We start from the raw sequence: 648,453 nt of genomic DNA, 5'->3' as shown, positions 1-648,453 counted from the left end.
TATTAGATAATCTTTTTTTGGTTAGTATTGTGTTCTCTCTGAAAGAAAATACGGGGATGTTAACTTCCTTATCAGGGGTGGCAAATATGTGAACAAAATTTCTAAAAAAAAAATCAATTACTATTGAATTTGAAGTTTTTTTTTTGCATGTTGTAAGCATAGAATTTCCCATCCTTTAAATATATAATTTTTGTTGATATAATTATGCGAAAAAATAAAATTTCTTTTACTGTAAGATATGGAGAAACAGATCAAATGGGAGTGGTGTATCACGGTAACTACGCGCAATACCTAGAGTTGGGGAGGTTAAGTTGGTTAAAGGATTTAGATGTTTCCTACAAAAAAATGGAAGAAACCGGAGTTGTATTGCCAGTAATTTCCTTACAGATTAATTTTAAGAAATCTGCGCTTTATGATGACACTTTGACGGTGGTAACTAAGCTCAAAAAAAAGCCTTCTGTTAAGATAGAATTTGACTATGAAATTTACAATGAAAATGATGAATTGTTAGTAACAGCAAATACTGTTTTGGCATTCTTAAATAAAGAAACTAAAAAGCCTATAAAATGTCCAGAATATGTGTTAAAAAAGATTGATGAATTTTATGATTTTTAATCTTTAATTACAACATACTGCATGGTATTAAAAATTTCAAAAATTTCGTTAGCTTTTGTTTTTCTTACTGAAATTATGTAAACACAATTAGATTCTAACTTTTGACTTATAATGTCTAGTTTTTTTTGCTTAATAACTCTCATTACACTATTCATATCCTTATACGCAAAGGTAATTGTGTATAGTTTAGTTATTATTTTCTTTTTAATGTCTGCACTCTCAATTGCAAGTTGTGCGGCTGTTTTATATGCGCTAATTAAGCCACCAACACCTAATTTTGTCCCTCCAAAAATACGTACTACAACAACAAGTACATTTGTAAGGTTGTATGCTTGTATTTGTCCGTATATAGGTTGTCCGGCAGAGTTATTTGGTTCGCCATCATCATTTGCTCTATACCTAATGGTATCTGTTCCTAGTTGCCAGGCATAAGATGCGTGGTTTGCTGTGTGATGTTGCTTTTTTAAATCTTCGATAATAGGTTTAACATCATCCTCAGATGTTATAGGAAATACATAGCCAATAAATTTGCTTTTCTTTTCTTTAAAGAGAATTTCGGGACTTGGTTTATCTATGGTTAAATAAGTGTCTTTTTCTGTACTCATATTATATTGCCATTAAAATTATACTGCAAACTGCAAGTCCTATTCCTAGCCAGTTTTTAATGCTTAATTTTTCATTAAAAAAAACAATACCAATTAGTGTAGTAAATAAAACTATAGCAACATTATTAATTGTAAAAACTGTTGCGTTTGTAAAGTTGGAGCCTCTTAGCGCTTTAATTAGGTAATAAATAGAGAAAAAATTAGGTATGCCAAGACATATACCAGCTAATATATTTTTAAAATTTATTTTTAAAGGGTGTTTTTTGGTTCTAACTAATATAAAAAGCACACCAAATACACCTGCAGCTAAAAATATAAAGGAAGAAAATAAAGGGATTTTTGCATCGTTAACGTAAGCTTCTTCTAAATACTTAATGCTAATATCTATAGTGCCAGAACCTAAAAAAACTAAAAAAGGTAACAATAGTGTATTTTTTTTTATAGTGCTCTTATTTGTTTTGGTGGAGGCAAGGTAAACTGCGGCTAACGCTAATAGTATGCCTATTGTTTTTATATTGGTAAGTGTTTCATTATACAAAAAAACACCACCAATTACAGGCACTACCAAAGACATTTTAGTGGCCACAGATGTAACGGATACGCCTAAATTTTGAGATGTTTTTGCCATAATGTAAAATACAAGTATAAACAAAACACCTAAAAATAAAGCTCCTAAAAACCAAGGTTCATGTGTTAAATTTGTTGGGTTAATTGGTGCTTCGTAAAATAATAATCCTACCAAACAAGCAATAAAGTAGTTTGTTATTATGGCGTATAATGTTTGTATTTTAAAAATTTGAAAAAGCTTGAATATTACAAAAATTAAACTAGAGAATAAAATGCTAAGTATTAAGCTAATCATATTTATAACTTACTTTTTAGGTTAATGATATCTTCTTTGCCTACCTGTAAATTCCAGCTTTTAATGCCTAGTTTTTCTGCCGCAACTGTATTTTCTTTGGTATCATCAATAAAAAAAGTTTCTTCTGGCTTTAAGTTATTTTCTTTAAGTACAAATTCGTAAATAGCAGCGTTAGGTTTTCTAAAATTTATTAAATGCGACAAATAAAATTGTTCAAAACAGTTTTTAAATCTATTATATCTATCAATGCTCATATTTTCAATTACTTGTTTTATGTGTAACTCGTTGGTGTTACTAAGTAAAAACAGACGATAATTATTTTCATTGGCAAGTGTTTCAATAAATAATAAGCGCTCTTCAGGAAAATCTAAAATAATTTTGTTCCATGCATGTTTTAATTCTTGTGGTGTGGCAGCAGGAAAAATTTTGTTTGTTTTATTTATAAAATCATCAGAAGAAATTAACCCCTTTTCATAATTCTTCATTAATAAATCTAGCTCAGGGGTAATTTTGGTAAAACCAAATTTACTTAATTCTAATGCGGTAGCTGTTTTGTTCAGGTTTATAAAAATATCGCCAAAATCAAAAATTATATTCTTAATCATTATAGTAGGTCTTTAATGTATCGGTTTTAATAGTGTCTGTGCTTTTTAGCTTTCCTGTAAATTTTGGAGCTGCAATACCTTTATTAAAGTTTGTAATGCCAGTAAAAACACGTGCTTCATCCCAAAGGTTTTCGTTAATAAAGGTTTGTAGTGTTTTGGAGCCACCTTCAATAATTACGCTAAGTATATTGTGCTTATGTAGAATATTGCAAATTTGCATAGCTAAAGGTTTTTTAAAATTTACACTTTCGTAAATAATACCTTGTAGTTGTTTGTTTTTGCTAGACTCTTTTGTTATTACAATAGTTTTTACAGTCGTATTTAATATGTTTTTGCTTGCATCAACCTTTAAATTTTGATCTATAATAATTCTAGTAGGAGACTTTCCGTGCCAGTTTCTAACATCTAGTTTGGGATTGTCCTCTATAACTGTATTTGTGCCAACTAAAATACCTTGTTCTTCACTTCTCCATTGGTGTACAAGTTGTCTGGCTGCTTTTGTAGTTATCCAAAAAGGTTCTGGCGTGGCACTTCTTTTTTCTTGCAGTGGCGCAATAAAACCATCATTTGTTTCTGCCCACTTTAGTATAATATACGGCCTCTTTTTTTCATAAAAACATAAAAAACGCTTATGATGTTCTCTGCATTTTTTCTCTAAAACACCGGTTATTACATTGCACCCTGCGTTTTTAAGTTTTTTAATTCCGTTGCCAGACACTTTTTCATGCGGATCTTTTAACCCTATAATAATATTTGGTATTTTATGCTTAATAATTAAATCTGCACATGGCGGGGTTTTACCGTAATGAGAGCAAGGCTCTAAAGTAACATAAATGGTAGCCTCTTTTAAAACAGATTTATCTTTAACGTTATTTATGGCATTAACTTCTGCATGTGGACCCCCATAAGGAGAGGTAAAACCTTCTGCAATTATTCTATTATTATGTACAATTAATGCGCCAACCATAGGATTAGGAAAAGTAGAACCTAAACCGTTTTTGGCAATTTGTATGCAGCGTAAAATGTATTTTTCATGTATCTTCACTTCGCAAAAATAGAATAATATTAAGATATAGTTTTTGTTTTATGGATAATGTAGTTATTAGGCCAATTTTACAGAAAGATAATGCAGCTGTTGCAGAGGTAATTAGGCAAGTATTGGTAGATTTAGGAGTGCCAAAAGTTGGCACTGCCTATGCAGATAAATCCTTAGATTGTATGTATGAAAACTACAATGTACCTAAAGCAACATATTTTGTGGCGGAGCTAAACGGTAAAATTTTAGGATGTGCAGGAGTTGCACAATTAGAAAATTATGATAGTGATACCTGCGAATTGCAAAAAATGTACTTTTTAGAAGAAGCAAGAGGTAAAGGTTTAGGAAGTAAAATGATGGATGCTTGTATTTCTAAGGCGCGAGAATATCGTTTTAAAAAATGCTATTTAGAAACAATGCCATACATGAAAGATGCACAAAAACTATATAAAAAAACAGGTTTTAAATATATAGATTGCCGTATGGGGGATACAGGGCATTATTCATGTCCTGTTTTTATGTTATTAAATTTATAAGGGTAAGTCTGTAAAAAAATAATTAAGCCGCGGGTTTTAAGTATGTTATTAAAAGAAATTAAGAAAATTTACCATATAGAATTAGCAGCTATTTACCCGACACAAGAGGTAGATAGTTTTTTTTATATGACAATAGAGCATTATTTAAAACTAGATCGTTTTATACTAGCTTTACAACCTAATTATGTAATTAATAAAGAAGAAGAGGATGTTTTGTTTTTGGTAATTAATCAACTTAAAGAGCAAATTCCAATACAGTATATTTTAGGTGCCGCACATTTTATGGGTTTAAATTTTAATGTAAACTCTAATGTGTTAATACCCAGACCAGAAACAGAAGAGTTAGTAAGTTGGGTTTTAGATGAAGTAAATGTTGATGAGGAAATTACAATATTAGATATAGGTACTGGTAGTGGTTGTATAGCAATAACACTAGCTAAAAATTTGCCAAAAGCTAAGGTGTTTGCTTTAGATGTTTCTAAAGAGGCAATAAAGGTTGCGAAAAGTAATGCAGAAGTTAATTATGTAGATGTAACCTTTATAGAGAAGAATATTTTAGAAGAAATTAATTTAGCAGAAAAGTTTGATGTTGTTGTTTCAAATCCTCCATATGTTAGAGATTTAGAGAAAAGCGAGATGAGTGTAAATGTTTTAGAGCATGAGCCTAATTTAGCTCTTTTTGTTTCAGATACTAATCCATTAGTCTTTTACAAGGCTATCTCAAGTTTCTCTTTGAAGCATTTACGTAAAGATGGGAAATTATTTTTTGAGATTAATCAATATCTAGGTGAAAAAACAAAGCAACTTTTAGTAAATCATAACTATAAAAATATCTATTTAAAAAAAGATATTTTTGGTAATGATAGGATGTTAAAAGGACAGATAAATAGCTAAACTAAATACAATAAAAATATCAATTCAGTTTATCAGATAATGAATAAAGCTGAATTTAAAAAATAAACAAAATGTCTGTAAAAGAGCAAATTGAAGCATTACGTGACGAGCTGCGTAAACACAACCATAATTATTATGTTTTAGATACTCCAACCATATCAGATTATGATTTTGATTTAAAATTAAAGGAATTACAAGCATTAGAAGCTAAGCATCCAGAATTTTATGATGCTAATTCGCCTACACTACGTGTTGGAGGAGAAATTACTAAGAATTTTAATACAGTTGTGCATGAGCACAGAATGTATTCTTTAGATAACTCTTACTCTAAAGAAGATTTGTTAGATTGGGAAAAAAGGGTTGAAAAAATAATAGGAGATTCTAATATAGAATTTACGTGTGAGCTAAAGTATGATGGGGCTTCAATAAGTTTAACTTATGAAGATGGAAAATTAGTAAGAGCAGTTACTAGAGGAGATGGTTTTCAGGGTGATGAAGTAACTACGAATATTAAAACCATTAAATCAGTTCCATTACAATTAAAGGGAGACTACCCTGCTAAGTTTGATATAAGAGGGGAAATTGTATTGCCTTTTGAGGGGTTTAATAAAATGAATGAAGAGCGAATAGCAAACGGAGAAGATCCTTATATGAATCCTAGGAATACAGCGTCTGGTAGTTTAAAATTGCAAGATAGTTCTTTGGTTGCACAGCGCCCATTAGAGTGCTTATTATATAGTGTTGTTGGTGCAAATTTAAATATAGAAACACAGTTTGAAGCCTTAGAAAAAACACGCTCTTGGGGTTTTAAGGTGCCAACAGTTGCCAAGTTGTGTAAAAGTGTAGACGAGGTTATGGCATTTGTAGAATATTGGGATGTACATAGGCATGAGTTGCCTTATGAAACAGATGGTGTTGTTGTAAAAGTAAATACATTACGTTACCAAGAAGAGTTAGGGTATACTTCTAAATCTCCACGTTGGGCAATGGCTTATAAATTTAAAGCAGAGCAGGTTTCTACGGTTTTAAATGAAATAAGTTACCAAGTTGGTCGTACGGGAGCAATTACTCCTGTTGCTAATTTAGAGCCTGTTTTGTTGGCTGGCACTACGGTTAAAAGGGCTTCTTTGCACAATGCAGATCAAATAGAAAAATTAGATGTTAGAGTAGGAGATACTGTTTTTGTAGAAAAAGGAGGAGAGATAATCCCTAAAATTGTGGGTGTTAATTTAGAGGTAAGACCACAAGATTCTTTACCTACGCATTACATAGAACATTGTCCAGAGTGTAATACAGAATTAATTAGAACAGAGGGCGATGCAAAGCATTATTGCCCTAATGAATATGGTTGTCCGCCACAAATAACAGGTAAAATTCAGCATTTTATATCCAGAAAAGCAATGGATATAGATGGTTTAGGTAGTGAAACGGTAGAGTTATTGTTTAAAGAAGGATTAATAAAAAATTACGCAGATTTGTACACTCTAACAGTAGAGCAGTTGTTGCCTTTGGAGCGTATGGCAAAAAAATCTGCAGAAAATCTTGTAAAAGGTGTTGCTGCATCTGTAGAGATACCTTTTGAGCGTGTTTTGTTTGCGTTAGGTATACGTTTTGTTGGTGAAACTGTAGCTAAAAAATTAGCTAAAGCTTATAAAAACATAGATGCCTTAATGTATGCTTCTGCATTAGAGCTTGCTACCGTAGATGAAATTGGTGAGCGTATAGCTTCTAGTGTTGTTGAGTTTTTTCAGAATGAAATTAATTTAGATATCATAAATAGGTTAAAAAGTTACGGACTCCAGTTTCAGGTATCAGCAGAAAAACTTTTAAATCAAACTGAAAAATTAAAGGGTCAAACGTACGTTGTTTCTGGTGTTTTTGAAATGAGTAGAAATGACCTTAAAAAATTAATTGAGGATAACGGAGGTAAAGTAGGATCTTCCATTTCATCTAAAACAACCTTTTTAATTGCAGGAGATAAAATGGGTCCTAGTAAACGTACAAAGGCAGAGAGTTTAAATGTGCCAATTATTACAGAACAAGAATTTTTAGAAAAATTGACTTAATTTTTAACATTTGTAAGTGTTTTTATTTGAGGTGTTTATCTTTCTGTTTTTTATTTATATTTCGTTTTGTTATATTTACAACAAAATGTTTTATTTAAAAAACAAAGTAGCTTTGTATCTTTGTATTAAATTGTGCTAGATAATAATTACATTTGTGTAAATGTAAATTGCATGTTAAAAGGCATAAAAAATAAATTTAAGCGCAAGGCTGCTGTTAAATTTTTAAACGACAACAAAAACAAGCGTATAGCCTGTTCTAGGGTTGAAAAAGGAATTGCTAAAGTTGGTTGTATAGTAGATTTAGATAATGTGCCAGATGGTACAATATTTAATGAGTTTATAAAGGAATTTTCATTACAGCCAAACGCATTAAAAATAATAGGGTATAAGGCAGAGCATGATAAAAACTCGCCTTACTCAACACCTGTTTTTTCTGAAGAAGATTTAGGTTGGGGAGCAAAAATAGAAAATAGTTACGCATTAGAATTTTTAGATAATGAGTATGATATGCTAATAAGCTATTATACAGAAGAAAATTTACTATTGCAATTAATGACTATGCAATCCAAAGCCAGATTAAAAGTTGGTTTTGGTGAAATTGATGAGAATTTAAATGATTTAATCTTAAATATACCAAATAAAGATTTTAGCATTTTTAAAAATGAATTGAGAAAGTATCTCTCGGTTTTAAATGAAATATAATAAGAACGTACTACTTATGGCGCGTTCTTAAATTTTGATTACTAAATTTATACGTGTGAAAGAATTAGTTGGTACTGGTGTTGCACTAGTTACACCTTTTAAGGAAGATTTGTCTGTAGACGTTACAGCATTAAAAAATATTGTTGAATACAATATAGCTAATGGTATTAATTACTTAGTGGTTTTAGGTACCACAGGAGAACCGGCAACGCTAACGGAAGAAGAAAAACAGTTGGTTATAGATACTGTTGTTAAGGTTAATGCAGGTAGGTTACCTTTAGTTTTAGGGGTTGGCGGAAATAATACAATGGCAGTAGTTGCAGAGTTAAAAAGTAGAGATTTAAGCAATTTTGTGGCTGTATTATCTGTTTCTCCTTATTATAATAAACCAACTCAAGAAGGGATTTATCAACATTTTAAAGCCATTTCCCTAGCATCCCCAAAGCCAGTAATCTTATATAATGTACCGGGTAGAACAGGTAGTAATATGTTGCCATCTACTACGGTTAGGTTAGCAAAAGACTTTAGTAACATAGTTGCTATAAAAGAAGCATGCGGAGATATGGTTCAAATACTGTCTATTGTAAAAGATAAACCAAAAGATTTTATGGTAATTTCTGGAGACGATTTTACGGCCTTGTCTACTGTCTTAGCAGGAGGGTCTGGAGTAATTTCTGTTATAGGACAAGGTATTCCGGCAGAGTTTTCTAAAGTTATTTCTCTTGGTTTAGAAAACAATGCAGCAGAAGCTCATCTGTTATACAACACTTTGCATGACGTTATAGATTATATATTTAAAGAAGGAAACCCTGCAGGTATTAAAGCTATTTACCAAAACCTAGGCTTGGCTACAGCAAAAGTTAGACTTCCTTTACTTGAGGCAACACCAGAACTAAAGTCAACAATAAATACATTTATGAATAGCTTTAATAAGCAATTAGCTTAGATATTCGCAATTTTAATGAAATTTTAAGTTAAAACTTAGCCAAAAACTACGGTTAACAATATTCACATTCCTATTTTAGCGGTATAAAAAATGTTTTTTATATCCGTATATAATGACTAATTTTGCAAAATGTTTTTAAGAATGAAGAAATTATTACCACTTTTATTGTTGGTGTTAGTCTTAGGCTCTTGTAGTGAATACCAAAAGGTATTAAAAAACCAAGACGTTAAGGCTAAGTATGAAATGGCCGAAGAGTTTTATGATAAGGGCGATTTTAAAAGAGCAAACCGTTTATTAGAACAAATAGTTTCTAATTACATAGGTAAGCCACAAGGAGAGCGTGTAATGTTTTTTCATGCAAATAGTTATTATCAAATTAAAGATTATAATAACGCAGGATATCAGTTTGAGCGTTTTGTAAAAGCATATCCTAGAAGTGAAAAAGTTCAGGAAGCTTCTTTTTTAGGAGCAAAGAGTTATTCTTTTTTATCGCGTAAATATTCTTTAGATCAGACAGATACTGATAAGGCTTTGTTAAAGATACAAAACTTTATAAACACGTACCCAGATTCTGAATATTTACCTGAAGCAAACGAAATTGCAGCTGCTTTAACTAGAAAAAAAGAGAAGAAAGCATTAGAAATAGCTAAACAATTTACTAAATTAGGTGAGTTTTATGATTTAGAATACTCTATTTCTGCAATAAAAGCATTAGAAAACTTTATGTTAGATAATCCTGGATCTATATATAAAGAAGAAGCATTGTATTACAAGGCGCTTGCAGCTTATAATTTAGCAATAAATAGTCATCCTAGTAAAAAGGAAGAGCGTTTAAAGGCTGCTAATGAAGCTAATGGTAAGTTAATGAAAACTTTTCCAGAAACAGAGTTTGCTAAAAAAGCAAATAATATGAAGGAAAGATTAGATAAAGAATTACAAAATTATTCAAAATAAATATTAGGCTATGAATATGAACGACTTGAAAAATTCAAAAGCAGCTGTATCTACAACTACAATTAATAAAAATGAGTTTGATGCTGGTACAGGAAATATATATGAAGCAATTTCTATAGTTTCTAAAAGAGCAATACAGATTAACTCTGATATTAAAAAAGAACTTTTAGAGAAGTTAGAAGAATTTGCTACGTACAATGATAGTTTAGATGAAATTTTTGAAAACAAGGAGCAAATTGAGGTTTCTAAGTTTTATGAAAAATTACCAAAACCACACGCTTTAGCAGTAACAGAGTGGTTAGAGGATAGAATATACCACAGAAACACAGCGAAAGACTCATAAAAATGTTAGGTGGTAAAAATATCCTTTTAGGAATAACCGGAGGTATTGCCGCATATAAAACAACATTTCTTGTTCGCTTATTAATAAAAGCTGGCGCTAACGTTAAAATTATTTTAACGGATAGCGCCAGCTCTTTTGTTTCTCCTCTTACCTTAGCTACGCTATCAAAAAATCCTGTATTAACATCTTTTGTTAGTGAGGATAAAGAAGAAGGAACATCTTGGAACAATCACGTTGAAATGGGGTTATGGGCAGATATTATGGTTATTGCTCCGGCAACAGCAAATACTTTGTCTAAAATGGCAAATGGTGTTTGTGATAACTTATTGCTTGCAACATATTTGTCTGCTAAATGTCCCGTTTTTTTTGCTCCTGCAATGGATTTGGATATGTACAAGCATCCGTCTACTTTAGGTTCGTTTAACAAATTAAATTCATTTGGTAATATTATTATTCCTGCTGGAAGTGGTGAGTTGGCTAGTGGTTTACATGGAGAAGGAAGAATGGCAGAACCTGAAGAAATTGTTAAGCATTTAAAACAATTTTTAAATTCTGGTTTGCCTCTAAGTGGTAAAAAAGTGGTTATAACAGCAGGCCCTACATATGAGGCTATAGACCCTGTGCGTTTTATTGGTAATCATTCCTCTGGTAAAATGGGGTATGAGCTTGCTTTGGCGGCTGCAAATAAAGGAGCTAAAGTAGTTTTAGTTTCTGGCCCATCACACCTAACTATTTCGCATGATAATGTTACACTTGTACGTGTAAAATCTGCAGATGAAATGTATACAGAGGTGCATAAGCATTATGCAAAAGTAAATATAGCTATTTGCGCAGCTGCAGTAGCAGATTATAAACCTAAAACTATAGCAGATCAAAAAATAAAAAAGAATGATGCTGAAATGCAGATAACTCTTGTAAAAAACAAGGATATCTTATTTTCTTTAGGAGAGCAAAAAGAGCATCAATTTTTGGTTGGCTTTGCATTAGAGACACAAAATGAGATAGAAAATGCCACTAAAAAGCTAAAAAAGAAGAATTTAGATATTATAGTGCTTAATTCTTTAAATGACAAAGGTGCTGGTTTTGGCAAATCAACCAATAAAATAGCTATTATAGATAAGAAATTAAATATAAAAACGTTTGAACTTAAGAGTAAGGCAGATGTTGCCTTAGATATTGTAAATGAAATTATTATAAAGACTAATGTATAAACTTGTAATTGCTTTTTTTTGTTTTGCTATTTTTTCTTCTGCTACAGCACAAGAATTAAATTGTACAGTTACGGTAAACTCAGAGCAAGTAGGGCAAACCAACCAGCAGGTATTTAAAACATTAGAACGTGCACTTAATGATTTTATGAATAAAACTAAATGGACAAACCGTGTTTTTAAAGAGCAAGAGCGCATAAATTCCAGAATGTTCATTACAATTACAGAATACTCATCAAGTAGTTTTAAAGCCAATATACAAATACAGTCTTCTAGGCCAGTTTTTAATACTTCTTATGAAACTCCTATATTTAATTATAAAGACAATCAGTTTAATTTTAACTATATAGAGTTTCAGCCTTTAGTTTATAATCAAAATACATTTGATTCTAACCTTGTAGGAGTCATGTCTTATTACGCATATATTATTCTTGGTTTAGATGCAGATAGTTTTGCGTTAGAAGGAGGTACAGAATATTTTAAAAAAGCACAAGGTATTGTTACACAGGCACAAGGTAGTAGTGCTGCAGGTTGGAGCCAGTCTTCTAGTGAAAGAACTCGTTTTGAATTGGTAGATAATATTTTATCTAATGCTTACAGGGAGTATAGAGTTGCAATGTATAATTACCATAGGAAAGGTATGGATGTACTTGCAGATAATAATAGTACAGGTAAACAAGTAATTTCGGGTACATTACGTCTGCTATCTACTATAGCAAAACGTAGAACAAATGCTTTTGTATTGCAAACTTTTTTTGATGCAAAATCTGATGAAATTGTAAGTATATTTTCTGATGGACCTAAAATGGATGTTGTAAAACTAAAAGAAGTTTTAAATACAGCAGCACCTTTTTATTCTAGTACGTGGAATAAAATAAAATATTAACCTTCGCTTTTTATATTATAATTATATTTGGTGTAATTTTTAATTACACAAATTGTTAGTATCACTTTCTATAAAAAATTACGCCTTAATAGACCATTTAAATGTGTCTTTTACAAACGGTTTTACCGTAATAACTGGTGAAACTGGAGCAGGAAAATCTATATTGTTAGGTGGCTTAGCTTTGGTATTGGGTAAACGTGCAGATTTATCATCATTAAGAGATAAGGAAAAAAAATGTGTTATAGAGGCAGAGTTTTCTATAGGCAAATATAATCTTGAGCCTTTTTTTAAGGAGAATGATGTAGATTATGAGGAGCGTACCATTATTAGAAGAGAAATATTGCCTAGCGGTAAGTCTAGAGCTTTTATTAATGATTCACCTGTAAAATTAACTATACTCTCTACATTAGGAGATAGTTTAATAGATGTGCACTCACAAAATCAAACACTGCAACTAGGAGATAATGCCTATCAATTTAAAGTTATAGATGGTTTAGCTTCTAACGTCCCATTATTAAAAAAATATGAGGAAAGTTTGCGTCAGTTTAAAAAGGAAACTAAAGTTTTAGAACAATTGCAGCTTGCTAAACAAGAAGGGATAAAAGAACATGATTACAACACTTTTTTACTAAGTGAATTACAAGCCGCTCCTTTAAAAGAAGGAATTTTAGAAGATTTAGAAGAGCAGTATGAGCAGCTAAATAATGTAGAAAACATTATGGAGCACTTGTCTAAAGGTCATCAGTTAATAGCAGATGAACAAGTTGGTATTTTAACTTTGTTAGCAGAGTTAAAGCAAGCTTCAAATAAGTTAGCAAGCTTTGGTTCTCAGTTTACTAATTTAAATGAGCGTGTACAATCTATTTTTATAGAGGTTAATGACATTTTTGAAGAGTTTGAAAGTTTAGAGAATACTGTAGAAGCTAATCCAAACTTGTTAGAAGAAGTAAATGCAAAACTCCAATTATTGTATGATTTGCAAAAAAAACATGGTGTATTAGAGGTTAGTGAGCTTTTAAAAATAAAAGAAGAATTAGCATTAAAAGTTGATGCAACAGAAAATATAGATGCTACAATAAAAGAAAAAGAGGAAGAGATTGCTGCACAAGAAAAAGCACTAAATACAATATGTGCTAAAATTACAAAGCAACGTAAAGCAATAATTCCAGAGCTTAAGCAACAATTAGAGTCTATTTTGGCGTCATTAGGTATGCCAAGTGCCGAGTTTAAAATTGAAATAAATAAAACAGAAAGTTTTACATATAATGGTAAAGATGAGTTGGTTTTTCAATTCTCTGCTAATAAAGGATCTGGTTTTGGAGAGCTAAAAAAGGTAGCGTCTGGTGGGGAGCTTTCTCGTATAATGTTAGCCATTAAAGCAGTGTTAGCTAAATATGAAGATTTGCCAACATTAATGTTTGATGAAATTGACACAGGTGTATCTGGTGAAATATCTAACAGAATGGGAGTTATTATGCAGGAAATGAGTAGTAGTATGCAAATATTTTCTATTACACATTTACCACAAGTAGCATCTAAGGGTAACCATCATTATAAAGTTTACAAAGAAGATAAAAATAACGTAACGCACACGCAAATGAAGCAACTAACTACAGAAGAAAGAGTAGTAGAGTTGGCTGAAATGTTGGGAGGAAAAGATTTGTCGGATTCTGCTATTGCACACGCAAGGCAGTTATTAAATTAGAAGCATTGCATTCTACTTTTTTTGAATATCTTTACGCGCACATAAATTACCAAAATAAATAGCAAATGGCATACAATTTATTAAAAGGAAAAAGAGGTATTATATTTGGAGCATTAGATGAAAACTCTATAGCTTGGAAAACTGCAGAAAGAGTACACGAAGAAGGTGGTACTTTTGTGTTAACTAACGCACCAATAGCAATGCGTATGGGGCAAATTAAAGAGTTAGCAGAAAAAACAGGATCAGAAATTATACCTGCAGATGCAACTAGCGAAGAAGACTTAAATAATTTGGTGGCTAAGGCTACAGAAATTTTAGGTGGTAAGTTAGACTTTGTTTTACATTCTATTGGGATGTCTGTAAACGTAAGAAAAGGGCGTGCTTATACAGATGAGAAGTATGATTTTACAGCCAAAGGATGGGATGTTTCTGCATTGTCTTTTCATAAAGTAATGCAAAGTTTGTATAAAGCAGATGCAATGAACCAGTGGGGAAGTATTGTAGCTTTAACTTATATGGCAGCACAACGTACTTTTCCAGATTATAATGATATGGCAGATAATAAAGCCTATTTAGAGTCTGTTGCACGTAGTTTTGGTTATTTCTTTGGTAAAGAAAAACAGGTGCGTGTTAATACAATTTCGCAGTCGCCAACTCCAACAACAGCTGGTCAAGGTGTTAAAGGTTTTGGTGGTTTTATTGCTTACGCAGACAAAATGTCTCCGTTAGGTAATGCAACTGCTCAAGATTGTGCAGATTATACAGTTTCGTTATTCTCAGATTTAACAAAGAAAGTAACTATGCAAAACTTGTTTCATGATGGAGGTTTCTCTAATACAGGAGTTAGCCAAGAGGTAATAGAGCACTTTACAGAAGAATAAATATAATATAATATAGTAAAAGCCATCCTTTTTTTGGGGTGGCTTTTATGTTTACAGTGGTACTACATGAATTTTTTGTTTTCTTTTATAGTTCCGGTTTATAACAGACCAAATGAAATTAGAGAGTTGTTGCAAAGTTTAGAGCAACAAACCTATACTAAACCGTATGAGATAGTTATTGTAGAAGATGGTTCTACTATAAGCTCAGAAGAAGAAGTATCTCACTTTTCTAGTTTACCAATATCTTACTATAAAAAAGAAAATTCAGGGCCTGGAGATTCTAGAAATTACGGAATGCGCAAAGCAAAAGGTAATTACTTTATTGTATTAGATTCAGATTGTATTTTACCACCACATTATTTAGAAACTGCCGAAGCATCATTACAAAAAAACTATGTAGACTGTTATGGTGGTCCAGATGCTGCTCATGAGTCTTTTTCTACGGTTCAAAAAGCTATTAATTACGCTATGACATCTTTTTTTACAACAGGTGGTATTCGTGGAGGTAAAAAGGCGGTAGATAAGTTTCAGCCACGTAGTTTTAATATGGGAATTTCTAAGGTAGCTTTTGAAAAAACTGGCGGTTATGGCAATATTCACCCGGGTGAAGATCCAGATTTAACCATTAGAATTTGGAACAACGGTTTTGCTACTAAATTAATTCCAGAAGCTTATGTGTATCATAAACGTAGAATAGATTGGAATAAGTTTTACATTCAGGTAAATAAGTTTGGTATGGTTCGTCCTATCTTAAACAAATGGCATCCACAAACAGCAAAAATTACCTATTGGTTTCCAGCTTTATTTTGTTTTGGATTTATAGTGTCATTATTAGCCTCATTTTTTGGTTTACCTTGGTTTTTATATGGTTATGGTTTATACTTTAGCTTGTTGTTTGTAGATTCGTTATTAAAAAATAAAAGTATAGCAATAGCATTACTATCTTTGGTTGCTGTTGTAATACAATTTGTTGGGTATGGTTACGGCTTTTTAAAGTCTACTTTAACTTTAAACTCAAGTAAAAAAAGTGCGCAAGAGTTATTTCCAAAATTATTTTTTAAATTATAAAGGTGTTAAGTAAAATAAAAAGCGGTTTAAATAAACGAAAAGTGAAAATATTTTCACTCTTTTTGCTATGTGCCACAATGGCTTGGTTTATTAGTAATTTATCCGATTCTTACACAGCAAATACATACTTCAATTTAGAATATGTAAACGTACCCGATAGCTTATTTTTTGCTCAAAAACATCAAACCCAAGTGCAAGTTAAAGTGCATGCTGGTGGTTTTCAGTTGTTGCGTTTAAATATTTTTAGAAAAAATATAAAAATAGACTTATCTAATGTAGAAGAAAAAGAAGACAAGTATTTTTTAAGGCAATCTGTTTTTAGAAAACAAATAGAGCAGCAATTGTCAAACTCATTGTCTTTAACAGAAGTTGGTTTTAGTGATACCTTATATATTGACCTCTATAAATTACATACAAAGAAAGTGCCTGTTTTAGCAAATATTAAAGTAGATATGGCACAGAATTATGTGTTAGAAAAAGGTATAAAAATAACTCCAGACTCTATAAAGGTATCTGGACCTAAATCTGAGATAGACACTATTGTAAACGTAACAGCAGAGGATTATAATTTTAGAGATGTGTCATCAAATATTAGTAAAACATTACCGTTAATACTGCCTCAGAATTTAGCTAATTCTAAGTTTTCGGATAATGAAGTTGTTGTTTCTGGAGAGGTATTTCGTTTTTCAGAAAAGTTAATTACGGTGCCCGTTACAGTATTAAATTTACCAAATGATATAAGTATCAGAACTTTTCCTAGCGAGGTATCTATCTTATGTAAAGCAAATGTAGAAGTATTAAAAAAAATTACGGCAACGGATTTTAGTTTAACGGCAGATTTTAATGAGTATGTAGATGAAAATTCGCCAATATTAAAATTAAGTCTTACTAAAAAACCGGAAGGTGTTTATAGCGCAAAGTTAAAAGAAGAATCTGTAGAATTTATTTTAAACAGAAAATGAAAATAGTAGGTTTAACAGGTGGTATAGGTAGTGGAAAAAGCACTGCGGCTAAAATGTTTGCAAACTTAGGTGTGCCTGTATATAATTCCGATACAGAGGCAAAAAAAATAATGCATACCTCTGCTAATGTAAAAGAACAAATTATAAAGTTACTTGGTGAAGAAGCTTATCAAAATGGTGTTTTAAATAGAGAGTATATAGCTCAAGAAGTTTTTTCTAATGCTAATTTATTAGAGCAATTAAATGCTATTGTACACCCAGCTGTAAGAGCACATTTTTTAGAATGGGCTAAAAAACAAAACGCACCTTATGTTATACAAGAAAGTGCAATTATATTTGAGAATAACAACCAAAATTTTTATGACTACATAATTTTGGTAACAGCACCCTTAGAAGTCAGAATAGACAGAATAATAAAAAGGGATAATACTACACGAGAAAAGATTCTTTCTAGAATGGACAATCAATGGACAGATGAAAAGAAAGAAAAAATGTCTGATTTTAAGTTAATAAATGAAGATATTGTAAAGTTAAAGTTAAAAATTAAAGAAATTCATTGTATATTAAGGGAGTTGTCTTAATAATCGTTAAAGTTTAACTATTAGTGTTAAGGTTAGGTTAAACCGGACAGACTATATATGTTAAAATCTTAATTTTGCCCAAATGAACAAGAAGTTATTGGTTATACTTATTGTATTGATGACCTTGTCTTTGCTAGGAATTATTTTTGTTCAAGCATATTGGATTAAAAAATCTATAGAAGACAAAGAGGAGCAATTTTATCAGACCGTTTCACAGGTTTTAGATAATGTAGCAAGTAAGATAGAGACTAGAGAGGTTAATGAATACGGAAATAAGTTAATAGCACTAAAAGATAGTGTTGGTAAACCATCTGAGTTTCAAATTAGAGACATCTTTTTTAAAGAAGTGGATGAAGACTCTAGAGAAGTAACCATTTACAATCATGGAATATTAAAAGAGAATTACAATATTCCACCTTCGTTCTTTGACAATGATCTTTTTAATGATAGTACAACAACTATTACCAGTTATACTAGTAAAACTGTAGAAACCGTTTTTAAGGAAAATTTTGGTATGGATGGTAAAGGATACAGTTTTACTCCAATTAAAACCATAACAAAATTTGGAGATATATCTAGGTTTGAGCGACTGCAATTTGAAGAAATGTTTAGAGATGCAGCCAATAAAAAACCTATGTATAAAAGAGTTTCTAAAGAAGAAATTAGGTATTCTTTGGAAGAAGAATTTAAAAACAGAAAAATAGATATAGATTTTGAATTTGGTATTTATAGTAAAGGATTGCCAACCTCTGTAAAATCTAGAAAGTTTAAGTTTGATCCTGAAACTGTTAATAGAACACCAATTTTTAGGGATAGCGAAGGAAAAACAGATTTTTCTTTATTGGTATCGTTTCCAGAGAAAAAAGAATATTTAATTGGTTCTATTTTAGGAATGGCAGTAATAACATTCTTATTTACAACTATTATATTAATTACTTATGTTGGTGCTATTTACCAGTTAATTAGACAGAAAAAAATATCTGAAATTAAAACTGATTTTATTAACAATATGACGCATGAGTTTAAAACTCCTATTGCAACTATAAACTTAGCAGTAGAGGCTATTAAAAACCCGGGCACTATTGGAGATAAAGAAAAAGTTGGGAGGTACCTGCAAATGATTAGGGATGAAAATAAACGAATGCATGCACAGGTTGAAAACGTTTTACGTATATCTAAATTAGAAAAAAACCAATTAGATATAAGTAAGGAAAGGGTAGATGTACACGACATAATTGAAGACGCTATTACACATGTAGAATTAATTGTAGATGATAGAGGTGGTTATATTAATACACACCTAAATGCAAAACGTACAGATGTTTTAGCTAATGAAATGCATTTTACTAATGTACTAGTAAATGTTATGGACAATGCTATTAAATATTCTCCAGAGGCACCAAAAATAGATGTGTATACAGAGAGTACAAAAAATAGTATTTTAATAAAAATAAAAGATCAAGGTTCAGGAATGAGCAAAGCTGTTCTTAAAAAAGTTTTTGAAAAATTTTATAGAGAACATACAGGAGATATACATAATGTAAAAGGGCACGGCTTAGGGCTTGCCTATGTAAAAAAAATAATAGATGATCACCAAGGTGAAGTATATGCAGAAAGCGAAAAAGGAAAAGGAAGCACTTTCTACATTAAATTACCTATAATTTAATAGATATGGAAACAGTAAACAAGAAAATACTTTTGGTAGAGGACGATCCAAATTTTGGAATTGTACTTAAAGATTATTTAGGAATGAATAATTTTGACGTTGTTTTAGCTAAAAACGGAATGGAAGGTTTTGAAAAATTCAAAAAAGACATTTATGATGTTTGTATTTTGGATGTGATGATGCCTTACAAGGACGGGTACACGCTAGCAAGGGAAATTAGAGAAAAAAATGAAAACGTACCAATTGTTTTTCTTACTGCAAAAACAATGAAAGAAGATGTGTTAAAAGGCTATAAAGCTGGAGCAGATGATTATTTAAATAAGCCTTTTGACTCTGAAGTTCTTTTAATGAAGCTTAAAGCTATTTTACAAAGAAAGTCTTCTAATACAATGGCAGACAGTAAAAAGTTTGAGTTTACTATTGGTGATTTTAAATTAAACTCTAAACTTAGATTTTTAAAGTATAAAGAAGAAGAAGCTGTTAAATTATCTCCTAAAGAAAACGACCTTTTACGTTTATTGGCTTTGCATGAAAATGATTTAATGCCAAGAGAATTGGCGTTAACTAAAATTTGGAGAGATGATAACTATTTTACATCTAGAAGTATGGATGTTTATATAGCTAAACTTAGAAAGTATTTAAAGAAAGATGAGAATGTTGAAATACTTAACATTCACGGTGAAGGTTTCCGTTTGGTAATTAAAACTGAGGAAGAGTCTTAATATTTAATTCTTTTTACAATATACTAAAAACCACCCTTTAAGAGGGTGGTTTTTTTATGCTTGTAGTTTATCTTCAATTATTGTAATAATGTCTTTTGGATCATCATTAAAATTTATCCAAAGTGTTTCTTTATTTTTTTTAAACCAAGTAAGTTGTCTTTTGGCAAATCTTCTGGTATTCTTTTTAATTTCAGATAGTGCAAACTCCAAAGTCCAATTTTCATTAAAAAACATAAATAACTCTCTGTAGCCAACAGTTTGTAGCGCATTTAGGTTTTGGTGTTTAGTTAATGCCTTAGCTTCATCTACTAAGCCGTTTTGCACCATGATATCTACCCTTTTGTTAATTCTTTCATATATAATTTCTCTATCAGCCTTAATGCCAACGGTAATTGTGTTAAACGGTCTTTTCGGTTTTTTTTGATTTAAAAAAGTAGAGTAGGGCTTGCCAGAACCAATGCATACCTCTAAAGCTCTAATTAACCTATGTGGGTTATCTTGGTCTACTTTGGTATAATATTCTGGGTCTAAAGCTTGTAGTTTGGTTTGTAAAGCAGTAACACCTTTTTCTTCAAATAGCGAGTTTAAATCTGCCCTAACACTAGCATCTATTTTAGGAAAACTATCTAAGCCTTTGGTTACAGCATCTACATACAAACCACTACCACCAACCAATATTACAATATCATTTTCTTTAAAAAGTTGATCTAATTTGATAAGAGCCTCTTTTTCATAGTCGCCAACGGAATATGGTTCTAAAATGCTTTTATGTTGAATAAAGTGATGTTGTGCAGCGGCAAGTTCATCAGTATCTGGTACAGCAGTGCCAATAGCCATCTCTTTAAAAAACTGACGAGAGTCTGCAGAAATTATGTGTGTTTTAAAATGTTGTGCAAGCGTAATTGCCAATTTTGTTTTACCAATTGCGGTAGGGCCTACCACAGCTATTAAAGTTTTAGTAATCACTATGCTATTTTTTCTATTTTAATCATTCTCTTCTTGGCTTAACTTGTAGCCACATTTTCTGCAATAGTCAGCATCAGATCTCTTAATTTCACAGCTGCAATTTGGACAAGATCTTCCTTCGTCCATTGTTTTGTTTGGGTTTATGTTAGATGCGTACTCGGCAGATACAATACCTGTAGGTACAGCAATAACTCCGTAACCAATAATCATTATTAAAGTGGCTAAAAATTGTCCCATTGGTGTTTCAGGAGAAATATCTCCATAGCCAACGGTAGTTAGCGTTACAATGGTCCAGTATACACTGTGTGGTATACTATTAAAACCGTGTTCTGGTCCTTCAATTAAGTACATTAAAGTACCAAGTAGTACAGATATTATTAATACAAAAAATACAAACACAGATATTTTTGTTCTACTAGCTCTTAAGGCGTTAATTAGCTTATTAGACTCACCCACAAAACGCACTAGTTTTAATATTCTAAATACACGTAGTAAACGTAAAGCTCTAAAAGCTGTTAAGTATTGTGAGCCAACAAAAAAGAAAGCTAAGTATTTAGGAATAGTCGATAAAAAATCTATGATACCAAAAAAACTAAAAATATATTTTTTAGGTTTGTTAATACAAATTACTCGTAATGCATATTCTATAGAAAATAAAATAGTTACTACCCATTCAGATATATTTAAAAACTCATGGTACTTAGTATCAAAACGAGGTACACTCTCTAGCATTACTATTATAACGCTATAGACAATTAATACAAGCAATAAAATATCAAACAACTTACCTGCAGGTGTATGCGTGCCGTAAATTATTTCATGAATTTTAGCTTTCCAATTTTTAGATGGTCTTTCGTTTTTCAATGGTTAGTTTAATTGTATTTGTTGTACTCTTTTATTTTTTCTTAGATAAGCTAATATTAGGTGAATGGTATTTGGGGTACTCGTCATATTAGTAATAATAGATTCTAATATATGAATATTATTTATTTGATGGTTTAAATTGTAATAGCCGTAACCTTTAAATTTTCCGTCTTTAATTAAAATAGCAGAATACTCGCCTATTTCTCTGCCTTTATCTTTTATTAATACGTTTTTACCAATTAAGCTATATGTTTTAATTACTTCTTGTGCTCTTGCGTTATACGTTTCTGTAGCCTCTTTTTTTATACAAGCTCCATTACATTTTCCGTCTTCATAATTACCACAGTTGGTTTTTGCTTCAGAAATAAGGTTTACTTTTTTACATAAGGTAAACTCCTTTGTTATTTTATGAACAAAATTTTTAGCAGCAATGTAGCTACTAAAAGTACCAATTGTATGGTCTGTTGTAGTAGTTTTTTCAATAAAAAAATAAAGGTATCCATCTTTATTTTCTTTTACAAAAATACCATAGTTAAAAAGTTTTTTACGTAAACTACTATTGTATTTAGGCTTAACTTTACGCAATTCTTCGTTTTCTTTTAGTGTAGCAATTAGGTCGTTTCCTGTTTTTTCAAAAGTAACTTTACGTGTTTGTTTTTGTAGTTTTTTTGCAACGTTAGAAACACCTGTAAAGTGTTTATTTACTTTTTTCTTGATATCTGTAGATCTACCTAAAAAAATTAAATCACCATCTTTGTCATACATATAATAAACACCTGTATCATTAGGTAATTGTTCTACAAGGTTTATTTGTCTGTCTGATAGCTCTCCCATAGAGCCCTCTTTAATAACAGTTTTAATAATACTTTTATTAGTGTCTTTTGCAAGCAGTAACTTAAATAATTGGAGCGTTGCTAATGCGTCTCCGTTTGCTCTATGCCTATCACTAACAGGTATGCCTAAAGAGCGTACAAGTTTTCCTAAGCTGTATGATTCTTTGTCTGGTATAAGTTCTTTAGATAAGTTAACAGTACATAATGTTTTACGTTCAAAATTATAGCCTAAACGTCTAAATTCTGTTCTTAGAATTCTGTAGTCAAACTGTGCATTATGTGCTACAAGAACTGCGTCTTCAGTTATTTCCACAATACGTTTGGCAATTTCATAAAACTTAGGAGCGGTACGTAGCATTTTGTCATTAATGCCAGTAAGTTTTACTACAAAAGGCTGTATTTCTTTTTCTGGATTAACTAAACTAATAAATTTATCTACAACCTTATGGCCATCAAACCTATGAATAGCAATCTCTGTTATTCCTTCTTCATTAAATTTACCACCTGTGGTTTCAATATCTAAGATTACGTACATTAAATTTGTTTAGCCTGTTGTTATATATAATTTCTGCTACCAAAAATACTACTTCCTATACGTACCATTGTACTTCCTTGGTCTATAGCAATTTTATAATCGCCACTCATACCCATAGATAGTATTTTTACATCTAAGTTAGTAGATTTTGTGCTTTGTAAGGAAGAGAAAACCTCTTTTAACGTACCAAACTCTTTTTTTACTTGGTTTTGGTTGTCTGTAAAAGTAGCCATACCCATTAAACCAACCACTTTAATGTTTTCTAATGTTTTAAAAACATCAGAAGATACAAGGCTATTTAGTTCTTCTAAATCTAGACCAAACTTTGTGCTTTCTTCTGCAATATGCATTTGTAATAAGCAATTAATTACTCTGTTATGTTTTTTTGCTTGCTTATTAATTTCTTTTAATAGTTTTAAACTGTCTACACCGTGTATTAAAGACACATATTCAGCCATATATTTTACCTTATTGGTTTGTACGTGACCAATCATATGCCATTGTATGTCTTTTGGCATCACTTCCCATTTCTGGGTCATTTCCTGAATTTTATTTTCGCCAAATATACGCTGTCCAGCAGCATAGGCTTCTTCTAAATCTGAAACAGGTTTTGTTTTAGATACAGCTACAAGTGTAACCGTTTCTGGTAAGCTATTTTTAATTTCTAGTAAAGACTGTTTAATTGACATAATTTTAATTAAAACTAAAATTCATAAATGGTAACACCGCTTCTTAATTTTGGTTCTATAAAAGTGCTTTTTGGAGGCATTTTTAAACCGTCATCTGCAATGCTTTTTAATTCTTCAATATTGGCAGGTATCATACCAAAACCAACTCTAAATTTACCACTATCTATTTTATTAACTAAACTTACAATTTCTTTTTTACCACTTAAGTAGTCTATTCTATTATTTTTACGAACATCTGTAATGCCAAGAATAGGTTTTAAAATGGTATTGTATAGTAATTGCGCATCTAATTTATCTAAAGAATTTTTAAACGTATAAATAGATTTACGTAGGTGTAATGAATAAAATTCACCATCTAAATACATGCTAAAATGATGTTTTTTATTTGGTTTATATGGTATAGCACCTCTGTTTTCTATACGGTAAATAGCATCTAATTGTATTAAAAACTCTTCTTTAGTTAAACCATTAAGATCTTTAACCAACCTATTAAATTCGTGTATTTTAAGCTCGGACTCAGGAATAAAATAACTCATAAAATAGTTATAATTCTCTGTGCCATTATGTGTTTTGTTTTGTTCTTTACAGTCTAAACATAGTAATTCTGATGACGAAGATCTGTGGTGACCATCTGCAATATATAATGTTGGTATATTATTAAAAGCATTAATAATGGCACTTATAGCTTCTTTTTCTGTAATAAGCCAAAGGTAATGCGTGTCTCTGTACGTTGTTGTAAACTCATATTCTGCACGCTCTTCTTGTTTCTTTTTTATGATAGAAGAAACCTCTGTATTGTCTGGATAAGTAATAAGTACTGGCTCTGCATTAAAACCAACAGTTTTTAAATAGTCTTTAAAAACAACCTCTTTGCTAGCAATAGTATCTTCATGCTTTTTAATGATGTTATTTTTATAATCTTCTACGCTTGCGGCACCAACAATGCCATTAAAAACTTGATTATCTCTGTCTACAACTTTATAAATGTAAAAATAAGGAGAAGCATCTTGTGTAAAAACACCATCTTCTTTAAATTCTGAATACCTATTTTTTACCAATTGGTAACGCGCTACACCAGATATTTCTTTATCATACTTATAACCAGGGTTAACAATATGTAAAAAAGAGTAAGGGTTGTGGTCTAGTCTGGCTTCACGTTCTGCCTGAGTATAACTTTGGTAAGAACGTGAAGCTACTAAACTAACTTTATCTCTTGTTGGGCGTACTGCTTTAAAAGGTTTAATATTTGCCAATGCTAATTATTTTGCAAATTGAGAAGCTACTTTTTCTGCTTTTCTAGATTCTGAATAATCGTAAAAACCTTCTCCAGATTTTACACCTAATTTTTTAGCCATTACCATATTTACTAAAAGTGGACAAGGTGCGTATTTTGGATTTTTAAAACCATCATACATTACGTTTAAAATACTTAAACAAACATCTAAACCAATAAAATCTGCCAATTGTAATGGTCCCATTGGGTGCGCCATACCTAATTTCATAACGGTATCAATTTCTTCTACACCGGCAACGCCATTGTATAGAGTTTCAATGGCCTCGTTAATCATTGGCATTAAAATTCTGTTTGCTACAAAACCAGGATAATCATTAACCTCTGTAGGTGTTTTGCCTAGTTTGGTAGACAATTCCATAATAGTGGTAGTAACCTCGTTAGACGTGTTGTAACCTCTAATAATCTCTACCAATTTCATAATAGGTACAGGGTTCATAAAGTGCATACCAATTACTTGTTTTGGCCTATTAGTTACCGCAGCAATTTGTGTAATAGAGATAGATGATGTATTTGTAGCTAAAATTGTTTTAGCATCACAAATAGCGTCTAAATCTTTAAAAATTTTAAGCTTTAAGTCTACATTTTCTGTAGCAGCTTCTACTACTAAATCTACACCATTAACACCATCTGCAAGTACAGTGTGTAGTGTAATGTTAGCTAGAGTATTGTTTTTATCTGCTTCAGATATTTTTTCTTTAGCAACCATTCTATCTAAATTTTTAGTAATGGTAGCTAAACCTTTATCTAAAGATGCTTGTGCAATATCTATTAAATTAACCTTATAATTATTTTGTGCAAAAACGTGGGCAATACCGTTACCCATTGTACCTGCTCCTATAACTGCTATATTTTTCATTTTATGTATATTAAAAAGATTCTATAATTTGTAAAGCTACTCGTAATGCATTTGTTCCTTGTTCTAAAGTTACAATAGGAGTAGTGTTATTGTTTATGGCATTGGCAAAAGTTTCAAGCTCATCTAAAATAGCGTTGTTGCCTGCAACTTCTGGATTTTCAAAATAAATTTGCTTTTTCTCTCCTTCAGCATTTTGTAAAATCATATCAAAATCACCAGCTTGTTCTGGCGCATCTTTCATTTTTACAACTTCAACTTTTTTCTCTAAAAAGTCTACAGAAATATAGGCATCTTGCTGAAAAAACCTTGATTTACGCATATTTTTTAAAGAAATTCTGCTAGCGGTTAGGTTCGCCACACAACCATTTTCAAACTCTATACGTGCATTGGCAATATCTGGAGATTTACTAATTACAGATACGCCACTTGCGTTAATACTTTTAACCTTAGAATTAACCACACTTAAAATGGCATCTATATCATGTATCATTAAATCTAAAACAACAGGAACATCTGTACCACGAGGGTTAAATTCTGCCAACCTGTGTGTTTCTATAAACATTGGATTTACAATGCTATTTTTTACCGCAGAAAAAGCAGGGTTAAAACGCTCTACATGGCCTACTTGCCCCTTAACATTGTATTTGTTTTTAAGTGCTATAAGCTCTTCGGCTTCTGCCAAAGTATTGGTAATTGGTTTTTCAATAAAAACGTGTTTTCCTTTTTCAATTGCTTTTTTAGCACAATCAAAATGAGAAAGCGTAGGTGTAACAATATCTAGTACATCTACAGCATCCATTAGTTTGTTTATATTATCAAAATACGTGTAACCAAATTCTGCTTCAACTTTTTTACCGTTAATAACATCTGGGTCATAAAACCCTACTAAAGAATATTTTTCTGATTCGTTAAGCAAACGCAAATGGATTTTTCCCAAATGACCTGCTCCCAAAACTCCAACTTTAAGCATAAAAATCAATTTTCAACAAAAATAGGGATAATGTTTGTTCTATGGTTTATGTGTTTAAAAGTTTATACAACTAGAATTATAAAAATGGTAGAAAAGCCCTTTAAATATGTAACTAATTTTTAGTAATAGTTAGAAATTAGTTTAATAATTGTAAATTTAGCAACCAAATTAAATACTCAAAAGAATGAAATTGAACACTTTTAAAGCTGCATTTTGTGCAGTACTATCTTTAGGTACAATAACCGCTGTGTCTGCGCAAGATAAGCTAAAGAAAATGCCGGGCTACGAGCAGTATATGAAAATAGCTCCGCAAATTAGAGGATCTGTAGTTACTTCACCAAATTACGTAAAATGGAATGATGCCGGAACCGCTTTTCAATTCAGAAAAGATGGAGAAATAAAAGAGTTTACTATTGGTAAAGGAGAAGCTACTGCTACATCTGCATTTAAGGATGATAGGTATGCAAATTGGGCTAATAGACCTGCTCGTGGTAGGCAATATGCATCTGCAGAATCTCCAAACGGAAAATACAAAGCATTTACTAAAGACAGAAATATGTTTTTTAGTAATATAGATGGGTCTAATGTTGTTGCAATAACTACAGAAGGTAATGATGAAAACCAATTAAAATTTGGTATTGCTACTTGGGTTTATGGTGAAGAATTGAGCCAAAACACAGCAATGTGGTGGTCTCCAGATAGTAAAAAAGTGGCTTTTTATAAGTTTGATGAAAAGGAGTCTAAAAAATACTATGTTTTGTACAACCAAACGCAAATACAAGATTCTGTAGAAATTGAAGCATACCCTAAAGTAGGTGCTAAAAATTTACCGGTAGATTTATTGGTGTATGACTTAGAAACTAAAAAAATTACTGAGCTAGACCTTAGAGACGGTAAACCATATAATGATGGTGATTTAGGAACTTATATTTATGATATTAGTTGGACACCAGATGGTAAAGAGTTGCTATACCACAGTACCAACCGTAAGCAAAATATTATGGAACTTAGAGCTGCAAACCCAAATACGGGTGCATCTAGAACCGTAATAAGAGAAGAATGGTTGCCAAGCTATACTGAAAACAGTCCAGAGATGCACGTTTTAGAAAATGGAAAGCAGTTTATTTGGGCATCAGAACGTTCTGGTTTTAACAACTATTATTTATATGATTTTAGTGGTAAATTAGTTAAGCAATTAACAAAACATAATTTTGAAGTTGATGGTATTGTTAGTGTAGATGAAGCTAAAAAAATATTGTATTACACAGCTCGTAGTGGAGAAAACCATATGAAAATACAGTTGCACAGTGTAAAATTAAATGGTTCTGGAGATAAAAGGTTAACAGATCCTGCTTTTCATCATACAGTTTATGTATCTCCAAACCATAAGTATTTTGTAGATGTGGCAGAAACACATAACATTGCTCCTGTTACTAATTTAAGAACTATAAAAGGGAACAAAATAGCGGAGATAGGAAAGTCAGATTTAACAGAGTTTAATAAATTAGGATTAAAAACTGTTGAAGCATTTACTTTTACTTCTGCAGATGGTAAAACAGAATTTCACGGATTTTTACATTTTCCTTCTAATTTTGATCCAAACAAAAAATATCCTCTTCTTTTAAGTAATTACGGAGGCCCTGCAACTAATGAGTTTACAGAACGTTTTACAACGCCTAATGCCTTAACAGAATATGGCTTTTTGGTAGCAGAAGTAGACGGTAGAAACGTAAAAGGCAGAGGAAAAAGATTGTTAGACAATTTATACCAAAAGTTAGGTTTTACAGAGATGGATGATTTTGCTGCAGGCATAAAATCTTTATATAATAGGCCTTATTTTAATAAAAATAAAGTTGGTGTATATGGTACATCATACGGTGGTACTACATCTGCAACCTTATTGTTACGTTACCCAGAGGTTTTTCACGCAGCTGTAGCAAATTCTGCTGTAACAGATTGGCGTAATTATGATAATGTGTACACAGAGCGTTATATGGGCTTGTTAGATGAAAACAAAAAAGGATATGAATCTAGTAGCCTAATAACTATGGCTAAAGATTTAAAAGGCGAATTAATGATTTTCTTTGGTACTAGTGATAATAATGTACACCCAGCAAACTCTTTACAATTTATAAAAGCATTACAAGATGCTGGTAAAAGTTTTGAGGTGCAAATTGGTCCAGATAAAGGACATACTGCTATGGATAGTAGAAGAATGATGGAATTTTTTATAGAGCATTTAGTTTTAGATAAAGAGTAGTTGCACTATCTTTATTTTAAAATTTAAAAGGCTTCATTGTAAAATGAAGCCTTTTTTTATTTTTTGAAGTTAACAGAGCTTTTAATGCGGTAATTTATCTCTAATTATACCATAAATAAATGTTCCAATAATAGAAAAAACTATAACAATTAAAATAGGAGTAAAGCCTGCGCCAACCAATGTAAACATTGGTCCAGGACAAGCACCAGCTAACGCCCAACCTAGCCCAAAAATAATTCCACCAAATAGATACCTACTAATGCTTTTATTTTTTGGTATAAATTTTATTTCTTCTCCGTAAATAGACTTTATTTTAAATCGTTTAATTAGGTAGGTAATTACAACACCCAAACCAACAGCAGAGCCTATAATGCCATACATATGAAAAGATTGCATTTGAAACATTTCATAAATACGAAACCAAGAAGCGGCTTCTGACTTAAACATTGTTATACCAAACAATATTCCAATAAATAAATATATAAGGGTTCTCATAATCTTAAAATATTAAAGGATATAAAACGTGAATCATAAATAAACCACCAATAAAAAAACCCATAACAGCAATTAATGATGGTAGCTGTAAGTTACTTAAACCAGATATTGCGTGCCCAGATGTGCAACCACCAGCATACCTTGTTCCAAACCCAACTAGGAGTCCGCCTACAGCTAATATTACAATACTTTTTATATCTGTTAAGGCATCTAAACTATATAGCTCTGTTGGTAAATACGCATTACCAGCACTAGAAAAACCAAGTTGCTGTAAATGTTCTACGGTATCAGGATTAATGGTAACCGCAGTAGTGTCTGTTAAAAAGTTAGCGCCTATAAACCCACCTATTATAGCACCTATCATTACAACTAAGTTCCATCTTTGACTTTTCCAGTTAAACTTAAAAAAGTCCGATTTTTTATCTGCGCCGCAAATAGTACAGAGGGTTCTTAAATTGCTAGACATACCAAAGTTTTTACCCACAAAAAGAAGTAAAAAAAGCACTAAGGCTATTAACGGGCCAGATACATACCAAGGCCAAGGTTGTAAAATAAATTTCATTTTAAATTTTAATAATTATTTGATGCTATGCAAAGAAACCTTATTTCAGAAAAATAGAAAGTAACTTAGGTTACAAGAGTATATTATTTTTTATAAGAAAGTTATAGGGCAACTGTAAACGTAATATTTGCTTATAAATATACTTTATAATTTTAAAGACGTAGCTTTGTGTAACTACAATTTTAAGATGGACTCATTAACGCAAATAGTATTAGGAGCAGCTGTAGGTGAAGCTGTTTTAGGAAAAAAAATAGGTAATAAAGCTATGCTTTATGGCGCAATAGCAGGCACAATACCAGATTTAGACACTTTTGCATCTTTCTATACGGATACTGTTACGGGCTTAGAACTGCACCGTGGTTTTACACACTCTGTATTATTTTCTGTAGTATTTGCTCCAATTTTTGCGTGGTTAGTTACAAGGTATGAGAAGTATAAAGATTTTAGAGGTTGGTGTTGGCTTTTCTTTTTAGCTTTTGTAACGCATCCAATTTTAGATGCACATACAACTTGGGGAACGCAATTGTTTTGGCCGTTGGAAAACCGACTAGCATTTAAAACTATTTTTGTTATAGACCCATTGTATACAGTTCCTTTTTTGGTGTTTGTAATTCTAACAATGTTTCAGAAAAAAGAAAGCTTAAAGCGTAAAAAATATAATAGATTAGGTTTAATAATAAGTAGCAGTTATTTGGTATTAACCTTTGCTTTAAAAGGTGCAGCGTATTATCAATTTAAAAAACAATTGAAGGAACAAAATATAGCGTACACACAAATTGAAACAAAACCCTCTCCTTTAAATACCATTTTATGGACCGCAAATGTAGAGACTGAAGATGCTTTTTACATAGGTAATTATTCTTTTTTTGATACCAAATCTATTGTGTTTTCTAGGTATAATAAAAATCATTTTTTAATAAACGATTTAAAAGATAATCCAAAAATGCAACGGATGATTGCCATAAGTAAAGGATGGTACACTATTAGTAGCAATAAGGATTTTTTATTTTATAACGATTTGCGTTTTGGTACGCTTGGTTTAGATTATAATAATCAGGACTTTGTGTTTAGCTATCAAATACATAAATATGGAGATGGTAGTATTTCTTTTGATGAAATTCCAAAAAATAGGAGTCAGGCTAAACAGCTACTTGCAAATTTGTGGGAACGTATTAAAGGCAATTAAATAAGTAAAATGCTAAAGCAATATAAAAATAAAGCTTTAGCATTTTTTGTTTTATAAAGTAGATGGACAAACGTAATTACTTACAGGTATTTTAGTTTCTTTTAATGCTACAAAACCACCATTTATATTAATTAAATTATGTATTCCTCTACTTTTTAGTATAGATGCAGCAATCATACTTCTATAGCCACTAGCACAGTGTATGTAAAAGTTAGTATTACTTGGGTACTTTTTTAAGTACTTATTAATAAAATCTAAAGGAGTATTTACTGCATTAATTACGTGCTCAGACAAAAATTCGCTTTCTTTTCTAACATCGTAAATTTTTGTAGAATCATTTACCTCGTTACTTAGCTTTTCTGCTGTTGTGCAGCTAACAGTATCATACTCTTTAGCAGCCTTTTTCCACGTGTTAAATCCGCCTTTTAAGTATCCAAGCGTATTATCAAAACCAACTCTAGATAATCTTATCACTGTTTCTTCCTCTTTACCTTTAGGAGTAACTAAAATTATAGGTTGTTTAACATCTGCAATAAGAGCACCTACCCAAGGAGCAAAACTACCATCTAAGCCAATAAAAATAGACCTAGGAATATGTCCCTTTGCAAACTCATCTTGGTGTCTTACATCTAAAATTATAGCTCCAGTTTTGTTTGCTAAAGCTTCAACCATATCTGGGTCTAATTCTATAGTGCCTCGTTGTATAATATCAGAAATATCGTCATACCCTTCTTTATTCATTTTTACGTTTAACGGAAAATATTCAGGAGGTGGTAATAAGCCGTTAGTAACCTCTTTAATAAATTCTTCTTTAGTCATATTTTCACGTAAGGCATAATTTGTCTTTTTTTGGTTACCCAAAGTGTCTACCGTATCTTTACTTAAATTTTTTCCGCAAGCAGAGCCGGCTCCGTGTGCAGGATATACTAAAATAGAATCTGCTAAAGGCATAATTTTGTTTCGTAAACTGTCGTATAAAAAGCCTGCTAAGTCTTCTTCTGTAATTTCACCGGCTTTTTGTGCTAAATCTGGCCTACCAACGTCACCTAAAAATAGGGTGTCACCACTAAAAATAGCGTGGTCTTTACCATTTTCATCTTTTAAAAGGTATGTTGTACTTTCCATTGTATGTCCTGGTGTGTGCAAAGCTGTAATGGTAACATTACCAATTTTAAAAACTTCATTATCCTTTGCAATAATAGCATCAAAAGTGGGATCTGCTTTAGGTCCGTACACAATAGGAGCTCCAGTTTTTTGAGCTAATGTAACGTGTCCGCTAACAAAATCTGCGTGAAAATGAGTTTCAAAAATATATTTAATAGTAACGTTATTTTCTTCTGCTCTTGTAGTGTAAGGAGAGGTTTCTCTTAACGGATCTATAATAGCAGCTTCTCCGTTGCTTTCTATGTAATAAGCACCTTGAGATAGGCAACCTGTGTATATTTGTTCTATAACCATAACATTGTAGTATTTAATTTGGACTACAAATTTATAAGTTATTGATTTGTACAACAGTAACTTAAGTTACATTTAACTTATGTTTATAATTTTTATGTAATTTCTGTGTAATTCTATTTTTTCTAACTTTTCTAACTTCTTTAGTAATCTAGAAATCACCACTCTAGAACTATGTAGATCATACGCAATTTCCTGATGCGTATTTTTAATAATAGAGCTATTAGTTACCCTTACCTTTTCTTTTAAGTAATTTAGCAATCGTTCATCCATTTTTAAAAAAGCAACACTATCTACAGTAAGTAGCAACTCATTAATACGGTTATGATAACTTTCAAAAACAAAGTCTCTCCAAGATTTGTATTTAGATGTCCAAATTTCCATTTTTTCTATAGGAACCATAATTAACTTAGCATCTGTTTCTGCAATAGCTCTAATTTCACTCTTTTTTTGGCCCATACAGCAAGCCATTGTCATAGTACAAGTTTCTCCTTTTTCTAGGTAGTAGAGTAGTAGCTCATCTCCTTCAGTATCTTCTCTAAGTATTTTTATGGCACCAGATACAAGTAAGGGCATAGACTTTACGTAGTCGCCAATTTCTATAAGTTTAAAACCCTCTGGAACTTCTTTATAAGTAGCCACTTCAAGAATTTCTTGTAGTAATTGGTCTTCAAATAAAGTGCCGTAGCTATTTTTTAATTCTTCAATCATAGTAACATCAAAATTAAATAATAGTTTAAAATATTGATGTTAAAACTGTTAAAGTTTATCCATTTTTAATTTATGGTTGATGTTAATTTTCTCTTATTAAGTTTATTTAGAATTAATAAAAATAAATCTTGTTTTGTAACTATTCCTGTTTTAAGTTTGCATCAATAAATTATTTTAAATCAATCTAAATAAGAATAATGAAAAATTTAATGACCTTAGTAATGTTATTAGCAATAGTGGTTACAGCTACAGCCCAAAACACTACGTTAAAAGGTAAAGTAACAGATGTGAATAATACACCATTAATGGGTGTAAATGTAGCCTTGCAAGGAACAAATTTAGGGGCGCAAACTAATTTTGATGGAGCCTTTAGTATAGCTAATTTAGAAACCGGAACTTACAAGGTTCTTGTGTCTTATTTAGGATATAAAACAAAAGAGCTAGAGGTAACAATAGATATAAATGAAGAAAATACATTAGGAACTATACAGCTTTATGAAGGAAATGAAATTTTAAAAGAAGTAGTTGTTAGTGGTGAACGAAGAAATAAATTCTCTAGAAAAGAAACTGCCTACGTTGCTAAATTACCTTTAAAAGATTTAGAAAATACTCAGGTTTACAGCACAATAACATCAGACTTATTAGTGTCTCAAATAACTACAAAATTTGATGATGCTTTAAAAAATGCCGTAGGTGTAGACAAGTTATGGAGTTCTACTGGTCGTGGTGGTGATGGATCTGGATATTACAGTATTAGAGGCTTTAGCGTGCAACCACAATTGGTAAACGGTATGCCTGGTTTAACCAATGGTACCATAAATGCAGCAAACATAGAGCGTATAGAGGTCATAAAAGGACCATCTGCTACTTTATTTGGTAGTTCTGTAACATCTTACGGAGGTTTAATAAATACAGTTACTAAAAAGCCATACAAAGGTTATGGAGGAGAAGTGTCTGTAACAGCGGGTTCTTACGGTTTATCTGTACTTTCGGCAGACTACAATACAGCTTTAGATAAAAATAATGACATCTATTTTAGGTTAAATACGGCTTACCACACAGAAGATAGTTTTCAGGATGCAGGTTTTAAAAAGTCGTTTTTTGTAGCACCATCTTTATCATATCGTGTAAATAATAAATTATCATTTTCATTGTATGCAGAAATTACAGAAGCAGAGCAAACAAATGCCACTTCGTTATTTTTAAACAGAGCAGCACCATCTGCATCTGCAAGTGTAGAAGAAATGGGGTACAATTCTAAATTGTCATACACTTCTAACGATTTGTCTATAGAAAATCCAACATCTAACTACCGTGTAGAAATGGATTATAAATTGTCTGACACTTGGCAGTCACAAACTATTTTGTCTAAAAGTAATACCTCATCAAACGGATATTACTCTTATTTATACGAGTACGGAACTTTAGAACCTAATACATTTTCTAGAATGATAAATAAAGAAAATGGAAAAACAAATACTACAGACATACAACAAAACTTTATAGGAGACTTTAAACTAGGAACATTACGTAACAGAGTTGTTGCAGGTTTAGATTATTACCAAGCAACAAACATAGACCAAAGTTCTGGTTTTGCTTTTTACGGTAACGTATTACCAAACGGAGATACAAACGGTGATAACCCTTTTACACCAGAAGTAGAAACGGATGCTTACCCATTAACAGAAGCAGGAGTATTGTCTGTTTTGGCATCACAAACAGCAAACAATATAAAATCTAAAACAAGTACTTACAGTGCTTATGTGTCTGATGTATTAAATATTACACCAGCATTATCTGCAATGGCAAGTTTACGTGTAGATAGGTTTGATAATGAAGGTGATGTAACTACAGATGCAGATGATTACGAACAAACAGCTTTTTCTCCTAAGTTTGGTGTGTTGTACCAACCAATATTAGATAAATTATCGGTTTTTGCCAATTACCAAAACGGATTTACAAATATAGCACCTAGCTTAGTGGGTGATCCTGCAGATGGCCCACAAACGCTAAAATCTTTTGATCCAGAACAAGCAAACCAAGTAGAGTTTGGTATTAAGACAAACTTATTTAATGGTAAATTAAATGCAACAGTAAGTTATTATGATATTACAGTATCTAATAAACTAATGACAGATCCAACATCTGCTTTTAATAAAATTCAAGACGGAGAAGTAGAAAGTAAGGGTATAGAGATAGAAATTAATGCAAACCCAATTAATGGTTTAAATATAAAGGCTGGTTTTAGTAATAATGATAGTGAAATTACAAAAACAGATAATGCAATATTAGCAGGTACAAGACCTTTAGAGTCAGGAGCAGAAACTTTATATAACCTTTGGGCTAACTATGAGTTTCAGGTGGGAAGTTTAGAAGGTTTTGGACTAGGTTTTGGTTTAAATGGAGCTAGTGAAAGTTCTATAATTAACTATGGCCCAGGAGGTACTTTTGATTTGCCTAGCTATACAATTTATAACTCTTCTGTTTTTTACCAAGCAAATAAGTATAGAATAGGACTAAAACTTAATAATATGTTTAATGAAACATATTACAAAGGATGGACAACCATTACACCACAACAACCAAGAGCATTATTAGCAAACTTTACATATAAGTTTTAAAAATAGTTTAAGTTGGATTTTTGCAGTAACATCTTAGTCTGGCATTGTACCAGGCTAGGATGTTTACATTAAAAAGAAATAAAAAATGAGCGTATTAATTTTAGTTACCACCATTGCTTGTTTGTTGCATTATAGCACTTCTAAACGTGCTGTAATTACTAACGACACCAAACTTTTATATTGGCTACATAAAAGAAATATACTTGCTAAAATAAGCGCTTTGGTAGTTTTTGTTATAAGTTTTATACTCGCAATTTATACCTTGGGTTTTGGGGCAGGAATACTAACTTTTTTGCTTTTAGTTATGTTATTATGGAGTTTAATAGTATTGCTAACTCCCTTAAAAATTATAGATTATAAACTAGTGCTAGTAATATTTGTACTGGCTATTTTTTTAGAACAAACATTATAAATTATGCCAGCAAATTCTAAATATTTAACTACTAGTTCTTGGCAGCAATTTGCAAAAATATCTGCAGGTATTGTTGGTGGTTATATTGTAACATCATTAGTACATATAGCATTAGCATTATGGTTACCAAACCCTAAAATAGTATTGGCAACATCTATATATACCATATTTATAGTTTGGGGAGCATTAATGGTTGTTCCTTTTTTATTTAAAAACGGATGGTTGGTTTGGTTACTGTATTTAGGGCTAAGTCTACTGTTAGCTATTGCAATTTATTTTGGAAAACTTAATTCACCTTTAGTATAATGAGCAAACGTAATTACAATGTTTTTTTTCATACACATACCGTTAGTGGTATTGTAATTAGTGTAGCTTTATACATTATATTTTTTGCAGGAGCCTTTGCGCTTATTAAGGATGAAATTACTGCTTGGGAAAAAGGAAATACAGCAGAAATTTTAACTCCGGAAGACATAGATTTTAATAGGCTTATTAAAAGCATAGAAGCAGAAGGCCATACACTTTATGGTAGAGACATACGTATAATACCACCAGATGCAAAAAAGGATATTTATGTACAATTAACAGACTCCAAAGATACTACAGTAGTAAATATACCAGAAAAACCAACTTACTTTTATGCAGATCAAGAAACGTATAAAATAAGTGAGTATTATGCATTTTATAGTTTGGGAGAGCTATTGTACAGGTTACATTTTTTTCATCAACTACCAACTATAGGTATTTACATAGCAGGTTTTGTAGCATTCTTTTTCTTGTTTGCAATTGTAACAGGTGTAATTGTTCATTGGAAAAAAATGGTGTCTAATTTTTATGTATTTAGACCTAAAGCTAAGCTAAAAACTGTTTGGACAGATGCGCACACAGCATTGGGTGTAATAGGTTTGCCTTTTCAGTTTGTATACGCAGTTACAAGTTGCTTTTTATGTATGTCTGTTTTTGTGTTGTTACCAGCTAATTATGTGTATAACAATAACCAAGATAAGCTTTTAGAGGACATACGTCCAATGATGAAAACTTATCCTTTAGAAGAAAAGTTAGATACTATTTTAGACGTAAACTCTTTTATGGCTAAGGCCGATAAAAAATGGGAAAATTTTGCAGCACAGCAAATATATATTAAGAACTACGGAGCAACTAATATGATGTTTCAGGTTGATGGTTTATTAGGCTCTAAAGAAAAGTTTTTAGGCAACGGAAGAGTTGTTTATAAAATGGCTACTAATACTATTGAATCTGAGAAAAACCCATATAAAAATAGCTATGTAGAAGATGTAGAGCTTACCATACGTAAATTACACTTTGGAGATTTTGGAGGTATGTACTTAAAGGTAATATACTTTATACTAGCCTTAATAACCTGTTTTGTAATTATATCTGGAGTACTTATTTGGTTAGAGGCACGTAACAAAAAAAATATATCTGCAGCAAGGCAATTGTACAATAGGCGAGTAGGGCACGTGTATTTGGCCATATGTTTAAGTATGTTTCCTATAACAGCGTTATCTTTTATAGCATCTAAACTACTACCAAGAGATTTAGATGCAAGTAGGCAAACCATTTTGTATCTCATATTTTTTGTAGGCTGGTTGCTATTAACCATTTACTTTAAAAGTAAAAGAGACAATTACATTACCAACAAATACAGCTTGTTATGGGGCAGTATTTTAGGGTTTTTAATACCAATAGTTAATGGTTTGGTATCTGGTAACTGGTTTTGGAAAACATTTGCAAATAACCAATTAGATGTTTTTACAATAGATGCCTTTTGGTTGGTATTAGCATCAGTTGCGTTGGCTATATATTTTAAAATAGAACGCAAAGTACCAAAGGTTAGTCACGCTAAACTAGTAGCAGAATACCAGAAAACAGTTTTAGACCAAAGAAAAGAACAAGAAAACCAACAAGAAGTAGAAAAAGATCAATCTAAGAAAATAAAATTTATGAGAACAAAAATTTCAATATACTGGTTACTAATTGTAGTAGGCTTTATACTGCACCACGTTTACGGTTTATTTGGTGTGTATTATAATGAGAGTTTAATGATAGAAGGTGCAACAGGAGATGTACCCGTAGAACACCATTTGTACCGTATATTTTTTGAAGGTATAGCAATGCTTTTTTGTATAGCAACTTTAGAAATATCTAAACAGTGGTTTAGACTATCCTCTATAATTTGGGCAATTTTATTAGGTATTTTTAATATATACCACTTTATAACAGCTATAGCTTATGAGGCTTCTAACATATCAGAAATACTAATACTAGCATTAATGGGCGTTGTAAGTGTATTATTAGTAAAGACACTTTTACAATGGCGAAAAGAAATAGCCTAAAAAGCGTATAGTGAAACTAGAAAAGCATTTAGGTTATTCTAAATGCTTTTCTAGTTCTTTAAACTTTCTGTGAATAAACATAATTTCTTTTAAAGAAAACTCTTTTTCTTGAAACCAGTCGTAAGCTTCAATTTTGGCATTTTCTACCTGAGCATCTCTTATAGCTTCTAATGTAACAATATGCCAATGTGCTCCTTTGTTTTTAGAAACAGGATAACCAACATCACTAATAATGTAAGATTTACGAGGCTGATTTACCAATCTTACTCCGTTTTTTAAAACAGCTAAGGTTTTGGTAAGTGAAACAACCTCGGAGAAAGAGTAACGTGCAAAGTCGTTAAAACCGTCTCGTTTTACATTAAAAAGCTTATCGCCAACTTCTAAATATCGCATAATTTATTTTACAAAGAGTTAGCAAAAATAGAACGATTATCCCTTTTTTACTTTACTACCAAGCACTACTTATTAACAATGGTAAGGGTTTTGTAGCTATTAAGCTGATACTGATAATTTTTAAGAGTTATTTTTTTGTAGAATTATAGTAAATTAGTTTCTCTGTTAGTGCACACATTTTACTTGTTTGCTTACTCTTTACGGCACGAGCGTGACGCTCGCGTTAGCAGAGGAGAAAATGGTTTGATATTGAGAAGAATAAAATTCCAAAAAAAAATGAAGATAAAGATATTATTAATACTAGTTTTTTTTACCGCTTGCAAAAAAAATATAAAATATTTGGATTTAGAGCAAGTTAACTATGAATATATATCAAATGTATCGACTTGCGCAAAAGCATTTGAACAAACAAGATTATTAGATGAAACAATTTCTGATTTTTTAACTAGCAAAGAAGTAAAGGCAAGTAAAAATTTACGTCGTTTACGTTTAATGTTTCTGTTGAAATCAGGACAAATTGAACATTTAACTAAGATGGTAGCAATATATTCTGATAATGATAAATTAATTACAAAGGTTAATAGAAGGGAAGTTGAAATAAAAGAACTAAATTATCATATCATCAACAATTTATTTGACCCTTCAAATAGTATTTTTGAAGAGGAGGAAATAAATGAAACTCAACTACTTTTAATTGATATTCTCCCAAATGAAGTTAATTGCTATTTTAAATCTAATGTAAATCCACAAATAGTAGAAGAAATAAATTCTATATGTTACTAGGGCTAATAATACAGATTAGTTGATAACCCCGCTAGCGCAAGCATCTTGCTTGTGCCGTTGAATGCATCTAACTAAATTAAATCAGTTTCTTCTTTTTCAAAAATGTGCAACGTATAATCGTAATCATGAATAAAAAGCTTGTCTTTATAAAACTGAAAAGAAAATATACCAGTTTTAATACCTAAACTTTCTAAAGGAATTACTTTATTAAAGTAAGCGGTTTCTTTATCAATGCAAACTAAAGATAAGGTGCCAAATTTAGTATAAGCCCATAACTCATTTTTAAATAAGGTTAATTCTTCTATGCCATAAAGAGTTATTAATTTTTCTAGCTGATATTCTTCTTGAAATCTTATGGTATACTCAATTTCACCAGATGCAATAGCTATTTTAGTAAGACTTGTGTTAGATGCTGTGTATAAATATTCGCCAGAAATAACTCCCATTTGCTTAGCTATATCACTATTAAGTGACCAAACGACTGTACCCGTTTCAATATTTAAGCATATAACAGATGTGCCTTTTAAAATTAGTAAAAGTTGATTTTTAATAATAGTTTTTATTACAGTGGTACTTAAGTCCCCAATCTTAGTAATATCTATAGACCATAAAATTTTATCATCAAGGTAATTATATAAACATATTTCTTTTTCATAAAGTATAAAAAAATCTTTATAAGGATGAATAGGATACCCTATTAAATCTATCTCTTTTTGATTATTATATTTTGGTAAATCTGAAATGTAATAAGTTACTTGAAAATTAGAGTTCACTTTTTTTGTAATTACTACTTTATCATTATGAATTACATAATTTGGATTATTTAAAAATGAAATAGACTCAAACGAGTTTTTATCAAAACCTTTTAAATTTAAATCTAAAATGTTACTACCTATTTCAACCATAATTTCCTCAGAAGAGTCATTAATGGTTGTTATCTCCGATATTTTTGGCAGATCGTAAATTACTTTCTCTTTATTAACTTTATTAAAAACTTGTAGTTTATGGTTTAATATCTGATAATTTTTACTGTTTTTGATTATTTTAATTTTTTTAAGCATAAAGTCTAATTTGAAATATCTATTAATTCAAAAATATTATTGAATATATTCCCTGCTAGCGCAAGCATTTTTCTTGTTTGCTTACTCTTTACGGCACGAGCGTGACGCTCGCGCTAGCGGGGCATCTAACTAAATTAAATCAGTTTCTTCTTTCTCAAAAATATGAAGAGTTCCACCTGCTGTTAACACAGCAATCATACTATCATTTACCTTAATTTTATCTATATGATACCAGTTATCTTCATTAGAAATTTTTTTGTAATATTTTTAGTCATCAATAAAAATTTTTTAAAAATTATTATTTGTAAATTCTATCACAGCATTTATCATTTTATTTTTTTGAAAGTTTGTGATATCATTCAAATCTGTACGGTTTAAGAGAGAGAGTTTACTTTATCTGCACCTAATTCTTCTATTGCTTTTCTTGTAGACAGTATATTTTTTAATTCCCAACGTTAGCGCAAGCATCTTGCTTGTGCTGTTAAACGCATCTAACTAAATTAAATTACTTTCTCTTTTTCAAAAATGTGCAACGTATAATCATAATCGTGAATAAAAAGCTTGTCTTTATAAAACTGAAAAGAAAATATACCAGTTTTAATACCTAAACTTTCTAAAGGAATAACTTTTTTAAAGTAAGCAGTTTCTTTATCAATACAAACTAAAGATAAGGTGCCAAATTTAGTATAAGCCCATAGCTCATTTTTAAATACGGTCAATTCTTCTATGCCATAAAGAGTTATTAATTTTTTTAGCTGATATTCTTCTTGAAATCTTATGGCATACTCAACTTTACCAGATGCAATAGCTATTTTAGTAAGACTTGTGTTAGATGCTGTGTATAAATATTCGCCAGAAATAACTCCCATTCTTTTAGCTATCTCACTATTAAGAGACCAAACTACTTTACCTGTTTCAATATTTAAGCATATAACAGATGTGCCTTTTAAAATTAGTAAAAGTTGATCTTTAATAATTATTTCATATAGTGTTGTATTCTCAATAGTATCACTCCAAGTAATAAAAGGGATATTTTCATATGATTTTTGCTTGTGATTTATAATTAAATCGATATCAAAAATGAATATTTTGTTGCCTTCATTGCCGTAAAATATTAGCTTTGAATCTGTAATCGCTTTAAAAATTAGCTCTTTGTAAAATGTAAACTCTTTTATAGTGCTTTCAATTTTGTCATATATAAGTAAATTATTTATTGAATTTATAATTATATATCCTTGATTTTCATATGTTAATGCGAATGAGAGTTTTTCCTCAATTTTTACTTTATTATTAGTTTTCAAATTTATTATTTCCGTATATCCATTTTTAAATGATATCAATAAATAATTTCCAGTAAATTTATACCTATGAATTTCGTTAAAATTTAAAATAGTTGAATCTCTTAAGTCTTTGCTTAAAGAAATAATTTTAGATTCTCCATTTACTTTACTATGGTAATAACATTTACTTTCTTCGGAAATTGAAATTTTTCCGGTTTTTTTTATTTTATTTATAAGCTTATATCCTAAATTTCTATCAAACATAAAGCCTATCTCTAATACTTAGCAGCTTTACCATTAGCAGCACTTTTTTTAATAAATGCTCTTATGTCTTGGTTAGCAGATTGTAAATCTTCTTTACGCAAGTACATCATATGTCCGCTTCTGTAGCCTTTAAAAGTAAACCTGTCTTTTAGTTTTCCGCTTGGGTCTGTTTGCCACATACTATATTTAGAGGTAAAGTAGGTTGTAGCACCATCATAATACCCTGTTTGGTACAATACTTTTAGGTATGGGTTTTCTGCCATTGCTTTGCGTAAACCTTCTCTAACATTATTGTTGCTATTATCCCAAGGGTGTACACTACCAAACATATTGTATTTAAGGTCTGTTTTAAAGTTTAAGTGTTCTCTAAGGTAAAAGTTAATTGCAGGTGTAAAAGAGTGTAACCAAGAGGTTAGCTCTGCATTATAGTCGGGCTTTGTACCAGCAGCCATCTTGTCTATACCTAAATATCTAGAGTCTAAACGGCCAATAGTATGTCCGCTTTTATTGCGTAGTAAATCTTTCCAGAAAAAAGAAGTAGGCACCATTAAATTATGGTCTAAAATTGCTTTTTTAGACATACCAGAGTAGTACGCCATTTTTTCTGCAACTTCTTGCTTCTCGGCATCTGTTATAAATCCGCCTCTAGCAATGGCAGGCATAAGCTTGTCTATGGTGTATTGTTCTACTTCTGGTAATACCTCTAACAAGTCTTTTTGTTGTAAAGCAGCAGGTAACATTTTATGGTGCCAAGCAGCAGCAGCATAATAAGGTAAGTTTATACCAGAAGATAAAGGTCCGTCTGCGTTGTATATTTTATAATCTGCTGGTGATACCATAATAACACCATTTAAATACATCCATTGTGACTCTTGCAGTTCTAATGCTAAACCAGATACGCGCGTACCACCATAACTTTCACCAATAATATATTTAGGAGATTGCCACCTGTTGTTACGTGTAACAAAAGTATTTACCCAAGCTGCCAAGTATTTAATATCTGCATTAATACCAAAAAACTGTTTGCGGTCTGGCATTTTTCCGTCTTTTTGTGCTACCATTCTAGAGTAACCTGTATTAACAGGGTTTACGTAAACAATATCTGCTACGTCTAAAATAGAATACGGATTGTCTTTAATACCATAAGGTTGCACAGGGTAACCCTCGTCATCAATATTTAAAATTTTAGGTCCAGTATAAGCAATGTGCATCCAAACCGATGCCGAGCCAGGACCACCATTAAAAGAGATTACCAATGGGCGTTCTTCTCCTTTACTAACATTTGTTCTTTTATAATAGGTATAAAACAAAGTTGCAACTATATTATCTTGTTTATCCCAAACAGGTTGTGTACCAGTAGTGGCAGAATAGGTAAGCTTAGTGTTGTTAATTGTAGCAGTGTGGTTTGTTACTACCGTAGTATCTACAGCAATTTTTAAATCTTGAGCTTTTGTTTGTGTAGTAAAACTAAATACCGCTATAACGGTAACGACTTTTAGGTAAGCTAATTTTTTCATTTTTAAGTTGTAGTTGAGTTCAGATCTAAAAGTATAGAATTACAATAAAGTATAAAAATGTATTCTCTTTTTAACTTTTTTTAAAGGGGTAAAAATGCTGTTAACCCTAGATAATCTGCACGTTTTTGGGATGAAATTTTTTGACTACTTTTTTTTAAAATGATTTAAAGGCACTTTTCTGCAGTTCACCGTTTAAAATAGTGCGTTCATTTGATAATTTTAAAAAAGGGTTTTAAGGCGTGGTAACTTTGTCTCAGATTTAACCTACAAATGTTTATTACTATGTCAAAATTTAAATTTTTACCATTAGGACTTTTAGCTTTATTTATTACTATGACATCTTGTACTGCAGAGAGCATTGAGCAAGAAGATGCTATTTATGCACAGGTAGATACGTCTAGTGAATTAGAGAAAGAAGTAATAGAATTGGTAAATGAGTACAGAGCTTCTCAGGGCTTAAATACTTTAGAATATGGTAAAGTAGCATATGGTTATGCTGCACAGCATAATGATTATATGATTGAGGCTGGAAAAATTAGCCACGATAATTTTGATTTACGTGCATCTAATTTAGCAGTAGAGGCAAAAGCAGATTTTGTTTCAGAAAACTTAGCTAAAGATTTTAAAACAGCAAACGGTGTAGTTAAAGCTTGGATTAATAGTCCAACTCACAAAAAAGTAATGGAAGGAGATTTTACATACACAGCTATAAATATTAAAGCTGATGAAAATGGAAAATTATACTTTACACAGTTATATTATAAGTAAGATATTTTTAGGTTAAAATTATCTTTTTTAATAACACTTTTAAGACAATTTAGATTGTTTTAAAAGTGTTTTTTTTGTTACAGTATTTTACAAATAGTTAATTTTTAGTAAATTGAGTTATTTTTAAAAATTACTGCAAACGTTTGCGTAATCTTCAATTTCTTAAAATTTTATGTATTTCATCGAAATGGGGTGTATTTCATCGAGTAAATACAATAAGTGGAGAATACATATACGCAAGGTTACGTTATGATTGTACCAAATTGAAACTTAACCAAAAACTTACTAAATGAAATTAATTTTACCCCAAAAAATTAGACTCATTTTTGTAACACTATTACTCACTAGTATTACAAATCTTAAATCACAAACAAAAAATTACGCTACAACAATTCCTATACAAGATAGGGTAGATAATGCCAATAACGCTGTGGATGGCAATTTGTTAACCAGAGCAGACATTAATGCCGGTTCTGGTGTATTAGTTGGTATTGGCGCTTACTCTGGTTATTTAGAACTTCAGTACCCAAGTAACTTACCAGCAAATACTACAAGTTTCACCAAAATAGAAACTCAAGACGATTTATTGCCTAGTTTGTTAGGAGGTAGCTTAGGAGGCTTATTATCAGATATTACAGGTGTTTTACTTATTGGTAATCAAGAGTTTACTGTAAAAGCGCAAAACAATGCTGTTACAGTATTAGAAAAACAATCTACAGAAGCAAACGGATTCTCTACAGAAGATTTACGTGTTGTAGTAGATAAAGATAACGACTACTTTTTGGCTGTTACACCAGACCAAGAGTACAATAGAATACGTATTGAAAATAGTATAGGATCTCTAATAGGGCTAAACAATACCAGACAGTTAGGTGTGTATGAATCTTATTACACAACAGGAACAGGAGATTGCGGATTACCAAGTTACACTTCTTTTAGCGGTAATGGTATTTCTTTAGACTTACTAAATTTAGGAGGCGCAGGAGTAACAAATCCAAATTTTGCTATAGACGGTGATACATCTACCTACGCAGAGTTAGGCTTAGGAGTTTTAGATGTTGCTGCAAGTATAGAGCAAACCATTTATTTTGACACAGATTCTGGTACAGATGATGTAATATATGTGCGTTTGGCAGTAGATCCTTCTCTAGTTAGCTTAGGGTTACTAAATAATATTAATATTACAGCAAACAATGGTGTACAAGAAGTGTACTCATCTAACATATCTAGTTTATTATCTTTAGATTTATTAGGACTCTTGCAAAATGGTAATAGTACAGTAGTAGCGTTTAAGCCTAGTGCTTCTGTTAATAGAGTTACTCTTAGTTTAGCTTCTTTGTTAAACGTTGCAGTTAGTCAGCAAATTAGACTTTATGACATTTACAGAGCACCAGAACAACCAGTATTTACAGACTCATCTACAAATATTAGTATATGTAGTGGTTCTACAGCAGAAATAACTGCAACCGCAAGTGGCACAGCTGTAGAATTACGTTGGTATGATGCAGAAACTGGTGGTAATTTGTTAGCAACAACCAATTCTGGAGATACATTTACTACACCAGTTTTAAATACAAGTACCACTTATTATGTAGCTTCTGCATATGTAGGTTGTACAGAAGAGTCTCCAAGAGTAGAGGTTCCGGTAACTGTAATGGAAATACCTACTGCAGCAGATATTACTGTAATTGGTAATGAAAACCCTATTTGCTCACAAAGTAGTGTGGTATTAGTACCTTCTAGTGCTATAGATGCAACATACAATTGGTTTTTAGACAGTGCAGAAACAATGCCAATTACTAACGGTATGGTTGTAAACGGAGCAACATACAATATAGATGAAAACGGAGTTTTAACCATTACAGGCTTAACAGATGTTAATAGTCCGTATACCTACTTTGTAGGTAGTACAGATAATATTGCAGGTTGTAAAAATCTAGATGGCGATTTAAAACCTGTAGAAGTAACTATTGTAGATTCTGCAAGTACAGCAGTAGATGTAACTTTAGATACAGATATTAGCTTAGCTAACTTAATTACTATTTTTCAGGTAAACCCAACCACAGACATTACAGGTTCTGTAACAGGAGACGTTAATGTAGGAGATGAAGTTACTGTAGCTATAAATGGTACAACTTATACAGGTATATTAGACGCTAACTTAGATTTTAGTATTACAGTAGACGGTACAGATCTTTTATCAGATATAGATAATTTATTAGAGATTTTTATATCTGGCGGTTTGTGTAGCATTACAGATGATGTTACCGTAACTATACCAGAGTTTATACTAGATAATTTAAATCAGGTTTTTTGTGCATCAGATAATGCAACTTTATTAGATTTAGATGTAAACGGCAACAATGTTGTATTTTTTGATAGTCTTTTAGGTAGTGCTACAGTAGATGCTAATGCAGCTCTAACAGATGGTGGCACATACTATGTAGGACTTTTAGATGTTCCTTTATCTGTATTACCACGTGTACAAATAACGGTTTCAATTTTAGATACTCCTGCACCAACCACAACAAGCACTACACAAGTTTTTTGTGAGGCAAATAATCCGGTAGTTGGAGATATTCAGGTAAATGAAACCGCTGTTGTTTTTTATGATGCGGAAACCGGAGGCACAATGTTAGACCCTTCTACAGCTTTAGTTGATGGTGCAACATACTATGTTGCTAATACAGAAAACGGTTGTGAAAGTAGCACAAGATTAGCAATAACAACTAATATTGAAGAAGCAGAGCAAGCTACGCTTACAGGTATTTTTGAAGATGCTTGTTTAGAAGATAGTTATATGTATACTACAGAAACAGATAAGCAAAATTATGTGTGGACAGTTACAGGAGGTACAATTACAGATGGCGGTACAAGTACAGATAGTTTTGTTACTGTTACTTGGGACGATTTAGATAACACAGAAATTACAGTTACTTATGATAGCGCAAGTGGTTGCACCTCAGAAGAAGCTATATTAAGCGTAGGTGTTATTAGTTGTGGTGAGGTTTTAGGTGAAGAGTTTTGCTTGTTTGTTTATAACGAGTTTTCACCAAACAACGATGGTTATAACGATTTCTTTAAAGTACAGTGTTTAGAAGATTATAGTTCTAATACATTACAAGTATTTAACAGAAACGGAAACCAAGTTTTTGAAGCAGTTAATTATAGTAATAACTGGGATGGTGTAGCAAATGTTAATGGTGTTTTACGTAAAGGAGAACATTTACCGTCTGGTACATACTACTATATTCTTTCTATTCCAGAATTAAACAGAACATTAAAAGGCTGGCTACAATTAGCAAGATAAAACCAAACCTACACAACAACCCCAAAAGAATACCAAAATGATATTAACCAAAAATATAAAATATACATTACTGCTAGCGTTTAGCTTTTTAGGAATATATATTTCTAGTGCACAACAGGCACCGCAGTATACACAATATATGCATAATACAATGGCACTTAACTCTGGTTACACTGGTACAAGTGGCAAGCTAGAGGCTACCTTTTTACATCGTTCCCAATGGGTAGGTTTAGAAGGCGCACCAAGTAACCAGTCTTTTTCCATACAAGGTAAGTTTGGAGAAAAAGTTGGTTTAGGACTAAGTGCAATTAATGATAAACTAGGAGCATCTAACAACATTACTGTAAATGGTAACTTTGCTTATGAACTGCCTTTAGGTTACGTAACTAAATTATCATTAGGTATAAACGCTGGTGTAGACATTTTAAACATAGATTGGTCTAAAGGATCTTATGAAGATAATTTGGATCCTGTTTTTAATGAAAATAATAAAGATGTACGTCCTGTTCTTGGAGTAGGAGCATTTATATACGGTACAAAATGGTACGCAGGTGTATCTACCCAAAACCTTTTTAATTCATCTGTTTTAAAAGATAATGATGAGGTTGTTACAGACCGTAAAAGTCAGTACTACGTAATGGGTGGTTATGTGTTTGATTTGTCTGGTAACTTAAAATTTAAACCAACAGTTTTAACAAAACACGTATCTGGAGCACCAATAACTGTAGATGTATCTGGTAACTTTTTAATAAATGAAAAATTTAGCATAGGAGCAGCATACCGTTATGATGATGCCGTTAGTGCATTAGCAGGCTTTAACGTAACAAAAGAGTTATTTGTTGGTTATGCGTATGATTATACGTTAACAGATTTAGGTGATTATAATAATGGTTCTCATGAAGTTATTTTAAAGTACAGTGTTTTTAATTCTAAAAAGAGAGCATTATCACCAAGATTCTTTTAAAAATATAGATATGAAAAAAAGTTTATTCATTTTAAGTATACTTTTTGCTTCATTATCTGTAGCACAAAGTAAAGAAGATAGAGCAGATGTATATTTTGAAGATTTTAAGTTTAGTGAAGCTATAAAATTATATTCAAGTGTAGCATCAGAAAAAAGAAAACCATCGTTACACGTTATACAACGTTTGGCAGATAGTTATTTTAATATAAACGATTACCAAAATGCAAAAAATTGGTATAGTAAGTTATATAGTATAAAAGGGAAAGAAGTAGGAGAGAGTAACTTGATAAAATTGGTACAAAGTTTAAAAGCTAGTATGCATATAGATAGGGCAGATGAACTTTTAAAAGAGTATTACACCAATCCTACCAAATTAAAAATGATTTTATTACAAAAGGCGTATTTAGATAGCATTTCTAAGACAAAACCAAAATACACTATTAAAAATATGCCTTTTAATAGCTCAAAGTCAGATTTTGCACCTGCTATGTACTCAAGAGGATTGGTATTTGCATCTGCCAGAGACACTGCTAAGTCTAATAAACTTTATCCTTGGAACAAACAACCGTATTTAGATTTGTATTTTACAAACCCTAAACAAGAAGATTTTGTGCCAGAAAAGTTTTTAGAAAATATGGAGTCTAGTTTTCATGACGCAACCATAGCAATTTCTAATAATGGAAGAACAGTATATTTTACGCGTAATTTTATTAAAAAAAATAAACTTAATGCCAATGCAGATGGGTTGTCTAATATGCAAATATTAAAGGGTACAATTGCAGATAATAAGTTGGTAAACGTCATGTCTTTAAGTTTTAATAGTAAAAACTATTCTTGTGGCCACCCAGCATTAAGTGCAGATGGGCAGCACTTGTATTTTACATCTAATATGGAAGGCGGTTATGGTTCTAGTGATATTTATGTTGTAGAGCTATCTGCATCTGGAGACGTAGTTGGTAAACCTGTTAATTTAGGGCCAACTATAAATACAAGGGGTAGAGAAATGTTTCCTTTTGTAGATAAGGATGAGTTGTATTTTTCATCAGACGGGCATTATGGTTTAGGCGGCTTAGATATTTTTGCGTCTAAAATACTACCAAATAGTGAGTACTCACTACCTTTAAATATGGGGAAACCTATAAACAGTAATATGGACGATTTTTCTTTTATTAGAGAAATGGCTTCAAACAGCGGCTACATAGCATCTAACCGGTATGGAGGTATGGGAGACGATGATGTTTATCATTTTGAAGGTGCAAAACCTATAAACTGTTTAGAGTATTCTGGCAATGTATATAATAAGCTAACCAAACAACCATTAGAGCGGGTATCAGTTGCTATTTATGATGAAGATGACAGGCTACTACAAAATAGTAAAACAGATGTTAATGGGTATTATAATTTTATTTTACCTTGCAACCAAACAAGTAAAATTGTATTTGCAAAGGATAAGTATTCTAAAAAAACAATAACAATAGAAACTCAAGAAAACCCAGAAGAACCATCATTAAATAATAAAGTATATTTAACACCTTTTGAGAGCTTAGTAGTTAAAGAAGATAATGTAGAAAAAATAAAAGTTGATCCTATTTATTTTGATTACGATAAGTATGATATTACCCCAAGAGCGGAAATAGAATTACAAAAAGTACTTTTTGTATTAAATGAATTTCCAAAAACTAAAATAAAAATAGAATCGCATACAGACTCTAGAGGTAAGGATGCTTATAACTTAGAGTTGTCGGACAACAGAGCAAAATCTACCCGAAGATATTTAGTATCTAAAGGAATAGATATAGACCGAATAGAAAGTGCCAATGGTTTTGGCGAATTAAAACTTAAAAATAAATGTAGCAACGGTGTAAAATGTTCAGAGCAAGAGCATTTAACAAACAGAAGGTCTGACTTTATAATTGTAGCTAAATAACAATACGACTAGTTTTCCCCAAATCTTGAACAAAAGCACCGTTTTTACGGTGCTTTTGTTTTTTTGTTAAAGTATATTTAAAATACTGGCTTAATATTGCGTCATTAATTATTTTTAGGGTTAAAAATTAAGAAATATGAAAAAAGTTATAACATTAGTAATGAGTTTGTGTTTGGTTGTAGCGTTACACGCAAACACAACACCTTTAAATTCAGAGATTAAAGTAGGAACAGAACTTAAAATAGGAGCGGCATCATCTGGCACCTATCAGCATTTAGTTTTACCAAGAAAAAACTTTATTATTAAACGTGGTGGACTTGCAAATTACAAAAGCCTAAAAAACCTTAATGTTGTGGTTACTGCTGTAACTACCAACAAAAATGGTGATGTTGAGGTTACATTAAAACGTAAAAACAGTAAAAAGTTTTTTAATAGTCACCCAACAATAAAAGCAAATTATACTAAAGCAATAGCAGAAGAAGAGCTAATAAAGTAGTATAATATATAGTACACTGCCTAAATTATTGGTAAATTTGTATTGTTTTTTAATATTTATTAATAATTTAATTACACTTAATGAGGTTTAAGAGTCTGTTGTTTGTTTTTTATTTGTGTTTTGTAACCGCAACCGGACAAATATCAGATTTTGCTAGATTAGAATATAAGGTTTTACCAAGAGGAAACTCTAATTTTGGGTATAGCAGATCGCGTGCAGCTGTTAATTATCCAATAGAACTTAAAAATAGCAATTACCTTTTATTGGGGTTAGATTATAGCAATATAGAAATGTCTTTTGACCCTGAAATTGCCAAGTTTAATAGAGATATTATTCAGGATTTTCAGATGTTAGAGTTTAACCTAGCTTATATTAAAAAACTAAAGAATGATTGGCGTTTGGGTGTGCGTTTTACACCCGGATTTAGCTCTAATTTAGGCAGTAAAATAACTTTTGAAGACGCTGTTTTTGCTGGTGACGTTGTTTTTATTAATGACAAAAGAGACGACACAACAATTGATAAGCCTTACCGATTAATAGTAGGAGTATCTTATTCTCAAAACAGAGGTATTTCTTTTCCTTTACCATTTATTAGCTATTACCGTAAATTTCACCCAAAATGGTCTTATAATTTAGGTGTGCCTAAGTCTAATATACAATACCATATCTCTAAAAAATCTAGGCTTAAGTTAGTAACAGAATTAGACGGTTTTACAGCCAACATACAAGAAGGCTTACCTGTTAATAACGAAGAAGATTTGGCAAAAAAAATAAACGTATCTCTTATTTTAGGTGGTTTACGCTACGAGTTTAAAATAAAAGAACACCTAGAACTTTTTTGTAATTTTTCTGGCGTTCTTATGGAAACAGCTGAGTTAAGAAATAAAGACAACGATAAGGTTTCTACTGTAGATAAAAAAAACACCATCTATTTTGGTACGGGAATACGCATTAAAAAATAGCTTAAGATATATCTTTAATTTATCCCTATAAACCGTGACAATTTTATTGTAATGGTTTACTACTTTTACTTTTATGATTAAAGAAATTGCATCTGTAATTATTGTTCTATTAGTGGTTATATTTTTTATAACAAAATCTAAATATATGCTGTCTAAGAAAATGGCAGCCAAAAATTTAAATGCTTTTTTAAAGGCAAATTATGGTACTACTTTAAAACACACAAATTTATACAGGTTTTTTAATACGGCAACAATGAATCCTAATTGTTTTAAAGCTGTAATTTATGAAGTTGAAAATCCAAAAATAGAAATGTATTTAACTTTTGATGCAAGTAAAATTGCAGATCAAAAAGATGTTAAATCTATGTATCCAGACGGGTTATCTTTTCATCAATCTTATATACAAAAACAAGAAGTAGTAGCATCACAAGCTATAATAGATGATAAAATGATAGCTCTAGGAGTAAGTTTAGAGTGGGGTTATGATGTTATTACACTTACTTTTATTAAAGAATATACAGAAACAGAGATAGCACAAAAAGAGCAGTTTTTTTTGAACTTGTTTCGTAAAGAAGACACCGATAAATTTGGTTATTACCACAGTTTTAAATTAGAACTAATTTTTTGTGATACCCAATATCCAAGCCTATTACATTTTGTAGAAAAAGAGAATGGTGTTTGGTTTTTAAAAGACATTAGTTTAAATGAAAATGATGCAACTTTTAAAGAAACTAGAGATGCTATTATTCTTAAAACTCAACATTATTTAAAAACATTAAATCCTAAATTAAAATTACACAACTACTATGGTACATATGTAAATAAAACAGATTTTAACAGGGTTATTTATGTAGAATATACAGAGAATATTAGAACCGAAAAAGAACTTAAAGAAGCAGAAAAAGGAGTCTACGTATCACCAGTAAATGGCTATGTTGTTGTGTATTGGAACTTATTTAAAAAGCAAGCACAGCATATTGCTTTTGTTGCATTAAAAGAACATTTATCTTTGAAAGAAATTTTAGTGTACCAAAAAGAAAATTTACTATCAAAATAGTCTAATTTGGTTGCTTTTTAGCGCAATAAGTATATAAAATTGTATATTGTAGCTTACAATTTTTATAATACTTTCCAAACCATATATGTTGTTAAAAAAAATAGCAGCCTTTTCATTTTTTTTATTGTGTTTTGTTTTAAAAGCACAGGAGTTTCCTCCAATAAGCATTATAACACCACAAGAATACGCCGCAGAGAATCAAAACTGGGACATTTCTCAAAATCAAGATAATTTAATTTATTTAGCCAATAATGGCGGTTTGCTAGAATATAATGGCGCAGATTGGAAACTTTATGCCGTGCCTAACAACTCCATTGTACGCTCTGTAAAAGCTATTGGAAGTAAGATTTTTACTGGTAGTTTTATGGATTTTGGATATTGGCAGAAAAATGCTTTAGGAGTTTTAGAATATTATTCATTAAAGGAAAGTTTAAATCTTCAGTTATTAGACGGTGAACAGTTTTGGAACATAGAAAAAGTAGATGGTTGGATGATTTTTCAATCGCTCTCAAGAATATATTTAATCAACTTAGAAAAAAAAGAAGTAAAATGTATAAATGCCAAAGGTACTATTGGCAAAATGATATATGTAAACAATACATTATATTATCAAGAATTGGGTGTTGGTTTGTTTAAAATAGAAAATGAAAAAAGGAAACTAGTTAACAACAGTAATTTTTTTAAAGAGAATAAAATAATTACCATTTTTAAACAAAATAACCAATTACTTTATCTTACTGAAAACAATGGTTTTTTTACTATTACCAATAATTTACCTGTAAAATGGCAATCTATATTAGATACAGAGAAATTAAGTATTTACAATGCTATAAAACTACAAGATAATAGTATTGTGTTGGGAACAATATCTAATGGAGTATATTTTTTAAATAAAGATGGTTCATTTAATTACAAGTTAACAAGACAAAAGGGTATTAGTAATAACACAGTACTTTCTTTATTTCAGGATAGTTATAAAAATATATGGTTGGGTTTAGATAATGGTATAAATTTTATAAATAACTCGTCCAGGTTTAACGTATTTACGGATAATGATGGTCAGTTAGGAACGGTGTATACATCTATTGTACATAATGGATATATGTATTTAGGAACAAATCAGGGTTTATTTTATAAAGATGTAACCAAACAGACTAATTTTAGTTTCATACAAGGTACAAAAGGGCAAGTTTGGATGTTAAAAACTATAGATAACACCCTTTTTTGTGGGCACGATAAGGGAACATTAATTATAGATAATAATACGGTTATAAAACAGATAAGTAATTCTCCGGGTACTTGGGATTTTAAACCCATTAATAAAGATAAAAGCCTTGTTTTACAAGGTAATTATAATGGCCTGCACGTACTAAAGAAACAAAACGGAAGTTGGGAGTATAAAAACCGGTTAGAAGGTTTAAATATGTCTAGCCGTTTTTTTGAAAACATAGGGAATACCATATACGTAAATCACGAGTTAAAGGGACTTTATAAATTAAAGGTAGATGCAGATTATAAAAAAGTGCTTTATAAAGAATATTTATCTGTTTCTAAAGAGGGTAGTGGTTCTAATATTATAAAGTTTAACGGCAATTTACTTTACTCATCTTCTCAGGGTATATTTACATTAAAAAATAATGAGTTTGTTAAAGACTCTATTTACACTAATCTTTTTAAGGATTATAGTAGTTTAACTACATTAATGAAAATAAAGGAAGATAGTACCAAATTATGGCGCTTTGCAGATGATAATATTTCTATTTTAAACTTTGGAAGCATAAGCAATGAACCTAAACTTACAAACATACCTGTAGCTCGTAATTTAGTGAATAGCGTAGCTGGTTTTGAAAATATGACTCAGGTAGGAGGTATTGGTTATTTAGTGGGTACATCTAACGGTTACTTACTTTTAAATAATTTAAATACAGCAAATACAGAAAACCTAAATATAAATATAAATGCAGTAGAGGTTTATAAAAGAGATGAACCTAAAATTAGGATAAACTTACAAAAGAATAGTGCACTTAAAAACAAGCAAAACAATATCGTTTTTTATTATAGTTTTCCTTTTTTTAATACAATTGTAAAAAATGAGTATCAATATCAATTAAAAGGCTTGTCTAACAAATGGTCTAATTGGTCACAAAATACGTCTCAACTTTTTGAAAACTTACCGTACGGAGAATATACATTTAACGTTAGGGGAAAATCTGGTAACAACATAACAAACACGGTCAGTTACACTTTTACTATAGATCGTCCTTTTTACCTTTCTAATTTAGCAATTGCAATATACATTTTTGCTTGTGTTTTACTTTTTAAGCTAATAGATGTGTATTATAAAAACAAACAAAAAAGAGCATTGTTAAAAACGCAACAAAAACTCTCCAGAAAAGAGTTAGAAAACAAGCAGCAACTCACCCAGCTAAATAACGAAAAGTTAAAGCTAGATATTGAGAATAAAAATAGAGAATTGGCTATCTCTACAATGAGTATTATTAGAAAGAATGAATTTTTAAATACGATAAAAAAAGAACTTATAAAAGCTAATTTAGGTAACAAAGTATCTTCTGTAATTAAAATAATTGATAAAAATATTAACAATACAGATGATTGGAAACTATTTCAAGAAGCATTTAATAACGCAGACAAGGATTTTTTAAATAAAATAAAAGCAAAGCACAGTGCACTTACTCCTAACGATTTAAAACTATGCGCGTATTTACGTTTAAATTTGTCATCTAAAGAAATTGCCCCTTTATTAAATATATCTCCTAGAAGTGTAGAGGTTAAACGATATCGTTTGCGTAAAAAAATGAATTTACCCCATGAAACTAGTTTAACTAGTTATATTTTGGAATTATAATACTACTACATTTTTAAATTTCACCAATACATTACCACAACATTAACAATTTTAGCTAATATCTAGTTTTAATTTTGTGTTATTTTCTTACAAGCCAAAACACCAGTAAAATCAAGGTGTATATTATGATATCAACATTTTTTACTGTGTTTTTTTGCGGTGTATGTTTTTTGTAGTGTCTCAAATTAAGAATTTCTTAGCATTACTTTTTAAATTTGAGAGTACAACAAAAACTATTTTATGAAAACAAAACTTAGCTTATTATTTACCTTTTGTTTTTGTCTCGTATCCTTTGCACAACAAAACAATGTTTCGGGTACAATTACAGAACAAGGAACAGGTTTCCCCATTCCTGGAGTAAGTATAATTATTAAAAATACTATTAAGGGAGTGGTATCAGATTTTGATGGAAATTACACCATTACTAATGTGCCAGAAAATGCAATTCTTCAGTTTAGTTATTTGGGGTATGTTACCCAAGAAATTAAAATAACTAACCAACAAACGTTAAATGTTGTTTTAACAGAAGACGTTTCTAAGTTAGATGAAGTTGTTGTTATTGGTTATGGAGGCCAAAAAAAGAAAGACATTACAGGAGCCGTTTCTATTGTAAGTTCAGAAACAATAGAAGAACTTAGACCTGTAGATGCAGCACAAGCATTACAAGGTACATCTGCTGGTGTATCTGTAACGGCACCATCTGGTTCTCCTGGTGGGCAATTTAATATTACTATTAGAGGTGTAAACTCTAACGGAGACAATGGTCCTTTGGTAATTATAGATGGTTATAAAGGAGATTTAAACAGTATTAATCCAAGTGATATTGAGTCTTTTTCAATATTAAAAGATGCACAAGCTGCCATTTATGGTATAGAAGGTGCAAACGGAGTTGTACTTGTTACTACTAAAAGTGGTAGAAAAAACTCTGCGCTTAAAATTAGTTACAACGGTTATACTGGTATACAACAAACTACCAGACAATTACCGTATTTAAATGCAACAGAATACGCATTGTTATTAAATGAGAGCTATGCTGCAAATGGTCAAGATTTGCCGTATGCAGATGTAAGTAATTTAGGCACTGGTACAGATTGGCAAGATGAGTTGTTTGAGTCTGCACCAATTACCAACCATAACATATCACTTACAGGTGGTGGCGAAAAAAACACCTATTATTTTGGTGGTTCTATTTTAGAGCAAGATGGTATTATTGCTAGTGATAAATCTAATTTTACTAGAGCAAACGTTAAAGTTAAATTGGGTTTTGATGTTACAGATAAATTAAAATTTACCACATCTGCTAACTATTTTAATAATGTTAGAAAAACAATAGGAGAAAATGCATTAGGGTCTCCTTTATTTAACGCGCTTAACTATGCACCAACGTACACTTTAGATCAAGAAGATGCATCAGGCTTTTTAGGTAATGAGGTTATAAACCCTTTATCACAAATAGCAAATACCTACAACAAGTATAACGGTAATTCTATAGAAGGTACTTTTCAGTTAGATTATGAACCTTTAGACGGATTAAAAATTACTTCTCGTATAGGTTTAAAATCATATAATGATACGCAAAAATCATTTGCACCAATTGTAAACTATGGTTCTGGTAAAGTTTTTAATACAGACCGTAGTAGTGTTACACAAACAAAAAACACCAACAACTCATACACTTGGGACACTTTTATTACTTACAACAGGACTTTTGCAGAAAATCATAACGCTACAGTTACTTTGGGTACAAGTGCACAAAGAGCTTGGGGAGATAATTTACAAGGTACCGGTTTTGATGTGCCTAACAACTCTTGGGAGTTTGCAGACATATCATTAGCAAATGGTTTAAGCGAAGCAAAATCTACAAGTTCTTATATTTATGATTCTAGATTATCATCATTCTTTACAAGGTTACAGTATGATTATAAAGGAAAATATTTACTTTCTGCAATGGTGCGTAGAGATGGTACATCAGACTTTTCACCAAGTAACAGAATAGATTATTTTTCTTCTGCTACAGCAGGTTGGATAGTTTCAGATGAAGCTTTCTTAGAAGATTCAGACGTTATAAACTTTTTAAAGCTTAGAGCTAGTTATGGCTCTTTGGGTAACAATGTGGGAGTAGATCTTTATAGAGCATTACTTAGTGGTGAGGCTACTTATGTTTTAAATAATGGTTTAGTAACTGGTACAGCAAACGGAAGAATTCCTAACCCTGAAGCTACTTGGGAAACTGCAGATAAATTAGATATTGGTTTAGATTTAAACTTGTTTAACAATAAATTACAGTTTACTGCAGATTATTTTGTAGAAGACCGTAATGATTTATTAATAGCAAACTTTCCTGTGTCTGGTATATTGGGAGCTTCTGCTCCTGGTGCAGGTTTACCAACGGTTAATGCTGGTACTACACGTACAAAAGGTGTTGAGTTTTTTGTAAACTACAAAGAGAGTTTTTCAGATAACCTATCTGTAGACCTTAGTTATAATGTTACTAAAGTAAATGGCGAGGTAACATCTGTAAACAATGATATTGTATCAGAAGGTGGTTCTTTTAGTGTTGGCCAGCCTGCAATTACACGTATGGAAGTTGGCCAGCCTATTGGTTATTTTTATGGACTTAAAACAGATGGTGTTTTTCAAAACCAGGCAGAGGTAAATGCAGCACCATCACAAGAAGGTTTAGGTTCTGCTGCTGCTCCTGGAGATTTAAAATATGTAGATACCAATAATGATGGTGAAATTACCATTGCAGACAGAACATATTTAGGAAAAGCACAGGCAGATTACATAATGGGACTAAATTTAAGAGTTAAGTACAAAAATTTAGATTTTGGAACCTATATGTATGCAGAGTTAGGTAAAGAAATGGTTCGTAATTATGAAAGAGATCAACCTAACATAAACAGATCTAGTCTTTATTTAAATAGATGGACAGGAGAAGGCACTAGTAATACAGTACCAAGAGCAACCATAGGAGCAACTACTAACAGGTTATTCTCAGACTTTTTTGTTGAAGATGCATCTTTTTTAAGAATACAAAATATACAATTAGGCTACACATTACCAGATGAGTTTTTACAAAAAATAGGTGTTAGCAAATTACGTATATATGGTTCTGTTAACAATGCATTTACGTTTACAAAGTACAATGGTTATGACCCTGCTGCGCAAGGCGTTAATCAAAACGGAAATTTAGATGTATTCTCTAGCGGAATTGATTACGGATTTTACCCAGTTTCAAGACAGTTTATTTTAGGTTTAAATCTTTCTATATAAAACAAAAAATATGAAAACATATATAAATAAAACCATCACTAGTTTGTTTGTAATACTATGTGTAATTACAAACAATGCTTGTAGCGATTCTTATTTAGAAGAAGTAGATAGGTATAGTATAGATTCGGAAAATTATTTTAATTCTGAAGAAGATTATTACAATGCTTTAATTGGTGCGTATGACTTATTACAGTCTACGTATGTAAATGTAATTTTAGGCGAAATTGCATCAGACAATACATTAGCAGGAGGAGAAAGCGCTACAGATGTAGTTGGTTTTCAGCAAATAGATGATATGATACATACGCCAGTAAATAGTAATTTAAGAGACATTTGGAACTGGATGTTTGCAGGCGTTAGTAGAGCAAACTTTATACTAGAATTTCAAGATAAAACCGAGTTTGAAGGTAAAAATGTAATAATTGCAGAGGCTAGTTTCTTAAGGGCATATTACTATTTTGAGCTGGTAAAATGGTTTGGTCCTGTGCCTGTTAAAGAAACTCGTTTTGAGTTAGGTGAAGAAACAACGTTACCAAGATCTTCTGTTACAGAGGTATATGCTTTAATAGAAAAAGACCTAAAATTTGCAATAGATAATTTAGAGTATACAGCGCCAGAAGTTGGTAGGGTCACCAAAGGTGCAGCACAAGCGTTGTTAGGCAAAGCTTTTTTGTATCAAGAAAAATTTTCTGAAGCAGCTATTATTCTAGATAATTTAATACAAAACGGGCCATATGACCTAGTAACAGATTACAATACTATTTTTGAAAACAATGGAGAAAACGGAGTAGAATCAGTTTTTGAAGTCCAGTACTCAGATGCAGAAGGTGCAGGTTTTGGTTGTTTACAATGTAGTGAAGGTAATGTAGCTGTAGGTTTTAACGGTATTAGAAATTACTCTGGACCAGAGTTTGACTCTGGGTTTAGCTTTAATGTTCCAACGCAAGAAGTAGTAGATGCTTTTGAAGACGGAGATTTACGTAAAGAAGTTGCTATTTTAGATATAAACGCTTGGGCTGCACAAACAGGTGCTACTTTTAGTACTGGTAATGAACATACAGGGTATTACAACCGAAAATATATTGCTAGAAAAGGAGATTTAAATACCGGAGACCAAAATCTTACAAATCCTAATAATTACAGAGCAATACGTTTTGCAGATGTTTTATTAATGGCAGCAGAGGCCTACAATAGAGGCGGAATTAGTGATACTAAAGCACAGACTTATTTAAATAGAGTTAGGGAAAGAGCCTTTGGAGCACCAAATGATGTTACAGCAACTGGTGTAGCGCTAACAGATGCTATTGCACACGAAAGAAGAGTAGAACTGGTAGGAGAAGGCCACCGCTTTTTTGATTTAGTTAGAACCGGTAAGGCTGCGCAAGAAATTGATGGTTTTACTGAAGGAAAAAATGAAATCTTTCCAATTCCTATTGAAGAAATACAGTTTTCTAATGGTAATTGGCAACAAAATCCTAATTATTAAAAACCATAACTATGAAAATATTTAAATATACATTGCTTCTTTTCAGCTTATTTTTTATAAGCTGTTCAGAAGATGATAATACAGATTACGTAAACAGTATTGCAGCACCAACAAATGTGTCTGCAAAAGTGAGCGTAACACAAGATAATACAGGTGTTGTAAACATTACACCTATAGCAGAAGGCGCTACTACTTATACGGTAGATTTTGGAGATGGCTCAGAAATTATAGAAGCCGTTAAACCAGGTAATACTATAGCGCATACGTATGCAGAAGGTAGTTATGATGTTGTTATTACAGCTATTGGTTTAAATGGTAAAAAAACTACAGTTACACAAACTATAGAAGTTTCTTTTAAATCACCAGAAAATTTAGTGGTAACTATAGAAAATGATGAGGCAGTATCTAAACAAGTAAATGTAACTGCTAATGCAGATTTTGCATTGTCATATAAAGTATTTTTTGGTGAAACAGAAGCAGAAGAACCTGTAGAAGCCGCTATAGGAGAATCAATTTCTTATACCTATCAAGAAGCAGGCACGTATACCATTAAAGTTGTTGCAATGAGTGCTGCAATTGCTACTACAGATTATGAAGAAGAGTTTGTAGTTACAGCAATTGTACAACCACTTAGTTCTGCAGTTACACCACCAAGCAGAAACCCAGAAGATGTTATATCTATCTATAGTGCTGCTTATGAAGATGTTGCAGGTACAAATTACTTTCCAGATTGGGGACAAGGTGGCCAAGGTAGCGGATGGACAGAGTTTAGCCTTAATGGTGATACAATGTTACAGTACATTAATTTAAGTTACCAAGGTATTGCTTTGGCAGATGGCACTACAATAGATGTGTCACAAATGGAATATTTACATTTAGATGTTTGGACATCTGGTGATGCTACAGATTTAGAAACATCATTAATTAACAATGCGTCTGGTGTAGTTACAGAAGCTCCAGTAACATCTAGTTTATCTGCAGGCGAGTGGACAACTATAGATATTGCTTTGTCAGATTATACAGATCAGGGTTTAACAGTCTCAGAAATTTTTCAGTTAAAATTTGTAGGTACACCGTGGGCAGAAGGTACAGTGTTTATAGATAACATATACTTCTACAAAGCACCATCTAACATACCAACAGGTTTAGTAGGTACTTGGAGACTTGCAGAAGAGGCTGGTTCTTTAGGAGTTGGACCATCTCAAGGAGATATTAGTTGGTTTAATTGTGATGCAGAATGTGTAGCTCTTAGAGCTTGTTATTATGATGATACTTATGTTTTTGGAGCAGATGGTTCTTTTACAAATAATTTAGGGTCTGAGTCTTGGATTGAAGGCTGGCAAGGCGGTTCTGATGCTTGTGGCGCTCCAGTAGCTCCGCATGATGGTTCGTCTGCAGCTACATACACGTATAATGAGGCAGCAGGTACAGTTACTGTAAATGGTACAGGCGCTTACATTGGTTTAGCAAAGGCTAATAACCAAGGAGAATTGCCAAACGTTGCGGTACCAAGTGCTATAACCTATAATGTTTCATTTTTAGATGCTAACACTATTTCTGTATACGTAGAGGCTGGTTCTGGTGTTTTTTGGCAGTATAAATTAGTAAGAGACGGTGCTGTTGTTTCACCAATTGCAGGTACCTGGAAATTAGCAGAAGAGGCAGGTTCTTTAGGTGTTGGTCCTGCTCCAGGTGACATTAGCTGGTTTAATTGTGATGCTGACTGTGTAGGTTTAAGAGCTTGTTATTATGATGATACATATGTATTTGGTACAGATGGTTCTTTTGTAAACAACTTAGGAGCTCAGACTTGGGTAGAAGGATGGCAAGGTGGTTCTGATGCTTGTGGTACTCCAGTAGCTCCGCATGATGGTTCTGCAACAGCAACATACAATTATGATGCAGTATTGGGCACTGTAACAATAAGTGGTACAGGTGCTTATATTGGTTTAGCAAAGGCTAATAACCAAGGAGAATTACCTAATGTAGCTGTGCCTAGCGAAATTATTTATACAGTTTCCTTTATAGATGCAAATACAATGTCTGTTTACGTAGAAGCTGGTTCTGGTGTTTTTTGGCAATATAAATTAGTAAGAATATAAAAAGATAAAAAAATGAAAACAATAAAATATAATATGATTTTCTTTCTGTCGGTATTGCTACTATTTTCTTGTCAGGAAGATGATGCAACTATAGGAGGCATAATTGCTCCGTCTAACGTAACACTAGAGGCGGTTGTTGTTGGTGCAGATGACGCTAATCCTAATGGAGATGGTAGCGGATTTGTAACACTTAAAGCAAATGCAGTTAATGCAATTAGTTATAAGTTTGATTTTGGAGACGGCATAAGTGAAGTGTCTCCTTCTGGAGAAATTACACACAGGTTTAGCGTTGTAGGTGTAAATACATTTACAGTGGTTGTAAATGCTATTGGTACAGGAGGTTTGTCTTCTAGCACATCTGTAGATGTAGAGGTTTTTAGTTCTTTTGATGACCCAGAAGTAAAACAGTTTTTAACAGGAGGTTCTACCAGAACTTGGTATTTAGCAGCATCAGAAGTTGCACATTTAGGCGTTGGTGGTAATGCAGATATAGCTCCAGATGCTTTTTGGTTTCCTTCTTTTTTTGCTGCACAACCGTTTGAAAAATGTGGCATTGAAATTAGCAATTGTTTGTGTGATGATGAGCTAATATTTTCACTAACTGCAGACGGACAATTAACCTATCAATTAAACAATAATAGTGGTACTTTTTTTAATGCTAGTCACCAAGATATAGTAGGGCAAAATGCAGGTGAAGATGCTTGTTTTGAGTTTGATACTTCTGGTACAAGTATAGTTTCTTTAGCACCAACTAGTATAGACTGGGAAACTGTTCCAGATCCGGATTTTAGACCAAGAGGTACGGTGATGAACTTTTCTAATAATGCTTTTATGGGATATTATGTTAGCTCTTCTTCTTATGAAATTTTAGAGATATCTGATACAGAAATGTATGTAAGAACACAAGATGGTTTAAGCCCAGAATTGTATTGGTATCATAAATTTCAAACTAGTCCAGCAGAAGACTCTTTTCAGTCGGTTTTTACAAACTTAGTTTGGTCTGATGAGTTTAATGATGATGGTGCACCAGATGCAACTAAGTGGGGTTATGACTTAGGTGCTGGTGGTTGGGGAAACCAAGAACTGCAAACATATACTAACGACCCTAAAAATGTTATTGTAGAAGACGGGTTATTAAAAATTACTGCAATTGCAGAAAATGGTGGCTATACTTCTGCTAGATTAAAGTCTGAAAACCTAAGTGAGTTTACATATGGTAGAGTAGAGGTAAGAGCTAAATTGCCTGCTGCGCAGGGTACTTGGCCAGCAATATGGATGCTAGGAGCTAATTTTGATGAAGTAGGATGGCCAAATTGCGGAGAAATTGATATTATGGAGCAAACCGGCCAGGATAAATCTAAAACTTCTGGAGCGCTGCACCAACCTGATGCTTTTGCTGGTAATGCGTTTACAAATGAAATAGCCAATGAAACATCTACAACAGAATTTCATAATTATAGTGTAGAGTGGACAACAGCCGAAATAAAAATATTAGTAGATGACACTGTATTTTTAACGTATGCAAACACAAATAGTACACCATTTAATCTAGACTTTTTTATGATTTTAAATGTAGCAATGGGCGGTACATTAGGTGGTACAGTAGATCCTGGTTTTGTTCAGGACTCTATGGAAATAGATTATGTTAGAGTTTATCAATAAAAAATAATATGAAAAAAGTATAGTATACCAATTGTTATGGCAATTGGTATACTATCTTGTAAAAACTCAACGCCAAATAATTTTTCTAATAGTTTAAATATAGATCAAAAAGTAGATTCTTTACTTTCTATAATGACTTTAGAAGAAAAAATTGGACAAATGAACCAATACAATGGCTTTTGGGATGTAACTGGTCCTACTCCAAAGGATGGCGATGCAGCTAAAAAATATGAACATTTACGTAAAGGTTATGTAGGTTCTATGCTAAATGTAACAGGTGTTAAAGATGTTAGAGCAGTACAAAAAATAGCAGTAGAGGAAACTAGACTAGGTATTCCTTTAATTATTGGTTTTGATGTTATACACGGATACAAAACAATAAGTCCAATACCGTTAGCTGAAGCAGCAAGCTGGGATTTAGATGCAATTAAAAAATCGTCAGAAATAGCAGCATTAGAATCTTCTGCAGCAGGTATAAATTGGACATTTGCGCCAATGGTAGATATCTCTAGAGATGCTCGTTGGGGACGTGTTATGGAAGGTGCAGGTGAAGATACATACCTAGGATCTAAAATTGCTGTGGCTCGGGTGCAGGGTTTTCAAGGTAGTAATTTAGCAGATAAGGCTACAATTGTGGCTTGTGCTAAGCATTTTGCTGGTTACGGTTTTTCAGAGTCTGGTAGAGATTACAATACGGTTGATGTAGGTACATCTACCTTAAATAATATAATTTTTCCTCCCTTTAAGGCAACTGTAGATGCTGGTGTAAAAACATTTATGAATTCTTTTAATGAGTTAAATGGAGTACCTGCAACAGGAAATGCATTTTTACAAAGAGAGGTTTTAAAAGATAAATGGAATTTTGATGGTTTTGTGGTTTCAGACTGGGGATCTATTAAAGAAATGATTGCTCACGGATATGCAAAAGACTTAAATGCAGCAGCAGAGTTAGCAGCAAATGCTGGTTCTGATATGGATATGGAATCTTATGCCTACGTAGAAGAATTGAGTAAGTTAGTAAAGGAAAACAAAGTTTCTGCAAATTTTATTGATGATGCTGTAAAGCGAATTTTAAAAGTAAAGTACGAACTAGGACTTTTTGATGATCCTTACAAGTATTGTAATGAAGAAAGGGAAAAAGAAGTAACCGGAAGCAAAGCAATTAACGATGCTGTTTTAGATGTAGCAAAAAAATCTATTGTGCTGCTTAAAAACGAAAACAATTTATTGCCTTTAAAGAAAAACGGACAAAAAATTGCTTTAATTGGTGCCTTAGCAGCAGATAAAACTAGTCCGTTAGGTAGTTGGAGAATTGCTGCCGAAGATAGTACTGCAGTATCTGTTTTGGAAGGGATGAAAAACTATACAAACAATACACTTACCTATGCAAAGGGAGCAGATGTTGCTGTAGGTAAAACAGAGTTTGCTTTTGAATTAAAAATAAATACAACAGATAAAAGTGAATTTTCTAAAGCTATAAATACAGCTAAAAATGCAGACGTAGTGGTTATGGTATTGGGAGAGCACGGTTACCAAAGTGGTGAAGCTCGTAGCAGAACAAGTTTAGATTTGCCTGGGGTACAACAAGAACTTTTAGAAGCTGTTTACGCAGTTAATAAAAATATAGTTTTGGTTTTAAATAACGGAAGACCTTTAGCTATTACATGGGCAGATGAGCATATACCTGCAATAGTAGAAGCTTGGCACTTAGGTACACAAACTGGTAATGCTGTAGCACAAGTTTTGTATGGAGATTATAACCCCAGCGGTAAATTGCCAATGACTTTTCCTAGAAATGTAGGACAAGTACCAATTTATTACAACTATAAAAATACAGGTAGGCCATCTACAGACAATCCTGATATTGTTTTTTGGTCTCACTATATAGATGAAAGTAACAAGCCATTATACCCCTTTGGTCACGGCTTAAGTTATACCAAATTTAAATATCGTAATTTAAAGGTAGTTAAGTTGCCTAATAACGAAGTAGAGGTTTCTGTAGAGGTAACTAATATAGGTAGTGTAACGGGAAAAGAAGTTGTGCAATTGTATATTAGAGATTTATTTGCCAGCGTAACAAGACCAGTTAAAGAATTAAAAGGGTTTAAAATGGTAGAATTAGAGCCAAATACAACCAAAAATATTACATTAAAACTAACAAGTAAGGAACTAGGCTTTTTTAACAATAAAGGAGAATTTGTAATAGAGCCGGGTGATTTTAAAGTTTTTGTGGGCGGAAGCTCTTATACCAGTTTAGAAGCAGATTTTACATTGTAAAGTTATAGTTTATAATTATTTTTTAATACCTAAAAAAGCCTCAGTTTATAATAATTGAGGCTTTTTGCTTAAGTAATTAGTAGTGTCTTAGTTAAAAACTATAGCTGTTTTATTTTTTATACTGTAGTTGGCAGCTTCAAATAGTGTTAACCAAACTATTTTCTCTATCCAAAAATCTCCTTGGTTGTCAATGGTACTGTATAGGGTATTTGCATTTAACACCTCTAAATTTTCATTTAGTTCTACACCTAACTTTTTTGCAACGTTTTTTAAATCTGTTAGTAAGCCATAAGTAGAACCAACCATAGCTCCTTGTACAGGATACTCTTCTGTATCAAAAATAACGTCTTCAAAATCTATAGGAATATAATAACCAGCACAATCTGAGTGTACTAAAAGGTGACTATAAAACATAGATGATTCTTCTTCTACAATAGCATCTGTTGCAGGATCTAAATTTTCATCAAAAGGAATAGGAGTCCAATTTTCATCATTCATATGATATGCAAAAAATCGTCTTAAATAATGTAGAAAAGAATACGGAAATCCACCAACCTGTAACGGATCTACATCTAATTTATTAGGTTCTAAATGTGGTTTGTAGCCATTTAATTCTAGTAACTTATTTACTTGGTCAAATTCAGCTTTGTAAGCTTCATAGCCCTCAGGCTCATTATTTATAAAGTCGGCTAAAATACCGCTGGTAATACTTAATCCCATTTTCTATTTTTTATAACTTATTTTAATCACAAACCGTGTAAATAATAGATTTTTCTTCTATTTTAAATTGCTTGTGCTCTTGTGTTACATTCTGTAACATTTCATATTTATTTACTTGTAAAAAGTTGTGATAATCGCTTGTTTCTTCTTCGTAAGTAGCCGCAACTTTTCTTTTGTATTTATAATTATTTAATTTTTTATTGTATTTATAGTTTTTAGAATTTATTTCATCACTCTTAAATTCTTTATAACCAAAGTTGTAATAAACAGTTTTGGGAGTAAAATTAATGGCATACATTTCTTTTATAAATGTGTCATTTTCTGAGCCTGGTTTTGGCAAAGGAGATTTTTCTGTTATTTGATGCTCACTAAAAACTAATTGGTTACCATCTATTAAAACTCTAATAGGCATTTTATTTTCTTCTCTTGTATACTCAAAAATAATAAAGTCATTAAAATTAGTAGTGTTTTTAAAATTGTATAGTGTTATTTTTTGATCTTCAGATTCCTCATAAGACTGGTTAAATGCTAAGGATATTTGTTGGGGCACACTAGCTGTTTTATGCACGTAGGGAAAATCAAAACAATTGGCATCTTTATTAAAAATAGGAGTTAGGTTTACAGGGCTTTTAGTAGTCTTATTGTATGTAATTAATGTTCTATAACTAAACCTATCCCCTAAAAATGAGGTTTTACTAGAGTCTCCAATACTAGGGTTGTAACGACCGTATACGCTAAAAGGATATTTAGTTTTATTAGGGTTTAGATGTAAATATTTTTCTTTTACAACACGCCAAGTACCTACTTGTACTTCTCCAAAAGAAGCTATTACATATTTGTTATTATGGTAAAGAAATAGGGTTGGACTACCCTCTGGAGACCTATTACCAAAAGATAAACCATAACTACCAAGTAAACCTTCTTCTATGTTTTTATATTGTTTTTCTGTGCTGTATAAAGAGTCCATATTAGTAATTAAGTAACTTTCTCTAAGCTTTGTTAATTTAGTTTCTATAGCAGTGCAATTTTCAAATAATTTAGATTGTAAAAGTTTATTATACTCATTAAAAGTAGTTTGTTTAAGTACTTTAGTAGAGTCTTTTGCATTAAGCGCTGTACAAGATTTTAGTTTTATTTCAAAATCTGCTTGGCTGTCTATATAATCTATATTATCTATACAATTACAACTTGCAGAAGCTTTATTAGTTACAATTTCTTCAATACTTTGTGCACTACTCGTAAATATGGTTGTAAAAAAAAGGAGAATAAATAGTTTTATGTTTTTCATAGAAATTTGGTTAGTGAAGTTATTAGTTGTTATAATTGGTATTGTTTGCTAATTTTTTGTTCTGGATTAACACAGAATAAGTATAAGGTTACTAAAAAAATCCACTCTAAAGGTTTCATTAAAATATAGGTGATATTAGAGCCTATTTTGGAGTTAATTTTTAATGATAAATTATAGCCATACTTATCATAATTTCGTCTAATAAATGAGTGTAAACCAGGAGACATATCTGTAATCATTTCTTCAAAAGCATTTGCAACTTGTAATTGTCTATTTACAATTATTATCCTATTATGTCTTTTTCCTAAACAAATAGGTTTTACAATTTTAGGATTTCCTTTAGCGGCTACAGTGCATAAATAATGACCTTTGTGGTCTAGAATAGGAGGGTGCATTTTTTGTGAAAAAGCCCAAGTTGTAGTTTCTGTAAACACCTTGGTAATAGAGTTCACGTCTTGTCCAAATAGCATTAAAATAATTGTAATTAAGGTAAAAACAGGAATAAACAATAGTAATGCCCAAACGGACTCGTTAAACCTACTAGCTAAAAAGGTATTACAACTATTAAGAAATTTATTTTTATAAGCTTTGTCTTTTGCTTGAATTTTTTCTTCTTTAATTATTTTAAAAAGAAGTCCTACAGCAATAATTAAACTTATAGCAGGTGTAAATACAAATAAGAATGTACCAGAGTTTTCTTTGTAAATTCCTAAACTATCTATATTGTGTTGTGTTATTTGTACAAGTATAGCAGTATTAATAAATAATCCTATTACTAAAAAAACTAAGAAAAAAACAAGGGATAAAGGAGGCAGTTTACGGCCTTTAATCCATATAAAACCAGCAGAGATGTTAAAGAAAATAAAATAAACAATAAGTGTTAATATGTGTTTGCCGCCAAACGGTATGTAACATTCAGAATCTACTGGGTCTATGGCTTCTGTATGCTGGTGTATGTGTGTAAGTAAACCAAGTCCAAAAAGAAGAAAAGAAAGTATGTAGAAAACAAATACAGTAACCTCTAAATTACTTATGCCTTTTTTGTTTTTCTTTATTGCTTTAACAGTAAAAAATATTAGTACAAAAAATAAAACGAGTAATAAAGGGATAATCATTGACATTAGCTTTTCTTTTTAATTAAACACAATACTTGTTTCTTAGTTCTTTTGCTTCTTTATCTGTTTTATAACCGTGTAATAGTAGTCCTTCTGTACAATTAATTTTTTTAGAGGTTATTTGCTTAATAACAAATGCTTTATAATCTTCGGTTTTGTTAAAATCTGAAGGTATTAGCTTAATCAATTTTTTAACATTTTTAATACCTAATTTTTCACTTAAGACTAAATTAAAAATTGTTTTTTTTAGTTCTATTGTATGTATAGAGTGTTCTAATTTAAAGTTATATGTAAAAGATTTATCCCAGGTAGTTATAACTATTGTGTTTTTAATGCCTAAGCTTTTCTTATGTATAGGGTTTCTGTAATACTGGTCTATAGTTTGTCCGTAATAGGCATCTATATTAATTTTTAAGTCAGTAACATCTTCATAGTTAATTTTGTTATTGTAATCAATAATAAATTCATTAGTACTAAACTCTATATGTCCTTCCTTTACACAGTTAATTAATTCATAATCATAAAATTGATATATATGTGCCACACCAAAAAATAGCATAGAAATTATAAATATGGGAACAATTATTGGCAGAATATTATCGGTTAATGGAAATTTAGTATTTAAAAAAAGTATTATAAATCCAAAAACAAAAAGAGCAAAACTAGAATAAACTATTTGTTTTGTTATAGAAAGTTTTTCTTTAATAATTCTGTATTTATAAGCAGTAAATTTCAAATTACATTAGGTATTTATTTAAATTCTATCTTTGTTCTTTAATAATATCTGCTACAGCTTGTTTGTACTTAAATTGGTTACCAGCCTTTTTTATTGCTTTGTATGTTTTTTTTGGGTTGTTAGTTGCTAATGAAAAGAACTCCCAAAATCCTAACATTTTCATTTTTATTGGTGTTGGCCCAGACAATAATTCATCATACTGATGGTAAATAGTATCGTGAAATTCTTTAAAAATCTGCCATCTACCTTTAGGATATTCTGTTGTGTTGTTTTTTATCATATTTGGTAAAAACGGATCTGAAATTAATCCACGTCCAATCATAAAATGTTGTATGCTAGGAAACTGCTCTTTCATTTTTTTAAATTGAGCAACAGTTGTTATATCGCCATTATAATACAATGTATGTTTGGCAACATCCACACATTTTTGAAAACCTTCTAAATCTACACCGCCTTTATACAATTGTTTGCCTAGTCTGGCGTGTATAGCAATACTTTTTAAAGGATATTTATCTAATACAGAAAAGGATTCTAGTATTTCATTACTATTCTCGTATCCTAATCTCATTTTCATAGACACGGTAACATCTGTTTCGCTATGTGCACGGTCTAAAATATGGTCTATTTTCTCTGGGTTACAAATAAGTCCAGATCCCATACCACTATTTGTAACCATAGGATAGGGGCAACCTAAATTCCAATTAAGTTCTTTATACCCCAAAGACTGTATGTATTTTATTGCAAATATAAATTGGTCTGCATCTGCCGTCATTACCTGAGGTATAAGGTTTAAAGATGTATTTACCTCTGGGTTTAAATCTCTTTGGTAAGAGCCCTTTATAATCATTTTTTTATTAAACCTAATATAAGGCGCATAATAGGTATCTATACCACCAAAAAACTTTTGATGCGCATTTCTAAAGTTATAATCTGTAAAGCCTTGTAAAGGGGATGATAATAGTTGGTATGACATTAATTATTTTTAAGCAGCAAATATAAACTTTTGCATTCCTGTTTTATTGGTTATAGGTTTATTTAGAAATTACTTTATTATTTTAATATTCAACTTCATTAGAAATTGTACCATCTAGTTTATAATATTTCCAAGTACCAGTTTTTTTGTCATTACTGTAGTAGCCTTCGGATTTTAGTTTTCCTGAAATGGAGTATTGTTGGTACAAGCCATCTAACACGCTGTAGGAGTTATAATTATTTTTCTTTTTTGATATAACCTCACTTAAGTTTCCATTTTCAGAATACTTCTTTTGAACTAATCTACCAAAGTAGCTTTCATTTTCATTAGAAGGATTCTTTTTATGATCAAATTGTTTAATTATTGATGATAAATTACCATCGTTATGATAGTAATAATCTATCATTTCACTAGGAGCACAACAATGATCTGTTTCGTATTTATGGTTATGCATTATTTTGCCATCTTCTTTATACTCTTTCCAATATCCAATTTTTTTTCCTTCTTTTCTTTGTCCTTCCTCTTTTAATTGTCCGTTATTAAAATACTCTTTATACGCACCGTTTAAAGCTTGGTTTTTATAAGTAGCTAATAATCTTAACTGTCCATTTTCATAATAAACCTTTCTTGTACCTTCTTCTTTTTCATTATCGTATTCTACTATAGACTTCAAAGTTTTGTTGTCATTAAAATACTCTTTCTTCACATAATTGTCTTTTGCCTTTGCAGAAAAATTAATTTCTTTTGTGAGGTTACCTGTTTCATCATACGTTTTCCAAACACCTATTTTATTATGGTTTTTATAAGCACCAGATTCAATAACAATTTTAGCATCACTCATTTTACCTAAACGTATTACATCTTGTTTGTTTTGTAAATAACGAGTAAAATTTCCTGTAAATTTTTCATTTTCATCATAATAACCTTCATCTAATACATAAAAATTATCTTTAAAACCTTCTGGAGTATATTTGTATGCGCCTAATTTTTTATTATTAACATAGTTGTACTCAAAAAATAAAGTGCCATCATCATTAAACTTTGTATGCTTGCCATTTTTTACTCCGTTGGTGTAATTTATGGTTTCTTTTAATTTTCCGTTATAATTATAATACTCTTGTGTGCCTTCTAAAATACCATTAATTGCTCTGGTAATTTTATCTGTACTACCATCTCTGTTTTTATATTTTTTTTCTATGATATTACCGTTAGGTGTTTTTACAACCTTAGTGTCTATTATGTTTAAAAGTCCATCTTCTAAAGTGTAAGTGTTTTTTAGTTTACCCGTTTCTAAATCATAATCATTCATTGTTCCGTTACCATCTTTTAAAGTGCCGTACTCAATGTTATTACCTTGCTTATTTTTAAGTGAAATTATGTTATGTATTAAGCCATTTTTATACTCAGTAGACTTATGCAATTTTCCATTATCAAAAAATATGTTTTGTATACCCACATTTTTACCATTAGAAAAAGTTCCAGTTTGACCAATTTTTCCGTTTTTATGATAATAAATATATGGACCATTTTCTCTATCATCTAGGTAGTTAATTTCGGCTATCAAATTTTCTGTTTCATTATATAATAACCATTTACCATTTTTTTTTCTGTATGCTCCAAATAAACTAGCAACAGCATCTTTTTTAACAATAAAATTACCTTTAGCTTTTAATTTTTTGTTTTCATAGAAGTAACTTATTTCACCTATTTCTTTATGGTTCTTAGTTACCGCAGTATCTCTAGTATATGTAATTTGTTCTACTAAAATATTATCTTTATTATATTTACTTTCTACTATGGCATTGCCGTACACTTTATGTTTTATATTATTTGTGGTAGTACGTTGTGCTGTTATGCATAAAACACTTAATAATGTACATATTAGAACTATACTTTTTTTCATTTGTAGTTATATTAGCGACTTTTTTTACTATAATATTTTATAAATTACTAGTTGTAGGTTTTTTCAGAAATTACTTTACCATTTTTGTATTCTACCTCTTTAGAAATTTTACCATTTAGTTTAAAAAATTTCCAAACACCAGTTTTTTCATCATTCTTATACTGTCCTTCGCTTTCTATTTTAGCAGCTTCATTATACGTTTTAGATATTCCGTTTTTTCTTCCATCTGCATATATATAGGTAGTTTCTAGCATATCATCACTGTTGTAGTGTTTCCACTCGCCAGATTTATAACCTATTTTAAAATGACCTTCTGTAACGAGGTTCCCGGTTTTAGAATATTTTTGGTATAAACCATCTTTATAACCGTCTTTGGAGTTTACTACTTCTTTTTTATTTCCGTTATCATAAAAACTGGTTTCTGTTATTGGGTAACTATCAGCATATGTTCTTTCACTTAGTAAAAGTCCGGCAGAGTTATAATATTTACTACTACCATCTTTTTTATTGTTTACATACGTTTCTACAGAAGTTAGTTTACCATTTGGGTAATATTCTTTTTTAATATAATTTTTTGGTGCACTATACTCTTTTTCCCAAATTAAACGGTTGTCTTCTGTTTTTTGTGACCATTTACCTGTTGGTTTATTTTCGCTATAAAATGATGTTTCTACCAAGTTAGTGCCCGTACGAGCATCTTTTAAATTAGAAACCCATTGACCTTCTTTTAAATCGTTTTTATAGTTTTCTAAACGTTGTATTTTTCCTTTTTTGTCAAAGGTTTTCCACTCACCATCTTTAAGACCATTTTTATAGTTAAATTCCTCAAAAATATCACCATTACTGTAGTATGATGTACTTTCGCCATTGGCTTTTCCGTTTTTATCAAAAACCATTTCTTGCTCTAAATTACCAGAAAAATCATAGTTTTTTTTAGTGCCAACCATTTTACCGTTTGCAAAAGTTACCTCTGTATAAGCACCACTGTTTTCTGCAATTTTGTAACTTCCGTTTAAAAGCTTATTGTCAGTCTTAAATAGTGTTTCTTTACCAAAACGTTGTGTATCTACGTTTTCCCACATTAAGTAGTTTACTTGTGCGTTTGCATTAGTAACAAGTAAAATGGTTAGTATTAGTATAATTTTTTTCATAATAAATATAGATTTTATGCTAAATGTTATTGTGTTTTTTTGTCAAAGTTTTTATTTAATTAGCTAAATTTTCTAGGTTTAGTTCATCTACATCTAATTCTTCTGGTCCTGGTTGTTCTGTAGTTACATTATTATGAAACTCTTTTAATAGCTCATAAACATACGCTGCATTTCCTTCATTATATCTTCTAGCCCAAAATGTGTATAAATAAGTTAATCTGTCTTCTGTTGTTAACTCAGTTACTTTTTCATAATTAGAGTAGTTTTCATACTTTAAAATAGTTTTCAATTCTTTTAAAATACTATCATCAATAGTACTGGAAATATAATCTTCAACTTCATTATAATTATCTTGGCTAGCCAAAGAATATATTTCTCTTGATATATATGCATCTTGGCCTGTATCATTATAAATTATTAGTGAAGCTTTTAACAAAGCCTCTGCACCAGAATTTTTATAAATTTTATTATTTTTAAAAAGCTTGTATATATTCTTTTTAACTTGTGGAGTAAATATTTTTTTTAAATTTTCAGGACTTCTGTCAATTTTAGAAGTTATATAAGAGTAATACTCATTTTTTGTGTCAAAATCAGAAAATCCATCATAAGATTGTAAAAAATAACTAGTTGCAATACCTCTACTGGCATCACTATTATCAAGATCAAAACTATTAAATAGGTTCTGAATCATTATTTTTTTATCAGTTAAAATGTCAATTGATTCTGCTATTATAGAATTTCTATTCTCTTTAGTTTCTTTATTTTCAGTTATTTTATCTCTTAGATTTTCAATAGTATTTTTTAATCGTTCATTTTGTCTTTCTTTGGTACTACTTCTTATTTTTTCTTTTTCAATTATTTTTTCTAATTCAGCTATTTTAGTATTCGTGTTAGTTTTTTTACAAGAAATAACCAGAGTAATACTAATAGCAAGTATAATTTTTTTTATCATTGGGTTTAATTTTGATAGTTATTTTAGTTCTAAGGTTTTTTTCTAATGGAAGAACTGTTACAACTATCAATATTAAGTATAATACCCAGAGCAGTAATTAGTCAATTAATATTCGTAAGGTATTATTGTATTTTTGGATGATTTTTATGCTTTGAATTATAAAATTCTATTATTGTTAGTTATTGCTTCTTTATAAATTTTAGACTCTCTTACCTGTAAATCTGTTGCTAATGCTTTTATGTAGGTAATGCCTAATTCTTCATACTCACTAATTTGTTTAGCATTCAACTTTATTTCTCTAACCTGGTTTGTAATACCACCAAGAAAAACCCATAAATGATAATTGTTAGTACTTGTTTTGCTAAATATGTAAAACCAATCTTCTCAATGTATAAGCGTATTTTTAGATTTTAATAATTGTAAGTGTATTTGTTTAATACTTATACTGTTGTTAAGCACAGATAACTCAAAAAAATCTTGATCACTATTATTTACATAGTTATATATTTCTGATTTGTTTTTATCCGATATTTTAAAATCATCTTTTAAAAAACAAACAAAATCTTTAGTGTTTATAAAGTTTAAATGTGCAGTGTAGTAAAACAGTTTGCTTTGCCAAACTTTATAACTAGCAGTAATTTTAGATAAAATAAACTTGTCGGTTTTTGTATAAATTAAATCTAATGGCATTTGTAAGTATTGTCCTTTTTTAACTAATGTATGTTTAATTTGGTATAAACACACCCATTTTCTCTCTTTTTTGTGTAGCTAAACATCCTGCAAAACTTTTTTTTAGTGATTTATATATAAATATAAAATAAACGCAACTATGTTGCATTAATAATTCGTTTGTATATATTTGCGCTTCAATAATTAAAAACACACAAATGAAAAAGACTTATTTATTACCACTTTTAGCTGTATCTACTTTATTTATGGCCTGTTCTAAGGATGATGATGCACCTGTAAATGATGATCATCACGAAGATCATGAAAATGTTTCATTATTAGTTTCTGATGCAAATTCTGCTTCATTAAATTTTATTAATGTAGATAATGAAGAGGTTACAGCTTACCAAGCATCATATGCAAAAGGAAGTATATATGCTACAGAATCTGGTAGATACGCTGTTATAACACACAGAGACAATAATTTTACAGAAACGTTTAATATAGGTGGAGAAATAGATCACGGAGACCATAGTCATGATTTAGGTGAAACAGGTTTTGGTGCTATAAAATTTGAAAGTTTAAAGCCAACACACTTTAAATCAGAACAAGATTATGTGGCTGTTTATAACGATGGCGATGCAACTCTTACTATTTTTGATGAAAAAACTATAGCCAATAATACAACTGCTAAAAATATAACAACTGGGACAACTGCACACCACGGTGCAATGGTAATTTTTAAAAACGGAAATATTGCAGTTACTAAATTAGGAAATGGTGCTGTATTACCAGAAAAAGTACATATTATAAACCAAGACGGTGAAGTTGTATCTGAAGAAGAGCAAAGTTTAAGTACATCTGGTATACACGGTAGTGCCGGTAACAACACAACGGCGCTTTTTGGATCTAATACTGGTGTATTGGTTGTTAAAGATAATGGAGAACAAAAAATTATAAATTACCCAACAAGTTTTGAAGAAAACGTGTGGTTTGGAAGTATACTTGCTACAACTTCTGACGTTATTTTTGTTGGATATACCTCTAGTAAAGGAGCTTACTTTATTAATATAAATAGTGAAGAAATTACACCAATACATGAAACAGCAGAATTATTTAAATGTATGGTTTCTAGAGATAAAAAAGAAATTTTAAGTATAACCAAGAGTGGAGATATTAAAGTTACCAATGTAATATCTAATTCTGTTGTATATGAAGGTAAATTATCTATTACAATGGATACAGAATCTGATGGCCACGGATCTGTTACTACTAATATAGATTATTTTGATGATTTTTTATACCTATCTATTCCGTCAGAAGAAAAAATTATACAGTATAACTTAGAAAAAATGGAAGTTGTTAAAGAATTTAATTTAGGTATTACACCATATCAATTTAAAATATTGGCATACGATATAGAACACTAGAAATAACTTACTTTATAAAAGAAAACCGAGTCTTTGGCTCGGTTTTTTTATTGTTTTTGTAAAAACAATCTAATTTCTTTACGTAAAGATATTTCTGGCTTTGGTAAAGGTATGGTCTGCCCAAACCTTTTACTTTTATTAAATTTAGAATAAGCTATTTTGTGATTTTTCCAAGCGTCTGGATACAACTCTATAAATGTATTAAAAAAACTCTGTTCGTTAATTTTACCTTCTATTTTAGAAAGTACTACTTTAAATTTTTCTTCTTGTTTTATAATCATTGTATTTTTAAGTTAAAGTACCAATTAAAGCAATATTTTACCCCACATTTTTGCCTAATCTCATCGCCTACAGGTATAGGAGTTAATGTGTAAAAATATATAGGACTTGGTTTAACATATTTTACTTTAGCTAAAGTAATATAAGGTACAATTTAGGTACAAAAAATTGTAAAAATTACTAAGTCTATGCTTTTTTATTAGAATTTAGAACACTAGTATGTAATGTTTTAACAGATTACTTTCCAATACAGAAATTAGCAAAAATATTACCAAGTAGTTCATCATTAGATACTTGCCCTGTAATTTCACCCAAATGGTATAGCGCTTCTTTAAGGTCTATAGCTAGTAAGTCTCCAGATATGCCACCGTCCATGCCAAGTTGTACTTTTTCTATACCTTCTAAAGATTTTAATAAAGCATCATAATGTCTGGTATTGGTAACAATAGTTTCATTATTGCGTAAAGCTCCTGTGTTTACAAAACCAAGTAATTTATCTTTTAAAGTTTCTAAACCATCACCTTTTTTAGCGGATAAAAATAAAATAGACGGAATTTTCTCTTCAATACTTGCTATTTGTTCTGGTGCATATAAGTCTTTTTTATTAGCAATAGTAACTAAAGTTTTTAACGGAAACTGATTTTTTATTTTTTCAATTTCTATTTTAACAGCGTCTAAATTTTCTACAGCAGGTGTAAGCGGACTTAAATATAAAACAACCTGTGCTTGTTCAATTTTTTCAAACGTTTTTTTAATACCTATACTTTCTACAACATCTAAAGTTTCTCGTATTCCAGCAGTATCAATAAATCTAAAACCTATGCCACCAATAGATATTTCGTCTTCTATAGTGTCTCTAGTGGTACCAGCAATATCACTCACAATAGCGCGGTCTTCATTTAACAGCGCATTTAACAGCGTAGATTTACCAACATTTGGTTCGCCAACAATAGCTACAGGAATTCCGTTTTTTAGCACGTTACCAACAGCAAAAGAATCTATTAATCGTTTTAATACTTCTTGTATTCTTGCAAGTAAGGTTTTAAACTGCGTACGATCTGCAAACTCCACATCTTCTTCAGCAAAATCTAACTCTAGCTCTATTAATGATGCAAAATTTAAAAGTTCTTCACGTAGCTTCTTTATTTCTGATGAAAAACCGCCACGCATTTGTTGCATCGCTATTTGATGACTAGCCTCATTATCAGACGCAATTAAATCTGCAACTGCTTCAGCCTGACTCAAGTCTAACTTGCCATTTAAAAATGCACGTAATGTAAATTCACCAGCATCTGCCATACGGCAACCATTACGTAAAAATAATTGTATAATCTGTTGCTGTATATATTGTGATCCGTGACAAGATATTTCTATAACATTTTCACCAGTATAGGAGTTTGGCCCTTTAAAAAGCGATACCAAAACTTCATCATAAACCTTAGCGCCATCTACTATATGACCCAAATGTATGGTATGTGTTTTTTGTTTTGTTAAATCTTTATTACGAACAGATTTAAATTTAGCATTTGCCAACGTAATTGCGTTTGGCCCAGAAAGCCTTATAACTGCTATGGCACCAGCGCCAGATGGTGTTGCTAATGCAACTATAGTATCTTGTGAAAACATAAATGCAAAAATACAAATTATTAAAGTTGCTGTGTATTCATTTTACATTAAATAAATACTGTAGCTAACAGGGAAGCGTAAGGTGTAACGTGTTAAAAAGGTAAGAGATGCTTAAAAATACAACTATGCATCTTAACAAAACGTTAAATGTAAGTATGTTATACTGGGTAATGATATTTTTGTTAGCAACGAAAAGAAACCTAACTAACTCAAAAATCTAAAAATGATTAAAAAAATTGCCTTGTTGCTATTGTTTGTTGTATCTAGTACAATAACTTTTGCCCAAGAAGAAACCAGTAATGTACCAACGCCAAATTATAGGCAAGCTGCAAAATTTTCTCCAGATAATTTAAAAAAAATTGTACATTCTACTACTGTACGTCCTAATTGGTTAAAAAATGGAAACCGCTTTTGGTACCAATACAAAACAACAGAAGGTGCAAACTTTTATTTGGTAGATGCAGACCGTGGCACAAAAACAAAATTGTTTGACAATGCAAAAATGGCTCAATGGTTAACTTTAATAACTAAAGATCCTTACGATGCAAAACATTTACCACGCTTTAATTTTAAGTTTGTAAAAAATGAAACAGCAATACGTTTTAGAGTAACATCTAAAGAAAAAGTAGATGTTGTTGATGATAAAAAAGACGATAAAAAAAATGATACCATTTCTAAAGACTCTACTAAAGCCAAGGGAGCTAAAAAAGCACCTAAAAAAGAGAACAAAGTATATTATTTAGAATACAAATTAGGAGGTAATGGTTTAACTGTTATTAACAATAAAAAAGAAGACGAAAATAAAAAACGATGGGCTAATATAGCTCCAGATAGCAGTATTGTATTGTTTTCTAAACAGCACAATTTATATTGGATGGATAAAGCCAACTATTTAAAAGCTGTAAAAGATGAAAAAGATTCTACCATTGTAGAACACCAATGGACTAAAGATGGTGTAGAAAACTACAGTTACGGTGGTGGATCTTGGGGAGAGAATAACGAGACTAAAGAAGAGAATAAAGACAAACGTAAGGGAATAAGAGGTTATTGGTCTCACGACTCTAAAAAGTTTGTGTACCAACGATCTGATTCTAGAGATTTAAAAGATTTATGGGTTATAAATTCTGTGGCTAAAAAAAGACCAACTTTAGAAACATATAAATACCATATGCCAGGAGAAAAAGAGTTTTCTAAACCAGAAATTTTGGTTTTCGATATTCCTTCTAAAGAAATGCTTGCTGTAAAGTTAGACACTACAATACAGCAAAGTATTGATATTTATAGCGCACCTACTAAAAAAATGAATTTTAGTGATGATTTTAGACCAACGTTATTGCTTTCTAAAAAAGGTAAAATATATTTTAGTAGCACAAGCAGAGACCGAAAAAAAGTACATGTTAATGTTGCTGATATTATTACAGGAGAAGTAAAAACGCTAATTAAAGAGGAACTTAATACCTATGTAGAGGCCAAGGACATTGTGTTATTTAATAATGAGCAAGAAATTATTCAATGGTCAGAGAGAGACGGTTGGGCACATTTTTATTTGTATGATGCAAACGGTAATTTAAAAAACCAGATTACAAAAGGTAGTTACCACTCTAATAGTTTTGTGGGTGTTAACGAAAAAGAGCGCACATTATTTTTTACAGCTAATGGTGTTACTAAAGAGCAAGATCCGTATTACGAGCATCTTTTTAAAATTAACCTAAATGGTACAGGATTAAAAAACTTAAATAAAGGAGACTATAATACTAGTACTAGTATGGCAGACTCTAATAGATTTTTTGTAAACAACTACTCTAGGGTAAATACGGTTCCTAAATCAGAGCTTAGATCTAGTAACGGTAATGTAATTTTAAAGTTAGAGGAGGCAGATTTATCTGCGCTTATGGCAACAGGTTACAAATTTCCAGAACCGTTTAAAGTAAAGGCAGACGATGGTATTACAGACCTTTACGGCGTAATGTATAAGCCTTTTAATTTTGATGAAACTAAGAGTTACCCATTAATAGAGTATGTGTATCCTGGTCCACAAACAGAGGCTGTAAACAAGTCTTTTTCTGTTTCTATGAATAGATTAGATAGGCTTGCACAAGTTGGTTTTGTAGTAGTTAGTTTAGGGAACAGAGGTGGCCACCCAAACAGGTCTAAATGGTACCACAATTACGGTTATGGTAACTTAAGAGATTATGGTTTAGCAGATAAAAAGTATGTTGCAGAACAATTAGCAGATAAACATAGTTTTATAGATATAAACAAAGTGGGAATTTTTGGTCACTCTGGAGGCGGATTTATGTCTACGGCGGCAATGCTAGTATACCCAGACTTTTTTAAGGTAGCGGTTTCTTCTGCAGGTAATCATGATAACTCTATGTACAATAGTTGGTGGAGTGAAACGCACCACGGAGTAGAAGAGGTAAAAGATGCTAATGGCGTTATTACATATAAATACGATATTGATAAAAACCAGACTTTAGCAGCTAACTTAAAAGGAAAATTAATGTTGGTAACGGGTGATGTAGATAACAATGTGCACCCAGGAGCTACAATTAGAATGGCAAATGCATTAATTAAAGCAAACAAGAGATTCGATTTTATGATGATGCCTGGTCAAAGACACGGTTTTGGTAGTATGACAGAGTATTTCTTTTGGTTAAAAGCAGATTATTTTAGCAAACACTTTTTAGGTGTAGAAGCTACCAATGTAGATATGTTAGAAATGAATAGAGCTAAACCAAAGCACTAATTATATAAAAGCACAATAGCTTATTTAAGCGCCTGTATTGTAACAAATACAGGCGTTTTTTTAGTTTTTATGTTGATGATTTTTTAGATTTAAAATAAAATTTTGAGTTTTTAATGTAACATTATAAACAATTGTGCTACTGATAAAGTAATAACATCAAAATCAATCAAAAAATGGAAATTATTAATCAACAACAAGCAACAACAAGGTCTGATAACGGATTGTTAGCAGTTACACATTTAACACAATTATTACATTATTGTACAGGAGTAGGAGGTTTTATAGTGCCTTTGGTATTATGGTTAACTACAAAGGATAGTGTAGAGGGGATGAACGAGCACGGAAAGTCTATAGTAAACTTTCAGCTAAGCTTACTTTTATATATTATAATTAGCGTACCAGGAATTTTATTGTTTGGTTTAGGGCTTTTAGGATTTTTATTTGTAGGTATTATAGGCTTTGTTATGCCAATAGTAAATGCTGTGAGAGCTGCAAACGGAGAGTCGCCTAGTAAATTTATGACAATATCTTTTATATCATAACATATTAATACTAAATAGTTTAAACAATCTGTCTCTTATATTTAATTAGAGACAGATTTTTTTTTGATTTTATATCAAAATTATAGTCTAATTTTGCAGTACACACATTAACTATAATTTAAATTATGAAGAAGATTGTATTAGCAGGAATGCTATTAGCGTTTAGCGCAACAAGTTTATTTGCACAAGAGCAAGAAACAGAGAAAGTAGAAAATGCAAAAACTACAGAAGAGGTATTAAAAGTAGAAGAGAACGCTAAATTAGAAGCAGCAGCCAAAGCAGAGGAAGCAGCTAAATTAGCAGAAAAAGAAGCTAAAAAATTAGAAAAAGAGCAAAAAGCAGCAGAGAAAAAAGCTAAAAAAGAAGCCAAAGAAATTAAAAAGAAAGAAAAAGAGGCTAAAAAAGCAGCAAAACTTAAAAGCGCTATTGCAAAGCAAGAAAGAAACATTTCTAAAGTAGAGAGAAAAATTACGAAGCTAGAAAATAAATTGTCATTAGACACAGCAGCTGGTAAATTATCTCCTGTAGCAACAGAAAAGCTTAAATCTTCTATTGCAAAGCAAAAGCTTAAGTTGGTAAAAGAAAATGTAAAACTTAATAAATTAGAGCGTAAGCAATAGTTAAGTTTTAATTTTAAGAATAAAAAAAGAGGACATTACGTCCTCTTTTTTGGTTTTTTGTGTTGGGTATTTTAAATTATGCGTTATTAAGCATAACAGGCATTACTAACATTGTTACGTGTTCACCTTCATCTACACCATCAATAGGAGTTAAAATACCAGCTCTATTTGGTAAACTCATTTCTAAAGAAACATCATCAGAACTTAAGTTACCTAGCATTTCTACTAAAAATCTAGAGTTAAATCCTATTTGCATATCATCTCCTTGGTAAGAACATGTTAAGCGTTCTTCTGCTTTGTTACTGTAATCTATATCTTCTGCAGATATATTTAACTCTGCACCAGCTACTTTTAAACGTATTTGGTGCGTAGTTTTGTTAGAGAAAATAGATACACGCCTTACAGAACTTAAAAGCTGAGTTCTAGAAATACTTAATACATTTGGATTCTCTTTTGGTATTACCGCTTCATAGTTAGGGTATTTACCATCTATTAGTCTACATATTAGTTCTGTATTGTCAAAAGTAAATTTAGCATTACTCTCGTTGTATTCTATAGTAACATCATTTTCACTACCACCAAGTATACCTTTTAATAAAGTTAAAGGTTTTTTAGGCATTATAAATTCTGCTACCTGAGATGCAGTAACATCTGTACGTTGGTATTTTACAAGTTTGTGAGCATCTGTAGCTACAAACGTTAAATTTTCTGGAGAAAACTGAAAAAATACACCACTCATAACTGGTCTTAGGTCGTCATTACCAGCAGCAAAAATTGTTTTGTTAATTGCAGTAGCTAAAATATCACCTAAAATAGTTGTAGTACTTGGGTTAGATAATTCTACAGCGTTAGGAAATTCTGCGCCATCTACGTATGCTAATGCATATTTACCGTGGTTACTACTAATTTCTACTGTATTATTTTCCTCAACAACAAAAGTTAATGGTTGTTCAGGAAAGGTTTTAAGCGTTTCTAATAATAATTTTGCTGGCAAAGCAATTGTACCTTCATTATCAGAATCTACCTCTAATACAGAACTCATTGTGGTTTCTAAATCTGAGGCAGAAACAGTAAGACTGTTTTGCTTTAATTCAAACAAAAAATTATCTAAAATTGGCAATGTGTTACTGTTATTAATAACACCGCCTAAAACTTGTAATTGCTTTAGCAAATAAGTACTAGATACTATAAATTTCATCAGCTATATAATTTTCTTCATTTATGGTTAGGCTCTCAAATGCCTTTAAGTATTTTTCAATAAAATTTAAAAAATCCTTGAAACAAAGATATTTTAATTGTGCTTTTAACGAAAACAAACTTATTAACACTTATTTACCGTATTTATGTTTTCTGTAATAATTAAAAAGCAAACCAAATAGTAGTGTTAAAACCACTGGTAATGCTATGTTTATAAGTTGCCACTTGGTTTTTTGAGCTACAATTTTTTCTTTATCTAAGAAAGGAATTGCAACTTTTTTTGTTCGGATGTTTATAAGTCCACTATCATCTAACAAGTAATTTATGCTGTTTACCATAAAATCTTTGTTCCCGTAAGCATTATTTGTCCACTTATCATAACCAAGTTGTAAAGGCTTTCCTTTGCTTATTTGGTTTTTTACTACATCACCATCTGCAATAACCAACATTTTATTGTTTGTACCAACTTCTTTGTTGTTTTTTAGCGCAAATGGTTTTACGCGGTTGTTATAAACAGATTTAAATTTGCCTTCTACCAGCACAGCTAAAGGCTTGTTACCATTGTTATATTCTTCCTTGTTTGGAGCTTTGTTAACCAAATCTAAGCTAATAATATTTGGAGCGCCAACAACTGTAGATAAGGGAGAACTATAGTATAAAATATGTTTTTTATAATTGTTATTATTCAAAACATCTATACTGTTTGCAAACTGAAAACGTAAAGCTTCTAAATTGTTGTTAATTGGGTGGTCGTTTCTAGAAAATACCATAGGATTAAATGGCCACGGCACTGGGTTGTATTGGGAGTTATTGCCATCTCCTTGGGCTAAAACAATTTGTGTAGCATATATATCTTTTATTAAAACAGGATTTACACGTAAACCATATTTAAAAAAGAAATCTTTTAAGTTTAAATCTCTAGGAAAAGCTAAAGATTTACCTTCATTATTAAACAAACTATCTAGCTCCATACTAACATTATCTATAAGCCACATAGATTTTCCGCCATTTACAATATATTGGTCTAACACATATTTTTCTTTATCTGTAAATGGTTCTGTTGGTTTAGCAATTAAAGCAAGGTCATATTCCTGTAATTGGGCTAATGTTTTCTCTGGATTGGTAGCAACAGAATCTAAGGTAAAAGCTCCAATGTTATAATATTCTTTAATGGTAGACAGGTAGTCTGCAAGGTAAATATCTTGCAACTCACCATTACCTTTTAATACTGCTATTCTCTTTTTTTGCTTGATACTTAACTTACTAAAAGCATCTGCAAAAGAATACTCTAAATGTTGTATAGAGTTGGTTACTCGTTCTTCTGTTGTAGCACCTAGCTTATTTTTAAGCAGGGCAACCTTTACGGTTTTATTGTTGTAGTTAACCATAGCCCAAGGAAAAACAAATTCCTGAGACACTTTACCGTTTTCCTCTACAGTAACATTGGCAGGTGTTAAGCCCAGTTTTTGCATTTCTGCAATAGCATTTTCAGAAGTGCCTGTAGTTTCTAAAGGATTAATAAAGTTAAATTTAATATTGCTATTTTCAGCTTTAAATTCTTCTAAAATTTGTTTTGTTTCAGACTGTAGTTTTACAAATTCACCTGGCAATTGTCCTTCTAAAAGAACATCAATAATAACAGGGTTGGTAAAATCTTGTACAGTTTGTAGTGCTGCATTAGATAAGGTGTATCTGCTATCTTCAGTAACATCTATTCTTGTGTAAACATAGTTAGATATTGTATTAAGTATTATTAGGGCAATAAAACCAATAGCTACGGAGGTAAGTATCTTTTTCATTATTGGTTTAAATTTTTAAGTTGAACAACAGTTAAAAACAAAAAAAACACGGTTACACTAATAAAATATACCAAATCTCTTGTGTCTATAACACCGCGTGCTATACTTTCAAAATGTGCTTTCATTCCTAAAGACGCTATTGTAACAGCTGTGCTACCGTCTGTAAACAATGTACTAATACCTTGAAAACCGTAAAAGCAGGCAAAACAAAGAATTAAAGCCAGTAAAAATGCAACAATTTGGTTTTGTGATAAGGTAGATGCAAAAATACCAATAGCAGTGTAGCTTGCCATTAAAAATAAGAGTCCAAAATAAGAGCCAAAAACTACGCCCATATCTATATTTCCTATAGTTTGCCCAAGCTGAGACAAGGAGTAAACATATAAAAAGGTAGGTATAATAGCTATAATTACAAGGGTAAGTGTACCTAAAAACTTACCAATAACGGTTTGCCATAAAGATATTGGTTTAATAAATAGTAGTTCTAAGGTTCCTGTTTTACGTTCCTCAGAAAAACTTTTCATAGTTATAGCTGGTATTAAAAATAAAAATATCCAAGGAACAAGAAAAAAGAAGTTACTTAGGTCTGCAAAACCATAATCAAAAATATTGTATTCTCCTTTAAAAACCCATAAAAATAGGCCGCAAAATATTAAAAATAAGCCAATGACCATATAGCCAATTGGCGACGTAAAAAACGATTGAATTTCTCGTTTGTAAATGGCGTACATCTAATTAATTTAAAGTTTCGTTTTTATTTACAGTCCAAGCTTCTGGTTTAGCTGCAAATAGTATTTTAGTTTTTGCCCAAACACCTGTAAATAAATCTGAGTGTCTGTAAGCTTCTAAAGCATCTTCATTATCCCAATAACTATAGGTAAAAAATATAGCAGGATTATTTTTGTCTTGGTATAGCTCTAAAAAGTTACAACCATCAAAATTTCTAATTAAATGTTTAGACTGGTTAAATATATCTTCAAAGCTAACAATATTTTCAGTTTTAAACGTCAATTTTACAATGCGTACTATCATTTATAAAAAATTAATGGTTATGGTATCTCTATAATCTAGTCCTAATAAGGTAGATGCACCACCAACAGTTGTTAAATTACTTTTGTAAATAGCTAATTCTAAAAACTGAGATGAGTTAAATAACGCCAATAAATCTCCAGGCCCATTTCGTTTATTTTTTTCTGCATCAAAATTAATAATATCACTATACTTGTTATGTATGGTTTTTAGTATTTTACCACGTACCCTAACTTCATAATCTCTTCCATTTTTATAAGCTTCAAACAAGTTTTTTTGAATATTACTAACAACATTACCGTAATTATCTATATAAACAATGTTGCCAATTATTGTTTTACCACCATCTATAAGTTGCGGCACAAAATCTTTAAAAGTTTTTAAATTGTTAAAGGGTCTGCCAACAACTTCCATTTTACCGCCACGAACCAAATGGCAAGCAGCTTTTATAAAAACATCATAAGTAGGGAAAGACCCATCTTTGGTATCTGGTATATTAATAGAAACTATTTTTTCTGGTTTAACTTCAGAAGTTATTAAACAAACAACGCCGTTGTTAGCACTTATAAAATAATGCCCATCAACATAAGTAATAATATGTTCATTTTCTTTGGTAAGCTCGGCATCTACACCTACAATATGCACTGTACCCTTAGGAAACGTTTTGTATGAGTTTTTAAGAATATAGGCACATTCCTGTATGTTAAACGGATTTATGCTGTGTGATATATCAACAATAGTTGCATTTTCAATTTCGCTGAAGATTGCTCCTTTTAGTGCGCCAACAAAATGGTCTTTGTATCCAAAATCAGTAGTTAGTGTTAGTATTGTCATTTATGACTGTTGATATGTTTTTTGCCGTGGTGAAGTGATTTTGATTAAATTTGTTATACAAAATTACATAAAAAAATAGCCAACTAAAATTTATATTTACGTCCTAACCTTTTAATACATTTTTTCATTTGAACGAAATCATAATTGAACTCACAGAAATAAGTCCTAGAGAATTTTTTGGGCATCAAAATGCGCATATAGATTTATTGAAAAAATACTTTCCAAAACTAAAAATTGTTGCTCGTGGCAGCAAAATTAAAGCTTACGGAGATGATGAGCATTTAGAAGAATTTGATAAGCGTTTAGATATGCTTATGACCCATTTTGCTAAGTACAATAAAATAGACGAAAATGTAATTGAAAGGGTTTTTACTAGTAATAGCCAAGAAGATTACGCTACAAAACAGAGTAGTGGAGACGTTTTAGTACACGGTGTTAGTGGTAGGCTTATTAAAGCACAAACAGCTAACCAACGTAAATTGGTAGAGGCGGCAACCAATAATGATATGGTTTTTGCTATTGGCCCTGCAGGTACAGGTAAAACATATACTGGTGTTGCTTTGGCTGTAAAAGCTTTAAAAGAAAAGCAGGTAAGACGTATTATTTTAACTAGACCAGCGGTAGAAGCAGGAGAAAATTTAGGTTTTTTACCAGGAGATTTAAAAGAAAAACTAGATCCTTATATGCAACCCTTATATGATGCTTTGCGTGATATGATTCCCGCTGAAAAATTAGCACATTACATAGAAAACGGAACCATACAAATTGCACCAATGGCATTTATGCGTGGTAGAACGTTAGATAATGCTTTTGTTATTTTAGATGAAGCACAAAATACAACACATGCCCAAATGAAAATGTTTTTAACACGTATGGGTAAAAACGCAAAATTTTTATTAACAGGAGATCCAGGACAAATAGATTTACCACGAAGGGTAATTTCTGGTTTAAAAGAAGCTCTTTTAGTGCTTGCTAATGTAGATGGTATAAAAATTATTTATCTAGATGATAAAGATGTTGTAAGACACAAATTAGTTAAAAAGGTAATAGAAGCATATAAAAATATAGAGCATCAAAATTAAAATGTACTAATGAATACAATTACAGATACCAATTTTAAATTTCCTAAACAAGTAGACGTTTACAAAGGTAAGGTTAGAGAAGTATATCGTTTAGAGGATGATATTATGGTAATGGTAGCAACAGACAGACTTTCTGCTTTTGACGTAGTTATGCCTAAAGGAATACCATACAAAGGGCAAATACTAAACCAGATAGCTACAAAAATGATGAATGATACTGCGGATATTGTTCCTAATTGGTTATTAAAAACACCAGATGCAAACGTAGCTATTGGTCACGCTTGTGAGCCTTTTAAGGTAGAAATGGTGATACGTGGGTATATGTCTGGACACGCAGCTAGAGAATACAAAGCAGGAAAAAGAATGCTTTGTGGTGTGCCTATGCCAGAAGGTTTAAAGGAGAATGATAAGTTTCCTACGCCTATTATAACACCAGCTACTAAAGCTGAAATGGGAGACCACGACGAGGATATTTCTAGAGAAGATATTATAAAACGAGGTATAGTTTCTGAAACCGATTATAAGCAGTTAGAAGATTACACTTTTGCTTTATTTAAAAGAGGAACAGAAATTGCAGCTAAACGTGGTTTAATTTTAGTAGATACTAAGTATGAATTTGGTAAAACTAAAGACGGTAAAATTGTATTAATTGATGAAATACACACACCAGATTCTTCACGTTACTTTTATGCAGATGGTTATGAAGAACGACAAGAAAAAGGAGAGCCACAAAAACAATTATCTAAAGAGTTTGTGCGCCAATGGCTAATAAGCAACAATTTTCAGGGGTTAGAAGGGCAAACACTACCAGAAATGACAGATGAGTATATTGCATCTGTATCTGAAAGATATATAGAGTTGTATGAAAATATTACAGGAGAAACTTTTGTAAAAGCAGATATAACCAATATACAAGCAAGAATAGAAAACAATGTTTTACATTGTTTACAAACACTTTAATTTAAGTAACAAGTTTAAAAAGACCGCTATTTTGCGGTCTTTTTTCTTTTTAAGCATTTAAATTTTCTATAATAGACTTTAATTGTCCGGGTTTTATTGGTTTAATTATATAACCATTAATTTCTGATACATTATTAGCACGCTCTATATCTACAGGGTCTACAGATGAAGATACCATATAAACCGTTATTTTTTTATCTAACTGAGGTTTAAACTTTGTATATTCTTCCATAAATTGAAAACCATCCATAATAGGCATATTGTTATCTAAGAAAATAACATCGGGTAGTTCATAATTATTTTTAATATTATCTAACATAAAATCCTTTGCTTCTTCACCATCAGAAAAAACCATAATTTTTTTTGCTAAGCCTAGGGCTTTTATTGTTTTTACTATTGTAAACTGATAGATATCATCATCATCAATAATACATACGTTAAAATGGTTTTTCATAATTTTTAGTTTAGGGTTACTATAAAGGTCGTTCCTTCATTTACTTGGCTTTTGGCACTAATTGTGCCTCCAAGAGATTCTATTTGTACTTTGGTCATAAATAAACCTATACCTTTTGCTTGTGGGTGTCTATGAAAAACTTTGTTTAAACCAAAAAGCTTATGTCCGTGTTTTTCCAAGTCTATCCCTAAGCCATTATCCTTTACGGTTAAGGTTATTCTGTTTTTTATTAATGTTGTTTTTAGCTCTATAACAGGGTCTCTGTCTGGAGATTTGTATTTAAGAGCATTACTCATTAAATTTAAAAAAATACTCTCTAAATATAATTTACTGTACAATACACTATCTACCAATGAAAAATCGCTAATTATTGTTGCATTTGTCGCTTCTATTTCACCAGTTAAAATTTCTTTAGTTTTATTTAAAATATCTTCAAAATTTAATTTTTTTAATTCTGTAGGAGCTCCATTAGAGGTTTTTAATGCCTCTACAAGTGTGTCTAAAGTTTCAGTTAAATGACCAATAACAATTTCAAACTTGCCAAATATTTCAGCTTTATCCTCCTCATCAGTAGCACTATTATAAAAACCTAAAAGTGAATTTAAATTGCTAACAGGAGCTCTTAAATTATGAGATGTAATATGTGCAAAATCTGCTAATTGTCTGTTTTTATTAAGTAAGTTATCTGTTAGGACTTCTAATCTCTCTTTTGCTTTTAATATTTTATATTCGGAGTGTTTTTGTTCTGTAATATCTCTTATAGCAACAGAAATAAGTAATCCTTCTTCTGTTTCTAGCGGAGACAAGCTTATTTGTATAGGTATTTTTTCGCCATTTTTGTGTAACGCATACAATTCTTTACTTTTTTCAGTTTCACTCGTTTTAATATTAGTAAAAAAATTATTGTTGTTACTTTTGTATGTATGCATAAACTTCTCTGGTATAAGAAGTTCTACAGGTTTATTTTTTAGATCTATAGAAGGATAACCAAATAACTTTTCTGCTTGTTTATTGCTAATTTGTATAGTACCTTCTTCATCTACAATTAACATTGCGTCTGGAGCAGACTCTAGTAAGCCTCTAAATTTTATTTCGGCCATACGTAACTGCGTTACATCTTGGCAGGTACCAATCATTTCTATAGGTTCTCCCAGCTCATTGGTAATAAGTTCTCCTAATAAGTGTACTGTTTTAGTGGTGCCATCTTCTAATACAATACGGTGTAAAACATCTGTAAACTTATCTTCTTTTACTGTTATCTCAATAAAATTAGATACTTCTTTACGGTCTTCAGGATGTATATGATTAAAATAAGTGTCAAAAGTTACCTTTTTTAATATTTTAGGGTCTCTACCAAAAATATTATACATATTTGCAGACCAAATAATTTCATTACTAATCATATTCCAGCTCCAATTACCCATCATAGTAATTTGTTCTGCGTAATTTAAAAGCTGATTTTTTTTAAGTAGTTCTGCTTCTGCTTTTTTGCGGTCTGTTATATCATAAAAAATGCCTAAAATGCCTAAGTATTCATCTAAATCATTTTTTAATGGGGTTAATGATAGTTCTACAGGAAAAAGAGTTCCATTTTTTTTCCGAAATGTCCACTCTCTAGTATCTTTAATATCTTGTAAACCCAATTCATAAAAAGGGTTAAAATTTTGTATATGTTCTTTGTTAAATTTAGATGCAAATTCTTTACTGAAACTTGCTAATTCATCTTTCAATAAAATAGATGTTGGGGGTAAATTACCAATAACTTCTTCTGCTGAGAACCCTAAAAGTTTTTCTGCTCCAGAATTAAACTGCATCACATCTCCTTGTTTATCTATAGAAACAATAGAAACTGCACTGGAGTTTATTATAGACTTTAACTCACTATTTACGGAGTGTAGTTGGGTTTCTGTTTTTTTTATTTCGGTAATTTCCTGAAAAATTCCGTAGACACGGGTAATAATTCCATTTTCTTTATCTGCAAGTCCAATTTTACGTGCCCATATTTTTTTTCCTGTTATGGTTTCTAAAGCAACTTCTTCATCAAAACTATCACCATTATTAATAAGGTTAGTCATACACTCTTTTATATTTTTTCTATGAACTTTGTCTTTAAAAAGAGTAATGGTTTCCTTTAAGTTTATTTTATTTCTATTTTTTAAATCTAAAATATCACTAGTAATTTTATCTAAAGTATAATCTTTTGTGGTTAAGTTTAGTTCCCAAATACCAATACGCGCCACATTATTAATACGTTCTAGCGTATTTTTAATTTTAGGGTTTTCTTCAATTGCCTTATGCATTTTAAATTAATTTATAAACTTTTTAAGCGTTATTGCTATTCCTTTGGGGAGATTCAATATTCTAAAAATAGCTATTTTAATGAAATTAACACTTATTGTATCTAATAAATGTTTTTCTTTTTATGTTTTTTCGATAAAACACATTGTAATTTATTAGTTTATTTTACATATTATACATCTATTTTTATGTTCCATTAAAACTATAATTGCACTATTTTCTATTATCATATTAATAAAAAAAGTATAATGATAATTAAAAATATAAAAACTATTTGTTATTTTAGGGCTTAATTATCAGCTATTTACTTTTAATACTCCAAAAATTATGCAATGCCCTTGTTCTCCTACGCAACTTTATGAGAATTGTTGTAAAAAAGCCCATTTAGATATAACAAAAGTAGAAACCGCAGAACAGTTAATGCGTTCTAGATATAGTGCATTTGTGTTAGCTAATATTGATTATTTAAATAGGAGTCATTACAGTAAAACAAGGCCTAAAAAAAGAGAACAAAATGAAATTAAAGAGTGGGCAAACTCTGTGCATTGGATAAAATTGTCTGTGTTAGATTTAGAGAAAGGTACTAAAACAGATGCTACAGGAATAGTAGAGTTTAAAGCATATTATATGGAGGATTCTAGCATTATTATTTTACACGAAAAGTCTAATTTTTGTAAAGAAAATGGGCATTGGGTGTACGTAGATGGTAGGTAGATTTATGCTATTTTTTTGTGTTTTACACTACGTAATATTTTCTGAATATCTAAATTATCTTTTTGAGGAATTAAGTAGTTTTCTAGTTGTTCATTACTTGTTATAATTTCAGTATTATTTATAAATCCATAGCCCATATAAGTGCCGTTTTTTAATAACACAAAAGCTTCTTCATCTTCTGTTCTTCCTTTTTCTTTATAGACTTCTATTTTTGCTATTTTATGTATATGTTGTATTGCATTATTAACTCTTATATTATATTCTTCAGGAGTTTCATTTTCTCTGCAAATACCGTTGCAAGCACTAATTTTATGGTGGTTACAGGCTTGTACGCCTTCTTGTAAATGGCAATATTTAGGACATAAATTGAATAAAAAACATAGTTCTTCTACATAAGCTCTGCATTGCCTTACGTTAGAAAAAACTTTTAAAGGGTTAGGGCTATTTTTTAGTGTATTATAAGCTAAATGTATTATACCTTTACGATCTGTATAGCAAAAAATAGCATAGTTTTTTAAATTTCTTTTGGCTAATTGGTTATACTCGGGATAATGTTGTTTTATAGCGGCATCCTCCATAAGTAATGCAATAAGTTCACTGCCAGATAGCTCAAAGTCTATATCTGCTGTTTCTCTACACATATCTAAAGCCTTTTGTGTTTTACTGTAAAAATGAGATAGGACCCTTTTTTTTAAATCAACAGCTTTACCTATGTATATAATTTTCCCTTTTTTATTTTTAAAATAGTAAATACCAGGAGTATTAGGTAACTTATTAAAAACCTCTGTTGGAAGGTGAGATGGAAGTGTCCCTTCTTTAGATGTCTTTTTTAAAAAACTATTAAAAACGGTTGTAGCATTTTCTTGTTGCAATAAAATTTTAAATAAAGTTACAGTAGCTTCAGCATCACCTCTAGCTCTGTGTCTGCCTTCTATGGTTATGTTTAAGTCTTTACATAATTTACCTAGGCTGTAGGATTTGTGACCGGCTAATAATTTCCTGGATAGCCTAACAGTACATAACTTCTTTCTTCTAAAATCCTTGTCTACAGCTTTAAACTCGTTACGAATAACATTATAATCAAAATTAACATTATGAGCCACAAATATGGTGTCTTCTGTAATATCTAATACTTGTTGGGCAATTTCTGCAAAGGTAGGAGCATTTGCAACCATTGCGTTGTCTATACCTGTTAGTGTAGTTATGTAATAAGGAATTACATCTTCTGGATTTACTAAAGACGTAAACTCATCTACAACCTTATCTCCATTAAACTTAAATATAGAAATTTCGGTAATTTTATTAGTTTGGCCGGTAGTTTCTACATCAATAATTGTGTACATCATTTTAAAGATTTTTCTAATGCTTTTAACTCTACACCAAGTGTATTAAACATTGTAATTATGCTACTTATTTTAAGCTCTTCTTCTGTATATTCTTGAGTGTTAATACTACAGGTAAATTCCCAAATCTCTAACACTTCATCAATAGCTACTTCATAAGGCTCATATGCGTTGTTGTCTGATACTAATTTTAGAGTATTGTTTTTTTCAATTTGATTATAGACTCTTTTGTAAACCATACCATCATTAAGTGTAACTAAAACATATGTTTTGCCACTGGTAATATCTCTTCTGTCTTCTATAAATTTGCCAATTACAAATGCGCCATTTTTCATAGGCAGCATAGAGTCGCCCTTAATAGGAAAAGCTCTGTGTTTACCTGTGGGTAAAAAAGGAAGCTTAATTTTAGATAATTGCTCTATATACTCGGGATCATCATAGCCAGCTAAATAACCAGCAGAAGCGGCAACAGGTACAATTTCTATTAAATTTTCATTGCTATCATCTACTTGTATAGGAAAAAGTACACGTTGGTTGCCAATTTCTATAAAAGATGCGTCTGTAGCTTTGCTTAGATCATTACGTACCAAGACATCTATAGGTAACTTAAAATAGTCAGACAATTGTATAAGAGTTTCAATAGTAGGAGCAGAACGACCTTCTTCATAAGAACTTACACGGGCCCTTGTTATACCTAAATCTTTAGCTAAACCCTCTTGTGTAGCACCTTTTAAGCTTCTTAAATGGCGAATATTTGTAGCAATAAAAATCATAATGCTACAAATGTAAACAATAAATGCAATTAATTGTAGCTAAATTATAAGTTAAAAAAGTTTATTTATAGTTAAATTATTTTAGTTGTTTGATTTTTAATGGCTTATATAATTTTGTTTTTTAATGTTCTCCGTAGCCAACATCATCCATTTTACCGTTAAAAACTTTGTATTGTATAACCATATAAATTGCAACTAGTACGGCAGCAATTGCAAACCAGTGAACACCTACAGAAAGTCCGTATTCATCTGCAGCAACATTATATAAAGTTAAATCTGGATTTATATTATTTGTAGATGGCAAAACCTTGGGAAATATTGAAGCTACAGTAGATGTTAATCCTCCAAATAAAAACAACGTAGAAAATACAAATCCCATTCCATGCTTTTTAAAATGTTTTACCTTAAATAAACCAAATAGGCCAATAAAAGCTATTAAAGGAAATATGCATAACAAAGGTTTGTCTATAAAATTATGAAAAGGATCTGGCTCTATAATGTGCCATATAGATATGGATATAATTACTAATGCAAGTAAAACTATATTTAAATTAAAAACTACTTTTTTTAGTTTTTCATTGATATCAGAATTAGTTTTAAATATAATCCAGTTTGCACCGTGTATTGTAAGCGCAACTACACCAATAATACCTAAAAGCAGGGTGAACCAATCTATAATACCTAGTTGTTCTGCGTGCGGACTAAAACTAGGGTTCCATAATGGTAAAAAGAAATAGTGTGCTTCATGTGTAGAAACACCATCTACAACATTGCCTAAATTTACGCCTCTAACAACATTACCCAATGCTACACCAAAAAAAAGTGCTAATAGTAAACTTGCAATTCCAAAAGCCTTATCCCATATAGTTTCCCATATTTTATTGTGTATTTGTCCCCGAAGTTCTAGTCCTATGGCTCTAAAAATAAGCAACCATAAAATTATAATTAATGGCAAATAAAACCCACTAAATGACGACGCATACAAAGTAGGGAAAGCAAAAAATAAAACACCACCAGAGGCAATTAGCCATACCTCATTAGCATCCCAAAAAGGACCTATTGCATTAGTTATTGCTTTTTTATCCTTTTCTTTTTTTGCAAAAAATAAATGTATAATTCCTGCCCCAAAATCATAACCATCTAAAATTACATAAATGGCAAGCATTGTCATTAGTATTATATACCAAAATAGTTCCATAATTAGTGGTTGTTTAGTTTTGGACCTTTATTTATAATTTTTCCTGCAAGCATTAAAAATAGCAAGCCAAGTAGTAAGTATAGGCCAATAAAGCCTAATAATGTAAAAAGTGTATTACCAGATGAAACTGTTGGCGAAGCCCCATCTGCGGTACGTAATAAATTGTATACAAGCCAAGGTTGCCTACCTAATTCAGCAGTGTACCAGCCTGTTGTATTGGCAATGTAAGGAAACGGCAACATAAACATTATAGACCATAATACCCATTTAGTTTTGTAAAGTTTTTTACGAAATAATTGTACAACAGCAACTAACATTAAACCAATAAAAATTGTGCCTAACCCTACCATAATATGGTAAGCATAATATAAGCTAGGTATGTTTGTAGGGTGCAAGTCTTTACTAAACTCATTTAATCCCTTAATTTCTGCATTCCAGTCTTGGTATGTTAAAAAGCTTAATATGTTGGGTACCGCAATTTTATTGTCTAATTTTTTTTCAAGCATATTGGGTTGTCCAATAAGAACAATTTCGGAGCCACCTTTTTCGGTTTCAAAAATACCTTCCATAGCGGCAAAAGTAACAGGCTGGTGTTTAGCCACATTTTTTGCAACTAAATCTCCTGTTGGGAAAGCTACCAATAGGCTAGATATTAAGCCAAAAATAACACCAGTTTTTAAAAATAACTTACCAAATTCATTGTGTTTATTATTTAATAGATAGAAAGCACCTATAACAGCAACTACAAAAGAAGATGTTACTAATGATGCCGCTTGGTTATGTAGGTATGAAGGTAACAACCACGGGTTAGAAAAAAGCGCGCCAAAATTATTTAAAACAAACTTACCATTTTCTAAAATTTCATACCCAACAGGATATTGCATCCAGGAGTGCGTTGCAATTATTAAATAACCACTTGCCCAAGAGCCTAAAAACACAAGAAAACCAGTAACAAAATGCAGTTTATGACCTAAAAGTTTTTCACCAAAAATAAATAGGCCTAAAAAAGAAGATTCTAAAAAAAATGAAAACATACCTTCCATAGCTAAGGTTTGCCCAATAATACCACCTGTAAGCTCAGAAAACTTAGCCCAATTGGTGCCAAACTGAAATTCCATAGGAATACCAGTTACAACACCCATAGCAAAGTTAAGTGCAAAAATTTTCATCCAAAATTTAGCAGCTTCATTATATTTTAAAGTATTTGTTCTAAGAAATTTCCATTTAAAATAGACAATTATTAAGGATAAGCCCATTGTTAATTGCGGAAATAAATAATGAAATGTGATAGTAAACGCAAATTGCATTCTATCATAAAATAGCATGTCCTCCATATGCTTGTAAGTTTATGCTATAAAAATACAACACAGATGCTAAAAACTATGTAACATTTATTACAAATAAGTGTAAGAATTAAAAGTATTTATTTTTCTTTTTTTGTAATGATAAAAAACAATTCTTTCCCTGCTCTAGGTTTTATAGAATTGTAGGCTTCTTCCATAGTTTTAATCTTAAAATATGGAGTAAAATAAGTAAGATACTCTTCTTTAGAGCCACCAAAAGGAGGTTCGTTATCATTTAAAGGTAGGTTAAAGAGTAACCCCGCAACTTTGCCATTTGTATTTAGTAAATTATAGGCTTTTAAAACGTATTTAGATCTTAAATTAGGGTTTATGGCGCAAAAAAAAGTTTGTTCAATAATTAAATCAAACTTTATGTCTAAATCAAAAAAATTAGAGTGGAGTAGGTGTTCTTTAGGAAAACTTGGTACTCTAGTGCTAAAATTATTTAATGCTGTTTTAGAAACATCTACAACATAAATATTTTTAAAATTGTTGTTATGTAAGTATTCTGCCTCATAACTATTTCCGCCACCAGGTATTAAAATACGTGTTTCTTTATTTTTTAATTGGTCAAAATAATTTTTTAAAGGTGTAGAAATTTCACCAATATCCCAACCAATATCGCTTTTTTTATACCTGTTGTCCCAATAATCTTCAGTAAGGTTCATTAGCTAGCTTGTGTAATAATAGATAGTAATTCGTTTTTTTGTAACACTCCAGACTGTCTCCAAACTTGCTTTCCGTTTTTAAAAAGCACTAAAGTAGGCACGCCCTTTACTTGATATTTAGAGGCTAATGTTTGGTTTTTGTCAACATCAATTTTAATAATTGAAACCTGATCCTTTAAACTTTCTTTTACATCCTTTAAAATTGGGCTCATTGCTTTACAAGGGCCACACCATTCTGCATAAAAGTCTACTAAAACAGGGATGTCTTTATTTATGATTTCAGAAAATTTCCTCATACACAAAAGTTATAATGTTATGTAAGAGATAAAGTTACAATATGTCTAAAAATTACGTTAGTAATGAAGCTTAAAATTTTTATAAAAAAAAAGCGATTTAGTGAAAACTAAATCGCTTTTTAGAGTTGTAGCGAGAACGAGAGTTGAACTCGTGACCTCCGGGTTATGAATTTTACCCTTTATTTTTGTTACTCTGTATTTCATTGATAGTTAGTGTGTTGTAATAATGTAAATTTGTTAAAAATTATAGTTTTGGGTGCTGTTTTGGGTGCTGATATTTATAAGTTATTTTTTTATTACATACTTATTTCCAGCATCAATTAATCTTTGGTTAAGTGAGAACACATCTATGTTTTGAACGCAAAAATCTTCATCATCAGTTATAAATTTAATGCTAGTATTATTAAAAATATTTTGATAATAAAAGTCATTGAAATCTAATTTTTCAGGAAAAGCTAAGAGATTGGATAAATTTACCTTATTAAAGGAATCTTCAGCTGAGTGTAATTTGTGTTCAAATGCACTAATATCATCAAGTAAATTTAAATAGGAATCTCTATATTCTTGGCTAGGACGATAGTTAAATTTCATATAATGTTTTTCTTCTTTTTTATTGCTGAACGATTTTTTTATGTCAGTTAAAAAATTCTGAAAATCAATATGTAAACATACGTTTAGTATTTCTGAAATTAACAGAGGAGTAATAAATATTTTTGAATTATGACATTCAACTATTTTATCAAATAAGTCAGAGTATGTTTTATCTTTTTTGTTAATATGACCTAACTTTGGTTTTAATTTTTTAATCCAAATATTAGCATCTAAAAAATAGTTATAATCACCAACATTGTGGTTTCTGAGGTTTCTTATGTTATAGGCCATTAATTTAAATTGCTAATAGAGCGTTCTCAATATTTTCATCATGAGAATGGTAGTTTTTAGCATTTCTTAAAACACTATTTATTTTAGATTCAATTCTAGGATTATTAGATTCAAAAATAAAAGAATTTATCATAGAAGGATTAAGAACAGCAAGTTTGCCTATAGAGGCATTCAAGAAACTAGTTGTAGTTCTTGTTATGTTGATAAATGATAATTTATAAGTACCAATAGGAAGGTCTTTTATTTCTTCGTAAAGAGTAGTTCCTTGAGAATGACTTATTGCATTATTATTATTTAAAAATAAAGAAATATCAATATTTTTCATATGAGGTATATGTAGGTAGTTGTGTGTTTTAGTTTAAATATAGTGCAAAATTATTTTAATAACAATTAAAAACCAAATTTATTGTAGTTCCTAATAAATTATTATTTAATGTTTTATATGTATTAAAATTCATTTCTTGATGTTTTGAAGTCCAATATACGTTACCTGTTACTATTTCTAGTTTTCCTTTGTTCTTTATCATAAATTGATGTAAGTCAAAAAGGCCTAGACCACCGGGAGTGTTTTTGTGAATTAAATCCTTAGTAGAATTTCCATTCATTATAGCCCAACGTATAGCTTCAATACTGGTCTTTATTTCCTTTTTTTTAATACTTATCGGTTCTAAAAAGCCAACACCAATATCGGCTAATGTAAATTTTAAAATTTTCTTTGTTGGGTAATATTGTCCGCAGACAAAAACTGGATACTCAGTTTTTGAATGTATTTCATAGTTTTCAAAAACTTCTAATAAATTGCCAAGTATATTTTCCTTTAAATCTTCATTTTCCTTTAAACTTCTATGGCTTAAAAGGTCATTATCTAAATAATCTAAAAAATTATGAGATTCATTTTTATAAAATTTTCTTAAAGTTACTGTTGAGCTTCTAGCATCACTTGCATTTTCATCAAATAAATAAAAACCATTTCTAATTAAAATATCAAATTTTTGTTTTAAGAAAATTTCATCAGTAGAGAAGTTTAGTCCCCTTTCCTTATTGAGCTTAAATATTATACCTTGAAAAACGGCGCATAAATTAGCGTCAATCCATTTTAAATCATAAAAATCTATAGATATATGGGTATAACTGTATTTTTTTGCAGTATTGTAGAAATTAAGTAATTTATTTATTCCGTAGTTATTTGTGTTTATAGAGCCTGAAAGCTTAATTACGTACATTATCTAAATTAAGTTGTGAATTTAAAATCGATTTGTAAAGTTAATTACATTTTATTTTAAAAATTAAATCAAATATGTAATAAAATTATTTAAGTTCATTACTGGATTCCGTAAGTTTTTCTAATTATTGTAAAATTAATTCAGTTGTAGTTTTTATAGTATGTAATATTTGCAACTGTATATAGTTTAACAATATAAATTTGGGTACTCTTTTGGGTGCTGTTTTCCTTTTTTGATAGTTTATCCCGAAAGGTCATATAAAGCAAAACCCCCTGTATTTAGGGGGTTTTGTTTAGTAGCGAGAACGAGAGTTGAACTCGTGACCTCCGGGTTATGAATCCGACGCTCTAACCAACTGAGCTACCTCGCCAGGTGTTTTTTTTAACGGGTGCAAATATATGTATCTTTTTTCTGTTTATCAAAATAAATTTTGATAAAAATATTATAGCTGTTTTAGTTTTATTATCATAAAGAAATATATATATTGCCTTTTCTAAACATTACGAGAATGAGCGATAAAATTAACTATGAACTAGAGTTTGTGATACAGTCCTCACCACAAATGCTTTACCAATATATATCTACACCATCAGGCTTATCTGAATGGTTTGCAGACAACGTTAACTCAAGAGGAGAAAAATTTACATTTATTTGGGACGGATCTGAAGAAGTTGCTAATTTGTTAAAGAAAAAAAGCGACGAATTTATTCGTTTTGCTTGGGAGGATGATGATGACGATTGTTATTTTGAACTTCGTATTAAGGTAGATGATATTACATCAGACGTATCTTTATTTATTTCTGACTTTGCAGACGAAGATGAAGTAGAGGAAGGTAAATTATTATGGACAAATCAAATTTCTAGTTTAAAACAAGTCTTAGGATCTGCCTAGAAATTATGAAATAAACAATATCTTTGGCCTTGAATTTTTTTCAAGGCTTTTTTTTATGATAAATTTTAATGGAGAACTAGTAGAAAATAACACTTTATTTTTAAATGAAGAAAACAGAGGATTGCGTTATGGCGACTCATTGTTTGAAAGTATGCGTGTTGTAAATGGAAAAATTTATTTTTGGGAAGATCATTATTTACGCCTTATGGCTTCTATGCGTATTTTGCGTATGGAAATACCAATGAACTTTACAATGGAGTATTTAGAAGAGCAAATTTTAAATACTATTGAAGCTGGTAATTTGTTAAATGAAGCATTAAGAATAAGACTTACGGTTTTTAGAAACAATGGAGGTTTGTATTTGCCACAAACCAATAATGTTAGTTTTATTATAGAGACAAAAGTGTTAGAGAATGCATTTTATGTGCACTCTAATGAGCATTATGAGGTAGAACTTTTTAAAGATCATTATGTAAATACAGGTTTATTGTCTACATTAAAGTCTAACAACAAACTTATAAACGTTTTAGGAAGTATTTACGCTAAGGAAAATGGCTATAGCAACTGTTTGCTTTTAAATAACCAAAAACAAGTTGTAGAGGCTTTAAATGGTAATTTGTTTTTAGTTAAAGGAAATACAATAAAAACACCACCACTAAAGGATGGTTGTTTAAATGGTATTACACGTAAAAAATTAATTGCTAGTTTAGAGAAATTAGATAATTACACATTTAAAGAAGACTCTATTTCTCCTTTTGAATTGCAAAAGGCAGATGAGCTTTTTATAACTAATGCCATTACGGGTATACAGTCTATTACAAAATATAGAAAAAAGGAGTATTCTAATACAGTTGCAAAAGATTTACTAGGAAAGTTAAATGCAATAGCTAGATTATCTTAATTTAAGGCAGGGTTTTCTGGAGCATTAGACCATAAAAGATAATCACCACCTAATTGGTCCATTTTTTCTTTCCAAAGATTATTGGTGCATTTTTCTAAAATTTCGCTTTTTAATTCGTTTGTGGCTATAATCCAAGATTTAGAAGTTAGTTCATAATCTAATTGCATAGAATCCCAACCAGAATATCCTAAGAAAAAGCGAATGTCCTTTTGGGTTATGATATTATTGTTTATTAGCCCAATTATTTTTTGAAAATCGCCACCCCAAAAAATACCATTAGATATTTCTATACTACCTTCTATAAGTTCTGGTACTTTGTGTATAAAGTATAAATTGTCTTGTTCTACGGGACCTCCGTTGTATACTTTAAAAGAAGGTTTAATGTCATCTACAAGGTCGTTAATGGTGTATTCTAGTGGTTTGTTTAAAATAAAACCTACAGAGCCATCATTATTATGTTCTGCTAATAATACTATAGACCTATTAAAAGACACATCACCTGTTAGTGAAGGTTCTGCTATAAGGAGGTTTCCTTTTTGGGGTTGGTTAATTGGCATATAATGGTGTTTATTCAATTAAATTAAATAAATTTTATGAGATATAAAAGATTACCACAAAAAAAAGCGCTTCTAACAAGTAGAAGCGCTTTTATATTTTACTAAAGTAAAGCTTAGTTTACAGAGTTGCTTAACTCAGTACCTGCTTTAAATTTAACAACGTTTTTAGCTGCAATTTTAATAGTTTTTCCAGTCTGTGGATTTCTACCATCTCTTGCCTCTCTTCTAGTTACAGACCAAGATCCAAAACCTACTAAAGAAACTCTACCACCTTTTTTAAGTGATCCTTCTACGTTTCCTAAAAAAGACTCTAATGCTTTTTTTGCTGCTGCTTTAGTGATGCCAGCGTCAGCTGCCATAGCATCGATTAATTCTGTTTTGTTCATAATTAAATTAAATTAATTGTTGTTTTTAATAACTTATATTCTTCTAACAAATTTATATGGATTTAACGTTAACGCAAGTAAATTGCAGGGAAATACATCATTTTGTTAATAACTAAGACTGTTTGTTAATAAAGTAGGGCTTTTTCTACGTGTTTTTATGCTCAAAATTGGCTTAGCTAGTCTAAATATGCGGTTTCTTTTAATTGTAAACCGTTTAAAACATCGCTTGTTTTCATTCTTTTCTTGCCAGAAAGTTGTATTTCTAACAGTTTTATGTAGCCATTAGGCACAGCAACTTTAATTGTTTTTTTATCAAAAACTAGTTTTCCCGGTTGTAAACTGTGTGTTTCTTCTATTAATTCTGTAGCGTAAATTTTTAAAACTGTTTTGCTGTTATCGTTATATAAGGTTGTCCAAGCTGCCGGATATGGGCTTAGACCTCTTATTAGGTTATAGGTTTTGGTAGCGTTTGCTGTCCAATCTATTTTACAAGTGTCTTTATGTATTTTGTAAGCCAGTTTTAAGTTGCTACTATCTTCTTGTTTTTTTGTAGTTACATTTTCATTTTCAATTAAGGCAACTGTTTCTATAACTAAATCCGCACCCAAATGCATTAACCTGTCATGTAATACGCCGGCGTTTTCTGTGGTAGAGATGTTTGTTTTTTTGTAAAGAATAGTTTCTCCTGTGTCTATTTTATCATCAATAAAGAAAGTGGTAACGCCTGTTTCTGTTTCTCCGTTTATAATTGCCCAGTTAATTGGAGCAGCACCACGGTATTGTGGTAATAAAGATGCGTGTAAGTTAAAGGTGCCATATTTTGGCATTTGCCATACAACTTTAGGGAGCATCCTAAATGCTACTACAATTTGTAGGTTAGCTTCAAGAGCTTTTAACTGTTCTACAAATGCAGGATTTTTTAAGTTAGTAGGCTGTAATATGTTAAGGTTATTTTTTTCTGCATATTGTTTTACCGCAGATGTATGTATTTTTCTACCACGTCCAGCTGGTTTGTCTGGAGCAGTAATTACACCAACCACATTGTATTTGTGTTGTATTAAACTATCTAATATGGTAACGGCAAAATCTGGCGTGCCCATAAAAACAATACGTAAATTGCTCATATTATTGTAATGTATATTTATTTTCTGTGTTTATATCTATTTTATCATCCTCTAATAAAAGTTGTAACGCTTCTATAATGGTCTCCTGTTTGTAAGGTAATAACTGTATTAATTCTCGTGAACTTAAAGTGGAGCTCTGTAATTTTTTAACTATATCTGTAGCTATAAGTTCTAAAACAGAACTGCTAGTACTAGGACCTTTGCTTAGGCATACATCACACTTACCACATTTTTTCTTTTTTTCACCAAAATAGGCTAGTAGTTGTAAATTTCTACAGATTCTATCATTATTAATATAATGTAGTATTGCTTCTATATTATTTATTTTAACCTGCTGTAATTCTTTTACTTTTTTAGAGAATGAATTTATGGTTTGGTCATCCTCTCTTGGTACTAAAAATGTAAGTTCCAAATCGCTATTTTGAGCGGTGTAATTAATAATTTCATCTTTTTTAAGCTTATCTAATGTATCAAGAATTGTAGATTCATTAATACTAGTTTTTTTTGCTAATAAAGATGTGTTTATTTTTATTGGGTACTCAAAAATACCACCATAGGTTCTTAAAAGTACTTGTATAATAGGAACAAGTTTATGGTGTGTGCTTAAGTATTGGTTAAGTGTTGGTTTAGTGGCTATAAACTGTACTGTGGCTTGCTTATTATAGTTTTCTACTAAAGAAATTACAGAGTGCTGATCTAATATTTTTAGTGCGTTATAAGTTAGCATTCCTTTTAGCTGATATGTATTGCAAAAATTATTAAAGTTTAATTGAAAAGTTTCTTGCGTATCCTCACCATATGATATTTGAAAATAGTTGTTTAATTTATTATAAAGTAGTTTTAAAAAGGCTATACTAGGTAAAACACTTAAAAACTGTTGTTTTACTTGGTTTTGGTCTTCTTTATTTAATAATAAAATAGCGTTAGCTTCTTGTTGGTCTCTGCCAGCTCTACCAGCTTCTTGGTAGTAATTTTCTATACTATCTGGTATTTGATAGTGTACAACCAATCGTACATCTGGTTTATCTATACCCATACCAAAGGCATTTGTTGCAACAATAATTTTAGTTTTATTGCTAAGCCAGTTGTTTAAAACTGTTTTTTTATCCTTTTTAGGTACTCCTCCGTGAAAAAAAGTAGTAGTAAAACCGTTTGTGTTTAAGTAGTTAGATATTTGTTCTGCTAAACGTCTTGTTCCAACATAAACAATAGCACTATTGTTAATTTGTGTGCAAAGTTGTTTTAATTGGTATAACTTATCTTCTGTCCATATAACTTTATAGGTAATATTGTCTCTAGAAAAAGAGTCTTTTATAGTTAATGAGTTCCTAAACTGAAGACTTTCTGTAATATCTAAAGCAACTTTTTTAGTAGCGGTAGCGGTTAAAGCAATAACAGGTACAATAGGAAAAATGTCTCTTAATACACTACAATTTTGGTATGCAGGTCTAAAGTCGTTTCCCCATTGAGATATACAATGTGCTTCATCAATAGCAATTAGGTTAACGTTCATTTGCTGTAACCGTTCCTTAACCAAATCTTGCTGTAAGCGTTCTGGAGACAAATACAAAAATTTGTAATTGCCAAATACACAATTGTCTAACAGGTTGTTTACTTCTTCAAAAGAAATACCTCCGGTAAGTGCTAGTGCTTTTATGCCTTTTTCTTTAAGGCTATTTACTTGGTCTTCAATTAAAGCAATTAAAGGAGAAACTACAATGCAAATACCATCTTGTAAAAGAGCAGGTATTTGGTAGCAAACAGATTTTCCTCCGCCGGTAGGTAAAAGTGCTAAAACATCTTTTTGTTCTAGAACTGCTTTAATAATTTTTTCTTGCGAGCCCCTAAAGCTGGTATAACCCCAGTATTGTTGTAAAATATCTTGCGGACTCTTCTGCACTAGCTAATATTTAGAGTTTTTAATATAAAATTAGTTCGTTCTTCCACAGTACCAGTAGGTACAATAATAGGGGAATAACCAAAATCTCTGTATGTTTTGTCTAACAAATTATGCAATCTTTTTGCCTCTTCAAAATCTTCATACCTTTCATTGTCGTTAGAGTGAATTTCTTCCCAAGGCGGAAAAATAAATACTACATCGTACTTGGTGTTTGTACAAGCTTGGTTGTAATTATCACCGTAAACAATATCAGTTCCGTTTAGGTATGCAACAACGTCTGGCACGCCTCTATCTAAAAAAACAATATCCTTGTCTAGTGCACTGGCACTATGGTATTGTTTTATACGTCCTTCTAATAACTTATCACTAAATAATAACGGATTTGTTAAAAAAAGTTGTGTAATACCTTCTTCTCTGGCAGCCAGGGTTACATCTCTAGATATTTCGTGTAAACAAGTATACCCAAGAGCATCTATTTTATTAATAACTGTTGTTTTTCCCGTACTAGGACCGCCTGTAATAACTATTTTTTTTGGTTTCAATATGCTAAATTAATGTTACAAAGATAACTAAAATACGAACGACACAAAAAGTAGTATAAAATACAGTATTACATTATATTTGTAAAAAATAAAGTATGAACAAGGATAATCCAGAAGAATTTTATGCAAGGTTAAAAGAGCAGCTAGAGTTAAACAACAGTTGGCCATCTAATTACCTGTATAAATTTATTATTCCTACAGATGTAGAAAAGTTTAAACAAATAGAAGAAGTTTTTAATAATACAGGAGCAGTTATAGAGTCTAAAAAGTCTAAAAACGGCAAATATACTAGTGTTTCAATTACTGTTAATTTAAAAAATCCTGATGCTATAATAGCCAAATACAAAGAAGTTGGTAAAATAAAAGGGGTAATATCTTTATAAAACCACCTATAAATGGTGTTTGTTTTATTTATTTTAGTACTTTGCAGAACCTAAGCGTATAACTTCACGTTTAGAATATAAATTAGCATAAATCTTTTTTAGTTTGAATTTAGTAGAAAACTTACAGTATAATACTGAGCGAGACCAGCTCATTATTCCAGAATATGGTCGTCATTTTCAAAAAATGGTAGACTACGCAGTATCTATAGAAGATGCCGAAGAACGTAACAAAGTGGCTAAAGCTATAATTAGCGTTATGGGTAATTTGCAGCCTCACCTTAGGGATGTGCCAGATTTTCAGCACAAGCTTTGGGATCAGTTGTTTATAATGTCAGATTTTAAACTAGATGTAGAATCTCCTTTTCCTATTACAACTAAGGAAATGTTGCAAGAGCGTCCGGAGCCATTAGAGTATCCACAAAATTTTCCGAAGTACAGATTTTATGGTAACAATATTAAACGTATGATAGATGTTGCTGTAGAATGGGAGAAAGGTGATATGAGAGACGGATTGGAGTATGCTATTGCTAACCATATGAAAAAATGTTACCTTAATTGGAACAAAGACGTAGTGGATGATAGCGCTATTTTTAATCATTTATATGAGTTAAGTGATGGTAGAATTGATTTAGCAGCAAAAAATGAAACACTAACTGATAGTGGACAGTTTTTAAAGAATAAAGTTGCAAAGTCTAATACAAGGTACACAAACGGAAAAAATAATCAGAGAAATAACAACAACCGAGGTAAAAAACGGTACTAAATAATATAGTCTTTAATGGGGACATTTAAAATTGAAGGCGGACAACGTCTACAAGGAGATATTACTCCGCAAGGAGCAAAAAATGAAGCTTTACAAATATTATGTGCGGTTTTATTAACACCAGAAGAGGTGCAAATTAATAATATACCAGATATAGTTGATGTAAATAAACTTATAGCTTTATTGGAAGATTTGGGTGTAAAAATCCAAAAAAGAGGAAAAGGTTCTTATACATTTAAGGCTGATGATGTAAACTTAGATTACCTCCAATCTGACCAATTTAAAGAAGATGGACGTGGTTTACGTGGATCTATAATGCTTGTTGGCCCTTTATTAGCTCGTTTTGGTAAGGGATATATTCCTAAGCCAGGAGGTGATAAAATTGGCCGTCGTAGATTAGATACTCACTTTGAAGGGTTTATTAACCTAGGGGCAAAATTTAGGTATAATAAAGAAGAATATTTTTACGGTGTAGAAGCAGAGAAATTAAAGGGCACATATATGCTTTTAGATGAAGCTTCTGTAACCGGTACAGCTAATATTGTAATGGCAGCTGTTTTAGCAGAAGGTACTACAACAATATATAATGCAGCTTGTGAACCATATTTACAACAGTTGTGTAAAATGCTTAACCGCATGGGAGCAAAAATTACAGGTGTTGGTTCTAATCTTTTAGTTATTGAAGGTGTAGATGCATTAGGAGGTACAGAACACAGAATGTTACCAGATATGATTGAAATTGGTAGCTGGATTGGACTTGCTGCAATGACCAAAAGTGAGCTTACAATTAAAAATGTAAGTTGGGACGATTTAGGGCAAATACCTACTGTTTTTAGAAAATTAGGAATTACTTTAGAGCGCAGAGGTGATGATATTTTTATACCAGAACATAAAGATGGTTATGAGATACAAAATTACATAGATGGTTCTATTTTAACTATTGCAGATGCGCCTTGGCCTGGTTTAACTCCAGATTTGTTAAGTATAATACTAGTTGTAGCTACGCAAGCAAGAGGTGAGGTGTTAATACACCAGAAGATGTTTGAGAGCCGTTTGTTTTTTGTAGATAAATTATTAGATATGGGAGCCAAAGTTATTTTGTGTGATCCGCACAGAGCAACAGTTATTGGTCACGATTTTAAATCAACCTTAAAGGCAACTACAATGGTGTCTCCAGATATTAGAGCAGGTGTATCTTTATTAATTGCGGCATTATCAGCCAAAGGAACGTCTACAATACACAATATAGAGCAAATAGATAGAGGTTACGAAAATATAGATGAACGTTTAAGAGCTATTGGAGCAAAAATTACAAGGGTTTAATTAGTTGTTAACCAAAACCCTGTGCGCTGCACGGTTCTAAAAATTGTCCAACCTAATAAGAGTGTTAAAATAATTACTCTTATTAGGTTGTTGTTTTTTATAGCTTGTTTGGCTTTTTCTAAAGATCCAACACCTTTTATTATGGTTGCGTGTTTAGTCTCTATAATTACGTAATGTTGTACCCATAATGCGCAAATAACAATAGAACTTGTAATAGTGTAAAGGTCTTGTTTATGCACCAACTGTATAATTACCGAAGTAAGGTGTACTGGGCCTAAAAGTAAGGCAAATAAGTATATCTGATCTCTTTTATCTCTGTACCACTTTATGAGCTCTGCTTTAGAGTAATAATTAAAAGATGGGTAAATAATAACTTGGAGCAAGCTAAAAACAATTAGGGAGCCAAACTCAAACATAAGTCTTACAATATCAATCATTTGGTGTAATTTAGGTTTGTAATTAGCTTATGCTTAAAATACTAAAAAAAAAGTAAAATACCCTGTGTTTTTTTAAAGGTTTACTATTTTTTTACTGTAAAGTACCAAATAAAGACTCTAATTTATCTTTTCGGTACTTAAATATTTCTTCTAATTTAGGTTTTACTAAAAAAGGATGAACCATTTGGCCTAAAATTCCAAAAGGAACTTTGTAGTCTATAATATCTTCCATTTCTACACCACCTTCTATTTCTTTAATAAAATGCTTATGGTGCCATAAAGCATACGGGCCAAAACGTTGCTCATCTACAAAATACTTATTTTTTACCATATGCGTAATTTCTGTAACCCATTTGGTTTTTATACCTAAAACTGGAGTAACAATATATTGTATTATTTGTCCTTGATACATTGGCCTATCTGCACCAGATAAAATAATAAACCCCATATAGTCTGGCGTTATCGTTTTTAAGTTTTCTGGTTTTGATAAAAACTCCCAGGCTTGGTCTATGGTAATAGGTAGTTTTTGTTTTTTATGTAAAGTATATATTTTCATATTTAGTTATAAATTAAAATATATGCATTTAATGATGTAGCTATACACAACCAAATAATATATGGTAAAATTAATATTGATATATTTTTAACAATAGACTTGTACTTGTAAAACATATAAATTACTAGTAAAGTTAATGCTGTAATTAGTACTAAACCTATACTTATGTAATGTTGATTAAAAAATGCAAAATTCCATCCAACGTTTAAAAACCATTGTATGGCGAATAGTAAAATAAACTTAAAGTTTTTGCTGTGTTTGGCTAAAAAACCTAAGTAAACTGCAAAACAAAGCATAATAATGGTCCAAGCAGTACCAAAAACCCAACCTGGAGGTGTCCAAGGAGCTTTATTTAGTTGTACGTACCAATTAGATTGTGCTCCGTTATCCATTAATAATACACCTAATGCTAAAGCACTAAAATTTAGTATTAAAAATAAAACAATATGTTTAATTAGTTTCATGTTTATCTTTTAATAACAGTGCTATTTTATCTTGTATAGCTTCGGCTTCTGCAAATTTAGCATCACTAGCACTACGGTTACTTGCAGAAAGTACATGACATTCTTTCATAAGTTTTTTGTATTGCTCTTGTAATTTCTCTAATTGAGATTTCTTTTTAAATAGTCCAAACATAATTATTTAGTTAAATGTTTAGTTATTTTTTTACTCAAAGGATTTGTGGTAGAGTAGTAGTAGTCTACAAACATACCTTCTTCATCAATCAAATATTTTTGAAAATTCCATTTTACGGTGGTGCTGGTATTCCCGTTTATGTCTTTATTTGTAAGCCAAGCATAAAGTGGGTGTTGGTTAGCACCTTTTACATCTAATTTTTCTGTCATTACAAATGATACGCCATAATTTCTCTGGCAAAAAGTTTTAATTTCTTCCTCTGTACCAGATTCTTGGCTACCAAATTGATTGCAGGGCGCACCTATAATCATAAGGTTTTCTTTATAAGTGTCATAAAGCTCTTGTAATTCTTTATACTGACCGGTAAAACCGCATTTAGATGCTACATTTACAAATAGTATTTTTTTACCCTTATAGTCTCCTAAATTAATTGGTTTACCTTCTAGGCCAGTAACTTTAATGTCATAAATGCTGGAACTTGGCTTAACTTTTTGTTTAGATGAGCAAGAAGAAAATATAGTAAGTAATGTAATCATAACTAATAGTTTCATTTAAAGTTTAAAATTTACAATTCCACAGTCAACCTCCATAATTTGGCCTGAAATGCTCTGTGTTTTTTCACTAATTAAAAAACTGGCCATATGTGCAACGTCAGTTGGGTCTAAAAAACGTTTTAAAGGATGCCTTTCTTTAATATTTTCAATCATTTTTTCATTACGTAATAATTTTGCAGCTAAATCTGTGTCTGTTACAGTTGGCGCAATAGCATTGACACGTATTGTGGGTGCAAGTTCTGCTCCCAGAGATTTAACCAAGCCCTCTACACCGGCTTTAGCGGTAGCAATACTTGCATGATATGGCATACCTAACTTTGTAGCTACAGTACTAAAAAGTAATATGGTGGGTTGCTGCCCTTTTTTTAAAGCTGTTAAATAATGTTTAATAGTTTTTACTGCACCTATAACATTAATTTCAAAATCTTCTTTAAAATCTTCAATACTTAAACGTCCTATGGGCTTAAGATTAATACTTCCAGGGCAATATATTAGGTTGTCTATAGCCTCCAAATTAGGTAAATTATCTGTGAGAATATCACAGCTAAAATGTGTTAGGTTTTGATGCTCTAGCTCTGGTGCAGTTCTGCTAATAACAATAACTTTTTGTGTGTTAATAAGCTCTTTAGTAATGGCAAATCCTATTCCTTTGCTACCACCAACAATAACAGTAGTTTTCATTAATATTATTTTAAATTAGAGCAAAGGAATACCTGTTGGACAAGTATAATTTGCCAATTATTTTTAGATATTTTAAGGTGTTTTATGGTAGCAACACTATGGTAGAGGCTGCATATTTAGCCTTTTCTCTACTTTACGTTTTATTGCAGTAAGACGCTTCATTAAATCCATAATTTCTTCGTCCTTATTTTCTTTATAAATAGTATTTAGTTCAAGAATAAGGGATTTAGCTTCACGAGAAATTTCAACTCTTTCGCTGTTAGATAATGACTTCATCTTTCTCTTCTCAAACTCTAATGCTTTATCTATAATCTCCATATTGTTAATGTTTTAAATAGTTTTGTATTTCTGTTATTTTTGTGGCGCTGTTAAACTCACCACCGTAAAAAGCAGTTACTGTTGTAGATGTATCATCTTTTACACCTCTAGATGCTACGCACAAATGTTTTGCATCTATAATTACAGCAACGTCTTCTGTTTTTAATATTTTTTGGAGCTCCACGCCAATTTGGTTGGTTAAGCGCTCTTGTACTTGTGGTCTTTTAGCGTAGTATTGTACAATTCTGTTTAGTTTAGATAAACCTATTACTTTACCAGAAGATTTGTACGCTACGTGTGCTTTACCTATAATAGGAACAAAATGATGCTCGCAATTAGAGTAAAATGTAATGTTTTTTTCAACAAGTATTTGGTTATATTGGTATTTATTTTCAAATAAAGCAATTTTTGGCTTATTTTTTGGGTTTAAACCACAAAAAATTTCATCTATATACATTTTTGCAACACGTTTTGGTGTTCCTTGCAAAGAGTCATCTGTTAAATCTAACCCTATTACATCCATAATTTGTCCAAATAGTTTTTCTATTTTCTCTTTTTTCTCTTCATCAGAAAGGACAAAGGCGTCTGGTTTTAGAGGTGTTTCTAAACCTGTAAATAAATGATCATCTCCTATATCTTCTACAGATATGTTGTTGGCTATGTTTGCTAAATTTATGGTATTTATACTCATTATATTTTATAATAATTATGGCAATAAACTACTTATTATTTATATAAAACAGTTTATTCAATATCTTTTACTTATAGTGTTATTTGTAATTTGTTTTTGTCTACTACATTTAAAACGTCCGCTAACAAATGTTCTCAGTTTTGCGTGTTTTGTTTTACGTCCCTGCACCCTTTTTCGCCACATTTTAAAACTGCTTGGTTTCATTTCTGTCCGCATTAGAGTAATAACTTCTTTTTCAGTTAATCCAAATTGAAATTTAATTGCATCAAAAGTAGTTCTGTCTTCCCAAGCCATTTCAATTATTCGGTCTATTTGTTGTATGGTTAAACTCATTTTTATGCAACTAATTTGTTAATCATTCCATTAAAAATAAACATATGAAAAGGAAGTACACTATACCAATACAGCCTACCTGCCAAACCTCGTGGTCTAAAAGTAGCAGTTTGTTTTAATATGTTTTCTTCAATTTTAAACTCAAGCCAAGCTTCGCCGGGTAACTTCATTTCTGCATAAAGGAGTAATTTTTGTTGTTCTTTGTCTGCAAATATTACCCTCCAAAAGTCTAATGCATCGCCAGCGCTTAAATCTGTAGAGCTTGTTCTTCCTCTTCGTAAGCCTATGCCTCCAAAAAGTTTGTCTAAATACCCTCTAAATTTCCATAATATTGTACCGTAATACCAGCCCGTAGGACCGCCTATAGCCCAAATTTTATTAATAGTCTTAATTTTGTTTGTAACCTTACGCTCTTTATAATCGGTAAAGCAACCATATTTTGGTACGTTTACGTATTTATGTAAATTGGCTTTTAATCTACCACTGCTAACAATAGAATCTTTCCAGCTAGATACAATGCTATTTTGTTCTATCTTCTCAAAAGCTAATTCTACGGCCTCCTTATAACTAATAGGCTCTATGTTTAAAATAGAATTAATATTGCTTGGTTTACCTATAATTTCTACCCCCATACTTTTAACAAGTGTAGATGCTAGTTTATATGATGTAGATGTTACAAAGTACAACCAGTATGATGATAATTTGGGAGTCATTACAGGTACTGTAACTATTGTTCTTTTAAGGCCTCTAACCTTTGCAAACTGTAATAGCATTTGCTTGTAGGTAAGTACATTATGTCCAAAAATATCTATCCCTTTATTATAAACTTCCTTTTTTAATAGAGCTTTGGATAAAAATAAAAGAACATCCCTAACAGCTAAAGGTTGTGTTTTGGTATTTAGCCATTTAGGAGCAACCATTACCGGTAATTTTTCTACCAAATCTCTTATAATTTCAAAAGAAGAACTACCAGATCCCACAATAATACCAGCTCTAAATGTAGTAAGAGCATATTTGTTAGATGCAAGTGTTTCTTCTACTAACTTTCTAGAAGATAAATGCATAGATAGTTTAGGGTCATTAGTAATTCCGCTTAAATAAATTACTTGCTCTGTGTTGGTTTGTTCAATGTAATTTTTAAAATTAATGGCGCACTGTTCTTCTAACGATTTAAAATTGGTAGCTGAGTTAGACATAGAATGTATTAGGTAGTAAGCTACATCAATATCTTTAGGAATGGCTTGTAATGAACTCTTTTTTAAAAAATCTGCCTCTACAACAGTAATTAAAGGTTCGTTTTTATACCATTCTTCAGCTCTTAATTTGTCTCTAACAACACATACAACATTGTGGCCCTCTTCAATTAAAAGGGGCACTAGTCTTTTGCCTATGTAGCCTGTTGTACCTGTTACTAGTATTTTCATTTATTTTGGTCTTTGGTATTCAAATCTTATGTTTGTTTCTGGCACTGCATAAGCATCTAAACCATTAATGGCTGCCACTTTACCTTTAGATAAATCTATTAATCCATCTTGTTGTAAAAGATCTTCCTTTACATATAAATTGATAATTTCCCCTATAACCAAAATTGTATCGTTAGCAACAATATTCATTTCTTCTATAAATTTTAACTCTAATTGTACAGGAGCATTTTTTACAAAAGGAGCAGTGCAGTTACCTATATATTCTGGCTGTAAATTGGTTTTGTTAAATTCAGATATGTTCTCTGGGTATTTAGCAGATGTATGGTGTGCATCTTCTAAAATATCTTGGTGTATGTGGTTAATTGTATATGTTTTGGTTTCTATTATATTTTTGTAAGTATGCCTAGGTACTGTTGTTGGCCTACAAATAAAACCTAACAATGCGGGGTTAGAACCCAAATGTACAACAGAACTAAAAACAGCAACATTCTCTTGTCCGTTTACAGATTTAGTGCCAATTAAGTTGGCAGATTTGTAACCAGTTGCACTGTTTATTAAGTTAATTTTAAACAAATGTTCTAGTTCTTTTATGTTATTGGTGTTGTATTTTATCATTGTTTTAGAGCAATAAATAGTTGTTTATTTTAATGTCTTTAGATTTTAAATCAAACATTAAATTATAAAGTCCAAAAAATGTTCTGTTTATATAAATAAAGTGTTTAGAGCCTCTATTTCCGTTCATTTTACGCAGTTCTGTACTTTTGCTATACTTTTCTCCTAATTCTGCAATTTGATTAAAGAAAACAGGGTCCGAAAAATCAAACGTTTCATTATGGAATGGTTTTGTAAATAAACTTAACATTTCATAAAAAAGATCAGAGAAAAAAGCTATTTCTTCTTTAGTATCCTCTTCTTTTAATATTTCTAATTGATGCATTCTTTGTGAAAACAAAACAGGATTATTAATAATTTCTGGTTTTGCCAATTCAAAATAGGGTATGTAAAAGTCTGTTGGCACTTCTTTTATACATCCAAAATCTAAAGCAATTAATTCTCCTTTGTTAGATATTAAAAAATTGCCAGGATGTGGGTCTGCGTGTACTTTACGTAGAGCGTGCATTTGATACATATAAAAATCCCAAAGGGCTTGTCCAATTACATTGGCTTTCTTTTGATCGCTATTATGGGCAGTAAATTCACTTAGGTGTTCTCCTTTCATCCAGTCCATTGTAATTATGCGCTCCGATGAAAATTGCTCATAATACTCTGGGAATTTTAAATTTGGTATATGCTTACAGGCTTTGGCCATTTCTTTACTTTGCTTAATTTCTAGCAAGTAATTTGTTTCTTCTATAAGCTTATTTTCTACTTCCGAAAAATATTTATCGGAGTCCTTTCCTTTAATATTAAACATTTTTATGGCTATAGGCTTTACCATAGCTAAATCTGTAGATATACTATCTGCAACACCTGGATACTGAATTTTAACTGCTAGTTTTTTGCCATTGGCCTCTGCGTAATGCACCTGTCCAATACTAGCTGCGTTTACAGAGTTTACATTAAACGTATCAAAAATTTCGTTTGGAGTTTTTCCAAAATATTTTTTAAATGTTTTTTGCACCAGAGGAGCAGATAACGGAGGAACGGAAAATTGAGCAAGAGAAAATTTTTCTACATACGCCTGTGGCAGTATGCTTTTCTCCATACTTAACATTTGTGCCACTTTTAAAGCGCTGCCTTTAAGCTGCTTTAAACTGTCATAAATATCTTCTGCGTTATTTTTGTTCAATCGCTCCTTAGCTTCAGTTTCAGTCTTGGTTAATTTATCTCCATAATATTTTAAATAATTAACACCAACTTTAGCTCCTGTTGTAACTAGTTTACTAGCACGTTGTATTTTAGATGTAGGTATTGTATCTATAGTTTTCATAGGCTTACAAGTTCATATTAACTTTTTCTTTATAAATAAACTTTCCTAAGTCTATAATGCTTTGCAAAGGTTTAGTGTCTAGCAAATCAAACGTAGTATTAACGCTTTTTTCAATAAAAATATCGGTTTTTTCAAAAGATGAAGAAGTATCATCTAACCAAAATTTAATAGTAATTAATAACTGCAACCAAGCAGATTCAATAATTGTTTTTTGCTGAATTTTTTCTAACTTTTCTTGTTTAAGGTCAATAGTCTCAATTTCTAAGGATGTAATGTATGTAGCAAAACTCTTTTTAAGTGAAGATAACATACTTACATTTTTTAGTTTGTTTTTATGTTTACTAAGTGCATAAACAACATAACTTCTATTAGCTGTAAGCATCTCAAAAAAAGTATAGTAAAAGCTTAGTAACTTAGTACGGCTATTAAAATCTTCATAAGCTTTGTCTGCCTTTAAAGCTCTTATTGTGTGGTTGTAAAACGCATTAAATACTTCTTTTTCTAATGTCTCAAAAGAATTGAAGAAATTATAAAAAATAGCTTCATCAAAATTATTGGACTTAGAGAACTTGTATACAGAAGACGGTTGCTTTTCGTTTTCTAATACATAATCCATATAAAAACTGATAATATCCTCTGCTGTTATGTTCTTTTTTTTTGCCATAATTTTTGTATTTCTTAAACAAAGATACAAAAATGTCTAACTAATTATTAAAAAGATTAGACAAAAATTTACTTATCCTGGTTTTACTGACGTTTTGAGCATTAAAATGTTATGTTTTACTTAAAAGTATTTATGGTTTTATAACTTACACTTAGTTTTGTAGCTAATTGTAAACTAAGTATTTATTGATGAAGATTAAAATAGTATTCTTATATATTTCTGCTCTGTCCTTGGGTGTGCTTTTTGGACAATTAAGTAGCACTTTGGTAGGCGTTTTGCCCGATGCTGTTTCCGAGTCTTCAGGTTTACTTTATTATGATGATACGTTAATTACTCATAATGATTCTGGTAATGCACCAATTTTATATCAATTAAATAATAAAACACTTAAGATAGAAAAAGAAATAGAGGTTGTAAATGCTAAAAATATAGACTGGGAAGATTTAGCGCAGGACCTAAATTATATTTATGTAGGTGACTTTGGTAATTATTGGGGAGATAGAGAAGACTTAGTTGTTTATAAAATTTCTAAAGAGGCTATAAAAACATCTAAAAAAGTTTCTGCTGAAAAAATTTTCTATAGTTATCCAGATAAAAAAGACAATAAGCGTAAGGGTAGTAATGACTTTGATGCAGAAGCTATGTTTTATAAAAATAATGAACTTTATATTTTAACAAAGCAGTGGAGAGGTAAAAAAACAGCCGCTTATAAAATACCTGTAAAACCAGGAAAATATATAGCAACAAAAGTAGGGGAATACAATACTAAAGGCTTGGTAACAGGGGCAACATATAATACCAAAAGTAATAAAGTAGTTTTGGTTGGCTACAATATGTTTATGATGCCATTTGTGGTAGAAGTAAACAATAGCACAAATACTAATTTGTTTGCCGGAGTTACAAAAAGAACACAATTAGATATTGGTTTTGTACAAATGGAAGGGATTGCTACCTTACCTAATGGTGGCTACTATATGTCTTCTGAGTCCTTTACAAAATTGGGAGCTAGTGCCAGTATTTACAAGTTAGATGGCAAATAGTTGTTATTTTAATAGCAGTTTTTACTTTATAAAATTTAAGGTTTTGTTAACATTTAAAGGCTTGGGTGTGCCTTAATTTTGAAGAAACTTAAAAAACTATAAATCAAATGAAAAAAATTGCATTACTATTGGTAGCTGTATTTGCCTTAACAGGAGTACAAGCACAAATTGAAACACCACAACCTAGTCCGTTTACTAAAATAGAACAAAAAGTAGGTTTAACAGATGTTACTTTAGAGTACTCTAGACCATCTATGAGAGGAAGAGAAGTTTTTGGTAACCTAGTACCTTATTCTAAATTATGGAGAACAGGAGCAAATAAAAATACAATAATTACATTTAGTAACAATGTAACTATTGGCGGTAAAGAAGTAAAGGCTGGTTCTTATGCAGTATTTACTAAACCAGGAGAAAATACTTGGGAAGTTATTTTTTATGCAGATACAAATAATTGGGGTACACCAAGAGCTTGGGATGAGTCTAAGGTTGCTGCAACAATAAACGCAGAAGTTGTAAAAATGCCTATGAAAATTGAAACATTTACTATGACTTTTGATGACTTAACATCTAACTCTGCTGTTTTAGGTATTTTATGGGAAGATGTTTATGTAGGAGCTAAGTTTGAAGTACCAACAGATAAAACAGTTACTGATGCAATTGCAAAAACAATGAATGGCCCAAGTGCACAAGACTACTATGCTGCTGCGGTTTATTATAAAGAAGCTGGTAAAGATATTAACCAAGCAAAAACTTGGATGGAAAAAGCTATAGGTATGATGGAGAAACCTGCTTTTTACCAGTTAAGACAGCTGTCTTTAATTTATGCTAAAGCTGGAGACAAGAAAAAAGCTATAGAAACTGCTAAAAAGTCTTTAGCTGGTTCTAAAGAAGCAGGTAATGCAGATTATATTAAAATGAATGAAGACTCTTTAAAAGAGTGGGGAGTTAAATAATTTTGATCCTTAGAATATATAACCCGTAAAGCTAAATGTTTTACGGGTTTTTTTAAATTAGAAACCTAAATAAGTATATTTTCTAAATATCTAAATCAGCATTAGTTTTCATCATTCTATCAAAACCTTCTAGCATTGTAGCAATAGAAATTACTAAAGCACAACCAAAAGCATTTAGCCATAAATAAGACATCCAGTCAAAAGCCCAGCCAAATATTACAATAACTTGTGTAATAATTGCAGCTACAAATACCGCATTTCCTTTAACATATTTAAAAAAGAATGCTAGTAAAAATATGCCTAATACGTTGCCGTAAAAAATAGAACCTATAATGTTTACCAATTGTATTAAATTATCAAACAAGCTAGCTACACAGGCAATTAATATGGCTAAAATACCCCAAATTAGTGTTAGTACTTTAGATGCTTTAACGTAGTGTTCTTCTGTCTCTCCTTGTTTAATGCTCCTTTTGTAGATATCTAAAGCGCTAATAGTACCCAAAGCATTAAGTTCTGATGCTGTAGAAGACATAGCGGCAGATAATATTACAGCCAGTAAAAGACCTATAATTCCTTGTGGTAAATAATTTAGTATAAAGTGAATAAATACATAATCTGTATCATTTGTTTCTACAGAATCATCTGCTTGTTTAATTAAATTTTTACCAGCGTCTCTCCCTAATTTTTCTTGTGCATTTAAAGCTATTATTTCTTGCTTAGCTTTTTTTTGAGCGCTACTGTTATTTTGGTCTATTGCTACAGATAATTTATTTTGGGCAACTATTTTTTGCTCTGTTATGTACTTGTGTTCTTCCTGTAAAAGTTTGTAGTCTTCAGCGTGAATAGAGTTTTCTACTTTAGCAGTAGCAGCAGGATTAAAGTTTAAGGGAGATACGTTGTATTGATAAAATACGAATACCATTACACCAACCAATAAAATAAAAAATTGCATTGGAATTTTTAAAATACCATTAAATATTAAGCCAAGCTGACTCTCTCTTACAGATTTACCAGATAAATACCTTTGTACTTGACTTTGATCTGTACCAAAATAAGACATAAACAGGAAAAATCCACCAGTTAATCCGCTCCAAACAGTGTACCTACTTTGTGTGTCTAAACTAAAGTCTAAAATATTTAATTTATCACTTGCACTTGCAACCTTTAAGGCTTTGCTAAATGTTATATCGTCTGGTAAATAATCTAAAATAAAATAAAAAGCTACAAACATACCCAGCATAATAATAAACATTTGCTGTTTTTGGGTAACGCTTACTGCCTTTGTGCCGCCAGATACGGTGTAAATTATAACCAGAATGCCAATTAAAATATTCAAAATTCTTAAATCCCAACCAAGTACTGCAGATAAAATAATAGAAGGAGCGTAAATGGTTATACCAGCAGCTAAGCCACGCTGAATTAGAAATAAAAACGCAGCAAGTGTTCTGGTTTTAACGTCAAACCTGTTTTCTAAAAACTCATAAGCGGTGTATACCTTTAGTTTGTGATATAATGGTACAAAAACCATACATATTACTACCATAGCTAATGGTAAACCAAAGTAAAATTGCACAAAGCCCATTCCTGAGTTATAGGCTTGTCCTGGTGTAGATAAAAATGTTATTGCACTAGCTTGTGTAGCCATTACAGACAACCCAATTGTCCACCATTTAGACTGGTTGCCGCCTAAAACATAATCGTTTACATTTTTACTTCCTTTTGTTTTGTATACGCCAAAACCTACAATAAATAACAGTGTTCCTATAAGTAAATACCAATCTATTTCTGCCATACTAATTGTAAATTTTCATTATTATAAAAAAAACAATGGCATACATTAAGTTTAAAAGTAACACCCAAGAATATTCTTTTTTCCAAATAAATTTATCTTTCATAGTGTTTTATTCTTTTTTAGGAAGTGATAATAAATTGGCAAATAATTTATATGCCCCTGGTACACCGGCAGGTAATTCTCTAAAAAAACTAATTCCCGTATATACGTAATTTCCTTTTCCATAAGCAGCAATTAAAATACTACCTTTTTTTGCCTCTTCTCCTTTATCTGCCATTGCTAAAATAGGAGTAAATTCTTTACCCCATTTGTTAGGAAAGTATAAACCACGTTCTTGTACCCAATTGTTAAAATCGTTTGCAGTAATTTTATTTGGAGTGTTTACCACAGGATGATCTTTTGCTAAAATGGTAACTTCTGCAAACTCATTAGTAACTCTGTCTCTAGATAGCTCTAATGGGTAAGGAGCAAGGTTATCTACTCCTAATTTGCTGCGGCCGGCTGTATTGTATTGAATAACTAAATTACCGCCGTTTTTAACATAGTCTAATAAAAAGTGTTGTTTAAATTTTAATTCATCTACCACGTTGTATGCTCTAATACCAACTACAATGGCATCAAAACCTTTTAATGAAGCAGTGTTGATGCTGTTAGGATCTATGGTAGAAACATTGTAGCCAATTTGCTCTAAACTCTCAGGAATTTTATCTCCTGCACCAGTAATGTATCCAATGTTTTTTCCTGTTTTTTTAATGTCTAAACGTACTACTTTGGCTTCAGACGGTAATAAAACAGATTGTGTAGGTATGTGATCATAAGATATCACTACAAGCTCTTTATTAAGTTCTTTACCATTAATTTTTACAACCGGTAAAATAGAACCTTCAGATTCGCTATTTGGAGGCGTAACAGTAAATGTAATTGTTTTTGAGTCTCCGCGTTTTTTAATATTAAAATTTTGCTTTGCATTAGCTACTTTCCATCCTTTAGAAAAAGTTAATTCTATTTCGCCAGAAATATCATTTGCTAAAGCCTTAACTGTTACTGGTATTTGTTTTGAAGATTCATCAGAAAAAATAATAACTCTATCTTTTATACCAACACTAGCTTCCGGTAAAACTTCAAAAGGTCTGTACAATTCTCCTTTGTCTGGTTTAGAGTAGTGATAAACAACAGGTTTAGTAATAGTTAAAGTGTAATTGTTAATACTAAGTTCAAAATCTGCATTAAAAGCTCTTGGTGTCTCTGGTTTGCCTATTAGTTTTTTATCTTTTACAGTGTACATACCTAGTGTACCTTTTTCCATTAACCAATAAGGGCTAGTGTATTTTGTATCTGCTGGTACAGCAACATCTAAAGTTAGGTTTTGCTTTGTGTTGTTTTCTAACAAAATATTAGGTGTTAGGGTAGTATCACCAACGTTTACAGATTTTAAAACAATGTTTGCAGTGCTTCTATTTAATGCTTCTATAGATACCTTAAAGTTGCCACCAGGTGTGCTATTAGTATTATTTGCATTAGCTTCTAAATACAAACCAGCTACGGCTGTAATTATATCTTCTAGCTCTTTTGTTTTAATATTTTTCCAATGTGTATCTTTAGATTTTTGTAAAAGGTTATAGGCTTCTATAAGTTGTGGTAAATGTGCAGAGGGATTTTTAAAGTTAAAGTTTTCTTCAACCTTTTTTAGTATTTTTCCAATAGCAACGCCGCCATCTATTCTAGACCAAGTTGTATTAACACCTTCAAAAATATCATCGCTTTTAGGCATATCGCCTTTTAAAAGTTCTATATACTCATCTTGGCTTCCTCTGGTAGACACTCTACCAAAACCTTGGCATAAATGTTGACTGCTAGCAAGTGCAGCAATTTCATTATTAGATACGCCCAGTATTGGGTAAAAGACACCAACATCTAATTTCATTAGTTTGCTTTTGTCAGCTTTGTTAAAAGCTTCTTCACTACCATAAAACCACCAAGATGTATTAAAAAACATACGTTTTGGTTGCCAAGTTTCTGTTAGTTTTAATTGTTCTGGGTAGGCTTTAGGGTCATTAACCAAATCAAAAGCTTCTACACTTAACATTGCAGATGTAGTGTGGTGACCGTGTGTGGTACCAGGAGTTCTGTGGTTAAATCTATTAATAATTACATCTGGTTTATATTGCCTAATAATTTGTACAACATCTCCTAAAACTTCTTCTTTATTCCAAATAGCTAATGTTTCTTCTGGGTGTTTAGAGTAACCAAAATCATTTGCTCTAGAGAAAAATTGTTCTCCGCCATCTTTACTACGTGCACCAAGTAATTCTTGCGTGCGTAATACACCTAATTGTTCTCTAATTTCTGGTCCAATTAGGTTTTGTCCGCCATCTCCGCGAGTTAAAGATAAATATGCTGTTTTGGCTTTTACGTTGTTAGATAGGTAAGATATTAACCTGGTATTTTCATCATCTGGATGAGCAGCAATGTACAACGCAGAACCTAAAAAGTTTAGCTTTTGTAAAGAGTGATAAATTTCTGTAGACGATTTTTTTTTAGGAGCTTGAGAAAATCCTAAGTTAATGCATAATGTAAAAATTACGCAAGATACCAGTATTTGGCGCATAAATGTTAATTTTGGTTGATGCTCAAATATAACAAGTTCTACGCTTAAGAAAGTTAATTTTAAAGGTTCTTTAACACCATATTTTAACTATTTTTTGTTAATTCTAGTGTCTGTTAATGATTTAAGAAAACCATTTTTTTCTTTTAATAAAAAAAATAGACACCAAAGACACCAAAACCATTACACCCAATAGAATAAAATAACCGTATTCTGTTTGTAATTCTGGCATATTTTTAAAGTTCATACCATAAATACCAGCTAAAAAGGTAAGCGGAATAAAAATTACAGAAAATATAGTTAAGGTTTTCATTACCTCATTAAGTCTATGGTTTTGTATGCTAAACATAAGGTTTAAAGAACTGTCTAATTGGTTTAAGTTAAAGTCAATTTCATCACTCATTAATCCAATTTGCTCTTTAATTTCAATAAAATATTTAATATCAAACTCAAAACAATCAATATTTTCTAGTTGATTTATAGCATCTTTAATACTAATAGTCATCCTTTTAATTTGGTTTAATTGTCTTTTGTTATTTTCAACTTTTAGTGCAAATTCTGGTGTAGGTTTGGTTTCATTTAAATTATCTAAACCAATATTAGCTTCGGTAAGTTTATCATAAGCAATATAATAATTATCTATTATAGCTTCCATTAATAGGTAAAAAAGGTAATCTGCACCTTTTTTTCTAATAATTCCTAAATTTTTTTCAATACGCTCTCTTAAATGCTGAAAATGATCTCCTTCTACCTCTTGTATGCTCCAAACGTAGGTTTCACCAACAACAAAAACCATTTGCTCAAACATTGTTTCATTACTTTCTACAGAATAATAAGGAGATTTTAATGTTAAAAAAAAGCAATCGTCTAATTCTATAACCTTATTCCTGTGGTTGTTATCTATGACAAGGTTTATTAAAAACTCGTCCATATTATTATCTGCAATTATTTTGCGTACAGCTTGTGAATGCTGAAAACCATAAATATTTAACCAAGAAATAACTGATGTATCTTTTGTGATAGATATTTCTTTTAAATCTTCTCCTTTTAATAAACTGTAGCTTTCTTTAGAATAATTAATTAAAGATGAGTTTGCTAAAAACGCTTCAATATTAAACGTTTTTTTATCAGAATAAGGATTTACTTTACGTCTGTTTTTTCTTTTCATACAGTTGCTTATTTAAATATAATCACCCTCTGTGGTATCATCATTATTATCATCTTTATTAATAATTACAACACCTTTTTGTAAAAGTAAATTATTAGGATAGGTAAGAAGTTCACCATTATCTTTTTTTAAATAAATATGATAAGCTTTAATATCTAAAATATCTACTTCCTCTGCAAAATCTCCATCTAGTATTTTTATACGGTCTCCTATTTTAAAAGGAAAAGAGAAAAACAATATTACACCAGCTGTAATATTGCTAAGTATAGACCAAGATGCAAATAATGCTACCCCTAAAACAGCAAATACAGAAGAAAATATTATACCAAGATCTTCAAAATTTACTTGCCAGATATACACAAGTGCTATAAAGCTTATGGCCATATAAAGTATGGTGATATACCTAATAATTAACTTTGTGCGTACTTTATTTATATCGCTTATTCTTCCTATTTTACGAATTGCTTTTGCTGTAACAAACCGTAAAAACAAAAAAGCTAAAACACAAATTAAGCTGTTTATTAATTGATTTTGATGTGCATCTATAAATTCATTCATAATCCTAAACTATCTCTAAAATGTAAGTCTTTATTTCTGTTTTGTTGCCAATAGGCCGTTTGTATTCTTTTGTTTAATGTTGCTTTTGTGGTTAGCATTTTTTTATTGGCACCAAAACCACTAGCGTGTGTTTCTGTAAAGCTTTCTATAGTATGCGGAAAAGCGGTGGTAAATGTAATGCTTAAATTGCGTTGTAACTCTGGATAATTTATACTGTACACTGTTAAATTATCATTATTAGTTACCTTGGCAGTAGCATTATAGGCTTTTAGTTGCTTGTGAGAAAACCTAATGTACTGAAAAGAAGGAATAATAGTTAGTTTGCCCTTTGGTAAGGCATTTGGGTTTATTCTAATTTTTGCCCAAAGATCGTTTTCTAATATATCTTTTTTTAGAGTCAATTTTTCATCTCCTTCACTTTCAAAATAAGAATAAGAAGAAACCTCAAAATTTTCTTTATTGTTTAACTGAGAAAATACTTGTCCGCACCATTCTTGTACAGTATTTGTAATTTTTAATGAAGCAGAATTATCACCAACCGGATAAAAAGTGCTAGACATTACAGAGTACGGGTAAATACCTGTATTAAATTTTTTAGTGCTGTTTAACTTTAAAACAGGAACGCTTGTTTTGTCCGGTTTATCTGCTTTTACTTGTTTTGTAGTATTAAAAGGTTCTGTAACAAAAACCATAACAGCAGAACCTTGTCTTAATTCGCCATATCTAGCTTGTTGTAAATTATATGATGTTATTTCTGCAGTACCATTGTACCAATACTTTTTAAATTGATCAGATAATGGTTTAGGCTCTTCTTTTTCAATAACCTTTTCAGGAGTAACAGCAGCAACATCTTGAGTTTGTATTTTTTCTTTACACGCATTAGATACTAATAGTGTAGCGACTATTATACCTAGTTCAACTAATTTTTTCATAACAAATACATTTTAAGTAAAATTACTTAAAATGTTATGCATTTGCTATAGTTAACAAAGTTTTATACACTAAATGCGTAGGTAAGCCAACAACGTTAGGGTAGGAGCCAATAATTTCTTCAATAGCAATTAAGCCAATCCACTCTTGTATACCGTAAGCACCAGCTTTATCTAATGGCTTGTAGTTTTCTACGTAATATGTAATTTCTTCTAAGCTAAGAGCTTTAAATTTTACTTTAGTAATATGACTTTCTGTAATTTGTTTGTTTTTAGATGTAAAACATACAGATGTTGCTACTTGGTGCCAAGAGTTAGATAGTTTTGTAAGCATTTTAATAGCATCTGCAGCATCTTTTGGTTTTCCTAATTGCTCATTATTATGCCAAACAATGGTGTCTGATGTTATTAAAATATCTTTTTCTTGCAGAGATGCCTTAAAAGGCTCAGCTTTTAGTGCAGCTAAATAATTTGTAATTTCTTCGGCTTTTAAATGATTAGGAAAAACCTCTTCAATAGGTCTAACATCAACCTTAAAGTTAATATCTAATTCTTTAAAAAACTGATGCCTTCTAGGAGAGCCAGAAGCCAATATAATGTTGTAATCTTTTAGTTTTTCAGAAAGCATTTAGTCGTTTTTAGCGCTATAATTATCATTCCACTTGCCTTGTACTTTTAAAACCTGCTCAATAACATCTCTGGCACAACCATTACCTCCGTTTTTTTGAGATATATACTTACTAACGACTTTAATTTCAGGTATAGCATCTTGCGGGCAAGTAGGCATACCAACAAGTTTCATAGGAGGAACATCTGGCATATCATCACCCATATACAAAACATTTGTAGGATCTATGTTATTAGTAGATAAGTACTCTTTTATAGGTTCTATTTTTAGGTGAGCGCCTAAGTAAATATCTTTAACGCCTAAACCTTTAAATCTAGTACGTACACCCTCGCTTGTTCCGCCAGAAATGATACAAACATTAAAGCCTTTTTGTATTGCAGTTTTAAGTGCGTAACCATCTTTAACATTCATTTTACGTAGTAATTCTCCGTTTTCTGTAATAAGTACAGATCCGTCTGTAAAAACGCCATCTACATCAAAAACAAAAGTGGTAATATTATGTAGGTATTCTTTATAACTTTTTTCCATAAGTATTGGTAATAGATTTGCTTATAACGCTGTATATTTCTTTATGCGTATTATTTGTTAGTTCAGTTATATGACGTTGCATAGTACCAATATCATTACGTTTTGCAGGTCCAGTTTGTGCATTGTAAGGAGATAAGGTATTTAGTTTTGCAACGGTTTCTTGTATTAAAGGTGATAAAATTGAGAAAGGTACCTTGTTTGCTTCACAAATTTCTTGCCCAATTTGATACATATGATTGCTAAAATTATTTACAAAAACTGCAGCCAAATGTATGGATTTTCGTTGTTCCGATGATATTTTATGTACACTGTTAGAAACACTTTCTGCCAGTTGAAGAAGTAAAGCTTCATCAGTCTTGTTTTCTGCTTCTATACAAATAGGTATACGCGCAAAATCTACTACTGCTTCTTTACTAAACGTTTGTAATGGGTAAAAAGATCCTTTTCTATTTTTATCATCTAAAACAGATATAGGTACGCTACCAGAAGTATGTACAACTAGTTTGTTTTGTAGTTTTAGCGCAGTAGATAGAGAAATAATATTATCATCAGAAATTGCAATTATGTACACATCTGCATCTGGTAAGTTATTTATGTTAGTAGTTGTATTTACACTATTTTTAAAAGGCAGTAATGCAGTTTCTGTACGGTTGTATAGCATTGCAATAGATACATTGTTTAACGCACTAAATGCATTGTATAAGTGTGTGCCAATATTTCCTAACCCTATAATAACTACCCTAATCATACTACAAAAGTACAGCTAATCTACTTAAAACTATTATTCTTTACAACCAATTGTTACTGCGTGTGTGTGCCCTGCATTGGTACTTGCAGCTATAGTAATTGCATTATTGGTTTTTAAAGTTGCAAAATCTTCTGCTGTTATAGTAAGCATATGTTCATGACCGGTTGCGCCAATTAATGTGTATACTTTTGTGGCACCGCTAATTATATCTGCCGTAGCAATTTCTAAAGTATGATTGTGATTACCTACGATGGTAATTTTAGTACCATTTTCTATGCAATTTCCTTTTGGTCCATCTTCCACATTATTGGTAGAATCATCATCACTAGAACAACTAATATTACAAGTTAATAACACCAAAAAAAGGGTGTGATAAATATACTTTTTAAGAGGTGTACTATTAAACATAATTCTACTTTTTTAACTGTTATTAAGGCTTTGTTGTTTAGTTTTGTAACTAATACAGGCTTAATTATTTGCTAATGTATTAAATAGTATTTGTAATATGAAAAAACTTGAGCTCACAACCAAAGAGAATGTATTTTTATTAGTTTCATCTTTTTATGATAAAATACGCAAAGATGAAACTTTAGGTCCTATTTTTAATGGTATAATTAAAGATTGGGACCACCATTTACTACACCTTACCAATTTTTGGAGTAATCAGTTATTTATAGAGCGTGGCACTTATAAAGGTAACCCTATAGCGGTACACAATAAAGTGGATAATTACACTAATAATAGTATTAATGAGATGCATTTTGGTATTTGGTTAAATTATTGGTTAGAAACGTTAGATGAACTTTTTGAAGGAGACAATCTTACTATAGCCAAAAATAGAGCTCGTAATATGGGGTCTAATATTCACATTCATATTTTTAACGCTAGACAAAACACTAGTTCATAAACAGATTAAACATTAGGTTTTCATTAACACATTTATTGTTGTTTTAGGTATAAAAAAACACAAAAAGGGCGTATTTTTGCAAACCAATTCATTTACTATTATCCAAGATGATAAATTTAATTAAGAAGTTCTTTTTTTCTACACGTTTAATGTCATTTTTATTCATAGCATTTGCAACCGCAATGGCTTTTGGGACATTTATTGAAAGCTGGTACAGCACTGATACAGCAAGAATATGGATTTACAACACTGTTTGGTTTGAGGCTATTATGGTCTTTTTTGTAATTAATTTTATAGGAAACATAGCTAGATACAATTTGTTGCGTAAAGAAAAATGGGCGGTTTTATTACTACACCTTTCTTGGATTTTTATTATTATAGGTGCTTTTGTAACTAGGTATATTAGTTATGAAGGAATGATGCCAATACGTGAAGGAGAAACAGCAAACGTATTCTTTTCAGATAAAACATATATCTCTACAATTGTATATGGTAAAAAAGATGGTGTAAAAATGCAGAAAAAGCAAGAGTATCCTATTCTAGTTACTGCAGAAGCATTAAAATCTAATTTGCCTATACATACAAATTTTGATAAGACTGAATACACTATAGCATATGCTGGTTTTATAGATGGTGCTAAAGAAGGTTTAATAATTGGAGATGAAGGAAAAAACTTTTTAAAAATAGTAGAATCTAGTAGTGGTGGTCGTCATGATCATTATTTAGAAGAAGGTGTAGTGCAAAGTATACACAATGTATTGTTTGCTTTAAATAAACCTACAGAAGGAGCTATAAATATCACCGCAACAGACTCTAGCTATACCATACAATCACCTTTTGAAGGAACATTTATGCGTATGGCAGATAGGTTACAAGGTGGTGTTAAAAAAGATACCGTACAAAAACTACAATTGCGTTCTTTATACCAAATGGCAAATATGCAGTTTGTTATGCCAGATTCTTTGGTAAAGGGTAAAAACGGAATTATACGTATTCCAGATGAGGAACGTACAGAAAATATGCCAGATGCCTTAATTTTAGATATTACAGTAAACGGCAAAACGGTACGTAAAAAACTTTTAGGTTCTAAAGGAATGATGCAGTATTCTGATCCGTTTAAAATTGGCGATTTAGAATTTAGAATGGCTTACGGATCTAAAATTCATGAGTTGCCTTTTGCTATTAAATTAAATGACTTTATAGCAGAAAAGTATCCTGGTACAGAAAAAGGTTATGCGTCTTTTATGAGTAAAGTTACTATTGAAGATGAAAAACCTTTTGATTATGATATTTTTATGAATCATATATTAGATCACAGAGGCTACCGTTTTTTTCAAGCCAGTTTTGATCCAGATGAGCTAGGTACAAGATTATCTGTTAATCACGATTTTTGGGGTACTTGGATTACCTATATTGGTTATTTTATGTTATATGCTGGTTTAATGGGGATTATGTTTTTTGGTAAAACTAGGTTTAAAGACTTGGCTGTTTCATTGGATAAAATAAAAGCGAAAAAGGCAAAGCTTACCACAATCATTCTTTTAGGGTGTTTATTAAATGTTACGGCACAGACAAAAACTACAGATAGTCATAATCACGCTCAAGAGCACAGTTCAGGAGATGGGCATAACCACGCAGAACTACCTAGTCAAGAGGTTATAGACTCTATTATTTTAGCTACAGCAGTATCTAAAGAGCACGCAGAGGAGTTTGGTAAATTAGTTATACAGGATGAAGGAGGACGTATGAAACCCATAAACACCTTTACATCTGAATTGCTGCGTAAATTAAGTTTAAAGGATAAATATTTAGGTTTAACATCGGACCAAGTGTTTATATCTATGATGTCTAACCAACAATTATGGGCTAATGCACACATTATTGCCATAGATAAAAAAGGATACAATGATAGTATACGTAAAGTTATAGGAGTACCATCTGGACAGCGTTATGCAACGTTAATGGACTTTTTTGATGAAAAACAAAGCTACAAGTTAGATCCGTTTTTGGTTGAAGCTACAGCCACTAACAATCCAAACAAATTTCAGCAAGATTATAAAGATGTTAACATTAGATTAGGGCTTTTAAATAGAGCATTGAGTGGAGAAATTTTAAAGATTTTTCCTTTACTAAATGTAGATAATAATAAGTGGATATCTGCTTTAGAATACAGAAGTAATAGCGGAGAGTTTCCACCGCAAGAAGAATTGTATGATAATTTTATAAAAAACTCTATACCTTATTATTTAATAGCACTACAAAAAGCAAGAGAATCTGGAGACTATACAGAAGCTAATAAAATGTTAACTGGTTTAAAAAAGAACCAGTTAAACCATGGAGAAGAAATTTTACCCTCAGAAACTAAAATAAATACAGAGGTTATATACAATAAGCTAAACATTTTTAATGTGCTGTATAAAGCTTATGCGGTTGTGGGCTTGTTTTTGTTCTTAATTCTTATTTTTCAAATATTTAAAGACCATAGTATTTGGCGCGTTGCAGTTTACTTTTTTAAAGGCACAATATATTTATTATTCTTATGGCATACAGCAGGTTTAATATTACGCTGGTACATATCTGGGCACGCACCTTGGAGTGATGCTTACGAGAGTATTATATATGTAGCTTGGGCTACTTTGGGTATGGGCTTACTGTTTGCTCGTAAAAGTAATTTAACCATAGCAGCAGCTACGTTTGTTACAGCTATGTTATTGTGGATAGCTCACCAGAATTGGGTAGACCCATCTATATCTAACCTGGTACCTGTTTTAGATAGTTATTGGTTAATGATACACGTTGCGGTAATTGTTGGTAGTTACGGACCTTTAACTGTGGGGATGATTCTTGGTGTTACATCATTAATTTTAATAATGCTAACAAATAAAAAGAACAAAGCTCGCATGGATCTTAACTTAAAAGAGTTAACTATAATTAACGAGCTTGTTTTAACAACTGGACTTGTAATGCTTACTATTGGAAACTTTTTAGGAGGTATGTGGGCTAATGAAAGTTGGGGTCGTTATTGGGGTTGGGACCCTAAGGAAACGTGGGCATTAATATCTATTATGATTTACGCTTTTGTTGTGCATATGAGAATTGTACCTGGTTTGCGTAGTAAGTGGTTATTTAATTTTGCAAGTATAGTAGCTTTTGCTAGTATAATGATGACATATTTTGGAGTAAACTTCTATTTAGCTGGTTTACATAGTTATGCAAGTGGTGCGCAAGTAATTACACCTATGTTTATATGGTATACAGCTGCAGGTGTAGTAATACTTGGAGCTATTAGCTATTGGAGGTTTAAAGTAAACTATTCTAAATAGTTTACTTTCCGCCATTAGCTTGTAAATCTGCAATACATTGCGCATCCAAAGTGGGTATTTTACCTCCGGTAATGGAGTTTAAAAGTCCTTCGCCAGTTTCTGCAGTCCAATACATTAAGCAGTTTTCTACGTTACAATGTTTACCGTGTGCAGTATCTTGGTGACTGGTTTGCATTGTAGATCCATTATTTACCAAACCAAGTAAATGTCCAAATTCATGATTTAGCACAGTAGAAGATAGTACTGTTCTGCTTGGTGCTAATGGTTTATTGCTAAATTCTTTTACAGTATTCTCAAAAATAGCAAAAGATGTGTTTTGGTAAGCAATACCTAAAACAGATCCTTCTTCTTTGTTATTAGCATATTCTGCATCTAAATAAATACCAAAAACTGCTATTTTATCATCTGTATTGTATTGGGTGCGCAGGTTGTTTTCCATTGCAATAATATCATCTACAGTGTAGGATGTTTTTGCAGGAACCGTTATTTCTTCTAACCTTAATTCCCAACCTTTAGACTTGTTTAGCCTTTCAGTAATAAAATTTTTAAAATTTTCTATAGTTTCATCAGTTGGCTTAAAATCTTTTACATAAAATATTTCAATAACTGTAGATTTATAAGTTGTATTAGATAATAGGTCATTAGCAGAAGAACCAACGTTTTTTCTGTTTCTTTCTTTAATTTCGTCTGTTATAATTTCATTATTATCATTTGTAAAAGAAGGAGTAGATTCGCTATCTGTAGAGCAGGTAATAAAAGAACTACATATTAAAATGCTGTATACTATAGTTTTAAATGTCATTTGTTGGTATTTATTCAATTTTTTATACTGTTGTTATATTTATATACGGTGTGTAATGGAAAATAGATTTGTTAGGTTGTTTAGGTTCTAAATTTGTAACTTTGATAGACCAACTAAAAAAGAACTAAAACAACTAAAATGAAGCAATCTAAGGCAGGTTTAAATACAATTTGTACTCACACAGGAGAAGTAGAAGATAAACAATTTAAAGGGGCTGTGTCTCCATTATATATGAGTTCTTCTTACGCTTTTGAAGGTGTAGATGTAAAAAGGTATCCAAGATATTTTAATACGCCAAACCAAGAGGCCTTGTGTAAAAAAGTTGCTGCATTAGAGCATACAGAGGCTGGCTTAATTTTTGGTAGTGGTATGGCGGCAGTAAGCACTGCCTTAATGGCGTTTTTACACGCGGGAGACCATGTTGTTTTACAAAAAACATTATACGGTGGCACTTATAATTTAATACAAGAAGAGTTTTCTAAATTTGGAATAGAATACTCTTTAACAGATGGATTAAAAGCAGAAGATTTTGAAGCCAAAATAAAAGAAAATACTAAGGTTATTTATATAGAAACACCATCTAACCCTTTACTAACCATAACCGATTTAAAAGCGGTTGCTACTTTGGCTAAAAAGCACAATTTGGTTTCTATGATAGATAATACTTTTGCTAGTCCTGTAAACCAGAATCCAATAGATTTTGGAATTGATATTGTAATACATAGTGCAACTAAATATATGGGTGGACATTCCGATATTTGTGCAGGTGCTGTAGCATCATCAGCTAAAAATATAGATAAGATTTTTCAGCTAGCTAAAAATTTTGGAGGTAGTTTAAGTGATTACACCGTTTGGTTGTTAGAGCGTAGTATGAAAACTATGGGTATAAGAGTAAAGGCTCAGAATGAAAATGCCCAAAAAATGGCAGAGTATTTACATCAAAATAAAGATGTAGAAGTTGTGTATTATCCTGGTTTAGAGTCGCATCCAGACCACGAACTAGCAAAGTCACAAATGAAAGGTTTTGGAGGTATGTTATCTTTTGAGCTTAAGGACGACATAAATGCTATGAACTTTCAAAATGCATTAGAACTTATAAAACCATCTATGAGTTTGGCAGGGGTAGAAAGTACTGTTTTGTCGCCAACGCAAACATCTCATTCTCTATTAAGTGCAGAAGAAAGAGAAAAACAAGGTATTAAGGATGGTTTAATTCGTTTTTCTGTTGGTATAGAAGAAGTAGAAGATTTAATAGCTGATATAGAACAAGCATTAGCTAAGGTAAAATAGATTAGAATAAAATGAAGTTAGATATATTAGTTTTTGGGGCGCACCCAGATGATGCAGAGCTGGGAGCAGGAGCTACAATAGCAAAAGAAATTGCAAATGGTAAAAAAGTTGGTATTGTAGATTTAACTAGAGGTGAATTGGGTACTAGAGGTACGGCCAAAACTAGAGATGCAGAGGCAACAGCTGCCGCTAAAATTTTAGGTGTTAGCATACGAGAAAATTTAGCTTTTGAAGATGGTTTTTTTGTTAATGATAAAGCGCATCAATTGCAAATAATTAAAATGATACGTAAATACCAACCAGAGATTGTGTTGTGTAATGCTATTGATGATAGGCATATAGACCACGGTAAAGGAAGTAAATTAGTTAGTGATGCTTGTTTTTTAAGTGGTTTGTTAAAAATAGAAACAGATTTTGAAGGTAAGCCGCAGGAAAAATGGAGGCCAAAACACGTTTATCATTACATACAATGGAAAAATATTAAACCAGATTTTGTTGTAGATGTTACTGGTTTTATACAAACCAAAGTAAAATCTGTTTTGGCATACAAAACACAATTTTATGATACAAATAGCACAGCTCCGCAAACACCAATTACAAGTCAGAATTTTTTAGAAAGTGTTACATATAGAGCGCAAGACTTAGGGCGTTTAATAGGAGTAGACCACGCAGAAGGTTTTACAGTAGAGCGTTATGTAGCAGTGAGTAGTCTAGATAAGTTAATTTAGTTAGCTACCAGTTTTAGGAAGTTCAAAATAAAATATACTACCTTCACCCAAGGTGCTTTCTACCCAAATAGTACCTTGGTTGTTTGTTATCATCTCTTTACACAATGGTAGGCCTAAACCGGTTCCTTTTTCGTTATTTGTACCATATGATACTGCAATTGCATTATCACTAGAAAATAACTCATCTATTAACTCTGGCTTTATACCTATACCAGAATCTTGTACACTAGTTATCCAGCTGTTTTCTGTTTCTGTAGCTGTAATTGTTATGTTTCCACCGGTTTTGGTAAATTTTATAGCATTGCTTAATAAATTACGCACAACTACACTCATTTGGTTTTTATCTGCCCAAACAATAGTGTTACTTGGTATAGAATTGGTAATTTTAATGTTTTTATTTTCTGCTAATTCAGATAGTAAATTAATGTTATTATGTGCTAAATTGTACATTTTAGCATTACTAGGAGTGGTAGAACCACCATTCATTTGTGTTCTACTCCAAGAAAGTAAGTTTGTTAAAGTAAAAAATAACGCATCTACATCACTTTTTAATTTAGGTATAAAACTTAAAAAATCTTCAGTTTCAACATCTTTTGAAACAAACATATCTAGTAAACTTTGTAGTGCGGCAATTGGGTTTCTTAAATCGTGACCAATTATAGAAAATAGCTTGTCTTTAGTCTTGTTAATATTTTCAAGCTCATTTTCTCTCTTTTTTAAAACTTCTGTTTGCTCTATAAGCTGGTTGTAAAGTTTCTTTCTTGTGTTGGCTTGTATTTTTATAAGTAGTAAAATAAAGCTAAGTACAATTAATGCGGCAATTGCAAGAAAAAGATAATTCTGGTGCTTATCTATTTCTTTTTTAGCTTCGGCTTCGGTATCTCTTTTTTGTCTTTCGTATTCTGTTCTAGTTTTAAAAGCACCTAAGCTGTTGCTATTTTCTCTTCTTAAGATTGAATCTGATGTTTTTTTAAATAACTCTAAACTTTTAAGAGCTAAATCTGAATCATTATTTTTTTTATGTATTAAATATAAAGTTTCATAAGCTTCTTCTAGCTCTTCTAATAAATTAAACCTAGAGCCAATTTCTATAGCTTTGTTTACAGAAGTTTCTGCTTTTTCGGTATTGTTTAAACCTAAATAGGCTTTAGCCTTTGCATTTTCTAATGATATTATAGTTCTATCATCTGTTAAATCTTTTAAAATATTTTCACTAATATCTAACCATTTAAGTGCAAATTCTGGTTGGTTTTGCTTTATTAAAATTCTGGCTTTGTTAATGTAGCAATAAGATAGCCACTCTTTATCATTTTCTTTCTCAAAAGTAGCAATGCTATTGTCAATATATTCGGTTGCTAAGTCCAATTGATTTGTTTTAATATATATGTCAGACATATTAGAGTATGTTTCTGCAATATATATAGGGTTGCCAATTTCTTTGTTAAGTTTATTAACCTCTTCGTAAAGAGCAATACTTTGTGCATAGTCTTTTTGAGTGGCGTATAAACTTGCCGTATTGTCTTTTATAAAGGAAAGTAGTACCTTATTGTTGTTGGCTTCAGCAATATCTGCACCTTCTAAGTAAGCTTTTAATGCCTCACTATTTTTACCAACATACGCATTTTCAGAACCTATTTGGTTTAAAATATTTATTTGGCCTCTAACGTAATTAGCTTCTTTGGCTAATTTTAAAGCTTCATTTAACTGTTCTATTGCTAAGTCTGAGTTTCCTTGGTAAGAGTTGTAATAAGCTAAATGAGCTATAGCATCTGCTTTACCTTTCTTGTAATTTAAATTATTACTTAATTTATAGACTTTATCTGATATTGATTTTAAACTGTCTATATTGTCGTAGGTATAGTGACTTGCTAAAGAAGTGAGCAAATCTATATACTGTTTTTTGTCTTCTTTAGTTTTTAAATTTTTGGATGCATTTTCAACTAAGGCGGTAATACTATCTATTTTTGTCTGAGAATTTACTGTAAAAGCTAAAATAAATACAATAGTAAACAGGAAGATATTTTTATGTAAATATTTATGTAAACCTATGTTCATGCTCTAGTAAAAAATGGGTAAAAATGACTAGCAATATATTGATTACTAATGAGTTTAGCAAGTGTTTTAATCTAAAAATATAATTAACATATTAATTGTTAGTGTACATTATGAATTTAAAAAAATAGAACAGTTTTATAATGTATATTGATAATTGTCTTCTCCTTTTGGAACAGTAAAATAAAATATGGTTCCTTTTCCTAACTTACTTTTTGCCCATAAATTTCCTCCATTGTTTTCTACCATTTCTTTACTTAATGATATGCCCAAACCGGTACCTTTTTCATTGTCTGTTCCAAATGTGGTATGGCTCTGGTTAGGTGCAAAAACTTTGCTTAAATCTTCTTCACTCATACCAATACCTGTATCTTTTATAGTTACTTCTATAAATTGATACTTTTCTTGAGCATCTATAGTTATTTTACCACCTTTTGGTGTAAATTTTAGAGCATTGCTAATAATATTTCTAATAACAATGTCTATTTGGTTAGGATCAGAAAAAATTATAGTATTATCTGGAATCTCGTTAATTAAGGTAATATTTTTCTTTTTTGCTGTTTCTGCCAGTAAATTAATGTTGTTTTCTGCTAACGTATTTAATTCTGCTAATGTGGTATTTGTTGTTGCACCGTTCATTTGTGTTTGTCCCCATGACAATAAGTTGTTTAGGGTAAATGAAATATGGTCTACATCTTTAATTAATTTAGGTACAAAATCTCTAAACTCTGTTATAGCTAAGTCTCCAGATTTCATCATTTTTAGTACATCTAATAAAGCACCAATTGGTCCTCTTAAATCGTGTGCAATTATAGAAAATAGTTTGTCTTTGGTTTCATTTATTTCTTGCAGTTCTTCTTCTCTGTTTTCTAAAACTACTTGTTTTAACTGCAGTTCTGTATTTAATTTTTTGTGTGCTTTTCTACTTCTAGACATCATAAAAGTAATAATAGCCCAAATTACTAATATAGATGTACCTATATAAATAGCACTCCTAAGTTTGGCGTTTTCTAGCTTGTCTTTAACCTCTTTAGTTTCCTTTTGCTTATCTCTTTCTATTTTAGTTTGTAACATTAATAAGCTACGCTTATTTTCATTTCTAGATAGCGAGTCTGTTACCTTCTCGTACAGCTCATGAAAGTAAAGTGATTTTTCAAAATCTTTTTTATGTTTATTTATTTTGTACAGTATATCTGCTGCACTTTCTATATTTTTAATAGAGTTAAGTTCTTTAGCATTTTCGTAGGCTGTTAATGCATAAAGTTCTGCGGTATCTGTATTTTTATTGCCAAAATGGGCATAAGCTAGACCGCTTAGCAGGTTTAACTTGTCTCTATTGTTTTTAATTTGGTCGTATAAGTGAAAACTTTGGTCATACCAGCGTATAGCCCACTCATATTTCTTTTGCTTTAAGTATATATCGCCTTTAACTCTATAAGATTTAGCAATCCACCTAATATTATTGTATTCCTCAAAAATGCTTATACTTTTATTAATGTTAAACATTGCATTATTAATGTTGCCTATTTCACTTTGTAAATAAGCGTAGTTACACAATGTTTTTGCAGAATTAAAATCGTTTTTAAGTGTTAAATTAAGTTTTAAAGATTTTTTTAAAAATAATAAAGCTTGGTCATAATCTTTTTGAGCAGAGTAGAGGTTAGCAATATTTTCATTCATAACAGAAAGCATTCTGTTATTGTTGTTTTTTTCTGCTAATTCTACACCTTCTAAGTAAATAGCCAACGAGCTAGCATAGTCCCCAAAGTAATAATGAGACTGTGCAAAGTTGTTCATTATAGAAAGTTGTAAATGGCTATCATTTATTTTTTTGCTCTCTAGCAGCGCTTTGTTGTATAATATATTTGCTTTTTTGCTATTACCGGCATCAGAATAATAATTAGCAGTATGTAATAAGGCATTGCTTATACCGTAAGTGTACTCTAGCTCTTCACTTAATTTTAATGCTTTATTTGCTAAAATTAATAGGCTATCAGAATTGTAAAAGCGTAACCTTTTGGCTTTACTATTTAATGTATTTATGTATATAGTATCCTTAGGTACTATATCATTACTAACTGTAAGAATCTTACTTTTACTGGCAATTATTGTATTGCTAAAAAATAGAATACAACTAAAAACTAGCGTAAAGTATAGCTTTTTGTTAATTAAAAAATACACTTTGTTTTTAAATTCTGAAGGCATTAATTTTTTAAATAATCTTAGTGTTATAACTTAAACGTGAATTTATATGTAAGCATATGCTTTGACTAATTTATGTTGTGAAATGTCATTTTTTGTGTGTTTGAACCGTTTTTTTTAACCTATTGTCGACTTGGTAAAAATAAAGAACAGGGGTAAAATTACGATAAATATTGATAATTAGCACGTTACAATCTAATTTTTAAAATAGTGAAAATATGATGCAAAATTGTTTGATAGATAAAATAAAAAAAATTATCTTTGCATCCGCTTACAAATGGTGGATGTAGCTCAGCTGGTTAGAGTATCGGTTTGTGGTACCGAGGGTCGCCGGTTCGAACCCGGTCTTCCACCCAAAAGCAAAGCCTTGTTAATACTAACAAGGCTTTTTTGTTTTTAATTGTTACAATAAATGATACAAAAAAACCTCTACTTAATTTAGTAGAGGTTTTTTTAATTTATTTTTTATTACTTATTCAGTAGCTTTGTCTACAACTAATTTATTTGCTCTGTTAGCAATTTCCCATGCTGTATAAAAAACTAATCTGGTTCTGTTTTCTAGCAAATCGTAATTAATTTTATCTGGTGTGTCTGATGGTTGGTGATAATCATCATGAGTACCATTAAAATAAAAGATGATTGGAATGTTATTTTTAGCAAAGTTGTAATGATCACTTCTATAGTAAAAACGGTTAGGGTCGTTTTCGTCATTATAAGTGTAATCTAAAACAACATTTGTATACTTTTTGTTTACTTCTTCAGATAAGTTATGTAATTCTGAGCTTAATTTATCAGAACCAATTAGGTAAATGTAGTTTCTATCTCCTTCACGTTTAGGGTCAATTCTACCTACCATATCAATGTTAAGATTGGCAACTGTATTTTCTAAAGGAAAAATTGGGTCTACATCTGTGTAGTGTTGTGATCCTAATAAGCCTTTTTCTTCACCGGTAACGTGTAAAAATACAACAGAACGTTTTGGTCCATTACCATCTAATTCTGCTTTTCTAAATGCTTCAGCAATTTCTAATAAAGCAACAGTACCAGAACCATCATCATCTGCACCATTATTTATTTGTCCGTCTGCAGATACACCAATATGGTCTAAGTGAGAAGATATTACAAGGTATTCATTTGGTTTTTCAGAACCTTTAATATAAGCTACAACATTTTCAGATTTTACATCTTTGTTTCCGCTTTTTAAATCTATGTTTAAAGCAGTGCTAACAACCTTTGGAGCGTTATCTGTAGCAATATCTTTCACAATTGCATTGGCCAATGTAGTATTTACTAATATAGTAGCAAATTTGTTTGGTGTAGCTGGTTTTGGAGAAATTCTTTCTCTACCACTTTTTAACATTTGTGCAAAATACTGTTGGTATCTTGGGTAATTATTTTCATCATAAAAAATAATACCTTTAGCTCCTTTTTTCTGAGCAGCTTCAACTCTTTTAGCTAAAGCTTCAGATGGGTTACCCCATGAAGATTTTTCAGTTGATCCAGACACAACATAAGTACCGTCTTCATTTTTTGGTTCGCCAACTTTGGCTACAACAATTTTATTAGTAACATCTAAGTTTTTGTAATCAGAGTAGTTTTCTTCATCAATACCAAAACCTATATAAACTACATCTGTAAAATCACCAGTTGCAGCAGTAGTGGCAACGTAATCCTCTCCAAGCTTATACTCCTTGCCATTTACACTAAGTGAACCTGTAGGAAGTTTAGAAATCTCTAAAGGAACATCCTGAAAATAGTTTCCGTCTGCTTTTGCTGGCTTAATACCTAAACCAACATATTCTTTTTTTATGTATTCAATAGCTTTTTTTTGTCCTGGCTTACCTGTTTCACGGCCTTCAAATTCGTCTGATGCGTAAGTGTATAAATGAGCTTTTAGCTCGGCTTCTGTAATGGTTTTACCGTAAGTTTCCGGATTTACTTCTGTTGCTTTTTCAGACTTTTTTTCTCCTGTAGTTTTCTGAGTAGAATTACAGCTTATAGCCAAAGCTAGGGCTATAAATGCTAGTTTTTTCATATTTGGATTTTTAATTGTTCTTGTAATCTGAAAAGTACTAAAAAAAGGGGATATAGCTATACTTGTTATGTTGTTTGTTAAAAAAGTAATTTTATTGGGTTTTAATTGTGTTTTAAATTTAATTTTTATCCTTTTATAAACGTATTTTTATTTTTATTATTAAAGTTATGTGAATTAAATAATGTATGTATGTTTGCGTAAACTGCTTTTTTTAATAGATTTTGGCATTAAATTTCCTTTTCACCTAAAAGCGAAACAATTTGTTAATCATTAGTGTTCCTTTTTAACTTTTACATTAACATTTAGTTAAGAAATTTACCTTTAGTGCAATAACTTTCTAATAAAACTGTTATTTTAACTTAAATAGTTATTTGATTTACAAATGCTTATAAAACTGTATTATAACTGGTAAGAACTGAAAAATACTTTTAAAAATAGTGTAAAATATTGTTTTTTAGAGTTTTATGTATTTTTAATTATAAAGGTAAACTTTAGGTTCTAAATAGGTATAGTAGAGGTTTTTTTGATGAGGAAGATTATGCGGTTTTTGCAGTAAAATGAATTAAAATTAATAGCTGAAACAAAAGTTAACCAAATTTTTAAAACGTATAACCAACCTTTATTTATGAAAAACTCTTTTTCTGAACGTTTAAATTACAAAGCAGAACGTTTTTTAAGCAAAGGAGGCTCATCAATCTTTAAGAGCCTTTTAATTATATTTATTATTGTATTTGTATTTCTTGTAGGTTTACGCTTATTACTAATAAATCTTTTTCCTAGTTTAGACTATACTGGTAATATTTTTAGAGATATTTGGGTTACTTTTTTAGAAATGACCGATCCTGGTAATATGAACCAAGATAATGATGCGCCTACTTTTTTAAAGGTCTTAACTGTATTATCTGGTTTAACTGGTGTTATATTGTTATCTATGCTAATTGGTTTTATTACAACAGCTTTAGATACTATGTTGTATGATTTTAGAAAGGGTAGAGGTAAAGTTATAGAAAATAACCATACCATTATTTTGGGTTGGAATGAGCGTGTTGTGGACGTAATTAGAGAATTAATTTTAGCAAATGAAAGCGAGTCTAAAGCGTCTGTAGTTATTTTATCTAATACAGATAAAGAAGAAATGGATAACTTAATTACAAAGCGTTTGCCAGATATGATGACAACGGAAGTAATTACTACGCAAGGAGATTATGCTAATATTAACGAACTTAAACGTATAAACTTAGAGTCTGCAAGATCTATTATTATACTTGCTAGTTGTTCAGAGAGTGCCACGTTAAGCAAAAAGAAAGCTAGTGATGTACAATCTGTTAAATCTATATTAGCTATAACGGCTTGCCAAAACGGAAAAAATGAACTGCCAATAATTGCCGAGATTTTTACAAAAGAAAAAAGAGATATTATAAGCTTTTTTGAAGACGATAATATTATTGCTATTGATAGCTGGAATATTATGGGGAAATTATTAATACAAACATCTTTAACAAGTGGTTTAGACTCTGTGTATAAAGAGATTTTATCTTTTGATGGTTGTGAAATTTATTTTTATGAAGATAATTGGAACAAAGTACCTTTTGGGGAGTTAAGTTACTATTTAAAAGATGGTATTCCGCTAGGAATTTACACTAAAGAACAAGGTTTGGTGTTAAGACCTCCGGTAGATACAGTGCTTAATAATGGAGATTCTGTAGTAATTTTAGCAGAAGATGACTCTACAATATCTTTTGAAGGTAAACAGCATTTTTTTCCTAAAAAAGATAAAAAAATAATAAATGTACGTTTAGAGCAAAAGAAAAAACGAATTTTAATATTAGGTTGGCATAAAGTAGCCGAGGTATTTATAGAAGAAGCTACAGATTATTTATTAGAAGGCTCTGATTTTGATATTTTATTTGATGAACCTACAGATGAATTAACGGCAGTAGTCACAGAAATTAGAGATTTATATCCAGACTTTAATATTAATTTACACAACTCTAATCCTTTAGATCTGCACAAGCTAGAGGAAATTAATCCTGCAAGTTATGATACCGTTGTAATTTTGTCTCAGAGTATGGAAGAGCAATCTGCAGATAAAATAGATTCTGATACTTTAATTATTTTGTTACTATTACGAAAACTTGTAGAAAGTGCAGATGGTTTACATATTATAACTCAAGTTTTAAACTCAGAAAATCAAGAAATTATTACACAAACTAATGTAGACGATTTTATAATTAGTAATAAGCTAATTACAATGATTTTAGCGCAGTTAAGCGAAGAGGCTTTAATGAAAACTTTTTATGATGATATTTTCTCTGAAGATGGTAGTGAGATTTATGTAAAACCTGCAACGCTTTATTTTGATACCTTTCCTCAAAAATTAAGTTTTGCAGATGCTATATTTTGCGCGCAGCAGAGAGATGAAATTTGTTTAGGTGTTAGAAAAGGTGATTTAAGCAAGCGTTTAAGTGATAATTTTGGTATTACACTAAACTTATCAAAAGACACAGAAATAGAACTGCAAGAAAACGACTTCTTAATTGTTTTGTCTGAAGACGAATTGTAAAAGAAGTAGTTTTAATATACAAAAGAGGAGTTTATTCTATAAAATAAACTCCTCTTTTTTGTTGTGCTTAGTCTTAAATAATACTTGTAAACCAGTGTGATATGTGAGACAAACCATTAGAAACTTCATTAATTAAAGGTATGTCATAACTCAAGCCTTTGCCTACAGAATATATTACAAATAACATATACAGTAGTAATAGTAACTTTGCGTGTATACCTTTTATCCCTTTTTTAGATAAAATGAAGATAAAAAACACAATAACTGTTAAAATAAGGAGTAAAACGCGTAGCTGACCAATATTTTCTATGGTTTCTGCACTCATTTCTATTGGTCCGTATATTAAGGTAAATAAGAATAGCGGAAATCCTAAAGCAAAGCAAACATCAAATATATTGCTACCCAAAGCGTTTGCAACAGCATCATCATAATTACCTTTCATAGCATCTTTGTATGAAATTATTGTATCAGGTACACTTGTAGCTGCAGATGCTAAAACAACAGAAACAAAGTAAATAGGCATACCTGTTGCTGCGCCAAACTCTTGGCAAGCTTCTACCAACCAAAAACAAGCTAAACCAATAAATAAAACAGATATTAATAATAATAAAATAGCTTTAAGTTGGTTAATTTTAGAATCTCCTAAAACTACAGTTGCTAAATCTCCTTTAAATAAAGCAACCGCTCTGTTACCGCCATCGGCTTCTTCTTCGTAATCGTTTTCTACTTCTCCAGGTCCTTGACTAAGTAGCATATAACCAACGTAAACAAAATAAAGTGCCATTAAAATTAAGCCGTGTATCCAATTTAAAGAGGTTCCGCTTATTACAAAAATTAAGGCAAGTTCTGCTAAAATTAAAGAAATACCATCTCTGTATATCACTTTTTTAGAAACCTCAATTTTAGAGGTTATTTTTTTGCCAATAACAACTAAAATTACAACTGCAGGTATAATCATAGCGTTAAACACTGCACTTCCAGCGGTTGTTCCTATTCCTCCAGAAAAACCGTCTTTATCTTTTAAAACAAATAAAAAAAATAGTGTGGTAAAAAGTTCTGGCAAACTACTTCCTATTGCGTTTATAGTAGCACCTTTAATGCCTTCTTTCATATTTCGTCCAAGGTAATTAGAAGCCATTTCAAAACCATCACAGGCTCTCCAAATTATAATACACGTAATTAAAATGAGTCCTAGTGAAGTTAAAATTGCCATAAATAGTTTGTTGGTTTTGGGTAAATTTAAATAAATTAAATAGAAAATGTTAAAAAATATTTTGGGTAACCGTTAACAGCCGGTTAATATGTAACTAATGTTGCAGAGTGTTTGTTAGAAAATATAGATATTTACGACTCTTATTTTTGTTATGAATAATTATTTAGAAGCTTTTACAAATGCATTTTCAGGATCATTAAGTTGGACTTGGAAGTCTATAATTTTTGATGTGCCTTGGTATACCAATTATTTTTGGGGCTTATTGTTAATTTCGTTGCTTGTTTGGAGCTTAGAAATTTTGTTTCCTTGGCGTAAAAACCAATCAATTTTTAGAAAAGATTTTTGGTTAGATTTTTTCTATATGTTTTTTAACTTCTTTGTTTTTTCAATTGTTATTAGCGGGTTTTATAAGGTTTTAGAGTTATTTTTTGATTCTTTTGGTGTTACAGTAAAAAGCTTGGCTCTTGTAGATATTTCTAAATGGAGTATGGGATTACAGTTGTTGGTGTTTTTTATTGTTTTGGATTTTGTGCAATGGTTTACACACCTTTTACTACATAAGTTTCCTGTATTTTGGAATTTTCATAAAGTACACCATAGTGTTAAAGAAATGGGTTTTGCTGCTCATTTGCGTTACCATTGGATGGAAAACGTATTATATAAACCATTAAAGACCTTTGGTGTTTTAATTTTAGGCGGTTTTGAACCGGAGCAGGCTTTTATAGTCCATTTTTTTGCTATAACAATTGGTCATTTTAACCATTCTAACATAAAAATCACGTGGGGACCATTAAAATATATATTTAATAATCCTGTAATGCACTTATACCACCACGCCTATACAATACCAGAAGGCTCTTATGGTGTTAATTTTGGAATTAGTTTAAGCCTATGGGATTATATTTTTAAAACAAACTACATACCAGAAGATAGTGGTACTATACGTTTGGGTTTTGAGGGTGATGAGCATTTTCCTAAAGGATTTGTAAAGCAAAATTTATACGGTTTTACAAAAGATAAAAATGTAGAGTAGTGTTTATTGATTTTTATAGTTTAATTAAATTGTAATTGTCTATAAAAAAACCTTTTTTACATAAATACTAATACGTAAAAAAGGTTTGCTTGTGATTTTTAAAATCTTACTTTACCCAAAGGCTGTCTGTAAAATAGTGTTTGCAATCTAAAAAGTTGGTTGCAACAGTGTAGTTTGTTTTTAGTGCTAACTCTTCAATCTCAGTAAGATCATATTTTTTAGATAACTCTGTCCAAATAAGTTCATTTTGGTTAAAGTCTATTACTTTATTAAGTTTTTTTAAGTAAACTTGCTGTTTTTTAAGGCTTACAATATAACTCTTAACCTCTCCGTTAGTTGGGTTGTAGTGACAATAAAAATCAAAATCATCAATTTTAAAATCGGCCTCTAGTTCTCTGTTAATTCGCAATAAAAGGTTAAGGTTAAACCGTTTGGTAATTCCGTCTTTATCAAAATACGCATTGTGTATGGTAATAGGGTTCTTTTTTAGATCTATACCAATTAATAACTTATCATTAGGCTTCATATTCTTATTAAAAAGCTGTAGTAGTTCTGTAGCTTCATCATAAGCATAGTTCCCTATATTACTTCCTAAAAATAGTAGTAAGCTAGGTGTGGTATCTTGTTTAAGCTCTTTAAGCATTTTAAAATAGTCGCCAATTTTTGGCTTAATAGATACATTTGGCAAACGCTCTTTTAGCTTTTTTGTAAGCATATCTATAGCTTCTTTGCTAATATCTATTGGTATGTAATGAAAAGCTATATTATTTTGCTCCAAGTACTCTAAGAGTTTAAATGTTTTAAAACCGTCACCAGCACCAAATTCTATAATGTTAAACGGTACATTAAACTCTAATGCATCTACAATTTGTTTTGCTTGAAGCGATAAGATTTCAAATTCACTATCTGTTAAGTAGTATGATTGCATGTGCATAATTTCCTGAAAAATTCTGCTTCCAGCATCATCATAAAAGTATTTAGAAGATAGGTGTTTCTTGGGCGCAGTTAGGCCATCTAGTATATCTTTATCAAAAGTATAGTCCATATTATTGTGCAAGTCTTATTCCAGAAAATAACCAGCGCATATCTGCCTGAAAAAAGTTTCTGTATGTTTTTCTACTGTGGTTTTCTGGTGTTGCTATAGAGGCTCCTCTAAGCACGTGTTGATTAATCATAAACTTACCATTGTATTCACCTAAAGCACCAGGGGCTTTAGAAAAATTTGGGTAAGGCAAGTAAGCACTATTGGTCCATTCCCAAAGTTCACCGTAATTTAGGTGTTCCGCGGCAACTTCCCACTCAAACTCTGTAGGTAAGCGCATTTGTTTCCATTCCGCATAGGCATAGGCTTCATACATACTAATGTGGGTAACCGGCTTGTTTGGTTCTACAGGCTTAAAACCATTTAATGTATAGTAGTGCCAAACGCCTTTAACTTTGTGCCAGTATAAAGGAGCAATAATGTTGTTTTTGGTAATAAAATCCCAGCCTTCTGCGTGCCAAAGGTTAAAATTGGTGTAGCCACCGGCTTCTATAAATGCAATATACTCTGCATTAGTAGTTAAATTGTTGCTAATTTTAAATTGATGAAGATATGTTTTGTGTACGCCCAATTCATTGTCAAAACTAAAACCAGAAGTGCTATGTCCAATTTGGTATACGCCCTCTTTAATAGTAGTAAACTCTTGCTTTTGTGTTATGTCGTTTAATGCTATACTATTTTTAAGGGTAGGGAAGGTAGGCTGATTACCAAAAATGTATTTAATGTCATAATAAAATAACTCTTGGTGTTGCTGCTCATGGTTTATGCCTAGTTCTATAATTTCTATGGCTTTTTTAGATGGGTTAGTATCTAAAAAGTCTATCATTTTACTGTCTACATAATTTCTATAAGCGTAAACTTCATCCACAGTTGGGCGTGTCATTAGGCCTCTGTTTGGGCGTAAAACGCGTTCGCCAGCATTGTTATAGTAGCTATTAAAAAGATAAGCAAAATCGTCATTATAAACGGTATATTCTGCACTAAACTCTTTTAAAATAAACTGCTCAAAAAACCAAGTGGTATGTGCCAAATGCCATTTAGGAGGCGACACAAACTCTGCCGGTTGAACAGAATAATCTTCGGTTTTAAGGTCTTTACAAATTTTAATAAAACGGTTACGGGTATTTAAATATGCGTCTTTTATATTAGTCATTTACTATTGTTGTATCTATAATAATATCACTTTGTAATGTTCTGTGAACAGGGCATTTAGATGCTATCTCTTTAAGTCTTAGTTTTTGTTTGTCATCTAGATTGCCCACAAACTTTAATTTCTTAGAAAGATGGTCGTATTTAGTTGGTTTGTCTACATCCAACATTAAATCTGCGCTGTGTTTTTTAGCATACGTAATATAAACAAAAACTTCTTGTAAATCCCATTTTTTGCGTTGCGCATACATTTTTAATGTCATTACAGTGCAAGCAGCTAAACCAGCACTTAAAAAATCGTAAGGAGACGGACCAAAATCATCTCCAATACCTTCTGGCTCATCTGCAATTAAGGTGTGATTTTTAGTCTGTATGGTTGTTGTAAAATTATCATCCAATAAGTTAAGGTGTCCAACCAATTGTTCGCCTTCTGTAGAGAGCATTTCATTTTCTTTTGGCTCAAAATAACGTTGTACCCAAGTACCAATAACATTACCAGCATAAATACTGTCGGTTGAGTTTGTTAGTAGGTGATCTGCTTGATCCAAACTAACAAAGCTTTTAGGGTGGTGTGCGTTTAAATAAAGCTCCTGAGCGTTATCTACACCAACAATGGTGTCTATAGGTGAATGTAGAATTAAAATGGGCTTACGGAGCTCTTTTGTTATTTTTGGTAAGTCTGTTTTGCTAAAGTCCTCTGCAAACTCCTTGTTTATTTTAAAAGGTCTGCCACCAATGTTAACTTCTACGTTTCCTTTTTCTGGAATACTGCTAATATCGTGGGTAAATAAATGTGTTACGTGACTAGCAGTAGAAGGTGCGCCAATAGTAGCAACAGCTTTAATATTTGCTAGTTTAGACGCTGCAACAATAACTGCTGCACCACCTAGAGAATGCCCTACTAATAGGGAGGGAGCACTATAGTTTTTAGTTAAGTAATTGTTTACCGCAATTAAGTCATCTACATTTGCTGAAAAATGACTGTCTGCAAACTCACCTTCACTGCGTCCAAGTCCTGTAAAATCGAACCTAAGAACCCCAAAACCGTGCGTTGTAAGAGACCTGCTAATGTTTTTTACAGCTGTTAATGTGCTGCTACAAGTAAAACAATGTGCAAAAATGGCAAAGTAGTTTGGTTTTTGGTTGGCAGGTAGCTCTAAGTAGGCTTGTAGCTGTAAACCATTTTTATTCTTTATATGTAATCTAGTGCTCTTCATTCATTAATTTTTTAGTGTTTATGTGCTTAGAAAAATTGTAATAAAAGCAATTGTAATTTTGATAGAATTTAGGTTTTGTAAAAAGGTTTTTCAATATTTAAGTTAAGGTAATTTTTATACTCTTTTTGTAATGGTATAAGTGCTAAAAACTGATAAGTAAGTATGAATTGTAATTTTTTATAATTTAAACTTGTATAGCTTTTTTAATGCTATCTACATTTTGTACTTTTATTCTGTTTAAAAACACGCTATATACTTATTGGTATTTTTTTTTAAAACGCATTATTTTGATAGTTTAAATATAAATTAAGTTCTTGTTATCCAGTTTTTTATTATTTTTTAATTAAACTTATAATTTAATTATTAAAATGTGAGTTTAATTTTCGAAATATTTGAATATAAAAACAAAACCTCTCGTTATATTTTGGATCTTAAATAACAATTTTAAAACAGCATTTGCATATTTATGGTAACCTGTGCTTGGGGTTATCTTATAAAATTAATCTTCTGCTATTTTTAGAGTAAAAATACTATTCTACTACTTCTACACCTTTCCAAAAAGCAACATAACCTTCTATTGGTTTTGCCATTTTAGAAACTTCTGGATAATGCCAAGCAGCATCTTTATTTTCTTTACCATCTACAGTAACGCTGTAGTAGTGGGCTTTGCCTTTCCAAGGGCAAGTTGTATGTGTAGTTGATGCCGCAAAAAACTCTTGTTTAATGCTCTCTTTTGGGAAATAATGATTGTTTTCTATGACTATAGTATCATTACTCTCTGCTATAACTGTGTTATTCCAAATTGCTTTCATAAATGTGGTTTTTAGTTAATTTGTTATTGATTATTTTGTCGGAAAAAGGTGCTTAAAATTACAGTGCAACCATAGTGCTGTTTTGCAGTTCGTTAGCTAGTTTTTTAACGATATTCAGGATTCTGAAAGTTCCATTTTTTACCATTGTCCCAACCATCTCTAGAGTTTCCGTAACTAGGATAGCCTCCTTGTTCTTTTAGCATTTTAGCTAAGTGCATAAGGTTGTAGGTCATAAAGGTCGTGTTTCTGTTTGTAAAGTCGGACTCTAAGCCAACAGGAGTGTCTAATTTTTCTCCTTTCCACTCGGTGTCACCATAGCTAGGGCCTGGACCAACTTCGCCAATCCAACCAGCATCAGCCTGTGGTGGTATAGAATAACCAATATGTTGCATAGCATATAAAATACCCATAGCACAGTGTTTTACACCGTCTTCATTGCCTGTAATAATAGTGCCACCTACTTTTCCGTAAAACAAATACTGTCCCTTTTCATTTGTCATACCACTCATAGCATATAGTCGTTCTATAAGCTTTTGTGCTTCAGAAGACTTTTCTCCTAACCAAATAGGCGTGCCAATAATAAGTATATCAGCATCTATAATTTTTTTAAACAGCTCTGGCCATTCATCTTTATCCCAGCCGTGCTCTGTCATATCTGGATAAACACCACTAGCAACATCGTGATCTACAAGTCGTAATTGTTCTACAGTAACATTCTCTTTACGCATTATTTGTTTAGAAACCTCCATAAGTTTAGAAGTATGACTTTCTGATGGTGATTTTTTAAGTGTACAGTTAATGTACATTGCTTTTAAATTACTAAAATCTGTTTTTTGCATAGTGTCTGTTTTATTAGTTATGACCAGATATTATGAGCTACAGGATAACATAGAACAACCAACCTTATGTTTTGCCCAATCTGGTCTTTTGGTAAACCATTTTTGATGTTCTGGTTGATCTTCATATGGATTTTTTAAAAGCTGATATAGTTCCTCTAGTACGCTGTAATTACCATTGTCTGCAGCATCAATTGCTAATTGCGCCATATAGTTGCGTAATACGTACTTAGGGTTAGTTAGGTTCATCTTTACTTTACGTTCATCATCTGTTGTTTTTTCTAACTTTAACCTGCTAGCATATGCAGTAAACCAATTGTTCCAATGTGTTTTTATATTATCTGTTAATGTGTTTGTATCATAAAAAGCCTCTTTAATGCTGTTTAGAGCTTCTTTAGGAGCGTTTTTATTAAAAGTGGATAAGTTCCTGTAAAAGATAGTCATATCGGTTTCTACGCGCTGTAAATTTTCTTCAAGCTGTTCTATAAGTTTATAATCTGTGTCAAATTCTGTAAACAAACCAATTTTAGAACGCATCATTTTTAAAGAAGCCTTATCATAACCAAGTTTGTAATTGTCTAAAATAGCTTCTAGGGGAGCGGCTTCATTTATCAAAGGAAACAAAGCATTTGCCAGTTGAAAAAGATTCCACAAACCAACATTAGGTTGGTTGTTGTAGCGGTAACGTCTGTTTTCTGCATCTGTAGTATTAGGTGTCCAGTCCGGATTATAATCGTCTAACCAGCCATAAGGACCATAGTCTATAGTTAAACCTAGAATAGACATATTATCGGTATTCATAACACCGTGCACAAAACCTACACGTTGCCAATGTACAATCATTTCTAGTGTACGTTCTGCAACTTCTTTAAAAAATGCAATGTATGTTTCTTTAGATGGATTGCCTAAATGAGAAAAATGATTTTTTATAGTGTAATTTACTAGCGTAGTTAAGGTAGTGGTATCTTCTCTTGCTGCCAACAATTGAATATTTCCAAAGCGTAAAAAACTTGGCGCAACTCTGGTAACAATAGCTCCTTTTTCATAAGCAGCATTACCATTGTACAACATATCTCTTAGTACATTATCTCCTGTAAGTGCTAAAGACAAGGCTCTTGTTGTGGGTACACCTAAGTGGTACATAGCTTCGCTACATAAATACTCTCTTACAGATGATCGCAATACTGCTAGACCATCTGCTGATCTAGAATACGGAGTTTCTCCTGCACCTTTAAGTTGTAGAGCCCATATTTTATTGTTGTGTTCTACCTCAGCTAAATTTATAGCTCTACCATCGCCTAATTGTCCGGCCCAATTACCAAATTGATGTCCGCCATAACACATAGCATACGGTTTGGTATCTGCCATAACGCTATTACCTGTAAATACGTTTAAAAACTCTTTAGTAGCACTATCTTTTTTAGTTAGTCCAAGTGTACGTAGCATTTCATCAGAAACGTGAATTATTTCTGGGTTTGCAGTTTTTTTAGGGGTAACATAAGAAAAACAAGCATTAGAAACCTGCCTTCTATAATTTTTTAAAATAGGATCTGCAGGTAATTGCGATATAAATCTATTTTTTAAGTTAAATTTCATTCGTTAGGCTTGTTCAATTATAGTACTCCACTTATCACTTCTTTTAGCAATAGCCTTAACGTATCCGCAAACAGCTACAGCTTTGTACCCTTGTGTGGTAAGCAGCTCAAAAGTTTGTTCCACTAAAACTTTGCCTATGCCTTTACCTCTTAAGCTGGTAGGTACTTCAGAATATACTAAGTACATTTTACCATCTTTAAGCTTGTAATCTACAAATGCAGTGGCACCTTCTACATCCATAGTAAATTTTTGATTTTCTTTATCGTGTATAACTTTCATTATTTCTAAAATTTAAAATACCTGTAAATCATTAAGAATTACAGGTATTATATGTTGTGTTAAGCTGTTATGCTTTTTAATTTATCTGCGTGCATTTGTCGTAGTTTAGCTAGTTTAGGGTCTATAACTACGGTACAATACCCCATTGTTTTATTATTTTTATAAAAACTTTGGTGTTCTTCTTCTGCGTCATAAAAAACACCAATGGGGCTAAGTTCTGTAACAATAGCATCTGCGTAATACGGAGCCATTTCTGCTAAAACAACCTCAGCAACCTCTTTTTGCATTTGATTATGGTAATAAATTACAGATCTGTACTGTGTACCAGCGTCTGCACCTTGTCTGTTTAGCGTAGTAGGGTTGTGGGTAGTCATAAATATAACCAGTAAATCTTGGTACGTTATTTCTGCGGCATTGTAAGTAACCTGCACCACCTCTGCATGACCCGTTAAACCCGAGCATATTTCTCTGTACGTTGGTCTACCAGGAGCAATACCACCTGTATAGCCAGAAACTACCTTTTCTACACCTTTAACCTCATTAAAAACTGCTTCTGTACACCAAAAGCATCCTCCACCAACAGTTAATGTTTCTAATTGTCTATTCTTCATTCTTGTATTTCCTTTCTATTTTGTAATTGTAAAGCCTCTGAGTTTATGCAGTAGCGTAAACCACTAGGTTCTGGTCCGTCTGGAAAAATATGACCTAAGTGAGCATTACATGTATTACACAAAACCTCTACTCGTATCATTCCAAAACTATTATCTTTTACATATTTAATAGCATTTTCTTTAATAGGCTGTGTAAAACTAGGCCAACCAGAGTTAGACTTAAACTTAATGTCTGAGTTAAACAATGGCGTGTTGCAGCAAACACAATTATACTCACCATCTGTAAAAGAACTACAAAAGGAACCACTATTAGCTGGCTCTGTACCTTTTCTACGTGTAATTCTGTATTGTTCTGGCGTTAGTATTTGTTTCCACTCTGCATCCGACTTTTCAACTTTAAAATCTGGCTTTAAATTACCTTTTACAGTAAAATGAATTATATTTTTCCAAGTTAGCATAAAATCAATTTATTTTCTGTATTGTAATTGTTATACTACTGTTATTTTATTTTTGATTTTAGTCGTTTTAAAATTGCTATCCTATCATTTTTATAGGGTAGTACTAATTACTACAATATTTATCTAAACACTGTTTTTTTAAAGATAAAAAGAACGCTTTAAAATTAGGGTGTTTTTAAGCTATCTTTAAGAGTTTTGTATTGTATATTAATTTTTTTAACACCATATTCAATAGCTTTTTTTACATCTGTGCCCATATAAATATCTATACGGTTATGCCATTTAGAGTGCATTTTGTCTTTTACTAAATATGTACCACTAAAGCCTTCTAGTTTTACTTCTGTATTTCTTACCAAACCTAGTTTTAAAAGATCTTTAGAAACAGCTATATACTTATCTCCAGGTTTTAGACTATCTCCCCAAGCAGCAATTGTTGGGGTAGAAGAGGTTTGGTATGCCAAAGAGTTGTATGCTGTGGCTTTAACACTTAAGGTTTTCCATACATACGGATCCTCTTTCTTTTCTATACTTTTGTTAGCACAAGAAAAGAGTGTTATACAGCATAAAATGAAGGCAAGGTTCTTAATCATTAAACTAAATATACTATAATTTTATAAAAGTTGAGTTTGTGTTTAGGGTTGATAAAAAATAAACCCACAACAAAAGCTGTGGGTTTACTAGGTGCAATAAAAATACCGTTTTTAAAAAGTTACGGAAACTTTAGCTTTTAAAAAGAACGGAGTACCTGGTGTAAAATGAATTTCATCTACAGGGTTATCTTCATTAAATAACCTTGTTTCTGTAGCAAACTGACTCTCGTTCCACTCTGTGTCAAACAAATTCTCTATAATAACTCCGTATGTCCAGTTTTTAGTATTGTAACTAAGATTAAAGTCAGATATCAAATATCCATCTGCAACAATAGAGTTATCTTCATTAGCAGGTCTGTCTTTTACGTATCTGTAATTTAATCCGCCAGAAAACTTACCAAGGTTGTTAAAAGTTAAACCACCTGCAGCAGTTAAAGAAGGAGCCAATGGAATGTAGTCTTCACCATCAGCTTCTTCTGTGCTTCTTGCGTAAGCATAGTTAGCATCACTATATAAATATAAGTTAGGTGTTATATTGTATCTAAAACCTAAGTCTACACCATAACGTTGTGTTTTTCCGCTAGGTTCTACCACACCAGCATCTCCAACATATACAAATTCTTGTTCTAAAAATAAGCTCCATAAAGCGGCGTTTATAACTAGTTTAGATGATGGTTTTAGAATAACACCCAAATCATTACCATAAGCAGCAGGTAATATTTCTTTACCATTGTTAGCAGTAACTACACGTGTGTCGTTAGAATGAAAACCAATACCAGATTTTAAAAATAACTGTATGCTAGGAGAAGCGGCATAAATAAAGTTTAACTTAGGGCTAACAAAAACTTTGTCTTCACTTAAGCTAGTATAAACAGTTTGTAGTTTGTCTATATAGTCGTTTTTAAAATAGTCTAAACGTAAACCAGGATTAATTGTCCATTTATTTTTCTTGTATGTAGCGTTTAAAAAGCTATACATATTTACTTCATCAATATCACCTAAAGCGTACGTTTCTAAAGTAGTTTGCCTGTTAGCTGTGTGAGATAACTCTACGTCATTTACATCATCATACCTAAAACCAACACCAGCTTCTAATTTTAATTGTGAGTTGTCTTTTTCAAAATGAAAATTATGCGCGTAAACAGATTCTGCTCCAAAAATACTACGAGACTCTTTTTGTTTTATTTGATCTCCATTTACAGGGTCTTCTAGAAAGAAGGTAAAGTTAGAGAACAACTCAAAGTCGTACTTAGATACAAATGCCTTAGAGGTAAGAGACTCGTGCTCGTTAAATTGTTTGGTATGATTAAACCATAGGTTAGATCTGCTAGTTTTACCACCTTCTGTATCGTCTATTGCGCCAAACCTACCAATTAATCCTTGGTCTACAGCACGCTGAGGTATTTGACCAGAAGCATCCCATTTACTTTGAAAATGACTAGCTGTAATAGTAAACTCTTGGTCGTTATAATTATTAAAGTTATAACGCCCCATTAAGTTAATTCTATTAAAATTCTGAGGAGAATCAAAAACACCATCTGTAAGTACAAGCTCAGATGCTAAGTACATATTATTTTGTTCTTCATCTAATAACTTAAGCATACTTACAGCACGCAAGCTGTTAAATTGTCCGGCTTCTACAGAAAGTAAGTTTTTGTCTAACTTCTTTTTGGTTTTTAGGTTTACATATCCAGCTGTGTTAAAATTACCTACGTTGGCATAATAAGGACCTTTGCCAAAGTCTATATTATCTACCGTTTCTGGTATAATAAAGTGCATATCTGCATAACCTTGTCCGTGTGCATGAGATACCATATTTACAGGTAAGCCATCTACGCTTATGGCAACGTCTGTACCGTGGTCAATATCAAAACCACGTAAAAATATTTGTTCTGCCTTACCGCCACCAGCATGCTGACCAATAATTAGTCCGGGAACCTTACGTAAAATCTCTTGTGAAGATTTTACCGGAGAGGTTTTAACATCTACGTTTAAAAAAGTACTAAGTGTGTTTACGTTAGAAACCAAAACTACTTGATCTAAAGACACTACACTTTCTGTTAAACTAACTTTAATGGTAGTATTAAGATGCTCTTCTGTAATTGTAATTTGTTTTGTAGCGTATCCTAGATTGTAAAAGTAAATAACATCGTTTAAAGAGACATTATTTAACTTAAAAAAGCCGGAAGTGTTAGAGTAGGTGTAGTCGCCATTTGTTTGGTTATATACACTAACACCTTCTATAGGTGTATTATTACTGTTTGATATAATAGTACCTTTTAGCTCGTGCGCTTGTATGTTACTAAAACCAATTAGTAACAGTATAATAGTTATTATATTTTTCATTTGTTGTTGTTTGTTGTAAATAGTATCCTTGTCAGGTTTAAAAACATTGCTTTAAATCTGAGATACAAATAGTATGTACGTAGCTAACCTATGGGCATAAAACAGCCTGTAGTAGCTAGTACTTTTATAAATTAATTTTTAATTTTTCTGCTAATTATAAGCAGTATTAAGCATGTGTGCTTTTGGGAGGTTTTTCTACAGCCGCTAAATAACCTTTTGTAGTTTTATTTGTGCTTGTATATATATAGTTAATGGTTAGTGTAGTGTTATTACTTATATTATAGGTAATTGGCTCTATAATGTGTTTGTCTATTTTAATTTCTTGTAAAATACCATCATTAGAGTCGTTCTCGTTCTCTGGAGCTCCAAATAAGTCGTTTATAAATGTAATTATTTGGTGGTCGTGGTTTTGTACATGTGTATGGCTGTGACTGTGTTTAGCTATGGAAGAATGGCTATGAGAATGTGCTGTAATACTATTTTGTGCTTCTATTGCGTGAGAAATAGCATGTAATCCATCTTTAATTTGGTTTTGCAACGGATGCAGCACGTACAGTAAGCTTATGCTTATTGCTATAATTTGTACTAGAAGTTGCTTAATGTTTGCCATCTTATGCTTTAAAAACACTATGTTATTATTGTATATTTAAGTGTTATTTTTGCAGCTACCAAAGCTATAAAAACTTATACACTCTTGCCATACTAACGAGATAATTTGAAGTAGGGTTTTAAAAAAAGTAAAAAAAAGATAAGTTTTTGTTTTAGGTTGATATAAAAGTGTTTAAAAAAGAGCTAGTTATGGGTAAAACAGGAAAAGAAAAAAATACATTAAATAAGGCTAAACACTCTAAGTTAATGGCCCGAAAAATTAATAAAAAGAAAAAAGAAGAAGCTTTACGTAAAGAACGCCTTAAAGCTATTGTAAAAAAAGCACAAGAGGTGCAAAAAACTAGTAACGAAAAAGCAGATAGCAACTAGTGTTGCTTTAGCTTAATACTAATTTTGCACCAACAAGCTTATAATTTATATACCTGCTACAGCAGCTTCGGCACATCTTTCGCCATCCATAGCTGCAGAAATTATACCTCCTGCGTAGCCACCGCCTTCTCCACAAGGAAATAAGCCTTTAATTTCTGGGTGTTCTAACTTTTCTGTTCTGGGGATATTTACAGGAGATGAGGTTCTAGATTCTACACCAATTATATTAGCTTCAGAGGTGTAGTACCCATTCATTTTATCTCCAAATGCTTTAAAACCGCCTCTTAAACGACTTCCAATTAGTTTTGGAAACAGAGAGTGCATAGGAGCAGATTTTAATCCTGGTTGGTAAGAGGTTTCATTTAGTGTTGTAGATAATTTTCCTTCTACAAAATCTGTTAGTCTTTGTGCAGGTGCAACTTGACTTCTTCCGCCTGCCGTAAAAGCTAGTTTCTCTAAATCCTTTTGATATTCTAATCCTTTTAAAACCCCAAACTTATTGTATTTAGGAATATCTTCATCAACATTAATTTCTACAACAATACCAGAGTTTGCATATAAATTATTACGTTTAGATGGCGACATACCATTTACCACAACCTCTCCTGGAGCTGTTGCCGCAGGTACTATAAATCCTCCTGGGCACATACAAAATGAGTATACACCTCTGCCTTTTACTTGTTCTACAAGGCTATATGCAGCAGCTGGTAATAACTCATCTCTTTGTCCGCTACAATGGTATTGTATACTGTCTATTATATGTTGTGGGTGCTCTACACGTACACCCATTGCAAAAGATTTTGCTTGTAATGCAATTTCTTTTTTATGCAGTAAATAATAAATGTCTCTGGCCGAGTGTCCTGTTGCTAGAATTACACTATTTACGGCCATTTCATTACCATTTTCTAAAATAATGGCTTTTAAGGTGTTGTTTTGTATTTCAAAATCTACCACTTTAGTATTAAAATGAACTTCACCACCGTACTTTATAATATTTTCTCTAATATTTTGTACAAGCTTAGGTAGTTTATTGGTGCCAATATGTGGGTGTGCATCTACTAAAATTTGGTCTGTTGCACCGTGGTATACTAGGTTTTCAAAAATTCTACGTACATCTCCACGTTTTAAACTGCGTGTATATAATTTACCGTCAGAATATGTGCCTGCACCACCTTCGCCAAAACAATAGTTAGAGTCTTGGTTTACAATATGTTCTTGGTTTATTGCTTTTAAATCTCTACGTCTGTTTTGTACATTTTTACCGCGTTCTAACACAACAGGTTTATAGCCAAGCTCTATACAACGTAGTGCGGCATACATACCGGCAGGGCCAAAACCAATAATATGAACTTCTTTGGCGTTAGAAACATCTTTATAATTAAACGTATAATTACTGCTTTCTGGTGCAGGTTCTTGTATGTATACGGTTACTTTGTAATTAAAATAAATGGTAGGCTTACGTGCATCTATAGACTTACGATCTACTTTTACAGCAGTAATTTCTTTTTCGGGAACACCTAAATATTTTGCAGCTTTTTTGGTTAGAATACCTTGTATTGGTTCTTCTATTAATGTAGTTCTAAGCTGAATGTTTCTTACCATACCGCAAAAGTACTATTTTAAAAGAATTTCTCTTTTTTGTTAGTTAATTATTTTAGGTTGATGCTTTAATTGTGTTTTGAATGTATAATAATTACTAGTTTTGTAAATATAATATTGTTAAAAAAACCTATTTTTAAATTGATACACTCTTTTATATGTTTAAATACATATATTTTAAATTATATGTTATATGGCATATAATTGTGATTATATGTTAAATAGCATATATTTGATGAAAAATTAAAAAATGATAGCAGTTATAACAGGAGACATTATTAATTCTAGAGCAGAAGATGTAGGTGTTTGGTTACCAGAGCTTAAGGCTGAGTTGAAAAATATAGGCTCAGATCCAAAAGATTGGGAAATATATAGAGGAGATAGTTTTCAATTAAAAACTACACCAGAGTTGGCGTTAAAAGTTGCTTTTAAGTTAAAAACAGTACTAAAACAATTTAAAACGTTAGATGTTAGAATGGCAATAGGAATAGGAGAGCAAAGTTACATTGCAGAGAAGGTTACAGAGGCAAATGGTAGCGCTTATATAAATTCTGGCGAGTGTTTTGAAGAGTTAAAAAAGCAAACTTTAGCAATTAAAACACCTTGGCAAGAGTTTAATACGGTTTTAAATTTACTGCTAGACGTGTTAGAGCTAACCATAAATAATTGGACACCTAATTATGCACTTTTAATAAAAGAAAGCTTAAAAGATACCAGTGTAACGCAAAAAGAGTTGGCAGATAGGTTAGACAAAAAGCAAAGCAATATTAGTACTAGTTTAAAAAAAGCTGGTTTTGATGAAATTTTAAAAATATTAGATTACTATAACACACAAATAAAAAAACTATGTTAGTACTTACATTAAAGTTGCTTTTAGCTCATATTTTGGGTGATTTTGTGTTGCAACCAAATAAATGGGTAAAAGACAAGCTAGAGAAAAAACAAAAGTCGGCTTACTTGTACTGGCATATAGTTATACACTTACTAGCCTTAATGGTAGTTTTAGAATTTAATACAAATTACTTTATTGGTATTGCTACTATTGTAATTACACATTATTTAATAGACTTAGCAAAGTTAATATTGCAAAATGATGACAATGCTAGAGTCTTATTTTTTCTAGATCAATTGCTACATTTATTAGTGTTAGTACTTGTGGCTGCTACTTATACAGACTATAGTTTAGACCTATCTTATTTTACCACGCCCAATATAATACTGTTTTTTATAGCTATTTTTTTGCTTACAAACGTGTCTGCCATATTAATGAAGGTTATAATATCTAAATGGAAATTAGAAGATGAGTCTAAAAAATCGCTTAAAAATGCAGGTGCATACATAGGGGTGTTAGAGCGCTTGTTTATTTTTATGTTTATTGTTTTAGGCCAATGGAGTGGAATTGGCTTTTTACTAACAGCTAAATCTGTTTTTAGATTTGGAGATTTATCTAAAGCAAACGATCGCAAATTAACAGAATATATTTTAATAGGAACATTAATAAGTTTTGGTTTAGCCATTTTAATAGCTTTAGGCTATAAATTTATGCTACAACAATTACCATAATAGCATTAGTTATGAATAAAGAAAAAAAGCAAAACTCTACTTCTAAAATGCAAAAAATGCTACATTTAGATTATAGAAGAGATGATGATATTTGGTTAACAAACACACAAACTTTACGAAGATTAATTGGAGTTTTAGGTATAGCCTTACCTATTTTATTATTTGCTTTTTTATGGATTACAGCAGAGCACGCAAGTGCATTAGAGTCTATTAGTCATTATTACTTTACGCGGGCAAACCCAATATTTATTATTGTTGTAAGTATTATGGCTATATTTTTAATGGTATACAAAGGTAGAGAACCTATAGATTTTTATATGTCTTTTATAGCGGGTGTTTTTGCAATTTTACTATTACTATTCCCTACAGATAATATAGCCATTACCTGTTGTGATGCAGACGCTGCGTATAGTGTAACTTATATACAAGATAATGTTTGGCGTGTACGTTTTCATTACATAGCAGCTGCAATATTTTTGTTAAGCTTAAATTATATGTCTCTTTTTGTATTTACCAAATCTAACAAACCTAAAACAGAGCTTACAAAGGAAAAAAAACAACGAAATGCAATTTATAAAATAACTGGCACTATTATGTTTTGTGCTTTGCTTGTAATAATGCTTGGTTTGTTAAAAGTAATACCAGAGGACTTTTATTATCAAAACCATATTACCTTTTGGATGGAGACGGTTGCTATAGAATGTTTTGGAATTGCTTGGCTGGTAAAAGGAGAAACAATTTTTACCGATTAAAAGTATAAAACCCCTGAAAAAATCAACAATTTCAAGGGTCTTATGGTAAAATATGGACAATCTACATAAATAGTATTCACTATTTAAATTTTAGTATAAGCAAAAGCATAAGTAGGTTTTGTTTGTTTTTGCTATACTGTTTTGCTTTAAGCACAATCTAACTGTCTAAGCTTGTCCAATGCTTCAGACTTAGAGTTTACATTAAGTTTTAAGTATATATTTTGGATATGAAAATTAACAGCACTTGCAGTAACAAATAGTTTTTCTGCAATTGTTTTGTAAGTTTCACCTTCAAATAAAAGATCTATAATTTCATTTTCTCTTTTAGAAAATTCATTAAAAGATTTACGCTGAAACATAGATATAACCTGCTTTGCAATGTCATTACTAATTGCAGCTCCATCAATCTTAATAGAATTTAATGCGTCATACAATCTCATTTCTGTGAGTGGTTTAGTTAAGTAACCATTTGCACCGTTTTTAAAAGCTTTTTTTATTAATGAAAAATCGTTTTGCTCACTAACAATAATAATTTTTGCGTTTACTGCTTTCTTTTTAAATTTAATTAATACATCTATACCACCAAATTCTTCTTCTGGAATATCTGTGATAATAATATCTGGAGCAACTGTGGTGGAAGATCTTAATGCTTCTTTGGCAGAGCTATAAATACCAATTAAATTGTAGTCTGAGTACAGATTAAAATAATGTTTGTACGTTTTTTTAAACAATGGATCGTTATCTATTACAATAACATTTAAATTTCTTGTTTGCATAAGTTGGGGGTTTTTGTATGCCATTATAGCATACAGGTTAAGTTTATAAATGAAATTTGGGGTTGTATTTAATTTTAAAATAGAAAATAGAAAACCTAGCCTTAATTATTTATTACAATAATTAAGTGTATTTATTAGATAGAAATTATAATTAAAATTAAAAGGGTAGGGGTACTCTTTTGTTTTAATTTTAGTTATAATACCTATTGTAAACAGTAAATTTCTAAGGCTACTATAAAATTAAATACAGAGATTATTATACCGTTTACAGCGTAGATTATCATTTTTGTGTAGGGGTAAAAATGATTGCTGATTGCAGTTTTTGTAGGTTTGTTTTTGGTTACTTTTTGTAATGTAAAAAAGTGTCATATAATTTGGGTTTTTGGGGGTGAAAGAAACTCTTTTACAAGTTTCTAAATCTATTTTTTAGAGTAAATAAATAGTATATTTTAAAGGTGTAAACCCTTTTCTTAACGTTCATTTTAATAGAAAAGCATTACTTATTTAAATAGGTTCTACACTACTTATTTTGTTTCTCTATACTAAAGATATGACTTTTGCGTTACTTGGCAAAATTTAAAAAGTAAGTAAAATCTCATTTAATATATGTTAATGTGCACTTCATCGTTACTTTAATGCTTTTAAGCGTATATTTTAAAAGGGCTAATCGATAAAGTGTTAAAATTTTAACTTATTATTTAGAATCATTCTAAAGTAATTTTTTAGATGAACTGCACTTTTTTGTAAAAAAAAATAGTCCAAAAGACAAGTATAAGAACGTTATATACTTTGTCTTTTAGGACTACCCGCAACCCCCGATGCGTAATTTTCACTTATAAAATAACCCAATTTATACTCTAGGGAGAGTCAACTTATATTGTATTAATCTTCATATATATTTGCAGCTGTTGCTGTAGATGCAGAGTAAGCAGGTTTGTCTACTTTTAAAATCCATTTTTCATCTTGGTATTTACCATTAAGGTTAGATGCGTAAGCGTCTTCCGCTTCTTCCATATAGTTGTAATCTGCTATGTATACATAGTAAAGATCATTTTCTTTATTGTAAAATTGTTTTGCATCAATGTTTTGCTTTTTAAGTTTTGTCATAAAAGCATCTAAGTACTTTTTTGTTTTGTAAACATTTGCAATTACGTAGTATCCAGACTTAACACCATCCATATCTGACTGGTTTACTACTTTTAAAGGAATTTCTTTAAATTTTTTGTTATCAGTTTTAGCAGCAACTGTTTTAGTTGTTTTATCTGCGTCTAACTTATAAGTAACCTTTTTAGTTGTTTTAGTAGCTACAGCATTGTTTGGTACAGTATTAACCTGTTGTGCTGTAGTTTGTATGTTTTGCTTAATATCGTTTCTTAAAATACGTACAATAGTTTCAAACTTTTTTTCTAATTCTGCGCTACGTGCGTTTTCAATAGAATCTTGTCTTAAAATTAGTTCATCTAATATTAATCTGTTTTGGTAAGCTAATGAGTTTTCATCTTCTTGTACTGTTGTTTCTGTAACAGCTTTAGATTTAGTAGCTTTTTTGTTTTTACGGTTGTTTTTTCTTTTTTTACTATTTAACGTAACGCTTTGTGACTCAAAGTTTCTAACTATTGTATTAAACTTATCTTGTACGGCATTTTTAGGACCAACTGTTTTTACAGCTCCTACGTATGTTTTTGGTGTGCTTTGTGTATTTGTTGTACTGTTAGCTGCTATTGTAGTTGTGTTTTTAGCTTCTGTTGTATTGTTTTGAGTTCTTTTTAAACTATTTTGTTTGGTAATTAGTGCTAAAATTTCATTTTCTCTTTTTTTGCTAGAGATTGCCATTTTGGTAGCGTCTTTACCACTTTCTAAAGCAACAATTCTTTCTTTATCTCTTTTTTGATCTTCCATAAGGGCTAATATTTGCTCCTCATAGTTTCTAATAATTTTATCTACTTTGCTGTCATGAGACTCTTGTGTGTCATTAGTTGCAAAAGCCGGACCATTGTTTTTAAAAGTATAAGCCAAAGATAACTCGTGGTTCCACCCTAAGTCTGTTTCATTATTCATTACATCTTTTTCTAATAAATAACCTAAAGACATTTTGTTGTTTAAGTTAAAACCTAATCCCATAGATATACCGTGTTCGTTATCTATTGTAGATTGTAACCAACCGTACTTTGGTAAATCTAATAACATAGAACCTACGTAAGATATACCACCATTTTCGTTTTTACCAACTTGTACAAGTGGCATAAATCTACCTTCTGCAAATAAACCTCTAGTTGCGCTAAATGGTTGTGTGTATTGTAAAGATGCTTTAACGCTTCTGTCATTAAAATTAGTAGAGAATGCATTGGTTGTTTGGTTGTACTTAACTAAATCTTTAGCGTAGATACCAACATCAAACCTACCCACAGATAGTGTAATTGCTGGTTGTATAGCTAATTTACTTTCTTTTTTAGCGTCTATTAACTGTAAGTCGTTATCATCTGCTATTACTCTGTTTTTATCTAAACCCTCGTTAAAATAAGTAACGTTAGCACCAAAAGTAAGCTTACTTTTTTCACTTAATTGTACTGCTGTTGCATAGTTTGCATTAAAACCAAACTCTTGTACAACACCCGCCCATTGGCTGTAAATACCAATTCCAAATGCAGCGTTATCGTTAATTTTACTACTAAAACCTACAAAATAGTTTTGCACATTATCATCAAAAGTAGCATACTGGTTTCTGTGTAAAATGTTTAAATAAGATTTGTTTTCTCTTACTAATGAAAAAGTAGGATTTATTAAAAATCTATTAAAAAACAATTGATTGTGGTATGAATTGTTTGAACTATTTTCTGAAACTGTAGCCTCTTGTGCTGTTACTGTTTGTAAGCTTAGTAAAATAGATACTAATACTAGTAAACATATTTTGTGAGTAAATGAAACTTGACTTTTCATAGTAGTAAAAATTACGGTTATTTTGTGGTGAAAAATGTAAGTACTTTTTTGCCAAAGTACAGTAAAGAAATATAAACTAAGGGGGTAGGTTGTTTATATAACTTGGGTCTTAATCTTCAAAAACAGATGTTGAATAGTTTATTGATGATTCATCATTAACAGCCTCTAGAGAGTTAAAATCTCTGTTTTTGTTAGTGTATGTAAAAGCAACTCTTTCTACATTTCCTTGTCCGCGGTTAGACATTACGTAGCCCATTCCGTTTTTAGATTGTAAATCCAAAGAAAAATCGTCTTTATCACTATTAATTCTGCTACCTAAATTTGCAGCAATACCAACTTTACGCTGACCAACTTCTACCATATAAATATCTAATCCTCCGTAGCCTTTATGACCGTTTGAAGCAAAAAATAATGAGTTTCCGTTTACAATTTTAGGATATAAATCGTTTTTTTCTGTGTTTACTTTTTGTCCTAAGTTTTTTGCAACTCCAAAGTCACCATTTGCTTTAATTGAAGCAACATAAATATCAAACTTACCAAAAGTACCAGGCATATTAGATGCAAAAAACAAACGTTTGCCATCTGCAGAAACAGTAGGGTGCATTGCAGAATAATTTTTAGGAGCTAATGCAACTTCTTTAACATTTTTCCATTCGCCGTTAACTTTTTGTGCTCTGTAAATTTTATGAACCAGTTCTTTTTTAGAAAAAATTCCAGTTGCTGGCTTTACATAAACACCTTTGCTAAAGTAAGCTGTTTTGCCATCTGCAGTAACTGCTACAGGTGTTTTATAAGCGTTGTGCTTGTCTGTAATTTCTTCTAAATAGTTGTTTTGTTGTGTAACTGTTTCTAAAGAAGAGTTTCCTCTTGGGTTAAAACTATACTCACCATACTTACCCGTATACGTAGTATTGTTTTTTTGCTTGGTAGTTTTGTAATCATTAGCTACAGCAGCCATCCAATCTTTATTAGAGTTGTGAGTATCTTTAGTTGTACTAACACCAACTTTTTTAAGTGCAAATTGGTAACGCTCTTGGTAACTTTTGTTTAGCATTTTGTCTTTACTAACATCTTTTAGTTTTTTGTACCAAAAAGCAGCAGTTTCATAATTTTTTACTAAAAAGTTTGCGTTACCTAGATCTTCGTAAATTTCTTTGTCTGTGTAACCTAAACTTTTAAGTTTTTTGTAGTTGTCTACTCTCTTTTTTACTTCAACAGTAGTTGTTTTAGAAGCGTTACTTGCAACTGTATTTTGTGCAGATAACGAATAGCAGAAGAATGTAGAAATACATACTATAGCTGCTTTGTGGGTTATAAAATTTTTCATAAGATAGGGGTTAAATTATCACTACATCAAAGATCTAGTTTTTACCCGTTACCTGTACTAGTAAATATTCATAGGTTTTTGCTAAAAAAGGTTATTTCATCGATTAAATAACTCTTTTTTGAGTTGAAATGCACTTTTCTATCGTTTTTCGGTCAATTTGCTGCATATTATTTCAAACTCAGCTTTTAACTGATTTTCATCAATTGGTTTACGAATAATGTGCATTGGATTGGTTTTCTCTGCTCGTTCTATAGTAGAGGTATCAGAATTACCTGTTATAAATACAAATGGTATTTGGTAGTCTTTATTTATAATTTCTGCAACCTCCACACCATCTTTATCTCCACTTAAGCCAATATCTAATAATATAATGTCCGGAGAAAAAAATCGTAAGGCAGAAATAGCCTCATTGCTATTACTAGCGGTTCTAACAATATTCTCGTCCATAGATTCAATTATGCTTTCTATAAACATTTGGATAATCATATTATCCTCTACTATGAGTACTTTTAATGCCATAATTTATGATGTTTGTTCTATTTCTTGAAATGTGATGATGTAATTTGTTCCTTTTTTAGAGTTATCTTTTTCAATATTACCTCTAAGTTGTAGGGCTAGTTTGTGTATTAATTTAAGTCCTAAAGATTTTGTATTTCTAAAATTGATACTTTTTGGAAATCCTTTTCCGTTATCTCCTATTAATAATAAAAAGTTAGGGTATACTAATTTTTTTACTTCAATGCTTAGTACTCCTTCTTGCATATCTTTAAAACCGTATTTTAAAGAGTTAGTAATTATTTCGTTAATCATTAATCCTAATGGCACAGATGTATCTAAATTTAAATACAAGTCTGTTGCTTTAATATCTAGTTTAATATTAGTTGCATTACCTTTCATAGAAATTAGCATAGTGTTTGCTAATTGTTCCATATAGCTTCCGTAATTAATTCTGCTTAAATCATTAGATCTGTAAAGCATTTCATGAATAATGGCCATAGAGTTAATTCTGTATTGGCTATATCTAAAAAGAGCTCTTGTTTCTTCATCCTTAATAAAGCTAGACTGTAAACTAAGTAAACTGGTAATTACTTGTAAATTGTTTTTTACTCTGTGATGAATTTCTTTTAATAATGTATCTCTTTCAGATAATCTGTTCTCTACAGTTTGGTTTAGGTTAGATATGTTTTCATTTTTAATATATAAAGAGTACACTATAATTAAAAATATAAGTAACCCTAGGTTAAGCAAACCTGCATTTTTATAAGTTTCAAATTTAAAAGTAGCAAGTCTATTTTCTGTATCTTCAATTTTTGTGCTCGTATATATTGTCCAAGGATGGTTGCCTTCTAAACTTATTGTTTTAGAAACATATAAGTTATTACCATTTTCATCCTTTTTGTTTAAATCTATCTTAGATAATTTGTAAAGTTCATCATCATTACCATAAAAAATTTCTCCTCTAGAGTTTAGTAATGTTAGGTTATAATTATCTAAATTTTTAAACCAATTTTTTGCGTTTAAATTTAGTCCAACTATTCCTTGCAATTCATTATTTACATATACAGGTGTAAAAAAACGAATTGTAGGTCTGTAGGGTATTTCTATTTTTTGTTTTTCTATATTAAGATCTAAATGAGAGATATATACTTCATTCTTTTTAGCTTTTATAGATTCTTTAAAGTAATACCTGCTAGATTTGTCTTGGTATTTTATTGATGAAGCCAAGGAGTCTATATCAACACGTATAACTTCTATGCCACTAGTATTAATTAATCTAGCTTGGAAGTAGTTAGGGTCTATATCTATAAAAGTTTTTAATTTCTTTTCAATTTCTAGAATAGATGTATTGTTCTCTAAATCTAACTCTATTAGTTTACTAATGTATAATACATTTTTTTTACTAATGTTATATAACTCGTTTAGCTTTGACTCTGTTTCTACAAGCTTATTGTTAGATTTTATGTTTTCTACTAATATTATGTTTTTTGTGAACGTTTGTACTTGATTTAATGAAACGTTCCAGATTACAATTGTTATTAGTAGGAATAATATTACGGAAACTATAATTAGTTTTTTTCCCATAAAGTAAGGTTAAAAAGGGGTTAGTATGTAACTAAGGTAAATGGTATTCATAAATTTACAAAAATACTTCTAATTATAACACTGTTTTTTTGGTATGTATTGGCTGTAGTTTTGCTATAATAGTATAGATAGCAGTATATTAATTGTAGATTGTAGTATTTACTGTATAGTTAGCACAAATATATTATTAAAAAAAATTGAAGTAAAAGTGTTAAAAATATGTGAATTAACAAATTAGATAACAGTTGTTAGTATAAAATATAATTTTTAAGCAATATTTTGGCTTTGCTTTTATTTAAGTTTATTCTTGTTAAATTATTAATATTTATTCCAAAATACCTTTTATATTGTCAGTATTTCTAAGTGATTATGCATAATTGTAAAAAAAAATTATTTATATGAATTTTTTTTAATTTTAAAGTAAGAAATTACTTACCTTTGATGTATCCCCAAAGAATTTTTTTATCAACTTAATTATTTACAAAATGAAAACAATTGTACTTAAGTTCTACTACATTGCTAAAAACGAGTTTTGGGCTTGTTATTCACTCCTTATTTATCATATAAAATCATCTCAACTTTTATTTAAAAGTACAAGTTAAAAAGTACTGTTTGCTAAAATGTGCTACTTGGTTCTAAAACAAAGCCAAGTACTATAATTGGACTAATTTATTTAGTTGCATATAGGCATACTTATGTTTTTACTCAACATTTTTTAATGATATAGAAAAACTAAATCTTGTGATTTTTTCCAATCCGTTATTTTATAAAAAATTGTGTTTTTTAGGTAATTCCTTATGCTAAGTTATAAGCTATATTTAGGATATAAGTACATTATTTTTAAACAATACAATATATAGATAACAAAGTCTTAAACTTTTTTTAAGGTCACAAGGTGTTTATTACTAATTGATTAACCCTTAATTTAAATTTTACTACTATGAAATTTTTTAAACCTCAATTACTTATGGCATTCATACTCTTTAGTATGTTTTTAAATGCTCAAACTCCAGACGGAGAATTAAAACGGTGGCATAAGCTTACTTTAACTTTTAATGGACCAAATACTTCAGAAACTGCTAATCCTAATCCCTTTTCAGATTACAGATTAGATGTAACTTTTACACACAAAAATAGCAACAGAAGTTTTACTGTACCTGGCTATTATGCAGCGTGTGGTAACGCAGAAAATACGGGTTGTACTTCTGGTAATAAATGGAGAGTACATTTTACACCAGATGATATAGGACTTTGGAACTGGGCAGTGGTTTTTAAAACGGGGACTAACGTTGCAATAAACAATGGCGGTACTAACGGAGGATTTATGAATGGTACTACTGGTAGTTTTACAATTAACGAATCTAACAAAACAGGAAGAGATTTAAGAAATAAGGATTTAGGAAGATTACAGTATGTAGGAGAGCACTATTTAAAGCATACTGGTACAAACCCTAATAATCCTAACGGACCTTGGTTTTTAAAAGTAGGTGCAGACTCTCCAGAAAACCGCTTTCATTATGTAGATTTTGATGGTACACCAGGAAATACAGCTGGAGGTAATAAAAGTAAAACTTGGCAAGCACATGTTACAGACTATAATGCTACAGATGCAAGTGCTTATACTTGGAACAGTGGTAAAGGTAAAGGCATATTGGGCTCTATAAACTATTTATACGGACAAGGTGCTAATGTTATCTCTTTTTTAACATGGGCAGCAGGTGGTGATGATGGTGCTGTTTTTCCGCACATATTAAAAGGGGCATCATCAGATTACTCTAGCGCAAGCAAATCTGAACAGTGGAATAAGTTACATAAAGATAGGTTTGATGTATCTAAACTTGCACAATGGGAGAAAGTAATGGAGTACGCAGATAAAAAGGGAATGTACTTGCATTTTAAAACAATGGAAACTGAAAATTGTGAAAAAATGGATGGTCATACTTTTGGTAGGGAACGAAAATTATACTACCGCGAGTTAATTGCCAGGTTTGCACACCATTTAGCATTAAACTGGAACTTGTCTGAAGAATCTACCATTAAGGACGAAGTGGTAAAAGCTACTATAAATTATATTAAAAATTTAGACCCGTATAATCATCATATCGTTTTGCATACTTATCCAGGGCAACAAGACCAAAGGTATAATCCGTTAATAGGTAACAAGTCTAACTTAACAGGCTTATCTGTACAAACAAGTCAAAACAACGTACATAAAGATATACGTAGATGGGTAATAAATTCAAGAAATACTGGTAAAAAATGGGTGGTAGCAAATGATGAGCAAGGTAGTGCATCACAAGGTATAATGGTATCTGACAAGCAGGTTAGAGAAAAAGTACTTTGGGCTACATTTTTAGCTGGTGGCGCTGGTGTAGAGTATTACAGTGGTTATACAAGTAATGATGGTGACCTTAACGGACAAGATCATAGAAAAAGAGGAGCTAAGTATAAGCAGGGTAGTTATGCACTTAAATTTTTTAACGAAAACTTGTTACCTAACTTAACAAAAATGGTTTCTGATGACGGTGTTACTGCAGATAGTAAAGATTATGTTTTTGCAGAAGAAGGAAAAACATACGCTATATACAGACCAAACGGAGGCAGTACATCTTTAAGCTTGCCAAGTGGTAATAATAAGTATAATGTACAATGGTTTAACCCAAGAGAAGGTGGCAATTTATCAGCAAAAACAACATTAGGTAATAATTTGGTAGCACCAGATACTAACGATTGGGTTGCGTTAGTTACAAGTAAAAATGAAGATGGTAATGCTGGTGGTTGTAATAGCAATATAACTGCTACCTTAACAAACGATGCCTATTTACAAGGAACAACTAGGTTTAACAACGCAGAATTAAGAGTAGAAAGTGGTAGAAGACTAGCTTACCTACAGTTTACAGTACCTACAACCTCTAAAACAGTTACAGGTGTAAAGTTACAACTTACAGTTTCTAGTGATTCTGGCAATGGTTTAATAGAGGTTTTTAAAGGAAGCTCTACTAACTGGACAGAGGCTAATTTGTCTAACACAAACAAACCTGCAGAAGGCACAAAATTAGGGCAATTAAACACTACTTATAGTGTAGGTAGTAATTATACTTGGAACTTAACTAATGTAACACCTGGCGAAACCATTACTTTAATACTAAAGCAAACTGCGGGTAATGATGTGTCTTTTTCTTCTAAAGAGGGTTCTTCTGCTCCTAAATTAATTTTAGAGGTTGAATGTGATGAAGCTAACGGAGTAGTAAATAACAATATTTCATTACCAGGAACATTAGAAGCTGAAAACTTTACAGATCAGTTGGGTATAGAAGTAGAAAACACATCTGATGTTGGTGGAGGAAAAAATATAGGTTATGTAGAAAATGGTGATTTTACCAAGTACAAAGTAAGTGTAGTAGAAGCAGGTGCTTACAAAGTACAAGCAAAAGTAGCTACTAATACTGTTGGTGGTACAATTAAGATTGATGCAAATGGAACCAATGTTGGAGAACTTACAGTTGCAAACACAGGAGGTTGGCAAACCTGGAAAACGGTAAGTACAACTGTTAATTTAGAAGTAGGTGAGCAAACACTTCAATTAAACTTTACAGGTGGTTCTGGTTATTTATTTAATGTAAATAAGCTAATTTTTGAAGAAGATGTTATTACTGAAGAACCTGGTAATGATTGTATTGCTGTAGAAAAAAATGGAGTAGTAGCTGTAGAAGCAGAACATTTTTTTAGTCAATCTAAAGATGGCGATAGAAAATGGTATTCTTTTAATGGAACCACAACAGGTACTCCAACTCCAGATCCAGATACAAACCACTATAACCAAGCTAGTGGCAACGGGTATTTAGAAATTTTACCAGATACAAGAGTAACTCATAGTGATCCTCTTAATGCTCAAAATTTTTCTAATCAGCCAGGAAAAATAGCTATTGTAGACTATAAAGTTAAGTTTTCTAGTCCGGGTAAATATTTTGTTTGGGTAAGAGCATATTCTACCGGATCAGAAGATAACGGTGTACACGTTGGTATTAATGGTACTTGGCCAGCTTCTGGACAAAAAATGCAATGGTGTACTGGTAAACAACAATGGACATGGGAGAGCAAACAACGCACAAATGCAAACCATTGTGGCGAACCACAAAAAATATTTATAAATGTACCAAGTGCAGGAGTGCATACAATTTCTTTTTCAATGAGAGAGGACGGATTTGAGATGGATAAGTTTGTACTTTCTAAGACTTATACTAAACCTGTTGGAGCTGGACCAGAAGAAGTATTGGAGGGCTGCTCTAGTTCTAAAACCGCTAATGTTGCTTTAAAGGTTATGGCTAGCGATGTTAAAGTTTTTCCTAATCCGGCACAAGATTATATAACCATTACTGGAGTAACCAATGGAGAACAACTTATTATATATGATTTTACGGGAAATGTAGCACTTAAAAAAGTAGCTAGTACTACTGCAGAAACCATTGATGTTTCAGCCTTAAAATCGGGTAAATATATCATTTCTATTAAAGGAAAAGACGGAATTCATTTTATAAAAAAATAATAACCATAAGGCTACTTAGAGATTAATTTTCTAAGTAGCTTTTTTAGTTAAATGATATGAAACTTTATCTATATAAACAAAAAAAAGCATTTGTTTACTGTTTAGTCTGCCTATTATGTTTTGGGTTTAAGGTAACAGCACAATTAAAAGTAGGTGATCCAGGTGTACGTTTTAATAATAGTAAGTATGACAGTAGATATCCGCAAATGAAAGAATGGCAAAAAGCCGGTGTTAGAGGTGGTATTCCGTTTTTAAAAGATGTAAAAGTTGTAAAAACACTTACAAATGGTGCAAATAGTGACGCTATTAATAGTACTATAAATGATGCATCTAAACAAAGTGGGTTAGTAGCAGTGTTACTAAAAAATGGCACTTATACTATTAATAAGCGTATTGTAATGAAATCTAATGTCTCTTTAATAGGAGAAAGCAGAGGTAATGTAAAGTGTATTATAAAAATGAATAATGGTGATGCATTTAGTTTTTACAAAGTACGTAAAAGTGGTATTTACACTTTAACTATAGAAGGTAGTTGGGGAAAACCTAAGTACAACTGGAATTATAGTTTAGATGCTAATGATGAGCTAAAAAATAATGATAATATTTCTGTAAAGTTTAACAGATCTGAAGATTGTTGGTTAGATAAAGTAACCATACTAAACTCGGCTAGAGATCCTGTAAGAGTACCATCTAACCATATTACTTTAAGAGATTTAAAGGTAGATGGAGCACATAAGAAAGCTGGTGGTGCACAAGGTTATTTTTTTATACAAGGAGCGTATAATTTAATAACAGGTTGTGAGGTTACACATTTAAGGCATATTTCTTTACAAGGCGGTAATGTAGAGTACAATGTGGTTTATGATAATGATTTTAGACAAGAGGTGAGTTTCCATAGTGGAGATAAAGGGAATAATTTAATAGAAAACAACAGAATTACATTGCCTTTTGATATGCCTAACTCAAAGGCAGATACTCCTAATGCAGCTTATAATAACAGCAAAGAGCCTAATTATTATGCAATTATGGGACCTTGGTCTAGTCAGCATACAAACTCAGAAAAACCAAATTTTATTTTTAAGAACAATTGTTTAGAACAAAACCACAATAATGCTAGGCCTTGGTCTAATCCTAATTTACTTTATAAAGGGCCTAAGGAAGTAAAACCAGCAAACCCTGCTACTAATTTCCCTGCATTATCTGCGAGTTTAACACCTAAAGGAGGCACATTGTATCCTATAATTTTGAGTGAAAATTCAGGAGGTTCTAATGCTTGCAATAGAGAGGTAACAGTTTCTGTTTTAGAAGATGCATATTTACAACAAGCATCTAAATATAATACAAGTGAGCTAAGAGTAGAGGGCACTAAGCGGGTTAGTTACTTGCAGTTTAAAATACCTGCTAATGCGGCGGCTATTACTAGTGCAAAGTTACAACTAACGGTATCTACTGATAATGGTAACGGACGTATAGATGTTTTAAAAGGGAAATCTAATAGTTGGACAGAAGATAATTTATCTGCTACAAACAAACCTTTACCAGGTTCTACATTAGGTACATTAACAACTACTTATAAAAAAGGAGAAACTTACAATTGGGACTTAACAGGTGTACAACCAGGAGAAACAATTACACTGGTAGTAAAACAAGCAAGTGGTAACGATGTATCATTTTGGTCTAAAGAAGGAATAAAACCACCAAAATTAGAGTTAAAAATTAATTGTAACAATGCAGCAACTAACAGTATTTTAAGTTCAAAAACAGTAGAAGCCACAACTACAGTAATAGTATATCCTAATCCTGCACAAGAGTATATTACAGTATCTGGACTTACCGTTGGTAAGCATATTGTTTTATATGATTTTTTAGGAAATGTGTTGCTTAAAAAAGTAGCCAAATATACTTCAGAAACCTTAATTACTTCGGGCTTAAAAGCCGGTAAATATATTATTGGTATAGAAGGAGAAAAAGGTGTTCAGTTTATAAAAAAATAATAACTAAAAGCCGCTTAGCTATTAGAGTTAAGCTGCTTTATAAATACAATTACTATGATAATAAATAAACATAAAATAAAAGCATATTTGTTCTGTGCTTTTCTATTCTTAAGTGCAGTATCTGTAGTTGCACAAAAAAACTATTACGTTAGCACCTCTGGTAACGATGCTAACAACGGAACATCTGCGGCTACTCCGTGGAAAACAATAAATAAGGTTAATAGCCAAAAAAACAACATTAAAGCAGGTGATGTTATTAACTTTAATAGAGGAGACGTCTTTTATGGCTCATTAGATTTAAAAGGCAAAAAAGGGTCATCTAGTAAAGCTATTGTCTTACAAGCGTATGGTTCTGGGAACAAGCCAGTACTTAGAGCGGCTAAAAAAATGAATAACTGGACACGCCATAGTGGTAATATTTGGAAAACAAACTTGGGTAAGGTAAATAACGGTAGAATTCCGTCTTTGTTTTTAAACAATCAAGCACAGCAAATAGGTAGGGAGCCAAATGTTAGTGCTGCAAATGGCGGTTACAGAACAATAAAATCTCACGCAGGAAATAATAAATCTATTTCAGAAGAGTCTAGTTTACCATATGCATCAAACAGGTTTAAGGGTGGTGAAATTGCTATTAGAACTACAGATGATAATGTAAAGGTAGAAACAGTTACATCTCACGGAGGTACAACGGTAAATTTTAGTTTAGCTGACCCTAGTGCAGGTTTTGAAAACAATTTGGAAAACAATTTTGGATATTTTTTTCAGAATCACGTTAACACATTAGACAAAAACGGAGAATGGGCACACGATACCAATGCAGGTGTATTGTATTTGTATAGCAATACTAATCCAAATAATATAAATGTAGAAATACCATCAGGAGAAGAGGCTCTGGCTTTAAATAATACCAATTATATTAAAATTCAGAATTTAAGAGTAGAAGGAGGTTTAAGTCAGACTTTGTCTATTAGCGGTGCATCTAACTTAACTATTGCAAACTGTAATTTTTACAATGGTAATAACTACTTGTCTTTAGGTTTTACCTTAAGCAATATTAAAGTAACAAATACTGTTTTTGAAGAAAGTAATAACGTAGCAATACGTTGGGAGGGTATAAATGGATTAACCTTTAGCAATAATACAGTTAAAAATATTGGTATGCGTACTGGTATGGGTGCACCAGGTTTTATTGGTTATACAGGAGTAAGGTTTATTAGTAAGTCTGGATCATCTACTAACATTATAGAAAAAAACACAATTAAAGACATAGGATATCATGCATTAAATTTTGGTGGTGGTAATTTAAAAATTAGGTATAACAACATTAGTAATTATTGTTATACTAAAGATGATGGTGGTGGTATATATTCTGTTGGTAATAAAAACGGAAATAACAGCATTTATAACAATATTGTACACGATTCTCCTGGCGCAATTAGAGGTGTGCCAAGTGGTAGAGGCTTTAAAACAGCTGGTATTTATATAGATAACGACTCCCAAAACCAATTAATTTATGAGAATACCGTATACAATATAGTAGGTTGGGGTTTAATGGCAAACTTGTCTAGTAAAAATAAAATTAAAGATAATACGGTTTATAATTGTGACAATGGGTTAGTACTATCTACTTATAGCAATAGTTTTGGCGCTGGTGGTAGTGTAGCAAAATCCACCAATAACACTATAACTAATAATATTTTGTTTTGTAAAAAACCAAACCAGTTTTCTGCAAGGTATACCAACCAAATTACAGATGCTGGTTTTAATACCTTTTTAGGAGATGTAAATAGTAATTATTACTGTATGCCATACAAGGGACAAGAAGAACTGAGCATTACGCTAGCTAGGCAGACAAATGAGTATACGTTAAATGAGTTTAAAACAAAATATCCTAATTACGAGAAAAAAGGAAAGAGTGCTCCTGTACAATTTGCAACAACAGTAAATCCAGGTACATTTATAAAATTTGTAGTAAATACAACAGGTGTAGCAAAATCTGTAAGTTTAGGATCTACAGATTATGTAGATGCTAAGCATAAAAATTACACAGGAAATGTAACAGTAGCGCCTTATTCTGCAATTGTATTGCTTAAAGGAAAAGCAGATGCAGGTTCGCCAGTAACCTCTCAGTTAATAGATAATGGAATGTATACTATAGAGTCTGTAACTTCTAACCAAAGATTATTGTCTAGAGCCTTAGAGACATTTAATGCAAAAATGGTAAATCCTGGTAATTTTGATGATCAAAAATGGATTTTTACGCATTTAGGTGATAACGTATACACTATAAAAAATAAAGCAAACAATAGATTTTTAGAAGTACCATACGCCAAATGTGAGAATAAAGTACAAGTAGCAACATATACTAGTGCAGCTGGAAAACACCAACAATGGAAAGTTGTAGAAAACGGTGCAAATGTATACGGCTTATTACCTAACCATTGCCAAACACAAGGTTTAGACCGTAACAATGGGACATTAAATACAAATGCTATAACTTATTTTTATGGTAAGGACAATGGCAACCAAAAATGGAAAATAGTACCAACAACAGCTAGTTTAAGAAGCAGTGAAGCTGTTTTAACAGTATATCCTAACCCAGCAAGTGAATTAATAAAGGTAGCAGGAGTAAAAGTAGGAGATAAGCTAGTTGTTAGAAATATGAGTGGTGTTGTTGTTAAAGAAATGAATGCAACAGCAGCAGAAGCAGTTATTTCTTTAGACAATTTAAAATCTGGAATGTATATTATTTCTATACCAGGAACAGAAAGCAAACAATTTTATAAACAGTAATACTTAAAAATTAGTAAAAAGCCACCTAAATGTACCGTTTGGGTGGTTTTTTAATTTTTTGTTACTCTGATTACTCTTTACGGCAGGAGCAGGATGATTTCGCTAGCGGGGGAGGACTCGAAAGCGAGACAGGTTTATTCTCAAGATAAAGAAATAACTCTTGCATCTACCAAATTAAATTCTTTTAAAAACAAAAGAGCATTATCTGATATTATCAATTTATTTGGAGTTTCTATTCCAAAATCATCTTTTTTCGCCTCTCCAGTTATTCTAATTAAGTAATAATCAGGTGTTTTTTTTCAGAGTATAAATTTTTAAAAGTCTCAGAAACTTCAACATTTACTTTTTCTCCAAATTCAAATCCAGTAAAATTTGTCTTTAAAAGAGCATCATAAACTCTTTTAGTTATAAAATAACAAGGTGAATTTCTTAAAATATCGTCATTTGACCATAAATCTAAAACAATATGTAACTTTAATACTTTCCAAGGTGTAAACGACTTGTCGTACTCTGTTTCTCTACCAAGCTGAGAAGGAGCTTGTGGTTTTAATTGAATAAACATAATTAATAATCTAAAGGTCTAATTGGTGGAGACCCCCCCCCGCTAGCGCAAGCATCTTGCTTGTGCCGTTAAACAAACTAAAAATTTTACTTGTTTTTACTAAAGTCTCTTATAATTTTATAGATGTAATAAGCACTTAAAATAAGTAAAGTTCCTTTACCTAAAAATACACCAAATTTGTTGTTGTGTAGGTATTTTAATATTGCTTCTAACAAACCAGCTCGCCAACTAGAAGGAAATTCTTCCAAAGGAGTCCAATAATCGTATATATAGTAAAGAAATACAGTAGTAGCAAGTGCGAGCAAATTAACAAGCAGTTCTTCTGTTTTATCTGAGAGTTTCATTATAACCTATTTCTTAATCTGCTTATGGTATAAATCAGCTAAATAATACTCTAAAAAGTTTACAATGTCTACTTCGGTTTTACCATTGGTGTACATTAAATAAACCTTGTTTATATGCTTGTCTTTAAAGGCTGTTAAACGTGTACTATTAATTTCATCCATAATGTCCCAAGTACGCATACCTTCTAACATATTTCTATGGTTGTCAAAACGCTCATTAACAACCTTTAGTTTTTCTTTACTTGCTGCTGTCTTTTTAACTTTAGGGTCGTTATTCTCAGCATTTAAGCGTATAAACTCTTTTTCTAGTTTATAGTCTATATCTTCTGCATCTTTAACTAGTTTATTATATGCACGTAGTACAAAGTCGTTGTATTTTTCCTGAAAACCTTTAAAATCTTCTAAAGACTTTAAATAGATAATAGCTTGCTCTTTGTAAACAGCATCTTTTTTACCAATAGCTTTTATCATATTATCTGCCAAGCCTCTTAACTCAAGATTTTTATCGTCTGGTATTTTTCCAAAGTTAGGATCTTTGGTTAGTTGTAAAATAGTGTCTGTAATATTATTGGCATAATCTACATACTTGTATTTTTTGTAATTTATAGTAATAATACTATCTCTAGTTTTACGTTTTTTGTCTTTTTTACCCCATTTAATTTTAGGTTTTTTAACGTCAAAAGAATAGTTGTATGAGAAAGTTGCCGTAAACTCTTTTAAGCCAGAAACCGTTGGTGTGGTTCTAAAAAGCTGAATTGCATTTAAACTTAGGTTGTGTTTCTCTAGCAACACGTAAGACACACCACCTCTAAGGTTGGTAATGTTTGTGGTACCACCTGTATTTTGGGTTTTGTTGTAAGATGATGCTAAAACCGATTTTAATTTGTTGTCAAAAAAGCCTTTTTTAACGCTTAAGGTAGGACCCCAAGTTGTAGCATCTTCACGACCAATAGTATTGTATGTACCATTTAATGATGGTGTTATATTTAGGTTTAATTCTGTAAAACCAATAGTGTAGGAGGTAGCTATGTTATGAAAAGTAGACGCATCACCAATTCTAACAATTCCCCCTTGTTCATTGGCAATATCACTAACATTGTAATTTAAATTTACATTCTCTTTTTTGGTTTTAGAGCTCGATAAAATATAGTTGATATTTAAATTTGCATTTTGCGATATCTGCTTGTAATTTAAAGAGTCTGTAGCGTTGTCTAGTAAATTATCATCATTAATATCATCAAACTGATTGGTTCTAACGTTGGTGTAAGTACTAAAGTTAGAGTAGGAGCCAGTAAATGTTAAACGCTCTGATGCAGTATACGTTGCATTTGCAGCACCAACAAATCTGCTTGTAGGGTTTGCTTTTTGGTCGTCTAGATCATCTCTCTGAAAACCAACATTAAAGCTTAAATTTACTTTATTGTTAAATAGTGGTCTAGATAAGTTTAGAGTAATATTCTCAAAATCGTTGTTAAAAAAATAAGCACCTAAAGTCTCATAACCAGGATCTACACGCTCATAATTAACACCAAGATTTGCTTGGTAAAATGAGTAGTTTACACCTAATTTATACGCATTGTAATATTCTGTAGAAGCTCGGTTTTTAAAAAAGCTTCCTAACAGTCCTTTTTTACCACTAGAGGTCTCTTGCGCTCTAGTGTCTTGCGTTATGGCAGTTGTAGCATATTCTGCACGCAACTCTAAGTTTTTAGATAGGTTTACACTACCTTCAAAACCAAGAACAAGGTTTTCTTTAGGTAACACACCTTCTACATCTGGGTTAATATCAATAGAATTCTCCCTGTCCGATGCATAAAACGTAGACACACCCACACTGTATTTATCTTGCTCAAACACCGTTTTAAAACCATAACCCATTCTTTGGTAGGCAACTACGGCACGCTCATCTTCTACAGGTTCTGTAGCCTTTAAAAGTCTACCATACATAGCACTAAATGTAAAACCTTTACTAGGTGTTAGTTCTACACCACCACCAGTAAATTGGTGTCCGCTTAAGGTGTAAGGAGAAAATGTCATATTTACATCTCCAATATGCGCAGTAATCCACTTGTATTTAGGGTGTAAGCTTAACCTGTTAAAATTAAAAGGCAATTGATAGCCTAGCTGTTCCCCTTGGTTAGAGTAGTTGTAGCTAACAGGAATAGAAAAATTATAATAACTAAAATTTAAATTACCTTGTGCGTAATACGTAAAAGGTTCTCTGTTGTTTCTTTGGTTGCTACTGTAAAATACAGAACTAGCGGAAATACCTCCGCCTACTTTAAAAGGCGAAGATTTTCCAAAAGTTTCTAAATCTACACTTTGCGATATGGCAAGTGTAGGTAGTAGTATAAAAAGTGAAAGTAATAGGTTTTTCAAGAAAAAAGTTGGTTGGTGTTTATAGTAGTAGTAAAAACAAGAATTATAGTTTTTCTCTTAAAATATGGTTTATAGCCATAGCTTTTAAAACTTCTTCTTTGGTTTTTAACTTGTCTAGTTTGTCGCTTTCTTCTTTTCTAAAAGGAACGTATGTTTTGTAATTATAGGTTACGTATGATGCCAAAGGCACTCTTTTAGAATTTAATAAGTACGTTTTTTTATACGTAGTATTATTTGCAAAAGTTTTAAACTCATACACACCGTAACCAATTAATAATGGCTCACTATCTGGGTTTTCTTCTGTAGCAGTATTTTGGTAAATTTCTAACTCAGTAGCAGTAACCATCATAGTACTTTTAATACTAGTTGTTTGTTTAGGAGCATAGGTTTTTATAAAAATATCACGATTTTCAAAGTCTCTTTCTACTTTATAGCCAATGTGTTTTTTAAGTTCTTTTTCGTTGTTTTGTAGTTCTACCAATTTTGTTGGAATTTTGATAGATTTAGCTATTAAATAGGGAATATTAGCTTCATTATAGCCGTTACTATTTAAAAAACCAACTTCTACCAAGTACTTTACAATTCTTTTTTGCGTAATGTAAAAGCCTTTTTCTACTATAGCAAGTGTGTCTTGTATTTTGTCTCCTGTAACCACGTGGTAGTCTATAGTTTCATCATCATGAAATAAGATAGACTTGTAAACAAAAGTTTTTACTTTAAAAAGCGGATTACCATCTACGTCTGATATTTGGTAGTATTTAGGCTTTTCTGTTTTTACCTTTTCTATGTTTGCAATTTTTACTTTATCTAAAAATATCTCCCCTTTTTTTTCTTTTATTTTTTGTGCCATAGCACCAAGAGATACTAAAAATAATGAGGCAATAAGCAATTGTTTTTTCATAGTTGTATGTAATTTATTTGGGTTATTTTTTTGTTTTTAAATTGATGTTTCTTCTAATACATTAAAATAAGTTTGTCTAGTAAATACATCTATCCAATAAACAGTAGCAAAGCTTACAAAGTAAGCTGCTGTTGGATTATTAAATTTGTATTTTCTGCTCATTTTACTTTTATATTGTTTTTTGCTTTGCTTACTCCTTACGGCACGAGCGTGACGCTAGCGCTAGCGGGGGTTAAGAGTAAGAAAAATATATATTTTATGAATTTAAGAAATTTCATTTTTCAAAGTTTCTTTATTTATAATCTTTGTGCCATCAACAAGAAGCAAAGCATCTAAATAATTTGCCATCTCTAATAACAATTCTAAATGATGCTTCTTAATTTTTTTTTGAAAAGTAGTTCTAATCACTCCAAGTTCTTCATTGAATTGAACAACAACTTCATAATACCCCTTTTTTAAATTAAATTCAGCATTAGCTTTTTGTTTACTATGACTCTTCAATATACCATCTCTAAAGGCCTTTGGTATTTCATCTAAATTCTTTAAAGTATTTTTACCTTGTTCAGTTTCTTCTTCCCAAGTAAAATAGTCTTGATGAGTATCTATAAATTCGATATAAGCATCGTAAGATATTTTCTCTTTTATTTTGGAAATATTCTTAAATTTCTCTTTGGATATCCAAGGGTCTGATATTTTCATTATGGGATAAATTCTTCTAAAGTATTAATCTTAAAATCTATTGTTGGTCTCTCCACCTTTAAAGTGTTTAACCATTCATTTTTAATGGCATCTTTAAATTTTTCTTTTGGCATATAAATATGAACTTCTACTTTATTATAAATAATTGTTTTACCATTCCAAGTAATACCATTATTAGCCCCTTTACCTGCAATAAGATTATCTAAGTTATTCTTTATTGCATTAGATTCTAACCATTTATTTACATCTGTAACTGTTGTAGTTTTCATAGAAACTACGGTCTCTGTAAAAATATTATTACCAGAAGAAGTTCCATTTTTATAAAAATCAATGGCTTTAAAATTACTTGCAATTTCATCTGTATGTCCCCATCCAGAAGTTTTCAAATACCTGTAATTGCCCATCATATCTTCAAACAACTTTCGCTCAAAGAAAATTTGAGGATAATATGCTTTCCAAGCATCTTCTATGTAACTTAATTTTTGTGCCTTAGATAATCTAGCAAAATCATCTATGTTGTTAACCACAGTATTTGCCGCACTTCCAGCCCTTCTAAACTGTATGGTTACATTATTATCAGTATTTATTAGTATTTCAGGTTCCGCATCAAAATTATTTCTTTTAATAGTTTTTCCAGAAGGAGTTAAAAAAGCAGCTTCTTTTGGAGAAACAGGTGGAATTGCGTCTGTTCCATTTATAAGTTTTTTAAACTCAGTGAGGTTAGCTGGTTCACCACCAATATAGCGGCTAGATGCTATGTACTCTTCTTTTATAATTTTTGTTTCTGGATGGTTGGCTAAACCTTTTGCATAAATTTCAGATGCTACTCCTTGTTTTTGTAAAAATGGAGGAACATTTAAGTCAAACTCAATTGTTTTTGTTGCTTGGGTATAACTAGAGCTTGCAACACCTAAATCTACATCATCTAAAAACTTAACCTTATAATATTTGCCCGTAAAATCTATATTTGTCCAAAGTCTATTGTTAACACCGGCAGAGCTTGTTTTCCAAGTTTTATAACTCCCACCAATTAATTCAGAAACTTCATCTAGGTTTTCTAAGTCTATTTTTATAACATCATCAACTCCTATATCGTCTAAAACAGCCCAAGCTTCAACTGATTTTGGTTTTTTGTTTAGGGCATTAAGTAAGTCTGGTAATTCTGAAAATTGATCGGCAAATTTTGTTAATTTTCCTTGGTCATTTAAGTTTTCTAAAGTTGTTTTTAAGCTGGAAAAACCATCATCTTCTAATTTTTTTATAAAATTGGAAACAGTTAGGTCATCAGCTGTAGCAGCTCTAATGTAATACTTACCATCCTCAATGTTTTCTACTATTTGCCACTTTGCGGTAGCTGCATCTACAGATTTGTCTATAGCATTAAACTCTTCTAAAACAATAATATTTTTAGAGTTAGTTAAACTATTTGGGAGCTTAAGTGTATTATATATAGTAAGAGCATCATCACCCCCTTCAAAATTATACTTAAATAGTGAGTATTCTAATTCTGCTGTAACATTATATACTTTTTTATAATAATCAAATTTACCTTTAGCAGTTATAAATGCGTTTTTAGCTTCTGAAGCTACTACAAGAGTTAACTCGGCAAAGCCTTCTAAAATTTGATCGTAGCTAGCTGTATTAGGAAAAAACTCTCTGTACTTAACTAATTCTTTATATGTATTATTTAATTTTGTTAATAGAATAGCTCTATTTCCAGAAGACATTCCTTTTAATTGAGCAGGTAATGTTTTTATAGCCTGTTTTGTTACTAACCCAAATTTTAAAACATTTTTACCCCCTACAGCAACAGTCTGATATAGTCCCTTTATTGCAGATGGTAATTGTGCTACTTGATATATAGTATACATATTATCCCATAAAGGGTATATGTCTTCTCCAAGGTAATCAGCTACTTCTTCTCTTTGCAGCATCATATATATATCTATACCAGCTGCTGATTGCTCTAATGCAATTAAGAAAGTACTACTTGCTCCAAATGTTGCAGGAGCAGCTGCAATGGCTAAGATATCTGCTGCTATTCTAACTGTTGATTTAATTTGATCATCTACTATAGAATCTTGTAACCAATGTAGAAATATAGCAGGTACCATAAAAGCAGACCCCTTATCAAATTTTTGAGTGTCTAAATAAATATTTCCCTTGAAATCTAGATACACTAAATCCATTGGGTTAAAAGTCCTATTTATAATTTCTTTATCACTCTTACCAAAATGTTTTATGCTGAATTTTACCTCAATATTTCCACTTTCATTTATTTTAGTAGAAAAATTAGCTCCCTCAAATAAAAAGTGTCTTAAAAAAATGGCGTCAGTTGCAACTTCATATACTTTATCACCCAATGATATTTGATGAAAAGGTATGTAATTAGTGTCCTCAGGTATTTTTTTAAGCTTATCATACTCCGTATTGAGATAATCAATTGTAGCATAATCGCCGTAAACCGAACTAGGAAATGCTCCCTCAAAGCTTTTGATATAAGCTTTAGAAATATTTTGAATAAAACTGTTTAATTCGGTATTGTCAGATATATTATCTAAAGTTTCAAATATTTTTTTTACTAAAATTGGATTTTCTTTTAGCTTTAATCCTAAAGCTAAACTATTAGCATCAGTAAGATTAGCAGAAGTACCTGCAATTATTTTTTCTGATTTACTACCCCAATCATCTTTGTTATCAAGGGTTTTAAGAATTTTTATGCGGTCATCTACATCTCCATAATCATTACTTAGGAGAGTAAATTGATTCATAAATTCGGTTATTGCAACATCATTTGCATCTTCTAAAAATTGCCAAACGTATTTATTTTCTTCTTTTGTTATAAACTCATATAATTCTTTTTTATCATCATATTCGTTATTCTTTTCTTTTGAGAATTTTATTAATCTTGCAATACCATTATGCCAGTGAAGATTATTAAGATTAGAAGAGCTTAAGGTTGAACTAAATCCTTCAATAAATAAATCAAGTGCTTTTTTTCTTGTAGTTATAGGGATATATTCAATAATGTCTTCTGTTGAAATTCTAACCCATTTGTCGTAAACTTCTTCATAATCAAAACTACTAGCAGAATCATAGTTAAAATTATCTACTAATGAGATAAACTCAGATGTATTATCTTTTGAGTTTTTAGTAAAATAGTTAATTAAGTCAATGTAGGCATTTTTAATTTTAGCTTCAGAATTCAGATGATTTAGAAATAGTTCATCATAATCATTAATTCCAAATTTTTCAGAAATGAAATCCTTAAATAACAAAGGTTGCGTATTGTTTAATAATGCCAGCTTTGCACATATCATATAATCCCCAGTAATGTTCCTGAGAATGTCAGTCATTCTACTAGCATTTACTTCATATTGACCAGGGAAAGGAACGTTTTGGTAATCATAATCTTTGTATAATTCAGTCTTTCCTTGATATATAGATTTTAATTTTTGATAATCATCTATTAAATTAAATGTCACTTTGTTGTTTGCTAAAGGAGCAAAACTAACGCTGCTTGGAACGCTACATTTTTGAAGTCTATAACTTATTACCTCATAAGTAGAACCTTTTTCAAAATAAGGAAACAAAGCAATTAACTCTTGCCTTTCTTGATTGTATTGCGTAGATTCATAATATTGTTTTGTTTTCTTTGATATAAATCCTTTATAAGTAAATGTTAAATCTTCTTTAGTGATTACGTTAGTAAAATTAGTACTTCTATCTACATCTACCTCAAACTCTTCATCTCCTATTGTGAAACCTAAAATAGCCCCAACTGGATAATCAATATATTTTTCAATTTCGTTTAAGCCTGTAGAAAATACTATATCTTTTATGTCAGAGGGTAATGTAATATAACTTCCATTTAAAGTCATAAAGGTAAATGTGCCATTACCATTAGAAAACTCTGCAGGTATTTTAGAGAACTTAGTACTCTCCCCATCCTCTTCATCTTGAAAAATATAGAACTTTAAATTTGGGTTGTGTATTTGTGCCCAGTCCATATGACTTAAAAGGTCACCGTTAGCATAGTCCATAAGCCAAGGAGTTTTTCCTTTTATATCATCGCCATAAGTTGTAAAAGGATGTTGTAAGGCAAAAATACCGTGAGCAACTTCATGCGCTGTTACTTTTGCTAAATCTCCTTTACCTTCTTCATCTGAGCTTAACCCACCATTAAATACAAAACCAAACTGGCGTTTTAGTGGCATAAAACCAGCTATAGACTTAGTTGTATTAAAACTAGAATTAAATGTAAAGACGTAGTATTTATCTTTTTGGTAGTCTATTTTTTGTTTTAAATCTGCTATAATGGCTTTCTGCTCTTGGTTATAGGTGTTTAACCAAGGTTTGTCTCCAATTTCTAATTTATTATCGGCTCCTAATAGGCCATTAGTTAAAGAAACACTTTTAGTCTCTATATTAAGCGTAGTTGAAGCTTGGTTAAAAATTGTATTTAAGTCTATTGCTGTAGGTAGTTGTGCACCGTTTACAGAAACGAGTACAACGTCTACAGTTTTTCTAGATAAATGCCATAAATTAAACGCACCAGCCGTTTGTTGTTTGGTAGTGTCTTGTTTAGATTTTACAACAGCATAAATAGGTTCGTTCTCAAAAGTATACCTTCCTTGTACACTTAAGTTAATAGTGTTGTTGGTAGCTTTTGTATGCGTTAATAACTCTCCTTGTTTGGTCTTAAAAATAAGATCATCAATGGTGTAGTCTGAGTTAGAAATACTAACTGTTGCTGTAATTAAAGAAGAGTTGTTTTTTTCTGCTACGTGATTTACAATCTCATAGTTAGCACCTTGTGCATCTTTTATAGTTTTATATTCTTCATTTAATTTGGTGTTATTTATTCCTGTTGGTAATTTGTCATAACCGTAAGTGCCTCTAGTATTAAAAGTTACAGTAATACCTTTGGCAGTTAAAGACTCTATGTCTCCGTTTTTGGTTACACCTTCTACATTATCTGGATTTACAGGTCCGCCTTTGTCTATTTTACCACCTTTGGTTACATTACCTTCTGCATCTACGTGGTAGGTGTTGCCAGCACTATCTACAATAACTTTATCATCTCCTAAAGGAGAAGTTCTTACCTGTGCATCATTAGGATTTCTAATAACAATTTGTCCGTCTTCAACAGTAATGTAATCTTCAAAATAATCTGGAGGTATAACAAAGTTTACATTTAATTCATCAATATCATTATCACCTTCAATAAGTTCTGTTAATTCAGATACATCAGACATACCAGCACCACCGGTAGTAGCAAACTTTTCATCATACTCCGTTTCTACAATACCATTGGTTAATTGCTTGTCTGTATTTATTTGTATGTTGTTAAAAGTAACCCTTATTTGTGTGTCTCCTAAATATGGTACTACTATAAAACCCCAACCTGTGTAATTGCCATTGCCGCCATTTACTTCTTTTACGGTTACAGGAAAATCACCTGCTGTAAAAACATCATTAACGCCTAGTAATTGTAGCGGGTCTTGGTTGGTAATTACAATTTCTGGAGGTATGCCACAATTGTACTCACTAGCATCTTCTTTGCCAGGCGTAGTAAAGGTGTTTATTGCGGAGTAGCTGTAGCCACCATTTTGTACACATTGGCCACCAACTCTATACTCATAGGTAGTTTCTGCTTCTAAAAAGAATAATTTCTTTTTAGTTTCAACAGTTTCAGATTCAAACCACACATTATTACTGCCACCTTCTTTTCTAAATTGTATTTGGTAGTTAATATGGTCTGGGTTTTGCTGCCAGGTAATTTCTTCTGTGGTTGTACCTTCAGACTTTGCTAAAATATACTGTGGAGCATCGCACTTGCCAGTATAGGTAAAGTAAAAAATTTCACTATAACCACCATTTTTAAATACAGCAGTTTCACTAATACCATCGCTAACAATAGCACGCACACGCCACCCGTATGTTTTGCCTTCTAAAAGGCTAGTTTCTCCAGGGCCGTAGAGTAGGGTATTTGCAAAACCTTTAGTTTGGTATAAGTTTGGCGAAGCTAAAAAAGCTGCTTGTGGATCTACATTTGTGTCCCAAAGTTCACGCAGTTCAAACTCATACTCAACACCAGTTGCATTTACGTGTCTTGGTGTCCATTGAAAAATAATATTTTGAGGATCTTGGGCAGGTACTTGCTCTCCGTTTTGTGGCAAATTTAAAAAAGGAGGATCGTTAAGTACTAAGTAAACAGGATAGCATTTTTTTTCTGATAAAGGTCTACCTGTAGTCCAATCAAAAACCTCAAAACAAAACTGATACAGGCCATCTGGTAGCGGTTTGCTGTATTCGCTAGGAGTAATGCCATCTAAGTTTTGTAAGTCAAAATACGGTTGCAAATCTAGGTTAGATAAGCGCAACGGAATACCACCTGTTAATTGTATTGGCGCAGCATTTTGTACAAAATCTTTAGATTGTATGTTAACACTGTTACCAGAGATAGAAAATCGTAAACGCACTTGTAAGTCGGACTCATTAACATCTGTTAAAAGCAAGTTTACCAATAATTTTTCTGTGGTAGAAGTGCTATAGTCAGACAGTTTTAAACTGTAAGGAGGTGTTAACTGTGGCGATACTTGTACGGGGAATAATTGTGCTGATGCTACAGAGCTAGTAAGTAGTACTAGCAATATTAATGCAAAACCTAAAAGCTTGTTTATAGGTGCACTTAATATGCTTGTTTTAAAAGGTATTAAATTACGTATTTTCATCTTACTGTTTCTGTATTTTAATATCGGTTAGTATGTAAGAGTTTTGTCCGTCTTTTACATATTCTTTTATTTTTATAGCACCATTTCTACCGTCTGCAGTAGTAAACAAAACAATTCTGGGCACTGTAGTATCTGTAAAATGTTGAGAACCACCATTGGTTTCTGTAACGGTTAAACTGCTTAAAATACTATCATCTGTCATAGCATCAAACTCTGCTAAAGTTAATAATGTAGAGCAACCACATTGTTCTTGAGAATTAATAATACGTGTGTTTTGTGCATTTATTAATGCAGGAAACGTAGTAGTGCTTAAATCGTCTGGAGATACAAACTTATTAAAGGTAAAGTCTTCACCCAAGCCAAAAAATACAATATCTATTAAGCTACCATCTATGGCATCTAGTTCTTCTTTAGTATATATTTCTCTGGTTGTGGCGGAATAAAAAGCACCTACAGTATTGTTGTTATGTGCAGTGTTAATTCCGAATTTTATATCCGTTAAACTTCTAATATTGGTATTTGCTAATAACTCTATAGTTTTAGAGATCGATTTTGATTCTTTACCATTAGAAACCGTTAACGTTAGTGTTTGAGTGCCTTCTGAAGTAAAAGTAACAGTTGGGTTTTCCTCTGTACTAGTTGATGGTGTAGCATTAGAAAAAGTCCAGTTGTACGTTAAAACACCTGTACTATTATTTTGCATTGTAAGGGATACCGGAATTTGAAGATCATCATCCTGAAAAGCGACTTCCCAATCAAAATCTGCTACCAAACCATCTGCAACTGTAATTGTTTTCTCTAATTCGTGAGTTTCTTTTCCGTTACCAACCACTAATGTTATTAGATGATCGCCAGGTTCATTAAAAACTACTGTTCCTGGTTGTTCTTCTGTAGATGTTTCTGGAGTACCACCTGCAAACGTCCAATTATAAGTTGTGGCTCCTTTAGTGTTATTAGTTATTAAAACTGATGCAGGCGCAAAATTATTAGTTTGTATTTCGGCATCAAAAGCAACTTCTACAGCAGCATCTAGGCTAAAAGTAATTTCTTTACTATCTGCAGAGCCATCTTTGTTTGATGCATCTAAACGTATGGTATATTCGCCTTTATTGTTGTAGACTAAAGCACCAGGGTTTCTATCTGTGCTAGATTCCCTATCTGCACCTACAAAAGACCAAGAATAGGCGTCTGCACCAACAGTTTTGTTTAACACTTTAACCGTTACAGGTATAGAATAATCATCATTAATAATAGCAATTTCAAAATCTATAACAACAGGTACAGCTTGCTCTTGCGTACAACCAGTATACAAAAGTAAAATTGCAATTAAATTACAATAGTAAAGCACTATTTTTTTAGACTTAAGCATACTAGTTAATAATAATTTTTCTGATTTCACTCCCTTTAGCAGTTTCTAACAAAAGAACATAAGTTCCAGAGGCTAATGTTGTACCATATTCTAAATTAAAATTAACTGCTGCTTTTTCTTTACGTTCGTTTACCAAACCTTGAGATGCCATACTAAATATTTTAAGCGATATAGGACTAGCCTCAGAAAGTAAAATATCTACATAAAATTGACCATTAGAAGGGTTAGGATATATTTTAAAATCTTGAATGAACGGCGTTTCAGCATCGCCAATGTCTGGAATGTTTTCTGCTTTGCCAATAATAATAGTTTTCATATAGTCTAAGAAACAAGTTCCTTGGTTAGAGCGTAGCAATATATCATAAGAACCAGGTTCATCAAACAAAAGAATAACATTTTCATCTGTTTTAGCAATTACTACAGCTTCATCAGGTAAAAACCATTCTACTTTATCGCCTATAGGTTCACTAATATTAACTAAAGCTAATTCTTCACCAGCAAAAGCCTGCGTACTTACAATAAAGTGTGCATCTATTGGCGTATCTGATGTAGTAATAACAATACTATCACCACCATTACAACCCAATAATGTTGTAACTTGTACAGTATAGGTACCAGCTTCGGCAACTTCTATACTTGGTTCTGTACTTGTAAATCCGTTATCCGATGTCCATAAATATGTGGTGCCACTACCTTGGTATGTTGCATCTAAAACAACACTTTGTCCGCCACAAAGTAATCTGTCTTCTCCTAAGCTAATTAAATCTGGACTAGGATTTTCTAACGTAATTTCTACTGTTTCTGAACATAAATTAGCATCCATAACTGTGATAGTATACGTCCCTGCGGTTAAGTTGTTGGCGTAAAAACCAGTCTGACTAGGTATAACATTACCATCTTTAAGCCAATTATATGTGTAATCTTCTAATCCGCCACTAATACCTAAAGATATTACACCGTCTGAACCATTATTACAAACAGGATCGTTTTCTTCTAAAATAGCAACTTGAAGTGGGTTAGGAGCATCAATTATAACTTGACTTGTAGCCTGACACCCCTTTTCGTCTGTAACAAAAAGAAGGTAAGTTCCTTTTTCAAGATTTTCAATTCTAGGTTCTGTAGAGCCATTAGACCAGTTTAATGTATACGAACCAGTTCCACCAGTAATTGTAGCTTCTGCCCAACCTTCAGTGCCATCAGAACATAATAAATCTCCTTTGGTGAAAGTAATTACAAAAGGTTCAGGATCTAGTAAGTCGTGAATAACATCCGTCTCATTAACCAAACTATTGTTTACATAATTGCCAATAACAATGCCGTTTGCATCTCTAATATTTACTGAGTAACGAGCAGCAGTTAAATTGCTGATAATACTATCTTTTTCTTCTGTAAGTACTTGAAAAACTCCGTTTTCATCTTCTTTTTTCCAAGTATAATAATATGGTAATCCGCTATTTGCTAAAGCATCTAATTTAATACCACCTGTAGCGTGAGCAACTAATTGTCCGTCTCCAACAGGATTGTTAAACTCATTTAAACTGTTACATGAAACAGGGTTCGCTTCTTCAATAGTAAGTAGTAATTCATCAGGATCTTCTATAGAAAAATCTCCTTCAGCAAAACAAGTAGTTTTTTGTGTTGCTTGTGTATGGTTAGCATCTGTTACAGTTAAAGTATACGTGCCTTCTCCAATATTATTTAAAGTAAAAGTTTGACTTTCTTCATCTGCATCATATGCAGAGCTAGAAACAGTTGTAACTTCAACTCCGGTATTTTTATTCGTCCATACTACATTATAAGGTGCTGTACCACCAGTAACTACTGCAATAATACGGCCATCTGTGAACCCATTAGCGGTAGCATCATTACTTTCGTTTAATCTATCTACTGTTACTTGTAAAAATTCTAAAGCTAATATGTTGTTAGGTTCTTCAATTAATTGTTCTAAAATTAAATCGTTATCATGATCGGGAGTATCATTACCATCATCATCAGGAACTAATTCTTTTGCAACGCACTCATTACCATCTCTAACCTTAATTTTGTTAAGTCCTGCAGACAAGTTATTTATTCTATGTGTATGTGTATCTTCAAAATTAACCCAATCCTCAATAGTACCATCTGGTCTTGTTAGTTGGTATTGATAATTACCCTCTGTACCACCTTCAGCTGTAACTAAAACGGTACCATCTTGTCCATCTTTACAGTTTACTTTAGTAGAATCTGAAAGTTCAAAGCTAACATAATGTGGTTCATAAACTTCAAAATCAATTTTATGATTATCACCATCAGCGAAAAGGGTAGTACCACCAACAAACTCTATACGAAAACCATCATCAGTACTTCCTGGTAATCCAGTTATGGTTAATCTGTCATTAATGATGTCATCAGCAGTAATATTGTTAATATTTTTTATTGGAGTAGAATTTGATAAATCTTCTATTACTATACCAAAACTTTCTCCAGGCTCTAAATTTTCATCAAAAACAAGGGTTATTTCTGCGTCATCTGTACCATTACAGCGTAAGCCAGTATTATTTTCAATACCTGTAATTTGTGGTGCAGATGGGAGTATTTTAAATACATTATTGGTTGGAGACTCTAAATCTCCACACATATTAACTCTAATTGCTAAAAATTTACCAATAGTACTTTCATCTAAAAAACTTGAAGGAGTTAAAGAAAATGAAGTTTCACCTTGAGTTGCAGTTGAAAAGGGCATATTTAACCAATTGTTATTAGATATATCACTTTCGTTGCTAACAACTTGATATTGCCAATTGTAGACAGATGAGTTAAAGCCTATTGAATTAGCTGTGACATTAACATCAAATTCATCTTCATAACCAATAAGGTCACTAGGTGGTGTTTCTAGTTCTATCAAAGGTTTTATATCATACCTAAAACTAATTGATGAACGTGAGGAACCTCCTGTTTCTTGATCTTGTATTAATCCATTATAAGCACAACCGCTAGTGGAAATTGTATTTTCTACATCAATGCTAGATGTATTTCCAGAACAAGTTATACCGGACCTACGTCGGAAAAAAGAAGTAAATTCAACTTTAGTTACTCGTTTTTGTCTTACAATTGTTCTTAAGTTAGCAACAGATAAAGATCCATTAGCATTACCAGAGTATATTTCTTCTCTATCTCCATCAAAGTATACTATTGTTAAGTGAGTGCCTCTATCAGAACACACATTATTTCCACTGGAAGTCATCCAATAGTTATAATCATAAATTTTAATTTCATATGATTGACTTAATAGAGAGTTGGAAACACCTAAAAAAATTATGATTAAAAGAAATATTTTTTTCATAGCTTAATAATTTACTTCTATAGTCTCCAAAGTTCCAAAACTACCATTTGCAAATACAGGGCGTATTTGGTAGATATAGATATTATTGGGAGATATATTGTTGTCTATAATTTTTGTGAGTGTTGCAGGCAATTGCTTCCAAGTAGAAGGTTTTCCTTCTTTTTTAGATTTAAAAATGACCAATTCTTTAATTTCAGATGGTAATTTTCGCCAGTATAGTGTAATGTTGTTTTGCTCTCTGTCTACTGTTGCGTTTAATCCCTTTAAAACTTTATCTTCTGTATTAGAAGCTGTTTCTATGGTCAGGGTAGGTGAGTCCGCAGATATCAGTCCGCTATCGTCTATAGCCTGAATTTTATAGGTGTATTTTGTAGCAGCTACTACTTTGTTATCATTAAAATTTGTGATAGTGTCATTGGTTTCAAAAATCAACTCCCAATCGCTCACAGTGCTTTTATTTTTACGAAAAAGTTGGTGCTTGTCTACATCTGTACTAACACTTTTTATCCACGAAAGCGAAACACCATCTTTATGAACTTTATATTCTTTAAAAATAGGAGAGGAAGGAGGTACAACATCTGGCTTTTTAATCTCTAATACATCAGAGTAATCGGAGTTGTTATATCTGTTATCTACAGCTACTACAGTATAGTATACTCTATCATTTAAAGATTTAACTTGTACGGTATCTGTAAACTTATTTGTAGTAACCGGATCTACAGTAATTTGTGCATATTCTTCGTTTTTTATATTCCCTCTAAAAACACGATAACCCAACATATCTTTTTCTGTGTTTAGTTCCCAAGTAATGGTAGTTATACCTAAGCTATCCATAACACCAATAAGACCAACTGGTTTTGAAGGCGGAATAGAATCTACAAACTGCACCAAAGCAGAAAACGATGCTGTTTCTGTACTATCTTTTCCAATAGCAATAACTTTTATATAATTGGTAGCGTATGGTGTGGTTACATTTGTAGATCTTGTTTGAGGAGTAATTCCTTTTCTAATGGTTTCATAATCACCATTATCTTTAGTAGCAGCTCTTATTTGAAATTCAGCTACCTCTAGTTCTTTTTCTTTTGGAAACTCCCAAAAGATATCGGCATTACTATCACCTATTAACTTATGGTTGGTAATAAAAGGAGTAGCTGTTAAAGCTTTTTGACCTTGACCAACAATAGATTTTGAGGGCTCACCTTGCTCTCCAAAAGGTGAAACACCTAATACTCTATAGTAGTATTTTTTGTTGTTTTGGGCTAATGTATCTACATAATACATACGTTTTGTAGGTGAATCTTCTGTGTTATTTAGGTTTACTAATGGTAGGTCGTCTAAACGTTTATAATTGGTGCCATCTTCAGAACGTTCTACATAATACGTTGCGTAAATACTTTTAAATAGCTCATATTCCCACGTAAGTAATACCTCTTTATCTTTAAAAACACCTACTAAATCTATAGGAGCAGGTAGTGCTTCTGTATTAGAAGCTTCTATATAAATTAAACCTTCTTTTACATTAGTTGCTAACTCGGCAGGAATTGCAGATTTTACACGGTATAAATAGCCTTCGTTACTTTTAATATCGGTATCTTCAAAACCCAAACCAGCTAATTTTGCAGCTTCAAAATTCATATCGGCAGCAAATAAGGCAAAAGAGTACCGTTGTTCTAATTGTTGTACTTTATTTACAATAGCCATTAACTCACCTTCATCTGTGCCAACTTCAAAATCTTCACCGTGAATTGCTTGTGCTAGTATAGCAGCATTATCATTAGCCATAGAAATTTCTTCCCAAGATGCTACAGGAGCAGGTTTTAAAGTTCCAGCAACAATAGTTTTTTGTTCTGGTGATTCTAATCTTTTACCATCTCTGTATACCGTAAAGCGTTCTAGTGTATAACCATAAGTATTTGCTCTTTGCCATACAATAGCATCTGTTGGTGCCCAACGCACCAATATTTTGCCTTGTTGTGCTCTTGCAATAGCTTGTATAGTGGGCGTTGCAATACTGTCTTGCGTCTGTGAATAAGTAGAGAAAGTAACAAGTAAAGAAATTAAGAAAAATAGTTTTTTTATCATTAGTCTAAATCTAATAGATTTTTAAAGTTTACAGTTTCAGATGTACCTAGCTTATTTCCAGGTAAAACATATTGTACTTTTATGGTATAAGTACCTTTTGGAATAAAAATGTACTCTGTATCTAGTATTGCTGAATTTGGATTAGTTAACGTAATTATACCGTCTACATAATCATTTAAAACATTAGTTTTAGTGTTAGTGTAATCTAACTTGTAAATCTCTGGTAAATTGTATTTAAACGGAAAATGTGTTCTTGTCCACCCTTTATTAATACCATATGCAATATTTGTAACATAGTTAGTAAACAAAGGCAATGCTCTTTTTGGTGGTAAACCATATGGATCTTCTGGACGTTCAATTTTATATGCACCTGAACTGTATTTTTGATATAAAATTGGATTTATATCTTGCTTAAAATAGTTGTCAGTTAAGTCAGATTCTGCAACTATCATTGGTTTATTATCTGTATAGGCAGTACCAACTAGTTCTGCAGTTTCAAAAGCCTCGTGGTTATCTATTGAGTTGTATAAATAGACCACATCATTTGTAATTTTACCCCAACCATAGTTGTTAACTTTTATTGCTTTTATTTTTTTAGCAAAAGTGTTGTAAGCGCTACTGGTAAAATTATAACCTATACGTTCTATACTACCATCTTTAGAAACAGATTGGGCATTATTATCTGTAACAGTCACTGTATTATCATCACCAAAATCTGTATTGTTTTCTGTTCTAGTAGATGCGGATTCTGAACTTGCATTTTTCGGTTTACTAAAAATAGATAATGAATACGTTGTAGATTTATTTAATGTTGGTAAGGAATAATTAATAGTATTACTGGAATTATTATATGAAAATGCAGGTTTTTCTTCTTCACCAGTTTCACTAATTAATGCCAATTCACTTTTCCATTGTGCATCATCAAACAAGTAATCTTGACCTTGTTTTAGTTGTATATATCCTTTATTATATTCTTTAGGATAGTAATACTCTTGATCTATAACAGGGTAGGAGTATACTATGTTTTTTAACGGAATATATTCTGGAGCTCCACCAGTTGTAAAAGAACGTTCTTCTGTTTCTTTTGCAGGGGCACCATCTACCATTACTATTTGGTAAACGCCGTTTACTCTCTCTTTAAAACCAACGGTTACACTAACTGTTAATGGTGTTGAAGGAGGCAAAATATCTTCAGGAACAAATGTTACATTGTTACTATTTTCTCCCCATTCTAAAGAACCAGTGATTTCAGTATTACTTTCATCTGTAATTTTAAATTCGTCTAAGGTAATTTTATAAATATGGTCGCCATCGGCTTCAGGAATTGTCAATGCTTTTTCTACAGCCATATTAAATGCTGCTTGTGGCGTTGCAAAAACATCAGCTTCTGTTTCACCATCTCTTGGTGTTAGGTCACTTATTATTTTTAATCCTCCAAGTGGTGATGCATTGTCAAACTCACACTCTTCACCAATAGTTACTTTAAAGTTAAATTTACCTTTAACTAAACCACCTAGTAAGTCATAATGTCCGCCTACATAACCACGCATCCAAACAGGGTTAGGTGCTTTGGCTTGTAATAATACAGCCGCACCAGCTTTTATTATAGGAATACGTTTTTTAACAAAGAATAATTTTAGGTTGATACCTAGTTCACCTTGTAAATAAGCATATGCTTGTCCGTTAGCATACCAACCATTAATACCAACTTGGTCTCCTGTATTTACACATTGTGCTTGTCCGTAATCCTTAAGCATAATATCAAACCCTAAACCAGCCTGAAAACGAGCATAGAACATTAAAAAGTTCATATCTCCAGTGTCTATAGAAAAGTCTGTTCCAAATGCAAACCCGCGTCCATCACCTAGTGCATTTTCATCTCTCATATAATTTAAAGACTCAGCATCTACACCCAAAATTTCTGCTACAATAGCAGGAGGCGGCGGACTACCAGGTATGTTATCACCCAACATAAAATATCCGCCTGCTTGTGCAGATATTGCACCAACTCCTAGTTTTAAACCAAGTCTGTCTGTTGGAGTCCCCATATGTACGTACCATTCATCTTCTGAAGAATGAAAAACACCCCAACCAGCTCTACCACCAGAAGCTCTTCCTTGTAACACGCCACCTACTACATTAACGTAAAGATCCATATTTGCATGGAATGATTTATTTACAAAATCGAATTCCATTCCTATTTTAGCTGTTATACCAGCTTCACCAACAACTTCACTTTCATATTCATCATCTGCTTTGTCTAAAAAAGTTTTTCCAACTTTACTATCCATTACTCCATTTAAGGCCTCAGTATCTACCATTTTGCCTAGCTTATCTGTAAGTTTAGCAACAGGGTTTGGAATATCAAAAGCTTTCATCATTTGTGCTTCACCAAAGAAACCTAGTCTATTAACACCTCCGTTATTATTAAATTCAATTTCAAAACCAGCACCAATACTTATTGCACTTTCATCAGGAATACCTCCAAAAATCATTGCTTTTACACCTAAACCAGTATCATCATTAGGAATGTATGAAAGTCCTGAAGGAGAAAAATCAGGGCCAGCATTAGGTTGTCTGGTCATTTTATAAAATGCGCCACCAGCAAAACCAGAGAGTTGTATAGGGCCAGCATTTATTTTAAGTCCGTGAACAGCAGCATCTACATACCAGTACCTAAATTCTCTTTTTCCAAAAATTGCTTTACATGTAATAGGCCCAAATTCACTAAAAGTACCTTCTATATTACCAGAGAAGCCATTACCATAAATAGGATCATCATTCATTAATAGTAAACCTCCTTTTATTTTAACCGCGCCCATATTGGCTTCAATATTTATTTCGGAAAGGTCTAAACGATCATATTTCCATTTTTGAACAAAGTTTTCTTCTTGAAATTTACCTATAATACCTAGTCTTGCATCTGCTGCAAAACCTTTATCTGATTTTCCCATCAGATTTATTTTCAAGTCAAATGAAATACCAGCTTCTTGGTCATTAGAGTTAAAAGCAATATCTGCTATTGATACAGGGAAGTTGGCAAGTTTAACTTCATCTTTATATCCAAAATAATCTACTTGTAAAATAGGGGCTTCAGTCTGTAATACTAAATTCTGAAACTCTATACCTTTAAAATTAACCATGCTGCTATCTGCATCTTTGGTACCTTCATTTTCTAAAGATTCTTTTTGACTAGCGGATATTGCCATACGACCATTTAATACCGCTTTAGGCTTAAAGTTATTATCTGCTACTTTTAACTCAATAAATGAATTAGGTAGTAATTGTGCTTTAGCTTGCCATACGTTAAAGTTTAATGTATCTGCAGTAGCAACGCGTACAAGATATTCTTCTTCACTTATTAACCCTTTGTATGATAAACCAAGTTTTTTATTATCTTCATTGGTAGAAGAAGTTGTTTCTTTTTTAGCAGAAATAGGCAAAACTATTTGTCCATCAAACGCAGCACTAGTTATCCGGTTTGTGGTAAGTTCAACATCAATATAATCAACAGAGAAAGCCCAAGCTTTTTTGTCATTAGTTCTTCCTTTATCTAGTGGAATAATATTTTCTACTGAAAATAAGCCAGATACGCCATTGTTATCAATAATCATATTGGTGGCAGCAAACTTTACACGCTCTTGTTTAGCTATACTTTCTGATGTTTTAAAAGTCTTTGGTAAAGAAACCTCTAAAGATTGAACGTACACACCACGCCACAATTCGGCATTTGGTAATAGTAAACCTTTCTCATGGTAATGCTGAGGAAAAGGAATATCAGGAGTTCTAGTATCACTAAAATCTAGTGTAGCTTCGTTTAAGTTAAAAACAAATTTATCTGGATGTTTCGATAGCGTAAATGGCTGAAGGTCTATTGTTGCTACAATATCATTCCATCCGCTAGCAACCATATTAAATTTTCCTGTTACTCTATTTGGTACCTGAGCTGTTGTACCATCTATTCTTTGTACGCTTTTAAATTCTTTTTCTGGTTCACCAAGATCAGTCACCGGAATAATTAAATTTCTAGAAAATTGAACTTCTGCAGCTAAGCCCATTTCTTTTACACCATTACAGTCTATAGTAACATAAGTAAGGTTATCTGTATTACCTGTTTTATAGTCAAACCCACCTTTAAGTTCTAATAGCCAGTTACCAGCATTAAAAGGTATTTGTACATCTCCTAAAAGAACAAGGTTTGCATCGCCAAAAATTCCACCATCGTGAGAGAGTTTTACATTATTTGCGCCAAAAAATATTTCTAAAGGATCTCCGCTTTCATCTGTTTGGGGTAGTCTAACTCTAGCAAAAACAGTTAATTCTGTATAATCTTTGTGTATTGTTGCTTTTGCTATTCCAATAGAGTATTCTACTTCACTAACAGTGGTTTTAATACCTACTGGTAAGGTTACAATATCGTTATTTGATAAAGTATTAACCCAAGTATCTTTTAGGTCTATTTCTTCTAAAACTGCAGCAGCTTCATTTCTGTCATTGATTATTGCTTTAGGTGTAGGAAACTCTTCTTTAATGTTTTTGAAATTAAAAGAATTATTTACATCGTGTAAATTTAAAATACCAGCATTCGCATTTGTACTCTTTAAAATACTATCCAATAATCTGTTTGTAGGGGTAGGGTTAAGGTTTCCTAAACACAATACAGGAACAAGAAGTAGTAAAAACAACAAAAAATTAGATAGTAATCTATTTTTGTAATTCATAAGTAGGTTTTTTAAAATTGGTTTCCGTTGGCAATATAAGAATTTACTTTCACACGTTTTTAACAATTTATATTATTGCTTGTTCAGAATGTATATTCGTTATAGGTTTGTATATATACGTTATTTTGTGACTATTGGATCTTGTTTTTTAACATTTTTTTAATAAAAGCTTTTTTAGTCTCAATATTGTGTTTTTTGGATAAAAGGTGTTTTTTTTACGACTAATTACTTTTATAATGTTTGAATTTACTTACATTTTATGTTTGTAACCTAGATTGTTTATTTTAAAATAAATTTCTATATTTGACTAACCAGAACAGAACAGAACGGTTTATGAAATTTGAAATTAATTCTAATAGTGATATACCAAAATACTTACAATTGGTTAACGCTATTAATGATGCTTTAGCTACAAACGTATTAACTAATGGAGATGCGTTACCCTCTGTAAATAAGGTATGTAAAGACTTTAATTTGTCTAGAGATACTGTATTTAAAGCGTATTCACTTTTAAAAGAATATGGTGTAATAGTATCAGTGCCTAACAAAGGGTATTATATAGCTAATGATACTAAAAAAGTGCTTTTGGTTTTAGATACTTTTAAAGCCTATAAAGAAGTTTTATATCATTCTTTTGTAAATAACCTCCCAAAAAATGTAATTGTAGATGTACAGTTTCATCATTATAAAATAAACAATTTTAAAACCATACTTAACAATAGTAAAGGTAAATATTATAAGTATGTGGTAATGAACTTTAATAATAAAGAAGTAGCAGAAATTTTATCTGATTTTGATACTAGTAATTTACTTTTAATAGATTGGAACATACACGCAAAAGAAAATAATAACTACGTTTTTCAAGATTTTGGTGCTTCGTTTTCTAGTGCTTTAAATGAAGCTATCTCTAGTTTTAAAAAATACAAACGCTTGGTCTTTGTGTATCCTACATTCACATTTCATCCTTTTGAAACTGTTACATATTTTAAGAAATTCTGTAAGGAAAACAATTTAGATTTTGATGTTGTATTAGATGTAAATGACTTTAAGGTTATAAATAATGAAGCTTACATAAGTGTAAGTGATAGAGTTTTAGGTAATTTTTTAGAACAATGTAAAGAGCATAACCTAGAGCCAGGTACAGATGTAGGTTTTTTATCTTACAATGAAACTCCAATGAAAAAATTTATTTATAAAGGTATTAGTGTAGTGTCTACAGATTTTAAAGCTCTAGGTTCTACAGCTGCTTCTTTTGTAACCAATGATAAGCCTTTGCAAAGCTATATTCCAACAAAATTAATATTAAGAGAATCTTTATAAGTATGTATTATATAGGGTATGATATTGGTAGTTCATCAGTTAAAGCAGCATTGGTAGATACAGATACAGGTAAACAAATAATTGTTGTTAATGAACCAGAAACCGAAATGGAAATTATTGCTCATCAACCAAATTGGGCAGAACAAGATCCTAATGAATGGTGGAAACACGTATGCAATGCTACAAAACGGGCAATTAAAGAATCTGGTATTAACGCATCTAAAATATCTGCAATAGGTATTTCTTACCAAATGCACGGTTTAGTAGTTGTAGATAAAGACTTAAACCCTTTACGTAATGCTATTATTTGGTGCGATAGTAGGGCTGTAGAAATTGGAGAAAAGGCATTTATAGAAATTGGTAAACATAAATGTGCAACAAGGCTTTTAAATTCACCTGCAAATTTTACGGCATCTAAATTAAAATGGGTTAGGGATAATGAACCAGATGTTTACAATAAAATTTATAAATATATACTTCCGGGAGATTTTATTGCAATGCAGTTTACGGGAGAAGTTAACACAACAAAAAACGGATTGTCTGAAGGAATTTTGTGGGATTTTAAAAATGATGAGTTGGCTTCATTTTTATTAGAGCATTATAATATAAATGAAGACTTAACACCAACAATTGTATCAAATTTTACAAGCCAGGGTCTCGTAACTAAAAGAGCATCAATTGCATCAGGGTTACCTGTTGGTATACCTATTAATTATAGAGCAGGTGACCAGCCTAATAATGCATTATCACTTAATGTATTAAAACACGGAGAAGTTGCTGCAACTGGTGGTACATCTGGAGTTGTATATGCGGTAACAAATAAGCTGCAGTCTAAAGAAACATCTAGAATTAACCATTTTGCTCACGTTAATTATACACAAAAAAAGCCTGTGTTAGGTAAACTCTTAAATATAAACGGAGCCGGAATTCAATACCGTTGGCTAAAAGATAATTTAGGGGTTAATAGTTATGATGAAATGAATAAAATGGCCTCTAAAATTTCTGTGGGGTCTAATGGGTTAAGCTTAATACCTTTTGGTAATGGTGCAGAACGTATGTTTAATAACAAAACTATAGGGACTCATTTTTGTAATCTAAACCTAAACAAACATACAAACGCCCATTTATATAGAGCGGCATTAGAAGGTATTGCTTTTTCTTTTGCTTACGGAATGCAAATTTTAAAAGATGATAATACTGCTATTAATGTTATTAGAGCAGGTAATGACAACTTATTTAGATCCGAAATTTTCTCTACTACAGTGGCTACATTAATTGGCTTTGAAATAGAAATATACAATACAACGGGAGCAGTTGGTGCAGCAAGGGCAGCAGGCGTAATTGATGGCGATTTTACAGATTTTAAAAATAATAGTACTGCTAACGACCTTGTAAAAACATACAAACCATTAGAGGATAAATTGTCTTATGTTAAGGCATATGAAAAATGGAAATACGAATTAGAAACAATTTTAAAACATAAATAATATGGCATTAATTGGCAATAAAGAATACTTTAAAGGCATAGGAGATATAAAGTTTGAAGGTAAAGACTCAGCAAACCCATTAGCATTTAAATACTATAATCCAGACCAAGTTGTGGCTGGTAAAACAATGAAAGAGCATTTTAAATTTGCCATTGCGTATTGGCATACTTTCTGCGGTCAAGGTTCTGATCCTTTTGGACCTGGAACTCAAAATTTTCCTTGGGACTCTTCATCAGACCCATTACAAGCAGCAAAAGATAAAGCAGATGCAGCTTTTGAATTTATAACAAAAATGGGATTTGATTATTATTGTTTTCACGATTTTGATTTGATTAATGAAGGTTCAACTTTAGTAGAGTCTGAAAAAAGAATTCATAGTATTACAGATTATCTAAAGGATAAAATGGAAGCTTCAAAAGTGAAGTTACTTTGGGGAACATCAAACTGTTTTTCTAACCCAAGGTATATGAATGGTGCTGCTACTAATCCAGATTTTAATGTGGTTGCCAGAGCAGGAGCACAAGTAAAGTTAGCATTAGACACTACCATTGCTTTAAACGGAGAAAACTATGTGTTTTGGGGTGGTAGAGAAGGTTATATGTCTTTGTTAAATACAGATATGGGCAGAGAATTAGACCATATGGCGCAGTTTTTAACTACAGCTAAAGATTATGCAAGATCTCAAGGGTTTAAAGGAACGTTTTTTATTGAGCCAAAACCTATGGAACCAATGAAACATCAATACGATTTTGATTCGGCTACGGCAATTGGTTTTTTACGTAAGTATGGCTTAGATAAAGATTTTAAAATTAATATAGAGGTAAACCACGCTACTTTGGCACAACACACTTTTCAGCATGAGTTGCAAGTTGCAGCCAACGAAGGTATGCTTGGTAGTATTGATGCTAACCGTGGTGATTATCAAAACGGTTGGGATACAGACCAATTTCCTAATAATATACAAGAAACTACAGAGGCAATGCTGGTATTTTTAAAGTCTGGAGGCTTGCAAGGTGGTGGTGTTAATTTTGATGCTAAAATTAGAAGAAATTCTACAGATTTAGAAGACGTATTTTTAGCTCATATTGGAGGAGCAGATACCTTTGCAAGAGCATTACTAACAGCAGATAAAATTATAACTTCTTCTACTTATGATGAGCTTAGAAAAAAACGTTATGCCTCTTTTGATTCAGGAAAAGGTAAGGAGTTTGAAGATGGAAAATTAAACCTTCAAGATTTACATAAAATAGCACTAGAAAATGGCGAATTAGATTTAATTAGTGGAAAACAAGAATTGTTTGAAAACATCGTAAATCAATATATATAATAAGTAAAAAGGTGTAAACTTAAATAAAATGGTTTACGCCTTTTTTATAGTCATATACATAACCAACTAACCTTTTTAAACCTATGAAGACCTCTACTAATACCTTTTTTTTATGGAAGTTAACCTTGGTAGCTACTTTAGGCGGACTCCTATTTGGATATGATACAGCAGTAATATCTGGAACTGTAAGTTCTTTAGAACAGTTTTTTGTGCTACCATTTGGCTTGTCTGAAACTGCCTCTAATGCAAGACTAGGTTTTTTAGTGTCTAGCGCATTAATAGGGTGTATAATTGGTGGTGTTTTTGGTGGTCTAATAAGTAAAATACTTGGAAGAAAAAAAGGGTTAATCTTAGCAGCTACTTTGTTTTTAATATCAGCCTTAGGTTCTGCTATGCCAGAGCTGTTTGTAAAACCAATAGGAGAGGCAGACCATACTTTTATGTATATTTTTATCTTATACCGCATTATTGGAGGTATAGGTGTTGGGTTAGCGTCTATGTTATCACCTTTGTACATTGCAGAAATTGCTCCAGCTAATAAAAGAGGAAAGTTAGTTTCAATGAATCAGTTTGCTATAATATTTGGTATGTTGGTTGTATATTTTGTCAATTATTATATATCTAGTCAAGGAGATAATATTTGGTTAAATACCCTTGGTTGGCGTTGGATGTTTGCATCAGAAATAATACCTGCAAGTTTGTTTCTATTTTTTTTACTTTTTGTGCCAGACACCCCAAGATCTTTGGTTTTAAAATCTAACCCTAAAAAAGCATTAGATGTATTAATTAAAGTTAACGGTGTAGATAATGCTCCAGTAATCTTAAATCAAATAAAAAGTACAGTTACTAACCACTCTGCAAAGTTATTTTCATATGGCGTACCTATTATTATAATAGGTGTTTTACTATCCGTTTTTCAGCAATTTGTTGGTATTAATGTAGTGTTATATTATGCGCCAGAAATTTTTAAAAGTATGGGTTCTGGTACAGATGTAGCATTGTTGCAAACTATAATTGTGGGTGCTATTAATTTACTTTTTACAGTGTTAGCCATACAAACGGTAGATAAATTTGGCAGAAAACCGTTAATGATTATTGGTGCTGTAAGTATGGCTATTGCTATGTTAGCCCTAGGAACAGCATTTTATACTACATCTTTGGGAGTGTTTGCATTGGTTTGTATGTTGGTATATGTAGCTGGTTTTGCAATGAGTTGGGGACCTGTGGCTTGGGTTCTTTTATCAGAAATTTTTCCTAATAGCATTAGAGGTAAAGCCTTAGCTGTAGCAGTAGCGGCACAATGGATAGCAAATTATTTTGTTTCGTGGACGTTTCCTATGATGGATAAAAACAGTTATTTAGTAGAGAAATTTAATCACGGTTTTGCATATTGGGTGTATGGAGTTATGGCCATTTTAGCGGCGTTTTTTGTGTATAAGTTTATTCCAGAAACCAAAGGAAAAACTTTAGAGGAAATGAATGATATTTGGAAAGTATAAAGCATTATATTTTTTGATTATAAGCAAGAAATATTTTAGATGTAGAGTTATTAAAATACGATAAAATTCATCTGTGTTTTTTTTGCCTTATTTTCTTTGTAGTGCTTAAAAATAGTGCATTCACCGATGTTTTTTACATATTTTAAAAAATCAATTTAGCTTTTCATTTTTCTTGATGTTCACAATTGTTATTGTGGCAACAACCTAATGCTGTTTTACAACAAAATATTGCATTTATGCCTACTTAATGTTCTTTTTGATAGTATTAATTATAGTGTTGTTACAACAAAATACCATCTGATGAACAAAAAAATACTTATTTTATTTCTATTGCTAATAGGCTTTAGTTTCTCCATTCAAGCTCAGTTAAGTGATTTACATTATTTACCGCCACTAAAGCAAGGGCAAAACAACCAAGCTGTGCAGCAACAAGCTGTTTATTTATCTACGCCAGAGCCAACTACCTTTACGGTTAATGCTTATAGGGGTACAAATACAACGCCAATTGCAACTTTTAATATCTCTAATGTTAGTCCTGCTGTTTACACACTTGCTAACGGAGATAATAATATTACCTTGGTTACCAATGAAAACACGGGTGTTGTTTTAAACAACAGTGGTTTACGATTTGAGTCGCCCAGCGGAAATAAATTTTATGTTAACTATAGAGGATATTCTGCTGCACAGGCTGCATCCTTAACATCTAAGGGTAGGGTTGCTATGGGTACTAGTTTTAAATGGGGAGGTATACCTAACTTAGGTCAGCACTCATCTAAATCTAATACACTTGGTATTATGGCAACAGAAGACAATACCGTAGTAGATGTATATGGGTATGATCCAGACTGTGTTTTTAGAAATGGTAATGATGTAGACGGACATACAGATAACACGTACCAAATAACATTAAATGCAAATGAATCTTTTGTTTTTGAAGCTTACGTTGGTAACTCTCCTACACAAGCACAAAGAGATGGTTGGATAGGAGCCACTATTAAATCAACAAAAAATATTGTAATTAGTAACGGTGGTATGAACTTTGGTCGTCAGGTAGGTTCATCAAACCGAGATGCAGGTATAGATCAACCTGTACCGGAAAATAAATTAGGAAAAGATTACGTATTTGTAAGAGGTAATGGTAGTACAAATGGTACTACAGAATTTCCATTAATTATAGGTACAGCAGACAATACTAATATATATGTTAATGGTAGTACAACACCAATAGCAACAATTAATGACGGAGACTATTTTGAAATACCAAGTAGTTATTACTCTAGCAATAGTGTTGGTGCAAATATGTTTGTACAAACATCTAAAGATGCCTACGCTTACCAATGTATGGCCGGTGCAGCGGAAGTGTATACACAAGGTTTAAACTTTGTAGCGCCTGTAAATTGTTTGTTGCCAGATAATATGGATAATATTCCTGATATTAGAAATATGGCAGGTACTACGGTAACAGGTGGTGTAACTATAATTGCAGCCACTAACACTCCAGATGCCAATATTAAAGTTTTTGAAAACGGAACAGAAATAACATCTATGCCAGCCTCAGTACCTGTTGCAGGTACACCAGATTGGAAAACATTTTTTATACCAGATTTAAATGGTAATATAAGTGTACAATCTACTGGTCCTGTAGCTATTGGTTTTTTTGGTTATAACGGAGCTAGAGGTGTTGCTGGATATTTTTCTGGTTTTGATACGGTACCAGAAGTTACTTTAGAAATTAGAGGAGGTAGCGGTTGTTTTGTAGGATCTGAAATATATGAAGCTACAGGTAATTTTGATGCTTACCAGTGGTATGAGGATGGTGTACTTATACCAGGAGCAAACAGCCCTACGTATGCACCATCTGGCGCTGGAGAATTTTTTGTAAGAGGTACCAAAGGTCCTTGTACATATGATTCTCAGCCTATAGATGCATTGTATTGTGATCCGGATGTTGTTTTAGATAAAACAGTAGATAAACCTGAGATTGTAGAGGGTGAAACAGCAACCTTTACTATTAAAGTACGTAACTTAGGACTTGGCCCACTTACAAATCTTCAAATAACAGATAATATACCTACTGGCTTAACCTTAGTGTCTAGCTTTACAATTACTGGTAGTTTTAGTGGTAATGTATGGAATATAGGTACATTAGATGGTGGAGATACTGCTACATTAGAACTGGTAGTTAGAGGAGATGAAATAGATATTCTTCCTTTGGTGAGTTTGGTAAATACGGTAACAAATACACAAGACCAAACAGATACTAATATTACTACAGATAGTCCTACAGCAAGAATTATTGTACATAATGACTATGATAACGATGGAGTTATAGACTCTGTTGACTTAGATGATGATAATGACGGAATTTATGATTCTGTAGAACAACTTTGTACTATTTCTAGTGATGTAACATTTACCTCTCCTTCAACAACAGTACAAGGAGGAACATCTGTAACAGAAATCTTTACCAATTTTAATGATTTTTGGAGAAGTTCTTCAGCAAGTCCAAATACTGTTAGACCAAATTTATCTCATGAGTTATTGGCATTTACATCTGGCGGAACTACTTTTTCTACAGGTGTTATAGATGATGATCTTTTTGATGCTAATAGTAATGGGTTAATGGACGGTATTGATACTAATAATGATGGTTCTTCAGATTTAAGCATTTCAGAATCTAATTGGTTAGGTTTAACACCTTCTAACAATATTTATGGCGAAATGACTATAGAGGCTAGTCTAAATGATGGAGATGTTAATAATGCTTTAGGGTTAACTGTAGTAGGAGACCCAACTACAGACCCATTAAATCCATTATTAACAAACGGTCAAAATAGTTTAGATTTAGGTACTGGTATAGCTAATATAGGAAACAGTTGGACCTATGAGATAGACCCAATTGTAGCAACTACTGTTGGTGATGGTATACCAGATATTTTATTAACCCAAATTGCACAACCAGGAGGAGCAGGGCACGTTATTAGCTTGTATGATGCTAACGGAGCTCCTTTAGGTAACGCAGTACAAGTACAAGCATCGGGTAGTGGTGCGTTATCTTCTGTAGTAGGTTCTTATGATTTAGATGTTTACTACCCTAACGGTAGTGTTTTCTTTGCCAATACAACTAGAGAATACCGTTTAGCAACTATAGAGTTGTCAGAATTTGGTATACCTGCAGCAAATATTGGAGATGTTGCATTTTTACGTTTAGAATTATCTAATGATGCAGATATTGCCTTTTTAGCATACAATACAGATTCATTTTCTGGTTTTTGTGCTAATTTAGATACAGATGGAGACGGTATACCAGATCATTTAGATTTAGATAGTGATGGTGATGGCTGTAGTGATGCTAATGAATATTACAAAGATGATAATGCAGATGGTGGAGATGATGGAGTTTATGGAGCAGGCACACCAGCTGTAGATCCTACAGATGGTACTGTAATAGCAGCGTCATATGTAGAGGTTTTAGCTCCAGAAATTTTATTAGGTAATACTGTTGAAGATTTATCTGGTAACGATATTAATGGTGATGATGTAACTTTAGGACAAACAATGCAATATGTACTGCGTTTTCAAAACACAGGAGATGATGATGCTACAAACTATACCATAAGAAATATACTGCCAGAAAATGTTATTTTAGATGGCGTAGATGTTTCTGGTGCTCCTGGAGTTACTTATACACATGATATTGCTAACAATACATTAAACTTTACTGTACCAGATAATCTGGTAGAAGTAGGGGATACAGAATATGTAATAAGAATAAAAGTATCTATTACAGCTAATTGTTCAGAGTTTGTAGCAGCTTGTTCTTCAACTTTAGAAAACATAGCGTATTCTACCTACCAAGGAACAATAAACACAAATACTTTTACAGATGAAGGAGGAGCAACTTCTATTGGAGCTTGTACAAGAGATCCAGAAGTAGCAAGTAATTCAATTTTAAGTGACTTGTCATCTTGTAACCAAGCTAGAACAGTTCAACTATGTGGAGACTTTGTAGTTTTAACAGCTGGTGAAGGGTTTACATCTTACAACTGGGTATTAGATAATAATAATAATGGTGTGGTAGATGCTGGTGATACGGTTTTAAATGATGGTGATCCAGATTCAGATCCAAGAACATATCGTACAACTGATATTGGTAATTTTATTGTAGAAAAAACAGGAGATGGTACTTGCCCTAATTTAGTAGAGCGTATTACTGTAGAACGTTTTGGTACAACGCAAACAAACCCAGTATTAGACTATTTTAACTATGTAAATAGTGATACTAACCCAGATAATGATTTACAGGGAGAAATAGCAACGTGCCCTATAGACGGTAGTTTATTACCAAAAATATACCTGTGTGGTGCTACAGATGAGGCAACAATACAACTGGGTATTACAGACGCAGAAAGTATTACTTGGGAAAAATTGGATGATGCTAGCTGTTCTGATGCTGGTGACGATTGTGCAAATAAAAATTTAACTTGTACTTGGAACGCAGTTTCTAATGTAGATAATTTTACTGCAACAGAAAGCGGTGAATATAGAGTTGTTGTAAGTTATACTGGTGGATGTTTTAGTCGTTTTTATTTTACAGTTTATAAAAATGAATTAGATATAGAGTTTACCTCAAAAAATATATTATGTGATACAGATGGTAATATTAGAATTACCAATGTAGGTTCAGGATATGGTTTTCAGTTAATAGATGCCGTTAGTGGAGCTGTAGTAGTTCCTTTTTCTGCAAACAACGGACCAAATTTTGATATTGCAACTGTAGGTACATACAAAGTACAGGTAACGCAATTAAATCCTGCAGATAACTCACCTATAGATGGAGCTTGTATTTTTGAAACTGAAGATATTGGTGTTAGGGAAGATATTTTTACTGTTAACATTACTACAACTCCAGAAGATTGTAATAATGGAGGTACAATAACTGTACAGGCATCTAATGCACTACCTAATTATGGTTATGAACTACGTTTAGATGATGGTTCTAATGGAGGTGATGGTTCTCCATTACGTAATCATCCAACTGTGAATGATAATACATATGAGTTTACAGGTGTTACAGCTGGTAATTATATAGTAATTACTACTACACAAGATGGTTGTTTTAATTCTCAAGATATAACTGTAGGCGAAATAGAAGAACTTAAGTTAGGGGCTGTTACTACGGCAAATATTACTTGTACTGCGGGTACAGTAAACTTAACTCCTACTGGCGGTTTACCTAGTCCAGTTTATGAAATGGCAATTTGGAGTAAAGACGGTGTTGCATTATATGCTGATGAGGCTTCTATACCAGATTCTGCCTTTACAGAAAGTACTAGTTTCTTATTTGGGTATAGAGGTTCGCCTTTAACTTATTATCCTAATGAAGAAGGTGAGTACGTTTTTATAGTAAGAGATAATAATGGTTGTTATGCTACATCTGTTCCGGTTAGAGTTGAAGATTTAGGAACACCAGAAATTACAGCTTCACATAGCACAATTACTTGTGCAGATTCTGCAACATCTACATTAACAGTAAATGTTACTGGTGGTACAGCTCCTTACAGGTATAGTTTAGATGGTGGTACAAATTACCAAACTGTAAATGAGTTTAGCAACTTAGCTGCAGGTATTTATACTATAACAGTTATGGATGCAAGTGGTGATACAATAGATACAGGTTGTATAGTAAGTGAAGATTATGAAATAGATCAGCCGTTTAGATTAACAGCTTCTGCAGCTATTATTGAAGATGCTTCTTGTAACCCTGCAGGTGCTTTGGTAAAAATACTAAACCCTAATGGCGGAAATGGTACTTATGAGTTTAGCTTTAACGGCGGAGGTACTTTTAGTGCTACAGATACAGCAAATTTAGCTCCAGGAGATTATGAATTAGTTTTAAGAGATAGTTTAGGGTGTACTTATGAGATGGAAATTACGGTTCCAGATCCAATTACTGCACCAACTTTTAATACTGATATTGCGTATGATTGTATTGGAGATGGTACAATAACTGTAACACCTTCTAATACAGCAGACTTTAGATATGTTTATAAACTAAATACAGTAGATAATACACCAGCAGATAATAATATTTTTACAGGTGTAACTAATGGTTCTCATACTATTACTGTAGATTATGCAAGTGCATTAACAGCTAGCCAGTCTACATTGTTTTATGAGAGTTTTGGAGCAGGTGCTACTACACAAATAGCAGAAATAGGATCTGATTATTGTTATGAGCCGCAAAGTGGTGCAGAAACAGCTTGTAATCGTGGTCCGGCTGGTATTTTAGTAAACGGAGAATATACAGTTACAAATTTTGTAACCAATCCGGTTCCTAGCTTTAGAAGCCCTAATGATCATACAGGTTTAGCAGATGGTCGTTTCTTAGCTATTGATGTTAGTACATTTTCAGACGTATATGCAGCGCCAGTTTTAAACGGTGTGCTATGGTCTAGAACAGGTATAGAGGTGTTACCAAACCAAGACATTACTTTTTCTTTGTGGGCATATAATTTAATGCAAGTAGGTAGTAGCGGCAATAATCCAGAAATGACAATAGAACTGGTAGACGGTTCTGGTACTGTAATTTCTAGTGTTGCAACTGCAGAAATTCCTAAAAATACAAATGTAGATGATTGGCATAACCGTACGGTTACTTTTAATCCTGGTGCAAATACCACTGTGGGTATTGTTATACGTAACAATGTAAATAGTAATGATGGTAACGATTTAATTATAGATGACCTTAGAGCAACACAAGCCCCAGAAGCTTGTGCACAATCTGCAGATATTACTGTAATTGTAGAAGATAATAAAGAATTTAGTGCCGCATTATTAGGAACAAAAGATCCTAATTGTAATGGTGGTTCAGATGGTACTATTCGTTTTGAAGTTTCTAATTTTGATACTGTAACAGGCTTTGAATATTCTGTAGATGGCGGTACAACTTGGATAACATCTTTAACATCACCAGTTACAACAGCGGCAAGTTTAGCAGATGGTACATATAATGTGCAAGTACGTAAGGTTAGTGATAATGCTTGTATTACAAACTTTAATGCAACATTAACAGAGCCAGCAGCAATACTACCAAGTTTAAGTGAGACTTCTGCATATACGTGTTTTAACACAGGTGCAACATTAACAGCTTCTGCTACGGGTGGTTCTCCAGGTTATGAATATCAGTTAGAAAGAGCTGCTGATAATTCTATAGTAAGAGCATACCAAACAGATACTAATTTTATAAACGTAACTGAGGGTGATTATGTAGTTCGTGTTAAAGATAATAAAGGTTGCGAAGTTGTAACAACAACAGCTGTAACCGTAGATAAATTTGATGATATTGATTTTGATTTATCGGCTACATCATGTTATGATGGCAGTAATAATGCAACTATAACAGTTACCGTTACTAGTGGTAATGGCGACTACAATTTTAGAATAAATGGAAATGCCTGGGTAAGTCCAATTCCTGCAAATTCTAACGAACATATTTTTACTGGTTTGTCTAACGGTAGTTATGATATTGAAGTAACAGATGCTTTTGGATGTGTATCAATACTAAAAACTATAGTAATACAACCTAATTTAAGGGCTATAGTAGAGGTTGAAGATGTTAGTTCTTGCGCAGATGGTAGTATAACTGTAGATGCACAAGGAGGAGATGGTAATTTAGCTTATGCTTTTGTACCAACTACAACTCCTGTTACTGCAGCAGATTTTTCAGGAACAGACACATTTACTGTAGCTGCAGCAGATGCAGGTACTTATGATGTTTATGTATGGGACAACGGCGCAGCAGACCCACATTGTGAGTTTATGGAGACCGTAACAGTAAACCCAGCAACACCTTTAACATTTACAGCAGATCCAACAGATCCTGATTGTTATAACGGTTTAGGAACTATAGCAGTAGAAATTACTTCTGGTATAGCACCTTACACTTATCAAATTGTAGATATAGATAATGCTGGTGCCTCTAACGAGACAGTTACTAATGTAATTAACAACACCAAAACTTTTTATAATTTAAACCCAGGAAACTATACAATTAATATTACAGATGCCAGTGGTTGTACAGTAACCACAACTCCTAATGTAATTATTAACAATCCTGACGAGTTAACGGCAGATATTATAGGGGTTACACCTGTTACTTGTACTGGTACTGCTAGTGATTTTGGTTTTAGATTTGATGCTTACCCATCTACATTAGGAACAATAGAGTTTAGTGCAGATGGTGGTGCTACTTGGACAGCAGATAACTCGGTTCCTGGAACATCAGATAGGTTAACAGGTTATTTATCAGGAGAAAGTGTTTACCCTTCTATGAGAACGGTAGATGGCTCTGGAAATACTGTTTGTCAAACAGATTTTCCAAGATATACAATCCCTTATCCTTTAGATAACTTAGATATTACCATAGACGCTGTTGTTGTAAATTGTAATGAGTTACAAGTTAAAGTACAAGGCTCCCAAGGTACTCCTGGTTATGAGTATGCATTTTCTGAAGATCCTGCAAACTTTAACCCTGCTGCTGCTACTTGGATAGCTGGTGGTTCGGTAAATGATTCTTCAGGATCGGCTGTAACAGTTCCGGCAGGGCACGGTAATTACTTGTGGACAGGCTTAACTCCTGGTAGAACTTATGTGTTTTATGTACGTGATTTTAATGGTTGTGTACGCCAGAGTGATGTAAATGTGAACGATATTGTAAATCCACTTCCTTTAGATGTTGATTTTACATCGACTCCTTCTTGTGATGGGGCAGATAATGCAACAATAGATTTTACAATTACAGATAATGCCGCTCCTTTTGGATCACAATACAGATGGGAATTGTACAATATAGCAGGTAACATTATCAGATCTAGTGGTAATGGTACTACTCCTGGTATGGCAGGTACAATTGTTACTTTTAACAGTAACTTACAAATAACCAATTTGGTGCCAGATGAGTACTACATTGTGGTAACAGAAATTGATGGTGCTACAGATACCTGTATATCAGCTTCAGAAAATGTATTGTTAGAAGAGTTAGATCCAATATCTGCAACCTTAAGAAAATTGGAAGATATTACATGTTCTAGTCCAGGACTTATTGCCGTAGAAAACATCACTGGTGGTGGTGGCACATACACATTTACACTTACAGACCCTTCAGCTACAGTTATTGCTACGGGTACGCCAGATAATCCTTTAGAGATTCCTGAAGGTTCTGTTGCAGGTAATTATACAGTAAGTATTAGTGACCAATATGGCTGTGAGTATCCTCTAGGCACTATTAATATGTCACTAGCAGCTAACCCAACAATTAATGATGTTGAGGTTAATAACTGTGGTACTACTGCAACCTTAAATGTTATTACAACACTTGGAGATTCAGCTACACTTGTATATTCTATAGATGGTGGTGCAAATTACGTTTCAAACGGAGGAGTGTTTAATAATGTAGCAGTGGGTACATATACTGTTTTTGTAAAAGATGGTAACGGATGTACAGATTCATTCCCAACAGAAGTTTACCCAACTTTACAAGCTACTGCAACTTTAGAACAAAGTTTAGGTTGTACTAATGACGCAGAAATATTAATTACAGCTTCACAAGGCTCTGGAAATTATGAATATAGAATAGAAGATTCATCTGCTACAGAAATTGTTGCTAGAACAGCATTTACAACATCTGTAAGCGCAGCGGTAACAGTTGCAGATACGTACACGGTTATGGTTTATGATGCAAGCACATCTACACCAGTTTGTGTAAGAACGTTTACAGTAAATGTTCCTGCTGCAATACAGCCAAACTTTACTGCTACAGCTACAGACTTAACATGCAACAGCTCTGCAGACGGTATAATTAAAATTACTGAAGTTAATAATGGAAATAATCCATTATCATACTCTATTTCACCTAATGTAGCAACTTACAATCCTACTACAAATTCGTTCTCAGGCTTAGCGGCAGGTACTTATGATGTGTCTGGAGTTGGTCCTAACGGTTGTGTAACTACTAGAACATCTATAGTGGTAGGTGAGCCAAATGTAGTAGCGTTTGCTACACCAGTTGTTAACCAATTTGGTTGTACAACAGATAATACTACAAACAATGCAACTATTGTTTTAGATGAAACTAGTATAACTGGTGGTAGTAACACTTATTCTCGTTATGAGTTTGAAGATGTAACTACTGGAGATATATTACAAACAGGTACAAATGCCACATATATTTATACAGATTTTGCTGGTGGTGATGTTATAGTACGTGTTATTGATGATAAAGGTTGTAGTGCAGAGCAAACAGTTACAGTGTTAGCATACAATCAATTGCTAACGGCCAATGCTGTTGTAACAGACGCAATAGCTTGTTCTAATGCTGGCGAAGATATTAGGGTAGATGTTACAGGTAGCATTACAAGTTATACTACTGGTGCTAACCCTGGCGATTATCAATTTACATTATTGCCAAGTGGTACACCTCAAGCATCTAATTTGTTTGCAGATTTACAACCAGGTACGCATACTATATTAGTAGAAAATACAACTACTGGTTGTCAAATAACTACAGAGCACATTGTATCAGAGCCTAATACTTTTGATGTTCATGTAGAGATAGTATCTGATGTTATTTGTTTTGGTACTGAAGGACTAGTTAGGTTAACTATAAGTGATGCCACTTATACAGGAGGATTTACATACAGAATTTATGAAACTAATAATACACCAGCAGATCCTTTAGATGATGGTCTGGCTATTAGAAGTGGTAGTTCTGCAGATTTTGGACCTACTGCACCTATTAACGTGCCAGCTGGTAATTACAGAGTAGAGGTAATACAAGATGGTTTCCCAGATTGTACTCAAAATAGATTGTTTAATGTAAAGTCTCCAAGTGCTGCTTTAGCATTAGATCCTATAGCTACAGAAGATGTTGGCTGTACAAATGATATGGGTACGGCAAATATTAAACCAACAGGAGGTTTAGCTCCATATACAATTTCTATTGTAAATAATGTTACTCTGGCTACAGAAACAGTAAGTGGTGTTAACTCATACTTATTCCAAAACTTAGCTGCAGGCCAATACACTGTTACTGTAGATGATGCTCTGGGATGTTCTAGCACTTTCTCTAATGCGTTTAATTTGGTAGTTCCAGATCCTATATCAGGAACAATTACAAACACAGATTTAGTTTGTTATGGAGATTCTGATGCAACAGTAACTTTTACTGTAAACCCAAGAAATGTTACTACTACCTACAAATATGTATTAAATAAATACACAGATGCTAGCGGTAGTACATTAGAAACAAGTAGTGTTAGTCAGTCTGCAGATACATTTGGTAATTTAAGTGCTGGTTTCTATAGCATAAGTGTTGTAGATGCTATGAACTGTGCTTTTGAGTCTTCAATTATAGAAATTGTAGATCCTTTAGAACCAAATGCAACATTAATAACTACAGCAGAATTAGGTTGTACTACTGGTGCTGAGTTAGAGTTGTCTGCAACAGGTGGTACTGCTCCTTATACTTGGAGTACAGACGGTGTAACATTTACACCAATGAACAATGCAAATGGTCCTGGAACGCACGTATTTACTGGTCTTGCAGATGGTACACATCAATATTATGTTAGAGATAACTTTAATTGTATTTCTGCAGTATCTAATGTAATAGTTATAGATCCTATAGCGCCACTTACATTGGTTGTAGATGAAAGTGCAGCGGTTATTAACTGTAACGGAGAAAGTACTGCCGTAATTACTGCAAAAGCAGATGGTGGTTTAGGTAACTATCAATACGGATTGTTTACTGATGCTACACTAACAAACCAAGTTAGAGCCTACCAAACATCAGAAACATTTGCAGATTTACCAATGGGTACATATTATGTTAATGTACAGAGTGAAGATTGTGAAACATTGTCTAGTGCAATTAATATTACAGAACCAACAGCATTAAGTGTAACACCTGTTATTACTAATGTAAGTTGTAATGGTGATGATGATGGTAGTATTGTTTTAAATGTAACAGGCGGTACGGGTAACTACCAGTACGCAATATCTCCGGATCTTAATAGATTTGATGATGAAAATATGTTTGATGAGCTTGTTGCTGGTGATTACAGTGTAATTGTACAAGATGCTAACGGTTGTTTTGAACTTATAGAGTTTACAATTACAGAACCTGCAGAGTTACAAATGAGTTTAGTGTCTACACCAGAAATTTGCGCAGGTGATGAAGATGGTACAATTACAGTAACTGCAACTGGTGGTACAGCGCCATATAGTACAAGTATAAATAGTAATGATGATGCAGATTTTGTAGAAGGCAGAATGTCGTTTACAGACTTGGCAGCAGGTACATACGTTATTTTTGTAAAAGATGCTATGGGTTGTATTACTAATGAAGTTGTAGAGATTGAAGGTGGTGCAAACCTTACGGCAAGTACAGAGGTTATTTATGAGTGTACAGGTGATACTCCAAACAACAGTGTTGCAGTAATTTTTGAAGACCCTACTGTTGCAGCAGATGTATTATATGGTTTAGATACTACAGACCCAGCGTTAATGGTATTAGATCCAGACTTTACAAACTTAGCTCCTGGTATGCACTATATAACTATTGCACACGCTAACGGATGTATAAATACAGTAGATTTTGAAATAGAGGACTTTACTCCATTGCAACTAATTGCAGAGCAGCAAAGTATTAATGAAATTACTGCATTAGCAACAGGTGGTAAACCAGGTTATACATATTACTTTAATGATGTAGATAACGGAGAAGATAATACGTTCTATATTACTAAAACAGATACGTATACAGTACGTGTTGTAGATGAAAACGGATGTGAGTCTATACAAACCATATTTATGGAGTTTATAGATATAGAAATTCCTAATTTCTTTACACCAGATGGTGATGGCCAAAACGATTTTTGGATTCCGAAACACATAGATCAGTTCCCTGATATTTATATTACTATTTTTGACCGTTACGGTAGAGAAGTGTATAAATTAGAAGATAATGAACAAGGGTGGGACGGTTTATACCAAAACACAAATTTACCAACAGGTGACTACTGGTACGTTATTAAACTTAATGGCGAAAGTGATGACAGAGAATTTATGGGTCACTTTACATTATACAGATAACAACTTTTGTTATAATTTTACTAAACCCTTCTAAATTTTTAGAAGGGTTTTTTATTTACACTTATAATTAAAATTGTATTTATTACATTTGAAAAATCTTATACAAACAAACTTTTAAGGTTGGGAACTACCAAATTTGTACTATTTACCGCAGACAATAAATACGTAGTAGAGTATTTGTTGCAACAACTTATACTTAGCGATAGTATTACAGAGGCCCTAATTTTTGAAGAGTACGACCTAGCAGTGGGTTTTAGAAAAATGCTTGCTAAAAATTGCAAGTTAGACTGCTCTATAAATACATATATCGAATAATTTTTTGCTGCATTAAAAAACAATCTCTAAATTACTCTCTGTAAGAACTATCTTTTCTTGTTAAGAGTGTTCACCTCTATATAGCTGGTTTTTTCAGAAAGAATAAATTTAAATTTAATATTGAAAATGGAATTATTCAATTTCTTCAAAAAAAAGAACACCAACACAAGTAAAAGTGAATCATCTTTGGATGAGAAACAATGTAATTTTATAAATGATATGACCAAATCTGCTGAATTTTTTGTTAACAGCAGTTCAGAAAATTTTAAAGGATTAGACTATTCCGTTAAAAGTTTAGAAGTTGTTGAGAATATGTTAGATGAAGCGTCTGATTTTTATAAGCAAATGGATAAGGAACAACAGCAAAATTTAATTACAACAGTTGGCTCATATATTTTTGAAGTAGCAAGACAAAATTTTGGAGGAAAATATTTTTGGTATGATAAATTAAACCAACCCATACTCGTTAATGGTCAACCTAATTTTGAAGCTTCAATTATAGCAAATGATAAGGTTGAAAAAAGATTAGTTAATGGGGTGGAAGATAATATTCCTTTTTATTTTGAGGGCTATGTGCAACTTATTAATGCTAAAAAATCAGGAATGATTGTTTAATATCAATCTTATAAATTAAAATATACATATGATATGTACCGTATACACACATAATATTGGTGTAGATAAAATTGTAGAAGTGTTAAAAAAAAGCATTTCTGAGGTAAGTGTAAATACCAGAGGAAACTCTAGTGAAATAGTAGCAGAAACCAAAGGTGGGTTATTTAGTAGAGCCAGTAAATTACTTATTAATTATAGAGAACGGTTACAGCCAGATTATCAAATTCATACAACAGAAGATTGCCCTTTAAACGAGAACTTAAAAGGTTTGTATGGCTATATAAATTCTTTACCTACTAATAACGATAAAGTAAAAGGCTTGTTTTTAGCCAAAGTACAAACCTTAAATGCAGAGTTTTCTATTCAGCAAGAGGGTAACATTAAAAATTTAAAAGAAGTAATTTTAGAGTTAGCACAAGAGTTAGACGCTGTGCTTTTTGTACAGCCAGATGCACCAATATCTAAATCTAATGGTCAGCATTTTTTAGATAAAAATTTAGATTTAATTATAGATGGTAAAGGTAATTGTGAAATAGAAGATCTGGTAGTGAATATAGACACTAAGTATTATGACAAACCAATGCATAATATTACAGAAGATCAAAAATTAAGAAAAGAGCAAAATGATACTTTTATAGCATCAAAAAATATAAAAGTAAATAAAAACTTGCCATTTGTAGAGAGTGAAGAAAGTGTAAAAATTCGTTCAGCAAAAGAAATAGCAGAGCGTGTAACTATACTAGCTGTTACTAATTTTGTTGCATTTAATTCTATGTCGGGTTCAGATGCATTAGAGTATATAAGTAAATATAATTTAACTGATTTAGTAACACCAAAAGAATTAGATTTTTTACAAAACCCTACCGAAGACAAAAAAAGTCAAGAAACTTGGAAATGCGAGTGTATTTGGGTGCTTTTTTGGGCATTAGACAAGACAACAGAAATAGGTTTTCCTAACGCATTGGCTGACTTAAATAATATACCAACAGAGCAATATCCCGTAGGTAAAGATAAAGATCCTTGGAATTTTATAAACGCACAAACTAGTGTAAAAAGTACAGCAGAAATATTAAATGCAAACGACTTATATTACCGTTTAGATTGGGCTTGTGTAGACGCAAGAATTAATGGTTTACAAATAGAAGAAGTTCACCCAGGCGTAGTTTACGAGCGTCATTACGCACTAAACTGGCTTATAAATTACAACAATGCCCAGTGGGATAATGTTACCTGTGATACCTAAAATGGTATAATATACTTCAAATACAAAACTAGACACTACGTATATAAAAGCATTTTTTAATTCATCAATATTTACCATATTTTCAATATATAGTTCAATAATAAAATATAGAATAGATATGAACGAAAATGCAAGTGGAAGTGAAAAATCACAAGAAGAAATAGAAAAATTAGCGCAACAGGCAGAAAGTGGAGCTCATAAAATTTACCCAATACTTAAACCAGGAGATTGGGTAGGTATTAAAGCAGGCGCTGTAAAGTCTAATTTTATAGGTACAGATGATGATTTAAAAGTGGTTATTGGTTTTGGTTATGATACTCCAAATGATTTTATATTTTTAACTCACAAACATTTAGAAAAACTAGATCCTGATGCTGTATTAAAAGAAGCATTTAAAAATTTAGAAGAATTTGAAACTGAATTTACAGCGTTAGAAAAATTAGATAATAAAGTTTTAACTTCTAGCGGTTTAGACTTTTGTAGTGAGCGTATACTATCATCTAAACATATGCGCAAAGCACATGAAATGCTAGATGCTGAAGAAATTTTAGTAAGTATTCCTAGGCGTACCTGTATGATGGCTGTATCTAGACACGCAGATGCTACGCTATTAGGCACTTTTGTAAATCTACACGTAGCTACTTGGGAAGATGATAGTTATGGAAATGCACCAATATCAAATTTACTTTTTGTGCTTAAAGAAGGGCAAATTGTTGGTACAATTCCTATAGATAAGTAATTATTTACGTTCTTTATTTTGTAAAATAAAGTATAAAGTTATGATACATTTAATTGTTGGTAATACTGGATCTGGTAAAACTACTTATGCAACTAAATTAAAAAAAGAAACAAACGGGGTTGTATTTTCTATAGATAAATGGAACAACACATTGTTTCTTGCAGATAAAAAGACAGAAGATGGTTTAGAGTGGTTTTTAGAACGCATAAATAGGGCAGAGGATATTATTTTAAATGTAGTGCAGCAACTGCAGGAGTCTAATGTTGCTGCAATTTTAGATTTAGGACTCTCTAAATATAGTCATAGGGAGAAATTTAGAAAATTTGCAGAAGAAAATGGATTTAAAGTAAAAACTCATTTTTTAGATATTTCTAAAGAAACTAGGTTTAAAAGAGTAATGCAAAGAAACACACAAAAAGGAGATACGTATGAGTTTGAAGTGAGTAAAGAAAACTTTGACTTTATGGAAACTTGGTTTGAGAACCCAAGCAATGATGAAATGAAAAACGGAATTGTTATTAAAGAATAACGGTTAAACTATAAAAACAAAAAATGAGTACATTACAGTTAAAAGAAAATATAAATTCAAAAGTACAAAACCTAATGATTGATACTTTTGAGATTGTTGGGGCAAACAAAGGAAACTTATCTATTACAGACTTATTAAAAGGAGAACCAACATTAGAAAATGTTTTTTTTATGGTAAAAGATACCGGTTTTTATGAGGAAACTGATACTATGAGCCTTTTAAAGGCTTTAAATATAGAGTTTTCAGAAAACAACGGAACTAAAGAAGATGAATTGCATAAAGCTTGGTCTACAATGGTTGCAACTATGAACAAAGCAACATCTCAAGAAGACTTTAATGCAAAATTTGCCCTATTTGTTCCATTAGTATTAAAAAAAATGAACGAGTTTAAGGCACAAGCAAACTAGTTTATTTAGTAAATATAAGGTATGAACAACTTGCTTTATGAGGTTAAATATGCTGTAGAAACATATTTTAAATTTTTGCAAGACAATTACAATTTTACTTCTTTTGAGCAAGTTCCCTTGGCGTATGAATATCATTTTAAAGCCAAGGATAATGCTAATAATTTTATAAATATTCATATAGAGTTAATAGCCTCTACACCAATTTGGGTAAACTTTAATGGTGTTTATATTGAAGATATAATATCTAGTGATATAGTAAATGCATACAACCAAGAGCTACACAATTTGTATGATAAAAACTTTAAAAAGTATTTAAAAACTAAAGATGTTGCTTATATAAGTGCCAATGTAGATAATTACAATTTATATGGTAAAAGTATAAATGAAAAACGACTACAGTGTATAGCAAAAATTATTAATAAAGATTTTTATGCCCTAGTTGAGGCTAGTAATAAAGTAAAGCAACTTAAAAAACGTAAAGATAAAGAGGCCAATAAGCATATACATTCTAATACGCTTAACGAGTTTGTTTTACTATCCAAATCACAAAAATTTAAACAAAATTTTAAGTATAATAAAACACTATCTATAGATACTGAAAAGTGCCAAATAGAAGTGGTAAGTTATACTGAATTAGAAGGTGTAATAAAAAAAATATTAAAAAGTAGGATAAACTTACAAATACGATGGTTTTTTGTTAATTAACTGTGTAAAATTCATTTAAATGGCTTTTTTGATAAATATTTAATATGAAAACACTTTTTTTTATGATATATTTTACATATATTAAGTAACAAATTTATTATCTACTATAACTTTTTGAGCTTAATATGGCTATAATTGCAAGTACAATTTTTTTGGTAATTGGGTTGCTGTTAATTTTAGGTTTTCTGTACATCTTATTTAGGAACGGAAGAATTAAAAGAAACGGAATATTAACTAATGCTAAAGTTATATCTATATCTTTTGAGAAGGGTTCAGAGAATGAAGAAGGATTCTCTGGCATAATAAAGGTTCCTGTTTATAGTTTTGAGTATTTTAAAAACGAAAAAATAAAAAGTTGTAGAATTAAAGGAAGAAGCAATTCTAAAGTAAAAATAGGAGATACTACACCTGTTTATTATCACCCTAAAAACCCATCTAAAGATTACTTTTTACCCAAAAAAGATTTTTTTGTTAAGTATGTGTATTTACTTATTGGATTTATATTTTTTAGTATAGGAATTTCTAAAGGGTATGATTTTTATAGTAATTATTTTAATGTATTAAAAATACCAGATGTTACTAAAGAATACTTTTTAAAAGTTATTCTATTGGTATTTATAGGCTTTGTTTTATGGTCTTTGCTTATTAATATTGTCAATACATTTATCTACAATAAAAAAAATAAAGGCATTAAAATTAATTCGCAAAAATTTTATAAAAAAGCAGTTTAGCTCCAATCAGTTTTTTGGTATTCATCTATCCATTCTTTTGGGTAAGTAGCATATAAATCTTTTAAAAGTTTTTTGTTAGCATCTGTTTTTTTAAAGTCCATATAAAAGCTACCTAAAAACCAAACATCTGTATTTTTTAAATTTGTTTTATGCAAGTTGTATAATACTTCCTTAGCACTATCACTAGTATCTAATAGCAGTAAAACTAAAGATCCAGCTGTTAAAAAACTACTCTTAAAATAATAATGAAGTCCTTTTTTTATACGGTTAACCAATGCTTTGTTATTTAAAAAAGGGGCAAACTTAGCGTGTTTTTTTCTAAGATTAGGAAATGTGGTATAGCTATTACAGAGTTTTGTAAATTGTAAAAAATTTGCATAGTCATTATATAAAATATCGTAAACAGAGTCAGAGTTTTCATTGTTTTTTATACCAAATAATAAATACAGTATATCTGCGTCTAAAAACGTATTATCTAAATCATTGTCATCTATATTGTGTGCTAAAGCTTTTAAAAATAAAGGGTAATGTTTCTCTAAAGGCTTGTATATGTTGCCTAGTTTAAGTTGGTAATAAAATGCCAAATAAATATCTTCATCATCAATTTTAGACATTTTAGTACTCATTACTCTGCTTATTTCATAATGGTATGAAGGGTAAAATTGTCCTTGAAAATTATTTTCATACGCCTCTTTTTCACTCGCAATAAAATGTTTTATAATTCCAACATTGTCTTTTTTAATTGCTGCTGCAAAATTTAAATTACCGTATAATTCATTTTGCTTTTGTAATAAACTATTGCTCATTTATTCTATTTTAATAACTAGTTACACATATTGTTTAATTGTATTTTTAAACATAATCTACAAGTGTACCCTTAGCTGCTTTGTTTGCTAATCTTTTTGCTTTAGTTTCTTGTGTGTCAAAAGGTGCAATATTAGAAAGTGAAACTCCAAGATCTTTTTCTATATTTTCTTTAGAAACTTCTAACGCTTTTTTTACAAATAATGGATACATGTCTTTATAAAACCAATCTTGTAAGTTGTCATAAAATTTATTGTCAAAATCATAAAAAGTATTTTTAGTGCTTATTTCATACTTTTTATCATTTAAAATAAAAAAATAGTTTAAGTTAATTATAATGCTAGTGTTAGCACCTTCTTTATCGTCTGGCCAATCATAAATTAAAAACATAGCATCATCTATACTAATTTTTGGTGCAATTTTTTTAGTAATCTCTTTTTTGTGTGTTATTTCAAAACCACCACCTTTTGTTATGTTATCAACAGTTTCTGTATAGTCCATATTCACTTTTTTATAAAGCCAAAATAACATTCATTTTTATAAAGTTATAGATGCTTTTTATAACCGACGCTAACGGTTTTATATTTGCCATTTAGTTGTTAAAAAAATTTCTGTTTCACCTTAAAAATGTTAGTTTCGTTTGTTAAAGAATAGTACTTGCTTACATGAAATATTGCTTTTTTGTTAATAGATTGGTTTATAGTGTTTTATTGCTTATTTTATTTAGTTGTACCAACACAAAAAACAACCAAATAGATTTTGATGAAACTCTTAAAATTACAGACAGTCTCTCACAGTTTAATTATGAAAAATCTATTAATATTTTAGATAGCTTACAAAGCAACCTAAAAGGACTTACACCACAGCAAAACGCTTTAATTTTATTTAAAAAAGGAGAAATTTATTATGTAAACGATTTGTTTTTAGAGGCTATTAATACACATAAAAAAGCAAAAGATTTATTTATAAATTTAAATGATAACTACAATACAACCAGAAGTTTAATAACGTTAAGTGCCGCAAATTTACGTTTTAATAATTTAGAAAAAGCACAAGAATTTGCTTTAGAAGCATTAAAAAATGCTAGTGTATTAAAAGACAAAAGGCTACTTGCTAAGGCAAATAATTTGCTGTTTCAGTTACACTTTACATTAAAAGATTACCCTAAGGCTTTAGAGTATATAAAAAAGGCCGATAATATTTTTACAAACCAAAACGATACCACATCTGTAATTGCTATAAAGTCTAATATTGCTGGTATTTATTTAAAACAAAAAGAGTATAACAAAGCTTTACTAGCTTACCAGGAGGCTTTAGAACTTGGTAAAAATATAAAATCTCCGCAAACTATTGTAAAAATTTTAAATAACATAGGCTATACGTATATAGAAACAGAACAATATGCTTCTGCAGCAAAATTTTTACAAGCGGCTATACAAGTAAATAAAAATATTAGCGTAATTAATGGAGCTCCGTATAAAGGACTTGGTTTTACCTATTTTTTAAATAACGATTTTGTTACAGCTAAAGCATATTATAAAAAGGCAATAGAAATTTTTGAACAGAATAAAGATACGCCTCAACAAATACAAATTTTAGATAAACTTATAACTATTGCAATACGTACTAATAAGCCAGAGGAAGCTTTGGCGTATCAAGAAAAAAGAGATGCTTTACAAATAAAACAGCATACTAAAGAAACAGAACGTTTATTACATTTTTCTACAGTAAAATATAAGGCTAAAGAAAAAGAAGCAGAGCTTTTATTTTTAAAACAAATTACCGCAAAAAACAGGATGCTTTATGGGAGTTTAGTTGCTGCTTTGTTATTACTTTTGGTGCTACTGGGTGCTTATTTATACATTACCAAGCTTAAAGCGGCCAATAAGGCATCAGAACTAGAGCAAAGCTTGTTAAGAATGCAAATGAATCCACATTTTATTTTTAATACACTAGCTGCAATACAAAATATTACTTTAGAAAAAGATCCAATAAAATCATCAAACTATATAGCAAAGTTTGCCAAACTTATACGCCAGAATTTTGATTATGTGCGTAAGGAAGAAATTAGTTTGGAACGAGAAATTAATATGATATCTAACTATATTGAAACACAACAATTACGTTTTGATTATGCTTTTACGTACGTTTTAAATGTAGCTAAAGATTGTGATGTTAAAAGCCTAAAAGTACCACCAATGTTATTACAACCCTTTTTAGAGAATGCAATTGAGTACGGATTAAAAGAGAAGAAAAAAGGTGGTGTTTTAGAGTTACACATAGCAAAAGAGCAGAATAAACTTTGTTTTGTGATAAAAGACAATGGCGTGGGAAGATCACATCAATCTAAAACAAAAAAAAGTAAAGAAGTACACGCTACAGATGTTTTTAAAGAACGATTAAAATTGCGCAAAAAATCTGAAGAAAAAAGTTTTACTATTGAAGATTTATATGGTGAAGATAACCAAGCAGTAGGAACTAAAATTACATTTAAAATTAATATTGCATGATACAAGTTGTTATAATAGAGGACGAGTTTAATGCCCAAAACACCTTGTCTAAATTACTAAAGTACACACAAAAAGATATAGAAATTATTGCAAAAATAGATTCTGTTGAGACAGCTATACAATTTTTAAAAACGCATACACCAGATTTAGTTTTTATGGACATAGAACTAATTGGTGGCAACGCATTTTCTATACTAGATGCTTTAAAAAGTATTTCTTTTAAAATAATTTTTACAACTGCTTATGATGATTTTGCCATACAAGCAATACGTGTAGATGCTGTAGATTATTTGTTAAAACCTATAGATTCTGACGAGCTTACAGCTTGTATAGATAGGTTTAGAGTTACTCATAAACGGAATAAGAGACTTAAAACCTTAGAGAAAAAAGTTGAAGATTTTGAGGCCAAAGAAGAGCAAAAAAACTTACTTATTAAAACAACTCAAGAGCAGCATATTTTGCCTTTAAATGATATAATTAGGTGTCAGTCAGACGGTAGTTACACCATTTTTTATACCGCAGATAAAAAAATAATGAGTGCACGTAATTTAAAATATTATGAGAACATTTTAAGCGATCAAATTTTTGTTAGAGTACACCAATCTCATCTTGTAAATATAAATTATATAGAGTCTATTATATTAAATAATATTTTACTTAAAGACGGAGAAAAAATACCCTTAGCATCTCGTAAAAAAAGTTACTTAAAACAGTTTTTAGCTAATTTATAAACGGATTTAAAACAAAAAACAACGTTTGTAAAACCGTTTACAACATAGGTGTGTTTTAGTGCTATTTTAGAATCTTATATTATTAAAATAAACATTAAAAACATACTATTATGGGACTTAAAGAAAAGAAAATTACAAAAGCATTTCAAGACGAAAAATTTCCTGCGTTAAAAGAACAAATTGTTGCTGCAGCTGGCTTTGATGTACCTTTAGAAATAGAATGGGAAACATTGTTTGAAGACCGTTTTACGCACTTGTATATGGATACATATTCTCAAATTTATTTTGAGCCATTAGTGCAAGCTTTTACCGCAATTACTGCAGATGATATGGGTAAAGAAGCGTTACAAGAAGGACTTAAAAAAGTTGTAATTGTAAACAGAGATAATCACCACAATCCAGAAAGAGCCTATACTTTTACAGATGGTACTTTAGAAGTAAACCATTGCCCAGTAAGTAATGCTCCAGATGTTAATAGCAGAGTAAAAGTGCTTACAAACTTATTAGAGAATAATTTGTAAAACACAAGTTATATGCAAACTATACTAAGAGATTTAACAGAAGAGGAATTAAGTACTTTAGAGTTAGACTTAGATCTAGCATATTCTATTTGTAAAAAATAAGAACAATTATTTTAAATGATTGAAGAAGGTGAAAGCGCAGACCAATTATCAGAAATAAAGAAAGAAACTTATACTGGTTTGCTATTATTTTATAGAGATTGTGACTTGCGTAATGAGTTGCTTTTAAATTATAAAAAAAATCAAATATTAAAAGAAAACGGATTTACAGATGTATCTGTTTTTTCCGAAGGCTTATCTAAAAACGTACGTTTTACCATAGCAACAAACAAGGCTATTAATATGGCTAAAATAAACCCAGATGTTGCAAAGTTTGGCTTTTTTGTTTTAAGAGCTCCTGCGTATTATAAAGTGTTAGACATTTATAAAGAAGAGAATAAAACACATATTATTTTACTACATTTAAATATGGAGTATATACCTTTTTATAAATACAATACCACAGCTATAGATGAACAAATTATTAAGTTAGCAAAAGACAGGTTTAGTCGTAATGTAGTTAGTGAGTGTAATAAGTTTTTATATGAAGACGAGTGGTTGGAAAGAACAAAGGATCCAATAGGTATGACCAATGACGGAGAACTATTTTTACCTTTAATCCCAGAAAACAACAATAAAAAATAATACTATTAAATAAAAATAATGGAAAACGATAACACTTTAGATACTAGTAAATTTGTAAATGTAGAAAAGCTAAAACCGCAATCTTTTAATGATTTGGTAGATGCTAATGCTGGCCTATCTTTTGAAAAACAATTTGTTTTTGCAGATGTAATAGGAGACAATGGTTGGCAATTAGATATGGGTACCGCTACTATTGTTTTTGGAGATTTATCTTTTCCTATACAGGTTATAGGTTCATTATCGTTTAATGATAACTCCTGGATGTGGGGTTGGGCAAATAAACAAAGTGGAATTCCAGAGAGTTTGCTACTTCAATCTAATAAGTTAAAACAGTTTGGAGAAACCCATAGTATTAAAGAGTTAATAGAGCCTCATTTTAATGTAGAGGAAAATTTTGAACACAAAATGGGAATGGTAGCCTGTGGCTTGTTTAACTCTAAAAGCTATTATTGCGCTAATTACGGCCAAGGTACACTGGTAGTAACTATAGATGATACTAAAATACCAGCTATAGATAAAAATAAATTAGAGAAAGTGTTAACTATTTTTCCGCAGTTAATTAGTGCTATTGCTTTAGACCACAAACAAGCATTAAAAAACTACTTAATAGATCGTGATTTTAAACTTCAAATTTTAGACAATAAAATAGAAGGACTAAAAGATGGTAAAGTAATAACTGCTAAGTTTGATGATTTAGATAGGTTAGAATCTTTAAAGGGAAAGCTCTAAAATTTAGAATCCAACTAAACCAAATAAGTTAAAACCTGTAGCAGTAATGTTGCAGGTTTTTTAATTTAAACCTATTTAAATTCAGAAATTAGTTATTGTTAGTGTCTTTTAACAACTAACTATGTCTTTAAAAATGTAAAATTGTATTTTAGCTACACACTTTACCAATTAACTATAAATTATAAAATACCCTATGCGCTTCTTTTTATTTCTGTTTCTACTTTTAATTACAAATTTAATTTTTAGTCAGGTTACTCCTGCAGAAAAAGCAGCATTGTTGGCTTTTTACAATGCAACCGATGGACCAAATTGGTTTAGTGAAACCGATGCTGATCCTACAAACGATTGGGACTTTAGTGGTAATGTTACTAATGATTGGTTTGGACTTACAGTTTCAGGAGGAAATGTTGTTTCTATAAATATGAATCCTACAATAAACACTAATAATCCTAACAACTTAACTGGCATTATACCTCCAGAAATAGGTGATTTATCATCTTTAAGAACTTTAAGTTTATTTGCAGAAAATTTAACGGGTACAATTCCTTTAACTTTATATAATATTACATCGTTAATTACTCTAGACTTAGCAGGAAACAATCTATCAGGAACAATAGCTCCAGAAATACAACAACTCACTAATTTAGTCTCGCTCTATTTGCAAAGCAACAATTTTAGTGGAGAAATTCCGGTAGAACTTACTACTTTAAATCTATTACAGGTATTGGAAATTTACTCTAATAATTTTAGTGGAGAAGTACCTATTGAGATAACAAATATGATAAATTTAAGAGTTTTAACGTTATCCTACAATCAATTTACAGGTTATCTATATCCTGAATATGGTAATTTAATAAATTTAAACAAGTTTCATTTTGTAGGCAACTCAATATCTGGTATTATACCATCAGAATTTGGAAATTTAGTTAATTTAAGGTCGCTTTGGCTTGGTAATAATGATTTAAATGGAGAACTACCTACAAGTTTAGGAAATTTAGCTAATTTACAAGCACTAAATATATTTGGAACAGACATTTCTGGCCCTATACCAACAGAATTTGGAAATTTAATCAATCTTAATTCTTTAATGTTAACTAATAATAACCTATCAGGAGTAATACCAACTTCATTAGGGAATTTAGTTCAGATGAACAATTTTAATATTAGCGGTAATCAAATTTCAGGAGAATTACCTGCTAGTCTTGGAGCATGGAGTAATGTCCAAATTTTTCAGGCAGGATCTAACCAGCTTACAGGAAATATACCAGAAAGCTACCAGAATTTTACAAACCTAGCTACTTTACGTCTTGGAGGAAACCAATTGTCAGGAGAACTATCTCCGTTATTTTCTAGCTGGACATTAATTGAAATATTAGATATACAAAAAAATAATTTTTCGGGTGAAATTCCAGATAGTTACGGAAGTTTTATCAATTTATTTATAATAAACCTGGGAGATAACAATTTTAGTGGAGAATTACCTTCAACGTTAGTAAATTGGTCTAATATAAATTCTATTGATATTCGGAATAATGAATTTGAGGGAGATATTCCAGATTTTACATCTATTCTTACGGCAGTACCATCAGGTTCTAACGGAGAGTCTTTAGAAATTAACGGTAATAAGTTTCAATTTGGAGATTTTGAAGATGAGTTTACGCATTATGACCAGCAAATTGCTGGATTTTTCTATATACCACAAGCAAAAATTAACGATGCACAATCCTTAACAAGTTGTTCTGGCTCTACAATTACACTTTCTACGGTAGTTAGTGGCATGGCTAATGTTTATCAATGGTTTAAAAATGGCGTTGCTATTTCTGGTGCAACAGCTGCTAATTTGGTTTTAAATCCGTTAACAACAACAGATTCTGGTACATACACTTGTTTAATAACAAGTACAATTGTAACAGGTTTAACTTTAGAGCGTAATCCTATATCTTTAACAGTAAACCAAACAGGTCCCACAGCAAATAGCTTAAATGATATATTTTCTTGTGACTTAGATGCAGATGGTTTTACCAATTTTAGTTTAGATTTAGCAAGTATAGAATCTCAAGTTATTGGCTCACAAAGTGGTGTTACAGTCTCTTATTTAGATGTAAATGAAGCACCATTAACTTTAACTGATAATTATACAAATATAGTACCTAATAACCAGACTATAACCGTTAGGGTAACAGATATGGGTGGTTGTTATACAGATACCACTTTTAATCTCACAACTACACAGCCAATGGTTGCAGATAATACTAATGATGTTTTAGCATGTGGTAGTTATACTTTACCACAATTAAGTGTTGGTAATAATTACTATACAGCAACAAACGCTAGCGGTACGCAATTGCAAGCGGGCGATATACTTACAACTACACAAACTATTTATATCTATGCAGGTACAGGACCTTGCGCAGATGAAACCAATTTTGAAATTACAATAGAACCTGAGTTGTTAGTAGACGAGCTAGAGAACGTTACAGAATGTGGTGTTTATATATTACCAAGTATTAGTAATGGCAATTATTTTACAGAAACTAATGGTCAAGGTTTACGGTTAAGCGCAGGAGATAGCATCATAGAGACACAAACAGTTTATATTTTTAATGAGCGTGGTTCTTGCTCAAAAGAAACAAGCTTTGAGGTGAGTATAGATTTGTTGGCTTGCGAGGATTCTGAAGAAGCTATAAAATCTAAATTTCCTAATTTTTTTACACCAAATTTTGATGGTATAAATGATTTCTGGAAAGTAGATCAACAATTTTTTACATTAGAAGGAACTGTTACAATTTATAACCGTTATGGTAAACTTATAAAACAATTAGATGCAGAAACTGGTAGCTGGGATGGAACTTTTAATGGTAAAAAATTACCATCTGCAGACTATTGGTATAAATTTATGAGCTTAGATGGTAGCATAATTTTTACGGGCCATTTTACCTTAAAAAGATAATTTACACGTTTTTAAAATAATGAACCAACAACTAAGCATTATAAAAACTAAAATTTACGATAAATGTAAACTATGCATTAGCAATTTTATACTAGAAGATGAAAGTGAGGATTATGATGCTTGTAGGTTTTTGTTAAACGAATGCGTTATAATTAGCAGAAATTCTAAAATAACCCCAAAAAAGGTAGGTCAGTTTGTTACTTTTTGGAAACGAAGTAGTACAGGACCAATAGAGCCGTTTAATTATACAGATAACATAGATTTTTTTATTGTAAACGTAACTTATAAAGATAAGTTTGGGCAATTTGTTTTCCCCAAGTCTATTTTACTAAAAAAAGGGATACTATCTACAGATAAAAAAGAAGGGAAAAGAGCTTTTAGGGTTTACCCAAGTTGGGATATGCCAAGCAGTAAGCAGGCACTTAAAACCCAACAATGGCAGTTAAAATATTTTTATATTATTAATGATAAAACCAATTTAGAGGAGGTTAATGCTCTTTATAGTTAGTTCCTATAAGTTAAATTAACACCCTGTAAAATGGGTGTTGTTTTCACTAGAAATAGGCTTATAATATTGCTATAATAGTTACATCTTTGGTGTGTATAATTACCGTTTGCTACAGAAGTGAAACAAAATTTTAAAAAGATAGTATGAGACTAAAACACACCTTACCCTTTATGGCTATAATTGGTTTAATTTTTGCTGCTTGCAATAACAAGCAATATGCTTCTAATTTACAAAGTGGTACTGCTAACAATGTAAGTAATGAGATTGGAACAAATACCAGAATAACTTTGTTAGAGGATACTATAATAAGCTTAAAAAAAGAAGTAGACTCTTTAACCACTTATAAAAAAGAAACGCTAAGTGGAAAATTAGTTTTTGGGGTAGAAGTTGCAACTTTTGAACCCTTTAATAGTGGTAATACTTATTGGATTAACGACAAAACAAAATCTGGCAGGTTAGAGAAGCTATACTATGCATTGGTAAATGGTAAAGAACCTAATACACCAGTAAATGCTACTATAGAGGTAGTAAAAAAAGGTAAAGAAAAATATGGATTTGCAGCTGATTATGACGGTACATTTGAGGTTTTAAATGTGCTAGAAATTAATCAAAAAGTTAGTAATGTTTGTTATTAACCCTAACCTATGAAAAAACTTACTTTATTAGTATTCTTTGTATCTTACTTAAGTTTTTCGCAAACAAGTAATCATAAAATCAATTTAGTTAACGCTGCAATAGAGTTAACTAAAGATAAGGTTACTTATGATTCTAGTTACTTTTCTATAGATTATCCAAATGGCGATGTGCCTAGTGATAAAGGTGTCTGTACAGATGTGGTTATACGTGCTTACCGTAAAATAGGCGTAGATCTTCAAAAAAATGTGCATTTAGATATGAAGTCTAATTTTAATATCTACCCTAAATTATGGGGATTAAAAACTACAGATAAAAATATAGACCATCGCAGGGTGCCAAATTTAATGACGTATTTTAAAAGAAAAGGAGAAGAAAAAGTAATATCAGATAAAGCTAAAGATTATGCCCCAGGTGATATAGTTTGTTGGAATTTAGGAGGTGCAATTACACATATTGGGATTGTGGTAGATAAAAAATCTAAAGATGGCAAAAGAAATTTAATTGTGCACAATATTGGAGGCGGACAAGTTTTGCAAGATTGCCTATTTTCTTTTAAAATTATTGGTCATTATAGGTATAAAATATAAATTTCACTACCCTGTAAACAGTTACTTTATTTTCACCGGTAACAGTTTCCTTATTGTAATCAAATATGTGCAGTTTTGTTACGTTTTTATTAACAAGTACAAGTTTAAAATTAATTTAAGCTGTTAATAATTGTAATCTAAAAATTTTAAAGCACAATGTTAAACTTAAAAATGAATATCCTAAAAATATGTGTTATTAGTCTTGTTGTAAGTATAACACTTGGTCTTTTGGTAGGAACGTCTTATAGTCATGGTTTTGATATTCCATGGTGGATTTTTAGTATATTATTTTTTGTAATGATAGCAGTTCCGTGTCTTATTATACTTGGATTGGTACATTATAGGCTAAACAAAAAATTAATAAATAAATAAATAAAATTAAATAGTTATGAAAGACAATTTAATACATAACAATATGGATGAAGAAGAATTAGATGATGATATGCAAGTAAGAACTCCAACTGCAGTAGCAGAACGTATTTTAGCATTACTTGCAGTTATTGGTAAAATTCATCAGGGCGAAGACCCAAATTTTAAGTCTTGGCTAGTAAGTAATAATATTAATAATTATTTGTCTGATAAGGAAACGGAGTTTTTAAATACAGAAGAGCCAGAACAAAACGACGTTATAAATTTTAGTTGGCGAGCAGAAGCTTTAACATCGTTATTTTGGGCAGCAAATTTTATTGAAGAAATGCCAGCACTGAATGCACAGTTTGATGTGTACAGTATTAAAGAATTGGCGGAAATTATAGGCAACCCTAAAGCATTTATAAAATCTATTACATTAAGATCTGATGAGGATTTAACTGCTATGGAAACAGAGTTGTACAATCAGCATTGGCGAGTAAGAGACGCACAATTATTTGGTAAAGAAATGCCAGAAGAATTAAACCCTAGTGTTGTGTATGAAAGAAGATATGCACTTAGTTGGATAATTGGCTATGGTGATGATTGGGACTATGTACCAACAGATACTTAAAATAAGGTTTTATACCATTTACAATACAAATACAAGGCGTTAAATCTATGGTAAAATAGAACAATACGCCTTGTATAAGTTCCTAAAAAAATCTAATTAACGTATCTTGCAGGCTTCATTTAAAGATGAATTTTATGCAAGACAATAAAACACTTAATTATATAAAAGATGTAGTAACAAATATGCCAAAAGATTGGTTAAATTTAACTACACATCGTCTAGATATTTACAATGAAGAATTGGCTAAAGTTCAGTTTTTAAACGAGCTAGAAGCTTTATATGTAGCAAATAACAGCACAACAGCTGCTTTAAGTGAGTTACACACTGCTTATGACTATATTAGGCTAGGTCATCCTTTATCTTGTGTGTTGGAGTGGGGAATAGCAAAATTACAAGGTTTAGATACACAAAATGTTATAAGTTTTGACTCTAATACTGTTCCTATTTTATCAATATTACGTAAAAATTTATTTGATAAAAAAGACACTAATATCTACTACAAAGGCAGTTTGCCTAGTAATTTTAATGAAGAAGTTATAAAAACTGTTTACGGATACAACTTCAATCTTAAAAAAATAAGTAGTACAGATGAAATTGAAGCTACTAATGGTAGTACTGTTTTTATTGAAGAGCAGAAAACCATTGGTGCAGTTACATTAAATTCTAACATAGATTTTTATATAAACCTACACGGTAAATTGGGTAGTATTTTAGTTGTAAACACTACAGATAATGCTACAGCCTATGTAAAAGACATACAGCACGTACGCAGAAGAGAAACCATTGCAATGACACCTGCAAACTCGCTTTTAACATTAAATTCCCTTACTACAGAAGCAGAGTATACATATAATGAGGAAGATGTAAAGGCAGATAAAGCAAGTGTTTTAGCTTCTATAAAAGATATTACACGTGCAAGTACAAAACCATTGGTTGCCTCTAGCGGATTGTCTATTCAATACGCAATTTTAATGGGCTTAATTAATGATGCACTAGAAAATTATAAAGGAAAAGCTATAAAAATTGTTGTGCCACCAAATTGTTACGGCGGTACCAATGACCAGGCTAGGAGAGTAGCAGCTTGTTTGCCAAATGTAGCTATTGTAGACTTGCCTGTAGATGGTGATAATGATATGGTACAAAGCATACATACTGTTTTAGATGCTATTGCTACAGAGGATGCAGTGCCTTTAATTATTGCAGAAATACCAACAAACCCACGTGTAGAAGTGCCAAATTTACTTGCACTAAAAGAGGCATTAAGTAAGGAGCGTAAAACACCGTCTGGAGAAGTTGCAATAGCTCCTGTGTTTATATTAGACCAAACCTTTTGTCCTAACGTACACTTTTTAGGGGAGGAAGATGTTTTAGCTTCAGTAAAAACAATATCTTTTGCAAGTGGTTCTAAATTTCCAAGTGGAGGAAAATGTACAGCTGGTTACTGTGTTGTCAATAGTAAAGCGGCAGATTTAATGGCTAATATTGAAACACACTTAACACTTTGTGATAACGAAGCAACAGCCTTACAGTACAGCATATTGGCAGAACAATTACCAAGTATGAATAAGAGAATTGCAGATGCGTACACTAATACGCGCAATTTTGTAAACTTTATACACCAAAATTTACCAGGAGCAAAAATTAACTTTGTATCTCAAGAGTTAGCAGCAGAAGGCTTTACACCGTCTGTTTTTTCTCTAGATCTACCAACAAAAGGAGACACGGAAGAAGAAAGAGAAACATACAAACGTGCATTAAATTTAAAATTGATTAATTTAATGATTACCAAAATACCAAACGAGAGTAAGTTTTGTGTAAGCTACGGACAATTAAAAGGGTGTTACTGGACCATACCAGCAACCTCTACACAAGGAACAACCAAGGAAGGCGATAAGGATTATATTGTACGCGCCTCTTTATCTCCTAATTTAGATTTAGACCTACACAAAAAAGTATTTTTAGAGTTTGTAGCATCAATATAAAAACCGATTAAAAACGCATTCATACATCGTAAATTGAGATTTGTCTTAGGACTTTCTCAGTTTACGATTTTTGTTTTTTACTAATATTACTCTTCTTGTTTTTTAATTAGTAACATTTTCCTTCATAATAAGCTTTGTTCATTTTTTTCATTGATAAAAAAACGAACCAAAAAAAATCTAGGCTTACGAACACATTGCTAAACTATACGTTTCAATTTCTAAATAATCGCTAACTTCTTCAAACGTTGTTTGAATTCATAACAAACGGATTATTTGCACAAAATCTCAACTTTAGTTTTACGCAATACTTTCGTAGGCCGGACTAAAATTAAGCTTCTCGTTTTTAATTAGAAGCATTGTGTAATTTATCTTCAATTAATCGTTACAATTTCTTTAAGTCCCTATACTTCGGGATTCATTGATAAAAAAAGAAATCGCAGATTGTTCTTCAAACGCTGTTTGAATTCATAACAAACGGATTATTTGCTCGAAATCTCAACTTTAGTTTTACGCAATACTTTCGAAAGGGACTTTTAAAAAAAATAAAAATGAACAATACTTATCTAATAACACTCGCTAAATAACTAGCATCTTTTTGCACACCACCTAAAGTAGCAGAACCACGCGTATACATCCACGGTAAGCCAATAAAGTACAAGCCTTTAATATTACTAACACCACGTTTGTTTTTAGGGTAATTATCAGCATCTAGCTCCAAACCTTCAATCCATTTAAAATTAGGACGGTAACCTGTTGCCCAAATAATATTTTTAATGGTAGAAACCTTCTTTTTCTCAAAAAATAGCTTCTCATTTAAAGCATCATTAGTTCTACCAACAGCAATAACATTTTTTCGAGCTAAAATTTCTTTTACATTAGTTCCAATTACAGGTTGTTTGGCTGCATTAATACGCTTACCAAGCCAACTATATTTGGTAAAGCTTAAAAAACCAGTAACTGTAAACCACCACCAAATGGTTTTACCTAAAAATTGTTGCGGAATAGATTTTACAGTGGTATCCCCAGAAAAATAAACAGTTCTAGATTCATCTTTAGAGAGTTCATTTAAAATTTGATAACCAGAGTCTCCTGCACCAACAACCAAAGCATCTCCTTTTTGTAACTGTTCTGGTGTTTTGTAATAGTTACTATGCATTTGTAAAATGGAATCTGCAAGTTTAGTATGGCAAGGCGGAGTATATGGTATATGAAAAGGACCAGTAGCAACAATAACATTTTTAGCCCTAATTTCTCCGTTTTTGTGCGTAATAAAAAAACCTTTATTGGTTTTGCGTATAGCAGTAACCAGGGTGTTTAATTGTACAGGAATATCAAATTTTTGTACGTAGGTTTTAAAGTAGTTTGCAACTTCAAATTTAGAGGGGTAGTGGTTTTTAGGAGCATCAAATTTTAAACCAGGCAAGTTGTTATAAGTGGTAGAGGTAAATAGTTTTAAAGAGTCCCATCTGTTTAGCCAAGAGGCACCAATTTGGTCTTCACCATCTACAACTAAGAAATTCTTTTTCATTTTTTTTAAATGATACGCCATAGATAAACCAGCCTGTGCACCACCAATAACCACATAATCTAACATTAAATTCAGTTGTTTAATTTCTACAAATGTAGAAACATTGTGTGCACCAGCAATAAAGTATGTGTTAAAGCTTAAAATTAATACGAATATATCTTTTACGCTTACACTTATTTATTGTTTATTTTAAAATTAGCTTCTAAAAAGTACATTTATAAAAAATAAAAATTATGTTAGAAAGATTATTATTAAAGCATTTAACTAAAAAAGGAAAAATAGGCTATTTTGTTGGAGTAGTGGTATTATTTGCCTTGTTGGCAGTTTACCTTTTTGGAATAGCAGATTACAGTATGGATCGTGGGCGCAACCCATTTTTTATAGGTATGATTATTATAAACCTATCTTGGGCGGGTATATCATACGCATTGTGGAAAAAGCCTAAAGAAGAAGAAATAGAAAATACGCCTCATAAAAAAGAACTTTAAAAATAAATAATGCTAGTTTTGTAGTAGTAATGGGCACACATACTCTATATCCAAAACTAAAGATTACCCACCAAGACTACTTGGACTATAATACCTATTTTGTAAAGGATACTAGTAACAGGGTTTCTAAAAACGACATTGAGTCTAGATTGCGTTTTATAGCAGATAGTTACAACAAAAAACACGCTTTGCTAAGTAATGAAGCTATTTTGGCCATTAATAGTAGAGTAAAGAAAAAGCTAAAATCAGAAAAACGCCTTTTTTTATCCTTTGCCTTTGCCGCTATGGTATTGTTATATTTTGGAATTAAATATTTAAAACCAGTAATAGGTATTAGTTATTATTATAATGTTCCAGTAATTGGTAATAATCCTTGGGAAATTATACTGGTTGTACTTATATTTTTAGGAGCTTGGTGGTATGAGAAAAAAAACTACAAAACTAAGCTTATAACTGGTGTAAAAAACAATATTATTGCCAGTATAGAGGCGCATATTGCTTCACCAGAATACCGTAAGCAAAAACACTTGGCAACTAAAAGCAAAAAAGCAACTAAAAATCGTAGGTGGTAGTTTTTGCCAATACAATATAATAAAGACCTTGCAGCTCTAGCTTTCAAGGTTTTTTTTGGCATTTAACTCATTAAGTAAGAAAATCAGTGTTAAATTACAGGTTTTTTTTAATAGAATTGTAAAGGAGTTAATTATCACCCATTTCTGCCTGTGTAATATTGGTAAACGTAGGTAAGCCCTCCGTAATACTACCAGCGCCTTTTTTATTTATTTTAAAAGTAACGTCTTTGGTAGTGGTAAAAAGTAATACCGAAAAAAATGAAGTTTTTAAGTGCTTTTGTATTATTGGGAAAGCTTCTTCTAGTGTTAGTTTTTGCTCAATATCTTCTGTATCTCTAGACCTGTAACGTAATTTAAGCAAAACCATAAAGCCGTTATCTGAATATACCGGACGCACAAAAATGTTTTTTAAATTGGGTTTGCCAATAGTTTTTGCCATTGTAAGCTTTGCAAAACGTTCTTCTTCAACACTTTGTTTTACCTGTTCCCAAAATTCAATAAAAACATCTGTATACTGCATAAATACAACTAAAATTACATCTAAATTTATAAGGCGTAAAAGTACTACATATATTTTATCTGTAGCATACAAACAATAATTTATGGGGTATTGTGGCAGCACATTTGCTTAAAACATATACAAATGTTTTTAAATTAGGTATGATTTTTATCATACACCAAACAAATACCAATAATTACTTTTACTACAAATATTACGTAGTATGAGCAATTTTAGAAACAGACCTGCAGACAATTATATTAATGAAGCCAATTGGCAACAATTGTACCTGTTAACAAAACATTGGAAATCTGATTTGTTGTTTTATAAAGACGATTTACGCTTTTTACACCAACTCATAAAAAAATACCTATTGTGGATATCTAAAAAGGAAAACGTAGACTTGGTAAAAGAAATAGAAATAAGCCTACTGGTGGTAGACAAACAATGTACCAATTTGTTAGAAAAAACTACAAGCCATTTGCATCATTTAACAGAGCTTATAGAAAACCCTTTTGCGTACGATTCTCATAAATTTAGAGCAGAACACGCAGCTTTAGAAGACAGTTTAGCACAATTTGTAAAGGACTTTAGAAAAAACCGAAAAGAAGTTTTTAGCATTACAGAATACATTATAGATGGTGAGCAGCTGGTAAAACAATACACCAACTTAGCCCATTAGCACTATAACCCACAAACATTTACGTAAAACAAAGCCCTTTTTGGGCTTTTTGTGTTTTGTAACGTCTTTTTTCTAAGGTTTTATGTGTTTAGTTGCACTCAATACACTAAGTTTTTAATTTAATAATTATAATATAATAGGTCTCAGAGATTTTCTTATTTACTCAGTCTTAACTATAAAAATTGACTTGTACATAATCTGTAGCAGTACCTCTATTATTTTGGTTATTAAATACAGTAAAAGTTTAATATTTTTGCGATATGGATGATAATTTTGTGAATGAATACTTTGGTATAGGCATACAAAACGGTAAAACGCCAGAGAATTTGGGTGTTTTATGGCGTACAGCACAAAACTTAGGGGCTAGTTTTATTTTTACCATAGGCAACAGGTATGCAAAACAAGCGTGCGATACACACAATGCTGTAAAATCTATACCATATTACCACTACAATACATTTAATGATTTTAAAAATAACATTCCTGTAGGCACCAGAATAGTAGGAGTGGAGCTAGATGATACTGCGGTAGATTTAGAAACCTTTGAGCATCCTAGACGCTGTGTGTATTTACTAGGAGCAGAAGATCACGGTTTAAGCAAAGAAGCCATAGAGGAGTCGCACTTTTTAGTAAAATTTAAGTCTACCTTAAGTTTAAATGTAGCAGTAGCAGGCAGTATTGTTTTATATGATAGGCAACTGAACAAACCAAGAAGTTAATTTGTGATTTTTTTTAAGGTCTAAATTTTTAAGAAACAAAGAGTTATAGTTTAGAGTAATAAAAAATACAGAAAAAAGCATAAAATAGTTTTATAGAATAAAAAAAGGTTCTTATATTTGCACCCGCATTAAGGGAATACCTTATGAGACACTTGGAGAAATGGCAGAGTGGTCGAATGCGGCAGTCTTGAAAACTGTTGAGGGTCACACCTCCGGGGGTTCGAATCCCTCTTTCTCCGCAAAAGGAACCCGTAACGAAAGTTACGGGTTTTTGTTTTTTACAACTACGCTGAAAATTTATTTTCATAAGTAGTTTAAAAAACAAAAATCTACAAACGTAGTTTGTTAAGGTTTTATGCTTGCTCGGGATACTTATCTGGGATGCACGCAGTGAATCCTTGTTAATTAAGATTTTAAGATTTATGCATTTACAAAATGTTTTAAGATTTAGGCATTTGCAAAATGCCGTAAGAGGGATAACGTAGTAATTAAAAGGTCACGTTGAACATCAATAGCAACATTTTATTATTCGATTGAGATTTGTTAGTTGATGTTTCTTTTTGTTAACCAAGTAAATTAGGATGCTTCTAACACAGTCATTAATCTGTGATTGAGATATAGTTTTTCTTTACCAACTTTTTCGGAAATTAGAAACCCAGTTTTTTCTAATTCCATTAAATAATTACCAACTGTTTTTGGTGTACCTAATTTGGCATCAATTAAAAACTGTCGTTTCGTATAAGGTAATCTAAATAGTATTTCAACCAATTCTTTAGTATATACTTTAGGTAAAGTCTCTCTAATTTCATCGGTCATTTGTTCCATTAAATCGGTAACATCTTTTAAACGTTGCAATCCTTTGTTTGCAGTATATTCTACCATTTCAAGCATATAGAGTATCCAGCCTTCCCAATCATTATTTTCGGTTACTTCACGTAATTTAGTATAGTAATCAGCCTTATTTTTAATGATATATTCACTTAAATAGATAGCTGGAGTATCTAATAATTTTTCAAGTTTTAAATAAAGTAATAACAAAATACGTCCTGTTCTACCATTACCATCACTAAAAGGATGTATCGCTTCAAATTGATAGTGCATTAATGCCATTTTAATTAATGGGTCTACAGCATCTTCACCATTTATAAAGGTTTCAAGGTTAGCCATCTTTTCTCTTATCACAGCTTCACCTGTTGGTGGTGTGTAAATAGTTTCGCCATTTGCATTTTTTAAAGCAGTCCCTGGTGTTGTTCTAATACCTGCGGTATTCTTTTTGATGCTTTGTACAATTTGCACACATAAATTAGTAGATATAAATGGACGTTTATCTATCTCTTGTAAACCATTCCAAAGAGCTTCTTTGTAACTAATAACTTCTTTAGTAGCTGGATTATCAAATTTTTTATCTGCTACTAAAGATTTATACAAATCATCATTAGTAGTTATTATGTTTTCTATTTCAGAACTTGCTTTGGCCTCTTGTAAATGAATAGTATTTAAAAACAATGTTGGGTTTGGTAAATTGGTAAGCATACCATTAAGTTGTGCTAATGCTCTACTGGCATCAATGGTCTTGCGTAACACTTTAGTAGTTTCTAAAGTTGTTTTAGGTGGTAATAGCGGTAGACTGTTATAAGGTATATTTTTTTTAAATTTCGCCATTTTAAACAAGGGTAAATATTACTTGCGTTGTCTTAACGAGGGTAAATATACCAAAAAATTACCTTTGTTTAAATAATAAAGGTAATTATAACTCTCATTAAATAGATGAGAATAAAATAAAAAAGCAAATATAAGTAGCCACATAATGCCAACGCTAAATGCTATAAAGATTAAGCCCTAAAGGGTTTTAAATAAAACTTTTTTCATAATAGTTCTTTTATTTCATTAAACATAATTAATACAAAAAAAATTATTCAAAAACGTTCTGTACTCAATCACATTTTGTGCAGTATCATAATCAACTTTTAAGAAAACAGAAGTAAAATTAATATGAGTTGTACCATTTGAATAAGTAACATTGTTTTATTTACTACCTACTTATGAAAACAAAAAAAGAGATAATGACAATTACCTCTTTTTTAGAATTATAAATTATGTTTTGTGATTTTATGTATGGCATTGCTCACACTTACCTTGTAAAAGTACTTGTGAAACATCTACAATTCTGTTAGGAATTTTAGGTATTACAACATCTGCAGGAAGGCAATCTACCTTGCCACAGTTAGAACATTGAAAATGCGGGTGCGCATCTGTATGATTGCTAGAAGAACAGCCGTTGCATTTTGCATACCATTTATGGCCGTTTTTACCTAAAAAAGAATGCAAGTATCCATCGTCTTCAAGCTTGTCTAAAACACGATAAATAGTGGTTTTGTTCATTTTAGAGCTAAAACGTTCTATTAAAGCAGTTACAGAAATTGCCTCTGAACTTTTATCAAATTCATCATGTAAAATTTTAACCGATTTTGTTTGTCTTATCACTCCCATATTACAAAAATAATGCAACACGAATGCAAAAAAAAGAAAACCGCTTATATTTAACTAAATTAACAGCTTATAGTATACTAATTTGCTGTATGCATTAATCTACTATTTTTATGTCTATAGATGTTCTAGACTGCCATCCTGTTTTGTCTGTTACAGAGTAAGCACAATGGTAATCACCAGTATCAATATCATTAGGAATTGTTAAACTTACGTTTATTTCATAATTGGTAACACCTTCTGGAACACTAAAATTCTCCATATAAATAAAAGGGTTTGCAGCTTGTTTAACAGGGAATAAATCACACTCTCCTTCTTGGTCATCATGGGTGTGATGATCAAAATTATGGTGTAAATCTAAACTATAAGAAGCCAATGCTTTGTTATCTGTAAGCTGTGCTCTAAAACTATAGGTTTCTCCTTTTACTAACTGCACACACGGTTGCGGAAAACCTTGAGTGTAATTAATACTAATTGTTGGTTTTTCTTCATCTTTATCATTGCTGTCATCACTAGAGCATGAAGAAATAATAGCTAATAATGGTAAAAAGAAGAAATATTTTAATTTAATTTTCATTTCTAAGTATTTTATTACCGCATAGTGCAGTATACACTATGCGGTATTTTTTGTTATTCTGTAATATCTATATGTGTTTCATATTCTTTGGTAATACCTTCTTCATCTTCAATTATAAAAGTAATGTGGTATTCGCCAGCTGGTGCAGTTGCAGGCACATCAATATGTTCATGAAATTCAACTTCAGTTTTTTCATGGTATTTTTCTAAATATTCTTTTTCAAAATCCCATTCTTCTTCTCCATCCTTTAGCGTAAGTCCGTGTGCGTGCACGTCTACAGATACTGAATGTATGCCGTTAACAGCATTAATCATAAACTCGGTATGAAAATCATTTCCTCTAGCAACGCTTGCATCAATAGACATTTCACCTAAAGTAATAGGGTCTTTAACATCTATATGGCCTTCAATTTCTGTGCTGTTTCCTTCTTCATCGGTAACTACCAGTTCTATATGGTATTCACCTGCAGGTATGTTTGTAGGTACATCTACATGTTCATGAAAAGTTGGGTTTATTGCTAGGTATTTTTCATCTGTATATACTTTTTCAAAATCCCAGTCAACTTCATCTTCACCTATTTCTAAGTCATGCGCATGTATACTAAGCGAAATGCTTTTAACAATTGCTTCTGCATCTATTTTTGCTTCTAAATGAATGTCAGATCCTTTATACACATACTGTTCTGTAGAATGGTCACTGCCTTCACCATATTCAAAATCAGTAATAATTGGCGCGTTTAAAGAGTTACTGTCATCATCACTACTACATGATTGTAAAAAGAGTCCTAGAAAAGCAACAATTGCTAAAAATTTAAAGTTAGACATTTTAATGTTTGTTCTCATTGTTTTTAATTTTAATAGTTATTATTTATATATTTAAAAGGGTATTGTTACCGATACCGAAATGTTTCTACCAGCTTCAGGAACGTCTATTAGCCTATAAAAACTAGTGTGGTTGTAATATGTAGTATTTAGTACATTGTTTAGTTTTAGTCTAAAATCTACTGGAGCACTATTTTTAAAGATGTTTAATTTTGATGTAAAGGACATGTGTAACACATTGTAACCGTCTGTTGTTTGTTCTGGTGGTACAATATCTTCTTGTGCTGCGGTAATTCTATAGTCCACGTTAATTGCAGGTGATTTAAAAATTGAAAAATCTTTAATTTTATAGCTCGCAGAAAAGAGTCCAGATAATGGAGGAGAAAACGGGAGTGTAAAATCCTTTTTTAATCCGCTTGTTTGTCTAGAGTACACATATTCTGCAGACGCAGACAGCTCTAGGTTTTTAATAACAGTAGTACTAGCACTAAGTTCGCCACCAACTCTAAAAACTTTACTTTGTGTGTATTCATAAATTTGTAAGGTCTCAAAATAATTAGAGGTAGGATTTAGGTATATGTAGTTCTCAAATAAATTAAGAAAAGGGCTAACGCTTAAACTAAACTGTTTTTTAGTGTGATTTATTTCTAGATCTAGTTGATAAGCAACCTCTGGTTTTAGGTCAAGATTACCTTTCTCAAACCTATACATATGGTAATTTACTCCGTCTGAAGCCAACTCGTTAGCAAGTGGCATTCTAAAACTTTTACCTAAATTTACTTTGTATGTTGTGTTGTTTTTAGTGTGACTAACACCAAATGAGGCACTTATATTTTTAAAATCTAGTGTTTTGTTTTTAGCTCTTTGCAAGTATATTTGAGAAGTGGTATCGTCATCATTTTTTACAGTAGACCTAAACCAATCGTTGTAAGCACTAGTCTTTAGTAAACCATAATCATACCTAGCACCAGCTAAAATGTGCCAGTTTTCATTTATTTTATATTGATTGTATCCAAAAGCACCAGCAGTAAAGCGGCTATATTCCGGAATTAAAAATCCCCAACCACCAATAGTATTTTTTTGATGCTCTAAATTTACACCCACAACAACATTATGCTTGTTGTTAATGTTAAATGCATCTCTGGCATTTAAAGAGTAGGTATTTTTAGTAAAAACGCGTTCTTTAGTATTTGGTGGCTTGGGCATATACCCATGTGGTATAGGCTCTGAGTGTTCTTCTCTTTTATTATTTTGAAAACCAAAATCAAAATGAAATATGTGATTACCGGTGTTTACAGTAGTATTATTGCTAATTTTAAAATGATTTACATTATGGTACGGAAGATCTATATCTCTGTTATAGGCATCATAATCTATTTGAGACGTTCTAACTTCTAAGCCATGTGCATTTGCAAAAAATCCGTTTTTAGCATTTACATTACTAAATAGTGTTTCCGTTTTTATGTTATTGTTTACGTAAACAATACTAACACTAGCATTAGCTTCTCTGCCGGCAGTGTTTCTTAAATTATTATTGTGAAGCTCAAAAACGTAATTTTCATAGTTAATTTTAGTTGTAGGTACTTTATAATCTGCATAATCTCTATAAGTTAATCTAGTACGGTAAAACCATTTTTCTTTTCTAGACGTTAAGCCAACAGAAATTCCTAACAAATCGTTATTACTTTCTCCAAGAATATTTACTTCGCCATTAAAAGAATTTTGTAACGGCACTTTATTTGGTTGAATATGAACCACACCAGCAATAGCATCTGACCCAAAAAGTAATGAAGCAGGACCTTTTATAATTTGTATATTTTCAATTCCTTGTTGGTCTATCTCTAGTCCGTGATCATTGCCCCATTGTTGTGCTTCATGTTTTATTCCGTTTTGTACAACCGCAACTCTATTAAAACCAAGACCTCTTATAACAGGTTTGCTTTGCCCAGAGCCAATATTAATGGTGCTTATGCCAGGTATTTTGCTTAATGTTTGCATTAAGCTGTTTTCTCTGTTATTGTTAAGAAACTTTTTAGTAACCGTTTTAGTAACCATAGGTGTTTCTTTGTCTTTATTATGGTAAGTACCAACAACTTTAACTTCGTTTAAAACAGTAGAAGTTTCTTTTAAGTAAATTTTAATGCGTTCGGGTGTATTTTTAGGGGTAACAATAAACTCATTTGTGGTGTAACCCACGTGAGATACTGTAAAAGAACTAGTTTGTTTTTTATTATCTTCTATGGTAAATTCACCTTTAGAAGAAGAAACTGCAAATAGGTGATCTCCAATAATATTAGCACCCTCTATAGGTTGTAAAGTGTTGGCATCTAGTACAATTCCTTTAATTTTATAAGAATTTTGTGCGTAGGCAGTAGAGTATGCGCAAAAAAATAAGCATATACTCAGCATTTTATAAAGCATAATTAGCTGTTATATAATTTTAATAATGTGAAGTGTATAAATGTTTTAGGCAATAACGGTATACACTTGTTTTGTAGCGGTTTAGTAGTAAGGCAAATAATGTAGAATCAATTCTGTATATAATTTGATTTATATTATACCTAAATGTTAAACAATTAAGGTTTATGCCAAGATAAAAAGAGGTGGAGGCCTGGAGAATAGTTGTGTGTTACTTTCTGTTTTAAAATACGTATTGTTATAGCTTATTTGTATCTTTTTTACAGTATTGTAAGTTGTAATACAGGTTTTAATATATGCTTCTTGTGTAGGTACAACCGGTATAGTGTTGTGGGTATTTATATAATCACAAATAGTACATTCATGATGGTCACCATCTACAGTATGCTCATTAATATGAGATAAAGAATGTAGTCCTGCAATTTTTATAACAATAAAAAATGCAAGCAATAAATGAGTAATACTATTTTTAAACTGATATATTTTCATTAATAGCCGTTACAGTTGTTAGGTTACTGCAACTTAGTTCTGTTAATTAAGGTGCAAATATATTATTATTTTATGTTAATGCAACAAAAGTGCAATAATATATCTGTAAATAATTAATGATATATGAGTAGGTAGCAAAGTGCCAAATTACAAGCATTATTTTTTATAAATGATTACATTTTAATTTGTAAAGATGAAATACAAACACTAATTCATTAAAAAATATTTAAAAAGAGCATAAAACCGTATTTTTGCACGCTATGGATCAATGGTATCATTACCTGTTATTAATAGCAGTAGGCTTTATAGTAGGTTTTATAAATACAGTAGCAGGCGGTGGTTCACTGCTGTCATTAGCGCTTTTAATCTTTTTTGGTATTCCGCCAACTGTGGCCAATGGTACCAACAGAGTGGCTATAGCAATACAATCTATGTTAGGTGTAGCAGGATTTAAAAGTAAAGGTGTTAGCACATTTCCGTTTAATATTTATTTGGGAATTTCTGCTTTATTAGGCTCTTTAGTAGGGGCAAATATAGCTGTAGAAGTAAGTGGAGCAACGTTTAATAAAATACTAGCTGTGGTAATGATAGCTGTATTGTTAATTATAATATTTAAACCAAAATTAAAAGCAGAAGACATACAAGAGCGTATAACTGGTAAGTATTTATGGATTGGGATAATAGCTTTTTTCTTTTTTGGTGTTTATGGTGGTTTTATAAACGCTGGTTTAGGCTTTATCATTATTTTATTTTTACACTATGCCAACCATATGTCCTTAGTTCGGGCAAATGCAACAAAAGTGGCTGTTGTATTAATTTATACGTTAGCAGCTTTAACCGTTTTTATTTATCATGATAAAATTATTTGGGAAATAGGTCTGGTTTTAGCAATTGGTAACGGCTCTGGTGCTTGGGTTGCTAGTAGAGTTTCTGTAGCTAGAGGAGATGGATTTATAAAAAAGTTTTTAATGCTAATGATTATTGTTATGGCTGTTAAGCTTTGGTTTTTTTAATGCAATAGATGAAAAATGGAGATTATAAAAAAGTTAGAATGGCGCTATGCTGTTAAAAAGTTTAATGAAAATATTATACTACCAGATGCTAAAATAGAAGCAATTAAAGAGGCTTTTAATTTAACAGCAACATCTTACGGTTTACAGCCTATTAAAATGGTAGTAATTAAAAATAAAGTATTGCAGCAACAGCTTGCCGCTAGTTCATACAATCAGCAACAAGTTGCACAGGCCTCTCATGTGCTTGTATTGTGTAGAGAAAATACTATAGATGCAGACTACATAGCAAATTATTTTAACCGTGTACAGCAGGTTAGGGGTACTAGTAATGATATTTTAGACCCGTTTAAGCAACAATTAACTAGTAGTTTTAGTAAAAAAACAGATGAAGAAGTTGCGCAATGGGCAACCAACCAGGCATATCTTATTTTAGGTAATTTATTAACCGTTTGTGCAGCTACAGAAATAGATGCTTGCCCAATGGAAGGTTTTATTCCTGCCGAGTATGATAAACTTTTAGGATTACAAAAATTAAACTTAGCATCTGTATTAACTATGCCAATAGGTATAAGAGCAGATGACGATGTGTTTGCAACCTTTAAAAAAGTACGTAAAGAGACCGTAGATTGTGTAATAGAAATTGCCTAAAATTACTAACTTTACAAATCAATTAAAGCTATTGTTTTAATAGCATTAGTAAAAATAAAAAACAAGAAAAATATACAATATGCCAGGATTTGAATTTTTTGGAGATAAGGAAAGAGCAGAAGTACAAAAGGTACTAGACTCAGGTGTTTTAATGCGTTATGGTTTTGACGGTATGCGTGGTGATCAGTGGAAGGCATTAGAACTAGAAGAAGCCTTAACAAAAAGAATGGAAGTAGGTTACGCACAATTAGTTAGTAGTGGTACAGCAGCTTTAACTGTTGCGTTGGCTAGTGCAGGTATAGGTGCTGGTGATGAAGTTATTATGCCAACCTTTACATTTGTTGCTAGTTTTGAGTCTATTTTAGCTTTAGGTGCTGTTCCTATTTTGGTTGATGTAGATGATACGTTAACACTAGATCCAGAAGCAGTTGAAGAAGCAATTACACCAAAAACAAAGGTAGTTATGCCTGTGCATATGTGTGGGTCTATGGCAAATTTAAAGGCTTTAAAAGCTATTTGCGATAAACATAACTTATTACTTTTAGAAGATGCTTGCCAAGCAATTGGTGGTACGTATGAAGGTAAACCTTTAGGTAGTTATGGAGATTTAGGTTGTTTTTCTTTTGATTACGTTAAAACCATAACTTGCGGAGAAGGTGGTGCCGTAATTACTAACAATGAAAAATATTATAAAAACGCAGATCATTATTCAGATCATGGTCATGACCATATTGGAAAAGATAGGGGAGCAGAAGATCATCCGTTTTTAGGATACAACTACAGAATATCAGAATTACACGCTGCTGTTGGTGTAGCTCAGGTGCAAAGATTAGATGAGTTTATTGCAATACAGAAAAAAACGTATACTATTTTACGCAATGCACTGTCTACAATACCCGAAGTAACTTTTAGAGCAGTACCAGAAGGTGGTGAAGAAAATTATTCATTTTTATCTATATTTTTACCAACTGAAGAACTGACAAGAAAAGCACACAAAGCTTTAGGTGAACATAGTGTTGATGCTTGTTTTTACTGGTACGCTAATAATTGGCATTATTACAAAAAATGGTCTCACTTAACTAATTTAAATTCGTTAGGTAAATTACCAAATGAGGTTAAAGAGCAATTGCCAGACTATAGCAAGTCAGACTTTTCTAAATCTGACCATTGGATAAGTAGAACAATTTCTTGTTTGGTTAAATTAGGATGGACCGAAGAAGAGGTGGAGCAAAGAGCTGCTAATATGGTTAAAGCTATAAAATCTGTATTATAATTTATTACAGATTATTAGAAATAGAAAAATCCCTTAAAACTGAGTTTTAAGGGATTTTTTATTTGTAGTGGTTTAGCTAATTAGTAGGTAACGTAATCTATAATTTCTAGTCCGTAACCAACAATACCTACACGTCTACTTTGCGTTGTATTTGTAAGTAGTTTTACTTTGCTAATATTTAAATCGTGTAAAATTTGTGCACCTACACCAAAATCTCTACTGTCCATTTCTACTTTAGGAGCTTTAACTAAGCCATTTCCTTGTAGCTTTTTTAGTTGAGATAGTCTATTTAGTAAGTTTAAAGATTGAGATTCTTGATTTATAAAAACCATAGCTCCCTTACCTTCTTTATTAATGGCAGCAAACATATCCTCTAACTTTTGGTCAGGATTATTAGTAAGCGTACCTAAAATATCATTATTTACTAAGGTAGAATTTATACGCGTAAGTATTTGTTCATCCTTATTCCAGCTGCCTTTGGTAAGCGCTATATGTATTTGGTCATTAGTTGTTTGTTGGTAAGCATGTAGTCTAAATTCACCAAAACGAGTTTCAATTGTAAATTGTTCTTTCTTTTCAATAAGGCTATCGTGTTCCATTCTATATGCAACAAGAGCTTCAATAGAAACAACCTTTAAATTAAATTTTTTAGCAACATCTATTAATTGTGGTAAACGAGCCATAGAGCCGTCTTCGTTCATTATTTCTACAATAACACCAGCTGGTTTAAACCCTGCTAAACGTGCAAAATCAATTGCAGCTTCTGTGTGCCCTGTTCTACGTAAAACTCCACCTTCTTTAGCAATTAAAGGAAAAATATGTCCTGGTCTAGCTAAATCTTGAGCTTTAGTTTCGTTATCTGTAAAAGCCTTAACCGTTGCAGCTCTGTCTCCGGCAGAAATACCTGTAGTAACACCTTTCCCTTTTAAATCTACAGAAACTGTAAAAGCAGTTTCCATAGGGTCAGTATTATTAGTAACCATTGCGTGTAAACCTAATTCTTTACAACGACCTTCTGTTAAAGGAGCACAAATTAAACCACGACCGTGAGTAGCCATAAAGTTTATCATCTCTGGTGTTACAGCTTCTGCAGCAGCTACAAAATCACCTTCATTTTCTCGGTCTTCATCATCAACAACAATAATAACTTTTCCTTTACGGATGTCTTCTATTGCTTCTTCAATTGTATTTAACTGTATTTTATTTTCCATTAGTTTTAGTCTTGGAATTTTTAGTAAACTGTTTTTTTATTAGGTAAATGATATCGCCAAAAGTAATTAAGCCTTTATCATTTGTTGCTCTTATAGTTAAAAATACACCTAGTGGTAGCATAACTAGTGTAGGTATCCAAGCAGCTAGTGCCGGCGGTATTTTACCAACTTTAGCAGAGTTGCCCACAAATACTCCTAAAAAGTAATAGGCTAAGAAAAGTACAATGGCAATTACCATTGGTAACCCCATACCGCCTTTTCTAATAATTGCACCCAAAGGCGCACCAACAAAAAATAAAATAATACAAGAAAAAGCCAAAGCATATTTACTATGTAGGGCTAAAATATGTATGTTGTAACGCTGGTATTTTATGTCTAACTCTTTTTTTCTGGCGCTTACAGAACTTAAAACATTGGTTGTAGCACTATGCGCAGAGCTATATAGTTGTAATTGCATTGGTTCTTCATACAAGCTGGCTATATCTCCTGTATATAGTAAACTGTCTTTTTTAATTTCTTTTGTGGTTGTTTTGACGTCTTCTTTTTGTGAAGCTTCATCTAACATTGGTTTAGGTTTTTTATAACCGTAGTCAGATTTAAATGCGCCAGCTCTAATAGAAATATTCTTAGAAAATGCTTTTATCGTTTTTATATTATCATTTCTTATCGAATCTATATCAACTATAAGTCTAGATACTTTTTTCATTTTTTCAGTATCTACCTTACGGTCTTCTTCTAAGTCCTGATCGCCCATATCTGTTAGCTGAATGTTAATGATATACTCATTAAATTTAGCCTTTGCAAATGGTACTTTTAGTTTTGTTTTACTGTTTTTAGACTGTACATCTTCATAATAATTACCATCTTTAAGTATAAGTTGTACAATATCAGAGTCTTCACTACTAACTAATTCTCCTTTTTTAGCTTTAATAACAACGTTACTAATAATGTTATTAGATTTTTTATGGATGATTATATTTTCTAAAAAACGGTCATTTTCACCAGATTTTTTATCAACCTTAATATTCATACCTTCAAAATCACTAAAAATGCCTTCAGCAATAATAGCGGCAGGTTTTACATTACCAATATTACGCTTTAGATTATATATTTTATGCGCAGCAGCAGGTGCAACATTGTTTGCGAAAAAGAAAGCAACAACGCCTAAGAATAAAACAAAAACAATAATGGTACGCATTGCTCGTTGTAAAGAAATACCAGAAGCTTTCATAGCAGCAAATTCATAATTTTCTGCTAGTGTGCCAAAGGTTAAAATAGAAGAAAGTACCACCGTTAACGGCAATACTTTGTCTATTAAACTAGGCATAAAGTAAAATATAAACTTACCTATAATTTCTAAGTCTAATCCTTTACCAGCTAAGTCTCCTATATACAACCAGATCGTTTGAAATATGAAGATTAACATCAATATTGCAAACGAACTGAAAAAGTTAAAAAGAAACTTTGTTAGAATGTAACGATCTAATAATTTCAATGGCTTAATTTCTTATGATATAGTACCCGTTATCTTCGTACTTTTTTAGGTCAAAAGTAAATAAGCTTTTTGATAAAGTTTGATTTGTTTTAAAAGAATTAACAGTAATTGTGGTTTTTGTACCATTATCACCAGTTTCTATAAGGTTGTAAATATGTTTTGTTTCTACATCTATACCTAATAATCTAGATTTAATTTCGGAATTAGAATCTATTGGAATTAATTTTATGTACTGTATTTTTCTTCCGTTAATAGTCTGCAAATTATCCCAAGCATAATTGTGGCCTGTTTTATAAAAAGTTAACATTTTAGAAGGTGTAATTGCGTTATCATCGTTAGATTTATCTTCAATAGTAACTTCTTCGTTATCTGGTACAACTGTATATACTTTTTTACCATCAAACAACTGCATAGAGCCTAAATAGTTAAATAAGTATTTTTCACCTTGCAAAGTAACGTCACCTCTTGTTTCTCTATTTATATTAGCTTCACTATTATGAAGCGAGTGTTTAAAGTCTACAAAAATGTTATCATAACTGGTAACTTTATTATAAACTTGGTCTAATAAAGCTTTTGCCTTAGCGGAATTTTGAGCAAATGATACATTTGCAATTAATATGAATACTAAAACTCCTAATTTTCTCATTGTATTATGATTTGTTAATTGTTATTTTTTTTCGTTTTCTAGTAATTGGTCTAAAGCCAACATATCTGGAACTAAAACTTGCCTTGCTTTACTACCTTCAAAATGACCAACAATACCGGCAGCTTCTAACTGATCTATAATTCTACCTGCTCTGTTGTAACCTAATTTTAATTTTCGTTGTATTAAAGAAGCAGAACCTTGTTGTGCAATTACTATAACTTCTGCAGCTTCTCTAAATAACTTATCACGATCTGCTATGTTATTATCAATACTTGTGCCAGAGTCGTCTGGACCTACATATTCTGGCAGTAAAAGTGCTTCTGCATACGCTCTTTGTGAGCCTATATAACCTGTAATTTTTTCAACTTCTGGAGTATCTACAAAGGCACATTGTACACGTATTACATCATTACCTTGTGTGTAAAGCATATCTCCACGACCTATCAATTGGTCTGCACCTTGTGCGTCTAGTATGGTTCTAGAATCTATTTTAGAGGTTACCCTAAAGGCAATACGTGCTGGGAAATTGGCTTTTATAATACCTGTAATAACATTTACAGATGGTCTTTGTGTAGCTATAATTAGGTGAATACCAATGGCTCTGGCCAATTGCGCTAAACGAGCAATAGGTGTTTCTACCTCTTTACCAGCAGTCATAATTAAATCTGCAAACTCATCTATTACCAATACTATGTATGGTAAAAACATATGTCCGTCATTAGGATTTAATTTACGAGCTTTAAACTTAGCATTGTATTCTTTTAAGTTACGTACCATTGCAGTTTTTAGCAACTCGTACCTATTATCCATCTCAATACAAAGAGAGTTTAATGTATTTATAACTTTTGCATTGTCTGTAATAATGGCATCTTCAGAGTCTGGCAGTTTGGCTAAAAAGTGGCGCTCTATTTTATTAAATAGCGTTAGTTCTACTTTTTTGGGATCTACCAATACAAATTTAACTTCTGCTGGGTGTTTTTTATATAAGAGTGATGTTAATACAGCGTTTAAACCAACAGATTTACCTTGCCCCGTAGCACCTGCCATAAGCAAGTGTGGCATTTTAGCTAAATCTACCACAAGAGTTTCATTACTAATGGTTTTACCAAAGGCAATTGGCAGTTCCATTTCTGCTTTCTGAAATTTTGTGCTAGCAATAACAGAACGCATAGATACAATAGAAGGGTTTTTGTTAGGAACTTCTATACCAATAGTTCCTTTACCAGGTATAGGTGCAATAATACGTATGCCTAATGCAGCTAAAGATAAAGCAATATCATCTTCTAAATTTTTAATTTTAGAAATACGCACACCGGCATCTGGTACAATTTCATACAATGTAACTGTTGGTCCAATAGTGGCTTTAATTTGTGCAATTCCTATTTTGTAGTTTTTAAGAGTTTCTACAATTTTGTTTTTGTTTTCCTCTAATTCCTCTTGGTTAATTGTTATTCCGCCACCTGCTCCGTGTTGATCTAACAAATCTATATGTGGAAATTTGTAGTTTGCTAGCTCTAAAGTAGGATCAAACTCACCAAAATCATCAACTAACTTGTCTGCTAGGTTATCTATTTCTTCTTTTTCTTCGGTAATTTTTTCTACCTCAATATTTAGACTTTCTTCTACGTTTTCTTCATCCTCAGCAACAGTAACCTCAAAATCATCATCATTTGCAGGTACTTCTTCTTTTTCTATTGGAGGTATTTCTTCTTTATGAGTATAAGTATCTACAACAACAGGAGTTTCTTCTACAGTAGCCTCTTCAACTGTTTCTGCCGTTTGCTTTCTTGTAGCATTTGCAGAAGAATTTTCATCATAGTCAGAATTTTTTAACTCATCTGTTAATGCAGCTTTTTTCTGTTTAAAGTATTGTAAGGTGCTTTCTGGAGTAAATTTAAATAGTCTTACTAAAATAAATATCAACCCAAAAATTAAAAGAAGTAGTACACCAATTTTACCAGTATAGTCTTGCAGAAAATCATTCATTTCAAAACCAACTAAACCTCCTAAAAGTGGCCATTTTTCAGCAAAAAAACCAAAAGCTACAGAAAACCATAAAATAAATATTAAGCCCCATATCCATTTTTTAATTAGTCCATTTTTAGGTAGGCTAAAAAATAATGTTAAACCAGATAAAAATAATAAAACAGGAAAAACAAAAGAAGCAACACCAAAGCCTTTGTATAAAAACAAATGTCCAATACTAGCCCCAAATTTATTTAGTAAGTTTTTAGCTTGTTCATTTCTGTTTGCAAATTCAGACAATAAACTTTGGTCATCTTGCCACGTAAAATAAAAAGATGAAAAAGAAAAAAACAGAGCTATAGCAAAAAGCATTATAACACTACCTAACAATATTTTATTTTGTTTAGATAAGCCAAAACTGCGTTTTTGTTTAGGTGTAGTTGCTTTCTTTTTAGTAGTCTTTTTTGCCATTAAATGTGTGTACCTTAATATGTGTAACCTACAAATTGGTTACAAGTTAAAAATTTTTGGGATGTAAATAATGCATCCTATTATAGATGCTGCTATAGAAACAATCATAACAGCACCTGCAGCAACGTCTTTTATAAAGCCTATTTTGGCATCAAACTCTGGTTGTATATAATCTGCTATTTTTTCTATAGCAGTATTTAAGCCTTCTATACCCATAACCAAACCAATAGCAAATATTTGAAGTATCCACTCTGTATTAGATATGTTAAAATAAAAGCCAAAAATGGTAATAATTATACAAATAACAAATTGTACTTTAATACTAGCTTCGGTTTTTAATAATAAAAAAGCACCTTTTAAAGCGTAACCAACGCTACGTATTCTGTTTAATGCAAAATTTTCTTTAGGCATGTTACAATGCTTCTAAAGCCAATTTGTAATTAGGCTCTTCAGTTGTTTCTGCAACTTGTTCTGCGTGTATTACCTTGCCTTCTTCATTTAAAACAACAACAGATCTAGATAATAATGCCTCTAACGGTCCATCTGTAAAAGCAACATTATAGTTTTTTCCAAAGTTACCATCTTTAAAGTCTGATAACATTTCTACATTATTTAACCCTTCTGCACCACAAAAACGTGCTTGAGCAAAAGGTAAATCTTTAGACACACACAAAACAACAGTGTTTTCTAATGTAGAAGCTTCTTTATTAAATTCTCTTACAGATTGTGCGCACGTGCCAGTGTCTACACTAGGAAATATATTTAAAACTACTTTTTTACCTTTGTAGTTGTCTAAGGTAGCGGTAGATAAATCGTTTTTTGTTAACGTAAAATTAGGTGCTGTAGCGCCTACTTGTGGTAAATTACCTATTGTATTTATTTTATTTCCTTTTAAAGTTACTATAGCCATAATGTATGTGTTTTAATTTTGGTGTGAAATTAAAAAATATATAAGTGATATGTAACTATTTTGATAAAAAAGTAATTTCACAAAATATAGGTTGTTTTAATAGGTGTTAATTATGTAATTTTTATTTAGTATAAGATTAATTTATTCTTTGATAAAAACTATCAATTTCTTAACTTATGTTCCATTAGATATTTAACTAATTTTATCTCATTAAAAATTTAGACTGTTATGGAAAATAAAAAACTTACCACATCTGCAGGAGCCCCAGTATCTAATAACCAACGTTCACAAACGGCTGGTGATAGAGGTCCTGTTTTAATGCAAGATTATAAATTATTAGAAAAACTAGCACACCAAAACAGAGAGCGCATACCAGAACGTGTTGTACATGCAAAAGGTTGGGGTGCTATGGGTACTTTTACAGTAACCCATGATATAAGTAAATACACAAGAGCTAAACTGTTTTCGTCTGTAGGTAAAAAAACACCAGTTTTAACGCGTTTTTCTACTGTTGCTGGTGAAATGGGAGCTGCTGATACAGAAAGAGATGTAAGAGGTTTTTCTGTTAAGTTTTATACTGAAGAAGGTAATTGGGATTTAGTAGGTAACAATACTCCAGTTTTCTTTTTAAGAGATGGATACAAATTTCCAGATTTTATACACACTCAAAAAAGACACCCTAAAACAAATTTGCGCTCACCAGAAGCAATGTGGGATTATTGGTCTTTATCACCAGAAAGTTTACACCAAGTAACTATTTTAATGTCTGATAGAGGTATACCAACAACCCCTATGCATATGAACGGTTATGGCTCGCATACATTTAGTTTTTGGAACAATGATGGAGAACGTTTTTGGGTGAAATTTCACTTTAAAACACAACAAGGACATAAGCATTACACAAATGAAGAGTCGGCTAAAATTATTGGTGAAACTAGAGAAAAGTACCAAGAAGAGCTTTTTGGAGCCATAGAAAGAGGAGATTATCCTAAATGGACACTAAAAGTACAGGTAATGCCAGAGGCAGATGCAGAAAAAACACCGTACAATCCGTTTGATTTAACTAAGGTTTGGCCACATGCAGATTATCCGTTAATAGAAGTAGGGGAGTTGGAGTTAAATAAAAACCCAGAAAATTACTGGCAATATATTGAAAATGCAGCTTACTCACCATCTAACATAGTACCAGGAATTGGTTTTTCTCCAGATAAGGTTTTGCAAGCCCGTATTTTTTCATACGCAGATGCACATAGGTATAGACTAGGTACGCACTACGAGGCATTACCAGCAAATGCTCCTAAATCTGAAGTAAACCATTACCATAAAGATGGTTCTATGCGTTTCTTTACAAATGATTTTGGAAATCCAGATGCTTATTATGAGCCAAACAGTAAAGGAGGAGCTGTAGAAGACCCAACTGTAGAAGAACCACCAATGAAAATTAGTGGTGACGCTAAACGTTATGAAGAAAATGACACTTATGGCGAGTACAAACAGCCAGGTGATTTATTTAGGATGTTTAATGATGACCAAAAAAATAGATTATTTAATAATATAGCTGCAGCAATGCAAGGTGTTTCTATGGAAATAATAGAGCGCCAGTTGGTTCATTTTGATAAAGCAGATCCTGAGTATGGTAATGGAGTACGTAAAGCTTTGGGTATTTCTGAACTAGAAAATTACTAAAAAATAAAATTGTTTAATTGGGGATAAGCAGTGGTGCTTATCCCTTTTTTTATAGCTATAAAATGACAGAAACAACAACAGCATTTTTTAATGCAATACGAGAAGAGAATACAGAAGAAGTAATAAAAATGTTAAAAGAGAACCCAGAATTAGTATCTGTAAAAGATGCACGTGGTTCTACACCTTTAATTTTAGCAACTTATTATAACTATTTAGATATAGCTAAGGTTTTACTAGATAACCACGCACCAATAGATGATAAGGATGCCTCTGGCAATACGGCTTTAATGGGCGTCTGTTTTAAAGGTTTTGATGCAATTGCAGCATATTTAATTGAAAAAGGAGCAGATGTAAACGCTGTAAATTTATCTGGAGCTACACCTTTAATTTACGCAGCTACATTTAACAGACAATCTATTATTAAAATGTTATTAGATAAAAATGCAGATAAAACTGTAGCAGACCAAAGAGGAAACACAGCTTTAGATCATGCAAAAATGCAAGGATTAAGCGATTTAGAATCGCTTTTAGTGTAAAAGTTAAAGCAATAAATATAAAACCTCTAAAGTTTTACTTTGGAGGTTTTTTTGTGCATTTAAGCAGGTCTATGAAAAAGAAAAAGCCACAATTCTAATTAAAGAATAGTGGCTTTTATTATGGAACAGTATGTACTGTTTTATTTATCTATAGAACCTAATACACGTTTCATAAACCCGTTTAATGCTTCTTTTTCTGGTACACCTTCTTTAATAGATTTTTGTACCTCAATAGCACCATACATGTTAGAAATTAGTTCTCCAATAACATCTAGTTCTTCATCTTTAAGAGAAGAAACTTCTGTTAGCGCCTCTAAGGTTTCAATTGTTTCAAGAACGTAATCTTCATCGTTCTCTTTTATAAAACCTGTAAGGTGTTTAATTACTGGCAATTTCATGTACTAATTCTTTTAAAACATCATATTTATTAGTCTGCGTCTGGTTTTTAATACTTCCGTTTTCAAAAGTTGCAAACGTAGGTAAATTGTCTACATTGGCTAATTTTCTAGATTCCGGAAATTTTTCAGCATCAGCTAAAATAAATGTAATGTCTTCGTTAGCGGCAGCCTCTTTTTTAAATTTAGGCTTCATTATTCTACAGTTTCCACACCATGTAGCAGAGTATTGCACAACCACTTTTTTGTGCTCAGCAATTAATTCTGCTAAATTGTCGTTTTCTAGTTCTAGTAACATACTAAAATTAGTTTACGTTAGATGCTAAATACTCTGCAGTACCTTTAGCGTTAGCTTGCATAGCTTCTTTACCTTCTTCCCAGTTTGCAGGACAAACTTCACCTTTTTCTTGTACGTGTGTGTAAGCGTCTACTAAACGTAAAAACTCATTTACATTTCTTCCTAAAGGCATATGGTTTATTCCTTCGTGAAAAACAGTACCTTCTTCGTCAATTAAGTAAGTAGCTCTGTACGTAACATTATCACCATCTACAGTAACAACACCAGTTTCATCATTATAAGTTTCGTTAGAAATATCTAAGATACCTAATGTAGATGCTAAATTTCTGTTGCTATCTGCTAAAATTGGGTAAGTAACACCTTCTATACCACCATTATCTTTTGGAGTATTTAACCAAGCAAAGTGTACTTCTGGAGTATCACAAGAAGCTCCAATTACTATTGTGTTTCTTTTTTCAAATTCTGCTAATGCAGACTGAAAAGCGTGTAATTCCGTTGGACATACAAAAGTAAAATCTTTAGGGTACCAGAATAATAATACTTTTTTATTATTGTTCTTAGCTTCTTCCAAAATATTTAATTTGAAAGTATCACCCATTTCATTCATTGCGTTAACAGTTAAATCTGGGAATTTTTTTCCTACAAAAGCCATCTATTTTTTATTTAAGGTTATACATTTTGTTACTGCAAATATAACCTACAAATATGCTTTTTTAGATTAATAAAATTTTAATTCTTTATAGGAGAATAAAGATTCTTTATGTTAAAATTTATTTAGCACGTAACTGTCTAATTTTTACATTTAATGCAGCAAATAATAATGTAGTAAACGGACTTAACCAGTTAAACATAGCGTAAATAAAATACTCACCAACACCAACGCCCAAAACACTAGATTGGTAAGCTCCGCAGGTGTTCCACGGGATTAATACAGAGGTTACTGTACCAGAATCTTCTAAGGTTCTACTTAAGTTTTCAGGAGCAAGACCTTTGTCTTCGTAAGCTTTTTTAAACATTTTACCAGGAATAACAATAGCTAAATATTGGTCACTAGCTATTGCATTTAATCCTAAGCAACTAGCAACAGTACTAGCAAATAGTCCAAATGTAGATTTTGCTACAGATAAAAGTGCTTTAGTAATTCTTGACAAGGCTCCAATGCCATCCATAATACCACCAAAAACCATTGCGCAACATATTAGCAAAATAGTCCAAAGCATACCATTAATTCCTTCAGCGCTAAATAGTTTGCGTAGTCTTTTTTTGGTAATTAATTTGTCTAGGTTATCTGCTATGTTTGCTAAACTTGCTTTGTCTGCTGTGCTATTGGTAAAAACAGCAGCTAAATCTTTTTTAGTGTAAATGCCTTCTACATCATCTTCAGTAAAAACATTAGACAAATCATTATGTTCCTTAATAATAGCTAATTCTTTTGCAGATAATTTAGCAAGCTCTTCACTGTCATCAATACTCACGTTGGTATCTGTTAAAACAGCTGTAACAATAGCATTTGTTTTAGAATCTGCTAACCCATCTAATAATTTTGGCTGAAAAATAAAAGCAAAAACAATGGCTAAACCAACACCAGAAAGTAATGCAACCAAAGGTTTAGTTTTTAATAAAATAAGAGTAACAACCGCCACTGGTACTATAAATAATAGAGGTGTAATAGTAAAATTAGCATCTATAGTATCCAAAATAAAGGCAATATCTGTAGTGCCATTTGTATCTATATTTGCACTTAAAATACTAAAAAATATAAGTGTAACTATAAGCGTTGGCACTGTTGTAATAGTCATATATTTAATATGTGTAAACAAATCTGTGCCAGCCATAGCAGGAGCAAGGTTTGTTGTATCACTCAAAGGAGACATTTTATCTCCAAAATACGCTCCAGATATTACAGCGCCGGCAATCATTCCTGGGTTAATACCTAAGGCAGAACCAATACCAACTAAAGCAATACCAACCGTAGCAGAGGTAGTCCAGCTACTACCAGTAGCAATTGAAATTATAGCTGCAATAATAACAGAAGCAGGTAAAAATATACTAGGGTTTAAAACTTGTAATCCATAATAAACCATAGCAGGTATTATACCGCTAACAAGCCAAGTACCTGCTAGCGCCCCAACCATTACTAATATTAATATAGGTATAAAAACACTTTTTAAGTTTTCCCAAACTTCTTTACCCATTGTAGTAAAAGATGTCTTATTGTAAAGACCTACAAATGCAGCAACAGCACCACCAATTAAAAGTATAATTTGATTGGTGTAAGCACCAAACCATTCTTGACCGTCAACAAAAAAAATGTTATAAGCCAAAAGCGACATTAATATGATAACCGGAATTAAAGCTTCAAAGAAATTTAATTCGTTATTTTCTACAACATGCTCATTTTTAGGATCTGAGGTGCTTAAGTTTTGGTTTTGCATTAAGTTTAGTTAGTTAATTACCTTGTAATATTACAATTTTGGAGCGTTTCTTGCAAGTTTTATAGCTTTATACTGTTGGTTGTTTTAAGATAAAATACCTAAGTCTATCATACACTTTTTTATCATATTATAGGTTCTTTCTATGTCATTATCTAACCCTATTGATAATCTAATTAATCCGTTAGAAAGTCCCATTTGTTCTTGCTCTTCCATTGGTATTTCTGAAGAGGTGGATGTGCCTGGAGCACTAAAAAGTGTTTTGTAAAAGCCTAAACTAACTGCTAAATATCCTAAGTTACGTTCTTGCATAAGCTCCATTAATGCATTTGCTTTGTCTAAAGAGCCCACGTCTAATGTCATAATACCACCAAAACCATATTCTGCAACCATTTGTTGTTTCATTTTAGAATGACTAGGGTGTGATGCTAACCCAGGGTAAACAACACGTAAACCATCTTTTTCAAAGTTCTGAGATAAGTATAATGCATTTTCACTATGCTTTTTTATTCTGATGTGTAGCGTTCTCATATTTTTTAAAATAGATGCAGCTCTGTAACTATCTAAAGTGCTACCTAAAAGCATTGCAGCACCATTATTTACATCTTTTAAACTGGCACAAAAATCTGTAGTGCCACAAACAACACCTGCAACAGTATCACTAGTACCGTTAATAAACTTGGTTAAACTATGTATTACAATATTAGCGCCTAACTTGGCCGGAAGAATAGATAATGGAGAAAACGTATTATCTACAACAAGCGGTATATTATGTTTTTTTGCTAATGCCGCCAATGCCTTAATATCAGCTATTTCTAACAACGGATTACTAACAGCCTCACAGTAAATCATTTTTGTTTTAGGTGTAATTGCGTTTTCAACAGCTTCTATAGCAGTAACGTCTACAAAAGATGTGTCTACATTAAACTTTTTTACAAAGTTTTTTAAAAAAGCATAGGTTCCACCATAAATGGTTCTACTACTCACTAAATGGTCGCCCGCATTGCAAAGTTGTAATATAACAGATGTTATAGCGCCCATTCCGCTAGCATAAACATTAGCATTTTCTGTACCTTCTAAAGCAGCTAAAGCTTCAGCTAAATAAAGGTTAGAGGGTGAGGAGTGTCTGCTGTACAGGTAACAGCCTTCTGTGTTTCCTTCAAAAGTATCAGACATTGTTTTGGCAGATATAAATGTGTAGGTAGATGAGTCTGATATGGAAGGGTTAACACCTCCAAATTCTCCAAAATATTGTAAATCTAATATGTTGTCTGATGATTTATAATCCATTATACTAAAATTTAGGTTGTTAATAATGCATTAAATGTATTTTTTAGTAGTTAGATTGTCAATATATTTTAAAATTTGATTAAAATAAAACTATTAATTTTAAAATTTTTAGATTTTTATTCTATTTTTAGGGATAATTACTTCAATTCTATGAAAAAATGGCAAATTTTGATGAAACAGATGTTAAGTTACTAGCGCTTTTACAAAACGATTGTAAAAAAACAACCAAAGAATATGCATTGCACTTAAACTTGTCTGTTACTGCTGTTTATGAGCGTATTAAGCGTTTAGAGCGCACAGGTATTATTACAAAATATGTAGCTTTAATTGATAAAAAAACAGTAAAACGTTCTTTTGTTGTTCTGTGTCATATAAAGCTAATACAACATTCAAAAGAGTTTTTAATGCAATTTGAAAAAGAGGTACAAAAGTTAAAAGAAGTAGGTGAGTGTTACCATGTTAGTGGAGATTACGATTATATTTTAAAAGTGTACGTAGAGAATATGGAGGCTTTTAGAGACTTTATGGTAACCAAGCTCACGGTATTAAACCATATTGGTAGTACGCAAAGTTCTTTTGTAATAAATGAAGTAAAACATACTACGGCCATAGAAGTTGGCGTTTAACATATGTGTTTTTACACACTAAAACGCTAAAAAATTGTTATAATAAAAATAGGAAGGTCTTATAATTTCCTAACCACAAAAAATAGTGCTAATTTTACAACTTTAATCAAAGAAAAATATATGAATTCATATGATGTTGCCGTAATTGGCTCAGGTCCTGGAGGGTATGTTGCAGCTATACGTTGCGCACAATTAGGAATGAAAACAGCAATAATAGAGAAATACTCAACTTTAGGTGGTACATGTTTAAATGTAGGCTGTATTCCTTCTAAGGCGTTGTTAGACTCTTCTCATCATTATGAAGATGCCGTAAAGCATTTTGAAGAGCACGGAATTGATATTCCTGGCGAAATTAAAATCAATTTAGAGAAAATGATTTCTCGTAAACAAGCAGTTGTAGACCAAACAACTGGTGGTATTGATTTTTTAATGAAAAAAAATAAAATAGATGTTTACGTAGGTACTGGTTCTTTTAAAGATGCTACGCATATTTCTATTGTAGGTGAGGAAACTACAGAAATTGAAGCTAAACATACAATTATAGCAACTGGTAGTAAACCATCTACTTTGCCATTTATAAAATTAGATAAAGAACGTATTATAACTTCTACAGAAGCTTTAAAATTAAAAGAAGTACCTAAGCACCTTATTGTTATTGGTGGCGGTGTAATTGGTTTGGAGTTAGGGCAAGTATACAAAAGATTAGGAGCAGAAGTATCTGTTGTTGAGTATATGGACCGCATTGTACCAACTATGGATAAAGGCGTGTCTAAAGAATTAAACAAAGTTTTAAAGAAACAGAAGTTTAAAATGAACTTGTCTCACAAGGTAAAATCTGTAGAGCGCAATGGTGATGAAGTTATTGTAAAGGCTGATAATAAAAAAGGCGAAGAAGTTACATTTACAGGAGATTACTGTTTGGTAGCAGTTGGTAGACATGCATATACAGATGGTTTAAATGCAGAAGCTGCTGGTGTTAAATTAACAGACAGAGGTTTGGTAGATGTTAATGAGCATTTACAAACAAGCGCTTCTAATATTTACGCTATTGGTGATGTAATTAAAGGAGCTATGTTAGCACACAAGGCAGAAGAAGAAGGTACTTTTGTTGCAGAAACTATAGCAGGACAAAAACCACATATAGATTACAATTTAATTCCTGGCGTTGTGTACACTTGGCCAGAAGTTGCTGCTGTTGGTAAAACTGAAGAGCAATTAAAAGAAGCTGGTGTTGATTATAAGGTTGGTCAGTTTCCTATGCGTGCTTTAGGTAGATCTAGAGCTAGTATGGATTTAGACGGATTTGTAAAAGTACTTGCTGATAAAAATACAGACGAAATTTTAGGTGTACATATGGTTGGTGCACGTGCAGCAGATATGATTGCTGAAGCTGTTGTTGCTATGGAATATAGAGCTAGTGCAGAAGATGTGTCTAGAATGTCTCATGCTCACCCAACGTTTACAGAAGCTATTAAGGAAGCGGCTTTAGCTGCTACAGGAGATAGAGCTTTACATATTTAAGCTCTTATAATAAAATAATATAAAAAAGGCTGCTCTTATGAGCAGCTTTTTTTGTTTTTTAATATAGTTTGTAAAAATGGTCTACAGGACCATTTCCTTTACCTAATTCTTTGCCTTTACCTGCAACAATAGCTTGGTGTGTGTAAGTAATTCCTTTTTGTACCGCATCTTTTAAAGTATTACCCAACGCTAAATGTGTAGCAATAGCAGAAGATAAAGTGCAGCCTGTACCGTGTGTATTTTTGGTATCTATTTGTGTTTTAGAAAAATTATGTAAGCTATCTGTATCATACACATATAAAACATCCATTAGAGAAGTACAATTTTCTAAATGTCCGCCTTTAAGTAAAACAGATGTTTTATAGGTTTTTCCTATTTTTTTTGCCATTTTGGGCATATTGTCAGGAGAAATAGTATCAATATCTAATAAAATTAATGCTTCTGGTATATTTGGTGTAAGTAAAGTTGCCATTGGCAAAAGCAATTTTAAAGCATCTAAGGCAGAATTATCTAATAAATTATGACCAGATGAAGCCACCATAACTGGATCTATAACAATAGGTATATCTTTGTATTCTTGTAGAGTTTCTGTTACAGTTTTTATAATTTGTGAAGATTGCAACATTCCTATTTTTATAGCTCCAACATTAATATCACTAAGTACAGTAACTATTTGGTTTTTAATTTCATTAGTTGGTATTGGGTAAATGGCATTTACACCAAGTGTATTTTGTGCTGTAATAGCTGTAATTGCAGTAGTTGCAAAACCCCCGTTTGCGCTTATACTTTTTATATCTGCCTGTATACCAGCGCAACCGCCAGAGTCGCTCCCAGCAATTGTTAGTACAGTGTTGTAAATGGTAGTAGTGTTTTTCATTTGTAATGTTAATAATAAGTTTGCAAAGCTATGTAATTTGTAGACTTTGCGCTAGACTGTTCTGTATTAACATACGCACAAAACAACAAAAAAGCCCTTAAGAGTTTTACATAAGGACTTTTTTCTTTGTGTTAAGTGTTGGCTATTTATGAGATCCGTCGCAAAAAGGAGGGTTACTCGTTAGCTTACATGTACACATATTGTATGTTTTTGTTTCCTCTACAGAAAAACGCATAGACGGTGTTGCATTATGCGCTCTATGCGATCCATCACAAAAAGGTTGGTTACTACTGTGTGCACAAGTACACCAACCGTAATTTTTATCTTTTTCTAATTCTACTTTAATAGGAGAGTATTTTTTTTCGTTGCTCATTTTTATAGTTATTTGGCTGTAAACATAGCGTAAAACTAAGCATCAAAAAATAGTAAAACTTAATTTTTAGCTAGTCTAAATAGTTTTAACACTCCTAACTTTATCTTCTGCAGTGTAGCTTTTATTTTAACTTCATAAGTATCATACAATAAAGCTAAATATGTACAACTAATCATAAATAAAATAGCTCCAATTATGGCTGTTGCTGGGTGTAAAGAATATTTTAAGTAGTGGTAAATTCCAAGTCCAGTAAAGCTACCGTATAATATAATAAAATGTATAACGTAAATGGCTAAGGTGTTTTGCCCTATCCTTAAAACTACTTTATTGGTTAAAAAAGAGCGCAGCATCATAAATAAAGAAAAAATAATAAGTACGTCTCCAAGTCTAATAAACAAGTAGTTATTGGTATACACAGCATATAAAAAGTTACTGCCTGTAACATCACAAATAAATGCAAACATTGGTGATGATCCAAAAATTAAAAACAACCCTAAAGTTGTACAAATAAGTATAGCAGTTAGGTATAAATGCTTGTAGTTTTTGAATTTGGTAAATAACATAGCCATAAACGCACCAAAAGTAGCATATCCAAACCAAGGAATAATGGTAAATACAGAACCGTATAGTTTGGTAATATAATTTGCTATGGCTTTAGGTAAATAGGTGTGTGGTAGTTTATCATAACTAGGTTCATATAAAAATAAAACTAATGTTATGCAAAGCAAAATAGTAGCAAATACAATTGGTTTAGTTTTACTGGTAAGCAAATACAATGCAATAATACCTAAAATAGAAAATCCTATACAATGTAATACATCTACATAATAAAAAGAGTCGTACAGTTTTGCAAAAAGCACGCTAAACAGGTTCATTCTAAGTAAATAGCCTATTAAAATTAATTGCAGTCCACGTTTAATTCCTTTTTTAACTCGCGGATTTTTTAAACCAATTTTATTGCCTTTAACCAGCAAATATGTAAATATAAAGCCCGATACGGTAAAAAAAACAGGAGCAGTCATTCCTCTAAAGTAACTCCAAATTGCATAAGGCAAAATGGTTTTGTCACGGTATTCAAAATCTAATAATCCGTCTATAAAATGACCTTGTAACATCATTAAAATAGCCCAAGCACGCATTGCGTCTATAAAGTATAATCTATTGGTTTTCTTCTCCATTGGTGGTTATAAAAAAGCTATGTGCTTGTTTTACAGTTGGTTTTATTATTTTCGTCTGCAAAATTAGCTAAAATGCTCGCAAATGATTGTTATTTACGGTATTTTCGTTAAAAACTATTTAAAAATGAGTAATATTTTAGCTTTTGCCGGAAGTAATAGTAGTACTTCTATAAATTACAAATTGGCTACATATACCGCTAGTCTTTTGGGTGATAATTCTATTACTTTATTAGATATGTCTAAGGTTAATATTCCTATGTATAGTGAAGATGCAGAAAAAAATGATGGTTTTTCTGCAGAACTAAAAAAGGTAAATAGCGCAATTGCAAGTGCAGATGCTTTAGTAATAGCGGTAAATGAGCACAATAGTGGGTTATCTTCTTTTTTTAAAAATTTAATAGACTGGCTTTCTAGGCTAGATCGTAATTTTTTAGAAGATAAAAAAGTACTTTTACTATCAACTTCTCCTGGTAAAAGAGGCGCAATTAGTGCAATGGAACAAGCAAAAGGTGTATTGCCACGCTTTGGAGCAGAAATAGTTGGTAGCTTTTCGTTGCCTTCTTTTTATGATAATTTTAAAGAAGATGTTTTTGTAGCATCTAATTTAAAGACCGAATACCAGACAGTTATAAATCAATTTTTAGCTAAATTATAAACCATGCCATTGCGCAAATCTTTTTCTTTTACGGTTGATGATGTACAGGAATTTAAATCAAAATTACTCATCTGGAGCCAGCAATTTTACGAGCTTGTTTGGTTAGATAGTAATTTGCATAAAGACAAATACAGTTCTGTAGACGGATTATTGGCTGTAGATGCCTTAACCGCATTGTCTACAGATAGTTTTAATGCTTTTGAGGATTTAAAAACCTACCAGTCTGAAACAAAAGATTGGATTTTTGGTTATTTAACGTACGATTTAAAAAATACTACAGAACGTTTAAAATCTGAAAATTTTGATGGTTTACAGTTTCCAGAATTATACTTTTTTCAACCCAAAAAAATTATAAAAATACAGGGGAATACTGTGCTTTTTATGTATTTAAATATGGTTGATGATGAAATTGAGCCAGATTTTAATGAAATTGCTAACATAAAACTTAAGAAAGAAAAGAAGTTAAAAGAAAAAAACATACATATTAAAATGAGAATCTTTAAAGATGATTATTTTAGTAGGGTAGGTAAAATGCTTCAAAAAATACAAAGAGGAGATATTTATGAGGCTAATTTTTGCCAAGAGTTTTATGCAGAAAATACAATCATTAATCCTTTAGAAACTTTTAATCAATTAAATAAAATATCAAAAGCTCCTTTTTCTGTTTTCTTAAAATTAAACGATAAATATTTGGCCTCTGCATCACCAGAGCGGTATATAAAAAAAGTAGGAACAAAGGTAATTTCTCAACCAATAAAAGGTACAGCAAAAAGATCTTTAAACAAATTTGAAGATGAAGATTTACGAGCAAACTTAAGTGCAGATGAAAAGGAAAGAGCAGAGAATATAATGATTGTAGATTTGGTACGTAATGATTTGTCTAAAAGTGCATTAAAAGGTAGTGTTACTGTAGAGGAATTATGTAAAGTGTATACCTATAATCAAGTACATCAAATGATTTCAACAATTACTTCAAGTGTTGAAAAAGATAAGAATGTAGTAGATATTATAAAAGAAACGTTCCCAATGGGAAGTATGACAGGCGCTCCAAAGGTCTCTGCAATGCAAATAATAGAAGAATTAGAAGCTACAAAAAGAGGATTGTATAGTGGTACCGTTGGGTATTTTACGCCAGAACAAGATTTTGATTTTAATGTGGTTATACGTAGTATTTTGTATAATGCCACAGAAAAATACGTGTCGTTTTCTGTTGGTGGTGCTATAACAGCAAAAGCCAGTCCAGAAAAGGAGTATGAAGAGTGCTTACTTAAAGCAAAAGCAATGAGACAAGTTTTAGAGGGTAAAGTATCTTAAACTTTAGTTACATTTGTAGTGTGCTAAAAGAATTTAAAAATCATATTAAAGCTAATTTTCCATTACTGTTACAACGTCCATTTTTGGTTGCTTGTAGTGGTGGTGTAGATAGCGTTGTTTTGGCACATTTATGTGCACAATTAAACCTAGAGTTTTCTATTGCGCATTGTAATTTTAAGTTACGTGACAAATCTAGTGACGATGACGAAGAATTTGTTAGAAGTTTAGCACACCAATTACATAAAAAAATTTTTGTAACTAATTTTAATACAGTTGGTTATGTTAATAAGAATAAAGTTTCTGTTCAAATGGCGGCAAGAGACTTAAGGTACGCTTGGTTTGCTAAATTAGTTAAAGAAAACAACCTAGAAACCGTGTTAACAGGTCATCAAGCAGATGATAATTTAGAAACTTTTTTAATTAATTTATCTCGTGGTACCGGGGTAGATGGTCTGTTGGGTATACCATCAAAAACTAGTGCATTGGCTAGGCCATTATTACCTTTTACTCGTAATCAGATAGAAAATTTTGCTAAGCAAAACAATATTATATGGCGAGAAGATAAAAGCAATAAAGAAACCAAATATTTAAGAAACAGAATAAGACATAAAATTGTACCAGAATTAAAAGAATTGCATCCTACGTTTTTACAAAATTTTAATAATACACAAGTTTACTTACAAGAGACTTCTGTTTTGGCGGAAGATTATACCACACTTCTTAAAAAAGAATTATTTGTACATAAAAATGGATTTATAGAAGTGTCTGTAGCCAAATTAATTACTTATAACCCTTTAAAAACCTATTTGTATGCATTGTTTAGTGATTATGGTTTTACAGAATGGCAAGATGTAGCCAATTTACTAACTGCAATGAGCGGTAAACAGGTTTTGTCTAGAACGCACAGGTTGGTAAAAAATAGAGAAAACTTGTTGTTACAAGAGCTTAAAGAAGCTAATTCTGACGTGTATTTGGTGAACAAAGATCAAGAAACTGTAAGTTATCCTATAAAATTGCATTTTAAAAATGTATCTGAAATAGGAATTACTAATAATACCACCATTTATGTAGATAAGTCTAAATTAAAGTTTCCGCTGGTTTTACGTAAAAGGGAAGAGGGAGATGTTTTTTATCCGTTTGGACAAAAAGGTAAAAAAAAGCTTAGTAAATATTATAAAGATATAAAACTTAGTGTTGTAGAAAAGGATGAACAGTGGTTATTATGCTCCGGGTCTAACATAGTTTGGGTAGTAGGTAAGCGTGCAGATAATAGATTTAAAGTAGCTGCTGGGTGCGATAACGTTTTAAAAATCAGTCTAGTAAAATAATACCTGCCTTTTTTTTAATTATAGCAGCTAAATAGGTTTCCATTTTTAAAATTTAATTTTACCTTTAGGCAAACAACCTACCCCATGCGCCGACTAAAAAAGATTCTAAAAATAGCCATTCCTGTTTTGGGGCTGTTATTTTTAGCCTTTTGTATATTTATATATTCCTTAACTCCTGAATATGAAGGAGAAAAAGACTTAAAAAATTTATCTAACCAAGTAGATGTTTATTATGACAACTACGGAATTCCGCACATTTATGGTGCCACAGAAAAAGACGCAATACGTGCTTTAGGCTATGTTCATGCGCAAGATAGGTTGTGGCAAATGGAATTGTTAAGGAGAATTGGTCCAGGAGAATTATCAGAAATTTTTGGAGAAGAATTAATAGAGACCGATAAATTATTTTTGTCGTTGGGTATTGATGATTACTCTAAGCAAACAGTTGCAAACTTAGATCCAAATAGTGATTATGTGCAATTGGCAGAGGCTTATTTAGATGGTATTAACCAGTTTCAGGAAGAGGGGCCAACTCCTGTAGAATTTTACCTTACAGGTGTTAACAAACGTCCGTTTACACTTAAAGATATTCATAATACCATTGGGTATATGGCTTTTAGCTTTGCAATGGCTCATAAAACAGATCCATTGCTTAGTACTATAAAAAACAAGCTAGGAGCTGCTTATTTGCAAGATTTATCTGTTAACACAGAACCAAACTCTACACTTATAAAAAATTACGACCCATTAAAAGATACCTTACAGCTTAATTTAGCTAGTAAATTGGCATCTTCATTTAAAAATTTACCAGTTCCTTTGTTTGAGGGGAGTAATAGTTGGGTTTTATCGCCTGAAAAAACAAAAAATAGAGCTGTAATTTTAGCAAACGATCCGCATATAGGTTTTTCTCAGCCAACCGTTTGGTATGAAGCCCATTTAAGTACTCCAACTTATAAAAAATATGGGTACCATTTAGCGGGAGTTCCTTTTCCTTTATTGGCACACAATAGGCAATTGGCTTATGGTTTAACAATGTTTGAGAATGATGATGTAGATTTTTATTACGAAGAAACCAACCCAAAAGATACTACACAGTATAAAACAGAAAATGGCTGGAGAAAATACCATTATAAGCACAAAACAATAAAGGTAAAAGGTGAGGATGATGTAAAATTTACTGTAAAAACTACCAGACACGGAGCCGTATTAAATGGAGTTGCTGCCAGTGTATCAGGAGAAAAACCAGTAACTATATCTTGGATATATACGCAGGTAGAAAACAAATTACTTGGTGCGCTTTATGGTATGTCGCATTCAGAGTCTATGAGCACTTTTAAGCGTCATTTAAGAGATTTACATGCTCCAGGGCTAAATATAATGTACGGAGACGCAGAAGGTAATGTAGCTTGGTGGGCAACGGCAAAACTTTATGAAATGCCCGATAGTACCAATACCAAATTAATTTTAAACGGTTCTAATGGAACACAAGAACGTGGTACGTTTTTAGATTTTTCAGATAATCCCCATGCAGAAAACCCGCCTTGGGAGTTTGTGTATTCTGCAAACAACCAGCCAGACACTATAAACGGAAGATTTTTTCCTGGATACTATTTGCCAGAAAACAGAGCCAAACGTATAGAGCAGTTGTTAAAGCCCAAAAATGATTGGAATTTGGAATCGGTTTCTAAAATGATAACAGACGTAACATCTGCTGTAGACCCAACTACTGTTACCAATATGGCAAAGAATATAGACATTAGTAAGCTAAATATTAACGACATTAAATTGTTAGATAAACTTACCAATTGGGATGGTAGTGCTACGGTAAACAGTGTAGAATCTAGCGTTTACCAACGTTGGGTGTTTTATATGTTAAAGCATACTTTTAAAGATGAGTTGGGAGAGGAGCTATTTAACCAATTACTCACAACACATTTTCATAAAAGGTTAATAGCACCTTTGGTTACTAATAAATCATCAATATGGTGGGATAATGTAAATACCAATAAAGTAGAAACTTCAGATGATATTTTTCAATCTTCATTTACAGCAGCATTGTCATCGTTAAAAAAACAGTTTGGAGAAGATACGGAAACTTGGACTTGGGGAAAAATACACACACTAGAACACGAGCATCCTATTGGCAAAGTAAAAGCGTTACGTAAGTACTTTAATGTAGGGCCTTTTCCTGTAAATGGCGCTAAAGAGGTTATAAATAATATGGGGTTTACGTATAGTGAAGATAGTATTTACAAAGTAACATCTGGCCCATCTACACGTAGGGTTATAGATTTTTCTGATATAGAAAATAGTGTAAGTATACTTCCTACAGGACAATCTGGCAGTCCGTTTAGCTCTCATTATAACGACCAAGCTAAAATGTATTTAAATGGTGAGTTTCGTAAAATGATGATGAATAAAGATGAAATTATTGCTACAAAAAAATCGTTGTTAGTTTTTAAGCCAGATGTTGAAAATGACTAGTGGTTTTTATTTGCAGTTTTAAATTCACCGTTAAATAAACAATTGTTCATTTTAGAATATTTTTCTTACTTTTAAGAAAAAAATAATTAATGCTTACAAAGGTTTTTGGTAGTGCTGTATTTGGGGTAGAGGCTACAACTATTACAGTAGAAGTTAATATTAATAAAGGTATTGGCTACCATTTAGTAGGTTTGCCAGATAATGCTATAAAAGAAAGTAACTATAGAATTGCTGCTGCTTTGCAGAACAATGGTTACAAAATTCCAGGTAAAAAAATAACTATAAATATGGCTCCGGCAGACCTACGTAAAGAAGGTTCTGCCTATGATTTAACCTTGGCAATTGGAATTTTAAGTGCATCCGGACAAATAAAATCAGATAATATTGAAAAGTATTTAATAATGGGAGAAATTTCCTTAGATGGAAGTTTGCAACCCATTACAGGTGCTTTGCCCATTGCTATTAAAGCACAAGAGGAAGGGTTTGAAGGTTTTATTTTACCAAAACAAAATGTAAAAGAAGCAGCAATTGTCTCTGGCTTAAAAGTATTTGGTGTAGAAAAAATTACAGAGGTTATAGATTTTTTTGATAAAGATGTTCCTTTAGAGCAAACCATTGTAGATACAAGAACCGAGTTTTATAAAAGTTTAGAGTTTCCAGAGTTCGATTTTTCTGATGTTAAAGGCCAAGAAAGTATTAAGCGTAGTATGGAAATTGCAGCAGCAGGCGGACACAACATTATACTAATTGGTCCTCCTGGAGCAGGAAAAACAATGTTAGCCAAGCGTTTACCTTCTATTTTGCCTCCAATGACCCTGCATGAAGCTTTAGAAACCACAAAAATACACAGTGTGGTAGGTAAAATTAAAAATGCTGGACTAATGAGTCAACGTCCGTTTAGAAATCCACACCACACCATTAGCTCTGCTGCTTTAGTAGGCGGCGGAAGTTACCCACAGCCAGGAGAAATATCATTATCGCATAACGGAGTTTTATTTTTAGATGAGCTGCCCGAGTTTGAGCGTAAAGTACTAGAAGTAATGCGCCAACCAATAGAAGATAGAGAGGTAACCATTGCTAGAGCGCGTTTTACGGTAACCTATCCTAGTAGTTTTATGTTAGTTGCAAGTATGAATCCTAGTCCGGGAGGCTACTTTAACGATCCAGATGCTCCTGTAACATCTTCACCTGCAGAAATGCAACGGTACTTAAGTAAAATATCAGGACCGTTATTGGACCGTATAGACATACATATAGAAGTTACTCCTGTTCCTTTTGAAAAGCTATCAGAAGAACGTAAAGGAGAAAGTAGTGTAGAGATTAGAAAACGTGTTACTGCGGCAAGAGAAGTACAAACAAAACGTTTTGAAGCCTTAGAAAACATACATTATAATGCACAGATGAATACCAAGCAAATACGAGAGTATTGTGTTTTAGATACGCCGTCTAAAGAGTTGTTAAAAAACGCTATGGAGCGTTTAAATTTATCTGCCAGAGCGTACGACCGAATTTTAAAAGTGGCTAGAACTATTGCAGATTTGGCTAATTCTGATGCTATTTTAGGAGATCACATTTCTGAAGCTATACAATACCGTAGTTTAGACAGAGAAGGGTGGTTAGGGTAAGTTTTAACATCTTATTACGAAAGAAAAATACTATATTGGTTTTTTTGAATTTAAAAACAATAAATGCAGTATGAAAGAAAGAGTACTTAGCCTAATTTTTATTACAATTAGCTCATTTTATTTATTTGCGCAAAAAGATTCTGTAAACATTTATAAAGTAGCGTATGAAAGAACTTTAATAACAGAAGAAGGTAGGAGACCTTTTGTAGCTGTTTATGAGCTAAGTAAATTTGTAGAGCTAAATAAGTCTATTTACACAAAAAAAAGCAAATCAAAAACTACAGAAGTTGTAACTACAGACGAAGATGACGATTCTAGATTAATTTTTACGCCAACTGGTAAAAATATAACTACCTTATTTAAGGACTACAACAATGGTACTTTTTATTCTAAGCATGAAGTTGCTTACAAGTATTTTGTTGTTAAGGATAATCTAAATATTTTTAATTGGAGTATACAAAATAATACTAAAGAAATTTTAGGTTTTAAATGCCAATTGGCAACAATGGACTTTAGAGGTAGAAAATATGAGGCTTGGTTTACGACAGATCTTCCTGTTGGTGGCCCTTATAAATATGATGGCTTACCAGGTATGATTTTAGAACTTAAATCTATAGATAACTTTATATCTTTTAAACCTATAGGTATTAAAAATACCAAGGTAAAGCTAGCTGTTTTAGAAAATCCTTTTGATACAAAAGACGCACTAACTTGGCAGGATTATAAAGACTTGTACAAGAAAAAAGCAATAGAGCTTTTAAGTTATAGGGCTAGTGAAAACAGTAGAGGTGTAGTATCTTCTAGAGGTGGTATTGAATTATATATAGATGAAGACGACAAAGAGTATAATGATGCATTAGATAAATACCATAAGAAATTTTCTAAAAAATAATACCGCACACAACTTTTGAAAAATTTCCTTTGTTCTAAAATTTTACTAGTATCATTTCTTTTACTAGGTAGTATAGCATTAAGCTATTCACAGGTAATACAAGGTACTGTTACTACTAGTGATAATATACCTATAAACGCACAAATACTACTAAAAGAACCTAATACTAATGTAATTAAAGAGTTTATACTTGTTAATAAAGGGGCGTTTATTTATAAACTTAAAAAAAGTTACTCCACCAACAGTTTCTTTTTAACCATTAAAGCCACAGGGTATACGGATTATACAGAGGAGATAAAAAGATTAAAACCATTAGATACATTAAATTTTAAGTTTGTATTGTTTAAAGAAAAAATTGAATATTTAGATGAAGTTGTAGTTGAAAAAAAGAAAGCATTTACAATAAAAGAAGATACAGTTACCTATAATGTAGATTCTTATGCAGATGGTACAGAAAGAAAAGTAGAAGATTTACTAAAGAAACTTTCGGGTATAGAGGTTGATAGTGGTACGGGTAATATTAGTTACAGGGGTAAATCTATAGAAACTGTCACAATTGAAGGAGATAATTTGTTTGATTACAATTATACTATTGGTACTAAAAATATAAATATAGATTTAATTGAAGAAATTGAAGCTATAGAAAACTACTCTGAAAACAAACTTTTAAAAGGAATTGAAAATAGTCAAAAAGTTGCTTTAAATTTAAAGTTAAAGAAGAATAAAAGTGATATTTCTGGTACTCTAGATATTGGGTTGGGTGGTTTTACTACTTCTAAAAGGAGTCCATTAGAAATAGCTACAAATTTATTGGCTATAAATAAAATACATAAATCTTTTGCTGTAGGTACTTACAATTCTATTGGTGAGAATTCGTCTCCTTTTAATTATTCTGGTAATCAAATTACACAAGAGCAGTTAAAGGATGAAAATTACTATACTCAAAATATAATTCCAGAATATAATATTAATCAGGTTACTAATAACAATTTATCAAATCAAAATAGTCAGTTGTTTACTAATTTTAATAGTATTTATAAATTAAATGACAAATTAAAGGCCAAAGTAAATTTATATTATTTGTCAGATAAAATTAACAGTAACCAATTCTCGGAAAGTACTATAATTACTGGTGATGAGCAGTTTGCAATTTTTGATGATGATTATATAAACAAAAAACCTTTAAAGTACAGAGGAGATTTAGAATTAAAGTACAACACTTCTAAAACTTCTTTGTTAGAGTATAATGTTAGTTTTAGGGATGGAACAATAGATACAGAATATAGAACTATATCTAACCAAGAGAATGATTTTAATTCACTACTTAATACCCAAAATAAATTGTTTAAACAGAATTTGGAGTATACCAACAAGGTGTCTAAAAACAATGTTTTACAGGTTAACTTAGCAAACTCTTTTAATAATTTAGATCAAAATTTTACCATTGATCCTTCTGTTTTTAATACTGAAAATTTTAATAGTGATATACAAAGTAATTCTTCTAAAAAATACTACACGGATTTTAAAACAGTTTTGCTAGGTAAAAGCAAAAACAACAATAAATACAGTGTTTTAGTAGGGTTTAATTTAGATAAAGAAACTTTTTATTCTAATTTAATTAGCAAAAATAACACTCAACAGTTAGCAGTTGATGGTAGTTTAAATGATATCAATTTTATTAAAAATAGCATATACACTCAAGGGTCGTATAATTGGAAAATAGGAAAATTTTCTATTTCACCTAAACTCTCTTTTCAACAACTTTATCAGGAGTTAAAAGGTGCTACAAATCCCTTAGATGAAAGTATTTTTATTTTTGAGCCTTCATTATCAGTGATGTATAAGTTTAATGGAAGTTCGTATTTAAATTTGAATACAGGTTTTAATCAAAACACACAGAAAATTCAGAATGTATTTGAGAACCAAGTTTTAATTAGTAATCGTATGGTAAAAAATAATATTCCTGATATTACAACACGAAAAAATCAAAAATATAGTCTTATGTACTCTAAAAATGATCTTTTTAATCAGTTAACATTATCTTTTGGAGTGGATTACTTAAAGCAAAAAGGCAACTATTTTTCAGATACAGATATAAATGAAAACGCTATAAAAACAACAAGTTTTTTTCTGAATGAATACACAGATAATACTAGTTTTTTCTTTAATTTTTCAAAATTAATCCCATCAATAAAAACCAATTTTAAAATTTCATCAAACTATTCAATTTATAATTATAAAAACATCATTAATAATTCAGGTTTGAGAGACAATAAAGCTCTTTATTTGTTTAATAGTCTTTTCTTAAAAACCGCTTTTAATTCATCAATTAATTTTGAGAATACAACGAAGTTTACTTATTATGAAACCGTAAGCCAGAGTTCATTTGTAAATAGGTCTTTAGAAAATAATTTTAAACTACTATTTAAACCATCAAGGTCTATATTTAGTAGTGTTTCTTATGATTATTTTATTCCAAATTTTAGAGACAAGGGCACAAACAATTCATTCTTAAATTTTGATATAATGTATATACCTCAAAATAAAAATTGGCAATTGGGACTAAAAGGGGTTAATTTATTAGATAACACTTCATTTATAGAGAGAAATGTAAATGAGTTTTCTATTAACTCTAAAAAAACGAATTTACTAGGTAGATATTACTTGCTTAATTTTATGTATTCATTTTAATATTATACCTATTTAAACTTTATATGCGTATAAGTTTTTTTATCTTTCAACTTACATTAAATAACCAACCTACAGAATGATAAAAAAATGGTTTAAAAACATTGGACCAGGTCCGCTAATAGCTGCTGCTTTTATTGGTCCAGGAACTATTACAGTATGTACACTAGCGGGAGTTTATTTTGGGTTTGCATTGCTTTGGGCAATGGTACTTTCTATTGTGGCAACAATTGTATTGCAAGAGATGTCTGCCAGAGTAGGTATTGTATCTCAAAAAGGACTAAGCAAAATTATACGTACAGAAATTAAAAATCCAATTGTAAAATGGTTAACCATAGTTCTTATACTTTCTGCAATTGTTATAGGTAATGCTGTTTATGAGGCAGGTAATATTAGTGGTGGTATACTTGGATTAGAAACGATATTAGGAGATTCTTATATAAATATAGGTAGTTTTTCTTTGAACTACTTAAGTATATTAATTGGTATTATAGCTTTTGTATTACTATTTATTGGTAATTATAAGGTTTTAGAGAAAGCGTTAATTTCTTTAGTAATAGCAATGAGTTTGGCTTTTTTAATTACTGCAATTATTACCAAACCAGATCTATTAGCAATTTTTAGCAGCATTTTTAAGCCAAGTCTACCTAAAGACGGTTTATTAACCGTTATTGCCTTAATAGGAACAACCGTTGTGCCTTATAATTTGTTTTTACACGCATCTTTGGTGAGTGAAAAATGGAAATCTGTTACAGATTTGCAATATGCTCGTAAAGATACTATTGTAGCAGTTATTTTAGGTGGTATAGTATCTATGTGCGTTATAATTTCTGCTGCGGCAATACAAGGTAGTGAGGTTAGTTCTGCCGCAGATTTAGCTAAAGGTTTAGCTCCTTTGTTTGGTAGCTTTGCTAAGTACTTTTTAGCTATTGGTTTATTTGCAGCTGGTATTACTAGCGCAATTACGGCTCCATTAGCTGCAGCCTATGTTACTTGTGGTTGTTTGGGGTGGTCTACAAACTTAAAATCATCAAAATTTAGAGCTGTTTGGATGTTTATTTTGTTTTTAGGTGTTGTATTTTCTTCATTAGGAATTAAACCTATTGACATTATAAAATTTGCTCAGATAGCAAACGGAATTTTACTACCAATTATAGCTGCTTTTTTATTATGGATAATGAATAAAAAGTCGGTTTTAGGTGTATACAAAAACAATATAAAACAAAATATACTAGGCTTTATAATTCTTGCAATTAGTCTTTTATTATCTGTTGCAACCTTAAATAAAGTATTTTCTTTAAACTTATTTTAATGACAGAAAAAACTATAGATATTAATGTAGATGTTGGTGAGGGTGTTGGTAATGAGTCGCAATTAATGCCTTATATTTCCTCCTGTAATATAGCTTGTGGCGGACACGCTGGTACTATAGATTTAATGAAACACATTGTAGGTTTAGCAAAAAAACATAACGTAAAAATAGGTGCGCATCCTTCTTTTCCAGATAAAGAAAACTTTGGAAGGGTTGTAATGAAAATGAGTAACCAGGAGTTATTAAATTCTATTCAAAAACAACTACTAAACTTACTTACTGTAATTGAAGAAGAACAAACTACTTTGCATCATATAAAGCCACACGGCGCATTGTACAATTTGGCTGCTGTAGATGAGAATGTAGCAAAAGTGGTTGTAAAAGCTGTAAAAAGCATCAATTTACCTGTAAAATTATATGTTCCTTACAATTCAGTAATTGAAAAAATAGCAATAAAGGAAAATTTAGAAATTAAGTACGAGGCTTTTGCAGATCGTAATTATAATGATGATTTAACACTAGTTTCTAGATTACAAAAAAATGCAGTTATACAAGATTTTGATATGCTGTTTAATCATGTGTACGGTATGTTTTACAGTAAAAAGGTGGTTACTGTGCAAGGAACAATAAAAACAATTAAAGCAGATACGTTTTGTGTGCACGGAGACAACCCAAATGCGGTAAAAATTATAAAACAGTTAAAAGATAAATTAAAGAGTTTAAATATTGATGTTGCTTAACATATGACAACTAATGTAAACTATAAAATATTTGGAGACACTTCTATTTTGGTAGAATGGCAGCCTGTTATTACAAAAGATATTTTAAGTGATGTATTAGCGTTTAAATCTAAAATTGAAGCTTTTTATACATCAGGAATTGAAATAACAACTGCTTATAATTCTCTTTTAATAGTTTTTGATGATTTTAGAATTAATTTGACGAATGAAATTGAAAATTTAAAGCAAATATACTCTCAGAAAAGTAAAAGGAAACAAAGTAATAGTACACTGTGGAAAATTCCTGTTTGTTATGAAGATGAATTTGGAATAGATATTAAAGAAATAGCTGCAGAGAAAAATATTAGTGTAGACCAAATTATAGCACTGCATACTAAAACCGTATATACCGTATTTTTTATTGGTTTTTTACCAGGGTTCTTGTATTTAGGTGGATTGCCAGAAGAGTTAGCAATGCCCAGAAAAGCAGCACCGCGTTTAAAAATTAAAAAAGGTGCGGTGGCAATAGGAGGTGACCAAACGGGAGTTTACCCTGTAGAAAGCCCAGGAGGTTGGAATATTATTGGCAACTCGCCACTTCCTTTTTTTGATATAACCAAAGATGTTCCTTGTTTTGCTAAACCAGGAGATGCTATTCAGTTTTATTCGGTTACTAAAAAGAAGTATGATGATATAAAAACTTTAGTAAATGCTAATGTTTTTCAGATAGAAAGTGAGGATTACAATGGTTAAGGTTATACAAACTGGTTTTTATACTTCTGTACAAGATTTGGGTAGGTTTGGTTACCAGCAATACGGAGTACCTTACGCAGGTGTAATGGATGAAAGAGCTGCTTTAATAGCTAATTTGTTATTAGGAAATGCTAAAAATAATGCCGTTTTAGAGTTTACAATGACAGGTCCAAAACTTCAGTTTTTATGTAAAAGTAGAATTTGTATTACAGGAGGGGATTTTCAGCCAAAATTAAATAGCATACCAATAAAAAATAATAGTGTAATAGTTGTAAAAAAGAACGATATTCTCTCTTTTGGAGCAAAAAAGAGAGGTTTTAGAGGTTATATTGCTGTTTTAGGCGGATTTTTAACTGATGTTGTTATGAAAAGTAGAAGTATGTTTAAAAACGTTACTCAGCATCAAACCATACAAAAAAATCTTTTTTTACCTATTAAAAATGCTGTAACTATAGAAAAGCAATCAAACGCTAGTTTAGTTGTAAATAATTTTTATTTAGAAGAAAAAGTCATTACCGCGCATAAAGGGCCAGAGTTTCATAAGTTAACTATTCAACAACAGAAAAAACTATTAAATACAGTGTTTACGGTTTCAAAAAATAATAGTAGAATGGCGTACCAACTAACAGAGCTTTTTCCTAATACTTTAGAGCCTATAATAACATCAGTAGTATTACCAGGAACAGTACAGTTAACTCCGTCTGGGCAACTTATAGTTTTAATGAGAGATTGCCAAACCACAGGTGGTTACCCAAGAGTGTTGCAATTATCAAACACCGCAATAAATATATTAGCTCAGAAATTTACTGGAGATAAACTTGCTTTTAGTTTGATATAAATAATAGAGAAGAACTAAAAATCTAATCTAAAACCCTTCAAAAACTCCAAGACCAAACAAAGCAAAGTCGTACTTAGATGGGTCTTTAGGGTCTAGTTTACGCAAGCTTTTATCCAATTCAGCTAAAGCTTTAGCATCATTCTGTTTGCGTTTTAAAAGTCCAAGTTTACGCGCAACGTTGCCAGAATGCACATCTAATGGGCAAGAGAGTAGTGCAGGGTCTATAGTTTTCCAAATGCCAAAATCTACTTTGCTACTAGCATCACGTACCATCCAACGTAAAAACATATTAATACGTTTTGCAGCAGAACCTCTTAAAGGGTCTGATATGTGTTTTGTAGTACGTTTAGGATGTTCAATTTCAAAAAAAGTAGCTTTAAATTTAGAGATTGCAGTTTGCAAATCATTATTTTTAATATGTTTAGCAAAAACAGCCTCTAAACCACCGTGATTTGTATAAATGTTCTGTAAACTCTGTACAAAAAAAGTAAAATCGGTTTCATTAAATGTGCGGTGTACAAAACCTTTAAAGTTACCTAAATCATCATCAGAATGGTTTAGAACAAAATCGTGAGGAGAGTTGTGCATAAGAGTCATCATTTTATCCGCATTTTTAATAATACTCTTTCGGTTTCCCCAAGCTATAGTTGCCGTTAAAAAACCAGCAATTTCTATATCTTCTTTTTTAGTAAAGCGATGTGGAATTTGTAAAGGATCAGAATCTATAAAATCTGGGTTGTTGTATTGTACAACCTTAACATCTAAAAACTCTTTTAATTCTGCTTTAGTCATTATTCTATAGGAAGTTCTAAAAGTTTAAAAAGAGCCAATGGCAAAAACAGAATAAAGTTATGGCAGGCGTGTAGTGCAATAGACCAAATTAGACCAAATTTCACACGTATGTAACCAGCAAAAGTACCTAAAACCAATTGTGGAGCTACTAAAAACGGTGACAATAGAAGTGCCATTGGTGTAATTTCAAAATTAGTAATATGTACAGCTCCAAATAATAAAATAGATACATAAAGGACTATTTTAAACGTTTTAGTTTCTTTAAAAAAAGCAAGCGGACCTCTAAAAAATAATTCTTCAAACAAGGGAGCGACTATAACAATTAATAAAAAAAGCATTGGCGTGGTATAATCGTCCATAGCGGAACTTAAAGCGTGTTCATTAGGGCCTAGAATACCAGTTACCTCCCAAATAGAGTTAAAAACAACAATACCAATACCAATAAGCAATCCCCAAAAAAGTAATTTAATAAAAGATATAAATCTATATCTAAAATCTGTATTCTCATCAGGATTATTTTCTGGGTTTTTTAAGAACTGAAAAACTAACTTTAGCATATTATTGTTGTATTTGTCCGTCTACCATTACTAATTTCCTATCTGCCATATCTGCTAACTCTTGGTTATGTGTAACAATTACAAATGTTTGTCCAAACTCATCTCTAAGCTTAAAAAATAATTTGTGTAGGTTATCTGCACTTTCAGAATCTAAATTACCACTAGGTTCATCGGCAAAAATTATAGCAGGGTTATTTATTAAAGCTCTAGCTACAGCAACACGTTGTTGTTCTCCGCCAGACAACTCACTAGGTTTATGGTGGTATCTATGAGACAGTCCAAGAAAATCTAAAAGCTCTTTTCCTCTTTTTTCTGCCGCAGTTTTAGTTGTTTTTTTTATAAAAGCAGGTATGCATACATTTTCTAAAGCAGTAAACTCTGGTAATAATTGGTGAAACTGAAAAATAAAACCAATATTTTCATTTCTAAACTTAGCTAACTCCTTATCTTTTAATTTGGTAATATCTGTATCTTTAATTAGCAAACTGCTAGAAGATGTTTTAGAAATGGCATCCAAAGTTCCTAATATTTGTAATAAAGTGGTTTTTCCAGCACCAGAAGAGCCAACAATAGAGACAATTTCTTTTTCTTTAATATGAAGATTTACCCCTTTTAAAACCTGTAGTTTACCGTAAAACTTTTGAATATTTTCTGCTTTTATCATTCCCTGTCTTTTTCGCTGATGAAAGTACTCATTAGCGTTGATATGGCAAAAATAAATAAAAGAAAGCGGTATTCAATTTTAATACCTATTTTTGAAATAGAAGAGTCCGTTTTAGTAAAGCAAGGGCTATATCAACCAAAAAAACAAGCATAAAACAATATATAGATGTCTTTTTATAAAAATTTTGAAGAATATAATTTAGAAGCAACAGAATCTGTAAAAGAAAAATACGCTAAAATAATTGAAGGAGTAGGAGAAGATGTTAGTAGAGAAGGTTTGGTAAAAACACCAGAAAGAGCTGCAAAAGCTATGATGTTTTTAACCCAAGGTTATGAGCAAGACCCCGTAAAGATATTAAAAGCTGCAATGTTTAAGGAAGATTATGACGATATGGTTATTATTAAAGATATAGAACTATACTCTTTATGTGAACACCATATGCTGCCTTTTTTTGGTAAAGCACATGTAGCGTACATACCTAACGGACATATAGTTGGGTTAAGTAAAATACCTAGAATTGTAGATGTTTTTGCCAGAAGGCTACAAGTACAAGAGCGGTTAACTCATGATATTTTAGAATGTTTAAATAATACCTTAAAACCACAAGGAGTTGCTGTTGTTATAGAAGCATCGCATATGTGTATGATGATGCGTGGCGTGCAAAAACAAAATTCTGTAACCACAACATCTGGTTTTAGAGGTCAGTTTGAGAAGCAAGAAACGCGTAATGAGTTTTTAAAGTTAATTAGCTCAGACTTATCCTAATAAACACTGGCATTACTTTTGTATATTAGTAGGTAACATTAACTATTTTAATATGACAAACAAAAAAAATACAAAATACAGAGACTTATTTTTAGGGCTTCTTTTTGACGCCGTAGGAATGCTATCCTTTTCGGTATTAGGGATAGGAGAATTTTCCGATGTTATTTGGGCACCACTTTCTTTTTGGTTAATGACCAGAATGTATAAGGGCGCGGCAGGTAAAGCGGCAGGTATGGCATCCTTTGTAGAAGAATTAATTCCGGGAACAGATTTTATACCATCATTTACCATTATGTGGTTTTATACCTACGTTATAAGTGGCTCTAAACTTGGAGAGGTACTAGAAAAAAAATAGTATGAGTAAAAAAATTATACCATTTATAGTAATTTTCTTTTGTTTATTGCTAATTTTAATGCACCTACTTACTGCAGATTATACTAACTTAAGTATTGGTTTTTATGTGGGAATTGTATCCGCGGTAATAATAACCATTGCTATGATTTTTAATATAAGAGCAAGAAATAGGGGAGAAATTGAGTAATAATTTTTTGATCTTATACCAAAATTGAAAAGAAGAAACTTTGTTAAAAAGGCATCCTTAACTACTATGGCTGGTATTATTGGAGCTGATATTGTTTTTGGTTATAAAATGCCCGTAAATTACCAACCTTTAGCTTTACAAGAAACAGATCCATTTACCTTGTTTAATTTAGATAAGGAAATGGTTGTTTTAAATGATAAGCCTTGGAATATTGAAGCTAAAGCACATTTGCTAGATGAAAAAGTAACATCTAACAAAAATATGTTTATTAGAAATAATGGTATTCCGCCAGAAAATATAGACATCTCTAAATGGACACTTACCATAGATGGCGAATCTGTTCAGCAGAAAAAATCATACACTTTATCAGAATTAAAATCTAAATTTAAACAGTATACTTACCAATTAACTATAGAGTGTGGCGGTAATGGTAGATCTGAGTTTAATCCGCCTGCTAAAGGAAACCAATGGACTGTTGGTGCTGTATCTTGCGCAAGTTGGACAGGAGTTAGACTTAAAGATATACTTGATGATGTAGGTATTAAAGATTCTGCTATTTATATTGGATACCACGCAGCAGACTCACATATTAGTAGAGATCCTAACAAAGAGCCTATCTCTAGAGGCGTGCCAATGAGTAAAGCTTTACAAGATGAAACTTTGATTGCTTTTAAAATGAACGGTAAAGATGTACCAGCGGCTCACGGTTATCCTTTGCGTTTGGTATGTGGTGGTTGGCCAGCATCTACATCTGGGAAATGGCTAAATGGTATTAGTGTACGAAACAAAGAACATGATGGTGCTAAAATGAAAGCTCCGGCTTACAGAGTGCCAAAGAATCCGGTTGCCCCAGGAGAAAAGGTTAAAGACGAGGATATGAAAATTATAGAGTCTATGCCTGTAAAATCTTTAATTACTTATCCTAAATCTGGAGCAATGATAGATTTGGGTAAAAAACTAAACATTCGCGGTCACGCATGGGCAGGAGAATTAGAGGTGGTTAAAATGGAGTATTCAATTGATTTTGGCGCTACCTGGCAAACGTGTTCCGTACAAAAACCTGTAAACAGGTTAGCGTGGCAGCATTTTAATGCAGCAATTACATTTCCAGAAAAAGGGTATTATGAGGTTTGGGCTAGGGCAACAGATGTAAATAATGTAGCACAGCCAATGCTTGTACCTGGCTGGAACCCTAAAGGATATTTAAACAATGCTTGTCATAGAATAGCTGTAAAAGTGAAATAATGAGCAAAGAAAACAAGTTTAAAAATCAGGCTAAGCAGGTATACAGAATGCTTATTATGGTGTGGTGTGTAGTGCTTTTGGGAGTAGTATTTGCTATTTATGCGCTTGTAGATCCAAATTTTTCTGCTTTTAATACAGATGAAGAATTGCAAACTGTTGTAATAGAAAACACTATTGAAGAAGGTGATTGGGACAAAATTGAAAATGGGATACACATAAGAACAGGTTTTGTAGAGGATGATGGGTTAATGACTGTGGTGAATAATTGTACTAGCTGCCACTCTGCCAAAATGGTTACTCAAAACAGAATGACTAAAGAACGTTGGATATCTACAATTAGATGGATGCAAGAAACCCAAAACCTTTGGGATTTAGGAAATAATGAAGAGATTATAGTAAACTACTTAGCTAAAAATTACGCACCCAAAAGTATGGGTAGACGTGCTAATTTAGAAAATATTGAGTGGTACCAGTTAAATTAAATTACTTCTTGTTATTAATAGATTTAAAACTTATTAAACAACCTTATTTAAAGCTTTTATTTAAATCTAAGCCCTTAAGAAAATACTCTAAGGGCTGTAGACAACTATTAACGAAAAAACTAAAAATTAATTATAGTCAGCGTAACGTACGGCAAATACTGTTCTGTTTTCTTCACCATACTTAGAGGTTTCATACTCTGTTAAATTCCATAATAATCCTGTGCTTTTTTCAAGGTAAAAATCCTCAGCTCCATGTGGCCATCTATATCTTGTTCCAGATGCTTCACCGTCTGTGTAACGCACTAATCTTGCTGTAGAACCTTTATAACTACTTTTACCTGTAACAGCAAAAACACTTGTGCTATCTTTTCTATAAACACCTTGTATGTTGTAAAGTGGTCCGTTATTGCCAGATGCATTATCTTTAGGAACACTTATTTCTGCCGTTATGTAAGTATCAATATCTCCGTTGCTTGATAGGTTAAAACCGTAAACAGAAGGTATAATACTGCTGCTACTTGTTTTATATTGTGATGTGTAAAGCATATTATTACCAGTAGTGTTTTCTCCTAATGATACACAAGAAAAAGGATCTCCATCTAAAATATCATAATATCCAGATTGCGGTAAAATATACCCATAATTAAAAGCCTTTAAATCTCCGTTTGCATCTTGGCCAATTTTGTTTTTGGTATTGTCTGAACTAACAGCTATAATATTATTTAAATCAAAAACACGTAATCCTAAACTAGTAGAAGCTACATATATTTTCTGATTTGCATAAGCTACACCACCAGCGTGTACGGTAACCGGTGCAAACAAATTTAACTGATCATAACTATTTGTAGCCTTAAATAACTTTGGGTTACTAATATTATTTTTGTCTTGTACTAATAGTATATGGCGGTAAGTTATGTTGTTTGGGTTTGTGATATCTACCAAAGAAATTCTAACTCCTTTATGTTGGTTTTCAACTCCGTTTATATTAGATGGGCCAATACCATACCAAGTTGCTAGTAAAAACCGTTTCTGATTCCACGTAAAACCAGTTATTCCCTGTGGTCTCCAATCTGTAGTGTTTTGGTCACCAGTATTCCATTTAAAACCTAAAACTTGGTTATCTTCCGGAATATTAAAACCATAAACCTGGTTGTAACCAGCAGTTGTAGCATTCCTGTTTAGGCTAATATCTGTTGGGTTAAGGAAAGTTTCTGTACTTAAAGAGTTTATAAAAGCACTTTCATCTACGTAGTTAATACCTGTATTAGAAGGTGTAGCTACAACGTCCTCTGTTGTGTCTATTGCCTCTGTTTGGCAACTTATTGCAGCAAAAGCAGCGCATAATACACTTGTAATTATATGTTTTTTCATAATGTTTTTGTAATGTTATACTGTTTGTGAGTATGTATTTCCAAACCTATCTGTAACCTCAACAGTAATAGTTTTTGCTTTTTCATTTGGCGTAAAAAAGAACATATGATCATTTAATTGTGGCTCTACCCATGATCTTCTTTCAGGTAATTTTGGTCCGGTATGTAGTTTAATGCTAAGTGGATCTAAAGCCATAATTTTAGATACGTCAGTTTTTTTAATTCCGTCTTCATACCAACAAATTTGCCATTCCGGATCCCAGTTCCACACATTTAAACACCATTTATCCTTATGGTCTGGATGTTCTCCTTTTTTATAGACTGTGAACTGGTAATTTTTATCGTGTCCAATAGATTTATAATACCATTTAAAATCAGAACCTTTTGCAGAGTATACGCCATAGCCACTAGGAGTTCCGTCCCAACAAATAGGGCCACTCCACCAAGCACCACAAACGGTTCCATGACAATGCTCAAACCTGTTTTTAGCAACCATATTATCATTAAAATGAGTATGACCAGACATTATATGAGTATTATAAGGTTCTAGTATTTTGTATAAATATGCTCTGTTACTAACAACACCTCCCATTACATCTCTTTCTGGATAACGGCGTACTGCACCGGTGTAAGTTGGTATATGTAATGATACCACAACTGTTGTTCCTGGTTCTACAAAACTTAAGTCTTGTTCTAACCAAGCAAGTTGTTCTTCATTTATATAACCAATATATTTTTTATCCTGACCAATAAAAAATACATCGTCTAAAACAACATAGTGTATTTCTCCACGATTAAAAGAGTAATATGTTGGACCAAAAAGAGACTCAAAGGTAGTTGTTGTCATTTTATCACTACGCACATTTAAATCCATATCATGATTACCAATAACTTGGTAAAAAGGTACATTTGTATTTTTTATTGATTGGTTATAGTCTTTAAATAATTCTAGTTTATCAAAAACTAAGTCGCCACACCCAATACCAAATGTATTAGGATGATTTATATCTTTTACAGTATTAATAAAATCTGGTGTAGCCACGTTTAACAATTGCTGGGCCTCATATTTACTTTGTATTTGAGGGTCTGCAAGTAATAAAAAATGATGTTCATTATCTGAAACTACACTAGGTGTTAGTTCAAACAAGAACTCATTATTTTTTTTAGTAGCATCTATATGTTTAAAAAAGTCTGCAGAACCATTTTCTAGTTGGTTTATTTTAAACCCTGCAGGTTGTGTAATGTATACAAACTTTCTGTTACTATTGCTTAAAAAATTAAAATTACCATTTTGGTCTGTAAGCACAATTTGTTGTCCGTCTGTAACTTGAACTTTAGCAATACCTTTACCATTTGTAGTAACGCGCCCATTAATTTTAATGTGCTTATTGGTTACTAATTGCTCTTTGGTATTTGCAAAAATGGGAGATAAGCCACCAATTGTAGATATACCACCAGCAGTAATTCCTAATTTTTTTAAAAATTTTCTTCTATTTTCCATTGTGTGCTTTTTAGTTGTTATCCCACCAAACTTTTACATTAATTTCATTACCTCCAATACGGTTTACAGCTTCTTGGTAATTGTCACTATTTAAAGTACTAGCAGCAATTGGATAGAAAAAGCGACTTGGCATTTTTTTGTCATTAAACATAGCATCAGTAGTAGGTAAAACAGGAAACCCAGTTCTTCTGTGCTCAAACCAAGATTGATAATCTGTTAAATATAAAGCGTAGTATTTTTGTAACATTATGCGTTCTAGCGTATTGTTGTAAGCTGCATCAGTATTGTCAAAATAATCAGTAGGAACTTCTGCATCCCATAACTCTATAGCAGCAGTAACACCGTTGTTATAAGCAATTTCTGCATTAGTTAAATAACCTTTTTGAGCTAGTTCAGCCTTAATAAATTCTAGTTCTGAATAGGTCATAAGAGGAATAATCATTGGAGCTATTATTTGCTCTTGATTTATACCAGAAGCACTAGCAATATTGTCTGGTAACGGATTATTACTAAAATCTATAGGTTGACCAATGTATCCTAAGTCTTCATCATTTATACCTCTTGCTGGTGTAGCGTATATGCTTCTACGCGGGTCGTTAAATTTGTTTAAGTTATCTATGAAAAAATCGCCATAATACCTAAATAAACCAAAATCTGAAGCTCTGTCCCAAGGAGATAGGTTTGGGGCTTCACCTGTTACGTTTAAAACAGCTGCATCTTCATTAGAAGTGAAAACAGGATATTTGCTAGGGTTATTTAGTATTGAAACCATTTCTTGGTAAGTGTCTTTTTTACCAGAAATACGTAGTAGTAAGCGTAAGCGTAATGAGTTTGTAAACTTTTGCCATTTAGTTACATCATTATCAAAAAGAATATCATTTTCATAAACCATACCCACAGATACATCATACAAATTATTAGCCTGTTCTAAATTTGCTAATAACTGTGTGTATATTTCTTCTTGTGTGCTAAATTTAGGGAAAAGAATACCGGCCTCAGCTTGTAAAGCCTCAGTCATAGGAATATCACCAAAAGTATCTGTTAGTATAGAGAAAGCATAGGTTTTTAAGGTTAAAGCAACCGCTTGGTAGTTTACTTTTTCTTCTAATATAGCAGCTTTTTCCATTTCTACAATATTGGTAAGCGCTTTGTAATAATCTCTCCATAAAGAGGCTCCTATATCTGTTCTTAAGTCATATAAAAATGGTTGTCCAGATAAATCATCTATTCTATAAAAAACCTGCATTAGGCCAAAATTGTTATTACGAGCTTCATTAGCATTGCGAACTGCTAAGGAATAAATAATTGGATTAATAGCGCTGCCAGCTGTAATGCTTTCTAGTTTGTTTGGATCTGTATTTGTTTCTTCAAAATCTGATGTACAAGAAATTAGTTGCACTAAGATTAAACTTGAAAAAAGTAAAAATTTTATAGTTTTCATAGTATATATTGTTATGTGTTATAGTCCTAATTTTACATTAAAACCAAATTCTGTTGCAACAGGTAATTGTCCTACTTCTACACCTGTAAAAATATTTGTGCCACCTGCCTGTGCAGCAACTTCTGGATCATAAATAGGAAAGTCTGTCCATACGCCCAAGTTTCTTCCGTAAACAGAACAACTAGCGCTAGATATAAATAGCGATTTTAAAAATTTAGCAGGAACTTTATATTCTAAACTGACCTCTCTTAACTTTACAAAAGAAGCATCAAAACTATTGGCTTCTGTATTTACACGTTCATAATGCTTATCATAATACACCGCAATTGGTAAAGGAGTAGTGTTTGGTCTGTAAGTACCATCTCCGTTATCTACAACACCCTTGCCTATAAGTTCACCTTCTTCACGACCACGTAAAGTGTGTTTTAGTTTTCCTTGCTGAGTTAATTTATGGTGTGTGTGAGAGTAAATTACACCTCCATATTGGCCATCTATGACCATATTAAGTCTAAGGTTTTTGTATTTAAAAGAATTAATGAAGCCCGCACGCCAATCTGGAGTAGTTTCTCCTATATAAATGTCATCATCAGTTTTTATAGGGTAACCATTGTCTGTATATAAAATATCTCCGTTTTCATTTCTTTCAAAACCTCTACCGTATAAAGCTGTTGCAGATTCACCTTCTTTAGCAACAAGCCTAGCATTAGAAGAGCTCATCATTTGTAATTTGCCTTCTAGTCTGTCATCTAAACTCATTACTTTACTTTTATTAGTAGACCACGTCATTGTAGTATTCCAGTTAAAGTTTTTAGTTTTTACAGGGGTTGCTTTTAAAGACAATTCTACACCTCTGTTGCGTACTTCGCCAGAATTAATCCAAGCGTAACTATAACCGCTACTTTGCGCTAATGGAACTTTTAAAATTTGATTATCTGTAAACGTTTCATAAACAGCAGCATCTAAACTTAATCTGTTTTTTAATAAGCGAAGATCTAAACCAGCCTCATAACTTGTAGTTTGCTCTGGCTTTAATTCTGTATTATATAAAGTAGTAGGTGCCACTGCAGAACTCGAAAATTCATAACCGCTTCTGCCAAAGTATTTTTTAGTGCTATAACGTGGTGCATCATTACCAACTTTAGCGTAAGAAAAACGAAGTTTAGCAAAATCTATAGCAACTGGTAGTGTAAATATTTCATTTAAAAGTATGCTGGCATTTGCAGATGGGTAAAAGAACGACCAGTTTTCTTTTGGTAATGTACTAGACCAGTCATTACGTCCAGTAATATCTAAAAATAACTTATTATTAAAGCCTAATGATAACATTCCGTAAAGGCTATTTACTTTTTCATTTCCTTCATACTCATTTGTAAAAAGGTTTGTACCATTAACAAGGTTGTAAATGCCAGGTGTTTCTAAACCAACAGTCCAAGAATCTAATCTGTTGTACTTGTAAACCATTGCATTTGCACCTACAGAAGCATTTAAATCTATGTTTTTAATAGTGTTATTATAGGTAAGTAAAAAATCAGAATTAACTTCTCTTTTAAAAATACTAGTTGTTTTATAATAACCAGTTTTATACCTGTTTATATCATACGGTCTACGTTGTTCTGCATTTTTGTTGTAAGAGTTTAAAGAGGTTCTTAGCATTAAATCTAACTTAGGAGTAAGATTAATATCTGCACGTATGTTACCAGTAACAGCATCATGTTCTAATGTGTTTTCTACCTCATATGCAATACCGTAAGGGTTGTCTATATAACTACTATAAGGTCTTATCATACTTAAACCCTCTTTATCTTTTTTCCAAATAGGTCTGTACCAATCTAAGTTTACATTAGGATTCTGAAAAATCATAAAATAAGCTATAGAGTGGTTGTTGTAACCAGTTCCAGGAAGGTTATCACTATTTCTGTCTCTATAATTAACAACAGAACTAATTTTTACATTATCTGTTATTTGGTATTTACTATTTACGGATATTGAAAGCTGATCAAAACCAGTGTTTGGCATAATCCATTCATTTTTAGAATGTGTAAGAGAAGCACGCATACTTCCTTTATCATTACCACCCTGAATTGCTAAATTTTGAGTTAGTGTGCTACCTACACGCCAAAAATCACTTCTATTATTTTTGTATGGTTGCCATAATTGACGCTCTAATGATTGTCCCTCAACAGTGGGGTCGTACTGAAAATAATATTGCCCTTCAAACTTAGGGCCAAAAGCACTACTACTACCAGCAGTACTTTTTCCGTCTTCAGAAGCTCCGTAAGTGTAATAAGTGCTTCCATCAGGTTTTAGATAACTTCCTTTACCACTACCTTGTCCATATTCATATTGGTAATCAGGGTATCTAGTGACTACATCAAACTTGGTATTAGAACTAAAAGTAATTCCTAAACCTTGTTGTTTTTTTCCAGATTTTGTTGTGATGATAACTACACCGTTTGCTGCTCTAGAACCGTATAAAGCAGCTGCGCCAGCTCCTTTTAATACAGATACGCTTTCTATATCCTCAGGGTTAAGGTCAGATATTCCATTACCTAAATCTACAGGTGTATCATTAGATGCATCACCTCCCATATAGGAATTACTTGCACCTGTAGATGCTAAACCACTAGTAACAGGAACACCATCTACAACAACCAGAGCTGCATTGTTACCAGGGTTTAAAGAGCTGTCTCCTCTTAATTTTATTTCTTGTGAATTTAATGGTCCGCCTAACGATTGAATATTTAAACCAGGAACCTTTCCGCGTAAAGCATCAGACCAGTTATTAGGGCGTGCGTCTGTTAATTGTTCTCCTTTAACGGTTTGTTGTGCATAACCTAATTTTTTTTCTTCTCTTTTAATACCTAAAGCTGTTACAACTACTTCGTTTAAGGCATTAACGTTTTCCTCTAAAGTTATTTGGTAAAAAGAGCGGTTATCTGTTGTAATTTCCTTAGACTCAAACCCCATATAATTAACAATTAGGGTGGTAGCTTGCACATTAATGTCTAAAGAAAATTTACCATCAAAATCTGTTGTTGTGCCAGTTTTAGTTCCTTTAATTAGTACACTTGCTCCAGCTAATGGTATGTTATCTTTATCAATAACAATTCCTTTAATTGTCTTTAACTGTTTGGTTTTTTTAGCAACAGTTATTGTTTTATTAATAACTTTAAATGCAATTTTTTCTTCTTCACTAAGTTTTGCTAATATTTCTTTAAGTGTAGTATTAGTGTAATTGTAGTTTTTTTTGGTAGTATTTTTAACAATACTATTATCATAAACAAAGGTGTATTCTGTTTTGTTTTCTATTGCTTTAAAAACCTTGTCTAAACTAACTTTATTTAAAATTACTGATATTTTTTCTGGTTGATTAAAACCCAACATTATGTTGGATGTTAATACAAGACTAATGACAAAATATAGTTTTATATATGATTTGAGTTTTTTCATTAGCTTTTTTTGTAAATTTGATTTCATTTTGGCTTTTTAGTGTTAACTGATAAGTCTTTATTAAAGTTTTTTTCAAGTTTTAGGCTTGAAGATTCATTATAGCCCATTACTGTTCCCGCAGAAATGGGTTTTTTTATTTGTTTTACATAGGCATTTCTTCATTTTTAGTTTTTAGTATTGTTATTTGGTTGTTTGTAATAGTATATTCAATGTTTTTTAGGAATTTAATACTTTCCAATACCTCAATTAATTTAGGATTTTTATAAGTACCCGTAAGTTTTAATGATTCTAAATCTTGGTCTTTAATTGTAATTTTTACATTAAACCAATTCTCTAATTTTTCTGAAACTTCTTTTAGGTTATTGTCTTTAAACCACAAAGTATTTTTGGTCCAAGCATTGTAATTGTTAGCATTACTTGTGCTTTTTTCTAAATTAGAAGAACCATAAACATAAGTAGCGCTTTGATTTTTTGTTAAAAACAGTTGCTTACTTAAATCTGTAATCATTTGTACCTTTACCTTTCCTGTGTTTACAGTTACTTTAGCATTGTTTTTAGGGTAGGAGCTTATATTAAAAGATGTACCTAATACTGTAGTTTTTATGGTATTAGTTTCTACGCTAAAAGGGTTTAGGCTGTCTTTGGTAACCTTAAAAAATGCTTCACCATTTAGTGTTACATTTCTGTTATTTGTAAATTCCTTAGCGTAAGAAATACTACTTTTTGAATTTAGAAAAATAGAACTTCCATCTGGTAGCGTTATATTTTTTCGTTCACCTTTTACTGTAGCATAGGTTACTATGGTTTCTTTAGTAATAGTATGTATAAAAAATGTACCTAAGCTTATAAATAGTATTATTGCAGCAGCAATTTTCACAAAAGTTGTTTTTTTAGACTGCTTAACGGTTTTTGCCTTAATAGCGTTAAACATTTTTTGCTTTCGTGCTTCATTAGTAATGTCTGTGTTTACTTCTTTATCTTGCAATGAATCAAAAAAGGTAGAAACAATATTCTCTTCCTTTTCTGATGCTGTACCTTTAGAAAACTTTTCTGTAATTTTTATAAATTCTTCTTTCTTCAATGTTATTGCTTTTACTAGGTAGTCACAAAAACAAAGGAGTACACGTAAGCAATTTTTTAAAAAACGAGCCTTTTAACAATTGGTTAATCTGCGGGTTGTTTTAGTGATATTAAGTTAACATTAGTATAATGCTAGCGTAAAGAGAGGTGGTGCTTAAATTATTTTTTAAGTGTTTAATAGCATTACTAATATGTGTCTCTACAGTGCGTATAGATAAGTTTAGTTCTGCAGCTATTTCTGCATTTGTAAGATCATCAAACCTACTCATAATAAATACTTTTTTACATTTATCTGGTAGTGTAGCAATCACAGAGTTTATTTCTTGCTGAAGTTCTTTATATTCTACAGTGTTTTCTTGAGAACTGTCTGTTGGAAGATCTAAAAGCTTAGATAAGTGTATGTTTGTAAATTTTAAATCTCTAATAGCGTTTGCCATTTTGTATTTAACAGATTTAAAAAGGTAGTTTTCTAGTTTAATTACATTTAAACTTTCTCTGCGTTCCCAAAAGTTTATAAAAACTTCTTGTACTATATCTTCACATAAAGACTCATCTTCGTAAACTTTAAAAGCGTATAAATAAAGTCTTTTCCAATATGTGTTAAATATAGTTTCGTAGGCATTTATATTGCCTTTATATACTTCTTTTAAAAGCAGTTGTTCGTTAAATTGTTTTTGGTTTACTAGCATTTAGGGGGTACTATCTAATACTTTACAAAAGAAAGTGTATCTATATCGCAAACAAAAACCTTAAGATTAAGACTTGGTTAATAAATTGTTATTAGGAGATTTTTTCTAAATTTTTATTTAAAAAAACGACCAAAACCAAGTCTAGAGAGCATCTTTTTTTCAAAAGCCCAAAAGAATTTAAACTGACCAAATAGCCAACCAAAAGCAACTAGTAATATTTGATATATTGGAAATATAATTAGTATACGTACTGTCCAATATAAAATTAAAAAATACCAATCTGAAGGGAAAATTTCTCTTGTAAAGCCTATAAAGTCCAGAAAAGGTCTTGCAATTTTTAAAGAAGAAGAACCTGTTAGGGCAAATACAATAAGTATCATAACAATGGCGAAATTAGAATCTATTCCCCAGCGTTGTTTTAATTTTTCCATAATAGCATTTAATCGACCGCAAATATAACAGCTTATATGCGAGGAACAAAATGGCCAAGACGCTGATTGTATTTTCTTTGAAAATAAATAAAGTAATTGTAGAGTTTATAATTTACTTCATAACCATAATCTATGTTTGCAGAATAGTTAATTTGCATTTCGTATAAATTTGGATTAAACCTAAAAGGTTGTGTAACTCTCTGGTTCCATTCTGTAACATATAAACGGTTTCTTGTTTCTAGGTAACTTTGTGAATAGTATTGCTCTGGCCTAGCAAAACTTACCAGCCAAGCATTAAAACCTGGGTCTATAATTGTTATTTCATACTCAGATTCATCATCAGCTATAACAACAGGATCTCCATTTTTTTGTTCAAATACATCTTTTTCTGCGTTAGATATTAATACAGTTTCTTTGGTACTAGTACAATTTATAAATAGGGTAGCGGAAATTAATAAACTAACTAAATAAAATTTCTTTTTCATAGCATCTGTATTTATTCTAATATACAAAAAAAAAGCCACTCGATTTTGTCAAGTGGCTTATATAAGTTTGTTAAAACGTGTTTATTTTCCAAAAAGTCCGCCTAATAGTCCTCCAATTCCAGAACCACCGCTTTTGTTACTTCCTCCAAGAACCATACCGGCAACATCATCTAAAATACTACCATCACCGTCAGAATCTAAAAAAGATTCTATTAAAGATTGTTCTTTATTGCTGTTTTCATCACCTCCTAGTAAACCTCCTAAAAGATTTCCTATTCCGTTAGACTCAACAACGTTTTCATTTCTTGCTTGTTTTCCTAAAACACCCATTAATATAGGAGCAGCAACTTTTAATATAGTAGCAACAGTATCTGAACTTACACCAGCTTTTTGACTTAGTGCATTTTCTACCTGTGGTTGTTTTGCTCCTAATACGTGGTTAAGTATTCCTTGACCATCGTTCATAACGTTGTCATCTACACCGCCGCCAAATAAACCACCCAGGTTGTCTAAAATACTACCATCATGTTTATTTGTTAATGCGCTCATAAGTCCTTGCGCACCTTCTGGAGTTGCTGTGTTTTTTTTCATTGCACCCATTAATAAAGGTAGGGCCATACTAAGTACACCTGCTGTTTTTTGTTCTGATTCTCCAGCCTGTCCTGCAACACCTTTAATAATTTGTGAGCCTATTGGGCTATTTAATAAGTCTAATAATCCTGACATTTGATTTGTTTAGTTAATGTTTAATAATGCTTCAATTTACAAAAAAAATAAATGCTATTGTAGAATAACCGATAATCTGCACTTATTTTAGTAAACTTACAATTTGAGTAGCTAATTCTTCTCCAATTCTATTTTGTGCTTCATTGGTAGCAGCACCAATATGTGGAGTTAAGGAAATTTTTGGATGCATTAAGATTCTTATTTCTGGATTTGGTTCAGATTCAAATACATCTAAACCAGCAAAAGAAACTTTATTTTCCTCTAAAGCATCTACAAGTGCAACTTCATCTAAAGCGCCACCACGAGCAGCATTTATAATACCAACACCGTCTTTCATTTTATCAAAATCACTATCAGCAATAGTGTAATTTGCTTGTGCAGGAACGTGCACTGTAATAAAGTCAGATTCTTGTAAAAGAGTATCTTTTGGTGTATTTTTTAAATTAAAGGAAACTGTTTGTCCATCAAAAAAAGGCACTGTAACAGTAGCTTCTTCTACCTGCGTATCATGGTAAATTACTTTCATACCAACACCAAGTGCTATTTGGGCTGTAGCTTTACCAATTTTACCAAAACCAATAATACCTATTGTTTTACCTCTTAGTTCTACACCTTTAGCGTAGGCCTTTTTAAGTTGTTTAAACTTGCTGTCACCCTCTAAAGGCATAATTCGGTTTGCATCATATAAATAACGTACACCATTGTATAAATGTGCAAATACAAGTTCTGCTACAGAAGCAGAAGAAGCAGAAGGTGTATTAATAACGTGTAAGCCTTTTTCTTTTGCGTAATCTACATCAATATTATCCATACCAACGCCACCACGACCAATTAATTCTAGAGTAGGGCAGTTGTCTATAATATCTTTTTGTACCTGGGTGGCACTACGTACTATTAACCCAGCAATTTTATGTTCATTAATATAATTAGCAAGCTGTTCTTGTGCTACAGTAGTGGTAATTACTTTAAAACCAGCTTTTTCTAATGCGTCTATACCGTTTTGTGATATACCGTCGTTTGCTAATATTTTTTTCATACGTAATCTTAAATTATTTATAACAATTTATGCTTTTCTTTCTAAGTCGCTCATAACATCTACTAAAGTACCTACGCTATCTAAAGACAATGCATTGTACATAGAGGCTCTGTAACCACCCACAGATCTATGGCCATTAATACCATTAATACCAGCCTCTTTACACATAGTATCAAAAGTTTCTTTTAATTTTTCATCTGTTAAATTAAAAGTGGCATTCATATTAGAACGGTCTGCTTTTTCTGCAAAACCTTTAAATAATGGGTTTAAATCTATTTCTGAATATAACAATTGTGCTTTTTTATCGTTTATTTCTTCAATAGCATCTATACCACCAAGGTCTTTTAGCCATTGCATGGTTAACATAGATGTGTAAACAGCAAAAACAGGTGGTGTATTAAACATACTGTCTTTACTAATATGTACTTGGTAGTTTAACATAGAAGGTATTTGTCTTGTTACTTTGCCCAGAACATCTTCTTTTATAATCACTAAAGTAGTACCAGCAGGGCCCATATTTTTTTGCGCCCCAGCATAGATTAAATCAAACTGAGAGAAATCTAATTTACGAGAAAAGATATCTGAACTCATATCACAAACTACAGGGACTTTAGTTTTAGGAAACTCCTTAATTTGTGTTCCAAATATGGTATTGTTAGATGTTAAATGAAAATAATCTAAATCTGCAGGAACCATATAATTTTTAGGTATGTAGTTGTAGTTTTTATCTTTAGAAGATCTTACTTCTACAATTTCACCAAACATTTTAGCTTCTTTAATAGCTTTATCACTCCAAGTGCCAGTGTTTAAGTAGCCTGCCTTTGTTTCTAATAAGTTATAGGCAGTCATTAAAAACTGCAAACTAGCACCACCTTGTAAAAATAATGCTTTGTATCCTTTGTCTGTTAACCCTAAGTGCTCTAATGCTAAAGATTGTGCAGTTTCCATAACAGTTACAAAATCTTTACTACGGTGAGATATTTCTATCAAAGATAAACCAGAACCATTAAAATCTACAACAGCTTCTGATGCTTTTAATAATACTTCTTGTGGTAAAATACAAGGTCCTGCGCTAAAATTATGCTTTTTCATTTGTACGTGTTTTGTTTGTAATTGGTTTGCTAGCCAATTTATGTTTGTAGCTACAAGTAATTAATTGTTTTTTAATTGTTTATAGCTTTATTAAATTTATTTAAATATAAGGTAAAGGTCTAAATTTTATAACAATACACCTTTTATAATTTGAATTAATTCTAGGATGTTTTCAACAAGAATTCAACAGTATCTATATTATCTGCATAATCTGTTAAACTAGGTTTTTGTGTTTCACCAAAATTAATTTCATTTTTAAGCAAACCATTAGCAACAACACATTGTATTTTGTCTTTATCATGGGTAAGTTTTTGCTTTAAAGCGTCTAACGACTCGTAATACTCATAAAAAACAGAGGAAATAGGAGAAGCGTAACTTTCATCTTCCTTAATCATTAAAAATCCATTTTCTAAAATATTAAATTCACTCATTAAATATACAGCCTTATTATAATCATAATTATTTGCATATTTCATATGGTTTATAATGTCTTGTTTGGGATACATTGCTTTAAAAAAGGCATCAAAATTATATCCTTTAGGAACAAATAGTTTAGAAACACTTCTACAACCCAAGCCATAGTATGTAAATATGTCTTCGGCAAGATTTTCTAATTGCTCATTGGTTTCGTTGCCAGTTAAAACTGCAACAGAATTTCTGTTTTTTCTTATAATATTTGGTTTTTTTCCAAAATAATGCTCAAAATACCTAGCAGTATTATCGCTTCCGGTAGCTATTACAGCATCAAAACCCTCTAATCTACCATCTACATAAATTATAGAATTTGCTAAACTTGGAAGCTTACTAATTAAAAACGATGTTACAAAAGGAAGTAGTATTTTATCGTTAGATGATAACTTAATTAAAGCGGTATTACCTGTTAATACAGTTGCTAAAAAATCGTGAAAACCAACAAGCGGGATGTTACCGGCCATTATTATGGCTACTTTTTTGATATTATGCGAACTTAAGTTGTATGATTTAAACCAATTATTTAAGTTTTTTTGAGTTAGTAAATTGCTCCAATTTTTTAAGCAAAAAAGAATATTTTCTTCAGTAAACCAACCGTTGTGTAAGCTAGCTGTATGTACTGCATCTTGTAATTTTAAGACCCATTCATTTGTATTTTCTTCTTGTTTTTCTGAGTTTGCAAATTCGTAATAATCTGCAAACAAAGTTCCTAATTCAGAAAAAGCAACTATTCTATCTTCAAGTTTAGCCATTTTATTTGTATAGTGATTTAATAGGGTTTACCTTTGTGCAAAAGTAGATATACTGATTAAATATCAGTCTAAAAATTGATATAAATTATGGCAATAATAATTACAGACGAATGTATTAATTGTGGAGCTTGCGAGCCAGAATGTCCTAATACAGCAATATATGAAGGTGCAGATGATTGGAGATATGCAGATGGAACATCTTTAGAAGGAACAATTGTTTTACCAAATGGTAAAGAGGTTGATGCTGAAGAGTCTCAAGAGCCTATTAGTGATGAAATTTACTATATATCTCCAGACAAGTGTACGGAGTGTAAAGGCTTTCATGAAGAGCCACAGTGTGCTGCGGTTTGTCCTGTAGACTGTTGTGTGCCGGATGATGACATTGTAGAAACAGAAGAAGAACTGCTTGCAAAGCAACGTTTTATGCACCCAGAGGGGTAGTAGTAAAAGAGTTTTACGTATTATTTATGATAAAAAAAGCGAGGATATTATATCCTCGCTTTTTTGTGTTTTTAAATTATCTACTCTTAGAAGTTGAAGTTTATTCTACTAAAAATATAGGTTCCGTCTGAGCCCATTTGTACAGAATCTGCTAAACCACCTTGATCTGTCCATCCATCAAATTGTGGAGTAGGATACTCATTAAATAAGTTATTAGCGCCAACTGTAAGTTTTAAATTTTTACAAAATTGATAACCAATACTTAAATCAACAACTAGTGCTGCTTCATAAATATCTGTAGCTACTGGGTAGAGTAAATCCGCTTCAGCTTGTGTAGTTGCAGGTGTATCTACCCACTGAAAATCTTGTAATTCTACTTCACTAAATTGTGTTAATGTTGCTTGTGCATTAAATTTAGGAGTAGAATAACCAAGATTAAGTCCAAATTTGTAATCTGGTGCAGCAGCTTCTAAATAAGCTTGAGAAAATGGTCCAAAGAAAGTAAACTCATTTAAATTACCATTGTGTATTTCTTTTACTTCTAAGTCATTAAAGTTACCAATTAAACCAATACTAGCTTTTCCGTTTGCACCAATAGTAGTGGTGTAGTTAAGTACAATGTCTAAACCAGTAGTTCTGGTATCTACGCCATTTGCAAAAAATTGTGCTGCATCTACACCTAAAGGTCCAAGTACAGCTTGGTCTGTAAAGTTATCTGTTAAAATGATACGGTCATCTACAGCAATGGAATAAGCATCTATAGTTGCAGAAAAACCACCATTTGTATAAGTAAATCCTAAACTGGCGTTTAAGGCTTTCTCTTCATTAAGTTGTCCTATTCCAAAAGCTTTGGTTACAGTGCTATTGTTTGCAGATAATAATGATGGTACAGACCTACCAGCAACAATATTTGTAAATATTAAGTTGTAATATAATTGCGCTAATGATGGAGCTCTAAAGCCAGAAGAAACAGATCCTCTAAATGCCAAGTTTTCATTAATTTTATATCTACTTGCTAGTTTAAAGTTAAAAGTGTTGCCAAAGTCGCTATAGTTTTCATAACGTAATGCACCTCCAACCATAAATTCATCAGTTACATTTAATTCAGAATCTACATAAATACCGTAATTGGTTCTACTACGGTCTACTTCGTTAGCAGGACTATATCCTGGGAAACCTTGTGAGCTTCCAGGTAAATCATCTCCGTTACTGTCTTGAGCAGCAGTTTGTGTAGCTGGGTTTGTAAGTACTACGCCATTTTCATCATACAATGAGTATGATGCTTCTTCGCCAGAAAATATACCAAAGTTTTCTGTGCGGTATTCAAATCCGTAAGCTACATTTAAACCAGCGGCAACATCATCAAAATACTTGTTAAGTTCTAATCCTGTTGTATTCATAGAAAGGTAATGTCCACCAGCATCAAAATCAGTAGGAGAAGCATCTTGCATAGAAGCGTTATTTGTATTTTTTACAAAATAATGAAAGTTATTTTTCCCGTAAGTGTTGTTAAAATCTACGTTCCATCCATTTTTAGTTTTGCTCCTAACACCAGCAGAAACAGAAACATCTGTAATTAATGAAGTAATTTGAGGTGTAAATCCGTCTGGGTACAAACTTGGTACAGATCTATTGTCGCCATCTGCAAAACCATCTCTGGAAAAAGCGTTTGCATTGGTATCTCTGTAATTTCTGCCACCAAAGGCGTAAACCTCTGTGTTTTCATCAATAGGAACAGCAGAATTAATCATAAAATTAAAACCATCTATTGCAGCTCCTCCGTATCCTTTTCTCCAGCTAAATCCTGGTCTAAGTGTTTTTTCTTTAGATAAAAATTCGGTTGTAACATTAAAAAAACCACCATTTTCTCCAAGAGCCATACCGTAGTTAAGATCTATTTTAGTAGTTTCTCCATCAAAATTTTTGTCTTTTCCGTCCAGTCTGTTTTTGCCTTCAACATTATAAAGCGTTTCTCCTGTTTCTTCTGCCCATCCATCTCCAATAGCAGTGCTGTAGGCTCCGTAGGTAATTCCGCCAGAAAATCCGTTGGTATTGTTTTTTAATACAATGTTAATAACACCGGCAATGGCATCCGATCCGTATTGTGCAGATGCGCCATCTCGTAAAACTTCAATTCGTTTTATGGCAGAAGCAGGAATAGCATTTAAATCTGTACCAGAGTTACCACGACCTCTAGTTCCAAAAATGTTTACCAAAGAAGATTGATGTCTTCTTTTTCCGTTTACTAGTACCAGTGTTTGGTCTGGTCCCAAACCTCTTAAACTAGCAGGTACAATATGGTCTGCACCATCGGAACCCGACTGTTTTGTGGCATTAAATGAAGGAGCGGCATATTGTAATATGTCATTAACTTCTACCTTACCTGTGTTAGAGGCAATTTCTGCAACATCTAAAACATCAATAGGTACAGCAGTGTCCGTAGCTGTTCTTTTTGGGCTTCTAGATCCTACAAGTTGTATTTCATCTAGTAGCATACCTTCAGACAAGGTTACATTTATAGTTGTTTTGCCAGACGTACTAATTTCTTGTGTGTTAAAGCCAATATAGCTAAACACAAGTGTGGCATTTGTTTGCGTGTCAATACTGTATTTCCCATCAAAATCTGTAGATGTTCCGTTTGTTGTGCCTTTTTCTAGAATGTTTACGCCGGCTAGCGGTGCTCCTTCATCATCTACTACAGTACCTGTAATTGTAGATTGACTAAACGCGAACGAGAAGCATAATAGGCTAAAAATAAGAATACATTTTTTTTTCATATAGATTGATATTTAGGTTTTTATAAATCTAAAGGTAATCAAAAACGTTTTATTTGTTCTCGAAAATTTTTAAATGGTATATTTGCGGCACTAAAAATAGAATTTGAAATGAAAGCAGGTATTGTTGGATTGCCAAACGTAGGGAAATCTACCCTTTTTAATTGTTTGTCTAATGCAAAAGCGCAAAGCGCAAATTTTCCGTTTTGTACTATAGAGCCTAATATAGGTGTTGTAAATGTACCAGATGCAAGGTTGCAAAAATTAGAAGAATTGGTAAACCCAGAGCGTGTTTTACCTGCAACTGTAGAGATTGTAGATATTGCAGGTCTTGTAAAAGGTGCAAGTAAAGGAGAAGGTTTAGGGAATCAGTTTTTAGGAAACATTAGAGAAACTGATGCTATTTTACACGTATTACGCTGCTTTAATAATGATAATATTGTACACGTAGATGGTTCTGTAGATCCTATTAGAGATAAGGAAACCATAGATATGGAGTTGCAGTTAAAGGATTTAGAAACTGTAGATAAAAAACTAGAAAAAGTAAAACGTACAGCTAAAACAGGAAATAAAGAGGCGCAGAAGGAAGAAGCCGTTCTTTTAAAGTTAAAGGAAGGTTTAGAAGCTGGTATTTCTGTTAGAGCTATAGAGGTTGAAGAAAAAGACCATTTAGAATATGTTAAACCGCTACAGTTTATTACAGATAAGCCAGTAATGTATGTATGTAATGTAGATGAAGATGCAGCTGTAAATGGTAATGAATATGTAGAAAAAGTTAAAGAAGCTGTAGCTAAAGAAAATGCAGAAGTTATTTTCTTAGCAGTAGGTACAGAAGCAGATATTACAGAGTTAGATAGTTATGAGGAGCGCCAAATGTTTTTAGAAGATTTAGGTTTAGAAGAGCCTGGTTCTGCTAAGTTAATTAGAGGTGCTTACAAGCTACTAAATTTAGAGACCTATTTTACTGCAGGTGTTAAAGAGGTGAGAGCCTGGACTATACCAGTGGGGGCAACCGCGCCACAAGCAGCAGGTGTTATACATACAGATTTTGAAAAAGGTTTTATACGTGCAGAAGTTATTGCTTACAATGACTATGTTACTTACGGTAGCGAAGCTAAAGTTAAAGAAGCAGGAAAAATGCGTGTAGAAGGTAAAGAGTATATTGTAAAAGATGGAGATGTTATGCACTTTAGATTTAATGTATAATAGTTTTTAACTTAATTATAAATTAAAATGCTGTAACCTTGTTGCAGCATTTTTTTGTGCTATAAAGTTAAAATGATGAATTTTTTATCTTATTTCTTAATTGTAACTACTTAATTTCTATATATCAACAAAATTAAATGTACTATTGTTAATTACTTTAAGCTGTAGGTGTTTCATTTTTTTCTAACACTTACTATATTAGCGTGCAAACTGCAATTATCCTAAATCAATGTCAGACAATACTAAATATACTGAAGACAATATACGTTCCTTAGACTGGAAAGAGCATATTCGTATGCGTCCTGGTATGTATATTGGTAAATTAGGCGATGGTTCATCTGCAGATGACGGTATCTACATTCTTTTAAAAGAAGTTTTAGATAACTGTATAGATGAGTTTGTAATGGGTGCAGGCAAGACCATAGAAATTAGCATAAAAGATAATTTAGTTAAGGTTCGCGATTATGGTCGTGGTATTCCGCTGGGTAAAGTTGTAGATGTAGTATCTAAAATGAATACTGGTGGTAAGTACGACTCTAAAGCCTTTAAAAAATCTGTTGGATTAAATGGTGTAGGTACCAAAGCTGTAAACGCTTTGTCTAACTTTTTTAAAGTAGAGTCTTCAAGAGAAGGGCAATCTAAATGGGCAGAGTTTAGTCAAGGTAATTTAGTTGCAGAAGAAGGTCCTGTAGATAGCTCTAAAAGAAAAGGTACAAAAGTTTCGTTTACACCAGATGAAACTATATTTAAAAACTACAAATACAGAAATGAGTATGTAGTACGTATGCTTAAAAACTACGTGTACCTAAATCCTGGATTGACTATAGTTTTTAATGGAGAAAAATATTTTTCAGAAAATGGACTTAAAGATCTTTTAGAAGATAATAATAATGTTGAAGATTTACTGTATCCTATTATTCATTTAAAAGGAGATGATATAGAAATAGCTATAACACACAGTAAAACACAGTATAGTGAAGAGTATCAATCCTTTGTTAATGGTCAGCATACCACACAAGGTGGTACGCATCAATCTGCTTTTAGAGAGGCTATTGTAAAAACAATTAGGGATTTTTACGGGAAAAGTTATGAGGCTTCGGATATTCGAAAGTCAATTATCTCTGCAGTATCAATAAAAGTAATGGAGCCTGTTTTTGAAAGTCAAACAAAAACAAAACTTGGTTCTACAGATATGGGAGGTAACTACCCAACTGTACGTACTTATATAAACGATTTTGTTGGTAAGTATTTAGATAATTACCTTCATAAAAACCCTGAAACAGCAGAAGCGTTGCAGCGTAAAATAATACAAGCAGAACGCGAGCGTAAAGACTTGTCTGGTATTCGTAAGCTTGCAAGAGATAGAGCTAAAAAAGCCAGTCTGCATAATAAAAAACTAAGAGATTGCCGTGTTCACTTGGGAGACCTTAAAAAGGACAGAAGATTAGAGTCTACTTTATTTATTACCGAGGGAGATTCTGCATCTGGATCTATAACTAAATCTAGAGATGTTAATACCCAAGCAGTTTTTAGTTTGCGTGGTAAGCCTTTAAACTCTTACGGAATGTCTAAAAAGATTGTGTATGAGAACGAAGAGTTTAATTTATTACAGGCAGCTTTAAATATAGAAGAGTCTATGGAAGATTTGCGTTACAATAATATTGTAATTGCAACAGATGCCGATGTAGATGGTATGCATATTAGATTGTTATTAATTACTTTTTTTCTGCAGTTTTTCCCAGAATTAATAAAGGAAAATCATTTGTATATATTACAAACGCCTCTTTTTAGAGTTCGTAATAAAAAACAAACATACTATTGTTATAGTCCAGAGGAAAAGGCTGAAGCAATAGAAAAGTTAACTGGTAAACCAGAAATTACCCGATTTAAAGGTTTGGGTGAAATTTCTCCAGATGAGTTTAAACATTTCATTGGTGATGATATTCGTTTAGAACCTGTAATGCTAGACAAGGCAATGTCAATTGAGCAATTGTTAAGTTTTTATATGGGGAAAAATACACCAGATCGTCAAAAATTTATTATAGAAAATCTTAAAGTAGAACTTGATTTAATCGAGGACAACTAATTATAAACCAGATAAACACGAGTCTTTCTTTATGGAAGAGAACGAAGAAGTTAACGAAAATCTAGATAATAACGCAAACAATCCACAAGATGAGCTTACAAAGGTCACTGGGATGTATAAAGATTGGTTTTTAGATTACGCCTCTTATGTAATTTTAGAACGTGCTGTACCTGCTATAGAAGACGGTTTTAAGCCTGTGCAACGTAGAATTATGCACTCGCTTAAAGAGTTAGATGATGGAAGGTATAATAAAGTTGCAAATGTAGTAGGGCATACAATGCAGTATCATCCGCATGGAGATGCGAGTATTGCAGATGCTATGGTGCAAATAGGGCAAAAAGATCTTTTAATTGATACGCAAGGTAACTGGGGTAATATATTAACTGGTGACAGGGCGGCGGCGTCTAGGTATATAGAAGCTAGGTTGTCTAAATTTGCTTTAGATGTTGTGTTTAGTCCTAAAATTACTGAATGGCAACAATCTTATGATGGCCGTAAAAAAGAACCTGTAAACCTACCAGTTAAGTTTCCATTATTACTTGCGCAAGGTGCAGAGGGTATTGCAGTGGGTTTATCAACTAAAATTCTTCCGCACAACTTTATAGAATTAATAGATTCTTCTATTAAGCATTTAAAAGGGCAAAAATTTAAATTGTTCCCAGATTTTCCTACTTCAGGAATTATAGATGTTACTGGTTATAATGACGGACTTAGAGGTGGTAAAATAAGGGTTAGAGCTAAAATATCTCAACTAGATAAAAACACTCTGGTTATTAATGAGATACCATACGGGACTAACACCTCTTCTTTAATAGATTCAATTTTAAAAGCCAATGATAAGGGTAAAATAAAAATTAAAAAAATTGAAGATAATACAGCTGCAGATGTAGAGATTTTGGTTCATTTGCCAGCTGGTATTTCACCAGATAAAACTATAGATGCACTCTACGCGTTTACAGCTTGCGAATCTTCTATTTCGCCTTTAGGTTGTATTATAGAAGATAATAAGCCGTTATTTATTGGGGTAACAGAAATGTTGCAGCGCTCTACAGATTATACTGTACAACTCCTTAAGGAAGAATTAGAAATTCAATTAGGTGAGTTAGAGGAGCAGTGGCATTTTTCTTCTTTAGAACGTATTTTTATTGAAAACCGAATTTATAGAGATATTGAAGAAGAAGAAACCTGGGAAGGTGTTATAGCTGCTATAGACAAGGGTTTAAAACCGCATACCAAACATTTAAAAAGAGCTGTTACAGAGGAGGATATAACTCGTTTAACAGAGATTAGAATAAAGCGTATTTCTAAATTTGATTTAGATAAAGCTCAGCAATTACTTGATAGTTTAGAGGAGCGCATAGCAGAGGTAAAACATAATTTAGAGCATTTAATAGAATTTGCTATAGATTATTTCAAAAATCTAAAGGAGAAATACGGTAAAGATCGTGAGCGTAAATCTGAAATTAGGGTTTTTGATGATATTGAAGCAACAAAAGTTGTTATTAGAAATACTAAACTCTATGTAAATAGAGAAGAAGGTTTTGTGGGTACATCTTTAAAGAAAGACGAATATGTTACAGATTGTAGCGATATAGATGATATTATTGTTTTTACTAAAGATGGCCATATGATGGTTTCTAAGGTAGATTCAAAAATATTTGTAGGTAAAAATATTATACACGTAGCTGTATTTAAGAAAAAAGACAAACGTACCACTTATAATATGATTTATAAAGATGGTAAAGGCGGAGCTAGCTACATAAAGCGTTTTAATGTTACCTCTGTTACCAGAGATAAATTATATCCCTTAACTACCGGGAAGCCAAATTCTGATGTTCTTTATTTTTCTGCAAATCCTAATGGTGAAGCAGAAGTGGTGACAATTCACTTAAGACAGGTAGGGAGTATTAAGAAGTTAAAATGGGATATGAATTTCTCTGATATTTTAATTAAAGGTAGATCTTCAAAAGGTAATATTGTTAGTAAATATGCAGTTAAGCGTATAGACTTAAAAGAAAAAGGTGTTTCTACATTAAAACCACGGAAAATTTGGTTTGATGATGTGGTGGGTAAGTTAAATTTAGATGGTAGAGGAGAGTTGCTTGGCGAGTTTAAAGGGGAAGATTTAATTCTTATTATAACTCAAAAGGGAATTGCAAAAACTGTTAAACCAGAAATTACAACTCATTTTGAAGAGGATATGATAGTTTTGGAAAAATGGAACCCTAAAAAGCCTATTTCTGCTATTTATTTTGATGGTGCAAAAGAGCGATATTACGTGAAGCGCTTTCTTATAGAGAATGAAAATAAGGAGGAGTTGTTTATTTCTGAGCATCCAAAGTCTGTTCTAGAGTTGGTATCTACAGATTGGAGACCGGTTGTGGAATTAGAATTTGTAAAGCCTAGAGGTAAAGAGCAAAAGCCAAATCAAGAGGTTGATATAGAGGATTTTATAGCTGTTAAGGGAATTAAAGCTTTAGGTAATCAGTTAACCGCAGACAAGATTAAAAATACCAATGTGCTAGAGTCTTTACCTTATGAAGAGGTAGAAGAGGAAGAGGAGGTTTTAAAAGAAACGAAAGTGACAGAGAAGGAGGAGGTTATGGATTCTAAAGCGGATGATAAAGATGATTCTACTGATGATGATACTGAACAAACAACTTTATTTTAGAAATAATAACCTTTAATATAGTTATCTTAGCAAAAAAAATATTTTTATATGGATTTAACAAACCCGCTAGTATATGGCGGTCCAGCGTTTATAATTTTTATTTTATTAGAATTAGCATATAGTAAAAGTCATGAAGAACATCATGATCTTTACGACTGGAAAGATCTTTTTGCAAGTGGTTTTATGGGTGTGGGATCTGCAATACTTGCTGCAGCATTAAAAGTAATATCCGCCATTGTAATTTTTGAGTTTGTTTTTGAGCTTTGCAATCCAGAAGTAAATGGTGTAAATACTAATCTTTTAGGTTATGAATCTTTTGGTTATGCTTGGTATGTTTGGTTGCTTTGTCAGCTTGCAGATGATTTTACATACTATTGGTTTCATAGGGCAAATCATGAAATAAGAATTTTATGGGCGGCACACATTGTACATCACTCATCAGACAACTTTAATTTGGGAACAGCTGTTAGAAATGGCTGGTTTACATTACTTTACAAGCCGCTATTTTATATGTGGATGCCAGCTATAGGTTTTGAGCCAGAGATGGTTGTGTTCTGTTTAGGTATAGAGGCCTTGTGGCAGTTTCAGTTGCACACGGTGTTATTACCAAAGTTAGGTATTTTTGAGAAGTTTATGAATACGCATACAATGCACCAGGTACACCACGCGCAAAACGTAGAGTATTTAGATAAAAACCATGGAGGCTTTTTAAATATTTTTGACAGAATGTTTGGTACTTGGTTGCCTTTAGATGATAGTATTGATGTTAAGTATGGTGTAATACATGCACCAAACTCTAACAATCCAATTGTTATTTTAACGCACGAGTTTAAAGATATTTGGATGGATATGAAGAAGTCAAAAAAGCTATCTCATAAGTTAATGTATATTTTTGGTCCTCCTGGATGGAGTCATGATGGCAGTACAATGACTGTTAAGCAACAGCAAAGGCAGTTTAAGCAATATGCAAAAAATAATCCTAAAAAGTCTTTTGAAAGGCCTAACTAAATTGGTTGTCTCTTTAAATAAAACAATAAAGCCTCGCTTATAGCGAGGCTTTATTGTTTTTAATAGCTTTTAAGCGCTTAAGAGTGTATTGCACTTTATTTATGTGTTTGTAATGTAAATGTGTGCTTAAGATGGCTATTCTTAGTCGGTACTCTATTGTTTTACTTTAATAGCTTCACCTCTCATAACTACTAATTCTTTTTTAGGGTCTCTGGCAGCATTGCTGTATTCAAACGTGTAGCTGTTTTCAGTGGTTTCTAGTATTTTAAAGTGGATAGAAGATTGATCTTTTAAAGACTTTAAAACAAATTCACAATCATTTATCCATCGTACGGATGAGCTGTCTATCTTATTTTCGTAATACTCAACACTATAATTCTCGTCCCTTGTAAAACGTCCTGTTTTTTTCTCGCCGCTTATTTCGTAATCAAAAGTAAATTCCCCGGTTTTAAAGTCTTTGCAATCTCTTTTAGGTGTGTAACAAGCTGTTACTAAACAAGCAGAAGCTATCAGGTAAAAATATTTTATTTTCATATCACAAAAATATGCAATTAGCTTAAAATTAGCCATTGATATATTGTTAAATTAAGGCTTTAATTTACTATTTGTTATAGGTTTCAAAAGTTCCATCGGTGTAAAAAATAATTACTTTACTAACTTCTTTTTTAAAGTTGTCTGTGTTTTTTTGAGCTGCTTTCTCGGCAGGGTGTGAGTGTGTTTTGTTTGCTTCAGGAAAGCTCCCTTTGCCGTTTAAAAGCCAATATAAATTCACCTCAGGGAAGTGTGTTATTACTTTTAAAACAAACTCTAAGCTGGGTTTGTTTCTTCCAGATAAAATATGTGATATACTAGAGCGTTGCACTTCTACTTTTTCGGCAAAAGCAGCAGCAGTTAAATCGTAATAGTTAATTATTTTCTCTAGTCTTTTTATGAATGCCTCTGAATTTACCATTGTAACATTTTATATCCTTTTTTAACACTTTTTTTACTTGTATTAGTTTGTAAAATAGTAAAATTATTTATATTTTTACTTTAAATAAAGAAATCTATTTATTTGATATAATGATTTTTATATTTTATTCATAAGTAAAATCAATACATCTAAACTTATTGATTTACAAATGTAACTAATTATTAATTGCATATAAAATTTACGTTTACAAAAGTGAATTAAGTAGTTACATTTGTAATTGCATATGTTACATATGTAACTGAATATAGCACTATATTTACCACTTCATAATTAGGTTAAAATGATAGATTTTAAACAGATATTTTTAAGTTGTAAAGTTGGTAGTGTAGTAGGTAGATATGTGACTAATGAGCATGTTTTTCCTTTTTTAGAAGCTAGCATTTTTAAGAATGAAAATAAGCAAGTAGGAAAATCTGTTTTGGGAGAACCAATAAAATTAACTACAATTGGTACTGGTAAAATTAAGATTCTAATGTGGTCTCAAATGCACGGTAATGAGTCTACAACCACAAAGGCTGTTTTAGACTTTATTAGTTTTTTAGAGAAACCATCAAATTTGCAGTCTTCTATTTTAGAAAAATGTACCATACAAATTATACCAATACTAAATCCAGATGGAGCAAAAGCATATACTAGAATTAATGCAAACAAAATTGACTTGAATAGAGATGCGCAAGAAAGAACTCAGCCAGAAAGTAAAATTTTGAGAAAAGTATATGATGAGTTTAAACCTGATTTTTGTTTTAACTTACATGACCAGAGAACAATTTTTAATGTAGGTAAAACTAATAAACCTGCTACGGTATCTTTTTTAGCTCCTGCATTTAATGAAGAAAGAGATATATCTGTTTCTAGGAAAAAAAGTATGCAGCTTATTGCAGCTATGAATGGAGTTTTGCAAAACTTTATACCAGGTCAAGTTGGTAGGTATGATGATGGTTTTAATGCTAATTGTGTTGGTGATGCTTTTCAGATGTTAAATACGCCAACCATTTTATTTGAATCTGGACACTTTCCTGATGATTATGAAAGAGAGAAAACCAGGGAATTTATTTTTTATTCTCTTTTAAAAGGAGTAGAAACTATAGCTAATAACTCTCTAAATAATTTTAGTATTGATGCTTATTTTGAAATTCCAGAAAATGGCAAGCAGTTTTTAGACCTTATTATTTATAATACTAAAAATATAACAACTACATATCCTAATGCTGATTCTTTAGGTATTCTTTATAAAGAAGTGTTAAAAGGTAAGAAAGTTGTTTTTGAGCCTGTTGTAACTGAGGTAAAAAAAATAGACAATTTTTACGCTCATAAAACTCTTAATTTACTGAATAATAATGATTTAGAGTTTGTTAAAAATAACTATCTTTTATCCACTGCTTTACTTGGTAATTAACAATTTAATTAGTATATGTAAAATAATTGCATTATTGATAAAAAAAAGTCATATTTAGTGCGTATATCTTCTTATTTTACTATTTTTGTTCCAAATTTAATTATATAATGACTAAAGTTAAGCTAGACGAAATTGATCACCAGATTCTGGATATGTTAATAGATAACACCAGAACTCCGTTTACAGATATCGCAAAAAAATTATTAATATCTGCGGGTACTGTACATGTAAGGGTAAAGAAAATGGAAGAAGCCGGTATTATACAAGGTTCATCTTTAACATTGGACTATGTTAAGTTAGGTTATTCTTTTATTGCTTATGTAGGAATATTTTTAGAAAAAACACATCAAACAAAGTTTGTTTTAGAGCGTTTAATTGGTATACCATATGTAACCGTGGCGCACATTACAACAGGTAAGTTTAATATTTTTTGTAAAATTAGAGCAAGAGATACTCAGCATGCTAAAAATATTATCTTTAAAATAGATGATATTGATGGTATTAGTAGAACAGAAACAATGATTTCTTTGGAAGAAAGTATTAACGATAAAAAACGTTTAATGCATACAATTTTTAATGAATTGTAATTTCTTAATATTGAAAGTAAATTAATAACACCAACCCAATGTTTTACGCATTGGGTTTTTTATTTTTTAGAAATGAAAGCAACAGAATTAACATCACAAGATTATAATGCTTATTATAAAGGGTATATAGATTTGTTAGGAGATATAAGCTTACTTCCCGCTTTGGAAAACGGTAAAAAAAAGTTTAAGGATTTAATAGCGGTTATACCAGATAGCAAGCTAAATTATGCCTATGCTACAGAAAAATGGACTGTAGCAGAAGTTTTAGTGCATATTATTGATACCGAGCGTATATTTCAGTATAGAGCATTGCGTTTTTCTAGATTAGATGCCACTCCTTTACCAGGTTTTGAGCAAGATGATTATGTGCCAACATCTAATGCAAATTCAAGAAACAGAAAAAGTTTATTAAAAGAATTTTTAGATGTTAGAGCGGCAACCATTTCTTTGTTTGCAAATTTAACCAATGAGCAATTAAAGTTTGTGGGTACGGCAAGCAACTCTCCAATGAGTACTGCAGCTGCAGGTTTTGTTGCTTGCGGCCATTTAGAGCATCATACTAAAATTGTTTTAGATAGATATTTATAATAGATGGTGTAAAAACACTATTCCGTTTCCTCTGCGTCTTCAAAATTAGCAGACGCAGAAGTTTCTGTACCTGTTGTTTCTAATTCTTTTTCTATAGCATCGTCAAAATTAGCTATAAAATTAGATAAGCTTTTACTTATTCTAACTAAGTAAATGGTGTCTTCTGTTCTGACTTCTACAGCCTCTACAAATTCCCCTTTTGCATTTTTAAAAACAATAATGTCATTATCGCCATATCCGTGCGGGTAAGACTCTATTAATTTAGCGGCTACAGTGTGGTCAAGTTTTTTGTAATCTACTAGTTTGCGTAACATAATTCATAGGTTTTAGTTTTATAAGAACTAAACTAAAACTTTTTTTACAGCAAAATTGTAATTAGTTGTGTAGCAGGGTTTTTATGTAGGTGTGTAGCTTAAACTTTGTAGTATGCAAAAGATTGGTGTAATAAATCTTCATCAACAGTAACATCAATTTTACATTCTCCAATACACTCTAATAAAACAAAATTGATATTGCCATGAGAATTCTTTTTATCAAACTTTAAATAGGTTAAAATTTGTTTTATATCATCTTCAGTAAATTCAACTTTTCCGTAGTGTTTTGTAAAGGTATTTTTAATAGCCTCTAAATCTTTATTTTCTAAACCAGTTAATTTATTGCTTAAAAAAGCCTCAAGTACCATGCCTACAGCTATAGCTTCTCCATGTAATAGTGTTTTTTTGTCTTCATTTTCTAAAAAATAAGACTCTATAGCGTGTCCTAAGGTGTGGCCATAATTCAAAATTTTACGCAGGTTTTGTTCTGTAGGGTCTATAGTTACAACATCATTTTTAATAACTACAGAGTCGTAAATAAATTCATCAAGATTATTAAAGTCGGCTACTAAATTTAATTCGTTCCAGTATTTTTTATCTTTAATTAAGCCGTGTTTAAGCATTTCTGCAAAACCACTGTTTAGTTGTCTTTTTTCTAATGTTTGCAAAAATGAAGAAATAACTAACACCATTTGTGGTTGGTTAATAACGCCAACTTGGTTTTTTAAAGAGCCTAAATCTACACCGGTTTTACCGCCAACTGAAGCATCTACCATAGATAATAGTGTAGTTGGTACATTTATAAAATCTATTCCTCTTTTAAAAGTAGAGGCAACAAAACCTCCTAAATCTGTAATTACACCACCTCCAAGGTTAATCATAACACTTTTACGATCTGCATCTAACTCAGATAAAACGTGCCAAACCTGTACGCAAGTTTCTATAGTTTTGTTTATTTCACCTTCTTCAATTTCAATTATTTCAAAATTATAGTCACCATTAATTTGTGCCATAAAATTTGGCAAACAATGTTGGTGGGTATTTTCATCAACCAAAATAAACACTTTAGAGTAGTTAGCTTTTGCTAAATGTGTGTTTAGTTCTGTGTAGGCTTTTTGGTTAAAATGAACTGAATATGTTTGAGCTGAAATTGACTGCATAATTTTTATTTTACTAGACGCAAAATAAAGACATATTTTAGTTATTAGAATACAAAATCTGTATTTATATTTGCCGCATTACGAAATTCATAAAAATGGAACAAATTTTTGAAAATACAGCAACTGCTTTTGCTCTAAAATCGGATTCTGAATTAGAAAGAGCCTATTTTTTATTTAAGCTAATTGCTAATGAACCGTTAGTACGTATTGGTACAGCAGTTACAAATTTTGCTATAAAAGCACATTTGCCAGTAGAGGGCTTAATTAGGGCTACTGTTTTTGACCATTTTTGTGGTGGTGTTAGTGAGAAAGATTGTTTGCCTGTTATAGATAAAATGTACAACAAAAAAGTTAGTACAATTTTAGACTACTCTGTTGAGGGTAAAGAAGAGGAAAATCATTTTGATTTAGCTTACGAAAAAATATTACATGTACTGGATTTTGTAAAGGAAAAGGAGTCTATACCGTTAGCTGTTTTTAAGCCTACCGGTTTTGGACGTTTTATTCTTTTTGAAAAAGTTGGTGCAGGTATTCCTTTAACAGAAATGGAACAATTAGAGTGGGATAGAATTGTTGCTAGATTTGATAAGGTTTGTAAAAAGGCTTATGACTTAGATGTTGCTCTTTTAGTGGATGGTGAAGAAAGTTGGATGCAAGATGCGGCAGATGACTTATGTGCTTTAATGATGCGTAAATACAATAAAGAAAAAGTTGTAGTGTATAATACATTACAAATGTACCGTTGGGACAGGTTAGATTACCTTAAAAAATTGCACGAAGAAGCTAAATTAGAAGGCTTTAAAATAGGAATGAAAGTGGTGCGTGGTGCTTATATGGAGAAAGAGAATGAGAGGGCTGAAGAAAAAGGATATCCCACACCAATATGTGCTTCTAAAAAAGACACTGATGATAATTTTGATGCTGCGGTTGTGTATATGATAAATAATTTAGATACAATGTCTATTTTTATGGGTACACATAATGAAAACAGTTGTTATAGCTTAATGCAGTTAATGAAAGATAAAAACATTGCCCATTCGGATCCTCGTATTTGGTTTGGACAGTTGTATGGGATGAGTGATCATATATCGTTTAACTTAGCAGATAAAGGTTATAACGTTGCCAAATATTTACCTTTTGGACCAGTAAGAGATGTAATGCCATACTTAATACGTAGGGCAGAGGAGAATACTTCTGTAGCGGGGCAAACCACAAGGGAGTTGTCTTTATTAAAAGAAGAACGTAAAAGAAGAAAAATACAATAAATACTATAAAAAAAGGGGGCATATTAAATGCTCCCTTTTTTTATACATAAAGTAATGTAGATTAATTGTTTATGCTAATTTTATCTACAACTACTTTGTCTGTGCAATTTATTACCGTTAAAATTGCTTGTTTTTCTTTAACTAAACCTTCAATTTTATAGGTTTTACACGGTGTAGATTTAGTATCGCTATTGCCAAAATCTATATCGCCATTATTAAAAAAATATGCTACTGTAGTAGAATCTATAGTTTTGTTGTTAAGTAAAACTTGTATATCGTTAGAGTAAGATAAAGGTTTAGAGCGTAGGTCTTTAAGAACTCTGCAGTTAGGAAAATAACAGAACTCTGTTCCTGTTTCGTCTGATTTCTTTTTTAAGAAAACAGTTAAAAATACAATACCGATTGATAGCCCAACTAAGTACCATCCTAATCGTTTGATGAATGCCATATTAAAAAATTAAAAAATTGATATCACTATACTGTAAGTCGTACCATTCTCCTACAGATTTGTTTGTTAAAATTCCGTGGTACATATATAGTCCGTTGCGTAGTCCTTTGTCAAAACGTAATGCATTTTCCATTCCACCATCTTCACCAATTTTTAAAAGGTAAGGTGTAAAAATGTTACTTATAGATATTGATGACGTTTTAGGGTATCTAGATGGTATATTGGGTACGCAATAGTGTACTACACCGTGTTTTTTAATGGTTGGTTTATTGTGTGTAGTTAATTCTGAGGTTTCAAAACAGCCACCCATATCTATACTAACATCAATAATCACAGCATCCTTTTTCATATTTTCTACCATAGTTTCTGTAACTACAATAGGGGAGCGGTCTTTACCTCTTATTGCGCCAATGGCAACATCACATCTCTTTAGAGATTTTAAAAGGTTTTTTGGTTGTAATGTAGATGTGTAAACGGTTTGTTTTAAGTTGGTTTGTATTTGTCTTAGTTTGGTTATAGAATTATCAAATATTTTAACGTTAGCGCCTAGGCCAATAGCAGATCTTGCAGCAAACTCGCCAACTGTTCCGGCACCAATTATTACAACTTCTACAGGTGGTACACCGCTAATGTTTCCAAACATTAATCCGTTGCCATTATTTGTTGTTGCCATTAATTCTGAAGCAATTAAGACAGATGAAATACCGGCTATTTCACTTAGAGAGCGTACAGCAGGATATTTACCATCTTCATCTTGTATGTATTCAAAAGCAATTGCGGTAATTCGTTTTTTTGCTAATTCTTCAAAATACTTTTTAGATTGTGTTTTAATCTGAAGCGCAGATATAATAGTAGTCTGCGGATTTAACATTTGTATTTCTGAAAGAGTAGGTGGTTCTACTTTTAAAATAAGCGGACAAGAAAATACTTTTTTAGTGTCTTTTGTAACTTCGGCGCCTGCATTGGTATAATCTAAATCAGAAAAATTTGCACCTTCACCAGCCCCAGATTCTATTAAAACCCTATGTCCGTTACAAGTAAGAGCATTGACGGCATCTGGAGTTAAGCATATTCTTTTTTCTTGGTACTGATTTTCTTTCAGCATACCAATAAATAATTCACCTTTTTTTCTAAGGATTTCTAGCTTTTCTTCTTGTGGTAGTAATTGATATTTGCTAAATGGCGAAGAAGGCTGATTCATATCCGTTTATATTAATTAAATCTGACCATCAAAATTACAATTTTATTTTTAAAACCATTGGTTAATTTGGTTTTTCTAAACCTTCATTAAAAACTGATTTTACGGTCTGTAGGGTTAATTACCTCTAGCTTAATATTGGTAGCATTTTCTGGTAAAAATGACTCTATTTTTTCAGGCCATTCTATAAATACCCATTTGTTAGCGTAAAAATAATCTTCTATACCAATATCTAAGGCTTCCATTTCGTCTTCAAGTCTATAAAAATCAAAATGATAAGCTAAGGTTTCGTTTTTGTTATTATGATACTCATTTACAATGCCAAAGGTAGGGCTAGAGGTGTCCCCTGCAACACCTAGTTCTTTCATTATGGCTTTAATTAAAGTGGTTTTGCCTGCACCCATTTCTCCATAAAAACATAAGGTTTTAGTAGGAGTGTTTTTAATTATATCCTTAGCAATATCCTGAATTTCTGGTGTAGAAAAAGTTTTATTCATTTTATAAAAAATTACAAGCGTACAAAAGTATTTAGTAGTAAGTTTTAAAACAATTATCTAGGCTCTAAAACAACAAACGGAATAATCATTTCTTCTAATGACACACCGCCATGTTGGTAAGTGTTTCTATAGTAGCTTACATAATGGTTGTAGTTGTTTGGGTAGGCAAAAAATAAATCATTTTTAGCAAAGATAAAAGAGCTGCTCATGTTAATTGTTGGGAGTTGTAAATCTTTTGGATTTTTTGCAGCAAGAACATCTTTATCGTCATAAGACAAGCTTCTTCCTGTCTTGTATCTTAGGTTTAGGCTAGTGTCTTTATCTCCTACAACCTTAGAGGGTTGCTTTACATTTATTGTGCCGTGATCTGTGGTAATTATAAGCTTTTGTCCCATTGCTTGGGCTTGCTGTATTATTTCTAATAAAGGTGAATTTTTAAACCAACTTACAGTTAAAGATCTGTAAGCTTTGTCATTGCTTGCAAGCTCTTTTATTACTTCCATTTCTGTTTTTGCATGTGATAACATATCAACAAAATTGTATACAATTACAGTAAGATTATTGTCTTTTTGAGTTTTGTAGTTTTGAGACAATTGTTTGCCCTGCTTTAAACTACTAATTTTGTGGTATTCCCATTTTAAATCTAGTCCAAGCCTTTTTAATTGTGCGCTAAGAAAATCTTCTTCGTGTAAATTTTTACCACCCTCGTCAGTATCATTTTTCCACCAGTTTGGATGTTGTTTTTCCATTTCTAAAGGTGTTAATCCAGAAAATATGGCATTACGTGCATATTGTGTAGCGGTTGGTAAAATACTAAAATAAGGTTCTTCTTTTGTTTTTTTATAAAACATATTTACGGTACTTTCAAAAGCTAACCATTGGTCATACCTTAAATTATCTACAACCACAAGCAGGGTGGACTTATCTTTTAGCTCTGGTTTAATTAAGTTTTTAAATAGCGTATGTGATAAAACAGGAGTATTGTCAACTGAAAACCAATTAGGGTAGTTTTTATCTATAAACTTACCAAACTGATTATTTGCCTCAATTTTTTGAGATTCAAGAATTTCAAACATTCCAGTATCTTCAATTTCTTCTAGTTGTAATTCCCAATGTATAAGTTTTTTGTACAACTCTACCCATTCTTCATAGGTATTTACCATAGATAAATCCATTGCAATTTTACGAAATTCTTGTTGGTAGTTAGATGTTGTTTTTTCTGATATTAATCTAGAGTGGTCTAAACTCTTTTTTAAGCTTAACAATATTTGGTTTGGGTTAACTGGTTTTATAAGGTAATCTGCTATTTTAGAGCCAATTGCTTCTTCCATAATAAGCTCTTCTTCACTTTTTGTAATCATTACAACAGGTAAAGAAGTGTTTGTTTTTTTAATTTCGGAAAGTGTTTCTAAACCGCTAATTCCAGGCATATTTTCATCCAAAAAAACAATGTCCACTTTAGTTTCTTCTAGCTCTTCCAAAGCTTCTCTGCCACTTTGGCAAGTTATCACTTGGTAATTTTTCTTTTCTAGAAATATTATGTGTGGTTTAAGTAAATCTATTTCATCATCTACCCAAAGTATTGTTATCTTGTTCATTTAGTGTCTATATTTGTAATTGTAAAGAAAGAAGATTTTGATTATATCTAACAAACTTAAAATATTCAATGATCCAATTTACGGATTTATTGGCATACCAAGCACGCTAATTTTTAATATTATTGCGCACCCTTATTTTCAAAGGCTTCGCAGAATATCACAAACTGGCTTAACATATTTAGTATATCCTGGAGCACAGCACACTAGGTTTCAGCACGCATTGGGTTGTATGCATTTAATGGAGCAAGCTGTACAAATTCTCCGTTTTAAAGGTGTAAAAATATCTAAAAAAGAAGAAGAAGGACTATTATGTGCCATTCTTTTACATGATATTGGTCATGGTCCTTTTTCTCATGCAATGGAGCATACTATTGTAGAGGGTGTGGATCATGAAGCTATATCCTTGGTGTTTATGCAACAGCTTAATAAAGAATTTTATGGTAAGCTAGATACAGCAATAGCTATTTTTAAAAAAGAACACCCTAAAAAGTTTTTAAATGATTTAGTATCTAGTCAATTAGATATGGATAGGCTGGATTATTTAAAAAGAGATAGCTTTTATACAGGTGTAGCGGAAGGTAATATTAATGCAGAACGCCTAATTACAATGCTTAATGTGGTAGATGGTGATTTAGTTGTAGAAGAAAAAGGTATATACTCTGTAGAGAAATTTTTAATGGCTCGTAGGTTTATGTATTGGCAAGTATATTTACATAAAACTGGCTTGGTAGCAGAGCAATTATTAATAAAAACGTTAAAAAGGGCAAAGGAATTAATACATAGCGGTAATAATTTACCATGTAGTTCTATTTTATCATTTTTTATAAAAAACAAAATAACCTTAAAAGATTTTAATGCTGATGTAATTGAAAAATTTTCGGAGTTAGATGATATAGATATTATGGCAGCTATTAAAGAGTGGCAGCATAATAGCGATTTTGTTTTAGCTACATTAAGTAGAATGATATTGCATAGAGATTTACTTCATATAAAAATGAAGAAAAAGCCAATATCTGCAATAAAAGTAAAAAAAGAGTTTAATTTATTTAAAGAGAAACACAATTTAACGGATGAAGAAACAGCATACTTTGTGTTTAGTGGAGAAATAAAAAATACGGCTTATATACAGCATATACAACCTATAAAAGTGCTAAAAGAAAATGGAAAAATAACAGATGTTTCAAAAGCATCAGACCAGCTAAATAGCAAAACATTATCTAAAACAGTAACCAAATACTACGCTTGTTATCCTAAAACAGAATAGGTTAATGTAAAAAAAATGTAAAGAAAATTTATAAATATTATAATGGGTTAAAGTTTATAAGCCAGCGTTTTACTTGGTATTATAAAAACACAGCTCAAGTAAAATGTAAACATTTCACTATTTTTCTTACTTTTGTCACCGTTAATTATGGTTTTTGTAAAACCTTAATTTTTAATAATACATAATAAGGATAAAAAAACACCTTACTAAATTAATTAACAACACGTGAAGTTTACAGCTAGTCAAATTGCAAGTATTTTAGAAGGTGAAGTTCAGGGAGATCCTGAAATTACTGTACATACACTTGCTAAAATAGAAGAAGGAAAAGCGGGTTCGCTTACCTTTTTAGCTAATCCTAAATATACACCACATTTATATACAACAAAGGCGTCTATAACTATTGTTAATAAAGATTTTTTACCAGAGAAAGACTTTACAACAACGTTAATAAAAGTAGATGATGCTTATCAATCTTTTACAAAATTGTTAACCTATTATGATCAGGTTAAAAATGATAAGAGTGGTATAGAACAGCCAGTTTATGTAGACGAATCTGCTAGTTATGGAGAAAATGTTTACTTAGGTGCATTTACCTACATTGGTAAAAATGTAACTATAGGTGAAAATGCTAAAATATATCCAAACGTATACATATCAGATAATGTAACCATAGGAGATAATGTATCTTTATTTTCTGGAGCAAAAATATGCTCAGACTCTATAATTGGCAACAACTGCGTAATACATACAGGAGTTATAATTGGTTCTGATGGTTTTGGTTTTTCTCCAAATACCGATGGTACTTTTACAAAAATACCACAAATAGGTAATGTAATTTTAGAAGATAATGTAGATGTTGGAGCTGGTACTACTATAGACCGGGCAACAATGGGGTCTACAATTATACGAAAAGGGGTTAAATTAGATAACCAAATACAAATTGCACATAACGTAGAAATTGGTGAAAATACTGTAATTGCTGCTCAAACAGGAATTGCAGGGTCTACTAAAATTGGAAAAAATTGTATGATAGGTGGCCAAGTAGGTATTGTAGGTCATATTTCTATAGGAGATAATGTACGCATACAAGCACAGTCTGGCATAGGTAAAAACATTAAGGATAACGAGGTTTTACAAGGCTCACCTGCTATGAATTATGGAGATTTTAATAAGTCTTACGTTCATTTTAAAAACTTACCAAAAATAGTGAAAGGAATAAATAACATTGAAAAAAAGTTTGATGGCAAATAAACCCAATGCAAAACAGAGAACTATAGCTAAAGAAGCTACGCTTACAGGTGTAGGTTTACACACAGGTGAAAAAGTTACAATGAAGTTTTTACCTGCTCCAGAAAACCACGGTTATGCTTTTAAACGTATAGATTTAGAAGGGGAACCTATAATAGAGGCCGATGCTAATTTTGTAGAAAACACACAGCGTGGTACTAATTTAGAAAAGAAAGGTGTTAAAATACAAACACCAGAACATGTATTAGCTGCACTAGTAGGTTTAGAGATAGACAATGTTTTAATAGAGTTAAACTCTCCAGAGTTACCAATAATGGATGGCTCATCAAAGTTTTTTGTTGAGGCTTTAGAAAATGCAGGTGTAGTAGAGCAAGAAAAAGAAAGAGAAGAATACATTGTAAAGGATGTTATCTCTTATAAAGACGAAGCTACTGGTAGTGAAATTACTATTATACCATCTGATGATTACCAAATAACAACTATGGTAGACTTTGGTACCAAGGTTTTGGGTACACAAAATGCTACTTTGTTAAAATTATCAGATTTTAAAGAAGAAATTTCTAATGCAAGAACGTTTAGCTTTTTGCATGAGTTAGAAATGTTATTAGAACACGGACTTATTAAAGGAGGTGATTTAAATAATGCCATAGTTTATGTAGATAAAGAAATATCTGATGAAACAATGAAAAAGCTTGAAAAAGCTTTTGGGAAAGAGAAATTATCTGTTAAGCCTAATGGAATATTAGATAATTTAACATTGCACCAGCCTAATGAGGCTGCACGTCATAAACTATTAGATGTTATTGGAGATTTAGCTTTAACAGGTATTAGAATACGTGGTAAGGTTATAGCTAACAAGCCAGGGCATTTTGTAAATACACAATTTGCAAAAAAATTAGCTAAAATAATTAAGTTAGAAAAAAGAAACAGTGTACCTAAGTATGATTTGAGTTTACCTCCTTTAATGGATATTCATCAAATTATGGATATGTTACCACACAGACCTCCATTTTTGTTGATAGACAGAGTGTTAGAACTTTCTGATAATCATGTAGTGGGGATGAAAAATGTTACAATGAATGAGCCATTCTTTGTAGGTCATTTTCCAGGAGCACCTGTTATGCCAGGAGTTTTACAAGTAGAGGCAATGGCACAAACAGGAGGTATTTTAGTTTTAAGTACTGTTCCAGATCCAGAAAATTACTTAACTTTTTTTATGAAGATTGACAAAGTTAAGTTTAAACAAAAGGTTTTACCAGGAGATACATTAATATTTCACTGTAGCCTTATAACACCAATACGCAGAGGAATATGTCATATGCAAGCGTATGCTTATGCAAATGATAAATTAGTTTGTGAAGCCGAAATGATGGCACAAATAGCAAAAAAACAATAGAATGAATCAACCTTTAGCGTATATACACCCAGGTGCTAAAATCGCAAAAAATGTTGTTGTAGAACCTTTTACAACAATACATAATAATGTAGTAATAGGCGAGGGAACCTGGATAGGTTCTAACGTAACTATTATGGAAGGCGCAAGAATAGGTAAAAATTGCAACATTTTTCCTGGAGCCATAATATCTGCAACTCCACAAGATTTAAAATATGCAGGTGAAGAAACTATTGTAGAGATAGGAGATAACACCACTATAAGAGAATGTGCTACTATAAACAGAGGTACATCGGACAGGCAAAAAACCAAAATTGGAAAAAATTGTTTAATAATGGCGTATTGTCATGTTGCTCATGATTGTTTTGTGGGAGATAATTGTATTTTTTCTAACAATTCTACCTTAGCAGGTCACGTAACTGTAGGAGATAATGTAGTTTTGGCAGGCTTAGTAGCTGTTCACCAGTTTGTATCTATAGGTAACCACGCTTTTGTTACAGGAGGTTCTTTAGTGCGTAAAGATGTGCCACCTTATGTAAAAGCTGCCAGAGAACCATTATCTTATGTAGGTATAAACTCTGTAGGTTTGCGTAGAAGAGGTATTTCTTCAGAAAAAATTAGAGAAGTACAGAATATTTACCGAATATTATATCAGAAAAATTATAACAATAGTCAGGCTGTAGAAATTATTGAAGCAGAAATGGAAGCAACTCCAGAGCGCGACGAAATTCTTCAGTTTATTAGAGATTCTCAAAGAGGAATTATGAAAGGCTATTTTAGTTCAAATTAAATAAAAGTATGGCATCAACATCAGACATTAGAAAAGGATTGTGTATAAGATACAATCATGATATTTTTAAAATTGTAGAATTTTTACACGTAAAACCTGGTAAAGGACCAGCTTTTGTAAGAACAAAATTAAAAAGTGTAACCACAGGTAAGGTTATTGATAATACGTTTTCTGCAGGCCATAAGATTGATGATGTGCGTGTAGAAACACGTTCTTATCAGTTTTTGTATGCAGAAGGTACTACGTATCATTTTATGAATACAGATGATTATAATCAAATTACATTAGAAGAAAATAGTTTAGATGCTCCAGGTTTGTTAAAAGAAGGAGAAGTCGTTACTATTTTATTTAATACAGAAGATAGTTTACCTTTATCTGTTGATATGCCTGCTAGTGTTATTTTAGAAGTTACATATACAGAACCAGGAGTAAAAGGTAATACAGCAACAAACGCTACTAAGCCGGCAAAAGTAGAAACAGGAGCAGAAGTTAACGTTCCTCTTTTTATAAATGAAGGAGATAAAATAAAAGTAGATACAGAAAAAGGCTCTTATATGGAGCGTGTAAAAGAGTAAGTCTTTAATTTTTCTGTAAAATATAAACATTAGGTATAATAAACATTTGAAATTTCCTATTCCACATACTTTAAAGCAAATTGCAGCTATTATAAACTGTAAATATGTTGGTGATGATAGTTTTTCTGTTTTAGGAATGAACGAGATTCACGTTGTTACTAGCGGAGATATTGTTTTTGTAGATCACCCAAAGTACTATGATAAGGCTATACAATCCAACGCAACTATTATTTTAATAAATAAGGAGGTAGCTTGTCCTGAGGGTAAGGCTTTGTTAATTTCTGACGATCCTTTTAGAGATTTTAATAAGTTAACAGCTTATTTTAATCCTTTTGCAAAATCTGTTTCAACCATATCAGAAACAGCAAAAATAGGAGAGAATACGGTAATACAGCCCAATGCCTTTATAGGTAATAATGTTGTTATTGGTAAAAATTGTGTAATTCATTCTAATGTTTCAATTTATGATAACTGTGTTTTAGGTGATAATGTAACTATACATGCAGGATCTGTTTTAGGTGCAGATGCATTTTATTATAAAAACAGACCAGAAGGTTTTGATAAATTACTATCTGGCGGAAGAGTTGTAATAGAGGATAATGTAGATATAGGAGCACTTTGTACAATAGATAAGGGTGTCACAGGAGACACAACTATTGGCCAAGGTACTAAATTAGACAACCAAGTACATGTTGGTCATGATACTGTAATTGGTAAAAAATGTTTAATTGCATCGCAAACAGGTATTGCCGGTTGTGTTATTATAGAAGATGAAGTTACACTTTGGGGTCAAGTTGGTACAACAAGTGGTATTACAATTGGTAAAAAAGCAGTTGTAATGGGGCAAACAGGTGTTACAAAGTCTATTGTAGGTGGCAAAAGTTATTTTGGTACTCCAATTGAAGAATCCAGAGAAAAACTGAGACAATTGGCTAACGTTAAAAAAATACCATCTATTTTACAAAATATTAAAAATAAATAAACAAAGAATACTTTAATAATCGCCAACAAAGCTATATTTTTGTGAAGCGAAAAAAATAACAAACGATATAATGAGTGTTTTAGTAAATAAAGATTCCAAAATAATTGTACAAGGGTTTACAGGTAGTGAAGGTACTTTTCACGCTGAACAAATGATTGAATACGGAACCAACGTTGTTGGTGGTGTAACACCAGGTAAAGGTGGTCAAGAGCATTTAGGAAGACCAGTTTTTAACACAGTTTTAGAAGCTGTTGAAAAAGTAGGTGCAGATACAACTATTATTTTTGTACCGCCAGCATTTGCTGCCGATGCAATTATGGAAGCTGCTAACGCTGGTATCAAAGTAATTATTACTATTACAGAGGGTATCCCTGTTGCTGACATGGTTAAAGCTTCAGATTATATTAAAGATAAAGATTGTCGTTTAATAGGTCCTAACTGTCCAGGTGTTATTACTCCAGGAGAAGCTAAAGTAGGTATTATGCCTGGTTTTGTATTTAAAAGTGGTACTGTAGGTATTGTTTCTAAGTCTGGTACATTAACGTATGAGGCTGCAGACCAAGTTGTACGTCAAGGTTTAGGTATTACTACAGCAATTGGTATTGGTGGTGATCCAATTATTGGAACAACGACTAAAGAAGCTGTAGAACTTTTAATTAACGATCCTGCTACGGAATGTGTAGTTATGATTGGTGAAATAGGAGGACAATTAGAGGCTGATGCTGCTAAGTGGTATAAAGAAAGTGGTAGTAAAAAACCAATTGTTGGTTTTATAGCTGGTGAAACTGCTCCTGCTGGTAGAACAATGGGTCATGCAGGTGCTATAGTTGGTGGTAGTGATGATACTGCACAAGCTAAGAAAGCAATTATGAAAGATTGTGGTATTCACGTTGTAGATTCTCCTGCTGAAATAGGTAAAAAAGTAAAAGAAGTTATGGGTTAATCATTTAATCTTTATTACATATATAAAAGCGTTTACAAAATTAGTAAACGCTTTTTTTGTGCTTTAAATTAATGTACATTAGTTGTATTATCCACAACCAATTTTGTTATGAAAAATTTGTTTTTACAAGAAGATTTAAACTTTACAAAAAAAAGATTAGCTAAATTAAATCCGCAAACAAAGGCCCTATGGGGGAAAATGGAAATTTCTCAAATGTTAGCTCATTGTAATGTAGCCTACGAAATGACGTTTGAAGATAAACACCCAAAACCAAATTCTTTTAAAAAGTTTTTATTAAAAACATTTGTAAAAAATGCAGTTGTAGGTCCTAAACCGTATAAGAAAAATAGTAGAACTGCACCAGAATTTATAATTACAGAGAGTAAAAATTTTGAAGAAGAAAAAAATAGATTATTATCATATTTAGATAAAACTCAAAAACTAGGAGAAACATATTTTAATAATAAAGAGTCACATTCATTTGGAAAACTATCTAGTAAGGAATGGAATATGATGTTTTCTAAACATTTAGATCATCACTTAACGCAGTTTGGAGTATAAAATAGTGTGTTTTTTACATTCATAAATAATAGTTGTAAAGATTTATAATATCAATATTAAAAAAAAGAAGTATACCTTTTAAAGGTCTAAAACATACGCTATATTTGACTTGCAACAACGCAAAATTTTATTAGATGAAATTGTTAGAAGGAAAAAACGTAATTATTACTGGTGCTAGTAGAGGTATTGGTATGGGAATAGCAAAGGTGTTTGCAGATAATGGCGCAAATGTAGCCTTTACATACAGCTCTAGTGAAGCTCCTGCCTTAGAATTAGAAAAAGATTTAACGGCTAAAGGCGTAAAAGCTAAAGCATATAAAAGTAACGCGGCAAGTTTTTCGCAAGCAGAAGAATTGGTAGCAAACGTATTAGAAGATTTTGGTGGTATAGATGTGTTAATTAACAACGCAGGTATTACTAAAGATAATTTGTTAATGCGTATGGGAGAAGATGATTTTGATGCTGTAATTGAAATTAACTTAAAATCTGTTTTTAACATGACAAAAGCAGTACAACGTACTTTTTTAAAGCAACGTAAGGGTTCTATTGTAAATATGAGTAGTGTTGTTGGTGTTAAAGGTAATGCAGGACAAACTAATTATGCAGCATCTAAAGCCGGAATGATTGGTTTTACAAAGTCTGTTGCATTAGAGTTAGGTTCTAGAAACATTAGATGTAATGCAATTGCACCTGGTTTTATAGAAACTGAAATGACAGATAAGTTAGATGAAAAAGTTGTTCAAGGATGGAGAGACGGAATTCCTTTAAAAAGAGGAGGATCTCCTGATGATGTAGCAAACGCATGTTTGTTTTTTGCATCAGATATGTCTGCTTACGTTACTGGCCAAGTACTTAATGTAGATGGCGGAATGTTAACTTAATAGAATACTAAATTTTATATTGAAAAACAGAGACATTTAATACATGCAAATTACAACTGTACTGTGGGTAATTTTAGCAGCAATATTTTCGCTGCTTGTAGTCCTGTTTCATAACTATTACAGAACTAAAAGGAGAGGCAAACTTATTGTTTTACTCTCCTTTTTACGTTTTTTTGGTGTTTTTGGAGTGTTATTAATGCTTATTAATCCAAAAATTACCAAAACTACCTATACTGTAGAGAAAACTAGACTTGTTATTTTAACAGATAATTCTGCGTCTATAAAAAATAGTAAATCAACGCAAAAAGTAACAGATTTTCTTAAAAACCTTACTAATGATAGTGAAGTAAATGATAAATTTACAATAGACTCATACACCTTTGGATACAATTTAAATACAATAAAAGATTCTGTGACATTTACAGAGCAAAACACAAATATTGGTGAGGCTTTGCAAGCAACTTCAGAAATTTACCGCAATATCAATACTGCTATTGTATTATTAACTGATGGTAATCAAACGCTAGGAGAAGATTATGAGTTTTTATCATTAAACAATAAAACACCAATTTACCCGGTAGTTGTAGGTGATACAACAACATATACAGACATTAAAATAGACCAGGTAAATAAAAATAACTTTGCTTTTTTAAATAACAAATACCCTGTAGAAGTGAATGCTTCCTATACAGGAAAAACACCCGTAACTAAACTAATAACTATTAAAGAAAATGGTAAAACTGTATTTACAAAAAATGTGACTTTTAGCGCATTAGAAAACAGTAAAACCATAACAGCTAATATAGATGCTAAGACTATTGGTGTAAAAAAGCTTAAGGTAGGTATAGGAGAATTAACCAATGAGAAAAATACAAAAAACAATACAAAGACAGTTGCATTAGAGGTAATAGATGAAAAAACAAATATAGCTATAGTATCTGCTATAGAACATCCAGATTTAGGAACTCTTAAAAAAGCAATAGAAAGTAATGAACAACGTAATGTAACAATTTTAGCGCCCAAAATCGATAAGAATTTGTGGCAAAACACTGATGTTTTTATTTTTTATCAGCCCAATAGTTCTTTTAAAAATGCAATAGATTATGCTACTAACTCTAACAAAAATTCGTTTTACATAACAGGTTTGCAAACAGATTGGGATTTTTTAAATACTGTGCAAAACACTTACATTTTTGAAGATGGTTTTCCTGCGCAAGAAGTATTTCCCACGCTAAATTCGTCTTTTTCTAAGTTTGATGTTTCTGAGTTTTTAACTACCAATTTTCCTCCTTTACAGAGTAATGTTAGTCCTGTTTTTCCGCAAGACGAAAGCTTAACAATATTAAAAACAACAATAAGAGGCGTTACAATAGAATCTCCTTTATTGGCTGTTTCGGAGTTTGATAAAACAAAACAGGCTTTTTTATTTGGAGAAGATATATGGAAATGGAGAATGCAAACCTTTAGAAATGAAAAAGATTTTAAGTCTTTTGATGAATTTATAGGTAAAATAATATTGTATTTAGCTTCTAGCAATTCTAAAAATAGCTTTACGTTAGATTATAAGCAAGTGTATTTAGGTAGTAGAGAGGCAGTTATTAATGCATCAGTTTTTGATGATGCTTTTGAGTTTAATGCAAATGCTACAGTAGTTTTAAAAATAAAGAATAAAGAAAAATCTATTTACAAAGAAATTCCAATGCTTTTAAATGGATTTACTTATAAAGCTGACTTAAGTAGTTTGCCTGCCGGTGATTATACATTTACAGCTACGGTATTACATACTAAAAACACAAAATCTGGTATGTTTACCATCTTAAATTACAATGCAGAGCAACAATTTACATCTAGCAATTATAAAAAGTTGCAAAGGGTTGCTAACAGCACAAACACAAACCTATTTTACGTTAATAATGTAAATGGTTTAAAACAAGATCTGCTAAGTAAACAAACCCTAAAACCTACACAAAGGAGCAAGGAAAATATTGTATCTTTGGTAGAATTTAAATTTCTACTAGGCTTTATTTTATTGGTGTTTATAATAGAATGGTTTCTTAGAAAATACAACGGATTAACTTAAAAACTACTATGGAAAGATTACCAAAAATTGCATTACCAGTATTATTTGTTATTATATTAATTATAGTTATTATATCTAAATCTGCTGTTACAATAGACTCTGGTCACGCGGGTGTTTTATATGAGACATTAGGAGAGGGCGTAGTTACAAATGAACCACCAATGGGAGAAGGATTTCATGTTGTTGCACCTTGGAATAAAGTTTATATTTATGAAATACGCCAACAAGAGGTTTTAGAAAAAATGAATGTACTTTCTAGTAATGGTTTAGATATAAAACTAGAAGCTTCAGCTTGGTTTCAGCCAAAACGTAATGAATTAGGAAAGTTACACCAAGAAAAAGGTGAGGATTATATACAAAGAGTTTTACTACCTACTATTAGATCTGCAGCTCGTTCTGTTGTTGGTCGCTATACTCCAGAGCAGTTATATTCTAGTAAAAGAGATGCCATACAACAAGAAATTTTTGATGAAACAAAGAAAATTGTTGATGGAGAATACATACAACTAAATGAAATTTTAGTGCGTGATGTAACATTGCCGCCAACAATTAAAGATGCCATAGAGCGTAAATTAAAACAAGAACAAGAATCTTTAGAATATGAATTTAGATTAGTTACAGCTAAAAAAGAGGCAGAAAAAGTAACTATTGAAGCACAAGGTAAAGCAAATGCAAACAAAATATTAAGTGCATCGTTAACAGATAAAATTTTGCAAGACAAAGGTATAGATGCTACTATAAAATTGTCTGAATCTCCAAACGCTAAAGTAATTGTAATTGGTAGTGGAGACTCTGGTTTACCATTAATTTTAGGAAACCAATAAATTTACAATCATTTGTTAAGAAATTATCAAGAGTCAACTAAAATTTAAAAATCTCTTTTTTATAAAAGAAATAAGTTTTACTTTTACAGCATAATGAGAAATAAAAACACACATCATCATCACTTTACACCTTGCTATCAAGCGAGCTAGAAGTGTTTTGCCGTGTTTAAACATATATCTAACCCGTTTGAGAAATCAAGCGGGTTTTTTGTTTTTATCCATTTTGATTTCTTAAACACATACTAAAAAAAGAATGACTAAAATTAGAATTGCAATTCAGAAAAGCGGACGTTTAAATGAAGATTCCATAGCTATTTTAAAAGATTGTGGAATATCAATAGACAATGGTAAAGATCAGCTAAAAGCATCTTCAAGAAATTTCCCTATGGAAGTTTTTTACCTTAGAAATGGTGATATTCCTCAGTACTTGAGAGACGGAGTAGTAGATATTGCTATAATAGGAGAAAATGTGTTAATAGAAAAAGGAGAAGACATTACATTTTCAGAAAGATTAGGATTTTCTAAATGTAAAGTATCGTTAGCAGTACCTAAATCTTTTAAATATACATCTGTACAAGATTTTCAGGGTAAACGTATTGCAACATCATACCCAAATACAGTAAAAAACTATTTAGCATCTAAAGGTGTTACGGCAGATTTACACATTATTAATGGTTCCGTAGAAATTGCACCAAATATTGGTTTGGCAGACGGTATTTGTGATATTGTATCTAGTGGTAGTACATTATTTAAAAATAACCTTAAAGAGGTAGAAGTAATGTTAACCAGTGAAGCTGTTTTAGCTGTTTCACCAAAAATTACAGAAGAACGTAAAGAAATATTAGCTCAATTAGAATTTAGAATAGAATCTGTTTTAAGAGCTAGACAATCTAAATATGTGCTGTTAAATGCACCAAATGAAAAATTAGATACAATTATATCATTATTACCAGGAATGCGTAGCCCTACTGTGTTGCCATTAGCGGAAGAAGGGTGGAGTTCTGTACATACAGTTATAAATAAAGATAAGTTCTGGGAAGTAATTCAGGAATTGAAAAATGAAGGTGCAGAAGGCATTTTGGTTTGTCCAATTGAAAAAATGGTATTGTAATGAATAAGATTAATAATCCAGCTGTTACAGATTGGAAACAAGTTTTAGAGAGGCCAACACAGACTGTATCAGATATTGAAGACACTGTGGTTTCTGTTTTTAATGAGGTTAGAACTGATGGTGATACAGCTGTAAATAAGTATACTTCTAAGTTTGATGGTGTTTCTTTACAATCTACAATTGTTAGTAACGAAGAATTGGTTGAAGCAGAAGAATTAGTATCAGAAGAACTAAAAAAAGCAATACAATTAGCAAAAAGCAATATTGAAGCTTTTCATACAGCACAAAAAACTGAAAAAGTTACAGTACAAACAGCAAACGGAGTAAATTGTTGGCAAGAAAAAAGACCTATTCAAAAAGTAGGTTTATATATTCCAGGTGGTACAGCACCGCTATTTTCTACAATACTAATGTTAGCAACTCCAGCAAACATAGCTGGTTGTAAAGAAATTGTATTGTGCTCTCCGCCTAATAAAGAAGGCAAAATTAATCCTGCTATTTTGTATGCTGCAAATTTATGTGGTGTTACTAAAATATACAAAGTTGGTGGTATACAAGCAATTGCAGCTATGACGTTTGGTACACAAACAATACCACAAGTCTATAAAATTTTTGGTCCAGGAAACCAATATGTAACTGTGGCAAAGCAAATTGCAACAAAATATGGTGTGGCAATAGATATGCCAGCAGGTCCTAGTGAATTGTTAGTTTTAGCAGATGATACAGCTAACGCTGCATTTGTAGCATCAGACTTATTAAGTCAGGCAGAACACGGTACAGATAGTCAAGTAATATTGGTATCTACATCAAAAAAGATGATTACCGATGTAGAAACTGAGTTAGAACAGCAATTAGCAGTTTTACCACGTGTAGAAATAGCAACTAAGGCCATAGCAAATAGCAAGCTGATATATATAGAAACATTAGAAACAGCAATGCAATTAATTAATGAGTATGCTCCAGAGCACTTTATTGTTTGTGTACAAAATGAGGACTATGTATTAAACACAATTGAAAATGCTGGGTCTGTATTTATTGGTAATTATACGCCAGAGAGTGCAGGTGATTATGCCTCGGGAACTAATCACACTTTACCAACAAACGGTTATGCAAAACAATACAGTGGTGTAAATTTAGATAGTTTTACTAAGAGTATTACGTTTCAAAAAATATCTGAACAAGGTATACAAGAAATAGGTGAAGCTATAGAGTTAATGGCAGATGCAGAAGGCTTACAAGCTCACAAAAATGCAGTTACATTACGTTTAAAGAGTTTAAAATAATGAAAGATTTTAACTTAGATAAATTAACTAGAGAGAATGTAAAAGGACTTAGTCCGTATTCTTCAGCTAGAGATGAATATGTTTCTGATGGTACTGAAATGATTTTTTTAGATGCAAATGAAAATCCATACCAAAACGGTGTAAATAGATATCCAGATCCACAACAACGTAGTTTAAAATCTATTTTAGCAGAACAAAAAGGTATAAAGTCAGAAAACTTGCTTTTAGGTAATGGTAGTGATGAAGTTTTAGACTTAATATATAGAGCATTTTGTGAGCCAAAAGAAGATAATATTATAACCTTACCACCAACTTACGGTATGTACAAGGTATTATCTGCTATTAACAACATAGAGAATAGAGAGGTGTTACTTACAACCAATTTTGAGCCTAATGTTGATGAAATTTTAAGTACAGCAGATAAAAACAGTAAAATTTTATTTTTATGTTCACCAAACAATCCAACTGGTAATAGTTTCGCTACAGAAAAAATGCATCAGTTATTAGAAAATTTTAAAGGTTTGGTAGTTGTAGATGAAGCTTATATCGATTTTTCATCACAAGAAAGTTGGGTTTCTCAGTTAAATAATTACCCTAATTTAATAGTAACACAAACACTGTCTAAAGCGTATGGGTTAGCAGGTGTAAGATTGGGAATTTGTATTGCATCAAAGGAAATTATAACAGTTTTAAATAAAATAAAACCACCTTATAACGTAAACGAATTAACACAACAACGAGCAAAAGAGCGTGTTTTAGATGTAGATACTGTAAAGCAGGAAGTTTCTGAAATAATGACAGAAAAAGACATTTTATCTAAAGTATTACTTGAAGTAAATTTTGTAGAAAAAGTTTATGCGTCTGATGCTAATTTTATTTTAGTAAAAGTAGATGATGCTACAAAAAGGTACAATCAATTACTAGATAAAGGTATTGTAATACGCAACAGAACCACGCAGCCATTATGTAAAAATACATTACGTTTTACTGTAGGTACTAGAGAAGAAAACAACACATTAATAAGCGCACTAAACCAAATTAATAACTAACCGTAATTCTTTTTTAAAAATTGAATTATAACGAACTATTGAAGATGAAAAAAGTATTATTTATAGATAGAGACGGAACCATAATTAAAGAAACCGTAGATGAGCAAATAGATGCATTTGAAAAAATGGTTTTTTACCCTAAAGCATTTACTTTTTTGGGTAAAATTGCAAAAGAACTAGATTATGAGTTGGTAATGATTACCAATCAAGATGGCTTAGGTACAGATGTTTTTCCTGAAGATACATTTTGGCCAGTACACAACTTTATTTTAAAGTCTTTTGAGAACGAAGGTGTAGTTTTTGATAAGGTGTTTTTAGATAGAACTTTTCCTCACGAAAATGCCAATACTCGTAAACCTGGAACAGGCTTATTAACCGAATATTTTTCTGCAGAATATGATTTAGCAAATTCTTTTGTTATTGGCGACAGATTAACAGATATAGAACTTGCTAAAAACCTAGGTTCTAAAGGTATTTTTATTAATGATGAAACCAATCTTGGTACTGGAGAAATTACAGTGAAAAGGGAAGAATTAGACGATGTTATTGCCTTAGAAAGCAACGACTGGGAGAAAATATACGAGTTCTTAAAACTAAAAGATAGAGTTTCTGAAGTTACACGTAAAACAAATGAAACCGATATTTACATTAATGTAAATTTAGATGGTACGGGTAAAAGCGATATAAAAACAGGATTGTCTTTCTTTGATCATATGTTAGACCAATTGGCTCGTCACGGTCAAATGGATTTAGAAATTAAGGTAAACGGTGATTTAGAGGTTGATGAGCATCACACTATAGAAGATACAGCTATTGCATTAGGAGAAGTGTTTGCTAAGGCTTTAGGAACAAAACTTGGCATAGAACGTTATGGTTTTTGTTTGCCAATGGATGATTGTTTAGCACAAGTAGCAATTGATTTTGGAGGTAGAAACTGGTTGGTATGGGAAGCCGATTTTAAACGAGAAATGGTGGGCGATATGCCTACAGAAATGTTTTTACACTTTTTTAAATCATTTTCAGATGGAGCAAAAGCTAACTTAAATGTTAAAGCAGAAGGTGTAAATGAACATCATAAAATTGAAGCTATTTTTAAAGCATTTGCAAAGGCTATAAAAATGGCGGTAAAAAGAGATGTAGAAAAAATGGTTTTACCTAGTACAAAGGGAATGCTGTAAATAGTGATAATACTTAAAGTTTAAAATGAAAATAGTAATTATAAATTACGGAGCAGGAAATATACAGAGCATTAAGTTTGCTATAAAACGACTTGGTTTTGAGGCTGTCTTAACAGATGACGTAAATGAAATTTTAGCTGCGGATAAAGTTATTTTTCCTGGTGTAGGTGAGGCTAGTAGTGCAATGAGTAAGTTACGTGCTAGTGGTTTAGATACTTTAATCCCTACATTAAAACAACCTGTTTTGGGTATTTGTTTGGGTATGCAGTTAATGTGCAACGCATCTGAAGAAGGAGAAACAAAAGGCTTGGGGATTTTTAATGTTGATGTTGTAAAGTTTTCAAACAAGGTAAAAGTGCCACAAATTGGATGGAATGAGATATCAAACTTAACAACAAATCTTTTTAATAAAGTAAAAGAAAAATCTCATATTTATATGGTTCATAGTTTTTATGCTCCAGTTACTAACGAAACCATTGCAAAATCTAATTATGATGTAGATTACAGTGCAGCATTACAAAAAAATAATTTTTACGGAACTCAATTTCACCCAGAAAAGAGCAGTGAAGTAGGAGAGCAGATTTTAAGAAATTTTCTTGAAATGTAGAAGTTTAATTAAGTCTTAAGTAAGTGTTTCTATTCCTTTAAATATAAAGGCTTACTATTATAAATTAGTATTAAAAACTTAAGACTTTGTTCTTAAAATTTAATACTTTCTTTTAAAAAAACAAAAATGAGAATAATACCAGCAATAGATATTATAGATGGCAAATGTGTACGCTTGTCTAAAGGAGATTACAACACAAAAAAAATATATAACGAAAATCCTTTAGAAGTTGCTAAAGAGTTTGAGGCTCACGGTATAGAGTATTTACATTTAGTAGATTTAGACGGTGCAAAGTCTAAACACATTGTAAATCACAAAGTTTTAGAGGAAATAGCGTCTAAAACAAGCCTAAAAATAGATTTTGGTGGCGGATTAAAGTCGGACGATGATTTACGAATAGCTTTTGAAAGTGGTGCTAACCAAATAACTGGTGGTAGTATTGCTGTTAAAGATAGAGAAGTGTTTTCTTCTTGGCTTGAAAAATTTGGTGCAGATAAAATTATTTTAGGAGCAGATGCCAAGGATGAAAAAGTAGCTGTTTCTGGTTGGTTAGAAGAGTCTAAAGAAGAATTAGTGCCATTTATACAAGCATATCAAAAACAAGGGGTATGCTATGTTATTTGCACAGATATTAGTAAAGATGGTATGTTAGAAGGACCTTCTTTTAATTTGTATTCTAAAATTTTGCAATCATCAGAAAAAGGTTTAAAACTTATAGCAAGTGGAGGAATTTCTACTTTTGATGAGCTACCCAAACTAGCCGAAATTGGTTGTGAAGGAACTATAATAGGTAAAGCTATTTATGAAAATAGAATTTCTATGAAGCAATTAGAAGATTTTATATTAAATAAATAAAAATTTAGATTAGAGAGTACAGGAAAATAGAAGTCTATTTCTTTTCTCTTTATATGATCCATAAATAATATGTTAACAAAAAGAATAATTCCTTGCTTAGATATTAAAAACGGACGCACCGTAAAGGGAGTCAATTTTGTAGATTTGCGAGATGCTGGCGACCCAGTAGAATTGGCAGAAATTTATGCACAAACAGGAGCAGACGAACTTGTTTTTTTAGATATATCTGCAACAGAAGAACGTAGAAAAACATTAGCAGACTTAGTATTACGAGTTGCAGAAAAAGTTAATATTCCTTTTACTGTTGGTGGTGGTATTTCATCTATAGAAGACGTAGATATATTACTTCAAAATGGTGCAGATAAAGTATCTATAAATTCATCTGCAGTTAAAAACCCACAATTAATAAACGACTTAGCAGCCAAATTTGGATCGCAGTGTGTGGTTGTTGCCATAGATGCTAAAAATATAGATGGCAACTGGGTTGTTCATTTGGTTGGTGGTAAAGTACCTACGGAATTAAACTTGTTTGATTGGGCAAAAGAAGTTGAAAAAAGAGGAGCAGGAGAAATTTTGTTTACGTCTATGGACAATGACGGTACCAAAGATGGTTTTGCTAATGAAGCTTTAGCTAAATTATCAACCGAGCTAAATATTCCAATTATAGCTTCAGGTGGCGCAGGTTCTATTCAGCATTTTACAGATACTTTTAAAGATGGTAAAGCAGATGCAGCATTGGCAGCAAGCGTTTTTCATTTTAAAGAAATAGAAATTAGAGATTTGAAAGAAGAATTAAAAACTAACGGTATACCGGTTAGATTATAATATTATATAAAATGACAATAGATTTTACAAAAAGTACAGATGGTTTAGTACCTGCAATAGTACAAGACGCTGCTACTAAAACAGTTTTAATGCTTGGTTATATGAACCAAGAAGCGGTAGATAAAACTAACCAAACAAAAAAGGTAACGTTTTATAGTAGAAGTAAAAACCGTTTATGGACAAAAGGTGAAGAAAGTGGTAACTTTTTGAATTTAGTAGCTATGAAGGTTGATTGTGATAATGACTCATTACTTATTACTGTAAACCCAGTAGGGCCAACTTGCCACACTGGTACAGATACGTGTTGGAAAGAAGAAAACAATAATAGCTATGGTTTTTTAACGGAACTAGAAGCAATTATAACAGACCGCAAAGATAACCCAGACAATAAGGACAGCTATGTTGCATCTCTTTATAGAAAAGGAATTAACAAAGTTGCCCAAAAAGTTGGTGAAGAAGCTGTTGAAGTAGTAATAGAAGCAAAAGATAATGACGACCACTTGTTTAAAGAAGAAAGTGCAGATCTATTGTTTCATTATTTAATTTTGTTACAAGCAAAAGGCTTTAAATTAAACGATATTGTTACCGTACTTAAAAACAGACATTAGTGCACAGGTAATGTAAAACTAAAGGTGCTGCCTTCTTTAGGTTTGCTAAGTACAGTTATAGTGGTGTCATGCATTTCCATTATTTTCTTTACTATGGCTAAACCTAAGCCAGCACCTCTTTTCTTTTCAGACTTGTCTAACTGCTTGTATCTGTCAAAAATATAAGGTTGCTCATTAATTGGTATTCCGGCACCAGTATCTGTAATATTAATTTCTACTTTTTTAGCTTGTTTTTTAATAGCTAGTGTTACTTTTCCGTTTGGTTCTGTATATTTAATAGCGTTTTCTAAAAGATTTTGTAAAGCACGTTCTACCATACTAACATCTGCATACACAAAGTTGTTTTCATTAGAAGCATCCATATGTAAGGTAATTTGCTTTTGTTCTGCTATTACTTTAAATTTTTCTATTAAGTCATAGGATAGCTCCGTTATAGAAAATGGTTCTTTTACTGGGGTAACTTGTTCAGACTCTAATTTAGAATACTCAAACAATTGATTTATTAAGTTTGATAAACGGTCTATATTATTATGGGTAATTTGTAAATATTCATCTTTTTGCTCTTCTGTAAGTGTATCTTTTTTAATTTGAAGCGTTTCTACATAGCCCTTTAATATGGCTAGTGGTGTTCTTAAATCATGAGATACATTTGCTATTAACTCTCTACGTAATGTATCTACAGATTGTATTTTATCAATATTACTAACAATAGTATCTGCCATATCATTAAAAGAGTTAGCAAAGACTTCAATATCAGACTTTTCTGGGTTTTTTATACGCGCAGTACGGTCTCCTTCCTGAAATTTATTTACAGTACTAATCATTACTCGTAAGTTTTTAGTTAAAAACCAAATACTTAACAATCCTAATAATGCTGCAAATAACATAGTTAGCAGGGTAGCGCCAATACCCAACTTCATAAAATATTGAGATAGGAGGCTATTACTTATCGCTTCAAATTCTTGTCCAGCTAAAATTATATAAATGTATCCTTCTTTATCTCCGCTCTTGTAAGGAGCAGCAGAAAATATTTTTTTCTCTTCAGTATTTCTAGGATCGTCACCTAAAATATACTTTTGTCCGTCTGTTTTAATAAACTCTTTTATTGGGGCAAGAGAAACGTGTTTTATAGGTTCGTTAGCATCATGTTTTAAAACAACAGAATAAAGTACAGAACCTGCATTGTCTAGTAAATACACTTCTATACTACGGTTAACCGCCATCATGTCATGCATTAAATCTCCAAACAAGGGCTTATTTACGCTCCCATCTTCTAAAAAAGGAGATGCATTCTGAAATTTTTCCTCTATTAAGTGGTTTGCAACCTTTGCATTAACTTTTTGTGTTGTGGCTTCATTGTATTTATTAGCAAAATACCCGGTTATTAGTATATAACAAGCACCCATTAATAATATAATAAAAATAAAGGCTAGCCATAATTTTTTTATAAGCTTGGTTCCTAATACTTTTTTTGATGCTCCCATAATTAAATTTCTTCGTTAAATTTATAACCAACTCCCCAACTAGTAAGTATATACTTTGGTTGTGCCATATTAGATTCTATTTTTGCGCGTAGTCTGTTAATATGTGAATTTACAGTGTGTTCATATCCCTCAAAATTATAACCCCAAATTATATTAAGTAATTCTGTCCTAGAATAGTTTCTACCAGGGTTAGAGGCCATTAATACTAAGAGCTCAAACTCTTTTGGAGATAAGTCTATTTTTTGTTTATTAAGCAATACCTTACGTTTATCTATATCAATATATAAACCATCAAAAGATAAGGTACTAGAGTTGTTTTCTTCAATTTTAGGAGTATCAGATCTACGTAAAACAGCTTTTATACGAGCTAAAAGTTCTCTGATACTAAAAGGTTTGGTTAAATAGTCATCTGCGCCAATTTCTAAACCCAACACACGATCTATTTCTTCAGATTTGGCAGTGAGCATTATAACTGGTGTATTTTTTTTGGCTCTTAATTTTTTACAAACCTCAATTCCGTCCATTATTGGTAGGGTTAGGTCTAATAAAATAAGGTCATAGTCGTTTTCTAAAGCTAAACTTAAACCAGTTTCACCGTCCATAGCTTTAGTTGTGGTATACACCATATCTGTTAAATGTATTTCCAGTAATTGTATAATTTCTGGATCGTCTTCTATAATAAGTATCTGTTTCATAATATGGATGCAAAAAAGTTAATATATATCACAAAGCTATCACAAAGTCAAAAAGTTTAATTTGTTAATGAAATTAAGGCTTTTGAAGCATTTATAGTAATAAAAGGTAGAAGTTATCACAAATACCTTACAAAATTGGATGTAAAGTTTACTTTTTTGTGATTTCATCGTTAAAAACAACCCGTTAATTTGTGTCATAATCTTAAAAACTCTAAAAATGAAAAAATTACTTTTATTATTTATGGCAACAGCTCTTGTAGTAAGTTGTGATAAGGATGATGACACAAACGAGCCGCAAACTAAAAATTTAACTATGGGTATTGAAGGTTTAGAAGACCTAGGTGCCGATTATGTTTATGAAGGATGGATAATTGTAAATGGAGCTCCGGTATCTACAGGTGTATTTACTGTAGATAGTAACGGAAACCCTTCTAAAACCTCTTTTAGTGTAGATGCTGAAACATTAGATCAAGCAACAGCTTATGTATTGTCTATAGAACCAGCAGTTGATAACGACCCAGCACCTGCAACAACAAAGTTGCTTTCTGGAGCTTTTGCAGCTGAAACTGCAACTGTAAGTATAACAGATTTAGTTGGTGATTTTACTGGTGCTAGCGGAGAATTCTTTTTAAGAACACCGACAGACGAAGATGATGGTATGAATAATGGGAACGACCAATATGGTATTTGGTTTGGTATACCAGGAGCGCCACCAGCTACAGGTTTAGAATTACCTGTTTTACCAGAAGGTTGGGTTTATGAAGGTTGGGTAGTAGGTGAAGACGGACCAATTACAACTGGTACATTTATGGATCCTACTGTACAAGCAGAAGATTCTGGTAATCCTTTTAGTGGAGCTAATCCAGGACCTCCAATTCCTGGTGAAGATTTTTTTAATAATGCACCAACAGGATTTACTTTTCCTTTAGATGTTAGAGGTAAAACAGTTGTTATTTCTGTAGAGCCTTCTCCAGATAATAGTCCTGCTCCATTTTTACTTAAACCATTAGTAGGTGTATCTGGACAAGAAACTGCACCAACAACACATAATTTAAGTTTAAACAGTGATTCTTTTCCAACAGGTTGGGTTAAAAGATAATTTGTTTTAGTCAATAAAAATAGCCTCTAGGTAACTAGAGGCTATTTTGTTTCTGTTTGTTTTTTTTTGGTTTTAATATGGTTTTTAAGGCCATGTATCTAAGTCTTCCTCCTCGTAACAATCTGTAATATAGCTTCCTATTTTATTTTTACGAATAGAGAATATTTTTAGTGTAATTAAACACAAACCTAAATAAGCAAGTACAATTGCAATTCCTATAGGTAAAAAATGATCTGGTAAAATAAGATCGTTATATGTGCTGTATCCAAAAACTATGCTAGCAATATCTACCATTTTGTATACATAATAAGCAAATATGAGGTAAAAACCATATTCTAAGTTTCTCATTTCCTTGTCTGGATATTCATTTTCTGTAAGTTTAAACCAAAAAGCATACAAGTATATTATATGTACTGTAGCTAACAATATAAAAAAGTAACTACCTGCTTTGTTAAAGTGAAACTTGTCTGTTAATAGACCGTAAAAATTAGAAAAGGAAACAATTATTAGTAATAGTACAGAAATAAGGACAGATAACTTCCATGAAATTTTTATAGATGGTATTTTCATATAATAATTAGAGTATAAAAAGCTGGGGGGCTCTATGTTTAATCTAACACAAAATTATATCATATGTTAAATTAAGTTAAATATAATCGGTTAAACACTAAAATATAAGGGTAAGTGTATAGGCATAGATAAAAGGTAATCTTGTATAGATTATATGTATAAATGCAAAAAACAAATCCCTTTGTAAAAAACTAAGATAGCCAGCCTCTTTTACTAGCGTAATTAGAAAATAAAAAAAGTAAAACTGAAATTATTATAATTACTATAGGGAAATATATAGATGAAGTGCCCAATACTTTAAGCGTGTTGCTCATAAAAAAAGTATACACATTTTGAGCAACAACTCCTGCTAAAGAAATTAAAAATACAGTTTTAGCTGCTTTTTTTCGTATTAGAAGTAGCATACTAGCCAAAACGCCGCCAAAAACAGCTATGGCGTATGCGCCTGTGACCCATGATGGTCTTTTTTTATAAAGTTCTTGCACTTCTTTTGTGAATGATGAGAAAATTTCATCAGACATATAAGCTTCGGTTATATACGCCATAACTCCCATACAATTCCAAATTAAAGCTATAACAGCAATAATCCAGAACCAGTTAGGTACTTTATTAACGGTTTGTTTGTTTGTCATTTTGGTTGGTTTTGTTTGTTAATTAATTGTAAAATACAAAAAATAAGTTGTTTTTTAATGTTTTCATTTATGCATACTTTTACTGCCGTGAAAAAAAATAAGCAATATTATTTAATTAGATTACAGTTTTTAGGCTATAGATTTAGTGGATGGCAAAAGCAGCCCGGATATAAAACCATAGAAGGTATGCTTACTAAAACGCTAAAATTTATACTTCCAGATCGAAAGTATAAAATTTTAGGAGCTGGCCGTACAGATGCTAAAGTATCTGCTTTAGATGCTGCTTTTGAGCTTTTTTTAGATGGTGAACCGTTACATGATTTAGATTTTTTTTTAAAAGATTTTAATAAAAATTTGCCTTCAGATATTAAAATAGTAGCTGTAAAGCACGTAAAGGAAAAGTTTAATATAATTCAGCATAGCAAAGAAAAAGAGTATGTGTATTTGTTTTCTTTTGGCGATAAAAATCATCCGTATGCAGCGCCATTTATGGCAAACATACAAGATAGTTTAGACTTAGATTTAATGAAAAAAGCGACAAGTTTGTTTGTTGGTACCCACAATTTTAAAAGTTTTACAGCTAAACCTAAAGAAAACGGAAAGTTTATACGAAGTGTAAACTCTGCCGAAATTAGAGAAAATACCATTTTAAAAGCTAATTTTTTCCCTGAAAAATCTTACGCCTTTCATATAAAAGGAGAAGGATTTATGCGTTACCAAGTACGTATGCTTATGGGAGCATTAATACAACTAGGAAAAGGAGAAGTAAGTATTTCTGATATTGAAGAAGCTCTTAAGCCAAATAGTACGGTTAAATTTACATTTGTAGCTCCGGGTTCTGGTTTAATGCTACATAGTTTAGATTTTAAAGATGATGCTTAGTACACAGTAAGCATCATCTTAATTTTTATCCAAATAAACCAGATGATAGGTACCTGTCACCTCTATCACAAACTATAGATACTATTGTGCCGCTATCTAATGTACTGGCTAGTTTTATAGCCGCAAAAGCAGCGCCACCACTACTAACACCTGCAAAAATGCCCTCTTTTTTAGCTAATAAAAGTGTAGTTTGTTCTGCCTCTTCTTGGCTCACATCAATAATTTTATCAACCTTAGAAGCATCAAATATTTTAGGTAAATATTCTTGTGGCCATTTACGAATTCCTGGAATTTTTGCTCCTTCTTTTGGTTGCACACCAACAATTTGTATGCTATTATTTTGTTCTTTTAAATAGGTAGATGTACCCATAATTGTACCTGTTGTACCCATAGAAGACACAAAATGTGTAATTTCATTATTTGTATCTTTCCAAATTTCTGGTCCTGTACTTTTATAATGAGCTTTCCAATTGTCATTATTCCCAAACTGATTTAACATAACAGCACCTTTTTTTACTTGCTCATCTGCATAGTCCCTGGCCCCCAAAATACCTTTGTTTTCAGGCGTTAAAGTTACTTTAGCACCATACGCACGCATAGTTTGTATACGCTCTTTAGTAGATCCTTCAGATAAAACAATTTCTATGTCTAAATTAAAAATACCAGCAATCATTGCTAATGCTATACCAGTATTACCGCTTGTTGCCTCTACAAGTTTGGTATTTTTATTTATATCACCTCTGTCCAGTGCGCTTTTAATCATATTATATGCAGCCCTGTCTTTTACACTACCACCAGGGTTATTTCCTTCTAACTTAAATAAAAGTCTAACGTTAGGGTTTGTATTTAAAACTTTAGACTCTACCATAGGTGTATTACCTATTAAATCTAGTATACTATTGGACATTTTGTGTGGTTTTTATTTTAATTTCTGTTTTATGAAACACTTTTGAGTTGGCAGGTATAGAGCTTGTAACCCAAGCATTACCGCCAATTATAGTATTTTCTCCTATTACAGTATCGCCGCCTAAAATAGTAGCATTTGCATATATGGTAACATTATTTTTTATAGTAGGGTGCCTTTTTGTTTGCTTTAGGTTTTTAGCAACAAATAGTGCTCCTAAAGTTACACCTTGGTATATTTTTACATCATCTTCTATAATGGCAGTTTCTCCTATAACTACACCAGTGGCGTGGTCTATAAAAAACGAATTTCCTATTTTAGCACCAGGATTTATATCTACACCGGTTAGCCTGTGCGCATACTCGGTCATTAAACGTGGTACTAACGGAAACCCAATGGCGTGTAATTCATGTGCCAATCTGTATATGGCAATAGCATAAAATCCGGGGTATGCCATATAGACTTCTTCTATAGACAAAGACGCAGGGTCGCAGTTTACAATAGCTTCTGCATCTAAATTCAGTTTTTCTAATATAGTAGGTAAGGTAACAACGTATTTCTCCCAAATTTTTTTACAAGGTTTTTCTAGTTTCCAGCAAGCAAGATTCACAAGTTCATCAAACTGAAGCTCTAACTCTTCTAAATTTTTAGCAACTGGTGTTTGGGTATCAAACAAGGTATAAAAAAGCTTTTGGGTAAAAACTTCTGTTTTTTCTTTTAAACTAAAGTTTAAATTAGGCTGCTTTTTATGCAACTCTATTTCTTTAATTACAGATTCTAGTGTCATATGTAACGTATTCAACTATCAAAATTAACCAATATTTAGGTAAAAAAACTTTTAAAAACAGTTAACTTTAGCATAAATAATAGATTAGTAAGATTTTTATGAAAAATGATGTAATCTCTAAAAATACCTTTGGTTTTTTAAATAAGCTAAAAGAAAACAATACAAGAGAATGGTTTTTAGAGCATAAAAAAGAATTTAAAGTTGAAGAAAATGCGTTTAAAGAGTTTATTACCTTACTTGGAGAAAAGCTAAATGAACATGATGATATTGAAAAATCTAAAGTTTTTAGAATTTACAGAGATGTACGTTTTTCTAAAAATAAAACACCTTACAAAGTACATTTAGCAGGTTCTTTTACTAGGGCAGGAGCACGTTTGCGTGGTGGGTATTATGTGCATATAGAACCAGGTAATAGTTTTGTTGCTACTGGTTTTTGGGCTCCTAATAAAGAAGATTTATTTAGAATTAGAAAAGAAATTGAGTTAGACGCGCAAGAATTTAGAGATATTATTAATAATAAGACCTTTAAAGATGCTTGGGGAGAACTTAAAGGAGAAGAGTTAAAAAGAGCCCCAAAGGGTTTTGATATTGCTCATAATGATATAGACTTGTTACGCAAAAAACAATACATCTTTACCAGAGAATTTACAGATAAAGAAGTATTGTCTGCTAACTTTTTAGATACCATAAACGAGCTATTTGCCGCTATTAGACCTTTTTTTGATTTAATGAGCGATGTATTAACTACTAATTTAAATGGTGAGTCAATTTTAGACTAAAACGGGCTCATTAAAATACTGTAATTGGTCTTTTAGCCTAGTAATAGCCATAGACATCATACGTTTATTAAGTGCAGATGAGTTTAGTGTATAAGCTTCATACTCTTCTACAGTAAATTGCCCTATAATAATGCCTTTTAGTGCATTTCTAAATTTAATGTCTCTTTGTATGGCGTTTTCAATATACTCAAGTCTCTTTTCTAGAGTTAAGTTGTAAAATTTGTTTTTGTGTTTTTTAATGTAGTTTTTAAAAACAACTAAAATTAAATCGTTTTGTAATTTAAGAATAGGTCTAATTGTTTTGTTCTGAAAAAGTTCGTCATTACTAATTCCGTCTACTATTTTAGTAGCTTTTATCTCTGGCCTAATGCGCAAGAGATCTGTAGATCTTTGGTTCATAACTAGCGTTTTACTAAAGGTACAATAACTAACTATTATTTTGACATATACTTAAGTATAGTTTTTAACGGGGTTATAAACATTTAACATTTAAATAAATAGGTTGTAATAATTAAAAATAAAAAAGATCTAGTATAATTAGTATCAACATTATTATCTGCTTGTTTTATTAACAGTTTAACCAAAAAAGTTGACTCTAATTTAAAAATTCCTAAAACTTTGTTAGATAATAGCCTGTACTTATTTTAATACCTAATTTTGTAATCTAAATTGGTACATTATGAGATTTCACAGTAGAAAATGGGTAAAACCAGGAGATTTAAATGCAAACAAAACACTTTTTGGAGGTAAAGTTTTAGCGTGGGTAGATGAAGAAGCTGCTTTATATACAATTATACAGCTAGAGAATAAAAAGGTGGTTACCAAATATATGTCTGAGATTAATTTTATGAGCTCTGCAAAGGAAGGTGATATTGTAGAAATTGGTATAGAGGTTATAAAATTTGGAGTATCATCTTTAACATTAAATTGCGAAGTACGTAATAAAATGACTAGAGAAACAATATTAACTGTAGATAATATTATTATGGTTAATTTAGATGAAGATGGAAAACCTAAACCACACGGAAAAACCAAAATTGAATATGTAAGAGACAGGTTAGCCAAATAATACCTAAAAACATAAATTTTAAAAAGTCTTAGTTAATAGCTAAGACTTTTTTTTTGTATTCACTTAAAAATTAAATATTTATAAAAAAACTATTTTTTAGTTTTAATTTGATTTTGGGTTTTAGTATTGAAATAGGGTTAAAAGGTCAATAAAAACGGCTAATTGTAACATTCTGTTACTAATAAACTTACAAATAAAGAGGTTTCACAACATAATAAGGCACCTATATAACATTTAATTGGTAGGACTCTGTTAAATATTGAGATTTACAATGTAATAAATTGATTACGTGTCTAATTTAATACTTAACAACATAAATTTCGCCCAAATTGAAATTGAAAGACCTACATACTTCATTATCCAATTTGCAGGAAAAACTTGATAGTTTTTCTTTTAACGAATTGTCTGTAAAACAAGCAGATGCACTTAGGGGTGTTTTAAATAACTTTAAAAAACTTTTAGTTCACAAAAGTAATGTTAAAGCAACTTTTTCATCAGAAAACAACTCGTTTAAAGATAAATTAATTACGCGTGCAAACAGTGAAATTAAGAAACCATTACACGGTATTTTAAACAACACTGAAAAACTATTAAAAAGTAATTTAACTATGGAACAGGAGAAAATTGTAAAAGACATACAGGCAACATCTAGCACTATGTTAAACGTTTCTGAAGATTTAATAGGGTACACTACTAGCAATGATATAAATGAAAATTTAAGCATACCTATTAAATTTAAAAATGTAGTTAATGATGTATTGTTTTTATGCAATACATTAATTACTACAGACAACCTTGTTTTAAATAAAAAAATAGATTCTGATATACCAAAACAATTAATAGGAGACCCATCTAAATTATCACAAATACTCTTAAACATTGTGGGTAATAGTATACAGTCTACAGCTAAGGGAGAAATTTTAGTTACAGCATCAGTAAAAGAAAACTATACAGACAATGTAATTTTAGAATTTAATGTTAACGATACCAATGGCACTATAACTGATAAAAAAGCATTAGAAATTTTTGATATTTATAGACAAGATAATTCTAAATTAGGATTAGGCTTAAATGTAGCTAAAGAGTTAATAGAATCTCTTAATGGTACAATTTACGTTTCTAACAGAGAATCTGTGGGTACCACTTTTACATTTACAATTCCATTTAAAAAGCCTTTAAAACCGCTTACAGCAACTAATATTGCTAGTGTTAGCGGTATTAATGTATTGGTTTTTGAAGATAATAAACTAAACCAAAAATTACTAGAATTTAAGTTAGACAAATGGCAGTGCACCTCTTTTGTAACAGATAACTGTAGTACCGGATTAGAAATTTTAGAAAACAACATTATAGACATCATTTTAATGGATATGAGAATGCCAGAAAAAAATGGTGATGAAATAGCAGAAATAATAAAATCTCATACAAACGCAAGAATTAGTAATACCCCAATAATTGCTGTTACTGCCGATGATGATATACAAAATAGCAAAGAATTTAATACCTCAAATTTTACCAATTTTTTATTAAAACCCTACACCTCTGAGGAGTTACTAAACACTTTATTGGAGCAATTACAAAAAAATGCAAATATGGAAACATTAACAAGTAATCATATTAATGATCATGGAGATACCCGTAAATTAAACCTAACACCTGTTTTAAATGAGTGTATGGGAGATTTAGGAATGCTTCAGGAATTAGTTAAATTATTTAAAAATAATGCTTTAGAATTTATAGGAAAGTCAATTGTACATATTAAAAATGAAGATTTTGAGGCCTTAAAATTTGCTACACACAAAATTAAAGCAGGTTTAAAAATGATGAAAACTGATGCTTTATTTGAAAGCGTTTTACAAATGGAAAATGCAATTAAAGATGATGTAGATGTAAAACACTTAAATTTTCTTTACAATTGTTTTATAGATGAATACCCGGTTATAGAACAACAATTAGATGACGAATTATTGAGATTGGCAGAAGAAGCATAAAATTATATTATGGAGAAAAGATTACTGTTGGCGGAGGATGATGAATTACTTTCTTCACTATTAAAATATAGGTTAACTAAAAGCGGTTACATTGTAGACGTTGTAATTAATGGTAAGCAAGTAAAAGAATATTTAGTAGAAAACACGCCAGATTTAATTATAAGTGATATTATGATGCCATATATGTCTGGTATAGAACTAATAGACTATGTTAGAAATACTTTAAATTCATCATTACCAATAATTATAATATCCTCAGCAGGCAATGAAGAAAACGTTTTAAATGCTTTTGAAATGGGCGCAAACGACTTTTTGTCAAAACCTGTTAGTCCGCCAGAGTTGTTAATACGTGTAGCAAGGGTATTAAAAAACGTTCCTGTATAAAAAAATGATAATACTAAACCACATATTTACAAGTATAGCACCAAAAATTGGCGTTAACTTTTTGTGGGTATTAGCTATTGTATTTGCAATTGTTGCATTGCTATACATAGGAATTACTTTTTATGCAAAAAGCAATATTACATTAGGTGTTAAACGTAATAAAATTAAGAAAAGAGAACTAGGTCCAATAGTGAGTGAATTTCTATTTTTTGATGAAAAAACGGCTTCACTTGAAGATAAAAATAATTATGTATGCCTAAAGATTAAAATAAGGCAAATGCTTAAAAATAAGCGAAACAGAAAAATTTTGGCAGAAGTATTGGTAGAACTTAGTCAAGATTTATCTGGAGAAACCTTAAAATCTCTTCACAAATTATACAAAGATCTTGGTTTAGATAATGATGCGTTAGAAAAGCTTAAAAGTTGGCGTTGGCACACTATATCACAAGGTATTGTAGAGTTAACGCAAATGAAGGTTACAGACTCTTATAACAAAATAACAAAATTTGTAAATGGGAGTAGAGGTGTAATTCGTAAACAATCTGTTATTGCTATTGTGTCATTAAAAGATGAGGGTATTAACTATTTTTTAGACACAACTCAGCATAAAATATCAGAATGGCAACAGCTTAAATTGTTAGAAATACTTCAAAATAAAAAAAACTACAATCCGCCTAGTTTTAAAAATTGGCTATTTTCTAAAAATGTAGATACTGTTCTTTTTGCTTTGCGCTTAGTTAAGCATTATGATCAAAGTGACGCTAATTCTTCTATTGTTCAATTAATTAGACATAAAAACAGCCAAATTAGGCAAGTAGCTATACAGTGTGTTAGTGAGTTTAATGTGGTAGAGGCTAGAGAATCTTTAAAAAAGATTTTTAATACAAGTACAAACGATACTAAATTACTTATTATTGAAGCTTTAGAAAGCTTAGGATTTGCAGAGGATGTACAATTTTTAAATACTATAGAAAATCGTAAAGAAATTTTTGCTGTTAAAAACAAAGCATTAGTTGCTATTAACAGTTTATTACCAGAAAATCATTTAGAAATAGAAGGGTTAGAAGATATTAGTGCCGTTTTAATCCAAAAAGAAGATAAAAAGCCATTAAATCCGCTTGAAGTTACAGTAACACCAAGAACCGAGATTGAAAAAGATTTAACTTCTGCAATAGATCAGTTAACAGATGACACAGATAATGTACCAATTGTTAATGATATAGTGGAGACAGATCTTTTAACGTTTACTATAGATGATACTATAGATGTGGTTACAGAGGTAGCACCTATAGATGATGATAAGCATTTAGAGTTTATAAAATTTTTAGAAACTAAAAAAGAAACACCAAAAGAAGCACCAAATACCGTTTATTTTAATGTTTCTGAGTCTAGCAGCACAAGTAAAAAAGAACCTGAAAATTTAATTAATAATTCCAAAGAGGCTCTGCCAGACTCTGTTTTTAAAAGCTTGTATGATGGATGCGATACCGAAGCAAAGCTTATTCTACTTGATGAAATAGGAGCATTAGGCGATGAAAAGGAGCTACAATTTGTATTAAGTTTATTAAATGCGCCAGAAATAGAAATTAGCAAGAAAGCTGCAAGTGTAAAAATTATTATAGAAAATAGATTGTCTGTAATAGCAGAGCAAGATGCTTTAGAAGAAAATGCTACATCAAAACTAATAAACAAGAATCTAAATTTACAAGAAGAGCTAAACGCCCGTTACACGAATACTACAAAAACTATTACACCAATTAAACCAACTTTAGTTAAAGAGTTAAAACCTTTAGAGTTGTGCTTTTTAGAGGAAGAAGAAGAAAAAACAGAAGAAGATGTTTTTGGCTTTTTTGATATCAATTTTATTTTATCTGAAGAGTTTTATAAAGATAACTGCAACTAAACCTAAGCCAAAACTTGGCCACATATGTTTCAGAGCGATTTTTTTACCATTATAGTAGATTATATAAACATTATATTTTTAATGTTTACCATAGTCTTATTTTCTGGTTACACGGTAATGGGGTACTTGGCAACTAAACATACCTTACACTACAGAAGAAAAAATAGTTTTGGAGACCTATCTAAGGTAATGGCATCTCCGCTAGCGCCCAGTATTACTATAATAGCACCAGCTTACAATGAGGGTATGAATATTGTAGAAAATGTGAGGTCTCTTTTATCATTAAACTATGTAGATTATGAGGTTATGGTGGTTAATGATGGAAGTAAAGATGATACACTAGAGAAAATGATTGCCGCTTATGACCTTGTGAAAATAGAGCAAAAAATAGATCCTAATTGGCAGTCTAAACCCATAAGAGGCATATACAAGTCTAAACAAAAGGCATTTCATAAACTTACGGTAATAGATAAAGAAAACGGAGGTAAATCTGACGCGTTAAATACTGGTATGCAACTATCTAATAACAGGTATGTTGGCTGTATAGATGTAGACTGTTTATTGCTGCCTGATGCTCTTTTACATGTAGTAAAATCTTTTTTTCAAAGATCAGGAAAAAGAGTTATTGCAGTTGGTGGTGTTATACGTGTAGCTAATTCCTGTATTATAGATGGTGGTGAGCTAGAAGAAGTACGTTTACCAAAAAATTGGTTGGCCAAGTTTCAATTGTTAGAATATACTAGATCTTTTATTTTAGGGCGTATGGCTTGGGGTAGTATAGATAGTTTGCTAATTATTTCTGGCGCATTTGGTTTTTTTGATCGTGAAATTGCATTAGCTGCTGGCGGCTATGACACTAATACGGTAGGAGAAGATATGGAAATTGTTTTTAGAATGCGTAGGTATATGCATGAAAGGGACTTACCATATACAGTAGAATATATTCCTGATCCTTTATGTTGGACAGAGGTTCCTGAGGAGGTTAAAATATTTATAAACCAAAGAGATAGGTGGTCTAGAGGTAATTTAGAAACCTTAACAAAACATAAGGATATGTTTTTTAACCCTAAATATGGTAGGTTAGGTATGTTAAGTTACCCATATTGGTTTTTTTATGAGTGGTTAGCACCGTTGTTAGAGTTTTTCGGATTTTTATCAATAATTCTATTCTATTATTTAGGCATATTAAACTTTCAATTTTTTATAGCTATAACGGCAGCAGTTTTCTCGTTTTCAGTTATGTTCTCATTTTTTGCAATATTTTGGGAAGTATATGCATACAATCAATACAAAACAAAAGACATTTTAGTTTTAATGTTGTTTGCAATTTTAGAGCCTTTTGTATTTCATCCGTTGGTAACATTTTCTGCTGTAAGAGGCAACTATAAAAAACTATTTAAAATAAAATCTGGTTGGGGAACTATAACTCGTAAAGGATTTAGTAAAGCAACATAAATGAGTGTTACGGTACCACATACAAGCACAGATTTAACCTTAAAACATTATACAAGGTTGTTAATATCATTTGCTTTAGTATTGGTAATTTTATCGTTATACCAATACATTGTTTTGTTTAACAAAGGCATTATAAATACCATATTTAGTGTTAGCTATTTGTTAAATATTACTCACCACATAGGTTTTGCAGCATTTGTTGGTTTTTTGCTAGTAATACCTTATTATTTTTTAGAAAAATCTAAATACGGAAGAGGTTATAAATTCACTTTTTTCGTGCTTTTTGTTTTACTAGCAACAGAGTGTTTTTTAATCTTATATTTTACAAGAGCATATGTGCCCTTAGGAGCAAACATTTTAGATTATAATTATGTAGATTTTAAATCTGCTATTACAACAAACATAGTGGTTCCTTTTCTTTTTATTTTACTTGTAACCATTTTAATATTTTTGTTTTATGGCACATATTTAATTACCTCTAAGTACTATCATTATGTAAATAAAATGTTTCCTTTTACCTTTTTTTTACTCACCATTTTTGTGGCTTCATTATTTGTTTCTGGTCAGCCAATAAACCAAAATAAAACACAATTTTTAATAGTTAATTTATATCAAAATTTTTTAGAAGACGATACTTATTTAGATAATCCAAACAACCCACCTTATCCATTGTTAAATGACTATAAAATTAATAACACTTTTAATAATCACTTTAATTTATTAGCAAGTAAACCAAACATAGTATTTGTAATGGTAAATGGGCTAGGAGCAGATTTTATAGACAAAAATTCCAAGTATGGTAATTTTATGCCTTTTTTAGATTCTTTAGCACAAAAATCTCTTTATTGGCAAAATTGTTTTGCTACAACCGGAAAACAATTTGGAGCATTACCCGCGGTAGTAGGTTCTTTACCACACGGTAAAAAAGGTTTTATGGAGGTAACCCAACAAGTTAACAGAGCAACCTTGTTTAGTATATTAAAAAATAACGGTTATAGTACAGCATATTTACAAGGGTCAAATAGTTCTTTTAATAATGTAGATAATTTTGTTTATCATGAAAAAGTAGATTTACTTATAGACCGCAGCTATTTTGGCTTAAACTACAAGCTTACACCAGTAAATAGTTCTGGGCAGTCATTAGGTTACCCAGACAAAGAACTGTTTAAAAAAAGTTTAAATACACCAAGGAATGCTCACAAACCTAAATTTGATGTGTACACAACAGCATCTTTACAAGAACCTTTTATAATACCAAATAATACGGTTTACTTAAAAAATGTAAAAAGTATAATAAAAAGTTCTAAAGCATCTAAAACAATTAAAAATCAATTAAACAAATCAAAAGAAATTTTGGCTTGTATGTTATACACAGATACTTCTTTAAAGTACTTTTTTCAGTCTTATAAAAACAAAAAAGAATACCAAAATACTATTTTTGTAATTACGGGAACTCACAGATTGGTGAATTTACCTGCTACTAACGCATTAAAAAAATATAATGTTCCACTACTAGTGTTTAGCCCAATGCTAAAAGCTCCAAAAACATTAAAAGCTGTAACTTCTCATTTAGATATTGTACCGTCATTTATTAATTTATTGGCAGACGGCTATAATATTAGTGTGCCAAAAAAAGTGGCATGGTTGGGTAATAATTTACCTTTTAGTTCTAATTTTTTGGCAAACAGAAATATTGCTATAATGCGCGATAAAAATCAAATTGAAGATTTTTTACATAATAATCACTTTTATTCTTCGGGTACCATTTATAAGGTTGATGACAAACTTAATTTAACACAAAGTACAAACGATAGTGTTTATAATTTATTAGTTAATTATAGGTCTATAAATTCCTATGTAACTAGATATAACAAATTAATTCCAGCACATACTGCAATTTTTAAAATAGAAAACACACAATTTTCTGAGGAAGATAAAATTTGGATTAATAGTGTTTTAAACGGACAAAGTTTTGACAGTGCTTATAAAACTGCTCAAAAAATGGCATTTAATGGAGATACAGAAAATGCTCTGCGTTTATGCAACTATATTCTGTATGAAATTCCTAGTCACATAGATGCTAAAATTTTAAAAGGGAGAATTAATTCATGGAACAAAAATTATGATGTTGCAGAACAAATTCTTTTAAAGTGTATTTCTTCAAATCCTACATATGATGACTCCTATAGTGCATTACTAGATGTTTATTTTTGGTCTAACCAAAATATTAAGAGTATAGATTTAGAGTCTATTATGCTTAAAAATGGAGTAAATACACCAAACTTATCTATAAAATTAAAAAGGGCACATACAGAACTAAAAAAATAACCGTTATACCTATACCTACAGTATTTTGTAATGAAATTTTCTATATACATATTATTAGTATTTACATTTTTGGTTATTACCACGGGTAATAGTCAAAACACTACATATATGGGAAATCCAGATGCTTCTTTTTTAGTTGCACGAGATTTGGCTTTTGCTAATAAAAGAAAACAAGCCAGAGATACGTTAAAACATATTTTATCTAAATACCCTAACTACACAGATGTAGAAAATTTATTAGCAAAAACATTGACTTGGGATGCTCAGTATAGCAAAGCCAGGTTACACTATAATAATATAATAACTAGAGATAAAAGTAATTTAGAAGTTTGGATAGCAGCTATAAAGAATGAGTTGTATGCCAAAAACTATAATACAGCACTTGGTTTAGCAAATAAAGGATTAGTAACATTAAAAAATAATACTGAGTTATTAGAATTAAAAAATAATGCAATTTTAGAATTAAAGAAGGCAGAATCTAAAGTTAGCCAATCTACTATGGTTATAGATACCACTGTGGTGGTAAATTCAGATTTAAAAAATGCAATTTTACTTACAACAGAAGCTCAATCATTTAATAAAGTCTATAACACAATGTCTGCTGTTAGTATTGCTTATAAGCGTACAACAAAATTTGGCGATATTATTCCAACAATTAATTATAGTAATAGGTTTAATACAAATGGTATACAGTATCAGTTAGATGCCTACCCTAAACTTGGTACTAAAATGTATGCATATGCCAGTTATGCATATTCAGACTCAGAAATTTTTCCGAGCCACAGAATAGGAGGTGAGCTATACAGATCGTTACCAAAATCCTTAGAAATATCAGTAGGAGCTAGGTATCTATCATATAACAGTAAAAATGCAACCGTATTTACAGGTTCTTTAAGTTGGTACCCTGGTAACTACTATTTGTCATGGAGACCTTATATTAATCCTGCAAATAATAGTACAATTAGTTTTTCTAACAGTTTTACTGCACGTAGGTATCTAAAAGATAAATATAACTATTTGGACTTTCAGTTTGGCTTTGGTTTTTCACCAGAAACTACACAATTAACAGAGAATAATGTTTTACTATCAGAGTCTATATTTTATTTGGAGTCACAAGAAGCTGCGTTTACATATAACTTTACTGTAAAAAATACTAAAAATATACTTGCAGCAACATTAGGTGTTACAAGACAAGAGTTAATTTTTACACCTAATGAGTTTTATTTAGCAGTAACCGGAAGGGTAAAATATCAATTTAATTGGTAACAATATTAAAGATAGCTTTTCACAACAAAAAATAATAAGTTCACCACATTTTATTGTAACAACAAAAGTGTTTCTGTAGTTTTAGACCAGATTAGAAACCCAAATAACCTACTTATTATGTTATACGATACTTACGGAGAAGAATACCTTAACTTCTTACATGATTTAAACGAAATTTTAAGTCTAAATGAATTAGTAGAATTAGATTACATATAAATGTAGTTGTTATTTTAATATTTAATAAACCCCAAAATCTTTTGTTATGGCACACCAAAACAACTCGGCTTACTTATCATTTGTAGAGAGCCTAAATGAAATTCTATCTGAAGTAAATATTACCAAGCTAAATTATTCTTAGTAACATAATTACTTTATTAAAAAGCATAAAAAAAAGAGCAACTATAATTAGTTGCTCTTTTTTTATTTAAAGTAAAAATTAACCTAAATATGTTTTTAATATTTTGCTTCTAGAGTTGTGTTTTAGCTTACGTATGGCCTTTTCTCTAATTTGCCTAACGCGCTCACGTGTTAGGTCAAAAATCTGACCAATTTCTTCTAAAGTCATAGAGTGCTTATCACCAATACCGTAATATAGTTTTACAACATCTGCTTCTCTAGGTGATAATGTTTCTAATGCTCTATTTATTTCTGTATTTAAAGATTGATGCATTAATTTTTCATCTGGGTTTGGAGATTCCCCGTATTTAATAACATCATATAAGTTAGAATCTTCACCTTCTTTAAAAGGTGCATCCATAGATACATGTCTTCCAGAGTTTTTCATAGACTGTTTTACCTCACTAACAGATAATTCTAACTCTTTTGCAATTTCTTCTGCAGAAGGTGGTCTTTCATGTGTTTGCTCTAAATAAGAAAAAGCTTTCTTAATTTTATTAATAGAACCAATTTTGTTTAATGGTAAACGTACAATTCTAGACTGTTCTGCTAAGGCTTGTAAAATAGACTGTCTAATCCACCAAACAGCATAAGAAATAAACTTAAAACCTCTAGTTTCATCAAATCTTTTAGCGGCTTTAACTAAACCTACATTGCCTTCGTTAATTAAATCTGGTAATTTTAAACCTTGATTTTGATATTGTTTAGCAACAGAAACAACAAATCTTAAATTTGCGTTTGTTAATTTTTCTAATGCAGCTTCGTCTCCTGCACGTATTTTTTGAGCTAACTCTACTTCTTCATTGGCAGTAATTAGATCTATTTTGCTGATATCTTGCAGGTATTTATCTAGTGATTTTGATTCTCTGTTGGTTACCTGTTTGATGATCTTTAGTTGCCTCATATATCTGTTCTGTTAATTTAAAGTTTAAAAGTACAGTATACATTTTAAAATGTTATTTTCCAAACATTTAACACAATGTTTATACATTACTTATTAATGAAAAACTTACTTTTTGTAAATTAGGACCATATAAATAAATTACTTCAGGTTTATTTTATTTGGTAACTTTCGGGCTTATAGATTTTTGTATGAGTAAACGAGCTTTAAAAAAATATTTATCAGAATTAAAAAAAAACGAACTAGAAGAGCAGCTATTAGGGCTTTATGAAAAATTTCCTGCAGTAAAAGCTTATTATAGTTTTGTTTTTAATCCTAAGGAAGAAAAATTAGTACAAGAAGCTAAGTTAAAAATAGCAAATGAGTATTTTCCGGTAAAAAGAAAAAGACCAAGAGCGCGCAGATCTGTTGCTCAAAAATATATTAAAAACTTTTTACTGCTAGGTGTAGACGCTCCGTTAGTTGCAGATGTAATGTTGTATAATTTAGAGATTGCACAGGAGTTTTCTGTTAACAAAAATGTACCAGAGGCTTTTTATAAAAGTATGCTTAACTCTTTTGAGCAAGCCATACAATACATTGCAGTTAATGCAATACTACCAGAATTTAAAGAACGTATTTTAGTTATTTACAATCATACACAAGATAATAATTGGTTATTTAAAGACGGTTTTTCTAAGGCGTTAGATGCAATAGATTAAACAGTAACCAGCGTATTTATCTACATTTTTTATCAGTTTTATGCTCTAATGTTTTCTAAAAGCACAAAAATCGCCTAATTTAGCAAGGTTTATTTTTAAACTTTAATACATCGTTTTTCTACGATTAATTACAAAATAGGTTATCCAATTTGGAAGAACAGAAAACAACTACAGAAAAAACATTATACGACTACCAACTAGAGGATTTAAACAAAATATTCACCTATTTTGATGAAAATCCTGCTGGAACAAATTTGTTGTATCAATTGCCAACAGGTGGTGGAAAAACAGTAGTTTTTTCTGAAATTGCCCGTAGATACATAGCTCAAAAAAATAAAAAAGTTGTAGTGCTAACTCACAGAATAGAGCTAAGTGCACAAACGTCTAAAATGCTTAATAGTTTTGGCGTACATAACAAAGTTATAAATAGTAGTGTTAAAGATTTAAATGACCAAAATAGCTATATGTGCTTTGTAGCTATGGTAGAAACCTTAAATAACAGACTACAAGAAGAAAATGTAGAGCTAAAAGACATAGGGCTTGTAATTATAGATGAAGCACATTACAACTCTTTTCGTAAGTTATTTAAATACTTTAAAGATTCATCTATACTTGGTGTAACGGCAACACCGCTTAGTTCTAATATTAAGCTACCAATGAAAGACAATTATAAAAAGTTAATCATTGGCGAGTCTATACAATCTTTAATTAAACGTAACTTTTTATCTAGAGCTAACCAATATAGTTATGATGTTGGTTTAAAAACACTAAAATTAGGTATTAATGGCGATTATACAGTAAAATCTTCAGATGAGTTGTATAGTAACCAAACTATGCAAAGCAAGTTGCTATCTTCTTACGAGGAGTTGGCTAAAGGTACAAAAACGTTAATATTTAATAACGGTATTAGCACATCATACTACGTATATGAAACCTTTAAAAAAGCAGGTTACAACATACGTCATTTAGATAATAAAAATTCTGCTGCAGAACGTAAAGAAATTTTAGAGTGGTTTTCTATAACACCAGACGCTATTTTAACATCTGTAAGTATACTAACTACTGGTTTTGATGAGCCTACAGTAGAAACTATTATTTTAAATAGAGCAACAAGGTCTTTAACGTTATATTTTCAAATGATAGGGCGTGGTTCTCGTGTGACTGATACTAAAGATGAGTTTACCGTTATAGATTTAGGTAACAATACCAAAAGATTTGGGTTGTGGAGTGAACCTATAGATTGGCAAGAAATCTTTCATTTTCCTGACTTTTTCTTAGAAAACATTAAGAATGATGAAGAAATAGAACGCGATTTTGTTTATGAAATGCCTCAAGCTTTACGAGATGAGTTTTCTAAATCAGAAAATATATTTTTTGATATTAAAGCCGAATATAAGGCTGCTTTTGCTAAAGGGTTAAAGTCTAAATCGGTGTTGGAAAAAAGTATAGAGCAACACGCAAAAATATGTGTAGAAAATAGTGAAGATGTTTTTGATGCACGTATTTTGGCTAAGAAGCTTAAAGAAGAAATACAGTACCGTGTTAGGCAATATTCTTACTGTATAATGAATAATACTAAAAATTATAAAGAGTGGTTAGAGGAGGATTATGAGCGTAAATTACGATTAAGTATTTCTCAAAAATTTTCATCTAAAATGTAAATCTTTTAGCGTGAAAAATGTTTTATTTATTGGTTTTGTGTGGCCAGAGCCCACCACCACTGCGGCAGGTGGCAGAATTTTACAGCTAATAAACTTTTTTAAAAAGCAAAACTATACCGTAACATTTGCTAGTACAGCGGCAAAATCTTTGTACTCTGTAGATTTTTCATCTTTAGGAGTGCTAGAACAGGAAATAAAATTAAATAGTGATAGCTTTAATAGTTTTATAGCAAAACTAAATCCAGATATTGTTGTTTTTGATCGATTTTTAACTGAAGAACAATTTGGATGGCGCGTAGCACAAGTTGTACCAAATGCATTGCGAATTTTAGATACAGAAGATCTTCATTTTTTACGTAAAGCTAGAGAAGAAGCGTTTAAAAAAGGAAAATTACAACCTAATGAAGAAGCTTTAAAAGAATTAGAGATTACAAAGAGAGAAATTGCAAGTATTTACAGATGCGACTTTTCATTAATAATTTCTATGTTTGAAGAGCAGTTACTAATAAATACTTTTAAAATTGATAGTTCTTTACTTTTACATATTCCGTTTATGTTAAACACAAGTACAAGTACTAATTTTCCGCTGTTTAAAAACAGAAAAGATTTTGTTTGCATTGGTAATGGTAAACACAAGCCTAATGTAGATGCTGCGTTGTGGTTACATAAAGAAATTTGGCCGCTAATACGTAAAGAGTTACCAGAAGTAAACCTACACATATATGGCGCTTATTTACCGCAGCAAATTACAGAAAAACATAACCCTAAAACCGGGTTTTTAGTTCACGGTTGGGGAAAAGATGTAGACCAAATTATGCAACAAACTAAAGTAAATTTAGCTCCCTTGCGTTTTGGAGCAGGTATAAAAGGTAAATTAATAGATGCTATGCGTAACGGAACACCTAGTGTAACCACACAAATAGGAGCAGAGGGTATGCAAGGTATTTTACCTTGGGGTGGAGATATATCAACAACAGTTAACAGTTTTGTTGCATCTGCTATAAGCTTGTATACCAATGAAACTAAATGGTTGCAAGCTCAAAAAAACGGAAAACAAATTCTAAATACGTATTATGCTAAATCTAAATTAGAGGATAAATTATCTAATAAAATTAGTACTTTGCAAAAAGATATAAAAAAGCATAGAAACGCCAATTTTATTGGTAGTTTACTACAGCACCATAGTATGATGAGTACAAAATACTTATCTAAATGGATAGCAGAAAAAGAAAAGAAAAACGAAGCCTAAAATTTATACAAATGAAAAATATTGAGTGGAAAGTTGCTCAGGAGTTTGAAGATATTACGTATAAAAAGTGCAATGGTGTAGCGCGTATAGCGTTTAACAGACCAGATGTACGTAATGCGTTTAGACCAAAAACTACAAGTGAGCTGTACAAAGCATTTTATGATGCGCAAGAAGACACATCTATAGGTGTTGTTTTGTTATCTGCAGAAGGGCCTTCTAGTAAAGATGGTGTATACTCTTTTTGTAGTGGTGGAGACCAAAAAGCCAGAGGTCACCAAGGGTATGTTGGTGAAGATGGTATGCATAGGTTAAATATTTTAGAAGTTCAGCGTTTAATACGTTTTATGACCAAAGTGGTAATTGCCGTTGTTCCTGGTTGGGCTGTTGGTGGTGGCCATAGTTTGCATGTAGTGTGCGATTTAACTTTGGCAAGTAAAGAACACGCAATATTTAAGCAAACAGATGCAGATGTTACTAGTTTTGATGGAGGTTATGGTTCTGCGTATTTAGCTAAAATGGTTGGACAGAAAAAAGCTAGAGAAATTTTCTTTTTAGGTCGTAATTACTCTGCTCAAGATGCTTATGAAATGGGAATGGTTAATGCTGTTATACCACACGATGAGTTAGAAGATACTGCATATGAGTGGGCACAAGAAATACTAGAAAAATCGCCAACATCTATAAAAATGCTAAAGTTTGCAATGAACTTAACAGATGATGGTATGGTAGGGCAGCAAGTTTTTGCAGGTGAAGCAACTAGATTGGCGTATATGACAGAAGAAGCTAAAGAAGGTCGTAATGCCTTTTTAGAAAAACGTAAGCCAAACTTTGGTGAAAATAAGTGGATTCCTTAATTAAGGTATAAGTGTTTTAAATGAAAAAGAGTCTTGTTGGCAAAAACAAGACTCTTTTTACGAGAACACTATATGAAAATGAAAAATTATATACTCTTTAATTACACTGCTAAAGTATACAAGGTTTGTAATAAAATAAAATGTATGTTGTTAACCTAATAGTTATTGTTGTGTACCTTTGCAATTATGGTGTGTGGTATAAAATAGCAGCTAATAAGTAGTTATAAGAATGAAAAAACACAATTACGAGATAACAGTAGCGTGGACGGGTAATGAGGGTAATGGTACCCAAAACTATACATCTTATAATAGAAACCATACAATAACAGCAAATCACAAATACGGTGAAATTAAAGGGTCATCAGATCCCTCATTTTTAGGTGATAAAACAAAATATAATCCTGAAGACCTTTTTTTATCTTCCTTATCCTCTTGTCATATGCTATGGTATTTACATTTATGCTCTGTACATAAAATTGTGGTAAATTCTTATGTAGATAATGCTATTGGCACTATGGAAGAAACTGAAGATGGAAGCGGAAAATTTACCGGGGTAACTTTACAACCAAAAGTTATAATTACAGATCCTAAAATGTTAGAAAAAGCAAATGAATTACATAAACAAGCTAATAAAATGTGTTTTATAGCAAATTCATGTAATTTTAAAATAGACCACAAACCAAATATAACTGTTTCATAAATTGGTTACTTAGTAAATACTATACAACTACAAAAAAATATAAGATGTCGTTTAAAAAAATACATCCAGAATTAAAAGAAGCTCTAGAACGTTTAAAAATAACTGAACCAACACCGTTTCAGTCTAAAGTACTCTCAAAAATTAAGGGTGGTGCAAGTATATTTGGTTTAGCTCCTAAAGGATCTGGTAAAACAACAGCTTTGGTTATTAGCACATTGCAAAAATTAAAATGTGAAGAGTTTGAAGACGCGCCAAGAGCATTAATTTTTGTTAAGGATAAACAGGCTGCATTAGAACTTAAGCAAGAGTTTGATAAGTTTACATTTAGGATGTCTATACGTACGTACTGTGCTTATGAGGAGCAAAATATAGACGACCAAAGGGATGATATTTATGATGGTGTAGACATTGTAATTGCCACTCCTAAAAGGTTAAATAAAATATTTTATACTAACGGTATAAACTTAAACGTGCTACAATTGTTTATTGTAGACGATGCTGAGTTTTTAATTAAACCACAACTGTTTTCTGAGGTAATTAGAACACCAGAAAGCATAAACAAGTGTCAGTATTTGGTTTTTGGAACTAAGTTTGATGACCGTATGCAACGTATGCAAGACTCATTTATGGCTTCTGCACAGATTGTGAAGTTGTAATTTTCTATTTGCAACTGTTACTTTTAAAAATAAAAATGTATCACTTTTCTAATTAAAAACGAGAAGTTTAATTTTAGTCCGACCTACGAAAGTATTTTAGAACTATAATGAAGCTATTACATACTATAAAAGTATAACCAAAAAGCAATTGCTTTTTAGTTATACTTTAAATCTTTCTCATTAATTTTTTTAGTCCATAACTCTTCACCATCTTTATTAAAAATAGAAATAGTAAGCTCACGTTCTTTACGTGGACCTTTTACATTTAAAATTCCAAAGTTATGTTGGCCAACAATGGTATCATCAATTTTGTAAGCATTTAAAGGCTCTTTGTTAGTATTAGCGCCAGCTGTTAATGAAGAACAAGTTAGGTCATATAATGGATATACGTTATCATTTTCTTGCATACGACTTAATACAGTATGGTGCCTGTCTCCATCTAAAAAAACAACACCTTCAATTTTTGCTTCACGTATTTTTTCAATTAAGTAATTACGTTCTTTAGGGAAAGTAGCGTGGTTTTCATACATCGCTTCAGAACTTACTACTTGTCCGCCAATAACAAGAAACTTAAAAGGAGCATCACTAGTAGTTAAGGCGTTTATAAGCCAGTCTATTTGTGTTTTACCAAGTATTTGTCTTTCTGTAGTGTAATTATTATTAGCAGTTCTGTAGTAGCGATTATCTAATAAAAAGAACTCTAAATCTGCCCATGTAAAAGAACCTGTAATACCACCTTTATCAATAACATCATAATTAGGATTACCCCAAAATAGTTTAAAAATTTCTGATGAAGTTTCTTTTAAAGGAAAACTACTGTTTGAGTTATCTGGACCATAATCATGATCGTCCCAAATAGCATAATTGTGTGTAGAAGCTAACAACGGCTGAAGTTCTGGTAAAGACCTTGTGTGTGTGTATCTATGAAATATACCTGTTCTAGAGTCCCAATCTGGCTCTCTTAAGTATGTATTATCTCCCAACCAAAGCATAAAGTTTGGATTTTTTTTATGAATAGCTGTAAAAATATCAAAATCGCTACCATATGGTTTTCCTGGTCTATCAAACTCCACTTCATTTACATAATTACAGCTACCAATAGCAAAGTTAACTTCTGGCGGGTCTGTTCTCCATTGCCATAGTTGTTGAGACTCAAACTCCATAGCGTAATCTTTTTGTATCTTTTTACCATTTACAAACAGCTCATACACGTATTTTTTACCAGGTAAAACCTTATCTGCTATTAGTTTAGCTACAAAACCAGTATTGACTTCTGTAGTATACTTTTGTGTTGTAAATCTTTGTTTAGCATTTTCTTTCTCGTAATAAACAAAATGTACCTCTGCTGCTTTAGTGGTTTGTACCCAAAGTAATACTTCTTTCATTGTAGAATAGCCAACCATAGGGCCAGATTGCAACAAATCTTGCGAAACAACAGAATATAAATTAGTTATACACAGTAAAAATAAAAGCAGATACTTTCTCATTTAAAAAAAAATTAATAGTAAATGTAGATTAAAAAAAGATTACCATTATTAATTAAACTTTAAATGTCCATAAACTAGAACATTAAATATAAACAGATACCGTAAGCACTATCATTAAAAAGACAGTTAAAATAGCAACTAATGGCCATACAAACTTTAACCATTTATTGTAACCAACCTTTACAATTGCTAAAGAAGCAAGTATTAATCCAGTAGGATTTATAAATTTAAATAATCCCATACCATATAAGTAAGCATTTACAATTATTTCTCTGCCAATGCCAGCTGTATCTGCTAATGGAGACATAATAGGCATACTTAAAACAGCCATACCAGATGTAGAAGGTATAAAAAATGAAAGTCCGCTATAGACTAACATTACCGAGTTAATAAAAATTCCTTTTTCCATACCACTAGTAACACTAGATGCATAGTACAATAATGTATCTCCAATAGCACCATCTTGCATTAAAACCGTTACACCTTTAGCAATACCTATAATAAAAGCTACACCTAATAATTCTCCGGCCCCTTTTACAAAAGTATCTATAAACTGTGCCTCCTTAATTTTTGCAATAACACCTATTATTATAGAACCTACTAAAAATACCGTTGTCATTTCTACAAACCACCAATCTAAACTAGATACTCCATAGACCATTACAACAAAACAAGCGGTAAATACAAGTAATATTAAACGCAGTCTTGCTGTTAACTTTAAGTTAGTTTTACTAGTGTCTGATCCAAATAATTGTTCAATTTCTGCTTTTTGGTCGTAAATAATAGATTTGGTAGGGTCTTTTTTTATACGTTGCGCATATCTAATTATATATGCAATACAAATTATTAAACCTAAGACCAATGTAATAATTCTACCATCTATACCAGAGGTCCAGTTTATGCCAGCAGCATTAGATGCTATAATAACACTAAACGGATTTATAGTAGAAGCCAAAGTCCCTATACAAGACCCAATATATATAGATGCCAATGCAACCAATGCATCATATTTAGCCGCTAAAAATATAGGAATTAAAATAGGGTAGAAGGCTATTGTTTCTTCTTCTAAACCAAAAGTTGTTCCGCCTAAAGCAATTAAGCAGGTTACTAAAATTATTAAAATGTATTCTTTTCCTTGTAATTTTTTTGCCAACCAAGCAATTCCAGCATCAAAAGCACCAGTTAAATTCATAATAGCAATTAAACCACCAATAATTAATACTAAAAAAATAATATCTGCCGCATCAATAATTCCTTTAATGGGTGATTTTAAAAATGAAGCTACACCTTGTGGCTGTGCATCAATTTCTTTATATGTATCCGGTATACCAATAGGCTTTCTAATATCTCCGTTTTTAAATTTTTGTAACGGAATGTTTATTTGGAATGTAGTTAACGTTTCTTGCGTTGCGGATACTGTAGAAGATTCATTTCCACTATTTATGGTAAAAGTATTGTCTGCTTCATTATAGGTTAATGTATTATACTTACCAGCAGGGACCAAGTAAGTTAAAACAGCTACAAGCGCTGCTATTACTAATAAAATTGCTTGTGCAGAAGGGAATTTTAATTTTTTCAATGCGTATATTTTTTCAAGGGTTTAAAGATAATATTATTTTAGTGGATTAATTAGTTTTGATAAAGAATGAAAGCAAGTATACCAGAAAGTTGGAGTCATATTATTTTACCAGAGTTTGAAAAAGAATATTTTAAAGAATTAAGTTCTTTTGTAACTAAAGAATATAAAACAACTATATGTTACCCTGCTACAAAAGAAATTTTTGCAGCTTTTAACCATTGTTCTTTGTCTAACACTAAAGTGGTAATTATTGGCCAGGATCCTTATCACGGGCCACACCAAGCAAACGGATTGTGTTTTTCTGTGAAAGACGGTATTAAACATCCGCCGTCACTAATAAATATTTTTAAAGAGTTAGAGACCGATTTAAACATTACATATCCTATAAGTGGTAATTTAGAACGATGGGCCAAACAGGGAGTTTTGTTATTAAACGCAACATTAACTGTTAGAGCACACGAAGCAGGTAGTCATCAAAAAAAAGGATGGGAAACGTTTACAGATACTATTATAAAAAGAATATCTGAAGAAAAAAAAGGTGTTATTTTTATGCTTTGGGGCGGATATGCCAAAAAGAAATCGAAATTAATTGATACAAATAAACATTATATTTTAACAAGCGGACATCCATCACCATTAAGTGCAAACAGAGGATATTGGTTTGGTAACAAACACTTTAGTGCTGCAAATACCATTCTAAAAGATAGTGGAAAGGCACAGATAGAATGGTAATTGAGCTAATTATTATAGTAAAATAGAACTACTGTCTAGTTTCTTATCTATTAAATCTAAAGAAAGCAACGTGTCTTGTACTTTTTCTAAGGTTTTTGTGTTTAGTTGTGACTGGCTCCAACGTGTTTTAGACAACCATTCTTGTATGTCTCCCAATTGTTGCTCGTACCTATTTGCAAGTGTACGGTCTATACTTGGTATGGTTTTAAATTCTTCAGTATACATATTAATAACTTCTAAAATATGTTGTAGTGTTCCAGAATTGTTTGCAATAAAACTATCTGTTGCAGCAATTACAAAACAAGGCCAAGGAGTAGGGCAGTCTGCCACTCTCCTAAAAGTTCCATTATCTACCAAAGGTTTTGTGGTAAAATGTTCCCACATAAAATAATCTGCAGTACCATTTGTTAATCCTTCTACAGCACCATCTAAGTTATTAATAATCTCAAACTGTAATTTGCTGGTGTCCCAACCTTCATTTTGCGCATTTACATACGCCATTAAATGACTACCACTACCAAACCTACTAATTGCTGCTTTGGTATTTATAAGATCATCTATAGTCTGGTATTTACTATTTGCGCCAACATGAATTCCCCATAATAAAGGTGTTGCAATGTATTCTTGTACTATTTTAGCTTTTGTACCTGCAGTAATACTCTTTACTAAACCTTCTGTAAGTATAATAGCTATATCTGTTTCATTATCAGCAAGCATTTGGCACATTCTTCCTGTACCTTCAGGAATGTCTGTCCATTCTAAATTAATACCTCGGTCTTTAAATGCATTTTCTTCTATGGCTAAATGCCAAGGTAAATTAAAATGCTCCGGAACTCCAATTATTTTAACTGTTTTCAAAAAAAGTTATGTTAGCTTGTTAAGTGTATATTTTATTAATTCTTCTACGGTTTCTGTAGGTGTTACAGAAAACTCTCCGTTAGCTCTATTAGCCAAAATAGCATTTAATGATAATGCATTATGACCAAGTAATTTTGCTAAACCATAAATACCAGCTGTCTCCATTTCTAAATTGGTAACTTTTAAACTATTATGTTTAAACGATGCTATTTTGTTGTTTAACTGATTATCCTGAGTATTTAAGCGTAAAATTCTCCCTTGAGGACCATAAAAACCAACATTTGTAGCAGTAAAACCTTTTACAAGTTTATCTGAGTATATTATATCTGCCAATTCTGCGCTACAAGTAACCACATAAGGCGTAGATTTATCTTTTGCCCAATTTGTATGTGCAACAAAAGCATCTTGAATTTCTGAATGCTGTACGTGTTTACTATCATAAAATTGTAACAAGCTATCTAAACCAATAGCATATTCACTTAGTAAAAAAGAATTTATAGGAATATCTGCTTGTATTGCACCAGATGTACCAATTCTAATAATATCTAAAGTTGTTTTCTTTTCTTTAATAGTTCTTGTAGCAAAATCTATGTTTACTAAAGCGTCTAATTCGTTTAAAACAATATCTATATTATCTGTACCAATACCTGTTGATATAACAGAAATACGTTTTCCTTTTAATGTACCGGTGTGCGTTATAAACTCTCTTTTTCCTTTTTTTAGTTCAATAGTATCAAAATATTTAGACACTTCACCAACTCTGTCAGGGTCACCAACTGTAATTATGGTAGTAGCTATATCTTCTGGTAATATATTAAGGTGATAAATGCTATTGTCAGCATTTAGTATTAACTCCGATGGACTTAATTGCATATTATAATTTAAGAATTCTGTCTGTATTGGTATTGTACAAAAAGTTGTATTTTAATGCACCTCCCAAATAAATGTCATTATCTTGTATACAAGAGTAATAACTTGTTTGTTGTTCTAGTATTTCTTTTCCTTTTTTTGTTAATTTAACAGGATTAAAAGAACCAAATAAAGGTTTTAAAGAAGTAATTATTTTTTGATATTGTATATCACCAAACCCATAACTATTATCTGCTAAAAGTAAATTTTTAACAAAATCATTTTTAGTTTTTGGCTTTTGGTCTGATGCCAATTTTAGCAGATTATTTTCTACAGCATTTAAACCATTTTTAATTGATGGAAAACGTTGTAAATGTAATTCTATAGCTTTTTCTAGATACGGAAATCTATATTTATCAAAATCAGTTAAGTTTTCTAATCGTATAGGGTTATCACTACAATATAACTGCCAAATATAATCTGCATACTCTATATCATCCTGTCGTAAAAAAGTACGTTCTTCATAATGGTTTAGCAGTTGATCATCAGTTAACTCAGATAAGCTAAAAAGTTTTGTTTCTCCTTCAATTTTACCACTACAAACAATAGATATTTCTGCATATCTACGGTGCATTTTTAGCCAACTTACTACAGCAAGCATATTAATTTGGCAAAACAAGTCATACTCAAACCATAAAATAATTTTATCTTCTTTTTTATGGTTGCATAAAGACCTGTATTCCTTTAGGGTAAGATCTATAAACTTTGCTTTTGTAACTTTATAGTTTTTGCTTAAAAAATCAAACCTAGTTTTCCAGAAGTTCTCACTACCCACATTGTTTAATGTTTTGCCTTCGCATAACATCTCATTCCAAGTAATAATGTCTCCTTTTATAGGTAAGTTTTTCAATCTATCTGTAAAGTTTCCTCCGTTGGTTATGTGTAAGGTAGAACTCATAGTAGTATTCTAGATTTGAACTCTTAAAATTACATTTTTATCTAAATAATCAAAAAAAAATTAACAATTTTAACCGCCAACGCGTTTTACGTTAAAACCTTTCTCTTTTAATATGCTCATTATCTGATCTCTATAGTCACCCTGAATAATAATACTATCATTTTTAAAACTACCACCAACACTAAGTTTTTGCTTTAATTCTTTAGCTAATAATTTAAAATCTGCATCGGCACCGGTATATCCTTCTAGTATAGTTATTGGCTTACCTTTTCTTTTCTCGTACTTACAAATTATAGGGTCTTCTTGCATCCAAATATCACTTTTTGGTGCTTTTTTTTCTACATCTTCAGTTGGTTTATGATCTGGAAAAAGGTTTTTTAACTGGTCTTGTAAATCCATTGTATTAAATATTGGTTTAATGCTTTATTTAGGTGTTTTATCAATATAAAAAAGAAAAAACAACCAAATACTGGAATTTTAAATGCCAATATTTAGTTGTTTTTATTTACGTCTTATAAAAATTATTACTCCTTAATAAGTCCTAATTCTATTAATCTTTCGTGAAGAAATTCACCAGCAGTAATATCTTCAAACTGCTTTGGGTTGTTTTCATCTACACAGTTATCTAAGCAATTTAGTGGCATTTCACTAACTGGGTGCATAAAAAACGGAATAGAATAACGAGAAGTTCCCCAAAGCTCGCGTGGTGGGTTAACAACTTGGTGTATGGTAGATTTTAGTTTGTTATTTGTTAATCTAGACAACATATCACCAACATTTATCATAAGTTGGTCTGGGCGTGCAATTGCATCTACCCATTCTCCATTGTGGTTTTTAACCTGTAACCCTTTACCATGTGCACCCATTAACAATGTAATAAGGTTTATATCTCCGTGGGCTGCTGCACGTACAGCATTTTTAGGTTCATCTTTAATAGGCGGGTAGTGTATAGGTCTTAAAATAGAATTACCGTTTTTAATGTAATCATCAAAATACGTTTCTTCTAAATTTAAGTGTAAAGCAAGTGCTCTAAGCACATATTTAGCTGTTTTCTCTAACATTTTAAATGTTTCTTTACCAACAGCATTAAATTTTGGTTGTTCTTTTACAATTACATTGTCTGGGTATTCTGCTTCTAACTTAGGATCATTTTCTACATATTGTCCAAAATGCCAAAACTCTTTTAAATCTCCTTCTTTTTTACCTTTGGCGTGTTCTTTACCAAAAGAGGTATAACCACGCTGACCGCCAATACCTTCAATTTCATAACTATCTTTTAATTCTTGAGGTTGATTAAAAAAGACTTTAATTTCTTCATATAAATCTGCCACTAACTCATCAGATAAAAAGTGACCACTTAAGGCTACAAAGCCAATATTCTCAAAAGCACTACCAATTTCCTTGATAAACTTTTCTTTTTGTGTATTATCGTCAGATAAAAATTCCTGTAAATTGACACTTGGAATAGAACTCATCGTTTACTATGTTTTTATATTCAAATTTAATAATAATCTAACATTTTCTGATAAATTATTGATTTTTGTAACAACATCTCTTCTTATTTGTTACTTTTAATTTTCAATTTATAAAATTTTCCGCTAAATGGAATTCAATAACGAAACAATTTCTTTAGAAGAGCAGTTATTACTGTACAAACGTATGATAAAGCCGCGTTTAATTGAAGAAAAAATGCTTATTTTATTACGACAAGGCAAAATTTCTAAGTGGTTTAGTGGTATTGGTCAGGAGGCCATTGCTGTTGGTGTCACAAGTGCCTTACAAAAAAATGAATATATTCTTCCAATGCATCGTAATTTGGGTGTTTTTACTACCAGAGATATTCCGTTATACAGACTTTTTTCTCAGTGGCAAGGTAAAGCAAACGGCTTTACCAAAGGTAGAGACCGTAGTTTTCACTTTGGCACACAAGAATATAATATTGTTGGGATGATATCTCACCTTGGACCCCAATTAGGAGTTGCAGACGGTATTGCTTTAGCAAACAAGTTAAAGGATAATGGTAAGGTTACAGCTGTATTTACAGGAGAAGGTGCAACAAGTGAAGGTGATTTTCACGAAGCTTTAAACGTTGCTGCTGTATGGCAATTACCTGTTTTATTTTGTATAGAAAATAATGGCTACGGCTTATCTACACCAACTAAAGAACAATATTACTGTGAACATCTTGTAGATAAAGGTATTGGTTACGGTATAGAGTCTCACCAAATAGATGGTAACAATATATTAGAGGTTTACGGCAAAGTAACTAAATTGTGTGAGAGTATTAGAAAAAACCCTAGACCTGTTTTAATAGAGTTTTTAACTTTTAGAATGCGTGGTCATGAAGAGGCTAGTGGTACTGCTTATGTGCCAGATAATTTGTTAGAAGAGTGGGCTAAAAAAGACCCTATCACAAATTATGAAGATTTTTTAAAGAAAAACGAGGTACTAACAGATAATTTAATAGCCAGTATAAAAGCTGATTTTAAAGCGGAAATTAATGACAATTTACAAGTTGCGTTTGAGGAGCCCGCAATAACGGCTACCATAGAAAACGAATTAAATGATGTGTATAAACCATTTGAATTTAAAGCCATTACGCCTGCAGCTAATATAAAAAATATTAGATTGGTTGATGCTATATCTGAAGGCTTAAAACAAGCTATGGATAAGTTTGAAAATCTTGTAATAATGGGACAAGATGTTGCAGAATATGGTGGTGTTTTTAAAATTACAGAGGGTTTTGTAGCCGAGTTTGGTACAGAACGGGTACGTAACACACCAATTTGTGAATCTGCTATTGTTTCTACAGCAATGGGTTTATCTATTAACGGGCACAAAGCTGTTGTAGAAATGCAATTTGCAGATTTTGTTAGTAGTGGTTTTAATCCAATTGTAAATTTATTGGCCAAGTCTCATTACCGTTGGGCAGAAAACGCAGATGTGGTAGTACGTATGCCCTGTGGTGGTGGTGTAGGTGCAGGGCCATTTCATTCACAAACAAATGAAGCCTGGTTTACAAAAACACCGGGTTTAAAAGTGGTTTACCCAGCTTTTCCTTATGATGCTAAAGGTTTGTTAGCAACAGCAATTGAAGATCCAAACCCTGTTTTATTTTTTGAACACAAAGCACTGTACAGGAGCGTTTACCAAGATGTTCCAGAAGATTATTATACTTTACCAATTGGAAAAGCAAGCCTAATTAAAGAAGGTACATCTGTAACCATTGTTAGTTATGGGGCAGGTGTGCATTGGGCTTTAGAGTCTTTAGAAAACACTCCAGAAATTAGCGCAGATCTTATAGATTTACGCTCATTAGCTCCTTTGGATAAGGACACTATATATGCATCTGTAAAAAAAACAGGTCGACTTATAATTTTACAAGAAGATAGTTTATTTGGAGGTATTGCAAGTGATATTTCTGCAATGGTAATGGAAGATTGTTTTGAGTGTTTAGATGCACCAGTAAAGCGTGTAGCAAGTTTAGAAACACCAATTCCTTTTGCTAAAGATTTAGAGTATAATTACCAACCTAAAAACAGGTTTAATGAAGAATTAAAAAAACTGTTAGCGTACTAATACACTAACAGTTTTTAAACAATTTTAAACTTGTAAAAAGTTAAAATGGAAACACACAATTAATGCGTTTTCATTTTAGCTTTTCTTTTTTCTAATTGTCTGCTTAAATCGTCTACACTAGCTGTAATAGCTGCTTCATAAGAGGCTTCACTAGATTCTGAAAATAATCTAGGGCCAGGTGCGCTTAACCTAACACCAATTACTTTACCTTTTTCAGGAGAAGTTGTATTTTCTTTTTTAAAGAAAATGTCTGCACTCACAATAAAGTCATACTTATTTAAAAGTTTATCAATTTTTTTTGCGGCAAATATTTCTAAACGGTTACTTGCTGTAACCCCATCGTAGTGAAAGTTTATGTTCATAGGTCTAGTATTTTATTTGAAGATACATATAGTACACTAAAAAATCAAATGTTTAAACCTAATATTATATTAAAGTTAAAAATTAGTATTTAAAGTTTAATTTAAGGTATTAAAAATTAATAGTTTGCATTATTACTAATAATAAAAAAAGCATAGCTAAAATAGCTACGCTTTTAATAAATTAACAGGTTTAAGCAATTATTCTTGTAATTCTAAGTCTGTAATAATATTTGTTGTTATTTCTTCTTCAGTTTCATCGTCTACAACTGTTTCAGACTCATAGGTAATTATAAATGTCTTGCCTTTAAAAGACTCATCAGTTAAGTCGTACTTACCTAATGCTTCAGAACTCAATCCTTGAAATTCTAAAGTAGCTCCATCTTCGTCAGAAAATTGATAAGTTTCATTTTCAAAACCGTCATACGTAGCCGTTACGCTTTCTGTTGATACTAAAGTTGTTACAGCCGTAGCTAAAGCAAATAATACAATTGATAAAGTTTTCATAGTGTTCAAATTTATTTAGGGTTAATAACTGTTATATCTACGCTCCATAAATGGGTTTAGATGTTATAAAAAATATTTTAATTACATTTTTAGCTATTAATTGTTACATATTTAACATATTTAATATTATTAATCGACTATAAATCAGAATATTAGAAATATCTCAAGAAAATATGTTAAAACTTGTATTATTTACAATTAATAGTAAAAAGCGTTACACATTAGTAACGCTTTTTGTTGGTTATGTTACTCTTCTAATAATTTTAAGTCAGTTAAAATGTTTTTAATTTCTTCTTCTTCAGTTTCATCATCAGTATAAGTAACAGTTTGGTAGGTTACTTTAAAAGTTTTACCTTGAAAAGACTCATCAGATAAGTCGTATTTCTCTAAAGTTTCAGGACTAACTTCATCAAACTCCATAGTTTGTCCTTCATCAGTAGTAAACACATACATTTCATCTTCAAAACCATCATAGGTTCCCGTAAATGATGCTGTTGTAAACGATGTTGTAACAGCTGTAGCTAAAGCAAATAAAATAATACTTAGTGTTCTCATTGTGTTTTGTTTAAGGTTAAACCCTATTTACGTTTTAGTTATAATCCTTGGATCTTGTTTTGGAATGTAAAATGAAAATATTTTCACTTTTTTTATCTTGTTTTTTTCTTTAGAAAGTGAGGTATTTTTAACCTTCATATTTTACTGGTGTTTTAAGAGTTTTTAATTTTATAATAAATGATTATGCTACTAAAATTTGCTCTATATATTTTCACTTTTCTATAAAACTTTTTTTTATAACTTGCTTCATATAAATTAAAGCCGCCATTTTGAAATACGTATTACTATTTTGTATTACCCTTTTAATTTTTAGCTCATGCAATGAGCGCACAAGCAACAAAAGGTTTACCTCTTTAGATGCAGCACTAACTAAAGTAGATTTTAACAACACAATTACTGGTAACGATAGTTTAAATATTGTTACTTTTCAGTACATATATAATGGAGGAGGAGTTGGTATTGGTGATTTTAATAATGATGGTTTACAAGATATTGTTTTTACCGCCAACCAAGTATCTTCTAAAATATATTTAAATAAAGGGAACCTTAGTTTTTTAGATATTTCTGAAGTTGCAAATTTTAAGACCAATGTTTGGGTTACCGGAGTAACAATTGTAGATATAAATGCAGATGGTTGGGATGATATTTATTTAAGTGTAGGAGGACCAAATTGTAACAATAATTGCGATAATTTACTCTTTATTAATAAAGGTTTAAACGTAAACGGCCTACCAACTTTTATAGAAGAAGCAGAGGCTTACCAGTTAAACGACCCTAATAACAGTCAGCAAGCCGTGTTTTTAGATTATGATGTAGATGGTGATTTAGATGTATTTATAATTCACAATGGAAGTTCTCGTTTTTCTCAAAATTCACCCGTTCCTAAGCACTATTACTCTAAGAATTTATCAGACTACTTGCTACGTAATGATTCCGTTGCTGGTTTAAATCATCCAATATTTACAAATGTATCAGACAGTTTAGGAATAAAGCACCAAGGGTTTTCTTTAGGTGTTGCCGTGCAAGACTTTAATAACGATAATTTACCAGATATTTATGTGTCTAATGATTTTTTAACTGAAGATTTGTTGTATTTAAACAGTGGTATAGATACTGTTACAAGAAAACACAAAGGTTTTATAGAAGCAAACAAACAATTATTGGCTGTACAAAGTTTTAATGGTATGGGAGTAGATGTTGCCGATATTAACAATTCTGGCAATCCAGATATTATGGTTGTAGATATGCTACCGGAAAGTTATAATAGACAAAAAAGTATGTTAGGTGCTCATAATTATGATAAGTTTTTAACCGCAAAGCGCAATAATTACAGTTCACAATTTATGCGCAATACTTTACAAGTACATAATGGTAAATTAAACAATACTATACTGCAGGCTAGCGAAATAGCAAACTATGCTGGTATAGCTGCAACAGATTGGAGTTGGTCTCCTTTACTAGTAGATTTTGATAATGATGGCGATAAAGATATTTATATTACTAATGGTTATGTAAAAGATATTACAGATTTAGATTTTATAAACTACTCTAAACAAAGCACAATTTTTGGGTCGGAACAAGCTAAAAACAAGGAATTGTCTGCCTTAATTTCTAAAGCACCAGGAGTTTTTATTTCTAATTATTTTTATGAAAACACTAATAAATTAAAATTTAAAAATGTTAGTGATGAATGGGGTAGTACACAAAAATCTTTTAGCAATGGTGCTGCTTTTGCAGATTTAGATAATGACGGAGATATAGACGTTGTTGTAAACAATATAAACCAAAAGGCTTTTATTTTGCAAAATAACACAATGCAATTAAATTCTAAGTCCACGTTTTTAAGAGTAAAATTAAAAGGCAGCAAACAAAATACCAAAGCCATTGGAGCTAAGGTAAAATTATGGTCTAATGGCACTATGCAAACGCAATACCAGTCTGTTACACGCGGGTATTTGTCTTCTGTAGAACCTATTCTTCATTTTGGAATAAAAGATACTATAATAGACTCTTTACATATAGTATGGCCAAGTAAGCAACTAACTAAAATATACCAACCAAAAGTAAATACTGTTTTAGAATTAAATAGTACAGATGCCAAAACAGACCATATTGCACCAGTTTTAAAATCTACATTACTAAAAAATAACTCATCAATTTTACCATACAAACACCAAGAAAATAGTACTAATGACTTTGTTTCTCAGCACTTATTAATGCGTCAGTACTCTAAATTTGGGCCTTGTATAGCTGCCGCAGATATAAACCTAAAAACAGGAGACGAACTTTTTATTGGAGGTAGTAAAGACCAACCATCTACTATATGGACTCAAAATAAAGATGGTGTTTATCAAATTACACAAAAGCTAGATAGTATATATGAAGATGCAGCCGCTGTATTTATAGATATTGATAATGATAAGGACTTAGACCTGTATGTAGCAAGTGGTGGAGTAGAGTTTGATAGCAACTCTAATTTATTACAAGACAGGATTTATGTTAATGATGGAAAAGGAACTTTTTCTTTAACAAAAAATAGTTTACCAAACGTAACAAATATTGGATCTTGTATAGCTGCTGCAGATTATGATAAAGATGGGGATATAGATATTTTTGTTGGTAGTAGATTGGTTGCAGGCAGTTATCCTAAAACGCCAAAAAGTAGCTTATTACAAAACAACTCGGGCAAGTTTACACCTATAAAAAACAAAGCTTTAACTAGTATTGGTATGGTTACAGATGCAACCTGGCAAGATGTAAATAATGATGGCTGGCAAGATTTAATTGTGGTAGGAGAGTGGATGCCTATTACTGTTTTTATTAATAAAAATGGGGTTTTAGAAAAATCTTTAACTAATTGGCTAACCAATAGCAATACTCCAACAGAAGTATATGGTTGGTGGAATACTATAAAAGCCGGTGATTTTGATAATGATGGCGATATAGATTTTATTGCTGGCAACCAAGGAGAAAATAGTTTTGTTTCTCCCAAAAAAAATAAACCTGTATATGTTTACAAGCAAGATTTTGATAAAAATGGTAGTATAGATCCTGTAGTTGCACAATATTTTACAGATCCAGATAAAAACAATGTATTGTTACCTGTACAAACTAGAGATGATATTGTAAAACAACTGGTTGCTTTAAAACAAAAGTACAGCACATATGCAGAATTTTCTAATCCGTCTTTTACAGAATTATTAGAAATAAAAAACCTAGAAGAAGAAACCTTAAAAGCAACTACATTTGCAAGTGTTTATTTAGAAAACGTGGGCAATAACACCTTTAAAATTAATAAACTACCAAATATTTGTCAGCTTGCTCCAATAAATGATATTCTTAGTAAAGACTTAGATAATGATGGATATTTAGATGTACTTTTGGTTGGCAATAATACCACCTCAGAAACTGTATACGGTTTTACAGGAGCCATAAAAGGTATCTATTTAAAAGGTAGTAAAACAGGATTTATAGTTGTACCTAATAGTACATCTGGTTTTTATGTGCCAGAACAATCCAATCATATAATTGAAGCTAAAACAGCAACAAATAATAGTTTAATTATAGCTACACAAAACAATACTGTAGCTAAAAGTTTTTATATTAATAAATAAAATGTACCAGTTTAAAAATAGTTTGTATTCTAAATTTGCTATTATAGCTTTGTTTAGCTTAGTTTTATTAGTGTCTTGCACAAAACAAAACAAGCCTTTACAAGTACCTGTAGATACATATTTTAACGCTGTAGATAAAATTACAGAAACAATGATTCATGATATATTTTCGCCACCAGTGGCAAGCAGAATATATATGTATCCAAATGTTGCAGCTTATGAAATACTTGCACAAAACAACAGCAAATACAACTCACTTTCTGGTAAAATACAATCCTTACAACCATTGCCAAAAGCACCAAAAAATGTAAACCTAAAAGTTGCTGCGCTTGTAGCTTATATAGATGTTAGCAAAGAGCTAATTTTTAAAGATGAGATAGTTACAACTTTTGCAGATAGTTTATACACAAGTTGGCAAAACACTAACAAAAAGGAGTTTACAGCTTCTAAAACATACGCTATAAAAGTGGCTAACCGAATAAAAGATTGGATGCATAAAGACAATTATAAAGAAACTAGGTCTTTTAAAGGGTATACGGTAACTACAGATAATCCTGGTAGATGGCAACCAACACCACCAGCTTATATGGACGGTATAGAACCACATTGGAACAAAATTAGACCTATGGTTTTAGATTCTGCTGCACAATTTAAGCCTAAAAAACATCCAGAGTTTTCAATGGAACCAACAAGTAATTTTTATAAAGAATTGCAAGAAGTGTATACCGTTACTAACGAGATTCGTAAAAATGGTGATACGTCTGAAGAAGTAGAAATTGCAAAGTTTTGGGATTGTAATCCTTATGTATCTACTAGCAAAGGCCATTTAATGATTGCCACAAAAAAAATTACGCCAGGTGCACATTGGATAGGAATAACAAAAATAGCGTGCAAACAGCAAAAGCTAGACTTTATGGCTGCTGTACACGCAAATACCATAACATCTATTGGTATTTTTGATGCTTTTATTAGTTGCTGGGATGAAAAATACCGTAGCAACCTAATTAGACCAGAAACTTTAATAAACAATACCATAGATAAAGAATGGACACCATTATTACAAACGCCGCCGTTTCCGGAATATACTAGCGGACATTCTGTAGTTTCTGGAGCATCTGCAACCATATTAACACATTTATTTGGAGATAATTTTAGCTTTACAGATGATACCGAATTGCCATTTGGTTTACCAAGCAGAAAGTTTACATCTTTTAATGCGGCTGCAAATGAAGCTGCCATAAGCCGTTTATATGGAGGTATACATTACAGGGCAGCAATAGATAACGGTGTTGTACAAGGCAAAAATGTTGGCACACATATTATTAACAAGCTAACATTAGTAAATTAAAATGTATATGAAAACAGTAAATAGAGTATGGTTTATATAATCCTATTTTACATAATATAAATTATAGTGCAATTTATAACAATCAGCGAAATAGTGCATTTCAGCAATATTTTACATAATTAATGATATATATATAAAGCTAAATGTGGCTTGGTTAACATAATTTAAATGTGTAGCTATAATTAGTGGTTATCTAAAACTAAAATACTTTTTCACAAAAAGTTATAAAATTTCAAGTAAACCAATATTTACAACAAAACAAACACTGCTCATAATTTGCGTATTCTGTAATTAGGTACAGAAATTTTTAAATACGCGATTCTCGTGGATTTGTTTTTTAGTTAAATATGGTTTGAAACGATATTTTAGTAAAGTACTATATACAAATACAATCATCCAGTGGATGATTGTATTTGTATAGCCTAAAATATGGACGCTATTTTCACCTATAGTTTTAGCTAAAATTTTATGAGACCGAGTTAAACTCGAGATTCTTTTTTTTAGAATTCATTTTGTTAAAATCTATACACATTATCAACTAAATTCTCATCAGACCTTGTTCCATAAGGATCAATAGCTATGTAATTGGGGGGGTCACTTACAATAAACTTTACTTCAGTGATGTCATCGCTAATTAAATTTGACTCATAATACAATACAGAACTATCCTCTTTTACTAATGATGGATGCGTTGTAAAGACTCCAACTTTAATAGGTTCGTTCATTCCTATTGGTACTATTTCACCATTGTTTATAGTTTCAAAACGTTTCGCTTTTATAATCGCTTTAACCTCATAAGTCCCATTTTCTAATTCTACATAAGAACTTTCCTTTATACTTAAGTCGTAAGTAACTACTTTTTTAAACCAATCGTTAATTAAGTGATGTTGCTTTTTTGGTGTAACGTTATAAACCAAATCCAAAAATTCGATTGTATTGGCTTCTAAAGTGTTACTATTACGATATGTATCGGTTAACGTTTTTAGAACATAATTAACTTTTTCTTCGCCAATAAGGTCTCGCAACGCCAACATAACGTGTAATGCTTTTCCATAAGAAATATAGCCTTGACCAAGAACTTTATAAACTGGGGGTTCTAGGTCGCTTGCAAAAGATCTACCTGAAAAATAACGCCTTCTAGCATTTTCACTCAATTCATAGACAGCACGTTTGCCATACATCTTTTCCATGATAACGGCTTCGGTATACTTTGCAAAACCTTCTACAAAAATAGATCCACCTGCAACTGGTTTTGCAGACAACGTATGTCCCCAATATTGATGAGCCACTTCATGAATGGTTCTTTTAGCAACTAGATTGAAAGTCTCGTTGTTTCTAACATCTACTAAATACAGGCGATCTTCAACCATACTTATTACACCAGGATACGCAAAGCCACCAAATGACCAATGTGAAGGAATTTCTGCTATTCTAATATGGTTAAATGCATAATCTCCAAAGTTTTCCTCACAATAATCTAGGGTTTGTTTGGTGCTGTTTTCAATGTCTTCAATATTAAATGAATGCGCTGAATCATAATACTGCTCAATACTAATGCCTTTATAATCTACCTTTTTAGTTTTATAGCTTGCAGATAAATAAGCAATCATAGGTATTACTTTGTTTTCGGATTTATAATGATAATAGTTTCTATTATTTTCTGACCATTTTTTAACAAGGCTACCAGAACTCAATGCCGTTTGGTTGCTACTTGTAGATATAATGGTTTCAAAGTTTGTTTTTTCATTGTTAAAATCTTGAAGAGCAATATGTTCATCAGAAATAATATCTTTCTCTCGCTTTGGTAAATTCCGTTTTTTTCGTTCTACTTTGTTAGTAATTTCTATTCCAGAACTATATCCCAATATAGGCTCAAAATTTCTGTGAGTTATATAAGTACCATTATTTACAATGGTTTTGTCTGTTTCATAACCATTAAGTTCGTGTTTCAATTCAAAAGTATAGCGTACAGTATCGTTGGGCTGTAACGGTTTTTCAAAGTGAAATATATAAATACCATAAACACAATCATGTGTTACTAAATTTGCATTTTTAATAGTTATAGACTCTAACGGAAGACGTTCTGTGACAAAAACTTTTGATAAGGGTTGGTCACTTCCGTTTTTCAATATATAATCCGCTTTTAGGGTATAACGACTTTCTTTTGGAAAAATAGCAACTTCAGTTTTTCTGGATATGGAATATGGTCGCTCTAAATCTTCATACTGTTTGAACTTTTTCTCATACTGTTCTCTAAAATCTAAATTATCGGCTCTGGTTTCATACTCTGAAACAATACTCATATTGTAAAAAATCAAACTTCCGAAACCAATAAATACTACAATTAAAAGATAAGACAATACTTTTTGAATAGATGTAAAGCCATATTTAAATTGCTTTAGTTTAGTTGAAAAATTAGCCACTACTCCTCTATTCCATATTTTAAAAGATATGAATACCAGCAGCAATCCAAAGGATAACCAATACATAGCTAAATGATTGAATAGGCTTAAACTGCCATAATAACCATTCATATTTGTAAAGGAAATTCTTGGCATAAAACCAAGACTTGTTAATGGATGTTCTAGTCCTAATGCATCAGATTTAAAACTTAACAATACAATAAAACCGAAGATACCCATACCCAAATACTTACTTTTTACTAAACTGTTTATAAATAAGGCAATCATACTAAATACAGCAAGTTGTAATCCTAAATGATAGTATAACGATGTGTATAAGCCAAATTCAAAATTGTTATAGTTTAAAGATATCTGAAACAAGATGCACATAATAATTCCAGTAGTTATTATAATGACAGGTAATAACAAGATTGCAAACAACTTTGCAAGAAAAAACACGCTATTTTTTGTTGGTACAGCATCAATAATTAAATTAAAGTTTAAGCTGCGTTCTTTCCAAACAATTTCAGCACTATAAAAAATTATTAAAATAAGACTAAAAAGCGTTAACGGATTTACTATTAAACTTATAAGTTGGTTTGTAAATGGGTATTGACTCACACCATATTCGCCACCACTAATAACGGTACTATACAATTCTGAAAAAACTATAGCTAACCACATAATTAATACGGCAATAAATGGCAAACTCTTAAACACACTTTTCAACTCGATCTTTAACAAAGAGATAAATGCTAAATACTGTGCTTTAAAGTTATGTATTGTAAATAATGGTTTATAAGCCACTAATTGGGTGTTTTTGCTTATTGATTTATTGGCTTTTTTAACTTTTTTAGTGATTTTTCTAAACGAAAATATCATATAGGTTGCAAGTAATATTCCCAAACCAACGACGATCCAAATCAATCTATTCCATAAAAAAAATCCGGAAAACGATAGTAATTGTGAGTTTTTTTGAAAAGGTGTCCAATATTGTGTTTGCTCAAAAAAAGCAGCCACACCAAAGGGGTCTATAATTGCTGCAAAAGCCATAGCTTCTGGTGAAGCAGGTACAGATTGCGCTAGTATAGGCGAATTTAAAAATAGAGAACAAACAAAATATAGCATGTAAACAAATACGGCACTTACATAAGTTGCTATACTATTTTTTGTTAAGGTACACACAGAAAATATGATTGCTGAACATATAAACAAATTAGGCACAACAATATATAACCATGGTTGAACATAAGTTAGTAATTGGAAATCACCTATACGTTCTGCATCCAAATCAGAAAAATAGTTTCCAAAGATATAGCCTAATATAAATGGTGTAAAAGCTAAAACACTAAATATAAACGTACCTAAAAAACGGCTCCAGAAATAATGAACCTTTTGTATGGAAGAACAGTAAATAAGCGACTCCATATTGTGCTGCTTATCACGAAGTATGGCACTAATGGCAAAGAACATTATAATAAAAACACTTCCTAATGTAAATAAACTGGTATGGAAATACACTTGATAAACTGAATTATAATCAACTCCAGTTGGCGCAAACCCTTGTCTACCAACAAAAACTCCAAAGGCTAAAAACAAAATAAAGAATATGGGAAATGCACGTTGTTTTAACTGATAAAAAATTTCAAATCTTAATAATTGCTTAAACATAACCTATGCCTTTTTTGTTTGGTTATTAAAAAGTGAAGCGAAATAGAAATCTTCTAAATTGGGTGCTATCAATTGGAAATCTTTTTCTGGCTTTTTATTAGACAAAATTCTAATTTGCGTATCACCAGCTACTAATTTTGTTGAAATCACATCAAAGGTGTTTTTATACACTTCAATATCATTTTTAGGAATTATTTTTGTCCATATTTTTCCTTCAATACTTGCTACTAAATCTTTCGGATTTCCTTCTGAAATAATTTCACCATTAGATAAAATGGCCATTTTAGGACATAGATTTCTAACATCTTCAACAATATGTGTGGACAAAATAACAATAACATTCTCCCCTATTTCACTCAATAAGTTTAAAAATCTATTGCTTTCTTCTGGGTCTAGACCAGCTGTTGGCTCATCTACAATAATAATTTGCGGATTTCCTAATAAGGCTTGTGCAATACCAAAACGCTGACGCATACCTCCAGAAAAAGTATAAACCGCTTTTTTTCTGTGTTGATAGAGATTAACTTGCTGCAACAGCGCTGTTACTTGCTTTTTACGCAGGTTTTTATCTAAAATTCCTTTTAAAACTGCTAAATGGTTTAGTAGTTTTTCAGCAGAAATTTTTGGATACACACCAAACTCTTGTGGCAAATAGCCTAAACATTGTCTAATGTGTTCTGGTTTTTTAATAATATCAGATTCATTAAAAGTAATGCTACCAGAAGTAGGTTCTTGTAAGGACGCAATAGTACGCATTAAGGATGATTTTCCTGCGCCGTTTGCGCCTAATAGTCCAAACATACCATTGGTAATTTCTAAATTAATGTTGTTTAGCGCTCTTACACCATTAGGATAAGTCTTACTTAAATTATTAATTTGTAATGTATTCATAACTGTTGATTTTTAATTGATGTACTGTTTTCTATTGTTAGAATACAAACATATACTGAAGAGAACCTCCTTTATAATTAATATGACGTATGGTATTTATATAAAGTCATACACAGTAAAGTGCAATATCAATCCCATTCATGTAAAAAATTATAGCGTTGAACTAAATTTTATTAGTGTCTATCAACTTTCTTGTTAATACAGGAGGACATACTTACTTTTGCTATATGGTTGATTACATCAAAAAATATAGAGCCTTTTTAATGGCACTAATTATTATCCCCATATTTTATATGTTGGATTATTTTGGTGTTATAAAAATTCCTAATGATGATCCGCTTGAAGTTATATTAATTACCCTGTTTTGGTGGTTGGCCATAGCATTAACTATTCATAATTACAACTATATTAAGCGTCAAGGTGTTACTATACTTAAAGTTATGGTGCTTATTGCTGTTTTTATTGTAGCATTAGGTGTAGATACTTTAATGGACATACCAGATAATCCTGTGACTTTTATAATATTAATGGGTTTTTGGATAGGTGTTGTGTATTTACTGGTTCCTGCATTTATAAAAAAGTACTGGAAACTTATTGCACTTATTTACGTACCATTATTTATATATTTCCTTTATTTGAGACTGTTTTATGGTGATTTAGAAACCTATCTAGACATTAAGAAAGATTATCCATTCTACGTGTTCTTTTTACCCATACCAATTTTGTTTTTCCTTTGGGTTTATGAACAATGGAAATGGTTTCAAAATTTGAAAAGCGAAAAGTCTAAAGCCGAATTAGCCATGCTTCAGGCGCAAATGAATCCGCATTTCTTTTTTAATACCCTAAACAACTTATATGCCCTAACTATTAAGAATTCTGATAAAGCACCTGAAGTCATTTTAAAATTGTCTGATATGATGCGCTATACCATTTATGAAGGTAAAAAGGACTTTGTTACTATAGGTGAAGAAATCGCGTATTTAAATAATTATATCGAATTGCATAAAATCCGTTATAAAAAAGACGTGGATATTCAGTGTTATTATAATGTGGATACCCATTTAAAAATAAAACCTTTACTATTTATTATCTTGTTAGAAAATGCTTTTAAACATGGCGTTGAATCCTGGTCTAAAAATAACGCGTACATTCATATGAATCTGACGTATACCGATAATTTTGTGCAATTTGAAATTGAAAATAATTTCGATGGGACTCATACTAACAAAGGTGGCATAGGTCTTGAGAATCTAAAAAGACGCTTAGAATTATTGTTTGGTAAAAACTATACGTTACTATTTAATAAAACAGATAATACCTATAAAGTAACATTAAAAATACCACCGCATGCTTAAGTTTATAATTGTTGACGACGAACCTTTAGCTCATGAAGTCATAACGGAATTATGTCATATAATTCCGCATATAGAATTGGTTCATAATTGTTATAGCGCTATGGAAGCTATGCAGTTTCTTAATGAACACAAGGTAGATTTTATGTTTATGGATATTAACATGCCCAAATTAAAAGGTCTCGACTTCCTAAAAGCCTTAAGTCAGCCACCTAAAACAATTATAACTACCGCGTATAAAGAATATGCTTTAGAAGGTTATGAATTAAACGTAGTCGATTACCTTTTAAAACCATTTAGTTTTGACAGACTGGTAAAAGCCGTCAATAAGGTTTCAAAGTTACAGACATCTAAACCGATAATACAAGAAGTTTCAAACAGCGATACCAACCCTACTAGCCTATTTGTAAAATGCGATAAAAAGTATCTCCAAATAGATTTGAATGATTTGTTATACATTGAAGCCTATGGTAATTACACCAAACTATTTTTAAAGAATGAAATGTTTATTAGCCACGAAAAAATATCACATTACGAAACTATTTTAAATGAAGATAGTTTTTTAAGGGTTCATAAATCGTTTATTGTTGCGATTAATAAAATCAAATTTATAGAAGGTAATCGTATTTTAATAAACGAGCATAAAATTCCGATTGGGCAAACATATAAGAGTAATGTAAACAGGCTATATCATAATTAATTGGCATTCCACACACATTACACTTCCCTCCTAAGTCGTTTCATTAAAAACCCAAAAAGAAAAGCAGAATCAAACTTAAGTTTAATTCTGCCTTATATTATTAAATTTAAGCTATTGAATAAGCAATTGTTTAGTTTCATTTTTGTTGTTACCCGTAATTGTAACTGTATATAAACCTGCTGGCAATGCAGAAATATCTATTACAGTAGTACTATTTTTAGCTTTTACAGTGCGTACAACTGTGCCTACAGAAGTAATTATTCTAATAAAATCTCCTTTACTAGCAGCAACATTAACTATTGTATTAGCAGGATTTGGATATACAGTTCCTGAGTCAGTATTAATACTACTACTATTAGTACCACAATCAGAAATTTTAGTCCATTGATTTGTAGAACAACTAGAAACACCACCAGGTCTACAACTACCATTACCAGCTTTTAGTTCATAAATTGCATTATTAAGCTTTACTCTGTCTCCTTTTGTAAAATTTCCTGATTTTTTCCAAGTTGGAGCTGTTGAACAGTTACCAACAGGATTATTAGTTCCTCCAGAACCATCTTTTTTCCAAACTCTTATATAGTCTACGTGCATAGATACTGGCATTTCATCTATATTCTTTTTTGCTCTAGCATTAACCTCTGGGTTTACAGGCTCAAATACATTTCCTTTAAACTCTACAAATGGAACTCTTAAGCCTAATGATGCTATAACATACATTGGATTATCACTCCAATAGGTATTATCTAAAGACTTCCCTACTCTTACACCATCTACATAAAAATATAATTTAGAAGGTGTAATTTCACAACCGTAGGTATGCCACCCTTTGGTTGGGTCAAATTTGCCTGGTAACTCGTACTTATTTAATTGAGCATCTCTTGCTTTTGGTTGTTTTGGTCTATACCAATCTCTACCAAAACTTGCCTTTTTTACTAAGTGAAGATTAGATTCTGCATCTGTTATTAAATCTTGTTGGTGCCCAGCCGGACCATTAGGATCAAAATCAAATTGTTGTAGTTCTACTACATCAATTTCTGTATATACAGCTTCTCCAATTGGCTTACTATCAAAAAACTTACTGTACAACCAAAAAGAAGGACACACGCCTCTGTACTTGTCTAGTCCAGTAGCTTTTGGAGAATTAATTTCTGCACCATAAATTCTAGCCTCTACATAACCTACAAAGTTTTTAGGCAACTGTTTTATAGATTGTAAACAACCACTTTTAAAATAGGTTATACCATCTATAACATTATTTGCATTCTGACGCATAGTTAACTCAACAGCACTTTCTCCTTTAAAGTTTACAGATTTTGCATTTGCATTGTTGTTCCATTTCCAGGCTTTAGTACTTGGTAAATTAGCTGTTTTACTCCATTTGCTCCAATTAATATTTTCTGAATTAAATTCATCAGAAAAATCGTTTAATAATTTAAAATTATCGTTAGGATTAGAAGTTTGTCCGTTAGGTTGCTGACTGTAGCCTAGCAAGCAAACACATACCAAAATAAAACTTAATTGTAGTTTTTTTGTTTTCATAATTTTTGATTTTTAGAACTAAATATTTTTTTAGTGATGATTGTATAATCATTTAAAAAATCAAATGTAGTAAGAATTACACTACAAAATAACTCAATTAATATCTAGGATAAAATAGTATTAGCATTGGATAATTTACTACTTATGAAGAGAACACACATCAACACTATTATTTTTCACTAAAAAATAGTAATGAAATAAAGTAGAAATTCTTATAAACTTGATAAGGTTAATAATATGACTTATTGAGGTAAAGCTTTGGTCATAATACTTATAATTTAGCATAAAATACATATAAAAACAAATAAACATAACTGCTTAATAATTAAAACAACTACATATGTCTATACTAACAATTATACTAAATATAATACTACCACCATTAGCTGTATTTATGAAACACGGAATAGGAAAAACATTTTTAATTAGTCTTATACTAACTATTATTGGGTGGTTACCAGGAGTTATTCACGCATTTATTGTTAATGATTAAATGTGTTAGCAGATTAATTTTAATAAAAATGCATACTCTAATAAATCGTGTATCTTTATATTAAATTAGTACAGAAATTTTAAATCCATTACTGTTTATCGTTATTTTAAAAATAATTTTTCATTAAATGATTTATATAATATATATCCTATAATAATACTAAAACATTTGGGTATTACAGAAGTCCAACTATACCTAACAAATTCATAATTGTTTCTAGCCTTTTCTGTGAATTGAAATTCTCTAACAATTACTTCTATCACTTCAATTATTCCAAAAACGATTAAATAAATTGCTAAACAATATTTAAAGCTTAGTATTAACTTTAAAGCCCATTTTTCATCATTAGACTCAATGTTATCAGGAATATATATATTTGTAAATAATGATGGTTTAATTATCAGAAATAATCCAAAAATTAATTTCAAGAAGACACCTATAAATGAAAGAATAAAATCTAGTAGTTTAGGTTGTTTTGAATATGTGTAACCATCCATTTTTTTCATTTCCAAGTAGTTGACATATTCAGATATTAAGCTGTCTAAATTTTCAATAAAATTTATTACGAGTAGAATTCCAATAATCGTAATTCCAATTTTAATAATGTTTTTCATAATTTTAATTAATTATACACCACGGTTTTGCTTATTAAACCTTTAGTGTTTACGCTCCTAATTTAGTAAATAAAAATAGTCTTGTACAAGTGTTAGTTAACTCTTCTTCTGCTTAGTTCACTTTAATTCCGTCTGCAATTTGTTTTTCAAAAGTTTCACTGTCCTTAAAGGCACATAAATTTCCGTCTGGGTCAAAAAATTTCGCAATTGTTCCCCAAGTGTGTTCTTGGTAGTCTACTTCAATATTTTTTTCAATCAGTTTGTCTGCAAGGATTTTAACGTTAGAAACATTCATTCGTAAACAAGTCTTAATTCGTTCAGATTCAGTTTGTGTTCCGTTATATTCATCGTCAAACTCTACCATCAAATAAGAGTTGCCAAAATCAAAACACGTCAGATTTTCAGTTTCAAACATTTTGTTTAATTCAAGTATGTTTTCATAAAAGTCTACGCATTTTTTATATTCAATAGTATACAATATTATTCCTGTTCGTTTAAAGTCCATAGTGTTTTATTAGGTTACACACAGCGGTTTTGTATAAGATTAGCTGCGTGGTTTAAGCAACTAATTTAATAAATAAAAACAGAATAGAAAGCCCGCTAGTCTGGAGTCTTAGTGATTTATAAGTAGGCTAGAACTAGTAATTAATTGTAGGTTTTGTTCTGCTTAGTTTTGTTCTTTTTTTTATTTTACTTTAAATTAAGCACAACGGTCTCGGCTATGGGTAGTTGCGTGGTTTAGCACTTAACTTTGCAAGTACGCACCAAGCTGAAAATCCGCGAGGATTTTCAGAAGTAGGTGAGAACAAGCAATTACTTATAGGTATTGTTGGCAATAGTTATTTCCACGTAATTATTTCATTTTAAGTTTTATAAGTTTTGGGTCTTTGATTGAATAACTTAATTCGATTTGTTGACCAATAATAAGATTTTTATAATCTTCTTCTGTAATTTGTTCTTCTGAAATTATTGTTTTTCCATTTTCGGTTACAAATTTAACTTTGGCATAAAAAACCTTTCCAGAACCTGTCTTTCTTCTAATATTTGTAACGTTAGCTGAAATTATAGTGCCTTCAGTTTTCATTCCGTATTCTTCAATTTCATTCGATTTATCAAAAGCAAAGTTCATCGAAAAGGTCATATATAGTATGAAAGCCAAAGGAATAGAAGAGACAGCTAAAATTTTAAATTTAGTATCGTTTCCGTGCTCAACTTTATCGTGATAATCTTGAATGTTTCTGAAGTCATAAAAAAATTGAATTAAAAACAGCATTGATATAGCGGCTCCAAGTATTGAAAATATTAAAGGAGATAAATTATATACACTATTGGGTATTAAATAGAGAAAAGCGACTATAGAAAGAACTAGACTAATTAACCAAACCCATCGCATTTTTTTATTATCTGTTCGATGTATAATATTAGTTTGTTTATCAAATACTACAAATCCATTCTTATTGGCCATAGATATTATGAATGGTAGAACTTCATCGACTTTGTTATCAACTAAACCAAGAGTTGTAATATCATGACCTGCGTTATTTATCAGAGGTCCATCACTCCAGACACCATTATCTATGTCATCATCTGATAATTTAGAAATACATTGGTACTTCGATATTAGTTTTTCAATTAGATCTAAAAAATCTTGTTTAGGTTTTTTTTTCTTTTCCCTAAGAATTAATTTATCCAATAAAACCCATGCAAGTTTATCGATTTTTGGAATGTCCTTTCGAGTTATTGAAATTATGTAGCTCAATATTTTATATTTATAATTATTGCTAACGTTGCGTATAAGAATAGTGCGGTTCTGTATGCGAGGGTTTTTCGCAGGAAAATCAGATGTAACAAAAGTGCACGAACTCTAGATTAAACACTAAACTACGCATTATTTTTATACGATGTTACCACACGTTTTTATTTTTATGTTTTCAAATAACCCTATTGTTTTTCTTTCGCGCAATTGGTCATCTGTAAAGAATCTTGACTTATTTGGTTTAAAATTAAAGTATGCTGTTTGGATAGTTCCAATTCCTTTTCTTTTATGGGGATTTGTGATTGTTGGGAATCTCCTTCTTTGGTTAGGCGTTCTATAAAATCATATCCACTATATATTCCGCCAAAAACAGCTAACACAATAGCTAACCAAAATGTTTTATATCTGTATTTAGAAAACAAAAAATCATAATTCTCTTTTTTGTATTCATTTATATCTTTCTTTTCTAAGTAGTCTAAATATCTACTCCATCCTCCTAATCTTATTACCTTTTTACCTTTAGGAGTTATAGTAAATTGCATGTCTCCTATATGTTCAATTAAATCCCGTTTTACTAAAATATTCCACCCTTTTTTGTCTGAGTCGGTATAATTAGTCATTATAAGCGTCTCGTTTTTCTTAAACTTTAGTAAAAACTTGTATGCGTGACTTTCATTGAATTCCATTTATATAATTTATTTTTTTATTTCTCCTATCATCCATAACAGTGGTAATGTGTGGTAACTACATATAAACTCAATTAACTGCGTTTATTACGCCAATACGGGTGTATAAACACTCTTAATGTAGTTTTGTTAGTTTTGGCTGTTAAATTTTCCTATAATTTAAAACTATTTTTTTTACTACAATTACGGATATGTGTAATTGGATACTATTTATTTATAAATGGTATAAAATTAGTTATTGGTAACACTTTCTACAGTTGGGGAGAAAATGCTACTTCCCTCCTGTTTATTACAAAAAACACAAAAAACTTATGTATTTAACTACACCTTAATAACATCTGCTACAATACCTTGTACTTTAAAATCTGTAGTTAAAATAATTGGTTGGTGTTTTGGGTTTGTCGAGTGTGGTTTTAAAACAAGGTTACTACCGTTGTTTTTAAATTCTTTAACCGTAGCTTCATCATCTAACAAGGCCAATACTAAATCTCCGGTTTCAGCAGTATGCTGGCGTTTAATTAGTAGTAAATCACCACTGTCTATTCCTTTTTTGTTCATAGAGTCTCCTGTGGCTCTTAGCAAAAAATAATCTGAAGGTGTTTTTACCAACTTTGTAGATATGGCAATTTGTGCCTCTATATGCTCTTCTGCAAATATTGGTAAACCGCAAGCTACAGAGCCTACTAAAGGTATGTTTACCGTATCGGTTTCTGTTGTAGTTGTATTAAATACGGCTTGGTTACCATCTAATAAGTCTCTGGCTTCTACTTGTAAAATTTGTGCAATTTCATACAGTAACTCTAAACTTGGTTGTCTCCTATTCTGTACATAAGAATTTACCATATTGTAGCTTTTGCCTAGTTTTTCTGCCAACCAGGTTTGCTTAATTCCTTTGTCTTCTAATACGTACTTAATACGGTTCATAACTGTATTGTTTTCAGTGTCAAATATAGTAAATTACACTTTTATATATCATAAAATGAGATATAAATTAATTACAAAATGTGCTTTTTATTAGTTTACATTGTATCTTTACAGTCTAAACTATAATTTTTAGGTATGTCTTTTCAACGTGTACAAGAAAAACTTAACATCCTTGCAGATGCTGCAAAGTACGATGTGTCTTGCTCCTCTAGCGGCAGCAACAGAACCAATACCAATAAAGGATTGGGTAATGCGTCTGCTTCTGGTATTTGCCATACCTACACAGAGGATGGCCGTTGTGTATCTCTCCTAAAAATACTATTAACAAACCATTGTATTTTTGACTGTGCTTACTGTGTTACACGTAAAAGCAATGATATTAAACGTGCTGCTTTTAAAGTGCAAGAGGTGGTAGATTTAACTATAAATTTTTACAGACGTAACTATATTGAAGGTCTTTTTTTAAGCTCTGGTATTTTTAAAAGTGCAGACTATACTATGGAGCGTTTGGTTGCTGTGGCTAAAAAATTGCGTTTAGAGGAGAATTTTAATGGGTACATACATTTAAAATCTATCCCGGGTGCTAGTGATGAGCTAATGCGTGAGGCTGGTTTGTACGCAGATAGACTTAGTGTTAATATTGAAATTCCGACTAAAAAAGGCTTAAAACTTTTAGCTCCAGATAAAAATAGAGAGGATTTTATTAAACCTATGATTAAGGTTAAAAATGAAATTATACAATACAAAAACGAGAAAAAGCTTATAAAAAGTACGCCAAAATATGCTCCTGGTGGGCAAAGTACACAAATGATTGTTGGTGCCAGTGGTGAAAATGATATGCAGATTATGTACACCTCTAACTATTTTTATAAGAATTTTAATTTAAAACGTGTATACTACTCTGGCTATGTGCCAATTAGTTATGATACACGTTTACCACAAATTGGTACTCCTGTTCCTATGCTACGCGAAAATAGATTATACCAAACAGACTGGTTACTAAGATTTTACGGGTTTAACATTGAAGAGATTTTAAACGAGCAACACCAACATTTAGATTTAGATATTGATCCTAAATTGGGTTGGGCACTACGTAATTTACACGAGTTTCCTATAGATGTAAATAAAGCAGACAAGCATATGCTGGCAAGAATTCCTGGTTTAGGAATGAAATCTGTATATAAAATACTAAAAGCAAGGCGCTACAGACAACTTAATTGGGAGCATTTAAAGGCAATTGGTGTATCATTAAATCGTGCGCAGTACTTTTTAATTTGCGCTTCTAATAAATTTGAAACTAGAGATTTAACTGCCGAAAAAATTAAAGGTTTAATATTGCAAAATTCTAAAAGTAAATACACAGATTTGCTTAGTAACCAATTAAATCTTTTTGGATAGACTTGTGTTATGGAGACCACACTAATTTATGACGGTACATTTGATGGGTTTTTAACAGCAGTATTTACCGCCTTTGAGCTAAAATTAAAAACAGTTAAAATTGTTACTCAGCAACGGTTTCAGCAACCTTTATTTGGCACTTATGACACCGTTTACACTAACCAAGAAAAAGCCAACCGCGTTTGGGCGGGCTTAAAAAAGAAAATGTCTACAGATGAAGCTAGGCGGTTTTATTATGCATTTTTAAGTGAAAAACCCATTGTAGAAGATACTTTATATAATGCAATAGTATATGTATTTGCTTCTCATAAAAATGTTGGGTCTGACTTTACTAACAAACATATTTTAGAGATAGCCAAGCTCACTAAAAACGTTGGACGAGAAAAGCATAGAATGGAGGCTTTTGTACGTTTTAAACTTACTAAAGATGGTGTTTATTTTGCTAACATAGAGCCAGATTTTAATGTGTTACCACTTATAAAAAGGCATTTTGAGAAGCGTTATGCAGACCAAAAATGGCTTATTTACGACTTAAAGCGTAAATATGGTTTGTATTATAATTTAGAAAAGGTAGATATAATTAAGCTAGACTTTGATGCTAGTTTTGACCCCACTAAAACGTCTGCAGATATATTTGCAGCGGTAGAATTAGAGTTTCAGCAATTATGGAACGATTATTTTAAGAGCACAAATATTGAATCTAGAAAAAATATGAAACTACACATACAACACGTGCCTAAGCGATATTGGAAATACTTAAGCGAGAAACATATTTAGTAATTTATTTTAGCACAAAAAATGTAGTTTTTACAGCTAAGTTAGTAGTATAACCTAAAATCTAATAGTTTACACATTTTATAATGTCTTTGGTGCAGTTCTTCTACAACATCAAACATATTGTCATCTTCTTTAAACAAATTAAAAAAAACTTTGTCTAATTCTGCACTAGATATACCGTTACAAGGATTGCCATAACCAGATACGCCTTTTGCCCCAGTAATAGCTATAAAATATTGTGCTTCTTCTTCATCTAAATCTAAAACTTTAGCATTTGAAAAGTGTAGAATTTTGTTTTGCAATCTGCCTTCAAAAATTTCTGCTATTTCCTGTAAACTATAGTAATAATCATTTAAACAAATGCTATTTGCCTCCCCAGCAATTACAAGATAAATAATTTCATAATTTTTAAAATTATGATCATCTAAAAGTAACGTATTTAAGCTAGCTTCTAAATCCTCTATGGTGTCGCACGTTTTATAAATACTAGCAACACCGTACTGTGAGGTTAATTCTGCTAATTTATTTTGTGTTGTAGTAATTGTATTTACCTCTACATCTTCTACCCCTTCTAAGCAGTAAATAAAATAGTCTGTATTAGCTTCTTGTTGTTCTGGTAATTGTCGCCTTTTTTCTAACAAATTGTAATTTTTATATAGCTTATTAATTACAAAAGTAACGCATATTTTAGTCTTGTTGTTTTTGTACACCTGTTAAAATTTCTTTTGCAAGACCTATATCTTTACTTTTATGTAGTACAGATATATCTCCAGTACTTTCTAGTACAACAGCTAAAATTTCGCTTTTATCTTTTACATTAGCCTCTCTAAGTTTAGCATAAATATCTTTTGGATCTACATTGGTTTTCCTAAGGTTTTGAAGTATAAATTCTCCGTTTTCCATTAATAACATTGGTTTGTTGGTAAATAAGTTATTAAACCACTCATAATTGCGTTTACAATACGAAAAAACAGATTGAAATAAGATAATACCACCTAAAGCTATTGCTCCTTTAGTAATAGATTGGTTAGAATTTAAAACTATAGACGCTAATATAGAACCTATTGCAATTGTAGAAGCAAAGTCAAAACTAGACATTTTGGCAAAAGTACGTAAGCCAGATATTCTTGTAATTATTATTATAATGGTAAATATTGCTACAATACTTAGTACAACTTTGCCTAAAATTTCGACCGATGCAAATAACCAATTTTCCATATTTATTTTTTATAGCAAAAATATGGCTGTTAGCTAGCTACTATTATCTTAATTAGGTTTAGTGTTAACGCTAAACGTTTTTATAAAAAAAGCACTAACCAAACCAGTTATAATCTAGTTTAATTAGTGCTTTAAAACTAAGTAGTTAATAATTAGTACTCTGTTTTATCTTCTTTTTTAGTCCATTCTTGAAAAGGTTTTATTGCTATTTCTGGCGATAACTGCTCAAAAGGTATACTTCTTTCATTGTACGGTAATGGAATTTCTTTGTAAATAAATTCATCATCAAAACCAATATTAGCAGCATCTGCTTGGCTGCTACCATAGTATACTTTTTCTGGTCTTGCCCAGTAAATTGCACCTAAACACATAGGGCAAGGCTCACAAGATGTGTAAATTATACACCCATCTAACTGAAAAGAGTCTAGATTTTTACACGCATCTCTTATAGCAGTAACTTCTGCATGTGCAGTTGGGTCGTTGGTAGAAGTTACTTTATTATTTCCTTTACCAACAATTTTACCGTCTTTAACTATAACACAACCAAATGGTCCGCCTTCATTGTTTTGCATTCCTTTTAAAGCTGCATTTACAGCTTCTTGCATAAACTTTTCGTCACTCATTTTATTTCTATTTTTTGGCAAAATACAAATCATTTTAAAAAATCAATTTAAAATAAACTCATATTTCTTGCAATTACTCATTTTTAGGTATAAAAAAAGTCCATCAAATTAATGATGGACTTTTGTAAAAACTTGAAATATATATTTAGATAACTTTTACGTTTACTGCATTTAATCCTTTGTTTCCTTCTTGTAAGTCAAATTCAACTTGGTCACCTTCACGGATTTCATCTGTTAATCCTGAAATGTGTACAAAATGATCTTTCTCTACTCCTTCTTCAGTTATAAATCCGAATCCTTTTGTGTCGTTGAAAAACTTTACTGTTCCTTTACTCATAATAATATTGTAATAATTTGATATTAACTTCTGCAAATGTAAGCCTAATAAAGTTAGTAACACCTTAATTTGTAACTTATTATTAATTAATATTTTATAAATACTAATTAAAGTACTAATTAAAATGATTATTAATTGAATTACACCTGCAATACTACAAATAAAATTAAGTTAAGTTTTAGCCTATAAACGTATAGCCTACACGTTTATACAAGACTAGTTTGAATACGTTATATATGAATTAATTTGATGCTAAAAAACCAGTAATACGTATCTTTACCAACTTAAAACACTAGTTAACAAGGTTTGGAGCAGATAAAAACATATTTAGATCAGATTGCAACAATTTCTAATGAAGATTGGGCATTTTTTACCTCTAAATTACAACGAAGAGAAATTGCTAAAAAGGATATTTTTTTAAAAATAAACGAAATAGAAAAACATATTTCTTTTATAGAAACTGGTGTAGTGCGTTTGTTTATACCAAAAGATAACCCAGACAAAGAAATTACGTTTGGTTTTAGTTTTAACAACCAGTTTATTAGTGCATATGATTCATTTTTAACGCAGCAACCCTCTGCATACCAGTTGCAGGCACTTACCAAAACCACATTATTAAGTATAACTTATGAAGATTTGCAAGAGGTATATGCAAAAACACAAATTGGCAATTTTATAGGAAGATTAACTGCAGAACGTTTATTTTTAATAAAGTCTAAAAGAGAACAAAATTTACTTAACCTAACTGCAGAAGAACGCTACCTTAAATTATTTAAGGAACGCCCAGAACTTTTAAAGGTAATTCCGCTTAAGTACATAAGTTCTTACATTGGTATTACAGCACAGGCTCTAAGCCGTATAAGAAAGCGCCTATAAGCTGGTATTTACTGGCTTTTTATTGATTTGGGTTCATTGTTTTAAGAAAAAGTCCAAATTACCTTTGCAAAAAAAAGTTATATGGCAATAGTCATTTTTGTTTTGGTGTTGTGGTACGGAGGTTTATTTTTTCAATCGTTCTTTTTACACCGTTATGCAGCACACCAAGTTTTTACAATGTCTAAAACTACAGAGCGTATTACCTTTGTATTAACCTGGATTTTTCAAGGATCTAGTTATTTAAGTGCTTATGGTTATGGTGTTATGCACCGTATGCACCACGCGTACACAGACACAGAAAAAGATCCGCACTCCCCTGCTTATGATGATAATTTGTTTTCTATGATGTGGCGTACAAAAACCGTATACCAAGACATTAATAAAGAACGAATTGCAGTAGACAAACGTTTTACTAAAAATGTACCACAGTGGAAATCTTTTGATGCTTTTGCAAGCTCTAGATTCTCTAGGTTACTTTGGATTACATTATACATTTTATTTTTTGTGTACTTTACTACAGCCGCTTGGCAGTGGGCTTTATTACCAGTTACGTTTTTAATGGCGCCAATACACGGTGTTATTATAAACTGGTTTGGTCATATTTACGGTTACGTAAATTTTAAAATGAAAAACACCAGTAAAAACCTTTTTAGGTTTGATTTTTTAATGATGGGTGAAGGCTACCATAATAACCACCATAAATATGCTAGTAGAGCTAATTTTGGTGTAAAATGGTATGAGGTTGATGTTACTTATGTTATTATAAAAATTCTTAACGCTTTGGGCATTATTAAGCTTAGAACTATAAAAGTATCCCAGAAATAAGTTTATAAATAAAATATAGTATATAAAAAGAGGATAATTAGCATGTAACTATCCTTTTTTTTCTTAAAAAAAACTAAACTAACTCAACTTAATCCATATCTATAATACCTACAACTTCATAAGCTCTGGTACCATTTACTTGTACTTTTTCATACAATACATTTGCAAATTCATAATAAGTTTGTCCGTCTATAATTACCTTTTCATAATTACTAGGTAGCTCATATACAATAGTACCTACTTCTGGATCTACAACCTCATATTGGTTATTTATTTGCACATAAAATATCCCTTGCACATTATAATAATTACGGTTGTTAAAACGTACCCTTTTATAATTTGTTGGTAAAACATTAATTCTAAATCCTACCTTGGGTGCAATTGCTATATACCTACCTCTAGATTGTGTGTAAAACTTGTTGTTAGCGTAATAATAGTTAACACCTTTGTGCTTAACCACAGTTTTATTAGGCACCGTTCTTACAGAAACAATTTTCTTTTTAGGCGTTTTATAAGTTACTTTAGTGCTAGGCACTCTTTTACTTACTGTTGTTCTTGTGGTTGTTGTTTTTACTACTGTTTTTTCATTTGCAGTACGCTTTCTTTGTGCAGAAACCTGAGTTGTTAATGCTACTAAAAGTGTTACTGGTATGATGTATTTTTTAACTAATGTTTTCATAACTAATACATTTTTAATATTATACTTTGCTTGTTAATAAGACCATTTTTCTTATTAATAGTTTAAAAGTATAACCAAAAAATACGTTTAAAAAGGCAAATAGATAACTGCCTTAATTGTATCTACCAATAGGTAAATTACATAGAAGAACTTAAAGTTAAAATGATAATAATTAAAGTGAGTTGTTAGTTATAAATTCCAAAAAACGTGGTTTATATTGCTCAGACACTGTTATACGTTGGTCGTTAATAATAATTTGACTACGTTCTATAACATCTATGTTCTTTAAAGAAACAATAAAAGAACGGTGTACACGCATAAAATTAGTTTCTGGCAACTCCTCTTCTAACGATTTTAAACTCATAAGAGTTAAAATGGGTTTAGGATTATTTTTTAACCAAATTTTTATATAATCTTTTAATCCTTCAAAATACAACACATCTGCTAGTTTTATGCGCAATTGTTTGTATTCGGACTTTACAAAAAGAAACTCTTTTTGATTAGATACATTAGATTGTTTTTTTTCTTTTATTAATGAAAACCAAGTACTTGCCTTATTAGCTGCAACTAAAAACTCTGCATAATCAAAAGGTTTCAATAAATAATCTAAAGCTTCTACTTTAAAACCTTCTAGCGCATATTGGTCAAAAGCGGTAGTAAAAATTACACGTGTATTTTTAGGTAACATTTTAGAAAATTCTATCCCAGATAAATCTGGCATTTGTATGTCTAAAAACAATAAATCTACTGGCTGTTCTTTAATAAACTCCATAGCCTCTATAGCGCTATTACATTTTGCTTTTAAACTTAAAAAAGGTGTTTTATTTACATAGCTCTCTACTAAATTTAGAGCCATAGGTTCATCATCTACAATAACACACGTAATTTTTATATTGCTCATTTTTTAGAAGTATCAATTTTTAAAGAAACTATAAAGCTTTCTCCTTGTAAAGAACTATTAAAGTTAAACTTATTAGGGTATAAAAGAGTTAGTCTTTTCTCTAAATTTTTTAAACCAATTCCAGAACCACTTTTGTCATCTGTTTTTTTAGGAAAGTTATTGTTTTTTACAGTAAATACTACAATACCATTAGTACAACTCATACCTATATCTATACTACTTTCTTTAGTTGCAGAAACACCATGTTTAAATGCATTTTCTATTAAAGAAATAAACAACAATGGGGCTATTTGTATACCAGTTTCATTTTCAGGAAAGTTATATGTAACAATTGTTTTATCGGACACCCTTAGCTTCATTAAATCTATATATTTTTTAAGAAATTCTATTTCTTTGCTTAAAGGAACTAACTCTAAATTAGTTTCATAAAGCATATACCGCATTAACTTACTTAGGCTATGTATTGACTTTTTTGCTTGATTAGGAGATATATCAACTAAAGAATAAATATTATTTAAAGAATTGAAAAAGAAATGAGGTTGCAATTGATAGTGCAAATGTTGTAATTCTGTTTTTAGTTTAAAATTTGTTGCTTCTTTTCTTTCTGCTTCTGTTTTTGCCCATTGTTTAGTAGACTTTAATGCTACAGCAAAAAATAAAGGAGCTAAGTATGATAAAAATTGTATGTAAATAACCATTTTAAAAGGAGGTCCTTCCCTATTTGTATTAACTGCTCTGTTTTTTACAAAATCCTGAAAAAAATTATCTTCTATGTTTTCCTTTAAAAAAAGAAAAAAGAAAATTAGAAAAGCATTTAAAATGATGAAGAAAAATGTTTTTTTAGGAAACAAAAAACGGTCTACTATTACAAAAAAATTTAAGTAAAAAATAATAGCAGAAAAGAGTAATGGAATCCAAAAATGTGCAATTACTCTATTAATTTCTAGCTCTTGTCCATACGATAGCAAATATGGCAAACAAAATAATGTTAGCCATACTAGCACGTGTGATACTATTGTTATTGTTTTATTTTTATACATAATCTTATTACTCGTAACGTAAAGCGGTTATTGGATCTAATGCAGAAGCCTTTCTTGCTGGATACCATCCAAAAAATATACCTGTTATAGCACAAACTGCAAATGAAATTATTATAGAATATAAGGCCACACTAGTAGGCCAATTTAAGAAATTTTCTATAAAAAACGTTGCTCCAAGTCCTAAGAATACTCCTAAAATACCACCAGTTATACTTATTAAAATAGCTTCAATTAAAAATTGCATTAAAATATCTGAACCTTTACCACCAACAGCCATACGCAAGCCTATTTCTTTAGTACGTTCTTTTACAGAAACATACATAATATTCATAATGCCAATTCCGCCTATTAATAGAGATATACTAGCCACTGCAACAAGTAATATTGTAAGCATTTCACTAGTAGAACTAAAAGTAGAAATTAATTCTTCCATAGAACGAACTGTAAAATCATCTTCTTCATTATCTAATAATTTATGTTCTTCTCTCAGTATTTTTGATACTTGTTCTACGGCTGTAGACGCATCATCTTCACTAACAGCAGAAGCCATTATCTGATTTAGATAATCTATTGCTAAAATTCTTTTTTGTACCGTTGTAAATGGTGCAATTACCACATCATCCTGATCTTGACCAAAAGTATTCTCTCCTTTTTCTTCTAATACGCCAATTACTTTAAAAGGAATATTATTAAACCTTATCATTTGTCCTACCGGATCTTGACCATCTGGAAAAACATTATCTACAACAGTTTGACCAATTACAGCTACTTTAGCAGCAGAATTAACCTCGGCCTCTGTAAACATACTACCACTTTGCAACCCAACAACTTTAATATCTAAATATTCTGGTTTAACGCCATAAATACTAGAAGGCCAGTTATTAGAGCCGTTTATTACTTGTCCGCCTCCATTAACTACAGGAGTTATATAACTCAACAAATTAGATTGCTCTTTTATGGTTTCATAATTTTTAAGTGTTAAAGTTTGTACATCACCTCCACTTCCCCTGGCAGGTCCTCTATCATCTGCTCCAGGCCTAATTGTTATCATATTAGAACCCATAGATGAAATAGTTGTACGTATACTTTCTTTAGAACCTTCACCTATTGCCAACATTGCAATTACAGATGCTACCCCTATTATAATACCCAACATAGTAAGCAATGTTCTTGTTTTGTTAAGTACAATTGCTTTAGTTGCAATTTTAAATAAATTTAATAGTCTCATAATTAATTATTTTCTTTAGGTAAGTTAGCTAGTTGCTCTGCTGCAGATTCTACCTTATAATTTGTATAATCTTGCATAATTTCTCCATCTTTTAGCACAATTGTTCTGTTGCTAAATGTTGCTATGTCTGGTTCATGAGTAACAAATGTTATTGTAATACCTTTGTCATTTAATTCCTGAAATAAAGACATAATTTCATAAGAAGTTCTTGTATCTAAATTACCAGTAGCCTCATCTGCAAGTATCATTACAGGGTTATTTACTAAAGACCTTGCTATAGCTACACGTTGTTGCTGCCCTCCTGATAGTTGTGAAGGAGTATGATGCAACCTTTCTCCTAAACCAACCATTTCTAATGCTTTTACAGCTCTTTCTCTACGTTCTTCAGATGAAACTTTACTATTGTAAAGCAATGGTAATTCTACATTTTCTATAGCAGATGTTCTTGCTAATAAGTTGTAAGACTGAAAAATAAAACCAATTTTCTCGTTTCTAATAGTAGCTAATTGGTTTCTGTTTAAGTCCTTTACACTAACACCATCTATTTGGTATATGCCAGATGTTGGTTGGTCTAAACAACCTAAAATATTTAACATTGTACTTTTACCAGAACCACTAGACCCCATAATAGTTACAAACTCGCCCTCATGAATAGTAAATGAAATCCCTTTTAATGCATGCACCGTTTCTGATCCCATTGTAAACTGTCGCTTTAAATTCTCTATTTTTATAATTTCTTTACGCATAGTTTCTATTTTTTATTATTAGATCCTGGTCTTTTTGGCATAAAAGGACTTTCACTTTTAGGTTGATTAGAGCTATCTGTATTACTAAAACCTTTTAAACCATACACTAATTTATCTCCTACATTAACTCCGCTTAATAACTGTACATTAACTCCGTCACTAGCTCCTAATACAACTGTTTTAGGAGTTATAACACCGTTAGACTCTAACACCCATAGGGTAGATTTATCTGTAGTATTACTTGTAGTATTTTCTGGTAATTGATGTTGTTTGTTATAAGCTTTTAAATCTTCTAAAGTAGGTTTAAAGTTTATTGCTTTAGCTTCTGCGGTTAACACATTATTTAACTCTAATGTATAAATTGATATGGTTGCAGTTAAACCTGGTTTTAATTTTAAATCTTGATTATCTGCCTTAATAACAACTGTATATGTAACCACATTTGAAGTAACAGTTGGGTCTAAACGCACCTGAGTAACTTCTCCACTAAATGTTTCTCCCAAATATGCATCTACGGTAAAAGTTACACGTTGGCCTTCTTTAACTTGCCCTATATCTGCTTCATCTACATCTGCTTCTACTTGCATTTCTTTTAAATCTTGTGCAATTGTAAATAAAGTAGGAGTACTTAAACTTGCGGCAACAGTTTGTCCTTCATCTATATCTTTAGACAATACAACACCGTTTATTGGAGAATAAATATTTGCATATCCTAAATTGGTGCGTGCAGATTGTAAATCAGAAAAACGTTGTGTAACTGTACCTTTGGCTGTTTCATAATTGTACGAAGCTTCATCAAAATCTGATTTACTAATGACTTTATTTTCAAACAATGTTTTTTGCCTGTCATAAATAGTTTTAGTATAATTTTTTTGACTTACGGCATTATCATAAGCAGCCTGAGCCTGAATTTTTGCAGCATTTAAATTAGTTTTGTCTAATTCTGCTATTAATTGCCCTTCGGTAACAACACTGTTATAGTCTACATATATTTTTTCTACAACACCGGATACTTGCGTACCTACTTCTACTTGTGTAATTGGTTCTATAGTTCCGGTTGCTGTAACAATTGTTGCTACATTAGCTTTTTTTGCTGTAACTGTTTGTGCTTGTATTATTGTATTATCTTCATTAGTAATAAATGAATATCCTACCAAAGCAATTACTAGTACTGTAATGCTTGCTATTACTATTTTGTTTTTTGTTTTCATTGTATTTTAATTAAAGTTTTATATCGTTTCCTTGGTAAAATTGTAGTAATTGATGGTATAAAATATTTAAGTATTTTGCTTGCAAGTAATTTTGTTGCGCATTGGTGTATGTGTTTTGACTTATTACCAAATCTGTAGTGCTTAAATCTCCTAACTCATACTTTTTTTGAGCAAGTTTAAAAGACTCTTCTGCAGCTATTTTAGATGTCTCTGAAGCTATTACTTGCTCTTGGGCAGACAAGGCGTTTTGGTATGCTGTTTCTACTTTTTTATACAGTTCTTTTTCTGCGTTTTGCTTTTGTATTTCTGCTTTTTCTATATTTAAAGTGGCTGTTTGTACAGCTGCTTTAGTTTGGTTTCTGTTAAATATTGGAATACTTAGTGTTAACCCTAGTTTTTGATTAAAATTTACATCAAACTGATCTGAAAAAGTATTGCTGTTTATACTAGTATAACCACTGCCAACACTACCGGTTAATGCCAAGGTTGGCAAATAACCACCTTTAGCAATGTCTAATTCTTTTTTATTTGCTGCTATATTTAAATTGCTAGCTTCTATTTCTGGTAAAATATCTAGTGCTTTTGTATAAACAGCTTCTTTATTTAATTCTAGATTAATAAAATCTAAATTATTGGTTACATCTTCAATTTCAATATTTTGTAATGGAGGCAACTCTAACAACTGCTTTAGTGCTATTATATACTGTTGGTAATCATTTTTAGCAGTAATTAAATTGTATTTGTTAGTAGCAGCTTGGCTTTGAGCTTCTGTATAATCTGTTAAGGCAATAGAACCTGCATCTAAACGTGCTTTTGCTCTTTTAACCTCTTTCTCTGAAACCTCTAAATTACTTTCTGCAATAGCAATATTTTCTTTGCTAAAAAGTGTTTGTAAGTAGGTTTCTAAAATATTTAAAACAATGTTATTTTTTTCTACTTCCTCTTCAAAAATACTTTGCTCTAACAATAATTTATTTTGTTTTATTTCATTAGTAATTTGATTTCCCTGAAATAAAGTAACTGATGTATTAATACCCACATTTGTACTGTGTATTTGGTCTGTAACATAATTACTTGTTATGGGATCTATGGTATTACCATTAGAAAAACTTTGAGATGCATTACCAAACAAATTAGGTAATCTACTAGACTTAGATTTGCTGTAATTTACTTCTGCCAAACTTTTATTTAGCGATGCATCTTTTACAGTTATATTATTCTCTAGGGCGTACGCAATACAATCTTGTAAAGACCATACATTTTTTGTTGCTGTAGTTTTACTTACATTTTCCTGTGCAAAGGAGAGCTGTACAATAAGTAAACTTGCTATTATAAGATAACGTTTCATTATTAGGTGTTTTTAATTTACACTGTAAAGGTGAAATTATCTTATATCCTATTAAACAATAATAGATGTTTAAGGGTATTGCATATACTAAAAGCTATATTTTATCTACCACTTTTTTTACTTTTAAACTAAAAATATAAACGGGTTGCGCTAGGTTACAACAAAACACAAAAAAACCGATTACCACAACGTAATCGGTTTAGTGAAAAGAAACTAAAAAATTATATTGGTTAGTGCTTCTTCCTTTATTTATTCTTTTTTGGATATAATTTAAACCAAAAATCTATTTTCTCTACTTGTGAATTTGTGTCTGCTTGCGGTGGTCTTCCTCCGCTAATTCCTCTTCCTGCACCACCAGATCTGCCACCACCAGGAGGTCCGCCTTGGCCACCGCCACCTTGCCTACCTCCCATACTAATATTAGGTTTTTGTTGGTTGTTTTTTTGTTCTTGTTTGGTAGATACAATTCCTATAGACAGTTTAGAGAGATTGCCAGTTTCTGAGGATATTTTAGATGCTGGTATTTTTAAATGATACTCCAAAACAGCCCCTTTTTCTTTAGTATTATAATAGTTGTAATTCATTACAATACCCAAATTATTCATATCCAAATTAAAATCTTCAGAAGAATCAAAATAGGAATAATTTGCTTTTTTAGGCAAGTTTTCTATCATTTTTGCAATATCTGGGCCTTTTTGATCGCTATTCTCTCTGTTTTCTTTACGCTCATCTCTTTCTGGCCTAGCTCCTTTTTCTGGAAGTTCGGTTTTTAACGGATATTGTATGCTTACATTCTTCTTTTTCTTTCCTTTGGTATCAAAATAAATTGTGTACCCGCGGTGCAACATAGATAGCATAGTTTCCTTAAACTCTGTACGTAAAGTGAGATACACATCTTTACCATCAAAAATTGCTTTATATTCTACATTATCTTCACTACCTGTAAACGTTTCTTTATCCTGAGCCAAAAGAAGGCCGCAGATTAAAAAAAGTATAGTTGTTAGTTTTAGTCTCATATTTTTATAAATTAATGTATTATGACTTTTGCTCAAATCTATGCATACTAACTATGTAAAAAAGTAACTATCTGTAAACACCATTAGGTTTTCTGTAAAACACCTTATTTTATAAGTTTCTTAGCTATTTTTATTTAGTGGTTGTGTAAAATATTTTTGAAATGCGAATAGCGATATTCTAAGGCATATAATTTTTGTTATAAAATAAACATATATAACATTTAACATATATTTAATTAACACCGTAAAGTCCTTTTTTTACTAATGTTTCGCTAATTTTACTACATTAATTTAATGACCCACAATAGCTTTAGTTTCTTTTTTAATAGTAATACTATTATATTTGCATTTAATAGTTTTAGTTATGAAAAAATTACTATCAAATATTAAAATAGAAATACCAGAAGGAATTTATTTAAAAGACCCAGAGTCATCTACATTAGGTAAAAAAATTATTGAACACAGTATTATACTTTTAGAAGAAATTGGTTTTGAAGATTTTACATTTAAAAAACTAGGAAATAGTATTGGTTCTAATGAAAGTTCTATTTATAGATATTTTGAGAGCAAACACAAACTATTAATGTACCTAACCGCTTGGTATTGGGGATGGATAGAATACCAGTTGGTAATTGAAACCTACAGTATTACAAATGCCAAAGAAAAATTAAAAAAAGCTGTGGAGGTTGTTACTAAAACTACAGAACAAGACAATAATTACAGCCATATTAATGAAGAGTTGTTATATACAATTATTATTAATGAAAACTCTAAATCTTACTACACAAAAGGTGTAGACCAAGATAATAAAGAAGGTTTTTTTACGCCTTACAAGCGCACAGTGCAGCGTATTGCAGAAATGATTACAGATTATAACCCTAAATATAAATACGCCTTAAGTTTTGCCAGTAATTTATTAGAGGGTGCTTTACATCAGCATTTTTTAAAACTACATTTTAAGTCTATTACAAGCTGTAATAGCAAAACAACACCTACAGATTTTTATACAGATTTAACTTTTAAAACATTAGTAAATGCCAAATAAAACTTTAACACCTTGGAAACGATTTTTAGGGCTATTGCAGTTAGAGCGTAAAGATATATTACAAATTGGCTACTATGCTGTTTTTGAAGGAATTGTAGCGCTAAGTTTACCTATTGGTATACAAACTATTATAAACCTGTTGCAAGGAGCACAAGTATCTGCTTCTTGGATAGTATTAATTATATTAGTTACCATTGGTGTTGCTTTTTCTGGAGTATTAAAACTTATGCAAATAAGAATTATTGAAACCATACAACAGCGTATTTTTACACGTGCTTCTTTTGAGCTTAGTTATCGTTTTCCAAAAATAAAAATGGTAGAATTAAGAAATTTACACTTTCCAGAATTAGCAAATAGGTTTTTTGATACCTTAACTATACAAAAGGGTTTATCAAAAATTTTAATAGATGTACCTTCTGCCCTATTACAAATAGTTTTTGCCTTACTCTTGCTATCTTTTTATCACCCATTTTTTATTTTGTTTGGAATATTGTTGGTTCTGTTGGCGTATGTTGTTTTTAAATACACTTCTCAAAAAGGATTAGATACCAGTTTAAACGAATCTAAAAATAAATATAGAGTTGCTCACTGGCTACAAGAAATATCCAGATCTGTAATTAGCTTTAAACTATCTGGAAAAACGTCTTTAGCTTTAGAAAAAACAGATTATTTGGTAGATAAATACTTAAAATCTAGAGAAAGTCACTTCTCTATTTTAAAAGTTCAATTTTTACAAATGGTGGGATTTAAGGTTATTGTAACTGCTGGTTTACTTTCTATAGGCGGATTTTTAGTACTAGACCAGCGTATGAATATTGGTCAGTTTGTGGCTGCTGAAATTATTATTCTACTAGTAATTAACTCTGTAGAAAAACTAATATTAGGGTTAGAGTCTTTTTATGATGTACTAACTTCTATAGAGAAATTAGGGCAAATTGTAGATAAGCCTATAGAGCCACAAACCGGAGAATCAATTAATGAAAAAGACGATTTAACTTTAGAACTTAATAATATATCTTACACCATACCAGATAAAAATAAAACAATATTAAAAGACATTTCTTTTACTGTAAATCCTAAAGATAGGGTTTTAGTTACCGGAGAAAGTGGTTCTGGTAAGTCTACATTATTACAACTAATGGCTGGTGTTGTATTACCTACAAGCGGTTATTTACACGTAAATGACCTTGCAATAAGTGGGTTATTTATTAATAACTACAGAGCAAATTTAGGAATGTCTTTGTTTGAGGAAACTACTTTTGAAGGAAGCATAAGAGAAAATGTAACCTTTGGGAATGAAGAAATAAGTGACGAGGCAATATACACCACCTTTCAGCATTTAGGCCTAATAGACTTTTTAAAGCAACAAACCTTAGGTTTAAACACTATTTTAATACCAGAAGGTAAACAAATAGCCTACACCACTACTAAAAAGCTAGTTTTAGCTAGGGCAATTGTAAAACAGCCTAAAGTACTAATTTTAGAAAATCCTTTAGATTTATTTGAAGAACAAGAAGCAAATTTAATCATAGACTATTTATCACTAAAAACTCACCCTTGGAGTTTAATTATTGTTAGTAATAATAAAAGTTGGGAACAAAAATGTAATAAGAAAATAACACTAAAAAATGGTGTTATAATCTCTTCTAAATCATAAGCTATGCTAAATATATCTAAAAACAAGGTATCTCAATATGTAGACTTATCTAATTACAGATCTGGTAAAGAAATATTTAACAAGGAGTACCACAAAGGCTTTAAAACATTTTTAAAAATATTTAGTATATTTTTAGTTTTAGTATTGTTTTTACCGTGGACGCAAAATATTACAAGTCAAGGTAATGTTACTACGCTTAAACCAAACCAACGGCCACAAACATTACAATCACAAATACCTGGCCGTGTAGAACAGTGGTATGTACAAGAAGGTAATTTTGTTAAAAAAGGAGACACTATTTTACGTATTTCTGAGGTGAAAAGCGATTATTTTGATGAGAACCTTGCTAAAAGAACTAATGACCAATTAAACGCAAAGTCATCTTCTGTAATAGCCTATAAAAACAAAACCGATGCCTTAAAAAACCAAATAGCTGCTTTGCAGCAAGAACGTGTCTTAAAATTAGAGCAAGCAAAAAACAAAGTTGCCCAAACCGCACTAAAAGTTACCAGTGACAGCATAGATTTAGAAGCTTTAAAAATTAATGCCAATATTGCAAAAACGCAGTATGAACGTGCTATTGCATTGCAGGCAGAAGGAATTAAAGCAGTTAAAGATGTAGAAGAAAAACAATCTAAACTGCAAGAAATTAACGCAAAACTTACCTCGCAGCAAAATAAATTATTAAGTACCAGACAAGATTTAATTAATAGTAAACTTGCTATTTCAACGTTAGCTGCCACCTATGCAGACAAAATTGCCAAGGCACAAAGCAGTTTGTATACAGCAGAATCTAGTGGTTTAGATACTGAAGCTCAGGTATCTAAATTAGAAACAAGCTTAGCCAATTATAAAAAAAGAACTAGTTTACTATTTATAACCGCACCACAAGCTGGTTACATTAACAAAACCATTAAAGCAGGTATAGGAGAAACATTTAAAGAAGGTGAACCACTGGTACATATTATGCCTGCTAATTATGATTTGGCCGTAGAAATGTTTGTAAACCCAATAGATTTACCACTAATACATATTGGTGAAGACGTACGGGTACAGTTTGATGGGTGGCCTGCAATAATATTTAGCGGTTGGCCTAACGTATCTTATGGTACATATGGCGCAAAAATAGTAGCTATAGAAAATTTTATTAGCACCAATGGTAAATACAGAGTTTTACTTAAGCCTAATGAAAATGAAATTCCTTGGCCAGAGGCTATACGCGTTGGCTCTGGAGCCAAAACAATTGCCTTACTAGAAAATGTGCCTATTTGGTTTGAAATATGGAGACAAATAAATAGTTTTCCGCCCAATTATTACACTCCAAAAACAGCAACTTCTGATAAAAAATAAGCAATGAGAAATTATATAATTCTATTCTGTTCCTTGCTTTGCCTTACCCTACAGGCACAAGAAACAGATAGTATATTAAGTTTAGAAGAATACTTAGGTTACGTAAAAAAGTACCATCCAATAGTTAAACAAGCTCGCTTAATTACTACAGAGAGTGAAGCTAAGTTGCTAAAATCTAGAGGTGCTTTTGATCCTAAGATAGAATTAGATTATGCCAATAAAGAATTTAAAGGCACTAACTATTATGATAAATTGAATGCTGCTTTTAAAATTCCTACCTGGTATGGTGTAGAACTTAAAGCTAATTATGAGAATAATGAAGGGGTTTACTTAAACCCAGAATACAATACACCAGAAGATGGTTTATACAGCGCTGGTGTTTCTGTGTCTTTAGCTAAGGGCCTACTTACCAATAAAAGAATGGCAACCTTAAAGCAAGCTAAACTATACACCCAACAAGCTGCTGCTAAACAAAAATTAGTAGTAAACGACTTTTTATTTGATGCTACAGAGGCATATTTTAATTGGTTAAAAAATTACAAGGCTAAACTTGTTTACACTGCTTATTTAAAAAATGCAGAAATTAGATTACTTAATGTAAAAAAGAGCTTTTTTGCTGGAGATAAACCTGCAGTAGACACTTTAGAAGCTAGCATTAACTATAAAAACAGATTATTAGATATTGAAAAAGCAAGAATTGGGTACATAAAGTCTAAACTAGAAGTGTCTAACTTTCTATGGCTACAAAACAATGTCCCACTAGAGATAACAAATGCTATAACGCCAGATACTACAACAATTAACAGCATAAACACCGTTTTAAACAGCTCATTACTTAATACCACTGAAGAGTTAGTAGAAAATCATCCTAAATTAAGAGAATTACAAATTAAGAAAAATATACTAACTATAGATAAAAGGTATAAAACCAATAATTTGCTACCAAAAATTGATTTGCAGTATAATTTTTTAAGCTCAGATTATCAAAATCTAGATAGTTTTAATTCCGCTAACTATAAAACAGGTTTAGTTATTAGTTTTCCTTTATTTTTAAGAAAAGAAAGAGCAGATTTAAAATTAACTAAAGTAAAATTACAAGATATAGATTTTGATATTATGGCCACCAAGGTTAGCTTAAGCAACAAAATTGAAAGTGGTTTGCAAGAAATTGATTCTTATACCAACCAACATACTATAGTTATGGATTTGGTTAAAGATTATAAAAAACTAGTTTACACTGAGGAAAGAAAATTTAACCTGGGAGAAGGTTCGCTTTTTCTTGTAAATTATAGAGAAGTAAAACTAATAGAAACACAGCTTAAAGAAATAGATACAGAATACAATTTGTTTTTAAGCAAATCTAAATTGCTAAGTGTTATTACAATGCTTTAATAACACTTAGCACTATTAAACGTTAAAACTTAATATTTAGAGCATCAAATAAATGACTCATTGTCCAAGCCGGACCAATCATTAAAAACTGTAAATCTTTTAAAAAGGATGGCTTTTTACCCTCGTGGTTATGCCCTATAAATTGCCCCACCCAAGCAAGCACAAAAATTATTAACATACTTAACCACAACGGTATTCCTATAAAAAGTGACACATAATTTATTGCTAAAAGTACTATAACAGAAAAAAATAACATTCCTGCAAATAGAGTTTTAGATAATTTTAGATAATAAAACAATCCAAAAATTAGAACAATAGTTCCTAAATGAGCATAAGGCATTAAAAAAACTGGTAATGTATTTGTAATAACGTTTGGGATAGGTATACTGGCTAATAAACCAATTAAACTAAAAAAAATAAGCGGCACGCAAATGTAGTGTATAGCTATATTTAGTTTTGTTTGATGGCTTACTGCGTACTCTGCTAAAAGGGTATCAATTTTTCTCATAGTTGTATATTTAGTTGGTTGGTAATTTTACAAATTTTCTAAGCTGCTGGTATTCTTCTAAGCCTTTTGCTGTTAGGTATGGCAATAAAATACTCCACAGCATTTCTATAGCCCCGCATTTATTAGTTGTGTAACTAGCTGTGTGTATTGCTAATTTTTGAGATTGCCAAAATGTGCTAGTCATCCAAATGGTGTAAATAGTTTTGTTATAGTCTACAAAATCATTCTCAGGCACTAATCGTTCAGTTTCTATATAATAATTTATTAATTTTCTGGCGTCTTTAAATCTAACTAGGTTAGAGGCTTCATACTCTTTGGCAATTGCTGGATAGGTTTTAATAATATGTACTAAATCATTAAAAAAGAAACAGTAACGTTTTTGTAAATCATCAAACTTAAGCATCATTTCTTCAAAATGAAATAACGTAATGTAGGTGTTTTCAGGAAGAATATAATCTAAAGTTTCTTCGTACATATCTGCATAAATAACAGCTAATAATGCAGCTTTATTTTTATAATGGTAACCTAAATTACCCGCACTCATTTTTAAACTATCTGCAACTTGCTTCATAGATACGTTTGCAATACCATGGGCATTAAATAAAGTAATTGCTTTACTCTTAATTTTATTTTTCATAAGCAAATAGGTAAATTACAATTAGTAAACATATACTAATTTATAAATAAAAATAGTAAATATGTACTAATTATAAAAAAACGAAAAAAAAAAGAGACTCTGTATCTACACAAAGCCTCTTTTTAATAATTAGTTAATAGGTGTACTATTAGTAAGGGTTTATAAACTTTTTAATATCTTCAAGATCAATTTTAGGATTTGCTCCTTCACTACCCGCAACCAACGCTCCAACCGCACAAGCACAATCTATTGCATTTTGTGGGTTACGTTCTTTTAATAATTTATTAATTAGCGTAGCTAAAAAAGAATCTCCTGCACCTACAGTATCTACAACCTCTATTTGGTAACCACTATTGTAATAAAATATATTATTGTAATATAAAATAGCTCCGTGACGACCTTTTGTTACACATATAGATTTTGTTTGGGTTAGCTCCGCAATAAACTTTATATTTTGTTCTAGTGAATTTGTTTTGGAGTTTAATGCTTTTCCTATTTCAAAAATTTCATCGTCATTAAATTTAATAAAATTAGCCTCTTTCATTAAATAATTTAAAACTTCAATTGTATAATAAGGACTTCTTAAGTTTACATCAAAAATTTTAAACTTGGCCAACTTTAATAAGCTATACAATGTATCTCTAGAAGTTGTATCTCTAGCAACTAAGCTCCCATATATAAAAGCATCAGAACTTTTAACAATTTCCTTTGTATTGGTTGTTACTGTTATACTATCCCAAGCTCTAGGAAACTGTATGTCATATGTAGCGGAACCTTTAGAGTTAAGCATAACCTTTACTTCTCCTGTCTGCAAAACATCATCTACCTGAAGGTTTTTGGTATTTACACCTTGTTCATCAATATATTTTTTGATTAATTCACCGTTTTCATCATCACCAATTTTACTAATAATTGCAACAGTATTATTTAACGATTTTAATCTTAATGCTACATTTAAAGGCGCGCCACCAATTTTTTTATGAGTAGGAAAAATATCCCAAAGGACTTCTCCAAAACATACAATTTTTTTCATTTATATATGACTTAAACTATTACTATTTATTTCTTCCAAACATTTTTCTACTCCATTATTAGTAATGTTATTGTATGCTTTAAGGTATGCCTCTTTAAATATGTCAGAATTTTTTAGGTTTCCAAAAACAGTATCTAATTCTAAAAATGCTGCTGGTTTTTTAGAAGCTATATTTGCTTTAACATCTAATAATAATTTATTAGCATCTTTTATAATTAAAGTTTCTCCTTTTTCATTTTTTCCTAGACTGTAAATTGCCCAAGCAGCAATAACAAACGCAGCTAAATTTACAGAGCCATTGCTTTTTAAATTTGTTTTTACTGTTGGCAAAATAAATATTGGAATTTTTGAAGAACTCTCCGAGCAAATACGCTCTATTTGATCTTTAATATTAGGATTTCCAAACCTTTCTAGCAGTGTTTTTTTATATAAATCTAAATCTAAGCCTTCTAAATTTCCTAATGTAGGTGTTACCTCTACATTCATATATAAATGTAAAAAAGTACTTATGTTTTTATTGTTCACAGCCTGGTCTATGGTTTTATAACCAATTAAAGCTCCTAATATCCCTAATACAGAATGACCAGCGTTTAGTAAACTTAATTTCATTTTTTCATAAGGAACAACATCTGTAACAAATTGAGCACCTACATTTTCCCAAGCAGGTCTTCCTTGTATAAAATTGTCTTCTATAACCCATTGTTTAAAAGGTTCACAAACTACAGGCCAAGCATCATTTATACCTGATGACTTTTTTAAATTATCTATATCATCCTGAGTTGTTGAAGGTGTAATGCGGTCTACCATTGCATTTGGAAAGGATACATTTTTTTTAATCCAATTTACTAAGTTGGGTTGCGCTTGTTTTACATAACTTAACAGCATATTTTTAATCATATGTCCGTTTTCTTGTATGTTATCGCAAGATTGTATAGTACATCCTTTTAAACCTCTTTCTTTTCTTAATTTTAAAGCTTGTGTTAAGTAGCCATAAATTGTTTTTGGAGATTGTGGGTTATTTAAATCGTGTTCTATAAGCGGATTTTCAAAATTAAAATCCTTTGTCACTTCGTTATAATTATAACCACCTTCCGTAATGGTAAGTGTTATAATTTTTACATCAGAATGCGCCATTTTTTCAATCACTTTTGTAGGATCTTCTGGTGCAAATAAATAGTCTACAATAGAGCCAATAACTTGTTTTGTATGTGTCCCATCTAACTCTTTAACAATTAGTGTATACAAACCATCTTGTTCTTTTAATGTATTGTAAATTTTAGTATCAAAATCTAACAATGCAACACCACAAATTCCCCAATCTTTATTGTTGTTATTTTGTAGTAACAAATCTGTATACAAAGCTTGGTGAGCTCTATGAAAACCTCCAATACCTACGTGTACAATTCCTGTTTTTATGTCATTTCTATCATAATTAGGAACCAAAACTCTTTCTGATATTTTAGAAAGATTACTGTTGTTTAATTTTATATTTTCCATAATGATTTTTTTATTTTCGCTCAAACCTCTGTAACAATACTGCAAATATGATTATGCCTCCTTTAACTACTTGTTGTGGGTAAGATGGTACATTAAGTAAGTTTAAAATATTACTTATAAGTCCCAAAATTAATACACCCATTAATGTATTAATAGCTGTTCCTTTACCTCCATTTAAACTAGCACCACCAATAACCACAGCAGCTATAGCATCTAACTCCCAAGACATTCCCATATTTGGGGAACCTAAATTTGTTCTAGAAGCCACTATAATTGCTGCTGTTGCAGCCAATGCTCCTGAAATTGCGTATACCAAAAATTTATATTTATTTACTTTAATACCAGACAGTCTTGATGCCTCTTCATTGCTACCAATAGCAATAATTAATCTTCCAAAAACATTATACCTAAGCATAACCATTGCAATAGCAACTATAATAAAAAAGACGATTGCAATATTAGGTATGCCCAAAGTAGAATTGTTTGCAAAATTAGACATATACAAACCGCCGTAAGTTTTAAAGGTTACCGGAGAACCTTTAGAGTATATAAAGCCTAACCCACGAGCAATGGTCATTAAAGCTAAGGTAGCTACAAAGGGTGCCATTTTTTGATAAGCAACTAAATAGCCAGATATGCTACCTAATCCAAAACCTATAGCAAGTGTCATTAAAATTGCTAATGGAAGAGCAAATATGTTTACCAATATGGCAAAAGTAACTGCCAATAGGGCAACCATAGAGCCTACAGAAAGGTCTATACCACCTGTTAAAATTACTATAAGCATACCAATACTTATAATTCCTATACCAGATACTTGTTTTAATAAGTTAGATAAGTTTACTGATGTAAAAAATACATCTGAAATTAGTGCAGAAAATAACACCAATAATAAAAAAATGAATACTGTATTATATTTTACTAAAAACTTAAGAACACCACTTGGGCTGCTTAATTGTTCTTTTAATGTGATAGCCATAATGTTGGTTTTATATTATTAATTAGTTTGTTTTAATGGTTCTCCTATAGCGTAGCGCAATATGTTTTCTTCAGAAAATTGATGCTTTTGTAGTTCGCCATAAATAGTACCCTGGTGCATTACCAAAATACGGTCTGATATTCCCATAATCTCAGGCATATCTGAAGATATAACAACTACACCTACTCCCTTTTTAGCTACTTCATTTATTAGCTTATAAATTTCAATTTTAGCACCAACATCTACACCTCTTGTTGGTTCATCTATAAAAATTACTTTACTATCTATACTTAACCATTTTGCTAGTGCTACTTTTTGCTGATTGCCCCCACTTAGGTTTTTTACATTAACCTCGGAGTTTGGTGTTTTTATATTTAATTTATCAATTAAACCCAATACCTTTTTATATTCACTATCTATATTTATAAAACCTAATTTACTAGAGATAGATTTAAAACTGGTCACACTTATATTTCGCCTTATTGATAGCGGTAAAAAGACACCTTCTTCTTTTCTATCTTCAGATACAAAGCCTATTTGGTGCGCAGCAGCATCTACAGGAGAATTTGTTTCAATTTTTTTTCCGTTTAAGATTAAAGTACCAGATTTTTTTTTGTCTGCACCAAAAATTAGTTTGGCTGTTTCTGTTCTTCCACTACCTCCCAAACCTGCAATACCTAGTATTTCTCCTGGTTTAACACTAAAAGATACGTTGTTAACCATAGTATCTTTTGCGGTTAAGTTTTTTACTTCAAAAACAGGTTCTTCACCTATTTTACTATCCTTTTTAGGATATAAATCTTTTAGCTCTCGCCCTATCATTAAATGTATTACACTGTCTTTGTCTGTATCTGCTGCAACCAAAGTACCCGTATCTACACCGTCTCTTAGTACGGTAATTGTGTCTGCTATTTTAAATATTTCATCTAAATGGTGAGAAATGTATATTAGAGAAATTCCTTTTTCTTTTAGTTTAAATAAATTATTAAATAACTTTTTTATATCTGTAGGATCAAAAACAGTTGTTGGCTCATCTAATACTAAAACTTTAGTATCTTCAGATATTGCTTTGGCTATTTCTACTACTTGTTTTTGCACTATACTTAAGTCTCTTACTCTTGCCGAAGCATCAATTTCAAAACCCAAAGAGTCTATAAGTTCTTGAGCGTTATTGGTTAACTCTTTCCAGTTCATCCAAAATTTGGTGGCACCCAGTTTATGTAAGTAAATGTTTTCTGCAACAGATAAATCCTGTACCAAAGAAAGTTCTTGGTATACTACGTTTATTCCTAAAACCTGACCGCCATGTGTGTTTTTTGGTGCAATTTCATTACCATCTAAAACTACTTTTCCTGTATCTTTTTGGTGTACACCACTTAGTATTTTTATTAAGGTAGATTTTCCTGCTCCGTTTTCTCCTAATAACGCATGAATTTCTCCGTGTTTTACTTTTAGGTTTACATCTTTTAATACAGAAACATTACCAAAACTTTTAGAGATTCCGGACATTACTAAGCGGTACTCATTGTCAGACTTTTTCATACTAAAATAATGCTTTAGGATTGTAGTATTTAGAGGCATTTTCTTTGGTAATAAGTAATGGAGCTGTAAAAGATGTTTTATCAAAATCTCTTTTTCCATTTAAATACTCTATAGCATATTTTACAGAGTTAATACCAATTTGCACAGGACTATTCATAGCTGTACAGCCATAAAAATCTGTATCCATAATATATTTAATAGCTTCTTTTTGCCCATCTGCACCGGCAACTATTAAAATATCATCCGTTTTACCCGCTTGTGCAATAGCTTTTATGGCTCCAAGTACACAAACATCAGACTCTGTAATAACTACATTAATATCTGGGTGAGCCACTAGAATATCTTCCATAGCTTTTAAACCTCCTGCATAAGACCAATCTGTATAAGCTTGAGTTTTTACATTTAAATCTATTTTTCCTTGGGTTCTTAGTTGCTCTTCTGTTATACCCTGTAATAAACCTTGTTTACGTTTTTTACCAACAGGATTACCAGCATTACCGCTTAGTAGGGCAATATTCATTTTAGTTTTTCCCATTTTTTTAACCAACCATTCTCCGGCCAATTCGCCATTAGCTAAGTTGTTAGACTGTATAGTTGTAACGTATTCTGCAGCCGGACTTATAGAACTATCTATAATAAACACAGGTATACCTGCTTTTTTTGCCATTTTAGTAACACCAACTAAAGCATCTGGATCTTTAGGGTTTAAAAGTAAAACATCTACACCCTTAGTAATTAAGTCTTCTACAGCAGCTACTTGCTTATTTATATCATCTTGCCCATCTGCAGAAATAAACTCCATTCCGTTTTTTTCTACGGTAGATTTTATGCTTTGTAATAAAGCTTGGTAATATGGTGCGTTTAAAGATGGTGTACAATACCCCACTTTTTTGCCGGTTAAATTAATATCACTTTTAAATATTTCTCCGGTTTCTTCTTCACTTCCATTAGATGATTTGGTTGTTTTAATTTCCTCTGCACAACCAACCATATTTAAAAGTAAAGTAAATACCAAAAGTGGTATCCTAAATCTTTTTAATACTACTTTTAATTTCTTAGTTTTCATAGTTTAAGTTTTTAGTTGTTATTAAAATAAGGTAATATCTAACTGTAAAACAGCCTTTTCTGCTTCAGGATTCCACATTAAAGTTACATCTACAGGTAATTTATATCCACTTATATCTATATTTTTATTGTATGCAGCACCAACATTAATAATGTTACCGTTACTTTCTGTATAAAAAGTTTTATCAGTTATAAAAGACCAAGCTCCTCCTGCAAATACTGATAAACTAGAGTTTTTATCTTGCCAAATTTTACTGTTAATTTCAAAATAATGTGTCCATGACTCTTGTAAACTTCCATCATTTAAAACTTCATAATCTCCAGAACCTCCATTTATAATTGTTGCTAAGTATAGTAATGTGTTTGGTGTAACATTATAACCAAAGTTAAGGTCCACAAAATTATATCCTTGAGTTTTATCATAACTCCAATAGCTTAATTTGTCTCCTCTTTCTTCTACTCCTGTGTAGTTATTGTGTGTTACGGCTTCAATAAAAAATTTGTCCGAAAAACGATACTTAGTATAAATAGACAACTCCTTGTAATAGGCACTTACATTATCACCAGTAATTTTATTTGTAACATCTGTAGTAGCAAAACTACCTCCACCCCAAAACCCAAAAGTAAATTTTTGATTTTTTGAATTAAATTCTAAACTTGTAGCCAATACAGCTCCAGAATGAACTACAAAACCGTGCCATATGTGCATATTTTTAACATGTGCACTTACATTAAATGGTTTGTAGTTAACTAAAGTATCATTTTGTGCCTGTCCTGTATGTAGTACAAATACAAAAATTATAATAAAACAGAAAATACTGTTTTTTAAGGAGAATTGCGTATTATTTTTCATAATTGATAATATATAAACTACAATAAATTATAAACGTCATTTTTACGTTTATTTTTCAAATGTAAATAATAAATAACTTAAAAACCTAATTATTAGTATTTAAAATATAATAATTTAACACTTATATGTAATATTTTACCCTATTTTTATCATATCATCAAATTTTAAGGAAAATTACAATAACGTAATTATTACGTTTAATTATAAAAAATACTTATATTAGCCTAACTATTATCTATATTCTTTAGATTGATTTATACTATGGGACAGAAAAAAATATTAAATATATCTGTAGATTGTGTTGTTTTTGGTTTTGATACCGTTACCAAATCTTTAAATGTTTTGCTTATTAAAAGGTATTTAGAAAAAAACAATAAAGTACTTGTAAATGATTATGTCTTAACAGGATATCATAAATACGAAGAAGAAACATTAGACCAAACAGCCACTAGAGTTTTAGAAGAATTAACAGGTTTAAAAAACCAATACAAAAAACAATTTAAGGCTTTTGGTGATCCAGATAGATTGATGAATGAAAAAGACCTAATATGGATAAAAAATGAAGAGTTTAATTTACGGACGGTTACTATTGCTTATTACTTTTTGTTAAAAACAGATGATATAGATCTTAATAAAATTGATGCTAAATGGTTTCCAGTAAATAAATTACCAGATGTAGGCTTTGACCATAAAAAAATTATTTTAGAAGCTTATGAAGATTTAAAAGAAAAGTGTTTATCCGAACCTATAATTTTTAAACTATTACCAGATAAGTTTACTATAAATGAGGTACAAGACCTTTACCAGTCTATTTTGTGTATAGAAATTGACAACAGAAACTTTAGGAGAAAGCTAATTAATAAAAAATATATAATTGCTTTAGATGAAAAGCAGGTTGGGGTTTCTAAAAAACCTGCACAATTGTATATGTTTAGTAAGGATATTTATGATAAAATGTTTCAGAAGAACTATTTAATTAGCATATAACAAGCTATTAAATATGAAGACATAAAAAAACCGGCTATTTAAAAATAACCGGTTTTTTAAAACTAACTCAACTACTAACCAATTTAACTACCAACTACAAGTAGTTAAATCTCAATCAATCTAAAAAAACTACTATTATCAAAAATCTTATTTACACTACAAAGATGCGGCATTTAGTAATGCTAATGTTGTACTATCTGTGTAATGGGGCTGCTTTTCTGTAAATACCCTGTTTAATTCTGTAACCATTTTTTTTAGCGTGTCTAATACTGCTAGGCTATCTTACGCCTATAAATTAATGTAATACGATTAAAACTAAAAAAGGGATATTACTTAATTGTAATATCCCTTTTTTATAAATATTTATAAATTACTTGGTTGCCCTTTCATAATCTGTATATCCTTTTTCTCCTGGAACATAAAAAGTACTTTCATCCCACTCTGCAAGTGCCACATTGTCTCTAAAACGCTCTACCAAATCTGGGTTAGATATATATGGTTTACCATAGGCCACTAAATCTGCATAACCCTCTTCTATAACTTTATTGCCAGATTCTTTATCAAAACCAGAATTAATCATTAACGTTCCTTTATACAATGGTCTAAAATGTTTTGCTATTTCTGTAACCGCAAATGGTATATTAGACACATCTGTAAAAGGTTCTGATAGATGAATATACGCTAAATTATAATCATTTAATTTTTTTATAATATATTCAAACGTAGGTATGGTTTCTTCATCCATAGTAATACCAAATAGGCCATTTAAAGAAGGATTAAAACGTACACCTATTTTTTCTTGAGGAATTACTTGTTTCATTTCATCTAACACTTCAAAGAAAAAACGAGCTCTATTTTCTATACTACCGCCGTACTCATCAGTTCTGGTATTAGATGTTGCTGTAAAAAATTGATGAAACAAATAACCGTTAGATGAATGTATCTCTACACCATCAAAACCAGCTTGTACTGCATTTAAAGCAGCATTTTTAAAATCTTGTACAGTTTGTTTAATATCTGATAATGTCATTGCTTTAGGCGTAACAGTATCTTTAAAACCCTCTTCGGTATATGATTTTTCATTAGGATTAATAGCAGATGGTGCTAATGGTAATTCTCCGTTATGAAAATCTGGATGAGACATACGGCCAACGTGCCAAAGCTGAATAAATATTTTCCCTCCTTTATTATGCACTCTCTTGGTTACTTTTTTCCAGCCTTCTACTTGCTCGGCAGAGTATATACCTGGCGTATTAATATAACCTACTGCTTTTTTTGATACCTGAGAACCTTCTGTAATTAGTAAACCTGCAGATGCTCTTTGCTCATAATAAAGGCCTTGCAGCTCATCTGTAGCAGCCTTTTCTTTATTTGTAGCACGACTACGAGTCATTGGTGCCATTACTACTCTGTTCTTAAGCTCTATATTTTTTGTATATGGTTTTAGTAAATTTTGATTACTCATATAATTTAATTTTATAATTAAGGTGAACTACAAATTTACAAGAGTGTGCTATCAATTTCATTGACCTACATCAATTAAGATATATTTAACGCAAAATTTAGCACTAGAAATTCAGTTGAAATTTACACTAAACACCTATTAGCAACTAAGAAAACTGTATAAATCACAAAAAATTGAGGTTAAAAAATATGAATACAGATAAAAAAATGTTAAAATAATGCTATTTAACAATAAAATATATCTACATATGTAGGAATATACTTTTTAATATTACACCATATTAATTTAAAATTTTTACTATGATGAAACTAAAAATTAAACATGTGTATGTAGCAACAATGGTAGTAATGCTTATTAGTTGCTCTAAAGAAATTGAAGAAGTAGAAAATACCCAACAAGCAGAAGTACTTACAGAAGTAAGCGCACAAGCATCTAACTTTTACAAACCACCTACTGCAGCGGTATTACGTAATAAAGTAAATTTAGTAACTGCCTATAATGTTAATAATAAAGATGCTAATGATGACACAGAAAAACTAAACAAAGCTATAAAAGACATTTCTGGGTCTGGTGGTGTAATCATTCTTCCAAAAGGTAAATATTATTTAAATAAGGTTAAAATGCGCTCTAACGTACATCTACAAATTGAAAAAGGATCAACAATTTACCCTACAAAAGGTTTAACTCCTGCTAAAAACCATAGAATTTTTGACTTTGCTAGTAAAACAGAAGACAAAATAAAAAATGTTAGTATTACTGGTAAAGGAGGTAAATTTAATGTTGATGTAAGAGGTAACTCTTCTAAAAATATTATTGTAGCAGACGTTGGTAATGTAGATAATTTTAAAATAGCTAACTTTTCTATTAAAGATGAAAAAACGGTATTTGCATCTATACTTATAAGCTTTACAAATAAAGCTGGCAATGCCTGGCCACATAATGGTATAATAGAAAATATAAACCAAACCAATGCACATACTGGTTACGGTTTAATACAAGCTTATGCAGCAGATAACATATTATTTAACAACTTAAGTTGTACAGGTGGTGTAACCTTAAGATTAGAAACTGATAACCTTGCAATGAAAACAGCTAAAAAAGGAGGCGTAAGAAAAATATTTGCTACCAATATTGAAAATAAAAATGGGCTAACTCCTGTTATGTTCTCCCCTCACTTTATGGAAAATGGTAAAGTAACTATAGATGGTGTTACTGCTATTGGTTGTGCCTATGCGGTACGTATAGAACACGGTTTTATAGAACTTTTTGACAAACAAAATAGAGCTAGTGGTGAAGCATTTAAAAATTATATTGAAGGTATATTAGGTAATGGATCTGTAGAAGTTGTATACAAACGTAATAACGGAAGAACTTGGGCAGCTAGAATTGCTAATGATTTTAATGAAAAAGCGTACAACCACTCTAACCCTGCAGTTAACGGTATAAAACCTGGAAAATTTGCTAACTCTACTGTAAAAAATGTAAAAGTGGTTTATAAAAATACAGGCGCTAAGTTAAAACAGGCATTTTTACCATACTTGCCTTGCCCAGAATGGTCTAAATTGTGTAAGCCAGGACCATCTGGGTTTGAGTTTAATGGTCCGTCTTTAGGCGTTACTATAGACAATACAAAAAGAGATAACAGTCTTGGGAATTACAATGTAAATGTGAGCACATCTAACGTACAAGGTTTTCCTAGCAGCCACATACTACATGTTAAATACAATACAGCTAAAAAATGTAACAAAGGAGTTGGTACTATTAAATCTTGTAATTAAGCCAAGAAAATATATAACAGCCATTACATACATAATGGCTGTTATATATATACTATGATATATTATTTTTATTTAATTGTATTTGAAAAGATTCTTTTGCCCAGACTGTAAATTCTTTTTTGTCCTCTAAAATATGCGATGGTACTGTGTAGTATGATGGTATTGATGTTTTACTTTTAAACACCTTAATAGGTTTTTCTCCTATATCTTCATATTTTTTAATGTTTGTGTCATCTACTTTTAATGCTACTACATCTTCATACAGCAAACAAAACATTAATTCATTGTAGTAAAGACCAACACCTCCAAACATTTTTTTTGAGACAATATTATCCCATATTAATTGATCTAATACATAGGTTAAAAAACTTTCTGTAACAGCCATAACTATACATTTTTTACAATTTCATTTTTATTTAATGATTTTCTTATTTTTTCTGCATCCCAATGATTATCAAACTCTACAATACCTCTTTTAAAGTCTTGCTCTAGCAATTTTTCTTGCTGTTCTAATTCTTTCCTGGCCTTAAAAATATAACTATCGTCGCCTATTTTCTTTTCTTTAGCCAATCGTCTTAAACTATCTTCATCGTACTTTATAAAATTTTGTATTTGTCTTTGCAATGTATACCTCCTAAATCCCATTTGACTAAGAACTTCACTTGCCAATTTTAATGATGTTTCTAAAGATTCTCTGTAAATATGATCTATTTCCATATTTAAAAACTCATACGCTGCATATCTATTTTTAGCGCGGACCATAAGCTTTACCTGTGGATAATTTTCTTTTACCGTTTTTGCTAATTTTTTAATAACATCTGGGTTATCCATAGCACATATTAAAATATTTGCTTCTGCAATTCCGGCAGATTCTAACAAGTCTGTACGTGTAGCGTCTCCATAGTAAACTTCAAAACCCATTTTACGTAAAAAATCTACACGGTTAGAGTCATGGTCTAATATGGTTGCCTCTACACCGTGCGTTCGCAAAAAGCGACCTATTGTACTACCAAAATGCCCAAAACCAACCAATATTATTTTTTGAGATTTAGCAATATGGTCCATTGGTCTTTTTATAGACTCTTTAGTTCCTAAACGTGGCAACAAAAGGCGTTCATTAAGCATTCCAATAATTGGTGTAACTGTCATTGTTAATGCAGTAACCACCAACATAATATCTAATTGGTTTTGTTCTAAAATATGTAATGAAAATGCAAAAGATAACAGTACAAAAGCAAATTCTCCAATTTGTGACAACGTAAAGGTTAATTGCAATTTCTGATTTAACTTTAGTTTAAAAACTGTTGCTGTAATATATAAAACCACTGCTTTTAATACAATAACCGCTAATAAAATACCTCCTACCGTAAACGGACTTTTTGCTATAACTAAAAAATTTATTGAGGCGCCTACGGCCATAAAAAACAATCCCAATAGTAAATTTTTAAAAGGTTCTAAAGTGCTTTCTAACTCGTGTTTAAACTCACTGTTAGATAATACTACTCCTCCTAAAAAAGCTCCCAAAGCTGGACTAAGACCTACTAATTCCATTAAAAATGATATTCCAAATACAATTAGTAAGGCCGCTGCTATTAATAATTCTCTAACTCCTGTTTTGGCTACTTTACGCAACATAGGAACTATTAAATATTTCCCTGCAATAATTATAACAACTACAGAACCCAGTATTGCTAGCGTTTGTAGCCCTAAAGGTAAATTTTGCAACAAATTTGTGTGGTCTGAGGTTTGTTCTACTGCCGTGTTAGATGTATTGGCAAGTAAGGGCAATGCACCCAACATAAAAATTACTATAATATCCTGAAACAACAATATGGAAAAAGATGAAGCGCCAAACGTAGTGTTTAATAGTCCTTTTTCTTTAATAGTTTGCAATGCTATAGCAGTAGAAGATAGTGCCACCGCCATTGAAAATGTTAGTGCTACTTTCCATTCAAAACCCAATAGAGAAAATAAAAAATAAGAAATGAGCATTGTACAGGCAACTTGTAAGCCGCCCATACCTACTATAGTTTTTCTCATTTTCCAGAAGTTTTTAGGCTCAATTTCTAAACCAATTAAAAACAACATCATTACAACTCCAAACTCTGCAAAATGTAATATGTCTTCTCCTTCTTGCCCTATAAAACCCAAAACATAAGGACCTATTAATACCCCAGCAAATAAATAACCTAACACAGAGCTTAGTCCTAAACGCTTAGCTATAGAAACGCATATAATTGCTCCTAGTAAAAAAACAATAGCCTCAAAAAGAATACTACCCGTCATAACTTATGTATTTAATTGTGGAATATCATTTATAAATGAAAACTTAGTAATTTCTTCTAATGCCAAGTCTTGCTTAAGTAAATCTAGTAAATTATTGTATTTATGAGCGTGGTTATGTAATGACTCTTCATCAATTTTGTGCGTTCCCATAACCGTAAATGGCGGATAATAGTACATACCACATAAATTTGCAGTTTGCTCAAAAGGTCTTAAAAATTCATTTACAGAAAAGCTATTGGTGCCTTCTTTACAATAAACAGCTCTTGTGCCACCAGTAGTAATAACATTTAGACACTTTTTGCCATATAAGGCATTGCCATTTGGACCATAAGCCCATCCAAATTCTAAAACCATATCCATCCATTGTTTCATTAAAGGCGGACAACTATACCAATACAAAGGATGATGCCAAATAATAACATCATGACTATTTAATAGTTCTTTTTCTGCCGCTACATCTACATTAAAATCCGGATAGCATTCGTACAAATCATGAAAAGTTACTCCTTCTTTATCCTTAATTTTATCTATTAAAATAGAATTTGCTCTAGACTTTTCAAAGTTTGGGTGAGAAAACAAAACTAATATTTTTTTCATCTTGCGAATTTAGTTGAAAATAAGATACAAAAAAATGAATTTCAAGTTGCTTTAATCAACCAAAAACTCATTTTAAAAACAACATTAATAAACTATTTTACAATAAATTAGACATTGTAACTTCAATTAATTTTTCAATTTTATTTTTGTCATAAGCATCTGCGTGTGCTGTGGCATATGAACCTTTATCATTATCAAAATATTCACCTGATTTTGCTAAATCTGTCATACTTAAATTGTACAGAATGTCAACGCCTTTTTCTGCAGGAGACCAATGCTGCCCATAAGCTTCTTTAGCCATTTTGGTATTTAATAAGGAACCCGGGTTTACTGCCACTACCGCAATTGATGGTTCTTGTTCCGCTAAATAAAAACTCCACATTGTTAATGCCAGTTTACTTTGTGCGTAAGCTTCGTTTGCCCCCAAGCCTGTTTTGCCTTCTAACGCTTGTATATTTATAGTAGATTGCGCGGCAGAGCTTAAATTCACAATTCTTGGTGCGTCCGATACTTTTAAATTTGCTACTATGCCATTGGTTAATACATATGGTGCAAAGTAATTTACCACAAACCGAATATCTGTAGTTCCACTACTACCATTTGTCATTAAAACGCCTGCATTATTGACCAAAATATCAATTATTGGCATTTTTTCAGCAACTTCTTCAGCCATATTTTTAACCGCAATTAAGTCTGAAAAGTCCGCTAAAAAGCCAATAACATTTTCATTATTAGATTGCTGTTTAATTTCTTTTAAAGTAGCGCTTAATTTTGCATCGCTCCTACCGTGAATGGCTACAAAGTGCCCTTTTTTAGCCAAACGCAAGGCTAGTAATTTTCCTATGCCGTCTGTACTTCCTGTTATTAATATATGTTTCATTTTATTCTTTTATGCTGATGAAAACTGGCAATACAACTATTGCCAGTTTTATAATTTTATTTTTGTCTAATATAATAAACTACGCTTGCTGTAATTAGAATGGTGCTACAGTATCCTTAGGACCATCAGGTAAACTCCAACGTTGGCGAGCGGTTACGCTTTCTAATGCAACGTCTTTGATTGTACCATTACTACCAATGTTTCCGTAACTGCTAGTACTACCACGTGGTATTTGCATACGATCTCCGTATAGCCACACAACTAAATTACTACGTTGTCCACTTGTAATTGGATGTGTTGCGTGTGGCACATTACCTCTATGGATGATGGCTTTTCCTGGCTCAAACTTAGTTTGTACCGTTTTACCAGAAACTTTATCATAGAAATCGACTATAGAACCTGTAAATTCTTCATCAGTTAAGTTAGTATTTATATTTAATGTTGCTGACGAAGCATCGGTATGCGCGTGTAAATCTTTGTCCTTATCTGGATTGTATTGTATTGAAAATCCAAAAGTTTGATTGTCGTAACCGTAAGTCCCCAATAATAATCGAGAAATCGGGCGCATATAACGGTCCATTATATCATTATAAAATACCTGAAAGCTCGGTGTTGCTAAATATCCTTCAGATCTTGGATCTAACATCATTCCGTAACGGTTTAATTGAATACCGTAAGGCGCACGTTTAGGGATTTCTGATTTTACTACGTCTTCTAAATACTGACGAAAATCCGCTAAACGATCTAAATCAAAAAATTGTGTTTCATAAACGCCTGGAATTATTTCTTTCCATAAATCGGCAACAGCAGATTCTTTTTCTGGATTTTCCCAAGCATCTTTAATTGCCTTACGTAATTTTGGATCTAGTAAAGATTCGTCTGGCAATAATAAATTGTCTTTGTTTTCTAGTTCCCATTCTGCCCAAGCAGCTTCTAACAATTTACGATTTTCATTCCAAAATTGAGAAACAGATGGATCGCGTCTTAAAGATAATTCTCTTGATGGTACTTCTAGCGCGCGAGCTTCTGCAAGTGCATTTGTATGTTCTATTGTTTTCATAATTATATGTTTTAAGTATAGCTACTGCTATGGTATTTTTTATTTATAACAAAATTACACACAAGCGGCTGTTCTGCTTTGGTAGTAAAAATGGTGGTTTTAGTAAAAAACAAGGTTTTACTATTTTTTTAAATGAAAAATGCCTCTTTTTAGAGGCATTTAACACTATTAATCAACCATAAGGATACATTACAAATCCTTATTTGTTTTTAGTTCTCAACTACTATTTTACCAATAGCTTTTCCGCTTTGTAAATGTGCGTAAGCATCACCAACTTCTTCTAACGAAAACTTGTTTTCATCTACTATTGGCGTTAAATGTCCTTCATTGGAAATTTCAGCCAAACGCTCTAAAATAGTACCGTGTTCCTCTCTTTTAAAATTGTACAACATTGGTATTAGCATAAATACCACGTGTAATGATGCTCCTTTAAAATGCAATGGCGTTAAGTCTAACTCACACAACGAAACCGTAGTAGAAATATGTCCGTTTAAGGCAACCGCTTCAATAGAATTGGTCAGGTTTGCACCACCAACAGTGTCAAAAACCACATTAAAACCACCATCGGTATATTTTGCTGTGTAATCTGCTACTTTTTCAGTTTTAAAATCGATAAAAGTTGCGCCAAATTTTTCAACAATAGCTTTTTGATTATCACCAGTACCAGTAGCAAAAACTTCTGCTCCAAAATACTTTGCCAACTGCACCGCTAAATGACCAACACCACCAGAACCACCGTGTACCAATACTTTCTGACCTGCTTTTACGCCTGCTCTTGTTAAACCTTCATAAGCTGTAATAGCTACCAAAGGTAAAGCTGCAGTTTCGCGCATTGTTAAGCCTTTTGGTTTGTGAGCTACAAGGTTGCTATCCGCTACAATATATTCAGTTAGGGTTCCTGGTAAATCGGCTAATCCGCCAGCACAACCGTAAACTTCATCGCCTACTTCAAAACCTTCTACACCATCGCCAACAGCTTCTACTGTTCCAGAGAAATCCATACCTAATAAGGCTGGTGTAGCTGGTGATAATGGTAAATCGGTTCCCATATTTTTGATCATAGTGTCAATAGTATTTACACTAGATGCCGCTATTTTTACCAATACGTGATCTGCTTTTACTGCTGGTTTTTCAATTTCTGATACTTCGAAATTTACGTTTTCTCCGTAGTTGTTTATAAGCATTGCTTTCATAATCTTTCTTCTTTTTATTGTTATAATCTATTTATCTGTGGAAATATCTCTAGCCTTAGGACAGAGACTTTATTTTATTCGCTATTCGCTATTCGCTATTCGCTGTGCGCAACACGCTCTACGCAAACTGCGGTATGCGATTGGCGTAAAGCGTATAGCGCAAGGTACTCGGCGCCCTTAATTTACTTCTTGAATATCCATCACCATTTGTTCCCAATTCTTTTGGTTGTTATGGTCAAACTGAGCGCCATTTTCATCGGCGTAGGTGAATCTTTTTATGGCTGGTGTTCTGCTCGTAGCCTGAAATAACTGGTAAGCTTCTTCTTTTAAAGCTTCCTTTATTGGTAAGTCTATAGACGCATATACCGCACGTTTGCTAGCTGCTATAGAATCTGCCGGAAATTTAGAAATCCGCTCTGCCAAAGCATCTACATAAGGTCCTATTTCATCTGCATCTAATGCTTTGTTAATAGTTCCGAACTTTTCAGCTTCGTCTGCATCCCAATCTCTGGCTCCCAAAATAATTTCAAGTGCTTTTCCAAGTCCTGTTTGTCTTGCCATACGTGAAGCGCCACCACCACAAGGTAAAATGCCCATACCTACTTCCATTTGCATAAATTTGGCTTTACCTCTTGCTGCGAAACGCATATCTAGTGCCAACGCCATTTCGTGTCCGCCACCACGCGCAAAACCTTCAATTTTAGCAATAGTTGCTTGTGGTACGTTGCTCAATCTTTCTAAAATTGCTTGTAAGTCCAATAACTGTACTTCGTTTCTAGGTACCGCTTCCATAGACATATCCCTAAGTAAGTTGGTATCATAATGACATACCCAATAATCTGGATTTGAAGATTCAAAAACCACTACTTTTACGCTTCTGTCGCGCTCCAATCGTAAACAAAGACTGCTTAAATCTGCAAGCATTTCTTGCCCTTGTACGTTTACTGGTCCAAAGTTGATAGTCACTGTTAAAATTCCTCCTTTTTGTTCTGCCGTAAATGTTTGAAAATTCTTGTATTCCATAGTATTGAGTTTTTGGTTAATTATTGTTCTGTTAGTATTACAGTACAAAGTTACCTAGGCACTCAAGCTTTGGATAAGTAAAAAACACAGGGCTTTTAGTAAAAAAAGAGGTAAATGGTAATTTATTGGGAAATACTTGCCTTATAAGCACCAATAGTCATCCCCTTATAACTTTGGAAGGTTTTGTTAAGGTGACTAGAATCTGTAAAGCCTAATTCCATTGCAATCTCTGAGAACTGCAGATCTGTATATTTTAATCGGGTTTCTACCAGTTTTAATTTGTAGTTAAGAATGTACTTTTTTAGTGATACATCAGTATGTTTTTTAAAATATTCACTAATGTAATTGTCCGCCATATGAAACTCTTCTGCCAAGTTTTTGGTGGTCAGCAATTCTGGATTGTAAATATTGGCGTGAATAAAGTTGATGATTTGCTGAATTTTAGAAGACTCTACTATTTTGGCACTCATATCAGCATTTAAAAACTGAATGTTACGGGCAATAAGGTGAAGAATTACGGAAAGTGAATTTTGAATGATAAACAGGTCGTATGATTTCTTTTTATCGTTTTCTGCCGCCACCATTTTTATCAATGATATTAGGTGTATTTTGTCCGATTCGGTTTCAAAACGCATTTCACGCAATTGATGACTTTCACTGTTTAGAATCCCTTCAATTTTACGAAACCAATCGTTCACCGGAAGATTTGCATTTTGCGGCGCATCTCCCTTAAAAAAGCTTTTCAAGAATTTAATGGCAATGGTAGTAGTTGCCGATTCCGGATTTACGATATAAATATCATCTGGCACAAAAACAAAAATGCTGTTAGCCGAATAATTTACTGTTTTCCCATTAATCTTTATGGTGCCACTACCCTTTTCAAAATACACAATCTCAAAAAACCTGATGGTAGTATACTTACAAAACTCAAAAAAGGTTTGGTCTTTGTATTCTTGAATTACGATATTTTCGATTATGGTACGTGGCATATTGTTGGTTTTATTTTTAATAGAAAAGTCGCCCTAAAGCGACTTTTCATTGGGGAACAGTCTTTTAAGTAATATACTAAAAAAACAGCCTCTAAATTCTTAATTCGTATTAAATACAATTACTTCACTTCAAACTCACCATTACTTCTTACGTAAAGAATTGTTTCTTTAGCGGTAGAAATGATTGAAGTTGTATTTTTTTTAGCTCCAAAATAAGAACCAGGTTGTAACTTATTTTTAGTATCTTTTTTAGAAAACTGATGTTTAACTTCACCAGAAATGACCACTGCTCTAAAATTAGGACTTAAGTTTTTAATCTTTCCATTAAAACCAGCTGGCAATTTTAAAAGTGCGGCACGTAGCTGATTTTTTTCGTGACTTCCCCATAAAAAAGCAGTTTGCACATTGCTCTTTTGAGCAACCCATTGGATGTCATTAGCATTTAACCAGACCAAGTTTGTTTTATCAACATTTACAGGTCTTTCGCCATTATCAAAGGCTTCTGATGTAGGTTTCACCAAATACGGACCTTCTTGAATGTCTAAAAACGCCATATTTTCTTCACCGTCAGCAGCGGTAATATGCGCTTCTCCTGCTGGTTGTTGCCAATAAGAACCTGCTGGTAGCCATTGTTTCTCGGCATTTTCATCATCATTATGTAACAATCCTTTAATTACTACACCTCTATAAGTTATATTGTGAATATGTGGTGGTGACGAAAATCCTTTTTTGAATTTCACTAAAAATCCCGCTGGTTCGTTTTTGGTTCTGTCTCCCCAAAGTTTTCCTGCTGCCGGACTTTTATCGCCTCGCAAAGGGTTTAACCAACCCCATTCTACGTTGTCTGCGGTTACTACTTCATTTACAGACTTAATGTCGTCTGTTGTTGGTGTTTGTGCAGTTATCTTGTTACTTGCAAATACAGCCGCTACAGTTAAAATTATTAATATATTTTTCATTTTATATTCAGTTTCTATTAATTACACTTGAAATCCTTCTAAAACAATTTTGCCTTTTGCTTTTCCGGTCTCTAAAAAAGCGTGTGCTTTTCTAAGATTTTTAGCATTTATAGTTCCAAAGTTTTCTCCCAAAGTGGTTCTTACTATTCCGTTGTCTATAAGTTCAGAAACTTCGTTTAAAATGTTATGCTGTTCTATCATATCATCGGTCTGGAACATAGAGCGCGTAAACATTAACTCAATGTGTGTAGATACCGCTTTGCCTTTAAAAGGCATCACGTTTAACGATGTTGGGTCATCTATAAATCCGAATTTCCCTTGTGGTTTAATCAGTTTAGCAATTTCATCTACGTGATGTTCCGTAGCATTTAAACTCACCACATACTCTGGTGCTGGCAAGTTATATTTATCAAATTCCTCGCTAAGCTTATTTCTGTGATTAATTACCGTATCTGCACCCAATTCTTTTAACCACGAAGTTGTTTCTTCTCTAGAAGCGGTACCAATAATATTCAATTTTGTAAGCTTTTTAGTCAGTTGCACCAAAATAGAACCCACGCCACCAGCAGCACCAATAACCAAAATAGATTTGTTGGTATCATCTTTAGAAACCTCTAGTCTATGAAACAGCATTTCGTAAGCCGTTAGCGTAGTTAATGGTAAGGCAGCGGCTTCTGCAAATGATAAACTTGCAGGTTTTTTACCTACAATACGTTCATCAACCAACTGATATTGGGCATTACTACCTTGTCGGTTTAAATCACCGGCATACCAAACTTCATCACCTACTTTAAAAAGAGATACATCTTCTCCCACTTCCTTAACAATACCTGTGGCATCCCAACCAATAATACTCCATTCTCCATCTGGAGCTGGTCTATTGGCTCTAATTTTATAATCTACAGGGTTTACCGAAATGGCTTTTACTTCAACTAAAATATCTTTACCAGTTGCTTTAGGCGTTTCTACCTCTATGTCTTGAAGCGAATTAACATCTGTTGACGGAAGATTTTCTTTGTATCCTATTGCTTTCATCTGATAAAAGTTTTGAAATTATATTAAAGTGAAAATTTCGCTTTCTGCTAATCTAGATTTAGGTGTTTTTTCTGTTGAATTGAAATCAGACTCAGCGTGATATCCTAAAGATACAGCAACTAAAGACGTGTATCCTTTTTCTCTTAATCCGAATTCTTCATCTAAAGCTTTTACTTCGATTCCTTCCATTGGAGTAGCATCAATTCCTAAGCTTGCAACACCTAATAAAAAGCTACCAATGTTAAGGTATACTTGCTTTTCCATCCAGTGTTGTAAATCTTTTAAATCGTATTTATGAATTCCTGCAAATGTTTTTACAGCACCTAAAAATCCGTTTTTAACATCGTCATTTGGGAATCTTCCGTCTTTGTCTTCCGTATCTGCAATGTGTTGGTAATATGCATCATCTGCATCTGTTTTTACACAGAATAAAACTACAGCTGAAGCATTAGTTACTTTAGGTTCGTTAAAACTAAAAAAGCCTTGTGTTCCTTTTGCAACACGTGCTTTACCTTCTGTAGTTTCAGCAACTATAAAGTGCCAAGGTTGTAAATTTACACTTGACGGACTCATTCTCAACAAGTTTTTAATTTCAGCCATATCTGCATCAGATATTTTTTTGGTTGCATCATATTCCTTAGTTGTGTATCTCCAGTTTAAAATTTCTTTTAAATTCATTTGTATGTGTTTTATATCTGTTGTTTAATTTTAATACAAAGATATATGTGCAACCAAGCATTTTATTGGTACAAAAAAAGGTGATGTATGTACAAATAAAGGTTTATATACCTCTATTTGTACTGTTTAAGTATATTTTAACTAATTTTGAACTAAAATAAACACTGTTATGCAAGTATTAGAAGCACACAAACCTTTTGAAATACAAGAATTAGAATTAACAGAATGGAAACAAAGACCTGTTAAAAATAATTTTTTTGAGTTAGTTTTAATCAAAAACGGCGAGGGTACGCAATGCATAAATTATAATGAGCATAATTACCAAAAAGGTAGTATTTTTTTATTACCACCTTTAAAATGTCATTCATTTACAATAACTAAACCTACAAAATTTGTGTTTTTAAAATTTACTGATTCTTTTTTTAAAAATGCTAACAAACTGACTATTGATAGAAATGAGTGGTTTAAAGAAGCATCATACATACTTTCTAACTACAACCAATTGCCAGGAGAAATTATAAAAAATGATATAGATCGTAATCATTTAGAAAGCTTAATAGGTATGATTACGCAAGAATCTATGAATTACGGGAACGAATCTATAAACTTGGTTACAAGTTTAATGACGAGTGTTTTAGAAGTATTAATACGTAATATTAAAAAGAGTACTTATTTTGAAGTTCCCAAAAATAACTCTGATGACAGAATAACAAAGATGTTGACTTACATAAATGAAAATATAGATAAAACAGAACTTTTAAAAGTTGAAAATTTGGCAGATGTTTTTATAATGTCACCTACTTATGTTAGTGAATATTTTAAAAAACAAGTAAATATGTCACTTAGGGAGTATATTATAAAGGCGAAACTAAAATTGGTAGAAATACGCTTGTTAAATTCTGACTTTACGCTTACCCAAATTGCGGATGAATTAGGTTTTACGGATGTTAGCCACCTATCTAAAACCTTTAAACGTTATGCAGGTACATCTATTAAAGAATTTAAAAATAACGGAGAATATATGTTATTAAAAAGAGGGCTTTGCACTACAGCAAGAGCTTAATAATAATGAATAAAAAATTAAGATTATTTTAAAATGTCAGTTGATAAAATTGGCATTTTTTTTGTTGTTAATTACATACCTATAAAATATTTGATTTTTTGTTTAATTTAAAATTTTTGTAATTATGAGCAATTTAATTAATGTTCCTAAAAACGGAGGTTTAACAAGCACAAATTCACCTATTAATTTTCCTAGTTGGTCTAGAGTAATAGACGATATGTTTAATGTAGATTTACCTACTGTATTTACATCAAACTTTAATACTGGTATTACTTTACCCAAAGTAAATATTAAGGAAACAGCAGATTCTTTTTTAGTTTCTATGGCTGCTCCTGGTCTAAAAAAATCTAACTTTCAGGTAGAAATAGACAACCATTCTTTAACTATTTCTGCACAGATAAAAGAAGAAGAGGAAACCAATAACGAACAATATACCCGTAGGGAGTTTGGATACTCATCTTTTAAAAGAACTTTTACGCTGCCAGAAACTGTTAATGATAATAATATAGATGCAAAATATACTGATGGTATTCTGCATATTACACTACCCAAAAAAGAAGAGGCTAAACAAAAGCCTGCAAGAACAATAACTATATCTTAAAACTAAAAACAGGGAGCTAAAATTAGCTTCCTGTTGTCTTTAATGTCTAATAAATTTTTAAAAGTGATGAAAAAATGTATTGCATTGGCTTTATTAGTGTCTTTAAATATTAGTTGCAATGGGCAGAATAATAAAAATGAAACAAAGCCAAAAAACGAAGAAAAAAAGCCTTTAGGAGATTGGACGGTTAATAAACAATATGATGACAAGGGAAATTTAATACAGTATGACAGTATTTACTCTTGGTCATCTAGCAGTGGTTACAATAACTTATCTGATCTAGAAAAAGACAGCTTGTTACACAGTTACAAGTCAAAGTTTTTCTCTAGTTTACACTCTTTTCCAACACCACAACATATAGACTCTATATTTATGGATAGTTTTTTTACTGATGATTTTTTCTCTAGTGATTTTGGAGAAGATTTTATGCAGCTAGATAAAATTAGAAATAGAATGCTACAACAACAGCAGCAATTTTTTAAAAAATATTCTTCTAAAGTTGAACCTAAAGAAAGTGAAAAAACTAAATTATAAATAAAACCCAAAACATAAATTATGTTTTGGGTTTTTAGTTAATAAAGAAAATTGTTATTTAGATATTACAATTTTTTGCTTTGTAGACTCACCATTTGCTTTGGCCAATTCTAGTACATAAATACCATTTTCTAAAGAAGAAACATTTAGTGTACCATCTGCAACATCTTTTCTTAAAACAATTAGTCCTTGTAAATTATAAACCTTAGCCTGTACATAGTCTTTTCTACTAATATTTAGAACGTCTTTAGCAGGAATAGGAAATACTGCTAGCTCTTGCTTTTCTTCTTCATTAGAAGTTAAAGCTCTAGCAGAATTATTAGAAATCTCTGTACTTGTAAGTTCTGTATTCACAAAGTTACGAGCATTTACTGGCTTATATACTCTAATCCAATTTACAAGTAAATTATTGTTTTCAAAATTTTCTAGCTCTGCGTCTGTAGATGACCTAAAAGCCTCTGCTTGCCAACTTTGATCTTCTACATTAATAATAATATCCATTTCTTTTGTAAATCTTCTCTGGTTATTTAAATAATTAAATGGATCTATAACACTAATATTAGACTTGTTTTTTGCATCATTTAAACTAGTAGCAATATTCATTTTCTGGTATCCATTTTCTCTAACCAACTGTCCGTTAACACCAGTACTAGTTACACCAGCTGGGTATGTATATTGCCAAGTACCATCTGCTAATCTGGTTTGTACTGCAGTATCATCTAAAACACGAACCATTTGTCCGTCTACATAATACTCTAATCTTGTAGCAGAAACCCAATTAACACCAATTCTTACTACTCTACCACCCCATTGTGATACTCCATCTTTTTTCCACCAACTGTTAAGATCTGCTGGTTGGTAATCTTTAAAATTTGGAGGTCTAATAAATACGTGATGACTAAGGTGTATTTTATTTGCAAAAAAGCCATTTCTATTGTCGTCTCCTGGCCCTCCATAACATTCTATAATGTCTATTTCCTGTGTATCATCTGGGCTTAACAACCAAATATCCGAAGCTAATGAAGAGTTCATTACTTTTATACTAGCTTCTACAAATACAGGGAACTTTACACGCGTTTTGTTAGTTATACAACCAGCTCTTGTTTCTGGTCTAGAAATTAAATTTCCGCTAGAGCCAACAAAAGACTTAGTTGCTCCAGGGATTCTAGATGCCCAAATATTTAAATGACCTCCAGAAACAGCAACGTGGTTTTGCATCCATACGGTTGGTCCAGGTCCAGGCCAATTATTTGGTGTTCCATTAGGTTGGTTGTGAAATTTATTATACCATTTGGCATTGTTAGCTGGTCCAAAATCTGTTACGTTGTTAGTTGGTGAAAATTGATAGTTAAAATCATCACTGGCTTGTACTTGTAATTGCCACGTTTTTCCTGCTCCGGCATTTGCGGGTATAGGTATGTTATCCCAATCGTACTGAGCATTAACAAATAGCAATTGTAGAAACATAATAACTGATAGTAGGTTAATCTTTTTCATAAAAAATGTAGTTTAAATATTAATTAAATTATTTTCTTCTAAAAAATTCATATCCTGGGGAAACAGACTAAAATTATTTATAACGAAACTACTATTTAACAAGAAAATTATGATAAATATATACTAGACAAATACTCAACAAATAATTTTTACCTTCTATAAATATTTCTTTTTGCTTTGTATGAACTGTAAATACTAGATAAATATTAAAAATAAGTTTATAACAATAAATAATTTTGTAAGAATTTACAACTAATTTTTTAGAGATGTCTATATCTCAAAAAACTATAAAATAAAAAAAGGCTGCCTATAAATATATAGAACAACCTTTATTAAAGCTGGGAACGCTTTATTTATGTATTAATTATCAACAGTAATGTTATTATTTTCATCTCCTTTAAATTCTAATTCATAAAAATTAGTTACAATATTACGCCCTTCAATAGTTTCATTATTAGGTTCTGTAAAATGTATTTCAAAATCTGATGAAATTTTATTTGTTTTGGTATCTGCCTTAATTTTATATTTTCTGACTTGGTAATTGTCTATTTCCATTTCTTTTTTAATAATAACTACCCCTTTATTTATATTAGCAAACATTGTATCAATATCAATATCACTAATTTTAATTTTTCCTTGAGAATTTTTAACGAAAAAGCTTTTCTGAAAAGCATCACTTAAAAGCTTTTCATCATCTAAAGAAGCTTTATTATTAGTGGTTGTAGTGTTATAGACTCTTTGGTATAGCTTACCATCTTTTAAATATTTAATAGTAATTCTTCCTAAATCTGAGTCTAAATCTCCTTTTGAGTATAATTCAAAATCATATACTTCAAAATCGGCTCCAAAATTAGTTATTGCTAATTGTTTGGCTGCTTGTAGGCCTTCTAGCGTAGAAATTTTAATTGTATCTTTATCACTGCTACATGAGGTTATTAGTAGCGTAATAAGAATAAAGGAAATTTTTAAAGCATTTTTCATTTTTGTGTAGTTAATGTTATACTGGCAAAACTATGGTAATTGCCTAGTAATTTTACTTCACAATACAGAAATACAGCTACTAAATATTTATTTAAGTAGGTTCAGTAAATTTTCGTTAAAAAATAATTTTAAGAAATAAGCAAAAGGGTAACCCCAAACAAGGAACCTATAATTAGGCCGGTTATAACCTCTTTAGGCGTATGTCTTTTTAACACCAACCTAGACCATAAAACTAATAACGTAAACAGAATAAGAACAACACCTAAACGCTGGTTTACATATAAAATAGCCAGAGCTAAATAAATATTTATAGCTACGTGCATAGATATTTTTATAAGGAAATTAATTCCAAAAGAAGCTAAAAGCATTAGTGTAGCTATAGAAAAACTAGTGCAAATATATACTGGTTGATTTGTGTAAAACAAAAAGAAAAGTACCAAAACCATTAATGGCAAAGCAAATATATAAAGAGATTTACGTTCTTTTTTATTAGAAACATCTAAATCTGTATATTTTCCTAATCTTTTGCCAATATAAACCCAAGCAATTAAAACTAGAAAAAAAATACCATAAATAAGAGATAAGGTATGGGAAAAGACTGTTTCCTTATCATTAAGATTAAAAATTAAAATTAAAAAAGGAAATAGCAACAACGGGTGTCCTAATACAGATATAAATTGAGCTATTTTAATTTTCATTTAAACCAATTATTATCACAAATATAGTTTTATTTGTAGAAAAAGATAATTTATTGACACAAGTGTTTACTCTCTTTTAAATAATGGCACAAGACAAAGATATAGCGCAACAATTTATTGGTTATATAAATACCCCAATACTATGGGTAAACAATAGCGTGTATCATTTAAAACAGTTTGAACTAGAAATAAATGATACTCCCAAATTTACTGACAAGATACCAACCAATTTAAGGTTAGGAAAACGTGTAGAACGCTACGTTAGTACTGAGTTTAAATTTAGTAAGAATATTACCATTTTAGCAGAGAACATACAAATACAAAATGATAAGCTTACAATAGGCGAAATAGATTGTATTTTAACAAAAAACAATACCCCTTATCACGTAGAAATAATTTATAAATTTTATTTGTTTGATGACTCTGTTGGAAACACAGAAATAGAACACTGGATTGGGCCAAACAGAAACGATACATTACTTAAAAAGCTAACCAAATTAAAACAGAAACAACTACCCCTACTCTATAGCAAGCATACAGCCTCTACAATAAATAACCTTAATTTAAATATTAAAGAAATTGAGCAACGTGTATTTTTTAAAGCACAACTATTTACACCTTATAAAAGAAGTGTAAAATTTAAGGACTTAAATAAAGAGTGCATTAAAGGATTTTATGTTAAGCATACAGATTTATTACAGTTTAAAGATTGTAAATTTTATATTGCGTCTAAAACTAATTGGCTACAAGATGTACAAACCCAAGTAAACTGGCTTAAATATAATGAGTTTATTTTTGAAATTAATACCTTGATAACAGCTAAAAAGTCTCCATTATGCTGGATAAAATTCCCTAACGGAGAGTTACAAAAGTTTTTTGTGGTTTGGTGGTAAAAAATAACAGAAAATTATGATTTTTTCTCGTTGTTATGCTTTAGTTTTGCGCACTTAATTATCAAGAATCTCAAATAAGAGATAGCAACCTGCATTAACAAGCAAGGTGCTAAAAAAGGATAAGCCAATACTTTGGAAAAAATGTTAATTCAGCTCCACTTATTTGTCCTTTTCTTTTTGGTTCTATAAAACTAAAAAAATGACATCCATTAAAAACAACGAGCCTAGGTTTATTGCTTTACTTCCTTTATTTGTATTTGTATTTACATTTTTAGGTGTAGGTATTTATCAAAATGATTTTTATGCTTTACCTGCTCCTATAGCAGTTATAGCTGGTATTATTGTAGCTTTTTTAATTTTTAAACAAGACATAAACTCTAAAATAGAAACGCTTTTAGCTGGTTGCGGAGATAGTAAAATACTAACAATGTGCTTAATATATTTATTAGCTGGTGCTTTTGCTACAATTACAAAAGAAACCGGTAGTGTAGATGCTATTGTAAATCTTGGATTAGATTTTATAGCCATACAATATATCTACTTTGGAGTATTTATAATTGCTGCATTTTTATCTATATCTACAGGTACATCTGTTGGTGCAATAGTAGCACTAACTCCTATTGTTATTGGCTTTGCAGATAAAGGAGGTGTATCATTAGCTATACTTTGCGGCGCTCTCTTAGGTGGTTCTATGTTTGGAGATAACCTTTCGGTAATATCAGATACTACAATTGCAGCAACACAATCCTTGGGCGTAAAAATGAGTGATAAATTTAAGCAAAACACAAAAATTGCTTTGCCAGCAGCACTCTTTACAATTGTTATTTTAATAGTTAAAGGCGCTGCTTTAGAGTCTAACAATTTAGAAGATGTTACATACAATTATTCATTACTAAAAATAGTTCCTTACATATTAGTAATTGCACTCTCTGTAATTGGTGTAAACGTATTTGTTACACTTTTGTTAGGTGTATTAATAGCTGTCGCAATTGGTATTTTTTATGGTGATTTTACCGTTATTGAGTCTACCAAAATTGCTTACAATGGATTTACCAGTATGACAGAGATTTTTCTACTATCATTACTCTCTGGTGGTTTGGCAGCATTGGTAGCAAAAAATGGCGGTATAGATTACATTTTAAATAAGATTAAAACCCTTATAAAGAGTAAAAAATCTGCTCAATTTGGTATTGCAACCTTAGTTAGTACAGTAAATATGGCAATAGCAAACAATACAGTTTCTATTATTATTTCTGGTTCTATTGCAAAAACTATTAATGATGAGTATAAATTAGAGAATAAAAAAACAGCTTCAATTTTAGATATTTTTGCCTGCATTACACAAGGTTTGCTACCATATGGAGCACAAGTATTAATGATTTTGAGTTTTTCTGATGGAAACCTAACTTATACAGAACTTATTGGTAATACTTGGTATTTACTTTTGTTATTTATCTACACCATAATATACATTAGTTTAAATCCGTTTAAAATGAAGAAAACTAGTATAAATTAAGGTGTAGTTCTATAATAATTTATCTAAAAAGTTATCTTCGCGGCCATGTGGATGTATTTAGGCCTTTTATCGGCTTTATTTTTAGGATTGCACAATTTGTGCAAAAAACATGCTGTACAAGGTAATGAGGTTTTTCCTGTACTTTTAGGTACTATAACTGCTGGTTTTTTACTATTACTACCTTTTTATTTAGGATCTAAATTTTATCCTGAGTTTACTAAAGAAATTGGTTTTTACATTACCGATATTCCTTGGCAAAACCACGCATTAATTGTTGTAAAATCTATGCTAATGGCTGGCTCTTGGGTATTGGCTTACCAAGCCTTAAAACATTTGCCTATTACTATTGTAACACCCATACGCTCTGCAGGGCCTTTTTTTACTTTTATTGGTGCAATTTTTATATATCATGAACGACCAAATTACTGGCAATGGATTGGCTTTTTCTTAATTATATTTTCAGTATTCCTGTATTCTAGAATTGGAAAGAAAGAAGGTATCAATTTTAAAAAAAACAAATGGATATTTGCTATAATAGGTGCTACTTTTTTAGGATCTTCTAGTGGTTTGTATGATAAGTTTTTAATACAACACATAAACTTAAATCCGCAAACATTACAGTTTTGGTTTTGCTGGTATACAATTTTAATTTTATTGGTAATACTTGCTATAACTTGGTTTCCTAAAGCAGAAAAAAGAAAAGCCTTTAAATGGCGTTGGTCTATACCTGCCGTTGGTATTTTATTACAAACTGCAGATTATTTTTACTTTAAAGCATTACAAGATCCAGATGCCTTAATTATGCTTTTATCTGCTATAAAAAGGAGTCAAATTTTAATAGCCGTATTAGTAGGCGGAATTTTATTTAAAGAAAAAAATAAACGAAAAAAACTCATTCCGCTTGCAGGTATACTTTTAGGTGTTGCTTTAATATTATATTCTAACTAAATAGTAAACAAACAATTAAGACTCTTCTTTTAAAGTTTTAATATCAGTAATAAGTTGTTGTATAGCAGTTTTATTTAATCCGTTATAAATACCTCTAATGTGCTGGTTTTTATCAATTAAAACAAAATTTTCTGTGTGTAAAAAATCATCATTTGTTTTTAATTCTCCTAAGTCTTCCTCTATAAAATAGGCATTTCTACCTAAGTTGTAAATTTCACTTCTACTACCAGTAACTAAATGCCATTTGTTAGCCGTAACACCTTTAGTTTTTGCATATTCGTTTAAAACTTCTACTGTATCTGTCTCCGGAGTTACTGTATGTGATAACAACAAAACATCATTATCTGTTTTAAAAGCTTCTTGTAATACAGACATATTACTTGTCATTTTAGGACAAATACCAGAACAACTAGTAAAGAAAAAATCTGCTACATAAATTTTATTTTTAAAAGTATTACTTGTTATTACTTCTCCATTTTGGTTTATTAAACTAAAGTTGGGTATACTGTGCATTTCTTTAGCTTCTTTACTATTTGGAGCCAACCATTTTGGAGTAAAACTAGATTCGCCATAATAAGGTAAAGCGCTCGCTTTTTTACTGTTAGATTTATTATTGCATCCCAACAATGTGAAAACAATTAAAAACACTGTAAACAAGCTATTTAAACTGTACAATTTCATCTTCCAATTGAAAACAAAGATTTGCTCTTTTAAGTCCAAAAATTCTACCGTTTTTTGCTTCATAATTATTATATATTTTTCCGTTTTTACGCCATGCTCTTTGCAAGCCTTCTTCCTTTCCGTTTACAATATTCATCTCCTTAAATTTTGCTCCAGTTTTATACCACTGCTTTTGTATACCGTTTACAATTCCGTTTGCAAAAACAGACCTAGACCTTAGTTTACCATTGCTCCACCAAGACTTAGCCACGCCCTCTTTTTTTCCGTTTTTGTAATATACTTGGTAACTAAGATCTCCCGTATAAAACAATTTTTGGTAATTGCCATGTTTTTTACCATTTTTATAGCTAATACTTTCAGACTTGCCACCATTTTTATAAAAATTAATAGCTAAGCCCGTAAAAGGCTTGTTATTATAATACACAAGCCCTTGATTATTTTTTACATTTAAATCTTTTTTTAAGACAACTGTTACATTTGTACAGCTGCTTACACATAGTAATACTACAATTAAAAGCAGTTTATAAAATAGTAGCTGGCGTACCTTGGTAATCTCCTGGGAATAAAATGTAAAATTGGTTAAGATATAATTCATTTTGTATATGGTAATGATATTCTTCTTTACTTGTGTGTTGTGTTGTACTTGTATGTCCGCCAGAAGCATCTAAGTCTGTAGGATATGTGCCTGTAGCATTACATTTTCTGCCATACAGAAAAAAACCATCTGCCATAATACCAATTAAATTTTCATCATCATTAGACCAAGCTTTGGTTTCTAAATGGTAATGGTAACTCTGCGGACCTGTATGTGCTGCTGTATAATCTAAAGAGCCAACTGCACTATCTAAAGGTACATTTGGTCCTTCTTCATCATTATAAATCATTGCGCCACTTACAGCTATACCAATAGCTCCTAAACCAGTAGAAGTACTTGTAGATGCCTTAGTTGGTGTTTGGGGAACAGTTAAAGAATATGATCCGTTAAAATCATCAATATTACTTGGAGCCATTTTTTCAAAGCTAGTTACCGTAGGCTCTACAAATAAAGGATGATTACTATCTGCTGCTTCTGTAGTTAACGTATTCCCCATTGGGTCTACAGCAGAACGTTCTGTAGTATTAGACCAATACGGAGACGTATGGTTTGGCATTCCGTTAGTTTCTATTTCTACTTCTGTACCATTTAATAAAATTGTTACATTCTCAGTATCAAACTCTGCAAAAGCTGCGTGTAATTCTGCACTTGTACTATCATTATTTGTATCATCATCATCAGCATTACTATCATTGCTACAAGCAATAAATGCTACAGTAACAATAGTTGCTAAACTAAATAATGGTATATATTTTAATTTAGAAATTTTCATAAGTTTTATTTAGATGGTTTCTCTTTCTTTTCTGGCTTAGGCATTTTTTCTATTTCTTCTTTAGTTAAAAACCCATCCTCATTGGCATCAATTTTCTTAAAATCTTTTTTTAAAGGTCCTTTTACCTCTTCTTTAGTAAGTTTGCCATCTTCATTAGCGTCCATCTGTTTAAAAATTTCTTCTAACGTAGGTCTTTTACGTTGTTCTCCTTTTGGTGGTTGTGCTCTTAATCCCATTGCACCAAATGCTACTAACGCTACTCCTAAAATTCCTTTTTTTACTGTTGTATTTTTCATCTTTTTATTTTTAAAATTCTACTATTTAGATTTCAAAGATGAACATAAGATTAATACAGATGTTTGGTTTTAAGTGAATGCAGCTAAGCTTTCTGTAAAACTGTTTTTATATTCCGCAAAATCTATTTTACAGGTGTTAAATAGGCTATTTATTAGCTATACATTGATTTTTATTTTCATTTATTTGCAGTATGAATACAACAATTAGATTTATTTCTCAGATAATTTTATGGTTTGCTTTGTGGTTTGTTTTATGGTCGCAACAAGCTTGGACTACAAATTTTATAGTCCAAAATACATTCCTTTTTTTGGGACAAATTGTATTAATTGCTTTACTAATATTTTACACTGCTCCTAAGTTTTTATTTCCAAAAAAACATTTGCAGTTTTTAATAATTTCTGCAATTGCCTTAGGAGTGTTTATAGGATTAATGTCTGTATTATTACCAGAACGTCCCATACCTTTTTTTAGAGTACCGCAAGTACCAGATTTACCAAATTTTAACCGAGAAAACTTACCAAGGCCACCGTCTAGGCAATTCACACAAATATTACTATTATTTATAGCTTATATATTAGCAACAGTAATAGAGTTTATTGTGTACACTAAAAAAAAGGAAGAAGAGATAATTATTAGTAAAAATGAAAATTTAGAAACGGAATTAAAGCTTTTAAAATCTCAAATAAATCCGCATTTTTTGTTTAATGCTTTAAATAACATTTATGCACTATCTGCTATAGATACAGCTAAAACACAAGAAAGTATAAACTATTTATCTATAATGTTAAGGTATGTTTTGTATGAATGTGAAAGGCCATTTGTACTATTAACAAAAGAAATAGAATATATAGAAAATTACATAAAACTTTTTACACTAAAAAGCAGTAAAAAATATCCTATAGAAACCAAGTTTAATATAACAGATAGTAGTTTGCAAATTGCACCAATGCTACTAATACCATTTGTAGAAAATGCCTTTAAACATAGTAATATAGACCAATTTAATGGTACATTTATTACTATTAAATTAACAGCAAACAAAACAAATATTAATTTTAAGGTAGAAAATAGCATAGCTACTACTGATATTTTAAAGGATGATGTAGGTGGTATTGGTTTAGAAAATGTAAAAAGAAGATTAAATATATTGTATCCAAACAAACATACGTTGTATGTATCTAAAAGTGATGGTATTTTTAAAGTTGAACTAAATTTACAACAAAATGTATAAGTGTATTATTATTGATGACGAGGAACTAGCTAGAGGCTTACTTACTAGTTACATTAGTAAATTAAATTATTTAGAACTTGTTGCCGATTATGAAAGCCCTATTGATGCTATACCAACACTTAAAGCAAATACAATAGACCTTATTTTTTTAGACATACAAATGCCTAATTTAAAAGGAACAGATTTTGCTAAAATGATACCCGATACTACTAAAATAATTTTTACAACAGCCTATTCTGAATATGCTTTGCAGGGTTATGAGCTAAATGCTTTAGATTACTTATTAAAACCCATAACTTTTGACCGTTTTTTGCAAGCTGTAAATAAGCTTGAAGCTGTTAAAAGCATAACAAAAGATGTTGCTAATGATAGTATAACTATTAAATCTGGTTATGACTTGCATAAAATACAATTACAGCACATTACGCATATAGAAAGTGATAGTGAATACGTTAAATTTTATTTAGAAGATGGTAAAAAGATAATGAGCCACCAAACATTAAAATCTTTAGAGAAAACCTTAAATCCAAATTTATTTATGCGTGTTCACAGGTCTTTTATTGTTAATAAAACAAAAGTTACAAGTTTAAAAGGTAGAGACTTACTACTAACAAACATAAGTATACCTGTTAGCGATAGCTATTATGATAAAGTAAAACAAGATTTGTTTTAACAAAAAGTAAAAGCCTAGTTATACAAACATTAACTAGGCTTTAATTTACAAATCTAACAGATTAATTAAAACTCTCGTTTACCAAATTCACTATCAATAAATTTAGATTTATTTTTGTTTGCGTTAAATGTATAAGACAAGTTTAAAGAAACCATATCTACCTCATATCTATAATTTGTTGTAGTATAAAATTGCCCAGGTCTTGATATAGTAATACGTTGCTCATTTGTATTTAAAAGTCCCATATCTATATTTTGCCATTGCAATGTTGCTGTTAATTTATTATCTAAAAACGATTTTCTAAGCGTAAGATTCGGAGAATAAAATCTGGAGTCCTCTCCCATTGCCGTGTTTCTGTCTGATAAATAATTAAACGAAAACTGTGCGCTAGCATTTTGCCAAAAATTATACGTAGAGTTTAAGTTTATAGAGTAAATAGTTGCATTACTATTTATACCGTAAGTACGTGCAATACCATCTCTGTGGTTAAAGTTTAAAGCACCTTTAATATCATAACTATATACATTTGCACCAATAAAGTTAGACCAATTTTTAGTGGGTTTAATGGTTGCTCCAACCTCTAAACCAAAGGCGTTGCTTCTACCTACATTAGAATACACACGGTTTATAATAGTATCTATTACAGCTCCATTTTCCTGGTATGCAAGTACGTTAACACGGTTAATTACATTTTCTACACTTCTATAGTAGGCCGTAGCAAAAAAAGAATTTCCTTGCTTCAACTTTTTTGTTATTCCTACTTCTACCAAATCTATAAACTCTGGCTCTAATTTATTGTCTCCTTGCTCAAAAACTTCAGAGTGTTCTCTTTCTGCAAAACTATTCATTTTAAAAGTTGTTGTACGCTCTACCCTTTTGCTATAAGCCATTTTTAGTTTTGTTTTATCATTAATTTTATATTGTAAAGATGCAGACGGAAAAAGCTTTACAAAATCATATTTATAGCTATTGGGAGAAATTTCACTTTTTAAAGATTCTCTATATTCCCTATCCATAGACTCCAACCGCACACCAGCAGCATAATCCCACTTGTTTTTTGCTCCAGTAAGCTGTGTGTATCCAGAGTGTATGGTTCTATCTAAAGACACATCACTAGAAAACTCTGGTACCAAAACACCATCTCTTTGGTATACAAATTCTCCTGTATGGTCTAAATTACGAAACTGATAACCAGCTTCTAAAGTTCCAAAAGAAAAAGGTTTAAACTTATAATCTAAATTAAACCGTGTACCATATAATGGGTTATCATTAGTATTGTATTCTTGCTGGTAAACAATAGTATTATCTGGATAACCAAGGTTGTCATTCTCCGTTGGTCCGCCTAAAAAAGTATATTCATATAAAAATGATGCCGCTAATTTAGACTCATCATCAAACTTATGTTCATAATCAAAACTACCCAAAGCAAAATCTCCTTTTCTAATTCTTAGGTTGTGGTTGTAATATGTAAATGTATACAACCTATTATCACTATTTGATGGTGACACTGCGTGATTGTCATAATAAACAATATCTGCTAACCTATCTTTAGTGTGTTTCCCTACAAAAAAACCAACAGAATAACTATCTCTTTTATTAGGAGTAAAGTCTATATTAAACCTACCATTATAACTAATTTCGTCAAAACTACGTTCGCCATCAGAGGGTAAAAAAGTAGTTTTATTTTCGGCTTCGTTTACAATGTACATATCCCCTTCTCTTCTACCTGTTTTATCATTACGTTGGTAACTAGCTCCTAAAGAAAAGTTCCATTTATCCGTGCGCTTATTTAGCGTTGCATCTATACCGTAACGCTGTGCAGCTTCTTTTGTATCATATTCTTCTATAGACGGAAAACCGCCACGTACATTTACCTGTGCGAACGTACCGTTTGTAGCTCCTTTTTTAGTTATAATATTCAAAATTCCGCCTTTGCCCTCAGGGTCGTATTTAGAAGACGGAGCAGTAATAAGCTCTACAGACTCTAACGCATTTGCAGGTAATTGGGCTAAAATTGCACTGGCGTCTCCTTGTGTTGGCTTACCGTTAACCAATACAGAAAAGCCCTGGCAACCTCTAACACTAATTTCTCCTTGACCATCTACAGTAACAGATGGTAAATTTTTAACTACATCTACAGCAGAACCACCTTCAATATTTTGGTATTTTTTAGTATCAAAAACCTGACGGTCTATTTTATGTACAACCGATAAACGCTCTGCTTGTACTACAACTTCGTTTAATTGGTTACCTAAAGACAATTGTATAGTTCCCAAACTCAGTTTTTCTCCTTTTTTAGATAGTAATACAGGACTAATAGTTTTAGTTGTATACCCTAAAAAAGACGCTTCTAAATAATATCTGCCAGCTTTTATGTTTGGTATTTTAAAAGAACCATCTAACTCTGTTATAACACCAGTAACCAAAACAGAATCTTGTTTTTTGTATAATGCAACTGTAGCATATTCTAGGGCTTGGTTGGTGCTTGCATCTATTACTTTACCTGTTATTTGAGCCATAAGGTTTTGCCAAATAAAACAGAAAAACATCAGTAAAAAAAGCGTTTTCATTTTCATAATACTATTATTTTTATTGAAAACTAAAGTAATAGTTGTTTTAGCGTAAGAATGGTGTTATTAACAAAATAATGGTCTAATTTATGTATTAGCAGCTTTTTTAAATTGTAAAGGTGTTTGCAACACATAACGTTTAAAATATTTTGTAAAGTGTGATGTATCTTTAAACTCTAAATCATAAGCTATATCACTTACAGATTTGTTTGTAAATAGCAGCTGTCTTTTTATTTCTTTTATTATATGCTCTGCTATAACATCTGATGTTGTTTTACCAAAAACCTTATTACACATTGCATTTAAGTTCTGAGAAGTAGTATGCAATTGGGTGGCGTAAAAAGCTACATTATTTTTTAATTGAGTAGATAGTAAATCTAAAAAACCAGAACTCAAACTCGTGTAATCTGTAACAAATTTTGTGGTTGTATAGCCAACCAACTTAGCTAAAATTGACTTTAAACCACCTTCTATAACTTCTTGGTTAGCAGATTCTTGTTTAATTTCTAAACTCATAGCTTTAAACAAGTATTCTAAAGAACTGTCAACTTCTTTAATTATAACCTTAGAACTATTTTTTAACTTATACAGTTGGGTATTTATAAATTTATCTAGCGTTTTTTCTAAAAATAATTCTTTAATAATTATTACATAACCCTTTGGTTCAGTATTTATTTCCCAATTATGAACCTGATCCTTTTTTATTAAAAAAAATACGGGAGGTTCTATTTTATAACTTTTAAAATCTATGTGATGATAGCCAGATCCTTTGGTAAAGTAGACAATCTCTAAATACTTGTTGTGCTTGTGTGGTTTTGTATACCTTTTTGTACTGTCAAAAGGTTCTATTTTTAAATCTAAACTAGAAGAAATTTTATTATATGTTTTAATAGAACTTTGCAAGCTGGTTAAATTTGGTTAAAGTAAATGTAAAAAATATAAGCACTTACAATTCAAAATATATTCTATAAATTATGTTAAAACTACGAAAAGGATTTCGCAAGTAGTAGTTTTACAATAGATCTATTACTAATAAAAAATAAAACTAAAGAACCACTGCTAAAAACAAAAAAAGAGCCTTTAAAAGGCTCCTTTTTTATATCGTATTGTACTTATTTATTGTAAACCACGAGCTTTAAGCATTGGCTCTATTTTAGGATCACTACCTCTCCAGTTCTTATACATAGCCTCTAAATCTACAGTATTACCTCTAGACAGTACCATATCTCTAAAACGCTGCCCGTTTTCACGGGTTAAACCACCATTGTTTTCAAACCAATTGTATGCATCGTGGTGTAACATCTCTGTCCATAAGTAAGAGTAGTATCCGGCAGCATAACCACTTCCAAAAATATGAGCAAAATAAGTAGACCTGTAACGTGGTGGCACAGCACTTACTACATCTAGTTTTGTATTGTGTAACGCATCTTTTTCAAAAGCACTGGCACTAGATATTGTAAAATCTGGACTAATAGTATGCCATTTCATATCTAAATTAGAAGCTGCTAAGTTTTCTGTTAAACTATAACCTTGATTAAATGTACCTGCTTTTTTAATCTTATCAATTAACTCTTGAGGTATTTTTTCTCCTGTTTTGTAATGTAGTGCGTAGTTTTTTAAAACCTCAGGATATAAAGCCCAGTTTTCATTAAACTGAGAAGGAAACTCTACAAAGTCTCTTGCTACAGCAGTACCAGATAAAGAAGGGTACTCTTGGTTTGCAAAAAAACCGTGTAACGCGTGTCCAAATTCATGAAACATAGTACTAACTTCATCATAGGTTAGTAAGGCTTCATCACCTTCTGCTGGTTTTGGGTAATTACACACATTATATATAACAGGTTTTTTGTTATACAAGTGAGACTGGGTTACAAAATTACTCATCCAAGCACCACCTCTTTTACTTGGTCTAGCAAAATAATCTGCGTAAAATAAGCCCAATTGGTCACCATTTTCTTCAAATAGCTCATACACCATAACATCTTTATGGTAGGTAGGTATATCTTTGCGTTCTTTAAATGTTATACCATATAATTTTTCTGCTGCATAAAAAACACCTTTTTCTAAAACTGTTTTTATCTCAAAATATGGTTTAATAGCACTCTCATCTAAATCGTACTTTTCCTTTTTTACCATTTCTGCATAACGGTTCCAGTCCCAAGCTTCCAAAGTAAAATCTTTACCATTTTTGGCAATCATTTTTTGTATTTCTTCTGCTTCATTTTTTGCTTTAGTAGTAGCTGCAGGTATTAAACCATTAAACATAGTAAATACATTTTCTGGTTTTTCTGCCATAGTACCTTGTAAACTCCACTCAGCATAATTTTTAAAGCCTAATAAAGCTCCTTTTTTAGCTCTTAGTTCTGCTATCTTAGTAATAATATCTTTGGTATCATTTTTAGTACCATCTGCTCTGTTAAAAGCAGCTTTAAAAATTTTTTCTCTAGTAGCTCTGTTTTCTAAACTTTGCAATAACGGTTGTTGCGTAGTATTTTGTAGCGGAATTTTATAGCCTTCACCGTCTTTGTTTTCTAACGACTTTAACTGAGCTTCTGTTAAACCAGCTAAATCTTCCTTGTTTGTAAAAACTAATGCTCCATTATTATTAGCTTCCAACAAAGTTTTATTAAAACTGTTTATTAGTGTTGCTAACTTTGTGTTGTATTTTTTTAACGTTTCTTTATCTTCAGAACTAAGGTTTGCACCTGCTTTTTCAAAGGCTTCAAAATAAGTTTCTAATAACTTATATGATTCCGGATCTAATACTAAGCTACCTCTTTTTACATATAATTCTTTTACACGCTTAAACAAATTGTCATTTAAATAAATACCATCTTGTAACTCAGAGAATTTAGGAGCCATTTCTTCTTGTACAGCTTGCAGCTCATCATTGGTGTGTGCTCCTGTTAGTCCAGAAAAAACATTTTGTACGTTTTGTAACAGTGTTCCACTTTTTTCTAATTCTAAAATAGTATTATCAAAAGTAGCTGGCTCTGTATTATTAGCAATTTTACTTACAGCTTCTTTTTGCGCTCTAATACCCTGTTCTAATGCAGGTTTAAAGTGTTCATTTTTAATTAGTGAAAAGTTGGGCGCGCCATAAGGTAATGTACTTTCTACTAATAACGGGTTTTCTTTAGTATTCATAGTGTTAGTGGTAGTTGTCCCCGTTTTTGTTTTTGCATCTTTACAAGAAGCAAACAAAACAGTAACAAGTGCTACGGTATATATTTTTTTCATTAATAATAGATTTTTTATCGGATATAAAGATACTTTTGTTCCTTTGTCTTCACTCTTAAAATTGTCTTAATATTTATAGAGTTTAAATCTGTATAGCAGTTCTGTTTTTCTTTCTATTTTTGCTATAATAACAAATTACTTTTATGCCCAAAAGCCAACATATTCACTACAAAATGTATAAACCATATGGTGTTCTTAGTCAGTTGGCTAGTAATGACAACAATCAGCTTAATAAAAAATTTTTAGCTGAATTTTATAATTTTCCTAAAGGAATTATGCCTGTTGGCCGTTTGGATGAAAAATCTGAAGGATTATTACTTTTAACTACAGATGGTAAATTGAGTGATACAATTAACAGATTGGGCATAGAAAAAGAATATTACGCACAGTTAGATGGCATAATAACTGATGAGGCTATAACCAAGCTAGAAAAAGGTGTAGTAATAGGATTAAATGGTACTACTTACACAACAAAAACTTGTATTGTAAAACACATAGAAACTCCAAAAAATTTACCAGAACCAAGCACTAAAATTAGATTAGGAAGGCACCGCCCTAACAGCTGGATTAGCATTTGTATTACCGAAGGCAAATTTAGACAAATACGTAAAATGACTGCTGCTGTTGGTTTCCCTACCCTACGTTTGGTACGTGTGCGTATAAACAATATTACTTTAGACAACCTTACACTAGGCAGTGTAACACCCATTAACATTTAAGGCTCTTAATTAACATTTTTGTTAAGATGATATTAAATAGCGTTAAAAAAAAGAATGAACATTCATTTTTATATATCTTTGCAGTAGAACTAAAAAAGTTATGGCAAAATTACAGAAAAGCATAGATAAGCGTAATGCCCTTGTTAAAGCAACTATAGAGTTGGTAAATAACAATGGTTTTCATGCAACACCTATGTCTAAAATTGCTAAAATGGCCAATGTATCTCCTGCTACTATTTACTTGTACTTTGAAAACAAGCAAGATTTAGTAAATAAAACTTATATAGAAGTTAAAGAGAAATTTACAGACTATGCCTTTAAAACATATAAAGAAGAAATGTCTGTTGAAGAAGGGTTTAAAATTATTTGGAATAGAATTGCAGATTTTAAATTTAAAAATTGTGAAGAAGCTATGTTTTTAGCTCAGTGTGACAATACTCCTATGATAGATGAACCTAGCAGAGAAGAAGGCATTAAACATTTTCAGACCTTATTGGATCTTTGGGAACGTGGCAGAAAAGAAGGAGTTCTAAACCAGTTATCAGACTATTTAATGTACGCATACACAATTATTCCTTTATCATTTCTGATAATATCGCAAAAAAGAGGTGCAATAACTCTGAATCAAAAACATATACAAGAAGCTTACTTAGCTGCTTGGAATAGTATAAAAGCTTAAAAAAATTAACTAAACATAAACTATAATGGAGTTATTAGATAAATTAAATTGGAGATATGCCGCTAAAGCAATGAATGGCGAAAAAGTAGCAGAAGATAAAATTGAAAGGATTATTGAAGCTGCACGTTTAGCTCCTACTTCTAGTGGATTACAGCCTTTTGAAATTTTAGTAGTGAAAAACCAAGAAATTAAGGAGAAAATTAAACCAATAGCTTGGAACCAATCTGTAATAACAGACTGCTCTCACCTACTAGTTTTTGCTGCTTGGGATACCTATACTCCAGAACGTATTAACTATATGTTTGATTTGACAAATGAAATTCGTGGTTTTAAAAACGAGGGTTGGGAAAACTACAGAAAAATGTTGTTAGATATGTACCCACAAAGAGATGCTGAAGAAAACTTTAATCACGCCGCTAAACAGGCATACATTGCTTTTGCACATGCAATTATGGCTGCCGCTTTTGAAAAGGTAGATGCAACACCGTTAGAGGGTTTTGATCCTGCTGCTGTTGATGAAATTTTAGGCTTAAGAGAAAAAGGATTGCGCAGTGCTGTTTTACTTCCGTTAGGGTACAGAAAAACAGAAGAAGATTGGTTAGTTAACTTGGTTAAAGTACGTAAAAGTACAAAGGATTTAGTAACAGTAATTGAATAAAACAAAACTTATGATTCAGACAATTTTATTAAAAAACAGACCTGTTGGAAGGCCAGCAGTTTCAGATTTTGAATTTGTAACCAATGAATCTGATATTACCATTACTAATGGTGAAATACTATTAGAAACCGCTTATGTTTCTGTAGATCCTTATTTAAGAGGAAGAATGAGCGATGCCAAATCTTACGTTCCTCCGTTTGAGTTAAATAAACCAGTACACTCTGGTGTTATTGCTAAAGTAGTTGCTTCTAAAAATGAAAATTTTGCAGAAGGAGATTTTGTTTCTGGTATGCTAGATTGGAAAACACAACAAGTATCTACTGGAGAAGGTCTTTTAAAAGTAGACAAATCTAAAGCGCCATTAAGTGCTTATTTAGGTATATTAGGTATGACGGGCTTAACAGCTTATTTAGGATTAACAGAAATAGGAAAACCTAAAGCGGGTGAAACACTTGTTGTATCTGGTGCAGCCGGAGCCGTTGGTAGCGTTGTTGGTCAAATTGGTAAACTTTTAGGACTACGCGTAGTTGGTATTGCTGGTACAGATGAAAAAGTAGAAATGCTTAAGTCTAAATTTGGGTTTGATGCTGGTATTAACTACAACACTACAAAAAATATGACTGCTGCTATTGCAGAGGCTGCTCCAAATGGCGTAGATGTTTATTTTGACAATGTAGGCGGACCTATATCTGATGCTGTGCTTTTTAACATTAACAAATTAGCTAGAATGATTATTTGTGGCGCAATATCTGTCTATAATAACACAGAGTTACCAAAAAGTGTAAGCGTACAGCCATTTTTAGTGAAAAACAGTGCATTAATGCAAGGTTTTATTGTTTCTAACTATGCCGATAAATTCCCAGAAGCAATGAAAGAATTATCAACTTGGTTGGCACAAGACAAGTTAACCTATACAGAAACTATAGTAGAAGGATTTGAAAATATCCCTGCTGCTTTTATAGATCTGTTTGATGGTAAAAACAAAGGGAAAATGATTGTAAAAATCTAAAAGTTAGATTTTTTTTATCAACTTAAAAACTAAAGAAAATGAACAATTTTGAATACAAAAATCCAACTAAAATAATTTTTGGAAAAAACACAATTGATAAATTAACCCAAGAAATACCTTCAGACGCTAAAGTTTTAATGCTTTACGGCGGTGGTAGTATCAAAAAAAACGGAATTTATGACCAAGTAAAAACTGCTTTAGCTAAAGTAGATATAGTAGAGTTTGGTGGTATTCCTGCAAATCCTGAGTACAACATACTTATGGATGCGCTAAAAGTTATTAAAGATGAAAACATAACATATTTATTAGCTGTTGGTGGTGGCTCTGTAATAGATGGCACCAAATTTTTATCTGCTGCGGCTTTGTATGAAGGTGAAGAGCCTTGGGAAATGCTAAAAAACAAAGAGCGTCCTAGCAAAGGATTACCATTTGGAACAGTATTAACTCTACCAGCAACTGGTTCTGAAATGAATTCTGGTTTGGTAGTATCTAGAGAAGAAACCAAAGAAAAACTATCTATGGGCGGACCAGCATTGTTCCCTACTTTTTCTATCCTAGATCCGCAAGTAATTACATCTATTCCTAAACGCCAGTTAGCAAACGGTATTACAGATGCTTTTACACACGTTTTAGAACAGTATATGACCTACCCTGCTGGGGGGTTATTGCAAGATCGTTTTGCAGAAAGCATTTTGCAAACTCTAATAGAAGTTGCTCCTACTGTTGTAGAAGACCCAACAAATTATGAAGCAGCATCTAACTTTATGTGGAGTTGTACAATGGCTTTAAATGGTTTAATACAACAAGGAGTTCCAGGAGACTGGGCTATACATATGATGGGACACGAGTTAACAGCTTTATTTGGTATAGACCACGCAAGAACATTAGCTGTAGTTACACCTAGTCATTATAAATACAATTTTGAAGCTAAAAAGGAAAAATTAGCACAATATGCAGAACGTGTTTGGAATGTAACAAAAGGTAGTATAGATGATAAAGCCTATGCTGCTATAGAAAAAACTGAGGCTTTCTTTCACCAATTAGGTATAGATACTAAATTATCTGACTATACAAAAGATTATGAAGGTACTGCAGAAGAAATAGCCAAACGTTTTACAGAGCGTGGTTGGAAATTAGGTGAGCGCCAAGCATTATTGCCAGAAGATGCAGAAAAAATTGTAAAAATGGCATACTAAATTCCTAAAATGAATTTAATTAAAACAACAGTTATTGCACTTGTTATATTAACAGTTACAGCTTGCTATAACAAAAAAGAAAAGCAATCTTCTGAAAAAGTTTTAGAAGATAAAAAAGAACTTAAAAAAGATAAAAAAATGAAAGTATTATTTGTATTAACATCACACGATAAATTAGGAGACACTGGTAAAAAAACAGGATTTTGGGTAGAGGAATTTGCTAATCCGTATTACAATTTATTAGACAAAGGGGCAGAAATTACAATTGCCACACCAAAAGGTGGTGCTGCTCCAATAGATCCAAGTAGTGATGCTCCTGATGCAGCTACAGAAGACACAGAACGTTTTAATAACGATGCAGATGCAAAAGCTAAAATTGAAAACACTAAGGTTTTAGCAGATATGAATGCAGATGATTTTGATGCTGTATTTTATCCTGGTGGTCACGGTCCTTTATGGGATTTAGCCAACGATGAGAAATCTATTGCTTTAATTGAAAAATTTAATGCACAGAAAAAACCAGTGGCATTTGTTTGTCATGCTCCTGCTGCTTTAAAAGGTGTTAAAGATGTAGATGGTAACCCATTAGTAAAAGGTAAAAAAGTAACAGGATTTACAAATTCTGAAGAAGAAGCTGTACAACTTACAGATGTTGTACCTTTTTTAGTTGAAGATATGCTAAAAGAAAATGGTGGTATTTATTCTAAAAAAGAGGATTGGGCTGCATATGCAATACAAGATGGTAATTTAATTACAGGTCAAAACCCAGCATCGTCTGAGTTAGTAGCAGAAAAACTAGTTGCAGAATTAAACAAATAATTAAGTATTTAATTAGTAAATAAAAAGCCCGTAAACAAATTTGTTTACGGGCTTTTACATATAACAAACACAATAAAAAAATATCTAATCAAGACCTGTTAAATTATTTAAAAACAATAAATTACAGAGTTTTAATTAAATAAAAAATTACTAAGCTTCTTGTGTTGTTTTTTTGGACTTACGGTACATATAAGACTCAAAAATATTACGTTTTGCAAAACGGTAAATCTTATCTGAGTTAATCATTTTTATGTATATTTTTTTAGGAACACCAAAATATTCATAGGTAGTACCATCTAAAAAAGTAATTTCTAAAAGCTGGCCATTATGCTGAAAGTCTAAAATACCAGAAGCTGTTGTTAACGCTTTATATTCTTCTGCGTTAGCCTCTTTAGTTTCTGGAGCAATACTTACCAAAAAATGGTAGCCATCTATAATTTCTCTACTTTTAATTTCAGCCTCTTCACGTTTTGCGTCTCCTTCCTGAAACTTATCTGGGTGCCACTCTTTAACCAACTTTCTGTAGCTAGTTTTTAATGACTTAAGATCTATAGAATTCTCTACAGAAAACATCTTTTTATATTGATTTATACGTTTCATTCGGGTGTTTTTTTTAAAACCAGCCGCGAAATTACATCTTTTTAATTGATTATCAATCTATAAACTACAATAGAATGTTATTTTCTTTTAGTAAATGGCCTAATAATTAATCCTAATGGCCTATCGAAGGTAAAATAATTAGTCATCCATCCCATAAAAGCAGATATTTTATTTTTAAAACCTACCAAAGACATTATATGTATAAACATCCAAACAATCCAAGCAAATGTTCCTTGAAACTTAAATTTAGGTAAATCTACCACTGCTTTTTTACGGCCTATGGTAGCCATTACTCCTTTGTTTACATAAACAAAAGGTTCGGTTTTTTCATTATTTACCAATTTCATTATATTTTTTGCCAAATGCGCACCTTGTTGCTGTGCTACTGGAGCCAACATTGGTAAACCATTAGGATTATTTTCTGTAATATGCGCAGCAACATCACCAATTGCAAAAACATCGTTAGCTTGTATTACCTGGTTGTATTGATCTACAGCAATACGGTTACCACCAACTATGGCCTGTTTTGGCAAACCACTTATAGGTGCAGCTTTAACACCAGCTGTCCAAATTACAGTATCTGTATAAAAACTACTATCACCTATTTGTAACTTATTGTTTTTGTATGAGCTAACTCTAGAGTTTAAATGTATATTAACCCCTAAATTATTTAAATACAGTAAACTTTTTTCTGAAGCTTCTTTAGACATTGCATTTAATAAGTTAGGAGAAGCCTCGTATAAATTTATACTCATTTTAGAAATGTCTAAATCCGGAAAATCTTTAGGTAAAACGTGCTTTTTCATTTCTGCCAGCGCACCAGCCAACTCTAAACCTGCTGGTCCACCACCAACAATTGCAATATTTAATATTTCATCTAAAGGCTCTTTATCCTTTTTTGCTAGTGCTTTTTCTAAATTTTGAAAAATGTAACTTCTTAAGTTTAATGCGTCTGGTATAGATTTAAGTGTAAGCAATTCATCCTTTATAGGTTCAAAATTAAAGAAGTTGTTTTGACTTCCTGTTGCAATAACCAAATAGTCATATTTAATTGTACCAATTGTAGTATCTAGCTCTTTAGCTTCCGAATTAACAGAAAAAACATTGGCCATTCTAAACGTAACATTATTGTATCCTCTAAAAATACGCCTAACAGGATAAGCTATGCTATCTGGTTCTAGACCACCAGTTGCAATTTGATACATTAAAGGCTGAAAGTTATGGTAATTGTTTTGATCTATTAGACGTACGTCTACATTTTTGTTTTTAAAAGCTTTTGCTATAGTTATACCACCAAAACCAGCACCTATAACTACTACTTTTTTTTTATCTCCCATAAGTATATATTGTACAATAAAGATACAAAATAAGCTTATTTTTTAGGTTGATATACCTCTAGTTTTTACGTTAAAAATTAGCAAAAAAAAAAGAGTCTATTCTGCCGAATAGACTCTTTAGCTTAAAGCTTTTACTAGTATATGTTATAAAACTCTTACGTTTGCTGCGTTTAAACCTTTTTTACCTTCTGTAACCTCATATTCAACTTCATCGCCTTCACGAATTTCGTCTACTAAACCAGAGATGTGTACAAAGATGTCTTTACCTGAACCTTCTTCTGTGATAAAACCAAATCCTTTTTCATCGTTGAAGAATTTTACTGTTCCTTTACTCATTGTATTGTATTTATAATAAATTAATTTACAACAAAAGTAATACTAAACTTGCGTACCACCAAAATTTATTTAAATACTTTATAATCAGTTAACTTAAAGTTAATATTGCAACAAAAATTTATATTGTTTTACAACAAGCTGTATACTACCATTTTATACTTTTTTTAATTAAACCATAAAAAAGTTACAGCTGTTATTTTTGTAAAATTATGCTTCTCCCCTTGCTGGGTAATCTGCTTTTAAAATATAATCTATACCTCCTAAAACATCATTAAATTCTGGTCTTCCAAAGGGCATAGATTGTATAGACTCCCAGTACACTGTTGTATCTGGTGATAATAAAAATAAGCCTGGCTCTGTAAAATAATCTGGTTCTTGCTTTATACCTTTAGATATAAACAGTCCCCATTTTCGTGCCTCTTCTATAGAGAAACCATAACCAAGCGGAATATCATTAATATTCCATTCCTTATATGTGTTCTTTGCCACATCTTCTGTATCAGAACTTATGGCAATTACATTTACACCGCGTTCTGTAAACTTAGGTAATATACTTTGCAGTTCTTCTAATTGTTTTTTACATACAGGACAATGTTTACCTCTATAAAAAAGAATTAAAGTAAAATTTTTAGGAGATTGCTCACTTAATTTCCAAGTGCTGTCATTTACCAATTTAATACTTAATTCTGGTGTTTTTTCTCTAGGTTTTATCATTCTATAAAATTTTCAAAATTTGTTATACATATAATTCTACTGATGAAAACATCAATATGGTATAATTTACAAAAAGAGAAAACTAATAAAGAGCATTTAACAAACCCTAACAGAAGTTTAACGTCTATTTAAAATTACCAATCTATAGGTCGGTAATCTTTTAAAAATTTACCACTCCAATGTTTACCTGTATTAATACCATCTATTAAGGGGTCCATTACACGTGCTGCACCATCTACAATATCTAAAGGAGGCTGAAAATCATGTAATTCCACTTTTCTTTTAGATAATTCTGCAGGATCTTCATCTGTAACCCATCCAGTATCTACAGCATTAATATAAATACCATCTTTAGCCAAACTGCCTGCTGCGGTATGGGTAAGCATATTTAAAGCTGCCTTAGCCATATTTGTATGCGGATGCCTGTCTTCTTTAAAAAACCTATGAAATTTACCTTCCATAGCTGAAACATTTATAATATGTTTTTTACCCGTGTTTTCTTTTTTCATAACTTCAGACAGACGATTACACAGTACAAATGGGGCTACTGAGTTAACCAACTGTACTTCTATCATTTCTGTAGTTTCAATTTCACCAAGTTTTAAACGCCAACTGTTTGTTTTACGTAAATCTACTTGCTGTAAATCCGCATCTAACTCTCCTTCTGGAAACACTTCTGATGTTTGTAAAGAATTATCAAAACTATACGGAATTTGCGATAATTTAGCTGAAGCTCTTATTCCTATTCCTGGTTCTGGACCGTGCCAGGTTACTGGCATATTTTTATTGGGTGATGCGCCAGAAGTTAGTGCCTTAAGTTCTTGCATACAACCAACATGATCTTGTAACAAATCTGCGGCATATTTAGGCAAATCAGAAATTGGAGTTTCTTCATTAGCCATTAAATGCGTGTAAAAACCAGCTGGCCTGCGCACTGTTTGGGCTGCATTATTAATTAAAATGTCTAAATTCTCATATTTTTGCTCGATAAAATTACAGAAGATTTCTACACTTGGTATGTGTCTTAAATCTAAACCGTGAATTTTTAAACGATGGCCCCATTGCGTAAAATCTTCTTCTTTAGAGAAACGCAAAGCAGAATCTACAGGAAACCTTGTAGTTGCAACAACTGTAGCACCAGCGCGTAACAACATTAATGTTATGTGATACCCTATTTTTAACCTAGAACCAGTAATTACCGCAACCTGACCTTTTAAATCTGTTGTTTGAAAACGTTTGGCATAATTAAAGTCTCCGCAGCTAGTACACATAGTGTCATAAAAATGATGCAGCTTGGTAAACAAGTCTTTACATACATAACAGTTTCTTGGCGACTGTAGTTCTAGTTCTTTTTGGTTAGTTAAATCTGCCTGAGGTAACAATTTAGGAGCAACAAAAACTACTGCTTCACGAGCACTACGTATACCAGTTTCTTTACGTGCATTGCGGTCTTTGGCATCTTGCTTGCGTTTTTGAGCTTTTTTTGCATCTTTTTTTCTTCTAGAAAACTCGTCTCTATTTGGTCTAGATAATTGACCAGCTGCTTTAATTAAAGCGGTTCTTCTCTCCTTAGAAATTTCAAAAATTTCATCGGTATTATTAATTAAGTGTTCTAAAACAGAAATACACTTATCTATTTCTTCTTGTTGTAATGCATTATTTGCACCAGCGGTTTCTTTACTCATCCTTAAATAATGCTTATTCTAACTTTTTTCTTTTTTAATCTTGTATTGCTTAATTTATTTACAAGTTTAGAAGCAATTGTAGTAGGTACAGCAACAAAAGTGCAATCTTGCTTAAGTTCTATAACCCCTAACTCATCTTTATTAATATTGCCTTGTTTAAAAAATAAACCAGCAATATCTCCCTTAGATATTTTATCTTTTCTACCACCAGAAATAAATAATGTGGTCCAGTACGGTGGTTTTCTGGTTCCTGTTTTATTAATTTTTGCTACGGGTACATTTTTGATAAAATCTGGTAAATTTTCTTCTTCCCATTTTAATACATAAGCTGTTCCTTTAGCATTTACACGTGCAGTTCTTCCATTTCTGTGTATAAACTCTTCATTTTTATAAGGAAGCTCATAATGTATAATATATTTCATCTCTGGAATATCTATACCACGTGCTGCCAAATCTGTAGCAACAATAACATCATAAGTACCGTTTCTAAATTTAAGTAAAGAACGCTCTCTATCTTTCTGCTCCATATCTCCGTGAAAACAGCCGTGAGTAATATTATTTTTATCTAAAAATTTACTAACTCCCTTTATACTTTCTCTAAGGTTACAAAAAATAATTCCAGGGTTATTACCTTCATTATTTAATAAATTAAGTAGGGTACGCAGTTTGTCTCTGTTTGGAGAAACCACTGTTTTTATTGCTAATTTTTTGGTAGTTTCTTGTAAGTAATTAATAGTTACTGCCTTGTCTAACCTAACAAATTTAGGTATTTGAACTCCTTGTGTTGCAGAAGTTAAAATACGCTTATTTAAACTAGGAAGTAACCCTATAATGTATTTCATTTCCTCCTCAAAGCCAGTCTCTAAAGATTTATCAAACTCATCTAAAACCAAAGTTTTTATATAATTTGTAGAAAAGCGTTCATTATCAAAATGATCTGCAATTCTGCCAGGAGTACCTATTAAAATAGCTGGCGTATGTTTAAGCTCTATTTTATCTTTAGACATTGCTCTACCACCATATACAGCATTTACTTTATAACCAGATCCCATAGAACGTATAACTTGCTCTATTTGTATGGCTAATTCTCTAGAAGGCACTAAAATTAAAGCTTGTATTTCTTCTAACTCTGGATTTAACCTATTTATTAAAGGCAATAAAAAAGCAAGTGTTTTACCTGTTCCTGTTGGCGATAATAATACAGTGTTTGTGGTATTTTCTATTACAGCAAGAGCCTCTTGTTGCATTGGATTTAATTGATGAATATTTAATTTCTGTAAAATATCCTCCTGATTTTTAATTGTATTTGCCATACTATTTATGCTATTAAAGCGTAAAGCTGTTGTCTTCTGATGGAGCAGAACCAAGTTTTTTGGTTTGTCCTAAATGATTTGCTAAAATTTTATCTACCAATTCTTCTTTAGTTAAATGATGAAAAATGGTATGTACTTTTTCCTTAAAATCTGGAGAAATGTTATGATTTGGCTTGGTTTTAAAAATTTTTCTAGCCCATAAAAGCGTATTATTTTCTTCAATACTAGCAGCATCTGCTTTTTTAAACTTTTTAAACGTTATGCCTAATTCATTTTCAAACTCTGCTATGTCTTGCTCCTCTTCTTTCTGTAGTATTGTTAACGAAAAACCATCAGCTCCTGCTCTTGCTGTACGTCCGCTTCTATGCACATAAGTTTCATAAACATCGGGTAAGTGGTAATTTACAACATAGGTAATTTCTTTTACATCTAAACCACGAGCGGCCAAATCTGTAGCCACCAATATTTTTATGTGCCCTTCTCTAAACTGCCCCATTATACGATCTCTTATTGGTTGTGTTAAACTACCGTGTAATGCTCCAGAAGAAAATTTATTTATGGCCAAGTTTTTTGCAAGTTTGTTAACAGCGGCTTTAGTTTTACAAAATATTATTCCTCTTTGCCCTTCTTTAGTGTTTAAAAAGTGCATTAAAACCTCTAGTTTTTCAATTGGTTCTACAACAACATATTGGTGATCTATGCTAGTGTTACCAACCGTCTCCATGTTTGCACTTACTTGCGTAACATGTTTAGATAAATAGTTTTGTACCATTTGCTTAATGGCACCTGGCATTGTTGCTGTAAACAGTATAGTTCTCTTATCTTTAGGTAAAGCGGCCACAATGGTATCTAAACCATCTTTTAAAGACGTTACCATTTCATCTGCCTCATCTAAAACAAGGTATTTAGCATTTTTAATACTAATTGCTTTACGTTTAAGTAAATCTATTAATCTACCTGGTGTAGCAATAACTATGTGTGTATTTTCTTTTAAATGTTCTATTTGTGGTTTTATAGGAGTACCACCACATACTGATGCTATTGAAACAGCAGGCATATGTGAAGCAAAAGAAAATAAATTACTATAAATTTGTTGACCAAGCTCTCTTGTTGGTACAACTATTACAGCCTGTATGTTGTCATTTTCTATATCTATTAATTGTATAAGTGGCAAACCAAAAGCTGCTGTTTTTCCTGTTCCTGTTTTTGCTAAACCAACAAAATCTTTGTTAGCTTCTAATAAAACTGGTATAGATTTAACTTGTATTTCTGTAGGAGTAGTAATTTCCAATTCGGCTAAACTTTTTAGAAGCGGAGCAGATACTCCAAGTTTAGAAAACTTTTTTGACATAATTTAATTTTGCGCAAATATAGGTACTCTTTTTACTAGAATGCATAAAAAAATTAGCTAACTCATTAGATATCATCTTACATTTGTAAAAAACAGTTACTGTGCATCCAAAAAACCTACATAATACACCATATCAATTTAAAAAGTTACTAGAAAAACATACTGCTTTAGCTCCTTTTATAATTACTAATGAGTTTGGAAACAACACTATAGACTTTGCAAATCCTATTGCTGTTTTAGAATTAAACAAGGCCCTATTAAAGGTTCATTATAACGTAAAACATTGGGATATACCTAAAAATTACCTTTGTGCTCCCATTCCTGGGCGTGCAGATTACGTACACCACCTTGCAGATATACTTAACAATGAAAATGTAATAAACAATATTAAGGGTTTAGACATAGGAGTAGGTGCAAATTGCATTTATCCAATTTTAGGTAAAACAATTTACAATTGGCAAATGGTTGGTGCAGATATTAATGAAACCGCAGTTACTAATGCCAAACAAATTGTAGCAGCCAACACTAACTTAATAGATAGCATAGAAATAAGGAAACAAAATAGTAATGCAAACATTTTTACTGGTATAATTAAACCAAATGAAAAGTTTGATTTTACAATGTGTAATCCTCCTTTTCATTCATCTGAAAAAGAAGCTACTAAAGGAACGCAACGCAAGCTTAAAAATTTAGGCAAACAAACTAGTGAATTGGAACTTAATTTTGGCGGTATGGCTAATGAGCTTTGGTGTAATGGTGGTGAAGCATTATTTTTAAAAAGATTAATAAAAGAAAGCGTTTTGTTTAAAAATCAAGTTACCATATTTACAAGCTTGGTTTCTAAAAGCGATAATTTACCAAAATTACAAAAACAGCTTACAAAGCTTAAGGCTATACATTTTATAATACCAATGCAGCAAGGAAACAAAAAAAGTAGAATTTTAGCTTGGAAGTTTAATGCTTAAAATAAACACTACAAATTCACAGTTTCATCACTTATCTTTACCTTTGCAAGGCTTAAAATTATACAATGCATAAAATACACCCTAAAACTCTTCAAGACCTAGAATTTAATACCGTATTAGAACATATAAATTTACGTTGTAGTACAGAGTTAGGTAAAGAATTGGCTCTAGAAATAGCTCCTTTTCATTCCAAAGAAGAAATTTTAGAGCAATTGGGTAAAACCAATGAGTATGTAGCATCTTATGATAATGAAAACCGAATACCCAATCACGGTTTTGATACCATAACTAAGGAATTACATTTACTTAAAATAGAAAATGCAACACTAGAAATTGGTGGATTTAAAAAAATTAGTAATATATGCAATACTATAGTTGTGCATACTAAGTTTTTTAAGAAATTTAAAGAATACTATCCTTTACTACACAATTATTCTAACACCTTAAACGTGTTACCAGAAATACCAAATGCAATAGATGCCGTAATAGACAAATTTGGTGATGTAAAAGACAAAGCTTCCAATAAATTATACGATTTACGTAGAGAAATTAATGCTGTAAAAGGCCGAATTAATTCTAGTTTTCTGTCGGCTTTAAACTCTTACAATTCTGCAGATTATTTAGATGAAATTAGAGAATCTGTTGTAGATAATAGGCGTGTATTGGCTGTTAAAGCAATGTACCGTAAAAAAGTAAAAGGAGCTGTTATGGGTGCTTCTAAAACAGGAAGTATTGTATATATAGAACCTGAGGCTACTTTACGTTACAGCAGAGAATTAAATAATTTAGAGTATGATGAAAAGGAGGAAGTAAATCGTATTTTAAAAGAATTAACAGCTGCTATTAAACCTTTTGATTACGTATTGGCCAATTACCAAGAATACCTTGCACAGACCGATGTTACTGCTGCAAAAGCCAAATATGCACAAGATACAAAGTCTCTTTTACCAAAAATTAGTGAAGAAAGAGAAATGTATTTGCGAGATGCTTACCACCCACTCTTGTATTTAACAAATACAAGAAAAAATGAAAAAACGTGGCCACAAACTATAGAGCTTAAACAAGATAATAGAATAATTGTAATTTCTGGTCCAAATGCTGGTGGTAAAAGTATAACCCTAAAAACTATAGGTTTATTACAAGTGATGCTACAAAGCGGAATGCTAATTCCGGTACATGAACGTAGTACTGTTTGTTTGTTTGAAAAAATATTGACTGACATTGGAGATAATCAATCTATAGAAAACCACTTAAGTACCTATAGCTATAGACTAAAAAATATGAACAGCTTTTTAAAAAAGTGTAATGATAAAACACTTTTTTTAATTGATGAGTTTGGTACAGGTAGTGACCCAGAACTTGGTGGCGCCTTGGCAGAAACATTTTTAGAAGTTTTTTATGATCGTGGTGCTTATGGTGTTATAACAACACACTACGCTAACTTAAAAATGCTTGCCAATGAATTACCACACGCAACCAATGCAAATATGTTGTTTGATGCAAAAAGTTTAGAACCAACTTTTAAACTTGTGTTAGGACAAGCAGGTAGTTCGTTTACTTTTGAAGTTGCACAAAAAAACGGTATACCTTATAGCTTAATTAATAAAGCTAAAAAGAAAATTGAGCGAGGTAAAGTACGTTTTGATGCTACTATTGCTAAAATGCAAAAAGAGCGAAGCAAAATGGAAAAAACAGGTTCTAGGTTACAAGAAGAAGAAAGTAAAGCTAGACAAGAATCTAGACGACTTGAAGAACTAAACTCTAAAATAAAATCTAAACTAGAAAATTATCAAGAGCTTTATGACCATAACCAAAGAATGATTTATTTGGGTAATAAGGTTAATGATGCCGCAGAAAAATATTTTCAGGATAAGAAAAAAAAGGTAGTAATAGCTGAGCTATTGCGTATTGTGGAAACTGAAAATAGTAAACGCAAAAAGAAAACAGCAAAAGAAGTAAAAGCACAAAAAGCTAAAAAGAAGTTAGTAGAACAAGAAGTAGCCAAAAAGGTAGAGGTAATACGCGAAAAGAAAAAAGTAGAAAAGAAAAAGGCTATTGTAAAAGAAAAACTAAAACCTAAATATATTTTTAAAGTTGGTGACAGGGTACGTTTACTAGATGGTAAAGCTGTAGGTAGTATAGACACCTTAGAGAAAAATAAAGCTGTTGTTAATTACGGATTATTTACCACAAGTGTTAGTGTAGATAAATTAGAGTTGGTACAAGCTAAAAAATAACAGCCAGCATTAAGTATTATGAAGTTTACAAAACTACTTAAGAGGCCGACTGTTCCCCAACTTTTAAAACTAAATATTTTTGGGTGAAATTATTTAGTTAATATTTTTTCTTACACTGCAAAAGTAACTTTTAACAATGCATTTTTAAAGAAAATACTATGGACAAACTATGGACAAGCATATATTTTCTTGGTTTTTGGTGTAAAATCTTTACATTTTATAAAGATTTTATCTAACAACAGTGTATATACGCACAACTGGTCAAAAAAGATGTCAATAAATTTAATTTTTATTCAAATAGCTGATATTTAATAAATTAAAATGTATTTTTTTTTAATTTAAAACTTTAAATAGCATATAAAACTTATATTCTATGAGTGCTTACTATACACCGTTTTTTTATTTTTATTCTAAAGTAGACATAAAAAATAAACTTACACTTATAGAGTTCATTTGTGTGAATAAATTACACATACAATAAACAACTTACTTACTAATATATATTCAGAAAATTCTGCTTAGCTTAAAAAAACAATAAAATTTACACTATTTTTTAAGACAGTAGTTATTAGAAAAAAAACTGAGCAATAATTAAATTGCTCAGTTACACTAACTCAATCCTGTGTATTATTAACAGTTATTAAGACCAGTACATAATTAAATGTAATCATAAGTAGGAAAGTAAAATTTGAAAATAATTTTAGGATGAGTTATTTGCAAGTATTTATGACATACTTACAGGGTAAAAATTGGAGAATAGTTACCTATATCATCACCAGAAACAGCGTATTTTGTACCAGTTATATCAAAAACTACACTCCTTAATTTATCACCTACATAAAAATTAAATGATGCACCTACAGTCTCTAAGGGTATGTTTTTAATTAAAATGTTATTAGAATTTTTAATGGTATATAAATTTAATGGCATTACAATATCTGTGTTACCATCTCCTGTTATAAAGTACATAATTCTTTTACCAGATTTATCAAAGGCAATTGTTAAACTTTCGTATAAATCTTCCTCTTCATTTGACAAAATATAATCGTTATATAACAAAGCACCTATGCCTTCTGTACCAAAACCTTCACTACTTCCAGCTCTTCCTAAATTCTCTATAGAAAGGTCTTCTAAAGTGGTGAAATTTTCCCAGGAATTTGAACTAACATATTTAAACTGTAACCCACTTTTTGATATTGCTAAAAATTGTCTTTCTTTATTAATAGTGCCGTATTCTTTAGTTTTCCTAAGGTTTACAATAGCCCCAATACCATCAAATTTCCCACTATCTTTATCTCCTATAAAAAAAGGGTACTCACCACTAAACAAATCAGATACAGAAAAAGGACCTTCTAAAGCACCGTTAAAACTACGCATATACTTATCTCCAGAAGTATTTATAAGTATAAACTCTCCTTTATTACGCTCAAAAGCGGCACCAACACCTCCCATTTTATCTAAAATGTTACCTCTCCAATGCTTTGTTTGTATTGGTTCTCCATTATCAAAAAGAGGTTCACAATTAGTTTCATTATAATTTGTAGCGAGTTGTACACCAACTATTTGGTTTGTATTTACACTACGTACCACATAACTTATAGGCAATCCAGAACCAATGTTGGCACTCTTAGATAGTAGGCTAACTAAAGAGCTTAAATTTGTTTCACCTATAGTAGATATGGTAGATTCTGTATCACCACCAAAAGCAATAACTTTTATATTAACATTTTTTAGTTCTTTTAAATGATTAACCTCTAATTCTGCTTTTACTTTTGTACTAAAAACTCCAAAGCTAGCATTAGCAGCAACATTAAGCTCTTGGTAAGATGAGCTTGTCTCTATTAACATATAATAAACTCTACCATATGTAACGTCACTTATATATGTGGCAGGATTATCTTCTTGCACATATTTTGCTAAATCTTCTGGAGTTACTGTATCTGTAAATAAATCATCCATACTAGTTGGTAAATTCATAGACATTGTGTAAAACGTTTGTTTTAACTTTACCAAAATTCTATTTTTATTATCTCCGTTTTTAAAGTCAAAACTAGCACCTGCTTTTACAAAGGCAGATTTTATATCTAACCCCATACTAATAGCTAAAGCTTCTCTACTTTGTACTTGCTCATACTCAAAAGTAAAATTTGCTGGTGTTACATCTGGTGATGCAGCTATAATCTGGTTCATAGCATCTTGTATGCTACTTTTAGACACCACATCTACAGTAACATTACTAGATATATTACCATTAACCAAATCATAAGACACTGTTCCTCCTGCCCTATCTACAGCTATAACGTCTGGAGTTGTATTTTTTAATGTTTTACCTTGTAATAAACTACCTGGATAAATTATTTTAGCATTGGGGCTAAACAAAGGAAAACCATCTTCTCCGCCAGATTCTCTTTTTAAATCATAGGTTGTGGTTGTACATTTCCAATTTTCTACAATTGGGTTCCCTTCATCATCGTTAGATGTTATTGCTTGTTCGCTTTGTGTAGAAGAAACCTCTATCTGTTGTTGCACAGGCTCTTCTAAATCTTTACCAATAGCAAGAACGCTATTAAAATCACTTTCTTTTAACTCATTATCAGTTTGTTGTGCATCATCTTCCTTATTGCAAGACAATACTGACGCAAATAGTATTAAAAACATTAGTAGGTTTGTTTTTAATCTATATGAATGCATATGCTTCATAATGTATATTTTAAGATTTGAGAGCACAAAATTAAATTTTAAGCAGGATCAAATCACTAAATATATAATAGACAAAGTATGGACAAGTTAACTTTATTACTAATAAAACTAAGGACAAGAAAAACTGAATAATAATTACACAAAACACTTGTGTAAACACTGTATTACATATAGTTACAAGTAAATTTACTTTATAAAAATTAAGTTATAAAAGTCTGTATTTATATAGACAAACTAAGAATTATGAAGAATGCTATATTCAAAAAAATAAAAAAAATCAATACCTTAGAACCAAAGAAAAAAGGTAAAGTCCCCAATTATTTTATTCTTTATGTAATTAACTTTATCAGAATTAACTTATGAAATCCTTATTAATTACCTTAATGGTAATAAGTATTACAAAATTTTCTTTCAGTCAAACTAACAAAAGAATAGACAGCCTACAAAATGCATTAAAAACGGAAAAATCATCAACTCAAAAATTAATTTTATTAGATAGTTTACATTCAATTCTTCAATACAAAAATCCTAAGTTATCTTTAAAGTATTCTTTACAGGCGTATCACATTTCAAAATTTATAGATAACAAACAAAAAACCATATACAATGCCTATAATAGTGCATTAAACTACAAAGCATTACATAAATTAGACTCTTCTATCTACTATCATAAAATAGCTATGTCTTTGGCCAAGGAACTTAGCGATGATGTTTCTTATGCTAAGGGACTTAATGAATTGGCAGATTTTGAACGGTTAAACTCTAATTTAGACAAGTCTTTAAAAATGTTTAATGAAGCCAAAGATGTATTTAAAAAGAACAACAAAACAGCATTATATGGCCACACTATAGGTAATATAGCTAGTGTTTACTTAAGTAAAGGACAGTATAGGTTGTCTCAAAAAATGTATATGCAATCTTTAAACATATTAGATTCTATAAACGGCAGTGCTATACGTATAGCAGATGTTACTGCCAGAATTGGAGAAATACAAAACCACATTGGAAATTATAATGAAGCTATAACATACTACAACAAAGCTCTAGAAGTATATAAAATTAATGATGATAGTATTTGGATGTGTAATATGTACTTACAAATAGGTTCTGCTTTTTGTAATTTAAAAGATTTTGATAAAGCTATTTTACATTTTAAAGAAGGTTTAAAAATTGCTCATAACCAAGGCTTAAAATCTAATGAAGCAATGTTATACACCAACATTGGCTCTTTATACAGACAATCTAAAGAATTTGAAAAATCTAAAATATATTTAGAAGAAAGTTTAAGTTTTCATGAAAGAGAAGGATTTTTATACAACTATATAGATGTTTTAAAAGAGTTGGGAACACTTTATTTAGACTTAAATAAGCCAAAAATAGCTATAACGTATTTAGATAAGGCCATAGAAAAATCTACTCCTTCTAAAAGAATAGATTATTTAATGGAGAATTATAAACTACGCTCCCTAGCGTATGAGCAATTAGGCAAAAATACTTTGGCTTTAAAGGATTTAAAAAATCATCAAAATTATAAAGACAGTATTTATAACTTAAAAAATGCTCAACAAATAGAAGAGCTTAAAACTATTTATGAAACTGAAAAAAAACAAACACTATTAGCGCTAAATGAAGAAGAAATAAAAAACCTGCAACAAAAAGACAAATTAAACGCATTAACTACTAGCCTTTATGCAGCTGGTATGGTTTCTGTACTTTCAATCTCAATTATGCTATTCTTTATATACAAGCATAAGATGAAAAAAAATATTGTAAATCATAAAAAACAAGATGAACTTTACCGTAAAGAAATAGAACACAAGCAAAAAGAATTAGCAAGTTTAACGGTACACCTAGTACAAAAAAACACCTTTACACAAGAGCTTATAGAAAACCTAAAAGAACTTAAAAATAATCCTGATAAATTTAAATTAGAATTTAGACGTATTTTAATGCTACTAAAAAAACAAACTGCAGATGATAAAGACTGGGATCTTTTTAAATCTTATTTTGCAGATGTCCATAATGATTTTGATAACAAATTAAAAGCCATATATACAGACATTTCTGAAAAAGAAATTAGACTTGCTGCATTTTTAAGAATGAACTTGTCTACAAAGGAAATTGCTGCTATTTTTAATGTATTGCCAGATAGTATTCTAAAATCTAAATACCGGCTAAAAAAGAAACTGGGTTTAGGAAAAGAAATAGATTTAAGTGATTTCTTAAATTCATTATAAAAAACCGTTTATTTACTGCTGGTATTTTATCTTTGCAAAGTGAAAACAGATAAAAAAATAATTCTTTTTGATGGCGTATGCAATTTGTGTAATAGCGCCATACAGTTTATTATTAAAAATGATAAAAAAGATGAATTTAGGTTTGCTACACTTCAAGGAAAAATTGCTAATGACTTTTTTTCTAAGCGAAATATAGACATTCAAAAAACAGATTCTATAGTACTAATAGAACCCAACGTTGCTTATTATGTAAAATCTACAGCAGCACTTAAAATTGGTCGTAATTTTGGAGGTATTTGGTCTTTATTATGGGTATTAGAGCAAATTCCTGTTGGCTTTAGAGATTGGGTGTATTCTATTATTGCTAAAAACAGATATAACTGGTTTGGCAAAAAAAATAATTGTATGATTCCTACCCCAGAGCTAAAATCAAAATTTTTAGACTAATAAGTTCTAGCAACTACATTAACTTGGTTGTTTAATATTTAAAATACAAAACATTTTATGTACAGTTTAAATCAAGTATCTTCTTTGCTTTACAATTATTTAGTAGAAATTGGTTTAGATGATGTTTACGCAAAATACCTTAACACCCTAACTTTACTACTACTTTTAATACTGGTACTTTATATTTTTGATTACATTTTAAGAAAAATATTTATTTCAGTTTTTGCCAAATTTACAAGCTTATCTAAAACAAATTTTGATGACTTTTTGGTTAAAAATAAAGTACCCAGAAATATAGCGCACATTGTACCTATTATTATTGCTTACAATACAATACCTTATGTTTTTAACGATTTTCCTAATGCACAAATAGTAATTTTAAAAGGCCTAGAAGTATTTGGCATTATACTTACACTTTGGGTAATTAGAAGCCTGCTTAACACCTTAAAAGATTTTTTTAAGACCATACCAAACCTTAAAGATAAGCCCATAGACAGTTACATACAGGTGTTTATGATATTTTTATGGTCTATTGGTATACTATTAGCAATATCTATACTTACAGACATAGAACTTTGGAAGTTTTTAACCGGTTTAGGAACTGCATCTGCTGTTATATTATTAATTTTTAAAGATACTATACTAGGGTTTGTAGCAAGCATACAAGTATCTATTAATGATATGGTACGTATTGGAGATTGGATTTCTTTTGACAATTATGGTGCAGATGGCGATGTTGTAGAAATTAACCTTGCCACAGTTAAAGTCCGTAATTTTGATAATACCATTACAACAATACCTACATACGCTTTAATATCAGACTCTTTTAAAAATTGGAGGGGAATGACAAATTCTCCTGGACGTAGAATTAAACGTGCTTTAATTATTAAACAAGAAAGTATAAAGTTTTTAGCTCCAAAAGAAATTCAAAAATTTAAAAAAATAAGTTTAATTACAGATTATATAATTGGCAGACAAGAAAATATTACGGATTATAATAAAAGTAATAACATAGATAAATCTATTTTAATTAACGGCAGAAACCTAACTAACATAGGACTTTTTAGAAAATATGCAGATACGTATTTAAAAAATCATTCTGCAATTAATAAGAATATGATTATTATGGTTAGGCAACTGGCTCCTACTCCACAAGGTATTCCTTTAGAGGTTTATGCTTTTAGTAGCGATAAAAGGTGGGAAAACTACGAGTATATTATGTCTGATATATTTGACCATTTACTTGCAGCTATTCCGTTTTTTGATTTAGAGTTGTTTGAGCTTCCTAGTAGCACTTCATTTAAAACCACCACAAAAAGCTAAACTAGCCCAAAAGATCACTTTACTCACTCTAAAGATTACTTTACACAATTGTAGTTTTACACCCTACTGGTAATAATTAGGTTTACATAACCTTAAAAATTATTACTTATGAAAAAACTACTTTGCTTATTTTTACTGGTGCCAATAACATTTTTTGGCGCCGATAATAAAACACCGTCTACCATAAAAGAAGTTACTGTTTACTTAAATGGAGCACAAATTACACGTACAAGTAATTTTATGCTTAACCAAGGTACAACCGAGCTAAAATTTACTGGTTTATCTTCTAAAATTGATGAAAATAGTATTCAAATATCCGGGCTGCAGTCTGTTTCTATTTTATCTATAGATTACGGCATTAATTATTTAGACAAGTTTATGGTAACTCCAGAAGCCGCAGAGCTACAAGATAAAGTTAAACAGTTATCTGAAAAAATACAGCGTTTAAAAAATAGAATTTCTGGCTTGCAAGAAGAAGAATTGTTAATTACTAAAAACAGACAAGTTAGTGCAACTACAGAAAATTTAGACCTAGAGAAACTGAAACAAATAAGTACTTACTACAGAGAGCGCATTACACAAATTAGAAATGAAATTTTTACTATTAACAAAAAAATTAATAGCACCAATACTACAATTAGAGATTTAAATTTACAAGTAAAAGAACTTACAAAAGGGCCTAAAATTGCACAAGGAGAATTGGTAGTTAAGTTTGATGCTCCTATAGATATAAATTTAAATTTAGTGTTAACTTATGTAGTTTCTGATGCTGGCTGGGTGCCAATTTATGATATAAAATCTAAAAATACAGCAAGTAATCTTCAACTAAAATACAAAGCTAATGTGTACCAAAACACAGGTAACGAATGGAAGAATGTAAAAATTAACTTATCAACCGGAAACCCTATAAAACAAACCACAAAACCAGTTATAAACACAAAATATTTAAACTTTACAAATGGTTACACTTACCAACCTAAAACAATAAAGAAGAACAAATATTACTATAATCCATCCGTAAAAAAGGTTACAGGCTTAGTTACAGATGCTACAGGATTACCTTTACCTGGCTGTAATGTACTAATTAAAGGCACCAACATAGGCACACAAACAGATTTTGATGGTAATTATACAATAGAAACACTTAGGGGCCAAAAATTACAGTTTTCTTATATAGGTATGGAAACGGTAGAAACCCCCATTTATGCCTCTATTATAAACACAACCTTAGAAGAAAGTAGTGAAGCATTAGAAGAAGTTGTAGTAACAAGTTACTCTAGTTCTTTACAAGGAAAAGTGGCAGGAGTTACAATTAGAGGTGCATCATCAATACCAAACCATAAGCCAGAATTACCTTTATATATTGTAGATGGTGTGCCAATTGAAGATTTTATTGAAGGTGATATTGATGCTAATGACATACAGTCTTTAGAAAAATTAAACGGAAGTTCTGCAACTGCAGTGTATGGTTCTAGAGCAAGTAACGGCGTTATTGTAATTACCACTAAAAAAAGTACTTTACAAGATGAAATTACAAATACTACTTTTGCCATTAAAAAACCATACTCTATTAAGTCTGATGGAGATATAATTGCTATAGAAATTAATACTTTTAATTTAGAGGCTACATACGAGTACTTGGCAATACCTGTACTAAATGAAAATGTATTTTTAACAGCATCTTTTAAAAACTGGGAGCAATACAACTTATTACCTGGTGAGGCTAACATTTACTTTAAAGGAGGTTTTGCTGGCAAAACAGTAATAGATCCTTACAAAACAACAAAGGAAATGGTTGTTTCTTTAGGTGTAGATGCTGGTATTACAGTTATAAGAAAACAAGATCGTAATTTTAAAAGCAAAACTTTACTTGGTAATAATCGTATAGTAAACAGAGCCTACGATTTAGAAATTAAGAATAATAAAAATACAAAGGTTTCTATAAAATTAATAGACAGGATTCCGCTATCAGAAAATAAAGAAATTAAAGTAAGCGAAATAGAAACATACAATGCAACGTATAATGACAAAAAAGGCTTACTTACTTGGAAAATAGATTTAAATAGCAAGGAAACACAAAAAGAACGTTTCTCTTATCAAGTTAAATATCCTAAACACAAGTATATATCTTTATAATTAAAAACAGCATCAAACAATTAAGTTTGATGCTGTTTAAATATCAGTTAAAAAGCTTTTTTTCACTTTACTTCATCATAATTATCATCCCAATTTTTAGGTTTAGGATTGTCATGCAATTTTCCTGCAGATTTAGCAACTATCATAGACACTGTAGCATCTCCCGTTACATTTACAACGGTTCTACACATATCTAATGGTCTGTCTACTGCAAAAATTAATGCAAGAGCCACCGGATATAAATCTGCCGGAAACCCAATTGCCTCTAAAACTATAACCAACATAACCATACCAGCGCCAGGTACTGCTGCAGAACCTATAGATGCTAGTAGTGCTGTAAGCACAATAGATAATTGGTTACCAAAAGTTAATCCCTCTGGCCATAACACCTGCATTATAAAAACAGCAGCAACGGCTTGGTATAAACTTGTACCGTCCATATTAATTGTAGCTCCAACAGGCAATACAAAACTAGACACCTCTTTATCTACACCAATGTGCTCCTCTACTCGCTCCATAGTTACAGGTAACGTTGCTGCACTAGAACTAGTAGAAAATGCTAATAATTGAGCCGGACTCATTTGTTTTAAAAACCAAATAGGATTCTTTTTTGTATAAAAATATACTAAAGAGCAGTAAAAAGCTATCATTAATAACAAACCTAATACTACAACTCCCGAGTACGATAATAATTTTTGTAAAATTTCTGGATCATCTGCTGTAACAACAACTTGACTTAATAATGCAAATACAGCATAAGGAGCTGCAAGCATAATTAAATCTACCATTTTTAAAATTACATCATTTAAAGAGTCAAAAAAATCTTTTAATGGTTTAGACCTTTTTTCTCCTACTAAGAGCATAGAAATACCCATAAAAATAGTAAAGAATATAACCTGCAACATAAGTTTATTGTTGCTCATTGCAGCCAACGCATTGCTAGGCACCATATCTACCAAAAACTGTAGTGGTCCGCGTTCTTTCTGGTTTGTAGCCTCTGCTATTTTACCTTGTATGTCACCATCATTAGCGTAGGTATTAGATAGTTTTGTAATGGTTTCTTCAGATATACCCTCTCCTGGTTGTATTACATTTACTAAAACAAGACCAATTGTAATGGCTATAACAGTAGTAAACATATAAATACCAATGGTTCTAAAACCTATATTTCTGAATTTAGAAATATCTTTTAAATCCGAAATTCCCTTAATTAATGAAGCTAAAATTAAAGGTACTGCAATTAATTTTAAGAGGTTTACAAAAATTTGTCCAAATGGTCCTATCCAGTCCATTATAAAATCTTTTCCCCAAGTTAGTTGTGCCATTCCAAAACCAAAGAGGATACCAAAAACCATCCCAATCATAATCCGCCAGTGCAGCTCCAATTTCTTCATACTTCTTTTTTATAAATTTTTGTGAGTAATATACCATTTTGGAGTGTTACGCTCCAAATAAAATTGAATCAATAATTATAATAGTTAATTATTAAAAATAATTCAATCTTAAACAGCTAACAAATTACTTTGCACTGTTATGAATTAATGTGTAATCTGCCAAAACTAAAGCAGCCATAGCCTCTACAATTGGTACTGCTCTTGGTACAACACAAGGATCATGACGACCTTTACCTTGGGTTTTAACTATTGCTCCATTTTTGTCTATAGTCTCGTAAGGTTGTATAATTGTTGCAACTGGTTTAAATGCAACATTAAAATAAATATCCATACCATTGCTAATACCGCCTTGTATACCTCCACTAAAATTAGTTTTTGTAGTACCATCTGTATTAAATTGGTCGTTATGCGCACTACCTTTCATAGCTACACCATTAAAACCGCTACCATATTCAAAACCCTTTACAGCATTTATGCTTAACATAGCTTTACCTAATTCTGCATGTAACTTATCAAAAGCAGGCTCTCCTAAGCCAATAGGTACATTTTGTATTACGCATGTAATTACGCCACCAATAGTATCACCTTCTTTTTTTATCTCTTTTATATAAGATTCCATTTTAGCTGCCATTTCTTGATCTGGACAACGAACTGGGTTTAATTCTGTATCTGCTAAATTTAACTCTGTATAGTTTTTATTTAATTTTAATTCTCCTACTTGAGATACAAAAGCATTTATTTTTATGTTAGATAAAAACTGTTTTGCAATAGCACCTGCCACAACTCTGCTTGCTGTTTCACGAGCAGAACTACGTCCGCCGCCACGGTAATCTCTAAAACCGTATTTTTTATCGTAAACATAATCTGCATGAGATGGCCTGTAAGAGTCTTTTATATGCGAATAGTCATGAGATTTTTGATTGGTATTACGAATAGCAAACCCAATTGGTGTGCCTGTAGTTTTACCTTCAAAAATACCCGAGAAAAACTCTACCGTATCTGGTTCCTTACGTTGAGTAACAATTTTAGATTGCCCAGGTTTTCTTCTGTTTAATTCTGTTTGTATTGCATCTAGGTCTAATTCTATTCCAGACGGACAACCATCTATAACTCCGCCTATTGCTATTCCATGAGATTCTCCAAAGGTAGCCACCTTAAAAAGGTTACCAAAAGTGTTTCCTGCCATCTAATTTTTTGTATTGGTATGTATAAGTCCCAAAGGTAATTTATAAGCATCAGAATATAAAATTTACACAAGCCTTAATGTGTACTTAACACAATCATCACAAAATTTTCATTAGTTGTTCATATTCAGTTCATATTGAAAGGGTTAGTTTGTATAAACTAGTAAAGATGAAGAAAAGAAAAATTGATGTTGCTGTAATTTCTGATGTTCACTTAGGCACTTATGGTTGCCATGCAGATGAAATACTTATTTATTTAAATAGTATTGACCCCAAAATTTTAATTTTAAATGGTGATATTGTAGACGTTTGGCAGTTTAGCAAACGCTACTTTCCGTCTTCACACATGAAGGTTTTAAAAAAGATTATTGGTATGGCATCTAAAGGTGTACAGGTTTACTACATTACTGGCAATCATGATGAAATGCTACGTAAATTTAGCGGTACCATTATGGGTAATGTACAAATTTTAGATAAGCTAGTTTTAGATTTAGATGGTAAAAGAGCTTGGTTTTTTCATGGCGATGTTTTTGATGCATCTATTACTAATGCTAAATGGTTAGCAAAGCTGGGTGGTAAAGGGTACGATTTGCTAATACTTATAAATAGAGCTCTAAATTGGGGTTTAACAAAAATGGGAAGAGAGAAATACTCTTTATCTAAACGGATAAAAAATAGTGTAAAAGGTGCTGTAAAGTATATTAGTAATTTTGAAGAAACTGCTATAAATTTAGCAATAGAAAAAGGGTACGACTATGTAGCCTGCGGACATATACACCAACCTAAAAAAGAACTTAAAGAAAACAAATACGGAAGGTGTGTGTATCTAAATTCTGGTGATTGGGTAGAAAATTTAACTGCCTTAGAATACTCTTTTAAAAGATGGAAACTTTACCAATATAACCATGATAAATTATCCCCTTTTTTTGCTGATGAAGAAATAAAAAATATGGATATGCAACAGCTTATTAATTCTATAACCAGCACTACTACTCCTGAAAAAAACAAAACTGAAGGTAACGCTACCGAATAAAAAAACTAGAAGCACTTACATATTAAACAAGTGCTTCTTTTATAATTGTAATTGGATGTAAAGCTTTGCGTTTTGTACCATCATATATTTGGTGTCTACAACTTGTACCATTTGCAGAAATAATTACATCTTTATCACTATTGTTTACCGCCGGAAACAATTTTAAATTACCAACAGCCATACTAGTTTTATAGTGCTCTTTTTCATATCCAAAAGAGCCCGCCATACCACAACAGCCAGAACTTATTATAGATACTTTATAATTTTCTACAATATTTAACACATCAAAAGTAACTTTTTGGTTGCTTAATGATTTTTGATGACAATGGCTGTGTATTTTTACCGTTTTGGTTTCTTTAGTAAACTGATTTTTAGAAATGTTTCCTTTTTCTATTTCTGATGCCAAAAACTCTTCAATTATAAACGAATTTTTAGCTATTGTATTCACTAAATCTTTGTCACTAACCAATTTTTTATACTCATCTCTAAACGTTAAAATTGCAGATGGTTCTAAACCTACAATAACTAAACCTTTATCTGTATATTCTTTTAAACGCACTACATTTTTTAATGCTAATTCTTTAGCTTCTTTTAAAAAACCTTTAGATATAAATGTACGACCGCTCTCTGCATAAAACAATTCTACACTGTATCCTAGTTTAGTAAGTACTTGTATAGCATCTATACCTAAGTTAACATCTAAATATTTGGTAAACTCATCTATATACAAAACAACACGGCCTATATTCTTTTTAACGGATGTATTTACTTGTCCCAAATATTTATCAAAATTAAATTTATATACATTTGGTAAACTACGTTCTGGAGCAACACCACTAATATTTTTAATTACTCCACCAAACAGGGAAGAATTAAACATAAAATTGGTAATTTTTGGTATTTTACTACCCAGCGCATTGTATTTTGTATTGTAAGCAAACAGTTTGTTTCTAAAAGAATATCCGTTTTCTTCTTGATATTGGTAACTAAGTTCTGCTTTTAAAGTAGCAACATCTACATTACTAGGACACTCACTAGAACAAGCTTTACAACTTAAACAAAGGTCAAAAACTTGTTTAAGCTCTTTTTGGTTAAACTTATTGGTTTGTTCTGTATTGGTAAGCATTTCTCTTAATGCATTTGCTCTACCTCTAGTAGTATCCTTTTCATTTCTAGTAACGTGGTAACTTGGGCACATTGCACCTGAAGCTTTTTCGGTTTTTCTACAATCACCACTACCATTACATTTTTCTGCTGCTTTAAGTATGCCTTCGCTTTCAGAAAAATCTAGCAACGTTTCTATTTCTGGTTCTTCACGATTTACTTCATATCTAAAAGATTCATCCATTGGGTATGAATCTACTATTTTACCAGGATTAAAAATTCCCTTAGGATCAAAATAAGATTTTATTCTGCGTAGCAGTTGGTAGTTTTTTTCACCTATCATTAAAGGTATAAACTCTGCACGCACAATGCCATCTCCGTGTTCACCACTAAAAGAGCCATTATATTTTTTAGTTAATTTAGCTACATCTGTAGTAATATCTCTAAACAATTTTACATCTTCACCTTTTTTTAGATTTAAAATAGGGCGTAAATGCAACTCGCCCGCACCGGCATGAGCATAATATACAGCACTTTGGTTGTACCCTTTCATTATAACAGAAAACTCTGCAATAAATTCTTTTAAATCTTCTATGGCAACAGCGGTATCTTCTATACAGGCTACAGCCTTTTTATCTCCAACCATATTACCTAAAAGTCCTAATCCTGCTTTACGCAGTTCTATTGCTTTTCTTATATCATCACCAAATAAAATAGGACTAGCATAACTTAATCCAGATTTTTTAATTGTTTTTAATAAACTATCTATTAAGTAATTTAAATCTGCTTTGGTTTCTGCCTTTAGTTCTAACATTAAAAGTGCGGCAGGATCTTCTTCTACAAAAAACCTATTAGCCAATTGTGCACGGTTATTTTTGGTACAATCCAAAATAACCTTATCCATCATTTCACACAAATGTAACTGGTGCTCCATAACCGGTACAACATCTGCTAAACAATCCTCTAAAGAATTGTAGTGTGTAACAACCATAGCAGAATATTTTGGTGGTATAGGATCTAAACTAAGTGTAATTTCCGTGGTAAACGCAAGTGTACCCTCACTACCGCTTAACAATTTACACATATTAAAAACACCATTTTTACCAAACACATTATTTTGCAACAACTCATCTACAGCATAACCAGTATTTCTTCTATGAATAGACGGTTTAGGGAATTCTTTTATAATTTCTTCCTGTGTTTCTTTAACGCTTAGTTCCTTAAAAATGGCATTGTATATTTTTCCTTCAAAAGTATTTTCTGCTCTTTTATTATGAAATTCTTCTTTACTTATATTTCCAAAATTTGCTTCGGAGCCATCTGCCAAAATTGCTTTTAAGGATACCGTTTTCTCTCTGGTAATGCCATATTGTATAGATGTTGTTCCCGAAGAATTATTACCAACCATACCACCAATCATACATCTATTAGATGTAGATGTATTTGGGCCAAAAAATAAACCATAAGGTTCTAAAAAAAGGTTTAACTCATCTCTAATAACACCCGGCTGTACAGTAACTTGTCTTTTATCTTTATCTACGCTAATTATTTTAGTAAAATGTTTAGATACATCTACAACAATACCATCTCCCACACATTGCCCTGCTAAAGATGTACCTGCTGTTCTTGGTATTAATCCAATATTATTTTCTGATGCAAAACGAATTAATTTTTTAAGATCATCTGTTGTTTTGGGTAAAGCTACAGCCAAAGGCATTTTTCGGTATACAGATGCATCGGTTGCATATAAAGTAGTAGAAAGTTTATCTACAAATAAATCTCCTTCTAAATTCTGTTCTAGTGAGTTAAGCAATTCGGTAGTCAATTTGGTATAATTTTTGGGAACTAAAATAAGTTTTTATTCACTTAAATGTAATTTAAACATCATATTTTTACATCAAAATTATATAGTATTATGAAAATCTTAAAAGTAATTCCATTTTTTGTTTTTTTGATAACTGCCACTCTAAGTGCACAAGACATTGCAGAGCATACCGCTGGCTTAAGACTAGGAGATAGTAAAGGATTTGGCGCAGAATTATCATACCAAAAAAGTTTAACAAGATATACACGATTAGAAGCTAATTTAGGCTGGAGAGATAGTAAAAACTATGACGCCTTTAAAGTTTCTGGTATTCACCAATGGGTACTACCCATAGACGCTGGTTTTAACTGGTATTATGGTGCAGGTGCAGGTTTTGGAAGTGTAGATTTTGAACCTATTGCAAACCCAAATAATCCTTCGGATATTAGAGAGCCAGATGGTGGCTTGTTTATTTTTGCCGCTGGTGACCTTGGTATTGAATACAATTTTGATTTTCCATTGCTAGTATCTTTAGATATTAGACCAGAAATTGGTTTAACTGGCTATAAACATTTTAGTGATAATTTTGATTTTGACATAGCACTAGGTTTACGATACAAGTTTTAAACACTAAACAAAAGAGTAACAAGTCCTTACCATGCAAAATGTTAAGGGCTTTTTTTATCACTTTTAGTTTACCTACATTTGTAACATATAATAATAAAAACTTATAATGAAAAAATTACTAGTTACACTTACTATTGCTGTTTTAGCAGTGTCTTGTGGAGAAAAAACAGATTCTTTTGTACTAAACGGAAACCTTAGAGGAGATGTTGCAGATGGTACACAAGTGTTTTTAAAAACAGCAGGAGAAAATAATTCTGTTAAAGAAATAGATACCGTTACAGTAAAAGATGGCAAATTTGTATTTAACACGCCATTACCGGCTACTTTAGATCCGTACTATGTTTTTATAGATAAAATAAGAGGTAATATGATGTTTTTTCCCGAGCAAGGAACAATAGAAATGTCTGCTCATAAAGATAGTCTTAGAAACGTTACTATATCGGGTACACCACAAAATGATATGTTTACAGATTTTATAAAAGGCTCTAAGTTAATTGGCGAAAAAGTACAATCTATACAAGCAGATTACCAAAAAGCTGCTATGGCTAGGGATACAGCAACTGTAAAAGCTTTGCAAGATGAAATTAAAGAAATACAGGAAGAAGGTAAAGAGTTTGAAGTTAACTTTGTAAAAGAAAACCCTAATGCTGTAATTTCTGGAATGATCACTAACAGATTGTTTCAAAACAATTTAATAAATGAAGAAGAAATAAACGAGCTTGTTAATATTTTATCTGACGAGGTTAAAAAAACTGCTTCAGTTAAGTCTATTATAGAAATATTAAATAAAAACAAAGCTATTTCAATTGGCGCAAAAGCTCCAGAGTTTACAGCTCCAAATTTAAACGGAGAGCCTTTGGCTTTAAAAGATGTTTTAGGAAAAGTAACTGTAGTAGATTTTTGGGCTGCTTGGTGTAAACCTTGTAGAAATGAAAACCCTAATATGGTAAAAGTTTACGATAAATACTATGATAAAGGTTTAAGTATTATTGGTGTTTCTTTAGACAGAAATGCAAATGAATGGAAAGAAGCAATTGAAGAAGATGGTTTAGGATGGTACCACGTTTACAATGAAAAAGATGTGCAACAAGTTGCTAAACTATATAATGTTACCACAATACCGTCTACATTTATTTTAGATGAAAATGGAGTTATAATTGCTAAAAATTTAAGAGGAGAAAATCTAGAGAATAAAATAGCAGAGTTACTTAATTAAGTTACTGTTTTAAACAATAAAAAAGTCCGAAACCATTATTAGTTTCGGACTTTTTTTAGCATATTATTGTTTAATTGACTAAAAAGCTTACTAAAATTTGTTTCTAACATCCCTATACTCACCAATAACTTTTGCTGTTGGAGCTATAGTAACAGATCCAAAAACATTTACAACAGAATCCTCTCCTAAAAATTCTAGGGTAGCTCCTTCTTCTAAAATCACATCTCCATATACGTATAGGTTACCTTCTACCCTAAAAGTAGCATCTTTTTTTATGGTTAATGAAGACCTTCTGTTATTTGTAGCCATATAATAAGAACCTCTCATTTCAAACAATGCACCTTCTTCTAAAGTGGTACTATACCTAGTAGACCATGATCCGCATAACAATAGCTCACCACTTGTAGTTACAGAATTAAACCTAGTATAACCAGTATACTGTGCAACATCACCTGCATTAACTACTAAGTTAGACGAACCTCTGTACCATGATAAACCAGTACATTTGGTCTCTAAAGATTCAGATGGTCTATTTAACTTAATTATTTGTAAACCCTCTGTTCCTGTAGCCGCAAAAACATAATCGTTTTTAGTAGTTACATAATTTACAGAACCTTCAATATCTATAACACCAAAAACACTTAGTTCTCCTTCTTTTTCTTCGGCTAAAGCTAAACCAGCAGCACCATTAGCAATCATAACTACATTTTCATTTTTGGAAATGGCATTAGTTACATTGTCTCCATTTGCATCTGCATCCGGATGAGCAGAAATAGCTATATATTTTATACGATTTCCTGAAGCAAAGTTATAAACTCCTACTCCTTTATTAGCTTCGGGAACAAGAATTTTAGTGTCTGTAAAATCCATATTCTTTTTAGTACCAATACCTAAATCTGTATCTATAGCAATGGTACTTACCTTTTCTAAATTTGAATTGTACACAGTAACTCCAAAATCGCCATCTAAAACTGCTAATTTATTGTCATGCTTGGCTACTGATAATAAATCATTTGCTTCAAACTGACTTTCTACCATCATGTCTGCGGCATTGTAAACTGTTAATGTACCTTCTTTACCGCTGGTAGCATATATTTTATTGTTAAATGATAATACATCTGTACCAGCTTTTCCTTTTTGAAAACCGTAAGTAATATCATTTAAATTAAATGAACCGTTTGCTACGCTAATTTTAGCTACAAAAGAGTTTTCTGTTGCGGTTACAGATAATTCTGCGTCTACGCTACCGGCAGCATAAACGTAACCATTAGATACTGTAACTGAGTTTATATCTGCATTGGTATAATTTAACCTAGCAGTAACTTGTGGATTATGTGGGTCGCTTATACGAACAATATCAATGGCACCCGCATAAGTATCAAACTGCGTATTGTACGACACATAAGCGTAATCTCCCTCTACAGCAATATGTGTTGCTGCCAAATTTGTGTTTCCGTTATAAGTTGGCGGCTGTACTTGTGCTACTAAAGTTAGTGGGTAATCTCCCGCTAAACCATCTTCTTCTTTTGAAAACTTTCCTGTGGTTTTATCTTCTTCAAAAACACCAAGCACTCCAGCTTTATCAAAACTTATACTATTGGTAAGTGTTTCTTGGTTAACTTCTAACTCAGCTAATTTTTCTGCTTCATTAAACACGGTAGTTTCATCACTACACGCAACAAATCCTAGGGCTACAGCCGTAGAAAATACTAAGGATCTAAACTTCATAATAAGTAGGTTATTAATTATTTGGGATAATTATAACGCAAAAATACACCAAATAGTATATAATTTATATTATGAGTAATATTTTAGTCATAGTTAGTGTTTCTAACGATAAAATTCTATATTTTACCTAATTTATCTAAGATAAAAAGTACAATAATAGGCACTGCCATAAGCACTACAACAAGAGTATCTGTAAAAATAAGAGTTGGTATAAAAAATAATGTAGTTACATAACCACCAATAGCGCCACCAAAATGTGCAGTGTGTCCTATGTTTCCAATTCGCTTTTTCATACCATAAATAGAATACAATAAGTACCCTATGCCAAAAACATATGCTGGCATTGGTATTGGTATAAACATAATACCTAAACGCATATTGGGCTCTAATAAAATTGCTGCATATAAAATACCTGTTACAGCACCACTTGCACCTACGGCACTATAATAAGGTTCGTCCTTATGAAAAAATAAGGCTAGTAAGCTACCCGCTAATAAACTTATTACATAAATTAAAACAAAGTTAAATGCTCCCATATGCGTAATAATCACATTAGCAAAAAAATAAAGGGTAAACATATTAAAAAAAATGTGTGATATATCTACATGTAAAAAGCCAGAGGTTAGCATACGCTCTTTTTGCCCTGATCTTATTCCACCTATACTAAATTTATAACGTTCAAAAAAAGAAGCATCATTTAAGCCCTTTAAGGTTACTATTACATTTAAAGCAATAATGACTATTGTAACAATGTGTAAATTCATTTTTAACTACTGTAGTTTAGCTTCAAATATAGTTATATTTGCATAATTTTATTCTTAATGCAGTTACTAGTTTTTATTTTAGTTTATCCTATACTTTGGGTTGTTTCTATATTACCACATACTTTATTTTATGGGGTTTCTAATGTTATGTACTTTTTGGTATTTCGTGTATTTGGTTACCGTAAAAAAGTAGTATTAGACAATTTAAAACTTACATTCCCTAACAAATCAGATAAGGAATTAAAAACCATTAGAATAAAGTTTTATAAACATATGTGCGATATGTTTATGGAAATGGTAAAAACAATGAGCTTGTCTAAAGTTGCTGTTAAAAAAAGGTTTAATGTTGTAGATATGGACAAACTAAAAGCTATTGAAAAAAACAAAAGTATTTTGTTAGTTTGTGCCCATTACGCCAATTGGGAATGGATGGTGAGTATTAACAACCTTATAGATACAGAGGGTTATGCTGTTTATCAAAAAATTGCTAATAAGTATTTTGATAAATGGATAAGAAACTTACGTGCCCGATGGAACACTACTCCAATTACACAAAAAGACACTGTAAAAACGGTAATAAAAAACGAGAAAAATGGCGTTAGAGCTATTTATGGTATGGTAAGTGACCAATCACCACAATACTCCCGTGCTATGCACTGGAGTAATTTTATGGGGCTGCATGTACCAATACATAATGGCGCAGAGGTTTTAGCCAGAAAATTAGATTTGGCTGTAGTGTATGCAAAAGTGTCTAAAGTAAAAAGAGGATATTATAAAGTAGAATTTATTCCCATTACACTAGCTGGTAAAGAGACTGAAAAAAATTATATAACAGATGAGTTTTTAAGGCTTACCGAAGAACAAATAAGAGAAAAGCCAGAATATTATTTATGGACACACAGGCGTTGGAAACACGCCGGCAAAAAGCCCAAGTTTAATAAATAAAAAAAACTCATTGCCTATTTAAGCAATGAGTTTTTTATTATCCAGTGGTTTGTAATTTATAAACCAGCTACTTCTTTAATTTCTCCTATTACACGGTCTGCAAGTGTATCAGCTTCTGCCTGACTCTTTGCCTCTGTGTAAATTCTAATAATTGGTTCTGTGTTAGATTTACGTAAGTGTACCCAATTTTCAGCAAAATCTATTTTTACACCATCTATAGTAGATATTTCTTCATCTTTATACTTATCTGCCATAGCAACTAAAATACCATCTACATCTAAACCTGGTGTTAATTGTATTTTCTTTTTACTCATAAAATAACTTGGATAACTAGCTCTTAACTCTGCAACAGTACCTCCTTTTTCTGCCATTAGCATTAAAAACAGAGCTGTACCAACTAAAGAATCTCTACCATAGTGACTTTCTGGGTAAATTATACCTCCGTTACCTTCACCTCCAATTACTGCATTATTGGCTTTCATTTTTGTAACAACGTTTACTTCACCTACAGCAGCAGCCTCATATGTACCTCCGTGTTTTTCTGTAATATCTCTTAGTGCTCTAGAAGAAGATAAGTTAGACACTGTATTTCCTTTTGTTTTGCTTAAAACATAATCTGCACAAGCCACTAAAGTATACTCTTCTCCAAACATTTCACCATCATTACTAATAAAAGCTAAACGGTCTACATCTGGGTCTACAACAATACCAAAATCTGCCTTTTCTTTAACTACCAATTCACAAATATCTGCTAAATGCTCTTTTAATGGCTCTGGATTATGTGGAAAATGACCTGTAGGATCACAATATAACTTTACAACCTCTACTCCTAATTCTTCTAATAATTTTGGTATGGCTATGCCGCCTGTAGAGTTTACACCATCTACAACTACTTTAAATTTAGCTGCCTTAATTACCTCTTTATCTACTAATGATAAGTTTAAAACTTCATCAATATGTATATCTATATAAGAATCATTTTTTAAAATAGTACCTAAATTATCTACATCTGCAAACGTAAAATCTTCTTTTTCTGCTATTGCTAAAATTTTAGCTCCTTGTTCTGCATTTAAAAATTCTCCTTTTTCATTTAAAAGCTTTAATGCATTCCATTGTTTAGGGTTATGACTGGCAGTTAAAATAATACCACCATCTGCTTCTTCTAATGGCACAGCTATTTCTACAGTTGGAGTTGTAGATAAATCTAAATCTATTACATCTATTCCTAAACCTACTAATGTAGATACCACCAAGTTTTGTATCATTTCTCCAGATAACCTGGCATCACGACCAATAACTACTTTAAGCGTATCTTTTTTAGCATACTCTTTTAACCATATACCATAAGCAGCAGCAAATTTTACAGCGTCTAATGGTGTTAAATTTTCTGAAGGCTTACCTCCTATTGTTCCTCGTATTCCCGAAATAGATTTGATTAGTGTCATATATTTTATAAAAGTTTTTACAAATATACATGTACAGACGCAATTCTTATGTTTTGAATTTGTAAATTCGATTTTAAGAATACTAATATCGACTTATGAATTTTCTTGCACACATTTACCTTTCCTTTGAAGATGATGAAATTACTATAGGAAATTTTATAGCTGATAGTATTAGAGGTAACAAATACAAACACCTACCAAAAAAAATACAAAAAGGAATTACCTTACATAGGCATATAGATACTTTTACAGACGCACACAAAACGGTACGTAAAAGCACTAAAAAATTACATGAAAATTACGGGCATTACAGTGGTGTAATTGTAGATATTTTTTACGATCATTTTTTGGCTAAAAACTGGAATAATTACTCTGATACTCCTTTAGATGAATTTGTAGAAAAATTTTATGATCTTTTAGAAGACAATTACCTTATACTACCAGAAAACACAAAGCGTATGATGCCTTATATGATTGCTGATAATTGGATACTTAGCTATGCAAGTTTAACAGGTATATCTAAGGTTTTAGACGGAATGAATAGACGTACTAAAAACAAGTCTAAAATGAATTTTGCCATTGTAGATTTAAAAGAACATTACCAAGAGTTTGAGAAAGAATTTACATCTTTTTTTGAAGATTTAACAACTTTTGCTAAACAAAAATATGTGTCTTTGTTAGAGGAAGAATAACCAATTACTACTTCTTCTTGTTACGCTTATTATAGTTTTTGTCTCCTCTAGTTTTTGGTTTCTTATATTTTCTGGCAATTTCAAACTTATAAGAGCCTCCTTTATTTACTTTTTTATTTTTCTCTTTCTTTTCATGAAAGCTTGCACCTCTTTCTTCCTCATTAATTTTAATAGGATTGTGGTGTTCTAATATTTTTGGTCTTTCTTCTGGTATTAGTTCTTTCGATATTTCAACCGTTTCAGGAATTTCTAAAGAAGGAATAGTGTAATCCATCAGTTCCTCAATAGCATCTTTATACTGTTCTTCCTTTTCTGTATAAAATAAAATAGAATTTCCTTGTTCTTCTGCTCTACCTGTTCTACCTATACGGTGCATATAGTTTTCAGGAAAAGTAGGTGTATCAAAATTAATTACATGAGATATTTTATCTAAATCTAAACCACGTGCCATAACATCTGTGGTTACCAATATTCTATTAATACCTTCATCAAACTGATTTATTGAACGTATTCTGTAATTTTGAGTTTTATTAGAATGAATAACACATAATTCATTAGAAAAAATTTCATCTAAAGATTTAAACAAACGGTCTGCAAAACGCTTATTTGCAACAAACACCAATACTTTTTTATAGGTTTCTTTATCCTTTAGCAGATGTACCAATAAGTTGGCCTTGGTGTAAAAATTTGGTACCGCATAGCACGTCTGTGAAATGTTATCTAATGGAGTACCACTAACAGCAATAGATACTTTTTCTGGATTAATAAAAAAGTCGTTTATTAAAATTTCTACATCTTCTGTCATAGTCGCAGAAAACATAATATTTTGTCTGCGTGTTGGCAATAACTCAAAAATGTTAGTTATTTGAAAACGAAACCCCAAATCTAACATTACATCTACTTCATCTATCACTAATTTTTTAATAGATTTTAATTGCAATGCTCTTGCCAAAACCAAGTCGTACAAACGACCAGGTGTTGCCACAATAATATCTGATCCCTGAGATACCATTTGTGCTTGTGTATTCATATTTGTACCACCATAAACCCCCATTACCCGTACATTAATATACTTTGCAAAGCTGTTTATTTGTTCTACTACTTGTAACACAAGCTCTCTAGTTGGTACTAATATTAATACTCTGGGATTTTTTTGCTTAGAAAAAGCTAAATCTTGTAAAATTGGGAGCATATAAGCAAAGGTTTTCCCTGTACCAGTTTGTGCTATACCTATCATATCTTTACCAGACATAACTACAGAAAAGGCTTCTTGTTGTATAGGTGTTGGGGTTGTAAACCCTAAATCATCAATTGCGTAATGCAATTGTTTTTTAAGATTAAAGTCAGAGAAAGATTCCATTTTTACTATTTTAAGCAAAGTTACAAGTTATTTTCTAGTCGTGTAGTAATGACTAAAAAATTAGATTTAAAAAAAACGGTCATAGTAAATATGACCGTTTTGCATACAATATATTGGTATTGTATTATATTCTTTTTACACGAACGGCATTCATACCTTTCATACCTTTTTCTAGTTCGTAGCTTACTTTATCATTTTCAGATATTTCATCAATTAAACCACTAACGTGCACAAAATACTTTTCGTTATTTTCGGCATCAATAATAAAACCAAAACCTTTAGAAGTATCAAAGAAAGAAACTTTACCATTTCTTACCGGATCTTCCTCTTCCATTTCTTCTTTCTTAGGAATTCCTATTATAATGCTTTCGGCGTCAACTTTAACTTTTTTAGCAGGATCTGGAGGAGTATCGGTAAGGTGTCCATTTTCATCAACATAAGCAATCATATCTTCAAACTCACCACCTTTTGAGTTTGCTCTTCTTTCTATTTTACGCTTTGCTTTTTCTTCACGTTTCTTTAAACGTTTTTTTTCTTTTTCTTTTTTACCGAATGTCTGTTGCGATCTCGCCATTAAAATTTACTATTTTTTAGAATTGTACTTAGCCTATGTGGCCACTTAAAAAGGAATGAAGTAAATACGTAGATGTGCGACTTTTAATTAAGAACCTGTCTAGAAAGAACTAGCTTCAGGATTTATAGGAACCACGTGTTTGTGTATTTAAACTTTCTTTTAGGCTACAAATATACAAAATTTAAAATATAAATTGCCGTTAAGCTGTTTTTTCAGAGTTAATTTTTTGATAATTAATGGTTTTAAAACCTTTAACTATTATTTTAATATCTGTTTTACTTGTAACTTAAGTTCTGGCAATACATCTGTTACAAACCATTTATTTTTTGCTTGCCATATATTATTTCTGGGAGAAGGATGTGGTAACACCATATAATTGGGCAAATAGTTATGGTAATTTTTAACTGTTTGTGTAAGTGTTTTTTCAGCCTTATGTCCTAAATAGTAATTATGTGCGTAAGCACCAATTAAAAGGGTTAATTGCACATTTTTTATGTCATCTAAAATTGGCTTGTGCCATAAAGGAGCACACTCTTTTGTTGGTGGTAAATCTCCAGATTTACCCTTACCAGGGTAACAAAACCCCATAGGAATAATGGCTACTTTATCTGTATTATAAAAGTCTTCTTTGGTGATTCCCATCCAGTCTCTTAAATTTTCTCCGCTTTTATCGTTCCAAGGAATACCAGTTTTATGAACTAAACTACCAGGAGCCTGACCAACAATAACAATTTTACTTTTTGAAGACGCACTAACTATTGGTCTTGGACCTAATGCTAATTTTCCACTACAAACAGTACACCTTTTTATTTTTGATAATAACTCTTGCATATTACACGTACAATTTAAAAATTTAAACTATGCTTACTATAAGTTTAGACGTAAAAGTTTAAATAATTATATTTTTTTTAAGTTATTATATTAGAGGTTGCAGGTATTAATATTTAATTTTGTTTAAAATGGATAATTTACACCCTTAAAAATATACAAAATGAGTTTACTTTCTGATAATGTAATACCAGGTAACCACGGTAAAATTTTTACTACCAATGCTAAAGAACAAGTAGAAGTTGCTAAAGTTGTAGAAGCTATACTAACCGTTAGTGGTATTAAAGATGTATTAGTAAATACAGATGTTTTCCCTGCAGAACTTACAGTGCATACTACAGAAATAGTTGAAATTGATAAAGTTGAGAACGCAGTTAAACCAACAGGTTTTCATGCAATTCCTAAAGGTGGCTTGTTTCAACTATAGCTAACAAGGTTAACCACTAACAAGGTAACAACATTTATAAAATACAAAAGCAGCCAATATTGGCTGCTTTTTTTATATTACAAATTAGTCTGTAACATCTTCTAATTCTTTTAATAATGTTTCTGCAGAACTTGTTATTTTCTTATAACAATTGTATCCCCATTTAGATATTAAAATCATTACTATAATTAGTACTGGTAACAACCAATACCATATAACGTTTGTTGTTGTAAAAATATCTTTATTTTTAAATAGCTTAGAAAAAACTGGTATTACTAAAAGTAAGGCTACAAAATTTAAGTAAATCCCTAACTGCTGCACTAGCAATAGGTTATTTTTAGCCTTTACATATTTTTTTAAGGTTATTGCATAACTGTCTACATCAATTTTTATTGCTTTAATAGCATACAAAGATTTTAATACAAATGAAGGTAAGGTAATAAAATAAGCTATTAACAAAACGCCACATAAAATAAGATACCAAGTATCTAACTTACTAAAATTTAACAAGATAATAATTGCTGTAATAAAACATATACACGCTCCAAGTGTTTCATAGGTAGCTAATTTGGTAAATTTATGGGTATAACGTTCTTGTGTCATTTTTAAAATTAAAGTATTTGTTAATTTTTTTTGATGTTCTAAATCTTTTCCCATTTTTTCCCAAACGTTTTGCATATCTTCAATATTCATAGTTATTGTTTTAAAATGTTATTTTTCAACTTTTGTTTAATTCTAGAAATTTTAGTTCCCACGTTACTTGCTGTAATTCCAATAATTTCTGCTATTTCTTCGTACTTTTTTCCTTCTAACAGCAATAACATTAATGCTTTTTCTAAAACATTTAATTGCTGTATTTGTGCATATACCAATTTTAATTGATCTTCATAAATAGGATTGTAATTTTCTGTTTGTTGTAACACCACTTTTTCTATAGGTATACTTTTTGGTCCTTTAGTGCTCTTTTTTAGTTTAGTTAATGCAGTATTTAAAGCTACTCTATACATCCAGGTACTAACTTTAGATTGGTTTTTAAAACTATCATAAGATTTCCAAAGTTGATACACAATGTCCTGGTACAAATCTTGCTGATCTAACTTATTATTGGTGTAAACCGTTGTAACCTTAAAAATTAATCCTTGGTGATCTTGTATTAACTGTACAAATTTTTCTTCCTTGCTCATAAGCAACTTTCATTTATAACATTAGTATAAGGTACTTTAAAAAAATCACACTTTATTGCATAAAAAAACCCCTAAATTATTTAGAGGTTATGTTTTTACTGGTAATTACAAACAGTTTTAATGTGCAATACTGTTGTAATCTTGTTGTGTATCTACGTCTATTTCTTTACCATTAGGTTCTACCATTACAATTTCACTTGCATGTTTTATAAGAATCTCCTTAGCTCCAAAATCTTCATTTAATTGTCTTAACTCTGCAAAATATTCAGAATCAAAAATAGCAGGCACTCCTACTCTGTCTCCATAATTTGTAGCAACTATAGTGCTAACAGATGTAGAAAATAAACTAACCATTTTTGTAAGGTAAGCACTGTCTATTAAAGGCTGGTCTGCCAATGATATTAACACAGCATTATACTCTTCATCTAGTTTTTGTAATTCTACAATTCCGTGAGCAATAGAACTCCCAAGTCCTTTTTTCCAATTTAGATTGTTAAAAACTTGTTTTTCTTTAACATTAATTTCTTTTTTAATTTCGGCTGCGTTTGCCCCTAAAACCACATAAACATCTAACAGAGCTGTGCTCTCTGCTTGTTGTACTGCATTGCCCAAAAGTGTTGTATCTTTATAAGGCAATACTTGTTTAGTTTGTTGCATTCTAGTTGATGATCCCGCAGCTAAAATAAGATTAGCTATTTTCATTGTTATAGTTTAGTTGTGTATTTTTCCAATTTTGTCTTTTAGTTGTATAGGCTTTGTTTTTCTTATTACGGTTAATATTTCAGCTACTATTGCTATAGAAATTTCTTGAGGTGTTTCTGCTCCAATATGCAACCCTGCTGGACCGTGAATTACATCTAAAAAAGCATCATTAACCTCTGGGTATTGTTCTATAAATTCATTTAATAATTTTTCTCTTCTGGTTGTTGGTCCTAATAAACCTATATATATTGGCTGTGCATTTTTTAATGCCAATAAATATTGTAAATCTTTTACATAGCTATGGGTCATTAAAACCACAGCTGTTTGGTTATCTATTTTAGAAACATCTAATTCTTCTGGCATTGTAACTTGTAAACTCTCTGCTCCCGGAAAGTCTAACAATTGTTTTTCTTCTTTTGGAATAACACAAACAGTAACTTCCCAACCTGTTAATGCCGCATAAGATGTTAATTGTACTGCATCATGTTCTGCTCCAATTATCATTAATTTAAAACAAGGCTCTAAATTCTGAATAAATGCAGGCAACTCTTCATTTAGTTGAAACTTATTATAAACTGCATATTTTTCATTAAAAAAACTAAAAACAGATCCAAAACTGCTATTTTCCGTGTCTTTTTGCTCAAAATACGATGTTATACTAAATTCTAATCTATCTTTAACTACTTTCCAAAATGTATTACAAAAATCTTCATTTGGTGTAAAAGGCTCTAATAAAACATATAAAATACCTTCGCAACCTAACCTATATCTTCCATCATACGTCATTACTTTGGCTACACCAGTGGTAAAAACAGTTGCCGCTTGGCGTATAACTTCCTTTTCTACGCAGCCTCCACTTACAGCGCCAATGGTTTCATCGTTGTCTAAAATTAGCATACGTACACCAGGTCTTCTGTACGATGATCCTTTTAAGGCTACCACAGTTGCTAAAACTGCTTTTATGTTATGCTTTTTAGCTTTAGTGTAAGCTGTTATAATTTTTTTTAGCTCGTGCGTCATTTTTACAATAATCTCCTTGTTTGTATAAAAGGAACTAAAGTCCCTAGGCTATAACTGTTATTGTTTGGTGCAATACAAATAAAACCATCGCAATTTGCCAAACTCGTTAAATCTCCAGAACCATTTTCTACAATTCTGTTTGCAAGTAGTTTACCGTTAGTAAAAGTAACTTTCACACGTAAAAATAAGGTTAAACTACCTTTATTATCAAGTTCTTCGTTTAAAATAACATAATTGTTAGAAACCGTTAAACCTAAACTTTTTTGTAGCCAAGGTTTAAAATAAATGTGATAATTGGCAAAGGTAGATGCTGGGTTACCAGGAAACGAAAAAATTACCGTATTGGTGGCTTGGTGTACACCAAACCAAAATGGTTTACCTGGTCTTTGTAATACTTTATGAAACACTTTTTTTACACCCAACTCTTGCAAGACAGCCGGCAAATAATCAAACTTACCCTTGCTAACTCCACCACTTAACAATAAAACGTCATTAGTTTGCAAAGCAATTTCTAATGCCTTTTTAATAGCCTCCTTATTGTCTTTTAAATGTAGAGAATCTGCCACAATATGCTCTTGTAGCAAAGCAGCGTGTAAAGAATTAATGTTAGACTTACGTATTTGGTGTGCTAAAGGAACCTCATCTACTTCTACCAACTCATTACCTGTTGCTATAGTTGTTATTTTAGGTAACTTTTTTACCAAAACATTAGCTAAACCAACAGCAGACAATACGCCAACTTCTGCAGCAGTAATAAGCGTGTGTTCACCCAAAACAGTTGCACCTTTAGGTTCATCACTACCTTTTAAGTGTATATTTTGACGTAATACTGGTGTTTTATGAAGTTTAGCAATGTCATTCTCTATGCTTATATCCTCATACATTACAACAACATTTGTGCTGTTTGGTACAACCGCACCTGTCATAATCTCTACACAAGATGTACTATCTTTTAGCTCTATTGTAGGATTACCCGCCGGAATTACAGCTTCAATTTTAAAAGAATTTTGACCATTTTTTATTGCCGAATATGACAATGCTATGCCATCTTTTGTAGCTCTATTAAAAGGTGGAAAATCTCTATCGGCTTTAACGTCACAAGCTAAAACTCTGCCTACGGCATCTTTTAATTGTACTTTTTCTGTACCATAATTTACATTATACTGTAAAACCTTATTGTAAGCTTCTTTAAATGTTATCATTTACACTGTTTCTAAACTTCTGTAGGCGTTAATACCACCCTCTACATCTATAACATTAATACTATTTTTAAGTAATTGGTTTTGTGCCATTTTACTACGCATACCAGACTGACAAATTACATATACCGTTGTATCTTTTTTTACTTTGGAATGATGAATACCTAGTTCTGCTAACGGAATATGTGTAGAACTGGGAATATGAAAAACATTGTACTCTTCAATAGTACGCACATCTATTAATTGAAAACTAGTGTTTGTATTAACCAACTGTTTAAAATCTTTTATATTTATAGATAAACCTACAGAACAACCATTATCTCCGTAGGAATCTTCTAATTCTGTTCGTTTTAAATTTTCTTTTACAGTAGTAAACTTTATTTTGTTATATGTTTGTTGCAAACCATTAAATAATAGTAATTGACCAGATAAGACCTCTCCTACACCAGTTATTAGTTTAACGGTTTCTAAAGCCTGTAAATTACCAATAATACCAGGTACAACACCTAAAACACCATTGTCATTACAATTAGGAATTTCGTTAGCAGCTGGCATATTAGGAAACAAGCAGCGGTATGTTGGTCCGCCTTGGTAGTTAAAAACACTTAACTGACCTTCAAAACCTTGAATTGCACCCGATACAAACGGTTTATTTAAAATAACACAAGCATCGTTAACCAAATACCTAGTTGCAAAATTATCTGATGCGTCTACAATAACATCAAAACCAGATACAATATCTAATACATTTTCTTTTGTTAAAAAAGTATTGTATTGTTTAAAAATAGTAGTACTATTCTGTGCTTTTAGTTTGTTTATAGCAGTTGCTAACTTAGATGCTCCAACCTCTGCTTCTGTATACAACACCTGACGTTGCAAATTGGTAATATCTATAGTGTCTGCCTCTACCAAACCTAAAGTACCAACACCCATAGCATTTAGGTATTGTAATACAGGAATACCCAAACCACCTACGCCAACAACTATAACTTTGGCATTAGTTAATTTCTCCTGTGCAACCTCACCAAACTCTTTTAATACGGTTTGTCTAATATACCTCATCTTTATATGATAAAACTACTTAATAACTTGTTCTTCTATTTTCTGTAATGCAGCTTTATACTCTTCTTTAGAGTTTGCATTTAGTAGTACTGTATCTTGTTCTGGATATACCAATTTAATATCAGAATTAATTAAAAATTTACGCGGACAGCTACCATTACCTGCATTTAAATATGCTTTAGATATTTTTAAAGCCTCTGGCTCCCAAATGGCACATAAAGGCTCTGGTAGTTTACTTTCTTTGGTGGCAAAAGCAGTTGCTAGTTTAGTATAATCTCTTTCTTTTATTAGTTGCTGTAGAGCAGTTAAGTCTATCAATGGTAAATCACAAGCTAAAATTAACCAAGCAACATTAGAATTGGTATTATATGCACTTAACAAACCATTGTACGGTCCTTTAAATTTATTTTCATCTACAATAACCCTTTCTTGGTTAGCAAATTCTTGCTTTTGGTCTTCTCTAATGCTATAAAAAGTACTATCACAAACAGTGCTTAATAAATTATACAAGTACTCTCTTTGCGGAATATTATGGTAGGTAATTGCACCTTTATCAGTTCCCATTCTAGTGCTTTTACCACCAGCCAATACTAGTCCGTATAGTTGTGTTTTATTCAAAATAAAAATTGTTTATGATTTTTTTGTTGGTCATTAACCACCAATAGATGTCATTGAGTTGCTAAAAATGCCTTCGTATTTTTGTTGAGCTTCAAATCCTGTTTTAGCCCTACTGCCAATGGCTTTTATAATTTGTTGTTTAACAGCTTCATTAGAATTACCTTCTCTTAAAAGGGCTCGTACATTAGCACTTGGTTTAGCATACAAACATGTAATTATATCTCCGGTGGCAGAAATACGTAATCTATTACAAGAACCACAAAATGTTCTACTAAAAGAGGGTATTAACCCAAACGTACTTTTATGACCTTTAATTTTATAGTTAATAGATGTTGATGTTGCGGGCGACTCTAATTTTTCAATATCTGAAAAAGTTGTTTTAATATGGTTAAATATACTTTTATAATCCCACTTTATGGTTGAAAACTCTTTAGAACCTCCATTAAATGGCATTTCTTCTAAAAACCTAATAGAAACGTTATAATGCTTCATTAGTTCTAAAATAGAAATTATATCCTCTGTATTTTGTCCGTCTAAAACAATAAAGTTTATACGCACATTAAAACCCTCTGAAATTAGTTTAATTAAATTACCATAAACAGTATCATACGTATCTCTACGTGTAATTTTATTAAATGTTTGCTTGTTAATTGCATCTAAACTCACATTTATATTGGTAATACCTAATTCTTTTAATTCTTTTATATACGGACCAATTAATGTTGCATTTGTAGTAATAGATATATCATCTAAACCATTTAAAACGGATAGTCTACGTAATAAAACCATAAGGTCTTTACGTACAAAAGGCTCGCCTCCAGTAATTCTAATTTTATTAATACCCTCAGAAACCACTATCTCACTAAGCTTTACCAATTCATCAATAGTAAAAAGCTTATTATTTTTTGCAAAGTTAATTCCCTCAGACGGCATACAGTAGTTGCAACGCAAATTGCATCTATCTGTAACGGCTAAGCGTAAGTAATTTATTTTTCTATTATGATTATCTATCAACATTATTCTCCTTTCGTTTGGCTATAATTTATCCACCACTTACTGGTGGTATTAAAGCAATTTCATCTGTCTCTTTTAAAGTAGTACTTTCTTCTGCATAACTATTATTAACAGCTATGGCTAAAGACGACAGCTTTTTTAAATCTGGATATGTTTTTTGCAAGTAAGAATGTAAATCTCTTACTGTTTTTTGTGTATTGGTAAAGTTTGTAATGTCTAACACACTAGAACCAATAATATCTTTGGTTATTCCAAATAGTAAAATTTTCATAGTTAACCAATAATCTCTTTTTTCTGCATTTTTAAATGCTCTGGGTTTTTAGTAAAAGGCTGTTGTGTAAACCTATGTCCTGTTACCGCTTTTAATGCATTTGCAACAGCTGCACCTGCTGGTGGTAAAGTTGGCTCTCCTAAACCTGTTGGTGCTAAAGTATTTTGCACAAAATGAGTTTCTACCACAGGAGCTTCTTTCATTCTTATTAACCTATACGTATCAAAGTTTTTAGAAGATGGCACACCTTTGTTAAAAGCAAAATCTCCATACATTGCATGGCCAATACCATCTACAACACCACCTTGAGCTTGGTTTTCTGCTCCTATTGGGTTTACTACAATACCACAATCTATAACACAAGTAACTTTTTTAACTACAGGTTGGCCATTAACCACCTCAACATCTGCTACTTCTGCAACGTGAGAGTTATGACAATAATACGCTGAAAAACCTTGGTAGATGTTTGCTGTTGTTTTTCCCCAGTTAGATTTTTCTACCGCCAATTTTATAACATTCTCTAAGCGCTCTGGAGAATACTCTATTTTTTCATCTGTAGTACCTTTTACTTTTTGTAAAAGGTCTAGTCTCATTTGTACACGGTCTACATTTAACTCATCTGCAAGTTCATCAAAAAAACTTTGCTCTGCAAAAGCTAAAAAATTGGTATAAGGAGCACGCCAAGCACCTGTTGTAACTTTACTTTGGTAATTTGCAGCATCAACCTTATAATTCTCTATAGCTCCTGCAGGAAAAAAGTTAGGAATTAACCCATACATATTTCCATTTACAGCAGCCTCCCTTAAGTGGTAACCAGTTATTTTACCATTTTTTATAGCTGCCTTTATCTTATATTTAGATGCTGGCCTGTATATACCTGCCGTCATATCATCTTCTCTAGAGTACACAACCTTAATTGGCTTTTTTGCTAAGTTGGATATAGTTGCTGCCTCTATGGCAAAATCTCCATACAGACGTCTACCAAAACCACCTCCCATACGAGTCATTTCTAAATGCACCTCATCAGGCTTTCTTCCTAAGTTACTTGCTATAGTTGCAGCCGTACGCTGTGGTGTTTGTATAGGACCAACCAAATGAATTTTATCTGCAGTTACATTTGCATAAAAATTCATAGGCTCCATACAATTATGAGGTAAAAAAGGAGCTTCGTAAATACGCTCTAATATTTTATCTGCTTCTGCAAATGCTTTATTTACATTTCCATCTTCTCGTAATACTTTAACTTCTTTACCTTGTAATAATTTTTTAAGTATTTTATCGTGGTCTTCTGTACTCTCTAATGGTGTATCTATACTCCATTCTGCCTTTATAGTTTTTTTAGCTTTAAAAGCAGACCAAGTGTCTTTTGCTAGTACGGCAATTTTATTATCAAACTCAATAATATCTATAACGTTACCAGATGCTTTAGCCTCTGAAGCATCAAAAGAAACAAGTTTTTTACCAAAAGCTGGCGAACGTACTACAGCAGCATACAACATACCATCTGCCTTATAGTCTATACCATATAAAGGTTTACCAGTAATAATTTTATCTATATCAACATTTACAGCATCTGTACCAATTATGGTAAAATCTTTAGGGTGTTTTAAACTAACATTTTCTGGAACATCCAGTGCTGCCGCTTCAGTAACAACTTCGCCGTAACCTAAAGTATCACCATTGGCATTGGTAATTACACCGTTTTTTGTAGTACAGCTACTAGGGTCTACTCCCCAACGGGCTGCTGCTGCATTTACTAACATTTGCCTAGCTGTAGCACCTGTTTGGCGTAGCGGCTCCCAACCTAAGCGAATAGACTGGCTACCACCTGCCACTTGCCTTTGATAGTTTACAGTATCTAAATCTCCCTGTACTACATTTACATTACTCCAAGCTACATCTAACTCCTCTGCAATTAACATAGGCATTGCTGTTTTTACACCCTGACCTATTTCTGGATTGGGAGAAAATAAAGTTACTGCCCCGTTCTCTGCTATTTTTATATAGGCGTTAAAGTCTTTATAATCTAAATCTGCTAAATCTACAGGCGCTTTTGCATTAGGCTTACAAGAGTTAAAAAGATTAAAACCAATTAATAATCCGCCACTTGCTAAAGAAGACGTTCTTATAAAATTTCTTCTACTAAAAGTTATTTTTTTGTCTGACATAGTTGTTGCTTTTAAATTAAGAGATTATACTAATTTAGTTGCAGCAACTTCTACTGCTTTATGAATTCGGTTATAGGCAGCACACCTACATATATTACCGTGCATTGCGTTTTTAATTTCTTCTGAAGACGGACTACTATTTTTTGCTAAAAAAGCAGAAGCCGTCATAATTTGTCCGGCTTGGCAGTAACCACATTGTGGCACATCTACTTCTTTCCAAGCCTCTTGTACAGGATGTAAACCATCTGTAGACAAGCCTTCAATAGTGGTAACTTCTTTATCTGCAATAACACTTATTGGCGTAGAGCAACTACGCATTGCCGTACCATTAATGTGAACCGTACAAGCACCACACTGGCCTATGCCACAACCAAACTTAGTACCTACTAAATTTAATTGGTCTCTTAACACCCACAATAAAGGTGTATCTTCACTAACATTAACTGTTTGTTGTTTTCCGTTAATCTTTATTGAGTATGTTGGCATATTTGCAAGTTTATTGGTGAAACAATTAAGAGTATATTTTTTGCAAACACAATTTACCAAAAAAATTAGGATTAATTGGTACAATTTTAACTAATGCTAGCTGTGTAACTATTTAATAACAAACCTTAACATTTTTTAACAGGCTTTACTGTAGTAAACCATAATTTTGTACGTTTACAGGCGTTAACACTAATGAACATAAATTATTATATATGAAATTGAATTGGAAAATTTTTTCTGTTTTTTGTTTAACGTTACTAGCAATTGCTTGTGGTAACGCAGATGATGATGTAAAATTTGACTTTAATGACAAAGGAGAACTAGGAAAAGGAACAACAGTAGACGATTGCCTTGGTTTTGGCGAGAATAATCTAATATTATCAATACAAGAACAATACACAGCTAAACCTTCTAAGGTATCCGTTTTTTTTAAAGTATCTGATGCTAACGGTAACCCTGTAGTAGGTTTAGTAGAAGATGACTTTACAATATATGAACAAGGTAGAAATGATGATTGCTTTAATAAAATATCTACTACCGAGTCTTCAAAAAATATATCTCCTAACGGACAAATATTTAATAACAGCACATTACTTGTATTAGATTTAAGTAAAAGTGTATTAGATAGTAGTTTAGAAGAATTAAAAGCTGCGTCTATTAGTTTTATAAATAATGTAATGCCAGAGGAAGACAAAAAAAGTGATTCTTTTACAATGAGTATTCATTGGTTTGATGGCGAAGATAAATTACATGAATTAAACCCTTTAACTTCATCTAGAAACGAATTAATAGCTGCTATAGAAAGTATAACAGGCAATATTAGTTCTGATGCCTCAACAGATTTATATGGAGCAGCAATAAGATCTACAGATTTAGCTAGTAAATATTTAAAAGATAATACAGCAAAAGATGTTATTGGAGCTGCGTCTGTAGTTTTATTTACAGATGGTACAGACCAAGCATCTAGATATACTAAAGCTGCTGCATTAAAAAAGGTAACGGATGCAGACCCCAACCTATCCTTTTTTACTATTGGTTTAGGTAGTGAAATTGATACTGATATATTAAAAGAGCTGGGTAAAACATTTAGTGTATTTGCAAGTAATAAAGAAGAATTAGAAACTACTTTTAATGAAATTTCTGCTAAAATATCTGAAAGAGCAAATAGTTTTTACTTATTTGAGTACTGTACTCCTAAAAGAGACGGTAGTGGCACAAGTAATTTGGTTATACAAGTTAAAAAAGATGGCAGAGAAGGCGCTGTACAAACCAAATTTAGTGCAGACGGGTTTACTGGTGGTTGCAGCTTATAATATAAAATTTATAAACTATAATTATAAGAGCTTCTATAAAAAGAAGCTCTTTTTTTATGCATTAAAAGTAGGGTTTTCCTAGCTATAGTTGTTTTAATAATATACCAAGCAATTTGTATGTATTTAAAATACAATTACAAACCAATTACTAACACTATAACATATATTAAAATGGGAATACTAAAAGAAATTATCCACGAAAGTGCCATAGGCAACAAACCAGCAATTTACAAAGCATTTGTAATAAGTGTATTTGTTAGTATTGTAATAATTAGTTTTACAATGCTAACGGCAATCCTAAAAAACCCACAACAGGTAATTACAGGTTTTGGATACTAATTGTTTTTTTAACTATTAATAATAACCTATAACACTTTAGCAGACTTACAATATTTATTTTGCCAAACTCTCATATTTTTAGATATACTTTAACCTTTGTTATTGTATATCTAAAAATGTTGTATAACCTCAATAAGTATTTTTAATTGATACTATAAACTACATCTAATTATCATATTACAATCTTTTTACTAAAATTAAATCTGTTTTGTAAAAACTACTATTTTTGGTACTAGCTTAATATGTTATTTATGAAAAATTTAAAAAGAGTTTTACTTGTTTTGTTAGTTGTTTTAATTGTAGCTGTGGTTTACAATTACCCTAAATTAAACATGATTTCTGGTTATGCAGCTAAAAATATGGCTTCTAATGTATATGTTGCTAATAGAAAAGCCCAAGACGTAAATAAAGTAGATAACAATGTGCCTTTAATAAAGTTAGCAAACTCTAAAATTGATAAAAGCACTAAAAGTGCTACGTCTTCTGTATATGGTTTAATGCCTCGTAAAGCGGTATACAGAGACGGCTTGGGAGCTGTTTTAATTAATGATGATTATGACCCAACTAAGTTTATACTACAACCCAAAAGAGACTTTACTAAAACAGGTTTACCTTTTCCTTATGGCAATAAAGACCAGAAAGATACTGTTTTTAACAATGTAGATTATACCAAGTTATCAAAAGCAATAGATTTAGGATTCTCTAATCCTGATATACAAAAAACTAGAAGTACCATTGTTATATATAAAGACCAAATTATTGCAGAACAGTATGCTGGTGGCTTTACTAAAGACACTAAAATTTTAGGTTGGTCTATGACAAAAAGTATAGTTTCTACCCTATATGGTATTTTACAATGTAACGGTAAGTTAAATGTAAACCAATTGGCACCCATTAAAGAATGGCAAAATGATGATAGAAAAAATATTACTTATAATCATTTATTACGCATGCAAAGTGGTTTAGAATGGGATGAAAATTACACTGAAATATCTGACGCTACTAAAATGTTGTTTTTAGAGGCTGATATGACCTTGGTACAACAAAAAAAAGAAGCAATAGCGAAACCAACAGAAATTTGGAACTACTCTTCAGGCACCTCTAACCTGTTGTCTGGGTTACTCAAAAAGAATTTTAAATCTCATCAGGAATATTTAGATTTTCCGTACGCTAGCTTAATAGATAAAATAGGAATGCATTCTATGCTAATTGAAGCAGATATGGAGGGCAATTACGTAGGTTCTTCTTATGGTTGGGCAACTACAAGAGATTGGGCTAAATTTGGTTTATTATACCTACATAAAGGCAATTGGAACGGAGAAAGAATTTTTGATGCCAATTGGGTAGATTATGTTTCTAAACCAACAATCCACTCTAACGGCACCTATGGTGCACATTTTTGGCTAAATGCAGAAGGTAGGTTCCCAGATGTTCCTAAAGATATGTACTACGCTAGTGGCTACCAAGGACAATATGTTTTTGTTATACCATCTAAAAATTTAGTTGTAGTTAGAACCGGTTTAGCTACCTACCCTATTTTTGATTTAAATGGTTTTTTAGGCGGAATTACAAGTGCAATAAAAAATTAGAAAAGTACTACAACATACTTACTTGTTATAACCACAAATATGAAGCTGTTTACAACAATAAATTTTTAAAACTTTACATAGATTATATATTTACAGTGTAGTTTAGTTAGAATAAAATTTTTCATTTTCATATAGTGTTCTCATAAAAGAGTCTTGTTTTTGCCGACAAGACTCTTTTTTTTTATTTAAAACACTAGCTTAGAGTTAATTATTCTTTTTTTAAAAGCATTTATAGAGCGCTGTAAAATTTGTAACATCAAAAAAGACTATGCTTACCACAAAAAAGAGTGCTTTTACAACAATAAATTCAATAAAGAATAAAGTAGTTATATATTAGAAGTGTAATTAAAATAGAATAAAATTTTCATTTTCATATAGTGTTCTCGTAAAAAGAGTCTTGTTTTTGCCGACAAGACTCTTTTTCAATTTAACCCCTTTTTAGCTTTTAAATACCCTGCATAAAAAAAAGTGCTCAGTTTTACACTAAACACTTTTTTATATTACTTTATTTTAAAAAATTAATCCTCTGGGGGATACCCGTGAATTAATTCAAAATCTCTATCAAAATTTTCTCTTAAATAAGCCGTTAATCTCTTCTTATAATCGTCCTTTAACCAGCTTAAAAAATTATAGGTACTTCTACTTATACACTTTGCATACATTTGTATACGGTAATCTATATCTACGTCTAATAATTTAGCTAAAGCTAAGGCATCATAAACATCTTCGCTATTTTCTATACAAATTTTTGCATGCTGCTCTATAGAACGCTCCAATACAACTTTAGAAGATTCACCCGCAGAAACTGCATTTACATAAGTTTCTTTGATATCAAAATAAACCTCTTCAGACTTTGCAAATTGCTCCCTAATTTCTTCAGGCATTTCATGCTTAAAAGTGCTTTCTATTTCTTCATCGTTCTTTAAACGATCCATATAGAAATTAGGATTATGAAAAATTGTTTGCCAATCTAAATCTGCTCCCCAAGGTCCAAATCTATGGTAATTATTACCTAAATCTATTACTGTAAATTTAGATTTGTTATTAAGTATACGAGAACCACGACCAATCATTTGGTAATACAAAGTTAACGACTTAGTAGCCCTGTTAAGGATAATGGTATCTATAGTAGGTTCATCAAAACCAGTAGTTAATATACTAACAGATGTTAGTATAGCATCTGGAGTTTCTTTAAACCATTTTAGTATTTGTTTACGCTGTTTTTTTGTAGCTGTATTATCTAGGTGCATTACAGGAAAACCAGCATCTTTAAACGTATAATACACCTGTATAGATGTATTAATACCGTTATTAAATATTAATGTTTTTTTACCTTTAGAGTGTTCTTTATAAGCTTCTACAAGCTTATCTAACATTGCAGTACTAGAGTATAAATCTTCAGAAGATTTTACAGTATAATCTCCGTTAGAACCAATTTCTAATGAGGTTAACCCCATATTATATTGGTGAACTTCTGCACGTGCCAGAAATTCGTTTTCTATAAGAGAACAAATGCTTTCTCCTGTAATTAACTCATCATAATTATCTTTCATAGGCAAGTTCTTGTTAGAACTTAAAGGCGTAGCGGTTACACCTAGTATAAAAGATTTATCAAAAAACTTAAACAGTTTTGTAAATGAATTGTAGTGCGCCTCATCAATAATAACCAATCCAATATCAGAAATATCTAACATATCATCATTTAAACGATTGTTAAGTGTTTCTACCATTGCAACAAAACAACTATACCTTTCTTGGTCATCTAAATTTGCTGTACTGTTTACTACCTTACTAATTACACCAAAACTATCTAACATTTTAGACGTTTGGTTACACAGTTCTACACGGTGCGTCATAATCAACACCTTTTTTTGGTGATGCTTAAGGTATTGCCTAACTATTTCAGAAAAAATAACCGTTTTACCACCACCTGTAGGTAATTGGTACAATAAATGGTGGTCATCTGGAGCTGTTTCAAATCGCTCAAAAATCTCATTTAGAGCTCCTTTTTGGTAGTCGTACAGCTCTTTATCTGTCTTCTTTTCTTGTAGTTCGAAAGCAGTCTTCGTCATAGTATCCATTTCTAATTGGGCTGCAAAAATACGCCCTTTACTGCGTTTTTAACGAATAATTAGCTAAAAAACTATTCACAATTTTTCAAAAAAATATGGATATCGTAAAATTTAAGACTTTTTTCCTATTCGGTTAGAGAATCTAGAGAATATCATAATTTTTTTCTTGGTATTAATAAAATAAACTCCTGTTAAAAGTACAACCGCAGCTACAATAGATTGGGTTGTAATGTTTTCATCTAAAAAATACCATCCTAAAAGCAATGCTATTATTGGGTTAACATACGTAGATGTAGCTACTTTTTCTGGGGAAACAAACTTTAATAAATAATTAAAAGAGGTAAATGCTACTATGCTTCCAAAAACAATTAATAACAACATTGCCATTTGCGTTTTACTTTGCCACTGTGTTGGGAGCGACCAGGTTTCTCCAAAACAAAAACTTGCAATTAATAAAAACAGACCGCCAGATAACATTTGGTAACCAGTGTTTACAAAATAATTTTTTGGCAAATCGGATTTTGCAACAAACAAACTACTACTAGACCAACTAACCATACAAACAAAAATCATTATCATTCCTAATAAAGACCCTTCTTTATTTACCACTTGTTTTTGGCTTACTAATAGATAAATACCAATAATGCCCAAAACTACGCCTACAATAGACATTGGTTGTATTTTTTTCCTTGTACAATCCTCATTAACAACAAAACCACTAAAGGTTGTGCAGATATTTCTAAAGCTGCAAAACCACTATCTACATATTTTAATGCCCAAACCACTACTCCATTGCCTAAGGCTAAAAATAAAAAACCCGCAATTACAGTATTTACTAATTGCCTAGCCGTAATTTTTAATTTAAATTTTAAAAATTTGCTAATTATAAATACAAGTGTACCTGCCGTTATAAAACGTATTGCCGCTAACATAAAAGGAGGTAATTCTGTTACTGCAATTTTATTTAGCAAATAGGTAGATCCCCATATAACATATATAGAGAAAAAAGCCAATATTATTAATGTTGTGTTAGATGATTTACTCATAATAATTGGGGATTAAAAATAAGCTACAAAAGTAAGTATTACTTTTAAGTTAATTAGAGTAATATAAAGCCATAATTTAGTTCTTATCATACATCAATGTAAATTAAAAAATAGCTATTTAAATTTGTATTAATCTATTACATAGTTATGAAAACAGTATTACACAAAGCAACAACAAGAGGACACGCTAATCACGGTTGGTTAAAAAGCTACCATACTTTTAGCTTTGCAAATTACCAAGATTTAGAACGAATGAATTTTGGTGCACTGCGGGTACTAAACGATGATAAAGTAAGTGAAGGTAGAGGTTTTGGTACACATCCTCATAAAAATATGGAAATAATATCTATACCATTAAAAGGCGACTTGCAGCACCAAGACAATATGGGAAATGCTACCATTATTAAAGAAGGAGATATACAAGTAATGAGCGCTGGCACAGGTATAATGCATAGTGAGTACAATAAAAACAAAGACAAGCCAGTAGAGTTTTTGCAAATTTGGATTATTCCTAATAAAACTAATGTTAAACCCAGATATGATCAAATATCTTTAAAAGAGCTAGAAAAACCGAACTCGTTCTATCAAATATTATCTCCTGATACTAATGATGATGGTGTGTGGATTTACCAAGATGCCTGGTTTAATTTAGGTACTTTTACAGAAGATACTACTACAAACTATGCTTTAAACAAAAAAAACAATGGTGTTTATGCTTTTGTTTTAGAAGGTAATGTTGGTATTGAAGGTGAGCAATTGAGTAAACGTGATGGTGTTGGTTTATGGGAAACAGACAATATAACTATAAATGCTAGTAAAAATAGTAAAGTATTGTTAATGGAGGTTCCTATGGTTATTTAACCATATATTTAATACTTGGTAAAGTTTTACTTTGCCAAGTCTTTACGTATTCGGCTTAAACTCTCTGGTGTAATACCTAAATATGATGCTATCATCCATTGTGGCACACGCAACAAAACATCTGGATATAATTTTACAAACTCTACATACCTAGTTTTAGCAGAAGCTCCTAACAGTAAATGTATTCTTCGGTTTAAATGACGAATATGATTGTGTAATAGTTTTTCATTTTTTTTTCTAAAAGAAGGATTAAGTTTTGCTACTAGTTCTATAAAATCTTCATCTAATAGCACAACAGTTGTGTCTTCTAAAGCATCTATAAAATAGTTTGATGGTTCTTTAAAATACACACTATCTCTATCCGTTACAAACCAATTTTCTGTGCCAAATTGCAGAATATTTTCTTTACCATTTTCATCTAAACCATACAAGCGTAACAGTCCTTTTTCTACGTAAAATGTATGCTTACAAATATCTCCTGCTATTAAAAGTTGTTCTCCTTTTAGTACTTTTTTAATTTTTATTTGGGACTCTAATTCTTTATAAGCTGTAGCTTTTACCCCCATTTTACTGATAAGATAGATTTTAAAATTTTGCAGCATAATTAAATTATTGATGATAAAAATACTCTTATTATCTTACTCTAGTTTTCTTTGTAATACAAGCATTTCTTTATTCTTTTCCTTACGCTCTATCACAGGATACATAACAACTGCATAGCCGTTATCACTTGTTTTATTAATGTTAGATATAATTAAATTAGAGTAGCTAAACTCTATAACCTCTCCATTAATTAAATTTTTAAATCCACGGGTATCTTTACTGTAAAAGAGCTCTAAAATTTTATCCTTTTTTATAACTAACCAACCGTTGCCAAATTCTGTATTAAAACGTACAATACAGGTATTAACATTAATTTTTTCTGGTTGCCAGGTGTTAAACAATTCATCTTTTATATCTACTAATAATTTAGACGTACAAGTAGCATTAACCGATATTGTTTCAATACTTAGCTTCCCATTTTCTTCGGTTAATACAAAAGAGTTAGAATCAAAAGATAAACTAATAATTTCTCTAAAAAAGTTAGTAGAAGCTATAAATTCCCTACGTTTTATTTCTTTTCCCTTTTCATCTATTTGCCTGTGTAGCCAAGTAGTTCCTGTATTAGACAGTAAATGAATTTCGTTATTTTGTATAAATATTTTATTGTTTCTAGGTAATGGTACTTTTATATTATGTTTTTTTTTGAGGATATTATCTTTAAACTCTATTGCTAATAGTTTGTCAGGCTTTTTATCGTTCCAAATATCAACATCATAAAAAATTGAAAACTGATTAGAAACCCCTATAAATTTACCTGTGAAAGGTCTATTCCCTTTTGGTAATTTAGTTTCTTCTCTATTAAAAAGCGGAATACTAATTTCTAATTGTTTGCTTGGGTGGTAAGGAACAACAGACACGTAATTTTCTAAAGACGGACTAAAAAATAAGGTAGGCAAAACCCCATCTTCTTCTTTAAAGTTTTCTGCTTTCCCCTTGTTATCTATAATTGTATATACCAGATTATAACCACCGTCTTCATTATAAGCATAACTTGCCACTAAAGTTTGATCTTTATAAGAAATACTATTTTTTACAGATATTCCGTTTGGAATTTCTAATGTTGTAACTACACCAAAACTTGACTCCTGATTAGTAAATATAAAAGGTGATATTTTCTCTATATTTTTCATATACTAACTTGTAGTTTTTACCATTTTTTTGTTTGCAACCTAACAGCATTTAATATTGCCAACAAAGCAACACCAACATCTGCAAAAACCGCTTCCCACATTGTTGCCAATCCGGCAGCGCCTAAAAGTAGCACAATTAGTTTTACTCCAAAAGCTAATGCTATATTTTGCCAAACAATTGCTCTTGTAGATTTACCAATTTTTATTGCCTTTACAATTTTAATTGGCTCGTCTGTTTGTATAATAACATCTGCTGTTTCAATAGCTACATCACTACCTAAACCACCCATTACTATACCAACATCACTAACTGCTAGTACAGGAGCATCATTAATACCGTCTCCAACAAAAGCCACAATTGCATTGGGATTCTTCATTAGCTCTTCTACCTCCTTTAGTTTTTGTTCTGGTAATAAATCCCCTTTAGAACGTAAAACATTAATTTGTTTGGCTACATTTTTAGTGATGGACTCTCTGTCTCCAGAAAACATATAAAAATCCTTTACGCCAATTTTGTAAGCTTCAGAAACAGTTTCTTTGGCATCCTCCTTAATTTCGTCTGCTATAATTACATAACCAACAAATTCACCGTTTATGGCAACCAAAACACTAGACTCTACAATATCTTCTATTTCTGTTAATACATCAATTTTATAATCTAATAAAAGGGCTGCATTACCAACTAATACTTTTTTATTGTTAACAATACCCCTAATGCCCTTGCCTGCAATTTCTTTTACATCTGTTGCGGTAAACGGTTCTCTTAATGGATAGTCTAACAAAGCTTTTGCAATTGGGTGTGTAGAAGTTGCTTCTAATGCAAGAGTATATTTCATTAGTTCAGACTCACTAATGGTAAAAGCCTTAATCTCTTGTATGGTAAAAATACCTTTAGTTATAGTGCCCGTTTTATCCATAGCTAAAGTATTCACTTTTGCAATTGTATCTAAAAAAGAGGCTCCTTTAAATAAAATTCCATTGTTAGACGCCGCACCTAAGCCCCCAAAATAACCTAATGGTATAGAAATAACCAGTGCACAAGGGCAAGAAATTACCAAAAAAATTAACGCTCTATATAGCCAATCTGCAAACACATAATTGGGAACAAAAAAGTACGGTAAAAAGGTTAATCCAATAGCTAAAAATACAACTGCAGGGGTATATATTTTTGCAAATTTTCTAATAAACAACTCGGTTTTAGATTTACGGGCGGTTGCATTTTGTACCAAATCTAAAATGCGTGCAATAGAACTATTCTTAAATTCTTTGGTTGCCTTTACTTCTATTACATTTTGCAAGTTTATACTACCGGCATAAACTATTGTATTTTTTATTATTCTCTGTGGTTTACTTTCTCCTGTTACAGCTGCTGTATTTAAATATGCATTTGTAGAAAGCAAAACTCCGTCTATCGGAATTTTTTCTCCCGTTCTTACCTGCACAGTCTCTCCTATTTTTATAGAACTTGGCAAAACTGAAACGTAAGAATTAGACCTTAAAACTAAGGCCTTATTAGGTCTAACATCTAACAATGCTTTTATGTTACGTTTTGCTTTGGTTACCGCTGCACTTTGAAAAAATTCTCCAATTGTATAAAAAAGCATTACAGTAACGCCCTCTGGATATTCTCCTATAACAAAAGCACCTAATGTGGCAATAGACATTAGTAAAAACTCTGTAAAATAGCTACCTCTTTTTATACTTTCTATTCCTTTTTTTAAAACAGGTAACCCAACTGGCAAATATGCTGTACTATACCAAAGAACTCTAAACCAACTTTTAAAAAAAGGACTAAAATTATAGTAGTCTGCAGCAATACCTATTAATAACATTAAAGAACTTAGTATTGCTGGTATATATTTTTTTAGATTAGAATTTGTATTAAAATTACTGTAACCATAGTTACGTGTTAATTTGTTTATTTTTTTCTTCTCATTATGCTCTCTCATACCCAAATTTCTATAAAATATACGTGTAACAATAGTATATTGGACTTAAATAAACTTGTTACAAATTTTACTTCTTAAGATATGGTAATAAAAAATTAAGAGCATCACAAATAAATATTGTATTTACTTTGTGCACATACCCCATATTTATGAGAATAGAAAAATAATAAAGCGTAAAAACGTTTTATATGAATAAAATAATATTACGACTAATAAACCGTTATTAAACCGATCTACACTTAAAATTAATATTTTTTTATGTTTATAATATGTTAATATTAAAAGTGGAATGTTAGATTTGCAAAATTAAAACCTAACCAAGAGTGATTATAGAATATATTATAGCAATGTTATGGAGCTTATCTCCGTTTGGAGAGGCTAAAGTTGGCATACCTTATGGTATGTATAACGGTTTAAACATATACGTTGTTTTTATTTTATGTTTTGCATCTAACGTACTTGTTTTTCCTATGATGCTATTTTTTTTAAATAAAATAAACCATTACCTATTAAAATGGCGTGTATATAAAAAAGGAGCCATTTTTGTGGCTAGAAAAGCAAAAACTGGCTCAGGAGATAAAATAAAAAAGTATGGTTTTTGGGGTTTAATATTTTTTGTTATGTTACCTGTACCTGGTACTGGTGTATACGCAGGTACAATAGCTACTTATTTATTTAAAATTGAGAGAAAGAAAGCATTTTTAGCGAACACCATTGGTATATTCTTTTCTTCTGTAATTGTATGGGTGCTTACCTATTTAGCAATGCAAGGTATGGCCTAAACCATTTTATTTAATTCTTTTCTTTAGTTCTTCCATAGATTGTTGCAATTCCTTTAATAAACCTTTTTCTGTAGTAGTATCTAGCCCAAAAGAAATTTTACTGTTTACCTGCCAAAGTTCTTGTATTTGATCTGCAGCTACTTGATATGGCGGATAGGTTTCATTTAAAGAAATTAATGATACAAAGTTGCTATTAGGTACTTTTTCTATTTTTTTAACCAATACAGCATCATACAACACAACTACATACATTTTATTTGCACTAATATCATCTAAACTCTCTGTTGCTTTAGCCAAAACCCATTCTCCTGGATATAAATTAGGTAACATACTATCACCTTCAACCTGAAACCCCCTGTAAGTTGCGTTTCTAAATTCCGGTATAGGTAAATCAAAAGCTGGTAATTGTTTATACCAGTTTGCATCCTGAATGTTTTGTGGATAACCCGCAGCTGCTTTTGCATTAACAAGAACCATATTCTCATTCTCTTCCGCATCTACAGTTACAAATTTTGGAATTACACTGTTGGCCTTAGCAGACAAATATTTCTGATTACCATCTCCAAAAAGCCAAAGCGGATTAATTTTAAATTGTTTTAAAAGTTCTGTTACTACTTTGCCAGATAATTTTGTGCGTCCCCGTTCTATATCTGCAGTTGTAGTAGACACACCTAAAAGTTTTGCAAACTCTGCTTGCGTAAAACCAAGATCTCTACGCACCTCTATAAAACGTTTTACTTCTATACTATAATCATTTCCCATACGCTAATATAGTTATTTTGGAATAAATCCATCGTAAAAATGGATTAAATCCATCTTTAAGATAGCTAATTAATGTAAACGCCTACAAAAACAATACTAAAACATCTCTTATGGCGTTAAATTAACTTATAACCTTAATCAATCTTATAATGAAAAAAATTAACATTATGCTTGTGTGCTTTTTAGCACTAAACTTTTTCTCTTGTTCGTCTGATGATGACTCATCTGTAAAAAATAACGATGCAGAAATTAATGCTCAAGAAGATGAACCTTTAGAAATAAACAGCGTAAGTTCTGCACTTATTATAGAAGGAGCTACTAAAAAAACAGGCACTCTTACTCCTACAGGTGGTTTAGAGTTTTCTATGGACTACAGCAAACAGTCTGCTTTTCAAAAAAACGGATTTGAAATTGAATTTAATTCTGCAGCAGATTATACAGGTGTTTACATACAGTTAAAAGATGAAAACGGAATGGCAGATTCTTATTTTGATGTTCCTAGATCTGAGATTTATGTTTCTGGAAAAGGGGAACAAACTAAAAAGAATAGAGGCTTTTTAAAAGGTAAGTCTGCTGGTAAAGAAAATGATGCTGCTATTGAAGTAAACCTTGACGAAAGTGTTACTGCTGGTACTTTTTGCTATGTTATTTGTTTATATGATGCACAAGGCAACATTAGCGAACCTACAGAGGTTTGTGTAACTGTTGAAGCTTGGGGTGGTAATAGTGATTTAGTTGGGACTTGGAACTTTACAAAAGAAATTTCTGATGGTGATGAAGTAAAAGTTAATGAACAGGATTGTTTTACTTTTGACTACACTTTATGTAATGAAGAAGTAATTGTTGAAGAATGTTCTACCGTTAATTTTTTAAAAATAAAATTTAATAATGATGGAACATTTACATATAATAATTCATTTTCTGACAAAAATATAAATTGGATTGATAGTGACGAAGCTTGTGAAGTTATTTATAACAATGATGAATCTTCTTCAGATACCTCTGGAAAATGGGCGTACAATGAGGAAAAGAACCAGCTTACCTTAGTTGCTTTTTCTGAAACAGAAACTTATAATGGCGAAGAAGAATCTTATGTTTACGAGAATGGTTCATTAGATATTGAAGGAGAAGCTACAGTTTCTGGATCTACATTAATTATAAAAGAATTATTTGAAAATGTTGGTTTAGAAGAGGATATATATGAGTATTATTTTAAAAAAGAATAACTAATTTAAAATCAGAAAATTAATAAAATAAAAGCCCAAACTATCTTTTAGTTTGGGCTTTTTTAATATTTTCTCTATTTACTACGTTCTCCTACAAATTGATCTTCTTTACTTTTAAATAACACATTAAAAGACGTTAAGCTACCATAAATACGCGTAATATATTGTTGTAAATCTACTTTTTCTTGATCTACAAGATTTTTACTTGAATTAATTTTTTGCTCCATTACTCTAATTCTGTCGCGCACCATAACTATTTTATGAAAAAAAGTGTCAATAGGCATTTCTTTATTTGCAGATTTACCGTCTCCAGGTTCTAATACCAAGGTTCCTTTTTTCCATTTATCAGCAATTGGTGTTATACTAGTAGCATCACTCCATTTTCTTAAAATTGCAATTAAAGAATTTTCCACATCAGAAAAACTTACACTATCTACTTCATCTTCAACAGCTTCAATAACCTCAAAATCAGAATCTATATCTATAGTTTCTAAACCATTCTCTATAAAAGTAACCCAATAATGTTTACTTGTAACATTGGTTACCACGCCTTTTCCTAATTCATTATGTTGTATTCTAGAGCCTATTCCTAATAATTGCATTGTTGTATTTTTTTAGTTAATGCTGCTAAAATATAATTACAGCACTAATTAACAAAAACTAAATAGACGCAATTATTAAATTAAAATCCAAAATCGTAACTTAGCAACTTTGCCAAATTAGTAAATGATTACATACGAAGAAAACATAGAGGTAAAAGGTGCACGTGTGCACAACCTTAAAAATATAGACGTTACAATACCTAGAGAAAAGCTCGTTGTTATTACAGGCCTGTCTGGTAGTGGTAAGTCTTCATTAGCTTTTGACACTATTTATGCTGAAGGCCAGCGTAGGTATATAGAAACTTTTTCTGCCTATGCTCGTCAGTTTCTAGGAGGTTTAGAGCGTCCTGATGTGGATAAAATAGATGGATTATCGCCAGTAATTGCTATAGAACAAAAAACAACGTCAAAGTCTCCTAGATCTACTGTTGGCACAATTACCGAAATATATGACTTTTTAAGACTCCTTTTTGCTCGTGCTGCAGATGCACATAGTTACAACACAGGAGAAAAAATGGTTAGTTATAGTGATGCTCAAATAAAGGAGCTTATAATTAACGATTTTAAGGACAAAAAAATAAACGTTCTTGCTCCTGTTATTAAATCTAGAAAAGGGCATTACCGTGAGTTGTTTGAACAAATTGCTAAACAAGGTTTTGTTAAAGTAAGAGTAGATGGTGAAATTGTAGATATTGTTAAAGGTTTAAAATTAGACCGCTACAAAGTACATGATATAGAGATAGTTATAGACAGGTTAAAAATATCAGATAGCGCGGACCTAGATAAACGTATTACAGAAACCATAAATACAGCAATGTATAGTGGAGACAATGTATTAATGATTTTGGAAGAAGGTAAAAAAGAACCTCGCTATTTTAGTAGAGATTTAATGTGCCCTACTACAGGTATATCTTATCCAAAACCAGAACCAAATACATTTTCCTTTAACTCTCCAAAGGGTATGTGTCCAAGTTGTAATGGCTTGGGGCATAAATATGAGGTTAATAGAACTAAAATTTTTCCAGATACTAAATTATCTATAAAAGATGGTGGTATTGCTCCTTTAGGAAAATATAAAAATTCTTGGGCTTTTAAACAGTTAGATGTTATTGCACAACGCTATAATTTTAAGTTAACAGATGCTATTGAAAAAATACCTGAGGAAGCAATAGAGGTAATTTTAAATGGTGGGAACGAGAGTTTTGAGGTGGACTCCAAAACATTGGGTATAAAAAGAAACTATAAAATAGAATACGAGGGTATTTCTAATTTTATTGAAAGCCAATATAACGAGGCTAACTCTGCTCCTATTAAACGTTGGGCTAAAGAGTTTATGGATAAAGTTGTTTGCCCTACCTGTGAAGGCTCTAGACTGCAAAAAGCATCTTTATATTTTAAATTTGATGATAAAAATATTGCAGATTTAGCAACAATGGATATTGTTGACTTGGCAGATTTTTTTAGTAAGGTTGATAAAAAGCTCACTAAAAATCAACTTAAAATTGCCGAAGAAATTATTAAAGAAATAAAAACTAGGCTACAATTTTTATTAAATGTTGGTTTAGATTATTTATCATTAAACAGAAGCTCTAAATCTTTATCTGGTGGTGAGGCACAACGTATACGTTTGGCCACACAAATAGGCTCTCAACTAGTAGGTGTTTTATATATTTTAGATGAACCAAGTATTGGTTTACACCAAAGAGATAATGAACGTTTAATAGCATCTTTAGAAGATTTAAGAGACATAGGAAACTCCGTTATTGTTGTAGAGCATGACAAAGATATGATAGAGCGTGCAGATCACGTAATAGATATTGGACCAAAAGCGGGCAAGCACGGCGGACAAATAATTTCTGAAGGTAAACCTGAAGATTTAAAAAATTACAATACACTTACTGCTGATTATATTACAGGTAAGAGAGAAATTTCCGTTCCTAAAAAACGAAGAAAAGGAAATGGTAAAAAAATAAAACTTACGGGTTGTACTGGTAACAATTTAAAAAATGTTTCGGTAGAATTTCCTTTAGGTCAAATGATTGGAGTAACAGGAGTTTCAGGCAGTGGAAAATCTACCTTAATTAATGAAACCCTCTACCCTATTTTAAATGCTTACTATTTTAACGGTGTTAAAAAACCAATGCCGTATAAAAAAATTACAGGCTTAGAGCATATAGATAAAGTAATAGATATTAACCAGTCTCCAATTGGCAGAACTCCACGTTCTAACCCAGCAACATATACAGGTGTTTTTGGAGAAATACGAGCCTTATTTGCTAAAACACAAGAAGCAGCAATTAGAGGCTACAAACCAGGTCGTTTTAGTTTTAATGTTACTGGTGGTAGGTGTGAGACTTGCCAAGGTGGAGGATTACGTGTAATAGAAATGAACTTTTTGCCAGATGTATATGTAGATTGTGAAACTTGTAATGGCAAGCGTTTTAACAGAGAAACCTTAGAAATTAGATATAAAGGAAAATCTATTGCAGATGTGTTAGAAATGACTATTAATGAAGCCGTTACTTTTTTTGAAAATATCCCAAAAATTAATCGCAAATTAAAAACTATACAAGATGTTGGTTTAGGGTATATTTCATTAGGGCAACAGTCTACAACTTTATCTGGTGGAGAAGCACAACGTATTAAGTTGGCCACAGAGTTATCTAAAAGAGATACTGGTAACACATTTTATATTTTAGATGAACCTACAACAGGATTGCATTTTGAAGATATACGTGTATTAATGGAAGTTTTAAACAAATTAGTAGACAAAGGTAATACGGTTTTAGTTATAGAACATAACATGGATGTAATTAAAATGGTAGATTATATTATTGATATAGGTTATGAAGGTGGCCGTGGAGGTGGCAAATTAGTTGCTAAAGGCACCCCTGAAGAAATTATCAAAGACAAAAAAAGCTACACAGCTAAATTTCTTAAAAAAGAATTATAAAATTAAAAATATTGCAGACAGAATAACGTTTTGCAGGTAATAAATTAGAATAAAATGAGAAGAGAAAAACACCCAAAAGGCTGGAATGAAATAAAAACAAACGATTCTTGGGCACTTTTTAAAATAATGGGAGAATTTGTAAACGGATTTGAAAAAATGAGTGCCATTGGTCCTTGTGTATCTGTTTTTGGTTCTGCACGTACAAAAGAAGGTAGTAAATACTATGAGCTTGCTGTAGATGTAGCTAAAAGTATTGCAGAAGCCGGTTATGGTGTTATTACTGGTGGTGGCCCAGGTATTATGGAGGCCGGTAATAAAGGAGCGCATTTGGCAGGCGGTACATCGGTTGGTTTAAATATAGAATTACCTTTTGAACAACATGACAATCCGTATATAGATCACGACAAGAGTATTAATTTTGATTACTTTTTTGTTAGAAAAGTAATGTTTGTTAAATATTCACAAGGTTTTGTAGTTATGCCTGGTGGGTTTGGAACTTTAGATGAGCTTTTTGAAGCTATTACACTTATACAAACTAATAAAATTGGTAAATTTCCTATTATACTTGTTGGTACAAGTTTTTGGACCGGATTAATGGACTGGGTTAAGGAAACTATGCTTGGTGAGGGTAATATTAGCGCTTCAGATTTAGATCTTATTAAAATAGTAGATACCGCAGATGATGTTGTAGAAATAATTGATGCCTTCTACAAAGGACATGACTTAAGTCCTAACTTCTAATAAAGTATGACAGCATTTAAAATAAAAAGCAATGTAATATACACAGCTATAGGAGCACTTTTCCTATACTGTGTACAATTGCATGGGCAACACAAAACTATTATAAATGCTTCATTAGATACATCTTGCCATGAAATTACTATTCAGCAAGAGTTTAGTTATAAGAACACCTCTAAAGATACACTAGAAGTATTGTACTTTAATGATTGGGCAAACGCTTACTCTAGCAAAAAAACTGCCTTAGCTAAACGTTTTACAGAAGAATTTAAAAAAAGTTTACACTTAGCAAAACCAAAAGAAAGAGGATTTACAAATATTATAAAGGCCAAAGATAGTAAAGGTAACACACTTGCTAATAAACATACAAAAAGTAAAGACATAGTAATGTTTATACTTAATAAACCACTAGCTCCAGATACTACCTTAACACTAAAAATAAACTACAAAGTACAATTACCACCAAACAAATATACTAATTTTGGTTATAGTAATGATAGCACTTACTACCTAAAAGACTGGTATTTAACACCTGCAACCTACAATGGCAAATGGAACCTTTACTCCAATAAAAACCTAGAGGACTTACAAACAGATGCTACTACAACCAAACTCTACTTAACTATTAATAAAGACTATTACGTTACTACAAACCTTAACAAAACTAATGAATACAGTTTAAACGGGAATAAAACAATAGTTATTGATGGAGAAAATAGAAAAAGTGCCGAAGTAATTTTAAGTAATCAAAAAGAGTTTATTACCCATATTACTCCAGACCTTACAATAGAAACCGATTTTAAAGCTTCAAAATACCCCGAAATTTTACAAGGAATTTCTATTAATAAAGTTACCAAATATATAAAAGATAATTTAGGAGAATATCCACATAAAAAAGTATTAGTAAGTGAATTGGATTATAAAAAAAATCCTTTATATGGTATAAATCAATTACCGTCATTTATAGTACCGTATTCTGAGGCATTTAATTACGAATTAAAACTGTTAAAAACTTCATTGTATAAAATTTTAAATGAAAGCCTATACTTAAACCCTAGAAAAGAAAAATGGGTTACAGATGCTATTGTTAATTATTTAATGATTACCTATGTAGACGAATACTATAACGGTCAAAAATTATTAGGTAAATTTTCAAAAATTTGGGGCGTTAGAAGTTTTGAAATAGCAAAGTACGATTTTAATGACCAGTATGCTTTAATGTCTATGTTAACTAGCCGAAAAAACTTAGATCAACCCTTAACTGCTTCAAATGACTCTTTAATTAAGTTTAATCAACAAATAGCAAATAGTTATAAATCTGGTTTAGGTTTAACTTATTTATCAGAATATATTGGTTATAACAATGTAAAAGGGAGCATTAAAGAATTTTACAAAAATTATAAACAACAAAATGTTACTACTAACGATTTTGAAAATATATTAAAAAAATCTACCAATAAAGATATAGATTGGTTTTTTAATGAATTTATATCTACTAATGACAGAATAGATTTTAAAATAAAAAACATAGAAAAAACAGAAGACTCACTAACTGTCACTATAAAAAATAAAACATCTACAAATCTTCCAATATCCTTATTTGGTTTACAAAAAGACTCTGTAATATCTAAATATTGGGTCTCCAATGTAATAAACCAGAAAAAAATTACAATACCCAGAAACGGTGAAGATAAACTGGTACTAAATTATGATAAAAAAATACCAGAATTTAACCAAAGAGACAACTGGAAATCTTTAAAAGGTTTTTTGGCTAGCAACAAAAAATTAAGATTACAATTCTTTAAGGATGCAGAAAATCCTTATTACAATCAAATATTTTACAATCCAGAAATGAGGTTTAATGCCTATGATGGTTTTACTCCAATTCTAAAACTACACAATAAAACTTTACTAGATAGGCCTTTTGTATTTGCACTAAACCCTGGCTACGCAACAAAAGAAAATGCTTTTGTAGGTTCTGGTAATTTTACGATTAGAGATCAACATAAAAATAAAAACTTATTTCTGAGTACGTATTCATTAAGCTTTTCTACGTTTCATTTTCAAAAAAATTCTAGGTACTCTACCGTTACTCCTTCGTTTGGGTTAAGATGGAGACCAAAAGACCTAAGATCTAACAGAAGTCAAAGTCTTTTTGTGCGCTATGTAAATGTATTTCGTGATTTTGACCCAGCTTTTGTTGAAGCCAATGAACTAGAGCCAGATTATAGTGTTTTAAATGCAAGATTTAGAGATACAAATAACGACTTAATAAATTATTTATCTTGGTTTGTAGATGCACAATATGCAGGTAAATTTTCTAAACTTTCTTTTGACTTAGAATATCGCAAACTTTTTCAAAATAACAGACAATTTAATTTAAGGTTTTTTGCTGGTAAGTTTATAAACAATAAAACTGATGATGACTATTTTAGTTATGCATTAGACAGACCTACAGATTATTTATTTGATTACTCTTATTTAGGTAGATCGGCATCTTCTGGTATTTATAGCCAACAAATAATTATTGCAGAGGGCGGATTTAAGTCTAAATTAGATAACCCCTTTGCTAATGATTGGATAGCTACAACAAACGCAAGTACCAATATTTATAGGTGGATAGAAGCTTACGGAGATATTGGCTACTTAAAAAACAAAGGCTCTAATGCACGCTTTGTATATGATGCTGGTATACGTTTAAACTTAGTAACTGATTATTTTGAATTATTTTTCCCTATGTATTCTAACAACGGATGGGAAGTGTCTCAACCAAATTACGGAGAAAAAATACGATTTATTGTAACCTTAAGTCCAAAGTCCTTAACTGGGTTATTTACAAGAAAATGGTTTTAATTAAATAACAAATTATCATTTTAAACAAAATATTTTACATATTTCATAATTTAAAACCCACTACTACATCTTATTTTATTAAATATTCAATAACATATCATTAATAGCTATTGCAAAAACCAATCAAATTTGGTACTTTTGCAGAAATATAACTTCGTAAGCTATGAGCGTAAAACCACAAACAAAAGACGATATTTCTTTCGACGATTTTAAATCGCAAATCATTAAAGATTATGAAATAGCCGTACTAAGCAGGGAGTGCAGCTTATTAGGAAGACGAGAAGTCTTAACTGGTAAAGCTAAATTTGGCATTTTTGGTGACGGTAAAGAACTTCCACAATTAGCAATGGCGCGTTCTTTTAAAAATGGTGATTTTAGAAGTGGTTACTATAGAGACCAAACTTTTATGATGGCTTTAGGACTGTTAAACGCTAAACAGTTTTTTCACGGTTTATACGCCACCACAGATATTACCAAAGATCCAATGAGTGCTGGAAGACAAATGGGTGGGCATTTTGGCACACATAGCTTAAACGAAGATGGAAGCTGGAAAAACTTAACTGAACAAAAAAATAGTAGTCCAGATATTTCTCCAACTGCTGGGCAAATGCCTAGATTATTAGGTTTAGCACAAGCATCTAAAATATACAGAAATGTTTCTGGTATTGATGCCACCAAATTTTCAAATAACGGTAATGAGGTTGCTTGGGGTACAATTGGTAACGCAAGTACAAGCGAAGGCCATTTTTTTGAAACTATAAATGCCGCAGGTGTTTTACAAGTACCTATGGTAATTAGTGTTTGGGATGATGCTTACGGTATATCTGTACACGCAAGACACCAAACTACAAAAGAAAATATTTCTGAAATTCTTAAAGGTTTTCAAAGAGATGAAGACAATAAAGGATATGAAATTATAAAAGTTAATGGCTGGGATTATACCGCTTTAATTCATGCTTACGAGAATGCATCTGAAATTGCAAGAACAGAGCACGTTCCTGTACTTATTCATGTAAAAGAATTAACGCAACCACAAGGCCACTCTACTTCTGGGTCTCACGAGAGATACAAATCTCCTGAAAGATTAGAATGGGAAAAAGAAAACGATTGTAACAAGCGTTTTAAAGAGTGGATTATAGAAAACAATATAGCTACAGAAGAAGAACTAACAGCTATAGATAAAGAAACAAAAAAAGAAGTACGTACTGCCAAAAAAGAAGCTTGGGCAGAATTTATTAACCCTAATAAAGAAGCTAAAAAAACGTTAGTTGTTCTTTTAGAAAATGCTGCTAGTAAAAGCCCAAACAAAAACTTTATTGCAAAAATTAAAAACGATTTAATTGCAATTGAAGAACCTATAAAAAGAGACTTAGCATCTAGTGCAAGGAAAGCTTTGCGTTATTTAATAGGTGAAAACTCACCTGAAAAACAAGCTTTAACCAACTGGATTACAGATTACTTAAATGAAATGCAACCTAAGTATAGCTCTCATTTATATAGTAATTTACCTAACAAAGCTACAAATATAGAAGAGGTTAAACCAGTTTATGATGAAAACCCAGAATCTGTAGACGGTAGAGTAATACTAAGAGATAATTTTGATCACATTTTTGGAAGCAACCCTAACACTTTAATTTTTGGTGAAGATGCAGGAGCTATTGGAGATGTAAATCAAGGACTAGAGGGCTTACAAGCTAAATACGGAGAACATAGAGTTGCAGATACTGGCATTAGAGAAGCTACTATTATTGGCCAAGGAATTGGTATGGCTCTTAGGGGTTTAAGACCAATAGCCGAAATACAATATTTAGATTATTTAATGTATGCCTTACAAACATTAAGTGATGATTTAGCTACATTGTTATACCGTACAGTTGGCAAACAAAAAGCGCCGTTAATTATTAGAACAAGAGGACACAGATTAGAAGGTATCTGGCATTCTGGTTCACAAATGGGAGGTTTTATACACTTATTAAGAGGCATGCATATTCTTGTGCCACGTAATATGGTTAAAGCAGCTGGTTTTTACAATACGCTATTAAAGTCTGATGAGCCTGCTTTAGTAATAGAATGTTTAAATGGCTACAGATTAAAAGAAGATAAGCCAGCAAACTTAGGCGAACATTGTACACCTATAGGTGTTGTTGAAACAGTAAAAGAAGGTACAGACTTAACTGTATTATCTTATGGTTCTACATTACGTATTGTGCAACAAGTTGCAAAAGAATTACTAGAAGTTGGTATTGATATAGAAGTAATAGATGCACAAAGTATACTACCTTTTGATATAAATCATGATGTATTAAAAAGTGTGCAAAAAACCAACAGACTACTAGTTGTAGATGAAGATGTACCTGGTGGATGTTCTGCTTATTTAATACAAGAAATAACAGAAAAGCAAGGAGCTTATAAGTATTTAGACAGTATGCCACAAGCAATAACTGCTAATGCCCATAGACCTGCATATGCAACAGATGGCGATTATTTTTCTAAGCCAAATGCTGAAGATATTTTTGAAAAAATATACGCAATAATGCACGAAACTAATCCTAGTAATTTTCCAAAATTGAGGTAATTGTTGTAAATAACACTTTTTGTCTAAATTTTACTCTATTATTAGCTGTTATTTTTCGTGTATTAGAAAAATATTTCTAAATTTGGAATACATAGATTTTTTTATCCCCGGAGCCTAAGATAATGAGAGATAATATTAAGACAAACATAGGATTGGCACTTTTACGTATTGTGCCGTCTGCAATGATGCTTACACACGGAATACCTAAATTACAAAACTTTTTTAGTGGTGATGAAATAAAATTTCCAGACCCTATAGGTATTGGAGCTAGCCCATCATTATTTTTAGCAGTTATTGGCGAGGTTTTATGTCCAATTTTTATAATATTAGGATACAAAACAAGATGGTTTGCCGTACCAACTGCTGTAACAATGCTAATTGCGGCATTTGTTCAACACGGTGCAGATCCGTTTAGTGTAAAAGAAATGGCGGTACTTTATCTTTTATTTTTTGTAATTATATTTCTATTAGGTCCTGGTAGATTAAGTGTAGATGGTAAATAATTAAAAAACTTTTACCAAAAGCTCTTTTAACAAGTCAGCCTGAGACATATTATACGCACCAACACCTTTGCCTTTAAGATCTAAATCTCGTAATGCAGATATAATTCCGCTTACCTTTTTCATTGGAAAATTTCTGGCAGCTGTTTGGTACTCATTAACAAAATAAGGGTTTACTCCTAAAACTTTAGCCACATTGCTCTTAGAGTGGTCTTTTAATCCGTGGTATTGTAGTATTTGTGTAAAATAAGTATGTAAAACAGTTACCGTAACCACAAAAGGATTGTCTTTTGGATTTTGAGCAAAATAATTTATAATTCTAGCAGCTTTTAAGGTATTACGCTCACCTATTGCTTTTTTAAGCTCAAAATTATTAAAATCTTTGCTAATTCCTATATGCTCTTCAATAGTGGCTGGTGTAATTTGTGTGTCTTTAGTAATTACAATTTTTAGTTTTTCTAACTCATTATTAATTTTACTTAAGCTAGTTCCTAAATACTCTACAAGTAATTGTGCGGCAACCGGCGTTATAGTATAACCACCACCTTTAAGAACTTTCATTATCCAGTCTGCAACTTTATTTTCGTATAAACTTTTACTCTCAAATAATACACCACTTTTTTGTACTGCTTTGTACAACTTTTTACGCTTATCTAGCTTAGCATATTTGTAACAAATGACCAACACTGTTGTTAACTGCGGGTTATTAGCATAACTAGCCAAATTATCTATAGTTCTAGACAAATGCTGGGCTTCTTTTACAACTACAACTTGCTTTTCTGCCATCATTGGGTAGCGCTTAGCATTAGACACTATATCATCAATAGTAACATCTTTACCATAAAGCACCATTTGGTTAAAACCGCGCTCCTCTTCTGTTAATACAGATTTTTCAATATATTCAGATATCTTATCAATGTAATAAGACTCCTCTCCCATTAAAAAATAAATAGGTTTTACGTTTCCGTTTTTTATATCGGAGATTAGTTTTTTTACTTCGTCCATTTAAAAAAAATCATCAAATTTGCAGTATGCAGAAGCTAAATTTTTCTACGTACAACTTCCGTTTCAAAAATAGCGAAAATAAAGTCTATATATTTGATGTAATACGAAAAAAGTTTGTGGTTTTACAACCTGAAGAATGGGTTAGGCAACACGTGGTACACCATCTTATTTATCAAAAAAAATACCCAATTAGCCTTATTAATGTAGAAAAACAACTGGTTATTAATAACTTAAAAAAAAGGTATGATGTTGTTGTTTTTAAACCTAATGGAAACATTAACATTTTGGTAGAATGTAAAGCTCCTGAAATTACAATTACACAAGCTACTTTTGACCAAATTGCACGTTACAATATGCAATTAGATGCAAATTATTTAATGGTAACTAACGGATTAAATCATTTTTATTGTAAAACAAATAGTACAGAAGATAATTATACGTTTTTACGTGATATTCCTGATTTTAACCGTTAAATTTGTAACAGAACATAGATAAAGTAACATATAAATTATGCCTAAAATTGCTGTTGTTATTTTAAACTGGAATGGCGTACAACTATTAGAACGTTTTTTGCCTTCGGTTATAAAATATGCTAACAACCAAAAAATTTATGTTGCAGATAATGCATCTACAGACTCGTCTGTACAATTTATTAAAGATAATTTCCCTAGCGTAGAGATAATATTAAACGCTAGTAATGGCGGTTACGCCAAAGGCTATAATGATGCATTGCAGCACGTAAAAGAAGATATTTTTTGTTTGCTTAATTCTGATGTAGAAGTTACACCTAATTGGTTAACTCCTATTTTAAATTATTTTAATGAAGATTTAAACACAGCTATTGTACAACCAAAAATTTTGGATTTAAAAAAGAAAACTCATTTTGAGTATGCCGGTGCAGCTGGTGGTTTTTTAGATAGTTTTGGATACCCTTTTTGTAGAGGAAGAATTTTTGACACATTAGAGGAAGACAAAGGGCAATACAATGACAATTTGCCCATATTTTGGGCAAGTGGCGCTTGCTTATTTATACGTAAAACTACATTTTTTGATTTAGGTGGTTTTGATGAAGATTACTTTGCTCACCAAGAAGAAATAGATTTATGTTGGCGTGCGCAAAATAGAGGTTTAAAAATTATGTACGTAGGTGCATCTACAGTATACCATTTAGGCGGATCTACACTTAGTGAAATGAATCCGAAAAAAACATTTTTAAACTTTAGAAATTCTTTATTTAGTATTGTAAAAAATACATCACTTTATAAGGCATTTTTTATAGTTATGGCAAGGTTATTGTTGGATGGTATAGCAGGTTTACGATTTTTGACACAAATGAGATTTAAGCATTGTTTGGCTATTGTAAAAGCACACTTTAGTTTTTACTGGAATATCCCTAAAACACTAAAAAAGAGAAGATTAAACAATAATACAAAAAAATATTATTTAATTAAATCCGTTGTGTGGTCTTATTTCGTAAATGGTAATAAGGAATTTAACAATTTAGTAAAAGATTAACTAAATTATAATACCGATAGATAGAACATTTTATATAATTTTGAAACAAATAACAATTAATAGTAATATGAATATGAAAAAGATTTTTTTAGGCGCTTTAGGAGCTACAATATTATTATCTTCTTGCGTATCGCAAAAGAAATATGCGGAGTTAGAGGCAAAAAATAAAGAAACTGAAGATTTATTAAACTCAGCAACAGTTAAGCTAAATAGCTGCATAGAAGAAAAAGCTACAGCAGATGCAAGGTTAAGAACTTTAGAAGACCAAAACGATTTTCTTAAAGCAAACAACCAAGTGTTAGTAGATAATATGGGTAACCTAACAGATTTATCTGCTAAGGGTGCAGAAAATTTAGAGAAATCTTTAGAAAGTTTAAAAGAAAAAGATTTAACAATACGTAAATTAAATGACGCTATTACACGTAGAGACTCTGTAAACTTATCTTTAGTACAAAGTTTAAAAGGTGTTCTTGGAAACTTAGATGATGAGGATATTGAAATTAGCGTAGAAAAAGGTGTAGTTTTTGTTTCTATATCTGATAAATTATTATTTAGCAGCGGTAGCTACAACGTAGCAACAAGAGCTAAAGAAGTATTAGGTAAAGTTGCACAAGTTGTAAATAACAAGCCAGATTTTGAATTTATGGTAGAAGGACACACAGATGCTGTACCTTACAGAAAAGGTGTTTTATTAGACAACTGGGATTTAAGTGTTAAGCGTGCAACTGCTGTAGTTCGTATATTACAAAATGAGTACGGAGTAGATCCTAAGCGTATGACAGCTGCAGGTAGATCTCAATACATACCAGTATCTTCTACAGATAAAGCTAAAAACAGAAGAACAAGAATTGTAGTACTTCCTAAAATTGATCAGTTTTATAGTATGATTGAAGAAGGAATGAAAGATCCTGCAATAAACAAATAGTATTAATTATTATTTATAATAAGAAAGCCTCGCATTATGCGAGGCTTTTTTTATTCCTTAACTTATATTTTTATTTACAATTAAAATATATCTATACTTCCTTTACCTTCCCTTATTATCTCCGGTTCGCCATCAGATAAATCTACAACAGTAGATGCCGTATTGTCTCCGTAACCACCATCTATAACAATGTCTACTAAATTATCCCATTTTTCATAAATTAATTCTGGGTCTGTAGTATATTCTAACAACTCATCTTCATCTCTAATAGATGTAGACACTATGGGGTTACCTAGTGCTTGTACCAAGGCATTGGCTATTGAGTTGTCTGGCACACGTATACCTACAGTCTTTTTCTTTTTAAAATCTTTAGGTAAATTATTATTACCAGGCAATATAAAAGTATAAGGCCCTGGTAATGCTCTTTTTAAAATTTTAAATGTAGCTGTATCAATTTGTTTTACATACTCAGACAAATTGCTAAGGTCTGCACAAATAAATGAAAAATTAGCTTTGGCAAGCTTAACTCCTTTAATACGTGCTATTTTCTCTAAAGCCTTAGTATTGGTTATATCACAACCTAGACCGTAAACAGTATCTGTAGGGTATATAACCAAACCTCCTTTTTTTAACACATCTACAACTTTTTTAATTGCATTTGCATTAGGATTCTCTGGGTATATTTTAATAAACTGAGCCATAATTTTATGTATTTAATAGCAGATAAAAATAAGTCTTAGTATTATAAAAAAACTTACAATACCCTTAGTTTCTTTTTACCTCATAAATAATATTGTCTTTAAAAAGTCCCTGTAATTCTTCAGTTGTATATCCAAATTCCTCATCTTCATAATTCTTGGGGATATCAATTTCAGAAATTCCAGATTTTTTATTGGTTTCGTATTCATTAAACCTAAAGTAAATACTATCAGAAATTGTAGATATTTTCATTGTAGAATAATAATTAGCTTCGGTTTTAAACTCATACAAATCATTAACCATAGGGTTAGCAATATATTTTTCAGAATTTTTGTTGTCTAAAAATGAAGAAAAAGCTAGACCTCCTATTATTAAAACAATTAAAAACAATGCAGAAAAATGCTTAATAGGTGTTTTAGCCTCTTCTTTAACATTTTGGTATTCTATTTTTAAGTTATGATCCATTTGCTTTGGCTCAAAAACAGTATTACAATTGGAACAAACAGCACCGCCTGTTTTACCTATTGGAAAAATTGGTATCCAATACAAATGTGCGTACTTACCATAAACTTCTACATTAAATTTTGCACTCTCATTACAGTTAGCACAAGGTATTTGTCTTGTTAATTTTGTTTTTAAATGTGATGAATTAGATCCGTAAAAAATCATACTAAAAGGCTTTGTGGTTGTTATTTGTAATAAATATAATGCAAATAAAACTATTTAGTAAGAAAAATACATCACGGCTTACAGTACTTCTAACTTAGCAAAACGTAGCAGTAATTTTTTTATATCACCCTTATCAAACTTAATTTCTGCTTTTTTATCGTTCCCAACACCATCAATTTTAAGTATAACTCCCCTACCAAACCTAGTATGGTTAACTGCTGCACCTTCTACCAAATTAGGATCTAGGTTGGTATTATTAGCTATTGGTTGTGCAAGTTCTGGTTTTAACTTACGTAACTTACGCAGCTGGTTTTCATTTGGTTTAGGGGCACTTGGTGGTATGCCAGACACAGGTTTAACTTGTCTAAGTTTACTTTTATCTACTTCACCAAAAATGTTTTTATCTATTAAAGATTTGTACTTATAATTACTTACCGGAGTTAGGTTTTCTATATACTTTTCATCTATTTCCTCTATAAACCTACTTGGCTCTGCATCTACTAATTTACCCCAACGATATCTACTTTCTGTATACGTTAAATACGCTTGTTTTTCTGCTCTGGTTAGAGCTACATAAAATAATCTTCGTTCTTCCTCAAGCTCAGTACGCGTGTTCATACTCATTGCTGATGGAAACAAGTCTTCTTCCATACCAACAATAAATACGTGCGGAAACTCTAGTCCTTTTGCCATATGTATAGTCATAAGAGCAACACGGTCATCATCACCTTTATCATTATCTAAGTCTGTAGCAAGTGCAACATCTTCTAAAAATTCTGCTATATTACCTGTTGCATCAGCAAGTTCCATTTGCCCTTCAACAAAATCCTTTATACCATTTAAAAGCTCTTCTATGTTTTCCATTTTGGCAATACCTTCTGGTGTACCATCTTTTTTAAACTCTAAAAGAATACCTGTTTTTTTAGCTACGTGTTCAGACAAAGAAAAAGCATCTGCTCCTTTATTCATTATCTGAAAACCTTTAATCATATTAACAAATTCTGTTAATCTACGTTTGGTACCAGCGTTTATTTTTAATTCTATTTTATCTATGTTTTCCATAACTTCAAACATAGAACGGCCATAATGGTTAGCTGTCACCAATAATTTATCAATTGTGGCTTGTCCAATTCCTCTGCCCGGAAAATTAATAACACGCTTTAATGCCTCTTCATCTTTAGGGTTAATTACTAACCTTAAATATGCCAAAACATCTTTAATTTCTTTACGTTGGTAAAAAGATAATCCACCATAAATTCTATAAGGTATATCTCTTTTTCGCAAAGCATCTTCAATTGCTCTAGATTGTGAGTTTGTACGGTACAATACTGCAAATTCTCCATTATGCAATTGCTCGTTCATTCTAGTTTCAAAAATAGTTCCTGCAACAAACCTACCTTCTTCTGCATCTGTAATACTACGATGAACTTTAATTAGTGGCCCATCATCATTAGAGGTCCATACAACTTTTTCAAGCTGATTTTTATTTTTTTCTATGATAGAGTTTGCGGCATTTACAATGTTACCAGTAGATCTGTAGTTTTGCTCTAACCTATACATTGCAACATTATCATAATCTTTTTGAAAGTTTAGAATATTACTAATATTTGCTCCTCTAAAAGAATAAATACTTTGTGCATCATCCCCTACCACACAAATATTTTGAAATTTATCTGATAAAGCTTTTACTATTAAGTATTGTGAGTGGTTTGTATCTTGGTACTCATCTACCATTATGTACTGAAACCTATTTTGGTATTTTTGCAACACCTCTGGAAAAACGTTTAAAAGCTCATTGGTTTTTAATAATAAATCATCAAAATCCATTGCTCCTGCCTTAAAACATCTATCCACATAATTTTTATAAATTTCACCAGTACGCGGGCGTTTTGCCATTGCATCTGCCTCTATTAAATCTGGATTATTAAAATATGCCTTAACAGTAATTAAGCTGTTTTTGTAAGATGATATTCTATTTTGTATTTGCTTGTACTTATATATATCCTTATCTAACTGCATTTCTTTAATTATAGATGCAATTAAACGCTGTGAGTCTTGCGTATCATAAATAGTAAAATTGTTAGGGTACCCTAACTTATCTGCTTCATAACGCAATAATTTTGCAAAAATGGAGTGAAAAGTCCCCATCCATAAACTTTTGGTCTCTGCACTACCAGCAATATCTGCAATACGCACTTTCATTTCTCTTGCAGCCTTGTTAGTAAACGTAAGCGATAAAATGTTATAAGGGTCTACACCCTGCTGTATTAAATATGCAATACGGTATGTTAACACCCTAGTTTTACCAGAACCAGCTCCGGCAATTACCATTAATGGTCCTTTTGTGTGTAAAACAGGTGCTTTTTGAGCCTCGTTTAGTTGGGCAATAAATTCTTCCAATTGTTTTTTCTTATATAATTTAGAGAAGTGTAAATTTAACCATAATTAAGTCCAGATAAAACAAGTAGTTTTAATAATTATAAACAATAAAATTTAATAGCAGTTTAATTTTAAATATCTTTAGAGAATACTACAATTTAAACCATAAGAATATTGAAAAAAATTGAAATTAGAGCAGCAGAATTAAAAGATTTAGAAACTTTAAAATCTTTTGAACAAGGCATTATTTATGCAGAGCGCCCTTTTGATGAAACTCTTAAACCAGATCCAATTTCTTATTACAGTATTGAAGATTTATTAAAAGACCCTAAAACACTTGTGGCTGTTGCTACATTAAACAATACGCTTATTGGTTCTGCTTACGCCACTGTTAAAGAAGCTAAAAAACATTTAAAACACAACACCTACGCGTATTTGGGTTTTATGTATGTAGATCCCCAATACCGCGGCAAAGGAATAAATAAAAAAATTATAGATTTTTTATTTATTTGGATAAAAAAGCAGCACATTACCGAAGTTAGACTAGATGTGTATAGCAAAAATACCGCTGCATTACAAGCATACGAAAAAGCTGGTTTTAAAAAGCACTTGGTAAATATGAGAATGAAAATTTAATTACTGACAAAAAACTAACTAACTAACTAACTAACTAACTAACTAACTAACTAGAATTATATGAAAACTAAAAACAAATTTATTTTAACGCTCTTACTTTGCGGTGCTGCCCTACAAGCACAAAATTATAAGTTAGAGAACGATTACAAAAACATAGAGAAAAAGGTTATAGAATGGAGGCATCATTTTCATCAAAACCCAGAACTATCTAACAGAGAATTTAAAACTGCAGAAAAAATCGCTGCTCATTTAAAATCTTTGGGTATTGAGGTACAAACTAAGGTTGCTGTAACAGGTGTTGTAGGTATATTAAAAGGTAAAAAACCAGGCAGAGTAATTGCTTTAAGGGCAGATATAGATGCTTTACCTGTTACTGAACGCAATAATTTACCATTTAAATCTAACGTTACAGATACTTTTTTGGGTGTAGAAACTGGTGTTATGCACGCTTGTGGCCATGATACGCATACAGCAATTTTAATGGGTGTTGCAGAGATTTTAGCTAAAAATAAAGACAAAATAAATGGTACTGTTAAGTTTATTTTTCAACCTGCCGAAGAAGGTGCACCTCCAGGAGAAGAAGGTGGTGCAGCTTTAATGATAAAAGAAGGTGTTATGGAAAACCCTAAAGTAGATGCTATTTTTGGATTACACATTAATTCTGGTACACCAGTAGGTGTTATTAAATACAAAACCGAGGGTATAATGGCCGCAGTAGAGCGTTTTGTTATTAACGTAAAAGGTAAACAAACACACGGTTCACAACCTTGGTCTGGTGTAGATCCTATAGTAATTTCTGCAAAAATTATAGATGGTTTACAAACAATTATTAGTAGAGAATCTAATTTAACTGAAGAAGCAGCTGTTATTACTGTTGGTAAAATTACAAGTGGTGTACGTTTTAACATTATTCCAGAAAGTGCGGAACTTATTGGCACTGTAAGAACTTTAAACCCAGATATGCGTGAGCTTATTTTACGTAGAATGAAAGAAATGACAGAAACTATTGCTAAAGCATATGGTGGTAGTGCAACATTTAGTGTAGAAAGTCAGACCTCTATTACTTATAATGATATTGCCTTAGTAAACCAAATGTTACCAACAATGCAACGAGTTGCAGGTAATAAAAATGTGCAATTAACTAAAGCTACAACTGGCGGAGAAGATTTCTCTTATTTCCAGGAGGTTGTACCTGGTTTCTATTTCTTTTTAGGCGGAATGACTCCTGGAAACAAAGAAGCGTATCCACACCATACTCCAGACTTTAAAATTGATGATGCTGGTATGATTTTAGGTGTAAAAACACTAACAGAAATGAGTTTAGATTATTTAAATAAATAACCTAAAACCAAACAATAAATGACTTTATATTTGGTTATTTTTGTAATATAATTAATAAACCATATTTAAATTATTTATGGTTTTACTTAACAAATACAATTTCAATGGATTCTTTTTTAAGTTTTATAGCTAACATATCATGGTGGATATGGGTATTATTAGCATTGGCTTTAGTTGCTATACGAGACATTTTTTTTCAGAAAAAGCACACTATTTCTCACAACTTTCCTATTGTAGGGCATATACGTTATATGCTAGAAAGCATAGGTCCAGAAATGAGACAGTATTTTGTGGCTAACAACAGAGAAGAATTACCTTTTAACCGTATAGAACGCGGATGGATTTACGCATCTGCCAAAAAAGAAAATAATTACGAAGGCTTTGGTACAGACAGAGATGTGTATGCACACCAGCATATTTTTGTTAAAAACCAAATGATGGCTTATAAAATTAACGATAACCATCCTAACGCAAAAGACAAAACATTTTTACCTTGTGCTAAAGTAATAGGTGCATACAATAAACGTAAAAAACCATTTAGACCTGCATCTGCAATAAATGTATCTGCAATGAGTTTTGGTTCTTTATCTGCAGCAGCAGTAGAAGCCATGAATATTGGTGTTTTAAAAAGTGGCGCATACCATAATACAGGTGAAGGCGGATTGTCTCCGTATCATAAACAGGGTGGCGACGTAGTTTTTCATTTTGGAACAGGTTATTTTGGAGTTAGATCTGAGGATGGTAATTTATCTTTAGAAAAACTAGTTACTTTAGTAGAAAATAACCCTTGCATAAAAGCTATAGAAATAAAGCTATCTCAAGGCGCAAAACCTGGTAAAGGAGGTGTTTTACCCGGTGCTAAAATAACTGCTGAGTTAGCAGAAATACGTGGCGTAGAAATTGGTAAAGATGTTTTGTCACCGGCTACACATAAAGCTTTTAGTACTGTACCAGAATTGGTAGATTTAATTGAAGAAATAGCAGAAAAAACAGGATTGCCGGTAGGTATTAAAGGAGCTATAGGAAAATTAGATCAGTGGGAAGAGCTAGCAGATATTATGTTAAAAACAGGTAAAGGTCCAGATTTTATTACTGTAGATGGTGGTGAAGGTGGTACTGGTGCTGCTCCACCAAGTTTTGCAGATCACGTTTCTTTACCATGGGTTTATGGTTTCTCTAGCTTATACAAACTATTTTTAGAAAAAAAATTAACAGACAGAATTGTGTTTATTGGTAGTGGTAAACTTGGTTTCCCTGCTAAAGCTGCAATGGCGTTTGCAATGGGAGTAGATTGTATAAATGTTGCACGTGAAGCTATGATGAGTATAGGCTGTATACAAGCACAATCTTGCCATACAAACACGTGTCCGGCTGGTATAGCAACGCAAAACCAATGGTTACAAAGAGGCATAAATGTTCCTCTTAAGTCAGATCGTTTAGCTCAGTACTTTAAAAGTTTTAGAAAAGAATTAATAGAGATTACCCATGCATCTGGTTATGAGCATCCCTGCCAATACACTATGGATGACATACAGGTTAACTTAGATGATAACGAGTTAAATAGAAGTTTAGCTTTTACCTATGGTTACAACAAAGCAAAAGTTCCTTTTAATGGTATGCAAGAACTTTATGATTGTGTACACTTAGGCGGAAAAGAATATATGAAAAACGAGCCTAAAAAATAGGCTCGTTTCTTTTTAAATTATAATAGCAAAAGCACTTATTTATTGTACAAATAAAGCCGTGCTTTTTTTGTTGTATCTATTACCTGTAATTTACTTATGTACTTTTTAGGTAAAAGGTAAAACTCTCTTTTATCCGATAAAATATAAAGTTTATCATAAGCCTCTAAAATAGAGTCTATTTTAGCAGGTTTATCTCTGGTGTCTGTAACATTACCCTTATTGTAAAACTGACTAGAATAGGTTTTAGAATCAAGGTACAAAATAGGCGGATTCTTATCAATTTTTAATTCTTCTGATTTAGCTACTAGTAATTTATCAGAGTTCATATATACTTTCCATTGGTCCGTAACCAAAAGTCCTGCACCTGCTATAAAAACTAAAATAGGAAATATAGAACAGGCAATTAGTGCCTTCTTTTTATGCTTGTATTCTGGCCACCAATGTGCAATTAAAAGTGCCATTGGTACTGTAGAAGGCAAAATGTAGGTATGTAAAATATTTTTAGATATGGTAAAGAAAATTGGTGTCCAAAACAACCAAAACAATAAAAACGCTACATACTTATCATCTAAAATGCGCTTTTTAAACTTTACTATTTTTGCCAATACTATATAAAACCAAGGCAAACAAAAAGACAACATAAATACCCAAATTAAACCTAATGGTTGTGTTTTTGGCTGACCATATAAATCTCCGCTCCATCCTGGTTTTAAAAACCTATTAAAATGCTCACCAACTATAAAATAATCTATAAAACCTGGTGATCTTTGTTCTGTTAACAAATACCAAGGCAATGCAATGGCTATAGTAATTAATAAACCAACAATCCAAGGTAATTTACCTAAGTTAGAGAAAAATGTTTTGCGGTTTAACAATAACCAGAAAAACACAGGAGCACCAGTTAACACCAGTACTAATGGTCCTTTGGCTAAAAAACCTAGGCCTAAACCAACAAAAAAGAGATAATTCCAAATTGTTTTTTTGTCTGATGAGATACTTTTCCAGAATGATAGCATAATTAACATTACACTAAAACACAAAGCAGAATCTGTAGAAACCACGCCCATATGAATTAAAAACTCTGGTGTAGTAACTAAAACTAAAGCTGGCACTAACGGAGATACTTTTGTTTTTTTAACAAAATACCCCAGTATAAAAAGCATTGCTACACCTAATAAAAATGATGGTAACCTTGCTGTTAATTCATTTACTCCAAATAGCTCAAAACTAACGGCAGACATCCAAGTAGATAATGGCGGTTTTGCCCAAAAAGGCTCATTATAATCTATTTGCAAAACAACCCATTCCCCTGTTTCTTGCATTAACCTAGATATTTCTGCATACCTAGCTTCTGTTTTATCTAATAAAGGTATAGCCCCTGTAATTATAAACCTAAATACTACGATAGACAATACAGCTATCAGCATATAATTTATGGTAGTTTTCTTATTAGTCATATTTATATTATTATTGTGTTTTATCACCTTCCTTACATATTTTATTAATCTTATAAAGATCTAGCCAGAGCTGAAAAAAATAAGAGGTTTTAACTTTAGAATCTCCTTGATCTACCCATCGTTTTAAAGGAACTTCTAACATTTTTGTTAATGCTTTTTCTTTACCGTAAAATACTACAATTCTATTAAATATTTCTACATCAAAAAGCCAACGAGAAACAAAAGGTTTATTAAAAACTTCTAAAGCCAACTCTTTTTTAAATATTTTACAACCACATTGCGTATCATAAACTTTTAAATCTAAAATCATAGAAATTACTGTAGCTATAAACCTCCCAATAAAAAAACGAGATGCTTTGCGCTCTATTGTAGAGCCAAGCTTCATAATTCTAGATCCAAAAACAAAAGAAACATTTTGGTTTATATGGCTTGTTAATGCATAAAACTCTTCTAAAGATGTAGCCAAATCTGCATCTAAATAACCCACAAGTTTTATTTCATAATTTTCACAAGCAAAATTTACTCCGTTTCTAACTGATTCTGCTTTACCAACATTATTGGGGTTTTTATAAACTACAACCTTGGTTGGGTACTGTTTTTCTAAACTTTTTAGTTCTCTGTATGTACCGTCTGTAGAGCCATCATCTACAAAACAAATAAGCGTATCTGTATCTTTATTTAGAAAGCCATTATAAACTTTATTTTTAAGTTCTTTAACTTCATTATAACAAGGTATTACTACACAGGTAGTATATGACATATGCAACACTAATTAATTTTGGGGTGCAAGATATTAAAAAACAATATGCCAGTCATTATTACCACACATCTTTACGTTATTATTAAGTTACATATGTATTCATCTCTATTAAATGTAACTTATAAAATATAATTTGTAAGCTAAATTAAATGTTTAAATTTGTCTCTTAAATCTTATACTTTTTATGAAAAAAAATACCCTATCTACCCTACTACTTTTATGTTTTACAATTGTATCTGTTTCACAAAAAAAGAGCGATTTAATTGCACAAATAGATGCACTAAAAGATAGTATTGCGCAAACAAATATAGCCTTAGCAGAAGCAAACAAAGTTGCTAAAGTAAGTGTGGCTGAAGCAGATTTGTATAAAAACCAAGCTACAGAATTACAAAACGCAAATAAATCATTATTAACCAACCTTAAAAACTTTACGCAAGTATCTAGTCAAAATTCTAAAAATATGGCAAGAACTTTAGAAGCTTTAAAGGCTAAGGAATCTCAACTTTCCATTATTGAAGACTCTTTTAGTAAAAACGATTCTACTGCTATTGTTATATTAACAAACGCTAAACAGTCTTTAGGCGAAAATGCTAAAATTGCAGTAACCAATGGTGAAGTTGTTATTACAGAGACAGAGCAAAATATATTAGATGCTACTAAAACAAAAGTAAGCGCTACAGGAGAAGCTTTTCTTGAAAAAATATCTAAAATACTAGAGTTAAATATAGACTCTAAATTAACTATAACTAGTACAAGCCCTAGCTTATCTGCATTACAAAATAACCTAGTTAGTAAGTTTAATGTTATTACAGAGCGTATTAGCTTAGAAAGTACTACACAGAATAACAATACTGTTTTGTTTAAAATACATACAGACTATGCTAACTTTTATTTGCGAGTTAGAGAGCATATGAAAAGTATTAACTAATGTGATGTTTGTTGATATTTAATATTCATATAATTTTTATGCAAATTGTGCGTTTTACAACCGTAATCAAACTTTAAATATAACGCGCAATGACAACAGAAATAATATTACAAATGTTTGCCTATTTATTACCAAGTGTAGTAACTGGTATGGTAGCTTTTTATTTTTTTAAAATGCATACTAAAAATGAGGAAGGCAGAAGACGTTTTTTATTACATAAAGATTCTCAAAAAAATACCATACCTACCAGATTACAAGCTTATGAGCGTATGGCTTTATTTTTAGAGCGTATATCTATACCTAGTTTAGTAGTACGTGTTGCTCCTGTTGGTAATGATAAAAATGCATATGAAACTTTATTAATAAAGAATATTGAAAAAGAGTTTGACCACAACTTGTCTCAACAAATATATTTGTCTGATGAAAGCTGGAATATTATTAAAACGGCTAAAAGCGCTACAATACAAACCATACGCAAAGCCGCTATGAGTGAAGCAGATTCTGCAGATAAATTACGTGAAGATATTTTAAATGATACAATGGATAAGGCATCTCCATCTGCTACAGCATTAAGCTACATTAAAAAGGAAATTAGTGAACTTTGGTAAACTTATATCCGTTTTAACTTATACTAAAGACTGCTTTTAAAAGCAGTCTTTTTTTTATAATAACAATTGTTTATTATTTAGAGTTAGGAATGCTAACTTTTAATTTTGCTGCTTTTTTTTCTGCATAACTAAACCCTTGCTCCCACCATTGCGCCATTAGTTTTTTGTTAAAAACCAAAGAGTTTTCTGTTAGTTTTGTTGGAGTATAATACAAGTTTAATTTAACGCCTTTGTGTTTGGCATAAATAACCCCTTCAGAGATATCATGATATTCTATTTGATCTAAAACAAACCCATAAATACTAAGCATTAAAGAAAACGGATTTTTCCCCAATACTTTGTTATGTTCCATTTTTTCTGATTCTAAAATAATGGCATCTACCTCTGTAGCTCCACGTTCTATTGCTTCTCTAATAGGTAAAACACAACCCAAGCCACCATCACCGTACTCATAACCATCTTTTTTTACTAAAGACATAAAAGGTATATAGTTACAGGAAATCCACACCCAATCGCAAAATTCTTCATAAGTAAAATCTCTAATAGACTTATACTCTACTCTATTTTTTGATAAATTAGAGACAGTTACCACAACATCTTTAGACGTGTTTTCTATTATTTGTCTAAAGTCTGATATTGTAAAGTTCTTTTTTATAGTAGAACGCAAAGATCTACTTTCTCCAAATGTTCTTTTGCGCTTTATAAACTGTAATAAAACATTAAAATAATTAATAGAAACAAACTCCCTATCTCCTTTTCGTTTAACCACAAAAGGATTTAAACTAAAAATTTTACGTTGGTTTACATTTGTATACAAATCATACAATAAGCCAACATTGTTTAATGCTAAATGAGAAATTAACAAACTACCTGTAGATGTTCCCACAAGAATATCATAATCTCTATTTTCAATTTCCATTAAATACTGAGCAACTCCACCAGCAAATGCACCTTTACTACCGCCGCCACTAATTACTAATGCTCTCATTCTATATCTATATGGTTGGTTTCTGTATTCTTGTTTTTTGCAAAATTATAACCACTACTCCACCAAGTGGTCATTTTTTTCTCTTCAAAAATAAGAGAATTTGTAGTTAAAACTGTAGGAGTATAATAAAAGTTAATAATTGCATTGTTATGGTTGGCTACAAACTTACCTATACGTATGTTTTGTTGCTCTATTCTATCTGCCATAAAAGCAAACATATTAGTTAATAATGAAAAAGCATTTTTAGATGGCATTCTATTAAATAAATTGGTTTCTGTTTGTAAAATAATAGCATCTACAACTGTTGCGCCTCTTTTTATAGCCTCTTCAATTGGTACCATACTACCTAGTCCTCCATCTGCATATTCGCATCCATTTTTTTTAACTAAGCTCATAAAAGGCGTATAGTTACAAGATATCCAAACCCATTCACAAAACTCATTATAAGTACAGTTTTTAATAGATTTATACTCTACTTTATTTAAAGACAAATTGGCTACAGTAACTACAATCTCTGTATTATTTTTTTTAAGTTGAAGAAACTCTTGCTCCGTAATAGAGTTTTTTATCAGATTTAAAAGGTGATAACTCTCTCCAAAAGTTTTACTACCTCGTAATAAGTTTTTTAACACTTTAAAATGATTAATTGCAATAGTCTCTATACCTTGTTTTTTAGTTATAGTATAAGGGCAAGAGCTAAAAATATCATCTTGATTTACGGATGTATAAATTTTCTTAATTTTTTCAATTTTTTGCAAAGCTAAATGAGAAATAAGCAAGCTACCTGTAGAGGTGCCAATAAACATATGGTATTTGTGCTTAGCATCTTGCAATAAATACTGTGCAACACCTCCTGCAAAAGCGCCTTTACTACCTCCTCCAGAAATTACCATTGCGCGCATAATTACAATCTACTTTTAATGTATTTAAAATCTTCTTTAGATACTTGTGGCTCTAGTTTTAAAAGCATTTTTTTATACTCTTTCTTTTCTAAAATATCATTAACCAAGTTCCTTGCATAACTTTTAAATTGCCAAACAGGGTGGTTGGTTGCGTGTATTAAATCTACTAAATTAGTTTCATCTAAATAAAATAAATCGTTTAAATAAGAAAAAGCCAACTGCCTAGTTTCAAAATACTCTTTTTCACTTGTATAACTTCTTAATTCTTTTAAATAATCATTTTTTAAAGCTACATTATACTCTTTGGTCATAATAGCGAGAGAAAGCCAAAGCAATCTCACATTTTTATTAGAAAAGCCCAATATATCTTTGGTTTCTTCTAAATAAACTGCACGCTTGTCTGGATTGTAAATCCAAAGCTTATAGAGTGCATTTTCTACAGTAGTATAACTTTTATCCGTTAAAAAAGATTCAAAATAGGCAATATCTTCTAAAGTAAATTTTTGCGTATTTAAGAGTAATTTTTGCCTTAATTTAACATCATTAGACTTTAAAATACCGTTTTTAACAGCATTTGATAGGGATTTAGAATAAAATTCTACAATGTATTTTTTTAATTGATTTGATGTTGCCTTGTTCCAATACCTATCTATAATTACACTATTTAGCTCTTTACTAACGGTAAGCTCTTTCTGTAATTTATAAAAAGTAGTTATAGATGATGATGATTTTTTTAAAATTTCCTTTGCCTTATTTGTTGGAAAGTTTTTTGCTGTTAACCAAGTAGAATTATAGTCTTGTAAATTAATACCACTTGCCTGTTCTATACTAAATAAAAAATCTGCTACAGTAACATTTTTGTATTTATGCTTTTCTAAATAGTTTTTTACTCCTTCTTTAAAAGCATTTTTACCAACTAAATCTACTAATGCGTGTAAAGCCCAAGCACCTTTTTCATAAAAGGTTAAACTACTGGCCTTAGGATTTGTTAAGGCTTCTCCTTTATTTTTTTGATTAACCTTATCTAGTTGTAAAGCTGTAGCAAACAGTTTCCAATTAAAGTGCTCTTCTCCCAATACTTCTTTTTCTGCTAAATAGGCATAGTAAGTTGCAAAACCTTCATGTAACCAATGATGATTACTACTAACCTCAGTAACTAAATCTCCAAACCATTGATGGGCTAATTCATGGGCATTTACATTTACATAGTTGGTATCATTATACGCCAGAGAATCTACCACATAAGCATCAGAAAAAATAGTAGTTGTTGTGTTTTCCATACCAGCATATAAAAAATCGCGCACAGGTATTTGTTTGTACACTTGCCAAGGATAAGCAACACCAATTTCTGCCTCTAAAAAATTAAAAATAGCTTTACTGTATTTATAAGTGGTTTCTACTTTTGCTGAATCTTTTGGGTAGTAATACAACTCTAAAGGCACACCAGAAGCAGAGACTTCTTTATGTACGCTGTAATTACCAATTGCAAAGGCTAACAAATAACTAGACATTGGATTTTTCATCCTAAATTCCCATTCCTTTAAGTTATCCTTTACACTAGTTGTTTTTAACTTACCGTTAGCTATAACTTGGTAATTTTTATTAAAAGTAATAGTTAAGTTAAAAATAACTTTCTCATTCATATCATCAAAACTTGGTAGCCAATGGCTTGTATATTTCCCTTGACCTTGTGTCCAAATTTGATTGTTTTTATCATCTTTTTTATTCCAACCTACAAAATACAGTGTCTGTTTTGGTTGTGCTTGATAAGTAAGTTTTAAATTATATTTTTTACCCTTTTTTAGCTTTTTATAAATGGTAATTCTATTTTCATCTACCTTATATTTTACACGCTTATTGTTAAGTAACACTGTTGTAAAGTCCATTTTTTTGGCATCTAAAAAAACAGAATCTATAGTAGCTAACACATTAAAAGTATATGTTACAGTACCGCTAATTTTTTTAGATTGCTCATTTGGTTGTACATCTATATTTGCAGTTAAAAAATCTACATTTTGTTGTTCTTGTGCCTGTAAAACAAAGCATTGCATACAAATTAAAAACAGTATAAAGTATCTAAAAAAAATCATCTTTTTAATTTTCAACCAAAATAAGCATTTTCATCTTTTGTGGTTGTTCAGATTCGGTTTATTTTAGTCCTATGAATCCTAATTATTTACAAACTCCTATTGCATACCTAAAAGGTGTTGGGCCAAGTAGAGCCCAAACCCTACAGAGTGAGTTGGGTGTATATACCTATCAGGATTTACTTAATCTTTTTCCTAACAGGTATCTGGATAAAACCCAATACTATAAAATTAGTCAGTTACAGCGCAACAGTGCAGAGGTACAAGTAATTGGTAAAATTATACATTTAAAAGCTGTAGAACAAAAAAGAGGAAAAAGGCTAGTTGCCACTTTTGTAGATGATACAGGTAAAATGGAACTAGTTTGGTTTAGAGGCCAAAAATGGATTAAAGAAAATATTAAACTAAATGTGCCTTATGTAATTTATGGCAAAACAAATTGGTTTAATGGTACATTTTCTATGCCTCACCCAGAAATGGAATTATTAGAAGACCACAAAAAGGGGCTTAAAGTTAGCATGCAGCCTATATACCCTTCATCAGAAAAACTAACTAACAAAGGCATTACAAATAAAGTAACAAGCAAACTTTTACAGCAGTTATTTATAGATACAAAAGTACAGTTTGTAGAAACTTTACCTGCTAGTGTATTAAAAGATTTAAAATTAATAAGTAAAAGTGATGCGTTACTGAATATACACTTCCCTAAAAGTCAGCAAGATTTAGCAAAAGCACAATTTAGGCTAAAGTTTGAAGAGTTGTTTTATATACAATTACAACTTATTGCTAAAAAAATGGTGCGTAAAAATAAAATTAAAGGCTTTCCTTTTAACGCTGTTGGCACCTATTTTAGTGACTTTTATAATAATTATTTACCTTTTGAGCTTACCAATGCTCAAAAACGTGTTGTAAAAGAAATTAGGGCAGATTTGGGTAGTAACGCACAAATGAATAGACTTTTACAAGGAGACGTTGGCTCTGGTAAAACCATTGTGGCATTAATGACAATGTTATTGGCTTTAGACAATGGTTTTCAGGCGTGTTTAATGGCACCTACAGAAATTTTAGCCACGCAACATTACAACGGAATAACGGAGTTGTTACAAGGTTTAAATATTAAAGTATCTTTACTAACAGGTTCTGTAAAAAAATCGGCCCGAAGAATTATACATGAAGAACTAGAGAGTGGCGACTTACACATTTTAATTGGCACTCACGCACTTTTAGAAGACAAAGTACAGTATAAAAATTTAGGACTAGCAATTATAGATGAGCAACATAGATTTGGAGTAGCGCAACGCGCAAAATTATGGCGTAAAAACACAATGCCTCCTCATATTTTGGTAATGACGGCCACACCAATCCCTAGAACATTAGCTATGAGTTTGTATGGTGATTTAGACATTTCTGTAATAGATGAACTACCACCAGGACGTAAACCAATAAAAACTGTGCATAGGTTTGATGCAAACCGTTTAAAAGTTTTTAGATTTTTAAAAGATGAAATAAATATAGGAAGACAAGTGTATGTAGTATATCCATTAATAAAAGAATCTGAAGCTTTAGATTATAAAGATTTAATGGATGGTTATGAGAGTATTGCTAGAGATTTTCCGGCTCCAAAATACCAAATATCTATTGTACACGGGCAAATGAAACCAGATGATAAAGAGTTTGAAATGCAACGCTTTATTAAAGGAGAAACTCAAATTATGGTTGCCACAACTGTTATAGAGGTTGGTGTAAACGTACCCAATGCATCTGTAATGATTATAGAAAGTGCAGAACGTTTTGGCCTATCTCAATTACACCAATTGCGTGGCAGAGTTGGTAGAGGTGCAGACCAAAGTTATTGCATTTTAATGACTGGTCATAAACTATCTGAAGACGCAAAAACAAGACTAGAAACTATGGTACGCACCAATGATGGTTTTGAAATTGCAGAGGTAGATTTAAAACTACGCGGTCCAGGAGACATTATGGGTACACAACAAAGTGGAGTTTTAAATCTTAAAATAGCAGATATTGTAAAAGATAATGACATTTTACAAACAGCTAGGCATTATGCTATTAAAATTTTAAAAGAAGACCCTAGCCTTAGCCACCCCAATAATAACGTGGTTTCACAAGCTTACGCGCAACTTGTAAAGCATAAAAACATATGGACCTACATAAGTTGAACATCGTAATTTAAAATCATCTTTTAACAATTAATTTATGGTATTCTTTATTTTTGAGAGTTAGAGGTTTTACACGGTTTGTAAAACAAGATTAGAGTAAAACTACCCTATTCTTTTGCTAAACTAAGATGAAAATAAATAATACATGAAAACACTGTTTGACAAGGTGTGGGATTCCCACGTAGTAAGAAAAATAGAAAACGGACCAGATGTTCTTTTTATAGATCGCCATATGATACATGAAGTTACTAGTCCGGTTGCTTTTTTAGGATTAAAAAGTAGAAATATTGGCGTAAAACACCCAGAAAAAACATTTGCTACTGCGGATCATAACACACCAACTATTAATCAGCACTTACCCGTTAAAGATCCTTTATCTGCTAACCAATTAAAAGCATTAGAAGAAAACTCTAAAGCTCACGGTATTAGTTATTGGGGATTAGGTCATGAAAAAAACGGTATTGTACACGTTGTTGGTCCAGAATATGGTATTACACAACCAGGAGCCACTATTGTTTGTGGAGACTCACACACGTCTACACACGGTGCCTTTGGCGCTATTGCATTTGGTATTGGAACATCTGAGGTAGAAATGGTTTTAGCTACACAATGTATTATGCAACCTAAACCAAAAAGTATGCGTATTAACGTTGTGGGTAACCTAAATAAAGGGGTAACACCTAAAGACGTTGCTTTATACATTATATCTCAACTTACCACATCTGGTGCTACAGGCTACTTTGTAGAATACGCAGGTGATGTATTTAAAAATATGACTATGGAAGGCCGTATGACGGTTTGTAACCTTAGTATAGAAATGGGTGCCCGTGGAGGTATGATTGCTCCTGACGAAAAAACATTAGAATACGTTAAAGGAAGAGAGTTTACACCAACTGGTGCTGCTTGGGATAAAGCAAAAGCATACTGGGATACTTTATACACAGAAGAAGACGCTACATTTGATAAAGAACTTACTTTTAAAGGAGCAGATATAGAACCTATGATTACCTATGGTACTAATCCTGGTATGGGAATGGGTATTGGCAAAGATATACCAACTGCAGAGAGTTTAGAGGGTGGTGTATCTACCTATAAAAAGTCTTTACAATATATGGCTTTTAATGAAGGAGATTCTATGATTGGTAAGCCAATTGACTTTGTGTTTTTAGGAAGCTGTACTAACGGAAGAATTGAAGATTTTAGAGCTTTTACAGAAATTGTAAAAGGCAAGCAAAAAGCGCCAAATGTAACTGCGTGGTTGGTGCCGGGCTCGCATAAAGTAGAAGCAGCTATTAAAGAAGAAGGTTTATTAGATATTTTAACAGCTGCTGGTTTTGAGTTAAGAGAACCTGGTTGTTCTGCGTGTTTAGCTATGAATGATGATAAAGTACCAGCTGGTAAATATGCCGTAAGTACATCTAACAGAAATTTTGAAGGTAGGCAAGGTCCTGGATCTAGAACATTGTTAGCTTCCCCTTTAGTAGCTGCCGCTGCTGCAGTAACAGGTAAGGTTACAGACCCTAGAGAATTGCTATAAACCGTATGAGATTATATAGTTTAACTCTCAATTTAAAGCTTAAAAACAATATTTAAAATATTACAATGGCCAATAGCTATTGATAAAAACTAAATTTAAAATGGCATACGATAAATTTAATATCCTAAAAAGTAGTGTTGTTCCGCTACCAATAGAAAACGTTGATACCGACCAAATTATACCAGCAAGATTTTTAAAAGCTACAGAACGTAAAGGTTTTGGAGATAATTTATTTAGAGATTGGCGCTACAATGCGGACAATTCTCCTAAAAAAGATTTTGTTTTAAACCAAGATAAATACTCTGGTAAAATACTAGTTGGTGGTAAAAACTTTGGTTCTGGTTCTTCTCGTGAGCACGCAGCTTGGGCTGTATATGACTATGGTTTTAGATGTGTAGTATCTAGTTTTTTTGCAGATATTTTTAGAAACAACTGTTTAAACGTTGGTGTATTACCTGTACAGGTTTCTCCTGAATTTTTAGAAAAAATATTTGCAGAGACAGAAAAAGACGCTGACTCACAAGTAGAGGTAAATTTACAAGAACAAACAATTACTATTGTTAATACTGGCGACAAAGAATCTTTTGACATTAATGCGTATAAAAAAGAAAATATGCTTAATGGTTTTGATGATATTGACTACCTGTTAAATATGAAAGAAGAAATTACAGCTTTTGCTGAAAATACTCCTTTGTAATTTAATACGTACCAGAATAACCCGCCAATACTATAATGAAAAGAAAGATTGAAATAATGGATACCACACTCCGTGATGGTGAACAAACCTCTGGAGTGTCCTTTTCTGTTTCTGAAAAATTAACTCTTGCTAAATTATTATTAGAAGAGTTAAAGGTTGATAGGATTGAAGTTGCATCTGCACGTGTGTCTGATGGTGAACTGCAAGCTGTACAACAAATTACAAGTTGGGCAACTGTACACAACTACATTAACAATGTAGAGGTTTTAACTTTTGTAGATAAAGGTGTATCTATTAAATGGATGCAAGATGCTGGTGCTAAAGTGCAAAACTTATTAACCAAAGGATCTTTAAATCATTTAACTCATCAGTTAAAAAAAACACCAGAACAGCACTTTAAAGAAATTAAAGAAACTATTCTTCTTGCTCAAAATCATCAAATAGAAACAAATGTATATTTAGAAGATTGGAGCAACGGTATGCGAAATTCTAAAGCATATGTGTATCAGTTTTTAGATTTTTTATCTCATCAACCTATAAAAAGAGTTTTATTACCAGACACATTAGGTGTACTAACACACACTGAAACATTTACGTACATCTCAGAACTGGTAAAAAAATACCCAAACCTTCATTTTGATTTTCACGGTCATAACGATTATGATTTAAGTGTTGCTAACGTAATGGAGGCTATTAAAGCTGGTTGTCACGGTTTACACCTAACCATTAACGGTATGGGAGAACGTGCCGGTAACGCACCAATGGCAAGTGTTGTTGCGGTAATTAATGATTTTTTACCTGATGTAGAAATTGATTTAAAAGAAACATCTTTATACAAGGTAAGCAGACTAGTATCTACATTTACTGGTTTTGGTATTCCTGCAAACAAACCTATTGTTGGCGAAAATGTGTTTACACAAACCGCAGGTATTCATGCAGATGGCGATAGCAAAAAGAATCTTTATTTTAATGATTTGCTTCCTGAGCGTTTTGGTAGAAAAAGACAATATGCCTTAGGAAAAACATCTGGCAAGGCTAATATTTTAAAAAACTTACAAGAGCTAGGTCTTACACTAAATGATGATGATTTAGGAAAAGTTACACAACGAATTATTGAGTTGGGTGATAAAAAGGAAAAAGTAACTAAAGAGGATTTACCTTATATAATTTCTGATGTTCTTGATAGTGATAGTTACCAAGATAAAGTTATTGTAAAAAGCTATGTGCTTACCCATTCTAAGGGCTTAAAACCAAGCACAACGGTTGCCGTAGAAATAGAAAATGAATTGTTTGAAGAAAATGCGCAGGGAGACGGACAATTTGATGCTTTTATGAATGCAGTTACCAAAATTTTTAAAACTAAAAAAATTCAGCTTCCTAAATTAATAGATTATGCTGTGCGTATACCACCTGGCAGTAATTCTGACGCACTTTGTGAAACCATTATTACATGGCAAAATGGAGAAAATGAATTTAAAACACGAGGTTTAGATTCAGACCAAACTGTATCGGCAATAAAAGCAACAGAAAAAATGTTGAACATTATTTAGCAGAATTAAAATAATAAATTAAAGAGAAAAATATACTTATGAAATTAAATATAGCACTATTAGCAGGAGACGGTATTGGTCCAGAAGTAATAGACCAAGCAGTAAAAGTATCTAATGCTATTGCAAAGAAGTTTAATCATGAAATTAATTGGACACCAGCATTAACGGGTGCTGCAGCCATTGACGCAGTTGGAGAACCTTACCCAGATGAAACACATGCTATTTGCGAAGCTGCAGATGCTGTCTTGTTTGGTGCTATTGGTCATCCTAGGTTTGACAATGACCCATCTGCCAAAGTAAGACCAGAACAAGGTTTGCTTAAAATGAGACAAAAATTAGGTTTGTTTGCTAATGTTAGACCAACATTTACATTTCCTTCTTTAATAGATAAATCTCCCTTAAAAAGAGAGCGTATAGAAGGTACAGATCTTATTATTTTAAGAGAACTTACGGGCGGAATTTATTTTGGAGAACGCGGACGTAAAGACAATGGCGATACTGCTTTTGATACTTGTACATACACAAGAGCAGAAGTACAACGTTTGGCTAAAAAAGGATTTGAATTGGCTATGACGCGTTCTAAAAAGCTTTGTTGCGTAGATAAAGCAAATGTTTTAGAATCTTCTAGATTATGGAGAGAAACTGTACAAGCAATGGAAAAAGAATACCCAGAGGTAGAAGTTTCTTATGAGTTTGTAGATGCTGTGGCAATGCGTTTGGTACAATGGCCAAACTCTTATGATGTTATGATTACTGAAAATCTTTTTGGTGATATTTTAACTGATGAAGCTTCTGTTATATCTGGCTCTATGGGATTAATGCCATCTGCATCTGTAGGTGAAAAAGCAAAGTTATATGAACCTATACACGGATCATATCCGCAAGCAGCTGGTAAAGATATTGCAAACCCTTTAGCAACAGTTTTATCTGCCGCAATGTTATTTGAAGATTTTAAATTGGTTGAAGAAGCACAAGCTATAAGAGATGTTGTAAACAAATCTTTAGCCGAAGGTATTGTTACTGAAGATTTATCTGAAGGAGCAAAAGCATACAAAACCAGTGAAGTTGGAGATTGGTTAGCTAAAAACGTATAATCTTAGTACAATTATATAGTAGTTTAAAAGCCTCTAAATGTATTATTAGAGGCTTTTATTTTATTTATTACCAGCTAACTCCGCTACCACCACCACCAGATCTACCACCGCCAAAGCTTGAAGATGATGAAGAGGAAGAAGATGATGAAGAATAACTACTACTTGAGGAACTAGAACTGCTTGATGAACTAGAGCTTTCTCTTACCAATTTAGCTAAAATAGCTATGTTAGATGTTTTATCATTACAATTTTTACATTCGTAATAGTCTACACGCTCTCCTTCTCTATCATAAGTTGGCCTTTTAGTAACTACAGACCTTGTTTTTCCTTTAGTCTTATAATTACATTGGTAACATTTTGAGTATTTTCTACTAGAATTACCATCATATTTCAATATTAAAATATCACTTTTATCTTCTGTTACCCAAACATCATAATCTACAGAATTTATATTTTCTTCTACTATTTCACCTTCTTTTAAAAAATCTCTTTCTTTCTTAGAATCTAATAAAATTAAAGGTTTACCATTTACCTTACTAAATCTTGGGTCGTACCTATACTGCTTTAACCTTGTCTTTATAGTTTCGTTTATTCCCCATAACGGAAAAGGAAATAAGAACGCAAAACATCCTATTTCAACTTTTTTAAGACTATTATATTTATCATAATAATCTTCTTTAGATGCATCTATAAATTTAATTTTAAGAGAATAATAAATGGTAAGAAAAATTAAGAAAAATACATATAGTACTGAAAAAAGAACCCATTTGTTTATTGCTAGTATGTCGTCTATAAATAATAAAAATGCAGAATCGCCATTATCTACTTCATAGGTAATATCATTAGAATATATGTAATCTATAGCATCTGGATTTTCTAAAAATTCTTTAACCCTGTCTACCGCCTTTAAAAGTCCCTCTCCATAATTACCTTCTTTAAAAAACGGAACAATTTCATCTGTACCAATTCTGTAACAAATATTATCTGTTAATACAGCCTCTAAGCCATAACCCGTCTCAAACTCGGTTCTACGCTGGTCTATTACCGTTAAAATTAGCAAGCCGTTGTCTTTATCAGCTTTGCCAATTCCCCATTTATTAAAAAGTTTTGTCGCAAATTTTTTAGGTATTTCATCACCTATACTTTTAACAACAACAATGGCAACTTCTGCAGATGTATTCCTTTCTAACTCAAATAATACTTTATTAATTTCTTCTTCGTAAATAGCAGAAATATAACCATCAGGATCAGATACGTAGCCTAAAACACCCTCTCCTCTAGGTTTAGGAATTTCTAATATAGAGTAATAATCTATTTCCCTATTTGAATATGTTGGCGCCGTAAAAACAGGATATTTGTAAGGCCCGTTAGTTTGTTTAGTTAGTGTTGCTTCATCAGAAGCTACATTCTCAACTATTTCTTCAGGTATTTCTACATTTGTTATATAATCTTCATTTTCAGCAACTTCAACTTTCCCTTCTTCCTTTTCTTCAATTGTGTTTAACTCTATAACTATTTCATCAATTGAATCATCATAAATTACTGCTTCTTCAATTGCAGAATAATCTATTTCCTCTTTGTTTTGGTCTTTACAAGATGTAACTAATAAAAGAAACAAAAAGAAATAGCAATAGTGTTTGAATATCATAAGTTAGTATTATATCAAACTAAACTAGAAATAAAAAGTAAGGCAAGCAAACTAAAATTATTTAGGTGTTGATCATTACTGATCTATGATTTTCTTTTTTGTCTTCTACTAATTACAATTCCTACAGCCATTAATACTCCTGTACTAGCTAACACAGCCCCTACATAACTAGAAGATACCACACTATATCCCATTGCAATAGGTAAGCCTGCTAAAAACGCACCAGAAGCGTTACCCATATTAAATGCACTTTGGTTCATAGACGAACCTAACATTTCTGATCCTTTAGAGGCATTAATAATTGCCATTTGTAAAGGTGTTACCACACTAAAAGAAATTGCGCCAATAATAAATGTAAGTATTAAAACTAAAACCGGACTAGCAGCCACTAATGCATTAATTATTAAAACAGTTGCCATTAAGCCTAAGCTTGTAATTACAGCTCGCATTGGGGATAGCTTTTCTGTTAGTTTTGCTCCCAAAAAATTACCAGCTACCATACCTAAACCAGCTAAAATCATAGCATAGCCAATCATATACTCTGGGTATTTAGTAACATCAGTTATTAACGGTGCTATATAACTGTACCAAGCAAAAAAGCCACCTGTACCTATGGTCGTAAGTAGTATTAAAACCCAAAGTTCTACTCTTTTAAAAATCTTAAAATCTTCTTTAATGCTTACCTTAGAAGCAGGTTGTAGCGTGGGCATCCAAAAATAAACGGTTACCATTGCCAATATACCTACAACACCTACCATCATAAAAGCTACATTCCAACTAAAATGATGTCCAAAATATGTACCTATTGGTACACCAATAACATTAGCTATAGTTAGCCCCGCAAACATAATTGCCATTGCTTGAGGTTCTTTACCAGGGGCAGCCAATTTACCTGCTACAACAGCCCCTATGCCAAAAAAAGCACCGTGTGGTAAGCCAGATAAAAACCTAAAAATTAGTAACGACGTATAATTATCTGCAAAAGCAGACAGTGTATTAAAAACTGTAAACCACAGCATTAAACCTAATAACATTTTATGAGACGGCCACTTACTGCCAAGACTAGAGAGTATTGGTGCGCCAACAACAACACCTAATGCATAAATAGCAATAAAATGACCAGCCTCTGGTATTGTTATGTGTAGTGCATTTGCTACATCTGGCAAAATTCCCATAATAACAAACTCCGTCATTCCTATGCCAAAACCGCCTATTGCTAAAGCTATTAACGCCTTTTTGTTCATTTTTTTCGTGCTCATTTTTTTCTAGGTCTTTCTATAGTAGCTAGATAGCTCTTTTTAGATGAAATAAGCAAACAAAGGTAACTAGAATACTACCCAATCTTGTATGCAGTATTAACACATTTATGTTAATTAATATATAAAAAACAACTGGTCTGTAAAATTCTACAATTGGGTATTTCTTTTTGTCAGAATAACTCTCACTAATAGACATTTGCTTCATCAATCAACAAAAAACATTTAAACTTTTTTTAAAATGAAACAACTATTTTTTTTACTCTTTGTGCTTACAACTTGTTCTTTATTTGCACAAACAACCATAAGTGGTATTGTAACAGATAAAAAAGGAGCGCCTATTAGTGGTGCCAATGTGTATTTAGATGGTACTTATGATGGTACTGCAACTATAGACAATGGAACATTTACATTTACCACTGAAGAAACAGGAGAACAAACTTTAATAGTATCCTTTATTTCTTTTGAAACTTATAGTACAACTAACTTGGTTAAAAATTTACAAAATTTAACAATAAAACTTAAAGAAGATGTAAATACTTTAGATGCTGTAATTGTTAACGCAGGCGCTTTTAAAGCAGGTGAAAATGCAAAAGTTACAGCATTAAAACCGTTAGATGTTGTTACTACAGCTGGCGCTATGGGTGATTTTGTTGGAGCTTTACAAACCTTACCAGGCACCTCTAACGTTGCAGAAGATGGACGCTTGTTTGTACGCGGTGGTGATGCCGAAGAGACACAAATTTTTGTAGATGGCATGCGCGTATTTAGTCCATACTCACCTACAGCAAATAGTATACCTACAAGAGGTAGACTATCTCCTTTTTTATTTAAAGGTATTACTTTTTCTACTGGTGGTTATTCGGCAGAATACGGACAAGCATTATCTAGTGTTTTACTTTTAAATAGTATTGATGAGCCAGAGGAAGAACGTACAGACATATCTTTAATGACTGTTGGTTTAGGTATAGGAAATACACAAAAGTGGAAAAAAAATTCACTTAGTATAAATGCATCATACATAAACTTACAACCGTACCAAGAGCTTTACCCAGACAATAATGAATGGCATAAACCGGTACAGTCTTTTGGTGGTGAAGCTGTATACAGACATAAAATTAATACTAATGGTTTACTTAAGCTATATGGAGCATTTAGCACTGTAAATTTTGATGTAACACAACAAGATATAAACATACAAGAAGGTATACGTTTTGGTATGAAAAATAGAAATTTATATTTTAATGCATCCTATAAAGACTTTTTAAAAAATGATTGGAGCATACAAACTGGCTTGTCTTATGCCAATGATTATTCTGATTTAGATATTATAGACGATAGTGTACAAGACACAGAAAACGCTGCTCATTTAAAATTAAAGTTAAGTAAATTTTACAACAGCAGATTTCGTTTAAATTTTGGAGCAGAATATTTTATTACAAGTTTTAATGAAGACTATACTGCATTAAATGAGGATACTTATAATTATACGTTTAATAACAATATAACTGCATCTTTTGCAGAAGCAAATATTTTCTTCTCTAAAAAACTGGCAGCGAACATAGGTTTACGCGGCGAGTATTCTAGTTTATTAAATGAATTTACCGCCTCACCTAGAGCTTCTGTAGCATATAAATCTGGTGCTAATTCTCAGGTATCATTAGCATATGGGCAATTTTACCAAAACCCTAAAAATGAATATTTAAAATTTAACACCAATTTTTCTGCAGAAAATACATCACATTTAATTGCCAATTATCAATATGTAAAAAACAAGCAAATATTTAGGGCTGAAGCTTATTACAAAGATTATAACAAGCTTGTTAAATACAACACAGAGCAACCACTACCAACAGCAAACTATAGCAATAATGGTGGTGGTTTTGCTAAGGGTTTAGATATATTTTGGAGAGATAATAAAACTATTAAAAATACAGAATACTGGGTGTCTTATTCGTATTTAGATACGGAACGAGACTATAAAAATTATCCGACCAGAGCTACACCTAGTTTTGCATCGCAACACAACGCTTCAGTAGTTCTAAAACATTTTATTAGCGATTTAAAAAGTCAGGTTGGATTAAGCTATAATTTTGCTTCTGGGCGTAACTATACAGACCCAAATAAAAGTGGTTTTTTAAATAGTAAAGCAAAAAATTACAATGCTGTAAATGCCAATTGGGCATACTTAATTAGTCCACAAAAAATACTTTATTTTTCTGTTAGCAATGTATTTGGTACTCAAAATGTAAACGGCTATCAATTTAAAAACCAAGCAAATACCAACGGCATTTTTGAAAGCAGAACTATTAAACCAGCTGCTGACCGTTTCTTTTTTGTTGGTTTCTTTTGGACCATTAGTGATAATAAAAAAGATAACCAGTTAGACAATTTATAAATATACATTTCAGCTACTTAAAACTACAGCTGAGTAACATAAAAATGCATAACTAGCCAAAGGTTATGATATTTGAACAAAGAAATAAATAACAATATAAAACCTTAAAAAAATGAAAAAGATTGCCATATTATTAGCCTTTATATGTGTAACAAGTTTAAGTGCACAAACACAGTATGAAAAAGGAATGACCAAAGCTTTTGAGCTATGGAAAAATAACGAGAGTGCAAAAGCAGTGCAAATGTTTGAGCGTATTTCTAGTGTAGAAAAAGACAATTGGTTACCGCCATATTATGCAGCTACCGTAGAAATTATAAGTGCTTTTGACATAAAAGATGAAGCAGAACTAACTGCTAAACTAAACAAAGCAAAAACGTTATTAGATGCTGCTGACAAATTATCTGAAAATAACCCAGAAATATTAATGTCATATGCGTTACTAAACACAGCATATATTGCTTTTGACGGACAAAAATACGGAATGACATTATCTGGTAAAAACGTAGCTATTTATAACAAAGCATTAGCAATTGCACCAAATAACCCAAGAGTAGTTTTAGGTAAAGCAGAATGGGATATGGGAGCAGCAAAGTTCTTTGGACAACCACTAGAACCGTTTTGTAAAGATGTAAAAAAAGCTATAGAATTATTTAAAAAAGAAGAACAAACCATTAAATTTTACCCGTATAGTGGTTTAGAAAGAGCTAAAGAAATATTAGAAAACTGTGAAAAAAAATCCTCTCAAAATTAATTGAGAGGATTTTTATATAACTTAAAACTATAGGTCTTATAAAATATAATCTGTGCTAATAAAGTTAGACAATCTAGTCTCTAACAATTGTTCTATAATTTCATTATTAATATCATTGTCTTTAGACGCTACAAACGTACGTACAGAGAAAGAACGTAAAGCATCATGTACACTTAAAGTTGCTTGTGCAGAGTCTTTACGGCCGGTAAAAGGGTAAACATCTGGACCTCTTTGGCAAGAGCTATTTAAGTTAACCCTACATACCAAGTTTACCAAAGTATCTATTAACGGAGCTAATGTGTATACATCTTTACCAAATAAACTTACTTGCTGTCCGTAATTAGACGCAGCCATATCATCTAAAGGTTCTTCGATATTACTAAAAGAAACAACAGGCACTACTGGTCCAAATTGCTCCTCTTGGTACACACGCATGTCTTTAGAAACAGGGTATAAAACTGCTGGCCATATGTAATTATCTGTAGTTTCGCCTCCTTTTTTATTTAAAATTGATGCCCCTTTTGCTTTAGCATCATCTATAAGTTCTTGTATATATGCAGGTTTATTAGGCTCTGGTAATGGTGTAAGTTTTGCTCCGTTATCCCAAGGGTTACCAAATTTAAGTTCGTCTACACGTTTAGCAAAACGTTTGTTAAACTCATCTGCAATACTTTCATGTACATATACAACTTTAAGAGCTGTACAACGCTGACCGTTAAAAGATAATGTACCAGCAATACATTCATCTATAGTTAAATCTAAATCTGCATCTGGTAAAATAATTGCAGGGTTTTTAGCTTCTAAACCTAAAACCAAACGCAATCTGTTACTTTTTGGGTGCTGGTCTTGTAAAGCATTTGCAGATTTACTATTACCAATTAAAGCAAGTACATCTACTTTACCTGTTTTCATAATAGGACTAGCTACAGCTCTACCTCTACCAAAAATAATATTTACAACACCATTTGGGAAAGATGATTGAAAAGCCTCTAACAAAGGAGTAATTAATAAAACACCGTGTTTAGCAGGTTTAAATATTGTAGTATTCCCCATTATTATTGCAGGAATAAGTAATGCAAAAGTTTCGTTTAACGGGTAATTGTAAGGCCCTAAACAAAGTACAACACCTAAAGGACCTCTACGTATATGGGCATAAACACCATCGTGTTTTTGAAACTTAGCCGCATCCCTATCTAACTGTTTATAGTCTTCAATAGTGTCTTTAATATATATTACTGTACGGTCAAATTCCTTTTCAGAATCTGGTAAAGACTTACCAATTTCCCACATTAAAAGTTTTACAACTTCATCACGCTTAGTAATCATTTTTTCTACAAACTTCTCCATACAATCTATACGCTCTTTAACACGCATAGTTGGCCAAGCACCTTGACCTTGATCATACGCCTTTAAAGCAGCATTTAATGCATCTAAAGCTTCTTCTTCTCCCATATCTGGAATACTACCTAATAATGTAGGTTTGTATTCTTCTGTAGATGATATTGTAGAAAATACTTCTGTAGTTGGTCCGCTCCATTTTTTAAGATCACCACCAACCAAGTATTCTTTTTGTTCTATTAACTCGGTTATTTTATATTCTTCAGGAATAACTGTTGTACTCATTTTTTATCAATTTAAAGACTATTACTAGTATCTTGAATAGTGAATTTACTAAATCTTACGCTTAAAACAGAGGTTATAAACCATTATATTTATTGCTTTTAATACGAAAACGTTTTCAATTTCATTTTTTAATAAAAATTTAGTAAAATGTGTCTTTTTATACTAAATATTGAAACAGGTCTGGTTTATTATTTAAGTAGTCGCCAAAGAAATTATTTTCTTTCATTCTAGCAATTAATGGCTTTAAATCCTCAGGTTTTTTTAACTCTATACCAACTACAGCAGGAGCATTTTCTTTACTAGATTTTTTAGAATATTCAAAATGAGTAATATCATCTGTTGGTCCTAAAATTTCTGCAACAAACTCTTTTAAAGCACCAGGACGTTGCGGAAAACGCACTATAAAGTAATGCTTTAAATTGGCAAATAACAAAGCACGTTCTTTAATTTCTGCAGTTCTTGTAATATCATTATTACTACCGCTTACAACACAAACCACATTTTTGCCTTCTATTTGTTTTGCATATTGGTCTAATGCTGCAATAGTTAAAGCTCCCGCAGGTTCTACAACAATAGCATCTCTGTTGTACAAGTCTAAAATAGTTTGACATACTTTACCTTCGGGCACAGTAATAACATCGTCTAAATACTGCTTGCAAATATTAAAAGTTAAATCGCCCACGCGCTGTACTGCAGCACCATCAACAAATTTATCTATATCTTTTAGTTCGGTATTTACTCCGTTTTTTATACTAGTTTTCATAGATGGTGCACCAGCAGGCTCTACTCCTATAATTTTAGTAGTAGGAGATAACGCTTTAAAAACACCACATAAACCAGCAGCTAAACCACCACCGCCAATAGCCACAAAAATATAATCTATTGGTTTTTTAGATTGATGAATGGCTTCTAAACCAACAGTAGCTTGCCCCTCTATAGTTTTTGGATCGTTAAAAGGGTGTACAAAAACTTTTTGGTGTTCTTCACAAAATTGAAGAGCAGCTTTAGAAGAATCGTCAAAAGTATCACCTTCTAAAACAATAGTAACCCAATCTCCTCCAAACATTTCTGTTTGCTCTACCTTTTGTTTTGGCGTAACCGATGGCATATAAATTGTGCCTTTAATTCCTAAATGGTTACACGCAAATGCTACACCTTGAGCGTGATTGCCTGCACTAGCACAAACAACACCTTTTTGTCTTTCTTTATTACTTAAAGAGCTAATTTTATTAAATGCTCCCCTAATTTTATAAGATCTAACACGATGTAAATCTTCTCTTTTTAAAAGGATATTTGTATTAAATAATTTAGAGTAACGGATACTCTCTAACAAAGGGGTTACATCTGCCACTGCACTTATGGTTTGTGCAGCATTTTTTATATCTTCTATATTTGGGAAATAATTCATTTTAGTTAAAATAAAAAAACCTGCCCAGTTTCTAAAAAACCAGACAGGCTATAGAATAGTTTAGTTGGGTTTACACTATAGGTTTCATTGCAGTCATAGATGCTCTTAATCTTGCACCAACAATTTCTACCGGATGCTCTCTTAATGCTTTATTTACAGCAATTAATTTAGCATTATCTACACCATTACCTGCGTTTGCAGCATAAGGTTTGCCAATAATAGAGGTATCTACTTTAGCCATAAAATCTTTTAATAAAGGCTTACAAGCATGATCAAATAAATAACAACCATATTCTGCAGTATCCGAAATTACTCTGTTCATTTCAAATAACTTTTTACGGGCAATTGTATTGGCAATAAGTGGTGTTTCATGTAACGACTCGTAATATGCAGATTCTGCAATAATACCAGATTCTGTCATTGCTTCAAAAGCAAGCTCTACACCTGCTCTAACCATAGCAACCATTAATACACCATTATCATAAAATTCTTGCTCAGAAATTTCTACATCACCAGCAGGAGTTTTTTCAAAATTAGTTTCTCCTGTAGCAGCGCGCCAATCTAGCAAGTTTTTATCTCCGTTAGCCCAGTCTTCCATCATAGTTTTAGAGAACTCACCTTCCATAATATCATCCATATGTTTCTGGAATAACGGACGCATAATATCTTTTAGCTCTTCAGCCAATTCAAAAGCCTTTATTTTAGCTGGGTTAGACAAACGATCCATCATATTAGTAATTCCACCATATTTAAGACCTTCTGTAACAGTTTCCCATCCGTATTGTATTAATTTAGATGCGTAGCCAGCATCAATACCTTCTTCAACCATTTTATCAAAACAAAGAATAGATCCTGTTTGCAATAAACCACATAAAATAGTTTGTTCTCCCATAAGGTCTGACTTTACTTCTGCTACAAAAGAAGATTCTAAAACACCCGCCTTATGACCTCCAGTTGCAGCAGCATATGCTTTTGCTTGTGCTAAACCTTTACCTTCTGGGTCATTTTCTGGGTGCACAGCAATAAGTGTTGGCACACCAAAACCTCTTTTATACTCCTCACGAACCTCAGATCCTGGAGACTTAGGAGCTACCATTATTACGGTTAAATCTTTACGCACTTGGGTGCCTTCTTCAACAATATTAAAACCGTGAGAATATGAAAGTGTAGCACCATTTTTCATTAACGGCATTACCGTATTTACAACATTTGTATGCTGTTTGTCTGGTGTAAGATTGATTACTAAATCTGCCGTTGGTATTAATTCTTCATAATTACCAACAGTAAAACCATTTTCTGTTGCGTTTTTGTACGATGCTCTTTTTTCATTTATAGCAGCATCACGCAAAGCATAAGAAATGTCTAATCCAGAGTCTCTCATATTTAAACCCTGATTTAAACCTTGTGCTCCACAGCCAACAATTACTATTTTTTTGCCTTTTAATGCTGTTACCCCATCAGAGAATTCTGTAGTATCCATAAATCTACATTTACCCAATTGGGTTAATTTGTCTCTTAATGATAAGGTGTTAAAATAATTTGACATTTTCTGTACTCTTTTTTCTCTCAATATCTAAACTGAGAATGATTAATTAATTATGTTGAAATTCTTCTAATAAGCTACTAATACGCATTTCTGCTTTACTCACTGCAATTCTACCAGAACGTACAAATTGCATAATACCGTAAGGTTCTAGCTGGTCATGCATTTTATTTATTTCTTCTCTTTTTCCTGATTTAGAAATCACAAAAAAACCTCTGGCCACCGTTACAATTTGCGAGTTGTTTTCTTTAATTATGTTTTGAATATTACGTTCATCAAATAATAAATCTGACTTAATTTTAAATAAAGCAGATTCTTGATAAATAATTTCTTCATCGTTATGATAAAAAGCCTTAATTACTTCTACTTGTTTTTCAATTTGACCAACAATGTTCTGCACCCATTTTTCTGTTGTGTTTACAACAATAGTGAATTTAGAAACACTGTTAATTTCTGATTTAGAAACATTTAAAGCCTCAATATTAATATGTCGTTTTAAAAATATGCCCGATATTCTGTTTAACAACCCTACGTTGTTTTCTGAATAAACCGATATGGTATACCAATTATTTTCCATTTTTTTATTGCCCCAATATTACTTTACACAAAAGCTATTTTGGAATTTTTTAATTAAACTTATTTTAACCTAACTTCTGATACTGAAGCACCCGAAGGAATCATAGGAAAAACGTTATCTTCTTTTTCTACTTTAACCTCTAAAAAATAAGGATCTTTAGAAGCTAACATTTCTTCTATAGTAGATTTTAACTCACTACGCTCACTTACTCGTTTAGATTTTATATGGTACCCTTCTGCTATTTTTACAAAATCTGGGTTTACCATTACTGTAGACGCATATCTTTTATCAAAAAATAACTCTTGCCACTGGCGTACCATACCTAAATGATCATTATTTAAAACAATAATTTTTACAGGTACGTTATGCTGAAAAATTACGCCCAACTCTTGTATTGTCATTTGGTAACCTCCATCTCCTATTATTGCAACAACTTCTCTATTCATTGCTCCCATTTTTGCACCTATAGCCGCAGGTAAAGCAAAGCCCATAGTACCCAAACCACCAGATGTAATATTACTTTTTGTCTGGTTAAATTTAGCATATCTACAAGCTATCATTTGGTGCTGACCAACATCACTAACAATAACGGCACTGTTATTAGAGGCAACATTTATTTGCTCTATAACCTCACCCATTGTTAATTTTTCTTTAGTAGGATGAATATCTTTTTCTATAACTGTGCTATACTCTAATTGATATTTTTCTTTGAAGACATTGTGCCAATCTGTATGCTTATTATTATTTAATAGCGGAATTAGAGTCTCTAAACTTTCTTTAGCATTACCCAGTACAGCAACATCGGTAGGAACATTTTTGTTTATTTCTGCCGGATCTATATCAAAATGTATAATTTTAGCCTGTTTAGCATAGCTATCTAAATTACCTGTTACTCGATCATCAAAACGCATACCAATAGCAATTAGAACATCGCACTCATTAGTTAAAACATTAGGCGCATAATTACCGTGCATACCAACCATACCAACATTTAAAGGGTGTTCACTATCTAAAGCTGCAACACCTAAAATTGTCCAAGCAGCCGGAATACCGGTTTTTTCTATAACCTTCTTTAATTGCTCTTCTGCTTCTCCTAAAATTACACCTTGACCAAATACTATAAATGGTTTTTTTGCTGAATTTATTAAATCTGCAGCAGCTTTAAGTTGGTTAACATCTACTTTAGGATACGGATTATAACTTCGTACACCTGTACAAGCTTCATAAGTAAAATCTAACTCATCAAACTGTGCATTTTTGGTAATATCTACAAGTACTGGTCCTGGTCTACCCGACCTGGCAATGTAAAAGGCTTTTGCTAATATCTCTGGGATTTCTTCTGCTCTGGTAACTTGGTAATTCCATTTAGTTACAGGAGTAGAAATTCCTATAATATCAGTCTCCTGAAAAGCATCTGTACCTAATAAATGTCTTGGAACTTGGCCTGTAATACATACCATAGGAGTAGAATCTATTTGGGCATCTGCCAATCCTGTAACCAAATTTGTTGCTCCCGGACCAGAAGTTGCCATAGCAACACCTACTTTACCAGAAACTCTTGCGTAACCTTGTGCAGCGTGTGTTGCTCCTTGCTCATGACGAGTAAGAATGTGTGTTAGTTTATCTTGAAACTTGTATAATTCGTCATAAACAGGCATAATTGCTCCACCCGGATAACCATAAATTAAATCTACACCCTCTGCTAATAAACAATGTATAATAGCTTCTGCTCCACTAATTTTTATGGTTTTATTATTTTTTGATGTTGTCTTTTGTTCTTTTACTGTTTCCATTTTCAAAGAGTTAAAGTAAAAAGTGTTATTGTCCTGTTTTAGAGCTTAAACAATAGTACTTTTTCAATTTTTTATTTTTTATTAAAACTCATCTGTAACACAACCTTGGGCTGCAGATGATACTGAACGAGCGTACTTGTACAATACACCTTTTTTAAATTTTAATTCTGGAGCCACCCAATTAGCTTTACGTTTAGCCAATTCTTCTGGTGTAACATCTACATTAATAGCATTAGTTTCTGCATCTATTGTAATAATATCACCGTCTTTTACAAGAGCAATAGTACCACCGTCTTGGGCTTCTGGCGCAATATGACCTACAACAAAACCGTGCGTACCTCCAGAGAAACGACCGTCTGTAATTAAGGCTACATCTTTACCCAAACCAGCACCCATAATTGCAGCTGTTGGCTTAAGCATTTCTGGCATTCCTGGTCCGCCTTTTGGTCCCTCGTACCTAATGACGACTACATCTCCCTTTTTAACTTTACCATCTCTAATACCATCATTAGCATCATACTCACTATTAAAAACTTTAGCTGTACCTTTAAATAATAATCCTTCTTTACCTGTAATTTTTGCTACAGAACCATTTTCTGCCAAATTACCGTACAGCATACGTAAGTGGCCTGTTGCTTTTATTGGATTTTCTAGAGGACGAATAACATCTTGTCCCTCTATTAAATCTGGCACATTTTCTAAATTCTCTGCCAATGTTTTACCAGTAACAGTTAAACAGTCACCGTGTAATAATCCGTTTTTTAATAAATATTTTAACACAGCCGGAATACCACCAATACGGTGTACATCTTCCATTAAATATTTACCACTAGGTTTTAGGTCTGCAATAAAAGGTGTGGTATCACTAATTTTTTGAAAATCCTGAAGCGTAAAATCTATATCTGCTGCTCTTGCGATAGCTAAAAAGTGTAATACTGCATTAGTAGAACCACCCATAATTGTAACTAGGCGAATAGCATTTTCTAATGATTTTCTGGTAACAATGTCTAAAGGTTTAATATCATTTTTAAGTAGATGATACATTTGCTTACCAGCCTCTACACACTCTTGTTTTTTTTCTTTACCAATTGCAGGATTAGAAGAATTGTATGGTAAAGACATACCCAACGCCTCTATAGCAGAAGCCATTGTATTTGCTGTGTACATACCACCACAAGCACCTGCACCAGGTATTGCTTTTTTAATGATACAACCAAACTCCTCTTGCTGCATTGTGCCAGCTACCTTTTCTCCCCAAGCTTCAAACGCAGAAACAATATCTAGTTTTCTATCATTATGGCAACCGGAAGCAATTGTACCCCCATAAACTAAAATAGATGGTCTATTTAAACGAATCATTGCCATTAGAGCACCTGGCATATTTTTATCACAACCTACAACGGTTACCAAACCATCATAAGACATACCTTGTACCACAGTTTCCATAGAATCTGCAATAATGTCTCTTGAAGGTAATGAAAAGCGCATTCCTGGTGTACCCATAGAAATACCATCACTTACGCCAATAGTATTAAATATTAAACCAACAGACTCGTTTGTATTTACACCTTCTTTAACTTCTTTAGCCAAGTCATTTAAATGCATATTACACGGATTACCCTCGTAACCAGTACTTGCAATACCCACAATAGGTTTATTAAAATCTTCATCTTTAAAACCTATACCGTACAACATTGCTTGTGCTGCAGGTTGTGTTGGATCTTGTGTTACATTTTTACTGTACTTATTTAACTCCATTTGGCTATATCTTGTAATTCTTATTGTTTATTGAATATAATTTACTATTCAAATATAATTCTTTCACTTTCTTCATTTTTTTAACAATGTTTTTTAGTATAAATTCAACTCACTATATATTTATTTAAAAATCTGATATTCAGTGTTTTAAAACCTTAAAATGTATCACATTCAGCTATTTTATTTACTTTAATAGTTTAAATGTATTATGGTTTTAGTTACGTTAAAAACAAAAAAAAGCCTGTGTCAATTTTAGTATGACACAGGCTTTTCTTAAAATCAATATAAGACCGCATCATCCCCCGAGAGAGATAATAATGACTAATACGATAATAATTATATTGTTTGCTTTCATTGTTATAGCAATATTAAAAAAATTTTATTTATTGACAATAATTTTTTTGAGAAATTAATTTACCGTAAAATATTTTTCAAAAAAAACGTCTTCGCCCTCATTGGTAAATCCTCTTAGAGTTGCTTTAAATTCTCCTGTAATATCTGATGTGTAAAACTCTATCTTCTTAATGTTTTTAGTATCAAAACTAATATATGGTTGCCAAAGTAATTGATATCTTAAATCTGGAATATTTTTTTTATTTTCTAAATTATCATAATCAGGTTTATAATAGATTAAATGTTTTGTTGGAGGAGATAAGCTATAATTTAAAATACCTAAACTAGAGTAAGGCAATTTAAAATCTCCTTTTTTTGTATTAATTTCTATTATTCCTTCATAAATTTCCTCACCATATACATACTTATTCCTTACTATACTAATAGTATCTATATTTCTAGCATCATAATTCATTAGTATTGTATGATCCTGAACCATAATACCATCAACAATTACAAGTGCTTTAATATTAGAATAATCAAAATAATCATTATTACTATTTACCATTCTAACTTGGAAAATATATTTATCATCGCCAATTTTTTTAGACCAGACATTATTTACTATTTCTACCAATGTTTCTTTTACTGTTTTAAAACGAGTATAATCATCTAACTGGTAAGTAAGTTTATTTTCTGTAGTAAATTGCAAAATTTTATCTTTTACCAAAATAGAATCCGGTTTAAGCTCAAAATATGCATTCTCTATTTGATTGTGAATACTTCTTTTTTTAATTTCTTTATTTGCGGAAAAAGGAATTGACGGATTTTTATAGGTTAGAGATGATAAATTTACAGGTTTAGGATTGTTAATATTTATGGTGTAATTTTCTTTATTTTTATTAAATACTTGTATAATTGCTTTTGAGGTGTCGTATTCTTTATCTATAATAAATTTAAATTCACCCAAATTATTAGTTTTAGAATTTTTAAAAAAATATCCTTTTTTGCTTGGTATAGAGATACAAACCGAAATATTATTAATTGGTATAGAATCACTAATTGATTGTATATTGCCCTCTATAATTTCTCCACGTAATTCTGGTAAAGTAATATCTTTTTCTTCTTTTAGCAGTACGTATGGATTAATCTCATCCTTAAAGGAATTGTAATTATTAGAATATTCCTGAGAATTTAAAACAATTGCATTAGTTTTATGAACAGATAAAGAATAAGTACCGTTTATATGTTTTTGTTCTGGAAATAGTTGCAGTGTTACTTTTGCCCTTTTGTTGTATGCATTTTTAGAAAACTCTATATTTAAATCTCCTTTATTTAAATTTTCACCAATAAACTTTACTGTATTAGAAGGCATATTTGTTTTTGAAACAAAGTTTATATTTTGGTTTTCCTGATAAGGATTAATAATAATTATGTCTCCTGAAAAAAATGCTGACACTTTGTTATTTTTCATCCAACTTGTGTAACCAATAATTTTATAGTTTCCACTAGCAACAGAAGTTGGTATAAAAAAATCTCCTCTACCAATACCATTTTTTAAAAAAACTTTTTGAGTAACAACAACTTTATTACCTTCCCCTATTAAATCAACATAACCAATTTTGCTGATTTCACTAGGTTTTTGATTTTTTAAATATGTACAATACATTGTATAATGTGCATACTCACCAACAAACAGTAAATTAGAATTGTAATGAATATAGACTTGTTCTTTTAAAGCATTTGAAACACTTTTGGTTTTGTAATTTTGTTGACCAAGTAGATTATTAGATAAATGAACTAAAAGGCAAAAAATAAAAACTTTGTATAATTTTTTCATTATTCTTTTTTTTTAATCTTCCCAAAAATCTGGGACAATACTACTACTAAAAACGGTACAATCTCCACAAGCAATTGAAACATATACATTAGGTCCGGATTCAATATTACCGTAAGGACAAAATTCTATTGAACAAAGTTCTGGTTCATCAGTTACCCATGTGTGTGACTTATTTTTAATAATATTAATTACCCTGTTAATTTCTTCAGGTGCAATAAAAGAACAACTAAAAGGATATTTAGCCCTTGAAACCTCATCTGTAAAAATATCATTATACTCAAAAAATATCCTTTTGGAGGATACAGATGAAACCTCAAAAAATCCTATTACCTTTTCACTTTCATCATTAATATTCTCTATATTTCCTTTTAAAAATCCGGGTTGTATTTGAGAAAATAAACTCTCTGAACTAGATAAGTCATTTAAAGTTTTATAGAAAGTATGAGCTTCTCTAGATATAACATATTGTTTTGCCAAGATTGAATAACGGTTGGAAATCTTATAATCATCTCTTTCTAGAAATCTTATTGGAAAATCCACTAATTGACCATTATTTAAACCTTCTGTTGAAGCTATAATCATAGATGAGGATATGGCTGTACTATAGCAAATTTTTCCAATTTGATCAGATTTGTATTCTATTTCTATTTGAGGCGGATTTTCAGAAACTATCACAGCCCTTCTATTTCTATACCACGGGGCAATTATTTTATGTGTCTCTTCGTACTCGTATCTATAGTATTTTGCATCACCAGAAGCTTCCTGAACATTAACAACAAAAGAAACACCCTCTACTTTGTCTGAGTTTGTAGTTATTTTGCCAAATAAGTTAGTAATACCACTCCCCTCACTTAATGTATTTGGCGATGATACATATTCTTTACCATTTGCTGTCTTAATAAACAATTGATATTCTTCTTTTTCTGCTTTAAAAGCTACATCAGACACATACTCACCTGGCTCTAATTCACTAAAATTATACTTATTATTTAAGTTATCTAAAATAAAAATTTCAGCACCTTCTTCTTTTTTAGCTCCTTCCTCTTCAAACTTAAAGGTTCTACTTAATTTTACCTTTTGATACTTATATTCATCTGTCAATACTGCTTCAACTACCAAAAGACTCTCGTAGTCCTTTGTTTCTGGTGTAAACTCTTCTATACAACCAATTAATAAAATACATAAAACTAAAAGTGTGTGTACAACTCTGTATTGTTTTATTATATAATTTTTCATAAAGTTTAAAATTTTATATTATACGTTATTGTTGGTATTGGAATAGAAAAAATTGAACTTTTATAAGCTTTTACCTCTCCATTATCTGTAACAAAATAAACAGAATATGGGTTATTTCTTCCTAAAACATTATAGATTGAAATATTCCAAAAACTATGACCTATTTTTTTAAGTTTGTGATTTCCCTCTACATTAAAACTTAAATCTAGTCTGTAATAATCTGGTATTCTAAATTTATTACGTTCACTATAGGTTGTATAGTTAGATCCTTGATATGTAAAATTACCTGTTGGATATGTTACAGGTCTACCAGTTTGATAAGTAAAATTTCCAGAAAAGCTAAATCGCCTTGTTACTTTGTAATTGGAAACTAAATTAAAATTGTTAGGTTTATCATAATTAGCAGGAAAATAATCTCCGCCATTTACTTGTTCTTCGGGATATTTACTGTTTAACTGTATTAAAGATTTAGAATACGTATAACTTAACCAGCCATTAACATCTCCTGAATTCTTACGCACTAAAAATTCTACACCATAGGCCTTTCCTTTTCCTTGTAAAATTTCAGTTTCAATATTTTCATTTAAATTTAGTTGGGCTCCTGTTTTAAAATCGGGTACATTTTTAGATAATTTATAATAACCCTCTAAACTAATTTCGTAATCATTTCCATCTATATTTTTATATAGGCCCAAAGTAAATTGTTCTGCTTTTTGTGGTTTTATATTATAGTCAGATAATTTCCAGGTATCAATTGGAGATCCTGTTGTATTATTTGATAAAGTATGTATGTATTGATACATTTTATTATAACTACCTTTAATAGATAAATTATTTTTTAGCAAATACCTAGCTGCAATTCTAGTTTCAATACCTCCATAAGTTTTAACTTTTTCATTATTGCCAAAGTTTATTTCCTCCTCAACTGTTTCATCACTTTTAGGTTCTCCTTCTCTGTAAACTCTTGTAGTGTTTCTCCCTAAGGCTGTAAAAGTTGAATATCTAACCCCCAAATTAAACATTAATTTATTGTTAACCTCAAAATCATCTGCTAAAAAAATGGCTGATTCTACCCCTTTTTCTTTATCCAAACTAACTGTTTCTACATCAGAATCTTCACCAATTGGTTGTTTATTACCAGGAGTTACATTGTATAATTTGCTTGTTATACCGTAGTTAAATTTGTGCTTGTTATTGTACAAATAAATTATTTTATATTTAAATCCTGTTTCTCTAATTCCATAATCAAAAGTAAAATCGTTATTTGTTTCTCCTTCATAATCTATATTAAAGCCATAGTTAGTGTTGAATAATGATAAACTTCCTAAATTTTTACTATTTATCTTATTATCCCAACTTAAAGAAAACAAAGTATTATTATAACTATATAAAGAATCTGAAGTGATACTGAAAACATCTTTACTGTAATATGCAGTGGCTTTAAGATCATTATTATCATTAATTTTATAATTATATTTTCCAATTAAATCATAAAAATTTGCTTTACTTTTACTTAAATTATCATCATTTAATGATTTTAAAACCCAATCTGAATAAGTAGATCTGCCACCTAACATTAATGATGATTTATCTTTTATAACCGGAATCTCTACTGCAATATTATTAGTGATAGGACCTATAGATGCCTCTCCTTTAAAATCATTTACATTACTTTCTTTGGATTTGATATCAAAAACAGAAGACAATCGTCCTCCAAATTCTGAAGGGATACTCCCTTTATAAACTTTTAGACTTTTTGTAGTAAATGGATTTAAAGCCTGAAAAATACCAAAAAAATGAGATGGATTGTAGATAACAGCGTTATCTAAAAGTATTAAATTTTGATCTGTTTTTCCTCCTCTAACATTAAAGCCAGTAGCTCCTTCTCCTGCTGTTGTTATACCTGGTAATGTTGTTGCAACTTTTAGGATATTTCTTTCCCCTAATACTAAAGGTATATTTTTAGACTCTTCGGAATCTACCTCAGATGTACCCATTAAAGTCTCTTCTAGATTTTGATCTTGCTCACCATCTAAAACAATTTCATCTAACTCTTCAACATCTTCAAGTAAATTAAAATTTAAATTCCCATCATTAAACAGTAAAACTCTTTTTACTTGTTTTTTAACTCCTATAGAGCTAACTTCTATTAGGTTTATTCCTTTAGGTAATTCTAATTTATAATACCCCTTACTATTTGTTGAAACTCCAATATTTTTATTTTTAACATAAATAGTTACATCGGCTAAGGGTAATTTACTTGAATGTTGTTTAACATAACCCGTTAAAATAAATTTATCCCTTAAATCATTTAAGTTGGACTTTCCAATCCTAATCGTTTCTACAAAATCATTTTCAATATCTTTATTTTTTTTACTTATAAAAACAGGATTTTGCAAATTAACTTTTGGTTTTAATTTGCTAATACTATCATAAATTGGCTCATCAAAGCTACTAGGTAGTTTATTATAAATTACTCTGTTTTGTAAAACGTAAACATTTTTATTAATTATAAAATAGTTTAAATCTGTATTTTCAAAAATTTTATCTAAAACTGTGGTTAAGTTGGCATCACTAAACTTACCTGATATTTTTAAATTGAGAAACCATTTATTAGAAAAATAGAAATTATACTCAGAAACACTCTCTATTTTATTTAAAACCTCTTCTATTGAAGAACTATTAAAATCTAAAGAAATTAAGTTTTCTTTTTCTTGAGAAGATGCTTTATTGCAAAAAATTAGTATTAAAACTATTATAGTAAATTTTTTCATCTATAAAGAATTAGCTTTTTTACTCATTAACATGTTTAACCTTTTCAAAAGAACAATAGTATTTTTGTCATTGTTCATTTTTCCGTTTGAGTATTCCTTAATTACCTTTTTATATTCAGGAAAAATTTTAAATAATTGCCGGCTTTTATTTATTCTTATAAACTCATTTTTGTAGTATAAAAAATCTTGAGACTTATAAGAAAATTTATATTGTAGCTTACCTGTAGACCAAACTTCATTTTTTTGTTTAAAATGCTTTCTGTAAAAATTAAAATTTGCTGTATTTAGTAATAATTCTGCATAACCTTTTAATACCTCACCATTGTTTTCCAAAAAATCAATATTTACAAAATATTTATCATCAATAGAAAAGCTTTTTACCTTATTATTTAATGGCCTTATAGTTCTTAAATTATTATCACTGTTTTTTAAAGTAAGTAGTAAACTTTCTTCAAATAAATCGTATTTAATATTAATGTTATTAAAGAACTGATTATCATAAATTAATGATCCTTCATAAAAATCAAACTGATTATAGTACCTATGACTATCCTTGTAAGCATTTTCTTTTTCAAAATAAGCATCTCCATCATCTAAATATCCATTATATAATAATGTATTTTCTAACCCAATTTGTTTATCAAACCATCGATAAATAGCCTCATCGTGCTTTGTAAGTTTACTACTTGATGACTGACTGCATAAGTGAAGTGGAACAGTAAACATAGTAATAAACACTATGTATAGTGTGGTTTTATAATTCATTTGTATACTAATAACTTTGGTTGGCTATTCAAATATAAATTTTCAACAATAATTTAGCTTATTTTTAACAAATATTCATAATAATTTAACAAACATCACTATTTTATATTTCATTAGAATCAGGCATAAACCACATGTTAATGTCTAAAAAGTGTGCATTTCATCTAAAAATCAAAAACTTGTGTGTATTTCATCGAAACGTAAATAATAAACCTAAAAAAGCACGGTTATAATAATCCCAAACCTTATTAAACCTACTATTAATGACATGTTTAGAATGTAAGAAAGAGCTAAGCTATATTGACCATAAAAATGCTATTGATGCATTTGGAGTTGAGTTATGTGCAAAGCATCAAGTGAGATTAAACAGGCTTATTATAAAAAACAATACGCCTAAAGAAGCTATACAGTTATATTATGGTCTTAAAGAAAGAGGCTTAACACCAATGCTAGAATGGTGGGACGGTAAAAAATCTATAGATATAGCTATTTCTAGAGTTAAACTAAATATAGAAATTGATACCGAGTACCACATGTTAACACATGAACAAGCAATAAACGATTTAGAAGAAGCAATGCATTCTTTCAAAAATGGCTTTACAACTATTCGTATCCCCAATGATTTAATAAAGCATCATTTTACAGAAACAATTAATAATATTCTTGGTATTGTAGAAGGCTTAAACGCAAACATTAAAAAAATATAAAACAGCATAAATTTAATTATATATTAAGGATTACCTACCCCTAATATTTAATTTTGTTAATTATATTTTTATTTTTAGTACCTTGGTGTTTTCATCAAGCAAAAAAGAAATGAAAATAGTACATACTGTTTATATTTTAATTTTATGTTTTTTTATGTCGTGTAATTCTAAAGCTCAAGATTGGGCTAATTTAAATAAATATAAACAGGCAAATAAAGAACTTAAAGCTCCAACAGAAAGTGATAACAGAGTTGTTTTTATGGGCAATTCTATAACCGAAGGTTGGAGTAATGCGATGCCTAGCTTTTTTGAAAATAAAAATTTTATTAATAGAGGAATAAGCGGACAAACTACACCTCAAATGCTTATACGTTTTAGGCAAGATGTTATAAACCTAAAACCCAAAGTTGTTGTAATATTAGCTGGCACAAATGATATTGCTGGAAATACTGGTCCTACTACTCTAGAGGAAATTACAAATAATATAAAAAGTATGGCAGAACTTGCCACTACAAATAATATAAAAGTAATTATTTGTTCTACGCTACCCGCTTTTGATTATCCTTGGTCTCCTAACAAAGAACCTAATATAAAAATACCAGCCTTAAATAAAAAACTAAAAGCTTATGCTGCAGATAATAATTTAATTTATTTAGATTATTTTTCTGCTATGGCTACCAAAGACTATGGGCTAAAAAAAGAACACTCTGGTGATGGCGTACATCCAAATAAAAAAGGATATCAAGTTATGGCTCCTTTAGCAGAAGAAGCTATAGCCAAAGCACTAAAACAATAGTGCTATGCATAACGCTCTAGTAAGTATTTTAATTCCTTTTAAAAATGTTGAGAAATTTTTAGATGAGTGTATTTCTTCAATCATTTCTCAAACATACACTAACTGGGAAATTATTGCAATTAATGATCACTCTACAGATAAAAGTGCTATTATATTAGAAAAATACGCTGTAAAAGACAAAAGAATAAAATCTGCATTAAATACAGGCAAGGGTATTATTAGTGCCTTACAATATGCCTATAAGTTAAGTAGCGGCACGTATATTACTAGAATGGATTCTGATGATATAATGCTACCTAATAAGATTGAAGTTATGCTCTCTACACTATTAACAAATGGCCCAAAACATATAGCTATTGGTAAAGTAAAATATTTTGCTAAAAATGGGGTAAATGATGGTTATAAAAAGTACGAGGAATGGTTAAACAAGCTAACCGAAACAGGTAATAACTATTCTGAAATATATAAAGAATGCGTAATACCTTCTCCGTGTTGGATGGTACATAAAACTGACTTTGATTTGGTGGATGCTTTTAACCCTACTACTTATCCTGAAGATTATGATTTAGCATTTAGATTTTACAAACACAATATTAAATGTATACCTTGTAATATTATTTTACATAAATGGAGAGATTACAGTAAAAGAACCTCTAGAACTAGTGATCATTACGCTCAAAATTACTTTTTAGACATAAAACTTGATTATTTTTTAGAGCTAGAGTACAAAGCAACTAAAAATCTAATTGTTTGGGGTGCTGGTAAAAAAGGGAAAGAAATTGCTAAAAAACTACAAACTAAAAATATAAACTTTACCTGGGTTTGTAACAACCAACAAAAAATAGGTAAAAACATTTATAATATAAAACTACAACACTTTACAACAGTTAAAGAAGTAAAAGATTTGCAAATTATTATTACTGTTGCTAACCATAAAGAACAAACAAGCATAAGGGCTTACCTTAATACCCTTAAATTAAACACAGTAAAAGATTATTTTTTCTTTTGCTAAAGTATTATTTGCTTTGCATCAATTTCATTATATTTGACAAATCAAATTAAGGAATGCAGTTTAAATATCCGGATCTTCTTTGGGCTTTATTTTTACTATTAGTTCCTATATTTATTCATCTTTTTCAACTCCGAAGATTTAAAAAAACTCCTTTTACCAATGTTGCACTCTTGCAAAAGGTAAAAACACAGTCTAAAAAAGCTAAAAACTTAAAAAAGTTGTTACTTTTATGTACCAGACTTTTATTATTTACTTCTTTAATAATTGCTTTTGCCCAGCCGTATTTCGCCAAAAAAGATGTATTTAAAAAAAGAGAAACTATTATTTATATAGACAATTCTTTTAGTATGCAAGCACCAAATAATGGTACAAGTATTTTACAAAATACCATACAAGAGCTCATAAAAAATACTCCTAAAGAAAAAGAATTTAGTCTTTTTACCAATACTGATACTTATAAAAATGTTGTTTTAAAGGAAATACAAAACAATTTGTTGTCGTTAGAGTTTAGTAGCAACCAACTACAATTAAAAGATATTATATTAAAAGCAAATACACTTTTTAGCAGTAATGGCAGTAGTATTAAAGACTTTATAATTATATCAGATTTTCAGAAAAAAAATAATTCTGCCGTAATAGACAGTATAGCAAATATAAACGTTTATACAGTTAAACAACAACCTAACACTTTTACAAATATTAGTATAGATAGTGTATACGTTTCTAATACAGATGCAACAAACATAGAACTTAGCGCTAATTTAACTGCTAATAAAAACGCCAATAATACTGCTGTGGCATTATATAATAATGATACTTTAACAGCAAAAACATCTGCTGCATTTAATAAAACAAAAAAAGCAAAAGTAAAATTTACGTTACCAAAAAATGTAAAAATAAATGGCAGAATAGAGCTTACTGATGCCGGCTTATTATACGACAACAACTTTTATTTTACCATTAATAAAAAAGAAAAAATAAAAGCATTAATAATTTCAAACACAGAAACTAATTTTTTAAATAAAATATTGTCTAATGATGAGTTTACGACTTCTGTAACAACACTAAATCAATTAAACTACAGTAAAATTACTAGTCAAAACTTAATTGTTTTAAATGAGATTAACTCCATACCAGAATCATTAAAAAATGCTTTAATTGCATTTACCAAAAATGGAGGTAGTTTATTAGTAATACCTTCTTTACAGGTAGAACCTAAAAACTACAATGCATTACTATTTAATTATTTTAACACAAATATTAAAGGAATTACCAAAATAGAGCGTAAAATTACTGGTATTAATTTTTCTCATAATTTATATAAAAATGTGTTTCAAAAAAGAGTTACAAACTTTCAGTATCCAACTGTTAATAGCTCATTTATTGTATCAACTACTTCCCCATCAATTTTAAATTATCAAGACGGATCACCTTTTTTATTAGGCGCAAATGGCTTTTATTTTTTTACTAGTAGTTTATCTACAGAAAACTCTAACTTTAAAGGGTCTCCACTAATAGTACCAACAATATACAACATTGGCTACAATAGTTTTAATATTCCTAAGCTGTATTCCACAATTAATAAACCTACTAATTTAGATATAGAAACAACATTAGATAAAGATGTAGTTTTAAAAATTGTAAAAGATAAGTCTGAAATTATTCCACAACAACAAGCGTTTACCAACAAAACTACATTAACGTTTACAAACGCCCCAAAAAATGCGGGTATATACACTATTAAAAAAGGAAATATAGATTTAGGTACTATAAGTTTTAATTACAACAGGGAAGAAAGTAAACTACAATATATAAACACTAACACTATAATTAATAGTACAGAAAGCAATAGTATTAGTCAATTATTAACCAATTTAGAAAATAACCAAAAGGTACATGAGCTTTGGAAATGGTTTGTTATTTTTGCTTTGTTTTTTGTAATACTAGAAGTTCTTATTCAAAAATATTTTAAATGAATATATTAATAAAATCTGCCAAAATTTTTGATAACTCAAACAAGGATATTCACCTAAAAACTAAAGATATTTTAGTTAAAAATGGTGTTATAAGTAAAATTGCAGATGCAATAACTCCAGAGCAAGAAACAAAGGTTATATCTAAAAAAAACTTATGTATATCTATTGGTTGGCTAGACACTAGTGTGTGTTTTGGAGAACCAGGTTTTGAAGAAAGAGAAACAATAGCAAACGGATTAAAAACTGCTGCTAAAGGTGGCTTTACAGATATTATTTTAAACACAAATACCAATCCAATTCCGTACACTAGCTCTACGCTTGCTTATATTAAAGATAAAGCCAAAGAAGAAGTAACAAATTTACATCCGCTAGGTGCATTAACTGTAAATAGTGAAACTGTAGATTTAGCGGAATTGTATGATATGAAAAACGCTGGCGCTGTTGGGTTTTCTGATTATAAAAAAGCTACAACCAACTCTAACCTTTTAAAAATAGCACTACAATATGCACAAAATTTTAACGGGTTAATTTATTCTTTTCCGTTAGACACAAAAATTGCAGGAAAAGGAATTGTGAACGAAGGTGAAGTATCTACAAGTTTAGGGTTAAAAGGTATTCCGGCATTAGCAGAAGAGTTACAAGTAGCCAGAGATTTATTTATTTTAGAATATACCGGTGGTAAATTACACATACCTACAATTTCTACTGCAGGATCTGTTAAACTAATAGCCGAAGCTAAGAAAAAAGGATTAGATATAAGCTGTAGCGTAGCATTACACAATTTACTTTTTACCGATGAAAAATTAACTGAATTTGATACCACTTATAAAGTACTACCTCCTTTAAGAACTAATAAAGATATTGAAGCCCTTATTAGTGGTGTAACAGATGGTACAATAGATTTTGTAACCACAGACCACACACCGTTAGATATAGAACAGAAAAAAGTTGAATTTGATAATGCAGCTTATGGTACCATTGGTCTAGAATCATCATTTGGTATGTTAAATACTATTTTTAACACAGAAACTACTGTACAAATTTTAACAAAAGGAAGAGAACGTTACGGCTTACAAAAGCCAGAAATAAAGGAAGGAGCTAAGGCTTGTTTTACTTTGTTTGATGAAGATACATTGCATTTTTTTGATAAAAACACATCTATTAGCACTGCTAAAAACTGTATGTTTTTTAAAGAAAAATTAAAAGGTCAAGTTTTTGGAATTTTAAATTGTGATAGCCTGGCAATACTTTAAGGTATTTAGTTGCGTTATTAAATAGACTAAAAGATAGTCAACTTTTTTTAACCAACTAATTAATAAATTATGATTTTTGGAATTACCTTAATACTACTAGGTATTTTAGCCGCACCATCTTTACTATTATCTAAAAAGCCAAATGCCCAAGAACTATTAGACAAAATTACACCTTACCAAGGTTGGATAGGTTTGGCATTTTGTATTTGGGGAGTCTGGGGGATTATTTCTTGTATATTAAGATTAGGTATATTAACTACCAGTCCAATATACTGGATAACTTGGCTAGCTGTAAACGTACTTTTGGCTGCTTTAGGATTTATTTTAGGTTATGGAATGATAAACAAACATTTATTAGCTAAAAATGAAGAAGCAAAAGCAAAAGGAGAAGTTTTATTAGCTAAACTAAGACCTTTACAAGGGAAATTAGGTATGGCAGCTATTGCATTAGGTATTTGGCAAATAGTTACAAGCATATTGTTTTTTTAAAAAGTTACAATACAAATAATAAAAAATAAAAAGAGGTCTTAATTAGACCTCTTTTTTTTTACAAAATTTTTACCTTGCACAAAAAAATATAATGAGTACAAATCCTAAAGGAAAAACTACAGCAATAGTAGCTTACCTAACTGGTGTAGGCACCTTAATTGCAATTACTATGAATATGGATGATAAGCACGATTTTGCTCGTTTTCATATTAGACAAAACTTTGGTTTAAATTTATTTTTTTTAGGTTTTGCGCTATTTATAAGCCAATGGTTAAACTTATATGCTTCGGCTGGTTTGTACATCTCTTACATAGTATTATGGACCTATGGTTTTATTGGTATGTTAAATAACAAAAAACAAGCAATTCCGCTTATAGGAAAAGCTTCTCAAAAATGGTTCACTTTTATAAATTAGTATGACTACAGCACCTTTATCTTTAGAACACATTATACAACCAGCAACTGTAGAACAAGAAAAAACACCCGTTTTATTTATGCTACACGGGTACGGCAGTAATGAAGAAGATCTTTTTTCTTTTGCTACAGAATTACAAAAAGAGCTTTGCATTATATCTGTACGTGCTCCCTACCCTATGCAACCATATGGTAATGCTTGGTATGCCATAAATTTTGATGCGGAAAAAGGAAAATGGAGTGATGACGAGCAAGCCGCAGAATCTATAGAAAAAATACTTGTTTTTATAGATGAGGCCTGTAAAGCCTATAATTTAGATGAAAGTAATGTTACACTTTTAGGTTTTAGTCAAGGTGCAATTTTAAGCTACGCTACAGCAATTTGTTATCCTGAAAAAGTAAAAAATGTAATTGCACTTAGTGGATATATTAATGAGAATTTAATAGCCAAATTAAGGACAGATAAAGACCCTAGCAAACTAAATATCTATGCTTCTCACGGTACTGTAGACCAAGTAATACCAATTAGCTGGGCACAAAAAACACCTAATTATTTAAAAGGTTTAGGTATAGCGTGTACTTATGAAGAATACCCTGTTGGTCATGGTGTTTCTCCACAAGGTTTTTATTCTTTTAAAGAATGGTTATCTGATAAAATTTAAAAATAATATTACAAAAAAATAACCCCCTGAATATTTTATTCAGGGGGTTATTTTTTTTTGTAAAAAAGACTAATCTCTTCTGTATAATAAATGATCCATCATTGTAAAATCCACTCCTAAATCATCTTTAAGATTATACTTAATTAACAATTCACCCCAATATTTACCATCAGAAAAATCCGCAATAATCCATTTGTGGTTTAAAACTTTTATCTTGTTAATTTTAAAATTACCTTCCATACCAGCGTAAGGCACTAACGGATTATCTCCTTTAGACTCATTGGTTTCTATTAGTTTATCTTCAATATATCTTGCAGGGTTTTCTAACCTTAAATGATCAAAACTTGTTAACGCATCATCATTATTTTCTAATAAAAAGTATTTAAGATCTAACATATTAATAGTAGACTGCTGTATGGAATCTTCAAGTCTAGTATTTTTAGTTTCAAGACTCTCAATTTTATCTTGTAACTGAGCAAACTTCGTATTAGTAGCATCAATCATTTTATTAGCACTTACAAACTGATATAATGCAATTAAAGCTGCAAAAATAAATAGGTATAAATATAAATACTTTTTCATTTGGTATTATTCTAAATGTTTATGGTTAAATTATCATAGGCCAAATGTACATTATTTGGCAAAGATTTTTCTACTTCTGCATGAAAACCTAATAAATGACTTATATGTGTTAAGTAAGCTGTTTTAGGTTTTACTATATTTATAAACTCTAATGCTTCTTCTAAATTAAAATGAGAATGATGCGCCTCTATACGTAATGCATTTACCACCAATACTTTTACATCTTTTAATTTTGCAATCTCTTTTTTAGAAATACTTTTTACATCTGTTAAATAAACAAAATCATCTATTCTAAAACCAAATACTTCTAACCTATTGTGTAGTGCCTTTATAGGTATAGCTACTTTATTTCCTAACTTAAAAGGAGTATTTTCTTTAATTTCATGTATAGCAACAGCAGGAGCCCCAGGATACCTGTCAATATCTGCAAAAATATAAGCAAAACGCTTTTTAAGAGCTTCAATTACTTGGCTATCTGCATATATAGGTATATCCCCTTGTCTAAAGAAAAATGGTCTTATATCATCTATACCTGCAGTATGGTCTGAGTGCTCATGAGTAAACAAAATACCATCTAAACTAGGTATAGGGTTTTGCAACATTTGCTGTCTAAAATCTGGACCACAATCTATTACATAATTGTACTCTTCCCATGAAATTAAAACAGATACTCTTAATCTTTTATCCTTTGGATTTTTACTTAAACATACAGGATGTTTACTACCAATAACTGGTATTCCTTGAGATGTTCCTGTACCCAAAAATGTGATTTTTAACAATTCGGCCTTTTTTATCAAATTTATAACATATTTATTTAATAGATAAATCTATCTTGTTAACTTTGTATACCGTAAAAAACAACAAAGAATGTCATCAGTCTTAAAAAAAGATTTTGCTTTTGAGAATATTCCTTCTACTAAAGCCAAAACCCTAAGAATAAATTTAAATCCTGATATCTACGGTACTTTTGCAGAAATTGGTGCCGGACAAGAGACTGCCAGACACTTTTTTAGATCTGGTGGCGCATCTGGAACCATTGCCAAAGCAATGAGTGCGTATGATAAAGATTTTAGTGACGCTATTTATGGCGTAGAAAACGATGGTAGATATGTTACCCAAGCACGTTTAAAAACAATGCTTTCTCATGAAATGGGATTAATGGAAGAACGTATTAGTAGAGAAAAGCACCCAGAACGTTTATTTTTCTCTTACGCAAACACTGTTGCTACTATAGATTTTGCCAAAAAATACAAAGGTCACGGTTGGGTTGGTATCCGTTTTCAGTTAGATCCAGACCAGAAAGAGTTTGACGAGATTATTATGCACGTTCGTTTTAAGCAAAACGAAGCTAGGTTGCAACAAGAAACTTTAGGAATTTTAGGTGTTAACCTTATTTATGGAGCCTTTTACAAATATCACAAACCACGTAAACTACTTAAATACCTTTATGACCATATAGATAAGGATACTGTAGAAATTGATATGATTAATTTCTCTGGTCCTAATTTTGAAAAAGTAGACAATAGACTAATTAGCTTACAGCTAATTAAGAATGATATGACGGATGCCGTTATGTTTGGCCCTGATGGTAATAACCTTTTACCAGCTGCTGTACTTTACAAAAAAAATATACTAGCGCTACGTGGTAGTTACAGACCCGTAACCAAAGTAAATATGGATATGTTTGAAAAATCTCATAATATTTTTATGAGTGAACAAACAGTAAACCCTGACAAAACTATTGTAATTTTTGAAATTACACTTGCCAATTTAAAAGCTAGTGGAGAAATAGATGAGCAAGATTTTATGGATAGAGCAGAACTTTTATGTTCTCTTGGCCATACAGTAATGATATCTAAATTTCAGGAATATTTTAGACTTGTAGAATACTTTAATAATTATACAAAAGCTAAAATTGGTTTAACTATGGGTGTTAATAACCTTGTAGAGGTTTTTGATGAAAAGTATTACAGACATTTAAGTGGCGGTATACTTGAAGCATTTGGCAAATTATTCTTTAAAGATTTAAAGGTATACTTATACCCAATGAAAAACGAAGAAACTGGTCAGATTATGACAAGTAACAACGTTAAAGTACACCCAAGAATGAAAGAGCTTTACAAATTCTTTAAGTATAACGGCAAGGTAATGGATATCTTTGATTATGACCCAGAGATATTACATATCTTCTCTAGAGATGTATTAAAGAAAATTACCAACGGAGATAAAGACTGGGAAAAAATGTTACCAGAAGGTATTGCCGAAATTATAAAACGAAAAGAGTTATTTGTACGTAAGGCAGATAAAAAATAATTGAAAAAGCCACATTTTAAATGTGGCTTTTTTTAATGTTTTTATTCTAATATTTGTGCTGCATGGTCTTTGGTTTTAACCTTGTCTATAACTTTAGTTACTACACCATCTTCATCAATAATAAATGTTTTTCTATGAATACCATCGTAAACCTTACCCATAAACTTTTTTGTACCCCAAACACCAAAAATATTTAACACCGTATGGTCTTCATCTGCCAATAGCGGAAAAGGAAACTCATACTTTGTTTTAAAATTAGATTGTCTTTTAGCAGAATCTGCACTAACACCTAAAAGCTCATACCCTTGCGCTTGCAATTCTTTATAATTATCTCTTAAATTACAAGCTTCTGCAGTACAACCAGGAGTACTTGCTTTTGGATAAAAAAATACAATTAATTTCTTTCCTTTATAATCAGATAAGCTTACAGCATTACCATCTTGATCTTTAGATGTAAAATCTGCTACTTTATCACCTACTTTTAAAGTATTCATAAGTAAATTATTTAAATTCGTTTTTTCTAATTTTTAGTAAAGCTAATCAAAAATGACCAAGGCAGAAAAAGTTACTTTTACAATAAACAAACTTAAAGAACTATACCCTACAATACCAGTTCCTTTAGACCATAAAGATCCATATACTTTATTAATTGCAGTTTTAATGTCTGCACAAAGCACAGATGTACGTGTAAATAAAATTACGCCATTACTATTTGCAAAGGCAGACAACCCTTATGATATGGTTAAATTAACTGTAGATGAAATTAGAGACATAATTAAACCTGTTGGTTTATCTCCTATGAAAGCCAAAGGAATACACGGTTTATCACAAATGTTAATAAAAAAACACAATGGCATTGTTCCTAAAGATATGGATGAGTTAGAGAAATTTCCAGCTGTTGGACATAAAACAGCAGGAGTGGTAGTATCACAAGCCTTTGGAATACCTGCATTTCCTGTAGACACCCACATACACAGACTAATGTACAGATGGGGATTTACAAATGGAAAAAATGTTGTACAAACAGAAAAAGATGCAAAAAGATTGTTTCCTAAAGAATTATGGAACGATCTGCATTTGCAAATTATTTGGTACGGTAGAGACTATTCTCCAGCCAGAGGTTGGGATTTAGATAAAGATATAATTACAAAAACAATAGGGAGAAAAACAGTGATTGAAGAATATTATAAAACCAAAAAGAGCCGTTAAGGCTCTTTTTTTAGTTCAAAATGTTTTCAAATTGCATCTCATTGTATGTAATTACATTCATCGATTTAGAATAATTCAGTAAAAACTGAACTGTACTTTTAGATGTTGCCATTATTGCACAAGAGTTGTTTTGTTGTTTAGAGTAAATTTTTTCCATATAAAATAGTATTGTTATAGTAAGATAACGCTACTATTTTAGAAATATTATACTCTTAGGTTAAAAACCTATTAATTCGTTAAAACGATGTTGTGCTTTTCTATTATTTTTCTCATGTTAATTAAAGCATATCTCATTCTTCCTAATGCAGTGTTAATGCTAACTCCTGTATTTTCAGAGATTTCTTTAAAACTCATATCCTTGTAGATACGCATTAATAAAACTTCTTTTTGATCTTCTGGTAATTCTTCAATAAGAACTTTTAAATCAGAATCAATTTGGTTTTTTATTAATTGTTTTTCTGCATTTAACTTATCATCACTTATTACAGAAAAAATATTAAAATCATCGCTACCTTCAAACATAGGCATACGCTTATTTTTTCTAAAGTGATCTATAATTAAATTGTGTGCAATTCTCATTACCCACGGTAAAAATTTACCTTCTTCACTATAAGAACCCTTTTTTAAAGTTTTTATCACTTTAATGAAAGTATCTTGAAATATATCCTCAGTAATGTCTCTATCTAATACTTTAGAGTAAATAAAACTACTAATTCTTTGGTTGTGTCTATTAATTAATATTTCTAGAGATTTTTCATCTCCTGTAATATACTTTTTTACTAATACTGAGTCTTCAATTTGTAGATCCATTTCGAGTTACTTTTTTTGGTTATTTAATGCGTACCGCCTCCCTATATGGGAATAAGTTCATTTAATAGTGTTTAATAATTTTAAAAAAGTAATGTTCGCTATATAGGCCTATAAGTTTAATTACACTTCAAATATATATAAAATAAGAGGTTCGCAAAAAATCTATGTTGTGATTACCCCTATTTTTGATGTAAAAGCGTCTTTTATGGTTATTAAAAGGTACAAATTGTATCTTTACAGTATTAATTACGGATATGAATACACTTTTAGACGTCGACCCAAAACATAATATTATTATTAAAGGTGCTAAACTGCACAACCTCAAAAATATAGATGTTGTAATTCCTAGAAATAAACTTGTTGTTATTACTGGTTTATCTGGTTCTGGTAAATCTAGCCTTGCTTTTGATACACTTTATGCAGAGGGCCAACGTAGGTATGTAGAAAGTTTATCTTCATATGCACGCCAATTTTTAGGTAAATTGGACAAACCTAAAGTAGACTATATAAAAGGTATAGCTCCTGCAATTGCTATAGAGCAAAAAGTAAACTCTACAAACCCACGTTCTACTGTAGGTACTACAACAGAAATTTATGATTACTTAAAACTATTGTATGCTAGGGTTGGTAAAACAATATCTCCCGTTTCTGGTAAGCAAGTAAAAAAACACACTGTTACAGATGTTGTTAACTTTATTAAAGAGTATAGTGCAAATACAAAACTATTACTTCTTGCTCCTATTAAGGTTAAAGAAGATAGAGAGCCTTTAAAAGCTTTAGAAATGTTTTCTAAACAAGGGTATGCCAGAATAAAACACAAAGGTAAAGTTTTACGTATAGACGATTCTATTACACAAATGGATAGAGAGTTTTATTTGGTGGTAGATAGAATTATAACTAAAGATGATGAAGATTTTTATAATAGATTAGCAAATGCTGTTGATACTGCTTTTTTTGAAGGTGAAGGCAATTGTATTATTGAAGAATTAGAAACAGGTAAACAAACTACTTTTAGCAATAAGTTTGAGTTAGATGGCATTAAATTTATAGAGCCAAACGTACACTTATTTAGTTTTAACAATCCTTTTGGTGCTTGCCCAACTTGTGAAGGCTATGGTGATGTTATTGGTATAGACCAAGATTTAGTTGTTCCAAATACTGCGTTGTCTGTTTATGAGGGTGCAATTTTTCCTTGGAAAGGAGAAAGTATGGGCAAATATAAGGATGAATTTATAGCTGCTGCATATAAGTTTGATTTTCCTATACACAAACCTTGGTTTGAACTTACAGAAGAGCAAAAACAATTAGTTTGGGACGGTAATAAATATTTTACAGGCCTAAATAACTTTTTTGCAATGTTAGAAGAAAAGAGTTACAAAATACAAAACCGTGTTATGCTCTCTAGGTACAGAGGCAAAACTAAGTGTGCTACATGTAAAGGAAAACGTTTACGTCCAGAGACAGACTATGTTAAGATTAATGATAAATGCATATCAGAACTAGTAGAACTACCTATAGATACGCTAACAGATTTTTTTGACTCGGTTAAGCTAAATAAACATGATGCACAAATTGCAAAACGCTTGTTGGTGGAAATAACTACAAGACTTAGTTTTTTAAATAAAGTAGGATTAACATATTTAACACTAAACCGAAAATCTAATACATTATCTGGTGGTGAAAGTCAACGTATAAACTTAGCTACATCATTAGGCAGTAGCTTGGTTGGGTCTATGTATATATTAGATGAGCCAAGTATTGGTTTACACCCAAAGGACACAGAAAATTTAATAGATGTTTTAAAATCTTTACGAGACCTAGGTAACACTGTTATTGTTGTAGAACATGATGAGGATATAATGAATGCCGCAGACCAGGTTATAGATATAGGTCCTGAGGCGGGTACACATGGTGGAGAGGTTGTAGCAAATGGTACTATGGAAGATATTTTAAAATCTACCTCTTTAACTGCTAGTTACCTAAATGGCACTAAAAAAATTGAAGTACCTAAAAAAAGAAAAAACTTTACCAATTTTATTAGAATAAATGGCGCAAGAGAAAATAACCTTAAAAATATAGATGTTACTTTTCCTTTAGGCATACTAACTGTGGTAACAGGGGTATCTGGTAGCGGAAAAAGTACATTGGTTAAAAAATTACTTTACCCTATAGTATTAAAAGAAATTGGAGGCTACGGAGAAAAAGCCGGACAATTTACTTCTGTAGAAGGAGAATATAAGGATATAAAAAATGTAGAGTTTGTAGACCAAAACCCTATTGGTAGGTCTTCTAGATCTAATCCTGTAACTTATATTAAGGCTTATGATGATATTAGAGCGTTATTTGCTTCACAAAAATTAAGCAAACTTAGAGCATACCAAGCAAAGCACTTTTCTTTTAATGTAGATGGCGGCCGTTGTGAAAAATGTAAAGGAGAAGGTGAAATAACTGTAGAAATGCAGTTTATGGCAGATGTACATTTACTTTGTGATGCTTGTAATGGTAAACGTTTTAAGAAAGAAGTACTTGAGGTAAAATTTCAGGACGCAAATATAGATGATGTTTTAACTATGACTATTGATGATGCCATTGCCTTTTTTGAAGAGCATCAACAATTAAAAATAATGAACAAACTAAAACCTTTACAAGATGTTGGTTTAGGTTACGTTACACTTGGGCAGTCTTCTTCTACCCTATCTGGTGGTGAGGCTCAACGTATTAAATTAGCTTCATTTTTAGTAAAAGGTAAAACAACCAACAAATCTTTATTTATTTTTGATGAACCAACAACTGGTTTACATTTTCATGATATAAAAAAATTACTAAAATCTTTTAATGCTCTTTTAGATAAAGGACACTCTGTTGTTGTAATAGAACACAATATAGATTTAATTAAATGTGCAGATTTTATAATTGACTTAGGGCAAGAAGGTGGTACAAAAGGAGGACAATTAATAGCTACTGGTACTCCAGAGCAAATTGCAAAAAGTAAAAAATCGTTTACAGCTAAATATCTTAAGGAAAAATTAAACTAAATTAATTTACTAATAATCAAATAGTTAAATACAAAAACTGTTTTTTGGCACGCTGTTTGTAATATAAATATCAGAATGTAAATAGTTGCATTCTGAATTTATAAAACCTTATAGTATGAAAAAATCAGTATTACTTTTTACAGCACTTTTAGTTGGTACATTTAGTACAATGGCTGTAACTACAGAAAACACAGAGAATAAGGTTGCAAGCAGCAATACTTTATTACAAAACAACTCTTTTACTTTTGTAGAGAACGGCGTAACATTTTCAGTTTTCCCAGATGGTGAGTTTGATTTCTTTATTGATAATAGAGTAAATGTAAATGCTAATATAAATTTAGGCAGAAACGCAAATATCACCTTTAATACAGGTTACAATTATAATGCATATGTACAGTATGATGATTACGGAGCTGTAATACAAGTAGAAAATGTTCCTATTTATTATGACTATTACGGAAGAGTAGAACAAATTGGTGATGTAAACATTAATTACAGAAACAATAGAGTTCACAGGCTTGGAGGTATGTATGTTTACTATAATAGTAGAGGATTTTATGATTATCACAGAGGATATATTAACAGGTATAACAGAAATTTTACATTTAACAGATACAATAGTTATTTTCATAGACCAGCAGTTAACTTTTGTTTAGTACAACCAAGACCATACAGAAGGTATTATGCTCCTGTTAGATATACGTATTATAGACCTTATACAAACAATTATAGAAAATCTTATGTAAGAGTTGGTAAATCATATAAATACAACAATAGAGACAATTACAGATCTTCTAAAGTGTACAGAAATGATAACAGAGTAACTACAAGAAGTAACAGAACAGTTGGCATTGCTAGAACAAACTCTAGAGCTGTTGTACAAAACTCAAGAAAAAGTAATAAAACTGTTATAGATAGAAATAACAGAGCTAATACTAGATCTACTACTGTAACTAGAACAACTAGTAGAAACCCTAACACATCTAGATCTGTTACGAGATCTACAACATATAAAACTCCTGCAAAAAGCAGAACAAATAGCAGAGTTGGTAATACAAGAAGTACTGCTAAAACACCAGCTAGAATCACTACTAAAAGAACTACAACGGTTAATAGAAAACCACAAAGTACTAATAGTAGAGCTACAAGAAGCACTACCAGAACAACTACAAGAGTAACAAAAACTCCTAGTAGAAGTAGTTCATCTAAAAGTAGAGCTGCATCAACAAGAAGCAGTTCTAGAACATCAAGTAGCACAAAAGCTCCATCTAGATCTAGTAGAACTAGTTCTAGTACAAGAAGCAGAAGATAATAAAGACAGTTTTTTAGGTTGTTAGTTGTTAAAGCCCTAGGAGAATTTATTCTTCTGGGGCTTTACTTTTGCTTTCTTTTTTTCTTTAAATAAGGTGATACTATACCGTAAACATCTTTGGAAACTCCAAGCTTATAAAGCACAAAAATATAAACAACACTAATTATAATACTTTTTAAAGCAATATTTATTACCGGATAAAATTTAAAATTTACAAAGAAAAACAAACCACCTAACACACATAAAACCAATAAAACTTTTAATGTATCTAAACTAAAAGGATGCATTTTAAACTTGGCATATACGTAGCCTATTTTTACAGCATTAAAGCCTGCTATAGCAATAAATGATGCCCAAGCTGCTCCTTCTAAACCGTAAGCAGGAATTAATACATAGTTTAAAGCAACTACCAAAATAGCAAGCAAAACTCCCATAACTAATATTGCTCTATAATAATCAGAATTAAAAAGAATGGAGTTACTATTACCCAAAAGAGCATCTAACACTTTTGTTAAACCAATTAAAAAAACAACAAGCATTCCTCCTCTATATGCAACGGGCATTAATTTATACAGTTCATTCAAGTTAAGTACAATTAATAGAAAAATAATTCCTGATATTATAAATAAGGTTAATGATGATTTTTTATATAGCTTAAGTAATTCTGGCTTGTCTTTGCTATTTAATAACTTAGCAGTTAAAGGATGAGTTATTTGGTGCATAGCTCTAGAGGGTACCGTTATTACTGTTGCTATAAAAACAGAAACGCCGTAAAATGCTACATTTTCTATAGCTACATATTGGTTAAGCATAAACTTATCTATCTCTAGTAAAATTACGGCTGCAGAACCGCCCAAAATAATAAGTGCACTATACTTTATAATTGAAATATAATTATTTGGAAGTTTAAAATTAAAACCAGGCATTTCTAAGCTAAAAGCATACCATTTCATCACTAACAAGCGCAAAACATAAACTCCTACTAAAGCTTTTAAAAAAAAGTCTACAGAGATAAGCTTGTAATAAACCAATACCAGTAAAATAGCAATACATAGTCTACCAAAAACTTCTTTCATAAAGTTTCCAAAAACAGATTTCATATGCACCTTTACCCAAGAGTAAAATATTTCAAAATAAGACATTGCTAGCCCTACAAAAAAAATATACCATACATATCCTTTAACTTCTTGGTTTTTTTCTGCTAAAAAATCACCTATAAAATCAGTAGCAAAAAAAGTAATAAGTGTAAATGGTATAATTATAAGCATTGGTAAGTACAGCATAAGGCTTAAAAAAGACTTTGCTTCATTACCATCTTTATAACTACTATAAAACTTTACTAATGTATTCTGTACTCCAAAAGTTAGCAAAGGCATTAATAATGCTGCTGTAGCAAGTATTACTGTAACTAAACCATAATTTTCTTTAGATAAAAAATTAGTGTACAAAAAAAGTGTATTAATAGCACCAATACCAAAGCCTAAAAAAGTTACAATGGTATTACTAAAAGTTTGTTTAAATACAATACCCATATAAATGATTAGCTAGTTTAGCTGTAAGCTCTTTTCTACTATATGTGTTAATGTTAGTAGAATTTACATTTAATTTTTCTGTTTGGTATGTACCAAACCAATCTAAAAGTAAACTTTTTAATTTATATGTATCGCTATAATTAAAAGCCACGCCTGTATTTGTCTCTTTTATTATACTACTTACCTCCCATCCTTTTGGTCCAATAGCTAAAATTGGTCTCTTAGCTCGCATATACTCAAACAGCTTACCTGCAATAATACCTATTGTATCTGGAGAATCTATTTCTGAGAGTAATAATACCTGAGATTTTTCTTGATACACTAATGCCTCTTTATGTGAGACATATCCTAATAAATTTACGCAAGATTTTAAGTTGTATTTATAAATTGTTTCTAAAACATCTTCACTTACAACACCAATAAACTGAAGGCATAAACTTCTTTTAAAGTCTTTATTTTCCTCACACAACTCAGACAATGCTTTCCATAAATTTTCTGGATTTCTACCTGTAAGTAAAGATCCTATGTGCGATATTGTAAACTTTTTATCTAAAGTTTTTTTACTGGCGATATCACCATCAAAACCATTTGTTATCACCTCAATAGGTTTGCTAGTAATATTTAAAAATTCTTTTTTAGTGGTTTTACTAGTTACTAAAATACTATCTGCAGAATTTAAAACCAAATGTTCTAAATTTTTGTGTTTTTTAGCTGATGACTTACTTAATCTTAACTTTTTATGGTACCCAATAGAAGTCCAAGGATCTCTAAAATCTGCCACCCAATTAACACCTAACTTTTCCTTAAGCTTAAGGCCTATTAAATGCATACTGTGTGGGGGGCCAGTTGTTATTATTGTATTTATATTTTCCTCTTCTACAACCTTAGTTAAATAATTAACAGAAGGTTTCACCCAATTTTTACGAGCATCAGGTATAAAAAAATTACCACGTACCCACAGCAAAAATTTTTCTATTATAGATTGATTTTTACTTTGTATTAAACCAGAACTAATTTTTTTTGTTTTGTTTTTTGATAAAAAATTAGCCCAACCATAAGGTTCATTAATTTTCTGTTTGTAAATTTTTACACCTTTGGGAATTTCATTTACAAAGGATGCATCTTCTATAGGATAATTAGGATTTTCTGGCACATATACTACAGGCTCAATATTATAATCTTTTAAATATTTCACAAATTTAAGCCACCTCTGTACTCCAGGGCCACCAGCTGGTGGCCAATAATAGGCAATAATTAGCACCTTTTGCATTATGCATCTTCCCGTTTAGTTGTTTTTTTAAAACTAAAAATAATACCTCCAATAACAATTATAGCTAAAAGTATGTTACTTGCTAAAGCTATTTTACTGCCTTTTACAACTACTTCTGGCTCAAATTTAAATTCTATCTTATGTTTACCAGCAGGCACTTCTAAAGCTCTAAGCGTATAATTTACTTTAAAGTATGGCGAACTTTTTCCATCAATATAAGCATTCCATCCATTTTTATAATACATTTCAGAGAATACCGCTAAGGCATCTGTTGTAGTAATAGATGTATATGTTAAGTGGTTTGGCTCATACTTATCTAAAATAATTGTGGCTGTAGAGTCTTTTGCAAAACTAAATTTAGATAATTTTGGAAACTCGGTTATATTAACTACAGCTTCTGTTTTAATATTTAAACTATCCAATGCCATAATCTCTTCATTGGCAGAAGATACTTTTTTTAGGTTTTGTACAAACCAGGCATTACCCATTGCATTAGGGTTTACTGCTGGATAAGTACGTCCTTCTTCATCTTCCTGAATTACATATTTTACGTTAAGCATACTTAAAACCCTTACATTGTTTTTGTAAATATGAAAATCAAACAAGTCCTGCATTGCAGCTGGTTTTGCTCCGTGGTAACCACCAATAGAATTATGATAATAAGATGTACTTGCTCCGTTTAACCCTTCTCTTGGGTTATAAACACGGAATACAGAAGTATCTTGGTTTATTTGTTTATCTGTATTTGTTATAGGAAAAGGTTGCTCCATTTGTCTTGCATGTACAAAGTCATTTTCTGTAACATACCTTTTAGCAACAGGTACTAAATCTGCTAAAATTAATACACCCATTACCGCTACAAAAACGTTGTTTTTTAACCTTTTATGTATAAATAATGACAATGTAGCTGCTGATAGTAATACATATATTAAAGAACGTAAAACATCATTAGTATACACCTCTTGTCGGTCTAGTTTTATCATAGCTAATACTTCATCTCCAAAATATTTTCTATAATTATCATCACTTAACCCATCAAAAGTAAAAGTTCCTTTAGCTAAAAATAATAGTATTAATGTTCCTAAAACTAACCCTGCACTTATTAGTAATGATTTATTGTATTTAGCTCTATTTTCTTTCTCTTTAAATAAGGTCATTAAAGCTAAAATACCAAGCAAAGGAATACACAACTCCAATACTACTTGGATAGATGAAACTGCTCTAAACTTATCATATAAAGGAAAATTATCTATCATAAAATTGGTTAAACCACTAAAGTTTTTTCCCCATGAAAGCACTAATGACATAATAGTACCACCTAAAAGCCACCATTTTAATTTACCTTTTACAATTAACAAACCTAAAACAAATAGAAAAAATAATACTGCACCTACATAAGCTGCTCCAGAAACACCCGGTTGGTCTCCCCAATATAACGGCAAACCTTCTGCAAAATCTAATGCTTGTTTTCTAGATAAACCTTTACGCACTAAAAACTCATAAGTTTTGGATTCTTCTCCTAAATTTTCAGAGTTAGACCCTCCAAATAGTCTTGGCACAAATATGTTTAAAGACTCCGTTATTCCATAACTGTATTGTGTAATATATTCTTTATCTAGTCCTCCAGTATTCTCTCTATCAGATCCATCATTATTTATGGTTAATTTAGATGTACCTCTGGTACTCCAATCAGAATATTCTTTTGTTGCCATTAAATTAGTTGCGTTTGTTGCAATACCAATTAACACAGCAGCAAAAAGTAATCCTACAGAAATAAAATAATGCTTTAGTTGCTTTTCTTTAAATGCGTATACTAAATAAATTACACCCAATATTAAAATTAGCAACATAAAATAATAGGTCATTTGGTAATGGTTGGCATTAACCTCTAAAGCCATTGCAAATGCTGTGAGTATAAATCCTAAAATGTATTTTTTTCTAAACATTAAAACTATACCTCCTAATAACATTGGTATATAACCTAGAGCGTGCGCTTTTGCATTGTGGCCAACACCTAAAATTATTATTAAATATGTACTAAAGCCAAAAGCTAAAGCACCAACAACAGCTAACCTATAATCTACCTTTAAACAGCATAATAAAATATAAAATCCTAAAAAGTATAAAAATAAGTAATCAGCTGGTCTAGGTAAAAACCGTATTAATTTGTCTAATTTTTTTATGTAATTATGAGGGTAATTAGCTCCTAACTGATATGTTGGCATACCTCCAAAAGCACTATTTGTCCAATAAGGCTCTGTATTTGTTTTTTCTCTAAAATTATTTTGCTCCTTTGCCATTCCTGTATATTGGGCAATATCTGACTGAAATATTTTTTTACCCTGCAAAACAGGAGTAAAGTAAGCCAAAGAAGCCACTACAAATAAAACAAGAACAAAAAAGTTTGTTAAAACAGATTTAAAATTAATTTTCATTATGTTGTTGGTGTTGTATTAATATCACACATAAGTTTAGCAAAATAAGCATTTTTTAGTTGCTTAAAGTCTAAACCTAGTAAAGGTTGGTTGTTATTTACAATTAGTTATTCAACTTCTTCAAAATCTATATACTCACCAACTTTTTTAGAAGGGTTAGATTTAAATTTAGTTTTATTAACCTTGGTAGAAGAATTTTCGGTTGTATTTGTATATCCCTGATTAGGGTTTTGACTAAACTCTTCAAATTTTTTCTTTAAATGTTCTTCCGTTTTTTTAGCTGCATAATTCATCATTTTTGGCGCATATAAGCGTATCAAAAACTTAAGCAGGTAATAAACCGCAATAATTACAAGAATAGCTATTAAAAAATCCATATTTGTTCTAGAAATTTATATCAAAAATACAATTCTACCGTTGTATATAAAGATTATATCTCTTAAAATAATAATAAAAGTATATTTAGGTAAGCTTACAGGTATGAAAAAATTAAAAAATATATTCTCTTTATTTCTTTTTGCACTTCCATTTTTAGGACTCTCACAATACACAGACGTAATAAACTCTAACAGACCAGGACAATCTGTAAGTGCATATGCAATTGGCACAGGAGTTTTACAGGCCGAAGCCGGAATGTCTTACGAAAAACAAAGTCATAACACACTAAAAACGGATTCTAAATTATTGGGAGTAGATTTAGCTTTAAGGTATGGTTTGTTTTTTGAAGAGTTAGAAATTATATATGAAGGAACATATACTAATGAAAACAGAACATATTCTACCATTGGTTTTCCTGATCAAAAGTATACAGATTTTAAAAGAAATAGAATTGGATTAAAATATTTAATTTTTGACCCTTACAAGAGTGAAGAAGCAAACAAGCCAAATTTATATAGCTGGAAAGCTAATAACACATTTCAGCTAAAAAATTTAATACCTGCAATATCTGTTTATGCAGGTGCCAACTTTGTTTTGGGAGACAATCCATACTACCCTGGTGAAGCAACAATTTCGCCTAGAGGTATGATTGCTACACAAAGTAGGCTTTCTCCTAAATTTGTACTTATAACCAATGTAGCGTATGACCGCATAGGAACAGATTTTCCTGAATGGAGCTACATTGTATCTTTATCTCACGCATTTAGAAACCCAAAATGGAGTGTTTTTGCAGAAAACCAAGGCATTAAAAGCGACAGATATTCTGATGTAATTTTTAGAGGTGGTACTGCTTATTTAATTGATGAAAATATGCAAGTAGATTTACATTTGGGTGCCAATATAAAAGATACTCCTACCCGCCTATTTTTTGCTGCCGGTTTTTCATATAGGTTAGACATGCATAAAGATAAAGTAATTGCTATTGAAGATCAGAATGCAACAACCAAAGACGGAAAAATCAGAAAAAAGGACTTAAAAAAGAAAAGAAAACAAGCTAAAAGAGATGCCAAAAATAAAAATAGTAAGAAAAAGAAATCTAAAGATGATGAACCAATAGATTTTTAAAAACATCTTTTAATTTTAATAAGCCTAAAACTTTCTCTTATTAATTAATATTCCTAATATTGATATAGATAAAGATATTAGAATATGATTACCATTGTAGAGGCTAAAACTAAGGCTGAACTTAAACAGTTTGTAAAATTTCCGTTTAGTATATATAAAAATTCACCATATTGGGTACCTCCAATAATTAACGATGAATTAGATACTTTTAATAAAGAAAAAAACCCCGTTTTTAAAGATGCAGAGGCCTGGTTTCTTTTAGCTTACAACGGACCTAAAATTGTAGGTAGAGTTGCTGCAATAATTAACTGGATTGAAATTAACAACCAAAAAGTAAAAAAAATGCGCTTTGGTTGGTTTGATTTTATTGATGATATAAACGTATCTGAAGCATTACTACAAAAGGTTGAAGAAATAGGAAAAAAACATAATTTGGAATATATGGAAGGTCCTGTAGGATTTTCTAATTTAGATAAAGTGGGTGTTGTTACAGAAGGTTATGACCATATTGGTAGTATGATAACTTGGTACAACCACCCATACTACGTTAACCATTACGAGCGTTTAGGTTTTGTAAAGGAAAAAGAATACTTGGAAAACAAGTTTCCTTTTGCCAATGCCAAGCCAGAGTTTTTTGAAAGAATACAGGGTTTAATAAAAAAGAGATATAATTTAAGAGAAATAAATTTTACAAAAACTAAAGACGTAATGCCTTTAGCAGACAAAATGTTTGATTTGTTTAATGAGTCTTACGCATCTTTATCTTCCTTTGTCCCAATAAACGACATACAAAAAGAACATTTTAAGAAAAAATATATAAGTTTTATTAATCCAGAGTACATAAAATTTATTGTAGATAAGGATGATAATCTTGTTGCTTTCTCTATAGTAATGCCTTCTTTTTCTAAAGCTTTACAAAAATCTAAAGGGAAGCTATTTCCTTTTGGCGCTTACCATTTACTTAAAGCTAAAAAGCAGAGTAAAGATGTTATTTTTTACTTAATTGGCGTACATCCAGAATACCAAAACAAAGGCGTAACAGCAATTATTTTTAATGAATATTACAAAACATTTAAAGATAAGGGTATAGAAAACTGTATACGAACACCAGAATTAGAAGAAAATACGGCTATAAGACAGATTTGGAAAAATTTTGACCCTAAAATATTTAGAAGAAGAAGAACTTACAGAAAAAATTTATAAACTAAAAAACCCAAGCATAATATACTTGGGTTTTTTAATATAAAATAAAAAGATTTTTTACTCTCCCATTGCAGCTGCAACAGCGGCAGATAATCTTTTATATGTACCATTTGTTAAACGCTCACGTATTGCATCAAAAGCATTAAGTGTTTCGTTTACATCTTCTAAAGTATGAGACGTTGTAGGAATCATTCTTAATAAAATAAGTCCTTTAGGAATTACAGGATAAACAACTATAGAACAAAAAATACCATAGTTCTCTCTTAAATCTCTAACCAATGCCATAGCTTCTGGTATACTACCATTTAAAAACACAGGTGTAACACAACTAGTAGTTGTTCCTATATCAAAACCACGCTCTTTTAATCCGCTTTGTAATGCATTTACATTCTCCCAAAGTTTATTTTTTAACTCTGGCATTGTTCTAAGCATATCTAAACGCTTTAACGCTCCTACTACTAATTGCATTTGCAATGACTTTGCAAACATTTGCGAACGCAAGTTGTATTTTAAGTAATCTATAATTTCTTGATCTGCTGCAATAAATGCACCAGTACTAGCTAAAGATTTTGCAAAAGTAGCAAAGTACACGTCTATTTCATCTTGCACTCCTTGCTCCTCACCTGCTCCAGCACCAGTTTTTCCTAATGTACCAAAACCGTGAGCATCATCTACTAAAAATCTAAAGTTAAATTTCTTTTTTAAAGCAACAATCTCTTTTAATTTACCTTGCTCACCACGCATACCAAAAACACCTTCAGAGATAACTAATATACCTCCACCAGTTTGTTCTGCCATTTTAGTAGCACGTTCTAAGTTTTTTTCTAAACTCTCAACGTCATTATGCTTATAAGTAAAACGTTTACCCATATGCAAACGTACACCATCAATAATACATGCGTGTGAGTCTACATCGTAAACAATAATATCATCTTTAGAAACCAAAGCATCTATAGTAGATACCATACCTTGGTAACCAAAGTTTAATAAATAAGCTGCATCCTTTTTAACAAATTCAGCCAACTCATTTTGTAATTGTTCGTGTAAGTCTGTGTGTCCAGACATCATACGTGCTCCCATTGGGTAAGCAGAACCATAATCTGCTGCTGCTTGTGCATCTACTTTACGCACTTCTGGGTGGTTTGCTAAACCTAAATAATCGTTAACACTCCAAGTAATTACTTCTTTCCCTTGGAATTTCATTCTATTAGAAATAGTTCCTTCTAATTTAGGGAAAACAAAATATCCCTCTGCTTGCGATGCCCATTTTCCTAATGGTCCTTTGTTCGCTAGTATTCTATCAAATAAATCTCTCATCTAAGCTATTTTGGCTGTCTGCAAAAGTACAGAATTTCAGCAAGGTTTCATAACAATTTTATGAACAAAAAAAAACAATGAAGTAAAATTCATTGTCTTTTTATTTTTTAATTTCTAAGTTTATTACTTAACAAATTGAATTTCTGGCTTTTCCTGTTCTACTTCTGTATGTAAAAAACCTTGAGCCTCCATCCATTCATCACTATATATTTTACTCATATATCTAGAACCGTGGTCTGGAAATATAACAACTACTTTACTATTAGCATCAAATTCATCATCTGCGTGTAATTGTTTTACAGCCTGCATTGCAGCACCACTAGTATAACCCACAAACAAACCTTCTGTACCAGAAATTTGTCTTGCAGTATGTGCGCTTTCTTCATCTGTAACTTTTACAAACTTGTCTATAACGTCAAAATCTGTTGCTCCTGGTATTAAATTTTTGCCTAAACCTTCTATACGGTATGGGTAAATTTCATTAGCATCAAACTCACGTGTTTCATGATATTTTTTTAATACAGAACCAAAAGCATCTACTCCAATAACTTTTACATTTGGGTTTTGCTCTTTTAAATACTTTGCTGTACCGGAAATAGTACCACCTGTACCACTACAGGCAACTAAATGGGTAATATTACCATTTGTTTGTTTCCAAATTTCTGGACCTGTAGAAGCGTAATGCGCAGCTCTATTAAGTTCATTAAAATATTGATTAATGTATATAGAACCTTCTGTTTCTCTGTGTAACCTTTTAGCTACCTCATAATATGAGCGAGGATCATCTGCACTTACATGTGCAGGACAAACATATACTTGTGCTCCCATAGAGCGCAACATATCTATTTTATCTGGAGATGATTTAGAACTTACTGCTAATATACATTTGTATCCTTTAACAATACTTGCCATTGCAATACTAAAACCTGTATTACCAGATGTTGTTTCAATAATTGTACTGTCTTCGTGTAATAATCCTTTACGTTCTGCTTCTTCAATTATATGAATTGCTATTCTGTCTTTTGCAGAATGTCCTGGATTAAAAGCCTCTACTTTAGCGTAATATTCTCCTTTAAAGGAATTAGTAACATTATTAATTTTAATTAACGGAGTGTTACCTATTAACTCTAAAACATTGTTATAGGCATTAATTTTATTTTCCATGCGTATTTGGTTATAAAATGATAAGACTTTGTTGGTTAGCTTATCAATTACGTGACAAATTTAGGTTTTTTTTTTTACTTATCGATTTTTCCCTCTAAATCTATTAAAAACGCGTAGTCTTTTGCTACTTCCTTTAAAGCTTCAAACCTACCTGATGCACCGCCATGACCTGCATCCATATTTGTATCTAAAAATAGTAAGTTACTATCTGTTTTAAGTTCTCTTAACTTTGCTACCCATTTAGCAGGTTCCCAATATTGTACCTGAGAATCATGTAAACCAGTGGTTACCAAAATTGTTGGGTATTGTTGTGCTGTTACATTGTCATAAGGAGAGTAAGACTTCATATAATCATAATACTCTTTATCATTAGGGTTGCCCCACTCATCATACTCGCCAGTGGTTAGCGGTATAGAATCGTCTAACATTGTTGTTACAACATCCACAAATGGCACACTTGCAATTACGCCATTATATAATTCTGGTGCCATATTAAGTATACCTCCCATAAGTAAACCTCCGGCAGAACCACCAGATGCATATAAATGTTTACTGCTAGTATATTTATTATCTATTAAATATTTAGAGCAATCTATAAAATCTGTAAAGGTGTTTCTCTTTTTTAAAAGTTTACCATCTTCATACCATTTTCTACCTAAATATTCACCTCCTCTAACGTGCGCAATTACATAAATAAAACCTCTATCTAACAAACTTAAACGTACTGTTGAAAAATAAGGGTCAATTGTATATCCATAAGATCCGTAGGCGTATTGCAATAAAGGGCTTGTACCATCTAACTTAGTGTTTTTATGGTATACTACGGACATAGGTATTTTTACACCATCTCTGGCTGTTGCCCAAACTCGTTCAGACTTATAATTCTCTTTATTAAATTTATCCCCCAGTACCTCCTGTTCTTTTTTAACTTCTTTGGTATGGGTATCCATATTAAAATCTATTACAGAACTAGGCGTTGTTAATGAGTTGTAACCATACCTTAGGATGGATGTATTAAAATCTGGGTTAATGCCAACATATGCCGTATAGGTTTCGCTCTCAAAAGGCAAATAATATCCTTTGTTGGTATCCCAACGAACAATTTTCAATTTATTTAAACCATTTTCCCTTTCAGATAATACATAGTAATCTTTAAAAATATCTAAATCCTCTAGCAATACATTTTCTCTATGAGGTATAAATTCTTTCCAATTTGTAGCTGGCGTTGCAGACTCACTACAAGTCATTAATTTAAAGTTATAAGCACCATCTTTATTAGTTAAAATATAAAACTTATCTCCGTAATGTGCTATAGAATACTCTAGTCCCCTTTCTCTTGGAGAAAATATTTCAAAATCTGAATCGGGTTCTTCTGTTTTAATAAATCTATACTCAGATGTTAACGTACTAGAAGACCCTATTACTATGTATTTTTTTGACTTGGTTTTATATATGTAAGTATTAAAAGTTTCGTCTTGTTCATGATACACTAAAACATCTTCAGAAGTTGGCGTACCCAGTTTATGTTTGTAAATTTTGTCTGATCTTAGCGTTACAGGGTCCTTTTTAGTGTAAAACAAAGTTTGGTTATCTGCAGCCCATACGCTACTACCTGTGGTTTTCTCTATAACATCTTTATAAACTTCCCCTGTTTCTAAGTTTTTAATTCTAATTGTATATTCTCTTCTAGAAACAATATCTACACCAAAAGCTGCTAACTTGTTATTAGGACTAATTGCAATACCACTTAAATTAAAATAATCATGACCTATAGCTAAATCATTACAATTAAAAATAATTTCTTCTGCTGCCGTTTCTTCCCCTTTCTTTCTAGAGTAAATAGGATATTCTTTTCCTAACTCATACCTAGTTTCATACCAATAACCATTTAACTTATAAGGAACAGAAGAGTCGTCTTCCTTAATACGCTCCTTCATCTCATTAAAAAGTGTTTTCTGAAAATCTTTAGTATGGGCAGTTAAGGTATTGTAATACGTATTTTCCTGTTCTAAATATGCAATTACTTCTTTATCCTCCCTATTATTTAACCAATAATAATCATCTATTCTAACATCATTATGTTTAATTAATTCTTTTGGTACTTTTTTAGCAACAGGAGTTTTAATAGTAGCCATAGGCTTATTTATATTTTTACATGAAGCAACAAAAATAATACTAACTAACAGAACAATACATTTTTTTATGACTTTCATTTCTTTTTAAGGTTGATTGACCAACAATTTAGTAATTTTGAAACATATTAACTATAACTAAAAAATTATGTTTGGAGATATGATGGGTATGATGGGAAAACTTAAAGAAACCCAACAAAAAGTTGAAGAAACAAAACAACGATTACATACTGTTTTAATTGATGAAAAATCTACTGATAACGCAATTAAGGTTACTATAACTGCTAATAGAACTATTAAAAGTATTGATATTGACGAAAGTCTTTTACAAGATAAAGAACAGCTTGAAGATTATTTAATAGTAACTTTAAATAAGGCTATTGAAAGAGCAACACAGGTAAATGAAACTGAATTAGCCGCAGCTGCAAAAGATGGTTTACCCAATATTCCTGGAATGGATTCGTTATTTAAATAAAAACTGGCAAGTTTTTTGTATCAATAATAAAAAATATAAAGATGAAACACTTATTAATTGCCTTAATTTTTCCTTTATTATTTGGTTTTACACCAACTAATAAAGTTATTGGAGATGTAGAATGGAACACAGATTATGAGACTGTATTGAAAAAAGCCAAAAAAGAAGACAAAAATATTTTAGTCTATTTTACTGGTAGTGATTGGTGCGGACCTTGCAAAATGTTAAAAAAAGATTTGTTTGATACCGACGAATTTAGAGAAATTTCTAAAAATTATGAGTTATTGTATATTGATATTCCAAGAAACAATGATTTATTAACCGAAAAGCAGTTAAAGCACAATATGGACTTAATGGCTAAGTACAACAAGAAAGGTGTGTTTCCTAACTTAAAAATACTAGACAATAAAGGAAGAGAAAAAGGTGCATTACACGGTTATAGTATGAACGGCGAAGTACAACACCATATAAAATTTTTAAAAAAATATATAGATTAAAAAATCTTAAATAGAATAAAATTTATTTAAAGCCTTCAATTAATTTTGAAGGCTTATTTTTTTTATAAAACAAATAGCTCTGTTACGTTTATTACTAACCCAAGACTTAGAAACTCTTACACTATATTTTAGTTTTAAAATGTAAACTGGCTAACCATTAAAATTGGTTTATATATTACCCTGGTTACAATAACAAAAAAGTAAAAGGGCTTTCAAAATTAATTGAAAGCCCTTTTTATTGGTTAGTGATTAACTATAATAGATTTTACTACTAGTTGTTAATTAATCTAAATTCAGTTCTTCTGTTAGCAGCGTGCTCTCTTTCTGTACAAGAAACACCATCTTTACATCTGTTTTTCAATTTGTTTTCACCGTAACCATTAGCTACTAATAAGCTAGAGTTAACACCTTTAGAGATTAAGTAATCTGCTACAGATTTAGCTCTTCTTTCAGATAAGCTTTGGTTAGATACACTGTTACCTCTAGAATCTGTATGAGAAGCAATTTCTAATTTAACTCCTGGGTTTTGATTTAAAACTGGCATTAATCTAGAATCAATAATTCTTTTTGCTTCAGCAGTTAAAGTAGAGCTACCAGTATTCCAGTTTATTGGTAAAGCTTGGTATTGTACTAATGAGCACTCAACTTCACTCCAAGTAGTAAGACCACCTTTTTGCTTTAATACCTCTTTAGTAATTGTTTTAGTTACAGCAGGTACAGAAACACTTGTAGTATAAGCATCCTTATCTAATAGAGTTTTTGTAATTTCTTTGTATTCAGCAGGAATTATAGTTTCTACTACAGAAGGACCAGAAACTAAAACAGTCTTTTTATATGTAGCATTTCTAGAACCAATTGGGGTTTTAGATACAGTAGCATCTGAAGCTAACTCTTGTGTTTGTATTGTAGTAAACTCTGCTGGGTAACCTTTATAACACCAGTATCTACAATCATCTGGGTTGCTAGAAGCACAATCAGGAGCTGGCGCACCTAATTCCCATACTGCGTAAGCAGGCTTAACTTCTATAGTTTGTGAGCTAGGTGTAAAACTAGCAGGAGTAATACTTAATGTGTTACCACCTTCTTTTGCTACATAAGTAACAGTCTCTGTTCCCCATTTAGCTGGTACTATTTTTAAACTTTTGCTCTCGTCTTTTACTAAAACACGCTCAGTAACTGTTTTAAAAGTTGCAGGTACTGTTTTTAATACAGAATATGCAGGCTTAGTTGTAATTGTAATAGATTCATTTACATATACGTCAGGAGTTGTACAACGTACATAACATTTACCTGGTTCTGGATTTGTAGGCAAATCTTGAGCCATAGTAACAGATGCAGTCATAACTGCAAATAAGAATAATAATTTTTTCATTTTTGGTTAATGTGTTTAATTAATGTTAAAATATGTTAAATAATTATAGTGCAAATATAATTTTTATGTTCAACTAATCATAGAAAAACTGTATTATTTTATAAAAAAACCCTATTTTACTAGTGTTTTAGAGCTTAACAAGCGTTAATTTTAAAATAAACTACTACTCTTAACAAAGTCTTAAATTTAAATTAACTGTAACTTTAAAAAAAATGTTATCTTTAAGAAAAATGTGTAGTTATGATAGATATTGTAAAAAAAGAGGATAATACGTTCACTTTTAGTTTAAAAACTAAAAACAATGTTGTGTTATTGCATGGCAATAGTTTTAATACAAAAGAAGAACTAAATAGTGCTATAAAAGAAATAATGCCATCTATAAACAGTTTAAACGTTTTTGAACGTAAAACTGCCTACAATGGCAAATTTTTATTTAATTTAAAAACCTTAAACGGCAAAGTTATAGGTAAAAGCCAGTTTTACTCATCTGAAGCAGGTATGGAGAATGGTATTAAAAATTTAAAAAATAGTTTTTTATCTATTAACAATTTACAAACTCTTTAATATAGTTAAAAAATTACTGTGCATAGCATTAGTATAATCTAAATGGGTAACAATGCGCAATTTTCCTTGTCCCATACCAATTATTTCTATTCCGTTTTTTAATAGTTTGTCTAAAAAATCTTTTTGTGTCAATCTATCTTCATCAATAGAGAAAATAACAATATTTGTTTCTATAGGCTCTACACTCTTTATGTAGCTTAGTTTTTGTAACACATCACCTATTTCTTTAGCTTTAGTATGGTCTTCTTTTAATCTATTTATATTATTATCTAGTGCATAAATAGCTGCACCGGCCAAGTAACCTGCTTGCCTCATACCACCCCCAAATATTTTACGTATTCTTATGGCTTTTTGTATGTCTTTTTTAGAGCCAACTAAAACAGAACCCACTGGGCAGCCCAAACCTTTACTCAAACAAACACTTATAGTATCAAACAAATCTCCATATTGTTTTGGAGTTTCATTTTTAGCTACCAATGCATTCCATAAACGAGCCCCATCTAAATGGTATTTTAAGTTGTGTTTTTCACAAACCATCTTAATTTTTTTTAGCTCTTCAAAATCCCAGCAAGCGCCACCACCTTTATTAGTTGTGTTTTCTATACAAACCAAGGTAGTAAGTGGGCTATGATAAAAATCTGGAGGGTTTATAGCCTCTTCTACCTGTTTTGCTGTCATCATACCTCTGTGGCCATCAACCAACCTGCATGACACACCACTGTTAAAACTTACTCCACCACCTTCATAATTAAAAATATGAGCATATTTGTCGCAAATTAATTGATCACCAGGCTGTGTATGCAACTTTATTGCCGTTTGGTTTGCCATTGTACCGCTAGGAAAAAATAATGCTGCTTCTTTACCAAACATTGCCGCCACTTTTTCTTCTAAAGCATTAATTGTAGGATCGTGCTTAAAAACATCATCTCCTACATCAGATGCAAACATTGCACTAAGCATTTCTGATGTTGGCTTTGTTACGGTGTCACTTATAAGATTTATTTTCATTTTAAATATTGTGTTTTTAGTTAGTCATACATTCCATTCCTATTGGTGAACCATCTGGTATTTTAGGAGAAACTATTGGCTTAAAAAGTTCTGGGTGTTTTTGAAAATGTTCTATTCTATTTACAACCTCTAATGCATAAGGTTTGTTTCTATCTAAAAATCTATCTTTTAATTCTTGTAATTTAAAATTAGCTATTGCATTTACTTTTGGGTGCACACTTTTGCTTGCTGCTAAATTTTTAATATAATACAAGACTCTAAAATTAATATTCTGTTGCGCTTCATCTAAATAAGTATCTTTATAACTCTTTTTAAATGTGTTATTTATTAACTGATCTAGCACATCATGCAAACCAATTTGTTTTGAATCTAAGCTTTTTTGTTGTACTAATCTAGATGCTCTTTGCGGATGCAATAAAAAGGAAAGAGTCATATCTGCTGCAGTTTCTGCAGCAGAAAGCGCATCAAAAGAAATTCCTGTTTTTCCGTTAAAAGATTCTCTTGTACTACCATAACCTAAAGCTCTAGGTGGAAAAAGTGATAATTTATTTTTAGGAATTGCAATTTGCTCTGCGTTTACTGTTTGTAATAAACTTTGTAGTGCTTCTTGTTGTTCTTTTTTTGAGACAGCTTTAACCGTAAGTTGCTGGTCTCCTTTAACAGTATAATTATAATCTAAACCACCTATTAATTTTGTTACAGCTTCAGTTTGGTATCTATGAAAAAAATAAAGCGGCGCAAAAACATCCTCTAACACAGAATTTGGTTGTCCTTCCTTAATATTATCAATAGAAAAATTAGAAATACCTACTGCTCTAATTTTTAACACCTTATTTAATTCTTCTGTTGCATTACCTCCATTGTCCCAAAGGTGTGCATATGCATGTGCACCTCCACTGGCTCTGGCATCTCTGTCTGATATAAACCTATAGCCTTCCTTTTGTGCTTTTTGTATTATTTTTTTTAACTCCTCATCTTCATTTTTGTCTTCTTTAAAATCTGAATAAGAATAAGCTACTGTATATTTATCCCACTCACCTATACCCTCTGCATATGCACCAGAAAAATCTATATTTTTTCCTTTCAACTTAAATTGTGGATGCGGGTAATCCATAACAGATGCTCTGTTGTTGGTACTAGCTGCAAAATTATGAGCAAAACCTAAAGTATGTCCAATTTCGTGTGCAGACAACTGTCTTATACGTGCTAATGCAAGTTCAAGCATTTTGTTATTGTTATCATCACTCTTAGCAAAAGGTTTATTTGTTAAGGCTTGTGCAATTAAAAAATCTTGTCTAATGCGCAAACTACCTAAACTTACGTGTCCTTTTATAATTTCTCCGGTTCTTGGGTCTGTAACACTTGCTCCATAACTCCACCCCCGTGTAGATCTGTGGACCCATTGTATAACGTTATATCTAACATCCATTGGGTCTGCGTCTGCTGGTAATATTTTTAACTGAAAAGCATTTTTATAACCAATGGCTTCAAAAGCTTGATTCCACCACCTACCACCTTCTAACAATGCAGTACGCACAGGTTCTGGTGTGCCATTATCTAAGTAATAAACAATAGGTTCTACGGCTTCACTAATTGCGGCATTAGGGTTTTTCTTTTGTAATCTATGCCTAGTTATAAAACGTTTATGAATGTCTTGCTCTATAGGCGTGGCATAATCATAATAAGAGAACATAAAAGAACCACTACGCGGATGGTAACTCCTTTTTTTAAATTTATTATCTGGCAACTCTACAAAGGAATGATGTTGAGCTACTGTTACCAAGCCAGAAGTTGGGGCTACAGAACTAATATACCTTCCCTTTGCAGTTCCTTTAAAGGTTAAAAAAACATCAAACTCTATATTTTTAGGAAAAGCTTTAGTACGCTCTAAGTTAAAAGCACTTTTGCTTGCATCTAAACTATAATTACCTTGAGCAGTGTTTTTAAGTTTATTAGCAACACCGTGGGTATCTTGCATAAATAAAGACGTAATATCTATTAAATATTTTCCATTGGCCTCTTCTTCAATTTTAAAACCACCTAAAATAGACTTTGCAAATGCTTGCTCTACAGATTGTTTTTCTAAAGCATTATTAGTTAAAGCTCTATATTTTAAATTTGGTTGTATTAACAGTAACTTATTACCGGCTTTTTTAAAATAAACAACCCTAGTTTTACCCAACTGGCCTCTGTCTAAACCAATGTCATTACTACCTACACCACTGCTTAAAGAGCTTACATATAAAAACTCTTTTTCTAAATCTGTAACTTCTAAATAAATTTTATCTGTACTATCATCATAAAAAAAAGAAAATAATCCATCAAACTTTTTAAAAGTACTGTATTTGTTACTAAACTGTGCATTGCAAATAGCACAATAAACAAGAATAAACAACAAAATAGAAATACGTTTCATAGATAAATTTTTTTTGATTTTCTAAATTTATATAAAATAGATTGTACAACCATAGTTTAGTGCTATTTTTGCTTTTAAATTATTTTAAAAAATGATAACAACAGATCAATACAAAGATCTTTTAGATCGCCTTGGTGCGTTAAGGAGGTATCTTTGACATAGATGCCAAGCTAATAGAAATAGAAAACGAAGAAGAAAAAACACTAGCTCCTAACTTTTGGGATAATGCTCAGGAAGCACAAGCCCAAATGAAAGTTTTACAAGCCAAAAAAAAATGGGTTAAAGACTTTGATGATGCAAAACTACTTGTCACCGATTTAGAGGTTTTATTAGAGTTTTTAAAAGAAGGTGATGTAACTGCGGAAGAATTAGAAAACCATTACAACAAAGCCAAAATACATATTGAAGACCTAGAGTTTAAAAATATGCTTTCTGATGAAGGTGATGAACTTACAGCAATTTTGCAAATTACAGCTGGTGCTGGTGGCACAGAAAGTTGTGATTGGGCAGCAATGCTTATGCGTATGTACTTAATGTGGGCAGAAAAAAATGGCTATAAAATTAAAGAACTTAATTACCAAGAAGGTGATGTTGCTGGCATAAAAACTGTTACTTTAGAAATTGAAGGAGATTATGCATTTGGCTGGCTTAAAGGTGAAAACGGAGTACACAGATTAGTACGCATTTCTCCTTTTGATAGTAATGCTAAAAGACATACTTCTTTTGCTTCTGTATATGTATACCCACTTGCAGATGACAGTATAGAAATAGAAATTAACCCTGCTGATATAGAAATTACAACAGCACGCTCTAGTGGCGCTGGCGGACAAAATGTTAATAAGGTAGAAACTAAAGTACAGTTAACTCATAAACCAACCGGAATACAAATTTCTTGCTCAGATTCTAGATCTCAGCATGACAACAGAGCTACTGCTATGAAAATGCTTAAATCTCAATTATATGAAATTGAATTGCGTAAAAAACAAGAAGCACGTAGCGAAATTGAAGCTGGTAAAATGAAAATTGAGTGGGGTTCACAAATACGTAACTATGTTATGCACCCATATAAACTAGTAAAAGATGTGCGTACTGCCGAAGAGACAGGCAATGTAGATGCTGTAATGGACGGACAAATAGACCCATTTTTAAAAGCTTATTTAATGATGATGGGACAAAAAAATGAAGATTAATTTTTAATAATTTAATAATGATAAAAATTTACCATAACAACAGATGTAGTAAATCTAGAGCAGGAGTAGCTTTTTTAGAAGAAACTGGTAAACCTTTTGAAATTGTAAAATATTTAGAAAATGTACCTACAAAACAAGAGCTACAAAACATTATTAGCCTTTTAGCTATAGATCCTATAGCTTTAGTACGTAAAAATGAGGCTATTTGGAAAGAGAACTACAAAGGCAAGCAACTATCTAATAATGAAATTATTGATGCTATGATTGCCAATCCTAAACTAATAGAAAGACCAATTGTTATTAACGGAAATAAAGCCGTTATTGGAAGACCTACTGAAGCAATAAAAACTGTAATTTAGGAACAGTTTAATTTTTGGCATTTTTATTGCTAAATTCTTTTAACAAATCTTTAACCAAACTAAATTAAACCTTCTTTAATTTTTAAACTCTTACTAATTCAGAAAGTTATGAAAACTAATAAAATATTTTTTTATGCAGCAGTAGTATTTGTATTCTCATTATCAACTGTAGAGGCACAGTATGGTTATGGTAACGGTTATAATAATGGCTACGGAAACGGCCGCGTTAGAAACCAAATGCCACAAACACAATCTAATGAAAAACCAGAACCGCTAACAGCAGAGGAAATTGTAGAGCTACAAATGCCTAAAATTTTAGAAGTTATAGATCTTAATAGTTTTGAAGAAGCAGTATTAAGCACAACATTAACCAAATACATTAAAAAGTATATGGAACTGCAAATTTTAAAGCTAGATGGTGAAAAAATGAAAGAAAGCATAGAAAAATTAAAAGAACAACAGACTGAAGAATTAAAAGCTGCTCTGCCAAAAGAAAAATATGAGGCTTATGTTGCTTTAGAAAAAGAAGGCTTTAAAAAAGCTAAAAAAAAGAAAAAGAAAAAAACTAAACAAAAAGAATGAAACAACTACTTTCCTTAGTACTGGTATTTGCAACTGTAATTACGTACGCTCAAGGTCCCAATGCTAAATCTACTAATCCTAAAAAAATTAAAATCACAGGTACTGTGGTTGATGATGAAACAGGAGATCCTTTAGAATATGCTACACTAGTATTACAAAGTGTTAAAGACCCATCTGTAGTTACAGGAGGAATAACAAACCAACAAGGGAAATTTGATGTTACTGCAGATGCAGGATTATACAATATTAAAGTAGAGTTCTTATCATATAAAACATATACTGTTAACAACCAAAACCTAAATAAATCTACAGATTTAGGTGTTATTAAATTAGCTTTAGACGTAGAACAGCTAGACGATGTTGTTTTAGTTGCAGAGAAAACCACCGTAGAACTTAGGTTAGATAAAAAAGTTTATAACGTAGGTAAAGATTTAACCGTAAAAGGAGGTTCTGTTACAGATGTTTTAAACAATGTGCCGTCTGTAGATGTAGACGTAGAGGGAGCTATTAGTTTACGAGGTAATGAAAGCGTTAAAATTTTAATTAACGGTAAGCCTTCTGCACTTTCTGGTTTAGACAATGCCGCTTTAAAATCTTTACCTGCAGATGCTATAGAAAAAGTAGAGGTTGTTACAAACCCATCTGCAAGGTATGATGCAGAAGGTACTGCTGGTATTTTAAATATCATTTTAAAGCAAAGTAAAACTGCTGGCCTAAACGGATCTGTATCTGCAACAGTTGGTGATCCAGAACAATACGCTGGTTCTGCTAATATCAACTTAAGAAGAGATAAATTTAACCTGTACACAAACTTAAGCTACAGAGACAGAACAGGACCTGGAAACGCCACTTTTGAAAATGAATACTTTAATGAAGATGGCACAACTGCAAGTTTTGAAAACGAATACAGAAATTATGACCGTAGCAGTAAAAACTACAATGCAAATGTTGGTTTTGAATATTTTATAGATGAAACTAGTAGTATAACAAACTCTGTATTATACAGAAACTCTAACGGTTTAGACAAAGCAGATGTTAACTTTTTTAATTTTGATGGTAATATGAACCCTACCATTGAAAGACAAAGAAATACAATAGAAGATGATGATGAAGAAACAGTACAATACTCTTTAAACTATGTTAAAAGGTTTAATGATGACGGTAATAAATTAACTATAGATTACCAATACTCTAGATCTAACGAATTAGAAAATGCTAGTATAGAAGAACTTGTAAGTGGTAATGCAAATAGTAGTCCTTTAGAGCGTACAATTTCTGATAACAAACAAATAGACCAATTAGTACAGGTAGACTATGTATTACCTTTTGGCAAAGATTTAGCCTCTCAGTTTGAAGCAGGTTATAGAGGTAACTTTAATTATTATAATACAGATTATGATTTTGGAGAAGAAGTTAATGGTAACTTTACTAGTAATCCAAATTTTAGTAACGAGCTTTTTTACAGAGAAAATATAAATGCTGCTTATGTACAATTAGGTACTAAATTTGATAAGTTTAGTTTACTTGGTGGCTTACGTATGGAATCTACAGATATAGAAATTGAACTAGCAGAAACAAATGAAATTAACACCAAAAATTACACCAACTGGTTCCCTTCTGTATTTTTAGGATATGAGTTATCAGAAATGGAACAATTTACACTTAGTTACAGTAAAAGACTTAGAAGACCACGTTCTAGGTTTATAAACCCTTTTCCTTCTAGGTCTAGTAACACAAACTTATTTTTTGGTAATCCAGATTTAGATCCAACTTTTACAGATGCGTATGATTTAGGTTATTTAAAAAGATGGGACAAAGTTTTGTTTAACATCTCTGGTTACTACAACCACTCAACAGGAGTTTTTCAGTTTGTTTCACAAGAAACAGGTGACTTTGTTAGTATAGAAGATCCTGCAAACCCAGGGAGTTCTGTAGAAATACCTGTACAAGCTAGAACACCAATTAACTTAGCTACCGAGACTAGATATGGTTTAGATATTACATCTACCTATACACCAATACGCAACTGGAGGTTTAGCTTAAACCTTAACTTATTTCAACAAAGCTTAGAAGGTGAACATACCTATACTAATTTCTTAAACGAAGAAATTACTCAAAATTTTGATGCTGATAACTTTAGCTGGTTTTCTAAATTTAGTGCAAAAATACCATTACCTGCAGAAATAGATTTTCAGACAAACTTAACCTATAGAGGTCCATCCAAAAATGCACAAACTGATACCAAAGGAATGTTTGGATCTGACTTAGCATTAAGTAAAGATATCTTAAAAGAAAAAGGAACCTTATCATTAAGTGTTAGCGATATTTTTAATTCCAGAAAAAGAAGATCTGAAAGTAGAACTGAAAATATTTTCTCAAACAGTGAGTTTCAGTGGAGAGAAAGAAGTGTAGCTTTAACTTTTACTTACAGATTTAATCAACAAAAAAACCAACGCAATAAAGGTGAAATGAGAGATGGCGGAGGTGATGAAATGGATATGCAAGGATAATAATACGGAATAAAATTATAAAAAAAGGGTGTTGTTTAAGTGAACAACACCCTTTTTAATTATTATAATAATTATTAACTACAAAGTTTTAGTATGTATATAATACAATTAAACATTTTAGTTAATAGTGAAGCACAAAAAAAGAGACTTAAATAAGTCTCTTTTTTGTTTTTTATTCTAAACGCTTTGCTTTTCTAGCTTCTCGTTTTTCTTTCAGAAATTCTATAAGTGATCCGCCCAACCAATAAGGTATCACAAATGTTAATAAAAATATCATTAGCCAAAATCCTATAGTAAGGATAGTTAAAAAAGCTAAAAAACCTAAATACTGGTCAAATTCAAACATAAGTAATTTATTTTAACGGTTACAAAGATACTTGTTAAGATGAATAGTACAAATCTAAATCAAAAAAAAATAATAATTATTTTAATATTTTTTTATATTTGTAGTATAAGACGTACTAATATTACCATAAAATACCTGTAAGTAGCTTAAGTATTATTAACCGTTTTTAAACTAACAACTCAACTTAATAACCTACTTTATAATATGCTTAATAACACTTACCACACATTAGTCCTATTTGTTATAAATACAAAAGACTAATAAACAATGAAAAAAATATTCTTTCTATTCTTTGCCTTATCTACAGTTATTAATGCCCAGCAAAACCAAATAAATAATAGTAATAATACTGTAAAATTATCTGGTACAATTGTAGACTCTGAAACAAAAACTCCATTAGAATTTGCTACACTAATAATTGAAGATAAAAATAACTCTAATTATATTTCTGGTGGTATAAGTAATAAAAATGGTAAGTTTAGTATTGATGGTATACCATATGGAAATTACAATATAAAAATTGAGCATATTTCTTACAAAACTTACTATTTAAAGAATATAACATTAACAAAATCTAAGAATTTAGGACAAATAATGTTAAGCTTAGATGTAGAGGAACTAAACGAAGTTGAAATTATTGCTGAAAAAACAACCGTAGAATTAAGGTTAGATAAAAAAATATACAATGTTGGTAAAGATTTAACTTTAAATGGTGGTTCCGCTTCGGATGTTTTAAATAATATTCCTGCAGTAGCTGTAGACGCAGAAGGTACAATTAGCTTAAGAGGAAATAATAATGTAAAAATTTTAATTAATGGTAAACCCTCTACCCTATCTGGCATTAGTCCCGAAGCTTTAAAACAAATGCCTGTAAGCACCATACAAAAGGTAGAAGTTATAACAAACCCTTCATCAAAATACAGTTCTTCTGGTACAGCTGGCATATTAAACATAATACTACGAAAATCTAAAAAATCTGGATTAAACGGTTCTATAACTGCAACAGTTAAAGACCCGGAATATTATAAATTGGGAGTATCATTAGGTGTTAAAAAGAAATTATTTAATATTTTTTCTAATATAACTTATACAGACAGAGAAAGACCTGGCTATTCTTTATTTTACAATGATTTTTTTGACAATAACAACAACACTACTGGTTTTGAAAATGAATACAGATCTTTAGACCGCAATTACAAAAATTTATCTGTAAATGCCGGTATAGAACTATTGTTAAATAAAAATTCTAGTGTAACTAACTCGGTAGCATATAGCAAAGGATCTGGTTTAAACTACACAGCTATAGACTTAACTAACTTTAATACTACAAACAATACAACAATTAACAGAAATAGAGATACAGAAGAAGATAGCGACGAAGAAAGTATACGATACTCTTTAAATTACAAAAGAAAATTTAACTCTAAAGGTCATATTTTAACCGCAGACTATCAGTACTCTAGAAGTTTTGAGTTAGAAGACAGGGCTATTAATGAATTTATACTAGAAAATAACAGCACCAATCTATTTGATGAGGCCATAACAGACGACACACAAATAAGCCAACTTGCACAAATAGACTATACACTTCCATTTGGTAAAAATTACAATTCTAAAATAGAAGTTGGTTATAGAGGTGTTTATGACAATTATAATATAGACTATACAGAAGGATCTATAATTAATAATCTATTTATAAAAAACAACAATTACAGTAACAACCTAGTTTACAGTCAAGATGTTAATGCTGGTTATTTACAATTTTCACAAGGTTTTAATAAGTTTAATGCCTCATTAGGTATCCGAGTAGAACATACAAATTTGTCTATTTTACTTACTAATACAAATACTACAGACAATAAGTTGTACACCAATTGGTTTCCTTCAATGTTTTTAAGTTACGAGTTTAGTAATAAAGAAAAAATAAGTCTAAACTACAGTAAAAGAATTGATAGGCCTACGGCTGGGAATTTAAATCCTTTTCCTAATAGGGTTAGCAAAACCAATTTGTTTTATGGCAACCCAGATCTAGACCCAATGTTTACTAATTCTTTTGAGTTTAATTATATAAATAAGTGGAATAAAATAACTTTTAATTCTGCATTATTTTACTCTAAAACAGAAGATGTTATACACAATGTAGTTATAGAAACCGGAAATACTGAAACTGTGACTAGTACTAACGGTACAATATCTGCGCCAATAATAGCAAAAACAAAAAGAAACATTGCAGAAGAAGATAGATATGGCATAGACGCAACAGTAACGTATGTACCCTTAAAAAAATGGCGTTTATCTTTAAATATGTTTATGTATAACCAAAAATTAAATGGCAACTATAACTATACTAACAACAACAACCAAATAGTTAATGTAGACTTTAGTGCTAACCAGTTTAGGTGGACAGGGAGTGCTAGTGCTAAACTACCTCTTATTTACGATGTAAATTTTCAAACAAATTACTATTACATAGGGGCAAATACTAATTCCCAAACAAAAACAAAAGCATTAGATAGGTTAGATATTGCATTTAGTAAAAATTTATTAAAAAATAAAGTGGCAGTATCTATTGGTGTTACTGATATTTTTAATGCATACAAAAGATATTCTACTACTACCTTAAACAATTCTATCTCATACAACGAACTTCAATCAGACCAAAGAAACCTAAGAGCTACATTAACATATAAATTTAATTAACATTATTTTTAATTAAAGTTCATATTTGCTCCAAAATAAACTAAAATCATCAAATAAATAAGCATTAAAAATTTTCCAAATTCTTACCTTTGTGGCTATAAAAAATTAGTACAATGAGCTTTAGAATAGAAAAAGATACAATGGGCAAGGTAGAGGTACCTGCTGATAAATATTGGGGAGCACAAACAGAGCGCTCTAGAAACAATTTTAAAATTGGTCCTGCTGCATCTATGCCATTAGATATTGTTTATGGTTTTGCATATTTAAAAAAAGCAGCAGCTTACACCAATTGTGAGCTAGGTGTTTTATCTACAGAAAAAAGAGATTTAATTGCACAGGTTTGTGATGAAATTTTAGAAGGTAAACATAATGACCAGTTTCCGTTGGTTATATGGCAAACCGGCTCTGGCACACAGAGTAATATGAATGTAAATGAGGTTATTGCAAACAGAGCACATGAAATAGCCGGTAATGTTATTGGTGAAGGAGAAAAAACGATACAGCCTAATGATGATGTAAACAAATCACAATCATCTAACGATACCTTTCCTACAGGAATGCACATTGCCGCTTATAAAAAAATTACAGAAGTTACTATACCTGGAGTTAAACAACTAAGAGATACTTTAGAACAAAAATCTAAAGAATTTGCAAATGTTGTAAAAATTGGACGTACTCACCTTATGGATGCTACGCCTTTAACTTTAGGACAAGAGTTCTCTGGCTATGTTTCTCAATTAAATCACGGTTTAAAAGCATTAGAAAACACATTGCCACACTTAGCAGAGCTTGCTCTTGGTGGTACTGCTGTAGGTACAGGTTTAAACACACCTGCTGGTTATGATGTTCTAGTTGCTAAATACATAGCAGAATTTACAGGATTACCATTTATTACCGCTAAAAATAAATTTGAAGCATTGGCCGCACATGATGCTATAGTAGAAAGTCATGGTGCATTAAAACAACTAGCTGTTTCACTTAATAAAATTGCTAATGATATTAGAATGATGGCTTCTGGCCCACGTTCTGGTATTGGCGAAATTATTATTCCTGCAAACGAGCCTGGTAGTTCTATAATGCCAGGAAAAGTTAACCCTACACAAGCAGAAGCTATAACTATGGTTTGTGCACAAGTTATGGGTAATGATGTTGCTATAACTGTAGGTGGCACACAAGGTCATTATGAGCTTAATGTTTTTAAACCTATGATGGCTGCAAACATATTACAATCTGCGCAGTTAATTGGTGATGCCTGTGTTAGTTTTGATGTTAATTGTGCTGCTGGCATACAGCCAAACCACGATGTTATTAAAGAACTACTAAACAACTCTTTAATGCTAGTTACAGCTTTAAATACTAAAATAGGATACTATAAAGCTGCAGAGATTGCAAACACTGCTCATAAAAATGGCACTACATTAAAGGAAGAAGCTATTAACTTAGGCTATGTTACCGCAGAACAATATGATGAATGGGTTAAACCAGAAGAAATGGTAGGTTCCCTAAAATAAAAAACCGAACCATATAAATACAAAAAAGGTGCAATTTTTAATTGCACCTTTTTTTATAACTAAAAATAAAAGTTTATTTAAGTGTAAACTCACTTTTACCTAATATTTTTAATTTAGAATCATAAACAATAGCCATATAGTTTCCTTTTTGGAAATCACCAGTTGGCTTATTTACATAATCACAAATATCTAAAGTTCTGTTTTCATAGTAAAAAGCAGTTGCTTTACTATAAGTTAAAGATGCACCGCCTTCGTTAGATTTAGTAGTTCCTTCACCTAAAACATTACCTTGAGGATCTAAAACTTCTAAATAAAACTCTCTATCACCAGCTTGCGCAATTGCATTGTCTGCAACAGTAAAACATATTTTAAGTTTGTCTGCTCTTCCCGCTCTAGTTGTAGAAACCAATTTACCACTACTACGCTCTTTTACTGCATCTACAGAGAACTTAGATAAATTTAAAGCAGAACCTTTTTCTACCGCATCTGCTAATTGAGTATTTTGTACAACTAAAGAATCATTAAAAACTGTTTGTCTAGATAATTCTTGATAAGTACTATCTCTTTCCATAGCTAACATAGTGTTAGATGTAGTTAAAGAGTCTACCTTTTTAAGTAAAAAAGCTCTTTCTTTCTTTAACAAATCAACCTGTCTTCTATACCTAGATAACGAAGAAATATCTGTTTTCATAGTTTTTACAGAGTCAATATATTTAGCAATTCTGTCTCTAGCTTCAACTAATTCTTCATTTGTAGCATTACTTTCCATAATAGCCTTGTCATACTCAGACTGTAAGCTAGTTAAATCATTAACTACATATTCTTTCTCTTGTGTTAAAACAGTTTTGGTTTTCTCTCTGTCTTTATACAAAGAAACTGTGTAGGCAATAGAAGCTAATAATCCTACTCCTAATAAAACAGCAAGTACCTTTAATCCTGTATTACTCTTTTTCTCACTCATAACAATACTATTAATTCAGTTTAATTTATTAACTTGACTAAGTTAATCTTTTGGTTCAAATTTATATACGTTTTGGTTTAACATTTAGATTATATGCACTTAAAAATTGGTTTAAGTCCAATATTAATCGTCTAACGGAAATAATTATCTAAAATTATAATTTATAATGAATAATTTAACATTTATTCCCTTTCTGCCAAAATACGCTAAAACCTTTAAAAATCTAAATTTAGAGTGGATAAAAAAGTATTTTGAAGTTGAAAAAAAAGATATAGAACTTTTAAACAACTGTGAAGAGAATATAATTAACAAAGGTGGATATATCTTTTTTGCTAAAATTGAGGATACCATTGTTGGCTGTGTAGCTTATATTAAAATTAAAGAAAACGTTTATGAATTAGGAAAAATGGCAGTAAGCGAAAACTACCAAGGTAAAAGAATTGGTCAAGAATTACTAAACTACGCCATTAACTTTGCCAAAGAAAAACAATGGGAGCAAGTTATTTTGTATTCTAGTGTTAAACTTACCAACGCTTTGCACATATATAAAAAGATAGGTTTTAAAGAAATACCATTAGAACCCAATGTTGTTTACAAAAGAAGTAGTATTAAAATGAGGCTAAATTTAAAATAAAAACCAATGAAAAAACTAATAACTATTGCTGTTTTCTGTTTATTTATAACTAGTTGTAAAAACAATAAAGAAACTAAGAATACCACAGAAGAAGAAACAAGTGAAATTGATAATCACTTTAATGTAACACCTATAGAGCACGCTACAGCTGTTTTTAAATGGGGAAACACTACTATTTATATAGATCCTGTAGGAGGTGCAAATATGTTTGATGGACAAGATGAACCAGATTTAATTTTGGTTACAGATATTCACGGAGATCATTTAAATGTTGAAACTTTAGAAGCTATTAACACTAATAAAACTACTATTGTAGCTCCACAAGCCGTTGCAGACAAACTTTCTGATAATTTAAAAACAAAGCTTACAGTACTAAACAATGACGAATCTGTAGATTTTTTAGATATTAAAATTACAGCAATACCAATGTATAATTTAAGGGAAGAAGCTGTTAAATTTCATAGCAAAGGACGTGGAAATGGCTACCTAATAGAAAAAGCTGGTGAGCGCGTTTACTTTTCTGGAGATACAGAAGATATACCAGAAATGCGTGCTTTACAAGATATTGACAAAGCATTTATTTGTATGAATTTGCCATATACAATGACAGTTAATAGTGCTGCCAGTGCAGTATTAGAGTTTAAACCAAAACAAGTATACCCATACCACTATCGTGGCAAACCCGATGTTAGTGATATTGCTAAATTTAAACAATTGGTAAACGAAGGTAATAAAGACATTAAAGTTGTACAATTAGATTGGTACCCTAACGAGTCATACTAAAGAAAATAAAAAACTCCTTAAATAACTTTAAGGAGTTTTTTATTTTCAATTAATTAAATACAATTACCTAATTAATTTTTTATACTTAATACGTTTTGGCATTAAATCTCCGCCCAAACGTTTCTTCTTATTTTCTTCATAATCAGAGAAAGATCCTTCAAAGAAATAAACTTGCGAGTCTCCTTCAAAAGCTAATATATGTGTACAAATACGATCTAAAAACCATCTATCGTGAGAAATAACAACAGCACATCCTGCAAAGTTATCTAAACCTTCTTCTAAGGCACGTAAAGTATTTACATCCAAATCGTTTGTAGGCTCATCTAAAAGTAAAACGTTACCTTCTTCTTTTAACGTCATTGCTAAATGCAAACGGTTACGCTCACCACCAGATAACATACTTACTTTTTTATTTTGCTCACTTCCAGAAAAATTAAATCTACTTAAATAAGCTCTAGAATTTACTTGCTTACCACCCATCATTACCAATTCTTGCTCATCACTAAAGTTTTGCCAAATTGTTTTTTCTGGGTCAATGTTAGAGTGACTTTGGTCTACATAGGCAATTTTAGCAGTTTCACCAACACTAAATTCTCCTTTATCTGGAGTTTCTTCACCCATTATCATTCTAAAAATTGTGGTTTTACCAGCACCATTAGGGCCAATAATACCCACTATACCTGCTTGTGGTAATTTAAAGTTTAAATCTTCATAAAGTAATTTATCATCAAAAGCTTTACTAACTCCTTTAGCCTCTATAACATTTGTTCCTAAACGCGGACCATTAGGTATGTAAATTTCTAATTTTTCGTCAAGTTGCTTTTGATCTTGACTCATTAATTTATCATAGTTTTTTAAACGAGCTTTTTGTTTTGTTTGTCTTCCCTTAGGACCCTGGCGCACCCATTCTAACTCTCGTTCTAATGTTTTTTGACGCTTAGACGCTGTTTTACTTTCGTCTGCCATACGTTTAGATTTTTGGTCTAACCAGCTAGAGTAGTTTCCTTTCCAAGGAATACCTTCACCTCTATCTAGCTCTAAAATCCAACCCGCTACATTATCTAAAAAGTATCTATCATGCGTTACAGCAATAACAGTACCTTTATATTGTGCTAAATGGTGCTCTAACCAGTGCACAGATTCTGCATCTAAGTGGTTAGTAGGTTCATCTAAAAGCAAAATTTCTGGTTCTTGTAATAACAGTCTACATAAAGCAACTCTTCTGCGCTCACCTCCAGACAATACACTAATCTTTTTGTCACCATCTGGAGTACGCAATGCATCCATAGCAATTTCTAATTTAGTGTCTAACTCCCAAGCATTACTGGCATCAATTTGGTCTTGTAATACTGCTTGTCTAGCCATTAACTTATCCATTTTATCTGCATCAGAATACACTTCTTCTAAGCCAAACATATCGTTTATCTTGTTGTACTCATCTAAAATGGCTACAGTTTCTGCAACGCCTTCTTTAACTATTTCTAAAACTGTTTTATCATCATCTAACTTAGGTTCTTGTTCCAAGTAACCAACTTTATAACCTGGAGAAAAAACAACATCTCCTTGGTAATTTTTATCTAAACCTGCTATAATTTTTAATAAGGTAGATTTACCAGATCCGTTAAGACCTAGAATACCAATTTTTGCACCGTAAAAGAAACTTAGGTATATATTTTTTAATACTGGAGTGTTAGCCGTTTTAAAGGTTTTAGAAACTCCAGACATTGAAAAAATGACTTTTTTATCGTCTGACATATCTTGTATTATTAGTTGTTATTAATTGAATTAAAAAAAGGCAAAACAGTACATAACTATACCATTTTGCCCACATATATTTTATTTTTACACTCTACCTTTAAGTGCATTAAAAACCCACGCAATAGCAAAAAAGCCAATTCCTACGGCTGCAAATCCCCATCCGGCAACATCATCATATCTAAATGCACCAAGTGCAATTAGTGATAAGCCCACAAGTATCATAATAAATGTAGCCCAAGCTAAAACTGTATTTTTATTCATCTTTAATTATTGTTGGTTTATTAGATGCCAAATATCGTAATTTTAAAGGTAAAATACCTAATAAATTAAGCTTCAAAAGGAAAAACTATACCTGTTTGATCTCTAATTTGATCTAATAATTGTATTAAATCTAAACTATTTTTATGAGACCATAGGTTACTTTGTATTTGGTTGTTAGCAATGCATTTGTGCACTTCTTCTATTTCATACGTATAACCAATACCTAGTTTAGGAGTTTTGTAATACTTCTTTTCCCGGTTTTTTTCAATGTAATACCCATCTGCTTCATGCCATCTGGTTTCTAACTTTAATAACCCTTGTTCTCCTACTATTTCAGAGCTGGTTTCTGTATTGGCCATTAAACCACTGTACAAATGTGCCTGTGCATTATTATATTTAAAAATAATAGAAATCTGCTTTTCTATTCCGGTTTTATAAAAATTAGCAGTTGCTAATATTTCATTTGGCTTTCCTAACAAAAGGTAAGATAAAAATACAGGATAAATTCCTATATCTAACAAAGAGCCACCTGCTAAGTTTGGGTTTAAAAGTCTGCTCTCTTCTGCCCTATTTAAACCATAAAAAGCAAAATCGGACTTAATATAACTTATAGTTCCCAACTCATTAGCATTTACAATTTGATTTACTTTTTGTATTGATGGTAAAAACCTACTCCACAAAGCTTCCATTAAAAAAACATTGTTTTTAATAGATGCAGCAATCATACTTTGCACTTGCTCTTTGTTAACTCCCATAGGTTTTTCACACAAAACGTGCTTGCCACTGTCCATAGCTTGTAAACTTAAATTTTTGTGCAACGTATGTGGAGTAGCTATGTAAACAACATCTACATCTATACAATTAAATAAATCTTGGGCATTGGTATATCTATTTTTTACATTATGTTTGTCTGCAAACGTATTTGCTTTTTCCTCACTTCTAGAAGATACCGAGACTAAATTTGCATTTGTAACTAAAGCCAAATCTGTAGCAAACTTATCTGCAATATTTCCTAAACCAACTATACCCCAACCTATTTTTTTGCTCATCAATCAACTATTTTTTTAAACTTTTATCAAAGTTAATCAATATCATATATATTATTCCGCTTATCTTTATGGTCTAAAGCAATTTTTACATAATGGATATAAATTTCAATAAGAACGAAGATCACAACAAGCTCCTTTTATCAGATTTAAAACATAAACTGACCAAAGTAAAGTTGGGTGGTGGCAAAAGTAAAATTGAAAAACAACATGCTAAAGGTAAAATGACAGCCAGAGAGCGTATAGATTATCTTTTAGATAGCAACACAGACGCTATAGAAATAGCTGCTTTTGCAGGTGAGGGTATGTACAAAGAACACGGCGGATGCCCATCTGGTGGTGTTGTTGTAAAAATAGGGTACGTACAAGGTAAACAATGTATTGTTGTTGCTAATGATGCTACTGTTAAAGCTGGTGCTTGGTTTCCTATAACTGGCAAGAAAAACTTAAGAGCGCAAGAAATTGCCATAGAAAATAAATTACCAATAATTTATTTGGTAGACAGTGCTGGTGTTTATTTACCAATGCAAGATGAAATTTTTCCTGACAAAGAGCATTTTGGACGTATTTTTAGAAATAATGCGGTAATGAGTAGTATGGGAATTACCCAAATATCTGCAATTATGGGAAGTTGTGTTGCAGGTGGTGCTTATTTACCAATTATGAGTGATGAAGCTTTAATTGTAGATAAAACAGCTAGTATATTTTTAGCGGGAAGTTACCTTGTTAAAGCTGCTATTGGAGAAAGCATTGATAATGAAACATTAGGTGGCGCTACTACACACTGCGAAATATCTGGTGTTACTGATTACAAAGCCAAAGATGACGCAGATGCTTTGGATAAAATAAAAAAAATAGTAGCTAAAATTGGTGATTTTGACAAGGCTGGCTTTAACAGAATTGAACCTAAAAAACCAAAATTAGACCCTAAAGATATTTACGGTATTCTACCAAAATCTAGAAGCGACCAGTATGATATGCTTGAGATTATTAAGCGTTTGGTTGATGATTCTGAGTTTGAAGAATACAAAGAAGGTTACGGCAAGACTATAATTACAGGTTATGCTCGTATAAATGGTTGGGCTGTTGGTATAGTTGCCAACCAACGAAAGTTGGTGAAAACCAAAAAAGGAGAAATGCAATTTGGAGGTGTTATTTACAATGACAGTGCAGATAAGTCTACCCGTTTTATAGCAAATTGCAACCAAAAGAAAATACCGCTTGTATTTTTACAAGATGTTACTGGCTTTATGGTAGGTAGTAAAAGTGAACATAGTGGTATTATTAAAGATGGTGCTAAAATGGTAAACGCCGTTAGTAACTCTGTTGTCCCTAAATTTACAATTGTTATTGGCAACAGTTATGGTGCTGGTAATTATGCTATGTGTGGTAAAGCATACGATCCTAGATTAATTGCTGCTTGGCCAAGTGCAGAACTTGCGGTAATGAGTGGTAATTCTGCTGCAAAGGTTTTAATGCAGATTGAGAAAGCTTCATTACTTAAAAAAGGAGAAGAAATAGACGAGAAAAAAGAAAAAGAATTGTTTAATAAGGTAAAAGCAAGGTATGATGAGCAAATTTCTCCTTATTATGCAGCTTCTCGCATTTGGACAGATGGTGTTATAGACCCACTAGATACAAGAAAATGGATATCTATGGGGATAGAAGCTGCCAATCACGCGCCTATTGAAAAGCCTTTTAACTTAGGAGTAATACAGGTTTAATTTTATACTTAAATTTATCGATACCAAAAAAAAATACAACTGGCTATATCTGCTTCTTCTAATTTTATCTGGAGAAGCAGTTTTTATATTACCATTTGTTTTAGCTAGAGTATTTAGACCTACAGTTTTAGAGGTATTTAACCTAACAAACTTAGAACTAGGAACTTGTTTTTCCGTTTATGGTTTTGTTGCAATGGCTTCTTATTTACTAGGCGGACCTATTGCAGATAAATTTCCGCCAAGAAAACTAATTGCAATAGCATTGTTTGCTACAGCCTTAGGCGGGTTAGTACTTGCAAGTAACCCAACTTACTTAGTACTTAAAATACTTTATGGTTACTGGGGGTTTACAACCATTTTTTTGTTTTGGGCTCCTATGATAAAAGCTACGCGTGTGTGGGGCGGAAACCAATCTCAAGGTAAAGCATTTGGGTTTTTAGATGGTGGCAGAGGTTTAGTAGGTGCTGGTTTTGGAGCTTTAGGTGTTTTTATATTTTCATTATTTATAATTGGTTCTGTAGAAACTTCAGGTTTAGCAAATAGAGCAGAGGCTTTTAATTATATTATTTGGGTAACATCTTTTATAATTATTGTAATTGGAATTATTGTTTGGTTCTTTTTAAAATCTAAAGAAATTAAAGAAGAAGAAATACAGCTACAATCTATTTCTACACACCAAATAAAAACAGTTTTAAAAATACCATCTGTTTGGTTATTAATGGTAATTATTTTGTGTGCTTATGTTGGCTATAAAATTACAGATGTTTTCTCGCTCTACGCTAAAGAAGTTATGTTGTATAATGAAGTAAAGTCGGCTAAAATTGGTACACTTTTACTATTTATTAGGCCAGTTATTGGTATAATAATAGGTTTTATAGCAGATAAAAGTAAAACTACACTTTGGCTCATTAATAGTTTTATACTTAGTATTTTTGGCGCTTTGTTATTTGCATCGGGGATAATTACCCCTAACAGCACTACACTATTTATTGTATCTGTTTTGGTAACAGTAACGGGAGTTTATGCTGTACGCTCTCTGTATTTTGCTACAATGCAAGATGGGCAAATACCTTTAGTCTTAACTGGCACAGCAGTAGGTTTAATTTCTATTATTGGTTACACACCAGACATTTTTGCAGGGCCATTAATGGGTATATTATTAGATAATTCTCCTGGAGAATTAGGGCACCAACACGTGTTTATTATGCTCACTGTTTTCTCTATAATAGGTTTATTAGCTTCTGTTTGGTTTTACAAATTACAATATAAAAAAAGTGCTAACCATAATTAGTCAGCCTTTTTAAAAACACAACCACTTTTAATTACAATTCCTTATCAGATGCTTTTACCAAACGTATAAATTCGGCTCTGTATCCTTGTTTATCTTCACCTCTACCCTGTTCTGCTAGCTTAATTACAGTTGTTAAATTAGCATTATTTGTAAACTGAGATTTACGTAATTTAAGTCCAAACAACGCTACTGCAGAAGCAAATTTAAAATCTGCAGACATTTCTAATTCTTCATTTTTTTGAATGTGAACCATTTCTACACTTGTTTCTGAATCTGGTTTTTTATATCTAAACTTAACCGTAAACAACTCATCAGAAAAACTATCTAGTTCTTCACTACTTGTATATTTTAAATCTGGTACACCTTTTACATAATCACTTTTAATACCAACAGGAACTATTTCGTAGAGTGCAGTAACTTTATGTCCGTTTCCTAATTCACCTGCGTCCTTGGTATCATCTATAAAATCTTCATCTGCCAAAAGTCTATTTTCATAACCTATTAAACGATATGCTTGTACTTTAGCAGGGTTAAATTCAACTTGAATTTTTACATCTTTAGCAATAGTATATAATGTACCTCCAAACTCCTTACCAAATACTTTTTGTGCCTCTTGCATAGTATCTATATAAGCGTGGTTGCCATTACCTTTATCTGCAAGAGTTTCTAACTTAGAGTCTTTGTAATTACCCATACCAAAACCAAGTACAGATAAAAACACACCAGATGTTCTTTTTTCCTCTATTAGTTTTTCCATATCACTATTACTAGATGCGCCAACATTAAAATCACCATCTGTAGCAAGTATAACTCTGTTGTTTCCGTTCTTTTTAAAATTCTTTTCTGCTAATTTGTATGCTAATTTAATACCTTGTCCGCCTGCGGTAGAGCCACCAGCTTCTAATTTTTGCAATGCATTTATTATTTTTTCTTTTTGATCTCCATTAGTTGGAGGCAAAACTACACCAGCAGCTCCAGCATAAACCACAATGGAAACTTTATCTTTTTCTCTAAGTTGATGCACCAACAATTTAAAAGCAGATATCAAAAGCGGTAACTTATTATGATCTTCCATAGAGCCAGAAACATCTATTAAAAAAGTTAAATTAGAAGCTGGCAACTCCTCATTTAAATACTCTTTTCCTTGTAAACCTATACGAACCAATTGTGTTTGTGTATTCCAAGGCGTTTTAGCTACATCTGTAGCTATAGAAAATGGATGTTCGTCTGTTGGTTGCGGGTAATCATAATCAAAATAATTTACCATTTCTTCAATCTTAACAGCATCATAAGGTATATTGTCTCCGTTATTTATCATTCTTCTTACGTTACTATAACCTGCCTTATCAACATCTATAGAAAAAGTAGAAAGCGGATTTAGCGTAGCCTTTTTAAACTGATTTTCTGATAATTTAGCATATTCTTCATCATAATTAATTGTATTTGTATATCCTTTAGTGGTAATTACAATACATCCGTTTTTGGCTGAGTCTCCAAACAATACTCTTGCTTTAGGAGATTTAAAAACTTTCATAGATGTAATTTTTGATGGCTTAATTTTATAAATAGCTCTATTACCCTCTTTTGCTGGAACCCCATTAACAATATACAACGGCTCATTATTTGTATTGATTGAAGATACACCTCTAATCAGTATTGGTTTACCTCTCTTTTTGGTCCCTTTTGTAACCTGTACACCCGCAACATTACCTGCTAATTGGCTAGAAATATTGTTTTGTATTTTTTCTCTCTTTGTTACCTTTCTAACATTATGCGCTCTACTTGAATATGCCAACTCTGAAGAGCCTACATAGCCCATAATAACTACTTCTTCTAAAGCTACACTATCCTCTTCTAAAACAACATCAATTTTAAGACTATCTTTTACTACAACCTCTTTGTATTTATAGCCTATGTAGGTATATGCTAACGTATCTCCTTTTCTTGCTTTTATAGTGTATAAACCATCAAAATCTGTGGTTGTTCCGTATTTAGTCCCAGAACTAATGATATTTACTCCTGGCAAAGGACCAGTAACATCTGTAACTGTACCCGTAATTGTTAGTTCTTGTGCGTTTGCTTGTATGCTACATACAATTACGCAAAGTATAAATAATAGATTTTTCATAAGGTTTAGTTTCTTTTGGTTAGTAAATAGTTAGATGCTGCAACAGAATTAGCAACGTACACCTTTTCAATATCTGAAGGGTTTATGGTTTGTAAGATTGAAGTATCTGAATAGCGAATACCGTCTATAATAACAATGGTATTACTATCGCCACGCATTGTAATTTTTGGTGTATTATTAGTTTGAGTGTTTGTTATTTGTACACCCGGAACTTTTGTCCTAATTGTATTGTACAAATCTTGTGGTGTGTTTATATTTTCTGCATTAAACTCGTAAATATTAAATGGTAAAAAATACGATAGTCTAGCAAAGCAAATTGTAAAATCTTCTTGTAAGTTAACTGTTGACTTTATTTTTTTCTGTTTAATTTCTTTAGGTTTATAACCTAAACAGGTAAAGACAAGTTTATCATTCTTCTTAGACTTTATTGAAAAATGACCATTAAAATCTGTTAATACGCCTTTGTTTGTTCCTTTAACAACAACATTTACTCCGGGCAAAGGGTTGTTATCACACATTACAATTCCTGTAACTGTTTTTGTCTGGGCACTTAATTGTGTGCTACAAAAAATAATACACAAGGCAAATAAAAAGTTTTTCATAATGATTGGTTTATAAGTTTAAAACAAACCTACAATAGAGTCATTAGTAGAAAAACACAGAATTAGGGAAGTGTACTTTTGAGTGAGTTAAGTTACTTTTTAAGTAATTCTAAAGTTTTAGCACGTTGAATTTTACCTGATTCTGTACGTACAAAATTAGAAATATAATATACTTCTTTAGGAATTTCATAAGAAGTAAATACCTTAGATTTTTTTAGGTAAGCAATAATATCTTCATTTTTTTGCTCCTCTTCTATTAGCAAAACAAGTTTGTTTTCTAAAACAGGATCTGGTACACTAGATACAAAAAAATCGGTTTTAATATAGTCAGATAATTTAGCTTCAATCTGTTCTGGATTCAGTTTTATTCCACCAGAGTTTATAATATTATCAAACCTGCCTAACCATATAAATTCAGATTCTGATACTAATTCTACTACATCATTAGTTGTTATAATAACATCTGAGACTTTGGGCGCATTAATAACTAAGCAATTACGATTATCTAAAGAGACTGTAACGTTTGGTAAGGTTTTAAAAGAATCAGATTTAATTTCTTTTACTGCAATATGGGTAATGGTTTCCGTCATCCCATAAGTTTCAAACAAATGTGTAGACACGCTTTTTAACTTCTCCTTTAAATCTAAAGAAACTGCGGCACCACCAATTATAAGTGTATCTATAAAGTGTAAATTATGCAAGCAATTATAAACTTGCATAGGAACCATTGCAGAGAATTTATATTTTTTATTTATTTCTTTTAAAGGATTAGAACTAGGTTCTACAAAATCTATTTCTAAACCTAAAACCAATGCTCTTACCAGCATCATTTTACCAGCAATATAACTTGCGGGCAAACATAATAAAGCTGTGTCACTTTCTTTTAAGTTAAAGAAAGAACCTGTTGCTAAAGCAGAATTTACCATCTGCTGTTTTTGTAGTATTATTGGCTTAGGTGTGCCAGTAGAGCCAGAAGTATGAACAATTAATGTAGGCGAATTAGAAAGCCAATCTTGCAAAAACGAGCCTATCTCTTTTTTAAAATTGTCTTTTTCTGCCAATTCTACTGCTAAAGAACACAATTGATCCTTAGTATATGAAATGCCATTTAATTTAAACTTAGGATTAATGCTACTAAAATGCTTCATCTGTAAGCTGTTCTGCAGTCAATTCTTCTTCTTTAAAAACTTTACCAGTTAACTTTTCTTTCCAGTTAGTCCATTTGTATTTTTTAGCAAAAAGTAATATTAAAATAGGATATATAACTAAAACAGGAACAAAAATGTCCCAACCTAACTCCGGTTTGCTAACATCTAAATAAATAGAATCTGTTTGAAAAACAGTCCAATCTGCAGTAACCAACAAAGCTCCAATTAAATTATTAGCCGCGTGAAAACCAAGAGCGAGTTCTAGGCCGTCATCCATTAGCGTTATAATCCCTAAAAAGAAACCTGTACCAATGTAGTATACCATAATACCATAGCCAAGAGTTTCTACCTCTGGATTGGCCATATGCATTACACCAAACAATACAGATGTTATAATTAGAGGCACTAGTTTATTACCAGCCATAAGTCCAATTCCTTGCATCATATGACCTCTAAAGAGGTATTCTTCAAAACTAGTTTGTAATGGTATTAATAACAAGCTAATAATTGCTAAGGCAATAAAAGGCCCAAGTTTAAAATTAAAAACAAAATCGTTTGGAGAAAGTACAAAACCAATAGCAAATAAAAATATGGTTAATAATCCCCAAAAAGCAAAAGAAAATCCAATACGTTTAAAATCTATCTTTTTTCTTGCGGTAGTTAAAGATGTTACAGATTGCCCATGCACAAGCTTTGTCCAACCTAAAACCACCAACAAACCAAATGCTAAAGGCACTAAGTTAATAGCAAACACTGGATTTCTACCAAATTGTTCTATTAACTTATTCATTAGCTCATCTACAGGAATTGGAGAGGTTTTAACAGAGATATAATTAAATATCATTAAAATTATAAACCCAGTTGGAAGTACAAAATACTTCCACATACCTCTTGTTTTTGCTTTTAGTCCTTGTTCTATATACATAAATCTTCTATTAAATTTTGTTGCCAATCTAAGTTATTACGGTAACTAATAGCACCGTTACTAACCTCTAAAGGACTATTAAAATTGTTGGTATACAAACTACCAGTGCCTAAACCTTGCGGCATTTTGCTTTGCAAACCATAGGTCCATTGTGCAATTGCATTTAACCCTATATTACTTTCTAATGCACTTGTAACCCACCAACCAATATTATATTTTTCTGCTATGGAAATCCACTCTTGTGCCCCTTTAAAACCCCCAACTAAACTGGGTTTTAAAATTATATATTGCGGTTGTATTGTTTGTAGCAGTTTTTTCTTTTTTGTTACACCAAACACACCAATTAATTCTTCATCTAAAGCAACAGGTAATGGTGTAACTGCACACAAATTTTTCATTTTTGCGTAATTACCTTGTTTAATTGGCTGTTCTATAGAGTGTAAGTCCAATTCTGCTAAAATTTTAAGCTTATCTAAAGCATCTTCTTTAAAAGCACCGTTAGCATCTACACGTAGCTCTATTTCTTCTTTTTTGTATGTTTTCCTAATCGATTTTAAAAGCGAAACCTCTGTATCAAAATCTATTGCTCCAATTTTCATTTTAATACAGTTAAACCCGTCTTTCAGTTTTTGCTGTATTTGTTGGTGCATAAAAGATTCCTCTCCCATCCAAATTAATCCGTTTATTGGAATAGGAGCTTCTTTGATTGAAAAATTATTTTCAAATAAAATAAAAGGATTATCTGCTGTTAATGATAAAAATGCTTGCTCTAAACCAAATTGTATGCTAGGAAACTCTGTTAAATCATTTAAAAGAACCTCTAAGCCTAAATGAATGTTGTTACACACCCAATTTAACTTTTCTTCATAGTTTGGAACATCGTCTATACTTAAACCTCTTAAAATTCCGCATTCACCAATTCCTGTTTTATTATCATTTTTTAAAATAATAAACCAAGTTTCTTTTTGGGTAAGTACACCACGGGAAGTACCACTAGGCCTTTTAAAATCTAGCGTGTATTTTTTATAAATTGCTTTCATAACAGTAAAAATTATACTGTAAGGGAATTGCCTATTGGCAGTAAATGCAATAGTTTACCTGACGCTTTAAACTTTTCTATAGCTTTAGCTTCATCAATTTCTATAAAACCAAAAGTATCAAAATGATAGCCTAAAATAGTATTACATTCTATAAAGTCTGATGCAATAATAGCATCATCTACACCCATTGTAAAGTTGTCTCCTATTGGTAAAACAGCTAAGTCTAACTTGGTAAACATTGGTATAAGTTTCATATCCATAGTTAAGGCTGTATCACCAGCTATGTAAATACTTTTATTTGATGAAGTGATAACAAATCCGCCTGGGAGACCACCTTCAGATCCATTTGCAAAAGAAGATGTATGTATGGCGTTTACGTATTTTACGGTTCCAAAATCAAAAGTCCATTTACCACCGTGGTTCATAGGGTGTACTTTTAGCCCTTTATTTTCATAATATGTAGCAATTTCAAAATTACTAACAATTACAGCATTTGTTCTTTTAGCTATGTCTTCTACATCTAAAACGTGATCTTGATGTGCGTGGGTAACTAAAATGTAATCTGGGTTTAAAGTGTCTTTATCTACTTGATTATTATTCTTTGGATTACCAGAAATAAACGGATCTACCAAAACAGTTTTGCCTCCAACTTCTAGTAACAAAGTTGCGTGACCAAGGAATGTAATTTTCATAGTTTGTTATTTTAGTTCAAATTTATTTAAAATTGAACCAAAAACGAACTCCTTCTACAGATTTATCTATATTAAGTGTAGACTGTAACTGATTTACCAAACGGTTCATTAAACGAATACCCATTGAAGATTTAGTTCTTTCATCTGTATCCTCTGGTAAACCTACACCGTTATCTGTATATTCAAAATAACCACCTGTTTCTGTATTTCTTAAATGAATGTAGATTTTTCCATTTTCATCATTATCTGGAAAAGCATATTTAAAAGAATTAGAAACAAGCTCATTTAGTATTAATCCAAAAGGAATTGCTCTATCAATATCTAACTCTACACCTTCTGCATCTATGGTAATGTTTATATTATGACCTCCTTTTTTAAATACCGACTGTACACTGTTTACCAAACTCTCTACATAACCTTGCATTTCTATTACAGATAAATCATCATTCTGATATAGTTTTTGATGAATTAACGCCATTGCTTTTACTCTACTTTTACCCTCTTCTAAAGCCATAATTGCAGCTTTACTTTTAGTATTTTTAGTTTGTAAACTTAACAAACTAGATACCATTTGAAGGTTGTTTTTTACTCTGTGGTGAATTTCTTTTAAAAGCGAATCTTTTTCTGTTAACTGGCTTTCAATAATATTATTTTGCTTAGCAATAACACGTTGGTTTTTTATACTTTTAATGTAAGCAAATACCAAACCACCTAATCCTAAAAGTGTAAATATTAACGATATTAAAATTAAACTCATACGCTCATCACTGGCTTGTGCTTCAATTTTTGCGTTCTCTAGTTCAATTTTCTTTTCGTCTAATCTATCTTCAGAATTTTCTAATTCTTTTTCAAAAACAGTTGCAATTTGTTGGTGCTTTTTTAAGGTTTCATTTACCCTTATAGAATCGTTAATTTTTATATTGTTGTTTAGGTAAAAATTAGCCTTTTTATAATCGTTCATTTTTTGATAATAAACAGCTAATAATTGATTTTTACGTAGTACATTGGATACTTTTATAGCACGTAAATCATCATTAATAAGTTCTAAAACCTTATCTAATTTATTAGTTTGTAAATAGCAGTTGGCTAAATCCAAAGTGTTTTCTACGGCATCTTGAGAATAAACCTCTACATTAAACTCTCTAATTTTCAACAAACTAGAATCTAATAATGGAATAGCTTCTTCATACCTTTTTAAAAGCATATAACATTTTCCTATATTACCTTCTATAACACCTTTTAAAAGAGCACCTTTTACCAACTCATCTTCAGTTTTTGGTCTGGCAATAGTATCTAAATAGGTGTTTATATATTTACGTGCTTCTTGGTATTTTTCTAAGGCTACTTGTGACGATTTATCTAACCTAAGGAAATCTCCTATTTTATTATTGTAAACAGCTTGTCCATAATAATCATCGCTACTAACAACATTACTTTTTTCTCTAATGTATTCGCCTCTAGCTTTTTGGTACAGGCCTTGATCTGCATAAATATCATAAAAAGAGATGTTATCTGCTAAACCTAACTCTTTCTTTTCTTTACGAATTGCAATTTGCTTTTCGTATAGTTTTAGCTGAGAGTAATTCTCATCCATAATATCTAGCAATGCACTTTTAAGTGTATCACTAAGCTTTGTTTTATCTATATACAGTTCATTGGTTATAGCTATACTTTTGTCATACTGAACTAAATCTTGATGAATGTGTGCTTGTAAAATTCTATAGTATTCTACAGAACCATCATCCTGAGCATTTCTGGCTTTGGTTAACATAGAATCTATACGCTCTAACCACTCGTAACTAGAATTTTCTTTATATCTATTTGGTGTTTTATAGAAATAGGCAAACTTGTCTTTTGCAGACGGTATTTTTACAAAACTGTCTAAAACCGTTTGTTGTAACTGTATTTCTTGTGCTGTAGAAGCATTAAAAATTGCAAACGAAAAAAATAAAACTGCAACATATGTTTTAGAAGTAGATATGTTGTTATTAGGTTTTAAAATGTACTGTATATTTTTATTGTTGCTTAAAATTTTAGCAATTTTTGTAATCATATTACGGGTCTGTTATAAAAAAAATTTTGACTTACTTGGGTATAAGTAAAAGAGTGTAGTGCCCTAAAACACTCCTTTTTCTTAAGTTTTTGTTAAACTATAGGGCAAGTTATGATTTTCTTAATAATTATAAGCTCAAAATAGTAAAAATAATAAGGTAAAACCCCTTAAAAAGTAGAAAAGAACTCCAGTAATGGCATAATAGCTATTTTGTAATTATGTTTTGCTTGTTTTATGTTAGGTTTTATGACTAAACTCCTAAAGTAAACATTAACAGAATTGCTTTTTCTAAATTATAAAAACACTATTCGTGTTTATAAAAAAAGCCTTGCTTAAATTAGCAAGGCTTTTTTTATTGTTAAGAGTTCATTGAAGAAATAATAAACTCTTTAAATTCTTTTGAAATAGGAATTAATTTATCATTAATCATAACATCCTTGGAATTTACAGCTCCTATATGGTCCACATTTACAATGTAAGATTTGTGAGCTCTGTAAAATTTGTCCTTTGGTAGTTTCTCTAAATAATCTTTTAAAGGAGATCTTACTAAGAATTTTTTATCTACAGTATTTACCTCTAGGTAAACATTATCTGCCTTTATAAACTGAATATCAGTAAAATTAATTCTGTAATATAAATGTTGTTTTTTTACAAAGATAGAATCTTTTAAAACCGAATTAGACATTGGCTTTTCTACATCATCTTCCGTTAAGCCTTGCTTATCTAAATAATTAAAGTTAGATAATGCAATTTCTATTGAAGTGTATAAATCTTGTTGTTCAAAAGGTTTTACTAAATAACCATTTGGTTTTACAATTTTTGCCTTTTCTACTGTAGCTCTGTCAGAGTTAGATGTTACAAAAATAAAAGGTATGTTATAGTTATCCCTAATATGCTTACCTAAATCTATACCAGTTTTATCTGACGCTAATATAATATC

The 648,453-nt window shown here is 31.4% G+C and carries 558 protein-coding genes, 3 tRNA genes, 5 pseudogenes and 1 riboswitch (1 of these 567 cut by a window edge); of the genes and pseudogenes, 256 read left to right on the top strand and 310 right to left on the bottom strand.

The genetic code is table 11. From position 1 onward, the window contains the following. Positions 1-204: 204 nt before the first annotated feature. Entirely contained in the window at positions 205-615 is a 411-nt protein-coding gene (locus PBN93_RS16290) for an acyl-CoA thioesterase (protein ID WP_271081144.1), read from the top strand. Here PBN93_RS16290 and PBN93_RS16285 read toward each other — a convergent pair. The 4 genes from PBN93_RS16285 to ribD are packed head-to-tail and all read right to left on the bottom strand — an operon-like array spanning position 612 to position 3,732. Beyond that, complete coding sequence (locus PBN93_RS16285) at positions 612-1,220, bottom strand: IMPACT family protein (protein WP_271081143.1); 609 nt, start codon at positions 1,218-1,220, stop codon at positions 612-614. The two genes, PBN93_RS16290 and PBN93_RS16285, sit on opposite strands and share 4 nt — an antisense overlap. Position 1,221: 1 nt before the next feature. Then, positions 1,222-2,082, bottom strand: a complete 861-nt coding sequence (locus tag PBN93_RS16280) for a DMT family transporter (RefSeq protein WP_271081142.1) — start codon at positions 2,080-2,082, stop codon at positions 1,222-1,224. Between the two features lie 2 nt (positions 2,083-2,084). Continuing rightward, a complete protein-coding gene (locus PBN93_RS16275; protein ID WP_077402680.1) occupies positions 2,085-2,687 on the bottom strand; it encodes an HAD-IA family hydrolase in 603 nt (200 codons plus the stop codon). Further along, on the bottom strand, positions 2,680-3,732 hold the full coding sequence (ribD, locus tag PBN93_RS16270; RefSeq protein WP_271081141.1) for a bifunctional diaminohydroxyphosphoribosylaminopyrimidine deaminase/5-amino-6-(5-phosphoribosylamino)uracil reductase RibD: 1,053 nt from the start codon (positions 3,730-3,732) through the stop codon (positions 2,680-2,682). The genes PBN93_RS16275 and ribD overlap by 8 nt, the downstream gene beginning before the upstream one ends. 41 nt (positions 3,733-3,773) lie before the next feature. Here ribD and PBN93_RS16265 point away from each other — a divergent pair, with 41 nt between their 5' ends. From PBN93_RS16265 to PBN93_RS16190, 16 genes are all read left to right on the top strand, one after another. Next, positions 3,774-4,259 (top strand): GNAT family N-acetyltransferase, encoded by a 486-nt coding sequence (locus PBN93_RS16265; RefSeq protein ID WP_077402686.1) that lies wholly within the window; start codon positions 3,774-3,776, stop codon positions 4,257-4,259. A 42-nt stretch (positions 4,260-4,301) separates the two neighbouring features. Continuing rightward, positions 4,302-5,153: a peptide chain release factor N(5)-glutamine methyltransferase gene (prmC, locus tag PBN93_RS16260; protein WP_271081140.1), complete on the top strand. Its 852-nt coding sequence runs from the start codon at positions 4,302-4,304 to the stop codon at positions 5,151-5,153. A 71-nt stretch (positions 5,154-5,224) separates the two neighbouring features. After that, the gene (gene ligA / locus PBN93_RS16255) at positions 5,225-7,219 is read left to right on the top strand and encodes an NAD-dependent DNA ligase LigA (protein WP_271081139.1); all 1,995 of its coding nucleotides are present in this window, start codon (positions 5,225-5,227) and stop codon (positions 7,217-7,219) included. Positions 7,220-7,390: 171 nt separating this feature from the next. Further along, positions 7,391-7,921 (top strand): DUF6913 domain-containing protein, encoded by a 531-nt coding sequence (locus PBN93_RS16250; RefSeq protein ID WP_271081138.1) that lies wholly within the window; start codon positions 7,391-7,393, stop codon positions 7,919-7,921. A 55-nt stretch (positions 7,922-7,976) separates the two neighbouring features. After that, on the top strand, positions 7,977-8,867 hold the full coding sequence (dapA, locus tag PBN93_RS16245) for a 4-hydroxy-tetrahydrodipicolinate synthase (RefSeq protein ID WP_271081137.1): 891 nt from the start codon (positions 7,977-7,979) through the stop codon (positions 8,865-8,867). A gap of 141 nt (positions 8,868-9,008) precedes the next feature. Further along, positions 9,009-9,821 carry an outer membrane protein assembly factor BamD gene (locus tag PBN93_RS16240; protein WP_077402696.1) on the top strand — a complete coding sequence of 271 codons (813 nt, stop codon included), beginning with the start codon at positions 9,009-9,011 and terminating at the stop codon, positions 9,819-9,821. A gap of 10 nt (positions 9,822-9,831) precedes the next feature. Further along, complete coding sequence (locus tag PBN93_RS16235) at positions 9,832-10,164, top strand: DNA-directed RNA polymerase subunit omega (protein ID WP_013622851.1); 333 nt, start codon at positions 9,832-9,834, stop codon at positions 10,162-10,164. A gap of 2 nt (positions 10,165-10,166) precedes the next feature. Next, positions 10,167-11,375, top strand: coding sequence for a bifunctional phosphopantothenoylcysteine decarboxylase/phosphopantothenate--cysteine ligase CoaBC (gene coaBC / locus PBN93_RS16230; RefSeq protein WP_271081136.1), 1,209 nt, complete (start codon positions 10,167-10,169; stop codon positions 11,373-11,375). Beyond that, the gene (gene porD / locus PBN93_RS16225) at positions 11,368-12,258 is read left to right on the top strand and encodes a type IX secretion system protein PorD (protein ID WP_077402701.1); all 891 of its coding nucleotides are present in this window, start codon (positions 11,368-11,370) and stop codon (positions 12,256-12,258) included. Before coaBC ends, porD begins: the two co-directional genes overlap by 8 nt. A 52-nt stretch (positions 12,259-12,310) precedes the next feature. After that, the gene (gene recN / locus PBN93_RS16220) at positions 12,311-13,963 is read left to right on the top strand and encodes a DNA repair protein RecN (RefSeq protein ID WP_271081135.1); all 1,653 of its coding nucleotides are present in this window, start codon (positions 12,311-12,313) and stop codon (positions 13,961-13,963) included. A 65-nt stretch (positions 13,964-14,028) separates the two neighbouring features. Continuing rightward, positions 14,029-14,844, top strand: a complete 816-nt coding sequence (locus tag PBN93_RS16215) for an enoyl-ACP reductase FabI (RefSeq protein ID WP_013622847.1) — start codon at positions 14,029-14,031, stop codon at positions 14,842-14,844. A gap of 66 nt (positions 14,845-14,910) precedes the next feature. Next, positions 14,911-15,912, top strand: a complete 1,002-nt coding sequence (locus tag PBN93_RS16210; protein WP_271081134.1) for a glycosyltransferase — start codon at positions 14,911-14,913, stop codon at positions 15,910-15,912. A gap of 41 nt (positions 15,913-15,953) precedes the next feature. Beyond that, entirely contained in the window at positions 15,954-16,874 is a 921-nt protein-coding gene (locus PBN93_RS16205; RefSeq protein WP_271081133.1) for a CdaR family protein, read from the top strand. After that, positions 16,871-17,455 carry a dephospho-CoA kinase gene (gene coaE, locus PBN93_RS16200; protein WP_077402713.1) on the top strand — a complete coding sequence of 195 codons (585 nt, stop codon included), beginning with the start codon at positions 16,871-16,873 and terminating at the stop codon, positions 17,453-17,455. The genes PBN93_RS16205 and coaE overlap by 4 nt, the downstream gene beginning before the upstream one ends. A gap of 82 nt (positions 17,456-17,537) precedes the next feature. Beyond that, complete coding sequence (locus tag PBN93_RS16195) at positions 17,538-19,121, top strand: sensor histidine kinase (protein ID WP_077402716.1); 1,584 nt, start codon at positions 17,538-17,540, stop codon at positions 19,119-19,121. A 5-nt stretch (positions 19,122-19,126) separates the two neighbouring features. Next, positions 19,127-19,843 (top strand): response regulator transcription factor, encoded by a 717-nt coding sequence (locus PBN93_RS16190; RefSeq protein WP_013622842.1) that lies wholly within the window; start codon positions 19,127-19,129, stop codon positions 19,841-19,843. Between the two features lie 54 nt (positions 19,844-19,897). On the opposite strand, the gene miaA is transcribed toward PBN93_RS16190, so the two are convergent. The 7 genes from miaA to PBN93_RS16155 are packed head-to-tail and all read right to left on the bottom strand — an operon-like array spanning position 19,898 to position 26,850. Next, entirely contained in the window at positions 19,898-20,806 is a 909-nt protein-coding gene (gene miaA, locus PBN93_RS16185; RefSeq protein WP_271081910.1) for a tRNA (adenosine(37)-N6)-dimethylallyltransferase MiaA, read from the bottom strand. 21 nt (positions 20,807-20,827) lie between these two features. Beyond that, a complete protein-coding gene (locus tag PBN93_RS16180; RefSeq protein WP_077402722.1) occupies positions 20,828-21,673 on the bottom strand; it encodes an ion transporter in 846 nt (281 codons plus the stop codon). 3 nt (positions 21,674-21,676) lie between these two features. Next, positions 21,677-23,041, bottom strand: a complete 1,365-nt coding sequence (locus PBN93_RS16175; protein ID WP_271081132.1) for an exonuclease domain-containing protein — start codon at positions 23,039-23,041, stop codon at positions 21,677-21,679. A 20-nt stretch (positions 23,042-23,061) separates the two neighbouring features. Beyond that, on the bottom strand, positions 23,062-23,730 hold the full coding sequence (locus PBN93_RS16170; protein ID WP_034645261.1) for a YggS family pyridoxal phosphate-dependent enzyme: 669 nt from the start codon (positions 23,728-23,730) through the stop codon (positions 23,062-23,064). Positions 23,731-23,744: 14 nt separating this feature from the next. Continuing rightward, complete coding sequence (locus PBN93_RS16165; RefSeq protein WP_077402731.1) at positions 23,745-24,983, bottom strand: DUF1015 domain-containing protein; 1,239 nt, start codon at positions 24,981-24,983, stop codon at positions 23,745-23,747. 6 nt (positions 24,984-24,989) lie between these two features. Beyond that, a complete protein-coding gene (locus PBN93_RS16160; protein ID WP_271081131.1) occupies positions 24,990-25,880 on the bottom strand; it encodes a 3-hydroxybutyryl-CoA dehydrogenase in 891 nt (296 codons plus the stop codon). Between the two features lie 10 nt (positions 25,881-25,890). Beyond that, positions 25,891-26,850: a Gfo/Idh/MocA family protein gene (locus PBN93_RS16155; protein ID WP_271081130.1), complete on the bottom strand. Its 960-nt coding sequence runs from the start codon at positions 26,848-26,850 to the stop codon at positions 25,891-25,893. Positions 26,851-27,034: 184 nt separating this feature from the next. On the opposite strand from PBN93_RS16155, the gene PBN93_RS16150 reads away from it, so the two are divergent. Then, positions 27,035-29,110, top strand: coding sequence for a S9 family peptidase (locus PBN93_RS16150; protein WP_271081129.1), 2,076 nt, complete (start codon positions 27,035-27,037; stop codon positions 29,108-29,110). An 81-nt stretch (positions 29,111-29,191) separates the two neighbouring features. On the opposite strand, the gene PBN93_RS16145 is transcribed toward PBN93_RS16150, so the two are convergent. Beyond that, complete coding sequence (locus tag PBN93_RS16145; protein WP_271081128.1) at positions 29,192-29,605, bottom strand: DUF6691 family protein; 414 nt, start codon at positions 29,603-29,605, stop codon at positions 29,192-29,194. Positions 29,606-29,609: 4 nt separating this feature from the next. Further along, a complete protein-coding gene (locus PBN93_RS16140; RefSeq protein WP_271081127.1) occupies positions 29,610-30,167 on the bottom strand; it encodes a YeeE/YedE family protein in 558 nt (185 codons plus the stop codon). Positions 30,168-30,354: 187 nt separating this feature from the next. On the opposite strand from PBN93_RS16140, the gene PBN93_RS16135 reads away from it, so the two are divergent. Then, on the top strand, positions 30,355-31,353 hold the full coding sequence (locus PBN93_RS16135; RefSeq protein ID WP_077402746.1) for a metal-dependent hydrolase: 999 nt from the start codon (positions 30,355-30,357) through the stop codon (positions 31,351-31,353). Positions 31,354-31,404: 51 nt separating this feature from the next. On the opposite strand, the gene PBN93_RS16130 is transcribed toward PBN93_RS16135, so the two are convergent. Further along, the gene (locus tag PBN93_RS16130) at positions 31,405-32,811 is read right to left on the bottom strand and encodes an MBL fold metallo-hydrolase (RefSeq protein ID WP_271081126.1); all 1,407 of its coding nucleotides are present in this window, start codon (positions 32,809-32,811) and stop codon (positions 31,405-31,407) included. A gap of 72 nt (positions 32,812-32,883) precedes the next feature. Then, the gene (locus tag PBN93_RS16125; RefSeq protein WP_077402751.1) at positions 32,884-33,519 is read right to left on the bottom strand and encodes a Crp/Fnr family transcriptional regulator; all 636 of its coding nucleotides are present in this window, start codon (positions 33,517-33,519) and stop codon (positions 32,884-32,886) included. Between the two features lie 197 nt (positions 33,520-33,716). On the opposite strand from PBN93_RS16125, the gene PBN93_RS16120 reads away from it, so the two are divergent. From PBN93_RS16120 to PBN93_RS16110, 3 genes are all read left to right on the top strand, one after another. Further along, complete coding sequence (locus PBN93_RS16120) at positions 33,717-36,140, top strand: TonB-dependent receptor (protein WP_271081125.1); 2,424 nt, start codon at positions 33,717-33,719, stop codon at positions 36,138-36,140. A 415-nt stretch (positions 36,141-36,555) separates the two neighbouring features. Continuing rightward, positions 36,556-36,858, top strand: a complete 303-nt coding sequence (locus tag PBN93_RS16115) for a hypothetical protein (protein ID WP_077402760.1) — start codon at positions 36,556-36,558, stop codon at positions 36,856-36,858. Then, positions 36,858-38,909, top strand: coding sequence for a PepSY-associated TM helix domain-containing protein (locus tag PBN93_RS16110; RefSeq protein WP_077402763.1), 2,052 nt, complete (start codon positions 36,858-36,860; stop codon positions 38,907-38,909). Before PBN93_RS16115 ends, PBN93_RS16110 begins: the two co-directional genes overlap by 1 nt. Before the next feature lie 33 nt (positions 38,910-38,942). On the opposite strand, the gene PBN93_RS16105 is transcribed toward PBN93_RS16110, so the two are convergent. Continuing rightward, entirely contained in the window at positions 38,943-39,302 is a 360-nt protein-coding gene (locus PBN93_RS16105) for a pyruvate kinase (protein WP_077402766.1), read from the bottom strand. A 276-nt stretch (positions 39,303-39,578) separates the two neighbouring features. Between PBN93_RS16105 and PBN93_RS16100 the strand changes: the two genes are divergently transcribed. Further along, positions 39,579-40,085, top strand: coding sequence for a hypothetical protein (locus tag PBN93_RS16100; RefSeq protein WP_271081124.1), 507 nt, complete (start codon positions 39,579-39,581; stop codon positions 40,083-40,085). Positions 40,086-40,156: 71 nt separating this feature from the next. Here PBN93_RS16100 and PBN93_RS16095 read toward each other — a convergent pair whose 3' ends face one another. The 3 genes from PBN93_RS16095 to PBN93_RS16085 form a co-directional block, all read right to left on the bottom strand. Beyond that, positions 40,157-41,146, bottom strand: a complete 990-nt coding sequence (locus tag PBN93_RS16095; protein ID WP_271081123.1) for a hypothetical protein — start codon at positions 41,144-41,146, stop codon at positions 40,157-40,159. A 500-nt stretch (positions 41,147-41,646) separates the two neighbouring features. Beyond that, entirely contained in the window at positions 41,647-42,690 is a 1,044-nt protein-coding gene (locus PBN93_RS16090) for a hypothetical protein (RefSeq protein ID WP_077404715.1), read from the bottom strand. Between the two features lie 11 nt (positions 42,691-42,701). Beyond that, positions 42,702-44,207, bottom strand: coding sequence for a S10 family peptidase (locus tag PBN93_RS16085; protein WP_077404712.1), 1,506 nt, complete (start codon positions 44,205-44,207; stop codon positions 42,702-42,704). A gap of 282 nt (positions 44,208-44,489) precedes the next feature. On the opposite strand from PBN93_RS16085, the gene PBN93_RS16080 reads away from it, so the two are divergent. The 13 genes from PBN93_RS16080 (at position 44,490) to bglX (ending at position 67,360) form a co-directional block, all read left to right on the top strand. Next, the gene (locus PBN93_RS16080; RefSeq protein WP_077404709.1) at positions 44,490-44,975 is read left to right on the top strand and encodes a CAP domain-containing protein; all 486 of its coding nucleotides are present in this window, start codon (positions 44,490-44,492) and stop codon (positions 44,973-44,975) included. Positions 44,976-45,264: 289 nt separating this feature from the next. Then, positions 45,265-48,285 (top strand): Ig-like domain-containing protein, encoded by a 3,021-nt coding sequence (locus PBN93_RS16075; protein WP_271081122.1) that lies wholly within the window; start codon positions 45,265-45,267, stop codon positions 48,283-48,285. 37 nt (positions 48,286-48,322) lie between these two features. Beyond that, entirely contained in the window at positions 48,323-49,249 is a 927-nt protein-coding gene (locus PBN93_RS16070; RefSeq protein WP_271081121.1) for a PorP/SprF family type IX secretion system membrane protein, read from the top strand. Between the two features lie 10 nt (positions 49,250-49,259). After that, positions 49,260-51,176 carry an OmpA family protein gene (locus PBN93_RS16065; protein WP_271081120.1) on the top strand — a complete coding sequence of 639 codons (1,917 nt, stop codon included), beginning with the start codon at positions 49,260-49,262 and terminating at the stop codon, positions 51,174-51,176. A gap of 136 nt (positions 51,177-51,312) precedes the next feature. Further along, positions 51,313-51,672: a hypothetical protein gene (locus PBN93_RS16060; protein ID WP_077404700.1), complete on the top strand. Its 360-nt coding sequence runs from the start codon at positions 51,313-51,315 to the stop codon at positions 51,670-51,672. Between the two features lie 80 nt (positions 51,673-51,752). Next, positions 51,753-52,634: a DUF6268 family outer membrane beta-barrel protein gene (locus PBN93_RS16055; RefSeq protein WP_271081119.1), complete on the top strand. Its 882-nt coding sequence runs from the start codon at positions 51,753-51,755 to the stop codon at positions 52,632-52,634. A 73-nt stretch (positions 52,635-52,707) separates the two neighbouring features. Continuing rightward, on the top strand, positions 52,708-53,691 hold the full coding sequence (locus PBN93_RS16050) for a hypothetical protein (RefSeq protein ID WP_271081118.1): 984 nt from the start codon (positions 52,708-52,710) through the stop codon (positions 53,689-53,691). 85 nt (positions 53,692-53,776) lie between these two features. Next, positions 53,777-56,557, top strand: a complete 2,781-nt coding sequence (locus PBN93_RS16045; protein WP_077404691.1) for a helix-turn-helix and ligand-binding sensor domain-containing protein — start codon at positions 53,777-53,779, stop codon at positions 56,555-56,557. 240 nt (positions 56,558-56,797) lie between these two features. Beyond that, complete coding sequence (locus PBN93_RS16040) at positions 56,798-59,833, top strand: SusC/RagA family TonB-linked outer membrane protein (protein WP_271081117.1); 3,036 nt, start codon at positions 56,798-56,800, stop codon at positions 59,831-59,833. A gap of 10 nt (positions 59,834-59,843) precedes the next feature. After that, entirely contained in the window at positions 59,844-61,319 is a 1,476-nt protein-coding gene (locus tag PBN93_RS16035; RefSeq protein ID WP_077404684.1) for a RagB/SusD family nutrient uptake outer membrane protein, read from the top strand. A gap of 11 nt (positions 61,320-61,330) precedes the next feature. Further along, positions 61,331-63,421, top strand: a complete 2,091-nt coding sequence (locus PBN93_RS16030; RefSeq protein ID WP_271081116.1) for a PKD domain-containing protein — start codon at positions 61,331-61,333, stop codon at positions 63,419-63,421. A gap of 12 nt (positions 63,422-63,433) precedes the next feature. Continuing rightward, positions 63,434-65,083 carry a family 16 glycosylhydrolase gene (locus PBN93_RS16025; RefSeq protein ID WP_077404679.1) on the top strand — a complete coding sequence of 550 codons (1,650 nt, stop codon included), beginning with the start codon at positions 63,434-63,436 and terminating at the stop codon, positions 65,081-65,083. Positions 65,084-65,119: 36 nt separating this feature from the next. After that, on the top strand, positions 65,120-67,360 hold the full coding sequence (bglX, locus tag PBN93_RS16020) for a beta-glucosidase BglX (RefSeq protein ID WP_271081115.1): 2,241 nt from the start codon (positions 65,120-65,122) through the stop codon (positions 67,358-67,360). An 87-nt stretch (positions 67,361-67,447) separates the two neighbouring features. On the opposite strand, the gene PBN93_RS16015 is transcribed toward bglX, so the two are convergent. The 10 genes from PBN93_RS16015 to PBN93_RS15970 form a co-directional block, all read right to left on the bottom strand. Beyond that, positions 67,448-68,080 carry a hypothetical protein gene (locus PBN93_RS16015; protein ID WP_271081114.1) on the bottom strand — a complete coding sequence of 211 codons (633 nt, stop codon included), beginning with the start codon at positions 68,078-68,080 and terminating at the stop codon, positions 67,448-67,450. A gap of 22 nt (positions 68,081-68,102) precedes the next feature. After that, entirely contained in the window at positions 68,103-69,368 is a 1,266-nt protein-coding gene (locus PBN93_RS16010; protein WP_271081113.1) for a hypothetical protein, read from the bottom strand. A 29-nt stretch (positions 69,369-69,397) separates the two neighbouring features. After that, positions 69,398-70,483 carry a DUF6688 domain-containing protein gene (locus tag PBN93_RS16005; RefSeq protein ID WP_271081112.1) on the bottom strand — a complete coding sequence of 362 codons (1,086 nt, stop codon included), beginning with the start codon at positions 70,481-70,483 and terminating at the stop codon, positions 69,398-69,400. Positions 70,484-70,505: 22 nt separating this feature from the next. Further along, the gene (locus tag PBN93_RS16000; protein WP_077404664.1) at positions 70,506-71,219 is read right to left on the bottom strand and encodes a hypothetical protein; all 714 of its coding nucleotides are present in this window, start codon (positions 71,217-71,219) and stop codon (positions 70,506-70,508) included. 25 nt (positions 71,220-71,244) lie between these two features. Beyond that, the gene (locus PBN93_RS15995; protein WP_077404661.1) at positions 71,245-72,192 is read right to left on the bottom strand and encodes a tRNA dihydrouridine synthase; all 948 of its coding nucleotides are present in this window, start codon (positions 72,190-72,192) and stop codon (positions 71,245-71,247) included. Between the two features lie 82 nt (positions 72,193-72,274). Continuing rightward, a complete protein-coding gene (locus PBN93_RS15990) occupies positions 72,275-74,095 on the bottom strand; it encodes a toxin-antitoxin system YwqK family antitoxin (protein ID WP_271081111.1) in 1,821 nt (606 codons plus the stop codon). A gap of 47 nt (positions 74,096-74,142) precedes the next feature. Further along, positions 74,143-75,246 (bottom strand): toxin-antitoxin system YwqK family antitoxin, encoded by a 1,104-nt coding sequence (locus PBN93_RS15985; protein ID WP_271081110.1) that lies wholly within the window; start codon positions 75,244-75,246, stop codon positions 74,143-74,145. Positions 75,247-75,301: 55 nt separating this feature from the next. Further along, positions 75,302-76,198: a hypothetical protein gene (locus tag PBN93_RS15980; protein WP_271081109.1), complete on the bottom strand. Its 897-nt coding sequence runs from the start codon at positions 76,196-76,198 to the stop codon at positions 75,302-75,304. 156 nt (positions 76,199-76,354) lie between these two features. Beyond that, positions 76,355-76,486: a hypothetical protein gene (locus PBN93_RS15975; protein ID WP_271081108.1), complete on the bottom strand. Its 132-nt coding sequence runs from the start codon at positions 76,484-76,486 to the stop codon at positions 76,355-76,357. A gap of 96 nt (positions 76,487-76,582) precedes the next feature. Then, on the bottom strand, positions 76,583-76,888 hold the full coding sequence (locus tag PBN93_RS15970) for a hypothetical protein (RefSeq protein ID WP_271081107.1): 306 nt from the start codon (positions 76,886-76,888) through the stop codon (positions 76,583-76,585). 197 nt (positions 76,889-77,085) lie between these two features. Here PBN93_RS15970 and PBN93_RS15965 point away from each other — a divergent pair, with 197 nt between their 5' ends. Further along, positions 77,086-78,297: a hypothetical protein gene (locus tag PBN93_RS15965; protein WP_271081106.1), complete on the top strand. Its 1,212-nt coding sequence runs from the start codon at positions 77,086-77,088 to the stop codon at positions 78,295-78,297. Positions 78,298-78,344: 47 nt separating this feature from the next. Here the strand turns inward: PBN93_RS15965 and PBN93_RS15960 are convergent, their stop codons facing one another. Both PBN93_RS15960 and mnmE read right to left on the bottom strand, forming a co-directional pair. Then, entirely contained in the window at positions 78,345-78,578 is a 234-nt protein-coding gene (locus PBN93_RS15960) for a hypothetical protein (protein WP_077404643.1), read from the bottom strand. A 235-nt stretch (positions 78,579-78,813) separates the two neighbouring features. Next, positions 78,814-80,202, bottom strand: coding sequence for a tRNA uridine-5-carboxymethylaminomethyl(34) synthesis GTPase MnmE (mnmE, locus tag PBN93_RS15955; protein ID WP_271081105.1), 1,389 nt, complete (start codon positions 80,200-80,202; stop codon positions 78,814-78,816). A gap of 223 nt (positions 80,203-80,425) precedes the next feature. Here mnmE and PBN93_RS15950 point away from each other — a divergent pair, with 223 nt between their 5' ends. From PBN93_RS15950 to PBN93_RS15940, 3 genes are all read left to right on the top strand, one after another. Next, positions 80,426-82,951, top strand: a complete 2,526-nt coding sequence (locus PBN93_RS15950; protein WP_271081104.1) for a S9 family peptidase — start codon at positions 80,426-80,428, stop codon at positions 82,949-82,951. A gap of 173 nt (positions 82,952-83,124) precedes the next feature. After that, positions 83,125-83,493: a DUF4870 domain-containing protein gene (locus PBN93_RS15945; RefSeq protein WP_075695738.1), complete on the top strand. Its 369-nt coding sequence runs from the start codon at positions 83,125-83,127 to the stop codon at positions 83,491-83,493. Positions 83,494-83,618: 125 nt separating this feature from the next. Beyond that, positions 83,619-84,113 carry a hypothetical protein gene (locus tag PBN93_RS15940; protein WP_271081103.1) on the top strand — a complete coding sequence of 165 codons (495 nt, stop codon included), beginning with the start codon at positions 83,619-83,621 and terminating at the stop codon, positions 84,111-84,113. A gap of 76 nt (positions 84,114-84,189) precedes the next feature. Here PBN93_RS15940 and dnaN read toward each other — a convergent pair whose 3' ends face one another. From dnaN to PBN93_RS15915, 5 genes are all read right to left on the bottom strand, one after another. Next, the gene (dnaN, locus tag PBN93_RS15935; protein ID WP_013622762.1) at positions 84,190-85,311 is read right to left on the bottom strand and encodes a DNA polymerase III subunit beta; all 1,122 of its coding nucleotides are present in this window, start codon (positions 85,309-85,311) and stop codon (positions 84,190-84,192) included. 130 nt (positions 85,312-85,441) lie between these two features. Continuing rightward, positions 85,442-87,109: a gliding motility-associated ABC transporter substrate-binding protein GldG gene (gldG, locus tag PBN93_RS15930; protein ID WP_271081102.1), complete on the bottom strand. Its 1,668-nt coding sequence runs from the start codon at positions 87,107-87,109 to the stop codon at positions 85,442-85,444. Next, the gene (gene gldF / locus PBN93_RS15925) at positions 87,109-87,840 is read right to left on the bottom strand and encodes a gliding motility-associated ABC transporter permease subunit GldF (RefSeq protein ID WP_077404628.1); all 732 of its coding nucleotides are present in this window, start codon (positions 87,838-87,840) and stop codon (positions 87,109-87,111) included. Before gldF ends, gldG begins: the two co-directional genes overlap by 1 nt. 4 nt (positions 87,841-87,844) lie before the next feature. Beyond that, positions 87,845-88,141 (bottom strand): putative quinol monooxygenase, encoded by a 297-nt coding sequence (locus tag PBN93_RS15920; protein WP_271081101.1) that lies wholly within the window; start codon positions 88,139-88,141, stop codon positions 87,845-87,847. Continuing rightward, positions 88,142-88,972 (bottom strand): SAM hydrolase/SAM-dependent halogenase family protein, encoded by an 831-nt coding sequence (locus PBN93_RS15915; RefSeq protein ID WP_271081100.1) that lies wholly within the window; start codon positions 88,970-88,972, stop codon positions 88,142-88,144. A 128-nt stretch (positions 88,973-89,100) separates the two neighbouring features. Between PBN93_RS15915 and PBN93_RS15910 the strand changes: the two genes are divergently transcribed. Both PBN93_RS15910 and PBN93_RS15905 read left to right on the top strand, forming a co-directional pair. Then, positions 89,101-90,054 carry a PhoH family protein gene (locus PBN93_RS15910; protein ID WP_077404619.1) on the top strand — a complete coding sequence of 318 codons (954 nt, stop codon included), beginning with the start codon at positions 89,101-89,103 and terminating at the stop codon, positions 90,052-90,054. Positions 90,055-90,063: 9 nt separating this feature from the next. Then, entirely contained in the window at positions 90,064-91,014 is a 951-nt protein-coding gene (locus PBN93_RS15905) for a phosphoribosylaminoimidazolesuccinocarboxamide synthase (protein WP_271081099.1), read from the top strand. A 49-nt stretch (positions 91,015-91,063) separates the two neighbouring features. Here PBN93_RS15905 and PBN93_RS15900 read toward each other — a convergent pair whose 3' ends face one another. Further along, positions 91,064-91,468, bottom strand: a complete 405-nt coding sequence (locus PBN93_RS15900) for a response regulator (RefSeq protein ID WP_077404613.1) — start codon at positions 91,466-91,468, stop codon at positions 91,064-91,066. A 5-nt stretch (positions 91,469-91,473) separates the two neighbouring features. Continuing rightward, a complete protein-coding gene (locus tag PBN93_RS15895; protein ID WP_077404610.1) occupies positions 91,474-93,768 on the bottom strand; it encodes a PAS domain-containing sensor histidine kinase in 2,295 nt (764 codons plus the stop codon). Positions 93,769-94,093: 325 nt separating this feature from the next. Between PBN93_RS15895 and PBN93_RS15890 the strand changes: the two genes are divergently transcribed. Then, positions 94,094-94,480, top strand: coding sequence for a YchJ family protein (locus PBN93_RS15890; protein WP_077404607.1), 387 nt, complete (start codon positions 94,094-94,096; stop codon positions 94,478-94,480). Between the two features lie 2 nt (positions 94,481-94,482). Here PBN93_RS15890 and PBN93_RS15885 read toward each other — a convergent pair whose 3' ends face one another. From PBN93_RS15885 to PBN93_RS15840, 10 genes are all read right to left on the bottom strand, one after another. Then, positions 94,483-95,826: an exonuclease domain-containing protein gene (locus PBN93_RS15885; protein WP_271081098.1), complete on the bottom strand. Its 1,344-nt coding sequence runs from the start codon at positions 95,824-95,826 to the stop codon at positions 94,483-94,485. Beyond that, entirely contained in the window at positions 95,823-96,596 is a 774-nt protein-coding gene (locus tag PBN93_RS15880) for an XRE family transcriptional regulator (protein WP_077404600.1), read from the bottom strand. Before PBN93_RS15880 ends, PBN93_RS15885 begins: the two co-directional genes overlap by 4 nt. A 121-nt stretch (positions 96,597-96,717) precedes the next feature. Then, positions 96,718-97,794: a cytochrome d ubiquinol oxidase subunit II gene (gene cydB / locus PBN93_RS15875; protein WP_271081097.1), complete on the bottom strand. Its 1,077-nt coding sequence runs from the start codon at positions 97,792-97,794 to the stop codon at positions 96,718-96,720. 2 nt (positions 97,795-97,796) lie between these two features. After that, positions 97,797-99,128, bottom strand: a complete 1,332-nt coding sequence (locus PBN93_RS15870) for a cytochrome ubiquinol oxidase subunit I (RefSeq protein WP_271081096.1) — start codon at positions 99,126-99,128, stop codon at positions 97,797-97,799. Between the two features lie 89 nt (positions 99,129-99,217). Beyond that, positions 99,218-99,805: a class I SAM-dependent methyltransferase gene (locus tag PBN93_RS15865; RefSeq protein WP_077404589.1), complete on the bottom strand. Its 588-nt coding sequence runs from the start codon at positions 99,803-99,805 to the stop codon at positions 99,218-99,220. After that, on the bottom strand, positions 99,805-100,101 hold the full coding sequence (gene trxA, locus PBN93_RS15860) for a thioredoxin (protein ID WP_271081095.1): 297 nt from the start codon (positions 100,099-100,101) through the stop codon (positions 99,805-99,807). The genes PBN93_RS15865 and trxA overlap by 1 nt, the downstream gene beginning before the upstream one ends. Positions 100,102-100,386: 285 nt before the next feature. Further along, positions 100,387-100,983 carry a hypothetical protein gene (locus PBN93_RS15855; RefSeq protein ID WP_271081094.1) on the bottom strand — a complete coding sequence of 199 codons (597 nt, stop codon included), beginning with the start codon at positions 100,981-100,983 and terminating at the stop codon, positions 100,387-100,389. A gap of 4 nt (positions 100,984-100,987) precedes the next feature. Continuing rightward, complete coding sequence (locus PBN93_RS15850; RefSeq protein ID WP_013622745.1) at positions 100,988-101,308, bottom strand: hypothetical protein; 321 nt, start codon at positions 101,306-101,308, stop codon at positions 100,988-100,990. Between the two features lie 55 nt (positions 101,309-101,363). Further along, entirely contained in the window at positions 101,364-102,206 is an 843-nt protein-coding gene (locus PBN93_RS15845) for a hypothetical protein (RefSeq protein WP_013622744.1), read from the bottom strand. Between the two features lie 296 nt (positions 102,207-102,502). After that, positions 102,503-102,576: transfer RNA gene (locus tag PBN93_RS15840), tRNA-Met, on the bottom strand. 138 nt (positions 102,577-102,714) lie between these two features. Between PBN93_RS15840 and PBN93_RS15835 the strand changes: the two genes are divergently transcribed. Both PBN93_RS15835 and PBN93_RS15830 read left to right on the top strand, forming a co-directional pair. Beyond that, on the top strand, positions 102,715-103,098 hold the full coding sequence (locus PBN93_RS15835) for an START-like domain-containing protein (protein ID WP_077404583.1): 384 nt from the start codon (positions 102,715-102,717) through the stop codon (positions 103,096-103,098). Positions 103,099-103,153: 55 nt separating this feature from the next. Beyond that, positions 103,154-103,999: an aminotransferase class IV gene (locus PBN93_RS15830; protein ID WP_271081093.1), complete on the top strand. Its 846-nt coding sequence runs from the start codon at positions 103,154-103,156 to the stop codon at positions 103,997-103,999. Here PBN93_RS15830 and PBN93_RS15825 read toward each other — a convergent pair. The 5 genes from PBN93_RS15825 to PBN93_RS15805 all read right to left on the bottom strand — a co-directional run bounded on the left by PBN93_RS15825 (position 103,996) and on the right by PBN93_RS15805 (position 108,508). Continuing rightward, on the bottom strand, positions 103,996-104,556 hold the full coding sequence (locus tag PBN93_RS15825) for a YqgE/AlgH family protein (protein WP_077404577.1): 561 nt from the start codon (positions 104,554-104,556) through the stop codon (positions 103,996-103,998). The genes PBN93_RS15830 and PBN93_RS15825 overlap by 4 nt on opposite strands. Positions 104,557-104,669: 113 nt before the next feature. After that, the gene (locus tag PBN93_RS15820; protein WP_072302490.1) at positions 104,670-104,942 is read right to left on the bottom strand and encodes an HU family DNA-binding protein; all 273 of its coding nucleotides are present in this window, start codon (positions 104,940-104,942) and stop codon (positions 104,670-104,672) included. A 176-nt stretch (positions 104,943-105,118) separates the two neighbouring features. Next, a complete protein-coding gene (gene fmt / locus PBN93_RS15815; RefSeq protein ID WP_077404574.1) occupies positions 105,119-106,066 on the bottom strand; it encodes a methionyl-tRNA formyltransferase in 948 nt (315 codons plus the stop codon). A gap of 1 nt (position 106,067) precedes the next feature. After that, the gene (locus PBN93_RS15810; protein ID WP_271081092.1) at positions 106,068-107,966 is read right to left on the bottom strand and encodes a RecQ family ATP-dependent DNA helicase; all 1,899 of its coding nucleotides are present in this window, start codon (positions 107,964-107,966) and stop codon (positions 106,068-106,070) included. Further along, positions 107,966-108,508: an AAA family ATPase gene (locus PBN93_RS15805; RefSeq protein WP_077404568.1), complete on the bottom strand. Its 543-nt coding sequence runs from the start codon at positions 108,506-108,508 to the stop codon at positions 107,966-107,968. Before PBN93_RS15805 ends, PBN93_RS15810 begins: the two co-directional genes overlap by 1 nt. Positions 108,509-108,603: 95 nt before the next feature. On the opposite strand from PBN93_RS15805, the gene PBN93_RS15800 reads away from it, so the two are divergent. The 3 genes from PBN93_RS15800 to murA all read left to right on the top strand — a co-directional run bounded on the left by PBN93_RS15800 (position 108,604) and on the right by murA (position 110,977). Next, a complete protein-coding gene (locus PBN93_RS15800) occupies positions 108,604-108,891 on the top strand; it encodes a DUF493 family protein (RefSeq protein ID WP_271081091.1) in 288 nt (95 codons plus the stop codon). Between the two features lie 103 nt (positions 108,892-108,994). Next, a complete protein-coding gene (locus tag PBN93_RS15795) occupies positions 108,995-109,654 on the top strand; it encodes a DUF4290 domain-containing protein (protein WP_077404562.1) in 660 nt (219 codons plus the stop codon). Positions 109,655-109,669: 15 nt separating this feature from the next. Continuing rightward, the gene (murA, locus tag PBN93_RS15790; RefSeq protein ID WP_077404558.1) at positions 109,670-110,977 is read left to right on the top strand and encodes a UDP-N-acetylglucosamine 1-carboxyvinyltransferase; all 1,308 of its coding nucleotides are present in this window, start codon (positions 109,670-109,672) and stop codon (positions 110,975-110,977) included. Here murA and PBN93_RS15785 read toward each other — a convergent pair. The 13 genes from PBN93_RS15785 to PBN93_RS15725 all read right to left on the bottom strand — a co-directional run bounded on the left by PBN93_RS15785 (position 110,974) and on the right by PBN93_RS15725 (position 119,201). Further along, complete coding sequence (locus PBN93_RS15785) at positions 110,974-111,414, bottom strand: hypothetical protein (protein ID WP_271081090.1); 441 nt, start codon at positions 111,412-111,414, stop codon at positions 110,974-110,976. The genes murA and PBN93_RS15785 overlap by 4 nt on opposite strands. Positions 111,415-111,505: 91 nt before the next feature. Then, entirely contained in the window at positions 111,506-111,970 is a 465-nt protein-coding gene (locus PBN93_RS15780; protein WP_077404552.1) for an SRPBCC family protein, read from the bottom strand. Positions 111,971-111,972: 2 nt separating this feature from the next. Continuing rightward, complete coding sequence (locus tag PBN93_RS15775) at positions 111,973-112,434, bottom strand: TspO/MBR family protein (RefSeq protein ID WP_077404549.1); 462 nt, start codon at positions 112,432-112,434, stop codon at positions 111,973-111,975. Continuing rightward, positions 112,421-112,606 carry a Lacal_2735 family protein gene (locus PBN93_RS15770; RefSeq protein WP_077404546.1) on the bottom strand — a complete coding sequence of 62 codons (186 nt, stop codon included), beginning with the start codon at positions 112,604-112,606 and terminating at the stop codon, positions 112,421-112,423. The genes PBN93_RS15775 and PBN93_RS15770 overlap by 14 nt, the downstream gene beginning before the upstream one ends. A gap of 2 nt (positions 112,607-112,608) precedes the next feature. Then, positions 112,609-113,142, bottom strand: coding sequence for a glutathione peroxidase (locus PBN93_RS15765; protein WP_271081089.1), 534 nt, complete (start codon positions 113,140-113,142; stop codon positions 112,609-112,611). Between the two features lie 15 nt (positions 113,143-113,157). Further along, complete coding sequence (locus tag PBN93_RS15760; RefSeq protein WP_271081088.1) at positions 113,158-113,841, bottom strand: SDR family NAD(P)-dependent oxidoreductase; 684 nt, start codon at positions 113,839-113,841, stop codon at positions 113,158-113,160. A 96-nt stretch (positions 113,842-113,937) separates the two neighbouring features. After that, positions 113,938-114,159, bottom strand: a complete 222-nt coding sequence (locus PBN93_RS15755; RefSeq protein ID WP_013622727.1) for a hypothetical protein — start codon at positions 114,157-114,159, stop codon at positions 113,938-113,940. 4 nt (positions 114,160-114,163) lie between these two features. Beyond that, positions 114,164-114,850, bottom strand: a complete 687-nt coding sequence (folE, locus tag PBN93_RS15750) for a GTP cyclohydrolase I FolE (RefSeq protein ID WP_077404537.1) — start codon at positions 114,848-114,850, stop codon at positions 114,164-114,166. Between the two features lie 57 nt (positions 114,851-114,907). Next, entirely contained in the window at positions 114,908-115,183 is a 276-nt protein-coding gene (locus PBN93_RS15745; RefSeq protein ID WP_077404534.1) for a TIGR03643 family protein, read from the bottom strand. 2 nt (positions 115,184-115,185) lie between these two features. Continuing rightward, positions 115,186-116,607 (bottom strand): SDR family oxidoreductase, encoded by a 1,422-nt coding sequence (locus PBN93_RS15740; protein ID WP_271081087.1) that lies wholly within the window; start codon positions 116,605-116,607, stop codon positions 115,186-115,188. After that, positions 116,608-117,222, bottom strand: coding sequence for a flavin reductase family protein (locus tag PBN93_RS15735; protein ID WP_077404527.1), 615 nt, complete (start codon positions 117,220-117,222; stop codon positions 116,608-116,610). A gap of 4 nt (positions 117,223-117,226) precedes the next feature. Beyond that, positions 117,227-118,537, bottom strand: a complete 1,311-nt coding sequence (locus tag PBN93_RS15730) for an ABC1 kinase family protein (protein WP_271081086.1) — start codon at positions 118,535-118,537, stop codon at positions 117,227-117,229. Positions 118,538-118,541: 4 nt separating this feature from the next. Then, complete coding sequence (locus PBN93_RS15725) at positions 118,542-119,201, bottom strand: TetR family transcriptional regulator C-terminal domain-containing protein (protein WP_271081085.1); 660 nt, start codon at positions 119,199-119,201, stop codon at positions 118,542-118,544. 188 nt (positions 119,202-119,389) lie between these two features. Between PBN93_RS15725 and PBN93_RS15720 the strand changes: the two genes are divergently transcribed. Further along, positions 119,390-120,241, top strand: a complete 852-nt coding sequence (locus PBN93_RS15720; protein WP_271081084.1) for a hypothetical protein — start codon at positions 119,390-119,392, stop codon at positions 120,239-120,241. 107 nt (positions 120,242-120,348) lie between these two features. Beyond that, positions 120,349-121,194: a DUF2911 domain-containing protein gene (locus PBN93_RS15715; protein WP_077404515.1), complete on the top strand. Its 846-nt coding sequence runs from the start codon at positions 120,349-120,351 to the stop codon at positions 121,192-121,194. Between the two features lie 82 nt (positions 121,195-121,276). Here the strand turns inward: PBN93_RS15715 and PBN93_RS15710 are convergent, their stop codons facing one another. The 9 genes from PBN93_RS15710 to PBN93_RS15670 all read right to left on the bottom strand — a co-directional run bounded on the left by PBN93_RS15710 (position 121,277) and on the right by PBN93_RS15670 (position 130,558). Further along, positions 121,277-122,986, bottom strand: coding sequence for a sodium:solute symporter (locus PBN93_RS15710; RefSeq protein WP_077404512.1), 1,710 nt, complete (start codon positions 122,984-122,986; stop codon positions 121,277-121,279). A gap of 109 nt (positions 122,987-123,095) precedes the next feature. Continuing rightward, positions 123,096-125,594, bottom strand: a complete 2,499-nt coding sequence (locus PBN93_RS15705) for a PIG-L family deacetylase (RefSeq protein WP_271081083.1) — start codon at positions 125,592-125,594, stop codon at positions 123,096-123,098. Positions 125,595-125,715: 121 nt separating this feature from the next. Further along, positions 125,716-126,759 (bottom strand): magnesium and cobalt transport protein CorA, encoded by a 1,044-nt coding sequence (locus PBN93_RS15700; RefSeq protein WP_077404506.1) that lies wholly within the window; start codon positions 126,757-126,759, stop codon positions 125,716-125,718. A gap of 12 nt (positions 126,760-126,771) precedes the next feature. Further along, entirely contained in the window at positions 126,772-127,317 is a 546-nt protein-coding gene (locus PBN93_RS15695; protein ID WP_077404503.1) for a mechanosensitive ion channel domain-containing protein, read from the bottom strand. After that, positions 127,314-128,249 carry a septum formation inhibitor Maf gene (locus PBN93_RS15690; protein WP_271081082.1) on the bottom strand — a complete coding sequence of 312 codons (936 nt, stop codon included), beginning with the start codon at positions 128,247-128,249 and terminating at the stop codon, positions 127,314-127,316. The genes PBN93_RS15695 and PBN93_RS15690 overlap by 4 nt, the downstream gene beginning before the upstream one ends. 34 nt (positions 128,250-128,283) lie before the next feature. Continuing rightward, positions 128,284-128,874, bottom strand: coding sequence for a Maf-like protein (locus tag PBN93_RS15685; RefSeq protein ID WP_271081081.1), 591 nt, complete (start codon positions 128,872-128,874; stop codon positions 128,284-128,286). Further along, positions 128,875-129,402, bottom strand: a complete 528-nt coding sequence (locus PBN93_RS15680) for a KdsC family phosphatase (RefSeq protein ID WP_271081080.1) — start codon at positions 129,400-129,402, stop codon at positions 128,875-128,877. It lies immediately after the preceding gene. Beyond that, positions 129,386-130,150: a Rossmann-like and DUF2520 domain-containing protein gene (locus PBN93_RS15675; protein WP_271081079.1), complete on the bottom strand. Its 765-nt coding sequence runs from the start codon at positions 130,148-130,150 to the stop codon at positions 129,386-129,388. The genes PBN93_RS15680 and PBN93_RS15675 overlap by 17 nt, the downstream gene beginning before the upstream one ends. Positions 130,151-130,183: 33 nt before the next feature. Then, a complete protein-coding gene (locus tag PBN93_RS15670) occupies positions 130,184-130,558 on the bottom strand; it encodes a hypothetical protein (RefSeq protein WP_271081078.1) in 375 nt (124 codons plus the stop codon). A 97-nt stretch (positions 130,559-130,655) separates the two neighbouring features. Between PBN93_RS15670 and PBN93_RS15665 the strand changes: the two genes are divergently transcribed. Continuing rightward, positions 130,656-131,057, top strand: coding sequence for a group III truncated hemoglobin (locus PBN93_RS15665; RefSeq protein ID WP_271081077.1), 402 nt, complete (start codon positions 130,656-130,658; stop codon positions 131,055-131,057). A 107-nt stretch (positions 131,058-131,164) separates the two neighbouring features. After that, entirely contained in the window at positions 131,165-134,380 is a 3,216-nt protein-coding gene (gene ccsA, locus PBN93_RS15660; protein WP_271081076.1) for a cytochrome c biogenesis protein CcsA, read from the top strand. A 1-nt stretch (position 134,381) separates the two neighbouring features. Here the strand turns inward: ccsA and PBN93_RS15655 are convergent, their stop codons facing one another. Next, positions 134,382-135,182, bottom strand: a complete 801-nt coding sequence (locus tag PBN93_RS15655; protein WP_271081075.1) for a membrane metalloprotease — start codon at positions 135,180-135,182, stop codon at positions 134,382-134,384. 138 nt (positions 135,183-135,320) lie between these two features. Between PBN93_RS15655 and PBN93_RS15650 the strand changes: the two genes are divergently transcribed. Both PBN93_RS15650 and bshB1 read left to right on the top strand, forming a co-directional pair. Then, positions 135,321-136,472 carry a trans-sulfuration enzyme family protein gene (locus PBN93_RS15650; RefSeq protein WP_077404478.1) on the top strand — a complete coding sequence of 384 codons (1,152 nt, stop codon included), beginning with the start codon at positions 135,321-135,323 and terminating at the stop codon, positions 136,470-136,472. Positions 136,473-136,483: 11 nt separating this feature from the next. Further along, positions 136,484-137,200, top strand: a complete 717-nt coding sequence (gene bshB1, locus PBN93_RS15645) for a bacillithiol biosynthesis deacetylase BshB1 (RefSeq protein WP_271081074.1) — start codon at positions 136,484-136,486, stop codon at positions 137,198-137,200. Here bshB1 and PBN93_RS15640 read toward each other — a convergent pair whose 3' ends face one another. Both PBN93_RS15640 and PBN93_RS15635 read right to left on the bottom strand, forming a co-directional pair. Next, the gene (locus PBN93_RS15640) at positions 137,201-139,255 is read right to left on the bottom strand and encodes a tetratricopeptide repeat-containing sensor histidine kinase (protein WP_271081073.1); all 2,055 of its coding nucleotides are present in this window, start codon (positions 139,253-139,255) and stop codon (positions 137,201-137,203) included. It lies immediately after the preceding gene. A gap of 135 nt (positions 139,256-139,390) precedes the next feature. Beyond that, positions 139,391-141,457, bottom strand: coding sequence for a tetratricopeptide repeat-containing sensor histidine kinase (locus tag PBN93_RS15635; RefSeq protein WP_271081072.1), 2,067 nt, complete (start codon positions 141,455-141,457; stop codon positions 139,391-139,393). A 276-nt stretch (positions 141,458-141,733) separates the two neighbouring features. Here PBN93_RS15635 and PBN93_RS15630 point away from each other — a divergent pair. Beyond that, a tRNA-His gene (locus PBN93_RS15630) sits at positions 141,734-141,809 on the top strand. Positions 141,810-141,926: 117 nt separating this feature from the next. Here the strand turns inward: PBN93_RS15630 and PBN93_RS15625 are convergent. Then, positions 141,927-143,489 (bottom strand): M28 family peptidase, encoded by a 1,563-nt coding sequence (locus PBN93_RS15625; RefSeq protein WP_271081071.1) that lies wholly within the window; start codon positions 143,487-143,489, stop codon positions 141,927-141,929. A gap of 625 nt (positions 143,490-144,114) precedes the next feature. Here PBN93_RS15625 and PBN93_RS15620 point away from each other — a divergent pair. Beyond that, on the top strand, positions 144,115-146,052 hold the full coding sequence (locus PBN93_RS15620; protein ID WP_077404462.1) for a CASTOR/POLLUX-related putative ion channel: 1,938 nt from the start codon (positions 144,115-144,117) through the stop codon (positions 146,050-146,052). A gap of 73 nt (positions 146,053-146,125) precedes the next feature. Here the strand turns inward: PBN93_RS15620 and PBN93_RS15615 are convergent, their stop codons facing one another. Then, entirely contained in the window at positions 146,126-147,265 is a 1,140-nt protein-coding gene (locus PBN93_RS15615; RefSeq protein ID WP_077404459.1) for a sodium:calcium antiporter, read from the bottom strand. Positions 147,266-147,416: 151 nt separating this feature from the next. On the opposite strand from PBN93_RS15615, the gene PBN93_RS15610 reads away from it, so the two are divergent. After that, positions 147,417-148,298 (top strand): sterol desaturase family protein, encoded by an 882-nt coding sequence (locus PBN93_RS15610; RefSeq protein WP_077404456.1) that lies wholly within the window; start codon positions 147,417-147,419, stop codon positions 148,296-148,298. Positions 148,299-148,404: 106 nt separating this feature from the next. Here PBN93_RS15610 and PBN93_RS15605 read toward each other — a convergent pair whose 3' ends face one another. From PBN93_RS15605 to PBN93_RS15550, 12 genes are all read right to left on the bottom strand, one after another. Next, positions 148,405-149,343, bottom strand: coding sequence for an L-histidine N(alpha)-methyltransferase (locus PBN93_RS15605; protein WP_271081070.1), 939 nt, complete (start codon positions 149,341-149,343; stop codon positions 148,405-148,407). Between the two features lies 1 nt (position 149,344). Continuing rightward, positions 149,345-150,493 (bottom strand): ergothioneine biosynthesis protein EgtB, encoded by a 1,149-nt coding sequence (gene egtB / locus PBN93_RS15600; protein ID WP_077404450.1) that lies wholly within the window; start codon positions 150,491-150,493, stop codon positions 149,345-149,347. Then, positions 150,486-151,706 carry a bifunctional alpha/beta hydrolase/OsmC family protein gene (locus PBN93_RS15595; RefSeq protein WP_077404447.1) on the bottom strand — a complete coding sequence of 407 codons (1,221 nt, stop codon included), beginning with the start codon at positions 151,704-151,706 and terminating at the stop codon, positions 150,486-150,488. Before PBN93_RS15595 ends, egtB begins: the two co-directional genes overlap by 8 nt. A gap of 530 nt (positions 151,707-152,236) precedes the next feature. Then, positions 152,237-152,518 carry a DUF427 domain-containing protein gene (locus tag PBN93_RS15590; RefSeq protein ID WP_077400078.1) on the bottom strand — a complete coding sequence of 94 codons (282 nt, stop codon included), beginning with the start codon at positions 152,516-152,518 and terminating at the stop codon, positions 152,237-152,239. A 104-nt stretch (positions 152,519-152,622) separates the two neighbouring features. Further along, positions 152,623-153,357, bottom strand: coding sequence for a flavodoxin family protein (locus PBN93_RS15585; protein ID WP_271081069.1), 735 nt, complete (start codon positions 153,355-153,357; stop codon positions 152,623-152,625). Positions 153,358-153,387: 30 nt separating this feature from the next. Then, positions 153,388-154,950, bottom strand: coding sequence for a protein adenylyltransferase SelO (locus PBN93_RS15580; protein ID WP_271081068.1), 1,563 nt, complete (start codon positions 154,948-154,950; stop codon positions 153,388-153,390). A gap of 3 nt (positions 154,951-154,953) precedes the next feature. Next, positions 154,954-155,229, bottom strand: a complete 276-nt coding sequence (locus PBN93_RS15575; RefSeq protein WP_077400069.1) for a GNAT family N-acetyltransferase — start codon at positions 155,227-155,229, stop codon at positions 154,954-154,956. Between the two features lie 59 nt (positions 155,230-155,288). Beyond that, positions 155,289-155,840, bottom strand: coding sequence for a peptide-methionine (S)-S-oxide reductase MsrA (gene msrA, locus PBN93_RS15570; RefSeq protein ID WP_271081067.1), 552 nt, complete (start codon positions 155,838-155,840; stop codon positions 155,289-155,291). After that, positions 155,837-156,298 (bottom strand): peptide-methionine (R)-S-oxide reductase MsrB, encoded by a 462-nt coding sequence (gene msrB, locus PBN93_RS15565; RefSeq protein WP_271081066.1) that lies wholly within the window; start codon positions 156,296-156,298, stop codon positions 155,837-155,839. The genes msrA and msrB overlap by 4 nt, the downstream gene beginning before the upstream one ends. Before the next feature lie 164 nt (positions 156,299-156,462). Then, the gene (locus tag PBN93_RS15560) at positions 156,463-156,888 is read right to left on the bottom strand and encodes a 3D domain-containing protein (RefSeq protein ID WP_271081065.1); all 426 of its coding nucleotides are present in this window, start codon (positions 156,886-156,888) and stop codon (positions 156,463-156,465) included. A 111-nt stretch (positions 156,889-156,999) separates the two neighbouring features. After that, positions 157,000-159,234 (bottom strand): TonB-dependent receptor, encoded by a 2,235-nt coding sequence (locus PBN93_RS15555; RefSeq protein WP_271081064.1) that lies wholly within the window; start codon positions 159,232-159,234, stop codon positions 157,000-157,002. Positions 159,235-159,400: 166 nt separating this feature from the next. Further along, the gene (locus tag PBN93_RS15550) at positions 159,401-159,844 is read right to left on the bottom strand and encodes a hypothetical protein (RefSeq protein WP_077400052.1); all 444 of its coding nucleotides are present in this window, start codon (positions 159,842-159,844) and stop codon (positions 159,401-159,403) included. A 188-nt stretch (positions 159,845-160,032) separates the two neighbouring features. On the opposite strand from PBN93_RS15550, the gene PBN93_RS15545 reads away from it, so the two are divergent. Further along, a complete protein-coding gene (locus tag PBN93_RS15545; protein ID WP_077400119.1) occupies positions 160,033-160,212 on the top strand; it encodes a hypothetical protein in 180 nt (59 codons plus the stop codon). Between the two features lie 45 nt (positions 160,213-160,257). On the opposite strand, the gene PBN93_RS15540 is transcribed toward PBN93_RS15545, so the two are convergent. Continuing rightward, positions 160,258-161,814: an NAD(P)/FAD-dependent oxidoreductase gene (locus PBN93_RS15540; RefSeq protein WP_271081063.1), complete on the bottom strand. Its 1,557-nt coding sequence runs from the start codon at positions 161,812-161,814 to the stop codon at positions 160,258-160,260. Between the two features lie 247 nt (positions 161,815-162,061). Between PBN93_RS15540 and PBN93_RS15535 the strand changes: the two genes are divergently transcribed. The 3 genes from PBN93_RS15535 to PBN93_RS15525 are packed head-to-tail and all read left to right on the top strand — an operon-like array spanning position 162,062 to position 164,126. Then, positions 162,062-162,664: a SatD family protein gene (locus PBN93_RS15535; RefSeq protein ID WP_077400046.1), complete on the top strand. Its 603-nt coding sequence runs from the start codon at positions 162,062-162,064 to the stop codon at positions 162,662-162,664. Next, positions 162,658-163,374: a DUF3307 domain-containing protein gene (locus PBN93_RS15530; RefSeq protein ID WP_077400042.1), complete on the top strand. Its 717-nt coding sequence runs from the start codon at positions 162,658-162,660 to the stop codon at positions 163,372-163,374. Before PBN93_RS15535 ends, PBN93_RS15530 begins: the two co-directional genes overlap by 7 nt. 11 nt (positions 163,375-163,385) lie before the next feature. After that, positions 163,386-164,126: a hypothetical protein gene (locus PBN93_RS15525; RefSeq protein WP_271081062.1), complete on the top strand. Its 741-nt coding sequence runs from the start codon at positions 163,386-163,388 to the stop codon at positions 164,124-164,126. A gap of 146 nt (positions 164,127-164,272) precedes the next feature. On the opposite strand, the gene PBN93_RS15520 is transcribed toward PBN93_RS15525, so the two are convergent. The 5 genes from PBN93_RS15520 to PBN93_RS15500 all read right to left on the bottom strand — a co-directional run bounded on the left by PBN93_RS15520 (position 164,273) and on the right by PBN93_RS15500 (position 171,248). After that, on the bottom strand, positions 164,273-164,902 hold the full coding sequence (locus tag PBN93_RS15520; protein ID WP_077400116.1) for a response regulator: 630 nt from the start codon (positions 164,900-164,902) through the stop codon (positions 164,273-164,275). Between the two features lie 882 nt (positions 164,903-165,784). Then, positions 165,785-167,839, bottom strand: coding sequence for a PorP/SprF family type IX secretion system membrane protein (locus tag PBN93_RS15515; RefSeq protein ID WP_271081061.1), 2,055 nt, complete (start codon positions 167,837-167,839; stop codon positions 165,785-165,787). A gap of 109 nt (positions 167,840-167,948) precedes the next feature. Continuing rightward, on the bottom strand, positions 167,949-169,166 hold the full coding sequence (locus PBN93_RS15510) for a TolB-like translocation protein (RefSeq protein ID WP_271081060.1): 1,218 nt from the start codon (positions 169,164-169,166) through the stop codon (positions 167,949-167,951). 138 nt (positions 169,167-169,304) lie between these two features. Further along, entirely contained in the window at positions 169,305-169,685 is a 381-nt protein-coding gene (locus tag PBN93_RS15505) for a response regulator (RefSeq protein ID WP_271081059.1), read from the bottom strand. A 3-nt stretch (positions 169,686-169,688) separates the two neighbouring features. Then, a complete protein-coding gene (locus PBN93_RS15500) occupies positions 169,689-171,248 on the bottom strand; it encodes a sensor histidine kinase (protein WP_271081058.1) in 1,560 nt (519 codons plus the stop codon). A gap of 967 nt (positions 171,249-172,215) precedes the next feature. On the opposite strand from PBN93_RS15500, the gene PBN93_RS15495 reads away from it, so the two are divergent. From PBN93_RS15495 to PBN93_RS15485, 3 genes are read left to right on the top strand one after another with little or no spacing between them, the layout of a single operon-like run. Further along, positions 172,216-175,794 (top strand): carbohydrate-binding protein, encoded by a 3,579-nt coding sequence (locus PBN93_RS15495; RefSeq protein WP_271081057.1) that lies wholly within the window; start codon positions 172,216-172,218, stop codon positions 175,792-175,794. Positions 175,795-175,850: 56 nt separating this feature from the next. Then, complete coding sequence (locus PBN93_RS15490) at positions 175,851-177,788, top strand: CBM96 family carbohydrate-binding protein (protein ID WP_271081056.1); 1,938 nt, start codon at positions 175,851-175,853, stop codon at positions 177,786-177,788. Positions 177,789-177,842: 54 nt separating this feature from the next. Continuing rightward, entirely contained in the window at positions 177,843-180,581 is a 2,739-nt protein-coding gene (locus PBN93_RS15485) for a right-handed parallel beta-helix repeat-containing protein (protein WP_077400019.1), read from the top strand. A gap of 274 nt (positions 180,582-180,855) precedes the next feature. On the opposite strand, the gene PBN93_RS15480 is transcribed toward PBN93_RS15485, so the two are convergent. From PBN93_RS15480 to PBN93_RS15430, 11 genes and pseudogenes are all read right to left on the bottom strand, one after another. Further along, complete coding sequence (locus PBN93_RS15480; protein WP_077400013.1) at positions 180,856-181,143, bottom strand: hypothetical protein; 288 nt, start codon at positions 181,141-181,143, stop codon at positions 180,856-180,858. An 86-nt stretch (positions 181,144-181,229) separates the two neighbouring features. Beyond that, on the bottom strand, positions 181,230-181,487 hold the full coding sequence (locus PBN93_RS15475) for a hypothetical protein (RefSeq protein ID WP_077400010.1): 258 nt from the start codon (positions 181,485-181,487) through the stop codon (positions 181,230-181,232). 6 nt (positions 181,488-181,493) lie between these two features. After that, positions 181,494-183,866, bottom strand: coding sequence for a TonB-dependent receptor (locus PBN93_RS15470; protein WP_077400007.1), 2,373 nt, complete (start codon positions 183,864-183,866; stop codon positions 181,494-181,496). A 43-nt stretch (positions 183,867-183,909) separates the two neighbouring features. Then, positions 183,910-184,767, bottom strand: coding sequence for a hypothetical protein (locus tag PBN93_RS15465; RefSeq protein WP_077400004.1), 858 nt, complete (start codon positions 184,765-184,767; stop codon positions 183,910-183,912). A gap of 45 nt (positions 184,768-184,812) precedes the next feature. Beyond that, a pseudogene (locus tag PBN93_RS15460) lies at positions 184,813-184,929 on the bottom strand (transposase); the annotation flags it as partial. A 102-nt stretch (positions 184,930-185,031) separates the two neighbouring features. Next, positions 185,032-185,466 carry a hypothetical protein gene (locus PBN93_RS15455; RefSeq protein WP_077400001.1) on the bottom strand — a complete coding sequence of 145 codons (435 nt, stop codon included), beginning with the start codon at positions 185,464-185,466 and terminating at the stop codon, positions 185,032-185,034. Next, positions 185,466-192,203 (bottom strand): hypothetical protein, encoded by a 6,738-nt coding sequence (locus tag PBN93_RS15450; RefSeq protein ID WP_271081055.1) that lies wholly within the window; start codon positions 192,201-192,203, stop codon positions 185,466-185,468. Before PBN93_RS15450 ends, PBN93_RS15455 begins: the two co-directional genes overlap by 1 nt. Position 192,204: 1 nt before the next feature. After that, a complete protein-coding gene (locus PBN93_RS15445; RefSeq protein ID WP_271081054.1) occupies positions 192,205-193,572 on the bottom strand; it encodes a PKD domain-containing protein in 1,368 nt (455 codons plus the stop codon). 1 nt (position 193,573) lies between these two features. Further along, positions 193,574-196,894 (bottom strand): T9SS type A sorting domain-containing protein, encoded by a 3,321-nt coding sequence (locus PBN93_RS15440; RefSeq protein WP_271081053.1) that lies wholly within the window; start codon positions 196,892-196,894, stop codon positions 193,574-193,576. Between the two features lie 3 nt (positions 196,895-196,897). Continuing rightward, positions 196,898-198,976 (bottom strand): fibronectin type III domain-containing protein, encoded by a 2,079-nt coding sequence (locus PBN93_RS15435; RefSeq protein ID WP_077399988.1) that lies wholly within the window; start codon positions 198,974-198,976, stop codon positions 196,898-196,900. Beyond that, the gene (locus tag PBN93_RS15430; protein ID WP_271081052.1) at positions 198,976-203,697 is read right to left on the bottom strand and encodes a hypothetical protein; all 4,722 of its coding nucleotides are present in this window, start codon (positions 203,695-203,697) and stop codon (positions 198,976-198,978) included. Before PBN93_RS15430 ends, PBN93_RS15435 begins: the two co-directional genes overlap by 1 nt. Before the next feature lie 333 nt (positions 203,698-204,030). Here PBN93_RS15430 and PBN93_RS15425 point away from each other — a divergent pair, with 333 nt between their 5' ends. The 13 genes from PBN93_RS15425 to PBN93_RS15365 all read left to right on the top strand — a co-directional run bounded on the left by PBN93_RS15425 (position 204,031) and on the right by PBN93_RS15365 (position 227,766). After that, the gene (locus PBN93_RS15425) at positions 204,031-205,017 is read left to right on the top strand and encodes a GntR family transcriptional regulator (RefSeq protein WP_271081051.1); all 987 of its coding nucleotides are present in this window, start codon (positions 204,031-204,033) and stop codon (positions 205,015-205,017) included. A 2-nt stretch (positions 205,018-205,019) separates the two neighbouring features. After that, positions 205,020-206,504 carry a xylulokinase gene (locus tag PBN93_RS15420; RefSeq protein WP_271081050.1) on the top strand — a complete coding sequence of 495 codons (1,485 nt, stop codon included), beginning with the start codon at positions 205,020-205,022 and terminating at the stop codon, positions 206,502-206,504. 1 nt (position 206,505) lies between these two features. Further along, on the top strand, positions 206,506-207,831 hold the full coding sequence (gene xylA / locus PBN93_RS15415) for a xylose isomerase (RefSeq protein ID WP_077399976.1): 1,326 nt from the start codon (positions 206,506-206,508) through the stop codon (positions 207,829-207,831). Between the two features lie 83 nt (positions 207,832-207,914). Beyond that, positions 207,915-209,330 (top strand): D-xylose transporter XylE, encoded by a 1,416-nt coding sequence (gene xylE / locus PBN93_RS15410; protein WP_271081049.1) that lies wholly within the window; start codon positions 207,915-207,917, stop codon positions 209,328-209,330. A 300-nt stretch (positions 209,331-209,630) separates the two neighbouring features. Then, positions 209,631-222,482: a T9SS type B sorting domain-containing protein gene (locus PBN93_RS15405; RefSeq protein ID WP_271081047.1), complete on the top strand. Its 12,852-nt coding sequence runs from the start codon at positions 209,631-209,633 to the stop codon at positions 222,480-222,482. A gap of 120 nt (positions 222,483-222,602) precedes the next feature. Further along, on the top strand, positions 222,603-222,797 hold the full coding sequence (locus PBN93_RS15400) for a hypothetical protein (RefSeq protein ID WP_034646407.1): 195 nt from the start codon (positions 222,603-222,605) through the stop codon (positions 222,795-222,797). A gap of 126 nt (positions 222,798-222,923) precedes the next feature. Next, positions 222,924-223,412, top strand: coding sequence for a hypothetical protein (locus PBN93_RS15395; RefSeq protein ID WP_271081046.1), 489 nt, complete (start codon positions 222,924-222,926; stop codon positions 223,410-223,412). Between the two features lie 28 nt (positions 223,413-223,440). Next, positions 223,441-224,655 (top strand): DUF4272 domain-containing protein, encoded by a 1,215-nt coding sequence (locus PBN93_RS15390; protein ID WP_271081045.1) that lies wholly within the window; start codon positions 223,441-223,443, stop codon positions 224,653-224,655. A gap of 118 nt (positions 224,656-224,773) precedes the next feature. Further along, the gene (locus PBN93_RS15385) at positions 224,774-225,394 is read left to right on the top strand and encodes a hypothetical protein (RefSeq protein WP_271081044.1); all 621 of its coding nucleotides are present in this window, start codon (positions 224,774-224,776) and stop codon (positions 225,392-225,394) included. Between the two features lie 40 nt (positions 225,395-225,434). Then, positions 225,435-225,923, top strand: a complete 489-nt coding sequence (locus tag PBN93_RS15380) for an AAA family ATPase (protein WP_271081043.1) — start codon at positions 225,435-225,437, stop codon at positions 225,921-225,923. A gap of 23 nt (positions 225,924-225,946) precedes the next feature. Next, a complete protein-coding gene (locus PBN93_RS15375) occupies positions 225,947-226,330 on the top strand; it encodes a hypothetical protein (RefSeq protein ID WP_083653608.1) in 384 nt (127 codons plus the stop codon). A gap of 21 nt (positions 226,331-226,351) precedes the next feature. Further along, positions 226,352-227,035 (top strand): hypothetical protein, encoded by a 684-nt coding sequence (locus PBN93_RS15370; protein WP_271081042.1) that lies wholly within the window; start codon positions 226,352-226,354, stop codon positions 227,033-227,035. A 125-nt stretch (positions 227,036-227,160) separates the two neighbouring features. Further along, on the top strand, positions 227,161-227,766 hold the full coding sequence (locus PBN93_RS15365; RefSeq protein WP_271081041.1) for a DUF3592 domain-containing protein: 606 nt from the start codon (positions 227,161-227,163) through the stop codon (positions 227,764-227,766). Here the strand turns inward: PBN93_RS15365 and PBN93_RS15360 are convergent. Both PBN93_RS15360 and PBN93_RS15355 read right to left on the bottom strand, forming a co-directional pair. After that, entirely contained in the window at positions 227,763-228,572 is an 810-nt protein-coding gene (locus tag PBN93_RS15360) for a hypothetical protein (protein WP_271081040.1), read from the bottom strand. The two genes, PBN93_RS15365 and PBN93_RS15360, sit on opposite strands and share 4 nt — an antisense overlap. Positions 228,573-228,618: 46 nt before the next feature. Then, the gene (locus PBN93_RS15355; RefSeq protein ID WP_271081039.1) at positions 228,619-229,071 is read right to left on the bottom strand and encodes a hypothetical protein; all 453 of its coding nucleotides are present in this window, start codon (positions 229,069-229,071) and stop codon (positions 228,619-228,621) included. A gap of 164 nt (positions 229,072-229,235) precedes the next feature. Here PBN93_RS15355 and PBN93_RS15350 point away from each other — a divergent pair, with 164 nt between their 5' ends. The 11 genes from PBN93_RS15350 to PBN93_RS15300 all read left to right on the top strand — a co-directional run bounded on the left by PBN93_RS15350 (position 229,236) and on the right by PBN93_RS15300 (position 241,390). Beyond that, on the top strand, positions 229,236-231,080 hold the full coding sequence (locus tag PBN93_RS15350) for a tetratricopeptide repeat-containing sensor histidine kinase (RefSeq protein ID WP_271081038.1): 1,845 nt from the start codon (positions 229,236-229,238) through the stop codon (positions 231,078-231,080). Next, the gene (locus PBN93_RS15345) at positions 231,077-231,811 is read left to right on the top strand and encodes a LytR/AlgR family response regulator transcription factor (RefSeq protein WP_271081037.1); all 735 of its coding nucleotides are present in this window, start codon (positions 231,077-231,079) and stop codon (positions 231,809-231,811) included. Before PBN93_RS15350 ends, PBN93_RS15345 begins: the two co-directional genes overlap by 4 nt. A 110-nt stretch (positions 231,812-231,921) precedes the next feature. After that, entirely contained in the window at positions 231,922-232,332 is a 411-nt protein-coding gene (locus PBN93_RS15340; protein WP_077399939.1) for a hypothetical protein, read from the top strand. Between the two features lie 117 nt (positions 232,333-232,449). Continuing rightward, positions 232,450-233,016 (top strand): hypothetical protein, encoded by a 567-nt coding sequence (locus PBN93_RS15335; RefSeq protein WP_077399936.1) that lies wholly within the window; start codon positions 232,450-232,452, stop codon positions 233,014-233,016. Positions 233,017-233,034: 18 nt separating this feature from the next. Beyond that, positions 233,035-233,745, top strand: a complete 711-nt coding sequence (locus PBN93_RS15330; RefSeq protein WP_077399933.1) for a DUF6882 domain-containing protein — start codon at positions 233,035-233,037, stop codon at positions 233,743-233,745. 193 nt (positions 233,746-233,938) lie between these two features. Beyond that, entirely contained in the window at positions 233,939-236,695 is a 2,757-nt protein-coding gene (locus PBN93_RS15325; protein WP_271081036.1) for a T9SS type B sorting domain-containing protein, read from the top strand. A 19-nt stretch (positions 236,696-236,714) separates the two neighbouring features. Further along, positions 236,715-237,203, top strand: coding sequence for a MepB family protein (locus PBN93_RS15320; RefSeq protein ID WP_271081035.1), 489 nt, complete (start codon positions 236,715-236,717; stop codon positions 237,201-237,203). 143 nt (positions 237,204-237,346) lie between these two features. Continuing rightward, entirely contained in the window at positions 237,347-237,838 is a 492-nt protein-coding gene (locus tag PBN93_RS15315) for a hypothetical protein (protein WP_271081034.1), read from the top strand. Positions 237,839-237,847: 9 nt separating this feature from the next. After that, the gene (locus tag PBN93_RS15310) at positions 237,848-238,426 is read left to right on the top strand and encodes a DUF1287 domain-containing protein (protein ID WP_271081033.1); all 579 of its coding nucleotides are present in this window, start codon (positions 237,848-237,850) and stop codon (positions 238,424-238,426) included. 388 nt (positions 238,427-238,814) lie between these two features. Further along, the gene (locus PBN93_RS15305) at positions 238,815-239,408 is read left to right on the top strand and encodes a DUF4272 domain-containing protein (protein WP_271081032.1); all 594 of its coding nucleotides are present in this window, start codon (positions 238,815-238,817) and stop codon (positions 239,406-239,408) included. Positions 239,409-239,542: 134 nt separating this feature from the next. Beyond that, positions 239,543-241,390 carry a PLP-dependent aminotransferase family protein gene (locus PBN93_RS15300; protein WP_271081031.1) on the top strand — a complete coding sequence of 616 codons (1,848 nt, stop codon included), beginning with the start codon at positions 239,543-239,545 and terminating at the stop codon, positions 241,388-241,390. Positions 241,391-241,949: 559 nt separating this feature from the next. Here PBN93_RS15300 and PBN93_RS15295 read toward each other — a convergent pair. Next, positions 241,950-242,984: a flavin-containing monooxygenase gene (locus PBN93_RS15295; protein WP_271081030.1), complete on the bottom strand. Its 1,035-nt coding sequence runs from the start codon at positions 242,982-242,984 to the stop codon at positions 241,950-241,952. Positions 242,985-243,151: 167 nt separating this feature from the next. Here PBN93_RS15295 and PBN93_RS15290 point away from each other — a divergent pair, with 167 nt between their 5' ends. Together PBN93_RS15290 and PBN93_RS15285 are read left to right on the top strand one after the other, a co-directional pair. Then, positions 243,152-243,406 (top strand): hypothetical protein, encoded by a 255-nt coding sequence (locus PBN93_RS15290; protein WP_075695675.1) that lies wholly within the window; start codon positions 243,152-243,154, stop codon positions 243,404-243,406. Between the two features lie 29 nt (positions 243,407-243,435). After that, entirely contained in the window at positions 243,436-243,978 is a 543-nt protein-coding gene (locus PBN93_RS15285) for a hypothetical protein (protein WP_271081029.1), read from the top strand. A 127-nt stretch (positions 243,979-244,105) separates the two neighbouring features. Here the strand turns inward: PBN93_RS15285 and PBN93_RS15280 are convergent, their stop codons facing one another. Continuing rightward, positions 244,106-244,570 (bottom strand): hypothetical protein, encoded by a 465-nt coding sequence (locus PBN93_RS15280; RefSeq protein ID WP_245799580.1) that lies wholly within the window; start codon positions 244,568-244,570, stop codon positions 244,106-244,108. 130 nt (positions 244,571-244,700) lie between these two features. Here PBN93_RS15280 and PBN93_RS15275 point away from each other — a divergent pair, with 130 nt between their 5' ends. From PBN93_RS15275 to PBN93_RS15265, 3 genes are all read left to right on the top strand, one after another. Then, complete coding sequence (locus PBN93_RS15275; protein WP_271081028.1) at positions 244,701-245,159, top strand: hypothetical protein; 459 nt, start codon at positions 244,701-244,703, stop codon at positions 245,157-245,159. 260 nt (positions 245,160-245,419) lie between these two features. After that, positions 245,420-245,878 (top strand): RNA methyltransferase, encoded by a 459-nt coding sequence (locus PBN93_RS15270; RefSeq protein ID WP_271081027.1) that lies wholly within the window; start codon positions 245,420-245,422, stop codon positions 245,876-245,878. A 154-nt stretch (positions 245,879-246,032) separates the two neighbouring features. After that, a tRNA-Ser gene (locus tag PBN93_RS15265) sits at positions 246,033-246,117 on the top strand. A 337-nt stretch (positions 246,118-246,454) separates the two neighbouring features. Here the strand turns inward: PBN93_RS15265 and PBN93_RS15260 are convergent. The 6 genes from PBN93_RS15260 to PBN93_RS15235 form a co-directional block, all read right to left on the bottom strand. Further along, entirely contained in the window at positions 246,455-247,540 is a 1,086-nt protein-coding gene (locus PBN93_RS15260) for a Fic family protein (protein WP_271081026.1), read from the bottom strand. Positions 247,541-247,987: 447 nt separating this feature from the next. Continuing rightward, complete coding sequence (locus PBN93_RS15255) at positions 247,988-248,368, bottom strand: Fur family transcriptional regulator (protein ID WP_075695662.1); 381 nt, start codon at positions 248,366-248,368, stop codon at positions 247,988-247,990. Positions 248,369-248,462: 94 nt separating this feature from the next. Then, positions 248,463-248,942 (bottom strand): DUF4625 domain-containing protein, encoded by a 480-nt coding sequence (locus tag PBN93_RS15250; protein WP_271081025.1) that lies wholly within the window; start codon positions 248,940-248,942, stop codon positions 248,463-248,465. Between the two features lie 53 nt (positions 248,943-248,995). Then, positions 248,996-249,784, bottom strand: a complete 789-nt coding sequence (locus tag PBN93_RS15245) for a DUF4625 domain-containing protein (RefSeq protein ID WP_271081024.1) — start codon at positions 249,782-249,784, stop codon at positions 248,996-248,998. 33 nt (positions 249,785-249,817) lie between these two features. Continuing rightward, positions 249,818-252,184 (bottom strand): TonB-dependent receptor, encoded by a 2,367-nt coding sequence (locus PBN93_RS15240; RefSeq protein ID WP_271081023.1) that lies wholly within the window; start codon positions 252,182-252,184, stop codon positions 249,818-249,820. Positions 252,185-252,346: 162 nt separating this feature from the next. Continuing rightward, on the bottom strand, positions 252,347-252,670 hold the full coding sequence (locus PBN93_RS15235; RefSeq protein ID WP_271081022.1) for a hypothetical protein: 324 nt from the start codon (positions 252,668-252,670) through the stop codon (positions 252,347-252,349). A gap of 260 nt (positions 252,671-252,930) precedes the next feature. Between PBN93_RS15235 and PBN93_RS15230 the strand changes: the two genes are divergently transcribed. The 3 genes from PBN93_RS15230 (at position 252,931) to PBN93_RS15220 (ending at position 255,604) form a co-directional block, all read left to right on the top strand. Continuing rightward, a complete protein-coding gene (locus tag PBN93_RS15230) occupies positions 252,931-253,683 on the top strand; it encodes a sulfite exporter TauE/SafE family protein (protein WP_077399864.1) in 753 nt (250 codons plus the stop codon). Between the two features lie 15 nt (positions 253,684-253,698). After that, positions 253,699-254,331, top strand: coding sequence for a nitroreductase family protein (locus PBN93_RS15225; RefSeq protein WP_271081021.1), 633 nt, complete (start codon positions 253,699-253,701; stop codon positions 254,329-254,331). A 79-nt stretch (positions 254,332-254,410) separates the two neighbouring features. Next, positions 254,411-255,604: a DegT/DnrJ/EryC1/StrS family aminotransferase gene (locus tag PBN93_RS15220; protein ID WP_271081020.1), complete on the top strand. Its 1,194-nt coding sequence runs from the start codon at positions 254,411-254,413 to the stop codon at positions 255,602-255,604. Positions 255,605-255,684: 80 nt separating this feature from the next. On the opposite strand, the gene ribB is transcribed toward PBN93_RS15220, so the two are convergent. The 6 genes from ribB to tpx form a co-directional block, all read right to left on the bottom strand. Further along, positions 255,685-256,815: a 3,4-dihydroxy-2-butanone-4-phosphate synthase gene (gene ribB, locus PBN93_RS15215; RefSeq protein ID WP_077399857.1), complete on the bottom strand. Its 1,131-nt coding sequence runs from the start codon at positions 256,813-256,815 to the stop codon at positions 255,685-255,687. Next, on the bottom strand, positions 256,805-258,241 hold the full coding sequence (locus PBN93_RS15210; protein ID WP_408612190.1) for an LptF/LptG family permease: 1,437 nt from the start codon (positions 258,239-258,241) through the stop codon (positions 256,805-256,807). Before PBN93_RS15210 ends, ribB begins: the two co-directional genes overlap by 11 nt. Positions 258,242-258,314: 73 nt before the next feature. Further along, on the bottom strand, positions 258,315-258,956 hold the full coding sequence (locus tag PBN93_RS15205) for a LolA family protein (RefSeq protein ID WP_271081019.1): 642 nt from the start codon (positions 258,954-258,956) through the stop codon (positions 258,315-258,317). 21 nt (positions 258,957-258,977) lie between these two features. Continuing rightward, positions 258,978-261,392: an FtsK/SpoIIIE family DNA translocase gene (locus PBN93_RS15200; RefSeq protein ID WP_271081018.1), complete on the bottom strand. Its 2,415-nt coding sequence runs from the start codon at positions 261,390-261,392 to the stop codon at positions 258,978-258,980. 39 nt (positions 261,393-261,431) lie between these two features. Further along, positions 261,432-261,803, bottom strand: coding sequence for a diacylglycerol kinase (locus PBN93_RS15195; RefSeq protein WP_271081017.1), 372 nt, complete (start codon positions 261,801-261,803; stop codon positions 261,432-261,434). A 1-nt stretch (position 261,804) separates the two neighbouring features. Then, positions 261,805-262,302, bottom strand: a complete 498-nt coding sequence (gene tpx / locus PBN93_RS15190; protein WP_077399846.1) for a thiol peroxidase — start codon at positions 262,300-262,302, stop codon at positions 261,805-261,807. A 228-nt stretch (positions 262,303-262,530) separates the two neighbouring features. Here tpx and PBN93_RS15185 point away from each other — a divergent pair, with 228 nt between their 5' ends. Beyond that, a complete protein-coding gene (locus PBN93_RS15185; RefSeq protein ID WP_271081016.1) occupies positions 262,531-263,988 on the top strand; it encodes a catalase in 1,458 nt (485 codons plus the stop codon). A 62-nt stretch (positions 263,989-264,050) separates the two neighbouring features. Continuing rightward, positions 264,051-264,524, top strand: a complete 474-nt coding sequence (locus tag PBN93_RS15180; RefSeq protein ID WP_077399840.1) for an ankyrin repeat domain-containing protein — start codon at positions 264,051-264,053, stop codon at positions 264,522-264,524. 140 nt (positions 264,525-264,664) lie between these two features. On the opposite strand, the gene PBN93_RS15175 is transcribed toward PBN93_RS15180, so the two are convergent. The 5 genes from PBN93_RS15175 to PBN93_RS15155 all read right to left on the bottom strand — a co-directional run bounded on the left by PBN93_RS15175 (position 264,665) and on the right by PBN93_RS15155 (position 268,939). Then, positions 264,665-264,922: a DUF6952 family protein gene (locus tag PBN93_RS15175; RefSeq protein ID WP_013622589.1), complete on the bottom strand. Its 258-nt coding sequence runs from the start codon at positions 264,920-264,922 to the stop codon at positions 264,665-264,667. Then, positions 264,903-265,217 (bottom strand): thioredoxin family protein, encoded by a 315-nt coding sequence (locus tag PBN93_RS15170; protein ID WP_013622588.1) that lies wholly within the window; start codon positions 265,215-265,217, stop codon positions 264,903-264,905. Before PBN93_RS15170 ends, PBN93_RS15175 begins: the two co-directional genes overlap by 20 nt. 7 nt (positions 265,218-265,224) lie before the next feature. Beyond that, entirely contained in the window at positions 265,225-265,869 is a 645-nt protein-coding gene (locus tag PBN93_RS15165; protein WP_013622587.1) for a peroxiredoxin, read from the bottom strand. 118 nt (positions 265,870-265,987) lie between these two features. After that, positions 265,988-267,652 (bottom strand): Na+/H+ antiporter NhaC family protein, encoded by a 1,665-nt coding sequence (locus PBN93_RS15160; RefSeq protein WP_077399834.1) that lies wholly within the window; start codon positions 267,650-267,652, stop codon positions 265,988-265,990. 84 nt (positions 267,653-267,736) lie between these two features. Then, on the bottom strand, positions 267,737-268,939 hold the full coding sequence (locus PBN93_RS15155; RefSeq protein WP_271081015.1) for an aminotransferase class I/II-fold pyridoxal phosphate-dependent enzyme: 1,203 nt from the start codon (positions 268,937-268,939) through the stop codon (positions 267,737-267,739). A 158-nt stretch (positions 268,940-269,097) separates the two neighbouring features. Here PBN93_RS15155 and PBN93_RS15150 point away from each other — a divergent pair, with 158 nt between their 5' ends. After that, positions 269,098-269,565 carry an Lrp/AsnC family transcriptional regulator gene (locus PBN93_RS15150; protein WP_077399828.1) on the top strand — a complete coding sequence of 156 codons (468 nt, stop codon included), beginning with the start codon at positions 269,098-269,100 and terminating at the stop codon, positions 269,563-269,565. Between the two features lie 120 nt (positions 269,566-269,685). Further along, complete coding sequence (gene lpdA / locus PBN93_RS15145; RefSeq protein WP_077399825.1) at positions 269,686-271,086, top strand: dihydrolipoyl dehydrogenase; 1,401 nt, start codon at positions 269,686-269,688, stop codon at positions 271,084-271,086. 58 nt (positions 271,087-271,144) lie between these two features. Here the strand turns inward: lpdA and thiD are convergent, their stop codons facing one another. The 4 genes and pseudogenes from thiD to PBN93_RS15125 all read right to left on the bottom strand — a co-directional run bounded on the left by thiD (position 271,145) and on the right by PBN93_RS15125 (position 273,514). Continuing rightward, positions 271,145-271,963, bottom strand: a complete 819-nt coding sequence (gene thiD / locus PBN93_RS15140) for a bifunctional hydroxymethylpyrimidine kinase/phosphomethylpyrimidine kinase (protein ID WP_271081014.1) — start codon at positions 271,961-271,963, stop codon at positions 271,145-271,147. Positions 271,964-272,105: 142 nt separating this feature from the next. After that, positions 272,106-272,309 carry a CDGSH iron-sulfur domain-containing protein gene (locus PBN93_RS16315; RefSeq protein WP_338064778.1) on the bottom strand — a complete coding sequence of 68 codons (204 nt, stop codon included), beginning with the start codon at positions 272,307-272,309 and terminating at the stop codon, positions 272,106-272,108. Further along, positions 272,301-272,357: pseudogene (locus PBN93_RS15130) on the bottom strand (hypothetical protein); the annotation flags it as partial. The pseudogene PBN93_RS15130 and the gene PBN93_RS16315, both read right to left, overlap by 9 nt. 38 nt (positions 272,358-272,395) lie before the next feature. After that, positions 272,396-273,514, bottom strand: a complete 1,119-nt coding sequence (locus tag PBN93_RS15125; RefSeq protein WP_271081013.1) for a heparan-alpha-glucosaminide N-acetyltransferase domain-containing protein — start codon at positions 273,512-273,514, stop codon at positions 272,396-272,398. 124 nt (positions 273,515-273,638) lie between these two features. Here PBN93_RS15125 and PBN93_RS15120 point away from each other — a divergent pair, with 124 nt between their 5' ends. From PBN93_RS15120 to PBN93_RS15070, 11 genes are all read left to right on the top strand, one after another. Continuing rightward, entirely contained in the window at positions 273,639-274,169 is a 531-nt protein-coding gene (locus tag PBN93_RS15120) for an NADPH-dependent FMN reductase (RefSeq protein ID WP_271081012.1), read from the top strand. A 9-nt stretch (positions 274,170-274,178) separates the two neighbouring features. After that, positions 274,179-275,483, top strand: a complete 1,305-nt coding sequence (locus PBN93_RS15115; RefSeq protein WP_077400098.1) for an anthranilate synthase component I family protein — start codon at positions 274,179-274,181, stop codon at positions 275,481-275,483. Positions 275,484-275,503: 20 nt separating this feature from the next. Next, the gene (gene tilS, locus PBN93_RS15110; protein WP_271081011.1) at positions 275,504-276,811 is read left to right on the top strand and encodes a tRNA lysidine(34) synthetase TilS; all 1,308 of its coding nucleotides are present in this window, start codon (positions 275,504-275,506) and stop codon (positions 276,809-276,811) included. Positions 276,812-276,895: 84 nt separating this feature from the next. Beyond that, a complete protein-coding gene (locus PBN93_RS15105) occupies positions 276,896-279,295 on the top strand; it encodes a penicillin acylase family protein (protein WP_271081010.1) in 2,400 nt (799 codons plus the stop codon). 89 nt (positions 279,296-279,384) lie between these two features. Beyond that, positions 279,385-280,920 (top strand): YifB family Mg chelatase-like AAA ATPase, encoded by a 1,536-nt coding sequence (locus PBN93_RS15100; RefSeq protein ID WP_271081009.1) that lies wholly within the window; start codon positions 279,385-279,387, stop codon positions 280,918-280,920. Positions 280,921-280,990: 70 nt separating this feature from the next. Beyond that, positions 280,991-281,812, top strand: a complete 822-nt coding sequence (locus tag PBN93_RS15095; RefSeq protein WP_271081008.1) for a GLPGLI family protein — start codon at positions 280,991-280,993, stop codon at positions 281,810-281,812. A 15-nt stretch (positions 281,813-281,827) separates the two neighbouring features. Continuing rightward, a complete protein-coding gene (locus tag PBN93_RS15090; RefSeq protein ID WP_271081007.1) occupies positions 281,828-284,503 on the top strand; it encodes a TonB-dependent receptor in 2,676 nt (891 codons plus the stop codon). 76 nt (positions 284,504-284,579) lie between these two features. Further along, positions 284,580-285,812 (top strand): Nramp family divalent metal transporter, encoded by a 1,233-nt coding sequence (locus tag PBN93_RS15085; protein ID WP_271081006.1) that lies wholly within the window; start codon positions 284,580-284,582, stop codon positions 285,810-285,812. Then, a complete protein-coding gene (gene pxpA / locus PBN93_RS15080; protein WP_077399803.1) occupies positions 285,812-286,552 on the top strand; it encodes a 5-oxoprolinase subunit PxpA in 741 nt (246 codons plus the stop codon). The genes PBN93_RS15085 and pxpA overlap by 1 nt, the downstream gene beginning before the upstream one ends. Positions 286,553-286,555: 3 nt before the next feature. Then, complete coding sequence (pxpB, locus tag PBN93_RS15075) at positions 286,556-287,284, top strand: 5-oxoprolinase subunit PxpB (RefSeq protein ID WP_271081005.1); 729 nt, start codon at positions 286,556-286,558, stop codon at positions 287,282-287,284. Next, on the top strand, positions 287,277-288,122 hold the full coding sequence (locus PBN93_RS15070) for a 5-oxoprolinase subunit C family protein (protein WP_271081004.1): 846 nt from the start codon (positions 287,277-287,279) through the stop codon (positions 288,120-288,122). The genes pxpB and PBN93_RS15070 overlap by 8 nt, the downstream gene beginning before the upstream one ends. 27 nt (positions 288,123-288,149) lie before the next feature. Here the strand turns inward: PBN93_RS15070 and PBN93_RS15065 are convergent, their stop codons facing one another. The 3 genes from PBN93_RS15065 to PBN93_RS15055 are packed head-to-tail and all read right to left on the bottom strand — an operon-like array spanning position 288,150 to position 290,135. Beyond that, positions 288,150-288,914 (bottom strand): TIGR02757 family protein, encoded by a 765-nt coding sequence (locus tag PBN93_RS15065; RefSeq protein WP_271081003.1) that lies wholly within the window; start codon positions 288,912-288,914, stop codon positions 288,150-288,152. Then, entirely contained in the window at positions 288,914-289,471 is a 558-nt protein-coding gene (locus PBN93_RS15060; RefSeq protein WP_271081002.1) for a CPBP family intramembrane glutamic endopeptidase, read from the bottom strand. Before PBN93_RS15060 ends, PBN93_RS15065 begins: the two co-directional genes overlap by 1 nt. A gap of 1 nt (position 289,472) precedes the next feature. Then, the gene (locus PBN93_RS15055; RefSeq protein WP_077399789.1) at positions 289,473-290,135 is read right to left on the bottom strand and encodes an ABC transporter ATP-binding protein; all 663 of its coding nucleotides are present in this window, start codon (positions 290,133-290,135) and stop codon (positions 289,473-289,475) included. Between the two features lie 165 nt (positions 290,136-290,300). On the opposite strand from PBN93_RS15055, the gene folE (PBN93_RS15050) reads away from it, so the two are divergent. From folE (PBN93_RS15050) to PBN93_RS15030, 5 genes are read left to right on the top strand one after another with little or no spacing between them, the layout of a single operon-like run. Beyond that, the gene (gene folE / locus PBN93_RS15050) at positions 290,301-290,900 is read left to right on the top strand and encodes a GTP cyclohydrolase I FolE (RefSeq protein ID WP_077399786.1); all 600 of its coding nucleotides are present in this window, start codon (positions 290,301-290,303) and stop codon (positions 290,898-290,900) included. 52 nt (positions 290,901-290,952) lie between these two features. Beyond that, positions 290,953-291,255, top strand: a complete 303-nt coding sequence (locus tag PBN93_RS15045; protein ID WP_077399783.1) for a hypothetical protein — start codon at positions 290,953-290,955, stop codon at positions 291,253-291,255. Between the two features lies 1 nt (position 291,256). Next, on the top strand, positions 291,257-291,442 hold the full coding sequence (locus PBN93_RS15040) for a hypothetical protein (protein ID WP_077399780.1): 186 nt from the start codon (positions 291,257-291,259) through the stop codon (positions 291,440-291,442). Positions 291,443-291,466: 24 nt separating this feature from the next. Further along, positions 291,467-292,687 carry a sulfite oxidase gene (locus PBN93_RS15035; RefSeq protein WP_271081001.1) on the top strand — a complete coding sequence of 407 codons (1,221 nt, stop codon included), beginning with the start codon at positions 291,467-291,469 and terminating at the stop codon, positions 292,685-292,687. Then, on the top strand, positions 292,687-293,169 hold the full coding sequence (locus tag PBN93_RS15030) for a monoheme cytochrome C (RefSeq protein ID WP_271081000.1): 483 nt from the start codon (positions 292,687-292,689) through the stop codon (positions 293,167-293,169). Before PBN93_RS15035 ends, PBN93_RS15030 begins: the two co-directional genes overlap by 1 nt. 126 nt (positions 293,170-293,295) lie before the next feature. On the opposite strand, the gene PBN93_RS15025 is transcribed toward PBN93_RS15030, so the two are convergent. The 12 genes from PBN93_RS15025 to PBN93_RS14970 form a co-directional block, all read right to left on the bottom strand. Then, on the bottom strand, positions 293,296-294,540 hold the full coding sequence (locus tag PBN93_RS15025) for a hypothetical protein (RefSeq protein WP_077399771.1): 1,245 nt from the start codon (positions 294,538-294,540) through the stop codon (positions 293,296-293,298). 15 nt (positions 294,541-294,555) lie between these two features. Then, positions 294,556-296,040 carry a calcineurin-like phosphoesterase family protein gene (locus PBN93_RS15020; protein ID WP_271080999.1) on the bottom strand — a complete coding sequence of 495 codons (1,485 nt, stop codon included), beginning with the start codon at positions 296,038-296,040 and terminating at the stop codon, positions 294,556-294,558. Between the two features lie 10 nt (positions 296,041-296,050). After that, entirely contained in the window at positions 296,051-297,481 is a 1,431-nt protein-coding gene (locus tag PBN93_RS15015; protein ID WP_271080998.1) for a SusD/RagB family nutrient-binding outer membrane lipoprotein, read from the bottom strand. Between the two features lie 18 nt (positions 297,482-297,499). Further along, positions 297,500-300,865, bottom strand: coding sequence for a SusC/RagA family TonB-linked outer membrane protein (locus PBN93_RS15010; RefSeq protein ID WP_271080997.1), 3,366 nt, complete (start codon positions 300,863-300,865; stop codon positions 297,500-297,502). 208 nt (positions 300,866-301,073) lie between these two features. Further along, the gene (locus PBN93_RS15005; RefSeq protein WP_271080996.1) at positions 301,074-302,012 is read right to left on the bottom strand and encodes a FecR family protein; all 939 of its coding nucleotides are present in this window, start codon (positions 302,010-302,012) and stop codon (positions 301,074-301,076) included. Between the two features lie 109 nt (positions 302,013-302,121). After that, complete coding sequence (locus tag PBN93_RS15000; protein WP_077399758.1) at positions 302,122-302,700, bottom strand: RNA polymerase sigma-70 factor; 579 nt, start codon at positions 302,698-302,700, stop codon at positions 302,122-302,124. A gap of 113 nt (positions 302,701-302,813) precedes the next feature. Then, complete coding sequence (locus tag PBN93_RS14995) at positions 302,814-303,131, bottom strand: DUF6787 family protein (RefSeq protein ID WP_271080995.1); 318 nt, start codon at positions 303,129-303,131, stop codon at positions 302,814-302,816. Between the two features lie 32 nt (positions 303,132-303,163). Continuing rightward, positions 303,164-303,616: a DUF6146 family protein gene (locus tag PBN93_RS14990; RefSeq protein ID WP_077399755.1), complete on the bottom strand. Its 453-nt coding sequence runs from the start codon at positions 303,614-303,616 to the stop codon at positions 303,164-303,166. An 81-nt stretch (positions 303,617-303,697) separates the two neighbouring features. After that, the gene (locus tag PBN93_RS14985) at positions 303,698-304,342 is read right to left on the bottom strand and encodes a DUF937 domain-containing protein (RefSeq protein WP_077399752.1); all 645 of its coding nucleotides are present in this window, start codon (positions 304,340-304,342) and stop codon (positions 303,698-303,700) included. 82 nt (positions 304,343-304,424) lie between these two features. Then, complete coding sequence (locus PBN93_RS14980) at positions 304,425-305,378, bottom strand: NAD(P)-dependent oxidoreductase (protein WP_271080994.1); 954 nt, start codon at positions 305,376-305,378, stop codon at positions 304,425-304,427. A 27-nt stretch (positions 305,379-305,405) separates the two neighbouring features. Continuing rightward, positions 305,406-306,470 (bottom strand): 3-phosphoserine/phosphohydroxythreonine transaminase, encoded by a 1,065-nt coding sequence (serC, locus tag PBN93_RS14975; RefSeq protein WP_271080993.1) that lies wholly within the window; start codon positions 306,468-306,470, stop codon positions 305,406-305,408. A gap of 161 nt (positions 306,471-306,631) precedes the next feature. Next, positions 306,632-307,693 carry an acyl-CoA reductase gene (locus PBN93_RS14970; RefSeq protein WP_271080992.1) on the bottom strand — a complete coding sequence of 354 codons (1,062 nt, stop codon included), beginning with the start codon at positions 307,691-307,693 and terminating at the stop codon, positions 306,632-306,634. An 87-nt stretch (positions 307,694-307,780) separates the two neighbouring features. Here PBN93_RS14970 and PBN93_RS14965 point away from each other — a divergent pair, with 87 nt between their 5' ends. Further along, positions 307,781-308,134, top strand: a complete 354-nt coding sequence (locus PBN93_RS14965) for a 4Fe-4S dicluster domain-containing protein (RefSeq protein WP_013622548.1) — start codon at positions 307,781-307,783, stop codon at positions 308,132-308,134. An 86-nt stretch (positions 308,135-308,220) separates the two neighbouring features. Here PBN93_RS14965 and PBN93_RS14960 read toward each other — a convergent pair whose 3' ends face one another. Further along, positions 308,221-310,911, bottom strand: coding sequence for a TonB-dependent receptor (locus PBN93_RS14960; protein WP_271080991.1), 2,691 nt, complete (start codon positions 310,909-310,911; stop codon positions 308,221-308,223). Between the two features lie 108 nt (positions 310,912-311,019). Between PBN93_RS14960 and ychF the strand changes: the two genes are divergently transcribed. From ychF to PBN93_RS14940, 4 genes are all read left to right on the top strand, one after another. Next, entirely contained in the window at positions 311,020-312,114 is a 1,095-nt protein-coding gene (gene ychF / locus PBN93_RS14955; protein ID WP_077399739.1) for a redox-regulated ATPase YchF, read from the top strand. Between the two features lie 229 nt (positions 312,115-312,343). After that, a complete protein-coding gene (locus PBN93_RS14950; protein WP_077399735.1) occupies positions 312,344-314,200 on the top strand; it encodes a DNA topoisomerase IV subunit B in 1,857 nt (618 codons plus the stop codon). A 31-nt stretch (positions 314,201-314,231) separates the two neighbouring features. After that, complete coding sequence (locus PBN93_RS14945) at positions 314,232-316,871, top strand: DNA gyrase/topoisomerase IV subunit A (protein ID WP_077399731.1); 2,640 nt, start codon at positions 314,232-314,234, stop codon at positions 316,869-316,871. A gap of 48 nt (positions 316,872-316,919) precedes the next feature. Continuing rightward, on the top strand, positions 316,920-317,879 hold the full coding sequence (locus PBN93_RS14940; RefSeq protein ID WP_077399728.1) for a sterol desaturase family protein: 960 nt from the start codon (positions 316,920-316,922) through the stop codon (positions 317,877-317,879). A gap of 153 nt (positions 317,880-318,032) precedes the next feature. On the opposite strand, the gene PBN93_RS14935 is transcribed toward PBN93_RS14940, so the two are convergent. Both PBN93_RS14935 and PBN93_RS14930 read right to left on the bottom strand, forming a co-directional pair. Next, positions 318,033-318,449, bottom strand: a complete 417-nt coding sequence (locus PBN93_RS14935; RefSeq protein ID WP_333780830.1) for a hypothetical protein — start codon at positions 318,447-318,449, stop codon at positions 318,033-318,035. Between the two features lie 31 nt (positions 318,450-318,480). Beyond that, positions 318,481-318,831: a helix-turn-helix transcriptional regulator gene (locus PBN93_RS14930; RefSeq protein ID WP_077399725.1), complete on the bottom strand. Its 351-nt coding sequence runs from the start codon at positions 318,829-318,831 to the stop codon at positions 318,481-318,483. A gap of 301 nt (positions 318,832-319,132) precedes the next feature. Here PBN93_RS14930 and PBN93_RS14925 point away from each other — a divergent pair, with 301 nt between their 5' ends. The 3 genes from PBN93_RS14925 (at position 319,133) to PBN93_RS14915 (ending at position 321,423) form a co-directional block, all read left to right on the top strand. After that, on the top strand, positions 319,133-320,248 hold the full coding sequence (locus PBN93_RS14925; RefSeq protein WP_271080990.1) for a M14 family metallopeptidase: 1,116 nt from the start codon (positions 319,133-319,135) through the stop codon (positions 320,246-320,248). Positions 320,249-320,355: 107 nt separating this feature from the next. Further along, positions 320,356-320,835: an Lrp/AsnC family transcriptional regulator gene (locus PBN93_RS14920; RefSeq protein WP_013622539.1), complete on the top strand. Its 480-nt coding sequence runs from the start codon at positions 320,356-320,358 to the stop codon at positions 320,833-320,835. A gap of 72 nt (positions 320,836-320,907) precedes the next feature. Then, positions 320,908-321,423 carry a DinB family protein gene (locus PBN93_RS14915; RefSeq protein ID WP_271080989.1) on the top strand — a complete coding sequence of 172 codons (516 nt, stop codon included), beginning with the start codon at positions 320,908-320,910 and terminating at the stop codon, positions 321,421-321,423. Between the two features lie 17 nt (positions 321,424-321,440). Here the strand turns inward: PBN93_RS14915 and PBN93_RS14910 are convergent, their stop codons facing one another. Next, positions 321,441-321,737 carry a hypothetical protein gene (locus PBN93_RS14910; protein ID WP_077399716.1) on the bottom strand — a complete coding sequence of 99 codons (297 nt, stop codon included), beginning with the start codon at positions 321,735-321,737 and terminating at the stop codon, positions 321,441-321,443. A 98-nt stretch (positions 321,738-321,835) separates the two neighbouring features. Further along, complete coding sequence (gene aroB / locus PBN93_RS14905) at positions 321,836-322,897, bottom strand: 3-dehydroquinate synthase (protein WP_271080988.1); 1,062 nt, start codon at positions 322,895-322,897, stop codon at positions 321,836-321,838. Between the two features lie 95 nt (positions 322,898-322,992). On the opposite strand from aroB, the gene PBN93_RS14900 reads away from it, so the two are divergent. After that, positions 322,993-324,162 carry a proline dehydrogenase family protein gene (locus tag PBN93_RS14900; protein ID WP_077399710.1) on the top strand — a complete coding sequence of 390 codons (1,170 nt, stop codon included), beginning with the start codon at positions 322,993-322,995 and terminating at the stop codon, positions 324,160-324,162. Positions 324,163-324,223: 61 nt separating this feature from the next. On the opposite strand, the gene PBN93_RS14895 is transcribed toward PBN93_RS14900, so the two are convergent. From PBN93_RS14895 to porX, 4 genes are all read right to left on the bottom strand, one after another. Next, positions 324,224-324,610 (bottom strand): hypothetical protein, encoded by a 387-nt coding sequence (locus tag PBN93_RS14895; RefSeq protein WP_077399707.1) that lies wholly within the window; start codon positions 324,608-324,610, stop codon positions 324,224-324,226. Between the two features lies 1 nt (position 324,611). Continuing rightward, complete coding sequence (locus PBN93_RS14890; RefSeq protein WP_077399704.1) at positions 324,612-325,811, bottom strand: alanine dehydrogenase; 1,200 nt, start codon at positions 325,809-325,811, stop codon at positions 324,612-324,614. An 86-nt stretch (positions 325,812-325,897) separates the two neighbouring features. Continuing rightward, entirely contained in the window at positions 325,898-326,305 is a 408-nt protein-coding gene (tsaE, locus tag PBN93_RS14885; RefSeq protein ID WP_077399701.1) for a tRNA (adenosine(37)-N6)-threonylcarbamoyltransferase complex ATPase subunit type 1 TsaE, read from the bottom strand. 53 nt (positions 326,306-326,358) lie between these two features. Further along, the gene (gene porX / locus PBN93_RS14880) at positions 326,359-327,903 is read right to left on the bottom strand and encodes a T9SS response regulator signal transducer PorX (protein WP_271080987.1); all 1,545 of its coding nucleotides are present in this window, start codon (positions 327,901-327,903) and stop codon (positions 326,359-326,361) included. A gap of 37 nt (positions 327,904-327,940) precedes the next feature. Here porX and PBN93_RS14875 point away from each other — a divergent pair, with 37 nt between their 5' ends. From PBN93_RS14875 to hisIE, 19 genes are all read left to right on the top strand, one after another. After that, positions 327,941-329,167 (top strand): HD domain-containing protein, encoded by a 1,227-nt coding sequence (locus tag PBN93_RS14875; RefSeq protein WP_271080986.1) that lies wholly within the window; start codon positions 327,941-327,943, stop codon positions 329,165-329,167. Positions 329,168-329,392: 225 nt separating this feature from the next. Beyond that, positions 329,393-330,418 carry a UDP-3-O-(3-hydroxymyristoyl)glucosamine N-acyltransferase gene (gene lpxD / locus PBN93_RS14870; protein ID WP_271080985.1) on the top strand — a complete coding sequence of 342 codons (1,026 nt, stop codon included), beginning with the start codon at positions 329,393-329,395 and terminating at the stop codon, positions 330,416-330,418. Continuing rightward, positions 330,408-331,811, top strand: a complete 1,404-nt coding sequence (locus PBN93_RS14865; protein WP_077399689.1) for a bifunctional UDP-3-O-[3-hydroxymyristoyl] N-acetylglucosamine deacetylase/3-hydroxyacyl-ACP dehydratase — start codon at positions 330,408-330,410, stop codon at positions 331,809-331,811. Before lpxD ends, PBN93_RS14865 begins: the two co-directional genes overlap by 11 nt. A gap of 1 nt (position 331,812) precedes the next feature. Further along, positions 331,813-332,598 (top strand): acyl-ACP--UDP-N-acetylglucosamine O-acyltransferase, encoded by a 786-nt coding sequence (gene lpxA, locus PBN93_RS14860; RefSeq protein WP_013622527.1) that lies wholly within the window; start codon positions 331,813-331,815, stop codon positions 332,596-332,598. 8 nt (positions 332,599-332,606) lie between these two features. Further along, positions 332,607-333,173, top strand: a complete 567-nt coding sequence (efp, locus tag PBN93_RS14855; protein ID WP_077399686.1) for an elongation factor P — start codon at positions 332,607-332,609, stop codon at positions 333,171-333,173. A 46-nt stretch (positions 333,174-333,219) separates the two neighbouring features. Further along, complete coding sequence (locus tag PBN93_RS14850) at positions 333,220-334,155, top strand: UDP-3-O-(3-hydroxymyristoyl)glucosamine N-acyltransferase (protein WP_271080984.1); 936 nt, start codon at positions 333,220-333,222, stop codon at positions 334,153-334,155. A gap of 70 nt (positions 334,156-334,225) precedes the next feature. Further along, the gene (gene sucD / locus PBN93_RS14845) at positions 334,226-335,098 is read left to right on the top strand and encodes a succinate--CoA ligase subunit alpha (protein WP_077399679.1); all 873 of its coding nucleotides are present in this window, start codon (positions 334,226-334,228) and stop codon (positions 335,096-335,098) included. A gap of 108 nt (positions 335,099-335,206) precedes the next feature. Further along, a complete protein-coding gene (locus PBN93_RS14840; protein WP_077399677.1) occupies positions 335,207-335,659 on the top strand; it encodes a DUF1569 domain-containing protein in 453 nt (150 codons plus the stop codon). Positions 335,660-335,793: 134 nt separating this feature from the next. Then, positions 335,794-336,540 carry a 3-oxoacyl-[acyl-carrier-protein] reductase gene (gene fabG / locus PBN93_RS14835; protein ID WP_271080983.1) on the top strand — a complete coding sequence of 249 codons (747 nt, stop codon included), beginning with the start codon at positions 335,794-335,796 and terminating at the stop codon, positions 336,538-336,540. 43 nt (positions 336,541-336,583) lie between these two features. After that, a complete protein-coding gene (locus PBN93_RS14830) occupies positions 336,584-338,620 on the top strand; it encodes a vWA domain-containing protein (protein ID WP_271080982.1) in 2,037 nt (678 codons plus the stop codon). Between the two features lie 8 nt (positions 338,621-338,628). Further along, entirely contained in the window at positions 338,629-339,444 is an 816-nt protein-coding gene (locus PBN93_RS14825; protein WP_271080981.1) for a prohibitin family protein, read from the top strand. Positions 339,445-339,697: 253 nt separating this feature from the next. Next, positions 339,698-340,555, top strand: coding sequence for an ATP phosphoribosyltransferase (gene hisG, locus PBN93_RS14820; protein WP_077399665.1), 858 nt, complete (start codon positions 339,698-339,700; stop codon positions 340,553-340,555). Further along, positions 340,555-341,838 carry a histidinol dehydrogenase gene (hisD, locus tag PBN93_RS14815; RefSeq protein ID WP_271080980.1) on the top strand — a complete coding sequence of 428 codons (1,284 nt, stop codon included), beginning with the start codon at positions 340,555-340,557 and terminating at the stop codon, positions 341,836-341,838. Before hisG ends, hisD begins: the two co-directional genes overlap by 1 nt. Continuing rightward, positions 341,838-342,887 (top strand): histidinol-phosphate transaminase, encoded by a 1,050-nt coding sequence (hisC, locus tag PBN93_RS14810; protein ID WP_271080979.1) that lies wholly within the window; start codon positions 341,838-341,840, stop codon positions 342,885-342,887. Before hisD ends, hisC begins: the two co-directional genes overlap by 1 nt. A gap of 44 nt (positions 342,888-342,931) precedes the next feature. Next, positions 342,932-344,065, top strand: a complete 1,134-nt coding sequence (gene hisB, locus PBN93_RS14805; protein ID WP_271080978.1) for a bifunctional histidinol-phosphatase/imidazoleglycerol-phosphate dehydratase HisB — start codon at positions 342,932-342,934, stop codon at positions 344,063-344,065. 25 nt (positions 344,066-344,090) lie between these two features. Continuing rightward, positions 344,091-344,672, top strand: a complete 582-nt coding sequence (hisH, locus tag PBN93_RS14800) for an imidazole glycerol phosphate synthase subunit HisH (RefSeq protein WP_077399654.1) — start codon at positions 344,091-344,093, stop codon at positions 344,670-344,672. Between the two features lie 126 nt (positions 344,673-344,798). After that, on the top strand, positions 344,799-345,527 hold the full coding sequence (gene hisA, locus PBN93_RS14795; RefSeq protein WP_077399651.1) for a 1-(5-phosphoribosyl)-5-[(5-phosphoribosylamino)methylideneamino]imidazole-4-carboxamide isomerase: 729 nt from the start codon (positions 344,799-344,801) through the stop codon (positions 345,525-345,527). Positions 345,528-345,596: 69 nt separating this feature from the next. After that, entirely contained in the window at positions 345,597-346,352 is a 756-nt protein-coding gene (hisF, locus tag PBN93_RS14790) for an imidazole glycerol phosphate synthase subunit HisF (protein WP_077399648.1), read from the top strand. Positions 346,353-346,363: 11 nt separating this feature from the next. Then, a complete protein-coding gene (hisIE, locus tag PBN93_RS14785) occupies positions 346,364-346,960 on the top strand; it encodes a bifunctional phosphoribosyl-AMP cyclohydrolase/phosphoribosyl-ATP diphosphatase HisIE (RefSeq protein WP_077399645.1) in 597 nt (198 codons plus the stop codon). Here hisIE and PBN93_RS14780 read toward each other — a convergent pair. Next, positions 346,957-348,444 carry a sensor histidine kinase gene (locus tag PBN93_RS14780; RefSeq protein WP_077399642.1) on the bottom strand — a complete coding sequence of 496 codons (1,488 nt, stop codon included), beginning with the start codon at positions 348,442-348,444 and terminating at the stop codon, positions 346,957-346,959. The two genes, hisIE and PBN93_RS14780, sit on opposite strands and share 4 nt — an antisense overlap. Before the next feature lie 2 nt (positions 348,445-348,446). Then, complete coding sequence (locus PBN93_RS14775; RefSeq protein WP_077399639.1) at positions 348,447-349,139, bottom strand: response regulator transcription factor; 693 nt, start codon at positions 349,137-349,139, stop codon at positions 348,447-348,449. Positions 349,140-349,356: 217 nt separating this feature from the next. On the opposite strand from PBN93_RS14775, the gene PBN93_RS14770 reads away from it, so the two are divergent. Further along, a complete protein-coding gene (locus PBN93_RS14770) occupies positions 349,357-350,238 on the top strand; it encodes an anti-sigma factor (RefSeq protein ID WP_271080977.1) in 882 nt (293 codons plus the stop codon). A gap of 84 nt (positions 350,239-350,322) precedes the next feature. Here PBN93_RS14770 and PBN93_RS14765 read toward each other — a convergent pair whose 3' ends face one another. Together PBN93_RS14765 and PBN93_RS14760 are read right to left on the bottom strand one after the other, a co-directional pair. Beyond that, entirely contained in the window at positions 350,323-350,808 is a 486-nt protein-coding gene (locus tag PBN93_RS14765; RefSeq protein WP_077399633.1) for a hypothetical protein, read from the bottom strand. Positions 350,809-350,999: 191 nt separating this feature from the next. Beyond that, positions 351,000-351,440 (bottom strand): hypothetical protein, encoded by a 441-nt coding sequence (locus PBN93_RS14760; RefSeq protein ID WP_077399629.1) that lies wholly within the window; start codon positions 351,438-351,440, stop codon positions 351,000-351,002. Between the two features lie 69 nt (positions 351,441-351,509). On the opposite strand from PBN93_RS14760, the gene truA reads away from it, so the two are divergent. After that, positions 351,510-352,322 (top strand): tRNA pseudouridine(38-40) synthase TruA, encoded by an 813-nt coding sequence (gene truA / locus PBN93_RS14755; RefSeq protein WP_077400090.1) that lies wholly within the window; start codon positions 351,510-351,512, stop codon positions 352,320-352,322. A gap of 25 nt (positions 352,323-352,347) precedes the next feature. Here the strand turns inward: truA and cysM are convergent, their stop codons facing one another. Then, on the bottom strand, positions 352,348-353,229 hold the full coding sequence (cysM, locus tag PBN93_RS14750) for a cysteine synthase CysM (RefSeq protein WP_271080976.1): 882 nt from the start codon (positions 353,227-353,229) through the stop codon (positions 352,348-352,350). Further along, positions 353,219-354,013 (bottom strand): serine O-acetyltransferase, encoded by a 795-nt coding sequence (locus PBN93_RS14745; protein ID WP_271080975.1) that lies wholly within the window; start codon positions 354,011-354,013, stop codon positions 353,219-353,221. Before PBN93_RS14745 ends, cysM begins: the two co-directional genes overlap by 11 nt. 98 nt (positions 354,014-354,111) lie before the next feature. On the opposite strand from PBN93_RS14745, the gene PBN93_RS14740 reads away from it, so the two are divergent. Further along, positions 354,112-354,792: a DUF2461 domain-containing protein gene (locus PBN93_RS14740; protein WP_271080974.1), complete on the top strand. Its 681-nt coding sequence runs from the start codon at positions 354,112-354,114 to the stop codon at positions 354,790-354,792. Here the strand turns inward: PBN93_RS14740 and PBN93_RS14735 are convergent. After that, positions 354,784-355,191 carry a glyoxalase gene (locus PBN93_RS14735; protein WP_077399618.1) on the bottom strand — a complete coding sequence of 136 codons (408 nt, stop codon included), beginning with the start codon at positions 355,189-355,191 and terminating at the stop codon, positions 354,784-354,786. The two genes, PBN93_RS14740 and PBN93_RS14735, sit on opposite strands and share 9 nt — an antisense overlap. A 280-nt stretch (positions 355,192-355,471) precedes the next feature. Here PBN93_RS14735 and PBN93_RS14730 point away from each other — a divergent pair, with 280 nt between their 5' ends. The 7 genes from PBN93_RS14730 (at position 355,472) to PBN93_RS14700 (ending at position 365,188) form a co-directional block, all read left to right on the top strand. Continuing rightward, positions 355,472-355,861, top strand: a complete 390-nt coding sequence (locus tag PBN93_RS14730) for an acyl-CoA thioesterase (RefSeq protein ID WP_077399616.1) — start codon at positions 355,472-355,474, stop codon at positions 355,859-355,861. A 329-nt stretch (positions 355,862-356,190) separates the two neighbouring features. Further along, positions 356,191-357,852, top strand: a complete 1,662-nt coding sequence (locus PBN93_RS14725; RefSeq protein ID WP_271080973.1) for a response regulator — start codon at positions 356,191-356,193, stop codon at positions 357,850-357,852. Between the two features lie 9 nt (positions 357,853-357,861). Continuing rightward, positions 357,862-358,236 (top strand): response regulator transcription factor, encoded by a 375-nt coding sequence (locus PBN93_RS14720; RefSeq protein ID WP_077399610.1) that lies wholly within the window; start codon positions 357,862-357,864, stop codon positions 358,234-358,236. 4 nt (positions 358,237-358,240) lie between these two features. Then, a complete protein-coding gene (locus PBN93_RS14715) occupies positions 358,241-360,139 on the top strand; it encodes a HEAT repeat domain-containing protein (protein WP_271080972.1) in 1,899 nt (632 codons plus the stop codon). Positions 360,140-360,163: 24 nt separating this feature from the next. Further along, positions 360,164-361,594 carry a glycosyltransferase family 2 protein gene (locus PBN93_RS14710; RefSeq protein ID WP_077399604.1) on the top strand — a complete coding sequence of 477 codons (1,431 nt, stop codon included), beginning with the start codon at positions 360,164-360,166 and terminating at the stop codon, positions 361,592-361,594. Next, a complete protein-coding gene (locus tag PBN93_RS14705; protein WP_271080971.1) occupies positions 361,595-363,922 on the top strand; it encodes an LTA synthase family protein in 2,328 nt (775 codons plus the stop codon). 30 nt (positions 363,923-363,952) lie between these two features. Beyond that, on the top strand, positions 363,953-365,188 hold the full coding sequence (locus PBN93_RS14700; protein WP_271080970.1) for a YaiO family outer membrane beta-barrel protein: 1,236 nt from the start codon (positions 363,953-363,955) through the stop codon (positions 365,186-365,188). 436 nt (positions 365,189-365,624) lie between these two features. Here the strand turns inward: PBN93_RS14700 and PBN93_RS14695 are convergent, their stop codons facing one another. Next, positions 365,625-366,488 carry a sigma-70 family RNA polymerase sigma factor gene (locus PBN93_RS14695; protein ID WP_013622496.1) on the bottom strand — a complete coding sequence of 288 codons (864 nt, stop codon included), beginning with the start codon at positions 366,486-366,488 and terminating at the stop codon, positions 365,625-365,627. Positions 366,489-366,676: 188 nt separating this feature from the next. Here PBN93_RS14695 and PBN93_RS14690 point away from each other — a divergent pair, with 188 nt between their 5' ends. From PBN93_RS14690 to PBN93_RS14665, 6 genes are all read left to right on the top strand, one after another. After that, on the top strand, positions 366,677-367,186 hold the full coding sequence (locus tag PBN93_RS14690) for a DUF6155 family protein (protein WP_077399595.1): 510 nt from the start codon (positions 366,677-366,679) through the stop codon (positions 367,184-367,186). A gap of 149 nt (positions 367,187-367,335) precedes the next feature. Beyond that, positions 367,336-368,847, top strand: a complete 1,512-nt coding sequence (locus tag PBN93_RS14685) for a DEAD/DEAH box helicase (protein ID WP_077399592.1) — start codon at positions 367,336-367,338, stop codon at positions 368,845-368,847. 10 nt (positions 368,848-368,857) lie between these two features. Beyond that, a complete protein-coding gene (locus PBN93_RS14680; protein ID WP_077399590.1) occupies positions 368,858-370,096 on the top strand; it encodes a glycosyltransferase in 1,239 nt (412 codons plus the stop codon). An 11-nt stretch (positions 370,097-370,107) separates the two neighbouring features. Further along, positions 370,108-370,950, top strand: coding sequence for a 1,4-dihydroxy-2-naphthoyl-CoA synthase (locus tag PBN93_RS14675; RefSeq protein ID WP_171974459.1), 843 nt, complete (start codon positions 370,108-370,110; stop codon positions 370,948-370,950). 229 nt (positions 370,951-371,179) lie between these two features. Continuing rightward, positions 371,180-371,650, top strand: a complete 471-nt coding sequence (locus tag PBN93_RS14670) for an OsmC family protein (RefSeq protein ID WP_077399587.1) — start codon at positions 371,180-371,182, stop codon at positions 371,648-371,650. A gap of 44 nt (positions 371,651-371,694) precedes the next feature. Next, entirely contained in the window at positions 371,695-372,306 is a 612-nt protein-coding gene (locus tag PBN93_RS14665; protein ID WP_077399584.1) for a DEAD/DEAH box helicase, read from the top strand. A gap of 155 nt (positions 372,307-372,461) precedes the next feature. Here the strand turns inward: PBN93_RS14665 and PBN93_RS14660 are convergent, their stop codons facing one another. Together PBN93_RS14660 and PBN93_RS14655 are read right to left on the bottom strand one after the other, a co-directional pair. Continuing rightward, positions 372,462-373,793, bottom strand: coding sequence for an alkaline phosphatase D family protein (locus PBN93_RS14660; RefSeq protein WP_271080969.1), 1,332 nt, complete (start codon positions 373,791-373,793; stop codon positions 372,462-372,464). Positions 373,794-373,875: 82 nt separating this feature from the next. After that, complete coding sequence (locus PBN93_RS14655) at positions 373,876-375,372, bottom strand: YfcC family protein (RefSeq protein ID WP_271080968.1); 1,497 nt, start codon at positions 375,370-375,372, stop codon at positions 373,876-373,878. A gap of 66 nt (positions 375,373-375,438) precedes the next feature. Between PBN93_RS14655 and PBN93_RS14650 the strand changes: the two genes are divergently transcribed. Beyond that, the gene (locus tag PBN93_RS14650; protein ID WP_271080967.1) at positions 375,439-376,104 is read left to right on the top strand and encodes a uracil-DNA glycosylase; all 666 of its coding nucleotides are present in this window, start codon (positions 375,439-375,441) and stop codon (positions 376,102-376,104) included. Between the two features lie 12 nt (positions 376,105-376,116). On the opposite strand, the gene PBN93_RS14645 is transcribed toward PBN93_RS14650, so the two are convergent. The 5 genes from PBN93_RS14645 to PBN93_RS14625 all read right to left on the bottom strand — a co-directional run bounded on the left by PBN93_RS14645 (position 376,117) and on the right by PBN93_RS14625 (position 380,244). Continuing rightward, entirely contained in the window at positions 376,117-376,962 is an 846-nt protein-coding gene (locus PBN93_RS14645) for a substrate-binding domain-containing protein (RefSeq protein ID WP_077399571.1), read from the bottom strand. Between the two features lie 6 nt (positions 376,963-376,968). After that, positions 376,969-377,835: a nucleoside phosphorylase gene (locus tag PBN93_RS14640; protein ID WP_077399568.1), complete on the bottom strand. Its 867-nt coding sequence runs from the start codon at positions 377,833-377,835 to the stop codon at positions 376,969-376,971. Position 377,836: 1 nt separating this feature from the next. Further along, complete coding sequence (locus PBN93_RS14635) at positions 377,837-378,769, bottom strand: DUF1835 domain-containing protein (RefSeq protein ID WP_077399565.1); 933 nt, start codon at positions 378,767-378,769, stop codon at positions 377,837-377,839. 69 nt (positions 378,770-378,838) lie between these two features. Beyond that, positions 378,839-379,168 carry a translation initiation factor gene (locus tag PBN93_RS14630; RefSeq protein WP_077399561.1) on the bottom strand — a complete coding sequence of 110 codons (330 nt, stop codon included), beginning with the start codon at positions 379,166-379,168 and terminating at the stop codon, positions 378,839-378,841. A gap of 125 nt (positions 379,169-379,293) precedes the next feature. Further along, positions 379,294-380,244 carry an isopenicillin N synthase family dioxygenase gene (locus PBN93_RS14625; protein WP_077399558.1) on the bottom strand — a complete coding sequence of 317 codons (951 nt, stop codon included), beginning with the start codon at positions 380,242-380,244 and terminating at the stop codon, positions 379,294-379,296. A 127-nt stretch (positions 380,245-380,371) separates the two neighbouring features. Between PBN93_RS14625 and PBN93_RS14620 the strand changes: the two genes are divergently transcribed. After that, on the top strand, positions 380,372-382,348 hold the full coding sequence (locus PBN93_RS14620; RefSeq protein WP_271080966.1) for an alpha-ketoacid dehydrogenase subunit alpha/beta: 1,977 nt from the start codon (positions 380,372-380,374) through the stop codon (positions 382,346-382,348). Between the two features lie 59 nt (positions 382,349-382,407). Here PBN93_RS14620 and PBN93_RS14615 read toward each other — a convergent pair whose 3' ends face one another. The 3 genes from PBN93_RS14615 to PBN93_RS14605 form a co-directional block, all read right to left on the bottom strand. Next, complete coding sequence (locus PBN93_RS14615; protein ID WP_077399552.1) at positions 382,408-382,710, bottom strand: HPF/RaiA family ribosome-associated protein; 303 nt, start codon at positions 382,708-382,710, stop codon at positions 382,408-382,410. 198 nt (positions 382,711-382,908) lie between these two features. After that, positions 382,909-383,214, bottom strand: coding sequence for a hypothetical protein (locus PBN93_RS14610; RefSeq protein WP_077399549.1), 306 nt, complete (start codon positions 383,212-383,214; stop codon positions 382,909-382,911). A gap of 246 nt (positions 383,215-383,460) precedes the next feature. Then, entirely contained in the window at positions 383,461-383,769 is a 309-nt protein-coding gene (locus PBN93_RS14605) for a hypothetical protein (RefSeq protein WP_077399546.1), read from the bottom strand. A 269-nt stretch (positions 383,770-384,038) separates the two neighbouring features. On the opposite strand from PBN93_RS14605, the gene PBN93_RS14600 reads away from it, so the two are divergent. Further along, positions 384,039-387,383: a VCBS repeat-containing protein gene (locus tag PBN93_RS14600; RefSeq protein WP_271080965.1), complete on the top strand. Its 3,345-nt coding sequence runs from the start codon at positions 384,039-384,041 to the stop codon at positions 387,381-387,383. A gap of 1 nt (position 387,384) precedes the next feature. Then, positions 387,385-388,731, top strand: a complete 1,347-nt coding sequence (locus PBN93_RS14595; protein ID WP_271080964.1) for a vanadium-dependent haloperoxidase — start codon at positions 387,385-387,387, stop codon at positions 388,729-388,731. 515 nt (positions 388,732-389,246) lie between these two features. Here PBN93_RS14595 and PBN93_RS14590 read toward each other — a convergent pair. Beyond that, entirely contained in the window at positions 389,247-392,804 is a 3,558-nt protein-coding gene (locus PBN93_RS14590) for an ABC transporter permease/M1 family aminopeptidase (RefSeq protein WP_271080963.1), read from the bottom strand. A 3-nt stretch (positions 392,805-392,807) separates the two neighbouring features. Further along, positions 392,808-393,695: an ABC transporter ATP-binding protein gene (locus PBN93_RS14585; protein WP_271080962.1), complete on the bottom strand. Its 888-nt coding sequence runs from the start codon at positions 393,693-393,695 to the stop codon at positions 392,808-392,810. A 227-nt stretch (positions 393,696-393,922) separates the two neighbouring features. Between PBN93_RS14585 and PBN93_RS14580 the strand changes: the two genes are divergently transcribed. Together PBN93_RS14580 and PBN93_RS14575 are read left to right on the top strand one after the other, a co-directional pair. Continuing rightward, positions 393,923-395,050: a sensor histidine kinase gene (locus PBN93_RS14580; protein ID WP_271080961.1), complete on the top strand. Its 1,128-nt coding sequence runs from the start codon at positions 393,923-393,925 to the stop codon at positions 395,048-395,050. After that, a complete protein-coding gene (locus PBN93_RS14575; RefSeq protein WP_271080960.1) occupies positions 395,043-395,747 on the top strand; it encodes a LytR/AlgR family response regulator transcription factor in 705 nt (234 codons plus the stop codon). Before PBN93_RS14580 ends, PBN93_RS14575 begins: the two co-directional genes overlap by 8 nt. Positions 395,748-395,858: 111 nt before the next feature. Here the strand turns inward: PBN93_RS14575 and PBN93_RS14570 are convergent, their stop codons facing one another. Further along, positions 395,859-397,289 (bottom strand): T9SS type A sorting domain-containing protein, encoded by a 1,431-nt coding sequence (locus PBN93_RS14570; protein WP_271080959.1) that lies wholly within the window; start codon positions 397,287-397,289, stop codon positions 395,859-395,861. Positions 397,290-397,629: 340 nt separating this feature from the next. Here PBN93_RS14570 and PBN93_RS14565 point away from each other — a divergent pair, with 340 nt between their 5' ends. Then, positions 397,630-397,782, top strand: coding sequence for a YqaE/Pmp3 family membrane protein (locus PBN93_RS14565; RefSeq protein WP_077399523.1), 153 nt, complete (start codon positions 397,630-397,632; stop codon positions 397,780-397,782). 101 nt (positions 397,783-397,883) lie between these two features. Here the strand turns inward: PBN93_RS14565 and PBN93_RS14560 are convergent, their stop codons facing one another. From PBN93_RS14560 to PBN93_RS14535, 6 genes and pseudogenes are all read right to left on the bottom strand, one after another. After that, positions 397,884-398,396, bottom strand: coding sequence for a hypothetical protein (locus PBN93_RS14560; RefSeq protein WP_077399520.1), 513 nt, complete (start codon positions 398,394-398,396; stop codon positions 397,884-397,886). Positions 398,397-398,508: 112 nt separating this feature from the next. Further along, entirely contained in the window at positions 398,509-398,901 is a 393-nt protein-coding gene (locus PBN93_RS14555; protein WP_271080958.1) for a VOC family protein, read from the bottom strand. Positions 398,902-399,249: 348 nt separating this feature from the next. After that, positions 399,250-400,155 (bottom strand): hypothetical protein, encoded by a 906-nt coding sequence (locus tag PBN93_RS14550; RefSeq protein WP_271080957.1) that lies wholly within the window; start codon positions 400,153-400,155, stop codon positions 399,250-399,252. Positions 400,156-400,337: 182 nt separating this feature from the next. Next, on the bottom strand, positions 400,338-400,838 hold the full coding sequence (locus PBN93_RS14545) for a hypothetical protein (RefSeq protein ID WP_271080956.1): 501 nt from the start codon (positions 400,836-400,838) through the stop codon (positions 400,338-400,340). Positions 400,839-401,159: 321 nt separating this feature from the next. Then, a pseudogene (gene lexA, locus PBN93_RS14540) lies at positions 401,160-401,537 on the bottom strand (transcriptional repressor LexA); the annotation flags it as partial. A gap of 48 nt (positions 401,538-401,585) precedes the next feature. Then, positions 401,586-401,762: pseudogene (locus PBN93_RS14535) on the bottom strand (helix-turn-helix transcriptional regulator); the annotation flags it as partial. A 135-nt stretch (positions 401,763-401,897) separates the two neighbouring features. Between PBN93_RS14535 and PBN93_RS14530 the strand changes: the two are divergent. Both PBN93_RS14530 and PBN93_RS14525 read left to right on the top strand, forming a co-directional pair. Beyond that, the gene (locus tag PBN93_RS14530; RefSeq protein ID WP_077399510.1) at positions 401,898-403,160 is read left to right on the top strand and encodes a putative DNA modification/repair radical SAM protein; all 1,263 of its coding nucleotides are present in this window, start codon (positions 401,898-401,900) and stop codon (positions 403,158-403,160) included. 9 nt (positions 403,161-403,169) lie between these two features. Next, a complete protein-coding gene (locus PBN93_RS14525) occupies positions 403,170-403,937 on the top strand; it encodes a TIGR03915 family putative DNA repair protein (protein WP_271080955.1) in 768 nt (255 codons plus the stop codon). Between the two features lie 41 nt (positions 403,938-403,978). Here PBN93_RS14525 and PBN93_RS14520 read toward each other — a convergent pair whose 3' ends face one another. The 4 genes from PBN93_RS14520 to PBN93_RS14505 form a co-directional block, all read right to left on the bottom strand. After that, positions 403,979-404,578, bottom strand: coding sequence for a DUF6642 family protein (locus tag PBN93_RS14520; RefSeq protein WP_271080954.1), 600 nt, complete (start codon positions 404,576-404,578; stop codon positions 403,979-403,981). Between the two features lie 46 nt (positions 404,579-404,624). Continuing rightward, a complete protein-coding gene (locus tag PBN93_RS14515) occupies positions 404,625-405,155 on the bottom strand; it encodes a DUF421 domain-containing protein (RefSeq protein WP_271080953.1) in 531 nt (176 codons plus the stop codon). A gap of 152 nt (positions 405,156-405,307) precedes the next feature. Further along, positions 405,308-405,778 carry a nucleoside deaminase gene (locus tag PBN93_RS14510; RefSeq protein WP_077399500.1) on the bottom strand — a complete coding sequence of 157 codons (471 nt, stop codon included), beginning with the start codon at positions 405,776-405,778 and terminating at the stop codon, positions 405,308-405,310. 145 nt (positions 405,779-405,923) lie between these two features. Next, positions 405,924-406,115 (bottom strand): cold-shock protein, encoded by a 192-nt coding sequence (locus PBN93_RS14505; RefSeq protein WP_077399497.1) that lies wholly within the window; start codon positions 406,113-406,115, stop codon positions 405,924-405,926. A 306-nt stretch (positions 406,116-406,421) separates the two neighbouring features. Here PBN93_RS14505 and PBN93_RS14500 point away from each other — a divergent pair, with 306 nt between their 5' ends. Beyond that, positions 406,422-406,991, top strand: coding sequence for a Crp/Fnr family transcriptional regulator (locus PBN93_RS14500; protein ID WP_077399494.1), 570 nt, complete (start codon positions 406,422-406,424; stop codon positions 406,989-406,991). An 81-nt stretch (positions 406,992-407,072) separates the two neighbouring features. Then, positions 407,073-407,816 carry an acyl-CoA desaturase gene (locus PBN93_RS14495; RefSeq protein WP_077399491.1) on the top strand — a complete coding sequence of 248 codons (744 nt, stop codon included), beginning with the start codon at positions 407,073-407,075 and terminating at the stop codon, positions 407,814-407,816. Between the two features lie 88 nt (positions 407,817-407,904). Here the strand turns inward: PBN93_RS14495 and PBN93_RS14490 are convergent, their stop codons facing one another. From PBN93_RS14490 to PBN93_RS14455, 8 genes are all read right to left on the bottom strand, one after another. Continuing rightward, complete coding sequence (locus PBN93_RS14490; protein WP_271080952.1) at positions 407,905-408,495, bottom strand: DUF6515 family protein; 591 nt, start codon at positions 408,493-408,495, stop codon at positions 407,905-407,907. A 172-nt stretch (positions 408,496-408,667) separates the two neighbouring features. Beyond that, positions 408,668-409,396 carry a LytR/AlgR family response regulator transcription factor gene (locus PBN93_RS14485; RefSeq protein ID WP_271080951.1) on the bottom strand — a complete coding sequence of 243 codons (729 nt, stop codon included), beginning with the start codon at positions 409,394-409,396 and terminating at the stop codon, positions 408,668-408,670. Continuing rightward, positions 409,393-410,373 carry a sensor histidine kinase gene (locus PBN93_RS14480; protein ID WP_271080950.1) on the bottom strand — a complete coding sequence of 327 codons (981 nt, stop codon included), beginning with the start codon at positions 410,371-410,373 and terminating at the stop codon, positions 409,393-409,395. Before PBN93_RS14480 ends, PBN93_RS14485 begins: the two co-directional genes overlap by 4 nt. A 70-nt stretch (positions 410,374-410,443) precedes the next feature. Continuing rightward, positions 410,444-411,664, bottom strand: a complete 1,221-nt coding sequence (locus PBN93_RS14475; RefSeq protein WP_077399482.1) for an ABC transporter permease — start codon at positions 411,662-411,664, stop codon at positions 410,444-410,446. A 2-nt stretch (positions 411,665-411,666) separates the two neighbouring features. Next, positions 411,667-412,410 carry an ABC transporter ATP-binding protein gene (locus PBN93_RS14470; protein WP_077399479.1) on the bottom strand — a complete coding sequence of 248 codons (744 nt, stop codon included), beginning with the start codon at positions 412,408-412,410 and terminating at the stop codon, positions 411,667-411,669. Positions 412,411-412,415: 5 nt separating this feature from the next. Beyond that, positions 412,416-413,621: an efflux RND transporter periplasmic adaptor subunit gene (locus PBN93_RS14465; RefSeq protein WP_077399476.1), complete on the bottom strand. Its 1,206-nt coding sequence runs from the start codon at positions 413,619-413,621 to the stop codon at positions 412,416-412,418. 10 nt (positions 413,622-413,631) lie between these two features. After that, a complete protein-coding gene (locus PBN93_RS14460) occupies positions 413,632-414,969 on the bottom strand; it encodes a TolC family protein (protein WP_271080949.1) in 1,338 nt (445 codons plus the stop codon). A gap of 245 nt (positions 414,970-415,214) precedes the next feature. Then, positions 415,215-415,985, bottom strand: coding sequence for a hypothetical protein (locus tag PBN93_RS14455; RefSeq protein WP_271080948.1), 771 nt, complete (start codon positions 415,983-415,985; stop codon positions 415,215-415,217). A 364-nt stretch (positions 415,986-416,349) separates the two neighbouring features. Here PBN93_RS14455 and PBN93_RS14450 point away from each other — a divergent pair, with 364 nt between their 5' ends. From PBN93_RS14450 to PBN93_RS14435, 4 genes are read left to right on the top strand one after another with little or no spacing between them, the layout of a single operon-like run. Further along, on the top strand, positions 416,350-417,030 hold the full coding sequence (locus tag PBN93_RS14450) for a TetR/AcrR family transcriptional regulator (RefSeq protein ID WP_271080947.1): 681 nt from the start codon (positions 416,350-416,352) through the stop codon (positions 417,028-417,030). Continuing rightward, positions 417,020-418,687: a peptidase domain-containing ABC transporter gene (locus tag PBN93_RS14445; protein ID WP_077399464.1), complete on the top strand. Its 1,668-nt coding sequence runs from the start codon at positions 417,020-417,022 to the stop codon at positions 418,685-418,687. The genes PBN93_RS14450 and PBN93_RS14445 overlap by 11 nt, the downstream gene beginning before the upstream one ends. Before the next feature lie 3 nt (positions 418,688-418,690). Beyond that, positions 418,691-420,037, top strand: a complete 1,347-nt coding sequence (locus PBN93_RS14440; RefSeq protein WP_271080946.1) for an HlyD family secretion protein — start codon at positions 418,691-418,693, stop codon at positions 420,035-420,037. Positions 420,038-420,040: 3 nt separating this feature from the next. Then, positions 420,041-421,429: a TolC family protein gene (locus PBN93_RS14435; protein ID WP_271080945.1), complete on the top strand. Its 1,389-nt coding sequence runs from the start codon at positions 420,041-420,043 to the stop codon at positions 421,427-421,429. A gap of 22 nt (positions 421,430-421,451) precedes the next feature. On the opposite strand, the gene PBN93_RS14430 is transcribed toward PBN93_RS14435, so the two are convergent. The 8 genes from PBN93_RS14430 to PBN93_RS14395 all read right to left on the bottom strand — a co-directional run bounded on the left by PBN93_RS14430 (position 421,452) and on the right by PBN93_RS14395 (position 429,543). After that, on the bottom strand, positions 421,452-421,937 hold the full coding sequence (locus PBN93_RS14430; protein WP_077399455.1) for an Mpo1 family 2-hydroxy fatty acid dioxygenase: 486 nt from the start codon (positions 421,935-421,937) through the stop codon (positions 421,452-421,454). A gap of 10 nt (positions 421,938-421,947) precedes the next feature. Continuing rightward, the gene (locus PBN93_RS14425) at positions 421,948-422,574 is read right to left on the bottom strand and encodes a TetR/AcrR family transcriptional regulator (RefSeq protein ID WP_077399452.1); all 627 of its coding nucleotides are present in this window, start codon (positions 422,572-422,574) and stop codon (positions 421,948-421,950) included. 148 nt (positions 422,575-422,722) lie between these two features. Further along, entirely contained in the window at positions 422,723-423,607 is an 885-nt protein-coding gene (locus PBN93_RS14420; protein WP_077399449.1) for a carbohydrate kinase family protein, read from the bottom strand. Next, a complete protein-coding gene (locus PBN93_RS14415) occupies positions 423,608-425,104 on the bottom strand; it encodes a mannitol dehydrogenase family protein (protein WP_271080944.1) in 1,497 nt (498 codons plus the stop codon). Between the two features lie 10 nt (positions 425,105-425,114). Next, positions 425,115-426,083, bottom strand: a complete 969-nt coding sequence (locus PBN93_RS14410) for an ABC transporter permease (RefSeq protein WP_271080943.1) — start codon at positions 426,081-426,083, stop codon at positions 425,115-425,117. 18 nt (positions 426,084-426,101) lie between these two features. Further along, a complete protein-coding gene (locus PBN93_RS14405; RefSeq protein ID WP_271080942.1) occupies positions 426,102-427,625 on the bottom strand; it encodes a sugar ABC transporter ATP-binding protein in 1,524 nt (507 codons plus the stop codon). Between the two features lies 1 nt (position 427,626). Then, entirely contained in the window at positions 427,627-428,691 is a 1,065-nt protein-coding gene (locus PBN93_RS14400; protein WP_077399436.1) for a substrate-binding domain-containing protein, read from the bottom strand. A gap of 21 nt (positions 428,692-428,712) precedes the next feature. After that, positions 428,713-429,543: a hypothetical protein gene (locus PBN93_RS14395; RefSeq protein WP_271080941.1), complete on the bottom strand. Its 831-nt coding sequence runs from the start codon at positions 429,541-429,543 to the stop codon at positions 428,713-428,715. A gap of 261 nt (positions 429,544-429,804) precedes the next feature. Here PBN93_RS14395 and PBN93_RS14390 point away from each other — a divergent pair, with 261 nt between their 5' ends. Further along, positions 429,805-430,530 carry an NUDIX hydrolase gene (locus tag PBN93_RS14390; protein ID WP_077399430.1) on the top strand — a complete coding sequence of 242 codons (726 nt, stop codon included), beginning with the start codon at positions 429,805-429,807 and terminating at the stop codon, positions 430,528-430,530. Positions 430,531-430,900: 370 nt separating this feature from the next. On the opposite strand, the gene PBN93_RS14385 is transcribed toward PBN93_RS14390, so the two are convergent. Further along, a complete protein-coding gene (locus tag PBN93_RS14385; RefSeq protein ID WP_271080940.1) occupies positions 430,901-431,995 on the bottom strand; it encodes an alkene reductase in 1,095 nt (364 codons plus the stop codon). 299 nt (positions 431,996-432,294) lie between these two features. On the opposite strand from PBN93_RS14385, the gene PBN93_RS14380 reads away from it, so the two are divergent. Then, positions 432,295-433,773, top strand: a complete 1,479-nt coding sequence (locus tag PBN93_RS14380) for a glycoside hydrolase family protein (protein WP_271080939.1) — start codon at positions 432,295-432,297, stop codon at positions 433,771-433,773. Between the two features lie 52 nt (positions 433,774-433,825). Here the strand turns inward: PBN93_RS14380 and PBN93_RS14375 are convergent, their stop codons facing one another. The 11 genes from PBN93_RS14375 to nfsB form a co-directional block, all read right to left on the bottom strand. After that, positions 433,826-434,158 (bottom strand): TfoX/Sxy family protein, encoded by a 333-nt coding sequence (locus tag PBN93_RS14375; RefSeq protein WP_271080938.1) that lies wholly within the window; start codon positions 434,156-434,158, stop codon positions 433,826-433,828. 2 nt (positions 434,159-434,160) lie between these two features. After that, on the bottom strand, positions 434,161-436,059 hold the full coding sequence (locus tag PBN93_RS14370; RefSeq protein WP_271080937.1) for a monovalent cation:proton antiporter-2 (CPA2) family protein: 1,899 nt from the start codon (positions 436,057-436,059) through the stop codon (positions 434,161-434,163). A gap of 3 nt (positions 436,060-436,062) precedes the next feature. Beyond that, positions 436,063-436,656 carry a glutathione-regulated potassium-efflux system oxidoreductase KefF gene (gene kefF, locus PBN93_RS14365; protein ID WP_077399416.1) on the bottom strand — a complete coding sequence of 198 codons (594 nt, stop codon included), beginning with the start codon at positions 436,654-436,656 and terminating at the stop codon, positions 436,063-436,065. 97 nt (positions 436,657-436,753) lie between these two features. Beyond that, the gene (locus PBN93_RS14360) at positions 436,754-437,536 is read right to left on the bottom strand and encodes an SDR family NAD(P)-dependent oxidoreductase (protein WP_271080936.1); all 783 of its coding nucleotides are present in this window, start codon (positions 437,534-437,536) and stop codon (positions 436,754-436,756) included. A gap of 94 nt (positions 437,537-437,630) precedes the next feature. Beyond that, positions 437,631-438,596, bottom strand: a complete 966-nt coding sequence (locus PBN93_RS14355; RefSeq protein ID WP_271080935.1) for a 2OG-Fe(II) oxygenase — start codon at positions 438,594-438,596, stop codon at positions 437,631-437,633. 209 nt (positions 438,597-438,805) lie between these two features. Further along, positions 438,806-439,789, bottom strand: coding sequence for a zinc-dependent alcohol dehydrogenase family protein (locus PBN93_RS14350; protein WP_271080934.1), 984 nt, complete (start codon positions 439,787-439,789; stop codon positions 438,806-438,808). A gap of 177 nt (positions 439,790-439,966) precedes the next feature. After that, the gene (locus tag PBN93_RS14345; protein WP_271080933.1) at positions 439,967-440,812 is read right to left on the bottom strand and encodes an enoyl-CoA hydratase/isomerase family protein; all 846 of its coding nucleotides are present in this window, start codon (positions 440,810-440,812) and stop codon (positions 439,967-439,969) included. A 122-nt stretch (positions 440,813-440,934) separates the two neighbouring features. Beyond that, positions 440,935-441,801: an AraC family transcriptional regulator gene (locus tag PBN93_RS14340; protein WP_077399401.1), complete on the bottom strand. Its 867-nt coding sequence runs from the start codon at positions 441,799-441,801 to the stop codon at positions 440,935-440,937. Positions 441,802-441,920: 119 nt separating this feature from the next. Next, on the bottom strand, positions 441,921-442,760 hold the full coding sequence (locus PBN93_RS14335; RefSeq protein WP_271080932.1) for a DUF4437 domain-containing protein: 840 nt from the start codon (positions 442,758-442,760) through the stop codon (positions 441,921-441,923). A gap of 21 nt (positions 442,761-442,781) precedes the next feature. After that, positions 442,782-443,795 (bottom strand): zinc-binding alcohol dehydrogenase family protein, encoded by a 1,014-nt coding sequence (locus PBN93_RS14330; protein WP_271080931.1) that lies wholly within the window; start codon positions 443,793-443,795, stop codon positions 442,782-442,784. Positions 443,796-443,813: 18 nt separating this feature from the next. Continuing rightward, positions 443,814-444,473: an oxygen-insensitive NAD(P)H nitroreductase gene (gene nfsB / locus PBN93_RS14325; protein WP_077399392.1), complete on the bottom strand. Its 660-nt coding sequence runs from the start codon at positions 444,471-444,473 to the stop codon at positions 443,814-443,816. Between the two features lie 169 nt (positions 444,474-444,642). Between nfsB and PBN93_RS14320 the strand changes: the two genes are divergently transcribed. The 3 genes from PBN93_RS14320 to PBN93_RS14310 all read left to right on the top strand — a co-directional run bounded on the left by PBN93_RS14320 (position 444,643) and on the right by PBN93_RS14310 (position 446,671). After that, a complete protein-coding gene (locus tag PBN93_RS14320; RefSeq protein ID WP_077399389.1) occupies positions 444,643-445,536 on the top strand; it encodes an AraC family transcriptional regulator in 894 nt (297 codons plus the stop codon). Positions 445,537-445,660: 124 nt separating this feature from the next. Then, on the top strand, positions 445,661-446,137 hold the full coding sequence (locus PBN93_RS14315; RefSeq protein WP_077399386.1) for an Hsp20/alpha crystallin family protein: 477 nt from the start codon (positions 445,661-445,663) through the stop codon (positions 446,135-446,137). A 66-nt stretch (positions 446,138-446,203) separates the two neighbouring features. Then, positions 446,204-446,671 (top strand): hypothetical protein, encoded by a 468-nt coding sequence (locus tag PBN93_RS14310; protein WP_139344201.1) that lies wholly within the window; start codon positions 446,204-446,206, stop codon positions 446,669-446,671. A 54-nt stretch (positions 446,672-446,725) separates the two neighbouring features. Here the strand turns inward: PBN93_RS14310 and PBN93_RS14305 are convergent, their stop codons facing one another. The 3 genes from PBN93_RS14305 to PBN93_RS14295 all read right to left on the bottom strand — a co-directional run bounded on the left by PBN93_RS14305 (position 446,726) and on the right by PBN93_RS14295 (position 449,847). Then, on the bottom strand, positions 446,726-448,168 hold the full coding sequence (locus PBN93_RS14305; protein WP_271080929.1) for a T9SS type A sorting domain-containing protein: 1,443 nt from the start codon (positions 448,166-448,168) through the stop codon (positions 446,726-446,728). Positions 448,169-448,528: 360 nt separating this feature from the next. After that, entirely contained in the window at positions 448,529-449,149 is a 621-nt protein-coding gene (locus PBN93_RS14300; RefSeq protein ID WP_271080928.1) for a hypothetical protein, read from the bottom strand. Between the two features lie 128 nt (positions 449,150-449,277). Then, entirely contained in the window at positions 449,278-449,847 is a 570-nt protein-coding gene (locus tag PBN93_RS14295) for a phosphatase PAP2 family protein (RefSeq protein WP_271080927.1), read from the bottom strand. Between the two features lie 83 nt (positions 449,848-449,930). Here PBN93_RS14295 and PBN93_RS14290 point away from each other — a divergent pair, with 83 nt between their 5' ends. The 3 genes from PBN93_RS14290 to PBN93_RS14280 all read left to right on the top strand — a co-directional run bounded on the left by PBN93_RS14290 (position 449,931) and on the right by PBN93_RS14280 (position 453,204). Beyond that, entirely contained in the window at positions 449,931-450,740 is an 810-nt protein-coding gene (locus tag PBN93_RS14290; protein WP_271080926.1) for a DUF1853 family protein, read from the top strand. 53 nt (positions 450,741-450,793) lie between these two features. Continuing rightward, a riboswitch (SAM-I-IV-variant riboswitch) is annotated at positions 450,794-450,892 on the top strand. Positions 450,893-450,903: 11 nt separating this feature from the next. After that, complete coding sequence (locus PBN93_RS14285) at positions 450,904-452,256, top strand: Na+/H+ antiporter NhaC family protein (protein WP_271080925.1); 1,353 nt, start codon at positions 450,904-450,906, stop codon at positions 452,254-452,256. 45 nt (positions 452,257-452,301) lie between these two features. Continuing rightward, positions 452,302-453,204, top strand: a complete 903-nt coding sequence (locus PBN93_RS14280) for a DMT family transporter (protein ID WP_077405962.1) — start codon at positions 452,302-452,304, stop codon at positions 453,202-453,204. Between the two features lie 15 nt (positions 453,205-453,219). Here the strand turns inward: PBN93_RS14280 and PBN93_RS14275 are convergent, their stop codons facing one another. The 4 genes from PBN93_RS14275 to PBN93_RS14260 all read right to left on the bottom strand — a co-directional run bounded on the left by PBN93_RS14275 (position 453,220) and on the right by PBN93_RS14260 (position 455,548). Further along, positions 453,220-453,885 (bottom strand): SCO family protein, encoded by a 666-nt coding sequence (locus PBN93_RS14275; protein ID WP_271080924.1) that lies wholly within the window; start codon positions 453,883-453,885, stop codon positions 453,220-453,222. Next, positions 453,863-454,309 carry a toxin-antitoxin system YwqK family antitoxin gene (locus PBN93_RS14270; protein ID WP_271080923.1) on the bottom strand — a complete coding sequence of 149 codons (447 nt, stop codon included), beginning with the start codon at positions 454,307-454,309 and terminating at the stop codon, positions 453,863-453,865. Before PBN93_RS14270 ends, PBN93_RS14275 begins: the two co-directional genes overlap by 23 nt. Positions 454,310-454,406: 97 nt before the next feature. Beyond that, the gene (locus PBN93_RS14265; RefSeq protein ID WP_271080922.1) at positions 454,407-455,252 is read right to left on the bottom strand and encodes a YHYH protein; all 846 of its coding nucleotides are present in this window, start codon (positions 455,250-455,252) and stop codon (positions 454,407-454,409) included. A 5-nt stretch (positions 455,253-455,257) separates the two neighbouring features. Then, complete coding sequence (locus PBN93_RS14260; protein WP_077405954.1) at positions 455,258-455,548, bottom strand: EF-hand domain-containing protein; 291 nt, start codon at positions 455,546-455,548, stop codon at positions 455,258-455,260. A gap of 308 nt (positions 455,549-455,856) precedes the next feature. On the opposite strand from PBN93_RS14260, the gene PBN93_RS14255 reads away from it, so the two are divergent. Next, positions 455,857-456,780, top strand: coding sequence for a sensor histidine kinase (locus PBN93_RS14255; RefSeq protein WP_271080921.1), 924 nt, complete (start codon positions 455,857-455,859; stop codon positions 456,778-456,780). Beyond that, positions 456,773-457,453, top strand: a complete 681-nt coding sequence (locus PBN93_RS14250; protein ID WP_077405948.1) for a LytR/AlgR family response regulator transcription factor — start codon at positions 456,773-456,775, stop codon at positions 457,451-457,453. Before PBN93_RS14255 ends, PBN93_RS14250 begins: the two co-directional genes overlap by 8 nt. Before the next feature lie 65 nt (positions 457,454-457,518). Here the strand turns inward: PBN93_RS14250 and PBN93_RS14245 are convergent, their stop codons facing one another. The 3 genes from PBN93_RS14245 to PBN93_RS14235 all read right to left on the bottom strand — a co-directional run bounded on the left by PBN93_RS14245 (position 457,519) and on the right by PBN93_RS14235 (position 463,263). Continuing rightward, positions 457,519-459,972, bottom strand: coding sequence for an outer membrane beta-barrel protein (locus PBN93_RS14245; protein WP_271080920.1), 2,454 nt, complete (start codon positions 459,970-459,972; stop codon positions 457,519-457,521). A gap of 138 nt (positions 459,973-460,110) precedes the next feature. Then, positions 460,111-460,926 carry a helix-turn-helix transcriptional regulator gene (locus PBN93_RS14240; RefSeq protein ID WP_271080919.1) on the bottom strand — a complete coding sequence of 272 codons (816 nt, stop codon included), beginning with the start codon at positions 460,924-460,926 and terminating at the stop codon, positions 460,111-460,113. 213 nt (positions 460,927-461,139) lie between these two features. Next, positions 461,140-463,263, bottom strand: coding sequence for a M3 family metallopeptidase (locus PBN93_RS14235; protein WP_408612188.1), 2,124 nt, complete (start codon positions 463,261-463,263; stop codon positions 461,140-461,142). A 143-nt stretch (positions 463,264-463,406) separates the two neighbouring features. Between PBN93_RS14235 and PBN93_RS14230 the strand changes: the two genes are divergently transcribed. The 6 genes from PBN93_RS14230 to PBN93_RS14205 all read left to right on the top strand — a co-directional run bounded on the left by PBN93_RS14230 (position 463,407) and on the right by PBN93_RS14205 (position 468,343). Then, positions 463,407-463,982 (top strand): pseudouridine synthase, encoded by a 576-nt coding sequence (locus tag PBN93_RS14230; RefSeq protein ID WP_077405935.1) that lies wholly within the window; start codon positions 463,407-463,409, stop codon positions 463,980-463,982. A 100-nt stretch (positions 463,983-464,082) separates the two neighbouring features. Then, the gene (locus PBN93_RS14225; protein ID WP_077405932.1) at positions 464,083-464,661 is read left to right on the top strand and encodes a TetR/AcrR family transcriptional regulator; all 579 of its coding nucleotides are present in this window, start codon (positions 464,083-464,085) and stop codon (positions 464,659-464,661) included. Positions 464,662-464,686: 25 nt separating this feature from the next. Continuing rightward, entirely contained in the window at positions 464,687-465,319 is a 633-nt protein-coding gene (locus tag PBN93_RS14220; protein WP_271080918.1) for a nitroreductase family protein, read from the top strand. Positions 465,320-465,329: 10 nt separating this feature from the next. After that, positions 465,330-466,328: an NADP-dependent oxidoreductase gene (locus PBN93_RS14215; protein WP_271080917.1), complete on the top strand. Its 999-nt coding sequence runs from the start codon at positions 465,330-465,332 to the stop codon at positions 466,326-466,328. Positions 466,329-466,366: 38 nt separating this feature from the next. Further along, positions 466,367-467,524 (top strand): iron-containing alcohol dehydrogenase, encoded by a 1,158-nt coding sequence (locus PBN93_RS14210; protein ID WP_271080916.1) that lies wholly within the window; start codon positions 466,367-466,369, stop codon positions 467,522-467,524. A 9-nt stretch (positions 467,525-467,533) separates the two neighbouring features. Continuing rightward, a complete protein-coding gene (locus PBN93_RS14205; RefSeq protein ID WP_271080915.1) occupies positions 467,534-468,343 on the top strand; it encodes a type 1 glutamine amidotransferase domain-containing protein in 810 nt (269 codons plus the stop codon). A 150-nt stretch (positions 468,344-468,493) separates the two neighbouring features. On the opposite strand, the gene PBN93_RS14200 is transcribed toward PBN93_RS14205, so the two are convergent. The 7 genes from PBN93_RS14200 to PBN93_RS14170 all read right to left on the bottom strand — a co-directional run bounded on the left by PBN93_RS14200 (position 468,494) and on the right by PBN93_RS14170 (position 475,679). Further along, positions 468,494-468,943 (bottom strand): KTSC domain-containing protein, encoded by a 450-nt coding sequence (locus PBN93_RS14200; protein ID WP_077405921.1) that lies wholly within the window; start codon positions 468,941-468,943, stop codon positions 468,494-468,496. A gap of 77 nt (positions 468,944-469,020) precedes the next feature. Next, a complete protein-coding gene (locus PBN93_RS14195; RefSeq protein WP_271080914.1) occupies positions 469,021-470,280 on the bottom strand; it encodes an NAD(P)/FAD-dependent oxidoreductase in 1,260 nt (419 codons plus the stop codon). A gap of 144 nt (positions 470,281-470,424) precedes the next feature. Continuing rightward, positions 470,425-470,616: a cold-shock protein gene (locus tag PBN93_RS14190; protein WP_013622397.1), complete on the bottom strand. Its 192-nt coding sequence runs from the start codon at positions 470,614-470,616 to the stop codon at positions 470,425-470,427. 207 nt (positions 470,617-470,823) lie between these two features. Then, positions 470,824-471,330, bottom strand: a complete 507-nt coding sequence (locus tag PBN93_RS14185; protein WP_077405915.1) for a peroxiredoxin-like family protein — start codon at positions 471,328-471,330, stop codon at positions 470,824-470,826. Positions 471,331-471,464: 134 nt separating this feature from the next. Continuing rightward, the gene (locus PBN93_RS14180; RefSeq protein WP_077405911.1) at positions 471,465-473,015 is read right to left on the bottom strand and encodes an SDR family NAD(P)-dependent oxidoreductase; all 1,551 of its coding nucleotides are present in this window, start codon (positions 473,013-473,015) and stop codon (positions 471,465-471,467) included. 2 nt (positions 473,016-473,017) lie between these two features. After that, a complete protein-coding gene (locus PBN93_RS14175) occupies positions 473,018-474,328 on the bottom strand; it encodes a DEAD/DEAH box helicase (protein ID WP_077405908.1) in 1,311 nt (436 codons plus the stop codon). A gap of 13 nt (positions 474,329-474,341) precedes the next feature. Next, positions 474,342-475,679, bottom strand: coding sequence for a DEAD/DEAH box helicase (locus PBN93_RS14170; RefSeq protein WP_271080913.1), 1,338 nt, complete (start codon positions 475,677-475,679; stop codon positions 474,342-474,344). A gap of 101 nt (positions 475,680-475,780) precedes the next feature. On the opposite strand from PBN93_RS14170, the gene rlmF reads away from it, so the two are divergent. Continuing rightward, positions 475,781-476,644 carry a 23S rRNA (adenine(1618)-N(6))-methyltransferase RlmF gene (rlmF, locus tag PBN93_RS14165; RefSeq protein WP_271080912.1) on the top strand — a complete coding sequence of 288 codons (864 nt, stop codon included), beginning with the start codon at positions 475,781-475,783 and terminating at the stop codon, positions 476,642-476,644. A gap of 65 nt (positions 476,645-476,709) precedes the next feature. Further along, positions 476,710-478,881 (top strand): endonuclease MutS2, encoded by a 2,172-nt coding sequence (locus PBN93_RS14160; protein WP_077405899.1) that lies wholly within the window; start codon positions 476,710-476,712, stop codon positions 478,879-478,881. Between the two features lie 735 nt (positions 478,882-479,616). On the opposite strand, the gene PBN93_RS14155 is transcribed toward PBN93_RS14160, so the two are convergent. Then, complete coding sequence (locus PBN93_RS14155; RefSeq protein WP_077405896.1) at positions 479,617-481,581, bottom strand: thiol-activated cytolysin family protein; 1,965 nt, start codon at positions 481,579-481,581, stop codon at positions 479,617-479,619. Positions 481,582-481,940: 359 nt separating this feature from the next. Here PBN93_RS14155 and PBN93_RS14150 point away from each other — a divergent pair, with 359 nt between their 5' ends. From PBN93_RS14150 to PBN93_RS14135, 4 genes are all read left to right on the top strand, one after another. Further along, on the top strand, positions 481,941-483,818 hold the full coding sequence (locus PBN93_RS14150; RefSeq protein ID WP_077405893.1) for a tetratricopeptide repeat protein: 1,878 nt from the start codon (positions 481,941-481,943) through the stop codon (positions 483,816-483,818). Positions 483,819-483,857: 39 nt separating this feature from the next. After that, positions 483,858-484,265 (top strand): thiol-disulfide oxidoreductase DCC family protein, encoded by a 408-nt coding sequence (locus tag PBN93_RS14145; protein ID WP_077405890.1) that lies wholly within the window; start codon positions 483,858-483,860, stop codon positions 484,263-484,265. A gap of 57 nt (positions 484,266-484,322) precedes the next feature. Continuing rightward, entirely contained in the window at positions 484,323-485,588 is a 1,266-nt protein-coding gene (locus PBN93_RS14140; protein ID WP_077405887.1) for a mechanosensitive ion channel family protein, read from the top strand. Positions 485,589-485,696: 108 nt separating this feature from the next. Next, positions 485,697-487,724 carry a DUF4139 domain-containing protein gene (locus PBN93_RS14135; protein WP_271080911.1) on the top strand — a complete coding sequence of 676 codons (2,028 nt, stop codon included), beginning with the start codon at positions 485,697-485,699 and terminating at the stop codon, positions 487,722-487,724. A 62-nt stretch (positions 487,725-487,786) separates the two neighbouring features. Here the strand turns inward: PBN93_RS14135 and PBN93_RS14130 are convergent, their stop codons facing one another. Beyond that, positions 487,787-489,118, bottom strand: coding sequence for a dicarboxylate/amino acid:cation symporter (locus PBN93_RS14130; RefSeq protein WP_077405880.1), 1,332 nt, complete (start codon positions 489,116-489,118; stop codon positions 487,787-487,789). Between the two features lie 124 nt (positions 489,119-489,242). Further along, positions 489,243-490,304, bottom strand: a complete 1,062-nt coding sequence (gene aroC / locus PBN93_RS14125; protein ID WP_077405877.1) for a chorismate synthase — start codon at positions 490,302-490,304, stop codon at positions 489,243-489,245. Between the two features lie 167 nt (positions 490,305-490,471). On the opposite strand from aroC, the gene PBN93_RS14120 reads away from it, so the two are divergent. Beyond that, on the top strand, positions 490,472-491,335 hold the full coding sequence (locus PBN93_RS14120) for a UDP-2,3-diacylglucosamine diphosphatase (protein ID WP_271080910.1): 864 nt from the start codon (positions 490,472-490,474) through the stop codon (positions 491,333-491,335). Between the two features lie 22 nt (positions 491,336-491,357). Here PBN93_RS14120 and PBN93_RS14115 read toward each other — a convergent pair whose 3' ends face one another. Then, positions 491,358-494,264 carry an FAD-binding and (Fe-S)-binding domain-containing protein gene (locus PBN93_RS14115; protein WP_271080909.1) on the bottom strand — a complete coding sequence of 969 codons (2,907 nt, stop codon included), beginning with the start codon at positions 494,262-494,264 and terminating at the stop codon, positions 491,358-491,360. A 90-nt stretch (positions 494,265-494,354) separates the two neighbouring features. Here PBN93_RS14115 and PBN93_RS14110 point away from each other — a divergent pair, with 90 nt between their 5' ends. Then, positions 494,355-494,870 carry a hypothetical protein gene (locus PBN93_RS14110; RefSeq protein ID WP_077405868.1) on the top strand — a complete coding sequence of 172 codons (516 nt, stop codon included), beginning with the start codon at positions 494,355-494,357 and terminating at the stop codon, positions 494,868-494,870. Between the two features lie 106 nt (positions 494,871-494,976). Beyond that, entirely contained in the window at positions 494,977-496,086 is a 1,110-nt protein-coding gene (locus PBN93_RS14105; protein ID WP_271080908.1) for a TlpA disulfide reductase family protein, read from the top strand. A 90-nt stretch (positions 496,087-496,176) separates the two neighbouring features. On the opposite strand, the gene PBN93_RS14100 is transcribed toward PBN93_RS14105, so the two are convergent. Beyond that, positions 496,177-497,814 carry an LVIVD repeat-containing protein gene (locus tag PBN93_RS14100; protein ID WP_077405862.1) on the bottom strand — a complete coding sequence of 546 codons (1,638 nt, stop codon included), beginning with the start codon at positions 497,812-497,814 and terminating at the stop codon, positions 496,177-496,179. A gap of 116 nt (positions 497,815-497,930) precedes the next feature. Further along, positions 497,931-498,578, bottom strand: coding sequence for a rhomboid family intramembrane serine protease (locus PBN93_RS14095; RefSeq protein WP_077405859.1), 648 nt, complete (start codon positions 498,576-498,578; stop codon positions 497,931-497,933). Between the two features lie 57 nt (positions 498,579-498,635). Here PBN93_RS14095 and PBN93_RS14090 point away from each other — a divergent pair, with 57 nt between their 5' ends. Continuing rightward, complete coding sequence (locus PBN93_RS14090) at positions 498,636-499,523, top strand: lysophospholipid acyltransferase family protein (RefSeq protein ID WP_077405856.1); 888 nt, start codon at positions 498,636-498,638, stop codon at positions 499,521-499,523. A gap of 56 nt (positions 499,524-499,579) precedes the next feature. On the opposite strand, the gene glmM is transcribed toward PBN93_RS14090, so the two are convergent. Then, positions 499,580-500,968: a phosphoglucosamine mutase gene (gene glmM / locus PBN93_RS14085; RefSeq protein ID WP_077405853.1), complete on the bottom strand. Its 1,389-nt coding sequence runs from the start codon at positions 500,966-500,968 to the stop codon at positions 499,580-499,582. 95 nt (positions 500,969-501,063) lie between these two features. Here glmM and PBN93_RS14080 point away from each other — a divergent pair, with 95 nt between their 5' ends. Continuing rightward, the gene (locus PBN93_RS14080) at positions 501,064-501,660 is read left to right on the top strand and encodes an acyl carrier protein phosphodiesterase (RefSeq protein ID WP_077405850.1); all 597 of its coding nucleotides are present in this window, start codon (positions 501,064-501,066) and stop codon (positions 501,658-501,660) included. Positions 501,661-501,667: 7 nt separating this feature from the next. On the opposite strand, the gene PBN93_RS14075 is transcribed toward PBN93_RS14080, so the two are convergent. The 3 genes from PBN93_RS14075 to PBN93_RS14065 form a co-directional block, all read right to left on the bottom strand. Then, positions 501,668-503,020 (bottom strand): DEAD/DEAH box helicase, encoded by a 1,353-nt coding sequence (locus PBN93_RS14075; RefSeq protein WP_271080907.1) that lies wholly within the window; start codon positions 503,018-503,020, stop codon positions 501,668-501,670. Positions 503,021-503,144: 124 nt separating this feature from the next. Beyond that, positions 503,145-503,594, bottom strand: coding sequence for a cold-shock protein (locus PBN93_RS14070; RefSeq protein ID WP_077405844.1), 450 nt, complete (start codon positions 503,592-503,594; stop codon positions 503,145-503,147). Positions 503,595-503,852: 258 nt separating this feature from the next. Beyond that, a complete protein-coding gene (locus tag PBN93_RS14065; RefSeq protein ID WP_077405841.1) occupies positions 503,853-504,425 on the bottom strand; it encodes a uracil-DNA glycosylase family protein in 573 nt (190 codons plus the stop codon). Between the two features lie 160 nt (positions 504,426-504,585). Here PBN93_RS14065 and PBN93_RS14060 point away from each other — a divergent pair, with 160 nt between their 5' ends. Continuing rightward, positions 504,586-504,849: a hypothetical protein gene (locus PBN93_RS14060; RefSeq protein ID WP_077405838.1), complete on the top strand. Its 264-nt coding sequence runs from the start codon at positions 504,586-504,588 to the stop codon at positions 504,847-504,849. An 84-nt stretch (positions 504,850-504,933) separates the two neighbouring features. Here PBN93_RS14060 and PBN93_RS14055 read toward each other — a convergent pair whose 3' ends face one another. The 11 genes from PBN93_RS14055 to PBN93_RS14005 form a co-directional block, all read right to left on the bottom strand. Then, on the bottom strand, positions 504,934-505,542 hold the full coding sequence (locus tag PBN93_RS14055) for a hypothetical protein (RefSeq protein WP_077405835.1): 609 nt from the start codon (positions 505,540-505,542) through the stop codon (positions 504,934-504,936). A 2-nt stretch (positions 505,543-505,544) separates the two neighbouring features. Then, positions 505,545-506,033, bottom strand: a complete 489-nt coding sequence (locus PBN93_RS14050; protein WP_077405832.1) for a sigma-70 family RNA polymerase sigma factor — start codon at positions 506,031-506,033, stop codon at positions 505,545-505,547. Between the two features lie 117 nt (positions 506,034-506,150). Further along, the gene (locus tag PBN93_RS14045; protein WP_077405829.1) at positions 506,151-506,735 is read right to left on the bottom strand and encodes a nucleotidyltransferase family protein; all 585 of its coding nucleotides are present in this window, start codon (positions 506,733-506,735) and stop codon (positions 506,151-506,153) included. A gap of 9 nt (positions 506,736-506,744) precedes the next feature. Continuing rightward, positions 506,745-507,755, bottom strand: a complete 1,011-nt coding sequence (locus tag PBN93_RS14040) for an XdhC family protein (protein WP_077405826.1) — start codon at positions 507,753-507,755, stop codon at positions 506,745-506,747. 2 nt (positions 507,756-507,757) lie between these two features. Then, entirely contained in the window at positions 507,758-508,957 is a 1,200-nt protein-coding gene (locus PBN93_RS14035; RefSeq protein WP_271080906.1) for a molybdopterin molybdotransferase MoeA, read from the bottom strand. Beyond that, complete coding sequence (locus PBN93_RS14030; RefSeq protein WP_333780827.1) at positions 508,958-510,016, bottom strand: HesA/MoeB/ThiF family protein; 1,059 nt, start codon at positions 510,014-510,016, stop codon at positions 508,958-508,960. It lies immediately after the preceding gene. Positions 510,017-510,031: 15 nt separating this feature from the next. After that, positions 510,032-510,634 (bottom strand): NTP transferase domain-containing protein, encoded by a 603-nt coding sequence (locus PBN93_RS14025; protein ID WP_271080905.1) that lies wholly within the window; start codon positions 510,632-510,634, stop codon positions 510,032-510,034. A gap of 33 nt (positions 510,635-510,667) precedes the next feature. Beyond that, on the bottom strand, positions 510,668-511,651 hold the full coding sequence (gene moaA, locus PBN93_RS14020) for a GTP 3',8-cyclase MoaA (RefSeq protein WP_271080904.1): 984 nt from the start codon (positions 511,649-511,651) through the stop codon (positions 510,668-510,670). A gap of 25 nt (positions 511,652-511,676) precedes the next feature. Next, positions 511,677-511,919, bottom strand: coding sequence for a MoaD/ThiS family protein (locus tag PBN93_RS14015; protein WP_271080903.1), 243 nt, complete (start codon positions 511,917-511,919; stop codon positions 511,677-511,679). A 2-nt stretch (positions 511,920-511,921) separates the two neighbouring features. Continuing rightward, positions 511,922-514,087, bottom strand: coding sequence for a xanthine dehydrogenase family protein molybdopterin-binding subunit (locus tag PBN93_RS14010; protein WP_271080902.1), 2,166 nt, complete (start codon positions 514,085-514,087; stop codon positions 511,922-511,924). A 24-nt stretch (positions 514,088-514,111) separates the two neighbouring features. Beyond that, positions 514,112-514,573 (bottom strand): (2Fe-2S)-binding protein, encoded by a 462-nt coding sequence (locus PBN93_RS14005; RefSeq protein ID WP_077405805.1) that lies wholly within the window; start codon positions 514,571-514,573, stop codon positions 514,112-514,114. 212 nt (positions 514,574-514,785) lie between these two features. On the opposite strand from PBN93_RS14005, the gene PBN93_RS14000 reads away from it, so the two are divergent. The 3 genes from PBN93_RS14000 (at position 514,786) to PBN93_RS13990 (ending at position 517,814) form a co-directional block, all read left to right on the top strand. Further along, positions 514,786-515,886, top strand: coding sequence for a vWA domain-containing protein (locus PBN93_RS14000; RefSeq protein WP_077405802.1), 1,101 nt, complete (start codon positions 514,786-514,788; stop codon positions 515,884-515,886). Positions 515,887-516,057: 171 nt separating this feature from the next. After that, positions 516,058-516,225 (top strand): hypothetical protein, encoded by a 168-nt coding sequence (locus tag PBN93_RS13995; protein ID WP_271080901.1) that lies wholly within the window; start codon positions 516,058-516,060, stop codon positions 516,223-516,225. A gap of 251 nt (positions 516,226-516,476) precedes the next feature. Further along, positions 516,477-517,814, top strand: a complete 1,338-nt coding sequence (locus PBN93_RS13990; protein ID WP_271080900.1) for a serine hydrolase domain-containing protein — start codon at positions 516,477-516,479, stop codon at positions 517,812-517,814. A 518-nt stretch (positions 517,815-518,332) separates the two neighbouring features. Here PBN93_RS13990 and PBN93_RS13985 read toward each other — a convergent pair. Both PBN93_RS13985 and PBN93_RS13980 read right to left on the bottom strand, forming a co-directional pair. Continuing rightward, positions 518,333-519,886, bottom strand: coding sequence for a DEAD/DEAH box helicase (locus PBN93_RS13985; protein WP_271080899.1), 1,554 nt, complete (start codon positions 519,884-519,886; stop codon positions 518,333-518,335). Positions 519,887-519,997: 111 nt separating this feature from the next. After that, positions 519,998-520,932 (bottom strand): annotated as a pseudogene (locus PBN93_RS13980) (EamA family transporter). 147 nt (positions 520,933-521,079) lie between these two features. On the opposite strand from PBN93_RS13980, the gene PBN93_RS13975 reads away from it, so the two are divergent. Continuing rightward, on the top strand, positions 521,080-521,793 hold the full coding sequence (locus PBN93_RS13975; RefSeq protein WP_271080898.1) for a pirin family protein: 714 nt from the start codon (positions 521,080-521,082) through the stop codon (positions 521,791-521,793). A 26-nt stretch (positions 521,794-521,819) separates the two neighbouring features. Here PBN93_RS13975 and PBN93_RS13970 read toward each other — a convergent pair whose 3' ends face one another. The 3 genes from PBN93_RS13970 to PBN93_RS13960 all read right to left on the bottom strand — a co-directional run bounded on the left by PBN93_RS13970 (position 521,820) and on the right by PBN93_RS13960 (position 525,475). Further along, positions 521,820-522,359 carry a Crp/Fnr family transcriptional regulator gene (locus tag PBN93_RS13970; protein ID WP_271080897.1) on the bottom strand — a complete coding sequence of 180 codons (540 nt, stop codon included), beginning with the start codon at positions 522,357-522,359 and terminating at the stop codon, positions 521,820-521,822. Positions 522,360-522,431: 72 nt separating this feature from the next. Continuing rightward, positions 522,432-523,526 (bottom strand): hypothetical protein, encoded by a 1,095-nt coding sequence (locus PBN93_RS13965; RefSeq protein ID WP_271080896.1) that lies wholly within the window; start codon positions 523,524-523,526, stop codon positions 522,432-522,434. Between the two features lie 17 nt (positions 523,527-523,543). Beyond that, positions 523,544-525,475, bottom strand: a complete 1,932-nt coding sequence (locus PBN93_RS13960; protein WP_271080895.1) for a heavy metal translocating P-type ATPase — start codon at positions 525,473-525,475, stop codon at positions 523,544-523,546. Between the two features lie 347 nt (positions 525,476-525,822). On the opposite strand from PBN93_RS13960, the gene PBN93_RS13955 reads away from it, so the two are divergent. Next, positions 525,823-526,257, top strand: a complete 435-nt coding sequence (locus PBN93_RS13955; protein ID WP_408612219.1) for a COG2426 family protein — start codon at positions 525,823-525,825, stop codon at positions 526,255-526,257. A 6-nt stretch (positions 526,258-526,263) separates the two neighbouring features. On the opposite strand, the gene PBN93_RS13950 is transcribed toward PBN93_RS13955, so the two are convergent. Continuing rightward, positions 526,264-527,019 (bottom strand): XRE family transcriptional regulator, encoded by a 756-nt coding sequence (locus tag PBN93_RS13950; protein WP_271080893.1) that lies wholly within the window; start codon positions 527,017-527,019, stop codon positions 526,264-526,266. Between the two features lie 149 nt (positions 527,020-527,168). Between PBN93_RS13950 and PBN93_RS13945 the strand changes: the two genes are divergently transcribed. Further along, positions 527,169-528,245: a hypothetical protein gene (locus PBN93_RS13945; RefSeq protein WP_271080892.1), complete on the top strand. Its 1,077-nt coding sequence runs from the start codon at positions 527,169-527,171 to the stop codon at positions 528,243-528,245. Between the two features lie 74 nt (positions 528,246-528,319). Here PBN93_RS13945 and PBN93_RS13940 read toward each other — a convergent pair whose 3' ends face one another. Beyond that, on the bottom strand, positions 528,320-528,847 hold the full coding sequence (locus tag PBN93_RS13940; RefSeq protein ID WP_077405772.1) for a hypothetical protein: 528 nt from the start codon (positions 528,845-528,847) through the stop codon (positions 528,320-528,322). Between the two features lie 124 nt (positions 528,848-528,971). Between PBN93_RS13940 and uvrA (PBN93_RS13935) the strand changes: the two genes are divergently transcribed. The 5 genes from uvrA (PBN93_RS13935) to PBN93_RS13915 all read left to right on the top strand — a co-directional run bounded on the left by uvrA (PBN93_RS13935) (position 528,972) and on the right by PBN93_RS13915 (position 538,469). Next, positions 528,972-531,800: an excinuclease ABC subunit UvrA gene (gene uvrA / locus PBN93_RS13935; protein WP_271080891.1), complete on the top strand. Its 2,829-nt coding sequence runs from the start codon at positions 528,972-528,974 to the stop codon at positions 531,798-531,800. A 54-nt stretch (positions 531,801-531,854) separates the two neighbouring features. Beyond that, positions 531,855-532,541, top strand: a complete 687-nt coding sequence (locus tag PBN93_RS13930) for an LOG family protein (protein ID WP_271080890.1) — start codon at positions 531,855-531,857, stop codon at positions 532,539-532,541. Between the two features lie 6 nt (positions 532,542-532,547). After that, the gene (locus tag PBN93_RS13925; protein ID WP_271080889.1) at positions 532,548-535,391 is read left to right on the top strand and encodes a gluzincin family metallopeptidase; all 2,844 of its coding nucleotides are present in this window, start codon (positions 532,548-532,550) and stop codon (positions 535,389-535,391) included. Between the two features lie 163 nt (positions 535,392-535,554). After that, positions 535,555-537,966: an alpha-ketoacid dehydrogenase subunit alpha/beta gene (locus tag PBN93_RS13920; protein WP_077405761.1), complete on the top strand. Its 2,412-nt coding sequence runs from the start codon at positions 535,555-535,557 to the stop codon at positions 537,964-537,966. A gap of 122 nt (positions 537,967-538,088) precedes the next feature. After that, the gene (locus PBN93_RS13915) at positions 538,089-538,469 is read left to right on the top strand and encodes a DoxX family protein (protein ID WP_077405758.1); all 381 of its coding nucleotides are present in this window, start codon (positions 538,089-538,091) and stop codon (positions 538,467-538,469) included. Here PBN93_RS13915 and holA read toward each other — a convergent pair whose 3' ends face one another. After that, positions 538,470-539,471 carry a DNA polymerase III subunit delta gene (gene holA / locus PBN93_RS13910; RefSeq protein WP_077405755.1) on the bottom strand — a complete coding sequence of 334 codons (1,002 nt, stop codon included), beginning with the start codon at positions 539,469-539,471 and terminating at the stop codon, positions 538,470-538,472. A gap of 26 nt (positions 539,472-539,497) precedes the next feature. Between holA and PBN93_RS13905 the strand changes: the two genes are divergently transcribed. The 3 genes from PBN93_RS13905 (at position 539,498) to PBN93_RS13895 (ending at position 541,911) form a co-directional block, all read left to right on the top strand. After that, the gene (locus PBN93_RS13905) at positions 539,498-539,944 is read left to right on the top strand and encodes a type I restriction enzyme HsdR N-terminal domain-containing protein (protein WP_077405752.1); all 447 of its coding nucleotides are present in this window, start codon (positions 539,498-539,500) and stop codon (positions 539,942-539,944) included. A 37-nt stretch (positions 539,945-539,981) separates the two neighbouring features. Beyond that, positions 539,982-540,986, top strand: coding sequence for a glycosyltransferase family 2 protein (locus PBN93_RS13900; RefSeq protein ID WP_077405749.1), 1,005 nt, complete (start codon positions 539,982-539,984; stop codon positions 540,984-540,986). Positions 540,987-541,059: 73 nt separating this feature from the next. Continuing rightward, positions 541,060-541,911 carry an OmpA/MotB family protein gene (locus PBN93_RS13895; RefSeq protein ID WP_077405746.1) on the top strand — a complete coding sequence of 284 codons (852 nt, stop codon included), beginning with the start codon at positions 541,060-541,062 and terminating at the stop codon, positions 541,909-541,911. 80 nt (positions 541,912-541,991) lie between these two features. Here PBN93_RS13895 and PBN93_RS13890 read toward each other — a convergent pair whose 3' ends face one another. The 3 genes from PBN93_RS13890 to PBN93_RS13880 form a co-directional block, all read right to left on the bottom strand. Beyond that, positions 541,992-542,612 (bottom strand): L-threonylcarbamoyladenylate synthase, encoded by a 621-nt coding sequence (locus PBN93_RS13890; RefSeq protein WP_077405743.1) that lies wholly within the window; start codon positions 542,610-542,612, stop codon positions 541,992-541,994. 64 nt (positions 542,613-542,676) lie between these two features. Next, positions 542,677-543,279: a zinc ribbon domain-containing protein gene (locus PBN93_RS13885; RefSeq protein WP_271080888.1), complete on the bottom strand. Its 603-nt coding sequence runs from the start codon at positions 543,277-543,279 to the stop codon at positions 542,677-542,679. 78 nt (positions 543,280-543,357) lie between these two features. After that, complete coding sequence (locus PBN93_RS13880) at positions 543,358-545,679, bottom strand: ATP-dependent helicase (RefSeq protein WP_271080887.1); 2,322 nt, start codon at positions 545,677-545,679, stop codon at positions 543,358-543,360. Between the two features lie 153 nt (positions 545,680-545,832). On the opposite strand from PBN93_RS13880, the gene PBN93_RS13875 reads away from it, so the two are divergent. The 3 genes from PBN93_RS13875 to PBN93_RS13865 all read left to right on the top strand — a co-directional run bounded on the left by PBN93_RS13875 (position 545,833) and on the right by PBN93_RS13865 (position 549,320). Continuing rightward, positions 545,833-546,294, top strand: a complete 462-nt coding sequence (locus PBN93_RS13875) for a GNAT family N-acetyltransferase (protein ID WP_271080886.1) — start codon at positions 545,833-545,835, stop codon at positions 546,292-546,294. A gap of 60 nt (positions 546,295-546,354) precedes the next feature. After that, positions 546,355-547,635 (top strand): amidohydrolase, encoded by a 1,281-nt coding sequence (locus PBN93_RS13870; RefSeq protein ID WP_271080885.1) that lies wholly within the window; start codon positions 546,355-546,357, stop codon positions 547,633-547,635. A gap of 104 nt (positions 547,636-547,739) precedes the next feature. Further along, positions 547,740-549,320, top strand: a complete 1,581-nt coding sequence (locus PBN93_RS13865) for an FMN-binding glutamate synthase family protein (RefSeq protein ID WP_271080884.1) — start codon at positions 547,740-547,742, stop codon at positions 549,318-549,320. 35 nt (positions 549,321-549,355) lie between these two features. Here the strand turns inward: PBN93_RS13865 and PBN93_RS13860 are convergent, their stop codons facing one another. Beyond that, positions 549,356-550,777, bottom strand: coding sequence for an ArnT family glycosyltransferase (locus PBN93_RS13860; RefSeq protein WP_271080883.1), 1,422 nt, complete (start codon positions 550,775-550,777; stop codon positions 549,356-549,358). 10 nt (positions 550,778-550,787) lie between these two features. Continuing rightward, on the bottom strand, positions 550,788-551,537 hold the full coding sequence (locus PBN93_RS13855) for a glycosyltransferase (protein WP_271080882.1): 750 nt from the start codon (positions 551,535-551,537) through the stop codon (positions 550,788-550,790). Positions 551,538-551,721: 184 nt separating this feature from the next. Between PBN93_RS13855 and PBN93_RS13850 the strand changes: the two genes are divergently transcribed. Continuing rightward, on the top strand, positions 551,722-552,465 hold the full coding sequence (locus PBN93_RS13850; protein WP_271080881.1) for a hypothetical protein: 744 nt from the start codon (positions 551,722-551,724) through the stop codon (positions 552,463-552,465). 89 nt (positions 552,466-552,554) lie between these two features. Continuing rightward, positions 552,555-553,073, top strand: a complete 519-nt coding sequence (locus tag PBN93_RS13845) for a DUF7935 family protein (protein WP_013622324.1) — start codon at positions 552,555-552,557, stop codon at positions 553,071-553,073. Positions 553,074-553,146: 73 nt separating this feature from the next. Here the strand turns inward: PBN93_RS13845 and PBN93_RS13840 are convergent, their stop codons facing one another. From PBN93_RS13840 to PBN93_RS13830, 3 genes are read right to left on the bottom strand one after another with little or no spacing between them, the layout of a single operon-like run. After that, positions 553,147-554,061: a patatin-like phospholipase family protein gene (locus PBN93_RS13840; protein ID WP_077405717.1), complete on the bottom strand. Its 915-nt coding sequence runs from the start codon at positions 554,059-554,061 to the stop codon at positions 553,147-553,149. Beyond that, complete coding sequence (locus tag PBN93_RS13835) at positions 554,058-554,963, bottom strand: patatin-like phospholipase family protein (RefSeq protein WP_077405715.1); 906 nt, start codon at positions 554,961-554,963, stop codon at positions 554,058-554,060. The genes PBN93_RS13840 and PBN93_RS13835 overlap by 4 nt, the downstream gene beginning before the upstream one ends. 2 nt (positions 554,964-554,965) lie before the next feature. Next, on the bottom strand, positions 554,966-557,014 hold the full coding sequence (locus PBN93_RS13830) for a M1 family metallopeptidase (RefSeq protein ID WP_245799638.1): 2,049 nt from the start codon (positions 557,012-557,014) through the stop codon (positions 554,966-554,968). Between the two features lie 110 nt (positions 557,015-557,124). Here PBN93_RS13830 and recG point away from each other — a divergent pair, with 110 nt between their 5' ends. The 5 genes from recG to leuB all read left to right on the top strand — a co-directional run bounded on the left by recG (position 557,125) and on the right by leuB (position 564,108). After that, positions 557,125-559,230, top strand: coding sequence for an ATP-dependent DNA helicase RecG (gene recG / locus PBN93_RS13825; RefSeq protein WP_077405708.1), 2,106 nt, complete (start codon positions 557,125-557,127; stop codon positions 559,228-559,230). 145 nt (positions 559,231-559,375) lie between these two features. Then, complete coding sequence (gene leuC / locus PBN93_RS13820) at positions 559,376-560,767, top strand: 3-isopropylmalate dehydratase large subunit (protein ID WP_271080880.1); 1,392 nt, start codon at positions 559,376-559,378, stop codon at positions 560,765-560,767. 100 nt (positions 560,768-560,867) lie between these two features. Continuing rightward, positions 560,868-561,464: a 3-isopropylmalate dehydratase small subunit gene (gene leuD / locus PBN93_RS13815; RefSeq protein ID WP_034643880.1), complete on the top strand. Its 597-nt coding sequence runs from the start codon at positions 560,868-560,870 to the stop codon at positions 561,462-561,464. A gap of 32 nt (positions 561,465-561,496) precedes the next feature. After that, on the top strand, positions 561,497-563,014 hold the full coding sequence (locus PBN93_RS13810) for an alpha-isopropylmalate synthase regulatory domain-containing protein (protein ID WP_077405699.1): 1,518 nt from the start codon (positions 561,497-561,499) through the stop codon (positions 563,012-563,014). 38 nt (positions 563,015-563,052) lie between these two features. Further along, a complete protein-coding gene (gene leuB, locus PBN93_RS13805; RefSeq protein ID WP_077405696.1) occupies positions 563,053-564,108 on the top strand; it encodes a 3-isopropylmalate dehydrogenase in 1,056 nt (351 codons plus the stop codon). Positions 564,109-564,175: 67 nt separating this feature from the next. Here the strand turns inward: leuB and PBN93_RS13800 are convergent, their stop codons facing one another. Together PBN93_RS13800 and PBN93_RS13795 are read right to left on the bottom strand one after the other, a co-directional pair. Continuing rightward, complete coding sequence (locus PBN93_RS13800) at positions 564,176-565,756, bottom strand: TPM domain-containing protein (protein WP_077405693.1); 1,581 nt, start codon at positions 565,754-565,756, stop codon at positions 564,176-564,178. 83 nt (positions 565,757-565,839) lie between these two features. Beyond that, on the bottom strand, positions 565,840-567,015 hold the full coding sequence (locus tag PBN93_RS13795; RefSeq protein WP_271080879.1) for an MFS transporter: 1,176 nt from the start codon (positions 567,013-567,015) through the stop codon (positions 565,840-565,842). Between the two features lie 238 nt (positions 567,016-567,253). Between PBN93_RS13795 and PBN93_RS13790 the strand changes: the two genes are divergently transcribed. Both PBN93_RS13790 and PBN93_RS13785 read left to right on the top strand, forming a co-directional pair. Beyond that, the gene (locus PBN93_RS13790; protein WP_271080878.1) at positions 567,254-569,410 is read left to right on the top strand and encodes a TonB-dependent receptor; all 2,157 of its coding nucleotides are present in this window, start codon (positions 567,254-567,256) and stop codon (positions 569,408-569,410) included. A gap of 112 nt (positions 569,411-569,522) precedes the next feature. Beyond that, positions 569,523-570,161, top strand: coding sequence for a hypothetical protein (locus PBN93_RS13785; protein WP_077405684.1), 639 nt, complete (start codon positions 569,523-569,525; stop codon positions 570,159-570,161). 36 nt (positions 570,162-570,197) lie between these two features. Here the strand turns inward: PBN93_RS13785 and PBN93_RS13780 are convergent, their stop codons facing one another. From PBN93_RS13780 to PBN93_RS13735, 10 genes are all read right to left on the bottom strand, one after another. Beyond that, a complete protein-coding gene (locus PBN93_RS13780; protein WP_077405681.1) occupies positions 570,198-571,784 on the bottom strand; it encodes an NADP-dependent glyceraldehyde-3-phosphate dehydrogenase in 1,587 nt (528 codons plus the stop codon). Between the two features lie 157 nt (positions 571,785-571,941). Continuing rightward, complete coding sequence (ilvA, locus tag PBN93_RS13775; protein WP_077405678.1) at positions 571,942-573,192, bottom strand: threonine ammonia-lyase IlvA; 1,251 nt, start codon at positions 573,190-573,192, stop codon at positions 571,942-571,944. A gap of 70 nt (positions 573,193-573,262) precedes the next feature. Next, on the bottom strand, positions 573,263-574,738 hold the full coding sequence (ilvC, locus tag PBN93_RS13770) for a ketol-acid reductoisomerase (RefSeq protein WP_077405675.1): 1,476 nt from the start codon (positions 574,736-574,738) through the stop codon (positions 573,263-573,265). A 46-nt stretch (positions 574,739-574,784) separates the two neighbouring features. Next, positions 574,785-575,312, bottom strand: a complete 528-nt coding sequence (gene ilvN, locus PBN93_RS13765) for an acetolactate synthase small subunit (RefSeq protein WP_271080877.1) — start codon at positions 575,310-575,312, stop codon at positions 574,785-574,787. A gap of 59 nt (positions 575,313-575,371) precedes the next feature. Then, positions 575,372-577,105 (bottom strand): biosynthetic-type acetolactate synthase large subunit, encoded by a 1,734-nt coding sequence (gene ilvB, locus PBN93_RS13760; protein ID WP_271080876.1) that lies wholly within the window; start codon positions 577,103-577,105, stop codon positions 575,372-575,374. 81 nt (positions 577,106-577,186) lie between these two features. After that, positions 577,187-578,863: a dihydroxy-acid dehydratase gene (gene ilvD, locus PBN93_RS13755; protein WP_077405668.1), complete on the bottom strand. Its 1,677-nt coding sequence runs from the start codon at positions 578,861-578,863 to the stop codon at positions 577,187-577,189. 409 nt (positions 578,864-579,272) lie between these two features. Next, a complete protein-coding gene (locus PBN93_RS13750; RefSeq protein WP_077405665.1) occupies positions 579,273-581,036 on the bottom strand; it encodes a hypothetical protein in 1,764 nt (587 codons plus the stop codon). Between the two features lie 12 nt (positions 581,037-581,048). Then, the gene (locus PBN93_RS13745) at positions 581,049-582,272 is read right to left on the bottom strand and encodes a DUF4249 domain-containing protein (RefSeq protein ID WP_077405662.1); all 1,224 of its coding nucleotides are present in this window, start codon (positions 582,270-582,272) and stop codon (positions 581,049-581,051) included. A gap of 5 nt (positions 582,273-582,277) precedes the next feature. Then, positions 582,278-585,046, bottom strand: a complete 2,769-nt coding sequence (locus tag PBN93_RS13740) for a carboxypeptidase-like regulatory domain-containing protein (RefSeq protein WP_077405659.1) — start codon at positions 585,044-585,046, stop codon at positions 582,278-582,280. Beyond that, a complete protein-coding gene (locus PBN93_RS13735; protein WP_271080875.1) occupies positions 585,047-585,811 on the bottom strand; it encodes a hypothetical protein in 765 nt (254 codons plus the stop codon). A 263-nt stretch (positions 585,812-586,074) separates the two neighbouring features. On the opposite strand from PBN93_RS13735, the gene PBN93_RS13730 reads away from it, so the two are divergent. From PBN93_RS13730 to PBN93_RS13695, 8 genes are all read left to right on the top strand, one after another. Beyond that, positions 586,075-586,518, top strand: a complete 444-nt coding sequence (locus PBN93_RS13730; RefSeq protein ID WP_013622305.1) for a hypothetical protein — start codon at positions 586,075-586,077, stop codon at positions 586,516-586,518. 109 nt (positions 586,519-586,627) lie between these two features. Then, entirely contained in the window at positions 586,628-587,314 is a 687-nt protein-coding gene (locus tag PBN93_RS13725) for an SGNH/GDSL hydrolase family protein (RefSeq protein WP_139344253.1), read from the top strand. A gap of 4 nt (positions 587,315-587,318) precedes the next feature. After that, a complete protein-coding gene (locus PBN93_RS13720; RefSeq protein WP_077405653.1) occupies positions 587,319-588,326 on the top strand; it encodes a glycosyltransferase family 2 protein in 1,008 nt (335 codons plus the stop codon). A gap of 53 nt (positions 588,327-588,379) precedes the next feature. Then, positions 588,380-590,302: a BatA domain-containing protein gene (locus PBN93_RS13715; RefSeq protein ID WP_271080874.1), complete on the top strand. Its 1,923-nt coding sequence runs from the start codon at positions 588,380-588,382 to the stop codon at positions 590,300-590,302. Continuing rightward, on the top strand, positions 590,299-591,555 hold the full coding sequence (locus PBN93_RS13710) for a dihydroorotase (protein WP_077405647.1): 1,257 nt from the start codon (positions 590,299-590,301) through the stop codon (positions 591,553-591,555). Before PBN93_RS13715 ends, PBN93_RS13710 begins: the two co-directional genes overlap by 4 nt. 69 nt (positions 591,556-591,624) lie before the next feature. Beyond that, positions 591,625-592,044 carry a hypothetical protein gene (locus PBN93_RS13705; RefSeq protein WP_077405644.1) on the top strand — a complete coding sequence of 140 codons (420 nt, stop codon included), beginning with the start codon at positions 591,625-591,627 and terminating at the stop codon, positions 592,042-592,044. A 91-nt stretch (positions 592,045-592,135) separates the two neighbouring features. Further along, entirely contained in the window at positions 592,136-592,459 is a 324-nt protein-coding gene (locus PBN93_RS13700; RefSeq protein WP_077405641.1) for a hypothetical protein, read from the top strand. Between the two features lies 1 nt (position 592,460). Next, complete coding sequence (locus tag PBN93_RS13695; protein ID WP_077405638.1) at positions 592,461-593,120, top strand: alpha/beta hydrolase; 660 nt, start codon at positions 592,461-592,463, stop codon at positions 593,118-593,120. A gap of 69 nt (positions 593,121-593,189) precedes the next feature. Here PBN93_RS13695 and PBN93_RS13690 read toward each other — a convergent pair whose 3' ends face one another. Further along, positions 593,190-593,702, bottom strand: coding sequence for a hydrolase (locus tag PBN93_RS13690; RefSeq protein WP_077405634.1), 513 nt, complete (start codon positions 593,700-593,702; stop codon positions 593,190-593,192). A gap of 11 nt (positions 593,703-593,713) precedes the next feature. Next, positions 593,714-594,463, bottom strand: a complete 750-nt coding sequence (locus PBN93_RS13685; RefSeq protein ID WP_271080873.1) for an MBL fold metallo-hydrolase — start codon at positions 594,461-594,463, stop codon at positions 593,714-593,716. Between the two features lie 106 nt (positions 594,464-594,569). Between PBN93_RS13685 and PBN93_RS13680 the strand changes: the two genes are divergently transcribed. Further along, positions 594,570-596,015 (top strand): nicotinate-nucleotide adenylyltransferase, encoded by a 1,446-nt coding sequence (locus PBN93_RS13680; protein ID WP_077405628.1) that lies wholly within the window; start codon positions 594,570-594,572, stop codon positions 596,013-596,015. Positions 596,016-596,056: 41 nt separating this feature from the next. On the opposite strand, the gene bcp is transcribed toward PBN93_RS13680, so the two are convergent. Then, a complete protein-coding gene (bcp, locus tag PBN93_RS13675) occupies positions 596,057-596,509 on the bottom strand; it encodes a thioredoxin-dependent thiol peroxidase (protein ID WP_077405625.1) in 453 nt (150 codons plus the stop codon). Between the two features lie 52 nt (positions 596,510-596,561). On the opposite strand from bcp, the gene PBN93_RS13670 reads away from it, so the two are divergent. Beyond that, positions 596,562-597,224 carry an endonuclease III domain-containing protein gene (locus PBN93_RS13670; RefSeq protein ID WP_271080872.1) on the top strand — a complete coding sequence of 221 codons (663 nt, stop codon included), beginning with the start codon at positions 596,562-596,564 and terminating at the stop codon, positions 597,222-597,224. 228 nt (positions 597,225-597,452) lie between these two features. On the opposite strand, the gene PBN93_RS13665 is transcribed toward PBN93_RS13670, so the two are convergent. Further along, complete coding sequence (locus PBN93_RS13665; RefSeq protein WP_077405619.1) at positions 597,453-598,034, bottom strand: RNA polymerase sigma factor; 582 nt, start codon at positions 598,032-598,034, stop codon at positions 597,453-597,455. A 254-nt stretch (positions 598,035-598,288) separates the two neighbouring features. Between PBN93_RS13665 and uvrA (PBN93_RS13660) the strand changes: the two genes are divergently transcribed. Continuing rightward, positions 598,289-601,069 carry an excinuclease ABC subunit UvrA gene (gene uvrA, locus PBN93_RS13660; RefSeq protein WP_271080871.1) on the top strand — a complete coding sequence of 927 codons (2,781 nt, stop codon included), beginning with the start codon at positions 598,289-598,291 and terminating at the stop codon, positions 601,067-601,069. A 115-nt stretch (positions 601,070-601,184) separates the two neighbouring features. Then, the gene (locus PBN93_RS13655; protein ID WP_271080870.1) at positions 601,185-602,381 is read left to right on the top strand and encodes a hypothetical protein; all 1,197 of its coding nucleotides are present in this window, start codon (positions 601,185-601,187) and stop codon (positions 602,379-602,381) included. 62 nt (positions 602,382-602,443) lie between these two features. On the opposite strand, the gene PBN93_RS13650 is transcribed toward PBN93_RS13655, so the two are convergent. From PBN93_RS13650 to PBN93_RS13635, 4 genes are all read right to left on the bottom strand, one after another. Continuing rightward, entirely contained in the window at positions 602,444-603,913 is a 1,470-nt protein-coding gene (locus PBN93_RS13650) for a lipopolysaccharide biosynthesis protein (RefSeq protein WP_077405610.1), read from the bottom strand. Continuing rightward, entirely contained in the window at positions 603,897-605,183 is a 1,287-nt protein-coding gene (locus PBN93_RS13645; protein ID WP_077405607.1) for a glycosyltransferase family 4 protein, read from the bottom strand. Before PBN93_RS13645 ends, PBN93_RS13650 begins: the two co-directional genes overlap by 17 nt. Continuing rightward, on the bottom strand, positions 605,183-607,618 hold the full coding sequence (locus tag PBN93_RS13640; protein ID WP_077405605.1) for a YfhO family protein: 2,436 nt from the start codon (positions 607,616-607,618) through the stop codon (positions 605,183-605,185). The genes PBN93_RS13645 and PBN93_RS13640 overlap by 1 nt, the downstream gene beginning before the upstream one ends. Before the next feature lie 107 nt (positions 607,619-607,725). After that, complete coding sequence (locus PBN93_RS13635; protein ID WP_077405602.1) at positions 607,726-607,995, bottom strand: DUF4834 family protein; 270 nt, start codon at positions 607,993-607,995, stop codon at positions 607,726-607,728. A gap of 103 nt (positions 607,996-608,098) precedes the next feature. Between PBN93_RS13635 and PBN93_RS13630 the strand changes: the two genes are divergently transcribed. Together PBN93_RS13630 and PBN93_RS13625 are read left to right on the top strand one after the other, a co-directional pair. After that, entirely contained in the window at positions 608,099-609,121 is a 1,023-nt protein-coding gene (locus PBN93_RS13630) for a transporter (protein ID WP_077405599.1), read from the top strand. 84 nt (positions 609,122-609,205) lie between these two features. Next, positions 609,206-610,324 (top strand): GTP cyclohydrolase, encoded by a 1,119-nt coding sequence (locus tag PBN93_RS13625; RefSeq protein ID WP_077405596.1) that lies wholly within the window; start codon positions 609,206-609,208, stop codon positions 610,322-610,324. A gap of 57 nt (positions 610,325-610,381) precedes the next feature. On the opposite strand, the gene PBN93_RS13620 is transcribed toward PBN93_RS13625, so the two are convergent. The 3 genes from PBN93_RS13620 to PBN93_RS13610 form a co-directional block, all read right to left on the bottom strand. Continuing rightward, entirely contained in the window at positions 610,382-611,641 is a 1,260-nt protein-coding gene (locus PBN93_RS13620; RefSeq protein WP_077405593.1) for an aminotransferase class I/II-fold pyridoxal phosphate-dependent enzyme, read from the bottom strand. Positions 611,642-611,764: 123 nt separating this feature from the next. Continuing rightward, a complete protein-coding gene (locus tag PBN93_RS13615; RefSeq protein ID WP_077405590.1) occupies positions 611,765-612,805 on the bottom strand; it encodes a PLP-dependent cysteine synthase family protein in 1,041 nt (346 codons plus the stop codon). Positions 612,806-612,879: 74 nt separating this feature from the next. Then, entirely contained in the window at positions 612,880-615,018 is a 2,139-nt protein-coding gene (locus PBN93_RS13610) for a S9 family peptidase (RefSeq protein WP_077405587.1), read from the bottom strand. A 67-nt stretch (positions 615,019-615,085) separates the two neighbouring features. Here PBN93_RS13610 and PBN93_RS13605 point away from each other — a divergent pair, with 67 nt between their 5' ends. Further along, the gene (locus PBN93_RS13605) at positions 615,086-615,412 is read left to right on the top strand and encodes a YbaB/EbfC family nucleoid-associated protein (RefSeq protein ID WP_077405584.1); all 327 of its coding nucleotides are present in this window, start codon (positions 615,086-615,088) and stop codon (positions 615,410-615,412) included. A gap of 41 nt (positions 615,413-615,453) precedes the next feature. Beyond that, positions 615,454-615,909 carry a thioredoxin family protein gene (locus tag PBN93_RS13600; RefSeq protein ID WP_077405581.1) on the top strand — a complete coding sequence of 152 codons (456 nt, stop codon included), beginning with the start codon at positions 615,454-615,456 and terminating at the stop codon, positions 615,907-615,909. A gap of 271 nt (positions 615,910-616,180) precedes the next feature. Here the strand turns inward: PBN93_RS13600 and PBN93_RS13595 are convergent, their stop codons facing one another. Beyond that, positions 616,181-617,281 carry an OmpA family protein gene (locus PBN93_RS13595; protein WP_271080869.1) on the bottom strand — a complete coding sequence of 367 codons (1,101 nt, stop codon included), beginning with the start codon at positions 617,279-617,281 and terminating at the stop codon, positions 616,181-616,183. Between the two features lie 240 nt (positions 617,282-617,521). Here PBN93_RS13595 and PBN93_RS13590 point away from each other — a divergent pair, with 240 nt between their 5' ends. Continuing rightward, positions 617,522-617,845 carry a YegP family protein gene (locus PBN93_RS13590; protein WP_077405575.1) on the top strand — a complete coding sequence of 108 codons (324 nt, stop codon included), beginning with the start codon at positions 617,522-617,524 and terminating at the stop codon, positions 617,843-617,845. Here PBN93_RS13590 and PBN93_RS13585 read toward each other — a convergent pair. Both PBN93_RS13585 and PBN93_RS13580 read right to left on the bottom strand, forming a co-directional pair. Continuing rightward, positions 617,831-618,853: a threonine aldolase family protein gene (locus PBN93_RS13585; protein ID WP_077405572.1), complete on the bottom strand. Its 1,023-nt coding sequence runs from the start codon at positions 618,851-618,853 to the stop codon at positions 617,831-617,833. The genes PBN93_RS13590 and PBN93_RS13585 overlap by 15 nt on opposite strands. Positions 618,854-618,869: 16 nt before the next feature. After that, complete coding sequence (locus PBN93_RS13580) at positions 618,870-621,269, bottom strand: zinc-dependent metalloprotease (RefSeq protein WP_271080868.1); 2,400 nt, start codon at positions 621,267-621,269, stop codon at positions 618,870-618,872. Between the two features lie 91 nt (positions 621,270-621,360). Here PBN93_RS13580 and prfB point away from each other — a divergent pair. The 4 genes from prfB to PBN93_RS13560 all read left to right on the top strand — a co-directional run bounded on the left by prfB (position 621,361) and on the right by PBN93_RS13560 (position 625,910). Beyond that, a protein-coding gene (gene prfB, locus PBN93_RS13575; protein ID WP_139344252.1) for a peptide chain release factor 2 occupies positions 621,361-622,459 on the top strand; the annotation gives its coding sequence in 2 pieces (ribosomal slippage) (positions 621,361-621,423 and positions 621,425-622,459; 1,098 coding nt in all). Between the two features lie 17 nt (positions 622,460-622,476). Next, complete coding sequence (gene arsC / locus PBN93_RS13570; RefSeq protein ID WP_077405563.1) at positions 622,477-622,818, top strand: arsenate reductase (glutaredoxin); 342 nt, start codon at positions 622,477-622,479, stop codon at positions 622,816-622,818. 108 nt (positions 622,819-622,926) lie between these two features. Beyond that, on the top strand, positions 622,927-623,400 hold the full coding sequence (locus PBN93_RS13565; protein ID WP_077405560.1) for a hypothetical protein: 474 nt from the start codon (positions 622,927-622,929) through the stop codon (positions 623,398-623,400). Continuing rightward, complete coding sequence (locus PBN93_RS13560) at positions 623,397-625,910, top strand: TonB-dependent receptor domain-containing protein (protein WP_077405557.1); 2,514 nt, start codon at positions 623,397-623,399, stop codon at positions 625,908-625,910. The genes PBN93_RS13565 and PBN93_RS13560 overlap by 4 nt, the downstream gene beginning before the upstream one ends. Before the next feature lie 172 nt (positions 625,911-626,082). Here the strand turns inward: PBN93_RS13560 and PBN93_RS13555 are convergent, their stop codons facing one another. Further along, positions 626,083-626,256, bottom strand: coding sequence for a hypothetical protein (locus PBN93_RS13555; RefSeq protein ID WP_170854684.1), 174 nt, complete (start codon positions 626,254-626,256; stop codon positions 626,083-626,085). Positions 626,257-626,523: 267 nt separating this feature from the next. Between PBN93_RS13555 and PBN93_RS13550 the strand changes: the two genes are divergently transcribed. Together PBN93_RS13550 and fumC are read left to right on the top strand one after the other, a co-directional pair. Beyond that, complete coding sequence (locus PBN93_RS13550; protein ID WP_077405554.1) at positions 626,524-628,956, top strand: outer membrane beta-barrel family protein; 2,433 nt, start codon at positions 626,524-626,526, stop codon at positions 628,954-628,956. A 113-nt stretch (positions 628,957-629,069) separates the two neighbouring features. Continuing rightward, entirely contained in the window at positions 629,070-630,467 is a 1,398-nt protein-coding gene (gene fumC / locus PBN93_RS13545; protein ID WP_077405551.1) for a class II fumarate hydratase, read from the top strand. Between the two features lie 73 nt (positions 630,468-630,540). Here the strand turns inward: fumC and PBN93_RS13540 are convergent, their stop codons facing one another. After that, positions 630,541-631,428, bottom strand: coding sequence for a hypothetical protein (locus PBN93_RS13540; RefSeq protein WP_077405548.1), 888 nt, complete (start codon positions 631,426-631,428; stop codon positions 630,541-630,543). A 166-nt stretch (positions 631,429-631,594) separates the two neighbouring features. Here PBN93_RS13540 and PBN93_RS13535 point away from each other — a divergent pair, with 166 nt between their 5' ends. Then, the gene (locus tag PBN93_RS13535) at positions 631,595-632,062 is read left to right on the top strand and encodes a GNAT family N-acetyltransferase (protein WP_139344251.1); all 468 of its coding nucleotides are present in this window, start codon (positions 631,595-631,597) and stop codon (positions 632,060-632,062) included. 6 nt (positions 632,063-632,068) lie between these two features. Beyond that, entirely contained in the window at positions 632,069-632,845 is a 777-nt protein-coding gene (locus PBN93_RS13530; RefSeq protein ID WP_139344250.1) for an MBL fold metallo-hydrolase, read from the top strand. A 63-nt stretch (positions 632,846-632,908) separates the two neighbouring features. Here the strand turns inward: PBN93_RS13530 and ettA are convergent, their stop codons facing one another. The 3 genes from ettA to PBN93_RS13515 form a co-directional block, all read right to left on the bottom strand. Continuing rightward, entirely contained in the window at positions 632,909-634,600 is a 1,692-nt protein-coding gene (gene ettA / locus PBN93_RS13525) for an energy-dependent translational throttle protein EttA (protein WP_271080867.1), read from the bottom strand. Between the two features lie 87 nt (positions 634,601-634,687). After that, positions 634,688-634,864, bottom strand: a complete 177-nt coding sequence (locus PBN93_RS13520; RefSeq protein ID WP_171974517.1) for a CAL67264 family membrane protein — start codon at positions 634,862-634,864, stop codon at positions 634,688-634,690. Positions 634,865-634,929: 65 nt separating this feature from the next. After that, positions 634,930-635,913, bottom strand: coding sequence for a Gfo/Idh/MocA family protein (locus PBN93_RS13515; protein WP_271080866.1), 984 nt, complete (start codon positions 635,911-635,913; stop codon positions 634,930-634,932). 92 nt (positions 635,914-636,005) lie between these two features. Here PBN93_RS13515 and PBN93_RS13510 point away from each other — a divergent pair, with 92 nt between their 5' ends. Both PBN93_RS13510 and PBN93_RS13505 read left to right on the top strand, forming a co-directional pair. After that, a complete protein-coding gene (locus PBN93_RS13510; protein ID WP_077405538.1) occupies positions 636,006-637,634 on the top strand; it encodes an acyl-CoA carboxylase subunit beta in 1,629 nt (542 codons plus the stop codon). A 16-nt stretch (positions 637,635-637,650) separates the two neighbouring features. Next, positions 637,651-638,925, top strand: a complete 1,275-nt coding sequence (locus PBN93_RS13505; RefSeq protein WP_077405535.1) for an MFS transporter — start codon at positions 637,651-637,653, stop codon at positions 638,923-638,925. 31 nt (positions 638,926-638,956) lie between these two features. Here PBN93_RS13505 and PBN93_RS13500 read toward each other — a convergent pair whose 3' ends face one another. From PBN93_RS13500 to PBN93_RS13465, 8 genes are all read right to left on the bottom strand, one after another. Continuing rightward, positions 638,957-641,053 carry a YfbK domain-containing protein gene (locus tag PBN93_RS13500; protein ID WP_271080865.1) on the bottom strand — a complete coding sequence of 699 codons (2,097 nt, stop codon included), beginning with the start codon at positions 641,051-641,053 and terminating at the stop codon, positions 638,957-638,959. 5 nt (positions 641,054-641,058) lie between these two features. Continuing rightward, positions 641,059-641,655, bottom strand: a complete 597-nt coding sequence (locus tag PBN93_RS13495) for a carboxypeptidase-like regulatory domain-containing protein (protein WP_271080864.1) — start codon at positions 641,653-641,655, stop codon at positions 641,059-641,061. A 92-nt stretch (positions 641,656-641,747) separates the two neighbouring features. Next, positions 641,748-642,803 carry an AMP-binding protein gene (locus PBN93_RS13490; RefSeq protein ID WP_271080863.1) on the bottom strand — a complete coding sequence of 352 codons (1,056 nt, stop codon included), beginning with the start codon at positions 642,801-642,803 and terminating at the stop codon, positions 641,748-641,750. Then, on the bottom strand, positions 642,790-643,728 hold the full coding sequence (locus tag PBN93_RS13485) for a CPBP family intramembrane glutamic endopeptidase (RefSeq protein ID WP_271080862.1): 939 nt from the start codon (positions 643,726-643,728) through the stop codon (positions 642,790-642,792). Before PBN93_RS13485 ends, PBN93_RS13490 begins: the two co-directional genes overlap by 14 nt. Next, entirely contained in the window at positions 643,719-644,768 is a 1,050-nt protein-coding gene (locus PBN93_RS13480) for an o-succinylbenzoate synthase (protein ID WP_271080861.1), read from the bottom strand. Before PBN93_RS13480 ends, PBN93_RS13485 begins: the two co-directional genes overlap by 10 nt. Positions 644,769-644,779: 11 nt before the next feature. After that, positions 644,780-645,460: a metal-dependent hydrolase gene (locus PBN93_RS13475; RefSeq protein WP_271080860.1), complete on the bottom strand. Its 681-nt coding sequence runs from the start codon at positions 645,458-645,460 to the stop codon at positions 644,780-644,782. Positions 645,461-645,482: 22 nt separating this feature from the next. Next, entirely contained in the window at positions 645,483-647,513 is a 2,031-nt protein-coding gene (locus PBN93_RS13470) for a sensor histidine kinase (protein ID WP_271080859.1), read from the bottom strand. A 358-nt stretch (positions 647,514-647,871) separates the two neighbouring features. Next, positions 647,872-648,453, bottom strand: the 3' portion of a protein-coding gene (locus tag PBN93_RS13465) for a LytR/AlgR family response regulator transcription factor (protein WP_013622251.1). 165 nt of this gene lie beyond the right edge of the window; only the last 582 of its 747 coding nucleotides appear in the window; its start codon lies beyond the right edge, outside the window; its stop codon occupies positions 647,872-647,874.

It is taken from the genome of Cellulophaga omnivescoria, assembly GCF_027915275.1.
Classification (GTDB): domain Bacteria; phylum Bacteroidota; class Bacteroidia; order Flavobacteriales; family Flavobacteriaceae; genus Cellulophaga; species Cellulophaga omnivescoria.
The sequence above is the reverse complement of the archived record's forward strand: the minus strand, read 5'-3'. Positions and strand labels throughout refer to the sequence as shown.

Coding starts and splice junctions, on each gene's coding strand:
- PBN93_RS16290 (WP_271081144.1), top strand. CDS start 205: ATGCGAAAAAATAAAATTTCTTTTACTGTAAGATATGGAGAAACAGAT.
- PBN93_RS16285 (WP_271081143.1), bottom strand. CDS start 1,220: ATGAGTACAGAAAAAGACACTTATTTAACCATAGATAAACCAAGTCCC.
- PBN93_RS16280 (WP_271081142.1), bottom strand. CDS start 2,082: ATGATTAGCTTAATACTTAGCATTTTATTCTCTAGTTTAATTTTTGTA.
- PBN93_RS16275 (WP_077402680.1), bottom strand. CDS start 2,687: ATGATTAAGAATATAATTTTTGATTTTGGCGATATTTTTATAAACCTG.
- PBN93_RS16265 (WP_077402686.1), top strand. CDS start 3,774: ATGGATAATGTAGTTATTAGGCCAATTTTACAGAAAGATAATGCAGCT.
- prmC (WP_271081140.1), top strand. CDS start 4,302: ATGTTATTAAAAGAAATTAAGAAAATTTACCATATAGAATTAGCAGCT.
- ligA (WP_271081139.1), top strand. CDS start 5,225: ATGTCTGTAAAAGAGCAAATTGAAGCATTACGTGACGAGCTGCGTAAA.
- PBN93_RS16250 (WP_271081138.1), top strand. CDS start 7,391: ATGTTAAAAGGCATAAAAAATAAATTTAAGCGCAAGGCTGCTGTTAAA.
- PBN93_RS16240 (WP_077402696.1), top strand. CDS start 9,009: ATGAAGAAATTATTACCACTTTTATTGTTGGTGTTAGTCTTAGGCTCT.
- PBN93_RS16235 (WP_013622851.1), top strand. CDS start 9,832: ATGAATATGAACGACTTGAAAAATTCAAAAGCAGCTGTATCTACAACT.
- coaBC (WP_271081136.1), top strand. CDS start 10,167: ATGTTAGGTGGTAAAAATATCCTTTTAGGAATAACCGGAGGTATTGCC.
- porD (WP_077402701.1), top strand. CDS start 11,368: ATGTATAAACTTGTAATTGCTTTTTTTTGTTTTGCTATTTTTTCTTCT.
- PBN93_RS16215 (WP_013622847.1), top strand. CDS start 14,029: ATGGCATACAATTTATTAAAAGGAAAAAGAGGTATTATATTTGGAGCA.
- PBN93_RS16210 (WP_271081134.1), top strand. CDS start 14,911: ATGAATTTTTTGTTTTCTTTTATAGTTCCGGTTTATAACAGACCAAAT.
- coaE (WP_077402713.1), top strand. CDS start 16,871: ATGAAAATAGTAGGTTTAACAGGTGGTATAGGTAGTGGAAAAAGCACT.
- PBN93_RS16195 (WP_077402716.1), top strand. CDS start 17,538: ATGAACAAGAAGTTATTGGTTATACTTATTGTATTGATGACCTTGTCT.
- PBN93_RS16190 (WP_013622842.1), top strand. CDS start 19,127: ATGGAAACAGTAAACAAGAAAATACTTTTGGTAGAGGACGATCCAAAT.
- PBN93_RS16175 (WP_271081132.1), bottom strand. CDS start 23,041: ATGTACGTAATCTTAGATATTGAAACCACAGGTGGTAAATTTAATGAA.
- PBN93_RS16170 (WP_034645261.1), bottom strand. CDS start 23,730: ATGTCAATTAAACAGTCTTTACTAGAAATTAAAAATAGCTTACCAGAA.
- PBN93_RS16160 (WP_271081131.1), bottom strand. CDS start 25,880: ATGAAAAATATAGCAGTTATAGGAGCAGGTACAATGGGTAACGGTATT.
- PBN93_RS16155 (WP_271081130.1), bottom strand. CDS start 26,850: ATGCTTAAAGTTGGAGTTTTGGGAGCAGGTCATTTGGGAAAAATCCAT.
- PBN93_RS16150 (WP_271081129.1), top strand. CDS start 27,035: ATGAAATTGAACACTTTTAAAGCTGCATTTTGTGCAGTACTATCTTTA.
- PBN93_RS16145 (WP_271081128.1), bottom strand. CDS start 29,605: ATGAGAACCCTTATATATTTATTTATTGGAATATTGTTTGGTATAACA.
- PBN93_RS16140 (WP_271081127.1), bottom strand. CDS start 30,167: ATGAAATTTATTTTACAACCTTGGCCTTGGTATGTATCTGGCCCGTTA.
- PBN93_RS16135 (WP_077402746.1), top strand. CDS start 30,355: ATGGACTCATTAACGCAAATAGTATTAGGAGCAGCTGTAGGTGAAGCT.
- PBN93_RS16130 (WP_271081126.1), bottom strand. CDS start 32,811: ATGGTTATAGAACAAATATACACAGGTTGCCTATCTCAAGGTGCTTAT.
- PBN93_RS16125 (WP_077402751.1), bottom strand. CDS start 33,519: ATGATTGAAGAATTAAAAAATAGCTACGGCACTTTATTTGAAGACCAA.
- PBN93_RS16120 (WP_271081125.1), top strand. CDS start 33,717: ATGAAAAATTTAATGACCTTAGTAATGTTATTAGCAATAGTGGTTACA.
- PBN93_RS16115 (WP_077402760.1), top strand. CDS start 36,556: ATGCCAGCAAATTCTAAATATTTAACTACTAGTTCTTGGCAGCAATTT.
- PBN93_RS16110 (WP_077402763.1), top strand. CDS start 36,858: ATGAGCAAACGTAATTACAATGTTTTTTTTCATACACATACCGTTAGT.
- PBN93_RS16105 (WP_077402766.1), bottom strand. CDS start 39,302: ATGCGATATTTAGAAGTTGGCGATAAGCTTTTTAATGTAAAACGAGAC.
- PBN93_RS16100 (WP_271081124.1), top strand. CDS start 39,579: ATGAAGATAAAGATATTATTAATACTAGTTTTTTTTACCGCTTGCAAA.
- PBN93_RS16095 (WP_271081123.1), bottom strand. CDS start 41,146: ATGCTTAAAAAAATTAAAATAATCAAAAACAGTAAAAATTATCAGATA.
- PBN93_RS16090 (WP_077404715.1), bottom strand. CDS start 42,690: ATGTTTGATAGAAATTTAGGATATAAGCTTATAAATAAAATAAAAAAA.
- PBN93_RS16085 (WP_077404712.1), bottom strand. CDS start 44,207: ATGAAAAAATTAGCTTACCTAAAAGTCGTTACCGTTATAGCGGTATTT.
- PBN93_RS16080 (WP_077404709.1), top strand. CDS start 44,490: ATGTCAAAATTTAAATTTTTACCATTAGGACTTTTAGCTTTATTTATT.
- PBN93_RS16075 (WP_271081122.1), top strand. CDS start 45,265: ATGAAATTAATTTTACCCCAAAAAATTAGACTCATTTTTGTAACACTA.
- PBN93_RS16070 (WP_271081121.1), top strand. CDS start 48,323: ATGATATTAACCAAAAATATAAAATATACATTACTGCTAGCGTTTAGC.
- PBN93_RS16065 (WP_271081120.1), top strand. CDS start 49,260: ATGAAAAAAAGTTTATTCATTTTAAGTATACTTTTTGCTTCATTATCT.
- PBN93_RS16060 (WP_077404700.1), top strand. CDS start 51,313: ATGAAAAAAGTTATAACATTAGTAATGAGTTTGTGTTTGGTTGTAGCG.
- PBN93_RS16055 (WP_271081119.1), top strand. CDS start 51,753: ATGAGGTTTAAGAGTCTGTTGTTTGTTTTTTATTTGTGTTTTGTAACC.
- PBN93_RS16050 (WP_271081118.1), top strand. CDS start 52,708: ATGATTAAAGAAATTGCATCTGTAATTATTGTTCTATTAGTGGTTATA.
- PBN93_RS16045 (WP_077404691.1), top strand. CDS start 53,777: ATGTTGTTAAAAAAAATAGCAGCCTTTTCATTTTTTTTATTGTGTTTT.
- PBN93_RS16040 (WP_271081117.1), top strand. CDS start 56,798: ATGAAAACAAAACTTAGCTTATTATTTACCTTTTGTTTTTGTCTCGTA.
- PBN93_RS16035 (WP_077404684.1), top strand. CDS start 59,844: ATGAAAACATATATAAATAAAACCATCACTAGTTTGTTTGTAATACTA.
- PBN93_RS16030 (WP_271081116.1), top strand. CDS start 61,331: ATGAAAATATTTAAATATACATTGCTTCTTTTCAGCTTATTTTTTATA.
- PBN93_RS16025 (WP_077404679.1), top strand. CDS start 63,434: ATGAAAACAATAAAATATAATATGATTTTCTTTCTGTCGGTATTGCTA.
- bglX (WP_271081115.1), top strand. CDS start 65,120: ATGGCAATTGGTATACTATCTTGTAAAAACTCAACGCCAAATAATTTT.
- PBN93_RS16015 (WP_271081114.1), bottom strand. CDS start 68,080: ATGGGATTAAGTATTACCAGCGGTATTTTAGCCGACTTTATAAATAAT.
- PBN93_RS16010 (WP_271081113.1), bottom strand. CDS start 69,368: ATGAAAAACATAAAACTATTTATTCTCCTTTTTTTTACAACCATATTT.
- PBN93_RS16005 (WP_271081112.1), bottom strand. CDS start 70,483: ATGATTATCCCTTTATTACTCGTTTTATTTTTTGTACTAATATTTTTT.
- PBN93_RS15995 (WP_077404661.1), bottom strand. CDS start 72,192: ATGTCATACCAACTATTATCATCCCCTTTACAAGGCTTTACAGATTAT.
- PBN93_RS15990 (WP_271081111.1), bottom strand. CDS start 74,095: ATGAAAAAAAGTATAGTTCTAATATGTACATTATTAAGTGTTTTATGC.
- PBN93_RS15985 (WP_271081110.1), bottom strand. CDS start 75,246: ATGAAAAAAATTATACTAATACTAACCATTTTACTTGTTACTAATGCA.
- PBN93_RS15980 (WP_271081109.1), bottom strand. CDS start 76,198: ATGATAAAAAAAATTATACTTGCTATTAGTATTACTCTGGTTATTTCT.
- PBN93_RS15970 (WP_271081107.1), bottom strand. CDS start 76,888: ATGCCATTAGATTTAATTTATACAAAAACCGACAAGTTTATTTTATCT.
- PBN93_RS15965 (WP_271081106.1), top strand. CDS start 77,086: ATGAAAAAGACTTATTTATTACCACTTTTAGCTGTATCTACTTTATTT.
- PBN93_RS15960 (WP_077404643.1), bottom strand. CDS start 78,578: ATGATTATAAAACAAGAAGAAAAATTTAAAGTAGTACTTTCTAAAATA.
- mnmE (WP_271081105.1), bottom strand. CDS start 80,202: ATGTTTTCACAAGATACTATAGTTGCATTAGCAACACCATCTGGCGCT.
- PBN93_RS15950 (WP_271081104.1), top strand. CDS start 80,426: ATGATTAAAAAAATTGCCTTGTTGCTATTGTTTGTTGTATCTAGTACA.
- PBN93_RS15945 (WP_075695738.1), top strand. CDS start 83,125: ATGGAAATTATTAATCAACAACAAGCAACAACAAGGTCTGATAACGGA.
- PBN93_RS15940 (WP_271081103.1), top strand. CDS start 83,619: ATGAAGAAGATTGTATTAGCAGGAATGCTATTAGCGTTTAGCGCAACA.
- dnaN (WP_013622762.1), bottom strand. CDS start 85,311: ATGAAATTTATAGTATCTAGTACTTATTTGCTAAAGCAATTACAAGTT.
- gldG (WP_271081102.1), bottom strand. CDS start 87,109: ATGAAAAAGATACTTACCTCCGTAGCTATTGGTTTTATTGCCCTAATA.
- gldF (WP_077404628.1), bottom strand. CDS start 87,840: ATGTACGCCATTTACAAACGAGAAATTCAATCGTTTTTTACGTCGCCA.
- PBN93_RS15920 (WP_271081101.1), bottom strand. CDS start 88,141: ATGATAGTACGCATTGTAAAATTGACGTTTAAAACTGAAAATATTGTT.
- PBN93_RS15915 (WP_271081100.1), bottom strand. CDS start 88,972: ATGACAATACTAACACTAACTACTGATTTTGGATACAAAGACCATTTT.
- PBN93_RS15905 (WP_271081099.1), top strand. CDS start 90,064: ATGAATACAATTACAGATACCAATTTTAAATTTCCTAAACAAGTAGAC.
- PBN93_RS15900 (WP_077404613.1), bottom strand. CDS start 91,468: ATGAAAAACCATTTTAACGTATGTATTATTGATGATGATGATATCTAT.
- PBN93_RS15895 (WP_077404610.1), bottom strand. CDS start 93,768: ATGCATAAGGCAATTGAAGAAAACCCTAAAATTAAAAATACGCTAGAA.
- PBN93_RS15890 (WP_077404607.1), top strand. CDS start 94,094: ATGCAATGCCCTTGTTCTCCTACGCAACTTTATGAGAATTGTTGTAAA.
- PBN93_RS15885 (WP_271081098.1), bottom strand. CDS start 95,826: ATGATGTACACAATTATTGATGTAGAAACTACCGGCCAAACTAATAAA.
- PBN93_RS15880 (WP_077404600.1), bottom strand. CDS start 96,596: ATGATTTTTATTGCTACAAATATTCGCCATTTAAGAAGCTTAAAAGGT.
- cydB (WP_271081097.1), bottom strand. CDS start 97,794: ATGGAACTATTTTGGTATATAATACTAATGACAATGCTTGCCATTTAT.
- PBN93_RS15870 (WP_271081096.1), bottom strand. CDS start 99,128: ATGGAGGACATGCTATTTTATGATAGAATGCAATTTGCGTTTACTATC.
- PBN93_RS15865 (WP_077404589.1), bottom strand. CDS start 99,805: ATGAACCTTACTGAAGATTATTGGGACAACAGGTATAAAAAAAGCGAT.
- trxA (WP_271081095.1), bottom strand. CDS start 100,101: ATGAGGAAATTTTCTGAAATCATAAATAAAGACATCCCTGTTTTAGTA.
- PBN93_RS15855 (WP_271081094.1), bottom strand. CDS start 100,983: ATGGCCTATAACATAAGAAACCTCAGAAACCACAATGTTGGTGATTAT.
- PBN93_RS15850 (WP_013622745.1), bottom strand. CDS start 101,308: ATGAAAAATATTGATATTTCTTTATTTTTAAATAATAATAATGCAATA.
- PBN93_RS15845 (WP_013622744.1), bottom strand. CDS start 102,206: ATGTACGTAATTAAGCTTTCAGGCTCTATAAACACAAATAACTACGGA.
- PBN93_RS15835 (WP_077404583.1), top strand. CDS start 102,715: ATGAGCGATAAAATTAACTATGAACTAGAGTTTGTGATACAGTCCTCA.
- PBN93_RS15830 (WP_271081093.1), top strand. CDS start 103,154: ATGATAAATTTTAATGGAGAACTAGTAGAAAATAACACTTTATTTTTA.
- PBN93_RS15825 (WP_077404577.1), bottom strand. CDS start 104,556: ATGCCAATTAACCAACCCCAAAAAGGAAACCTCCTTATAGCAGAACCT.
- PBN93_RS15820 (WP_072302490.1), bottom strand. CDS start 104,942: ATGAACAAAACAGAATTAATCGATGCTATGGCAGCTGACGCTGGCATC.
- fmt (WP_077404574.1), bottom strand. CDS start 106,066: ATGAGCAATTTACGTATTGTTTTTATGGGCACGCCAGATTTTGCCGTT.
- PBN93_RS15800 (WP_271081091.1), top strand. CDS start 108,604: ATGAACAAGGATAATCCAGAAGAATTTTATGCAAGGTTAAAAGAGCAG.
- murA (WP_077404558.1), top strand. CDS start 109,670: ATGGGGACATTTAAAATTGAAGGCGGACAACGTCTACAAGGAGATATT.
- PBN93_RS15785 (WP_271081090.1), bottom strand. CDS start 111,414: ATGATTGATATTGTAAGACTTATGTTTGAGTTTGGCTCCCTAATTGTT.
- PBN93_RS15780 (WP_077404552.1), bottom strand. CDS start 111,970: ATGAAAATATATACTTTACATAAAAAACAAAAACTACCTATTACCATA.
- PBN93_RS15775 (WP_077404549.1), bottom strand. CDS start 112,434: ATGAAACTAATTAAACATATTGTTTTATTTTTAATACTAAATTTTAGT.
- PBN93_RS15770 (WP_077404546.1), bottom strand. CDS start 112,606: ATGTTTGGACTATTTAAAAAGAAATCTCAATTAGAGAAATTACAAGAG.
- PBN93_RS15765 (WP_271081089.1), bottom strand. CDS start 113,142: ATGATTACATTACTTACTATATTTTCTTCTTGCTCATCTAAACAAAAA.
- PBN93_RS15760 (WP_271081088.1), bottom strand. CDS start 113,841: ATGAAAACTACTGTTATTGTTGGTGGTAGCAAAGGAATAGGATTTGCC.
- PBN93_RS15755 (WP_013622727.1), bottom strand. CDS start 114,159: ATGGAGATTATAGATAAAGCATTAGAGTTTGAGAAGAGAAAGATGAAG.
- folE (WP_077404537.1), bottom strand. CDS start 114,850: ATGAGTATAAATACCATAAATTTAGCAAACATAGCCAACAACATATCT.
- PBN93_RS15745 (WP_077404534.1), bottom strand. CDS start 115,183: ATGAGTTTAACCATACAACAAATAGACCGAATAATTGAAATGGCTTGG.
- PBN93_RS15740 (WP_271081087.1), bottom strand. CDS start 116,607: ATGAAAATACTAGTAACAGGTACAACAGGCTACATAGGCAAAAGACTA.
- PBN93_RS15735 (WP_077404527.1), bottom strand. CDS start 117,222: ATGATAAAATACAACACCAATAACATAAAAGAACTAGAACATTTGTTT.
- PBN93_RS15730 (WP_271081086.1), bottom strand. CDS start 118,537: ATGAAAACTATAGATACAATACCTACATCTAAAATACAACGTGCTAGT.
- PBN93_RS15725 (WP_271081085.1), bottom strand. CDS start 119,201: ATGGCAAAAAAAAAGAACATAACAGCAGAGGATATTATCAGTTTTTAT.
- PBN93_RS15720 (WP_271081084.1), top strand. CDS start 119,390: ATGAAGATTAAAATAGTATTCTTATATATTTCTGCTCTGTCCTTGGGT.
- PBN93_RS15715 (WP_077404515.1), top strand. CDS start 120,349: ATGAAAAAAATTGCATTACTATTGGTAGCTGTATTTGCCTTAACAGGA.
- PBN93_RS15710 (WP_077404512.1), bottom strand. CDS start 122,986: ATGGCAGAAATAGATTGGTATTTACTTATAGGAACACTGTTATTTATT.
- PBN93_RS15705 (WP_271081083.1), bottom strand. CDS start 125,594: ATGCGCCAAATACTGGTATCTTGCGTAATTTTTACATTATGCATTAAC.
- PBN93_RS15700 (WP_077404506.1), bottom strand. CDS start 126,759: ATGAAAAGAAAAAACAGACGTAAAGTAAATCCTTATTCTGATAAAAAA.
- PBN93_RS15695 (WP_077404503.1), bottom strand. CDS start 127,317: ATGAATGAATTTATAGATGCACATCAAAATCAATTAATAAACAGCTTA.
- PBN93_RS15690 (WP_271081082.1), bottom strand. CDS start 128,249: ATGAAAAAATTAGTTGAACTAGGTATAATAGTCGCTACACTATTAGTA.
- PBN93_RS15685 (WP_271081081.1), bottom strand. CDS start 128,874: ATGCTTTCTGAAAAACTAAAAGATTACAACATTATATTGGCTTCTGGC.
- PBN93_RS15680 (WP_271081080.1), bottom strand. CDS start 129,402: ATGGAAAAAAGTTATAAAGAATACCTACATAATATTACCACTTTTGTT.
- PBN93_RS15675 (WP_271081079.1), bottom strand. CDS start 130,150: ATGATTAGGGTAGTTATTATAGGGTTAGGAAATATTGGCACACACTTA.
- PBN93_RS15670 (WP_271081078.1), bottom strand. CDS start 130,558: ATGTTTAATAGTACACCTCTTAAAAAGTATATTTATCACACCCTTTTT.
- PBN93_RS15665 (WP_271081077.1), top strand. CDS start 130,656: ATGAAAAAACTTGAGCTCACAACCAAAGAGAATGTATTTTTATTAGTT.
- ccsA (WP_271081076.1), top strand. CDS start 131,165: ATGATAAATTTAATTAAGAAGTTCTTTTTTTCTACACGTTTAATGTCA.
- PBN93_RS15655 (WP_271081075.1), bottom strand. CDS start 135,182: ATGACATTTAAAACTATAGTATACAGCATTTTAATATGTAGTTCTTTT.
- PBN93_RS15650 (WP_077404478.1), top strand. CDS start 135,321: ATGAAGCAATCTAAGGCAGGTTTAAATACAATTTGTACTCACACAGGA.
- bshB1 (WP_271081074.1), top strand. CDS start 136,484: ATGAAGTTAGATATATTAGTTTTTGGGGCGCACCCAGATGATGCAGAG.
- PBN93_RS15640 (WP_271081073.1), bottom strand. CDS start 139,255: ATGAACATAGGTTTACATAAATATTTACATAAAAATATCTTCCTGTTT.
- PBN93_RS15635 (WP_271081072.1), bottom strand. CDS start 141,457: ATGCCTTCAGAATTTAAAAACAAAGTGTATTTTTTAATTAACAAAAAG.
- PBN93_RS15625 (WP_271081071.1), bottom strand. CDS start 143,489: ATGAAAAAACTAGCATTTATAGCCCTAGCTTTGGCTATAAGCTGTAAT.
- PBN93_RS15620 (WP_077404462.1), top strand. CDS start 144,115: ATGAAAAACTCTTTTTCTGAACGTTTAAATTACAAAGCAGAACGTTTT.
- PBN93_RS15615 (WP_077404459.1), bottom strand. CDS start 147,265: ATGGCAATTTTAACTTCACTAGGACTCATTTTAATTACGTGTATTATA.
- PBN93_RS15610 (WP_077404456.1), top strand. CDS start 147,417: ATGAATAATTATTTAGAAGCTTTTACAAATGCATTTTCAGGATCATTA.
- PBN93_RS15605 (WP_271081070.1), bottom strand. CDS start 149,343: ATGGACTATACTTTTGATAAAGATATACTAGATGGCCTAACTGCGCCC.
- egtB (WP_077404450.1), bottom strand. CDS start 150,493: ATGACTAATATAAAAGACGCATATTTAAATACCCGTAACCGTTTTATT.
- PBN93_RS15595 (WP_077404447.1), bottom strand. CDS start 151,706: ATGAAGAGCACTAGATTACATATAAAGAATAAAAATGGTTTACAGCTA.
- PBN93_RS15590 (WP_077400078.1), bottom strand. CDS start 152,518: ATGAAAGCAATTTGGAATAACACAGTTATAGCAGAGAGTAATGATACT.
- PBN93_RS15585 (WP_271081069.1), bottom strand. CDS start 153,357: ATGCAAAAAACAGATTTTAGTAATTTAAAAGCAATGTACATTAACTGT.
- PBN93_RS15580 (WP_271081068.1), bottom strand. CDS start 154,950: ATGAAATTTAACTTAAAAAATAGATTTATATCGCAATTACCTGCAGAT.
- PBN93_RS15575 (WP_077400069.1), bottom strand. CDS start 155,229: ATGAAAGTTATACACGATAAAGAAAATCAAAAATTTACTATGGATGTA.
- msrA (WP_271081067.1), bottom strand. CDS start 155,840: ATGAAGAATAGACAATTAGAAACATTAACTGTTGGTGGAGGATGCTTT.
- msrB (WP_271081066.1), bottom strand. CDS start 156,298: ATGCTAACTTGGAAAAATATAATTCATTTTACTGTAAAAGGTAATTTA.
- PBN93_RS15560 (WP_271081065.1), bottom strand. CDS start 156,888: ATGATTAAGAACCTTGCCTTCATTTTATGCTGTATAACACTCTTTTCT.
- PBN93_RS15555 (WP_271081064.1), bottom strand. CDS start 159,234: ATGAAAAATATAATAACTATTATACTGTTACTAATTGGTTTTAGTAAC.
- PBN93_RS15550 (WP_077400052.1), bottom strand. CDS start 159,844: ATGGCAAACATTAAGCAACTTCTAGTACAAATTATAGCAATAAGCATA.
- PBN93_RS15545 (WP_077400119.1), top strand. CDS start 160,033: ATGGGTAAAACAGGAAAAGAAAAAAATACATTAAATAAGGCTAAACAC.
- PBN93_RS15540 (WP_271081063.1), bottom strand. CDS start 161,814: ATGGTAAGAAACATTCAGCTTAGAACTACATTAATAGAAGAACCAATA.
- PBN93_RS15535 (WP_077400046.1), top strand. CDS start 162,062: ATGATAGCAGTTATAACAGGAGACATTATTAATTCTAGAGCAGAAGAT.
- PBN93_RS15530 (WP_077400042.1), top strand. CDS start 162,658: ATGTTAGTACTTACATTAAAGTTGCTTTTAGCTCATATTTTGGGTGAT.
- PBN93_RS15525 (WP_271081062.1), top strand. CDS start 163,386: ATGAATAAAGAAAAAAAGCAAAACTCTACTTCTAAAATGCAAAAAATG.
- PBN93_RS15520 (WP_077400116.1), bottom strand. CDS start 164,902: ATGCAAACAAGAAATTTAAATGTTATTGTAATAGATAACGATCCATTG.
- PBN93_RS15515 (WP_271081061.1), bottom strand. CDS start 167,839: ATGAAAAGTCAAGTTTCATTTACTCACAAAATATGTTTACTAGTATTA.
- PBN93_RS15510 (WP_271081060.1), bottom strand. CDS start 169,166: ATGAAAAATTTTATAACCCACAAAGCAGCTATAGTATGTATTTCTACA.
- PBN93_RS15505 (WP_271081059.1), bottom strand. CDS start 169,685: ATGGCATTAAAAGTACTCATAGTAGAGGATAATATGATTATCCAAATG.
- PBN93_RS15500 (WP_271081058.1), bottom strand. CDS start 171,248: ATGGGAAAAAAACTAATTATAGTTTCCGTAATATTATTCCTACTAATA.
- PBN93_RS15495 (WP_271081057.1), top strand. CDS start 172,216: ATGGCATTCATACTCTTTAGTATGTTTTTAAATGCTCAAACTCCAGAC.
- PBN93_RS15490 (WP_271081056.1), top strand. CDS start 175,851: ATGAAACTTTATCTATATAAACAAAAAAAAGCATTTGTTTACTGTTTA.
- PBN93_RS15485 (WP_077400019.1), top strand. CDS start 177,843: ATGATAATAAATAAACATAAAATAAAAGCATATTTGTTCTGTGCTTTT.
- PBN93_RS15480 (WP_077400013.1), bottom strand. CDS start 181,143: ATGTTTATTCAATTAAAACCACAAGCTCCTTCTCAGCTTGGTAGAGAA.
- PBN93_RS15475 (WP_077400010.1), bottom strand. CDS start 181,487: ATGAAACTCTCAGATAAAACAGAAGAACTGCTTGTTAATTTGCTCGCA.
- PBN93_RS15465 (WP_077400004.1), bottom strand. CDS start 184,767: ATGAAAAAACAATTGCTTATTGCCTCATTATTTTTAGTATCTCTTGGT.
- PBN93_RS15455 (WP_077400001.1), bottom strand. CDS start 185,466: ATGAAAATATCAGACCCTTGGATATCCAAAGAGAAATTTAAGAATATT.
- PBN93_RS15450 (WP_271081055.1), bottom strand. CDS start 192,203: ATGAAAATACGTAATTTAATACCTTTTAAAACAAGCATATTAAGTGCA.
- PBN93_RS15445 (WP_271081054.1), bottom strand. CDS start 193,572: ATGCTTAAGTCTAAAAAAATAGTGCTTTACTATTGTAATTTAATTGCA.
- PBN93_RS15440 (WP_271081053.1), bottom strand. CDS start 196,894: ATGAAAAAAATATTTCTTTTAATCATAATTTTTTTAGGTGTTTCCAAC.
- PBN93_RS15435 (WP_077399988.1), bottom strand. CDS start 198,976: ATGATAAAAAAACTATTTTTCTTAATTTCTTTACTTGTTACTTTCTCT.
- PBN93_RS15430 (WP_271081052.1), bottom strand. CDS start 203,697: ATGAATTACAAAAATAGATTACTATCTAATTTTTTGTTGTTTTTACTA.
- PBN93_RS15425 (WP_271081051.1), top strand. CDS start 204,031: ATGAAATTTGAAATTAATTCTAATAGTGATATACCAAAATACTTACAA.
- PBN93_RS15420 (WP_271081050.1), top strand. CDS start 205,020: ATGTATTATATAGGGTATGATATTGGTAGTTCATCAGTTAAAGCAGCA.
- xylA (WP_077399976.1), top strand. CDS start 206,506: ATGGCATTAATTGGCAATAAAGAATACTTTAAAGGCATAGGAGATATA.
- xylE (WP_271081049.1), top strand. CDS start 207,915: ATGAAGACCTCTACTAATACCTTTTTTTTATGGAAGTTAACCTTGGTA.
- PBN93_RS15405 (WP_271081047.1), top strand. CDS start 209,631: ATGAACAAAAAAATACTTATTTTATTTCTATTGCTAATAGGCTTTAGT.
- PBN93_RS15395 (WP_271081046.1), top strand. CDS start 222,924: ATGGAATTATTCAATTTCTTCAAAAAAAAGAACACCAACACAAGTAAA.
- PBN93_RS15390 (WP_271081045.1), top strand. CDS start 223,441: ATGATATGTACCGTATACACACATAATATTGGTGTAGATAAAATTGTA.
- PBN93_RS15385 (WP_271081044.1), top strand. CDS start 224,774: ATGAACGAAAATGCAAGTGGAAGTGAAAAATCACAAGAAGAAATAGAA.
- PBN93_RS15380 (WP_271081043.1), top strand. CDS start 225,435: ATGATACATTTAATTGTTGGTAATACTGGATCTGGTAAAACTACTTAT.
- PBN93_RS15375 (WP_083653608.1), top strand. CDS start 225,947: ATGAGTACATTACAGTTAAAAGAAAATATAAATTCAAAAGTACAAAAC.
- PBN93_RS15370 (WP_271081042.1), top strand. CDS start 226,352: ATGAACAACTTGCTTTATGAGGTTAAATATGCTGTAGAAACATATTTT.
- PBN93_RS15365 (WP_271081041.1), top strand. CDS start 227,161: ATGGCTATAATTGCAAGTACAATTTTTTTGGTAATTGGGTTGCTGTTA.
- PBN93_RS15360 (WP_271081040.1), bottom strand. CDS start 228,572: ATGAGCAATAGTTTATTACAAAAGCAAAATGAATTATACGGTAATTTA.
- PBN93_RS15355 (WP_271081039.1), bottom strand. CDS start 229,071: ATGGACTATACAGAAACTGTTGATAACATAACAAAAGGTGGTGGTTTT.
- PBN93_RS15350 (WP_271081038.1), top strand. CDS start 229,236: ATGAAATATTGCTTTTTTGTTAATAGATTGGTTTATAGTGTTTTATTG.
- PBN93_RS15345 (WP_271081037.1), top strand. CDS start 231,077: ATGATACAAGTTGTTATAATAGAGGACGAGTTTAATGCCCAAAACACC.
- PBN93_RS15340 (WP_077399939.1), top strand. CDS start 231,922: ATGGGACTTAAAGAAAAGAAAATTACAAAAGCATTTCAAGACGAAAAA.
- PBN93_RS15335 (WP_077399936.1), top strand. CDS start 232,450: ATGATTGAAGAAGGTGAAAGCGCAGACCAATTATCAGAAATAAAGAAA.
- PBN93_RS15330 (WP_077399933.1), top strand. CDS start 233,035: ATGGAAAACGATAACACTTTAGATACTAGTAAATTTGTAAATGTAGAA.
- PBN93_RS15325 (WP_271081036.1), top strand. CDS start 233,939: ATGCGCTTCTTTTTATTTCTGTTTCTACTTTTAATTACAAATTTAATT.
- PBN93_RS15320 (WP_271081035.1), top strand. CDS start 236,715: ATGAACCAACAACTAAGCATTATAAAAACTAAAATTTACGATAAATGT.
- PBN93_RS15315 (WP_271081034.1), top strand. CDS start 237,347: ATGAGACTAAAACACACCTTACCCTTTATGGCTATAATTGGTTTAATT.
- PBN93_RS15310 (WP_271081033.1), top strand. CDS start 237,848: ATGAAAAAACTTACTTTATTAGTATTCTTTGTATCTTACTTAAGTTTT.
- PBN93_RS15305 (WP_271081032.1), top strand. CDS start 238,815: ATGAAAGACAATTTAATACATAACAATATGGATGAAGAAGAATTAGAT.
- PBN93_RS15300 (WP_271081031.1), top strand. CDS start 239,543: ATGCAAGACAATAAAACACTTAATTATATAAAAGATGTAGTAACAAAT.
- PBN93_RS15295 (WP_271081030.1), bottom strand. CDS start 242,984: ATGTTAGATTATGTGGTTATTGGTGGTGCACAGGCTGGTTTATCTATG.
- PBN93_RS15290 (WP_075695675.1), top strand. CDS start 243,152: ATGTTAGAAAGATTATTATTAAAGCATTTAACTAAAAAAGGAAAAATA.
- PBN93_RS15285 (WP_271081029.1), top strand. CDS start 243,436: ATGGGCACACATACTCTATATCCAAAACTAAAGATTACCCACCAAGAC.
- PBN93_RS15275 (WP_271081028.1), top strand. CDS start 244,701: ATGAGCAATTTTAGAAACAGACCTGCAGACAATTATATTAATGAAGCC.
- PBN93_RS15270 (WP_271081027.1), top strand. CDS start 245,420: ATGGATGATAATTTTGTGAATGAATACTTTGGTATAGGCATACAAAAC.
- PBN93_RS15260 (WP_271081026.1), bottom strand. CDS start 247,540: ATGGCGAAATTTAAAAAAAATATACCTTATAACAGTCTACCGCTATTA.
- PBN93_RS15255 (WP_075695662.1), bottom strand. CDS start 248,368: ATGGGAGTGATAAGACAAACAAAATCGGTTAAAATTTTACATGATGAA.
- PBN93_RS15250 (WP_271081025.1), bottom strand. CDS start 248,942: ATGAAAATTAAATTAAAATATTTCTTCTTTTTACCATTATTAGCTATT.
- PBN93_RS15245 (WP_271081024.1), bottom strand. CDS start 249,784: ATGAGAACAAACATTAAAATGTCTAACTTTAAATTTTTAGCAATTGTT.
- PBN93_RS15240 (WP_271081023.1), bottom strand. CDS start 252,184: ATGCTTTATAAAATGCTGAGTATATGCTTATTTTTTTGCGCATACTCT.
- PBN93_RS15235 (WP_271081022.1), bottom strand. CDS start 252,670: ATGAAAATATATCAGTTTAAAAATAGTATTACTCATTTATTGCTTGCA.
- PBN93_RS15230 (WP_077399864.1), top strand. CDS start 252,931: ATGGATCAATGGTATCATTACCTGTTATTAATAGCAGTAGGCTTTATA.
- PBN93_RS15225 (WP_271081021.1), top strand. CDS start 253,699: ATGGAGATTATAAAAAAGTTAGAATGGCGCTATGCTGTTAAAAAGTTT.
- PBN93_RS15220 (WP_271081020.1), top strand. CDS start 254,411: ATGCCAGGATTTGAATTTTTTGGAGATAAGGAAAGAGCAGAAGTACAA.
- ribB (WP_077399857.1), bottom strand. CDS start 256,815: ATGGAAAATAAAATACAGTTAAATACAATTGAAGAAGCAATAGAAGAC.
- PBN93_RS15210 (WP_408612190.1), bottom strand. CDS start 258,241: ATGTTAATCTTCATATTTCAAACGATCTGGTTGTATATAGGAGACTTA.
- PBN93_RS15205 (WP_271081019.1), bottom strand. CDS start 258,956: ATGAGAAAATTAGGAGTTTTAGTATTCATATTAATTGCAAATGTATCA.
- PBN93_RS15200 (WP_271081018.1), bottom strand. CDS start 261,392: ATGGCAAAAAAGACTACTAAAAAGAAAGCAACTACACCTAAACAAAAA.
- PBN93_RS15195 (WP_271081017.1), bottom strand. CDS start 261,803: ATGCCTAAAGAAAATTTTGCATTAAACAGAATACGTAGCGTTGGTTAC.
- tpx (WP_077399846.1), bottom strand. CDS start 262,302: ATGGCTATAGTAACTTTAAAAGGAAATAAAATAAATACAATAGGTAAT.
- PBN93_RS15185 (WP_271081016.1), top strand. CDS start 262,531: ATGGAAAATAAAAAACTTACCACATCTGCAGGAGCCCCAGTATCTAAT.
- PBN93_RS15180 (WP_077399840.1), top strand. CDS start 264,051: ATGACAGAAACAACAACAGCATTTTTTAATGCAATACGAGAAGAGAAT.
- PBN93_RS15175 (WP_013622589.1), bottom strand. CDS start 264,922: ATGAAATTGCCAGTAATTAAACACCTTACAGGTTTTATAAAAGAGAAC.
- PBN93_RS15170 (WP_013622588.1), bottom strand. CDS start 265,217: ATGTTACTAGAACTAGAAAACGACAATTTAGCAGAATTAATTGCTGAG.
- PBN93_RS15165 (WP_013622587.1), bottom strand. CDS start 265,869: ATGGCTTTTGTAGGAAAAAAATTCCCAGATTTAACTGTTAACGCAATG.
- PBN93_RS15160 (WP_077399834.1), bottom strand. CDS start 267,652: ATGCAAAACCAAAACTTAAGCACCTCAGATCCTAAAAATGAGCATGTT.
- PBN93_RS15155 (WP_271081015.1), bottom strand. CDS start 268,939: ATGGATTATAAATCATCAGACAACATATTAGATTTACAATATTTTGGA.
- PBN93_RS15150 (WP_077399828.1), top strand. CDS start 269,098: ATGGCAAATTTTGATGAAACAGATGTTAAGTTACTAGCGCTTTTACAA.
- lpdA (WP_077399825.1), top strand. CDS start 269,686: ATGAATTCATATGATGTTGCCGTAATTGGCTCAGGTCCTGGAGGGTAT.
- thiD (WP_271081014.1), bottom strand. CDS start 271,963: ATGAAAAACACTACTACCATTTACAACACTGTACTAACAATTGCTGGG.
- PBN93_RS15125 (WP_271081013.1), bottom strand. CDS start 273,514: ATGGAGAAGAAAACCAATAGATTATACTTTATAGACGCAATGCGTGCT.
- PBN93_RS15120 (WP_271081012.1), top strand. CDS start 273,639: ATGAGTAATATTTTAGCTTTTGCCGGAAGTAATAGTAGTACTTCTATA.
- PBN93_RS15105 (WP_271081010.1), top strand. CDS start 276,896: ATGCGCCGACTAAAAAAGATTCTAAAAATAGCCATTCCTGTTTTGGGG.
- PBN93_RS15100 (WP_271081009.1), top strand. CDS start 279,385: ATGCTTACAAAGGTTTTTGGTAGTGCTGTATTTGGGGTAGAGGCTACA.
- PBN93_RS15095 (WP_271081008.1), top strand. CDS start 280,991: ATGAAAGAAAGAGTACTTAGCCTAATTTTTATTACAATTAGCTCATTT.
- PBN93_RS15085 (WP_271081006.1), top strand. CDS start 284,580: ATGATAAAAAAATGGTTTAAAAACATTGGACCAGGTCCGCTAATAGCT.
- pxpA (WP_077399803.1), top strand. CDS start 285,812: ATGACAGAAAAAACTATAGATATTAATGTAGATGTTGGTGAGGGTGTT.
- pxpB (WP_271081005.1), top strand. CDS start 286,556: ATGACAACTAATGTAAACTATAAAATATTTGGAGACACTTCTATTTTG.
- PBN93_RS15070 (WP_271081004.1), top strand. CDS start 287,277: ATGGTTAAGGTTATACAAACTGGTTTTTATACTTCTGTACAAGATTTG.
- PBN93_RS15065 (WP_271081003.1), bottom strand. CDS start 288,914: ATGACTAAAGCAGAATTAAAAGAGTTTTTAGATGTTAAGGTTGTACAA.
- PBN93_RS15060 (WP_271081002.1), bottom strand. CDS start 289,471: ATGCTAAAGTTAGTTTTTCAGTTCTTAAAAAACCCAGAAAATAATCCT.
- PBN93_RS15055 (WP_077399789.1), bottom strand. CDS start 290,135: ATGATAAAAGCAGAAAATATTCAAAAGTTTTACGGTAAACTACAGGTT.
- folE (WP_077399786.1), top strand. CDS start 290,301: ATGTCTTTTTATAAAAATTTTGAAGAATATAATTTAGAAGCAACAGAA.
- PBN93_RS15045 (WP_077399783.1), top strand. CDS start 290,953: ATGACAAACAAAAAAAATACAAAATACAGAGACTTATTTTTAGGGCTT.
- PBN93_RS15040 (WP_077399780.1), top strand. CDS start 291,257: ATGAGTAAAAAAATTATACCATTTATAGTAATTTTCTTTTGTTTATTG.
- PBN93_RS15030 (WP_271081000.1), top strand. CDS start 292,687: ATGAGCAAAGAAAACAAGTTTAAAAATCAGGCTAAGCAGGTATACAGA.
- PBN93_RS15025 (WP_077399771.1), bottom strand. CDS start 294,540: ATGAAAAAACATATAATTACAAGTGTATTATGCGCTGCTTTTGCTGCA.
- PBN93_RS15020 (WP_271080999.1), bottom strand. CDS start 296,040: ATGGAAAATAGAAGAAAATTTTTAAAAAAATTAGGAATTACTGCTGGT.
- PBN93_RS15015 (WP_271080998.1), bottom strand. CDS start 297,481: ATGAAAACTATAAAATTTTTACTTTTTTCAAGTTTAATCTTAGTGCAA.
- PBN93_RS15010 (WP_271080997.1), bottom strand. CDS start 300,865: ATGTTGGGTTTTAATCAACCAGAAAAAATATCAGTAATTTTAAATAAA.
- PBN93_RS15000 (WP_077399758.1), bottom strand. CDS start 302,700: ATGCTAGTAAACCAAAAACAATTTAACGAACAACTGCTTTTAAAAGAA.
- PBN93_RS14995 (WP_271080995.1), bottom strand. CDS start 303,131: ATGGAAAAATTAAAACAACGCTGGGGAATAGATTCTAATTTCGCCATT.
- PBN93_RS14990 (WP_077399755.1), bottom strand. CDS start 303,616: ATGAAAAAGAAATTTTATTTAGTTAGTTTATTAATTTCCGCTACCCTA.
- PBN93_RS14985 (WP_077399752.1), bottom strand. CDS start 304,342: ATGTCAGGATTATTAGACTTATTAAATAGCCCAATAGGCTCACAAATT.
- PBN93_RS14980 (WP_271080994.1), bottom strand. CDS start 305,378: ATGAAAAAAATATTAGCAAACGACGGTATATCACAAAACGGTATAGAC.
- serC (WP_271080993.1), bottom strand. CDS start 306,470: ATGAAAAAGCATAATTTTAGCGCAGGACCTTGTATTTTACCACAAGAA.
- PBN93_RS14970 (WP_271080992.1), bottom strand. CDS start 307,693: ATGGCTAAACTTGAAGATAGAATAGTTGCTTTTTCTGAATTAGGAACT.
- PBN93_RS14965 (WP_013622548.1), top strand. CDS start 307,781: ATGGCAATAATAATTACAGACGAATGTATTAATTGTGGAGCTTGCGAG.
- PBN93_RS14960 (WP_271080991.1), bottom strand. CDS start 310,911: ATGAAAAAAAAATGTATTCTTATTTTTAGCCTATTATGCTTCTCGTTC.
- ychF (WP_077399739.1), top strand. CDS start 311,020: ATGAAAGCAGGTATTGTTGGATTGCCAAACGTAGGGAAATCTACCCTT.
- PBN93_RS14950 (WP_077399735.1), top strand. CDS start 312,344: ATGTCAGACAATACTAAATATACTGAAGACAATATACGTTCCTTAGAC.
- PBN93_RS14945 (WP_077399731.1), top strand. CDS start 314,232: ATGGAAGAGAACGAAGAAGTTAACGAAAATCTAGATAATAACGCAAAC.
- PBN93_RS14940 (WP_077399728.1), top strand. CDS start 316,920: ATGGATTTAACAAACCCGCTAGTATATGGCGGTCCAGCGTTTATAATT.
- PBN93_RS14935 (WP_333780830.1), bottom strand. CDS start 318,449: ATGGCTAATTTTAAGCTAATTGCATATTTTTGTGATATGAAAATAAAA.
- PBN93_RS14930 (WP_077399725.1), bottom strand. CDS start 318,831: ATGGTAAATTCAGAGGCATTCATAAAAAGACTAGAGAAAATAATTAAC.
- PBN93_RS14925 (WP_271080990.1), top strand. CDS start 319,133: ATGATAGATTTTAAACAGATATTTTTAAGTTGTAAAGTTGGTAGTGTA.
- PBN93_RS14920 (WP_013622539.1), top strand. CDS start 320,356: ATGACTAAAGTTAAGCTAGACGAAATTGATCACCAGATTCTGGATATG.
- PBN93_RS14915 (WP_271080989.1), top strand. CDS start 320,908: ATGAAAGCAACAGAATTAACATCACAAGATTATAATGCTTATTATAAA.
- PBN93_RS14910 (WP_077399716.1), bottom strand. CDS start 321,737: ATGTTACGCAAACTAGTAGATTACAAAAAACTTGACCACACTGTAGCC.
- aroB (WP_271080988.1), bottom strand. CDS start 322,897: ATGCAGTCAATTTCAGCTCAAACATATTCAGTTCATTTTAACCAAAAA.
- PBN93_RS14900 (WP_077399710.1), top strand. CDS start 322,993: ATGGAACAAATTTTTGAAAATACAGCAACTGCTTTTGCTCTAAAATCG.
- PBN93_RS14895 (WP_077399707.1), bottom strand. CDS start 324,610: ATGGCATTCATCAAACGATTAGGATGGTACTTAGTTGGGCTATCAATC.
- PBN93_RS14890 (WP_077399704.1), bottom strand. CDS start 325,811: ATGAATCAGCCTTCTTCGCCATTTAGCAAATATCAATTACTACCACAA.
- tsaE (WP_077399701.1), bottom strand. CDS start 326,305: ATGAATAAAACTTTTTCTACACCAGAAATTCAGGATATTGCTAAGGAT.
- porX (WP_271080987.1), bottom strand. CDS start 327,903: ATGAACAAGATAACAATACTTTGGGTAGATGATGAAATAGATTTACTT.
- PBN93_RS14865 (WP_077399689.1), top strand. CDS start 330,408: ATGGCAAATAAACCCAATGCAAAACAGAGAACTATAGCTAAAGAAGCT.
- lpxA (WP_013622527.1), top strand. CDS start 331,813: ATGAATCAACCTTTAGCGTATATACACCCAGGTGCTAAAATCGCAAAA.
- efp (WP_077399686.1), top strand. CDS start 332,607: ATGGCATCAACATCAGACATTAGAAAAGGATTGTGTATAAGATACAAT.
- sucD (WP_077399679.1), top strand. CDS start 334,226: ATGAGTGTTTTAGTAAATAAAGATTCCAAAATAATTGTACAAGGGTTT.
- PBN93_RS14840 (WP_077399677.1), top strand. CDS start 335,207: ATGAAAAATTTGTTTTTACAAGAAGATTTAAACTTTACAAAAAAAAGA.
- fabG (WP_271080983.1), top strand. CDS start 335,794: ATGAAATTGTTAGAAGGAAAAAACGTAATTATTACTGGTGCTAGTAGA.
- PBN93_RS14830 (WP_271080982.1), top strand. CDS start 336,584: ATGCAAATTACAACTGTACTGTGGGTAATTTTAGCAGCAATATTTTCG.
- PBN93_RS14825 (WP_271080981.1), top strand. CDS start 338,629: ATGGAAAGATTACCAAAAATTGCATTACCAGTATTATTTGTTATTATA.
- hisG (WP_077399665.1), top strand. CDS start 339,698: ATGACTAAAATTAGAATTGCAATTCAGAAAAGCGGACGTTTAAATGAA.
- hisD (WP_271080980.1), top strand. CDS start 340,555: ATGAATAAGATTAATAATCCAGCTGTTACAGATTGGAAACAAGTTTTA.
- hisC (WP_271080979.1), top strand. CDS start 341,838: ATGAAAGATTTTAACTTAGATAAATTAACTAGAGAGAATGTAAAAGGA.
- hisB (WP_271080978.1), top strand. CDS start 342,932: ATGAAAAAAGTATTATTTATAGATAGAGACGGAACCATAATTAAAGAA.
- hisH (WP_077399654.1), top strand. CDS start 344,091: ATGAAAATAGTAATTATAAATTACGGAGCAGGAAATATACAGAGCATT.
- hisA (WP_077399651.1), top strand. CDS start 344,799: ATGAGAATAATACCAGCAATAGATATTATAGATGGCAAATGTGTACGC.
- hisF (WP_077399648.1), top strand. CDS start 345,597: ATGTTAACAAAAAGAATAATTCCTTGCTTAGATATTAAAAACGGACGC.
- hisIE (WP_077399645.1), top strand. CDS start 346,364: ATGACAATAGATTTTACAAAAAGTACAGATGGTTTAGTACCTGCAATA.
- PBN93_RS14780 (WP_077399642.1), bottom strand. CDS start 348,444: ATGGGAGCATCAAAAAAAGTATTAGGAACCAAGCTTATAAAAAAATTA.
- PBN93_RS14775 (WP_077399639.1), bottom strand. CDS start 349,139: ATGAAACAGATACTTATTATAGAAGACGATCCAGAAATTATACAATTA.
- PBN93_RS14770 (WP_271080977.1), top strand. CDS start 349,357: ATGAAAAAATTACTTTTATTATTTATGGCAACAGCTCTTGTAGTAAGT.
- PBN93_RS14765 (WP_077399633.1), bottom strand. CDS start 350,808: ATGAAAATACCATCTATAAAAATTTCATGGAAGTTATCTGTCCTTATT.
- PBN93_RS14760 (WP_077399629.1), bottom strand. CDS start 351,440: ATGACAAACAAACAAACCGTTAATAAAGTACCTAACTGGTTCTGGATT.
- truA (WP_077400090.1), top strand. CDS start 351,510: ATGCATACTTTTACTGCCGTGAAAAAAAATAAGCAATATTATTTAATT.
- cysM (WP_271080976.1), bottom strand. CDS start 353,229: ATGTCCAATAGTATACTAGATTTAATAGGTAATACACCTATGGTAGAG.
- PBN93_RS14745 (WP_271080975.1), bottom strand. CDS start 354,013: ATGACACTAGAATCTGTAATTAAAGAAATAGAGTTGCATAAAAAGCAG.
- PBN93_RS14740 (WP_271080974.1), top strand. CDS start 354,112: ATGAAAAATGATGTAATCTCTAAAAATACCTTTGGTTTTTTAAATAAG.
- PBN93_RS14735 (WP_077399618.1), bottom strand. CDS start 355,191: ATGAACCAAAGATCTACAGATCTCTTGCGCATTAGGCCAGAGATAAAA.
- PBN93_RS14730 (WP_077399616.1), top strand. CDS start 355,472: ATGAGATTTCACAGTAGAAAATGGGTAAAACCAGGAGATTTAAATGCA.
- PBN93_RS14720 (WP_077399610.1), top strand. CDS start 357,862: ATGGAGAAAAGATTACTGTTGGCGGAGGATGATGAATTACTTTCTTCA.
- PBN93_RS14715 (WP_271080972.1), top strand. CDS start 358,241: ATGATAATACTAAACCACATATTTACAAGTATAGCACCAAAAATTGGC.
- PBN93_RS14710 (WP_077399604.1), top strand. CDS start 360,164: ATGTTTCAGAGCGATTTTTTTACCATTATAGTAGATTATATAAACATT.
- PBN93_RS14705 (WP_271080971.1), top strand. CDS start 361,595: ATGAGTGTTACGGTACCACATACAAGCACAGATTTAACCTTAAAACAT.
- PBN93_RS14700 (WP_271080970.1), top strand. CDS start 363,953: ATGAAATTTTCTATATACATATTATTAGTATTTACATTTTTGGTTATT.
- PBN93_RS14695 (WP_013622496.1), bottom strand. CDS start 366,488: ATGAGGCAACTAAAGATCATCAAACAGGTAACCAACAGAGAATCAAAA.
- PBN93_RS14690 (WP_077399595.1), top strand. CDS start 366,677: ATGAGTAAACGAGCTTTAAAAAAATATTTATCAGAATTAAAAAAAAAC.
- PBN93_RS14675 (WP_171974459.1), top strand. CDS start 370,108: ATGAAAAATATTGAGTGGAAAGTTGCTCAGGAGTTTGAAGATATTACG.
- PBN93_RS14670 (WP_077399587.1), top strand. CDS start 371,180: ATGAAAAAACACAATTACGAGATAACAGTAGCGTGGACGGGTAATGAG.
- PBN93_RS14665 (WP_077399584.1), top strand. CDS start 371,695: ATGTCGTTTAAAAAAATACATCCAGAATTAAAAGAAGCTCTAGAACGT.
- PBN93_RS14660 (WP_271080969.1), bottom strand. CDS start 373,793: ATGAGAAAGTATCTGCTTTTATTTTTACTGTGTATAACTAATTTATAT.
- PBN93_RS14650 (WP_271080967.1), top strand. CDS start 375,439: ATGAAAGCAAGTATACCAGAAAGTTGGAGTCATATTATTTTACCAGAG.
- PBN93_RS14640 (WP_077399568.1), bottom strand. CDS start 377,835: ATGCAATTAAGTCCATCGGAGTTAATACTAAATGCTGACAATAGCATT.
- PBN93_RS14635 (WP_077399565.1), bottom strand. CDS start 378,769: ATGAGTTCTACCTTACACATAACCAACGGAGGAAACTTTACAGATAGA.
- PBN93_RS14630 (WP_077399561.1), bottom strand. CDS start 379,168: ATGGATTTACAAGACCAGTTAAAAAACCTTTTTCCAGATCATAAACCA.
- PBN93_RS14625 (WP_077399558.1), bottom strand. CDS start 380,244: ATGAGTTCTATTCCAAGTGTCAATTTACAGGAATTTTTATCTGACGAT.
- PBN93_RS14620 (WP_271080966.1), top strand. CDS start 380,372: ATGGAATTCAATAACGAAACAATTTCTTTAGAAGAGCAGTTATTACTG.
- PBN93_RS14615 (WP_077399552.1), bottom strand. CDS start 382,710: ATGAACATAAACTTTCACTACGATGGGGTTACAGCAAGTAACCGTTTA.
- PBN93_RS14610 (WP_077399549.1), bottom strand. CDS start 383,214: ATGAAAACTTTATCAATTGTATTATTTGCTTTAGCTACGGCTGTAACA.
- PBN93_RS14605 (WP_077399546.1), bottom strand. CDS start 383,769: ATGAGAACACTAAGTATTATTTTATTTGCTTTAGCTACAGCTGTTACA.
- PBN93_RS14595 (WP_271080964.1), top strand. CDS start 387,385: ATGTACCAGTTTAAAAATAGTTTGTATTCTAAATTTGCTATTATAGCT.
- PBN93_RS14590 (WP_271080963.1), bottom strand. CDS start 392,804: ATGTTTAAGCAATTATTAAGATTTGAAATTTTTTATCAGTTAAAACAA.
- PBN93_RS14585 (WP_271080962.1), bottom strand. CDS start 393,695: ATGAATACATTACAAATTAATAATTTAAGTAAGACTTATCCTAATGGT.
- PBN93_RS14580 (WP_271080961.1), top strand. CDS start 393,923: ATGGTTGATTACATCAAAAAATATAGAGCCTTTTTAATGGCACTAATT.
- PBN93_RS14575 (WP_271080960.1), top strand. CDS start 395,043: ATGCTTAAGTTTATAATTGTTGACGACGAACCTTTAGCTCATGAAGTC.
- PBN93_RS14570 (WP_271080959.1), bottom strand. CDS start 397,289: ATGAAAACAAAAAAACTACAATTAAGTTTTATTTTGGTATGTGTTTGC.
- PBN93_RS14565 (WP_077399523.1), top strand. CDS start 397,630: ATGTCTATACTAACAATTATACTAAATATAATACTACCACCATTAGCT.
- PBN93_RS14560 (WP_077399520.1), bottom strand. CDS start 398,396: ATGAAAAACATTATTAAAATTGGAATTACGATTATTGGAATTCTACTC.
- PBN93_RS14555 (WP_271080958.1), bottom strand. CDS start 398,901: ATGGACTTTAAACGAACAGGAATAATATTGTATACTATTGAATATAAA.
- PBN93_RS14545 (WP_271080956.1), bottom strand. CDS start 400,838: ATGGAATTCAATGAAAGTCACGCATACAAGTTTTTACTAAAGTTTAAG.
- PBN93_RS14530 (WP_077399510.1), top strand. CDS start 401,898: ATGTCTTTTCAACGTGTACAAGAAAAACTTAACATCCTTGCAGATGCT.
- PBN93_RS14525 (WP_271080955.1), top strand. CDS start 403,170: ATGGAGACCACACTAATTTATGACGGTACATTTGATGGGTTTTTAACA.
- PBN93_RS14515 (WP_271080953.1), bottom strand. CDS start 405,155: ATGGAAAATTGGTTATTTGCATCGGTCGAAATTTTAGGCAAAGTTGTA.
- PBN93_RS14510 (WP_077399500.1), bottom strand. CDS start 405,778: ATGAGTGACGAAAAGTTTATGCAAGAAGCTGTAAATGCAGCTTTAAAA.
- PBN93_RS14505 (WP_077399497.1), bottom strand. CDS start 406,115: ATGAGTAAAGGAACAGTAAAGTTTTTCAACGACACAAAAGGATTCGGA.
- PBN93_RS14495 (WP_077399491.1), top strand. CDS start 407,073: ATGGCAATAGTCATTTTTGTTTTGGTGTTGTGGTACGGAGGTTTATTT.
- PBN93_RS14490 (WP_271080952.1), bottom strand. CDS start 408,495: ATGAAAACATTAGTTAAAAAATACATCATACCAGTAACACTTTTAGTA.
- PBN93_RS14485 (WP_271080951.1), bottom strand. CDS start 409,396: ATGAGCAATATAAAAATTACGTGTGTTATTGTAGATGATGAACCTATG.
- PBN93_RS14475 (WP_077399482.1), bottom strand. CDS start 411,664: ATGAGACTATTAAATTTATTTAAAATTGCAACTAAAGCAATTGTACTT.
- PBN93_RS14470 (WP_077399479.1), bottom strand. CDS start 412,410: ATGCGTAAAGAAATTATAAAAATAGAGAATTTAAAGCGACAGTTTACA.
- PBN93_RS14465 (WP_077399476.1), bottom strand. CDS start 413,621: ATGAAAACAAAAAACAAAATAGTAATAGCAAGCATTACAGTACTAGTA.
- PBN93_RS14460 (WP_271080949.1), bottom strand. CDS start 414,969: ATGAAACGTTATCTTATAATAGCAAGTTTACTTATTGTACAGCTCTCC.
- PBN93_RS14455 (WP_271080948.1), bottom strand. CDS start 415,985: ATGAGACTAAAACTAACAACTATACTTTTTTTAATCTGCGGCCTTCTT.
- PBN93_RS14450 (WP_271080947.1), top strand. CDS start 416,350: ATGAAAAAATTACTATCAAATATTAAAATAGAAATACCAGAAGGAATT.
- PBN93_RS14445 (WP_077399464.1), top strand. CDS start 417,020: ATGCCAAATAAAACTTTAACACCTTGGAAACGATTTTTAGGGCTATTG.
- PBN93_RS14440 (WP_271080946.1), top strand. CDS start 418,691: ATGCTAAATATATCTAAAAACAAGGTATCTCAATATGTAGACTTATCT.
- PBN93_RS14435 (WP_271080945.1), top strand. CDS start 420,041: ATGAGAAATTATATAATTCTATTCTGTTCCTTGCTTTGCCTTACCCTA.
- PBN93_RS14430 (WP_077399455.1), bottom strand. CDS start 421,937: ATGAGAAAAATTGATACCCTTTTAGCAGAGTACGCAGTAAGCCATCAA.
- PBN93_RS14425 (WP_077399452.1), bottom strand. CDS start 422,574: ATGAAAAATAAAATTAAGAGTAAAGCAATTACTTTATTTAATGCCCAT.
- PBN93_RS14420 (WP_077399449.1), bottom strand. CDS start 423,607: ATGAAAAAAATTGTATGTTTTGGAGAAGTCCTTTGGGATATTTTTCCT.
- PBN93_RS14415 (WP_271080944.1), bottom strand. CDS start 425,104: ATGGAAAATATAAAATTAAACAACAGTAATCTTTCTAAAATATCAGAA.
- PBN93_RS14410 (WP_271080943.1), bottom strand. CDS start 426,083: ATGGCTATCACATTAAAAGAACAATTAAGCAGCCCAAGTGGTGTTCTT.
- PBN93_RS14405 (WP_271080942.1), bottom strand. CDS start 427,625: ATGAAAAAGTCTGACAATGAGTACCGCTTAGTAATGTCCGGAATCTCT.
- PBN93_RS14400 (WP_077399436.1), bottom strand. CDS start 428,691: ATGAAAACTAAGAAATTAAAAGTAGTATTAAAAAGATTTAGGATACCA.
- PBN93_RS14395 (WP_271080941.1), bottom strand. CDS start 429,543: ATGAAAAATAATACGCAATTCTCCTTAAAAAACAGTATTTTCTGTTTT.
- PBN93_RS14390 (WP_077399430.1), top strand. CDS start 429,805: ATGGGACAGAAAAAAATATTAAATATATCTGTAGATTGTGTTGTTTTT.
- PBN93_RS14385 (WP_271080940.1), bottom strand. CDS start 431,995: ATGAGTAATCAAAATTTACTAAAACCATATACAAAAAATATAGAGCTT.
- PBN93_RS14380 (WP_271080939.1), top strand. CDS start 432,295: ATGATGAAACTAAAAATTAAACATGTGTATGTAGCAACAATGGTAGTA.
- PBN93_RS14375 (WP_271080938.1), bottom strand. CDS start 434,158: ATGGCTGTTACAGAAAGTTTTTTAACCTATGTATTAGATCAATTAATA.
- PBN93_RS14370 (WP_271080937.1), bottom strand. CDS start 436,059: ATGACGGGTAGTATTCTTTTTGAGGCTATTGTTTTTTTACTAGGAGCA.
- kefF (WP_077399416.1), bottom strand. CDS start 436,656: ATGAAAAAAATATTAGTTTTGTTTTCTCACCCAAACTTTGAAAAGTCT.
- PBN93_RS14360 (WP_271080936.1), bottom strand. CDS start 437,536: ATGAAACATATATTAATAACAGGAAGTACAGACGGCATAGGAAAATTA.
- PBN93_RS14355 (WP_271080935.1), bottom strand. CDS start 438,596: ATGAAAACAATAGAACATACAAATGCACTTGCAGAAGCTCGCGCGCTA.
- PBN93_RS14350 (WP_271080934.1), bottom strand. CDS start 439,789: ATGAAAGCAATGCTTATAAACAACTACGGAGAAAACGTAAATTTCGAA.
- PBN93_RS14345 (WP_271080933.1), bottom strand. CDS start 440,812: ATGGAATACAAGAATTTTCAAACATTTACGGCAGAACAAAAAGGAGGA.
- PBN93_RS14340 (WP_077399401.1), bottom strand. CDS start 441,801: ATGCCACGTACCATAATCGAAAATATCGTAATTCAAGAATACAAAGAC.
- PBN93_RS14335 (WP_271080932.1), bottom strand. CDS start 442,760: ATGAAAAATATATTAATAATTTTAACTGTAGCGGCTGTATTTGCAAGT.
- PBN93_RS14330 (WP_271080931.1), bottom strand. CDS start 443,795: ATGAAAGCAATAGGATACAAAGAAAATCTTCCGTCAACAGATGTTAAT.
- nfsB (WP_077399392.1), bottom strand. CDS start 444,473: ATGAATTTAAAAGAAATTTTAAACTGGAGATACACAACTAAGGAATAT.
- PBN93_RS14320 (WP_077399389.1), top strand. CDS start 444,643: ATGCAAGTATTAGAAGCACACAAACCTTTTGAAATACAAGAATTAGAA.
- PBN93_RS14315 (WP_077399386.1), top strand. CDS start 445,661: ATGAGCAATTTAATTAATGTTCCTAAAAACGGAGGTTTAACAAGCACA.
- PBN93_RS14310 (WP_139344201.1), top strand. CDS start 446,204: ATGAAAAAATGTATTGCATTGGCTTTATTAGTGTCTTTAAATATTAGT.
- PBN93_RS14305 (WP_271080929.1), bottom strand. CDS start 448,168: ATGAAAAAGATTAACCTACTATCAGTTATTATGTTTCTACAATTGCTA.
- PBN93_RS14300 (WP_271080928.1), bottom strand. CDS start 449,149: ATGAAAAATGCTTTAAAAATTTCCTTTATTCTTATTACGCTACTAATA.
- PBN93_RS14295 (WP_271080927.1), bottom strand. CDS start 449,847: ATGAAAATTAAAATAGCTCAATTTATATCTGTATTAGGACACCCGTTG.
- PBN93_RS14290 (WP_271080926.1), top strand. CDS start 449,931: ATGGCACAAGACAAAGATATAGCGCAACAATTTATTGGTTATATAAAT.
- PBN93_RS14280 (WP_077405962.1), top strand. CDS start 452,302: ATGTGGATGTATTTAGGCCTTTTATCGGCTTTATTTTTAGGATTGCAC.
- PBN93_RS14275 (WP_271080924.1), bottom strand. CDS start 453,885: ATGAAATTGTACAGTTTAAATAGCTTGTTTACAGTGTTTTTAATTGTT.
- PBN93_RS14265 (WP_271080922.1), bottom strand. CDS start 455,252: ATGAAAATTTCTAAATTAAAATATATACCATTATTTAGTTTAGCAACT.
- PBN93_RS14260 (WP_077405954.1), bottom strand. CDS start 455,548: ATGAAAAATACAACAGTAAAAAAAGGAATTTTAGGAGTAGCGTTAGTA.
- PBN93_RS14250 (WP_077405948.1), top strand. CDS start 456,773: ATGTATAAGTGTATTATTATTGATGACGAGGAACTAGCTAGAGGCTTA.
- PBN93_RS14245 (WP_271080920.1), bottom strand. CDS start 459,972: ATGGCTCAAATAACAGGTAAAGTAATAGATGCAAGCACCAACCAAGCC.
- PBN93_RS14235 (WP_408612188.1), bottom strand. CDS start 463,263: ATGAAAAAAATATATACCGTAGCACTTGTTACTGTTTTGTTTGCTTCT.
- PBN93_RS14230 (WP_077405935.1), top strand. CDS start 463,407: ATGCCCAAAAGCCAACATATTCACTACAAAATGTATAAACCATATGGT.
- PBN93_RS14225 (WP_077405932.1), top strand. CDS start 464,083: ATGGCAAAATTACAGAAAAGCATAGATAAGCGTAATGCCCTTGTTAAA.
- PBN93_RS14220 (WP_271080918.1), top strand. CDS start 464,687: ATGGAGTTATTAGATAAATTAAATTGGAGATATGCCGCTAAAGCAATG.
- PBN93_RS14215 (WP_271080917.1), top strand. CDS start 465,330: ATGATTCAGACAATTTTATTAAAAAACAGACCTGTTGGAAGGCCAGCA.
- PBN93_RS14210 (WP_271080916.1), top strand. CDS start 466,367: ATGAACAATTTTGAATACAAAAATCCAACTAAAATAATTTTTGGAAAA.
- PBN93_RS14205 (WP_271080915.1), top strand. CDS start 467,534: ATGAATTTAATTAAAACAACAGTTATTGCACTTGTTATATTAACAGTT.
- PBN93_RS14200 (WP_077405921.1), bottom strand. CDS start 468,943: ATGAAACGTATAAATCAATATAAAAAGATGTTTTCTGTAGAGAATTCT.
- PBN93_RS14195 (WP_271080914.1), bottom strand. CDS start 470,280: ATGGGAGATAAAAAAAAAGTAGTAGTTATAGGTGCTGGTTTTGGTGGT.
- PBN93_RS14190 (WP_013622397.1), bottom strand. CDS start 470,616: ATGAGTAAAGGAACAGTAAAATTCTTCAACGATGAAAAAGGATTTGGT.
- PBN93_RS14185 (WP_077405915.1), bottom strand. CDS start 471,330: ATGATAAAACCTAGAGAAAAAACACCAGAATTAAGTATTAAATTGGTA.
- PBN93_RS14180 (WP_077405911.1), bottom strand. CDS start 473,015: ATGAGTAAAGAAACCGCTGGTGCAAATAATGCATTACAACAAGAAGAA.
- PBN93_RS14175 (WP_077405908.1), bottom strand. CDS start 474,328: ATGGCAAATACAATTAAAAATCAGGAGGATATTTTACAGAAATTAAAT.
- PBN93_RS14170 (WP_271080913.1), bottom strand. CDS start 475,679: ATGTCAAAAAAGTTTTCTAAACTTGGAGTATCTGCTCCGCTTCTAAAA.
- PBN93_RS14160 (WP_077405899.1), top strand. CDS start 476,710: ATGCATAAAATACACCCTAAAACTCTTCAAGACCTAGAATTTAATACC.
- PBN93_RS14155 (WP_077405896.1), bottom strand. CDS start 481,581: ATGAAGCATATGCATTCATATAGATTAAAAACAAACCTACTAATGTTT.
- PBN93_RS14150 (WP_077405893.1), top strand. CDS start 481,941: ATGAAATCCTTATTAATTACCTTAATGGTAATAAGTATTACAAAATTT.
- PBN93_RS14140 (WP_077405887.1), top strand. CDS start 484,323: ATGTACAGTTTAAATCAAGTATCTTCTTTGCTTTACAATTATTTAGTA.
- PBN93_RS14135 (WP_271080911.1), top strand. CDS start 485,697: ATGAAAAAACTACTTTGCTTATTTTTACTGGTGCCAATAACATTTTTT.
- PBN93_RS14130 (WP_077405880.1), bottom strand. CDS start 489,118: ATGAAGAAATTGGAGCTGCACTGGCGGATTATGATTGGGATGGTTTTT.
- aroC (WP_077405877.1), bottom strand. CDS start 490,304: ATGGCAGGAAACACTTTTGGTAACCTTTTTAAGGTGGCTACCTTTGGA.
- PBN93_RS14120 (WP_271080910.1), top strand. CDS start 490,472: ATGAAGAAAAGAAAAATTGATGTTGCTGTAATTTCTGATGTTCACTTA.
- PBN93_RS14110 (WP_077405868.1), top strand. CDS start 494,355: ATGAAAATCTTAAAAGTAATTCCATTTTTTGTTTTTTTGATAACTGCC.
- PBN93_RS14105 (WP_271080908.1), top strand. CDS start 494,977: ATGAAAAAATTACTAGTTACACTTACTATTGCTGTTTTAGCAGTGTCT.
- PBN93_RS14100 (WP_077405862.1), bottom strand. CDS start 497,814: ATGAAGTTTAGATCCTTAGTATTTTCTACGGCTGTAGCCCTAGGATTT.
- PBN93_RS14095 (WP_077405859.1), bottom strand. CDS start 498,578: ATGAATTTACACATTGTTACAATAGTCATTATTGCTTTAAATGTAATA.
- PBN93_RS14090 (WP_077405856.1), top strand. CDS start 498,636: ATGCAGTTACTAGTTTTTATTTTAGTTTATCCTATACTTTGGGTTGTT.
- glmM (WP_077405853.1), bottom strand. CDS start 500,968: ATGACACTAATCAAATCTATTTCGGGAATACGAGGAACAATAGGAGGT.
- PBN93_RS14080 (WP_077405850.1), top strand. CDS start 501,064: ATGAATTTTCTTGCACACATTTACCTTTCCTTTGAAGATGATGAAATT.
- PBN93_RS14075 (WP_271080907.1), bottom strand. CDS start 503,020: ATGGAATCTTTCTCTGACTTTAATCTTAAAAAACAATTGCATTACGCA.
- PBN93_RS14070 (WP_077405844.1), bottom strand. CDS start 503,594: ATGGCGAGATCGCAACAGACATTCGGTAAAAAAGAAAAAGAAAAAAAA.
- PBN93_RS14065 (WP_077405841.1), bottom strand. CDS start 504,425: ATGCAAGAGTTATTATCAAAAATAAAAAGGTGTACTGTTTGTAGTGGA.
- PBN93_RS14060 (WP_077405838.1), top strand. CDS start 504,586: ATGAGTTTACTTTCTGATAATGTAATACCAGGTAACCACGGTAAAATT.
- PBN93_RS14055 (WP_077405835.1), bottom strand. CDS start 505,542: ATGAATATTGAAGATATGCAAAACGTTTGGGAAAAAATGGGAAAAGAT.
- PBN93_RS14050 (WP_077405832.1), bottom strand. CDS start 506,033: ATGAGCAAGGAAGAAAAATTTGTACAGTTAATACAAGATCACCAAGGA.
- PBN93_RS14045 (WP_077405829.1), bottom strand. CDS start 506,735: ATGAAAATAGCTAATCTTATTTTAGCTGCGGGATCATCAACTAGAATG.
- PBN93_RS14040 (WP_077405826.1), bottom strand. CDS start 507,755: ATGACGCACGAGCTAAAAAAAATTATAACAGCTTACACTAAAGCTAAA.
- PBN93_RS14035 (WP_271080906.1), bottom strand. CDS start 508,957: ATGATAACATTTAAAGAAGCTTACAATAAGGTTTTACAGTATAATGTA.
- PBN93_RS14030 (WP_333780827.1), bottom strand. CDS start 510,016: ATGAGGTATATTAGACAAACCGTATTAAAAGAGTTTGGTGAGGTTGCA.
- moaA (WP_271080904.1), bottom strand. CDS start 511,651: ATGTTGATAGATAATCATAATAGAAAAATAAATTACTTACGCTTAGCC.
- PBN93_RS14015 (WP_271080903.1), bottom strand. CDS start 511,919: ATGAAAATTTTACTATTTGGAATAACCAAAGATATTATTGGTTCTAGT.
- PBN93_RS14010 (WP_271080902.1), bottom strand. CDS start 514,087: ATGTCAGACAAAAAAATAACTTTTAGTAGAAGAAATTTTATAAGAACG.
- PBN93_RS14005 (WP_077405805.1), bottom strand. CDS start 514,573: ATGCCAACATACTCAATAAAGATTAACGGAAAACAACAAACAGTTAAT.
- PBN93_RS14000 (WP_077405802.1), top strand. CDS start 514,786: ATGAAATTGAATTGGAAAATTTTTTCTGTTTTTTGTTTAACGTTACTA.
- PBN93_RS13995 (WP_271080901.1), top strand. CDS start 516,058: ATGGGAATACTAAAAGAAATTATCCACGAAAGTGCCATAGGCAACAAA.
- PBN93_RS13990 (WP_271080900.1), top strand. CDS start 516,477: ATGAAAAATTTAAAAAGAGTTTTACTTGTTTTGTTAGTTGTTTTAATT.
- PBN93_RS13985 (WP_271080899.1), bottom strand. CDS start 519,886: ATGACGAAGACTGCTTTCGAACTACAAGAAAAGAAGACAGATAAAGAG.
- PBN93_RS13975 (WP_271080898.1), top strand. CDS start 521,080: ATGAAAACAGTATTACACAAAGCAACAACAAGAGGACACGCTAATCAC.
- PBN93_RS13970 (WP_271080897.1), bottom strand. CDS start 522,359: ATGGGGGTAAAAGCTACAGCTTATAAAGAATTAGAGTCCCAAATAAAA.
- PBN93_RS13965 (WP_271080896.1), bottom strand. CDS start 523,526: ATGAAAAATATAGAGAAAATATCACCTTTTATATTTACTAATCAGGAG.
- PBN93_RS13960 (WP_271080895.1), bottom strand. CDS start 525,475: ATGAGAGAGCATAATGAGAAGAAAAAAATAAACAAATTAACACGTAAC.
- PBN93_RS13955 (WP_408612219.1), top strand. CDS start 525,823: ATGTTATGGAGCTTATCTCCGTTTGGAGAGGCTAAAGTTGGCATACCT.
- PBN93_RS13950 (WP_271080893.1), bottom strand. CDS start 527,019: ATGGGAAATGATTATAGTATAGAAGTAAAACGTTTTATAGAGGTGCGT.
- PBN93_RS13945 (WP_271080892.1), top strand. CDS start 527,169: ATGAAAAAAATTAACATTATGCTTGTGTGCTTTTTAGCACTAAACTTT.
- PBN93_RS13940 (WP_077405772.1), bottom strand. CDS start 528,847: ATGCAATTATTAGGAATAGGCTCTAGAATACAACATAATGAATTAGGA.
- uvrA (WP_271080891.1), top strand. CDS start 528,972: ATGATTACATACGAAGAAAACATAGAGGTAAAAGGTGCACGTGTGCAC.
- PBN93_RS13930 (WP_271080890.1), top strand. CDS start 531,855: ATGAGAAGAGAAAAACACCCAAAAGGCTGGAATGAAATAAAAACAAAC.
- PBN93_RS13925 (WP_271080889.1), top strand. CDS start 532,548: ATGACAGCATTTAAAATAAAAAGCAATGTAATATACACAGCTATAGGA.
- PBN93_RS13920 (WP_077405761.1), top strand. CDS start 535,555: ATGAGCGTAAAACCACAAACAAAAGACGATATTTCTTTCGACGATTTT.
- PBN93_RS13915 (WP_077405758.1), top strand. CDS start 538,089: ATGAGAGATAATATTAAGACAAACATAGGATTGGCACTTTTACGTATT.
- holA (WP_077405755.1), bottom strand. CDS start 539,471: ATGGACGAAGTAAAAAAACTAATCTCCGATATAAAAAACGGAAACGTA.
- PBN93_RS13905 (WP_077405752.1), top strand. CDS start 539,498: ATGCAGAAGCTAAATTTTTCTACGTACAACTTCCGTTTCAAAAATAGC.
- PBN93_RS13900 (WP_077405749.1), top strand. CDS start 539,982: ATGCCTAAAATTGCTGTTGTTATTTTAAACTGGAATGGCGTACAACTA.
- PBN93_RS13895 (WP_077405746.1), top strand. CDS start 541,060: ATGAAAAAGATTTTTTTAGGCGCTTTAGGAGCTACAATATTATTATCT.
- PBN93_RS13890 (WP_077405743.1), bottom strand. CDS start 542,612: ATGGCTCAGTTTATTAAAATATACCCAGAGAATCCTAATGCAAATGCA.
- PBN93_RS13885 (WP_271080888.1), bottom strand. CDS start 543,279: ATGATTTTTTACGGATCTAATTCATCACATTTAAAAACAAAATTAACA.
- PBN93_RS13870 (WP_271080885.1), top strand. CDS start 546,355: ATGAAAACTAAAAACAAATTTATTTTAACGCTCTTACTTTGCGGTGCT.
- PBN93_RS13865 (WP_271080884.1), top strand. CDS start 547,740: ATGGATTCTTTTTTAAGTTTTATAGCTAACATATCATGGTGGATATGG.
- PBN93_RS13860 (WP_271080883.1), bottom strand. CDS start 550,777: ATGACTAATAAGAAAACTACCATAAATTATATGCTGATAGCTGTATTG.
- PBN93_RS13855 (WP_271080882.1), bottom strand. CDS start 551,537: ATGTCATATACTACCTGTGTAGTAATACCTTGTTATAATGAAGTTAAA.
- PBN93_RS13850 (WP_271080881.1), top strand. CDS start 551,722: ATGAAAAAAAATACCCTATCTACCCTACTACTTTTATGTTTTACAATT.
- PBN93_RS13845 (WP_013622324.1), top strand. CDS start 552,555: ATGACAACAGAAATAATATTACAAATGTTTGCCTATTTATTACCAAGT.
- PBN93_RS13840 (WP_077405717.1), bottom strand. CDS start 554,061: ATGAGAGCATTAGTAATTAGTGGCGGCGGTAGTAAAGGTGCATTTGCT.
- PBN93_RS13835 (WP_077405715.1), bottom strand. CDS start 554,963: ATGCGCGCAATGGTAATTTCTGGAGGAGGTAGTAAAGGCGCTTTTGCA.
- PBN93_RS13830 (WP_245799638.1), bottom strand. CDS start 557,014: ATGCAATGCTTTGTTTTACAGGCACAAGAACAACAAAATGTAGATTTT.
- recG (WP_077405708.1), top strand. CDS start 557,125: ATGAATCCTAATTATTTACAAACTCCTATTGCATACCTAAAAGGTGTT.
- leuC (WP_271080880.1), top strand. CDS start 559,376: ATGAAAACACTGTTTGACAAGGTGTGGGATTCCCACGTAGTAAGAAAA.
- leuD (WP_034643880.1), top strand. CDS start 560,868: ATGGCATACGATAAATTTAATATCCTAAAAAGTAGTGTTGTTCCGCTA.
- leuB (WP_077405696.1), top strand. CDS start 563,053: ATGAAATTAAATATAGCACTATTAGCAGGAGACGGTATTGGTCCAGAA.
- PBN93_RS13800 (WP_077405693.1), bottom strand. CDS start 565,756: ATGATATTCAAACACTATTGCTATTTCTTTTTGTTTCTTTTATTAGTT.
- PBN93_RS13795 (WP_271080879.1), bottom strand. CDS start 567,015: ATGAGCACGAAAAAAATGAACAAAAAGGCGTTAATAGCTTTAGCAATA.
- PBN93_RS13790 (WP_271080878.1), top strand. CDS start 567,254: ATGAAACAACTATTTTTTTTACTCTTTGTGCTTACAACTTGTTCTTTA.
- PBN93_RS13785 (WP_077405684.1), top strand. CDS start 569,523: ATGAAAAAGATTGCCATATTATTAGCCTTTATATGTGTAACAAGTTTA.
- PBN93_RS13780 (WP_077405681.1), bottom strand. CDS start 571,784: ATGAGTACAACAGTTATTCCTGAAGAATATAAAATAACCGAGTTAATA.
- ilvA (WP_077405678.1), bottom strand. CDS start 573,192: ATGAATTATTTCCCAAATATAGAAGATATAAAAAATGCTGCACAAACC.
- ilvC (WP_077405675.1), bottom strand. CDS start 574,738: ATGTCAAATTATTTTAACACCTTATCATTAAGAGACAAATTAACCCAA.
- ilvN (WP_271080877.1), bottom strand. CDS start 575,312: ATGGAAAATAATTGGTATACCATATCGGTTTATTCAGAAAACAACGTA.
- ilvB (WP_271080876.1), bottom strand. CDS start 577,105: ATGGAAACAGTAAAAGAACAAAAGACAACATCAAAAAATAATAAAACC.
- ilvD (WP_077405668.1), bottom strand. CDS start 578,863: ATGGAGTTAAATAAGTACAGTAAAAATGTAACACAAGATCCAACACAA.
- PBN93_RS13750 (WP_077405665.1), bottom strand. CDS start 581,036: ATGAAAAAATTATACAAAGTTTTTATTTTTTGCCTTTTAGTTCATTTA.
- PBN93_RS13745 (WP_077405662.1), bottom strand. CDS start 582,272: ATGAAAAATTATATAATAAAACAATACAGAGTTGTACACACACTTTTA.
- PBN93_RS13740 (WP_077405659.1), bottom strand. CDS start 585,046: ATGAAAAAATTTACTATAATAGTTTTAATACTAATTTTTTGCAATAAA.
- PBN93_RS13735 (WP_271080875.1), bottom strand. CDS start 585,811: ATGAATTATAAAACCACACTATACATAGTGTTTATTACTATGTTTACT.
- PBN93_RS13730 (WP_013622305.1), top strand. CDS start 586,075: ATGACATGTTTAGAATGTAAGAAAGAGCTAAGCTATATTGACCATAAA.
- PBN93_RS13725 (WP_139344253.1), top strand. CDS start 586,628: ATGAAAATAGTACATACTGTTTATATTTTAATTTTATGTTTTTTTATG.
- PBN93_RS13720 (WP_077405653.1), top strand. CDS start 587,319: ATGCATAACGCTCTAGTAAGTATTTTAATTCCTTTTAAAAATGTTGAG.
- PBN93_RS13715 (WP_271080874.1), top strand. CDS start 588,380: ATGCAGTTTAAATATCCGGATCTTCTTTGGGCTTTATTTTTACTATTA.
- PBN93_RS13710 (WP_077405647.1), top strand. CDS start 590,299: ATGAATATATTAATAAAATCTGCCAAAATTTTTGATAACTCAAACAAG.
- PBN93_RS13705 (WP_077405644.1), top strand. CDS start 591,625: ATGATTTTTGGAATTACCTTAATACTACTAGGTATTTTAGCCGCACCA.
- PBN93_RS13700 (WP_077405641.1), top strand. CDS start 592,136: ATGAGTACAAATCCTAAAGGAAAAACTACAGCAATAGTAGCTTACCTA.
- PBN93_RS13695 (WP_077405638.1), top strand. CDS start 592,461: ATGACTACAGCACCTTTATCTTTAGAACACATTATACAACCAGCAACT.
- PBN93_RS13690 (WP_077405634.1), bottom strand. CDS start 593,702: ATGAAAAAGTATTTATATTTATACCTATTTATTTTTGCAGCTTTAATT.
- PBN93_RS13680 (WP_077405628.1), top strand. CDS start 594,570: ATGTCATCAGTCTTAAAAAAAGATTTTGCTTTTGAGAATATTCCTTCT.
- bcp (WP_077405625.1), bottom strand. CDS start 596,509: ATGAATACTTTAAAAGTAGGTGATAAAGTAGCAGATTTTACATCTAAA.
- PBN93_RS13670 (WP_271080872.1), top strand. CDS start 596,562: ATGACCAAGGCAGAAAAAGTTACTTTTACAATAAACAAACTTAAAGAA.
- PBN93_RS13665 (WP_077405619.1), bottom strand. CDS start 598,034: ATGGATCTACAAATTGAAGACTCAGTATTAGTAAAAAAGTATATTACA.
- uvrA (WP_271080871.1), top strand. CDS start 598,289: ATGAATACACTTTTAGACGTCGACCCAAAACATAATATTATTATTAAA.
- PBN93_RS13655 (WP_271080870.1), top strand. CDS start 601,185: ATGAAAAAATCAGTATTACTTTTTACAGCACTTTTAGTTGGTACATTT.
- PBN93_RS13650 (WP_077405610.1), bottom strand. CDS start 603,913: ATGGGTATTGTATTTAAACAAACTTTTAGTAATACCATTGTAACTTTT.
- PBN93_RS13645 (WP_077405607.1), bottom strand. CDS start 605,183: ATGCAAAAGGTGCTAATTATTGCCTATTATTGGCCACCAGCTGGTGGC.
- PBN93_RS13640 (WP_077405605.1), bottom strand. CDS start 607,618: ATGAAAATTAATTTTAAATCTGTTTTAACAAACTTTTTTGTTCTTGTT.
- PBN93_RS13635 (WP_077405602.1), bottom strand. CDS start 607,995: ATGGATTTTTTAATAGCTATTCTTGTAATTATTGCGGTTTATTACCTG.
- PBN93_RS13630 (WP_077405599.1), top strand. CDS start 608,099: ATGAAAAAATTAAAAAATATATTCTCTTTATTTCTTTTTGCACTTCCA.
- PBN93_RS13625 (WP_077405596.1), top strand. CDS start 609,206: ATGATTACCATTGTAGAGGCTAAAACTAAGGCTGAACTTAAACAGTTT.
- PBN93_RS13620 (WP_077405593.1), bottom strand. CDS start 611,641: ATGAGAGATTTATTTGATAGAATACTAGCGAACAAAGGACCATTAGGA.
- PBN93_RS13615 (WP_077405590.1), bottom strand. CDS start 612,805: ATGGAAAATAAAATTAATGCCTATAACAATGTTTTAGAGTTAATAGGT.
- PBN93_RS13610 (WP_077405587.1), bottom strand. CDS start 615,018: ATGAAAGTCATAAAAAAATGTATTGTTCTGTTAGTTAGTATTATTTTT.
- PBN93_RS13605 (WP_077405584.1), top strand. CDS start 615,086: ATGTTTGGAGATATGATGGGTATGATGGGAAAACTTAAAGAAACCCAA.
- PBN93_RS13600 (WP_077405581.1), top strand. CDS start 615,454: ATGAAACACTTATTAATTGCCTTAATTTTTCCTTTATTATTTGGTTTT.
- PBN93_RS13595 (WP_271080869.1), bottom strand. CDS start 617,281: ATGAAAAAATTATTATTCTTATTTGCAGTTATGACTGCATCTGTTACT.
- PBN93_RS13590 (WP_077405575.1), top strand. CDS start 617,522: ATGATAGATATTGTAAAAAAAGAGGATAATACGTTCACTTTTAGTTTA.
- PBN93_RS13585 (WP_077405572.1), bottom strand. CDS start 618,853: ATGAAAATAAATCTTATAAGTGACACCGTAACAAAGCCAACATCAGAA.
- PBN93_RS13580 (WP_271080868.1), bottom strand. CDS start 621,269: ATGAAACGTATTTCTATTTTGTTGTTTATTCTTGTTTATTGTGCTATT.
- arsC (WP_077405563.1), top strand. CDS start 622,477: ATGATAAAAATTTACCATAACAACAGATGTAGTAAATCTAGAGCAGGA.
- PBN93_RS13565 (WP_077405560.1), top strand. CDS start 622,927: ATGAAAACTAATAAAATATTTTTTTATGCAGCAGTAGTATTTGTATTC.
- PBN93_RS13560 (WP_077405557.1), top strand. CDS start 623,397: ATGAAACAACTACTTTCCTTAGTACTGGTATTTGCAACTGTAATTACG.
- PBN93_RS13555 (WP_170854684.1), bottom strand. CDS start 626,256: ATGTTTGAATTTGACCAGTATTTAGGTTTTTTAGCTTTTTTAACTATC.
- PBN93_RS13550 (WP_077405554.1), top strand. CDS start 626,524: ATGAAAAAAATATTCTTTCTATTCTTTGCCTTATCTACAGTTATTAAT.
- fumC (WP_077405551.1), top strand. CDS start 629,070: ATGAGCTTTAGAATAGAAAAAGATACAATGGGCAAGGTAGAGGTACCT.
- PBN93_RS13540 (WP_077405548.1), bottom strand. CDS start 631,428: ATGAGTGAGAAAAAGAGTAATACAGGATTAAAGGTACTTGCTGTTTTA.
- PBN93_RS13535 (WP_139344251.1), top strand. CDS start 631,595: ATGAATAATTTAACATTTATTCCCTTTCTGCCAAAATACGCTAAAACC.
- PBN93_RS13530 (WP_139344250.1), top strand. CDS start 632,069: ATGAAAAAACTAATAACTATTGCTGTTTTCTGTTTATTTATAACTAGT.
- ettA (WP_271080867.1), bottom strand. CDS start 634,600: ATGTCAGACGATAAAAAAGTCATTTTTTCAATGTCTGGAGTTTCTAAA.
- PBN93_RS13520 (WP_171974517.1), bottom strand. CDS start 634,864: ATGAATAAAAATACAGTTTTAGCTTGGGCTACATTTATTATGATACTT.
- PBN93_RS13515 (WP_271080866.1), bottom strand. CDS start 635,913: ATGAGCAAAAAAATAGGTTGGGGTATAGTTGGTTTAGGAAATATTGCA.
- PBN93_RS13510 (WP_077405538.1), top strand. CDS start 636,006: ATGGATATAAATTTCAATAAGAACGAAGATCACAACAAGCTCCTTTTA.
- PBN93_RS13500 (WP_271080865.1), bottom strand. CDS start 641,053: ATGAAAAATCTATTATTTATACTTTGCGTAATTGTATGTAGCATACAA.
- PBN93_RS13495 (WP_271080864.1), bottom strand. CDS start 641,655: ATGAAAAACTTTTTATTTGCCTTGTGTATTATTTTTTGTAGCACACAA.
- PBN93_RS13490 (WP_271080863.1), bottom strand. CDS start 642,803: ATGAAGCATTTTAGTAGCATTAATCCTAAGTTTAAATTAAATGGCATT.
- PBN93_RS13485 (WP_271080862.1), bottom strand. CDS start 643,728: ATGTATATAGAACAAGGACTAAAAGCAAAAACAAGAGGTATGTGGAAG.
- PBN93_RS13480 (WP_271080861.1), bottom strand. CDS start 644,768: ATGAAAGCAATTTATAAAAAATACACGCTAGATTTTAAAAGGCCTAGT.
- PBN93_RS13475 (WP_271080860.1), bottom strand. CDS start 645,460: ATGAAAATTACATTCCTTGGTCACGCAACTTTGTTACTAGAAGTTGGA.
- PBN93_RS13470 (WP_271080859.1), bottom strand. CDS start 647,513: ATGATTACAAAAATTGCTAAAATTTTAAGCAACAATAAAAATATACAG.